The organism is Flavobacterium johnsoniae (genome assembly GCF_030388325.1).
Taxonomy (GTDB): Bacteria; Bacteroidota; Bacteroidia; order Flavobacteriales; family Flavobacteriaceae; genus Flavobacterium; species Flavobacterium johnsoniae_C.
The window spans coordinates 807402-1730147 of sequence record NZ_CP103794.1; the positions used below are offsets into that span (position 1 = coordinate 807402).

Below are 922746 nucleotides of genomic sequence, written 5' to 3' on the forward strand. Positions count from 1 at the left end.
TTGCCAAAGTTGAAAAATATCACATTTTCCAAGATTCTAAAGAAGTTGGCTATGTATATTATAATACTTTAAAGTATGAAATTAAAAATCTTAAAGATGGAACTGCCTACAAATTTACAGTTAAAGCAGAAGACTCAAGTGGGAACCTTTCGTTAGAAAGCGGTTCCGTTTCGTTTACAACAATTGCTATACCAAGATATTGTATACCTTCCGGAATTAGCAAAGAAAATGATTACATCACCAAGCTTGAGCTCGGTACAATTAAACAGACAATACCAATTTCAGGAGCTTACGCCAATCATTCTAGTCTTTCAACAACATTAATCCCTGGACAAGAAAATACTATTGCTGTTAGCATTTCAAAAAATAATTCCCCGACAATACCAAGTAGCTTAGCTGTTTATATTGATTTAAATGGAGATTATGATTTTGATGACGAAGGCGAATTAATATGGAGTACAGCTGTAAAAGAAGCTTTCATTCCATCAATAAAAAAATTTACGATTCCTTTAACGGCGAAGAAAGGCAGTACGAGAATGAGAGTTGTTGTAAAACCAAATGGAATTCCTGCAGCATGTGAGTATATAAGCAATGGACAAATTGTAGATTATAGAATAGAAATCACTAAACCTATAATAGAATTTGAAGCTCCAAGCATACCAACGAATTTAACCGTATCAAACATTACTAAAACATCAGCAATTTTGTCGTGGAATGAATCAACAGATAATATAGCAGTTACTGGTTATGATATTTACCAAGGAAACACGCTTATTGGCTCTACAAATCTAACCACTTATACCGTTAATGGGCTAAATGCAGAAACTGCATATTCATTTACTTTAAAATCAAAAGATTATGCCAAAAATATCTCAGATTCGAGCGATCCAATTTCATTCACCACATCTACTCTTTCAATAGATGAACATGATTCAAAAATAGATCAATATATTTTGTTTCCAAATCCAGTCATTCAAAAATTATTTATAAAGCAACCAAATAATAATACGGCTTTATATAAAATAAGCAATTTGAATGGACAAGCTGTACTTTACGGTCATTTAAATGAAAATGGTATCGAAGTAAGTCACCTCAGTTCAGGAATGTATATCATAGAGTTGAAAAATGAAGAAAAGACAATTGTCAAAAAGTTTATAAAAAAGTAAAACTCTATAAATTGGCAGAACATTTCGCATAAGCATAAATTGCAGGAAAAACAGAAAAATTCTTTACATAAAAGAGTAAAGAACGAAGAATATAGATTTAACCCAATAACGTAAAAAGTTATTGGGTTTTTGTTCGTTTACAGCAAAAATTAAAAAGATAAAACTTACAAATTTACCAAAATATTAACTTGATTGATTCAATTTTAACGCGATAAATCAAATTTTTGACTTCTAAAAATAATGAGAACTAATTTTAATCTTACAAACAATTAAATATGTAAGATTATGAAAACCAAATTTTCAGTTATTTTAGCCCTTTTTGCTTTTTGTTTTGCAAACGCTCAGCAAGATCAAGCTGATGCAGAAATGAATTCTGCTAAAGGCGTAACTTTTTCACAAGGCGATATGTTTCTTGAAGGTTCTATAAAAATTAGCACTGGCGGCGAAGAGGATTATTACGGTTTTAGTCCAAAATTTGGCTATTTCCTAAACGACAAATTTGCTGTTGGAGCAAAATTAAATTATGCAAGTATCAAACAAGAAACTCCATATGAGAAAACAAATGTATTTGGAGCTGGGGCTTTTGCACGTTACTATTTCTTAGAATTAGATAAAAAACGTTTTAAAACTTATGCCGAAGTAGGTTTAGGATTTGGAAGAAATAAATACGAAAGCGACCTTATTAGCGACACTACAAATAGCATAACGGCAGACGTAAATGTCGGATTAAACTATTTTATTACCAAAAATGTTGCTGTCACTTTTGTTCTAGCCAATATGCTTTCTTACAACAGTGTTGCTCCAGAAAACGGTCCATCATCAGATACTTTTCAGTTAAACATCAATTTATTTGAAAATATCTTCGATCAGCCACAATTTGGACTTTTATACAGATTTTGATTCGTGTCGACGATTTATTAAAAAAGCTGTTCCAGTTTGGAACAGCTTTTTTTATTCTCTTTACTTCTTTCATTTGTATCTTTGAATCTTTTAGCTAAAAAACTTAGCATCTTAGCAACTCAGAACCTTAGAATCTTAAAAAAAATGCTCGACGAAACTCCAAAACGATTTGACCGAATTGTTGCAATCCTTATTCAATTGCAATCTAAAAAGATTGTAAAAGCGCAGGAATTGGCCGATCGTTTTGATTGCAGTTTACGAACTATTTACAGAGATATTAGAACTTTAGAAGCTTCTGGAGTTCCTATTTACAGTGAAGCTGGAGTTGGTTATGCTTTAATGGAAGGCTATAGACTTCCGCCTGTTATGTTTACGCGCGAAGAAGTCAGCAGTTTTATTGCAGCAGAAAAGTTGATTCAGAAATTTACCGATCCTGTTTTAGGAAATCATTATGCAAGCGCGATGTTCAAATTGAAATCGGTTTTGAGAAACAGCGATAAAGATTGGCTTTCGAACATAGAATCGAGAGTGATTATGCAAACTGCCGAACCAATGTTTCATGATAATTCTCCAAATACATTGACGGTTTTATTTGAAAGTATTGCCGAAAAAAAACAAATTTCACTTTCTTATAAAACCTTCGGAAAAGACGAATTAACAGAACGAAATTTAGAACCTGTAGGCGTTTTTCATGATAATAACAATTGGTATTTTCTTGGTTTTTGTCATTTGCGAAAAGACTACAGACAGTTTAGAACCGATAGAATTCAAAACCTAAAAAAAACCGATTTAGATTTTACAATAGAACACGATGCTTTAGAAACCTATCTGAATAAAACAGAAACCTGTCCGACAACAAAAGTGCGTCTTTTAGTAGAAAAGAAAATTGCTCGATATTTGGCTTTCGAAAGAAAATATCATGGTTTTGTTTCCGAAAAAGAAATTGGAGATCAGTTAGAAATGACTTTTATGTGTCGCGATATCGAAAGCGGTTTTCCGAGATGGTTTCTTATGTTTGGAGATTATGCTACTATTTTAGAACCAGAAATTTTGAAGACAAAAGTTTTAGATTTAATCGAAATCAATAAAAAAAGACTTTCATAAAAAAAACTCCCAAAGAGAATTTCGATTCGATCTTTGGGAGTTTTTTTGTTTCATTTTTAGAAAAATTATCTTTCCCAGAAAAATGGAGGTTCAATATTTAATGCTCTTAAATATACATAACCTTGTCCGCGGTGATGCACTTCATTATCAATAAAATAAAGAATATTATGAATGATCGGAAATTCATATTGTCCAAATAAATTAAAAGTTTCGTTGAAATCTTCAATCGATAATTGTTCCCAATATTTATTAATTTCTTCTGTAGCTTGATCCCATTTTTCTAAATATTGCGCTTTGAAGATTAATTTTTCTGTTCCTTCTTGATAAGGCTGAGCGTCTCTATTTACAATTCCTTTCATTGCTGGAGCTCCAATCGCTAAAAGTTCGTCAACTAGTTTTGCAAAAGGTCGCATTCCTCCAATAGAAAATTCGAAGAAATCTTTCTCAGGAAAAATTTCAATTACACGACGCGTTAAAGCGCGGTGACCTTGCCAATGTTTCAATAAATCTTCTGAACTGATTACTTGTGCTTCTAATGTTTTCATGATTTTTAAGGTTTTAAATTTCTATACATCAAAAGTAAAATGGGCTGGTGACAACAGTTTGTCAGCAGGAAAAAATAATTTTTAAGAAATTATATTTTTCTTTCTTCAACCTCAATTTATAATTTAATTACTGGATAAATCTTTTTAGAATTTAACACTATGAAACGTTTTATTTCTTTTTACTCAAACAACTTCAAATAAATCATAAAATACTGACAATCATAATTTTAATAAGAAATAATTTCGTAATTTTAAATAACCCAACTAATAAAAATATGAAATATGAGATTTGCTCTACTTCTACTTTTATTATTTTATTCGGCCATATCTTCATCACAAGGAATTATAGTCGACACTACAACTTTGGGTATACCAGAACTGATCCGACAAGAATTAATGCAAAACGGCTGTTCGAACGAAACTAATTTCAAATTTTCTTCACATCAAGGAATTGGTAAATTCACAAATACAAATCTAAACTTTCCTATTTCAAGCGGAATTGTTATAAGAAATGGAATCGCTAAATATACCGAAGGCTCTTATACTGGCAACAACGAAAGCAGCAGACTAAACAATGCTACAGACAGCGATCTGCAGGTTATTAGTGATAGCAATGGACAAATTGTACCTGTTACAGATGTTAGTTATCTGCAATTTGATTTTACGCCGTTGTCTAGTAATTTCAGTTTTGATTTTCTTTTTGCTTCGAATGAATATGGCGAATTTCAATGCGGGTTTAGCGATGTTTTTGCTTTTATATTAACAGATTTAACAACGGGAATTTCAACAAATCTCGCCGTAGTGCCAGGAACATCAACTCCAGTTTCTGTTAAGAATATTAGAGATCAGCAATATAATTCGTCCTGTTTGTCTGCAAATGCTAATTTATTTGACCATTATAATGTTACGAATCCTTCTCAGTCAGCAATCAATATGAGAGGCGAAACCAAAGTTTTAACAGCTTCATCAACAGTAATTCCAAATCGAACTTATCGCATAAAATTGGCAATTGGAGATTATAACGATAGTAATTATGATTCGGCAGTTTTTATAAAAGGTGGCAGTTTTATGACCACTATGGATTTAGGTCCCGATAGAACCATTTGTCAAGGCGAAAAAATCACACTTAAATCTGATCTCGTAGGGAATTACACTTATGTTTGGACGCTAAACGGAACTACAATTCCAAATGAAACCAGTAATTCTTTGACTGTCGAAAAGGCTGGAACTTACGGCGTAACGGCAACACTTTCTGGCTGTGTGGTTAAAGACGAAGTTGTAATTCAAGATCTGATTATCAAAAATCCAAAAAACTTAACTGCTTGCTATAACGCGGCAGGAAATTATCAATATGATTTGACTCAAAATAGTTTAGCTGAATTAGGAATTGATCCCACCAAATTTGCCATTTATTATTTTGATTCCTTAACCTCAGCCAATGCAAATGGCCCTATGATACCCGAGGATCAATTAAAATCTTATGTAAGTTCTGGTAATCAAACCATTTATATAAAAGCGGTTCCTGTTGACGATAAAAGCTTTTTTTGCAATAATTTAGTTTCGTTTAATTTATTGACAACTCAGCCAATCAATGCTGCAAAGCCACCAGATTTAAATACTTGTGATACTGTTTCTAAAAACGTACTTGTCGATTTAACTGTTAATGAAGCCATTATTTTAAATGGATTGAATTCTTCAGAATATAAAATCAGTTATTACAATAGCGAAACGGACGCTAACAATGGAAGAAACAACATTGCAGATCCAAAAAAATTCATTACATATTTAGAACAATCGCCGAAAACGATTTGGGTTCGCGTTGAAAATAATCCGAACTCGGTTTGTTATACAACAGTCAATTTCAATATTAATATTAATTCGCTACCAACAGTAGATAAGATTCCAAGTGTTATCGCTTGCAATAGTTATACTCTGCCACCACTTACAAATGGCGAATACAATACGTCAGTAAATGGAACAGGAGCCAAACTAAATCCTGGAGACGTCATCACCAAAAGTGGTACTATATACATTTACAAAGCCTCAACCGAAAACAATTGTACAAATGAGAGCAGCTTTAATATAACTCTGATTTACGAGATTGATTTTAAAAAAGAAGCTTGTGGTCAATATATTGTTCCGCGTGTTGCTGCAGGTGGTTTTTTCACCCAGCCTGGAGGACGAGGAGATTCAATTCCAGAAGGAACAGCATTTACAACCAGTCAAACTATTTATTATTACGCCGTTATCGACGGATCTGTTTGTCGTGATATTCCCGTGTCATTTACCGTTTATCCTTTACCAGAAATAGACAAGCCCGAAAATGTTGTGACTTGTGATTCTTACACATTACCTTCTTTAGTAAATGGAAAATATTTTACTTTATCTGGAGGTTTAGGAAATACTCTTAATGCGGGAGATAAAATAACTTCGAGCCAAACTTTATATATTTTTGCAAATGATGGAAGATGTACCAATGAACATTCTTTCAAAATCGACATTGTTAATTCTCCTATTTTCGTTCCGATTTCGCAATGCGGAAGTTTTACTTTACCGCCCGTTTCCATTGGAGGTTATTATGAAAATCCGGGTGGACAGGGTAAAAATATTCCAGCCGGAACTGTTATTACTAGCTCGCAAACTGTGTATTATTTCGCAGCAACGACAACTTCTCCAAATTGTACCGAAAATCTAAAATATGTCATTACTATAAAACCGTTGCCTTTGGTAGATAAACCTGTTAATAGACTAGAATGTCCACGCTATGTTTTACCCCCATTGACAAATGGTAATTATTTTACAAAAACCAACGGTGGAGGAACACCATTAAAAGCAGGCGACATTATTACCTCAACACAAACTATTTATGTTTATTCTGTTGGACCTGAATGTACAAACGAACATAGTTTTATTGTAGAGATAAAGCCTCTTCCGCCTGTTGACAGTTTTACCGATGTGGTAACCTGCACGGCTTTTCAACTTCCAAAACTAAAAAACGGAAAATATTATACTGCTACAGGAGGACCAAATGGTTTAGGAACTCAAATTGCTGAGGGAACCGCCATCAATACAACACAGACGATTTATATTTATAACGAATGGGCAGATTTTAAGTCTTGCAGCAATGAAACGTTTTTCAAAGTAAATTACAACGGAATTGATGTTGGCGAGTTTAACAACATAAATGTTTGCGACAGTTATACTTTGCCTCCATTAAAATTGGGTAATTATTATGGACAGCCAAACGGAAAAGGTGCTATTATTCCAGCAGGGACGATTTTAAAAGCCTCACAAACCGTCTATGTTTATGCCGTTTCAGGCACACGTCTAACTTGTACTAGCGAAAAAAGTTTTTTAGTCACCATTTCTCAAACTCCTGTGCTAACCAGTACTCCTGATGTTGCTATTTGCGGAAGTTATACTTTGCCTCCTTTGGCGATTGGAAATTATTATAGCGGCTCAAACGCAACAGGAATTCAATATACAGCAGGACAAACAATAAATAGCAGTCAACAAATGTATGTTTATGCGACGGCGGCTACAAATTCAGCTTGTTTTACTCAAGATGATTTTTACATTACCATTTATCCGTTAAAAAATTTCACAGTTCAAGACGGAGCCATCTGTGTAGATTATCAAACGGGAATTTTGCAACATTCGGTTGAATTAAATTCAGGAATTAATTCTCCAGATTATACTATAGAATGGTATTTAAACAATACAAAAATGGGTACAGGATCAACTTATACTGCTACGAAAGACGGAATTTACACTGTTGTACCCGTCAAAAATGTACCAGATGTTGGTAACGACTGCGGTTATAATCTAGCCACTGTCACTGTCGGAAAATCTAGTCCCGCAATTGCAACTGTAACCGTTTCTGGTGAATTTGAAGACATTGTAGATATTACCGTAAATCTCATTAATGGTTTTGGAAATTATGAATACCAAATTGATGATGGAGATTTTCAAACCAACAATATATTTCAGAATGTTGATTCTGGAGAACACGCTATTACAATAAAAGATACAAAAGCCAATTGCGACAATCTTATTCTATTTGCCAAAGTGCTCAAATACCCTAAATTTTTTACTCCAAACAACGATGGTTACCACGACACTTGGAATATTCCAGATCTCGCTGATCAGCCTGATGCCGTCATTACTATTTTTGACCGTTACGGAAAATTCATAAAAATGATAAAACCTTCTGGTGCCGGTTGGGATGGTAATTTCAATGGCAATCCACTTCCTTCAACAGATTACTGGTTTCTGGTTACTTATACCCAAAATGGCGTAATTCAGGAATTCAAAGCTCATTTCAGCATGAAGCGATAAGAATCGAAAAGAAAAAAAACTTAGAACCTTAGTACCTCAGAATCTTAGCATCTTTAAAAAAAACCTTTGTACCTTTGCACCTTAATAACTTTGGAACTTAACAGAAATGATAGAAGATAAAAATCAGCAGAGAACTAGTATAGCGCAATTGGGCGAATTTGGTTTAATTGAGCATTTAACCAAAAATTTTGACGTTACGCAAGAATCGACTTTAAAAAGCATTGGAGATGACGCAGCAGTTCTTGATTTTGCAGCAAAAAAAGTAGTCGTTTCTACTGATTTATTGATTGAAGGAGTTCACTTTGATTTGGCTTATATGCCTTTGAAACATTTAGGATACAAAGCCGTTGTGGTAAACGTTTCTGACATTTGTGCTATGAATGCAAAACCTACTCAAATTACGGTTTCTGTAGCGGTTTCTAATCGTTTTCCGCTTGAGGCTTTAGAAGAATTATTTGCAGGAATCACACACGCTGCAAAAGAATATAAAGTAGACGTTATTGGCGGCGACACAACCTCATCTCAAAAAGGTTTAATTATAAGTATTACCGCAATTGGAGAAGCTGATGAAAATGAATTGGTTTACCGTAATGGAGCAAAACAAACAGATTTATTAGTCGTTACAGGCGATATTGGTGCAGCTTACATGGGATTGCAGGTTTTAGAAAGAGAAAAGCAAGTTTTTCAAGTTAATCCAAACAATCAGCCAGATTTAGATCCGTATACCTATTTGGTAGAACGTCAACTGAAGCCAGAAGCACGAAAAGATGTTCGCACTTTACTTCATGCATTAGACATAAAACCAACGGCTATGATTGACATTTCAGACGGATTATCTTCTGAGATTATTCATATCTGCAAACAATCTAAAGTAGGATGTAATTTATACGAAGACAAACTTCCTTTAGATCCTCAATTTATTTCGACTTGCGAAGAATTTAATATCGATAGTACAACAGTTGCCATAAACGGCGGTGAAGATTACGAACTTTTATTTACAATCGACATTAATGATTTTGACAAAATAAAAGGAAATCCGAATTTCTCTGTTATCGGACATATGGCGGAAGAAAACGAAGGAATTCATCTAGTAACTCGTGCTAACACAAAAATTGCCTTAAAAGCTCGTGGTTGGGACGCACTTAGCGAATAATTTTAGTTCTCAGTCGCAGTTTCAGTTTACAGTATCCTAACAGGTTTTAAAAACCTGTTAGGTATTTTTTTTAGCTTTTTCGATCTAAAATCTAAAATTTCAAAAAAGCCCTTTGCTTTTTGCTTCTTTAAGCAAATCGTCATCAGAATTGTTTTTGATCTTCAGCAATTCTTTTAAATGTTTTTTCCTTTTTTCAATTGCATTTAAAGAAATTGGAATATACTGCAACATATCTTGATTTGAAATTCCTTTCGCTAAATGAATTAATATCTGCTTATCGTACTGATCAATTTCAATTGCATTATGAGTAGATTGGTTCAGCATTTTAACGACCGACTGACTGTAATATTTTTCATTTTTCATCACTTTATCAAATGCTAAAAGAAGCTCATCAAAAGTGAGATCATTTTTTATAATTAATCCGTTTGGCTGAATAGATCTGATAATTGTTTTGATTTTCAGCAATTCGGTATACATAGTAAGCAGAATAATTTTGCACGAAGGCATTCTGTTAAGTAAAAGCTTCGCCAAATCTTCTCCCGAAAAAATCTCTCTTTCCTCATATGGAGGCATACTGATATCTAAAAAAGCTATATCAAATTGAGGAGAATTTTGATTTTGAATAATTTCGTAACCCGATTTGCAATCGTGTGCCTGAAAAATCGAAAATTCATATTGTTGAGGATTGTACCGCGTAATAGCATTCTTGTATCCTTCAATAATAAATGGATGATCATCTACTATTAAAATGTTTTTTTTAACTAGTTGCGAGTCTGAGGCTGTTAAATCAAATGTCATTATTATGCTGGTAAGTATTAGGAATTATAGGGATTTTTACAGTGAGCTTTGTTCCTTCTCCTTTAACAGATTTAATACTAACTGTTCCTTTACATTCTTTAGCTCTATATTCTATATTATGCAAACCAATTCCGTTTTTGGTCTTTTTGGTATTAAATCCTATTCCGTCATCTTCAATTATTAAAACCAAAACATTATTTACATTTTTAAGCTCCACTTTAATAATATCTGCGTTAGCATATTTATTACAATTCTGAAGACCTTCTTGAATAATTCGATATAAATTGATTTTGACCATATTACTTATTTGCTCCCATTTTATGTCGGAATCAAAATTGGTAATCAATTTAGAGTTATATGTATTTATTTGATTTTCAAATAGTTTGTTTAAAATAGCAATAAAATTATTAATTAATTCTGATTTTTCTCTATTTAAATCATGAGAAATTTCACGAATATCTTGTTCAATATTTTTTAGCTCTGCAAGATATTTTTTTCTTTTAGAAGCCGCTTCTTCTTCATCAAGTTTATCCAAACTATCCAAACTAATTCTAATTCCAAACATGCGCCCCAAAACTCCATCATGCAATTCTTGAGCAACATTTTTCTTTTCTCTGATTCTAGTTAGTTCAATTTCATTTTGCTGAGAAATCATCAAATTGTAAATATCTTCGTTTGCAATCTGCTGTTGTTGCTTAAATAAAAGTTCGCGGTTTTTAGCCTGCTGCGTTTTATAAACATAAAAAAACAATCCGAGCAATGTACAAATACTAAAAACATAAACCAAAGTTTTGTTTTTTTCTTGAAGATTAGAGTTTTGATCTTTTATTTCGTTGGTTTCGTACGCAATTCTGGAAAACTTTTCTCCCATTTTTCGTTCGTCTTTCAACATTTTATCGTTAAGCTTGATGTATTCTCTAGAATAAATTGAAGCGTTTCTTGGATCAACGCTTGCCGTTTGCTTTAAAGCTTCTAAAGTATTTACAGACTTATTGGTTGTACGCGAAAGAGTCAGCGCTTGTTTGGATAATTCTAATGCTTTTGCGGTATCTCTGTTAAAAGCATAATATTCAGACAAATGGATTTTACTAGATACAACTCCAGAAACCAAATCAAGACTATCTCTAATTTGCAAAGATTGATAAAACAAATCTGGTAATTGGATCGAATCATTTAGTTTAAATTTAGAATATCCTAAATTATCTAGTAAAATTGCATATAAACTTGCTCTGTCTTTAAAAAGATTTTTTTGTTTAAGTCCTTCTTCAAAATATTTTTTTGCTTCTTCGAAATTTTTCATATTCATATATATGAAACCAATATTGTTTAAAGAAGCTGCTTTATACTGAAACTCTGGTGCTATACTTTTATCATCCAGAATTTTCAAAGCATTGTTCTGAAACTCTAAAGCCTTTTTATATTCTTCTCTTTCATTATATAAAACTCCAAGTAAATTATAGCTTTCATATAAAAGTTCATTTACATTTTTCTCCTTTTTTAGAATACTCAAAGTCTTAAAAACGGCTATTTCACTTTCGAAAAAATCTCCTTCATTGTATTGCAAATTGGCTTTACTCAAAAATGTTTTTGCCAAATTTAACTGGTCGTCTATTTTTAAATAGGTCTTTTCTGCATTAAAATAATTCATAAAAGCACTATCCGAAACAGATTGAGAAACATAATAATCGCCCAAATAAGTATAAGCTTTCGCCATATGAACAGAATCTCTAGATTTCTGTGATCGTTCTAAAATTAACTTTGTGATATTAAAGTAAGCTTTCCAGTCGCTCATATTATAATAGCGATTGGCAACCTTAAAAAGATTTACTTTATTAATGGAGTCGTCTTTCTGGCTTATAATAATATTTAACGCCTTAAGATTATAATTTTGTTTGAATTTGAAAGGAATCGTATCTTCATTGGCAAGAGAAAGATATACCGGAAGACTGTCTACTGAAGAAATTGTATTATCATCTAGTCCTGTTTTCTTGGTACAACCCAAAAAAACCAAGAGTATAAGGAATACTATTTTGCTTGCGTCTTTCAATTATGCTTTTGGAATTTTACCAAAAATAGTAAAAAACTTGAGACACAAAAAAAAAGCTGTCATTTCTGACAGCTTAAAATATTTATTTTGATTGTAGATTAGTCTACTTTTTTATCATTTCCGATAGATTGATTAACGCTAGCAAAGTTTAAGCTTCTGTTATTCATAGCAACATCTCTCTTTTTAATTACTCCACCAGCTGCACCACCGTCAATTGGTAACATCGCAACATCTCTCTTTTTGATTACTCCGCCTGCAGCACCACCATCAATTGGTAAAATTGCATAAACGTCTTTCTTTTTAATTACTCCACCAGCTGCACCACCGTCAATTGGAGCGCTAAAAGAAGTTGCTAATACTACTAAAGAAAATAATCCGAATGTCAAAGCTGTTTTTTTCATGACCTGAGGGTTTTAAGATGTTTGTTTACGTTTTTGGAATTGACCGCCGTTTACCGCGAATCATGGTGTAAAACTAACACGAAGGCCGAAAAAAATTTATACGAAAAATTGAGTTTGTGGTAAATCATACCCAATTGATAGTCAATGGGTAGCAAATCCGAGTAAACGTCTACTTTTTAGATTTCTAGATAATTACCCGCTGCAAAATCAGCAATTATCTGATCTACATTTGCTTTGTAAGTCTTAGAAAACGGAATTTTCTTTGAAGAGTTTTTAAGATAACAGATAGAATTTCCGCTATGAATTCTAGAAATATAATTTCGATTGATTACATAACTATTATGAATGCGGATAAATGGATAAGTCAAAACGCTTTCGAAATGCTTTAACGTTTTAAATGCCGTAATCATTTCACCAGTATTCAAATAAATATCGGTAGAATTGTTATCTGCTTGAAAATAACAGATATCTTCAGCATTTAAATACCGATAATCTCCATAAGATTTTATACAGATTGTAAGTGGTCTTTCTAAATTTTGAGGAATTTCTGCTCTATCATTATCAATAACGATAGAAACTGGTTCTTGTTGCAACGAAGTATTTTTTAACTCTAAATTGGCTTTATTCAGCTTTAAAATTGTCTTTCGAAGATCTATCGGCAAAACGGGTTTTAATAGATAATCGTAGACACCATACTGAATGGCATCAAAGGCTTTGTCTTTAAGTTTTGTGGTGACAATAATTTTCGGGATTTCTTGAAAAAAACGGTGTAATTCGCTTATAAAAGTCAAAGACAACTGACTTGAAGTATTTTTTGGATCGATTTCGAGAAAAACCAATTCAGGTTTATATTCTAAAACCAAATTCAAACCATCTTGAAAATTTGATGCCGACGCAATAAAAGATAATTCTGAAAATCCCGCCGCGGTTGTTTTGGTTTTCAAAATACTTTCAGCATCATCATCAACAATAATATACGAATATTTCTTCAATTTTTGGTTTCGTTGATTTCCTCCATACTCCGATCACAATCAAAAATTAAACTTCTTAATTTAATGTACTGGCGAAAAAATTGGTTTTGACATTTTACCCGAATTTAAAAATACGGATTTAAACATTTTAAGCCGTTCATTGTTAACACATTACACCCAAATGTTAATACAAAATGATGAAATGCAAAAAACATCGATAAAATGCGTGTTTTTTAAAATCAAAAATCCCAAACTCCTTAACGGAATTTGGGATCAATACTATAATTGGTAAAGATTACATTTTCATTAACCAGTTTTTCATCGAAACTTCATTTTCGATAATTCCTCTTAATTCTGCAATTTTTACACGATCTTGTTTCATGGTATCTCTATGACGAATTGTTACTGTTTCGTCTTCCAATGTTTGATGATCTACTGTAATACAGAAAGGCGTTCCTAAAGCATCTTGTCTTCTGTAACGACGTCCTACAGCATCTTTTTCATCATAAGCAACATTGAAATCCCATTTCAAATCTTCAATGATTTTTCTTGAAATTTCTGGTAAACCGTCTTTTTTAACTAACGGTAAAACCGCTGCTTTAGTTGGTGCTAAAACTGCTGGTAATTTTAAAACTGTTCTTGTAGAACCGTCTTCTAATGTTTCTTCTTGTAAAGAAGTAGCAAAAACCGCTAAGAACATACGATCTAAACCTACAGAAGTTTCTACTACATAAGGAACATAGTTTTCATTTAATTCAGGATCAAAATATTGTAATTTTCTTCCAGAATATTCTTCGTGTGCTTTTAAATCGAAATCTGTACGAGAGTGAATTCCTTCCAATTCTTTAAATCCGAATGGGAAATTAAATTCGATATCTGCCGCCGCGTTTGCGTAATGTGCTAATTTTTCGTGATCATGAAAACGGTAATTTTCTTTTCCTAATCCTAAAGATAAATGCCATTTTAGACGTGTTTCTTTCCAATGGTGATACCATTTCATTTCTTCGCCTGGACGAACAAAAAATTGCATTTCCATTTGTTCGAATTCACGCATACGGAAAATAAACTGTCTTGCAACAATCTCATTTCTGAACGCTTTTCCCGTTTGAGCAATTCCAAAAGGAACTTTCATACGACCAGATTTCTGAACATTTAAGAAGTTAACAAAAATACCTTGTGCCGTTTCCGGACGCAAATATAAATCCATTGCAGATTCTGCAGAAGCTCCAAGTTTAGTTCCAAACATTAAGTTGAACTGTTTTACATCTGTCCAGTTTTTAGAACCTGTTTCTGGATCGGCAATTCCTAATTCTTCAATTAACGCTTTCACGTCTTGAAGATCATCAGTCATACCTTTTGCAAGTCTTTCCAGAATTTCTTTTCTCTTTGAAAGATATTCTACAACGCGTGCATTTGTTGTAATAAATTCTTCTTCATTAAAAGCATCACCAAAACGAGCTTTTGCTTTTTCGATTTCTTTTTGAGCTTTTTGATTAATCTTTTCAGCGAATTCCTCAACTAAAACGTCAGCTCTATATCTTTTTTTAGAATCTTTATTATCAATTAATGGATCATTGAACGCATCAACGTGGCCTGAAGCTTTCCAAGTTGTTGGATGCATCAATATTGCAGCATCAAGGCCGACAATATTTTCATTCATCTGAACCATTGATTTCCACCAATATTCACGGATATTCTTTTTTAACTCGACTCCATTTTGTGCATAATCGTAGACTGCACTTAATCCGTCGTAAACTTCGCTTGACGGAAAAATAAATCCGTACTCTTTTGCGTGCGAAACCACATTCTTAAATATATCTTCTTGTTTTGCCATAGTGATGCAAAAATATAAAAAGTACCTTTAAAAAAAAGAAAAATAATAAAGATTGAAGTGTTGATTTTTCTATTTTTGTAAATAAAATCTTTCTTTTTGTGTTTAATTATCTAATAAATCTATTTTTTCCGAAAGTCTGTGACGGATGTCGTGGAATTTTACTTCAAAACGAAAATGTCTTTTGCACCGTTTGCCGACATGAAATGCCTCTTACTCAATATCATTTAGATTCAAAAAATGAAGCTGTAAAAAAGTTTTATGGCAAGGTTGATATTCAATTTGCATCGGCATTTTTGTACTTTAATAAAAAAGGAATGGTTCAGGAATTAATTCACAACCTAAAATATAAAGGTCGTGAAGAAATTGGAACGGCTTTGGGAAATTGGTATGCCGAAGATTTAAAAGAAGTTTCTCTTGAAATTCCGTTCGATATTGTTATTCCTGTTCCGCTTCACAAAAGAAAATTTAAGGAACGAGGTTATAATCAAATAACGACTTTTGGAAAAGCAATTGCGGAAGGTTTTGACATTCCATTTAATGAAAACCTTTTATTTCGAAAAGTATATTCTAAAACACAATCTAAAAAAGATCTTTTAGGAAGATCTGAAAATATTGAAAGCATTTTTGATGTTGAATTTACAGAAACCGCTCACAACAAACACTTTTTAATTGTTGACGATGTTCTTACAACAGGTGCAACAATCGAAGCTTGTTCGCGCGCTTTGCTAAAAATTCCAGGCGCCAAAATAAGCACAATTTGTATTGCAATGGCGCACTAGAAATTTAATTTACTATTATCTTCCTTACTGTTCTTTTCTCACCATCGGTTATGGTTACAAAATAAACTCCAGATGGAACTCCAGGCAATTGAATATCTTGAATAAAGTATCCTGAACCTTGAAATGTTTTGTCGTATACATACTTTCCTAAGATATCATGAACATAAACTTTAATATCTTTAACTGAGTCACGTTGAAATTGAATCGTAAAATTTCCTTTATTCGGATTTGGATACAAAGCAAAATCTATATTTTTAAAATCTCCAGTATCTAAAGTATAAGTCTTACTGCAAATATTTACCGAAGCAGAATTTATTGTGCCTAGCATTCCCACAATCGCATCTCGTACTCTAAAAGTCCAAACACCTTGAGGGTCTTCGCCATTAAAAACACTTAGCTCACTAGCAGGAATTACAATTTGAATAGCGGTTTCGCTACAATTTAAAGCAATTCCGCTATCATCAAACTGAAACGACAATGTCGAATTGGTATTGCCACAGCTTCTATTAAACAAACTTACTATTGTTCCGCTTGGACTTACAATTTGCATTTCAAGATCAGAAAATCTTGCATGGGTTACATTTACTAAAACATTTACATCATAAATAGTTCCTACAGAAGATGGCACTGTTACGGTTTTACTTATAAAAGTAGAACTATTGCCTGTTGAATAACCACCTTCAAAATTATACGTATTGCAACTAGTAGAAACAGCATAACCAATTGCAAAAGGAGTTTTGTTTAAAGCATAATAAATATTGTTGACTGGCTCAATTAAGATCCTACAATTGGTAGATGGTGTAATTCCAGATGGAATTAAAACAGTTTCCGATCCATCATTTAAAGTATTTGAAGCTAAGATGGTAGGAAATCTCAAACCACCATCTACAGATAATTTGATATTTACATTTGATGATCCTGCAAGAGTATTGGTATTGTTAACACTCCAAGTAATGGTTTGTGTCGAACCTCTTTCCCAAGAAATATTTTCTGTATTCTGTGAGGTTATAGCAAACGGTCCTGCGGCAGAAGTCACTGTAACTACCATGGCATCTGTGCTAGTTTGAGCTGTACCTTCTGTTGTGATATCTCTTCCAGTCAAAGTAAAATTCATCGTTTTGGGAATTGAAGAAACAGACTCCCAAGTCGTAGTTAACTGATTGTTGAGTACAGAACTAAAAGCTGGCATATAACGGACTGGAGATGCCGTTGGAGGAAATGACCTAAACATTGGCCCATCTGGTTTTGTCGCAAAGGCAATACTGTTTGGCCCAGTTGTAGTTATGGCACTGTCAAATTGTTCCCAAGTATAGGTTATAGAATTGCCTTCAGGATCTGAGCCTGTTCCTGTTAGAACAAATGGTGTACTAATTGGAATCGTATAATCTAATCCTGCATTAATTACTGGAGGATTATTGGTTATTGGTGTAGTAACGGCACAAGTTTTTCCCTCCAAATTATTCTGTATCTGAATAATACTTCCGTACGAGAAATAATCATCAGAATTGTTTTGAATATCATAATTATTTGTTACACCAGCGTAGGCCATAATAGTTGAACCGCTTCCGGGCTCATAATGTGTGCCTGTTCCTTCAGCTCTATAAGAAAATGTATGAGTTCCTCCAAGCTGATGCCCCATTTCGTGAGCCACAAAATCAATATCGAAAGTATCTCCGAGTGGTCTTCTATCTGATGGAGAAGTATAAGCACTTCCTTTTCCAAGCGGAGTGTTAGTCGTTGGATCTACGCAAACGCAACCAATGCAACCAGCATTTCCACCTCCGCCAGACGCTCCAAACAAATGTCCGATATCGTAATTAGCATTTCCAATTACGGTTGACAATGTGGTTTGAACTTCTTGCCCCCAAGTTCCTCCTGGATCTGCGGTTCCTTGAGCTGCATTAGAATACGGATCTGTAGATGCATCTGTATAAATTACAGCATCATTATTAGCAATTAAAATTAATTTTACAGAAAGGTCTTTATCAAAAACTCCGTTTACTCTAGTCATAGTAGCATTCATTCCTGCCAATGCTGCCGCTTTAGTGCCTCCAAAAAAGGTCGCATATTCGCCTGTACAAGATAATGCTAGTCGGAATGTTTTATATTGTTTAGCACTTGAAGCTGTTTTTCCTGTAATCGAAGATTTATTTTCGGCAATTAAATTGGTTGTTTTACAATCCAGACGCATTTTAGAATCTGCTTTATCTGCCGATTTAAACAACACATATTCCGAATTATCATCAGGATTTTGCTCTATATATTCGGTTTGTTTTTCTAAACGAAAAACCATTGTCTGCATTCCGATTGGAGCAACACTAAAATAGATTTTAGCACTTTTATCGTCTATTCCAATTCCTTGATAGGCTCTGATTTCTGGATATTTTGCTTGTAATTCTGGATCAAAATTAGAAGATTCCCAAACCGAAAAACGTTCTAAATTTCCTTCCGCATTTGGAATTGTTATCTCTGTGGAACTGCTTTTTGCAGTTTTATTCGTTGCAGAAACTAGTTTCGAATTTAGAAGTTCAGCATTCAATCTAAAATATAACTCATTTGAATCTGAAGCACTTGCCTTTCGCGTAAGCGATGAAGACGAATTTACTTTTTGCCACAAAACATCATTTTGGGCATTAACACTCGCACAGCAAAAAATAAAAAATATATAGAGTAATTCTTTTTTCATATTCGATCGGGATATAATATCAAAATTAATCCAATTAATTTGAAATTATACAAGATATAAGACAATTAACGCATTTTAATCGACGAGTTGGCTAATTTTCACAAAAAGAAATTGACAGAAATAGTTAAAATTCGATTTAGCCAGTATTAAATTTAAGACAGAATAGTATAAATTTGCAGCATCTTAAATAATTTGTTTTGAAGCTCTTTCATTCTATAAACGATTTTCAGTCAACCAAGAAAACTATTTTAACTCTTGGCACTTTTGACGGCGTGCATATTGGTCACAAAAAAATTCTGGAAAGAATTACCCAAAATACTGAGAATGGAAAATATGAAAGCCTGGTTCTTACCTTTTTTCCGCATCCGCGAATGGTTCTTCAGGAAAAATCAGAAATTAAATTATTAAATACTATCAGCGAAAAAACAAAACTTCTCGAAGCAACCGGAATTGAAAATTTAGTTGTTCATCCGTTTAACGAAAGTTTCTCAAGACTTACCGCAGAAGAATTTGTTCATACTATTTTAGTTGATAAATTTCAGATTCAGAAAATAATTATCGGACACGATCACCGTTTCGGACGCAATAGAACTGCCAATATTGATGATTTAATCGCTTTTGGAATTGAATATGGTTTTGAAGTTGAACAAATATCAGCACAAGAAATTCAAGATGTTTCGGTAAGTTCGACCAAAATCAGAAAAGCATTAATAGAAGGCAATATGGCTTTGGCAAATGAATATTTAGGATACGACTATTTCTTAAATGGTACAATTGTTAAAGGAAAACAACTTGGGAGAACAATTGGTTTTCCTACCGCAAATATTCATATTGAAGAAGATTATAAACTGATTCCAAAAATTGGCGTTTATGTTGTAAGAGCAATTGTAAACGAAGAAACTGTTTTTGGAATGATGAATATTGGTTTTAATCCGACCGTAAATGGCGACAAACAAACAATCGAAGTCCATCTTTTTGATTTTGACAAAAACATTTACGATCAAAATATCGAAGTTTCTCTATTGCATTATATTCGCGAAGAACAGAAATTCAGTTCTGTTGACGCACTAAAAGAGCAACTCAATAACGATAAAAACGTTGCTGTGAATTATATAAATCTGCTTTAGAAAATCGCAATACAGTTTTTGTTGGTTTTTAAATCATCGTAGTTATTTTTTTAGTAAATTTGATAGAACACTGTTTTTCAAATATTTACTATTAACTTCTAAAAAATAACCACTATGAAAGTACCTAAAGAAATTACCAATGGTTTTTTGATTTTTCTCGGAATTGGCATTTATTTTTTATTGATGAATGTATTAGGTCTAGCAGATTTGTTTTACCTAAGAACTCTTAATGTTTTCTTTATTTTCTACGGAGTTAACAGAACAATGCAGATGAATCTACATGAAGGAGAAACCAATTTTGTTACTAATGCCGTTTCTGCCATGACGACTTCTGTAGTCGGCGTATCGATGAGCGTATTTGGTTTGTTGGTTTATAGTTATGCTCGAGGCGGAGACGCTTATGTAAAAACCCTTTCTGAAACGTTTATGTTCGGAGGAAATCCATCAGTGCCAACTTATTGTATTTGTTTATTATTTGAAGGACTTGCTTCTTCTGTAATTGTAACTTTAATGATGATGCTGTACTGGAATAACAAATATGCAGCAGACTGATTTTTTTATGAGTTTCGCAGATTAAATCATTTTAAATTCGATTACATCAAAAATTTAGCTAAAAGAGATCATTAATCTCGATAAATATTTTTAAATTGCTTATAGCTCAGAGCTATAAGCAATTTTTTTATTCAGCAAAATGAAATTAAAACAGATAGAAAGGGTAAAAAAAATCTCTAAAGCAGATTTCATTTCCCAATATGTAAAAAAACAAATTCCTGTTGTTGTAGAAGAACTGACCGAAGATTGGCCAGCTTACAATAAGTGGAAATTATCTTATATGAAAGAAATAGCAGGTAATGCTATTGTACCTTTATACGATGACAGACCTGTCAATCATGAAGATGGCTTTAACGAAGCTCATACCAAAATGAAAATGAGCGACTACATTGATTTATTAGAAGAAAAACCTACCAACTATCGTATTTTTCTTTATAATTTGATGAAAGAAGTTCCTTCATTAAAAGACGACTTTTTATGGCCTGATATAGGTTTAAAATTAGTAAAACAGATGCCAATGTTGTTTTTTGGAGGCGAAAACTCAAGAGTTTTTATGCATTACGACATTGATTATTCTAATATTCTACATTTTCATTTTCATGGAGAAAAACAATGTATGCTTTTTGCGCCAGATCAGTCAAAATATATGTACAAAGTACCTCATGCTTTAATTTCGAGAGAAGATATTGATTTTGATAATCCAGATTACGAAAAATTTCCAGCGCTCAAAAATGCAGAAGGTTACATTACAAACTTGAAACATGGCGAAATGCTCTACATGCCAGAGGGCTATTGGCATTATATGAAATATTTAACACCAGGTTTTTCGATGAGTTTGCGCTCTTTTCCAAAAAACATTGTCAATTTATCCAAGGCAGCCTATAATGTTTTTATAATGCGCCATTTTGATATTATGATGCGAAAAATACAAGGTCAAAAATGGATTGATTACAAAAATGAAAAGGCGATAACCAAAACGAATGAAAATCTACAGCGTACATTCTAAATAAAAAAGCGGTTGAACAAAAACTCAACCGCTTTTTTATTTATCTAAAATCGAATCTAGAATATTATTTTTTTAGTAACCGTATATCCATTGCTTAGAGTTACTTTCACTAGTAAAACTTGATGCGTTGGAGGTAAATTTGTAATTAGTAATTCTTTATTATCAATATTCTCTTTTTGATATAGCAATTTTCCTCCAATATCATAAATGGTCATTTCTTTAAGATTTTCTGCATCCGATATTGCTTGCAGTTTGATATTTTTATCTTTTACTGAAACCAATACATTTTTATCAAGACCAGCAAAATCATTCGTTGCCAAATTTTTATTGGTGTAGCGCAATACGAAACGTTCATTAAAGACACCTATAGCAGTAGTAAATGAATAAGCTCCTGCTTTAAGATCATGAATTGTGTTTGTCGTTTTATCTTCTAAATATATGTTCTGCTTGCTCAAGTTGCCATCTGTACGTTCTATTCCAATTGTAAAATCTCCTGCAATTGAAGATCTATATCCTAACGGAACCTTATCTGCTTCTTCAAATGGTATTGCACGACCTTGAATAGTCAATTTAATCAGTCCATTTATGCTATAAAAATCAAGTAAAGGATTTGCATCTAAAGTTGCTGCATCGTAATTGTCATCCCATAAATCTGTTGCACCTTCGATGTAACCAATTAATATTTGTTTAAAGGCGCCTTGAGTATTAGAAAAATTCAGCCAAACACGATGTCTTTCAAATTCGCTTTGGTTCGATTTAAAAAACTGGCCATTATGACTTGACACTCTCATTGAATTTGTAAAAACAGCTCTTTGTCCAGTTTTTGATGTTGCAATAAACCCTTGTCCTGCCGCAATGTATCCTAATGGAGCTTCTGTATTTCCGGGAGTTGTAGCTCCAGTTCCCGTCATCGATCCAACAGTTGTGTTTCCAGAAAGGTTATAAAAAGCAAAATCGTTATTATTATAATAATATTTCCCATCAGCTGGGTTAAGTACTGGAAGAGAGTTATGAGTCCAGAAGTAAAGTGTTCCATAATAATTGGCTGCATTGTCGACAATAAACCTATCTGCATAAATTGCCGAAGGATAAGGATTTCCAAGCAAATTTGATTTTTGAGCAACTGCATTTGGACCTAAAATGGTTCCGTTATTAGGAACTCCAGTAAATACTCCTCCATAAATTGCAGCTGTGTTAGCATCGTAAGGTTGAGGAGCTCGAATATTATAACCGTTTCCTTTAACCATTTCTTCGGTTCCATTTAAAATCACAACCCAACCAGTATTTGGAACATATTTATAATACTTGTCCAGCAAAGTATTTGGAGAAAATTCTTGTAACGTAAAAGCAGGCACACGAGTAACTGGAGAAGACCAATAAGTTGCATCATAACGTCTTATTGGTTTTGAATTTCTTTTATAGGTAATATTTCCCGTATTAACAGCTTCTGAAATCTGCACTAAACTAGAATTATTTTCAAAAACAAGAGAGCCAGTTCCCAATACATTTACATCATTGGTAACCGTTAAAGTATTACTGCTTTGTACAATTAAAGAACCATTATTCTGTATCGTTATTCTATTCGCGAAAAACACTCCGTCTGTTCCAGAAATAATTGGACTTGTTGTCATTTGTGGAATAACAACACAATCTGATGCTAACGGAACTCCCGCCGGAGTCCAGTTTCCAGACGTACCCCAATTTGCGCTTAAACTACCATTCCAAGTTTTAGCAACTACAGGATTTATAATAACTGGAGTAGTTGGCGATTGACAAAGTGTGGTATTATTTCTAACTCTTACATTATAGGTTCCTGGGTTTAAGCCAGCAAATACTCCAGTGGTATTGGTAAAAGTAATTCCGTCAAGACTATATGAAAAACCAGTTCCAGATGCAGGCGATGTTACCGTTATAGTTCCTGTGTTAACATCACAAGTTGGTTGTTGAGCTGCAGAAGCTGTTGGCGCTACAGGCGAAGCAATAACTGGTACTGTAATAGTGTAATTTGTAGATACACAACCTGCGTTGCTTACCGTAAGAGTTCCAGTATAGTTTCCTGCCGCCGTTCCTGCTGGCACTGCAATACTTATTTGACTTGCAGGCAAAGTTGCATTGGTAACAGCCACAAAACTATTGGCCGGTGATGCACTCCATGTAATGCTATAATTGGTTGGCACATTCGTTGTTGCGCTATAAGGTAAATTTACATTTTGAACAATTGCAGTACTACATACTGAAGCAATAGATCCAAGTGTTATAGTTGGCAGAGCAGTAACTGAAATTGTAACGGAATTATTAACTGAAATTGTTGACGTACAATCTACCGATCTTAGACTAGTAATTGTTATTGTACTGTTTCCAACAATAGAAAATCCAGCGGCCGTGAAACTACCAGTACCAGCAGTTGTTACCGTAAAATTAGCTGTTAAACCTGTAGCTGAAGGACTGCTTCTATTGTAAGTAACAGTATAATTTCCTCTTGGCAAACTTGTAGGAGTACCAGTTATATTAACTGTTGAAGTTCCGCCAGTAGTACAAGCATTGGACGCATTTGTCGTACTTAGACTATACGTTTTGCAAGTGTAAGTTGCCGTAAGATAACCTTGTGCTCCGCTTCCACCATTTTGTACAGCTCCTGAGCTTATTGCACCGCCGCCGCCGCCGCCGTAAGGGTTCCCATTATTTCCAACAGAGATTGCTATAGCTAACGAACTAAGTGATAGTCCTCCTGTACCTCCTGCACCTGTTCCAAGATTAGCTGCATTACCTCCTCCTCCCGAAACAAGAAGTAATCCCGCAGCTGAACTTCCTCCAGCTGTTCCGTTTTGTCCGTTAGTTGCTGTGATATTTCCAGTAGCTATTCCTCCATTTCCACCGCTAGGAACAGCAGTATCACTAAGATTGGCATTACCTCCTGTGCCACCACCTGCATTAAAAAAACCTGTGAAACCAGTTGCATAAGATGCTCCTCCATTAGCTCCATTTCCAGATCCTCCAGCTGTAACTCCACCGACTACAAGAGTTAAACTTTGCACTGCAGATGTGTTGATAGTTCCTTTTGCATAGGCTCCACCGCCGCCGCCGCCGCCACTTCTACCTATCAAAAAACCAGTAATTGCGGCTCCTCCGGCTCCTCCAGCTCCCCAGCCTTCTAAAGTTACTTGATCCATTCCCGCAGGAAGATTTAAATTTCCTCCAGTCGGAAAGGTATGAGTTATCGTTTGCGCTTTTGTTGAAGTATAGAATAATGATAGAATTAAAATCAGAAAAAAATTCAATTTCAAACTTGGTCCCAATTTTAACTGTACTCCAGCATGAGTTTGTGAAATTGAAATACTTGAAAAAGTATTTGGTATAAGTAAAGTTCTTTTCATCTTGTGGTATTTTTAGTAGTTGGCAAATAAACTCTAACGCTAACAAGACTAACTGCAAATAGAAAATGAAGTAATTTGTGTAACTCTTAAATTTTACAATCAATTTTGAAAAACGCAAAGAATACTTTAATCGACAATAACATGCTTTTTGTCGATTAAATATTACAACAAGGTACGATTTTATTTACATACATATTTTGTTTGTAGTATTAAACTTTAAAATTTAACACCCAAAACAGATATTTTATAAAAAATAAGAAAAAACTGTTAAAACAAAAGAAACACAAATACAAGTCACTGTTTTACTGATACTTAAAAACAAAAACCTCCTTTGTAAGACCACAAAAGAGGTTTTGCTTTATTTTAAAAAAATTATCTTAAAAGAGTACCTTTTTAGAACTAACATTTCCATTTTCTAAAATTATTTTCGCAAATAATACCTGATTTGAAATGCCTAAATTTTCAATAGATATTCTTTTGTTTTCAATTGTATCATTTTTGTACAATTGATTTCCTAAAACATCATAAATCCTAACTTCTTTAAGATTTTCATTTGTAGATTCTATCGAAATAATATGCTTTCTCACAGAAACAAAAACTTTTTCCGAGTTACTGAACCAGTCTTCATTTTTAAGTATTTGATCAGTAAAAACAATCGTAAAACGATCATTAACTATTCCGCTTTCAGATTCAAATTGATAGGAATCTTCACTTAAATTATGAAGTTTATTTAAAAGTCGATCTTTTAAGAAAATACTTTTTCCATTAAAAAAACTGTCTTGATGATCTATTTCTAGAATTAAAGAACTTTTGTTTGCCAATTTATATCCTAAAACAATCGAATCATTTTCGGTAAACGGTAACTCTCGACCTTGAATTACAAGCTTTGTATTCTCTTCAACAAGACTATAAAAATCCATCTTTGGATTGGAATTAAGCGTTTCTGCATCGTAAATAGCATCTAGATTATTTGATGCTCCGTGAGCATAACCAAGCAAAATTTGTTTAAATACTCCTTCTTGACTTTTAAGGTTCAGCCAAAAACGATGTTTTTCACTTTTACTTTTTGTTGCTTCACTTTTAGAAGGCTTAAAAAAAGAACTGTTACTGCCCAAAATCCGCATACTGTTATTAAATTCAAGATTACCTGCTAAGTTTGTTCTTAAAATGAAGGCTTGACCTGAAGCAATTGTTCCGTCTGGCGCTGAATCACTTACTCCCGAACTTAATGCAGAACTCGTACCAACACCTCCTAATAGGTTATAAACTGCAAAATCATCGTTAGAATAATAATTATTTAAAGGAGGTGTATTGTGTGTCCAGAAACATAAGACGCTTTTAATTTTTGGCAAATTAATTTTTATGAAAGTATCAGCATCGATAGCACTTGGATACGGATTACCAATAAGATACGATTTATTTGGAAATTGGAGATCAACGTAAATTTTACCATTATTTGGAACTCCTTTAAAAACTCCTTCAAATATTGATCTTTCTGAAACCGAATAACTCTGCGGCGCCCTAATACTGTAACCTTGTCCTGGATTCATTGTCATTTCACCATGTAAACTTACATTCCAACTCGTAATCGGATCGTACCAATAATATTTATCTAAAAGTGTTTCTGGCGAAAAATCAAACATTTTCTGATCTTTAACTGGCGAAGACCAATAGGTAACATCATATCTTATAACCGGATTTGTTTTTCTCTTCAAATGAATAATTCCAGTATTAATCATGTCATCATCAGATTGGTACAAACTAGCCGAATCTTCCAAAACCAACGTTCCAAAACCAGTATAGGAAAACTCAACATTTAGCGTATTTTTTTCGAGAAGCGTTACAATTTTATCTTTAGCAATATAACATCCGCAGACATTGGCAGAAGTAAGATTTGGAAAACTTTCGTTAAAATAAACATCTTTCCCTGCTGAAGGAAAACCAGCTGACCACGAATTTCCATTCCAAATTGTAGTGTTCACGCAAAGTTTCAAGCGCGCAATTCTATGTTTTGAAATTCCAGATACAGAGTTAAAAATACCGCCTATCAATAATCTATAGTCTTCTGTAAAATTCATTGCGTTGAGCGTATTATTTAAAGGTGCAGAAAAGGAATCATCAAAAGCTCCAGACGGCAATAATCTAATTAATCTCAATGCGGAAACATTTTTGTAAGTCCCTGAAAATGCTCCTCCAACTAAAATTCTATCATCTGGCTGAATTAAAATTGTACGAACATCTCCTTTACTAAAACCAGTTCCAGAATTAAATGTAGCATCTAAACTTCCATCAGTATTTAAACGGACAATTCTTTTTTGCGAAATTCCATCAAAAGTTAAAAATGATCCTCCAACAATTATTTTTTGATCGCTTTGTAAGGCAATTGAGTAAACATATTTATCAAAACCCTCTCTTATATTAAAACCTAAATCAATTGTTCCATCAGAATTTAAACGAACTAATCCCGCAAAAGGCAATCCATTAAATGTTTTAAAATGACCACCAACAAGAATCTTTCCATCAGATTGCAATACGACAGATTCAACAATACCATCCGCACCAGAGCCGATATTAAAACTAGGATCTTTTAAACCATCTGGCAATAATCTTACAATTCTATTTGCATTAATTGCAGATCCATTGTATTTTGAAAATGCTCCAGCAACTATTATTTTTTGATCAGATTGAATGGCTAATGTGTAAACCTGACCATTAAAACCTTCTCCAGTTGAAAAAGAATAATCTATTTCTCCGTCTTGAAAAATCCTTGCAATTCTATTGTTTGTAATATCGTTGTATTTAGTAAAGCTTCCGCCAATAATTATCTTCTGATCTTCTTGCAATACGGTTGTTTTAACCAAATTATTTGCTCCTGATTTTCCAGTATTAAAAGAAATATCATTAGCCCCATTTTCTAAAAGACAGTTAATTTTAGAAACTAAAGCTCCATTAAACTTTTTAAAATTACCTCCAACAATGGTTTTCTTGTTTGGAAGAGGTAAAATAGTCAAAACAGAATTGTCAAAACCAATACCTGAAGACAAATAAGCAGCATCAAGTTCTCCGTCATTATTAATTTTTGCTAATCTTCCTTGATTGTGCGCATTAAAAACTGCAAAAGAACCAGCAACATACCAAGCAGTTTCTTCATCAAATTCTATAGCCAAAACTGAAGAAGAAGGCCCGGAACCGATATCAAAATCTGCTTTTAATGTACCGTCTGAATTAAGATAAATTAATCGATTTACTGGAGAAGTATTATAAAAACCTGTAAATGATCCTCCAACCATTATATCGCCAGATTGATTAATTTTAATTGCTTGTACTCCTTCTTTAGTAAAACCAGATCCTGTCAAAAAACTTTCATCTTGTGTTCCGTCTTCATTCAAACGAATTATTCTGTTGGCCGTATTTGAATTATAGGTCGTGAAATTGCCTCCTAAAATAATTTTTCCATCTGTTTGTAACGCAATAGCATTTACATCATCATCAAAGCCAGTTCCTGTATTAAAACTTGCATCGTAACTTCCATTATTATTTAATCGAATAATTCTATTTGCTGGCGTTCCATTAAAAAGGGTAAAATTTCCAGTTAGTATTATTTTTTCGTTTGGCAAAACTTTTACCTGTGTAATATTGACCGAAGAGCCTGTATTGGTTAAAAAAGAAGAATCTAAAGCACCATTTGGAAGTAAGCGCGCCACACGATTTACAGTAGTCGAATTGTATTTGGTAAAACTGCCAACAATAATAATTTTTCCGTCTGATTGCAGCGCAATATCGTGGATAATTCCTGTAGTTGCTCCTATAGAAGTATTAAAACTACTATCGTAAGAGCCGTCTGGATTGAGGCGAATAATTCTTCCTGCACTAATTCCGTTGTAAGTTGTAAAACTTCCTCCAACAATAATTTTTCCATCTGCTTGTAAATAGGACGAATAAACCTTTCCATTAAATCCAGTTCCGGTATTGAAACTTTCATCTATAGATCCGTCTGGATTTAAACGAGTAAGATAGGAAACAGGAATTCCGTTTAGTGTTACATATTCTCCCCCGACAATTAAATTTCCATCTCTTTGAATTTGAAGTGTTTGAACTGTGGCATTAAATCCGTCGCCAAACTCTCCGTTATCAATAGTGTTAAACGAATTGTCAACCTTACCTTGCTGAGCGAGAAGCAATGTTTCCACTGGAAGAAAGAACAAGATTAGCAAATACAGTGCTTTTTTAATCAAAACCATATAATTAAAGTTAAATCATGAAAGAATTAACCTAAATTATAAAGGCAAAACCAGTAGCACAATACCTAGATTTAGGGATTTTTGAAATAAAAAAGCCCATCTTTTTCAAGATGGGCTTACAAAATATATTTCTTTTCAATTATAAGTTAGAATAGACAACTTTTTTTGTTACTGTATGTCCGTTTTCCAAAGTTATTTTTACCAATAAAACTTGATCAGCTGAATTTAGATTTGAAATCAATAATTCTGATGAATTAACATTGTCTTTATTGTATAACAACTGCGCTCCGATATTATAAATATTGACAGTTTTTATCGCTTCTTTTGAAGAAGAGATTTTTACAACTTTATTTTTCAAAGAAACAACCACACTATTTTCTAAATCTTCAAACTCTCCTGTTCCTAAAGTTTTAGAAGTGTAACGAAGATTGAAACGATTTGTAAATGTCCCGATTGCTGTAGTAAATTTATAATTTTCCGTACGAAGGTTTACTATTTTCGCTGTCAGTAAATCTTCTAAATAAACTTCCTGAGTATCAAAAAATCCGTCTGCGTGGTCAATTGCGATAGTGTATTCTCCAGCAGTTGCCACTTTGTAACCCATTGGAACAATATCTCGATTATCGAAAGGCAATGCGCGACCTTGAATAGTCATATTGTTAGATTCATTGATGCTGTAAAAATCAGCGCTAATGTTAGAACCTAAAGTAGTGGCATCAAAATTAATGTCAAAACTATTAGTAGCTCCTTCTATATATCCAACTAAAATCTGTTTGAATGCTCCTAAATCATTTGAGAAATTAAGCCACAAACGATTTCTTTCAATTTCGCCTGAATCTTCTGATCCGTCAATTTTGTAGAACTGCGAATTATTAGCGGTTCTACGCATTGAATTGGTAAAATTAAGTGTTCCTGTTTTTGGTTTAGCTAAGAATCCTTGCCCAGCTGCAATATATCCTTGAAAAGGTTGTCCGTTAAGATTTGCTCCCGAACTTGTGTCTGTACCTCCTGTAAGATTAAATGCTGCGAAATCGGCATTGTTATAATAGTATTTCCCATCTGCAGGGTTTAATACTGGTGATGAATTATGCGTCCAAAAATAAAGTGTTCCTAAGTTTGTATTTCCATTTATCAAAGCAGCTGCACTAATTGCGGAAGGATAAGGATTACCTACTAAATTGTATCTATCTTGTACTACAGTAGGAGCAATGTTACCATTGTTCGGAACACCTACAAATACTCCAGTAAATGGAGCAGGTGTGTCCGCATCAAAAGGCTGTGGAGCTCTTATGTTGTAGCCTTTTCCAACTTCCATCGGCATTGTTCCGTTAAGGCTGATGGTCCAAGTTGAATTAGGATCATACCAATAATATTTATCAAGCAGGGTAAGAGGAGATAAAGTGGCCATTGTAAAAGCTGAATTTGTAACAGGCATTGACCAATATGTCGCATCATAACGTCTTACAGAAGTTGTTCTTTCATAATTAATATCTCCAGAATTTGCAACATTTGTTGTTTGCATCAAACTTGAACCGCTTCTAAATGTTAATTGCCCATTTGTAGTTACTGCATTAGTGATTACCAATGTTACACCACTTGCAACAATAACATTTACACCTGGATTTACTGTTAACGAACAACCGTTAACAACTGGCGTACCAGCTGGGAAAGGTGTACCTCCATTTGCAGCAATAACGATTCTTTTTGTACTAGTTGGAGCACCTCCAACCCAACTTACACCATCCCAAGTACTTGTTGAATTATCGTTAATTGCTTGTGGTGCAGTAGCAACAGAAACACATGTTGTTGCAGTTTGAACAGTAAATGTATAATTTCCAGCTGCCAGACCTGTTACATCATAAGGCGTTCCAGAACCTGTTAGAGTTGCCGTAGCTTGTCCTGTCTGATTAATTGTCCACGCACCTGATGGAAGATTTCCTAATCTGATTGTTCCTGTTGCATTTACGCAATCAATATCAGTAAAAGATACTATACTTGGAGTTGCTTCAATTTGATTTACAGTAATCGTTGCCGTTCCTGTCATATCTGCAGCATTAGCACTACAGTTTGCATCGCTTAAGGCTGTAACCGTGTAATTTGTATTACTTGTTGGACTAACACTAAATGTATATGGACTTGCAGTAATATTTGTAATATTTGTAGATGTTGAGCCATTAGATCGCGTTAAACTCCATGGTCCTGTTCCTGTTAAAGTTACAGAAACTGTTGCACTTTGACCATTACAGATTGTTGTAGAGCCAGTAACATTTGAAGTTGGCCTTGGATTAACTCTAATAAATACAACTGGCGAAGTACTTGTACATCCGTTTGAAGTCACAATTCTTCGGAAATAGGTGCTCTGAGTTAGAATTCCTGGTGAATAACTTTGAACATTACTACTCGTTATAGCTGTAAAACTTCCTGAAGCTCCTGTTGTACTCCTTTCCCATTGATAAGTGTATCCTCCAGGTCCTGTTGGAGCACTTCCCGTAATAGTTCCCGCATCTGAACCTTCACAAACTGGCTGAGAATAAGACGCTGAACCTCTATAATATTTACCGGTTCCAGGACAAGGATCTCCAAAAGTAGCATTATTCGCCGTAAAAGTTACTGTATTTGATCTTCCTAAAATGTTTGTTTCTGTTACAGATTGACTTGTAGCAGAATGACAAGTCGAACCAATAGCATATGTACCACAACCACCACTTGGCAAACCATAACTAGCAAAAGTAACTGTGTTAAAATAAGTTCCAGCTGGAGCAGTAAAAGAAACTAGATTATTTTCATTTGCCCCTGCGCAAACTGATCCTGATGTACCATTATTATAAGTTAAGACATTATTTCCAATACCTACTCTAATAGTACCTCCTGTAGTTGCTACAGTACAAGAATTACCTGTTGTTGTTACAGAATAAGTATAGACATCAATTACTGTTGGTGTACCGCTAATTGTTAAAACATTGCCAGTAACCGAAAAAGTTACCCCAGGAGGAAGATTAGTGACAGTTGCTCCCGTTGCACCACCTCCCAATGTCATTGTAATCGCAGTCATTGCACTGTTTTGACAAACAATTCGATCTGCTCCTGCAGTAATAGTATGAACAGGATTTACTGTTATTGTAGCAGTTGCACTATTTGCAGAAGTACATGTTCCGCTTGTAACAATTGCTCTATAATAAGTTGTAGTAGCCAAATTGGTCACTAATAAAGATGTAGTAGTATTTGAAATATTGGTAACAGATGAGGCAAATGTACTCGATGGAGAAGATTGCCATCTTGTAACAGATCCAGTATGTCCACTTAAAGTTAAAGTCGTACTATTTGTCGCTGAACAATATGTAGCACTTCCTGCAATACTCCCTCCAACAGAAGTTGGATCTATTGTAATTACAGCATTTCCGCTCATGTTTAAAGCACAATTATTTGTATTTGTAGCTACTACTGTATAGGTACCTGCCGCTGTTCTATTTCCAAAAGAAATTGCAGCTCCAGTTCCTGCAACTGGAGAGCCACTATCAGCACCATTAAATTTTAATTGATAACTCACTCCCGAAGTCGAATTATTCAAACCAACCGCAACTCCCGTACCACCTGAACAATATGCTCCTCCTCCCGTTACAGTATAAACTGTTGGAGCGGCAATTAAATTAACATATGTACTAGAAGGAGTTCCTGCACAACCATTCGCAGAAGTTGCCACTACTGTTACTTCTTGGATTCCTGTTAATGTAGAGGCAAAAGTTACCGTTGGATTTTTAATAGTTGTTGATGAAAATGTTGCTCCTGGAGATGTACTCGACCAAGAATAGGTTACACCAGTTGCAGGAACATTATCTACGTCTAATTGAACTGGAGTACCCGCACATACAGAGCCTAAGGTCGTAAAACTTCCTTTAGGTACTGTTGTTGCAATTGGTGCCACTTGAGAACTTGGAATCAAAACAATATTATCAACAATAGATCCAAGGGTTGTTGTTGACAAAGTGTTATAAAGTTCGACATATATAACAGATGTAGTTGGAGTAAATGTAAGCGCACCCGTAAAAGCAGTATTAGTAGTATTACTAGTCGTATAACTTACTGATGGGGTAGCTGCTCCACCCAATATTCTAGCGGTAACTCCAACAGTAGCCTGAGAACCTGGTCTTCTGGCATAAATAAAGCTTAAGTTATAAGAAACACCAGGAATAACTGTTACTGGTTGTCTTAACGATGCTTCTGAATCTAATTCTGCGGTATTATTAGGGCTACCATTACTAAAATAAAGCCCCTCAGTTAAAACCTCAGTGTATGCCGTTCCTCCCGCTGTTGCCGCAGACCAATCAGTTGATCCATTATTAAAATTACCATTTTTGATTAAATTTGTTGCGCAAGTTACTGTACCATTAAATTGAAAGCTATCAATTCCATAGGTTCTTCCATTATTACTAGCACCCCAAGCATATATTCTAAAAGTAACAGGACCGCCGATATTCTGAAACGCAGTCCCCAATGTTATTGTTCCTGAAGCACCAGTTCCTAGAGTACTTCCATAGTTATCAATACTAGATCTTACGGCAAAATTATCTACTGGATTACTTCCTCCTCCAGCAACTCCTACATATTGAAAACTAGTTAAATTTATTACAGAACTGCTATTTGGAGTTAAAGTAAATTCAAAATAATCGTTTGCATTCATACTATTTGCAAGGTTTGACTGAGTCCAATTGTTTGCCGTGTAAACACCATTCGCATTTACACCATTAATTCCATCACCTCTACCAATACCAGACACAGTGATATTAGCATGCTTAACATCATTTGTTGTGTAAGGGTTTGAAAGATTGGGGTTATTAGTTGTTATAGCATTACTCCAAATAGACTGCCCAAAACTTGCAGTATGCAAAAAAATGAAGAATAAAAACGAGTAAAGTAATTTTCTCATCATATCAATGTGGTATTTATTTTAAATTTGTTTTTGGTTGCTAAAAAGCAAAAAGGGCATTTCTATTTAAAAACAAAAGATGCTGTTTTGTAAATTTTCAGTCCAATTTAAATGTTAAAATCCTGTTTTACAGCAAGATTATAAATCCGTTAAATTATCGTACAAAAATATTGAAATTCGGCACATACACAACATTTTACAATGTTTCTTTTCTGTTAATATTAACAAATTTTAGAAGTTTTTTGTAAGTAAATGCCCGTTTTTGAATTTAATCGTTAAAAAGCATGAAAAACCCGACGAAATGCACTTTCACTATAAAAGAAGCTTTACAAAAATTAGAACACTTTTGTGCTTATCAGGAACGATGTCATGAAGAAGTTGTCTCTAAATTATACAGCTTAAAAATGACCTCAGATGAGATTGACACCATTATTGTAAAGCTTATTGAAGACAACTTTCTAAACGAAACTCGTTTTGCTTGCAGTTTTGCTCGAGGAAAACATCGCATTAAGCATTGGGGAAAAATTAGAATTACAAATGAACTTAAAGCAAGACAAATTTCTTCTGCTAATATCAATTTGGCTTTAAAAGAAATTTCTCCAGAAGAATATTTTGAAACTTTCGAAAATCTTTCAGAAAGATGTTGGAATAATTTGTCAGAAACCAATGCTTTGAAAAAACGCAAAAAATTTTGCGATTATATGCTTCGAAGAGGTTATGAAAGTAATTTAGTTTATGAAAAAGTAAAAGAATTAGAATTAGACTAATTACTTTAAAAAATCAAAAATGCAACCTTTTCACAATCACCATTTCTAACTTCAGATTGTGCTATAATCCACACAAAAACACCTCACAACATTTAGTTGTAATTTATTCCAATTTTGATGATTTTATTGCTAAACTCGCGTTTTTTAGTCTAAAAAATCAAAATCGCACTTAAAAACGGGCTTTTTTTTACGATTATTCTTATAATATTTTTTAACATTTTATAAGAATATCCGCAAAATCTCATTTTTTTTCATGCATTTCGTCGAGTATTTTAACGATTCATCGAATATATAGAGGTATTGAAAACCCTCCCTATTTCTAGCTCGTAGATGTATATATCTTTGCTCCGACTGAAAAGTCCTATGCCAGCATAACAAACTGATAGAAAACATTTAAGCATGAAAAAAACTTTACTTTTATTTTTATTGTTACCTTTTTTAGGATTTGCTCAACAATTGAGTGGCGATATTGTCATTAGCTCTGCAAATACTGATGCGAATTTCAGGACTCTTGCACTTGCAATAGATCAAATATATGCACGTGGAGTTAGTGGCCCTGTAAGATTTTTGCTTGATGAAGATCAGAATTTAACTTCTTTACTTACAATCAATGTCATACCAAATACAAGTGCAACTAACACGTTTACAATTAAACCGAACACTGGTAAAAACATTACTATTACCACTACAATGGCTAGTCCATCAACTGGTATTCCAGCAGTTATTAGATTTAATGGCGCCAACAACGTAATTATAGACGGAAGTAATTCGACCGCAAACACAAAAAATTTAACTTTGATAAATACTGATAATTTAGGCTATACAGCAAGATCAGTCATTTGGATTGCGAGTAATGGCTCAACCGGTTCAACAAATATCACTGTTAAAAACACCAACCTAAGATTTGCAAATCGTAATGATGGCAGTACGCTTTTAACTGGAGTTTACTCTGGAGGCAATGGTCTTGGAACAAATAATAGCCTTGGCGGAAACGCTAATAATGGTGCCAATTCCAACATTTCAATTATTAATAATGAGACATTTAATATTAAAGACGGTGTTAACATTAACGGAAATGCTAGTGCTTCTCCAACAGGTTGGAAAATTCAAGGAAACAAAATTGGAACTACAACTGTAGCTGAAAAACCAATTAGAGCAATCTATATATCTAATGCTGCAAATTATGAAATTTCTGGAAACACACTTTCTGGAATTAGAAATACTGTTAATGATGGAAACGATTGTGCTGCTATTGTTTTGTTAGGAAATAGTACTGGAAGTATCTCAGGTAATTATATTAATGATATTGTTAATACACAACATAACAATGCTAAATATTCGGCAGGTATTCTTGTAAAAACCAGTGGAACTACAAACATTAATAATAATATTATTAGTAATGTTTATAATACTACTGCAGATTCAAATAATTATAACTATTATAATAGAGCACATAGCATTTTCATTTATTCAGGAAGTGCAACAAATGTATATTACAACACTCTTATTGCGAGCGGAGCACCAACAGGAACAACAAGTGCTTCTTGTTTATATACTGAAGGCGGTTCTGGAATTAATATAAAAAACAACATTTTTGTTAATTTACAATCTAATGAACAATATGCTATATTCTTAAACGGAGGAACAGTAAGTCAAATTAGCAATAATGATTATTACGTTAATAGCAGTACTAATAAATTCTTAAACAGAATATCAGGTACTCTATATGCGGCAACAACGGCAGGAACAGTTCCTGCTAATTGGAATTCAGCTGTAGGAGATTCAGCTTCTCAAACTTTTCTTCCTACATTTGTTACGCCAGGAACAGATTATCATATACAAGATGTCACAGTCAACAACAACTTAACTGGAGTAGCAATCGCAGGCATTACAACAGATATTGATGGAGACACAAGAGTAAAACCTTATATGGGAGCTGATGAAGTTGTAAAATGCGTACCAGCAGGAGATCAAACTTCTTTCGGTTCTGAATCTTGGATAGGTTATGTTTACAGTTTTACAGGAAACACTGCACCAAATCCAACATACAACACTTTACCAACTGGAACAACATATTTAGGAACTGTTACAGAAACTACTAGAAATTTTGATAGAAATGTTGCTGATGGTGCAGTAAATGGTGCTACAAGAAATTTTTGTGATACTGCACCTACAGACCGATTCTTCGTTCGTTATAAAATGACAGCTAATCTTACCGAAGCTGGACAATATAATTTTATGCTTGGAAGTGACGACGGAATTAGACTTTATATTGATGGCATTAAAGTTTTTGAGCGTTGGAATCAGCACAGCTACACAGTTGATGCTTTCCTACAAACGTTATCAGCTGGTTCACATCAATTTATTTTAGAATATTTTGAATTAGATGGTTCTTCTCGTGCGGCAATTTCATTTGGCGCAATAAAAGGAGATCAAGCGCTTCCTTACGGAATTAATTCTTGGAATGTTTATGGTTTAACCAAAAACGATTTAAATCTAAGCAATACAGTATATGCTGGATATTATGTAGATTCTAATGTTAATGTGGACTCAAGAAATTACTGGACAACGGACAAATCTCCTTCTTCTGCAACAAATTGGCAAGGAGCTCCGTTACCAAATGATAATTTTACGGTTTCTTACAGACGTCAAGGTTTTCCTTGCGGAACTTACAGAATTGAGCTTGCAAACTCAGATGATGCAACTCAAATTTACATGAATGAAAGCGCAACTCCATTATTCACTCAAAATGGATATACGAATACTGCTGCATACATTAACGGTGGAGCGACATATGTTTTAAACAGCACTTCTAAAATTGAAGTTCGTTTAAGAGAAGACGGAGGAAATGCCAACGTGGCCGTTAACTTTGTAAGAGTGCTAACTCCTTATACAGGATCTGAAACAGTTAATTCAAATACTTCAATAGTAATTAGTTCACCAACTGTAACGTTAGGTTCAGATATTCAGGTTTGTTCATGTACAGTAAATTCAGGATCTACTTTTAATGTTCCGAGCGATAGAACTTTAACTGTTGATGAAGATATAAACGTACTTGGAACAGGAAAATTAGCGATTCTAAGCGGAGGATCTCTTCTTCAAACTTCTACGAGCAAAACGATGTATACTGGAAATGCAACGACTTCATTTGAAGTTCAAAGAACAACGAACGTAAGACGTTATGATGCTACATATTGGTCAATGCCTGTTACAAATCCAAGTTTTACAATGGCTAGTTTGTCTCCGAATACCCTACTTGATAAATATTATTGGTATGATCCTAATTCGACTTGGACTGTGAGCCTGAATGGAACAATGCCGATGGAAGTTGGAAAAGGATACAACATAAGAGCTCCACAGCCTTTTGATGCGAACACAGCAACTCCATTTACTGGAATATTTAAAGGAATTCCGAATAACGGTAACATTGCTCCTGTTGTTGTAGCAAATAAATTTAACTTAGTAGGTAATCCTTATCCTTCTGCTATAAGTGCAACGGCATTGATAAATGCTAATACCAATTTAGGTACGCTTTATTTTTGGACGCATAACTCATCTCCTGTATTAAACCCAGCTGATGGAAAATATTATTATAACAATGCAGACTTTGCTGCATTTAACCTGACTGGATTTACAGGAACAAGTTCTGGAGCAACACTTAACGGACAGCCTTTTGAAGGATACATCGCAGCTGGACAAGGATTCTTGGCTAAACCAAAAACAGGAACATTAACCTTCAACAATACAATGCGTATTGGTAATAAAAACAAGCAATTCTATAAAACTACCGAATCAGGTGAAATAGAAAGAAATCGTTTATGGCTTAATTTATCTAATGATTTGGGAGCTTTCAAACAGATTTTAGTTGGATATATAGAAGGAGCTACAAATAGTTTTGACATTAATTATGATGCCACTACTTTAGGTTCTAACAGCAGCGCTGATTTTTACAGTATCAATGAATCTAACAATATGACTATTCAAGGACGCGCGCTTCCTTTTGACAATCAAGATATTGTTCCAATGGGTTACAAATCGGCAACAGCTGGAGAATACACTATTGCAATCGATCACGCAGACGGTTTTTTTGATACTCAAGAAGTTTACCTAGAAGATTTAGTAACTGGCAAAATAGTAAGCTTACGTTCTGAAAATTATAAATTTACAACAGAAGTTGGAACATTCACAAATCGTTTCAATCTTCGTTACACTTCTAAAACTTTAGGAACAGGAGATTTTGAAAATGCAGAAAATACCGTTTTAGTTTCTGTAAGATCAAAAATCGTAAAAGTTACTGCGACTAAAGAAAACATCAAAGATGTACAGATTTACAATATTGGTGGTCAGTTAGTTTACAACAATAACAAAGTTGATTCTAACGAACTACAGATTTCAAATTTACCTTCTGGTAATCAAGTTTTATTAGTTAAAGTTGTTTTGGAAAACGGCTCAGAAGTTTCTAAAAAAATTATCTTTAATTAATATTTAAAACAAGAAACCCATCTTAATCGATGGGTTTCTTATTTTTATTCTTCTTTCAATTCGTCAATTACTTTTCTTATTTCCTTGGCATATTTTCCGTAAAAATACTGCACCCACCATTCTAAGGCCAATCCCATAAATAAGATGCTAAAAGTAACTACAGCGAAAACGCTTATTAATTGTCCGTTAGTAAATTCTGTAAGTTGAAAATTAGGCGCTTTTGAAAACTCATGGTATAAAAACCCAAGTAAAAACAAAACTATAAAAGGCGTTAAGGCAAATCCGAATGTTTTATACAATTCCATATTAAGCTTTACGTCAAAATAAGTTTCGTACAAACTGTCTTTTGTTTTTAATGTAATGTTGTTCAATCTCTTATAAAAAATATACAGTTTTACTAAATAGTATACACAAACTGCTACAAATATGCTGAACATTAAGTAAAAAGGAGCAATCCATTTTTCTGGAAAAGCATATGCATAAGGTGTGAAAGCCATTAAAAAAACAGCTACCGACTGCATTATAAGCTCATTCTTTAGATTTTTTCTAATTTTATCTAGAGGCGTATTGGCCGAATTAATCTTTTCTAAGTTATCTGGAAGAACGACATTTTCATTCTTTTCGTTATTCCATGCATTTTGTATATCGTTAAAATCCATATCCCTGATTTTTAATAATTTCTTTTAATTTTTCTTTTGCTCGGTTTAATTTCACTCTAGCATTTCCTTCTGAGATTCCGAGATTCTCTCCAATTTCTTTATGAGAAAAGCCCTCTAACTGATAAAAAATAATCGCTTTATCAATTTTTTCAAGTTTTTGCACTGCTTTGTAAAAATGGTCTAGCTGGCTTTCCTTGATGTGCGAATCTCCTTCTTCCTCTTTAATATTTTCCGAAGCAATTTCATATTTGTCAACCTTGCGTTTTTCTTTTCTAAGAAAAACAATTGCCGTATTTACCGCTACCCGATACATCCAGGTCGAAAACTGACTTTCGTTTCGAAATGTTTCATACGATTTCCAAAGCTGACAAACAATTTCCTGAAACAAATCTTGCTGATCGTCATAATTATCCATGTACATCTTTGAGACCTTGTACAGAATTCCTTTATGACTTTCTATCCGATTTAAAAACTCTTTTTCTTTTTCTTTCAAAATAGTTTTAGTTCATTACTGGTTTTACAATATATCCTGCCTTTCTTAATAAATTAATCACTCCAAACTCACCACCTAAATGTCCTGCGCCTACTGCAAAAAACACACTTTCTGTTTTCATCATTTGTGGCATATCTTTTACCCAATTCAAATTTCTTTGATCCAGAATCATCTTTTTTGTTTTTTCGCTTGTAAACTTTTTATCGGTTACGTTATTATACAGATCATCAATATTTTCACTTTTATACGCCGTTACTAATTTAGACGTTTCATTTTGATTTGATTCGCTTAACATTTTAATCATTTCATCATTAGTATAAGCATTTCCAAGAATATCAAGCTGCGATTTCACAGTTTCTAAACCGCCAATCTGAATATTTCTCTTTTTAGCCATTTCTATAAATTCCATTTCATAAAGTTTCATATCTGTGCATCCAAAAGTTTTCATAGAAATTAAACTCATTACGGTCATTAAACTAAAACTGTCTACTTGCTGAACAGTCATTCCTGTTGTCGTTTTTAAGATTTCATCTAATTTTGACAAATGTTCGGGACTCAATAATTTACTCAAAGGTTCTTTTCCCATTGCCATTTTTTGCATGTCTGCCATTTCAGCCGGATCGGCAAAATTGATTTCTAAAACTAGTTTGTTAGAAGCATCAAATGCTTTTTTTGTTTTTTCTGAAAGAAAATAATCTGGTGAACAAATCATATGAACTGTTCCGTATAGATAAGAAGGTTTTGTTAATCCGTTTCCTGAAACTTCCCACAAAAGCGTGTTTTCAAGTTTTGAAGATTTTGTCTGCGCTTGAACAGAAGAACTAAATATAATTGCGATTACTGCGATAACTGATTTGATTAAATTTTTCATTTTGTTGATTGTTTTAAATTGATTATTTGATTGATTTTGATTGAAAATTTTGACGATTGAAACTCCTTACTTATTTTATTTGCTATATTTTTTTCGTTGCCATGAAGCAACTGAAGCCAAAAACAAGCAACTCATAATTAAAAGGAATTCTTTATTAGGTTTTCCTAGCATAAACTGATTTACAAATGCATATCCTAAACCTGCTGAGCTTAAAAAGATAAATATAAAATTGAAAATTTTTTCACTTTTTGATATTGACTGTGTTTTCATAATTGTTTTGGTTTATTTGATTACGACTCGTAAGTGACTAAAGATTCAAAACGTTACAAAAAAATTTCAACTTTTTTTAAAATATAAGTAAATACAGGCATTTCCAAGAGAAAAAAAATTTAGAATCCATGAAAAGCTAGAAGCAAAAGTCGAAAAAAGTAATCAAGAAGAATCCTAAAAAACGAAATCTCGAACCAATTCTAAAACAAGATTTATTTCTTCTTGCGAATTATAACTGTGAATACAAAAACGCAAACGTTCCTGACCTTCTGGTACTCTTGGCGAAAGAATAGCCTGCACATCAAATCCTTTATCTTGAAGTAATTGAGCTAACTGTTTTACATTTTCATTTCCAGGAACAATAGCCGAATGTATTGCCGATTTACTATGCACAAACATTGGTTTCAAACCCAACAAATTCTTCTGCTGATTAAAAAAAACAATATTTTGACGAAGTTTTTCTCTAGCAGTATTTTCTATTTCTAATTGATGATATGCAATTAAAATAGTTGCAACCGCATGAGGAGACAAAGCGGTTGTATACAAAAAACTATTTGCAAAATTGATTAAATATTCCCTAAGTTCATTGCTTCCTAAAATTGCGGCTCCCTGACAGCCTAAAGCTTTTTCAAAAGTTACAATTCTAGCAAAAATTCTATTATGCAATTCAAGATATTGCGTAAGTCCTTCGCCTTTATCACCAAAAACACCAAAGCTGTGTGCTTCATCAACAATTAAATAGCAATTGTATTTTTCTGAAAGTGCAATCAATTCTTCCAAATTCGGACTATCGCCGTCCATCGAAAAGACAGTTTCAGTTACAATATAAATTGTTTTATGGCGAAATTTAAGAATAAAACGCTCTAAATCTTCAAAATCATTATGGTAAAAGATTCTGATTTTGCAACCGAAAGAGCGATTCCATCTTTTATAGAAGCATGACATAATTCATCATACAAAACAACATCATTTTCTTGCGGCACAGCGCTAAAAAAACCAATATTGGCATCGTAACCCGAATTAAAAATTAAAGCCGCTTCTGCATCATGAAATTCAGCTATATAATTCTCTGTAATTTGATGAAGCGAATGATTACCAGAAACTAATCTCGATCCTGTTGATCCGTTTTGAATGATTTCATTTTCTAATAAATAAGCATGAACATGCTTAAAAATATATTCTGATTTAGAAAATCCGATATAATCGTTTGAAGCAAAATCTACCAGATTATTAAAAACGGGCAATTTTCTAAACAACTCTTTTTCTTTCGAATCTTCAATCTTTCTATTTAAATGTTCTGGTAATTCCATAAAAACAAAGTTAAACAACAAAAGTTTGTTACTTCAAATTTTCCTTCATAAAGCTGACTTCATTTAATTTCACAAAAAAAACGAAAGCTTTTCGATAATTTTTTATCGTTTAGAACATTTTTATTATCGTTTATCAATAATTTTTATATATTTACGGCAACTAAAAACAAATATTATGAAAACCAACAATAGATTGATTACTGTACTTTATGTTATTTCTCGACTTAGTTTTAGATTTTCGCAACTTATATTATTGTTTGCTATTATCTTCGAATGTATTCCAAACGGTACTTTGGGCTCTTGGAATTCCACTATGCATCATTCAAAAGGATATAGCATAACTACTCAACTTCAGCTCGATATCCCAGATACTTTAATTACATACAAAAATGAACAATTGAAAATCAATGGCTCCGTTTCTAACTTCTACAGTAAAGAACATAATAATTATTTCAATAAAATAAAAAATGACTCAACACTTAAAAAGAAGTATCAGATAAATACTTTTGAAGTGCGAGATCAAAAATACATTGATGTTAAAAAAGAATTTAAAAACATTAAAATTCAGAACACAAACTCGACTGCAGATGTAATAATCAACCCTAAAGATTATTTTCTAAAAGCAGTTTTAATAATAAAAAGCTATTTAACTTTAATTCTGGTACTATTTGTAAGCTATCAATGCATGAGATTATTTGAACAATTAAGAACTAATTTTGCATTTGACATTTTGCTAAATGAAAGAATCAAAAAAATTGGATATTCCTTTATTATGTTTCAAGTTGCAAATCTGATTATAAGCTATATTATAACGCAATATTTTTCCAACATTGATTATTTTCATTATACAGATTTAATAAGCAACGGAAAATTTCATTTTATGAATTTAAAACCTGTTCTTGAATACAATTTGCAGATTATTTTTCTTGGATTATGTCTAGTAGTTTTAAGCAAACTACTAAATCACGGATACAATCTTCAGAACGAAAACGACTTAACAATATAACTATGCCAATCATTGTAAATCTAGATGTAATGCTCGCCAAAAGAAAGATGCGTTCAAATGAATTAGCAGAACGAATTGGCATTACAACCGCAAATCTTTCGATACTGAAAACTGGAAAGGCAAAAGCTATTCGGTTTTCGACTTTAGAACTCATTTGCGAAATACTCGAATGCCAGCCGGGTGATATAATGGAGTTTGTAAAGGAAGAAGAATAAGCAATTAAACTCTTAAAAAAAACAGCGGATTAATCAATCCGCTGTTTTAAATTTAGTTTTATAGATTACTAATAAAAGGCGATTTCCTGCTGAATTTAGATTCCATCATTTCTCTAGCCATAAACTTTGAAATATCAAGAGCCGTAATTTTATCACCTAAACAATCTTCTATATTTACTATTATTTCAGAACTCTTGTCTGTAAAATCAATCAAAGGAACACGAACCTGTGTCCAATTTACATCGCTATTTTCCAAAAGTTTATATGCCTTTTGGCGATCTTCCTGAATTAACGGAAAATTATTTTTCATCCAATCTGTAGCCATAATTGTTTTTGGGCTTTTCTTATCGAATGGCGTATCAATATTAAGTCCAGCCAATAAAACATAGCAGTCAATTCCATATTCATTCATTGCCTTCAAAACATGACTCGTCACCTGACTTGCAACTAAAGGCTCCTCTTTTCTTTGGCCAATTGTACTTAAAACAGCCTGACAATCTTTTAGTAATGTTTTTATAGATTGAAAATTAAGTGCGTCACCTTCGACAATCTCAATATTATCACTTTGAATATTGAATGTTTCAGGATTTCGAAGCAGTAGTTTTAAATGAAATCCTTCTTTTAATAAGTGCTTTACAAGATAATTTCCTGTTTTACCGCCTCCTCCAAGTACGGCAATTTTTGATATATTTTTCATAAGTATTCTTCATAAAATTTGACATAAATAAGTAGCGCTTTATCAAACTAACAAAGCGAAAAAGACAAAAGCTTACTGAGCTTTTATCATTGTATCAATATTTTATAAAGAGATTTTAATACTTCAAAAGTAAAAAAATAAAAAAAGCCAGACAAATATGTCTGGCTTTTTACTTATTCTGAAATTGTCTTAGTCAACTAATACAATTATCTTATTGTCTTTCATCTCGATTGTTCCTGACTTAATCTCTAAAGTATAAGTTTGGTCATTTACTTTCGTGAATTTATCTGCTGCCTCTTTAGAAAAATTGAAGCTAGAAGCTGCAATTTTGATTGTTCCTTTTTCTAAAATAGAAACAATCGGCGCGTGATGATTTAAAATCTGAAAGCTTCCATCAACTCCTGGCAAAGTAACTGAAGTTACTTCTCCTGAAAATAATTTAGCTTCTGGTGATACTATTTCTAAAATCATAATTTTGTAATTGATAATTGATAATTGTCAATTGATAATTATCAATTGAATTATGCTTCAGCTAACATTTTTTCTCCAGCTTCGATTGCATCTTGAATAGAACCTTTCAAGTTGAAAGCTGCTTCTGGAAGGTGATCTAACTCACCATCGATAATCATGTTAAATCCTTTGATAGTATCTTTAATATCAACCAATACTCCTGGGATACCTGTAAATTGCTCCGCTACGTGGAATGGCTGAGACAAGAAACGTTGTACACGACGTGCTCTAGATACAGAAAGTTTATCTTCTTCAGATAACTCTTCCATACCAAGAATCGCGATGATATCTTGAAGTTGTTTGTATTTTTGAAGAATTTCTTTTACTCTTTGTGCACAGTTATAGTGCTCATCTCCTAAGATATGTGGAGTTAAAATTCTTGAAGTAGAATCTAACGGGTCAACCGCAGGATAGATACCTAACTCAGCAATTTTACGAGACAATACAGTTGTTGCATCTAAGTGCGCGAAAGTTGTAGCCGGCGCCGGGTCAGTTAAGTCATCCGCAGGAACATAAACCGCTTGTACAGATGTAATAGATCCTTTGTTTGTAGATGTAATACGCTCTTGCATTGCACCCATCTCAGTTGCTAATGTTGGTTGGTAACCTACCGCAGATGGCATACGTCCTAAAAGTGCTGATACCTCAGAACCTGCTTGTGTAAAACGGAAGATATTATCAACGAAGAATAATACGTCTTTTCCTTGGTCTGATCCAGCTCCATCACGGAAATACTCAGCGATAGATAATCCTGAAAGCGCTACACGAGCACGAGCTCCAGGTGGCTCATTCATTTGTCCGAAAACGAAAGTAGCTTTAGACTCTCTCATTCCTGGCATATCTACTTTAGATAAATCCCACCCTCCATTTTCCATAGAGTGCATGAAATCATCACCGTATTTAATAATTCCTGACTCTAACATCTCACGAAGCAAGTCATTTCCTTCACGTGTTCTTTCACCTACTCCAGCGAATACTGAAAGTCCACCGTGACCTTTTGCGATATTGTTGATCAACTCCTGAATTAATACTGTTTTACCAACACCAGCACCACCAAACAATCCAATTTTACCTCCTTTTGCGTAAGGCTCAATCAAATCGATTACTTTAATACCTGTAAATAAAACTTCAGATGAAGTTGATAAATCTTCGAATTTTGGAGCTTGTCTGTGAATTGGCAAACCGTTTTCTCCAGTTTTTGGCAAATCACCTAAACCATCAATGGCATCTCCAACAACATTAAATAAACGTCCATATACATCTGGACCGATTGGCATTTGGATTGGATTTCCTGTTCCAACTACTTCATATCCTCTTGACAAACCGTCTGTAGAGTCCATAGAGATTGTACGAACAGTGTTTTCTCCAATGTGAGATTGTACTTCTAGAACTAAAATAGTTCCGTCTTTTTTAGTGATTTCTAGTGAATCATAAATTTTTGGAAGTTCAACATCTTTACCGTTGAAAACTACGTCTACTACTGGTCCAATGATTTGAGCAACTTTTCCTATTACTTTTGACATTACTTATGTATTTATTAAATAGCTATTTAGGTTTATCGAAAATACCTCTTTTTTCAGAGCGCAAAGATAATTTTTTAAAATATAAAATCAATTTTTTTTTCATAAAAAATAGCACGATTTTGTTTGATTCATAAAACTTGGCAAAAAAACAACCAAAACATTCATTTTTTAGTTAAAAGAAAAAGCCGCTCCATTCTAAAAATGAGCGGCTTTCTTTATACTATTTTCAAAACATTATGGAAGTGTCTGCGGATATTGAATTGGATAAAGAGCCAAATCAACATGTCGTAAGGTTGAGCTATACTTCGCATTTATGGCATCAATAAAAATATTAGCAATTAAGCCATATCCTCTTGCACTTGGATGAACTCCATCTAAAGAAAATGCTCCTCCAGTTGCAAAAGAAGAACTCATTGTGAAATTACCAAATCGGATTCCTCCACTTGCTAATTGTGTCAAAGTTGCTTTAGTATCAACAAAAGCCAATCCTTTTTCTGTAGCTACAGCCTGAATTGTTGCATTATAAGCATCTGTCGCTTTTTTAATTTCTGCAATTTCAGTAGGAATCAACACGTGTTTATCTTGTAAAGGATAAGAAATTCCAAAAGCATTTAATGGTGCTGGCGGCGCAATTCCAATTCCAGAATTTGCTGCTGTTGGAGCTGCACCGATATCTGCTCTAGCTGTTAGCACCACCAAATCAGTTGCTTTACTTTGTCTTGCCTGTCCGAAAACAGCACCGTAGAAAGCTGCGGTTTGCGCACCTAAAGTAGGTGTAAATGCAGCAGTTAATTGAGCAGATAAATTAGTTAAGCTTTCATCTTTTATTAACAACGGACTTGCACCAGTTTCAGAAAGCAAATTAATTCTATCTCCTGCATTAAATGCTGTTAATGCCTGTTTTAACGGACCATATAATTGTGCATTAAGCGCTTTTATTGTAGCGACACCAACCGCTTCATTATTTTTTCCGATTACTTTAGCACTAAGCGGATTATATGGAACAGTCGTAAAATGAGGCAAAGCTGTAATGTACGGCAAATTTGCCACAACACCTTTTGCTCCTTTAGCCGTTAAAGCTGTAATCAAATTAGCGTAAACACTTGCAAAAACGGTCGGATCTGTAATATCATTTCCCCCATAAGTTGCTGGGTTTGCATTTCCTGTTTGATCTTTTCCTGTTCCTCCAGAAGTTGCGTACGCCAAAACATCATTTCCTCCTATAAATAAAGAGAAAAAAGTTGGATTCTGAACAACCGCATCAGCAATAACAGTTGCAGAAGGCGTACTTGCAAATCTTGCAAAGTAAGGATTAGCTGCTCCAGTTGTCACACCTGCTACATTTCCGTAATTAGCAGCCAACAAATGATAACTTTTTGCTCCAGGAACTCCTAAATTATTAAATGTTCCTGAAAGATGTGCCGTAACTTCGGTACTAGGTTTTCCCGTAACATTCGTTGGTGTCTGAGTTTGCCCAACAAAATATAGACGCGTGCCGGCAATTACATTTCCACCTAAAAGCAATCCGCCAATATTATCATTCATAAGCGGTTGTGTAAAAGCTCCGCCGCCAGCAGCAGCAAATTGCTGAGACAATATATTTGGATACGAGTTCTCTTGTCCTTTTTTAAATAAAGCATTATCACTATAACCTGCCGCAAAGGAATCTCCAAGAGCAATGTATTTTGTAAAATCTGCCGTACCAGGAACTACTGGAACTTCTGCTGGAGTATCATTATCATCACTATTACATGAGGCCATAATAGCTAAAGAAGCCAAAAACAACCATTTTATATTTTTTTTCATCTTAATTACTTTTAAATTATTATCACTTTCACCTATCAATCAATTATCATTACGGATTAATTGTCCAAGAAGCAAACCACATTTGACCAATCATACCTGCTCCAATAACCTGAAGATAATCTGATCCGAAAAGGTTTGTAGCCCCAACTTTAATAACAGATTTCCATTTTGGAAGTGCATAATTTATCTGAGCATCAAGAACAGTATTTTCCGGAATCATTCCGTCTCCAAATGAAGACTCCCATAAATATTCTGAATTCCATCTTACGTTTACATTAAAACCTAAGTTTTTAATCACTTTAGCATTTCCTAAAGATGCTTTAATTCTATGTTTTGGAGTATTGAAACCAGCCACAAAATCAGGATCATCTGCTTGATTGAAATCAAATTGTGAATAGTTATAATTAACACCTACTTCAAAATCTTTATATACTTTTTTAGACAAACCAGCTCCAAAACCAAAAGAAGAAATTCGGGCAGTTGTATTCGTATAAACTTGATACACTCTTCTATCTCCAAAAGCAAGAGCTTGATAAGATTCTGGCGTACCAACGGTTCCATAATAAGGAGAGATAACTCTCGCTGTATTCATGAAGTCATTATAAATATTATAATAAGCATTTAAATCTACAGACAAATCATTTTGAACTACTGTACGATATCCCGCTTCAAAAGCTTGAACCTGCTCTGGTTTTACCAATCCGATATTAGCTACCTGAAGATCAGCTGGATTTGATGAAGCTGCAAAAGCCTGAACTGAAGCTACAGTATAAGCATTACGATAAGCATCTTGCCCTGACATATTAATTGTTGCCGGTTGCCCTAGAGCTTGTCCAGCCGCACTAACATTTACTGTTTCTTGAAAACGATCTAAATTCTCAGGCGCCGATCCGATTAACGCAAAAGGCCCTAAATCTAAACCAATATATTGATCCTGAGTAGTTGGATTACGGAAACCTGTTTGATAAGACAATCTGAAATTATGATTTTTAGAAGCTCCTGCTGAGTAAACAAATGAAACTCTTGGAGAAACGTTTCCATCAAAATTCTGACTCTTATCATAACGCAAAGACCCTGTAAACTTCAATCTGTCGTCTAAGAACTTTTTCTGAAGCTGCGCATAAGCACCATATTCTTTGTATTCAATTGGACCATCATAATCTGTAAAAATTGTTCCTTCAGAATCCATTACGTATTTTCTCCAAGAACCTCCAACTTGAACTTCTGCCCATTTTATAATATCTCTAAAATTATAGTTCACATCTGAATGATATAATTTAGAATGATCAATAAATTTAGCACCTTGAGTCAAATCAGGATTTGCAGTAACACTTTTTAATGCTTGATTAAACTGTGGACTTCCTGGCTCAAATCTTGGAGAACCTGTTGGCTGGGGAATAAATGATATTTGAGCAGGCAACACATTGTAATCTGCAAAGTTTCTAGCAATCGCTGCAGATTCGTTAGCATTTGTTCCCATAACCGCACCTGCATATTGATAAGCTGTTGCGTAATTTGTAAACCATTCTACATCTGATTTCGCCGCTCTGTTTACGTTCCATGCAGCAAATCTCATGTCATAAGAGTTTCCTGCATCTTCACTTGTAAAATAAACTCTTCCGAAAAAGTTTTTCCCTTTTACCTCAAATTTACCTTGCTGCATTAAGAAATCTTTCAAAGCGTATCTATTTGCTCCTTGATAAATAGTACTTCCTGTTCCAATTTTATATTGCAAAATAAATTCTGTATCGTTTGCCCAAGGTTTAATATGCGCGCTGAAATCCGCTTTCATACTCTGAACCTTATTATCTGTCAAATCTTGTTCACGATAACCTGTTCTACTAACCTGCCCTACATTCGGAATAAAAGTAGTAACCTCGTCACCGTAAATATTTAATCCGTCATAATTTTGATTCACTGCATGACTATCTCCTCCAGCCGTCATACTTCTTCTGTCATTTGCAATCCATTCGCTAGCTTCCATGTAAGTGAAATTCGCTTTCATTGCAAAATGTTTAGTAAAAGCTTTTGCAGCTCTAATCCCAAAATCATTATAATCATTTGTACCCGCAGCATTTTGGCTCGTTTGTCCGTATTTGTAGTAAACACTAATTCCTTCATTTGTAAATGGACTTTTACTAGTCATAAACATGATTCCGTTGAAAGCATTTGCCCCATAAAGAGCAGAAGAAGCTCCTGGAAGCAACTCTACGCTAGCAACATCAATATCTGAAACACCAATAAGATTTCCTAAAACGAAGTTCAATGCCGGAGATGAATTATCCATACCATCTACCAATTGCATAAATCGCGTATTGGCTACAGTAGCAAAACCTCTAGTATTTACTGATTTGAAAGAGATACTACTTGTATTAAAATTTACCTCTTTCAAATTTTCTAAACCATCATAAAAAGTAGCCGCTGTAGTATTTTTAATTTCCTGAAGTCCCATACGCTCAATAGTTACTGGCGATTCGATAACTCTTTCTGGTGTTCTTGAGGCAGAAACTACAATTTCATCTAATTTAGTTTCTTCATCTTTTAAAATTACATTCAACTTTTGATTTGCGGCAGTAACATTAATTGTTTTCGATTCAAAACCAATAGCGGAAACCTTTACAGAAAAAGGCAATTTTGTATTGGTAGTCAGCTTAAAAGATCCGTCGAAATCTGTAGACGCACCGGTATTTTCGCCAACAACAACAACATTAGCACCTGGAATAGATTGTTTGTTACCATCTGTAACCGAACCAGTTATTGTATTCTGCGCAAAAGATACTCCGCTGAAGAACAACAACATAATTAGCAAGTAGACTCTCATTTGGGTTTAGTTTTTTCGTTAGTATATAGCCAAAATACATAAATATTTTAATATGCATAAAAAAACGTTAAATAAAATTCATATTTATCATCATTTTTTACAATATTTTAACTATTTCTTAATTCAATTTATTAAACTAAAATCAAAGAAAACAAGAAGAAAAACCAATATACTATGCATACATATAAATTTTCACTAAAAAATTGAAAATTTCACAAAAATACATATCCCGAAAAAAATTTTTGACAATAAAAAAAAGCGAGACCTAAATCTCGCTTTTTTAACATATTTGTATTTTAAATAAAATCTATTCTACCGTAACCGACTTCGCTAAATTACGAGGCTGGTCAACATTACAACCTCTCATAACTGCAATGTAGTAAGAAAGCAATTGCAACGGAATTGTTGTAACCAATGGAGATAATGCATCAGAAGTTTCAGGAATTTCGATTACATAATCTGCCAACTCGCGAACTTGAATATCTCCTTTTGTAACTACAGCAATAATTTTACCGCTTCTTGATTTAATTTCCTGAATATTACTTACAATTTTATCGTAATGCCCTTGTTTAGGAGCAATAACAATAACAGGCATATGCTCATCAATTAAAGCAATTGGACCGTGTTTCATTTCAGCCGCAGGATAACCTTCTGCGTGAATGTATGAGATTTCTTTTAATTTCAACGCTCCTTCTAAAGCAACTGGGAAATTATATCCTCTACCTAAATAAAGACAGTTTGCTGAATCTTTAAAAGCCGCAGCAATTTCTTTTGCTTTATCATTAGTTTCTAATGCTTCTGCTACTTTTTCTGGGATGATTTCCAATTCTTGAAGATAAGTATGGAAGTCAGTATTTGATAATGTTCCTTTTGCTTTCCCTAATTTTAACGCAATCATCGTTAAAACTGTGATTTGTGTAGTAAATGCTTTAGTAGAAGCTACTCCAATTTCTGGCCCAGCGTGTGTATACGCACCTGCGTGGCTTTCTCTTGAAATAGAAGAACCAACCACATTACAAACACCAAATACAAATGCTCCGTTTTCTTTAGCCAATTTAATAGCCGCCATAGTATCTGCAGTTTCTCCAGATTGAGAAATAGCAATTACAACGTCATCTTTATTGATGATTGGGTTTCTGTATCTAAATTCAGAAGCATATTCTACTTCAACTGGAATACGTGTAAACTCTTCAAAAATATATTCTGCAACTAAACCTGCGTGCCAAGAAGTACCGCAAGCTACAATTAGAATACGTTTTGCGTTTAAGAATTTCTCTAAATTATCTTCAACACCAGCCATTTGAACAATTCCTTCATTTGCATGAAGTCTTCCTCTGTATGTATCTTTGATAACACTTGGCTGTTCGTAGATTTCTTTTAGCATGAAATGGTCGTAACCACCTTTTTCAATCTGCTCCAAATTCATTTGAAGTTCTTGAATATAAGGATCTACTAAAGAGTCGTCTTTAATTTTTCTAATTTTGATTGCTTTATGCAGTCTGATATTCGCCATTTCGCCATCTTCTAAATACACTGCATTAGAAGTATATTCAATAAATGGTGATGCATCAGAAGCAACGAAGTATTCTCCTTCACCAACTCCAATTGCTAATGGACTACCTAATCTTGCCGCAACAAGTTCATTTGGATTTTTTTTATCAAAAACAGCAATTGCATATGCACCAACAACTTGATTTAATGCAATTTGAACAGCTTTTCCTAATTTAATATTTTCGTTCTTTTGAACCTCTTCTATTAAATTAACTAAAACTTCTGTATCTGTATCTGATTTAAAAGTATAACCTCTTTTTACAAGTTCCTCTTTTAGCGGAGCGTAATTTTCTATAATTCCGTTATGAATAATTACTAAATCTCCAGAATTTGAAACATGAGGATGTGAATTGACATCATTAGGAACACCATGCGTTGCCCAACGAGTATGCCCAATTCCAATTTTTCCATTTACAGTAAAACCTTCATTAGCTTTAGCTTCAAGATCTGAAACTTTACCTTTTGTTTTACAAACTTTTACGCCAGACTCTTCGTCATATAACATAACGCCGGCACTATCATATCCTCTGTACTCAAGACGCTTTAGCCCCTTGATTACGATAGGATAAGCGTCTCTATGACCAATGTATCCAACAATTCCACACATATATATTTATTAATTTGGTTTCGTGTAGTAGACTTCAAGTTTCAATTTTTTATCGCCTGCAGAAGATTTTCCGCCGTATAAAATTGTACCCAAAGTACTCATAATAGATCCTCTCGGTAATTGAGAAAAATATTTTACCGGATTATCTTGAATCTGAACCTTATCTTTCAGCACATTTGACGTAACTGCAGCGGCTCCATTAGACTGTGAAACAACAAGTCCTAAATTAACATTTGTAGCCGTAGCATCTTTAATAAGATTACGAATATGACTTGTAATTCTAAACTTATAAGTTGTTCCTCTTTTATCTGTCCCTTTACTAATCACACCTCCATAAGCAGCACCAACTTCTGTTGAATAATCTGCTAAAATTGTATTATTGTCTAAATCGTACAAATACAATCTTAATGGCTCATCTGCACCAGCCATTTTTTCAGCATCAATATAAAAGACAAGATTTGCTTCATTCACTTTCCAATTGGTTTTTCTAATTGTTTCCAATTGTGCTTCAAATCCAGTAAGGCGAATTACCGCCATCGAACCTTGACCTCCTTTTAGATAAAGTCTTTCGTCTCCTTCTGTTTTATTTACTGTAGTCAAAGCTGTTTGATAATCTGACTTCCAAACATTTTGCAGAAAATTAGCCGTACTAGCAGGACTGGAAGTACTACCCGTAGTAAGATTTAAAATAATCTGTTTTTTTTCCGTTAAATTAGGATCGTCTGTTGTAGAAGCTGTTTTTGCTCTATAATTAATTGTGATTTTCCCCTCGGCAAAATTTAAAAGTGCCATACTACTAGCATTTCCTCCTGATTTTGCCACATTAAAGTACAATCCTCTAAAATATTCTTGAAAAACATCATCAGAAGCTAATTTTGAAGCAGGTGCATTTAAAATTTTCTGTTGAAAAAAATCTTTATTAAGATGCAAAACCATCTGAGGTGCAGTTCTTTTTACAGTCTCTTTTTTTGGATCAGTAGCATCAACAGTCTTTGTTACAATTTCTTTAGCATCAAAAAAGAATTCTGTATTTTCTACTGGACTCGCAATACTATCATTTAAAAAATTACCCAGCTTTTTAGTCTCGAATTCAGAATTTTGATCGGTGTAATAAAATTGTGTTAATTGAGAACCTCCATTAAAATAACTATTTCTCATCTGAATACCAGATTCGTAAAGCTTTAAATCAAGTTTTCCGTCTTTACCTTTTCCATCTGTACCACCGTAAATAGAATCTAATACATAAGTACTAGCTCCCTCTGCATCGGTTGTTTTACTTCTAACAAAATAAGGAATTGTAAGAACTGCGTTTTCAATAACTGGCGATTCACCAATTGTTGGCGCATAAGATGACATTACTACCTGTGTAACAAAATTTGCTGTTGTAGTTCCAAAAATTGGGTTATCATAAATACCCAAAGCATTTGTAGGCAAAAAATTTGACTGAACCGGCGTTACTTCCTGATTAAAAGCCAAAACCTCGTATGTTTCTGGCTCAAGTCCAAAATGATCTTCTCCAATTAAACCATCACCAATTGCATTAAAATCTTTATCGCAAGAATATAAAAAAACTACAGTTAAAGCTAAAAGAAATCTCTTAATAAAAGAAGTATTAATCATTGTTTTATAATAAGTTAAAATTTTAAAGTCCAAATGTTCTATAGAAATTTGTATAAGCGTCAGCAAATGCATCTTTCGTGGCGAAAGGTAAAAAAGGTTTTCCTGAAGATTCTATAAATTTTGTTAAACTTGGAGAAACATTTTCAGATGCAATGATTACTCCATCAGAATGTAAAATGCTAGCTTTTAAAACATTCTCGTAATTTGGAACTTCTAAATCTGAAACAGCTTCATGAGGAACACCGTCAAATTTAACTTTATTAATCATTTCTAAATCTAAATTTTCATCAAAAGACTGTCCGTAAACAGAAGTGATAATTTTAGTTTCAGAAAACAATGCTTCATGTTTATAATAATGTTTCATATAAATTGGAAGCATAGCTGCCAACCATCCATGAACATGAATAATATCTGGAACCCAGTTTAATTTTTTTACTGTTTCTACGACACCTTTAGCAAAGAAAATTGCTCTTTCATCATTATCAGGATACAAAACACCTTCTTCATCTGCAAAAGTTGCTTTGCGTTTAAAGTATTCATCATTATCAATAAAGTAAACCTGAATTCTTTCTTTCGGAATCGATGCAACTTTAATAATCAATGGCATATCTAAGTCGTTCACTACCAAATTCATTCCAGAAAGTCTAATCACTTCATGCAATTGATGTCTTCTTTCATTGATATTCCCATATCTTGGCATGAAAATTCTTATCTGACCGCCTTGATCATTAATCATTTTCGGAACGTCGTAAGACATTAAAGAAACCTCATTTTCAGCCAAATAAGGCACGACTTCAGATGATACATACAATATCCTCTTATCTTTCATAATAGTATTTTACTTAATTTTGGTAATAAAAACGTCGCAAAATTACAAAATTTTATGCAGTTTATAACTAATATATTATGTTTGCACTAAATTTTAATAATACCTCAATGCATATTTTCTACAGTAAAGCAGCGTTGATAGCCTATCTTAAAACTATCAAAACCGCAAATTCAACTATCGGATTTGTACCTACAATGGGCGCTTTACACCAAGGACATTTGGCTTTAATGCAACGTTCGATCAAAGAAAACGACGATACGGTTGTAAGTATTTTTGTCAATCCAACCCAATTTAATAATCCCGAAGATTTAGCAAAATACCCAAGAACTCTTGAGGAAGATGTTAAGAAAATGCGTACATTAAGTGATAAAATCATTTTATATGCACCTTCTGTTGAAGATATTTATGAAGGAAATACAATTTCTCAGGATTTTGATTTTGACGGATTAGAAAATCAAATGGAAGGAAAATTTAGGCCAGGACATTTTAACGGAGTTGGAACAATTGTAAAAAGGTTATTTGAAATTGTAACGCCTACAAATGCCTATTTTGGAGAAAAAGATTTTCAGCAGCTTCAAATTGTTAAAAAACTGGTCGAAAAAACCGGTTTACCAGTAAATATTGTTGGCTGTCCGATTTTTAGAGAAGAAAATCAGCTGGCAATGAGTTCGCGAAACGAACGATTAACTCCAGAAGAAAGAAAAGAAGCATCTATTATATATAAAACCTTAACAGAAGCTAAAGAGATTTTTCAAAAAAGTTCTCCGCAAGAAACAATCGAATTTGTAGAAAATTCTTTCAAAGACAACAAAGAATTCAAACTCGAATATTTTGTTATTGCTGACGAATCGACACTTTTACCTATCAATCAGAAAGAGAACGACAAAAACTATCGTGCATTTATAGCAGTATTTGTTAATTCTATAAGACTGATAGACACCATTTCATTAAATTAATCTAACTTTGCAGCATGCAAATTCAAGTTATAAAATCAAAAATTCATCGCGTTAAGGTAACGGGTGCCGATTTAAATTATATTGGCAGCATTACTATTGATGAAACTCTACTAGAAGCTTCAAATATTATTGAAGGCGAAAAAGTATCTATTGTTAACATTAATAATGGCGAGCGTTTTGAAACTTACGCTATTAAAGGTGAAAAAAATTCGGGAGAAATTACTTTGAATGGTCCTGCAGCGAGAAAAGTACAGAAAGATGATATTATCATTATCATTTCTTACGCTACTTTGGATTTTGAAGAAGCTAAAACTTTCAAACCATGGATTATTTTCCCGAATGAAAATGACAATTCTTTAACCTAAGATTTTCCTTTTCTTATCGAATTCCCTTATTTTGTCAAAAGTCAATTTTGAACAGAAAAAATCTTCTTTTGCCTAATTTGAAAAGATTTTAGGCCGCAAAACTTTGCTTCAATTTTAAAAACCAACTTCATAAAGAAGCAAATAAAATAGTATATTGCTACACTATTTTCAATACTTTTTAATTCACTGAAATGCCACAAATCATGAAAAAAGTTTACCTACTAATTCTTTTAATTTCATTTTCGTCGTTCTCACAAAAAACGTTCGACAACATTAAATCAGAAAAACTGGGAGAAGAACGCAGAATTACCATCGGACTTCCCGCTTCTTATGAAGCCAATAAAGACAAAAAATATCCTGTTCTTTATTTATTAGATGGAGATTATTTATTTGATCCGTTTTCTGGAGCTGTAAGTTATGGTAATTATTGGGATGATATTCCGGAAATGATTATTATCGGAATTCATCAAAACAAAGATGGAGAACGTTTTGACGACACAACAATCGATCAAAACACTGGACTTCCTTTTGAAAAAGGAGCAAAATTTTTCGAATTTATCGGAGCAGAATTAATTCCGTACATCGAAAAAAAATACAGAACTTCTCCGTTTAGAATTATTGCAGGACATGATTTAACAGCAGGTTTTGCTAATTTTTATTTGTATAAAGAAACTTCAATTTTTAATGCCTATATCTGTTTAAGTCCAGAATTAGCAAACAAAATGGAAGTTCGTATTCCTGAAAAGTTTGCCAAAATAAAAGAGCCGATTTTCTTTTACTTATCAGCTGCCGACGGAGATATCAAAAAAATAAAAGAACCGATAGATAAATTAAACAGCAATATTAAAATCGCGAATAATCCGTTAGTAAATTATAAATACGAAGTTTTTAAAGGAACGACACATTATACAGAAGTCCTGCATTCTATTCCGAGCGCGCTTTATCAGATTTTTGAAGTTTACAGACCAATAAATTCTGCAGAATATAATGATAAAATTGCCGTTCTTCAATCTGGATATGCAGAATATTTGGAGAATAAATACAATGCAATGTCACAAGTTTTAGGAGTTCAAATTCCTGTTAGAATAAGTGATTTTAAAGTAATTGAAAATATTATTTTAAGAAATAACGCTTATAGCGAATTAAGCAAAATGGCCGAAATCGGAAATGTAAATTATCCTAAAGCCATGTTGGGAGAATATGAATTAGGTTTAATGTACGAAAAGCAAGGCGATCCGAAACATGCTTCAAAAAAATATCAAAACGCTTCGCAAATGGAACCGATTGGCGATTTGAATAAAGATATGATGTATGAGAAAATTGATGAAATGAATACGCTTGCGAAAAAAAAGTAAATAATGTCAAAAGTTAAAACTTCCTTTTTTTGTCAGAATTGCGGAACCCAATATGCCAAATGGCAAGGGCAATGCAATGCCTGCAAAGAATGGAATACGATTGCCGAAGAAATCATTCAAAAACAGGACAAAGTAGCCTGGAAAACTGAATCTGCTCCAACTGGAAAAGCGCCAAGACCTTTAAAAATTAACGAAATTGATTCTGCACAGGAAGTCCGAATGGACACAACCGACAGCGAATTGAATCGTGTTTTAGGCGGCGGGCTTGTTCCTGGATCTTTAACGCTTTTGGGCGGTGAACCAGGCATCGGAAAAAGTACGCTTTTGCTGCAAGTTTCTTTAAAACTACCTTATAAAACTTTATATGTTTCTGGAGAAGAAAGTCAGAAACAAATTAAAATGCGCGCGGAAAGAATTACGCCAAACAGCGAAAACTGTTATATTCTAACCGAAACCAAAACGCAGAATATCTTCAAACAAATTGAAACCATTCAGCCTGAAGTTGTAATAATCGACTCGATTCAGACTTTGCATACCGATTATATTGAATCGACCGCAGGAAGTATTTCTCAAATTCGAGAAACCACTGCCGAATTAATCAAATTTGCTAAAGAAAGTAATATTCCTGTTATTTTAATCGGGCATATTACGAAAGATGGAAATATCGCGGGACCAAAAATCTTGGAACACATGGTTGATACGGTTCTTCAGTTTGAAGGCGATAGAAATCACGTGTACAGAATTTTACGTTCCTTAAAAAACCGTTTCGGATCTACTGCTGAATTGGGAATTTACGAAATGCTCGGAAGTGGTTTACGTGAAGTAAATAATCCTTCAGAAATTCTAATTTCACATAAAGACGAAGAACTTTCAGGAACTGCAATTGCAACAACTCTCGAAGGCATGCGCCCATTGATGATTGAAATTCAATCTTTGGTAAGCACAGCGGTTTACGGAACGCCTCAAAGAAGCACAACAGGTTACAATGCAAAAAGATTAAACATGATTTTAGCTGTTTTAGAAAAAAGGGCTGGTTTCCGCTTAGGCGCAAAAGACGTTTTCTTGAATGTTACTGGCGGAATTTCTGTTGATGATCCAGCAATTGATTTAGCGGTTGTTGCTGCAATTTTATCATCAAATGAAGATATTCCGGTTGGAAAAGGATTTTGTTTTGCTGGTGAAGTCGGACTTTCTGGCGAAATTCGTCCTGTTAATCGTGTAGACCAACGTATTCAAGAAGCCGAAAAATTAGGATTTGATACTATATTTGTTTCTAAATACAACAAAATTGCTTTAAAAAACACTGGAATTAAAATTGAACTTGTAGCAAAAATTGAAGATGTTGCCAGCATTCTTTTTGGTTGATGTTATTTAGCCACGAATTATAATTAATTTTAACCACGTCAGTTTAATTATTTTCAACACATAGAAACATAGTTTAACTTTGTGTTTAAAGGCGTTTCACTAGCATTAATAAACATAGTTCATTATGTGTTAGAAACTAGTTTCTTTTTGCATCCTTTTTCGATACAAAAAATCTATGTTTCTATGTGTTAAAATGTATTCGTAGAAAAAAACTTTACAGACAGTTTCTCTTTTTAAGAAATTAACTTTATGAATTTTCCTAAACAAAAAATATACAAAGCACTAAAAATACTAGGAATAGTACTGGTTTTAATTTTAGTTGCACTTTATTATTTTCGTGATTCGCTTTTAAAACAGGCAATTGCAAAAGTAACTCACAAAATGGCTGTTGAATACAACAGTAATTTCTCTGTAGAATCGGCTTCTTTTGACGGTTTATCTACCATACATTTAACCGATGTCGTTTTGGCGCCAATAAATGCTGATACACTTGTCAAGATAAAAAACGTTGAAACCAGCATTAGTTTAAGCAATTTATTGATTGGAGATGTTCAAATTGGAACTCTAAAAGTTGACAATGGCTACATTCAGTTAGTTAAAAAAGGAAAAAAGCGAAATTTTGATGCTTTCTTAAAGAAAGACAGAGAAGAATCCAGTTCTAACGAAAAACGTAAATACGCTTCGTTTGCTTACCGAATCATTTCGAAAGTATTGAATTTAGTTCCAACCGATATGGATTTGAAAAACTTCAAATTCAAAATCGATGACAACGGGAAACTAACTTCTATCGACGTAAACAAATTGGTTTTAAACAATAAACAGCTAGAAACCAATCTTCATGTTCAGGCAAAAGATTTTGATCAGCGTTGGAATATCAAAGGTTTTGCAGATCCGAGAAATCAAAAAGCAGATATTCGATTTTTTAATTTAGATACTGGTGCTATTCGCGTTCCTTATCTGGATCAGCGTTACAACTTAAAAGCAAGCTTTGATTCTATTCGTTTAAATGTTCAAAACATTGATAAAAGCGGCAGTGAATTGCATATTGACGGTTTTACTTCGATTGCTAATCTTAAAATCAATCATCCAAAAATTGCAAGTAAAGATGTTGTTATAAAAAATGCCCGTTTTGATTATCGCTTTTTACTTGGAGATAATTTTATTTCGATTGACAGCACTTCTACAATGCAACTGAACAAAATTAAAGTTCGTCCTTATATTTCTTACGATACTGAAAAAGATACGGTTTATACTTTGAAAGTTGATATTCCGAAAATGAAAGCCCAAGATTTCATTGTTTCGCTACCCGACGGACTATTTACGCATTTTCAAGGCATGCAGGCGACTGGAAATTTCGATTACAAACTGGATTTCAAATTCAACAAAAACAAACCCAATACGCTTGTTTTTGATAGCAAATTAAACAAAGAAGACTTAAAAATCACCAAATATGGTGAAGCCGATTTAAATAAACTAAACGGCGAATTTGTTTATCGCGCAATTATTCAAAACGTTTTGCAAAGACCTGTTTTGGTTGGAAATGCAAATCCGAATTATACGCCTTTAGATCAGATTTCTCCATATTTAAGAAAATGTGTTTTAACGACAGAAGATCCATCATTCTTCTCACATCGCGGATTTATAAATGAAGCTTTCAAACAATCGATTCTGAAAAACATTCGAACCAAAAAATTCTCTCGCGGCGCAAGTACAATTAGCATGCAGTTGATTAAGAATGTCTTTTTAACTCGTGAAAAAACGCTTTCGCGAAAGCTGGAAGAAATTCTATTGGTTTACATCTTAGAAAACAACCGAATTGTAAGCAAAGAAAGAATGCTGGAAGTTTATTTCAACATTATAGAATGGGGACCAAACGTTTACGGAATTGGAGAAGCGAGTCATTTTTACTTCCAGAAAAATCCAGCCGATTTAAATGTTGATGAATGTTTGTATTTGGCAACGATTATTCCGAAGCCTAGAAAATTCATGTATCAGTTTAATGATCAAGGAAATTTGAAAGATTACGCTCTTAAAAATCAAAAATTCTTGAAGAATTTAATGTTTAGAAGAGGACTTTTAATTCCTGAAGATACAACTGGCATATTACCCGTTTACATTTCTGGAAATGCGCGATCTCTAATAAAAATCAAAGTTCCGGATTCAACGGCTATCAAAGCAGATTCTTTGGCTGTTGATGATGAGTTTGATTTGTAATTAAGAGAAGTTTAACCGCAAGGTTCGCTAAGATTTACGCAAAGCACGCTAAGATTTTTTTACCTTTTAAAAGGAAAATCTTAGCGTGCTTCTCTATTATTTTGTTGATCAAAACATTGCGAACTTTGCGTAAATCTTTGCGCTCTTCGCGGTTAAATATAATTTAAGGAGCAGGATCAGGAATTATAGCCTGAACCGCATCAATTTCTGCTAAGATTTGTTTAGAAAGAACAACATCAATTGTATCTATGTTTTCTTTTAATTGTTCTAAAGTCGTTGCGCCAATAATTGCACTTGTCAAAAATGGTTGCTGCAATACAAATCCCATTGCCAGTTCAGTTAACGTTAAACCATGTTTTTTAGCGATTTCTAGATACAATTTTGTCGCTTCTGTACATTGATCGCTATTGTAACGTTTGTATTGCGGAAAAAGATTAACTCTCGCTTTTGGATGAGGCTCTCCCGTCAAGAATTTTCCAGTTAAAACTCCGAATGCTAAAGGCGAATATCCTAGCAAACCAACATTTTCATATTTTGAAACTTCAGCAGAATTTACTTCAAACAAACGGTTCAATAAAGAATACGGATTCTGAACAGTTTTGATTCTTGGAAGATTTTGATATTTGCTTTCTTCCAAAAGACGCATCATTCCCCATGCATTTTCATTAGAAACCCCAATGTGTTTGATTTTCCCTTCTTTAATTAATCCGTCGAAAGTTTCTAATATTTCTCTGAAATTATCTTCCCAAACGTCATCATGTCCGTGAAAAGCACGCTGTCCAAAATTATTGGTTTTTCTTTCTGGCCAATGCATTTGATACAAGTCGATATAATCGGTTTGAAGTCTTTTTAAACTGTTTTCAACTGCATATTTGATACTTGCAGGAGAAAAATCTAGTTTCTCGCGCATGTATCCAAAATTCGGATTCGGTCCAGCAATTTTAGAAGCCAAAATAACTTTATCTCTATTTCCAGATTTCTTAAACCAAGTTCCGATAATTTTTTCTGTGCTTCCGTAAGTTGCTTCACTTGCTGGAACTGAGTACATTTCTGCAGTATCAAAGAAATTTACGCCTCTTTCAAGAGCATAATCCATTTGTTCGTGTCCTTCTGCTTCTGAATTTTGCTGCCCGAAAGTCATTGTACCAAGGCATATTTTACTAACTTTTATATCGGTATTGGGTAATGTTGTGTATTTCATTTTTTCTTTAAAGGTTCAAAGTTGCAAAGGCTCAAAGGTACAAAGTGATTTTTCAAATCGGAAAGTGAGAAAGGTTAAAAAAAGTACAAGGTTTTGAAAATCTTGCAAGAACAAAAAAGGCTCAAAGTAAAAACTTTGAGCCTTTGCATCTTAGGACCTTTGTTCCTAAATTTATTTCAAACTTTTTAATGGATTTTGAAATGTATTAAAAATTCTAACAATCAAAATAGAACTTTCTCTAATTTGATATAAAACTTTATAATTTCCAACAATAATTCTTCGACAATCGAGTCTATATTCATCCAGTTGAAATTGCTCAGGAAAAACAATTACATCTGTACAATCGAATAATTCTTTTCTAATCTTTAAGGGTTTCTTTAGAATAAAGTTGTTTTAAATACAAATAAATATCTTTCAAATCCAGTTTAGCGCTCTCACTCCAAAAAACTTCCAATTTACTCATTGTCCCAACCTTCCATTTCTTTTTGTAAATCTTCTTTTGAAGTTATTCGATTGTATTTAATATCATCTAGTCCTTCTTCAACTTTATTATGATATTCTATTAATGTCAATGGATTTCCCTTTGCATCATACGAAACAACTTCATTCAAATAATTATCAAAAACCGATGCCACAATTCGCAATACTCTTTCATCTGCCAAATCAAGCTGATTTCTTATTTTATCTTTTAATTCCGGAAGTCCCATAATTCTTTATTTATAAAAATCAAAGTTACAAAATTTTAAATTCCAATATAAAAATCCCAAATTCCAAAAATTAAAAAAGGCTCAAAGTAAAAACCTTTGAGCCTTTGCACCTCAGAACCTTTGTCCCTTAGTTTATGCTATTCAACATCTCCGCAATCTCATCTAACCTTGGTGTCAAGATGATTTCGATTCTACGATTTTTAGCTTTTCCTTCTGGCGTTGCATTGCTTGCTAAAGGAGAAAACTCGCTTCTTCCAGCTGCTGTAAGTTTTTGTTTGTTGATTTTTGGGTTTTCACTTAAAATAGCTACGATTGCCGTTGCTCTTTTAGTTGACAAATCCCAATTGTTTGCAATTGGCCCAGAACCAGCATACGGATCGTCATCTGTGTGACCTTCAATAAGAACCGAAAGATCAGGATTATCTCCTAAAACTTTCCCAAGTTCTACGACTGCTCTTTTTCCTTCAGTTCCAACAGCCCAGCTTCCTGAGTTGAAAAGCAATTTGTTTTCCATAGAAACATATACTTTTCCGTTTTTGTGCTCAACCGTTAAACCTTTACCTTCAAAACCAGTTAAAGCTTTAGATAAAGTTTCTTTCAGTTTACGCATTGCTTCTTCTTTAGCGGCAATCATATCTTCCAATTCTTTCAAACGATTTGCTGTTTTATCTAAACGAGCTTGTTCGTCTGCAAGAGCTTTACCTTTTGCTTCTAACTGTGCCAATAATTCACGGTTTTTAGCCATATTTTTTTCTAATGCATCGTTGCTGTTTTTCTCCAATGCATTATATGAATCTTGCAATACTTTAAATTTTTTCTGCTCGGCAGCAAGATCAGCTTTTTGCTTTGCTAAATCATCTTTTGTACTTGCAAGATCTTTTGTTAATTTATCGCGATCAAGTTCTAACTGATTTTTTGCTTTCTTCAAATTATCGTTTTCATCTGTAATAGAACGATTTTCTTTTTTCAAATCAGAGTATTTTGTTTCTAAGTCATTATAAATTTTCTTAGAAACACATGACGTTGCGGAAAAAGCTAATACTAGCAATCCGATGGAGGCTTTTTTAATCATCTTCTTTAATTGGTTTATTTCTGGGCGTTTAATAATTTTTAAATATTAAAATTCCATATAAATTTTAAAACTTAAATTCTTTCAGCAAGAACAATACCAAAAATTAGTCAATTTCGACTAAAACCGGACAATGATCCGAATGCATAGCATCTGGTAGTATAACAGCTCTTTTTAATCTGTTTTCTAATGAGTCGCTCACTAAATTATAATCGATACGCCAACCTTTGTTATTTCCTCTTGCTCCTGCGCGGTAACTCCACCACGAATAATTATGCGGTTCTTTATTAAAATGACGGAAACTATCAATAAATCCTGATTTCATAAAAGCATCCAACCAAGCGCGTTCTGCAGGAAGAAATCCAGAAACGGTTTTATTGCGCACAGGATCATGAATATCAATCGCTTCGTGACAAATATTATAATCACCGCAAATAATAAGATTCGGAATCGTGACTTTTAATTCGTCTATATATTTCTGGAAGTCATCCATAAACATAAATTTATGATCTAATCTTTCAATATTTGTTCCAGACGGAAGATATAAACTCATAACAGAAACATCATCAAAATCGGCGCGAAGATTTCTTCCTTCAAAATCCATATGATGAATTCCTGTTCCAAAAACGATATTATTGGGTTTTGTTTTCGAAAGAATCGCTACTCCACTGTATCCTTTTTTAGTCGCAGGATAGTAATACTGAAACGGATAACCCGCTACTGTTATATCATCAACTGGAATTTGATCTTGAGTTGCTTTTATTTCCTGAAGACATATTACATCAGGACTTGCTTGTTTCAGCCATTCGATAAAACCTTTGTTTATTGCGGCTCTAATTCCGTTTACATTATAAGAAATAATTTTCATCAGTGATTTTTTTAGGATTTCAAATGTAATAAAAAAGTGCAAAGTTTATCTTGGAAACAATGAAAAGTAGACTTTTTTGTTATCTTTGTTCGCTGTTCTAATAAATTAAAAGTACTACATGGGTTTAGTTACCGCGAAAGAAGTTGCAAAGGCAATAAATGTTGAAAAGTACGGAGTTTTCGGTACGTTTTCTGGCTGGATTCTTATGAAGGTTCTTAAGATCTCAACCCTTAATAAAATTTACGATCGTAATAAACATTTGGAAGACCTTGCGTTTTTGAACGGAATTTTGGACGAGATGGAAATCAAATTCGAAATCCCTGAAGAGGACTTGAAACGTTTGCCGAAAGATGGCGCCTATATTACTATTTCTAATCATCCGCTTGGTGGAATTGATGGAATTTTATTATTGAAATTGATGCTCGAAAGAGAGCCAAATTTCAAAATCATTGCGAACTTCTTGTTACACAGAATTGTTCCAATGAAAAAATACATTATGCCGGTTAATCCTTTTGAAAATCATAAAGATGCAAAATCTAGCGTAATCGGAATTAAAGAAACTTTACGCCATTTAAGCGACGGAAAACCTTTGGGAATTTTTCCTGCGGGAGAAGTTTCTACTTATAAAGACGGAAAATTAGTAGTAGACAAACCTTGGGAAGAAGGCGCAATTAAATTGATTAGAAAAGCCAAAGTTCCGGTTGTTCCGATTTATTTTCATGCCAAAAACAGTAAATTATTCTATTGGCTTTCTAAAATTGATGACACTTTAAGAACCGCAAAACTTCCTTCTGAACTTTTAACGCAGAAAGATCGTGTGATTAAAGTTCGTATCGGAAAACCAATTTCTGTATCTGAGCAAAATGAGATCGAATCTTTTGAAGAATACTCTGAATTCTTGAGAAAGAAAACTTATATGCTTGCCAATCCGTTTGAGAAAGACACCAAACTTATTGATACAGCAAGCCTTAAGATAACAAAAGCGCCTAAAAAAATAGTTACGCCTGCAAGCGAGTCAAAATTGATTGATGAAGTTCAGGCTTTGAGAGACAGTGATTCTAGATTTTTACAAAGTAAAAACTACGAGGTTTTCTTTGCAAGCGCGAAGCAGATTCCGAACATTTTACATGAAATTGGTCGTCTTCGCGAAATTACTTTCCGTGAAGTTGGCGAAGGAACAAATGAATCTATCGACTTAGACGAATACGATCAATACTATCACCATATGTTTTTATGGGATGATGAAACCAAAAAAATCGCTGGAGCTTACCGTATGGGATTAGGTTCTGAAATCTATCCAAAATACGGAATTGAAGGTTTTTATCTAACTGATCTTTTTAGATTTGAGCCCGAACTTCATGATATGATGCATAAATCTATCGAAATGGGTCGTGCTTTTATCGTGAAAGAATATCAGCAAAAACCAATGCCTTTGTTCTTATTATGGAAAGGTATTATTCATACTACTTTGCGTCATCCTGAACACAAATATTTGGTTGGAGGTGTAAGTATCAGTAATCAGTTTTCAGATTTCTCTAAATCTTTGATGATTGAGTTTATGAAATCGAATTATTACGATCCGTATATTGCGCAATATATTCACCCGAAAAAAGCGTACAAAGTAAAACTGAAAGACGCAGATAAAGACTTCATTTTCGACGAAGCAGAATCTGACTTGAATAAGTTTGATAAAATCATTGACGAATTAGAACCAGGAAATTTACGTTTACCAGTTTTAATTAAAAAATACATCAAACAAAACGCAAGAGTTGTAGCTTTCAACGTTGATCCATTATTCAACAATGCGATTGATGGTTTAATGTACATTAGAATTGCAGATATTCCAGAAAGTACAATGAAACCTGTTATTGAAGAATTTCAGATTGAATTGGAACGTAAATTATCTGAGAAAGAAGATTAAGTTTTTACTTTGATATAAAAACAGAAAATCCCATTTGCTTAAAAATATAAGTAAATGGGATTTTTGTTTGAAAGATATTAGACATCTATGCTAGAGCGAGCGTCCCGCTCGTGAAGACAATTTATATTTAACTTTTCGTTAATCTTAAACTTTTCGATGTTTGCGCTAAAGGTGAGATAATTATAAAACAAAAAAACTCCTACATTCTATTAAAGCAGGAGTTTTTAATTAATTTTTTTATTTAAAACTAGTTTAGATCTTTTCCAATCTCACTCATTTCTTCAAATTCATTTTTTGGATCTGCTCCGTATTGGTTAGAACCTTTTTCTCCTTCAGTAGCTAACAATACAATATTATAAATTGGAATAAGTAAGAACCACCATTCTTTACCAATATCATGAAGCCTTCTAACTCCAACAGCAATTGAAGGAACTAAAACCGCCAAGCTATAGATGCTTCCAATAATTGCTAAACTTGGCGAAATTAATCCCAAAACATTATTTAGAACAACACTAATAATAACATTCACCAAGAAAAACATCCAATATTCTTTTCTTCTTGCTCTACCTTTAAAATTTGCATAGTTATTTAAAACTACTTTTTTGTACATTTCTAACATAATAAAATCTTTTAAATTCCCTACTCTTACGGCTTTTCAGTTACTCCATCTCTTCTTTTTAACAGAATGCAAGATTACTTACTTTGAAAACCGTCTGTAGCTACTAAAAGTTTTTATTATATCAGAAAAAGACATTTTTAAGCATAAAAAAACCCACTCATTTCTGAATGGGATTTTTTTATATTACACTGTTTGATTTAGAACCAGCCTTTATAACCAACTTGATAAGTCTGATAAAACTCTTCGTCAGTTTTTAAGAGATACAGAATGCCTTCAATAATTCCTATTACGCCGCCAATTCCGCAAAATCCTAAAACTAGCTGAATTAAACCTTCTTTGGTATATCCCAGATAGAATTTATGAATTCCCAAAGAACCTAAGACAATCGCTAAAATTCCTGCTATTACTTTTTTATTTTCTTGCTGGTCATATCGAGGATTATTCCAGTCTTCTCTTCTTGTATTCTCCATTTTTATTCCCTTTATCGTTAATAATATAGTTTTACAAATCAGAACTTAAAACACTTATAATATTTTAATTGCCTAAACAATATTATTAAAAATTAACAAATAAAGCTAATTTAACGCTATAGATTCGTAAGAAAATAATCAAAAAATAATTGCAGATTATTCGATCTTGTAAATTGCTTTTATTTTATCGACAATGACTTGCGCCAATCTTTCATGGCTTTCAAAAGTCCACCCAGCAATGTGTGGCGTTAGCAAAACATTTTTAGATTCTAGTAAATATTGAAATGCTTCTGGCGTATTTTTGTCTTGAAAAAGGGTTTCAAAAGAAAGTTTCTCATACTCCAAAACATCCAAACCTGCACCAAGCACTTTTTTCTCTTTCATAGCTTCAACCAAATCTGCTGTAACTATGTTTTTACCTCGCGAAGTATTGATGATCCAAAACGGTTTTTTAAACGCATTTATAAAGCTTTTGTTAACCATTTTATCCGTTTCTGGTGTCCAAGGAAGGTGAAGACTTAAAACATCTGTTTTTTCGCGTAATTCTTCTAACGAAACTTGTTTGGCGTTTTCGTCTCCAACATTATCCAAAATATCATAGCAAAGAACTTCTGTATCAAAACCTCTCAGTTTTTTAGCAAAAGCTTTTCCCATATTTCCATAACCGATAATTCCGACTGTTTTTAAATCTAATTCATGGCCGCGATTGCTTTCTCGATTCCATTGACCTGATTTTACTTCAGCATCAGCTTGGTTTAGATTATTAAACAAAGACAAAATTACGCCAAGCGAATGTTCTGCAACAGCGTTGCGATTACCTTCTGGAGCAGCAATTAGATGAATTCCTTTCGAAGAAGCACACTCACAATCAATACTTTCCAAACCTGCGCCAACTCTCGCAATAAATTGCAACTTTGTTGCTTTATCTAAAAAAGTCTTATCGATCTTGAAACGGCTGCGAATTACGATTCCGTTATAATCTTGAATTTTTCCCTCAATTTCTTCTTTAGAAGATTTAAAATCGGCGTGATTTTCGAAACCAGCTTCTTCCAATTGATTCCATAAAATAGGATTATTGCTGTCGATATGAAGAATTTTTATGCTCATTATTTTTCAATTTTTTACAAACACAAAAATACGTTTAATTTAATCTCGCAAAGTCGCAAAGAGGCAAAGTTTTTATTGGTCGGATTTTTTTTTAACTTTGAAAGTATTCGGATTAAATAAATCCATTCTCTAAATCTTCAGAATTTTTTCAAATGAAATTAACCAAGACCTTTAAAGCCTTTTTTGAAAACGAAAAATCGGGAGGAATTATCTTGCTTGCCGTAACACTTCTATCGCTTTTCCTTGCCAATTCTTCTTTTCAGGTTCCATATGTGGCATTTTGGGAAAAAGAAATTGCAGGGCACACAATAACAGATTGGATTAACGACGGATTAATGACGATTTTTTTCCTTCTAATCGGATTAGAATTGGAACGCGAAATTTATCACGGAGAATTATCTAATTTCAAAAATGCATCATTGCCTATAATGGCGGCTTTTGGCGGAATGCTGGTTCCTGCGGCAATCTTTTTGGTTTTAAATTATGGAACTACAACTCAAAACGGAGCGGGAATTCCGATGGCGACAGATATTGCTTTTGCAATCGGTATTTTATCACTTTTAGGAAATCGAGTTCCTGCTTCTCTAAAAGTATTTTTAACCGCTTTGGCAGTTATTGACGATTTAGGCGCTATTATTGTAATTGCCGTTTTTTATACAACTTCTATTTCGTTTCTTAATCTCGGAATTGCGCTTGGAATCTGGATTATTCTATTTGTTTTAAATCGAATGAAAATTCACAATCTCATTCCGTATCTGATTGGCGGCGTTATTATGTGGTATTTTATGCTTAATTCTGGCGTTCACGCCACAATAACTGGTGTAATTCTGGCTTTTGTTATTCCGTTTGGAGACGGCGGCGAAAAAACTTCATCATATAGATTACAGCACTTTTTACATCAGCCCGTTGCTTTTTTCATTTTACCGTTGTTTGCAATTGCAAATACAGCACTTACAATCGAATCTAATTGGCACGAAGGTTTAAATCATTCTAATACTTACGGAATTATCCTCGGACTTGTCGTTGGAAAACCGCTTGGAATACTCCTTTTCTCTTCTGTCGGTGTAACTTCTGGCTTATGCATTTTACCCAAAAACTTAAAATGGGCTCATATTTTAGGCGCAGGAATGTTGGGTGGAATCGGTTTTACAATGTCGATTTTCATAACCGTTTTAGCTTTCAAAAATCCAGAAATCATTGTTTTTTCGAAAATTGCTATTCTTATTGCTTCTTTCTTGGCCGGACTTTTTGGGTTTATTTTTCTTAAATATGTTTTGAACAAAAAGCACAACGATTTACTTGAAATATGAAAAAAACACTAATATTTCTATCTTTCTTTTATCTGATTTTAACCGCGTGTAATCAAAAAGCAGAAACAATTTCCGTCGCTGAAAATTCAAAAAATGAAATTATTACTTTGGAAAAAAATTCAAAAGATGAAATTGAAGGAACTTATAAAACTGAAGGCTGCGATCTGTCTGTAATTATTTCAAAAATTAAAGATGATTATCAATATACTTTTAAAACCAATCTCCGCACTTTAAAAGGAAAAGCGACATATTCTAAAAATAGTTCGGGTGAAAAGTATATTACTTTAGAAGGAATTCAATGGGATGAATATGAAGGAGATATTAGTAATGAAAATGATTCTATTCCTGAAAAAGAATTAGAAATCCCAATTGGAATTGATGCATTATACGTAAAAGATACTTTGACGATTCAGAATTATGGCAATTCAATGAATTCATATACAAAGATTTCGGAATGTGGATTGAAGTATATTCAGCTGATTAGAAAGTAATTTCACATATTATTTGTCATTCCGAGGGACGAGGAATCTTCGTTAGAAACTCGACAAAGATCGGCGATTGACTTTACGGAGCTACTCGCGAAGATTCCTCGTTCCTCGGAATGACAAACTTAATGTGCAAATTCAATTAAAATAAAAAATTCCAAACCTCAACAAAAATTGAAATTTGGAATTTATATATAATATTAAAAACTATTCTTAACCTTTGATTTGCTTCAAAGAAGTCTTAATTCCTTTAATTAAAGAAGAACTAAAACCATTGTGCTCCATTTCATTTAAACCGACAATTGTACAGCCTTGTGGCGTTGTTACACGATCAATTAATTGTTCTGGATGCACACGCTCTTCTAAAAGCATTTTAGCAGCTCCTTTTACAGTTTGAGCCGCAATTGCAAGTGCAGTATTAGAATCGAAACCAATTTCGATTCCTGCTTGCATAGACGCGCGAATATAACGCAACGCATACGCTGTTCCGCACGCTCCTAAAACAGTTGCTGCATCCATTAATTTTTCGTCGATTACAGGAGCTGTTCCTAAATCTTGGAATAAGTCAACAATTGGTGATGCGTTTTCTTTGTATTTTTCAGGGAAAGAAATACAAGTCGCCGATTCTCCAAACTGCGCCGCAATATTTGGCATAATGCGAACAACTGGATATTCAAAATTTGTTTTGGTTTGAAGCACCTCCAAAGACAATCCGCTTACAGCTGAAGCAATTGTTTTGTTTTGAATAACTGGCAGGATCTCAGCCAAAACCGTATCAACCTGATATGGTTTTATGGTTAAAATTACAACATCAGCTTCTTGAATATTGTGTTTATTATCGTTAGAAACAGTGATTCCATATTCCGTTAAATATTGAATACTTCCTGTATTTCTTCTTGTGACAGTAACTTGGTTGTTTTTCGAGAATTTAGCAATTCCCAAGGCAATAGAAACCCCAAGGTTTCCTCCTCCAATAATGTGTACTTTCATTTTGGTTTGGCTTTAATTTATTTCTGGTTGGTAAACAGCATTTTTCGCCTGCAAATTACGCAGATTTTAGAGATTTTTAATCACTCCAAAAGGCTAATTTGTGGCAAAAATCTAGAATCCGAGAATCAAATTTGCTACTCCGAAGTATAACATGATTCCGAATACGTCATTGGTTGTTGTAATAAACGGACCCGTTGCGATTGCAGGATCAATTTTATTTTTGTTAAGGAAAAGCGGCACCAACGTTCCTAAAGTTGCAGCAAAAAGAATCACAACAATCATCGAAATTGAAATAGCAAATCCGACTAAATACTGTTGGTACATTATTGAATGATAGCACAATAAAAGCAATGAAATGATACTTCCCGAAATCATAGAAACGGTAATCTCTTTTGTAAAATATCCACGACTAAAGTCTTTTAGCGTTCCGTTTGCTAAACCTTGCACAACAATTGCCGAAGCCTGAACACCGATATTTCCTGCTGTAGCAGAAAGTAAAGGCACAAAAATGATTAAAGTAGAATATTTTTGAAACGTCGCTTCGTTACCTTTTAAAACAAAAGATGCAACAATTTCGATTACCATTCCGATTAAAAGCCAAGGCAAGCGTGCTTTTGTTAGTTCGTAAACGCTGTCATTTGATTCTACGTCTTGCGTAATACCTGCCGCTAACTGGTAATCTTTGTCTGCTTCTTCTTTAATTACGTCTACGATGTCGTCAATTGTAATTCTTCCAACCAAACGACCTAATTCGTCAACAACTGGAATTGCCTCTAAGTCATACTTTTGCATGATACGAGCAACTTCAACATCTTCCGTATCAACATTTACAAAATTTAATTTTCGGATATAAACTTCCCCAATTTGAGTTTTGGTTGAAGAAGTCAGTAAATCTTTAAGAGAAAGTCTTCCTTTTAAGCGATTTTCATCATCAACCACGTAAATAGAATGTACTCTAGAAACGTTTTCTGCCTGAATTCTCATTTCTTTAACGCAGGTCAAAACATTCCAGTTTTCATTCACTTTTACAAGTTCTTTTCCCATCAAACCACCAGCCGTATTTTCGTCGTAACGCAAAAGATCAACAATGTCTTTGGCGTGTTCAACGTCTAATATTTCTGAGATTACTTCCGCTTTTATTTCTTGCGAAAGTTCAGCGATAATGTCGGCAGCATCGTTAGTTTCAAGCTCATCAAGCTCTTCTGCAATTTCTTTTGGCGAAAGTCGGCTTAAGATATTTTCACGCAGATCTTCTTCTAATTCCAGAAGAATTTCGGCTGTTTTATCACTATCTAAAACCTTAAAGATATAAGTTGCCTCGTCAAAATCTAATTCGTCTAAGATTTCGGCAATATCGGCATGGTGCAGATCATTAAGTAAAACTTCAAGTTCGTTGTCGTTTTTCTTATTGATTAGATCTTCTAACTGATGTATAAATTCTTTACTAACTTTGAACTCCATCGGCTTCTATTTTTTGAGTTAGTTCAATAAATTCATCGACACTTAACTGCTCGGGACGTTTATCAAAGATAGTGTCTTCTCGCAAATTGTCTGATAAATTTAATGTTTTCAAACTGTTACGTAATGTTTTTCGTCTTTGCTGAAAAGCCGTTTTTACAACCGTAAAAAATAACTTTTCACCACAAGGAAGACTATAATCTTCCTTTCGGGTCATTTTCATCACACCCGATTTCACCTTGGGCGGAGGAATAAAAACATTTTCGTCTACAGTAAACAAATACTCAGTATCATAGAAAGCCTGTGCTAGGACAGACAAAATTCCGTATGTTTTTGATCCTTTTTTCTCGCAGATTCGTTCTGCAACTTCCTTTTGAAACATTCCAGAAAATTCCGGAATCTGATCTCTAAATTCTAATGTTCTAAAAACAATTTGAGAAGAGATATTATAAGGAAAGTTACCAATAATAGCGAACTGCTTATTTTCGTAAACTTGATTTATATTGTATTTCAGGAAGTCTTCTGAAATAATTTTGTCTTTTAATTTTGGATAATTGGCATCCAAATACGCAACAGACTCTGTATCAATCTCGATTACTCGAGTAATAATGGGTTTATCAAGTAAATATTTAGTAAGCACACCCATTCCTGGCCCTATTTCTAAAACCTCATCGTACCCTTTTAGACTTAAAGTATCAGCAATTGCTTTTGCAATGCTTTCGTCTTTAAGAAAGTGCTGTCCTAAATGTTTTTTGGCTTTTACTTTTTCCATTTCATTTCTTGTTTGCCACGAGGCTGCAAAAGTATTCTTTTTGCATTAAAGGCACTAAGCTTCTTTAACTTTTTTTGCCACAAAGTCACAAAGACACAAAGTTTTATTTTTTTTCTCTCAGTTATGAAACTGAAAACTGTGACTGCGACTGAAAACTAAAAAATCAATGCTCAGAAATAACTTCTAACTCTGTTCTAAAAGAAAGCATTTTATCTGCAAATAAACCTAAAGCTTCTCTGTGAAATTCTGGTTCATCTTCGATATAAAATTTATCCAAAGTTTCTTTGCTATCTGTCACATATTGTGTTGAATAAGTGATTCCTCCCATTTCTTCTTCAACCAAAACTTTTACGATTCTTGCAGAAGAAAACTTCTGAGTTGCTAAAATTTCTGGTATGTGTTTTTCCTGCATCCATTTTAACCATTGGTCGTGAACGCTTTCGTGTATGTTTGTGGTAACGTTGTAAATGATCATTTCTTTTGATTTTAGATTTCAGACTTTAGATTTTAGATTCTTGTTGAAATCTAAAATCTAAAGTCTGAAGTCTGAATTATAGATTCTTATCCCCTCTTAACTCGCGGTATTTTTTTCTGGCATCTACAAAGTAAATGCTGTCTTGATGATTAAAAATTACCTTTTCATATAAAGACTTTGCCTTTTCTACATCTTTTAGTTCGTCGTTATAGATTTCTGCTGAGAAAAACAGCGCTTCGTCTACATAAATTCCGTCGCCGTGATTATCAATAATCTGCTGATATTGGCTTAAAGCCGAAGCAAAATCTTTCTGACTTTCGTAAACTTTTCCTAAACGCAATAACGTTACCGCTTCTATTTCTTGACCTTTAAAGGTTTTTAAAATATTCTGAAACTGAGCAATAGCTTCTTGTTTTTTATTTTGATAAATCAAAAAATCGCCTTTTGCAAATTGTTTCAGCGCCACTTGAGTCGAATCTGCAGCTGTATTATCATTAATTAAAAGAAAATATTCCAGTGCATCGTTGGCGATTAATTGCGTGTTGGCGGCTTTTAATTCTTTGAATTGTTTATTCGCCCATTCAAAATCGCCTTTGTAATAACTTGTTTTTGCTGCTTTCAAACTCGCTTCGTGCGCCATTACATCATTCTTTAAATCCAATTGAATTTGCGAATAATAAATCAACGCTTGATTGTATTTTTCTTCTAAAAGCAAAATATCAGCCAATTCCATTTTAGCGTCGGCTTTTTGATATTCGTTTAAATTTAATTCTAAAGCTTTTTTGACAACTGCTTTTCCTTCTTCTGTCTTTTTCAAATTAAAAGCCAAAAAATGGGCTTGAATAAGTTGCAAAGATAAGGTAAAAGGACTTATTTCATAAGTAGTAAGCAATTGCTTTAATTCTTGATCAATCGCAGGATATTCTTTTTCATCTGCTTTTTTGATTTTAATCTGCATCAAATTCGCATTCGATTGAATCAATAAATCTAAATCTTTTGTGTTTTGAAGAATGAAATTCAGAATTTCTGTAGCCGTTTCATCATCCTCTTCGTTCATTGCAAACTGACTCAGATTGACAATGCTTAACAACGATTCTGGTTCACGTTTGTAAATGGCTTTTTCTTGAATGAAGGCTTTTCCGAATTCTTTCTGCTGTACATAAAACCAGCTCAAATAATGATTCCAGAAAACGTCTTGATCTTTTTGCGTTTTAAGAATTAATGATTTTCGCATCGCATCTTTAAAAGCCGTGTTATCGGTTTCGCCATTCATGAATCGAGACAATTGTGTCTGAATCAAATTAGAATTTTGCGGATTTGCGAAAGATTCTGTCAGCAATAAATCGATCATCAAATCGGTTTTTCCTAGTTGACCGTAAAGCATACCGATTTGAAAATTGAAATTAAAAGTCGGCTGAATCTGCATTGCAGTCTGATAGGCTTTTAAAGCATATTCTAACAATACTTTTTTCTCGAAAGAATTGGCAATTCCGTAAACATCGTTTGGACTTATTTTTATCTTTTCGATTGCCTGATCGTAATAGCTTTTGGCTTTCGAATCGTTTTTCTGCAATTGAAAATTATATCCTAATTCGACCAAAAAAACGCCTTGTTTGTAGCGATTCAGACGTTCTTGAATTGCTTTTTCAGCATTTGCAAACTGCTGTAATTGCTGATAACAATCGACTGTTCTTAAAAAATATTGTGTGTTGGAAGGTGCATTTTTTAAAAGCTCTTCATAACTGATTTTCGCTTTTTCAAAATCTCCTTTATCATAATAATATTGCGCCAACTGCTCGTTTTGCGCAAATGCAAAACCAGAATATAATAAAACGATATATATTAATATGTTTCTCATATTTTTAGTTTTCAGTCTCAGTCTCAGTTTTTCAGTCTTATTAGAACTGTAAACTGTCACTGTCAACTGTGACTTTTTTTCAGTTACTGTAAACTGTCACTGTCAACTGTAACGTTTTTACTTTTCCAAAAAATCAATCCTAAACCAATTAATATAAACGGAATACTTAAAATCTGTCCCATATTAATCAGCATATCATTCTCGAAAGCTTCTTGATTTTCTTTAAAAAATTCGATTATAAAACGAGCTGCGAATAATAAAGTTAAGAAAGTTCCAAAGATTAAACCTTGTGCCTTTCTAATTTTTTCTGATTTGTACATATAAAACAGAATTCCGAAAATCAATAAATAAGCAAACGCTTCATATAATTGCGTCGGATGTCTAGGAATTAAATCATCTCTTTGAAAAACTACACCCCAATTTCCATTGGTTGGTTTTCCGTAGATTTCAGAATTCATAAAATTTCCCATTCTGATAAAAGCACCCGTTACAGGAACTGCAACCGACATTTTATCCAAAAGTCCTAAGAATTGTACTTTATATCTTCGGCAATATAAAATCATCGCCGTGATTACTCCTATTGAACCTCCGTGACTTGCCAAACCTTGATAACCAACAAATTCGTAAGCGCCTTTGATTTTCTGAATCGGTAAAAGAATTTCTATCGGATGTTTAAAGAAATAATCGGGTTCGTAAAAGAAACAATGTCCAAGTCTGGCGCCTAAAACGGTTCCGACAATAACATAAATAAGTAGACTGTCGAGATTGTCTAACGAAAGATTTTCTTTTTTATAAATATTTCTAACAATATAAAAGCCTAAAAGAAGTCCACAGGCAAAAAGAGCTCCGTAATATTTTAACGGAAAAGTATCTGTGATCCAGAAAATAACAGGATCTACGTTCCAATTTAATATTCCGTTTTTCATTGGTGTGAGTTTTTAGTTTTCAGTCGCAGTCGCAGTTTTCAGTCTAGTATTTAACTGAGACCGAAAACTGCGACTGAAAACTAAAAAACTAGTTTATAATATCAAATCCACAGTAAGGACGTAAAACTTCTGGTATCACGATTCCTTCTGGAGTTTGGTAATTTTCAATAATTCCGGCTAAAACACGAGGAAGTGCTAATGAACTTCCGTTAAGTGTATGCGCCAGCTGATTTTTTCCGTCTTTATCTTTAAAACGTAATTTCAAGCGGTTTGCCTGGAAAGTTTCAAAGTTAGAAACAGAACTAATTTCTAACCAACGATCTTGCGCGGTTGAAAACACTTCAAAATCATACGTTAAAGCAGATGTGAATCCCATATCACCTCCGCAAAGACGTAAAACTCTGTAAGGAAGTTTTAATTCTTTTAAAATCTCTTTTACATGCTCAACCATTCCGTCAAGCGCTGCATAAGAATTATCAGGATGTTCAACACGAACGATTTCTACTTTATCAAATTGGTGCAAACGGTTTAATCCGCGAACGTGTGCTCCGTAAGAACCTGCTTCGCGACGGAAACATGGCGTATACGCTGTATGCAAAACTGGTAATTCGCTTTCGTTTAAAATTACATCGCGGAATAAATTTGTAACTGGAACCTCAGCCGTTGGAATCAAATATAAATCATCAATTGTAGAATGATACATTTGTCCTTCTTTGTCTGGTAATTGTCCTGTTCCAAAACCTGAAGCTTCGTTTACCAAATGAGGAACCTGAACTTCATTATATCCTGCAGCGGTATTTTTGTCTAAAAAGTAATTTATTAAAGCGCGCTGTAAACGAGCCCCTTTTCCTTTATAAACAGGAAATCCTGCTCCAGTGATTTTTACACCCAATTCAAAATCGATAATATCGTATTTCTTTACCAATTCCCAATGCGGCTGCGCGCCTTCGTGTAAAGTAGGAATATCTCCTTCTTGGAAAACATTCAAGTTATCGTCTGGCGTTTTTCCTTCAGGAACAATATCTGCCGGAAGGTTTGGTAAAGTGTATAGTTTATTGGTTAACTCAACAGCCAAAGCTTCTGCTTTTTCGCTAAGTTCTTTACTTTTCTCTTTTAGTGAAACTGTTTTTTCTTTTAAGATTGCTGCTTTAGCTTTCTCTCCAGATTTCATCAATTCACCAATATCTTTGGACAATTTATTAGATTCTGATAAAGTATTGTCTAATTCTACTTGTGCAGCACGACGATTTTCGTCTAATTGAACCACCTCTTCCACAACGCTTTTAGCCTCGATATTTCGTTTTGCTAAAGCTTTGATTACTTTCTCTTGATTTTCTCTAATAAATGCAATTTGTAACATAGCTTGTTTTTTATAACTATTGTATTTTTTATAACGGAAGCAAATTTAATGAAATGTTTGTTAACATAAGGACAAAGTTTAAAAGGAAAACTTAAAACTCTTATAAACACCAAAAGCACTAAAAAAGTGCTTTTGAGATTGTTTCGATTTTATCCAGCTTATTCAAGAAAACGATGTCTGTCATCGCGATGAAAAGCATATTCTCTACCATTAAACTTCAGTTTCTCAGATTCTTTTTTGATTTTCAATTCCTTATTTTTTTCCATATCGCTTTCTAAACTATCTTCGATAGCTTCTTCATAAGAGAAATTTTTGGTCACAATTAAATCAAAATAGCCATTTGTTTTATTATCTCCCAAACTCATACCCGTTTCTAAAGTTTCGATCTGGTAAGTGCCATTTCCGTTAGAATCTCCATTGGTAAGGCGAATTGGATATTCGTATAAAAATTTCTTGATTTCATTATTTTCAAGAGTCAGTAAAGTAAATTTTTGTTCCGAATACAAAACTATTCTGCTACTTGCGATGGCTTCTGTATAAAAAGCAATTGCTGGAGTTGTTTCGTTGAGATATACCAGATTTTTCAAAATATGCGATTTAGAAAATCGAACTCCTTCGTTATGATAATATCCTAAATTAGCGTCAAATTCTTCGGCGATTATATTTCCGCTTTCGCGATCTACGAACAAATATTTACGCTGAAAATAATTTCCTAAATCATCAAAATCATCCGATTTTGGCTTTTTTTTGTTTTGTTCTACAATTGTGACAACAAAAAATGCCGTTTTTTGATCGAAATTGATAGAACTTGTCTCGTCAATTTTAATTTTCGAATATTTGATTTTAAGATTAGATGCCACTTTTGAAAGCAGCGGTAGATCCAATTCATCTGAATTTTCTATATTATCCAGATTTTTAAAAATGAGTTTTTTAAACTCTTTTCTATTTATATTAGAGTCTGTTTTTATCAGCGAAAGTAATTCCTGATTCTGAATCTCTGCTTCATTTTTAGTTTTTTCATTTTTACTGCAAGCGAATAAAAACAGCAAAACTCCACTAATTAGTATAGTTTTTTTCATAGGCATCAATTTAATAGTAGCATTTTTTTGGGTTCTCCAAATATATACTTTTCTTACAAAATCTGCCAGAAAAATTAAAATTTCAAAACTACTTTCTTAAAAACATAACTTATTTAGGCTTAAAACACCTTTTTTGCTGCCAAAATAATTTAATCTCTTTTGATTTCGTGACCAACAAATTCTTCTAAAGCGGCAAACATTTCTTCTACCGAAAGCACTTCAGTATCGGGATGCGATTTTAAAAATGCGGCATTAAGTTCGACTATATTTTCCTCCAATTCGAAATACGCATTGTTATTCAAAACATCGCGAAACGCATTTGGCGTGTCTGCTTTTTCTTTTAGAAATTTCGCTAATTTGATGTTGCTCTGCAAACGCAGTTTTCGAGATTGTTCTTTAAATAATTCCAAATGTTTTTCGGCACCAATTAAAGCTAAACCTTCTTCTATCAATTCGTTCAATTCTTTATTCCAGCCAGAATCGTGTACAAATTGCGAAAAATTTCCTTCGGCGTATTTTGAAGCATAAAAATCTAAATAATAACTCATTAAAGCATCTTCGTGAATTAAATCGTCGTCTATTTTTTCTTCGCGCATTAAATTGATTACGGAAATATTCGAATTTACAACGTCTTGAGGATTTTCGCTTTTTGCTGCTGTTTCTGAAATAATGATTTTACCGAATTCCATTTTGAATTTTATTTAAAAAGATTGTTTTGCAAAGTTGAGGGAAAAAATTGAAATATATACTTTTTACAATTTGAATTAAAACAAAAAAATAAACAGCTCTTACGCAACCATTTAAAAAAATAGCATCTGTTAAATAGAAAGTGTTTTCTAACTAAAATCAAAAAATCATGAAACAGATTTTCTTATTTTTTATTCTTCTATTTGTTTTTACAAGCTGTGAGAGCGAAGATTTACCAATTTCAGAGGTACAATATTCTGGAATAGCAAAAGGTGATTCTTTTCCTTATGACGAAAGTACTGCTTCAACATTTTTAGTCATTAAAAATACCAAAGCATGGAACAACCTAATGACAGAAATGAGTACTTCAAATGATTTAGTAAAAAATTTCAGTGAGACAAACATTGACTTCAATAAGTATCAAATTATTGCGATTATAGACAAAACTCAATACAATGGCGGGCATTCTATTGATATTTTAAAAATCAGTCAAAACCACAAGACCATAATTGTAAAAGTTGAAAAATTAAAAACTGGAGATTTAACGTCTAGATTATCTAGACCTTATGAAATTGTAAAAATAGCAAAGACAGACAAAAGGGTTGTTTTTGAGCAATAAAAACCTAAAACCCTTTATTCTCCACCAATAATTCTTTCAATTCATTAGTTTTCAAATACGCCGCAAAACGCCCGGAAAGAAGTAACATTTCTTTTTCTTCGGGCGTTATTTTTAGTTTGGTTTCAACGTGCGAAGCATATTCATAAAGCATTAAAAGTTCGCTTGCGCCGAAATCTTTAAAAGTTTCTTTATCTAAACTAGAAAGTAAAACTTCTCCATTTTTATCTTTTTTAAAACTATCAGAGCCAAATTTTTCAATCAGTTTTGCTTTAAAATCATTGTGAAGCTGAAGCCAACTTGCCGCTTCGTCGTCGGTATTTTTTAACTGCGAAACTAAATCTTCATATTTTTCATCTTTCTTCAAAGTTGACAAATGATTTCTTAAAGTTGTAAAACCAATAATTTGATAATTTGAAGTTGGAATTTTATAGCGTTCCAAAGCATTTTCTACATCTCTTTCAAAAGTCATATATCGAGTTTGAACCGTATATAAAGACGCAGTTTCTAATAACGAAAGTAGTCTAATTTTGCCATCGTTTATAAAAGGCGATTTTTTCCCTTGTCCCAAACAATCAATAAAAAGCGATTTTTTGTTTTTATCTTTCACTTTATTGTCGTTGTGGAGCAATTCAATCAAAGTTTCATAACCCATATTATCGGATGCTCCGCCATCGATCACGCACAAAATTTTATCCTGATTTTTGATTCCGAATTTGGTTTTAGGCAGAACGCCCGGAAAAGCAGAACTCGCCGTAATAGCATACGTAAGCGGAAAATCGTAACCATTATTAATTTGATTTTTGTCAAGCGGAAGTGACGCTTTATTTGGCGCTAAAGAAGAATTGATTTTTAAAGCGCGAATAATATGAGGCATAAACGGAAAACGTTCTCCGTTATTATAAGCAGTTCCGTTGGCAACCATAATAGGCAATTGCGGATTTTGCTTACTTTCTTTCGGAATAAAAAAATCAGACAAAAGCATTTGGGTTTTAAACTTATTCTGATTGTCTGGATTGGCGCTATCGTATTGCAAGACTTCCAAATCTAATCTTTGTGCCATGGAGACTTTTTCTCCTTTTTCGTTTCGGCTATTATTTAAAAGAGAAAAAAGTGTAGCCGATTTATTAACGTCCGATTTAAAGGCATCTGCTTTAGAAAAGTAAAATTCGTTGAAAGTGCAATTGTCGTATTGTAGTTTGTTTTTTAGAATCGTCAGATAATATCCAGCCGAATAACAGCCCCCGGAAACAGTAGAGAAATAATCGATTTCATTGAGAAAATTATGGTTTGATTTTTCTTCTTGAATTTCTTCTAATCCTAAAAGTACGCCTAGACTGAAAAACTGCGCTCTCGATCCGCCGCCCGAAATTCCAACTCCCAAAGCAATATTCGGATTTTGCAAACGAGAATCACGATCTTGAACTGATTTATATTCGCTTAAATTTATCGCAGGAATCGAATTATAATTGATTTCTGAAAATAGATTTATCTTGTTTTGAGCGATTCCTTCATTCATTAAAACCAAAAAAAAGAATCCTATTGAAAGTCTTTTAAATATCATAAACCGAAAACATTATTTTAACGTGTTTAAAATTAATGAATTAATTCAAAAAGAACCATTTAAGAAAACGCAAATTAAAAAATAAAAAACCGCATTTTTTATGATGCGGTTTTCATTTATCTTATTTTTTAATTTCCTGAGGAAGAACCTTTTTCTGCTCTTTTTGCTCTGGTGGAATTCGTTTTTTCAAAAACAAAATCTGCCCTAAATGACTCGACTGATGTTCCATAACGTGAAACCAACAATATTGGTTTGTCATATCATATTTTAATTGAACTTGTGCAAACCAAGCGTCATCTCTTTTCTTTAGTTCTTCAATTGTTTTGGCTCTAACTTCATTATAAATATCCAAATAATATTGAATCGGATGACCTTTAAATTCATCACGCCCGCCTTGATCAAGATTTAATGCGTTGTTCCAAATCTTCTTTTCTTCTTCATTAAAATCTCTATTTTCAAAAGTAAAAACCTGATAGTATTTTTCGGCAGCAGCCAAATGCATTACCAAAGCCCCAATTCTATTTGCTTCTTCATCATGAAGATAATCGATTTCATACTGGCTCATGTTTTTGACTGTTCTTTCAACGCGAGCTTTCAAATCTTCAAGCATCGAAATCATGTCGGCAATTTTTGGAGAAGCGCCTTCAACGTTTCCAATTTTAGCTTCTGGACGAGGCTTTATACCCGTTCCTTCGAGTAGTATACTGCTTTTTCCATCAACACTCGATTTATCAGAAGTAATTTTATATTCCTTAACTTTAACTATTGCATCTTTTGAAGTTCCCAAACTCCATTTTGGAATATCTCCGTTTTTTACAGGAATTTCAAAACTTGAATTTAAAACTGTAAAAGGCTCAAAAACTCCTTTATCATTTTCAATTAATAATTCAAATTTATCAAAATAGAATTTTCCATTATTAAGACACAAACCTCCAAAACTTAACGATTTACTATTTGCATCTAATGTTCCTTCTACGGTATAAGAATTCCATTCTTTAGATTTTATCGGCCGATCTTGCATGTTGTCAAAAAAGCCTTCTTCATCGTTTTTAGTATCGACACGCGCCCATACTCCTGCCCAAGCTGTCGGCTCTGCAGTTTCGACTTTAACCGAAGCTATTACTTTAAATTTTTTCTTGACTTTGGTCTGAATATCAATTGTCTGATTGAAAGATGTCCAATCGCTGGAGATTAATTTTTGTGTCTGTGCGTAATTTACACTGAAAAACAAAAATAACAGTGGTATTATTAATTTTTTCATTTTTGGAAAATTAAAAGTTGTGTAAATGTAAGATTGTTTTCTAAGTAATAACTTACTTTTACAAAAAAACTGCACAAAAAAACCGCATCCAAACAGAATGCGGTTTTCAATATTTAAAACTAGAAAAATCTTAGTTCGTTTTCATTGGCGGTAAATCGAAAGCAACGGAATCGTGTTCGAAGTTGTTTCTGTGTCCTCCGTCGCAGAAAGGTTTGTTGTTAGATAATCCGCAACGGCAAAGTCCTAATGCAGATCTACCTTGTAAACCGTAAAGCGCTCCTTCTGGGTCCATGATTTCAAAATCTCCTTCGATTTTGATTGATCCGTTTTTATTGATGATTAATTTAGTCTTGCTCATAAATTTTGTTTTTTTCGGATGCAAAGATTGCGAAATATATTCTCATTTATAAGCGCGAAACGTAGTTTAAACTGGTTCTATTTTATGAAGTTTTACCGCAAAGATACGCGGAGGTTTTTCGCAAAGATTCACAAAGATTCATTATGTTGTCAGGCTGAGCGAAGTCGAAGCCCGCAAAGATTTTTTATTACTCTAATTATTACCTATAAAGTTTGTCATTTCGACGAAGGAGAAATCTTCGCGAGAAACTCTACAAAGATTGGCAAAATTCTGTACGGAGCTACTTATGAAGATTTCTCCTTCGTCGAAATGACAAGATTGCGGAAAAAACTTTGTGACCTTGCGCCTTTGCGAGAACTAAATTCAAAAAAATCTTAGCGAATCTCTGTGTCTTTTTCTTTGCGAATCTCCGCGTAATATTAAAATCTCAATTCTATTGCTTATTTTTGCACTCAATAAAATTGAATTATGATACAAGATCCAAAGAGATATACGATCACGGCGGCATTGCCTTACACCAACGGACCTATTCATATTGGTCACTTGGCTGGGGTTTACGTGCCTGCAGATATATATTCTAGATATTTAAGATTGCAAGGAAAAGATGTAGCATTTATCTGCGGAAGCGATGAACACGGCGTTGCAATTTCGATGAAAGCCAAAAAAGAAGGAATTACACCGCAAGAAGTTATTGACAAATATGATGGAATTATCCGTAAATCGTTCTCAGATTTCGGAATTTCATTCAACAATTATTCTAGAACTTCTGCGAAAATTCATCATGATACGGCTTCGGAATTCTTTAGGACTTTGTATGATAAAGGCGATTTTATTGAAGAAGTTACAGAACAATTGTACGATGCAAAAGCAAATCAGTTTTTAGCAGACCGTTTTGTGGTTGGAACTTGCCCAAAATGTGGAAATGATGGTGCTTACGGTGATCAGTGCGAAAATTGCGGTTCTACTTTGAATGCAACCGATTTGATTAACCCGAAATCGACAATTACTGGAGAAACTCCAATTTTAAAATCAACTAAACACTGGTTTTTACCTCTTGATCGTTACGATGCATTTTTACGCGAATGGATTTTAGAAGGTCATAAAAACGATTGGAAAACGAACGTTTACGGACAAGTAAAATCTTGGATCGATGCTGGATTAGAACCTCGTGCCGTAACGCGTGACTTAGATTGGGGAATTGATGTTCCTGTTGAAGGTGCCGAAGGCAAGAAATTATACGTTTGGTTTGACGCACCAATTGGCTACATTTCTTCTACGAAAGAATGGGCTGCACGCGAAGGAAAAGATTGGGAACCATATTGGAAAGATCAAGACACAAAACTGGTTCACTTTATCGGAAAAGACAATATTGTTTTCCACTGTATCATTTTCCCAGCGATGCTAAAAGCTGAAGGAAGTTATATTTTACCAGACAACGTTCCAGCAAATGAGTTTTTGAATTTGGAAGGAAACAAACTTTCGACTTCTAAAAACTGGGCAGTTTGGTTGCACGAATATTTAGAAGAATTTCCAGATAAGCAAGATGTTTTGCGTTATGCTTTAACATCAAATGCTCCTGAAACAAAAGATAACGATTTTACTTGGAAAGATTTCCAAGCTAGAAATAACAACGAATTGGTTGCCGTTTTCGGAAACTTCGTAAATCGTGTTGTGGTTTTAACCAACAAATATTACGAAGGAGTTATTCCAACTCCAAACGAATTTACAGAAGTTGATGAACAAACTTTAGCAGAATTAAAAGCATATCCAGCCGTAATTTCAAGTTCGGTTGAGCGTTACAGATTCCGTGAAGCTTTAGGCGAATTGATGAATGTGGCTCGTTTAGGAAATAAATATTTAGCAGACGAAGAGCCTTGGAAAGTAATGAAAGACAATCCAGAGCGTGTAAAAACTCAAATGTATGTGGCGTTACAAATTGCTGCTGCGTTGAGCGTTTTGGCTGAACCGTTTTTACCTTTTACAGCTGCAAAACTTTCTAAAATATTGAATTTAGCTGATTTAAAAGAGCATTTTGCAGGTTTCAGCAAATTCTTGAAAGAGAAAGATCGCGATGCAAAAGACATTTTCCTTGATAAAACTTTAGGCTGGAATGACATTTCTGAAACTTCAGATTTACTTCCTGCTGGACATAAAATTGGCGAAGCAGAATTGCTTTTCGCTAAAATTGAAGACGAAGAAATACAAAAACAAATAGACAAATTGGAAGCAACAAAAACAGCAAATCTCGCCGAAAATAAACAAACTGAACCTCAAAAAGATTTAATTCAGTTTGAAGATTTTGCCAAAATGGATATTCGTATCGGAACTATTTTAGAAGCTGAAAAAATGCCAAAAGCAAACAAGCTTTTAGTATTAAAAGTTGATACGGGAATCGATATTCGTACGATTGTTTCAGGAATTGCTGAGAGTTTTTCTCCAGAAGAAATTATCGGAAAACGTGTTTCTGTTTTAGCGAATTTAGCGCCAAGAGCTCTTCGCGGTGTTGAAAGTCAAGGAATGATTTTGATGACAACAAATGCAGAAGGAAAACTAGTTTTTGTAAATCCAGATGCTGATGCGCCAAACGGATCAACCGTAAACTAAGTTTAAACATTATATAAATGGCGTGAATTGGTTAAATATAACTGATTCACGCTTTTCTTTTTAAAAAGTTTTATTGTGTGAATTTTCATATTTAAAAATTTAAGATATTAGCTCCGTAATTATCTAACCAAAAACAAATTAACTGTATGAAAAATAAAATACTCTTAGTTTACCTATTATTAAGCACATTAATATCATTTTCGCAAGAAATTGTAAGCTCTGTGCCTGTTCAATTAAAAAAGAATCGTGACATTTTTCAAGTTGTAAATAATGAAAAGAAAGATGTTACTTTATTTATCAGCGATAAAATAAAGGTAAAAGCCGTTCATCTAGACGAAAGCATGAAAATTGTGGATAGCATTTCTTCTGAAAGACCAGATACCAAAAAATACGACATGATGATTGGTTATAATATTAATGGCAGCAATCCTCGTTTATTCTGGGCATCAAATGATTACGAAGAAATTTTTGCTCAATTGTTTGATGTTTCAAATCAAAAAGTAACAACACAACAATATAATCTTGTTTTAAAAGAAGAAAAAATTCTGCAAAAGTTTAGCGACAGCGATAAATTTTACATTCTAACTGTCATCAAAAAAAGCAATTCTTTAAAATTACATGTTTTTGATAAAAATGGTGTTTATTCGGCAAGAGTTATCAATTTAGAAGGGTTTCATTTTTTCAAATCAGATTATACAAAATCAGATTTATATGGAATATTAGGCGAAAATCTGCTTCCATTTGAAGCTCCTTTTTCATTAAAAAACATCAATGTAGACAATCCTACATCATTAACCGATGCTGCCACAAAAAGAAAATGCTATTTTAACAACAAAACACTTGTATTAACTATTGATACAAATCCAGACTATACGCAAGCAATTGTAGTTGATTTAGAAAAATATACTGCTGTCGAAAAAATTATTCGATCAGCAGGTATTTCAAATGTTTCTTCTTCAGGATATAAAGTTCCTGTCACTTCAAATTCATTTTATTTTGACGATAAACTTTACATCTTAAAATCTTCTCCAGATCAATTTTTCTTTTCTATAAAAGATTTAGAAAACAACACATTAAAAGAATATAGCGCAACAGCTGATGCTCCGATTGATTTTAAAAATTCAGAGATTTATCAAGAAGGTGGAGATTTTGGAGGAAAAAGAACTTTAGAAACCAGTTCTCAATTCTTAAGAAAAATTGTTAATCTAAATGCTGGACTTTCTTGTTATCATATCGGACAAAATACATTAATTACTTTTGGCGGTATTTCTTCGATGGGGCAATCTGCGGGACAAGTAACGGCTAATCAATTCGGACTTATTGGTGCTCTTGTTGGTGCCGCTTTCTTTAGTCCGACAATGGATAATTTCAATTCTTATGCTAACAGGAAAGTAGTTAAAATTGAAGGACTTTTTGACAACGAAGGAAATCATGTTAAAGGTGATTTGCAGCCGCTAGCATTCGATAAAATCCGTACCTTTTTTGATGACAATAAAGATGTCTCTTCTCAAACTTTGTTTAATTTGAAAGCTGCTTATTATTTAGGGTATTACGACAATAAAACAAAAGAATATACGATTAGAAAATTTATAGATTAATTCGATAAAAAATAATTTAAAAAGCGCGAATCGACTACTATTTTTTAACTGATTCGCGCTTTTTACTTTCAAAGTATTCACTTTCTAAAGTATCTTTGAAAAATTATACAAGATTAAAATTCATTAAATGAAACTCACAAAACCAAGATTAGCTTTAATCTGCGGTATCCTTTGCATCTCGATTTTCCCGATATTGGTAAAATTACGTTTAACTCCAGGATTAATTTCGGCTTTTTACCGCATGTTTTTTGCCGTAATTCTTTTATTACCTTATGTTCTATTTAGTGGCAACTTTAAGCTTCCGAGTTTAAAATTTACGCTTTTGGCGACGCTTTGTGGCGTTTTATTTTCTTCTGATGTTGCTGTTTGGAATATTGCTATTCAAGATTCTAGCGCAACACAAGCTTCTTTATTAACAAATTTATCTCCAGTTTGGGTTGGAATTGGTTCTTTTTTATTCTTAAAATCAAAACCTGCAACTAATTTCTGGATTGGCACAATCGTTTCATTATTCGGAATGGTCACTTTGGTTGGTTTTGAATTTTTTATTGATTTGAATTTCAATCAAGCATTTCTATTTGCGGTTTTATCTGGAATCTTATATTCAATATATCTTTTAGTCAGTAAAAATGTGCTTTCAGAAGTTGATGTTCTTTCGTTTATGACGATAAGTTTAACTGCTTCGAGTATTTATTTAGGAATTCTGTGTTATTCTTTAGACCAACCTTTTACAGGATTTTCAGATATGGGATGGTTTGTATTGGTTTTGCAAGCTGTAATTTGCCAATTGTGCGCCTGGCTTTCGATTAGTTATGCCACGCAACACATGCGAGCGACTAGAGTTTCTTTGAGTTTATTGAGTCAAGCGGTAATTACCTCTATTTTAGCTTGGTTGTTTTTGGAAGAAAAAATAACTTTACAAATGGTTTTCGGCGGAATAATTCTGCTTTTCGGAATCCGAATTACTTTTTACGATAAAACAATTTCTTTGAAAAGACTTTTTTCTAATAACTAAAATTAAAATTTCTCTCGCAGATTTGGCAGATTGAGCAGATAAAAATCATTTTAATCCTTTCAATCTGTAGCAAAAAAATAGTGCTAATTCGTGAAATTATAGGCAAAAAAACCTGAAACAAAGAAAACTTTAAACCTGAAACAAAAACATTATGTTACATAAAACTAAAATACCAAACCTAAAAGTAATCGCATTTGATGCCGATGATACTTTATTTGTAAACGAACCTTATTTTCAGGAAACAGAACATAAATTTTGTGCTTTGATGGAAGATTATCTTTCGCATCAAGGAATTTCGCAAGAATTATTCAAAATTGAAATTGCCAATCTGTCTTTGTACGGATACGGAATCAAAGGTTACATTCTTTCTATGATTGAAGCGGCAATGAACATTTCCAACAAAACAATTCCAGTTGAAGTTATCGAAAAAATTATTCAATACGGAAAAGAATTACTCGAAAAACCAATCGAATTATTAGACGGAGTTGAAGAAACTCTTCAGTCTTTGCACGGAAAATACAAATTGGTTGTGGCAACAAAAGGCGATTTAAAAGATCAGCAAAGCAAATTGCATCGTTCTGGTTTAGGACATTATTTTCATCATATCGAAGTGATGTCAGACAAACAAGAAATTGATTATGAAAAACTTATCGGTCGTTTAGATATTCAAGCACACGAGTTTTTGATGATCGGAAACTCATTAAAATCAGATGTTCTTCCGGTTCTAGGAATTGGCGGTTATGCCGTTCATATTCCGTTTCACACGACTTGGGAACACGAAAAAATTAATCATACGATAGAACACGAGCATTTTAGTTCATTTGAAACTATTGCAGAAGTTGTTCCGAATTTATTATAATGAAAACACTTTTAGATTTAGAAAATTGGAATAGAAAAGAGCATTTCGCCCATTTCAGACAAATGGAAGAGCCTTTTTTTGGCGTAACTGTAGAAATTGATTGCACTCGAGCGTATCAAACCGCAAAAAGTATGAACGCTTCTTTTTTTATTTTCTATTTGCATAAAACTTTAGTTGCTGTAAACGCAATCGAAAACTTTAAATATAGAATTTCTGAAAACCAAATTTATATTAACGATCGTGTTGATGCTTCGGCTACAATTGGGCGTGAAGATGGAACTTTCGGATTTTCATTAATCGAATATAATCCAGATTTTAAAACATTCGAACAAATTGCATTAACAGAAATAGAACGAATTCAAAACACAACGGGACTTTTTACAAGATCTTTTGATGACGATAATCTGATTCATTTTTCTGCAATTCCGTGGTTAAATTTTAGTTCCATTACTCATGCTCGCAGTTTTACATATCCAGACAGCTGTCCGAAAATTTCATTTGGAAAAATGATAACTTCCGAAACAGGAAAAAAAACCATGTCTATGGCGGTTTATGTACATCACGGTTTAATGGACGGAATGCATGTTGGTCAATTTGTAGATTATTTTCAAGACCTTATGAATCAGTGATTTAAAAAGGAATAATTTTTGTAGCTATAAAAACATGAAACAAATCTTACTTTTTTTGTCTTTATTTTGTAGCACCGTTTTGTTAAGCCAAACGGTTCTAACTTCATATCCTTTAGATTTAAAAAATAAGAAACAACGACTTGATTTTGTAAATGCAGAAAACACCATCACACACGATGTATTTGTTTTTTTAGCTACAGACAGTCTTTCTATACTAAAATACAATAGCGCTTTATTTTTAAAACAAAAAATAGTAACGTCACGAAAATTTGTTGAAGATAGATCTTTAATTGGCTATAGTTTTAGCGAAGATGGAAATCCTATATTGTATTGGTTTTCTGCGGCCGACAAAAGTATTATTTTGATTAAATATTATTTAGAAAACAATACAAGCCGTGCTTTAAAATTTCGAATTCCGTTAGAAGACAAATCGCTTTTGAATTATTATCAGAAAGATAATAATTTTTATTTGCTGATGAAGGATAAAACGAAAGAAGGTTTAACCGCTTTTATTTTTAAGAACGGAATAGCTGAAGAAAAATATCTCGATTTTTCTCCTTTTGTATTTCGCGACAGAAAAACACAGCAAAAAACATTCAATCAGATTCTAAGAGAAAATCCTATTGAAAAAATGGATTCCGGAGAATATAATCCTCTTTATAAAGTAACTTCGAAAAGCAAATTATATACGCTTCCCAATCGTTTAATTTTGACCTTAGACCAAAGTCTTAGAAAAACACAATTATTCGATATTAATTTGAATAACTTAGAAATAAAAGAAAAAACTTTTTTACAGCCAGTAGGTCAAAAAAACTCAAAAAAATCAAACTCTTATTATCACGAAAATAAATTATATCAAGTAAATGTTAATGCTGAACAACTTTTATTAGATATTAAAGATTACGAATCAGAATCGTCTTTGAAAACATTTATTGTTTCAAAAAAAGATACTATTCAATTTAAAAATTCTCCTTTATTGCTACAAATCAATGACCGAAAACCAAGAGAATTAAAAAACACAAGCAAATTTCTACAAGAATTAGCAACAACAGATGTTGGCATTTCTGTTTTCAAAAACAAACAAAATCTATTTTTGACTTTGGGCGGAACTGGAATGCAATCAAAATCGATTACCGCTGTAGATATGATGCCCGATTTTTATAGCGATTTCATGCCTCCAAGTTATTATAATATAGACACTTATTATTCTGTATTTTTCGAAAGTGTTTGGAGCAAAAAACTCGAAACAACCAATCAAAATCAAGAACCTCTTGCTGGCGATAAAATTTATGCTTTTATAGATAGCAATAAAGGAATTTTTCCTTCGAATACTCTAAAGTTAAGCAATTATAGCATTTTAGGATATTATGATCCTAATTCTAAACAATACGTTTTGCGTAAATTCACAGACGGATTCAACTAAAAAAACTCAATATCAATCACTTATAAAAACACAGAGTTTATTTAACACTCTTGTTACCTTATTTTAATACCTTTTTGACTTATAGAGGAAGTATTTACTTACAATAAATTGTTGTTTTGGCTCAAATTTAAAATCTCAAATAACAATGAAAAAAGTTATAATGACTCTTGCCTTTGCTCTGGCGTTAACAGGAGCACATGCGCAAACAGAAAACAACAGCGGATTTAATAAATGGTCTATAGAATTTGCTGGTGGTTTGACTAAACCTCAACGCCCATTAACTGCAGGTTATTCTACAGACACTCCAAGCCCTTGGGTTGGTGATTTAGGAGTTCGTTATATGTTTAACAACAAATTTGGTTTGAAAGCTGATTTTGGATACAACAGTTTTACAGCAAAAAACAATTCTTTAGATTTTGATTCAAAATACTATAGAGTAGATTTACAAGCTGTTGCAAACTTAGGACGTATTATGAACTTTGAAACTTGGACTAATACATTTGGTTTATTAGGTCATGCAGGTTTTGGGTATGCTCAATTAAGAAGTGATAATTTTAAAGGAGCTGACGAAGTAGGTAACTTTATTGCGGGTGTAACTGGACAAATTCGTTTATCAAATAGAGTAGCCTTGACTGGTGATTTCTCAACTATTTTAAACGCATCGCAAGATCGTACTTTTGATGGAGCAAATATTGAAGGAAACAGAGGTTTTTCTGGATTGCTTTTTAATGGTACATTAGGGTTAAATGTGTATTTAGGAAAAAACACAAAACATGCAGATTGGGCAGTAATGTCTAGCAATAATGTTGATCTTACATCTTTAGAAAACAAAGTAGCAGATCTTGAACAACAAATTAAAAACAAACCTGCACAAAAAGAAATCGTTGTAGAAAAACAAGTTCCTGCACAACCTGTAGATAATGATTTGATTAAAAGAATGATCAATGACAAATATTACAGTGTTTATTTTGATTTCAATAAAACAACTCCTATCGAAAACTCAACTGCGTCAATCGATGTTGTTTTAAATTATTTAAGAAAAAATCCTTCTGCTTCTCTTGATTTAGTAGGTTACGCTGATCAAGTTGGAAAAGCAGATTATAATGAAAGACTTTCTAACACTAGAGCAAATAATGTAAAAACTATTTTTGAGCAAGCAGGAATCGCTTCTTCTCGTTTAAATGTTATTGCAAATGGTGCAGATACATCAATTAAGAAAGATTCTGACGAAGCTAGAAGATTAGCTAGAAGAGTTACTTTTATTGTAAAGTAATTTCTTTTTAGAATTATAAACCAAAAGTCCTTAAGATATTTTCTTAAGGACTTTTTTTATTGCTTAAATTTAATTCCGTAATAGCTTACAAAATTTTGGAATAAAATTTGATGATTTTCAATTTATGAAAAAACTACTACTTCTCTTCGTTTTGTTTTCAAAAACAGTTCTGTTTAGTCAAACAGTGCTAAATTATTTGCCTTTAAATCTAAATAATTTAGATAAAACCCAAATTCTAAATATTGAAGATGAGGCAAACCACGATATTTACGCTTTTGCCTGGGACAATAAAAACATCAATATTTTAAAATATGACAAGTTTTTATTTCTAAAAAATCGCTTTACAGATTCTATAAGACAGGAAATGAGCAGGAATCTAATGGGCGCAACAATTAATGATGAAAAAAAACCAACCTTATATTGGATTTCTCCAAATTATAGGAATCTGTTGCTTAAAACTTATGACCTGGAAAAAAATACTTCAGAGTCTTTAAGTTTTACTTTTCCAGAAAATCACAATTACATTATCACTTATTTTCATCAGCACAGTACTTTTTATCTTTTAGCAAAAGAAAAAGAAACTGACCACTTACTTCTTTATAAATTTAAAGATGGGAAATGCGTAATAATGATGTTCGATTTTTCTAATTTCATTTTTAAAAATGAAAAAAATATAGCATTCTCTTTTAATGCGCTTATTAAACGTTTTCCACTGAGAAAAATGGAGTCAGACGTTCTTAATCCGATAGATTTAGCTTCTAAAATAAATAAATTATATGTGCTTGAAGATCATATTCTTTTGACATTTGACTATAACACGACAAAAACTCAAGTGTTTGATCTTAATACGATTACTGGAGAAATTAATGAAAAAGAATTTAAGCAGCCTATTTCAAAAAACGCAGCCAAAAACTCAAATTCATTTTATAACGAGAAAAAACTCTTTCAAATAACCTCAAACAAAGACGAATTTTTATTTGAGATAAAAGATTTTGAGACTGAAAAGACCATAAAGAATTATTCTTTTTCAAAAAATGACACTATTGTTTTTAAAAGATCTCCATTTTTTATGCAAATTGACAATAATAGACCGCAACAATTAAAAACTACTGCAAAATTTCTAAAACATTTAGATGGACTTTCTGCTGGTATTTCGGTTATAAAAAAAGAGAAAAACAGTTTTATCACATTTAGCGGTTTTGGAGAATACATTGATTACAGTTACTACGCGCCTATTAATTATGAAGGTTTCATTGAATCATCTCCTTATGCTATAAGTAAAATAGTTTATTTTGATGGTCTTTTAAACGAAAATTGGAATCCTGTAACAGCTCCATATTTACCAATGGCAATGGAGAATCTATTTTATTATTTAGGCAGCAATAAAGAAATTTCCTTATATGATGCATTAAAATTAAAAGATTATACTATTTTGAGCTATTATGACAACGTTTCCAAACAGTTTGTTATGCGAAAATTTACTGATGGTTTTATGCAAGACAACGGAAATCCGATTATGAACAAAGCACAATTTTCCAAACCTTTCTCTTTTGGTAATATAAGATCTTATTAATCGATTCAAAATGCCTAATGTTTTCGGGCTTTCGAAAAAACGGAATGGATTATTTTTCTTAATTTTACAAAAAAGACACATATTATGCTATCAAAAAATATTGAATCGGCTTTAAATAAGCAAATTAGAATAGAAGCAGAATCTTCGCAAACTTACCTTTCTATGGCTTGTTGGGCAGAAGTACACGGATTAGAGGGAATCGCTCAATTTATGTATACGCAGTCAGATGAAGAGCGTGCACACATGCTTAAATTGGTAAAATTTGTAAACGAACGTGGAGGTCACGCTCAAATTACAGATTTAAAAGCGCCTAGAATAAGTTATTCTACTTTTAAAGAAATGTTTGAAGAGCTTTACAATCATGAACTTTTTGTTTCTAAATCTATTAACGAATTGGTACACATTACTTTTGAAGAAAAAGATTATGCAACACATAATTTCTTACAATGGTATGTTTCTGAGCAAATCGAAGAAGAAGCTACGGCTAAATCTATTTTGGATAAAATCAACTTGATTGGTGAAGATAAAGGCGGACTTTACTTGTTTGACCGTGATATTCAGCAATTAACGGTGACTAGTTCTATCGCTATTAATCCAAAATAAAAAAAGTTAAAGTTTATTTAGAATATTTAAAAATTACTTTTTTCCTTTATATTTGTCTCTGTTTTTATAATACAGAGGAAAATTGGGCAAGAAAGAAAAAGACAAGGAGAAGAAAAAGGATAAAAAGAAAAAGAAAAATTCTGAAATCCTTGATAAGATCAAGAAGATTGAAAACTGTAAATCTTCTTGCTGTGAGAAATACAAAAAAAGCGAAAAGAAGCGTTGCTCACGTTGTCCTATGTTTGATTTATTCAAAAAAACTGCTTAACAAAATATAGAAAAACCCATCAGATTTCTCTGGTGGGTTTTTTAGTTTTAAATTGCAGTCTACTTCTGATTTTAAATTTTATTATGAAAAACGAAAATATAATACCAAAATCAAGTCTTGATTTTTTGATTCAACTAAAAGAAAACAACAATAAACCATGGTTCGAAGCCAACAAACCGCAATATTTAATAGAATTAAATCATATTGAGAATTTTGCCGGAGCTTTACTGAAAGAACTTTCCAAAACAGATGTTTTAGAAAATACTTCAGGCAAAAAAAGCGTTTACAGAATTTATCGTGATATTCGTTTTTCTAAAGACAAAACTCCTTTTAAACATTTTTGGGGCGGAAGTTATACTCGCGCAACTGCAGCAAGACGCGGCGGTTATTATTTTCATTTGGAAAAAGGAAACACTTTTTTCGCCGGAGGTTTTTGGGGGCCAAATGCAGCCGATTTAAAACGTATAAGAACAGAATTTGCTCAAGATCCTGAAACTTTCCAGAAAATCTTAAACTCAAAATCTTTCGTCAAAAATTTCGGAACCCTACAAGGCGAACAACTAAAAACAAAACCGAAAGATTTCGACGCAAATCATCCAGCGATTGATTTACTTCGTTACAAACAATTCTTGGTTATAAAACGCTTTACAGACGAAGAAGTTTTAAGTCCACAGTTTCTTGATCTCGCTTTGGATGCATTTGTAAACATGCGACCTTTTTTTGATTATATGAGCGAGGTCTTGACAACTGACAGTAATGGAGTTTCTATTTTATAAAACTCATTTTCTTAAAATATAAAAACCCGACAGTTTTTATCCCGAGGCTTCGGGACTGTCGGGCTACTTACGAGATATTCTTAACGGAATATTTAATATTATTTACTTAGAAGTAAAATTTCATTTACCACAACTTCAGTTACATAACGTTTTTCTCCATTTTTGTCATCATAACTTCTGTGAGTTAACTTTCCATCAATGGCAACTTCTTTTCCTTTTACCACAAACTTTTCAATTATTTCGGCGGTTTTCCCCCATGCAGTTATGCGATGCCATTCTGTTTTTTCTACCCTTTCTCCTTTGTCATTTTTGTAATGTTCATTTGTGGCAATCGTTAAATGAGCCAATTTTTTCCCGCTTTCTAAAGTCTTAATTTCTGGGTTATTACCAACATTTCCGATCAATTGCACTCTGTTTTTCATGGCGTATATTATTTTTAGGTTATTATAAATTGAAAATGTTCATCAAATTCAACAGGGCAAAGATGAAAAAGACCAGCAATGATAGTCGGTTGCTAACTATTTACTACCGACTGTAACTATTTGTAAGCGTTTGTAATTGGAATTTGTTTTTTGTATATTTGAGATAAATCTTACTATATGCAGGCAAAAATTAATAAAGTCGAATTAAGAAATTTAGAAATTGAAGACTATAAACAATTAAAAAAATCAATGATTGAATCGTATCCTGAAATGGCCGATTCGTATTGGGGATCTGATGATATTGAAAGACTTCTTTCTATTTTTCCAGAAGGACAATTGGTTATTTTAGTTGATGGAAAAGTTGTCGGTTCTGCATTATCTCTTATCGTTGATGAAAAATTAGTTGAAAAAAGACATAACTACCAACAAATTAGTGGCGATTATACTTTCTCTACGCATAATCCAAATGCCGAAATCTTATACGGAATAGATGTTTTTATTCATCCAAATTATCGCGGTTTGCGTCTAGGACGTCGTTTATACGATGCTAGAAAAGAGCTTTGCGAACAATTGAATTTAAAAGCTATTGTTTTTGCAGGTCGAATTCCGAGTTATAGAGAGCACGCCAAAAAAATGACTCCCAAAAACTATATTGAAAAAGTACGAACCAAAGAATTATACGATCCGGTTCTTTCTTTTCAGTTGAGTAATGATTTTCACGTTTTGAGAGTCATAAAAAATTATTTGGAAGGTGATGAAGAATCAAAAGAATTTGCGGTTTTACTAGAATGGAATAATATTTATTACGAGGATAGTCCGAAACTGATTAATCTTAAAAAAAACATCATTCGTTTAGGATTAATTCAGTGGCAAATGCGTCCGCTGAATAATGTTGAAGCACTTTTCGAACAAGCCGAATTCTTTATCGATGCCGTTTCTGGTTATGGATCCGACTTTGCTTTATTTCCAGAATTGTTCATTGCTCCATTAATGGCAGATTACAATCATTTATCTGAAGCAGAAGCTATTCGCGAATTGGCTCGACACTCAGATCCAATTAGAAAGCGTTTTCAGGAATTTGCCATTTCTTACAACATCAATATTATCACGGGAAGTATGCCTTATTTGGAAGGTGGAAATCTGTACAATGTTGGTTTTTTATGTAAAAGAGATGGAACTTCAGAAATGTATACCAAAATTCATATTACGCCAAACGAAGTAATTCATTGGGGAATGAAAGGCGGATCGCAGTTTAAAACCTTTGATACGGATTGCGGTAAAATTGGTATTTTAATTTGTTATGATGTCGAATTTCCAGAACTTTCAAGACTTTTAGCCGATGAAGGAATGAACATTTTATTTGTTCCGTTTTTAACCGACACACAAAATGGTTATACGCGTGTAAAACATTGTTCGCAGGCGCGCGCCATCGAAAATGAGTGTTATGTAGCCATAGCAGGTTGCGTTGGAAATCTTCCAAAAGTAAATAATATGGATATTCAATATGCACAATCTTCTGTGTTTACTCCATCTGATTTTGCTTTTCCGAGTAACGGAATCAAAGCAGAAGCAACTCCAAATACAGAAATGACCTTGATTGTTGATGTCGATTTGAACTTATTGAAAGAACTTCACGAACATGGTAGTGTTAAAACGTTAAAGGATCGTAGGTCTGATTTGTATGAAATTAAAAAATTGAATTCATAAAAAATTCATAGTAGCAAAATGGCCATCATCAGAAAAAATCCTTTATTCGAAATTTATTTTGAAGATGGTCATTTAATAATAAATAATGCTGATTATAGGAAAGATAACAGAGTAATTGACATCGAAAATATTCAAAGTTTAGAGCTTATAAGAAATTTATCTTTCATTAATAAAATTATCGAAGTGACATTTGGTCTGAATTTTCCAGCAAAATCTAACGAATTGAGAATAAATATGGAAAACGGTTTCAAAAATATTTTGCTAACCGACTGTGATATCAGCAAAGTTGAACTTTTGATCTACGAGATTAATCAAACAATTATTAAAAAATCTGATTTTCAATAAATTAAAAATAATTTCATGAAAACATGTCCCGAATGTTCCGCAAAAATTGTAGGCCGTGAAGACAAAAAATTCTGTTCAGACAGCTGTCGTAATGCCTTTAATAACAAAATGAATAAAGATAGTACGAATTTCATGCGAAATATAAACAACAAGTTACGCAAAAATTACCGTATTTTGGCAGAGCTAAATGTAGATGGAAAATCAAAGGCTACTCGAGACAAAATGCTCAACAAAGGCTTTGATTTTGAATTCTTTACAAATGTATTACAAACCAAGACAGGAAATACTTATTATTTCTTGTACGATCAAGGTTATCGTTCCTTGGACAATGATTATTTTATGCTTGTTAAAAAAGAAATATAGATAGTATTTATTCACCATGAGAAAAAACCAAACCTCAATTCTAGCCATAGCCTGTGTTTTAGCTTTACTTGGCATTATATACGCCACGATGATGCCACAAGGAATTTCAAAAGACGATGAAGCTCTTGCCGAATTCTCGACCGAAAGAGCCTTAAATCAGGTTGAGATTATGGCGCAGAAACCTCATTACGTCGGATCAACAAATCACGAACTGGTTGCTAATTATCTAAAACTAGAATTGAACAGAATTGGTCTAGAAACGAGTGTTCAGGAAGGTTTTACTCTAAACGATAGAGGTCTTTTAGTAAAGTCAAAAAACATTTTGGCGCGAATTAAAGGAACAAATAATACAAAAGCGCTTTTACTTCTTTCTCATTATGACAGCGCTCCACATTCATTTTCAAAAGGTGCAAGTGACGATGCTTCTGGCGTTGCTACTATTTTAGAAGGAGTTCGTGCTTTTTTATACTCAAAACATCCACAAAAAAATGATATCATTATCTTATTTTCTGATGCTGAAGAATTGGGTTTAAATGGTGCGGCTTTGTTTGTAAATCAGCATCCTTGGGCGAAAGACGTTGGTTTGGTTTTAAACTTTGAAGCGCGCGGAACTTCTGGTCCAAGTTATATGCTGATGGAAACCAACAAAGGAAATGAAGCTTTAGTTAAAGCATTTTCTGACGCTAAAACTTCTTATCCGGTTTCAAATTCTTTGATGTACAGCATTTACAAAATGCTTCCAAACGATACCGATTTGACTGTTTTTAGAGAACAAGGAAATATTCAAGGATTTAATTTTGCCTTTATCGACGGTCATTTCAATTATCATACACAGCAAGATGACGTACAACATTTAAATAAAACCACTTTGGCGCATCAAGGAACTTATTTGATGCCGTTGTTAAAATACCTGACAAACATTGATTTAACCAAAACAGAATCTACAGAAGATAATGTTTATTTCAGTGCTCCTTTTTCATTCATCAGTTATCCTTTTTCTTGGGTAATGCCAATGACTTTAATTGCTTTTGGGCTTTTGGTTTTATTTCTTTTTGTTGGAAAAGTAAAAAGAATTATCTCATTCAGAGAAGTTTTTAAAGGTTTTGTTCCGCTTTTAGGTTCTATTATTATTGCCGGTTTAGTTACCTTTTTAGGATGGAAACTGATTTTAGAAATTTATCCGCAATATTCTGATCTTTTAAACGGATTTACTTATAACGGTCACGCCTACATTGGTGCTTTCGTAACTTTGAGTATTGCGATTTGTTTTGCTTTCTATCACCATTTTTCTGAAGCAAAAATCACAATGAACCATTTCGTAGCGCCTTTGTTACTTTGGATTATTATTAATGCATATTTAGCAAATAGCTTAACTGGCGCAGGTTTCTTAATTATTCCTGTTTATTTCGGAATATTATTATTCGGAATTTTTGTCTTCACACAACATTACAGTTTAGGAATGAATTTAATTTTCAGCATTCCTGCTTTGGCAATTATTGCTCCTTTTATTGTCATGTTTCCAATTGGTTTAGGTCTTAAAATCTTGTTTGGAAGTGCCGTTCTAACCGTTTTGCTTTTCGGATTATTGTTGCCAATCTTTGGAGCATTCGCCAGAAAAGGCGCTTGGATTGTAGTTTTCTTTCTAGCTTCTATTTCGTTTTTTATTTACGCAGGTTATCATTCTGGTTATGAATACGGAAAAGCAAAATCTAATAGTTTATTATACATTTTAAATGGTGATAATAATTCTGCCTCTTGGGCAACTTACGACACCAATTTAGACGAATGGACTAAATCGTATTTAGGAGAAAAAAATCAAAAAGCAGTTGGTTTAAATACGCTTCCGCTTGCAAGTAAGTACAATACAACTTTTACCTATAGCGCGATTGCACCTGTTGTTGATGTTCCAAAACCGACAATTCAGTTTTTAAGAGACAGTGTTATTGGAAATAATAGGTATTTAAAAATAAAAATTACTCCAAACAGAAAAGTTAATCGATACGATATTTACGCAAATCCAAAAATGACGTTTTATAACTTCAAAGCAAATGGAGTTGCCACTTCTGGAGAAAAAGGAAATCGTTTACAAAGAGAAGACAGTAAAATTTTGTGTTATTATGTTGTGGGCAACGAACCGCTTGTAATGGATTTCTACATTCAAAAATCATCTCTTTTTGATATGGATTTGATAGAAAGTTCATTTGATTTGATGAGCAATCCGTTATTAAACGTAAAACCAAGAGAAAACTGGATGATGCCAACACCTTTTGTCTTAAATGATGCCATTTTAATACATCAGAAAATAAAAAGATATACGCCACCAGTAAAACCGATTGAACCTGTAGTTGTAAAAGACAGTTTGACGGTATTAAAAGACACTATAAAACCTGTTATAAAACCAGAATAGAAGTCCAGCATTTTAATCTTAATCTCTTAAAATACAATGGGGAAAAAATTCATTCTTTTTTTAACTTTTGCTAGTTTTTCAATACTTCAAGCTCAAACTATTGAAGAAAAAATTGCTGCAAAAACGTGCGAATGTTTGCAAAAAAGCTCAAACATTACCAATGATGTTTTTAGAGATTGTTTGACAAAACCAATTGGAGAATTGGTTCTGACCGATAAAGACCCAAAAGTTCGAGAATCGATTAATACTGTAGAAGGAATTCAAACTATGATTCTTAGAGCAAAAGAACTAGTTTCTAAAAAATGTCCAGACTTAGTTCCCGCTTTAATTGAGAATAAAGAAGACATTTACTACGGAAAATCAAAAAATAAAAGCGCTCAGAACTTTTATAAAATCGGACAGGATTTTATGGATCAAAAGAACTTTAAATCGGCAATTGAAAGTTTTCAATTGGCTATAAAAGAAGATCCGAATTTTGTTCTTGCACTTGATGATATGGGAGTTTCTTACAGACAATTAGACGATTATGATAATGCAATAAAATATTATAAAAAATCGCTGGAAATTTATCCTGAAGGTCATTTTGCTTTAATGAACATTGGAGTTGCCTATACTTTTAAATCTGACTATAAAACGGCGATTAGCTATTATCAAAAATTAATTGAATATCATCCTGATAACGCCGAAGGTTATTTTGGAGCCGGAAAAAACTATTTTATTCTTAAAGACGACGAAAAAGCATTAGATAATATGTTTATGGCTCACAGAATTTACACTAATTCAAAATCAGATTATGCAAAAGATTCTGAACAATTTATTGGAGCTATTTATCACAAAATGAAATCGGAGAACAAAGAAGATCTTTTCAAGAAAATTGCGGAGAAAAACAATGTTCAAATAAATTAAAACAACTCTAAATATTTCAAATACAAAAGGACAGACTTACAATCAAAGTCTGTCTTTTCGTTTTTAATCAATATTCCTCTTTTTTATACTGAAGAAAATCTTTGCAACTCTATAACTTTGTAACTTTGAACCTCAAAAAAAAATGAAACAAATAAGTATATTAGGCTGTGGCTGGTTGGGATTTCCGTTGGCTAAAAAACTAATCGGAAAAGGAAATTCAGTAAAAGGCTCAACAACTTCAGAAAACAAACTTTCAATTTTAGAAAATGTTGGAATAAATCCGTTTTTAGTTAATATTGAAAGCGAAGGAGTTTCTGAAAACATTGCTGATTTTTTAGCAGAAAGCGAAGTTTTAATTATTGACATTCCGCCAAAATTACGTGCTGAAAACCCAAATTCAGAAAAGAAAATTTTTGTCGAAAAAATCAAAAATTTAATTCCTTTTATAGAAAAATCAACCGTTAAGAAAGTGCTTTTTGTAAGTTCAACTTCTGTTTATGGCGATGATAATGATTTTATTACCGAAGAAACCATTCCAAATCCAGAAACTGAAAGTGGCAAACAATTGGTTTTAGTTGAAAATCTTCTTCAAGAAAATCAAAATTTCGAAACCACAATTCTTAGATTCGGCGGATTGATAGGCGAAGATCGTCATCCTGTAAAGTTTTTGGCAGGAAAAGAAAACCTGGAAAATCCTGATGCACCGATAAATTTAATTCATTTAAGAGATTGTATTTCTATTATTGAAGAAATTATAAATCAAAACAAATGGAATGAAGTTTTTAATGCAGTTGCACCGTTTCATCCAATTCGTTCAGCATATTACACACAAAAAGCCGTTGAAATGAATTTAACTTTACCGAAATTCAGTTCTGAAAAATCAAATATTAAAAAGATTATTTCGAGCGAAAAGATTGAAACTGTTTTAAGTTATAAATTCAAGTTAGAACATTATTAAAATACGAATGTCAGGCTGAGCGAAGTCGAAGCCCTTTTCATCTTAATAAGGCTTCGACTTCGCTCAGCCTGACAATATTGCAAAGATTATTAACTTAGAAACAAAAAACTTTGCGAACTTTGCGTATGTCTTTGCGCCTTTGCGTTAAAATTCTTCGATAAATTATGGAAACAGTTTACATCAATTCACCTTTAGGAATCACCAAAATAATTGGAGATGAAAACGGTATTTCTGTAATTTCCGTTTCTGATGTTGGCACAAATGAAGTTTCTAAAGAAATCCCAGAAATTTTAAAAGATGCCGTTTTGCAGTTAAATGAATATTTTGAAGGCAAAAGAACCGATTTTGATCTGAAACTAAATCCAAAAGGAACCGAATTTCAGCAAAAAGTTTGGAAAGCTTTATTAGAAATTCCATACGGAAAAACGGTTAGTTATATGGATCAAACCAAGAAATTGGGCGATGTAAAGGCAATTCGAGCCGTTGCTTCTGCAAATGGTAAAAATCCACTTTGGATTGTAGTTCCGTGTCACCGAGTTATTGGAACAAACGGATCTTTAACTGGATATGCAGGCGGTTTATCTCGTAAAAAATGGCTTTTAGGACATGAATCTCCATCTGCACAGCAAAGTCTATTTTAAATTCAACTCGAATTTCACATATTTACACAAATAAAATTATAGTCTTATATTTACAAAATATAAAAATTCAATAGATTCTCTAGTTAAAATCGAATTTGTGATAATTCGTGTAATCTGTGTTATATAAAAACTATGATTGAAAAAATAAACCTCAATAACATTTTATTTCTTGATATAGAAACTGTTCCAGAAGAAGAGAATTTCAATTCGCTTGACGCTGAAATGCAATCTCTTTGGGATTTGAAAACACAATATCAGCGAAAAGACGATTTTACTCCAGAAGAGTTTTACGAACGCGCAGGAATTTGGGCTGAGTTTGGGAAAATAATTTGTATTTCGGTTGGCTTTTTTACAATAAAAGGAGATATTCGAAATTTTAGAGTAACTTCTTTTTTTGGCGAAGAAAACAAAATCCTAAAAGACTTTTCTAATCTTGTAAATAATCATTTTAATCAGCCACAGCATTTGTTATGCGGACATAATTCAAAAGAATTTGACATTCCGTTTATTGCTCGCCGAATGATTATCAATCAAATGCCAATTCCAGACAAATTGAATTTATTTGGCAAAAAACCTTGGGAAATTCCGCATTTAGATACTTTAGAATTATGGAAATTTGGCGATTACAAGCATTTTACATCTTTAAAATTATTGACTAAAATTCTCGGTGTTCCATCGCCAAAAGGCGATATTGACGGAAGTCAAGTCGCGCACGTTTTTTATGTTGAAAAAGATATTGACCGAATTATAACGTATTGCGAAAAAGATACTATTGCTGTTGCACAAATTTTTCTTCGTTTAAGAAGAGAAGATTTATTGATCGACGATGAGATTATTCATGTTTAGTTTTTTAAAGATGCTAAGGTTCTAAGTTTTTGAGATACTAAGGTTTTTCTATTTATGGTTTAAAATAATTTTGAAAATGATTCATTCTGAAATTTCACATTATCGAATGGTTGCTCAAAAATTGTTCAAGGCAAGTTCATGTTCTCCGCAAGAAGTTGTAAAGCATTTTGGCGCGATGCAGGCGCAAGATTACGCAATGGCAAAATGGGCAATTGGCTCACGTTGCGATGCTACAGAAAAAGAAATTGAAGAAGCTATTAATTCTGGTAAAATTATCAGAACTCATATTCTACGTCCAACTTGGCATTTTGTTTCTCCTTATGATATTTATTGGATGTTGGAACTTTCGGCACCGCAAGTAAAACGTCTCTTTGCAACAATGGCTACACAACATGGCTTTGATGAAAAGAAATTTGATCAAGTTAATTCTAAAATTGAAAAACTTCTAGCGGGAAACAATCATTTAACTCGAGAGGAAATCATGAAAGAGCTCAACATTCAAAAAAGTGTAGGCGATTTATCTCCAGTTATTGTAATGATGAATGCCGAACTAGATGGTTTGGTCTGCAATGGAAGAATGAAAGGCAAACAGATTACTTATGCCTTACTCGAAGAAAGAGTAAAAAAACCAAATACCAGTTTAACCAAAGAAGAAGCATTGGCAAAACTTGCTCTACGATATTTTGAAAGTCATGGTCCAGCAACTTTACAAGATTTTTCATGGTGGTCAGGATTTCCTATTACAATCTGCAAGAAAACAATTAACGCAATTGAGTTGCAATTAAGCAATATCACTATTGATAATCAGCAATATTGGTTTAAAAAAGATCTTCTTAATGAAGAGGATTTCCGCGAAAGCGTAAATTTTCTACCCGCTTTTGACGAAATTTTAATTTCATACAAAACTCGCGAAGCATCATTTTTAGCAGCAAATCAATCAAAAGTTTTTACTAATAATGGTATTTTCAAACCCATAATTTTAGAAAATGGAAAAGTAATCGGAATCTGGAAAAGAACTTTCAAAAAAGATCATGTTAAAATAGAAACGGAGTTTTTCAATGAAACCGAAAAACACAAAAAAGAAGTTTTGTTTGAAGGAATTAAAACTTTTGAAAACTATTTGGAAACTAAAATTGTTATTGAGTAAATTTTATTTCGCTCCGCTGGAGCTTTAAACTTTGTTTTGTTTCAGATCTATAACTATATCGCTCTTCCAGAGCTTCTGCATTTAATTATATTTTTCTGATGCCTAATGAAATTTATAGATTTAAAAGCTCTGGAAGAGTGATATAGTTATAGAAAATATAATTTTCCAGTATCAAAAGCTCCAGTGGAGCGACATATAAACATTTTGAAATAACTTAAAAAATAAATACACAATGGTTTATATGATTTATAACGATAAATTCCTGTTTCGCTACTTAAATCTTTATGCGTATTATTGCTAAATAATTACATTTACAAAAAATTAGAATTATGGTATTGAGCAGATTTTGGCTAACGATTTTTATTTCTTCGATTATTTTTATTGTATTCAGCTTATTTACTGCCAATACTTATACGATTGATTCTGTTTTGAATGGAAAAAAAGACGATCCTGTTTTAGTTTCAGAAAAATATATTGAAGAACTTCCTGCTTTTATTAAAGACAGCATCAAGAAAGCGCCAGACCAAACCATGATTATCAATCGTGATACGCTAAATGCCGACACGACTTATGTTTACAAAAATAAAACTGTAAAAATCTTCAGCGGACTTCAAAAATCTGACGGTCTTCTTCCAACTTGCAAAAGTACTTTAGTTGATTTAATTCTGCCTTTAATTGCCTATTTAGCCTTTTTCTGCGGATTGATGGAACTTTTAATTGTTTCTGGAGCATCTGGAAATTTAGCTAAAGCTTTAAGTCCGGTTTTTGTGAAAGTGTTTCCAAGCATTCCTAAAAATCACCCTTCAATATCTTATATGACATTGAATTTTGCTGCCAATTTCTTGGGATTAGATTCGGCTGCAACGCCATTTGGCTTAAAAGCAATGGAAAGTTTACAGGAAATAAATCCCGATAAAGACAAAGCCAGCGATGCACAAATTATGTTTATGTGTCTTCACGCTTCTGGATTAACTTTAATTGCAACTTCAATCATTGGATACCGCGCTGCTGCAAACGCAAGCAATCCAGCCGATGTTATGCTTCCGTGTATTATCACTTCGTTTATTGGTACAATCGCCGCTTTTTTAATTGTCGGAATTAAACAAAAAATCAATTTCAAAAGTGCTTCACTTTTGATTGGTCTTATGGGCTTAATTGCTGCAATTGTTGGTTTATTGATGTATGTTAATCACTTAGATTTAATTGGTAAAAACTATTTTACTTCTAATCTTTCGGGATTAATATTATTGACAATTATCGTTTTCACTCTGATATTTTCTTTCAGACACGAACAAAAGTTTAAAGATGCCAACACAACTGTTTTTGACACTTTTGTTGTTGGAGCAAACAATGGTGTTAAAACTGGCGTAACGATTTTTCCTTATGTTTTAGGAATGTTAGTTGCAATTTCTCTATTCAGAAACAGCGGTTTATTTGAGATTATCAGCGACGGAATAGGATTTATCTTTTCGAATTTAGGTGTAAGCAAAGAAATTACAAATGCGCTTCCAGTGGCGATGTTGCGTCCGTTTAGTTCTGCTGGATCAAGAGGTTTTTTAATTGATTCTATGAACACCTTTGGAGCCGATTCTTTAACAGCAAGATTAAGCAGTATTTTCCAATGTAGTGCCGAAAGTACATTTTATGTAATTGCAGTTTATTTTGGTTCTGTAAACATTAAAAACACGCGTTACGCTTTGGGTACAATGCTTTTGGTTGATTTGATCTGCGTAATTACGGCGATTTTTGTAGCGACTTGGTTTTTTTAAAATATTGTCCTTACACATAAACACAAACTGGACTGAAGTCCAGCCCTACAATATGGGTTGAGCCGTTGGCTCATTTTTCCAGCATTTGTAGAGCTGGACTTTATTCATTTGCATAATATTATCAAAATACCAAATATAAAGTTCCGCAGGAACGATTCATTTTGTAGGGCTGGACTTCAGTCCAGTTCAATATAATGTGATAAAATATTTTTTGTAAGAATTTTTATATATTTACAACAGATTTTAATCGTTATAAATATGTCAAACATCTTTCACCAAGTTTATATACAAGTCGTTTTTGCAGTTAAATACAGAGAAGCCTTAATTACAAATGATGCCAAATCTAAAATATTAAGTGTAATAGGAAATTTAATAAATGAAACAGGCTGTAAAACCATAATCGTAAATGGAACTGAAGATCATATTCATTGTCTTCTAGCCCTTAAACCAACTGTTTCTGTTTCAGATTTGATGAAAGTTGTAAAGGGTAAATCTTCAAAATATATCAATGACAATAAATTAACAAAGTACAAATTTGAGTGGCAGGAAGGTTACGGAGTCTTTTCATACAGTAAATCTCATATTGATGCTGTTTATAAATATATCGAAAATCAAGAAGAGCATCATAAAAAGCAAAGTTTTAAAGATGAATATTCTTCTTTTTTAAATAAATACGATACGAAATTTGACGAAAGGTGCCTTTTTGAAAATTTAATATAATTCCCATAATTATATCTTAACAATCTAAACTGGACTGAAGTCCAGCTCTACAAAATAAATCGTTCCTGCGGATCTGAAAAAGAGCCAACGGCTCGGGCTATATTGTAGGGCTGGACTTCAGTCCAGTTTAATTTGTTTCAAATTATAAACACACGCCCTTATTCAAATTCTTTCTTAGGTAAATAATTTCTAAATTTGTAAAAAAAACAAAGCAATGATTGATTTTATATACCAAGATCCATATCCGATCTTAAAGGACGATACGCAGTACCGCAAAATCACTTCTGATTTTGTGAAAGTTGAGCAATTTGGAGAACGCGAAGTTTTAACCGTTGATCCAAAAGGTTTAGAATTATTGGCTGAGGAAGCTTTAACAGATGTTTCGTTTATGTTGAGAACGACACATTTGCAAAAACTAAGAAAAATTTTAGACGATCCAGAAGCGACAGACAATGATCGTTTTGTGGCTTACAATTTACTTCAAAATGCTTCTGTCGCTGCCGAAGGTCAGTTGCCAAGCTGTCAGGATACTGGAACAGCAATCGTAATGGCTAAAAAAGGAGAAAGCATTTTTACAGGTGTTGATGATGCAGAATGGTTAAGCCGAGGAATTTTCAATACATACCAAAAAAGAAACTTACGTTATTCGCAGATTGTTCCGATTTCGATGTTTGAAGAAAAAAATTCAGGATCAAATCTTCCAGCGCAAATTGATATTTATGCTAAAAAAGGAACTTCTTACGACTTTTTGTTTATGGCAAAAGGCGGAGGATCTGCAAACAAAACTTACTTATATCAACAGACAAAATCTTTATTGAATGAAAAATCATTAGACGAATTCATTCGCACAAAAATCAAAGATTTAGGAACTTCTGCTTGTCCTCCGTATCACTTAGCATTAGTAATTGGTGGAACTTCAGCTGAAGCAAACTTAAGTGCTGTTAAAAAAGCTTCTGCAGGATATTATGACAATCTTCCAACTACAGGAAATATGGCTGGTCAGGCTTTTCGCGATCACGAATGGGAAGAAAGAGTTCAGAAAATCTGTCAGGAAAGTGCAATTGGAGCGCAATTTGGCGGAAAATATTTTACGCACGATGTTCGTGTGATCCGTTTGCCGCGTCACGCTGCTTCTTGTCCAGTTGGATTGGGAGTTTCTTGCTCTGCTGATAGAAATATCAAAGGAAAAATTACGAAAGATGGAATTTTCGTTGAGCAATTAGAAGTAAATCCGAAACAATTTTTACCAGAAACAGCTCCGCATTTAGAAGCGCCTGTAGAAATTGATTTAGATCAGCCAATGGCAGATATTTTGGCTAAATTATCTCAATATCCAGTTAAAACTCGTTTAAAACTAAACGGAACTGTAATTGTTGCTCGAGATATTGCTCACGCAAAAATCAAAGAATTGTTAGACGCTGGAAAACCAATGCCAGAATATTTCAAAAATCACCCAGTATATTACGCTGGTCCTGCAAAAACTCCAGACGGAATGGCTTCAGGAAGTTTTGGACCAACAACTGCGGGACGTATGGATGTTTATGTTGATGAATTCCAAAAGAATGGCGGAAGCATGATTATGCTAGCAAAAGGAAACCGTACTAAACAAGTTACAGACGCCTGCAACAAATACGGCGGATTCTATTTGGGTTCTATCGGAGGTCCTGCAGCTATTTTGGCTCAAGATAACATTCTTAAAGTTGAAGTTGTTGATTTTGAAGAATTAGGAATGGAAGCTGTTCGTAAAATCACAGTAAAAGATTTCCCTGCATTCATAATTACGGATGATAAAGGAAATGACTTCTTTGCTAATTTGTAGTTTTTTTAACCGCAAAGAGCGCAAAGGTTTACGCAAAGTTCACAAAGAATTATATAAAACAAAAACCGCCTATTGGGCGGTTTTTGTTTTGATATATAGTGTGCTTTGCGTAAACCTTTGCGCTCTTTGCGGTTAAGTCATCAAGCACTTAAGTCTTCTTTCTCAAAAGCCATAAAATGCGATAATTCGCCTTTTAGGTTATAAACTGGAGAAGCATCTATTTTACATTTGTAAGTCTTTCCATTTTTTCTATAATTTTCGAGTGTTTTTACAAAAGGAACTCGTTTTTTTAAAGCTTCTCTAATTTCTTTTAAGTCTGTTTTAGAAGTTGCAGGTCCTTGAAACATTTTTGGTGTTTTACCTAAAATTTCATCTTCTTTGAAACCTGTCATTTTTTTTATTCCGCTTGACGCGAAAACTATTTTCAGTTCCAAATCAGTAATTACAATAACTTCTTCCTTAATTCTTTCTTTAATATTAAGTTTTTTTTCGTCCCAAGTAAATCGATTCGAAATTTCATTGAGTTTTTCCAAATCAACGGTTAGCGCTTTTAATTCATTAATATATTCGTAATGAAAATCCCATGCTAAAATTGGAACCGAATTTCGTTGTAAAAAATCGTCAGAGTTAGTATTTTTCATAGTCAACTTTTTAGATAATCAACAAATCTTTACCCAAAGATAGAGGAAAAATCTTGTTATTACACATAGAACTCATCATTTTAAATCTCAACTGTGTTATCAAAACGTAAATTTTAATTGAACTACCACCGCTTTTTTAATTTCATTATTCAAATTACTTAGAGAAATACCAAGTAATCTAACCGAATCTTTCATTTTTTCTTGATATAACAATTCCTGAATATTCTCCATAATCAGACTTTTATCTGAGATAAAATACGGAAGTGTTTTACTTCTAGTCTGTTGTGAAAAATCACTGTATTTTATTTTTAACGTAATTGTTTTACCAGAAAGTTTATGGCGCTCTAAACGTTTTTCTAGCGAAGCCGCAATTCTTTCTAATTGTTCTATCATGAATATTTCAGATGATAAATTGACATCAAAAGTATGCTCAGCCGCGACAGATTTAGTAATTCTAGACGATTTCACTTCGCTATTATGAATACCGCGAACTACGTGATAATAAAAAGCGCCTGATTTTCCGAAATGTTTTTCAAGGAATTCAAGCGATTTACTCTTCAAATCGGTTCCAGTAAAAATTCCGAGCTGATACATTTTTTCTGTCGTTACTTTTCCAACACCATAAAATTTACGAATTGGCAATTCTTCTAGAAAAGCTTCAACTTCATCTGGATTTACCGTCTTTTGTCCGTTTGGTTTATTATAATCGCTAGCAATTTTAGCGACAAATTTATTGATCGAAATTCCAGCAGAAGCCGTCAAACCCACTTCATTAAAAATTCTTAATCTAATTTCCTGAGCCAACAAACTTGCGCTCGGATTCCCTTTCTTATTTTTAGTAACGTCCAAATAAGCTTCGTCAAGCGAAAGAGGCTCAACTAAATCGGTATATTCATTAAAGATTTTATGAATTTTGGATGAAATCTCTTTATAACGATCAAATCGAGGTCTGACAAAAATAATTTCTGGACAATATTTTTTAGCCAAAACTCCGCTTATGGCGCTACGAACTCCAAACTTTCGCGCCTCGTAACTCGCAGCCGAAACGACTCCTCTATTTTCTGAACCACCAACAGCCACAGGTTTTCCCCTCAATTCAGGATTATCCATTTGCTCTACCGATGCGTAAAAAGCATCCATATCGATGTGAATAATTTTGCGATATGTTGGTGTTTCTGACATTTTGCAAATTTACAGCGGAAAGCAATAAAAAAGCACTTCAAATAGTTATAAATAGTATCAATTTTTAAAGAATATAAATTAGGTGAGCGCAAACCGATAATTCTTTTTATTTTTGTTCTTCTACTCGAAAAATTAAATAATGCGAACATTTGTTATAGGTGACATTCATGGCGGATTACTTGCACTGGAACAAGTGTTAGAAAGAGCCAAAGTTACTACCGAAGATACTCTAATCTTTTTGGGCGATTACGTAGACGGCTGGAGCCAGTCTGTTGAAGTAATTGACTTTTTGATCGATTTAAAAAGCAAACAAAACTGCATCTGCATAAGAGGAAATCACGATCAACTGGCATTAGACTGGTTAGAAGAAAGAAATGACGATTTTGACGAAGAAATGTGGTATAAACACGGCGGAAAAGCTACTGTTGAAGGTTACGCAAAAATCTCCGCAGAAAAAAAGAAAACCCATATCGAATTTTTAGAAAATCTTCAGGATTATTATCTTGACGATCAAAATCGTTTGTTTGTTCATGCCGGATTTACCAATTTAAATGGTGTAAAATGGGAATATTTTTCCAAACTATTTTATTGGGATAGAACGCTTTGGGAATCGGCACTTGCTTTAGACCCAAATTTAAAGGAAGACGATTTACACTATCCTAAAAGATTTACCGTTTATAAAGAAGTTTACATCGGTCATACGCCTGTTACCAGAATTGGAAAAACTGTGCCGATAAATAAAGCTTGCGTTTGGAATGTTGACACAGGCGCTGCATTTAGAGGTCCGCTCACGATTTTGAACGTCGACACTAAAGAATACTGGCAGAGCGAACCGTTGAACGAATTGTATTTTAACGAAAAGGGTAGGAATTAATTTATAGAAAATTTACATTTGCCCTGCAAAATAATTAATATTTAAAGTTTATGAAAAAAGTTATTACACTCTTGTTTTTAGTATCATTCGGATTTATCAATGCTCAAAAAGCCTTTACTGGTAAAGGTGACACGAGAGTAAACGTTGGTGCTAATCTTCAAGATGGTGGTTCTGGAATTCAGGGTTCTGTAGATTTTGGTTTGGGAGAAAATTTCTCATTTGGTTTTGTTGCTAATTATTTACTTGGTGCAGATGATCGTAATATTTTTGTTAACAACCAAATTCAAACAAGAACTCCAGATTTTGGTGATCGTTTTGATGCAAAAGCAAGAATTAATGCTAATTTGAGTAGTGTTATTGGAGTAGAACAATTAGATATTTATCCAGGTCTAAGCTTAGGACTTCGTAATTTTGGTGGACATGTTGGCGGTCGTTACTTTTTTACAGACGGATTTGGTGTTTTCACAGAAATCGGATTCCCAATTGCAAAATACAGCAATGATAATGGAGTTTTTGATCATTTAAATAATCAAGCTACTTTTAGTTTAGGAGCTTCTTTTAACTTATAGTATTTTTTGCCGCAAAGGCACTAATAAGTCACAAAGTTTTTTTCAAAACAAAACCGCCTTATTATTGGGCGGTTTTTTGTTTTTTCAATTTAAAATTTTCTTTGCGTCTTTGTGCCTTTGTGGCAATACTATTAAATTACCATTTCAGGAATTTCTCCTTCAATGATCAAATCAGCTTCAGTTGATGCGATGATATGCTCAACTGAGATACCTGGAGCTCGTTCTAAGAGCTTAAAACCTTTTTCTGTTACTTCGAGAACCGCAAGCTCTGTTACAACCTTTTTAACGCATCCTACGCCTGTTAATGGCAAAGTGCATCTTTTTAAGATTTTTGACTCCCCAGCTTTATTTACGTGCATCATTGCCACGATGATATTTTCCGCGGAAGCCACCAAATCCATTGCGCCTCCCATTCCTTTTACCATTTTGCCTGGAATTTTCCAGTTTGCGATATCTCCGTTTTCTGAAACTTCCATTGCTCCGAGAATCGTTAAATCTACTTTTTGGCTACGAATCATTCCGAAGCTAAAAGCCGAATCAAAAAAACTCGCTCCCGGAAGTGTTGTAATGGTTTGTTTTCCTGCGTTTATAATATCGGCATCTTCTTCTCCTTCAAAAGGAAATGGTCCCATTCCGAGAACGCCGTTTTCACTTTGAAATTCTACTGCTATATCTTCTCGAACGTAATTTGCAACCAAAGTCGGAATACCAATTCCAAGATTAACGAAATATCGGTCTTTTACTTCTTTTGCAATTCGTTTTGCTATATCTTCTTTACTAAGTGCCATAATAATGTGTCAATTAGAGAATTTTATAATTAGATAATTTTCCGAAATGTGTTTAATTATCTAATTGCCATATTTTCTCATTATCTAATTTCTAGTTCTCACTGTTCGTTGCTCGATTCTTTTTTCAAATTTTTCTCCTTGAAAGATACGCTGCACCATAATTCCCGGAATATGAATTTGATTTGGATCTAAAGAACCAACTGGAACTAGTTCTTCAACTTCTGCAATCGTAATTTTTCCCGCTCCTGCCATACAAGCATTGAAGTTTCTGGCTGTTCCTTTAAAAATTAGATTTCCTGCTTCGTCGCCTTTCCAAGCTTTTACGATTGCGAAATCAGCTTTGAAAGCTTCTTCCATGATGTGCATTTTTCCGTTAAATTCTCTTGCCTCTTTTCCTTCAGCAACTTCAGTTCCGTAACCAGCTGGTGTAAAGAAAGCAGGAATTCCAGCCTGAGCAGCACGACAACGTTCTGCTAAAGTTCCTTGCGGAGTAAGTTCAACTTCTAATTCACCCGAAAGCATTTGACGTTCAAACTCTGCATTTTCTCCTACATAAGAAGAAATCATTTTTTTTATTTGTTTTTTCTGCAATAATAATCCCAAACCAAAATCATCAACTCCTGCATTATTTGAAATACATGTTAAATCGGAGATTGATGTATTTACTAAAGCTGCAATTGTATTTTCCGGAATTCCGCATAATCCAAAACCGCCAAACATAATTGTCATTCCGCTTTCAATTCCTTGAATGGCTTCCTGAACATTATTCACTTTTTTTGTTATCATAACAAACTGTCTTTATTACTGTATAATTTTGATAAAAATAAGATTTTTAGATTAAATTATAACGATTTCGTAAAAAATAAAATCACTGCTGCCAAAAAAATATCCTTTTGTTTTCTTCATTATTTCTGAAGTCACAAAAGGATATTTTTTATTTTAAAGAAACAAAACTACAACTCGAATTCGTCTGTATTTTGTTCTGTTTGAGTAGTATCTTTTACTATTGTTGGTCTGGCATAACAATCAACTTTAATTGAAAGATTTGCAGGGCGTTCAAATTCACCTTTAGAAATTTGAAGATTTTTATCAGCATAACATTTTTTCATGAAATAACCCCAAACCGGTAAAGCAGCAGTTGCTCCTTGACCGTAAGTCAAACTTTTGAAACGAGCTGAACGATCTTCACATCCAACCCAAACACCAGTTACTAAGTTTGGAACCATTCCCATAAACCAACCATCAGATTGATTTTGCGTTGTACCCGTTTTACCTGCAATTGGATTTGTAAACATGTACGGATATCCTGTCCAACGATTATCTCCGCTTCCTCCTCCTTGCGTACGTAAACGAACACCAGAACCGCTTTCGGTAACTCCTTGTAGCAATTTGATTACGGCAAAAGCAATATCTTTATTTAAAACGTCGTGAGATTCTGGAATTGGTTCATAAATTACCTCACCGCTTTTGTTTTCAATTCTGCTCAAAAACTGTGGTTTTACATAAACTCCTTGGTTTGCAAATGTACTATATGCTGCAACCATGTCTTCAACTGTAATATCAACAGCTCCTAAAGCAATTGAAGGCTGAACTGGAATTTCTGTTTTTACACCTAATTTTTTAGTTAATTCTACAACAGCTTCTGGACTTGTTCTGTCAATTAATTTAGCAGAAACAGTATTGATAGAAGCTGCTAAAGCTTGTTTTAAAGTTACCATTCCTCTGTATCTGTAATCAGAATTTCTTGGTTCCCAATCTTCTGTTACGTGATGACGTCCTTTGTGAATCATAAATGGACCATCTAAAATAGAATCGCAAGGCGACATATTTAATTCTTCAATTGCAGTTGCATAAACGAAAGGTTTAAAAGTCGAACCTACTTGCCTTGCTCCTTGCCCAACGTGATCGTATTGGAAATATTTATAATTAATTCCACCAACCCAAGCTTTAATTGCTCCAGTCTGTGGCTCCATAGACATTAAACCAGATTGCAAAAAGTGCTTGTAATAACGAATAGAATCAAGAGGTGTCATTGTTGTATCGCGTTCTCCTTTCCAAGTAAAGACGCGCATTTTTGTTTTCACTTTAAATGACGCAATAATATCATCTTCGCTTTTATCCATTTCTTTCATTTGCGCCCAACGAACAGAATTTTTCATTGCCTGCATCATGATTCGATCTGTTTCTGCTTGTGTAATATTTACGAAAGGTGCATTCTTATTGGTTTTCTGTTCAATAAAAAACTGTTGTTGTAAGTTTTTCATGTGTTCAGAAACCGCTTCTTCTGCATAAGACTGCATTCTAGAATCTATCGTAGTGTAGATTTTAAGTCCATCTTTGTAAATATCATATTCAGAACCGTCTGGTTTTTTGTTTTCTGTAACCCATTTTTTCATATAATCACGAAGATATTCTCTAAAATAAGTTGCAATACCTTCACGGTGACTTTCTAATTTAAATTTTAAAGTAATAGGCAGTTGCTGAAGTCTTTCTTTTTCAGCTTCTGAAATCATTTTTGCTTTTGCCATTTGAGACAAAACCACATTACGGCGGTTTTTTACTCCTTGCGGATTTCTTACTGGATTGTATAAACCTGAGTTTTTGAACATTCCGACCAAAATAGCCGATTCGTCTACCGTTAAATCTTTAGGTTCTTTAGAAAAATAGGTTTGAGCAGCCGAACTTACTCCAACAGAATAATTTCCGAAATCGTAAACGTTGCAGTACATCGCTAAGATTTCATTTTTTGTGTATTGTCTTTCTAGACGAATGGCAATAATCCATTCTTTTATTTTTTGTACAATTCTAAAAGGCAAGAATTTAGAACCTTCACCATGAAACAACTGTTTCGCAAGCTGTTGCGTTAACGTACTAGCACCACCATTTGTTCCTAAACTGAAAACAGCTCTTAAAGTTCCACGTCCGTCAATTCCTGAATGTTCGTAGAAACGTGCATCTTCAGTTGCAACTAATGCTTCGACTAAATTTTTAGGAAGATCTGAGTATTTTAATTGAGAACGATTGGTTTTGAAATATTTACCAATTACAACTCCATCAGAAGAAATAATTTCTGTGGCAAGGTTAGAATCTGGATTTTCTAAGTCTTCAAATGAAGGCATTGAACCAAATAATCCCCATGAAGCAAATAAAAAGAAGGCTAAAATACCTAGCATTGTGTAAGCAAAAACACGCCAGAATTTCTTTTTATAATAATTAATATCCTTGTTTGATTGATTGTTTTTTTTAGTAGCAGCCATAACTATTTATCTAATCTTTTTGTTCTATTCTAAAACCAACGTCTGTAATTCCTTCTAAAGCTTCAACTCCAGGGATTTTTCCTGATTGCCTAACGGCTTGCTTAATGTGAACTTTATACTTTCCTTTAAACTTCACATCTTCTTTGTAATACAATTTACTTTCTTTAATGTCTGTAAATCCATTCCCTAACAAAGTTCCGTCTGGAGCCGCCATTTGATATTGCAAGGTATCTACTTTTGTAAATCCGCTTGGCGCTTCAATAGCAACAATTAAAAAAAGATTATTAAACGGATAATTGTTGTTGTCTCTGATATTTACAAACAAATTATACTTTTTTGTAGAATCTAAAACTGGCAGATCAAAGCTTACAATACTGTCTTTGTGCCAGGCACTTCCAACAGATTTATACTCATCGAATACTCTTTTTTTATCGCAAGAAAAAAGGAGTATTGCTACCAAAAGAAGAATTCCGCTATTTTTTATTCTCATTTTTAGTAATAATTATTGGTTTTCTAGGTTCTGCAGATTTGTTTTCATTAGAATTTTGCTTGTTCGAATTTTGTTGTTTATTCGGATTCTGCTTACTCTTATGATTTTGCTTGTTTGGATTATTTTGTTTGTTCTGCTGATTTGGATTTCCTGCTCCAGAAGGCTTATTATTTCCTGCTGGTTTCGGATTATTATTATTTTTTTCCTGTTGTGGTTTTTGCGGAGTTGCAACACCTGCAGGTTCAGCATTTTTGCGTTTGCGATTTGGTTTTTTCTTTCTTTTCGGCTGGTCAAAACGAGTTAAACTCTCTTGTCCCATTGCGTTATTGAAATCTTTTTCTGGTTCTGCAACTACCTCAACAGCAAAATCTTCCAAAGAAGAAACTTTATTTTTCTGCTTATTTTCAGCAATAATTTCTTTTACCTGATCGATTTTTAAAACATGCCAGTTTGCAAAGTTGTTTGTATAGGCAAACCACATCAATCCTTTAAAAATATCTTGTTTCTGGCAAACTGCATCACCTTTCTCCGTGATTAGTTTGGTATCGTAATCTGGAAAATCTTTTAATGCGTCCATGTACGTGTCTAACTCGTAGTTTAAACAACATTTTAATTTTCCGCATTGTCCCGCCAATTTCTGCGGATTCAATGATAATTGCTGGTAGCGTGCTGCAGAAGTATTCACACTTCTGAAATCGGTAAGCCAAGTAGAACAGCAAAGTTCACGTCCGCAAGAACCAACTCCACCCAAACGAGCTGCTTCCTGGCGGAAACCAACTTGTTTCATCTCAACTCTTGTGCTGAATTCTTTAGCAAAATCTTTAATCAGCATTCTAAAATCGACACGATCATTTGCTGTATAATAAAATGTTGCTTTAGAGCCGTCGCCTTGAAATTCGATATCAGAAATTTTCATTTCCAATTTATGCTGAATTGCCAATTCACGTGAACGAACTTTCATTGGTTCTTCGCGATCACGGGCAACAGACCAAATATCTATATCTTTTTGAGATGCTTTTCTGTAGATTTTCGGTACATCATTACTTTCGTAATTCACTCCTTTTTTCTTCATTTGAATTTTTACCAATTCTCCTGTAAGAGTAACAATACCAATATCATGACCTGGCGAAGCAACAGTTGCTACAATATCGCCAATACTTAAAGTTAATTTCTCTGAATTTCTAAAAAATTCCTTACGTCCGTTTTTAAAACGAACCTCAACACAATCAAAAATCGCCTCTCCAGTAGACGGGCTCATGTTCGAAAGCCAGTCAAAAACCGTCAATTTATTGCAGCTATCGGTGCCGCAAGTCCCATTATTTTTACAACCTTTTGGTGCGCCACCATCTGAGGTTGAACAACTTGTACATGCCATAATTATATATGTAGTGCTGCCAAAATGCAGCTTAAGTTCATAAACGTTTGATCGGTAAAGATAGTATTTTTTTTATTTGGCTATTTATAGATTAATTGTAAAGGGTTGTTAAATAAAAATTGAATCGATTTTTAAAAATAATAGTTTTAAAATTCTCTACTCAAAATAATTTATTCTTCTCTAAATAAAAGACTTATTGTGTTTGTTTTATGACTTATTGAGGTTGTTTCCAATAATTTTCAAAACTAATTTTGCAGATAAATTCTAAATAAGAAAATAATCTTTTTTTTATTTTCAAACAATTGAAACATGAACAACGAATATAAAAACACTAAACATCAAGTTGCCAGAACTGCTAAGGCTGATGCCTTTTCTAACAATAAGTGGTATTTAATAAAATGTTGCAGTGAATTAAAAGCAACCTATCAAATTAAATTATTATTATTTAATGCAATCTCGAAAAAAGGTCAATTAATCATTAGAGTAAAAAAGAAATGTCTTTTGAATAATGATTTAAAACAATTAGTGAAAGAATACAAATCTCATCTCAAAATAGAAAAAATTTTAAATTAAAATGGGTTTATATTTAGCAATTTTTAAAAAAGAAGAAGAAATAAATGGCTTAGAAGTTGGATCTTATGAGTATTTTGGAATTTTTCGCGACTGCATTTTCGAATTAATTGAAAATAATGGAAATTGGGGAAGTACTTGTCCAACAATTATGAATCATTCTGATTGTGATGGAAAATTTGAACCTAAAGAATGTAAAGAAATGATCTCTGAACTTAAAAAAATAAAAGAAGTATTTCAAAAACAAAATTCAAATCATAAAGTTATAGATCAAAAAAAAGAATTGATAGATTTATACCAAATTAAACCTTTAAATTTATACGATTGTTTCATTGATGTCGATGGAGAAAATTTAATAGATCGATTGATTGAATTGTGCGAAGATGCTATTGACAATGATCTTGATATTATTTTTCAATAATGAAATAAAAACAAACCCTATTCTGCTTCAATTGCAAAATAGGGTTTTCTTTTAAATATACTTTTCATTTATTTTTTTCAAAAAATCAGTCATAAAAGAAACCAAAAACATCCCATCATGTCTATTTCTTAACATAAAAACGCCTTTTTAATTTTAAACTTAAAATATATTTCTCATTTTTATGTTTTATCTTACAACATGGTTTGCGAAGTCAATAATTACAAACCAAACTGCAATTAAAACTTATCATTTTAAATATATTTCTAATGCAAACACAAAACCAGATTGAAAGTTTCCTTTTTCAGGGAAAATTTGACGAGGCCAGAGAATGCCTAAATAACGGAGAAAGCTTTAATGATCAATATCTTAAAAATAATTTCTCCCAAATAACTGCCAAAATAATTGAATCTAAAGAAATTGATTTCATCGAAAGATTAATAAAAGCCGGTTTTATTGAAACCGATATCTACGAATTGGACAGTTTTGACAAATCTATTTTCAATTCTCTTTCTCGAAATATAAAAAATGACGAATCATCTATTTCTTTTTTCAAAGAAATAATGTCTAAAGTCGACAATATAAATGATGAAATTAGTGATCAGACTTTATTGGGCTATTTTATAGAAAAAGAAGCAATTCCGGAAATTATTAAAATTTTAATAGAAGATTTTGGTTGTAATGCACAATACAAAAACAACGCTCAAGAAAATCTAATTCATAAAATCGTAAATAATTATTCTTTAAATGCTGAAAAAGGCAAAGAATACATCAAAACACTTCTCGAAAACGGAGTTGACATTAATGAGAAAAATGTAGTTAGAACTACGCCTTTGATGTACGCTGTAAAAAGAAACAAAAAAGAATATATTCCGATGTTATTAGAAAACGGAGCAGATCCTAATGAAAAAGACAATCAAGAAAATAGTTCTTTTTATTATGCAGTTGGTGAGCAATTTTCTATTCCGATGTACGAACTTTTAGCCGAATCCTCTTCAGCAGATTTCAACAGCATCAACAAAGACGGAAGAACTTTACTGACCGAATTTATCCGAATGATGTCTGATTCTGAATCTGATCTAAATTCTTTACAAAGATTATTATCCGACGGTGCCGACTTAAATCATGCTGCTTTATATTATGGAAATCCAAAATCGGGTATCGATTATATTGCTGAGAAAAAATCAGGAATTTTAAAATCGGCTCTAGATAACGGAGCAATTGATGTTAATGAACAAGACAATCAGGGAAATACCATTTTACACAAAGTCTGCGCTTATAATGTGAATTATGATGCCGAAGCTGCAAAAGAAATTTACAGAAAAGTAAAACTTCTTCTAGAGAATGGCGCAGATAAAGAGATTAGTAACGATAAAGACGAAACAGCTCTTACACTTGCTTCTACAGACAATTTGAAAGTTAAAACTGTTGAGCTTTTGATGAAAGCCTAAATTTTCATCGTTAAACAAAAAATCTAAACACATAGAAACATAGTTTCTAATCTTATAGGATTGTATCGAAAGAGAACAAAGAAACAAGTTTCTAGACATAGCTAAACTATGTGCATTTAAATAAGTGAAACGCCTTTTTTAATATTCATAAAACTATGTTTCTATGTGTTTACAATAATATATAAAAATCAAGATTCTATGTCAATGTCATTTATAATTGCCTGTGAAAACGGCAACCGAAAAATAGCTGAATTACTGCTTCAAAATAAAGAAGTCGATGTAAAATATACAGACGAAAAAGGAAGAACAGCTTTGCATTATGCCTCGCACAGAGGATATTTAGATTTAGTTAAAATTTTATCTGAAGAAGGCGCAGATATTAATTACGAAGATCATCAAGGAGAAACGCCTTTGTTCTTCGCTTGTCTTCAAAAACAAAAACAAACAGCTTTGTATCTTTTAGAAAACGGTGCCGAAATTACCAAAAATGATAAACTCGGAAATAGCCTTTTACATTTAGCTGTTCAAACCTCTCAAGTTGAAATTGCAACAAAGTTGCTTGAAGCAGGAATTGACGTTAATTTATTGAATAACAATGGAGAAACACCACTTTTATTAGCTTCAGCTAAATTAAATCGTGAAATTATTCAATTGCTTTTAGACAAAGGTGCCGAGATTAATACGACCGATAAACAAGGAAATGCTCCATTAATTTATGCTTGTTACACCAAATCTCTTCCAATGGTGACTTTACTTTTGGATAACGGCGCGGATGTAAATCACGCTAATCATTCTGGCGAAAATGCTCTTTTGATTGCTTGTTATGAAACCAACCGAATGCTGGCTAAACTTTTGGTCGAAAGAGGCGCAGATGTATTTACATCAAACAACAACGGTTATTCTCCAATTTGGTACGCTTGCGCGAATAATCAAAAGGAAATTGTGTCTTTGTTTTTAGAAAATGGTGTCGATGTAAATTATAGCAAACCAGTTGCTGGCGACACTTCGTCCATGAACGATTATCTGGATTGGGTTGTAAGCGCTTCTAATATTTCTAATGATTCAAGTTTTACATTAAACAACAGTTACAATTATGGCGGAGAAAGCCTTTTACATGTAGCAACCAAAAAAGGAAATCTCAGCATGGTAAAACTTTTAATTGAAGCTGGAGCAAATATCAATATTCAAGACGAATCTGGAAATACGCCTTTGCATTACAGTGCCGCAAATGGAAAGAAAGATGTTGTGAAATATTTATTAGATAATAAAGCCGACGCTTCAATTGTAAACGTAAAAGAACAAAAAGCAATTGATTACTCAAATGTAAAAGGGTTTAATGAAATTACTGAATTGATTCTGAAATATGCACCTTCAGGAACAGTTGTAACGCCAACTCAGACTAAAAAAGAAGAATCAAAATCTGATTCTGGAAATTCGATGGAAGAAAAGAAAAAAGCATTATTAGATTTGAAAGAACTTCTAGATGCTGGAATTTTAACTTCGGAAGAATTTGAAACTGAAAAAACTAAAATTTTAAAAGGATAAATAATAAATATGTACAAAATGAAAAAAATCTTAAATGCCACAACTCTCTTTTTAGTATTAATTGCCGGAAGCTTAGTTTTTACTTCTTGTAATGATTTTTCACCCGAAAAAACTTTTGATGTAGCCGTTTTAAACTCAAATTTATTATCTCGATTTGGCGGAAAAGAAATCAGTGACAAACTACAAGGTGAAGCTCAGGTTTATGATGAAAGCCAAAAAAAGATGATTTCGTCTTCTTATCAGGATTCTTTTAAATATGACATATCAAATTTAGAAATTAGATTAAAATCTATTTCAGAAATACCCGAAGATGATGATAATAAAGAAATTCTTCAGGCATCAAAAGATTTATTTTCTTATGTTATTGCTAAACAAAAAGAAGGTTATTTGCCAATTGCTAAAATGAAAGATGAAAATGCTTCTCAAGAACAAATACAAAAAGCAATAATTGATTTTGACGCTTCAACTCAAAACGAAGTTGATGCGAAGTTTAACAAATTGATGGCTGCGGGAAAATCTTATGCTGAAAAACATAACATAGATGCCAAATTTGGTATTTAAGAGTTTATTTAAAAGATAAAATCCTATTTGTGTAGATACAAATAGGATTTTATCTTTTATTCTTTAAGTTTCCTTAACGGTAATAATCTTCACTGGACAAGCTTTTGCAGCCAATTCACAACTTTCGACAATCGCATGATTTGGAGATTTTAATGTAAAGAATCCTTTTGCATTTTGAGAATGAATCAAAACCGATTTTCCATCTTTTTTTGACATCTGAAAATGCACTGGATCCATTTCAACGCAATAGTTACAACCAATGCATTTATCTCTTTGTAAAGTAACGACAACCATTACGCCTCAACAATTTTATACAATTTGTCAGACATTCTGATTCTGAATGGTAATTTCAAACTACAGTCGTCTCCCTTCGTAGCTTTTACTCCTGAAATATCATTTACAAACATTTCATCAATAATCATTTCCTGAGCTCCTGTACTTGGTCCTGTAATTAAAATTTTATCTCCAATTTTAATATCGTAAGCTTCAATTTTAAATTGTCCAACTTTTGCTTTTGGGAAATAATGTATTCCTTTTCCAACATAAACCTTTTTCTGCGTTGCCGCTGAACCTGGAATATCGCTCCATTCTCCTAATTCCTGACCTAGATAATATCCAGACCAGAATCCGCGATTGTAAACCGTTTCTAAAGCTTTCATCCAAACTGCAGTTTTTTCTTTGGAGAAAGTTCCGTCATAATAAGCATCAATCGCTTCACGATACGTCTTGGTTACCGTTGCTACATATTCAGGCGCACGGCCACGTCCTTCAATTTTTAAAACTTTTATTCCAGAATCAATAACCTGATCTAAGAAATCCAAAGTACACAAATCTTTTGGCGACATCATGTATTCGTTATCCAATTCGATTTCGAAACCAGTTTCCTGATCGATAACGGTATATTTTTTTCGGCAGTTTTGTTTGCACGCGCCACGATTTGCAGATGAATTGTGCGAATGCAAACTCAAATAGCATTTCCCTGAAACCGCCATACATAAAGCACCATGACCAAAGATTTCAATTTCAACCAAATTTCCGTTCGGGCCTTTGATCTGTTCTTTCTCAATTCGGTCGGTGATATTTTTTACTTGACGTAAACTCAATTCTCTGCTCAAAACCATTGTATCAGCAAATAAACTGTAGAATTTAATGGTTTCTATATTTGTTACATTTAGCTGAGTTGAAATATGAACTTCCATTTCGATTGATCTTGCCATCGCAATTACGGCTTGATCTGATGCAATTACCGCTGTAATGTTTGCTCCTTTGGCTTTTGTCAATAATGTTTTTACGACAGATAGATCGTGATCGTAAATAATGGTGTTTAAAGTCAAATAGCTTCGAACGTTTTTGGCTTCACAGCGATTGGCAATTTCTTTTAAATCATCAATCGTGAAATTTACTGTTGAACGTGCACGCATATTAAGTTGCTCAACTCCAAAATATACGGAATCACAGCCATTATCTAAAGCAGCCTGAAGCGACTCAAAATCTCCCGCTGGAGACATGAGTTCAATTTTGTTGGTAATTGTCATTTTTGATTCTATTATTCAAATGACAAAAATAATGTGAGTATAGATTAGATTTCTATGATATATATCATAGTCTATATTTTAAAATTATTCGCAAATCGTTACACAATCTTTATCAAATATAGCCCACGGTTTCAACCGTGGGAAACGTATTGTTACGCAACGTTGAGGATTCTCATTGTGTACCCACGGTTGAAACCGTGGGCTATGTTTATATTGTATTGTGGTATTTTTTGGATTTAACCATTTTGGGTTTTATTTCCAAACCCGTGTAATTTTACAAATTCATCAAACTCTTGCTGTCCATTCTTTTTGAGATGATGTTGTTTTTGATTTTTTATATAATTATAAACAACATCTAATTGAGATTCGCTTACTGCAAAAGCGGCATAACCAGTTTGCCAAGCGAATTTTTCAGTAATTAGATTTATTCCATTTATACAATGAGAAGATCCTCCTTTCGCTTGACGAATAACATCTGATAGAGATTTTTTCGGATTTAATAAAAATAAAACATGTACATGATCGGCCATTCCGTTAATGATTCTATCAGGGCAATCCAAGTCAATTAATTCATCGTGAATATAATCATGCACATTTTTCTCAATTGAAAAATCAATTAATTCCGTACGATTTTTAGTTGCCCAAATGGCATGAATCCATAATTTGGTAAAAGAATGCGACATTGTAAATTAGGGTTTAAAAAAACCGCTAATTTACAATTTTATACAATTTATCTGACAAACGAATACGAAATGGAACCTCAAAAGTAACCTTATCACCAATTTTAGCAGTTTGAGTTTCTGCTCCATTAACAATAATTCTATTCAAAACCATTTCCTGATCACCTGTAGTTGGTCCTGAAATTAAGATTTTATCACCGCTGTTCAACTCTTGGTTTTCAATAGTAAATTGTCCAACCTGAGCTTTTACATAATAATGTTCCGCTTTTCCAAGAAGTACTTTTTTTACTTTTATTTTCTGACGAATATCAGCTGTTTTTTGTGCTGTAGCCAAAGCCGTTTCTGGCAATTCACCTGAGTGTTTGAATTTTAGATTTTCAGATTTTCCTTTTCTGAATACTTTATTTCCAACTTGTTTTCCAGTTCTTAAACGAACTTGGTCAACTAATGGCATATGGATAATCTCTAAACATTCTGTAGAACAGCAGTTTTCCATAGCTGCTTTACAATCATCACACTGAATAAACAATAAATGACAACCGTCATTTTCACAATTAGTATGATTATCGCAAGGTTTTCCGCATTGGTGACACTGCGAAATAATATCGTCAGTAATTCTTTCGCCCAGACGATTATCAAACACGAAGTTTTTACCAATGAATTTGCTTTCTAAACCTTCTTCTTTCAATTGTTTAGCGTAATTAATAATTCCGCCTTCTAACTGATAAACGTTTTTGAAGCCTTGGTGTTTAAAGTAAGCACTCGCTTTTTCGCAACGGATTCCTCCAGTACAATACATTACCAGATTTTTATCGTCTTTGTGATCTTTAAGCTGTTCGTTGATAATTGGTAAACTTTCCCTAAAAGTTTCAACATCTGGAGTAATAGCGCCTTTAAAATGTCCAACTTCACTTTCGTAGTGATTTCTAAAATCTACTACAATTGTGTTTGGATCATCAAGGATTTCGTTGAATTCTTTGGCTTTTAAGTGAACGCCAATATTAGTTACATCAAAAGTTTCATCGTTTAAACCGTCTGCAACGATTTTATGACGCACTTTGATGGTCAATTTTAAAAAGGAATGATCATCTTGTTCCACAGCAACATTCAATCGTATGTCTTTCATGAAATCGTAAACTTCCAGAGTTTCTCTAAAAGCTTCAAAATTTTCAGCAGGAACACTCATCTGAGCATTAATTCCTTCATGGGCAACATAAATTCTTCCCAATGCATCTAATGCATTCCAGGCAATGAATAAATCGTTACGAAATTGTTGTGGATCTTGAATTTTGGCATACGCATAGAAAGACAACGTAAGTCGTTGTTTACCCGCATCATCGATCATGATGGCTCTTTCTTCTGCGCTTAAAGTGTTATACAGTTGCATGCTATAAACGATTTTAAGTTGAGAAATATGTTGATTTTAAATAAAAAACTATTTGAAATCGGGTGCAAAAGTAAGGAACTTTTACTGTTTTTGAATGCTTGTTGGCGGAATATTATGATTTATGTCAAAATCTGAATTGGGATATTATTTTTTTTGAGTCTTTGTTCATTTGTTTTGATGAAGGATTCTCTGTTTGATAATTAAAGTTTTACGGCTTGGCGATGTGAGCGAACGAATTAATTTCTATTAAAGATAGCGTTTTCCGTGAAGGAAAAGCGGTTGTGAGATCGAAATCAAAAACTTGGGAAAATGCTTTGAAACAAAGGATTTCAACGAAGAACTAAAGCATTTTGAAAAAAGAAAGGCTGTTTTTACAAGGAAATAATTTAGTATAGTAATTTTAGTAAATTAAACTTTAGGTCGAATTAGTTTTGTAGTTTTTTATTTATATTTTTAAAATATTAACCATATATTTGGCGATGTGTTAGCTTTTAACTAACTATCATTTTTAATTATGAAACATTTTTTAATTTTTCTTATTCTATTTTCTAGCACTTCTTTTGCGCAAAAAACACAGTATAAAATTACCTATGATTATCATATTGGAGCGAAAATTAATGGATTAGTTTCTATGAATACCTACCTTAAGACTTATTTAACAGGTAACGGTGAAACTTCTATTGAGGAGCAGGATTTTGTTGGAATGCAATCTACTGCAACCAATGAAAATAGTTATATTATTAAAACAAAAGATAACCCTAAATTTTATAAACATAATAGTTGTATCCTTTACAGTGATCATATATCTCTTAAAGATTTTAATATAAAAGATTCTATAGGTTCTTTTGATTGGCAATTAGGCTCAGAAACCAAAACAATAGTAGGGTACCAATGCCAAAATGCAACACTCTTCTTCAGAGGGCGTAATTATACGGTTTATTTCGCTAAAGATATTCCTTTTTCGGATGGGCCTTGGAAATTGTCAGGATTGCCAGGAATGATTTTAGAAGTAAAAACAGATAATGATTTAGGACAGTACGATTGGGTAGCTTCAAAAGTGGAAATTATGAATGCTGCTACTGAAATTACAAATCCATTCGTTAATAAAGAAATAATTCCTTACGACGAATTCGTCGCCTTATATGTAAAAAAATACAAACAAATTAAGGCTCAAATTGCTAGTTATAGTGGTTCAGGAGGGATGCCAAAAGGTTACTTAGAACTTTATGTTACTGATTAAGAGTATGAATTATCGATTTTTTCTGTTTTTTTTATTCATTTCTAATTTTTCACAATCACAGACCATTACAGGTAAAATAACGGACTCAAGTGGTGTTGCTATTCCATCAATAAATGTGATAATTAAAAAAATACAGCAACCCAATCTTATTTTTCAATTTACCAAAACCAACAATAAAGGAATTTATACTATTGTTTTAAAAGAACCTCTTGATAGCATTTTGATTGAAATAAGTACAATTTCTCATGAACCTATTTTGAGAAAACTCTATGACATTCAAAAAAAGGGCGAAATTAATACTCAAAATTTTTTACTTCAGGAGAGGATTACAACACTTAAAGAAGTTGTTATATCTGAAAATAAACCTATAAGAGTTAAAAAAGACACTGTTATATATGATGCCCAAAAGTTTAAAGATGGATCAGAAAAAGTTATAGAAGATCTTTTGAAAAAATTACCTGGAATTACGGTAGAAGATAACGGTCAAATAAAGTACAATGGAAAGGCCATAAAAAAAATGCTGTTAGATGGTGATGATTTGTTTGATAGCCAATATTCTATAGGTTCCAAAAACATTACTGCGGATTTATTAGATAAAGTAGAGGCGATTGATAATTACAATTCAAATGCAGTGCTAAAAGGGTTGGTGTCAAGTGACGATGTTGCTATAAATCTTAAATTAAAAAAAGGTAAAACTGATTTCTCAGGCAATTCAAAAATTGGATTTGGATTTACAAATAAATTTGATTTATCATTATCAGGACTTTTAATCAATTCTAAGACTAAAAGTTTTGGGATTTCTAGTTATAATAACATTGGTACAAATAATACACCCTATAATTTTATTTCAAACGCTTTGTCTGTAGAATCTTTGAATGAACAAAAGTTTATTGCAAAAGAAATTATAAATCCAGGTTCATTCAGCTCTTTTTTAGATGACAAATTTCATCGCATTAATAATAATTTTTATACAAGTTTTAATTCCTTGTATAAGTTTTCTTCAAAGATTACTGCTAGAGTTAATTTAGGTTTTTATAGTGATGAGTTAACAAGGATAAATAAGCAAATTACTTTTTATAATACAAATGAAGATAGTTTTACGTCTAACCAGTCAGAAAACATTGCAAAATCTCCTAAAGTTTATAGCGCAAATCTTCAGTTAATAAATAAAGTTAACAGTAAACTAAGCTGGGAGTATTTAGGAAAGTTTAATTATCAAACCATTGATTATAAAAGTGTGTCATCAAACAATGATTTACTTCAATCAAATAGACTTAGTTCCGAAAATTGGTTTACGAAACAGGATTTTAATGTAACTAAGCGATTAAGTGAAAATGATGGGCTTACAGGTATAGTGTATTATACCAACAGTAACGCTCCGCAAAATTATATTTTAACACCAGGTAATAATATTCAAGAAAACCAATCGAATGTTGTTAAGCAAAATATTCAAAACTCACGCTTTAACAAAGAAGTTTTTAATACAAATACTACGTTTTTGCATAAATCGGAGAATTTTAAGTTTGCGGGTCGGATAGGGTATTACGCTGAGAAAAATGGTTTTAGATCTTTATTACAAACTGTAAACGAAAATGATGTGTTATATTCAAACCCTGATTTTCAAAACAATTTATCTTACAATTATAGTTTTCCATACCTCGAAGGTGGTGTTACATACAATAAAGACAAATTTACAGTTAAGATAGATTTAGGTTCTCAGTATTTTGATTTAAAATTAAAAGATTCAGTTAAAGAAAATAACAATACCAATAAAGAATTGACTTTTACACCGCGAATAAAATTGCTTTACAGATTGACAAAACATACTAACATATTTTCTAGTTACAGTTTTAATCAAATTGCACCGCAAGAAACAAACCTTTTTGAGGGTGTTGTACAAACAGCTTTTGGAAGCTTTAGTAGTAATGAGGCAAACATTCAGTTTTTAAAAACCCATAACTATACTATTAATTTGAATTATGGCGATTCTTTTTACATGACCAATATGTCTTTAGGATTTAATTACAACCGAAGAGAAAATAATTATTTTTATAAATCCTTAATAAATCAGAATTATACCGTATCAACAGGGTTTTTATTAAATTCTGGAAGTCAGGATTACGGATTTAATTTTACAGGTCGTAAGTATGTTTATTTATTAAGAACAGATTTTAAATTACGTTCGAATTATAATATTTCATTATATAAAAATATTGTAAATAATTCTGATTTAAGAGATATTAAAGCTAAAAACTTAGACTTAAATCTTACAACCAATTCTGCAATTATAGAAAATTTGTCTATTGAAAATGTATTTTCTTATCGCATTAATAAATTTACGGTTGATGAAGTTAGTAATAACAAATTCAGCAGTATAAAGAATTCCTTTAAAACAGTTTTAAAAACTTCAGAAAGATTTAAAACTGTGGTTGCTTTAGATTATATCATTCCAGATCTGTCCTTTAGTAAAAATTATTGGTTTTTAGATTCTGAAATAACTTTTACGTCAAAAAACAAAAAAATAGATTATTCTATTATTGGCAGGAATTTAACGAATAACAAAAAATTTGAAATGGTGAATATTAACGATTATTCGAAAAACATCTCTTCCCACAACCTTATACAAAGGTTTATTTTGGCAAGTGTAGCTTTTAAATTTTAAAAACAATAAAAATGCTTGATTTTCGAACCATATCAAGAAAATGGAAGATTATTTAAATCTATAGTCGTAGATGGTTTTTATATAAAATGAGTTGCATTAATAAAAAACGCCTCCTGTTTATCAATACGTTATAAAATTTGATTAAATTTATCTGGTACAATTTTAACATTTGTGATTATGAATGCTTTAAAACTACCAAAACCAATCCTTCCCCTCTTCTTTCTTTTAACCTTATTTTCTTCCTGTAAAAAAGAACAACCCAAAGCGCCGCCGCCAATGCAGGCTCCGTTTGTAACGGTTAAAAGTGAAGATGTCCCCATTTATAAAGATTTTGCGGGACAGACTTTTGGAGATTTAGACATTGAATTAATCGCCAGAGTTGACGGCATCCTGACCGGAATTCATTTTAAAGAAGGTCAAAGAGTCAAAAAAGGCCAGCTATTGTACACCATCGATCCGTTAGAATATGACACCAAAGTAGAGCAGGTTCGCGGTCAAGTTGCAGGCGCTCAAAGTAATTTGGTAAATGCCGAAGAAGAACTAAAAAGAATCCGCCCGCTTGCTGATATGAATGCTGTTAGTAAACGTGAATTGGATGCCGCTGTCGCGAAAGATAAAGCGGCACGATCTAACTTAAACAGCGTTCAGGCCAGTTTAAGAAATCAGCAGATTGAAAGAAGCTACTGCGATATTCGATCTCCAATTGATGGTGTAATCGGACTTTCGAATGCTAGATTGGGTGATTATATTACCAGAATTGGAAATGATGCTAAACTCAATACCGTTTCCAAACTAGAAAAAGTCAGAGTTCAATTTACAGTTAGCGAATCTGATTATTTACGATATCAAAAGCAGCTCAAAGCCGGAGAACGTATTACTGATCTTGCTTTAATTCTTTCAGACGGAAGCACCCATTCTGAAAAAGGAAGTCTTAATTTTTCTGATACTAAAATTGATCCCACAACTGGAACTGTAACTATCGAAGCGCAATTTCCTAATCCAGACGGCACTTTACGTTCTGGTCAATTTGCAAAAGTCCGTGTTTTACTGCGAACCCAAAAAGACGCCATTGTTGTCCCTCAAAAAGCCGTGACCGAGATTCAGGGACTTTTTCAGGTTTCTATAATAGATTCTAAAAACACTATCCAAACCAGAATGGTCGAAGTTGGCCAAAAAATTGGTGTCGACTGGATTATTACCAAAGGTTTAAAACCCGACGAAAAAGTCGCCATAATTGGCAATCAATTTATACAGCCTGGATCAACTGTTGTTCCGGTTCCTTATGTTGCCGACAAAGATAAAAAGCAGATTGCATCATCTCTAAACAACTAGATTATGGATAATTTCTTTGTACGCAGACCAATCGTTGCTATTGTTCTCTCCATTTTCATTGTTTTAATTGGAGCTCTTTCTGTCCTTTCAACTCCTATCGCCCAATATCCTGAAATTGCACCGCCTTTGGTACAAGTTTCAACAAGTTATCGTGGCGCAAATGCTTTAAATGTCGAACAGGCCGTTGCAACGCCAATCGAGCAAAAAGTAAACGGAGTTGAAAACATGCTTTACATGCAATCCACGAATACGGGCGATGGAAGTATGACGTTAAATATCACGTTTGATATGGGAACCGATTTGGATAACGCTACCATGCTGACCCAGAACCGCGTTAACGAAGCGACCAACAAACTCCCAAATGATGTTAAGACAACAGGAGTTACCACAAAAAAGTCACTCTCAATGCCCATGCTGATTTTGTCCCTGTATTCTCCCAACAAAACTTTCGATGGAAACTTTCTGACCAATTATGCCAATATCAACATTGTAGATGCTTTGGCACGTATAAAAGGAGTTGGAGAAGTTACACTTTATGGAGGAAGTAATTATGCCATGCGAATCTGGGTCAAGCCCGATATTATGGCCAAATACAATTTGACGGTGCCTGATATTATACGATCCATCCAGGATCAAAATGCCATTGCACCCGGAGGAAAATTTGGTGCTCCGCCGGCAACCGAAAATAACGAGTTTACATATAACGTCATGTTGAAAGACCGCTTGGTCAATCCTGAAGATTTTGAAAATATTATTCTAAAATCAAACATCAACAATCAGCAGGTTCGTTTAAAAGATATTGGAACAGTAACTTTAGGAACAGAAAGCTATGCTTCAATTGCCAAATTAAACGGAAATCCCGCTGGAACTATTGGAATCAAACAAATGCCGGGTTCAAATGCTCTCGAAGTTGCCGAAAATGTAAAAAACACGATCGAAAGACTAAGCAAAAGATTTCCACAGGATTTAAAATATCGTGTTTCATTAGATACAACTCTCGCCATTTCTGAAGGAATTAACGAAATCATGCACACTTTGGTCGAAGCAATTATTCTGGTAATTATTGTAGTTTTTATCTTTCTCCAAAACTGGCGTGCGACTTTAATTCCGCTTTTAACCGTTCCTGTTTCATTGATTGGAGTTTTTATGCTTTTTCCGTTACTCGGATTTTCCATCAATGTACTTTCTCTTTTAGGATTGGTTCTTGCGATTGGTATTGTCGTCGACGATGCCATTGTGGTTGTTGAAGCCGTAATGCATCATATTGAACATGGAATGTCTCCTCGGGAAGCCACCAATCAGGCGATGAAAGAAGTTTCTGGTCCTGTAATTGCCATTGCGATTGTATTGACCGCCGTATTCATTCCAGTAGCTTTAACGCCCGGAATTACGGGAAGATTGTATCAGCAATTTGCTATTACAATTGCTATATCGGTGATTTTCTCCGCTTTAAGCGCTTTAACTTTAAGTCCGGCGTTGTGTTCTCTTTTATTAAAACCGAATCAGGAAGCAAAAGGCTGGCTCGGGAAATTCTTCGCATGGTTTAATGATAAGTTTGGAAAATTCACTAATAAATATACAGGCTTTTCAGGTTTTCTAATTAAAAAAACAGCACGAAGCTTAATCTTTATCGGAATTGTCGTTGGAGCAATTATTCTCTTGGGAGGAAAAATTCCAGGCGGTTTCGTTCCTGAAGAAGATCAGGGATATATGTTTGTGAATATTGAGCTTCCGGGTGCTTCTTCTTTAGAAAGAACAGGGAAAGTAATTCAAAAAGTAGAACATATTTTATCGCAGAATCAAGGTGTTGAATATTACACTTCGGTTGCTGGATTTAGTTTAATCAAAAACTCAGTGGCAACCAACAATGGATTTTTCTTTGTTGCTTTAAAAGAATGGAAAGAACGCGAACAAGACGTTTTCCAAATTCTAAAAGAAGTCAACGGAAAAGTAGTTTTCGGAATTCCCGAAGCAACTGTTTTTGCATTCGGGCCTCCGCCGATTACTGGAATCGGAAATGCGGCAGGATTCTCAATGATGCTTCAGGATCGGGAAGGAAATACACCTCAATATCTTTTTGAAAATGCTCAGCAATTTATGGCCGAAGCCAAAAAAAGACCAGAAATTGGAACGATTAGAACAACATTCAATCCGAATGTACCGCAGATTAGTCTGGACATCGATCGGGAAAAAGTCACCGAACTTAACCTTTCATTATCTGATGTAAATCTCGCCATTGGAGCCAGTTTAGGAGGACAATATATTAACGAGTTCAATAAATTTGGTCGACAATATATTGTATTGCTTCAGGCCGATCCGAGTTATACCGTAAATCCCGAAGACATTAATAAAATATTTGTTCGGAGCAAAGACAACAAAATGATTCCGATTACGAGTATTGCCACAATTCGAAAAGTAAGCGGTCCAGAGTTTACAACTCGTTTCAATTTGTATCGCGCAGCCGAAATTGGCGGAACTCCCGCTCCCGGATTTACTTCGGCACAAGCCATGGCTGCTTTACAGGAAACCGCAGCAAAGGTTCTTCCTGCAGGAATGGGCTACGAATGGGCAAATATGAGTTATCAGGAAAAGCAGGCTGAAGGAAAAGGAAATACTGTTTTCTTAATGGCATTGCTTTTCGTGTTTTTAATTCTCGCCGCACAATACGAAAGCTGGAAACTGCCTTTCAGTGTTTTACTCGGAACGCCTTTTGCCGTTTTTGGCGCTTTTCTTGGTTTATATATCTGCCGCTTATTAAGTCCAGATTATGTCAATAACGTTTTTGCTCAAATTGGTTTAGTGATGCTGATCGGATTGGCGGCAAAAAATGCAATTCTGATTGTAGAATTTGCCAAAGAAGAATATGAAAAAGGAATGCCAGCAAAAGATGCTGCTTTGTACGCCGCGAAACTGCGCTTCCGTCCTATTCTAATGACGGCTTTTGCTTTCATTTTAGGAGTTGTTCCGTTGTTAACTGCAACTGGAGCTGGAGCACAAGCCAGAAAAGTTATGGGAATGACCGTTTTTAGCGGAATGCTCGTGGCGACCATTTTGGGAGTTTGTTTAATTCCGGTATTGTTTGTTTTTATTGAAACATTCGGAAAGAAAAAATCTGAAGAAACTGATCAACCTAAAACAGAAGAACAATGAAAACCCTAAAGATACTTTTAGCGCTCTTTTTAATAGCTGTTTTTCCTTTCGGATGCATGGTCGGACCAAAATATGTTAAACCAGAACAGCCTCAGGCAGATTCTTTTCGATATAGCAAACAAACTGGTGACACTACAAAATCGGTTACAACTATAAAATGGTCATCGATATTTAACGATGATGTCTTAATTGGCTTGATCGAAAAAGGAATCCAAAATAATTATGATCTTAAAATTGCCATTGCTCGTTTAGAACAAGTGCAAGCCAATCTCGGAATGGCAAAAGCTGATTTATTTCCGTCTTTTCAATATTCTGGTCAGGTTAATAGCGCCCAAACCTTCCAATGGCCTTCAACGGCATTGGCAAATATGTCTTGGGAATTGGATTTCTGGGGAAAATACCGTCATCAAAAAAAAGCATTGCAGAATGAACTTTTAGCCACAGATGAGGCAAGAAAAGTAATTTTATCCAATATCGTAAGCAATATTGCTATTTCCTATTTTGAATTGCGTGATTTTGACAATCAATTGGAAATCACAATTCATACGTTAGAAACTAGACAAAAAGCTTACGACATCATCAACGAGCGGTTTATAAGCGGTTATGTTGCGGAATTGGACAAAGTACAAATCGAACAGCAAGTTGCCATTGCCGAAGCGAATATTCCGCTAATCAAAAGACAGATTACGGCTCTAGAAAATGCAATTTCAGTTTTGATTGGACAAGTTCCGCAAGCCATTCCTAGAGGAAAAACTAATAGCGAATTGTTGATTTTAGCTGAATTTCCAACTTCGGTTCCATCGGCTTTATTAGAAAACAGACCCGATGTTAAACGTCAGGAATATTTGTATAAAGCAGCTTTTGAGAGAATTGGTGTTGCGCAAGCCATGCGATATCCGTCTTTTAACATTTCGGCAATTGTTGGTTTTACCAACATTATGATTAGTGATTTATTTAATGATGGCTCTTATATTCAAAATGTTGGCGGCGGAATTACCGGACCGATTTTCAATTTCGGAAAAAACAAACGCCGTGTCGATTACAACAGAAAATTAGCCGAAGAAATGAAGTTTAACTTTCAGAAAACATATCTAACTGCCATTGCCGAAGTTGAAAACTCACTTCAAAACACCGCAATGTTCAAAGAAGAATGGACAGCCCGAAATAGACAAGTTGTAGCAGCACAGAAAAATTACGATCTTTCAAATGCAAGATATTACAACGGTTATGTTTCTTATTTAGAAGTTTTAGATGCACAAAGATCTTTGTTTGAAGCACAATTAAGTCTTTCGCAATTAACTCAAAAACAATTGAGTTCTATGGTTCAGTTGTATAAAGCTCTGGGCGGAGGATGGAGTTTTTAATCTTGAGGTTCAAAGGGACAGAGAGGCAAAGGGACAAAGGTTTCTCTCAATTCTTAATAAAAGCATCTCTTTTGCACTTTTTCATCACATTACGTTATCATTCCGTAGGAATGTTTGGTCGGTAGAAAAATTGCAATCACCCACATTTACGTTCCGTAGGAACGTTTGATGTTATCCGATTATAAAACGATATCCAAGAAATCAAACGTTCCTACCGAACAAATAATAATTACGAAAAAAGGGTTGTTTCAATTATGAAACAACCCTTTTTTAATCTTTGTACCTCTGTACCTTTGTTACTTTGAACCTAACGAACTAGCAAAACTCGTTAAACGCATCTTGCAAATTCTCAGCGATTAATTCAGCTGGACGGCCTTCGATGTGGTGACGCTCTAACATGTGAACCAATTCTCCGTTTTTGAACAAAGCCATAGATGGCGATGAAGGAGGAAAAGGAAACATATGTTGTCTTGCAGCATCAACAGCTTCTTTGTCAACACCAGCGAAAACTGTAATAAGGTGATCTGGTTTTTTAGCTCCTTCTAAACTCATTTTTGCTCCCGGACGTGCATTTCTAGCAGCACAACCGCAAACAGAGTTCACAACAACTAAAGTGGTACCTTCAGCTTTGATAGCATTCTCAACAGCTTCAGCACTATGTAAATCTTGAAAACCTGCAGCTGTTAATTCAGCTTCCATTGGTTTTACCATGTCTAGTGGATACATATTCTTGTCTTTTAAATTTTACTTTTGAACTGCAAAGTTACAAAGTTTACTCGCAACTAGTTAATTTGAAGTATAAAGTTTTGTTATAGTTCGATATCAAAATTTAGATCTTAGAAAATCAAATCGTTAATTGTTTCTTTTTCTTATCTGGAAATTGGTAATTGTATTGTTTTAAATGACTATTTCCGTTTGGTTTATGTCTAGTTGTTAGCACAGTCATTTTGTTTTTCTCAGGTATTTCAATTGTTGAAATGTAACTGCTTACATATTTTTTAAGTAATTGAAGATTATCAAAATTAACCGAATAAATTACTCTTTTGCCTTCGTTTTTTATACTTACTAAATCTGCTTTTTTCAATTCTAGTAAATGTTTAGATAAAGTAGATTGAGCAAGCGGAATTAATTCAACTATTTCACCACAAGTTCTATTATCTCTCTTCCAAAGCAAAGTCATTATTTGAATTCTTGTTGGATGACCAAGTGCTTTACAAATCTTACCAATTGCTTTGGTTTCCAAATCAAATTCCAAACGTTTTGTGATTCCCATAACCTTTTAAATTCATTTATCATCGTACAAAATCGATAATATTTTGACTCAACACATCTAAATGGTCAGGTATTTTTTAGGCGCCTCAAAAAGTTTTTAAAATAAAAAAATAAGGTATTTTAGTCATCAGATAAAATTATCCAGAAGTATTCTAATTGGATATTACACGAAACAAAGCTTTTATAAAAGGAATTTTTGGACATTTCAAAATCACTTTTAAATCTTCAATCATGTTGGTTTCTTGATCCAAAAACTTAAAAATCAATTGCGGATTTCCTTTTTTAAACAAAGAAGAAAAAATACTGTTTCCCAATTCGTTATGACGATAAAGAATATTCAGAAGCAACAAATCGTAAAACCAAAATCGGCTTTTTTTATGAAATGTTTTCATGCTTAAAGAATCCGAAGCCACACTTTGAAGAAATTCAACCAATTGAGATGATTTCTTATCCGAATTTTTAAAAGTATAACCCGTGCTGGCTTTTGTCCATCCGCCCGCAGTTCCAATATTTAAAACCCGTTTTGTGTTTTTTTTCCAAAAAGGATAACACGTCATTGGAATACTTCCTTGTTCTTTTTCTATAATTTCATATTGCTGTGATCCAAGTTTTTGCAAATAAATTTGAATTTCATTTTCATACTCATCATTGGAAAGTAACTTTTCTGAAAACAAAGTATATTCTATCAAAGCTTCGGTTTTAGAAATTGGCAAAACATACATAAATCTTGTATTTCCTTTTTGTTCAACCGAAAAATCCATGAAAGTAGTCGTTTCAGAATCAAAAACTTCTGTTTCTGTTTTCACAAACCAACCTATAAAATGCTGTTGCAAAACGGGATATTTGGTTTGCCTTTCGGCGAAAGCCTTCGTATAAATACTATTGAAAAGATAATTTGCTGTGTATCTATTTTCTTCTGTTCCGACAAAAACGTGAGTTTCAAGTTCATTAATATCGGTTACTTTTTCGTTCAAAAAAGTAATGTTTGGATGTTTTGCAATTGCTTCAAAAACAAAATTATAAAAGTCAATTCCCCGAATTTGATTGTATTTATAAGGTTTCAACGCCATATTGCGTTTAAAACTTTCATTGGCAAATAAAGCAGAATCCCAATTTTTAGAAATTATAGAATTCCAAATCGATTCTTCTTTTTCCCAAAAACACCAAGTTCTGTCATTTGTTTTTTTAGCATTTTGATCTAGCAACAAAATAGACTTATCTGAGAATTTTCCAGACAGAATCATTTTGTAAACTGTCATTAAAGATGCCAGTCCGCTTCCAGTAAAAATGTAGTCAAAGTGTTTTATTTGCGAAGAGTTCATTTTCAAAAATAAGGATTTTTATTTTTTATTACTTCTGAGATTTAAATTTGTAAAACAATTTATTATTTCATTTCGTCGTTAGTTTCAAATATCATTTAATTTTTACCTTTAACTTTTCATAACACAAATTTCTCCCATGCACAAATTAATTCTTTTCATTAAAACTTATAAACCTGACTTTGAAAGGGTTTACAATCTTTTAGATTCGATAGATAAGTTTAATAAAGATAAAATTCCAGTGATTATTTCTGTAAACGATGAACATTTTGATCTTTTAAAATCAGATTGTTTTGAAAAGTATAAAGTGTATAAAGATTCTGAAATTACCTCAACAACTATTACCGAAGGTTGGCGTTATCAGCAAATTGTAAAATGTAATGTTTATAAACTTAATATCTACGAAAATTATGTTGCCATAGATTCAGATTCTGTTTTTATAAAAGATTTTCATTTCTCTGATTTTATGTTTGATGAAAATACTCCTTACACGATAATGCAAGAATCAAAGGATTTATTGGAAATGACCGAAAGACTTAAAATGGATTCTGAAAATATCTTTTTTAAAAGAGCGCTTAGAGATACTCGATCGTTTTTTGGAAATAAAGGCAAAGAATGGGATTACGGGCCTTCTCCATACATTTGGAATTGCAATGTTTGGCGACATTTTAATGAGGTTTTCTTAAAAGATATTAATCTAGATTTTGATGCGTTTTTTAATCAAATAGACCAAAAGAGCTATTCTCCAAGCGATTGTGTTATTTATGGCGAATATCTATTAAAAACGAGATTGATTGATATAATCCCGATTGGAAGTCTTTTTAAAGTTTATCATTATAAAGAACAATACAAAATCGAGAAAAAACAGCTCAATATTAATCAATTACGAAAAATTTATCTCGGAATTATTTATCAAAGTAATTGGCAGAAAGAGAAAAAGAAGTGGTTTTTATTCTAAAGAATTTCTTTAAATGAAAAAGACAAACAAAGTTTATTTGGTATTTCTCAACGGAAAATCTAATGCTGGCGGCGCAGAACGCATGGTGCATTATTTGGATGAATATCTTAAAAGCCGAGAAATACAAACCGAGATTATTGATGAAGATTTTCTAAAAAACACTTTTGTCGGGAAATTGTATTGGAAATTATTCAATCGCAGGCATTTTGAAAAACGAAGAGCAAAATATATTGCAAGATTTATAACTGCTTATTTATGGCTAAATTATCGCCAAAGTACGATTATAATCAGCAACGGAGAACCAACTGCTTTTTTTCCGACAGATTATGTCATATCTCACGGCTGTTTTCATAAAATGGAACTAGATTATGGACGAAAAGATTCTAAATTGAGCCGAGTTGCCAAATTACAAATGACAGCGTGCAAAAATGCTAAAAAAATCATCGCTGTAGAATCAAATGTCAAAGAGGATTTAATAAAATATTATGGCATTAATAAAGATAAAATCAGCATTGTTCCGAATTGTATTGATAAAAGTAATTTCTATCCGACTGAGAAACAATCTTCTAATTTTAAAACAATAGCATACATTGGAAGATTAGAATACGGAAAAGGCATTGCCGAATTGCAAGAATTAGCAAAACTCGTAGAAAAACAAAACGATTGGAAATTGCTTATCGCTTCTAATAATTCTTCTAACACAGAACTTTTTAAAAACCTCAATAATACTGAAGTTTTAGTTGGACTTACAATTGACAATATTAATAAATTGGCATACTCTAAAGCAGATATTATTTTTTATCCTTCTTATTCAGAAAGTTTTGGAATGGTAACCATAGAAGCGCTTGCTTGCGGAAGACCAATTGCAGGAAATTCTGTTGGTGTTTTACCTAAATTAGCCGAGGAAAAACAGCCAGGCGCGTATTTGCTTCCGAAAGTGATAAACGAAGATATTTTTTCTTTCTTGGATAATTGTATTGAAGATTCGAAGAAATTTAGTCCTAAAGAAATTCATGAAGCTGCTATGGAAAAATTTAGTATCGAATCTTATTTTGAACAATTGGACAAACAGTTTTTCAAAACAGCTTAATTTTAAACTTATATTATTCACAACTTTTATATATGAAAATTTTATATTTCTATCCTGAAAATCCGTTGCATAAAACACAAGGAAATAATGCTAGAGCTTTGGCATTGCTAGAATATTTTAAAACCCGAAATATAGAAACTGATTTTGTTGGCGTTGCCACAAACATATTTACAGAAAAGGAAATCGATAAATTGAAAGAAGAAAAATTAATCTCGAATGGTTATTTGCTTCCTATTTTTATTCGAAAGAAAAACAAACTAAAATATTTCTTTTACCAATCTCTCCCGAACAGAATTACCAGAAAAATAGGTTTATTTGACAGAACTCGAATAGGTCATTTCGAAGCTTTTAATAATGTCTTAAAAGAAAATGAATACGATGTTGTCTTGATTTCTTATGTCTATTGGTCAAGATTAATAAAGAAAAGTCCAAATCTTAAAAACTCTAGATTAATTATTGACACGCATGATTTTTTAACTTCTCAATTTCAAAAAAAGAAGAAGTTTCAATTAGGCAGATTTTTTCAAAAAGAAATAGAAATCTTAAGCGCTTTTGATAAAATTTTGGTGATTTCTCCAGAAGAGAAATATGTTTTTTCGCAATTTGTAGACAAAGAAATTGCGTTGGCAACTCATGCTTTGCCTTCAAAAAACAATTCTAAAACCGAATCAAAATATGATTTAATCTACGTTGCAAGCGACAATGAACACAATATTGCCGCTGTCAATTGGTTTTTTGAAAATGTTTATCCTTTGTTATCAAAATCGATAAAAATTGCCGTGATCGGAAAAATCAGCCAATATGTTGGAGAATTCGAAAATGTAGAAAAAATCAGCTTTATTGAGAATCTAGATACTGCATACCAACAAAGTAAAATTGCACTTTGCCCAATGTTGAGCGGTACAGGAGTAAAAATCAAAGTAATCGAAGCCTTGTCTTTCGGAATTCCCGTAGTTTGCAACGAAAGAGGTATCGACGGTTTATCAAATAAAACAAACAACGGCTGTTTGGTTACTAATGATCCGAACGAATTTGCGGAGTATATTCATAAATTACTAAACGACGAAGATTTCTATGCTCAAATTAGCTCAGAAGCCACTTCATTCTTTAATAATTTTCATAGTCTTGAAGCAAATTATAAATTGTTGGACAAAGTATTTGGATTATAAAGCATCGATTCTTAAAAAAATAGGTTCTAAAACCTGGATAGAAAATGGCTCCAAACTTTTCTCAGAATTTTGCTGTAATTCTGTCCACACTGTTTTGTTATTGTACAAATCAATTATTGCCGATGCAAATTCTTCTTTCGTATCATAAACCAAAGCATTTTTTTGATGAACAAGCTGCATTCCTTCTGCTCCAACAGAAGAAGTTATAACTGGAAGAAAATACTCAAAAGCTTGTCCTATTTTTCCTTTTACGCCAGCGCCGAATCGCAAAGGCGCGACCATTATTTTGTTTTTGGTAAAAAGAGAATCAATATTTGAAACATATCCTCGAAATATAAATCTAGAATCTGTAATCTTTTTGATCTTATCCTTTACATTTCCAATTATATTTACCTTGATATTAGCATTTTGCTGCCAAACAATAGGCATTATTTCGTGATACAAATAAGTCACTGCATCAATGTTGGGTTCGTGTCCGGAGCCAATAAAAAGAATATCTTCGCGATCTTCAAAAGGCAACGTTTCTTCTTTTTTAATTTTTTGATAATGAATATTCGAAATCGTAATCAATTTATCTCGATCGATATATTTCGACATTATTTCCTTTTCAATATCAGAAATGGTTATAACAAAATCTGCAGTTTGAGCTAATCTGGTTTCTACGAAAAAAAACTTATTGTAATTTTTCTTGATAGAAATTCGTTTCGGATCAATTTCCATCGCTCTTTTGTAACGCAGAAAATGAATATCGACCATATCAAAAATTGATTTTGCATTTGGCACAATCTCTTTTATTTTTTTCAAATTATAAAGCAATGTTCGTGCGCCATAATACCAGACAAAATCTACTTTGGGAATTGATTTTACAAAATCAAAATAAGTTTTGTATTGATTCGTTTCAACGAACACAATTACTCCCATTTTGCTAAAATAACTTACGTAACCATTGTCACGAAAAGTATCTTTTGAGCAAATAATACAGTTGTAGTTTTTACTTTTAAAAAACCAAATAATCTCTTTCAGTCTATTAGAACCAGAATCTTGGTCGGGAGACGGCATATTAATATTAAAAAAAACAATAGTTTTTTTTGACGGATTATAAGTATTATAGTTTGGTATTGATTGATCGGACTGGCTTTTAATTATTTTTTTTCTATTGCAATAGAGTTCTAGATTCTTAAATATCCCCATACATTTTCTGTTTCTGACCTGTTTTTTATGAGTCTGACTATAAATTATAGATAACCAAAAATGGATTTGGTTGCGTTTGTTTAAAAAAAATACTTTTCTTTTAAACTAAAACTCAATTTGTTTTTTCTTTATTATCTGAAAAACATTAAAAAATATAAAATCTAAATTCAAAAAATCACATCTATTTGATTTTCAACAACTTCAAGCTTTAAACAGTTTTTAACTAATTTACAAATTAATTCTGAAAGAGCTGATTAATAACTAATTATCTTTAAAAAAAAACTTTGATTTGGCTGAATTTAGCAGTAAAATAATTAGTTCTAATTTTTGAGTTTTTCTAAAAGAAGTTTGAAGTCTTTTGGAGATAAATAATTCGAATATTGAAATATAATTTCATTTTTCTCATTCAAAACACACAAAACGGGATAAGTAATTTGATTGTTTTGTGTTCCTAATTGCAAAGCAAGTTCATGAACACCAACATTATTTCCAGAAGGCAAATATTTGAAAGAATGATTATTGAATGTAATATCTCGTTTTTCTTCTGCATTAAAATCAACGAAATAAAAATCTGAATTTAGTTTTTCAATAATTTCCTGATTTTTAAAAGTTGTCGATTTCATTCTTTGGCAAAACTGACACCAGTCGGTATGAATAAAAACAATGATTTTTCGATTTTGAATTTGCTGAAGACTATCTATTTCTTCAAAAGAATTAGTCTTCAGCTGACAGAAAGCTGTTGCTGAAATTCCGAAGAAGAAAATTATTAAAAATAGCTTTTTCATTGTTTGTTGTTTTTTGCCACAGATTTCACAGATTAAAAGGATTTTTTGTTTGTCAGGCTGAGCGAAGTAAAAAAATCCTTTCTAATCCTTTTGATCTGTGGCTCATAAATTTATCTCAAAGTATATCGCAATCCCAAAAAACCTCGAATCGTTTGATTTTGCCCATAAACATAAGTTGTATCAAATGTCAAACCGTACGGATTATCTGGCGTCACCAATACTTTTCCGTTAGAATCGTATTGTACATTTTTATCAAAAGGATCGTTGGTTCTCGAAATCAAAAACGGATTATTTTGTTTTGGTGTAAAGTTCAAAAGGTTTTTAATTCCGCCATAAATTTCGAAATCTCTCCATCCAGAATACGTAAATTGAATGTTTTGAATACTATACCAAGGCGATTTTGGACTTCTCGGATCGGTTTCGCTCAACAAAGGTAAATTCATCGGACTGTAAACATTTCCCGTATAATCCAAAGATAAATTCCACGGTTGAATTTTGTATGAAATACTCCAAGTTCCCGTGAAATTCTCTGTTAGAAATGGTCGTTGCGAAATTCCGTTTTCTACATTTTTGTTATCTAAAACTGTTGCTCCAAGAATAAATTTCAATCCAGACGGAAAATTAAGATCAACATTGGTGCTAATTCCTTGACTGATTGCATAACCATCGATATTATCGTAAATGATTTTATTCGGATCGGTTTCGTAATCTGATATAATTTTATTACTGAATCTTGTATAAAAAGCCGTGGTTTCGATTCCCATAAAAGTCCCATTTCCAAAATTGATTTTCTGAATATAATTCAAATTGACATTTACAGATTGTTCGGGATTCAAATTATTGGCAATTACAACATCTCTAGAACCCGTTAAAGCGGCGTGATCTTCAGTAAATAAATTTACGACACGAAATCCAGTTCCGGCATTTAATCTAAAAATTGTGTTTTCATTTGCTTTAAAGCGATAGGCAAATCTCGGAGTAAAAATAGAGCCGTGAATAGAATTATAATCATATCGCATTCCCAACAAAACCTGACTTTTAGGAGAAAATGTAATTTCGTCCTGAACAAAAATTCCTGGAAGCCAAGTATTTTCAGCTTCTTTGGTTGCGGGCGTGTTGTCGTCGTAATAAGTGTAACGACTTGCAATTCCTGCTAATAAATCATTTCTTCCGATTTTTTTATCCCAAGTCAATTGCAAAAATCCAATTTTCTGATTGGCGATATAAGAAGTTGTGCCATAACGACTGTCTTGATAATGAACATTTCCAGAGAAAGAAAGCATCAATTTTTCTTCAAAAGGCAATTGATAACTTCCGATTAATTCGGCTCTTTTCGTATAAATGCTTTCGCCATAAATTTCGTCTCCTCCTCTGTATTTTTTTTCCCAACGAATGTCTCCGCCCCATCGATCTTCATACATTCCGCGTGCTGCGATAGTAAACAATCTATTCTGGTTTCTTTTAAAACTCCATTTATTAAAAATCGAAATTCGTTCAGAAAGCGTTACATCGGTAAAATTGTCGTTGTCTTTATCGATAACTTGATCATAATTGAAATAATTAATTCCGATAATGGACGTTGCTTTTTTACCAACATTAAACTTCGTTCCCAAATCGAGATTGCTTTCAAAATAAGAAGTCGTAAAATAATCCGCAGAAAAAGTCGGCGCGTTTGTTGGGTTTTTAGTAATAATATTAATCAAACCGCCAACTGCTTCACTTCCGTAAAGAGACGAAGCCGGACCTTTTACAATTTCGATTCGTTCGACCAAAGAATTCGGAATTCCAGACAAACCATAAACCGTAGAAAGACTGCTTACAATTGGCATTCCGTCGATCATAACTAAAGTATACGGACCTTCTAATCCATTTATATGAATATCGCCCGTGTTGCAAACCCCACAATTCAACTGCGGACGAACGCCATTTATATTTTGGAGCGCATCATAAATGCTTGGCGTTGGATTTTTTTTGAAGAAAGTAGGCGAATAAACCTCAACCGGAACAGCGCTTTCTAATCGTTTTACAGGTTTTAAAGTTCCAGAAACTACGACTTCGTTCAATTCGTTTTGATCTTCTTTTAATTCAAAATCAAGAATCAAATTTTCATTTTCTAAAACCGTAATTTTTTGAGTTATGGTTTTGAATCCGTTCGAATTTATCGAGATTTTATAAGAACCGCTTGGGACATTTTCTAATTTATAATAACCAACCGAATCTGTTTGTGTTTTAAAGTTTGTGTTTAATAAACGAATGTTTATTTCCTGAAATGATGGAACATCTGCTTCCACTTTTCCAGAGATATTTTGTGAATAGAAGTTTTTAGTTGAAAGTATTAATATTGTCAAAAATAAATATTTCATTATTATAAAATTAAATTTAGACAAAACTAAAAATTATATTTGACAAATAATTATTCTTGGTTTAAAAATTTTAAACTGATTTAATTCAAGATGTTAGATTTTTGATTTTAATCTCGTAAAATCGTTAAGACGCAAAAATTATTTTTTAATAAGGTAAAAAACTTTGCGTCTTAGCGACTTTGCGAGCAATTTTCGTATGAGTATCAAAAATCCTCGTCAATAAGTTCTTTGTTTATTACCGCTCCAGCGAAAGAACCGCTAGAAACCGCAATTGCTACAGAACGCATTGGCGTTGTACAATCTCCGCTTGCAAAAATTCCCGTAACATTTGTTTTTTGCATCGCATCTACTTTCAATAAACCTTGTTCATTGATTTCGCAACCCAAATTTTCAGGAATTGGACAATGCTGTTCAAATGGCGGTCTAGAATAAATGGCTTTTACTTCAATTTTTTCTTGGTTTTTGAAGATAATATTTTGAATATAACCTTCTTTGTGTTCAAAAGAATCAATTTCTTCTTCAAAAATTAAAACTCCATGATTTTTTAAAATTTGGGTTTGTTCCAAAGTCAATTCTGATTTTCCGTTGGTGCACAATCTCAAATCTTTTGTCCAATTCGAAATTAGTTTTGCATATTCAAATCCCATTTCTCCATTCGCTATAATTGCTGTTTTTTCGCTTTTAACTTCATAACCATGACAATATGGACAATGCAAAACCGAAATCCCCCAACAATCTGAAAAACCTTTAATTTCTGGAAGTAAATCTTTAACGCCTGTCGCGAATAAAATTTTTCTTGAAGTGAAAACATCGCCAGATTCTGTAGAAACTTCAAAACTATTTCCATTCTTAACTGCTTTTACAGCAAGTCCATTATAAAATTGAACTGTTTTATAAATTTCAACTTGAAGTTTGGCTTTCGCCGAAATAACTGCTGGCTTCTCCCCGTCTTGTGTGATAAAATTATGAGAATGTGGCGTTTGTTTATTACAAGGTAAACCGCTGTCAATAACCAAAACCTGACGCAGCGATCTTCCTAAACTCATTGCGGCAGAAAGACCGCTGTAACTTCCTCCAACAATAATCACATCAAAATTCTTCTGTTTCATATCTTAATGATTTAGTTTTCTATGTAATTTGTAATTAATTAAATGCCCGATAATCATTCCGATTCCTCCGAAATAAATTAAATCCAAATGAATTTCGAATAAAATATCGCTCAAAACGCTCATCCAAATTAAAGCCATTGAAACAATCAAAATGGAAGACACCAAAAGAGATGATTTTTTTATAATTTTGAGAATAGCAAATAAACCTACTGAAGCAAACAGCAAATCTATTATTGGATTGTGGCTTAATCCTAATGGAAGGATCGTTAATAACGGAAAAATCAAACAGTGAACCAGACAGACGGTGGCACTTGAAATTCCTAAAATATCGTAAAAGGGCGTGGTTATTTTCTTCATTTCGTGTACATTTGCTTATTGCAATTAAGTTGCAAATATAAACAATTTTATCAATCGCAACATTGTTGCATTAATTTTTTAACGCTGTAAATAATGAAAACTACACGTAATACTGCAGCAAAAACAGCTGTTTTAGAAGTTTTAGAAAAATCTAAGACCGCCTTATCGCACACAGAAATTCAGAAACAATTAAATGATTTGTGCGATCGCGTTACTATTTACAGAATTTTGGATCGTTTGATAAATGAAGATATTATACATAAAATATCTAATCTTGACGGAACAGTAAAATATGCCAAATGTCATCATTCACATCAGCGTGTGCATATACATAACCATGCTCATTTTAGTCATGAGAATTGCCACGAAATTACTTGTCTTGAAAATGTAAAACCAAGTTACATTATGCCTCATAATTATAAAGTAAATGAAATCAATTTTACTTTATCTGGTTTATGCCCAAATTGTTTAAATTCTAACATTTAACTTTTAGACTAGTCTAAAAATATTGTTCCGCGAATATAATTTTTCTATATATTTGTGAAAACAATACTTTTACAATGACTAAATCTTTAGAAGAAGTCCACGAATCGGTTTCTACCGAAAACAAAAAAAAAGGTTTTAGAAAAATTTTAGCCTTCTTAGGCCCAGCATATTTAGTAAGCGTTGGCTATATGGATCCAGGAAACTGGGCAACAGATATTGCCGGCGGAAGCCAATTCGGATATACTTTGGTCTGGGTTTTATTGATGAGTAACTTAATGGCTTTACTTTTGCAAAGTTTAAGTGCGCGTTTGGGAATCGTAACCCAACGCGATCTTGCACAAGCTTCGAGAGAAACATACTCCAAATACATCAACTACATTTTATATTTTTTAGCCGAAGTTGCCATTGCAGCCTGCGATCTGGCAGAAGTTCTCGGAATGGCAATCGGAATTAATCTTCTTTTTGGAATTCCGTTGCTAGAAGCGGTTCTAATTACCGTTTTAGATACCTTTTTACTGCTTTTCCTGATCAATAAAGGAATTCGCAAGATGGAAGCCTTTATTATTGCTTTGGTGGCTATTATTGGCTTTTCTTTTATTTTCGAAATGATTTTTGCAGAACCAGAAATGGGTAAAGTGCTACAAGGGCTTATTCCTTCAATTCCAAACTCGGCTGCGTTATATATCGCAATCGGAATTATCGGAGCAACGGTAATGCCTCACAATTTATATCTTCATTCATCTTTAGTACAAACCAGAAAATTTGACAGAACTCCTGCCGGAATCAAACAAGCTTTAAAATACAATTTGATCGATTCGACAATTGCTTTAAATTTAGCTTTCTTCGTAAATGCGGCAATTCTGATTCTTGCCGCTGCGACTTTCCATAAAAACGGAATGTTTGAAGTTGCAGAAATTCAAGATGCACATCAATTTCTCGAACCGCTTTTAGGAACCAAATGGGCGCCAATTTTATTTGCCGTTGCTTTAATTGCTGCTGGACAAAGTTCAACTGTAACAGGAACTTTAGCGGGACAAATTGTAATGGAAGGTTATCTTCATTTTAGAATTCAGCCTTGGGTACGAAGAATTATAACGCGTTTAATTGCCATAATTCCAGCCGTAATCGTGATTTTAATTTATGGTGAAAGCGTAACTGGAAAACTCTTAATTCTGAGTCAGGTTATTTTGAGTTTACAATTAGGTTTTGCTATTATTCCTCTAATTCACTTTGTGAGCGACAAATCAAAAATGAATGGTTTTCATATTTCAAGAACCACACAAGTCGTTTCTTGGATTATCGCTACTATTATTGTGTCGCTAAATGCAAAATTGGTTTATGATGAAATCACATCTTGGTTAGAAAACTCAGTGCATCCAACCATTCTTTGGCTAACTGTAGTTCCGTTAGCATTCGGTTTCTTAGCGTTATTATTATATATTGTTTTCAAACCTTTTATTGCCAAAGCAAAATCAAAAACTATCAATCATTCTCCGCATAATTTAAAACTTCATTTTTCTCAAAAGAAAACACAAGAAGTAAAAAACATTGCGGTTTCTGTAGATTTTTCGAATGCAGACGAAGCAGCGCTTAATCATGCTTTCGAATTAGGCGGAATGGACGCGAAATATACGCTTATACATGTTGTAGAAACTGTCGGCGCTTTAATGTACGGCATTCATGTTCACGATCATGAAACCACAATTGACGAAAAATTATTATTAGAATATAAAAAAATGCTTTCTGAACGAGGTTTCAATATCGAAACTGAACTTGGTTTTGGAAAACCCAACAAAATAATCCCAGAAATAATAAATGATGGTGATTTTGACATTTTAGTCATGGGAACCCACGGTCACACTGGCTTAAAAGATATTCTTTTTGGCACAACCGTAGATAAATTGAGACATAAAATTTCAATACCTTTGTTGATTGTTAAATAATAAGGTGCAAAGGCTCAGAGGAACAAAGGGACAAAGGTTTTCCCTATGAACCTTTGTAACTTTGTAACTTTGAACCTTAAAAGAAATGACTTTTTCAGAAGAAAACTACCTAAAATCGATATATCACTTAACGGCTGCTTTAGAAACTGAAGTCAGTACAAATGCTATTGCAGAAATTATGGAAACTAAAGCTTCCTCTGTTACCGACATGCTTAAAAAGTTGGCAGATAAAGATTTGGTTAATTATAAAAAATACCAAGGTGTTTCGTTAACCGAAAATGGAAAACTGGCTGCCAAAATGATTGTTAGAAAACACCGTTTATGGGAAGTTTTTTTGGTAGAAAAACTAAATTTCAGCTGGGATGAAGTTCATGATATTGCAGAACAATTGGAACACATTAAATCGGAACAATTGATTAATCGTTTAGATGATTTTCTGGGAAATCCAACTGAAGATCCGCACGGCGATCCGATTCCAGATGCAAATGGACGAATCATTAAAATTGAGAAACAGCTTTTATCTGAATTAGAAGAAAACCAAACTGGAGTTTGTGTCGGTGTAAAAGATACTTCTTCAGAATTTTTGAAATATCTAGATAAACAAGGAATTGCTTTGGGTTCTAAAATCGAATTTATCTCTAAAGAATCTTTCGATTTATCGGTAAAAATTAAGGTGAATGAAAGGGAATTATCCATTTCGAATAAAATTGCTTCTAACCTATTTGTAAAACTGGTATAAAAAAAAATCCCAAAACTCGAGTTTTGGGATTTTTTGTTTAGTCTTTTATGCTGTAAAGTATTTTCTGAAAATCTCCTTTAAATTTATCTTTATTCTCCTTTCCAGACCAAGAAAGAATCTTATAAAATGCTTTTTTAGTTTCAACAACGCCAATTAAATAATAGATTTCCGTATTGGCCTCTTTATCAAAAGCATCAACATCTGCTTCTATAAAATTAATGCCATTAACTGTTTTCGAAATTGGATTGGAAATAGTCTTTTTCTCTGTTTCTTTTAAGAAATCTTTCATAAAACCGTCGTAAAACTCTTTTGCCGAATTGAAATTTAATTCGACCAATTTCAAATCTTCCTTTAAATCATAAATAACAAAACCATAAAGCTCTTTTACTTCGCTTTGATATTCTATCGCAGAATCTTCGTTTAAACCAACCGTTTTATTCATATAATCGGGAATACTTATATCAAAAGTATGTCCTGCTTTATATTCTTTCATTTTGGTTTGAGCCGATGTTGTCATAGAAATTAATACAACTGCAATAAAAGTAATTATTTGTTTCATTTTGAGATTTTTATATTATTCTTTATCGTCGTTTTTTTGTTTGTCAATAAACTTAATGATCGTTTTACTATTTGTCATAATTAAATAGCCTGAAATTGCTTTTAAAAAGTAAAAAATGAGCCACGAAGTTCCAGCATAATCCTTAATTAGTTCTTTCTGCTTTACAAATTCATAAATTGTAGAGCAAAGTTTAGGAATCGATTCCACGAAAACAAGAGCTCCAATAACAATTACGGCAATAGAAAGAACACTTTTATAAGGAATATTTACATCAATTCTATTTTCAGTAAATTTCTGGTCCAGTTTCAATATCGAAACAATCCATTCTGTTTTAAAAAGAAAAAATCCCGTTACAAAAAGATATACTGCAAGGGTTCCCAATACTATAAACCAAACGCTAATTAAATTTTCCCAATTCAAGCCTCCATATTCAATGAAAGAAAATGTAGAAGCAAATTGCGGAATCACATAAATACTATTTACTAAAAGCCACAAACCAATTCCTTTAACAATAATTCTCCAGAACGTTTTTATTTCCATAAAATTTTTAGTTTACTAAACAATCCCTTTTTCAATCATTTCTAACATTACAGGCGAAGCATTTTTAAAAGTCGGCGGCTGTTCAATAATACTTCCTGCGTTCTTTTTATTGACTTTGAAAGTAACATCGTCATTTGTTGTAAACAAAAGTGCTGTTAAAAAAGGTTTTTTAATATGAGAACCCAAAATCAATAAAGCTTCGTCTAAAGTGTGAATACTTTCAACTTCTTCGGTTTTATATCTAAAAGTTAATGAAATGGAGAAAGTATTGTCTTCATTGAGAACTAGTCTGAAATAAACATTTTTAAGTTCTGTATCGCCCATAGTTTTGGCTAAAGTTAGCTTAGCGAAAGTTCCGCTTTGGATGCTTTCTTTAACTCGTTCACAAAAAAGGGCAAATATTGGTTCGTACATTTTTTTTAAGGTTCTAAGTTTTTACAATCTTTGTCTATAATTTTACCGCAAAGGTCGCAAAGATTTACGCAAAGGGCACAAAGATTTTAGAAAAACTTGCGAACCTTGCGTAGTCCCTAGCGACCTTTGCGGTTAAGCAAAAAATTTATTTTCCTGTAAATTCTGCTTTACGTTTTTCTAAGAAAGCGGTTGTTCCTTCTTTAAAATCTTGGGTTCCGAAGCATTTTCCGAATGATTTTATTTCGACATCAAAACCGTTTTTACCATCTGTAAAATTAGCATTGATTGCTTTTATCGCTTTTCCGATAGCGAAAGGTGCATTTTTGATGATTTTCTGTGCAATTACATTGGTAAATGAAAGCAATTCTTCTTGAGGCACAACATGGTTTACCAAACCGTAATCTTTTGCTTGTTCAGCAGTAATCATTGCTGCGGTCATAATTAATTCCATTGCACGTCCTTTACCGATTAATTGTGGCAAACGCTGTGTTCCCCCATAACCTGGAATCAATCCTAAAGTCACTTCTGGAAGTCCCATTTTAGCATTATCAGAAGCAATTCTAAAATGACAAGCCATTGCCAACTCTAATCCGCCTCCAAGAGCAAAGCCGTTAATTGCGGCAATAACAGGTTTTTTAAGTCCTTCGATAAAATCAAAAAGCGATTCTTGACCTTCTGCAGCCAATTGAGCGCCTTCAACAATAGTATAATTGGCAAATTCAGAAATATCGGCTCCGGCAACAAATGCTTTTTCGCCGCTTCCAGTCAAAATAATAACGCGGACATCATCATTTTTACCCAATAATTTGATCGCTTTACTCAAATCGCTAATTGTTGCTTTGTTCAAAGCATTCAATTTTGTCGGTCTGTTTATTGTAATGGTCGCGATATTTTCTTCAATTGCAATTAAAAGATTCTCGTAGTTCATGACACTTTTTTTAGGAGTTGGTAATAGGTAAAGAAACTCTAAAAGTTGTTCCTTTTCCGTAAGTTGACTCAAAGGTAATTGTTCCTTTGTAATTTTCGATAATGTTTTTAATAATTCCTAATCCAAGTCCCATACCGCTGGTTTTGGTTGTAAATTTAGGTTCGAAAATTCGTCCGATATCTTGTTTTTGGATTCCTATTCCGTTGTCTTTTACCGCAATTTCAACATTATCATTTCGTCTTTTTACTGTAACAACAATCGATTTTTGAAACTGACTTTCTGGAATTGCCTGAGTTGCATTTTTTACCAAATTGGTAATGACACGAATTAATTGCGTACGATCCATTTTGGAAATGATTTCTTCTTCTTCTTTTTCGAAAACAATATAATCTTCGTTGAAAATATCCAAAGCCAATTCTACAACCTCAACAACATTTAGCGTTTCATTTTGCTGCGCTGGCATCGAAGCAAAATTCGAAAAAGCCGAAGCGACAGAAGTCATCGTATCAATCTGCTGAATTAAAGTTTCAGAATAGTCATTCATCTTCTGCTTTACATCAGGGTCGTTCGGATCAAACTTTCGTTGAAAACTCTGAACCGTCAAACGCATCGGCGTAAGTGGATTTTTAATTTCATGCGCGACCTGTTTCGCCATTTCGCGCCAAGCTTCTTCTCTTTCGCTTTGGGCTAGTTTTACGGCACTGGTTTCCAGTTTGTCTACCATTCCGTTATAAGCTTTTATCAGGAAGTTAACTTCTTTGCTATTAGCTTCTAAAACAATTTTCTCGTTTTTCTGATCCAAATTGGTTTCTTCCAAACGATCTGAAATGGTTTTTAATGATTTTGTGATATAAGTCGAAAGGAAATATGCCAAAGCAAAAGCCACAATCAGCATAAAAGAATACACCTGACTCAAACGAATCAAGAAAGTATTCAACTCATTATCGTAATAACCATCGTCTTCTAAATACGGGAGATTCAAGATTCCGAGCGGTTTGAATTTTTCGTCTTTTATTAAACTATATGAAGATCGGTTTTTAACTCCGTCAATCGTTTTAATGTCTACAAAACGTTTTTCAATAGAAGAACGAACCAGTTTTAGAATGTATTCTGGAATCGGTGGCGCAATTTTATCTACAGCAAAAGACTCTTTGGATGATTTAAGCAGTTTTCCGTCTAGGCTATAAATATTGATTTCAATTTTGTGAATCTGCGCTAATTCGTGAATTTTATCTTTAAAAATTAAATCTAAATTTCCTGTTTTAAGAGGATATGTTGTAGTTGAAAGCACATAATTGATGTGCTCTTTTACGGCATTTTCTTTTCTTTCTAACCGTTCTTGATGGTATTCTTTGGCCTCTGTTTTAAACTGAATAATCGAAATCGAAGCCAATAAAAAAGATGCCACAACAATCAATACAATCATCGACAGGAAAATCCTGGTTCGAAGCGATAGCATTGTCATTTTGATGTTTAGCATGTTTTTTTGTTTTTGTTTGTTTCAGGTTTCAAGTTTCAGGTTACGTTGCGTATGGCAACTTGAAACTTGAAACCTGAAACTAAAAAAACTATTTTCTTTCTCTAATTCTTTTGTAAAATCGAAATCCCAGCATAATTAAAACGGAGAATAATATGATTCCGATTACGCCGTAAATCCAGTTGATGGCACTTTTTAAAACTACTAAAAAAACAACGGCAAACAAAATAATCGTTGCGCCTTCGTTCCATAAACGCATAAAATTATTGGAATATTTTACCTCATCGTTTTGTAATTGTTTGAATATTTGATGACATTTTCCGTGATATAAATACAAAAGGAAAACGAAACATAATTTTACGTGCATCCACGGCATTTTGATCCAAACACTTCCTGCATCGGTAAAAAACAGCATCCAAAAAGCAAAAATACTTGCCAAAACCGCCGAAGGCCATGTAATAATGTACCACAAACGGTAGGCCATAATTTTATATTGCGCCTGTAAAATTTCTTTTTCTGGCGAAGGTTTTTCATTGGCTTCGATTTGATAAACAAACAAACGCACAATATAAAACAAACCCGCAAACCAGGTAATTACGAATATTAGATGCAGTGATTTTAGATAGTTATAATATTCCATTTATAATTTGTTTCAGATTTCAGGTTTCAGGTTTCAGGTTTCAGGTTAATCAACTTTGAGAAAAACTTGAAACTTTAAACCTGAAACTAAATTTTATTTCGCCCAATCATTAATCCAATTCGCAACAGTTTCGCACCATTCATCATCATCATTCAAACATGGAATTGCCAAGAACTCTTCTCCTCCATTTGCCTCGAAATCTTCTTTGGCACGCATTGCGATTTCTTCCAAAGTTTCTAAACAATCCGAAACGAAAGCTGGTGTAACAACTGCCAATTTCTTAATTCCTTTTGCTGGCATGTTATCAATTTCAACATCTGTATAAGGTTCTAACCATTTGTCTCCCGCTAAACGCGATTGAAATGTCAAACTATATTTATCTTCTGGAAGTCCTAATAATTTAACGACTTGTTTTGTCGTCTCATAACATTGGTGACGGTAGCAAAATTCGTGCGCCGGCGATGGCGTGTTACAGCAAGAACCGTCAATTTTACAATGCGATTTAGTCACATCGGTTTTACGGATATGACGCTCTGGAATTCCGTGGTATGAAAACAATAAATGATCGTAATCAAAACCAACTAAATGTTTCTGAATAGAATCAGCCAAATTCTTGATGTAATCGGGTTTATTGTAGAATGCCGGAACATCTGTAAACTTCATGTGTGGGAATTTCTTCTTGCGAATTTCTTCTGCTTTTACTAAAATAGTCAAAGTTGAAGCCATTGCATATTGCGGATATAAAGGAAAAAGCATTACATCTGTAATTCCTTTATCGCTTAATTCCTGAAGTCCTTTTTCGATTGTCATCGTTCCGTAACGCATTGCCAAAGAAACTGGAACGTTTACAAGTGGCTGTACTTTTTTCTGCATTCTTTCTGAAAGAACAACTAACGGTGAACCTTCTTCCCACCAAATTTTTGCATAAGCGTGTGCTGATTCTTCTGGTCTTTTTCTTAAAATAATTCCGCGAACCAATAATGCTCTTAATAAATACGGAACGTCAATCACGTATTTATCCATTAAAAATTCATCTAAATAAGGTTTAACATCTTTTGGAGTTGGACTTTCTGGAGATCCAAGATTTACTAATAATACGCCTTTCATTATTGTTTTTTTGCATTAGGCTTTAAGCATTAGGCTTTAAGCTTTTTGTTTGTTTTAAAATTTCCGCAAAAGTAAACGCTGTACTTTATTCGAAATATGATAATTATTACTTTTTAATTATTGTCGAATATTCAAAATTGATTTCTATCACAGATTCGGGAGGTTGAGCAGATTTTTATTTGGTGCTAATTTGTGAAATCCGTGTTTAAATTTTTAAACATTCGCATTAATCGACATTAAATACTTTTTTGGTGTTGTTCCGAATTTCTTTTTGAACGCGGCTATGAAATGACTTCCTGTACTGTAACCGATTTTCAATCCAACTTCATTTACATTATAAGAACCGCTGTCTAAAAGTTTTCTAGCGAAATCCATTTTATAATCGAAAAGGAAACCATAAACCGTATCACCATAAATTTGTTTGAAACCCATTTTCAGCTTTTTCAAATTCAAACCGATTTCGTCTGCTAGTTCTTGCAATCCTGGTGGTTCGGCCATATTAGCGATTACAATTTCTTTTGCCTTTCTGATTTTTAGAACATTGTCTTCATCAATCAAAAACGGACATTGTTCTGCATTTGGATCTTCAGTTCTATTAAAATACAAACTCAGCAATTCGTATCCTTTTCCTTTATAATATAGATTTTTTATGGATGGATGAAGATTGTAATGAAACAACTGACTCAGCACAATTGCCATTGACGGACTGATATTTCCTTCGTTATAATACTTCTTATCCTTATTATCAGGACTTAAAAAAGTAATATAATCGGCTTCGGCAGAAAATAACGCGTGAAATTTTTTAATTGATACAATTACTGAAATCGCCCACGAGTTTGGAGCCAATTCTAAATTTAGTGGTAATTCTTTCTGCGGATTATATAAAAGAAGCGATTTTTCTTCTTTCAATTCTAAAGCATAATTGCCTTGATTGAACAAGAATTTTGCGTTTCCTTTTATCCCGAAGTGAAACTGTATCAGGCCAGTACCTATTATTTCGTATTGTGCGTAAAAAGGTTCTGAACCATCATTTTGAAAACGAATCAGCGTAAAGTCGTCTTCAATTTTTATAACTTCTTGAGAACTCATAGCGATATTTTTTTGAAACAAAAATCAAAACAAACTCAAAATGTTATTTAGAATCACTCTAAACTAATCACTTCAAAGGAGTTGATTTTGCTACAAAAGTAGCCTTTTTTACTCAAAAACACCTATTTAGGTTCAAAAAAACATACAGCGACATAAAAAGTACTTTTAGCGTTACTTTTATAAACACTATAGTAATAATTTTGTTGCACTTTTATGAAAGTGAATTTATGGAAAACAATAACGTACCGAAACACCTTTATTTTTACTCAGTTGGTCTGAGTTATAAAAAAGCTGATGCTGAGGTCAGAGGTCAATTTAGTTTGGACGCAGTTGCTAAAACGCGTTTGCTTGAACAAGCTAAAAACGAGGGAATAGAAAGTTTAATAGTTACTTCAACTTGCAACAGAACCGAAATCTACGGTTTTGCCGAACATCCATTTCAATTAATAAAACTTATCTGCGACAACAGTAATGGTTCTGTTGATGCCTTTCAAAAAGTGGGTTTCGTTTACAAAAATCAAGAAGCAATCAATCACTTATTTCGTGTAGGAACTGGTTTAGACAGTCAGATTTTAGGTGATTTCGAAATTATATCTCAAATTAAAACTTCTTTTATTCATTCAAAATCAATGAATTTAGCCAACGCTTTTATGGAAAGATTGGTAAATGCAGTGATTCAGGCAAGTAAAAGAATTAAAACAGAAACAGAAATTAGTTCTGGAGCGACTTCGGTTTCTTTTGCTTCTGTACAATATATTTTGAAGAATGTCGAAGATATCAGCAACAAGAACATTTTACTTTTTGGAACTGGTAAAATCGGAAGAAATACTTGTGAGAATTTAGTAAAACACACTAAAAACGAACACATTACTTTAATCAACAGAACAAAAGACAAAGCTGAGAAATTGGCTGGAAAGCTAAATCTGATTGTTAAAGATTATTCTGAATTACATTTAGAACTTCAAAAAGCCGATGTTGTTGTTGTGGCAACTGGCGCACAAAACCCAACGGTTGACAAAGCCATTTTAAATCTTAAAAAACCTTTGTTGATTCTGGATTTATCGATTCCGAAAAACGTAAATGAAAACGTAGAGGAATTAGAAGGTGTAACTTTAATCCACATGGATTATTTGTCTCAATTGACAGATGAAACTTTGGAAAACAGAAAATTACACATTCCAGCTGCTGAAGCAATTATCGAAGAAATCAAAGAAGAATTTGTCATTTGGATGAAAGGCAGAAAATTTGCACCTACAATCAACGCCTTAAAAGACAAATTAAACGCTATTAAAGCTTCTGAATTGGATTTTCAAAGCAAAAAAATCGCTGATTTCAACGAAGAGCAAGCTGAAATTATCAGTAACAGAATCATCCAAAAAATTACTACACATTTTGCAAATCATTTAAAAGACGACGATACCATGGTTGATGAAAGCATCGAATGGATCGAGAAAGTCTTCAAGATAAAAGCATCTTAATTTTAGTTTTACCATTAAGATATTAAGAAAGTTAAGTTTCTAAGCCTTAATTAACTTAATATCTTAATGGTAAAATTTTAATACAAAATCATGGCAGAAAAAACAATCAGAATTGGAACGCGTGACAGCGAATTAGCACTTTGGCAAGCACACACTGTAGAGAAAAAACTAAACGATTTAGGTTATAAAACCTCGATTGTTGCGGTAAAATCTCAAGGTGATATTATTCTGGATAAGCCGCTTTACGAATTAGGAATTACCGGAATTTTTACGAAAACGCTTGACATCGCGATGATTAATGGTGATTGTGATATCGCTGTGCATTCTATGAAAGATGTTCCAACGGCTTTGCCAAAAGGAATTGTTCAAGCTGCAGTTTTAGAAAGAGCCAATGTTTTAGACATTTTGGTTCATAAAGGAAACCCTGATTTTACAAATCCAAGCACCATTGCAACCGGAAGCTTACGTCGTCAGGCGCAATGGTTTAATAAATACCCAAATCATACCGTTGTTGACTTACGTGGAAACGTAAATACGCGTATGCAAAAACTTAAAGACAATGATTGGGACGGAGCTGTTTTTGCTGCTGCTGGTTTGGAAAGAATCAACTTGAAACCAGAAAATTACATCAATTTAGATTGGATGATTCCGGCACCGGCGCAAGGCGCAATGCTTGTAGTGGCAATGGAAAATGACAATTATACTCTTGATGCACTTTCGCAATTAAATGATATCGAAACTGAAATCTGCACCTACATCGAACGTCAATTTTTGAGAACGCTTGAAGGCGGATGTACGGCTCCAATTGGATCGTTGGTAACTTATAATGAAGATGAAGACACTTTGCATTTTCAAGGTGTTTTACTTTCTATTGACGGAAAACAAAAACTGGAAATCAATAAAACAGTTGATATTTCAGAATGGAAGAAACTAGGTTTCAACTGTGCTCAAGAAATCTTAAATAATGGCGGAACAGAATTAATGAAGCAGATTAAAGAATCTCTGAAGAAATAATGGCAAATCCAGTTCAAATAGTATCTACAAAAATATTGTCTCCTCTTCATAAACAAGAGCTAATGAAATATGGCGTTGAATTAATCGAAGCCGATTTCATTAAAACTGAAAACAAACCTTTCGAATTAAAAGACCTCAACGAAAGTTTAATTTTTACAAGTCAAAATGCCGTTCATAGTGTTTTATCTGACCCAAAATCAGAAAAACTTAAAAGTAAAAACGTGTACTGTGTTGGGCTAAAAACCAAAACGCTTTTAAGCGATAATGGTTTTAATGTTGTAGCTTACACAGGTTACGCTGCAGATTTAGCCGAAATTATCACTTTGATTTACGGAAATGAAAGCTATACTTTTTTTAGTGGAAATCTTAGAAGAGACACTTTGCCAGAAGCCTTAAAGGAAAACGGAATTAAATTCAATGAAATTCAGGTGTACGAAACTACGCTTCAACCTCAGAAAATAAAAGCAAATCCTGAAGCGATTTTATTTTTTAGTCCGTCTGGAGTTAAAAGTTATCTGAAACACAATACAATCAAAAAAGAAATCTGTTTCTGCATTGGCGATACAACTGCAGAAGCTTTGTCAAAAATCACTAAAAATATCATCGTTGCTGATCAACCAACAATTGAAGATGTGATAGAAGATGTAATTCACGAATATAAGTAAGCAATAAGCTTTAGGCAGTAAGCCGTAAGCAAAAAAAATCATAGTTAAACAAGCTTAAAGCCTAAAGCTTAAAGCCTAAAGCAAAGAAAAAAATGTTAAAAAACGACCTATTTTTAAAAGCATTAAAAGGAGAAACAGTACAGCGTCCGCCGGTATGGATGATGCGTCAGGCAGGAAGATATTTACCAGAATTTAGAGAACTTCGTGATAAATATGATTTCTTTACGCGTTGCGAAACTCCAGAATTAGCTGCTGAAATCACGGTTCAGCCAATTCGCCGAATTGCTCCCGATGCCGCAATTTTGTTCTCAGATATTTTGGTAGTGCCTCGCGCAATGGGAATTCACGTTGAATTAAAAGATAATTTAGGTCCGATTATTCCAAATCCGATTCGTTCTTTGGCAGATGTTCATAAAGTTTATGTTCCAGATGTAAATGAAACTTTAGGTTACGTTTTTGATGCTGTAAAATTGACTAAAGAAATGTTGAACGACGAAGTGCCATTAATTGGTTTCGCTGGTTCGCCTTGGACAATTTTCTGTTATGCTGTTGAAGGAAAAGGTTCTAAAAGTTTTGATACTGCAAAAGGATTCTGTTTTTCAAATCCAGCTGCTGCACATACTTTATTGCAAAAAATCACAGATACGACTATTTTATACTTAAAAGAAAAAGTAAAATCGGGAGTAAATGCCGTTCAGATTTTTGATTCTTGGGGAGGAATGCTTTCTCCAGTTGATTATCAGGAATTTTCATGGAAATACATCAACCAGATTGTTGACGCTTTAGCTGATATTACTCCGGTAATCGTTTTCGGAAAAGGTTGTTGGTTTGCTCTTGGCGAAATGGGTAAAAGTCGTGCTTCTGCATTAGGAGTAGATTGGACTTGTTCGGCAAGAAATGCTCGTTATTTGTCTGGTGGAAATATTACTTTACAAGGAAATTTTGATCCCTCAAGATTACTTTCTCCAATTCCGACTATCAAGAAAATGGTTCACGAAATGATCGACGAATTCGGAAAAGATAAATATATCGTAAATTTAGGTCACGGAATTTTACCAAATATCCCTGTAGATCACGCAAAAGCGTTTATTGACGCGGTGAAGGAATACGGGCAATAATAGTATTCAGTTTTAAGTCGCAGTATTCAGTTTTGCTCTGCGACTGTAAACTGAACTGAAAACTCAAAAAAAATGCTAAACAAAGGCTTAAGAGACGAAGAAAAAATTAGAATTGATAACGTTCTCAAAACGTTAAGAACCCTTATTTTTGTTCCTTATCCTTTGAGTCATTTACAAAAATCAGATATCGAAAATCAATTAAAAGAGTTTGGATTAAATGTTGAAACTTTAGTCAATTATTCAAATGAAGATTTAATCACATTATTAAACCGTCTTCATTTTGACTGGGAACAATTAGAGCAATTTGGAGATATTTTAATAGAATTTTCAAAAGAAGAAAATTATAATTTTGAAGATAAAGCTTTGGCTATTTATCAATATATACAGCAGGAAAGCAAGGTTTTTTCTTTTGGAATAAATGGAAAAATTGCTTCGGCGAAAGCCAAAAAATAATTACAATGAAAGATCAATTTTACGCCTACATACAAAACTTACAAGACCAAATCTGCGCTGGATTAGAAGCTGTTGACGGAACTGCAAAATTTCGTGAAGATTTATGGAAACGTCCAGAAGGTGGCGGCGGTAGAACTCGCGTTATTGAAAATGGAGCTGTTTTCGAAAAAGGCGGTGTCAACATTTCAGCCGTTCACGGAAAACTTCCTGAAACGATGCAAAAAATGTTTGGCGTTGGCGAAGCCGATTTCTTTGCCTGCGGATTAAGTTTAGTAATTCACCCGAAAAACCCAATGGTTCCTACTGTGCACGCCAACTGGCGTTATTTTGAAATGTATGATGAATCTGGAAAAGTAATCAATCAATGGTTTGGCGGCGGACAGGATTTAACGCCTTATTACTTGTTTGAAGAAGATGCAAAACACTTTCATCAAACATGTAAAACTGCTTGCGATAAACACAATCCAGAGTTTTATCCGAAATATAAAAAACAATGTGATTCGTATTTTTGGAACGCACATCGTAATGAAGCCCGCGGACTTGGCGGTTTATTCTTTGATTATTGCAAAGCAAATGAGCAAATGTCAATGGAAAACTGGTACGATTTTGTAACCGAAGTCGGAAATAGTTTCCTTGAAGCTTATGTTCCTATTGTTGAAAGAAGAAAAAATCTAGAATACACTCCAGAAAACAGAACGTGGCAGGAAATCCGTCGTGGTCGTTATGTTGAGTTTAATCTTGTTCATGATAAAGGAACTTTATTTGGTTTAAAAACCAACGGAAGAATTGAAAGTATTTTAATGAGCTTGCCTCCGCATGTGCAATGGGTTTATGATCATCATCCAGAAGCAGGAAGCGAAGAAGAAAAATTGATCAATGTGTTGCAGAATCCAGTTGATTGGGTTTAATATTATTGCCTAAAAATTTATTTAACACATAGAAAAATAGATTTAAAGACCTATCTTAGAGGAGATTTTAAAAAATTACATTTTTTCATATAACACTATGTGATTTATTTGGAATAAAATGTCTTTTTTAAAACAATCCAAAAACTATGTTTCTATGTGTTTAAAACTAATTTACACTACATTCTTCGCCAGCATTTTTGGATGTTTCGCCCAAAACGATTCCATACGAAATCCGTATTTTAAATCTTATAATGATAAAATTACGGCAAGCGTTTATTATTTAGACACTTCTAATAGTTTTCAGATTGCTTCGGATAATCCAGAAACCAAAATGTATTTCAATCTAATTCCGAATCGAAGAGAACAGATTGGTTTCAACTTAAATTATAAAATCATTGATATTGGTATTGGTTTTGCTCCCAAATTTCTGAGTCAGAATAAAGGCGATTCGCATTCTAAACATTTTAATTTCAATACACGTTTTTATTTCAAAAAATGGATGCAGTCGTTCACTTTCATCAATCAAAAAGGGTTTTATATTAGCGAAGATAACTTTATGGCACAGTTGCCAGATATGAGAACTATGAAAATCGGCGGATCAACAGCTTATGTTTTCAATGATAAATTTTCTTTTAAAACACTCGTAAGTCAAAACGAATGGCAGACTAAAAGTTCTGGAAGTTTTATTCCGACCTTCTCATTTTATTACACAAATTTGGATGTAAATACAAAAGATTCATCGCCTGGAGATATTTATGTATTTACGCTCGCTCCTTCTTATTTCTATAATTTTGTAATTAGTGACCGCGTTTTAATTGGTGCAGGACTTGCTTTAGGCGCTGGCTTAAATGTTATTGACAAAGAAACTTCGGCACTCTATCAAGCTGATTTCAATTTAAAATTAGCATATAATAAAGACCGTTTTTTTGCTTTTGCAACTCTAAATACAATAAGTTTTGCTCAAGATGATAAAGTTGATCCGAGATTAAACGATCATATTGCAACCTTAAAACTTTCTGCGGGTTATCGATTTGATCCTCCTAAAAAGGTAAAAGAAGTTTATGATAAAGTAAATGAGAAAATCGGACTTTAATAAAACTACAATCTCATAATCAATAAGTTGTAAAAATTGCTTAAATTACATGGATTTACAAAACTAAAATTCATTATTATGGCAAATGTGAACAAAGAGCAGTTAAATCTCATGCATTCTGGAAAAGGTTTTATTGCGGCACTAGACCAAAGCGGCGGAAGTACACCAAAAGCATTACTACAATATGGCGTACAAGAAAATCAATATTCGAACGAAGAAGAAATGTACACGATTGTGCATGAAATGAGAACTCGAATTATTAAAAGTCCTTCTTTTGACAGCAAACATATTTTAGGTGCTATTTTGTTTGAAAACACTATTGATCGCAAAATAGATAATCTTTGGACTGCAGATTATTTATGGGAAAAGAAAAATATAGTTCCGTTTCTAAAAGTTGATAAAGGATTGGCAGATCTTGCTAGCGGTGTTCAATTGATGAAACCAATTCCGAATTTGGATGAATTGCTGACAAGAGCTGTAGAACGAAATATTTTTGGAACTAAAATGCGTTCGTTTATTAAAGAAGCAAATCCAGACGGAATTCGCGATATTGTAGAACAGCAATTTAGAGTGGGTTTGCAGATTTTCCAAAAAGGACTAATTCCGATTATTGAACCTGAAATTGATATTTATAGTGCTGATAAAGAAAAATCAGAAGAAATTTTAAAACAAGAAATCAAAAAACAGCTTGATTTATTGGATAAAGATGTGAAAGTGATGCTGAAACTTTCTATTCCAACAAAACCTAATTTTTATAGTGATTTGATGTCCGACTCTCATGTCGTTCGCGTAGTAGCACTTTCTGGTGGATATTCTAGAGAAGAAGCCAATGAAAAACTGGCAGAAAACCACGGATTAATTGCTAGTTTTTCAAGAGCATTATCTGAAGGATTAACGGCAGACCAATCGGATGCTGATTTTAATAATCAAATTGGGAAATCCATTCAAGAAATTTATGAGGCTTCGATTACTTAAAAGATATTTCGATAGCGCGGATTTGTAATCCGTGCCCGCAACAGTGAGACACAATACTAATTCTCAAAGCAAAAAATCAATCTTTGTGGGCACGGATTACAAATCCGCGCTATCGGCTATTATTTGAAAAACTTTTTTACGTCGGAATTACTAATCGAATTAGCTAAACAAAAAGCGCTTATTCCGTTATTATTTTCTAAATTAATATTCGCCCCACTTTTAATCAACTTTTCTATAAAAAATCCATTTTGATCTCGATAAAACATAACGGCGGTCCATATAATTGAATTTCCATTTGCATCGGTAGAATTTACATCTGCTCCTAATTCAATTAGATAATTTACAATATTTTCTAACTTCATAAAAACAGCAAGATGCAATGGACTTCTTTTAAAATTACCTTTGCTTTGTTTTTGATTGATATTAAGACCTTTTGACAATATAATATCGATAACATCTTTATAGCTCATTTTCAAATTCTCTGATTCTTTTATATAACAGTGAAGGATATTATTTCCGAAATTATCTACTTCTAGAATATTATAATCCGTTAAAGTTTCTTTAAATTCTATAAAATTTGAATTAAATAAAATCCTGCTCAATTCTTCAATTCTAATCATAAATAAAATTATTACAAAATAAGATTTTTCTTAATTTTACAAATCTACTTCAAATTTCAACATCCAACCAAATTTTTAGATAATATTAACTCATTCTACAATACCCTAAACGCCTTATTCTGTTCCTTTTTCTTTAACTTTGCACCACTTATAAAAAAGTAAAAGAATCTTCAAAAAGAAAAAACAAAACTTCATTTTAGAGACAACGATTAATCAATCTAAAATCTAAAATCTAAAATCTAAAATTATATGTTTCCACTACAAAGAAACCGCCGTTTGAGAACCAATGAATCTATTCGTTCATTAGTTCGCGAAACCAGTTTGAGTCCACAAGATTTTATGCTTCCTATGTTTGTTGCAGAAGGAAAAGATGTAAAATCGGCTATTCCTTCGATGCCTGGAATTTATCGTCATTCTTTAGATAACACGATCAAAGAAGTAAAAGAAGCTTGGGATTTAGGAATTAGAGCGGTGAATATTTATGTAAAAGTATCGGAAAATTTAAAAGACAATAAAGGAACTGAAGCTTGGAACAAAGACGGTTTAATGCAGCAAACGATTCGTGCGATTAAAGATGCTGTTCCAGAAATGATTGTAATGCCAGACGTTGCTTTAGATCCGTATTCTATTTACGGTCACGACGGAATTATCGAAAAAGGGCAATTATTAAATGATCCAACTGTTGATGCTTTAACTCGTATGAGTTTAAGCCATGCCGAAGCTGGTGCCGATTTCGTAGCGCCAAGTGACATGATGGACGGAAGAGTTCTGAAAATCAGACAAGCATTAGAAGAAAACGGACATCATAATGTTGGAATTATGAGTTACAGCGCAAAATATGCTTCTGCATTTTACGGTCCTTTCCGCGATGCTTTGGATTCTGCTCCTGTTGATTCTCAAGATATTCCGAAAGATAAAAAAACGTATCAAATGGATTATGCAAACCGAATTGAAGGAATTCGCGAAGCTTTATTAGATGTTGAAGAAGGTGCAGATATCGTAATGGTAAAACCAGGAATTGCGTATTTGGATATTGTTCGTGAAATAAAAGATAAAGTGCATGTTCCTGTTTCTGTTTACCAAGTTTCTGGCGAATATGCGATGGTAAAAGCAGCCGCAGAACGAGGATGGTTAGATCACGATAAAATTATGATTGAGCAGTTATATTGCATTAAACGTGCTGGTGCAAGTATCATCACAACTTATTTTGCAAAAGAAGCGGCAATATTTTTAAATAAGTAATTAATTACAAAAAAAACATATATTTTAGCGCAACAAATCTAAACTATAATATATGAAAAATCTATTACTTACTGTTATGATGGCTGCTGGCTTAAGCTCTGTAGCACAAGAAATTAAATTTAAAAAAGACAAAATCAGCATTGATGGAACCGAGGTTGCCATTCTGGACAAGGTAAAAGTAAATTACAAAATCTTGTCTTTAGACAACAGACCGATCTTTTCTATAGAAAGAAAAAATGTTTTAATGCTTGACGGATCTACTTTTAACTGGTCTGTACTTACTGATTTAAGTAATGGTAAAACAAATGAAGTAGTTGATTATGGTAAAGATCAAGGTTTAAGTTTTCAGAAAACGATTGTTGCAAGTGTTTGTAACGACAAATACAAATTTATCAGCTCGGCAGGTATTGATGAAAAAGGTGTTTTAGAATTCATAAACGGAACACCAACCGACATTCAAAAAGTAATTGCTGACGCCAATCAGAAAACGGTTGATCAGTTAAAAATTGAAGCTGATGCAATGGCTGCTTTAAAAATAAAAGTAACAGACGGAGTTATTTACCAAAAACAGGAAGTTCTAAAAGAAAACGGAATGGCTGAGGATTATGTAAAAATTGGAAATGTGGTAAAACAAAACATCACATTTATGGCTAACTGGCCACCAAGTTTAGTTTACATGGTAAATTCTGTGTTTACAACAATAGATAATAACAACAGAGAGCAAGTAAGAACCAGAGAAATTGGTGGTTGGTATGCAACTAAAACAGGTTATGCTAATCCGAAAACAGGTAAAAATATTAAAGACGAAATAATTACTGCCGACAATAAATATTTCCCTTTAAGAGGAACTCTTACTGATACAGAAAAAATTAATCTTTCTTTTTCTAAAGGAGATAAAGATTTACTTGAAAAACAAATTGTAGCAAAATTACTTTACAATGGCTACAAATTTGAAGCAATGAAATAATAATTAAAATATGAATAAAGCAGTATTTTTAGCTGCTGTTTTAGCTTTTGCCTCTTGTAAAAAAGAGGGTTCCGAAAAAACAGATCAGACAAATGAAACCTATTCTGAAGGAGAATCGGCAAAAGCCAAAACACCAGAAGAATTAGGAAAACAAATTTTTGAAGGAACTGGAAATTGCTTTGCATGCCATCAGCCAGATCAAAAAGTAATTGGGCCGAGCATTAAAGAAATTGCCAAAATCTACAAAGACAAAAATGGTAATATGGTTAATTTCTTAAAAGGAAATGCAGAACCAATTGTCGATCCGAGTCAGTTTGAGGTTATGAAAACCAATTTTGCAATCACTCAGGCAATGTCTGATGAAGAACTGAAAGCTATCGAAACTTACATTTACACTCATCTAAAATAATTGACTTTTATTATAAAAAAACGGCGCTTTTATCAAGCGCCGTTTTTTATTTATTCTAGACTAAATTACCAGATTTTAACCCTTTTTTCAGGTTCTAAATACATCGGATCTCCTTTTTTGATTCCGAAAGCCTCGTAGAAAGAATCTAAGTTTTTAATTGGCACAACCGCTCTGTACATTCCTGGAGAGTGCGGATCTGTTTTAACTTGACTTTTAATTGCTTCGTCACGAGATTTTGTTCTCCAAACTGTTGCCCAAGAAATAAAGAAACGCTGTTCTGGAGTAAATCCGTCGATTAAACCTGGATTACCGTGTTTTTTCAAATACAATTGTAAACCATCGTAAGCAGCATTTGTACCGCCCAAATCTCCGATATTTTCACCCAATGTAAATTTACCATCTACAAAAATACCAGGAAGCGGCTCTAAAGCGCTGTATTGCGCTGCTAGCTGACCTCCAAGAGCTGTAAATTGTTTTAAGTCTTCTGGTGTCCACCAATCAACTAAATTCCCGTCAGCATTGTAACGCGCTCCAGAATCATCAAAACCATGAGAGATTTCGTGTCCGATTACAGCTCCAATTCCACCATAATTTACAGCTTCATCAGCTTGATAATTGTAGAACGGTGGTTGCAAAATCGCTGCTGGGAATACAATTTCATTATAAGAAGGATTGAAATAAGCGTTAACCGTTTGCGGAGACATTCCCCACTCTGTTTTATCAACCGGTTTCCCTAATTTTGCCAAGTTTTCAGCATAAGCCCATTTTGATAAATTTTTCATGTTATCAAAATAAGTTCCGCCTTCATTTACATTTTTAAGTTCTAGTTTAGAATAATCTTTCCATTTATCAGGATAACCAATCTTAACTGTCAATTTGTTTAGTTTCTCAATAGCTTTTACTTTAGTCTCTTTAGACATCCAAGGCAAAGCATTGATTCTGTTTTCGTAAGCTAACATTACATTAGCAATCATGTCTTTTGCTTTTGCTTTTGCTTCAGCTGGAAATAATTTTTCTACATATAATTTTCCTAAAGCTTCTCCCGTTGCTCCGTTGATTACTTGAAGTGCAACTTCTTCACGCGGACGCTGTTTTAAAGCTCCTGTTAATGTTTTTCCGTAAAAATCGAAGTTTGCGTTTTCAATATCTGTAGACAATGTTGAAGCCGCTCTATTTAACAGCGACCATTTCAAATACTCTTTCCAAGCTTCTACTTTCTTTTCTGTAAAAGTCTTTTCTAAAGCGATCATGTAACGAGGCTGAGCAACGTTTACAGTATCTAATTTTGCCATTCCGATTCCTGCGAAATATTTCTCCCATTGAATAGAAGGCGTATTTTTTTTCAAATCTGCAACAGCAGTTGGATTGTATTGTTTTCTTCTGTCTCTTCTTTCTACACGATCTAATCTTGGTGAAGACATTTCAACTTCTAAAGCTAAAATTTGTTTTGCACTTTCTTTTGCTTTTGCTGGAGATTCTCCAATGTATTGTAACATTCTAGCAACGTGTACTTCATATTTCTCACGTTTTTCTTTAGAATCTTTATCGTCTGAATTGTAGTAATCTTTATCAGATAATCCTAACCCTCCTGGACTTAATGTTACCGAATTTTTATTACTATTTTTAGCATCAGCTCCAACGTAAACTCCAAAAAAACCTGAGCCACCTGTAAGCTGCATTTCAGTGATATAATTCTGAAGATCTGCAACGTTTTTAATAGCATCGATTTTCTTTAAATAAGGCTGAAGTGGCGTAACTCCTCTTTTATTTCTTCCAACAGTATCTAAAATAGTATTGAATAAAGCAATTGCTTTACCTTGATCTGTATTAGATTTATACTTCGGATCTTTAGAAGCTGCTTTTAAAATAGCAAGTGCATCGTTATCTGTCTTTTGACGAAGTTCATTAAAACTTCCCCAAGAGTTACGGTCACTTGGAATTTCTGTTTTATCTAACCAGGCACCGTTTACATAACGGAAAAAATCCTGACTTGCACTAACTTTAGGATCCATGTTAGAAACATTAATTCCTGGTTCCTTTGGCTTTGTATTTTGTGCTTGTACTGCCGTTAACGATAACATTGCAGAAACCACACAAAACATAGGTTTAGAAAGCTTTTTAATCATTTTTTTTTAGTGTTTTAGTATATTTACAAACATATTGTTATTATTTCTAACTCTATGTTAAAATTTCCGAATAATTAATCTAAAAATATATCTAACGTATTTTTTTGTTTAAAATGAATAAAAAACGACGCTAGATAAGCGCCGTTTTTACTATTTGATTTGAATTACCAGATTTTAACTCGTTTGTCTGGCTCAACATACATTTTATCACCTTTCTTAATATCGAAAGCATTGTAGAAAGCATCAACATTTTGAATTGGCACATAAGCTCTGTACATTCCAGGAGAGTGTGGATCTGTTTTCACTTGATTTTTGATTGCTTCATCTCTAGTTTTGGTTCTCCAAACGGTAGCCCAAGAAATAAAGAAACGTTGTTCTGGCGTAAATCCGTCGATTAAACCTGGATTTCCTTTTTCTTTTAAGTATAATTGAAGACCATCGTAAGCTGCATTAATTCCACCTAAATCTCCAATATTTTCACCTAAAGTAAAGTTTCCATCAACGTGAATTCCTGGCAATGGCTCAAGTGCGCTATATTGGTTTGCTAAAGCAGTTCCTAAAGCTGTAAATTGTTTTAAGTCTTCTTCTGTCCACCAATCAACTAAGTTTCCGTCAGCATTGTAACGAGCACCAGAATCGTCAAATCCGTGAGAGATTTCGTGTCCGATTACAGCTCCGATTCCACCATAATTAACTGCTTCGTCAGCTTGGTAATTGTAAAAAGGCGGTTGTAAAATTGCCGCTGGAAATACAATTTCATTATAAGATGGATTGTAATAAGCATTTACAGTTTGAGGAGACATATGCCATTCTGTTTTATCAACTGGTTTAGGCAATTTATCCACGCTTTTCTTAAAGTTCCATTTTGCTAAGTTTTTCATGTTATCAAAATAGCTTCCTCCCTCTGCAACACTTTTAATTTCAAGAGCAGAATAATCTTTCCATTTATCAGGATATCCAACTTTGATCGTAATTTTATTTAGCTTCTCAATCGCTTTTGCTTTAGTATCTTTAGACATCCAAGTTAAATTGTTAATACGGTTTTGGTACGCCATAATTACATTATGAATCATGTCAACCGCTTTTGCTTTAGCTTCAGCTGGAAAAACTTTCTCAACATAAAGTTTTCCAAGTGCCTCACCAACAGTTCCGTTAACTAGGTTTAATGCTCTTTCTTCAGCAGGAAGCTGCTTAATTGCACCTCTTAATGTTTTGCTGTAAAAATCAAAATTAGCTTGGTCAATTTCTGTAGTCAATTGGCTAGCAGCACCGTTTAGAAGATCCCATTTTAGGTATTCTTTCCATTGTGCCACTTTATTTTCTTTAAAAACAGTTTCTAGAGCTGTCATGTATTTAGGCTCAGAAACAATTACCGATTCTAATTTCGTAATTCCTAAACCTGCAAAATATTCATTCCATTTGATGGCTGGAGTCAATTTCTGAATTTCAGCAATTGTCATCGGATTGTATTGCAAACGGCTGTCTCTTCTTTCAACTCTGTTTAATCTTGGTTTAGACAATTCTGTCTCTAAAGCTAAAATTTCAGCAGCACTTTGTTTTGCTTTTTCTGGAGATTCTCCAATAAACTGCATCATTCTTGCTACGTGCAATTCGTATTTAGCTCGCTTTTCTTTAGAATCTTTATCATCAGAGATGTAATAATCTTTGTCTGAAAGTCCAAGGCTGCTTGGAGCTAGGTTTACAGAGTTTATAGAACTGTTTTTATCGTCAGCGCCAATGTAAATTCCGAAAAATCCAGAACCGCCTTCTTTTTCCGTTTCTACTAAATATTTCTGAACATCAGCAATATTTTTAATAGCGTCGATTTTTTTCAAATACGGTTTTAAAGGCTCAATTCCTCTTTTATTTCTTCCAACAGAATCTAAATAAGTATTGAATAAATTAACCGCTTTTCCCTGATCTGTATTAGACTTGTATTTTGGGTTTTTAGAAGCTTCTTTTAAAACTGCCATTACATCTTTGTCCGTTCTTTTGATCAGTTCATTAAAACTTCCCCAAGTTGTTCTGTCGCTAGGAATTTCAGTTTTATCCAACCAAGTTCCGTTTACATATCTAAAAAAGTCCTGACTTGGTTTTACTTTCGTATCCATATAAGATACATTGATACCTGGTTCTTTTGGAGCGTTTTGTGCTTGAACTGCTGTCAACGAAAACATTGCAGATAAAACACCAAACACAGGTTTAGCAAATTGTTTTTTCATAAAAATTTAGTGTTTAAGGGAAAATACAAACATATTGTTATTATCTTGAATATTATGTTAAAATTCTAACTGAAAAGCCGTAAAGACATTCAAATTTCACAATTAGAGTTTTAAAACTATTTTATTAGACAGCTAAATGTTGTAAATGTTACAAAAGGCTGTTAAAAAAATAATACAGTAAAGTTTTTAAAATCTGCTTTTTGTATTTTTGCGCCAAATTATTTTTATGAAATCGCTTTTATATAAATACCGTAAATTCTTTATTGTTTTAATAGTATTTTCGGTTGTTACGATATCCTTGTTTTACTCTGCATTAAAACCTAAAAAAACACTTCCAATTTACAATCCGTCTGATGTAAATCCTGAATTAGTGGATAGCACCATTCAATATAAAAGCAAATACCACACGATTGCCGATTTTTCTTTTGTAAATCAAAATGGCGATACGATTACACAAAAAAATTACGAAGGAAAAATTTATGTTGCCGATTTCTTCTTTACCACTTGCGGATCAATCTGCCCGAAAATGTCAACTAATTTGGTTGAAGTTCAAAAAGCGGTTTTAAATAATCCGCAAGTAATGTTACTTTCTCACACCGTTTTTCCAGAAGTAGACAGCGTTTCTGTTTTAAAAGCGTATGCCATTAAATATGGCGTTGTAGACAGCAAATGGAATTTGGTTACTGGAGATAAAAAAGAAATCTACACGATGGCCAGAAAATCATATTTGGCTGTAAAAATGGGAAGACCAGATCAGCTTTACGATATGGTTCATACCGAGAATTTTGTTTTGGTTGATCAAAAACGTCGCGTTCGAGGATTTTATGACGGAACAAATAAGGAAGATATAAAACGACTTTTAGAAGACATCGATTTCCTTTCTCAAGAGTAAAATCCTTTATTTTTAGAAAGTTTTAGCATTTGTCGAAGTGTTAAATGCCTTGAAATAAAGAATAATTGCCTACTTTTGCAATCTAAATTCAATCTAAATAAGCTTGCAAAATACAATACACACCCTGAAAAAAGGCGAAAAAGCCATTATCAAAGATTTTGATATCGATCTTATTCCACTTAAATTATTAGAAATGGGTTGTCTGCCTGGCAGCTTAGTTGAATTACTGCAAGTTGCACCTTTTGGCGATCCTTTATATTTAGACATAAACGGCTCACATGTTGCAATTCGTATTGAAACGGCTCGTGAAATTGAAGTTGAACTTATCCAAAACAATTTATAATGAGCGTTCAGAATATCAATGTTGCCCTTATCGGAAATCCAAATACCGGAAAAACTTCTGTTTTTAATCAGCTTACAGGTTTAAATCAACAAGTTGGAAATTATCCTGGAATCACGGTTGAGAAAAAAATGGGTTTCTGTAAATTACCCAATAATGTAAAAGCCAATATTTTAGATTTACCAGGAACATATAGTTTGAACGCTAGTTCAATGGACGAAAGTGTGGTTATCGAACTTTTATTGAATAAAAACGACAAACTTTATCCAGACGTTGCCGTTGTGGTAACAGATGTTGAAAATCTGAAAAGAAACTTACTGATTTACACTCAAATAAAAGACCTTGAAATTCCGACGATTTTGGTTATCAATATGTCAGATCGTATGGAAAGAAAAGGAATTACTCTTGACATTCCGTATTTAGAAGAGAAACTAAAAACTAAAATTGCTTTAGTAAGTTCAAGAAAAGGTTTAGGAATTGATGAGCTAAAAGAACTTATTGTTTCTTATAAAACCATACCGCACGAGCCATGTTTAAACGCTTCTGTAATTGATCCTGAATATTTTGAAAAACTTCAGCATGCATTTCCAAATCAATTAATGTACAAATTGTGGCTTGTAATTACGCAAGATGTCAATTTTTCAAATTTGGATCGAAATGAAGTTCGTAACACTTTCACCAAATCACATTCAGAACTAAAACGTCTTCAGCAAAAAGAAACTATAAAAAGATATCAGTTTATAAATGATGTTCTAAAAGAAGGTCTAAAAGTTGATGCTTCGATGGCAAAAGATATTCGTGCAAAACTTGATCGCATTTTAACGCATAAAGTTTTCGGTTACGTTATTTTCTTTGCCATTTTATTTTTGATTTTCCAATCGATTTTCAGCTGGTCAACCATTCCGATGGATTTTATTGACAGCACTTTTGCTTCTTTAAGCAGTTGGGTTGCAGAAGAATTGCCAAGCGGAATTTTAACTGATTTACTTTCGCAAGGAATTATTCCGGGAATTGGCGGAGTTGTTATTTTTATTCCACAAATTGCCGTCTTATTCTTGTTTATTTCGATTTTGGAAGAAAGTGGATATATGAGCCGCGTCGTATTTTTAATGGACAAAATCATGCGCCGATTTGGGCTTTCTGGAAAAAGCGTCGTGCCTTTGATTTCGGGAACAGCATGTGCGATTCCGGCGATTATGGCAACAAGAAATATCGAAAACTGGAAAGAACGCCTTATTACGATCTTAGTAACGCCATTCACAACTTGTTCGGCAAGATTGCCAGTTTATGCGATTATTATTTCGCTTGTTGTTCCTAGCAAACGCATTTTTGGATTTCTGAATGTTCAAGGTTTGACCTTAATGGCATTATATGTTTTAGGATTTTTTGCAGCTATTTTATCTGCTTATATTCTGAATAAAGTTTTAAAACTAGAATCTAAAACGTATTTCGTAGTCGAAATGCCAAGTTATAAAATGCCTCTTTTCAAAAACGTCGGAATCAATGTAGTGGAAAAAACGAAAGCATTTATTGCTGGAGCAGGAAAAATCATTCTTGCAATTTCTATTATATTATGGTTTTTAGCTTCTTACGGTCCAGGAAAAGAATTTAATGATGCTGAAAACATTGTAAAAGAACGATTTGCAAATACTACTTTAGACGAAACTCAGTTTGAAAATGAAGTTAATTCTCAAAAATTAGAAAATTCATATATCGGATTAATGGGACACGCCATCGAGCCCGTAATTCAGCCTTTAGGTTACGATTGGAAAATCGGAATTGCATTAATTAGTTCGTTTGCTGCGCGTGAAGTTTTTGTTGGAACTTTAGCTACTATTTACAGCGTTGGAGACTCTGATAACGAATCAACCATAAAAAGTAAAATGCAGGCAGAAATTCATCCAGAAACTGGAAAAAAAGTGTTTGATTTTCCAACAGGAATTTCGTTATTATTATTTTATGCTTTTGCCATGCAGTGTGCTAGTACATTGGCAATTACAAAAAAAGAAACCAATTCTTGGAAATGGCCAGCAATGCAGTTAGTTTTCATGAGCGGATTGGCTTATTTTGCTGCATTAATTGCGTATCAACTTTTAAAATAAAAAGTTATGTTTCAAGAAATTATAGCCTTTACGATATTAGGATTAGCAGTTGCTTTTCTGATTAAAAAGTTCTTTTTCAAATCAAAAAAGAAAAAAGATTGTGGCAATGGAACGGATTGTGGATGCAGTTAATTTTTTAGTTTTCAGTCTCAGTTTACAGTTGTTGCTGAAAACTGAGACTGAAAACTTACTTCACCCCTTCCCACTCTGCATAAAACTGAGCAAGAAATGTTTCCATAAAGCGATGTCTTTCTGCTGCGATTTCTTTTCCTTTTACTGTATTCATTTTGTCTTTTAGAAGTAACAGTTTTTCATAAAAGTGATTTATAGTTGGAGCGTTATTCTTTTTATACTCCTCTTTTGTCATATTCGTTACAGGCGCAATTTCAGGATTGTATAAAGCTCGATTTTTAAATCCCCCATAATTAAACGCTCTTGCTACTCCAATTGCACCAATTGCATCTAAACGATCAGCATCTTGTACAATATCCAATTCGACAGAAGAGAATTTCTTTTCGAAATTTCCGCCTTTGTAAGAGATATTTTCAATGATATTGACAACATGAGCAATTATATCCTCAGAAACATTTTGAGACTCTAAAAACGCTCGTGCAGTTTTTGGACCAATAGTTTCATCTCCATTATGAAATTTACTGTCGGCAATATCATGCAATAAAGCACCTAATTGAACAACTGTAATATCGCAATCTGTATCTTTTGCAATTAAAAGTGAGTTTTTATAAACGCGTTCGATATGAAACCAATCGTGTCCACCTTCGGCATTGTTTAATTTTTCTTTTACAAAAGAGATTGTTTTATTAATTAATTCTGAAGTGCTCATAAAAATGCTTTTTAATTATTTTTTATAAAAAAATGTTGATTGTCAAAGTTTAATTATAAACCTCAACAATCAACAAGTATATTTTTAAATTTCAAATCTCATTTTATGTATTCCTGAGCGAAGTCGAAGGACACACAGTACGAATTTAGCATGAGATCCTTCGACTTCGCTCAGGAGGACAAGCTTTATAAATCACTATACAGAAAATCTAAAATCTAAAATCTAAAATTTTTACAGTCTCGCTGGTTCAACCCATTTAAAAATGTGAGATTCTTGTGGAATTACAATTCTTTCTGAAATTCTCGCCATACGAGCTGGTAATTTCATTAAATAATCACGAGCTTTTTCTGCTTCGTCAGTCAAATTAGAAATTTTATCAATTTCCCATTTGTTCATTAATTTCTGCATAATTTCAACGTAATCATTTGCTGTATAAACACCAATACGTTGCGCAGAATCTGAAAATTGCTCAAAAGCTGTGCTGATTTTTTGTCCAGATTCTCTTAAGAAATGCGCTGGCATAACGATTTTTTGTTTCATCATGTATTGAAACGCCAACATCATTTCGCTAGGATCAACTTGGAAAATTCTAGTTACAAATTCGCTATATGCGTGGTGATGACGCATTTCGTCACCCGCAATCATTTTACACATTTTAGACAACTTGTTATCGCCAAATTTCTTTGCGATTTGTGAAACTCTATTATGAGAAACGTAAGTTGCTAATTCTTGGAAACTAGTATATACAAAGTTTTTGTACGGATCAGAACCAGTTCCAATATCAAAACCGTCGTTGATCAAATGCTGCGTTGTCATTTCGATTTCACGCATATTGACACGACCAGACAAATACAAGTATTTATTTAAAAGATCTCCGTGACGGTTTTCTTCTCCGGTCCATTGACGGATCCATTTAGACCAACCGTTACCACCATCTTCTACCTGGTTTACACCTTCAACATCCATTAACCAAGACTCATATGTAGGCAAAGCTTCTTCAGTGATAGTATCACCAACAAGCGTAACCCAGAAATCGTATGGAAGTTCTTTAGCAATTTCGCGTAATTCTTTTACCTCTTCAAAGAAATTTTCTCCTTCAGAATTTGGTAAAAAATCAGACGGCTGCCAAATTTTTTCCACAGGAATTAAATACTGTTCAACGAAGCTATCCACGTTTTTTTCCAAAAACTGCATTACTTCTAATCTAATGTTTTTTATAGACATTACTTATATTAAATTTGGGTTTTACGTTTTAGCTCGGACTAAAACTTAAACCTGTTTATACTCATTTATTCCTTCTTTAACTGCTTTTTCAGTAATCTCCATTAGCTCTTCAAATTTGTAATCTTTGACAGCTAAAGCTTTGTGCGCCGTAAATTTCAGGTGATTTCCTAAACCAACAGGAAAAAAACCAAATTTTACCATTTTCCAAGAATTATTAATACTCACCGGTACAACATATGCAGAAGGCGCATATTTGCATAAAATTTTTAAACCGCTTTGAGCGAATTCTTTTGGTTTTCCTGTCTTGCTTCTTGTTCCTTCTGGAAAGATAACGGCAGATCTTGTGTTTTTTTCGATATATTCAGACAAGCCTTTGATAACTGGTATCGCTTGTTTAGGGTCTTTTCGGTCAATTAAGACAGATCCTCCGTATTTCAAATTAAAAGAAACACTCGGAATTCCGCTGCCTAATTCCTTCTTACTTACAAATTTACAATGAAAACGTCTAAAGTACCAAATCATTGCCACGATATCGTACATACTTTGGTGATTTGCCACGAAAATGATTGGAACTCCCGTCGGAATTGTCTCTCTATTTTCAATTGTATATCTCGTTCCAACAAGATTTGTACATCTTAAAAGGAAGAAGTTTAAATAATCTACGCTTTTTTTGTGAGCTTGGTAACCAAAAACATTTAAACAAATCCATTGAATTGGATGAAAAACAGCCAAACATAAACCAAATAATAAATAGTAAATTACCGATATTGGATAAGATATAATTTTTTCCATGCTTCAAAAATTAATGCGCAAAAGTAATAAATATATTTTTAGACTTATTAAAATTAAAAACAATAACCGTTTTTCTGGTTTAATTGTACCTTTGTACCAAAATTTGCAAATTTTTTCTGAATTAAATGAACTTCAATTACCCTAAAAACGAGCGTTTAAAAAGCAAAACCACAATCGGATTATTATTTTCTGATGGTAAATCGGTTTCTAAATATCCGCTTCGTTTGGTTTACCGTCAAGCGGAAGAAAATTCAGAAGAAAGAACCAAAATTGGCGTTTCGGTTTCGAAGAAATATTTCAAGAAAGCTGTTGATAGAAATTACTTCAAAAGAGTTTTGAGAGAAACCTATCGTTTAAACAAACATTTACTTCTGGATAATCTCGATCAAAATTATTCGATAATGCTTTTTTATCAGACTAAAGAACGTTTGACTTATCAGGAAATCAACACCAAAATGATTCAGTTGTTTGAGAAATTTTCGCTTCAAATCAACAAAACTCCAGATTCTGAACAGAAAATCGAATCGTAAATTTCAAAACGTAAGATTAATAATCAAATTAGACAAAAAAATCGTAGTTTTAGATCTAAATTGAAACTTTATGCGACACATTTTCTTTTTATTATCTTTAGTTTTAATTCTTTCTGGCTGTAATAAAGCTGATGCTTCAGCTAACGAAAACATCGTTATCTCTGCTGTAAAAATGCCTGCAAAAGCAGAAAGCGGCTCTTACGACAGAAGTCCGGATCCAGCTTCTCCGCCACCGCCAGCTCCAAAAGATAAAGAAAAAATTGAGCAAAAAATCATTAAAGAAGCGACTTTAAAATTTGAAACTGATAATTTAGAAAATTCTTTCAGTCAAATTAAAAAGGCAGTTGCCAATAGTAAAGCAAGAATTATAAACGATTCTGAAGGAAAAGATTTTGCAACTGTTTTTAGAAATCTTACTATAAAAGTACCAAGCCAGAATTTTGACCGCTTTATAAATGATGTTTCTAAAGGTGTTTCGTATTTTGAAGTAAAAACTATTTCTGCTCAAGATGTTACAGAACAATATATAGATCTTACTTCAAGATTAAAAACCAAGAAAAAACTAGAAGAACGTTATCTCGAAATTTTAAAGAAAGCAAACAAAGTCAGCGAGATTTTAGAAATTGAAGAACAAATTTCTGCTATTCGCGAAGAAATCGATGCCAAAGAAGGTCAGCTGAAATATTTAGAAAGCCGTGTTTCTGAAAGCACAATTACAATCGAATTTTATAAAACAATACCTGAAAAAGAGGGCGTTAAAATATCTTACGGTTCCAAACTTTGGAGTGCAATTGAATCTGGATTCTATACTTTATCCGATTTATTAATTTCGCTATTAAGTGCTTGGCCGTTTGTAATTTTGTTTGTTGTATTTGCCTATTTTATTAGAAAAAGATTAAAAAGAAGAAAAAAAGAATAATCATGTATCCGTATTTCAAAAAGAAATTTATTATACCAGTCGCTGCGGCGGGAATGTTGTTTGTTGGAACCAGTTTTAAAGAAGATTTTTTTGAAATTGCCAAACAGATCGAAATTTTCACAACGTTATTTAAAGCCGTAAACACCAATTATGTAGACGAAACGAATCCTGGCGATTTGATGGATAAAGCGATCAAAAGCATGTTGGGAAGTTTAGATCCGTATACGGTTTATTTTAATGAACAAGATGTTGTCAACTTCAAAATAAATAATACTGGCGAATATACAGGAATCGGCGCTTTAATTTCTAGAAAAAAAGACCGTTTAATTGTACGTGAACCTTATAAAAATTATCCAGCCGATAAAGCCGGATTAAAAGCGGGTGATGAAATCATCCAAATTGGAGACGTTTTGATTGCAGATTTTAAAGACGATGCTTCTCAATTATTGAAAGGGACAAAAAACACTAAAATCAACATCAAATATCTTCGTCAAGGTAAACCATTTACGACTGTTTTGGTTTTGGATGAAGTAGATATTAAATCGGTTCCTTTCTACGGAAAAATTGATGATAAAACGGGTTATATTGTTTTGGCACATTTTAGCAGAAAAGCATCAAACGAAGTAAAAGAAGCGCTGGAAAAACTAAAAGCTGATGGTGCAACGCAGATTGTTTTAGATTTGAGAGGAAATCCTGGAGGTTTATTAAACGAAGCAATTGATATCTGTAATTTATTTGTTCCGAAGAATGAAGTAATTGTAACGACTAAATCGAGAATCGAAAAACATAATAATACTTATAAAACACAAAAAGAACCAATTGACACTCAAATTCCGCTTGCTATTTTAGTGAATGGAAGAAGTGCTTCGGCTTCTGAAATTGTTTCGGGCGCTTTACAAGATTTGGATCGTGCAGTTGTTTTAGGAAGCAGAAGTTTCGGTAAAGGCTTGGTTCAACGTTCTGTTGATTTAACTTACGGAACACAATTGAAAGTAACCATTTCAAGATATTATACACCTTCTGGAAGATGTATTCAAGCTTTGGATTATGCACATAAAGACAAAAATGGAATTGCTCAGAAAACCGATGCTAAAAATTTCAATGCATTTAAAACCAGAAAAGGAAGAACGGTTTATGACGGCGGAGGAGTTTTACCAGATATTGAATTAGAAGAAACTAAAACGAGTCCGATTGCTACGGCGCTAATTAAAAATGATGGTGTTTTTGATTATGCAACAAGTTATTATTATAAAAATCCAAATTTGGGCGATAAGATTCCGACTATTTCAGATGCAGATTACACGGCCTTCAAACAATTCTTGAAAGCCAATAAAATTTCTTTTGATACAGAAACCGAAGTGGCTTTGAGAAATACTTTAGCTGCAGCTAAAAATGAAAAAATTGACGAAACTATTGCTCCAGAATATCAGCAATTATTGGCGGCTTTAGAAAAAAGCGAAAGTACTTTATTAGACAAAAACCAAAAGGAAATCAAAAACATGATTCAGGAAGAATTGATTAAAAGATATCAATATCAAGAAGGTTTGTATCAGTTTTACATCAAAAACAATTCTGAAATTAAAAGAGCAGTTAGCGTATTAAATAACCAGACAGAATATAAAACGATTTTAAAAATGTAGTAAATGAAGTTAAATCTAGCCATACTTCTTTTCTCATTTTATACAGTATCGGCACAACAAAAACCTGTTGAAACCATCTATTTTGAATTTGACAGGTATGATTTAACAAGCAAACAAATAAATGTTGTTTCGGACTTTATAAAAAATATAGACACCTCTCAGGTTGAGTCTATACAGATTTATGGCTATTGCGATGACCGAGGAACGGATAAATACAATTTTAAATTATCTAACAAACGTGCAAATAAAATCCAAAATCTTTTAGTTGGTTATGGATTCAAAAAAAGCAAAATTGTAATTCTTGAAGGAAGAGGTAGAATTATTGTAAAACCAGATACAATTGAAAACCTTTCTGAAACTAGATTAAAAAATCGGCGGGTTGATTTAGTCGTTGTTAAGAAAAACAATCTTGGCGAAGGTGTTGTTACTTCGTTTAAAGATCAATTAAACGTTGGAGATCGGGTTTATCTGGAATCTATTCTTTTTAATATTGGAAGCGCCAAGCTGACTTCTACAGCCAAAAAAGAATTGGACAAAGTTGCAATAACACTTTTAAAACATCAAAACATTAAGTTTGAGATACGTGGTCACGTCTGCTGTACACCTGAAATTTACAGCGACGGCATTGACCGAGATACGAAAGAAAGAAGGCTTTCTTGGAATCGAGCCAAAACTGTTTTTCATTATTTAATCTCCAAAAAAATTTCCAAAAGCCGTATGACTTATCTCGGATGCGGCAATAAATATCCGCTAAAAAAAGGTGATAAATATGATCGGAGAGTGGAGTTTTTAATTACTAATATTTAAGATGAAATAAATTGCTTAACCAATTAGTAATATACTCAATTAGTTTATCAAATTGATCAAATAAGCTGTGATCTCCATTTTCAAATAGAATAAAATCTGCTGTATATCCTTTTTCTCTTGTTTTATCATAAAGTTCTACACTATTAAAAACTTCAACTCTTTCGTCTTTATCACCGTGTATAAATAAAAAGTTTTCCTTTTTGTTTAAAATGGAATCAATCTGGAATATTGGAGATACTTTTTTAGAATAATAAATAGAATCCAAATTGTAATTTTTAATTCGATTTCTATATACTGTAAACATTTCTTTTCTATTAGTTTTCAGAATATCGCTAGGTCCAGCTATATTAATGGTGCCTTCAATTTTCTTGGTTCTTTTTAAAAGCTGAAAATTGGTTATACCACCTCTGCTCCAACCAATTTGAGCAATTTTAGTTGTATCGGCAATTTCGATTTTATCAATAATACTAAATAAAGAAAGTACATCATCAATTTCTTTTCCTCCAAACTCGTCTATTCCTTCACTTCCTTCAGATCCTCTTAACTGTGACCCAATTACAATAAATCCTTTTGATGCGATTTTGGATAAAAACCTAATTATGTAGGGTTCACTCACCATTGCGAAACTTCCATTTCCACCGCGATTATAAATTATTACTGGAAACTTTTTGTTCTTCTCAACAGGCAGTATTAAAAACCCTTTAATTTTTCTATTGTCAAAAGAATTATACGTTAAATCAAAAATATTGACATTTGAAAGATGATGCTGAATAGTTTTCATCTTTTCATATTGATCATTGGGAAAATGATTTGTAATAGAAAAACTGTTAGCAGAAACTGACTGCGCATTTAGCGATGTTAATGAGAAAAAAAATAAGGATAGCACAATTTTTTTCAACTTTTAAAATCTTTAAACCTAAGTAGACATGACTATAAATTTCTAAAACTGAAACTAAAATTAGTCAAATACACAAAAGATGAATTAAAACAAAAGAATTTAAAAATATAAAAATAATCTTGTAAAAACGAATTATTATCTAATCATCTCAATATGTTCAATATCATCTTCTAAATACATTTCGCTCGTTTGCACAAAACCGTGACTTTCGTAGAATTTCTTTAGATACAATTGAGCTCCAATAGTAATTTTATCTTTTCCGAAATTAGATTTAATTTCAGCAATTGCGACTTGCATTAATTCATGTCCCCATTTTCTGTCTCTGTAGCTTTCATCAACAACTACTCTTCCGATTGAGGCATTGTCAAATGAAATTCCGGCATCGAATAAACGAGAATAGGCAACAATTTTACCTTCAAATTCGCCAATTAAGTGTAAAGCTTTCTTGTCTTTCCCGTCAATATCCAAATAAACGCAGTTTTGCTCCACTACAAAGATTTCACTTCTAAGTTTGAGCAAATCATATAGCTCGTTTACATTTAATGCCTCAAAAGGCTTTATTTTCCATTCTAATTCCATTCTTTCTTTTTTTGCCACAAAGGCACGAAGGCGCTAAGTTAAATTATTTTTTAGCTGTAATAAAGTTTTTATATAATTCGAAAAGACACAAATTATATCTCGTAGAAATAACTTTGTGTCTTTGCAACTTTGTTTCTTTGTACCTAAAATAGAAAACTATTTTTTTGTCATTACAATTTCCATGCTTTTGTATTCTGATCCGTTTTTGACATCGTACATTTCCATTTTTCTTGTTTTTGGATCCACAATTGTATAGACTTCCCGATAAGGTGTTTTTTTACCGTTTACAGGATTTACCATTTCGCCTTTTAATTCCATGCTTTTTTTACTATCATCGTATTTTCCCATGGCAACCATCATTCCGGTTCCCATATTATCAATAAAAGTTGTGGTGTATTCTTCGCTTGCGTTATTATAGGCTAAAGTGCTTTTACCTTCAAATGGCTGTCCCATCATGGTTCCTTTATAATCAGATTCTTGATAACGGCCTCCCAAAATCATTCTAATAACGGCTACTGAATTTGCTTTTTCTGGTTTTCCATTTGGTTCGTACCAGAAAGTCATATCGCAGTTCCAAGTTCCGACTTCGTCTGCCATCATTTTATGTGGATTTCCAGGTGTTGCGTATTCTTGCCAAGCTTTCATTTGTGCTGCAGAATCTACGGGTTCTTCAATAAGTGGTTCTTCGGTTTTAACAGCAACAGAATCGGCTGCAGTTGCACCTTCTGTTTTTACTTCTTTTTTACAGGAAATAAAACACATTGTTATAATTGCTAATGCGGTGGTTACTTTTTTCATAACTATTTGTTTTAATGTTTGTTACGAATAAAGTTACGAAATATTTTTTGTTTCAGGTTTCAAGTTTAACCGCAAAGTACGCAAAGAACACTATAGTTTAATAACTTGAAAAACTTCTACACAAACTTGAAACCTAAAACTTGAAACCTGAAACAAATTTCTCCCTATCTTTTATCGATTTTGACTGTTTTGATGATTGCTTCAAGTTCCAACATTAAGTCACGTTCTTGATGTGAAGGAGAATAACAGAATCCTTCTATAACTAAAACACGGTTGAAGGTTTCGTCTAAAATGGCATAATTAATAAAAGGTCCCGTCATAAAATCGTTTTTCAATTCCCAAGTTCCTTTTGTTTCGTAAGCCTCTTTGTTGTCTAGTTTTACTTTTGAAAAATACGGTGCATACGCTTCGCTAGTAATCATTTGCGTGTTTTGTTCACGTCCTTGAATGTATTTTCCAACAGAATCACGCATTTTTACAATAGCGTTTATGACATCTTTTTTCTTTTTAAAATTGTTAAGCGGAATCTGATAGAGCAATAAACTAGTGTTTCCACTAATGATTTCTTTTTTTAGCCAAATAAATTTTTTCTTATGCAGCATATATTCATAACCCGTCGGAATTTGAATATTAATGTGAAATTTATTCTTAATGATGGCTTTATTCAATAACGAAGTGCTGTTATCTTCTTGAATTTTTTTGATTTCTGCGTCGTGAATTTCTTTTATAATTTCAGCAGAATTTAATTCGATACTGCAAATCAAATCATCGACAGATTTTCCGTAAATGCGAAAAGTATTGTGTGGTAATGCTTTGTTTCGAATGATTTCGAATTTATCGACTGGTGCTTTTTTAACCACAATAATGCTTCGGCTGTCGGTAACAAAGCCTTCTAATAATCTTGCAGGATATTGATTAATGGTAAAAAGCGGTTCTTCTTGCGTAAGTCCAAGAACTGGCGAAGCAAATTTATTTCGAATACTATCACCAACTTCTCCATACCAAAGTTGGTCGTCAATTATGACCGAAATGGTGTTTGTTTTTCCTGAAACAGTTTCATTTTGTTTTTCGCCTTTAAAGCACGAAATCAGAAAAAATGGAATTAATAGCAATAAAAAATGGGTTTTATTCATTTTCTTAATTTATGAAATAAAACCCAAATTTAAATAAGATTTTGTATTTATCCGTTTATTTTAAGTTTCATTCCCGGTTTAATATCTTCATCTTTAATACCATTCCATTTTTTAATATCCGAAATTGTTACTCCAGGATATTTTTTAGAAATACTGTATAAAGAGTCTCCTTTTTTAACGTAATAATCTTCACTAACGCTTTTAGAAACTGCTTTTTTCTTGAATGAATCAACCGAGTTTGATGCAATTGCTGTAGAAACTGATGCAGGTTCTTCAATAATTATTGCTGCTTTCGAAATAATAAGTGTTTTTCCTAAACCAATATTGTTCGAAGTTAAATTATTAAGTTCTTTTAACTCCGCAATAGTCGTACCGAATTTCTTTGCAATGCTACCTAAATTATCTCCCGCTACTACAACATAGTCCATATCAACAGCTCCTGACTTAGATTTTTCATCAGCAGATGCAATGGCTTCTTCTCTTTTATCATTAATTGGAGCAGATTTAACAGGTGTTTCGTCTTCCGATTTAATTTTTAAACTTCTTCCAATTGCAACTGAATTAGTTTTTAAATTATTCCATTTTTTGATATCAGAAATGCTTACGTCATATTTAGATGCAATTGCTCCTAAATTATCTCCTTTTCTAACTCTATAAAATTCAAAATCGCTGTTATTCTTTTCAATTGCTGCAGGTTTAACCGTTGCAGGTTTTGCTTTTGGAGCATATTTTACAGCCAATCTAGATGAAGTAGATTTCATTTCAGAATCATACTTTACGTAAGCATAAATCTGAGGTTCGTTAGATACAAACGTTGCAATTTTATCTTTTGGAAGACGAATGAAATGCTGTTCTCCTTGGTAAAACGGCACAACTCCCATTTTATAAGAAGGATTTAAAAGCTGAATTTGAGATTGCGGCATGTCTAATAAATCGGCTATCTGTTTGAAAGACATTTGATTTTTGATTGCTACAGTATCCGTTTCGAAATTTTTAACCACAGCTCTTTCTGGGTTAATTCCGTGTTCTTTGTGATATTCGAAAAGATACATTGTTGCTAAGAAAGCCGGAACGTAACCTTGAGTTTCTCTTGGAAGATAATTACGAATGTCCCAGTATTTTGTTTTTCCGCCTGAACGACGAATTGCTTTAGTAACATTTCCTGGCCCTGAATTGTAAGAGGCTAAAACCAGTTCCCAGTCGCCAAAAATATTGTACATTTTGGTCATGTATTCTGAACATGCGGCTGTAGCTTTAAGAGGATCACTTCTTTCATCAATATAAGAATCGATTTTTAAAGCGTATTGTTTTCCGGTTCCGTACATAAATTGCCAAAGTCCCGTAGCGCCCATTCTAGAAACTGCTTTAGGATTTAAAGCAGATTCTACAACAGCTAAATATTTTATTTCCAAAGGAACATTTTGTTTGGCAAAAGCTTCCTCAAAGATTGGGAAATAATATTCTGATAAAGCCATTAATCGAGAAAACGATTTTTTACGGTTCTTAAGAAATGACTTTATTATATTTTCTAAACCTTGATTGTATTCAATCTCAAAAGGTGATTTCTCATTCATCGCTGCCAAACGTTGTTTTAGCAATTCTGTTGGCAGTTCTTCATCAACCGTAACATCTTTGTTGATGGTTTGAATGTCTTTGGTCAGGTCTTCATAAATATCTAGACTTACTAATTCGTTCATCCATAAACTATCAACTTTTGAAGCTAGTTCATTTTTTTTGAATGTGCTTTTTATAGAGTCTAAATATGTTACCTTAACTTCGGGCTTACTTTCAAAATTCGATGCTGTTTCTTGTGAAAAGGCAGCCATCGTAAAGAAAGCAGAAACCACTAATGATATTTTCCTTACAATCATATAACATTTTTTTAAAATTCTGTAATTCAAATAATTACGAGAAGTGTACTTTTGCAAAAATAAGTTCTTTATCGAAGAAAACTAATTAAAAAAATGTTAATTGTGATATTTTAGTCTAAAATCGCAGCGATTCCAGGTAAAATTCTTCCTTCTAACATTTCAAGCATTGCCCCACCACCAGTAGAAACATAGCTCATTTTATCTTCAAATCCGAATTGTTTTACAGCCGCAACAGAATCTCCACCACCAACTAATGAAAATGCTCCATTTGCTGTAGCTTCAGCGATATAATCTCCTAATGCGATAGTTCCTTTAGAGAAAGTTTCCATTTCAAAAACTCCTAATGGACCGTTCCAAAGAATTGTTTTTGACTCTAAAATTACTTTTTTGAAGTTCTCTAAAGATTTTGGACCTGCATCTAAACCTTGCCATCCATCAGGAATTGCAGTTACGTCTACAATCTGAGTATTTGCTGTATTTGAAAAATCGTCAGCAGCAACCACATCAACTGGAATGTGAACTTGTACGTTTTTCTCTTTTGCTAATCTTAAAATTTCAAGAGCCAAATCTAATTTATCATCCTCGCAAATAGACTCACCGATTTTTCCACCTTGTGCTTTAATGAAAGTAAAAGTCATTCCTCCACCAATAATCATGTGATCTACTTTATCTAAGATATTTTCGATAACCGTGATTTTAGAAGAAACTTTAGAACCACCAAGAACGGCAGTTACAGGTTTTTCGCTGTTTTTAAGAACTTTATTTAAACTCTCGATTTCTTTAGCCAATAATGTTCCGAAAGTTTTATCGTTCGGGAAGAATTGTGCAATAATTGTAGTAGATGCGTGTGCTCTGTGAGCTGTACCAAATGCATCATTTACGTAAATATCTCCTAGAGAAGCCAATTCTTTAGCGAAAGCTACATCTCCAGCTTCTTCTTCAGCATGAAAACGTAAATTTTCTAATAATAAAACTTCACCTGGTTTTAAATCTTTTGCTGCTGCTTGAGCTGCTTCACCAACGCAGTTTTCAGCAAATTTTACTGGAACTCCTAAAATTTCAGAAGCTGTACTTAAGATATGTTTTAAAGAATATTTCTCTTCTGCTCCTTTTGGTCTTCCTAAATGCGACATTAAAATCACACTTCCGCCTTGTGCTAAAATAGCATCAATTGTAGGTTTTGCTGCTTCAATACGTGTTGTATCAGTTACATTAAAGTTCTCATCCAAAGGCACGTTAAAGTCTACACGGATAATTGCTTTTTTATTTTTAAAATCGAAATCGTTTAAAGTTTTCATCTTGATAATTTTTAGTTTTTTTTTAGAAAGAAAAACAAATATAAGACTTTTAGACTTCTAATAAATTCGGATAAACTAAAAAAGAAGCAATAAAAAGAACGAAAACGTTATAAATTTACAAAAAAATTGATTTATTTAAGATTAAACGCAATTTTTAGATAGGAATTCCATACTTTCTTTCATAAAAAACCTTTCCTGTCAACAGAAAAACAGGAAAGGCAAAAAATGAAAATAGACAATTTTTTGTTTTTGGAGGTTCAATTAATCTTCTGTCTGAATGTAACAGATCGATAAATTATTCTGAACAGAAAACATAATCGTTTCATATTCATTTTTGTTTTCAATGCTTTTAGATACGAGATAATTTCCTTCGATAATTCCGAAATAATTTAATAAAGGCGAATAAAAAGTGATTCCGATTTTATGTTTTGAGGAATCTGTAATATCTGTATTTATAATATCTAATTGATAGTTAATAAAAGGAAAATAGTTGTTTCCTAAAACGTCTGCAACGCGGTGAAAGTTTCCTTTTAATTGTTCTACGTAACCATTTGCGGCAATTCCGGTTAAGAAATGCAACTGATTTGCTTTTTCATTTTCGCTCAGCAATTCTCTAAAAGTATTCTTCGGATTTGTCGTCGAATTAAACTGCTGGCTCTGCATTTGATATTCTTTGAAAGTATCTTCAAAAACATATTTATCCCACAGAAATGAAGATGAATTATCGATTACAATACGATACGCCAGCTTTATTTTAGTAATCTTCATGAATTAAATGTTTTTATTGGAACTTCAATCACCATTAGAATAGCATTTTCTGAAAGCGCTTCCCATTCAATTTTTTTTGTTTCTTTTAAAGCTAATCCGTCTTTGGCTTCTAAAAGTCGGTCTTCTACTTCAAAAGCTCCGTTGACGACAAATACGAAAATTCCGTTTTTGGAATTACGTAAAGTAAAAGATCCTTGTTTTCTTCCGTCATAAAATCCAATAAATCCGAGTGCTCTTTCGACTTCAAATAAAGAATGAAGTTTGTTATGCAAGCTAAAATCGAATTTATATTGCTGAAAATAGTTTTTGAAATATTGTTTTCCCATATCAAATTCAATTTCCAAATAACTCACATTTTCATTCTCATACGGATTAAAAATTTCTACCGAAAGTTCATCATCAGCCGCCAAAACTCGAATTTGATCTACGCGTAAAAACTCCTTATTTCCTAAATTATCTTTGTATTCTATTCCGCCAAACAAAGGCAGAATAACAACATTTGTACTTGATTTTATTTCTCTAATAATTCGCTGCTGCGGAGCAAGAATTACTTCATTTAAAATCTTTAATGACCCAAATGCATTTCTGGATAAATCTTGATATTGTTCAAAATTAAAAGTCGCAAAACAATTGTGCTTTTCTGAATTAAAAAAACCTCTAGAATCTGACTTATAAATTTGTGCTGGAATCTGCGCTATCATGGTAAACTATTTTAAGAAAACTAACTTGCTACGTTGATGGTATGAGTTAAGATGTAACCTTCGCTTAAACTTCCTGTAACAGCTCCCAATTCGTTTGCTACAGAATCTGAAAACACGTTATCTGAAGCATTATAAGTATAACCAGACATTCCTTTTGTATAACCGTTTGCTGTAGATGCATTTACTGTTGCAACTGCACTGCCTGTTCCTTCCGGAAAAGCAATTTGTGTTACCAATAAAGAAGTTCCGCTTGCGTTGTAAATATGAACATGAACATGAGTTGCGCGTCCAGAATACCATCCAGGAAAAATAGACGTGAAAGTAACCAATCCGTTTTCGTCTGTAGTTTGTCTTCCTCTTAAAAAATGATATGAAGTGTAATTTACAGATTGCATACCAGTTCCGCCGTATTCTGAATAATAACCGTCTTTATCGCAATGCCAAATATCAACAATAGCATCTTTTAGAGCGGCACAACTTGCTTTGGTGTTTTTAATTGTAATTTTAATAGTAAAAGCGACACCTGTTCTATCCATCACAATATTTGATTTTACCAAAGATGACGGCGTAATAGTCGGAAACGGTCCTGCTGTTTCTGATGGCGTAACAGAACAGCTTCCTGAAGATGATCCTGAACCAGAACTTGAACCAGAATCAGTTGAAGAATTTGATGAATCATCATCTTTACTGCATGAGTTTATGATTGGAATCGCCAAAGTACCAATACCTACTAAACCCAAACCTCTTAAAAACTCTTTTCTTTCCATTTTTTTGCTTTTTTAAATGTTATTCAATTAAATGATTAACAGTTATTTTGAAGTAAAATTATTGGAAATTGAGGCGTTTTAAAAAGTTTGAGGTAAACGAGATTATTTAAGCGGTAAACTGATAAAATATTTTTTTTTGTAATAAAATTCAGTTGAAAAAATACGTTTTTTTATTTATGTATAGAGAAAGAAATCCGCTTCGGAGAAGCGAAATATTTATAGAAATCGTATTATCATCGATGATAAAGCTCCAGCGGAGCGACATCTACAAAGGCATTGTAAAAAAAGATGTCGCTCCGCTGGAGCTCTTTTACATTCACATAATTGAATTTCTATAAATATTTCGCTCCGCTGGAGCTTAATTGAATAATCGATATTATATCACTTTCCATCCAAAAGAGCAAAGAAAGCTTCTTCGTAACTGGCGCTTATTGGAATTTCTGTCTGGTCTATAAAAATGATTTTATTTCTAATTTTCGAAACTTTTGAAACAGGAATTATAAACGAACGATGCACGCGTACAAATTCTGTTTCTGGCAGTTTTTGAAGAATTGCTTTTAATGTCATTCTTGCCACAACCGTTTTTTGATTTTGAATATGAATTTTGAGATAATCATCTAATCCTTCGATAAATAAAATATCAGAAAATAGGATTTTAATAAGGCTATAATCGGCACGGATAAACAGATATTGCTGTTCTATGTTTTGTTTTTGCAGTTTCCATTGCGAATAGGCTTTTTCAGTCGCTTGTTGGAATCTTGAAAGTGAAATTGGTTTCAGAAGATAATCTGTTGCGCTTAAAGTGAAACCTTCGACAGCAAATTCAGAATAAGCTGTAGTAAAAATTACCATCGTTTTGTGTGGCAGTTTTTTATAAAAATCTAATCCTGAAATTGACGGCATATTAATATCCAGAAACAATAAATCTACTGGATATTTCTTCAAATATTTGAATGCTTCGTCAGACTTTGTGAAAGTTTTCTCCAGATCTATGTACTCGATTGTATCGCATAAACTTTGGAGGATTTCTAAAGCCAAAGGCTCGTCATCTAAGGCAATTGCTTTTATCATCGTATTTTAACGCTCAAATTGACAATATATTTTTCTGCAGAATCTTCAATCATTAAAGCATGTTTATTAGGGTAAACTAGTTTTAATCTTTCAATGGTATTCTGAAGCCCAATTCCAGAATCTGACTGAACAGAAAATGTTTTTCTATTAGAAACGTATAAAGTTAGTATTTCTTCTTCAATATCAATCTTAATATAAATTTCTGAAGTCTGATCGGGATTGACTCCGTGTTTAAAAGCGTTTTCGATAAAAGAAATCAAAATTAGGGGCGTTATGACTTTACCAGAAGTAATTCCGATTACGGAATAATTAATGTTTACTGTGTTTCCTAAACGCGTTTTCTGCAATGAAATATAATTATTAATATAATTAATTTCTTTGCTTAGTTCAATTACCTCATCGTTTGAATTAGTCATGATGTAACGCATTAATTCTGATAACTGAACAACCGCGTCTGGAGTTCTGTCATCTTTTTTTAGCGCTAATGCATAAATACTATTTAGCGTATTAAATAAAAAATGCGGATTGATTTGTGCTTTTAGAAAAGCCAGTTCTGATTTTACTTTTTCTTTTTCTACGCTTTGAAGTCTTCCTGTAATAGCAAAAAGCAAACTTGACACTACGCCTATTAAGTAAACAAGAGTTGTATGTCCGTATTGCGTTGGAGGACCGCCGTTAAATTCAAAAGACATTGGATTGCTGCCGTGTGGCGGAGGTGGAAATCTTGGATCGAATGGTTTTGGATGTACGGGAAACTTTCCGGAATGGTATTCAAAATCTAAAAAATTTCGGCTTGGATGAACTAAAACAGTTGAAATCCAAAGAAAGAATAAAAGAAAAACGATGATTATGACATAATACAAAAGCTTTTTATCTGAGAAGTAAAGTTTTGGAATTAAATAATAATAATTGAAATAAAAGAACCCAAGAAGTGTGCAATAAATGAAAAGGTAAATTCGATCGTGTGCGTTTGTATACAAATGCGGTAATGAAAAAACGGTATTTGTTGACGTAAACGCATACGGCAAAAATAAAAAAGCGAGGCACAAAACTATGTGTTTCGCATAAAGTGAAAATTTTGTTTTCATGAATCAAATTTGATTTATATCCTTTTGAAAAACAAAACGATAAAACTCAAATTTAATATTATTAGAACTTTATTTCAAATTATTGCGGTGAAAACACCTAATGTTGCGGCTCGCTTTAAAAATTGTGCTCTTTCGAGCATTAAATTAATCGTGAACTGGACTCTGCGTACAAGGACAGTTACTGATTGATTGTAAGAAATCGAATCCGATTGTGATCGAATGTGTTCCTGAATTATAACTTCCAAGTCCGTTAAACATCATTTGGTACGAATAGGCAAAATAGAACTTAGATTTCATAAAACCTGCCATTGGACCTGCTGCTAAAGGTTTTGGAAATTGGTCGTTTAAGAAACGGTATGAAACTCCAATCCAATAATAATCTTCGTAACGATTGTAACGTCTGTATTTGAAGTTAAAATCGGTTGTAGAACGTCCGTCACTTGCAAAATACTGCAAGAAAACAGATGGTTCGTATTCGATACGTCTATTTTCTCCGTCTTTGAAAGTAAATCCAGAGTAAACCTGAAAGTTAGAAAGTAAATCTGGTTCGTTTGTTCTCTCTCTAGTCAAGTTTTTCTTTAAAACGTTATTGGCATTAAAACTTAAATAAAAGCCTTTAAAACGATACAAAGCACTAATATCAAAGTTGTTGTTTGATGTTTGTCGATTATCTGTTACCGTTGGATCTATCGGACCTCCAGGAGCATTTACATCTCCTATGAAATTTCCTGTTTCTAAACGAAAGCTATTGAAGTTATACGAAATACCAAAAGATAAATATTGCTCAGAATAATAATCTAATATAAGGTGATGCGCAAAAGAAACCTTTGCTCCTGTTTGTCTTGTATTTCCGTTGCTATCATTATACAATGACAAACCAACACCCGAACGGTCTAAAACACGAAAATCGGCATACAATGATTGGTTATCTGGCGCATCTTTAATTCCAACCCATTGTGTAAGACCGTTGGCTCTAATACGAAGATTATCTCCAATTCCGGCATAAGCGGGTGAAAGAATAAAAGGGTTATCAGCCAAATACTGAGTAAACACTGGTAGGTTTAACTCTTGGCTGTAACTTGTTGTTACAGCCATGAGTACTAAGGATAGAATAAACTTTTTCATTGTAATAATTTTTTTAGATAACATCATTTGGGGCTATAATTTTGTTATCTGTATAAAGTGAAGTGTCCAACAAACTCTCTTGGATCTTTCGGGTCATTTAACTTAAGAACGTACCAGTAATCACCTGTTGGCAATTCATTTCCATTGTATTTACCATCCCATTTCTGACCTACGCGGTATTTCGCTACTACTCTACCGTATCTGTCGAAAATATCGAATGTTAACTCTTTGTATGCTAATGCACCACAATCAGGACCAATTGATGTATTTGAACCAGTTCCGTTTGGTGTGAAATAGTTTGGCATACAGAAATCATAGAAAATACCATGAACAATTATTGTTTTCTCACAACCATTTTTATCTCTAACAGTTACTGGATAGTCACCAGTTTTATAGATTCTATAAGTATTAGAAGATGAGAATGGCTCTCCATTGAAACTGTACTCATAAGGAGCAACACCGCCAGAAGCTTTCACTTCAAGTACGTTGATGTCTTTACTTGAGTTGGTTACATCTACTAAGTCTAATTCTGCAACAGCATTAATAGTAAATGGTACTGTTTCTTTTATACAACCGTTACCATGTCTAGCTACTATCGTGTGAGGTCCAGGAGCTACATTTGTAAAGATGTTACTTGGTTGGAATGTTCCATTGTCAAGAGCATAATCTACATCTGCTGGGTTTGTATTAGAAGCGTCTATAGTTACTACCACTCTATTTGCTTGAGCATTATTAACACAATCATACGTTACCTCAGCAGTTGGATTAAGAATAACTGCTTTATCCATCATAACTCCAACACTAATAAGACATGTAGCATCTTTAATGTAAACAGTATGTTCACCTCCTTTTAGGTTAGTGAAAGTATATTGGTTACTAGCATCAACTGGTAAATATGTACCGTTTTCGTTATCAATGCTCACAGTATATGGCGCTCTACCTCCAGAAACTTGGATAGTGAATGATCCATCATTATCTCCATCACAAATCTCTTGAATAATTGGACCAACAACTTTACCTTCTAAAACAGCTGGTTCATTAACTGTAAGCGTTAAATGCTCTACACAAGAATTTTCATCTTGAACTAATACTTCGTATACACCTGGTGTTAAACGATCGAAAACAAATCTGTCATCGAATAACGCTAAGTTTGGCGAAATTGCATATTTAATTACACCAGTTCCTCCAGTAGCCGCGATTGAGATTTTACCATCGTTAGCTCCGAAACAAGTTGCATCTGTAACTGTTGGAGTAACTGATAATGCTTCAGCTGGCTCATCAATTGGAACAACCGCAGAATCATACTGGCAATCTCCACTATCAACACGAACTACATATCTTCCTTGTGGAAGCAAATCAAAATATCCTGTAGATTGAACTGGTCTAATTAAAACACCTGCATCATTGTATAATGAATAAGCGTAATTTGTTAAACCTCCAGTTGCAACAGCATCAATAATTGCTGTTGAACTTCCTTTACAATAAACAACCGCATTACTTAGGTCAATGTCTAAATCTAAAGGCGCTAATGGATCAATAGTTACATTATTAGAAACAGATGAAATACATCCGTTAGAATCTCTAACATAATATTCGTGATTTCCAACTCCAACAGGGAATGTTGCAGGCAATGTGCCTAAAACAGTTGTGAAGCTTGCATCAGCACTATATTCGTATGTTCCTGTTCCTCCAACTGCAGACAATGTTAATGTCGCATCTGTTTGACAAGTAATTCCAGTTGCTTGTTCTAATGTCGCAACAATTTCAGCTGGATCGCTAATTTCAACTTCTGCTGTAGTTCCAGAACAGTTTAATTGATCTACAATTGTAACAGAATATCTACCAGATCTTAATCCTGTGAAAACAGGAGAATCTTGAGATGCTGTTGAAATTACTGGATCAACAGATAACATGTTTAAGATGTATGCGTAGTTGCTTCCTTGACCACCTGTTGGTGCAGAAACTGTAATTACACCATTATCATCTCCAAAACAAGCCAACGTTGAAGCTGTCGCCGTAGCTGTAGCTGTAATAGGAAGCGGATTATCTAATCTTACTGTTGTAGTAGCAATACATCCTCCTAAATCTTTCACATTCAATGTGTATGTTCCAGCGCTTAGACCTTCAAACTCATATTGTTGTGTATAACCTGCGCTAACTCCAACTAATTCGAATTGGTAAGCACCTGGCCATCCTCCATCAGCAAAGATTACGATTCTTCCGTCATTACCTGGATCACAAGAAATTGGTCCGTGCTGTTCAGAAATTGTCAATGGCGCAACTGGCTGTTGAATAGTAAAACTTGTTGCTATTGGACAATATGGTTTTCCAGTTAATGATCCAGAAACATTATATGTACCAGCTATTAAACCAGAAATTGTTGCTTTTCCAGTTGCATCACTTGTACCCATTTGAACAGAGTTTCCTAATGAATCTGTAATTGTATAATTAAACTCACCTGCATCATTTGTAGGTACTGGCAGATTATCAACTAAAACTAAATCTACACTTCCTGTTCCGCCAAAACATGTAACGTTTTGAACATTTTCAGCTTTTAATTCGAATGTATTCGGATCGTTTACGAAATGATCTAAACTAATAACACATCCTGTCGCAGGGTTTGTAACCGAGATTAAATAACGACCAATTGGTAATGTAAATAATCCAGTTGTGTTTTGCTCACTGAAAACAGTTCCGCTTGCACCAACCACAGAGAATTCTAATGGCGTTGTAAATACGTTATCATTTTCATCTTTTACTGTAACAACGATTGATTCATCATTTATACAAGTAACTTCAGTAATTGCTAAATCAATTTTATCCATTGCCACAAACGGAAGGATTTCAACTTCTGCAGATGTTCCAAGACAGTTATTTGAGTCGTAAACATTTACAACAAATCTTCCTCCTGTAAAGTCTGTTTGTGTGTAAACATTAGACGCTAGGTCTTGAACTATTTCTGTACCATTTTTAACAAACTGATATCTTTTATAATCTTCTGAACCACCTGTTGGTAATGGAACTGTAATTGTTGCATAATTTGTAGCATTTCCAGTTGTACATCCGTAGTTTGAAACTACTGGAAGAGGAACCACAATTGGATCTGGTTGCTCAACATCAATAGTTTGATCAACCGGACATCCTTTACCAGAAGTTACCGTTACAGTATATCTTCCTACAGGAAGATTTCTAAACACATTATCTTCTAATACCATTCCAAGTGGAGCTGGATTAATTGAGTATGTGTAAATCGGATTATTATTAACCGTTGTTGTTGGCGTAGCCATGTTAACAGTAATAGTTCCGTTGCTTTCCCCGTTACAAATTACTTTCGTAGCAGTTAAAGTAAAATCGATTGCTGTATTTGGTATTGTGATAGTAGCTGCAACTGTAACGATACAAGGTGTTCCTAGATCTCTAACATAGAATGTATAGCTACCAGGAGCCAAATTATCAAATACATTTGATGCTACATATGTTGTTCCATCAATACTGTATTCATAGCTATTTGTACCACCCGTTGCACTAAGTGTAACTTGACCATTTGCTGTTAAACAAGTTGGTACACCAGTAACATCGTAAAATAATTTTAATGGTTCTAAAATTCTAACTGAACCAGAATCTTCACATTTATTCTCATCTCTCACATAAACTGTGTAATCTCCAGTTAATTGAACTGTAAATACATTGCTTGGTTGCCAAGAGTTTCCGTCTAAACTATATTCTAGATTTGCATTAAATCCTGTTGCAGTAATCGTAATATCATAAGTTCCTGTTGAACTTGGACATTGCGTTGCCACAACACTAGAGATAACTGGTGATGCATCTACAATAATGTTGATTGGAGTAGAAGCCTCACAACCATTTAAATCTTTAGCCCAAATTACCCATGTAAATGCTGGATCTAGAACTGCTGTATCATAAACATCATAAACTATTGGGTCACCTGCTTTAACGAAAGCATACATATATCCAGGAGTTCCATCATGAGCAGTTGCTTTGATTTTAAATCCATCTGTACAGTTTGCATTTTTAATTGGTGTATAATCTACTGTTAGAGTTTCTGGCTCAGGAACATTTACTGTAACTGTAGCAGTACAATTTGTAACATTGTCTGTTACATTAATAGTATAATCACCTGTCGCTAAGTTAGTCAATACAAAAGTATCTGTTCCTACTGGCGTTACAAGTCCTGGTGCATTAACTCCAGTAATTGTATGACTAAATCCTGTATTGAATCCAGAAACTTTAAATGTTACTTTTCCGTTAGACTCACCTTTACAAGCTACTCCATTATCAAGATTTCCTCCTACAGAAATACTTACAAGTTCTTTTACTGTGTAAACATCTTGGAATGTACAACCGTTGGCATCTTTCACTTGGAAAGTATAATCACCTGGAAGTAATCCTGGGAAACTTGCTGGAACTGCAGAACTTGCAGTTGTTATTGGTCCAAATAATGTTGGAGAAGTTGCTGTATTAGTAGCAATAATGCTAAATTCTAAAGCACCAACACCATTCGTTGCTGTTACTTCAACGGTACTAACATCTTCACCTGGATTACAAGTTATTAATGTAGCATCAAAATCTAATTTATTTGGTTTGTTTAATGGATTAACATCAATTGATTGAGGCGCCGTTGTACAACCATTTGCATCTTTAACAGAATACCAGATTGTTTGTACAGATCCATTATCATCAATTGAGATTGTATTTGCTGTATCATAAGATACACCGTTATCGAAACTAAATAAGTAACCTAAAGCATTTCCTGTAATTGGTGTACCTCCACCTCCTACAACTGTAATTACTGTAGTATTGCTACATGTAATGTTTATAGGGAAATCTGCACTAGCAGTTAATAGTGATGGCTCATCAATTACAATTGCTGGTGTAACTCCAGATGTACAGCCGTAGCTATCTGTAACCACAATTGTATAAGAACCAGCAGCTAAATCTGTATATAATCCTGAAGCGTCTCCAGTGTGATTTGCAGGTGTAGCTCCGCTTAAAGCGAAAGTATAAGGTCCCACACCACCTGAAGGCGTTACTGTGATTGTTCCTGTACTACCTCCATTACATTTTACGTCAGTTTTAACTGTAGTAAATGCAGGATTTACAGGAGCATTTATAATGATTTCATCGATTGTAACTTGGCAATTATTACTATCCGTAACTCTGAATACGTAACTTCCTGTTACGTTAGTTGTATATGGAGCAATAGCAGTAATGGTATTAAATCCACCGTTATTGATATTTACTTCATAAGTGTAAGCTGGGTTTCCACCTGCAGCAGTCAATGTAAATTCAGCCCCTGTCGATGTAGGCAACGGAACACATGTAATATCTTTATCTTGAGTTACAGTGAAAGTTAACGGTTGATAAACAGTTGTTACTGATGTACCAGTTGTTGCAACACAACCATTTTTATCTTTAACATAAACTGTATAATCTTGTGAAGCCGTTGTAGGAGCTGGTACTGTAAATTCGTATGTTGTTCCTGTGCTTTCAAAATAATCCGTACCATTAATACTGAAACTCAATGGCGCAACACCAGTACCTGTAGCTGTGAAAGTATAGTTTCCAACAGCTGTACATTGATTGCTTGCCAAAGTTGGTGTTGTAACTGTAGGTAAATCCTGTTTAGTAATTGTTACTGTTGTCATCGCAGTACAATTGTTTGAATCGATGATGTGAACATCTACTAGCCAAGTCATTCCTAAACCGTTTGGAGTTGCTATACCATTTGTCAATGTAGTAGTATCAATAGAAGTTTTTGTAGAATAAGCTCCCACTCCATTACCACTTTGTACGATAGAATATCTGTATGTAGGCGTTCCTCCTACTGGACTCATAGTAAGTTGAGAAATAGGTTCATTACAATGTACATCACTTGCAACAGCAGTAATAGATAAAGCTACTGCTGGCTCAGAAATATCTACTGATTTAGTTACAGTACAAAGTGTAGTATTATCTCTAAATGTTACTTCGTAATGTCCACTTACCATATTAGTTAAAGTAACAACATCTCCTGTTTTACTATCATTGAAAGTTAATCCTGACGGAGTTGTCACTACAGTATAAGTAAACGCTCCAGAAGCTGTGAAATCGCTTGCTGTAAATGTTGCACTACCTGTTGCGTTTCCAATACAATCTACATTTGAAGCAACTTGCTCTTGCATTTGTAAAGTTGGTAATGCTGGTACAGTAAATAAATCTTCATCTGTACAGTTATTAGCATCTGTAACTCTAAATACATAATCTCCAGCAGGTAATCCTAAATAAATACCTGTTGCATCTCCTGTAGTGTTAGTTGTATCTGGACCAGATACAATGTCAAATGTTAATGTACCGATACCATTTGATGTTGCAATTGTAACATCACTTACTAATCCTGGACAAGTCATTTGAGACTTAGTAAATCCAGTAATAACTGGTGGATCTAATGCATCGATAACTGCTGCCTGCGCTACAGTTGTACAACCGTTAGCATCTTTAACAACTACATAGTAAGTACCCGCAGTTGTTGTTTCTAAAAAGTTATCAGCTCTAAATGTACCTCCATTATTAAAACTATACTCAAATCCTCCTGCACCACCAGTAGCATTTACGGTAATTCTAGCCGTTGTAGGAAGATTTCCGCCACCGCAAAGCATTTGTATTCTATCAATACTTGTAACCACTAAAGGTGTCGGATCTGTAACTATAACATCAATTGTTTCAACACAGTCGTTGCTGTCTTTAACGTAATAGGTTACTGTTCCTTCTGCAGCAGTCTGCGTGAAAATATTATTCGTTTGTGTAGCCAATGTAGGAACTGCACCTTTTCCGTAAGTGTAAGGCCCTTTTCCGCCAGTTGCTGTAATCTCTACGTTTGCAGCATCGCCAACACATAAAGGTGTACCAACATTTCTACTTGGAACAATCGTAATTAGATTATCTATTGTTGCGGTTGTTGTTGCGGTACAAGTTCCGTCGCTAACTTCGAAAGTATAAGTACCCGCAGCTAAATCTGTAAACACACCAGTTGTTGCACCAGTAGCATTTACTGTTGGTCCTGCTGTAATTGTATATGTATAACTAGGAGGAGTTGTAATTCCGCCTTCAGCTTGAACTGTTACACCTCCATTTGGAGCAGGTGATTTACAATCCAATTCTTTTTTATCTGTTACAGAAAGACTTAACACCTCTCTTACCACATAAGGAGCAGTAGCTGTACATCCGTTAGCATCTCTTACACCAATAGTATAAGCTTTAGCCGCTGTAATAGTAGCTATTGAAGAAGTTAAATCTACTCCGTCTAATGTATAAATTGGAGTACCAACAGTTACATCAAAATATTGGCTTAAGTCTACTGTAAATGAAGCACCTGTAAAGCAAGGTACAGCTGGACCAGCTAGTAAAGTTGGAGCCAAATCTTTTTCAATAGTCACGTCAACTTTTGCAGTACATCCATTAGCATCTTTTACCCAAATATCCCAATCTGCACCAGATTCGTAATTAAGAACTAGTGGGTTTGTTGAAGAATAACCAGTAGTTGGTTCTGGATCTCCATCGGCAACGAATGTATATTGATAAGTTCCTGTTCCTCCAGTTCCTTTAACTGTTACACGAGCATCAGTGTTACAATTGTCTTTTGTTTGACTTACAACACTTACGCTTACTGGCTGTACTGGTTGTTTTATTTCAAATGTAGTTGAAGTAGAACATTCCGTACCTCCAATTTCTTTAACTACTAAAGTATAAGAACCTACTGGTAAACCTGCAAAACCATAGCTTACTGGGTTAGGATAGTTAGTAGGCACATTAAATGCAATTGGTGGTAAAAATGATGCATTTGAAAATTGATCTACAACTTCAAAACGTAAATGTGTCGCCCCAGAACTATAATTAGAAGCAGTAGCATTTACAGTACCATTTGAAAGTGCCGGCGTACTGTTACAAGTAACATTCGTTGTAGAAATAGCTGTAATATCAATACTTGACAATTTAGGAATTACTACCTCTAAAACAGATACACAGGCATTGTTATCTTGAACTTGGAAAAAGTAGGTTTGACCAAAATTTAATCCTGTAAACTGATATGTTGTATTTGAAGTTGGAAGAGAAACAGAACTCGGATCTCCAACTATTGAATAGATATAATCTGGAGCACTTGGGAAAGTTGGATCCAAGAATAAATCTACAGTCGCACCAGCAGAGCAAGTACCTGTTATAACAACTGGTAAAAACTTAAGACGTGGTTCTGTTGATATTCTTAATTTTGGACTTACCGTTTGACATCCATTAACATCTACAATCGATACGGTATAATCTCCAAATACTAAACTATTTGGAAACACATATGTTCTATTATTAGTCGCTGTACTTGTATGAATTGCTGTATTTGTTTTATCATATAAAGTATAAACAAACGGACCTACACCATTAGCTACGGCAGTAACTTCAATAGCTCCGGGAACATTCGCATCACATTTAATATCATGCGGAAGATATGTCCCTACAATTGCACTAGGTTCATTGATTGTTATTGTATTAACATCTTGGCAACCTCTAGCGTCTTCAATTGTATAACTATAAGTTCCAGCTGCTAAACCTCCAAAAGAAGTATTATAATCAAATGGATTTCCGTCAAAACTAATTCTGTAAGGCGCTTTACCACCACTTGGGTTAAATGTTACAGAACCATCGCTGCTGTTATTACAGTTTGCATCAATAATTGATGGATTTGCAACAACAGTACCTGTTGCTGTTAACAATACTCCATTTGTTCTCACAGAACATCCATTAGCATCTGTAACTACAAAATTATAATTTCCTGGAGTTGTAAAAGTTTCCGTAAAAGTATTCGTTGCTATACCAGTCACTAATGAACCAACTGCTGTAGTTCCATCATAGGCTTGGTACCTAAATGGCGCTGTTCCATTTATGATAGTTACTGTAATTACAGAACCCATAGGTGTAGAACAAGTAAGATCTTTATCTGGAAGCGCACTAGCAAATATTTGTTTCTCTACAACATAATCTTCAAAATGAGTACAGCCGTTAGCATCTTTAACACCTAATACATATGTTCCAGCAGCTCTAATTGTATAAGGGCTAGCAGCTACCGCGCCATTTACAGTAAAGGTTAAAGTTCCTGTTCCTGATCCTGAAAGAACTATATCAAAAGGCGAACCTGTAAAACATTGTTGTGCAGGCAGATTTACAACTGCATCTGGATCTTTAGCAATCGTAATTGGCAATGATTGTTCACAACCATTAGCATCTATAACCCAAGCATACCAAGTTGTAGTTGCTGGATCTAAATCTGCTGTATTTTTATTTAAAACATAATCACTTGCTGCTGGCGTTCCAGTTGTGCTTATGAAAGCATAGCTATATGGTAATTTTCCTCCTCCAGCTGTAACTGAAACTTTCGATAAAGGTTGATCACAATTCGCATTTTTATTTGATCCCAATGTCAATGTTACAACCGCTGGCTGAGTAATAGTAAAGTTTACATCTTTGAAACAGTCTGTAACATCATCTGTTACTCTTAAAGTATATGATCCCGCAACTAAACCAGTTACATTAACAGTATTTCCTGTTGGTGTAACTGTTCCTGTTCCTGCTGTTAATGTCGCAGTATAAGTAGTTGAATATGCAGAAACTGTGATAGATGCTGAACCTGTAGCTCCAGCATTACAAGCAACATTATTTTGAGATGCCAATGTAGCTGCAATACTAACTAATGGTTTAACTTCATAATTTTCTACATCGCTACAACCATTTGCATCTGTAACTTTGAAAACATAATTTCCAGCAGGTAATCCTGTGAATTTTCCGTCTGTAGCTCCAGTTGTGTTTGTTGTTGTTGGGCCAGAAACAATTACATAAGCTAAAGATCCAACTCCATTAGTTACTGTGATATCTACATTACTAGTAGATTCTCCTGTTTTACATGTAATAAGAGATCCATTTACACCCGTAATTACTGGAGCGTCTAGAGCAGCAAAAGTTTGTGTCGTTAAAGACTGAGTACATTTATTGCTATCTCTCATTACTACAGTTACTGAACCTGATGCGCTAGTAGTGTAAGTGTTTTTAGTATCAAAAGCTCCTCCGTTGAAACTATATTCATAACCTCCAGATCCTCCAGATGGAGAAGTCACGGTAATCGTTGCTTGTTTGGTTGTGTTATCCGTATTACATGCTAAAGGTGTTGATTGTACAGTAGCCGTCAATGCTACTGGGTCACTCAAAGTAATTGAATCTGAGAAAGTACATCCTTTAGCATCCGTTAAAAGAACAGTATAAACTCCAGCTGTCAAATTACTTGCAGTTGCTGTAGTCGAAACTGTTGTTGCCCCTCTTGTAATTAAATATGTAAACGGTTGTAATCCTGTTGGATTGGTAATATTAATTTCACCATCAGCCGCACCAATACAAGTTGGCTGTTTTTCATTATGAGAAAACGAAGGTGTTGTTTTTGGCGTAATTGTAATTACGTTAGATAATCCTTGACAACCTGCATTATCTGTAACTCTAAATTGGTATGTACCAGAATTTGCCGTAGTAAATGGTGATGTTACCGGATTCCACGCTCCTGCACCATTAAATTGTACTTCGTATGTAGAATAAGTACTTGAACCACCATTAGCAGTAAAAGTAATTTCTGCATTATTATCACAAGTCAAATCTTTTACTCTCGTTGCTAAAATCGTTAATTCTGGATTAACAATGTACGTTGCAGTTGCAGGACATCCATTAGCATCTCTGACACCAATAGTATAAGTACCGCTTGCAGTAATCTTATAAGCCGTCGGATCAGTAACAGCTACTGTATTTACAGTATATGTATGAACACCAGTTCCTAGATTGAAGAATGTTCTTAAATCTATAGAAGTTGATGAAGGCGCTTTGAAACAGAATGTAGCTGGAGCCGGAGATTTTACAGTTGGAGAAGATTCTCTCTGAATATCTAAATTGAATGGTCCTGCTGTACAATCATTCTGATCCATTACATAAACATCCCACAATAAATTTGATTGTGTTGCTCCTGTATTAATTGTTGTATTTGTTGTAGAGAAAGCAGAAGCCGCTGGCATTCCTGCGCCTCTCAATACGTAAGCATATTTATAGTTTGGTACACCGCCAGTAGCAGTAACCACAACATTTGAAATAGAATTTCCACAATTTACATTAGAAGCCGTTGCAGCTGTAATTGTAATTGCCGTTGCTGGATTGATCGTAACCGATGCCTCATTAGAAAGACAGTTTGTTGATATATCTCTAACCTGTAATTTATATGTACCTACGCCTAAGCCAGTAACTCTTACTTCATCGTTTACTTTTGTAACTGTTCCAGAAGCCGGAGTTAGTACATAACTAAAATTACCAACTGAACTTGCTCCTGTTACAGTAAAAGTTGCTGTACCATTTGTTTGTCCAACACATTTAATATCTGTCTTTTTACCAGATACAGTAATAGTTGGTGCGCCTGCAATAGTAATACTGCCTGTTGTTTTACAACCATTAGCATCTGTAAGTTCAAAAGTGTAAGCTCCTGCAGTTAATCCAGAGAAAACTCCAGTAGTATTAGAAGCTCCCGATCCAGTTCCAGAAGTCATTAAATAAGTAAATGGCGCAACTCCTCCAACTGTTGGAGTTAACGTTACACTAGTAGTTGTTTTACCAACTTCACAAGTAATAGCTGCTGGAGTACTAAATGTAATTCCTGCTGGTGGGTTATATGCTGGTACTGTTATTGTTTTTGTAACTGTACAGTTATTTGCATCTTTTACAGAATAAGTAATAGTCTGAGTTGAAGAAGTAAGGCTAACCGATAAAGTATTTACTGCAGTATAAGTAGGACTTCCATTAAAACTGTAGCCTAAAGTTCCTGTTCCACCGCCACCTACAACAGTAATAATAACTGATGAACTACAATTAGTATTCGCAGGGAAACTAGCATTCGCAGTAACTGCTGGCGGATCTGTCAACGTTACATTGATACTTTGTACACATTTATTTTTATCTTTTACATAGAAAGTGTAGTTTCCTTGTGCCAATCCAGTAATAACTGAATTACCATTGAATGTAATATTATCTCTACTATAAGTAAATTCTCCCGCACCTCCAGATGGCAATAATTCTACACTTCCTGTTGATCCACCATTACATTTTGGATTTGTGTTATTTGAATTTAAAGTAATAGCAGTTAAAGGAGCAATAGTTGCCTCACTTGTAGTGGTACAATTATTAGCATCTCTAATTTGGAATCTATAAAGACCTGACGTTCCAATAGTATAAGTAAATGATGTTCCGTTACCAACTGGCTGTACTAATGTTCCAGTAGTAGCTCCAGAAGTTATAGATACAACATAAGGTGCAGTTCCTCCTTCAATTGATCCTGTAATTACCGCTCTATTATTTGGCGCAGGATCACAATCAAGTCCAGTTGTTACAGTCGTACCTGTTAACAATTGTGCTTTTATTACAGTACTTTTATGTTGAGTTTTACAACCGTAACTATCTGTAATTATAAAATCATAAGTACCTGGGTTAAGTGCTTTATAAGTAAAACCAGGAGCATCAAAAGGTTCGCTAGCTAAACTTGGCGTTCCACCATTGTAAGTTACGACATACGTATACGGTCCAACTCCTCCACTTACAGTTACTGGTATATTCGTTCCTAAAGCTGGATCAAAACATGCACTGATAGTACCAAAATCTATTCTAGGATCGACTGCTGGATCTACAGTTACTCTTGCCAGAACTGTTGTCTCACATTGATTACTGTCTCTTGCTGCAATAGTATAACTTCCTACTCCAACATTTGTGAATTCTCCTGATGATTTAAAAGGAACTAATACCGTTGTACCATTTGCTGCTCTTAATTCATATTTATAATCTGGAGGCGTTCCTAATTCTGCTATTGCAGTAATTGTTGCTCCATTAAGACATGTTGCTGGTTTAGTTACAGAAGCCTTAACTGTTAAACGTGCTGGTTCACTGATATCTTGTGAAAATGGCAATGTACAGCTACTTGCTAAATTTTCATAACGAACACGAATCTGGTAGTTTTTAACCGCCAAACCTGTTAATGTTACACTTCCTTTTGAAGAAGCAGGAACTGGAACATACGTTTTCCAAGCTGCTCCATCAACAGAATATTGGAATCCTTTTTTAGGATCAAAATTTTGTGCGTTGATTGTAAGTTCACCGTTTTTATCTCCTGTACATAAAACATCTTTAACTCCTGTAATCGATGCAGAAAATGCTTTTGCACCATCCACATTGATATCGAAATCCTGTACTGTTCCACAAGTTCTTGGAATCTGACGAACCCAGATATCATCCATCACCAAATCATTTCCACCGTATTCGGTACTTCCTGATCTAATCTTAAAGATTAATTTAGTATTATTTCCAGGGTTTAATGATAGCGATTTTTGAATCCATTTATTTCTATCAGCATCATAAGCATCTTCAGCTATTTTTCCTGTTTTATCCGTCGCAACTACTATTCCATTTTCATCTACCAATTCAAATATTAGAATTGGAGCAGCTCCCGATCTTGATCTTCTCAATAAATTGGCAACGTATAAGTCAACCAAAACAGGTTGATTTGGAATAACATCTACAATTGGCATACTATACAATACACCATAATCTCCAGCTGCTTTTCCAATGTTTACTAACAAATATCTTCCATTAGCATCACCAACTCCATTTTGATTGTTAGGGTTTGTGGTATGATCTTTAAAGTGAAACCAAGCACCTGAATTGTTTGAATTCAAATCGTCATCTCTCCAAAAGAAGCTAGTAACAGAATATTGATTATCCTCAACTGAACGTGTCGGATTTCCATTTAAAGAACAGGTATATGGCGGATTAACCCTTTGGTCGTTAAAACAGTACGTACCTGCAATACCAGGTGTAGTAGTTGTTCCTCCACTTCCAAAGGTCTCAATTAATAAGTTACTATAAGTTGAAACGGCTGTTACAGTATACTCAACTGTAATCGTATGTTTACCTGAACCAACATTTAAGAAAACATTTGATGGTGTGTTATTATTTAAGAAACCATCCATGTAATATTTATAGCTATACTTCGGATCAGGAACTCCTCCATTAACTTCTACAGTTGTAGTTGCAGAACCGTCGCAATTAAATACAGGGTCTAAAATTTTAATAGTAGGTGGCGCCGGTTTTTGGTCTAGTGTAATATCTTTCATTTCATAGATACAACCTACTGCATCCATAACTCTGAAAGTATATGGTCCTCCTGGATTTATATACATTTCATTTGAATCCTGCCAAGGCGAACCCATGAAACTATATTTATACGGAAATGGCCCAGGGAAAGGAACACCACCTTGTGCGTTTGCAATACGTGCCAAACCTTGGTTGGTAGACCCAGTAGGACCACAACCTGATAAAGCCGCAATACCACCCGAAGCGGTTAGTTGTGTAGCTGCTCCAACTGTAGTCATAATAGCAGGATCTGTACAATAGCTATTATTACTACCACTTACACCAGACTTTTTGTATTGTACTACCACATAGTAAATTCCTGAAGTTAAGCCAGGAAAACTGTTAGTTGTAACAAATGTACTACCATTATTAATACTATATCTAATATCTGTATATCCCTTAGCATCAGTAACATTAACAGTAATACTTCCTGATGAACCTGTACAAGAACCATCTACTTTAGTAACATTGTAAACCGGTTTATCTACAGCAGCAATAGGAATTGTAACATCAGCTGTACATCCATTCCCATCTTCAACACGGACAACATAACTTCCGGCTTTTGATACTGTAATATAGTTGTCAACATTCGCAACATTTACAAATCCTGTATTATCAATATTAACAGAATATCTATAAGGAGTTTTTCCTCCACTTGCTGATCCAGTAATTCTACCTGAAGCACAATTTGTTAATGTAATTGTTTCCGTAGAGTTGTTAACTAAAGCGTTTGGAGCATTTTCTATAACAAGATTAGTCTTTGTATCTTTCATACAAGTTGGCCCCTCTACAAGAGTAGTTTCAACTGTATAGGTTCCAGGATTCAATCCTGAAAAAGTATAAATAGGATTCTTTGTAGCAGGAACCGTTATATTCGTAGGGCCACTAAGTTTAAAAACGTATTGTAAGTTAGTTTCACTTGCACTTACGGTGATACTTCCTTTTTCGCTACTACATTTTGCAGAAGTAATTTGTGTTGTAACCGCAAAATTAGTCGTGCTAATAACAATGTTTGGAACTTTAAAATCACAAGAACCCGCAACACCACTTAATCTGATAAAAACGTTATAATTTCCTGCCGCTGTAATATTAAAAACATTACTAGACTGCCATGAAGTTGGAGGCGAAGAAGTCGTCGTTATTCCATATTCATAATCACTACCAAAACCATTAACTGTAATTTTACCATTTAAAGTACAGTTGTTTCCATATCTAATAATATGATTTTTAGCAATAGCACCTGGATCTAATGTATTTTGATATACATTGAAATAATACGTGTAAGGAGTTCCCGTATTATCTACTATTCTAACTCTAAATTGTCCCGCTTCGTGAGCCAGATAATTCACTGTAGTTCCAACCGTTGTCCAACAAGAAGCTGCTGCTGTTTCGTTCGCACAATTTGTATTGGAAACATTTAAACAAGAACCTCCTGCAATAAATTTTTCCCATACAATTGATTGCGGATTTACTAATCCAGTTTCAATATTTCTTGTTTCATTACTACCGCAAAGAAATAATTTTGGAAGCTCTTTACCATCATTAGGACAAATAGAAACTGTTCCCAGATACGGACTTTGAGCATACTTAATTGCCGGATTGACCATCGCAGCCGAACTTGCAGCTGGTTTTTCTGTGTTAGGATCTATACCAAATTGATTCTCAAACTGACTATTTGCTTTTAAGAATAAATTCTCATTTGAACTCAAATTAGGCTTTGAATTAAATGCAATTCCATTTTGTGCTTGGGAGACAAAATTGAATAGCAGAACTAAAGCAAAAAACAGCGTTCTTAAAGTAGTAGGTTTTTTCATAATCATTTTTTTGTTACTTCTGTCTTATAGCTAAGGGGCATTAATCTATAAAACCATTTAATTTTGATAACATTTATTTAGACGTCTCTATCCATATCGCGAAGAGAGACTATTTATTTTTCTTTATTAATTCTCCACTTTTACAATGGCCATTCTTCCGTTATAAGGCTTATTGCCTTTTGCTTCCAATGCTTTTGTAGCTTCTTGTAAACCATCAAACTTCTCGTAGTAGATGTAATATTTACTTGTTGTTACATTGTAGAAGAAATTAATATCTGTACGTCCGGCAGCTACCGCTTTTGTTAAGAACTCATCACGTTTTTGAACACTGTTATGAACTGCAAGAATTAAATAATAACCACTATCAGAATTTTTAATATTCTTAATAATCTGCATATTTGACTGCTCTTCACCAAAATCAAAATCATTTGCTGTCAATGGCGTATTACTTATTTTCGTTGTTTCTTTTATACGTTTAAGAGCCGCAACGTCCTGCGCATATCTTCCTTGATCATTTTCGTAAGCTGCACGTTTAATTCTACGTTTACGCTCAATTTCTGTTTCAGTTTTGATACGCTCCAAATCTGCTATTAAGGCAGCACCTTGCTGTTCCATTCTCAACTGAGCCGCTTTCAACTCGTTTATCTTTTCTAAATAAGCCTTGTTTAAAGGATCATTTTTAGGGAACTTTTTAAGTCTGTCATTGTATAGATTAGTCATTTTCGCAATCTCATTTTTCATGCTAGTATTTGCGTCGGCAATCTGCAATTTCAATGCTTCAATTTGACTATTTTCTGCCGCTACACTTTTGAATGGTTTTGGCTCTCTATAAATTCCTTTTTCACTTAAATCATTCTCCTCTTTTAAGTCATTTAAGTCTTTTTGTTTATTAGCAACTGTGGCTGTAAACTGTGCTAATAACTCATTCTGCATTTTACTTGTATTAGCAATCGATGCCGTCAATTCTTCAATTGCTTTTGCTGTTGCGTCTTTGTTAGCTGCTTCTGCTGCCAATCTAGCTTTTTCTGCCTCAGCATCTGCTTTCGCTTTAGCCTCAGCCGCTAATCTTTCTTGGCGAGCTTGCTCTTCCAATCTTGCTTTCTCTTCAGCAGCTTGTTGTAATTTCAACGCATCTGCATCCGCTTTGGCTTTTGCTTCTGCTGCTAATCTTGTTTTCTCAGCTTCAGCGTCAGCTTTTACTTTCGCATCTGCAGCCAATTTCGCTAAACGAGCTTCTTCAGCTAATCTTACTTTTTCTTCAGCAGCTTGTTTTACTTTCAATGCGTCTGCATCGGCTTTGGCTTTTGCTTCTGCTGCCAATCTAGCTTTCTCTGCTTCGGCGTCTGCTTTTGCTTTAGCATCAGCTGCCAATTTAGCCTGACGTGCCTCTTCTGCTAATCTTGCTTTTTCATCTGCTGCTTGTTTTGCTTTTAATGCTTCAGCATCTGCTTTCGCTTTTGCGTCGGCAGCTAATTTTGCTTGACGTGCATTTTCCTCATCTTGTAATCTCTTAGTTTCAGCATCTGCTTTGGCTTTTGCTGTAGCTTCAGCATCCGCTTTAACTTTTGCATCTGCTAATAATTTTGCTTGTAAAGCTGCCATGTCTGCTTTTGCTTTTGCATCTGCAGCTAATTTCGCTTCTAATGCTTCTGCATCTGCCTTCGCTTTAGCATCAGCTGCCAATTTAGCTTGACGAGCTTCTTCATCTTGTTTTGCTTTCAATGCTTCCGCATCAGCTTTTGCTTTAGCATCTGCCGCTAATTTCGCTTGACGAGCCTCTTCTGCCAATCTTGCTTTCTCTTCAGCGGCTTGTTTTACTTTTAATGCTTCTGCATCCGCTTTTGCTTTTGCTTCAGCGGCCAATCTTGCTTTTTCTGCTTCAGCATCAGCTTTGGCTTTTGCGTCCGCTGCTAATTTAGCTTGGCGAGCATCTTCTGCTTCTTGTAATTTTTTAGCCTCTGCTTCAGCTTTTGCTTTTGCAGTAGCTTCGGCATCCGCTTTAACTCTTGCGTCCGCTATTAGTTTAGCTTGTAAAGCTTCCATATCTGCCTTCGCTTTTGCGTCTGCTGCTAATCTTGCTTTCTCTGCTTCGGCATCGGCTTTTGCTTTTGTTTCAGCAGCTAATCTTGCTTTTTCTGCTTCCGCATCCGCTTTTGCTTTTGCGTCTGCTGCTAATTTAGCTTTGGCAGCGGCTTCTGCATCTGCTTTCGCTTTTGCATCTGCAACTAATTTTGCCTGAAGAGCTTCTGCATCTGCCTTCGCTTTTGCATCAGCAGCTAATTTAGCTTGGCGAGCTTCTTCAGCTTGTTTTATTTTTAACGCTTCTGCATCTGCTTTTGCTTTCGCTTCAGCAGCAATAAGAGCTTGTCTTGCTTCTTCGTCGGCTTTTGCTTTTGCTTCTGCTGCTAATCTTTCTTTTTGTGCTGCTTCTTCAGCGGCTTTTGCTTTCGCGTCAGCGGCAAGTTTTGCTTTGTTTGCTGCATCAATAGATGCTTTAGTTTTAGCTTCTGCTGCAGCTTTTGCTTTCGCTTCTGCTGCTAATCTTGCTTGCAATGCATCTGAATCTGCTTTCGCTTTTGCATCAGCAGCTAAAATAGACTGCATATCTGCCTCTGCTGCTTTTGCTTTTGCATCTGCTTTACGTTTAGCTTCAGCAGCGTCTGCTTTTGCTTTATTATCTGCAATAAGTTTAATTCTTGCAGCTTCCGCATCCGCTTTTGCTTTTTCAGCGGCTGCTAATCTTGCTTGTCTTGCAGCTTCTGCATCTGCTTTCGCTTTATCTGCAGCTAATTGCGCTGCTGTTTTTTGCGGTGCAGGAGCTGGTTTCGCCGCTTCAGCTTTTGCTTTTGCTGCTGTTTCTGCATCGGCTTTAGCTTTTGCATCTGCTGCTAATTTCAATTTCATAGCTTCTGCATCAGCTTTCGCTTTATCAGCAGCCAATTGTGCTTGTGTTTTTGGTGCAGCTGCAGCTGGTTTGTTGGCTGCTGCTTTTGCTCTTGCAGCAGCGGCAGCATCTACTCTTGCTTTATTGTCTGCAACCAATTTAATTCTACGCTCTTCTGCATCAGCTCTAGCTTTGTCTGCTGCTAATTGCGCTTGTGTTTTCTGAGTTGTAGCAACGGCTCTATTTGCTGTTGCAGTTTGTGCTCTAGCTGCAGCCGCGGCATCTGCTTTGGCTTTAGCTTCGGCAGCTAATTTTATTTTAACAGCTTCAGCATCTGCTTTTGCTTTATTATCTGCTTCTAATTTTGCTTTTGCTGCAGCTTCGGCATCAGCCTTAACTTTTTCTGATGCAGCAAGTCTAGCTTGTCTAGCTTCGGCATCGGCTTTTGCTTTCGCTTCAGCGGCCAATCTTGTTTTTTCAGCAACATCTTCTCTTGCTACTTTTGCAGTTGTAGATGGTTTAGCCATTACTGGTTTTGGTTTTGCAGGATCTATCAATGATCCTTCATCTTCATCTGCGTAATAGTAATTTCTGTTTTTGAATCTGTAGGCAATGGCAAATTCATGAGAACCGCCTAGATTAGAGAAATTGCCCATTCCTCTTTCGTAATTATATTCAATAGAAATACTTGGAGAAATATTAACCCCAAGTCCTCCTGAAACACCATATAAAGTGTTATATCCAGCTTGTGCCCAAATTCCTTGTTGTAAAGTCAGCATAGCAAGACCAGAAATAACGGTTTTGTCTTTTTTAATTTCTGTTCTAACAATTCCAGAAAATTTACTTCTGTCAAAGAATCCGTAACTGTCAATATATCCTGTGTACATCGCGTGCAACTGGATGGCTCTTTCTGGATCTTCTTTTACCATTCCACCGCCAAAATTGTACAGTATTAAATTATTAACCGATAATCCGAAATCTAAAAATTCAGTTCCGTAATTAATTCCTGGATTAACTGTTAGCAAAGTGCTCGAAGGATATTCTCCAATCAAGATATCAGAATCATCAGATATAATTTTTCCTTTGTTTAAACCACTTTGATAAGCACCTACATTTAAACCAAAAGTTAAGTTACTATCTTGATCAAGGGAAATATTATGAGCAAAATTGGCAATTCCGCCAAAAACGGTCATTAACCCATAATTTTGCTGAAATAAGCCAATTGCAAAAGCATCGTTTTCTCTAATACGTCCAGAATAATTGGCCAAATAAGTTTGCGGAGCATTATCAAATTGAACCCATTGTCTTTTGTTATAAAAACTTATATACGGATTTGCTTCACGAACAAAACTGAATGTTGGGTTGATTAAATATCTATTAAATTTTAAAGAATTTCTAATGGGTAATGAAAACGAAACAACTCCATCCTCATTAGCATTTTGAGAATAGAGTACATTTGAAAAGCCGTAAAATAAAGTGATGAATAGTAGGATTTTCTTCATATTATTTTATAACAGTTATTGATCCTTTTTTTTCACCAGTGTCTGATTGAATGACATAGTAATAAACGGGATTTACATTTTTAAAATCTATATTGTTTTGGGGCCAATCTCCTTGATAATTTACCACATCAAGTACTTTATCTCCGTTTGAACTAATGATAATTACCTTAGTGGCTGCATTTTTATATTCGTCTGGAATATTCCAATACGGATTCATTCCGCTTAATTTTATAATGTTTGGAATAACACTTGCTGGACCAGAATCGCCATTAATTCTAAATGAAAACTCTTTGTTAGCAATACAACCTGATGCTTGAGAAATTTTTACTTTATAATTACCTTTTACAGAAACAGTATAAGAACTTCCTGTTTCTCCAGAAATTAAATTATTATTTAAATACCACTCAAAAGTTGGACTTGTAGCATCTGTTGTAACATTTACGCTTAAGGTTTCACCTTCACTTAACTTATATCCATCTTGAACATCAATACTTGCATCAAAGCCATTGCTTTGAAGATTGATTGTTCCTGTAGCACTACATCCTCCAAAATCAACTTCTACAGAGTAAGAGCCAGATTCGTTGGTAGAATATGTTCTGTTTGTTGCGCCAGTAATAATTGCACCGTCTTTTTTCCACTGGTATTTGTTTCCAGAAGTTGCTGTTAAAATAGTTCCTGTACCGCTAGCACAAAAAGGATTTCCTAAGCTTGAACTAATTGTTACTGCACTACTTGAAGAAGAATTTCCAACTGCAATATGGTTAGAACTAAAATTGGCATCTGTACAAGATCCGTAATCTATAGTTGCATAATAATCTCCGGCTGCATTTACCGTTAACGTTTTACCACTTTGTCCTGCAATAACAACATTGTCTTTATACCAGATATATTTAAGATTTGGGTAATTTACTGGTGAATTTGTGCCACTATCTACCGATAAAGTAAGACTTCCTCCTGCACAAATTGTTGCGTTTGTATCTTTGTTATTGATTGAAAAAGTAGATTCGTAAACTTTAAAATAAGCTGGAAAAGAAGTATTTCCAGCTGAATTTCTAAATCTTGTACTTGTAGTTGTACCAGAACTTTTAACTCTTAACCCGTAAGTTTCAGAACCTACCAAATTAGTCGGAACGGCAAATTTAATAGTCTTTTGCGTTGCAGAAACATCTATGGTTTGAAGTAAAGTTGTAGCAATTGGATTATTTGAACTATCTAAAAGTTCAATAGTAAACGTTGTTCCTTCAGGAAAATTAACGTAACTAAAGGTTGCAAAAAATTCATTAAAAGAGCTACCCGCACACAACTTATCTAAGCCATCTAATTGCGCTGGCACGATAGTTTGAGCATGCAGGTTTCCTTTAGCAAAAAACATAATGCTAAGTAAAAAGAAAACTTTAAAGAAAGATAAAGTAGTTTTTTGAATCATATAGTGCGTGTTCTTGCTAGGTCGATACGCTCAAAAAACAAAATATCAATGAATGTTTCTGAAAAATCATATTTGTAGTTTTCAATAATATCTTTTGCTAAAATTGAAGTTGCTGCAAATGATGAATCCTCATTACAATCGTTAGATACCGTATTGGTTTCAGCTACTATAGTAAGGCTGTCCTTGGGGGTGGACATCCCTACTATAAACTGATTAAATTTGTCTGAATTGCTGTTTTTTAATACAGCCTTAGTACTTTTCTGGTTAGCATTACATAAAGTTAACACGCACTCAGAATCAGCAGCCTGTGTAGGTTTTCCTGCTGTATTCTGTGCATATAGAGTTAACGATATAGGCGAAACCAAAAATATTATATATAAAAAATATTTTTTCGTAGATACCATTATGTCTTGATCTTTATTTGGGGTCCTTTAACGATACATAAATTGTGTCTGGGGACTTTATTAATAAAATTTACGCGAGGGAATAAAAATCGAAACTATTATCTATTTACCGCTTGAAGCCGTGATTTTTCCTAATTGTAATCTGAAATCTGGTTTTTTAGGATTGAAGATATCAATGAAAGTTTCTTTGTTGTCACTTTGAGAGTAAACGTTAAAGAAAATACTATTTCCGTACCAGCTTTCTAAATCTTCATTATTAGAATTGTATTCAGTAAAGATGTTTCCATTACATAAATTGAAATACATTTCCTCAAATTTGATTTTTTTAAGGTTGGCGTCATTGATTTCTGTTTTGCTGTCTAATAATACTGCAGGGTTAAATCCAGAGATTACACTTCTTTTCATTTCTAAAGAAGCATTTTCTGCAACGTAAACAGCTTCTTTTACTAAACCTGCTTGAATATCAGCTTTAATATTTTCACTGTCATTTACCATCGTAATATTACTAGCAACAACTAAAGTTTGTTTTTTAGTAAAATCTGTTTCACTTTTCTTTTCAAAAGATCTAACTTCCATACAACGAGATCCATCTTTAGTACTAGAGAAGTAAGAAGATCTTACTGCTAAAGAGTTAAAGAAACGACATTGTACTCCTTGAGAAAATTTAAAGTCATCATTAACTGATTTATAAGAAACGAATTTTGTAGCATTTAAGTCACCACCTAAAACTCCGAATGAGTCTCCTCCAGCGTAACTAACCATGATATTTTCTAGAACTGTTTTGTTTCCAACACCAGCAAGAGTTAAACCGTTGAAAGTGTCTACACCTTTAACTTTTTTACCAGCGAACTCAATTCTAACGAATCTTAAAATTCCAGAATTTGAAGCCACGTTATCTCCACCGTAGGTAGTAAGAGTTGGGTCAAGGTCAAGGTTGTAAGAACCTACATTTCCAAATTTGTTAATTGGAGCATCTCCAAGAACTACAATTCCACCCCAATCACCAGCTTTTTTCATGCTTCTGTTTGAAGTAAATACAATTGGATCTGTTTCTAAACCGTCTGCAACTAGTTGTGCACCTTTTGTAATTACTAATGTTCCTTTAGTTTCAAAGTCACCAATAATTACTGTACCTGGCTCAATAGTCAAAACAGCATTGTTTGTAACGTATACGTTTCCTTGCAAAACGTAGATGTTTCTTTTCAGCAATTTAGTATTAACAGAAATATTTCCTGCTAAAATTTGGTTTGCTTCTCCATAGTCTACTTTGTTAGGCTTAAATTCGGTCCAGTTGTTTAACCAATTAGTGTAGCCCATAATTCCTTTCTCTTGTTGAGCATTCATACTCGCTACTGTCAAAAGAACGCAGATTAATTGAGTAATTTTTTTCATGATAAGGGGGTATTACGGTTAATAATAAATTTGGGTATGCGTAAACGAAAAAACTCCTCTCGAATTTTCCAAAAATTTCAGAACCTTCGAGAATGAGTCTTTTTTTATTTTGTTTTTCGAAAGCATTCCACATTAGATTTTCTGAATCTACGTAAACGCTTCGAAAAAGGTTTTAAAAAAAATTAAGCATTTATTACATTTCGTTCAAATCGTTGAACTCGTGTAATGATTTCAATGTACTTTCGTAAAATAAAATAGCAGCGATAAGATTTCCTTTATCAGAATAAGGCATCATTTTTCTTTGAAACTCAACAGTAGTATCTAAGAAAGTTGAAGTACCAACTGCCTGAGCATCTAAGATTTTTTTGTGATCGCCATCGTCTGGAATACCTAAGTCCGCCATTGTAACTCCTGGCTTAGTAACCAAAGCAATGTAAGGGAGAGTTTTTACTAAAACTTTAATACGCTCAATGTATAATTCCAAAAGTTCACCTTTTTGCATACCACTCAATTCTTTTTGATCATGGTATTTACGGATAAGAGCCGTTGTACTGATAATACTTCTAGGAGCATTCTTTGCCTGTGCTGAAACAGCAGCAGTAGTTAAGATAAAAAAAGCACTTAATAGAGTAATTTTCCCTTTCATAGATTCTTATTTTATAATTGGTTGTTGATAAAAACAAAAATATAGAAATTAACTTAATTAACAACTCTAATGGATTTTTTTTTCAAAATATTTTCTTAAAAAAAGCTTAAAAACCAGCGTTATGTCGAGAAAATGTGCGTTTTAACGCTCTTTTTGTTAAAACTGCTAAGGCTTAAAAAGTAAGGTATTCGCTATAAAAAATAAAATTCTCAAACTTTAAATAATCAAAAAAACCTTACGTTTAGCGTTTTTTGAAAAAAAATATTAACAAAAACATCTTGATAAATGCTCAGGTTGAGATGTTTATTAACAAAATTATATCTAGATCAAAACAAAAAAATGGCTGTTTTAAGTTTGTAATTTGAAAATTATAGCTAAGCGAGAAACTTTATCCCTAAAATTTTTGACTACATCATTTTCTGCTATCTTTGCTCCATGCAATTTTCTCAAATTTTAGGTCAAGATTACATCAAAAGCCACTTGACAAAAAGTGCTGCATCTGGTAGAATTCCACATGCACAATTATTTGTTGGTCCAGAAGGAAGCGGAACATTAATTACCGCAATTGCTTATGCTCAGTACATTTTGTGTAGCAATACTGGCAACGAAAATTCGAACGGAAACGATTCCTGCAATCTGAAGTTCGACAACATTTCTCATCCAGATCTGCATTTTATTTACCCGACTGTTACGACCGAAGATGTCAAAACAAAACCCAAAAGTTTAGATTTTATTCAAGACTGGCGAAGCTTTATTCAAGAAATGCCTTACGGTGGTTTATTCGATTGGTATAAAATTCTTGGCGTACAAAACAAACAGGGAGAAATTCGAGTAGAAGATGCTCAAGAAGTTTTAAAATCGCTTGCGCTAAAATCTTACGAAGGCGGTTATAAAATCATGATTATCTGGATGGCCGATAAAATGAATATTGCGGCATCAAACAAACTCCTGAAACTTTTAGAAGAACCATCAGATAAAACCATGTTTATTCTGATTTCTGAAAACGAAGAAGATATTATTCAGACCATACGTTCTCGTTGTCAGGTAATTCACTTTAATGCTCTTCCTGAGAAAGTTATCGCCGAAGCTTTGGTTGCACAAGAAAATATAGATCTGAATTTAGCCAAAAAGATTGCACATCAAGCACAAGGAAATTTTAATAAAGCTTTGCATTTGCTAAAAGAAGACGATGATGAATTTCCGTTTGAACAATGGTTTGTTAATTGGGTTCGCGCCGCTTTTAGAGCAAAAGGAAATGCTGCTGCCATTCAGGATTTAATTTCATGGAGCGAACAAATTGCTGCGCTGGGACGCGAAAGCCAGAAAAAATTTATTCAATATTGCATCGAAATGTTCCGACAAGCTTTGATGTTAAATTATCAAGCGCCAAGTTTGGTTTACATCGAACCAAAAGTCGATAAGTTTAAACTGGAAAATTTTGCTCCTTTTGTAAACGGAAATAACATTCATGAAATTTTCAAAGAACTTTCAGATGCGATGTATCACATTGAAAGAAACGGAAATGCAAAAATAATTTTAACCGATTTATCCATCAAATTAACTCGTTTAATTCATAAAAAATAAAATTCAAATGAACAATGTTGCCTCCATTTTGCTTTTGGCTTTTTTAGCTTTGACTTTCTTACAATCGGGTTACGAAAAAATTTTTTATTGGAAAGATAATGTAGCTTGGCTAAAAGAACATTTTGCTAAAACTCCTTTAAAAAATCAAGTTCCGCTTGCTCTTTTGCATTTGTTGATTTTAGAATTAATTTCAGGAATTTTATGTGTTGTCGGAGGTATTCAGCTTTTAACAAATAACGGAAGAGAATTTGGTTTTTACGGAGCAATATTTTCTTGTATCTGTTTGTTAATGATGCTTTTCGGACAAAGACTTGCTAAAGATTACGATGGTGCGAGAACCATTGTTATTTATTTTATACCTGCTGTAATGGCGGTTTATTGGTTGAACTAAAATATGCCACAGATTTCACAGATTTCCACAGATTTTTTTAATCATTTTAATCTGCGAAATCTGTGGCAAAAAAAGCCTTTTTTTGGGCGTTAAAACAAATTTTATTTAAAAAAATGAATCCAAAACATCCTTCAGAATCTTTAACTATTTTAACTGATTTAGTTTTACCGAGCGAAACAAATCCTTTAAACAATCTTTTTGGTGGCGAATTATTAGCCAGAATGGATCGTGCTGCAAGTATTGCGGCTCGCAGACATTCGCGCCGAATTGTAGTGACCGCTTCTGTAAATCACGTTGCTTTTAACAGAGCCATTTCGCTTGGAAGCGTTGTAACTGTAGAAGCAAAAGTCTCAAGATCATTCAAAAGTTCTATGGAAGTTTTTATTGATGTTTGGGTAGAAGATCGCGAATCTGGAAACAGAACAAAAGCAAACGAAGCAATTTATACTTTCGTTGCCGTTGATGACACCGGAAGACCAGTTGAAGTTCCAGCAATTGTTCCAGAAACAGAACTTGAAATTCAGCGTTTTGATGCTGCGCTTCGTCGTAAACAGTTGAGTTTACTGCTTGCAGGAAAAATAAAACCGTCTGATGCTACCGAATTAAAAGCTTTATTTTTATAGAAAAGTTGTGACAATTTGGAACAATTTGCCGCAATCAAACTCGGAAAAAAAGAACTAATTTTACAATCTCTAAAGTTGCAACAAATAAATAAAGAAGTTTTTTCTTACTTTTGTTTATACGGCTAAAAAAATAACAATTAAGATAATTAATATAAAAAGATGAGTTCAGAAAAAGAAGCCAAATTAAAAGCGTTACAATTAACGCTTGATAAACTTGACAAAACCTACGGAAAAGGAACCGTAATGAAAATGGGCGACAGAGCCATTGTAGAAGTAGAAACGATTTCTTCTGGCTCACTTGGCGTTGATTTAGCACTTGGTGTAAACGGATATCCAAAAGGAAGAATTATAGAAATATATGGTCCAGAATCTTCTGGAAAAACTACTTTGACGCTTCATGCAATTGCCGAAGCTCAAAAAGCGGGCGGTATTGCTGCCTTTATCGATGCGGAACACGCTTTCGATAGAAATTATGCAGAAAAATTAAATGTAGATATTGAGAATTTAATCATTTCTCAACCAGACAACGGAGAACAGGCTTTAGAAATTGCTGAAAACCTAATTCGTTCTGGTGCAATTGATATCGTGGTAATTGACTCGGTAGCAGCTTTAACACCGAAAAGTGAAATTGAAGGCGAAATGGGAGATTCTAAAATGGGACTTCATGCGCGATTAATGTCTCAAGCTTTAAGAAAACTTACTGGAACTATCAGTAAAACAAATTGTACTGTATTCTTTATCAACCAGCTTCGTGAAAAAATTGGTGTAATGTTCGGAAATCCAGAAACTACAACTGGAGGTAACGCACTTAAATTTTACGCTTCTGTACGTTTAGATATTCGTCGTTCGGCTCAAATTAAAGACGGTGAAAACGTAATTGGTAACAGAACTAAAGTTAAAATCGTTAAAAATAAAGTGGCACCGCCTTTTAAAACTGCCGAATTCGATATTATGTACGGAGAAGGAGTTTCTAAAACTGGTGAAATTCTAGATTTAGCCGTAGAATTTGACATCGTTAAAAAAGCAGGATCTTGGTTCAGCTACGGCGATACAAAATTAGGTCAAGGACGTGACGCTGTTAAAACTTTAATTAAAGACAATCCAGAACTTGCTGACGAACTAGAAGTTAAAATTAAAGAACATATCAAAGAATTAGCAAACGCTTAATATCATAAAGTCAACAAAAGACTTATTATAAAACCCTGACAATTGTCGGGGTTTTTTATTTTTCAAAAAAAAAAGAATTTTAGACGCAACCATTTCATTAATTCACCATCTTTTAAAAAAAGTGGTCTGCTTATTCGATACTGCCATATATCAATTTGCAGGTTTTTTTTAGAATTTACATTGGTTGGTTATTTGAATTAAAATCCGTTAGTTGTTTGGTGCTAACGGATTTTTACTCAGCACTTTATTTTTTTCATTTTACACGCAACCTTTTTTATTTTTCTTCATCTATAATAATGTGACGTTAACTTGAGTTATAACTAAACTCTTTATTATCAACCATTAATATTTTTAACCATGAAAGAAAAAATAGAATTGTTGTACAATAAAAACCGAAGAAAAACCAGATTGAAATTTAAAAAAGTATTACGTTTTATTTCGGAAAAAATAATTCATAGATAAATTTTGAATAAAAATGGGGGTTTTTAATTCAAAATAAAAGCCGGTAGATTTAAGTAGATCTACCGGCTTTTCTGTTTTTTATTTTCAAATTACTTTTTATTAAAAGCAATTAAAGCATCGTATATAATATTTCTAACTCTGTCTTTCAGTTCTTTTCTATGGTCAATAGTTAAACCTTCTGTTTCAATAAATGGCAAAATTCTAGCGCGCATTTTCCCTGGACTTCCGCTTAAAAAAGTATACGAAAAACGTTCTTTATTATCTGGAAAAACAATCGGCACAATCGGAATCTGGTGATCTATTGCTAATCTAAAAGCGCCATCTTTAAATTCGTCAAGCAAAACACTTTCATCATCTGGAACGCCGCCTTCTGGAAAAATACAAATACTTAAACCTTGATTTAAGCGGCTTTGAGCTCTTTTAAAAACTTCATTTTTACTTCTAGATGAATTTCTATCAACCAAAATACAGGTTCTTTTGTAGAAAAATCCAAAAAGCGGAATCTTCACTAATTCTTTCTTTCCAACAAAAACAAACGGATTTTTAATTAAAGCCAGCATAAGCATAATATCGGTCATCGATGTATGATTTGCCACAATCATATAACTTTTGCCTTTAATGAGCTTCTGTTCGCGTTTTACGATATAATAGAAACCCATTCCGAAAAGAATAAATTTAGCCCAAACGCGAGCCATTTTGAAAAAATAAGGATAACCTTTCTCTGAAATAATAGAAATCAGTAAAAACGGCAGCATTATAATAATCGGAACCGCCATTACGACGTAAAACCAAACGCGCCAAAGAATCCAAAAAGCAATTTTTAATATTTTCATAGTTTCAAATGTAGTAAAACCGAAGTGAATATTGATAAAGATTTTTTTTAGTCTATTCCTTTTTTAACGCAAAGAGCGCAAAGGGTTTTCGCAAAGCAAAGAAGTTTCTTTTGAGAATCGTTTTGCTATAAGTTTGCAAAGCTTTGCTTATAAGTTATTTGCAACTCTCCTTATACCATTTTTTAAAAGGATTTCGCTAAAATTTATGAGTAAACCTAGTTTGTAATTTCCAAGTCTTAAGTATGTTAGTGTTTGTGCCAAATGGTTGGAAGTTAATGATTCTACACTTTTTATTTCGATTAGAAATTTATTTTCTACAAGTAAATCAACACGATATGCGCAATCAAGCTTAACTTCTTCAAAAACTAATGGTAAAGCTTTCTCTTTTTCAACAAGAAGTCCTCGCTGTTTAATTTTATAAAACAGACATTCTTTATATACGTTTTCTAATAAACCAGGTCCAAGTTTTTTATGAATTTCAATAGCTAGTCCAATAACAATATTTGAGATTTCATTTTCTGTCATAATCAAAAAAACATCAAAATTACATATATTTTTCTTACAATTTTTTTAAAAGATTCTACAAAACTTTACCATAAAAGACAAAGCTTAATGAACTTATAGCAAAGCCATTCTTCAAAAAAATATAACTTCTTTCCTTTGCGAAAACCCTTTGCGCTCTTTGCGTTAAAAATAACCTCAAAACATTGTGATAAACCTTTACTCACTTTGCGGTTAAAAAAAACATCACGACATTTGCAATTCAGAAAAAATCTAGAATGGCAAAAATACTTACGGGTGTTCAAAGTACAGGAACACCGCATTTAGGAAATTTATTAGGAGCAATTATTCCAGCAATCGAATTATCAAACAATCCGGCAAACGAATCCTATTTGTTTATTGCTGATTTGCATTCAATCACTCAAATTAAAGATGGAAAAACTTTAAGAGAAAACACCTATAGTACTGCTGCAGCTTGGCTTGCGTGCGGTTTAAATCCTGAAAAAGTTACTTTTTACAGACAATCTGATGTGGTGCAGACTACTGAACTGACTTGGTATTTAAGTTGTTTTTTTCCATTCCAAAGATTGACTTTAGCGCATTCGTTCAAGGATAAAGCAGATCGTTTAGACGACGTAAATGCTGGACTTTTTACCTATCCGATGTTAATGGCTGCTGATATTTTATTATATGATGCTGAATTTGTTCCTGTTGGAAAAGACCAGTTGCAGCATTTAGAAATTACTCGTGATGTTGCTGCACGTTTTAATCACCAAATGGGTGAAACATTCGTTCTTCCAGAAGCTAAAATTCAGGAAAACATTATGTTGATTCCAGGAACAAATGGTGGTAAAATGAGTAAATCTGCCAACAATATCATCAATATTTTCTTGGACGACAAAACCTTACGCAAGCAAGTAATGAGTATTGAAACAGATTCGACGCCACTTGAAGATCCAAAAAACCCAGATACTTGTAATGCTTTTGCTATTTATTCTTTGTTAGCAAATGAAGAGCAAATTGCGCAAATGAGAGCAAATTATTTAGGCGGAAATTATGGTTACGGCCACGCAAAACAAGCTTTGTTTGAATTGATTACAGAGAAATTTAAAACCGAAAGAGAAAAATATAATTACTACATCAATAATCTTGAAGAAGTTGATTCTTTGCTAAAAAAAGGTGCTGAAAAGGCTTCTGTAATTGCAGATGGTGTTTTAGCAAAAGTAAGAGAGGTTTTAGGATTTCAGAAGTAGAAATAAAATCTATTCTTAGAAAATATAACGTTGATCAACTTAAAATTGGTCAACGTTTTTTTTAATTAATTTTCGTAACTTCATATATATTAATCTTTTAAAAAGAAAAAGATGAACAAATACATAGAAGATTACGACATTCCGCCATACTTATTTCAAATTATAAATATACTTTTTGGCGTACTCTTGATTTTTATTCTTTATAAAATATACAAGCATATCAAAAACAAAAAATAAGATTTTCTGCGTTAAATTGACTCAAAAAGTTTTCCAGGTAAAGGTCTTATTAAGCCTTTTAATTCCATATTCAACAAAATGGCTGACATTTTATAAATTGGAAAATCACACTCAACAGCAATAATATCTAATAAATCTTTACCATTTTTTTGAAGAAAATCGTAGATCTTTTGCTCGTCAGGTTCAAGCTCAACAAAAAGTTGTTTCTGAATGTTTTTAGGATTTTCTTTGATATCCCAATTGAGCATATAAATTAAATCGGCAGCATTAGTTAACACATTCGCTTTCTGAGTTTTAATCAGATTATTGCAACCCTGACTATACTTATCTGTTACTCTTCCGGGAACTGCAAACACATCGCGATTGTAGTCGTTTGCCATATTTGCTGTAATTAAAGAACCGCCTTTATCAGCAGATTCAATTACTATGGTTGCCTCCGTCATTCCTGCTACAATCCGATTTCGGCGAACAAACTTTTCTTTATCTGGGTTAGAATCACTCCAAAATTCTGTGATAAAACCACCATTTTCTTCCATTCTTGCCATGTACTTTTTATGCGAACTCGGATAAATACGATTCAACCCATGCGCCAAAACACCAATCGTTTGCAGATTATAATCCATTGCTGCTTGATGTGCAACGATATCAACTCCATACGCAAATCCGCTGACAATTATCGGATCTAAAGGCGCCAAATCTTCAATGAGTTTTCGGCAAAAATCTGTTCCATAAGAAGTTATCTGGCGTGTTCCGACAATACTGATCATTTTCTTTTTCTCAAAATCAATATTTCCTGCGGTGAAAATAAGAATCGGTGCATCAAAACAATGCTTTAATTTTTCTGGATATTTTTGATCCTGAAAATAAGAAACATTGATTTTGTTTTTTCTAATGAATTCCAACTCGTTTTCAGCTTTTTGAAAAATGGTTTTATCCCTTAAATTTTTTAGCAACACCGATCCAATTCCGTCAACTGCTGCTAATTGTGTATTTTTTGCTTTAAAAATATCCGATGCATTTCCAAAAGATTGAAGTAATTTTTTACCCATTATATCTCCCACTCCATCAACTTTTAGCAACGCTAATAAATTAAATAAATCTTGATCGTTCATATTTTTAAAACATTATGTAAAATAGAAAATAATATTTTGTTTTTCTAAAGTGCAAATATGAATAAAATCAAAGTAATTTCTTAATAAATTTTTAATTTAAAAATAAGAAACCTAGGCAAGACAGAGAAATTCAATATTTAAGATACTGATTATTAATTGTCTAAAAATATATCTCAATTGTTAATAAAAATTGTGAATAAAATTTTGATAACTATAAGCGTTGCATAACTTTGTCAATATGAAAATCGAAGTATATATCTCGCAGTTATTGTATCGTTATCAGTGTGTAACGGTTCCAGGATTTGGTGCATTTTTAACCGAAACTCATTCGGCTCAGCTGAATGAAAGCACTAATTCGTTTTTTCCTCCAAAAAAAACCATTTCTTTCAATAGTCGTATCAAAAATAACGACGGTTTGTTGGCAAATCATATTGCCCAGTCAGAAAAAACATCTTACGGATTTGCAGTAAGTGCCATTGCATTTGAAATTACAAATTGGAAAAAATCTTTGGAAGAAGACGGCGTAATCTCTTTGAAAAACATTGGCGAATTACGTTTAAATTCTGAAAACAATATTATTTTCACACCAAACGATCAAACTAATTATTTATCAACTTCTTTTGGATTAAGTCCGTTTGTTTCGCCAATGGTGAAAAAAGAGCTTTTCGAGAAAAAAATCGAAAAAATCGCTGCCAAAGAAAAAGAAGTTGTTTTACTGAATGACAATGAAGAAAGAACAAAATCTTCAAATCCGTTTTTGAAATATGCTGCGATTCTAGTTTTAGGACTTGGAATTTCTGGAAGTATCGGTTATCCATTATATCAAAATCAAATTGAAAATCAGACACTTTTAGTAGAACAAGCAGTTCAGAAAAAAGTTCAGAATAAAATTCAGGAGGCAACATTTTTAATAAAAAATCCGCTTCCGGCAGTTACACTTACTGTAGATTCTGCAAGTGTTGAAACTGCTGAACCAACAATGCCTTATCATATTATGGCTGGTGCTTTTAGAAGCGAACAAAATGCAAAAAAAGCTTACAATCAATTAATTAAAGATGGTTTTAAAGCTAGAATGCTAAAAGAAAACAAACATGGTTTATTTCCTGTTTTGTACGGAAGTTATGCTACAATGAAAGAAGCAGAACAAGCTCAAAAAGAAATACAAAAAGGCGAAAATCCACAAGCTTGGATTCTGGTCGAAAATTTATAAATCTCTGAAATCCCGTTCTTTTGAATGGGATTTTTTTTGTCTTATTCTGTTGTTTTAAAAAAATTAGTCGGGTATTCTTTGAAAATTTCTTCAAATAAATTCGCTTCAAAATTTAAAACAATCATGAATAAAATTTTCACAACATTAGTATTCTTGTTATTACTTAGTTCTCAATCTTTTTTTGCACAACAAATTCAGCCAACTGCGCAGGAATTAGAGTTAAAAAAAAATGAAGCCCAAACTCAAAAAGCGTTAAAAGAAAATCATAAAAAACTGGATGATAGAATCGATCAGCTTAAAAAAGAACGGAAAGAACTGGAAAGTAAAAAGAAAAGCCTTTCGAAATCTGAAAGCAATTTAAAATCTACAAAAGACAAAATCGAAAAACTAGAAATCGCGAATCAAAAAATTGAAAACAAGATAACTACAACTTCTATTTCTGATGAAGAAATTCAAAAGCAAAGAATTAAAACCAAAGAAAATGAAGTCAATATTCAAAAGCTAAAACTGACTCAAATAACTCAAGAAAAAGAACTTGAAAAAGCAATGTCAAGTATTTAATGACGTAGCCATTTCTAAAGACATTTTTTGAAAGCTTCGGAGAAGCGAAATATTTATAGAAAAGAAAAATGTATTACGATAAAAAGCTCCAGCGGAGCGGCATAAATACATATCGCTCCGCTGGAGCTTTTTCATTTGTCATTTTGAAATTCTATAAATATTTCACCTCGCTGGGGCTTTAGCAGATATTTTTATTATAAATAATAAATCTAACAAAAAATCCTAATTCGTTTTGAATTAGGATTTTTTAATGTTTATCGTGAAACAATTTTGGCATTTTGAGATAAAATTTGTTTTCCCGATTGATAAATGATTAACGCCGCAGGCGGCGAATTTTTTTCGCCCAAAACGGTGAAATGACATTCATATCTAAAATCACCTTTCTTAAACTCATAATGATGATTTCCTCCAGTTCCATCAGCGACGAAAACGCCATTTTCAATTATTAAATCAGGTTTGTCAGTCATTTTATTTTTGATTGACCACGAAGCATAACGAAATTTATTATTTCCTAAATCATCAATTCTGATTCTAAATTTTGAAGTTTCTAAAATCGCAACTGGCTCTTTAAATTTTGAAATTGAAGCGTTTACATTTTTCTTCTGAGCAGCAATCAATTCATTTTTAATTTTCAATTCTGCTTCAGACTGGTAATTTATGCTAATAATTTTTCCATTTGTATCAATCCACAAATCGCCTTGGTTTAGCATAATTCCGCGCCAACCCATTTCTGACCAATCTTTTTCTGGATTCGATTTTGTTATTTTCTCAATTAAAACAGCATCGAAAATTTGATTGTATCTTTTCATAAAATCGGCTTTGTTCTTTACTGAAGGAATTGGAGAATCTCTTTTTAAAGGAAATTGCACACGATTTGAAACCGCTGTTTTGTTGCCGCTTTTTACTTCCAAAATAAACTTCGAAATAATTTTTTGGTATTCTGGTTTCAGATCTTGAGCATTTGTAAAAGACGTGTAAAAAATCAAAAAGGTTAGAAAAAATTTCAATGTTTTCATATCAAAAAAAGATTTAATGCGTTAGAAATTAGATTTTTGAAAAACGAAAACAATGTTTCACGTAGGACGTTGAAAATCTTAATTGATGCTCGCTTTGAACATTTTCAATTCATCCCAAGTAAATTCGTCGCCATGTTTTTCTTTCAAACCACTTAACGATTCTTCCTGATAAAACTGAAATGCTTCTCGCAAAGCCAAAATTTTATCATACGGCAAGACATCTGTAATTTCGATTTTCTTCGCTTGAATTAGTCTTATCAAATGTCCTTCGATAGTTTGAACATTCAATTTACGCATTCTTGCGATATCTTCCACAGAATTTTTCTCAATCCACAAATCGTATGTTTCTTCGACTGTCGTTTTTTTAGCCGTTTTAAACTCGTTTTTATCCGTCTTAGCTGATTTGTATCGAACAACGGGTTCTTCGGTCTTAAAAATGTCTGTATTTACCATTTTAAGTTCTGTTCGAATTCGATCTGCTTTCTCAATTTTAAAATTTTTAATAAATGGCGTTGATAATTTATCTTTAGAAATTTCTTCGCCAGAAACCACAATTTCTAAAAGCAATTTGGCTTTTAGTAATTTCAAAACGGCTTTTGTCTGTAAATCTTCTAAAAAATTAAGTTCTTCGTAAAACTCTTTAACTTTTTTAAATTTTTGAATTTCAGCCATTTTATAAATTAAATCATCGACCAATTTATCCATTGGCTTGAAAAAATAATCAAAGGCCGCTTCTACTCTTTCTTTTACAAAAAACAAATCGACGGTTTCTTTACTGAAAATTTTATTGAGCTGAATAATGAATTTCTGCGAAGGATCTAAAAGCTGTTCGATCGTATCTAAGCGTTTGTGCGCCCAAACAGAATGTTTCGATTTTTCTGAACCTGTCGCATTTTCATTATAACTAAATCTGTGATTTCTCCATTCTTGAGCTAATTCTGTCCAATTAAAACTGTTTGTCAAATAGTTATGAATAAAATTTTTGGTTTCAAAATGCAATGAATTTTTGAGATCTTCTTCTGAAGCTCTGTTCAAAGCATAATCCATCACATCTTGATCGTTCGAAATACCATTCATTTGCATCGGAGAAAGCAAAATAAGGCCATTTAACGAACGCAAACGCGAAAGTGCAACATAGGCTTGTCCGGGCAGAAAAACTTGCGATACATCGAGCGCTGCTTTGTCAAAGGTTAAACCTTGACTTTTGTGGACCGTGATTGCCCACGCTAACTTGATCGGGTAATGCGCAAATGTTCCTAAAACCTCTTCTTCGATTTCTTTAGTTTGTTCGTTGACTTTGTAACGGATATTTTTCCATTCGTATTTTTCGACTTCAAGCGTCATATTTTCTTCAGGAAAGTGAACAAAAATTTCTTCGTCAGAAAGTGATTTTACAACTCCCATTTTTCCGTTGAAATATCTCTTTTCAAAAGATAAATCATTTTTGACGAACATAATCTGCGCGCCGACTTTCAATTTCAGTTCCTCTTCAACAGGAAATATTTTTTCTGGAAAATCTCCAACGACAAAAGGCGTATAAACAAATTCTTTTCCATCTAAATCATTGATTGACTGTAAGTTAATAGAGTCTGCTTTTGCATTATGCGTTGTAAGCGTTATATAACCTTTGTTTTCTTTGAAATCAAAATCGGGCTTAACATATTGATTTAGAATGGAAATATCTTCAGGAGTAATCTGATTATTTCGCAAATTATTTAAAACCGAAATAAAAGCATCATCCGTCTGTCGATAGATTTTTGACAATTCGATATAAATCGGCGGATAGGTATGAAGCACATGAGAATGGAAAAAGAATTTTCCGCGATAATAATTTTTCAACGTTCGCCACTCTTCATCGCGAATAACCGGCGGCAATTGCAATAAATCTCCAATAAACAAAACTTGAACACCTCCAAAAGGCTGCGTATTTCTTCGAACGGTTTGCATCATAAAATCAACCGCGTCAAGTAAATCGGCACGCATCATACTCACTTCGTCGATTACAAGCAATTCCATATTTCGGATCACATTTCGCTTGACATTGTTCATTTTAAAATGACGGCGCAAAGACTCTTTATTCTCAAATTTTACAGTTTCAGTAAACTGCGCACTCGCATCGTACGACGGAATAAAAGCAGAAAATGGCAATTGAAACATCGAGTGAATGGTTACACCTCCAGCATTTAATGCCGCGATTCCTGTTGGCGCCACAACTACTGTGTTTTTATGTGTCGTAGCAATAATTTCGCGTAAAAGCGTAGTTTTTCCTGTACCAGCTTTTCCAGTAAGAAAAATAGATTTTTGAGTTTGATTTATGAATTGTAAAGTATAAGCTGCCGCTTCTGAAACGTTTTGCATTGGGGTTGTATTAAAGAATAAAATTACCGCATTTTTATAAAAAGAAAAAACCTAAATCTTTGTGGATTTAGGTTTTCAGTAATTTAGTTAGTTTGGGTAGTTTTTATTTTTTTGCTTCACCTTCTTTAGTTTCAGCTGCTGGTTTTGCATCTGCTTTTGGTGACGCTTTGTATTTATCATTTAATTCTTTAATGATTTCTTTTGTGATGTCGAATTTATCTTCAGCATACAAAATAGATGCTGCATCTCCAGTTCCGTAGATATAAGCGTAACCGTTTTTCTTTCCGTAATCTTTGATGAATTTTTTCACACCACTTACAAGAGAATCCATTTCTACTCCACTTTCTTGTTGTAATTGTTGTGCCAAAGCTTGTTGTGCATAACCTAATTGCTGCTCTCTTTTTTGCAATTCAGCACCTCTTTGCTGTGCCCAAGCCTGACCGTTTGCTTGCGCCTGGCTTTGAAAATTAGCAGCGTCTTGTTTAAAACGTGAAATTTCAGCTTGTAATTGTCTTCCTTTTTCTTCCGCTTGAGCTTTGTACTTTGCCTCTAAATCTTTTGCCTCAGTGTATTCTTTCATCAAAACCGAAGTATCCACGTAAGCTGTTTTTACTTCCTTTACCTCTGCTGTTTTGTTACAAGAAACTGCGAAAACTGAAAGTGCGATAATAACTAATGCTTTTTTCATTTTTTTAAATTCTATTTTTTTAAGTATGAAAGACAAAAATATAAAAAATTCAATAGGATTAACATAAACTTTAAAAAATGCGTAAAATTTATGATATTGTTTTTATTTATAGAAAAAATAATAACAATAATCGGTCACTATTGCTTTAAAATTGGCTTTTTCAGGTATTCTTTTAGATAAAAAAAAGCCATTTCATCAGATTTTGATAAAATGACTTTTAATTATATTTTTTTGATTATTTGTTTTTTAGAACATAAATATGCGAAGAATATTCTTTTGATCTTTTAGCTTTCCAATTTGATTTCAAACCAATGAAAAAAGCTTTGATATAATTCATTTTTCCCGTTTTATACTTTTCAGACAAAAGACTCACATAAAACGAATCAAATTTCATTGGAAGCACTTTTTCTAATTTCATATCAACTTTTTCAAAAAGCAATTGAATTGACTTTTTAGAAAAATGCCAAAAGTGAATTGGCACATCATATGCTGCCCAAAAAGTTTGATAATGATTTGCATCAAACGATTTATAGTTTGGAACCGCAATAATTAATGTTCCAGTTGGTTTTAATAAACGCTTTAATTCCTGAATCTGTTCTTCTAAATTCGGAACGTGTTCTAAAACATGCCACATTGTAATTGCATCAAAAGAATGATTTTCTAAACTGCTAATTTCTTCTACAAAAGAAATTCCTTTTTGTTTTGCGATATTTTTTGCTCTGTCGCTTGGTTCTACTCCAATTGTTTCCCAACCATTATTTTTTGCAGTTAATAAAAAATCTCCAGTTCCAGCTCCAATATCTAAAAGTTTACCTTTTTGGGATTGTTCTGAATTAATTAAATTCAATTTATTTTGAAGTGCAATATTTTTTACGAAATGATATGCTTTTTCAAATAATGAACGTTTGTTGTCTGTATGCGAAATATAATCTTCACTTTCGTAATATTTTCCGAGATTTTGAAGTTCTGGTTGTGGCGAAGTAATTAGCATGTCTAACTCTTCATCGTAATACAAATCAAAAATTTCTTTTGAAACAGAATGGTCTTTTACAGTAAGAAAGTGTTTTTTGTTTAAAACGTCCATTTTTTTTAATTCTAGATATTGGTTTAATTTATAGCAAATCCTAAAACTAAAATAACTTCAGTTTTAGGATTTTGTTTTTTTATTCTAATTTATTTTCAAATAAAACTTGAAGTTTCATTTTAGCGTTTCACGTGGAACAATTCTAATTTTAGATTAAATATTTTAGATTTTAAATTTTTATCTATCATATAAAAATATATCAATCAAAATTAGTTTCACGTGGAACATTTAGTATCACTCCAAGTTTACACTTTCAGTATATACTGAAAGTGTAAACTGGCACTGCAAAATTTTTTATCTTCCCATATAAATCAAAAGCACAGAAATATCACTTGGTGATACTCCGCTAATTCTTGAAGCTTGTGAAATTGTTACAGGACGAATCTTGCTTAATTTCTGTTTGGCTTCAATAGACATTGATTTGATTTTGTTATAATCAAAATTGTCTGGAATTTTTACTTCTTCTAAACGATTTAACTTATCTGCATTATTTCTTTCTTTTTCGATATAACCAGAATATTTAACCTGAATTACGGCTTGTTCTACAATTTCTTCATCCAGATCATTTTCTTTGATATATGCTTCAACCTTTTCAAATTTCAACATATCTTCTAATTCAATTTGCGGACGAGAGAAAATCTTAAACATTTTATCTCCTTGCGAAATCGGTGCAGATTCTTTTGCTTCCAAAATCGGATTTGTCTCTGCAATGCTTACACTTGTTTCTTTGAAGAATTGAACCATCTTTTCAGACTCATTTAATTTCTTTTCCATTCTTCGTAAACGATCTTCAGAAGCTAAACCAATTTCATATGACATTGGAGTCAATCTGAAATCGGCATTATCTTGACGCAACAAAGTTCTATATTCTGCTCTGGATGTAAACATACGATATGGTTCTTCCGTTCCTTTCGTAATCAAGTCATCAATTAGAACTCCAATGTAAGCTTCATCACGTTTTAAAATCAATGGATCTTTTTCATGTACTTTCAAGTGTGCATTTATTCCAGCCATCAAACCTTGAGAAGCTGCTTCTTCATATCCAGTTGTTCCGTTAATCTGCCCAGCAAAATATAATCCTTCAACTAATTTCGTTTCCAAAGTATGTTTCAATTGTGTTGGTGGAAAGAAATCATATTCGATTGCGTAACCTGGTCTAAAGAATTTTACATTTTCAAAACCTGCTACAGAACGAAGCGCTTTAAATTGAATATCTTCTGGAAGTGAAGTTGAAAAACCGTTTACATAAACTTCGCAAGTATTCCATCCTTCTGGCTCAACAAATAATTGGTGACGTTCTTTATCTGCAAAACGATTAATTTTATCTTCAATTGATGGACAGTATCTCGGTCCTAAACTTTTGATTCTACCGTTGAACATTGGAGAACGATCAAAACCTTCTCTCAAAATATCATGAACATCCAATGAAGTATAAGTCATATGACAAGAACGCTGATGAACCAATGGAGAAGTTACATCTGAATAAGAAAACTTATCTGGCTTTGCATCTCCTTTTTCTTCATTCATTTTAGAATAATCCAAAGAACGTCCATCTACTCGAGGTGGTGTTCCTGTTTTCATTCTTCCAGCTTCAAAACCTACTTTGATCAAATCTTCGGTGATTCCGGTTGCAGCACTTTCTCCTGCTCTACCTCCTCCGAATTGTTTTTCTCCGATATGAATTAAACCATTCAAAAAAGTACCATTCGTCAAAACGACAGATTTGGAACGAATCTCCACACCAAGTGAAGTTCTAATTCCTTTTATCTTTCCGTCTTCAATAATCAACCCTTTTACCATCTCTTGATAAAAATCAAGATTTGGAGTAGCCTCCAACATCATTCTCCATTCTTCTGCAAAACGCATTCTATCACTTTGAACTCTCGGCGACCACATTGCAGGTCCTTTTGATTTATTCAACATCTTGAACTGGATTGCAGTTTTATCAGAAACAATTCCTGAATATCCACCAAGAGCATCAATTTCTCGAACGATTTGTCCTTTTGCAATTCCACCCATCGCAGGATTACAAGACATCTGTGCTATGTTTTGCAAACTCATTGTAACCAATAAAGTTTTTGATCCTAAATTTGCGGCCGCCGCCGCGGCTTCAGAACCAGCATGGCCTGCACCAACCACAATAACATCGTATTCTTCTAAAAACATTTTGTTTTATTATTCTCTAAAAACCGCTAACGCGGTTTCTAGAATTACTTTTATATTTTTTTGTTCCACGTGGAACTTTTTAATTTTGTTTCAGGTTTTAAGTTTCAAGTTCAAACTAAAAACTGGAAACTGATATCTTCAAATTCAGAAAACAAATAAAAACGTTTCACGTGGAACATCTTTTTATTTTCTTCAAACAGAACTTTAAACAGAACTTTGAAATAAAAATTCCCAAAGAGAACTTTCAAATCAGAATTCCAAAACAGAATCTTTTTAATAAATGTTTCACGTGAAACATTTCTAAACTTCCATTCTAAACTCCAAAGAATATTTTAAAATCATGTTCCACGTGAAACACCCCATTCTATTTCTTTTAAATTCAAACCTAAAAAAACGTTCCACGTGGAACGCTGTAAAATTCTTTTAATTTCTTCGAATATGTTTCACGTGGAACGTTATAAAAATTTTAAAAAACCACAACGTTTCACGTGGAACATATATATTAAAAAGATGTTTAATTACTGTTCCACGTGAAACATCTTCATTTTCTCTTCTTCCTTCTGTCTCATTAATTGAGCTTCTTCGTCTGACTTATCTTTGTATCCACAATAATGTAGTATACCATGAGATAGCACTCTTTTAAGTTCTTCAGCAAATGAAACGTTGAAATCTTTTGCATTATCTGCAACACGTTCTACAGAAACAAAAATATCTCCATTTAACTCGTTACCAACTGTATAATCGAAACTGATAATATCAGTCAACGTATCATGATCTAAATATTCAATATTGATTTTATGAAGATACTCATCATCACAGAATATATAGTTGATCTCTCCTTCATTCTTGTTTTCAGAAATAATTACAGCACTAAGCCAGTCACTAAAAGCCTGCTCGTCTCCTAAAGTAAAATCTGTTTCGTAATTAAAATTTATCATTTTGTATTAAAGTATTCTTGAACTTTTTGATTAAAATTCGAGCGCAAAGGTAGTGATTGTCTGTTTAATATCTCTACACTGTTTAAATATTCCAATAGTGAACTTGGTAAAGCATTAGAACGATTTATAAAATCAGCTTTATTAGTTTCAGATTGTCTTTGTGTATCTTGTCCTTGCTGCTGAACTGCATTATTTAATTTCCATAATTCTTGTTGGATATTTAAGATGCGTTGTAAGTTCTCATTTTTAAAACCTCTATTCAAAATCTGCTTTTCAGATTGTTTCATCTGATCTATTACAGATCTACCTTGAGAGTCTAAACCTTTCTTTGCTAATTCTTTTTGAAGAGCCTCACGAAGTTTAACTTGCTCTTTGTATATCTCCATTATAGCTTCAGCATCACCTTCTCCATCTTCTCCTTCATTACCTTTTTGTTCTCCTTTTCCATTCTTACCATCTTTACCAGAAGAACCTTTATCACCGCTTTTGTTCCCTTGACTATCTTTACTTTCTCCATCTTTTCCTTGACCGTTTTGCCCTTGTCCAGGTTTATCACCTGGCTTCTGTCCCGATTGCATTCCGTCTTTCATTTTATCAGCAAGCCCTTTTTGTTTCTGAATAATATCTGGCAATTGCATTCCTTGTCCGTCTCCCGGTTTCGGTTTGCCAGCACCTGGTTTAGACATCGACATCTGCATATTATTTAATAAATCACTTAAGAAATCGGCCAACTTATTGGCAGATGAAACTGCATATTGTTGGTGTGAAACTCCTCTTGGGATCTGAACATCGGTTAAGGTTTCTATAGCCTTGTCCATGTTGTATTGCACATTTCCAATTTCCTTAGTTACGTCTTCAGCTACCTTTGGGTTACGTAATGAAAGTGCAAATAAACTATCATCAACATGTCTAAACTGCTGTTTCAAATTCTGCTGAATCTTAATGTTCTTTGTAAATGTAGATGAACCCAATTTCATTGCTTTGAACTGTTTCATCACATCTTCTTGTGATAAAGAATAAGCTAAAAGATTGTCTAGAATCTGACGAAGCATTGCTACATCTTCTTCCAATTGTTCTTGTTCTCCGCCTTCCATTTCACTCTGCATTTCCTGAGCCATAAACTTCATTTTCTTAGCCGCACTTTTCTGTTTTGGCTTAGCTCCAGAAGTATTCTTTTTACTCAATTCTTCAGAAGCTTTATTAAGATCATTATCTACATCTTTCTCTTTTGAAGCATCAGACGGAATATCTAAAGGTTTCTTTAAAGTCTTATTTTCTTCTTTCAAATCTTTTAAATCTTCCTGAATCTTATCAAAAGATTTATTGATTTCATCTTGCTTCTCTTTAGTATTTTCTTTCTCTTTATTCGATAACTGTTCCTGTTGTTCTGACAGTTTGTTTAGTTTCTCAGCAACTTGCTCTGCTTTCTTTGAAACATAAAAACGCTTGGTTAATTCAACCAATTGCTCTAAATTACGTGATTGATTTTTACTAATTTGTTTGAACTTTTCCATCTTATCAAACAGTTCTTCGCTGTTTAATTTATCGTTTAAGTTCTTCAATTCGTCTAATAATTTCTGATTCTTTTCTAGATCTTTCTGTGCATTATCTAAACGCTTTTGTAAATCATCGGCCGTTTTATCTTTCTTATCATCCTTAAATTTGTCCAGATTCTGATTCATTTTCTCAGAAAACTGTTTCATCATTTCGTCTTGTTGTTTCTGACGTTTGATAAAATCGTTGATCTTTTGTTGATCTTTAAACTCTAAATTATCTTTTTCTTTTCCTTTATTTTGAAGCTTATCCATTTCTGAAATCTGCTTGGTTTGGTTCTTCAAAGATTTAGATAAACTATTAATATTTTGATTTTGCTGTTGCAATTCCTGATCTTGAATTTCATCTGTAGTTGCTACACGATCAGAAAATGTAGAAGACTTTGTAGACTTAAATCCGTGTGGTGCATCGTTATCAAAAACTTCAAAATAGTACTCGTATGAAACTCCTTCTTCTACTGGAAGGTTACTTGGAAAATTAAAAACAAACTGATCGAATACTCCAGACTTCACAGGAATGTTTCCGCGTTTAGCAGATTGTGGTTTGTTACGTTCGTAATACACAATTTGCAATTTCGAAAGTCCGTAATCATCACCCAATCTTCCTAGAATATAGTTCTTATCTAACTTCAAACTATCAGGTGCAGGACCAACATTGATGCTTGGAAACTGATCTTTGATTACAGACAACTGATAATCCAGTTTTTCGTAGTTTTTGACCTTATTATTAGATGTAAGTATTTGATATTCGGTATTTTGACTTATATTTTTAGCCAATTTAAACTCATTTTCTGCTTTATTGAACTTAAATACTTCATTATCTCTTTTCCATACCACTTCTTGTGTAGATTTGGTATTCATTTTCCAAGTTACAGTCGTCCCTTCTGGTACAATTGCATTTCCAGTTCCTTGAATTGTCTCTGATTTTTTCTTTAGATAAGAAGGAAAATTTAATACCATTTCGAAGTTTGCAATAGATGGAACTGTAATAACTTTCAATTCGTATTCTTCTGAAACAACTGAATTTCCTTCAAATGAAAATTGAATATTATCTGCTGGTTTCTCCACTTTAAATTCAAACTTTCCAGGTTGAGAAGATTCCATAAAATAACTTTCATCACCAATATGAATCATTACATTTTCTGGAACAACATTTCCAACAGATTCCATTTTGATAACGAAATCTTTATTTTGTTCTGCTTGCAAATTAGAATTCAAAACAACAAATTTGAAAGGAGCTGGCGGCAAAAAAGCAGAATTGAAATGCACTACTCTATTCAAACTTTGAGAAATAATATTGCTATTTCCAGAAATATAAAACACAGCAAAAAGCAAAATTGGAACTAAAGCTAACGGCAAATACTTTTTGTTAGCTTTAAAATTGATGGCATTTCCAAATGGAATTGGTTGCAGTGAATTTGCTTTTTGCTCAATTGAAGCTAAAACCAATTCTGAACTTTCAGCATTATTCTCTGAAGACAATTGCAAAAAGTTCGTCAGCTTATCACTCACTTCTGTGAAATGATTTCCAATAATTTTAGAAGCTTGAGTATAATCAATTCCCTTTTGAAGCTTGAATAACTTAAATAACGGAAACAGAATTAAACGAATTAAAAGGAAAACTTCAACTCCAACAAATAACCAAAATAGAAAAGTTCTTCCTAATGGTTTCAACCAAAGAAAGTACTCTACAAAAAGCGTAAACAAAAAATACAACAACCCAAAACCTGTAAAAAGAAGTATCCCTTTTATCAATTCATTGGTATAATATTTTTTAATAAAAGCCTCTAACTTTTGATATATCGCAGATGTTGTTTTCAAAATAAATCTGTTTTAATTATAACCCATAAAAGTAGTAATTATAACAATAAGTCTGAAAGTCAAAAGTCGAAAGTCAAAAGTTTAGCACACAGCTAAAAACCTTTCAAACTTTCGACTTTTGGCTTTTGACTAATATCGTATCTTTGCAACAAAATTTTAAACAAATGTCAAAGCAAGTTCGTGTGCGTTTTGCACCAAGTCCGACTGGACCATTACATATTGGCGGAGTTCGTACTGCCCTATTTAATTATTTATTTGCAAAGAAACATAATGGTGTTTTTTATCTGAGAATTGAAGATACAGATCAGACTCGTTTTGTTCCAGGTGCAGAAGCTTACATTATGGAAGCTCTAGAATGGTTAGGAATTGCTCCTGAAGAAACGGTTGGAAAAAATGAAAAATTTGGTCCATACAGACAAAGCGAACGTAAGGATTTATACCAGCAATATGCAGATCAATTAATAAATTCTGGTTGGGCATATTATGCTTTTGATACTCCAGAAGCTTTGGATGCACATAGAAAACAACACGAAGCTGAAGGAAAAACATTTATTTACAATCACCACAATCGCGAAAAGTTAGATACTTCTTTAGTAATTTCTGCTGATGAAGTTGCTAAAAGAATTGCAAATGGAGAACATTATGTAATTCGTTTTAAAACTCCGGTTGATGAAACTTTACACTTGAAAGATATTATTCGTGGTGATGTTAAGTTTGAAACTAATCTTTTGGATGATAAAGTTTTATTCAAAAGTGACGGAATGCCAACTTACCATTTAGCCAATATTGTAGATGATCATTTGATGGAAACTTCACATGTAATTCGTGGTGAAGAATGGTTGCCATCTATGCCACTTCACGTTTTATTATATAAAGCTTTTGGTTGGGAAGCTCCGGAATTTGCTCATTTACCTTTAATTTTAAAACCAGTTGGAAATGGTAAATTATCAAAAAGAGATGGAGACAAAATGGGATTCCCAGTATTTCCTTTAGAATGGAAAACTGCAGAAGGAGTTTCATCAGGATATAGAGAGAATGGATTTTTCCCAGAAGCAGTTGTAAATTTTTTAGCTTTATTGGGATGGAATGACGGAACTGAAAAAGAGATATTTTCTTTAGAAGAATTAGCAGAAGCTTTTGACTTGAATAGAGTTCATAAAGCTGGAGCAAAATTTGATCCAGAGAAAAACAAATGGTTCAATCACCAATATTTAGTAAAACAAAATGATGCCGATTTAGCGAAAAGCTTCTCTCCTATTTTAGAAGAAAAAGGTATTGATGTTTCTAAATATGATCTAACCAGAATTGTTTCTTTGATTAAAGAAAGAGCAAACTTCGTTTCTGAATTTTGGGATTTAACAGATTTCTTTTTTCAAGCTCCAACATCTTACGATGAAAAAGCAAGTAAAAATTGGAAAGAAGAAACTCCGGCTTTAATGCAAGAATTGATTTCAACTCTAGAATATATCGATGGTTTTGATTCTGCAAATATCGAAGCAATCGTAAAAGATTGGTTAACAAAAAACGAAATCGGAATGGGTAAAGTAATGCAACCTTTCCGTTTAAGTTTGGTTGGAGCTCTAAAAGGTCCTCACCTATTTGACATTGTTGAAATCATTGGAAAAGAAGAAACTATCGCTAGAATTCAGAAAGCAATTTCAAGTTTATAAAAAATTTTACCATTAAGATTTTAAGATAATTAAGTTTTTCTTGATGGTAAAATAATACTTTATATAAGTTCATAAAGCTTAGCTTAATTCTCTTGACAAAGCTTGACTTAATTAACTTAATATCTTAATGGTTAAAAAAATAGAAACGCTATGAAACATATAACAAATGTTCTTAGCGTTTTTTTAATGTCTAATAATTTTAATTTAGAAGAATTTTCGTAATTTACCAGAATCATAAATATAAACTATATAACCATGAGTACAGCATTTATTATCTTTTTAGTATTGGCATTCTTCATTTTCATGTCGTCTTTCTTTACTGTAAAACAACAATCATCTGTAATTATCGAACGATTTGGAAAATTCCAAAGTGTTAGAAATTCAGGATTACAACTTAAAATTCCGTTGGTTGATAGATTGGCCGGACGTGTAAATCTTAAAATTCAGCAGTTAGATGTTATCATCGAAACCAAAACTAGAGACAATGTTTTTATCAAAATGAAAGTTTCTGTTCAGTTTAAAGTTATTCAAGAAAAAGTATATGAAGCTTTTTATAAACTAGAATATCCACACGATCAAATTACTTCTTATGTTTTTGACGTAGTTCGTGCCGAAGTTCCTAAACTAAAATTAGATGATGTTTTTGAAAGAAAAGATGATATTGCAGTTGCAGTAAAACGTGAATTGAACGAAGCAATGTCTACTTACGGATATGATATTATCAATACTTTGGTTACAGATATTGATCCAGATATCCAGGTGAAAAATGCAATGAATAGAATCAACGCAGCTGACAGAGAAAAAACGGCTGCTGAATTTGAAGCAGAAAGTTCAAGAATTAGAATCGTTGCAAAAGCAAAAGCTGAAGCAGAAAGTAAACGTTTACAAGGTCAAGGTATTGCAGATCAACGTCGTGAAATTGCAAGAGGTCTTGTAGAAAGTGTTGAAGTATTGAACAATGTTGGAATTAATTCTCAAGAAGCTTCTGCCCTAATTGTGGTTACGCAACATTATGATACACTTCAAGCTATTGGCGCCGATGCAAATTCTAATTTAATATTATTGCCGAATTCTCCACAAGCTGGAAGCGATATGTTGAATAATATGGTTGCTTCTTTTTCAGCATCAAACCAAGTTGGTGAAATGATGAAAAAACACAATAAAAAAGTAGAGAAACCAAAACCTATTCAACCTCAATCTGGATATGAAGATGACGTTCAACCAGATGTCCAACAATAATTACAAAATAAAAAAGAGGCTTAATTGCCTCTTTTTTTATTCATAAACCAATTGATAACAAATGGTATAATAGATTGTAAAATTTGTGGAAATGAATTTCTAAAATAATCTGTGTAAGAAGAAACAAATCCGTTTACGATATTTTGCGGTGTAATGCTTTCTTTCGTTTTCTGAAAACTCAAAACCAATTTCTGATAATTGATTTCTTTTTCCAATTTTAAGATTTCTAAATCTCTGTCAATTTCAGCGTATGATGAGTATTTTTTCTTTTCCATAAGTCTTAATCATTAAAAAATATTTCTGAGAATTTCTCTAAAATCGGACCTTCAACCATTTTATCTTTTATAAAGAAAAGCAAAATTGTAAAGAAAAGATAGATTCCTCCTACCGTTAAAAATCCTAAAGCATTACTTCCGAACAAAGAACCAAAACCATAAGCTGCTGCAAAAGATCCAAATATTAAAACCATAGTGAAACAAACCAAAATCAAAGTAAACTTAAAAATTAGCGTTGTAGATTTCATTGCCACTTTAAAACCCCAAAGTTTATAATAAGCCAAATGACTGTCAATATAAATCTTAGTTTGATCCTGAATTTTTTCAGTGTTTTCTTTTAACTCTTCAAAAGCCATAATTATAAATTTAAAATAAAAAAAAGCACAAAACTTTCCTATAAAAATAAGCAAGTTATGTGCTTTTAAAAAATTATTATTTCTGAAGTTTAGCGTTCTGTGCTTTCAATTCAGCCAATTTAGTTTCTAAAAAAGTAATTACTTCTTCTGTTTTATGGCTAACATTTGAAAGTAAATCATTCAGAGTTCCATCAAGGTTTTGAGTAGCACTTGTAAATTTTTCACGTAAAACTTCTGAGCTGGCATCAAAAGAATCTTTGATGTTATGTTTCGCATCATCGATACCTTCTTTTATTTTTGCTCTCGTTTTTGATCCTTTATCTGGAGCAAATAAAATTCCGATCGCTGCTCCTGCCGCTGCAGCCGCTAAAATTGCCGCTGCTGTATTTAAATTTTTAGACATGATATTACAATTTTTAAATTATTACTTAAAGATACTCATTTTTAAAATGATAAAACTTTGATTAATTGTTATTTACCAAAAATTAACAATATAATTAATACACATAAGTCGTAGCTTCATATTTACCATCACCTTTGTCTACAATACTAACAAAAGGATATCCGTTTGAAGCAGATTTAGATTTGATTCTCATCGCAGTCTGCTTTTGATTTGCAATTGGTGGTTCTCCTTTTGTCCTTGTCGAGACACCAGTAAAACTTGCAACTTGCTTCAGTCCTATTGTCTTTTCCTGTGGCAGAACAGTTACCATTTTGTAATCGTCTTTTGAATCTACTATTATTTTATCAGAAACTTTTTGAGTTGTTTTTGTCTGCTTGTTCGTTATAGACGAAACAGCATGTTTACTAATTTTTACTTCTTCAGAACTTCCGTTCAACGAATAATAAATTAAACCGTTTTCATTTTTTATGAAATTAACATCAAGTTGTTCACCATTGTGTTTTGTAATTTGATGTGTTTGAGAAATTGCAACATTTGCAAATAACAATGCTAGCGTAAAATATAAAATTTTCATGATTATTAGATTTAAATTAAAAATGATCAGATTTGAAATTTTAAACTTAAGCTTCACACAAATTCAATATTATGGAATTTTGTACATTATGATACAAATTGAAAAATACCTTTTACGCGAAATATTATCAAAATTACATCACAATAAAAATGAGAACATAAAATTGTCTTTTCAGGAAATTCAATTTTGAAAATCTACAGCAATAAAAATTACGAGTTTTTAAAAACAGTAAAATTCAGTTTAGTTTCCGTCACGGCAAATTTTAATTTTTGCAAAATCATCTCTGATTTTTGGTATTGAGTTAAAAATAGCAACTTTATAAACAATTGTGTGTTAACAAGCCGTTAAACTGACTAAAATAACAGTAAAAAGTTAAATAAAAGCTTTAAATAAATAATTATTTAAAAAATGAGTTATCTATCAACCAACTTTAAAAAACGTCTTAAAATCAATTTATGAAGGTTAAAATTAATATATAAAAACTATTAATTTTAATTTTATTATCAATTTTATAAATAATAATTAAAAATTAAAATTTTAAATAAATTAATAATTAAAATTTATGAATATAAAATTGAAGTCAAAATTATAAAAAATAAGAAAAAACCTAAATTTACTATTTTTGAAAATAAAATTGGAGATCAAAAATCAAAAAAACGAAATAATAAGTTTTATGGAACGAAAATCAAAAAAATGAATTCCTTATCCAACATATTTTTATTTCTCTTTAAAACTAATTTATGAAAGTCATTTTTAATTTATAAAATTTATAAAATTTAAAATTTCAATAGTAAATTTATATAATAAAAAAAAGCGCTTATAAAAGCGCTTTTAATAAATTTATCTGATATTACTTCTTCACCATTTCAGAAAGAATTTCAATTTCTCTCTCTGATGCATTTTTTGCAGGATTTGAATATAATTTCAAAATTTCATCATCAAACTGATTTTTGAAACTTTCACTTTCAATATCTCTTAAATTTAAAAGTGCTTTTGATCGAACATAAGTCGATTCACTTTTTAAAGACATTGAATATAATTTCTTAATATCTTCTTCTTCAAAATCTGTAGATTTCCAGTTTGAATATTTCAAAACAAACTGAGAAAACAACAGCGAAGCCTTATTATTGTTGATATTCTTCTTTAAAGAATTCTGTAATAAAGAGAAACTAGTGATATTTTTGATGTTCTCTCCTATTGCACTTTCAATTGCAATTCTTTCAGGTTTTGTCTCAACTTTAAAATATTTGTTGATATCTTTCAAAGAATTATTGATGCTATTCTCTTCTTTTTTACCTTTTTCTTCCCAAGCATCTTTCAAACCAACAGTCTTGTTAAATACTAATTTTGAAGGAGTTGAATCTTTATCAACAGTAAAATATCCTAAACGTTGAAACTGAAATTTGTCTTCATTTTGAGCTGTTGATAAACTTGGTTCAACATATCCAGTTACAATTTCTAACGAATTTGGATTCACAAAATCTAAGAAATTTTTCTCTTTATAACTGTCTGGAGCTTCATCTGTAAACAAACGATCGTATAAACGAACTTCAGCTTCTAATGCATGTTGAATAGAAACCCAATGTAAGGTTCCAGATACTTTTCTTTGGCTTGCTTCTGTCCCACTTCCACTTAAAGAATCAGTATCATATGTTACGTGAATTTCTGTGATATTTCCGTTTCCATCTTTTACAACTGATTCACCTTTAATGATATAAGCATTTTTAAGACGTACTTCTTTTCCTAAAGTCAATCGGAAAAACTTAGCTGGAGCTTCTTCTAAAAAGTCTTCTCTTTCAATGTATAATTCACGAGAAAAAGGTACTTTTCTGAATCCTGCACTTTCATCTTCCTGATTATTTTCAGCTTCCAACCACTCTTCTTTTCCTTCTGGATAATTTGTAATTACCAATTTTACAGGATCTAAAACAGCCATTACACGAGGTGCAATTTTGTTCAAATCTTCACGAATACAAAATTCTAAAACTGATACATTTATTAAATTATCACGTTTTGCGATACCAATTGTATTAGCAAAATTACGTAATGAAGCAGCTGTATAACCACGTCTTCTTAATCCAGAAATGGTTGACATTCTTGGATCATCCCAACCGTTAACATGCTTTTCTTTAACTAGTTGCTGTAATTTTCTTTTACTAACAACAGTATGTGATAAGTTACGTCTAGCAAATTCTCTTTGCTTTGGACGAAGCTTATTATCATCAAAAATTTGATCTAAAAACCAATCGTATAATTCACGGTGAGGCAAGAATTCTAGTGTACAAAATGAATGCGAAATTTGCTCTAAATAATCACTTTGTCCGTGTGCCCAATCGTACATTGGATAGATTTTCCAAGCATCTCCAGTTCTGTGGTGATGTTTGTGTAAAATTCTGTACATGATAGGATCACGCATTAACATGTTTGTTGATTTCATGTCAATTTTTGCACGAAGAATATGTGTACCAGCCTCAAATTCACCGTTTTTCATTCTTTCGAATAAATTTAAGTTTTCTTCAACAGAACGATTTCTAAATGGAGAATCGGTTCCAGTTGTAGATGGAGTTCCTTTTTGAATCGCCATATCCTCAGAAGATTGACTGTCAACATACGCTTTATCTTTTTTAATTAATAAAACGGCCCAATCATACAATTGTTGAAAATAATCTGATGCATAACGTTCTTCAGACCAAGTATAACCTAGCCATTCTACATCTTTTTTAATAGCATCAACAAATTCCTGTTCTTCTTTTTCAGGGTTTGTATCATCAAAACGTAAATTCACAGGAGATTGATAATCAATTCCTAAACCAAAATTTAACGCAATAGAACTTGCGTGTCCAATGTGTAAATATCCATTTGGTTCTGGTGGAAAACGAAAGCGAAGTTTAGTATTTGAAAGACCTGATTTTACGTCTTCCTCTATGATTTGTTCAATAAAATTGAGTGATTTCTCTTCTGATGCCATTATTTTATAGTAATTTTAGCAAAGATAAAAAAAAGGTTTCAGGTTTCAGGTTTAAAGTTATCTAAGTCACGCAAAACATGAAACGTTAAACTTAAAATCTTCAATTAGTTTATTTAGTATTTTTGTATAAATATTCAGAATTATGAGACAATTAACCGTTACAATTCCAGACGATTTTTACGAAACTTTTATTAGTTTTTTCAAGCATGTTCCTGATGTTTCTATAGATGAAAATGTTGAGAATGAAATTCCGTTATGGCAGCAAGAAATGGTTTTAGAACGTATAAAAAATGCTAAACCAGAGGATTTTATTAGTTGGGAAGAGTCTAAAAAAAGACTTAATGCTAAATGGAATAAGAAGTAATGTTCGAAATAAATATTCTCTTAAGAGCTGAATTAGAAGTAGATGAAATTGCTGAATATTATGAATCTCTTTCTAATGGTTTAGGAACAAAATTTTTTAATGAATATCAAAAGTATGTAGATACTTTAAATACATTTCCATTTTTTGAAGAAAAGTATAATATAGTTAGAACCTTACCTTTGAAAAAATTCCCATACACTATTCATTTTACAGTTGATGAAATTAACAAAATAGTTACAGTATACGCTGTAACATCCAATTATCAAAATCCAAACACTACAAGAATAAAATTATAAAAATGGGAGTTATTAAACTTAAAAACATTCGTACTTTTTCTTACCACGGATGTTTAATTGAAGAAGGAAAAATTGGATCTGATTATACTGTCGATCTAAAAATTAAAACCAATTTACAGAAATCAGCAGAAACAGATCATCTTTTAGATACTGTTGACTACGTACATTTGAACAAAATTGTGACGGAAGAAATGGCAATTCGTTCGCATTTATTAGAACATGTTGCTAAAAGAATCAATATTCGTGTGCTTGCTGAGATAGAAACGGTAGAAAAAACAACAGTTTGGGTTTCTAAAATAAATCCTCCTATTGGTGGTGATGTTGAATCAGTTACCATAAAAATGACGGAAATTAGAAAGTAGTTTTTATAATTAAAACTTTAAAATTTTAAAATACTTTCTTTGAAACTTTTGAAATTTAAAGATTTTAGTTACTTTTGCCATCCGTTCAAGCAATGGCGTCGTGGCCGAGCGGCTAGGCTGGGCTCTGCAAAAGCTCCTACTCCGGTTCGAATCCGGACGATGCCTCTAAAACCTTCAAATTACTTTGAAGGTTTTTTTATGTCTAAACTCTCCGCAATCTTGTCATTCTGAGGAACGAAGAATCTTCGCAAGAAGCTCTACAAAGATTTGACAATAGCTGCGGAATTACTTGCGAAGATTCTTCGTTCCTCAGAATGACAAACTGTCGTCAACTCTGTCAAAGTTTGAAACTTTGACAAAATTCTAAACCAACATTATAAACATAAAAAAAACCTCTGAAATTCAGAGGTTTTTAATTTATAATTTGAGTTATTAACAAACTATTTTTCTATCTTCTCAAAAGCATTTTTAACCATTTCTTTTTCTTTTGGAAACCAGCCTTGAACCATTAAAGCAACTCCAAAAACCATTAAAACAATACTAATTCCTTTTTTGATTTTAAGAATATTAGTAGGTGTCATTTTTGATTTTAATTGTTTGGCTAATAATATCTTAAGACAATCAACTATTAAATAAGTTACAATTACTGCAGTAAAAAAAGTAATCATTCTAGAGTTTTGCATTTCTAATTTTGGTCCGACAGAAATAATTACAGCTAACCAGAAACCAAGAACTCCAATGTTGATAACGTTCAGTAAAAAGCCTTTTATAAATAAACTTCCATAATTTCTTTTTATAATATCACGGTCGATTTCTTCATCATTTATTTTTTCTCCTTTTTTTAATCTCACAAAAGAAATTATACCATAAGCCAACATTATGATTCCGCCGAAAATAAATAATGCAGGTTTATCTTTTAAACTGGAAATCAATCTATAACTTCCTAAATAAGCGATTGCTATAAAAAATATATCACCTAAAACTACACCACAGTCAAAAACTATTGCAGCTCTGAATCCTTTTGTAATACTGGTTTCTAATAGTATAAAAAATACCGGACCTACCATAAAGCTTAGAAAAAGTCCCCATGGCAGTCCAGCCAAAATATCATTTATCATCAAAATACGACTTGTTATTTTACTTCTTCGATTTTACCACCAAAGACTGTTTTTTGGTTTATTTGTTTTGGTTTTCCATAAATGTAAATAGAGCCTCCTGCGCTTACTTTTGCATCAACAAGGGTCGAAGCATTAACATCGGCTTTTCCGCCCGCAGAAACGCTTACTTTAGTCTGAGAAGTGGCTAATTTACTTCCAAGGAAATATCCGCCTGCTCCTAAACCTGCATCAAGGTTATCTGCTTTTCCAGTTACAGTGATTTCTCCACCAGAAACTGAACTTACTTTTAGTTTATCAACATTCAAATCTACGTTAATTTTTCCACCTTCTTGTGCACTAACTTTAAACGAAGTCGCTTTTAGAGTTTCTTTACTCGTAACTTCTGCCCCTTCGTTAACATCAATAAGTTCTAAATGTTTGTAATACAAAGTAACTTCAAGATCATTTCCTGACAGCAATTTAGGAAAAGGCATTCTTAATTTCAAAACACCATTTTTATTAACAGCTTCTAATTCTTTTTCTCTTGCTCCTTTTACAACAACCTTATTTTCTGAAGATTGAACTAATTTTACACTTAATTTATCGTAAACTTTTACGGTATCAAATTCACCTAATTCTTTGGTAACTTGACCAAAAGACATTTGTACAAATAAAATTGTTGCTCCAATTATTAGCTTTCTCATACTTTTATTTTTTTTAATTAATACTTTATTCTGCTCTTCTTAAAAAATGAAAATCAAGTTGTTTCTTCACTAAATCTGCATTTTTTACTTTAACATAAATTTCGTCTCCTAATTGCAATAAGCGATTTGAAGTTGCCCCAACCAATGCATATTGTCTTTCATCAAAAGTATAGTAATCCTCTTTTATTTCTCTGATTCTCACCATTCCTTCGCATTTATTAGAAACGATTTCAACATAAATTCCCCATTCTGTAACACCAGAAATAACTCCCAAGAATTCTTCGTCCTGATGATCCTGCATGTATTTAACCTGCATGTATTTAATACTATCACGTTCAGCATTTGTAGCTAAACTTTCCATGTTTGAACAATGCAGACATTTTGTTTCATAAGTTTCTTCGTCTACAGAAGCTCCTCCATCCAAATAAAACTGTAACAAACGATGTACCATAACGTCTGGATAACGACGAATTGGCGATGTAAAATGGCTGTAATAATCAAACGCTAAACCATAATGACCAATATTATCTGTCGAATATTTGGCTTTACTCATACTTCTAATCGCAAGAGTATCAATTAAGTTTTGCTCTTTTTTACCATTTACTTCTTCCATCAATGCATTCAAAGACTTAGAAATATCGCCTTTGTTACGAAAATCAATTTTATAACCAAATTTAGCAATTACGGTTTGCATCGCAATCAATTTGTCTTCATTTGGTTCGTCGTGAATACGGTAAACAAAGGTTTTCTTTTGTTTTCCAATATATTCAGCGACTTTTCTATTAGCCAAAAGCATAAATTCTTCGATCAAATGATTGGCATCTTTTGAGATTTTAAAGTAAACTCCTTCTGGTTCTCCTTCTGCATCAAGATTAAATTTCACTTCGACTTTATCAAAAGAAATAGCGCCTTGCTGCATTCTTTTCTTTCTTAAAATCTTCGCTAATTCATCCAATTTTAAAGTAGCTTCAACAATTTCATCCGAAACAACATAAGATTCTCCAGTAATAGAAATATCAACTGGAATCGTATTATTTCCTTTTGTTTCAATAATATGCTGTGCCTCTTCGTAAGCAAAACGCTGATCTGAATAAATTACAGTTCTTCCGAACCATTGATTAATAACTTGAGCTGTCGGAGAAACTTCAAATACTGCAGAGAATGTATATTTCTCTTCATTTGGACGAAGTGAACAAGCAAAATTTGACAACACTTCAGGAAGCATTGGCACTACTCTATCTACTAAATAAACCGAAGTTGCTCTTTGATACGCTTCGTCATCCAGAATTGTTCCTTGTTCTAAATAATACGAAACATCAGCAATATGAATTCCAATTTCGAAGTTTCCATTTTCTAATTTTTTGAAAGACAACGCATCATCAAAATCTTTTGCATCTTTCGGGTCAATTGTAAACGTAAGCGTATCACGCATATCACGACGTTTTGCAATCTCAGATTCCTGAATCGAAGTATCTAGTTTTTGTGCAAAAACCTCTACTTCTACCGGAAAATCTGCTGGCAATCCGTATTCAGCTAAAATAGCATGAATTTCAGTATTGTGTTCTCCAGGTTTTCCAAGAACTCGAATTACAGATCCAAACGGACTATCGGCTCTTTTTGGCCAATCTTCAATCTTAACTAAAACAACATCACCGTTTTCTGCTTCTCCAATTTTATCTTTTGGAATAAAAATATCGGTATACATTTTAGGATTTGCAGTAGAAACAAACGCAAAATTTGGCTGCATATCAATTACACCAACAAATTCTGTTTTATCTCTTTCGATAACTTCAATTACTTCACCTTCAGGTCTTTTTCCTTTTCTTCTGTTATAAACATAAACCTTTACTTTATCTTTATCTAAAGCACGATTCAAATTATTGGTCGGAATAAAAACATCTTCTTCAAACTCATCACAAATAAAATATGCCGTTTTTCTGCTCGTCATATCTATCGTTCCTTCGTAATAATCCTGGCTGATTGCTTTAACTAAATATTTTCCAGGTTCTGTTTCTATAATTTTCTTTTGAGCCGCTAGAATTTTCAAATCTTTAATAATCTGATTTCTGCTTTGTGTATCGTCAAGTTCTAACTTTGCTCCTATCTGTTTGTAATTAAATGGCTTATTTGCGTTTTGCGATAAAATCTTCAGGATCTTCCCAGAGAAATCTTTCTCTTTTTTTATCGGCTTTCTAATTTTCTTACTCATATATCTTTTCTTATAAGGTTTAAAATTACAAATAAGAAATCAGATAATACTTTTTAACAAATAGAATTATTAAAAATATAACTTTTCGTACATTTACAAAAACACCTCATATGGAAAGCTTTAAGACCATCGCAGTATTCAATTATCAGCACGAAACAGTGGTTCTCAAACACTTACTTGAACAAGAAGAAATCCCTTATTTTTTCGAAAACGAAATGACACTTTCTGTCGCTCCAATGTATTCTGCAGCTCTGGGCGGAATCAAACTCAAAGTTCATCCAAACGATTTCGAGCAAGTTCAAGAAATCTTGGACAATCTCAACAACCCGCTTAAAATAGTCTGAAACAAACTTTCAAAAACAAATTCAAAAACAAATTCAAATCAAAGTAAAATCAAAGTAAAATTCAAACTCAAAATATTTTTTTTCCTTTTCAACTTTTTTAGTTTTCAACATATATTAAATACAAAAAAAAAAGATTTTTAAAATTTAAAAAAATTTGGTTGTTATTATAGCTTGTTAATATGTCGAATAATTTTTTTTTTGAAGTGATTGAAATCTCGTTTTACTTATTTATTCTGAGTTATCAACATAGTTATTTTTGGTTAAATGATTAATTTATAAGACTTTTTGTATTTTAATTAACAACGGTTGACAACCAAAAATGAATTCATTTTGTAGATAAGTTCATATGTTGATATTTGTTGAAAATGGTATTTTTGGTATTGATAACTTTTCCAAAAATTCCTGAAACTTTTCTTGCATTTTTCATTTCACTTTTGGATTAGGTATTTTTTTGAAACAACCAAAAAAAACTTCTAATTTTCTTTTCGAACTTATTAACATTTTCTGTTAATTTAAAGTTAACTGAATATCAATCAATTACAAACTCGTATTAACACCTCAAAATTTTAACAAAATTTCTATTTATTCTTTATTGATTATGAGATACTTATAGACTTATTAAAATTGTTAATAACTGATAAGGTTTTGACAGTAAAGTAGTTATAAATTAAGAGTTTTTGTCATGAATTTCACGAAAGTAAACTAATTATAATTGCGGTGTTGAAAATGTAATTGAAAAGAAAAAAATTTGTGAAAATTGGTGTAATTCGTGCCAAACATTTATTAATTGAGTAAATTTGTACTACACAACTTAATAGTAGAAAAAATGAAAATTTCGATAGGAAACGACCACGCAGGCCCTGAATATAAAAAAGCAATTGTTGAAATGCTGAAAGCTAGAGGATATGAAGTAACTAACTATGGTACAGATACAGATGCGTCTGTAGATTATCCAGATTTTGGACATCCAGTTGCAAATGATGTTTCTGAAGGAAAAGCAGATTTCGGAATCGTAATCTGCGGAAGCGGTAACGGAATTGCAATGACTGTTAATAAACACCCTAAAGTGAGAGCTGGTTTATGCTGGACAAAAGAAATTGCGTATTTAACTCGTTTACACAATGATGCAAATATTGTGAGTATTCCGGCAAGATTTACTTCTATTCATCAAGCGGTTGAAATAGTTGAAACTTTCTTGGATACAGCTTTTGAAGGCGGAAGACATCAAAATAGAGTAAATAAAATTGCTTGCGCTTAAAACGAAAAAAAAATTCGGTGCGTCGCACCATTTAAATAATAAACAAACCGGGCGGATTTTAATAATTCATCCGGTTTTTTGTTTTATAAATTACTGAATTTTAAATATTTATATTTTAAATATTGAGTTATCAACAATGTTAATATCTAGATTTTTTGAGTCATTTTTAAATAGATTACGACAATCTGAACAAGAATAATATAAGAGAATTTCATAATAAAAGTAATTTTTGCCGTTTTATGTCTGAAGAAAAACATTCCTGTTAATAAACCAATTGTTCCGCCAACAAAAGCAAGCAAAAAAAGTATAAATTCAGGAATTCGCCTTCTGTGTCTTCTAGCTTGAAATTTATCGTAACCAGTAAGCAGAAAAGTAATGAAGTTTATAAATAAAAAATATAGTAATAAAACTTTCATAGGCTAAAAATTAAAAACAAAGATATTATTTTAGCAAACTAATTGGTGTACAGATCTTGTTTTTAACAAGTAAAATATATCATTTTAACATTAAGAATTTATTTCATTAAAAATATGACTAATATTCAATTCATTGCCAAGTCAGTACAGGCACCCGTTGTAAGCATTCAAAACACAGTAAAATTATTAGAAGAAGATTGTACGATTCCGTTTATTTCTCGTTATCGAAAAGATGCAACTGGAAATCTTGATGAAACTGTTATTGAGCAAATTGCAAAACTTCAAAAAGATTATGATACGCTTATAAAACGTAAAGAAGCCGTTTTAAAATCTATTGAAGAACAAAAAGCGCTTACGCCAGAATTGAAGAAAAAAATTGAAGATAGTTTTGATCTGCAAGAAATTGAAGATTTTTATCTTCCATACAAAAAGAAGAAAAAAACAAAAGCAGATGTTGCTAGAGAATTAGGTTTAGAACCTTTAGCAAAAATTATTATGTCTGAAAGTGATGTAGATGTTGACTTTATTTCAACACAATATTTGAATGAAAATGTTGTAAACGAAGAAGCGGCAATGCAAGGCGCAAGAGATATTGTTGCCGAATGGATTAACGAAAATATTTATGTTCGTAAACAGCTTCGAAGACTATTTCAGCGAAAAGCAACTATCGGAACAAAAGTGGTTAAAAAGAAAGCGGAAGAGGAAGGCGCACAGAAATTCAGTCAATATTTTGATTGGGAAGAACCGTTGACAAAAGCGCCGGCGCACCGTTTATTAGCAATGCTTCGTGCAGAAAATGAAGGTTTTATCAAAATGAAAATCGATGTTGATATTGATGATGCTTACGATGTTATTGACGAAATTATCATTAAAAAACAAAATAATACGACAGCTCATTTGCAATTAGCAATTGAAGACAGTTATAAACGTTTATTGAATCCGGCAATTGGAAATGAAACGTTGCAAGAAGCAAAAGCAAAGGCAGATGCAAATTCGATTCAGGTTTTTGCTAATAATTTAGGACAACTTTTATTGGCTCCGCCGTTGGGAGAAAAGCGAATTTTGGCAATCGATCCAGGATTTAGAAGTGGTTGTAAAGTGGTTTGTCTGGACGAAAAAGGAGATCTTTTATATAATGAAACGATTTATCCGCACGCGCCGCAAAATGAGGAAACAATGGCGATTAAGAAAATCCGTTCGATGGTAAATGCGTATCAAATTGACGCGATTTCTATCGGAAACGGAACAGCTTCAAGAGAAACCGAATTTTTCATAAAAAAAATCGCGTTTGACAAACCAGTGCAGGTTTTTATTGTTTCTGAGGCTGGAGCTTCGGTTTATTCAGCATCAAAAGTAGCGAGAGAAGAATTTCCAAATTATGATGTAACGGTTCGTGGTTCGGTTTCTATAGGGAGACGACTTTCAGATCCTTTGGCAGAATTGGTAAAAATTGACCCAAAAGCGATTGGAGTTGGACAATATCAACATGATGTTGACCAAACTAAATTAAAAGAAGAATTGGACAATACGGTAATTCGTTGCGTAAACTCGGTTGGAATTAACATCAACACAGCAAGTAAACATTTACTAAGTTATGTGAGTGGAATAGGAGAGAAGCTTGCTGAAAACATTGTACAATACCGTTCTGAAAACGGACCTTTTGAAGATAGAAAACAGCTTAAAAAAGTGCCTCGTTTAGGAGATAAAGCTTATCAGCAAGGAGCAGCGTTTATCAGAATTGCAAATGCTAAAAACCCGCTGGATAATTCGGCGGTGCATCCCGAAGCCTATTCAGTTGTTGAAAAGATGGCGAAGGATTTGAATATTTCTTTGAATGAATTGATTGCGAACAAAGAAAAAACAGCGCTTATTAAGCCAGAGAAGTATGTTACACCTGAAATTGGTTTACTTACGCTTAAAGACATTATAAAAGAGCTTGAAAAACCAGGATTAGACCCAAGAAAGTCTGCGAAAGTTTTTGAATTTGATGCAAATGTAAAATCAATTAAAGATTTGAAAACCGGAATGATATTACCAGGAATTGTTAATAACATTACCAACTTCGGCTGTTTTGTTGATATCGGAATCAAAGAAAGCGGATTAGTTCATATTTCTCAGTTAAAAGCTGGATTTGTAAGCGATGTAAACGAAGTGGTAAAATTACATCAGCATGTTGATGTGAAAGTAACTGAGGTTGATGAAGATAGAAAGAGAATTCAGTTGACGATGGTTTTGTAAAATTATAAACTTCTTCAATCTTGTCATTTCGACGAAGGAGAAATCTCCACGAGTAACTCCGCTACAATTTGTCTATTCTCTGTAGAGCTACTTACGAAGATTTCTCCTTCGTCGAAATGACAAACTATATGTAAATATCTTTTTATTAAAAGCCAAAAAAAATCCCAAACTACAATTTGCAGTTTGGGATTTTTTAATAAGTTTTTCGAATTTATTATTTCGTTTCTTCTTCTTGTTTTTTAGAAGCAGCAGGTTGATCGTCTTTAGCAGCGTTTTTAAATTCCTTAATTCCACTTCCTAAACCTTTCATTAATTCTGGAATTTTTTTACCTCCAAAAAGTAATATCACAATACCTACGATAACAAGGATTTCTGTAAGACCTAATCTTCCCATGACTATTATATTTAATGCCGAAGCAAATTGTTTTCTAAATTATCCCGCAAAGGTATATAGAAATATACGAAATAGAAGTATTTTTAGTTTAAAATATTAGTATTAAACCACGTTAAATATTTTATAAAATCGTAAATTATAGCATTTCATAGTATTTTCTCGATCAATATCGTGACGATTAATTACTATATTTGCTAGCATAATGAAGTACAATGGCTAAAAAAAAGAAAAAGAATTTAAGAAAAAAATTATTCATTAAAAACAGATTGATAATCTTAAATGAAGAAACTTTTGAAGAAATTTTTTCTTTTAGGCTTACTTTAATGAATGTCTTCGTAACATTTACATTAGGAGGCATTTTTTTAATTTTAGTTACCACTTTCATTATCGCTTTTACGCCGCTTCGCGAATTTATTCCAGGTTATTCTTCGACAGAATTAAAAAGAAACGCAACCCGACTGGCAATAAAATCAGATTCTTTAGAAACCGCTTTACGTCAAAATGAAGTGTATATAAAAGGAATTCAAAAAGTCTTAAAAGGAGAATTAGAATATTCAAAATTTAATAAAGATTCTATTTTATCAGAAACAGCCGAAGATCCATCAGATTTAAACATGAAAGCTTCTGATGCCGAAATAAAATTAAGAGAAGAAGTCGCAAAAACGGAAAAGGAATTGGAGCCGAAACCGCAAGATAAAAAGAAAAGTGACAAAAAATAATACCATAAAAAATGTCAATTAAAGCTTTAGCGGCAAAGATATTTGCCAGAAAAATATATAATAAGACGCAAAATTGGGCCAAAAAACCAGTTGAAACGCAAGAGAAAATCTTTCAAAATTTAATAAAAAATGCAACGGAAACCAATTTTGGAAAAGACCATCATTTTAATCAAATAAAAAAGGTTGAAGATTTTCAGAAAAACGTTCCTGTAAGAGATTACGAAGATCTGAAACCTTATGTTGATAAGGTTGTAAAAGGCGAAGAAAACATTCTTTGGAAAGGAAAACCACTTTATTTTGCAAAAACTTCTGGAACAACTTCTGGTGCAAAATTTATTCCGTTAACCAAAGAATCAATGCCGTATCATATTGAAGCGGCGCGAAATGCTATTCTGCATTACGTAAATGAAACTGGAAATGCCGATTTTGTTGACGGAAAAATGATTTTTTTGCAAGGAAGTCCTATTCTAACCGAAAAATACGGAATCAAATTTGGAAGACTTTCTGGAATTGTAGCGCATTTTGTTCCAAAATATTTACAGAAAAATAGAATGCCTTCTTGGGAAACCAATTGTATTGAAGATTGGGAAACTAAAGTTGATGCCATTGTAGACGAAAGCATAAAAGAAGATATGGCTGTTATATCTGGAATTCCGTCTTGGGTTCAGATGTATTTTGAGCGTTTACAGCAAAAAAGTGGCGGAAAAAAGATTGGCGAAATATTCAAAAATTTCAATTTGTTTATTTACGGAGGTGTTAATTACGAACCGTATCGCGCCAAATTTGAAAACATGATTGGCAGAAAAGTAGATAGTATCGAATTGTTTCCTGCTTCTGAAGGTTTTTTTGCGTATCAGGATTCTCAAAAAGAAAAAGGAATGCTTTTATTGTTGAATTCAGGAATTTTCTACGAGTTTATAAAAGCAGATGAATTCTTTGAAGAAAATCCAAAAGCGTTAACAATTGGCGAAGTAGAAATGGGCGTAAACTACGTTTTAATTATTTCTACAAATGCTGGACTATGGCGCTATAATATTGGCGATACAGTTCAATTTACCTCTTTATTTCCGCATCGTGTGATAGTTTCTGGGCGTATCAAACATTATATATCTGCTTTTGGTGAACATGTAATTGCCAATGAAGTAGAGAATGCGATGAAAGAAGCTGTTGCGTCGACTAATATTGTAATTAACGAATTTACAGTTGCGCCACAGATTAATCCGTCAAGCGGATTGCCTTATCATGAATGGTTCGTAGAATTTGAAAACGAACCGGAAAACATGGAAGTTTTTGCAGAAACTATCGACAATTCGATGCGAAAACAAAACATTTATTACGACGATTTAATTACCGGAAATGTATTGCAGAAAGTAGTCGTAACCAAAGTTTCTAAAAACGGATTTCAAGATTATATGAAATCGCAAGGCAAATTAGGAGGACAAAATAAGATTCCGAGATTGTCGAACGATAGAAATATTGCGGATAATCTTACAAAATAAAATAATATTTCCAAGATTAAGCAGTTATTTATTCATATTAATGAGTGTGGATAAGTAAATGAAAATTAAATGAGTCAAGGAAAATTTCAGAATAAATACCGTATTTCTTCAATAAGAGCTCAATGCTGGGATTATGGTTGGAATGGAGCCTATTTTATAACTATCTGTACACAAGACAGAAAACATTATTTTGGAGAAATTCAAAATAATAAAATGATTTTATCGCATGCCGGAATTATTGCCGATTTATTATGGCATCAAATTCCATCACACCATAAAAATGTGGAATTGGGTGATTTTGTGGTCATGCCAAATCATATTCACGGAATTTTGATAATTAATAAACCATTGGATAATATTGATTTGGATTTCGAAAATGACGGCAATATTGTACAGACAGGGCATGCCCTGTCTCAACACGCCCTGTCTCCACGATTTCAAAACATTGGAAAAAATACTATTTCGTCAATTGTTGGATCCTATAAATCTGCAGTAACCAAACATGCCAATAGATTAGGATATCCACATCAATGGCAAAAATTATTTTATGATAATATCATTAGAAGCAATAATGATTATCAAAGAATTTCTGATTATATTGTTTCAAATCCCGAAAAATGGGAAAAAGATAAATTTAAAGCAGAAAATAAATCAAAATGATTAAAAAAAAATGATATTGTGGATACAAGGCATGCCTTGTATTTGCTTACATTTGAGTTTACAAAATAATACAGAATGAAAGAAACCAAACATATATCAAGATCAAGAGCGCAGGAATCTTCTGCGGCTATAGAAAAAATGTACATTACAATGCGCCATTTATTCAACCGTGGTTTTTACAAACCAATGGGAGTTTCTGGCGATAGCTTACGCGAATCATTATTAGCATTAAGACCTGAAATCTACGGAAATATTGCCGAAGAAAAAGTAGAATTAAACGGACTTTTATACGTCATTGAACGTCTTCCAATCGGAATTGAACAATGTCGTTTTATCAATTTAACTTCAGACGAAGGATATTCTAAATCGCATTTTCAAGCAATTGTTCCTCCAAAAAGAAGAAGAAATTGTTACAGAATCGACGAAGAGCAAATGAACGTAGAAATTACGCGCGGACGTTCTGATATTTATGATATTCTAACGCATTTGACTTTCATTTTCATAGAATCTCATAAAATTAAAAATAGAGTTTTAATTGATGATGGAGGCGAAGTTTCTCGCGATTGGCAGAAATTGGAACAAGCAGTAATGCAAACCAAAAAGCTGACACAGATTGAAAAAGAGAAAGCAATTTCGCACGTTGCCAATATTTTAGCCAGAACTTTTGAAGAAGTTTTGGATATTTACGATGCTTTTGGTTCAGAAAATGCGCCAGATCGTTTCTTGCACGTTATTTATTGGTTAGGAAAATTAGCGATCGAAGAAATTGTTGAAAACAACAAAAGAACGATTACTTTTAGTCCAGTTTTGCGTGAACGTTTAGGACATCACATTCACGGAGAAATCTGGGCAACAAACATAAAAGAGGTTTTAAAAGCAAACGACTTATTGAAAAGACCGATTCACGTTATCAGTGCGAATATGCACAGTGTGATGAATTCGATTTTTGCAACGCCTTTGCTAAAAACAAAATTTAAAGGAAAAACAGATTTCTTTATTTATGAAGAATTAAGCAGTTCTGGCTCAAAAGAAATTAGAGGTCAAGTTGAAGAACTAGCGTTGAAAAACGGAATGATCTCGTTACCAGATGCTTCAGGAACAAACATCGACGTTCAGATTTTTGATACCGCTCAAATTGACTGGTCAAAAACAGCTTTTTCGCATGCCAATGTGGGTGAAGATAAACCAGTAATTATCGTAATGGATTACGCTTTTGGTGAGCAAGCTTACGAAACAATTGACGAACTTTTAAAACCATTCAAAAAAGAAACTTTACTAAATGTAAAATCGGTTTCTATAATGGGGAAAGCGGGAATTTTGGAAGGCGGAAAAGGAGATATCATGATTCCGACAGCGCATATCAACGAAGGAACGGCAGATAATTATTTCTTCGAAAATGAATTAACTGGTGCCATGTTTGAAGGAAATGATATTGATATTTACGAAGGTGCAATGGTTACGGTTCTTGGAACATCATTGCAAAATAGAGATTTATTGAAATTTTTCCACGAATCGACTTGGGGCGTAATTGGTCTTGAAATGGAAGGTTCTTATTATCAAAAAGCGATTCAATCGGCATCAAAAATTAGAAAAAGTGTGCCGCACGATATTAAAGTTCGTTACGCATATTACGCATCAGATAATCCTTTAGAAACAGGAAGTACATTAGCTTCTGGCGGATTGGGAACAACGGGCGTAAAACCAACTTATTTGATTACAATTAAAATTTTAGAACAGATTTTTAATATAAAATAGCACTTTAAATGAGTACAAAAGTACCACAAAATTCAGAAGATCAAGAAGTTGATTTGGCTTTGATTTCGAAGAAGATTAACAGCTTTTTTGAATCTATTAAAACTTCTATTTTTAATGGAATCCAGTTTTTTGTTCGAAATTGGATTGTTGTTTTAATATTAGTCGTGACTGGTTTTGGACTTGGCATTTTTTTAGATAAAACTCAAAAGAGTTATGAGCATCAAATCATTGTAACGCCAAATTTTGGAAGTACAGATTATTTGTATGCAAAAATTGATCTGATAGATTCAAAAATTAAGGAAAAAGATACTTTATTTTTAAAAAATATAGTAGGAATTCAACAACCAGAAGTTTTGAAATCTATTGAAATAAAGCCTCTTGCAGATGTTTATAATTTTATAAAGAATAAGCCTGAAAATTTCGAATTAATAAAATTGATGGCTGAAGATGGTGATATCAATAAGGTTCTTCAAGAAAATATAACGAGTAAAAACTATACTTTTCAGAGTATAATTTTAGGAACAAAAACAAAAATATCAGAAGACAAAATTGTTAAACCGCTTTTAAAATACTTTAATACTTCTGATTATTATAGCAAAGTGCAAAAAGAAGCGTATCGAAGTGTTCAGTTAAAAATCAGCAAAAACGATACAATTATTAAGCAAATAGATGGCATTTTAAATAATGTTTCTAAATCTACAAGTAGTAATGCTAAAAGTGACAAACTGGTTTATTACAACGAAAATACACAGTTAAATGATGTCATTAAAACAAAAGATGGCTTAATTAACGAGCAAGCGATTCATCAAATTGAATTAATTACATTTGATAAAATCGTTAAAGAAACCAGTATTACTGCTAATATTGAGTCTGTAAAACTTATAGACAGATATTTAAAATTTACATTGCCTGTTTTATTTGTGGCACTTTTTGTCTTTTTGAAATTTTTTATCGCATTTTATAAAAGACAAAAGCATTTAAGTTCTGATTTGAAATAATATTTAAGATTAAAATATATTTTTGCGCAAAAAAATCCAATGAAGATAAAGTTTATAATATCAGTTTTAATTTGTGGACTTCTTTTTAGCTCATGCAAAGAAGAAAAAGTGGTAAAACAAAAGAAAAATTTTTCTGTTGTAATTGAAGGCATATTTGAAAAAAACGATAAAATTCAAGTTTTCTACTTAATTGCTGGAGATGTCTGGAAAGATGAAAATTCTGTTTCGCGACCAGTTTACGCTTCAAAGGAAATGCAAAAAATAGTTGTCGATTTTTCTGAGAAAGTTGTTCCAGAAAACATTAGAGTCGATTTAGGATTTAATCCGACGCAATCTAATGTTACGATTAAAAATATTTCGGTAAAATACAATTCAAAAATTATTGATGGCGATTTTGAGAAATATACGAAGTACTTTTATCCGAATGAATTTGTTACTTGGGATCCTAACTATTTTGGATATAAACTGAATGTTATAGATGGTAAATATGATCCTTTTTTAATGGGTAATGATGAACTTGCTATTCAGTTAGTAAAAATTACTGAATAACAAAAACTACTTCAAAAGGTGAAGTAGTTTTTTATTTCGGCTACACTTTTAAACTAATGAATTTAAAAAAAATTGAATTTAAAGAAATTCGAAATTATCTAATTTTCGGATCAGGTCAGTTTGTTAATTTATTAGCTCCATTACTTGTAGCTCCTTATGTAATATCGGTTTGCGGAATTGAACAATGGGGAAAAATCGGCGCTGCAACATCTGTTTTTATAATATTGGAAATATTTATAGATTTTGGTTCTAAACTTTTGGGAGTAAAAGAAATAAGTTCTAATAAAGAAAACAAAAATCGTGTTTCAGACTATCTTAGTATAACGTATGCTTTCCGTTTAATTGCGCTATTATTTATTCTTTTCTGCCTCATTTTAATTTTAATTTTGGTTCCGAATTTAGATTTCAAATTATATTTTTTGGGATCTTGTTTGTTGATATCGCAGTTTTTTAATCCGATTTGGTTTTATATTGGTGTTGAAAATTTTAAAAGAATTAATCGCATAATAATCTTTTCTAAAGCAATTTATGTTCTTTCGGTTTATTTCATTGTAAATCAGAAATCAGATTATGTATATGTGGTTTTTTTATTGGGAATAGCCAACATAGTTGTTTATTCGTATTATTACCTAAAGATATATAAAGAGTATAATATGTCTTTATTAACGGTTTCTAAAAGCAAATTGATTGAAAGCGTAAAAAGAGAATATCCAATTGTTGTTTCTAATTTATCTATAGCCGTTTACACAAATTTCCCGATTCTGATTATAAAATATGTTCTGGGAGATTTTTATGCCGGAATTTACAAAGTTGGAGATATGTTTTTAAGCGTTTTAAGAAGTTATCTGACAGTATTTTTCAACGTAAGTTTTCCTAAATTTTGCAGTATTTATTTTGAAAATAAAAGGGAAGCAATCTTGCATTTGAAGAAGATAAACATAGTCAATATCCTGTTTTTATCTTTGATAGTCGTTACTTTATATTTCGTGTCGTTTTTCTTTTTAAATGAGTTTGGTTTAGATAAAAAATTAACGAATTCACTTTTATTTTGTAAAGACTTTTTATTTGTTTCTTTGATTGTGGCATTAAATATACCATTCTATCAAATGTTGCTGTTGAAAAATCACCAAAACAAAATTGCCCAAATATCATTTTTTGGATCAATTTTAATGTTTATAAGCTGTTATTTTCTATCCAAAAATTTCAATTTGCAAGGAAGTATAATTTCAATATATATTGTCGAAATATTTATAACTACATCTATTATTATCTCAAGTTTATCGCTTTTTAAAAAGAATGATTAAGAAAACAGATTTTACCGATACTTTAAATACGACTTCTTTAGATCGTAAGGTTTATATCGTGATTCTAAATCATAAAGGATCTCGGGATACGATAGAATGTCTCGAAAGTATTTTAGAATTAAATTATCTTAATTATCAAGTTGTAGTTGTAGACAATAGCGAAATAGATGCGCCATTTCAAACATTATTAAATTGGGCGACATTGAATAAAATAAAATTTGATCAAACAATTGAAAAGGAATTAGATCTTACCATTGCCAAAAGTCAGATTGTATTTGTAAAAGCCGAAAAAAACAAAGGATTTGCTGCCGGAAATAATATTGCGCTGAATGCTATTTTAAAGATCAAAGAGTTTGATTCTTACATTTGGATATTGAATAATGATACTGTTGTAGATAAAGAATCATTAAAAGCTCAGATTTCGTATTTAGAAATGCATCAAAATTCTAAAATAGGAATTCTAGGAAGTAAGCTAGTATATTATTATAAAAAAGATACTTTACAAGCTATTGGAGGTAAGTTTAGTGAAAAATTTTACATCTCAAGCCATATTGGAGAAGGAGAATCAATTAATAAATCAAAATCTGAATTTGAGCAAATTGATTATGTAATTGGAGCATCAATGTTTGTAACCTATCCGTTTTTAGCAGAAGTTGGTATTTTGTGCGAAGATTTTTTTCTTTTTTATGAAGAATTAGATTGGGCATATAGAGCCAAACAGAAAGGCTGGAGTTTAGATTCGTGTTTAGAATCTGTGGTTTTTCATAAAGAAGGCGCAACTATTGGATCTTCATACAATTCAAAACAAAAATCTTTTTTTTCTGAAATAAATGTGTTTAAAAGCAGAAAGATTTTTGTTCAAAAATATTATAAACTCGGATTCAGATTTTATGTATCGAGCTTATTATTGATTTTAAATAGAATTAGAAAAGGGAAACTTAAACTCGGATTAGAATTGTTAAAGATTACTTTTTACAAATGAAAATTAAGATAAAAACATTAGTATTTTTTGTGGTGCTTTTAATGGCATTATATCAAGATTTTCCGTTGGTAAATGTCTTTGGAGAAATCGCGCGTTCGCCCATTATATTCTTAACACTTCCGATGTTAATTTATATTTTGATGCATCAGAAATTGATACTTTCAAAATACACCAGATATTTCATGTACTATATCTTTTATGTATTTATAATATCATTAATATTTATTCCGATTGTGTATTATTTGAATGGTTCGTTTGTAATAATGAAAGAAAACATTCTAATAAAAGCTATAAAACTATTTGTATATCCGGTTTCAATATTGATTTTTTATCAGTTTGTATATATGCTCTTTAGCTCTGGAAAAAACAGTTTTAATTATTTTTTTAATGCATTAATTAGTCTGCAAGTTCTGTTTGCCATTTACTTATTTTTTGAAGTGATTTTTTTAAAGAAAGAAACCATTTTTGCCGCGTTCTTGCATTCAGATAATTTAAAATATTACCGAGTTCGATTATTAACTCTCGAAGAAAGCTGGATTGGAACCGTATTAACAATCTTTATTTTCATTCCCATTTTTCTGGCAAATTATTTAGAAAAACCAAAAAAAATAAAAGAGAGAATTTATCTTTTATCAGCCTTTATATTTCTTTATTATACTTTTTTTAGCGAGTCAAAAGGATACCTTTTGTTAATAGTTGTTTCTGTTTTACCAATGACAATTCAATATATGTACAGTCACAATAAACTGAGAATGGTTTTATTAATTGGCTCTCCCATATTTTTAGTAATTGCCATATTTGTAGTTGTTATTTTGCAGCAAAATATTGATGAACAACTTCATACAAGCATAACTTTTGGTACGCGATTTACATCATATTTAGCCTCATTAAAAGTTTTTATAACGCATCCTTTTGGAATTGGCTGGAGCGGTTTTATTTATTATTATCCAGAAGCGATTAGAGATATAATAAATACATCTTGGGTAAGTACATTAAATTTGCAGGAAATCAAAGGATATTTGACAACAACAAAAGCATTGTCTACAAAAACCGATTTTTTTGATAATTTGATGTATGGCGGATTTGGCTTTATTGTTTTCTTCTATAACTTCTTTGTGAAAAGATATTTTTTCTTTTCTAAATTTCGTAATTCAAATTTCTTTTTTATTAAAGTTCCTTTATTATTTTGCATCTTGGCAGGAGTAATTTATATTACTTTTTATATAAAGTATGAAGTATGGTTTTTAATGGCCTTTTTAGATGTTTTACAAAGTCAAATAACAAAAGAAAATGAACATACTTATAGTAACTAGTTTCTTTCCGTATCCACCTCATTTTGGCGGAGCTTTTGATGTTTTAGAACGTATAAAAGGAATAAAATCTTTAGGACACGAAATTGATTTAGTCTGCACTTGCAAAGAATTTCCAGAACAAAAAAATATAGATTTTATGAAACAATTTATAAATGAACTTACAATTGTTTCCAGAAAAAATAAAATCACCGATTTATTCTCTTCAAAACCGCTTCAAGTAGTTTCTAGAATCGCCCTTAAAAAAGTATCACTAACAAAGAATTATGATCTGACAATTTTAGAATCTGAAAGTGTTGGAATTATACTTGAAAACAAAAGTTTTAAAACAGCCAAAACAATAGTTAGAGTTCATAATAATGAATCAGATTATTTTTTTCAATTAGCCAAAAGTGCAAAAAAACAAACAGACAAATTGTATTATTATCTTGAAGGAATAAAATACAAAACCTATTCTAAAACAATTTTTGAAAAAGCAGATAGACTTTGGTTTATTTCTAACGAAGAAATAAATAACAATAGTTTTAAGCCATTTGTCAATAAATCCACCTATTTGCCAGCATCTGTAAACGATGCTTTTGCAGAACAAGAATTATCTAGTAAAACAGTGCTTTTTATTGGCGCTTTATTTATGCCAAATAATGTAGAAGCAATAATGTGGTATTTGCAAAACGTTCATTCATTATTGGTTGCAGAAAAAAATTATAAGCTAATAATTGTTGGAAGTACAGGCGACAAAGAACCCAAAATATTTGAAGATAAATTTAAGTCATTTTCAAACGTTGAGGTTCGATTAAATCAAAGCGATTTGAGCAATTGTTATTCAGAATCAACCATTTTTATTAATCCGATGCTGCATGGAGCTGGCGTAAAGTTAAAAACCATAAACGCCATCCAAAACGGCTTAATTTTAATTTCTTCTAAAGTTGGAGCAGAAGGAATAGGATTGATAAAAGAAGAAATGTATTTTGAGGCGAATACATCAGAAGATTTTTCAAAATCAATAATTAAAGTCTTTAATATGAATGTTGACGAGAAACAAAAAATGGTAAGAAATGCCCAAAATCTTTTAATACAAAATAATTATTTATCTATTTTGAAAAATGAAATTCAGGATGAAAATAAATAAAATAGACTTATACAATTACACAACAATACTTTTAGGATCTTTTCCAATTCTTGGACTAAAGAAAAGTGTTCTCGCAATCATTATATGGGCGGTTTTTTCTCTAATAATAATGGTTTCTGAAAAAAGTTATAAAGCGATTCAGAAAAAGGACAGAATAAATCTCTTCGTTTTAACAAGCTATTATTTGGCTTTCATAATTAGTTTTTTCTTTATTGAAGATAAAAAACTCGCAATGAGATTTTTAGAAAAGAATATTGCTTTTCTAATTTTTCCAGTATTTATGATTGTAAATAAGCGTTTTTTTTATGAAAACACATTAAGAAGAACGATTACAGTTTTCATCATTTCAAACATACTTTTAGCATCCTATATTTGGATCGTAATTTTGTCGAAAGGATATTTAACCGTAATGAAATCAGATACTTATTATAATCCAATTATCAGGAATTTTTTTAGTGACATATCCGAAATTCATTTACCTTATTTAGGAATGTTATTTGTGTTTTCAAGCCTTGCGCTTTTAGATGATATTTTCAATAGTGCCAAAAAAATCGCATATAGGAATGTTTTGAGATGTTTGGGAATTGCGTTATTAATTTTTTCAGTTATTAGTTTTGCAGCAAGATTAGCTCTAATTCTGTTTATTGTATTATCACTTTTTTTACTTTTCAAAAAAGCTTCAAACGTTTGGATAAAAATAGGTTTTATAGTTTCTATACTTGCAATACTTTTTTTAGTTTTTACAATTCCGTCTTCAAAGAAAAGAATAGATGAAATTTGGAATGCCAAACTGGAACTGCCCAATAGCACTCAGAAATCTGAAGAAGTTAATTTTAGATACGGAATCTACAATTGCGTAAGTATAATTTTAAAAGAAAATTGGATAATAGGCGTAGGTCCAGGAAATGTTCAAAAAAAACTAGATAACTGTTACTCAGGCTATAGTTATAAAAATTACGATGATTATTCAAAAATAGAATATAATTCTCACAACCAGTATCTAGATATATGGCTTAAATATGGTATATTTGGCTTGATTCTATTTTTTGTTTTTTTGCTTTGGGGCATTAAAAAAATAAATATACTTTACGGTATTTTTCTATGTATAATTATGACAGCAATGTTAACAGAAAATATATTTGACAGACAAGTTGGTGTTGTCTTCTTTACCCTTTTTAACACACTTTTTTTAATTAACCGAAAAGATCATTTTGAAAAAAGCATTAATTAGCGATTGGTATTATGTAAATGGAGGTGCTGAAAAAGTGATTCATTCAATAAATTCAATTTGGAATGATTTTGATCATTTTGCCCTTATTGATTTTTTGAATGATGAAGATCGAAAGTTTATTTTAAACGGAAAAAAAGCAAAAACAAGCTTTATTCAAAAACTGCCAACGGTTAAAAAAAATCATCGAAAATTTCTTCAATTATTTCCAATTGCAATAGAACAATTTGATTTAAAAGATTTTGACTTAATAATAAGTTCTTCCTCTGCCGTTGCAAAAGGAATCAGAACCACCGAAAGCCAGCTTCATATTTGTTATTGCCACTCTCCAATGCGTTACGCTTGGGATTTAAGAGAGCAATATTTAAAAGACGCTGGATTGACCAAAGGTCTAAAAGGATTGTATGCAAAATCGGTTTTAGATAAAATGCAAAAGTGGGATTTATCTAATTCAGAAAATGTCGATTATTTTATTGCCAATTCTAAACACATTGCCCAGAGAATTAAAAAAAGCTATAATAAAGAATCGGTTGTAATTTATCCTCCGGTCGATGTTGATTTTTTTACTTTGGAAGAAACAAAAGAAGATTATTATTTGACAGCTTCTAGAATGGTTCCGTACAAAAAAACGCAATTAATCGTTGAAGCTTTTAATGCATTGCCTCACCTAAAATTGATTGTTGCCGGTGAAGGACCTGAACTTGAAAAACTTCAAAAAATAGCCAAAAAGAATATTGAATTTGTTGGTTTCGTTGAGAATAAAAAACTGCGAAGCTTAATGCAAAAAGCAAAAGGTTTTGTTTTTGCGGCAGAAGAAGATTTTGGAATTATTCCTGTCGAAGCACAAGCTTGTGGAACTCCAGTTATTGCCTTAAAGAAAGGCGGAACTCTTGAAACGGTTGTAGAAAATGAAACAGGAATTTTCTTTGAAGAACAATCGGTTGAAAAAATAAAAGAAGCAATACTTTATTTTCAAACCAAAACTTTCGATCCAAAAGTGATTCGCAAACATGCGGTTAAATTTTCAAAAGAACGATTTGAAAAAGAAATTAAGGAATTTGTTGAAACTAAGTTTAAAGCGCATAAACGCACTTTGAAATAAAGACAAAGTTAGAATATATCAGAAAAATAGTTTTCAAATCAACTAAATTTGCGTTGACTAAACAATTATCATGAAAAGAATACTTATTACCGGAGCAGCAGGTTTTTTAGGATCACATTTATGTGACAGATTTATCAAAGAAGGATATTTTGTTATCGGGATGGATAATTTGATTACAGGAGATCTTAAAAATATTGAACATTTGTTCAAACTGGAAAATTTTGAATTCTATCATCATGATATTACCAAGTTTGTTCATGTTCCGGGAGATTTAGATTATATCTTGCATTTTGCTTCGCCTGCAAGTCCTATTGATTATTTGAAAATTCCGATTCAAACCTTAAAAGTAGGATCTTTAGGAACGCACAATTTATTAGGATTGGCGAGAGTTAAAAAAGCACGAATTTTAATTGCTTCAACTTCTGAAGTTTATGGAGATCCGTTAGTGCATCCACAAACTGAAGAATACTACGGAAACGTAAATACAATTGGTCCGCGTGGCGTTTACGACGAAGCAAAACGTTTTCAGGAATCTATAACAATGGCATATCATACTTTTCACGGAGTAGAAACCAGAATCGTGCGTATTTTTAATACCTACGGACCAAGAATGCGATTAAACGACGGACGTGTAATTCCTGCTTTTATCGGACAGGCTTTGCGCGGAGAAGATTTAACGATTTTTGGAGACGGAATGCAAACACGTTCTTTCTGTTACGTAGACGATCAGGTCGAAGGTATTTTCAGATTATTGCATTCTGATTATGTTTATCCAGTAAATATTGGAAATCCAGACGAAATCACCATTAAAGATTTTGCAGAAGAAATCATAAAATTGACAGGAACAAATCAGAAAGTGGTTTATCATCCTTTACCAATAAACGATCCGTTGCAACGTCAGCCAGACACAACAAAAGCAAAAGAATTATTAGGTTGGGAAGCCAAAGTAAATCGCGCAGAGGGAATGAAGATTACGTACGAATATTTCAAATCATTGTCTGCAGAAGAACTTGCGAAAGAAGAACACAAAGATTTTTCGAGTTATATAAAATAAAAAAAGGGGAAATGCTTAACATTTCCCCTTTTTTTATTTAAATCAAATTGATTCAAAAAGCATCATGGTCAATTAAATCTTTCATTTGTTTATCGAGATTAAAGTTCTGTTTTGCATGAATAAAAATCGTTTTTTTCATAGCTTGAATTTCATTTTTATCTATTTCTGAAATTTGTTTTAAAGCAACATTTAAACCTTTAAAATCTTCAACAGGAACAACCCAACCCAGATTATTTTCTTCTACAATATTTTCGCCTTCGCCTCCGCCAAAATACAAAACAGGAAAACCTAAAGCGCTGTATTCGAATATTTTTGAAGGAACAGAACCGTAAATTCTTGTTTTTAAAGGAACAAGAGCGATATCCAAAGTCATTAATTTTTCATGCAGAATATTACGTTCTAACATTCCATGAAAAATAATTTTCTGCATCGGATTCTGATTCATATAATCGACAATTTGAGCTTTCTCTGCGCCATCGCCAAAAATATGTAATTCGACATTTAAATGTTCTAAATCTAATTTTTGAATAAGTTCAAAAACACCTTGCGCAACGCCCAATAATCCTGCGTAAAACAATTTTATTGGTTCGTTAGAATTTTCATTTTCATGGATATTATTTTCCACAAAATGATCGGGATAATTGCGATATAAAAAGCATTTCTTTTCTGGAAAAATAGAATGGATATGAGCTATAATTTCATTGGATTGACCGAAAATATGCGTTGCTTTTTTGTAAATGAAACGTTCTATAAAAAGTAGCATTTTATGCGAAATACTGTTTTTCTTTAAAACGCGAAGTTCAATTGCTGCAGTAGGCCAAAGATCTGAAACATTCAAAATTATTTTTTTTCGTTTAATCCAAAGTGCAAAAACAGCTGTAAAAGACAATAATAGAGGCGGAGATTGCACAATTACTTTTTTAGGTGTTTTGGCAAATAGTAAGTAGAAAAATAAAATAGTTGAGAAAGAAAACGTTGAAACAATTCTTTTAAAAATATTAGAACTGTTGCTCGGATAAATCCAAAGTCGTTTTAAAGTAATATTTTGAATTTTTTCGGTAACAGAAAATCGACCTTTATATTCTGGAAAAATCTCTCCTTTCGGATAATTTGGCAGCGGAGAAATCACCGAAACATTATATCCGTTTTGATTTAACTTCAGCGCCAATTGCTCAATTCTATTTGCAGCAGCACCTTTTTCTGGCGGATAATAATTGGATATAATTAAAATGTCGTTCATTATTTATCCAATAAAATTGAAACAATTCTTTCCGATGCTTTTCCATCCCATAATTCTGGAATACCACTTTTTTTGGCGCCATTTTGCAAAAATGAACCAAAAACTTTTTTCAGATTTTCAAAAGAAGTTCCCACAATTGTGTTCGTTCCAATAGATTCTGTTTCAGGTCTTTCCGTGTTATCACGCATTGTAAAACATGGAATTCCGAGAACAGTTGTTTCTTCAGAAATTCCGCCGCTATCAGTAATAACCGCAAAACTATTTTTGATTAAATACATGAAATTCAGATAACCTTGAGGCGAAACAAAAACGATGTTTTTAAATTCAATTTTACTTTCGCTTAAAATTGCCTGCGTTCTCGGATGAATAGGGAAAATTATTTTTTTGTCATTGACTAAAGAATCAATTCCGTGAAGTAAATCGATAAGAGATGAAACTTCATCAACATTTGCCGGACGATGTAAGGTTAAAATGATATAATTTTTTTCTTTTAATTGATGTTCGTTCCAAAAAACTGGCGCCGAACTTCTATTGATATTTTGATATAAAGTATCAATCATAACGTTGCCCACAAAATGTACATTTTCAGGATCAGAACCTAATTTCAGTAAATTTTCTGAAGCCGATGTTGAGGTTGTAAAAAAGTAATCTGTAATACTGTCCGTCAGCATTCGGTTGATTTCTTCGGGCATTGTTAAATCTCCAGAGCGAATTCCAGCTTCAACATGTGCTACTTTTGTATGGCATTTTTTAGCCACAATTGAGCATGCCATTGTTGAGTTAACGTCGCCAACAACCAAAACCAAATCACTTGGATTTTGAAGTAATTCTTTTTCAAAAGCAATCATAATTGCCGCAGTTTGTTTGGCTTGTGAACCACTTTTTACTTCCAAATTTACATTTGGATGCGGAATATTTAATTCCTCAAAAAAAGTATCACTTAAGTTTTTATCATAATGCTGACCGGTGTGAACCAAACGAAATGAAACATCTAAACCTTCATTTTGCTTGCTTTTGATAGCATTAATAATCGGTGCTATTTTTATAAAGTTTGGTCTTGCACCTGCAATTATGGTAATTTTCATAAATTCTTTCTAAAAACTTTCTTTGGCAAAAGTAAAGTTTAAATTGGAATCTCGATAAATTGGAAGATTTAGTTATGTTTAAAATTCAAATTTTGAAAAGTATATAAAATTAATCTTATTCAAATTGGAGGTCACAATTTGTGACCTTAAAAATGTAGAAATATTATTTTTTATAACCAATCTTTACTCTTTCAGCTTCGTTTTCTTTTTTCTCAGTCAATTCATCTAAATAAGAAAAAACTAATTCAATATTCTTATCATGATTCTCTAACTTCTTTTGTCCCGAGGCTTCGGGATGAAGTATATCAACTTTAATTTCAGTTGTGTCCAAAAACATTTGCCTAACTTTTGTGAAAATCCTCATAATTTGAATATTGGTTTGGATTGCTTTGTCGCTTTTTAGCACGCTTGAAAGCATTAAAATTCCATGTTCTGTAAAGACATAAGGAAGATATTTTAAGTTTGAACCTCTACCATTCTTCAAGGTCACAATTTGTGACCTTGAAGAATCATATTCCACTTTAGTAAGTTCAAACATAAAATCATCGGGAAATCTTGATAAATTTCTTTTAACAGCTTGCTTTAATACTTTGGTCTCTATCCCATAAAGTAATGCCAAATCGCCATCAAGCATCACTTTCTGACCGCGGATAAAATATATTTTATTAGAAATTGTTTCTTCAGAAAGTAGAGATATATCGTCCATAAGTTTTAATTAAAAAACAAATGTAAGATTTTATTTATACTTATAAATAAGATTGAAACTGTTTTAATTTCCCACTATTGCTTCTTTCTAAAACAGATTTTCGGGTAAAAGTGAAGTTTAAATTAGGTTCCAGATATAAATCAATGGCTCCTTTTATTTTTTGAATTTGTTCTGAAACCAATTCTTTTTCAGCTACATATTCAATTTCAAAAGCATCTATTTTAGTTTGTTTGATAATGAATTCTTTTACATTTCCATCGTCTTCAATTATGCTTTTGGTTACATAATAGAAAGTCAAACCTGGCGATTTTTTTCCGCTTGGAAGAATTGCTACGTCATTGGTTCTTCCAATTAATTTTTTTAGAATCGGTTTTTGCGGAGTGCTTTTTTTATCTAGAATTCCAATATCGCCAATTTCATATCTTATAAAAGGATGAGCTTTGTTGAAAAGAGAAGTAATCACAATTTTTCCTTCTTCCCCGTAAGGGAGAACATTATTATTTTCATCTAAAATTTCTACAAAAAGCGTTTCAGAATTTATTTGCCATTCGCCTTCAAGATTTTCAAAAGCAATTAAATCCAATTCGGAAGCACCGTATTCACGGATAATTGGAATTCCGAATTGTTTTTCCAGCAGTTTTTTATCCGAATCAAAAAGCATTTCTGAAGTAACAAAACACGCTTTTAAAGTCGGACAAATTTCGTTCAAAACGATATTTTTATTTTCTAAATATTTGGCAAAGAAAACGATAGAACTTGTATAACCGTTGATGTAATCGAATTTTTTCGTTTTGAATTTCTGTAGAAATTTTTCTAGAATTTCATCTGATAAATCAAAAACCGGAAAACGAAAACGATGCGTCAAAAAATCTTTGAAACGTTCTTTTTTGTATCCAATAAAATCTAAAGGAATGCCATAAAAACGTGCTTGAAAAGAATGGTTAAAATCAATTCTAAACCATCCAAAACGCATAATAATCGAAGACCAAGTTAAAGCGTGAGCATATTTATCTTTCGCAAAAACAAACGGAGTTCCGCTCGATCCAGAGGTTTTGTTGAGGTAAATGTTTTTTTGGGAATATCCTTTTGAAAGTCTTTCTTCAAGTGGTTTTTGTAGATTCTGTTTGTTTAAAATTGGTAAATCTTCCCAATTTTTGAAAGTCGTATTTCCGACTAATTCTTTATAAAAATTGTTGTTTTTCAAATGAAAATCGACAATTTCGTTCTTTTTATTTTCAAGAAATGAATTGTATTCTTCTTCTGAAAAATGAACAATTTTATTCAATTCGGCTTTGGCTTTCTTTATCGGAAAACCATTTAATTGGAGCGAAAGATCAAAAAGACGAATCATTTTTCAGGATAATTTTCCTCAAAAATAATGTTTACGAATTACTAACAGTATAGAACCAACAATTTTTTGAAGATTAAATTATTTTTTACGTACAAAAGCAAGTATTTTTGCACCACAACTAAATACAACAACACCATGACAATTTTATTATTGGGATCAGGCGGAAGAGAGCATGCATTTGCATGGAAAATGACTCAGAGTCCGCTTTGCGAAAAACTTTTTGTAGTACCTGGAAATGCAGGAACCGCTGCAATTGCTGAAAACGTGGCAATATCTGCGACAGATTTTGAAGCTGTAAAAGCTTTAGTACTTAAAGAAAATATAAGTTTAGTAGTCGTAGGACCTGAAGATCCATTGGTAAAAGGTATTTACGATTATTTCAAAAACGACGAAAGTTTAAAACATATTCCAGTTATCGGTCCATCTAAATTAGGTGCTCAATTAGAAGGAAGTAAAGAATTTGCCAAAGAATTCTTGATGAAACACAATATTCCAACGGCGGCTTACGATAGTTTTACTGCAGAAACAGTTGAAAAAGGTTGTGATTTCTTAGAAACATTACAGCCTCCATACGTTTTAAAAGCAGACGGATTGGCAGCAGGAAAAGGAGTTTTGATTATTCAGGATCTTGAAGAAGCAAAAACAGAATTACGTAATATGTTGGTTCACGCTAAATTTGGAACAGCAAGTGCAAAAGTTGTTATCGAAGAATTTTTGGACGGAATCGAATTAAGCTGTTTCGTTTTAACAGACGGGAAAAACTATAAAATTCTTCCAACAGCAAAAGATTACAAAAGAATTGGCGAAGGCGATACAGGTTTAAATACAGGCGGAATGGGAGCCGTTTCTCCAGTTCCTTATGTTGATGCTGTTTTAATGGAAAAAATTGAAACTCGTATTGTAAAACCAACAATCGAAGGTTTTCAAAAAGACGGAATCGAATATAAAGGTTTTGTTTTTATTGGTTTAATAAATGTGAAAAACGAACCAATCGTTATTGAATATAACGTAAGAATGGGAGATCCTGAAACTGAAGTTGTGGTTCCGAGATTAAAATCAGATTTAGTTGAATTGTTTTTGTCTGTTGCAGATCAAAAATTAGGCGATTTTAATTTAGAAGTTGATCCAAGAAGTGCTACAACGGTTATGTTAGTTTCTGGCGGATATCCTGAAGATTTTGAAAAAGGAAAAGTAATTTCAGGATTAGAAAATATTGAAGAATCTATAGTTTTTCACGCAGGGACAAAATTAGATAACGGAAATGTCGTTACTAATGGAGGACGTGTAATTGCTATTACTTCTTACGGAGATAATTTCCAAGAAGCCATAAAAAAATCTTACCAAAACATAGATAAACTAAGCTTTGATAAGATGTATTTTAGAAAAGATATCGGCTTCGATCTAATTTAAAAATAAAATTTGCCAGCCCTTTTTAATTAAAGGGTTTGGTTTTTATTTTAAAAATGAATGAGCTGTTGTATCTTGGTTTTCAGTTCCAGCGTCATCAAAAATGCGTAATTGTTTAATCCAGTAAACGATTGCAGCAGAGCAGATGATCATAAAAATCCAGTTAATAGTGTTTGCACCAAACCATGTAATTAATTCCAAACGACGTAAAAAGTCAAGAGGAGCAAACAAAATGTTAACGAATAAGTATTGAATTCCTTCGAAAAAAGCTTTCATAATTTAAAAAATTATATGTTATTTATTGTTGTGTAATGCTTTGAAGATAAAATTCGGCTTACCAAATCTTTTTTCTACTTGTTAGGTTTTCCTTTTAAACAAGTATTATCTTTACAACCACAAAAGTATAAAATATCCTTATGATAACAAGTGTTTTTAAAAAATCTACGCCATTAAATTATTCGTTGGTTGTAATTTTGATACTGGTTTTCTTTTTTATGTTCCAAATTAAAGATCCTTCTTGGGTTAGTTCTTATTTTTTGGCATTTCAAAAAGTGAGTTTATTATGCTTTATTTTGGCTTCTTTTTTTATGATTAATTTTATCGTAAAAAAGAACGGACTCAGTAAAGACAATGGTTACGCGATACTTTTCTATTTATTATTTCTATTATTTTTTCCAACGATATTTAATAATCCAAATGTTATTTATGCCAATTTCTTTATTTTATTGGCTCTTCGAAGATTGGTTTCGTTACAATCTTTAAAAGCTTCAAAAGAAAAAATATTTGATGCGGCATTTTGGGTTTTTGTAGCTTCTTTATTTCAATTTTGGAGTATTTTGTTCTTGATATTGGTTTATATATCCATTATTTTTCACGTTTCACGCGATTATAGAAACTGGGTTTTGCCATTTATCGCATTTTTAGCGGTGGCAATTTTGTTTTATATGACTTCCTTAATTTTTAATATTGATGTCGTAGCTTTTTTTAACGAAAGAGCTGTAATCGATTTTAAGATTGATTATTTTAAAAATAATTACGAAAACGCGGCACTTTCAATATACACAGCTGTTGCTTTGTTTTTTGTTACTTCTATGCTGATGACTTTATCAAATAGACCACAGATTGTTCATTCATCATACAAAAAAGTGGTAGCATATTTTTTTATCGCTGTCTTGGTTTTCATTATTTCGCCAAACAAAAGCAATGATTTATTGTTATTTAGCATTGCGCCTTTAACTATTATGGCGGCAAGTCATGTAGAATATATGCAGCAAAAATTGAATAACGAAATTGTATATTATGTACTGATAGTGTGCGGTTTGTTTACTTTTTTCTCACAATTATAATTTACTTCCGTAAGCGAGATCGCCAGCGTCGCCAAGTCCAGGAACAATGTAATTTTTCTCATTTAGTTTTTCATCCAAAGAAGCAACCCACAAATGGCAATTTTCTGGAAGATTTTCTTCTAGATGCGCAATTCCTTCTGGAGCAGCAATAACAACAACAATATGAAATTCTGTTGGAGTAGCATTTTCAATCAGTTTTTTATGAACGGCAACGATAGATTGTCCAGTTGCCAACATCGGATCTAGAAGTAAAACAGTTTTATTGTTTAAGTTTGAAATGGCTTGATATTCAACTAAAATTTCAAACTCATCATCATTATTCGGGTGAAATCTGCAAGCAGAAACAAAGCTGTTTTCGGCATGATCAAAATAATTTAAAAACCCGTTATGAAGTGGTAAACCAGCTCTCAAAATCGGACATAAAACTAAATCGGTTTCAATTTGAGTTGTTTTTTTAATGCCAAGCGGAGTTTGGATTTCAACCTCTTTATAAGGCAAAATTTTACTTAACTCGTAAGCCATAATTTCTCCAATGCGTTCGATATTTCTGCGAAAACGCATACTGTCATTCTGGACATTTACATTTCTAATTTGACCTAAAAAATGATTAAGAACGCTATTATTTTCAGAGATATAGTGAATTTTCATGATGAAATATTAATTTATTAACGAATAAAGATTAGAAAACGAAAAATAATTGCTTTTTTTCGCAGCATAAAAGTATAAAAAGTATCTTTGTAACTCTAAAAAAATAAATACATGTTTTCAAAATTAGCATATTCTGTTTTCGAGCAAAGCATCAAAGATTATCATCAATTTGATAATGTTGACCAGCCGATCAATAATCCTTATCCAAAAGATAAGTTCGAGCATTTGTTATATCTAAAAAATTGGATTGATACCGTTCAATGGCATTTTGAAGATATTATTCGTGATCCGCAAATTGATCCAGTTGCAGCTTTAACTTTAAAAAGAAGAATTGATGCATCAAATCAGGAACGTACTGATATGGTGGAATATATCGATAGTTACTTTTTGCAAAAATACAGCGATATTAAAGCTAAAGACGGAGCAAAAATCAATTCTGAAAGTCCAGCTTGGGCATTTGACAGATTGTCTATTTTGGCTTTAAAAATTTATCATATGCACGAAGAAGCTACACGCGCTGAAGCTTCTCAAGAACATAGAGATAAATGTCAAGAAAAATTAAATATTCTTTTAGAGCAAAGAACAGATTTATCTACAGCAATTGAAGAATTATTGACAGATATCGAAAGCGGAGAAAAATTCATGAAAGTGTACAAACAAATGAAAATGTACAACGACGATGATTTGAACCCAGTTTTGTATCAAAATAAAAAATAATTTGGCAGACTTGTCTAGCAAAATTAAGCATATAGCCGTCATGAGACTATCCGCAATGGGAGATGTCGCCATGACGGTTCCTGTTTTACGCGCTTTTGTAAAACAATATCCGACAGTGAAATTGACCGTTATTTCTCGTCCATTTTTCAAACCTTTTTTTGATGGAATTCCAAATTTGGAGTTTTTTGCTTTCGATGAAAAAGAAAGACACAAAGGATTTCCTGGGCTTTTGCGATTATTTAAAGACTTGAAAAAACTAAAAATTGATGCTTTTGCAGATCTTCATAATGTTTTACGTTCTAAAGTTGTGAGTTTACTTTTCGCTTTAAGCGGAAAAAAAAGAGCAACCGTTGATAAAGGCCGTGAAGGAAAAAAAGAATTAACGAGAGCTGAAAAGAAGATTTTCAAACAATTGCCAACAATGTTCGAAAGACATACAAAAGTGTTTGAACAACTTGGTTTTCCTTTAGATTTATCCTCCCGAAGCGTCGGGACAACTTTTCCTGAAAAAGCAGTTTTAAGTGCTGATATTCTTAAAATTATCGGAAATGAAAATTCAAAATTAATTGGAATTGCACCTTTTGCTCAATACGATTCAAAGGTTTATCCTTTGGATTTAATGAAAGAAGTAATTGCCAAATTGGCTGAGAATTCTTCATACAAAATTTTACTTTTTGGCGGAGGAAAAAAAGAAATCGAAATTTTAGATTCAATTTTAGAGCCATTTGAAAACGTGATTAATATGGCTGGGAAAATTAAGTTTCAGCAGGAATTACAATTAATTAGTAATCTAGATGTCATGCTTTCTATGGATTCTGGAAATGCACATATTGCAGCAATGCTTGGAGTAAAAGTAATTACGCTATGGGGCGCAACGCATCCGTACGCAGGATTTTTACCTTTTAATCAAACGCTAGAAAACGCATTGACTTCAGACAGAAATCAATATCCAAAACTTCCAACTTCGGTTTATGGAAATAAAGTTGTGGAAGGTTATGAAGATGCGATGAGAACTATTTTGCCACAACAGGTTTTTGACAAAGTTGTAGAACAGCTTTCATAAAAGATTAAAGAGCTAAAAGAATAGTTTTTTAAGCTTCGGAGAAGCGAAATATTTATAGCAAAGAATAACATTTACAATATTAAAGCTCCAGCGGAGCGACATATTTTTTATAATATATGCCGCTCCGCTGGAGCTTTTTTCCTTTTTTTTATTGTGATTCTATAAATATTTTACCCCGCTGGGGTTATTTCCCGATAATAAACTTTAGGCAATATTGCTTCTTAACTCATATTTTTCATCAGAATCAAGAATAGAATATCCTATTGTTTTTTTTCTTTTTTTGTTAACTATAATCGTAACAAAGTTGTTTTTGTCTTCGGTTGATAATAGAATATGTTCAAACTTTTCTGTTGAATCTCTGTAAATCTTGTAAACTAAGTCGTTGTCTTTGATTTTTTTAGATAAAACTTTAGCTGATTTAAGTCTACTTACATAAGGCCAGATATTAAAAACATTAGAATCTGTGTTTTCTACTTCTACCATTTTATCGGTTAAAGTCGAATTGTATTTTTCTTTTTCGAGCAATTTAGGGCCTTTTCTGTTTTTCATTTTTATAATAACCGCCAGAACGCATAGCGAAGCAGTTACAACAAGCATAATAAATAGATATAAATGAAAATGTTGTACGTGAGCTGTCATGATATTTAATGTTTAAATGTTTGACAAATTTGATTTAGCTCTACAAACCGAAGATTTTGCGATTGCCATAATTTCACCTCTAATATAATAAAAAATAAGCAAATTTTTGGCTTAATTTTGTTTTTATTGCAATGACAACTTTAATAAAAAAAATTTCTCTTAATTATAAAAAAAAATTCCAAACTCCAATTGAAAGCTTGGAATTTGGAATTTTTAATATTGGAATTTAACAGACTAAACGTCGTCGTAATCAACATAAATAGTTTCGGATGTTGGATGCGCCTGACAAGTTAAAATTAAACCTTCGGCAATCTCGCTATCTGTTAAAATTGAGTTTTTAGTCATTTCTGCACTTCCTGCAGTTACACGTCCTAAACAGCTGCTGCAGATTCCGCCTTGGCAAGAATAAGGAGCGTCAACACCTTGTTTTAGAGCAGCATCAAGAATAGTCTGTTTTTTAGACATTTCAAAAGTAGTTTCTTCATCATCAACCAAAACCGTAATTTTTGTGTGTCCTTCTTGAGAACCTTGAATTGCGTGTTCTTCAGTAGAAGAAGTAAAAAGCTCAAACTTAATGGCTGATTCTTTTACATTTTTCTCTTTTAAAACATCAGAAACGGTATTAATCATTTCTTCTGGTCCGCACAAGAAGAATTTATCAAACTGAAGTTCTTTGTGTTTGTTATTCAAAACAAAATTTACAGTCGATTTTTCAATTCTTCCAAATAAAGCATTTTCAGCTTTTGCCTGGCTAAATACGTAATGAACAAAAAATCTGCCTACGTATTGCAATTGTAAATCGTGAAGTTCTTGATGAAAAATTGTGTTTTCAGGAGTTTTATTTCCGTAAACTAGTACAAATGAACTTTTTGGTTCGTGTTTTAAAACCGATTTTATGATAGAAAGAACAGGCGTGATTCCGCTTCCTGCAACAAAGGCTGCATAGTTTTTTTGTCTTTCTGCATCTGGTTCAAAAGTAAATTTACCTTCTGGTTGACCTACTTCAAGAACATCACCTGCTTTAAGTCTTGTATTGGCAAACTGAGAAAAAAGACCATTTTTTACCGCTTTAACAGCAATTCTTAATTCGCCGCTATCTGGAGCAGAGCAAATAGAATAAGCGCGTCTAATTTCTTGGTTATCAAGTGTTAGTTTTAAATTTATATATTGACCAGCTATAAATTTATAGTCAGGTTTTAGTTCTTCTGGAACATTAAAAAGTACAGAAACAGCCTCTGCAGTTTCGCGTTTAACCTCTTTAATTATAAGTTTTAAGAATGAAGGCATGATAGAATTTTTATGCAAAAGTAGCAAACCACTATTAAAAGTTTAGCACTAAATTATTTTTTTTAACTTTTTTTGTAACGTTTTCCTACATTTGATCTCTTACTACAAAAATACTAAAACCATAAACCATGATTAAGAAGTTTATTTACCTTGAATGGAAAGCTTTCATTCGATCGGCATCATTTGGTAAAAACCTGGCAATGAAAATTCTAATAGGTTTTTTCATGATCTATTTTTCAGTGATTTTTATCGGAATGGGCGTTGGAGCATTTTATGTTCTAAAGGATATGAAATTAGAACCTTTGGTAACAGTCAACAAATTTTTAGTTTATTATTTTTTGTTCGATCTGGTAATCCGATTATTATTGCAATCAATTCCTGTTTTAAATATTAAACCGTTATTGATAATGCCTTTTAAAAAACCGACAATTGTTCATTTTTCATTAGGAAAAACGATGCTGTCATTTTTTAATTGGGTTCATGCTTTATTTTTTATTCCGTTTTCGATTGTACTAATTTTAAACGGATACGATGTTGTCGGAATTGTTTTCTGGCATTTAGGAATTATGGCATTCATTTATATCAATAATTTCCTGAACATTATTTTAAGCAATATCGACAAATTGTTTGCTTTGTTTGTTGTTGCTATTTTGGCTTTCGGAGGAGCGCAATATTATAAATTGTTTGATATAACGGTATTTACAACTCCGTTTTTTCAAAACTTTTACGATATAGAAGGTGTATTTTTAATACCAATATTAGTATTAATCGGATTGCATATCTATACTTTTAAATATTTTAAAAAGAATTTATATCTAGATGCAGGACTTTCTGTAAAACAAGATGAAGCTTCTACAGAAAATCTTACTTGGCTTAATCAGTTTGGAACTTTGGGAACTTTCCTTAAAAATGACATCAAACTTATTAAAAGAAATAAAAGATCGAAAACGACAATTATTATGAGCGTTATCTTTTTATTCTACGGATTGATTTTTTTCGGAAACTCACATCAGCCAGCTATGATGCACATTTTTGCCGGAATATTTGTTTCAGGAGGATTTCTATTTGTCTTTGGCCAATTTGTTCCGAGTTGGGATAGTTCATATTACCAATTAATGATGACTCAGAATATTCCGTACAGAAATTATATCACTTCAAAATGGTGGCTTATTGTTATTGCAACATTTGCCTCGACAATATTGGCATCTTTTTATCTCTTTTACGGATGGGAAGTTTATCTAACTATTGTTGTTGGAGCGATTTATAATATAGGTGTAAATTCTCATTTGGTTCTTTTAGGTGGCGCTTTCACTAAAACACCGATTGATTTGAGTAATGCAGGCGGAGCTTTTGGAGATAAAAAAGCTTTTAATGCAAGCGCTATGCTTTTGTCTTTGCCTAAAATTTTATTGCCAGTGGCCTTATATGGATTAGGAATTTATTTTGGAGACAAAATGATTGGTTTGGCTTTAGTAGCCGGCGCAGGTATTCTTGGATTTGTATTTAAAGAAAAGGTATTTTCTTTAATTGAAAAAAGATACAAAATTGAAAAATACAGTACGATAAGTGCTTATAAACAAAAGAATTAATTAGAAAATTTGTCAATTTGAGAATGAGAGAATTTCATTCTTTAGAAATCTAAAATCAACAATTATTATGATACAAGTAAATCAACTTTCAAAAAAATATAACGGAACAACAGTTTTAAACATTAGCAATCTTGATATTCCAAAAGGACAAAGTTTCGGATTGGTCGGAAATAACGGAGCAGGAAAAACAACTTTTTTCAGCTTACTTTTGGATCTTATTCAACCTACAACCGGATATATAAAAAGCAATGATATTCAGGTAAATACAAGCGAAAACTGGAAATCTTTTACAGGTTCTTTTTTAGATGAAAATTTCCTTATCGGATATTTAACACCGGAAGAATATTTCTACTTTATTGGAGATTTGCGCAATCAGAATAAAGCAGACGTAGATGCTTTGTTGGCAAAACATGAAGAATTTTTTAATGGAGAGATTTTAAAAAACAAAAAATACCTTCGAGATTTATCAAAAGGAAACCAGAAAAAAGTTGGAATTATTGCAACACTTATTGGAAATCCAGAAGTTGTAATTTTAGACGAACCTTTTGCAAATTTAGATCCAACAACAGTTAGCCGATTGAAAAAAATTATTAAAGAATTGGCAGAAAATCCAAATGTAACAGTTTTAGTTTCAAGTCATGATTTGCAACATACTGTTGAAGTTTGCGATCGAATAGTGGCGCTTAATAAAGGCGAAATTGTAAAAGATATTCAGACTTCAAAAGAGACCTTACAGGAACTAGAATTGTTTTTTGCGGTATAGCATTTCTATATTTCAAAAAGAAGCGTATTTTTACAAATGAATATACTAAAACTGATTTTTAGTAGTTATCTGTTTTAAACTCTTTTCTATTGAAAAAGAATACTCTTAAATATAGTTTTACTCTCGTTTTTTTATTGCTTTTGATAGCTTGTTCTACCAAAAAAAACACTTTTTTGGCTAGAAGTTCGCATTCTATCGGGACCAAATATAATATTTTGTACAATGGAGGAATTGGCTTAGATAAAGGTCTTCAATCTATTCAGGCCAATAATCAAGATAATTTTTGGAAAATTCTGCCAATAGAAAAAATGCAGTTCGACGAAAATTTTTCTGAAGGAGAAAAAGCCAAAAATCCTGATTTTGAAAAAGCAGAAACAAAAGCTACAAAAGCGATTCAGAAACACTCCATGAATATTGGAGGAAGAGAGAGAAACTGGCAGATTGACGAAGCGTACCTTATGTTAGGAAAAGCGAGATATTACGATCAGCGCTTTATTCCTGCAATTGAGGCATTCAATTATATTTTGTACAAATACCCAGAAAGCAACAATATTTACATTGCAAAAATCTGGCGTGAAAAGACCAATATGCGTTTAGGAAACGATGCAATTGCTCTTAAAAACATTAAAATTTTACTTAAAAAAACAGATTTAGACAAACAGACTTTTGCCGATGCAAATGCTCTTTTGGCTGAAGCATTTCTGAATTTAGAACAAAAAGATAGTGCCGTTGCCAAACTAAGAATTGCGGAACAATTTACCAGAAAAAATGAGGAACGCGCTAGATATCGCTTTATTTTGGGACAAATGTACCAAGGAGAAGGAAAAAGAGATAGCGCTAATTATTTTTATGATGGTGTAATTGATTTAAACAGAAAAGCAGATCGTAAATACATGATGCATGCTTATGCAAAGAAAGCTCAGATGTATGATTATGAAAACGGAAACGATACAATTTTCTTAAAAATGTACAATAAGTTAGTTGCAGATCGTGAAAACCGTCCTTATTATGATGTGCTTTTTTATGAGATGGGTAATTTTTATGATAAAAGAAAAGATAATAAAAACGCTCTCGTTTTCTATAATAAATCATTAGCAAGAAAATCAAAAGATCCGTATTTAATGGCTTCTGCTTATAGAAATATCGGAAACATGTATTTTAAAAATACAGAATATATAATGGCAGCAAAGTATTATGACAGTACTTTGGTTAAGCTAGATCCTAAAACTAGAGAATACGCTTTTATTGAAAAAAATAGAAAAAACCTTGATGAAGTAATAAAATACGAAGCAATCGCAAAACGTAATGACAGTATTATTAAGGTTTACAACTTGCCAGCAACAGAAAAGAAAGTTTATTTTGAAAACTATATTGCAGAGCTAAAAAAGAAAGACGAAGCTAAACGACTTTCAGAAGAAAAAGAAAGAGAAAGATTAGTCAATATTGATTTAAATTCTCAGGCAGAAGTTTCTGGAAACGGAGCCGTTAATCCGCAATCTTTAGGTAAATCTTCTGTTCCTGAATTAGTTGGTGTGCCTCCAGGTTCTAATGATAATGTAAGCACATTTTATTTTTACAACCCAACAACAGTTGCTTACGGAAAACTGCAATTTAAAAAAATGTGGGGAAGCCGAACTTTAGGCGGTAATTGGAGATTGTCAGGAGTAAAATCTGCAAATGATGCAGCATTAAACGATACGATTAAAAATCAAGAAATTGCAAACGCAATAGCAGATACGGTTGTTGTAGAAAAATATACAGTTGCTTATTATGTAAAACAGCTTCCAACAACTCAATCGGCTATGGATAGCATAGGCAAAGAACGTAATTTTTCATATTATCAATTAGGACTTATATATAAGGAGAAGTTTAAAGAATATAAATTGGCCAGTGACAAATTGGAACAGTTATTAAAAAACAATCCAGAAGAAAAGCTAGTATTGCCATCGATGTATAATTTGTATAAAATCTATCAAATTACAGATCCGGCAAAAGCAGAAGCAATGAAAACTGAAATCTCGTCTAAATACCCAGAATCGAGATATGCCCAGATTTTAAATAATAAATCAGACGATTCAAGTTCGAGTCCCGACAAAGAGTATTATAAATGGTATAAACTTTTTGAAGAAGAAAAATTTGATGAAGTCTTGGCGAATATCGATAATTTAATTAATCAATATTCAGGAGATGATATTGTTTCTAAATACGAATTATTAAAAGCCAATACTTTAGGAAAAGTAAATGGTTTGGAAGCCTATAAAAAAGGTTTAGAAAATGTCGCCGACAATTATCCGAATAGTGAAGAAGGTAAGAATGCGAGAGAAATTCTAGAAAAACAAGTTCCTATCTTAGAAAAGATGGCCTTTACAGATGTAGACAATAAAAATTGGAAAATTTTGTATAAAGTTGCTAATACAGATACAAAAACGGTCGAAAAAATTAAAGAGGCAATTAGAGTATTTTTGTTAGTTGAAAACTTCGAAAGATTAACAACATCTGTAGATAAATACAATAAAACGGAAAGTTTTGTAGTTATTCATGGTTTAAAGTCTGAAGCTTATGCTAGAGATATTGCTGGAGTTTTCAGAGATGATAAAAAATACAAAATTGCCGATCCGTCAATAATTATATCAACGGATAATTACAAAATAGTACAGATCAAAAAGAATCTAGACGCATACTTGACCCCAAAAGCCCCTTAAATCTTAACCGCCATGTTTGAAAAAGTAAAAAAAAACGGAACTGAACAATTAGGAAAAACGAATAGAATTGTAGAAGGAACATCAATAATAGGAGATATCGTTTCTAAAGCCGATTTTAGATTAGACGGCGAATTGATTGGAAATTTTACTTCGCAAGGCAAAATCGTAATTGGCGCTAAGGGATCTGTAAAAGGAGAAATAATCTGTAACAATGCCGATATCGAAGGAGAGTTTCACGGAAAAATAAAAGTTCTGGAAATCCTTAATATCAAGTCTACTGCTCAAATTCATGGAGAAGTAGCAGTAGGAAAACTTTCAATAGAACCAGGAGCAGACTTCACAGCAACCTGCACAATGCTTGCCCATTCAAATCAGGTAATAATGTTAGAAGATGGAAAAGGAGCCGAATAAAAATAGAGGAAATAAATGGATAGCACTCATTAATATTCCCATTCAAATGGGTGTTATCATATTTTTGTTTTCTTATCTCGGAACCTGGCTAGACGAAAATCATCCAAGCGAAAAAGTTTACTATAACAAGATCTTGGTTATGGTTGGCGTTGCATTAGCACTATATAATGTTATACGTCAGGTAAATGAGATTAATAAAACAAAGTAAATAAAGTTTAAAAACAGCTTTAAATAATATCGCATCTTTGCAAAAAAAATATTCAAGATGTTTTTAAAGAAATATAAACTTGTTTTTCATTTAATTATTCTCGCCTTTGCTTCCTATATAATACATAAAGGAGTTTTCTTCATTTTTAAAATTAACGGCCAAAACTTTTTCTACAGTTTAGAAGTCTTGTATCTTATTTTTCTATTTTTTTCTACCTTATTATTAATACTAACATTAAAATTCCAAAAGGATAAATTTGATAGTATTGGAATGTTCTTTATGTTGGGAACTTTTGTTCAAATGTTTATTTACTACGGATTTTTACGACCAATTTTATCAAACAACATTTCTCACGGCTCTGTTGAAAAAACTAATTTTTTTATAACATTTCTTCTGTTTTTGTTATTTCAGACGCTTTTAACTGCCCGATTATTAAATGAAAAGCGTTAAAATAACAATTCTTTAAAACAAGGTTTAAAAATAATTTTTCATATCCTTTTGAATATTAATAAAAAATGTACCTTTGCACCAAATTTTAGAAACGTAAAAAATAAGATTTTCCACAGATATGGTGATTTCAAACAAACCACTCAGATTTATTCTTGCAGCTTTAGTAGCTTGTCTTCCACTAATGAGTTTTTCAAATACTGAAAAAGACTCTACGCATGTTCAAACTGAAGTAGCCCATGAAGGTGCTGCAGAAGGACATCATGCAGAGCCAACAGATGTTAAATCTAAGATTAAAGCATTTATTGGTCATCACGTTTTAGACTCTCATGATTTTACATTAACGCAAGATGATGAGACAGGTAAATATTATGGTTTCCCATTACCAGTAATTCTTTGGGATAATGGTTTACACATTTTTTCTTCTTCTAAATTTCACCACGGACACGAAGTAGCTGAGTCAAATGGAAATTTTTATGTGATTAATCATCACGATGGAAAAATCTACAGAACAGATGCTAAGGGTACAATTACTGAAGATGAAAAAACAGGTCACCCAACAAATGTTCGTCCGTTAGACTTCTCAATTACAAAAACGGTACTTTCTATTATGGTTGCCGCTTTATTAATGTTTTGGTTATTTACAAGTTTAGCAAAATCATATGCTAAAAACGGAGGAATTGCTTCTGGAGTTGGAAGAATTTTCGAACCTTTAGTACTTTTTATTCGTGACGATGTTGCGATTCCAAACATTGGTGAAAAACATTATAAGAAATACATGAGTTATTTATTAACTATATTTTTCTTTGTATTGTTTTTAAATATTTTCGGACTAACTCCACTAGGGATTAATGCTACAGGAAACTTTACAATTACATTCTCTTTAGCAATCCTTACATTCTTAATCACAAACATTTCAGCAAATAAAAATTACTGGGGTCACATTTTCTGGATGCCAGGAGTACCAAAACCAATGAGAATTATTTTGGCACCAATTGAATTGTTAGGAGTTTTCATTAAGCCATTTTCATTAATGATTCGTTTGTACGCAAATATCTTTGCGGGTCACATCGTATTAATGAGTATCATTGGATTGATGTTTATCTTTAAAAGCTGGATTGGAAGTACATTATCTTTCGGATTATCATTTGTACTTTCTATACTAGAAATTCTAGTAGCATTTTTACAAGCCTATATTTTTACAATGCTGTCTGCACTTTATTTTGGTTCAGCAGTAGAAGAGCACCACCACGAAGAGGAGGGGCACCACTAAAAATTAGATTTCAGAGTTTAGATTTCAGATTTATTTCAATCTAAAATCTACATTCGAAAATCTAAAATCAAATTGAATGTTTAATTTTTAATATATACAAATATGAACGGTTTAAATTTCGTAGGAGCTGGATTAATCGTAATCGGAGCTGCATTAGGTATCGGTAGAATTGGTGGTTCAGCAATGGACGCTATCGCTCGTCAACCAGAAGCTTCAGGAAAAATCCAAACAGCTATGCTTATCGCTGCTGCACTTATTGAAGGTATTGGTTTCGCTGCATTATTCGCTGCTTAATTAAAACACAAAAAACAATAGTTGCAACGGTTGGTTGTAACTATTGTTTTAAAAATAAAACATTAAAAATAAAATTGCTCTTCAAGACAATTTAAAAGATATAATTTAAAATTTATAATTCTATATAATGGAAAAGTTAATAAATCAGTTCGAGTTCGGTTTGTTCTTTTGGCAAGTATTAATATTTGTTGGATTAATTTTCTTGTTGAAAAAATTTGCATGGAAACCAATTCTTGATGCAGTAAATGATAGAGAGCAAGGAATTAAAGATGCGTTACTTTCTGCAGAAAATGCAAGACAAGAAATGCAAAATTTACAAGCTGATAACCAAAGAATTTTGAATGAAGCTCGTGCAGAACGTGACGCTATGTTAAAAGAAGCTCGCGAAATGAAAGAGAAAATGATTGCTGATTCTAAAAATGAAGCTCAAGCTCAAGGTCAAAAAATGATCGAACAAGCTAAAGCGGCTATCGAAAGCGAAAAAAACGCTGCTATGGCAGAATTGAAATCTCAAGTTTCAACTTTATCATTAAGCATTGCTGAAAAATTATTGAAAGAAGAATTATCTAACAAAGAATCTCAAACTAAATTAGTTGAGAAAATGTTAGGTGACGTAAAGTTAAACTAAGACTATGGCAAGTACAAGAGCAGCAATTCGTTATGCAAAAGCAATTTTGGACTTAGCAAACTCTAAAGGTGTTGCCGAAGCTGTAAATAACGATATGAAATCAATTGCAAATGCAATTGAAACTAATGTAGAATTGAGTACGTTTATTGAAAACCCAACAACAACTGTTGAAGTTAAACAAAGTGCTCTTTTAGAAGTTTTCTCAAATGTAAATGGTGTAACTAAAGGGTTATTTCAATTATTATTCGAAAACAAAAGATTTGAAATTTTAAATGCAATTGCTGTTGAATATAGTAAAGTATATGATGAAAGCAATGGTGTTGAAGTTGCAAAAGTGACAACTGCAATTCCTATGGATGCAGAATTAGAGGCTAAAGTTTTGGCAAAAATTGCGACTTTATCTGATAAAAAAATTACAATTGAAAATATAGTAGATCCAGCTATTATCGGTGGATTTATTTTAAGAATAGGTGACAAGCAATACAATGCTTCTGTTGCAAACAGATTACAAGTATTAAAAAGAGAGTTAAGTAATTAGTTTTTATAACACAAAAAGTGTCTAAATTATAAATTAAGATGGCGGAAATCAAACCTGCTGAAATTTCAGCAATATTAAGAAAGCAAGTAGAAGGTTTTGAATCTGGTGCTACGCTAGAGGAAGTAGGAACAGTACTTCAAGTTGGAGACGGTATTGCTCGTGTTTACGGGCTATCTAATGTACAATATGGAGAGTTAGTAGAATTTGATAACGGTATGGAAGGTATCGTATTGAATCTTGAAGAGGATAATGTTGGGGTTGTACTTTTAGGGCCATCAACTGGACTTAAAGAAGGATCTACTGCAAAAAGAACTCAACGTATTGCTTCTCTTAAAGTAGGTGAGCAAATGGTAGGACGTGTTGTTAACACGCTTGGTTTTCCAATTGATGGAAAAGGACCAATCGGTGGAGACTTATACGAAATGCCTTTGGAAAGAAAAGCACCTGGTGTTATCTTCCGTCAGCCAGTAACTGAACCATTACAAACAGGAGTAAAAGCAGTTGATGCTATGATCCCAGTTGGTCGTGGACAGCGTGAGCTTGTAATTGGTGACCGTCAAACAGGTAAATCAACTGTTTGTATTGATACAATCTTAAATCAAAAAGAATTTTACGATGCAGGAAAACCTGTATTCTGTATATATGTTGCAATTGGACAAAAAGCTTCAACTGTAGCAGGAATCGCTAAAATGTTAGAAGAAAAAGGAGCAATGGCTTATACAGTTATCGTTGCTGCTAATGCTTCTGATCCAGCTCCAATGCAAGTTTATGCTCCATTCGCTGGTGCTGCAATTGGAGAGTACTTTAGAGATTCAGGTCGTCCTGCACTTATTGTTTATGATGATTTATCTAAACAAGCTGTTGCTTACCGTGAGGTTTCTCTTTTATTAAGAAGACCACCGGGACGTGAGGCTTACCCTGGAGACGTTTTCTACTTACACTCTCGTTTATTAGAGCGTGCTTGTAAAGTAATCGCTGATGATGGTATCGCTAAAAACATGAACGATTTACCAGATTCTATCAAATCTATCGTAAAAGGTGGTGGTTCATTAACTGCTTTACCAATTATCGAAACTCAAGCTGGTGACGTTTCTGCATATATCCCAACAAACGTAATTTCTATTACAGATGGTCAGATTTTCCTTGATGGAGATTTGTTCAACTCTGGGGTTCGTCCTGCAATTAACGTAGGTATCTCTGTATCTCGTGTTGGAGGTAATGCTCAAATTAAATCTATGAAGAAAGTTTCTGGAACTTTAAAATTAGACCAAGCTCAATTCCGTGAATTAGAAGCTTTTGCTAAATTTGGTTCTGACTTAGATTCTGTTACTTTAAACGTAATTGAAAAAGGAAAAAGAAACGTTGAGATCTTAAAACAAGGTTTAAATGATCCTTATACAGTTGAAAACCAAGTAGCTATTATCTACGCTGGTTCTAAAAACTTATTAAGAAACGTTCCTGTAGAAAAAGTAAAAGAATTTGAAGCTGATTTCTTAGCTTACTTAAACAGTAAACATAAAGATACGCTTAACGCGTTGAAAGCTGGTAAATTAGATGACAGCATTACAGATGTTATCGAAAAAGCAGCAAAAGAAATCTCAGCAAAATATAACTAATTTTAGTTGACGGTTGTTGGTTGATTGTTTTTAGTAACTATCAACCAACAACTAACAACCAATAACTATTTACATGGCAAATTTAAAGGAAATCCGTAATAGAATTACTTCCGTTTCATCGACGATGCAGATTACATCGGCTATGAAAATGGTTTCTGCTGCAAAGCTTAAGAAAGCACAAGATGCAATCACTGCAATGCGTCCTTATGCCGAGAAATTAACGGAGTTATTGCAAGATCTTTCTGCTACACTTGAAGGTGAAGTTGGAGGAGATTACACTACACAACGTGAAGTAAAAAAAGTATTGTTAGTAGCGATAACTTCAAACAGAGGTTTATGCGGTGCTTTCAATTCAAATATTATTAAAGAGATTAAAAACCGTACTGAATTTTACGCAGGAAAGCAAGTTGATGTTTTTGCTATTGGTAAAAAAGGAAATGATGCTTTAAGCAAAACTCATAAAGTTCACGGTCATCATAATGCAATTTTTGATCATTTAACTTTTGAAAATGTTGCTGGAATTGCAGATAATTTGACTGAGAAATTTTTATCTGGAGATTATGATAGAATTGAGTTGGTTTACAATCAATTTAAAAATGCAGCAACTCAAATTGTTCAAGTAGAGCAATTTTTACCGTTAGCTCCTATCAATTCTGACAAAAATGTTTCTGCTGGAGATTATATTTTTGAACCCTCTAAAGAAGAAATTGTTTTGACTTTAATTCCTAAGTCTTTAAAAACACAATTATATAAAGGTATCCGCGATTCATTTGCTTCTGAGCACGGAGCTCGTATGACTGCTATGCACAAAGCAACAGATAATGCTACTGAATTAAGAAACCAATTAAAATTAACTTATAACAAAGCTCGTCAAGCTGCGATTACAAGTGAGATTTTGGAAATTGTTGGTGGAGCAGAAGCTTTAAATGGATAATCAATTCCATTAGATATAAAATAAAAAGCCAGCATTTGCTGGCTTTTTATTTATTGGAAGTTTTCTTTTTTAAAAATAATTTTATAAAATGGTGATTCTCAAATTATTCAAAAGTTGAGAATCACTACCATTTTATAAAAATAGACAGATAACTCTGTGTGCTTTGTCTTTCATGGGAACAAACTAGCTTTATTAATCCCAATGCTCTGTTTTTTTAAGGGTTACATTTCAGCAGAATCAATCCCTTTTGCTTTGTCTTTTATGGGAACAAACAAGCTTTATTAGTCCCAGTGCTCTGTTTTTATTAGGGTTACAATACAGCTGAATCAATCCCTTATGCTTTGTCTTTTATGGGAACAAACAAGCTTTATCAGTCCCAGTGCTTCCTTTTTTATAAGGGTTGTATTTAGCTTTCTCAATCCCTGTGAAACAAATTTAGGAAAAGACTGTCTAAAAAAAGTTACATAATTTTCATGTCTAATTTATATATTTCACATGTCTTTGATTTTTAATTATATAACTATTAACTAAGAAATTAATTATTTTTGATTATATTAAAGCAAACTGTAATGAATCACCAACTTATAAAAGAACTTACTACCATTCCTGAAATGTTAGCTCAAATAGGTACAATTAGATTTCTATATCCAAATATAACTTTAGAAAAATATGAATCTTTTCTTTTGGAAATGCTTCCACACAACTATACTCAAATTGCTGTTTTTGAAAATGATATTTGTGTAGGACTAACAGGTTGCTGGTCTGCAACAAAATTATGGACGGGAAGATATTTAGAAATAGATAATTTTGTTGTAAATCCAGATCACCGTTCTAAAGGAATTGGAAAATTGCTTACTGATTATATAGAGAAAAAAGCAATGGAATTAAATTGCAGCAGTATTGTTTTAGATGCTTTCACCGGAAATTTTGGAGCGCATAGATTTTACTACAATCAAGGTTACGCGCCAAGAGGGTTTCATTTTGTAAAAATTTTGGACGAAAAGAAAATGACTGTTTAAAAACAAACAGAACTTTATTTTATTGCTTCAACAAAAACATCATTAAACAAAAGAAATGGTTATTTTTGTCTTACAAACACTATTACAATTATATTTTGGGATTATATAAAAATCTATTTAAGCAAACAGCAATTTACGGTCTGGCTACAGTTTTACCAAGAATGCTAAGTTTTTTATTAGTGAGATTATATACAGGAATTTTACCAACTGCAGAGTATGGAGAAGTTTCAATTGTATTATCTTGGATGGTTTTCTTTAACGTAGTTCTTTCTTACGGAATGGAAACGGCTTTTTTTAGATTTTATAGTGCCGAAGATGATAAGAAAAATGTAATTGCAACTTCTACAATTTCAATATTTTGGACTTCAATTATCTTCCTTTTTGTTGCTTTAATTTTTAGGAATACGTTAGCCAATCTTGCAGAGGTAGATGTTCAATATATTACGTATACCGTTTGGATTTTGGTATTAGATGCATTGGTTTTAATTCCGTTTTCTAAATTAAGAGCCAATCAAAGACCAATGGTTTATGCGGCAATTAAGATTGGAAATGTCGTTATTAATCTTCTACTTAATATCTTTTTCTTAATGTATTTGCCAACGTTGGCGGCAGAAAATCCAGGTTCTGTTTGGGACAATTTATATGTAGAAAACTTTCAAATCGCTTATATTTTCATTGCGAATCTTCTAGCAAGTTTGGCAACATTTATAGTTCTTTCTCCAAATTATCTTTCGCTTGGACGAAAATTCGATCCAGAACTTTGGAGAAGAATGATGAAATATGGTCTCCCAATTTTGGTTGCCGGATTAGCTTTTGCCGTAAACGAACATTTCGATAAAATCTTATTAGGTTATTTACTTCCAGAAAATCTAGCAAAATCTGAGGTTGGAGCTTATTCAGCTTGTTACAAATTAGGATTGTTTATGGTTCTTTTTGCAACAGCTTTCAGATTAGGAATTGAACCTTTCTTTTTCAGCCATGCAAAAAATGAAAATGCTCCGCAGACTTATGCAGTAATTACAAAATACTTTGTGATATTGGGATCTCTAATTTTATTAGGCGTGATTGTTTTTGCGGATGTTCTAAAATACCTTTTATTAGACAATAAATCGTATTGGGAAGCAATGAAAGTTGTGCCACTAATCATTTTGGCGAATTTCTTTCTTGGAATTTATAACAACTTATCGGTTTGGTATAAACTAACCGACAAAACAAAAATTGGAGCTTACATTTCTATAGTTGGTGCAATTGTAACTTTGGTTCTAAATTATCTTTTAATTCCGAAATACAGTTATTATGGTTCTGCAATTGCAACCATTTCTGCTTACGGAAGTATGATGCTTATTTCTTATGTTTTAGGAAATAAATATTATCCAATTCCTTATGACATGAATAAAATTGGCGCTTATTTAGGAGTTTCTATATTATTTTCGATTATCTCGTTTTACGGATTTAGAGAAAAATATTATGTTGGAATTCCGCTTCTTTTAGCCTTTATGTATTTGGTTTATCATTTCGAAAAAGATACTATAAAAGGAATAATGAAAAGAAAATAAGACACTTATAAAAAATATTTATTTAAAAAATGAAAATACAAATAATCAATAAATCTCAGCACGATTTACCAAACTACGAAACAATTGCTTCTGCAGGAATGGATTTACGTGCCAATATTTCTGACGCAATTACGCTAAAACCTTTAGAAAGAGCTATCGTAAAAACAGGACTTTTTATCGAATTACCAATTGGTTACGAAGCGCAAGTAAGGCCAAGAAGTGGTCTAGCAGCAAAAAAAGGTGTAACCGTTTTAAATTCGCCTGGAACTATTGATGCAGATTACAGAGGAGAAATTGGTGTAATTTTAGTAAATTTATCTAATGACGATTTTGTAATTGAAAATGGAGAAAGAATTGCACAGCTGATTATTGCAAAACACGAAAGAGCAGAATGGATCGAAGTTGAAACACTTTCTGAAACATCAAGAGGTGAAGGAGGATTCGGAAGCACTGGAGTAAAATAAATTTCTGTAATAAACAGAACAAAAAAAAGAAAGACCAAACCCCTTGAAGATTTTTTCAAATCTTCTTATAAAATCAAATAAAGAATGAAAATAATTGTGCCAATGGCAGGCCGTGGATCAAGATTAAGGCCTCATACATTAACTGTTCCAAAACCATTAATTCCTGTTGCAGGTAAATCTATTGTACATCGTTTAGTTGAAGATATTGCCAAAATATTAAAAGAACCAATTGAAGAAGTGGCTTTTATTTTAGGAGACGAAGCTTTTTTTGGAGATGATGTTGTAAATAGTTTAGAAGATTTGGCTAAAGGATTAGGAGCAAAAGCTGCTATATACCGTCAGGATCAACCTTTGGGAACGGGTCACGCAATTATGTGTGCAAAAGATTCTCTTTCTGGACCAGCGGTAATTGCTTATGCAGATACTTTAATTAGAGCAGATTTTGAATTAGATCCAGAAGCAGATGCTGTAATTTGGGTAAAGCAAGTTGAACAGCCAGAAGCATTTGGTGTTGTAAAACTAAATCAAAATAATGAAATTATTGAGTTGGTTGAAAAACCAAAAGAATTTGTTAGTGACTTAGCGGTTATCGGAATTTATTATTTTAAAGAAGTTGGAGTTTTAAGAAATGAACTTCAAAATGTTTTGGATAATAACATTCAAAATGGTGGAGAATACCAGATTAATGACGGTATCAAAGCGATGATGGCAAACGGAAAAGTTTTCAAAACCGGAAGCGTTGACGAATGGATGGACTGCGGAAACAAAGATGTTACTGTAGAAACAAATACAAGAATGCTAGGTTTTCTTCATAACGATGGAGAGCACTTAGTAGATTATGGTGTGAAATTAGAAAATTCAACAATTATTCCTCCTTGTTATATTGGAGAAAATGTTGTTTTGAAAAATACAACTATTGGTCCAAATGTTTCTTTAGGAAATGGATGTCATGTAACAGATAGCAGGATCAAAAACAGTTTGATTCAGACTTATTCTCAAATCAAAAATGCTGATTTAGATAACGCAATGATCGGAAATCACGTAAGTTACGACGGTAAATTTACTAGTATTAGTATTGGTGATTATGCTGTTTTAGAATAAAATAAAAAAGAAGAAAGTTTCGTTTTTGTTTAAAATGTATTTTTCCAAATGATTAGAAAAAGAGTTTTTACAGTTTTGCTTGTTGCTTTTTTTAGCACATCGTTTTCGGTTTTTGCTCAGACAGAACCCGAAGATATTGCTATGGCAACAGACGAATATCAAGACTCATTTTATGAATCATTAAAACAAAAAGGAATCGAAAATTACGATAAAGCAATTGTGTCATTGGAAAAATGTATCAAACTAAAACCCAATGACGCAGTCGCTTATTTTGAATTAGGCAAGAATTATCTAGCGCTTAAACAATATCAAAATGCGCAAGATGCTTTTGAAAAAGCAACACAGCTTGATCCTAAAAATAAATGGTTTTGGCTCGGAATTTACGATGTAAGTTATGAGACGAAAAATTATGCTTTGGCGATTGAAATCATTCAAAAAATTATTGTTTTTGATGAAGAATACAAAGATGACTTGATTTCGTTGTACATGATTACCAATCAGTATGATAAAGCGCTAACAGCGATAAACGAAATGAATGATAAGTTTGGAAAATCTTCTGATCGTGAAATTTATAAAGCGCAGATTTTATCGCAAGGAAAATATCAAAATGCAGAAATTGACAATCTGATTCAGCAGATTAAAAAAGATCCAAAAGAAGAATCAAATTATTTGAATCTAATTCTTTTGTATTCGAAAAATAATGAAAATGAGAAGTCTTTAGAAGTGGCCAAACAATTGGCAAAAGAAATTCCGAATTCAGAATGGGCTCAAGTAAGTTTGTTTAAAACTTATTTAGATGCAAATCAAGCAGATAAAGCTATAAAATCGATGAATATGATTTTAGCAAGCTCAAAAATTGATTCAAAAATTAAACATAGAACGTTGAATGAATTTTTGATTTTTGTAAACAAAAATCCACAGTATTCTGCCGATTTAGAAAAAGCAATCTCTTATTTTGATAACGATAAAGAAGTAGATGTTGCAAAAGAAATTGGAAAATTTTATCATAGCAAAGGTCAGTTCGAAAATGCAATTAAATATTATGAAAAAGATTTAAAAGCACATTCAGATACAGATCTTGAAACGAATATGTTATTGTTAGAAGCATATTCTCAGATTAAACAATACGATTTAATGACCAAAAGAGCCATGATGCTGATTGAAGTTTATCCGAGTCAGGCGCAGTTTTATTATTATGCTGGTTTGGGAAGCAATCAGACGAAGCAGTTTAAAAATGCGAAAACTGTTTTAGAAATGGGACTTGATTATGTTGTTGATGATGCAAAATTGGAAGCAAATTTTAATATTCAATTAGGAGAAGCGTATAATGGATTGGGAGATGCCAAGAAAAAAGAGGAATACTTTTTGAAGGCTAATGAATTATTAAAAAAGAAAAAATAAAGAAAATTCAAATGAAAAAATATATATCAGTTTTATTGCTGTCTGTTGCCGTAATTTCATGTAAATCGAAAGCAGTTGCAGTACAAGGAAACAATACAAGCCAAACAGTTGCACCGAAAGAAGATAAAAAAGTGGTAGAAAAACATTATGAGAATAAGTTAGATTTTTCTACTTTATACATAAAAGCTAGCGCGAAATATGTTGATGAAAAACAAAGTCAAAATGTAAGTGCCGAAATCAGAATTGAGAAAGATAAACAGATTTTGATAAGTGTGCGTTTCTTAGGAATTACAATGGCAAAAGCTTTGATAACGCCTTCTTCAGTAAGTTATTACGAAAAAATAAACAGTACGTATTACGAAGGAGATTTTACAAGTCTGAGCAAATGGTTAGGAACAGATTTAGATTATAGTAAAGTGCAGAACTTACTTGTAGGAGAAGCATTTGACGATTTAAGAAAAGGAAAATACACGCAAACCATTGTAGATAATCTTTTTAGATTGGATGAAGAAAAAGATGCTAATTTGAAAAAGACGTTCTTCTTAGACGGCGAAAAATATTTAATTCAAAAAGAAGAGATTTCTCAGCCATCTGAAAATAGAAATTTACAGATTAATTACTCAGACAGTAAAGTTTTCAATCAAGGAACAATTCCAACAAGTATCGAAATCAATGCCGTTCAGCCAAAAGGCAAAACAAATATTAATTTAAATTATAACAATATTTCATTTAACGAAGAACTTTCTTTTCCATATAGCGTTCCAAGTGGGTATAAAAAAGTTACAATTCAGTAAATTTGCAAAATAAAAATAGAAACATGCCAAAATTTCTCCTAAGTCTAGTTTTAATATGTGCCACAACATTTGTGTGGGCGCAAGATTCACAGCAAGAAAAACTGGAACAGCGTAAAGCTCAAATTCAACAAGAAATTAGAGACAATGAAAAAATGCTTCAGTCTGTTCGAAAAAAAGAGAAATCTGCTGTAAATGAATATTTAATTCAGGCAAACAAAATTAAGCTTAAAGAGAAATTAATTAATACTACGGCAAAGCAAGAAAAGCTGATTAGTAATGACATGTATATTAATCAAGTTCAGGTTAATAAGCTTAAAAAAGAATTAAAAGTTCTAAAAGAAGATTATGCAGAAATGATTTTAAAATCATACAAAAGCCGTTCTGAACAAAGTCGTGCAATGTTTATTTTGTCTTCAGAAAGCTTTTTGCAAGCTTATAAAAGAGCGCAATATTTAAAACAATATACCAATTTTAGAAAAAATCAAGGACTTGAAATTCAATCTAAAACAGCTCAATTAGTTGATTTTAATGCAAAACTGGATGGGCAAAGACAAGTCAAAAAGAAAATCATTGTCGAAAACCAAAAAGAGAAAGTTACACTTGAAGCTGAGAAAAAAGAGCAGCAGAAATTGGTTAATTCACTTAAAAAAGATAAAAATAAAATCGCAGCTGATATTCGATCAAAACAAAGCGAATCAAAAAGAATCGACAGACAAATTGATCGTTTAATTCGTGAAGCTATTGCCGAAGCAAATAGAAAGGCAGCCGCAGAAAGAGCCAAAGCGAATCCAGGTTCGAGCGAAGCTAAGGCTCCGGTTTCTTCTTCTAAAATTGCATTGACACCAGAAGATAAAGTTTTAGCTGCTGATTTTAAAGCAAATAGAGGAAGATTACCTTGGCCAGTAGAAAAAGGATTTATTTCTCTTGGTTACGGAGATCAGCCACACCCGCTGCACCCTTCAATTACGGTTCATAATTCTGGAGTTGAGATTACAACTGAAGATGGCGCGAGCGCAAGAGCTGTATTTGCTGGTGAAGTTTCTAAAGTTATTGTTTTATCTCCAGTAAATAAGGCAGTTGTAATTCAGCACGGAGATTATTTTACAGTATACCAAAACTTAAGTTCGGTTTCGGTTAGTCAAGGAGATAAAGTGACAATCAAACAAAATATCGGAAGAGTTAGAACAAGTGGAGATACAGGAAAGACAATTATTAAATTCCTGATTATGCAAAATACTTCAAATAATAATCCAGAAGGATGGCTGCAAAGCAGATAAAAATTTAAGGGAGCATTTAGCTCCCTTTTTTATCACACAGAAATTTTAATTTAAACTAAAAGAGAAATTAATTCTTTCGTTGAACTGAAATTATACGATTGAATTTAAAAATAGTATTTTTGCAAGATGGAAACAAATAGACAGAAAAAAATAGGTGGAGTTATTCAGAAAGATCTGGTTGATATTCTGCAAGGTGAAGTGAGAAAAAACGGGGTTACAAATTTGGTAATTTCAGTGTCTAAAGTAAGTGTAACTACAGACTTATCTGTGGCAACAGTATATTTAAGTATTTTTCCACAAGAAAAAGCTAAAGAAACTTTAGAAGGAATCAAATCAAATACAACTTTAATCAAACATGATTTATCGCAGCGTGTACGTTTGCAATTGCGTCGCGTTCCAAATTTAGTTTTCTTTATAGATGACTCTTTAGATTATATTGAGAAAATTGATAATGCACTTGCAGGAAAAGAAAACCCAATAGAAAACCGTGATCTTTTAGAAAAAAGAAGAAAATCATAAATTGAATTTCCCCTTATACATAGCCAAACGTTATATTTTTAGCAGCAGTAAAAACAATGCTATCAATATCATTAATCGTATTGCCAGCATGGGAATCATTGTTGGTACGATGGCTTTGTTTGTGGTTTTATCCGTCTTTAGCGGATTGAAAGTCTTTAGTCTTTCATTTACAAATGAAATAGATCCTGATTTAAAATTGACAGGCACTTACGGAAAGTCATTTTTTATTGCACCCAATCAGGAAAATGAAATCAAGAAAATAGAAGGTGTCGCTTCTTACACTAAAATTATAGAAGAACGTGTCTTGTTTTTATTTAAAGACAAACAGCAAGTTACATATCTTAAAGGTGTTGATAGTTCTTATGCCGTTGTTAACGATATTAGAAAGAAACTTTTTAATGGTCAATGGCTGAAACCAGAAACGTTTCAGGTTGTTATAGGTTATGGTTTGGCGCAGAATTTTTCTTTGGGAATTATGGATTTCGAAAATCCGCTTCAGATTTTTGCTCCAAAACCAGGAAAAGGAGCAATTGAAAATCCAGAAGAAGCTTTCAATAAAACAGATGTTTTACCGGTCGGAATTTATTCTATAAGCGAAGATTTAGATTCTAAATATGTATTCGCAGATTTAGGTTTAACGCAAGAATTACTGATGTACAAACCTAATCAGATTTCTGGAATTGAATTTAAACTAAAACCAAATGCAGATGAAAGTGCAATAAAGAAGCAACTGAATTCTATCTTTAAAAATAAAATCACTTTAAAAAACAGAGCGCAATTAAATGAGTCATTGTATAAAATGCTCAACACAGAAAATATTGCCGTTTATCTGATTTTTACTTTAGTGATTATCGTAGCACTTTTCAATTTAATTGGAGCTTTGATTATGATGATTTTAGAAAAGAAAGGAAATCTTAAAACCCTTTTTAATCTTGGAACAGACATCACTCATCTTCGCAAAATATTTTTACTTCAAGGCACTTTGTTAAGTGTCTTTGGCGGATTAATCGGATTGGCGCTAGGTATAATACTTGTAGTTTTGCAACAACAATTTGACTTGATTATGATTACGCCAACACTTGCTTATCCGGTTGTTTTTACAATGGAAAATGTACTTATTGTAATGACAACTATTATTTCTTTAGGTTTTGTAGCGTCTTTAATAGCAAGCAGCAGAGTTAGTAAAAAATTGCTTGATTAATTTTTGCTAAAAAATATTACTTATATTTACCGCCTTAAATAACTACAGCATATGATTGTTTCTGCCTAATCCTATTTTATTTTTTAGAATAATTAGGATACTTACGTTTACTTTTTTTAGCTCAGATTTAAAAATTTCTGGGCCAATATTATTTTTATCCTAAAATATCATGACAGAAACAATTATAAAGAAAAGTTTGTTTTCTAAAATTTTCACCACTTTAAAACAAGCCTTAAAAGGCGACGAATCTTTTGATTACACTTCAGGAAGTATTAAGAAAGCCGTAATTCTATTGGCCATTCCGATGGTTTTAGAAATGATGATGGAATCGGTTTTTGCTTTGGTCGATTTGTATTTCGTTGGGCATTTAGAACACAGCAGTTTTGCCATTCAAACTGTTGGTTTAACAGAATCGGTATTAACTGTAATATATTCTTTAGCTATCGGAATGAGTATGGCTGCAACTGCAGTTGTGGCAAGACGCATTGGAGAAAAAGATCCAATCGCTGCTGCAAAAGCAGGAATGCAGGCCATTATTGTAGCATTTGCAGTTAATAGTGTATTAAGCATTTTCGGAATTATTTACGCAAAAGATATTTTGATTTTAATGGGTTCTTCAATAGAATCAGCAGAACATGGCTACCGATTTACGCAGATTATGATTGGTTCCAGTTTATGCATCATGCTTTTGTTTCTAATTAACGGAATTTTTCGTGGAGCAGGAAATGCAGCAATTGCCATGAAAAGTCTTTGGATCGCCAACATTTGCAATATTATTTTGTGTCCCATTTTAATTAATGGTTTTGGACCCATTCCTGCTTTTGGATTAGTTGGTGCAGCTTTGGCTACAACGATTGGAAGAAGTATTGGAGTTTTATACCAAGTTTATCATTTGTTTTTCGGAAACGGAATTTTAAAAATCAAGATTTCTTATTTCGCACCAGATTTTACTCAAATAAGAGCTTTAGTAAAAATTGCAGCTCCAGGAATTTTGCAATTCGTAATTGCTTCTTGCAGTTGGATTTTCTTAGCACAATTAGTAGCAACAACTGGCGGAGATCACGGTTCAGCAGGTTATCAAACGGCGCTTAGAATTATGATGTTTTTTATTCTTCCGGCTTGGGGATTAAGTAATGCCGCTGCGACTTTGGTTGGACAGAATTTAGGTGCTAAACAAATTGAACGCGCCGAGAAATCTGTTATGACAACAGCAAGATATAATGTAATTTTCATGGCTTCAATTATGGTTATTACTTTGGTCTTTGGAAAATATATTATTTCATTTTTCACGAATGACGAACAGGTTAAAACTATAGCAATCGAAGCGTTACAAATCATGAGCGTAGGTTTTATTTTCTACGGAATTGGAATGGTTTTAATCAATACTTTCAACGGAGCGGGAGATACCTGGACACCAACCGGAATTAACTTTTTCGGTTTTTGGCTGTTTCAAATTCCGCTCGCTTTTGTATTAGCGAAACATTTCAATATGGGACCAACTGGAGTTTTTATCGCTATTCCCGTTGCTGAAACTGCTATTACGCTTGCTGGAATTGTTTTTTATAAGAGAGGAAAGTGGAAGCGAGTTCAGGTTTAATTTTGTACAATATTTCTCAAAAATTTGCGTTGAATTTATTTAACCAAAAACATAGATTTATGAAAACCAAGATCAAATTTTTAGTAGTTTTATCCCTAGTTGTATTTGCATTTATGGCCTTTAAGCCAGTAGATAAAAAAATAGTTGTAATAGATGCTGGTCATGGCGGAGATGACTTTGGTGCATCCTTGAATGGTTTGCAGGAAAAAATAATCGTAGAAACAATTGCTAAAAAAATTAAAGCCCAGAATAAAAATGAGAACCTAGAAATTGTTTTGCTTCGTGAAGGTGATCATTTTATGGAATTAAGTGAAAGAGTTTCTATCATCAATAACCTGAAACCGGATTTAGTAATTTCATTACATGTTTCTGTCAATCCAAATAATAAGACAAATGGAGTACAAGCTTTTATTTCGTCAAAAAAAACATTTTATGATCAGTCAAAAGAAATGGCTGAAAGTATGATAGACAATATCGCTGCAACGGGAAACCTTGCTAAAAGAAGGATAAGTGAAGCACCTTTCTACATTTTAAAAAATTCTGAATGCCCTTCAATGTTTTTAGAAATGGGCTTTTTATCTAATGAAAATGACAGAAGTTACATAACCAGTGAAAAAGGGCAAGACGAAATTGCTACTAAAATCTTAGAATCACTAAAATAAAACATAAAAAGACCTTCAAATTTTTGAAGGTCTTTTTTTATGAGCATTTTTGTCATTTCGACGAAGGAGAAATCTCCACGAGAAGCTCGACAAAGATTGGATTTTCGTTACGGAGTTACTTGCGGAGATTTCTCCTTCGTCGAAATGACAATGATTGCGTTTAATTTTGTTTAAAATTAAAGTTTTTTAAAATTCTAAACAAACTCATATCCAGCATAAACCTCTTCAATCTCTTTCATAATTGCGAATAAATCTTCTGGAGCATCAGTTGTAACTAATTTTTGTTTGAATTCTTTAAACGAATGAATTCCTTTGAAATAATTGGTGTAATGACGACGCATTTCTACAATTCCCAAACGTTCCCCTTTCCAGTCCATTGACCATTGCAAATGATTTCTTGCAGCTTCAACGCGATCGATAACCGTTGGAGCAGGTAAGTGTTCACCTGTTTTAAAGAAATGTTTGATTTCGTTAAAAATCCACGGATAACCAATCGCAGCGCGGCCAATCATGATTCCGTCAATTCCATATTCGTTTTTATATTTTAATGCCTTTTCTGGACTGTCGATATCGCCATTTCCGAAAATCGGCATTGTAATTCTTGGATTGTTTTTTACACGTGCAATGTGCGACCAGTCAGAATGACCTTTATACATTTGCGCACGAGTTCTAGCATGGATTGTTAAAGCTTGAACGCCAATGTCTTGAAGTCTTTCAGCAACTTCATCAATATTGATAGAGTTTTCATCCCAGCCCAAACGGGTTTTTACTGTAACAGGCAAATCAGTTCCTTTGATAACCGCTTGTGTCAAACGCACCATCAAATCAACATCTTTCAAAACTCCAGCTCCAGCACCACGGCAAACTACTTTTTTTACTGGGCATCCAAAATTAATGTCAACCAAATCAGGTTTTACAGTAGAAACAATTTTAGACGACATCTCCATTGCCTCTTCATCACCACCAAAAATCTGAATTCCGACAGGACGTTCGTAATCAAAAATATCCAGCTTCATACGGCTTTTTATAGCGTCACGAATTAATCCTTCCGAAGAAATAAATTCAGAATACATCATGTCAGCACCATGCGTTTTGCATAATCTGCGAAACGGTGGATCACTAACATCTTCCATCGGAGCTAGTAATAAAGGAAATTCGGGTAATTCTATGTTGCCAATCTTGACCATCTTCGTAATTTTTTGCAAAATTACAACTTTTCTTCGAATTGGCGTGATATTAGGTGCAAAGTGACATAGTGACAAAGTTGCAAAGGTTTTTCTATCAGCCTTTTACAAAACCTTTGTCCCTCTGAACCTTTGCAACTTTGTCCCTAAAAAATTATCTGTAATCAAAAAACCGAATTGGTTTTCTACTCATTGGATTAAAAACCAATGGATTCAAAACTTCTTTCGAAGCAAATTCAATTTTTGGAGTTACTCTCAGTTTGGCTCTAAAGTGATCTTTTATTTCCTGAAGAAATTCTGGAGTTTGATTTTTGGAAGCAATTTTAATTACAATTTCATCAGTACCTAAATCGTTTGTAGAGATTTCGATTAGATGATTTTCGATAGTATCAAAACTGCTTAAAACATCGTTCATCGCTGGCGGATAAAGGGTTGTTCCTTTGTATTTTATCATTTGTTTTTTACGCCCAACAACTGGGCCAACGCGCAACGTGTTTCGCCCGCAAGCGCAAGGTTCGTTGTGAAGTTGTACAATATCTCCGGTTTTAAAACGCAATAAAGGCATTGCTTCAATTCCTAAAGTAGTAAAAGTCAATTCGCCTGTTTCGCCATTTTTTACAGGAATATTATTTTCGTCTAAAACTTCAACAATAATCAATTCTGGATGATGATGTCCGCCTTTTCCATGTTCACATTCTGTAAAAGCGGTGCTCATTTCTGTCGAAGCGTAAGTCGAAAACAACTTAATATTCCATTTATCCGTGATTTTTTTAGATAGAATATTCATAGAAAAATCCTGTTCTCTCAAAGATTCTCCAATGCAAATTGCACCTTTTATGCTCGAATTATTATAATCGATTCCATGAATTTCGGCATATTCAATTAATTTTAAAAGGAAAGAAGGAACTGTAATTAAATAACTCGGATTGTATTTTAAAATAGAATCCCACTGCATTTCTGGAATTCCCGCACCAACGCGAATAACGCCAACTTTCAATTTTCGAAGACCCAGAAAATAAGCCAAACCAGCCATAAATTTCCTGTCAATTGTTGTCATTAATTGTACCACATCGCCTTCTGCAATTCCTGCACAGGCAAAAGAAATGGCTTCATTATAAGCCAAACGATCTAAATCAGAATCGGTTAAACCAAAAGTTACAGGATCGCCTAAAGTTCCCGAAGTCGAAGCATAATCTATAATTTTATGTTGCGGAACACACAAAAAATCATCGTTATATTGTTGTAAATCTTCTTTGGTCGTAACAGGTAAATGTTGTAAATCTTCTAAAGTTTTAATTTTAGAAATATCAATATTTTGTCCGGCAAAAAGTCTTTTGTAAAAAGGAGAATTCTCGCTGATATATGCTAAAAGTTCAACTAATTTTTGTTCTTGAAAAATTTTAATTTCTTCTAAAGAATCTTTTTCTATTGCTGGAATCATTTTAATTTTCTTTTGACTTTTTTTAAATATTTTTCAATCTTTTCTTTATCTGGAACTGTTGTAATTTCGTGGGTTAAAGCTTTTTCAAAATTAAGCTTTGCCTGCAAGAATTCCTTTTTTTGGTAAAAGTACAATCCTGCTTTATAATACACAACCCAATAATCAGGGTTTAATGATTGATAATATTGAAGAAACTCTGGAGAAATGGTTTCTTTGTTTTCTAGAAGCGAGTCCATTTTATGATCTTCAACTTTAAATTTTTTATAATTCTGAAAAGCAGTTGTTTCCAAAAAAGAATCTTTGGCAATATTTAGATTTTCTGTTTGAAATGATTGCGGAATATTTTTGTTTTGATTGAAAATTAAATTCAAATCATAACAAACAAATTCTCCCAATTGATACGGATTTGCAGAAACCCAAACCAATTTTTCTTTCGGTTTAAAGATAATTCCATGATGCGCCAGTAATTGATTTAGTGCTTTTTCATTTCCGAATCCTAATGGAATGTTTTTTAAACCTTCTTTATTTCGAAGAATTTCAGATGCAATTTTCGGATTCACTTTCGGATTTTCAGACAGCAATTCCTGCATTTTTTCAAATCGATATTCCGAATGGCTGTTTGCAATTTGTTCAAGATTTCTTTTATCTGTTGCAAAAGCTTCGCCTTGAAAATGATTCGAACAAATTAATTGATCAGAATTTGGAACATCGTAAACGTCCATTTTGTTTGGTGAAACTTCAATTAAAATGGCTTTATTATCGTTGGCGCTTCCAACCATAATCGATTCAGAAACAAACACTTTTCTGTGTTTTGCAATGGCAATCGCCTCGTCTAAATTTTTAGCGTGCTGTAAAATTTCACGGGTTAAAATCGAAATCGGCGTTTTCGCGCTAAGCGGAATTTTAGATTTTGAAGCATTTATCGTTACAGTCAAACCTTCTAGATTCATTCCAGAAACGGCTCCAATCATTCCGGGCCAAGTCACCATCATAAACGGGTTTCCTTTTTTCGGTTTTATGAAAGCGGCTATTTTATTTTCCGCGAAAGCGTCATTCACATAAAAATCAAAATTTCGGGCGAGAATCAAATTTCCATCTTCCGATTTTTCATTCCAAGCCGCAAAAGAAGAACAGCCAACTAAAGCCAAATCTTGTAAAGCGTGCCCAATATCGTGCGCCGCGTGCAAATACAAACTGCGCTGATATTGTGGCGCGATATTATCAAATTCGTTCGAAGTATATTGAGAAACACCGTAAATTTCGGTCTGATATTCGTTTGGAACATTCAAATACAATTTACGATTGAACCATTTTAAAAACTGACGAAGTATTTTCTGTTGAAATTTTGACGGAACAAAATCGGTTATTTTGGAGAAAAAAATGCGCTGTTGTTTTTTTAAAAGCGAATCAGTTAAAGCGCCAGTTGTCAACCCAATTTCTAGCGGATCACCTTCAACGTACAATTCCCAAACGCCTTGTTTATTCTTTAAAAGTGAATTTTTTCCAGAGAAGAAAACGCTGTCTGAAACTTTCTCAACAATAGGTTTTGTAGTGTTGTAAGCAGTAAGATCTGGTTTATGATGTTTTGATTTGGAAGTGCCGCAGGAAGTGAGCAAACTTAAAAAACCGATAAAAAAGAAGTATAGAATTCGGTTTTTCATAACTAAACTATTCAGATGCTTTTTTAATTTTTTCCAGCAGATATTCTTTTCCTACAATTTCTGAGCAAGTTACAACAGCTCCAACCGTAACACCCAAGACTCCGTGCATGTTAATACTTTGGCCTGTAAGATAAAGATTTTCTATCTTAGTTTTAGAAGGAATTAAAGTTTTCATCGGATTATTTGAATCTTTAACATATCCGTACATATTGCCGCCGTCACCGCCAATGTAATCGCGATAAGAAAGTGGTGTAGAAGTATGAACTGATTTTATACAATCTCTAATTCCTGGAAATTTCTTTTCTACTTCGTCTAAAAATTTAGCTGCTTTTTTGGCTTTGAAATCCTCATAAGTTTCTCCTCGTTCATTTTCGTCAAAAGTGGTGTTAAAGGTATTTTCCCAATCTTTAACTTCCTCGTATTTCATGTAAGTCAAAAACGTGATTCCGTCTGCCCATTCTTCGTCTTTTTTTGACGGACTCATAGAAGCCATAAACGTTTTGGGCCATGAATTTTCATCATATTCATAAGAACTCCAAACATCGTTGCTACTTTTAAAATGGTAATAATTATGATTGATGTATTTGAAAGTTTTGGGTTTAAAAACGATGTACAAACTGAAAGCAGAAAGTACGCTGTCAAGATTTTGAATTCTACTGAAAAAGGGTTTTCTAAAATTTTCCTGACCCGCCAATTTCAAAGTCGTTTTGGGTTCGATGTTAGAAATGAAATACGTTCCCGAAACTTCTGTTCCGTCTTTCATTTTCACCAAATTCACTTTATGATTTTCAATTTCAATTTTGGTGACTTCTTTATGTTTAAAAAATTCGCCACCGTATTTTTTAAGCTGTTTTAAAAGTTGTTTGGTAATCTGACTTCCGCCGTTTATACAGCGCCAAGAACTTTCGATATAAGAATTTACGATTAAGGCGTGAACGTAAAATGGCGATTTATCGGCAATTCCGGCGTACAGAAAATTGGAACCCGCCAAAACGGCTTTTAATTTTTCATTTTGTGTGAAAGAATCGATGGTTTCTTTTGCATTAAGCGTTAAAACTTCATCGTTATATCTGCCTTCAGATTCGAGATTATAAAGAGGAAAAGCTTTGCAAACTTCTTTTATTTTTTGACAATATTGCTCCAGATTTTCTTTTTCTTCTGGGAAAAAATGCGTCAGTTTTTCAATGAAATTTTCGAAACCTTGTGCGTGCGGATATTCAGTTTTATCATCATCAAAAGAAATAATATCGAAACCATTTTCATCTAATTTTTTGAGATTCAAATGATCCATTATTCCGATGTATTTGAAATATTGATAAAGATTTTGACCTTCGCCTAAACCACCGATATAATGAATTCCAGTATCAAAAATGGTTTTATCTCGAACGAAAGTCTGAAGATTTCCTCCGTATTGATTGTTTTTTTCGAGTACACAAACGTTGTAGCCTTCTTTTGCCAGAATAACGGCAGAAACCAATCCGCCTAAACCGCTGCCAATTATGACTACATCGTACTCTTTTTTCATTATTTTTTCTTTAAAACAAGTAAAGCATTTTCTTCCGAAATAATTTCAAAACTAGAATCAAACTGATTTTTCAAATTTGAACAATTCACTAAAATTACAAAAGAAACATTTAAACTGATTTTTTCTAAATCGTTTTGATAACTTTCATCAGAAATAAGCAGAACATCAAACTCATTTTCAAATGCCGATTCTAATTTGTCAACATAAATTATTTTTCTCTTTTTAAGGAAATAATTTGTTTTGGCAACCAGTAATTTTTCTTCATCATTTATAAAAGAAACTATTTTTCGTTGTGGTTCTTGCAACGCTAATAAAACATCCAATTGCCCGTAATCATTTGCTAAATGCAAGATTTTTGCTTTTGGCTGAATTTGTTTATTTAAATTATAATATGTTTCTAGATTTTGTTTCAGATCTTTTTTGACGCTGTTTCCAACTTCGATTTCTTTATAATCGTAACTGTTGATCAACATTGATTTGAAATAATCTGCGCCTTCAAGCTGTTCGCGAATTTTACGATATTCTGCTTTAAAGAACGAACTAATTTGTTTGGTTCTTTCGGCATAATTAGTTCCAAATGAAATATTTTCAGGAGTTATTCTTTCTAATATTGTAACGGTAAGTGAGCTTTTGTGAATGACAAAATCGCCTTTCGGAATCGCTTCTGAAGCACCGTGAATTACAACAGGAATAATATCTAATTTAAATTCTTCTGCCAAAAAGAAAGCTCCTTTATGAAATCTCTTGATTACATTATTTTCTGAGCGAGTTCCTTCTGGAAAAACCATTAATGAATATCCTTCGTTTACTTTTTTACGCAAATGTTCAACGCCGCCTTCGATTCCTTCTGAAACAGGATAAAAACCTGCTTTTCTAACAATTCCGCCAAAAATAGGAGAGTTGTAAACCCAGTCGCTTACCAGAAAAATGATTTTTGGACTCAGACTTCCAATAGCTAAAATGTCGATAAAAGAGGAATGATTGGCAATAATTACGGCTGGTTTTTCGAAAGTTTCATTGTAATTATTGACGATTTTTTTGCGAATGAAAGGATTTGAATATAAAACCGATTTCATCAATTTTGAAACTACATATCGAAAACCTTTCATTTTTGTTTTCGCGTCAAGCGGAATAATCGGCATTAATGTAAAGCTGAAAATTGACATTACAATTCCGCCCAAACCATAATAGGCAAACGAAATAACACCATGAATAAAAGTGCGTAATTGAAAAGGCGGATTTCCTTTTTTAGAACGATTTGACAAAAATAATTTGAATAGAATCGGATAGAAAATAAACGTAATAATTAATGCTGCAAAAACTCCAATTAATGAAACCGACGAAATAGATGTTAATGCTGGATGTTTTGCAAAAATCATCGCGCCAATTCCGAGAATGGTTGTAATTACCGCTAGAATAATTGACGTTCTATAAATGGCAATTTCGTTTTTTCCGTTGGTATATTCTTTTTGAAGTGCGCTTGTCATAAAAATACTAAAATCGACTCCGTGACCAAAAATCAAAGTGCAGACAATCATACTGAAAATATTCATTTGAATGCCAAAAACGCCCATAATTCCTGCGGTTACAATTCCTGTCAACGCAATTGGAATACAGCTGATAATAACCAATTCGATTCTTCGGAAAAAGAAAAACAAAATCAGAATTACGGCAACAAAAGAATAATTGACAAGAGAATTAAAATCGGTTTTTAAAGTGCTGAAAAACGTTTCGTTCATTTGCTGACGATCGATTGCAATAACATTTTCTTTTGCTGAAGCTGATTTTACAAATGCATCTCGCTGTTCTGGCGTAACTTTTACTAAAGTAGAAATCGTATAAAAATCATTTTTTTCTGTAATGAATTCTTGTAATTGAAGCGCTTTAATTTTTAAAAATTCAGTTGCAGAAACAGGTTTGAAATCAAAATCTAAATGATCGAAAAATAAAGAATAAGTAGTTGGTTTAAAACCAAGTTTTGAACCTTCGGAAATCAATTCAGATTGTACGAATTGTTTTTTCTGTGAAGTCCAAAATGAATTCCATTTTTCAATTTTTTGTTGTTGTTCTTTTTGAGAAAGTACGATGCCGCCAACAGAACTAAAGTTTAGAATTTTATCTTGATTTTTTTCTTTTGATAAATCAGAAAAAAGTTGGCTATTATGTTGCAAAGCTTCTTCCATTGTTTTTCCATAAGAAGCGACATAAATCGTTTTGGAAGTTAAACTTGTGCTTTCTTCCAATTGTTTTTCGGCAGCTTTAATATCTTTTGGAATAAAATTTAGCTGAGACAAATCATTATTGAAACCAACATCATTATAAGTAAAACAACAGATAATCGTGATGATAACACAAAGTCCGATTAAGATTTTATTGTTGTGAAATGAAAAATGCGCCATTTTATCAATCACATTTTTCTTATGTTCTGCCGGATTTTCTTTTGGTTTGTATAAATGAGGAACAATTAAAAGAGAAAAAATAGCCGAAGCCATTACAATAACGGCGGCAAAAATTCCCAAATCATTCAGCGCGTCAGATTTTACAAAAAGCAGACATAAAAAAGCAACCGCAGTTGTAGAGCTACTCATTATTACAGGCATTGTGATGTCTTTGTATAAAGTCTTTACATCGCTGTTATGTTTGTAATGCGTGAGAATATGAATAGAATAATCGATTGTAATTCCCAATAAAATAGAACCAATTCCTAATGAAATTGCCGAAATCTGTTCTCTAACAAAATATAAAAATGCAACGGCAAATAAACCTCCAAAAACCGTCGGTAGAAAAATTATCAGCGGAATTAAAACTTTGCGGTAGAATAAAATCAGAATTAGCATTAAAGTAAACATCGCGATGGATGTTGTCAAAATAATATCGCCTTTTATCTGATTGGCATTTGCAACAGCAATTAAGGCAGAACCAAAATAACTAATGGAAGTTTTTCCTTTAAATTTGGTATTTAAATTCTCTTGAACCGATTTTAGTTTTTCGGCAAAAATGGTGTTCTTTTCTGTTTCGCTAGACGGAATATTCGAAGTGATAAAAAGCAGTAATTTCTTTTTGTCCTTTGTCATTACAAAACCGTTTTCTAGTGTAAAATCGTCACCAATATTTAATTGCTGTAATTTTTTTAAGGCAATAAACGAAATACCAAACGGATCTTGTAGAATAAAGTCTTTGGTAACAAATCCAGAAGGTGAAATGATTGATTTGTAATTTCCTTGAACGGTTGCTGCAATACTGTCTTTTTGCAGTTTTTGTTCGATGTTTTTATAATCGTTATCCTCTAGAAAAAGCGGCAGATTATTATAAACAAAATCTATAGTTTCCTGAATGTTTTCTTCGTCGATTTTTCCTTGAATTCCTGTTATGTAAGGTTTGCAGGATTTAGAAACGCTGTCTGAAAATGCAGTTGCCATTTCTTTTAAATCTTCGGCAGAACCATTTTTTTCTAGTTTGAAAATTACGGTTGTTTTATCGGCAAAATTTAATTGTTTCAGCACTTTTGCCGTAACATCGGTTTTGTCGTTTGTTGGAATAAGTTTGGTAATATCTTCCTCAAATTTTAATCTCGAAGCAAAAAATCCAAAAACAAGAAGCATCAAAACAGCCAAAAAAACCGATAAAGATTTTCTTCGATTTACAAATAAATGAATGGCGTAGAAGTATTGATGCATGGTTTTGGTTTAAAATTTTTTTGCCACAGATTAAAGTGATTCGCACAGATTTTTTTTCGCCACGAATTTCACTAATTTCCACAAATTAATTCGTGATAATTCGTGAAATTCGTGGCAAACATAACTTAAATATTCGTTTTATTTTTAGAACTAAAAGCCGTTAAAAGCAAATAACTTATAAGACCAACTGATAGCGCTGAAACGGTTGCTAAAATAAGACTTCCGACAATATATTGAGCTGCATTTTTTTGAATATCGTCAAACGTCATCGAACTATCTAAAATGAGCGGTGCATCTGAAGACACAAAATAGCTTCCTATTTTTAAGGACCCGAAAATGATAAACGGAATAAAAGGCGGAAAACTTACGTTAGAAGTCAAAAAAGCAATGACTTTGTTGAGCTTAAACAAAGCGGCTAAAGAAAAAAGCAATATGGTTTGAAATCCCCAGAAAGGCGAAAGTCCAATAAAAATTCCTAAAGCAATTGCAGCAGATTTTTTAAAATTAGAATCTGAACTTTCTAAAATATCTTCGAGAAAGAATTTCTTAAATCCTTTTTTTTTTGCGTTCCTAAAAAAATCCCTAGGCTTTATGTACAACAAAGTATTGGTTACCAAAACAGTATTCAAAATACTAATTCGGGTAAAATCCTGAAAAGGGCGAAAATGTGAAACTCTTTCAGCAGGATCATACAAAACCTGAATCGGAATATTTTTTACCACAATTCCTTTCCAAGCTGCACGAACAATTACTTCGATTTCAAATTCAAATTTATTGGTATAAAATCGTTTTGGCAATAATCGAAGCGGATACAATCTAAATCCAGATTGTGTGTCGTCGAGTTTGATTCCAGTTTCAAACTTGAACCAGAAATTAGAGAATTTGTTTCCGAAACTGCTTTTCTTCGGCACATTTTCTTGCGTCATGTTTCGGCTTCCGATTAAAAGCGAATTTGGATTATTTTGAATTTCTTCCAAAAAAACAGGAATATCAGAAGCAAAATGTTGTCCATCAGAATCAATTGTAATGGCGTATTCGAAGTTCAATTCTAAAGCTTTTCTAAAACCATTTCTCAGCGCACGTCCTTTTCCTAAATTTTGAGGATGGTGAATCTGCGTCAGCTGCGAATATTGTTTTAAAATTTCACTTGTCGAATCGGTTGAACCGTCATTAACAATGATAATATTTGTGGTGAAATCTAAAATAGAATCCAGTACTTTTTTCAGTGTTTTCGGGTTATTGTAAGTGGGCACAATAACGCAAAAGCTGATCGAATTAAGTAATTCCTGATGTGATTTCATGAGGTGTTTTTTGAGCTTACTTCACGAATTGCTTCTCTTTTTCTGAGAAACTTTTTGATTGTAAAACGAAGTCTTTAAGATATTCTTTCAAAGCCGCACCTTGTCCTGCATAATAGGTTGTGATGAACTTTTTGTCTTCTTTTATATTTTTTTTGTAACCCGTAATAGCAGGAACGTCTTCTTGAACGCTTAAACGAATCATTCGCATTTCTATATTACTTGGATCACTTTTAATTGTAGCTTCAAGAAGTTTTGCGCCTTCTTTAAAACGTTCAATTTTTTCGCCTAATTTTTTTTCAAATTTAGAATCTACTAAAATCGAAGCCGCTTTGTAAGCCACTAAAATTTTATCATCATTATGAGAAACGGTTGCAAGTTTTGCCGCAAAATCTTTGGCATTTGCTTCTGATTTTGCAACATCAGAATACATTTTGCGTATTGAAGCCAAATCTGGCGTTCCAACAAAACTAATCCATAAAAATAATGTCAATAATACTTTCATAATTATATTTTTTTGAACACTGTGCTCAATTTAAGTGCAGTCGTGTCGTTAAAGTAAGTCGTGTTTTTCACTTTTACTAAATTGTCTTCAGTTGCCGTAATGTCTAATTCTAAACGCAATTCTGGCGTAGCTTCAGGATTAATAAGCGCCATGAATTTGACATTTGTCAATGTTTGAATTAACAAAGATTCTTGTGTGAATTTCTCTGTCAATTCTTTGATAATCTGAATCATGCAAACTCCTGGCATAATCGGATTTCCAGGAAAATGACCTTTGAAAACTTCATGTTTTTCATTAACCAAAATAGTAACATTATATTTTGAATCGGATACTTTTTCCTCCGATAGAACTTTGTAAAAATCGTTTAAAATCATATTTTTTATTTTCCGAATGAATAGGAAATTCCTAGCTGAAAATTAATATTAGTATTATAATCTCCGAATAAATAATAATTATTCGAGTCATTTTGATAATAATCACTGCTTAAAATATCAAGCAAACCTTTCTTAAAACGCGCTTCGAATGTTAAACCAGACGGAAGAGCATAAGCAACTCCTAAAACTAAACCAAGATCATTTTGCGCTTTTCTAACCGCCAGATTATCATTCAATAAAATATCTAATGTTGGCCCAGCTTGAAATTGAATTCCTTGCGGTAAAGTAAATTTGTTCATTACCGAAAGTGACAAATAATTTATTTCAAGATCCAGATGTTCAGTTCTATTGGTCTGCGTGTTTTCATCAAAATAATTACGGGCAACATTATTAGAACCTTGTCTGGTGTAATTAAGTTCTGGTTGAAGCGCATAAATTTTTGTAATCTTAATTTCAGAAAAACCACCAACATAAAAATCAGTTTTATAATCGGCATGCATTTCAGAAATCGTCGAAAAACTAAATCCGCCTCTTAAACCAGGTTTAACACTTATTTGAGCTTGTATATTTAAAACTGTAAAAACAGCAATAAAGAAAAGGACTCTTTTTTTCATGCATTATTTTGTTTTAAAAGTATAGCTAATACCAATTTGAAAAACCTGATTTAAAATTGCATCATTAGTGTAGTATCCATCGTTATCGTAATAATCGTAACCATAAATATCTACCAATCCTTGTTTAATTCTCGCTTCAAATGTCAAACCATTTGGTAATGTATAACCAATACCTCCAACTATCGCCAAGTCAAAATCTTCAGGATTAGAATTGATGTAATTATCACCAACTTTTAAATCTAAAGAAGGTCCTGCCAATAGATGAAAACCGCCACCATTAAAGTTAAATTTTGCAACTGCTCCAAGTGTTATATAATTTAGCTCATAATTTATATTACGATAACTACCGTTGTTAAAATATTCTCTTCCTTCATCGCCTTGTCTTGAGTACGTAATCTCTGGCTGTAAAGAAAAGAACTTATTAAATTTAATGTTTACTAATCCACCAACATAGAAATCTGTTTTTGAATTATTGTCGTCTATATTCGTTAACGTTGATACGTTCAAACCGCCTCGAAGTCCTGGACTAACTTTTACTTGTGCTTGAGAATATTGAATTCCAAATAACAAAACAAATGCAATTAAAGTTATTTTTTTCATCTTGGGATTAGTTTAGTTTTACGGTTAGTTTAATTTTCTATTCTGATTTAAAATAATTCAGCTCAATTTTAAGCTTAATATTTTGATGAATAATCTGAATGTTTTCAGCAAAAATATTGTTTTCTGAATTGAAAAGCAGTGTAAATTTTTCTTTTGTTTTAGAAGAATGAACGATCTTTTCTAGTTTTTGATCTTTTTTGGAGATAAAAATGTAATTATCCCTTTTGCCGTCTTTAGATTTATAAATATCAGAAGATTCATTTTCAAATTGTTCCTGAATTACGTATTCCTTTTTTAAAAGCAATCGAAAATCTTCTTTTAAAGTATTAATTAAGATTTTTCGATCTAATTCTGAAACAATAGAATTGACTTTAAAATCATTTTCAGAAATTTCAAAATCCATTAATTTGTTTCCGAATTCTGTTGTAAAAACAATTCTGTGTGTTGTATCGTTTATCTTTTTTGCAATGAAAATTCCTGATATTTCGTTTCCGTAAACGCTGATATTGGTTTTATAAACATAATCAGTTTTTGAATCTGCAAAATAGGGAACTGCATAAGACGTTTTGTCTAATTTTTTAGGCGTATAGTTTTTTGTGACCGAGCCACAAGAGATTAAAACAATCGCTAAAAAGCAATTAATTAGTAAAAACTGAATCGTCGATTTTTGCATTGATCACTTTATTTTTAAGCACAATTCTGGTATAATCTTCAGATGATTCTAATAATTTTACCTGAACCACCGTTGCTTCTTCTTTATCAAAAGTCAGTTCAATTTGTTTTATGTATTTTTTCAAAGTCGCATCTTTCGGAATAAATTTCGCTAGGTTTTGACCTTTCAATTTAAAATACGAAATCGTAAATTCTTTATCGTCAAACATATTTCCGCTTACGCTTCCAACAATTAATTTATTGATGCGAGCAAAGATTTTGCTGTTTCCAATATCAACGGCGCTTTTCTTTCCTTCGTCGTTAATTAGGATTTTTCCATTTTTGAAAGTGATGCTATAATTGTACGGTTTTTTATATTGCCATTGCAAAAGTGCAGGTTCCTTAAAAAACATTTTTCCAGATGTTTCAATATCTTTCGACAAAAAATCCAAATGTTTGTACTGAACAAAATCAGTACTTAAGGTTTTGATTTTTTTCGCCACAACATTTACATCTTCTTTAAATTGAGCAATTTCTGCAACAGTCATTTTTTGTTCTTGAGCGAACAAACTGCCTGAAATAAAAAGAATAAGTATAACTAATTTAGTTTTCATATTTTTAAGATTGTGCTTATTATTTTTGCCACGAATTACACCAATTTTCACGAATTTTAATTAAATAAAACCCGTCTAATCCGCGTCTTCGCATAAGCGAATCTGTTTCATCCGCGTTCAATTTCATAAGCATTAAGATTCAGTAATTCTTCAATAGAAATCACTTCATAATTATTTTGCTGTAAAAATTGCAAAAACTGTTCCAAGACCAAAACGGAATGTTTTCCCGTATCGTGCAAAAGTACAATTCCGCCAAGAGAAACACGTTTTTTAATTCGATTCAAAATCGATTCTACATTTGTTGTTCCTCCGTCAAGCGAACGAATATTCCAGCCGATAACTTTATGATTTGTTTTTTTTAAAGCTCTTCGAATCGAAGGCGTCGTAACTCCATAAGGCGGACGAAAAAAGTTTATCTTTTTTGAAGTGAATTTTTCCAGCAATTGATCTGTTTTACGAAGTTCCTTCGTTATTTTATCTTCATGATAAAAATCGAAAAATTTAGAATGAGAATACGAGTGATTTCCAACCAAATGACCTTCGGTAATAATTTGTTTTACAATTTCGGGATGCTTTTCGATGTTTTTTCCAATGCAGAAAAAAGTCGCTTTGGCATTGTATTTTTTTAGAAGTTCTAAAACTTCCAAAGTAAACTCACTCGGACCATCATCAAAAGTTAAGGCAATTTTTTTCTCCGTTTCCAGCGGATTATTGCAGAAAGCTTTTACATGATAATTAGAAGAAATTCTCGAAGAACCAGCAGCATTTATTCCGATCCAAGTTACAACGATTCCTAAAAACCAAAGAAAATTTATTGTTATATAAAGATTCAAGAGGTTCAGAAGAATCAATAAAATGATAAAAAATATCGAAATGTTTTTATGCGTTATCATTTTGAAAGTAACGTAAAACTATGATTTTTTCCGTTTAATTGATTGTAAAGTAAAACCGTTTTGTAAGCTGGTTTTGTAACCGAATTTACGTTTATGATTTCTGGAATTTCTTGCGTTTTTAAAATCTTTGCCGCCACCCAAAAAGCAAAAGCTGAAGCCGTATCATATTCGCCGCTCAAATGTTTGTAGTACAAAACAGGAGTTTTTGCAAATGCATTTTCGGCAAGATTTCTATAATAATTTTCGAAAAAAGCATTTCCATCAAAACCTAAAACCAAAGCATCAATATCCGAAATTTCTAAATTATTAGATTTCAAAAAGGATTTAATTTTAGATTCTACTTCATTTACTTCAAGAGTATTTACAATAGCAACATCCAAAAGTTCAGCATAAGTATTCTCTTTTCTTTCATTTTCTAAAACAAAAAAACTAGCGCCTTCTCCATAAACAGCTCCACTTGTTGTAGAAGTTAAAACATCATAAGGAGCAGAATTATCTTTTTTGATGCGTCCGTTTAATTTGAAAAGGGCAGTTGTATAATCGCCGTTTTCATCAACTCCACCAACCAAAATTGAATTGGCTTCGTCTTCTTCAATTTGCATTTTTGCATCAATCAAAGCCGATTCAAAAGAAACTGCACCATTCACGTAAGTAAAATTATAACCTTTACATTGCTGTAAAAGTGCAATTTGCGCGCCAACTGTATTATGAGTTGACTGAATAAAAGAAGTCGGAGTCAGAAACTCTTCTTTATTATCTAAAATGCTTTTCAGGAATTTTTCAGAATCTTCGATACAGCCCAAACCAGTTCCAGTAATAATCGCATCGACATTTTCGACATTCGCATCTTTCATTGCTAAAGCCGAAGCTACGATTCCGTTTTTTACACCTTTAGCCATTCTTCTGCTGGCAGCTGGCGAAATGTATTCTTTGTACGCAGGCGGAACAATTGCCAACACATTTTCATCGTGATTTACATTGGCTTCTTCTAAAAAAACAGTATCAAATGTTTTTTGAGTCGAAATACAGCCTACTCCATTTATATATGTTTTTTTCATTAGCTTTTTGAAAATATAAGGGTTGAACAATTTCCTCCAAATCCGAAAGAATTAGATAAAACGTGTTCGATATTTGCATTTTTTAAAGTAGTCTGCGGTGTCAAATCGAATTCTTCCATTTGAGTTTCAAAATTCAAATTCGGATAAACCACATTATTCTGAATTGCCAAAACACTGTAAACAGCTTCAATCGCAGCCGCAGCCGCCAAAGTATGACCTGTAAACGGTTTTGTCGAACTAAAATCTGGAACTTTTTCTTCTTCGTAAATACGTCGTAAAGCTCTTCCTTCAGATAAATCGTTGTTTGGCGTTGCAGTTCCGTGAACGTTGATGTAGTCAATTTGCGAAGGCTTTAAACCCGAAACTTCAAACGCTTTTTTCATTGCTAAATAAGCGCCGTCTCCATTTTCTGAAGAAGCCGTTTGGTGAAAAGCATCATTTGCATTTCCGTAACCCGAAACTCTAGCCAACACTTTTTTGTTTTGTTTGGCCACAATTTCATCTGATTCTAAAACTAAAAAAGCGGCAGCTTCGCCCAGATTCAATCCTTTTCTATTATTGTCAAAAGGTTTGTTGTAATCGTCAGATAAAATCATCAGAGTTTTAAATCCGTTGATGGTGAATTTAGCCAAAGCATCGGCTCCGCCTACAATTACGCGATCTAATTTTCCAGTTTTGATTAATCTCGCGCCCAACATAATCGAATTTGCCGCAGAAGAACAAGCTGTAGAAATAGTAGTTACCATTCCTTTCAAACCTAATTCTTCGGCTATTTTTTCGGCAACATCACCGCCGTCGTGACAAGTGATATATTTAACCAATTCTGGTTTTTCGAAATAATCGTAATAATGTTTCTCCGTCATGTCCATTCCGCCCACACTGGTAGCCGAAATAAGTCCGGTTCTAAATTCGTTGATTGAGGTAATGCCAGCATTTTCAACAGCTTGTTTTGCTGCCAAAGTACCAATCATAGCGGTTCTCGAAAAATTATTATCGCTGTTTAATCCCAGTTCGCTGATAAGCTCATAGTTGGTTTTTTTGATTTCACCCACTTTGATAACATCTGCATGAACTGTAGAAATATTGGAGATGCGAGAAACCCCGATTTTATTTTCGATTAAGGAATGATAATTTTCCTCAACCGAATTTCCGATTGCGGAGATAATTCCCATTCCCGTAATTGCAACACCTTTTGCCATTTTAGATTTTAGATTAAAAACTTTGCGACTTCGCATCTTTGCGAGCAAATTTCTCGTTGCTAAGAAAAAAAAGCTTTGTGATTTAATCTCGCAAAGTCGCAGAGTCGCCAAGTTTTATAAGCATTACTTTAAGTTAGAAACTCTTTGTCAAAGTTTATGTAACTACTTAGTTCTATTCGCGCTAATGTAAGCTGCCATAGTTTCGATAGATTGGAAAATTGTTTTCCCTTCTTTCGGATCTACTAATTTAATTCCGTAATCTTTATCTAAAATCACGATCAATTCAAGTGCATCAATCGAGTCTAAACCTAAACCATCTCCAAACAAAGGATCGTTATCAGCAATGTCTTCAATTGCGATATCTTCAAGGTTTAAAGTAGTTATGATTTTATTTTTTAATTCTTCTTTTAATGCTTCCATGATTATTTATTGTATAATGTATTGATAGTTTCGTTTTTATATTCTGTGTTTTCTGCTGTACTAATCGTACAAAGAAAAGCTTTATAATTGTCATTGAAAAATTCTACCCAGCCGCACAAAACCGTATCTGCCTTATTCGTATTCAGAAGAATATTGGAATAATTGGACATAAATTCTGCGTTAAAGGTTTCAAATATAAAGAAAGAATTTTCACTTTTCAGCTGATGACGGATACTTATTTCGCCCAAACAGATATTTGGCAGCGTATAAACAAAAACAGCTGGACTCGGAAAATAGTTTTCTTTGTCTGAAATAGATTCCTGATATTTTACATCGGTATCTAAACTGGACGATTTATTAGCCAAAACTAAAGCGATATTGTTTTCTTTTTCTTCTGAAGTTATCGGACTCAAAAGCAATTCAGATCCTAAAAAAGCCAGTTTGCTCAAAGCATCCATTTTGAAAAACTTTGGATATTGCATTTCAAAATTACGATACGCTTGTTTAGAGAAATCTGCAAAATCGGTTGGTTCGATTTTGAATACAGAAGTACCGTTCAAAACAATTTCGTTGTTTTGGATGGTGATGTAGGATTGTATGTGGGTTTTTTGATTAAACATTTATTTTTTAATCTGAGTAAATTTAATTATTATGATAAAAGAGCAGTTATTATCGAAGTTATAATAGCGGTAAATATTGCAGTGATAATTACAAGTAAGATGGAATCTTTATTGTTTTTTAAAAAGCTACTCTCATGTCTTCTTTTTAATTCTATTTTACCATTAGAATTTTTATTTAATAGAGTAAAAAATAATATTACAAACCATAGAACTATTGGCCATAGGTTTTGTTTAATATTTACAATTTCTTTTAAGTAATATGTTTTATAACAATAAATTAAGCAAGATATTGTAGTTATGGTTATAATGTTGTAAACGGCATTTTTAGGATTAAAAAAATATCTAATTAACGGACTGTTTTTTCGTTTCAAGAATATTTTTTCAATTTCGTATGCTATTTTATTTTGTTTTTCTCCATAAGAACTGACAGATCCTAAATCTTCGACTATTCTAACATATAAAAAATTAAAACTACCTACTTCATTTTTTAATTCAATCTTAATAATCTTAGGATTATTTCCTTTATAATGTTTTAACTCTTCTAAATTTTCATAAATGTTATCATCATCAAATAATATGTAATTTTCATTCAGAGCTGAAAATTTGGATAAAATTAGCTCAATATCATCTAAAAATAATTTAATGCCAGATATAGTAGATGAAAATTTATTTTGTTCGATAGGTTTCATATTTATATAAATTTATCTGAATGATTTCACTTTCTCAAAAACCACTGCCGTATTACAACCTCCAAAACCAGAAGCTGTTTTCAAAAAATACTCAATAGTTGCCTCTTCATTTTTCTCAATAACATTTACTGCTTCACTAACACCAATTTCATCAAATCCTTTCGATTCAAAAAGCATATTTCTATTCGCAGATTCAATCGCAATTACCGTTTCCAATAATCCTGAAGCGCCTAATGTATGACCGTAAAAACCTTTTAAACTATTTACAGGAACATTTTGCAAACCTAAACGATTTAAGGCAATTGCTTCCATTTCGTCGTTGAATGGAGTTGCTGTTCCGTGTGCTGAAATATAATCTAATTTGTTGGCTTCGATTTGAGCTTCTTTCAAAGCATTCCGAATACTTCTAAACAAACCTTCACCAGTTCTAGACGGACCCGAAATATGATTCGCATCGTTTATCGAACTGTCGCCAATTACTTTTATTTTTGCGTTTTGGGCTTCCGCCGAAACTAAAACTGCTGCTGTCGCTTCGCCTAAACTTACTCCTGTTCTGTTTTTAGAATACGGTTTACAAGGCAATTCACTCATGGCTTGAAAAGCATTAAAACCAGATAAAACAAATTCTGAAACTTCATCGCCAGCGACTACAAAAACATTGTCATAAAGTTCAGATTGAATCATTCTTTTGGCAATTGAAACGGCCAAAATTCCCGAAACGCAAGCATTTGAAACCACAATTGGCTGTATTTTGAATCCGAAGAAATCTGAAATGTTTTTTGCTAAAACATCTAAATGTGCATTATTGAAACTTTCTTCAGAATCATTTTGTAAAGCCGTAATATTTCCTTTTGTGGTAGAAAGTATAAATGCCGTTTTTGAATTTAATTCAATTCCAGAATTTTTGATAATCGGCTCTAAAGCCAAAATCATCATTTTCTCTAGACGCGAATATTGGGTTTCAGTACTAATTTTTGAAAAAGCGCTATTTATTTTTTCATCTGAAATAATCGAAGCATAAAATGAATTCGGCATCAAAGAAATATCACTATGAAGTTGAATTCCCGAATCGCCACGCAAAATCGCTTCGATGTTCGATTCAACATCAAAACCTAAAGGCGTGATACAATTTGTTTCGGTGATGTATATTTCTCTTAACATTTTATGATTTTAATTTCGTGAAATTTTTGCTCGCAGATTTGGCAGATTAAGCAGATTTATTACGATTTTACAATTTTTAATTCGTGAAAATTTGTGAAATTCGTGGCTACTTCAACAATCCCACTTTTCGTTTCCATTCCTCATAAAAAGGCGGATTCGTCAACATCAAATTTCCTGCTGCATCTAAAAAAACCTGAGTTGTTTCTCCTGTGCAGGCAACTTCTCCTTTTTCATCAATAATTTTAAAACGGTAAATCATTTTGGCAGCTGGCGTGTCTACAACCGTTGTTTCGATTGTTACCACATCGCCGTAACGCAAAGACAATTTATGTTCGCAAGTCGATTTTACAATTGGAGTTGTGTAACCAGTTGCCGCAATATCTAAATATGTAAGTCCGTGTTGGCGGCCAAACGCTTCACGTCCATCTTCGAAATAAGTAATATAGTTTCCGTGCCAAACAATTCCAAGCGGATCTGTTTCGTTAAAACGAATTCTGATTTCGTGTGAAACGGTCAAGTCTGTAGCCTCGTTAAACTGCTCTTTTCTTTTTATCATAAAATAATGCGATGGAAGTTGTAATAATGAAAAACAAAAATAATAAACTTATTTCTGGAATGATTTCTAAGAACGAAACGCTGCGCAATAAAACGTCGTAAAACGCCTCTAATGCCCAGTTCATTGGTGAAGATTTAGCAATAATCTGCATAATTTTTGGCATGGCAAAAACGGGAACCCAAACGCCACCAACGGCAGCTAAAATAATCACACTTGTTGCGCCAAAAGGAGCTGATTGTTCTTGTGTGCTTGCTACGGTTCCTAATAAAATTCCGAATCCGATTGCTGCAAAACCTGAAAATAAAGCCACAACACTCATCATCAATAAATGTCCTTCAATATTTAAAGAAGGCAATCCGATAGACGGAAATAAGAATACGGCAACAGCAACCATCATGTAAAACTGAATCATACAAATGATCGAGTAGGTAATAGTTTTTCCAATAATAACAACCAAATTAGAAACTGGATTGGTTCTTAATCGAACAAAAGTTCCTTGTGATTTTTCTTTTACAATATTAATAGATAACGGAATTACAATAAAAAAGATTGCAAAAAGTGTCCATGCCGGAACATTGTGTTGCGTCGAATTAGGACGAATCTCTTTGTTATTAATCTTCGGAATTATTTCTTTAAAACTGATGAAATTTTTCTGCTCAAAATCGATAGTTTCTTCTCCTAATTGTTTTTGAAAAGTGCTGTAAATTGATTTTGTTTCAATCTGCGAAATCATTTTGTCAATCGAACTCATAACTGCATTTTTGAAACTCATTTGAACCGCTGGATCAAAATATAGTTTTACCTCTTTTTCTTTTATAATGCGTTGAGGTTCGCTTGTTGCAGTGCTATCTGTCAAACCTAAATTGCTCACAATTTTTTCTACATTCTGATCTACTTTTGTCTGTAAGTCAGAACTTAGGTTTTGTGGAATTACAATTGCCAATTGAAATTTTCCTTTGTAAACATTTTCTTTGGCAATTTCTTCTGTTACAGGTTTGTTGTCAATTTTAGTTACTACTGTAAACAAATTGCTTTTTTCTAAATTTTCAAAAACCGTTTTTGCAACAGAACCTTTGTCATTATCGACAATTAGAATCTGAATTTTAGAATCGGTTACAGCTTTAAAAGTGCTGTCTTGAATTAAAGTCACAGTAATCACCAAAACCAAAGGCATTATAAATAAAATAATCAATCCGCCTAAATCTCTTTTTAGCAAAAGGAATTCTTTTACCACCGACATCCAAATTTTATATATCATCTCTCAACGCTTTTCCGGTTAATGAAATAAAAACATCTTCGAGATTTCGGGCATCTTTCGTAGCTTCAATTAATGCCAATGGAGTATCTTGTGCATAAATCTGTCCTTGATCTAAAATAGCGATCTGCGTGCAGAAATCTTCGGCTTCAGCCAAATGATGCGAAGTATAAATAATGGTCGTTCCGCTTTCGTTTAAAACTTTCAAATAATCGATAATCGCAGCTTTAGAATGCACATCGACACCAACTGTTGGTTCATCTAAAAACAACACTTTTGGTTTGTGCAGAATTCCAGCAATTAGATTAACGCGACGTTTCATTCCGCCCGAAAAAGTCTGAACTTGTTTATCTGCAAATTTCAATAAACCCAAAAGATCCAAAGCTTCGATTACTTTGTCTTTTAGATCAGAACCTTTCAAACCGTACATACTTCCAAAATAATGCAGATTTTCTCTCGCCGTTAAAGTCGGATATAAAGCATATTCCTGAGGAACAACACCAATAATTTTTTTAATTTTTGAAGCCTGATGCTGATAATCTAAACCATCAATTGAAAAATGTCCAGAAGTTGGTTTTACCAATCCGCAGAGCATGGAAATTAAAGTAGTTTTTCCAGCTCCGTTTGGACCTAATAAACCAAAAATCTGACCTTCGTTTATGTTTAGCGAAACGTTGTTCAAAGAATACATTTCTGCATTTTTGTACTTTTTCGAAAGGGATTCTATTTGAATGATAGACTGCAAAATATATTCTTAGCTAATCGCTTTTTTTAATTTTTTGAAAAAGATTTCTTCTCTATTCGCAATGTCCAAAAGTTCATCGGCAATAGTGTTGTACGCATCTTCTTTGGCGCTTCTGTTTTTATAAATTCTTGAAGCTTCAACAGCAAAATCTCGCCATGAATCGCCAATTTTTGTCATTTCTTTTGAAAGTTCTTTTAGTTCTTCATTACCTAAAATAACCGAAGCTTCCTGTAAAAATGCTGCATAAATAAAACGGAAACCCCCGCCTCCAGTTCCAATTTCTTCTTGCATACGAACCATTTGCGCCAAATAATGATTGGCTTTTTTGGTTCCGTGTTTTATAGGCCATTTTCTAATTTGCTTAGAAACAAATTTGATTCCGCGAACACCGACAATTGGCATTGGCGCCAACATATCCCGACACGTATTTTTTATTCCTTTAATAATGGCGCTTTTTAAATCGACGTCTTTCGGAACTTGAATTGGATAATACATTTGTCCGCGCGGTGCAAAAGCACCTTTAGCAAAACGAACTTTGTCTAATTCTTCGTGTGTTAATGTTGTAACGGTTTCCATAACTGGATCGCTCACTAAATAATCAGTTTCGGTTTTGCCATAAACGACTAAATTGTGCGCGTTGAAATGAAAACGATATTCGTCTGGAAAGTAGCTTAAATTGTAAACGCCAACTTGTAATCCCGTTGGAATATTATTTTTTAAATTTTCATCTAAAGCTTTATTCGCGTTTGAAACTGATGAAAATTTTTGTCTTTTTATTTTTAAATTTAAACGAGTTGCCACTTTATTAAAAATCTGTCCAGGCAAAGTTCTGTAGCTGATTGCCGGAGCATAATTGACTTTTATAAAAGGCAGGTATACAAAAAATAAACCTGAGCCAATACCAAAAACCATCGGTTCGCTGATGTTTAGTCCGCTATTTTTTAGCAGATTTGACGCTACTCCATTCTCGCAATGAGCAGACTGATGATGTGTGAAAGTTAATTCCATTTATTTGGTAATGCTGTTTTTTAATTCTTCAATTGAAATCTCAAAAGTATCGGCGTATTTCTGCAAAATTTTATGACTTAATGTTGCAAAAACACTTGGTTTAAAATGTCTTTTTACGCGCCATTTCCAAAAACCTACATAACTAGACAAAATAGTAAGATCCATTTTGTTGACTTCCATAAAATACACAATCGGACTTGCTTCGCCATTTAAAACTTGTTGTTTGGCATCGGCAATTCTTTCGTTTATTTCGTCGATAGAATTTGAAAGTGCAATTGTTTTGGGTTCCCAGCCAGTGCTTAATGTTGTGGTATAATTGCCATTTTCATCTGTAGCGTACAAAAGCTCTTTTACGTTGTTTTTTGTTAAGTTACTTTGATCCTGAGGTACTTTATCTTTTTCCATTACCTAGTTATATTTTCAAGAGGAATTGTTACGAAACCGAAACCGTTTTTTGAATAAACAAGTTGATTTCGCATTCTAAGAGTATCTGATTTTCGACAGAACTGTTACAGCTCATCGTGCATAAAGTGTAATCGTCGCCAGCAAATTTTGAAACTAAATTTGCTTTGGTAATTATGGTTTCGCCGACTTTTGGCAACGAATGAATTTTTACATTTTTTAAGGCACTGATAAATCCAATTACATTTACGTTTTCATTTTCTGTTCCGTCTTCGTCAAAAAAGTATTTTTTTCCAACAATAGACGAACAAGTCTGCGCCGTATTTTCTATTAAACCTGCTTCGATAAAAACATTATTCTGAACAAAAATATTGTCTTGTTTTATCAAAAAGATGGTTTCTACAAAGTTGGCATCAATATCCAAAATTAAATCGACCATAAGCATTGGCGCTCGGTGCGGTAAATAATTTTGTATGTCAACTCCGGTATTCAAAATCATATATTATTTGGCTAAAACGGTTTTCATTTGTCCGTTTGCAATTTCTTCATTATTTAATTTCGTGACAATATTCACTAAAGTGATTCCTGCAAACTCTTGCAAAATAGTTACTTCAGACTGAATATTGTCGTTTAATTGAGGCAGTTTTTTAATTTCAATTTCCTTAATAGAACCAATATATCCCGTTGGAGCAATTTCATTTTTTAGAAAAAATTGATATCCAGTATGCAAAGCAACAGATTGTGCCATATGTTCAATTAAACCAGCTTCAAGAAAAATGTCATTTTTTACGAAAATATTATCCTGCTGAATCTTTAAACCAGAAACCAAAGAAGTTTCAGTGTAAGAATGCATAGCATCAACCATTACAAAAGGGAACTTTTGAGGCAATAAATTTTCGACCGTTTCTTTTTCTAAAAGCGCCATTGTTTCCATTAGCAAACTGTTAAATACGCATACGCGAAAGAAAATCTTCCACTTTCTGGAACTGATAAAAGAATTTTATCTCCTTTTTTTAAGTTTCCAGAATTCATTAATTCTTCTAAAGCCAGATAAATAGAGGCAGAACCTACATTTCCAACTCTAGAAAGATTCATGAACCATTTATCATCGCTCATCCCGATTCCTTTTTCTGTTAATCCTTTCTTTAATCCTTCAACAAAGAAATTAGAAGAAACGTGAGGAATAAAATACGTAATATCGTCAGATTTGATGTTGTTTTTATCCATTGCGTCTTTCATGCTTTCTGCACCTTTAGACAGGATAAATTCATCTAGTAATTTTACATCTTGCTTAATTGAGAAAACAGATTCGTTCAGCCATTGTTCTGGTGCATAATCGCTCCAACTTTTTATTTCTCCGTTTTCCAATTTATCTCCTCCAGCGTACATGCAGGTTTCTAATTCGTATGCATACGAAAAAGCTTCCATCCATTCTATTTTCAGTGAAATTGGTCCACGTGGTTTGTTTTCTAATAAAAAAGCACCCGCACCGTCAGATAACATCCAACGAAGGAAATCTTTTTTGAAAGCAATAATAGGTTGTTCTTCAAGGCTTTTTAAATTATCAGCCTCATGATTGTATTTTTGAGCATTCAGCCAAGTAGAAACTTTTTCTGATCCTGTGCAGATTGCATTTTTTGAATTTCCAGATTTTATAGAAAGATAACCAAACTTCAATGAGTTCATTCCAGCGCAGCAAACTCCAGTTGAAGAGTTTAATTCTACCGATTTATTTTTTAGCAAACCATGAACCATTGCAGCGTGTGAAGGCAAAAAAATATCCGGAGTTGAGGTTCCGCATGAAAGTACTTCTAAATCTTGAGGTGTAAAATCTTGATCGAATAACGGTAAAATGGCATTTTTTGTTAATTCGGCATTACTGTGAGTGCTTTTTCCTTCTTTATCAACAGCGTAATATCGGCTTGTAATTTTATTATTGCGCAAAATAATACGTCTTGCTTTTGAAGCAGTATCGTTGATAAGACCTAAATAGGCTTCCATTTCGTCATTAGAAACAGCTTCATTTGGCAAATATTTTGCAGCTTTTGTAATATATACTTCAAACATAATTTAAATTTCGTCTTCTAAACTCCCTGATAATATTGAGTTTCTTTTTTTATAGATTTTAACTTAAGCGGATAGGTAATAAGGTGCAATATATACACTATTGGTGAAATTAACCATATCGCAAGGAATAAATAAACATTAAATACTTTAAGTAGTTGTTTTCGGTTTTTTTGATTTTTAGAAATGATGTTCGACCATTTGGTAAAAATTTTATTTGCCGTTTTGTCAACAGTTACTAAATATGAACTTATTTTTACTGCACCAGCGTTTACTAATTTTGGTTGCAATTCGGTAAAATTATTTTTTTGCAAAGAATCCAGCATGATTTCTCCAAATTTATCTGATTCTTGTATGTCTTTTTCTGAAACTCCAGGAAGCGGAAAAACACCTAAATATTTTTTCTTAACTCCCGAAAACATCCATTCTACAATTGTAATCACGCTGATTAAATTTCCAACGCGATCGACCAAAGCTACATTTCCAACCAAATTGGCATTGGCTTTTCTCAATAAAACTTTGATTTTTTCCTGCGCCATAATCCACATATTTCTAGAACCGCTGATCGTAATTACAGGCGTATTATTTAATATTTTTTTGGCGTCATCACTTTTCAAAAATGAATTAATCGGAATTGAAGGTGATAAATACCAAACCTGATAATGAAATAAGACCAAATCAAATTTTGTATTTAAAATTTCTTCTGGAACTGGTTTTAATGCTGTCGGAATCTGTAAAAAAGATTCTGGAAAAGCATCAAAAAACGAATCTTTATTCCACGGAAACGGAAACGGTTTTTCTAGTTGTATTTCGTGAAAAGTGAGATTTATTTCTTCTGAGTTTAGAAATGGTTTTGCAATGTTTCTTGCAATAGATTCCAGTTGTCCAGACTGAGAATAATAAATTATGAGAACATTTTTCATTTAGGTTTTCTGGCTTTGGTGGTTAGCAAAAATAGGTAAATTTATTTAAACGAATTTTCTTATCTCTGCGATTCATCCAGAATTGACGATTTTTTAATTTATTGCAAAAAATCGGGTAAAAACAAGGTGTTTCAGTATTGTTTTGACAATGAATTCTTGTTTTCTATTTGATTCCAAAAATCAAAATAATTGAACCATTGTAAAGGATATCGATCTAGAATGCTTTCTAGACTTTTTACATATTCTTTTAAAAGCGCTTTTTCGTCTCGATGTTTTACTTCGGCTTCTCTTGCATACAAATGATAGTGAAGATTTGGTTCTTTCATTACGTAAACAAAAACCACAGGAACTTTTAATCGTGAGGCAATTAAAAATGGTCCGGCCGGAAAGTTGGCTTCTTGACCTAAAAGATTTTCTGAAAGCGATTTTGTTCCTTCAAAATAACGATCGCCCGTAAAACAGATTAATTCGTTATTTGCCAGCGCCGCATTGATCTCAAAAATATGCGATAAATCTTCTCTGATAATGATGAATTTTACCGTAGGTTTTTTAGAAACACTTTCGAGATAATTTTTGATGGCAGAATGTTCTAAATCTGTCGTCACTAAATTGATTTGAAAATCGAGATCGATTTCTCCGAAAAAGTGTTCTGCAATTTCAAAATTTCCAACGTGTGCGCTAATTAAAACACCGCCTTTTTTCTCGGCAAGTAATTTTTTGAGCGTTTCGATTCCGTCAAATTCGTAGGTGAATTTATTTCGCAATCCAGCCGAAATGGAAATCTTATCAATGATAGTTTGTCCAAAATTGTAGTAACTTTTGAAAACCATTTTTTTAGATTTGAAATAGGAGTATTGAAGTCTTTCTTTAAAATAATAGAAAATAGCTTTATTGCTTTTTCTTAAAAATAAAAAATAATAAGAAGCAACAAAGTAAAGTAAACCATAAGCGGCTTTTACACCCGCTTTCTGAATCAAAAAAACGAATATTCTATACCCTAAAACAGTTCCTTTGGATTTACCATCCCATTGACTCATTTAAGCTGATTTGGCTTTTATTTTGGTTTCGATAAGGTCATAGAAACTTTGAAAATCAGAAATTCCAACAAAATCTGCTTCAACTAGTTTTACACCAAAGTTTGCTTCAATTGAAACTACCAAGTCAACATAATCCAGACTATCTAACCCAAGTGTATCTTTTAAATTAGCATTTGGTTCAATGTCGTCATTGTCTACTTCAAATTCATCAACTAAAAAACCATTTATTTTTGCTATAATATCTTCTTTATTCATCGTTCAATTTAAACTTTTTAACCACCAACGCAGAGTTGGTTCCTCCGAACCCGAAAGAATTGGACAAAAATATGTCAAATTTTTTGTTTAACGTAGTTTTAACTAAATTTAATTTTGAAGCATCTTCATCTGGATTTTCCAAATTGATGTTTGGTGCAATGAAATCGTTCTGCATCATTAAGATAGAGTAAATAATTTCGCTTGCTCCAGCCATCCAGCATTCGTGCCCTGTCATCGATTTTGTAGAACTTACAGGAGGATTCTTTTCGCCAAAAACTTCAAAAATAGCTTTTGCTTCGTTTGCATCGCCAACTGGAGTTGAGGTTGCGTGTGCGTTTATATATTCAATATCTGAGGCTTTTAAATTTGCATCATCCAATGCGCGTTTCATTGCTGTTGCTGGTCCTTCGACGTTTGGAGTAGAAATATGTCCTCCGTTTGAAGAAAATCCGTAACCGCTAATTTCTGCAATAATATTGGCTCCGCGAGCAATGGCAGATTCATAACTTTCTAAAATTAAGGTTGCGCCACCGCCACTCGGAATTAATCCGTCGCGACCAGAATCGAAAGGTCTTGAGGCTTTTTCTGGATCACTTTCTCTATTAGAAAAAACACCTAATCCGTCAAAACTGCTCATCGCATATTTATTGATTTCCTGAGCGCCGCCAGTAATTATAATGTCTTGAAAACCACTTTTGATTAAAAAATAAGCCAATCCGATAGAATGAGAACCGCTTGCGCAAGCTGCACTTACAGTAAGATTGATTCCTCGAAGTTTAAAAATCGTCGAAAGATTCATTGTTACCGTAGAATTCATCGACTTAAAAATTGCACCAGAACCAATTAACGCCGTGTCTTTTTTCTCGCGAACAATGTCTGTAGCATCAATAATAGCTTTAGAAACACTATCGTTTCCGTACATAATTCCGACTTCGTGTTCATCAAAAAAAGCATCGTCGATGTTGGCATTTTTTAATGCTTCTATAGTTGCCATATAAGCATATTCGGTTTCTTCACCGATGCTCATACGTTGTCTTCGCGTCAATAAATTTTTAAGATCGGCTTTCGGAATCATTCCGGTCAAAGCAGATTGGAAACCAAATTCTTTTCTTTCAGAATCAAACTGAATACCAGATTTTCCTTCGTATAACGAATCTTTTACTTCGTTTAAAGAAGTTCCGATACAAGAATAAATTCCCATTCCAGTAATTACAACTCTTCTATTCATCGTCTTTCAAAGTAATTTTTTATCCTTAAAGTGTCATTTTTAAAACTAATGCACAAAGTTTTTTATCTATTTTTTATTTTTTAATCTCGCAAAGACGCAGAGTCGCAAAGTGCTTTTTTATTTAAGGTTTTTAATAAAACTTTGCGACTCTGCGTCTTTGCGAGCAATTTTCGTTGTTAAATAAAAAACTTAAAAACAAACTTCGCAAACATAGTATTCTTTAAGAATATATTCCTCCGTTAATATTGATAATTTCTCCTGTAATATAACTTGCTTTTTTAGAAATCAAAAAGCTTACCAAATCTGCAACTTCTTCGGCTTCGCCAAAACGATTTACTGGAATAAGTTTCAATAATTCTTTTTCGTCCAATTCACTCGTCATATCTGTTTTGATAAAACCTGGAGCAACAGCATTTACCGTAATATTTCGTTTTGCTACTTCTTGTGCCAAGGCTTTTGTAGCAGCAACAATAGCACCTTTTGCAGCCGAATAATTAGTTTGTCCTGCAGTTCCTTTTACTCCAGATACAGAAACGATATTTACAATTCGACCATATTTATTGCGAAGCATTTTTTGGATGAAAAACTGCGTCACATTAAAGAATCCGTTTGTGCTTGTATTCATTACGCTGCTCCAGTCTTGTGGTGTCATCCACATAAAAAGACCATCTTTTGTAATTCCGGCATTATTTACAATCGCTTCAACCAATTTTTCAGGATTTTCTTCCTGCCATTTGTTTAAGACGTTTTGTACTTGCTCAAAATCTGCAACGTCAAAACCTAAGATTTCTCCTGTTGCGCCTAATTTTTGTATTTCTTGTAATGTTTCTTCGGCAGCCGTTTTATTCGAATGATAATTAATCAGAATATGATAATCGGATTCTACGGCTAATTTTTTACAAATAGCACTTCCAATTCCTCTAGAACCGCCTGTTACTAATACACACTTCATAAGTGAAATTTATTTCTTTTTCTTGGCTGCTGGTTTCGGTGTCGATTTTGCAGCTGGTTTGGTTGTTTTTGTTTCTTGTTTTGGAGCTTCGGCAGGAGTAGCAATAGGTTGAGGTTTTTCAGATTTCGAAAATAGTTCAGCATTTTCAAACCATTGATTCGCTAAAACCGTTCCGTCTGGGTTAAGAAATCCCCATTTTCCTTCGTTTTTAACTCTTGCAACGCCACCAATAAATCCTTTATCTTGTTGTGTAAACATGGCGATAATTCCATTAGTAGTAATTCCATATTGTGTTGGAATAACTAATTTTCCAGATTCATTGATGAATCCCCAATTGCTTTCTTTTACTGGAGCAAGACCGTTTTTACTAAAAACTTCTGCATCGCTGTAAGTTGGTTCAATCACAAATTTTCCTTCTGGATTAATGAATCCCCATTTTTTTCCAACTAAAACTGGCGCTAGATTTTTGGAGAAAGCTTTTCCTTTATCATAAATAGGAAGAATTGCCCAGTTTCCTTTCAAATCGATATAACCAATTTTTCCGTTTTTCTTAGCAAAAGTCAAATCTTGAGTTTCGAAATCCCAGATTTTTTCGGCTCCATCAACAGGAATAAATTTTCCACCGCTTACCAATCCGAAAGTTTTGTCTTTTCTTGCCCAGGTTGTTCCTTTAAAATAATTTCCGATTTCAGCATAAGCAGGTTCAACTAGTTCTTTTCCGTTAGTATCGATAATTCCCCAGTTTTTGTTTAATTCTACTCTTGCAAAACCATTTTCAAATGGCTTGATCTGATCATATTTTGGTTCCAGAACAACAGTCATTTTATTGTTGATTAAACCTACTTTATTGTTTTGTCTGATGAAAGCAACGCCGTCATTAAAATCAAATACTTTGTCAGATGTAGGCGCTTTTTGGATTTCTCCTTTCGTATTAATATACACCCATTCTTTATCTTTTTGCACAACGGCAATTCCGTTGTTAAAATCTTTGGCATCTTTAAAGTCGGCTGGAATTACCCAAGTTCCTTTTGCATCAATAAATCCCCATTTGCCACCGTTTTCTACAGCGGCCAAACCTTCAGAAAAACTTCTAGCCGATTTGTATTGAGGTTCGATTTTAAAAGATCCATCTTTAGAAAGATATCCAATTTTGGAATTCTTTTTAACTAATGCCAATTCTTGACTATTAACAAATTGAATACTTACCAGCAACAAAAAAATAAGTGTCTTTTTCATGATTTTAAAAATTCAATGTTTAATGATTAAAAAACTAAAACTCTTTGGGGCAAATTTGTAAATCAATTTTTAACTGTTGATCAAATAATCTTTAACTTTTTGAACAAAAGGATACATTACTTGGTCTTCCTTAAATTCAGGAATTATATTTCTGATATCGTCATACCATTTTTTAGTTGTAGACGAAATTTGATCTTTTTGTTTTAAATAATCAATCGCCTGAACAATTGTAATTAATTCGATTGCTAAAACTTCAAAAGAGTTTTCAATTACTTTTGATGTAATTACCGCGGCGTTTGTTCCCATACTTACAATGTCTTGATTGTCATTGTTGTTTGGAATACTATGAACGTACATTGGATTTGATAACATTTGATTTTCAGCAGTTGTTGAAGTGGCAACGAATTGAACGCCTTGCATTCCGAAATTAAATCCTAACGTTCCTAAGTTTACGAATGGAGGTAAAATTTCGTTGATTTTTGAATTCAATAAATAATTCAATTGACGTTCTGCAAGCATCGTTAATTTGGTAATAACGATTTTCAATTTATCCATTTCAAGCGAAATATAATCTCCGTGGAAATTTCCGCCGTGGTAAACGTGTTTGTTTTTTACGTCGATGATTGGGTTATCGTTTGCCGAATTAAATTCGTCTTCCAAAATAGAAGCGACATTATTGATAGTTTCTAAAACTGGTCCTAAAATTTGAGGAACACATCTTAGTGAATAATATTCTTGAACTTTTTCTTTGAAGATTTCTTCGGTGTTTTCACCAGAATATAAATGGTCTTCTCTTTTGCGGATTAAAGTACTGTCAGAAAGATTTTTTCTCATTCTTTCTGCAATTTCCTGCTGTCCTTTATGACGTTTGGTTTGATTTAATTCTTCAGAGAAATGATCATCATAAGCTTGAACTAATTCGTTAATCGCACAAGAAGCTTTTAACGACCAGTCTAATAATTTTTGGGCATAATGCACATTTACAACTCCAATTCCTGTCATAACAGAAGTTCCGTTGATTAATGCCAAACCTTCTCTAATTTCTACTTGAATTGGTTTTAAACCTTCGATTTCAAAAACTTCTGGAGTTGGGCGTCTTTCCCCTTTATAAAAAACTTCGCCTTCGCCAATTAAAACCAAAGCTAAATGCGATAATTGAACTAAATCTCCACTGGCACCAACACCGCCGTGTTCAAAAATTAAAGGCGTAATATCTCTGTTGATTAATTCTGCCATTAAATGAACTACAGAAGAATGAACGCCAGAATTACCTAAAGAAAGTGTATTTAATCTTGCTAAAATGGCTGCTTTTGCGCACTCAGCGTTTAAAGGTTTTCCTGTTCCAGAAGAGTGGCTTCTAATTAAATTATATTGCAGCTGAATTTGATCTGACTCTTTAATTCTATATTGAGCCATTGGACCAAAGCCAGTATTTACTCCGTAGATTACTTTGTTTCCTGAGAATTCTTTCAAGAAATTAAAACTTTCGTTTACTCGATTTAAAACCACATCGCTTATGGCAACTTTATTTTTTCCAAAAATTATGGCTTCAAATTCTGCTAAACTTAAATATTCATTTATTGTATTCATCAAATCTATTTTGGTTGCGCTAATTTAATTTTATTTATCAAAATAATTGTAGTTATTTTGATGATGGCAAATGTAGGTTAATTAATGATAATAATTCTAATATGACAAAGGAGTTTGTTGATGTTTTAGTGATTGGTGCAGGACCATCTGGATGTGTTTCGGCATCTTATCTGTTTAAAAACAATGTTAAAGTTAAAGTTGTAGAAAAACAAAAGTTTCCGAGACTTGTTGTTGGAGAAAGCCTTATTCCGCGTGTAATGGACCATTTTGCTGAGGCAGAATTGTTTGAGGCGCTTGATGCAATGAACTTCGAGAAAAAATTAGGAGCTCGTTTTATCAGAGGTGAAGAAATTTGCAATTTCGATTTCAGCAAAAAATTTGGAGAAGGCTGGGATTGGACTTGGCAAGTTCCAAGAGCTGATTTTGACAACACAATGGCGCAAGAAATTGTGCGAAAAGGAATTGATCTGGAATTTGAAAGCGAAGTTCTGGAAGTTTCTTTTGAAGGAAAAAAATCAAAAACGATTGTAAAAGATAAAGATGGAAATCTAAAAGAAATTCACGCCAACTTTATCATTGATTCTAGTGGATACGGACGCGTTTTACCAAGACTTTTAGATTTAGATACGCCATCAAAATTAGATCCGCATTCTTCGATTTTTACGCATGTTAAAGATATTAATAGACCAGAAGGCGAAGAAGGAACCCAGATTTCTTTTGATATTTTGGAGACTGAAGTTTGGCTTTGGGTAATTCCATTTTCTAACGGAAATACAAGTTTAGGCGTTGTTGGTCCAACAGATTTTATCAATTCGCTTTCTGAAAATAAAGACAATGCCGAGGCTTTAAAAAATGCCATTCAGAAATCGGATTATTATATTAAAAGATTTGCTGGAACAGAATTTTTGTTTGAGCCAGTTAAATTAGAAAACTATTCAAGAGCCGTAAAAAGAATGTACGGAGACGGTTTTGCTTTAACAGGAAACAGTTCAGAATTCTTAGATCCAGTTTTTTCTTCAGGAGTGGCTTTTGCAACTGAATCTGGAATGCTGGCAGCCAAATTATATTTAAAAGAATCACAAGGAATTCCTGTTGATTGGGAAGTTGAATTTACCCAATATATGAAACGCGGTATCGCCGTTTTCACAACTTATGTACAAGAATGGTACACAGGAAATTTACAAACGCTGTTTTTCCATCAGCCTGAAAATCCAGAAGTAAAAGAAAAAATATGTGCTGTTTTAGCAGGTTATGTTTGGAACGAAGAAAATTCGTTTGTCAAAAAACATGATCACGTAATTGCAAATATGGCGTATTTATTAAATATGCAAAAAGAACAAAGCCCTGAATAATCAGGGCTTTTGCTTTTATTTCGTTTTCTTTATAATAAGTTTAGACATCGATTTTGCCGTTTTTGCATAACCTTCTCCAAGTCGAGATTCATTACTAAAATTGCTTCCCCATTGATCGCCGGGCGCTTCGTCGCTGGTAATTTCTAACAACACATTTGATTTATTAGCGGAGTCAACAAATTTTAGATTCGTTGTAACTTTTGCAGGTTGTTTCATAATTCCTGCATCCCAGCCAGGGAAAAGCCAAACTGTTTTTACGATAAGTGTGTAAGGTGTTTTTAATCCTTCTTGAAAATTTAAATCTTTTTTCTCTTTGGTTAAAACGGTATTGGCAATTTCTAAAAATTTAGGAGTCCAGATTTGTTCTCTTGCTGCAATCCATTTTTTCTCCCAGATATTTCCGTTGCCTTTTGCTTTTTTATCTAAATCTGCTTTGTGTTCTTGAACGTATTGTGCTTCAGGCATTTTTTCTTTCATCATAGTAAAATCACTGTAATCAAATGATACGTTGACTTCTTTTTGGTCTTTTAAAAAGTCAAAATTTCCCTGAACAACATTCATGTCCTGAGCAAAAATAGCTCCAGATATAAAAAAGCATGCAATAATAAGTTTTTTCATTTGTTGATTAATTAAGGTTAATTTTCAATAATTTAAAATTAATTAAAAACATTAATAAACAACATATTACGTGTTAAAATAATATTGCCATTTTGTTTTAAAAACAAAAAGAGGATTCCAAAATTGAAATCCTCTTTTTTATTTTTTTTAACGAAAATTTGAATATTACAATCCAAAAATCTTATCCATTAAAATCCATTTTTGTCCCGGTTTTGCCCACGGTAAAGCCAGCTGGAATTTCCACATTAAAGTTTCCCATTCCTGAACTTTTTCGTTTGCTGCATCAGCCGCATCTTTCTTTTCGAAAGTAAAATCGGCATCCGCTTCAATGATCATGAACAATCGGTTTCCAGTGCAGTAAATATCCAGAACTAAAATTCCAGCATCTTGAAGGCTTTTTTTAATTTCTGGCCATACATTTTCATGCAGTTCTTTGTATTCTGCAATTAATTCTACATCATCTTTTAGGTCTAAAGCCAGACAGAATTTTTGAGTTGCCATAATCTTAAATTTATTATTTGTAAGCTACAGCTGTTTGTTTACTTGTCCCTAAACCTTCAATTCCTAATTCGATTACGTCTCCTGCTTTAATGTAAATTGGGTCTGGTTTGATTCCCAATCCAACTCCCGGAGGTGTTCCTGTACTGATAACATCGCCAGGAAGCAATGTCATAAACTGACTTAAGTAATGAACCAAAAATGGAATTTTAAAAATCAAGTTTGATGTATTACTGTTTTGGAACGTTTTTCCGTTAACCGTAAGCCACATTTTTAGATTGTTTACATCACCAACTTCATCTGGAGTTGCCATAATTGGACCAAGAGGAGCGAAGGTATCAGAACCTTTTCCTTTTGCCCATTGTCCGCCGCGCTCGATTTGGAATGCTCTTTCGCTGTAATCATTTAAAAGGCAATATCCAGCGATATAGTTTGGTGCATCTTCTTCAGAAACGTAGCTTGCTTTTTTACCCACAACAAAAGCCAATTCCACTTCCCAATCTGTTTTTTCACTGTTTTTTGGAATGATCAAATTGTCATTTGGTCCGCATAAAGAAGTGGTTGATTTAAAGAAAATAATTGGTTCTTCTGGAATTGCAGCACCAGTTTCTTCGCAGTGATCTACATAATTTAATCCGATGCAGATAATTTTTGAAGGACGGGCAACTGGCGAACCTAAACGTATTGAATCGCTAACTTCTGGCAATGCTGGATTATTTTTTAAAGCTTCTTCTAATTTTGCTAAACCGTCATTTTCAAAAAAAGCTTCGTTGTAATCTGTTACAATAGACGAAACATCATATCTTTTTTCATTTAGTAAAACTCCTGGTTTTTCCTTTCCTTCTTCTCCGAATCTAATAAGTTTCATATTTTAATTTTTTTAGTAATGTGTTTTTTTTTAGCCACAGATTTAAAGGATTAAAATGATTTCTTTAGGTTGTCACCCTGAGCGAAGTCGAAGGGCGTTCCAATTGGACGTGGGCTTCGACTTCGCTCAGCCTGACAGCAGTTATGATATAAAAATCCTTTTAATCTTTTAAATCTGTGGCAAAATTTTTTTTTTAGTTGTTCAATTTAATGAATCCACCATCAATTGGGTAATCTGAACCTGTGATGAAAGACGATTCGTCACTGCATAAAAATAATGCTAAAGTTGCGATTTCTTCTGGTTTTCCCATTCTTCCAATCGGCTGTGATTGAGAAAGTTTTTCGAAAATTTCTTCTTCTTTTCCAGGGTAATTTTTAGCGATAAAACCATCTACGAAAGGCGTGTGAACTCTTGCAGGGGAAATAGAATTACATCTGATTTTATCATTCAAATAATCTTTTGCAACCGATAAAGTCATTGCCATAACTGCACCTTTTGCAGTAGAATAAGCAAAACGATCTGGAATTCCAACCCAGCATGCAATTGAAGCTAAGTTCAAAATCACACCTCCGCCAGAATTTCTTAGCGCTGGAATCGAAGCGTGAAGACAGTTGTAAACTCCTTTTACGTTTACATTCATGATGCGGTCAAAATCAGATTCTGATGTTGTATCTACTTTTCCCACATGTGCAATTCCGGCATTGTTTACCAGAATATTGATATTTCCGATTTTCTCGAAAGTTGAGTTTACTTGTTCATGGTTTGAAACGTCGCAGGCATGAGCAAAAACATTTCCGCCAGCGGATTTAATTTCTTCTACTGTTTCTTTTGCGCTTTCTTCCGTCAATTCTAAAATATGAACTTCAGCTCCTTGTTTAGCAAATAAAACCGAAATCGCTCTTCCAATTCCGCTTCCACCGCCGGTGATAATTGCTTTTTTATTTTGTAATGAAAACATTTGATATAAATTTTTATGAGTTATTTTTAATAGTCTTTTACAAAGATACGCCGCGTTTCCACGGAATAAAATCGTCTTGGTTTAATTGAACCGCTTTCGGAATAATTTCGCCGCTTGCTGCTTTGATGCAATATTCTAAAATTTCCTCGCCCATTTCTTCAATAGATTTTTCTCCACTAATGATTGGTCCGCAGTCAATATCGATAATGTCTTTCATTCGAGTTGCTAAAACCGAATTTGTTGCCACTTTAATTACAGGACAAACTGGGTTTCCTGTCGGAGTTCCTAATCCAGTTGTAAACAAAATTAAAGTTGCACCAGAAGCTGCTTTTCCAGTTGTTGCTTCTACATCATTTCCTGGCGTACAAACCAAACTTAAACCTGGTTTTGTAACCAATTCGGTATAATCTAAAACATCAACAACAGGAGAAGTTCCGCCTTTTTTGGCTGCTCCAGCGCTTTTGATGGCGTCAGTAATTAAACCATCTTTGATATTTCCTGGAGATGGATTCATATGAAAACCAGAACCTACTTTATGTGCCAGTTCATCATAAGATTCCATTAAATCTATGAATTTTTTAGCGTTATCTTCCGTAATGCATCTGTCAATTAAATTTTGCTCCGCACCGCATAATTCTGGGAATTCAGCCAAAAGAATTTTTCCGCCTAACGCTATTACTAAATCTGAAGTATAACCCACAGCAGGATTTGCAGAAACACCGCTAAAACCATCGCTTCCGCCACATTTTACACCAATACATAAATCGCTCAAAGGCGCATCTGTTCTTTCGTATTTATTGATTTCGATTAAACCTTCAAACGTTTTTTTGATGGCATTTGTAATCAAAACTTCTTCGCTTTCGGTCTGTTGCTGTTCAAAAATAAACAATGGTTTGTCGAACTCTGGGTTTTGTCTTTTTACATCGTTTACAAAATCCTGAACTTGTAAATGCTGGCATCCTAAACTCAAAAGCGTAATTCCGCCCACGTTTGGATGATTAGCGTAAGAAGCCAATAAAGCGCTCAAAGTAGACGCGTCCTGACGTGTTCCGCCACAACCGCCTTGGTGATTTAAGAATTTAATTCCGTCTACATTTTCAAAAACACGTTTATTTTTTGGAGTTGGATTTAATTCAATATTGATATCGTTAATATCATTTCCGTTCAAATAACCTTCCAGTAATTCGTGTGTAAATTGGTTGTATTTGTCTGTTACAGCATAACCCAATTGTTTGTGTAAGGCTTCTCTGATAACATCTAAATTTCTGTTTTCACAAAAAACAGTCGGAACAAAAAGCCAGTAGTTTGCCGTTCCAACGCGTCCGTCTTTTCTTTTATAACCTTTGAAAGTTCTGTTTTCGAATTTTGAAACATCAGGCGCATTCCATTCGTATGAAGCGTTTCTGTACGCATAAGGATCCGCGGCATGTTTAAGGTTTTCGGTTGTCATTAAACTTCCTTTTGTCAAATCGTTTTGCACTTTTCCAACCAAAACACCGTACATATTTACTTCTTCTCCCTGCTTCATGTCCTGCATGTAGAATTTATGTTTGGCTTTGATGAGGTCTTGTAAAACGTAAGTTTCGTTTTCAAAAAGAATGGTTTCTCCTTTTTGAAGATCGGTTAAGGCAACCAATACATTATCGTCTGGATGTAGTTTTACAACCAGTTTTTTTGTGTTATTCTCAGACATTGTGTTGTTTGTTTTTTCTTTTTTTGATGTCACTGCTTTGATTTTATAACAATTTAATCCTTTGATTTTGTATAGAATTCGGGCAGTTAACGAAAAATAAAATTAGCCTTTTTACAAATTGATTAATAGTCCAATATTATCCGTATCTAATCTTTAATTATCTTTGCAGTATGAAATTGGAACAAACCAAAATAGCGTCTTATCTTAACACCAAAGTTTCGGTGCTCAATCGTATTGAACCGTTTTTTCAAGCGCCGTTTCATTCGCATCCCGAATTGGAATTAGTATATGTAAAAGAGAGTTTTGGCAAACGAATTATAGGAAATTCGGTGATGCAGTTTGAACCAGGAGATATGGTTTTTTTAGGTTCTGATATTCCGCACGTTTGGCTGAATGACGAAAAATATTATCAGGGAATTGAGGATTTGAAAGCCAATTCGATTGTCGTATATTTTCATAAAGATATTTTCGGACCGACTTTTTATGAATTAAAAGAAACCCAAAAAATCAACGAACTTTTTTTTCAAGCCGGAAAAGGAATTTCGATTATTGGAAAAACGAATAAACAGATTGCTAAAAAACTAGAGAAGTTAGTTGCTAAAAAAGACTTCGAAGTTATTGTCGGACTTTTTGAGATTTTGTCTATTCTTTCTGAAAGTCAGGATAAAATTTATATCAATGATGAAATTTATTCTTTGATGCAGAAAGATTCGAAAGAAGATCGTCTTTCTGAAGTTTTTCAATATGTCAATAAAAATTATAAAAAGAATATTTCACTCGAAGAAATTGCCGCTGTCGCGAATATGACTCGAACTTCTTTCTGCAGAATGTTCAGGGCAAAAACGAAAAAGAATTTTGTAGATTATCTGCACGAAATTAGAATTTCAAATGCCTGCAAATTATTGTTAGAAACTGATAAAAGCATGTCTGAGATTGCATATGAATGCGGTTATAAAACGGCTTCGAACTTTAATAAACTCTTCAAAAAAGTTAAGGGAATTACGCCTTCAGATTTTAAAAATAATGCGAAGGTTAGTTTTGCCACAGATTATAAAGATTAAAAGGATTCCCTTTAGTTTGTCACCCTGAGCGAAGTCGAAGGGCGTTCCAATTGGACGTGGGCTTCGACTTCGCTCAGCCTGACAAAAATGGATGTAAAAATCATTGTAATCCTTTTAATCTGTGGCAAAAATATTTTAAATAGAACGATCTAAATGCGTATAACCACCATCAACATAAATAATCTGTCCAGTAGTATGGCTTGATTTTTCAGACAATAAAAAAACCACCATATTCGCGATTTCTTCTGCTGTTGTCATTCTGTTTTCTAAAGGAATATTTTTGGTGATTGCAGCCAATTTTTCTTCTTTGTTTTCAAAAGTATTTATCCACGTTTCGTAAAGTGGCGTGTAACATTCTGCTACAATTACAGCGTTTACGCGGATGCTATATTTTAGTAATTCAACCGCCCATTCTCTGGTTAAAGCATTTCTTCCACCGTTTGAAGCTGCGTAAGCTGAGGTTCCGCCTTGACCAGTTTCGGCAGTTTTAGAACCAATGTTTACAATGGCTCCTTTCGATTCTTTTAGATATGGAAGTGCGTGTTGCGCCATTAAATAATAATGCACTAAATTTTTGTGAAGCGAAGCGGCGAAATCTTCATAATTTCCGTTTTCTAATCCAACACCGTCATTAACGCCGGCATTATTTACAAGTCCGTCAATTCTTCCGAATTTTGCGATAACGGCTTCAACGGCTTTTTTGCAGTCTTCAGGTTTTGTCAAATCGGCGGCAACTTGATGCGCTTCTTTTCCAATGGCTTTTAATTCTTCTACGGCTTTTAGGTTATCATTTTCGTTACGTCCAACGATAAACGGAATGGCATTTTCTTCGGCCAGAACCTTAACGATTCCTAAACCGATTCCTTTTGCGCCTCCCGTAACGATAATGATTTTTTGGGTTAATGATAACTGCATGATTTTAATTATTATAATTTATTGCTAATATTTTTTTTGCCACAGATTAAAGGGATTAAAATGATTTTACTTTGCTGTTTGTCAGGCTGAGCGAAGTCGAAGCCCGATTCCAATTGGAATGCCCTTCGACTTCGCTCAGGGTGACAATCTAATTCATAAATCTTTTAAATTAGTGGTTTTTATTTTTATGTTTTAGAACTTTTTTTAAAAATTTACAGCTGTTGTTCATGACAAACAACAGCTGTAAAAATAGAGAGAATTGAACTGATAATTTATTACCAGAACTTAACATAAAGCGCCACAATAATCAGTAATGTAATTACGATTAAAACCGTAGTTTGCGGCTGTACTTTGAACATTCCAGGTTCTGTCTCGAATGCTTTTGGGTTTACTTTTGGACCAGCGAAACTCATCAAGATCATCACCAACATTGTGAAGAAGAATGATAATCCCATACAAATGTGGAATGGAATTTCGAAAGCTCCTTTTCCGTTAGGGTAAGCTGTGTATAAAAGTGTATCGTTTCCAAATAAAGCAGGAGCATATTCGTTGAATAAAACAGATAATAAGAATCCTAAAATTACCCCAACAATTGCTGCAGCTCCAGTAGTTCTTTTCCAGAACATACCTAAAAAGAACATTGCGAAAACTCCAGGGCTAATAAATCCAGTGTATTTTTGGATGTAAGTGAATCCTCCAACACCACCAATTCCTAAAACGTCATTCCAAGTAAATAAAACAGCTAAAAGCATTGCTGCAAAAACGGCAAGTCTACCAATGTTTACCTGTTGTTTTTCACCAGCTTCTTTTTGAATGTATTTTTTATGAATATCTAATGTATAAATTGTAGAAATACTGTTTACTTTTCCAGCCAAAGAAGCTACAATTGCTGCAGTTAAAGCCGCAACAGAAAGTCCTTTTAATCCAGTTGGAAGGAAGGTTAATACAGCAGAATAAGCACCATCTTTTCCTCCAACTAATTGTGGTAAATGTCCGTTTGTGTATAAAACATAAGCAGCAATTCCAGGAAGCATTACGATAAGCGGCATTAATAATTTTAACATACCAGCAAATAAAATACCTGTACGAGCTGTTTGTAAATCTGCTCCAAGTGCTCTTTGCGTAATGTATTGGTTACATCCCCAGTAGTTTAAGTTGATGATCCAGATACCAGCAGCATAAGATAACAATCCTGGGAAAGTTAAATATTTATCGATTTCTAATTGTGAAGAAGTTGCAGTTGGTTTTGGAATAATCATTTTGAAGTGCTCCGGAGCTTCTTTCATTAAAACTTTGAAACCAGCAATTGCATTTTCACCAACACCAAAGTATTGACCAACTGTTGTCAAAGCGATATAAGAAGTTACCAAACCTCCGATAATCAATACAGCAACCTGAATTACGTCTGTATACGCCACAACTTTCATTCCTCCAAGAGAAATAAATAAAGCAAAAACAGCCAATCCGATCATGATTGCGTGAAGATATTCTCCTCCAGCAAGACCGTTAATCGCAACAGCTCCTAAATAAAGAATCGAAGTTAAGTTTACAAAAACATACAAAAACAACCAGAAAACCGCCATAATCAAAGCAGTAGATTCGTTGTAACGTGTTTTTAAGAACTGAGGCATAGTGTAAATCTTGTTTTTAAGATATACAGGAATAAACCATACAGCCACAATAATAAGTGCAATAGCAGCAAGCCATTCGTAAGCAGCAACAGCGATTCCTAAGAAGAAACCTTCACCACTCATACCGATGAATTGTTCTGCAGAGATGTTAGAAGCAATAAGAGAAGCTCCAATTGCCCACCATGTTAAATTTCCTTCAGCCAAAAAGTAAGCTTTAGCATCTTGTTCGTCTTGTTTACGTTTGCGGTAAACCGTGTAACCGTAGACCGAGACTACGATAAAATAGATAATAAAAACCGCATAATCTGCGAAAGCGAGGTTTTGGTTCATTGTTAGTAGTATTTTAAATAATTATTATAGGGTTAAAATTTGTTTATTTGGTTTTATGCTTTATAATCTTGTTAAAAATGCAAGATGTGTTTTATTTCTGTTATTTTTTTATGAAAATAAAAGTGGAAGCCAAATGTAAAATAAAAATTTATAAATCAACTATCAGCAAATGTGTTTTTTACATTTATCTAATGGTAATTCTGTTAAATTTTACTTTTTTGACTTCATTCATCTTATAATTCTTAAGCTTTAACCAGACTTTTATAATGCACTTCAGACAATTGTCTTAAAATTTCAGCACTTTTTTCGGGTGTAATATCACGTTGCGATTCGCCCAACATTTCGTATCCAACCATAAATTTTTTTACTGTTGCCGATCTTAACAAAGGCGGATAAAAATGCATGTGGAAATGCCATTCAGGATGATCTAGACCATCTGTTGGAGATTGGTGAATTCCTGAAGAATATGGAAAAGAAGTATTGAATAAATTATCGTACTTAGTCGTTAATTGCTTTAGAATTTTAGCGAAAGCAGCACTTTCTTCAGCAGTAAAATTGGTGATTTTGTTTACCGCTCTTTTGCTTACAATCATGGTTTCGTAAGGCCAGATTGCCCAAAAAGGAACTAAAGCTACAAAATGATCGTTTTCGATTACGATTCTTTCTCCAGCTTTCAATTCAGCTTCAACATAATCTTCTAAAAGTGTTCTTTTATTTTTATCGTAATATGATTTTAAGCTATTTTGTGTTTTTTCAACCTGCGTTGGCAACGAAGACTGTGCCCAAATTTGTCCGTGCGGATGCGGATTGCTACAACCCATTACGCTTCCTTTATTTTCAAAAATCTGAACGTGATTAATGTATTTTATATTTCCTAAATCTGTGTATTCTCTCTGCCAAGTTTTGATAATATTTTCGATATCGGCAATTTCCATTTCTGGAAGAGTCAAATCGTGACGTGGAGAAAAACAAACTACTCTAGAAATTCCTTGTTCTGGTTTTGCTTTAAAAAAAGTATGTTTGATATCATCTTCAAAAATAATTTCATCCTGTTTCATTGCGGCAAAATCATTTTCAAAAACAAAACTGCTTTCGTATGCTGGATTATTTACGCCATTTGCACGAACATTTCCTGGACATAAATAACATGTCGGATCGTATTTTGGAAGTTGTTCTGTTGAAATGGTTTCATTTTGCCCCTGCCAAGGACGTTTTGCACGATGTGGCGAAACTAATACCCATTCGTTAATCAATGGATTGAAGCGTCTGTGCGGATCTTCGTTAATGTCAAAATTTTTCATTGTAGTGTGTTGTGGTGTTAAAGTAGCGTTGTTCCGTTTGAGATTTTTACATCATAGAATTTTAATTCAATTCCAAATGTATCTAAATAAAGTTTCGAAAACTTACTTTTTACCTCATTTTCATGTCCTTTTTTAACTAAATTAATAGTGCAACCTCCGAAACCGCCGCCCATTAGCCTTGAGCCAATAATTGCGTCATCTTCTTTTGCCGTATCAACAAGCATATCTAATTCTTCACAGCTTACCTCATATTCTTTAGATAAACCATAATGTGTTTCAAAAAGCAATTCGCCCAAAAGTTCGATGTTTCCTGCGTCTAAAGCTTCGCACGCTTTTATTACGCGATTAATTTCTTTTACAACAAAATGAACTCGGTCAAAAACTTTCTCGCTCATTTTATCTTTCAGACTTAAAATTTGTTCTACAGAAGAATCTCTAAAACTTTTTACTTCTGGAAAATGACTTTTTATGATAGATAAACCTTCTTCACATTCAATTCTTCTCGTATTATATTCTGAAGTAAAAAGCGAATGTTTTACATTAGAATCAAACAGAATCAAAGAATAATCTTTGAAATCGGCGTTGTGATATTCAAAATCTAAAGTATTGCAATCCAGTTTTATTACTTTATTTTCCAAACCATGAACGCTCGAAAACTGATCCATAATTCCGCAATTGATTCCAACCCAATGTTCTGCTTTTTGTCCTAATAAAGAAATATCAACTTTTTCAATTTTTAAATCAAAAAGAGATTTGATTCCGAAAATGGTTCCGCATTCTAAAGCCGCAGAAGAAGATAATCCAGAACCAACCGGAATATTACTGCTGAAAACACAGTTGAAACCTTCAAACGAAAATCCGTTATCTTGCAATTGTTTAATTACGCCTCGAATGTAATTTGTCCAAACGACATCGCTCAATTTTACTTCTTTAGTCAAATCGATTTCAAATTCTTCGTTCAAATCGATGGCGATTATTTTAGAAGTTTTAGTGTTGTTTTTAGAAAAAGCAAAACAAATTACTTTGTCAATTGCTGCAGGCAAAACATAACCGTCATTGTAGTCAATATGTTCTCCGATAATGTTAATTCTACCTGGAGAAAGTACCGTTTTTTCTGGAGAAGAACCGAAAGATTTTTCGAAAAAAGTAACGGTATTTTGTATTAAAATATCATTCATTATATAGTTAGTTGTATTGTGGTTTTTAGGATTTTATTAATTTAAACTTTCAAATTTGTAAAGCGTTTTTTGCGTGTATTCTTCGCTTTTTTTCAAAACGGCATTCGGAAAATGAGCGTGATTTGGCGCATCTGGAAAATTTTGTGTTTCAAAACAAATTCCGCTTTGCGCATTATAATCTACATTTTCTTTTCCTTTTAATTTTCCGAAACAATTTCCGCCTACATATATATGTACACTCGGCTGATCGGTATAAACATTCATTCTTAAATTATTTTTCAAACTAATTAGTTGCGCCACAATTTCAGTTTTAGAATTTACAACGAATGAATTGTCAATTGGAAACGGACAGTTTTTTGGATTTCTGAAATCAAAATCATGATTTGCCAAATCGGTATAATTTCCTGTCGGAATATTATCAGAATTTGTTTCCAGCATTTTTGCCGATTTGATAAACATTTGCTGTTCTAAAACATTCGCGTCGTGTCCGTCAAGATTAAAATAACTATGATGCGTCAAATTGACAACCGTATCTTCTGTTGACGTTGCTTTATATTCTAATTTTAATTCATTTTCTTCTGTCAAAGTATAAGTCAAATAAACCGTCATTTCTCCAGGAAAATTCTCGTCTAAATGTGCGCTCAAAAGCCCAAAAGTAATCGATGGATTTTCGTCAGAAGTCGCATTAACGACACGCCAAGCTTTTCTTCCAAATCCCATAACTCCGCCGTGAAGCGTGTTGCCGTTATTGTTTCCATCAAGCTGAAATTTGTTTCCATCCAAACTAAAAGACCCTTTATGAATACGTCCGGCATAACGCCCGACAGTTGTTCCGAAATAAGGAGCGCTTGGCAAATTATACGATTCTAAATACGCTTCTAAATTGTCAAACCCTAATACAACATCGGTTAATTTTCCATTTACAGGAATTTGAATTGAGGTTACAGTTGCACCATAATTAATGATTTGAACTTTCATTCCGTTTTTATTAACTAATTCAAAAGAATAAATTTCTTCTTTATTAGGCATTAAACCGAATAATTTGCAATTATGAATCTCATTTAAATGCGATATGTGTTTTATTTCCATATAATTTTTAACAAAAATGAAATCCAAAAGTAGAAACATTCTTTATATTTGCATACCAGTACCTACCAGTTTTTAATATTAATAGTCAAAATGACTTTATTATGAACATCATTTCAATTCAAAATAATATTGGTCTTCCAAAATATAAGCAGATTATTCTTTCAATAGAAAAAGCTATAGAAGTAGGAAAATTAATAAAAGGCGATCGGCTTCCGTCGGTAAATAAAGTCTGTCTAGCATTTTCGTTGTCGCGAGATACGGTCTTATTAGCGTATGATGAACTCAAGAAAAGAGGAATTATTTATGCCATTCCTGGAAAAGGATATTATGTTAAAAGTATTGAAATCACTATAACTCAGAAGGTTTTTTTGCTTTTTGATGAGCTAAATATTTTTAAAGAAGATATTTATAATTCGTTTTTGCAGAATATTGGAAAAAATGTTCAGGTTGATATTTTCTTTCATCATTTTAATGTTCAAGTTTTTAAAAAACTGATTAATGACAGCAATGGAAATTACACCAAATATATTATCATGCCAACCAACTTAAACGATATAGTTGATTCGATAAAAACCCTACCAGTAAATGATGTAATTATTTTAGACCAGACCAATTCGGACTTAAAAATGTTTCCAGCGATTTACCAAAATCACCAGAGAGATATTTATGAAGGTTTAATAAAAGGAAAATCCAGATTATCAAAATACAAAAAACTGATTCTTATTTTTCCAGGTTTTAGAGAACCTCCCGGAATGAAAATTGGTTTCGAATATTTTTGTAAAGAATATAAATACGATTATGAAATTATTTCCGATTTCAGCAATCAATCTATTGCGCTCGGAGATTTGTATATTATTCCGCACGATCGCGATTTGCTTTCGGTTATAGAAAATGCAATGGGAAGAAATTTGAAATTAGGAGAAGATTTCGGAATCATTTCTTATAATGAAACACCACTGAAGAAAATCGCCGCAAACGGAATTACCACAATTTCGACCAATTTTGAATTAATGGGAAAAATTCTCGCGGATATGGTTTTCAATGGAAAAAAAGAGCAGATCGAAAATAGATCTGCTCTTATATTGAGGAATTCTTTGTGAAATAAAAATAACCCGTTGGGAATAATTATTTTTTAACACATAGAAATATAGATTTTGGTTTTAAATAAAAAAGAGGTAAAAGAAAAAACCAGTTTTCACACATAGTCCCGAAGCTTCGGGATGTATTTAAAAAAGTGAAACGTCTTGTATGCACAAAGAAAAGCTATGTATCTATGTATTAAATTAAATTTTGTTCAATTTCAACCATAAGGTTATAAATTAAGCACAAAATTGTTTAATAATTTTTCTTCGTATTTCTCTTTATTAAAAGTATATAAATAAGAGCCTTTTCGAGAAGACTGCATATCTTTTTCGTCTAGTTTATTTAAGATTTCAAGAGAATTGATTTTGCTGATGAAATTTCTTTTATCCAATTCTTTGCTCAAAATGGCTTCATACAATTCTAAAAGCTGACGCATAGTGAATTTTTCTGGAAGCAATTCAAAACCAATTGGTTTGATCGAAGTTTTGTAACGAAGACGTTTAATAGCATTTTGAACCATTTCATTATGGTCAAAAATCAGATTAGGCGCGTCGTTAATAGGAAACCATTCTGCATGATAATTTTGAATCAATTCTTCATTATGGTTTTCGATATTAATCAAAGCAAAGTAAGAAACCGAAATGGTTCTTTCAACAGGATCACGATCGATTTCACTGTAAGCATACAATTGCTCCATATAAATGTCGTTTAGACCCGTATAAGTGTTTAAGATTCTTGTGGCTGCAGCATCTAGCACTTCATCGCGTTTTAGAAAACCTCCAATCAAAGACCATTTTCCCTTTTCAGGTTCAAAATCTCTCTGAATTAAAAGTATTTTCAGACCTTCGTGATCAAATCCGAAAATGATGCAGTCAACCGCCAATAAGACTTTATCAGCAGAGCTATAACTATTTAGCATATATAATTAATTTGGATGGTAAATATATAAACTTCTTAAAACGTTTCATAATTTATTAATGTTGATTTTACACTTATGTTAAAATTGAAACAAATAACAAGCTGCATTGATTGATTTATCTACTAAAATCAGGTTTTTTAAGTCCAAAATTTCTTCAATTATATCCCAAAAATACGAGCCAAAGGTAGAAACATTTTCAAAAGAGCATTAAACAGTTAGCTATATTTTGTAATTGAATGCTTAAAAGTTACATTTTTTGTTACAAAGCGATGCTATTTTATATTTTTTTGTCAATTTTTTGAGATTTCTAACTTTTCAAAAATCGTATAAAATTCCTTTGTTAGTACTGCTTTTCGAATATTTCTATTGCTAAATCTGTTTTTTACAACCAGTTGTTCTGCGATTTTAATTTTTTTATGAGACTTTTTTTTCTTTAAATTTACAAATGTTAAACAAACACTTATAAAATCTAAAAATCACAAATCGTTATAAAATATGTAAACCACCGTATTTTTTAACAACCAAAAACCACAAAAAACTTATGAAAAAACCACTTTTATTACTGGTTATGGCGCTTTGCATGCAAACTATAACCGCCCAAAAAGATGCTGTAATTATTGCCGTGAAGAGTGATGCATCTGCACCAACAATCAATAAAAATATTTATGGTCATTTTGCCGAACATTTAGGACATTGTATTTACGGTGGATTTTTTGTTGGAGATACTTCTAAAATTCCAAATACAAACGGAGTGCGAAATGATATTATTAAAGCATTGAAAGATTTAAAAATTCCGAATTTAAGATGGCCCGGCGGATGTTTTGCCGATACATACCATTGGAAAGACGGAATTGGGCCAAAAGAACAGCGACCGACAATTGTAAATCAATGGTGGGGAGGAGTTACAGAAGATAATAGTTTTGGAACACATGATTTTTTGAATATGTGCGAATTGCTTGGCGCTGAACCTTATTTGTCAGGAAATGTTGGTAGCGGAACCGTTCAAGAATTAGCAGACTGGGTTCAGTATACGAATTTTGGAGGTAAAAGTCCGATGAGTGATCTTCGAAGAAAAAACGGACGAACAGAACCTTGGAAAGTAAAATATTGGGGAATTGGAAATGAAGCTTGGGGTTGCGGCGGAAATATGACAGCAGATTATTATGCAAATGAATACCGCAAGTTTGCCACTTTTATGTCAGATTGGAGTAATACGGGAGGAATTACAAGAATTGCTTCAGGATCAAATAGTTCAGATTATAATTGGACAGAAGTTTTAATGAAAAATATTCCGTTGCATATGTTAGGTGGATTGGGAGTTCATCACTACGCTGTAATAAATTGGGACAAAAAAGAATCAGATGTTAATTTTACAGAAAAAGAATATTTCCTGACGATGCAATCTGCATTAAAAATGGAAGAATTAGTAACTAAACATGCCGCAATTATGGATAAATACGATCCTGAGAAAAAAGTGGCAATGATTGTAGACGAATGGGGCGGTTGGTACGAAGTTCAAAAAGGAACAAATCCAGGGTTTTTATATCAGCAAAATACAATGCGTGACGCGGTTTTGGCTGGGGCAACTTTGAATATTTTCAATAATCATTCAGATCGAGTTCGTATGGCAAATTTGGCGCAATGTGTAAATGTACTTCAAGCCGTAATTTTAACTGACAAAGCTAAAATGATTACGACTCCAACTTACAGCGTTATGAAAATGTACAGCGTGCATCAAGATGCAAAATTGCTTCCAGTAGATTTCAAATCGCCTTCTTATACTTATAATGGCCAAACAATTCCAGCAGTTTCGGCTTCGGTTTCAAAAGATAATGCTGGAGCTATTCATATTTCATTGGTAAATATTGATGCTGTAAATAAAAACAAAATCGAAATTGACACTAAAGATCTTGGCGTGAAAAATTTTACTGGAACAATTATTACATCTCAAAAATTACAAGATTATAATTCTTTCGAAAATCCGAATAAAATTGTTCCTGTTGCTTTTAAAGGTTTTGAAAACAAAAAAGGAAAGTTAGAAATAACACTTCCACCTTTTTCTGTATTGGTTTTAGAAGGAAAATAATACGATAGAATGAAAAAGTATATTTTTTATTTATTGATTTTCTGCTTGTCGATTTTGATTTCCTGTAAAGAAACCAAAAACAATTTGGTGCAATCTGATGATAAAACGTCTGTGTTAAAAGCGGGATATCAAATCGAACCGGTTAACATTCAAAATGTAAAATTGACCGATTCTTTTTGGCTTCCAATTATCAAAAGAGTACAAGAAATCACGATTCAATATGCGATAAAAAAATGCGATGAAGAAGGACGTTTTGAGAATTTTTTAATTGCAGGAAAACAAAAAACAGGAACAACAAGAGGCGAAATGCCTTTTGATGATACCGATGTTTATAAGATTATCGAAGGCGCTTCGAATACTTTAATCAGTGCACCAAATCCGAAACTGGAAAGAGTTCTGGATTCGATGATTGCCATTGTAAAAATTGGTCAGGAACCAGACGGATATATTACAACTTGGAGAACTATAAATCCAGCAAAACCGCCTGCAACTTGGGTTCCCGTTATTGAAGGAAAACGTTGGGAATCGTTGCAGATTAGCCACGAATTATATAATCCAGGACATTTAATTGAAGCAGCAATTGTACATTATGAAGCAACTGGAAAAACTAATTTTCTGGAAATCGCCATAAAAGCTGCCGATATGCTGGTTCGAACTTTTGGCGATAATCCAGGACAAGTAAAAGGCGTTCCGGGACATCAAATTGTAGAAACGGGTTTGCTGAAATTGTATCAGATTACGGGAAAAAAAGAATATCTAAATCTGGCAAAATATTATTTAGACAATCGCGGAAATCCAAATAATCATAAATTGTATGGAGAATATGCGCAAGATCATATGCCAATTTTAGAACAAAAAGAAGCTGTTGGTCATGCCGTAAGAGCGGTGTATATGTACGCGGGAATGACAGATATTGTGGCTTTGATGAAAGATAAAGGTTATGAAAATGCCGTAAATAATCTGTGGGAAAACATGGTAAACAAAAAAATGTATATCACAGGCGGAATTGGTTCCAGACACGACGGCGAAGCTTTTGGAGCAAATTACGAATTGCCAAATTTAACCGCATATAATGAAACGTGTGCTGCAATTGGCGATGTATATTGGAATCACAGATTGCATAATTTATACGGAGCTTCTAAGTATTTTGATGTTATCGAAAGAACAATGTACAACGGATTAATATCGGGAATTTCGCTTGACGGAAAACAATTTTTCTACCCAAATGCGTTGGAAGCAGATGGCGTTTACAAATCAAATCGCGGCTCTTGCACACGACAAGGTTGGTTTGACTGTTCTTGCTGTCCAACCAATTTGATTCGTTTTATTCCGTCAATTCCGGGATTGATTTATTCGAAAACAAACGATGTTTTGTATGTCAATTTATATGCTTCGAACAATGCCTCTTTCCAATTAGGGAAAACAGATTTACAGATTTCACAACAGACTTCTTATCCTTGGAATGGGAAAATTGCGATTTCGGTCAATCCAAAAAAAGAAAGTCAGTTTACCATTAAATTTCGTGTTCCGGGTTGGTCTAGAAATGAAGTTTTGCCTGGAGATTTATACAGTTATAAAAAGGCTTCAACTCAAAAAGCAACAATTAGTTTAAATGGAGAAACTCTAGCAATTCAGCCAGAAAATGGTTATTTCAACATTAATAGAAAGTGGAAAAAAGGAGATAAAATTAGCCTTAATCTTCCGATGGATGTTCAAGAAGTGCAGACGAGTTCAAAAGTTGTAACGAATGCAAACAAAGTTTCTTTAGAATACGGACCAATAGTTTATGCGGTTGAAGAAATGGATAACAAAAACAACTTCGATAAAATTGATATAAGCGCTTCTGATACTTTCAAAGTAAAAAAAGAAGCTAATTTATTGCAAGGAGTAAATGTAATTGAGAACTCAAAGTTGAAAGCAATTCCATATTATTCTTGGTCAAATCGAGGAGTTGGAAAAATGAAAGTTTGGTTAGATTATAAGAACTGAAAATAGATTGTAGAAACAAGAGACAAGATTTCACAGATTAAAAGGATTAAAAAAGGATTTAAATTCTTTTAATCTGTGGCAAAAAAATAAAATTCAGTACGATTTTAAAGCACGATTCAATAACGATTTGAAGATTAAGCTGAAATAATCGCAACATTATAAATGTATTGTTAACATTTATTTTTTAAAAAGATGCTAAAATGCTGTTTTAATGCATTTATAGCAAAAATTAATTATGCAATTTCAATTAAGTGTTTTTTGTACACTTATAAAATATTTATATCTATATTTGTCAATATTTTAAAAATAAAATAGAATGAAAAATTATGTAATAGGATTGGACTACGGAACAGATTCTGTTCGTGCGGTGCTGATTGACGCTGAAAATGGACAAGAGTTGGCATCGAATGTTTCTCATTACAAAAGATGGAAAAACAAACAATATTGTGACGCATCGATAAACCAATTTCGTCAGCATCCTTTGGATCATATCGAAGGATTGGAAATTACAATTCAAAATGTAGTTAAAGAAAGTAAAGTTGATCCTTCTTTAGTAAAAGGAATTTGTATTGACACAACGGGATCTTCTCCGGTTCCAGTTACAAAAGACGGAACGCCATTGGCATTGACAAAAGGTTTTGAAGAAAATCCAAATGCGATGATGGTTTTATGGAAAGACCATACTTCTATAAATGAAGCAAACGAAATCAACGAATTAGCAGTTAGTTGGGGCGGAGAAGACGTTACAAAATATGTTGGAGGAATTTATTCTTCGGAATGGTTTTGGGCAAAAATTCTTCACATTGCAAGACAAGATGAAGCAGTTCGAAATGCAGCGCACACTTGGATGGAACACTGCGATTTAATGACGTATTTGTTGATTGAAGATAAAGATTTAAAAACCTTCAAAAGAAGCCGTTGCGCAGCTGGACACAAAGCGATGTGGCATACAGGCTGGAACGGACTTCCTCCAGTTGAATTCTTAGAAAAATTACATCCGTATTTGGCTCAACTTCGCGGAAACTTATATGATGAAACGTATACATCAGATTTAGTTGCTGGAAAACTAAGTCAAGAATGGGCAGATCGTTTAGGACTTTCGACAGAAACAGTTGTGGCTGTTGGAACTTTTGATGCACATTCTGGAGCAGTTGGAGCTAAAATCGAAGAAAACACTTTAGTTCGCGTTATGGGAACTTCAACTTGTGATATTCTAGTTGGTTCTTATGATGAAGTGGGAACAAAAACCGTTCGCGGAATCTGCGGACAAGTTGATGGTTCGGTTATTCCAGGATTTATTGGTTTAGAAGCTGGACAATCTGCTTTTGGAGATTTATTGGCTTGGTACAAAGAACTTTTAATGTGGCCGACAGAACATTTATTAGGTTCTTCAAATCTTTTAAATGATGCTCAAAAAGACCAATTAAGAGAAGAATTCAGCGATAAATTAATTGTAGAATTAACGAAAGAAGCAGAGAAAATTCCAGTTTCAGAAAGCCTTCCAATTGCCCTAGACTGGATTAACGGACGTAGAACTCCAGATGCCAATCAGGAAGTGAAAAGCGCGATTTCGAACCTTTCTTTAGGAACAAAAGCGCCTCATATTTTTAAAGCTTTAGTAAACGCAATTTGTTTTGGAGCGAAGAAAATTGTAGATCGTTTTGAAGAAGAAGGCGTAAAAATTGACAGCGTTATCGGAATTGGCGGTGTGGCTCGTAAATCTCCTTTTATCATGCAGACTTTGGCAAACGTTTTAAACAAGCCAATTAAAATTGCAGCTTCAGACCAAACTCCTGCTTTAGGTGCGGCAATTTATGCAGCTGTTGCAGCTGGAATTTATCCAAACGTAATCGAAGCAAGCCAAAAAATCGGAAGTGATTTTGATGGAGAATATTTCCCTCAGACCGATAAAGTAGAAGCGTATCATAAACTGCTTTTAGCATACGAACAATTGAGTGCTTTTGCAGATCCAACCATTAAAATTTCTCAAAATGAGTTCTCTTTATAAAGATTTAAAACAAGAATGTTACGAAGCCAACATGCAATTAAATGCACTGAATTTGGTGGTGTATACTTTCGGAAATGTGAGCGCTGTTGACAGAAAAAATGGTGTTTTTGCCATTAAACCAAGCGGTGTTCCTTACGAAGATTTAAAACCGGAAGATATCGTAATTGTCGATTTTGATAATAACGTTATTGAAGGAACTATGCGTCCGTCATCAGACACGAAAACGCATGCTTATTTATATAAAAACTGGCCAAATATTGGAGGCGTTGCACATACGCACGCAACGTATTCTGTAGCTTGGGCGCAGTCTCAGCAAGATATTCCAATTTTTGGAACAACGCATGCAGATCATTTAACAGCTGATATTCCGTGCGCACCGCCAATGGCAGATCATTTAATCGAAGGAAACTACGAACACAATACGGGAATTCAGATTCTAGATTGTTTCAAAGAAAAGAATCTTTCTTACGAAGAAGTAGAAATGGTTTTAATTGGAAATCACGGTCCGTTTGCATGGGGAAAAAACGCTGCAAAAGCAGTTTACAACAGTAAAGTTTTAGAAGTTGTGGCAGAAATGGCTTATCTGACTTTACAAATCAACCCAAACGCACCAAGATTAAAAGATTCATTAATAAAGAAACATTACAACCGCAAACACGGAAAAGATTCGTATTACGGACAGTAGAAATTTTGTTTCAGGTTTCAGGTTTTTTTTGTTTCAGGTTGTTGGAACGTAACTTGAAACCTGAAACCTGAAACTTGAAACAAATAATAAATAACAAAAGTTTTCCGAATTTCAACAACTTGAAACTTGAAACAAAGAAAACTTGAAACAAAATAAAAAAATGATAGATATATCTCAAAAAGAAGTATGGTTTGTAGTAGGAAGCCAAGAATTATATGGTGAAGAAACGCTTAGAAAAGTAGCAGAACATTCACAGATTATTGCAAAAGGATTAGATGCTTCGTCTTCAATTCCGGTAAAAGTAGTTTATAAAGATGTGGTAAAATCACCTTCGCAGATTCTTGATGTTTGTTTGGCAGCAAACTCTGCTAAAAACTGTATCGGAATTATTGCTTGGATGCATACTTTCTCTCCAGCAAAAATGTGGATTGGCGGATTAAATATCCTTAAAAAACCATTGTGCCACTTGCATACACAATACAATGCTGAAATTCCGTGGGGAAGCATCGACATGGATTTCATGAATTTAAATCAATCGGCACACGGAGATCGTGAATTCGGTTTTATCATGTCTAGATTACGTAAAAAACGTAAAGTTGTAGTTGGACATTGGGAAGACCAAAGAGTTCAAAAACAATTAGGAATCTGGTCAAGAGTGGTTTTAGGATGGGACGAACTTCAAAACCTAAAAGTAGCTCGTATTGGAGACAATATGCGTGAAGTTGCCGTAACAGAAGGTGACAAAGTGGAAGCGCAAATTCGTTTCGGAATGTCTGTAAACGGATATGATTCTTCAGATGTTACAAAGCACATTGAAAAAGTAACAGACAAAGAATTAAACGATTTATTAGCAGTTTACGAACAATCATACAACTTAACTGACTCTTTAAAAGAAGGCGGTGCACAAAGAAGTTCATTAGTTGAAGCAGCAAAAATCGAATTAGGATTAAGAGCTTTCCTTGAAGAAGGAGGTTTCGGAGCTTTCACAGATACATTTGAAAACCTTGGTGTTTGGAAACAATTACCAGGAATCGCAACCCAAAGATTAATGGCCGATGGTTATGGTTTTGGTGGAGAAGGAGACTGGAAAACAGCTGCAATGGTTCGTGCATTAAAAGTAATGTGTGTAGGTTTAGAAGGAGGAACTTCTTTCATGGAAGATTATACGTACCACTTCACGCCACAAAAATCATATGTTTTAGGTTCTCACATGTTAGAAATCTGTCCATCTATTGCTGACGGAAAACCTTCTTGCGAAGTTCATCCGTTAGGAATTGGAGGAAAAGAAGATCCAGCTCGTTTGGTGTTTAATTCGCCTGCAGGAGACGCAATCAATGTTTCTTTGGTTGATATGGGAACACGTTTCCGTTTAATTGTAAACGAAGTTGAAGCAATTAAACCAATGGCAGAATTACCAAAACTTCCAGTTGCACGTGTTCTTTGGGATTGTAAACCAAATTTAGAAGTTGCTGCAACAGCTTGGATTTTGGCTGGTGGAGCGCATCACACAGTTTACAGTCAGTCGATTACAACAGAATATATGGAAGATTTCGCAGACATCGCAGGAATCGAATTATTAGTTATTGACGAAAAAACAACGGTAAGAGAGTTTAAAGATAAAATTAACGCCAACGAAGCATATTTCCATTTGTTTCAGCATGGACTATAAATTAGTCAAAAGTTGAAAGTCATAAAGTCCGAAAGTTTTAGTTACTTTGAAGAAAAGACTTTATGACTTTTGACTTTAAAACTTTACTAACTAAAAAATAAACCATTTATGAATGTATTAAAACGTTGTGTTTTCGGATTAAGCCTTTTGAGTTTGGCTGCAGTTTCAGTTCAATGTAAAGGCGATAAAAAAGCTGACACAGAAAAAGTTGCTACTGATGAAAAAGCTTTAGTAACGATTGAAAAATCTGAATACGGAACCACTGCAAAAGGTGAAAAAGTGGACAGCTATAAACTGAAAAACCAAAATGGGATGGAAGTGGATATCATCACTTTTGGTGGAAGAATTACAGATTTGAAAGTGCCAAATAAAGCGGGTGTTTCAGAAAATGTAGTAATTGGCTTTAATTCTTTGGCACAATACGAAAAAGAAAATCCTTTCTTCGGAGCTTTAATTGGAAGATACGGAAATAGAATTGCAAAAGGAAAATTTTCGCTTGACGAAAAAGAATATCAGTTGGCAATCAACAATGCGCCAAATGCTTTGCACGGCGGACCACAAGGATTTTTTAATGTGGTTTGGAAAGCAGATGAGGTTAAATCTGGTGAAACAGCTTCTTTAAAATTGTCTTATTTAAGTAAAGATATGGAAGAAGGTTATCCTGGAAATCTGAAAGTTTTTGTGACTTATACATTGACAAATGACAATCAATTAGAAGTTTTGTATGAAGCGACAACAGATAAAAAAACGGTTGTTAATTTGACACAGCATTCTTATTTCAATTTATCAGGAGATTTTACAAAAACAATCTTAGATCACGAATTGACTTTAAATGCTGATAAATTAGTTCCAGTTGATGCAACATTAATTCCTACAGGAAAATTAGATGATGTGGCTGGAACTCCTTTTGATTTCAGAACTCCAAAATTAATTGGAAAAGATATCAATGCTAAAAATGAGCAGCTAGAAAGAGGAAAAGGTTACGATCATTGCTGGGTATTGAACAATCCTGAAAAAGGAAAAACAATTATTGCAAAAGTATACCATGCAGCAAGCGGAAGAGTTATGGAAATGACAACAGACGAACCTGGAATTCAGTTCTATTCTGGAAATTTCCTTGACGGAACTTTACCAATGCCAAACGGAGGAACTTTTGCTCACAGAACAGGATTATGTCTAGAAACAGAACATTATCCAGATTCTCCAAACCAGAAAAATTTCCCAACAACGGTTTTAAACCCGGGAGAAAATTATAAAACGAAAACTACATTTAAGTTCTCAGTGAAGAAATAATTTAGAATTTGTTAATTAGTTTAGTTCTTTAAAAAACCTCGAAAGCATTACTTTCGAGGTTTTTTTATTTACGATTTAAATAAAGTAATTTTTTTGAATCTCGCAAAGGCGCAGAGCCGCAAAGTTTTAATTTCTTGGCGACTTTGCGAGATTAATTCTTTTAACGTTTAAAATCTTAACTTAGCAAAATGAAACATTTATTCAAAGCAAATTTAAACTGGAATTCAAAGCAAAAACATGAATTATCTAAGAAATTCTACAGCAAAACCCATCAAATAAAAGTTGAAGGAAAATCCATTTTAGACGTTTCGGCAGCAAAAGCTTTCAAAGGTGATCCTTCTTTGTACAATCCCGAAGATTTATTGTTAAGCAGTTTGGTTTCTTGCCATATGATGTCATATTTATATGTCTGTTCGCAAAATGGAATTGAGGTTCTTGAATATTTAGATAACGCCGAAGCAATTTTAGAAGTAAATCCAGATGGAAGCGGTCGTTTTGTTGAAGTAAAATTATTTCCGAAAGTAAAAATTTCAAACCCAGATCAAATTGAATTGGCTTTAAAATTACATCAGAAAGCAAATCAATTGTGCTTTATAGCTAATTCGTGCAATTTTCCTGTTTTGCATAATGCGAGTTGTGAGGTGTTTTAAAACCTTAATCTCGGTTAAATCAAAAACGCGATAATAGTTGTTTCTTTGCGATGCTTTTACATAAAATAATATATCACTTAAATGAATAATTTAAATCCGCTATTTGCTCTTTTAATGATTCTTATAGCTTGTTTAACGGCTTACTTCATCAACTTAAAATATAAGATAAAATACGAATCTTCACGATATGAATCTGTCGATGGACTTAGAGGATTTTTAGCAATAAGTGTATTTATTTCGCATGCAAGTGTTTGGTATCAATATATTCAGGAAGGAAAATGGATTTCTAAATCTTATTTATATTCGCAATTAGGATCTACAAGTGTTGCATTTTTTTTCATGATTTCAAGTTTTTTATTCATTTCAAAACTTTTAAATTCAAGAGAAAAAGAATTCAGCTGGAAAGCATTTTTTATTTCTAGATTTTTTAGGCTAGCTCCCATGTATTATTTTTCAGTTGCTATAATTGTATTGTTTGCAATGGGTATTACACATTGGGAATTAAAAGCAGGATTATTCGAGTTTTTTCATGAAATGTTTTTATGGGCAACTTTTACGGTTATACGCGGCAGCAGTATTAATGGTTTTGATTTTACTTATTTGATAAATGCTGGAGTAGCTTGGTCACTTCCTTTTGAATGGTTGTTTTATTTTAGTCTCCCTATAATTTCACTTTTAATTTTAAAGAGAAAACCGTCTGTTTTCTATGTCCTAATTGGGGTTTTATTTATCTGGGGATTTTTTTATGTAAATGGAATAAATGTTCAGCATTTGCTTTCGTTTGTTGGAGGGGCTTTAGGGGCGGTTTTGTTAAAATATAAACCGCTAAAAAATGTAGAAAATCCTGTTTTTAGTATTTTAATTTTAATCTGTCTGGTTTTGATTGTTCAGTTTGAAAAATCTACAAACATGCCCTGCAAGATTTTAATCACAATCATATTTATATTCATATCGTCTGGAAACACCTTGTTTGGAATTTTAAAAACCTCCACATTAAAATTATTGGGAGAGATTTCATACAGCACTTATTTACTTCACGGGATTGTTCTTTTCGTAGTTTTTTATTTCGGTTTTGGATTAGAAAATGCTAAAAAATTATCTCCTTCAGAATATTGTCAGGTTGTTTTTTTAATAACACCAATTGTTGTATTGCTAAGTTTTGTAGGATATAAATGTATTGAAAAACCATTTATGGATATTTCAAAAAAGTATTTCAATAAAAATTAATGAAAGTAAGCCAGTTGAAAATTGGCTTTTTAAAAATATAAAGCATAAAAAAACCTCTTCTGTTAAGAAGAGGTTTTAAGTACCCGGAGCCGGAGTCGAACCGGCACGGTTTCCCACAGGTGTTTGAGACCAGCGCGTCTACCAATTCCGCCATCCGGGCTTAGCAGACGAAAAAACAATCAAAAGAGATTATTTTAACGCAATAGAATGAAGTCATAAATGGCGTCATTCCTTTAACACGGTGCAAATGTAAAAAATAAAATTAAACCAACTACTAAAAATACTTAAATTTTTCCTTTCAGTGTCCAATAAATTTTATAAATTTGCACCTCGTTAAAACGAAGCACACACAACTAACTACATTCGAGGCATTTATAAGGTTTTTTTCTTTGTTAGAAATAATAATAATAAAATTAGATAAATGTAGCGGAGCAAAAACAACAATATAATGTCGCACCTAGAACCAGAAGCTAAAATTTTTGCTTGTTCACAAAGTGTTTATCTTGCAGAAAAAATTGCAAAAGACTACGGAATTCCGTTAGGAAAAGTAACGATGTCAACGTATAGCGATGGAGAATTTCAGCCATCTTACGAAGAATCGATTAGAGGTTTACGAGTTTTCATCGTATGTTCAACTTTTCCAAGTGCAGATAATCTGATGGAATTGTTGTTGATGATTGATGCGGCAAAACGTGCATCAGCAAGACACATTACAGCTGTTATGCCTTATTTTGGTTGGGCAAGACAAGATAGAAAAGACAAACCAAGAGTTCCGATTGGAGCTAAGTTAGTAGCAAATCTACTAACAGCTGCAGGAGCAACAAGAATCATGACAATGGATTTGCATGCAGATCAAATTCAAGGATTCTTCGAAAAACCAGTAGATCACTTATTTGCATCTACAATCTTTTTACCATACGTAGAAAGTTTAAATTTAGAAAATCTGACAATTGCATCTCCAGATATGGGAGGTTCAAAAAGAGCATATGCTTACTCTAAGTTTTTAGAATCAGATGTAGTAATCTGTTACAAACAAAGAAAAGCAGCCAACGTTATCGATACTATGGAGCTAATTGGTGAAGTAAAAGGTCGTAACGTAATCTTAGTAGACGACATGATCGATACGGGAGGAACTTTAGCGAAAGCTGCCGACCTAATGATCGAAAAAGGAGCGCTAAGTGTAAGAGCAATTTGTACGCACGCTATTTTATCTGGCGGAGCATACGAAAAAATTGAAAACTCAAAATTGACAGAATTAATCGTAACAGATTCAATTCCGTTAAAGAAAGAGTCAAAAAAGATAAAAGTGGTAAGCTGTGCGCCTCTATTTGCTGAGGTTATGCAGATGGTTCACCACAACAATTCCATCAGTGGAAAATTCATTATGTAAAAGCAGTAAGCTGTAGGCATTAGGCCGTAAGCTTATTTACTTTGCATAAAAAGCCTAAAGCATATTGCTTAAAGCTTAAACAAAATAGAATATTTATATTAATAACTATATTTTTTTTACAATGAAATCGATTACAATTAAAGGATCAGAAAGAGAAAGCGTGGGCAAAGTGTCAACTAAAGCCTTACGTAATGCTGGAGCGGTTCCTTGCGTGTTATACGGAGGAAATCAAGCAGTGCACTTCTCAGCAGACGCTGCAGCGTTCAAAAACTTGGTTTACACTCCAAATGCACACACAGTTGTGATTGAGCTTGGAAAAGGAAAATCATTCAATGCAATTTTGCAAGATATCCAAGTTCACCCAGTATCAGACAAAATTTTACACATTGACTTCTTCCAATTATTTGATGATAAAGAAATCACTATGGAAGTTCCTGTGAAAATCGTTGGTACATCTAAAGGTGTTCTTGCGGGAGGTGTTTTACGTTTGAACCAACGTAAATTAAAAGTTAAAGCTTTACCAGCAAATCTTCCTGATTTCGTTGAAGCTGACATCACTCCACTTGAAATGGGTAACAAATTATACGTTACTAAAGTTGGTGCTCCAGAATACAAAATTATGCACCCAGACAACACAGTTGTTGCTCAAGTAAGAATTTCTCGTGCTGCTATGAAAGCTGCTCAAGAAGCTGCAAAAGCTGCAAAAGCTCCTGCAAAAGGAAAGAAAAAATAATTTTTTTCAAAACTATACAAAAAGCCTCAATCTTACGATTGGGGCTTTTTTTTTAGATTCTAAGTTTCTAAGATGCTGAGATGCTAAGATTTTTAATCGGTGTCAGGCTGAGCGAAGTCGAAGCCCACACAAAGTGTTGAATCTACATTGTCGAGCTTCATGTGTTCCTTCGACTTCGCTCAGGATGACAATAAGAAATGATAATAAATCTGCGAGAAACATTTTCTCAGCGACCTTTGCGGTTAAATCGCGACCAACAAGCAATTATCTAATTGTCACATTCACAAATTATCTAATTAACAAATTGTCACATTCTCTAATTAATCTTACTTTTGCAAACATGATAAAATGGATAACAAAACTGTTTTCATCAACACAAAAAGAAGAGAACATAGATAATATGAAGAAATATTTAATAGTCGGGTTGGGGAATATAGGAGCCGAATACGTAAACACAAGACATAACATCGGGTTTAAAGTATTGGATTTTTTAGCAAGAAAAGAAAATCTTTCTTTCGAAACCGTAAAACTAGGATCTCTGGCTGAATATAAGTTTAAAGGAAGAACCTTCTTTTTGCTTAAGCCAAATACTTATATGAATCTAAGTGGGAAAGCTGTAAAATATTGGATGGATAAAGAAAACATTCCATTAGAAAATATTTTGGTCATTACAGATGATTTAAACTTGTCATTTGGAACAATCAGAATCAAACCAAAAGGAAGCGATGGCGGTCATAACGGACTAAAAAACATCAATTTGGTTTTGAATACGCAAAATTATACGCGCTATAGATTTGGTATCAGCGATCAATTCAAAAAAGGGCAGCAAGTAGATTATGTTTTAGGCGAATGGAATGCAGAAGAAGATGCAAAACTAACAGAACGCCTAGAAACTTCTGCAGAAATAATTAAAACTTTTGGAACTGCCGGTTTAGAAAATACAATGACAACTTTTAACGGAAAATAAAGATTTACAGCTATTTATATAATGAAAAAGTAAATTATCAGTTAATTTAATTGAATTATAACGAAATAGTATTTTCAATTCCAAAGTTAAATGTCTAAATTTGGGATAAATTATTATAAACCATAAAAATTAGAAATATCATGGCTTTTGAATTACCACAATTACCTTATGCATACGATGCATTAGAACCACATATTGATGCACGTACAATGGAAATCCATCATACAAAGCACCACAATGCATATACTACAAATCTAAATGCAGCAATCGCTGGAACAGATTTAGAAGGAAAAACAATCGAAAATATCTTAATTAACTTAGATAAATCTAACGCAGCAGTTCGTAATAATGGTGGAGGTTTCTACAACCACAATTTATTCTGGACTGTAATGTCTCCAAACGGAGGAGGATTGCCAACAGGAGATTTATTGGCAGCAATCGAAGCTTCTTTCGGATCATTTGAAGAATTTAAAGCAAAATTTGCTAAAGCTGGAGCAACTCAATTTGGTTCTGGATGGGCTTGGTTAACAGTTCAAAAAGGAGGAAAATTAGAAGTTGTTGGTACTCCAAATCAAGATAATCCATTAATGCCAGAAGTTGCTGGTAACGGTGGAACTCCAATCTTAGGAATGGATGTTTGGGAGCACGCTTATTATTTAAACTACCAAAACAGAAGACCAGATTATATTGAAGCTTTCTTTAGTGTAATTAACTGGACAGAAGTTGCAAGAAGATTTGCTTTAGACAAATAAGAGAAAAGAGAAAAGAGCAAAGAAAAAAGACGGATAACGTATTGTTATCCGTCTTTTTTTTTGTGATTTATATTTTTCTCTTTGTTCTATAATCTTTATTCTTTCCTCTAAAAAATAAAAATAAAAAAGGTGGAATCTCTTCCACCTTTTTTGCCCCAAATCTACCATAAACTTAACCTACTAATGTTATGGTTTAGTAAAGGTAGTAATGGATTTTTGGGAGAAAAAACTTTTCAGATGAAATGTACTAATATCCGATAAATGGATTGTTATTTATTGTCTTGTCCTTTTAAAGGAAAAATGAGAATAAAATAGCCTTTAGAATACGGAATGAAGAATGGGTAAAAAAGAGAATTGGGAATTACAATATAAATATTGTTGTTTTAAAACTTATAAGGAATAAAATAAAAAAGGCGGAATCTCTTCCGCCTTTTTTGCCCCAAATCTACCATAAACTTAACCTACTAATGTTATGGTTTAGTAAAGGTAGTGATGGATTTTTGGGAGAAAAAACTTTTCAGATGAAGTGTATTAATATCCGATAAATGGATTGTAATTCATTGTCTTGTCCTTTTAAAGGAAAAATGGGAATAAAATAGCCTCTAGAAGTGGAATAAAGAATTGTAATAAATAGATTGGAAACTAAAATACAAAGATTGTTATTTTTAAAACTTACAGGGAATAAAAATAAAAAAGGCGGAATCTCTTCCGCCTTTTTTGCCCCAAATCTACCATAAACTTAACCTACTAATGTTATGGTTTAGTAAAAGTAATGAAGGATATTTCGAATTGAAAAAAATTTAGATGAAAGGTAACTATATCCGATTAAATGATATATAAGCTATTGCTTTAGAAATAGTTGAGTTTATTCCAATAAAAAAGGTGGAATTTCTTCCACCCTTTTTGCCCCAAATCTACCATAAACTTAACCTACTAATGTTATGGTATTTCAAAAGTATCATTGCTTTTCAATTTTACCAAACAAACAGGATGAACGGCAAAAAAAACCGATGAAATGCACAAATTAACCTTTTATTAATACTTTTTTAATAAGCTCTAGCGTCTTTTCCTTCGTAGAAATTCATAAAAGCACGATTTACGACACGATTTCCACCTGGAGTAGGGTAGTCTCCAGTAAAATACCAATCACCTAAATTTTTAGGGCATGCGATGTGAAGATCTTCTACCGTTTGGAAGATGATTTTTACTTCAGCATTGATTTCTGGTGAGCTTAACATTTCTGCTATTTTATCTGATATTTCCTCATTTGTAAATTGATCGTAAATTTCTGTTACATAATTTACAACATCAGTATCTGAGAAATTTTCTTGTGCTTTACATTTTGCATAAACTTCATCTACAATATGGTAAAGGTTTCTTTCTTTTAATAAAGCAAGTGCTGCTCTAAAAGCAACTAAACCTTCTAGTTTTGCCATATCAATTCCGTAACAATCTGGGTAACGAATTTGTGGTGCAGATGAAACAATTACAATACGTTTTGGTTTTAAACGATCCATCATTTTAATGATGCTCATTTTCAGAGTAGTTCCACGAACAATACTATCGTCAATAATAACCAAATTGTCTTCTGGTTTAATTACGCCATATGTAACATCGTAAACGTGAGCAACTAAATCGTCACGGCTGCTGTCTTCTGTAATAAAGGTTCTAAGTTTAGCATCTTTAATAGCCACTTTTTCTGTACGTATTTTTACAGCTAAAAGTTCTTGAAGTGTTTCAGCCGTTAAAGTATTTCTATTTTCTAGAATATAATTGTTTTTTCTCTGATTTAAGAAATCCTGAGCAGCTTCTACTAAACCATAAAATGAAGTTTCGGCTGTATTCGGAATATAAGAGAAAACAGTGTTGTCTGTATCGCTGTCGATTGCTTTAAGAACTGCTGGTAAAATTAATTTACCTAAATCTTTACGTTCTTGATAGATTTCAGCGTCGCTTCCTCTTGAGAAATAAATTCTTTCAAAAGAACAAGCTTTTTTAACTGTTGGCTCCAAGATTTGTTTCATAGAAACATTTCCATTTTTTTTGATAATCAAAGCATTTCCTGGATCGATTTCCTGAACGCTTTCAAAAGGAACATTAAATACAGTTTGAATAACAGGTCTTTCTGAAGCTACAACAACCACTTCATCATCTTGATAAAAGTAAGCTGGACGTATTCCTGCGGGATCTCTAAATACAAAAGCATCTCCATGACCTAATAAACCAGCCATTGCGTAACCGCCATCTAGGTTTTTAGCTGAACGAGCTAAGATTTTTGCAATATCCAAACGCTCGGCAATTACTGGCGAAGCTTCTCTTTTAGAATAACCTTCAGCTTTACAGTCTTGGTACAATTGCATAACTTCTTTATCTAAGAAGTGACCAATTTTTTCCATTACTGTAACAGTATCTGCCATTTCTTTTGGGTGCTGTCCTAATTCCACTAGATTTTCGAAAAGTTCTTTAACATTCGTCATGTTGAAGTTTCCAGCCAAAATCAAATTACGGTGCATCCAGTTACTTTGACGTAAGAAAGGGTGAACACTTTCGATGCTATTTTTTCCAAAAGTTCCGTAACGAACGTGTCCTAAAAACAATTCGCCAACATAAGGAATTTGTGATTTTATTTTATCGACATCTTCACCAATTTCTGGATTAGCTTTTAACTCTTCGCTGATTCTCTCATTGATTTGTTTAAAAACATCTTGTATTGGCTGCGAATGATTCGAACGTACTCTGCTGATGTAGCGTTGTCCAGGTTCAACATCCAGTTTAATGCTTGCAAAACCAGCACCGTCTTGTCCGCGGTTGTGCTGTTTTTCCATCATTAAATACATTTTCTGAATTCCGTAAAACGCAGTTCCGTATTTTTCTTTATAATATTCAAGCGGTTTTAGTAGTCTAACTAAGGCTATCCCACATTCGTGTTTTAAAGCGTCGCTCATTGTTTTTGTTTTTTGTGTGTTGTGTAAGTTGTGTGTATTAACGTAATAAAAAAAGCCCCGTGTTATCGAGGCTTTTGCGCATTATATTTCTATGTCAAACTGAGTTAACGACTTAAATTGCTGTAATCGAATCGCTACTTCGGCTTTGCTTAATGTTTCCATCCTTTCTGTTCCAAATTTTTCTACGCAGAACGAAGCTAAATTAGAACCATAAATAATTGCATTCTTCATGTTTCCAAAAGAAATGTTTTCGCTTTGCGCAATAAATCCAGAGAAACCACCTGCGAAAGTGTCTCCTGCTCCTGTTGGATCAAAAACTTCTTCTAATGGTAAAGCTGGTGCAAAGAATACTTCTCTATTGTGGAATAAAAGTGCGCCGTGTTCTCCTTTTTTAATCACCACATATTTTGGTCCCATATCTTGGATTTTAGCAGCGGCTTTTACTAATGAATATTCTCCAGAAAGTTGTCTTGCTTCTTCGTCATTGATTGTAATAACATCTACACGTTTAATAACGTCTAATAATTCTGGAAGAGCACAATCCATCCAAAAGTTCATTGTATCTAAAACAACTAATTTTGGTTTTTTCTCCATTTGGTCTAAAACACTGCTTTGTACTAATGGGTGTAAGTTTCCTAACATTACAACATCAGCATCTTTGTAGTTTTGAGGAACTTTTGGCTGAAAATCAGCCAAAACATTCAATTCAGTAACTAAAGTGTCTCTAGAATTCAAATCGTTGTGGTACAAACCGCTCCAGAAAAAAGTCTTTCCTCCTTTTACAATTTCGATACCAGAGATATCGATATTTTTTGAAGTCAATAAATCTAAATGTTCTTGAGGAAAATCGTCTCCAACTACAGAAACAATAGCCGATTGTAAGTTAAAAAATGACGCTGATAATCCGATGTAGGTTGCAGCACCACCTAAAATTTTATCTGTTTTTCCGAAAGGAGTTTCAATCGCGTCGAAAGCAACTGTTCCAACAATCAATAGTTTATTCATTTTATGAATTTCGAATTAGGGTGCAAAGATACTTCATAAGTTACAATCTTGCAACGGTTTATGGTCTCAAAATTTTCTTAAAAAAAAGAGAACGATTTCGAAGTAAAACTATTGTAAATGAATTGGTTAAAATTGATTTTTTAGAAAGATTAAAATAGGTTTTCTAGAACTAAGATGCAACTAATATTTTGAAAAAATTTTTCGTTAGATTTGTTTAAATCTGAAATCTCAATTATGCGGAGAATTATCCTTTTAATAGTTTTATGTCTTTTGTTTTCTTGTGAAAGAAAGAAACCTAATTTTTCTGAGGAAATGATTGAGATGTTGGCTGATCGTGGGGACACAATTAATGGCGCAGTAAGATTGCCACCACCACCACCATCATTTTCCGACATATATATTCGTACAAATAGCAATCAAATTATGTTGACAGATGGAAACGAATTGTTTTTCTTTTACAAAAAATATTATTCTAAAGAATTTAAATCTTTTAAATTTTTCTTAAATGAAGTTTTAAATAAAGAATTTGTTTTTGATAATAAATTATTGAAGAATCCAAAGTATCCTAAAAGATTTAAAATAAATCCTAAAATAGAAAAAGACTATTCAGCTTTGGGGTTTAATAAATTTTTAGAAAAATATTCTAAAGCATCATCTCGAAAGGGAGAATTAGAGCTTAATAAATCCAATTTGAAAAATGATGAATATCTCACAATAGCCTATTTTCTATATATAAATAGGTATGATATAAGTCAAGATTGCTACTTAGGAAAAGATTACATTTATAAAAGAGAAGACTATTTTGAATTTTACAACTGATACTTCTTATCAAAATAATTCTTCAAGACCCCAACTTGAATCAAAACCATAAAAGGAACGATTAAAATAGCATACAATAAAGTTTTTGAAATATGAATTCCAGAAACTACTGTAGAGATTTTATCTGTATATGATTTTCCCATTTCTAGATTGTTTTGAGTCCCGGCAAAAAACACATTATAAGCAATTAAAAGAGCCAAAGCGACTCCAATAAAAATCCATGTTGTAATAGAAATTAAAGGTTTGTAAGGCTTAATTTTTGCCTTTTCAGCAACAAGAATTTGCGACATTAAATTCGATGTAAAGTCGGCAGATGGAGATTGCAAAGTGTCATCAGCCATCATTTTCTCGATAAGATTTTCTATATTTTTATCTTCCTCTTTCATAACATTCAATTATTTCCGGTTCTAACTGCTTCTTTAAAATAGTGGCTAATTTTTGTCGGCTTCTAAATAATTTTACCTTGACATTATTAGCATTTAAATTCATGATTTTTCCAATTTCCTCCAAATTCTGATCTTCAAAATAAAATAAAGTAAGCAGGAAATTGTCTTCTCTTGGCAACAAATTTAAACAATTCTGAATTGCCTGCTTTCGTTCTTTTTCTTCTAAAGCGCTCAAAGCATTGTCCATCGTTTTGACTAAATGCGATGAAAATTCATCTATAGAAATATTAAAATCTTCTTTTTTGTTTTTCTTTAAACGGTCTAAACAATTATTGTATGAGATTTTATAAATCCAAGTTGAGAATTTAGAATCGCCTTTAAATTTGCTCAAAGAATTATATACTTTAATAAATGTGTCTTGAGCTGCTTCTTCTGCTTCTTCTCTATTTTTAACCATTTTGAGCGACAATGTAAAAATCATATCCTTATAACGATCAACCAGCACGGCAAACAAATTAGTCTCGCCCTGCAGGATTCTATCGATATAATGTTGATCTGGTATTGTACTCATATTATATAGGACGACAGATTGTTATTTTAGGTTACAAGAATTTTAAAAAATAAATTCCAAGTTTTTTAAAATTCCATCCCGAAGCTTCGGAACCAATTGTTGACTTCGTTAAAACTTTGTCAAAGTTTTGATATTCAAAATTAATTGATTATCAATGGTTTTTGAAGTTTTAAATTTAAATATTGAAATTTTTCATCAAAACTTGTAACCTCAAATTAAAAAGCCTCGTCCTATGGAGTATCAATCAATTATAAAAACATAAAAATTATGGGACCACAAGTTTTAGTACCGTTTAGTCTTTTCGCAATGATCTTTGGAATCGTTTACCTCATTTATTCAACAAGAAATAGAGAGCGTTTAGCGCTTATAGAAAAAGGTGTTGACGCCAGCATATTTTTAAAAGGAAGAGCCAAAGCAAATTCGGCATGGAAAATCTTTGTTGTAAATCTGGCATTTTTATTAATAGGAAGTGGAGTTGGAATTTTTCTTGCTTTGATTATCACAACTTATACTGCTCTTAATGACGGAGCAGTTTATCCTTCAATTATTTTTATAATGGCAGGAATCGGACTTTTGGTTGGATTTAAAACAGCAAAAGATTTAGATAAAGAAGAATAGATTTTTTTAAGTTAGAAATTAAAAACGCATCAAGTAATTGATGCGTTTTTTTTTATTCTTTAGAACCGATTTTTTCGTAATATTCATCTACGGAAAGTTTGGGTTGCATAGATGCCATGACCGCCAATTGATCGCAGCGTTCGTTTTGCGGATGATTATTGTGGCCTTTAATCCATTTAAAATCTACTTGATGTTTTCGGTAAGCAACAAGAAAGCGTTTCCATAAATCTGGATTTTTTTTGTCTTTGTATCCTTTTTTTTCCCAGCCAAAAACCCATTTTTTTTCGACAGAATCAACCACATATTTAGAATCTGAAACTACCAGAACTTTCATGTTTGGATTTTTAAGTTTTTCCAAACCAACAATTACAGCCAGAAGTTCCATTCTATTATTAGTAGTCAATCTAAAGCCTTCGTAAAACTCTTTTTTATATGGAGTGCCAACCAATTCCATTACCACGCCGTAACCTCCATTGCCAGGATTTCCCTTTGCCGCGCCATCTGTATATATATGTACTTCGTGATTCATCAATTTATTTTAGATTGCAGATTTTAGATTTTAGATTGTTCAAATTTGAATTTGGAATTTAAATATTTGAATTTGTATCTAATAATCTATGAATAATCTCTGGAAAATGTTTTTGCTCCAATTCATGAATTTTTTCTGCAACAGTTTCTGGCGTATCTTCGTCTGTTAACGCCACATTTGCCTGAAAAATAATGCCGCCTTCATCATAATGTTCGTTTACATAATGAATAGAAATTCCTGTTTCTTTTTCTTTGTTATTAACTATGGCTCTATGTATGTGCATTCCGTACATTCCTTTGCCTCCATAATTAGGTAAAAGTGCCGGATGAATGTTTATTATTTTGTTTGGATATTCTTCGATTATGTTCTCAGGAAATTTTAAAAGAAAACCAGCAAGAACTATCAAATCCGGGTCGATTTTTTGGATTTTTTGTAGGACATTACGCTCTAAAAGTTCGTTTTTTGAGAAGATTTCGACTGGAATTTGATGATTTTTTGCTCTTTCGATCACTTTTGCCGAAGCATTATTTGTAAAAACAGAAACGACCTTTGCAATTTCGGTGTTCGAAAAATATTTTATAATGTTCTCTGTGTTAGTTCCTGATCCTGAGGCAAAAACGATAATTTTTTTCATAAAGCTGTGTGTTTTGAGACTGCAAAAAACGGAATAAAAATCGAAAATAAATAGCTTTAAAAGACCTTTCTTGAAATTAATTTTATAAATTAGTGTTACATTTATAAACTAAATAGTTGTTTTAAAATAAAGTTTTTTATTTTTGCCAACAAATTAAATTCTAAAATTAAAGATTATGTCAGACATTGCATCAAGAGTAAAAGCGATTATCGTAGACAAATTAGGTGTTGACGAAAACGAAGTTGTAACAGAAGCAAGCTTCACTAATGATTTGGGAGCTGACTCATTAGACACTGTTGAGCTTATTATGGAATTCGAAAAAGAATTTGATATTCAAATTCCAGACGATCAAGCAGAAAACATTGCTACTGTTGGTCAAGCTATTTCTTATATCGAGGAAGCTAAAAAATAATAATACCACACCCGATTTTTGTGTATCACGAGGTCGGGTGTTATTATTTTTTTAAAATTTAAATTTCGATTGATTTTCAATCAAAAAGATATATTTATATTGTAATTCCCATGGCTCTTAAGTAACAATAAGTTAAGAAAGCGTGGGTTTTATTTGTTTAAAGTACAAAATACATATTTATGGCATTAAGGCGAGTTGTTGTAACAGGATTAGGTGCACTTACTCCTATCGGGAATAATATCCAAGAATATTGGGATGCACTTGTGAATGGGGTTAGCGGAGCGGCTCCTATAACATATTATGATACAGAAAAGCATAAAACGAAATTTGCCTGCGAAGTGAAAAACTTCAATATTGAAGATTACATGGATCGCAAGGAATCTCGTCGATTAGATAAATTTGCACAATACGCTATTGCTGCCAGTGATGAAGCTATTAAAGATGCTGGAATTACAAATGATAATGTAAACAAACAAAGAGTTGGTGTTATCTGGGGAGCAGGAATTGGAGGTTTAGAAACTTTTCAAGAAGAAGTTTTGTATTATGCAAAAGGCGATGGAACTCCAAAGTTCAATCCGTTCTTTATTCCTAAAATGATTGCCGATATTGCGCCTGCACATATCTCTATGCGAAATGGATATATGGGACCAAATTATACAACGGTTTCTGCTTGTGCATCTTCTGCAAATGCATTAATTGATGCTTTCAACTACATTCGTTTAGGAATGTGCGATGTTATTGTTTCTGGTGGTTCTGAAGCTGCTGTTACAATTGCAGGTATGGGAGGTTTTAGTTCTATGCACGCTTTATCTACAAGAAATGAAAGTCCGGAAACAGCTTCAAGACCTTTTGATGCAACCAGAGATGGTTTCGTTTTAGGTGAAGGAGCAGGAGCATTGGTTCTTGAAGATTATGAGCACGCAAAAGCAAGAGGTGCAAAAATCTATTGCGAAATTGGCGGAGGCGGTATGTCATCTGATGCTTACCACTTAACAGCTCCACATCCGGAAGGAATTGGAGTAATTGCAGTAATGGAAAACACTTTAAGAGATGCTGGAATGACTCCAGATCAAGTTGATCACATTAACACTCACGGAACTTCTACTCCATTAGGAGACGTTGCTGAGTTAAAAGCGATCAGCAAAGTTTTTGGAGAGCATGCTAAAAACATCAATATCAATTCAACAAAATCAATGACAGGACACTTACTTGGTGCTGCCGGAGCTATTGAAGCAATTGCTTCTATTTTGGCAATGAAGCACGGAATTGTTCCTCCAACGATTAACCATACTGTAGTTGACGAAAATATTGATCCATCTTTAAACCTTACTTTAAACAAACCTCAAAAAAGAGAGGTAAATGTTGCTATGAGTAATACATTTGGTTTTGGTGGACACAATGCTTGCGTATTGTTTAAAAAATTAGCTGACTAATTTCTGTATATGAATATTATCAAAAAAATATTTTCTAAATCCCGTTCTCTAGAAGACGGGATTTTTTTTGACACTATTCAGAAAATTCTTGGTTTTCAGCCAACTAACATTGATTTTTATAGAAGAGCGTTTACACATCGCTCATCTAATAAGTTAGATCAAAGCGGCCAGCCTATTAATTACGAACGATTGGAATTTTTAGGAGATGCTATGTTAAGTGCCGTAATTGCAGCACATTTATTTAATAAAGCTCCAAATGGCGATGAGGGTTATTTAACCAAAATGCGTTCAAAAATTGTAAGCCGTGAGCATTTGAACGAATTAGGGAAGGATTTGAATTTAGTGCAATTTGTAGAGAGTAAAGTGCCAATTCAACATTTTGGAGAAAACATTCACGGTAATATTTTTGAATCTCTAATTGGAGCAATTTATCTGGATAAAGGCTATTCTTTCTGCGAGAAATTTATTGAAAAAAGAGTCGTTACACCTTATGTAGATATTGCACGATTAGAAGGAAAAGTTATAAGTTATAAAAGTCTTGTTATCGAATGGTGCCAGAAAGAAAAAAGAGTTTTTCATTATGACATTTTTGAAGATAACGGTATTGACGGACAACGTTTATTTGGTGTAAAGCTTAGTATTGATGATAAAGTTGTAGCAAGAGCGCGAGCAACTTCAAAAAAGAAAGCTGAAGAAAAAGCATCACAAAGAGCTTATTTTGCGTTTCAAGAAAAAATTGACAAGAAATAGTTACAAAAATGTTGTAAGTATCACAAGGCTACATCGTTTTCGTTTATAATTTAACAAAAGTACCATGTCATAACTGTTGATGCTCCGTTTAGAAATAGTATATTTACAACTTGATTTTTCAAGACATGGCTATTCATAAATTGGATTTAGACGAATTTGACGAAATTGATTATTATTTAATGGCAATTCATACTTCATTAGAAGATTATAGATTAGCCTATTTTATCAATAAAATCCTTCCGATAAACTTAAGTAAGAGCAAAAACGAGATCCATGCTCAAACTAAGGAAGGTGAAGCAAATTTTTCTAGATTCTATTATTATGATGAAGAAAAAGCTGTTTCCTGGAATTTAATTCAGAATAAAAACGAAATCATTTCTGTGAGTACAAATGATTTTCAGAATTTGTTTTCTAATGAAACAAGTGAGGTTTCGACAACAATTCATTTACTTCCTGAATTTAAAAAAGTCGATTTTTTCCTGAAAATTGATAATAGCGAAGAGGCGCTTAATTTTTCAGAAATTCAACAAAAATTAAAAACAATCGAAAGTATTGCAGCAATTTATGCTGTTGATACGGACAATATAAAATCAAAAAACAATCTAATTTTTTAAAAAAAATGCTAACAAACAAGAAAACCAAAATTGTTGCTACACTTGGCCCCGCTTGTAGTACAAGAGAGATCATTAAAGACATGATCGAAGCAGGTGTTAATGTGTTTAGAATCAATTTTTCGCATGCAGATTACGAAGGAGTAAAAGAAAAGATTAACATTATTAGAGGCCTAAACGAAGAGTTTGGGTACACTACTGCAATTTTAGGAGATTTGCAAGGACCAAAACTTAGAGTTGGTGTAATGGAAGAAGGAACTGTTGTACATGATGGTGATGAAATTACTTTTACAACAGCAGAAGATATTGTCGGAAATGCAAAAAAAGCATTTATGAAATATCAAAATTTTCCAAATGATGTAAATGTTGGAGAGCGTATTTTGCTTGACGATGGTAAACTTATTTTTGAAATTGTTTCAACAGATAAAAAAACAGAAGTTGTTGCTAAAGTTATTCAAGGTGGAGAATTAAAATCTAAAAAAGGGGTTAATCTTCCAAACACAAAAATTTCTTTGCCAGCTTTAACTGAAAAAGATATTGCTGATGCGATTTTCGCAATTGAGCAAAAAGTAGACTGGATTGCACTTTCATTCGTGAAAACTCCTCGCGATTTACAAGATTTGCAAGAATTAATTGCGAAGCATTCAGATGTTAAAATTCCAATTGTTGCTAAAATTGAAATGCCAGAAGCTCTTGAGAACATGGACAAAATTGTAGCATATTGCGATGGTTTAATGGTGGCTCGTGGAGATCTTGGTGTTGAGCTTCCTGCTCACGAAGTGCCATTGGTACAAAAAGATTTGATCAGAAGAGCTAAAACGGCTAGAATTCCTGTTATTGTTGCTACACAAATGATGGAAACAATGATTACGAGTTTAACTCCAACAAGAGCAGAGGTAAACGACGTTGCTAACTCAGTAATGGACGGTGCAGATGCAGTAATGTTGTCTGGAGAAACTGCTACAGGAAACTATCCAGTACAAGTTATCCAGAGAATGACTCAAATTTGCGAAGCAGTAGAAAACTCTCCGCTTATTCAAGTTCCTCAAAATACTCCACAAATTAAAACAAACCGTTTTGTAACTAAAACTGTTTGTCACCAAGCAGCTTTATTAGCGAATGAAATCGAAGCTAAAGCAATCTGTACTTTAACAAACAGTGGTTATACTGCTTTTCAAATTTCAGCTTGGAGACCATCAACAGCTCATATACTAGTATTTACTTCAAACAGAAGAATCTTAACACAATTGAATTTATTATGGGGAGTAAAATCTTTCTACTATGATAATGAAGAAAGTACAGATGATACTGTAACAGATGTAAATCAAATTGCAGTTGAAAAAGGTTATGCTCAAAAAGGAGATTATTTAATTAACCTTGCAGCAATGCCAATTAAAGAAAAAGGAATGGTTAATACAATGAGAGTTTCTCAAATAGATTAATCAGATTTTCATAAAAACAAAAAAAGCCGCTTATTTAATAAGCGGCTTTTTTTGTTTTTATACTTTCTCATTTTATTTTTTTGAAGATAGAATAGGTTTCATCTTGTAAAATGAAACATCTTGTTGCAGATTCTAAATTTTTGTTGTTTCATATTATAAAATGAAACAAGCTCATGCCGAATAAATGCTATAGTTCGGTTTTTTATTAGTTAATTTTGAGTCACTTAAAAAAAAGTTAAAAAAAAATGTTTCAGATTTTAATGTAAAATGCATTTGAAACATATCAAAAAATGAAACTTTAATTAGGAGTTGTTTTTTGAAAGCTTACCCATTATTTCCCATTTGTTTTTTGGATTCACAATTCATACATATATAACAAGAATCATTAACGAATTTTTATTATCATGAAACAAATCAAACGAAAATGCGGATTTAAAAATACTCTACAAGTATTTACATTACTATTTTTTGCAGGAGTTTCTGTAACAGCCCAAAAAAAACCAAATATTTTGGTTCTTTGGGGAGATGATATCGGAACAACTAATATTAGCGCTTACAGCGACGGCGTTATGGGATATACAACCCCAAACATTGATCGTTTAGCCAATGAAGGTTTACGTTTTTTACATTACTATGGAGAACAAAGCTGCACTGCAGGACGTGCGGCGTTTTTAACAGGACAGCATGGTCTTAGAACAGGATTGACAAAAGTAGGTTTTCCTGGAGCGCCAATGGGAATGAGTCAGTTAGATCCTTCTATTGGAGGTATTATGAAAAGCTTAGGCTATACTACAGGACAATTTGGTAAAAATCACGTAGGCGATCGTAATGAAAGTTTGCCAACTGTAAATGGCTTTGATGAGTTCTTTGGAAACCTTTATCACTTAAATGCAGAAGAAGAACCAGAATTGCCAGATTATCCTAAAGATCCAGAATATTTGAAAAAATTTGGTCCAAGAGGAGTTTTAAAATGTACAGCAACAAATGTTGATGATCCGACTACAGATCCTCGTTTTGGTAGAGTTGGAAAACAAAAAATTGAAGATACAGGTGCCTTAACTAAAAAAAGAATGGAAACTGTAGATGACGAAACATCTGCGGCAGCTATTGATTTTATCAAAAGACAAAGTGCAGGCGGAAAACCATTTTTCTGCTGGTTTAATGCTACACGTATGCACCTTCGTACACACGTAAGACCAGAGCACAGAGGAAGATATACTCATGGAGATAGTGAATATATTGATGGTATGATTGAGCATGACGAAACGATCGGAAGCATTCTTAAGGCATTAGATGAACTAGGAATTGCAGATAATACAATCGTTATTTATTCTACAGATAATGGCCCTCACATGAATACATGGCCAGATGCTGCGATGACACCATATCGTTCAGAAAAAAATACAAACTGGGAAGGAGCTTTCCGTGTACCTTGTATTGTTCGCTGGCCTGGACATATTAAAGCAGGAGCTGTAACTACTGAGTTAATGAGTCATAATGATTGGATTCCTACTCTTGCTTCTATTGCAGGAGAACCAGATATAACAAATAAACTTCTAAAAGGATACTCTGCAAACGGAAAAACTTACAAAGTGCATTTAGATGGTTATGATCAAAGTAATTTTTTACTTGGCAAAACACAAAAAAGTGCCAGAGATAAATTCTTTTATACAGATGATGATGGTCTTTTGGTAGGTTTAAGAGAAGGAGATTATAAATATGTTTTTGCTGAACAACGCTTAGAAGGTACAATGGGGGTTTGGGCAGAACCATTTACAAAATTGCGTTTGCAGAAAATATTCAACCTTTATCAGGATCCTTTCGAAAGAGCAGATATAACTTCTAATTCATTTTGGGAATGGCAGTTAAATCACGTTCAGATGATGTATGGTGCAATTCAAGATGTGGTTGTATTTGCAGAAACATTTAAAGAATATCCTCCAAGATCAATTCCTCCAAGCTTCTCAGCGTATACTATCATGGAAGAAGCCATGAAGGATATAAAAGCAAAACAATACATAGAGAAAAATGTAATGCCTAAATTAAAAGAGGAAGAACAGACAGCTTCAAAAAAGAAAAAATAGAAAATAATCACAAAAGAGATTCAGGCGTAAAATCCTGAATCTCTTTAATAAAATACAAACATCATGAAGAAAAGAATATTTATCTTATCATTCGTCGTTTTATCTTTATTCTCTTGTAAAAAATCTGAACCTGCAACCTCCACAACGACAGAAAGCAAACAAACTGAAACGATCGTAAATGGCGATCCGTTGCCAAGCTGGAATGACACTGCGCTAAAAAAAGGCATCATTGCTTATGTTGAAAAAGTAACTAAAGAAGGAAGTCCTGATTTTATTCCGCAAAAAAACAGAATTGCAACTTTTGATAATGATGGAACGCTTTGGGCCGAAAAACCTTTAGTTCAGGAATTATTTGCTTTTTATAGAGTAAAAAAAATGGTAGAAGCTAATCCTGCTTTAGCTCAAAAACAACCATTTAAAGCAGTGCTCGAAAAAGACAAAAGCTATTTCGCAAAAGGCGGAGATAAAGCGCTTATCGAATTGGTAGCAGCGACACACACAGGAATGTCTGAAGATGAATTTGAAACTTCTGTTGCCGAATTTTTTAAAGTCGCAAAAATTCCGGGAAAAGAAACTGCGCTGAAAAGCATACGTTACCAACCTCAATTGGAACTGCTTAATTATCTGCGTGCCAACGGATTTAAAACATTTATTGTAACAGGCGGAACAATCGAAGTGGTTAGAGGAATTTCTGAAGATTTTTACGGTATTCCAAAAGAGCAAGTTGTCGGAACTTCTTTCAAATACAAATACGATCCAGACAAAAATGTGGTGCTTAGAGAACCAGCTTTAGATTTATTTAATGATAAAGAAGGCAAACCAGTTAGCATTCAGTTACATATCGGACAACGCCCTGTTTTTGCTTGCGGAAATGAAGGCGGTGCAGGAGATCTTGCTATGCTAAAATATTCGCAAGGAAGTAAATATCCTTCGTTTCAAATGCTGGTAAATCATAATGATTCAATCAGAGAATTCAATTATCAGGAAAAAGATAATTTATCACTCAACACAGCAGCAAAAAACAAATACCATGTTATCAACATGAAAGAAGATTGGAAAAAGGTTTTTGCAGATTAAATGAAAAAATAATTGTTACAATATAATGGTTTGAGAATGAATTTTTTTAACAAATAAATTTAAGCCGCATGAAACATATTTTTTTAGCAATATTGATTCTTTTCACTTTTACAATTTCTGCTCAAGAAGAAGCATCAAAAGCAGGAAGTAGTGCGCAAGAACTTGCCGATAAAATGGCAAATCCTGTGGCAAGTTTAATTAGTGTTCCGCTGCAAAATAATCTTACTTATGGAATTGGTCCGTATAATGGAATAAAATATCAGATTAACATTCAGCCAGTCGTTCCGTTTAAATTAAGTGAAAATCTAAATTTAATTACGCGTTATATTCTTCCAGTTGTAGACCAGCAGGATGTTACGGGCGAAAACACACACGAATTTGGTTTAAGCGATGCAACAGTAACCGCTTTTTTTGCTCCTAAAACAAAAGGAATCATCTTTGGAGCCGGCCCAGCCTTTTTGGTGCCAACTGCTACAGAAAAATTTTTAGGAACAGAAAAATTTGGAATTGGACCAAGTGTTTTGGTAATGCATCAGGGAAAAGGACTTTCTATAGGTTTTTTGGCTAATCAAATTTGGTCTGTTGCAGGAGCTTCAGATCGTGCAGATTTCAACCAGTTTTATACGCAAATATTTCTAACACATAGTTATAAAAGCGGTGCGAGTTTAGGAGTTACTTCAGAAATTACTCAAAACTGGCAAGGAAATACAACTCTCGTTACAATTAGTCCTAATGTTGGTGCAATTACAAAATTAGGCGGTCAGACCATGCAATTTGCCGTTATGCCTTTAATTCCAGTTGTTGGACATCAATCTATTAAGCCAGATTGGGGATTAAGAGCGGTTGTGGCTTTTATATTCCCTCAGTAGTTTTATGAGAAGTTTTTAGAAAAATAATTCTCTCATTTTTCTACGAAAACAATTCCACCTTGTTCTTATTGCTTTAAGCTACAGAAAAATAGAAACGGGTTTTTGGTGATTAATTTCAAATGATTTCAAACCATAAAACAGATTTAGTATGAAAAGTAAATGCCTTATAATTTTAGCTCTAATTTCGTTACTATTAAATTTTGGATGTAAAGAATCAACTATAAAAAATCCAGATTCAAAAGCGATTTCACAATCTAGTTCAGAAATAAAAATGGATGGTGATTTGCCTTCAAAAGAATCTATTCCTTTATTGTTTGACGAAATGGATTTTCAGCAAGCAACACAATGTTATTTGTGGGGACTTCCAATTGTGGCTTTCGCCGAATGGCAACAACAACATTACAAAGCATTTAACGCAACAAGTAATGATCTTGTTTTGTACAATTCTTATCATGACAGATTAGGAATATTGACGGCAAATGCTACAACTCCTTATGTCATGTCTTTTATAGATTTGAAAGCAAATGGCCCAACAGTTATAGAAATGCCCGCTGGAAAAACCGCTGGAGGACTAGCAGATTTTTGGCAGAGAGAACAAGCTACAATTGGCGAAATGGGACCAGACAAAGGAAAAGGAGGGAAATATGTTCTTGTACCGCCAACAATGAAAGATTTTAAAGCAGATGGTTATTACATAATTCCATGTTATACTGTAAATATGTTTTTTGGTTTTAGAACATTAGATCCAGATCCAAAAGTTACAGAAGAATTGCTGAAAAAGGTAAAAATTTATCCTTACGCACAAAGAGCAAATCCAACAGCAACAAAAGTTATAAGCCCGCCTACTGATAAAAACTGGTACGGAATCCAGCCTTCGGGAATTAAATATTGGGAACGTCTTCACGCTATTTTGCAAGACGAACCAGTAGAAGAGCGTGATCGTTTTTTTATGGCTTGGCTTAAAAATTTAGGCATCGAAAAAGGAAAACCTTTTGCACCAGACGAACGTCAGAAGAAAATTTTAATTGCTGCAGCCGAAAAAGGACAGCAAATGGCAATGGCAAATTCTTTTGAAAAACGTTTTGCAGATGTTAAACATTGGCCAGATAAAAAATGGGATTATGTTATGATACTTTCAGATCCCTCTCAACGCGCAGCCAATTATGATGAGTTTTTCGAAAGATCATCTTATTTCTATGAAGCAGTTACTTATTCTAAAGCTATGATGACTAAAATACCAAATGTTGGTCAAGCTTATTTAGGGGCTTATTTTGATAATAATGGAAACTGGTTAGATGGTTCAAAAAACTATATTTTAAATATTCCAGCAAATCCGCCAGCAGTTAATTTCTGGTCGATTACAGTTTATGATTCTGCAACAAGATGTCTGATTGATAATCCTCAAAAAAATGCCGATTTGTCTTCGCGTAAAGATTTGATAAAAAATTCGGATGGTTCTGTCGATTTGTATTTTGGACCTAAAGCTCCCGTAGGAAAAGAGAAAAATTGGGTTCAGACTTTACCAGGAAAACATTGGTTTACTTATATGCGTTTTTACGGACCAACAACGGCTTACTTTGATAAAAGTTGGAAAATGGATGACATAAAAGAAGTGAAATAGATAGTTTATTTACTAAGATTAAAACATTCAAGATGAAAAAAATTCTGTTTATAACATTCGTTTTTATTGCTATTTTTTCTTGTAAAAAGAAAGAGAACGTATCTCCTGAAAAAGAAGCAGCAACAAATATATCAATCACAAAATCGGCAGATTCTGCAAAGGCAATTGCAAAAGAAGCGTGGACTTATATTTTTCCGCTAGCAATGAATTATAGAACAATGCATCTGTATGCTTTAGACAAAACCTATCCAGATTATGCAGGAGGATTTAATAAATTTAAACATTACGATAAGATTTTTACGCCTAAAGATACAGCTGTAGTTACACCAAATAATGATACACCCTATTCTTGGGCAGTTTTAAACCTTTCAGATGAACCTGTTGTTTTAGAAGTGCCAGAGATTTTAAACAGATATTATTCTTTTCAGTTTGTCGATTTATACACATTCAATTTTGCTTATGTGGGAAGTAGGGAAACAGGAGATAAAGCAGGTAAATATTTAATTGCTGGGCCAGATTGGAAAGGCGAAAAACCAAGCGGAATTGATAAAGTAATTCAGTCAGAAACTAATCTAGTCACTTTATTAGGAAGAACAGAATTGAAAATGACAGCAGGAGATATTGAAAATGTAAAAAAAATACAGACTCAATATAAGCTTACTACTTGGCATGAATTTTCAAAAACTACAGCACCAGCACAAAAAAAATACGCTTTACCATTTCCGGCATTTAAACAAACAGATTTAGCGTCTGCGTCATTTATAGGTTTAGGAAATAATTTACTTCAGTACACTTCTATAAATAATGTAGAAACAGATCTAAGAGCAAAATTTGCTAAAATCGGCATTGTTCCAGGAAAAGAATTTGATGAAAAAAATTATTCGCCAGAAGTTTTAAAAGCAATCAATGAAGGAGTTTTAGAAGTTGGGAAAGAACTGGAAGATGGCGCTAACAAGCTCACAAATGCAACTGACTTATTTGGAACAAGAGAGGAACTAAATGGCGACTTTACAAAAAGAGCTCTAGGTGCCGCAGCAGGATTATATGGAAACACAAAACAAGAAGCCATTTATATTGGAACAAGAACTGATAAAGACAATAATATTTTATCTGGAAAAAATAAATATGTTATTCGATTTCCAAAAGGACAAACACCTCCTGCAAAATATTTCTGGAGTATTACATTGTACGAATTGCCTAGTCGTTATTTGGTTAACAATCCAATAAACAGATATTCTATTGGAGACAGAACCACAGGTTTGAAATATGAAACAAATGGAGATTTGATTATTTACATTCAAAATGAAGTGCCAAAAGGAAAAGAATCCAACTGGTTGCCTGCTCCTAAAAATGCTTTTTATTATTTAATTCGAATTTATGGACCGAATGAATCTATTTTAAATGGAATATGGAAAGCGCCACAACCTGAATTGGTTAAATAAAATTCATTTTTATGACCGAAAAAGCAACAAATAATACCGATAACTTTTTTGATCCATTAGCATCAAAAGCAGAACGATATGACAAAGGTATGGCGATAAGAAAAACTGTGCCTCGTTCTTCTCATCAGGAATGGAAGCCTTTAGAAGATCGTGAAGATCCTATTGCTATTTTGATCAAAACTAGTGTTGGTAGAATAGAAGATTTGTTGCCTATTCGATATAGAAGAATGATCGAATCGCCTTTTGCCTTTTATAGAGGAGCTGCGGCAATTATGGCGGCCGATTTGGCAAATACTCCAAATACTGGAATGCAATTACAGCTTTGCGGAGATTGCCATTTAATGAATTTTGGAGGATTTGCAACTCCCGAACGCAAACTCGTTTTTGATATTAATGATTTTGATGAAACTTTTCACGGACCTTGGGAATGGGATGTTAAAAGACTTGCTGTAAGTTTTGCAATTGCAGGAAAGTGGAGAAAATTTTCTAACAAAGATTGTAAAGAATTCGCTTGGCATGTCGCAGATAGTTATAAAAGACATATGCTGGAATACAGTAAATTATCGGCATTGCAAATTTGGTATGCTGATTTAGATTTAACCCAACTTATTGAATTAGGAAAAGATGAGGAATTAAAAGAGTTTCAGCAAAAACGAATTAAAAAAGCGGCTGAATCTACGGCTCATGAAAAAGAATTTGCAAAAATGACCTATCATGATGGAGTTCGAGCCAGAATAAAAGATGATCCGCCATTGATTTATCATCCTTCTGGAACAGATGAAAATTATACTTTGAGAGAAGCCAAACTTATTCATAAAAGATATGTCGAATCGCTTCCAGAAGACAAACAGGTTTTATTAAGCCGATATACCATGCATGACTTTGCCATAAAAGTTGTAGGTGTAGGAAGTGTTGGAACTTTGTGCGGCATTAGTTTATTAATGTCGGCAACTGGAGAACCGATTTTTTTGCAGTTTAAAGAAGCCAGACAAAGTGTTTTGGAACCTAATGTAAAAAACAAGCCTAAATACAAACATCAAGGCGAGCGAATTGTAATGGGACAAAAATTAATGCAATCTGCTTCGGATATGTTTTTAGGATGGACAAATGATGATAGAGGAAGATTTTTCTACATCCGTCAGCTTCGAGATGCTAAAATAAAGCCGGTTATCGAAATTATGAAAGCAGAAAATATGGCAGATTACGCCAAAGCTTGCGGTTGGGCGCTTGCACGAGCACACGCACGATCAGGTGATCCGTCAATGTTGTCGGGTTACATTGGAAATAATAATGAATTTGCAAATGCGATTTCTAAATTCTCGATTTCTTATGCGCATCAAAATGAGTTGGATTATAATAAACTTGTCGAAGCCGTTAAAGAAGGAAGATTGCCAATTTCGGCAGAAATGTAATTTTAGTAATGATTAAAAATAGAAAGTATGAATAGAAAATTTATGTTACTAATTGGCTTTCTGATGATGACAATTACAACACAAAGTCAGGCACAGCGTATTGATTCTGCTGCTGTTTATATTTTAGGACGAACCACAGAATCATTGCAATATATAAAATCATGCAGTTTTAAAGCTGTTATGACTTATGATATTTATAACGAATCTCTAGGTTTAATAAAGCATTCTATAAACGAAAAAGTTTCAATGAAATTTCCAGATAAAATGAAAATTACATCATCTGGCGATAAAGGAAACAGAAGTTTATGGTACAACGGAAAGACGCTTTATTACTATTCTTTCGACAATAATACTTATGCAGTTACCGATGCTCCAAAATCGGTTATTCAAACCATTGATGAAACTAGCAAAAAGTTCGGGATTGAATTTCCCGCTGCAGATTTTTTCTATGAAACATTTCTCGATGATTTAAAATCAGAACAAGGAACTTTAATGTATTTAGGAAAAACGATTATCGACGACAAGGAATGTTTTCATATTGCAGGAAAAGACAAAAACAAAAGTTTTCAATTCTGGATCGGAAACGATGATAATTTCCTGCCCATTAAAATGGCTATTGTTTACACCAATGATAAAGATAAACCGCAATACGAGGCAGTTTACAAAGATTGGATTGTAAATCCTGATTTTTCAGATTATATGTTCGAATTTTCGATTCCGCCAAAAGCTTCCAAAATAAAATTGCAGCCGAGAGAAGAAAAAAAATAATCATTGTAAATTTTTTGTCATGAAATTAGCGATACTTAAAAATATAAAATCATGGATTCTCATAGCGGTATTTGTAATGATGCTTATGCCAGAATCTTTAACTGCACAACGATTCGGTCATTTTACGCCGCATGCAGTAATGCCTCGTCCGATGCCGATACGCCCAATGCCGCATCCAACACCAATAAACCCTGGGCCGAGACCAATTCCACCGGGACCAAGGCCGATTCCGCCTGGACCGCGTCCAATTCCACCGCATCCATATCCGAGACCGTTGCCACCTCCGCCGCCGTTTCATCCTTATCCAGTGCCGTTTCCATACATTTATCATCCTTTCGTACCTTATTATTGGGGGCCAACTTGGTATCCTGTTGGTTTCTTTTTAACAACATTAACAACTGCAGCAATAGTTATTTCTGTAGAAAACAATAGCTATAATTACGATGACGGAGTATATTATGTAAAAGAATCTGATGGTTACAAAGTAGTTCCTGCACCATTAGGAGCAACGATTACAGAATTGCCAAAAGGGTATGTCACAATTACCGTTTCTGGAGTTGATTATTATTACTATGGAGGCACTTATTACATAAAAGATACCACAAAATATAAGGTTGTAACTCCTCCTGTTGGTGCAGTTGTAGCGCATTTGCCCGAAGGCGCTGAAGAAAAAAATATAGATGGGCAGAAATATATGATTTACAATAATGTATACTATCAGCCGATTTCTAAAGACGGACAAGATAGTTATGTAGTTGTACAAGGTAAATAATAAAGACAAAGTCTTTGGAGTTTGTGAAAGTAAAAAACGACTAAGTAAGATTTTATTTATTTAATTGTGTTAATTAATTAAAATCAATTATCTTTGATATTGTCTTAATTGGTTGTTTTCTAGTTAATTATAATCATTAAACAATTGTTAACGAGCTTTCCGCCCTTCATCCAAGATTTTTTAGATTTTAATACATTCGAGTTAAACTGATTTAATTATTAATTTAAATTTTAAAAGATGAATATTAAAAGAACAAATCTTCGTATAATCCCAATGTTGTTTTTGGGTTTAATTTACAGCTGTTCTCCAACTGTAAAGGTTACAAGTGATTATGACCATTCAGCAAATTTTAGTGAATACAAAACCTTTGCGGTTTATGATTTGAAAGCGCAAGAAGGGCAGGTTAATCAATTGAATGTTGACCGTGTAACAAAGGCAATACGCAACGAAATGCTGGCAAAAGGTTTTACAGAATCTGATAATCCAGATTTTAAAGTAAATGCAGTTTCTATCTTAAAAAACAAAACTTCAGTTAGTTCTAATACCAATTTTTATGGATATGGAGGAATGTATCGTCCATACGGATATTGGGGTGGAGGAGCTATGATGGGTGGTGCCAATACAACATTTAATACTTACGATTATGTTGACGGCTCACTAGTAATTGATGTTGTGTCTACAAAAACAGGTAAATTGATTTGGCAAGGAATTGGAAATTCCGAAATTGACAGTAAACCAGATAATCCAGAAGAGTTTATCAATGGTGCGATTAATAAAATCTTAGCCGGATTTCCTCCCGGAGCAGAAAAAAAATAATCTGAATATAGGATCCAAACAAATGTGCTTGGTCTAATCAGCCGATAAGCACATTTGTTTTCTAGACGAAAGTCCCCCCTTTCGAAAACAATTTTTAAGAAGTATAAACAAATTAAGCTAAAAAAAATGATCGATATTTTACTTTCGCTATTCTTCTTTATAGCTACAATTGCCGGTTTTGCTACAGCTTTAATGGTTCTTTTGTCGAGGAAGAACTATTCAAAAAGTTTCTTTTTGGGTGTTTTTTTGCTGAGTCTTGCAGTAGTAAGTATTTATAATTTTTACTTATCAGCTAATATCTTTAAGACTTTTCCAGATTTGATTACCATTACAAAAGCATTTATTTTTCTGACCGCTCCTTGCTCTTTTCTGTATGTTAGAAATATTTTGTCTTTTAAAAAAAGTTTCAGAAAATATGATTGGCTGCATTTTATGCCGTTCATTGTATATTTTGGTTTAACTGTAATTGTCTACATCGGAAGTTTTACAAATATAAAAGCGATCGATTATCTTGCAAACATTATTAAAAATCCATTTTCAATTCTTACGCTTACACTTTGGCTTTGCTATGTTTTTTTTCAAACCATGTTGATTTTAAACTATGATCTGAAAAAATTTAAAGGAAACCAATTTCAATGAAGCAAAGTAATTAATTGGATTAAGGTTTATAACCTGATGATTTTATTCTTGTTTTCGGCGCTTTTCGTGCATCATTTTCTTCTCAGAAAAGTTGCGGCTGTAGATATTTCCTGTTATGTGTTAATTTCATCTGTTTTGTTTTTTACAGTCGGCTGGCTTTATTTTAGACCGAATATTTTTCATGACGAAGAAGAAACATTCGACTTTGTAGTTGATAATGCCATTCTTGTAAAATCTAAGGAAACAAAAAATGTGATTCCGATAACAAACGAGTTGACTCCTGAAAAAAAAGAAGATTATCTTTTAAAACTGGATTTTGTATTGAATTCTAAAAATCTTTTTCTTAAAAAAGATTTCGTAATCAGAGATTTAGCAGACGAAACAGGAATTTCAGTTCATCATTTATCTAATTTGATCAATTCTGAATTTGGGCTTCATTTTCAGGATTATATCAATCTTAAAAGGATTGAATATTTCAAAGAGAAAATAAATGATCCAGAATGGAAAGATTTATCGTTAGAAGGAATGGCTTGGGGTTCTGGTTTTAAATCTCGAACAACTTGCTTTAGAGCATTTATAAAACATACTGGAAAATCTCCTTCAGAATACTTCAAAACAATTAGAATAAATCCAGATCGAACAGGCGCTTACTATTTTAAGTAGATCTTGATACTTTCAGAAATGAAATTATTGATAGCGATTGTAAAGTCTTAATTCATTTTAAAAAATTTCGCCATGAAAGCAAAAAATAATTATTCGAAAAAAGTACTGCAATCCGCTTTATTAATAATGATGTTATTCGTTTTCTTTATTGGAAATGCACAATTGAAAGGCGGTCATATTTTAGGAGCAATGGGATTACAATCGGGAACTCAAGCTCCAGAAAATACTTTAAGCGTATATGTTCCGGCATATATTTACACAGCAAATTGTCTGAGAAATGCCGATGGTGATAAAATTGGAAATCCAGACTTAACAATGTTTATAACAGGTGTTGGAGCTAATTATGTAAGCGATTTTAAAATTCTCGGAGCCAATTACGGAGCAACTATTTTGTTGGCAGGAGCTTCAAACACTATTCAAGGAAGTTATATCGATTCTAAAAGCAGTTTTGCTTTTACAGATATGTATGTGCAACCAATTCAATTAGGCTGGCACAATAAAAAAGCCGATTTTGTTTTCAGCTACCAAATGTATATTCCAACAGGGAAATACGAACTAGGAGGCAGTAACAACAGCGGATTGGGAATGTTTATGAACGAATTCTCGGCAGGAACGACTTTGTTTTTTAATGAAAAGAAAACATTCCATTTTTCTGCATTAGCGGCGTATGAAATCAATGGAAAAAAGAAAGATACCGATATAAAAACAGGAGATATTTTAAGTATTGAAGGTGGTTTAGGAAAGACGTTCTATTGTATGAATGCCGAGAAAACAGCTCCAAAAGGAATCTTAAATGCGGGATTAATTTATTATTTCCAGTACAAAGTTTCAGATGATAAAATTCCTGTTGGAAGTTTCCTAGTCCTTGAGCCAGACAAAGACCATGTAAGCGCGCTTGGAGCTGAGGTCAATTATCTGCATATTGGCTGCATGACGCAAGCAGGTTTTAGATGGGTTTCTGAACTTGGAGCAGTCAATAGATTTCAAGGAAATACTTTTTTCATCACTCTAGCACATGTTTTCAGTTTAAAGAAAAAATAACGTTTTAGAATAAGGTAAATTTTAATTGTAATTTAAAGATTCAGTCTTATGAAAAACAGAAAACCATCAAGAAAAAATATCTTATTCTCCCTTTTGATTCTTTTGTCATTTAATACTTTAAATGCGCAGAAATATCATATCAGTGTAAAAGATTCTTTAGACGGAGCTTTCGATTTGAGCGATTATATAATTTACGCGCACGGTTTTATTGTTGTTCCAACAATTATTACAGAACCCGCATTAGGAAATATTGGAGGTGCATTGGTTCCCATTTTTTTAAAAAAACATGCGCCAGTAATAGAAGAAGATGGTAAAAAACGTATTGTAAGTCCAGATATAACAGGCGGAATCGGAATGTACACTGGGAATAAAAGTTGGATGGTAGGAGCTTTTCGTTCAGCGACACTCGTAAAACCTAGAATATTATATCGTGTTGCGGCAGGATATGGAGATGTAAATCTTTCGTTTTATGCCAACAACAGACCGAATCTTCCCGATGAAGAATTTAAACTTAATTTTAGATCTACGATTTTTTATACACAATGGCTTAAACAATTTAAAAATGCCAAATGGAGCGCAGGTCCACAGTATTTATTTTTAAACTCTAAAATAAATCTGCCCGATTTTAATCTTCCGCCGCCATTTGTAAAACCTGGCGATATCAAAAGTACAGTTAGTCAGTTTGGAGGAGCAATTCAGTTTGACGGACGTGATAACATATTTACACCAGATAAAGGAATCAGGATTCAATCCGATTTCTTTTGGTCAGACAACGCAATAGGAAGCGACTACGATGCCTGGCGCGTTAATTTATCAGCAATAGGATATTATCCATTAGCAAAAACATTAATTGGCGGACTAAGGGTAGAAGGAGAGCAGGCGTTTGGGAGTCCGCCTTTTTATTTAAGGCCAGGAATTAACCTGAGAGGAATTCCCGCAGCGCGTTATCAAGGAAAAACAAGTATTGTAACTGAAGCCGAACTAAGATGGGATTTTTATAAAAGATGGAGCATTATGGGATTTGGCGGACTTGCAAGTGCTTTTAACGATTGGGATCAGGCTTTTGCAAAACCCGTTGTTTACAGTTACGGTACAGGTTTTAGGTACCTAGTTGCCCGAAAATTTAAACTCAGAATGGGAGTTGATGTCGCGAAAGGAAATGAAGATTGGGCTTACTATATCGTTTTTGGAAGCAATTGGATGCGATAATTATGAATTGGGAAAAGTAAAATTCCCGATAATACTATCGGGAATTCAAATAAAATTTGTGTTAATTAGAGCCATTTGGCAAACAAAAAGCTGTTTATTTCTTCCAAGAAGGTTTGATAATTCTATTGTTTTTATGGCATAATACCAACAGTAGAATAGTTGCTAAAGCACAAAAGACAATTGCCTGTATTGATCCTTCGGGACCAAATGCACCACCTGTAATAAATTCTGGACCTTGTATTTGAGCTTCGACTAAATTGTTTGTTTTTTCATTTCCAGATGTGATTGCTCCATAAATTCCAGATTGAGTAAAATTCCAAGCAAAATGTATCGCGATTGGCAACCACAAACTACGACTGTACATAAACGCAGCTCCAAATAAAAAACCTGCAGTTGTAATACATATTCCAGAAATCAATGTACCATGGGGGTTTGCCAAGTGTAGAGCTCCAAATAATACTGAAGAAATAGCTAGCGAAATATAGCTTCCTAGTTTTTCTTCCATTATTCTAAAGATAATACCGCGAACCAAAACTTCTTCGATAATAGCAACGGTAAACATAATTGCAAACGGAATCAAGATAAACGTAACAGGATTTATTTTTACAATACTATAATTTCCGTTAAGGTACATGACCAAAATAGTTAAGGATTGTAAAATAAAACCAATCGAAATTCCAATAAATAGATTTTTAGCAAGTCCTTTTACAGCAAATTCAGTTATGATTCTTTTATCATATTTTTTAAAGAAAAAGATATAACTCAATATGCATGACGCGGAAACGAAAAGTCCTTTCAATAGATTTCTGTAATCTTTGTCGAGTGCAGTCAAACTGAGTAATTTTGAAGCAATTTGTTGTCCGATAATAACAACTGCCATAAAAGTAAGTAAGGCAAGAATAATTTTGGTTATTGGAGAATTGAATGTTTTTTGTTTTAAAGTAAACGTTTCCATTGGTTTGGTTTTAATGATTTGATGAAGCAAATGTATATTGCCTTGAAACCAAAAAATAGAATGAAATTTGCCTTCTTTTATAATTTTTGAAATTGTTTTGGTAAAAATCCAGTTTGGTTTTTAAAAGTTCTGATAAAATGACTTTGATCTGAAAATCCGCAACGAAGCGCAATTTCAGTCAAATTTTCTGAGCTAGATTGTATCAGCGAAAGCGAACGATTAATTTTAATTCTACGCATATATTCGCCTAAAGTACAGCCAAAATATTTCGGAAAATGTTTAGAGATTGTAATAGGATTTAAATTCAAAACTTGCGCCAAATCATTTAAATTAGGATTTTCATTCCAGCAGTCATTTAATAATTCATGTAGGCTTTTTACCCAAAAGGGACTCTTTTCATAGCGTTGCAAGTAATCATTGGCTAGAGAAAGCTGAGAAAACAGCATTTTAATTGTATCGTTAGAAAACGTATCTGCACATTGAGTTTCTCTAAAGATTTTCAGAATTAAAAACTTGATGTATGAGCTGTTTTGAATAGATTTTTCAATTGTAGTTTCATTAATTTGAAGCTCCTTCAGAAGATTTTCTTCAATTTCGACATTAATATTTCGAGAAGGAAAAAGGGTATTTTGATTCAAATGAAGTTCATCGCTGTGATAAAAAAGTAAAGAACCAGGACCAACAGTTTCATTGAAATTTTTTCGTTTCTCTGTAGTACCTCCTTTTAGAAAAAGCGTAAGATGAGCATTATTATGAGAATGCCAGCCTTCATAAACCTTATTTTGATATTCGGTTTCAACAATTGCAATTCCTTGATTGGTATTGAAAATGTTTTTGGTATTGCCGAGGTATTTTTCTTTTTCCAGTTCGTACATTTCGAGTTTACTTTCTGAATCTATGCCACCAAATTACGGTTTATTTATTTACGCTCAAATATTGAATATAAGAGATTAATATTTTTGCATAATTTGTAATCCTTTACATCCAAAAGGAAAGATTGTGAAAAAATTAACCGCTAAATAGCAATAAATTATAAAAAATTTAATTGTTTTGTAACAAATTAGAAACATTGCAGACTAATTTTGTTAAATCTTAAACATAACTTATGAATACATTTTCATTCAAATCAATGTTTGCAGCTTCAGTATTTTTGGCTGGAACAGCAGGCTGTTTTGCGCAAGATATTTTAGTAAATTCACTAAAATTAAACGCTAGCGACAAAAGCAAAGAGAACTTTAAATTTACAGAAGTAATTAATTTAGGAACAACCTCAGTAAAAACTCAAGGTTCGTCTGGAACTTGCTGGAGTTACTCAACAAACTCATTCTTAGAGTCAGAAATGATTCGTTTAGGAAAACAGCCAGTAGAATTATCCCAAATTTACTCTGCAAGAAATGTATATGTTGAAAAAGGAATTAACTACGTTCGCATGCATGGAGCAATTACTTTAGGTGATGGTGGAGCTTTGCATGACGTAATTAATATGTATAAAAAATATGGAACTGTTCCGAGAGAAGTTTACACAGGTTTAAATTACGGAACAGATAAAAATAAATTTGGTGAGATGTCAGCTCTTATCGAAGGCGTTTTATCGGCTGTTGTTAAAAATCCAAACGGAGAATTGACACCAAACTGGCAAAAAGCTTATGCAGCGGTTATTGATTCTTATTTAGGAAAAGTGCCAGAAAACTTCAACTACAAAGGGAAAAACTATACGCCACAATCTTTTGCTAAAGAAGTAGTAGGAATCAACCCTGATGATTATGTAGAAATGTCTTCTTTTACAAATACGCCATACTACCAAAAAACAACTATGATGGTGCCAGATAACTGGTCATTGGATCAAGTTTACAACGTGAAATTGAACGACATGACAGATGTAATCGACAATGCGTTGAAAAAAGGATACACAGTTGCTTGGGCAACAGATGTTAGCGAGAAAACATTCAGCTGGAAAAATGGTGTAGCTTATGTTGCAACTAAAAAATTCGACGATATGACTGCAGAAGAAAAAGCAGACTTATTTAACGGACCAAAAGCAGAGCCAGAAATTACTCCAGAAATGCGTCAAGCTGCGTTTGACAATTACACAACTACAGACGACCACGGAATGCACATTATTGGTTTAGCAAAAGACCAAACTGGAAAAGAATATTATATCGTAAAAAATTCTTGGGGAGAAACAAATGACTACAAAGGTTTCTTGTTTGTAACTAAGAACTTCGTAAAATATAAAACGACTGCGTTACTAGTAAATAAAGGAGGAATTCCTGCTGAAATTGCTAAGAAATTAGGGGTTTAATTACTTTAAGTTTTTAAAGAAATTGGAAAGCGCTGCAATTTATTGCGGCGCTTTTTTGTTTTAGAACCTAAAGAAAAATAATTTAAGGAACCTTTCTCCCTAATCAGGAACGCTTTACTGAAAAAAAGCATTTTAACGTTTTTTCGAGTTGTTTGCGGGAAATATTAAGCAAAACTGCAACAATGCAATATTTTTGATAAAATTTTAAGACAAACTGATAATTTTATTGAATTGTTTATGAGAAAGCAAAAAGCATTTTGGAGCATATTTTTATTGATTATTTCGCTTAATTGTTTTGCTCAACGTGCAGCAAATGCGGCTTCTTCGGTAAAAGGACAAACGATATTATTAACAGATAGTAAGTCAGACGATGATTGGTATATAAAGTCTTATTATGTAGAAGAACGAATTAATAAATTGTTCGGTGGAAGAATCATAACTTACGAAGTTTCAAAACTAGATATGGTCGATACTTACGATTTAGGTCCGAATAATGTTCGAACAATAATTCCGAAATATGTAAAAAGAAAACAAAAGATTAGTGCAGTTGCTGAGACAAAACCTCAAACAGGAAATATGACAGCTTCTTTGCAACCTGTTAAAATCGATATTAAAGCTCCTGCTAAAGAAGTACAATACGCAAATGTGGATGTAACGGGAACTTATGAAAAAGTCTTAGAGAAAGGCTATAAATCGCCAGAAATGCTTCAAAAAGTAGCCGACCGACTTTATTTTGAAGGAAACTTAAACACAGCGGCGGGCTATTATGAACAGTTGTTCATTTTGGTAAAAGATCCTGACGTTATTTATTACTACAGATACGCTCAATCATTAAAAGCAATCAATCAAATCGACAAAGCTGAGGTTTTGATGAAAAGGTTTAAGAGTGAGACATTGGTGGCGAAGTAATTTTTTAACCGCAAAGCACACAAAGTAAAAGCGCAAAGGTCGCAAAGTTTTATTTTTAAGCTTTGCGACCTTTGCATATGAAGATTTTTAGCCATTTTTTTTTAAAGAGATAACCGTCATTTTTAATATAGCCCGTGGTTTCAACCACGGGAACACAATCATGACCATAATATGGAATCCAGTGGTTGAAACCACTGGCTATGTTTAAATATTATGGTAAAAAAAAGACGATCAATTTGATCGTCTTTTTTTAAGCTCCCCTCTTGGGCTCGAACCAAGGACCCTCTGATTAACAGTCAGATGCTCTAACCAACTGAGCTAAGGAGGAATCACCTTATAGGTAAATATGTTTGCTAAAAAAAGTTGCTCCCCCTCTTGGGCTCGAACCAAGGACCCTCTGATTAACAGTCAGATGCTCTAACCAACTGAGCTAAGGAGGAAGTTGTTGCTCTTTTTAGCGAGTGCAAATATAAAACTATTTTTAGTTTCTCAAAAACATTTCCACTCTTTTTTTGACTTTTTTTTACTTGCCTACAATTGCTTTGTAAATGTCGTTTCCGTTAGCAAATAGTAGTAGTGAAATAAGTAAAACAAAACCAACCATTTGCGCATTCTCTAGGAATTTATCGCTCGGTTTTTTGCCACTAATCATTTCATATAATAAAAACATAACATGACCACCATCAAGAGCCGGAATTGGCAATAAATTCATAACTCCAAGCATAATTGACAATAAAGCCGTGATTGACCAGAATACTTCCCAGCTCCAAGAAGTAGGGAAAATATTGAAAATAGCCGCAAATCCACCTACTTGTTTGTAAGCTTTAGTTTCTGGATTAAAAATCATTTTCAATTGTTTTCCGTAACCAACCAATTGATCTTTTCCTTTTTCAAGACCAACCGGAATAGATTCGAAGAAACCATATTTTTTTGTGCTGATTTTATAATATCCTAATTTTTCTAATGATTTTAAATCTAAACCACCAGCCAAAACACCCAATTTTCCATCATTAGTAACTTTTAAAGTAATTGGAGTTTCTTTTAAATCACGTAACACAACGGCAGAAATTTGTTGTCCTTTATTGATGTCTAAAATAGGTTTTGCTTCATCAAAATATTTAATTTTTTGTCCGTTAAGAGAAAGAATCAAATCTTTTGGTTTTAAATTTTGGTTTGGAGAATTTTCGGCTACTTGACTAATTGCATAAGGTTTGCGTATCCCTATAAGAAGACCTTTTTCTGTTTTAGAAAGTTGATCAACAAAATCAGTTGGCATTGTGATGGTTTGCTGTTTTCCATCTCTTTCTATCAAAACATGCTTTGCCATAATAACATTCATGTTCATATCGCTGTCGTAATTTTCTACCGTTTTTCCGTCAATAGAAATAATTTTGTCTCCAGTTTTAAAACCAGCTTTAAGCATCACTGGATTTTCAATTAGAACACCATCTTTTAAGTCAGCATTTGAAATATAAGTATCGCCATAAGCGAAAGCCATACCAATATATATTATAAAAGCTAATATAAAGTTTACTGTAACACCGCCAAGCATGATAATTAAACGTTGCCAAGCTGGTTTAGTACGAAATTCCCAAGGTTGTGGAGGAAGAGCCATTTGCTCTTTGTCCATACTTTCATCTATCATTCCAGAAATTTTCACATAACCTCCAAGCGGAAGCCACCCGATACCGTATTCTGTTTCTCCGATTTTCTTTTTGAAAAGTGAATATTTAACATCAAAAAACAAATAAAATTTTTCGACTCTTGTTTTAAACAATTTAGCAGGGATAAAATGCCCTAATTCATGCAGAATAATAAGTAAAGATAAACTCAATAGAAATTGAGAGAGTTTGATAACTATATCCATTTTTTATTTTTAGTTCGTATTTAACGCACAAAAGTAGCGTTTTCTATTTTAATATAAGTGTGCAAGATAGTGTTTAAGATTTTAAATGTTTGTTAATTAATAAACATTTCAATATCTCATTTTAACAAGATACTGTAACTTTACTTTTTCAACATTATTTATACTAATAGGTAGTATAAAACCATTAAAAGTTACAATTATGGCTTCACGATTATTTTCTCCTTTAACGATAAAAAACATTACCCTAAAAAATAGAATTGTTATTTCTCCAATGTGTCAATATTCTGCCGAAGACGGTTTTGCAAACAATTGGCATTTGGTTCATTTAGGAAGTCGCGCAACAGGCGGAGCAGGACTAATTATTCAGGAAGCGACTGCAGTTTCTCCAGAAGCTAGAATTTCTCCTTCTGATCTTGGAATTTGGAAAGACGAACATATCGAAAAACTAAAAGAAATCAATCAATTTATTATTTCTCAAAATTCGATTCCTGGAATTCAATTGGCACATGCGGGACGAAAAGCGAGTGTATCTTCTCCTTGGCAGGGAAATAAAAAGTTAGATTTCGCTCAAGGCGGATGGCAAACCGTCGCTCCAAGTGCGATTCCGTATCATGATGACGAACCTTTTCTTCCAGAAGCTTTAGATAAAAACGGAATTCAAAAAGTAATTTCAGATTTTAAAACAGCAACCAAAAGAGTAGTCGAAGCAGGATATCAGGTTTTAGAAATTCATGCGGCACACGGTTATTTATTGCATCAATTTTTATCGCCTTTAACAAATGTAAGAACAGATGAATACGGCGGAAGTTTCGAAAATAGAATCCGTTTTACTTTAGAAATTCTAGAAGCTGTTCAAACAGAATGGCCTTCAGATTTGCCTTTATTTGTTAGAATTTCAGCAACAGATTGGGCAGAAAATGGTTGGAATCCAGAAGAATCTGTACAGCTTTCTAAAATATTAAAAGAAAAAGGAGTAGATTTAATAGACGTTTCGTCAGGCGGATTGGTTTCGCATCAAAAAATAACTTTAGGTCCTGGTTACCAAGTCCCTTTCGCAGAAAAGGTTAAAAAAGAAGCAAACATTTCAACGGGCGCAGTTGGTTTAATTACGGAGGCGAAACAAGCCGAAGAAATTTTGACAAAAGATCAAGCCGATTTAATTTTGTTTGCGAGAGAATCTTTGCGAAATCCCAATTTGCCTTTGGATTTTGCAAAAGAATTAGAAAGCGATATTCAATGGCCAAAACAATACGAAAGAGCTAAACTTTAAATGTTTTTTTTGCCACGAATTCACGAATTATAAAAAAATAAATTCGTGAATTCGTGTCGGAAAAGAAAATCACAACAACATGCAAAAAATAAAAACAGCATTATTATCATACGGAATGTCGGGGAAAGTTTTTCACGCTCCGTTTTTAGATATTCACGAAGGATTTGAATTATTAGGTTCTTGGGAAAGAAGTAAAAAACTAATTCAAGAAGATTATCCATACGTAAAAAGCTATGCAACAATAGACGAATTATTAAGCGATGATATCGATTTGGTAATTGTAAATACGCCGGTTGGAACACATTACGAATATGCAAAAAAAGTGCTTTTGGCAGGAAAACATGCCATTGTAGAAAAAGCATTCACAACAACTGTTGATGAAGCAAAAGAATTGGCAAAAATTGCAAAAGATAAAGGATTGAAATTGGCCGTATTTCAAAATAGAAGATGGGACAGTGATTTTAAAACCATTAAAAAAGTAATTGACGAAGGCGTTTTAGGAGATTTAGTAGAAGCAGAATTCCATTTCGACAGGTATAATCCACTATTGAGTCCGAAAGCACATAAAGAAACAGCCAATGATGGCGCGGGAGTTCTAAAAGATTTAGGTCCGCACATTATAGATCAAGCAGTTAGTTTATTTGGTTGCCCGAAAGCCGTTTTTGGAGATATTCGCGTAACCAGAGAAAATTCTGTTGTAGACGATTGGATCGATTTGACTTTGTTTTATTCTAATTTCAGAGTTAGACTAAAAGCTGGTTTTTTTGTAAGAGAAGCTAATCCAGCTTACGTGCTTCACGGAAAAAAAGGTTCATTTTTAAAACCTCGTGGAGACGTTCAGGAAGATGATTTAAAAGTTGGTAAAAAACCAAATCTAGAATCTTGGGGAACAGAAGATGAAAATCTGCAAGGACTTTTACACACAGAAATTAACGGTAAAATTGTTAGAGAAAAAATCCCAACACTTCAAGGCAATTATTTCAGTTTCTTCGATGGTGTTTACGAATCGATTGCAAGTCATAAAGAAGAACCAGTTACGGCACAAGACGGTGTAAAAGTAATGCAGGTTATAGAAGCTGCGATTGCAAGTAATGCACAGCAAAAAGTAATAAGTATATAATTAAGTAAGATTATCATTCCGTAGAAAATTTCTACCAATGAAATGTTCCTACGGAACAAGAAATATAAATAAATGGAGTTTTCTCAAAATTGAGATTGCTCCTTTTTTTGCTTAAAAAAAAATGAAACAAATTATGATTCTAATGAATCCGAAAAAATCGTAATTTTAATAAGAAGAAATCAACTGAAAACTTCTTAATTTATAAACAATAACGTTGTATATTGTGCATAACGTTAGACTTTATAGGCTTTGAAGCACGTTTTTAGTATTTTTGAAAATATTACAAAATCAAAACAAATATGCTGATAAACATTAATCCATTATCGCTTTTTCAAACCAAAGGAAAAATCAAGAAAGTATTTAGAGAAGCAAAAGCTTCTTATTTAAATAGAATTCGATTTGCCGTTGGAATGTTTTATTTCGGAATGGGTTTAAGTTTCGCCACATGGGCGAGCAGAATTCCAGATATTAAAACCGCTTTGCATTTAACCGAAGGCGATTTAGGTTCTATACTTTTTGCACTTCCGGTTGGACAATTGGCGATTATGCCATTTTCTGGAAAAATGGTTACGAAATTTGGAAGTCATCGTATTTTGATTTTTTCTTTAATAATGTACGTTTTCTGCCTCATTAATTTAGGTTTAGCCACAACTGCATTACAATTATCTCTCGGATTATTCTTGTTCGGATTATTTGGAAACTTAGCTAATATTGCTGTAAATACACAAGGTGTTTATACCGAAGTTTTGTTTAAAAAAACGATTATGTCTGCATTTCACGGAATGTGGAGTTTTGCTGGATTTACCGGAGCATTGATAGGTTTAGGAATGCTGGCTTTAAATTTAAGTCCGCTGCATCATTTTATAATTGTTGCAATCGTAGTTTTAATCATGGTGGCATTTAATTTTAGATTTTTGGTGAGAGCCAAAGAAAAAAAGAAAGCCAAAGAAGAAGGAAAAAAATTATTTGTAAAACCAGATACTGCTTTGCTTTGGCTTGGAGTTATCGGATTTTGCAGTATGGCGAGTGAAGGTGTAATGTTTGATTGGAGCGGCGTTTATTTTAAAGATATTGTGCAAGCGCCAGGACCTTTGGTAGTTTTAGGATATACTTCTTTTATGATTATGATGGCGGGCGGAAGATTTTTGGGAGATGGTTTAATCAATAAATTCGGTCGCGAACGCGTTATGCAAATTAGCGGTGTTATGATTTCGGCTGGACTTTTTACGGCAGTTTTTCTTCCTTATATTATTCCATGTACTATTGCATTTATGTTTGTCGGTTTGGGCGTTGCAACGATTGTTCCTACCGTTTATAGTATTGCAGGAAAAAACCCGACAGTTCCTGCTGGAGAAGCTTTAACGATTGTTTCGAGTGTAAGTTTCCTTGGTTTCTTAATGGGGCCACCAGTAATTGGACATATTGCACAAAGTTTCGGATTGCAATTTTCTTTCGCCTTTATCGGAATTTTTGGTGTTCTAATCGCCTTTATGGTTTCTAAAATTAGAACTACTCCATAATTGTAATCGAAATACATTTTTATTAAATTAATTAAAAACACATTAAATTGTAAGAATTTATTTAATTTTAAATATTTTGTTTATATTTGAATTTGAATGATACCGCTTAGGTATTAAACTGCTCTTTTTCCAAAAACCAATTTTATCTTTTGAATTAAGGATTGATTTCCTAAAATAATTTCAAAGTAAATTGGATTTTTTAATGGTAAAAAAATACGTATTCTTCTTTATAGTATTGTTTTTTAATTTTGCTTCTGCACAACAGGAAATAACAGTTACAGGAATTGTTATTGACGCGCGAACGCAAAATCCGCTAGAAAATGTAGTGGTAACAATACAAAATACAGCTGTGATGCAGCTAACTTCGAAAACGGGAAAATTTGAATTGCATATATTTCCTCAAAAACAGCAATTACTTTTGCTTAGAAGTCAAGGCTACAAAGACTTTCTTTTAAAATTTCAATCTAATTCTGGAGAGAATATTAATTTCGGAATATTACAATTAGAAGATACTTATTCGGATGAAGTTCCTGCGGCATTAATCACTTTGTCAGACAGTGATTTCTCTGAAGATAATAGTTCTTCAGAAATGACTTCTGGACTTCTACAATCTTCCAAAGATGCTTTTATGCAAGCTTCGGCATTTAATTGGGGACAAGCAAGATTTCGTGTTCGTGGTTTAGACAGCGAAAACGGAACGATGATGCTCAACGGAATGACGATGAATAAAATCTACGACGGCAGACCGCAATGGAATAATTGGGGCGGATTGAATAACGTACTTCGTAATCAGGAATTTTCAATCGGAACCGCAGCTTCAAATTATACTTTCGGAGGAATTTTAGGAACGCAACAAATTTTTACTCGTGCTTCTTTATATAGAAAAGGAACTTCACTTACTTTTTCAGGAAGTAATACGACATACACGTGGCGCGGAATCGGAACCTATGCTTCAGGAATGAATGCGGCTGGTTGGGCGTATGTTGTTTCAGCAGGAAAGCGCTATTCAGATGAAGGTTATTTTGAAGGAACAAATTTCAATGCCGATTCTTTTTTTCTTAGTGTTGAAAAAAAATTAAACAATAAACATTCTCTAAATTTTACTGGATTTTATACGCCAAATTCAAGAGGGAAAAACTCCGCCAATACAAATGAAGTTGTTGGTTTAATGAACGAAAAATACAATTCGTATTGGGGATTTCAAAATGGAAAAAAACGAAATGCAAGAGTAAAAAATGTAGAAGAACCGTTACTAATGCTCAATCATTATTTTAAAATTGATGATAAAACGAATCTAAATTCTGGTATAATGTATCAGTTTGGAAAAGTGGGAAACAGCAATATCGATTACCAAAATGCCGACAGTCCAGATCCGGTTTATTATAAAAAAATGCCAAGTTATTTTAGTTCGCTTTACGCGAAAGATCAGGGCGAATTTTCAGGAGAATTTACGCCTGATTATGAAAATGCAGAAAAAAATAAAATAGCTTTTCTGGCAAATTCGCAGATAGATTGGAATGCGATGTATTTGGCAAATCAGAAACCTGGAACAAATGGTTACGAAGCTTCGCAAAGTCATTATGTAATATATGAAGACAGAACTGATGATAAAACTTTAGCCATAAATTCAACGTTAAATACACAGATTACACCAAACATTTCTTTTGATGGAGGTTTCATTTTTAAGAAACTAAAGTCACATAATTTTCAATATTTATTAGACCTTCTAGGCGGCTCATATTTTGAAGATATTGATACTTTCTACAAAGGAAATCTTTCGCAATCTGATTTACAGCATCCAAATCGCAAAGTTAAAGAAGGTGATATTTATGGTTATAATTACAACTTGCTGGCGAATACTTTAGACGTTTTTACGCAGTTTAAATTTGCTTACAACAAAACCGAATTTTATTTGGCACAATCTTATTCAATGTCAAATTATCAAAGAGAAGGTTTATACCAAAACGGACTTTATCCAACGACTTCTTTAGGGAAAAGTGAAAAAGTAGATTTCGAAAATTTTGGTTTCAAAGGCGGATTTACCTATAAAATTTCTGGAAAGCAACTCATGTTTTTTAACGCAGCACATTTGACTAGAGCGCCTTCGCTTCGAAATACATTTGCAAATTCAAGATTAAATAATTCTATAGTTAATGGAATAGAAAGTGAAAATATTAGCAGTATTGATGCTAATTATATGTATCGTTCTCCAAAACTCAAATTGCGTTTAACGGCTTATTATTCATTAATAAAAAACAGTACAAAAACCTCTTTCTTTTATGCCGAAGGAATTTTTGATAACGGAGCAGGTTACGATGCTACAGATGCTTTTGTGAGTCAAACTTTAACTCATTTAGATAAGAAAAATACAGGAGCAGAATTGAGTTTGGAATATCAGATTTCATCAACATTAAAAACCACTTTATGTGGCGCTTACGGAAAATATATTTACAGCAGTAATCCAAATGTTTCTATTACAAATGATGCCAATTTAGCGAAGGATGGAATGCAGACGACTTTTGATTTTGGAAGTGCATTACTTAAAAATTACAAACAACCAGGTACTCCACATCAAGCCTATTCATTTGGATTAGAATATAGAGATCCTAAATTTTGGTGGCTTGGTGCGAATATAAATTATTTGGCAGAAAGTTATATTGATATTTCTCCGATTTCTAGAACTCCACAATTTTACATTAATCCAGCAAATAATTTTCCTTTTCCAGAAGCAACTTCTGAAAGAGGAAATGAATTATTAAAACAAGAAAAATTTGATCCTGTTTCATTGTTAAATATAAGTGGTGGAAAGTCTTGGCGCATTCGCAAAAAATATATCGGACTTTTTTCCAGCGTTAATAATGTATTCAATTCGATGTATAAAACTGGCGGATTTGAACAAGCAAGAAATGCAAACTTCAGAGCATTAAATCAAGATGTTTCTAGCGGAACGCCATCATTTGGACCTAAATATTATTACGGTTACGGAAGAACTTATTTTTTAAATCTCACAATTGGATTATAAATCAAAAAATTATTGGTTATGAAAAACATATTTTTAAATTCACTTTTTGGATTATCATTTTTAATTATTTGCAGTTGTAGTACCGAAGTCGAAACTCCAAAATTAGCATGTACACAACCTGATTTTACAGTAAATAAAACCGTCGAAAAAGTTTATGAACTTTCTGCTAATACAGCAAAACAATATTTATACGATGATGTAATTGAAGCTTATGTGGTGTCGAGTGATGAAGGCGGAAATTTTTTTAAAACTATTTCACTGCAAACAAAAAAGACCGAAAAAAATCCAGCAATTGGTTTCAGCGTTCCTATTGATGCCTCAAATACTTATATCGATTATCGTTTAGGAAACAAAGTTTATGTAAAACTTAAAAACCAATTTACAGATTTGTATTACGGTGGTTTAAGAATTGGCAGTTTGTATGTAAGTAATGCGGGAGATCCTACAATTGGGAGGATTTCTCAAAATGAATATAAAAATGTATTAAATGCTTCTTGTACGATAATTGAGGAAGATTTATTGGTTGAATCAATTTCTGTTGAAGAAGCATTAAATGATAGCAAGTTGAATACTTTAATAGAATTGAACGATGTTGAGTTTACAGAATCGGCTTTGGGACGCCATTATTTTGAAGAATCAAATAATGTTGGCGGATCGACAAATTGGAATTTACGAGATAAAACTGGAAATCAAATTATTTTTAGAACGAGTGCTTATGCAAAATTTGCAGATCATTTTGTGCCAGAAGGAAGCGGGAAAGTACGAGGAATTCTAACCAAATTCGGAACAGATTATCAATTGATGGTTCGCTTTGAAAGTGATATCGAAATGAATGGAAAAAGAAATACGCCTTTTTTTGCAGAAGATTTTCAATCGGTTAAAAACAATGTAAATTTTGCACTTCCTGGTTGGAGCAATATTGTAGAAAAAGCAGCCAAATTATGGAAAAGTATGGTGTACGCCGGAAACGGTTACGCAGAATTTAACACTACAAGCACAACCGCTGCCGAAAATGTTGCTTGGTTGGTTTCTCCTAAAATAAATCTAACAGGTTACAAAAATGCAGTTCTTTCTTTTAGAAGTGCACAACATGATTTAAAAATAGATTCACCTTTAAATACTTTGGAAATTTATGTTTCAACCAATTTTGATGGCTCAAGTGTTGCCAAAGCAAAATGGACAAAATTGGAAGCAAAAGTTCCAAATCTTTCCACTCCTGCACGCGAGTTTATAAGTTCTGGCGGAATTGATCTTTCGGCATATTCTGGAAATATCAATATTGCATTTAAATACATTGGTTCTGGAAAAGACAAAACCTTAAACGGCGCTTTTATGGTAGACGATATTAAGATATTTGGAGAAAAATAAAATGCGATTTAGGATTTAATAAATAATAAGTTGGTTTTTAGAGTTTTATTGAAAAGTTTGTAGTTTTTGTATTTCAAATTCCTGAAATTTAATGGAATTTTGTATTTTGGTCATCCCAAATCAATACAAATATCACATGAAAACCTACTTTATTGCCATCTTAATGATGGTTTTTCCATGCGTAATACATAGTCAGGACGCTCCAGTTCGACTTAAGCAAATCAACGTTGTAAAGACGAATTACCAAAACTCTAAAGACGGTGAAATTGTAAACAAAACATTCGTTTTTAAAGATGGCAAAGTTCAAACCATAACTACTTCAGATGTGGTGCAGCATTTCTTTTACAATAAAAATGGCTTACTTGATATGACAGTAAAAGATAAAGTTGGAAGTGACTGGAAAGAAGTAGTAAACTATAGTTACGATGCTGATAACAATATTACGAAGTTTGTAAAAAAATATCAGGAAGGGCCAAATTATATTACAAAAGTGGTTTCGTTTCTTTATGAAGGAGCAAGAATCAAAGTGACAACAAAAAAGAGTACTAATCATCAGAATTTAGTAGACGATATTGAATATTTGGTTGAAAATGGAATTATTGTCAGACGCACGTCACGCGACAGAAACAAAGCCATTATCGGAAAATTAGAATACGTTTATGTAAACGATAATGTATCAAAACATAAAGGATTGGTTGGAGATAAAATCTCTAAAACATATACTTATGATGATAAAAAATCGGTAGATCAATTAATTGTTCAAAGTCTTTTTGGAGATAATTACAAAGTAATTGTTCCGATGATTTCGTATCACGAAGAAGAGTTTCCGTTTGAATCGATTTCTTATAATAATGAAATGAATTTCAGTCCGTCTTCTACAGCATTAGTTGCAGTAAGCAGAAAGTACAAATACAATAAATTAAATTTTCCGATTTCTTGTTCTCAGATAGAAGAAAACGGAATTGTAAAAACGGAGAAAACCTTTATTTACGAATAAAGGGTTTTTATAAAAAGACCATTCAGAGGTGGAATTTTGCTGAGGTAAAACTTGGCGGAGTTCCATTTTTTTGTGATAATCATTTGGATATAAATTTAAAAACCAAATTGTGTAATTGATTGTAGCCGACAAATGATTAAATTTGCACCTTATTCAAGAATATGTTAGAAAAAGAAGTTATAAATTTTGAGAGAACGGTTATTGTTGGAATCGTTACTCAAAGTCAAAGTGAAGAGAAACTAAATGAATATTTAGACGAATTGGAGTTTTTGACTTTTACCGCTGGCGGTGAAGTTATTAAGCGCTTTTCGCAAAAAATGGAACGCCCAAATCCGAAGACTTTTGTTGGAACGGGAAAAATTGACGACATCAATCTCTATGTAAAAGAGAACAAAATATCGACCGTAATTTTTGATGATGAATTAACGCCTTCTCAGCAAAAAAATATTTCAAGAATTATTGATTGTAAAATTCTGGATAGAACGAATTTGATTCTGGATATTTTTGCACAAAGAGCAGAAACTTCATATGCAAGAACGCAGGTAGAATTGGCGCAGTGTATTTATTTACTGCCAAGACTTTCTGGTTTATGGACGCACCTTGAACGTCAAAAAGGGGGTATCGGTATGCGTGGGCCTGGAGAGACGGAGATTGAGACAGATAGACGTATTGTGCGTGATAGAATTTCGTTATTGAAAGAAAAAATCAAAACGATCGATAAACAAATGGGTATTCAGAGAAGTAATCGAGGCGCAATGGTTCGTGTGGCTTTAGTTGGATATACCAATGTTGGAAAATCGACTCTGATGAATGCCATTGGAAAAAGTGATGTTTTTGTTGAAAATAAATTGTTTGCAACTTTAGATACGACAGTTCGAAAAGTGGTTATCAAAAACCTTCCTTTCTTACTTTCTGATACAGTTGGATTTATTAGAAAATTACCAACGCAATTGGTAGATTCTTTTAAAAGTACTTTGGACGAGGTTCGCGAAGCAGATTTGCTTTTGCATGTTGTAGATATTTCACATCCAGATTTTGAAGATCATATTGAATCGGTTAATAAAATTTTGCAAGAAATCAAAAGTAACGATAAGCCAACGATTATGGTTTTTAACAAAATCGACGCTTACAAACACTTGACAATTGATGAAGACGATCTAATTACAGAAAGAACTCGTAAACATTATACGCTTAACGAATGGAAACAAACGTGGATGAGTAATGTTGGAGAAGATAAAGCATTGTTTATTTCGGCGAGACAAAAAGAAAACTTTGAAGAATTTAGAGAAAGGGTTTATGAAGCAGTTAGACAAATTCATATTACGCGTTTTCCTTATAATAAATTCTTGTATCCTGATTATAAGGATGCAGTTGAAAAGGAAGAAGAGCAGGAATAAATTAATTTAACGTAAAGAACGCTAAGGTTATATGCACAAAGTTCGCAAAGCTAAATTTATATATAGCTTTGCGAACTTTTTCTTTTATACAAAAAAACAACTAATAAAAATCTTAGCGTTTTTTGCGTTAAAACTAAGCAGTTTCCAGACTCAAATTAAAATCCAAAATTAACTCCTAAACCAAATACTTGTCTGGTTTGAAGTCCTCTGAAAGCATTATCATCATAAATTGCTTGAAAAGCAAAATTTGCAGATAAGAATTTATTAATTTTCATAATGATATTCAAAGAATAATTGATATCTACATTTTGCGGATCTTCTAAATAATTAGAATATAAATTCAGTGTATTTTCTGCCGTTACGTTGGTCATAATAGCGAGTTTATAATAAACAGATGCATAGAAACCAAGTTCGTAACGCATTGTTTTGCCTTCGTCAACTCCAAAATAATCGCCATCTACATAGGGCAAACCTGTAAATCTATCAATTCCGCTTGTATAAGCATTATCTACAAAAGTGAATTTTGAAGTTAGAGGCGCAAAGTTAATCTTCAGATTTTCATCTTTAGACCAATAAATACCAGGTCCAGTTGTAAGATATCCAGGTGACATAAACTTAGTTTGTTCTGTTCTGATTTCTTTTCCATTGGCATCTTGACCATAAATATAACCCGTTGTAAATTGGGTTCTAAAATTCAGAAAGAAAGAATAATACCAATCGCCAAAAGCTCTCTTACCAAGAATAGAGTTGAATTCTAATCTATCGTCGGTCTTTTTGCTAAAGTCGGTATTTTTGGTTTGGAGTATACCGTAAGAGGCAAGGACTTTATTATCCCAAGTTACGTCATCTTTTTTATAATTAAAATCATAATTGATTCCGAGTGTTCCAGAGAAACTGTCTTCTCCACCAGCAATCCAGTTGTTAAAACTCGATTGATTTAATAAAAGTGATACAATTCCTTTTGCCTTCCAGCCTTCTTTTTCAATGGTGTCATTGAGTTTTTTTACGGCTTTTTCAGTATTTTGAGCTAATTCTTTTTCAGTGTTTTGGGCTTGAACAAAAGTAAGATTTGCTAAAACGAAGAGTAATAAAAAGATCTTTCTCATGGTATCTAGTTTAAGTGTGTAATCAAATATACTAAAAACCAATCGAAAGATAAAGGTTGATTGCGTGTTATTGCAGGTTATTTCTTAGATTCTTTGTATAAAGGTACTGCAGAACATGCTTCGCCATACATAATGCTTCTTGCAAAGGGCTGCAAATAAGTAGTGGCTAATATGTAGGCGCGCATTGGAACAGGTTTTCTAGAACAGCCTTTTACAATTACCGGTTTGTTCTGATAAACCGAATAATCTATTTTACTTAAGATTTCTTCGTATAAGCTTCCGTCTAAATCTTCGATTGTTCCGTTAACAACTTTTTTTGCAAAAGGAGCTAAATGAACGCTTACTAAAATTAACGCCCAAGCTGGAATAATGGCGTCTGTACTGCAATGTACAGCGACATATTGATCTTGATATTGCGACCAGTCATGATTTTTAAGATGTTCTCTAAAGTCTTTTTCTTTTAATAAAAATCCTTCTAAAAGCCATTGCGAAATGTCAATCTGCACACGCATTCCTTTTGGATAATAATCCTCTAAATCAAAAACTTCTAAAGCACTATTGGCAACTTTGTTGATGATTTCTTCCATGTGAAAAGTTAGTTTCAAGTTTCAGGTTTCACGTTTCAAGTTGTGTAACCTGAAACGTGAAACCTGAAACCTGAAACAAATATTAAAGCATTCCTAATTCTAACTTAGCTTCTTCGCTCATTAAATCTTTGCTCCAAGGCGGGTCAAAAGTAATTTCTACTTCAACATCTTTAATGTGTTCGATTGTTTTTACCTTTTCTTCAACTTCTCTTGGTAAACTTTCTGCAACTGGGCAGTTTGGCGAAGTAAGTGTCATAAGGATTTTTACTTCGTAATCTGTGTTTACCATTACGTCGTAAATTAATCCTAACTCATAAATATCTACAGGAATCTCAGGATCGTAAATGCCTTTAAGGATTCTTACGATTGATTCTCCTAATTCGTTTGTGTCTATTTCTTGTTCCATTTTTGTTTTTGTTTTTACCATTAAGATATTAAGAAAATTAAGTTTTGCAATACGCTTAATTCTCTTATAACTACCAAGAAAATTAAGCTTAGTACTTTATGAACCTTAATGCCTTAATGGTTTAAAATTTTTTAATTTTTGTTTTTTGCATCAAAAGCCAAAGCATACATTTTGATGTTTTTTATCATCGAAACCAAACCGTTGGCGCGCGTTGCAGATAAATGCTCTTTTAAACCAATTTCGTCTATAAAATCAGTATCGGCTTCTAGAATATCTTTTGCTTTTTGATTGGAGAAAGCACGAATTAAAATTGCAATTATTCCCTTTGTCAAAATAGCATCGCTGTCTGCTGTAAAAACGATTTTATCATCGTTTTGTTCGCCTTGCAACCAAACTTTAGATTGGCAGCCTTTGATTAAATTATCGTCGGTTTTGTATTCTTCTTTAATTAACGGAAGACTTTTTCCTAATTCGATAATGTATTCATAACGCTGCATCCAGTCGTCGAACATTGAAAATTCGTCTATTATCTCGTCTTGTATTTCTTTTATTGTCATAATTATTCTTTAGAAAAATCAACTAATAAATTTACTAGTTTTTCGATTTCTTTTGGCGGAAAACCATTGTCAAAACCTGAAGTTTCGTAGGTTTTTCCATCTTTAGTTATTTTTAAATTTCCTATTGCGGCACCGTCATAAGTACGTTTGTCGGTTGGCGCTTTTAAGGAAGAAAGACTTTCTAAATTTATTTTTGAATAGGCATCAACAATTTTATTCCATTTTGCATCATCAATATTGCTTTTAACAGCTTCTGCGTTGCGTTCTTTAACAACAGAAACCGATTTATTTTGCACTACAATACTTTTGTAATAGCCTCTCGACATTGCAGAATATTCAATTTGTGTAGATTTCATATCTGCTTTTTTTTGACTGCAGCATCCCGTAGCAATAAAAAGTGTCAGGAGCAATAATGATACTATTCGCATATATTTTTTTTTTTAGCTTAACATAGTTTGTGCTTTTTTAACAGCATCAACCATGGCATCGATTTCTTCTTTTGTATTATAGAAAGAGAAAGAAGCGCGAATTGTTCCCGGAATACAGAAGAAATTCATAATTGGCTGTGCACAGTGATGTCCTGTTCTAACCGCAATTCCTAATTTATCTATAATAGAACCAACATCATAAGGATGAATTCCATCAATATTAAACGAAACTACAGAAGCTTTATTTTTGGTGTTTCCGTAAATTCGGATACCTTCAATTTCGTTAAGACGTTTTGTAGCATGTTCTAAAAGTTCATTTTCATATTCATGAATTTTATCAAAACCGATCTCGTTTAAATAATCAATGGCAGTTCCTAAAACAATTCCGCCAGCAATATTTGGCGTTCCAGCTTCAAATTTATGAGGCAGATCTGCGTACGTTGTTTTTTCGAAAGTAACTTCTTTAATCATTTCGCCACCGCCTTGGTAAGGAGGAAGTTTGTTTAACCATTCTTCTTTTCCGTAAAGAATTCCAGTTCCGGTTGGACCGCACATTTTATGACCAGAAAAAGCATAAAAATCGCAGTCTAATTCCTGAACATTTGGTTTTAAATGCGGAACAGCCTGTGCGCCGTCAATTAAAACTGCAGCGCCAACAGCGTGTGCTTTATCAATAATATATTTTATTGGATTGATTACACCCAATGCGTTTGAAATATGATTTACGGTAACGATTTTTGTTTTGTCTGAAAGCAATTTGTCAAATTCCTCAATGATTAATTCTCCATTTTCATTGATTGGGATAACTTTTAAAACAGCGCCCGTTTTTTCGCATAACATCTGCCAAGGCACAATATTACTGTGATGTTCCAATGAAGAAACTACAACTTCGTCACCAGGTTTTAAAATCGAAGCAAAACCGTTTGAAACTAAGTTAATTCCGTGCGTTGTTCCCGAAGTAAAAAGAACTTCATGAGCATGTTTTGCGTTGATATGGTCTTTTACTTTTCCGCGAGAAATTTCGTAAGCGTCAGTTGCTAACTGGCTTAAAGTGTGAACGCCACGGTGAATATTGGCGTTGATTTCGTTATAATATTTTACTTCAGCATCAATTACAACTTGTGGTTTTTGCGAAGTAGCTCCGTTGTCGAAATATACTAATGGCTTTCCGTTTACAGTTTGTGAAAGTATCGGGAAATCAGCTCTTATTTTTTGAATATCTAGCATGTCTTATTTAGAAAAAATCTATCTACAAAAGTACTAAAACTAAATTTGTTTATACAGCAATTCTATAATTTCCTTTTATGATGCCATTGATTAAAGGCTTAAATGCTGATTTTATAAAAATCAGTTCGCTTTTCTGAATTATCTGAAATAGATTTATAATTTGAGTCTTAATATCGTGAACATAAATTATTTATATTGCAATAAAAATAACTAAATCATCATGAAAAAATTTCTCAAAGTACTTTTGCTTGTTGTGGTTCTTGCTTTTTTGTATTTCGGATTTACAACTTATCCAAAACTTGATTTGATTTCTGGCTTTTCGGCCAAAAGTGTCGCGTCGGGTCATTTTATAGATAACCGCTCTTTGGATTTAATTCAAAAAACCGACAATGATATCGATATGATTGATTTGGCGAAGAACTCAATTGATGATGCTGGAAAATTTGCTGTTTCATCTGTTTACGGATTGAAAGAAAGAAAAGCAATTTATCGCGAAGGTTTAGGTGCAACTTTGATTAATGATAATTTTGATATTTCAAAACCATATTTACTTCCAAAAAGAACAAAACTAGAAAACAATCTTCCTTTTCCATACGGAAATAATGAACCAAAAGATTCTGCTTTCGTAAATGTTGATTATTCAGAACTAAAAAAAGCTGTCGAAAATGCTTTTGACAAAACAGGCGGAAGAATTAAAAGAACTCGTGCTGTTGTAGTTTTATATAAAGATCATTTAATTGCCGAAAAATACGATACAGGTTTTAATAAGGACAGTAAAATTTTAGGATGGTCAATGACTAAAAGTATTACCAGTTCTGCTTTTGGAGTTTTGACAAAACAAGGAAAAATTGATATTTATAAACCTGCTCCAGTTGCAGAATGGAAAAATGACGAACGTAAAAATATTACACTTAATGATTTGCTTCATATGAATTCTGGTTTAGAATGGGAAGAGAATTACAGCACAATCTGCGACGCCACAAAAATGCTTTTTCAAGCTGAAGATATGGGGAAAGTGCAGTTGGAAAAACCAGCTCAATTTAAACCCAACACACATTGGAATTATTCATCAGGAACGACTAATTTATTGTCTTTAATTTTGAGAAGACAATTTAAAACCCAACAAGAATATCTTGATTTTTGGTACAGCGCCGTAATCGACAAAATCGGAATGAACTCAATGATTGTCGAGCAGGATATGTCGGGAACTTTTGTAGGTTCCTCTTACGGATGGGCAACGCCAAGAGACTGGTCAAAATTCGGATTATTATATCTTCATAAAGGAAACTGGAACGGAGAACAAATTTTGGATGAAAGCTGGGTAAAATACACATCAACACCAACGAATACTTCTAATGGAAAATACGGAGCACAATTTTGGCTAAATGCAGGAGGAAAATTCCGGGACGTTCCTAGAGATATGTTTTATTGCAGTGGTTATCAAGGTCAAATGGTTGCGATTGTTCCATCAAAAGATATGGTAATCGTGAGAATGGGAGTGAGAGAGGGTGATAAAAGTTTTGATTTTAATGGGTTTTTGAAAGATGTCATTTCTTCAGTGAAAAAATAAATTATGAAGAAACTATTTCATCCAATTGTTTTATTAATAATCGGTTTTGTTTTAAATGGATTTGCATGGTCTACTAATATTGGTCATCCATTTAATACGATCTGTTTATTACTTGGATTGGGATTGTTTTTCTTAGGAATTATATTGTCAATAATAAAAATTAAAGATTAATATTTAACTGCAAAGAGCGCAAGGTATAAAAGCGCAAAGTTCGCAAAGCTTAATAAAAAACTTTGCGAACTTTGCGTAACCTTTGTGTCTTTGCGGTAAAACCCGACTACAAATCAAATCCTAAATTCACGCCTAATTTCATGGCAATGATTTTAGTAATTCTTTGTTTTAATTCTGGTATTTTAATGCTTTCGATAACGGCATTTGAGAATGCGTACATCAATAAAGCTTTGGCTTCTTTTTTCGGGATTCCACGAGATTGCATGTAGAACATTGCTGTTTCATCAAGCTGTCCAACTGTACATCCGTGAGAACATTTTACGTCATCTGCAAAAATCTCTAATTGAGGTTTTGCATTGATTGTAGCTTTATCACTCAATAAAATATTGTTGCTTTTTTGGAAAGCGTTTGTTTTTTGAGCTTCTTTTTCAACCAAAACTTTTCCATTGAAAACTCCTGTCGAACGATCAGAGAAAATTCCTTTATAATCTTGGAAACTTTCGCAGTTTGGTTGTGCGTGGTTTACCAAAGTATAATGATCAACGTGCTGTTTGTCATTTAAGATTGAAATTCCGTTTAACGTACTTGTCAATCTTTCGCCAAAATGATAGAAATTCAAATTGTTTCGAGTCAAGTTTCCTCCGAAAGAGAAAGTATGAACAGAAGCATGACTTTCTTGTTGTTGCGAAACATAAGTATTGTCAACTAAATTAGCTTCGCTGTTGTCGTTTTGGATTTTATAATAATCTACAATCGCACGTTTTTGAGCAAAAATCTCTGTAACAGAGTTTGTTAAAACTGGATTTTCATTCAAACTTTGGTGACGCTCAATAATTTGTACATGTGAATTTTCGCCCACAATAATCAAGTTTCTTGGCTGAACCATTAAAGCAGATTCGTTTCCAGTTGAGAAATACATAATCTCAATTGGTTTATCTGCTACTTTTTTCTTCGGAATATTGATAAAAGCGCCTTCAATTGCAAAAGCTGTATTCAATGAAGTCAAGCTATCATCTTTACTTGCAATTTGATTAAAGTACGTATCAATAACCATTTTATATTTTGGTTTGGTTAATGCCGATGACATTAAGCAAACATCGATTCCGTCGTGCGTTGTAGAAGACAAATGCGAACTGAAAACGCCATCGATAAATACTAATTTGTACGTATCAATTTCGTGTAAAAAGTATTTTTTTACCTGATTGAATTCGATTGCATTTTCCTGTTTTGGAAAAACCGTAAAGTCATTTTTTAAGATGGCATTTAGCGATGTATATTTCCAAGCTTCTTCTTTTTTGGTTGGGAAACCTTTATTTTCGAAGTTTTTTAAAGCATTTGTGCGTATGTCATGTAAATCTGAATGTACATCGACACGCTCTTCAAAAGCCATAAAAGACGATACTAATTTTTCTTTTAAATCCATTTTCTTAGTTGTAAGTTATGAGTTATGAGTTATGAGTTTTTGCAAACTGTAAACTGTAACTGTAAACTAGTTTTCTGCTTTAATCCAGTCGTATCCTTTTTCCTCAAGCTCGTAAGCTAATTCTTTTCCACCAGATTTTACGATTCTTCCGTTGTAAAGAACGTGAACGAAATCAGGAACGATATAATCTAATAAACGTTGGTAGTGTGTGATCACAATGATTGCGTTTTTGTCGCTTTTTAATTTGTTCACACCATTTGCAACAATTCTTAAAGCATCGATATCAAGACCAGAATCAGTTTCGTCAAGGATTGCTAATTTTGGCTCTAACATTGCCATTTGGAAAATTTCGTTTCTTTTTTTCTCTCCTCCAGAAAAACCTTCGTTAAGAGAACGAGATAAAAATTTACGGTCAATTTCTAATAATTCAGATTTTTCACGAATTACTTTCAACATTTCGTTAGCTGGCATTTCTTCTTGTCCGTTTGCTTTACGAGTTTCGTTGATAGCAGTTTTCATAAAGTTAGTAACGCTAACTCCAGGAATTTCTACCGGATATTGGAAAGAAAGGAAAACACCTTTATGTGCTCTTTCTTCAGGAGCTAAATCAGCAAGATCTTCTCCGTCAAGAATAACTTCTCCGTCTGTAACTTCATAATTTTCGTTTCCTGCAATAACAGCAGAAAGTGTACTTTTTCCAGAACCGTTTGGTCCCATTATCGCGTGAACTTCCCCAGCTTTAACTTCTATATTAATTCCCTTAAGGATTTCTTTATCACCAATTGCGGCGTGAAGGTTTTTTATTGATAACATTGTTTTTTATTTTATATAAATGTCAATTCTATTTTTGTTGTTTGGTTTAGGATATTGGCATTAAAATGCGCGTGTCCTAAATATTCCATGCCTAAATAATCGGCTGTTTTTTGAAACGGAATGTAAAAACTATCTTCAATTACATTATCGTGTGAATTTGTAATTACTCCGATTTTCTTTCCTCTAAGTTTTCTTCCGGTTTCTTTTTCAATGCGGATTAAATCTGAAATCCTGTCAAAAAAGACCTTCATAATTCCGCTCATATTATACCAATAAATGGGCGTTGCAAAAATTAAAGTATCATACTTTTCGATAATTCCTCTTATCAAAGGCAAAAAATCATCGCCTATATTTTTGCTTTCATAATCATAATAGGAAATAGTATAATCACTTAAATTAATTACATCTATGTTGTGTTCTTTCGAAATTTCGTCCACAATTTTTGTTGTGTTTCCGTTTTTTCTGGAAGAACCTAAAATGATTACTTTTTTATTTTCCATCTTCAAATTATCCTACAGAACCTTCTAAAGAAATCTCTAATAATTTTTGAGCTTCAACCGCAAATTCCATTGGAAGTTTATTCAAGACATCTTTACTGAAACCGTTTACAATTAAGGCAATCGCTTTTTCAGTTGGGATACCTCTTTGGTTGCAATAAAAAACCTGATCTTCTCCAATTTTACTTGTCGTTGCTTCGTGCTCAATTTTAGCAGATGGATTTTTACTTTCGATATAAGGGAAAGTATGCGCTCCACAATTGTTCCCCATTAAAAGAGAATCACACTGAGAAAAGTTTCTTGCATTCTCTGCTCTTGGCGAAATCTGCACTAAACCACGATAGCTATTTTGTGATTTTCCAGCTGAAATACCTTTAGAAATAATAGTCGATTTAGTGTTTTTTCCTAAATGGATCATTTTTGTTCCAGTATCAGCTTGTTGATAATTATTAGTTACAGCGATAGAATAAAATTCTCCAACAGAATTATCACCTTTTAATACACAAGAAGGATATTTCCAAGTTACAGCAGAACCGGTTTCAACTTGTGTCCAAGAAATTTTAGCGTTTGTTTCGCATAAACCTCTTTTGGTTACGAAGTTGTAAACTCCACCTTTTCCTTCTTTATTTCCAGGAAACCAGTTTTGAACGGTAGAATATTTAATTTCAGCATCGTCCAAAGCGATTAATTCAACCACAGCAGCGTGTAATTGATTTTCGTCACGGCTTGGAGCTGTACATCCTTCAAGATAAGAAACGTAACTTCCTTCGTCAGCAATAACTAGAGTTCTTTCAAATTGTCCCGTTCCTGCTTGATTGATTCTAAAGTAAGTTGAAAGTTCCATCGGACATTTTACGCCTTTTGGAATATAACAGAAACTTCCATCAGAGAAAACTGCTGAGTTTAATGCTGCATAGAAGTTGTCTTTTTGAGGTACAACAGTTCCTAAATATTTTTTTACTAATTCTGGATGCTCTTTAATAGCTTCAGAAATTGGACAGAAAATAATTCCTTTTTCTGCCAAAGTTTTCTTGAAAGTTGTAGCAACAGAAACAGAATCGACAACAATATCCATAGCGATATTGTTCATTTTTTTCTGTTCGTCTACAGAGATTCCTAACTTTTTGTACATCTCTAATAATTCAGGATCTACATCGTCTAAAGTTTTGTTAGGATCTACTTGTTTTGGAGCCGAATAATATGAAATAGCCTGAAAATCTGGTTTTTCGTAATTTACATTTGCCCATTCTGGTTCGATCATTTCTTTCCATGCGCGGAAAGCTTCGATACGCCACTCAGTCATCCATTCAGGCTCTTCTTTTTTAAGAGAAATTGCGCGAACGATTTCTTCGTTTAAACCCACAGGAAATGTTTCAGATTCTATATTGGTATAAAATCCGTATTCGTATTCTTTAGTTTCGAGTTCGATTTTTAAATCGTCTTCTGTGTATTTGCTCATTATTTTTTTTATTGTCTAAAGTTTTAAAGTCTAAAGTTCGAAAGTCAATCTGCAGTCTTTAAGACTTTATGACTTTCGGCTTTTGACTAAAGAGAGAATGATTCTCCGCATCCGCAAGTTCTGCTTGCATTCGGATTATTGAAAACAAATCCTTTTCCGTTTAATCCTCCAGAAAATTCTAAAATTGTTCCGGCTAAATAAAGGAATGATTTTTTTTCAACGGCAATTTGTATATCGTTATCTACGAATATTTTATCGTCTTCTCCTTTGGTTTTGTCAAATTTTAAATCATAAGACAAACCAGAGCATCCACCGCTTTTTACACCTACTCTTACGTAGTCGCTAGCAGCGTCAAAACCATCATCAGTCATCAGGTCGATGATTTTCTTTTTGGCAGTATCTGAAACTTTTATCATTGTTCTTAGATGTTTAATTTAATGAGCATTTATCTTCTGTAATGAAATTAGTACAGATTTAAAACGCTTATTTTCAATGTTAAATAGAAATTGTCTGCAAAGATACGACTTAAAAACCTTTTTCCATAACGGTTCACATTATTATAACAAATGAGAAAATAGATATTAGTTATTTTGATAAAATCTTACTCCAAAATGAACCTATAAATGCTGAAAATGTTAGTTTTTTTTCGATTTTTTGCAATTTCTTGTTTTAAATGTTAAAAACGAGTATTTCTACTGATGTAACTCTGTGATTATTTGGTATTTTTGCGAAAAATTGTGACTAATTATGAAAAAACAAAATACAATAAAGTGGTTTAAACCATTATTTGCTTTAATTTTTGTTTTAGGAATAGGCGCTACAGTATTGGTTTTTAGCAGCGAGCCTGAAAATGAGGAAAGTGAGATAAAAGAAGAAGTTGTTACGAAAGCAAATCCCGTTGCTAAGCGAGAGTTGAGCGAACAAATGAATATTTTAGATTCTTTAAATACTTTAAAGGAGGCGTACGATGTAGCTATTCTTGAGAAAAATACAATGTCTAGAGAATTAGAATTAGAACGCAAGAATGTTGAAAATTTAATGCAGTTAATTAAAGTTTCTCAAAATCCGACGGCGGCTCAAATAAAAATATACAGAAATCAGCTTTTAGATTTAAAGAATTCTTTGGATACGAGAGTGCAGGAAATAAAAAAATTAAAATTTCAGAATAAAAATCTTCTAACAGAAATTGAAAGTCAGAATGTTGTGATGTACCAACAGAAAGCAGAAAATGATACTTTGGTTTCTAAACAAAAAAAGCTGGAATCGACTTTAAAAGATGCTTCAAAACTTTCTTTGAGTAATTTTAAAGTAATTGCACTTCGCGAAAAAAACTCTGGAAAAGAATTGGAAACCACAAAATCAAAAAGTACAGATAAGCTTAAAATTAGTTTCACTATTAACGGAAATGGCGTTGCAAAAACTGGAAAACGGATATATTATGTTCAGGTATTAGATCAAAAAAATACCGTTTTGGGAGATGATAAACTAATCGAATTCGGAAATAATAAAGCTTTAGTTTATAGTTTTATCGTTGCTGCAGATTTTCAAGGAAAGTCTGTAAATGTTTATGGAATCTTAAATGCGAATGAAGATCATTTTAAGAAAGGCACTTATTTTGTTAATTATTTTGACAAGCAAGAAATAATGGGTAGTACTTCGATCACATTAGAATAAAGTAAAAGTTTTTTAAGTAGAAATTTTAGTAAAAGGAGTCGGGATTTCCTAGCTTTGTTCTTTTACAAAAATATTCTCATGAAACTTTATCCTATAGAATCTGGAAATTTCAAATTAGATGGCGGCGCTATGTTTGGCGTGGTTCCTAAAACTATTTGGAACAAAACAAATCCCGCAGACGCGAATAATTTAATTGATATTGCGGCACGCTGTTTATTAATTGAAGACGGAAAACGTTTAATTTTAATTGACACCGGAATGGGAGATAAACAATCTGAAAAGTTTTTTGGCTATTATTCGCTTTGGGGTTCTCATTCTATAGATAAATCTCTAGCAAAATATGGTTTTAACCGTGATGATATTACAGATGTTTTTATGACGCATCTTCATTTTGATCATTGCGGCGGAAGCGTTCAATGGAATTCAACCAAAACGGGTTACGAACCAGCTTTTAAAAATGCCAAATTCTGGACCAACGAAAATCATTGGGAATGGGCAACAAAACCCAACGCACGCGAAAAAGCTTCTTTTTTGTCTGAAAATATATTGCCTATGCTAGAAAGCGGACAATTGAATTTTGTTGAAAGACCAGAAACTGATTTTGGTTTTTCAAAAGAATTAAATTTTGATATTTTCTACGTTGACGGCCACACCGAAAAACAGATGATTCCGTACATAAAATACCAAGATAAAACCATTGTTTTTTGTGCCGATTTATTGGCAACAGCCGGACACATTCCGTTGCCTTATGTTATGGGTTACGATACCCGACCTTTGCTGACAATGCCAGAAAAATCAAAATTTTTGAATGCAGCGGCAGATCATAATCATTATTTGTTTTTAGAACATGATGCGCACAATCAAATTATAACTGTGGAACATACAGAGAAAGGTGTTCGATTAAAAGATGTTTTTACTTGCGAAGATATTTTTTAAACGAAAAAATCAAAACATAAAAAAATCCCATTTCAAATACTGAAGATGGGATTTTTTAATTGAACTAAATCGTATGGTTTATTCAACGATTATTTTTTTCGCGGAAGCGGCATCTCCACTAATTAGATACACAAAATAAACTCCTCTCGGCAAACCAGATAAATTTATAGTATTACTAGTTTCGCCGTTATTGAAAACAAATGTTTTAACCAGTTGTCCTAACGAATTATAAACAGTTGCCTTTTCTAAAGAAACATTATTAATGTTAACCTCTCCTTTTGTCGGGTTAGGGAAAACTGTTGCTTTGCTGAAAACCGAATCTTCAAGTCCTAAAGTACATGTTGCAGAGTAAGAAGCGCCAGCATCTTTAAAGAATACGCCACTCGAAGCAGCAAAAGAAGGATTGTCAACTGTGATACAAGTCAGAGATGTATTTTTATTTAACAATGCACCTGTAAAATTGCTGTTATTACCATTTTTAAGGTTTAATGTTTTCAGTGAGTTTTCCGTTACGTTAACATAAACCAATTTGCTGTTTTTAGATAAATCTAAAGCAGTCAGTTTGTTTTTGTTGGCATATAAAGTCGTAAGAGCTGGATTTGCAGATAAATCTAATGTTGTCAAATCATTTCCGTGCGTATATAATTCTATTAATTTTGAATTTTTAGATACATTCAAAGAAGTTAAAAGATTGAATTGACAGTTTAAATACTCAAGAGAAGCAAAATCCTGAATTCCAGTTAAGTCTTTAATATCGCTTAATTGAACATTTAAGTCTTTTACAGTTGAAATTGTTGAAGTTAAAACTTTTCCATTTTTACCATCAATATCAATTTTCAAGGCAATCAATTCATCTTCAAAATTGCTGTCAGGAATAAGCGTAAACGTATTACAGTCTTCTGTGAAATAAGAAGTTTTGTCTAATTTTCCATTCCACTCATCATTAGAATATTTTGCGTTATCAACCTGAATACAGCCTAAAGAAGCATTTTTAGTAAAATTCACACTAAACCAATCCATATTGGTGTTGAAACCATTTTTTACGTTCAAAGAATTTAAATTATTGTTTGAAACATTTAATGCCGTCAATGCTTTGTTTTTACTAACATCAAGAGTTGTTAAAGCGTTGTAAGAAACATTTAATTCTGTCAATGAAAGATTGTTTGCAAGAGTTAAAGAAGTTAATTGGTTTGTACTACAATTTAATACTTTCAGAGAAACAAAATCCTGAATTCCAGTAAGATCTTTAATAGAACTTGATGAAACGTCTAATGTAGTAACAGAAACAATACTTGAAGTAGCTACTTTTCCGTTTTTACCATCTTTATCAATTTGCAATGCAATTAATTTATCTTCAAAAGCAGCATCTGGAATTAAGGTATAAACTGCACAATCTACATTGTAATTTGCTGTAACGTCTTTTATAGCAGACCAATTATCATTAGAATAGGTTTCGTTGTCAACCTGAATACAAGTAAGTTTTGGATTGTTTTTGAAACTAGAAGAAGCTAAAACTAGTTTTGTATTATTGCCATTTTTTAAATTTAATGAAGTCAATAAATTGTTGTTACAAGCCAATTCAGTTATTTTCGGATTATTAGAAATGTCTAAGCTTGTAATTTGATTTTCAAAACAATCAAGTATAATTAAAGCTGTGTTTTTAGAAAGATTAAGTGCAGTCAGTTTATTGCCATTACACATTAAGTTTTGTAATAAAATGTTGCTTGAAACATCTAAACTTGCGATTTGATTATTAAAACAATATAAAGTAGTTAAAGCTGTATTTGTTGTAACATTTAAGCTAGTCAATTTGTTATTGCCACAATTTAGACTTGTCAATGCTTTGCTAGCTGAAACGTTTAATGATGTTATCGCATTACTGCTAACATTAAGCTCTTCTAGTTTTGTCAAGGCTGAAATATCTAAAGAAGTTAATTTGTTAGTACCTAAATTTAAAACCTTAAGAGACTTATTAGCAGTCGTATTTAATGAAGTTAATTCATTTTTTTGAGCATATAAGTTTTCTAAAACTGTATTTTTAGACAAATCAAGTATTGTCAAAGTATTTGTAGAACAGTTTAAATCAATTAATGAAGTAAAGTCTTGAATTCCTGTAAGGTCTTTGATAGAACTTCCAGAAACATCTAGCGAAGTTACGCTAGCAATACTAGAAGTTATCACTTTACCATTTTTACCATCTTTGTCAATTTGTAAAGCAATTAATTTATCTTCAAAATTAGAATCTGGAATTAAAGTATAAACTGTACAATCTGTGTTGTAAGAAGCACTTGAGTCTTTAATTGAAGTAGCCCAATTCGCATTTGAATAAGCAACATCGTCTACTTGAATACATTTTAAGCTTAAGTTAGAGAAAAAGAATAAGTTAGCTTTCTCAAGTAATTTATTGTTTCCATTTTTTAAATTCAAACTTTCCAATTTGTTAATAGAACAGTCAAACATTTTCAGCAATGTATTTTGAGAAACATCTAAACTTTTTATTTTGTTTTGGGAACAAGATAAAGATGTTAACGCTGTGTTTTTAGAAACATTTAAGGTGTCTAATTCATTTCTCTCACAAACAAATTCAGTCAATGCTAAATTGCTAGAAATATCCAAATTTGGCAGTTTATTTCTTTGACACCATAAAGTTATCAATTTACTGTTTTTAGATACATTTAAACTAGTTAAGACGTTATCGGTAATATATATTTTAGATAATTCAGTATTGGCAGAAAAATCTAAAGCAGTAAATTGGTTATTATTACCAGCAAAATAATCTAGAGCTATATTTTTTGAAATGTTTATAGACTTCAATTGGTTTTTACTAACCGTTAATGATTTAAGATTTACATTTGTCGAAAGATCAACCGTTGTTAATGCATTTTCTGAACAATTTAGGATTGTAAGAGCAGTAAAATCCTGAATTCCTGTAAGGTCAGCAATATTGCTTTTAGAAACGCCTAATGTAGTTAATGAAGCAATGCTTGAAGTCAATACTTTCCCATTTTTCCCATCTTTATCAATTCCTAAATCGATCAATTTTTGTTCAAAATTGGCATCTGGAATTAAAGTATAAACTAAAGAGGCGCAGTCTAAAGTATATTCGCCGCTATTTTTAAAGGTTGACCAATTTGTGTTAGAATAAGAAACATCATCGACCAAAATGCATGATAAGCTGGTATTACCCATAATACTTGATTCTCCAGGACCGCCATTAGTTCCTGTCCAATAAGTAAAAGTTTTAAGTAAGTTGGTATTTTTTCCATTTCGTAAATCCAACGTTTTTAAATTAGGGTTGTTGTCACAATCTAAACCAATTAGAAGCTTATTATTACTTAGGTCAAGTGTGCTTATTTGAGAGTAATAAATTTGTAAAGCTTTTAAATTAATATTAGCTTTTAAATTGATGCTAGTAATAGGATTGTTAGAAAAATTAAGATATTCTAACTTCGTATTTGCACTTAAATCTAATGTTGTTAGCAAATTAGAATCGATTGTAAGATTTACTAATTCTTTGTTTTCAGAGAGATTTAGGGTTGTAAATTTGTTGTCTCGAGCCCATAAAGAAATCAAAGACTTATTATTACTTAAGTCTATAGAAGGCATCTTACAGTTTAGCATATTCAAGCGGTTAAGTAATTTTAAATTACTCAGATCAATCGAAGTTATAGGATTATGACTAAAACTTAAACTCTTTAATAGCGGCGTATAACTTAAATTTATAGAAGTAAGTTGATTACTGTCAAAGCTTAAAACGGTCAATTTAGTATTTTTAGAAATATCTAAGTTTGTCAGCTTATTCTCATCTACAGATAAATCTGTTAAATTGATATTATTAGAAATATCAACGTTTGTCAGCTTATTCCTGTATACAGATAACCTTGTTAAATTGATATTTTTGGATACATCTATATTTGTTAACTGATTTAAGTCAGCATTCAAGTTTTGTAGACTTGTAAAATCTTGTATGCCAGTAAGATCAGCGATGTTTTTTTGGTATAAAAACAAATAGGTTACGGTAGAAATCTTAGAAGTTAAAACTTTTCCATCAGGAGCGCCAGAGTCTAAACCTAATGCTATAAGTTCATTTTCAAAGTTTACATCTGGTATAAGCGTATATTTTGGTCCAATTTCAGCGACATCAACAATCGAAACATTATCAACTAAAATTTGAGTGCCAGTTGTTCCTTTTATCCAAATGCTAATTTCTGCGTTTTGAGTAGTTGTGGCAACATAATCAAATTCAATTTTTTGCCAAGCAGAATTTAAAGAAGTTGTTTCTTCTTTTTTTGTAATAGGTGTTTTAAAAATATCAGTTTTTGTTAAGCTTAATTCTACAGAAGTTATCGTTCCCGAAACAAGCTTGTGATACATCGTAACACGATACGTTTTTCCTGATTGAGTAGCAAAAGGACTGCTGTACATATTATGAACAGTTCCGCTAGTAATTTCCATTTTTGTACTTGAGGAACCTTTTTGTGCATCAGAATCTTGATATAAAAGCCCATTTGAGATACGGAACCAATCTGTTGGTTGAGAAAATGCAGTCCAAGTTTCAAAATCTCCGTTAGAGACTAAGTTTGTTTGCGCATAAATAGAAAAATTTGCCAATAATAGCAACAAGAGTAGTTTTGTTTTCATAGAAATGGTTTAGAATTAGGTCGCGCAAGTTTAACACATATATTCGGAGATTCCTTACGTGATTCCGTAAGCGCTTGAAATTATTTTATCGAAGAAAAATAGTACTCATTTTATTGAATGGCATCTTTTGTCAGATTATAGCTAAGAATTTGATTTTTAAAGGATTGTGTGGATTTGACTGTTATAAAATTTTGTTCAAAATTTCATAACACATTGTTAACAGTTAGTTTTTTGTAACAAAAAATCATAATTTAGGCCCATCTTTTAACTTTACTTATATTTATAGATAGATGAGTCATATAAAACCTCTTAAATTATCTGCTTTTGCATTACTTGTTTTAGCAGGTTGCAGTGCAAGTTTGCAAGCACAAAATTCAGCGCCAAAACAGCCGGTTGTTGCTCCTTTGGCAGTTGTAAAAAAAGCACCAGTTAGTGAAAATGAATTAAAAAGATGGAGTCATTTAGATTTAGTAAAAGATTCTATTCCGGGAATGAGTGTAGACAGAGCTTGGGCTGAATTACTGCAAGGTAAGACAGGTAAAAAAGTTATTGTAGGTATTGTAGATTCTGGTGTAGATATCGAACACGAAGATCTAAAAGGAATGATCTGGACAAATGTTAAAGAAATTCCAGGAAACGGAATCGACGATGATAAAAACGGATATATCGATGACGTTCACGGATGGAATTTCCTTGGAGACGCTGTACACGAAAATCTTGAATTGACACGCGTTGTTAAAAAAGGAGACGACGGTTCTGCTCAATACAAAGAAGCTTTGGCTCAATATAATGAAAAGTACGAAGAAGCTTTAAAAGATAAAGAACAAGTAGACTTTTTACTTGATGTTCATAATACAATCAAAAAAGAGCTGAATAAATCAGATTATAAAATAGAAGATTTAAGCAAAATTACTTCTACAGATTCAAAAGTTTTAAGAAGTAAAGCTATCATGACTCAGATTTTTACAAATGCTGGTCCAACTTTCAATCCAGAAGCTGATTTTGGAGAATACAAAGATCAAGTTTACGATCAGTTAAATTACAATTTGAATAAAGATTTTGACGGAAGAAAAATCGTAGGTGATAATCCAGAAGATATTAAAAACACGAAATACGGAAATAACGTTGTTTTTGGCCCAGATAAAGAAAAAGCGCTTCACGGAACTCACGTTGCCGGAATTATTGCTCAAATTAGAGGAAATAATTTAGGAGGAGACGGAGTAGCTTCGCCAAATGTTGAAATTTTAACAGTTAGAGCGGTTCCAGATGGCGACGAGTATGACAAAGATATTGCTTTAGCAATTCGTTATGCAGTAGACAACGGTGCAAAAGTAATCAACGGAAGTTTCGGAAAAAGCTTTTCTCCGCACAAACAATGGGTTTACGACGCTATCAAATACGCAGCAAAAAAAGACGTATTAATTGTTCACGCAGCAGGAAATGACGGCTATAATATTGATGAAACAAAAAACATCAACTATCCAAACGATTCTGAAGATAACGTAAAAGAATTTGCAGACAATTTAATTACAATTGGAGCAATTAATAAAGAATATGGCGAAACAGTTGTGGCTAGTTTTTCAAACTTTGGAAAAATAAACGTAGACGTTTTTGCTCCAGGTGAAGAAATTTACGCAACAGTTCCGAATAATAAATACAAATATTTGCAAGGAACTTCAATGGCATCTCCAAACGCGGCAGGTGTAGCAGCATTGATTCGTTCTTATTATCCAAAATTGAAAGCAGCTCAGGTTAAAAAGATTTTAATGGATTCTGGAGTAGCGCTTCCTTCAAAGGTTGTTCTTGGAAAAAGTGAAAATCCGCAAGAGAAACCAGTTGCAGTTTCTTCAGCAGAATCTTCAAAAACAGCAAAAATGGTAAATGCTTATAACGCTTTATTAATGGCTGAAAAGATGTCTAAAAAATAAAGAATAATATACTATTAACCGAATGGAAGGGCGAATGCTCTTCCATTTTCTATTACATATCTACATGCGAAAAATTATTTTACTCTCTTTCTTGAGTTTAGGTTTTACTTCAGCTTTTGCACAAAGCGCCCCATATTGGCAACAACACGCCGATTATAAAATGGAGGTTTCTATGGATGTAAAAAACTACCAATACAAAGGAAAACAAGAATTGGTTTATACCAATAATTCTCCTGATACTTTAAAAAAGGTATACTATCATTTATATCCAAACGCTTTTCAACCAGGAAGCGAAATGGATGCTCGTCTTCATTTCATTAAAGATCCTGATGGAAGAATGGTAAATAAAGTAAAAGGCGCTGATGGAAAAGAGGTAAAACAAAGCAGAATTGAAACTTTAAAACCAAATGAAATTGGATTTTTAAAAATTACAAACTTTAAACAAGATGGTGCTGTTGCTCAAACAAGAGTTTCAGGAACTATTTTGGAAGTAACTTTAGCGAAACCAATTTTACCAAATTCTAAAACTACTTTTACATTAGATTTTGACGGACAAGTTCCAGTTCAAGTTCGTCGTTCTGGAAGAAATAATTCTGAAGGAATCGAGCTTTCAATGTCGCAATGGTATCCAAAATTAGCTGAATTTGATTTCGAAGGATGGCATGCAGATCCATATATTGCAAGAGAATTTCACGGAGTTTGGGGGAATTTTGATGTAAAAATTACAATCGACAAAGAATACACAATCGGTGGTTCTGGATATTTGCAAGACAAAAATTCAATTGGTCATGGTTACGAAGACGAAGGTATAACGGTTACATATCCTAAAAAAGCAAAAACATTAACATGGCATTTTATTGCGCCAAATGTTCACGATTTTACTTGGGCAGCAGACAAAGATTATGCGCATGATATTGTAAAAGGACCAAACGATGTCGATTTGCATTTCTTCTACAAAAACACGCCAAAAGTGGCAGAAAACTGGAAACAGTTAGAACCTCTAATGGTAAAAGTTATGGAATATTATAACCAAAGAGTTGGCGCATATCCGTACAAACAATATTCATTTATTCAAGGTGGAGACGGTGGAATGGAGTATGCAATGTGTACTTTAATGTTAGGAAACGGAACTCTTGAAGGAATTCTTGGAACTGCAACTCACGAATTAGGACATTCTTGGTTCCAGCATATTTTAGCGTCAAACGAATCAAAACACCCTTGGATGGACGAAGGTTTTACAACGTACATCGAAGACAGTGCTTTAAATGAATTAAAAGGCGATAAAAAAGAAGTGAATCCGTTTAAAGGAAATTATGCGGCTTATTACAGTTTAGTAAATTCTGGAAAAGAACAGCCTCAAACAACTCACGGAGATCGTTACGATGAAAACCGTCCGTACAGTATTTCGTCTTATATTAAAGGAAGTCTTTTCCTTTCTCAGTTAGAATATGTAATTGGAAAAGAAAATGTTGACGCAACTTTAAAAAGATATTTCAATGATTTCAAATTCAAGCATCCAACGCCAAACGATATCAAAAGAACAGCAGAAAGAGTTTCTGGAGCTGAGTTAGATTGGTATTTAACAGATTGGACACAAACATTAAACACAATCGATTACGGAATTAAAGACGTAGCCGACAATTCAGGAAAAACTACGGTTACTTTAGAAAGAATTGGAAGAATGCCAATGCCAATCGATTTAAAAGTAGATTATACTGACGGAACTTCTGAAACATTCTACATTCCGTTAAGAATGATGAATTTCATTAAACCAAATCCAAACCCGAACGTAAAAAGAACAGTTCTAGAAGATTGGGCTTGGGCGCAGCAGAATTATAGTTTTACAATTGACAAAAACAAAACGTCAATCAAAAAAATCACTATCGATCCAAGTGGATTAATGGCTGATGTAAAACAAGCAAATAATGTTTTTGAAGTGAAGTAATTCTTCAAATTGATAATAAAAAAATGCCGTTTAGAATTTCTAAGCGGCATTTTTAGTTTCAGGAGCATCAAAAAAGGCACTTTAACAAACATGGTTTCCCGCTCTCGGCTATATCTCGCTGTTGCCCGACGTCGGGCCAGCAAGGATACCGCCTCCATCGGGGCTAGATACAAACAATTGACTTCTTTTAAAGATTCTCGCCATTCTTGTCATTTCGATCCCGACGCTTCGGGAGAGAAATCTTCGTAAGTAGCTCCGCAATAATAAGCCAATCTTTGTGGAGTTTCTCGTGAAGATTTCTCTCCCGAAGCGTCGGGATCGAAAATGACAAACTAATAAGACTTTAGCTAATTATCCAAATTAGGCTAAAGCCCTTTCGCTTTTAAAACAAAAAACCTCCAGCTAAAGCTGGAGGCAATTAATGTTTGCATTTTATAAGATTGAAAACAGTTTAACTCAAATGCTCAATCATATCTTTTGTCATCGATTCCAAATCAAATTTATGATTCCATTCCCAATCTTCTCTTGCAGAACTGTCATCGATACTTGCCGGCCAACTGTCCGCAATTTTCTGACGGAAATCTGGATTGTAAGTGATTTCAAATTCAGGAATATGTTTTTTAATTTCGGCAGCAATTTCAGTTGGAGTAAAACTCATCGCAGCTAAATTATAAGAAGAATGTATTTTGATTTGCTCAACAGGCGCTTGCATAATATTAATAGTTGCATCGATTGCATCATCCATATACATCATCGGCATTTTGGTTTCTGATGATAAAAAGCATTCGTATTTTTTATCCGCAATTGCTTTATAAAAAATATCAACAGCATAATCTGTAGTTCCGCCACCTGGAGGTGTAGACCAGCTAATTAAACCTGGATACCGAATACTGCGTACATCAACACCATAAATATTATGATAATATTCGCACCATCTTTCTCCGGCTTGTTTACTAATTCCGTAAACTGTAGAAGGCTCCATAACAGTATATTGTGGTGTGTTTTCTTTTGGAGTTGTTGGTCCGAAAACGGCAATACTTGATGGCCAGAAGATTTTCTTAATTTTTTTTGCTTTCGCTAAATTCAAAACATGAAAAAGCGAATTCATATTTAAATCCCAAGCAAATGCAGGATTTTTTTCTGCGGTAGCAGACAAAAGTGCCGCCATTAAATAAACATCAGTAATTTGATGTACTTCTACCAAATGTTCGATTTGATTAAAATCTAAAGCATTGACCACTTCAAAAGGTCCTGAGTTTACAACATCAGTATTTAATTTACGAATATCAGAAGCGATAACATTTTCTGTTCCGTATATTTTGCGCAGCTTTTGTGTCAGCTCTGTTCCAATTTGACCGCAAGCGCCAATGATCAATATTTTTGGATTCATTTTTTTGATGATTTTTAGAAGAACAAATATAACGTTTTCGCAATTACTTATGCTTTTTAGAATCATAAATTATTAATTCAATAATGAAAAAGTTTGTTTTTTGGATAATTCTCTTTCAAGGTGTGTCTTTGTGCCTTTTTTTAAATCCTCTAAAATCCTCAATTCTATTGATAAAAAGCAAACGAAAATACTTTTTAAGCCATTTAAATTAAATCAAAAAAATAACAATCATTTACCGAATCTTTAGCAAAAATCAGAATTCGTAATTGTAAATTTACTTTGTAACTTTGTAGCTTAATGTTTTTATCAAATGAAATATAAAATATCTCTTTTTCTGCTTTTGACAGCTGTATTGTTTTCTTGCCAAGATCAAGACGAAAAACGCCGCGCAGAAAATGCAAAAGAAGCTAAAAAGAAAGAAGCTATTTTTAATAATATAAATAAAGGCTGGACGTTTATAGATGAGCCAATCAACGAGATTTCTGAATCGCAATTGAATTCGTGGACAGAATGGCGTGATTTTATGAAGGAAATTGGAGATAAGCCAAGAAAAACAATTGGAGCTTTTCAGAAAAAATCGGCTGCGATTTCCAAAAAAGCAATGGCTTTAAATAATACCATTCCAACAATATTCGATCAGCCCGCCTTCAGAAGCCGTATTTCTATTTTAATTACTAAAATTAGAATGTTGGATTTGTTTATTCATTTAAATAAAATTCCAGATGATAAAGTTGTTTTTTTAGTTCAAGAAATCAATAAAGAACTGATTTCTTTAGAAAGACAAATGGATAAAATTGTCGAAAGAGCCAAAGTTCCGAAAGAAGAAGGAGAAGAAGATTTCCTTAGAATGTTAGATACCGCGCGCGCAATTCCGAATGCTGTTGCACCGCCTCAATTAGATCAAAACGTACCAAGAGTTGAGTAAAAACGCCTTATATACAACCTACGATAATCTGCCGAAAGCGCAGCAGATTGCGACAAGTTTACTGGAAGGGAATCAGATAAAAATGAATATCAGCGGATTGTTAGGATCTGCTGTTTCATTTATTATTCGTTCCGTTTTTAAGAAAACAGAATTGCCTTTTTTGATTGTTTTAGACAACAAAGAAGAGGCCGCTTATTACCTAAATGATTTGGAACAGATGATTGGAGAACAAGATGTTTTGTTTTATCCAGCATCATTTCGACGTCCGTATCAAATTGACGAAACAGATAATGCGAATGTTTTGCTTCGTGCTGAGGTTTTGAATAGAATCAATTCAAGAAAAAAACCAGCTGTAATTGTTACTTATCCTGAGGCGCTTTTTGAGAAAGTAGTTACGAGAAGAGAATTAGACAAAAACACTTTAAAAGTAGCTTTGAATGATAAAATTTCCATTGATTTTATCAACGAAGTCTTGTTCGAATACGAATTCAAAAGAGTAGATTTTATTACAGAACCTGGCGAATTTTCTGTTCGTGGAGGAATTGTCGATGTTTTCTCTTTCTCAAACGATCATCCTTATAGAATTGAATTTTTTGGAAACGAAGTAGACAGTATTAGAACTTTTGATGTTGAAACACAATTGTCTGTCGAAACACATAAAAAAATCACGATCATTCCGAATGTGGAGAACAAGCTTTTTCAGGAAAATCGAGAAAGCTTCTTAGATTATATTGCGGAGAAAACAGTACTTTTTATTCAAAATACGGAAGGACTTTTTAGTCAGTTAGACAAACAATTTGCAAGAGCGGAAGAAGCTTTTGAGAAATTGTCTAAAGAAATAAAACACGCGGCGCCCGAACAATTATTCTTAAATCAGGCGTCATTTATAAAAAGATCTTTAGACTTTTCAGTTGTAGAATTGGCTTCAAGACCAGTTTATAAAACAACTAAAAAATTCGAATTTCATATTCAGCCTCAACCTTCATTCAATAAACAATTTGATTTATTGTTGAATAATCTGAGCGAAAATCATTTTAACGGATACATAAATTATTTGTTCTGTTCGAATGAAACACAGGCAAAACGTTTTCACGATATTTTTGAATCTTTAGACGAAGCCAATTCTGAAAATATTCGCAAACAATATAATACAATCGTATTGCCTTTATATCAAGGTTTTATTGATGAAGAAAATCAGATAACTGCTTACACCGATCACCAAATTTTTGAGCGTTATCATAAATTCAACATCAAAAATGGTTATTCGAAAAAGCAAAATATTACGCTTAAAGAATTAACCGCACTTTCTGTTGGCGATTATGTAACGCATATCGATCACGGAATTGGTAAATTTGGCGGATTGCAGAAAATTCAGGTTGAAGGCAAAACACAAGAAGCCATTAAATTGGTTTATGCCGATAATGATATTGTGTATGTGAGTATTCACTCGCTTCATAAAATCTCAAAATACAACGGAAAAGACGGAACGCCTCCAAAAATCTACAAATTAGGATCGAACGCGTGGAAAGTTTTAAAACAAAAAACCAAAGCGCGAGTCAAACATATTGCGTTCAATTTGATTCAGTTGTATGCAAAACGTCGTTTAGAAAAAGGTTTTCAATTTGCGCCCGATAGTTATCTTCAAAACGAATTAGAAAGTTCGTTTATTTACGAAGATACTCCTGATCAAACCAAATCGACAGCGGAAGTAAAAGCCGATATGGAAAGCGATCGCCCAATGGATCGTTTAGTTTGCGGGGATGTTGGTTTCGGGAAAACAGAAGTTGCCATTCGTGCTGCTTTTAAAGCGGTTGACAATAGCAAACAAGTTGCGGTTTTAGTTCCGACAACGATTTTGGCGTATCAGCATTATAGAACTTTTTCGGAACGATTGAAAGATATGCCTGTTTCTATTGGTTATTTAAACCGATTTAGAACGGCAAAACAAAAAACACAAACCTTAAAAGATTTAGCCGACGGAAAATTAGATATCGTAATTGGAACGCATCAATTAGTAAACAAAAATGTAGTTTTTAAAGACTTAGGTTTATTGATTGTTGATGAGGAACAAAAGTTTGGTGTTAACGTAAAAGATAAACTGAAAACCATTGCAGCAAATGTTGATACGTTGACATTAACTGCAACGCCAATTCCAAGAACTTTACAGTTTTCATTAATGGCGGCGCGAGATTTATCGGTAATTACAACGCCTCCGCCAAACCGTTATCCTATTGAAACAAATGTTGTTGGTTTTAATGAAGAAATAATTCGTGATGCGATTTCGTATGAAATTCAAAGAAATGGACAAGTTTTCTTTATCAATAACCGAATCGAAAATATAAAAGAAGTGGCTGGAATGATTCAGCGTTTGGTTCCAAATGCAAGAGTCGGAATTGGTCACGGACAAATGGACGGTGCCAAACTAGAAGAATTGATGTTAGGTTTTATGAACGGAGATTTTGATGTTTTGGTGGCGACAACAATTATTGAAAGTGGTTTGGATGTTCCAAATGCCAACACGATTTTCATCAATAACGCCAATAATTTCGGATTATCAGATTTGCATCAAATGCGCGGTCGAGTAGGACGAAGCAACAAAAAAGCATTTTGTTATTTTATTTGTCCGCCGTATTCATCAATGACTGAAGATGCCAGAAAACGTATTCAGGCTTTGGAACAATTCAGTGAATTGGGAAGCGGTTTCAACATTGCGATGAAAGATTTAGAAATTCGTGGTGCAGGAGATTTATTAGGTGGAGAACAAAGCGGTTTCATTAATGAAATTGGTTTTGATACGTACCAAAAAATCATGAATGAAGCTATTGAGGAATTAAAGGAAAACGAATTCAAGGACTTATATCCTGAAGAAAATGATATCGACACGAAAGAATACGTAAAAGACATTCAGATCGATGCTGATTTCGAATTATTATTCCCAGATGAATATATCAATAATGTTTCGGAACGTTTGGTTTTATACAACGAATTGGGCGCAATAAAAGACGAAGCAGGTTTACAAGAATTTGAGAAAAAACTAATCGACCGTTTCGGACCATTACCAAAACAAGCCGTTTCTTTATTAAACAGCATCAGAATAAAATGGATTGCGACTAAAGTCGGAATTGAAAAATTGGTTTTGAAACAAGGAAAAATGATTGGTTATTTCGTATCTGATCAACAATCAGATTATTATCAATCGGTGAAGTTTAGGAACGTCTTAACTTTTGTTCAGAAGCATGGTAATCTTTGTAAAATGAAAGAAAAACAAACCATTAATGGTTTACGGTTGTTATTGACTTTTGAAAATGTGAAGTCGATAAAACGTGCTTTGGAATTGATGGAGTTGTTTGAGGAGTAATAATTTAATCGCATAGAAATTAAATGATTATAGAATTTGAAAATTCACTAGAGGATTATTCTAGAAGTTCAAACGAATATTTGAGAAAATATTTTGTAAATAGTATTCTAGCTTCGATTTTAGTTTCATTTATTATAACACTAATTATTGTTTCTTTTAAAGTTATAGAATTTGATTGGGCTCATATTTCTTTAATTTTTATTGTTTTAACAATAGGATTTACAGCTTTCTATAATTTAAAAAGTGTTTATAACACTTATAGGATAAGTAAGCTAGTCAAGAAAAATTCATCATTTTTAGATAAAAAAAGAATTATAATTGAAGCTGACGGATTGATTTATGGCGAGCAAAATAAAAAATATGAATGGCATTTGTTTAAAAAAGTTGACGACTTGCCTAATTATATTTATCTGATTCTTCATGACAAAACCACTATAATTATTAATAAAAAAGGATTGAAAACTTATGAAATTAATGATTTTCTTAAAGAGGTGTCGAGTTATATAATTTATAAAAAATCATTTTTCGAAAAAATTTCTTCAAAGAGCCTTTACAAATTAGGGTTTGTAGGATTGATTCCAAACTTTGGATTGATTTCAGGAACAGTTTTGATTGTTCAGGGTTACGTTAGAAAAGACAATAAAATGAAAATAATAGGATTGGCAGGAGTTCTTTTTACCCCTTTATTTTGGTACATTTTTTTGAATAGTGATTTTCAAGAAAACAATTTGACCCAATTTACAAATCATAAATTGAATGAAATTGTAAAAGATTTGGAGTTTTATAAAAGCAAAAATGGTCAATATCCAGATAGTCTTGGACAATTAAGATCACAAAATAAGTTTTTTAATGATCAAGAACTTTTTAGTAATGAATTTGATTTTAAAAAATCAAAACCCGAAAAGTTTTACTATAAAAGATTAGAGAATGAATATATTTTGAAATCATTTGGACCCGATTTAATTCTAAATACTAAAGATGATATTTATCCAGAATTAAAAATGGAAAAATAAAATTCGTAGAAAAAAACAAAAATGGCGCATGAAATTTTCATGCGCCATTTTATTTACTAATTAACCAAAATTTTATAGTTTCTTCAATCCCTTCAAATCAGAAGCACTTCCTTCTTTAATGCTAATAGCAACACCACCTCCCGGAGCTAAATATTGCTTCAATTTGCTTTTTGAATTTACAATAACTTTAGTAACCGTATATTTTTGTGGATTTTGATTCCAATTAGCATCTTTTGCATCAGCATAAATGGTTGCAATGAAATTTTTTCCAGCAGGTAAATAATCAAAAGAAATGTTTGCTGTTCTTGTATTTTCGTCTGTAATTCCGCCAATGAACCATTCGTTTTTGCCTTTTGCTTTACGGGCAATTGTGATATAATCTCCTGGTTCTGCTTCTAAAATATAACTGTTATCCCAATCTACGGCAACGTCTTTAATGAATTGAAATGCATCTGGAAAACGCTCGTAATTCCCAGGAATATCAGCAGCCATTTGCAACGGACTATACATTGTTACATAATAAGCCAATTGTTTTACCAAAGTTGTATTTACGCGTTGTGTACTTCCTGTTCCGTAATACGAAAGATCGGTTTGGAAAATCCCAGGCGTATAATCCATTGGGCCTCCCATTAAACGTGTAAAAGGTAAAATTGTCGTGTGATCTGGCGCTAATCCTCCCATAGATTCGAACTCCGTTCCGCGAGCAGATTCTTGAGCAATCCAGTTCGGAAAAGTTCTATTTAATCCAGTTGGGCGAACCGCTTCGTGACTGTTAATCATAATTTTATAATCGGCAGCACGTTTGGCAACGTTAATATAATGATTTACCATCCATTGTCCGTCGTGATGTTCGCCACGCGGAATAATCTGACCAACATAACCTGTTTTTACAGCATCATAACCATTATCATTCATAAACTGAAATGCACGATCTAAGCGACGCTCATAATTGGTTGCAGATCCAGAAGTTTCGTGATGCATAATAATTTTTACACCTTTTGAAGCCGCATAAGCATGAACCGCTTTTACATCAAAATCAGGATAAGCAGTTACAAAATCAAAAACATCTTCTTTCCAATTTCCAATCCAGTCTTCCCAACCAATGTTCCAACCTTCGATCAAAATGGCATCGAAACCATTTTTAGCAGCAAAATCGATGTATTCTTTGGCACGTTCTGTAGTGGCACCGTGTTTTCCGTTTGGAGTAAGTTTCGTAAAATCATCCGTCATTTTGACGTTGTTCTCTTTTCCAAAAGCCCATGTACTTCTTCCTGCAACGAAATATTCCCACCAAATTCCAATGTATTTCACAGGTTTAATCCATGAAACATCTTTATAACTTGTTGGTTCATTAAGGTTTAAGATCAATTTTGAAGCTAAAATATCTGTTGCTTTATCGCTTACTACAATCGTTCTCCAAGGTGTTTGAGTATCCGTCTGCATATAGCCTTTTGCTCCAAGTACATCTGGCGCTAAATGACTAATCATTTTATTGGTTTTAGAATCAACTTCAAGATACATTGCCGGATAATTGATCAATCCTGCTTCGTGAATGTTGATGTATAAACCATCGTCTGATTTCATCATTGACGGCGTTTGAACAGATAATTCTTTGATTGGTTGTTGTGCATTAATTTCAATAGTTGCTTTTTTCATCAAAGAAGGAATTTCAGAAATCTTCGAAGTCGTATATGCATATTCGTTGGTATCATAATCTCCTGGAATCCAGAAAATTTTGTGATTTCCCGCTAAATTAAATTCAGAACGTTCTTCTTTAATTACAAAATAACTTAACTCATCTTGTTTCGGAAATTCATATCTAAATCCCAATCCGTCGTTGAACAAACGAAAACGAATACGGATAAATCGATTGTTGTTTTTCGCTTGCGCTAAAGTGACAACCAATTCGTTGTAATGATTGCGAATTGTTTTTTCTTCCCCTAAAACTGGATTCCAATTTTCATCAACAGAAGATTGCGCTGTGTTTGTAATGGTAAAACCATCCATAAAAGACGCTTTGTTCTGAAGTTCTAAACCTAAAGAACTTGGTTTAATAACCGCTTTTTGTTTATATGATAATTGGTAAGACGGAATTCCGCCCTCTTTTAATTCAAATTTTAAAGAAAGATTTTTGTCTGGCGAAGTTATTTCTTGTGCTTTAAGCGAAAATACGCTTAGAAGGATAAAAAATAAAAGCGCTGTTTTTTTGCTCAAACGCATTTGAAGCAATGATTTTTGGAATTGAAAATTCATGTTATTTTGTTTTGTTGCAAATTTAGGCTTTAAAGTTGCTTTTGAAGTTAATTTTTCAACACTAAATATTGAAAAGGTTGAAGCGTTATATCTGAACCAACTGTAACAGCTGCTCCAGTAAATGCATCTTTCCAATTTCCTTTTAATGTATTTGGAATAAGATGTTTTACGGTAGAACTTGTTAAATTAGAAAGAACAAAAACTTTTTCTGCATCTTTTATCATAGTGAAAGCACTAACAGCATTACTGCTGTAACCTGTAAATTCTCCAGTTTTAATTGCATTGCTTGTGTTTCTGAAAGCAATGATTTTTTTGTATTCCGCCAGCATCGAAGCATCAGCAGTTGACCAATCGATTGGAGTTTTAGCGAAATAATTTAATCTTTTGTCGTAACCAATTTCCTGTCCGTTGTAAATCATTGGAATTGATTTTAAATAAGCAGCGACAACAAACATTGCAATAGATCCTTGTTTGCCTCCAAAAAGTTCTAATGGAGTTCCGTCAGAAAGGTTTACGTCGTGATTACTTGTATATCTAACGACTTTATTTGATGGATCGTAAACGTTGGCATATTCTGTCGCGTTCGAATCTTGAATCGTTGTTGCAGGTTTATTCTCTTTAAAAAGCTGTTCGATTGTATAAAAGAAATTGAAGCCAAAAGTAAAATCAAAGCCTGAAGCAAAATGATTGTATTTTGAACCTTCAGCCAACATTAAAATTTCTTGATTCTTTTTGATTTTTCTTAATTTGGTAATCGCATCTGACCAGAAATTGTTTGGGACAAAATCAGCATAATCGCATCTGAAACCGTCAATATTGGCGTTGTAAACCCAATAAGACATGGCATCAATCATGGCATCTTTCATTTCTGTATTATTGAAATTCAATTGCGCAACGTCATTGTAATTTGTTCCTGGAGGAATAATAATATTTCCGTTTGCATCTTGTTGATACCAATTTTTGTGTTGTGTAATCCAAGCATTATCCCAAGCGGTGTGATTGGCAACCCAGTCTAAAATAACAGCCATGTTTTTTTTGTGCGCTTCTTCAACCAAAGTTTGAAGATCTTGCAAAGTTCCGAAATCAGGATTTACAGCTTTATAATCTTTTACGGCGTAAGGAGAACCTAATTCGCCAGTTGCTCTTTCTTTTCCAACAGGAAAAACAGGCATCAAATAAATAACATTTACACCCAATTCTTGAATTTGAGTTAATCTGTCTTGAACACCTTTCAATGTTCCTGCCTGACTAAAAGCACGAATGTTTACCTGATAAATTATGGCATCTTCTTTCTTTGGCATTTTATCAAAAGGAGCGCCGTATTGTGTATACGGAGATGGCGGAGTTTTGTTTTCGTCATCAGAAGAACTGCACGAAACAAAAGCTAATGCAAGCAATAATCCGTAAACGATTTTTATATTGAATTTCATGATTTTTACTTTTTTATGTTTTTAAATGGCTGAAAAGTAACCTGCCTTTCGAAGTAAAAAGGCAGGTAAACTCAAACCAAACTAAACTTAATTTTTATCTATTTTTTTGTGATAGTGTAAGTTGCTGTTGGAGGATATCCGGTAGTTGCAGGATCAACATCATTTATTTGTAATGTGATTTCGTATGTACCGCCTTCGCCCACATAATGGGAACCTTGATCATCCAAATACACAATTCCGTCTGTGGTATTTTTAGGTCCGTAATTGATTGTCCAGCTATTGTTCAATCTGAATTTCACATTTCCAGGAACTAAAACTGCGGTAACTTTCCAAGTTTTTGTCTGATGATCGTAACTCATTGGCGTACTGTTATCCCAGCTTCCAGAAGTTGCATCACCGACAATTCCCCAAGAATAAGGTGTTGCGGTCCATTTTAAAGTATTTAAATTCACTTTAATTTGATAAGAACCAGCAGCAGGAAGTTGAAAATCAGTATCACTCATGTTTTGCAAATCGCTGTTGGTTGCTCCAGCGCCATAAAACTGTGCCCAGTTTCTCTCTGTATTTAATTTGAATCCAAGTCCAGCCCCAGGAGCAGCCGTCATGTAGCCTTGGTAAACACCTTTTTGAATTGCAGTTAAAGCTGCAGCCGTTTCTATAGCCCAATTTTGATAACTTCCAGGCATATAAATTTCGCCAAAAACAACGCTTTTTTCGTAAGGCGTAACAGTCAAAGTAATAGGATTTGAAAACACTTTACGATCCATAGCCGCTTCAACACGAACGACAAGTTTTCCTTCAACATCAATTGGTATTCCTAAATCGACAGCAATTTTATTTAATTCCTGACCAATTAAAGTTTTGCTTAAAACATCTGTTCCAACTTCAATTCGCTTAGCTTTTTGCCAAGCATTTGCACCGCTGGTATCTCCAACTAAATCAAATTGTAAAGCGTAAGTTACAGGAGCTTCGATAGGAAAAGTTACTTCAGGCCATGAAACTAATAAAACCTGATCGTCTGCTGAATCTTCTGTTAGAACAATTTTGCTAGATGAAACAGTAATTTCTGAAGGGAAATTAACAGCCTCTAGAGTTGTTAATTCGGCATCGCTGTCGCAGGATGAACCCAAAAACAGCAAACTGCCTAATATGAATAATTTATTGATATATTTTTTCATGATAGTTTTGTTTTTAGTAACCAGGGTTTTGTTTTAATCCGCGATTTGCATCTAAAGCCGAGGTTGGAATTGGGAACAATTTTCTGAATGCAGGAGACGCAGGTCTGAATTCGTTTGCCAATAAAAATTTGTCAAAACGAATCATATCTTGTCTTCTGTGACCTTCCCAGCTTAATTCAAATCCTCTTTCGTTATAAATTTCATCAAGAGAAGGATTGTGATCTAAAGCATTTAATCCCGCACGTTGTCTGATTTGATCAATAAAAGGTTTTGCAGCTGCAGCATTTCCTAAACGAGCATTACATTCTGCCATCATTAAAATTACATCGGCATATCTAAAAATAGGGAAGTCGTTTGAAGCTCCTCCACCAGTTCTTGGTGCAACTGGATAAAATTTCACGTTACGAACTCCCGCCTGCGGATCTGCTCCTGGATTATCAAGTGAAGCAACATCAAGCGTATAATTGAAACCGCCTGGCTGTTCTCCAAATAGATATTGTTTTCTACGAATATCATTCGCATCATATTTTAAGAAAAAAGCTTTAGGAACAATAGTACCATTCCAACCGCTAAAACCAAATAAAGCCTGTGCGTGCGCGCCGTACAAACTGCGAACTGCATAAACATTACGTGAAACGATATCTAGTGTTGCGTAAATTGGAAGAATAGTTTCATCTTCTGGAAGAACATCTCCAAATAACTCAAAATACTTACTCCCTAACGGATTTGCAGCATCCACAGCACCAGAATGAAGTGTAAATCCGCCTTCGGCAACTTTGTTACAAGCAGCCAAAGCTTCATTCCATTTTGGAGTTCCCGTATAAACCTGAGCATTCAAGTACACTTTTGCTAACAAAGTATAACCTGCCCATTTGTTGAATCTTCCGTAATAATTTCCACCTCTTGTTCCTGATAATAAATCAACGTTTTCAGTCAATTCTTTTACAATAAAATCATAAACTTCTTTACGGCTTGATTGCGGAATTTTATCAACTGTAATATTATTATCTGTGAAGAAAGGAACATCTCCATAATCATCAATCAATAAATAATAAAAGAAAGCTCTCAAAGTCTTAGCTTCAGCAATTTTTGAAGCATCGGCATTTGCTTTTTGCAATAAATCTACCGCTAGATTGGCATTGAAAATAGATTTGTAAAGCCAGTTCCAAGTGTTATTAATAATGAAATCTGTTGGAAGCCATTCGTGTTTATGAAGACGCGCAAAATCCATTTGCCAGTCGCCCGTATTTCTGTGTGGAATAACCTGTTCGTCAGAAGACATACAGTTCATATCGTACCAGCCATTATCGGCTCCGGCATAACCAACGCCACTTGCTCCATCTCGAACAAATTCTCCTGGAACTTGAGCATATACAGCTGCTAGAGCAATATCAGCTCCTGCTGGCGTTCCATAAAAGTCTTCCGCAGGATATTTGTCGTACACATTTTCTTCGATGTCTGTACAACTAAAAAGTGTCAGGAAACAAATACTTCCTGTCAATATTATATTTTTGATTTTCATTTCTTTTACTATTTAAATTTTACAGTCAAGCCAAACGCCACACTTCTCGTACGAGGATAAATTCCTCTATCTCCACCAAAGTTATCGGCTGGGTTACCACTTCCGCTTACATTCAATTCTGGATCAATTCCTGAGTAATCGGTAATTAGGAATAAGTTGTTTCCTGTAAGTGAAAGTCTAATAGTATCAATATATTTATCTGTAAAACGGAAAGTATATCCCGCTGTAAGATTTTCTAAACGAACAAAAGAACCGTCTTCTAACCATAAATCAGAACCGTAAGGAGAAGTGTAAATTCCGGTTTCTACAGCGCTCGCTAAAACATTCGATTTACCAATATTTTCCAATCTGCTTAAGTTAGAGCGTAATCCATTATAAATTTTATTTCCTCCCGAACCTCTTACTAACATAGAAGCGTCGAAGTTTTTGTATCGGTAAGATGGATTAAATGAGAAAGTGTAAGTTGGCAAAGCAGAACCTGCATAATAACGGTCTGGACTTTTAACGCCTTGATCGATTATGCCGTTTCCGTCACGATCCAAAACAGTTTCAACATTGTTTTCGTTTTTTCCTGTATGTTCAAGAATATAAAATGCTCCAATCGGTTTCCCTTTCACTAAATAAGAGTTTGCAGCTCCCCATCCAACATAATCTGTATTTAAAGGAACTCCGTTAATGCTTCCATTTAAATTAAGCACTTCATTCTTCATAAAAGAAACATTTCCTGCCAAAGTAAGCGTGCTGTTTTGAGATTTAATTACGTCATAAGCAAGCGAAACTTCGATACCTTTATTCGAAATACTTCCAACATTTGCCTTAATTGTGTTGTAAGGATATGGAGGCTGAGGTACAGTATAATCAAATAATAAATCTTCTGTTTTTGAAGTATAAAGATCAACTGTTCCTCTTAATCTGTTGTCTAAAAGAGCAAAATCAAGACCTAAATTGGTTTGCTTTTTGGTTTCCCATTTCAAGTCTGCATTTGAGTTTTGGTAAATGCTGTAATTGGTAATGGGCTGACCACCAAAATAAGTAATTCCAGAGTTTCCAACCAATGAAAGTGATTGCTGCGGAAGAAGACCTTGCTGATTTCCAGTTGCTCCATAACCTACGCGAACTTTCAATTCATTAAATAAATTTTGTTTTTGCATGAAAGGTTCTTTGTCAATTTGCCACGCAACAGAAGCTGAAGGGAAATTTCCCCATTTGTTATTAGCTCCAAAAACAGACGAACCATCTCGACGAATACTTGCTGTAACTAAATAACGGTCTAATAAAGAGTAATTTACTCTTGCTAAAAATGAAACTAAAGTTCTGTCATTTTTATATGATGTTATATCGCCCGGACGAACTTTTGACAAATCTCCTAATTGCAATGCGTTATAAGTTGTTTTATCATTCATAAAACCTCTCGCTTGCGCATAATTGCCTTGATAAGCCTGATTTTGCCATTCGTATAAACCTAAAGCATTAATGCTGTGTACGCCAAAAGTTCTTTTATAGTTTAAACTGAAATTGGTTAATTTTTCATTTTGCCTTTCATTTTTAATATTGGCAAAACCATTTTGGTCAATTGCATAAGCAACAGTAGATTCTATAGGCTGAAAATAACCATAAGTTACATTTGTTTTTCTCCAGCTTCCGAACCAGCTTGCTACTAAGCCTTTTGCTAAATCCAAATCGGCTTTTAAACTTCCAAATAAATTATCATTTTGCGCTTCATTTGTAGTAGTTTGTGCCGCTGCATACGGATTTAAATATTGAAATACATTTGAATCTGTAAAATAAGTTCCGTCAGTGTTAAAAACAGGATCTGTTGGTCTAACTAAATACGCATTTGTAATTAAATTTGAAGTATAAGCCGCTGTTCCAACACTTTGAATAATACTTGTTGTATTATTAATTCCTGTATTTAAATTGAAATTCAATTTTAATTTATCATCCAAAGCCGTTTGAGTAGCCTGAATGCGTCCAATATATTTTTTGTTGCTCGAATTAATAACAACTCCATCTTGTAAAATAGCAGATAAAGAAGCTCTATAACTAAATTTATCTGTTCCTCCGCCAAAAGATAAAGTATGCGTTTGAGAAATTCCAGTTTGGGTTAAAATACCATACCAATCTGTATCTGAACCATGATTTGCAGATGCAGGAACACCAACACTTTGAGCTGCTGACCACCATTCGTCAGCATTTAGCATATGTAATTTTTTCGGAATAAAATCTAAAGAAGTCGAACCGATATATTCCATAGAAGTTTTACCCGCTTTATTCTTTTTTGTTGTAATGATAAGCACACCTGGCGCACCGCGAGAACCATAAATTGCAGTTGCAGAAGCATCTTTCAAAATATCAAAACTTTCAATTTCGCTTGGCGGAACTTGGTTTAATAAATCCATATTTCCTTGAATTCCATCTACAACTACCAAAGGATCGCTTCCTCCAATTAAAGACGAAATTCCACGAATACGAACGCTTGGCCCTTGACCAGGCTCGCTTCCTAATTGCGTAATGTTAACACCTGCCGCTTTACCAGCAATTAATTGCAACGGATTCACAATTGCACCTTGATTCATATCTTTTGAGGCAATTGAAGAAACCGCACCCGTTACATCTCTTTTTGTAGCTGTGCCGTAACCAACAACTACAATTTCTTGTAAATCAGTTGCATCTGGAAGAAGCTGAATATTGATTACGCTCTGATTAGCGGTAACTTTTTTCTCTTTATATCCAACAAAAGAAACCACAATAACAGATTGCGCACTTTCAACAGTCAGTTTATATTTTCCGTCAAAATCAGTAACCATTCCGTTTCTTGTTCCTTCTTCAATAACAGAAGCTCCGGGTAAAGGCATTCCGTTTTCATCAGTAATGACACCTGTTACGGTCTGTTTTTGAAATTCGATTATCTGTGATTTGAGTTCTGGCTTTTTTAGAATAATCTGTGTATCACGAATTTTAAATTCGGTTGGGGTTCCTTTAAAAATTCGATCTAAAACCACATATATAGACTGATCTTTTACAGAAATTGAAACCGTTCGATCTAAGTCGATATCGCTCAATTTGTAAATAAATCTGAAATCCGTTTTTTGCTCAATGGTCTCAATAACCTTTTCGATTGTTGAATTGTTTAATTCCAGAGTAACTTTTGTCTTTTGGGCATAAGTATTCCCTCTAATATTAAACATGGCGACCAAAATAAGTAGTGTAGTTAGTTTCAATTTTAGGTCTTTTTGGAACAATGAGTATAGAAACCCATTATTCTTAGATTTTTTTTTCATAATTTTGTTAATTGATTGTAGTTAATTCGTTATATTCAATCACTTAGTTAATCGGAAATTGTTCGCAGCTCTTTCCGATTTTTTTATTTAATACGCTTTTTTCTTCATAGATTTTGGTTGGTTTTAGTGGTTATTTAATTAGTATTTGATTGTTTTTTATCGTGTAATTAATGCCATGAATTTCATTGAAATAACTCATCACATTTTCTATTGATTCTTCTTTAAAACTTGCATTGAATTTTTCGTTAGCCAATTTTTCATTTTTATTGATAATGGTAACATTGTAACGTCTTTCCAGTTTTGTAATGATATTTTTGAAAGTCATATTTCTAAAAGTCAAGCCACCATTTATCCAAGAAGTGTAGATATCTGTAATAACCGCTTTTGTCGAAATTTTAGCATTTTCTTTATTGAAGCTTCCTTTAAATCCAGGCTTTAAAATGGTATTTTTATTAGCATCAAATTCTTGATTAGATTGATACATTCCAACAGAACCTTCCACCAAAACAACATCGGTTACAGCATCTTCAGGATAATTGGAAAGATTGAAATGCGTTCCTAAAACACGTACATTCAATTCGTCAGCATTTACTATAAATGGATGTTTTTTGTCTTTTGCAACATCAAAAAAAGCTTCACCATCAAGAAAAACCTGTCTGTTTTCGCCAGCGATAAATTTTACAGGATATTTTAAAGTCGTTCCAGAATTTAAGTGAACAAACGTTCCATCAGATAACTGAAGACGAAATTTTTTACCATAAGGAATTTTAATCGTGTTGTAAACCAATTTTTCAGGATCAGAACTGTTATCGTAAACCAATTTATCTCCATTTTGATTTCCGACAATATTTCCTTTGGAATCTTTTACTTGAGAAGAATTGTTTTCAGAAATAATTTGAGTTTCTCCATTTTCTAATTGCAAGACAATATCAGAGCTTTTAAAATCGAATTTTTGTTCAACAGCTTTGTCTGTCATATTTTGTTTGTAGAAAAAGCCAATTCCCAATAAAACAACAATCGAAGCGGCAATGGAAATGTATTTTCTATAATTAGATTTTCTAGAAGGAATTTCGATAACAGATTCTTCTTCTTTTGAAGCTTTTAAAATATTATTGAAAATAGCATCGGCTTTTTGCTTGTCCATTTTTGGGATTTCGTCCAAAAGATTCTGAACATCTTCCACAGTCGGAAAATCATCTGTAAGCTGATTTTTTTTATAATAAGCAATTACCTCGTCTATTTCTTCGGGAGTGCATTGGTTTAAAACAAACTTTTGTAAAAGACTTTTTATTTCAGGATTTGAATTCATTACGAATTGGTTTTATTTCTGGGTTCTTTATATAATACAGTTGAGAATATTTTTAGCACTACTCAAACGTTGTAAATTTTTAAATTTTAACATTTGTGTTTGTTTATTGTTTTGATTTTTAGGTTTTTATTGGTTTTGTTTTTTTGAAAAAAATAATGATAAATGAGTTTTGCCACAGATTAAAAAGATTAAAAAGGATTTCAATCTGTGAAAATTCTCTAATCTGTGGCTTTAAAAAGAGTATGAAAATTATAATCAAAAAAAAATCACTCCGAAGAGTGATTTTAATGGCATTATTGTGGTTTTGGTTAGATAATTTCATCGTGAAGTTGAAAAAAACCGCGCATCGATTCGAGCGCTTTACTCATCTGGTTCCGGACGGTATTTATCGAAATACCTAGTTCCTGACTTATTTCTTCATAGCTCATTCCTTTTTTGCGTGACATTTTAAAAATCTGCCGTCGTTTTGGAGGAAGCTGTTTTATAGCTTGTTTCTGGAGTTTTTTGCAATCGGCTTCGCGAATAGCATAATCTCCGTAATCATGTGATTTCTGACTTTCATAAAAAACAGCTTCTTTTAAAATAACTTCATTTGCTGCTTTGTTCAAAACATTAAAAGCCTGATTTCTTGCAATCGTAAAAATATAGGCTTTAAATGATTGTTCTATATTTAAACTTTCGCGGTTGAGCCAAACCTTCATAAAAACATCCTGCACATTTTCTTCAGCCGCTTCTTTTGATTTTAAAAGACTAATGCTGTAACCATAAATATCTTGGTAGTATAAATCAAAAAGTTGTCGAAAAGCTTTTTCGTTTCCGTTTTTGAGTTCACTCACCAATAATTTTTCACTATGGTTTGCTGCTTCTAACAATTTAATTCGCTTTATTTAATTCTAATGGTATTAAACTATCAAAATAGAGGTCTGGTGTCTGACTTCTTGGCAAATATATAAAAATATTATTCGCAACAAATCATATATAAAAAAACTTAATTCGGATTTTTTGTTAGTTTTTTAAATAAAACAGTTAAAAACGATGTCAAGTGGCTTTTATACAAGTAAGTGTTATTTTGACGCTTTAGCAAAATAAAAATTTATTTAGAATTTATCTTTTGAGAATATTCTTATGTGCGAAATATGAAATTAAGGTTTACGCTGAGTATATTCAAAAAAAATCCTTTTGTCTTCCTAAAAAGAACAAAAGGATTTCAATATATATATAACTCTGATTTTCGAATTAGTTTTTCAAATCTTTGATTACTTTAAAAGCAACATCAACTTGATCTTCTCCAACTAAAATGGTAAATTCATTTGAAGTCGAAATTACCTCATTGATGATAATTCCTTCCCAAGCCAAACGTTGGAAAATGAAGTAGTAAATACCAGGAACAACGATATTTTCTTTAGGTAATTTTACAGTAATTGAAGCTAAATTATCTAATTTCTGAATCAATTTCTCTCTCATAAAGTGTTTCTCAACTAAATGATTTACACTGCTGCTGACAACAATATTGGTTTCGTTTACACCACGAGATGAGGTATAAAAAATATCAGATAAAGCGTTAATATCAGAAATTAAATCGGCTTGTTTGTTCAGAACAGTTTCAGAAGCAGCAAATGTGTAATCTGTAAGCTCAGAACGAACGGTTATTTCGCCGATATTCTTAATTACTTTATTGATTTTGTGGTTTAATTTAAAATCTAGTTCTTCCGTTAGTCGTTTTAAAGACATTACAACAGCGCCCTGTTTTACTTCTTTTCCAAACTCACTTTCTAATTCGGTCATAATATTTCGCGAAAGTGAAGTTAGGTTGATAATTCCGAGCGAGAGGGCATTCAATAAAAATGGTTTTGTTTTAATGTAGTTTTCTACAATAGAAGACACAGTTTTCATAATTCTTTTTTTTTTTTTTTGTAATTCGGTTGGTTGTTAATTTAACATTGTGATGTTATAATTCTTTGCAAATATAAATAAAAAAACAAATTGTTACAATTATAACAATAAAAAATTATGTTAAAAGTGATAAAAAGCGTCGGTAAGATGTTCAATTGCAAATGATTCGCCGTTTTTATGGATGCCAATGATGTCAAAACGGATTTCTAAATCTTCTTGAAAATCCTTTTCCCTATCGTTTATGTAGGCATTTACTGCTTTTATAAGTAATTGAATCTTTTTTGGTTTCACAAAATCTTGCGGAGAACCAAAATCTAAACTCGAACGTGTCTTCACTTCTACAATTGCTAAAATTGGACCTTTTTGTGCAATTATATCTATTTCAGCTTTCTGAAATACATAATTTCGTTCTCGAATTTTATATCCATTTTCTTCAAGATGCGAAACGGCAAGATCTTCTCCAAGTTTTCCTAAATCGTTATGTTCTGCCATGGTGTTTTTTGTTTCAAGTTTCAGGTTTCAATTTGTGTGGTTTATGTTTTTTGCACGCAAAGACGCGAAGTTGCAAAGTTTTAAGTATACTTTGCGACTTCGCGTCTTTGCGAGATTTTAATATGTGGTATTTTAAGTTTCCTTAAAAAAGGATTGTAGTTTTATCTTTTAAAAGTAAGTGTACTTCCAGTAGCAGTAACTTCCATCGTAACGGTATTTCCCATAATTAAAGCTCTGTTATCTCTAATATGACCAGCTGGGAAATTAAAAATTACAGGAATATTGTATTTTTTAGTAACGTCATCGATAATCTCCAAAGCATTTTTGCCCCACGGAACTTCATTATCTTTCATGCTTGTCATGCCGCCTATAATAATTCCTTTTAGGTTTTCGATGCATCCATTTCGTTTCAAATTCATCATCATACGATCAATATGATACAGATATTCATCTAAATCTTCAATAAATAATATTTTGTCTTTGCAGTCAATTGCAGAAGGCGATCCTAATAAACTGTATAAAATCGATAAATTCCCTCCAACTAATTCTCCAGTTGCAGTTCCAAAACGATTCATTGGAGTTGGACTGATAGAATACGAAACTGGCTCTCCAAATAAACTTGCTTTTAAGGAACTAACAGCATCTGGCGTTGCTCTCGGAACGGTTACGGGCATGATTCCGTGAAGCGATTTGTAACCCATCGTATTTAAATGATTATGCAAAACCGTTACATCGCTAAATCCGATAACCCATTTTGGGTGTTGTTTGAATTTGGTAAAATCTAATAAATCTAACATTCTTACAGTTCCGTAACCGCCGCGAACACACCAAATGGCTTTAATATTAGGGTTGTCCATTTGTTTTTGAAAATCGGCTGCTCTTTGCTCATCGGTTCCTGCCAATTGATGATAATCTAATCCGATTGTTGATCCGACTACGGCTTCTAATCCCCAACTGTGCAATAAATCTATTGTTGGTTTTAAATTATCGTCGATATTTTTTCGAGCGGTTGCTAAAAGCGCAACGGTATCTCCTTTTTGTAAATAAGGTGGTGTTATCATGTTCTGTTGAGATTGACAAGTGAATGATTGTAAAGCAAAAATAAGAAATGCGACTTTATAAAAAATAAAGTGTTTTTTAAAGAAGAAACTGTTTTTCATTGTGATAGTTTTTTTGCTTTTTCATTTTGAATGAAAAACAAATATAGAAAATTTAGAACTTAAAAATATTAGATTTTTCCTACATATAAATAAAATGATTAATATTGAAACTTTTTAAAATGTAAATTTATGAAGTTTAATAGAATTTGTTTTTACATAATTATTATTGGAATATTTCAGGGTTATTCTCAATCCAAAAAATATAAAATACATACCATTGCTTTTTACAATTTTGAAAATTTGTACGATACTATAAATGATGAATTTACAAATGATGATGAATGGACTCCAAATGGAGCACAAAATTGGACGACGGAAAAATATCAGCAGAAATTAAAAAATCTGGCAAGAGTTATTTCTGAAATTGGAACACCTGAAAATTCAAATTCTCCAGTTTTAATTGGTGGAGCTGAAATAGAAAATCGTGGCGTTTTAGAAGATTTAATAAAAGAGCCAAAACTAAAAGAATTAGATTTTGGAATCATTCATTTTGATTCTCCAGATAAGCGCGGAATTGATGTTGCATTGCTGTATCAAAAAAAATATTTTAGACCAACTTCATTTTCTAATATTCCGCTCATTATTTACAAAAATAATATTCTAAAGAAAGAAGAAATTTTAGATGTAGAAAATGAAGAAATCGAAGTTAAAAAAGAAATCAAGAATCGTGTTTTTACGAGAGATCAGCTTTTGGTTTCGGGATTTTTAGAAGATGAAGAAATTCATATAATTGTCAATCACTGGCCGTCGAGATCTGGTGGCGAAAAAGCAACAAGTTTGTTTCGCGAAGCTGCCGGAAAATTAAACAGAAAAATTATTGATTCTTTGCAACAAATTAATCCGCAAGCTAAAGTTTTAACAATGGGAGATTTTAATGACGGGCCTTTAAATAACAGCATAAAATTAGGATTAGAAGCAAAAGGAAAAAAATCGGAGGTAAAAGAATTTGGCACTTTCAATCCGTTTGAAGAATTAGAAAATAAAGGATTGGGAACACTTGCTTATCGTGATTCGTGGAGTATTTTTGATCAAATTATAATGACCGAATCTTTTATTAAATCTGATTTTTCAACGTATCAATTTTGGAAAGCAGGTATTTTCAACAAACCTTATCTCATTCAAAATTCTGGAAAATATAAAGGTTATCCGCTACGAAATACACTTGCGGAAGCTGGTTTTAGTGATCATTTTCCAGTTTATATTTATTTGATAAAAGAACTTTAGTTAGTTTCAAGTCGCAGTCTCAGTTTTCAGTTACTAACTGAGACTGTAAACTGAGACTGTGACTAAAAACTTTTCACTAACTTAGCTTTTCAAAATTTAGAATTAGAAAAATGGCTATAGCAAAACCTTTCAACCTAACAAAATGGATCGACGAAAACCGTCATTTATTGAAACCACCAGTTGGAAATAAAAACTTATATGTTGATTCTGGAGATTATATTGTAATGATTGTGGCTGGTCCAAACGCACGAAAAGATTATCATTATAACGAAACAGAAGAGCTTTTTTATCAGTTAGAAGGAAGTATAAAAGTGGTGATTCAGGAAGACGGGGAGCGAAAAGAAATGGAATTAAATGCAGGCGATATGTATTTGCATCCAGCAAAAGTACCGCATTCTCCAGTTCGTTCTGAAGGTTCAATTGGATTAGTAATTGAAAGAAAACGTGCTGGACAAGGTTTTACAGACGGTTTACTTTGGCATTGCGATAATTGCAATCACAAACTTTACGAAGTGTATTTTGAACTTCATAATATAGAGGAAGATTTTCTTCCTCATTTCGAGCATTTTTACAATTCAGAAGAATTGAGAACTTGTGATAAATGCGGAACTGTTATGGAAAGTGATCCTAGGTTTGTGGCTAAGAAATAGTTTTAATTTAATCATAAATAATAACCCGACAAGTTTTTAAAAATCTGTCGGGTTTTTATATTTTGATAAGTTAAAAAAGATGTTTTGTTTCATTTTTGATATATATTTGTATCATATATTTTATAAAAAAAACAACAAATATGATACAGGAAATAATTGCATATAAAAATATTGTCGATAATATTGAAGATTTTATAAGCAAATCTCCTTTTAAAAAAAATTATATTATCGAAAAGATTGGAATTCCCAGTCCAACATTTTATCGAAAATTAAAAAGTCAGACTTTTACTCCTGATGAACTATTATCAATAGCAAAGATAATTTCGCCTGAGGAGAATTTTAGATTACACCTAAAGGCTGAAATTGAAAATGCTCAGCGTGAATATGACGAAGGTAATTTCATGACTCATGAAGAAATGTTACTTGACTTAAAGAGAAAAAGTATTATCTAAAAATACAAGAATTTTAAGGGTTTTTGACGATTATCATAAAATTCAATGAGGTGAATAAAATCCTGATTTACTTTATAATAAAGAGAAATATTTTTTGTGACTATTATTTCATTACACTCGAAGTCTCTTCTAAATTTTCCTAAATGAGGATTTATTTTAATTAGATTTATAATATGTAAAGTCTCATTAACAAACTTTTGTGCAATCTCAGTACTTCGAAATTGTATTAGATAATTTCTTGTTGCATGAAATGTGTAAGTAGCTCTAGTGGACCAAACAATTTCCATTATATAAAATTTATTTGGCTAAATTATAAAAATAAACTTACAAATCATTTGTTTTACAAACTAAACTTTTTACCCTGTTCAGGATAAATAATTTTCAATCCTAAATCGTTTTGATTCTTTAATTGCTCTTTAATTTTAGCAATATTTTTTGCAGGAGGTTTCAAATGTGTAATAATGATTTTGAAATTTCCCAAAGAACCTTTCCCGGCCAAATCTTCTAAAACATGAAGTTCTTTCATCAAATAATTTGGTGTCAAATGTCCAAACAGAAATTTATCTGGCTGTTCATTTGGGAATGAAACTTCAATAAAAATTCCTTTTAATTGTTTTGCTTTAACTAACGGCGCAATTGCTGTCCACAAATCTCGAAGATTATTGCTTTTTTCTATTTCGTCTGGTCCTGTATCGCCTAAATACAAAGCATAATTACTTTCACTTTTAACTAAAAAAGCAGTGCTCTCAAACGGATTAACATGACTCAGCGGAAAAGCTTTAACCGTCATTTTTGTATTTGAAATTGGAGTTTCTTCCAGTAGATTTAAAGTTTGAAAATGATATTTTTTTAAAGGAAAACCTGGACCTGCATCTCCAAAATTCGCCCAAGTTTGATCGTTGAAATAATGATTTTCCATCATTTTCATACATTTATTTGTTGCGTAAACAGTCTTCGAAGAATCAGCAGGAGAATTAATAATCAAACCCGAAACATGGTCTAAATGCGCATGAGAAATTAAATATCCTTTTATGTATTTTTTTAATACTTCACTAGTCGAAACTTTAAACGTTTTCTTTTCAATTGCTTTTTCAATTCCAGCATTTATTGTTCCAGCATCCAAAGAGATAAAATCATTTGTGTTTGAAGGTGCCAATAAATAGGCAGAAAGATTCTTTTCGTCAATTCCGCCTTTCACTCCCAAAGGAACTACTTGAAAAGATGCTTTTTCTTTTTGAGAAAAGGCATTTGTAGAAATTAAAAGAAAGCAAAGTAGAAGTCTGCTGAAGATAGTCATAACATGGAAAATTTATTGCTGCAAATTTCATGAATAAAAGAGAAACAAAGCAATTAGTTTTGGAAAAATCATGTGAATTAATCCTAAATTTACATTTAATTACAAATATAAATCATGATTAGAAAAATACTTTTTATACTGTTTCTGATTTTAATAAGTTCAAAAGCATATTGTTGCGATTGCTCGGAAAAACCCTCAATAGCGAAAAATTGGGAAGAGGCTAATCAAGTTTTTATTGGGAAAGTAATTAAGGTTGACAGTTTGTTATATTCTGAGTATGGACAGAAGATGTATTCTTATACAATTAGAATATCCAAAACATATAAAGATGAGATTTTTAAAGAAAACTACTTTCGGACAATTTTAGGCGTTAGTATGGGGTCTTGTGATTATTATTTCGAACAAGGAAAAGAGTATTTGATTTATGCGAAAAGAGATTATAATGCTTTAGGTTGTTCCATATGTTCAAGAACCGATTTTTTGCAAAATGTTGGAAAAAAGGAGTTAGAAGCATTAGATGATTTATATAAAAAATCTCAAAAAAATAGAAATGAGATAAAAATAATTAAACTTCATAATAGCATTGAATATCAAATTGATTTAATCAAAAATTCATTTGAAGAAAAATTAAAAAGAAAAGATCTTGCTATTTATATTTTATCAGCGTTGAGCTTTATTATGTTAGTAATCATTCTGATAATTCTTTTTAGAAAAAGAAGAGTTTTTAATGGCGATAATTAATTAAAATTCAATTCGAAACAATATCTTTACAATAAAAATATAACAATTTTAACTAAAAAAGTTACAATGACAACAATAGCATCGCAATTTGGAATGACGGAAGCTCTTGAAAAATTGGGCATCAAGACGATAAATGAAGGAACGTCAACAGGAATAAATAATTTTTCTTCTGGTGAAATTTTAGAAAGTTATTCGCCAGTTGATGGCAAATTAATTGCTTCGGTAAAAATGTCAACAAAGGCTGATTACGAAAAAGCAATTCAAACCGCAGCAGAAGCTTTCAAGACTTTTAGATTAATTCCTGCTCCACAGCGTGGTGAAATTGTGCGTCAGTTTGGAGAAAAATTGAGACAAAACAAAGAAGCACTCGGAAAATTGGTTTCTTATGAAATGGGTAAATCATTACAGGAAGGATACGGAGAAGTTCAGGAAATGATTGATATCTGTGATTTTGCGGTTGGTTTATCACGCCAATTACACGGTTTAACGATGCATTCTGAAAGACCTGGACACCGTATGTATGAACAATACCATCCGTTAGGAATTGTCGGAATTATTTCGGCATTTAATTTTCCAGTTGCGGTTTGGTCTTGGAATACGGCGTTAGCTTGGATTTCTGGTGATGTTTGTGTTTGGAAACCTTCTGAAAAAACACCTCTTTGCGGAATTGCTTGTCAAAACATAATTGCTCAGGTTATTAAAGAAAATAATCTTCCAGAAGGAATTTCATGTTTAATAAATGGAGATTATAAAATAGGTGAATTAATGACTACCGATACTCGTATTCCGCTTATTTCGGCAACAGGTTCAACTCGTATGGGAAAAATCGTCGCACAAGCAGTTGCAGGAAGACTTGGTAAATCACTTTTAGAACTTGGCGGAAACAATGCTATTATTGTAACTCCAGATGCTGATATAAAAATGACGGTTATTGGAGCTGTTTTTGGAGCTGTAGGGACGGCAGGTCAAAGATGTACTTCGACACGAAGATTAATTATTCACGAAAGCATTTATGATAAAGTGAAAGATGCTTTAGTAGCTGCATATAAACAATTACGAATCGGAAATCCGCTTGACGAAAATAATCACGTAGGTCCGCTAATTGATACTCATGCTGTTGAAATGTATGCAGCGGCTTTGAATAAGGTTGTTGCCAACGGTGGAAAAATTTTGGTTGAAGGAGGAGTACTTTCAGGAGAAGGTTATGAAAGCGGTTGTTACGTAAAACCAGCAATTGCAGAAGCCGAAAATTCGTTTGAAATTGTTCAACATGAAACCTTTGCTCCAGTTTTATATTTGCTCAAATATTCTGGAGAAGTTGATAATGCAATTGAAATTCAAAATGGGGTTGCGCAAGGTTTATCTTCTGCAATTATGACGAATAATCTACGAGAAGCAGAACGATTTTTGTCTGTAACAGGTTCTGACTGTGGAATTGCAAACGTAAATATCGGGACTTCTGGTGCTGAAATCGGCGGCGCTTTTGGCGGAGAAAAAGAAACTGGCGGCGGTCGCGAATCGGGTTCTGATGCTTGGAAAATTTATATGAGACGCCAGACGAATACAATCAATTATACAACAAATCTTCCTTTAGCACAGGGAATTAAATTTGATCTGTAAATTAGAAATTATACAAAAGAAAAAGGCTTCCTAATTAGGAAGCCTTTTTAAATTAAGTTAGTTTTTATTTTTTAATAAGTGTTTGGTTGAATGATCCGTCAACAGTATAAATTTTGGCTAAATAAGTTCCCGGAATCAAACTGCTAGTGTCGATATTTTCAGATTTTTCAGAAGTAACTACTAAATTTCCAGAAATATTATAAATCAGTATTTTTTCAACTTTCTGATTTGTATCTGATAAATATAAAGTATTTGAGACAGGATTTGGATACAATATAATTTTTGCATTTTCAGCCGTGATTGACTCTGAAACTGGTGCAACTTTTAAAGTTCCTCCTCCATAAACTGTACTGATATAAAATAAATTTGCAACAGAACCTTTAGTTATACTATGAGAACCAGCAGCGATTGACGCAGTTACAATTCCAGAAGATGCTGTATACGAAACATTGTCTACTTTAATTGTTCCTGTAAAATTGGAGTCAAAAACTAAAGTTAATGTTGAGGAATTTGTAGTCGTATAATTTATAGTTGTACTTGATTCAATTTTCAAACGTTCCGTTAATGTTAATCCGTTATAAGTTACAGAACCAGGTGTAGAATTCATATTTCCTGTGATAGAGTAGAAGGTACTCGTTTTGCCTGAAGCAGTAAAATTGTGAATTTCATTTCCTGAGCCTGAACCAGTTGTTACTGTTATAGTTCCTGATGCTGTTGCTGGTGAACCTGCACTTCCTGAAGTCGTTATAGAATAAGAAACATTTGCCGTTGGCGTACCAGAAATTGTAATAGTTTTTGATGTTGAATTTTTCGCAAAAGTTAATCCAGAAGCTGGTAATCCAGTAACGGTTGCGTCAGTCGCATTTCCGCCCCAAGTAAATACAATAGAAGCAATTGCGGTTCCAGAAGATACAGTTTGATTATTATTTCCTGTAGAAGTTAAAGTTTGGTTTCCTGCAGCCGTGACTGTTACAGTTCCTGAACCAGTGGCAGGGGAACCACTAGTTCCAGAAGTTGCAATCGAGTACGAAACGGTTGCCGTTGGTGTACCCGAAATTGTTATGGTTTTAGCTGTCGAATTTTTTACAAAAGTCAATCCAGAAGCTGGTAATCCTGTTACTGTTGCGTCCGTTGCGTCTCCTCCCCAAGTAAACACAATTGAAGTAATTGCAGTACCGCTAACAACCGTTTGATTATTGTTTGAAGAAGAAGTTAACGTAAGAGTTTGAGTTCCCGCTGGCGGATTTCCTTCACCTTGTACAGCAACTAAAGTTCCCGTATAATTGGTAAGTGCCGATTTTAATGCTGTAATAACTAGTGAAGAAGTGTCGTCAGTTGCGTTGTTAAAAGTCCATTGTAAATCTCCTCCAGAAACACGTCCAGCATATTGCATTGTTTTGGTTTTAGCTGTAGCAGGCTGATCGATTGTCAAATTTTTTACATATAAAGCAGCATCAGTATCGAAGTTGTTATAAGTATTGGCACCCGATTTAGATTTTACTGAAGTACTTACAACTTCTCCTCTTGTAGTCGCAAGATAAGCATCGAAATCTGTTGTAGAACTAATTTTTCCAGATATATTGTATAATGGGTTTGGATCATTGTAAGCTACAAAACGCATATTATTTGTTGCGTTCGAGGCGTCAAACGTATTATTAAATGCTTTAATGCTTCCTCCAGCTTCACCAGAAAAAGTTCCCATTGTTCCTGCATTATTTACTTGATTGGTTTCGTCCCAAATATCAGAACCTTGAAGAGAAGTCAACATTGGATGTTTACTATTTCTAAAATAATTTCCTTCTACAAAAAGAGAAGAACCCATTGTAGAACCTGCTCCGTATTTAGAAACACCGTCATAATAATTATTGTAAATATGTGCCGAATAATAACGTACACGCGGATGACGAGAATCAGAATGATCAAACCAGTTGTGATGGTAAGTGATATACAATCCAGATGTTGTTCCTTCGCTTAAACCCAATAAACTTGCTTTTCCATTGTCCCAAAAGTGATTATAAGAAAGTGTAATATACGTCGATGTCTTATTGTCTAAAGCACCATCGCCTTTTATCTGGTCAGCATCACTTCCTGCATTTCCGTAGAATAGATCACAATTGTGAACCCAAATATGGTCGTTATCTTGTTGCATTCCAACGTTGTCACCTGCGGTACTGTCACAATTCATGAATCCGATATTGTTTACTTCAATGTTTGAAGCCGATTTTAAGCGAACGCCCCAGCCATTTGCAACAGCATCATTTCCAATGCCTTCAAAAGTTACATAACTTGATGCATTGTTAGAGTTTTCAATAACAACATCGCCACCTTCCATAACTGTCATATCGGTTATATTTCCAATTAAGCGAATAATAAACGGTCGCGTATCTTTTCCTTTTTTGATTGCATAAAGAATATTTTGCAAACCAATACAAGGATTTGAACTTGCCCCAGTTATATTCATAGAAATCGTGTTTTTTGTATTTTGCGTAATGTAAAGTATTACGGCATTATCCTTTGGGGTTCCATCAGCTTTATAACCTCCAGGAATACGGCCGCCTTCAAATGCAAAGCCATTTCTATCGTGAGCAGATACCGTTAGAGTTCCTGTCGTAGCACCAGTTCCTTCTATGCCATTTACAACTGGTTTTACTTTCACTGTGTAAGATCCCGCTTTAAGCCCAGGAATGTCCGCTCGGAAATACGAACCGTAATTTCTGATAAGCTGATCGTCTATTTTCTTATCTGTAAATGCGTTGCCGGTATAATAGACGTTGTAAGTTTGAGCTCCACTGACAGGTTGCCATTTTACAAATGCAGTTTCTAACCAGCCCGAGGCTTCATTAATTTGAATAGTTTGCGCCCATAGCTGTACGGTCATGAGAAAGACCGCTACGAAAAGTAGGTTTTTTTTCATAAGTGTTTGTTTAAGATAGTTAATAGTAAGTAAGTGGTTTTACTTTCAACTACAAGTGGTTTAATTGTAATCGATTACACAAAATTATATATTAATTTTTAATAATGTAATTTTTGTGTAAAAATTTAAATTATAATTTATTTTAATGGTTTATTAATTGATTAAAATGTAATAAATTGCATGAATTGTAATTTATTGCATAATCATAGAGAAGTGTTAAAAGCTTTTGTGTTCTAGCTTTTAATAATTTCGTAATGAAATTTAAAAAGTATAATGAAAATGTAAATTATTTTAATTACATAAGTTACATTTTATTTTTTTGTAAGAAATGTATTTATTATTGTTTTTAAAGAACAGATTATTCTTAAAAGTTTTTGCCGTTTTACTTAATGAAGAAGTAAGTTGCATTAATAAAAAAAGCCTTTTTGATTTTATTCAAAAAGGCTTAAATATATTATGTTGATTTTTTTAATCTCTGCTAGCAAATTTAGATAGTAATCTTAAAAATTCGATGTATAGCCAAACTAATGTTACCATTAATCCCATTGCGCCATACCATTCCATAAATTTTGGCATTCTTTCTCTTGCACCTTTTTCAATTAAATCAAAATCTAAGAAAAGGTTAAGTGCAGCAATAATAATTACAAAAATACTGATACCTATGCTCATCAATGAGTTTCCATGATGAACAGGGGTAAAGCTTGTAAACATTGATACAATCCACGAAATCAAATAATACGTTGCAATTGCCAATGTAGCAGCAACAACTACCGATTTAAATTGCTCTGTAACTTTAACGATTTTGAATTTGTATAAACCAAGACAAACCAAGAAAGTAACAAGAGTTGCACCAACAGCATTAATTACAATGCCTGGAAATTTTAATTCAAAAATGGCAGAAATTCCTCCAATAAATAAACCTTCAAATAAAGCATATCCTGGTGCTAAATAAGGTGAAGCCTGGGGTTTAAAAGCGGAAACAATAACAAGAATGAAAGCAACTATTGCACCTCCAATAGTTGGTAGAATTGGGTTTATTTCATTGAATGCCATCCACCATGTTACCATAGCGGCACCGCATAAAATTAGAAATAAAATAGCTGTTTTGTTAATTGTTCCAGATACCGTCATTTCTTGATTGTAATCAATAATCTGGGCTTGGTGTACTTCAGTTCTAGGTTCAGCATTTGATGAAAAACGCTTACTGTTTAAGAATGGGTTTTTTGAATTAAAGTTCATAATGTAATACATTTAATTGAACCCAAATATATGGAGATTTTTTGAAGTGCAATTCTGAGAAAGAATTTTTTAACATGAATTTCTCTTCTTTATTTATCATAAAAAAAATCCACCAAAATTAATTTGATGGATTTTTATATTTTATGATGATTTACTTTTTCCTTATTGCAATAAATCTAAAACTAATGAAGGAAATAAACCTAAAGCTATATTTAAAACAATTGATACAACCGCAGCAGCATAAATAAGGAATGGTCTTCCCGTTCTTTCTTGATTTGGTTCTTTAGAATACATCGCGATGATTAGTTTGAAATAATAACCAACACTTATGATAGAATTGATTACAGCAACAATCACTAAACCAATATATCCTGCTTGAATCGTTTGATTGAATAAGAATAATTTAGCAAAAAATCCAGAGAAAATCGGAATTCCAGCCATTGATAATAAAGAGGCTGTAAGAATTGCAGCCAATAACGGATTTGTTTTTCCTAATCCGTGGAAGTTGGTAATGTCTTCGTTATCTTGATCTCTGCATACATATAAAATAACGCTGAAAGCAGCAATTCCAGACAATGCATAAGCTGTTGTGTAGTACAATAAAACTCCTGCCGATGCAGAAACAGTTAACAAAGTCATTAACATGAAACCTGCGTGAGAAATTCCAGAGAAAGCAAGCATACGTTTTACATTTACTTGTCTTAATGCCATGATATTACCAACGCACATTGATGCAATAGAAATAATAACCACAATGACTTCAAACGTATGTAAAAGGTCTTGATTTTCTAAAGAAGAAATAACATTCATACCAGCAATCAGCTTAAATAAAGTTGCAATTGCCACTACTTTTGCTAATGTACTCATCAAAGCAGTTGTTAGAGCTGGAGAGCCTTCGTAAACATCTGGAGCCCAGAAATGAAAAGGAACTGCAGCAACTTTAAATAACATTCCAATAATCATTAAAATTAATCCAATAGGAAACCAGATTGGTAATTCTGCTGATAAAGCACTTTCGTGAATTTCGCTGATATCAAAAGTTCCCATTGCACCATAAATCAAGCAGATTCCGAATAAGATAATTCCTGATGCAAAAGATCCCATCAAGAAATATTTCATACCTGCTTCGTTACTTTTTATGTTCAAACGATCACTTGCAGCTAAAACATATAATGCAATAGATAAGATTTCAATTCCTAAAAAGAACATTGCTAAGTTTCCGAAAGAAACCATAGCTACAGCTCCAGCCAATAAAAATACTTTTATGGCAACGAAATCTGAAATTTTTGTTGGGTGATTTTGATAAAAATTATGGCTTAATGCTACAAGGAAAATTGTCAAAACGATAAACAATGACGAAAAAGCTGTAGAAAACTTTGATACTGCTATCATGTTATTGTAATAACTTTGTTCAGCTCCAAACTCACAGAAATTAAGTGCCAATACCCCTAGTAAACCCAAAATGGTAATAGGAATGATGGCCTTTCTTAAATTAAGAATTTCAAACAATAGGCAGAAAATACCCAATCCTGTTATAGCTATTAATGTATTCATTTTTGTCTTTTTGATTTAGGATTTCAATTTTTAAATGTAATCCTAATTTATTTTTTGTTTAAAATATTAGTTCTTATTGATAACTTGTAAAATGTTTTCCAAGCTTGGTGTAATCAAATCTGTAATTGGTTTTGGATAAAATCCGAAAAACAATAAAACAGCAATAATTACAGCAAATGAAATTCCTTCGTTTAAAGAAACATCTGCAAAAGCTTTAGAATTGGTTTCTCCTAACATTACATGTTGGAACATTCTTAACATATAGTAAGCTCCTAAAATAATAGTAGTTCCACCAAGAATAGCAAACCAGATATTAATTTGAGATAAACTATACAATACTGTAAATTCTCCAACAAAGTTAAATGTACTTGGTAAAGCAACAGAAGCTAATACTAAGATTAAAAACATTGAAGTAAATTTTGGAGATTGTGTACGAATACCGCCCATTTCTGAAATTTCTCTAGTTTCAAATCTTCTGAAAATTACTTCAGCTGCAAAGAATAATCCCACGACAACAAATCCGTGAGCAATCATTTGCATAACAGCTCCTCTTAAACCATCAAGAGTTAATGTATAAGAACCTGCAGCGATTAATCCAACGTGCGCAAGAGAAGAATAAGCTAATAATTTTTTAAGATCTTTTTGTCTCAATGCAACGATTGATCCGTAGATAACTCCAGCAATTCCTAAAGCGATAAAAATATTCATATATTCTTTTGCAGCTAAAGGTGCAATTGGCAACTGCCAACGAAGTACACTGTATAATCCCATTTTTAGCATGATACCAGATAAAAGCATTGTTCCAACAGTTGGTGCTTTTTGGTACACATTTGCCTGCCATGTATGGAAAGGAATAATTGGAATTTTAATAGCATAAGCTAAAAAGAATGCTAAGAAAATCCATAATTGTTCGCAAGCCGATAAATTTAATTTGTATAAATCTTCAATTAAGAAAGAACCTGCTTTTGTATATAAATAAATAAAGGCAGTTAACATGAATAACGAACCAGCAAGTGTATAAATAAAGAATTTAACTACTGCTTTTCTGCGTTCTTCAGCATCGCCGTTACCCCAGATTAAAGCGATAAAGTAAATCGGAATAAGGGCTAACTCCCAGAAAATGTAATATAATAAACCATCAGCAGCTAAGAAAGTTCCTGTCATAGCAAAAGCCATAAACAAGATTAATCCGTAAAAAGCTTTGGCATTTTTGTATTCATTTCCAAAAGAAGAAAATATGATAATCGGAGTTAAAGCTGCAGTTAATAAAACCATTGCAAGCCCAAGTCCGTCTGCATTTAAAGCAAAAGAAATTTTTGGCTGTGTAATCCAGCTGTTGATTACGCTGATATTTTCGCCAGCATTATAATTATTCAATAATACAATTGAACATCCTAAAGCAGCTAAGCTAAAAAGCAAAGCAACTTTCGAAGCTAGTTTGTCACCAGAAAAATAAGTGGCAAATGCACCAATTAAAAGTATAATTAATATAGTAGAAACGTTCATAGTAATAATATTATTGAGCTAAAAATATATAGGAAACAATTGCACAAAGTCCTAAAACAAAAACAAATAGATATAATCCTATACTTCCGGTTTGTAATTTTTTTCCTTGAAAAGCAATTTCGTTTGCTATTTTACCTAATCCAAATACAAGAGCAGATAATCCTGTTTCGATATAATCTCTAAAAAATTTAGATAGACTATTAACAGGCGCTACAAATACAGCATCGTAAATTTCGTCTACATAATATTTGTTGTATAACACTTTGCTTAAACCAGTAATGTTTTCATCAGTTTCTGGAACATTATCTTGTTTGAAGTATTTTACGTAAGCAATTAAAATTCCAAGTAATCCGCCTAAAACTGCAACACCCATTAAAGTATATTCTGTTGTACCTAAATGGTGTTCTTCTCCTGCTACTTTTGTGAAAAGAGGAGCAAGGTATTCATTTAACCAGCTGTTTCCAGGTAAACTAATCAATCCGCCAAAAGTTGCCAAAATAGCTAAGATGATAAGTGGAATAGTAATTAACGAACCACTTTCGTGTAAATGATGTTTTTGCTCTTCAGTTCCTCTAAATTCTTTGAAGAAAGTTAAGAACATTAAACGGAACATATAAAAAGCTGTCATGATTGAAGCAACTGATCCAACAACGTATAATGGAATACTGTGGTGGAATGCTGTCAATAAAATTTCGTCTTTTGAGAAGAATCCAGAGAAGAATGGAACTCCAGAAATTGCTAATGAAGAAATTAGCATTGTCCAGAATGTGATTGGCATTGCTTTACGCAAACCTCCCATGTTACGCATATCTTGTTCTCCATGTAATCCATGAATTACAGATCCAGATCCTAAGAATAAACAAGCTTTAAAGAAAGCGTGAGTGATTACGTGAAAAACCGCTACTTCATAAGCTCCAAATCCTAATGCTAAAAACATTAAACCTAATTGAGAAACTGTAGAGTAAGCCAATACTTTTTTGATATCGTTTTGAACTAAACCAATTGTAGCCGCAACTAATGAAGTGATTGCTCCAATAATTGCAATTACAGATTGAACATCAGTTGCAAGATCAAAAACAAAGTTTAATCTAGTTACCATAAAGATACCAGCAGTTACCATCGTAGCCGCGTGGATCAAAGCAGAAACTGGAGTTGGTCCAGCCATCGCATCAGGTAACCAAGTGTATAACGGAATTTGAGCAGATTTACCACAAGCTCCAATGAATAAACATAAAGCTGCTAAAGAAAGTAATGGTAAATTTAAGTTAGTAGCTCCAGCAATTGCAGTTTTTAAAGTTGCATAATCTAATGTAGAAAACATCGAACCGATGATGAACATTCCGATTAATAAACCTAAATCTCCAATTCTGTTCATGATGAAAGCTTTTTTTGCAGCATCATTATAGTCTTGGTTTTTATGCCAGAATCCGATCAATAGGTAAGAACAAAGTCCAACACCTTCCCATCCGATGAAAAGAACTAATAAGTTGCTTCCAATTACAAGCGTAATCATAAAGAAAACGAACAAATTCAAGTAAGAGAAGAATTTGTGCATGTTTTCGTCATCATGCATGTAACTAATAGAGTATAAGTGAATCAAGTATCCAATTCCTGTTACAAAAAGTAACCAAAGAACTGATAATTGATCTAATAAAAATCCAAGGTTGATTTTTAAGTTGCTAATTTGAATCCAATCAAATAAGGTAACCTCAATTCCTTTTCCGGTTGAAGTTATTTGATTAAAAAGTAAAAGAGAAACTACAAAAGAAATTGCTACGGCAATAGTTCCGATTGCACCAGAAACTGTTTTGCCTAAGCTTTTTCCAAAAAAGACATTTACTAGAAAACCTAGTAAAGGAGTTAAAACTAAAATTAAAGCTAAATTGGTATCCATTTCTGATTATCCTTTTAAATTTTTTAAATTATCGATACTAATTGATCCGATATTTCTAAAGATAGAAACTAAAATGGCCAATCCTACCGCAACTTCGGCTGCAGCAACCGCCATCGAGAAAAACACAAAAACTTGTCCTTGTGCATCTTGATGATAAGTTGAAAAAGCAACAAATAAAAGGTTCACCGCATTCAACATAATTTCGATAGACATGAAAACGATAATAGCATTTCGTCTGTACAATACACCAAAAATACCAATACAGAAAAGTACAACACTTAAAAATATGTAGTTTTCAATACCTATTTGATTTAATATATTACCCATTATTTATTTAATTTTTCTTTTTTAGACAATAGAACTGTTCCAATCATAGCAACTAAAAGTAAAACAGAAGCAAATTCGAACGGAACCATATATTCATCTAATAAAATTTTACCTAAAACTTTAATAGATTGGAAATCTTCTCCTGTAGAATCGTATTCACCAACAATTGGTTTCGAGTTAATGAAGATTGTGATTAAAACAATCAAGATCAAGCAGAAAGATACAATAGCTCCTAAACGTGTAATTCTAGGGCGATGAACTTCTCGCTGTTCGTTTAAGTTCATCAACATGATCGTAAACAGGAACAGAATCATAATAGCTCCAGAGTAGACTATTATATGTACGACTGCTAAAAACTGAGAATTTAATAGTAAATAATGACCAGCAATCGAGAAGAAACAAATTACTAAGTAAATCGCTGAGTGAATTGGGTTTCTGCTGAAAATAGTTAAGAAAGCTGTAATAACAGTAATAAACGCTAAAAAGCAAAAGATAACTTGTACAGTTGTTGCGTGTGCAAAATCAGGAATATGTATCATTTAGTTAGCGTTTTTAAGTTGAGCATTTTTCATGGCCATTTCTAAAGGCATTACTAATTTGTCTTTCCCGAAAATGAAATCTTCCCTTTCGTAACTAGCAGGAACTAATACTTTAGAAGTAGTTAAGTAAATAGCGTCTTTTGGACAAGCTTCTTCACATAAACCGCAGAAAATACAACGAAGCATATTGATTTCGTAGATTTCAGCATATTTCTCTTCTCTATATAAGTGTTTTTCATCAGGCTTGCGTTCAGCAGCTTTCATAGTGATTGCTTCTGCTGGGCATGATAAAGCACATAATCCGCAAGCAGTACAGTTTTCACGACCTTGTTCATCACGTTTCAACATATGCTGACCACGATAAACTGGACTCATTTCACGAACCTGCTCAGGATAATGAATGGTAACTTTTTTTCTGAAAAGGTGTTTTACGGTAATAAATAAACCTTTCACAATCGCCACAAGATACAATCGCTCAATAAAAGTCATGTCCTTATTTGACACCACTTTTTTTCTACCCGATAATGATATAGTTTCTATTGACATTTTTACTATTATAGTTTATGATTCAAATTTTGATGATTCAAATTCAAATCTATTTTGTTTTTATTTGATGCTTATTACGGTTCTTAGAATCCTAAGAAAGCGCAATATCGTGTCTTAATATTACAATTCCAGTAATCATGATATTAACAATCGAAAGCGGAATTAAAATTCTCCAACCTAAGTTCATTAATTGGTCATATCTAAATCTAGGAATTGTCCAACGAACCCACATGTAGAAAAATATGAAGAAACATATTTTTGCAAAAAGAGCGCAATACCTAATAAGTTAGCTGTATTTACACCAACATTTTCTACCATCCATTGCATTCCTGGATAGTTGTATCCACCAAAGAATAAAACAGAAATAATAGTAGAAGAGATAAACATACTCGCATATTCAGCAAATAAATAGAATCCCATTTTCATTGATGAATATTCTGTATGATAACCTCCAATTAATTCGTTTTCACATTCTGCTAAATCGAAAGGTGTTCTGTTTGTTTCTGCAAAAGAGCAGATTAAGAAAATTAAAAATGATAAAGGCTGATAGAAAACATTCCAGTTCATTCCTTGTTGCTGTAATGAGATTTCTTTCAAACTCATTGTTCCAGTCATCATTAATAAAGCAATCATCGATAATCCCATAGCAACTTCATAAGAAACCATTTGAGATGCAGCACGAATAGCTCCCATTAATGAGAATTTATTGTTAGAAGCCCATCCACCAATCATGATGCCATAAACTCCAACAGAGAGAACACCAAAAATGTATAATAAAGCAATATTTACATCTGTTGCCTGAAGAATAATGTCTCTTCCGAAAAGATGCAAACGATCTCCCCACGGAATTACAGCACTAGTCATCAAAGCCGTACTCATTGCAATTGCAGGACCTACGAAAAATAAAATTCTATTAGGAGTGTTAGGTTCAAATTCTTCTTTAGAGAATAATTTCATACCGTCTGCAAGTGGCTGTAGTAAACCTCCCCAACCTGCGCGGTTTGGACCAACTCGATCCTGAAGAAAAGCAGCGACTTTACGCTCAGCCCATGTAGAGTACATTGCCATAATCATGGTTACCGCAAAAACGACAACAATAACAACACTTTTTTCTATAATAAATGCACTTTCCATTTCTTATTTTTTATCGTTTGTATTTAATGGAATTGATGCCATACTAATTTTTTTACGGTCGATATCTCTACCTAAAAGAATATTCTTTTCGGTATCGATTTCAACTTTCTCTAATTTCTGAGTATAGTTATTTTGATTGATAACAGAATCTTTTTCAAATTCTCTTGGTCCTTCAATAACCCAGTCATTAACATCTTTATGGTCAAAACGACAGCTGTTGCAGATGAATTCTTCTACTTCATGGTACTCGTCTTTACGACCAGTTACACGCTGAATTTCTCCACCAAACATCCAAACCGTAGTTTTACCGCAGCATCCTGGAGTAGTACATTTTCTGTGTGCATTGTAAGGTTTATTAAACCAAACTCTTGATTTAAAACGAAAAGTTTTATCTGTTAAAGCTCCAACCGGACAAACATCAATCATGTTTCCAGAGAACTCATTGTCGATTGCTTTAGAAATTCCAGTAGAAATATTAGCGTGATCTCCACGATCTAATACTCCGTGAACTCTGTTGTCTGTCAATTGATCTGCAACTTGTACACATCTTTGGCATAAGATACAACGGTTCATATGCAGTTGAATATTTGGACCAATATTTTCTGGTTCAAACGTTCTTTTTTCTTCAATATAACGTGATTTAGGATTTCCGTGTTCAAAACTTAAATTTTGAAGATCACATTCTCCCGCCTGATCACAAATTGGACAATCTAATGGGTGGTTGATTAATAAAAATTCTGTTACAGATTTACGTGCTTCGGTAACTCTGGCAGAAGATTTACTGTTTACTTCCATTCCGTCCATACATCCTGTTACACAAGATGCCATAAGTTTTGGCATTGGTCTTGGATCAGCTTCACTACCTTTAGAAACTTCAACTAAACAACAACGGCATTTTCCGCCACTGCCTTTTAATTTTGAGTAATAGCACATGGCTGGCGGTACCAAATCTCCACCAATCATACGTGCAGCCTGCAGGATCGTTGTTCCTGGCTCTACGTCTATACTTTGACCGTCTATGGTTACTTTCATCTCTTTATTTTGTTTTTTTAGTTTCAGGTTTCAGGTTTCACGTTTTCACTTGAAACTAAAAAAACTTGAAACTTTAAACTATTTTAAACTTTTTTGTTGAAAGTCGGAATATTGAAAAGAATTGCTGTCCTTTTTAACATTATGAACTTTATAACTTTCTGCTTTTTATTTTTATACGATTACTTTACCGCCTACTAAATGCTTTACTTGTGAAAAAGGTTCAGCAACAAAGTGATCTCTATTTTTGATTTTTTCTGGGAAACGAACGTGATATTCGAACTCGTCTCTAAAGTGGCGAATCGCTGCTGCTACTGGCCAAGAAGCCGCGTCACCAAGTGGACAAATTGTGTTTCCTTCAATTTTACTTTGAATGCTCCACAATAATTCGATATCTTCTTCACGGCCTTGACCGTTTTCGATTCTCCATAAGATTTTTTCTAACCATCCTGTTCCTTCACGGCAAGGTGTGCATTGTCCGCAAGATTCGTGGTGGTAAAAACGGGCAAAGTTCCAAGTGTTTCTTACTACACAAGCTGTATCGTTATAAACAATAAATCCTCCAGAACCTAACATGGATCCAGTAGCAAAACCACCATCACTTAAAGATTCATAAGTCATTAAACGATCTTCGCCATTTGCTGTTTTGAAAATTAATTCAGCTGGTAAAATTGGCACAGAAGAACCTCCAGGCACAAATGCTTTCAAAGGTCTGCTTGAAGACATTCCTCCCAAATATTCATCAGAATTCATGAATTCGTCTACACTTAAACCTAATTCAATTTCGTAAACTCCAGGATTTTTGATGTGCCCAGAAGCAGAAATTAATTTTGTTCCAGTAGAACGACCAATACCAATTTTTGCATAATCATCACCAGAATTGTTTACAATCCAAGGCACAGTTGCAATTGTTTCAACATTGTTTACCACAGTTGGATTTGCCCAAAGACCAGAAACTGCTGGGAAAGGTGGTTTAATACGAGGATTTCCTCTTTTACCTTCCAAAGACTCGATCAATGCAGTTTCTTCTCCACAGATATATGCTCCGGCTCCACAGTGTACGTGAAGTTCAAGATCATAACCTGATCCTAATATATTTTTTCCTAACCAGCCCGCAGCTTTAGCCTCGGCGATTGCTCTTTCTAAAATTTTGAAAACCCACATATATTCTCCACGGATGTAGATATACGATAGGTTAGCGCCCAAAGCGTAGCTAGAAGTAATCATTCCCTCGATCAATAAGTGAGGAATATATTCCATCAAGAATCTATCTTTGAATGTTCCAGGCTCAGATTCATCGGCGTTACACACTAAGTGTCTTGGTCTTCCTGATTTTTTGTCAATAAAGCTCCATTTCATTCCAGCAGGGAAACCAGCTCCACCTCGACCACGTAATCCTGATTTTTTTACTTCTTCAGTAACTTCATCTGGAGTAAGTGTTTTTAAAGCTTTTTCTACAGAAGCGTAACCTCCATTTTGGCGATAAACTTCGTAGGTTTTAATTCCAGGAATATTGATTTTATCTAATAATATTTTTTGTGACATCTTATTTATCGTGTAATATTATTTTATCGTCTTTACAATCAGCGATTAACTGATCGATTTTTTCTTCTGTCAGTTTTTCTTTGTAGAAATCACCTAACTGCATCATTGGAGCATATCCGCAAGCACCTAAACATTCTACACCAGCAATGGTAAACATTCCGTCTGGAGTTGTTTCTCCCATTTTAATGCCTAATTTTTCAGAAGTATAATCCATTAAATTTTCGGCACCGTTTAAACAACAACAAGAAGTCTGGCAAAATTCAAACATATACTTACCAATTGGCTTTTGGTTGAACATTGTATAGAAAGTAACCACTTCATAAACCTCAATTGGTTTGATCTGAAGAATCTCGGCAACTTTATCTTGCAATTCAATACTAAGCCAGTTGTTATGTGCATCCTGAACTTCGTGCAAAACAGGCAATAAAGCCGATTTTTGTTTGCCCTCAGGATAATGACTGATCAATTCATTGATGCGGTTCATCAATGCCTCGGTCATGTTTATTTCTTGTTTGTAATGTTTTCTTTCCATTTTATTCTTGTTTTGCCACAAGGGCGCAAAGGCACAAATTTTTTAATCTAAATTCTTCCAGATAGCCATCGGGACTAAAATCTAAATTTTTTTAGGCATCTAATTCTCCTGCAATTACGTTCAAACTTGAAAGAATGATAATCGCATCAGAAAGCATAGCGCCTTTAATCATTTCTGGGAATGCTTGATAATAAATAAAGCATGGTCTTCTGAAATGTAATCTATATGGAGTTCTACTTCCGTCTGTTACTAAATAAAAACCAAGTTCTCCATTTCCTCCTTCTACAGGGTGATAAATTTCTGCAACTGGTACAGGAACTTCTCCCATTACGATCTTAAAGTGATAAATTAAAGATTCCATAGAAGTGTAAACATCTTCTTTTGGAGGAAGGTAGTAATCTGGAACTTCAGCATGATATTCGTTTCCTGGAGGCATTTTTTCTAACGCCTGACGAATAATGCTTAAACTTTCCCAAACTTCAGCATTACGAACACAGAAACGATCGTAAGTATCTCCTGATTTTCCAACAGGAACAATAAAATCGAAATCTTCGTAAGATGAATAAGGCTGTGCTACACGTACGTCGTAATCAACACCAGCAGCACGTAAGTTTGGACCTGTAAATCCGTAAGCCATTGCTTTTTCAGCAGTGATTCCACCTACGTTTACAGTTCTATCAAGGAAAATTCTATTTCTCTCGAATAAGTTTTGGAATTCTTGCCAAACTGGTGGGAATTCTTCTAGGAATTTATCTAGTTTTTTGAAAACTTCTGGAGACCAGTCTCTTTCAAAACCACCAATTCTTCCCATATTTGTAGTCAAACGAGCTCCACAAATTTCTTCGTAGATTTCGTAGATTTTTTCTCTAAATTGAAAAACGTATAAGAAACCAGTATACGCACCAGTATCCACACCTAAAATCCCGTTACAGATAATATGATCGGTAATACGAGCCAGCTCCATAACAATAACTCTAAGGTACTGAGCTCTTTTAGGAACGTCAACACCTAATAGTTTTTCTACTGTCATCCACCATCCCATATTATTAATAGGAGAGGAGCAATAGTTCATACGGTCTGTAAGTGGTGTAATTTGATAAAAAGGACGATTTTCGGCAATTTTTTCAAAAGCTCTATGAATGTAGCCAATAGTTGGCTCAGCTTCTAGAATTTTTTCACCATCCATCAACAAGATATTTTGAAAAATACCGTGTGTAGCAGGGTGTGTCGGGCCTAAATTCAGTACAGAAAGTTCGCTTCCGTCTTCATTTAATCTCTCCTTAATTATTTTAGCATAACGATGCTCTGGTGGTAATAATAGTTCTGACATTTTATAATGTTGAATTATTTTTTAGCAATTTGTTGTTGTTCTTCCAAAGAATCTGTCGTCTTTGTCGGTTCTTCCGCTGTCTTCCATTGGGAACTCTTTTCTCATTGGGTGAGACTGCATTTCGTCCATATTTAAAATACGTTTCAATTGAGGATGTCCTATAAAGTTAATCCCAAAAAAATCGAAAGTTTCTCTTTCCATCCAATTCGAAGACAAGAAAATATTTGAAACTGATTTTATTTCTGGTTTTTCACCGTTTAAGAAAACTTTGATTTTTAATCTTTTGTTTTCGTACCAGTTGTGTAAATGATAGACTACTGCAAACTGACGTTCACTTTCATTATCTGGATAATGAATACCGCATAAGTCAGTTAAGAAATGAAACTTTAATTCTGAATCGTTTTTAAGAAATAGAATCAATGCTGTAATTTTATCAGCAGAAGCTTCTAAAGAAAAAATATCTCTTTCTTGCTGAAAGTTGAAAACATCATTGTTAAATGTTTCAGTAAGTTTATCTTGGATCAGGGTGTTTTCTAAAGCCATCTTATGAGATATTATATGAAGCTAATAATTCTTGGTATTCTGGTGAGCTTCTGCGTCTCACGGATTCGCTTTTCACTAAATCTTGGAGTCTCATAACACCATCTACAATTTGTTCTGGTCTTGGTGGGCATCCTGGAACATATACGTCAACAGGAATTACTTTGTCAATTCCTTGAAGAACAGAGTAAGTATCAAAAATACCTCCTGAAGAAGCACAAGCTCCAACTGCAATAACCCAACGAGGTTCAGACATTTGTTCGTAAACTTGTCTTAAAATAGGAGCCATTTTTTTAGAAATAGTTCCCATTACTAATAACATGTCTGCTTGTCTTGGAGAGAAACTCACACGCTCAGAACCAAATCGAGCTAAATCGTAATGAGATGCCATTGTTGCCATGAATTCGATACCACAGCATGAAGTAGCGAAAGGAAGTGGCCATAATGAATTGGCTCTTGCTAAACCAACAACATCACTAAGTTTTGTAGCGAAGAAACCTTCACCAGTAACTCCTTCTGGTGGTGAAACCATATTTACTTTTGAATCGCTCATTTTTATTTTAGATTTCTGATTTTAGATTTTTAGATTTTTGAAATCTTAAAAAGTAAAATCAATTTTTTTAAATCATTTTTTGTTGAGGATTAAATCTTAAATTCTAATTCTAAATCGTTTAAATCAGAAATCTAAAATCTAAAATCTCTAATTATTCCCACTCTAATGCTTTCTTTTTGATGATATAGAAAAAACCAACTAAAAGGAAAGACATGAAAACAATCATTTTTAACATTCCTTCAATTCCTAAATCTTTGAAGTTTACTGCCCAAGGATAAAGGAAAATCACCTCTACATCGAACAATACAAACAAAATGGCAACAAGGAAATATTTTACAGAAAATGGAATACGGGCATTACCAATAGATTCGATACCGCATTCGAAGTTTTTGTCTTTAACTTCAGAGTTTCTTTTCGGGCCTAGTTTTCCAGAAATAATGATTGTTCCTACCACAAAACCTACAGCTAGAATAAACTGCATTAAAATAGGAATGTAACTGTATTGATCAGATTGCATAAACTTCGATTTTATACTTAAAAAATGAGCCACAAAGATAACTTGGAACTCTGTAAAACACAAGCTAAAAAGGGTTTTAAGTAGGGTGCGAAACAGCGTTTATGCCTAATTTTTATTGATTATAAATAACATGATGTTATTTTAGTATTTTTTTAAGAATTGTCCAAAAAAAAAACGCCCCGATACTTCGGGACGTCTTTTGAGACCATTCAGAGGCAAAAAAAATAAATTGCTATATTTTTCTTAGATTACTGCTACTTTAGCAGCAACTTTCCCTTTTCTTCCTTCTTCTTCTTCATAGCTTACACGGTCACCTTCGCGTAATTCTTCCGCGTTAATTCCTGAAGCGTGAACGAAGATGTCCTTTCCTGTTTCTTCGTCTGTAATGAATCCATAACCTTTAGACTCATTGAAAAATTTTACTGTACCTGTACGCATTGTAATTGTAATAATAATTTATAATAAAACAAATGTAACATATAAATTCATACAAAAGACATGTACGTGTTAATTTTTTGTAAAAATTATTGATTTACAGTGTTTTTACGTGGTTTATTGCATCAAATTTTATATGAAATACGATAATTTGAGAATCATTAATTGTAGGAATATGCGAAATGGATATCTGTAGGAATTTAATATTTAAAAAAATGTGCTCTTTAGGAATATTTTTATCTTTTTTAAACAAAAAAGCGATTGAAATTTTTCAATCGCCTTTTGGGTATTTTCAAGCTTTATAAATTGGTTACAAAGCGTCAACTTTAATGTGTAATTCTTTTAATTGAGTATCATCAATTGCAGCTGGTGCATCAATCATTACATCACGTCCAGAATTGTTTTTAGGGAAAGCGATGAAATCTCTAATTGTTTCTTGACCTCCTAAAATAGCAACTAATCTATCCAATCCAAATGCTAAACCTCCGTGTGGCGGCGCACCAAACTGGAAAGCATCCATTAAGAATCCGAATTGAGCTTTTGCTTCTTCTTCGGTAAATCCTAAATATTTGAACATTAATTGTTGTGTCGCTTTGTCATGAATACGAATAGATCCACCTCCAATTTCGTTTCCGTTCAAAACCATATCATAGGCATTTGCGCGAACTTTTCCTGGCTCTGTTTCTAATAAAGCCATATCTTCTGGTTTTGGAGATGTAAAAGGGTGGTGCATAGCATGAAAACGTCCGCTTTCTTCATCAAGTTCCAATAATGGGAAATCTACAACCCATAATGGAGCAAATTCTTCTGGATTACGTAATCCTAAACGAGTTGCTAATTCCATACGAAGTGCAGATAATTGCGCACGTGTTTTATTTGCTGGACCAGAAAGTACAAAAATCATATCGCCAGGATTTGCTTCTGTAGCTTTTGCCCAATTTGTTAAATCTTCTTGATCGTAGAATTTATCTACAGATGATTTATATGTTCCGTCTTCGTTGCATTTTACATATACCATTCCAGACGCTCCAACTTGTGGACGTTTTACCCAGTCAATTAATCCGTCGATTTCTTTACGAGTATAATTTCCTGCTCCTGGAACTGCAATTCCGACAACTAATTCAGCAGAATTAAAAACTGGGAATTCTTTATGCTGTGCAAATTCATTTAATTCTCCAAACTTCATTCCGAAACGAATATCCGGTTTGTCGTTTCCGTATGTTTTCATGGCATAGTCGTAAGTAATTCTTGGGAATTTATCTACTTCAATGCCTTTAATTTCTTTTAATAAATGTCTTGTCAAACCTTCGAAAACATTCAAAATGTCTTCTTGTTCAACAAATGCCATTTCGCAGTCAATTTGTGTAAACTCTGGCTGACGGTCTGCACGTAAATCTTCGTCACGGAAACATTTTACGATTTGGAAATATTTATCCATTCCTCCAACCATCAAAAGTTGTTTGAAAGTTTGCGGAGATTGTGGCAAAGCATAAAACTGACCTTCGTTCATACGGCTTGGTACAACAAAATCTCTTGCTCCTTCTGGAGTAGATTTAATTAAATAAGGAGTTTCAACTTCGCAGAAATCTAAATCTGATAAATATTTACGAACTTCCATTGCCACTTTGTGACGGAATAATAAACTGTTTTTTACTGGATTTCTACGAATATCTAAATAACGATATTTCATTCTGATATCTTCACCACCGTCCGTTTCATCTTCAATTGTAAATGGAGGCGTTAAAGCGGTGTTTAGAATCGTTAATTCAGAAACTAAAATTTCGATTTCACCCGTCGGAATGTTTTTGTTTTTAGCTTCACGCTCAATAACAGTTCCTTTTACCTGAATTACAAATTCTCTTCCTAGAGTTTTTGCCAATTCAAAAACAGTTTTATCGGTACGGCTTTCGTCAAAAATAAGTTGTGTAATTCCGTAACGGTCACGCAAGTCAACCCAGTTCATAAATCCTTTATCGCGTGATTTTTGTACCCATCCCGCTAGCGTAACTTCCGTATTAATATTTGAGGCATTTAGTTCGCCGCAATTATGACTTCTATACATGATCTAAATTTTAGACTGCAAAAGTAAACACAAAATTCAAATTAATATAGTAAAGTGATAAGTTGATGCATAATAATTTCAAATAAATTGTTAATTGTGAAATTTCGAAGCTTTAATTTTTTAGTTTTGATACTCTAAAAACAAATAATAATATCCATGAAGAAACTTTTTGTTGCTGGTTTGGTAATTTTTAATGCTTTGAATGTTATAGGACAAAGCAATAATTCGATTAAATTCACTGCTAAAATCGAAAATAGAAATAGTGATACCTTAATAATAAGAGGAAAAGATAATTTTAAGCAAGTAATTCCAATTGACAAAAAAGGAGTTTTTGCAGCAACTTTTGATGCGCCAAAAGGATTTTATATGTTTTCTGATGGAAAAGAATCTTCTAATCTTTATTTAAAACCAAATTCTGAAGTCAATTTGACAATGAATGCCAAAGAATTTGATGAAACGATTGTATATAAAGGTAAAGGCGTAAACGAAAGTAACTTTTTGGCGCAACAAGCTTTAAAAGATGAAACTTTTCAAAATGATGCTTTTAAAAAAGAGGCTGCAGAATTTACTGCTTTACTTGATGGTAAATTAAAAAAGGATACAGAAAGTGTAGAAAAAGGTGATTTAGATCCAGAATTTAAAGCAGCTTTAAAACGTAGCTTTGAAAGTTTCCACCAATATGCGGCAGAAAATTATGAAAGAGTAGCGAAAGCTAATGAAATGATTGGAAAGCCATCTCCTGGTTTTGACTACGAAAACTTTAAAGGTGGAAAAACAAAGCTTTCTGACTTGAAAGGAAAATATGTTTACATTGATCTTTGGGCAACTTGGTGTGCGCCTTGTAGAGCTGAAATTCCATATTTACAGAAGATTGAAGAAAAATATCACGGAAAGAATATTGAATTCGTGAGTATTTCTATCGATAAACTGAAAGACAACGAAAAATGGAAAAAATTTGTAACCGATAAACATCTTGGCGGAACACAGCTTTTTGCCGATAAAGATTGGGAGTCTGAGTTTGTTATGAATTATGGTGTAACTGGAATTCCGAGATTTATTTTAATTGATCCTAAAGGAAATATTGTAAAGTCTGAAGCGCCTAGACCATCTGATCCTGAGCTTGATAAAGAACTTAGTGCATTATTGAACTAAAATATTTACGAAATTTATAACGTTATCGTAAAATCTATTTTTTTCTAAAATACCAGTAAAACCAGTGCTTCAGCGCTGGTTTTTTTGTTTTTTATATTTTTCCAATGTTAAGTTTTTACTCTATGTTACCAAATTGTTAAGCAAAAGTTTTTTTAATGTAAACTATTAACTATATTTGATAACAATTTGATAACATTCAATAACATTTAATACCTAAAGATATGAAAAAGTGTGTGATTTTAGCGGCTGTGTTATTCTCTGGAATTCTAACAGCACAAGAAGGCAAACCTGAGTTGGAAACTGTTGGAAATAAAGTAAAAGCTACTTATTATTATGACAATGGTAAAATACAGCAGGAAGGCTTTTTTAAAGATGGGAAATTGGACGGTGTTTGGGTATCTTATGATGAAAGAGGAAATAAAACTGTAGAAGGCGAGTATACTGAAGGATTAAAAACTGGAAAATGGATGTTTTTCAATGATAAAAATCTTACTGAGGTAGCTTTCGCTGACAGTAAAGTGAGTTCAGTTAAGAATATACAAAAAAACGCTGTTGCTGGTAGAAACTAATTAAGCAAAATTTCTAGAATAAATTAAACCGTTCTTTTCAGGACGGTTTTTTTATGCTTTAACTTTTTTGTTTTTGAAATTTCTTCCATACCAAATAATAAATCCTGTAACAGGAAGTGCTGCGGCAAATAAACTCACAATAAAAGCAATAATTTTTCCAGGTAAATCTAATACTTGACCTGTATGAATTCCGTAATTCATTTCTACAACTTGCAAACCAAGGCTTTTATTTTCAAAACGTTGTTTCTGAATTAATTTTCCATCATTTGGATGAAAATAATAATTGCTTTGATGATCATAACGCAGCGTATGCGGATATGCGCCCGTACTTATAATATCTCCTTTCTGTTGCGGAATTAAAACAAACATCATTTCTGCATTTGGTTGCAGTTTTTGAGTTTGAATAAAAGCAAGATCAATCGCATTTGTAGAATTTGTCTTGAATTTTGTGCTGTCTACAATAGGAAGTTTAGTTTCTAAAACTTTGTCACCTCCAAAATTAAATGATTTATAAATTCCGTCGCCAACCCATTCGTATGTAAAAGTGAGTCCAGTTATGGCTAAAATTAAGGCAATAATGGAAATGTAAAAGCCAGAAGTGTTATGCCAATCGTAATTGACACGTCGCCATTTTGCAGACCATTTTATGGTAAGACTTCTTTTTAAATCGGATCTTTTTTTCGGCCACCATTGTATAATTCCAGAAATCAATAAAAGGATGAAAATAATAGTCGCGCCGCCAATAATATGTTTTCCGATATAATCGGGAAGGAGTAAATACAAATGAATATATTCAACAATAATAAAAAAATCAGTTTCTGGATTTTCGGTTTTTAAATATTTTCCTGTGTAAGGATTGAAATATAGATATAAGTTTTCAGAATCTGAATACGTGTAGACAATTGCAGAACGGTTTTTTCCATAATAAGAAACCATACTGATTTTATTCTTCGGAAGAATTTCTTTTGCTTTTTCTTCTAAAACGGAAGGAAGAAGAAATGGCTTGTTTTGAGGTTCAACCAAACGCCATTCTTTTCTGGTAATATCTTTTATTTCGTCGTGAAAACAGAAAATACAACCGGTAACACTTATAATAAAAACAATAAGGCCAGAAATTAATCCGAGCCATTTATGTAGAAAACGTATTTTAGTTTTGAAACCCATTTTTTGATTAAAAGCGTAAAAGTAGGCTCAAAATCTATATGGGGCAAATTATTCTAAATTATTTTGTTTGAAGGCTTAGTGATTACAAAAGAAATAATCTCGCAAAGTCGCAAAGAATTATTTTAAAATAAAACTTGGCGACTTTGCGTCTTTGCGAGATAAAAAAAATGTGCTTAGTGAAGAAAAACTTAATTAAACAACTGCTTTTTTAGGTTTTAAATGATAGGCAACATATAATGAAATAGAAGCCAAGAAAATCCAGAAAACATCTATAAAAAAAATCTGAATTTTGTTTTCCATGAAAGAAGTCCAAAACCAATCTCCTGAAACGATTCCGTTTGTAATTGGAATTAAGAATCCTAAAATACTTCCAGAAATCAAACAAGCTTTGTTGGTAAACGAATCGTTCTTTTTTATGATAAAGAAAATTGTTAGCAGTAACCAGCCTCCGAAATAAAGCGTAAATAGATTTGATTGACTTAATGGATAGAAAATTTTACTTCCGATAAAAGCCAAAGCAGTAATTGGATACATGCTTAAACAAATAGCCAAATAAATACGAACAACGGCTGCGTTAAAACGTCTTTTCTTTTCTGGCATATTGTTTTTTTGTCTCGCAACCAGCCAAATCATGACGCCTGAAATGATTACAAAACAAGTTATGATTCCAAGAATGAAACTAACGATTTTTAAAGCATATCCGCCATAATCTCCAAAATGGATTCTGTATAAAACATTTTTTACAACATCTAAATAACTCGTTTGTGCGATTGGATCTTTTTTTGCAATTTCTTTTCCGTCAGAAATTCTGTAAACCACTTTTCCGATTCCAGTAAACTTTTTATGACTTAAAAGTTCACCTTCAACTAAAACGTGCATATTAGCGTCGCCGTAGTTTTGAATGAAAACACGCGTAATTTCAAAATCAGACCAATTCTTTTTTGTTTTGGCAACCAGTTCGTCAATATTAAAAGGATTGGCTAATTTTTTGTTTTCAAATTTATAATCCGGATCAGTATATTCTAATTCTTTATATAGTTTATCTTGATCACCATTGTATAAAGCCATTACGGCTGGCGCAACAATTAAAAGTTTAATCATAAAGAAAGCTCCAGTAACCGCATACACAAATTGAAACGGAAGACCGATCATTCCTAAAGCTGTATGTGCATCTGTCCAAAGTGTTTTTAGTTTTTCTTTTGGACGGAAAATATAAAAGTTTGACACAATTTTATTCCAGTGCAATAAAACTCCAGTTACAATTGCAAATAAGAAAAACAAAGCGACAAATCCAGATAAATAATACCCAATCGGATATGGAATTTGGGCAAGAAAATGAAGACGATATAAAAGTTCTCCTAACGAATAAGATTCTTCGTAAGTAAAAGATTTATAGTTTTTTGGATTTAAATAGAAAAATTGACCTTCTTTTTGTTTAGCTGGAGCCAAAGTATCTTTGGTTCCTTCCATATAAACGCCAACTCTTTCTTCTATAGAAGGTTTAGAAATAGTGATGTTTCTGCCGTGCAATACATATTTTTCATCAAGATGTTTTAGCGCTTTATCGTAATCTAATTGAATTTCTCTTGTGATTGCTGTAGATTCACTTCTTTCCCAATTGATGATTTCATCTCTAAAAAAAGAAAAAGATCCAGCAAAGAAAATTACAAATAGAACTACACTGATAACGATTCCGCTGACAGTATGAGTGTGAAAATAGATGTTATAATGACGGTTGTTCATATATTATTTCGCCGTGTTATAAGTTTGACCCAAATAAATAAAAAGACAGAAAAGCAAAGTTAAGAGAATGTATACTCCCCATATTTTCCAGCCGCTTTTTGCTAAAAAAGCAATTACCATTAAAGCCACCCAAAGAATAAAACCGCTAAAAGCCATTGTTATAAGTACATCTGCACGATTAAACCAAGAAGCTAAAGCTAAATGAAATGTAACAGAAACAAAGTAGCCTCCTAAAATTGCCGCTGTAATTTTAGAAAAGCGTGGCCAAAATGCTGGATTTAAATATTTTGAATTTGCTGGCATATTGTAATGAAAAAAATCTTAATGATAATAAAACTCTAATAGTGCAATTATAATCAGCAAGGCTAAAAGTGCTTTGCTATTTACTTTTTTTAATGGTTGAAGAATAACGATTAAACTTCCGATTGTCATTAATTGAATAAAAAACATCAAAGTGCCACAGCCTAGAGATTGTGTAAAAAGCCACATTAAATATGCTGTTAACAATAAGAATAGCCCAATAAATTTTGTTGGTTTTGGATTGTTTTTCATCCATTTTTCAAAACCTAAATCATACGACAATACAGCTCTTTTTGAAGTGTAGTAAAGCGTATAAAAAGCTAAAAAAACAATAAGACTGGCAATTGTAATCATAATCTTTAAAATTTAAAAAACACCTTTCTTGTTGAAGAAAGGTGTCTTTAATGATTTTTTATTAGAATCTATACGAGAAGTTTGCCGCAACAGTTCTCATATTTCTTGGATGAATTGTTGACCAACCATCGTAAGTATCAACATTAGCAATATTGTCTAATTTTAATGTCAATGTGTATTTTTCTGTACCGTAGAAAATTGAAGAATTTAAAACAGTATAAGAAGGTAATGCAAACTGACCTACAACATTTCTGTTCATGATTAAGTTTTTGTCAGCATAGTTTCCTCCAAAACCTAAACCAAAACCTTGTAAATCTCCTTCAGGGAATTTATAACTTGCCCAAAGATTTGCTAAGTTTCTTGGTCCAGAACTTTCTGGTCTTTGTCCAACAAACGAAGGATCTCCAGCGTTTAATACAGCATCAACATAGCTATAACCTGCAACGATGTTTAAACCTGCAACTGGATTAGCAATAAATTCTGCTTCAAAACCTTTGTTTCTTTGTGCTCCATCTTGGTAAGCTGTCTGAGTTGTTGCAGTGTAAACTACATAAACTTGATCTTTTACTTGAATATCGTAGTAGCTGAATGTAGCGTAAAGTTTATCTCTAAAGATATTTAATTTTGTTCCAATTTCGAATTGGTTAGCGTGCTCTGGTTTAAAAGTTCTCGGACGACTTGTTCCGTCTTGTAAAATTTCTGTTACTGGAGCAGAATTTGCAAAACCATCCATGTAGTTTGCAAAAAGCGAAACTTTATCCAAGATTGGCTGATACACTAAACCGAATTTAGGAGAAAAAGCAGTTTGGTTAAAGTCGTCATCTTTTGTTGCTACATTACCAGCAGTCATAAAACGGTCAACACGTAAACTTGCCATTGCAGACAAAGCAGGAGTAAAGTTGAATACATCAGAAACATATGCGCTATAAACTTCTTGTTTTGTTCTGTTGTTGCTCATACCAGCAGAAGCGATAAGAGCATCAGTTCCAGCTTTAGTTAGATTTCCGTTATCTCCGTTTGTGATATATTTAGCTGGATCTGTAATTCCGTAAAGATTTTCGTTTACAGTTTTTAAATCAAGATTACCAATGTAAATATTACCGTTTGATACATAGTTAGAACTGTTGTCAATTACTCCTCTATTAAAGTAATCTAAACCAGCAACAATTCTATTTCTCATGTTTCCAATTTTGAAATCACCAATAAAGTTTTGCTGAATGTCAGTTGTAAGCGTTGTAGAATTTTGATAATTCATAAAACGTCCTAAAACAATTCCTTGGTTGATTGCCGCTGGAGCATATTGCGTGCCTTCATAGATATAAGAATAATATCCGTCAGATGAAGAAGAACCTCTTGAAACTACAGTTTGAGAACTCCATTGATCATTGAATTTATAATTCATCTGAGCTTGAAGATTGTAAGATGGAGTTTCGATTGCCAATTCGTTACTTGTGTAAGAACGTTTGTTATCGTAACCTAATTCATCCATATTATGAACTCTTAATGGCGCGCCTCTATCTAAGAATAACATAGTAGCATTAGTCTGCTTGTTATTCATGAATTCTGTATTAACAAAAAACGAAAGTTTGTCATTTACTTGGTAAGATAATGAAGGAGCAAAAAAGAATGATTTTTTGAATCCAGCATCTTGAAAACTATTTTCTGTGTGGTAAGCTGTGTTTACACGGAAGTTAATTTTGTGTTCATCATCAACAGGAGTGTTAACATCTGCAGTAACTCTGTTTAAACCGTTGCTTCCTGCAGTATAACTAACCTCTCCGCCAAAATGGTCGTAAGGTTTTTTAGTTGTTAAGTTGATTAAACCTCCGTAAGAGATCAAGCTGCTTCCGAATAAAGTTCCTGATGGTCCTTTGATTACTTCAATTTTATCGATGTTAGCAGGATCTAAACCTCCGTTTGATAATCCTGGTAATCCGTTAATCATAGTTGGTTGTACAGCAAATCCTCTTAAAGAGAAATATCCAGCTCCGTCACCTCCACGTCCTGTAGAAGCCCAAAGCGGAGTTAAACCTGGAGCATTTTTAAGTGCATCGTCAATGTTTGTAACAACTTGCTCTTTTAAAAGTTCTGCAGTAATAGTAGTGTAAACTTGTGGATTTTCAAGATTTTTAAGAGGTAATCTTGATACTTGTTGTGTTTCTTTACGAGCTAACGGGTTTTTTCTGTTTCCGTTTACGACAATTTCATTTAATTCTTGAGAGTTTTCACTGATTTTAAAATCCTCAATGATTGAATCGCCACCGTTTAAATTAACAGTTTTTTCTTTAGAAGAGTAACCAATTCCAGAAACTTTGATTACATATCTTCCTGGTTTGATATTTTTAATTTCGTAGAAACCATTCGCGTCTGTAGAAGTTCCTATTTTAGTTCCTTTTAATACTACAGAAACATTATCTGCAGCTTCATTATTTGTTAAGCTAATTTGACCTTTAATAGTTGCTTTTTCTTGTGCAAGAGCAGACACGCTTGTCAATAAAGCAAAACAAAAACTCAAAAAAGAAATTGTAAATCTATATTTCATTTTATTTAGAATTGATTTTAATAGCGCAAATGTAACAGTTGAATGCTAATAATACAAGTTATCCTTATTTATTCTAAATAAAATTTTTTTTAAAGGGTAAAATTTACGTTTGTTTAAAAAATTAACATCTTAAGCTAAAATTAAGACGATATTAAGAAAAAAAAGCCTGTTCAATCAAATGAACAGGCTTTTAAGTATTGTTGAAAATTATTACAATTACAATTCTAAAGCACGTTTAGCATCGCCATTCATTAATAATTCAACTGGATTTTCTAAAGCTTCTTTTACAGCAACCAAGAAACCAACAGACTCACGTCCGTCGATAATTCTATGATCGTAAGAAAGTGCAACATACATCATTGGGTGAATCTCCACTTTTCCGTTTACAGCAATCGGACGCTCAATAATATTGTGCATTCCTAAAATTCCTGACTGAGGAGGGTTGATGATTGGAGTTGATAACATACTTCCGAAAACTCCACCGTTAGTGATTGTGAAAGTTCCTCCAGTCATATCGTCAACTGTAATTTGACCATCACGAGCTCTTAAAGCCAATCTTTTGATTTCAGCTTCAATTCCACGGAAAGTTAAAAGTTCAGCATTACGAACAACAGGAACCATTAATCCTTTTGGTCCAGAAACTGCGATTGAGATATCAGCAAAATCGTAAGCGATTTTGTAATCACCGTCCATCATAGAGTTAACATCTGGATATAATTCTAAAGCTCTTGTAACTGCTTTTGTAAAGAATGACATGAAGCCTAAACCTAAACCACCATGTTTAGCTTTGAAAGCATCTTTGTATTCGTTACGAATTTGGTTGATTGGCGTCATGTTTACTTCGTTAAAAGTAGTAAGCATTGCAGTTTCATTTTTAGCTGAAACTAATCTTTCTGCTACTTTACGACGTAACATAGATAATTTTGTACGCTCAGTTCCACGGCTTCCACCAGTTGGAGTTCCCATAGATGGAACTGCATTTACAGCATCATCTTTTGTGATTCTTCCGCCTTTTCCAGTTCCTGAAACAGTTGCTGGAGCAATATTTTTTTCGTCTAATATTTTTCTTGCCGCTGGAGATGGAGTTCCTGCTGCATAACTTGTAGCTGCTGGAGCTGCTTTTGGAGCCTCAGCTTTTACTTCTGCCTTCGGAGCTTCCGCCTTTGGCGCTTCTGCTTTAGGAGCCTCAGCCGCTGGAGCTGCTGGTGCATCACCTGCTGGTTTTGCAGCATCTGTATCAATTAAACAAACTACAGCACCAACTGCCACTGTATCACCTTCTTCAGCTTTTAGTGTAATTACACCGCTCATTTCAGCAGGCAATTCAAGAGTCGCTTTATCTGAATCAACTTCAGCAATAGCCTGATCTTTTTCTACATAATCTCCGTCTTTTACTAACCAAGTTGCAATTTCAACTTCTTTTATTGATTCCCCTGGTGATGGGACTTTCATTTCTAAAATCATCTTTGTTTTGTTTAAGGTTTTATGGTTTCAAGTTTTAGGTTTCAGGCTGTTAAACTTGAAACCTGAAACTTGAAACTTGGAACATTTTTTTTATCTAAATAAATTTTTATCGAATACCATTCTAATTGCATCTGCATGACGGCGTTTTGCACGGGTATAACTTCCAGATGCTGGAGCAGAATATGCTTTTAATGAAGCTAATCTCCATTTTACAAGATCAAAGTTCATTAGCATAAAGCTATAAGCTCCCATGTTTTTAGGTTCTTCTTGCGCCCAAACATAATCATCAGCATTTGGATATTTTGCAATAATTTCTTTGATTTGCTCAACAGGGAAAGGGAATAATTGCTCGATACGAACAACAGCAACATCATTTCTTCCGTTGTTTTCTCTTTCTGCTACAATATCGTAGTAGAATTTACCTGTACAGAAAACTAAAGTTTTTACTTTCTTTTTATCTACTGTATTGTCGTCGATAGTTTCTTGGAAACTTCCTGTTGCAATTTCTTCAACTGTAGAAACACATCTTGGATCACGCAATAAACTTTTTGGAGAGAAAACTACCAAAGGTTTACGGAAGTTTGTTTTCATTTGTCTTCTTAATAAGTGGAAGAAGTTAGCAGGCGTTGTACAGTCTGCAACATACATATTATGTCTTGCGCAAAGTTGTAAATAACGTTCCATTCTTGCAGAAGAGTGTTCTGCACCTTGTCCTTCGTATCCGTGAGGCAATAATAAAACAATACCGTTTTGGTTGTTCCATTTATCTTCTCCACAAGAAATATATTGGTCAATCATAATTTGAGCACCGTTAGAGAAATCTCCAAATTGTGCTTCCCAGATTGTTAAGGCTTTTGGATTTGCTAATGCATATCCGTAATCAAAACCTAAAACACCATATTCAGATAAAAGTGAGTTGAATACGCCAAATTTTCCTTTTTTGTTTTCAATAGCATCTAATAGAATTACTTCTTCTTCAGAATCTTCTACTTTAACTACAGCATGACGGTGAGAGAAAGTTCCTCTTTCAACATCCTGACCAGAAATACGAACATCAAATCCTTCTGTTAAAAGCGAACCGTAAGCTAAAGCTTCTGCAGTTCCCCAATCAACAGTATTGTTGTCGTAACCAGTTTTTCTGTCAGTTACAATTTTAGTTATTTTATTAATAAACTTTTTATCTTCTGGTAAAGTTGAGATGGTGTTGATAATAGAATCCAATCCTTCTTTAGCAAAAGTAGTATCAACTTTTTGAAGCATTTGCGTATCAGTTACCTGAACAAATCCGTCCCATTCGTTTTTCATAAATGGAGTAATGATTGTCAAATCTTTTTTACGAGAAGCTTCTAAGTTTTCTTCTAAAGCAGTTTTGTATTGTTTTTCTAAACCGTTTACGTAAGATGCATCGATTACGCCTTCAGAAAGTAATTTCTCTGCGTAAATGTCTCTTGGGTTTTTGTGTTTAGCAATGATTTTGTATAAAACTGGCTGCGTGAAACGAGGTTCATCACCTTCGTTATGACCGTATTTTCTATATCCTAATAAATCGATAAATACGTCACGCCCAAATTGCATTCTATAATCTAATGCAAAAGATACAGCGTGTACAACAGCTTCAGCATCGTCAGCATTTACGTGTAATACTGGAGATAAAGTTACTTTAGCAACGTCTGTACAATAAGTAGAAGAACGAGCGTCTAAGTAGTTAGTTGTAAATCCAACTTGGTTGTTGATTACAATGTGGATTGTTCCTCCAGTTTTGTAACCATCAAGTTGCGCCATTTGAATAATTTCATATAAAATACCTTGTCCTGCAATTGCAGCATCTCCGTGTACCGCGATTGGCAATACTTTAGAGAAATCGTCAGCATAATATTTGTCTTGTTTTGCTCTTGTGATACCTTCAATTACAGCTCCAACAGTTTCTAAGTGAGAAGGGTTTGGTGCTAAATTGATGTTGATGCTTTTTCCTGATCTTGTTTTTTTGTCAGCCGTAAGACCTAAGTGATATTTTACGTCACCGTCAAAATATTCCTGATCGTAATCTTTTCCGTCAAACTCACCAAAAATATCTTGAGTAGATTTTCCAAAGATGTTTGCTAAAACGTTCAAACGACCACGGTGAGCCATTCCCATTACGAATTGTTCAACACCTTTTTCAGCAGCTTGCTCAATTAAAGCATCTAAAGCCGGGATAATAGATTCTCCACCTTCTAATGAGAAACGTTTTTGTCCAACATATTTAGTATGAAGGAAATTCTCAAAAGATACAGCTTCGTTTAATTTATTTAAGATTGTTTTCTTTTCGTCTGTAGAGAAATTAGGCTGATTTACATTTACAGCTAATTTATCTTGAATCCATTTTACAACGCCAGGATTTCTAATATACATATATTCAATACCGATGTGCTGGCAGTAAATAGCTTTAAGGCGATTTACGATATCTTGCAAAGAAGATGGAGCCAATCCGATTGTTTGAGCAGCATCAAAAACAGTCGAAAGATCAGCCGTAGTCAATCCGAAGTTTTCAATATCCAAAGTTGGAGATGAAGTTCTACGGTCACGGACAGGATTTGTTTTTGTAAATAAATGTCCGCGCGTACGGTATCCGTCAATTAATTTTAAAACGTTGAATTCTTTCTTTAGTTTTTCTGAAACTTGACTGTAATCTGTATTGTCGCTAGTCACGTACTCAACGATCGTTTGCACCGGATTTTCGTCGTTATAAGTCGTTTGTCCAAAGTCAAAACCTTGAAAGAAACTTCTCCAGCTAGGCTCTACGCTGTCTGGGTTTACTAAATATTGATCGTATAATTGTGCAAAGAACTCGGTATGCGCTGCGTTTAAAAATGAAAACCTATCCATAATATGAGTGAATATACTTTTTGTTATATAGAAAGGCAAAAGTACAACAATCACATTTATTTAAATCTTTTTTTTACGTACTTTTACGTAAAAATTTGTTAAAATAAACGTTAACTATGAATAAAATTCATTTTTCAATCGATTGCAGATATTATTTTGTGATTTTGACCGTCTTTTTCTCAAGTTATTCCTTTGCACAGCAAAATTATGTAATAGACAACAGCAGCCATTTCTGGGATAAAGTTCAGTTTGGAGGCGGTTTAGGTCTCGGATTTGGTTCTGGTTATACAGACATTTCTGTAATGCCGAGCGCAATTTACAATGTTAACGAAATTGTTGCCGTTGGTGTCGGTTTACAATTTGGTTACTTAAATTCAAGAAATTATTATGAATCGTATGTTTATGGCGGAAGTTTAATAACACTTGTAAACCCGATTCCGGAAATTCAATTATCGGCAGAATTAGAGCAAGTTCGAATAGATACCAGATATGAATCTAATTTTAATAGACCTTCATATTCTGATAGTTATTGGAATACTGCACTTTATTTAGGAGCAGGTTATAGAACGGGAAGTGTAACAATTGGCGCTCGCTATGACGTTTTGTACAATCCGAATAAAAGTCTTTACGGATCTGGATTTATGCCTTTTGTGAGAGTTTATTTTTAAAGTTTCTAAGGTGCTGAGATACTAAGATTCTAAGTTTAAAAAAAACATATTGATGAAACAACATTTTATTTTACTTTTAGGTTTATCACTCAGCTTTTTCTCATGCCAAACAAAAGCATTAAACGATTTTGAAATTATGAAACAAAAAGAAATCGAGGCAAATAAAAAAACCATAAAGGCATTACATAATGAAGGTGATAAATTAATTGTTCCCAGAGAAGTTTTTCATTGGATTTATTTTTCGAAAATAAGTGAAAGAGAAAATTATCTGAAAGAGGTTGTTTTTAAAGGGTTTAAGCTTGTCTCAATGAATAAAATTGATGATGAAATTCCTTATCAATTGCAAATAAAGAGAATTGATAAAGTTGATGAAAAAAGTGTTAACGAATATGCAATTTACTTATGGGAAAAAGCGAATGAGTATAATGGTGAATATGATGGGTGGGAAACTAGTGTTGAAAAGTAGCTATGAAAAACCTTAGAACCTTAGCGTCTCAGGGCCTCAGAACCTTATTTGTAATAATTTCGAAACCAAACCTTCTGCCATTCCCTTTTTAAAATCAAAAAAGCAACTTGTTCTGCTAAAATAACTAAATCAGATCCATCAAGACTTTTTATCTCATTTTCAGGAACATCAATAATATATAGAAGATTTAAATATTCAGCAAATTTGTACTGAATCATTCTGTAGATTTTTTCGTGAAGCTGGATTTTTAATTCATCTGGCGAAATGCTTAATGGAAAATCAATTCCTTCATTGGCAAGATTAAAATCTTTATTAATCTGCTCAATTAGGTTTAAATATAAAGTCTCTGCTTGCGCTTGCGCTAATAAAGCTTCGGTATTTATGGGTGCTACAAACATGAGATTTTAGATTTTAGATTGCTGATTTATGATTGTAGATTTTTTTTTCTGAATACTTTTTTTCTGAAAACTGAACACTAAACCTTACGTCCCATTAAATTCTCTCCGAAAGTTCTCAAAACATCTTTCTTTTCAGAATTAATTTCCATTTTTTCTAAAGTTTCAAAAGCTTTAAAAGTGTGCATTTCGATAGCTTCTTGCGTTGCTTTTGAAGCACCAGATTCATTAAAAATAGTTTTAGCTGTTTCTATTTTTTCGATATTATTTTCTAATTGAAGCGTAAATAATTGCTCTAATTCTGAGGCTTTTTCTTTAGAAGAAAATTCTAAAGCTTTAAGATATAAATATGTCTTTTTATTTTCTATAATATCGCCTCCAACTTGTTTTCCAAAAGTTTCTGGATCTCCAAAAGCATCTAAATAATCGTCTTGCAATTGGAAAGCTAAACCTAAATTCAGTCCAAAATCGTAAATTAAATCAGCTTCTTTTTCTGAAGTTTTAGCCACAATTGCACCCATTTTCATAGCAGCAGCAACCAAAACGGCTGTTTTATACTCAATCATTTTCAAATATTCCGGAATCGTAACATCTTTACGAGTTTCGAAATCAACATCCCATTGTTGTCCTTCGCAAACTTCAAGAGCTGTTTTACTGAATAATTTGGCTAGGTTTCTAAAAACATTTGGTTCGTATTGTTCAAAATATTGATACGCCAAGATCAACATGGCATCGCCAGAAAGGATTCCGGTGTTTAGATTCCATTTTTCATGAACCGTTACTTGACCTCTTCTCAAAGGCGCATCATCCATTATATCATCATGAACAAGAGAAAAATTATGGAAAACTTCAACAGCCATGGCCGCGGGAAGCGCAGTAGTGTAATCAGTATTAAAAACTTCTGCAGCCATTAAAGTCAAAACCGGACGAATGCGTTTTCCGCCAAGTCCTAAAATATATTCAATCGGCTCATAAAGGTTTACAGGCTCTTTGTGAATATTTTGCTTTTTTAAATAATCAATAAAAAAATCCTGGTACTGACTAATATCGTGCATAAAATGAAATTCTGATTTACGAGGCTCAAAGATACAATTCAATTATGAATTATTTCCTGATAAATATCAAATGCTGTTAAACATTTAAACTTTCATGCTAAACGAACTCAAAATTAATTCATTAAAAAACGAAAAAAAACTTGGAAACTTTTTTGGTATTCTTAGTTTCCTGTTTATATTTGCAACATTAAATGGAAACTCGAAACACTAAAAAAGTTTCCATAGTAAGTTTTTAATGATTTATAAACTTAATTAAATCAGGTTTTTATGAGAACAACATGGACTTTAGATTCAGCGCAATCAGACGTTTTATTAAAAATGAGACGATCAAGAACGGCTTATGTAGGGGGAACTGCCAATAAATTTGATGGTTATGTAAATATTGAGGATAATGAGATTGAAGATGCTTCGGTTGAATTCTCATTAGATATCAACAATAAAAATGAAAGTTTCCAATCTATTGATGCTTATTTGCAGCTTCAAGATTTTTTTGAAGAAGATGAGCATCCAATAATTCGTTTTAAATCGACTTCATTTCAAAAAGTAAATCAAAATATTAATTTTTTCAAAGGAGATTTGACTATCAAAGACGTTACAAGAGTAGTTGAATTGGATGCAGAATTTCTAGGAGAGAATATGCACAACGGAGAGAAAAAAGTTGCTTTTGAAATAAAAGGAAATGTTAAACGAGAAGATTTTGGTTTAGAATACGGTTCTTTTAATCATGCAAATGGTGCAGCTTTAGGAAAAGATATCAAAATTATAGCAAATCTAGAATTTAGCATATAATTCTTACTAAACTAATAAATTAATGTAAAATTATTACAAATAAAGCGGAAACTATTTTTTTTGATTTGAGTTTCCAAAGTATATTTGTAATGCAATTTGAGGAGTTTAAGATGAAAGAGAAAATAATTTCAAAAGCAAGCGAGTTGTTTTTAAAGCTTGGTTTTAAGAGCGTTACTATGGATGACATTGCGGGAGAAATGTGTATTTCTAAAAAAACGATATACAAATATTTCTGCAATAAAGAAGTTCTGATTGAAGAAAGCACTTCGATGGTTCACGGACAAGTTCACGAAATTATGGATACCATTATTGCTAAGAATTATAATGCGATTCATGAAAATTTTGAGATTAGAGAAATGTTCCGCGACATGTTTAAAAACAACATTGATACCTCGCCAATTTATCAGCTTAAAAAACATTATCCAGAGATTTACCAAAATATCCTTTCTATCGAAATTGATCAATGCACACAGTGTTTTAGAGATAATATTGAAAAAGGAATTCGCGAAGGACTTTACAGAAGTGATCTAAATATTGAGGTTTATGTGAAGTTTTATTACACATTGGTTTTTCACATTAACGAAAATACAGTTTCTGAAAGCGAAGCCCAAAGAATTGAATTAGAAGCATTAGAATATCATACTCGAGCAATGGCTACTCCAAAAGGAGTCGAGGAATTAGAAAAGCAATTAAAAAGAATCCAAAATTAATCATCCATTATATTCAATCGTCATTTTTCTGAGTGAGGAATAGGAGATGACGATACTATCTCAAAATTTAAAAATAAATATTTAACTACTTATGAAAAGAATCCTTCTTATATTTTTGTGCACCATTGGCTTGTCTGCCAACGCGCAAACCACTTTAACTCTGAAAGACGCTGTGAATTACGCGCTTCAGAATAAAGCGGATGCAAAAAAAGCAAAACTTCAGGTTGAAAATAGTGAGTATCAAATTCAAGAAGTACGCTCTAGAGCTTTACCTCAAATTAGCGCAAACGGAAATTTAACTCACAATCCAATCATTCAGACAACCGTTATTGACGGAGCTGGATTTGGACAGCCGGGAACTACAATTCAGGCAGCATTTGGACAAAAATGGACATCTACTGCGGGACTTTCTTTAACTCAAGCCATATTTGATCAATCTGTTTTTACTGGATTAAAAGCAGCAAGAACTACGCGTGAGTTTTATCAAATAAACGATCAATTGACTGAAGAGCAAGTTATTGAGAGAGTTGCAAATAACTACTATTCGGTTTATGTACAGAAAGAAAGACTGATTTTGTTAGACAGTAATTACGTAAATACTACAAAAGTTCGAGATATCGTAAAAGGTCAGTTTGACAATGGATTGGCTAAAAAAATCGACTTAGATCGTATTGTTGTTAAAATGTCTAACATTGATACAGAACGTCAGCAAATTAAAAATCAGATTACTTTACAGGAAAATGCTTTAAAGTTTTACATGGGAATGCCTATTGAAACTCAAATCACTATGCCAAAAGAAGAATTTGAAGTTGTTCCAGCTGCTTTAACTCAAGAGCCAAATGTTGAAAACAGAACAGAATATTTGCTTTTGAAGAAACAAGAAGAACTGTTGGTTTTTAATAAAAAAGCTGTTGAAGCGGGTTATTATCCTACACTTTCATTATCTGCAGGTTACAACTATATTGGTCAAGGCCCTGAGTTTCCTTGGTTTGCAAAACCAGAAAAAGGAGTTTACTGGTCAGATTTCTCTGCTATTGCTTTAAACTTACATGTGCCAATATTCACAGGTTTTGGAACTCGTGCAAAAGTGAGACAAGCAGATGTTCAAATTAGAGAACTTCAAGAAGATATTAAAGATACTAAATTGTCACTTGATTTAGATTACAGAAATGCAATGGCTCAAATCGAGAACAACTTGGTAACAATTGAAAATCAGAGAGAAAACATGCGTTTGGCAACTGAAATTCTTAGCAATACCAAAAATAATTATCTTCAAGGTTTAGCATCTTTAACCGATTTGCTAGATGCAGAAAACGCATCTCTTGAAGCTCAAAATAACTTTACAAGAGCAGTTTTAAATTATAAAATTGCCGAAATATCTCTAATCAAATCGAAAGGCGAACTAAAATCTCTTACTAAATAACAAATTATTACAATGAAAAAAATAATTATAACAATCGTAATCATAGTCGTGGCACTTGTCGGGATTAACTTCATTCTAAATAAGAACAAGGCTGAAAATGAAGGAAAAACTGCAATTGTAGCAGAAAAAAATGCGGCGGTTTCTGTAAAAGTAGCAACAGTAAAAACAGAAGATGTGAATCTTGGTTTTACTGCAAACGGAAACTTTGCACCAATTCAAGAATTGACTTTCTCTGCTGAAAAATCTGGAAAAGTAATCAGTGTTTTAGTAAAAGAAGGTGATTATGTAAGAGTTGGACAAACACTTTTAACAGTAAGAGGTGATGTTATTAATGTAAATGCGCAACAAGCTCAAGCTGTATATCAAAATGCAAAATCAGATTACGAGAGATACTCAAATGCTTTTAAAACTGGCGGTGTTACAAAACAACAATTAGATCAGGCAAAACTGGCGATGACAAATGCTCAATCTAATTTAACACAAGCTAATATTAATGTTGGAGATACTAAAGTAAAAGCTCCAATTAACGGATACATCAACAAAAAATATGTTGAACCAGGATCTATTTTAGCTGGAATGCCTGCAACTGCTTTATTTGATATCGTAAATGTTTCTAAATTAAAATTGACTGTTACAGTAAATGAAACTCAAGTAGCAAGTTTAAAATTAGGAAATACAGTAAATATTACTGCAAGTGTTTATCCTGATAAAACTTTCTCTGGAAAAATTACTTTCATCGCTGCAAAAGCAGATGCTTCTTTAAATTTCCCTGTTGAAATTGAAATTACAAACAATGCTAACAACGACTTAAAAGCAGGTATGTACGGAACAGCAAACTTTGGTTCAAACAATCAAAAACAAAACTTAAAAGTAGTTCCTAGAAACGCTTTTGTTGGAAGTGTAAGCAGTAACGAAATTTTTGTTGTAGAAAACAATGTAGCAAAATTGAAAAAAGTTGTTGCAGGAAGAATTTTAGGTGATAAAGTTGAAATTATCAATGGTCTAAATGACGGAGAAGTTGTAATTGTTACAGGTCAAATCAACTTACAAGACGGAAATACAGTAGAAATTATTAAATAATTATTTGGCTATAAGCATTAAGCTATAGGCTATAAGCTGGTTCAAAGCTTAAAGCCTATTGCCTACAGCTTAAAGCATAAAGAAAAAATATATGAAATTAGCCGAAATATCCATTAAACGTCCGTCGTTGGTAATTGTACTGTTTACAATTCTAACTCTAGGTGGATTGTTCAGCTACAGCCAGTTAGGCTACGAGCTGATCCCAAAATTTGAAACCAACGTAATTACGGTTTCAACTGTATATCCTGGAGCTTCTCCAAGTGAGGTTGAAAATACTGTTACAAAGAAAATTGAGGATGCGATTGCATCTTTGGAAAATATTAAGAAAATTGACTCGAAATCTTATGAGAGTTTATCTGTAGTATCGATCACATTGACATCAAATGCAAATGTTGATATTTCGATGAATGATGCGCAGCGTAAAATTAATGCGATTTTAAGTGACTTGCCAGATGATGCAGATCCGCCGTCTTTGACTAAATTCTCTTTGAGTGATTTACCAATTATGACGCTTGGTGCGAATGGTAAAATGGATGAAGCAGCTTTCTACGATTTGATCGATAAAAAGATTGCTCCAATTTTATCTCGTGTACAAGGTGTTGCTCAGGTAAATATTATTGGTGGTCAAGAACGTGAGATTCAAGTAAACCTTGACGCTGTAAAAATGCAAGGTTACGGACTTTCTGTTCCTCAAGTTCAACAAACTATTTTGACTTCGAACTTGGATTTCCCTACTGGAAATATTCAAACTCGTAATCAAAAAATCTTAATTCGTTTAGCGGGTAAATATAAAAATGTTGAAGAGTTAAGAAACTTAGTAGTTTCTTCTCAAAATGGAATTCAGGTTCGTTTAGGAGATATTGCTGATGTTCAGGATACACAAAAAATCGCGGAAAAAATTGCCCGTGTAGATCAAAAAAGTGCGATTGTACTTCAAATTGTTAAGCAATCAGATGCAAATGCCGTTGCGGTAAGTGAGCAGTTAATCAAAACAATTGCAACTTTAGAGAACGATTATAAATCGGCTCAATTGAAATTGGAAGTTGCAAAAGATAGTACCGTATTTACGTTAGAAGCAGCAGATTCTGTTGTACACGATTTATTAATTGCGGTTATCTTGGTAGCATTTGTAATGTTGTTCTTCTTACACAGTATTAGAAACTCATTAATTGTAATGGTATCTATTCCTGCATCTTTAATTGCAACATTTATTGGAATTTATTTATTGGGTTACACGCTTAACTTAATGTCTTTACTTGGTTTATCTCTTGTAGTTGGTATTCTTGTGGATGACGCGATTGTGGTACTAGAGAATATTTATCGACACATGGAGATGGGTAAAAGCCGAATTCGTGCTGCTTATGACGGAACTGCCGAAATTGGTGCAACCGTAACTTCGATTACTTTAGTAATTGTGGTGGTGTTCTTGCCAATTGCAATGAGTACCGGATTGGTATCGAACATTATTACACAATTCTGTGTTACGGTAATTATATCAACGATGTTCTCATTATTGGCTTCGTTTACTATTATTCCTTGGTTATCTTCTCGTTTCGGGAAATTAGAACATATTGAAGGTAAAAACCTTTTCGGAAGAATTATTCTTGGATTCGAAAGCTATTTGACTCGTTTTACTGACTGGGTATCTAACTTACTAAACTGGTGTTTAGATCACTATATTAAAACAATTGTTGCAGTTGTCGTAATGTTTTTTGGAACAATCTTCTGGTTAATGGGAGGTGGGTATATTGGAGGAGAATTCTTCGCATCATCTGATAGTGGTGAGTTCTTAGTACAAATTGAGATGCCAAAAGATGCTTCTTTAGAACAAACCAACTTTATGACACAAAAAGCAGAAGCTTTCTTAAAAGGAGAGAAATATGTTTTCAGTCAAATTACAACTGTAGGACAAACCAGTGAAGGTTTAGGAGCTGCTCAAGCAACAGCTTACAAGGCAGAGATTGACGTTAAAATGATCGAACAAAAAGATCGTACAGATGATGCCAACGTTTACGCAGCAAAAACAAAACGTAAACTAGAGAAAATTCTAGTTGGTGCTAAAGTAAAAACAGTTCCTGTAGGTATCTTAGGAACAGCAGAAGATGCAACTTTAGGTTTGATCGTAACAGGTCCAAACGTAGAAAGCGCTATGAAATTTGCAAAATTAGCAGAAGCTGAATTACGTACAATTCCTGGAACAACTGAGATTAAATTGACAGTTGAGGACGGAAACCCAGAGATCAACGTTCAGGTAGACAGAGATAAAATGGCTGCTTTAGGATTAACGCTGCAAACTGTCGGTTTAACAATGCAGACTGCTTATAGTGGTAATACTGACGGTAAATATAGAGCTGGTGAATATGAATATGACATCAACATCAAATACAACGAATTTGATAGAAAAAATATCACAGACGTTAGTAACTTGATTTTCATAAACAACGCAGGGCAGCAGATTAAATTAAACCAATTCGCTACTATTACAGAAGGTTCTGGGCCAAGTAAATTAGAGCGTAGAGATAAAACAGCTTCTGTAACAGTACAAGGACAAAACGTTGGGGTGCCAGCAGGAACAATTGTTACACAATGGCAAGAAAAATTAGATAAACTGAAAAAACCAGTTGGGGTTAACTACATCTGGGGTGGTGACCAAGAAAACCAGTCAGAAGGTTTTGGTACTTTAGGAATTGCATTATTAGCTGCTATTATTCTGGTTTACCTTGTAATGGTTGGTTTGTATGATAGTTTCGTTCACCCTTTTGTCGTATTGTTCGCAATTCCGCTTTCGTTCATTGGGGTTTTATTCGCACTAGCGTTAACAAACAACACATTAAATATCTTTACGATTTTAGGAGTCATCATGTTGATTGGTCTGGTGTGTAAGAATGCGATCATGCTTGTCGATTATACCAATCAGCGAAGAGCGGCTGGCGAATCAATCAGAAATGCCTTGATTCAAGCAAACCACGCTCGTTTACGTCCGATCTTGATGACAACAATTGCGATGGTATTTGGTATGTTCCCGATTGCATTAGCATCTGGAGCTGGAGCAGAATGGAAAAACGGATTAGCTTGGGTAATTATTGGAGGTTTGATCTCTTCATTATTCCTTACGTTAATTGTAGTTCCTGTGATCTACGACATTATGGAGAAAATTATTAGAAAATTCTCTAAAGGAGAAAAAATCGACTACGAAGCTGAAATGGTTGCCGATTATACGCCAACAGAATTAAGCGAAGACGGTTTCAATCCGAAACACACTCATTAATAGTTTTAATTTTTGATAGTGAAATTCCGAACCCGAATTCGGAGTTTCACGATAAAAAATCCCAGATTCCTTCAATTGGAATTTGGGATTTTTTTATTCTTAATTGAAAAATATGTTTATTTGTATCTTCTTACAAATACTACTATGCTACAAAAAGATAAATCTGCAGCCATTGGTTTTATTTTCATAACCATGTTAATTGACATTACAGGATGGGGAATTATTATTCCTGTAGTACCAAAATTAATTGAAGAATTAATTCAGGGAGACATTAGTGAAGCCGCAAAAATAGGTGGTTGGTTAACTTTCGCGTATGCGATAACCCAATTTGTATTTGCTCCAGTAATTGGAAATTTGAGTGATAAATTCGGAAGAAGACCAATTATCTTAATTTCGCTTTTCGGGTTTTCATTAGATTATATTTTATTAGCATTTTCGCCTACCATTCTCTGGCTTTTTGCAGGAAGAATTATTGCAGGAATAACCGGAGCAAGCATTACAACAGCTTCTGCTTATATTGCCGATGTGAGTACGCCAGAAAATAGAGCAAAAAACTTCGGATTAATCGGCGCTGCTTTTGGATTAGGATTTATTATCGGACCTGTAATCGGAGGATTATTAGGACAGTACGGATCTAGAGTTCCGTTTTATGCCGCGGCAGTTTTGTGTATGCTGAACTTTCTTTACGGATTTTTCATTCTACCAGAATCACTTAAAAAAGAAAACCGCCGATCTTTTGATTGGAAACGTGCCAATCCTGTTGGAGCCATTTTAGGTTTGAGAAAACATCCAACTTTAATTGGTTTAATTTCTGCTATTTTTCTTTTGTACGTAGGTTCTCATGCCGTACAAAGCAACTGGAGTTTCTTCACAATTTACCAATTTAATTGGGATGAAAGAATGATTGGAATTTCATTAGGAATTATCGGTTTATTAGTAGGCGTTGTTCAAGGAGGATTAATTCGTTATATAAATCCAAAACTAGGAAACGAAAAAAGTATTTACATCGGTTTGGCTTTATACACAATCGGAATGTTATTATTTGCCTTTGCAACAGAAAGTTGGATGATGTTCGTGTTTTTAATTCCATATTGTCTTGGAGGAATTGCTGGCCCAGCCTTACAATCTGTTGTAGCAAGCAAAGTAGATCCAACCGAACAAGGAGAAATTCAGGGAACTTTAACAAGTTTAATGAGCGCTTCTTCTATTATTGGTCCACCTATGATGGCGAACACTTTTTACTTTTTTACTCACGAAGATGCACCGTTTAAATTTGCAGGTGCGCCATTTATTTTAGGAGGAGCTTTAATGTTATTGAGTACAATTGTGGCTTATTTTTCGTTGAAAAAACATGCAGTTCCAAAAGTAGAAATTGATAATCAGGAAATTGTGTAAAAATTAAAAAAGCCGTTCAGAGTTATTAGACAAACAATAATAAGCTTCGGAGAAGCGAAATATTTATAGAGATCGTATTATTATCGATAACAAAGCTCTAGCGGAGCGAAATATATTATCATTGTAAAAAGATGTCGCTCCGCTGGAGCTCTTTTAAATTTGTGAATTGAAATTTCTATAAATATTTTGCTCCGCTGGAGCAGTTAAAGAAAAAATAAGACTGTCTCAAAAATGAGATAGTCTTATTTTTTTAATTGGAATTAGGAATTTTTTTCTATTTAAGGTACAAGTAATGATTAAAATAGTCAATAATTGCTTTTCCTTCCAACAAAACATCTGCTCCAATAATGCCGTGAACAGGTTTTGCTTTAAAAGATTCTAAAGCTTCATTTACGTGTGAAAGATCAAAAATTACGATACTGAAATCTTTATTTTTCCAGCTTCCAACTTGTAGTTTATTTTGCGAAGAAATCTGTGTTGTCATTCCTGTTCCGCCCGCGCCAGAAGCTTTTGTTTTGGAGTTTTTTGCAGACAATTCGAAACGTTCAATACTTTCAAAACCAACGCAAGTATTAGATGCACCAGTGTCTAAAATGAAATTTCCAGAAATGCCATTGATTTTGGCTTTTATCTGTAAATGCTGTGTTTTGGTGATTTTAAACTTTATTTTTTTATAATTCCCTTTTTTGAGAATCTCGTGAAGATTTTCCATTTCTGTACTGATTGAATCCCAAAAATAAGCCAATTACAATCAATACACTAACAATATATGGGATATAATTTGCAGATTTTTCTTCTGTAGCAATCGAACCATAATAAACAAAAGAACTCCAATAATAAGGAGATTTTTTAGCATTCGGAATCGATTTATCATTTAAATAATCTCGTTTTGCATTTGTATTGGCTTCAAAATAAGAAACATCATTTTTAATGTTTTTATAAAAATCGGACATAAAAACCGAAGTTGTAAAATCGTTCACTTTCCATAAAGAAAAAAGCAAATTCTGCGCTCCAGCAAACTGAAAACCTCTTGCAATACTCATCGCGCCTTCTGCTTTGTACAATTTTCCAATTCCAGTTTCGCAAGCGCTTAAAACCACTAAATCTGGATTAATATGCAGATTGTACAATTCAGAATAGAAGATTTCATGATCATAAAATTTAATGCTCGCTGGAGTTTCAATATCGCCAGAAGAAGCATGCGTACTCAAATGTAAAATAGAAAAATGGGAAGCATTATTTTTAAAATTAGAAAAACTCGCTTGAGCATTTTCTAAATATTTGCCTTTAAAATTACTTTGAATTGATTCTAATTCTTTCTTCGAATAACGAAGCTCAAAAGCTGATTTTTCAAAAATAGGAAAAACGCCCAAAACCGTTTTCTCTGATTTTGAAACAGGTTTTGAATTCAAATAAATATTTGCCGAAGTATTGTAAGCGATTTTAAAATCGTTCATTAAATAATTCATTTTGGCAAAATTTGTTGTCGAAGATTCTCGGGTGATTAAAGCTTCAAAAGGAAGGAAATTTAAAATGCCGTCGGGAACAATGATGAGGTTTTGATTAACATAATTAGTAGGTAATTTTAATAAATCATAAGCTTTTTTTCCAGAATTGACATAACCTGAAATATCATTATTAATGGCATTCGCATTGTTGAAATAGTCTATAAAGTGAATAATATTATAGATTTTTCCATCTCCAAAAGAAAGGCGATTTAATGAAATACGATTATTTTGTAAAGTGAAATAATATTGATTCTCAAATCCCATAAAATAATAAACCATCATCGCTTTATCATTTTCGAGTTTCTTAAATAATGCTTTCAAATCGCATTTTTCAGAAATATAATTTGGATTTTCAGATTGGATTTTTTTAAGTGAAATTACCAATTCATTTTGTTTTTTTATGAACTGATTGATTTTCAAAATATCAGCAGAATCTCCTTTTTGCTGTTCTTTTAAAATGTTATTATTTAAATTTTGAAGTTCTTGTAAAAGCTGTTTTTCTTCTGCGGAAGCGTTTTTAATATTGGAACGATAACGTTGCAAAATTCCAGCTTTTGTACTTTCAGCCAATTGAAAAGCCTTTTCTAAATAAGCAGTTTTGCTTTCTTTTTTAAATAATCCATTATAAATCGAAATACATTTTTCGGTACGATTTCGAGATCGCAATTGCATTAAGATTTTAGAATTTTCATAAACCAAACCATTCATCAATAAATCTTCGATGTAAAAAGAAAGCTCAAAAGCTGAAATTGCCTTTTTGGGCTGATTTATTCTTAAAGTTTCTCCGCACAAATCAAGCGCATCAACTAAAACAGTTTCTGCATACAATTGATTTTGTTTTGGAAGAATATCTTTCGAATTATAATTTGGAATCAATGTTTTAAAAACAACTGAAATTTGCTCTCTGCTTTCGTCATATTTTCTTTCGTCAAAAAGAAGTAAAGCCTTTTCGTAATATAATTTGGCTAACTTTCGAGGCTGCTGATTTGTAGTTTGTAAAAATAATTTTTCAGCTTTTTCCAGATAATAATTTGCGGTTTCAAAATTCTGTCTTTGACGGTTTAACGTTGCCAAATTTCGATATGAATTTGATAAAGTTTTCGACTGATTTTTTTCGTTTTCAAGAAGTTTGATAGAAGATTCAAATGCTTTTGTAGCGCTTTGATGAATTTCTGGTCTCATTAAGTTTCCAGTTGAGCTCAATAAATAATTATTCCCCAGATTATTCCATAAAATTCCCTTTTGCAAATTGGATAATTTTTCTGTTTTTAAAGTCTTTTCTAAAAGTTCAATTGCCAAAGAAATTTTTCCAGAACTCTGATATACATTAGATAAATTTAGAATTGCGGCAAACTTTTGGTTTTGTGCATCAGGATAATTTTTGGAAGTATTGACAATAAAAAAATACTGTTTTATGGTATTTTCTGCGCTGTCATAGTCGCCTGAAACAGTATATAAATTACCAAGTGGTTTTAAGCAAAATTCAACAATATCATAATTTGAAAGCCTGTTTTTCTGATATATTTGCCAAGCTTTTTCATAACTCGAAATAGCATTTTGAGTTTGCCCAAACTGATTTTCGTAATAAGCCTTATTGCAATTTAAAATAACAATCGCCAATAATTCTTCTTTTGTTTTTGGTTTTGCACTTTTCCAAAACACACTTTCAGTATTTCTTAAATTTTGTAACGCTTTCGCGGAAGGGCTTGCGGTAAAACTATCAACAGCATTATATATTTTATCCTCCTGACTTTGTCCAAAAACATTCAGACTCAGGAAAAGGAAAATAAAACCATATAAGTGATATAAGTTCATATTAAGCTGTTTTTTTATTTCACAGAGATTCACAAAGTTTTTTTCGCAAAGATTCGCAAAGTAAAAATAGCTTTGTGTATCTCTGTGCAACCTTTGTGCATCTTTGTGTTATAATCCCTAAAACTTCCAAATTCCATAAACCTGAAAATAATTAAAATTCTGTTCAAAATTAATTACATAACGCGCGCCCAAACTCGGACCAATTCTCGCAAAACCTGCTGTTAAATCAAATAAAAGACCCGTTTTTACATCTGTAAAACTGTTTTTTATTTTATCAGAACTTGTTGTCGAACTAATCAAGAAGTTTTCTTTATCACCTTCGTATAAATCTATTTGAACACTTTGATTTTGCTCAGAAGAAACATTGATATTCGCCTGAATTCCCGCACCAATTCCAATGTAATTGTTAATGTTATAACGAATTAAAACAGGCACTTCCCAATTGATGTTTTTATTTTCAATATTTGTTGTTGTACGCTGCAGTTGCCTCGTTCCGTTGGCATTTGTTGCAAATTGATCAACAACATTTGTTGCGCTATTATATTGATTTAAAGAATTTACCCATTCGACCTGCCAATAAAAACGATATGATTTAAAAGGCGAAAGCGTTGCACCCACAAAATAACTTGTCGATTTATCCAAATCAGTATAAAAATTATAGCCCGCTTTTGCGCCAATCGAAATTCCGGGCATAAATCGGGTAGTGGCGTAATTGGTAATTATCGGTTCGTTTTTATCAAAAATGATTGCCGTTCGGCTTTTGGTTTTTACTTTATGAAAATCTTCTCCAAACTTCATCGAGTATTTTACAAAACCTTTTGTAGAATCTTTTTCGTGAACATTTTTCTGTTCGCTTCCAGGCAGATAAATATTTTTGAAAGTAAAAATAATCTGTTTTTGTTTGATAATCGTATCAAGACAACTCACCGTTGCTTCTTCGCCTTTTGGACAAATTGGACATTCTGGATACATACTTTCTATCTGAAACGTTTTTTTGTCGAACATATCTGGAACATCGGTCTCTAAACGAATTTTTCTTGCTGGACCTTCACCATTATTTTGAAAACGAGTTTTAAAATTAACTCTTTTAAAACGTACCAATCTATAATTCATAAAACGCCCGTTTGATCCCATTTTGTTCGGATCGTGAGACGTTACGATTTCCATTTCCAGATTTTTTACTTTATGGTTTTTATAACTTCTGTTGGGAACAAAAATACCGCGCATGGTAACCGTTGCGCTGGTATCTTTTATCATTTCTGGAGTGGTTTTGAAAGTGTAAAAAACATTACGAGTTTCTCCTGGATTAGCATCATCAAATTCTAAAACAGAAACATTGTGATAAGTTTTGTTGGCATCTAAAAGCGAAGCGTCAAGATCTTCTTCGGTTGTCGTATTTCGGTATTTTTTGGTTTTGAAATTCCCTTCGGCGGAAGCCAGAAAATTATTTGAATCATTCAAATCATCAACTGAAGCGACTAAGTTTTCTTTTACTTCACGTTCGCCTGCATACGTTCTAAAATCACTTAATTCAAAGTTATTGTGTTTGAATTGCTTTTCATTATAAAATAAATAAAGCTTTCCGCTCGAGACATAATTTTCTAGATTTTGATAACTCACTACAACTACCATTTCTTGTTCTGGAATAGGATCACAGTTCTTAATAATCGCAAAACCATTCTGATCTGCAATCGAAGCAATGTCTTTATAATTGTTGTCTGTAATATCATTTACAGCCACTTTTTTAGGACGCGTTGCAGGTGGTTTTCCATTGTCGTAATTATTCGTTACGGCAAGTCTAGTGGTATAAGTTCCCTTGTTTTTGTAAACGTGTTTTGGTTCTGCTTCTTTGCTGTAATGCCCGTCGCCCAATTCCCATAAATAGGAATAACTTGGTTTTGGCGCACCCGCAATCGGAATCAAAGGCGGCGTTTCGGGTTTATAAGAAACCTGATTTCCGTTTTGAATAAAACTGATATTCGCTCTTCGGGTTATGGTGTCTTTTACTTTGGTTTGTCCAATAGCGTAGATGCTGAATAAAATAAAGAAAATAGACAGTTGTGGTTTCATAACGAGATAGTTTTGGGATTCTAAAATGATCAAAATCAATTTAAAACGTGATTAAATGTAAAAAAAAGTGATGAGCAAATCATCACTTCTTCTCAAAAAAAGCATTTGTAAGTTACTGAATGGCATTAATTGCAGCAACCAATTGAGCTTCTGTACCGACTGTTGTTTCGGCTAGTGCAAAGGTATAAACAGCATTTGCAGTTGTAGTTACTCCTTTTATTGCATAACGCCAGTTCCCGTTGTCTTCAGTTGCGAAAATAATGTGACAAGCAAGTCCAACTGGAATTTGACCGTAGTGTTCGCTAAATAATCCTTCGGCAGTATAAGTGTCTAATTTAGCCAAAGCATTATTTCCTTCGCCATCATAAGAAAGATAAACAGCACTATTTGTGTTATCGTAACCTTCAGGAACATCAACTAAAATCGTTGTTTTTGGTCTCGGATCGCTGTAAAAACGGTCTACGTTTGTCCAACCAAAATTTCCAAAAGTTACATAATAGTTGTTTCCTTCACCTTGTACACCGCCTTTTCCGTCTGCGCCTCTCGCATCTTTCCACGCCAATTCGCCATCTTCATCAATAACTCCAGTCCATAAAGTCATTAAGTTATCAAAACCATTTGTTAGAGCAGTTGGAACAATCATGTTCATACTGCATGAGGTTTGCAATTCGACTCCCCCCTGAGTTGCTTTGATGAAGAATTCACCACCAGAAATTAAAAGGTTTTTCTTTCCGTCAGGCATAATTCCCATTGTTGGTTTGTTGGTAACCAACATATTTCCTTTGTCAAAAAGTTCTACAAATTCAATATCAACTTGACCTGTTACTGCATTTCCGTTTTTTGTTAAACAGTCTCCGTTAATGTAAAGCTTTACACCCTTTGCTGACGTTAGGGTGACAACACCGTTTCCGGCCGTCATAGTAAAATTTTGAGTATTTCTTTTCAAACCTTTTTCACTAATGCTTTTAAAAGCAGCTGCCGTTGGAGGAGAAAGTTTAATATCGTCGCCATCTGTATTATCGCAGCTTGCGAAAGTTGTCATTGCTAGTATTAAAAGTCCGATTTTTTTAAAATTTGTTTTCATAATTTCTAGTTTTTATAAATCTGGCTTGATTGTTTTCAAGTAGTTTTTCAGATTTGGTTATTAATTATAGGATTAAATCAATTTGGGGTTTATTTTGTTACCCCTGTTTTCAAAAAATAATTTTTAAAGGCTTTTATATCGTTATATCAATTGTGTTAAAAATTTTTTACCCCTGTTTTCTGATTTTTTTTATTTAAGCTGAAAGACATTTATCTTCAAACAGATTTCCATCTTCGTCAACGGCGACTAAAATGTCTTTTTTGCGAGAGAAATTTAAAATCAGATAAATCCAAAAGAAAATCCAAAAACCTAAAGTCATTAAAGTGATGAATAAATGGAGCGCGTGATTTATTTCTTTTTTTTCTTTAGATAAAACCACATAAGGCAGTTTCTCATTATGCTCTGTAATCGTAAAACCATTTCGTGTTTTGGCTGCGATTATTTCGTAAAATCTATCTAGATTTTTTTCGTTTGTTAAGGAGTAACTTTTCATTTCTTTTAATTTTTTAAGAGTTTTTAAAAGACTTTTATTTTGATAGATACAATTGAATGCAATATTGTTACCTCTTGTTTTTGAAATTTTTTGAGATACTTTTTTTAAATTAGCTGTAAAATGTCTTTTTATGAGTCAAAATAAAATTCATCCTGATCAGAAATATATCGACGGACTTGCCGCAAACGATTCGGTTGTTATAGAGATGATATACAAGAAGTTTGCTCCAAAAGCAGTTCAGTTTATAACCAATAATTCGGGCGATAAAGATCAAGCGCAAGATGTCATTCAAGAAGTCTTAATCTTGCTTTTTAATCAGGCGAAAGCCAATAAACTGCAATTAACTTGTCCGTTTGATGCTTACTTTTTTCTTCTTTGCAAAAGACGCTGGCTAAACGAATTAAAAAAATCATCCAACAAAGGGGTAACAATTTATGAGAATGTAGTATCTATCAATGAATCTGCTCACGAACTGATCGGACAAGCGGAAGAATTTGATGAAAAACAGAAACTTTTTGATACCATGTTTCAAAAACTGGGAGAAAAATGTCAAGAAGTTTTAAAACTCAGTTTTACGTTAAAATCGATGGAAGAAGTGGCCGAAAAACTTAATGTAACTTATGGTTATGTTAGAAAAAAGAAATCATTGTGCGTAGGACAGCTGACGGAGTGGATTCAGGAAGCGAAAAATTTTAACTCTTTAAAAAACAATTAGTCATGAACGAAGAACGCTATATATTATTTGACCAGTATCTTCAAGGCGAACTGACCGTTGATGAAAAAAACAATTTTGAGAAACAATTGGCTGAAGATGCAGAATTTGCCTCAGCATTTGAAAGTTTCAAAGAAATGCATTTTCAATTGGAAAATAAATTCGGACAAGAAGCAGAACGCGAAATTTTTACCGAAAATCTTACTCGAATTTCAGACAAATATTTCCATAAAAAGAAAACCAAAGTCGTTTCGCTTAAGCCGTGGTATTTTGCAGCGGCGGCTTCTGTCGCCATAATGTTCGGATTGTTTTTCTTCGATTATAATCATTATCCAAATTTTGAAGATTATAATCATCCAGAAAGCGCTTATTTTACTGAAAGAGGCGTTTCTGAAGAAACTTTGAAAAAAGCCGAAGATAATTTTAATGGAAAAAGATATGAAAAGGCAATTCCGCTTTTTGAAAGTATTTTAAAGGAAAACAATTCACCAGAAATTCAGTATTTCTATGGCATTTCATTATTGCAAGTTGGAAAATATGTAAAAGCAGAAGACATTTTTAAAGAACTAGAAACTGGAAATTCTGTCTACAAAGAAAAGGCAAAATGGAACTTGGCTTTATCAAAATTGAAACAAGGAAAATACGCAGAATGTAAAGAAGTTTTGCAGACTATTTCTCAAGATTATGAAGATTATGATGAAGTAGAACGCCTTTTAGAAGAACTAGAATGATTTAATATTTTAAAAAAATTTTATCCCATTGTGGAAAACCTCAATCGAATTTGGAATTTTAGTTCTAAATTCGATTTTCTTTTTAAAAGAATTGTCCCAAAACAATTGAAACTTAACCGAAATAAACTGATGCAAAAAATTATTTTATTAATTCTCATTTTGATGTCTCAAGTGATTTTTAGTGCAGCTAAAAATACCGAAATCCAAAGAATTGGCATCATTCCTGATATAGAAATAAAGCCAACAATCAAAGGAATTCAAGAAGGCAAAGACGAAGTTTTAGATCGCGCTTTGTTGTTTATTGAAACTGGAAAATAATTTATTAATTCAAATTTATCATCTCAAGGAACGAAGGATCACACTAGTTAATTCGCGGAAAAAATGGGGGTTTTCTTTGTGAAGCTTCTAGTGAGGTTCTTCGTTCCTTAGGCTGATAAAAAATACAGCAACCTTTGTCAAAGTTTCAAACTTTGACAAAGGTTTTTTCTTTTTTAGAGATCAAACTAAAAAGAAAAATCTGTTTTATCAGCGTTTTCACGAAGAGAATCCGTGTCATCCGCGTCCCGTAATCTCTACAAAATTGGTATTCTTTTAATATTGTCGTAATTTTGACAGCTTTAAAATTATATCATTGAATTCAACACCAATTATTACCGATACTCACACGCATTTATATTCTGAAGAATTTGATCAGGATCGTGACGAAATGATACAGCGCGCTATTGATGCCGGAATTACACGTTTTTTTATTCCTGCAATCGATGCTGCGGCAACGCAATCTATGTACGATTTAGAAAAAAATTACCCCGAAAATGTATTCTTAATGATGGGTTTGCATCCCACTTACGTGAAAGATAATTATCAGGATGAATTACACCATGTTGAAACTGAATTGTCTAAAAGAAAATTCTACGCTGTTGGAGAAATCGGAATCGATTTGTATTGGGATAAAACACATTTAAAAGAACAGCAAATTGCTTTTAAAAAACAGATTCAGCTGGCAAAACAATACAAATTACCTATTGTAATTCATTGTAGAGAAGCATTTGATGAAATCTTCGAAGTTTTAGAAGAAGAAAAATCTGAAGATTTATTTGGGATTTTTCATTGTTTTTCAGGAACTTTATTACAAGCGCAGCAAGCCATTTCTTATAACATGAAACTAGGAATTGGTGGCGTTGTAACTTTTAAGAACGGAAAAATTGATCAGTTTTTAAATCAAATTGATTTGAAACATATCGTTTTGGAGACAGATTCGCCTTATTTAGCGCCAATTCCGTACAGAGGAAAACGAAATGAAAGCAGTTATTTAGTCAATGTAATTGCGAAATTAAGCGATATTTATGGTATTTCTGTAGAAGAAATAGCAGCAATAACAACACAAAATTCAAAAGACGTTTTTGGGATTTAACCCACGCCTTACAAAACTTTAATTTTTTTTTTGTTCTTTTGCCCACTTAAACCCAAATAAATAATGCAGAGATTTGATGCCATTCGACCGTTTTATGATTCCGAAATAAATGAAGCCCTTCATGATGTTGTAAATCATCCTATGATGAAAACCATGATGAACTTTACTTTTCCGGAAGTAGAAGATGAGGTTTGGAAGGAACAATTGAAGAAAACACATTCTATTCGTGATTTTCAATGCAATTTTATTTACAATACAATTCAAAAAGTCTTAGAAAAAAGTTCTGAAGGTTTAACAACTTCAGGTTTTGAAAAACTAGAACCTAATACTTCATATTTGTTTATCTCAAATCATAGAGATATTCTTTTAGATACCACTTTACTTAATGTTTGTTTGTTCGAACACGGTTTAGTAATGACTGCTTCTGCAATTGGAGATAATTTAGTGAAAAAAGCTTTCTTGGCAACTTTAGCAAAATTAAATAGAAACTTTTTGGTTTTAAGAGGATTAACACCTCGTGAAATGTTGCAAAGTTCTAAACTGCTTGCAGAATATATGGGACAATTATTGCTTCGCGAAAATCGTTCGGTTTGGATTGCTCAAAGAGAAGGAAGAACAAAAGACGGAAACGACGAAACCAATCCAGGCGTTTTAAAAATGATAGGAATGGGTTCTGATGAAGAAAATCTAATGGATTATTTTAAGAAATTAAAAATTGTTCCAGTTTCTATTTCTTATGAATATGATCCAACGGATGTTTTGAAAATGCCACAATTAATGGCAGAAGCAAACAACGAAGTTTACGTAAAAGATAAAAACGAAGATTTCATGACCATTTTAAGTGGAATTATGGGAACTAAAAAAAGAATCCATATTTCTGTAGGTGATGTTTTAGATACAGAAATCGATCAGATTGTGGCTGAAAACGACAATGTAAATAAACAAGTTCAGGCTTTGGCGCAAACAATTGATGATGTTATTTTGAAAAACTATCAATTGTGGCCAACTAATTTTATTGCTTACGATATTTTAAACGAAACAAACCGTTTTGCTGATAAGTATAAAGAAAGCGAGAAATCACTTTTTGAACGTCGTTTAGAAATGAGAATCGGAAGCGATAATCCTATTACCAGACAAGGATTTTTGGCAATGTACGCCAATCCTGTTGTCAATAAATTGAAATACCAAGATGTCATCTAAAGCAAAAATACTATTGATTTATACCGGAGGAACCATCGGTATGAGCAAAGACTTTGAAACTGGAGCGCTTAAAGCCTTCAACTTTGGTAAATTAATTCAGAAAATTCCAGAAATCAAACAATTGGATTGCGAAATCGAATCAATTTCATTCGAACATCCAATTGATTCTTCTAATATGAATCCTCAAATGTGGACAAAAATCGCCACTATTATTGAGGAAAATTATACTTCTTTTGACGGATTTGTGGTTCTTCACGGCTCAGATACCATGTCTTATTCGGCCTCGGCTTTGAGTTTTATGCTCGAAAATTTAGCAAAACCAGTTGTATTTACAGGTTCGCAATTGCCAATTGGAGATTTGCGTACCGATGCAAAAGAAAACCTGATTACAGCGATTCAGATTGCATCACTTTTAGAAAATGGAAAACCAGTTATCACAGAAGTTTGTTTGTATTTTGAATACAAATTATACCGCGGAAATAGAACTTCCAAAGTAAATGCAGAACATTTTAGAGCTTTTACAGCGCCAAATTATCCTGAATTGGTAGAATCGGGAGTTCATTTAAAATTAAATAAACATTTATTTCTTCCTGTAAATAAAGATGCAAAACTTATCGTTCATAAAAATTTAGATAATCATGTTGCGTTTATCAAAATGTTTCCTGGAATGAGCGAAATCGTTTTGGCTTCAATTCTTGAAACTAAAGGTTTAAGAGGAATTATTCTCGAAACTTACGGTTCTGGAAATGCACCAACGGAAGATTGGTTTTTAAACTTAATCGAAAAAGCCATCAAATCTGGAATGCACATTGTAAACGTAACACAATGCTCAGGCGGAAGCGTCAACATGGGACAATACGAAACCAGTACGGCTTTAAAATCTCTTGGAGTTATTTCTGGAAAAGATATTACTACAGAAGCCGCAATTACAAAACTGATGTATTTGCTTGGGCACGATATTCCGCAAAACGAGTTTAAAGATATTTTTGAAACTGCTTTGAGAGGGGAGATTTCGTAATTAACTTTAATTAAGCATACACACAATCTTGTCATTTCGAGGAACGAGAAATCTTCGTTAGAAGCTCGACAAAGTTTGGTGCTTTTTGGTACGGAGTTACTTGCGAAGATTTCTCGTTCCTCGAAATGACAAGATTGTCGATAATTGAATTGGAATTTAGAAATTTTTTATTGGGATTTATTAAAACTTGGAATTTTTATAATGAACTGGACAAGTTTCCAAGTCTTCTTCAGTTACTTTATGTTTTTTATAATATACATAAACCAATACAGAAAGAATACAAATAATTCCCTGAATCGCAACCGTAGTTCTTACGCCAAGCGAATGAGAAACGTAGCCAATTATTAAACTTCCCACAGGAATCATTCCCTGATAAGCCATCATAAAATAGCTGATACTTCTAGAACGCATATTAACAGAACTATGTGTTTGAATGTAGATGTTAATAGATGAAGTTTGTCCCATCATTCCGATTCCGCTCAAAGTCATACAAATCAAAGCGATAGTAATGCTGTTTGAAAGGGCTAATATTATTACGCTAAAACCAAGAAGTAAACTCGCACTAATCATCAATTTATTCATGTTTTCTGCAGATTTTAGATTTGCTAAATAAATGGCAGATAGAACAGATCCAATTCCGGCAGCGCTTTCGAACCAGCTGAAAGTTTCAGCATTTCCGCTAAAAATATCTTTGGCAAAAACGGGCATCAAAGTATTGAAAGAAATAACAAATAAACTGCTGCAAGTAAGCATCATTAGCATTCTTGCCATTTCGGTTTCTTTTTTAACATAATCTAAACCTTCCAAAAGGTCGTCGAGCATATTAAGTTTGTTTTCGGCTTTAATATGTGGTGTTAATTTCATTAGAAGTAATGAAATCAAAACAGGAATATAACTCAAGAAATTCCCAATAAAACAGATATCTTCTCCATATTCGTGCAGAATAATTCCGGCAAGAGCAGGACCAGCAATACGGGCAAAATTGTTCATTGTTGAATTTAGAGCAACCGCATTTGGAAGATCTTCTTTATTGTCGACAATATCAATCATCATGGTTTGACGGCAAGTCATATCAAAAGCATTAATAATTCCCTGAATTAAACTTAATGCTAAAATGAAGTTGATATTGTATATTTTGAGATAAATCAGCAAAGCTAAAGTTGCCGCCTGAAACATCGCAAGAGATTGTAAAAAAATTAGTGTTTTGTGTCTGTCATAACGTCCAATTATGCTTCCTGCCAAAGGCGCTAAAAACAAAGACGGAATCATACTCAAAAAAGTAGCCAATCCCAACAAAAAAACAGAACCCGTAATACTGTAAACCATCCAGCTCACGGCAGTTTTCTGCATCCAAGTACCAATAACTGAAACAGATTGTCCGTAAAAGAACAATTTGAAATTTTTTGATTTTAAGGCTTTAAACATGATGTTAATTATTTGATACAAAGTTCGGGATTATGATTTCATTAGAAAAATTAATAATTTTACTGATAATAAGTAGTAAAACTTATCAATATGGAAATCTATCAATTACAGTATTTTATTAAAACAGCTGAGGTTTTGCACTTTACCAAAGCTGCTGAATTGTGTTTTGTAACACAATCGGGACTTTCGCAGCAAATAAAAAAACTCGAAGAAGAGTTAGGTCTGCCGTTATTTAAGCGAATTGGAAAAAAAGTACAATTGACAGAAGCGGGTTCTGTGTTTTTAGTTCACGCCAAAAAAGTCGTTGAAAACATAGAAAACGGAAAACAGGCAATCGAAGATTTAAACGAAATGATTGGCGGCGAACTGCGAATTGGCGTTACCTATATTTTTGGATTATTGATTTTGCCAATTGTTCATGCATTTGCAAAACAATATCAAAATCTAAAAATTGTCGTCGAGTACGGAACAACAGAAGCATTAGAACAAAAACTTCTTAATAATGCATTGGATGTTGTTTTAGTTATTTCGTCGCATCCGATTGAAGCTCCGATTCAGAAAGTGCCTTTGTTTATTTCGAATATGGTAATGGCAGTTTCCAAAACACATCCTTTGGCACATTTAGACAAAATCGCTTTCAAAAAAATGGATGAGATTGAGTTGGTTTTGCCGGGAAAAGGTTCTAACTCGAGAGAATTTGTAGAAGAGTTGTTTCAGAAATTTAATATGACGCCAAAAATCTCGATTGAACTGCATTCCATACATGCATTATTGCAAATGGTAGAAAACAGTGATTGGGCAACTATTGTAGCAGAAAAAGCCTTAAAAGGTTGGGATCAGCTTAAATCGATTCAGATTACTGGTGTTGCAACCAAGAGAGAATCTTTTATGCTGACAATAGGCGGATACCAAAAAAAGGCGGTAAAATTGTTTATGGAAGAATTTAGAAAAAGCATAAACGAATCTTAAAAATTTACTTTGTGTAACTCAATTTTTTTCGTGTTATTTGCAGACCAAAATAGAAAGGTGTCCGAGTGGTTTAAGGAGCTAGCCTGGAAAGCTAGTATATGGGTAACTGTATCGAGGGTTCGAATCCCTTCCTTTCTGCTAAATAAAACCGCGATTTCAATTAATTGAAATCGCGGTTTTTTATTTTTATCCTTTTTATAAAAACAGCTTTATTCTGGTAAAAGCGGATTTCTTATTTGTTCAAAAACAATTTTTTTTGAGGATTTTGGAATTTTTACAATATGAAAGGGTTGTGAAACATCATTTGTTACGCCAACTTTTAAGTTTTCTATTGTAACGATAATTTCGCCTGAGCGCATCGTAGCTTTTGTAATATCTATGGAGGTCGACATATTGTACTGTCTGTAAAAAGCGGCAATAATATTGAATTTAGAGAAATCTATATCTGTTTCTTTAAAATCTCTGGTAGTATTATTTTTTTCATTCATTTTAGCCTTTAATGCCTCCCAGGTAATTTTATTCGTAATTACCATATTAGTTCGTTCGATTGTTGAAGAGGTTAAACTTCCTTGTCCGACCGATGTAATTGTAATATCTCCATTAGCACTATTGTCATCGTTTGAACAGCTGATAAATAAAAATAAAGTTGCAAGTAAAATTAGGTTTTTCATTTTATTTAGGTTTAATGGTTACTAAAGTTAAAGAAGTAATGTTTTGTATTTTAATAAGATAGCAATATTTTGAAATGGTTGCGTTGTTTACTGAAATAAAGATTATATTTAAAATAGGTAAACAAATAATTTATGAGAATAATAATAGGTTTTGTAATAGTTCTCCTTTTTTCTTCCTGCGCTTCTTTTTCAGATAAAATGATGAGAGAAAATAAAGAATCATTATCACAAAATGATTTATCCAAACTAGAAGGAACTTACGAATTGTTTCCTGATTTGAAGTACAACGAAAAAGGAAACGCCGAATTAATAGTTTCTTCAGATTCTAAAGTAAGACAAGGTTTGGACTATTTTGTCTTTTCTAAAGAGATAAAATATGATGATAATGCTGTTTATTGGGTTGAAATAGAACTGGTTAATCAAAACAAATTGAGGTTTACAGCCAAAAAAGATAATGTAGAAATAGAAAACATTGAATTGAGCGGAAAACTAAAAAACGGATTCTTTTATCTCGATAACAAATATTTAAAAAGAAATGGTATTCCGTATCTTGCGGGTGGTTATACCAATAACAAAACCAGAATCGGACTCGCAAAAGACAACGGACTTTTAGTTCATTATTGTTACGATAATTCGGGCGCAATTTTATTTCTTTTCTGGGCAGGCTCTGATTACAATTTAGGCTATCATTTTAAAAAAGTTTCAAAACAATAGTTTCTTCTCAAAAAAAGTATATCCAAAATACGGTTTTCCTCATTATTTTGTTACAGAAATTATTATATATTTGACTCCTGTGTAATATAAATATTTTGATGGATTTACCTCCTTATTCGCCAGGACTGCATAAACTGGTTACTTTACATGTCGACAAAACAGAGAGGCTTACAGATAGTAAAGGCTTTGTTACGATTACCAATTCCATTTTAGAAAAATACGAACTTGAAAAGGTTGGCGCTGTCGTGCATGATTTTGAAAATGATAGTTTTACGATTTCGTACTGTCTCAAAGAATCGCATATTTGTATACACACTTGGCCAGAATACAATCAGCTTACTTTAGATGTTTATTTGTGCAATTATCTTCAGGATAATTCAGAAAAAGTGCGTGCTGTAATGGCAGATTATATTGCCTATTTTGAAGCAGAAATTATTAAAGATTTTGAAATTAACCGATAAGATATGAAGATTCCTTGTTACGATTGTAATGTAGAAACCGAATTAGAGGTTGGTTTTGAAGTAGTAAATTTTGTTTGCCCGATCTGTCGAAGTTTATATGAAGCCGACGATGAAGGAAAATTTCGCAGAAAATCAAAATATAAAGCAGAAACAGAAACGTATCCGCTAGTTATTGGCGAAAAGGGTTTCTTAAAAGGAAGTGAATATAAAGTAACTGGTATCCTGAGAAAAAAAGTGCATCCTGATTATAGATGGACAGAATTTATTTTGCAAAATGAAGCAAAAGAATTTCTCTATCTGTCCCTTTCAAACGGACATTGGATGATGCTTACCGAACTGGAAAAGATTGACGATCTTAAAAAAGGAGTTAAAGTTCTGGATTATGATGGTCAGGATTATGATCTTTTCGAACATTCGGATGCTGAAATAATCGATGCAAAAGGATTTTTTGATTTTCAGCTTCCAAACAAAAAAACGCATTTAGCCGAATTTATAAATCCGCCTTACATTGTTTCGGTAGAAAAAGTGAATAATGTTCAGACTGCATTTCATGGCGAATATGTTAGTAAAAGCAAAATCAGAAAAGCATTTCCAGGAATAAAGTTGCCGTATCAAACAGGAACAGGTATGATTCAGCCGTCTCTTTTTGATCTTAAAAACACAGCTATTATTTTCTGTCTTTTTGCTTTGCTGATCATAACGGCAAATTGGTATATCTATAGAAATCAGTTTGAGCAAGCTGTTTTTTCTCAAACGATACAATTTAGCAAATCTGATAATAAAGAAATTACGAGTCCGACTTTTGAGCTCAAAGGGGCTTCGGCTCCAATGACAATTTCGGTTTCTACAGACGTTGATAATTCTTGGGCGAATCTTAATATTGCCTTGATTAACGAAGATACAAGTGACGAAATTTACGCCAATAAAGACATTGAATATTATTCTGGCTATACAGATGGAGAATATTGGAGAGAAGGAAGCAGTTCTGAAAAATTTAATATCTGTGGAGTAAAGCCAGGAAAATACCATCTTGGAATTACGCCTATGAAAGCGCCTGAAGATGTTAAAAATAACGCCATGCGCATTAATGTAATCTGGAACGAACCTTCTAGTCGAAACGTATGGCTGGTTATTATCGCAATGGTTGTAATTTTCTTTATTATAAGATTCTTTAAAAATCAATTTGAAAAAAATAGATGGGCAGATAGTTCCTATTCAACTTACGACTATGAATAAAATTTCTGATTTCTTTAATAACAACTGGGCTTCATTAGCAATTGGATTCTTTTGTTTTGGAGTTTATATGTACTTTGCTCTCGCAGGAAATAGAATCTGCGATTGCGAAACAACCGAAAAATATAGCACGGCGGGAAGCCGAACATCTTATAACCGTTTTTATCACAAATAAAAAAATCAATCTGTATGGAATTAATTCACGCTCAACCAATAGTAAATTCGATTATTTATTCTCTTTTAGGAATTGTAATTTTATTAATCGGTTATTTTATTATCGAAAAACTTACTCCAGAAAATACTTGGAAAGAAGTGGTAGAAAAAAACAATGTTGCTGTTGCGATTGTCTTGGCAGCATTTATCATTGGAATTTCAATGATTATTAGTGCCGCAATTCATGGGTAAAAAGTTTCTTAGGTTCGAATTTCTTTTACTTTTTGCTGTATTTATAATTGCCACTTGCGGACTTATTTATGAGTTAGTTGCAGGAACTTTGGCAAGTTATTTATTAGGCGATTCGGTAAAGCAATTTTCATTTATCATTGGCGTATACCTATTTTCGATGGGAATAGGTTCGTTTTTTTCAAAGTTTTTTCACAAAAATCTGCTGAACACTTTCGTGGAAATCGAAATTTTAGTGGGACTTATCGGCGGATTAAGTTCTGTTGTTTTATTTCTATTGTTCGAAAATGTTGGCTCATTTCAATTCATTTTATATTTATTTGTTTTTGTAACTGGTTTTTTGGTCGGTTTAGAGATTCCGCTTTTAATGAATATTCTAAAAGACAGAGTTGAGTTTAAAGATTTGGTTTCTAATGTTTTTACGTTTGATTACATCGGAGCTTTATTGGCTTCAATCTTATTTCCGTTAGTTTTAGTGCCAAAATTAGGCATCATGGGAACTTCGCTTTTCTTCGGAATGATCAACGTAAGTATCGCAATTGCTTTGTGTTTTTTGTTAGAAAGAGAATTAAAAAAAGTCTATTTTCTAAAAGTAAAAGCCATTTCCTCTTTTGTGATATTACTGGCAGTTTTTGTTTTTTCGAATGATATTCTAGCGTATTCAGAAGGGAAATTATACGGAGAAAACATTATTTATACCAATTCGACACCATATCAGCGTATTGTTTTAACGCATAATAAAAGCGATTACAGGCTTTATTTAAACAATAATTTACAATTTAGTTCTGCAGACGAATACCGTTATCACGAAGCTTTGGTGCATCCCGCAATGTCAATGGCAAAAAGTGTTAAGAATGTTTTGGTTTTGGGCGGAGGAGATGGTTTGGCAGTTCGAGAAATCTTAAAATACAAAGATGTTGAAAAAGTAACTTTGGTAGATTTAGACGCAGGAATGACGAAGTTGTTTAAAACAAATACAGTTTTAACCAATTTCAATCAAAATTCTTTGAATAATTCTAAAGTAAAAGTAATCAATAGAGATGCATATATTTGGGCAAAAAGCTGCAAAGAAAAATTTGATGTTGCCATAATCGATTTTCCAGATCCTTCTAATTATAGTTTGGGGAAATTGTATTCGCTTAATTTTTATCAAACCATCAAAACCATTTTACAGCCAGATGCGGCGGTTGTTATACAAACCACTTCGCCTTATTTTGCGCCGAAATCTTTTTGGTGCATCAATAAAACGGTGATGCAGGTTTTTCCTCAAGTTGATGCGTATCATGCTTATGTTCCGTCGTTTGGAGAATGGGGTTACACGATTGCGATAAATGGTTTCGGAACCACTTTTAATACTGTAAATCGAAAAGCAGATAAATTGAAGTTTTACAATTATCAATTTGACCGTTTTAATTATTTTACAAATGATATGATTTCAAACCAAATCGAAATCAATCGTTTGGATAACCAAATTTTAGTACGCTATTTTGATGAAGAGTGGGGAAAACTGCAATAAATCCAGAAGAAGTTTTATAAAAATAGTAGGAACGGCTTTAATTGCGGTTCCGTTTCTGCAGTTTTGTTCTGATAAAATTGCGGTTATCATGATTCGTTTATCAGGTACCAAACATTTGCTCGGACATCGTTTATGGATAAAAGATTTTCCTAAACCAACAAAAAAAATCCAGATTCCGTATCTAATTGTTGGCGGAGGAATATCTGGTTTAAGCGCAGCGCGCCAATTTCATAAAAAAGGAATTTCCGATTTTTTAATGGTAGAATTAGAAAATCATTTGGGAGGAAATTCTTCCAACGGAGAAAATAAATATTCGAAATATCCTTTAGGCGCGCATTATTTGCCTTTGCCGAATTTTCAAGATAAAGAATTGCTTCATTTTCTTCAAGAAGAAAAAATAATTTTGAGTTACGATTCAAAAGGATTTCCTGTTTTTGACGAATTGCAATTGACTTTTGCGCCAGACGAACGTTTGTTTTATAAAAATAATTGGCAAGAAGGCGTAGTTCCGAAAGAAGGAAATTCGGTTTCTGATGATTTGGAGTTCGATAAATTCTTCAAACAAATGGATATTTTCAGAACGGGAAAAGGAGAAGATCAGAAATTTTTATTTGATATTCCACTTTATCTTTCTTCTTCAGATCAAAAAACGAGAGCTTTAGATAAAATCACGATGAAAAAATGGTTTCAAGAAAATCATTTTACTTCAGAACCTTTGTACAATTATATCGATTATTGCTGTAAAGACGATTTTGGTTTAGGAATAGAATACGTTTCGGCTTGGGCTGGAATTCATTATTTTGCTGGAAGAAAGCAGGATTGCACGCCCGAAAAACACGACAGCGTTTTAACTTGGGCAGAAGGAAATTCTCGATTAGCCAATCATTTGAAAAAATATACTAAAGATAAAACGCTGAAAAATCATTTGGTTTACGAAGTTAAAACAGAAGGGAATAAAGTAATCGCAAAAGCTTTTGATGATGTCAATAAATCGTCTGTCGAAATTATTGCTGATAAAGTTATCATGGCTTCTCCGCAATTTGTAAATCAGTATTTGATTCAAGACAGAAAAGCATTTACCAAAGATTTTCATTATACGCCTTGGCTTTTAGCAACTTTAGTTGTTAATGATTTATTTGATAATTTTAGTTTTCCACTTTCGTGGGATAATGTAATTTACGATGCAAAAGGTTTAGGTTATGTTTACGATCAGCATCAGACTGTGAATCAGGTTCAGGATAAAAAAGTCATTACGTATTATTACAGTTTTTCGTCTGCTGATTTGAAGAAAACCAGAAAAGAGCTTTATAAAAAAGATAAAGAATACTGGAAACAGTTTGTTTTGAATGATTTAAAAGTCGCTCATCCAGATATTGAAGAATATACAGAAGATATTGAAGTTTTTCTTTTAGGTCACGGAATGATTTCGCCTGCGCCAGGATTTATTTTTGGTGAAGCGAAAAAACAGGCAAAACAGAATATTGAAAAAAAGATTTATTTCGCACACAGCGATTTATCGGGAATTTCGATTTTTGAAGAAGCTTTTCATCAAGGAATTAATGTTGTAAATGAAATTGTAGATGGAACAACCGTGGATTCATAAAGCCAAAACCGATTTATCTTTTATAATTGGACCGTCTTTTTTTGTATTGGGGATTATCTTCTTGTTTCAGGATTATATTACCCAAATCGAAGAGCATTATTCTTTTTACACTTGGCTTTTTCTGATTGTTTTTATTGATGTAGCACACGTTTACGCCACTTTATTTAAGACCTATTTTGTTGCTGATGAATTTCAAAAACAAAAAAGACGATTAATTCTGTTACCGTTAATTTGTTTTGCAACCGGAATTGTGCTTTTTTCTTTCGGAAGTTTAGTTTTTTGGTCGTTTCTGGCTTATGTAGCTGTTTTTCATTTTATAAGACAGCAATATGGTTTTATGAGATTGTATGCCAGAAAAGAAACGAAAACGAAGTTCTCGGTTTGGATTGATAATCTTGCGATTTATGCTTCGACTGGATATCCAATGTTATATTGGTTTTTTTCGTCTAAGCGAAAGTTCAACTGGTTTGTAGAAAATGAATTTTTTAGGTTTGAAAACCAAAGAATTCTTGAAATCCTGTTTTGGATTTATATCGGAATTTTGATTTTGTATATCGTTTATACGGCCGTAAAATCTATTCAAAATCAGTTTTTTAATATTCCGAAAAACAGCATTATTTTAGGAACAGCATTGTCTTGGTATTTCGGAATTGTGTATTTTAATGACGATTTGATTTTTACTTTATTGAATGTCGTTTCGCACGGAATTCCGTATATGGCTTTGGTTTATTTTAAAGAAATCGACGGAAAATCGTCATCAGAATTAGGAAGTTTGTCTTTTTTAAAACAGTACAAAGGAATTTTAATTTACATTGGAATTCTGTTATTAATTGCCTTTTCGGAAGAATTTCTTTGGGAATTTTTTGTTTGGAATGAAAATATCAGCGTTAGCAGTTTCGATTTTTCGAGTTGGCAGATTTTGTTAGTTCCGTTGTTGAGTGTTCCGCAGTTTACACATTATTTGCTGGATGGTTTTATTTGGAAAACTAAAAAGTAATTTCTTCTGAAAACAAAAATTTCTAATCTAGCCCCGATAGAAGCGATATCCTTTTGTGTTGGGGTTCAACACAAAAGATAAAGCGGATAGAGGGACTAAAGGTGTTTTGAAAACGAGAATCTCTGCTTCAAAAAATAAAAAAATTAATTCTGCAACGCTATTTTGACTTTCGGCATCATTCTATCGACAAATAGTTTATAAGCAGATTCGGAAGGATGCAAACCATCTGAAGCCACAAGATTCGGACTGTTAAGCCCCTCGCGTGTGATATCTGTAATTGAGACAAAAGCGACTTGATTCGTATTGCAGTAGTTTTCTGCAAAGGAATTGTATTTGGTTATTTCTGCCGAAATTTTGGCACTTTGATCGCCAGCAAGATTTTTTCCGTAAGGTGTATAAGCGTAATCTGGAATAGAAATTACGACAACATTTTTTTTATCGCCTTTGGCCAGCATAACAGCTTTGTTGACCAAATCTGGAAATTCTTTTTCGTAAACAGAAAAATCTCTACGCTGATATTGATTGTTAACTCCAATTAGAAGTGTGACTAAATCGTAATTAGATTCTGGTTTTTGAGAATCGATTGCTGCCAATAAATTAGAGGTTGTCCATCCGGTAGTTGCAATTATTTTTAGCGAAATGGTACTCGAAAACATTGTTCTTAAACTCGATTTGAGCTGTTCTGGGAAACGGCAAGTTTCGCAAACGCTTTGACCAATTGTATAACTATCTCCTAAAGCCAAATAATTTATCGAACTCGGAATAGTTGTTGGCGGATTTACAACTGGTGGATTTACAACTGGTGGAGTAGTAGTAATTGGTGTAGAATTGCTTTCTTCGGCAGTGCAACTCAAAAGAAAAATAGAAAATATAACGGTAACTATTTGTTTAAAATGTGGTTTCATAATTTGTTTAAATTAGATCGATGGCTTTAAACAAATAGTTACGTTAAATATGTGGGTTTGGATTTTAAACCATTTCGGTTTTCATCACGATTTCTTCTTCGATGGCATTCCAAAGTCCGATACGTTTTTCTAAGGCAAGAATAGAAACTTCTTCTACTTCTTTCCATTTTTGAGCATCGTCTTCACATAATTCTGTAATCATCTGCATTGCCATTGGACCGTGTTCGTCAGCGTCCAATTCGATATGTCTTTCAAAATAATAAAGCAATTTTGTTAAATCAGTATCTGGAAGATTTTTCTGGAAATTTGTCAGTATTTGCGTAAACATACTCGGAATCAAATCTTCTCTTCCGAAAGTAAATGCAGCCGCAATTTCGTGCGGTTTTCCTTCTTCGATTACTCTAAAAGTAAAATCTAAAAACTCTTTTGCATTTGGATGCAATGAACTTTGTTTGATTGCTACGAATATATTATGAAGAGAAGTTACTTCTGATAAGAATTTTAAAACACCAGTTGTATCTGCTCCACATGCTTCCATTGCCTCCAAATACATTTCGTAATGGCTTTGTCTTCTTCCGTCAATAGTCAAATCTGTTTCTTCTGCAAGAACAATTTCATTAATTAAATATCGAGTTTCAGGATTTTTAGTCGCAAACCAAGGCGTTGTAGTACAGGTAAGTTTGGCTTGTAAAGCTTTTAATAAAGACATAAAATCCCAAACAGCAAAAACGTGAGTTTCTAAAAAACTGTGTAAGTCGTCTATGTTCTGAATCTTATTATATAAAGAGTGGTTTAATAGTTGGTCTTTTTGTGGTTGGATGCTTTTGTTTATCGCTTCGATATTCATTTTAAAAAAATTTTGATGCAAAGATAAAAAGCTTCTCTGTTAGAAGAAGCTTTTTAGATTGATTTTGTATATATTTTAATAAATATCAATTATTTAAATGCTGGAATTCCGGTAACGTCCATTCCAGTTATTAATAAATGAATGTCGTGAGTTCCCTCATAAGTAATAACACTTTCGAGATTCATCATATGACGCATAATTGAGTATTCGCCAGTAATTCCCATACCTCCGAGCATTTGTCTAGCTTCACGAGCAATAGTAATCGCCATATTGACATTATTGCGTTTTGCCATCGAAATTTGTGCTGTAGTTGCTTTTCCTTCGTTTCTTAAAACACCTAAACGCCAAGTTAATAATTGTGCTTTTGTGATTTCGGTAATCATTTCTGCGAGTTTTTTCTGCTGTAATTGAGTTCCTCCAATTGGTTTTCCAAATTGAATTCTCTCTTTAGAATAGCGTAAAGCAGTATCGTAGCAATCCATTGCGGCACCGATTGCGCCCCAAGCAATTCCATAACGAGCAGAATCTAAACAGCCAAGTGGTGCACCTAAACCAGATTTATTTGGAAGAAGATTTTCTTTAGGAACTTTTACATTATCAAAAATTAACTCTCCAGTTGCAGATGCACGAAGCGACCATTTATTATGAGTTTCTGGAGTCGAAAATCCTTCCATGCCACGCTCTACAATTAAACCATGAATTCTGCCTTCTTCGTTTTTTGCCCAAACAATCGCAATATCGGCAAAAGGTGCGTTAGAAATCCACATTTTTGCTCCGTTTAAAAGATAATGATCTCCCATGTCTTTAAAATTGGTAATCATACTTCCTGGATCTGAACCATGATCGGGTTCTGTTAAACCAAAACAACCGATAAATTCTCCCGTTGCCAATTTTGGTAAGTATTTCATTCTTTGTTCTTCATTTCCATATTTCCAAATTGGATACATTACTAAAGAAGATTGAACAGATGAGGTAGATCTTACACCAGAATCGCCTCTTTCGATTTCCTGCATAATTAAACCATAAGAAATTTGGTCTAAACCAGCTCCTCCATATTCAACAGGAATGTATGGACCAAAACCGCCAATTTCGCCAAGACCTTTTATAATTTGTTTAGGAAATTCTGCTTTTTGTGCATATTCTTCTATAATAGGAGAAACTTCTCTTTTAACCCATGCACGTGCTGATTCGCGAACTAATTTGTGTTCATCGCTTAGCAAATCGTCTAAGTTATAGTAATCTGGAGATTGAAATAGGTCTGGTTTCATGTTTTTTAATTTTTAACAAACAAATTTACGCAATAAAAATATAACAAATAGCGTCTTAATTGTTATATTTTTTCAAGACAAAAATAAAATTAATAGGAATTTGGCAAATTAATTGTAGTTTATTGATAATTTATAGACTATTTTTGAATACCAAAAACTAAATTAAATGAGGCTGATAATCTCTTTTTTATTTTTCTTGATACTTAATACCGGTGTGGCTCAATCAAATAAGGAGCTATCCGAGCAGAAATATATAGAATTACAAGATAAGATACGCTTCAGCATCAATGGAAATTACGATGAGGGTTTAACATTTGTTAAAGAATTGTTAAAGTCAAGTGATCCAGAACATTTGACGTTCGCTAGTGGAGCAGCTTCATATCTTTATCAATTAAAAGGTGATAGCATAAACTCAGATAAAAGCTATGCTCAGGCATTAATTCACCTTAAAAAAATTCCAGAATCTAATAAGAAAATAAAAACTCATTCCTACTTATGTAATTTTCGTGGTCTTGTTTTTTGGAAAAGACATAATTACAGTCAGGCTTTAAGTGCTTATCAAGAAGGAATCAAACTTTCTTCTCAAATAAACGATGTCATACAGATGGTAAAGTTTAAAGCAAATATGGCTTTGATAAACGAAAGTGTTGGAAATTATCAGCTGTCGATCAAAATTTTAAAACAAAATGATGCTTTTTTAGATAAGAATGAAAACCTTTATGAGAAGGATCAATTTCAAAATGCAAAAAGCAATACTTATACCAATTTAGGAAATTCTTTTGAAGGCTATTATGGTAAAAATCGGGATAAAGCATATTTGTTAGATTCAGCAGAGTATTTCTACAAAAAGGCAATATCGTACTCAGAAAAATTTGAAGACAATAAAATTACTTCCAAATTAAGTTTAGGAAATATCTATTCATTTAAGAAAGACTTTAGTAATGCAGAAAAGATTTATTACGATATAGCGATTTATGCAAAGCAAAGTAACAATGCTTTTTTATACCAAATTTCCAATTTTAATTTAGGCGATTTATATTTCACCTTAAAGAAATACGATCGAGCACTTATTTTTTTAAAGAAAGTAGATTCGATAAGTATCAAAAATAAGATGATGGATAATAGCTATTTTAAATCCAATTATCTTCAGGCAAAAATTTACAGCATCAAAAATGAACCTGAATTGGCTTATAAGCATTCTAAGTTATACTTAGATTCCTATGAAAAATATGAGGGAAATATGAGAGAAGAAGCTCTCGAAGTAAATTATAAGCTTGGTACGGCAGATCTTAGCGAAGAAATGTTAGATGTTCAGGAAAAGTATAAATATGAGGTTTTTTGGAATAAAGCGTTAAAAGTATTTTATGTAATTCTAGTTATCGGAATTGTTTTTTTCTTAATTAAAAGTATTCGAGATAAAAATAAAGCACATAAGAAAATGAATGCTTTGATTGAAGAATTTAAAGCTAATCTGGAGAAAAAAGAAATTGAAAATACTGAAATTGATAAAGTTGCAATTGAAGAAGTTTTTGCCGACGTACCAGAATTAGATGAAATTCAGCTTAAGAAAGAAAATGCAAATCTTAGCATTGATGAAGCAAAAGAAAATAAGATTGTAGAAAAGTTATTGGCATTAGAAGAAAAGTTAGAATATCTAAATGCCGATTTTACCCTTTCGTATGTTGCTAAGAAAATAAAAACAAATACTACGTATCTATCTTATGTAGTAAATAAAAGATTTGGAAAATCTTTTGGGGAATATTCTAATGAATTGAAAATAAATTATGTTATCAATCAGATGATTACAAATCATTTGTATCGTAAATATTCAACTCAGGCTATAGCAGAAAGTGTTGGTTTTAAAATGCAGTTTCATTTGCAAAATCATTTCGCAAAAGAACTGGAGTATCCCCAGCTCAATTTGCGAGTAATATTTAGAACGTTTTTTGTCTTATGTATTTCCGTTTCCGCCGTTATTTTTTCCAGGATCTACTGGTGGTGGTGTTGGATTAGGAGTTTCTCCGTCACCGCCGCGAATCACTTTTAATTCAGTTGCCACTAATTTTTCATTTTGGAAATTTTGGAAATTTGATTTAGGATTTTTCATGATCTTATATTTTAATGTCTTTAGTAATTGATTTTTTGGATGCTTTAATATTAGGTAGAAATGGCCTATGTATTTCCGTTTCCGCCATTATTTTTCCCAGGATCTACTGATGGTGTTGTTGGATCTGCAGGAGTTTCTCCGTCACCGCCGCGAATCACTTTTAATTCAGCTGCCACTAATTTTTCATTTTGGAAATTTTGGAAATTTGATTTAGGATTTTTCATGATGCTTATATTTTAATGTCTTTAGTAATTGATTTTTTGGATGCTTTATATATTAGGTAGAAATGGCCTATGTATTTCCGTTTCCGCCATTATTTTTTCCAGGATCTACTGGTGGTGTTGTTGGATCTGCAGGAGTTTCTCCGTCACCGCCACGAATTACTTTTAATTCAGTTGCCACTAATTTTTCATTTTGGAAATCTTCGAAATTTGCTTTATAATTTTTCATGATGCTTATATTTTAATGTCTTAATAATTGATTTTTTTGGATGCTTTGTATATTAGGTGGAAATTATTTAGGTATTTCCGTTTCCGCCATTATTTTTCCCTGGATCTACAGGAGTCTCACCGTCACCGCCACGAATCACTTTTAATTCAGCTGTTACTAATTTTTCATTCTTGAAATCTTCGAAATTTGATTTAGGATTTTTCATTTTCTTTTCTATTTTAGGTTATATTTTAATACAAATAATCTTTCATAAATATTTTTAAGCGATATTTAGAAATGCGATAAAATCGATAATTTTAAATTGGCTACGCTAAAATTTTTGGTTTATTTTGATTAAAAAAAGCTGTAAAATTGAACTTCTTTTATAAGTTAAATCTCACTTTGAAATGTTTGATTTTGCTTTTTTTGAGAGGTAATTTTGGTGCAATTAAGGGTCTTTTTTGATCACTTTTGGAGTTGTTTTTCATACTCTTCTGACCACTTTTTTTCTTTAAAATAATAGAGTTTTTATCGTTTCTTTTTCATGTTTTTTGATGTTTGAATTATTTCTATTCCAAAACTAGACAAAAACATAAACCGTTAATCGAAAAATGGCTTTCTGAGTTTTTTATTCAAAAAATAACAATGTAATTACTTGTATGTCAATAAATTAAAACAAGTACTATACTTGGTATAATTTATAAATTGTATGTGGTATAATTAATAAAATGTATGCACGTATGCGATATTTATCAATAAAAACCCCAATCTTTGCATTGTATTCATGATTTAAAAACGGTCGAAAACGATGTTAAAACTGGTCCAAAAATTTCTTCAAATCAACAAATACTCAGACATAAAAAATGAGTTCAAGGATCTGTTTTTGTCTCATCCAAATTATCCAAGTTTATTTGCAATTACAGACTCGTTCGATTTGCTTTCTGTAGAGAACGCAGCGGTAAGAGTTTCGAAGGAACAAATTGTAGATCTGCCATCAAATTTTTTGGCCTATTTTAAAGATGAATTAATTCTAGTCGAAAAGATTAAAAACGGTGTTCGAATTACAACGACAAAAAAAGGAAGCCAGAAATTATCTTATGATAAATTTCTTTTAGACTGGAACGGAGTAATTGTTGCCATTGAACCCAATAATGTTGTTGCAAGAGAAAATTTGAAAGTAGAATACAATTGGTTGAAATATTTCTTGCCACTTGTTCTTTTAATCGGATTATCATTTTTCTATAACAGCTTTGATTTATTTAGCGGCTCATTTTTAATTACGTCGATAATTGGTTTAGTAGTGAGCATATTTATTGTTCAGCAGAAATGGGGTGTTAAAAACACTGTAATTTCAAAATTTTGTAATTTAAGTTCTAACTCTTCTTGTCATTCAGTAATAAGTTTCAACGATGATATTGCAAATAAGTGGTTAAGTTTTTCAGATTTACCATTATTATTCTTTAGTGCAAGCATTATTGCCATTTTAATACAGCCATTAAATTCTGCCATTTTTGTTGGTTTTTTAAGTCTGTTGGCAATTCCATTGGTAGTTTGCTCTATTTGGATTCAAAAATTTGAAATTCAAAAATGGTGCGTTATGTGCTTAGCAGTATCATTCTTGATTTTAGTTCAGAGTGTAATATGGTTTTCATCAGACTTATTTACTTTGAGTTTTAGCTTAAATACAATTTTTCCTTATGTGTTTTCTTTATTGCTTTTGATTCCAATTTGGGCAGCAGTAAAAGTGATGATTAAAAACATTTTGGATAATGAGAATTCATTAAAAGAACTTAAAAAGTTTAAAAGAAATTATTCTCTATTAAACTTCTTGTCTAAAAAAGTAAAATATACTAAAGGATTTGAAGAATTAAGAGGTCTAAATTTTGGAAATAAAAATGCAGTAGTAAGACTTTCAATAATTATAAGTCCAAGTTGCGGACATTGTTACAAAACATTTCAAGAAGCTTTTGATTTGGTATTGAAGTTTCCAGATAAAATATATTTAAACGTTCTTTTTAATATTAATCCAGAAAACAACGACAATCCATATAAAGCTGTTGTTGAGAGATTGTTAACCATAAATAGAATAACTCCAGGAAAAACTGTCGAAGCTATTTCTGATTGGTACATTAAAAGAATGGTACACAAAAAATGGTTAAAAAAATGGTCTGTAGATTCTGTTAGTATGATGATCAGTCAGGAAATTCAAAAACAATACGATTGGTGTTCAATGAATAATTTTAATTATACACCAGTAAAAATTGTAAATGAAAGATTATTTCCTAACGAATATGAATTGAATGAATTAAAATATTTCTTGAATGATTTTGTTGATGAAGTTCAAGTTTTAGAAAAAACAGCCTAAAATTAAAACAATAATAACCCCAAAAACCTGCAGTTATGTTAAAGAATATTTTGAAATTGAAAGGTGCAGTAGAATTGACTGCGAGTGAGCAAAAAACAATAAACGGAGGAAATGCTCCTATTTGTGATGACGGATTTAAAGCTAAAAGATGTACAGAATTTGGAACTGTTCCGGCATATTGGAGCTGCTTACCAAATAGCTACGTTGGAAGCTGTTAGCAGAAAAAAAAACTCAAGCATCAAGTTTTTACAGATTTGAGGCTTAAACCCAGAAAACGTAAATAACCAGTTATGTTAGAAAAAATTTTAAAAAGTAAAGAGACAAAAAAGCTGACAAAAAAAGAGCAGAAAAACATTTTAGGTGGCGAATCATCGGAACCAAATTGTTACAATGCCACAGCTGATAAATTTTATGCTTGCTAATTTGAATATTTAAATAGTAACAGAGTTAAAAGCTCTGTTACTATTAAAAAAAGGGTATTAGTTATGTTGAAAAAAATTTTAAGTCTTAAAGATGCTCACACTATTAATAAAAGTGAGCAGAAAACCATAAAAGGAGGAATTCCTCAATGTTGGGTTTACGCCTTAGAAGCGGGATGCATTTTAATATCATCAGGCGAAACTTGTCCAAAAAATACAGTATCTGGTATTTGTGATACAAGTCGTCTTTGTTGTTGATTTTTTAACTTTTTTAGAGTAATACGATATAGCCTTATTTAGAATTTAGTCATGTTTTTTTTGAATGTATAGGCGCTCGATCGTGGAACATTGAGCATTTTCTTAGTATTGATGATTGGTACTAAGATTCTTAGGAGTTGGCCGCTGTGTTTAATTTTAATTGGTTAGGGTAAAACCGCGGCCATGTCCTAAAGAAATTGTGTTGCTAGAAAATTTGTTTATGAATAGCCAAACAGAGAAGATTTATGTCTTCTCTGTTTTTTTTTATGGATTAACAAGATTTTTTTTTCTTAAATTGCTCGTGAAAATCAAAATAAATTGAAAAAATTCATTCATTACAGACAAGCTGATAATAAAGATTGTGGGCCTACTTGTTTAAAAATTATAGCTAAATATTACGGCAAAACAATCAATATTCAGGAGTTGCGAGATTTTAGCGAAACAACTCGTGAAGGAAGTAATCTGCTTTTTTTGAGTGATGCCGCCGAAAAAATTGGTTTTAGAACTTTAGGCGTAAAATTGTCTGTAACAAGAATTGAAGAAGCGCCTCTTCCGTGTATTCTTCATTGGAATAAAGATCATTATGTTGTTCTTTATAAAATAAAAAAAGGAAAATTCTACATATCAGATCCTGCGTTTGGACTTCTAGAATATAATAAAGAAGAATTTGTTAAGTTCTGGATTGGAAATAATGCAGATGATGAAACAAAAGAAGGAATCGCACTTTTAATAGAAGCAACACCAAATTTCTTTCAATCTGATTTTGATAAAGAAGAAAATTCAGGTTTAGGTTTTAGATTTCTTTCGCAGTATTTATTTCAATATAAATCTTTTTTAATTCAATTGGCAATTGGTCTTCTTGCCAGCAGTTTGCTGAATCTTATTTTTCCATTCTTGACTCAGAGTATTGTCGATGTCGGAATCCAGAATCAGAATATTAATTTTATCTATCTAATTCTTTTTGCAATGCTTTTTATTTTTGCCGGAAGAACAGGTTTAGAATTAATCAGAAGCTGGATTTTACTTCATCTGTCCACAAGAATTAATATTTCGCTGATTTCAGATTTCTTTATAAAATTAATGAATCTGCCGATTTCCTTTTTCGATGTCCGAATGACGGGAGATATTATGCAGCGAATAAATGATCATCGAAGAATCGAAAAAATTCTTACTACATCTTCTTTAAATGTGCTTTTTTCTGTAATTAATATGTTTGTCATGGGCGCAGTTCTGGCTTATTTTAACTTGCAGATATTTTTAGTGTTTTTTCTGGGAAGTTTCTTCTATTTCGGATGGATTACTTTGTTTTTAAAAAGAAGAGAAGTATTAGATTATAAGCGTTTTGCTGAAGTTTCTAATGAGCAAAATAAGGTTATGGAACTTATAAACGGAATGCAGGAAATAAAACTCCACAACGCAGAAAAACAAAAACGCTGGGGGTGGGAATATGTGCAGGCAAGACTTTTTAGAGTTTCGATAAAAGGTTTGGTTTTAGAACAATCTCAGACAATTGGCTCTTCTGTAATTAACGAATTAAAAAATATTTTCATCATTCTTCTTTCTGCCAAGTTAGTAATAGAAGGTTCTATTACGCTGGGTATGATGCTTGCTATAAGTGCTATTGTAGGAAGTTTAAATGGTCCAATTACACAATTAATAGAGTTTGTAAGAGAATTGCAAGATGCCAAAATTTCGCTTGCTAGATTGTCTGAAATTCATCAAAAAGAAGATGAATTGCAGCAAGAAGCTCATCAGACAAATGAAATTCCGCATGATGCTGATATTGAAATTAAAAATCTTTCTTACCGATATTTAGGCTCAGATACTCCAGTTTTAGACAATTTGAATCTAGTAATTCCAGCCAATAAAGTAACCGCAATTGTTGGTGTTAGCGGAAGCGGAAAAACAACTTTGATGAAACTGCTTTTAAAATTTTACGAACCCGAAAAAGGAGAAGTTACAATTGGAAATGCACAACTAAAAAATATTTCTCAAAAAGCTTGGAGATCAAATATTGGAGCCGTGATGCAGGAAGGATTTATTTTTAGCGATACAATTGCCAATAATATTGCTTTTGGAACAGATAGAATTGATAAAGAAAGATTGGTTTATGCCGCAGATGTTGCCAATATTAAAGAATATATAAGTGGATTGCCTCTTGGATTTAATACAAAAATAGGTGCTGAAGGATTAGGAATGAGTACGGGACAAAAACAACGTTTGCTTATTGCGAGAGCGGTTTATAAAAATCCGGAAATTTTGTTTTTTGATGAAGCGACATCGGCTTTAGATGCCAATAATGAGAAAGAAATTATGAAAAAACTCGATGTTTTTTTCAAAGATAAAACAGTAGTTGTAATTGCACATAGATTGAGTACGGTTATGAATGCAGATCAGATTGTGGTTTTAGATAAAGGTAAAATTATCGAAATGGGGAGCCACTCTGCATTGGTAGCACAAAAAGGAAATTATTTTGAACTGGTTAGAAATCAATTACAATTAGGGAATTAATCATGAACGAAGATACATTTGAATTAAGGAGCGAAGAGGTTCAGGACATTTTGACCAAAGTACCACATTGGATGATTCGATGGGGAACGGTTTTGATATTTGCCATTATCGTGATGCTGTTTTTTGTTTCTTGGTTTGTAAAATATCCAGATGTTGTTAAAACAGAAATTGTAATTACAACCAATATTCCGCCAGAGAGAATTGTTTCAAAATCTTCTGGTCGTATAGAAGCTATTTTAGTTAAAGATAAAACGCCTGTTGCAAAAAACAGTACGCTTGCAATTATTGAAAATACAGCGAATTACAGAGATGTTTTTCTGCTTAAAAGCATTGTGGACAGTTACGATATTAATAATTCGAAAAAAGCTTTTCCTTTTGAATCACTAAAAAATAAACAATTAGGAGAAATTGAAAGTGCTTTTGCTGTTTTTCAAAAAGATTATCAAGCACAGCAATTGAATGAAAGTCTGCATCCTTTTGAAATTGAAAGTATAGCGCAAAGCTCTGAGAAAATTCAGCTTAAAGAAAGATTGGATATTCTTCAGCAACAAAAAGTGCTGAACGAAAGCGAACTCCAATTACAGAAAAATGAAATTGCACGATTTGAAACATTATTCAATAAAGGCATTATTTCTGCTCAAGAAATGGAAGCTAAAAAATTGGGATATCTTCAGGCAATGAAGAGCTATAAAGGACTTTTAACTTCGATTTCTCAAATAAAATCTTCGTTGATTGATAATACTAAATCAAGTCAAAATTCGCAGATAAATAGCACAAAAGAAGAAGTTAATCTAGGTAGAAGCATGGCGCAATCTTTTTATCAGTTAAAAAAAGTTATAAAAGATTGGGAACTGACTTATACATTAAAATCTTCTGTTAGCGGTGTAGTTACTTTTTTGCAGGTTTGGAATGAAAATCAAACTATTAATGTGGGAGATAATGTTTTTTCGATAATTCCCGATGCAAAAAATACGTTTATAGGAAAAGTGAAAGCTCCGGCTTTAAATTCAGGAAAAATAAAAGTAGGGCAACGTGTTAATATTCGTCTCGCAAATTATCCAGATAGAGAATTTGGCGTTCTAAAAGGGGAGATTAAAAATATTTCTTTAGTGCCAGACAAAGACGGAAATCTGTTGGTAGATGTTGCTCTTCCAAACGGATTAAAAACTTCTTATGATAAGCAAATTGTTTTTCAGCAGGAAATGAAAGGAAGCGCAGAAATTGTAACCGAAGATCTGCGATTAATTGAAAGAATTTTGTATCAGTTTAAAAATATTTTTGAACAAGTTTAAGATTGCCCAAAAACTATTACTAACTAAAACCAATTTTTATTAAATGAAAAAACTTCTACTCGTTGCTATTCTTTTATTTTTTCAAAATTCATTTTCAAAACCAATAAACGAAACCCAAAAACTTGCCGCCACTTGTAAAGTTTGGGGATTTTTGAAATATTATCATCCTAATGTGACAGATGGAAGTAAAAATTGGGATGAACAACTCTTTCAAATTCTTCCAAAAGTTGAAGAAGCTCAAACCTCTGAAGCATTTTCTTTAGTAATAGAAAATTGGATTGCTTCTTTGGGAGAAATAAAGCCTTATAAAACGGTTGCGTCTGAAAAAAAGAAGGACTATTTTAATAAAAACTTCGATTTATCATGGATTTCTAATAAAGAATTGTTTTCTAAAACACTTTCTAAAAAATTAAAATTTATCGAAGAAAACAGGATTCAGAATAAACAATTTTATATCCAATTTACAGAAGATGATGAAAAGGGAGTTTTTGAAGAAATTACGAATGAAATAGTTTATCCGGATTTTGTGTGGACTAATAAAAACCTGAGAATTTTAACTTTGTTTAGATATTGGAATTATGTAGAATATTTCTTTCCCTACAAATATCAAATGGATCAACATTGGGATAATTCTTTAAATGAAATGCTTCCCAAATTTATTAATCCTAAAGCAGAAGTTGATTTTCATTTGGCAATGAAAGAGTTGATTGTAAAACTGGATGATTCGCATGGTTTTTTTGGAACGAAAGTTCTGTATTTAGATTTTTTTGGAAATAAATTCGTCCCTTTTGAAACGAAAATTATTGATGATAAAGCTATTGTTATAAGCTTAAAAAATGATTCTCTTGCAAAATTAAACGATATTAAGATTGGCGATGTTATAACAAAAATTGATGGTAAAACCGTTGCTGAAATTTTAAAAGAAAAAATAAATTATATCGAAGGTTCTAATATTCCAACAGTTTTAAGAAATTCGAATACGGCTGTTTTTAATGGAAGTTCAAAAAATGCAGAAATTGAATATACAAGAGATGAGAAGACGGCTGTTAAATCTATAAACCGTTATGTTTATTTGGATATGAAGATAAAGCCTGAAGAGAAAGAAAAATGGAAACTTTTGGAAGGCAATATAGGCTATGTAAATTTTACTTCGCTTATGTATGATGATATTCCTGCTTTAATCAAAAACTTAAATGATACAAAAGCTATAATTTTTGATAATCGCTGCTATCCTAATGGTGTGATGTCTGCAATCGCCGAGTGGATCAATTCTCAATCAAAAGATTTTGCGAGATTTACTTATCCAGATATCACTTATCCAGGGAAATTTTATTGGAGTAAAAATTTTGATATTGGAAGTGAAAATCCAAATCATTATAAAGGGAAAGTTATTGTTTTGGTAGATGAAAATACGCAAAGCCACGCAGAATTTACAGCAATGAGCATGAAAACGGCACCAGATGTTACAATAATAGGAAGCCAGACTGCTGGCGCTGATGGAAATGTTTGTAGGTTTCAGGTAATAAAAGGATTTTATACTGCATTTAGCGGAATAGGCGTTTTTTATCCAGATAAAAAAGAAACCCAACGTATAGGAATCGTGCCTGATATTGAAGTAAAACCAACTATTTTAGGTATTCAGCAAGGAAAAGATGAGATTTTGGAAAGAGCGATTCTTTTTGCTAAAAACGGAAAATAAAATATAACTCTTTGTCAAAGTTTTAAGCTTTGACAAAGATGTTTTTTTACATCTTCAAATAAAAATCTTTCGTCAGCTCAATATATTCTGGAGTATAAACGTGTCTGTCAATTTCGATAACTAATTCATCGATTTCGATTTCAGAAACTTCATTTCGGCTAAAAGCCAATAAACTACGTTTAATTTCAGTTTTTGGAGTTCCTTTTACGCGTGTGATTTTTATTGGATAAAGTTCGAATTCTTTTGCCAAAGCAGTGAATTTTTCTTCTTCTTTAAAAGGAATAATAATAGCTAGAATTCCATTTTCTGAAAGTAATAGATCAGCAGCTTCCACAATTTCTTCAAAAGGCATAGCATCTTGAAACCTTGCCAGATCACGCTGCTCGTTTTCTGTTTTATAATCTTCGCTATAAAAAGGCGGATTCGAAACAATCAAATCATATTCATCTTCCGGTTCTTCAATAAATTCATCTAAACCAGCATGAAAACAAAATAAACGATCACCCCAAGGAGAACTTTCAAAATTTTCTACTGCTTGTTCGTAAGCATCTTCGTCAATTTCAAGAGCGTCAATTTGTTCAGCATGAGTTCGCTGCGCCAACATCAAAGCAATAATTCCTGTTCCTGCACCAATATCCAAAACACTAAAAGGATTATGATTAATTGGAGCCCAAGAACCCAATAAAACACCATCAGTGCCAACTTTCATTGCAGTTTTGTCTTGTTTGACACTAAATTGCTTGAATTGAAACATCTTAATTTTTAATTGAAGATTAACGATTTTTGATTTCAGATAGAAAACTGAACAAAAACTGTAAACTGAATATTCTTTTAAAGGTACATTTCAACAAGACCTTCTGGAAGATCCATAATTACCTTTTTGTTTTCACGATCGATTTTTACAAGGAAATTGTCGATCATCGGAACTAAGATTTCTACTTCGCCATTTAAAACTTCAAAAAGAGGTTGAGCAGTAGAATCGTTAATAGAAGTTATTTTGCCGAAAACACCTAAACGTTTATCTTCGATTTCAAAACCAATAACTTCGTGGAAATAAAATTTGTTACCTGAAAGTTTTGGCAACATTGTAAGCGGAAGATAAATGCCATTTCCGACAATTGCATCGGCATCTTCTTCTGTATTTACATCTTCAAAACGAACTCTCAGAAAGTCGTTTTTATGCATTGAACTTGATTCAATAAAAAAAGGAACCAAGTGTTTGTTGTGTTCAACAAACACTGATTCCAAGTTTTCGTATAACTCAGGCTCGTCTGTATCTAAATAGATTAAGACTTCACCTTTGAAACTAAATTTTTTAGCGATTTTACCTAAATAAAAACATTCTTCTTTACGCATTATCGCTAAGTAAAATTATGCTTCAGTTGTTTCGTTATTCTCTTCAGCAGCAGGAGCTTCTTCAGTTGCTTCAGCAACTTCTTCTGTAGCCTCTTCAGCTTGTGCAGCGGCAGCAGCTTCAGCTTGTGCAGCAGCAGCATCAGCAACACGTTTAGCGTTAACTTCTTTCTCTGCTTTTAAAGCTTTAGCTTTAGCATCAGCTTGTGCTTTTGATAAACCATCTTTTTTAGCATCAACTTTTCCAGCTTTAGCCTCTAACCATGCAGTTAATTTAGCATCAGCTTGTTCTTGAGTTAAAGCTCCTTTACGAACTCCTCCATCAAGGTGGTGTTTCAATAAAGCACCTTTGTAAGAAAGGATAGCTCTTGCAGTATCAGTTGGTTGTGCACCATCGTGTAACCATTTAACTGCGCTGTCAAGGTTTAACTCAACAGTTGCTGGGTTTGTGTTTGGATTGTAAGTACCGATTTTCTCTAAGTATCTACCATCTCTTTTTGAGCGTGCATCTGCAGCTACTACCCAGTAAAAAGGTTTTCCTTTTTTACCGTGTCTTTGTAATCTAATTTTTACTGACATAATCTTATGATTAAATTTTGAGGTACTCGACCTCTGTTAATTAAGGGCGCAAAGATATAATTTTTTTATGAATAATCTGTTTCAAAATGCATTAAATGCAATTAAGGTGAATTTTTGTCATTTTTCATCCTATTTTGATTTAATTTTGAAACGTTAATTAGCTGTAAAACGGTACTTTTGTGTAATATTCATTTTTAAATATGAAAAAATACTTTTACTTTTTATCATTTTTACTGCTCATCACATCTTGTACAGAGGATATAAAATTTAATAATCCTGCTTTTCAAACTCTAAAAGATAATGTTTTTTGGAGAGGACGTAGTTATGAGGCCAAAACAGAAACCAATGGAGTTTTTATTATTGAAGGTTCTCTTGGATATGAGAAAATAAGTTTTCAGCTTCCGGAGCCAAGTGAGAAAATATATGTTTTAGGGATAAACAATACTTCAAAAGCAATTTACCAAAACACACTTTCAGGACATGAAGAAGAATTTGTTACAGGAGAAGGAAAAGGTAGTGGTGAAGTTGTAATTACCGAATACAACACCGTTGATAAAACTATTTCTGGAACGTTTAAATTTACTGCTGTTAATAATAATTCTAATGCCGAAAAGCAAACAATGCGTTTCTCGGAAGGTGTTTTTTATAAAATTCCAGTAAAACTAAGTGCGAACTTTGTTCCTGTTAATAATTAGTTTCTGAGCCTAGTATTTCTCTGCTAAATCAAAATAAAAACTTAAATAAAATCATAATATAGTTGATTAGATATAAATAAGAGTACATTTGCTTATTATTATAAATAAATATCTATGAATATTTTTGTTGGAAGCCTTCCATTCAGTATTGAGGAAGCAGATTTAAGAGAGTCTTTTGAGGCTTATGGAGCAGTTGACTCTGTTAAAATTATTACTGATAAATTTACTGGAAGAAGTAAAGGCTTTGGTTTTGTTGAAATGCCAAATGATAGTGAAGCTCAGAAAGCTATCGACGAATTGAACGGTGCTGTTGTAGCAGGACGTACAATCGTTGTAAATAAATCTGAGCCGAAACCAGAAGGCGAAAGAAGAAGTTTTAATAACAACCGTGGAGGAGATTCTCGCGGAGGTTATGGAAACAACCGTGGAGGAAATGACCGCGGAAACAGAGGAGGATATTAATATTTTTTTTCTAAAATATAAAAGGGATCAATTTGCGTTGATCCCTTTTTTTTGTTTCAGGTTTTATTTGTTTCAAGTTTCACGTTCCAACAACCTGAAACTTGAAACCTGAAACCAAAAATAAACTATTATACATTCGCAGCTAGCCAGTCACCAACTTCTTTAGTACCGTATGCTTTTCCTCCGTCTGCTAAATCTTCAGTAACTACTCCAGCTTCTAAAGCTTTATTTACAGCATCTCTCATCGCTTTTCCTTCTTCCATTAATCCGAAGTTTTCAAACATCATAGCAGCAGATAAAACAGTAGCCATTGGGTTTGCAATGTTTAATCCTGTAGCTTGCGGGTATGAACCGTGAATTGGTTCGAATAAAGATACTTCAGCTCCCATAGAAGCAGAAGGCATTAATCCCATTGAACCTGAAATTACAGAAGCTTCGTCTGTTAAAATATCTCCAAATAAGTTTTCAGTAATTAATACATCATAAGAATTTGGCCATTGAACCAAACGCATTGCCACGGCGTCAACAAATTCGTAAGTAACTTCAACTTCTGGATAATCTTTTTCCATTGCCTGAACTGTTTCTCTCCATAAACGTGAAGTTTCCAAAACGTTTGCTTTATCAACACAGCATAATTTTTTAGAACGTGTCATTGCTAATTCGAAACCTTTTTTAGCTAAACGCTGTACTTCGGCTCTTGTGTAAACACAGTTGTCAAAAGCAGTATCTCCGTTATCTTTTCTTCCTTTTTCACCAAAGTAAATTCCGCCAGTTAATTCTCTTAAGAAGACTAAATCAGTTCCTTCAATTCTTTCTCTTTTTAAAGGAGATTTATCTAATAAAGATGGGAATGTAAAAGTTGGTCTTACATTTGCAAACAAACCTAATGCTTTACGCATTTTTAATAAACCTTGCTCTGGACGTACTGGTGCAGAAGGATCGTTATCATATTTAGGGTGTCCAATCGCTCCAAAAAGAACGGCATCAGCATTTTTACAAACTTCGTGTGTTGCATCTGGATAAGGTTCTCCTACTGCATCAATTGCGGCAGCACCAGTTAAAGCTGGTTTCCAAGTGATTTCATGTCCAAATTTTTGTGCAATAGCATCTGATACTTTTACGGCTTGATCAATTACTTCTGGTCCGATTCCGTCTCCGGCTAAAAGGGCTATGTTTAATTTCATTCTATATTTATTTTTTAAGGTTCTAAGGTTCAGAGGAACAAAGGTTCAGAGGTGATGGGATGAAAACTCTATTTTAGCGTTTGTCCCTTTGTTCCTCTGAACCTTTGCACCTATTATTAAGTTATAATGTTAAGCATTTTCTGCGTTGCAATAATCGCTGCAACGGTTTGATCTGAGTCTAATCCGCGGGTTTTGAATTCTTTTCCGTTGTTTGTCCAAGTAATAATGGTTTCACACAACGCATCAGAACTACTTCCGGGAGGGATTCTTACTGCATAATCAATTAATTTTGGAAGTGTCAATTTTTTGCTTTTGTAAATCTTAGATAAAGCATTCATAAAAGCATCAAACTGACCGTCTCCTTGTGCATTTTCTTCTATTATTTCTCCATTAAGATTTAATGATAGTGTAGTAGATGGGCGCATTCCTTTAGAATGAACTAGCATGTAAGATTGAATCGTAATTTTTTCTTCATAAGTATGACTGTCTAAAACATCAGAAATAATGTATGGAAGATCTTCTTTTGTAACGGTTTCTTTTTTATCGCCAAGTTCAATAATTCTTTGAGTAACCAATTTCAAATCTTCCTGATTTAATTGTAAACCTAATTCCTGAAGATTTTTTTCGATATTGGCTTTCCCAGAAGTTTTTCCTAAAGCGTATTTTCTTTTTCTTCCAAAACGTTCTGGAAGCAAGTCATTAAAATAAAGATTGTTTTTATTATCTCCGTCAGCATGAATTCCAGCCGTTTGCGTAAAAACATTATCGCCAACAATTGGTTTGTTTGCAGGAATTCTATATCCCGTAAAAGTTTCAACCAATTTGCTTACAGAATATAAAGACGTTTCTTTAATGTTGATTTTTACTTCTGGTAAATAATCATTAATTACGGCAACAGTGCTTTCAAGTGGTGCATTTCCAGCGCGTTCTCCCATTCCGTTTACGGTAACGTGAAGTCCGTTAATGCCTGCTTTTATAGCTTCCATAACATTGGCAACGCTTAAATCGTAATCGTTGTGCGCATGAAAATCAAAATGAATCTGCGGATATTTTGTTTTTATTTGTGAAATAAATTCAAAAGTCAAAGACGGAATTAAAACTCCCAAAGTATCAGGAAGCAAAATTCTTTTAATTGGCTGAGTTGCTAAGAAATCCAGAAATTGAAAAACGTATTCAGGAGAATTTCGCATTCCGTTGCTCCAGTCTTCTAAATAAACATTTGTTTCAATATCATTTTCTTTCGCTAAAGCAATAATTTGAGCGATTTCAGAAAAATGCTGTTCTGGAGTTTTTTTCAATTGATGCGTTAAGTGATTCATTGAACCTTTGGTTAATAAATTCTGCACTTTTGCTCCAGATCTTTTCATCCAGTCAATTGATACACCGCCATCAACGAAAGTTAAAACTTCGATTCTGTTTGTATATCCTTTTAGTTCAGCCCATGAAGTAATGCTTTTTACGGCATTAAATTCTCCTTCGCTTACACGCGCCGAAGCAATTTCGATTCTATCAATATTTAATTCCTCCAACAACAATTGCGCAATGGTAAGTTTTTCTGCAGCAGAAAATGAAACTCCTGAGGTTTGCTCACCATCACGAAGCGTCGTATCCATTATTTCAATTTTTCTTTTTTCCATATTGATAATCTGAATTCCTTTTACAAGGTAAATTTTTGTTGTGTTGTCTTGGTTGTTTAACTTATAAAGACCCGACAGGTTTCAAAAACCTGTCGGGTCTCAAAGGACTGAACCTGATTTTTTTAGTAAGGAAGTTTATCAGCGAAAGCTTTAATGTCCTCTTTCATATCTTGTAAATAATCAATGTCGTCAAAACCATTAATCATATTGTTCTTTTTGTATCCGTTGATAGCAAAAGATTCTTGCTGTCCAGTTGATAATAAAGTAATAGTTTGGTTTGGAAGATTGATTTCTAATTCTGTTTTTGGATCAGCTTCAATTGCTTTGAAAATAGTTTCAGAAAATTCAGGGCTGATTTGTACTGGCAAAACACCAATATTCAAACAGTTCCCTTTGAAGATATCCGCAAAGAAACTAGAAACTACAGCTCTAAATCCGTAATCGTAAACAGCCCAAGCAGCGTGCTCTCTTGAAGATCCAGAACCGAAGTTTTTTCCTCCAACCAAGATTTTTCCAGAATAAGTTGAATCGTTTAAAACGAAATCTGCTTTTGGAGTATCGTCTCCGTTATATCTCCAGTCTCTAAAAAGGTTGTCTCCAAAACCTTCACGTTTTGTAGCTTTTAAGAAACGAGCTGGAATGATTTGATCTGTATCGACGTTCTCAATTGGCAGCGGCACTGCACTGCTAGTAAGTATTGTAAATTTATCGTATGCCATTTTTGAAATTTTAGATTTTAGATTTTAGATTTTAGATTTTAGATTTTCTTTTTGAAAACGTAAAACATAGAATCTAAAAGTGTTTTGTATTAAATAATGTTGATCAATTTTAATTGAAGAAATTTAGATGAAGATTCCACAAAGTGAGGAATCTAAAATCTAAAATCTGCAATCTAAAATAATTCCCTCGGGTCTGTTAGTTTTCCTGTAACAGCAGCAGCGGCAGCCATAATTGGACTTGCAAGAAGCGTTCTTGAACCAGGACCTTGGCGACCTTCAAAGTTTCTGTTTGAAGTACTTACTGCATATTTTCCAGCAGGGACCTTATCATCGTTCATTGCTAAACAAGCTGAACAACCCGGCTGACGTAATACGAAACCAGCTTCAGTCAAAATATCTAAAATTCCTTCTTCTTTAATCTGAGCTTCAACAACGTGAGAACCCGGAACTAACCAAGCTGTAACATTATCTGCTTTTTTTCTTCCTTTTACAATTTCAGCGAAAGCTCTAAAATCTTCAATACGTCCGTTTGTACAACTTCCTAAGAAAACGTAATCGATTTGTTTTCCAATCATTACGTCGTCTTCGTTGAAGCCCATGTAAGCTAAAGATTTTTTGTAAGTTTCCTCGCCGCCTTCAACTTGGTTTGCACTTGGGATATGTTTTGTAATACCAATTCCCATTCCAGGATTTGTACCATAAGTAATCATTGGTTCAATATCTTCAGCTTTGATGTTTAATTCAGCATCAAATACAGCATCAGCATCAGTTTTTAAAGTTTTCCAGTATTCAACAGCTTTTGTCCAAGCTTCTCCTTTTGGAGCGTAAAGTCTTCCTTCAAGGAAATCAAAAGTAGTTTGGTCAGGAGCAATCATTCCTCCACGAGCACCCATTTCGATACTTAAATTACAAACTGTCATACGACCTTCCATAGTCATGTTTTCAAAAACATCACCAGCATATTCGACAAAATATCCTGTTCCTCCAGAAGTGGTTAATTGAGCAATAATATAAAGTGCAACGTCTTTTGGACCAACACCTTTACTTAATTGACCATTTACGTTAATACGCATTTTCTTTGGTTTCGGCTGCATAATACATTGTGTAGAAAGCACCATTTCAACCTCAGATGTTCCGATACCAAAAGCAATAGCTCCAAAAGCACCGTGAGTAGACGTATGTGAATCTCCACATACAATAGTAGCACCTGGCAAAGTAATTCCGTTTTCAGGACCAACTACGTGTACAATTCCATTTTTTTGATGACCTAATCCCCAGTGCGAAATTCCGTATTCGTTTGCATTGTCTTCAAGAGCTTGAAGCTGATTAGCAGAAAGCGGATCCTGAACTGGTAAATGTTGGTTTATTGTTGGTGTATTGTGGTCTGCAGTTGCAAAAGTACGCTGTGGGTATAAAACGTTAACGCCTCTTGATTTTAATCCTAAAAAAGCAACAGGACTCGTAACTTCATGAATGAAATGGCGATCAATAAAAAACACATCTGGCCCATCTTCAATTTTACGCACAACATGTGAATCCCATACTTTGTCAAATAATGTCTTACTCATTTTTATTTTTTTTTAATTGTAATTTCTATAACCACAGCAATTCCCTGTTCATTATAATAGCAAAACAAAAGTAAAAAAAGATAAAAAAGCGTCAATTTCGATATTTCATTATATACGATACCCAAACTAATTTACAAATTGCTAAACGGCTTTTGCGCATTAAATTTGACAGAAAAATGATAAAGAAATTGATTTAATTTTTTCTTTTCGGCTTTAATTTTCCTTGTTTGTTTTTTGTTTTAATAGTTTGCAAATTTATCTCATATTTACTATAAAATATAAGAATTTAATTGAAAAAATCTAACAAAATGCATAAAAATAGTAATAATTGTTAGTTTTGATTTATTTGTAGAAAGAACACTTTTTGGGTTTTTTAAAGCTTTTAAAAGAGTTTTTAAGGCGTTATTTAGATTCAATAAAACAACAAAATACTACGACATCCAAGAAGTGTTTTTTTATCAAATTTTATGATTTTTAAGAGAAAAACTGACGAATAAATAAGAATGTCATTTTAAGAAATTATCCATTTTCTTTCTCCAAAAAAAGCGTAAATTTGAATTCCTCCGATTTTTCATTTCGCATTTTGTTATGTTTCATGTTGTCAATGTTTTGCAATATGTAAGATTTGGAATTTTGGAGCCTAAAATTTGACTTTTACAACTCTATGTATTTAATATTCGATACCGAAACAACCGGATTACCAAAACGCTGGGATGCCCCGATCACCGATTCTGACAACTGGCCTCGCTGTATACAGATTGCTTGGCAGCTTCATGACGAAATGGGACAACTTATCGAGCATCAGGATTATTTGGTAAAACCAGAAGGATTTAATATTCCGTATGATGCCGAGCGTATTCACGGAATCTCAACTGAATTGGCTGAAGCCGATGGAATCACTTTGGCCGAAGTTTTAGAGAAATTCAATATCGCTTTAAGTAAAACCAAATTTATCGTTGGACAGAATCTAGGTTTCGACGTCAATATTATGGGCGCCGAATTCCATAGAATGGGAGTGGAATCTCAAATGAGTTCAATGCCAGTTTTGGATACTTGTACCGAAGTTACAGCTTCGTTATTGCAGCTTCCGGGAGGTCGTGGAGGAAAATTCAAATTGCCAACACTGACCGAATTACACAGCTATCTTTTCGATCAGCCTTTCGCGGAAGCGCACAACGCAACTGCCGACGTTGAGGCAACTACGCGTTGTTTCTTGGAATTGGTTAGAAGAGAGGTTTTTACGAAAGAAGAATTAGATGTTCCGCAAGGATATTTCAAAGATTTTCAAGAAAGAAATGCTGAGCCATTTAAATTAATTGGTTTAAAACACATCAATTTAAAAGCAGCTTCTGATAAAATCAGAGAACAGCTTAAAGCTTTAGCTGGAGAAGGACAGCAAAATGTTGTTTCAGAAGAAGATAAAGCTGATTTTAAAGCGGCAAAATTTGCGCATTTACACAATCACACACAGTTTTCGGTTCTTCAATCGACTATTGGAATTGGAAATATAGTTGCCGCCGCCGCTAAAAACGGAATGCCAGCCGTAGCTATGACAGATACAGGAAACATGATGGGAGCTTTCCATTTTGTGAGCGCCGTTATGAACCATAACAAGGCTGCGTCTGGAAAAAATAAAGCTTTAGTTGAAGCAGGCGAAGAGCCAACTGAAACGGAGGTAAAACCAATCGTTGGTTGTGAGTTTAATATTTGCGAAAATCACTTAGATAAAAGCAAAAAAGACAACGGTTATCAAGTTGTTTTGATGGCTAAAAATAAAGCGGGTTATCACAACTTGGCCAAAATGGCTTCGATTGCCTATACTGATGGATTTTATTATGTTCCTAGGATTGACCGCGCGATTGTAGAACAATACAAAGGAGATATCATGGTTTTGTCTGGGAATTTATACGGAGAAATTCCGAGTAAAATCCTGAACATTGGAGAAAACCAAGCTGAAGAAGCTTTAGTTTGGTGGAAAGAACAATTTGGCGAAGATTTCTACTTAGAAGTAATGCGCCACAATCAGGAAGATGAAAATCGTGTCAACAAAACCCTGATTGAGTTTTCGCAAAAACACAATGTCAAGTTAATCGCGACCAACAATACTTATTATTTAAATAAAGAAGATGCCAATGCGCACGATATTTTACTTTGTGTAAAAGACGGTGAAAAACAGGCAACGCCAATTGGGCGCGGACGCGGTTATCGATACGGACTTCCAAATCAGGAATATTATTTCAAGTCGCAAGACGAGATGAAAAAACTCTTTGCAGATTTGCCCGAAGCGATTATCAACATTCAGGAAATTATTGATAAGGTTGAAGGATATTCTCTTTATAGAGATGTATTGCTTCCGAAATTCGAAATTCCTGAAGAATTTATGGTTCCCGAAGATGAAGAAGATGGCGGCGTTCGCGGAGAAAATAAATACCTGAGACACCTTACTATGGAAGGTGCTAAAAGAAGATATGGCGAAATCACCGAATCGATTCAAGAGCGTTTGGATTTTGAGTTAATGACGATTTCAAACTCAGGTTATCCGGGTTATTTCTTGATTGTACAGGATTTCATCGCCGAGGCTAGAAAAATGGACGTATCAGTAGGACCAGGACGTGGATCTGCAGCGGGTTCAGCCGTTGCATATTGCCTTGGAATTACAAATATTGACCCGATTAAGTATGATTTGCTTTTTGAGCGTTTCCTAAATCCTGACCGTGTATCGATGCCCGATATTGATATCGACTTTGATGACGAGGGTCGTGGACGTGTAATGGATTATGTAATTAACAAATACGGTCAGAAACAGGTGGCGCAGATTATCACTTATGGTAAAATGGCAACCAAATCGGCTATTCGTGATACGGCGCGTGTACTGGATTTACCATTATTTGAAGCCGATAGAATTGCAAAACTGATTCCAGGAATGATGCCATCAAAATGGAATTTGGCGCGTTTTATTTCTGAAAGTGAAGATGAAGTTAAAAAAGCGCTTCGTTCAGACGAATTTGATAATGTAAAAGAATTAATCGCGATTGCCAATGAAGATGATTTGGCAGGAGAAACCATTCAGCAGGCAAAAATTCTGGAAGGATCGATGCGTAACACAGGAATTCACGCCTGTGGGGTAATCATTACGCCGTCGGATATTACGAATTACGTTCCTGTAACAACCGCAAAAGATTCGGATTTATATGTAACACAATTCGACAACTCTGTTGCAGAAAGCGCCGGATTGCTGAAAATGGACTTCTTGGGTCTGAAGACCCTTACGCTGATAAAAGATACTGTTAAACTGGTAAAATACAGAACAGGAATTGAATTGGATCCAGACACTTTCCCAATTGATGATGAAGAAACGTATGCACTTTTCCAAAGAGGTGAAACCGTTGGAATCTTCCAATACGAGTCGCCTGGGATGCAGAAATACATGAAAGATCTGAAACCAACTGTTTTTGGAGATTTAATTGCCATGAATGCACTTTATCGTCCGGGACCTTTGGAGTATATTCCGTCTTTCGTTCGAAGAAAAAACGGTGACGAAGAAATCAAATACGATTTAGATGCTTGCGCGGAATATCTTTCTGAAACCTACGGAATTACCGTTTATCAAGAGCAGGTAATGCTTTTGTCTCAGTCTCTGGCAGGATTTACAAAGGGTGAGGCCGACGTTTTACGTAAAGCGATGGGTAAGAAACAAAAAGACGTACTAGATAAAATGAAGCCGAAGTTTGTTGAACAAGCGGCGGCAAAAGGTCACGACGCAAAAGTCTTAGAGAAAATCTGGAAAGACTGGGAAGCTTTTGCGAGTTACGCCTTCAACAAATCGCACTCAACATGTTATGCGTGGATTGCATATCAAACTGCTTATTTGAAAGCGCATTATCCTGCGGAATATATGGCGGCCGTACTTTCGAATAACATGAACGATATCAAACAGGTTTCGTTCTTCATGGAAGAATGTAAACGTATGGGGTTGCAAGTTCTTGGACCAGACGTAAACGAATCGTACTATAAATTTACGGTAAACGATGATTATGCCGTTCGTTTCGGAATGGGAGCGATTAAAGGTGTTGGTTCTGGAGCAGTTGAAACGATTGTAGAAAACAGAAAAGACGGAAGATATAAATCAATTTTTGATTTGGCAAAACGAATAGATTTGCGTGCTGCTAATAAAAAAGCAATAGAAAACTTAGTACTTGCAGGTGGTTTTGATTCTTTTGAAGGAACAACCAGAGCACAATATTTTTATGATGATGGTGACGGTATTACGTTTTATGAAAAAGCAATTCGTTACGGATCAAAGTTTCAAGAAAACGAAAACTCATCTCAGGTAAGTTTGTTTGGAGAAGCTAGCGAAGTACAGATTGCTGAGCCAATAATTCCAGCATGTGAAGATTGGAGTACAATGGAAAAACTGGCTAAGGAAAAAGAAGTTGTCGGAATCTATATTTCTGGACATCCGCTTGATGATTTTAGATTCGAAATGAAATATTTCTGTAATGCTCGATTGGAAGCATTGAAAAGTATGAATGAATATGTTGGAAAGAATTTACATTTTGCGGGAATCATTAATAACGTACAGCATCGTGTAGCCAAAAACGGAAAAGGTTGGGCGGCTTTCAATTTAGAAGGATATGATGAAAGTTACGAGTTTAAGATTTTTGGTGAAGAATATTTAAAATTCCGTCATTTCTTGATTCAAAACAATTTTGCCTTTTTGAAAATATTAATTAAAGACGGTTGGGTAAATCATGATACGGGTAAAAAAACAGATCCTAGAATGCAGTTTGTTGAAATTCGTCAATTACAGGATATTCTAGAAGCTTTCGCTAAAAAGCTAATCGTCTTGCTAAATATTAAAGATCTTCATCCTGAATTTATTCATAAACTAAGTCATTTATTTAATGAGAATAAAGGTGAAAATTCTGTGACTTTCGAAATCATGGAATTGGAAAAAATAAAACGTTTGGTTGAGGTAGAAACTCCAGCAGATTTTGAAGCCGAAGATGCAGTTTTTGAATCTGAAAATGAAGATAGTGCAATGGAAGATACAAAGATTCAAGAAGTAAATGAAGTTGAAGAAATAAAAGTAGTTACCAAATTAACGATGCCAAGCCGTCGTTTGAAAGTGAGGATTTCCACGGAATTATTACAGGAATTAGAAAAAATGCAGATTAATTTTAAACTGAACTAAAAATTTAACAGTTAAAATTTAAACACATGTTAATTTTTTGTGTTAAAAATATGCACGCATAATAGTTTTTTAGTAATATTGCCCAAAATTACAACGATTTCGTTCCAAGTCTAACTTTACAAACTTAAGAATATGTTAAAAATGCTCTAAGTTTGTATAAATCAATTAAATCAAAATTATGAAAAAGAACCTATTTTTATTAGGAATGCTAGTTTGCTCTATGGCAACAATGGCGCAAACAGAAAAGGCGGACAAACCAGAAAGCTGGTATTTCAAATTAGGTGCATCTTATTTTAACCAAACAGCTTCAACGGAATTTCCAGTTGTTGGAGGACAATTGCCAAATAGAGATGTTTATGCAGGTACATTATCAAATAATAGATTGGTTTCTAGAGAAAGTGTTACAGGATCTTTTGGACAAGGTTTTAGAAGTGGAATTACTGCTGGATACCGTTTTTCAACTCGTTTAGGAGTTGAAATGTCTGCAAATTACTATGTAAGTAATGAAAAAACAATGGCTCAAACTACAAATAGATTAGCTTCTTATAACCCAACTACAACTGTTGCAACATACGTAAACTTTACTGCTGAAGGAGAAATCAAAGCTTTTGATTTAGCTCCAGCAATTGTAATGTTTTTAGGAGAAGCACATGGTTTTGAACCTTATACTAAAGTGGGAGTTATTGTTCCTGTTCATGGTACTTTAGATATCAAAACAAATAGAGAATACACAAGTTTTGTGGGAGCAAATCAAGTTGCTAAAACGGATGCTTACTCAAAAGATGTTGTGAAACCAAATCCAACACTTGGGTTTATGGCGGCCTTAGGAACTTCTTATAAATTAGGAAAACATATTTCTGCTTTTGCTGAATTAGAGTACCGTAATTTTACAGTTCATGGAAAATCTAAGGAAACTACAGCTTACACTGAAAATGGTGTAGATAAATTGAATGAAACTACGGCATTTAGAGCGGCTTCGTATTCTGCAATTCATACAAATTATGTAGATAAATTAGATACAAATTCTAATAATTCTTTAACTAATCCTAATGGTGTTGATACTACAAAACCAATGGACGAGTTAAGTTCTTATGTTGGAATCTCTGGTTTAGGATTAACAGTTGGTTTAAAATACAGTCTATAATTTTTTATAGAGTTTATAGTTTTTTGAAAAAAGGATATTCGAAAGAATATCCTTTTTTTTGTCTTCATTTTTTTGAATTCTTCATGTTGTTTGTCATTCCGAGGAACGAGGAATCTTCACAAGAAATTCCATAAAGAAAATCATTAACCTTTGTCGAGCTACTAACGGAGATTCCTCGTTCCTCGGAATGACAAAACTATGTAATACATTATTTAGAAAACGCTCTAAATTCCTTCAAAACCTGATCAATAACCCAAGTTGTTCTGGCTCCAGAAATTCCTTTTGATGGAGAAGCACCTTCTTTTCCTAAAAGCTCCGCCATTACGGTTTCTATAAAAGGCTGCTGAATATGAAGTGGGTTTTCTATTGTGATACTTTCTTTTTCTCCATTTGTATATTGAATATGAACAGGATCATTTCCGAAAGTAGAGAAAGAAATTTTTCCTTTATCGCCTACAATTTCTGTATTGTCGTAACGTTCAAAACTGGCAAAATTCCATATTCCAGATCCGTGAATTCCGTTTTCAAATAAGAACGACATTGAAACGGCATCTTCAGCAGGATAAGCTTTTAATTGCGAAGATGCATGTCCACGAACAGATTTTATCGGACCTAGAACAAAATCTAGAAAATCTAAAGTATGGCAAGCTAAATCAACAAAAATTCCGCCTCCAGAAATATGAGGCAAAACAGTCCAAGGAAGATTGATCTCGTCATCGTAACGCGCTTCAAACGGATGATATAAAACACAATTTACATGTCGAATATTCCCTAATTTACCGTCATCAATTATTTCTTTAATTTTTAAAAATCGAGGCAATGCTCTTCTATAATAAGCCACAAACAAAGGAACGTTATGTTCTTTGCAAGCAGAAATCATTTCATTGCATTCTTCAAAAGTCAGTGCCATTGGTTTTTCTACGTAAACTGGTTTTCCGGCTTTAGCACATAAAATAGTATATTCTTTATGAGAAGATGGAGGAGTAGCAATATAAACGGCATCAACTTCTGGATCGTTTATTAAATCCTCAGCATTCGAATACCATTTTGGTACATTATGTCGTTTGGCGTAATCTTCGGCAAGTGCTGCATCTCTTCGCATAACAGCAACTAAAGCAGAATTTGGGGCTTTCTGAAACGCTGGTCCGCTTTTTACTTCAGTTACGTTACCACAGCCGATAATTCCCCATTTTATAATTTTCATCGTTTGGTTTTTTAGTTTCTCAAATTTAAAAAAGGTTTGCCACGAATTACACTAATTTCCACGAATTATTTTTTGAAGTTTTGCCACAGATTAAAATGATTGTCACAGATTTTATAAAAATCCATTAAATCCTTTTAATCTGTGGCAAAAAAATAACCACGAATTAAACATTTCTCACAATTTAAATTAGTGGAAATTAGTGTAATTAGTGGCTAAGAAAAATCAGTTTAAAGTCTTACTTTTTAGGTAAAGCTTTAAAACCCATATTGTAAAGCGTAAAAGCTTGAAGATCTACATTTTCTTGAATTGTAGCCGCAACAGATTTTCCTGCTCCGTGACCAGCTTTAACGTCAATTCGAATTAAAACTGGATTTTCTCCAGCTTGTTTTTCTTGTAATTCAGAAGCAAATTTAAAACTATGCGCCGGAACAACACGATCATCATGATCTCCTGTAGTAACCATTGTAGCAGGATATTTAGTTCCTTTTTTAACGTTATGAACAGGAGAATATCCTTTTAAGTATTCAAACATTTCTTTGTTGTCCTGCGCCGTTCCATAATCAAATGCCCAACCTGCACCTGCTGTAAAAGCGTTATAACGAAGCATATCCATAACTCCAACTGCTGGTAAAGCTACCTTCATTAAATCTGGACGCTGCGTCATAGTTGCACCAACTAATAAACCTCCGTTTGAACCTCCGCGAATAGCCAAATAATCAGATGAAGTATATTTTTGTGCAATTAAGTATTCTGCAGCAGCGATAAAATCGTCAAATACATTTTGTTTTTGCAATTTCGTTCCAGCATCATGCCATTTTTTTCCGTATTCACCACCGCCTCTTAAATTGGCAACTGCGTAAACTCCTCCATTTTCCATCCAAACAGCGTTTGAAATACTGAAACTCGGTGTCAAGCTAACATTAAATCCTCCGTAACCGTAAAGAATTGTTGGATTTTTACCATCTAGTTTTGTTCCTTTTTTATAAGTAATAATCATTGGAACTTTTGTACCGTCTTTTGAAGTATAAAATACTTGTTTAGACTCGTAATCTTCGCTTTTAAAATCAACTTTTGGTTTTTCATAAACATCAGATTTACCAGATTTTGGTTCGAAAGAGTAAATGCTTCCTGGAGTTGTGTAATTTGTAAAGCTGTAGTACAAGATTTTTTCATCTTTTTTTCCGCCAAATCCGCCAGCAGATCCAACCGCAGGAAGTTTGATTTCACGAACTAATTTTCCGTTGTAATCGTATTGTTGTACAAACGAAACAGCATCTTTTGTATAATTAGCGAAGAAATATCCTGCTCCAGTTGATGGAGATAAAACATTTTCTGTTTCTTTGATGAAATCTTTCCAGTTTTCTACTTTTGGATTTCCTGCATCTACAGTAACAACGCGCCCATTTGGAGCATTATAATCAGTGTGAATGAATAATTTTGTTCCTTCATTTTCAATAATTGAATTATCAGAATTAAAATTATCTACAATTGTAACAATTGGACTATTTGGTTTAGTCAGATCCTTAATATACAATTCGTTTCCGTAAGTAGAATTAGCAGCAGAAATAATTAAATAACGATCATCTTCGGTAACATAACCTCCAACATATCTTCTTTTTTGATCTCCACCAAAAATTACTTTATCTTCTTTTTGAGAAGTTCCTATTTTATGAAAATACAATTTGTGCTGATCTGTTTTTGCAGATAATTCGCTTCCTTTTGGTTTTTCATAACTAGAATAATAGAAACCTTCATTTCCGTGCCAAGAAATACCGCTGAATTTTACATCAACCAAAGTATCTTCTAAAACTTTTTTAGAAATAGCATCAATAATAATTACTTTTCTCCAGTCGCTTCCGCCTTCAGAAATTGCGTAAGCAGCTTTGTTTCCATCTTTAGAAAAATCTAATCCGCCAAGAGAAGTTGTTCCGTCTTTAGAAAAAGTATTCGGATCTAAGAAAATCTCTTCTTTTCCGTTTTGATCTTTTCTGTAAACAACAGATTGATTTTGAAGTCCGTTGTTTTTAGAATAGTAAGTAAATTTTCCTTCTTTGTATGGAGCACCGATTTTCTCATAGTTCCAAAGTTTTTCCATTCGTTTTTTAAGTTCTTCACGAAATGGAATTTGATTTAAGTAACCATAAGTTACGTCATTTTCAGCTTTTACCCATGCTCCAGTTTCAGCAGATTTGTCGTCTTCAAGCCAACGGTAAGGATCGCTTACCTTTGTGTCAAAATATACATCAACGGTTTCTCCTTTTTTGGTTTCAGGATATTTGATTTTGTTTTGAGCAAAAGAAATTCCCGCAGTTGTGATTGCCATTAATAAAATAGTTTTTTTCATAGTTAATTTTTATCTGTTGTAACAAAAATAGTATTTTCTGTGAGATTGTTGTGTTATTAACCGCAAAGTACGCAAAGTATTCAATATTAATCTCGCAAAGGCGCAGAGACGCAAAGTTTTAAAATTTCTTTGCGACTTCGCGTCTTTGCGAGATTCTTTTAAGCGTTGTTTAATAAAATAAAACTTAGAGAACTTTGCTTAAATTCCTTGAGATATTTGCGGTTAAATAAAATTTATAAGTTAAAATTAACTCCCAAAACAATGTTTCTTCCAATATTTGGAATACCGTCAGTTTTTAATCTCGAAAGGTGCGCAATATATTTTTTATCGAATAAATTGTTTCCGTTTAAGTTAATATCGAAAGCCGTTTTACCCAATTTTACAGTTCCTCCAAAGCCTAAATTTACCAAAGTATAACCTTTAGAAGCAGTTTCAAATCCGCTTACATTATCTTGGCTGAAAGTTGAAGAAACGTTCAAAGAAGCAAAACCTTCGCTTAACCAATTTTTGATATTAAATTCTGTTCTTAATGTATTATTCCAGTTGTTTGCAGGAATTAAAGGCAAATAATCGTCATTATCTTTTTTACCTGTCACAGTTTCAAAACTAGTTTCAAAATGCAACCAATCTAAAGGATGTGGGTGAAAATGCAGACCAACTTCACCACCATACAATTTTGCATTATCTTGAACATAAGCAAAAACATCATTATCGTCACGAATTTCTCCAGTTGGCGAAGTGTAAATATAATTGTTTACGTGATTGTAAAATCCGTTTACAAAGAACTCAAAATGCGTGTTTTTATATTCTAAATTCAAATCTGTCTGAACGTTTTGTTCTGTTTTCAAATTTGCATTTCCAATTTCGTAACGATTTGTTCCTTCGTGAACACCATTTGAAGTCAATTCTGCTAAGTTTGGCGCTCTAAATCCTGTCGCAACATTCAATCGAAGCGTTAACGGTTCAGCCAATTTTGTTTTATAACCTAACGAAGCATTAAAACTGTCAAAAGATTTATCAAGTGGCAAGAAATACCCTTCTTCGCCTTCCGTTCCGTGTGCGATTGAAGTAACATTTCTGTTGTCAAAACGTAATCCAGCTTGCAAAACATTGCTGTTCCATTCGTAATTAGCCGTTCCAAAAACTCCAAAATCGTTTGTTGTAGCGTCTGGAATTAAATATTCTTCACCAGAATTCTTGTTTGTTTGATGCATTCCTTGAACCCCAACAATAGTTTCAATTTTTCCGAATTTTGGAAAATGGTATTTTGCATTATAATTGAAAGTGTTCAATTTCATGTGAAGAGAAGCTTCATTGCTGTCTTCAAATTCGCTTCTGTCGTTTGCGATATATCCTAAATCAACATCTAATTTTGAGTTTTCAAAAAAGATAACATTATTCAAACTCAACAAATGATTGAAAATTCCTTGTCTCGGAAATTGTGTGTCTTTGCTTGAAGATTGTTCTGCAATTCCGTCTTCTGGAATTCCAATATCCAATTTATTGTAATTGTATCTTAAAACGCTAGAAAAAGTGGAGTTGCTGTACCCAATTCCGGTTTTAAAATCAGTTTCGTTGTAACGTGAATTTGTTACGCGGTCGCCATCTGCAATTTTGTAATCAGAATGCGTGTTATATCCTCCTCTAACTAAGAATTTCCAATTATCGGTAGATGTTTTTAATCCGATTGAAGAGTTGCTTCCTTGTGTATTCGTAAAATATTTTTGACTGAAATTAGCTTTAAAATCGCCAGCATCGGCAAATTTTTCAGGATTAAAATATAGAACTCCTCCCAAAGCATCAGAACCATACAATAAAGAAGCTGGGCCTTTAATGACTTCGACACTTTCAATTCCGCCATCATTTAAACCCAAGCCATGTTCGTCTCCAAACTGTTGATTTTCGATGCGAACACCTTGAGAATAAACCAAAACACGATTTCCGCTAAGTCCACGAATAACTGGTTTCCCGATTGAAGTTCCTGTTGAAATTTGCGAAACTCCAGGAATTGTCGCTAAACCTTCAATTAAAGTTGAAGTGCCTTTTTGCTGTAAAGTTTTAATGCTTTCGTGTTCGATTTTCATTACGTTTTGCGATTGCAATTTGTTGAAAGGAGTAGAAACTACGACTTCATCCATTTCTAAAATCGATTCTTCAAGAGTAATGTCTAAGGTGTTTTGTTTTAATAACTTAACAATCGTTTTATTTTGATTGGCATACCCAACATAAGTAAAAGCAAGGCGTAAAGCTCCGTTCGGAAGATTGTTCAATTCGTATTTTCCGTTTGCGTCTGTTGTCGTTCCTTTATGTAATTCTGGAACGTAAACAGAAACTCCTGGCAAAGGTTGATTTTGGTTATCAGTTACCGTTCCTGAAACCGAATTTTGAGCAGAAAGCATGCCCGAAAACCCTAAAATAAGGGCAATTATAAATTTTTTCATTTGAAAATGATGCTATAGTTAATTTGATTTTTTTCTTAGAATGAAAACCAAAAACCAACAATAAAGCATTCTAATCCTAGATTGAAAATATAGGATTAGGAAACTCAATGTTTATTTGAATTTTAATAAAAAGAAATGTGATTTTTTTCGAATAATCGAAACTTAGGAAACTATAACTAAAGGTGGTCCTCGTAAGAAATACGAAGTAGCTGAAATAGAAAAAATCTTCTCTGAAACTGGGAAGAAATAGGGAATTTCTTTTTCAAAAGAATGAAATTGAAATTGAAAAGTTTCTGGAACAATGTAACTTCCAAAAGCAAAATTGCAAACAAAACAAACCTCAAAATCATGATGCTGGTGCGTTATTTCGCCACTTGGATCATTGTAATTATGATGACATTGTTTTTCTGAAAGCTGTTTTACAATATGCTCATAACTGTGTATCGACTGAAACAATATCGAGAACAATATTGTCACAGCAAAAGACAAACTTAATATGAGCTGCTTTCTTTTCATACTCCGCAAAGGTATAAAGATTAAATAGAAAATTAATTTATTTTTTGCCTTTGTAAGCTTGTTTATTGAAAAAAACGCAGCAATTAATTTTGTGAAGCATTAAAAAGAGAATATTTTTATTTCTTCTAGCGACTAGAGAAACCATTATATTATATTTGTATTTGAAATAAATATACTTACAAAACGTTTATTTTTAAATATCTCTAAAACCAAACTTACGATATGCGAATTATTTTCAGCTGTTTATTTTTACTTAGTTTTTTTAACTCTTTTGCACAGGAAGCAGTTAAACCTGAGATAAAACCAGTAGTAAAAATAGATTCTTTATATCGAGAGGATCAGTTTTATTTTTCGGTAACTTATAATATGTTTACTGATATTCCGGTTGATTTTAAGCAAAATAAGTTCTCTCTCGGACTTTCTGGAGGTTTTCTTCGTGATATGCCAATTAATAAATCAAGAACTATTGCTATTGCGACAGGTTTAGGATTAAGTTATCAGAATTATTATCAGAATTTAACTATTTCTCGAGATGCGTCAGGAGGGATTATATACGGCGTAAACGATTCTGGACAATTTGTTTCTAATCGATACAGACAATATTCCGTAGATCTTCCGATAGAATTTAGATGGCGAAATTCAACTTACGAAAGCACCAAATTCTGGCGTATTTACGGCGGTGTTAAATTGAGTTATGTGTTTTCAAATTCTTCCATTTTAGACGATGGCGAAAATACATATAGAATAAACAATAATGCGGCAATCAATAAATTTCAGTACGGACCTTATATTTCCGCAGGTTATAATACTTGGAATGTTTATCTGTATTATGGTTTAAGTCCGTTGTTTAATTCGGCAACCACACTTTCGGGCGAAAAGATCAACATGAAAACCTTAAACGCAGGTTTGATTTTTTACATTTTATAACCACAAGTATAAAAACAAAAGCTGCGGCATTATTCCAGTAAACAGTCCAATTAGAATTTCTCTCGAAGTATGCGCATTCATTTCTAAACGAGACGAAGCTACAATTCCAGATAACAAAATCAATAATGCTGGCCAATACGGATTATGCATTTGAAAGTGAATATTCATACCAATTACAAAAATGGCAAAACCAGAAATGGCAACCATGTGCAAACTTGGCTTTTTCTTGAAAAGCACAAAAACTAAAGCTAAAATTGTACTGAATAAAGCACCAAGAAAAAAGAAATGAAGTTCTGGATAACGAGTAATTACAATACTTCTTTTTACCAATAAAATATATAAAAAACACTGCAATATAAGCGGAACTGTTCTCTCTGAAACTTGACTCAGCATGATCGATTTTACATGCCCTGTTGATTTTAAAAGCAAATAAAACAAAACGGGAACAATTACATTAATTACCGCAATCTGTATTAAAACAAAATATTTTTCTTGCGTACTAAAAATGTCTCCAGCGGCATACAAATAAAACAATGTGGCGTAAACCGATATAAAAATCGGATGTAAAATATAAGAGAAAATAGGAAGTATATTTTTCAAAAGGCTCAAATTTGTTGTATAAAAACAAATATACAGAAATATAAATAAGGAAGAACAGCGGCTTTATTTTTTAAGAATATCACAACTCTTTTCTATCTTTAATGTTTTAATTTTGAAAAAAAGAAATTTCTAAATGAGCATAAATTCAAAAGACCTAATCTCAGTTATAAATGCCAAATTTATTGGCTCAAAAGAAGCTGTTTTAATTGATCATATTTCAATTGACAGCCGTTCGCTGCAAAACGGATCGCAAACTTTATTTTTTGCTTTGTCTGGCGTAAACAACGATGCTCATTTATTTATTCCTGATTTAATCGAAAAAGGGGTTCAGAATTTTGTGGTGCAATATATTCCAGAAAATTGTACTGAAAAAGCTAATTTTTTGGTTGTAGAAAACACCTTAAATGCACTTCAGGAATTTGCAGGATATTATAGAAATCTTTTTCATTTTCCAATTATCGGCTTAACAGGAAGTAACGGAAAAACGATTGTAAAAGAATGGCTTAACTTTTTGCTGAGCCCAGATTACAATATAGTTAGAAGTCCAAAAAGCTATAATTCTCAAGTTGGGGTTCCGCTTTCTGTGATTTCAATTAATGAAAATCACAATTTAGGAATTTTTGAAGCCGGAATTTCTACGGTAAACGAAATGGCTAAATTGGAGAAAATCATCAAACCCAATATCGGAATTTTAACCAGCATTGGTTCGGCGCACGATGAAGGTTTTTTAAATTTAGTTCAGAAGATTGATGAAAAACTGCTTTTGTTCAAAGACTGTCCAATTATTATTTATCAAAAAAATGAAGTTGTAGATTCTTGTTTGACTCAATTTGTAGCAGAATATATGACTCATCCGCGAAAACTTTTTTCATGGAGTTTTACAGATAAAAGTGCAGATGTTTTTGTTCAGAAAAAAGAAATCAAAAACGATCATACACAAATTGAATACCGATACAAAAAGGAAAATTTCAATTTAGAAATTCCATTTAGCGATTCTGCTTCGGTAGAAAATGCGATTTCTTGTTTATTGGTTTTACTTCATTTTAATTACGATCAAACTACGATTCAGAATAGAATCGAAATGCTGTATCCCGTTCAAATGCGTTTGGAAGTAAAAAACGGAATTAACAATTGCAGTATTATTGATGATAGTTACAGTTCTGATTTTCAGTCTTTAAAAATCGCTTTGGATTTTTTAGAAAGCCAAAAGAAGAACGCGTCTAAAACCGTTATTTTGTCGGATATTTTTCAAAGTGGTTTTTCTAACGAAGAACTTTATTCGAAAGTAGCCGATTTAATTGCTTCTAATAAAATAAATCGCGTCATCGGAATTGGAGAAACTATTAGTGCTTTCGCGGATAAATTTTCAAACATTATTATTTTTCCAACTAAAAATGAATTTATTGATGCCATTGAAAGTTTAAATTTTCACAATGAAACTATTTTGGTAAAAGGCGCAAGATCTTTTCATTTTGAAGAAATTGTGTCGCTTCTGGAAGAGAAAACGCATGAAACAGTTCTCGAAATTAATCTGGATGCCATTAGTCATAACTTCAATTATTTCAAGTCAAAACTGGCTCCAAACGTCAAAATGATGGTCATGGTAAAAGCTTTTGGTTACGGAAACGGAGGTTTGGAGATTGCCAAATTATTAGAACATCATAAAGTAGATTATTTAGGTGTCGCTTTCGCGGATGAAGGAATTTCGTTGAAAAATGGCGGAATAAAATTGCCAATAATGGTTTTAAATCCAGAATCGACAAGTTTTCCATCTATCATTCAATATCAATTAGAACCTGAAATTTACAGTATAAAAGGTTTAAATGCCTTTTTGAAAATTGCTCGTGAAAAGAATCTGAAAGATTTTCCAATTCATATTAAAATTGATACCGGAATGCATCGTTTAGGTTTTGAAGAAAATACGCTTCAAGAATTAATTAATACTTTAAAAGGAAATTCGACCGTTCGAGTTCAAAGTGTACTTTCGCATTTAGCAACCAGCGACGATCCAAAACATTATGATTTTGTCAATCAGCAAATTGCTTTGTTTGAAAAATTATCTTCAAGATTGATTTCAGAATTGAATATCAATCCAATTCGCCATATTTTAAATACATCTGGAATCAGCAATTTTCCAAAGGCACAATATAATATGGTACGTTTAGGAATTGGTTTATACGGAGTTTCCAACGATTCATCAGAACAAAAATATTTGGAAAATGTTGGAACTTTAAAGTCGATTATTTCTCAAGTTAGAACGATTCCCGCGGGCGATAGCGTGGGTTACGGACGCCGTTTTATGGCAGAAAAAGAAACTAAAATTGCCACAATTCCAATTGGTTATGCTGACGGAATTGCAAGGTTATGGGGAAATGAAGTCGGTTTTGTAGTAATAAAAAATCAAAAAGCCAAAATTGTCGGAAGTGTTTGTATGGATATGCTGATGGTAAACGTGACAGAAATAGATTGTAAAGAAGGCGATTCTGTAATTATTTTCGGCGAAAGCCCAACCGTTATTGAGATGGCTGAGGCTTTAAAAACAATTCCGTATGAGATAATGACCAGTATTTCGCAGCGTGTAAAACGTGTATTTTTTAGATAATTTTAAGAATTTCAAATAAAATTACGTATTTTCGAGATTCATTTAATATTCAACTAAACAGATCAAATATGGGATTTTTTTCAGAATTTAAGGCATTTGCAATGAAAGGCAACGTGGTTGACCTTGCTGTTGCAGTAATTATTGGAGCTGCTTTTGGTAAAATTGTTAGTTCATTTATTGAAGACGTAATCACACCATTAGTGTTAAAACCAGCGCTAGATGCGGCTCATTTATCGAGAATAGAAGATTTAACAGCTTTTGGCGGCGTAAAGTACGGATTGTTTCTATCAGCCGTTATCAACTTTTTAATTGTAGCCTTTGTTTTGTTTTTGATTATCAAAGGAATTAATAGTCTTAAAAAGAAAGAAGAACCAGCACCAAACCAACCTGCAGCACCAACTCAGGAAGAATTGCTTACACAAATTAGAGATTTGTTGAAAAACAAACAATAAGATATAATACCGCTACACTAAGTCTAACTTAACCGCCTTCTAAAGAGGCGGTTTTTTTACAAAATGTTTATTTTGTAACATTTTGTTATTTTTTGTGAATCACCTTGCAGAGACTTTTATATTACTTACTTTTGCAGTACAAATTAGATTAATTGATTTATTTAAACATATAAAAATGAGAATTGCAGTTGTAGGAGCTACCGGAATGGTTGGCGAAGTAATGCTTAAAGTTTTAGCGGAAAGAAATTTTCCTGTTACAGAATTAATTCCTGTTGCGTCTGAAAGATCAGTAGGAAAAGAAATTGAATATAAAGGAACAAAATATAAAGTAGTTGGTTTACAAACAGCAGTTGATATGAAAGCTGATATTGCAGTTTTCTCAGCTGGTGGAGATACTTCGTTAGAATGGGCACCAAAATTTGCTGCTGCTGGAACAACCGTTATTGACAACTCTTCTGCATGGAGAATGGATCCGACTAAAAAATTAGTAGTTCCAGAAATCAATGCTTCTGTTTTAACTAAAGAAGATAAAATTATTGCAAATCCAAACTGTTCTACAATTCAGATGGTTTTGGCTTTGGCTCCTTTGCACAAAAAATACAATATTAAAAGAATTATCGTTTCTACGTACCAATCTATCACTGGAACTGGTGTAAAAGCGGTAAAACAATTAGAAAACGAATACGCTGGAGTTCAAGGTGAAATGGCATACAAATATCCAATTCACAGAAATGCAATTCCACATTGCGATAGTTTCGAAGAAAACGGATACACTAAAGAAGAAATGAAATTAGTTCGCGAAACTCAAAAAATTCTTGGTGATAACACGATTAGAGTTACAGCTACTGCAGTTCGTGTGCCAGTTGTAGGCGGACATAGCGAAGCAGTAAACGTTGAGTTTACAAATGATTTTGAAGTAAATGAAGTTCGTGAAATCCTTCACAATACAGATGGAGTAGTGGTACAAGATAATTTAGATACGTTTACTTATCCAATGCCATTATATGCAGAAGGTAAAAATGATGTTTTTGTTGGAAGAATCCGTCGTGACGAAAGCCAACCAAATACATTAAACATGTGGATTGTTGCTGATAACTTAAGAAAAGGTGCTGCAACAAACACAATCCAAATTGCTGAATATTTAATTCAAGCTGGTTTGGTGTAAGTTGAGAGATTAAAGAAAATTGTTATAAAGAGAAAACCGTAATTGCAGTGATGTAATTACGGTTTTTTTATTGGAATAAATTATTTTTTCATCGACTCTTTTGCGCATTCCATTGCAATTTTAGTTAGAATCGCTTCATTTTCAGTTTTTTCGACATCATTAGGTAAAATGTTTTGCTTTTTTATCTTCTCCGTCATACAGTTAACCATTTCCGTAGCTTCCTGGTCAGAAACTTTATCTTCACCACTTGTCATTTCTTCTTTTGCAAGTTTTTTGAATTCAGCTTCTACTTCTGGTGTCCATTCATTTTTATTGCATGAAAATAATGCGAATGCGACAACTGCAATACTAATGTAATTTAGAATTTTTTTCATTTTAAAATATTTTTGATTGGCTGAGGAATAAACGAACTGTTTATATCCTCAAATTTTTGCAAAAATATTTGTAATAGATGTTTTGTATAGCCGCTAAAAGGTTTTTGAATAATAAAATAGGGTATTTAAAATGACTTAATATGATAGTTTTAAGACTTGTGAAGGTAGTTTGTTTTTTAACGTGAAATTATTTTTGTGTTTCAAAATATTATTGATGGAACTGAACTACAGCTTAACAGAAAACGATTATTTACAACAGCAATTATATTTAGCATCAAAAAGTGAACAAATAAAAAAACAGAGGAGAATAACAAAAACGTTCGTAATCTTAGTATTGGTAATTTTAGGTTTTTTTCTTTATGTGAATGAAAATTTACTTGAAGCGTATTGCTGTGGAGTTACTGCTGTAATCTATTTTTTTCTTTTCCCATTTTATCAGAAGAAATTTTATCAAAGAGTTTTTAAAAAATATGTCATTGAGAATTTTAAAAATAGAATAGGAATCGTGACAAAAATAAAATTTAAAGAAGATGTATTAGAAGTTTTCAATGAAGGAATCGGAAAATCGGAATTCAATTTTTCTGTGCTAAAGAATATAAGCGAAATCAAAGATTATTTTTTTATTGCTTTCAAAACAGGAGAAAGTTTTATGATTCCGAAATTACAAATTGGAAATATCGAAGAATTGCGTTGCAAATTAAAATCAATTGCAGAAAATTTGAAAATAGATTTTATTTCTGAGCTAGATTGGAAGTGGAAATAAGTCATAAAAAAAAGCGAGAATCAAATTCTCGCTTTTCTATTATTTTTAGTATTCTGGAGCCAATTCTAATTCCAAACCTTCTAAATCTTCAGTAATTGGAATCTGACATCCTAAACGGCTATTAGATTTTACATAAAATGCTTCCGAAAGCATTGCTTCTTCATCATCTCCCATTTCTGGTAATGCAACGTCATTTAGAACATAACATTGGCAAGAAGCGCACATTGCCATTCCGCCGCAAGTTCCTTCAACAGGAAGTTCGTATGCTTTGCATAACTCCATTATATTCATTGCCATATCAGTAGGAGCCTGTAATTCGTGTATAACTCCTTCTCGATCTTTAATCTTGATTAATACATCCATTTTAAATTATTGGAATTTTATTTTAGAATTTGAAAACGTGCTCAAATTCTGTAATTAATTTTAAATTTTTCGATTACTGTTTTGGGCTTTTTATAATGCGATAATGATGAAAAAGATATTTTGATGTTTATGTAAACATCAGAAATTCTTACCGATTCGCTGTAAAAACATTAGTCGAAAAAAACAATCTGGTTTATTACATAATATTTACCACAGTTTCAATCTGTGGCGCATATTTTTTTATTGTTGTTTCAACTCCTGCTTTCAGTGTCATTTGATTTACGCTGCAGCTAATACAAGCCCCTTCCAAACGAACTTTTACATGTTTGTCATCTTCGATAGAAATTAATGAAATATCTCCACCATCAGATTTTAAAAATGGTCTTATCTCGTCTAAGGCCAATAAAACATTATTTGTTAATTCTTCTGTTGTCATAATATTTAATGTGTAAATTATGAAAATGTGACAATTAGAAAATTATCTAATTGACAGATTATCTCATTATCTAATTTTTCTTAACTGCCGAACAACCCGCCATTGTTGTAATTTTGATGGCTTCTGTTGCTGGTAAGCTTTCGTTTCTGTTTACTGTTTCTTGCACCACATTTCTTGTGATTTCTTCGAAAACTTTTTCTATTGGAGAAGCTGTTTGTAATGCAGCCGGACGACCGTAATCTCCTGCTTCACGAATAGATTGAACAATTGGAACTTCTCCTAAAAACGGAACGTCTAAGTCTTGAGCAAGGTTTTTAGCACCTTCTTGTCCAAAGATATAGTATTTGTTTTCAGGCAATTCTTCTGGTGTAAAGTACGCCATATTTTCGATAATTCCCAAAACAGGAACATTGATATTATCCTGCATGAACATTGCAACTCCTTTTTTAGCATCTGCAAGAGCTACAGCTTGCGGAGTACTTACTACAACAGCTCCAGTAATTGGAAGTGACTGCATGATAGATAAGTGAATATCTCCAGTTCCAGGAGGTAAATCAAGTAACATAAAATCTAATTCTCCCCAATCTGCATCAAAAATCATTTGGTTTAAAGCTTTTGCAGCCATTGGACCTCTCCAGATTACGGCTTGACTTGGAGCTGTAAAAAATCCGATTGAAAGCATTTTGATTTCATAACTTTCGATAGGTTTCATTTTTGATTTTCCATCGACAGTAATAGAAACTGGTTTTTCGTTTTCAACATCAAACATAATTGGCATCGAAGGACCGTAAATATCAGCATCTAAAACCCCAACTTTAAAACCCATTTTTGCAAGTGTAACAGCTAAATTTGCTGTAACGGTAGATTTTCCTACTCCTCCTTTTCCAGAAGCAACTGCAATAATATTTTTGATTCCAGGAATTGCGCGACCTTTTATTTCAGGTTTTTCTGGAGATTCTACTTTAATGTTTACTTTAACTTTTGCGTCAGGCGATATTAATTCGTGAATTGTTTTTTTGATATCGTCTTCGGCTCTTTTTTTAATGTGCATTGCAGGTGTGTGCAATACAAGGTCTACTACAGCTTCATCTCCAAATGTAATAACATTGGTTACAGCGCCGCTTTCAACCATATTTTTTCCTTCTCCAGCAATAGTAATTGATTCTAAAGCTTTAAGAATTTCTTTTCTATCTAATTTCATTGTAATGGGCTATTTTTCTATTCGCAGAATCCTGTTTTTAAAGATTATACTTATTTAAACCGAATTCAGGGTGCAAAGATAACAGATTAAGTTCGGAATTAAGCGATTTTAAATTGTAATTATTGATAGAGAGATTATTCAAAATTATGTAAGATCATTTTTAAAGTACTTTTTGAGGTTCAATTGATTATATGATGAAAAGGTTTTTTCTGAATTGGCTTTAATTTTTTGAAAAATAAAGATTAATTTTTGTCAAAATTTTCTGTTTTTTAGCGCTAAAATCTCACAAATCTTGTGTATATTTGATTGCCCAAATCGATGATTTCCAGATGAAAAAAAGAATACGAAAACTTGTTTTTCTAGAAGTGTTTTTTGGGTTTTCGATATTTTTTTGAAGTTATTTTCTTTCACTTAAACTTTAGAAATATGCGAAATTTTACTTTTTCTACTATTATTATTGCGATTAGCTTTTTGATGTTTTCGTTTAACTCATTTCCTGAGAAAACTAAAATGAAAGAAACAGCTAAAAATGCTTTTATTATTACGATAGACGCAACTTCTATAAATGCGTTTTTTAAAAAATATCCTAAACTAAAAAAGTATCAGAAAGAGGTTGAAGATGTTTACAAAGCAAAACAATACAAATCTATTTGGTATGATGATGATAAGATAACCGAATTTGGGGCATTATTATACCAGAAAGTAAACGTGCTGAAAGATCAGGGAATAGACAGTAAGATGCCTTATAAAGAAATAATCGATCAAGCCTTTAACGAAAGCGATAATATTGATCCGCCGCAGATGGATACAGAACTTCTGCTTACAAGTATGTACATTTTTTATGCGAGTAATGTTTATTCTGGTGTAGATCCTGCAACTTTAAAAAAAATAGGTTGGTATTTGCCTGCTAAAAGTATTTCGTATTCTAAAATTTTAGATTCTTTAATTGTCGATACAAACAGATTGAATGAAGATGACAATCTTTTATTTAGCCAATATTACAAATTGAAAGATGCTTTAAAAAAATATCGCAAAATAGAAACCGATAATCTTTGGCAAAAAATAACAATAGATAGCGCAACCTTTAAAGAATTAAGACCCGATGACACAGCCGTGGCGATTAAGCAAATTAGAAATCGTTTGTATGTTACGGGAGATTTGAAGCAGGATTCTAAAAGCAATGTTTATGATGAAGAACTGATGGCTGGAATTTTAAATTATAAAAAAAGATATAATCTAAAATTGAATTATGTTATAACGAGAGATCATATCAATCAGTTTAACGAGCCAATTAGCAAGAGAATAAAAACGATAATGCTGAATATGGAAAGATGCAGATGGATTCCGACCAATTTGTCTAAAGCAAGTGAATATGTAATGGTTAATATTCCGTCGTTTAGAATGTTTTATGTGAAAGATGGACAATACGCACTCGTTTCGGATATTTTTGTCGGCAATAGATTGAGCGAAACTGTGATATTTAGCGGTATGATGGATCGAATCGTTTTTAGTCCGTATTGGTATGTGCCGAACAGCATTATTCAAAATGAATTAAAACTACAGATGGCAAGAGATAAAAACTATCTGGCAGAAAATAATATGGAATGGAATGGAGGCAAAGTGAGACAAAAACCTGGCCCTAAAAATTCATTAGGATTGGTGAAATTTATGTTTCCAAATCCGAATGATATTTACATGCATGATACGCCTGCAAAAAGTTTGTTCGAGTTTGAAAAACGTACTTTTAGTCATGGATGCATAAATGTAAAAGAAGCAAAGAATCTTGCGCTAGCGATTTTAAAAGACGATCCAGATTGGCCAGCAGATAAAATTGACAAAGCGATGAGTGGCGAAAAAGAAACAACTTGTATGCTTAAAAATAAAATTCCGGTTTATATTGGCTATTTTACAGCTTGGGTTCAGGATAATGGTGAAGTTAATTTTTTTCCAGACGTTTACGATAGAGATGAAAGTTTAGATAAACTTCTTTATTCTGATGCTGTAACAATGAATTGAAAATAAAAGCCCGGCAGACTTAACTGAAATCTGCCGGGCTTCTTAAAAAAAAATGGTCTACAAGCTTATTCGTATTTTAAATATTTTAAAACGTCAATTTTAGTTACTTGATATGCCTTTGTTAGTACAATTATTAATGTTAGAATTACTAAAGAAATAAGTGCGACTGTAAACGGCACAACAGAAATATTAATTCTGAAAGCAAAATCCTCAAGCCATTTTTGCAATAAAATATAAGCAGGTACTATTCCGATAGCGAATCCCATAAAACAGAAAACGATATATTGTTTCGACAATTCTTTTAGCAAAATATCTGTTTCCGCACCCAGCGTTTTTCTAATTGCAATTTCTTTCAATCTTCTCTCCATCGAAAATGATGCCAAAGCGAACAATCCGAACACAGCAATTATAATTACAACTAAATTTAAGATAAAAAATAGGTTTTTTTGTTTGATTTGTTCTTCATAAGTTCTTGCAAATCCTTTGTTAACAAATTCGTAATCAAAAGGATAGTCTGGATTTACATTTTTCTCCCAATAAGATTTCAATTTTTCTAACGTTTCTGTTAAATTATTTGGAGAAACCTTTACGAGCACATTATTAAAGTTATTCCACTTTAAAGTTTTCAAGTTGATAAAAACCATTGGAGGTATTTTATTTTGAAGTCCCATTAAATTGAAATCTTTTACAACTCCTACAATTTTAAATTTTAAATTTCCTTTTTCATTTCCCCAGCCAGAACTTATAATAGTATTTACAGGATTTTTAAGCCCTAAATTTTTAACTAAAGCTTCATTTACAAGCCAATTTTCTATAGTGTCAGATGCAAATTGTGGAGACAAATCTCGACCTTCAACAATTTTAATTTTCATCATATCCAAAAAGCCAAAATCCATTTCGATGTTTTTAGGCTGTACAAAAATGCCTTTGTGAGAGAATCCAGAACTTGAACCGCTGTTGTTTCCAAAAGTACCTGCAAAAGTAGAAACCTCTACAACTCCAGATATTTTCTGTATTTCTTGTTTAGCGGTTAAATATTCTTGCGTTCTTTTGCTTCTGTCTGGGGTATTAAAAGGAATCGAAATTACCTGATCACCTTTAAAACCAAGATCTTTATTTATCATATAATCTACTTGCGAATTTACAATTAGCGCGCCGATGATAAAGAATGCTGCGATTCCGAATTGAAAAATAAGCATAGAGTTACGAATCCAGATACCGCTTTTGCTCCTAGAAAAATTACCTTTTAAAACTTTTAAAGTTTCGAAATTTGAGATATAAATGGCAGGGAAAATACCAGCAAGAATGATTACTAATCCAAATATAAAAATGAGCTGCAGGTAAAATTCACTGCCATTCATAGTCAAATTTTTCTTTAAAAATGTATTGTAATATGGTAAAGAAAGTTCGACAATTGCCAAGGCAAACAAAATCGCTAGCGTAACAATTATAGCAGTTTCAAAAATAAATTGTCTAACAATTTGATTTTTTGAAGCTCCGACAATTTTACGAACTCCAACTTCTTTAGCACGTTTGATTGCCGATGCAGTTGCTAGATTAATATAGTTAACCAATGATAAAACTAAAATAAGGATAGATAAACCAGCCATGATGTATAATAGCTTCAAATTACCAATTCCTTCAGGAAAATTTTGACCATTAGAGCTTTTTGTACCATGTAAACGAGCTGTTTTTAATTGGTCAATAATAACTGTAATTTCACCATTTTCTTTTACATATTGCTCTACCGTTTGTCCATTTTCTTTGGCATCTTTTACTGTTCGGTTTACAAAATTTACATTTTGCATTTTCTTTAAAACAGCATCTGGATCTGCACCGTCTTTAATTTTTACTAATAAACCGTAATTGAAATTTCCCCAGCTATTTGCGTCGCTTTCTCTTTTGATACCGCTAAAAACATAAGATGGTTCAATAGATGAAGGTTCTGTAATATGATAAATAGCCTTTACAGTGAAAGTTAAGCTATTGAATGATATAGATTTACCGATAGGATTCTCATCCTTAAAAAGAAGTTTTGCTTGTAAATCAGAAATAGCAACACTGTTTTTTTCTTTTAGAATGTTTTGCTTTGCACCATTTACGATTTCAAAAGGAAAGAAGTCAAAGAAATTCTCATCTGAAATCATGATATCTTTCACAAGTAATTTTCGTCCTTGATATTTGATGATATCTTCGTCATACCAACTATTAAAAAAGCACACTTTTTCTATTTCCGGAATAGTAGTTTTACAAGTTTCTCCAAACGGAATCGAATTTGATGCCCAAGTATCTCCAGTGGCTCCAATTTTATTTAAGACTTGATAAATCTTTTCTTTTCCAGGGTTCCATTGATCATAAGAGTGTTCGTTGTTCCAATAAAGAATGGCGAAAATAACAGATGCAATTCCGATGCTTAATCCAAGAACATTTAGAAGAGAAAAAAGTTTGCTCTGTTTTAAATGATAAATAAATATTTTAAACCAGTTAAAAATCATGGTGTTTGTTTTTAGTTAAATGAGTTTTAAATTGTAAAGATTTTTTTAAAGCATTGTAAAAATTTTGCAGACAAATTCTACCAGAACTACGAGTGCAGTAACAATAATTTTAATCATGATTTCTTTATTTAGCGTCCATAAAAACATCAACATTTCTCTGATTTAATTTCTCAGAAAATATAACTCCGTCTTTCATATGAATCGTTCTTTGCGAAAAAGAAGCATCATAATCAGAGTGGGTAACCATCAAGATTGTAGCGCCTTTAGCGTGCAAATCGGTTAAAAGTTCCATTACTTCATTACCGTTTTTACTATCTAAGTTTCCAGTAGGCTCATCGGCAAGAATAATTTTCGGATCATTTACTAAAGCTCTTGCAACGGCAACTCTTTGCTGTTGTCCTCCAGAAAGCTGTTGCGGAAAATGTTTCAAACGATGAGAAATATTTAATTTTTCTGCAATGGCTTCAATTTTCTGTTTTCTTTCAGAAGCTTTTACGTTGTTATAAAGAAGAGGCAATTCGATATTATCGTAAACAGAAAGCTCGTCGATTAGGTTGAAGTTTTGAAAAATAAAACCAATGTTTTCTTTTCTCACTTGCGCTCTTCCTTTTTCTTTAAGACCAATCATTTCTTGATCTAACAATTTATAACTTCCGTCGTTTGCACTATCTAGAAGTCCGATGATATTCAGTAAAGTCGATTTTCCGCAGCCAGAAGGTCCCATAATAGTTAAAAAATCTCCTTTTTTAATTTCTAAATTGATTCCGCTCAAAGCAGCAGTTTCTATTTCTTCTGTTCTAAAAACTTTGGTTAAATTCTGAATTGTGATCATAATTTTTTAAGGTTTTGAAATGTTATTAAAAACGTTTTTTGATTGATGATTGAAACGATGATTGTGTTTTTTTGTTTTTGTTTGTTTCAGGTTTCAAGTTTCAGGTTGTTCGGTGCGCTAACCTGAAACCTGAAACTTGAAACAAATTATTCTTTTATAAGCGAAAGCTCTTCAATATCTTTATAGTCAGAATAAGAAGAAGTTATCACAGATTCGCCTTCTTTTAATCCTTCAAGAACTTCATAATAAGAAGGATTTTCGCGTCCTAATTTTATATTTCTTCGTTCGGCTTTATTTCCTTTTACTACAAAAATCCATTTTCCTGCCGCTTCTTGATTAAAAGTTCCTCTCGGAATTACAAGTGTTTTGTTTTTTTCAGACAAAATCAGTTTTACGCCAAAGCTAAGTCCGTCTTGTAAAACAATATTTTCTTTTGATGTGAAAGCCAACTCTACTGTAAAATGTCCGCTTTTTACTTCTGGAATTACTTTTGTAACTACAACTTCCAGATTTTTTCCTTTAAATTCAACTTGACCTTTTAAGCCTTCTCTAATTTTTTCTAAGTAAAATTCATCAACTTCAGCGGCTAATTTGTAACCTTTATTAGAATCAATTTTACCGATGCTTGCTCCAGCTTGAAAAGATTTTCCTAAAACAGGTTCAAAAGAAGTCAATCTTCCCGTTTCTGGCGCTGTAATCAAAAAGTTCTTTTTGTTATTTCTTAGAATATCCAAGCTTTTTTCCATAGTTTGAATGGATCGGTTAATTTGAGAAATCTGAACTTGATTGCTTTGTTTTTCTTTCTGAACACTTTGCAAAATCGTTCTTTTTCTTTCTTCCTGAAAACGAAGACTTTCTTTAAAAGTATTCCAATCATTTTTAGAAATCACGTCTTTTTCGTAAAGTTTGGCGTTCATGTCATATAATCTTTTGGCATCATTATAATCGTGTTCGATTAAAACCAAATCTTTAGTCAAGTTTAATTCTTGATTTCTGATGTTTAATTTTCCTGTATTTAAGTTGTTGATTTGCTCAATTATAGCAGTTTCTTGAGTCAAATAATTTAATTCTGTATTTGGGTTGTATAAACGAGCCAACGACTGTCCTTTAGTAACCATTGCGCCATTTTCTACAAAAATTTCTTTTACAGAACCGCCTTCAGTAACATTTACCAGCATAACATTCAATGGCTCAACTTTTGCCTGAAAAACTACAAAATCTTCAAAAAAGGCTTTTTCTGCTTTTTGAATTACCAATTCATCAGCTTTTACATTTAAAGTTCTTTTTGAATTGAAAGCAAAAGCCACGATAACAACCAAAACTAAAAAAACAGCAATTGCTATTGTGAGATATCTAATTTTTTTATTTTTACGAGGAATTATCTTGTCCATTTTTTTAATATTTTACTGATAATCAATAGGTAAATACTGTGCCAGTAAATTTATTATTTGTAAAGTGTTGATTTTAAAGAAGCTTTCAAAACCACTATAAAAAAGTAGTGTTCGATAATGAACAGTTGACCGTTCGAAACCGAACAAAAAAATACCACATGAGAAAAAAGCAAGCTCAAATATTAGTTGTTGACGATCAGGAAGAAATTCTTTTTTCGGCAAAAATGATTCTCAAAAAGCATTTTGAAACCATTTTTACAACCAACAGTCCAAAAAAAATCATTTCGCTTTTAAGTGAAAATGAAATAAATGTGGTGCTTCTGGATATGAATTACAGAATTGGTTTTGAAGACGGACGCGAAGGAATTCATTGGTTGAAAGAAATTAAAACACTTTCTCCAAATACAATTGTGATTTTGATGACCGCTTTTGGAAAAATTGAAACCGCCGTAGAAGGCATAAAAATTGGCGCTTTTGATTATGTTTTAAAACCTTGGCATAACGAAAAATTGCTTGAAATTATCGAAAAAGCCGTTGTGGAAAGCAGAAAAAACAATAAAAAAGCAACAGTCGAAGAAGGTAAAAACGAAAAGAAATATTTCGTCGGAACTTCCGCCAAAATAAAACAAGCTTATGCAATAGCTGAAAAAGTGGCCAGAACCGACGCTAACGTTCTGATTTTGGGCGAAAACGGAACAGGAAAATATGTTTTTGCCGAACACATTCACCAACATTCAGAAAGAAAAAACCAGCCTTTTGTGCATGTAGATTTAGGTTCGTTAAGCGATAATTTGTTCGAAAGCGAACTTTTTGGTTACGCAAAAGGAGCTTTTACCGATGCTAAAATCGATACTCCAGGACGTTTTGAAAATGCTTCAAACGGAACTATTTTTTTAGATGAAATCGGAAATATTCCGCTGCATTTACAAGCTAAATTATTACACGTTTTACAAACCAAAACCGTAACGCGTTTAGGCGAAAGCAAACCTCGTCCGCTAAATGTTCGTGTTATTGCAGCGACAAACAGCGACATTAAAACCGAAGTAAAAAATAAAACTTTCCGCGAAGATTTGTTGTATCGAATTAATACAATGGAAATTAATCTTCCCGCTTTACGCGAAAGAAAAGATGACATTGTTCCGATGGCAAATTTTATTTTAGAAAAGATTGCCGAAAAGTACAATCATGGTCCCGAAACTTCGGGATGGCGTTTTGAGGAAAATGTCAACTCTTATTTAGAAAAATATCCATGGAAAGGAAATGTCCGAGAAATGGAAAATAAGATAGAACGCGCTCTAATTTTAGCCGAAAATAACACGATTTCGGTTCTGGATTTAGATATTTTGGACTTCGAAGAAATTCAGGAAAACGATGAAAATCAGTTGTCTGAAATGGAAAAAGGAGCAATCGAAAAAGCGTTGTTCAAACATAGCGGAAATATCAGTAAAACTGCCGAAGAATTGGGTTTGTCTCGCGCGGCTTTGTACCGAAGAATAGAAAAATACGATTTAAAGAATTAAAATCAAGAATAATTTTGCCACAGATTAAAAGATTAAAAAAGATTTTTATTCAAATCTGTGAAAATCCTTTTAATCTGTGGCGAGAAAAAACAAATAATGAGGAATTGGAAGTTTTATAACGCTTTATTCGTAAGAGTTGTGTTTATCATGGCGCTTTTTCTTTGCAGTGCTTTGCTGTTTTATAAAGGATTTCGATACAACGCTATTTTGGTTGGCGTTTTTGTTCTGATTTTTCTTTTTGAAATGTATTTTTTTGTCAAAAATCAACTTTTGTTTTATGACAAAACGATAAACTCTATTTTGCATAACGACTTTTCTACACACTTTCCAGAAGAGCATAAAAAAGATAATTTTAATAGTTTGTACCTTTTGTACGATACCTTAAAAGTTCAAAAACAAGAACAGACTTCTAAAGAATTAATTTATCGTTCGATATTGAACAGTATTGATACAGCGGCTTTGATTCTGGAAAAAGAAAATGACAATTGGTCTATTTTTATAATGAATGATTGTTTTTCGAATCTCTTTAAAGTGCCGAAAGTAACACACTGGAAATACCTTAAAAATTACCTTCCTGCACTTTGTAATGAAATTGAAAATATTGATTTTGCTGAGGTTAAAACGGCTATTTCTATAAAAATTGAAGATCAGGATTTGCAGACATTTATGCTTCAAACTTCGCATACGCAAACCTACAACAAAGAATATTTTATTATTTTATTGGATAGTATTCAACGTGTTATTGAGAAGAAAGAAAAAGAAGCTTGGATTAATTTGATGAAAATTATATCGCATGAATTAATGAATTCTTTAACGCCAATCCGTGCGCTTTCGCAGAATTTGCTCCATATTGTAGATCAAGAACAATTAGAAGAAGATGATTTTGAAGATATCAAAAGTAGTATTTCAACTATCATAAATCGAAGCGATCATTTGCAGGTTTTTGTTGAGAATTACAGAAAATTGGCGATGCTTCCGACACCAAATAAACAAATGACGCCAATTAAGGCATTGTTTGAAGATTGTCTTCGAATTATGAATCCGATTTTGAAACAAGAAGGAATTGAATTGTTTAACGAAATTCATAGTTCGCGCTCGATTTCAATTGATAAAAATCAGATGGAACAGGTAATTATTAATTTGATTACCAATAGTATTCACGCTTTAAAAGAAAAAGAAGAAAAGAAATTAATCATTTCAAGTTATACCGAAAATAACCGCTTTTTTATTGTGATTTCAGATAACGGAAAAGGTGTAGATGCTGAAATTAGAGATAAAGTTTTCTTGCCTTTTTTCACGACCAGAAAAGATGGCGCTGGAATCGGATTAACGCTTTCTAAAAATATTATTGAAGCACATGGAGGATATTTAAGTTACCAAACCGATGAAGATCAAACGAGTTTTGTGATTTGTTTGATTTGATTTGTAGTCGATTAGTACACGTATTTTTGTCATTCCGAGGAACGAGGAATCTTCGTAAGTAGCTCGACAAAGATTTTTATATACGTTGTAGATTAATATTGCGGAGATTCCTCGTTCCTCGGAATGACAAGATTGTGGGGGTTTTATGAAAAGAAAAATTTAAAATTCAATTTCAGGTTTCCAAAAGTGTTTTTCAAAATCAACAATCTGATTGTTTACGACTTTAATTCCTTCGTTTTCTAAAAGTTGTTGCATTAAATTAGTTCCGTCAAAATGATGTTTTCCGGTCAAAAGTCCTTTTTGATTGACAACTCTATGCGCCGGAACATCATCCATATTATGACATGCATTCATTGCCCAACCCACCATTCTAGCAGAACGAGCAGTTCCTAAAGCTTTTGCAATTGCACCATAAGAAGTGACTTTTCCGTACGGAATTTGTCTTGCAATTACATAAACTCTTTCGAAAAAATTTTCCTCAGCCATAAATTGTTTTTTTTGTCTCACGCAGATTTTAGCAGATTAAAATTAAATCAAAAAATCTTTTAGATCTGCGCAAATCTGCAAAATCTGCGTGAAAAACTTCATCACAAAGTAAAAAAATCATTTTAATGCTTCTAATCTGTGTCTATAAAAATTAACCGAAATAGTAATTCAGGATATTAAAAAGTGTTGCAAGTGCGATTAATCCCGTAATGCTTCCAATAATAGTATTCATGTTTCGCATTAAATAATCCGTTTTCTTTTCGATTCTTCCAAAAAAGGCAATGTAACTATACAAAGCGGCAAACGAGCCTAAAACAGATCCTAATACAAATGTAAAAATGATATTGTTTTCGAATACAAAAAGATGATACGATGCCAAAGTAACGCTCACAACAACGTAATACGGAATCGGAAAGAAATTTAATCCAGAAAGCAACATTCCAAGAAAAAAACGGCTTTTTTTACTGCTTTTTTTAATCTTCGATTTTTTCTTGGTTTTGGGTTCTTTTGCAATAAATAAAAAGTAAATCGTTAAAATCGAAAAGATTCCAAAACCAACTTCACGCAATAGCGTAACAACATCTGGACGATTATCAATTACGCGAGCAAAAAGAACTGCAACATAAACCTGAAAAAAAATAACCAAAACGGCTCCAACAGCAAACCACATGGCATTCTTTTTACCTTCTTTCAGATTTATTTTGGCTGCCGTCATGTTGATTAATCCTGGTGGAATAATCCCAATTGCAGCGGCTATAAATCCAGAAATAAAAGGAGTAAATAAGGCCATTAAGTTGATTTGTAAGTTTTAAATTCAGTTTTTAAAATTAAGACTAATCTTTAATTTTGAAACGAATATACGTAATTGCCTTGTTAATTTCTAAATATTGTTTCTCATAAAATGTCTGAATCGAAGTTACAACTTCTGGACTTCCTTCGTTTTTGTATACGTTATGATTCGCATATAAAACTTCGTGTCCTTCTCCGTGAAGCAAACCTAAAGTATAACCGTGCATGAATTCGCTATCGGTTTTAAGGTTTACAACGCCGTCTTTTTTCAGGATTTTTTTGTATAGTTTCAAGAATTCAGAATTTGTCATTCTGTGTTTTGTTCTTTTGTATTTGATCTGCGGATCTGGAAAAGTAATCCAGATTTCGTCTACTTCGCCTTCAGCAAAAATATGATTGATCAATTCGATTTGAGTTCGAACAAAAGCTACATTATGAAGACCGTCTTCAACAGCAGTTTTAGCACCACGCCAGAAACGCGCACCTTTGATGTCAATTCCGATAAAATTTTTGTCTGGGTATTTTTCTGCTAATCCAACAGAATATTCTCCCTTTCCACATCCTAATTCTAAAACTAATGGATTATCATTTTTAAAGAAATCAGAATTCCATTTTCCTTTTAAAGGCATTAAATCGCCAACAACTTCTTCTCTAGTTGGTTGAAAAACGTTTTGAAATGTTTCGTTTTCTCTGAATCTTTTTAGTTTATTTTTACTTCCCACTTTTACAAAAATTTTCCGCAAAATTAAGGAATATAAACGAATGAAAATAGCGGAATTAGGTTTAAAAAGTTTTTCGCCACGAATTCACGAATTTTATTTTGAATAATCCGTGAATTCGTGGCGAATATATTTTAGGTTTATTTTTTAACCGTAATGAGGTTCCGTAATTGGCTGTGCTTTCGGATCAAGAGATTCATCGTGTTGTGATAAATCCAATCCGATATGTTCTGATTCTTCTGAAACTCTTAATGGAATAATGAAGTTCGTTACTTTGAATAAGAAATAAGCTCCGAAGAAAGTAAAAACAGATACTAAAACCAACGCCATCATATGGTGTCCGAAAACATTCCATCCTCCATGAAGTAAACTTGCGTCTTCTCCGTGAGCAAAGATAGCTGTTAAAATCATTCCCATAATTCCTCCGACTCCGTGGCAAGCAAAAACGTCAAGCGTATCATCAAATCTTTTTGAGTATTTGCAATTTACTGCGGTATTAGAAACCAAAGCCGTTACAAATCCGAAGAACATACTTTCTGGCACCGAAACAAATCCTGCGGCTGGCGTAATAGCAACTAAACCTACAACGGCTCCGATACAAGCGCCTAGAGCAGACACTTTTCTGCCGTTCATTCTATCGAAGAAAATCCAAGTTAGCATTGCAGCGGCAGATGAAGTTGTAGTGGTTGCAAAAGCCATGGCAGCAGTTCCGTTGGCAGCAAGAGCAGATCCAGCGTTAAATCCGAACCATCCAAACCAAAGCATTCCTGTTCCTAATAATACAAATGGAATATTGGTTGGAATATGCTGACTGTTTTTTCTTTTTCCTAAAACAATAACTCCAGCCAAAGCAGCAAAACCAGAACTCATATGGACAACAGTTCCTCCTGCAAAATCTTTTACTCCAAAATAACTTCCTAAAACACCCGTTGGATACCAAACAGCGTGACACAAAGGAGCATATATAAAAATGGTGAATAAACTAATGAAAACTAAATAAGAAATAAAACGAACACGTTCTGCAAACGAACCCGTAATAATTGCAGGACAAATGATGGCAAATTTCATTTGAAACAAAGCAAAAAGCATAAACGGAATTGTATTTGCTAATTGTTTATGAGGCAGAACACCTACATAATCCATAAAAGCAAAAGTAGTCGGGTTTCCGAAAAAGCTGTAAAAATGATCTCCAGAGCCAAATCCAACGGGATCTCCAAAAGCTAAACTAAATGCAACAACAACCCATAAAAGCGTTACTACGCCTAAGCAAATAAAACTTTGAAGCATGGTAGAAATTACATTCTTTTTTCCAACCATTCCTCCGTAAAAGAATGATAATCCTGGTGTCATGATTAAAACCAAGCAACTAGAAGTAAGCATCCAGGCAACATCGGCAGGAACAATATGGTCTGTAGTTCCAAATTCTGATAAAACATAACTATTTTCTGTAACTGTTGGCCAAAATGCACCAATTGTGCACACGACACTGATCATAATAAAGGAAATAATCCAGCGTTTTTCTATTTTCATTTTAAAATACTTTGTTTAACCCTGTTTTTTTTGGGGTCAAAGTTAAAAAAAAATAAATATTCTCGTTTTAGAGGCTGTTAAAATAGAGGTATGTGTTTTATTTTGATTGATTTTTTAAAATACACATCATTTTTTTGACAGTATCTTATTTTAAAGTTACAAAAAAGCACCGTTTTTGCCGAATTAATTAAAATTAATTTCTTAATTCGGCTTGTAAGGCGCTTAAAAAGTTATGTTTATAAAAAGAAATAGGTGAAATGTTTTATTTCTTTTGAAGCTTTGCGATTAAAGCGTCTTCAATTGGCGCTTTTATTTTAGTTACGGCATCAACTTCATCATTCGGAATAGTCATTGATAAAACATAATGCTGAATTTTCCATTCGTTACCTACTTTTACCAAAACGCCAGAACCACGACAGATTTTCATTTGAGTATCAAGCAATTCATCAAACCAAGCAATTTTTCCCGATTTATCAAAAAAGATATGACGTTCTAAGGCTTTAAAATTCCATGTCGTTTTTTTGTCAAAATAAGGTTTTGCCCAAACCTGAAATTCTTTTTTTGTCCAGTTTTCTGTTGCATCTGTTCCGATGTAGATAGCGTCATCTGCCATTGCATTAAAGTAAGCATCATATTTTACTTCGCCAGCGGCTTTATGCCAAGCGTCTAAAGTCTGATTGATTTTATTTTTGTCGGTTTGTGCATTTGCAAAAGAAGCTACAAATAAAAGAAGTAAGATTGTTTTTTTCATGAGATTTATTATTTGAGTTTAAAGGTATAAATTTTTTAAACCATATAAGGAATGTAAGAGAATTGAAGTTTTTTTAATCTGGTATTTACTAGAGCAAATATGATGATTGTCGTTTCTTGGGATGATATAAATTGCTGATAATCTATTTGGTTACGAAATCAAAAGACTATAAAAAACTGTCTTTAATTATCATTAACATTCCTCATATCATTTAATTTCTCAAAAACTACTATATTTGATTTTCAATAAAAATACCTCCCAATGAATGCAAAAATACTTTTAAGTTCACTAGCCATAACTTCCTTATTATTCATTTCCTGCAAAAAGGAATTAGAACCTCAAGAAAGTACCGCAACCTCAGAATTAGTGCGATTGGGACTTGCAAAAGACTCATCAAAAACGACTGCGCCAGTTGTTCAAAATCCTGCGGCAAATCCGAATACAGTTTTAGCAGATACAAAAGGTTTGAATCCGGCACACGGACAGCCAGGCCATCGTTGCGATATTGCTGTTGGAGCACCTTTAAATTCTGCACCAACACAACAAGGTCAGACCGTTCAGGTAAATCCAAATCAGCAACAACAAGTTGTGACTACAACAACTGTAGCACCAGTAAAAACAGCAAAAGGAATGAATCCGCCTCACGGGCAGCCAGGACATCGTTGCGATATTGCAGTTGGAGCGCCTCTAAATTCTCCAGTAGCAAAAACTACTTCGGGAACTACAGCAGAAAACGGATCGACGTCTCAAAGTTTTACGGTTACGCCTCCGCCATCAAATGCGGTTCCGGCATTGTTGAGTACAGAAAGTGCGGGACAAGACACTGGAATTGTAGACGGAATGAATCCTGCGCATGGAAAACCAGGACATAGATGTGATATTGCCGTTGGAGCACCTTTGCCAAAATCATAAGTTAAAGAAAAAGTTATAAAGTAGAAAAGTGACAAAGGTTCCAAGAAAACTTAGAACCTTTGTCACTTTGTTGCTTTGCAACTTATATATTATATTAATGTGTTTTTATTTTTTCGAAAGTCGAAGTCAACGATTTTTTTGCCTTTGCCAAAGCACCGCTAAATGCTTTTTCAAGCGTGTCGGCATGATCTGTAACTGTGATTGCCTGTAATTTTACAGGACGAACCTCAATTACACATTTTTTGTCGTGCAAGCTAAATTTTTCTCCATTTTCATCTCCAAAATGAATTTCTACGCGAGTAATTTTATCCTGAAAACGATCTAAGCTTTTTTCTGTTTCTGCAGCAAAATAACTTTCTAATCTTGCACTTCCTTCAATGTTTTTGTCGGTGTTGATTTGTACTTTCATAACGCATAATATTTAATGATTCATTCTCAAACTTATTTATTTTAAAGGGAAAAGACAAGTGAGTTAAGGAAATATTATGAAAATATTTTGCGGATGTTTTTTTGTATTGAAAGAAAACTTTTGAAGAATTATAAATCTCAATTAATTATTCTCCATCTAATATTTTTTCTGGATAAATTGCATTAAAAAAGTTTTCGAAAGCTTTGAGTAATAATTCTTTATGAATTTCTAATAATTCATTTCTAACATTCCAGTCTTTGATATATTCTTCATCACTTTCAGAAATTTCTTCACCATCAAGTTTTTTTGTTAAAATGTCGCTAAGTAAAACACTATTGCATTGATAGTATTTGGGATAAAACTTTTCAATAAAAGACCAATAATCAAATCCATCTTCTTCCTTTTCATTTATTTCTTTATGGTCAGTTTCTTCAAATTCTTTTACAACTTCAAATTCCGACCAACCAACTCCTTCTGCCAATCCTTTATAAAATGCATTTCTTTCTAACTGGGTTTCGAAAGTGTATTTTTTTACATTGATTATTTTTTCAAAATCATCAAAAGTTTCGTTGTTGCGATATTTTATTATCTGTTCTTTGCCAAAAATTATTTCAGTTATAAATTTCATTTTTTAAAAATTGTTGTTTGATGAAAATCTAAATATTCTTTGGAGGGAAGGAATCGATCTGGTAAAATGATTGGTTTGTTGTGGTATTTTAAAAAGAAATCTTCTACCGCATTTTCAAATTTATATTCATTGAAGTATTGTGATATCTTTATTTTATAATCAGTTGTAATGGTTATGAAACCTCTGTCAAAAGCTTTATCATGAATTGAATTTATACAAACTCCATTATGAGGATTTAATCTAATTTTATCATCTTTTGCCCAAGGAATTATATGGCTTGCAACAAGGAAATCTGGAATCGATAATCCTGTTATGCAACATCTAGAATTGTACGATGAAAGAATTGTTGAGCGAAAGAAATTCTGATTGACTCTTGCTTTAATAATTGCTTCTCTCTCTTTGCCTAATGGCAAATTATCGAGATTAATTTTTGAAGTTTTTTCAATAGGTTCGTTTTCAAAATTAGAAATCAGCAATTCACTTTCGTAACCGAGGTTTTGCCAATTACTACTAAATTCCTCCCAAACGATTTTATCAAGTTTACTTGCATTCCCTAATCCAACAATTCCTTTAGCTTTTAATTCTAAATCGAAACTTCCAAAATTTCCAATTTTCATTTTTAAAGAATTTGGACTTCTGCCAATGATTTTAGAAACCCGAATTATTTCAGGATGATTTGATGAAACTCTGTTAAATGGAATTTTGCAATACGTATTTAAGGCGACTACTGTTTGTTCTCGAGTCCAATTTTCTCCTGCCATGAATTATTGCTTGTATTAATTATCTCACGTAAAAGTATAAAATATTTAAGTGTTCTTTGAAATCTATAAAAAAAAGACTTTTTAAAATGAAAATCACTCCTTATCCCTCTTCCCCCACTTAATCTTAATCTTCCCCTCATTATCATAAGCAATCAAATGCAGGACAATACCACGTTCTCTAACAGCTTTACGTTCTTCTTTAGTGGCAAGATTGGCATCGTTTTTAGAGTTTCTTAGCGGAACTGTAAGCGCTAGATTTGTGCCTCGACCGAAAGAGTAAATTCCGTCTATGTCGAAGTTTAAGACGCTGGAACTTATAGTTAATTTGCGAATATCGATTTGTTCGCCGCGAAGATTGAGCGAACCCGATAAATCGCTAAACGTAATATTCTCCACATCGCGAAACGGAAAAGCAAATTTGCCGACTTTCATAATCGGTTCAAAGTCGAGTAAAGCGCCTTGATTGACATTAAAATCTAATTTTCCTCGCATCGAATTCACAATCAAATCGCCTTTGCTGCTCATTAAACCTGTAACATTGGCGTTGCTGCTTAATCGTCCTTTGATGTTTTTTGGACTAAAAGATTTGATTCCGAAATTGTTGAAAGATCTTAAAAAACTTGCAATATCTACTCGGTTTACTTGCGCATTCGAACTGAAAATATATTGGTTTCCGCTTGGTAAAATAGCGCCGTTAAACGCAATACTTCCGCCAGAAGTCTGCAAAGTTCCGTTTTTGAGCAGTAATTTCGAATTTAGCATTTGCAAAGTCGCTTTGGTATTTGTTGCTGTAAGCGAACCGTAAGTGATTTTATCGGCTTTGAGATTGATTACAGCGGTACATTTCTCAATTACAGATTTCAGCTGATTTGTAAAATTGACGTTTTTCTTTTTAACTGTTTTTTTCTGCACTGTTTTTTGGGTTGGCGAATTTTTTAAAACACCTAAAAATTGTTTTACATCAATACTCGGGCAGTAAATATTCCAATTTACAACCATTTTTTCGGGCGCATCGTAATACAAATTCAAGAAATTATCGATTTTTCCATCAATTCGAATAATGTTGTTTTTGTGTTTATAAGCTATTTTTTTGATGTAAAGCGCCTGCTCTGTAAACGATAATTGTACGGCGGTTTTTTCGGCATGAATGCTTTTAGGAAGATAATCAAACGTCGCGTTATCAATATCGACTTCGCCAGTTATACGAGGTTTGTTAATGTACAAATCGACAATATCAAACTGAAATCTTAAATTGGCTTTGGCATGTCCGCTTTCGAAATGAAGAATTTTTTCATTCGACATTCCGTTAAGTTTCGAAATATCAAAATCGGCATTTACGATTCCAGTAGCAATTGGTTTTTCGAGATTATTAATAACGGCTTGTGAAATCGTAAGCGGAATCGTTTCGTATTCAGCTTTAAAGTGTGTTAGAATTATAGCAGAATTCGGATCATTAAAACCTTTTTCGGGTTTAAAATTATTCGTAAAAATGCCTTTAAAACTGCAATTGGTAAACAAGCCATCGGGAATTGTCAATTCGTTATTTCGAATATCGGCCTGAACCATAATTTTCGGATCGCCTTCGACATTTAAATCGCCTTTTATATCGCAATTGACTTCTATCGGTTTTTTTAAATCAAATTGATTCAGTTTTGAACTGATATTTGCCGATAATAAATTAGACGCATTTCGCCATAAAATATTGGTTTCAATGTTAATTCCGAAAAGTGAATTTTGTTTTCCGATATTAAAGAAAGCCTTAATGTCAAATGCATCAGAACCAATTTTAAGCTTTTGAGTTTTAATGTCTATTTTTTGAGATGCTTCAGAATACGAAATATCAAAATTGCCTTGCAATATTTTTTCTTTGGCAAAACTTCCGTGAACGGTATTAAAAGCGAGACTGTTAATTTTGGTTTTCAAAAACAAATTTGTCTGCCAGTTTTCATCATCATAATTCACTTTTTAATCTAAAGATGCTACATCAAAATCGAATAATTTGTGTCCTAAATGATTGTCAATAATTACATGGACATTGTTGAGATTTACTTCGTCAATGGTCGTTTCGGTTTTTTCTTTATTAGATTCTGTTTTTTTCTTTTTTGGTTTAAAGATATTTACATTCGAATAACCGTTCTCTGCTTTGTAAATGTAAATCTGAGCATCATTAATTAAGATTTTATGAATGCTTATTTCTTTCTTTAATAAACTTAAAATATTTAAACGAGCTTCTATTTCTTTGGCTTTTAGTAAAGTATGTTTGTGATTTTGCCATTGATTGTCTTTTATTTCTACATCATTTAATGCCAAAGTGAAGTTCGGAAAACCAGTTAAAAACTTGTAATGAAAATCGGTTACATGAAATTTACCGTTTATATTTTCATTGATTTTATGATTGACTTTCGCAATAATTTCTGCTTTATTCTGATTGAAATAAATAGACAAAGCGCCACAAGCAATCAAAAGCAAGGCAATTAATCCTAGAATAAAAAATCCAAACCGTTTAGCATATTTTTTAAACGGATCAGATTGAAGAAAGGTTTTTATTTGAAGTAAAGTTTGCTGCATTTTAAATTAAATCTTTGGAGTACTAAAGATACTACAAAAAAGATTAACATTTTATTAGGTTGGTTTTCAGTTGAATATATCGTAAATTGAAATCTAAAAAAGTTTTATACAGTTGATAATTAATGACAATACATTTATAATGAAAACTAATTTAGTAATCGTGTTTGATTTGTTTTAAATTTTTAAATTTGTACTGTAGTTTGAAAGTTAAACATTCAAACATAATTTTAATCTTAATATATTATGGCATTAGCAATAACAGATGCTACTTTTGATGAAGTAGTTTTAAAATCAGATAAACCAGTAATGGTAGATTTTTGGGCAGCATGGTGTGGTCCTTGTAGAATGGTTGGTCCAATCATTGACCAATTAAGCGAAGAGTACGCTGGTAAAGTAGTTGTTGGTAAAGTAGATGTAGACGCTAACCAAGAATTTGCTGCAAAATACGGTGTGCGTAACATACCAACCGTTTTGGTGTTTCAAAATGGTGAAGTAGTAGGAAAACAAGTAGGAGTAGCTCCGAAACAAGCCTACGCAGATAGTTTAGACGCTTTATTGTAATCTCAGATTACGATTGATATAAAAAAGGTTTGGCGAAAGTCAAGCCTTTTTTATTGGAATAAAATGAGATTAGTTTTTAAACACATAGAATCATAGATTTTGTAAGCTTGATAAAAGGCATTTCATTTATTTAAAACAAACATAGAATGTTTAAAGGTATTTTGACACTGAAACTATGTTTATTTAAACAAGTGAAACGTCTTTACTCACAAAGAAAAACTATGTTTCTATGTGTTTAAAAACTTATGCATTAAAAATAATAGTAAAAGTAGCGCCAGCATTTGGCTTTGAACAAACCTTAATTTTACAATTAATTGCCGTTGCCAAATCACGAATCAGATGCAAACCTAAACCAGATTTGATTCCTATAACTTGAGATTCGTCGTATAAAGCTTTAAATTTTTCTTGAGTTCCGCCTGGACCATTGTCGGTTATAGAAAGATAATTATTCTCATTTTCCTGCCAAGCTTTCCAGACGATTTTTGCATTTGGAGTTTTGTCTAAAGCTTTTATCGCATTTCCGGTAAGGTTTCTCATAATAGTTTTCAGGTAATTTTCGTCTGTTTCTAAAATGATGTTTTCAGGATTTTCAAAAGCAATTTCGATATTTTCAATGTTAGAAAAATGTTTTTCGGTTTCTTCAAATAAAACTTCAATTGCTGTTTTTCTAAACTGAGGTTTAAAATTTTCCATTTGTCCTTTGCTCCAAAGCAAAATATCTTCCATCGATGACAACAAATTTTCGGCTCCAGTTGTAATTTTATTTTGCATTCTGATCGCCGTTTCTTCATCTATAAGTTCAGGATTTTCTTTTTGAAGATGCAGAAAATGAATCAGATTTGAAACTGGACTTCTTAAATCATGATTTAAAATACTAAAAAATTGGGCTTTAATTTTATTAGCTTCATCCAATTCTTGGTTTAAAGCCTGAAGTTTCAAATTGGTTTTCTTTCTGTTTTGACTTTGTTTCATCAATAATAATCCGATAATGCCAACTAAAGCAATTCCAGAAATTAAGAAAATACGTTGCTGTTTTACTTCTTTAATCTGAATATTTTTAATGTCATTTTCTGTAGACAGATTTTTGATTTTTTGTTGTTTGGTCTGGTTTTGATAGCGAGCTTCTGCGGTTGCAATGCTTTGTTTGGCTGACTGCGCCATCATTTCGTCGTTGTTTTTGCTATAGATTTCGTTGTAATAATAAGCTTCTTTCCATTGTCCGATTGCGGCGTAACTCTGAGAAAGCTTTTTATTGATCATAACAAAAGATTCTTTGTCGTAATGTAATGCGTTTTTAGAAGTTTTTTTTAGCGTTTCTATAGCTTTTTTATATTCTCCTTTTTCATACAAAACCCTTCCCATTACGGCATTTGCCTCCATAATCATATCTTCATCATTCGATTTTTGCCCAAATCGAACCGCTTTTTTAGCATAATTATAGGCAATGTTTGGTTTGCGTTGATTGGCGTAATATTCAGACATGCTTCTGTTTGCAAAACTCAAATTAAGAAATAAAGAATCTTTTTTAGAAGGATAAGTATGTATAAGATTGTAGTATTTCTGAATACTATCGATATTCTTTAAAGGAACAAAACTTTGCAAATAATAATTGCATAAAAAAGCACTTACATAGGGAGAATTCTTGATGTAAGATTTTGCTTCATTCAAATATTCGATTGCTTTGTTGTATTGCTTCATTCTAGTATACGCACTTCCGATTTGGAGATACGATATACCAATGTTTTCTTCGTTTATTTTGTTTTTTTGAAGTAGTTTCTTGTATGAAATTGCTTTTAATTGATATCCGATAAAAGTTTCATACTGAGCATTATTCTGGTAATATTCTGCTAAACTTCCGTTTAAAATGGCTTTGGTATAATTACTTTTTGTTGTGTCTAATACCTCTGACATATACGCTGCAAGATGTTTGCTTTTAACAGTATCTTGAACGGCATAATAAACATAATTAAGACGCATTAAAATGGTCGTTTCGTTTTTTAAATGTTTGGCTTTTTGAGCATATTTCCAAGCTTCCTCGTAATTGATTAAAGCTTTTTGAGATTGATTATTCGTAAATTCATAAGCAAGTCCTTTTTGAAGATAGAAACGGCTTTTATAGGCATTTTGATTTTTTGCAAGCAAAATTCCTTTGTCTGCGACAGGTATAAGTTTAATGTAATCTTCAGCATCTAAAAGCGAGTTGGAATACTTCAGCCAGACTTTTAGTTTTTCGTCTACTGTTTTATAACGCGCCAAATTGGGTTCCTGCTGTGCAAAAACATTGCAACTAATTAGAAGTAAAAGCAGGAACTTTAGATTTCTCATGCCATCAGATTTAAGTTCTCTTTGTAACTTCTTCCAATCGGAATTACGGTATTATTATTCAAGATTATTTCACTCGAATTAATCTTTTGAACATATTGTTTCTGTACGGCATAACTTCTGTGAATACGAATAAAGGACTGAAAATGATCTTCTTTTAATAAATTTCCGATACTCGAAAGCACACAATGCCTCTTACGGTCTGTTACTACCAACGTATAATCTTTTAAAGCTTCTAGATATAAAATCTCGTGAAGTTTAACTTTCGTCTGTTCGTGTCCTTCTTTAATATAAATCGTATCGCCGCCAATACTGGCTTCAAACAGAGAGGCTTTGAGTTTAATTTCCATAAACTCTTCAATGCGATTTATGGTTTGTGTAAAACGATCTAATTTTAAGGGTTTTACAATGAAATCTAACGTTTCGATTTGAAAACTTTCTACCGCATGTTCAGGATGCGCGGTTATAAAAACACAAACAGGAATATCTAAAGCTTGTTTTCTAAATTCGATTCCGTTTAAACCCGGCATATCGATATCTAAAAACAAAATGTCAATTTTTTCTTTTTCTAAAAAAGGAACAGCGTCTTCAGCCGACTCAAAAACGCCCAGAATATCTAAAACAGGAAATTTCTTGGCATAAGAAACTGCCGTAAGTCTGTCTATTTCGTCATCATCAATTATAATACAAGTGTATTTCTTCATCTAAAATTGATTTTTTAAAATATAAAAAGCATAAAAACGGTTGTCTGTCTATTTAAAATGCTGTTCGTCTATTAGCGATTTTTTGCCAGAATTTATTCCCACAACTTTGTCATGTAATTAAATCACAAGGAAAGAAACTGCCTTACTGATAGTTGCAAAAATAATGTTATTGAATTAAATAAGAACCATTTGACCAATTTTTTAAAGACTAGAATTATTATGAAAACTTTTAAAGCCCTTTTTACAATTTTTTTACTTGCAATTAGTACTATTTCATGCAGTGGCGATGACGGAAATAATGGAATTGATGGAGTCGACGGTGCGCCAGGAGCAACAGGAACAGCGAATGTTATTTACAGTGCTTGGATGACTGCCCCAGCAGCGGTTGCAGAAACAATAGACGGAACTTCAGGATTATCAACTTCTATTAATGCTCCAGAACTATCAGCTGATATTTTAGCAAAAGGAACAATATTAGTTTATATGTCTTTCAGCAGCAGCGTTTATCAATTGCCTTACACATCAACAGCTGGAGGATTTGTAAATACGATTACGGCGATTTCGACTGTGCAAAAAATTAAGCTTTTTAGATTTAAACACGTTGGAGACGGAACAACCGTTTCTTTGCCAACATCTCTAAGCTGGAGATACATTTTAATTCCAGGCGGTAAAGCGGCTGCAACGGCAAAGACTACAAAACTGGATTATTCTAAAATGAGTTACGAAGAAGTTTGTGCACGTTTTAATATTCAGCCTTAATTTCTAAAACAACCAATATTAACCAAACTAAAACTATCAAAATTTTATATCATGAAAAAGTTTAAAACCATTATAACCATTTTAGTAACTGCCATTTTAGCCATTTCTTGCAGCAGCGATAAAGATGATAAAAAATCATTTGCAACAGAAAATCCGTTAGCGGCTTATTATACAGCGACAGGTTTCAGTACAGTAACAAATTTTATTAACGCTGGCGATTACGAATTTGGTTTGGTGTTTACGCCAACTGTAAAAGGTAAAATTAAAGCTGTAACACTAAAACTGCCAGCGACAAATCCTACTGTTCGTGTAACAATTTGGGATTATTCAGCAAAAACGGTATTACGTTCTGAAACTTTAAATGTTGCAACAGCTGATGTTGAGGTTAAAAAAGAAATCAGCGAATTAGCTTTAGATAAAGACAAAAAATACATGATTACCATGAACTCAAATGATTGGTACAAAAAAAACAAAGCCGACCTATCTAATGTAACGTATCCTATTGTTGCCGGAAACATAACATTCAATGAGTATAGATGGGTTTCTGGAACTGCACAAATTTTCCCGACAAACGTTTCGGCAAATTACAATGCAGGAGATTTAAGCTTTGATTTTCAACAAACTGAATAATTCTTTTTTTGGATAGCTTTGAATTAGTAAAGGAAAAGGTTTGACAATCGTCAAGCCTTTTTCGTTTTCTGTCGAATCGAAAGTTTTAATGTCGTTGCTTTTTTTTATTTTTAACGAATCTTATATTCCTTAAAAATGAAAATTTTCTACAGCTTTCTTTGTTTTGTTATCTTGATTTCCAATGGTTTTTCGCAGTCAAAAGAAAATGCATTATTCGAAAATGGTGTTTCAGAGAAATTGGCGCACTATCGTAAAAAACAGATTTCAGACCTTCAGTATACTTTATTTTTCGAAATTCCGAATAAGAGAACAGAAAATATAAATTCTCAGTTATTCGTAAATATGAATTTATCAGATTTGAGTCAGCCTTTGCTTTTTGATTTTAAAGAGAAAACTTCTAATATAAAAACAGTTGAAGCAAACGGAAAAAAGCTTTCTATTATTCATGAAAACGGACATATTGTAATTCCAGTTTCTGCTTTGGTTTCAGGAAAAAACACTTTCTCGATTTCATTCATTGCAGGGAATTTATCTTTAAACAGAAACGACGATTTTCTCTACACATTATTAGTTCCGGATCGTGCAAGCACTTTATTTCCTTGTTTTGATCAGCCAGATATTAAGGCAACTTACAAATTAAGTCTTTCTGTGCCAAAAGAATGGTCGGTTTTGGCTGGAGCCGATGTAAAAGAGAAAGTTGAAAAAGGCGATTTTACATTATATACTTTTGGAGAATCTGATAAAATGAGCACGTATTTGTTTTCATTTGTCGCTGGAAAATTCAATAGCATTACAAAGAAACCTGGTTTAGAAATGACGTTTCTTTATCGTGAAAATGATAAAAATAAAATAGAAAGCAGTACCGATACTATTTTCAGTTTACATCAGCAATCGTTAGACTTTTTAGAAAAGTATACCAATTATAAATTCCCATTTCAGAAATTGGATTTTGCCTCAATTCCGGTTTTTCAGTATGGCGGAATGGAACATGTTGGTGCAATTCAATACAGAGAATCGACCTTATTTTTGGATAACAGCGCAACTGACAGCGAAAAATTAAACCGAGCAAAACTCATCGCACACGAAACTTCGCACATGTGGTTTGGCGATTTGGTTACAATGAAATGGTTTGACGACGTTTGGATGAAAGAAGTATTTGCCAATTTTATGGCAGACAAAATCATGAATCCGATTTTTCCGAAAGTCAATCATAATTTGCAGTTTTTTACTGCGCATTATTCCAGCGCTTACGCGGAAGACCGATCTTTGGGCACGCATCCGATCAGACAGCATTTAGAAAATTTAAAAGATGCAGGATCACTTTATGGCGCCATGATTTACAACAAAGCGCCAATTATGATGCGTCAATTAGAAGCTTCGATGGGAAAAGAAGCTTTTCAGAAAGGAATTCAAAAATACATTCAAAAATATGCTAACGACAATGCTGATTGGAATAATCTTGTAGAAATTCTAGATGCAGAAACGCCTTTGGATATGAAGAAATGGAGCGAAGTCTGGGTAAATAAATCCGGAAGAACCATTTTTACAGATAAAATAGAATACGATTCTAAAAATAAAATTAAAAAATTTGAAATTGCACAGCAAGCAGAAGATAAATCAGGAAATATCTGGCCTCAGGTTTTTCAAATTGGGTTGATTTATGCAGAAGATGTGAAGGTTTTAGCAACTAATATTAATGATAAAAATACAGTTGTAAAAGAAGCTGAAGGACTTGAAAAACCGCTTGCCGTTGTTTACAACTATAATGGTTTCGGGTACGGAGTTTTTCCGCTTGACGGCAATAATTTAAATTATATTTCAAGTTTAAAAGATGAGGTTGCAAGAGCGTCGAGTTACAGCAATCTTTTTGAAAATACATTAATTGGAAATGTTTCTCCTGAAAAAGCGTTCGATTGTTTTTTAAAAGGAATTCAATCGGAAGAAAATGAGTTGGTTTTGAGAATTGCATCAAATAGTTTGAATACAATTTATTGGAGATTTTTTACTGAAGATCAGCAAAACAAAATCCAAAAACAGCTTTTAGGTATATTATACGAGCGTTTACAAGCTAATTTATCGGCAAATATTAAAAAGACTTTATTCGGATTATTCAGTTCAGTTGCCTATTCAGATTCAGGAAAAGCAAGTTTGTATAAAATTTGGAATAGAGAAGTTTCTATTTCTGGATTAAAATTAAACGAAGACGATTATTCCAATATGGCAATGAATCTGGCTATTTTTAAACATCCAAAAGCCGATGAGATTTTGGAGAAAACAAGAACAACAATCACAAATCCGGATAAAAAGAAGCGATTTGAATTTTTACTTCCATCCTTATCAAAAGACGAATCGGTTAGAAATGCATTTATAGAATCATTAAAAGACGATGCAAATAGAGAAAAAGAAGCTTGGGTTTCTGTAGGTTTGGCAAATGTAAATCATCCTCTTCGTCAGGAAAGTGCACAGAAATATATTAGATTTTCATTAGATTTGGTAGACGAAATTCAGCGCACGGGAGATATTTTCTTTCCGAAAGATTGGCTTGATAATACTATCGGGAAATATTCGTCTAAATATGCTTTTGATGAAGTACAGCGATTCTTAAAAGAAAACCCTAATTTTAGTCCGATCTTGAAGCGTAAATTATTTATGGCGACAGATTTGCTTTTTAAAGCGCAAAATATCAAAAAATAAACCAGATGAAAATAGAATCGGAAATAGAGAAAGTCTCGAGTTTTCAGCACTTAGAAATGCTGGCAAATCAGGTTGTGGAAGGTTTTATATCTGGAATGCACAAGAGTCCGTTTCATGGATTTTCGGCAGAATTTGCCGAACATAAAGTTTATAATGCAGGCGAAAGCACTAAACATATTGATTGGAAATTGTTTGCCAAAACAGACCGTTTATATACGAAGCGTTTTGAGGAAGAAACCAATTTACGTTGTCATTTGATTGTCGATAATTCTTCGTCAATGCATTATCCAGAACTAAAATCGAATCAGCCTTTTTACGAAAAGAAAATTGGTTTTGCTGTTTTGGCTTCGGCAGTTTTAATGAATATTTTGAAGAAACAGCGTGATGCAGTTGGTTTAAGCGTTTTTTCGGATAAATATGAATATTACGCTCCAGAAAAAGGAAGCGATCGCCACCACAGAATGTTGCTGAATAAATTGGAAGAATTATTAGTTCAGCCAAAAGTCAAAAAAACGACCGATACAATTACATATTTGCATCAAATTGCAGAGAAAATGCATCGCCGTTCGATGATTATTTTGTTTACAGATATGTTTCAGACTGAAGATGATGATAAGCTTTTTAACGCTTTACAGCATCTGAAACACAATAAACATAAAGTGGTTTTATTTCATGTGGTTGATAATCAAACAGAAATGAAGTTTGATTTTGATAACACGCCAAGAAAATTTATCGATTTAGAATCGGGAGAAGAGGTTTCTATTTTTGCTGATAATGTAAAAGAAGAATATGAAAAAAGGGTAGAAGCGTATTTTAAAAATCTGGCTTTAACCTGTGCAAAGAACCAAATTAAGTACGTTCCAGTAAATGTTGGTGATAATTTTGAAAAAATATTGACTACATATTTGGTTGAAAAACAAAACTTTGGATAAATATTTTAAAATTTATTTCATTTTTTTTACAAAAACACTTGCAGAAACGAAATTCTGTTATATCTTTGCAACCGCAATAACGCAGAGGTTTGGTAGTTCAGTTGGTTAGAATACATGCCTGTCACGCATGGGGTCGCGGGTTCGAGTCCCGTCCAGACCGCAATATTGGGAAAAGCCTTTCTTAACAGAAAGGCTTTTTTGCCCAAATACGGTATCTAAGATTAGTTGTGTTGTTTTGCTACGACTTTGTAACTCGTAGCTGGTTTAGTAGTTAGACCAATGAAAAGCTTTCCACTTTTGTGGATGGCTTTTTTGATTTAAGACACTTTTGGTTTTGCTTAAACACAATGAAATTTTACCGCAAAGAGCGCTAAGATTTGCGCAAAGTTCACAAAGATATTTTCTAAAGAATGCAAAGTTCGCAAAGCTTACAATTGAGAAAGCTTAGTGATTTTTTTGCCTAATCTCAATCTTAACTTAACAGTTTGTCATTTCGACGAAGGAGAAATCTCCGCAAGTAACTCTACAAAGGTTTTCCATTAATTATATTCAAGCATAAACCGTGGGTTATGTTTAGTAAAATGATGAATATTTCTATGTGAAAAACTTTCTCTGTTAATTAAAAGAAAGAAACTTCTTCTTTTTTGATTTCGTCGTCAATTTTTAAAATATTGGAATTTAACCAATTAAAAATTTCTCAAATTTTATTTGTAAAAACGCTTGCAGAAACGAAATTCTGTTGTATTTTTGCACTCGCAATAACGCAGGGTTTGGTAGTTCAGTTGGTTAGAATACATGCCTGTCACGCATGGGGTCGCGGGTTCGAGTCCCGTCCAGACCGCCTAAGTTGTTTAAAATGCCTATCATCACGATAGGCATTTTTTTATTTAAAAATTGTGGAATATTAACGCAAAGAGCGCTAAGATCTACGCAAAGCACGCAAGTTTTCTTTTAAGTAAGATTTATAAAAGTTCGCAAAGCTATATGATAAAGCTTTGCGAACTTTGTGTTTATAAGCGCAATTCTTGAAAAAATCCTTGCGTGCTTTGCGGTTAAATTTCTTCCTATCTTTATATCATGGAACCAGGAACTTTTAAAGTAGACAAATATTATATTAAAAAAGTAGATGCCGATAAAAAAAGCATTTACTGTCATCACGATATAATGGGTGAATTGTTTGTTCCGACGCATAAACACGAAAAAGCACAAATGTTATATGCAGAAGGAGACGTAGTTTTTGTAACAACTGAAACGAAATCTTACTTTCTACCTGCAAGACATTTTATATGGATTCCGGCTGGTTTAGAACACAGTATTGAGCCAAAGTCGGAACATGTAATGATGCGGAATCTATACTTTCCGGTTGAAAAAGATGAAAATGAGTTTTATAAAAATGAAGGTATTTATCCTGTCAATAATTTACTGTTGCAAATGATGCTTTTTACAAATAAATGGAATGGCGATCTTAAAAAAGGAACTCCAAATTTTACCATCGCAAAAGCTATAAAAGCTATTCTTCCGCAAATCTGCACTAATAATCTTCCTCTCGAATTACCGCAACCAAAAGACAAACGACTTGGAAAAATTCTTCGTTATATTGAAAATAATCTTGGAGAAACAATTCTATTTGCCGATGTGGCACACGAATTTGGTTATAGCGAAAGATCTTTGTATCGCTTGTTTCAAAAAGATTTAAAAATGTCTTTTATTCAATATTATACTATTCGACGAATCTTGAAGGCAATCGAACTTTTATTAGAAAGAAAACTTTCGGTAAAAGAGGTAGCTCAAGAAGTTGGTTATAATAGTGTTCCGACTTTTAGCAACACATTCTTCAAAATTTTAGGGCAAAGACCTTCTGATTACTTAAACGGAGAAGAAATTTTGGAACGTAGTAAATAGTTTTTATTTAACGCAGATTTGGCAGTTTAAGCAGATAACTGTTTGATTCTACAATTGTAAAAAATAAAATCTGGGCGTATCTGCTAAAATCTATTAAAATCTGCGTGAAAAATCACAATCCAAATAAATTTTGTAATAAATTGTTTTTCAGTGCTTTAATAAAATGTTTTCGGAAAACTATATTTTAACATTTGTCCGAAATGAATATGTTGTTGGCTTTTAATAATTATCAGTCAACAGAAAAATGCAGGAACTTTGCAGCATCAATTATTTATGTATTCATGTTCCTTAAAACAACAAACTCTAAAGAAGATTGTTTTCTCAGAAGCTTATTGATATTTCTAATCATATTAGCATTTGGCACCTTACAAGCTCAGGAAGTTCATTCGATTTCTTTGCAAGAAGCGATGAAACTAGCCAAAGAAAACAATAAAAAAGTCCTAAAATCTCAACTGGAGATTACGCTCGCAGAGCAAAACATCAAAGAAAGAAAAGAACTCCGATTGCCAGATGTAGAATTAAACGGCATGTATTCTAGAATTACCAATATTACTGAATTTAAAGGAAATGGCTTTTTGAACGGAAAAGAAGTTACAAAAGCAATTCCTGAAATCTACGAGGTAAATTCTACTTTTAAAATGCCAATTTACGTTGGAAACAAAATCAACAACGCTATTAAAATTGCGAATCAGGAAAACGAAATTGCCAAAATAAAATCAGAAAAAACAGAAAATGATATTGAACTGGAAGTAGTGGCGAATTACTTGGCGATTTATAAAATGATGGAACTTCAAAAGATTTTTGAAGAAAACATCAAAGAAGAAAAAAGCCGATTGAAAGAAGTTCTTTCGCTTCAAAAACATGGAACGGTGACGAAAAACGAAGTTATTCGTGCCGAATTGCAGCTTTCGGATCGTGAATTGAATGCGTTAACTAACTCCAAAAACATTAAAATCGCACTTCACGATCTGAAAACGCTGATTCAGCTGCCTGAAAACGAAGAAATTGCAATCGACACAACTACGAGTTTGGACGAAATGAATGGTTTAGATCCGTATGATTTTTATATGACTAAAGCGTTGCAAAATGAAGAAATGCGAGTTGCAAGCCAAGAATTAAGTATTAGTAAAACGGAATTGCAAATGGTAAAAGGAAATTATTTGCCAAGTGTACATTTCTTCGGAAATTATGGTTTTTATTATCCAAATTATAAATTCTTTCCGCCAAATCCGTATTTGTACACTTTAGGACAAGTAGGAATTGAAGCTTCTTTTGATCTTTCGTCTTTATATAAAAACAAAACCAAGATGGATCAGGCAAATACCAAAATCAAATGGCAGGAAATGCAATCTGAAATTATAAAAGACGAAATTCAAGATAAGTTATACAAAGAACATACGCAATATCAGGAAATCCTTGAAAAATTTGTTGTGGTAGATAAAGCCCTGGATTTAGCAACTGAAAATTACCGAATTGTAAAGCTGAAATACTTAAATCAATTGGTTTTGATTACCGAAATGGTAGATGCTGATAATGCTTTGCTTCAGGCGAAATACAACAAAATTTCTACAAGATTGGATGCGATTCTCAAACATTATGAGTTGCTTCATACAGCGGGAATTATGCCTCAGAGTTAGAAGTTTTTTAGAAGAAAGAAGCAAGAGACAAGACTTAGAAAATAGAATTTAGAGAATAAAAAGATATGGTTAAGATAAAAAATGAAACTAGAAGAAATAGAACGTTTCATATATTAATAACAGTAATTGCGAGTGTGCTTGTAGTAAGCGGAGTTATTTTGGGTATTTGGTTTTATGTATTCAACAGAAATCACGAAGAAACAAATGACGCGCAGGTCGAACAATATGTTACGCCAATTATGTCGAGAATTACGGGTTATGTGCAGGAAGTTCGTTTTGATGAAAATCAATTTGTGCATAAAGGAGATACTTTGGTTGTGATTGACAACAGAGAATATAAATCGAAATTAAATGTGGCTCTTGCCGATGTTCAAAACGCGCAACAAAACAACGTTGTGGCTCAGAAAAATGCACTTACAACAGCAAGTGCAACGGCAATCAATGAATCGCAATTAGAGGCTGCAAAATCGAATCTTTGGAAAACAAAACTAGAATACGAAAGGTATAAAGCTTTGGTAAAAGATGAAGCGGCAACTTCTCAGCAATTAGAAAAAGTCCGCGCCGATTACGAATCGGCACAAGCGCATTTTTCGGAAATGAAAAATAGAATTCATTCTGCAACTTTAAGTACTTCTGTTGCTGAAGCGAATGTTCCGACAACACAAACGAATATTGCATCAAAACAAGCTGTTGCTGATAATGCGGCTTTGTTTCTTTCTTACACCATTATTACGGCGCCTTACGACGGTTGGGTTGGAAAACGAACTTTACAGCCTGGGCAATTGGTAAAAGAAGGGCAGTCTTTGCTTTCTATAGTTAGTAAAGAAAAATGGATTACAGCCAATTTTAAAGAAACGCAATTGCAGTATTTAACGGTTGGGCAAGATGTAGAAATCAAAGCAGATGCTGTGAGTGACAAAACTTTCATTGGTACAATTGCCTCTTTATCACCTGCGAGTGGAGCAAGATTTTCTTTACTTCCTCCAGATAATGCGACTGGAAATTTCGTAAAAATTGAACAAAGAATTCCGGTTAGAATTCAATTAAAAGAACAAGACAAGCAAACCGATTTTTTAAGAGCAGGAATGAACATTACAGTTGTTGCTGCGCACAAATAAAATGGAAGATAAAAGTATATTTAAATCTTGGGTTCCGAAGTGGGCGATCATTATTATTTTGTTCGTCTGTTTGTTGCATTCCATGATTTTGTTGGGAGTTTATACGTCAAACGTAACGTATGCGGCAAGTTTTCTGGATATTGAACCCGAAGATTTGCAGTTTGCGATGTGCGTAACGTACGGAACTTTACTGGCAACCATTTTAATAGAAGGCCGATTTTCGAGTTTTTTCCCTGCAAAAAATTACCTAATGGCGGTTTATTCCTTAATCGGAATTACGATTGTTACATCGGCATATATTACCAATTTTTCGATTTTTTTATTGATGCGAGTTGCGGAAGGAATCTTGATGGCGCTTCCGGTAATTACAATAAGGCAGTTGCTTATTGAGCAGTTTAATTCTAAAAATGCCATTATCATCGGGTTTTCATTTTATTATGGCTCGCTGTTGTTGTCCACACCGTTTATTATGAATGTTGCCGTTTGGTTTCTAGATCATTACGACTGGAAATACATGTTGTATGTATCGGGAGGGCTTCAGGTTCTCAATGTGTTTTTAATCTTAGTTACTTTCAGAGGGCACCGAATTACAAAGAAAATTCCGTTGTATCAGATCGACTGGATGAGTTATTTTTTGGTTTTAATTTCGATTCTTTGCGGTGCCTATTTTTTTGTTTATGCCGAAAAAAAATATTGGTTCGAGTCTTCAGAAATGGTTTTAATGTTAATGATTTCACTGATAACTGGTGGATTATTCATTTTTAAAGAACGTTTGGTAAAAAGACCAAGTTTTAATTTTGAAGTCATAAAATACGCTAACCTGCGAATCGGATTCTTGTTGTTTTTCCTTTTTTACATCAGCAGAGCAACGCTGAGTTTGTGCCATTCGGCAATGTTTTCAATTTGGAATTGGGATCCGTCGCGTGTTGCGGGCGTACAATATATAAACGGTTTAGGAAATGTAATCGGACTTATTTTAGCTGCTTTCTTCTTGATGAAATCGGTTTCAACTAAAATCATTTTTATGATTGGTTTTACACTTATTGCTATTTTTCATTTCTGGTTTACGTTTCTTTTTGTGCCAGACGTAGCGTTGAGTGATATTATAATTCCATACATTTTACAAGGAATTGGTGTCGGGTTTTTATTTGTTCCATTAATCTTGTTTACTACATCTTCAGTTCCAGCAAATATGGCAGTTTCTTCTGGAATTGTTGGTGTTTCTGGACGTTTTTGGGGAAGCACAATTGGGTTTTGCGTCATGCAGAATGCGATGGTATTTTTAAACAAAAAGCACTTTTTAAAACTAAGTCAGTTTGTAACAGGTGAAAATTCTGAAGCGCAACACACTATTGCTTCGACAACTCAAAGTTTTATTGCCAAAGGATATTCGGCAGATAATGCCAATACCTTAGCCTTAAAAAAAGTATTTGGTACCATTACCAAACAAGCGACTTTATTAGCCGATATGGAGATTTATACCGTTGTCGGTTATGGTTTGGTGGTTTTGATTATTCTAATTGCTTGTAATCAGCATTTAAGACAGACGATGAATTTGGTGAAAAGCAAGATTTGGATTGGTTGATATGAATTAATCTCGCAAAGTCGCAGAGGCGCAAAGATTTTTTTACTCTCGCAGATTTGGCAGATTAAGGGGATAGTTTATTTTCTTATTTTAAGAAATCTAATCTGCTTAATCTGCCAAATCTGCGAGAGACTAATCCTTTTAATCTTATTAATCTGTGGCTTTAAAATAAAAACTTTGCGCCTCTGCGTCTTTGCGAGATTAAAAAGAAAATCTTAGCGAATCTCCGCGAAAAACCTTAGTGAATCTCTGTGTAATAAACGTTTTATACGTTATCTTGCAACCGTTAAAAACAAATAAAATATATGAGCCAGCAATGTGTAATTTTTGATATGGATGGCGTGATTTCGCACACCAATCCGCATCATGTGAAAGCTTTTGAGGCGTTTTTCGATAAATATAATGTTCCTTATACCAATGAAGAATTTGAAGAACATATGTACGGAAAACACAATAGTTATATCATGACGCATTTCTTCAAACGTCCGATTACGGGAGAAGAACTTCTAAAACTGGAAGACGAAAAAGAAGGAATGTTTCGCGAAATTTATAAAGATAAAGTAGATACAATTCCACATTATTTGGATTTTCTAAACGAATTAAAATCGCGCGGATTCAAAACAGCTGTTGCTACATCTGCGCCTCGTGCTAATCTAGATTTGATTGCAAATGCCTTAAAAATTACAGACAAAATGGATTCGATGATGTCTAGCGAAGACGTTACGTACCATAAACCAAACCCTGAAGTATATCTAAAATCAGCAGAACGCGTTGGTGTTTCTCCTTCTGATTGTGTGGTTTTCGAAGATTCTTTTTCAGGCATTACAGCGGGATTAAATGCTGGAATGAAAGTAGTTGGCGTTTTGAGTACGCATACAAAAGAACAGCTTCCGATTTGTGATTTTTATATTAATGATTATAGTGAAATTAATGTAGATAAGATTCTAGAGCTTTTGGGTAAATAAAATCCGAAAAAATTTAATTATAAATTGCCTCCCGCTTTAGCTGGAGGTTTTTTTGTAGCTTAAAAAAAGGCTTTAGCCGAAGTTATTCTTATTCTTCCAATTTCAAATACTCACGCGGAACGTTTAAAAATTCTTGATAACACCAGCTATTCGGGCAATTTTCATTCATTTCAGTATGTTCAGCGATTCTGATTCTTATGGTTTCTTTTTCGTCGTCAAGACCTTTAAAGGTTTCTCCGACTTTGAAAGTTCTTTCGCGCGTGCCAACCACACCGCCAACAGTTATAGTTGTGGTGTACGGAGCGGTGAATTTAAAATTTTTGGTTGGTTTATCATCGTCAGAAGTACAACCAAGAATTCCTAAAGTCAGAATCAAAAAGTAAAAAAATCTTTTCATAACGCCTCTTTTTGTTTAGATATCTGAATATCAGGATGGTTGCGTGAAGTTACGAAGATTTTTTAATATTTCTTTAACAAATAACTAGAAATTATTGTCGTTCTTAACAGATTAAAAATCCATTTTCGAAATAACAATTATCATTCTTATTAATCTGTGAGATTTTTGGTTTTCTAAATTGAAAACTTTTAATACTTCTCATTCAAAAAAGCAATCCAGCCTTTCTCAAATTCTTCAGGAGTAACGTTTAATGTTTTCTGAATATTGCCAAACGAAGCAATTAATTTTGGCAAAATATCTTTTCCCCATTTTTGAGTCAGATATTCTATAATTGTATATCCAATATTGTAAATCTGATTGCTTTTGTTTAGTTCTTCTAAAGTCAGATTTTTGCTCTTCGCGTATTTCACACTTATTGAATTAACTTCTCCAGCTTCAAAAATACTAATCGATTCCCAAAGCCAGCGCGGATATTCGGCACTAAACGTTTTATCAAATTCCTTTTCAAAAGTAAGTCGGTCTTGTGTAATGATGGTTTCTTTTGCCTTGTCGATTAAAATATTGAGTTGAATGCAATGCGTAAATTCATGCAAAGCCGTTTTTAATGGATCGTCTGGAAAAATAGAATTAAACCAATTGGTATAGATAAAATGAAATTCGTTCGGACCGCGACTTGTGCCTTTTGCTTTTTCTTTTAAGCCCGTAGCATTCATAAACTTAAATTGCGAACCGTAAATAAAAACCTTTATGATGTCGTGTTCTACATCTTTTAGATTTTCTCTTATTGTAGCATAATTGTCTTCAAGATGTTTGCTGACTTTTTCGGCTTCGCTTTTATAAATTCCGCTGTAAGAAACAATAAAATGTTCCGATTGAAGCGTTCGAGTTTCCTGTTTAACCGTAAAGCTTCGAGCTGCTCTTGCAAAATAAAAAACGGCAATAATTCCTAAAAGAATGACTAATAATCTGTATTTCTTCATGTGTTCTAAATGATTTTAGAGATTTAAAAACAAAATAAAATATGCAGATTTAGGTTTTTGGTATTTTAAAAATAAGGATTTTTAAAGATTAAAGTGTAAAATAATTAAAGAAATTTCTGAATTTTAAATCTTTGTTGGTTTTAATCTCGCAGAGTCGCGAAGTCGCAAAGTTTTTTTTCTGCCACAGATTATTAGGATTAAAAGGATTTTTTTTCATTGTAGCGAGAAAATATTTGTCATCTTTTCTCTGCTGATTTTAATCTCGCAAAGTCGCAGAGTCGCAAAGTTTTTTCGCATTTTTTGTCATTTCGATCCCGAGGCTTCGGGAGAGAAATCACACTAGAAATTCCGAAAAGTTTTTTTACAAAGTAGCCATACAGTTTGTCATTCTGAGGAACGAAGAATCTCCACAAGTAACTCCGCAACGATAATCACCAATCTTTGTCGAGCTTCTTACGAAGATTCTTCGTTCCTCAGAATGACAAACTAGAAGGATATGCTTTATCGAAATAAGAAAGTTAAATAAATTGCCTCCTGCTTTAGCTGGAGGTTTATTTATGATTGAAAGTGAAAGGCTTTAGCCGAATTATTATTTCAAAGGAAAATCAAGCAATTCTTTAGGTTCAATATCTAAAGCATTGGCAATTTTTACAAGAGTTTTGATCGTGGTATTTATTTCAGCTCTTTCAATTCTACCAATCTGAGTTTTACGAATATCACAATCATCAGCTAAAGCTTGTTGAGATAATCCTTTTTTTTCACGCAATTGACGAATGTGAATCCCAAGATTTGTAATAAAGATTTCTTCTGAAATATCCATATTTCAAAATTCTTAAGATTTATTTTCGACTTGACCACATTTATGTAACCAAAAGTATTATATTTGAAACGTTTAAAAAATAAGATAATGACTACAGAATATTTTTCTAAAGAAGTAGAAACTAGGCTAAAAGATTTTTTTAGTGATGTTGTGGATGTAAAAGATATGGCGAAGATGCTTCGGCAGGTAAATTATTCCCTTTCGCTAAGTTCTATGCGAGGTCGTGAAAGTGTTAATGCAGAATTGCCTCGAATTGGGGATAATTTTTACTGGCTGAACAGATTGGCAGAAGTGCTCGATCCTTATTTGGATGCTAATTAATAAAAATAAAATCTTCATCTCGACGAAAGGAGAAAGTAAAAGCAAACCAATAAAAATTGAGAGTGATTTCCGCAGTTTTTTATGGTGTACAAACTGTTGGTTTTGCTGGAAATGCTCCTTTCGTCAAGTTGGGGCATTGTTTTGTGTGTTGACAGATGTGTCAAGTTTCGGAACATAATTGTAAATATGCTGACGACTAAATTTTTATAATTTATAATGCTTTGTAAATTTAACACGTTAAATATATTAATAGAGGTAGTTTTTATAGAATCCGATACCTCATAAATGATTATGATGAAATTCACGTATTAATACCTGAAAATCTTTATTTTTTTATAATTCATAGTAATTATGTAATTTAATTAGATATATTTGATCCGTAAAATCAGGTACTTACAAAAAATAAAGGTAATTATGTAATGTATTTGGTTTAATTTTCACGAAATTTGAATAACCATCAAACATGAGTTGGAAAAAAGAAAGAAAGAAAACACCTTTTGACAAAGCTAGAGAGAAAAACAAACCAGCGGAAAATTCTATGACAGGAAACCCTTCGTTACCTTTATCGAGCCAACTTTTATCAAAAATGGAAGATGGTCGAGAATTTGAAAGTTTAACAAAATATCAATTTGCAAGTTTGAATTTAAAAGCTGAAATTCAGGCCGGCATAAAAGAAATTGAAGATATAAGGCAAAGACCTGCTGTTTGTTTTATGGCAAATACTATATCAGTAGCCGGTAATACGATGATTGAAGATTCGGATGACTTGCCTTTTGAAGAAATGATTTCTTCAATTGATTCTGGTATAAATGCGATCGATATTATATTGGAAACACCTGGAGGTTTATCCACCACTGTTGCAAAATTTGTAGATAAATTAAGAGCAAGATTTGATCATATTGGTTTTATTATCTTAAATAAGGCGATGAGTGCTGGCACAATGTTTGTGATGTCGGGAGATGAAATTGTGATGACAGGTAGTTCGCAAATTGGTCCCATTGATCCGCAAGTTAGAAGAATGAATGGAACATTTTTGCCTGCTCAATCTATTTTATATTTAATTGAAGAAGTAAAAAAGAGAGGGAATGACAATATTGCCAAGGGGAAGCCAATTGATTGGACAGATCAATTTTTGATAAATGGCATAGATAGAATTGAAGCAGGGAATGCTATGATTATGAGTTCAAAGTCTATAGATATGGTTGAGAATTATTTAGATAAATATAAATTTAAAGAATGGACAACTCATAAAGATGGTTCTCCTGTCACGGTTGTTGAGAAAAAAGAGAGAGCTAATGAAATTGCTAAATTACTTTGCAATCATGAAAAATGGAAAGATCATGGATATGCAATTGATAGAATTACAGCATGGGAGGTTTGTCAATTAAAAATTACTCATTCAGAAAATATTTCAGGAATGGATAGAGCAATGAAGCGAATGTGGGCTTTAATGTATTATCTTTTTCTAAATACACAGATACAAAAAGTTTACGTTTCATCAAATTATGGGATAATAAGAACTTTTAAAACGATTACTAAATAAAAATTAAATTATGGAAACAAAAAATCAAATTTTAAAAACTCTAGGTTTTAGTGATGAGTTTATTGCTCAAATTAATGCCTCAAATAAATTTGTGTGCCATGAACCTCAAGCAGATTTTGAAATGACTTCTGTTGAAACTGAAGATTTTACTGATTTAATTATTGAAGAAGTAGATTCTCCTTTTAAAAGTGAAATTATTCTTTAGAATTCTCATTATAATTGAAGAAAGCCACTTATTTTAAGTGGCTTCTTTGTTTTATACTCTATATAGTTTAAGTCGTTTAGGGTTGTATTTTAAAAACATGAAGTAAAAATATCAAACATAATAAAACAAAAAAGCTTCTGAAAAAATATTCAGAAGCTTTTTTAGTGCGGATAATAGGACTCGAACCTACACGCCTTGCGGCACCAGATCCTAAGTCTGGCATGTCTACCAATTTCACCATATCCGCGGAATTGTGGGTGCAAAGATAAGCATACTTTCCAATTATCAAAGACTTTTTTCAAAATTTTTTTTAATTCTCTTTTTTGTACTTTTGGTTTTCTATAAAAATAATTTAAATGGAAAATATTAAGTCCTACGTTCAACAACATAAAGATCGGTTTATCAACGAATTGATCGAATTATTAAAAATTCCGTCGGTAAGTGCCGACACTGCATATTCTCAAGATGTTATTGACACAGCAGAGGCTGTAAAAGAAAGTTTATCAAAAGCAGGATGCGATTATGTCGAAACTTGCGACACTCCAGGTTATCCAATTATCTACGGAGAGAAAATTATAGATCCAAATCTTCCAACGGTTTTAGTTTACGGTCACTACGACGTACAACCGCCAGATCCATTAGAATTATGGACTTCGCCACCTTTCGAACCCGTTATCAAAACTACAGATATTCACCCAGAAGGCGCCATCTTTGCGCGTGGAGCGTGTGACGACAAAGGTCAGATGTACATGCACGTAAAAGCGTTAGAATATATGGTGCAAAATAATAATTTGCCTTGCAACGTAAAATTCATGATCGAGGGAGAAGAAGAAGTAGGTTCGGCAAGTTTGGCTTGGTTTGTAGAACGCAATCAGGAAAAACTGAAAAACGACGTAATCTTGATTTCAGATACAGGAATGATTTCTAACCAACAACCGTCTATCACAACAGGTTTAAGAGGTTTGAGTTATGTTGAAGTAGAAGTTACAGGTCCGAACCGCGATTTGCATTCTGGTTTATACGGTGGAGCTGTGGCGAACCCAATTAATATTTTGGCAAAAATGATTGCTTCTCTTCATGACGAAAACAATCATATCACGATTCCAGGATTCTACGATAAAGTTCAGGAATTATCTGCAGAAGAAAGAGCTGAAATGGCAAAAGCGCCTTTTAGTTTAGAAAAATATAAAAATGCTTTAAACATTGCTGATGTTTATGGCGAAAAAGGTTATGTAACAAACGAACGCAACTCAATTCGTCCGACTTTAGACGTAAACGGAATCTGGGGCGGTTATACTGGCGAAGGTGCAAAAACGGTTATTGCGAGCAAAGCTTTTGCTAAAATCTCGATGCGTTTAGTTCCAAATCAGGAATGGGAAGAGATTACAGAACTTTTCACTAAACATTTTACAAGTATTGCGCCAGCCGGAGTTACTGTAAAAGTAACGCCGCATCACGGTGGTCAAGGTTATGTAACGCCAATTGATAGTATTGGTTATCAGGCGGCAAATAAAGCCTATACAGAAACGTTTGGAGTTCCAGCAATTCCGGTTCGTTCTGGAGGAAGTATTCCGATTGTAGCTTTGTTTGAAAAAGAATTAAAAAGTAAAACAATCTTAATGGGATTTGGTTTGGATTCTGATGCTATTCATTCGCCAAATGAACATTTCGGAATCTTTAATTACTTGAAAGGAATTGAAACTATTCCGTTGTTTTACAAGTATTTTGTGGAGCTTTCTAAGTAGTTTTTTTAACCGCAAAGAGCGCTAAGAATTTACGCAAAGTTCGCTAAGATTTTTTTTAAGTAAGATTTATAAAAGTTCGCAAAGCTTTATCATATAGCTTTGCGAACTTTGCATTTGTATGCATAATCTTAAAAAGAAACCTTGCGTTCTTTGCGTTTAAATTTTTCTCACTATAAATTCGTTCAGAAATGAGCGGATTTTTTCATTTTTATAGGTTTTAAATTTTATTTTTTTAATGTTAAAATTTTAATATTGACTTTGTGATTTGTTAGGTAAATTAAGTTAAATTTGATTTTATTATCATTATGCCCCTTTTGATATTGAATATTATTCTTTTTTGAAAAACTTTCTAATGTTATTTTAATGTTGATTTTAATATTGAACAATGAACTTAATTGAAAAAAAAATTAGATTTACGCCAATAGCATATACTAGATATCTTAAAGGAATAAAAAAATCACATGCCATGTTTCGCGAGGGAGACATTTTAGATTATCTTGCTGTAAAATCATGGCAGGTTGCTCCCGGAAACACTACAATTTCGCCAAAAGCTTTTTTTCTAGACGGACAATTAGATCGTATTACGGGTACGGCCTATACAAATGATCCGTTTAAGGAAATGCATGGTGGTTTTGAGGTTGAACATGACGAAACACGTGCTTATAAGCTCAAAGATATCTGGATGATTAATGGTTTTATTTATAAAGGACTTCATAATTTTAGACTTCATCCAGCTTTTCAGCTTTCTAATAGAATGAATTATTTTCCGCAAATTTTAATTGATACGGAAATAGATAATGCTTCACTTTATAGTACTTCTGAAGGGAATCAGTTTTTTGGTCTTTGGCTTACAGATGATTGTACAAACTATAAATTGGCAGCCGAAGAAGGAACTCCAGTAACTACCAATATTTTTACAAGTCCTCATATGTTTGAATATGAGAGATTATTGGGTATGAATCCTTATAAAACTAATGGAGCCTATATAAAAAACGCCGTATTTATTGATGATGATTGGGGTAATAATAATAAAAAACATGAATTATTTGATGAAAATAAAGCCTCATTGTTATCAAATTTTCAAGGTTATTCTCGCCATCCTGGAGTATTTATATTGCGCCGCAATTCGGGAAAAACTCGAATAATGTTAAATGAAATCGAAATTGCAGAAAGGTTACGAGATCAATACGGATTTAAAATTGTAGATGTTACTAAGCAAACTGTACATGAGATTATTACAGCTTGTGTAGGCGCTAAAATTGTTATTGGAATTGAAGGAAGTCATCTTATGCACGGATTGATGGTGCTTGAGCCAGGAACATCTGTTTTAACATTCCAGCCTCCTAATCGCTTCTGCGGAGTTCTAAAAATAACTACTGATATGCAAAACCTAAACTATAGTTTTGTTGTTGGAATTCAAAAAGAAGAAGATTTTTATGTTGATTTTGAAGAGGTTCAAAAAACTTTAGAATTGCTTCCTTTTTAGAGGTTCAAAATGGCAAATTAACAAAGATTCAGAGGGCTTATTAGTTTTTTTAAGAAACAATTTATTTTATTAATTCTCATTTTTATCGTTTTTAATCAATTAGAGAAACTGTCTATTTGATTGGTTATTTGTTTTTTAAATTAAAAAAAGAAAACTTTTTCTTGCTTTTTTAGAATTTAATTCTACATTTGTAGAGTTGAATCTATAATTGTAGAATTGAAATGTTTAGAAAAATACTTTTTTCAATAATCTTATTATCTTTTTTCGGATGCAAATCGAAGCTTATTAATCAGAAAATCGATAAAAAGAGAGAAGGGAAATGGGTTGATATTTATGTTCAGGATAGTATAGAATATAAATCGATCGAATTTTATAAAAATGATCAGCCTGTCAAAAAATGGAAAACTTTTATAAACGGAAAACTTTACAAATTAGAAAAATATAAAAACGGAATCTGTATTGTAAAAAATTATTACGAAAACGGAAAACTGGAATCGAAAGGGAAAACCAAATTAGAAATAAGCGACACAGAATCGCATTGGTTTTATTTTGGAGAATGGAAATTTTACTCCGATAAAGGAAAATTATTTCAGATTAGAAAATATGAAAAAGGAGAATTGATCTCTGAAAATACTATAGAATAAAAAACTCAGAATCTTAGCAACTTAGAACCTTAAAAAAATGCAATTATCAAATTCAGAAGAACAATTAATGGAGTATTTATGGAAGCTAGAAAAAGCTTTTATGAAAGATTTGCTTGATGCATATCCAGAACCTAAACCTGCAACGACAACGGTCGCGACTTTATTAAAACGAATGATCGGAAAGAATTTTGTAGCGTATAACGAATTCGGAAATTCGAGAGAATATTATCCTTTGGTGAAAAAAACAGATTATTTCTCCAAACACGTAAAAGGATTGATTAGTAGTTTCTTTAATAATTCGGCTTCGCAATTTGCTTCTTTTTTTACAACCGAAACCAATTTGTCGGCTTCGGAATTGGAAGATCTTAAAAAAATAATTGATTCAGAAATTCAAAAAAAGAAAAAATGATAGACTTTTTTATAAAATCGACGATTGCATTGTGCGTACTTCTGGGAGTTTATTATTTACTTTTAGAAAAAGAAAAATTTCATCAGTTTAATAGGTTTTTCTTGGTTTTTAGTATTCTATTTTCTTTTGTACTGCCTTTTATTACAATAGAAATTGTACAAGAAGTGGTAAGCACAGCAAACAGTACCGTGGTAGTTCCTGGTGCGATTACTGCAAATGTTGTAAAAGATGAGGTTTCGATCTACTTGATTTGCGCTTGGTTTTTGTATGGAATAGTGACAACACTTTTGTTTTGCAGATTTGCGATCAACTTACTTAAGTTGATTAAAAAATCAAAATCGGGTGTAAAAATAAAACATCAAAATGCAACATTGGTTTTGTTGCAAGAGCAGACATTGCCCTATACTTTTCTAAACACCATTTTCATAAATGAATTGGAGTATCAAAATAATAAAATAGAAACAGAATTATTTACACACGAGCTAATTCACGTAAATCAGAAACATTCTCTTGATATTATATTGATTGAAGTCATTAAGAATGTTTTTTGGTTCAACCCAATTTTTATTTTTTATAAAAAAGCTATACAACTAAATCATGAATTTCTTGCCGATGAAAAAGTTGTAAAATCACATAAAAATGTTTCGTTTTACCAGAATTTGCTGCTGTCTAAAGCGAATCAAAATCCAGTATATTACTTGGCCAGTAATTTGAACTATTCTGTAACTAAAAAAAGATTAATTATGATGACAACCACAACATCTCCTTCTAGGGGATTATTTAAAAAGACAATTCTTTTACCATTGTTTACTGGACTTGTTTATTTTTTATGCACTAAAACAGTAGCTCAAGAAATAAAAACAAATAATGAAACTGCTTCCCAAAAGAGATCTTATTCAAATTATTACGACAAGACAACTTTTAAAATAAAGAATGATAAAGGTGTTGTAGTAGCAGAGAAAAAATACAAAGATCTTACACTGGCTGAAAAAAAGGTCGTGCCAAATGTACTTGAGGGATTAAAATTTCCTCCAACTAAAGAGGAGATGGCTGCGAAAATCGAAAAAGGAGGCCCAGAAACGGTAGAGATTGATGTATATGATCCAAAAAATCAAAAAGTTAAAAAAGAGGAAGGAACTATTTATAAAACAGTAGATTTAACTGAAAACCCAACTTATCCAGGAGGTATGGAGTCTTTTTATAAATTTATAGGAGAGAATTACAAAATTCCTGTAACGCCAGCAGATGTAAAGTTGAAAGGCAGGGTTTATATTAATTTTATAGTAGAAAAAGACGGCTCTTTGACAGACTTTAAACTATTAAGGGATATTGGGTATGGTACGGGAGAAGAGGCAATTAGAGTGCTTAAGCTTTCTCAGAACTGGATACCAGGGAAAGTTAACGGAGAGCCAGTTGCAACAATGTACAGTTTGCCAATTACGATTCAATCTAAAGAATAGGTTTTTTGAGGTTTAGAGCTTTGTCTCTTTGAACCTTCAAAAAAAAATCCGCTTCTATGCGAATAGAAGCGGATAAAATTAAAAAACTAATTAAAAAAAAATTCTAAAAATAAAAAAATGCAGAATCCAGTCTAAAAAAGATCTGGATTATATCCAAAATACGGTACTTTTTGCTCATTAAATATGACGCCGTATTCTTCTAATTCTTTCAATATAGGCTCGTAAACTTCTTTTTTTATCGGAAGCTGAACGCCTGGAGTTGTGATTTTCCCGTTCAAAATCAATAAAGTTGCAATTGCAACCGGAAGTCCGACTGTTTTTGCCATTGCAGTATAAGTTTGATCGTCGCCAATACAAACCATTTTAGAATCGATTTGTTTCTTTTCTCCATTCAATTCATAACCAAATTTGTGATACATTACGATCATATCTTTATCGTCTGGTTCTAAAGCCCAGCTATCGGTTAAGATTTTTTCTAAAATCTGCGCTGGAGTTGCATGCGGAAGATTTACTTTTTTGTTTGGGTTGAATAAATCAAGTTCCAAAAGTTTATCCCACATAATATCGTCTTGATCGATTTTTAAAATCAAGCGTGTTTTAATTTCCACAGAATCTGTAGGATGATAAGGCAGAAAAGAATTGATAAACTGACGATAACTCATATCTTCAGAACCTTCAATTATATAACTATCATCGGTCATTCCGAGTTGAACAAACATATTCCAAGCGCGAGAATAACCTACTCTTCTAATTGTTCCTCTGTATAAAGTCAAAATATCATCCAAACCATAAATAGATCTGTATTTGAGTGAATCACGGTTTGAATAGGCTTCAAATTTTCCGTAACCTTCTACTTCCAGAAATTCAGTTCTACGAAATAAAGCACTGTACGGAATATATTTATAAGTTCCTTCTTGAATAAATTTTGCTGCGCCGCCCTGTCCCGCTAAAACAACATTTCGAGGCGCCCAAGTAAATTTATAATTCCATAAATTGTTATCAGATTCTGGAGCTACGAGTCCACCGCAGAAAGATTCAAACAAAAGCATTTTTCCGCCTTTTGCCCGAATTTCATCAATAACTTTCATGGCGCTCATATGATCGATTCCAGGATCAAGACCAATTTCATTCATAAAAATCAAATTGTTCTTTATGGCTTCTTCGTTTAAAGCCTGCATCGGATCACTTATATAGGAAGCCGTAACCAAATGTTTTTTGAATTCTAGACAATCTTTTGCAATTTCGATATGCAAATGTGCTGGAAGCATAGAAATTACGATCGAAGCATTTGCAATCGCTTTTTTTCTTTCAACGGAATTAAAAATATCTAAAGCAAGGGGAGTGGCATTAGGATGTTCTTGCGTTTTAGCTTTCGCTAAAGGCAAAGAAAGATCGGCTACAGTTAAATGCAGTTGTTCTTCAGTAGATTTAGATAATAAATACCGAATCAAAGACGATGCAGATCTTCCTGCTCCAATTATTAAAACGTTTCTCATGTTTTAAATATTTAACACAAATATATTTAAATGTTATAAATGTAACAATATAAATTAAATAAAAGAGAATTTATTTTTAAAAATTAGATAAAAAATAATTTGATTTTGTTCTAAATAATATGGAAAGTAAAGCGATTTTTTGAATGCTTTGAAGTATTTTTGTGTCAAATTTCAAAAGATATAAATCATGAAAAGAAAACTTGTTCTTACTGGAGCTTTTATAGGTATGTTAGCTATTATTTTGGGTGCTTTTGGTGCTCATTTATTAAAGAAATATCTTTCGGTTGATCAATTAAATACTTTTGAAGTTGGTGTTCGTTACCAAATGTATCACGCTCTTTTTCTGCTTTTTCTAGCTACTCAAAAAGATCTTGCAGAAAAAACACTAAAAACAATTTATAATTTTATAGTAGCTGGTGTTGTTCTTTTTAGTGGTTCAATCTATTTGGTGGCTACAAAAGACTATACTTTGTTTTATTCTAAAATTATCGTATTCGCAACTCCAATCGGTGGTTTTCTATTAATTATAGGTTGGGCGCTATTATTCTTTACGATTTTGAAGCGAAAATCATAAAATCCCGAAAAAAAAATTCTGTCTAAGAATTAATCTTTAATTTTGTCACATAAATAACATATAGCTTTATTTATGTGATTTTTTGTTGTTTTATGTTTTTAAACAAAAATAATATAACAAAAATTACTTATAAGGCTGACAATAAACAAATTAAAGGCGCTTATTTTTTTGTTTTTATTTTTTTTTAAAGTGAAATTTTACTTTTTTGATATAAATCAGAGTGAAATTTGAGTATTTTGAGTCAAATAAAAATTAATCTGTAATTTTGCTTTAAACAAAAAACCACAACATAACTTAAATTTATGGACACTAACACAGTTTTCGCGCAATCGATTTCGTTAAAAGAATTAGGAATTGAAAATGCAAAAGTTCGTTATCAACTATCAGCAGATGAATTACATGCTATTACGTTGCAGTCAGGACAAGGTGTTGAGAATTCTACCGGAGCGTTAGCAATTAATACAGGTGAATTTACAGGTCGTTCTCCACAGGATCGTTTTATCGTAAAAGACGATGTAACCAAAGACGAAGTTTGGTGGGGAAATGTAAATATCCCGTTTGAACCTCAAGCTTTTGATAAGCTTTATAATAAAGTAACAGCATTTTTATCAGACAAAGAAGTTTTTGTTCGTGATTCTTATGTATGTTCTGATGCAAATTATAGATTGAATGTACGTGTTGTAACAGAAACAGCTTGGTCAAATTTGTTTTGCTACAATATGTTCTTACGTCCGGAAGAGTCAGAATTGGCTAATTTTTCTCCAGAATGGACAGTAGTTTGTGCTCCAAGTTTTATGGCAGATCCTGAAGTAGACGGAACACGCCAATCTAATTTTGCTATTTTAAATTTTACTAGAAAAATTGCTTTAATTGGCGGAACTGGTTATACAGGAGAAATGAAAAAAGGAATTTTTTCTGCATTGAATTTTATTCTTCCAGTTTTCAAAAATACGCTTCCAATGCACTGTAGTGCGAATGTTGGAGAAGATGGAGATACAGCGATTTTCTTTGGTTTATCTGGAACAGGAAAAACAACTTTATCGGCTGATCCAGAACGTAAATTAATCGGAGACGATGAACACGGATGGACAAACGAAAATACGGTTTTCAATTTTGAAGGTGGATGTTATGCGAAAGTAATTAACTTGACTGAAGAAAATGAACCAGACATTTTTAGAGCAATCAAAAAAGGAGCGCTTTTAGAAAATGTAGTTTTCAAAGCCGGAACAAACGAAGTAGATTACGATGATGTTTCAATTACTCAAAATACTCGTGTAAGTTACCCAATAACACATATTGATAATGTGCAGCCTGGTTTGGTTGGACACAATCCTAAAAATATATTTTTCTTAACGGCTGATTCTTTCGGAATTCTGCCTCCAATTTCAAAATTGACTCCAGGTCAAGCTGCGTATCACTTCATTTCTGGGTATACAGCAAAAGTTGCTGGAACAGAAGCAGGAGTAACAGAACCACAACCTAATTTTTCTGCTTGTTTTGGAGCGCCTTTTATGCCTTTGCATCCAACGCGTTACGCTGAAATGTTGAGCAAAAAAATGAAAGATGCGGGAGTGAAAGTTTGGTTAATCAACACAGGATGGACTGGTGGACCTTACGGAACTGGAAGCCGTATGAAATTGAAATACACACGTGCGATGATTACTGCGGCCTTAAAAGGCGAATTGGATAATGTAGAATACGTTAACCATTCTGTTTTTGGAATTGCAAAACCACAATCTTGCCCGAGCGTTCCAGAGGAAATTTTAAATCCTAGAAATACTTGGGAAGACAAAGATTTATACGATAAAAAAGCGTTAGAATTGGCTCAGAAATTCAAAGCTAATTTTGCGAAATTTGAAGAGTTTGCAAATGCTGAAATCTTAGCAGGAGCACCGATTACAGAATAAAAGAAATTCATTAATTCAAATAAAAAAAGCTGTTCATTATCTGAACAGCTTTTTTGTTTGGTTTCCAATCGCAGTAAAAAAAATAAAAAAAAATAATAGAACACTGAAAAACTGCGACTGAAAAACCTCAAAAAAAAATAAATTATTTTTTAGCTTCGTCAATACGTTTTTGTATTAAATCCCAAGCATAATAATGGAAAGTCATTCCGTTGCTCATCGCTACGAAAAGTCCGTTTTTGTATGCTCCGCCTAAGTTTAGACTTGTTACATCTGCACCGTCACATTCTACGGTAGAAGTTGGAATTTCAGCCAATAACGGATAACTGTTTGGATTTCCTTTTGCACCTTCTCTTGGGTAAACCATAAAAGTATTTGCCTGCTGATTTGATACTAAAATATATCCTGTAGAATCTGTTTTTTTGTAAATTGCGATTCCTTCATTATCAGCTTTAAAATCTTTTTGCCCAAAAAGAGCCAATTCCTTATTATCGTTTAAAGCTGGATCTGCATTGTATTTTCTAATTCCGAATTGTTCGTCACAATATAAAACTGTTCCTAATTCGTTGTCCACAGCAATGGCTTCGATTTCTTTTTTACCACTGTAATTACCGAATTTACGAACCACTTTTGCCGTAGCGAATTTTCCGTTTCCAGAAAGTTCATATTGCCATAAATAACTTCCAGATGGACCCGTTTTTCTTCCCACAATGGCAAAAATCTTTCCGTCAGTTTTACGCGTGTACAAGGCAATTCCCATTGGGTCGCGTTGTGCTTCTCCTTCAAAAACAGGAATTCCGCCGTTATCAATTGGTTCTAAATCAGGTAAACTAAAAATTCTGATTTTATTTTCTTCACGTTCTGTAGTTACCGCAACGTCTACTTTTTTTCCGTCAATAATTAATCCGTAAGCGATATCAACATTATTTGGACGTTTAAGAGTAATTGATTTTTTAAGGATTTTTCCATTCAAATCAAAAGCATACAAACCGCCGTCTGTGTCTTTGTCTGTTCCAACAATAATACTTTTTGTAGCGTCTGCTGGATTAATCCAAATTGAAGGATCGTCTGTATCGTGAGGCAAAGCTTCTGTAACTGCAGTTGGTTTAACCGCATTTGGCTGAATTGGCGCTAATTTATCGTCTTTACAAGCTGTAAAAGAAATACTTAAAAGTAAAAGAGCAACTAATGATTTATTTTTCATTTGTGTTATATATTTTAATGCAATTAGACAGAGCGATTAAACTCTGTCTAATTTAAGAATTTTTAAAAGTCGTATGTTACAAGTCTAATTTCAATCCGAAGTTGTAACGAGCTTGGTAATATTCAGCTTGTTTTGTATGTGCTGCAACTCCTTGGTAATAACGTAACGGTTGGTTTGTTAAGTTGTTAGCTTCAGCAAAAACTCGTAATTGTTTTGTAATTTTATAAGAAGCATTTGCATCTAAGAAAAACTGCTTGTCGTAAAAACTATCTTTATAAGACTCAGAACCTAATTCATCTAAATAATCAGATGTAAAGTTTGTAGAGATTCTTGCAGAAAAACGTTTGTTTTCCCAAGATAAAGATCCGTTAAACATGTGTGGTGCAGTACCTGGAAGACTAATGTTGTTTCTTTCATTTCCATCTTCATCGGCAATTCCGCTTGCTTTAGATTTTGTGTAAGTATAGTTCAAGTAGATACCAAAACCTTTTAAGAATTTACCTGGCAAGAAATCTAACTGACGTTGTAGAGCAACTTCAAATCCGTAAACATTAACATTGTCTCCGTTTCTTGACTGTAAGAAAGACCAGTTTTCTCCCGCTGGAATTGGGTTTGACTGATTTGGAAAATCTGCAGCAAATTTCGCATCAGTATATTGATTGTCGCTGTAGTTGTAAATGAAATCATTTAATCTTTTGTAGAAAACACCTCCAGAAATTAAACCAACAGATTTGAAATAGTTCTCTGCCATGAAATCATAGTTATATGCATATGTAGCTTTAAGACCTGGATTTCCAGCTGTAATTTCTTTATCTGCAGCAATATTGTTTACGTAAGGCGCTAGTGCATAATAGTTTGGTCTAGCCAAAGCTGTTGTAGCTGCAGCTCTTAAAATTAAATCTTTTGTAGCATTGTATTGAAATGAAATACTTGGCAATACATTTGTGTATGAGTTTGTATTGTTGATTTTGCTTTCTAATTCTTCCTCGTCTAATACGCGGTTTCCTGTATAATCAATATGAGTATTTTCAACACGAACTCCCATTACCATTGAAAGTTTGTCATTAAAATCCTGATCCCATCTTACGTAAGCAGCAGAAATTCTTTCTTTAGCATTATAGTTTACTGCTAAATATTCAGCTGGATCTGTTTCTTTTTCAAATAAAGAAGCGTTGTTTAAATCTAAACCTCCTAAATAATTTGCCGAAGCAAAAGTTCCAGGTACATATTGACTTCCAGGGTTAAAACCTTGTCCGTCAAAATAACTTGTTGGAACTTGTGATAAGAATTCCATATCATTGTTTAATGGAGTATAAGAATAGAACATATTGTTTCTTTCTTTTTCTTTCAAACGAAGTCTAAGACCAGTTCTCAATCTTCCTTTTTCTCCAGCAATTACAGAGAATGGAAAACGGATGTTTACTTTAGCTCCAAATTCACTTTCGCTAGTTTCGTCTGTATTTTCAGTAACAGAGTCAAATTCGAATTGATCAAGGGCTTCTCCAGCAGTTGTCATTAAAGGAAATCTTGGGTTAGATAAATCCTGAAACATTTCTAAACCAGTTTGACGGTATTCGATGTAACGCTCACCCGGACGGTATTCTCTAGCTTTTGCATAGTTTGCAGACCAATCCAAATCTAAAGTAGAATTGATTAAATGTTCTCCGCGAAGAGAATAATTCTGAACTCTTTGATCTTCTAATCTTCTGTTTTTGTTTCTGTTATTATCTAAACCACCTTTTGTCTGACGTTTTACACGACCTTCAAAACCTGTGATTTCTTCGCCATTGTAAATAGGCTCAATATCATCATAAGTAGTTCTGAAACGATTTTCTCTATCGTCTCTCCAGTTGTAGATGGCATTACCAAAAATCGTATTGTTTTCGTTGAATTTATAATCTAAAGCAATAGATCCGCTTCGACGAATACGCTGTACATCATATTTTCTAATTTCTGAAGCTTGTAAATATTCATTTCCGAAATCATCTTTTACCCATTCGTTTTCGATGTTATCAGAACCATAATCTACATTGTTGTAAGAACCGCTCACAACAACTCCTAATTTGTTGTCGATAAAACGATTACCGTAAACGAAACCAGCAGTATAAGAAGCGTGATCGCGAATTGGTAAATATCCTCCCGCAAGAGTTGCAGAAATTCTTTCTCCGTTTGGAGTTGCTCTTGTAATTAAGTTTACAGAACCTCCAATCGCATCAGCATCCATGTCAGAAGTAAGCGTTTTATTTACTTCGATTGTAGAAATCATATCAGAAGGAATTAAGTCCATTTGTACGTTTCTGTTGTCTCCTTCAGCAGATGGAATACGGTCACCATTTAAAGTTACAGAGTTTAAAGACGGAGCCAAACCTCTAATAATAATGTTACGAGCTTCACCTTGGTCATTTTGCATTGTGATACCAGGAACACGTTTCAAAGCATCTCCAACGTTAGCATCTGGGAAACGTCCCATTTGATCAGAAGAAATTACGTTTCCGATATTTTTGTTGTTTTTTTGCTGATTCAAAGCTTTTGCCTGACCTTTTAAGATGTCTCCAACAACAACTTCTTTCAGTTCGTTTTCAGAAGCTTTCAAGGCAAAATCAATTACGTTGTTTTTTCCTTGTTCAACTTTTATCTCTTGAGTTAAAGTAGTATATCCAATATATTTTACTTCAACTTTGTAAGTTCCTTCATTAATATTTAATAATTCGAAACGACCGTTATAATCAGAAACGGTGTATTTTTTCTCTCCTACAATTTGAACCATAGCTCCAGGCAGAGGAAGTTTGTCATCAGCGTCTAATATCTTTCCAGATATAATCGCTTTCTGGGCAAAACCTGTAAAGGCGAATAAAAAGAATGCGGTTAATAAATAAAATTTTTTCATTGTGTGTGTTTAGTTTGATTTTTCGTTTGCGAAGCTAGAACCCTATTATTACTAAACTCTTGAAAAAAAATTAACATAGTGTTATGATTAAGCGCTTGATGTTAGTATTTATTAATCTTTAAATAACATCAAAACCATCAAATAATTGATTCCCAACGAAAAGAAAAATAATATTTTAATTGTAATTGAAAATTTGGCGTTAAATTTGCCGTATCACACGAGCCCGTAGGGCGAACTGACGAAGTAATCATCAATCAAAAATCATCAATCATGTTAAAACAATTTTTTATCCTATGTTCAGGAGTCGACCGAGATCTCTTGAAAGACTGTTCAGAAGGCGAACAAACCAAATATGTTGGTATTGGCGCTACAGTATTCTTTACAGCAGTTATGGCTTTTCTAGCCAGTGCTTATGCGCTTTTTACTGTTTTCGATTCTATTTATCCCGCTTTAATTTTCGGATTTGTTTGGAGTTTATTGATTTTTAATCTTGACCGTTTTATCGTTTCTACGATTAAGAAAAGAGATCGTTTTATGGACGAATTTCTGCAAGCGACTCCTCGTATTATATTGGCAGTTATTATTGCAATTGTAATTTCTAAACCTTTGGAAATTAAAATCTTCGAAAAAGAAATCAATACCGTTTTGTTGAAAGAAAAAAACGAAATGGAATTAGCGAATAAAAAGCAAATCGGAACGTATTTTAAAACAGATTTAGATAAAAATAAAGCAGAAATCGCAGCTCTTAAAGCGGATATTGTAAAGAAAGAAAAAGAAGTAAACGCTTTATATTCAACTTATATTACAGAAGCAGAAGGAACGGCTGGAACTAAAAAACTTGGAAAAGGCCCAGTTTATAAAGAAAAACGCGAGAAACACGACGCAGCTTTAAAAGAATTCGAAACGCTGAAAAAAGCCAACGAAGCCAAAATTGCCGAAAAGGAAAAAGCAGGCGTTCAGCTTCAAGCCGATTTAGATAAAAAAGTTTCACAGACACAACCTATCATAGAAGGTTTCGACGGACTTATGGCGCGTATCAATGCCTTGAACAAACTGCCTTGGCTTCCGTCATTTTTTATTATGCTGTTGTTTCTAGCAATAGAAACTTCTCCAATTATTGCCAAATTATTAGCTCCAAAAGGAGAATTCGATTTCAAACAAGAAGAAGCCGAAACCGCAATGAAAGCTACTTTATCGCAAAATAAATACCAACGCGATTTATTAGTGAAAACAAGCGCCGAAATGCACGACAAAGTATACGCCGATATTGCAGAAGATAAAGGTTTATTCGATTTACAACGAAAGAATGCAAAAGAACTTCTGGAATTGCAATCTCATAAATTTGTAGAAAAACAGAAAGCGACACTTTAGTTTATTTAACCGCAGAGAACGCAAAGGCATTCGCAAAGTTTTTATAAAAGAAAACCATCAGTTTATAGCTGATGGTTTTTTCTTTGTGAACTTTGCGTAAAATCCTTGCGTTCTTTGCGGTTAGATTATTACATATAACTTAAAATTTCTTTTTTGTAAGTATCATATTCTCCTTGCATGATTAAACCATTGTCAAGAAGTTTTTTGTAATTCTGTAATTTATCAAAAAGTTCTTCTTTAGATAAATCGCTTAATTTACGCTCTCCAGTTGGTTGTGTCGGAAGCGGTTCATATGTTTCTGTAACAACTGGCGCTGCAGGTAAAATTTCAGCAAAGCTTGTAACTTCTTCCGTTTCTACTTCCTCGATTTCATCTTCGAATTCTGGTTCTGCTTCTTCAATAATTTCTTGAATTGGCGTTGCAGTCTGAACTGGATTTTTTAATAAATCTAATTGTTCTTTAGCGTAAGTATAAATTTTTCTAGCCTGAATTTTCGGAATATAATCGATTGAAACAGCTAAATCAGTTTTAGTGCCAAATGAAAATTCAGAACCTAAAATGTTTTCTTTTACAAAAGTGCTTGCAATATCATCCCAAGTATAATCTGTAAAATCCATAGAAAGACCTAAATTTTTAGGTTTACAGATAATGATACGCTTGTTTGTTAATACAATGCTGTCTGGAAAAACTGTAATGGCAGGTTTTTTTTGAACTGCGATGTACCCAACTTCTTCACCTTTCATCAATAAATCGTTAAGTTTTGAAGTGATTTTTTCAATCGCTTTTGGATCTTGTTCTTCGTTAAGAAATTTTTTAAATTGTTCTTTCATCTTTTAAGGTTCTAAGTTACTATCCCGAAGCCTCGGGACTAAGTCGCTGAGTTTTTTACTAACGCTACAAATGTAATGCCTAATTTTCTAATTCGATAATTTCATTTTGAATTTTCTTTGTCAAACTTTTGAAAACCAATTCATACGAATGATCGATCAATTCCTTGATAAATTTCAAAGGTAAATTTCCATTTAAAGCAACCGTATTCCAATGCACTTTACTCATATGAAATCCAGGTTGTATTTCGTCATATTCGGCTCTGAGTTCTTGTGCGCGGTCTGGATCGCATTTTAAATTGACCGATTGCTCGTTCTTTTCCCATTGAGAAAGGGAAGACAAAGCAAACATTTTTCCGCCTACTTTAAAAACCAAAGTATCTTCATCAAAAGGAAAATGTTCGCTAACACCTTTTTTAGAAAGACAATATTCGTAAAACGTTTCTAAATTCATATTATAAAAGTTGTTATTCAACACGAATTACACAAAATTTACTAATTGGATTGTTTCGTGTCAATTAGCTAAATTAGTGTTTATTAACTATTTTTTCCATCATCTTTTCAGGATGATTCAGTTTTGTAAATCCGAATTTCTCATATAAAAAATGCGCATCGGTTGTTGCCAATCTCCAGATTTTTACTTGTTGCAGTTGAGGTTCCTTCATCATCGTTTCAATTAAAATCGACGAATATCCTTTTCCACGATATTTTTCATCAATAAAAACATCCATTAAATAAGCAAAAACTACATAATCGGTTATGACACGCGCAACGCCAATTTGCTTGTCATCCAAATAAATTCCAAAACAAACTGAAGCATCAATAGTTGTTTGCACTTCTTCAATAGTTCGTCCCGCCGCCCAATAAATGTCTTTTAAAAAGTTTTGTATAAAAGGAACGTCAAGTTTGGTTTTATCTGTTGAAACACTAATCATATTGTTTAGTTTTTTTTGCCACAAATTGCACAAATTTTCACAAATTATTTTGTAGAGATAAAAGTTTACAAATGATTAAATCTTTGACAATCATCTTAATCTGTGGCAAAATGAAAAAGGAATTTGTGAGAATTTGTGTAATTTGTGGTTAACTTTAAATCTTATATAAAATCGGTTTTGATGGGCTTGCATCATTTTCAAACGAAGCGATTTGAAGATTTAGTATATAATTTCCATCTTCAATTTCGTCTGAAACATAAATCATTTCGGTAATTGTTGCATTTAATCTTGCGTCAGAATTTAGATTATGCGTGTCTTTTACATTCCAAAACGCTTTATGTGCCAATAATTTCCCTTCGTCATGTTCTTTATCAACACTTGGTAAATCGATCAATAAATGCTGAATTTCGCTTTCGCGGATGAAAATCGCAGCGTCTTCAGATAAATACGGAGGATTTGTATTAGAGTATTTTCTTGATTTTTTTTCGTTTTGATTTGGAAGAGTCCGAATTATTAGCGCTTCGTTTGTCACGCTGAGCGATCCCGAAGCCTCGGGAGAAGTGCTCAAAGCATTTTCAATTAATTCTTTTGTAATCACAAAATCATCATCAATTTTATCAGGTTCAACCGTAATCAATTTTGCAAAAAAGAAAAACTGTTTCAACGATTGATTAATACTATAAAAATCATTCGTAATATGTCCTAAACATTCCGTGTGCGTTCCATGCCCATGCGGGTTGAAGAAAATATTATTAAAATTTGTAGATGATTTTCCTTCCGAAACTTTTCCAATCCAATCACCAAAAACTACAGGTTCAATTACTGGTTTTTCAATATACCAAGCAATCGGATTTTCGTCTGTGTTTGTTAAAGGAATAGAAATATCAATAGGTTTTGATAAGTCGATTTCGAAGTTGTTGATTTTTGCTATCATGTTGATTTAACCGCAAGGTTCGCTAAGTTTTACGCAAAGGGCGCTAGGATTTTTTTAAAGATTGTTTGCTATTCTTTTAACTCCATGTTTTAATAATGCGACATTAAAATTCATCAATAATCCTAGTTTGCAATTTGTTAGTTTTAAGTAAGTCAATAGTTGTGCAAAATGTACATCATTTAAACAATCAACCGCTTTGATTTCCAAAATTAGTTTATTTTCTACTAAAATATCTAATCGATAACCAACATCTAGTTTTACTTCTTCGTAGATTAAAGGTAGGGCTTTTTGTTTTTCAACAAATAAACCAAGTTTTCTTAATTCATAAAAGAGACATTCTTCGTAAGCACTTTCTAAAAGTCCAGGTCCTAAAGTTTGATGAACCTTCAAAGCCGAATGAAACACAATACGTGATAAATCATTTTCTGACATGAGTAATTAATTATAAAAACTCAAATCTACGGTTTAATTCTATTTATTATGGATTTATTCTTACAAAAAAACAATAGCGTTCTTTGCGTAAAACTTAGCGAACCTTGCGGTTAAACCTCAGAATCTAGATAAAATAAATCTGAAGCAATTCCATCCGTTAAAAATTTTCCTTTTGGAGTTGGTTTTAGAATGTTGTTTTCGATTGAAAGCAAATCGTCGTTTAAGAACTTTTGAGATTGTTCTAATAAATAATTCAAATATTCAGAACCGAATTCTTTTTCAATTCTTTCTAAAGAAACACCCCAAATCGTTCGTAAACCTGTCATAATATATTCGTTGTAACGATCTGAAATAGTCAATGTTTCCGTTTCAATTGGAAGTTCATTGTTCTGAATCGCTTTTAAATACAATGAATTATTAGCGATATTCCAACCTCTTTTTACACCGTCATAACTATGAGCCGAAGGTCCAATTCCGATATATTTTTTGCCTAACCAGTAAGCCGAATTATTTTTAGAGAAATAATTTTCTTTACCAAAATTCGATAATTCGTAATGAATAAAATCGTTTTTCTGAAGCATTTCAACCAAAATCATAAAATGATTCGAGGCTACTTCATCTTGAAGTTCAGCAACTTTTCCTGTTTGAATTAATTTACTTAAAGCAGTTTTTGGTTCAACCGTCAAAGCATAACTCGAAATATGCGGAATGCCGAAATCTAAAGCCGTTTGAATATTTTGTTTCCACATTTCATCGGTCATTAGCGGAATTCCGTAAATCAAATCGAGCGAAATATTATCAAAATACTTTGTCGCTTCTTCCAGACATTTTTTGGCTTCGGCCGAATTATGCGCGCGATTCATCATCTTCAAATCATCTTCATAAAAAGACTGAATTCCAATGCTTAATCTGTTTATCGGACTTTTAGATAATTCCAGAATTCGTTCAGCAGACAAATCATCTGGATTTGCTTCGAGCGTAATTTCTGGATTTTCTACAACTTTATAATTCTTATAAACTTCAGAAATTAAAAAGTTTATTTCATCATTTGATAAAACCGAAGGAGTTCCGCCTCCAAAGTATATCGTTTCAATGATATTGTCATCCTGAGCGGAGTCGAAGGGTTTACGCATGCCAATTTCTTTAGCCAAAGCCAAAACCATTTCGTCTTTCTTTTTCATCGAAGTAGAAAAATGAAAGTCGCAATAATGACAAGCTTGCTTGCAAAAAGGGATATGGATGTAGATACCGCTCATTTTTTAGTGTTCAGTTTTCAGTCTCAGTTTTCAGTCTCAGCTACGATTGAAAACTGAGACTGAAAACTATTTTTTTACCCGTTCCTCATTCTGTTTCACAAAAGCATCCCAACCCGAATAACTTTTTCCTGCAACAATTTTTCCGGAATTAAAATGATGACAAACCGCTGCAGCTAAACCATCTGTAGAGTCGAGATTTTTAGGTAATTCTTTTAAACCTAAAAGCTGTTGAAGCATTTTAGCAACCTGTTCTTTGCTGGCATTACCGTTTCCGGTAATCGCCATTTTTATCTTTTTAGGTTCGTATTCTGTAATAGGAATTCCTCTAGAAAGTCCCGCAGCCATGGCAACACCTTGCGCGCGACCAAGCTTTAACATCGATTGTACGTTTTTGCCAAAGAAAGGCGCTTCAATCGCAATTTCGTCTGGACAATGCGTTTCGATTAATTCGATTGTTCTTTCAAAAATGATTCTTAGTTTTTGGTAATGATTATCGTATTTGGAAAGTTGCAGTTCGTTTAATTGCAAAAATTCCATTTTTTTATTGGTTACTTTAATCAAACCAAAACCCATAATTGTGGTTCCAGGGTCAATGCCTAATATGATGCGTTCTTGTGTCAAGAGAGTTTTTGTTTCAAGTTTTTTTGTTTCAAGTTTCAAGTTCTGAAAAATGAAACGATTCATTTTCTCATTTTCAAATTGCCACATTCTCAAATTCAATTACTTTTGCGGCATGATTTCAATTCCTCACAAAGCTAAGCAATTCCTTGTTCTTCTGATCAAACTTTTGATTGTTGCAGGTGCATTTTATTTTATTTACAATCAGCTGGCAAATAACGATAAGTTGGACTGGAATAAGTTCATTGTTTTGTTTCAAAAAAACCAATCGGTTTTAGGAGTTGGCTTTATTCTGCTTTTGAGCGTTTTGAATCGATATTTTGAGATTTTAAAATGGCAGAATTTGGCGCAAGTAATTCATAAAATATCGGTTTACGAAGCTACAAAACAGGTTTTAGCCGCTTTAACAGCAGGAATTTTCACACCAAATGGAGTAGGAGAGTACGCAGGAAAAGCATTGTATTATCCGAAATCGGAAGCCAAAAAAGTGGTTTTCTTAAACTTAATCTGCAACGGAATCCAAATGATTTTGACAGTTATTTTTGGAATCTTCGGATTACTTTATTTTAATGCTCAATTTAACGTCATTACAACAAAAACGGTTTTAATATTATTTGACGGATTTTTACTAATTCTGATTGTTTTATTTTCAATCAAAAAAATAAAAGTAAAAGGATATTCGATTGAAAAACTGATTCATAAAATCAATGAAATTCCAAAATCAATTCATCAAAAAAATATATTTTTAGGCATTTGCCGTTATTTGGTTTTCTCGCATCAATATTACTTTTTGTTTTTAGGTTTTGATGTCGATCTGCCTTATTTAACTTTAATGGCGGCGATAACTTCTGTTTATTTTTTGGCATCGTCATTGCCAACTTTTCAGTTTTTAGATTTTGCCGTAAAAGGAAGCGTAGCCATTTATTTCTTCGGAATTATTGGCGTAAACGAATGGATTGTCATTTTTATAAGCACTTTAATGTGGTTTTTAAATGTCGTTTTACCAGTTATTTTGGGAAGTTATTTTGTGCTGAATTTTAAAACAAAAACTGCAGAATGATTTTTGGATTATTTTCCATATTAGCAATTTACATGTTTAGCATTAGTTTGCTTATTTATGGATTTTTTAAAGTCAAAAACTATCAGAATAAAGGGTTAGATCCAAAGACAAGTTTTACAATTATAGTTCCATTTCGAAACGAAAAAGAAAATCTTCCGATACTTTTAGAAAGTTTTTCGAAACTAAATTATCCAACTCATTTGTTTGAAGTAATTCTTGTTGATGATGCTTCAAGTGAAAAATTTTCATTATCAATTGTTAATTATCAATTATCAATTATAGACAATATTCGTTTTTCAAAATCTCCAAAAAAAGATGCCATTACAAACGCAATGCAGCACGTAAAAACCGATTGGGTAATTACAACCGATGCCGATTGCATAGTTCCAGAAAATTGGCTTTTAGCTTTTGATAATTATATTCAAGAGCATAAAGTTTCGATGCTGGCTGGTGCTGTAACTTATCTTTGTAAAAATTCATTTCTAGATCATTTTCAGCAATTAGACTTAACAAGTTTGCAAGGTGCCACAATTGGAAGTTTTGGAATTAAGAAAGGTTTTATGTGCAACGGAGCCAATTTTGCATACACAAAATTATTATTTGAAAAGTTAAACGGTTTTGAAGGAAATGACAAAATTGCCAGCGGAGATGATGTTTTCTTGCTTCAAAAAGCAATTGAAAAATTCCCAAATGAAGTTCATTATTTAAAAGCAGATGAAGCAATTGTAATTACAAAGCCAACAGAAAACTGGAGCGTTTTATTTTATCAAAGAGTGCGTTGGGCAGCAAAAACAAGTTCGTACAAAAGTGTTTTTGGAAAGTTTTTAGGTTTGATTGTTTTCTCCGGGAATTTAAGTTTTGTACTCGGATTTTTATTTCTCTTTTTCGGAATTTGGTCTTATCCGATTTTTGTATTTTTTGCTTTTTCTAAATTTTTAGTTGATTATGTTTTACTTTATTCAACCAATAAATTTTTAACCCCAAATAAAATTAAAAGTCTTTTGCTGAGTAGTTTATTGTACCCTTTTTTTAGTTCTACAGTGGCTTTTTACAGTTTATTTGGTTCTTATAAATGGAAAGATCGCCAGTTTAAAAAATAAAACTACTTTTCGTCTTTAGCTTTAAGAATAACAGGAAGAATAAATTGCGTTTTTACTGGAATTCCGCGTTTTATAGCAGGATTAATTTTCGGAAAATCTACTAAACGGGCGTGCAAAATACTATCAATTTTTATAGTATCATAAGCCACAGAATCTTTAGGAAACTGAGGTTCAAATTTCATTGTAGCATTCGGAAACACAGTTACTTTAACTTCAATTGTATCCAATTCAGGATATAAAATCGATAAAGTATCAACGTTTAGTTTTTCTTCTATAAGAGTCGACATTACTTCAAAAAAACATTGCTGACGCAGTTTTCTATCTGCGATTTTTTCGCAATTAGGTAACGATGGATATTCGTCAACTTCTTTCCAGTTGATTGATTTTAATTCCTTTTGAAGTAATTCTTTTTCAGACGGAATTTGCTTCTCAAAATATTGACAAGAATTGAAAAGGATGCAAATGAAAAAAGGGAAAAACTGCCTCAAAGTTTTAATGTTGAATGAATAAACAAAAATACAATTATTTTTTTGGGAAACTTTCTATTGCTTTGAATCTTCTCATTTTCAAGACCACATTTTTGAAAATTTGCGCAATAGAGATTAAAATGCTAATTTGTAATAACAAATTTATCAAAATTTATATGGATTTACTACTAGTTTTGCTCGGATTTATCTGCATGATTGTTGGAGTTTTTGGCAGTTTTTTGCCTGTTTTACCTGGTTTGTCAAGCTGTTGGGTTGGTTTGCTTTTGCTTTATTTAACGAAAGCAGTAGAAAATAATTATTGGGTTCTGGGAATCACTTTTGTTCTAATGGTAATTATTACAATTTTAGATTATGTTATTCCATCTCAAGGAACTAAACGATTTGGCGGAAGTTCTTATGGAATTTGGGGAACAAACATTGGTTTAATTATCGGGATTTTATCTCCGCTTCCATTTGGAGTAATAATTGGACCTTTTGTTGGAGCATTTTTTGGCGAATTACTATACGACTCAAAAAATCATAAAAGAGCTCTAAAAGCAGCCACAGGATCGGTACTCGGATTTTTGGCATCTAGCTTTATCAATTTTCTGTTTTCAATTGTTTATCTAGGCATTTTTTTAAATGTTTTGTGGGAATATCGAAACATTTTATTTTAATTGTGTAACAAATTTTGATCGAGATTATTGTGTTAAAGAAAAAATTATGATTTTTTTTATATTTTAATTTGATAATGAAAGTGTTGTCTTTACAGGTGCTCGCAGGTTTTTGCTGTTAACAATTGGTTATTAAGGCACTAATTTTTTAACTTAATTTTTGGAAATGTTAAAATATTTTATATTTTTATCACGATAAACGATAAAAAGCCTCACTTTGTCGATTATTTTAAACGAGTATAAATAATCATTTTTTTTAAGTTATGAGTATGACCCCCAACCTACAGATTGAACTTAGACGCTTTATTTCTTCAAATGTTGTCTCCAAGTTAAACAAGTTTTATTTCGAGAACGATGCGCTTTTAATAAAAGGAATTGACGTTTCAATAGGAACAATTTTAATGGGACTCTATAATAAAGCCGAAGAATCTGATTTTTACTCCGAAATAGTTGCAATGGTAGAAGAAGATTCTACTTTTTATCAAGAAGTCGATTTTAATGCAGGCAGAATTTTATCAGTAGACGATTGTTATCGATTGGAAGGAAATGATTTGTTGAAAGAATTATTCTCAAACAAAAAAGGAAGAATTTCAGAAATGATTTCAAACGAAGTCGGAATCAAAAGCGAAACAGCCAGAGAAATACTTAACTTTTCGGCACTTCTTGTAATCTCTTATTTAAGATCTAATCTTCAGTTATTAGAAAGCTTAAAACTTCTTTTAGAAGACCAAAAAAGAGATATTTTAAACAGTATTCCGCCCGGAATCAAAATTATCCTAGGTTTTTCAAGTTACGAAACAGTTGAAGAAAAGAACCAATCTATCGGAAGATCAATATTTACACTTTTCGGACATAACTTTTTTAGTTTCTAAAATAAAAAAAATCCCATTTTCAGAGAAAACAGGATTTAATATAATTTTGAATTTGAAAAACGTCGTATTAAACGTTTTTCAAATTGATAACTTCTTGATCTGTCAAAAAGCGCCAGTTTCCTCTTGGAAGATTCTTTTTCGTTAATCCTGCAAAAGAAACGCGGTCGATACGTAAAACATTGTATTCTAAAGATTCGAAAATAGAACGAACCACTTTTACGTTTGCTGTACGCAATTTAAGTCCCACTTCACTTTTCGGTTCATTATCAATATAGCTTACTTCTTCAACAGAAACGCGGTGTCCGTCAAGAACCAAACCTTTGCTGATTTTTTCTAAATCCTCAAATTTCAAGTTTTTGTCTAAAGAAACCTGATAAATTTTAGACGATTTCTGATTCGGTAAAGTAAACTTACGAATCATATCGGTATCATTTGTAAACAACAATAAACCAGTTGTGTTTTTGTCCATTCTTCCAACAGCAGCAATTTTTGCATTTGTTGCACCACGAACAAGTTCTAGAACGTTACGAAATTCTTGACCTTCGTCAAAAGCAGTCGTAAAGTTTTTAGGTTTATTCAATAAGATATATTCTTTCTTTTCTGGAGTAAGAGTTACACCGTCAAAGTTTACAACATCATTAATTTTTACCAAATATCCCATTTCGGTAATAACAGTTCCGTTAACTTTCACGTTTCCAGACTGAATATAAATATCAGCATCACGACGAGAACAAACACCAGAATTAGAGATGTATTTGTTCAAACGTATTTCATCTGAAGCTTTTTGTCTCTTTGCGGGTGTATTTTGTTTTCTGAATTTTTCAGCAGCAGCTTCCTGCGCCGCTTTCACTTCAGGTTTCACTTTTTTAGGCCCTTGAGCACGTTTTGCCATAGGAGGTTTTGGCTTACTAGAGTTTGATCTTGAGCTATTTGGTCTAGATCCGCCTCTTTTATTATTGCCTTCCTTGTTGTTCATAAAATCATTAATTTGTGCAAAGATAGGTTTTTCCTGCTAATAAAACTTAAGTTCAATGTTGTTAGATTGATAGCCATAACTTTTTGATGAATTTGAAGCATCACAATCGGCATTTTTCTAAACATGGATTCCCGCTTTCCGTTCCAATTTTTTATTTTTTAAAGAAAAAAATAAAAAGATTTCTCCCGAAGCTTCGGGACAATCGGGGCTAAAATTCAAACAATTGGCTTCTTTTAAATATTTAGCATTAAAAATTGCATCAATTCGCAAAGAAAAAATTTGCAAAATCTGCGTGAAACAAAAAAAGCTTTAGTAATTAGAAATCAATTCTCTACCATGCCACAAAACGCTAGGATTAATCAAAACAATACAGAAAACCCCAGAAACAATCAAGAATTTCAAAAGATTATGAAGTTTTAAAAATTGTTCTTTAGAATCTGATTTCCATAAAAAAATCAGGAAAAAAAGTAAAACGCCAAAGCAGACATAAAAATAGATATCCATATAACCAACATCATAAACATTGACTAAAATGTAAACCGGAAATATGGTAGAAATGGTCAGACCAGTAATAATCTGTTTCGATATTTTTTCGCCATAAATTACAGGAATCGTTCTATAATTATTTACTAAATCACCTTTCAGATTTTCTAAATCTTTTATCATTTCACGAATCAGTAAAAGTAAGAATAAGAATACCGCGTGAGCAGAAATAACCACAAAATGGCTCATATGATTTTCTATATCTTCAAACGAAATCTTATTGTAGAAATATAATAAAATCGCAAAAAACGGAGTTACAGCGAGCAATGCCGACATTAAATTTCCGATAATTGGATATTTCTTTATTTTATGAGAATAAAACCAAATCAAGAAAATATATGCAGAAAAGAATAAAAAAGCGCGCCAAGAAACAATAGAAGCCATTAAAACCGCCAAAAAGTTTAAGCTAAAATAAACCGTTAATTTCGTTTTCTGACTAATCAAACGATCCAGCATTGATTTATTTGGTCTGTTTATTAAATCCTTCTGACTGTCGTAAAAATTATTGATAATGTAACCCGAAGCAATTGTTATCGCAGAAGCAAAAACAATTAGAAATAAGTAAAAATCAAGAAGAATATCAAGTGCTCTAATTTCTGGTGCCAATATAAAAATCGCCGATAAATACTGTGCTAAAACGATAATTGGAATATTGTAACCTCTAACCACAGAAAACAGACTAACAATTTTCATTATCAAAAGTTTGTGCTGTCTGCTTAACATAAATAAAGTTTGTAAAGGTTTAGATAAGGGAAGTTAAAGGATATTTTTGGTTTTAAAAATTTAGAGTTTGTTTTTTAACAATTCTTTAGAGCCAAATCCTAATTTTCTGATGCACGCCAAGGCTTGTTTTTGAGTCATGTCGATTTCTTTAATGTCTTTTTTTTCTACAAAAACCACAGATCCGCTCCACGGATTTGGAGCATCTGGAACAAAAACTGTAAAATTGTTTTCGTCAATTTGTTCTATTAAAAAAGCAAATTGTAAACCAGCATCAGTAGGAACTAAAATTACTTTTAAGTCATCTTTAGATTCAATTCCCATAATGTTTTCATTCATGCTTTTCATAAACGAATAACCAGGAACAAAGCTTAAAATACCGTCTTCTAGTTTTTGAATCAATTCTCTAGCTTTTGCAGTTCTTGCTAATAAACCTGCTAAAAAACAGATTACTATTATAATTAGAATTCCGATTAGTTCTTGAAGTGCCAATCCTAAAACCTTAACTTTTGGTAAATTATTTACAAGCGGAAGTGTGACTTTTTGAATAATGCCGTATCCTTTTTCAAGAATAACAAGCAGAACCACTAAAGGTGCTAAAAAAAGAATTCCTCCTAAAAAAGTTGCTTTGATTATTTTAAAAATGCTTTTCATAATAAATAACTTTTTAGGATGAAAACTTATAAAAATCTACTCAAATAACTTCGGCTTTTAAGTGTATTAAAACTGGTAAACTACTTCTAATTTATAATCTTTCAGAGAGGCTTTTGCACGTTCTAAATCTTCAGTAAAACCAAGAATATAACCACCTCCGCCAGAACCGCAAAGTTTTAGGTAATAATCATTAGTGTCAATTCCTTGTTGCCAGATAGCATGAAACTGTTCTGGAATCATTGGTTTGAAGTTGTTTAAAACAACTTTAGAAAGTTTTTTAGTATTGCTGATCAAAGACTTCATGTCGCCATGCAAAAAGTTGTCGATACAGACATCTGTGTATTTTACAAATTGGTTTTTTAGCATTGCGCGGAAACCTTTGTCTTTTAAGCTTTCCATAAAAATGCTAATCATTGGAGCAGTTTCTCCCACAATTCCAGAATCTAACAAAAACACAGCGCCTTTTCCGTCAACACTTTGTGTAGGAATTCCTGTAGTCTGAATATTATCTTTAGAATTGATTAAAATCGGAATGCTCAAATAACTGTTTAATGGATCTAAGCCAGAACTTTTTCCGTGAAAAAAGCTTTCCATTTGAGAAAAAACATTTTTTAAATGCAATAATTTTTCTCTTGTTAGATTTTCTAAAACCGTAATTTTATTTGTAGCATATTTATCATAAATAGCCGCTACAAGAGCGCCGCTGCTTCCAACACCGTATCCTTGCGGAATACTAGAATCGAAATACATTCCGGTTTCGACATCATTTTTAAGATTTTCTAAATCGAAAGTAACCAAATCTGGCTGCTGAGTTTGTAAAACTTCAAGGTAAGAAGCAAAACTTCTTAAACTTTTGTTTGAGGCAATGGCTTCATCTGAAGGCTCTTCAGATTTTTTCAACGCGCCATTGTAAAAGTTATAAGGAATAGCAAGCCCTTTTGAATCGCGGATAATTCCGTACTCTCCAAAAAGTAATATTTTTGAATAAAATAATGGTCCTTTCATGATTTATTTTATGTCTTTCTTAATTTTATTTGGGTTTTGTCTGGTGTCGAAAATATTATGAATTCTAATTTCGTTTGCACTAAAACTATACAAAAGGCTAGATTGTTTTGTTATGACACATTTTCGATATCTTTTATTTACAGATGATTTTGGAAAAATTTCAGGATTCATCTTTATTATGGAAACTGCTTTTTCAAACTTGACAATAAACATCTTTTTCGATTTTTCTGACCACCTTGCTTCGATGAAAGTTAAAATGGAGTCTAAATTTCCTTCAGCTGTTTTTGAAAAATTTACTCTAACATTCACTACCTATATTTTTTCATAACATCGTCATAGCTTGTAAATTCTCCTCTGTCAAACTCTAATTCACTTTTAGCTATATCTGCTTTTTGCTCATTAGTCAAATCATCCCACCAATCTTTCTGTTCTTTTTTGAAAATTTTTCGAATAGATTTTAAGATAACTGGATTTTCTGTTTCAGCTAACAATTTTATTAATTCGAGTTTTTCTAATTGAATGTCCATAATCAAAAATTTAACTAAAGATACGCAAAATTATAATGCGATCGCACCCTCTCCAATTTTGTCGCAAATGTATTGACTATTCTGACAAAATACAACTAATTCGTCTTGAATAAATTGTAATACTTTTTCGGTAACGTTTTCGGGATAAAGCACATGCACATTTGCACCAGCATCAAGCGTAAAACAAACAGGAATCTGAGTTTCATTTCTGAATTTCCAGATTGCATTTATGATTTGCAGCGTGTTTGGTTTCATTAAAATAAAGTATGGCATCGAGGTCATCATCATGGCGTGCAAAGTCAATGCTTCACTTTCTACAACTTTGATGAATTCTTCCAGATTTCCATTTTCGAAAATAGTAATTAATTTATCCAAGTTTTCGTGCGCTTGAGCAAAACGTCTTTCAGCGTATGGATGATTATGCATTAAATCGTGACCAACGGTGCTTGAAACTTGTTTTTCGCCTTTATCAACCAATAAAATGGTATCTTGATAATTCTTGAAATTTTCGTGAATTGTATAAGGAAATTCAACTCCAAATAAATCTGTACTTCCTTCAATATTTGCTTGATCGCCCCAAACTACCACATTTCCTTTTACGCTTCGGCAAGCACTTCCTGAACCTAAACGAGCAAGAAAAGAAGCTTTTTGAAAGAAATAATCATTTGTCATTTCTGGATTTAGTTTTCTTTCTAAACTCATAAAATTCATTGCCAAAGCCGCCATTCCAGATGCTGAAGAAGCGATTCCAGAACTATGCGGAAAAGTATTTTGAGTATCAATAGTAAAATGATAATCTTTCAGAAACGGCAGATAAACTTCAACTCTTTCTAAAAACTTCTGAATCTTTGGTTTGAAATCTTCTTTTGGTTTTCCTTCAAAAAGCAAATCAAAAGAAAAAGCATTTGTCCCGTTGAGCGGAGTCGAAGCGTCTTTCTTTTCAAAGCCTAATTTCGTAATCGTTTTACAATTATTCAAAGTAAAACTTACTGATGGATTTGCTGGAATTTGGTTGTCTTTTTTTCCCCAATATTTTACCAATGCAATGTTGCTTGGAGCGCTCCATTCAAAGTTTCCGTTTTCTATTGTTGAAGTATATTTATTTGGAATAAAATCGGCTGCTGTAAACATGAAATATAAAATTTTGGCAAAGATAACTTTTTCATTTTTCCACCATATAAGTTATCTAAGAAATTATAAGCGGGTTTTAATAAATGAACTTACATTACTTATGTGGTTTAAACTTTTCTTTTGACTATTTTTGAATTCAAAATTTAATGCAATGAATAAGTTCGTAAAAATCGCAATAGCTTTAGTAATTTGTTTAACAGTGGGATATTCTGCAAGTTTAGTGACAAGACCAAGTATTGAAACTTGGTATGTTGCGCTAGAAAAACCAATTTTTAATCCGCCAAATTGGATTTTTATGCCTGTTTGGACTGTTCTCTACATTTTTATGGCAATTGCGGCGGCTTTAGTTTGGGACAAAATTAAAGTGCAAACCGAAAAAGTAAAAACGGCGCTTCTTTTCTTTTTAATTCAGTTGACTTTAAATGCCATTTGGTCTTATTTATTCTTCGGTTTAAAAAATCCGATGTTGGCTTTAATCGAAATTGTGCTTTTATGGCTGATGATTTACGAAACGTATTTGAAATTCATTAAGATAAATAAGATTTCAGGATATTTATTGATTCCGTATTTATTTTGGGTTGGATTTGCAACGGTTTTAAATGCTAGTATTTGGTGGTTAAATAAGTAAGTTTTGTTTCAGGTTTCAAGTTGTTTTGTTTCAAGCTTAGCTACTTCAAAGTCTTAAACTCTTCATTTTTAATATAAAGGAAATCCATTATTTCGAAATCATTTGATTTCTTTAAAAGAGTTTTAGATTTTGGATCGGCATTACAAAAGTTTAAGAAAATTTCTTTTTCTTCAGGTTTTATTTTCAAATTTTTGATGAAAAAATCTGGAGGAAAAGAAGCGATGACAAGTTTTTTAAAACGGTCATCACGAGGCTCAATTTTTTTCTTCGGTTTATCAAAAATGGGATAACTGAAATCTAATCCATTTTTAATTCTACCGTCATAAACATTCACTTTTGAAGTTACTTCGTCAAATTGTTTACGATTTTTAATCTCCTTTATTTTTTCCTTATTATTGGCGATATTTTTAATTTCTTTTTTATTAAAAACAGATCTAGAAACTACAACATTATCCAATTCTTCGGCTTTTGGAGTCATTTCAACAATCAAATTGTTTTTTTCTAAATCTTTCAATATTACTTTTAATCTTGTAAATAAGTAATCTTTTGAAAAAAATAACAAACTGTCTTTCTCTTTTACTAAAATTGAAAACTCTCCCAATTCATTTGTTCTTGTACTTGTTTGGGCAGTTTTATTAATTACTTCAACTTTGTCAAGCGGAATGTCTTGCGAAATAACTTTTCCGTTTAATACTTTTTCGGTTTGAGAAATGGAAAGTTGATAAGTGAAAAAAGAAATAGTTGTGAGTAATTTTACTTTCATTTAATGGCTTTTAGTTTTTAATTCCTGAAACTCTTTGTTTTTGGTAAATAAAAAATCCATTGTAGCCAAAACATTAGGTTGTTCTAAAAGCATTTTCGATTTCGGATCTGAGTCGCAAAAATCAATAAAAAGTTCTTTTTCTTCGGGCTTTATTTTTAGATTAGTGATGAAAAAATCTGGAGGACAAAAAGCCATTACCATTTTTTTAAAACGGTCGTCGTCAAGCTCGATTTTTTTCTTCGGCTTGCCTTTTAAAGGAAATGAAACTCGAAGCCCTTCTCTAATTGTATTATCATTAACTCCCGTATTCCAGAATAAATCTTTGGCCTTTTTGTCGATTAAAACATCTGCAACAGCATCAGCATCAAACTTAACTTGATCAAATTTGACTTTAGTTATTACAACTTCATTCAATTCTTCAGGTTTCAGTATCGCATTCACAATTAGATTATTCTGATTTATATTCTTCTGAGAAATTTTCAACCTTGAGAAAAAAGAATCTTTATAGAAAAAAATAAGACTGTCCTGCACTTTTGCTAAAATCGAAAACTCCCCCAATTCATTTGTTCTCGTGCTGGTTTTGGCAGTTTTGTTAATTACTTCGACTTTGTTAAGCGGAATGTTTTGCGAAAGAACTTTTCCGTTCAATACTTTTTCGGTTTGAGAAATACTTAATTGATACGTGAAAAAAGAAATTGTAGTAAGTAGTTTTAATTTCATTTAATGGCTTTTAGTTTTTAACTTCAGAACCTAGTTTTTTGAATTCTTTGTTTTTAATATGTAAAAAGTCCATTGTATAAAGTAAATTTTTTCGTTCTACAAGATTTTTTGCCTTCGGATCGGCGTCGCAAAATTGTAGAAACAAATCTTTTTCTTCAGGATTTATTTTTAAGTTATTCGTAAAGAAATCAAGTGGAACAGTAGCTTCAGCCAATTGTTTGAAATTTAATCCTTTCAATTTAACAGTCTTATTTTTTTTATCCTTTTTTCTAAAGAAACTGAAAATAGCCATTAAATCTGCTCCATTTACAATACCGCCAGTGTAAACGCCGGGATTAGATATTGGCGGTCTTGGTATTATTGTAGAATTTTCGTCCGCAGGGCCAATATGAAGAGGTTTTATGTTGGTGAGGACAATTTCATCCAGTTCTTCAGGTTTCAGAATCATATTTACAATAATATTGTTCTGATCGATATTTTGCTGTGAAATTTTTAATCGTCTGAAAAAGTAATCTTTAGAGAAAAAAAGTAAGCTGTCTTTTGGGCGAACCAAAATTGAAAATTCTCCTAATTCATTAGTCCTTGTACTGGTTTTGGCAGTTTTATTAATAACTTCTACTTTATTAAGCGGAAGATATTGTGAAAGAACTTTTCCGTTTAATACTTTTTCGGTTTGAGAAATGCTCAATTGATAAGTGAAAATAGAAATTGTGGTAAGTAATTTTACTCTCATATAGGATTAATTAGTTGAGAGTAAAATTATTAGAATAGTCTTAATGAAAACTTACGGAATATGTAAATTCTTGTTAATTGTTTTATGGAGTGACTGAAAACTTTACAATATAGCAATTAATTCTTGAGCATTGTTTATAACCACTTTTGCACCGCTGTTTTTCAATTCATCTTCAGTTCTGTAACCCCAAGTTACACCAACAGGAAACATATTAGCATTTACAGCCGTTTTCATATCGATATCAGAATCGCCTACAAAAAGGATTTCTTCAGGTTTTAAATTCCATTTTTTACTGATTTCAATCGCTTCAAACGGATTTGGTTTCTTAAGCGCTTCTGTACTCAACCCAATTGCTGTATCGAATTGTTTTGGAAATAATTCATAAGCTATTTTCTTCGTCAATTCATCAGCTTTGTTGGAGAAAACAGCCATTTTAATATTTTGCGAAGTCAGTTCTTCAAGCAGTTCAACAATTCCATCATAAGGTTTTGTTTTCAACGTACAGATTTTAGTGTATTCATCGACCATACATTCAAAACAACTTTCGATTTCATCATCAGAATTGTTTGTTTCTGGTAAAGCTTTGCTGACGAGATTTCGTAAACCACTTCCAATAAAATATTGATAAGTATCGTAATCATGTGTTGGGTAACTTAGAGCGGTAAGCACTTTGTTCATTGCATCTGAGATGTCGTGTAATGAATCTACGAGCGTTCCGTCTAAATCAAAAATAATTCCTTTAAATTTCATTTTGTATTAAATATTTTGAGCCAGAATAAACCCGCTTGTCCAGGCATTCTGAAAATTAAATCCGCCTGTAATGGCGTCTATGTTTACGATTTCACCAGCAAAATAAAGGTTTTCGTGAATTTTGCTTTCCATGGTTTTAAAGTTGATTTCCTTTAAATCTATTCCGCCAGCCGTTACAAATTCTTCTTTGAAAGTACTTTTTCCGTTTACTTTGAATTCGGCTTTTGTTAATTGTGAAGTCAAATTCTGCAATTGAATTTTAGATAAATCGGCCCATTTCGTTTCAACTTCAATTCCTGAAGCGAGAACTAGACTTTCCCATAAACGATTTGGAAAGTCAAAAGGAGATTTTTTAGAAACAGCTTTTTTAGCGTGTTCTTGTTTTAAGTCTTTTAGGATTTTTTCGGCATCTTCAAAATCAACGTCATTTAACCAGTTCACAAAAATGGTAAACTGATAATTTTTATCGTGTAAAATGCGTGCGCCCCAAGCCGAAAGTTTTAAAATCGCCGGACCGCTTATTCCCCAATGCGTAATTAACAATGGCCCTGCCGATTCTAGTTTAGTATCTTTTACTTTTACCGTAACTTTTGCCGCAACGCCGGGTAATTCTTTAATTCGAGAATCTTTGATGTTGAAAGTGAATAGGGAAGGAACGGGGCTCACAACAGCGTGTCCGTGTTCCTGAAGCATTTCCCAGATTTTAGGATTGCTTCCTGTTGCCATTATTAATTTTTCGGTTGCAAAATTGTCGCTTTGCGTGTCAATTTTCCAATGATTTTCTTTTTTGAAAATGGATTGTACACTTTGACCTGTAAGAACTTTTATGCCTAGTTTTTCAGTTGCTTTTAAGAAACAATCAATTATGGTTTGTGAAGAATTGGAAACTGGAAACATTCTTCCGTCTTCTTCGATTTTTAATTCTACGCCATGTTTTTCAAACCATTCGATAGTATCTCCAGAACAAAATTGGTGAAAAGGTCCGCGAAGTTCTTTTTCTCCGCGGGGATAAAACTTTACTAATTCGTTGGGTTCAAAACAAGCGTGTGTAACGTTGCATCGTCCGCCGCCAGAAACACGAACTTTAGAAAGTACTTCTTTTCCTCTTTCTAAAATGGCGATTTTCAGTTTCGGATTTTTCTCTGCAATATTAATTGCGGTAAAAAAACCTGCAGCGCCTCCGCCAACGATGATTATGTCGAAATTTTTGATCATATTTTTTTTGGTTGCCACTAATTACACGAATTGGCACTAATTTTTTTATTTGCCACAGATTAAATAGATTAAAAGGATTTTAAATCTGGGACTTGCTAAATTAACTTTGTCAAAGTTTTAAACTTTGACAAAGTTTCTCGTGATGCATTTTTATATTTTATCTGGATTATCAGAGATAATTCCATTTACATTGTAACTTTTTACTTTTTGAATGTCTTCTTCTGTGTTTACTGTCCAAGGGAAAACTAAGAATCCTTTTTCTTGAATTTCCCGTACATTTTCTGTATTTAATAATTGAAAATCAGGATGTATGGCTTTTGCTTTTATTTTTTCGGCGAAAGCCAAAGCAGTATCTATATTTTCTTCTGTTAAAACGCCAATAGCAATTTTTGGATTTAGGTTTGAAGTTTCTTCCAACATATTCCAATCAAAACTTGAAATGATAAAATTATCGTATCTCCATCCCTTTTCAGAAATATATTCTTCAATTAACGAAATAACTTTACTCGGAGTTCCTAAACCTTTTAATTCGATATTGATTAGACATCTTTTGTCAACCAAATCAAAAACTTCATTTAGAGTTGGGATTTGGTATTTTCCATTAATCAAAAATGATTTTAATTCTGCTAAAGTAAAATCATTGACTAAACCTTTGCTGTTAGTAGTTCTGTCGATAGTTTCGTCGTGAATTACAATAATATGTTCGTCAGAGCTTAAATGAACATCGAGTTCAATTCCGTCTGAATTTAAGTCTAAGGCTTTTTGGAAAGCTTGTAAAGTATTTTCAGGTTCGTAGGCTTTGGCGCCTCGATGTGCAATTTTTAGCATTTTGCAGTGTTTTTTCTAACCGCAAAGGTCGCAAAGTTTTACGCAAGGTTCGCAAAGTTTTTTATAATCTTTGCGAACCTTGCGATTTTCCCTTGCGACCTTTGCGGTTAAACTTTTAGATCAGTTCGAGTAAAACAATATCAAAATCATTATCAATAATCACTTTTCCATCAATTACTTCGACTTCTTGATTCGAGTAAGCATCTTTGAGTTTAGTTCCGTTTGGGAAAACATCGCCAACGGGAAGTTCTTTTCTGCCTTTTGGTAAATCTACTCCCATAACAACTTTATCAGTAAAAGTGCCTTTTGTAAAAATTCTTGAAAAAGTGTAAGGATACGGATTAATCAGTTTGTGAACACCAGCTCCGACCGCAGGATGATTTCGTCTAAATTGACCTAATTTCTGCCAATGTAAAAGTATTTTCTGTGTTTCAGGATTGTTCTGAATATCCTCCCAATTCATATTCGAGCGTAAAGTAGCATCGCCATTTGTTCCTTCAACAACTAAAGAACGATTCGATTCATCGCCATAATAAACTTGAGATATTCCTGGAGAAAGCAAAAGTTTAGTTCCCGTTTCGAAACCTTTTGTTCGATTCGCATCAAAAGGCTGACCATCGTCGTGCGAAGACATATAATTAAGGACAGAATAGCCTTTTAATTCATTATTTAAAGCGTTCGAATATTTAGAAAATAAACCTTCATGATCGTTTTGAGCGGCATTCCATTTAAATTCAAAATTAATCATGCTGTTGAAGCCATTTTGAAAATAATTTACTTTTCGATCTCCAAAATCATAATCCTGTCCGCCGCTTATTCCGTAACCGTAAACTTCTGCAATGGTATAAAACGGATTTTGATCTAAAACCTGCATCGGATGATGTTTTTTCCAAGTTTCAAAAGCGTATTCACATTCCTTTTTAAAGTCAGCCCAAACGCCTTCTTCAGTGTGTTTTACCGTATCAGCGCGATAACCGTCAATTCCAAATTCTAGAATATAGTCAGTAAGCCATTTTATGATGTAATATTTTGGAGTTCTTGGATAACCTGTTCTTTTGAAGAATTCATTCAACGAAGCAGTTTCTTTTTCGTAACGGCCTTCTTTTTTCCATTTTTCAATTAAAAGAGGAGGGAGTTCAACTTCTTGTACACTTTCAGTTCTAACATCTGGCAGATTTTCAACCAAAGTACACATTGTTGTATTTTCGAATGATTTGTAATCGCAGACAACGCCAGTTCTTACCCAATCAGAAGGCCAAACGGGATCTTCTGGAGTTACTGGTCCAGTATGATTAATTACACCGTCAAGAATGATTCTGATGCCTTTTTCGTGTGCTTTTTTTACCAGATTGGCTAAATCTTCTTTGGTTCCGAAATTTGGATCTAAAGCCGTCCAGTCTTTTGCCCAATAACCGTGAAAACCATAACTCAATCCAGTTCCTTCGTCAACGCCGTCGTGAATTTGTTCTACAATCGGCGTAAGCCAAATGGCATTTATTCCTAATTTTTCAAAATAACCTGATTCGATTTTTTTAGTGATTCCGATGATGTCACCGCCTTCAAATCCGCGAAGTTTTCCTGGAGTTTTGGTTCGGTTAAAATTCACATCGTTTGAAGTATCTCCGTTGTAAAAACGATCTGTAAGTAAAAAATAAACATTTGCTCCTTCCCAAACGAAAGGTGTTTTCGAAGTATTTTCGTTATTCATTGTAACTGATTTTGAGCCAGAACAGCTCAATGTTAAGTATACTAAAGATAAAAAAAGGAAAGTGCATTTTTTCATTTATTTCAAATTTAACGAAGATTTATAATAAAGGTTTGCCACAGATTACAAGATTAAAATGATTTTTTTAAAATCTGTGATAATCCTTTAATCTGTGACAATAAAATTTTTAAACACATAGAATCATAGATTTTGTTTGTCTTGAAAAGAGCTAAATAAATGACTAGTCATTTACACATAGCTGTGTGTATGCAAAAGCTATGTTTGTTTAAATAAGTGAAGCGCCTTTTATCGAGCTAAAAAATCTATGATTCTTTGTGTTTAATAAAAAATTTATTCCAATTCTAAAACCAAAGCAGATTTTGGTTCTAAAGTAATTTCAGAAGCTAAATCGAATTTTTTTCCTGTGATAACATCTTTACCTGATTTAAAGTTTTTAATGCTTTCTTTAAAACGGTTTGTTTTTACAACCTGTTCTTTTGCATTGTTATTGAAAACGACCATTACCGTCTTAGCATCTGTATATCTGAAATATACATATGTATTGTTTTCAGGAATATAATGTGTCATTTTTCCGAAATGAACCGCTTCATTTGTTTTTCTCCAGTTGAATAATTTTGAAGAGAAATCAAAGAAAGCTGCTTGTTCTGTAGTTCTTCCTTCTTTTGTAAAAGCATTGTTTTTATCGCCAGCCCAACCGCCTGGGAAATCCTGACGAATATCAGCATCGCCGCCTTTGCCTTTGTCTCCACCCATTCCAATTTCTGAACCGTAATAGATTTGCGGAATTCCGCGAACTGTTGCTAACAAAGTCATCGCCAATTTGTATTTTGGCAAATCATATTTGAACTTTTCGTTCATACGGTCTGTGTCATGATTTTCGGAAAAAACTAAAATGTTATTGGTGTTTGGATATAAAAAATCCATTGCAAAATTATTGTAGAATTTAATCAATCCGTTGTCCCAGCTCGGTTCATTCTCGTTGAAAGCAGAAGTAATCTGACTTTGAAGCGTAAAATCCATTACACTTGGAAGATTTGAATTGTAGTTTTCAATTGCACCAACTTTACTGTCTTTCTGCCAAAAAGCTAAATTCGCCTGATTGTGCATCCAGATTTCGCCAACAATATTAAAATTAGGATATTCATCTGTAATAGATTTTGCCCAATTTGCCATTGCCGTTTTATCAGAGTAATTATAAGTATCTACTCTGAAACCATCAAGATTTGCAAATTCGATCCACCAAATAGCATTTTGCGTTAAGTATTTTGAAACTAAAGGATTTCTTAAATTTAAATCTGGCATTGAAGGAACGAACCATCCATCAACACAAACTTCCTGATCGATTTTTGAAGCGTGAATATCTGTAATTACTTCACGTCTGTGATGCGTTTGTGTGAAAGTTTCGAACTGATTGAACCAAGTTTTGGTTGGAATGTCTTTCATCATCCAGTGCGTAATTCCCCAGTGATTGGTAACATAATCCATAACCAGTTTCATGTTCTTTTTGTGCATTTCTGCAGAAAGACGTGCGTAATCGTCATTCGTTCCGTAACGCGGGTCAATTTTGTAAACATCAGATTGTCCGTACGTATGATACGAATGTTGTTTGTCGTTGTCTTCGCATAAAGGCGTACTCCAAATTGTAGTTGCACCAAGAGACGAAATATAATCTAAGTTTTTGATGATTCCTTCGATATCGCCTCCATGTCGTCCGCTTGGATCTTTACGGTTTCCTTTTTCAGTTAAAGAAGCATCGCTGTCGTTTTTCGGATTTCCGTTAGCAAAACGATCTGGCATGATTAAGTAAATCAAATCAGAGGCATCGTAACTTTTTCTGTCGGCAGAATTGGCTCTTCTCTCTTTAAGTGCATATTTTTGAGTAAAAGCAACTTTATTTTTGTTTTTGAATGAAAAAGTTAATTCAGAAGCTTTTACATCTTTTGTATCAATGGTTACGAAAAGATAATTTGGGTTTTCTGTTTTTTCAACGTTTTTAATCGCAACATTATTAGAAACCGAAGCTTCATATTGTGCAATATTTTTTCCGTAGAACATGATTTGCAGTTCCGAATTTTTCATTCCGGCGTACCAAAATGGAGGTTCTACTTTTTGGATTTGCGCTTTCGCGGAAGCGGAAAACAACAAAACCAAAAGGATAAGTTTGTAGATAATTGATGTTTTTTGGTTTTTCATATTTCTAGATTATTAGAAATTATTTTTTATTTATTTGTCTGGCATTTTCTTTTAGAATTTTGGCAATTGAATCTAAATCAATTCTGATACTATCTACGACGGTTTTACATGACAATTCATAATTTCTTTTTATTTCATTTACTTGAGGAAGTGTTCTTCCGGGCTCAAGTTTAGGGAATTCAGGTGATTTTGAATTACTTATTTTAATTAACAAGGAGTCAATTGTTTCATTTTCTCCAAAATAGATTTTATACTTGTTTAGAATTCCAATTATCTCACCAGTAGCTTTGTATTGCTCGGCTCTATTAGCTTTCCAGTCTATTGTTGCTTGTTCTGATTGCGATATAACTGCTTGTTTCTCAAATTCACTTGTGAAAATATGTAATGTTGCAATATAGTACATAGAAGAGCCGTAACTCTCTAAAAAGTTTTTATAAAAATTAATTAAGACTGCACTTTTTTCAGCAAACAAAGAGGAAATTTCGACTGCTATTCTTTTTCTTTCTGCTTTTTTTTGAATGTTATTTTGTATTTGTAAAGCAATAATAGCAATTGAGGCTCCCAATAATCCAATTAATACTTGCCATAATGGATTGTCATTAGTAAAAAAAGTTGATTGAGTTTCTTGAAAACAGCATTCACACATAATTTATAAAATTTAACTTAAATATTTATTTAAAGAGATCAAATTATAAAAAAAGACAAGTAATCTATGGGGGAAAATTACTTGTCTTTTAAAAAATTACTTAGTTTCAATAATGCTTATTGCATAACCTCCTCCTGAAGCAGAAAACTGAGATAATTTTGATTTATTGGTTACAGCAATTTTCTTGATTGTATAAGCTTGCGGATTAGTTTTGTAATGCGCATCTTTTGCATCAGCATAAATTGTTGCAGTATATTTTTTACCTTTTTCAAGGAAACTGAAATCGATGTTTGATGTACGTGGAGTTTCTCCGTTTACGTTTCCAATAAACCAGTTGTTTGTTCCTTTTGCTTTACGAGCAACTGTGATAAAGTCTCCTGGTTCAGCCTCGATATATTTACTTTCTGACCAGTCTATAGCTACATCTTTAATGAATTGAAACGCATCTGGAAAACGGTTATAGTTTTCTGGAGTATCAGCAGCCATTTGTAACGGACTGTACATGGTAACGTATAATGCCAATTGATTTGCAATTGTACTGTTTACATGCGATTTGTTCTCTGGATTCATTTTGCTGATATCCATTTCGAAGATTCCAGGAGTGTAATCCATTGGACCACCAATTAAACGTGTAAATGGTAAAACCGTTACGTGATTTGGTTTAGAACCTCCAAAAGCTTGGTACTCTGTTCCTCTTGCCGCTTCGTTTCCAATTAAGTTAGGATACGTTCTTGCAATTCCCGTTGGACGAACTGCTTCGTGAGCGTTCACCATAATTTTGTAATCAGCCGCTTTTTCAATAGCATATTGATAGTGGTTTACAATCCATTGGCTGTAGTGGTTTTCGCCTCTTGGCAAAATATCACCTACATAACCACTTTTTACAGCATCATATCCGTTATCGTTCATGAATTTGTAAGCAGCGTCCATATGGCGCTCGTAGTTACGAACAGATCCAGAAGTTTCGTGGTGCATGATGATTTTTACACCTTTAGATTTTGCGTATTCGTGAAGACCTTTCACATCAAAATCTGGGTAAGGAGTTAAGAAATCAAAAACATAATCTTTTGAGTGACCAAACCAGTCTTCCCAGCCTTCGTTCCATCCTTCAACCAAAACAGCGTCGAAACCATTTGCAGCAGCGAAATCAATGTATTTTTTTACATTAGCATTGTTTGCTCCATGAGTTCCGTTTGGTTTTGCTTTTGAGAAATCAGAAACTCCCAACTGAACTGTTGGAAAATCATTTGTGTATGACCAAGAACTTTTTCCTGTAATCATTTCCCACCAAACACCAACATATTTTACGGGTTTAATCCAAGAAGTATTTTCAATTTTTGATGGATCGTTTAAGTTGTAAGTCATTTTTGAAGCTAAGATTTCTCTAGCATCGTCGCTTACGATAATCGTTCTCCAAGGCGAATGATTTGGCGCTTGCATATGACCTTTGTCTCCTTTTGCATCTGGCGTTAACCAAGATTCGAAAACTAAGTTTTTATCATCTAAATTCAAGTGCATACAAGAATAGTCAATCAAAGCAGCTTCGTGAAGGTTGATGTAGATTCCGTCAGCAGTTTTTAGCATCAAAGAAGTCTGAACTCCTGTTGGTGAAAAGTTCTTTTGCGAAACGTTTGCTGTATACGCTTTTTCAGATAAACCTCTAATTTCAGATAATTTAGATTTTGTATAATCGTATTCTTGAGTATCATAATCTCCTGGAATCCAGAAAGCAGTATGATCTCCAGTCATTGCAAATTGAGATCTTTCTTCTTTAATTACAAAATAAGTAAGATTCTTTTGCGCTGGGAATTCATATCTGAATCCTAAACCGTCGTCGAATAAACGGAAACGAATTACTATTTGTCTGTCTGTACTTTTTTGGTTTAAAGTCACAGCCAATTCATTATAATGATTTCTGATGTGATCTACTTCTCCCCAAACTGGTTTCCAAGTTTCATCAAAAGTGGAAGTTTTAGTGTCAGCGATTGTAAAGTCATTCAATAAAGATTTTTTGTCATCTTTAAGTTCAAGACCTAATTTACTGGTTTTTACAACTTCTTTATTCTTGTATTTTAAATTGTACGTTGGAGTTCCATCGTTTTGAAGAGAAAATTCCATTACGAACTTGCCTTCGGGTGATTTTAATTGTTGTGCTTCCGCAATTGAGCTAAAAGCAAACAAGATTAAACTTGCGAAAAATAAGTTTTTCATGTTTTTTAGATTTTAGTGTATTGTAATTTAATTTATTTGTACAAATTTACTTGCAATTTCAGGTTTTCCGTTAACGATAATTGTTAAATCTTGATCGCCGTCTACAGTAAATGTTGTTTCGTTATGGTTTACAGCTACTTTTAAAATTTGGTTTCTAAAATTAATTTTAAAAGAGTAACCTTTCCATTCTTTTGGGATTTTTGGAGAGAAATGAAGCTGATCATTTTTAACACGCATTCCTCCAAAGCCTTCAACGATACTCATCCATGTACCGGCCATTGACGTGATATGACAACCTTCTTCTACTTCTTTATTATAATCGTCCAAATCCAAACGAGAAGTTCTTAAATAAAATGTATATGCCATGTCCATTTTATCTAAAGCTGCAGCCTGAATTGAGTGTACACAAGGCGAAAGCGAACTTTCGTGAACCGTAAATGATTCATAAAATTCGAAATTGCGTTTCAATTCTTCTTTCGAAAAATGATCTTCGAAGAAATAAAAACCTTGTAAAACGTCTGCTTGTTTGATGTATGGCGAACGTAAAACGCGATCCCAAGACCATTTTTGGTTTATCGGACGCTGTGATTTATCTAAATCTTTTACCGGAACTAAATCTTTGTCTAAGAAACCGTCTTGCTGTAAATAAATTCCAAGTTCTTTTGAAATTGGGAAATACATATCATCGGCCACTTTTTTCCATTCCTGAATTTCATTCGCCGAAAGGCTAACTTTTTCAAGTACTCTTTTGTGATCTAAAGGATATTCTGAAGCTACTTTTTCAATTTGTTCTGTCGCAAAATCGATACACCATTTTGCAATATAATTGGTGTAGAAATTATTGTTGATGTTATTTTCGTATTCGTTTGGACCAGTAACTCCCAAAATCACATATTGATTTTTATCTTTAGAAAATGAAGCTCTTTGGTGCCAAAAACGCGCAATTCCAATTAAAACTTCTAAACCTTTTTCTGGAATATAAGAGTAATCTCCCGTGTAACGGTTATAATTGTAAATCGCAAAAGCAATCGCTCCATTTCTGTGGATTTCTTCGTGTGTGATTTCCCATTCGTTATGGCATTCTTCACCGTTCATCGTAACCATTGGGTACAATGCAGCACCGTTTTTGAAACCTAAATTATCTTTCGCATTTTCAATCGCTTTATCTAATTGATTGTAGCGGTAGGTCAATAAGTTTCTTGCAACTTGCTGATCTTTTGTAGCCATGTAAAAAGGAATACAATATGCTTCAGTATCCCAATAAGTAGATCCGCCGTATTTTTCTCCGGTAAATCCTTTTGGACCAATATTTAAACGAGAATCTTTTCCTGAATAGGTTTGGTTTAATTGGAAAATATTGAAACGAATTCCTTGTTGTGCCTTAACATCGCCTTCAATGGTAATATCTGACATTTCCCAGATTTTTGCCCAAGCATCAATTTGGTTTTGAAGTAAAGCGTCATATCCTAAAACAACTGCCGATTTGATTACTTTTTCAGCTCCAGCCAAAGTGTTTTCGTGTTTTAAAGAAACCGTATATCCGCCAATTTTTTGAATTGATGAGGTTTGTCCTTTTGCAATAATAGTTCCGTAAGTATACTGAACTTTATCTGTTGTTGAATCGATTGTTGACGGTGAAACGTTGATGTTTTCTCCGTTTGCCAAAATCGTATTGTGCATGAAAGTTGTAACTTTAAAATGCGTTTTAAACGTTTGTGCAGTTACAAAAGCTTCGTTTGTTCCTTTTTTAACTTCAAGCGGTTCCCAGAATTTTTCTTCCCAGTTCGCATCTTCATTGGTTACACCAGCGTCCACGTAAGGTTTGTAAACGATTTTAGCATCTTTGTTTAAAGGTGTAATATCGTATTTAATAATTCCTGCTTCGTCTAAATCTAATGAAAGAAAACGACGAACGTTAACCGCGATTTCGGTTCCGTTTTTTAGAACTGCTTCACAAGAACGATTGTACCAACCTTCTTTCATATTCAATTCTCTGCGGAAGTTTCTAACTTCGGTACAAGTATTCAAATCAAGGTTTTCTTCGTTGATTTCAATGTCAATTCCTATCCAGTTTGGAGCGTTTAATACTTTGGCAAAATATTTCGGATAACCGTTTTTCCACCAGCCCACTTTTGTTTTGTCTGGGTAATAAATTCCGGCAATATAACTTCCTTGGAAAGTTTCAGCAGAATAAGTTTCTTCAAAATTCGCACGCTGTCCCATAGCGCCGTTTCCGATACTAAAAAGACTTTCAGAAGATTTTACTCTTTCGGCATCAAATCCTTCTTCAATAATAGACCAATTGTCTGGTTTTATATAATCTTGGTTCATCTTTTTTTAATTTGATAATTCAGTTAATTAGAAAATGAGATAATTACATGATTTGGAAATTATCTAATTCATACATTTTCTAATTGATTAATTTTTCTATAAAGCTTGTTTCGATTTGGGTAAAATCTTTAAAAATGTAATCAGCTTCATGTAAAATTGTTTCCTCACCAATTCCCACACTTACCATTTCTGCAATGTTTGCTGCCTGAATTCCGGCAACAGAATCTTCAAATACGATTGAATTTTTTGGATCAATGTTTAATAATTGAGCCGCTTTTACGAAAACTTCAGGGTCTGGTTTTGCATTGGTAACGTCATTTCCGTCAACAATAACATCGAAGTAAGATAGAACGCCTGTTTTTTCTAAAATTGGTCTTGCATTTTTGCTCGCTGAGCCTAAAGCAATTCCTTGATTTTTCTCTTTTAATAGTTTTAGAATTTTTAAAACTCCTGGAAGAACCTCACTTTCGTCCATGTCAACTAAATAAGACAAATAATCTTCGTTTTTTTGAATCAGCCATTTGTCTTTGTCTTCTTGCGAAGCCTCAACATTTCCTAATCCAAGTATAATGTCTAAAGAACGAACGCGGCTCACGCCTTTTAAAAGTTCGTTGTCTTCATGTGTAAAATTTATATTTAATGATTTGGCAATTTTCTGCCAAGCTAAAAAATGGTATTTAGCGGTATCAACGATCACTCCATCAAGATCGAAGATGAATGCTTTTTTATTATTCATGGATTTCAATTTTAGTTTTACTATTTACTCTAAGAGTCAATAATCCTGCGAAAATCATTGATATTCCTCCAATTATTAGAGCGTAAATAGGTTCATTATGGAAGAATTGTTTGATTACGAATCCTAATATCGTAGCGGCTACGATTTGCGGAATTACTACGAAAAAGTTAAAAACTCCCATATAATAACCCATTTTTGCAGCTGGCAATGCACCAGACAACATAGCGTAAGGCATTGATAAAATACTTGCCCATGCAATACCAACTCCCAACATTGGAAGGATAAGCATTTGTTTATCACCAATAAAATAAACTGAAATTAAACCAATACCACCAGCACATAATGCCAGTAAATGTGTTGCTCTAACACCTACTTTTTTTGCAATAATTGGCAGTAAAAAAGCAACTGCAGCTGCAATTCCGTTGTAAACTGTAAACAATACCGAAACCCAGTCGGCAGCATCATTATATACTTTTGAAGTCGTGTCTGTTGTGCCAAAAATATGCTGTGTAACCGCTTGAGTTGTATAAATCCACATTGAGAAAAGCGCAAACCAAGAGAAAAATTGAACCCAAGCTAATTTTTGCATTGTTTTTGGCATATTCAATAAATCGGTCATGATTATGGTAAAACCATTCTGGACTTTTTTAGTTCGTAATTGTGATGCAATTACAAATAAAACGCCCATGAAAATTAGACCAATAAATAGAATGTAAAGTTCTTTTGCGAGGCTGTTTTCGAAAATTAAAAACGAAATTAATGCTCCAATACCAGCAAACACTAATCCTAAAAACAATTGTCTTTTTGTAGAAACGCCAGATTCTGTTTCAGAATTTGATACATCTTCTTTCTCTTTTTTGCTGTTAGCTTCAAAAGCATGAAGTTCTTCCGGAGTATATTCAGTTGATTTAAAAACGGTCCATAAAACGGAAAGAAGGAAAACAATTCCTCCAATATAAAAAGACCATTTTACTGCATCTGGAATAATTCCTTTAGGGGCAACATTGCTAACATCAAAGACATTTGTGAAAAGATAAGGGAGAACAGAACCAACAACGGCACCCGTTCCAATGAAAAAACTCTGCATAACAAAGCCCAATGCACGCTGATGGTCGGGTAAATTATCGCCCACAAAAGCGCGAAAAGGTTCCATAGAAACGTTGATTGAGGCATCCATTATCCATAAAGTTCCCGCAGCAATCCATAAAGTTGGAGAGTTGGGCATTACGAACAAAGCCATAGATGACAAAATAGCGCCAATTAAAAAATAGGGGCGACGTCTTCCTAAACGAGTCCAAGTTCTATCGCTGAAATAACCAATAACGGGCTGAATAATTAAACCTGAAACTGGCGCAGCAATCCACAAAATTGGGATTTCATCTATTTTAGCACCAAGGGTTTCAAAAATTCTTGAAGTATTTGCGTTTTGCAGTGCAAAACCAAATTGTATTCCTAAGAAACCGAAACTCATGTTCCAAATTTCCCAGAAACTTAATTTACGCTTTTCCATTATCGTAATTTGAAAATTATACGATAAGCGCTTTGCTTATCAAAACTTTGTTTCTTTCGAAGTAAAACTAAAAGCCTTGACGGGCGTAAAATTATAAATTATTTTTTTATAAATGCTAATAAAAAAGCCATAAAAATTTTTTATGGCTTTAGAAAGTATTGATTTTTAGAAAATTAGTCAGTAGATTCTCGTTTAATGAGATGTGTTTCGATAACTTCTGTTGTATAATTTTCAGTATGTTCTTCATCGTCATCTTCTTCGGCTTCAAGACGTTCGATAAGCATTTTAGCTGCTTTGTTGCCCATTTTTTCACCGCTTTGGCTTACGGTTGTAATGCTTGGTGTTGAATATTTAGAAATAATTCCGTCTGTAAAAGCAATTACGGCTAAATCTTCAGGAACTTTTAATCCCATTTTCGATGCAGTTTTAATAATTGTTACTGCAAAAAGCTCATTTACAGCAAAAACCGCATCAAAAGCTCTTGCGTGTAAAAGTTCTGAAATTGTTATTTCGCAGGTGTCTACATCTTCGATTTTAATGATTAAATCCTCGTTGAAAGTAATTCCGTTGTCTAAAAGTGCTTTTTCGTAACCGTCGGTTCTTAGTTTTCCAACACTTACATAATCTACTGTTGTTACGAGTGCGATTTTTTTTCTTCCGTTATCAATCAAACTCTGAACTGCTTCATAAGCAGCGGCTTTGTCATCAATAATCACTTTATCACATAAAATATCATTTGTTACACGGTCAAACATAACAACTGGCATTCCCTGATTTATTACTTCTGTAATATGGTGAAAATCGCCTTTATATTGGGTTTCTTTAGAAAGGGACATGATGAAACCATCGATACTTCCGTTGGCTAACATCTCCATGTTTAGGACTTCTTTATCGAAAGAATCGTCGGATACACAGATGACAACACTATAGCCGTATTCGTTGGCAACTTGTTCAATTCCGTTGATTACGGTAGAGAAAAAATAATGTACAATTTCGGGTATAATGATGCCAATACTCTTAGTTTTTCGGTTTTTTAGACTAAGGGCAATGTTGTTAGGTTTATAGTTGTAAAACTTTGCAAAAGCCTGAACTTTTTCTCTAGTTTCTTCTCCAATTTCGAGGCTGTTTCTAAGTGATTTTGAGACAGTTGAAATAGATACATCTAGTTCCTTTGCAATCTGTTTTAGAGTTATTTTACGTTTCATGTGAATAGTTGAAAAAAATCTAATTAATAATAAAGGTATCTGAAATTTTTATAATTGACAATTTTCATGCGAAAAGATTACAAAATATAGAAAGTTTTCAACACTACCACGTTTTCGTAAAGCAATAAAAATTGTCGTTGGTCGAGCATGTTAATAAATTCATAATTTTGAAATTCGAAGTAAAATTAAAAACTTAACTAACGTTCACAAACTCAAACTAATTTAAACAAAAAGTATGAAAACAATTTACAAAAAGTTGTTATTTTTATTCCTTCTGCTTCCGTTTACTGTGTTAGCTCAAAACACATTAAGTGGAACAGTAACTGATCTTGCCACAGGTCAGCCAATCCCAGGAGTAAATGTAAATGTACAAGGTGCCCCAGGAGGTACATCTACTGATTTTGACGGTAAATTTCAATTGCCGAATCTTAAAAATGGAGACAAAATTTTGGTTTCATTTATTGGATACAAAACATCGACTATAGTATTTAATGGTCAAAAAACCTTAGCCGTATCTTTAGAAGAGGATACAAATCAATTACAAGAAGTAGTTGTTCAGGTAGGTTATGGTACTGTTAAGAAAAAAGATGCGACAGGATCGGTTTCTCAAATTTCTGCAAAAGAATTCAATAAAGGTATTAACGTAACTCCAGAAAGTTTAATTGGAGGTCGTATTGCTGGTGTGAATGTTGTTGGAGGAGGAGCTCCAGGAGCAAAAGCAGATATTAGAATTCGTGGAGGATCTTCATTAAGTGCATCAAATGATCCATTGATTATTTTAGACGGACTTCCTTTAAGTAATGCTGTTCCGAGTGGAGCTACAAGTATCTTGTCTACTATTGATCCTAATGATATTGAGTCTTTCACAGTATTAAAAGATGCTTCTGCAGCAGCAATTTATGGTTCTCGTGCAGCAAATGGTGTAATTGTAATTACGACTAAAAAAGGAACTAAAGGTGGTGTAAAAGTTAATTTCAGTTCTCAAGTTGGTATTAACACAATCGCTAACAAAGTTGATGTCTTAAGCGCAGATCAATTCCGTGCTTTCGTAAACGAAAAAGGAACTGACGCTCAAAAAGCATTAATGGGTACTGCAAGTACAAATTGGCAGAATGAAATTTTCAATACTGCTCTTACAACCAACAATAATATCTCTGTAAGCGGTGCTTTATTTAATAAATTACCAGTACGTTTATCTGTTGGAAATGTTAATAATCCTGGAATCTTAAGAAATACTTCTTTTGAAAGAACTACGACATCGATATCGTTAAATCCAGTTTTATTTGATAATCACTTAAAAATTGATATTAGCGGAAACTTATCTTTCAGTAAAAATCAATTTCAAGATGAAGATGCTGTTATTGGATCAGCAATCAGTTTTGATCCAACTCAATCACCTTACCAAACAGGTTCTCGTTATGGAGGTTATTTTGAATGGTTAGAGCCAAACGGAAATATAGCGCTTTTGCCTGCTAAAAACCCTGTTGCAAGATTAAACCAAGAAGATAAAAGAGCTAAATCTACTAGAAAATGGGGTAATATTAGTGTAGACTATAAATTTCACTTCTTTGAAGATTTAAGAGTTGTAGCAGAAGCTGGTATCGATAGATTTGATAGTAGTGGATACAACAGACAAAGTACAGAAAGTATTTTAGGGTTTCAACCAGTTCCTTTTACTTCAGCAGGTTATGTGAACTTAGGAAACTATGATACTTACACAGATGATCTTCAAAACAAAAACTTAAATACGTATTTTGTTTATAGCAAAAATTTAGGAAAACTTAAATTGGATGCTACTGCTGGATATAACTATCAGTTGTTCCAAAAAGAAAAATACCAATCTGGAGCACTTACACAGCCAGTTGAAACTAGAAATGAAGATGTTATCACTGATCCAGATATTAATTTACAATCTTACTTTGGTCGTTTGAACTTAGGTTGGGATAGTAGATATTTATTGACTTTAAACTACAGAAGAGACGGAACTTCTCGTTTTTCTGAAGAAAATAGATGGGGTAACTTTATGGGAGGTGCTTTTGCATGGAATATTGCTGAAGAATCTTTCTTAAAAGATAATGAAACACTTTCTAGCTTAAAATTAAGAGTTGGTTACGGTACAACTGGACAGCAAGATATTTCTGCTCAGTACGATTATTTAAGAAGAGTAACACTTGGAACAGTAAGTACTCAGTATGTATTTAATGGTGTTGTTTACAGAACTGCTAGACCAGAAGGTTACAACCAAAATATCAAATGGGAAGAATTAGCAGAGATGAACGTAGGGTTTGATTTCGGATTCTTACATGATAGAATTACAGGTACTATTAACTACTTTGATAAAAAATCAACAGACTTATTGGCTGATGTATTGGTTCCAGATGGAGCAAACTTAAGAAATCAAGGGTTTAATAATATTGGTAACTTAAGAACAAAAGGACTTGAATTCAGCCTTCAGTCAGATATCATTAAAAAAGACGATTTCAACTGGAATGTTGCTGTTAATGCTACTTACTTAGATCAAAAAATTGAAAGTTTAGGTCAGACTGTTGAAGGTTTTCAAGGTTATGAAGTAGGAGATAATATTAAAGGTGGAAATGGAAATAAAGTATTGATTAATACTGTTGGATTTGCTCCAAATTCATTCTTCGTTTATGAGCAATTATACGATGCTAACAAAAAACCAATCGCTGGTGCTTATGTAGACAGAAACGGAGATGGTAAAATTGATGCAAATGACCGTTACAGATACAAAAAACCAACGGCAGATTACACATTTGGACTTTTCTCTACTTTAAACTATAAAAAGTTTGATTTTACAATGAACTGGAGAGCAAGTTTAGGAAATTACATTTTTGATAACGTAAATTCTAACATGGGTTATTCAGATGCTGCTTTAAGAAGACAGACAGATTTATCTAACGTAAGTTCGGATTATTTAAATACTGGATTTACTTTCGAAGATAATGGAACACAACGTTATTTATCTAATTATTATGTAAAAGATGCTTCTTTCATCAAATTAGATAACGTAACTCTTGGATATACTTTAGATAAATCTTTATTAAAAGATGTTTCTTTAAGATTTTCTGCAGGTGTTCAAAACGTTTTTGTACTTACAAAATATGATGGGTTAGATCCGGAGAAATTCAACGGAATTGATGGTAATGTTTACCCAAGAGCAAGAACTTACTTGTTTGGAGTAAATGCAAGTTTCTAATAGTACATTGAAAAAACAAATTTTAAAACATACAAAATGAAAATATCATTTAAATATATATCTTATTTCTTCCTATTTATTTTAGGAATAAGTATGACGTTTACTTCGTGTACTGACGATCTAAACGTGACTCCAAAAGATGACGATGAATTTTTATCGGAAACTTTTTTCCAAGATCCAGCGTCTTACAAACAAGTTTTGGCAAAATTATATGCTGGGCTTTATGTAGGAGGTAATGACGGTGATGGACAAGCGGATATTGCTGGTTTGAGTGGAGATTTTAGCAGTTACTTGCGTTTGCTTTTTGTAACTCAAGAATTGCCTACAGATGAGGCAGTTATTGCTTGGGCAGATGGTACTTTGCCAACATTAAATACTCAAACGTGGTCTCCTGTAAATGAGTTTTTATACGGAACTTATTCTAGAGCATTTTACCATATTAGTTTGGCAAATGAGTTTTTAAGACAAACTACAGATGAGAAATTAACAGCAAGAGGTGTTGATGCAAATCTAAAAACTGAAATCGCAACTTTTAGAGCAGAAGCACGTTTCTTAAGAGCTTTCTCTTACACGAATTTAATGGACTTATTTGGTAATGTGCCAATTACAACAGAAGCTGATCCAGTTGGTTTCTTTTATCCAGTACAAAAATCAAGAGCAGAAGTTTTTGCTTTTGTAGAATCTGAATTGAAAGACTTAGATAGCAGTCTTCCAAATGCAAGAACAAATGAATATGGTAGAATTGATAAAGTTGCAGCTAAATTTTTATTAGCACAAATTTATTTAAATTCTAAAGTTTATACAGGTACAGATAGAAATAACGAAACTGCTACTTTATGTTCTGAAATTATTAACTCTGGATATACATTTGCAAATGTTCCTTATCGTTATTTGTTTTCTGCAGATAATGATAAAAATGGAGCGCAAACAGAATTTATTTTCCCAATTATAAGTGATGGTGTTGCTATTAGAGCAACTGGTGGAGGAATGAGTTTTATTCTACACGCTGGTATTGGAGGAAGTATGGATGCTGCTTCTAGAGGTATGGATGGAGGATGGCAGGGAACTAGAACTCGTAAAGAGTTTGTAGCACTTTTCCCTGATGCAACTGCTACTGGAGATAAAAGAGGAACATTCTATACAGATGGACAAGCTTTAGATATTACTAATATATCAACATTTACAGATGGTTATGCTGTAACGAAATATATTAATAAAAAAGCAGATGGTTCAGCAGCTCAAAGAACAGATATTCCAGACACGGATTTTCCAATGTTTAGAGTTTCAGATGCTTATTTAATGTATGCGGAAGCAACTTTAAGAGGAGCTTCAACAGGAAATATTGGTACAGCATTGGGTTACGTAAATCAAATTAGAACAAGAGCTGGTGCACAGAATATTTCTACAGCACAATTGACACTTGATTTTATTTTGGATGAAAGAGGAAGAGAATTATTTTGGGAATGCCACAGAAGAACAGATTTGATTCGTTTTGGAAAATTCTCAGGAGGATCTAAACTCTGGCAATGGAAAGGCGGAGTAATGAATGGTACTTCTACAGAATCTTACAGAGATTTAATGCCAATTCCGTCTAAAACAATTCAGGCTAATCCAACTTTGAAACAAAATCCAGGATACTAACACCTAATAGAACTGTAAAATGAAAAATATATATAAAGTTTTAATCGCATTTATTGGTGTATTTGCGGTGTCATGTAATGCAGACGCTGTTGATGAAAGACCAATTCTTGATGCAGTTTCAACACCTGAAATTACTGCACCAACTACAGGACAAAATTATGTTCTAGATGTTGAAAAAGCAGCACAGGAAGTTGCTAAATTTAAATGGTCGGCTGCTGAGTATTCTACTTCAGTTGCAGTAAAATACACTTTGTTGATTGATAAAAAAGGAGGTGATTTTACAAAAGCAGTAACACTTCAGACTACTACTAATAGTATTACAGAGGTTTCTGTATTAACTAGAGAATTAAATCAAGTAGCAATTGATCTTGGTGGTACGCCAGAAGTTGCAGCGCAGTATGATGTTAAAATTACAGCTAATGTTTCGGGAGGAGTTGTTCAGGTTTCAAAAGGATTAATCTCAATTACTGTAACTCCATATGTTGGAAAAGTTCCTTACGATTTTGTTGAATGGTACTTAGTAGGAGATGCAACAGTTGCTGGTTGGGATAATAACAAAGGAAACCAGATATTATTCAGAAGTGCAACAAATTCTGATGAATATACTTTTACAGGATTCTTTAAGAAAGGGGCTTTTAAAACTATTAGAAATTTAGGAAGCTGGATACCAATGTTTGGTTACGGTTCAGAAACTGCTATGGCTTATAGAGGAACAGATGCAGATGCAGACCCACCTACTTTTAACATTCCTGCAGATGGTTACTATAAATTTACGATGGATGTTGAAAAAAAGACTTACACATTGGCTCCGTACGCGGCTGGTGCTACAGCTCCAACTTATTCTACAGTAGGTATTATTGGTAGTGCAACTTCAAAAGGTTGGGATGCTTCAACTCCAATGGTAAAATCTACTTTCAATGCACACGTTTGGACTTTGGGAGTAACATCTTTAAACGATGGAGAAATAAAATTCAGAGCAAATGATGCATGGGATGTTTCTTGGGGAGGAAAAACTCCTTTCTCAGGTGTTAGTACTGGTGACAACACTCCTGTATCGAAATCAAAATATGTTATTTATTTCAATGATTTAGACGGAAGTTACTTAATGATTCCTAATCAATAAAAACTTCAGTTAATAACTGAAAAAGGGCTATCTCGAGATAGCCCTTTTTTAATCAATCTAACTATTTAGCTAACCACTATTATTATGAAAAGAATTTTACTATTAACATTTTTACTGTTGTCGCTGATTGCTTCTGCCCAAGTGCAGACAGTCACGTACTCCATAAATCCCGCAACATTTGAAGACACTACACCAATAACGATTACAATAAATGGGGGCAGTGTTAATGAAACTTCATGGGGAATTAGTACAACTCATGCTTTATATCTTTGGTCATGGTCTTATGATGTAAACGATACAAATCAGGCAGATAGTCCTTCAAACGGATCTTGGACTGCATCAAACGAAGCAGCGAAATTTACGTATAATGCAGCAACAGATACCTATACCAAAACTATTACACCATCTGTTTATTTTAATAGAAATGGAATAGGAAGAATTGGTTTTCTAGTTAAAACTAAAGACGGAACTGGCGATAAAAAATCACAGGATATTGTTGTCGAAGTTGGTTCTTTCCAAGCTTCATTAACTTCGCCAGCAGAAAATAGTACTTCTATTATTGCTTCGGGTGCTAGTTTAAATATTACAGCAACCAATACAAATGGTGCGGCTAGTTATACTTTAAAGGCAGACGGAACAACAATTAACACCAATGCAAGCACTTCGAGTTACAACTATAATCATTTAAATATCACTGGAAATCAAAGTTATGAATTAACTGTAACTCAAGGAACAACTTCAATCGTGAAGAAATTTTCAGTTGTGGTAAATCCGAATACGGTTTCTCAAGCTATGCCTGCTGGTTTAGTAGACGGAATTAACTATAACGCGACAGATGCTACAAAAGCGACTTTGGTTTTAGATGCTCCGCTAAAAGATTTTGTTTACGTTGCAGGAAATTTCAATAATTGGCAGCCAACATCGGCTTATGCCATGAAAAAAGATCCAACTTCAGGTAAATTCTGGTTAGAACTTACAGGTTTAGTTTCTGGCGCAAATAATACGTATCAATATTGGGTGGTAGATACTACACCGCCTGCAAATTCGCCTTCAATGGTAAAAACAGCAGATCCTTATTCTACTTTGGTTTTATCGCCTTATGATGATGCTGGAATTCCTAGTTCAAAATATCCAAATATGCCAGCTTATCCAACTGGACAAAATTTTGAAGTTACGGTTTTAAAAACAGGACAAACACCATATAATTGGCAGGTAACAAATTTTGTTAAACCTGAAAAAGAAAAGTTAGTTGTTTATGAGCTTTTGGTTCGCGATTTTGATGCTTCAAAAAGCTATCAAAGTTTGATTGACAGAATTGATTATTTTAAAAATCTTAAAATTAATGCGATTGAATTAATGCCGGTTATGGAATTTGAAGGCAATGAAAGCTGGGGTTATAATACTTCTTTTCATATGGCTTTAGATAAATTTTATGGAACTTCAGATAAATTAAAAGAGTTTATTGATTTATGCCATCAAAATGGAATTGCAGTTATTTTGGATGTTGCTTTAAATCATGCTTTTGGAAGAAATCCAATGGTAAGAATGTGGATGAATGATCCCGATGGAGACGGATTTGGATCGCCAACAGTAGAGAATCCATATTTTAATACAGTTGCAAAACACAGTTATAATGTAGGAGAAGATTTTAATCATCAGTCCTTAAAGACTCAATATTATGTAGAACGTGTTGTTAAACAATGGATTCAAGAATATAAAATTGATGGTTTCCGTTGGGATTTAACAAAAGGATTTACACAAAATTGTACAGCTTCTGATAATTCATGTACAGATTCCTATCAGCAGGATAGAGTTGATATTCTGAAAAAATACGCAGATTATTCATGGAGTTTAGATCCAACACATTATACCATTTTTGAACATTTAGGAACGGATGCCGAAGAAAAAGAATGGGCGAATTACAAAGTTTCTGAAACGCCAAGCAAAGGAATTATGATGTGGGGAAAAATGACAAATCAGTACAATCAATTATCTATGGGATATGCTTCCGATAGTAATATTTCTAGAATGTTAAGTTCAAATCGCGGCTTTACAGCAAATCGTTTAATGGGATATGCAGAAAGTCATGATGAAGAGCGTTTGATGTACAAAAATGTGCAGTACGGAGCTGTAAACGGAACTTATAATGTAAAAACATTAAATACAGCTTTGTCAAGAATGTCTGCAATTGGAGCTGTTTCTTTGTTGGTTCCAGGACCAAAAATGATTTGGCATTTCGGTGAGTTAGGATGGGAAAGTTCAATTTTTACATGTAATGACAATACCGTAAATACAGATTCAGATGCTATTGGCGGAGATTGTAAATTGGATACTAAACCGCAGCCGCAATGGGTAAATAATTGGTTAGGAAATTCAAATCGTAATAAGATTTATAACGATTGGGCAAAAATGATTACGCTAAAAACGGTAGAGCCTGTTTTTTTAGGAACTGCTACAATGACAAATGCTAATTCTTTAAATGTAAATATTAAAATAACAAACGCGGCCTTAACTTCAGCACAATTAAAAGATGTTGTAATTCTTGCCAATTTTGATACTGCAGTACAAAATATAGCAACAGGTTTTCCTTATGCAGGAACTTGGTATAATCTAATGGACAATACAACAATAAATGTTACAGATGTAAATGCGCCGATAAATTTGCCTCCAGGTGAATACAGAATTTACGGAAATAAAACAGCAAATCTTGCGATAGGCGAATTTGAAAAAGGAAGTTCAGTGAATTTATATCCAAATCCAGTTGCTGATTATTTTACATTAAATACTGTTTTCGCAAAAGTTCAGATTTATTCTGTTTCTGGACAGTTAGTAAAAAGCTTTGTTTCTAATGGAAATGCTGATTTTCAATTTAGCGTAAGCGAATTGCGAACAGGAATATATATTGTAAAAGCTTCTGATGAAAATAATAAAACTCAAGTAATGAAGTTTATAAAAAGATAAACCAGAAATAGGTTAAAGATTAGGTTAGGTTAGTAATGAAAAAGGGCTGTCTGGAAACGGACAGCCTTTTTTTTGTTCTTTAGGTTTGGGGTATTTTTTGTTTATTTCTTTTTATCGCTGTATTCTCCAATTAGAGAATAATACCCAAATGTTCCTAATCCCATAGTGATTAGAGGAGTTAGGATAAAAAGAATAATGGCTCCAAATACTAAATCATCTTGCTGATCTGAAAGAAGTTTTGGCAAACCAAATTCAAACACACAGAAATAAGCAGCTGCCGCCGCCAAAGCAATCCATAACGCCCCTAAAACTTGTTTGATCCCATTCATTTTTTTAAATTTTAAAGGTGAGTAATTTTGTTTTTGTTGTCAATATATATCATTCCGATTACAAAGCAGATTCCTGCAATTATTATCGGATACCATAATCCATCAAGATAAAAATCGGTTTTTCCAGTTGCTTTCGCGTGTGTCACAAAATAAGTGGAAATTGCAGGAAGCAATCCTCCAAAAATTCCGTTTCCAACATGATATGGAAGCGACATCGAAGTATATCTAATCTTAGTTGGAAACATTTCGACTAAAAATGCAGCAATTGGACCATAAACCATCGTTACAAAAAGCACTTGAATAAATACTAAGAAAATTAATGTCCATTTATCGCTTGAATTAATTACGACCGAAATGCTGCTTTGCACTTCTTTTTTATCCATGTACGATTTTTTTTCAATGCTGGATGTGCCATCAGTGTATTTTTTTTCAGTTATGATAATTGAAGTCTGATTGTCTTTGTTTTCAGTAGTTTGTTTTTGAGATTCAACGATTTCAGTTTTTTTAGTAATGTCGGTTGTCTCATACATTGACTTATATATAGGTCTGTATGATAATATGGCAATTAGCATTCCGAACATCATAATATATTTACGACCAATTTTATCGCTTAGCCATCCGAAAAAAATAAAAAAAGGCGTTCCAATTAAAAGGGCAATTCCGAGTAATTCATCGACTTGGGAAGAATCGACATTCATTACTGTTTTCATAAAGCTCATTGCGTAAAACTGACCCGTATACCATACAACGCCTTGTCCCATTGTAGCCCCGAATAGCGCTAGCAAAACAAACTTTAAATTATATCTGTTTCCGAAACTCTCTTTTAGCGGATTGGCACTTGTTGTTCCTTCTTTTTTAGCTTTTGCAAAAACAGGGGACTCGTCCATGTTTTTACGAATAAGATAAGAAACCCCAACCATTACAACAGAAACCCAAAAAGGAATGCGCCATCCCCACAAATCAAAATCTTCTGCAGAAAGCATACTTTTAGTGGCTAGAATTACCATTAAAGAAATAAACAAACCAACAGTTGCTGTAGTTTGAATCCAAGAAGTCCAATATCCTTTTTCGCCAGCGGGAGCATGTTCGGCAACGTAAGTGGCGGCTCCTCCATATTCGCCTCCTAAAGCAAGTCCTTGTAACAATCTCAAAATTAAAACTAATAAAGGAGCCAGAAAACCGATGGTTTCATAACTCGGAATACAGCCAATTAAAAATGTAGAACCTCCCATTAATAATAAGGTTGCCATAAATGTATATTTACGGCCAATAATATCACCAAGTCTTCCGAAAAATAAAGCTCCAAAAGGACGGACTACAAATCCTGCTGCAAAAGTGGCTAAAGTAGATAAGAACGCTGCGGTTGGATTGTCGCTTGGAAAGAATTTTGTGGAAATAACAACAGCAAGGCTGCCAAAAATATAAAAGTCGTACCATTCGATCATGGTGCCCATAGAAGAGGCTGAAATTACTTTCCAAATGCCCTTAGTAGAAGTTTTGCTCATAAAACTGCATTGATATCTTATTAGTAAATGAAAGATAAAATTATAGTTTTACGAATATAGAAGATATTTTTTTATTCAGTTAATACTTTTTTAACAAAAACTATTTATTTGTTGACATTTTAGTTTAACCGCAAAGACACAAAGAAAAAACGCAAAGGTTCGCAAAGTTTTTTGAATTGGCTCCAGCTTCAGCTGGAGTTTGCATAAAAAGCAATCGGAATGGCTTTAGCCAAAAATGCATGATTTGGCTAAAGCCTTATTGTTCGTTTGTTGATATATCCAGCTGAAGCTGGAGGCTATTCAAAAAATTAATACAAAAAAATTAACTTAATGGTATCATCCATGGCTATAGAGGCTGCAATTAAAAAACAGAAAACTATAAAAAACACAAAACCCGAATATTTCTATTCGGGTTTTGTGGTACCTCCAGTCCCGAGGCTTCGGGAGAACCAGGGACACATTACGATTTTCTTTTAGATAAAATATCTTCTAAAATAGATGGGTTCGCTATTATTTTGTTATTAAAGATTTTGCTTTTCATTCTTTTTATAAAACTTTCCAGATATAGTGCGTCATCTTTGGTGCTGCAACTAAAAGTGAGAACGACTTCCCAGTCATCAGCAATTTTGGTAAAAGAATTTGAATAAAAATGGTTTTGATGTTTAAAAACTCTTTCATCGATATTTTTAGTTTCTCCAATATAGAATTTTTGAGAAGAATTTGAATAAAGAATATATAAGTAATGCATTTTAAAAAATATTAAAAAAACAAAAAACCCGAATATTTCTATTCGGGTTTTTTGGTACCTCCAGTCCCGAGGCTTCGGGAGAACCAGGGACACATTACGATTTTCTTTTAGATAAAATATCTTCTAAAATAGATGGGTTCGCTATTATTTTGTTATTAAAGATTTTGCTTTTCATTCTTTTTATAAAACTTTCCAGATATAGTGCGTCATCTTTGGTGCTGCAACTAAAAGTGAGAACGACTTCCCAGTCATCAGCAATTTTGGTAAAAGAATTTGAATAAAAATGGTTTTGATGTTTAAAAACTCTTTCATCGATATTTTTAGTTTCTCCAATATAGAATTTTTGAGAAGAATTTGAATAAAGAATATATAAGTAATGCATTTTAAAAAATATTAAAAAAACAAAAAACCCGAATATTTCTATTCGGGTTTTGTGGTACCTCCAGGGATCGAACCAGGGACACATGGATTTTCAGTCCATTGCTCTACCATCTGAGCTAAGGTACCGTGCTTGTTGCGGGTGCAAATATATAATCATTTTTGGTTTGAGCAAAACATTTTTTAGAAAAAATCTATTCGTATCTTCGCAAAAGCAAAAATGTAAATATGATTTTAACGGTTGATATCGGAAACACTAGAGTTAAAGCAGCTGTATTTGAGGGGAATAATGCGCTTGAAAATTTTGTTTTTGAGAAAAACGAGCTCGAAAAAAAAATTGAAAAAATTTTAAAAAAGTTTATTAATTGTTCCGATTTGGTAGTTGCATCTGTAGGAAGTGTCGAAAAACAAGCCTTTTTAACTTTTGAAAACAGATTAAAAGTTCATTTTTTTACACATGAAGATGTATTTCCTTTTCATAACAAATATGCTACTCCAAAAACTTTAGGTATAGATCGAATGATTTTGGCTGGAGGCGCAACCTTGCAATTTCCAAAACAAAACAGACTTGTTATAGATGCTGGAACTTGTATAACCTACGATTTTATCGACGAAAATGACAATTATTTGGGAGGAGCAATATCTCCTGGCTTACGTTTGCGATATGAAGCTCTTCATAATTTCACGGCAAGACTGCCCTTGCTTACTTTAGAAGCACCAGATAATTATGTGGGAAACTCAACGCCACAGGCGATACATTCTGGTGTTGTCAACGGTTTCGTCTATGAGATTGACGGTTTTATCGATGAATATCGCAAGGAGTTTTCAAATTTTATCATAATTTTAACGGGAGGCGATGCAGAATTTTTGGCTAAACGATTAAAAAATACCATATTTGCCAATTCAAATTTCCTTCTAGAAAGTTTGAACCAAACATATCAATATAAAATCGACAATGATTAAAAAAGTAATAATAAGCGCTTGTTTGCTTATATCGTTCGTTTCATTCGCTCAACAAGGTACTGCATCGCCCTATTCTTTTTTCGGAATTGGAGATACAAGATTCAAAGGAACTCTTGAAAACAGATCTATGGCAGGTGTTGCTGTCGAGCAGGATTCGATACATTTAAATATAGAAAACCCTGCGAGTTATGCTAGTTTGATGCAAACTACTTTTACAGTTGGAGGAACTTTTGCTACTTCAAATTTAAAGACAAGTTCTCAATCTGAAAAAGCACAGCGTTCTACTTTTGATTATCTAGCTTTAGGAATTCCGATGGGAAAATTTGGAGCTTCTTTTGGTTTAATACCAGTTTCTTCGGTAGGATATAAAATTTTTAATGATAATTCGGCAACAGAAGGAGCAGTTAGTTCCCAACTTGACGGAAAAGGTGGTGTAAATAAAGTGTACTTCGGTTTGGCTTACAAAATTACAAAAGGCTGGAACATTGGAGCTGATGCACAATATAATTTTGGAAAAATTACAACAACAACGGTTGAAGGTATTTCAGGGGTTCAAAATAGTACCGCAGAAGTAAATACATCTGAATTGTCTGGAATGAATTTTAGCATCGGAACGATGTATCAGAAAAAATTCTACAAAAAAATGAGTATTTTTTCTAGTTTAAGCTACTCATTTGGAGGTGATCTAAATTCTGATAACACAAGAGTAATTTCTGTGCAAGGAGATCCAGATCCTTACGTTTATCCAGCAGATTCGAAAACATTAAAAATTCCGAGCAAATTAAGCATCGGTTTAGGAGTTGGAGAAGCAAGAAAATGGTTGATTGGTGCAAATATGGCTTTTCAAGAAACGGGACAGTTAGAGAATTACTACAATCAAGCTGATAATGTGAAGTATGAAAGTTATTCTAAATACTCACTTGGAGGTTACTATCTTCCTAATTATAACTCTTTTACGAGTTATATGAGCAGAATTACTTATAGAGCAGGTTTGAAATATGAAAAAGTTGGTCTGATAATTAATAACGAATCTATTAAAGATGTCGGAATGACTTTAGGAGCTGGAATTCCAATTCCTGGATCATTTTCAAACGTGAATTTTGGTGTTGAATTCGGTAAACGTGGTACTGTTTCTTCTAATTTAGTACAAGAAAACTACGTGAATTTTAGCTTAAGTTTCTCTTTCAACGACAGATGGTTTGTTAAGAGCAAATTCCAATAAGAAACTGTTTTAACTTTTCTAAGCTCATTACAATTTACTACATTTGGCAAATGAATTTACCAAAGAGATATAGTCTGATAGTGGTCGCAGTTATTGCTGTGACACTGTTTTTTGGGTGCGAAAGTAATTTTAAAGAAGTTCAAAAAATTAACTTCTCAGAGTTTGTTCCTGCAACCGATGCAGACAATGCCAATATTAAATACACAGATTCTGGACGCATTACAGGTGTTTTAATTGCTCGTAAAATGTTAGATTATTCTAACCTTGATTTTCCGTTTACAGAATTTCCAAAAGGAATCGATGTAACTTTGTATGATAAAAAGCAAAAACGTACTTTTATAAAAGCGAATTATGCCATTTCATATAAAAGCACACAAATTATCGATTTGATTGGAAAAGTTGTAATTACCTCAGAAGCAGGTCAGGTTTTAGAAACAGAACAGCTTTATTTCGATCAGAAAAACGAATGGTTTTATACCGAAAGAAAATTTAAGCTTACCGATGCAAAAGGAGTTTCTTTTGGACAGGGAATAGATTTTAGTAAAGATTTCAAAATGATTAATTCTCAGCGTGTAAACGGTGAGTTTGAATCATCAGAAGAAAAAATATAAATTATGGGTTATTTAAAATATACACAATACGTTTACATCCTTTTTGCGCTTTTCTTTATTTACGATGGTGTAATAAAAATGAATTCGGGAGATGAGGGGTATCCGTTAAGCTTTGTTATTGCTGGAATGGCTATTTTTATGTTTTTCTTTAGAAGGAGATTTTTGAATCGTAATAAAAAACAATAAAAATGGAAATTAGTATTATAATAATATGTTTAATACTAGCAGCCTTTTTCTCTGGAATGGAAATCGCTTTTATTTCCTCCAATAAAATTTACCTCGAAATAGAAAAAAAACAGGATGATTTCCTGTCGCGTATCTTAACCAAACTTACCAAGAATCCTTCAAAGTTTATTGCTGCAATGCTCATTGGCAACAATGTAGCTTTGGTAATTTACGGCTTTTTTATGGGCGATTTGATCCTGAATTGGATAATCCGTTTTGGTTTTGTGTTCTCTGGTTGGTGGAATATTCTAATTCAGACTTTGCTTGCGGCTTTTGTGGTTTTGCTAACTTCAGAGTTTTTTCCAAAAGTATTTTTTCAGATTTACGCCAATTCGTTAATCAAGATTTTGGCGCTTCCGGCATATTTATTTTATCGTCTGTTTTATTACATTTCGACTTTCTTTATTTGGATTGCAGATTTTGTATTGAGTAAATTTTTTAGAACAGAAGGGAATCAAATTCAATTATTTAGCAGAAGCGAATTGGGTAATTATATCACAGAACAAATGAGTTCGGTTGAAGAAGATGAAGAGGTGGATTCAGAAATTCAGATTTTTCAGAACGCATTAGAGTTTTCTGGCGTAAAAGCGCGCGATATTATGACGCCTAGAACAGAGATTGTAGACATGGATTTATTTGATTCTGTAGACGATCTGAAAAAAATGTTTATTGAAACAGGATATTCTAAAATAATTATAAGTCAAAATTCTCTAGATGATATTGTGGGCTATGTGCATTCATTTGATTTGTTTAAAAAGCCAACATCAATCAAATCAGTTTTAATGACTGTAGAATTTGTTCCCGAAACTATATTGATTAAAGATGTTCTGAATTTGCTGATAAAAAAGCGAAAAAACGTTGCAGTCGTATTAGATGAATACGGAGGAACTTCTGGAATTATGACTATCGAAGATATTGTAGAAGAGCTTTTTGGAGAAATTGAAGATGAACATGATTTGGACGAAGAATTGGTGGAAGAACAAATAGGAGAGGGTAAATATTTGTTTTCAACCCGTTTAGATGTGGAGTATCTTAACGAAACTTACAAATTAATGATTCCTGAAGAAGACTCTTACGGAACTTTGGGAGGTTTTATTGTCAATCATACAAAAGAAATTCCGCAAAAAGGAGATAAAATTGTAATAGATAGGTATCATTTTTTTATAAAAGAAGCCACAAATAAGAAAATCGAACTAGTGAAATTAACAATTAAAGAGTGATTTTTTAAATTAATGAAAAAAAATGTTGAAAATAAAACGCTAGTTGTATTGTTATTAACTAGATAATTGTATTTTCGCAAACTGAATATAAAATTAACGATAATAAAATGGCAGTTTTAGCAAAAATTAGACAGCGTTCCGCTTTATTGATAGGGGTTATTGCACTTGCATTATTTGCATTTATAATACAAGACTTAATCGGTAAAGGAACATTTAGTCAAAGTTCAAAAGATGTAGGAAGCATCGACGGAAAAGATATTTCATTTGAAGACTTTAGAATTAAAGTTAGTAATCTTGAAAAAAGTGGGCAAGGTATTACTTCCACTGAAGCTGCAAACAGAGTTTGGGATCAAGAAGTTTCAATCGCTTTATTGTCATCACAATTTGAAAAATTAGGATTGAGAGTAGGTGAAAAACACTTATTAGAGGTTTTAAAATCAGATCCAAATATTGGTAAAAACCCAATGTTTTTAAATGCAGCAGGAATTTTTGATGTAGTTAAATTTAAAGATTACTTCAAAGCAAATCCAGAAGCAGCACAATTTATAGCTGAGAAAGAAAAAGACGCAGAATTGAATGCAAAATTCCAAATTTATAGTACTTTAATCAAATCAGGACTTTACACAACTGCTAGTGAAGGAAAATTAAAGTATGAAATGGAAGCAAACAAAGTAAGTTTTGCTTTTGCTGCAGCTCCTTATTCTTCTATTAAAGATAGTGAAGTGAAAATTTCTGACTCAGAGATTGTTGACTACATGAAGAAAAACGAGAAAAAATTCAAAGCAGACGCAACTCGCGAAATTCAATATGTTTTAGTTGAAGACAAACCTTCTAAAGAAGATGAAGCTGAAATTAAAGGTAAATTAAATGCATTATTATCTGGAAGTGTTGTTTACAACGCTAAAACTGGTAAAAATGATACATTGCCAGGATTTAAAAACGCTACAAACGTTGCTGAATTTGTAAATGCAAACTCTGATGTTCCTTACGATTCTACTTACGTTCCTAAAAATGCTTTACCAGCAATTGACGCTGATAAATTATTCAGCTTACCAGCTGGAGCAATCTACGGACCATATGTTTACGGAAAATATTATGCTATCTCTAAATCTTTAGGATTTAAAGCTGGAGTTAATGCAAAAGCAAGCCATATCTTAATTGGTTACGAAGGATCTCAAACTCCAAACCCAAAAGAGAAAAGAACTAAAGAAGAAGCTAAAGCTAAAGCTGAAGAAATTTTAGCTCAAGTACAAGCTAATCCAGATAGTTTTATGATGTTGGCTTTTACAAGTTCTGATGATTCATCTGCACAACAAGGTGGTGATTTAGGATATTTTGGTCCAAACCAAATGGTAAAACCATTTAATGATTTTGTATTCAACAACGGAATTGGTAAAGTTGGTTTAGTAGAAACTCCTTTCGGATTTCACGTAATCAAAATTACAGATAAACAAGACGGAATTCGTTTAGCTACAATCGCTCAAAAAATCGAGCCTTCTGAAGCTACTTCTGATAAAGTATTTACATTAGCTACTAAATTTGAAATGGATGCTGCAAGCAAAGATTTTAATGCTGCTGCTAAAGAATTAGGTTTAAAAGTTGCTGCACCAGTTGATGCTAAAGCTATGGACGAAGCGTTTGGACCATTAGGAAACCAACGTAACATCGTAAGATGGGCATTTGATAAAGAAACTAGCACAGGAGATGTTAAACGTTTTGAAATTGCAAATATCGGACACGTAATTGCACAATATAAAGGTGAAAACAAATCAGGTTTAGTTTCTGTTACAATGGCAAGGCCTTATGTAGAGCCAATCTTGAAAAACAAGAAAAAAGCAGAATTACTAAAAGCTAAAATGTCTGGTTCTAATCTTGATGCTATTGCAAAAGCTGTTGGAGTTGCTGTACAGCAAGCTGCAGACGTAACTTTAGATAATCCAGTTTTACCTGGAGGAGTTGGGCAAGAGCCTAAAGTTGTTGGAAATGCATTTGCTTTAACAGCAAATAAAGTTTCTTCTCCAATTGAAGGAAATACTGGTGTATATGTTGTGAAAAACATTAAAACAGTAAAAGCTCCTGCAATTGCTAATCATGCTGCTTATGTTGAGAAAGTAAAAGCTCAAAGCGCAAATGATGCAACTAGAGTATTGCCAGCGTTGAAAAACAATGCTAAAATTGAAGATAACAGATTGCAATTCAATTACTAAGAATTAGTAAGTTATTCTATAAAAACCCGAAACTTTCACTGAAAGTTTCGGGTTTCTTTTTTGTGTAAATTATACAATTTCATTTTGTAATATTTTTTAGTTAATTTTCTGATACTCTGTAAGGAAAGTTGATATTTAGTCTAAAAAATTTGTGATATTCAAATTATTACAGTTAATTTGTTCGATTTTCTCGTTTAACGGGATTTTTCAGCGTAAATTAATCGACGAAATACATTATTAACGAATTGCTTTAATAATCAGCTATTTGAATGTTTACTACTTTTAATTTTTTTAGAAAAAAGCCAAGGGTATATACTAAGATAGAAAGTCATATCTATGGTATTATTACGGAGCTTTTAAAAGTGAGCAGCACCGACATCAATGTTGATGAATTGGGTGGGAAATATTATTTGAGCAATGAAGAGCAGCATTTTAAAGTTACAATCTTAAGTAACGACTATGTAATTAGATTAACTAATACGCATGATTCTGTTGCAGAAAAATATGAAAAAGTTTTTGTCGAAGATGTCTTGAAAGCTGTAAAAGAAGAAAAACACCGCAGAATGGAATTGGTTTACGATTCTATTACAAACAGCATTGAAAAAATGGCTGAACGTTTGCACAACAGACTTATAGAGTCCAATGAGCAAGATCAGACAGTGCGTCGTTTAGATGTAAAACCTGTGAAAAAAAAGCGAGTTAATAATTTTTAGTTCTCTGTTATTCTAAAATCATCTCGCTGTAGGTTAAAATTGTTTCGTAACCCTTTTTAGCGAAATATTCTTTCGGGTTTTCATTAGAAACTACCATTACAAAATCACCTCCCCAAGCGCCAAGACTTTTTATAACGCCATTAAAATCTGGAAAAACGGCTTCTTTTATAGTCTGCATTTCTAAGATATTACTCAAATGAATTTCGTGTCGCTGAACTGCATACGCAAATTCTTTTAATGTTTTGGCATTTAGAATGGCATGAGTGATTTTGTCATTCTCAGCAACACTTTGCGCTAAATGATTATTTTTGTGATTGTTATAAGCATATATGGCAGACTTGCTGTTTTGTTTTTTATTTAAATAAACAAAATAAATATGCTCTTTAAAATCAGGATTAAATTCAACTTGTTCTACAAAATTATCTTTTACACGATATAAAACGGGAGTGTTGTTTTGTGCGCAAGCAATATCATAACCGCTTCCTCCAAAGCTATTGTTTAGTAGTGTAAAAGCATTTACATCTGCCCATTGTGCGATGTTGTTAATCAATGTTGACGAAGTTCCTAATCCCCAATTTCTTGGAAAAGTTAAATGAGTACTTACTTTATAACCGTTCGAATTATCTATGAATTTTGGATTTAAGATATAGGCTTCGTGTAAAATATTTACGAGTGTCGATTTTACAGTATCAATTAATGAATCGGAACCTTTTATAACTTCATCAAATGTTAGTGTTTCTTCGAACCATAAATGTTGGTTAGAATCATAACTTTTCCATTCAATTTCTTTGTTTTCAAGATCTTCAATTACTAAATCCTGACCAAATTTTGTTGGCAACGCAAAAGCTTCCGCTCCGTCTAAAACTAAATATTCTCCTGCAATAAAAAGTTTTCCGTTACTATAAAAGGTGTTTTTCATGCTTTATTTTTAGCCCCGATAGTAGTGGAAATCCTTTTGCTTTTTTTCTTTAGAAAAGCAAAAGATTGCAACGGATAGCGGGATTAGCTCCAAATTATTTTCTTAAATTTTCAATAAATTCTACCACAGCACTATGAGAAACGGCTGTTTTTTTGAAGTGTGTTTTAATTAAATGACGCTCTTCTTCGGTAGCTTCAAATTGATTGATGATATTATTAAGGTGCATTTTCATGTGGCCTTCCTGAATTCCAGTTGTAGTTAGAGAACGTAAAGCGGCAAAATTCTGCGCTAAACCAGCAACAGCAACAATTTCCATTAATTCTTGAGCCGAAGGTTTTTCTAAAATTTCTAAACATAATTTTACCAAAGGATGCAAAGAAGTTAATCCGCCAACTGTTCCTAATGCAAGCGGAATTTCAAGCCAGAAAGTAAAAATTCCATCTTCGATTTTAGCGTGTGATAAACTTGCATATTGTCCATTTTTGGCCGCGTACGCGTGAACTCCGGCTTCTACAGCTCTAAAATCATTTCCAGTTGCTAAGATTACGGCATCAACCCCATTCATAATCCCTTTGTTATGCGTTACGGCTCTAAAAGGTTCAACTTCGGCAATTTGTACCGCTTGTAAAAAACGTTCAGCAAATACGGCAGGATTTGGAATATGTTTTTCAGCTAATTCTTCAATTGGGCAAGAAACTTCGGCTCTAACTAAACAATTCGGAACGTAATTTGATAAAATACTCATTACAACTTCCAAAGTTTCTCCATTTTGACATAAATCAGAATTTTGAGCTTCTTCTTTTAAAGTTGAAGCAAATTGCTCTAAACAAGAATTTATGAAGTTTGCGCCCATACTATCTTTCGTTTCAAAAGTAGCATGAAGCTGATAGTAGTTTTCAAGTAAACTTCTTTTATCTTTTAGTTTAATATCTAAAATACCGCCTCCACGCTGTTGCATGTTTTTGGTAATATTCTGGGTTTCAGAAAAGAATTTAGGTTTTATTTGATCGAAAAAAGTTTTCAGTTTTTCGGCATCGCCATTATAATTGAAATGAACTTGACCAATTTTTTCGGTATTGATAATCGTTGTTTTAAAGCCGCCTCTAGTTGACCAATATTTTGCTGCTTTTGAAGCCGCTGCAACCACAGAACTCTCTTCAATTGCCATTGGAATGGTTTTGTATTTTCTGTTGATTAAAAAGTTCGGAGCGACTCCAAGTGGGATATAGAGGTTTGTAATGGTGTTTTCGATAAATTCGTCGTGAAGTTGCTGAAGCTTTTCATCTGAATTCCAGTAATTTCTTATAATATTTTTAGCCTCTTCAGGGTTTGAAAAATATTCATTTGCGATCCAGTTGATTTTTTCTTTTTTGGATAATTTAGAAAATCCGGCAACAGCGTTGTTCATTCTCAGTATTTTAAATAATAATGTTGCCGCAAATATACCATTTTAAGAGATTTGTTTAAAATCTATTTTAAAAAGAGTAAGTACGCAATCGTTATTTTTTTTAACATTTAACACTTAAAATGTGTATTATGTTTATTTTTTTCACTAAAATTGGGCTCTTTTTTATATTTAAATTAATTGTAATGAATACAAGTAAAATTACTGTAATACTTCTATTTCTAGTTGCAACCGTTTTTGGTCAACAAAAAATCACTATCGAAAATATTTACGGCGGCGCTTTCCGAGCAAAAGGAATGGATGAGTTGCAGTCTTTAAAAAATACAGATCAATATACTGTATTAAATATTGATAGAGCGAGCAGAAGTATGCAGATTGATTTATATGATTTTGCAACTTTAAAAAAAGTATCTAATCTAATTGATACTAAGAATCATAAAGAATTAGCAGAAGGTATTGATAGCTATACTTTTGATGCGTCAGAAAAGAAAATTTTAATTGCTTGTAACACCAATCAGATTTTCCGTCACTCTTTTACAGCAGATTATTATTTATACGATATCGCTTCAAAATCTTTAACGAAGCTTTTTGATTTTCAGGTTCAAGAGCCAACTTTTTCTCCAGACGGATCTAAAATCGCTTATGCAAAAGAAAATAACTTATATGTATACGATGTAGCTTCAAAAAAATCTACATCAATTACAACAGATGGTAAAAAGAATGCGGTAATTAATGGTATTACGGATTGGGTTTACGAAGAAGAATTCGCTTTTGTTCGTGCTTTCGATTGGAGTAAAGACAGTAAAAAAGTAGCTTATATTCGTTTTGACGAAAGCCAAGTTCCTGAGTTTTCAATGTCTATGTTTCACAAAGATTTATATCCAACAATCGAGACTTTTAAGTATCCAAAAGCGGGAGAAAAAAATTCAGAAGTTTCATTACATATTTATGATGTAGCGGCTGGAGCAACTAAAAAAGTTGATTTAGGAAAATATAATGATTTCTACATTGCAAGATTACAATGGACAAATGATGCAAACATTCTTTCTGCGCAAGTTTTAAATCGTCACCAAGATAATTTAGATTTATTGTTTGTTGATGGAAATACAGCAGTTGCAAAAGTAGTTTTAAATGAAAAAGATAAAGCTTACGTAGATGTAACAGATAATTTGACTTTCTTAAAAGACAACAGTTTTATCTGGACAAGCGAAAAAGACGGTTTTAACCATATTTATTTATATGATAAAACTGGAAAACTTAAAAATCAAGTTACAAAAGGAAACTGGGAAGTAACTTCTTACTACGGTTTTGACGAAAAAACAAAAACTATTTTCTATCAATCTACAGAAAATGGTTCAATCAACAGAGATCTTTACAGAATCTCATTAGACGGAAAAAATAAATTGCGTTTATCTAAAAAAGTAGGAACAAGCGCGGCGACTTTCAGCCCGAATTTCCAATATTTTATTACAACTTTCTCAAGTAATTTAGTGCCTACTACTTATACTTTAAACGAGTCAAAAACAGGAAAAGAAATTCAAGTTATCGAAAACAATCAAGCTCTTGCTGATAAATTAAAAGCGTATGACTTACCTGCAAAAGAATTCATCGTTTTAAAAACAGCAAAAGGAAACGAATTAAATGCTTGGATTTTAAAGCCGAAAGATTTTGATCCTTCAAAAAAATATCCTGTTTTTATGTATCAATATTCTGGTCCAGGATCTCAGCAAGTAAACAACGATTGGAATAATACTGACGATTATTGGTTCTTATCGCTTACACAGCAAGGTTATATTGTAGCTTGTGTTGACGGAAGAGGAACTGGTTTTAAAGGAGCAGATTTCAAAAAAGTTACGCAAAAAGAATTAGGAAAATATGAAGTAGAGGATCAAATCGATGCTGCAAAGGTAATTGGTTCTTATTCTTATGTTGATCCTGCAAGAATTGGAATTTTTGGATGGAGTTATGGAGGATTTATGGCTTCAAACTGTATTTTCCAAGGAAATGATGTTTTTAAAATGGCAATCGCTGTTGCTCCGGTTACAAACTGGCGTTTTTATGATAGCGTTTACACAGAAAGATACATGCAGACTCCACAAGAAAACGCTAGCGGATACGATCAAAATTCTCCAATTAATCACGTAGATAAATTAAAAGGTAAATTTTTATTGATTCACGGTTCAGGAGATGACAACGTTCATGTTCAGAATTCGATGCAAATGATGGAAGCTTTAATTCAGGCTAATAAACAATTCGAGTCTCAAATTTATCCAGATAAAAATCACGGAATTTATGGCGGAGCTACTAGAATTCAGCTATACAATAAAATGACTAATTTTATCAAACAAAATTTATAATCTAAATCTTTTAAACTTAATTAAATAAGCGAATAATATGGGAGAAACTCAAGTAAAAACTGCGCATCCAAAAGGACTTTGGGTATTGTTTGGAACGGAGATGTGGGAGCGGTTCAATTTTTATGGAATGCGAGCTTTATTGACTTTATTTCTTGTAAATTCATTGTTAATGAAAGAAGAAGAAGCGTCATTAATTTATGGAGGTTTCTTAGGGCTTTGTTATTTAACGCCAATGTTAGGTGGTTTTGTTGCCGATCGTTTTTTAGGGAATAGAAACTGTATTTTATTAGGTGGATTATTAATGGCAATCGGACAAATGCTTTTGTTTACAAGTGGAAGTATTTTTGAATCTAATTTAGGTTTAGCAAAAACCATTATGTATTCTGCATTGGGAGTTATTGTTTTTGGTAACGGATTTTTCAAACCAAACATTTCTAGTATGGTTGGAAGTTTATACCCGAAACAAGAAAAAACAAAATTAGATAGTGCTTTCACTATTTTCTACATGGGAATTAACATCGGAGCTTTTTTAGGTCAGTCAATTTGCCCTTTATTAGGAGATGTTAAAGATGCTGGAGGAATTAGAGATATTCACGCTTTCAGATGGGGATTCATGGCAGCTTCTGTTGCAATGTTGTTAGGTACAGTACTTTTTTACTTCTTAAAAAATAAATATGTAGTTTCTCCAGAAGGAAAACCATTAGGAGGACTTCCTTCTAAAAATGATGCTTCTGATTTTGAAGAAGGAGAAGCTCAAAAAGCAAACTTTTCTAATAAAGCTTTAACAATTGCTGGATTGGCATTTATTGCTTTAGGATTCTTTTTCCATTATGTAGTAGGTCAGAATTTAATTTACACTTTGATTTATTCTAGTGGTTTGGCGTTGGCTGGATTAATTATTTCAGATTCGTCATTAACAAAAATCGAAAGAGATAGAATTATTGTAATCTATATTGTTTCGTTCTTTATTATCTTCTTTTGGGCTGCATTTGAACAAGCAGGTTCTTCTTTGACTTTTATTGCAGATAACCAAACAGATAGAAACTTCTTTGGGTTTTTGATGCCAGCTTCTATGGTTCAGATTTTTAATGGAATGTTCGTTGTAATTTTAGCTGTTCCTTTTAGTATTCTTTGGGATACTTTAAGAGCTAGAGGGAAAGAGCCAATTTCTCCAGTAAAATTAGCTGTTGGTTTAGTTGTGATTTCGATAAGTTTCTTTATGATTGCAACTCAGGTTTCTTATATCGGAACTTCAGGGCTTTTATTAGTGAAATGGTTAATCTTATTATATTTCCTAAATACATGTGCTGAGCTATGTTTATCTCCAATTGGTTTATCATTGGTGGGTAAATTGTCTCCAAAACGTTTTGCATCATTATTATATGGCGTATTCTTTTTGTCTAATGCATCTGGTTATGCATTAGGTGGAACTTTAGGTTCAATCTTGCCAGCAACGGGAGATAAATTTGCAAAAGCAAAAGAATTAGGAATAGATCTTCAAGCGGTTTTAGATAAAACTATAACACCAACCGCAGAGCAATTGGCACTTTTAGAGAAACACCAAATTAGCGCTTCAAATCACTTTTTTGCTGGATTTGAAATTCACAACCTTTACGAGTTTTTTATGGTGTTTGTGGTGCTTACAGGTATTGCGGCAATTGTATTATTTGCTTTGACTCCATTCTTGAAAAAAATGATGCACGGTGTTAGGTAATATGGAGAAGACAATTACTTTAGAAGAAATTCAAAATTTTGAGGGCAAGTATCCAAAGCAATTATGGTATTTGTTTTTAGTTGAAATGTGGGAACGTTTTTGTTTCTACGGAATGAGAGGAGTTTTAGCAGTTTTCATGGTAGATCAATTAGGTCTGGTTGAAGGAAAAGCAAATCTTCAATATGGAGCTGTGCAGGCTTTTGTTTATGCTTTTACGTTTATTGGAGGAATTTTTGCAGATAAGGTTTTAGGATTTAAAAAATCGCTTCTTTTTGGAGGAATCGTTATGATTTTGGGTAATTTGCTAATTGCTGCAAATCCGCACGATTTTTTTTATTACGGAATAACGCTTTCTATTATTGGAACGGGTTTTTTTAAGCCAAATGTTTCTTCAATGGTAGGAGAGTTATATCATGAAAATGATGGTCGTCGTGATGCAGGTTACGGATTATTTTATGCCGGAATTAATATTGGAGGAATGCTTGGTGGAGCAATTCCGATTTATTTAGGAAAAAATTATTCATGGAGTCTTTGTTTTCTTTCGGCAGCGATTGTTATGATAATTGGTGTTGTGACTTTTCTTTTAACGAAAAAACATTTAGCACCAATTGGAAATTCTCCATTAGAAAATCATGCTCCTAAAAAACGAAATCTTTATGAGATAGCCGTTTATGTAGGATCTTTTGCGGTAATTCCATTAGTTTACATGATGGTTATAAATTCTGATTTTACTGAGTATTTTATGTATACTATCGGAATTTTAGCATTAGTATATTTTTTATATGAATTGATATTGATAAAAGAAAGAAAGCAAAGACTTAAGTTCTTGGCTGCCTTTATCTTTATTTTTGCCTATTTTATGTTTATGGCAATTTCTGAGCAATCTGGAGGTTCGTTGTCATTGTTTGCAAAAGATAATTTGACGAATAAACTGTTGTTTTTTAATATCGATCCAAACGTGGTTAATAATAGTATAAACTCACTTTATGTTATTATTTTCAGTCCGTTATTAGGCTTTTTATGGATCTATATGTCTAAACGAAAAATAGAGCCAAATACAGTTATTAAATTTGGTTTGTCATTTATTTTGCTGGCAGCTGGTTTCTTTATCTTTTATGCAGCTAGATATTTTGTAAACCAAGACGGATTAAGTTCTCTAGATGTATTTGCTTTAGGGTATTTATTATATACACTTGGAGAATTATGTATCGGTCCAATCGGAATGTCGGTAATTACTAAACTGTCTCCAAAAAGATTATTCGGAATGATGATGGGATTATGGTTTCTTTCAAGCGCATTTGGTCAATTTGCAGCGGGTAAATTAGGTGCTGAAATGTCTGATGCAAATACAGGAACTACATTAATGTCTAAACTTATAGCTTATACAGACGGATATTATCAATTAGCGGTTTATGCATTAGTTGCAGGAATTGCGTTCATTGTTTTAACTCCGTTAATCAGAAGGTTAATGCAAGAAGTTAAATAATTATATCGTAATTAGTTTTTACATAAATTTGCAGAAAATTCCTCATTATGAAAAAAATAATACTTATTGCTTTCATTTTACTTGGAGCTATGAATCTTCAGGCACAAGAATTAAAATGGTACACAGATGTCAGAGAAGCAATTACTATTAGTAATAAAGAGCAAAAACCAATGTTAATGTTTTTTACAGGTAGTGATTGGTGCGGTTGGTGTATACGTTTACAGAATGAAGTTCTTAAGACAGAAGAGTTTAAAAAATGGGCCGCAACAAATGTAGTTTTAGTGGAATTAGATTACCCAAGAGCTGTTCCTCAAACGCCAGAACTTAAGAATCAAAATCTTGAATTACAGCAAGCTTTTGCAATTCAGGGTTTCCCGACAATTTTCTTCACCAGCGCAGAAGCTAAAGATGGAAAAGTTAATTTTAAGGGTCTTGGTAAAACAGGATATGTTGCTGGCGGACCATCTGCTTGGTTGACAGTTGCTGAAGGAATTGTTCATCCAAAGAAATCTTAACGAAAGATAAACTCATAAAATTTTATATAAAAGTCCCTTGTTTACGCAAGGGACTTTTTTTGTTTCGTAAGAAAATAATTTCAATTCAATATATAAATTATGATTTTTATATTTTATTGTTATTAAAAAAACATATAATGTATTTTTTGTGCTAATAAAAATTGGAAAATTAAAATATTATGTTAATTTCGTTTCGCTAATCTAACCAAAACCAATTAATATGGCCAAAAAACTACTTATCCTACTGTTTTTTTTGGGTTCATTTTTTATGCAAGCGCAAAATTTAGCATGGCGAACTAATATGACAGACGCAATTGCAATTAGTAATGAGCAAAAAAAACCAATGTTGATTTTATTCACTGCCTCAGGTGTACCAGACAATCTTCAAAACGAAATTTTTAAAACTCCTGATTTTGCCGTATGGTCGCGTGATAACGTGGTCTTAGTAAAATTAGATTTGTCAGACATGAATGCTTCTGATACTGATCGTGAACAGAATGTAAAATTGAAAAATGCATTCGGTGTAGAAGAACTTCCAGAAGTATGCTTTGCAATGGCATCAATTAGAAAAAACAAAACAACATTCAGTGCCCTAGGGAAAATCGCTTACAAACCTGGTGGAGCAAAAGCTTGGATTGCAGAATCGAATACGATTTTACATCCGCCTGAATAAAGATTTCATTTTAACTTTTATTTTAATTTTTTTTTGATACCTCTCTGTCCCGACGGAGAGGTATTTTTTTTATTTTTAAAAAAATATGAACAGAGAATTTGATTTTTTATCGCATCGTTTTTTAAAAAATTAATAAAATAAGTTTCGTATATTATCAAAGTGATTTTAATTATTAAATGAACATTTTTTGTTTGTTAAATAATTAATTTGATTTGGTTTTTATATTATTTTAGTCGCAATAACTTAACCAAAACCAATTTATTATGCTCCAAAAACTACTTATTTTAGTGCTCTTTTTGAGCTCTTTTTTCGTGCGTTCTCAAGATTTAGTTTGGAGAACAGATATTAATGATGCTGCTGTAGTAAGCTCAGAACAAAGAAAGCCATTATTCATTTTTTTTACGGGTCAAGGTGTTGGACAAAAATTTCAGAATGAAATTTTTGCTACCCGCGAATTTGAAAACTGGTCTCGTAAAAATGTTGTTTTAGTAAAACTTGATCTTTCAGATCCAACAGTTTCTGAAAACATCAAAGAACAGACATTACGATTGAAAAATGCTTTTGGAGTTCAACAAATTCCGCAAGTATGCATAACCGAAGTTTATTTAAGGAAAGGAAGGACAAGCTTCAATAAATTAGGTTTAATTTCTGATAATCTAGGAAGTATCAAATCATGGATAGATGCATGCAATTCGATGTTAAATCAAGAATAGCCCAATTAAAGTTTATAATATCCCTTTTCTTTTGTTGAATGAAAAGGGATATTTTTTTTGAGACAACTTTCTTTCCAATTTTTTTGAATAGAATTAGAATTTGATCCGTCTGCAATTATCATTTTAGGCTGTATTTTATTTAATAATCGGTCTAGATTTATTTTTGGGTTTTGTGTAATAATCAGTAAGTCTGGTGATAAATCAGAAGGATAAATTCCTGAACTGTCTATTATAAATATTTTTTTGTTTTTAAAATACAGCAAATTTTTTAAAGATTCAGTTTTACTTAAAGAAACCGAATTTCCAACTAGATAAGAATTTATAATTCTCTCATTTTGATTATTTTTAGATAATACATCTCTTTTATAAAACACAATGTTTCTTCCTGTACGAGTAGAAATTAAGGTGCTGTTTTTTTGGTTGTAAATAATAAATTCTTTTCCTCTTTCGATTTGAATTTTATAAATGATAAATGACAACTGCACTAAAATTAAAGAACTCATTACGAATATCATTTTGGTAAAATTTGTTTTTTTTAGCCATATAATACTGCTAATTATTAAAAGATAGAATGTTAGCAAATAATAAGAATTAAAACCAATATTTTTAATGACAAATGAATCTGCGGAAGCAACTGCGTGGATCATAAGATTTAGAAGATAAATGCTTTTTTCAAAAATCATTGTTATAAATAATGGCGGACTTTTAAAAATGGCAATTAACATTACAACAATTCCAGCAATCATTATAAAAGAAAGAACGGGAAGAATTATAATGTTGGTAACAAAGAATAAGCCAGGAAATTGATGAAAATAATAAAGGCACAGAGGCAAAGTGCCAATTTGAGCCGCAAAGGAAACGGTCAAAGCCTCCCAAATGTAATTTGTGAGTTTGTGTTTCGGTTTGTAAATATTCTTTAAAAGCGGCTGCAGCCAGATAATAAAAAACAACGCCAGATAACTTAACTGAAATCCGACATCAAATAAAAAATAGGGCTCAAATAATAATATTAGCAGAATTGAAACTAGTAAAGTATGATAAATATTGCCGTTTCTTCTTAAATGATTTCCAATTGCTACAAAAGAAAACATAACAACAGATCTTAAAACTGAAGGAGATAAACCCGAAATAATAGCAAATCCAGCTAAAGAAATTAAAATAGAAAACAGTTTAAAAAATGATCCTTTTTTTGTGTTTGGAATTGGTTTTAAAATAAAAGAAATAAAAAGCATTATAAAGCCAACATGCAATCCAGAAACTGATAAAATGTGCGTTGCACCAGAGTATTGATAATCTTGAATAATTTCTTGTGAAATTTCTTGCTGTTGTCCTAAAATCAGTGCAAGCGCTACATTCATTTCTTCTTTGTTGAATTTAGATTTTTCAAGGTTCAGAATGATTCGCGAATGTAGTTTGGCGCAATAATACCAAATGTCTTTTTGAATGATTTTGCTAACTGAAATTTCTCTTTTCTGGCAATAGATTTGAGCATAAATTTGTTTATCAGCCAAATATTTACTGTAATCAAATTGATTCGGATTTTTATTGGATTGATTGAGTTGTAAAACGGTCTCCATTTTAATGGTATTTCCAATTATCAAAGGATTTTTAGCGCTGTCTTTTTGAACATTGACAATTATTTTTCCTGAAAAATTCTTGTCTGAAATAGATTTTATTAACCCAATATAACGATCAGCGTAATCGTTGCTTTTTAGTTTTTCTCTAAGAATTAAAGTTACGGTTTGCTTCTTTTTAAATACACTTTCGCAATGTGTATAATTTGTTTTTTGGAGATTTTCTGTATGGCTTAATAAGGTAAAAATGCCGATTGAAAAAGCGAGAAAATAGGACGAAATCCCAAAAGGAAAATTATTTCTGCGGTATTTTAAATTCCACAAATAAGAAATACAAAATAAGGAAGATGAGAATAATAATATTATTGTTGCTAACGTAACGGAGCAATTAATATAATAAACGGTAATTATGCCTAGCAAAAAGGCGATTGTAATTTTTACTAACGGAAAATCTAATACTTTCATGGTCTAAAAGTATTAAATATTTGTAAGAAAAATAATAAAAAAAATGATTTTTATGGAAGGATTCTATTTATTTGCTCAAAGGCATTTTTATAATATGCTTCTTTTGTCGAAGAAATAATTACGCCTTTTGAAGTAGAAGAATGAACAAATTTTATTTCATCAGAATTGACTTCTGTAATAAGTCCGACGTGATTTATCTGTCTGCTTTTGTTGGTTTTAAAGAAAATCAAATCTCCTTTTCTTGCATCATTTAATGGAATCACTTTTCCAATTTTTGCCTGTTCATAAGAAGCTCTTGGCAGTGGTATATTTTCACTTTGAAAAGTAGTGTAAACCAACCCGGAACAATCAAAACCACTTCTTGTAGTTCCTCCGGCTTTATAACGAACACCAATATTGTCTGTTGCTTTTTCAATTAAATTGTTTACTAAAGCTCTATTTTCTTTTTTTGATTCGTTTTTGGTCGCAACCGCAGAAGTTGATTTACAAGAAGTAAAAGCAACGACTAAAACCAGAAAAATTATAATTCTTTTCAAGACGGAAGTTTTAAGTTTATTTTTTTAAATCGGCGACAATCAATTCTGCTGTTTTTTTACTAGCGCCAATTCCACCCAATTTTTGCTCTAAAATATCATAATTATGGAGCACTTTTTTACGATATTCTGGTTCTAATAATTTTTGAAGTTCTTCTTTAATTCGCTTTTTATTGCATTCTCTCTGAATTAATTCCGTCACAACTTCTTGATCCATAATTAAATTGACAAGAGAAATGTATTTTAAGGTAATAATGCGTTTTGCAATTTGATACGAAACTTCACTTCCTTTATAGCAAACTACTTCGGGAACTTTAAAAAGCGCCGTTTCAAGAGTTGCAGTTCCAGAAGTTACCAAAGCGGCAGTCGATGAACGAAGCAAATCGTAGGTTTTGTTAGAAACAAAAGCGATATTTTTATTTTTTAGAAATTGCTGATAGAACTCATATTCTTGACTTGGAGCACCAGCAATTACGAATTCGTAATCCTGAAAATCATCAACAACGCTCAACATTACGCTTAGCATTTTGGTGATTTCCTGTTTACGGCTTCCTGGTAAAACGGCGATAATTGGTTTTTCGCCTAAATTATTTTCTTTTCTAAATACAGTTTCATCGAATGCAGGCTGATTCTGAATGGCATCAATTAATGGATGTCCTACAAAATCTACTGGAAAATGATGTTTGTCTTCGTAAAAGCTTTTTTCGAAAGGCAGAATAACAAACATTTTATCAACATCCTGTTTGATTGCATTAATACGATTTTCTTTCCAAGCCCAAATTTGTGGAGAAATGTAATAATGTGTTTTGTATCCTAATTCTTTAGCCCATTTTGCAATTCGCATATTAAAACCTGGATAATCAATAAAAATGATTACATCTGGCTGAAATTCAGAAATATCCTTTTTGCAGATTTTGATATTGTTTAAAATGGTTTTCAAATTAAAAACAACTTCGATAAATCCCATAAAAGCCAATTCACGATAGTGTTTAACTAAAGTTCCGCCCACTTTTTGCATTAAATCGCCGCCCCAAAATCTAATTTCTGCTTCAGGATCTTCAACGTATAATGCTTTCATTAAGTTAGAACCGTGCAAATCTCCAGAAGCTTCTCCTGCAATTATGTAATATTTCATGTTGGTTTTTTTGAATGTGCTAAAGTTGTAATTCCGTATTAACGGCAACTTCGCAAAGATAAGGTTTTAAACAATTAATGTAGAAATTGCCAGTACAATCACGGCTAAAATTACGCCTCGAGCCATAAATTCTTTATTTCTTTTTAATAAAATGGCAAAAACGGCAAGATCTAAAAGTGTTCCTAAAGTTATGATTTTTCCGAGATATCCCTGTTCTTTTATAATTTGAAGTCCAGAGGAAATATCAAAATTGGTAAAAAAAGTAATGAATAAATAACTTCCTAAAAGTGCCGTAAAAATTCCGATTATAAAACCGATTCCTATTTCTTTAATCATTTAATTTCCAAGTGTTAAGTTGCTGAATGGAGTGATGTGCAGTTAAGTCAAACTGAACGGGAACGACTGAAACATAGCCGTTTTCTAATGCCCATTCGTCCGTATCTTCGCCTTTATCTTCATTGACAAATTTTCCGGCAAGCCAATAATAATCTTTTCCAAAAGGAGTTTGTCTTTTGTCAAATTTCTGAGCGTAATATGCTTTCGCTTGACGACAAACTTTAATTCCTTTTATTTCAGATTCTTTTAATTTTGGAAAATTGACATTTAAAACTACTCCAGGCGGAAGTTTATTAGCTAGAGTTTCTAAAGTAATTCTTTTTACAAAAGATTTAATTTGTTCAAAATCTGCATTCCAGTCAAAATCTAATAAAGAAAAACCAATCGATTGAATTCCTTCAATTCCTGCTTCTACCGCGGCGCTCATTGTTCCAGAATAAATTACATTTATAGAAGAATTAGAGCCGTGATTGATGCCCGAAACACACAAATCGGGTTTACGTTTTAAGATCTCATTTACCGCCAATTTTACACAATCTACAGGAGTTCCAGAACAGCTGTATTCGGCAATTTTGTCGTTTTCTTTTGAAATTTTGTCTAAAAATAAAGTATTATTGATTGTAATTGCATGCCCCATTGCGCTTTGGGGTTTGTCTGGAGCAACGACGATAACTTCGCCGATTGTTTCCATGACACTAATTAGTGCTCTAATTCCAGGAGCTAAAATACCGTCGTCATTCGTGACAAGGATTAGAGGTTTTTCGGCTTTCATTTTATGAATATTATGTGTAATTTTAACAATTGTAAGATTTTAAAAACAAATGTAGTGACAGATTCTTCGAGATAAGTCACAAATATTGTAAAATTTGTCAACTAAGTTAAAGAACTTTTTTGCGAATTAAACATTTTTATATCTTTAACAAAAAATTATCGTGACGTTAGCTATCGTGGCATAGTTTTTAACGTAACTTAGATTAAAAAATTGATGAATGCTATTATAAAGTTTATGAAAAGAAATTATAAGATAATTATAGCCGTGTTGTGCTTGTCGCTGACATTATTCGCTTTTAAGATGAATGCCGATAGGACAATTGATCCGGATCCGAACAGAGATAAAACACTTTTAGAATTATTAGCATTTGTTATTGAAAAAGGACATTACAGTCCAGCAGAAATAAATGACGAATTTTCAAAAGGTATTTTTAAAGATTATATTGATGCGTTAGATCCTTCAAAAAGATTCTTCCTCCAGTCTGATATTGATGAGTTTAAGCAATATGAATTAATGCTTGATGATCAATTTTTGAATAAAGATATCACGTTCTTCAACCTTACTTATACAAGATTGATGAAACGTATGGAAGAAAGCAAAAAACGTTATAAAACAATTTTAGCTCAGCCTTTTAATTACAATGTTGATGAAACTTTCAATGCTGATTATGAGAACATTCCGTATGCGAAAAACTTAACGGAAATCAATGAAAGATGGAGAAAACAAATTAAATTGTCTACACTTTCTTCTTTGGTAACGAAACAAAAAATTGAAGAAGAAAAGAAGAAAAAAGATCCTTCTTACAAGGAAAAAACTTTTGATGCTTTAGAAAAAGAAACACGCGAAAGTTCTTTAAAATCTTTAGATGACAACTTTAGTGTTATTAAAGATTTAAATAGAGAATATTGGTTTTCAGTGTATTTGAATTCAATTATGGCTCGTTTTGATCCACATACAAGCTATTTTGCTCCTGAAGAAAAAGATCGTTTTGATGTAAATATCAGTGGTAAATTGGAAGGAATCGGAGCTCGTTTGACTAAGAAAAATGATTTCACTCAAATTGATGAATTAATTTCTGGAGGTCCAGCTTGGAAAGGAAAACAACTAGAAGCTGGAGATTTAATCTTGAAAGTTGCTCAAGGAAACGAAGAGCCAGTTGACGTTGTTGGAATGCGTTTGGATGATGTTGTAAAGAAAATTAAAGGTCATAAAGGAACTGAAGTGAAACTTACAGTTAAAAAAGTTGACGGTTCTATCAAAGTTATTTCAATCATTCGTGATGTTGTAGAAATTGAAGAAACATACGCTAAATCTAGTATTGTTGAGAAAAACGGTTTAAAATATGGTGTAATTTATCTTCCGAAATTCTATATCGATTTTGAAAATAAAGACGGACGTGATGCAGGAAAAGATATCGCGCTTGAAGTAGAAAGATTGAAAAAGGAAAATGTTAACGGAATTGTTTTAGACGTTCGTGATGACGGTGGAGGATCTCTTTCTACAGTAGTTGATATTGCTGGTTTATTTATCGAAGAAGGGCCAATTGTTCAGGTAAAATCTGCAGGTAAAAAGAAAGAAGTTTTATACGATAAAGACAAAAAAATCGAATGGGATGGTCCGTTGGTAATTATGGTAAACAGTTTCTCTGCTTCGGCATCTGAGATTTTGGCTGCTGCAATTCAAGATTATAAACGTGGAATTATTATCGGAAGTAAACAAACTTACGGTAAAGGAACTGTACAAAACGTATTAGATTTAAATCAGTTTGTTCGTAATGCAAACTATGGAGATCTTGGAGCTTTGAAAATTACAGGTCAAAAATTCTACAGAATTAATGGAGGTTCAACTCAATTAGAAGGTGTTCATAGTGATGTTGTTATGCCAGATCGTTATGCTTACCTAAAAATGGGAGAAAGAGATATTGATAATGCAATGCCTTGGGATAAAATTGATCCAGCAGACTACAATACTTGGACTTCTAGTGAAAACTTCAATAAAGCGATTTTAAACAGTAAAAATAGAATTGCTCAAAATGCTCAATTCAAATTAATTGAAGACAATGCAAAATGGATTGATGTTAAGAACAAAGAAAACACGTACAGCTTGAATATTAAGAGTTTTAAAGAAACTCAAGAGCAAGTTGAAAACGAAGGAAAAAAATATAAACCAATTTCTGATTATAAAAACAGCTTAGTTTTTAAATCTCTTCCGTATGAAGACGCAGAAACAGCTAATGACGCAGCTTTAAAAGAAAAAAGAGATGCTTGGCATCAAGCTTTATCTAAAGACGTTTATGTTGAAGAAGCTTTAAATGTTTTGGATGATTTACAAACAAAAGGATTGGTGAAAAATAACGTTGTTTCTCCTAAAATGAAAAAGGATAAACTAGTGAAGTCTTAAATTCAAAAAGAATTTAATTTGTTTAAAAACGCTCTATAAATTTTAATTTATGGAGCGTTTTTTTGTATGTTTATCTCTTAATTAATATTCTATGAAAAGTTGTATAGCTTTAGTTTTGATCGGTTTTGCGTTATTATCTTGTAAAAAAGAAAACGTAGAAATCAAAGAAAATCCAGAAATAAAAGAAAGTGTAGTCAAAAACACACTTGTTCCTTTCGTAGAAAATTCCATTAGTAAAGATTCTTTGTATACTGTCGCTTATCTTCCAACATCAACAACAAAGCAAATAGTAAAGCATAAATATTATACACTTTCTTACAATGAAAAGTTTGAGCAGGCCGAATGGGTGGCTTATGAGTTGAAAAAGAGTTACTTGAAAAGCTACGATTTTAAAAGACCTTATTTTGTTGAAGATCCAAAAGTAACAACTGGTTCTGCAGATTGGAGAAATTATAAAAAATCAGGTTATGATAAGGGACATCTTTGCCCTGCTGGAGATATGGAATTTAGCAGAGAGGCTTACAATGACACTTTTTATACGTCGAATATTTCTCCGCAGAAAAAAGAATTTAATGCTGGAATCTGGAATAGAATAGAGCAGAAGACTCGTTATTGGGCTGGAAAATATAATGATATTTACGTTGTAACAGGCGGAATTGCAAAAGATTCAGACAAAAAAATAGGAACAGAAGAAGTTGCTGTTCCTAAATATTTCTATAAAATTGTTTTAGCTAAATCGGGTAAAGAACATAAAGCGATTGCATTTTTAGTTCCAAATGAAAAAAGCGACAAATCTATTTATGATTTTGTAGTTCCGATTGAAACTTTAGAAAAAATGACTGGAATTGATTTCTTTCCGAACCTTAAAAACTTAAAAAGTAGTAAGGACTTTTAAATCTGCAATAGTTTCTGTTGGATTTTCGGCTCTAAAAACAAAGCTTCCAGCAACTAAAACATCTGCGCCAGCTTCTACTAGTTGTTTAGCATTTTTGCTGGTTACACCACCGTCAATTTCAATTAAAGTTGATGCATTTTTACGAGTAATCAAAGCTTTTAGTTTTTTGACTTTATCATAAGTGTTTTCAATGAATGATTGTCCGCCAAATCCTGGGTTTACGCTCATAATGCAAACAACATCAATATCGTTTATAACGTCTTCTAATAAATCAACATTTGTATGCGGATTCATTGCTACTCCAGCTTTCATTCCTTCTGCTTTAATCGCCTGTAGTGTTCTGTGAAGATGTGTGCAAGCTTCGTAATGTACAGTTAATCCATTTGCTCCTAAATCTGCAAAAGTTTTAATGTAGCGATCTGGATCGATAATCATTAAATGTACATCGATATATTTTTTTGCGTGTTTAGAAATTGCTTCTAAAACTGGCATTCCAAAAGAAATGTTAGGTACAAAAACTCCGTCCATAATATCGATATGAAACCAATCAGCTTGACTGCTATTAATCATTTCGACATCACGTTGTAAATTGGCAAAATCTGCTGCAAGAACTGAAGGAGCTATAAATGTATTTTTCATTGTATTTCTTGTGTGTTATTTTTATTGTAAAGATAAAGTTTAACCGCAAAGAGCGCAAAGGTTTTTCGCAAAGTTCGCAAAGTTTCTGTTTTGAAATTATTTGAGAAAACAAAGTTCGCAAAGCTTTGAGAACTTTGTCTTACTGTATATGCTTAAATAAAATCTTCGTGAACTTTGCGAAAAACCTTTGTGCACTTCGCGTTAAAAAGAAAAAGATAAAAATAAAAAACTCCGGTAATCAGCCGGAGTTTCAATCATCAATCAAAAAACGAACAGTCAATCAAACTGTTGTTTGCGTTACAAAGGTTTCATGTTTGTGTCTCAAGTTACGAAAAGCAACCTGAAATTTTAAACTTGAAACAAATATTGTTTATCCTAAATAAGTTTTAAGGATTTTACTTCTAGAAGTGTGTTTCAATCTACGGATTGCTTTTTCTTTAATTTGACGAACACGCTCACGAGTTAAGTCGAAAGTTTCTCCAATTTCTTCAAGAGTCATTGGGTGCTGATCGCCAAGACCAAAATACAAACGTACAACATCTGCCTCTCTTGGCGTTAATGTTTCTAAAGAACGTTCGATCTCAGTACGAAGAGATTCGTGAATTAATTCTCTATCAGGATTTGGAGATTCTCCAGAACGTAATACGTCATAAAGGTTAGAATCTTCTCCTTCAACAAGAGGAGCATCCATAGATAGGTGACGTCCAGAGTTTTTCATAGACTCTTTTACGTCGTTTACAGTCATGTCAAGTTCTTTTGCAATTTCCTCAGCAGAAGGTGGACGCTCGTTAGATTGCTCTAATAAAGCGTACATTTTGTTGATTTTATTGATAGAACCAATTTTGTTTAATGGTAAACGTACAATACGAGATTGTTCAGCTAGAGCTTGAAGAATCGATTGACGAATCCACCATACAGCGTAAGAAATGAATTTGAAACCACGAGTTTCATCAAAACGTTGAGCTGCTTTAATTAAACCTAAGTTTCCTTCATTAATTAAATCCGGAAGAGTTAATCCTTGATTTTGATATTGTTTAGCCACAGATACTACGAAACGTAGGTTGGCTTTTGTTAGTTTTTCTAAAGCTCTTTGATCACCAGCCTTTATTCTTTGTGCTAATTCTACCTCTTCATCAGCGGTAATTAGGTCAACTTTTCCAATTTCTTGTAGATATTTATCTAACGATGCAGTTTCACGATTAGTTACCTGCTTGGTGATTTTAAGTTGTCTCATGTTGTTGTCTCCCTATTTTTTTAAAGTGTACAAATGGTTATACGTAAGGAGTGTCAAAAAAGTTACAATTAATTTGAAAAATATTTTAAAAAAAATCCGATACGACCAAAAAGTACCGGATTTTACATTGATTTTTTTTGTAAAATATTAATTTACAGCATTATCAGTAATGGTGATAAATTCTTTAATAAAAACAGATTTGCCACTTTCTGAAAATCCTTCAAGAACAATTTCGAACTTACCAGAAACATCTGAAGTGTAAAAGCTTAATTTTTGATCTTTAAGATTTACATTCGGATTCCACAACAACTGATGCCTGTAATCAGGAATTCTGTCATTTTTTTCTTTAATGTAATCAGGGCGAAAATATTCTTTTTTAATTTCTGGTCTTAACAATTGTGGTCTGGTAATAAAACGGCCTTTTAGTTTGGTGTCATAATTTCCTTCTTTAGTAGTATAAGTCAGAAGTCCGTTAAATGAATTCGCTCCATAATAATAAAGACCGCTAACGACGTTTACCTTTTCAATTTTTTTCGGATTGTAGGCAAAAAGCTCATTTAAATCCTCAATTACAAGTCCGTCAACAGTAACAAGTACTGGCAATGTAGATTCATAATTCGCATCATTATCAGGAACATGAATCGAATAATTATTTTTAGTTTTTGTAAAATAAACCCCCTTTACAATTTCTGTAATGGTTTCTTCCATTGTTTTAAATCTGGTATAATCGTCTAAAATATATTCGGTAGATAAACTTCCAAAAAAAGGAACACTGTCTTTTAGATTTACAATACTGTCTTTTTTGACATTATAATAGGCATTTTCGATCTGGCTTGAAACCATTCTTTCGCTAATGTTATTTTTAGAATCTAAGTTGAATTGAAGATTTGTAAATTCCAGTTTCGAAAAATCTGCCGTAATATCTTTGTCTACTTCAATTGTATATTCATTTTTGTTTTCTTCAATCACCTGAACAATAATGTTTGTGCTTGAGTTTGATTTATCAAGGTTAAAAATAAATCTTCCCTGATCATCTGTTTTTGTAAATCTTAATTCAGAATTTTTATCAACAATAGAAAGTGCTATTTTTTTATTTTTAATATCGGCAGAAGAAGAGGTTATTTTTCCTGTAATCAGCTCGCCTCTTAATTCTGGCAATATCAAAACGTTATTTTTAAGTGGAGCAGCTACAATATCTTTTCTGCTATCTTTTGTTTGGTCAAATCCGTTTTTGTTTTGACTAACAAAACCATCTGTTTTTCTTATAGAAAGACTGTATTTTCCGTTTAAGAAATCTTCAGATTCAGTTTTTATGGTAAGAGGAACTTCTTGGCGACTATTGTATGTTTTATTTTTTAAATCAAAAGAAATAAAATTGTTGGCTACAGTAGAGGTGGCAGAGTTTTCAGTTTGTACGGCTGGTTGATTAGGAATTTCTTTATATGGATTTAAGATATAAAGATCGATATTGAAAAAATTTTCAGCATCTTTATTCAACATCCATTTCGTGTATCCAATTAATTTATAATTGCCAGATTCAAGAGTTGTTGGCAAAAAGAAATCTCCATTTCCTGTTCCATCTTTAAGGAATATTTTATGTCTAAAAACACTTTTTTTGTTGCTGTCTACTAATTCTATATAAGCAGTTTTGCTTTGCGTTTTTGTGCTTTGAGTAGTGTTGTCTATACAGAAGACTTTATACAATAAAGTTTCTCCAGTTAAATAAGAACTGGTATTGGCGCTGATATAAATGGACTCATTTAAGGTTTTGTCGATTCTATTCAGTTCCGTTGGCGAATTAAGATTTTGGGCAGTTAAAATCTGTCCAGAACTTATTAATAAAGCTGAAAATACGATGTGTTTTAATCTATCCAAAATGAAGGTTTTATGTTTGATGCAAAAGAGGTACAGTCGCCACATTGAATATCATATAAGATAATTGGTGTGTCTTGAGTAGGGTAGTAAGATTTAGTTCCTGATCGAACCAATTCTATTGCCGTACTTGATGTCAAATCGAAGATGTATCTGTAGGCTTCTTCTTCTGGGATCACAGCCGGACAATTGTATTGATATTCGGGTTGTTCTTTTCCTGGGAGTATATCCTTAAAGTTGAAAAACAATCTTTTTGTGGAAACAGAAGAAACATTAAAAAAACCAATTACTTTTTCATTCGGATTGTCTACTGAGGTCAGATTTCCGTAAAAAAAGCCTGGCTGAGTCTGAGAAAGTATGCTTCCTGAATTGGATATTTCATTTAATGTTTCATAAAAAGTTTGAGCAGCCAAATTTTGAACATATTGTTTTACTAAAATACTATATCTGTTTCTGATTATTACATCTTTTGAATCTATAAAACGAACGGGAAAATTAACAACTTTATCTTCACTCAATTTACTGGTGTTGGTAAGTAGTAGTTCTTTTGAAGATTGGTTTAGATAACATACTCTCGCTTCTTCTACACGGTCAACCAATTCAATTGCACCATTTACAACTACTGCTTTTTTTGCGTACCAATATGGAGCAATTACTTTGTAAGTTTCCTCATATTCATATCTGTAATATTTAGAAGAGTTTGTAGGATCTGTGCTATTTACCGTAATTTCTACGCCTAACTCACCATTTTTGGTAACCGCAGTGGCTTGCAGGTTTTCAATTTCCGTTTGTGTCGGCATTTTTTCGGTAGTTGAAATATAAGAGTGGCCGTCTTTAGTGCGAACATGTAGCTGGTAACTTCTGTCTGCAGTTGCCTGAAATTGATTGATAGAAGTGTAGGTTTGATTGTTTTCTTGAAAATCGTATTTGTTTCCAATATCGTCTGTAATATAAACTTCCGCTTGACTTTCAAATCTTGGAGCACTTTCTTCTAAAGTGTAAGTTCTTGAAATTTTAATTTGTTGATTTTTTAATTCGTTAGTAATATTTGCTTCAATTACCACTAAGTCTTCAAATTCATTTGCTTGGTAAGCATATGGTGTAGTGCATCCAAAAATAGAAGCTAGTGTTAATGTTATAAGGAATCTTAAGAGTATGATTTTTTTCATAACTATTTAGAATTTAAAATTGTAAGTAATTGTTGGTATTGGCACAGCAAAAATGGAAGTTTTGTATGCTTTGATTTCGCCATTGTTTGTTACAAAAAAGATTGAATATGGATTATTTCTTCCTAAAAGATTATAAACGGAAATATTCCAAAAACTATGGGCTAATTTTTTTATTTTATGATTTCCTTCAATGTTTAATCCAACATCTAATCTGTAATAATCTGGTATTCTAAATTGATTACGGTCGCTATAAAGAGTATATTCGGCTCCATTATAGTAATATTTTCCAATAGGATAAGTGATAGGTCTTCCTGTCTGATATACAAAGTTAGATGAAAAACTGTATCGATGCGTAATTTTGTAATTCATGACTATGCTTAGATCATGAGGTTTATCAAAATTGGTAGGGAAAAATTTTCCGTTGTTTACCTTTTCATCATTAAACTGACTGTCAAGTTTTATGAAGGTTCTAGAATAAGTATAACCAATCCATCCGTTAAGTCTTCCAATTGATTTTCTTATTAAAAGTTCAATTCCGTAAGCTTTTCCATCGCCTTGAAGTAATTCAGTTTCTAAATCTTGGTTTAAAAGTATTTGAGAACCTGTTTTATAATCTAATACATTTTTAGATGTTTTGTAATAGCCTTCAAGACTGACTTCTAAATCTTTATAGTCAAGATTTTTAAACAATCCTACAGAGTATTGTCGCCCGCTTTGAGGTTTAACATTTAAGTCGGATAATTTCCAAGTATCAGTTGGAGATTGTGTTGTGTTATTGGTAAGAAGATGTATGTACTGATAATTTTGGTCAAAACCTGCTTTTAAATAAAGGCTTTCGTCAATAATATATCGAAGACCAATTCTTGGTTCAAATCCTCCAAAAGTTTTAATTACTTCATTGTTTCCGTATGTTTTTTCTTCAATTACAGTTGATTGTGTCTTCGGAACACCGTCCTGATATACTTTTTGAGTTGATGGTCCAAGTGCAGCAAAAAGAGAATAACGAGCTCCTAAATCAAGAAGTAATTTTTCGGAAATCTTAAATTTATCTGAGAAATATACAGCCGATTCTAAACCTTTTTCATGTTCTATATCAATAGGATTAACTAGTGAATTATCTCCGTTCGGTGTTAATTGTCCCGGATTTATCTTATATAGTTTGCTTGCTATTCCGTAAGTGAATTTATGGTTGCTGTTGAATTCAGTATTGAATTTTAAATTCCCTTGTGTTTCGTTTATTTTATATTTTAAAATAAAAGATTCTGGATTGATTGCACTGTAGTCAATACTATATTTATATTCACTATTGGTAAAATTCAGCTCGCTGTTATTTTTTTCATTAAAAGTGTGTTTCCATTTCAAAGAAACCATTCTGTTGCTATACGTGTATAAAGAATCTGGTGTAATATTGTATTTGTCTTTACTGAAATAACCAGAACCTTCTACCGAATTATTTTTGTTTATTTTATGTGTATATTTTGCATACAAATCATAAAATGAAGCTTTACTATTTTTTAAATTTTCATCCTCTAGAGATTTAAGAATCCAGTCAGAATAAGTTGCTCTTCCTGCAACCATTAAGCTGGCTTTTTCTTTTACAATAGGAATAGAAGCTGTCAGGTTGCTTGTAACAGGTCCGATACCTCCTTCACCTGAAAATTTCTCTGTATTACCATTTTTTGAGATAATATCAAATACAGAAGATAATCTTCCTCCATATTGAGGTGGAATTCCTCCTTTGTAAATATCAACTCTGTTAATTGTGTAAGGGTTTATAGCACTGAAAAAACCAAAAAGATGCGAAGGATTGTAAATAGTTCCGTTATCTAGTAACATTAAATTCTGATCTTCTTTACCTCCACGAACATTAAATCCAGACGAGCCTTCGCCGGTAGATTTGACCCCAGGAATAGTAAGTGCAATTTTTAGGACATCTCTTTCTCCTAAAACCAACGGAACCGTTTTAACTCCTTCTGCTTCAATAGTAGTAACTCCCGTTATGGCAGTTCTTACGTTTTGGCTATTTTTACTTTTTACCAAAACTTCATCAAGCTGATTGATTTTTTCAATAATCGTAAAATCTAATGTTCCGTTACTGTAAATCATGATTTTTCGAGATGCTGTATTGTATAGCACCGATCCAACTTCAATAGTGCTTAAGCCTGTCGGAATTTTCAAGGTATAAAAACCTTCGGCATTAGTAACTGTGCTTATGGAAGTGTTTTTTACCCTTACATTTATGTCTGAAAGAGGTTTTTGATCTTTCAAATCTGTAATATGTCCCGAAAGGATGTATATGTCTGAATTTGAGTCTGTTTCTGAATCTGTTGTTTCTTTTCCGATCAATTCAACAGGAGCAGAAACCATTTTTTGATTTTTCTGAACCGAGTCATATTGTTGGAAAAATATCGGTGCATTTGAATTTTTAGTAGTATTCAATTTGCTGTAAATAATACTGTTTTTGGTAAGGATAATTTTGTTTTTATCCATAAAAAAATTCAAATCGGTGTCTTGTAAAACCTTAGTCAAAACATCCTGAACAGGCTTATTTTGGTAGTCGCCTGAAATTAAAACATTCTGGTCGAACCATTCTTCTTGAAAGTAAAATTTATAATGGCTAGCAGCTTCAATTTGTTTTAAAGCTTCAATTCTGTTGATGTTACTGAATTTTATGCTTACTGTATTTTGCTGATTTTGTGAATGCACTAAAAAATTAAAACCAAAAAAAAGTAAAAGGATTGTAAATATTCTCATTGCGTAATTTTCAAGCTTTAATTATTAATGTAAATCATTAAGTTTTTTATAAATAGTGGCAGATTTTCTTTTCTTATCTTACTATTCATCAAATAATAATCGTTTATTTTTCTTTTTCTGTCTGGGAATAAGCTAATAATTGCCTTTTTATCTTTGATAAGATTTAATTTGTTTTCCTTAAGAAGAATAAACTCGTTGGCAGGAATATATTCTATCTGATTAATTTCAACGTTATTAAGTTTATTTTTCTCCTTTAAATATTTTATATAAAGAGTAGTGGTGTTGTTAATGACTGTTTCTTGGTAAAAGCCACCTTTGAAAACAGAAGGAAGATTTTTCAGATTTACAAATTTTTCATCATTTATTGTAAAACTGTTAACATGCTCTTTTACTAGATTTATTCTAGTGTTATTATCCTCAATATAAGGATTTAAAATTAGTTCATCTCTGTAGATGTCATATTTGAGAAGTAAATCGAAATAATTTTGATTATTATAACAGATATTTCCTTTTGTAAAATTATCTGCTTGATAATACCTGTTTTGATTGTTTACGGTTTTGTCATAATTAAAATGAGCTGGGCCATTTTTGATATCTAGAGATTCAATGCCTAAATTTTTATCTAGCCATTTATAGATCTCTTTTTCTTTAGAATTTTGACTCTGAATGCAGTGATTGTTTAGTAATAATCCAATTATTAGAATGAATAAGGATTTTTTTTGTAAATTCTTCAACAGATTAAGGTTTTTATAGTTTTTGGTTTTGGTTGTTTCCAAAAATAGATAAAAAATGTAAGTAATATAACTTAATAGTGTTAAAATGTAATAAAATATGTATTTTTAGTATAAAAAACGGATAGTTTGATTTTAAAATTTTGAAGAAATAAAAAGGGATTTCCAAAATTTTGAAAATTTAAACGTTTCTGGGCTTAGTGCATTTCTTTCTAAAATAAAAGATCAAATTAAGAATTGATTTTTATTACTGCTTAATCTTGTTTTTTCAGAATTTACATTTCTCAAAAACAATCTCAAAATTCATATGATGATTATTAAAGAGTTTATGCTGAAGTTGCTTTTGTGCAACCAATCAAATATTTGGAATTGTTTATCAGTAATAATAGATACTTAAAAACCCCAATTCAACTAAATGAATTGGGGTTTTCTATGAATAAACCTTTAGTAAACTAAGATCTGATTACTCTTTTTTCTCCTCACGTGGAGGTCTTGGAACAAGCGCTTTTTTAGACACTTTTTCTTTTTTAGTTTTAGGGTCAACTCCTAAGTATTTCACTTGGAAAACATCTCCCATTTTAACTACATCAGCAACGTTTTCAGTACGTTCCCAAGCCAATTCAGATACGTGAAGCAATACTTCGTTTCCTGGCGCTGCAGTATATTCTACAACAGCTCCAAAATCTAGCATTTTGATTACTTTAACTTCGTAAGCTTCTCCCATTTGAGGTTTGAAAGTTAAAGCGTCAATTTTAGCTAATACAGTTTTGATGCCTTCTGGGTCAGTTCCTAAGATTTCAACAACTCCTTGTTCGTCTACTTCGTTGATTACGATAGTTGTTCCTGTAGCTTTTTGTAATTCTTGAATTACTTTTCCGCCAGGTCCAATTAACGCTCCAATAAAGTTTCCAGGAATAGTTCTAGTAATGATTTTTGGTGCATGAGCTTTTACGTCAGCTCTTGGAGTAGCGATTGTTTCAGTTAATTTTCCTAAAATATGCAAACGTCCGTCGCGAGCTTGAGATAAAGCTTGCTCCATAATATCATAACGTAAACCATCAATCTTAATATCCATTTGACAAGCTGTGATACCGTCAGCAGTTCCAGTTACTTTAAAGTCCATGTCTCCTAAGTGATCTTCATCTCCTAAGATATCAGACAATACAGCAAATTTCTCTCCGTCAGTAATCAATCCCATAGCAATCCCAGAAACTGGTTTTACCATTTGAACTCCAGCGTCCATCAAAGCCATTGTTCCAGCACAAACTGTTGCCATAGAAGAAGAACCGTTAGATTCTAAAACCTCAGAAACAACACGAATTGTATAAGGACAATCAGCAGGAATCATATTTTTTAAAGCTCTTTGAGCCAAGTTACCGTGACCAACTTCTCTTCTTGAAGTTCCTCTTAATGGTTTTGCTTCACCAGTTGAGAAAGGAGGGAAGTTATAGTGTAAGTAGAATTTCTCTTCACCTTGCTCTGATGGAGAATCGATTTGGTTTGCTTCTCTAGAAGTTCCTAAAGTTACAGTTGCCAAAGCTTGAGTTTCTCCACGTGTAAATAAAGAAGAACCGTGAACTCTTGGTAAATAATCAATTTCACACCAGATTGGTCTGATATCTGTTGTTTTTCTACCATCTAAACGAACACCTAATTCTAAGACTACATTACGAACAGCTTCTTTGTTTGTTTTGTAGAAATATTTAGAAACTAAATCTCCGTCAGCAGCTAATTCTTCTTCAGTAAATAAAGCTTTAACTTCTTCTTTTATTTCAGCAAATGCAGCACCTCTTTCGTGTTTAGCTGAACCAACTTTTGCAACAGCATAGATTTTATCGTAAGCTGCTTCTTTTACTTTTTTGTAGATTTCTTCGTTTTCTTTCTCTCCTTCGTAAGTACGGATTTCTTTTTTACCAAAAGCTTCCTGTAAACGATATTGAGCCTGAATTTGAACTTTGATAGCCTCGTGAGCAAATTTAATGGCTTCGATCATTTCAGCTTCTGAGATTTCTTTCATCTCACCTTCAACCATGGCAACAGAATCCATAGAAGCTCCAATCATCATGTCGATATCAGATTTTTCTAATTCTTCTCTGCTTGGGTTGATCACTAATTTTCCGTCGATACGTGCAACACGTACTTCCGAAATTAAGTTGTAAAATGGAATATCTGAAACTGCTAAAGCTGCAGACGCTGCTAAACCAGCTAATGCATCTGGCATAACAGTTTCGTCATGAGACATTAATTGAATCATAACTTGTGTTTCAGCATGGTAATCGTCTGGGAAAAGCGGACGCAATACACGGTCAACTAATCTCATTGTCAATACTTCGCTGTCGCTTGGACGAGCTTCTCTCTTGAAGAAACCTCCAGGAAAACGACCTGCTGCTGCAAATTTTTCACGGTAATCTACCGTTAACGGTAAAAAGTCAACCCCTGGGTTTGATGTGCGAGCTGAAACTGCTGTTGCAAGAATCATTGTGTCGCCCATTCTAACTACTACAGAACCATCTGCTTGTTTTGCTAAACGACCTGTCTCGATTGTGATGCTTCTTCCATCACCTAAATCGATTTTTTCTACAAATAATTGTGGAATCATAAATTTTTTCCTTTTTGATTATACAATGGGTTTTAGTTGTGTTGTAGTTGTTGTGTGTGTAGTTATTGTTATCTAAAACCCAATGAAAAACCAAACTTTTTTTCTTGTAATATGCTTGTAAATAGTTGTAATTGTAAAAACAAAAAGAGGCACTTTCGCACCTCTTTTCTATATTGATTATTTTCTGATATTCAATACTTTGATAATCTCACGATATCTGTTGATCTCTTTCTTTTTCAAGTAATCAAGTAACGCTCTTCTTTTACCTACTAATAGTACAAGAGAACGCTCAGTGTTGTAATCGTGACGATTTTTTTTCAAGTGTTCAGTTAAGTGAGAAATTCTATAAGTGAACAATGCAATTTGACCTTCTGCGCTTCCAGTGTTTGTTGCACCACCGTGTTGTGCGAAAATCTCTTCTTTCTTTTCTTTGCTTAAATACATTCCAATATTATTTTAAATGATTTTTATGTATGTCAATACAACTTTTGTAAGACGGGTGCAAAATTAGATTAAAAAAACAAAAAAATCAAACAAAAATAAAAGAATCTTAAAATAGAATATCGATTTTTGTTTTTTGAGTAATCTACCGTCTTATAGTTCAACTAATTTTATATTGTCAGCGGTACAGAATATTGTACGCGAACAGGTACGCCTCTTTGTTTTCCGGGAATCCAGTTTTCATAGCTAGTAATAACTCTAACAGCTTCTTCGTCTAGACCATATCCTAAAGATTTGAGTATTTTAGGCTCTGTTATTTTGCCGTCTTTTTCAATTATAAATTGAATTATTAGTTTTCCAGATATTTTATTTTTTACAGCTTCTTTTGGTATAACAAAGTTAGTTCCAATAAATTGGTAGAAATCGTTTATTCCTTTTTTGGGCAATGGTCTTGATTCTAGTTGAGTATATTCTGTTACTACACCTTCAGAGTTTTTGCTTTTTCCAGAGATGAACTTTCCTTCTTTATAAATATCTATGTATTGATATTTTGAATCTTTAAAGAAGCCTTTCCATTCACCATCTTTAAATCCATTCTTTACATTTCCCTGAGCTAGAAAATTTTCTCCTTCATCTTCATACCAGCCATTCCCGTTTACAACAATATGTTCATTTTTAGAATTCCAAAAATCATAAATTTTCACATCAGAATCAATTCCTGATTGAGAATCTACGTATTCTCCTTTTAATTTAGGATTACCGCTTTCGTACCATTCAGAGAAATCTCCATTTAATCGTGCTTTAATATAATTTTCAGTTTTTTTCTTTTTGCCGTTTTCAAAATAATAAACATATTCACCATCTTTAGATAACCCATTTTTAGTTTTGGAATTCCCTTCCATTTTTAAAACGCCAGATTTGTAATAATCTTTAACTTGATAATAGTCTTTCTCTTTGTTAAAATCTTTTATAATTCTGTAAAAGACATAATTTTCTTTTGAAGCATCTTTTCCAATAGAATCAAAATAAATGATTTTGTCTGATGTGTTTTGTGAAAAAACGAATGCTGGAAGTAATGCTAGCAGTAAATAAATGGTTTTTCTCATTGATGTTTTTGTAGTAAAAATAGTGTTTTGTAGATTACTATATCAATAAAATTATTTTGATTTTAAAACTTTTCTCCCAGTTTGTTTCTCTGCTAACGAAGAATAAGAAGTCTTAATATTGTTTGCATCGATGCTAAATCCCGAAATTAATACACCTTTGTCATAATTGTCGGTAAACGAAATGTTTTTGGACAAATCATTTCCTTGCCAAACGCCTTGTTTTAAGCCATTTTTTATTTCGCCTTTTTGAGTTACAAAACCTTCCGTTTCTTTATATTCTCCATTTCCGTCGGTTACGGTTTGTGTTTTATCTGTTTCCCAACAATTAAGAATCAAAGTTTGAGATTTTTTTGTTTTAGAATCCCATAAATTCTGTTTCTCCGACTTCTTATTTTGATTTTCGTACCAATTAATTTCTTTACCATTTTTGTGATCATCAGAATAGTTTACAACCGATTCTTTTGCGCCGTTTTTGAAATAATAAATAAATTCTCCGTCTTTTTTCAAAACATCACGATCTAGAGTAGATCCTGTCATTTTCTTTCTTCCGTTTTTGTAATAATCTGTTACAACATAACGGACACTTTTTTGAGAATAATTAGTAATAACTCTCGTGTAAATATGATTTTCGGGTTTGCATTCTTGATTTAACGAGTCTAAAAAGATTTTTTTAGACACCATGTTAATTTGCGCAGAAAGTTGAACTGAAATAATCAGAAGCAAAAAGAGTAAGCTGTTTCCTTTCATTCAGTTCTATTTTTTATTCTTAAAGATAATTTTTCTAGAATAATTTAGCAACTTCTTGATTCACAAATTCTAAAAATCTTTCGTCAGCTTCTGTAAACGGATCTATAACATGACTGTCAATATCAATCTGACCAATATTTACTCCATTTACAAAAAGTGGGACTACAATTTCAGATTTTACGGTCAAACTGCAGGCAATATAATTGTCTTGCGCTTTAACATCTGGTACAACAAAATTAGCATTGCTTTCGGCTACTTGTCCGCAAATTCCTTTTCCAAACGGAATAACGGTATGATCTGTTTCTGCTCCAACATAAGGGCCAAGATGCAATGTTTTAGCGTCGTGATTGGCAAAGTAAAAACCAACCCAGTTGTAGTAATCGACATTTTCATTAAGAAGTTGGCAGATTGCTAGTAATTTTTCGTCTCTATTTTTTTCATTGTCAGCAATAATACTGCTTATCTTTGGTTGTAATTCTTGAAATGTCATAATGTAAAATTTTATACAAAAGTATTTAAAGCTAAACTCAAAAAATACATAAATTTGAAAAAAAAATCTCTTGAAAAAATATTTAGTTCAATTTAAGCCTTTCCTGATTTTTGTAAGCATCTTTTTCTTGACTTATATAATCTTGACAATACTTTATAAATTCTACTTAAATAGTTATCAAGTCAACGATCTTGATGACATTTCCATATTTGTTGGTAAAAACATCGAAGCATTGTTGAGATTTTTTGATTATAATGTCATTGTTCAAAAAAGCTCTCAAAATCCGTGGTTAGAAATTATCCTTAATAATTTGTTTCTGGCAAGAATAATTGAAGGATGCAATGCTGTAAGTGTAATGATTTTATTTGTTTCTTTCGTCGCAGCTTTTTCTGGAAAATTCAAAAAAACAGCTTTATTTATTTTATTTGGAATTGTATCTATTTATATTTTAAATGTACTGCGTATTGCACTGTTGGTAGTACTTTTGTATAAATTTCCAGAAAACAACAAATTAATTCATGATATTATATTTCCATTAATTATTTATGGATATGTGTTTCTTTTATGGATTTTTTGGATCAATAGATTTTCAAAATATGCTAAATAAATTATTAGAAAATAAATTTAAATTAATTGGCGCAGTACTTATTGTGCTTAGTTTGGCATTGGTAAGAATGTTTGAGTTGCAATTGTTTTATGATCCGTTTATAAATTATTTTCAGAATGACTTTAAGAATTTGCCGTATCCTCAAGTTGATAAATTAAAGCTTTTTTATAGTCTGTTTTTTAGATTTATACTGAATTCAGCTTTGTCATTAACTTTGATTTATGTTCTGTTTCAAAACCGAGATATTTTCAAGTTTAGTGCAATTTTATATGCCTTGTTTTTGGTAGTTCTTTTAACGTCATTTTTTATTGTTTTAGACTTTTTTCCAAAAGCAAGCTGGCTTCTTTTTTACGTTCGACGATTTATAATTCAGCCTATCTTAGTTTTGCTATTTATCCCTGGATTTTATTATCAACTTCAAAATTCCAAAAAATAACATTTGTTTAAGTTTTTTTATAAATCCTTTTTGAATAATTTTGCGGTATGAATATTAAAAAGTGTACAGGTCTATTTTTAGCGCTCCTTTTATTGGTTTCCAATATTGGGTTTGCTCTTGATGTGCACTACTGTGGAGGAAAAATTGCATCTATATCTTTAAATACAGCTTCAAAACCTGTAGTTGAAAAAAAATGTTGCGGTTCTAAAGAAAAAAAGAACTCTTGCTGTAAAGACAAACACGTTCAGATTGAGAAAAAGTCGGATAACGCAACGCTTAAGTTTTTCTTCTTTCAATTTGATTTTCCTGCTGTACTGCAAGAATACAAGCCTTTAACTTTTTTAGCGCTTTCTAATTTTAAAAAGAAAGAAGTCCTTTCGTATTATTCTGATGCAAATGCGCCACCCTTATTCAAATTATACAATCAGTATATTTTCTATTCCTGATTTTAATGTTAAGATGCTATGCAAGTCTTAGTTAAGACTTTGCATATACATTTTGATTGTTTTTTCTTTCGAAAGAACGTCAAGAATGTAATTCTATTTCAACATTAAAATCATTTTTTATGCAAAAAAAAATAATGCTTTTTGCAGCGTTTTTGCTTTCTGTTTCTATGTTTTCACAAGAAGATTTAGAAGAAGTAAAAATCAATAAAAAGCAAAAAGGGATTAAAAAATCCTTTACAGTAACCGCCAATACATCTTTAATTACAAGCAAAGAATTGCTAAAAGCAGCTTGTTGTAATCTTGCCGAAAGTTTCGAAACCAATCCATCAATTGATGTCAATTTTTCGGATGCCTTAACGGGAACCAAACAAATAAAAATGCTTGGTTTGACAAGTCCTTATTTAATGATTACAGAAGAAAATATTCCTTCTGTTCGTGGAGCTTCTCAAGCTTATGGTTTGTCTTTTACGCCTGGAACTTGGATTGAAAGTGTTCAGATTACAAAAGGTGCGGGAAGTGTAATTAATGGATACGAAAGCATTTCTGGTCAAATTAATACAGAACTTTTAAAACCTTTGAGTGATATTCCATTCTTTCTGAATGCTTACGGATCAACCGATTCTAGATTTGAATTAAATACCCATTTCAATAAAAAGTTATCTGATAAATGGGCAACAAGTTTATTTGTTCACGGAAATACACGTGTGGCAAAAAACGACATGAACAATGATGGATTTTTAGATAATCCGCTAGGAAAGCAAATCAATGTTTTAAATCGTTACCAATATTACAATCCAGAAAGCGGTTTGGTAAGTTTTATCAATTTCAGATATATGAATGATAAAAAACAAACTGGAGAACTTGATTTTGATAAAGATCGTGATCGCGGAACAACAAATTATTGGGGTTCAGAAATCAATACAGAACGTTTTGATGTTTCTACTAAAATTGGATATGTATTTAAAGATATGCCATATCAAAGCATTGGTTTTCAAAATGCTTTTAATAGTCATAAACAAAATTCTTATTTCGGTTTAAATCAATACGATATCAAACAAAATAGCTTTTATTCTAATTTGATTTTCAACTCGATTATAAACAATACGATGCATAAGTTTACTGCCGGATTGAATTTTAGTTACGATCAATATCAAGAATTTGTAAACTTAACAGACGTAAGCCGAATCGATAATTCGGTTGGAGCTTTCTTCGAATATACTTACGATAATACAGATAATTTTAGTTTAATTTTAGGCGGAAGAGTAGATAATCACAATAGATTAGGACTTTTTGTTACTCCGAGATTGCACATGAGATACAATCCTTGGAAAAATGGTGTTGTTCGTTTTTCAGCAGGTAGAGGAAAACGTTCTGCAAATATTTTCGCAGAAAACCAACAGCTTTTTGCTAGTTCAAGAACGTTTTCAATTTTAGATTCTAACGGAAAAGTTTACGGTTTAAATCCAGAAATTGCTTGGAATTATGGTGTGAGTTTTTCTCAGAAATTTCGAATTTTTAACAGAAACGCTGATGCAGGTTTTGATTTGTACCGAACAGATTTTCAGAATCAAGCAATCGTAGATGTAATGCAAAGTCCGCAACAAGTTTTATTTTATGATTTAAAAGGAAGTTCGTTTGCAAACAGTCTGCAAGTTGAATTTAATTATGAGTTGATTCATAATTTGAATTTAAGAACAGCCTATAAATATTATGACATTCAAACAGATTATTTAAGAGGTTCGTTTCAGCGTCCGTTGCAGGCAAAACACCGTTTTTTAGGGAATTTAGAGTATGAAACTACTCTAAATGATGATAGACAATGGAGGTTTGATTTTACCTATAATTGGTCAGGAAAACAGCAATTGCCTTATACAGCCTCAAATCCAACGCAAGATCAATTTCCTGATTTTTCGCCAGCTTATGCAGTTATGAATGCACAAGTAACGCGTGTTTTTTCTTCTGTTTTTGAAGTGTATATCGGAGGAGAAAATATAGGAAACTATAAACAAGAAAAAGCAATTTTAGGCGCAGATAATCCTTTTGGACCTAATTTTGATGCGTCTATTGCGTATGCGCCAATTTTTGGTCAAATGTATTATGCAGGATTGCGTTTTAAAATCAAATAAGAATTTCAAAAATAAATTTCAATAACAATAAAAATTAATAATATGAAAAAGATAATTTTAATCATGATGGTTGTTCTTTTTGGGTTTTCAGTTCAGGCTCAGACTCAAGCTAAAAAGAATAAAAATTTAAAATATACGACAGAAGTAAACGGTAACTGCGAGCAATGCAAAAAAAGAATCGAAAAAGCTGCTTACGGAGTTCCAGGTGTAAAAACGGCTAGTTGGGATATTAGCTCACATCAGCTTTCTGTTATTTTGAATGAAGAAAAGACCACTCCTTTAGATTTAAACAAAGCAATTGCCAAAGTAGGTCATGATACTAAGGAAGTTAAAGCGACAACAGAAGATTATGATAATCTACATAGCTGTTGCAAGTATGTAAGAGAATAATATTTGTAAAAGCCCAAACATTTAGTTTGGGCTTTTTTTAATAGTTAATTTATGTTTAAAATACCGCATTTTATTGCGGTTAAGGTAAATTATTGTTACTTTCACAAACTTATAAAGATAACCAATCTCGTTTTATGAATAATTTTGAATGGACCCAGTTACTAAACCCTGAATTTTATATTACTTTAAGTGTCGGAGGTTTTCAGATTGGGTTGTTTATTGTGCTGTTTATAGTTTTTGCTGAGACAGGACTTTTTGCAGGTTTTTTTCTGCCTGGAGATAGTTTGCTTTTTTTAGCAGGGATTTACAGTCGTGATTTAATTGAAAATGTTTTATTTATTCCAAACGACTTTATAAATGTCTTTTTGCTTGCAACTGCAGTTGCTATAATGGGAGTTTTAGGAAATATGACAGGTTATTGGTTTGGAGCAAAAAGCGGTTATTATTTGTTCAAAAAAGAAGACACATTTTGGTTTAAGAAAAAATACCTTCTTCAATCGAAAGATTTCTTCGAAAAGTATGGAGGAAAAGCAATTATTTACGCAAGATTTCTTCCGATTTTTAGAACATTTGCTCCAATCGTTGCAGGAATTGTTTCGATGGACAAAAAGAAATTTATGTTTTATAATATCTTAAGTTCCTTCCTTTGGTCATTTATATTGATTTTTGCAGGGCACTATTTGTACGGTGTTTTCTTAAAGCAAGGAATAGATTTGAAAAAACACATTGAATACATAATTATAATTATAATCGTAATCTCAACATTCCCAGTATTATTAAAGCTGTTAAAAAAGAGACCAAACGAGCAGATATAAAAAATATCAATAGAAATTAAAATAAAAAAGTCCGAAGTTTAGAACTTCGGACTTTTTTATTTGCATATATTCATTCAAATAAAATTCTATTATGTAGGAATGGTTTTATTCTATTTAATTCGAATAAAAATTTCAAAAGTATAATTAACAATTAACAATTATCAATTATCAATTATCAATTATCAATTATCAATTATCAATTATCAATTTTAAATCTTACCATTCATTCACTTTATTGGCATCCATTTTAAGGAAGATAAACAACAATATTGTAAAGCCCCAAAGGCCAGATCCTCCGTATGAAAAGAAGGGCAGAGGAACTCCAATTGTTGGGAAAATTCCAATTACCATGGCAATGTTTACAAAGAAGTGTATAAAGAGAATTCCGGCGACACAATACCCATAAACTCGGCTGAATTTTGTTTTTTGTCTTTCTGCTAAATAAATTACTCTAAGTAATAATCCAACGAAAAGAGCAATAACAGTTAAAGAACCCGCAAATCCCCATTCTTCACCCACAGTTGTAAAGATATAATCGGTATGTTGTTCTGGAACGAAACCACCTTTTGTTTGAGTTCCTTCAAGAAAACCTTTTCCAATCCATCCACCAGATCCAATCGCAATTTCAGACTGATTGGTGTTGTATCCAATACCTTTCATATCGACCGTTTTACCTAATAAAATATTGAAACGATCTCTATGGTGTTGCTTGAAAACATTATCAAATACATAATCAACAGAAAAAACAAATCCAGACATTAAAACCAAAAGAATACCACTCAATATTATATTTCTGTCAACAACTCTGCCTTTGAAGTGAATTATAGCTAATACAACAAATGCAATTCCGATAACAACATAAGGTTCTAAAACTAACGTAAGGACGAATAATACAATTGTGATAAAAGCGGTCCATACGTACCAAGAAGGTAAACCTTCTCTATAAAGTACAAGTATAAAAACACTATAAATTAAAGCACTCCCAGGATCTGGCTGTGGTAGAATCAACATTACAGGTAAAAGCATAATTGCCAACGCCTGAATCTGTCTATTGGTTTCTTTTAAATTAATCTGCGTGTCACTTAAATATTTAGCCAAAGCTAAAGAAGTTGCCGCTTTAGCAAATTCAGATGGCTGTAAAGTAAAACTTCCGATAGCATACCAGCAGCGTTGTCCTGCAATTGTTTTTCCAAAGAGAAATAATCCCGCAAGAGAAAGTAAAGAAACTCCAAATATTATACTAGCATATTTTTCGTAGAATTTACCATCAACAAAAAGTACGACAAATATCAAAGGAATTGTACAGCAAATAAAGATTAATTGCTTTTGATAAGTTCCATCTGTTGACAATAAAGAAGACGAATAAATATTCAGCCAGCCTAAAGTTACCAACGCAATGTAGATAAAGACACTTATCCAATCAATATTATTTTTTACACTTTGATTCTTCATTTGAAATAATCTTTCTTAGTTTTTCTTAGTAGTGTCTACTGCTGTTTTTTTAACTTCAGTTTTTGGTGCGGTTGTAATTGGCGCTTTTGGTTTTACAATTTTGGCCTGTAAAGCAGAGTCTTTTGGAACAGACTCGATTTTAAGAGCTGCGCTTATTCCGCCCAATTTAGCATATTCAGAAAGTAAGCTTTTGTTTAATACCCTTACTTCTAAATCAGTTCGTGTGATTTTCTTTCTTAAATATTTTTCAATCATTAAACTTGCAATCGGACCAGCAACTGTTGCTCCAAAACCTCCATTTTCAATCATAACTGCAATTGCAATTTTTGGATTGTCTTTTGGTGCGAAAGCTACGAAAATTGAGTGATCTTTTAGTTTCTCTCTTTTACCGTTTATTTTCGCATAGTTCTCAGCAGTTCCTGTCTTTCCGCAAATATCAATTCCTTCTACTCTAAGAGCATAAGCTGTACCTTTATTATATACATCAAATAATCCGCTGATAACAGGCGGAAAATATTTTTGATCAATTGAAGTAACATGTTTTGTAGTGAACTTTTCGTCTATTTTTTCTCCTTCAATCTTCTTAATGATATGAGGAGTATAATAGTAACCTTGATTAGCAACTGTTGCCATCATGTTGGCTAACTGGATAGGAGTCATCAAAACCTCCCCCTGACCAATTGCATTCGATACAATGGTAGAACTTCTCCATCCTCCGTTAGGATAAATTCTCTTATATGTTTTAGAAGTTGGAATATTACCTCTTTTTCCAATAGGTAAATCATAGCCCATAAATTGTCCTAAACCAAAACTTTTTACGTGATCACTCCAAACATCTACAGCTTTGCCTGGATCTTTATACTTGTTAATTGTAAGCATGTAAGCTTGTCCGAAATAAGTATTACAAGAGTTGTAAATTCCGTTATGCAACTGATGAGGTCCAAATCCGTGACATTTCATAAATCGCCCACCACCATAACTGAAACCATGATGACACATAAAAGTGGTTTGTTCGTTTACAACGCCTTCTTGAAGAGCAACTAAACCAGTTAAAATTTTAAATGGTGAACCTGGAGGGTATTCTGCTAATAATCCTCTGTCGTATAATGGTTTTGCAATCGAATCGTAATATAAAAGCGTGTAATTTTTAGATCTCTGACGTCCAACAAGAATTCCTGGATCGTAAGAAGGAGCGGTAACAAGTGCTAAAATTTCACCCGATTTAGGTTCAATAGCAACAATTCCACCTCTTTTGTTGATCATCAATTCTTCGCCATATTTTTGAAGTTCAGCATCGATCGTTAAATTAATGTCTTCTCCGGCAACGGCAATAGTATCGTATTTTCCTTCTTTATAAGGACCAATTTCTCGGTTGTATTTATCTTTCTGAATATATTTTACACCTTTTATTCCGCGTAAAGTTTCTTCGTAGCTTTGTTCTACACCTTGTTTTCCAATTAAATCACCACTATTGTAGTACGGATTTTTTGCAATCTGTTTTTCGTTTACCTGAGTGATAAAACCGAAAATATTTGCTCCATAATCTACTTCATAATCACGTAGAGATCTTTTTTGGAAATAAAAACCTTCGTATTTTCTGATTTTTTCCTGAAAAGCAGCAAATTCATTTTTATTCAACTGAGATAAAAAAACAGAAGGAAGTCTAGGGCTGTAAACTTTTGCTTTTTCAATACGTTTGTGATATTCTTCTTGAGTAATATTTAAAAGTGCGCAGAATTCAGCTATATTAAGGTCATCTTTAATCTCTCTCGGAATAACCATAATATCATAAGAAGCTTGATTTGCAACAAGAAGTTTGCCGTTACGATCATAAATATAACCTCTTTCGGGATAGTCATAAACTTTTTTTATCGCGTTATTTTCTGATTTCAGTTTGAAAGAATCATCGATAACTTGAAGGTAAAAGATTCTGATCACTAGCAAAGATGCTGCAATAATAATTATAGTGGGCAGCAGAACTTTTCTCATCGTTTATTGGGCTTAATAAGATAAATTATTATTATGGAAGTGATTATCGTGAAAATAGAACTAAATAAGGTTCGGAGTAAAATGTCCCAGATAAATTTGAACTGGAATGCTTCTAGAACAAATAATACAATATGATGCATTAAAACCGAAACCAATATAAACGAAAAACGTTCTGGTGTTAAAGATTCATTTAGTTTAATAGTTTGATATTCGTAACTCAGTCCAAATGAAAATTTAAAAATATAGGGCCTATAATACGCTAAAATAACACAGGCAGTGGCATGTATTCCGCCAGAATTACAAAACATATCCATAGTTAATCCAAGTAAGAAACTCGAAATGATCAGACCTGCTTTATTGCTATTTACAGGATAAAGAATTATGTATAAGATATATGGAAAAGGACTTATGTATCCTAAGAAATTCATATTGTTGAAAATAACAATCTGAATCGCCAGCAGTATAATAAATCGAAAAATATTGCCTAACACTGCGCTATTCATCTTTTTCCTTTTTTTCTAAATTAATAAGTTCTTCTCTATCCTTGCTTTTAATGATATAAACGTGTCCTAAGTTTGTCATGTCATTAAATAATTTCACTTTTATAACATAAAAACTTGTTTCTGTTTCTCTGTAAATAGTTTCAACAGTTCCGATATTGATTCCTTCAGGGAAAATTACAGATTGACCTCCAGTTACAATAGTGTCTCCTTTTCTAACTGACGCTAATCTCGGAACGTCTTTCAATTGTACAAATCCAGTACTTTTTCCATCCCATGTTAAAGAACCAAAATGATTTGATTTTTTTAACTTGGCGTTAATCTGAGATTTCATGTTCAGAATACTGATCACAGTAGAATATCTTGGTGAAGTATTGTCAACAATACCAACAATTCCTAAACTGTTTATTACTCCCATATCTGGTTTTACGCCTTCGTTAGCTCCAGAATTTAAAGTGATAAAGTTTTCGTGAGTGCTGTATGTGTTGTGAATCACTTTTGAAACAATAATATCAGCAGGTTTTACACCTTTGATAGTATCTGGTAAAGGTAATTTCGTAGTGTCTTCTTTATTGAATAAAAGACTTTTTAATCTTGCGTTCTCAAGTACAAGTTCGTCGTTTTCAGCTCTTAAATTCAAATATTCATTAACACGATTGATTTTTTCATAAACACCGCCACTTAAAAAATTGGCTGAGTTTATTACTCTGCTTCTGTGAAAGGAATGGGACTGAATAGTGAGTCCTAACGAAATACCTAAAAGCAGCAAAAACAGCAATCGATTACTGTTTCTTATAATGAAATTAAATATTTGCTGCATTTCTTGTCTGGTTATTTTGTTTCAGGATATGCTTTAAGGTTTCAAGTTTTACAAGGGTTAAATATTGAAAATTTAACCCTCATAAAAGTAAATTGATTGTTATTTTGAATCTTATTTGATTAAGATACTTTTAAATTTTGCAATGTTTTTAAGTGCCATTCCTGTACCGCGAACAACAGCTCTTAACGGATCTTCTGCAATATAAACAGGTAAATCTGTTTTTTGAGAGATACGTTTGTCAAGACCTCTTAACATAGATCCTCCACCTGCTAAATAAATACCAGTATTGTAGATATCTGCTGCTAATTCTGGCGGAGTTTGAGATAATGTTTCCATTACTGCATCCTCGATACGCTGAATAGATTTATCTAATGCTTTTGCAATTTCACGGTAAGAAACATCAACTTGTTTTGGTTTCCCAGTAAGCAAATCTCTACCTTGAACTGACATATCTTCTGGCGGTCCGTCTAAATCTTCGATAGCCGCTCCGATTTGAATTTTAATTTTTTCAGCAGTACTTTCTCCAACAAATAAGTTGTGTTGTGTACGCATATAATAAACGATATCATTCGTGAAAACGTCACCCGCAATTTTTACAGATTTATCACATACAATTCCGCCTAATGCAATTACAGCGATTTCAGTTGTACCACCTCCGATATCAACAATCATGTTTCCTTTTGGTTGCATGATGTCGATTCCAATACCGATTGCAGCCGCCATTGGTTCGTGAATAAGGTAAACTTCTTTTCCGTTTACTCTTTCACAAGATTCTTTTACTGCACGCATTTCAACCTCAGTAATTCCAGACGGAATACAAACTACCATTCTTAAAGCTGGAGTAAACATTCTCTTTTTTAATGCTGGAATACTCTTAATGAACATATTGATCATTTTTTCAGAAGCATCAAAATCGGCAATTACACCATCTTTCAAAGGCCTTATGGTCTTGATGTTTTCATGCGTTTTACCTTGCATCATGTTGGCTTCTTTACCAACAGCGATGATTTTGCCTGAAACTCTGTCGCGTGCTACGATAGAGGGGCTGTCAATAACAACTTTATCATTGTGAATGATTAAAGTGTTTGCGGTACCAAGGTCTATTGCAATATCCTCAGTCATGAAATCAAAAAATCCCATAAGTTTTTTAGGGGTTTAAAATGTTATAAATTATTTTGAACAAAGTTAAACAAATTAATGTTTAAAATGACGAGTTCCTGTAAATACCATTGCAAGATTATTTTCATTGCAATAATTTATACTTAATTCGTCTTTTATCGAACCTCCTGGCTGAATTACAGCAGTTATTCCCGCTTTTTTAGCTAATTCTACACAATCCGGAAATGGGAAAAATGCATCACTTGCCATCGAAGCTCCATTCAAATCAAATCCAAAAGCTTTTGCTTTGTCAACAGCTTGAATTAAAGCGTCAACTCTTGAAGTCTGACCTGTACCAGAAGAAATCAATGTTCCGTTTTTAGCAAATACAATTGTGTTTGATTTTGTATTCTTGCAGATTTTAGAAGCAAAGATCAAATCTTCGATCTCTTGTGCAGTAGGTTCTGTTATTGTAACGGTTTTTAAATGCTCTTTATTATCCGTAATATTATTTCTGTCTTGAATTAACAAACCATTAAGACAAGTTCTTACTTGGCGAGCTGGTAATTCAACTTCATTTTGAACTAAAATGATTCTGTTCTTTTTCTCTTGTAAAACCGCGACAGCCTCATCATCATACGCAGGAGCGATAACCACTTCGCAGAATAATTTGTTGATTTCTTGTGCCGTTTCTAAATCAATTTTTGTGTTAGAAATTAACACTCCTCCAAAAGCAGAAGTAGGATCACAAGCTAAAGCGGCAAGATAAGCCTCGCTGATTGTTTTTCTAGAAGCCAATCCGCAAGCGTTATTGTGTTTTAGAATTGCGAATGTTGGTCCGTCTGTTTTAAATTCAGCAATTAAGTTAACTGCGGCATCAACATCAAGTAAATTGTTGTATGATAATTCTTTTCCGTGAATTTTGTTGAACATCGCGTCAAAATCTCCAAAGAAGAATCCCTTTTGGTGAGGATTTTCACCGTATCTTAAAACTTGACCATTTGCAATACTTTCTTTGTAAATAGTTTCGTCTGTATTGAAATAATTAAAAATTGCTCCATCATAATGAGATGAAACGTGGAATGCTTTAGTAGCAAACAATCTTCTGTTTTCTAAAGTTGTTGCACCGTCTTGCTCTGTAATCAAATCTAAAAGCATGCTGTATTCGTTTACAGAAGCTACGATTACCGTGTCTTTGAAATTTTTTGCACCAGCACGAATTAATGAAATTCCGCCAATGTCAATTTTTTCAATAATATCTTGTTCACTTGCGCCAGAAGCAACTGTTTTTTCAAAAGGATACAAATCAACAATTACCAAATCAATTTGAGGAATGTCAAATTCTTTCATTTGCTGAACATCGCTCTCATTGTCCTGACGATTTAAAATTCCACCGAAAATTTTTGGGTGCAAAGTTTTTACTCTTCCTCCAAGAATTTCAGGAAATGAAGTAATATCTTCAACAGGAACCACCGGGATTCCAAGGTTTTTAATAAAATCTTCTGTTCCTCCAGTTGAGTAAAGTGTTACATTTTGTTCGTGTAATTTTCTAACAATTGGTTCTAATCCATCTTTAGAAAAAACAGAAATTAATGCTGATTGTATTTTTTTTGTTGTGCTCATTGTGTAGTTATGATTTTGAGACTGCAAAAGTAGTTTTTTTATATATTATTTTAAAGAAATTAGTGTAACAAAATGCTAAAAAAATCTACTGATGAGTAAGTTAACTTTTATTAGGTTTTTGAATTTAAATTATTGAATTTTACTTTATTGAAAAATACGAAAATATGCTTGTTTATCTTAGATTATTAAAAGAAAGTTTGAGTTTCGCCATTAATGCTTTGCGAAATAATAAATTGAGAACTTTGTTGTCTTTATTAGGCGTAACTATTGGTATTTTTTCAATTATTGCAGTCTTGGCGGCGGTTGATTCTTTAGACAAAAAGATTTCGAAAGATTTAAGCAGCTTAGATAAAAATACAATTTATTTAATGAAATTCTGCTTCGGGCCATCTGATATTCCGCAATGGAAACGTGAGCAATTCCCAAATGTAAAGTACGATGAATATATAGGCTTGAAAAATTCTATGAATAATACCGATCAAGTAGGATACCAGCTTTTTGTAAATAGAGAAAGTTTAAAATACGATTCTAAAACAGTCAGCGATGTAAATATTATTCCATCGTCAAGCGAAATGGTCGATATTGACGGGTTAAGTTTTGATAAAGGAAGATTTTATAATGAATCTGAATCTAACTCGGGAACTGCGGTTATTGTTTTAGGTTACGACATTGCCGAAGGTCTTTTTGGTACGAGCGATCCGCTTGGAAAAAATATTCGTTTATACGGTCAGCGATTTACCGTTATCGGTGTGATTGCAAAACAAGGTGCGGGATTTTTTGGAGATAGTAATGATACTTCTGTTTATCTTCCGGCTAATTTTTTAAGAAGAATGTATGGCGACAGCGATGCGATGACGCCTGTAATTGTATTAAAGCCAGAAAAAGGCGTGGATATGGAAGCTTACAAAGCGGAAGTTGCACAGAAATTAAGAGCAATTCGCGGAATGAAAGCTGGAGAAATGGATAATTTCTTTATCAATGTGCTTTCTGGATTTACCGATTTTATAGACGGAATTTTAGGTCAGATGAATGTGGTAGGCTGGATAATCAGTGGATTTTCTCTTCTTGTTGGCGGATTCGGAATTGCGAATATTATGTTTGTTTCGGTAAAAGAAAGAACCAATCTTATCGGGATTCAGAAATCACTCGGTGCAAAAAATAAATTTATTTTATTTCAATTTTTGTTTGAAGCCATAATTCTTTCTGTTATTGGTGGAATTATTGGGCTTTTAATGGTTTGGGGAATTGCATTTGCCTTAACGAAGTTGCTTGACTTTGAGTTTGTATTAAGCTTAGGAAATATTCTTTTAGGAACTGGTTTGGCGGCTTTTATTGGTTTGGTTTCAGGAATTCTACCTGCAATTTCTGCTGCAAATCTTGATCCTGTTGAAGCGATTAGAACGGGGATGTAGGTTTTTAAAAGATGCTAAGGTTCTGAAGATGCTGAGATGCTAAGTTTTTTTGCAGCAAAGGTTCAGAGAGGCAAAGTTGCAAAGGTTTTTAAGCTTTGGAGTGCTGTTTCAACTAAATTTGAAATTTTTGATGAATTGCCTCCAGCTTTAGCTGGAGATTTATTTTAAGATTATAGAAAGAGACTTTAGTCGAATTCCTTTAATCTTATTTTCTTTTAATTGGATTTCTATCTATAATTCCGAAGGAATGAGTCGTTTTGTAGCAACGGAATTTATTCCGTTGAAGGGATAAGATTACGCAGTCAGAAGTTACGTAGGAACGACACATGTATTTAAAACAAAAAAAATCCCAAGAAGCAATTTCTTGGGATTTTTTGTTTTTAAAAACAGTTTTAAAACTATTTTCTGATATCATTATTTTGAATCAAATCGATATATAAGTTGATCTTATCTTTCAATTCTTTTCTTGGCGTGATAAAGTCTAAGAAACCGTGCTCTAATAAGAACTCAGCAGTTTGGAAACCTTCTGGCAAATCTTTACCTGTAGTATCGCGAACAACACGAGGACCAGCAAAACCAATCAAAGCGCCTGGCTCAGAGATGTTGATGTCTCCTAACATTGCGTAAGATGCAGTTGTTCCTCCAGTTGTTGGATCTGTACAAAGAGAGATGTATGGTAATTTAGCTTCCGCTAATTGAGCTAATTTTACAGAAGTTTTTGCTAATTGCATTAAAGAATAAGCAGCTTCCATCATACGAGCTCCACCAGATTTAGAAATCATAACAAAAGGTAGTTTGTTTTTGATCGCGTGATCAATTCCTCTTGCAATTTTTTCACCTACAACTGCTCCCATAGATCCACCAATAAAAGCGAAATCCATACAGCAGATTACAAGTTCTCTTCCTTTAGATTTTCCTACTCCAGTACGTACAGCGTCTTTAAGATGAGTTTTTTCCATTACATCTTTCAGTCTGTCTGCATATTTCTTTGTGTCCACAAAGTGCAAAGGATCTTTAGAAGTCATGTTTTTATCTAACTCAACAAATTCGTTGTTGTCGAATAAAATTTCAAAATAGGTTGCGCTTCCAATTCGAACGTGAAAATCATCTTCAGGGCTTACGAATAAATTTCTCGCTAATTCGTCAGCATCAATAATTTTTCCAGTAGGAGATTTGTACCACAATCCTTTCGGAACGTCCATCTTGTCTTCTGTCGCGGTCGTAATCCCTTTTTCTTGTCTTTTAAACCAAGCCATATTTTTAATTGATAATTGAAAATTGACAATTGATAAGGTAATTATCAATTGTCAATTGTTAATTGTTAATTACAACGTGTTTACGTTATTTAAATCAGCAAAAGCTTGTTCAAGTCTTGCGTTGAATGTTACTTCGCTTTCACGAACCCATCTTCTTGGGTCGTAATATTTTTTGTTTGGAGCATCTGGACCTTCTGGGTTACCAATTTGTGATTTCAAATAGTCAAGGTTTTTAACCATATAATCACGGATTCCTTCAGTGTATGCAAATTGTAAATCTGTATCGATGTTCATTTTGATAACTCCGTAGCTAATTCCTTCTCTGATTTCTTCAAGTGTAGAACCTGAACCTCCGTGGAAAACGAAATCTACTGGATTGTGTCCTGTGTTGAATTTGTTTTGTACGAAATCTTGAGAATTTTTTAAGATTTTTGGAGTTAATTTTACGTTTCCTGGTTTGTAAACACCGTGAACGTTTCCGAAAGCAGCAGCAATTGTAAATTTAGGGCTTACTTTAGATAATTCTTCGTAAGCATAAGCTACTTCTTCTGGTTGTGTGTATAATTTTGAGCTATCAACATCAGAGTTGTCAACACCATCTTCTTCACCACCTGTAATACCAAGTTCGATTTCCAATGTCATGCCCATTTTGCTCATTCTAGCTAAATATTCTTTACAGATCTCGATGTTTTCTTCGATTGGCTCCTCAGACAAATCGATCATGTGAGAACTGAATAATGGTTTTCCTGTTTCTGCAAAGTGTTTTTCAGAAGCATCTAATAAACCATCAATCCAAGGTAAAAGTTTTTTTGCACAGTGGTCAGTATGAAGAATTACAGTTGCTCCGTAAGCTTCTGCCAAAGTGTGAATATGTTTTGCTCCTGCGATTCCTCCCGCGATTGCTGCTTTTTCACCTGCATTTGATAATCCTTTTCCAGCGTTGAATTGTGCTCCTCCGTTAGAAAATTGAATGATAACTGGCGCGTTTAGTTTCGCTGCAGTTTCAAGAACTCCATTAATTGTGCTTGATCCAGTAACGTTTACTGCTGGAAGGGCAAAACCTTTCTCTTTAGCATAATTAAAGATCTCTTGTACTTGATCTCCTGTAGCTACTCCTGGTTTAATGTTGTGTGCCATTGTAATTTTTTTTATAGTTGTTTTTAGTTTTTAGGTTGCAAAAATAAGAATTAATTAGCATTAGAACGGATAATTTATCCCAAAATTTAAAACCGAATGACCAAAATTGTATTCTTTAAACCATCTGTCTCCCTTCTCATGCGCCGGATTATAAGTCTTGAAGCCTAAATCTAATCGAATCACAAAGAAACTTAAATCGTATCGTAAACCAAATCCTGTACCTAGAGCAATTTCTTCTAAATCGTTTAAGTTGTCAAATTTTGCTTTCGGATCTACGACATTATCGAGCACATTCCAGATATTTCCGGCATCTGCAAAGAGTGCTCCTTTAACGTCTCCAAAAATTTTGAAACGATATTCTATACTTGCCGCAATTTTCATATTGGCTTCATTAAAATCATTTACCGCATTTGTGCTTCCAGGTCCTAATGCATAAGGTTGCCACGCTCTGTTGTCGTTTGAACCTCCTCCATAATAACTTCGAGAAAACGGAATGTAGTTTGAATTTCCAAAAGGAATTGCAATCCCGAAGAAACTTCTAACCGCCAAAACTTTTTCTTTTCCAAAATCCCAGTGTTTAATGTAATCAAACTCAGTTTTAACGTATTCTGAATATTCTAAATTAAAAATCTCATAATTTCCTCTAGAGTTTTTCTGTAGATTTCCAATTTCAGAAACAAGCGTTAATAAGGTTCCCGCAGATTCGATTTTTGTTCTAAATTGATAAAAATTATTGTCGGCAAGATCTTTTTTAGTTGTTTTTGTGAAAGTATAGCTAGTCGCTAAGATAAAGTCATTTTCTGTCAAACGAACTCTTCTTTCTTCAATGCTTTCTACTTCTTTATATTGTGCGTCGCCAGGTTGTAAAGCAGTAGTGTTTGTTAAAACATCATTGGTAAATCCTGCGGTTCCTGTTGGTATTTTTAGATTTTTATTAGCTTGTTCTTCTTCTGTATCTCCCCAGTTAATAGGTTTTTGATTGTAATCTTTACCAATATTATTCAAGTCATCATAAGACGAAGTGTAAACTCTAAAATAATTGTCTGGATTTAAGTTACGAACAAATTGTGCGTTTAATAATTCCAGTTTTGCAGTATTATGACGTTTTGGTGTCCAGTTGTATGAAATACCTCCTGTAAAATTTTCCTTGTCCAAACCAATATTTCGCTGTTTAGAAAAACCAGAAGTTATAGAAGTATAAGGAATCATACTTTTCGGAATGATTTTCTCTGTTCCAAAAGGGAGCAAAATTCTTGGAAAATTCAGTTTTAAATCCAAACCATATTCTGAAACATTAAAGAAATTATCGTTAGGATTCGCCATATCTCTAGATGAACCTACATTTAAACGAGCTGAAATCTCCAAAGTTTCTGCACGGTTAAATACATTTCGAATAGTTTCTGAAATACTGGCTCCAATACCAAAATCTTGAATATTCGAATGTGTTAAATCGAGAGTAGCTCCAAAACTGTATTTTTTTCTTGGCGTTAAATAAACATTTGCAATAAGAGATTGCGCAGTAGAATCTCTTTTGTCGACTTCATATTGAATGGAAGGATAATTAAAAACCCTTAAATTGTTTAAATATCTTGAAGATAATGTAGTTCTAAAGTCAGCAAAAGTGCTTCCTTTTGTGATGAAAATAGCGTCTGTAATAGCGCGCGGCTTGTATTTTAGTTTATTGTAACTGTAAAGATTGAAATTATTGTAAGTTGTGCTATCCGTTGGTTTCTTTTTTGCATTTGCAGCCGAATAATCGGTGTAGATATTTACATCGCTAATGGTGTACAATTTAAAAGGCTCTGTACGGCTAGAATCTCTTCCTTGAATAGTGTTGTCGCTAATTTTTAGAGTTACATCTGCTTTTGCTTTTTTACCAATAGTATCAATGTCGAAAGTTACATAAGTTGGCTGGAAATAATAAGCTCCATGATTTCTAAAATAAGTTGTGATACGATTTTTTTCATCTTCAAAATCTGTTGTTTTGTATTGATTTCCAGATTTTAATAAAGAAGGTTCAGGATTGGTTCTATATAAGGAATCTAACGCTGGAGTTTTGATGCTTGTTCTAATAGTGTCTAATTTATACGCAGGTCCAGTTGTAATATTGTAATTTATTGCAGCTCTTTTACGGCCAACAGTATCAATGGTATAATCTGTTAAAACATTAAAATAACCATTATTGAAATAATAATATTTTAAACGTAATAATGACTTTTTAGTTTTTGCTGTATCAACAATTACGGGTGGTTCACCAGTACTTTTTAAAAACTCATGAATTCCTTTGTAATAGAATGATTGTCCGAGACGATCAACCTGTTTTGCTGAAAATATTTTAGACATACGCTCATATTTTCCAGGATTGTTTTTGAATTTTGCCTGATAAGTAGAATCTGGATTTAAATTGGCTAGATTGTACAAATTCAAACGAAGCTTATAACCTAATAGTTTTCCGTTAGGTTTTTGATACATTTGATTAGAAGCCGTTTCATCATTTGTCGACTTTCCATTTACCAAAATATTGTTTTTTACAAGAAGGTTTTTTCCATCGGGAACTCTTTTTACGGCATTACAAGCGCAAATTAATATTGCAATTAGAATAAATGCTATTATTTTTGTGGAATTATTTTTCAAGTGTTGTTAAATATTTAATTCAAAAGTACATTATTTTATGGTTAGTAAAAACCAAATAAAGCTTATCTCAGGCTTACATCAAAAAAAGCAGCGTTTTGTTAATCAATTATTTTTTGCCGAAGGAGTAAAAGTAATTCAAGAATTGCTGCAATCCAATTTTGAATTAGAACATTTATATACGACATTAAATGATTTTGAAACTGTTCAGTCTTCAAAACGAACTATAATTAATGAGCAAGAACTTAAGAAAATAAGTGCTTTGTCAACTCCAAATTCTTGTTTAGCAGTTTTTAAAATTCCAGCCGAAAAGAAAATTATCGATTCAGGTCTGATTTTAGCTTTAGACGATATTCGAGATCCAGGAAATCTTGGAACTATTTTGCGCCTGTGCGATTGGTTTGGCATTAAACAGGTAATTTGTTCAAAAGAAACAGTAGATATTTACAATCCAAAAGTAGTTCAAGCCACAATGGGATCTATTTCTAGAGTAAATGTTAACTATCTTGATTTGAATCTTTTCCTATCGCAAACCAAACTGCCTGTTTTTGGAACTTTTATGGACGGAGAAAATATTTATCAATCTAATTTACCTCAAGACGGAATCATTATAATGGGTAATGAAGCCAACGGGATATCATCTGAAATTGAAAAATTAGTAACTTCTCGTCTAACAATTCCTAGATTTGGAGAGCTACAAAAAACCGAAAGTTTAAATGTAGCTACTGCAACAGCAATTATTCTTAGTGAATTTAAACGAAATAGTTAAGATTTTGTTTTAATGAAAAGTGAAATTTATTAAAATCGCTCTAGATTTCATCGAATCGATATTATCAGTATAAGCACTAACTGGCTGAGTTGGGGTAACATTGTCACGAATTAACTCGTCTGTTATGCCAAACATACCTCTTATGGAAGGCGAGAATATGAAATATTCTGTGAAAATATCAATTCCAAAACCAACTTCATAAGCGGCTGTCCATTGTTTTACTCTAAATTTCTGCTGGTAATTATCGTCTTGAGATTTAGCATTACTAGATAGATTTAAAGTTGTAGACATACCGCCAACTAAATAAGGGCGAACATTTCCTGTACGCAAGGCAGAGAACTTTAACAATAACGGAAAGTGAATATAGGTACTATTTACTTCTCTTAAATATTCGCTTTCTAATGCGCCTACGCCAGGAAAGTATAAATCGCGTTTTGTGTAATACAATCCAGGTTCAAAACGAAGATTAATATATTCCTGCAATCTCAAATCGGCTACAACACCAACATTAAATCCGGTCGTTTTTTTTACCTGAATATCTTCTGGAACAGGAGTTTTGTAATCAAATTTAAAGTCAAAACTGTTAAAGCCTAAATAATAGCCAAAGTAGATGCGCTGCTTTTGCCAGTTTTCAAGATTAATAATAGGATCTTTGCTAAATAAATTTTTAGCAAATTGCGAATATCCTTTTGTACTTAAGACTAATAAAAATAAGATTACAGCTTTTTTCATACTATTTTTTAGATGCAGAATAAATTGTTGCGACACCAAAAGTTTGAGGCATTGCCACAACATCTATAAACCCAGTTTTTCTCAAAATATTGTTTAAGGCTTCTCCATATGGGAAAGCGGCAGCAGATTCAGATAAATAACCATAAGCGTCATTATCCTTAGAAAATAATTTTCCAATTAGAGGTAATATGTTTTTGCTGTAAAAATTGTAACCTTGTTTGTACGGAAATTTGTCTGGCACAGAAGTTTCCAAGATTACAAAAACACCTCCAGGTTTTAGAACTCTTAAAATTTCGGCAAAACCTTTTTCAAGATGTTCGAAGTTTCTAACTCCAAAACCAACAGTGATAGCATCAAAATAATTGTCTTCAAAAGGCATATTTTCAGAATCGCCTAAAACTAATTCAATTATATTAGATAGATTTTTTTCTTCAACTTTCTTTTTTCCAACTTCCAGCATTCCAGCAGAAATATCAAGACCGATAATTTTTTCAGCTTTAGTTTGCGTCAATAAAATAGCTAAATCACCAGTTCCAGTTGCAATGTCTAAAACGATTTTTGGTTTTTTGTCTGATACTATTTTTAATACTTTTTTGCGCCACTTTACATCAATTCCAAACGAGATGACACGATTTAAATTATCGTAGTTCCCAGAAATGGTGTCAAACATTTGGGTTACTTGCTCTTTTTTACCTAAAGAAGAGTCTTTATACGGAGTTATTTTTTCAGACATTTTTTTTATTTAGGCAAATATAAACAATCTAGTTTAACTGTAATTGAGTTTTTTGCTTAGTAATTAAATGTTTTAAAAGGATTTTTTTTAAGCTTTTAAAAGCATCCCTAAATCTAGGTATTTTACTAAAATCACTAAAAGTTGGTATTGTGCATTGTTCCTATTTTGAACAACTTTGCTGAAGTAAAAATGATTAAGTTTTAAATGATTGATAAACCAACAATGACTTAAATCAGATAAATACTTTTTTGTGCTGGTATTTTATCTGTTCTTGAAAAAGTTTTGAATAGTATTGTTCTTTGGGGGGATATACTAATTTTAAAGCGCAAAATACGTTCTTAGGATTAAATTTGTTTTTGGAAATTTTAATTTTCTGCCTTTAATATCTTAGTGGTATTTGTTATTAAAGGCTTTTTGAGATTTAGGTCTCAAATTAACATTAAATGTTATTCAGTTTATCAAGTGTTTTAAACATTTGTGATTTTTAACAAAGCTAATTCTTGAACGAGTCCGGTTAGAAAAATCGATCATTTTAAAAACATCCTCTGAAAAGAGGATGTTTTTTATTTTCTAATATATGTTTCGTAGGTATAATCGTAAAGATGTTTTTCATCTTTAAAATTTTCTTCAGATTCTACCAAAATCCATTCGTTTTTATTCAATTTAGGAAAGAAAGTATCTGCTTCAAAAGTATGATGAACCTTTGTAAGTTCAATTATATCTGTAAAAGGAAGTGCTAAATTGTAAATCTCACCTCCGCCTATAATATAATTATCTTCATTTTCAGGACATATTGCGATTGCTTTTTCAATACTATCAACAACAATACAGCCATCTGGTTTGTAGTTTTCCTGACGTGTAATTACAACATGCGTACGATCAGGCAATGGTTTTGGAAAACTTTCAAAAGTCTTTCTGCCCATAATAATATAATGACCAGTAGTAAGAGATTTGAATCTTTTGAAATCATTTGGCAAGTGCCATACTAATTCATTATTTTTTCCAAGCGCATTATTTTCGGCAGCTGCCGCTATCATTATAATCATGGTATTGCGTATGCTAAATTTTATTCTGATTTTCTTGGTCAATTGAAGATTCAAGCTGACTAATTCTTTTTTGCTGTAAAGCAACTAATCTGTCAATTTGTTCTCTTTCCCATTTTTTATTCATAAAGCGGTCTGTGATATAAACTTTAATAAAATGCAGGATAAAAATAAAAAGCCAGATTGTTATACCCCAAATACACCAATTTTGGGTTGTGCCTTCTCCAAAACCAAAAAATCTATTGGCAATAAATAAAAATAAACTTCCAAGTAGGAAAAGAACAAAATGAAGATATAAAACTTTTTTTTGTCTTAATCGTCGTCTAGCGTATTCGTATTGTTCGTGCACTTCTTTTTCCATAAGATAAAAATGAGATTATAAAGTTAAAATTTATTTTTGAAAGTCAATATTTTGACTACAGAATATTTGCCTTTAAAAACGCAGTGAATTTGAAATGCAAAATTTTAAGCACTTTAAATTACAGATAAAGCTAAAATAAGTTGCTGTTTTTAATATTATGATAAATCGAATAGTGTAGTGGTGAAGGTTTCGTCGATTTTGATTAATTTTAATTATATAAATCTAAAAACTAAATAGTTATGTCTTTAAAGAAGCAATTCGTAAAAACGAAACCCGTATGTAAAGTTACATTTTCTATAGATGCCAAAGATGCTGATTCGGCAGCAGTCGTTGGAGATTTTAATAATTGGAATGTTGAGGAAGGAGCTTTAAGTAAGTTGAAAAACGGTACTTTTAAAGCGACTTATGATTTGGTTAAAGATGCGATTTATGAATTTAAATACGTAATTGACGGCATCTATGTAAATGATCCTGAAGCAGACTTTTACAAATGGAATGATTATGCTGGTAGCGAAAACAGTGTATTAGTTGTATAAAAAAATCCGCTTATTAAGCGGATTTTTTATTTTTATACAGCAACACTTCCTTTAATGGCAGGATGTGGATCATAGTCAACTAAGGTAAAATCATTGAAATCAAAATCAAAAATGTTTTTAATCTCTGGATTTAAAATCATTTTTGGTAATGGTTTTGGTTCGCGTGTTAATTGCAATTCCAATTGTTCAAAATGATTATTGTAGATATGCGCGTCTCCAAACGTGTGAATAAAATCTCCCGCTTCTAAATCGCAGACCTGAGCAATCATCATCGTTAATAACGCATAAGAAGCAATGTTAAAAGGAACTCCTAAAAATATATCAGCACTTCTTTGGTATAATTGACAAGAAAGTTTTCCTTTCGTTTCTCCTTTTTCTAAATCTGGAGCGGCAACATAAAACTGAAAAAATGCATGGCATGGAGGCAATGCTGCTTTATTGTTTGCTACATTTTCCTCAAAAGACTTTTTAGTATCTGGTAAAACCGAAGGATTCCAAGCAGAAACCAACATTCTTCGGCTGTTCGGATTTGTCTTTAATTCGGTAATTAATTCAGAAATCTGATCGATTTCTTCACTATTCCAATTTCTCCATTGATGTCCATAAACTGGACCTAAATCACCGTTAGAATCTGCCCATTCATCCCAGATTTTTACTCCGTTTTCCTGAAGATATTTTATGTTTGTATCACCTTTTAAAAACCAAAGCAATTCGTAAATAATCGATTTTAAATGTAATTTTTTGGTTGTAACCATTGGAAAACCTTCACTTAAATCAAAACGCATTTGGTAACCAAAAACACTTTTTGTTCCGGTTCCAGTACGATCTCCTTTTTGATTGCCGTTTTCTAAAACGTGTTTTACTAAATCTAAATATTGTTTCATAGGTCTTCTTTTATTTCTTCAATACTAATGTTGAATTTCCCTCCAATAGATGTTTTGATATTTATTGTCATGGGAATTGGCGATGTTAAAAATTTGTAAAGACTTTCATTTAAAATCATATTATTTGAAGCGAGATATAATTTGTAATTCCCACTTGTGAAATTATTTATTATCCATGTCTTGTTTAATGAAAGAGGTCCGTTTTTATAATCAAAAGTATCTGGCAATTCTTCCATTTTTATTGTTGTCCCACTACTATCTAGGATACTTACTAATGGAATAAAAATGTATTTTTTAAAACCAAAGCAATCACAGATACTACTTACGGTTAACTTATATTTTTTGTTAGATTCTAAGTTAAAATTAAAACCTTTATAGTTTGTATAAATCTTTTCTTTTTCGCCAAAAGTCATAACTGAATCACTAATTTTTAATTCAAACTTATGATTTTCGTTAATTGATAATGGACTCGTAGGAATATGTGTGCTAAGAGTTCTTTTTTCTTTTAATTCTTTATATGCTTCAAGTGGAGTTGTTTTTTTAGAACAGCCACAAATAATAAATAGTAAAACTAGAATGAATTTATAATTCATTTTGAACTTTTATTAGTTTCTTTTATATAATAAAATTAAAATTTATCTTCTCGAGATTTCGTCTCTGATTTTTGCTGCTTTTTCGTAATCTTCTTGAGAAACTGCTTGATCAAGAAGGTCGTTTAATTCTTGTAAACTGTGTTTAGAATATACGTCGCCAGATTGGTTGCTTTCTTCTTCACGCCCGAAAGTTTCAGGATTAGAAAGAACATCGTCAATTTCTTGAGCTCCAGAATCTGTTTCGGCAGTATTCGATTTTAAATAAATTCCGGCTTTATCCAAGATGTTTTTATAGGTAAAAATCGGAGCATTAAATCGCAATGCTAACGCAATAGCATCAGAAGTTCTCGCATCAATAATTTCTTCGATTTTATCTCTTTCGCAGATTAAACTAGAATAAAAAACGCCATCAACAAGTTTATGAATAATAACTTGTTTTACTACTATGTCAAATCTTTCAGCAAAATTTTTGAACAAATCGTGTGTTAATGGACGAGGTGGTTTTATCTCTTTTTCTAAAGCAATAGCGATTGATTGGGCCTCGAAAGCGCCAATTACAATAGGTAATTTTCTTTCGCCATCTACTTCATTCAAAATTAAGGCATAAGCGCCATTTTGAGTTTGACTGTATGAAATTCCTTTTATAGATAATTTTACTAGACTCATATATGTTTGTAAAAAAGGCACTTAGAGCCTTATTTTATTGCTTTTTTTGTTTGGAAAATAAAGCTGCAATTTTAATCAAAAAATATGGAACAAAAAAGCTGCCTATAAACAAAGATACAATATCTTGTTTTTAGGCAGCAAATATTTTGAAGAGAATTCTTGAATTAAGAATGCTGAGCTTTAAAAGCTTTTAATTTCTCTGTTAATTGAGGAATGATTTCAAAAGCATCTCCAACAACGCCATAATCAGCTACTTTAAAGAAAGGCGCTTCAGGGTCATTATTGATAACTACTTTTACTTTAGAAGAGTTGATCCCAGCAATGTGCTGAATAGCTCCGGAAATCCCAACTGCAATATATAAGTTTGTTGCAACTGGTTTTCCTGTTTGACCAACGTGCTCGCTGTGAGGTCTCCATCCTAAATCTGAAACTGGTTTAGAACACGCAGTTGCAGCGCCTAAAACAGCAGCAAGATCTTCAATTAATCCCCAATTTTCTGGTCCTTTTAATCCGCGTCCGCCAGAAACTACGATATCCGCGTCAGCGATAGAAACTTTTCCAGATACCTTTTCTACAGATTCTACTTTTACACCAAAATCGTTATCTCCGATTGTTGGGTTAAAATCTTCTTCGGCTGCAGATCCTGCGCTTTCGAAAATTCCGTAAGAGTTTTTAGCAAGTCCAAGAACTTTTACATCTGTATCGATTTGTGTAATGTTGAAAGCTTTGTTTGAGAATGCGTTTCTTTTTACTTGGAAAGGTGAAGTGCTAACTGGCAATCCTACAACATTTGAAGCAAAACCAGCTTCTAAAGAAACGGCAACTAAAGATGAAAGATAAATACTGTCTGTTGTAGAAGAAAGTAAAACTACTTTTGTTCCCTCTTTTTCAGCAGCTTGTTTAATTACATCAGCGTAAGCCTTAGCAGTAAAACCAGCTAATTTATCGTTGTTTACTTTTAGAATTTTATCAACTCCGTATTTGCCCAATTCGCTTACATCGCTAATGTTTACAGTTAAAGCTGTAACTGTTGTTCCTAAACTTTCGGCTACTTTTTTTGCATAAGAAGCTAATTCGAAAGCTACTTTTTTAAATTTTCCTTCTGCAGATTCTGCATATATTAATATTGACATGATGTTTTTGTTTAAAAGTTTAAAGTTTCAGGTTTCAAGTTCGTAAACTGAAAACTGCGACTGAATACTGATTACTAGATTACTTTCGCTTCGTTGTGTAATAAATTGATTAACTCATCTAAATTATCTGCAGAAACTAATTTTACTGCCGATTTTGGAGCTGGTTTTTCAAATTTCACTGCTTTTGTATTTACGGCTGCATCAACTGGCTCTAAAATAGTAAGGGCTTTAGTTCTCGCAGTCATAATTCCTCTCATGTTCGGAATACGTAAATCTTTTTCTTCAACAAGACCTTTTTGACCTCCAATAATTAAAGGAAGAGTAGTGCTAACAGTTTCTTTTCCTCCGTCGATTTCACGAACTGCTTTTACATTATTTCCATCAACAGTTAAAGATGTGCAAGAGTTTAAGAAGTTAGAACCTAAAATTCCAGCAATCATTCCAGGAACCATTCCACCATTATAATCTAAAGATTCTTTTCCAGCAATTACTAAGTCATAACCACCGTTTTTAATTACTTCAGCTAATTGTTTTGCAACAAAAAATCCGTCAGTTGGATTTGCGTTAACACGAATTGCTTCGTTAGCACCAATTGCCAAAGCTTTACGCAATGTTGGTTCTGTATCTGGACCTCCAACGTTTACAACTGTTACATTTGCACCTTGTTGTTCTTGAAACCAAATTGCACGTGTAAGACCGAATTCGTCGTTAGGATTAATTACATATTGTACGCCGGCTGTATCAAATTCTGAATCACCGTTTGTAAAGTTGATTTTTGAAGTAGTATCAGGCACATGGCTGATGCAAACTAGTATTTTCATAAGTATATATTTTGAATTTATAATATGCTTTTACAAATTTAGAATATTATTTGGAATAATTATACTATGCGTGCATAATATTTTTTAAAACTATTACGATTTCGTGAATTATGACGTTTTGAGTGTAATTAATCGATATTTAAAAATAAAAAATCATCTGTTTTGTCTGATTGTTAGGAATTTTGCAATGTTTGGAGGTAGACGACGCAATTATTTTTTGTCTGATAAATACTAAATTTTCGTTTTTTCCGTTTTAATGAATGAATTTTGAAGAAACAAGAATTAAACAAATAAATTAAAGTTTGTAAAAAAAAAATGATTCTAACAGTATAAGTGTGAATTATACGTTATTATATCGTTTTCGTTAATATCACAATTAAGTTAAAAAAGTTAAATGCTAAAGATCGGGAGAAGTTAGTACGATTTTAAATTCAATTTTTGCTTTTAAGTTATTTAAAATATTTATTTTTGCTCTTCAGAAAATTCAACATACAAAATAAAATATGAGAACAATACAATTTAGAGAGGCCATTTGTGAAGCGATGAGCGAAGAAATGCGTCACGATGAATCCATATATTTAATGGGAGAAGAGGTTGCAGAATACAATGGAGCATACAAAGCTTCAAAAGGAATGCTTGCTGAGTTTGGAGAAAAAAGAGTAATCGATACTCCAATTGCTGAGCTTGGTTTTACAGGAATTGCAGTAGGTTCTGCAATGAACGGAAACCGACCGATTGTAGAATATATGACTTTCAACTTCTGTTTAGTTGGTATTGATCAAATTATAAATAATGCTGCTAAAATGCGTCAAATGACTGGAGGACAATTTAATGTGCCAATCGTTTTCCGCGGACCAACTGCTTCTGCAGGTCAATTAGGAGCTACTCACTCACAAGCTTTAGAAAACTGGTTTGCAAATACTCCAGGTCTTAAAGTTGTTGTACCTTCAACTCCTTACGATGCAAAAGGACTTTTAAAATCTGCAATTCGCGATAATGATCCTGTAATCTTTATGGAATCTGAGCAAATGTATGGTGATAAAGGAGAAGTGCCAGACGGAGAATACACAATTCCATTAGGAGTTGCAGATATTAAACGTGAAGGTACAGATGTAACAATCGTTTCTTTCGGAAAAATCATCAAAGAAGCTTTTATCGCTGCTGATGAATTAGCTAAAGAAGGAATCTCTTGTGAAATTATCGATTTAAGAACTGTACGTCCTATGGATAAAGATGCAATTCTTACTTCTGTTAAAAAAACAAACCGTTTAGTAATTCTTGAAGAAGCTTGGCCATTTGCAAGTGTTTCTTCTGAGATTACATATATTGTTCAAGAACAAGCTTTTGACTTCCTTGATGCACCAATTCAACGTATTACAACTGCAGATACTCCAGCGCCTTATTCGCCAGTATTGCTAAAAGACTGGTTGCCAAATGCTGGTGATGTAGTAAAAGCAGTAAAGAAAGTATTATACAAATAATACATATTTAAAATACTCACAAAACTTCATCATTCATAGTTAATTGATGAAGTTTTTTTTTGCCCAGACAATGAAAAGAATAATTTTACTCAGCCTATTTTTTGTATTCGCATTTGCGGCTATAGCTACTGCACAAACGAAAGTGAGTGGAATTGTTTTGGACAAGTCTAACCAGCCAATACCTTTTGCAAATGTTGTTTTTAAAGGTTCAAATACAGGAATCGTTTCTAACGAAGATGGACGTTTTTATTTAGAATCGCCAAATACTTATACAGCTTTATTAGTTACATCGGCAGGATTTTCAGATAAAGAAGTTCCTTTAGAAAAAGCCGTTAATTATAATTTTAAAATTGTTTTAGGCGAAGCCGAAGCACTAAATGAAGTTGTAATTTATACGGGAAAAACTTCCAAAAAGAATAATCCAGCATTGGATATTTTGAGAAAAATTTGGGAAAGAAAACGTAAAAATGGACTTTACCAATTCAATCAATATCAAATGCAGAAGTATGAAAAAGTAGAGTTTGACATGAATACGATTGATAGTGCATTCATGAAAAATAAACTTTTTAAAGGAATGGAGTTTGTTTTCAATCATGTTGATACTTCTGATGTTACGGGAAAAACATATCTTCCAATTTTTATCAACGAATCGGTTTACGATGTTTACGGAGATAACAAACTAAAGAAAGTAAAAGAAAATCTGACAGGGAATAAAATGTCTGGTTTTAATGGAAATCAGCAGATTTTATCTTTTGTAAAAGATCTTTATTCTGATTATAATATTTACGATAATCACCTTAAATTTTTTGATAAAAGTTTTACAAGTCCACTTTCTAAAACTGGAATTGATGTCTATAATTATGTATTAAAAGACAGTGCTTATATCGATAAAAAATGGTGTTTTAATATTGTTTTTTATCCGAGACGTAAAAACGAATTAACTTTTAAAGGAGATTTCTGGGTAAACGATACCACTTTTGCAATTAAAAAAATCAATATGGGCGTTACTAAAAGCGCTAATATTAACTGGGTAAAAGATATTTATATAGAGCAGGAATTCGAAGTAGAAAATGATTCTATTTTCTTGTTGACGCGCGATTATATGATGTCTGATTTTGCTTTGAACAAAAAAGAAAAATCAAAAGGGGTCTACGGAAAACGTACTACTTTATATAGAAATCATAAATTCAATATTCAGAAACCAGAGAAGTTTTATAAAGAAGAAGTCAATTTTATTGATAACACAGTTTATGAACGGCCTCCAGAATTCTGGGAAGAAAATCGTTTCGAAAAATTAAATAAGGACGAAGCAGGTATTTATAAAATGCTTGATACTTTGCAAACCGTCAAGCGATTCAAGCAGTTATACAATCTCGTCTCCATTTTAGGAAGTGGTTACGTCGAATTTAAAAACTTCGACTATGGGCCAATTTTCTCTACTTTTGGTTATAATGAAGTAGAAGGATTACGATTGAGGGTTGGAGGAAGAACGTATTTTGGACCAAATGATCCATGGCGTATACAAGCCTACACAGCTTACGGATTTGATGATAATAAATTCAAATACGGAGTTTCTGGAAAATGGATGGTCGATAAAAAAAATCGAGTTATTATTTCTGGAGGAAATAGGCGTGACATCGAACAAATTGGTGCCAGTTTAACTACAACAAATGACGTTTTAGGGAGAAGTTTTGCATCCTCCGCTTTATTTACGACGGGGAGTAATGGAAAGCTGACCAATATTAATTTGAGTAACGTTTCTGTTGAAATGGAAGTTAAAAAGAACTTTGTAGTTTCGGCAGGACTTTCATATCGAACGTTAGAATCTGCGTCAAAAACCTTTAGTCTAGATTATTATACCACTTTGCCAAGCGCTACAAATCCTACGGGTGTTGTTCAGAGCATGGTAAAACAGTCTGAAGCGAATATTCAATTCGAATATATGCCAAATAGAAAAACCATTGGTTATGGTGTTGAAAGAGATTTAGTTGATAGTCCTTTTAGTCATTTCTTTGTTAATTTTAGTTACGGTCTAAAAGGAGTTATGGATAGTGATTTTGCCTACGAAAAAATTCAGATCTTTTACAAACAACCAATTATTATTGGTCCGTTAGGAAGATCTAATATTATTTTAGAAACAGGAAAAACATTCGGAACAATTCCGTTAGGATTAATGAGTGTAATTCCGGGTAACCAAACTTATTTTACAATCGAAAATACATTTAGTAACCTTAATTTCTACGAGTTCGTTACAGATCAATATACAACTTTGCAGTGGAATCATGATTTTGGAGGAAGATTGTTTGCGAGAATTCCGTTCATGAGAAAACTTAATTGGAGAGAATTTATTGGAGTTAGAGCCGTACACGGAACTATTTCTGATGCTAATCGTGCCATTAATGCTTCTGGATTGCCATATAATGCGCCTGAGAAAGTGTATTGGGAATATAATGCAGGAATTGGAAATATCTTCAAAGTTTTCCGTCTTGATTTCTCTTGGAGAGGAAACTATTTAGATATGCCAGATGCACATAAATTTGCCATAAAAGGATCTTTCGGGTTTTATTTTTAAAAAGAAACAAAGGCTCAAAATAACAAAGTCGCAAAGGTTTAAAATCTTTGCGACTTTGTTATTTTAAAATCTTTATGCAAAAAGAACTCTGCGACTTGGCGCCTTTGCGAGAACTAATTTCATTTTTCTTATTTTTGATTTACTTTAGAAATCTAAAACCATGCAAGAAGCTATTGATTTTCTTTCATCCAAAAATGCAATATTTCTAGAAATTATTGAGAAATATGGTTTGCCACAAATTCCTAAGCGTCCGCCAGGTTTTGAAACTTTGGTATTGCTGATATTGGAGCAACAGGTTTCTATAGATTCGGCGAAAGCCACATTTTTAAAAATTAAATCCTATACAACTTGCAATCCTGAAACAATGGCGATTTTGCCAGACGAAGAATTTAGAAACTTGGGAGTAAGTCGTCAGAAAACCAAATACATAAAGATTTTAGCAGAAGCAATTTTAAACAAAGAATTAGATGTTGAAAGTTTAGCTTTAAAATCTGTAAAGCAAGTTCGTGAAGAATTAATTAAACTAAAAGGAATTGGAAACTGGACCATCGATATTTATTTAATGTTCTGTCTTCAAGAACCCGATTTGATTCCTTTAGGAGATATTGCCGTGATTAACACTATAAAAGAATTACTGAATATTCACGATAAGAAAGAAATGGAAATTCATGCTGAACAATGGAGTCCTTATCGTTCTTATGCGACCTATTTGCTTTGGCATTATTACCTGAAAAAAAGAAATCGAACAATTACTTATTAAATGCTTGTTTTTTAAACTCTAATGCGGATAATTTAACCTTGTTTTTTATTGTAAAACTAGATTCTTTGGTTATTTTTGCAACCGAAATTATAGAAACAATAAAAAACGAAAATGACCGCAGACAAATTAACGACTTTCGATGTGTTGATCGAAATACCGAGAGGAAGCAGAAATAAATACGAGTACGATTTTGAAATTAAAAGAATGCGTTTTGATAGAATGTTATTCTCTTCAATGATGTATCCAGCAGATTACGGATTTATTCCAGAAACTTTGGCTTTAGACGGAGATCCTCTTGATGTATTAGTTTTAATTAACGAACCAACTTTTCCTGGATGTGTAATTGAAGTAAAGCCAATTGGAGTTTTCCACATGGCAGATGATAAAGGACCAGACGAAAAAATTATTTGTGTACCAGTTTCAGATCCAATCTGGAATTCATTAAACGATCTTTCAGATATTAACGGACACTTATTAAAAGAAATCGAGCATTTCTTCCAAGTTTACAAAGATCTTGAAAACAAAAAAGTAGATGTAGAAGGATGGGGAGACGTAAAAGAAGCTTACGACATTATCGCTGAGTGTACAAAACGTTTTGATGATATTGAAAATAAACCAGCAGGATTATTTAGCATTAAATAATTTAAGCACCCATAATATATAAAAAAAGCAATACTACCGTCAGGAGTATTGCTTTTTTGTTTAAATTCGTTTTAGTTAGATTGTTGACTATTAACCAAAACCATTAATATATTATGAATGCATTTATGATTTACCTGCCTATTGTCATGGCAGTTTTAGGATTACTTTTCATGGGAATAAAAAGGAGTTGGGTTTTAAAACAAGACGCTGGAGACGGTAAGATGAAAGAGATTTCAGATTACATCTACGAAGGAGCCTTAGCCTTCCTAAAAGCAGAATATAAATTACTAACCATTTTCGTAATTATTGCCAGTTTAGCTTTGGCAGGAATTACATTTATTCCGGGAGTTAAAACACATTTATTAATCGTAATTGCATTTATTTTTGGTGCATTATTTTCTGCTTATGCCGGGAATATTGGAATGAAAATAGCAACTAAAACAAACGTAAGAACAACTCAAGCGGCACGTACAAGTTTACCTCAAGCCTTAAAAGTTTCTTTTGGTGGAGGAACCGTAATGGGTTTAGGTGTTGCAGGTTTGGCTGTTTTAGGTTTGACAGCTTTTTTTATAATTTTCTTTAATCTTTTTTCTGATGGAGTTTGGAAAGATACCGATACAATGACCGTTGTCTTAGAAACTTTAGCAGGCTTTTCGCTTGGTGCAGAATCTATTGCATTGTTTGCCAGAGTTGGAGGAGGAATCTACACAAAAGCTGCTGACGTTGGTGCTGATTTAGTTGGTAAAGTTGAAGCAGGAATTCCAGAAGATGATCCGCGTAATCCAGCAACAATTGCTGATAACGTAGGAGATAATGTCGGTGACGTTGCGGGTATGGGAGCTGATTTATTTGGTTCGTATGTAGCAACAGTTCTAGCAGCAATGGTACTCGGAAATTATGTAATAAAAGATATGGGAGGAAGTATCAATGACGCTTTTGGCGGAATTGGCCCAATTTTACTTCCAATGGCAATTGCTGGTTTCGGAATTATATTCTCTATTATAGGAACACTTTTAGTGAAAATTTCAGACGATAGCGCAAGAGAAGCTCATGTACAGAAAGCATTAAATGTTGGAAACTGGGTTTCTATTGTTTTAACAGCTGTTGCCTGTTTCTTTTTAGTGCAATATATGTTGCCTGAAACGATGCAAATGAGCTTTTTTGGCGAAGGTTCTAAAGTGATTTCATCAATGAGAGTTTTCTATGCAACTATAGTTGGATTAGTTGTTGGTGGAGCAATTTCATCAGTAACAGAATATTATACAGGATTAGGTACAAAACCAGTTTTGGCAATTGTACAAAAATCATCAACTGGTGCAGGAACAAACGTAATTGCAGGTTTGGCGACAGGAATGATTTCTACATTTCCAACTGTAATTTTGTTTGCTGTAGCAATTTGGATTTCGTATGCTTTAGCAGGATTTTATGGAGTGGCGCTGGCTGCTTCGGCAATGATGGCAACGACAGCAATGCAATTGGCAATCGATGCTTTCGGACCAATTTCTGATAATGCTGGAGGAATTGCCGAAATGAGCGAATTACCAAAAGAAGTTCGTACAAGAACCGATATTTTAGATTCAGTAGGAAATACAACAGCAGCAACTGGAAAAGGTTTTGCAATTGCTTCTGCGGCATTAACTTCGCTAGCTTTATTTGCAGCTTATGTAACGTTTACAGGAATAGACGGAATTAATATTTTTAAAGCGCCTGTTTTAGCGATGTTATTTGTCGGCGGAATGATTCCGGTAGTTTTCTCTGCTTTGGCAATGAATTCTGTTGGAAAAGCGGCAATGGATATGGTGTACGAAGTTCGTCGCCAGTTCAAAGAAATTGCTGGAATTATGGAAGGAACAGGAAAACCTGAATATGGAAAATGCGTTGAAATTTCTACAAAAGCCGCTCTTCGCGAAATGATGCTACCAGGAATTCTGACAATCGGTTTTCCTATTTTAATTGTTCTTTTAGGGAAATTAGTTTATTCAGACAATAATCAGTTGATTGCTGAAATGTTGGGAGGATATATGGCTGGAGTTACGGTTTCTGGTGTTCTTTGGGCAGTTTTTCAAAATAATGCAGGAGGTGCTTGGGATAATGCTAAAAAATCTTTCGAAGCTGGAGTTATGATCAACGGCGAAATGACTTATAAAGGTTCAGATGCGCATAAAGCAGCCGTAACTGGTGATACTGTTGGGGATCCGTTTAAAGATACTTCTGGACCTTCAATGAATATTTTAATCAAATTAACTTGTTTAATTGGGTTGGTAATTGCTCCAATTTTGGGTGAAGGAAATGCACATTCTGATATTGCTGGAAAAGCTTCTTGCTGTGCTAAAACAGAACTACACGCTGGCGGAGTTTCTAAATGTGGTGATTTGTCTAAAATGACGAAAGAAGAATGCATCAAGATGTGTAAAGAAAAAGGTTGTTCTCCAGAAGAAACGGCTAAATGTTTAGCTCATTTTGATGAAAATGGAAATCCTTATAAAAAAACGGATTGTTTTGACACAAGCAAATATGAGAAAAAATCATCTGTGAAAGTGGAAGTCAAAAATATAAACGGAAAAACGACTGGAACTGTTACTAAAACAGAAAATGGTAAAACAACAACTGAAGTTTTTGAAGGAACAGAAGAAGAAGTTTTAGCGAAAGTTGAAGCTGCGAAATAATAATAACATGATAACTTTGTCAAAGTTTAAAACTTTGACAAAGCTTCTTGAAACAGAAATGCCTCTAAATAATTTTAGAGGCATTTTTTATTTCGTGTAAATCTGTGCAATTCGTGTTTTAAAACAACCCATTCAATTCAGCATCAATTCTATTGATAATGTCACCTAAATCTTCAGGATTATCAACAAAATTAATATTATCCACATCAATAATTAGGAGTTTTCCTTTTGCATAAGTCTGAATCCAAGCTTCGTATCTTTCATTCAAACGGCTTAAATAATCGATAGAAATAGAGTTTTCATATTCGCGTCCGCGTTTGTGAATCTGTCCAACTAAATTTGGAATAGAACTTCTTAAATAAATCAATAAATCTGGAGCTTTTACCAACGATTCCATTAATTCGAACAAAGACGTATAATTTTCAAAATCACGACTTGTCATTAATCCCATTGCATATAAGTTGGGAGCGAAAATATGCGCATCTTCATAAATCGTTCTGTCTTGAATGATTTTTTTTCCGCTTTCGCGAATTTGCTGCACTTGACGAAAACGGCTGTTTAGGAAATAAATCTGAAGATTAAACGACCAACGCTCCATTTGATGGTAAAAATCATCCAAATACGGATTATCAACTACATCTTCATAATGAGGTTCCCATTTGAAATGTTTTGCTAATAATTTGGTTAGAGTGGTCTTTCCTGCGCCTATGTTTCCTGCTATTGCTATGTGCATTACGGTGTTACGATTTTATAATTTGATATATCTGTAGCTGTAAAAATAGATAAAATTTGTTCTTTGTAATAAAAATTGTCAAAGGTTTTTTCTAAAATTTTAATCTCAGAAACCGCATCAGGATTTGATTTGTCAATTCCTCTAAAAAACAATAAATTATCTTTAGTGAAAAGATATTGTGAAGAACTAATTATGGCAATTTTATCAAAATCTTTTATTTTGCCCAATAAAGTTATTTTTCCAAAAATATCGCAGGAGTACCAATTGTTTTTTTTATCAATCCAAATGAAAGTATTAAAATCAGTTTGATAATATTTAATTGGTTCTGTTAACGGAATGGAAACTGTTTTATATTCATTTTTTAAATAATCAAAAAGACTAATTTGCTGGTTTAATGCATTGTAAATCCAAAGCTGATTTTGTGTAGACATTCCGATAGCCGTAACAACAATTGGTGTGGGATTTTGAGAAAAATTAATTTCAGTCATTTTATTTAGCTGATTATCCAACAAAACAACACTATTAAAATCTTCGTAAAACAATACTATTTTCAACGGATTTTGTAAATCAACTTTGGTGATTTTTCCCAATGAAACATTTTTATATTCAAAAAGTTCATTTCCTTTTGTTTTACTAAAAACGTTATTTTTAATTTGATAAGAATATCCAAAAGCATCATATCCTAAAAACTCATCTGAATTATTTTTAAAATGAGAAATTAAAGTAGCGTTTATGCTCGAATTCTGGGCAGAAACCGCATTTACAGTGCAGAAAAAAAGAAAAGAAAATAGAAGTTTTTGCACCTTTTTAGACATGAGAAAATTGATTTACAAGAGTACCAAATTACAAAAAACCTTTGTTAGAAAATCATTTTTAGAGCTTAAACCTTTTTTTATTCTAATAGTCTAAAAAATAAGCGGTTCTATCTATATCATAAAGCCATTAATATATTTAATTTTTAGGATTTTAAAATTAGTAATACATTTGAATGTAAGTTTTCTCGGATTTACTCAACTTTAAAGAAAATGAAATGAAGAAATTATTTTTTTACATGACACTGATGCTTGTTTCTGTACAAATTCAGGCTCAAAAAGATTTTCAAGGAATGGCTGTTTATGAGTCAAAAACGCAAATGCTAAAGTTTGAAGGAATGCGCGGAAACAGAGATATTACGCCAGAAATGCAAAAAAGCATGGAAGAGCGTATGAAAAAGATGCTTGAAAAAACCTTTATTTTAAACTTCGATAAATCGGCATCAATCTATAAAGAAGAAGAAAAATTAGAAGCGCCAGGACAGCAAGGCGGTTTTCGTGTAATGTTTGGTTCGCTAACAGGCGGTGGCGGAACTTTCTATAAAGACGTAAAGACAAAATCGTATACAGTTGATAAAGAATTTATGGGCAAGGAATTTCTTGTGGTAGATTCTCTTCCAAAATTGAACTGGAAATTAGAACAAGAAACAAAACAAATTGGTGGTTATAACTGTTTCAAAGCTACAGTTGTAAAACCGGCTAGTAAGACCGATTTTAGAAACTTCAGACCTAAAAACAACGACGATTCTAAAAAAGAGGAAACTAAAAAGACTTCTGGAGAAACAAAAACCAACTTTACGGATAACTTCGAAATTCCAAAAGAAATTGTGGTAACTGCTTGGTATACACCAGAAATTCCGGTGAATCAAGGGCCAGAAAATTATTGGGGACTTCCTGGTTTAATTTTAGAAATCAACGATGGAACTACTACAATTTTATGTTCGAAAATTGTTCTAAATGCCAAAGAAAAAGTAGAAATAAAGCCATCTAAAAAAGGAAAAGTAATTTCTCAGAAAGAATACGATGAAACGGTAGTAAAAAAAATGGAGGAATTTAGAGAAATGAATCGTGGTCGCGCGGGCGGACCGCCACCTCCGATGGGAAGATAAAATTATAAAATTCCAATCCCGAAGCTTCGGGATAAACGCCAAAATACAATATTTTGATAATGAATAAAATACTTTTTGTTTTTGCCTTATTTTTTACTTCTGTATGCTTTTCGCAAAGTGTTCGTTTTGATGGTTTAATTCAAGATGAAAAGAAAAATCCGCTGGAAATGGCCAATATTATGGCAATTAACAATGGCACGAAAGCAATGGATTCGTACGGAATTACCAATGATAAAGGAAAATTTCAGCTTACTTTAAAACCAAATACTGCTTACACAATTAAAGTAAGTTATCTCGGAATGAAATCTAAAGAGATTCCAGTTGCGACAAAATCTGAAAATATGACTCAAAATATTGTTTTGGATGGCGCTGGAATTGAATTAGAAGGCGTTGAAATTGTTCGTGAAATGCCAGTTTCTATAAAAGGAGATACAATAGTTTACAATGCAGATTCTTTTAAAACTGGAACAGAAAGAAAGCTAGAAGATGTTCTTAAAAAACTTCCAGGTGTTGAGGTAAATGCTGATGGAGAAATTGAGGTTGAAGGAAAAAAAGTGAGCAAATTAATGGTAGAAGGCAAAGATTTTTTTGATGGAGATACCAAACTAGGCGTTAAAAATATTCCGGCAGATGCTATTGATAAAGTTCAGGTTTTAAGAAATTATAACGAAGTAAGCCAATTAAAAGGCCTTGAAAATGATCAGGATAATGTGGCAATGAATATTAAACTGAAAGAAGGCAAAAAGAACTTTTGGTTTGGAGATGTTACTGCAGGAATTGGAGTTGCAGAATTAGACAGCCGATATATCATTAACCCAAAACTGTTTTATTACAGTCCGAAATACAGCATTAATTTAATTACCAATTTTAATAATATTGGAGAATTGCCATTGACTGCGCAAGATTATTTTAAGTTTACAGGCGGATTTAAAAACATGATGAAAAAAGGTGGAAGCAATTTTAATGTTTCTTCTAATGACTTAGGAATTTCACTTTTAAGAAATAATAGAGCAAAAGAAATTGAAACCAAATTTGGCGCAACAAACTTTGCTTATTCTGTAAATAAAGCTTGGAATTTGAGCGGTTTCGGAATTCTTTCAACATCAAAAACAGAATTAGAAACCAAATCGCAGACTACGATTTTGGATTCTGGAAATAAGGATAATCGTAACGAAAATACGAGCCAGAAAAATAATTTGGGACTTTTTAAATTAAGTTCAACTTATAAACCAAGTGATAAGTTTCAGTTTGATTATGATATCTTAACCAAATTGACCAAACAAGAAGAATATTCTGATTTGTTTAGAGAACAGATTGTGAAGAATGTTGCGACTTCAGAAGATATTTTTACAACAAAAAAGCAAGATCCAACTTCTGTTAATCAGAATTTGAGTTTGTATTATACGCAAAGCGCTAAAAATATTTTTGCATTTGAAGCGCAGCATTTGTATCAGGACGAAAATCCATTTTATAATGCCAATTTACAAACAGCTCCTTTTGATGAGGATGTTTTAACTGGGTTTACTCCAAATCAAAATAGAAATGATTACAATCAGAATCGTTTTGTGAAAACGAATAAGTTGGATGCAAAATTGGATTACTATTATATGGTAACTCCAAAAAGTAATTTCAATATTACATTAGGAAATACATATTCGTATCAGAATTTCAATTCTCATATTTTTCAGATGTTAGATAATGGAGATAGAAATGATTTGAATGATCCTCAAAACAATAATGACGTAGATTACAGATTTAATGATGCTTTCGTCGGTTTTCATTATAAAATTCTAACAGGAAAATTTACCCTGACGCCTGGAGTAAGCTTGCATACTTATCAAATGACAAACGGACAATTGGGAACCGATTATTCTCAAAGTTTCACTAAAGTTTTGCCAGATTTCTTCGCTTTGTATCAAATCAAAAAATCAGAGACTTTGACTTATAATTTCTCTTTAACAAATGATTTTACCGATATTAATCAGTTGGCAGCAGGTTATGTTTTGTCTAATTACAGTAGTTTGTTTCGCGGAGATCGTTATTTAGAAAATGCAACTTCTCAGGTTCATTCGCTTCGTTATTTCAAGTATAATATGTTCAATTTTGAGAACATTTTTGCCAATGCAACTTATACCAGAAAAGTGGATGCAATTAAAACAAAAGCAGATTTTGATGGAATTAACCAGTCTTCAGTTCCTTATAATTCAAATTTAGCAGATGAAACTTTTTCTGGAATGGGAGCTTACGGGCGTTCATTTTTAAAAAACTATAAAGCTTCTGTAAACGCAAGTTTGAACTGGTCAAAATTCAATAACATTCAAGATAGCGAACAAAGAACAACAGAAAGTTTTGTGCAGAGTTACACAGTTAGAGCTTCAACAAATTACAAAAAACTTCCAAATATTGAATTTGGATACAATCTTTTGATTAATAAATACAGCGGATCTACTTTTTATACTGATAAGCCATTTGCCAAATTAGATTATTATTTCTTAGACAGTTTTTCTTTTGTTTCAGAATATGAATTCTATCATTATTATAATGGAGATAAATCGGTAGATAATGAATACGATTTTTTAAGCGCCAGTTTAATTTATCAAAAGAAAAACAGCAAATGGGAATATAAAGTCTCGGCAACCAATTTGTTAAATACAAGATATCTGAACGATGATAACTTTACGCAATTCTCTACAAGAGTTTCGCAATATACGGTTCAGCCACGCTACATTATCTTTTCGATGAAATACAATTTATAAGAAATTTGGCTGAATTTTGAAGTCAAGACATTTAATTTTAAAAGGAATGGAATATCTTTACATCAATATTAACAGCCAAATTTTTATATTATGCGCAATTTTATTTGGAGTTTACTGCTATTTACTTCGGCAGTTTTTACGTCTTTTTCTCAAACAAAACAGATCGAAAAAGGAACTTATATATCAAACAATAAAGGCCAAAAAATTAAACTGAACTTATTAGATGATAATAAATATGAGTTGGTATTTTATTCGGGCGAATATGCAATAAAAGGCGATTCGTTATTATTTGTCAAAAATACTCCATCGGGAAATAGCTTCGATCTTGATTTTAAAATAGATAAAAAAGCTAAAAATATAAAAGTAAACTTTATAGATCCTTCCTATTATTCTTTCTATTTAGGAACTCAAAAAGGAAAAGAAGAAGTTAAATATCAAAGACTTTCTGATATTCGTTCTAAACAAGATCCGAATTGGACTAAGAATAATTTAGAGTTTGAAATTGAAAAAACAGATTTTCTATATTTAGTTTACGAAGAATACGACGGAAAAAGCGATGTTTTTAAATATGAACTTCCAAAAGATGTTTCAGAAATTACCATAACTTATGAATTGGCAGTTTTAGGCGATTTAAAAATTTTCGGCTTTTTTGATAAAACTACCAATGAATTAAGAATCTCAGAGAAATCTGGAGTTAATCCTTTGGTTTTTACTAATGCAAAAGATCCACAGCCGGTTAAGAAAACTTCAAAAGTAACTCCGTTAGAAAGTACATCTGTTTCAAATTGGACTTATCCAGGAAAAGAAGATGTTTCAAGTTACGATTATGGAACAGGAGTAGCTGTAGACACCGCAGTTGCAGTCGCAGATTTAACGGTAGCTCCGCCAGTTTACAACCAATATAATTTTAAACTAAAAATTGAGAATAGCTTAAACAAGGCGATTTCCGAAACTAAAAATTCAAATAATAATAAGTTTTTGGGAGTTTATGTAGACAGTAAAAAAACAGCAAAAGAAAGTTTTGATTTTTTTGTAAAAGATCAGGAAACGCAGACTGGTTACAGCATGTACGATGGATACAATGCTCTTTATGATGTTTTTAATTATTATTTGGCTGGAGCCGATGATAAAAAATGGCTGAAAAATAATAAAATAACCAGCGATCCTACTGTTGTTGTTTTAAACGGACAAGGAAATATATTGGCTATCGCAAAATCTGATTTAGAAGCCCAAAAATATCAGTTTAATTACTATGGCGATTTCTATCGTAAACTTCTCAGAGCCGATGCTTTTGTTTCTTTAGATGATGTTTTAAAGAATAAAAAAGCTTCAGATGCCGATTTAATTCTTGCTTTTAATAAAGCCGCTGCATTAGAATCTTCTTATGATTATGAATATAATGTCGATAATAATGTTTCAACAGAATTTGTAGTTACTAAAACTGCTTTAGACAAAAAAGAAGTTGCGCAGGCTTGGAAAAAATTAATCGAAGCGCATCAAAAAGATAAGCAGGTAAATATGTATTTGGCAGAAACTATCATTAAAGAAATCAGAAATTTAGGATTTACTAAACAGCTTTTTAATGAAGATAGAATTTTAAATGATACCGATTTCTTGGCTATAGATTATCTGTTAAAGCATTCTGAAGAAATAGAAAATAACCGCGCCGCATTTAATACTAAAGCGGGAGAAATACACGCTCTTAATAATGCAGTTTCTGAAGTTTCTAATGCTTTACAGCAAAATCTTTACGCTTCTCAAGATGGTTTAACGGGAGATGTAAATAAGGATAAAATTAATTCTGTTTATAAAAAGATCATTGCATCTGGAAAAGGAAACTTTGATGCTTATAGAAATTACTTTTATTATTTAAGTCAACTTCAAGAAAATGACGGTTCTAATACAACTTATTTAAAAGAATTTAATACTTATTTCGATTCAGCTCTTTCAGGTGGAAGCCCAATTGAGAAATTAGACGCTATGTTTTCTGGTTTAGATTCTAGTTCAAGTTATTCTTATGATGGATGGAATTCGTTTAAAGAATATCATTCAAGTACAGCCAATTCTGCGGCTTGGACAGTTGTAGAAAATCAGATGAATGCAAACTATTTGAAAGATGCCATAAAATGGTCTGAATATAGTTTGGCTGTAACCAAGAATAATCCGTATTATTTAGATACACTTGCTCAGTTGTATTATAAAGACGGACAAAAACAAAAAGCAATAGAAACACAGACTTTGGCTGTTAAATATTCAGATGTAAATACAGATCAAACAACGGCACAAGAAATAAAAGAAGTTTTGACTAAAATGCAAAATGGCACTTATTAAAATATAATAATCTTTGAAATATAATGGCTGTCTGTTTTGGCAGCCATTTTTATTTAATTTTTTATGCTTAAATGCTGTTTTCGCGGGTAAAAAATCAAAATTTTCCTCTGAAATGATTAAATTTATGACATAAAATTAAAATGTATGAAAAACAAAATGATTCTGGTTTTACTTGCATCTGGAGCATTGACTTTTGCACAAGCAGTTAAAAAACCATTAGTTTCTGCCATAACAGATAAAGATCTTAGAACAGATATGTATCAAATGGCTGGTGACCATTTTAACGGTCGAGAAGCAGGAACTTTAGATGAACTAAAAGTTTCAATGTGGTTGGCAAATAAAGCTAAAGAAGCCGGAATGGCTCCAGCGGGTGATGATGGAACTTATTTCCAGTTTTTTGATTTGTATAGACATCAAGTTACGCCAAATTCAAAATTCAAAATTGGACAAAAAGAATACAAATTATGGAAAGATGTTTTGGTTGCAGAAACGACTAATATAAAAGTAGAAGGCTCATTAGTGTATTTGGGCGCGGCAACTAAAGAAGAAATTGAAAAAGTCGATATAAAAGGAAAAGCAGTTGTTTTACTGGCATCAAAAGAAGGAATTGCAGATGATATTTCGCTATTTGATAGACGCTATCCAGGTTTGGTAAGAAATAAATATTATGATCTTGTTGTTAAAAAAGGTGCTGTGGCACTTATTATGGTTGCAGATGAATTGGCAGAAGAAAGCTGGTCTCAAGTAGAACCACAAATGACAAGAGGAATTTATGGAATTGAAGGATTTCGTGATAAAATTGGTGCAACAATGCCTGTTTTTTGGGTACACGGAAATCAGCTAGAATATTTAAAATCGACAAAAGATGTTTTATCGGCAGAAGTAGTTTCTGAAACTTATAAATATCCTTCGGTAAATGTTGTCGGAACAATTGCAGGAACTGATGCAAAATTAAAAAATGAATACGTTCTTTTCAGCGGGCACCAAGATCATGATGGAGTGCGTCAAAAATACGGACAAGATTCTATCTATAATGGAGCAGACGATAACGCTAGTACATGTGTTGCTATGTTAGCTATTGCAAGGGCTTATAAAAAACAGCCTGGAAAAAGAACAGCGTTGTTTGTGTTTCACGGTTCAGAAGAACGTGGTTTGTTAGGTTCAAGATGGTATGCATCGCATCCGACTGTTCCTGAAAAAGATATCATAGCGGTTTTAAATGGCGATATGATTGGAAGAAACAATGTAAATCAGGCGGCTTTGCTAGGTTCGAGTTCACCACACGAAAATTCATCTGATTTAGTGGCAGTTGCCAAAAGAGCAAATGACGAAGGTCCGAAATTTGATTTGGATAAACTTTGGGACAGACCAGAACATCCAGAATATTTTTACTTCCGTTCTGATCATTTGCCTTATGCAAGAAAAGGAATTCCTTCTGTTTTTTACACTAGTGTTTTACACAGTCAATATCATACTCCAATGGATGAATCTGAAAATATTGATTTCGTGAAACTGCACAAAATGACCGAATGGATTTACAGAACAGGTTGGATTTTATCAAACGATGCTAACCGTCCTAAAACATTGCCAAATGTGCAATTAGAGAGATAAGTTCATAATAATAAATAAAAAAACCGATTTCAATTTGAAATCGGTTTTTTTTATGTTTAAGATTTAGATTGAATTACAATCCAAATGCAGCTTTTACTTGGTTAACAAAATCAAGTTTTTCCCATGTAAACAACTCAACAGTAACTGTTTTTTCATTTCCTCCTGGAGCAGAGAAAGTTTTAGTTACAGTTTCTGGTTTACGTCCCATGTGTCCGTAAGCAGCAGTTTCGCTATAAATAGGATTTCTTAATTTTAATCTTTGCTCAATAAAGTAAGGACGCATATCGAAAATTGCTTCTACTTTTTTAGCGATTTCACCATTAGTTAAATTTACTTTAGAAGTTCCGTAAGTTTCAATAAAGATTCCCATTGGCTCAGCAACTCCAATTGCGTAAGAAACCTGAACTAAGATTTCGTCAGCAACACCAGCAGCAACTAAGTTTTTAGCGATATGACGCGTTGCATAAGCAGCACTTCTATCCACTTTACTTGGATCTTTTCCAGAGAATGCACCACCACCGTGAGCGCCTTTTCCTCCGTAAGTATCCACGATAATTTTTCTTCCTGTTAAACCAGTATCTCCGTGAGGTCCTCCAATAACGAATTTTCCTGTTGGGTTAATATGGTAGTTGATTTTATCGTTAAATAAATGAGCATGCTCAGGGTTTTTAGCGATAATTCTTGGAATTAAAATTTCAATAATATCTTTTTTGATTTTAGCTAACATTGCAGCCTCTTCATCAAAATCATCATGTTGAGTTGAGATAACGATCGCGTCAATACGAGTTGGTTTGTTATCGTCGCTGTATTCTAAAGTTACTTGAGATTTAGCATCTGGACGTAAATACGTAATTTCTTTGTTTTCGCGTCTTAAAATTGCTAACTCTTGTAATAATTTATGAGATAAATCAAGAGCCAATGGCATGAAGTTTTCAGTTTCGTTTGTTGCGTAACCAAACATCATTCCTTGATCTCCAGCTCCTTGTTCTTCTGGCTTAGCTCTGTCAACTCCCTGATTAATATCAGCAGATTGCTCATGAATAGCAGAAAGAATCCCGCAAGAATTTGCTTCAAACATGTACTCGCTTTTAGTATATCCAATTTTACGGATTACTTCGCGTGCAATTTGTTGCACATCAAGATAAGTATTTGATTTTACTTCACCAGCCAAAATTACCTGACCTGTAGTAACTAAAGTTTCACATGCTACTTTTGAGTCAGCATCAAATGCCAAAAAGTTATCAATTAATGCATCCGAAATTTGATCTGCAACTTTGTCTGGATGCCCTTCACTAACAGATTCTGACGTAAATAAATAAGCCATAATAATGATTAAATTTAAAATTAAGCGAGGAAAATAATTGCTAAAAAGGGCTAAAGGAGAGTTTCTGCTTTAGCATTTTTTACTACTGAAAGGAATTTTTCAGCATTCATAACGAAATCATTTCATTATGAAGAGGTTGCAATCAGTTCAAATTTTTCCTCTGTTTCGGGTGCAAAGGTATAAAACCATTTTGATTTGCAAATTAAAGTTCAACTTTTTTTATTTTTTATAGGAGAAATTTAACAATAGCATATTAATTTGATAGGGTAATAGAAAATAATTTAGTTTTTGTTTGGTGGTTTCAAAAAAAGTTCTCAAATTTGCCTTGTTAAATAAAAAGAAAATGAATTTAGTAGCTAAAAATATGTGTTGCATGATGTCGGAATTATCCGCAGAGTAACTCTATTGTTTAGTAACTAAGTCTACAAATACAATAAAAACCTCTGCCTAACAGCAGAGGTTTTTTTTATGTAATCAAAAAAGTAAAAGAATAAGAAATGAAAAATTCAACAGTAAATAAAATGATGATGTGTTGTAAGATGCCAATGTGTATCAAAAGTTGCTGTTGCCAAAAGTGAAAGATCGAATCTTTGTTATAGTTTCAACTATAAGCCCTTTTGGTAAGCCATCCGAAAGGGCTTTTTTTATTTCAATCTCTTAAAAAAATTAAACCATGAATACATTAGATATAAATACAATCGCATTTCAATATTTATTAAGAAATAATTCTTTAAATAATAATTCTGAAGAATCAGCAGAAACTGAAAAATATAATCCTGAACAGCGTATTAAAACTCAAAAATCATTGCTGTTTCATTTATATGACCTTGAAGAAGAAGCAGAAAATCTTTTTGCTTGAATCAAATTCAAATAACAAATTCAAATAACAAATTCAAAAAATCAATTACAATATAAACGTATTAACAATACCTAAAAAACTAAGAAATCATGAGCACACAAAAATTTGCAACAAACGCACTACACGCAGGACACGACGTTACAAAAAACGGATCAACTCGTGCTGTACCAATTTACCAGACTTCATCATACGTATTTAACAATGCAGATCATGCGGCCAATTTATTTGGTCTCGCCGAAGCTGGATTTATTTATACTAGATTAAATAATCCGACAAATGATGTTTTAGAACAAAGACTTGCTGCACTGGAAGGCGGAATTGGGGCTGTTGTAACGGCTTCTGGAGCATCTGCAATTTCTACAACTTTATTGACTTTGCTAAAAGCAGGAGATCATATTGTTGCATCAAACAGCTTATATGGCGGAACTTATAACTTGTTGAAAGTTACCCTGCCAAGATTAGGAATTACAACAACATTTGTAGATCCTTCTAAACCAGAAAATTTTACAAAGGCGGCGAAAGAAAATACCCGAGCTTTTTTTGTTGAATCTCTTGGAAATCCAAAATTAGATGTTTTAGATTTAAAAGGAATTTCGGCAGAAGCCAAAGCATTCAAAGTGCCATTTATAGTAGATAATACAGTTGCGACACCTTATTTATTAAACCCAATTAAATATGGTGCCGATATTGTAATTCATTCCTTAACTAAATACATCGCAGGAAACGGAACTTCGTTAGGGGGTGTTATCATTGATGCCGGAAACTTTGATTGGTCAAACGGAAAATTCCCAGAATTTACAGAGCCATCTGCTGGATATCACGGATTGGTTTATCACGAAGCTTTAGGAAATGCTGCTTTTATTGCAAAAGCTCGAATAGAAGGATTGCGTGATTTCGGTTCTGCTTTGAGTCCGTTTAATGCTTTTCAAATTATTCAGGGATTAGAAACACTTCCAATCCGAATCAAGAAACATAGTGAGAATGCTTTGGCTTTGGCTGAATGGTTGGAGAAACAAGATGAGGTTGTTTGGGTAAATTATCCAGGTTTAAAATCAAGTAAATACAATGATTTAGCTAAAGAATATCTGTCAGAAGGTCAAAGCGGAATCATTACTTTCGGATTGAAAGGCGGTTTTGATGCAGCTAAAAAAGTAGTAGACGAGACTAAATTATTCTCGCTTTTGGCGAATATAGGCGACACAAAATCATTAATTATTCATCCTGCAAGCACGACGCATCAGCAATTGACAGAAGCAGAACAAGCAGAAACTGGAGTTTCTAAAGATTTGATTCGTTTGTCTGTCGGAATTGAAGATATTGAAGATTTGATTGCAGATCTTCAAGCTGTTTTTGAAAGTGTTGCACTTTCTCAATACAGCATAAATAAAAACTAGGTTTTTTTGTTTTTTGTTTGAAAGATTGCCTTTAGCCAATGTGCTAAAGGTAATTTTTTGTGAAAAGCATTATTATAAAAATTAAACCATATAAGTGATATAAGTTCATTTTAGTAAAGACGCATACAACACGTCTAACTTTTAAATAAAAATATTTTAAATGAACTTATATCACTTATATGGTTAAAAAACAAAAATAATGTCAAAGCTTAAAATAAATATCATCCTTTTTGGAATTGGAAATATCGGAAGTACTTTGATTAATCAGATAATCGAAAGTCAGGAGTTTTTTCTTGAAAGTAAAAATGTCGATTTTCATTTTCCGATTATTACCAATTCGACAGTTGCTTTTTTTGAAAAAGAAGGAGTTGGTTATTCTTGGGAAACCAATTTTAGACAATTGGCTGTTCCTTTTAAAGTAGAAGATATTATTGAATTTGCTAAAGAAAACGAATTTGAAAATCTTATTGCTGTAGACGCAACCGCTAGTGACGAATTGGTGAAACATTATAAAACGCTGATTGAAAACGGATTTAATATTGTAGCAGTAAATAAAAAAGCAAATACATTACCAATTGATTTGTATAAAGAATTACGATTAAATCTCAAAAAGCATGACAAAGAGTTTTTGTATGAAACTTCGGTTGATACCGGAATTCCAGTTTTACAGACTTTAAGAGATTTGTATTATTCGGGAGAAAAAATCACCAAAATTCGAGGCGTATTCTCCGATAATTTGAGTTATGTTTTTAATCGTTTTTCATCAGAAGATGTGACATTCTCTTCTGTTTTAAAAGATGCGAGTCTTTTAGGTTTGATGAAATCTACTTTTAAAGAAGATTTATCGGGAAATGATACTGCCAGAAAACTTTTGATTCTTGCCCGAGAAATCGGAAAAGACTTTGATTTTTCGGATATTAAAATCAGACCTTTTATTACAGAACAACATCTAGAAAAGAATGGCGTATTAAATAAAGATGCGGTCGATAAAGCATTTAAGATTGCCAAAATTACTCAGGCAGAAAATCATGTTTTAAGATATGTTGGCGAATTTGATATTGAAAGTGGCAATTTAGAAGTCAAGTTGATTTCTGAGCCCATAGATTCTGCTATCGGACAATTGAAAGGTTCGGATACTATTTTTGAGATTTATACAAAATCGTATGCCAATGTTCCGATTGTAATTCAAAGCGCGCCACCATGTAAGCAAGCTATTTCGAGAGGAATTATAAGTGATATTTTGAAAATTGCCGAAAAAATAAGAAATAAAGAAGCAATCTGGCTGTAATTTTTTTTAAAAGTAGGAAAGAAAAAAGTTTAAAGTTCTTTGATAAACTGATTTGTCAAGCGAAATTAGTGAGAAAAGCCAGTATTTTTGTAGGTTTTTTACTCTATTTGTTTTTGTAAGACGGTATTTGTCGTAAAAAAACACAATTTTAACGAATTTTGTAATTAAATTCTTGATTTTCATTTGTGTAATAAAAAAAATAGTTGCATATTTGTTATACCCAAAAACTACTAGAAATCAAATGAACTTAAAAGTCAACAAAATGTTTTGTGCCATTTCGGTTATTACCGAGGCTGGGTTGTCTATTGCTTAAAAATTGTAAGAAAACACAATATATAGTAAAAGCCTCCCGAAAAATTTTGGGAGGCTTTTTAATTTTACACAAATGCAGAATTTAAAAATAAAATATAAATCACAGATGAATAAATCCTTACAGGTGAACAATAAGATGTTTACTGTCGCGCTTATTTGCGTGCTGGTCTGTTGATACTAAAAAGTATAAATGAGTTTAAAAACTTAAACCCTTTTGGTATCTAAAAATCCAAAAGGGTTTTTTTATTCTTTTAAACGATTTAACACAAACATAAACGAGAAATAAAGATTATAAAACGCAAACTGAACTAAAACTTAATATCATGAGCACATTGAACTACTTAGCAGAAAAAATTTCAAATTTGAAAAACAGAAGGACAAGAAAAAATAATCCGCCGCCGCCAACAAACGAATTGGCTCACCCAAGATTCGGAATTACAGAAGAAGGAAAAAGTACAACGAAAAAAGTACCAAATTCTCTATTGTTTTTAATGTATTCAAAAGAGAATGAAACGCTTTTCATCTAAACAGAAAAGCGACATAAACTAGGTTAAAACCTGCTTAATTTTACTGGGCATTTATGTTCGGTAAATTTTTGCGTATAATAGTTTTTGCTAAAGGAAGTCTCAGAAATTTAACAAACACTTTTAGATAAAATTTGTTTGTTAAAGAAAATAGTAGTTAATTTGCACCGTTAAGTTCAAACACGTATTGAAATGTTATAAAGAAAGGACGAGGGATTAGACCCGATGAATCCTTAGCAACCCTTCGGTAAAACGAAGAAGGTGCTACATTCTACCACGCCAAACGTGGAAAGATAACAACAAGATTTTTTTCTAGTTTACTCTAGTTTTTTCTTTCTAATATTTCCATAATACAAATCAGATAATACAACAGATTTGAAATTGGAAAATATACCAAACCCTATTATAATTCATGATTTCATCACAGAAAGTGGTGCAAATTATCATTCTATACCATTACATTTTACGCTGGCAGGTCAATCTTTGCACAGCGCGCCTATTGTTTTAGTTAATCACGCTTTAACAGGAAACGCTGAGGTTACTGGTGAAAACGGCTGGTGGAATAATTTAATTGGCGAAGGTAAAACAATAGACACTTCTGTTTACACCATTTTAGCTTTTGACGTTCCAGGAAACGGAACGAATTCTTTTTTAATCGAAAATTATCTTGATTTTACAGCTAGAGATATTGCTAGAATTTTTGTTGAAGGAATAAAAGCTTTACAAATTGAAAAACTTTTTGCCATTATCGGAGGTTCTGTTGGCGGCGGAATTGCTTGGGAAATCTTAGCTTTAGAACCAAACGTAACAGAAAACCTTATACCGATTGCGAGCGATTGGAAATCTACAGATTGGCTTATTGCAAACTGTTTTCTGCAAGAACAAATCTTGAATAATTCTTCAAAACCAATCGAAGATGCCAGAATTCATGCTATGCTTTGTTATCGTTCGCCAGAATCATTTAAAGAGAAATTTCAGCGAACCGTTAATCAAGATCTTTTGATTTTTAATATTGAAAGCTGGCTCGCTCATCACGGGAAAAAACTACAGCAAAGATTTCAATTGTCTTCTTATAAATTAATGAATCAGTTGCTTAAAACAATTGATATTACTAGAAATAGTGAAAGTTTTGAAAACTTATTGTCTAAAACAAAAGCTTCAATTCATATCGTGGGAATTAATTCTGACTTATTTTTTACGGCCAAAGAAAATGTCGAAACCTACGAAGAATTAAAGAAATTTAAAGACAATGTTTTTTATAGCGAAATTGTTTCGGTTCACGGACATGACGCTTTTTTAATCGAGTACAAACAATTAGATCATTTACTTGCCGACATTTTTAAGGCAGAAACAATAAAGAAATAAAATGAAAGTATTAAAATTTGGAGGTAAATCGTTAGCAAACGGAGAAGGACTTAACAAAGTTGTTTCTATCATTTCTGATAAAGTAAGTCAAGGTGAAAAAATTGCCGTTGTAGTTTCTGCACGCGGAAATGCTACTGACGAATTAGAGTTTATTTTAAGCATTGCTGCTAAAAACGGCAGTTACAAAGAATTATTAGAAAATTTCAAAAAATATCAAATATCAGATTATCCGCAAGTTGATTTGTCTGAAGAATTTAATGTCTTAGACAAACTTTTTGAAGGAGTAAGCTTAATTGGAGATTACAGCAAAAAAATCAAAGATCAGATTTTGTCAAAAGGAGAATTGCTTTCGGCTAAATTATTGACAGCGATTTTATTAGAAAAAGGAATTCCGGCAAATTTTGTTGATACAAGAGAATTGCTAAAAACCGATTCTAAATTTGGCGATGCTCAGCCTTTAGAGCAGCTTTCTAAGAAAAATGTAGTCAATTATTTCAAAACACATAATGGCGAAACGGTTAATATAGTTACAGGTTTCATTGGTTCAAACAACAACAACGACACAACTACTTTAGGTAGAAATGGCAGTAACTATACCGCTTCGTTAATCGCAAATTATTTAAATGCTGAAGAATTACAAAACTTCACGCATGTAGACGGAATTTACACTGCAAATCCAGATTTGGTTGCAGATGCTAAGAAAATTGAATATTTATCGTTTAATGAAGCAAATGAGTTGGCAAATTTTGGAGCAACAATTTTGCATGCCAAAACAATTATTCCGTTATTAGAAAAAAATATTCCATTACGAATTTTAAACACTTTTAACCACGAAAACCGCGGAACTTTAATTACTTCAGATTCTTCTAAAGAAGGAATTAAAACACTTTCTGTTTTAGAAAATGTGTCTCTTGTAAATCTTGAAGGACGAGGATTACTTGGAAAAGCTGGAGTTGATGCCCGTATTTTTAAAGTAATGGGCGATCACAATATTAGTGTGAGTATCATTTCGCAAGGTTCTTCAGAAAGAGGAATCGGTCTTGTTGTAGCAACTGATAAAGCAACAACTGCGGTTGTAGAATTAGAAAAAGAGTTTGAAAATGACTTTTATTCTAAAGATGTGAATCAGATTACGGTAACAGACAATGTATCTGTAATTTCGATTATCGGACAGGATTTGAGCACTTTCCATAAGCCTTATACAGCTTTAATCAAAAATAAAATTGTTCCGATTTTGTTTAACAACACCGTAACAGGTAAAAACGTGAGTTTGGTTGTTAAAAAAGAAGAATTAAACAAGGCTTTAAACGTAATTCACGGAGAGATTTTCGGAGTTTCTAAAAAGATCAACATTGCAATTTTCGGTCACGGATTAGTTGGTGGAACTTTAATCAACCAGATTTTGGAGTCAGCTTCGGCGATTGAAAAACGTAAAGACATTAAGCTGAATGTTTTCGCTATAGCGAATTCTAAAAAACTGCTTTTAAACAAATACGGTGTTAACGGCAATTGGAAAAACGAAATTGAAACCAAAGGCGAAGCTTACACTATTAAAGATATTATTGCTTACGCGAATGAACATCATTTAGAAAACTTAATTGCTATTGATAATACTGCAAGCGCAACTTTCGTTGAAAATTATATTCCGCTTGTAGAAAACAGTTTCGATTTGATTTCTTCGAATAAAGTAGCCAATACATTAAGCTATGGTTTTTATAAAGAATTGAGAAGTGCTTTAGAAGAAAACCAGAAAAATTATTTATACGAAACCAATGTTGGTGCAGGTTTACCATTAATTGATACGATTAAATTATTGCACCTTTCGGGTGAAAATATCACTAAAATTAAAGGAGTTTTCTCTGGAACATTAAGTTATTTATTCAATAATTTCTCTGCAAAAGATGCGCCTTTCAGCGAAATTTTGCAGGAAGCAATTGACAACGGATATACAGAACCAGATCCGCGCGAGGATTTATGCGGAAATGATGTCGGAAGAAAATTATTGATTTTGGCAAGAGAATTAGATTTACAAAATGAATTTGAAGAAATTTCAATTCAGAATTTAATTCCGGAGCACTTACGTGAAGGAAGCGCTGCCGATTTCTTGACGAAATTAAAAGAATTCGATCCAATTTATGCTAAAATAAAAGCAGAACAAAAGCCAAATCACGTTTTGAGATATATTGGTGAATTGTCTGGAGATTTGCAGAATGACAAAGGAAATTTAGAAGTAAAATTAGTTTCAGTACCAAAAGATACTGCATTAGGCGGATTAAAAGGTTCTGATTCTTTCTTCGAAATTTACACAGAATCTTACGGAGATCGTCCAATTGTTATTCAGGGAGCTGGTGCAGGTTCTGCGGTAACAGCAAGAGGAGTTTTCGGGGATATTTTGAGATTGTCAGACAAGGGATAAAAAGCCTAGTTTGTCATTGCGAGGAACGAAGCAATCACATTTGCAAAATCAAGCTTTGTGTAATTGTTAGTGAGGTTGCTTCGTTCCTCGCAATGACAAGAATAAAAAAAAACAAAAAAATAACAACACAATGAAAGTAACTTTAAACAGAGTAAATGACGCATTTCATTTTAAAGTAAAAAATGAGCGCGGACACGTAGTTGACGTTGATAGCAGAGCCGAATTTGGCGGAAGCGATTTAGGCGCAAGCCCAATGGAATTGGTATTAATGGGAGTTGCAGGATGCAGCGCTATTGATATGATTTCGATCTTAAAAAAACAGCGTCAGGAAATCACTTCTTTTAACGCTGAAGTTGAAGGAACGAGAGTTCAAATCGAAGAAGCGAAACCTTTTAAAGAAATCGATGTGGTTTTTTATTTAGAAGGAGAAATCAACCCAGAAAAAGCAAAAAAAGCGGCACAACTTTCTTTTGAGAAATATTGTTCAGTTGCCAAAACAGTTGAGCCAACAGCTACTATTAAATACAAAGTCGTATTGAACAACGAAGCTTTATAAATTAGATAATTAGTCAATTAGATAATTAGAAAATGCTCAGATTGCGCATAAATAATTGACTTGTTTTAGTTTAGATTTCAGTTTTTTAAACTTGAAACCTGAAACTTGAAACAAAAAAACAAAAACAACACACAATGAATACAGAAGAATTTGGTTTTGAAACACAAGCCATTAGAACACATTTAGAAAAAACACAATTTCAAGAACATTCAACACCTTTGTACTTATCTTCAAGTTTTATATTTGAAGACGCAGAGGATATGAGAGCTTCTTTTACAGAAGAAAAAGTTCGTAATATTTATTCTCGTTTCAGCAATCCAAATACAACTGAATTTGTTGACAAAGTTTGCGCAATGGAAGGTGCAGAAGCCGGTTATGCTTTCGCAACAGGAATGGCTGCGATCTATTCTACTTTTGCTGCATTGCTAGATTCTGGTGATCACATCGTTTCGGCAGGAAGTGTTTTTGGATCAACTCACGCGTTATTCATGACTTATTTTCCTAAATGGAAAATCGAAACTTCTTATTTTGATATCAATAAGCCAGAAACAATTGAAAGTTTTATTCAGCCCAACACTAAAATTCTATATGCAGAAACGCCAACAAATCCAGGTGTAGATGTAATTGATTTAGAATTATTAGGAACGATAGCAAAAAAGCACAATTTGATTTTAATAATTGATAACTGTTTTGCTACGCCATATATTCAGCAGCCTATTAAATACGGAGCTCATATTGTAGTGCATTCTGCAACAAAGTTAATGGATGGACAAGGCCGTGTTTTAGGAGGAGTTGCAGTTGGAGAAGCAGAGTTAATTCGTAAAATTTATTTGTTTTCAAGAAATACAGGGCCAGCAATGTCACCATTTAATGCATGGGTTTTGTCAAAAAGTTTAGAGACTTTGGCTGTTCGTGTAGATAAACATTGTGAAAATGCTCTGAAAGTAGCTGAATTTTTAGAAAGCCATCCGAATGTTGAAAGTGTGAAATATCCATTTTTGAAATCACATCCAAAATATGAAATCGCTAAAAAACAAATGCGTTTAGGCGGTAACATTATTGCAATCGAAATTAAAGGTGGTCTTGAAGCAGGAAGGAAATTTTTAGACAAAATTAAATTATGTTCTCTTTCGGCAAATATTGGTGATGTAAAAACAATTGTAACGCATCCAGCTTCTACAACTCACAGTAAGTTATCTGAAGAAGATCAATTGGCTGTTGGAATTACTCAAGGTTTGGTTCGTGTTTCTGTTGGCTTAGAAACTGTTGAAGATGTAATTGCAGATTTGAAACAAGCGTTGGCTTAATTTTAGGTTTTAGAATTAAGATTTTAGATTTTCAATTTCTAATATATAAAGACGATTTTTGATAGTAAGATTTACTATTAGGAATCGTCTTTTTTTTATGATTGCTTTTATGTAAAAAAGCTATTTTTGCTAATATTGAAGTTTATAAATAATAATATTAAAAAAAGAATACACTTGAGTAATTCTGTTTATGTTCTGCGCAAGCAATTATTAACGTCTGATCGGGATCGTTTTTTTAACTGTATTATTGATTTTTTCTTCATTATCATTTTTATATTTGTTTGTACTTTTTTTGTTTTATTAGCTGAAAATGTATTTCAAATTGGTATTTATGGAATTTGGGAAAAAGCACTTGATGAACTTGGCTTTGTAGGAAGTTGTCTTTCTTTTGCTGTAATTTATTATTTGATATTTGAGTCACTTTTTTCAAGAACTATAGGGAAAATTGTTACGGGCAGTATTGTGGTAAATGAAAATGGAATAAAACCTAATTTTAAAATGGTTTGCCTTAGAACTGTATGTCGTTTAATTCCTTTTGATGTGTTTTCATTTTTAGGAAAATCAGGAAGATTTTGGCATGATTCTATTTCAAAAACCTATGTTGTGGAGAAAAAAGATTTAGAACAAGATATGGAAAATTTTTATTCTTTAGATTTGATTGGCAAGAAGGAAGTAATTTGATAGAATTAGTAGAATTTAACTTTATTCTGTTGTGATAGTTCAAACAAAAAGCATATTTTTGTTGTTTAATAATTTACGGCATTCAAATAACTCCTGAAGCTGTAATCTAAAACATAAAGATGCTTTCAAAAAAGACAAAATACGGAATCAAAGCTTTGACTTATTTAGCTAGACGCGAAAATAACGAACCAGTACAGATTGCCGAAATTGCGAAAAGCGAACATATTTCGATAAAATTTTTAGAAAGTATTTTGCTTCTGTTAAGAAACTCAGGATTTCTTGGAGCAAAAAAAGGAAAAGGCGGTGGTTATTATCTGATAAAAGATCCGAAAGATATCAGTATGGCAAAAGTCTACAGAATTCTAGAAGGACCAATTGCCTTATTACCATGCGCCAGTCATAATTTCTACGAAAGATGTGACGATTGCGATGATGAAGCGACTTGTGCGGCGCGCCGTTTAATGACCGAAGTTCGTGATAATACACTTAAAATATTAGAAAGTAACTCTTTGGCAGATATCGCTTTTTAATTTTTCACCATATAAGTAATGTAAATTCATTTAAAAAAGCTGTAGATAAGTCTAAAATGAACTTACATTACTTATATGTTTTAAAAACTTGTCTAGAATATCAATTTATATCCAGCTAAGAAAAGCATCACTGCAATTGCATTTCTAAGAAACTGATCTGGTACTTTTCCGCTTAACATGCTTCCCATGTATATTCCAGGAAGAGATCCCATTAGCAATTGTCCTAATAAACCTAAATCTAGATTTCCCATTGTAGCGTGTCCGATTCCAGCAACCAATGTTAATGGAACGGCGTGTGCAATTTCAGTTCCAACCAAACGAGGCGTTGGCAATAACGGATAAAGGAAAAATAAGGTTACAGTTCCTAAAGCTCCAGCTCCAATAGAAGTTAAGGTTACGGTTGCGCCTAATAAAACTCCAATTCCAATAGTTAATGCATTTTGAGTTGTGCTTTCGTTATGAAATTTGTCTCCAGCATGTTTTTGAGAGAACTTCAAAATTTTATTTTTGAATATAATAGCGACAGAAGTAAACAGTAATGCCCAACCTAAACTGTATTTTATAACGCCATTTATGGTTTCAATATCAGTTTTAATGCTATTTAAAATCCATAAAGTAAGTAAAGAAGCGGGAACGCTGCCAAGAGTAAGCCAGCCAGTAATTTTCCAGTTAATGTTTCCTTTTTTATTGTGAACAAAAACACCTCCGGCTTTGGTAAAAGCGGCATAAAGTAAATCTGTTCCTACTGCAGTTGTTGGCGGGATATTGAAATATAATAAAATCGGAGTCATTAAAGAACCACCGCCAACTCCAGTCAATCCCACAATAAAACCAACGACTAATCCTGCTATTACAAGACCTATTTGAAAATCCATAAATAAAAAGTTTGGGCTAAAATACAATATTTTTATAATAATCCTATCGATTTTATAGAGATTAGAAAATCTATTTAAAAACCAAATTTTTTTGTTGTATAAATTGTTGCAATATCTTGTAATACATCATTATTTGTGAAATTATACTGCATAATTCTTAAAACACTCTTTTATAACATAATAAAAGGTTAGTTGAGGGCGTAAAAAAATAATAATATTGCTTTGTAATTTAGAAATAAGTAGTATTTTTGCAAAGTAATCTACTAACCCGATAGGGTAATAGATTTTTAAAACAAATTTAAACTTGTTAACATGGAAAAAGAACTGAAAATAAATAATACGGCCTCTTTTAAAGAGAAGCTTTGGATTGGAATTCCTGTTGTTTTACTAGTAGGTTTGTTATTCACTTTAATATATAATCATCACGCTGAATTTTCCTGGGACGGATTTGTAGCAGGATTCAATCAGGAATTTTTAGTGTTTTTTGCCATCGGAGTTTTTGCTCAATTGGTTGATGGGACTTTAGGAATGGGATATGGAGCAACTTCAACTTCATTTTTATTGGCTTATGGAGTTCCGCCAGTTGTTAGCAGTACAGCAGTTCACGTTTCAGAAATGTTTACAACGGGAGCATCGGCACTTTCTCATCACCGATTTGGAAACATTAATAAAAAACTGGTAAAACGTTTATTGATTCCAGGGGTTTTAGGTTCTATTACAGGAGCTTATTTGTTATCTGATGTAATTGACGGCGATGTAATTAAGCCATTTATTGCTGTTTACATGATTGTTTTAGCGGTTATCATTATCAGAAAAGCGTTAAAAAAGAATATTGTAAAAAAGAAAACTAAAAAGCTAAGTGCACTCGCAGTTTTCGGAGGATTTATGGATTCTGTTGGTGGCGGTGGCTGGGGACCAATTGTAACGTCAACATTATTAGGAAGAGGAAGAAACCCAAGATATACTATTGGTTCTGTAAATGCAGCTGAGTTTGCAATTTCGTTTGCAAGCGGTATAACTTTTATGCTTTTTGGAGGAATCATTGGTTGGCAGGTAATCATCGGATTGATTTTAGGAGGAGTTATTTCAGCGCCATTAGCTGCATTTTTGGTAAATAAAATCAAAAGAAAACCAATGATGGTTGCTGTTGGAGTTCTAATTATATTATTGAGTTTAAAAACATTATCTAAATTATTATAATTCTTTAGATACGGAGAAAAGATATTATGAGTGCGATTATTGTACAAGAATTATTAGAGAAAACTGCAGCTCTTTCGCTTGACGAAACCTTAGTTTTTTTAGCAAAAGAATTTCCTGGAAAAGTGATTTTTTCAACTTCTTTCGGACAGGAAGATCAGGTAATTACAGATTTCATTGCAAAAAGTAACACAGATATTACTGTGTTTACTTTAGATACAGGAAGATTATTTCAGGAAACTTACGACGTTTTTCATAAAACATTAAAAAAATACAAAAGACCAATCGAGGTTTATTTCCCAGAACCTGCTTCAGTAGAAAATCTTCTGAAAACAAAAGGACCAAACAGCTTTTACGATTCGGTAGAAAATAGAAAAGAATGCTGTTTTATTCGAAAAGTAGTTCCGTTGAGAAAAGCTTTGGCAGGAAACTCAGTTTGGATTACGGGATTAAGAGCTGAACAATCAGAAAACAGACACGATTTAAGTTTGTTTGAATACGACGGAAACTTTGAAATCATAAAATTCAATCCGTTATTAAAATGGACTTTAGAAGAAGTTGAAACGTATTTATCAGAAAACAATGTTCCTCAAAATGCATTGCACAAACAAGGTTTCGTAAGTATTGGATGCGCGCCTTGTACAAGAGCAATTTTCCCAGGTGAAGATATCAGAGCAGGAAGATGGTGGTGGGAATCAAGCCATAAAGAGTGTGGGCTTCATAGCGCTAAGAAAGAGTAGGTAGAAGAAAGAAGAAAGAAGCAAGAGGCAAGACTTCTGCTAGAGAATAGAATATAGATTATAGAATAAAGAGTGGAGATTTTTAGATCAGGTGAAAAACTTGAAACTTTAAACCTGAAACAAAATTTTTCACAAACAAAATATCAAACAAAAAAACAATGAGTTCAGTATTAAAAACAAACGCTTTAGAGAGTGAAGCGATATACATTTTCAGAGAAGTAATTTCACAGTTTGACAAACCGGTTTTACTTTTCTCAGGAGGAAAAGATTCTATCACATTAGTGCGTTTGGCGCAAAAAGCATTTTTCCCTGCTAAGATTCCGTTTCCTCTATTGCACGTTGATACGGGACATAATTTCCCTGAAACAATTGCTTTCAGAGATAAATTGGTAGAAGAATTAGGTTTAGAATTGATCGTACGTAATGTTCAGGATGCTATTGATGAAGGAAAAGTGGTTGAAGAAACAGGAAAATACTCTAGTAGAAACAGCTTGCAGACAACAACACTTTTGGATGCAATTGATGAATTTAAGTTTGATGCTTGTATTGGCGGAGCACGTCGTGATGAAGAAAAAGCAAGAGCGAAAGAACGTATTTTCTCTGTTCGTGATGATTTCGGACAATGGGACGAAAAAAATCAAAGACCTGAGTTGTTTGATATATTAAATGGAAAAATTGAAAATGGACAAAACGTTCGTGTTTTCCCAATTTCAAACTGGACGGAATTAGATGTTTGGAGTTATATCGAAAAAGAACACATCGAGATTCCATCAATCTATTTCTCACATAAAAGAAAAGTTTTTTTGAGAGACGGTTTAATCTGGTCGCATTCTCCTTTTGTGTACCAAGAAGAAGACGAACAAATCGAAGAAAGAATTGTTCGCTTCAGAACCGTTGGAGATATGAGTTGTACAGCAGCTGTTGAATCTTACGCAGCAACAATCGAAGAAGTAGTTGGAGAAATCAGATCATCAACCATTTCTGAAAGAGGAGCCAGAATTGATGACAAACGTTCTGAAGCGGCAATGGAAAAGAGAAAACAACAAGGATACTTTTAATAATTGTGAATTATGAATTGTTAATTGTAAATGCAATTCGGAACGGAATTTTAGAAGTAAAAATCAAGAAAACAAAAACATACAGTTTTAAATTTTAGTTCAAAGGCAAGCAACTTGAAACTTGAAACCTGAAACAAAAAAGTTTAAACCTGAAACAAAATATTACAGAATGGACGTTTTAAAAATAGCAACAGCAGGAAGTGTAGATGACGGAAAAAGTACTTTGATCGGGAGATTATTGTACGATACAAAATCGTTGACAACTGATAAAATAGAAGCAATCGAAAAAAGCAGTAAACAAAAAGGATACGATTACCTTGATTTTTCTTTGGCAACTGACGGATTAGTGGCAGAAAGAGAACAAGGTATTACGATTGATGTTGCGCATATTTATTTTTCGACTGCAAAGAAAAGTTACATTATTGCCGATACTCCGGGTCACGTTGAATATACAAGAAACATGGTTACAGGAGCTTCAACTTCTCAGGTTTCTATCATTTTAATTGATGCAAGAAAAGGCGTTATCGAACAGACTTATCGTCACTTTTTCATCAATAATTTATTAAGAGTAAAAGAAGTAATTGTTGCGATTAATAAAATGGATTTAGTTGATTACTCGGAAGAAGTTTTCAATAAAATCAAAGCCGATTTTCAGGCATTAAATGCAAAAAGTACTTTCAAAGAACAAAACGTAAGTTATATTCCGTTAAGTGCAATCAATGGCGGAAATGTAGTTGATCAATCAAAAGATATGCCTTGGTACGACGGGCAAACTGTTTTAGAACATTTAGAAGGATTGCATTCTCATGATGTTTACGAAGCAGGAAAGGCACGTTTTCCAGTACAGACTGTTATTCGCCCAAAAACAGAAGAATACCACGATTTTAGAGGTTATGCAGGAAAATTATACGGAAACTCAATTAAAGTTGGAGATGCTGTAACAGTTCTTCCATCTTTAACAGAATCAACAGTTACTAAAATTCACTTTTTCGATAAAACATTTGACGAAGCTACAGCAGGTTCTTCAATTACAATCGAATTAGAAAATGATATCAATGTGACGAGAGGTGATATGATTGTAAAATCAAGCGAACTTCCAAAAATTGAAAAAGATATCACGACAACAGTTTGCTGGATGGACAGTAAAAAACTGGTTGCGGGAACTAAATATTTGGTACAACACAATACCAACAGAGTTTTAGCAAAAGTAGAAAGCATTAAAAATACAATTGCTACAGATTACTCAGGAACGACAGAAGCTTCACAATTAGCCATCAACGAAATTGGAGAAGTAACGATCAAATTAAGCAAACCGTTATACTTTGATTCATATAACGAAAACAAATCAAACGGAGCTTTTATCTTAATTGATACAGCAACTAACACAACAGCAGGAGTAGGATTCATTAGGTAAACCTGCTTTAAGCTATAAGCTTTAGGCAATAAGCTTTTAGCAAAAGATGTATAAAAAGGTATGCAACAAAGCTTAAAGCTTATTGCCTAATGCCTAAAGCCTCAAAAAAAAACACAAAGTTTAAAAAGCTTATAGCCTAAAGCTTAAAGCCTAAAGCGAAAAAGAAATGGAAAGTTTTAGAACAGAAATAGAAAATCCGGTAGTTCAGAAGGAGATTATCGAATTAGAAAAAAAGATTCACTTATTCCGTGGAGGAAAAATTGATGATGAGCGTTTTCGTAGTCTTCGTTTAGCGCGCGGAATTTACGGTCAGCGTCAGGAAGGCGTTCAGATGATTCGTATCAAATTGCCTTATGGTAAAGTGACCAGCGAGCAATTAGTGCGTATCACACAGGTTTCTGATGAATATTCTACAGGGCGTTTGCATATTACAACGCGTCAGGATATTCAGATTCACTATGTGAGTTTAGACAGAACGCCGGAACTTTGGGCAGATTTGGCTAAAGACGATATTACGCTTCGTGAAGCTTGTGGAAACACAGTAAGAAATATTACAGGAAGCGAATTAGCAGGTGTAGACGTAAACGAACCATTTGATGTTTCGCCTTATGCGCACGGACTTTTTCAATATTTGTTAAGAAACCCAATTTGTCAGGAAATGGGGCGTAAATTCAAAATTTCGTTCTCTTCTTCAGATGAAGATACTGCGTTGAGTTATTTACACGATTTAGGATTTATTCCGAAAATTAAAGACGGACAAAAAGGTTTCAAAATCATGTTTGGAGGAGGTTTAGGATCTCAACCAGCACATGCTGAATTGCTTTCAGAGTTCGTTCCGGTAAACGAAATCATTCCAACAGCAGAAGGAATCATCCGTATTTTCGATAGATATGGAGAACGTGCTAAAAGAATGAAAGCGCGTATGAAATTCTTAATCAAAGAAATGGGAAAAGATGTTTTCCTTGATTTAGTTGAGAAAGAGAAAAAAGCCATTGCTTTTGAAACCTACGAAATTGATACAACCGCTTTTGACGGTCCAATTCCAGAACCAGTATTAGAAGTTCCGCAAGTTACAATCGAAGATACTAAAGCATATGAAGCTTGGAAAAATTCGAATGTAATCAAGCAGAAACAAGATGGTTATTACGCAATTGGAATCAAAGTTTTATTAGGAGATTTTTATACAGATAAAGCAAGATTATTAGCCAATTTAATTAAGAATTACGGAGCAAATGAATTACGTTTTTCATTGCGTCAAAATATTGTAATACGTCATATAAAAGAAGAGAATCTTCCTTTCTTTTATCAAGAATTAGCGAAGTTGGATTTTGTTCAATTAGGATATAATTCAGTTGGAGATATTACGGCATGTCCGGGTACTGATACTTGTAATTTGGGGATTGCAAGTAGTACCGGTATTGCAGAAGAATTAGAGAGAGTTTTAACGGCAGAATATCCACAATATTTAAACAATCGCGAAATCGAAATTAAAATTTCAGGTTGTATGAATGCCTGCGGACAGCATAATATGTCTGCAATCGGGTTTCAGGGAATGTCTATCAACTCAGGAAAATTAGTTGCTCCGGCTTTACAAGTTTTATTGGGTGGAGGAAGATTAGGAAATGGCGCTGGACGTTTTGCTGATAAAGTAATCAAAGTTCCTAGTCGTAGAGGTCCTGATGCGTTGCGTACCATTTTAAATGATTTTGATGCTAACGGAAGCGGGCAAAAATTCCTAGATTATTATGATACAAAAGGAGAAAAATATTTTTACGAAATCTTAAAACCGTATGCAGATGTAACCAATTTAACAGAAGCCGATTTTGTGGATTGGGGTAACGCAGACAATTACGTAAAAGCAGTTGGAGTTGGAGAATGTGCCGGAGTAGTGATTGATTTAGTAGCAACATTATTGTTTGAAGCTAAAGAGAAATTAATCTTGGCTCAGGAATCTTTCGACGAGAAAAAATGGTCAGATGCAATCTATCATGCTTACGCAGGATTTGTAAATGGAGCAAAAGCTTTGTTATTGTCAGAAAACCAAAAAACAAATCATCATGCAGGAATTGTAGACTTGTTTGATACTGTTTTTGTTGAAAATAATAAAATAGAATTAAACTCAACTTTTAAAGACTTGGTTTACCAAATCAATAAAAATGAACCATCAGAAGCTTTCGCTAAAGATTATATTGCTCAGGCAGTTGTTTTCTTTGATAAAATCGAAACTTTCAGAGCTCAGGAATTAGAAAATGCTTAATATAAAACCCAAAATAACTTTAGTCGGTGCAGGTCCGGGCGATCCCGATTTACTGACGCTAAAAGCTGTAAAGGCATTGGCTGAAGCTAATGTGGTTTTATACGACGCTTTGGCCAATGAAGAAATTCTGGATTATGCACCGAAAAATGCGATTAGAATTTTTGTTGGAAAAAGAATCGGAAATCATGCTTACACGCAGGATCAAATCAATCAATTGATTGTGGATAATGCATTGACTTATGGAAACGTAGTTCGATTAAAAGGCGGAGATCCATTTATTTTTGGAAGAGGAAGCGAAGAAGTGGAATTTGCAGAAAGTTTCGGAATAGAAACGATCGTAGTTCCCGGAATTTCATCTGTAGTTGCGGTTCCTGCAAGTCAGGGGATTTCGATTACAAAACGTGGAGTTTCAGAAAGCTTTTGGGTAATAACAGGAACAACTTCCGACAGAAAATTATCTTCAGATATTGCGTTATCAGCCAAATCTTCTGCAACAGTTGTAATCTTGATGGGAATGCACAAATTGCCTCAAATCATCGATTTGTTTCAAAAAGAAGATAAAGGAAATTTACCAGTTGCGATCATCCAAAACGGAACAACAGCAGAAGAAAAAGTAGGTGTAGGAACCGTAGATTCGATTTTAGAAGTTGTAAAACAAAAAGAATTAGGTTCACCGGCGATTATTGTTCTTGGAGAAGTTGTCCGCGAAAGCAATAAATTAAAAGGATTTTACGAAGAATTTTTATCAAAAGAAACCATTCATTAAATAATTATATGTTCCGTTAGGAACAATTCGTTGGTAAATCATCTAATTTTGTTTGGATGAAATTAAATTAAAATGGAACAAAACGAATTATATCCAATATTTCTAAAGCTTCACAATTTAAATGTCTTGATTGTAGGCGGAGGAAATGTAGGTCTGGAAAAGCTTTCTTTCTTGCTAAAATCAAGTCCGAATGCTAATGTTGAGGTAGTTGCACCTGATTTTCATTTAGAAATTAAGGTTTTAGCAGAAAAACATCCTTCAATTAAATTGACGGAAAAAAAGTTCAAAAAGAAAATGCTCAAAAAACGTCACATGGTAATTGCCTGTACAGACGATTTGAAAGTAAATAAAAAGGTTTACGATTTAGCAAGAAAACGCTATTTGATTTGCAATATAGCTGATACGCCAGATTTATGTGATTATTATTTAGGTGGAATCGTAACAAAAGGAAATGTAAAAATCGCCATTTCAACAAACGGAAAATCACCAACAACAGCCAAAAGGCTTCGGGAGTTTTTCGAAGAAGTAATTCCGGAAGACATCAACCAAATGGTTGAGAACCTAAATGAATACCGAAAAACGCTTAAAGGCAATTTTGAAGACAAGGTTAAAAGAATGAATGAGATTACCTCTTCATTGAAAAATAAGGAGTAAAAAAGTTTCGGAAAGAAATTAATGATAAAAATCATTGAAAGTACAAGGATTTATTCGTTTCTTTGCGTTATTAAGAATGATTATAAACAACAACATAATGATTAAAACAGATATACTTATAATTGGAGCAGGCCCAACAGGTTTATTTGCCGTTTTCGAGGCAGGATTGTTAAAATTAAAATGCCACATTTTAGATGCACTTCCACAACCAGGGGGACAACTATCAGAGTTATATCCAAAAAAACCAATTTATGATATTCCTGGATTCCCAGAAGTATTAGCCGGAGATTTAGTTGATGGTTTAATGGAGCAAATTAAACAATTTGAGCCAGGTTTTACTTTGGGAGAACGTGCAGAAACAATCGATAAACAAGAAGACGGAAGTTTCATTGTAACGTCAAATAAAGGAACTAAATTTCATGCGCCTGTTATTGCAATCGCTGGAGGTTTAGGAAGTTTTGAGCCTCGTAAACCACTTATCGAAGATATCGAGTTTTATGAAGATAAAGGAGTAAAATACTTCATTAAAAATCCTGAGAAATTCAGAGACAAAAGAGTTGTAATTGCAGGAGGAGGAGATTCAGCGTTAGACTGGTCAATTTTCTTAGCAAATGTAGCTTCAGAAGTAACTTTGATTCACAGAAGAAACGAATTTAGAGGCGCTTTAGATTCTGTAGAAAAAGTACAGGAATTAAAATCAGCAGGAAAAATCAAACTGATCACACCAGCTGAAGTTATCGGAATCAACGGTGCAGAACACGTAGAGTCATTAGACATCGAAGAAAACGGCGCACACCGCAAAATTGATTGTGACTATTTCATTCCACTTTTCGGATTAACACCAAAATTAGGTCCAATCGGAGACTGGGGATTAGAAATCGAGAAAAATGCCATTAAAGTAAACAATGCATTAGATTACCAAACTAACATTCCAGGAATCTTCGCTATTGGAGACGTAAACACATACCCAGGAAAATTAAAGTTAATCCTTTGCGGATTCCACGAAGCAACTTTAATGTGCCAGGCTGCATACGGAATCATCAACCCAGGTAAAAAATACGTATTGAAATATACAACAGTTTCTGGTGTAGACGGTTTCGACGGAACTCGTAAAGAAGCGCCAAAAGCGGTTGTGAAAGCGATTGTTTAATCGAAGGTGCTGAGGTTCTAAGGGACTAAGGCGCTAAGGTTTTTATATACAAAGCTCAAACTTTTAGTTTGGGCTTTTTTAATTACTATGAATAATCCCAGAGGGATGACATATTTATAGAAAAGAAATTATTCGTTTGCAAAAGCTCCAGCGGAGCGAAATATATGTCGCTCCGCTGGAGCTTTTGCGTTGTGTAGATTGTTTTCTATAAATATTATGCTCCTCCGGAGCTAAATCAAGCAAAAGATAAAACCTTAGCGCCTAAGTCCCTCAGAACCTTAGAAAAAAAACATTTGCAAATCGAAAGCCTATTTCATACCTTTGCACTGTTCTTAAAATTATTGTCAGTTATCACGAAAGGCGGAGGGATAGACCCGATGAAACCTTAGCAACCCTTTACCATAAAGAAGGTGCTAAATTCTACTTTATACGACATTTTCCAGTATTAAAGATAGATAACACAAATACATACAGTATTTCTCAAAACTTTTCCAGACAACATACAATATTTACCGAAGCAATTCAGTAGAAGGAGCGAATCATTGGCGCATTTTTGCAGTCAATAGTTCCCGCTTTTCGTTGCAATCATTTTACTTTTTAAAGAAAAAAGCAAAATGATTTCCACTTCAATCGGGGCTAATGAGCCAGCAATAGTGCCCTTTTGGAATTAATGTGAAAAAATATCGAAGGTAAATAGAGCCTTCAAAATTAAAAATAAAAAAAGCTTTGTGCCTTAGCGCCTTAGCGGCAAATACAAGATGGCAATAACAATTCAGGAAGCAATAAAAAAAAATATCTTAATCCTTGACGGAGCAATGGGAACAATGTTGCAACGCTATAATTTCTCAGAAGAAGATTTCAGAGGAGAGCGTTTCAAAGATTTTCCTCATCCGTTAAAAGGAAACAACGATTTACTATCCCTAACACAACCACAAGCGATCCGCGATGTACATGCCGCTTATTATGAAGCTGGTGCTGACATTGTAGAAACCAATACTTTCTCTGGAACGACAATCGGTATGGCCGATTATCACATGGAAGATTTGGTTTACGAATTAAACTACGAATCGGCAAAAATCGCAAGACAAGTAGCCGATGAGTTTACCGCAAAAAATCCGGAAAAACCACGTTTCGTAGCTGGTTCAATCGGACCGACAAACAGAACGGCAAGTATGTCGCCAGATGTAAACGATCCAGGTTACAGAGCCGTAACGTTCGACGATTTACGAATTGCGTACAAACAACAAGCAGAAGCTTTAATGGACGGTGGCTGTGATTTACTTTTAGTAGAAACGATTTTTGATACCTTAAATGCAAAAGCTGCACTTTTTGCGATTGAAGAAGTAAAAGAAGAACGCAATCTTGATATTCCAATCATGGTTTCAGGAACGATTACGGATGCGTCTGGAAGAACACTTTCGGGACAGACAGTCGAAGCATTTTTGATTTCAGTTTCGCATATTCCGTTATTAAGCGTAGGATTCAATTGCGCTCTTGGAGCCGATTTGTTGAAACCGTATTTAAAGACATTGGCGCATAACACAAGCTTTAATGTTTCGGCACATCCAAACGCTGGATTGCCAAATGCATTTGGACAATATGATGAAACACCAGAACAAACTCAAGCTTTCATTAAAGAATATTTAGAGGATAATTTAATTAATATCATTGGTGGTTGTTGTGGTACAACTCCGGATCATATTCGATTAATGGCTGAGGTGGCGAAGGATTATAAGCCACGTGTGGCGCCAATCTCAGTATAACGTTTCTTTCAAGGTTTTAATAAATGTGAAATTTATAAAGTATAAATAATAAGATGGAATTAAAAGATATCTTAACTATTACAGGATTGTCAGTAACATTGGCAGGAATCATAAATGGAATTCTATATCAATATATTTTTCTTCCAAAAGTTAATAGAACTTTCAAAAAGTTTGAATTTGAGTTAAAACAAAAAGATTTAATTAATCAAGAACAATGGAAGCATAAAAGAGATGCGTGCTTTAATGCTTTAAATATTGCGGATGCATTAATAAGTAATTATAAATATCCCAATGAAAAAGAAGGTGATATTAAGCCTGGAAAAGTAACAACAGAAGAAGTAAGAAAGTGTTTTAATGATTTGGCTTGTTCGTGTAACGATACTAAAGTAATCGATTTGCTTAAAAAAATTATTTCTGAATCTGTTAGACCAGATATAATTGTTGATTTAAGAAATGCTGTTCGTGTAGAATTAGAGTTTGGTAACAAAGAATTCGATAAAGATAGAGATAAAGCTTTTGTTGGAAAAATCGATGCAGATAAAGAATAGAAGAGATTGATTTCAAGACAAGTGTTTTTTAAGGAGTAAAGTTTAAAAATGATACTGAATCGTATAGAATACAGATCATTAAAACCGAATCTGCGTGAGGGATAGAAGTGAAAAGCCCACAGCCTGACGAAGGAAGAGCGAGGACTTGTAACGGATAGCCCGACCCGGAGGGACACGCCCAAAATATTAAAAAGATTACAGGTTTAATAACCTAAAAGATATAGAATAAAAAAACTTAGAACCTTAGCATCTTAGGATCTCAGTAACTTTAAAAAAAATGACAGAAAAAAGAAGAGACCTTGTATTATCAGGATTAGAACCGTTAATTATTACGCCCGAAAGTGTTTTCGTTAATGTTGGCGAGCGTACGAATGTAACAGGTTCAAGAAAATTCCTAAGATTAATCAAGGAAGAGAAATATGACGAGGCACTTGATATTGCAAGACAACAAGTTGAAGGTGGAGCACAAATCATCGATATTAATATGGATGAAGGAATGCTTGACGGTGTTACTGCGATGACTAAATTCCTGAATTTAATTGCTGCAGAACCAGACATTTCGAGAGTGCCAATTATGATCGACAGTTCGAAATGGGAAATCATCGAAGCCGGTCTAAAAGTAGTACAAGGAAAAAGCGTTGTAAACTCGATTTCGTTAAAAGAAGGCGAAGAAGCTTTTATTCATCATGCGAGATTAATCAAACGTTATGGAGCGGCGGCAATTATCATGGCTTTTGACGAAGTAGGTCAGGCGGATAATTACGATCGTAGAGTAGAGATTTGTCAGCGTTCGTATGATATTTTGGTGAACAAAGTAGGGTTTCCTCCACAGGATATTATTTTCGATTTGAATATTTTCCCAGTTGCAACCGGAATGGAAGAGCATAGATTAAACGCTTTGGATTTCTTTAGAGGAACAAAATGGGTTCGTGAAAATCTTCCGCACGCGCACATCAGCGGTGGAGTGAGTAACGTTTCGTTCTCTTTTAGAGGAAACGATACGGTTCGTGAGGCCATGCACTCGGTGTTTTTATACCACGCAATTAAAAACGGAATGACGATGGGAATCGTAAATCCAGAAATGTTGACGATTTACGATGATATTCCGAAAGATTTATTAGAACACGTTGAAGACGTAATTTTAGATAGACGCGACGATGCGACAGAACGACTTTTGGATTTTGCAGAAAATGTAAAAGGTGAAGCAAAGAGCGATGAAAAAGTAGTTCAGGAATGGCGTTTTGGAACGGTTCAGGAGCGTATTACCCATTCATTGGTAAAAGGAATTGATGCTTTTATTGAAGAAGATGTTGAAGAAGCGCGTTTAGCAGCTACAAAACCAATTGAAGTTATTGAAATCAATTTGATGACGGGAATGAATGTGGTTGGAGATTTATTCGGAAGCGGAAAAATGTTCCTGCCTCAGGTAGTAAAATCGGCTCGTGTTATGAAAAAAGCGGTGGCTTATTTATTGCCTTTTATTGAAGCGAGCAAACAAGCGGGAGACAAACAAGGAAACGGAAAAATCTTGATGGCAACCGTAAAAGGTGACGTTCACGATATTGGAAAAAACATCGTTTCGGTGGTTTTGGCTTGTAACAATTACGAGATTGTAGATTTAGGTGTTATGGTGCCTCCGGAAAAAATTATTTCGGCTGCGATTGAACATAATGTTGACATTATTGGATTAAGCGGATTGATCACTCCTTCGCTTGACGAAATGGTGTATTTGGCCAAAGAATTAGACAAACAAGATATTAAAATCCCAATTATGATTGGAGGGGCAACCACTTCACGTGCGCATACTGCCGTGAAAATTGCACCTCAATATAGAGAAACTGTAATTCATGTAAACGATGCTTCGAGAGCTGTTACCGTTGCAGGAAACTTGTTGGATCATAATAGAAAAATATATGCGGCAGATATTCGTGCAGAATATGATTCGTTTAGAGAAACATTTTTAAATCGTTCAAGAGACAAAAACTTCCTGACGATTGAAGATGCCCGTAAAAACAAATTGCCATTGGATTGGTCGGAATATACGCCAACTAAACCAAAAGTAATCGGCGCACAAACCATAGAAATAGAATTAGATGTTTTGGTTCCGTATATTGACTGGACACCATTTTTTCAGACTTGGGAATTGTACGGAAAATATCCTGCAATTTTAACGGATGAGGTTGTGGGCGAACAAGCGACTTCTGTTTTTAACGATGCTCAGGCAATGCTGAAAGTAATTCTGGAAGAGAAAAAGCTAAAAGCAAAAGGAATTTACGGAATTTTCCCTGCAAACCAGGTTGATGATGATGATATCGAATTGCGTGATGAAAACGGAAAAGTTTTGGAGAAATTCTTAACGCTTCGTCAGCAGTCGCAAAAAACAAAAGGTGCTCCAAACATCGCTTTAGCTGATTTTATTCTGCCAAAAGACAGCGGAATAGAAGATTATATGGGAGCTTTCTGTGTAACTACAGGTTTTGGTGTAGATGAATGGGCAGCGGAATACGAAAAGAATTTAGACGATTATAATTCGATTATGGTTAAAGCGCTTGCGGATCGTTTTGCTGAGGCTTTCGCCGAATATCTTCATGAAAAAGTTCGTAAAGATTTCTGGGGTTACGATTCAGAAGAATCTTTAACCAACGAAGAATTGATTAAGGAAAACTATAAAGGAATTCGTCCGGCACCAGGTTATCCAGCTTGTCCGGATCACTTGGAAAAACCAACGATTTGGAAGCTTTTAAATGTAGCCGAAGAAATTGGAGTTACCTTGACAGAAAGTATGGCGATGTGGCCAGCTTCATCGGTTTCAGGATATTATTTCGGAAATCCAAAAAGCCGATATTTCGGACTCGGAAAAATAAAAGAAGATCAGGTTGTAGATTACGCTAAACGACGCAACGTTCCAACGGATTATGCAATGAAATGGTTAAACCCTAATATAGCAGATTAATTTGGTTGATGGTTGTTGGTTTTTGGTTGATAGATTTGAACTCAAAGTGCCATCAACCAACAACTATTAACGAACAAATAAAATGGAATACAGTAAATTGGATGTATGGCTGGAAGCAAGGAAGTTGGTGAATTTATTGTATGATTTTTCCAAATTGTTTCCAAAAGAAGAATTATTTGGATTGACAAATCAGATGAGAAGAGCTGCTGTTTCAATACCTTCAAATATAGCAGAAGGTTGTGGAAGACAAACATCAAAAGAAACAATACATTTTCTTCATATTTCAAGAGGATCGCTATATGAATTGGAAACTCAATTTTATTTGGCTTTTGATCAAAAATATATCGAAGAAAATAATTTTAACATCGCACTTGCACAGATTGAAATCTGCAAGAAGTTATTAAACGGATTTATTAATTATTATAAAAAAATAATGTAGTTGAAGTTGTGATTGTAAAGTTCCACAAGAACCATCAACCATCAACCATCAACCATCAACCATCAACCAAAAATAAATGAAAGTAACAGAACATATAGAAAACGCCAAAGGAAAAACATTATTCTCATTTGAAATTATTCCGCCTCAAAAGGGGAAAAGCATTCAGGAATTATACGATAATATTGATCCGTTGATGGAGTTTAAACCACCATTTATTGATGTTACAACTTCTCGTGAAGAGTATATTTACATTGATCGCGGTAACGGACTTTTGGACAAAAAACTGACTCGTATGCGTCCGGGAACGCTTGGAATTTGCGCTTCTATAAAACATAAATACAATGTAGATACGGTTCCGCATTTGCTTTGCGGTGGTTTTACACAAGAAGAAACCGAATATATGCTGGTTGATTGTCATTATTTAGGAATAAACAATGTTATGGCGCTCCGTGGTGATGCGATGAAAGACGAACAATCTTTTGTGCCTAAAGCGGGTGGAAATCATTATGCAATTGATTTGGTTCGCCAAATTAATGATCTAAATTGCGGAAAATATCTTCACGAGGTAATGGATGTTGACAATAAAGCTGACTTCTGTATTGGTGTTGCGGGTTATCCAGAAAAACACTTAGAATCACCATCTTTACAATCAGATTTAAAAAGGCTAAAAGAAAAGGTAGATGCAGGAGCTGATTATGTAGTAACGCAAATGTTTTTTGACAATGCTAAATATTTTGCTTTTGTAGAAAAAGCAAGAGAAATGGGAATCACAATTCCTATTATTCCTGGAATTAAACCAATTGCAGTTCAAAGACATTTACAAGTTTTACCACAAATTTTCAGAATCGATCTTCCAGAAGATTTAATCGATGCGGTAGATAAATGCAAAAATAATGCTGAAATCAAACAAGTCGGAATTGAGTGGGCGATTCAGCAATCATTAGAATTAAAAGCCGCTGGAGTTCCGTTTTTACACTATTATTCAATGGGTAAATCTGAGAACATCCGCCAGATTGCAAGTCAGGTTTTTTAAGGTTTGACAAAGTTGATCGAGTACAGTTTGTCATTCCGAGGAACGAGGAATCTCCGCAAGTAGATCTATCCAGTGAATCGCCAATCTTTGTCGAGTTTCTCGTGGAGATTCCTCGTTCCTCGGAATGACAAAACAAGCGTTAGTTGGGATCCGAACCAAGTGACAACAAATTGCTGAAGGATTTTGTTTAATTTAGATACTTAAATTTTCGAGTCATGAAACAAGAAGAATTACAAGCCATAGCCTCTCAATTAAAACATCCATCGGGAGAAAAAGGAATCGAAATGGCCAATATGATGAACGAAACGAACATCAATATGACCAAACATTCGATTCAGAATCTAAATATTTCAAACGAAAATAGAATTCTGGAACTTGGACATGGCAATGCTGGTCACGTTGAATTTTTGTTTGAACTTGCTAAAGACATAAAATACTACGGACTCGAAATGTCTGAATTGATGTTTCAGGAAGCGCGCCAAATCAACCGAAATTTTGTTTCTCAAAAACAAGCTTTCTTTTCACTTTATGACGGAAATACTATTCCGTTTGAAGCTGAATTATTTGATAAAATATTTACAGTAAATACGATTTATTTCTGGGAAAAACCAGAAGAATTACTTTCGGAAATGTACAGGGTTTTAAAACCAAACGGAAATTTCTGTTTGACATTTGCTGAAGAAGATTTTATGAAGAAACTTCCGTTTACGCAATTCGAATTTGAATTATATAGTACTGAAAAAGCGCAGGAATTAATCAAAAAATCAAATTTTAAAATCGTTTACACTGAAACACAAACCGAAAAAGTAAAAAGCAAAACTGGAGAATTAGTCGACAGAGCTTTTACAACTATTGTTCTGGAGAAGTAGTTGAAATTTTTAAACACATAGAAATATAGATTTTTTTTAATTTAGTTGAGAAGAATTAAAAGAAAAATACATTTTTCACACATAGCTATGTTTGTTTAAATAAGTGAAACGCCTTTATAGACAAAGAGAACTATGTTTCTATGTATTAAAAAAATAAAGGTTGCTGAATTCTAAATCCTTATATCCTTATGGAAGTTAAAAAAATCAATTTTTTGCAGAGTTACAGCAGTATTTTATGGCTTCTTGGCGGTATTATAATCGGAAGTATTTTCGGATTGGTATTTGGTGAAGATGTTTTGATCATAAAACCGCTTGGCGATATATTTCTAAATTTACTTTTCACTGCGATTATTCCACTTATATTTTTTACAATTGGTTCTTCGATTGCGAATCTTGAACGAACAGAAAAATTAGGAAAATTGTTTATCATAATGATTTTGGTTTTTCTTGCTACGATTTTGATTTCGGCAATTGTAATGATTTTTGCCGTTTATCTTTTTCCAATTCATGAAAATATAGCGATTGTCAAAGTTCCGTTTGAAAACGTCGAATCGGGATCAGCCGGAGATCAAATTGCAAAACTGCTTACTGCCAATGATTTCTTCGAATTATTGTCACGAAAAAGTATGCTGGCGCTGATTATTTTTTCTTTTTTAGTCGGTTTTGCAACCTTGCAATCGGGAGAAAAAGGAAAAGCATTTAAGAGTTTTCTGGATTCAGGAAACGAAGTCATGAAACAGCTTTTGAACATCATCATGAAATCTGCACCAATTGGTTTAGGAGCTTATTTTGCTTATCAAGTTGGAGTTTTTGGACCGCAATTGTTGGGAGTTTATGCAAAACCTATGGCGGTTTATTATGCAGCTTGTATCTTTTACTTCTTTGTATTTTTCAGTTTGTATGCGTTTGTTGCTGGCGGTAAAAGAGCTTTTAAGGTTTTTTGGAGCAATAATATAACTCCTTCTTTAACCGCAGTAGGAACTTGCAGCAGTATTGCCACTATACCAGCCAATCTAGATGCGGCAGAGAAAATGGGAATCCCTAGTCACGTCCGGAATTTAGTAATTCCGCTTGGAGCGCCTTTGCACAAAGACGGTTCGAGTATGTCATCCATTTTAAAAATAACTTTTTTGTTTGCCATGTTTGGGAAAGATTTTTCAGATCCGATGACCATTCTTTTAGCACTCGGAATTACAGTTGTCGTTTCTATTGTTGAAGGTGGAATTCCGAACGGAGGTTATATTGGCGAAATTTTGGCTATAACAGTTTACGGTTTCCCGATGGAACAAGCTTTGCCTGTTGCCATGATTTTAGGAACTCTCGTTGATCCAATTGCTACTTTATTAAATGCCAATGGCGATGTAATTTGTTCCATGATGGTTTCGAGATTTTCGGAGAAAACAAAGTGGTAACGTCCTTTTAAAAATACAAATTCTTACTAATCTTTTTCTTCTGCGCAATCTGTGCTACATAAATAATACGATAAACTTATGAACTCAATACTACAAAACGATCTCAATAATTTCGAAAATATTTTAGATAAAACAAAAGAAACAGGAATTGATTTTCTGAATAATCTGCAAGAGATTCCAACCTCAAATAAATATTCTATAGATCCTCAAAAAGAATTAAACGAACTTGGATTGGGTTCATTGGGAGCTTTAGAAGAATTCAATCAAAGATTAGCGCCTTTAATGGTGGCTTCACCTGGTCCAAGATATTGGGGATTTGTAACAGGCGGTTCTACTCCTGCATCAATTGTTGGAGATTGGCTGGCTGCGGTTTACGATCAAAATCCGCAAGCTTTGAGTGCGCAAGGAGGCGTGTCTGCATTAATAGAAACAGAAACGATTAATCTTCTTTTAGAACTTTTAGATTTGCCGAATGACTTTTCTGGCGGATTTGTGACAGGCGCAACCATGTCTAATTTTACGAATTTGGGCGTGGCAAGGCAATGGTTTGGAGCGCAATTTGGTAAAGATTTTGCCAAACACGGAATTTCAGAAAAAATCAATATTCTAACCGCAACTCCGCATTCTTCTTCTATAAAATCCCTCTCAATGCTTGGAGTTGGAAGCCAGAATTATACTTTAATAAAAACTACTGAAGGCAATAGAGAAGCGATTGATATTGCTGATTTAGAAAATAATATTGCCAGTTTAAATGGAAAACCTTTCATATTGATTTCGAGTGCAGGAACTGTAAATACAGCCGATTTTGATGACTTTGAAGCCATTTCAGAATTGAGGAAAAAATATAAATTCTGGTGGCACATTGATGCTGCATTTGGCGGATTTGCTGCAGTTTCAGAAAAATATAAACATTTAGTTGAAGGTTGGGAAGACGCAGACAGTATTACAATTGATTGTCATAAATGGCTGAATGTACCTTACGAAAGCGCTTTCTATCTAATTAAAAAAGAACATATTAATCTACAAATAGAAACATTTCAAAATTCGAACGCACCATATTTAGGAAATCCGTTGGAGAATTTTAATTATTTGAATGTTCTTCCTGAAAATTCACGACGTTTACGTGCATTGCCTGCTTGGTTTTCGCTTAAAGCGTATGGAAAAGAAGGTTACAGGGATATAGTAGAAAATAGTGTTTCACTTGCGTTACATTTTGCCAATGCGTTAATCGAAAAAGAACATTTTGAATTACTGGCTCCAATACGTCTTAACAATGTTTGTTTTACTTTGAAAGGAATTCAAAATCAAGAAAAGGTTTCTCAATTTTTAACCAAATTAAATGATGGAGGAAAAGTATTTATGACACCAACTGTATATCAAAACCGAAAAGGAATTAGAGCCTCTTTTGTAAGTTGGCGAACAAGTGAGGAAGATATTAAAATTGTAATTGAAGAAATGATTGAAGTTTTTAAGGAACTATAATTGTCTAAAAACAGAAGAGCCTGTTTGAAGGAACAGGCTCTTGACTAACACAAAAAAAAACAAAAAACAAGGTATTTAAAGAACGAATTTTAAATGCGGTATGTAAATGCAATTGTCGCAATACGATTGTCTAGATCATATTTTTTGTCTATACCCGTTTGCGCAACGACAGATTTAATGTAAAAATTATTAGTATTGAAAACGTCAGTAAAATTTAATTTGATGTTTCCTTTTTTGGCTAAAACTTGTTTTGAAATTCCGATGCTGAAATCAAAGAAACCGTCTCTTTGGTAAACGCCAAGATTAGATTTAGATTGATATTGAGCATTTCCTTCCGCTTTCCAAGTTTCAGTTATTGTAAACGAGTTTTGAATGCTTAGATTTAAAGTCATAATCGGATCTATGGTATTGCTGTTTAAAACATTCCCTATAAATTTATTTTCAAAAACATTGAATAACGTATTCACAGACCACCATTTATAAAACTCGGTCGTATTCGTAATATTGATTCCGTAATTGTATGATTTGTCAACATTTATCTGGGTTGTAACAGTCGTATTTGTGTCTGGATTATAATTGTACACTTCCGTGAAAACATCTTTGGTACTGTTGAAATAAACAGAAGCCATAAAATTACTTTTCCAAGCGTAACCAATTTCCATGGCGTGCGTAATCTCTGGAATCAAGTTCGGATTTCCCTGTGAATAATTGAATGAATCATCATAAAAACGAAACGGATTCAGATCAAACTGGCTCGGTCTATTAATTCTTTTGCTGTAAGAAGCATACGCCGAATGGCTATTTGTGAATTCATATTTTAAAGAAAGACTCGGAAACCATTTCAAATAGTCATCTTTATGTTCTTCATTCAACGTTTTCTGATCGATATTGATAGCAGTATATTCAGTTCTTAAACCAGCCTGAATATTCAATTTTTCTAGCTGATATTTATAGTTTACGTAAGTAGCGTAAATCTGTTCGTTGTATTCAAAATGATTGGTCGAATTAAAATCGATTAACCATTGATTGTTTTCATAATATTCGTAAACAGAAGGATTATCATTGTTTTTGATACTCGCTTTTAAACCATATTCTAGAGATTGTTTTTCTTTAAAAGGATTTACAAAATCGACTTTTCCTGTAAAAACTTTTAGTTGAGAAGGAATATAACCGCGACGGTCATTTACAACAGTTGAATTTGCTGTATTGTCTGCACTTTGAAACTGATTCGATCTAAATTTTGATGTTTCATATTCAAAGTCAAAAGCCATATTTTTTCCTTCTTCATTAAATTTATGAGTTCCAGAAAAAGCATATGTATAATCATTCCATTTTTCTTTACTGTCATTATAAGTCACAGCATCAAAAATGGGTTGATTTGCCGTGTTTATGACTATATTTGTTCCGTCAGCCATATTTTCGTATCGACCAATTTTGGCGTCAACATAGAATTCCAAATTTGTTTTTGGCGACACTTCATATTGTGTTCCAATTTTGAAATTATTAGAAGTTAAAGGCTCGTCGGTTATTGAAGTCTGATGGTTTTTTGAAGCAATTTCCTGGCGCGTCTGATCGGTATATTGAATTTGATTGAATTCTTTTTTCTCTTCTTCACCACGAAACGTATAGCTATAATTTCCAAAAAATCCCCATTTGTCTTTGTTGTAATTTAAGTTGAAACCAGAATTCGTTCTATTTTTTCTGCCTCTTCCATAACTTGTAAAAGCTGTACCTTTTAAGCCAGAAGCATTTGGTTTTTTAAGGATAATATTGATAATTCCGGCTTTTCCTGCCGCGTCATATTTAGAAGAAGGATTTGTAATTACTTCAATTTGTTTAATATTAGATGAAGTTGTAGCTTTTAGATAATTTGCTAATTCTTTTTGAGAAAGCTGCGTCAGTTTTCCGTTTATCATCACGGCAACACCTTGCTGTCCGCGAATAGATAAATCGCCATCTTGAGATACAACAACGCCAGGTGCGCGCGATAAAACATCAAGTGCAGTTCCGCCTTCAGAAACAATGCTGTTTTCGACATTGAAAACAAGACGATCCGATTTTTGAGTATAAAGCACTTTCTTTTTACTAATCACAATTTCATCTAAAGCTGTCATAGTTTCTACAATACTATCAGTTTCTTTTTCTGTTTGAGAAAATCCATAAACCGAAAAAGCAAGCATTATGGAGGTTATAATATTTTTCATGTTGTTTTAATTTGGCAGACTCTAAATCGATATTCAGACTCTAAATCTTGGTATTTTTTTAATTAGAATTTATTGCAATACAATCTGTTCTAATTTTTCGGAAAACCTTTTTTGAAGATTTATTGCTTGATTTAAGACAACAGAAATAGTTTTTTTGAGGGTTTGGAGTGTAAGTAACATACCGTGGCATTTATAATTTGATTTGCCAAAGATAACACTATTTATAACAAGTCTAAATAAAAATAGTAATTATTTTTTACCAGAAACCTTTAATGTGTTGATTTGTAGATAAAAGAAATAAAAAAGCGGTCTGTTTTAATTTAAAACAAACCGCTTTTTTAACTGAAAACTGTTACTGAAAACTAAAAACTTACTTAGTAATTTCTCTAAAAACAGCCTCTAGATTTTTGTTTTTCTGATTCAGTTGTAATGTTTTTAAGCCATTTTCGTTGGCAAAGTCAAAAATAGCAGGACGCATATCTTTATCGGTAACAAAAGTTAGTTCCCAAGTCATGTCATGCGTATTTTTATACGAAGAAATATTTTCGAGTTTCGCCAAAAGCTGTTCTTCAACTTTGTAATCAAACTCAACTTCAATAACTTGCTCTTTATTTGCAGTTACTAAATGATCTAATTTATTGTCTGCAACAATTTGTCCTTTGTCAATAATTATGACACGATCGCAAATGGCTTCGACTTCTTGCATAATGTGTGTAGATAAAAAAACAGTTTTGTCTTTTCCTGCATTTTTAATCACATTACGAATTTCCATTAACTGATTCGGATCCATACCTGTAGTTGGTTCGTCTAAAATTAAAACATCTGGATTATGCAATAAAGCATTTGCCAATCCAACACGTTGGCGGTAACCTTTAGAAAGCTGACCAATCTTTTTATGGCTTTCTGGTGTCAGTCCTGTCAGTTCAATTACCTCTTCAATTCTAGATTTTGATACGTTGTAAACATCTGCATTAAAAGCCAAATATTCACGAACATACAAATCCAAATACAACGGATTATGTTCTGGCAAATAACCAATCGAACGCTGAACTGCTTTTGTATCCGTCATGACATCGTGACTGTTTACGAGGGCTGAGCCTTCATCTGCCAATAAATAAGTAGTCAAAATTTTCATTAAAGTAGATTTTCCAGCTCCGTTTGGACCTAAAAATCCAACAATTTCTCCTTTTTGAATTGAGAACGAAATTGAATTTAATGCTTTTTGCGTTCCGTAACTTTTTGATATGTTGTTTACTTCTATCGACATGGACTTTTTATTTGCTACAAAAGTAACGAGAAATAGTTTCGATTGCTACAATTTGTGTTTTAAAGTATTTATAAAAAAAATCAAAACGTCCAGAGTTCACGGCATTGTTGTTGTTAATGGAATGCTAAAATTAAAATAACCCAAATCATGAAAAAAATTTTAGTGATGGCTGCCCTAGCTATCTGCAGTTTTGCAAACGCACAAAAAGGAACAATCTTAGTTGGTGGAAACATCGGTTACACTTCTGAAAAATCAGAATTCAGATTTAGTGAAGATAAAGCAAGTACTTTTACTTTTTCTCCTAAAGTAGGTTACCAATTCCACGAAAACTGGACAGTTGGAGGAGAATTTTCATTAAGCACATCTGATATTGATAATGCAGATATAAACCGTAAAGATAATAGATTTAGAACTGGAGCTTTTGTTCGTTACACAAAACCATTAAGCCAAACTTTTTCTGTTTTTGCAGATATGGGAGCTGGTTTCCAAACTGAAAAAAATAAAATTTATGCTAATAATGGAAACAGTTATGTAAGATATAAAGGAAACGGAGCTTATGTAGATGTAACTCCAGCTCTTTTCATCAATATGAAAAAAGGTTTTGGTCTTAACTTCAGTATTGGTGGTTTAGGATACGAAACATTAAGTTTTGATGACAATGGAGAAGATTACAGTAATTTCTATTTTAACTTCGGTAAAACTTTCAATATCGGAATTTCTAAAAATTTCTAATCTTACAGTTTTATATATTCAATTTCAGAAAAGCATTCGCCGCGGCGGATGTTTTTTTTTGTTTTAGCAACATTATTTTGTCAATTTCTTAATTTTCTATTCTATTAAAGATATCTATATTTAATTAATTGTTAAGAAATATATTACGATAGAGCAATGGTATTTTTATTGTTGTTTGTATGTGAAATCTTAATAAACATCACATATGAAAAAAATGCTACTTCTTCTTGCATTGTCAGTATTTGGCTTTGCAAATGCCCAAAAGGGAACAATCTTAGTTGGTGGAAACATTGGTTATACTTCTCAAACTGCGGAACGTAAATCTTTAGGTTTTAAAACTAAAGAAACCGTATTTGAATTTTCTCCAAGAGTGGGGTATCAGTTTCATGAAAACTGGACAGCTGGAGCTGAATTTACAGTTTCTTCTTCAAAGAATACTAATGATCTTGGTGAATCTAAATTTAATGGTTTTAAAGCAGGTGCATTTGTACGTTACACCGTTCCATTAAATGAAACTTTTGCTTTTTTTGCTGATTTAGGAGCAGGATTTCAAAATCAAAAAAGTAAAGATTACGAGAATGGGACACTTATGTCAGAAAGCAAAGGAGATGGCTTGTACGCTGGTGTTACACCGGCTCTATTTATCAATATGAAGAAAGGTTTTGGATTAAATTTCAGTATAGGTGGTCTAGGATATGAAACTTTAAACTATGATTTTGCTGATACAGATGTAAAATCATTTTATTTCAACTTTGGTAAAACAATTAATATCGGGATTTCTAAAAACTTTTAATTTTTAGATTTTTAATGAGTATAAAAAGCACTTCAATTTGAAGTGCTTTTTTTTGGGCTAAAGTTCTTATGAAAACTAAAAGTTCTTGTTTAGCCCCGATTGTAGCGGTATCCTTTTTCTGGTTTCTTTAACCAGGAAAAGATATAGCGGAAAGCGGGACAGAACGTCTTTTGAAATTGAAAATCTTCTGCTCCTTAAAAAAAAAAACAATGCCAACATAATGAAGCCAAAACGAATCATAACTAAAATTCGACTTCATCAGTTGGCATAAAAAACAAAAATATATCTAATAAAAATTATTAACTAACAGGATTTTCAACCGCAGCTCTCATTTCCTGAGCGGCATTCACCATTTCGATTAAGGCTTTTTTGGTTTCATCCCAATGACGGGTTTTTAAACCGCAATCTGGATTTACCCAAAGTTGATCTACGGGAATTACAGCCGAAGCTTTTTCTAATAAACGAACCATTTCTGTACTCGAAGGCACGCGCGGAGAGTGAATATCGTAGACTCCAGGACCAATTTCGTTTGGATATTTAAAGTTGGCAAAAGCGTCTAAAAGTTCCATTTGCGAACGCGAACATTCGATTGTAATTACATCGGCATCCATGTCGGCGATGTTTTGAATAATGTCGTTAAACTCGCTGTAACACATATGGGTGTGAATCTGCGTATCATCGTTTACACCGCTTGCCGAAATTCTAAATGCTTTTACAGCCCAGTCTAAATATTTCGCCCATTCTTCTTTTCTTAACGGAAGACCTTCACGAATTGCTGGTTCATCGATTTGGATAATTTTGATTCCCGCTTTTTCTAAGTCCACAACTTCATCACGAATGGCCAAAGCGATTTGCGTGCAAGTTTCAGAACGCGGTTGGTCGTTACGAACAAATGACCATTGTAGAATTGTTACAGGCCCAGTCAACATTCCTTTTACCCATTTTGGAGTTAGAGATTGTGCGTATTCTGACCATTTTACCGTCATCGGATTTGGACGAGAAACGTCACCGTAAATAACTGGCGGTTTCACACAACGGCTTCCATAACTCTGAACCCAACCGCTTTTAGTAAATGTAAATCCAGCTAATTGTTCGCCGAAATATTCGACCATGTCGTTTCTTTCGAATTCTCCGTGAACCAAAACGTCAATTCCTGTTTCTTCTTGAAAACGAATTGTAGCTTCGGTTTCTTTTTCGATTAAATCATTATATTCTTCAACTGTTAATTCGCCTTTTTTGAATTTCGCTCTCCAACTTCTCACTTCTGCTGTTTGAGGAAAAGATCCAATTGTTGTGGTCGGAAATAATGGTAATTTTAAAGCTTCTATCTGGCTTTGTCTTCTTGTTGCAAAAGTGCTTTTACGTTTGTCATCAGAAGCTGTAATTCCTGCCACACGTGCTTTTACTTCATTATTATGAATTAGTTTTGAAGTTTTACGGTTTTCATTTGCAATAACGTTTCTTTCGTAATCGACAGAATTTTTTACGTCAACTTCGTTTGAAGCGAATTGTTTTAAAAGAACAATTTCGCTGATTTTTTGTTTTGCAAAAGCCAGCCATTGTTTGATTTCTGGCGTCAAAGTCTGATCGTTTGTTTCTAAATCTAAATCGCAGGGACTATGAATTAAAGAACAAGACGGAGCAACTAAAATTCTATTTTCGCCTAAAGCATCAGTTGCTTTTTTAATTACTTCCAAAGATTTTTTGAAATCATTTTTCCAGATATTTCTTCCGTCAACAACTCCAAGAGAAAGATTTACGTTTGAAGCCAATTTTCCAGATTCTAAAATATCATCTAATTGAAGCGGGCAACGAACTAAATCTAAATGGAAAGTATCAACTGGCAAAGCCAAAGCCGTTTCAAGATTTTCTCCGAAACAATCAAAATAATTCGCTAAAACAATTTTAAGTTTTGGAAAACGAGCGTTGATTTCGTTATACACTTTCGTGAAAGCGCCTCTTTCTTTATCAGTTAAATTTAAAGCTAAGAAAGGTTCGTCTAGCTGAATATATTCGGCATTTTCAGCTTGTAATTTTTCTAGAATTTCTAAATAAACTGGAAGTAAAGCATCTAAAAGATCAATTCTGTTAAAACCTTCTTCTTTCTCTTTTCCTAACAATAAATAAGAAACAGGTCCGATAAGAACAGGTTTCGTTTTAATTCCTAAAGCATTTGCTTCTTTAAATTCGTTGATTATTTTTTCAGAAAACAATTCAAACTTTTGATTCTTAGTAAACTCAGGAACAATATAATGGTAATTGGTATCAAACCACTTTGTCATTTCCATTGCCACAACATCTTGACCGTTTTTTTGAGATCCTCGTGCCATAGCAAAATACAAATCTAAAGAAGAATTTGTTTTTGCTAATTCATGATAACGTTGCGGAATTGCGCCAACAGAAAGAGTCAAATCTAAAACCTGATCGTAAAAAGAAAAATCGTTAGAAGGAATTAAATCTACACCAGCTTCTAATTGCAAATGCCAGTTTTTGCTTCTAATTTCTTTTCCAACTGCGATAAGTTCGTCTGCCGAAATTTTCCCAGCCCAATATAATTCAGATGCTTTTTTAAGTTCTCTATTGCTGCCAATTCTTGGGTAACCTAAGTTGTTTGTTTTCATTTTTGATTCAGTATTTTTTACTGAACAAATTTACGTTCTTGGTTTTTATAACTTATATTTGTGCTTTATTTCAGTAAAATGTGTTTTGAAATATTTTTTTAAAAGATTTTATTACTGTAAAATTGTTTTTAATGAACCTTTAGCCGTAAAAAAAACTATGGAGAATCTAGATAAAACCGATTTATTGATCTTAAAACACCTTCAAGAAAACTCTAATATCAATACAAAAGACTTGGCAAGTAAATTATTTTTGACTGTTACGCCAGTTTACGAACGAATTAAAAGGTTGGAAAGAGATGGATATATTACCAAATATGTTGCGCTTTTAGATAAGAAAAAAATGAATCGGGGCATGACCGTTTTCTGTAACGTACGTTTAAAAGAGCATGCTAAAAATGTTGGAAGCAATTTTGTAAAAGATATTGTGGCGCTTCCAGAAATTATAGAATGTTACAACATTGCTGGCGATTACGATTTTATGCTGAAGATTTTGGTTCAAGATATGGAGAGTTATCAGGATTTTGTAATGAACAAATTATCGACAATTGAAAACATCGGAAATACCAATAGTATTTTTGTGATGGGAGAAATTAAACATAGTACTGCTTTGGAGTTTTAAAGCGAAAGAAAATCCTAAAATAAAATGTATTTTTGAAGTCTAAACCAAGATTTAGATCAGCATTCTAAAATCTTTAATCAACAATCTAAAATCAAATGAACTGGGAACAACTTTTATCATTAAAACGTCAGGGAGATACAAGCAAAAGATTACGCGTAGAACAAGATGATACTCGTTTAGGTTTTGAGGTAGATTATGACCGAATTATCTTTTCTTCGGCTTTTAGAAGTTTACAGGATAAAACACAAGTTATTCCGCTTTCTAAAACAGATTTCGTTCATACGCGCTTAACGCACAGTCTGGAAGTTTCTGTAGTTGGGCGTTCGCTGGGACGTTTGGTTGGAAAAAAAATCATTGAAAAATATCCTTATCTGCAAGAAGTTCACGGCTATCAAATGAATGATTTTGGTGCAATTGTAGCAGCCGCTTCTTTGGCGCATGATATTGGAAATCCGCCTTTTGGGCATTCTGGTGAAAAAGCAATTGGAGAATATTTTTCTATTGGAAATGGACAGAAATTTAAAAATCAGCTTACAGATAAACAATGGCAAGATTTAATTGATTTTGAAGGAAATGCAAACGGATTTTCAGTTCTAACAGGAAGTCGTCCAGGAATTGAAGGCGGACTTCGTATTTCGTATGCTACTTTGGGCGCTTTTATGAAATATCCAAAAGAAAGTCTTCCTAAGAAACCAACAAATAATATTTCTGATAAAAAATACGGTTTCTTTCAGTCGGATAAATTATTTTTTGAAGAAGTAGCAAAAGATATGGGAATGATTGCCAATAAGTCTGGTGATGATATTGGTTTTGAAAGGCATCCATTGGCTTATCTTGTAGAAGCCGCAGATGATATTTGCTATACAATTATAGATTTTGAAGACGGAATAAATTTAGGTTTGGTTTCTGAAGATTATGCTTTAGAATATTTAATTAAACTGGTAAAAGACAATATTGGTGTTGCAAAATATAAAACATTAGAAACTAAAGAAGATAGAATTAGTTATTTGCGCGCACTTGCAATTGGTTCTTTAATTAATGATGCGGTTGATGTTTTTATTGAAAATGAAGAAGCTATTCTTGCTGGAAATTTCCCGTATGCTTTAACAGATAAAAGTAAATACAAAGCTCAGATGAATGACATCATCAAATTAAGTGTTGAAAAAATCTATCAAAGCCGAGAAGTGATCGAAAAAGAAATTGTTGGTTATCAGATTATTCAAACTTTATTGGATAAATTCATAACAGCATTCAATAATAAATATGAAGGAACTGCTTCTAATTATGATAAATTGATTTTGAAAATGTTGCCAGAAAAGCACCATTTAGATAAAGGGAATTTGTACGAGAGATTATTGCATATTTGTCATTATGTTTCTTTGCTAACTGATGGAAATGCGCTAGAATTGTACGAAACGATTCAGGGACAAAAAAAGCGCTAATTACTTTTGTCTGAAAAAAAAGCTTCTTTTAGAATAATCTGAAAGAAGCTTTTTTTATTTCTTATTTGAAGGCGTAAACTAAACCAACTCCAAGTACTTGTCTTAACTGCATTCTTGGTCCGTCATTAACTTGAGTTTTGGTTCCTGTAGTCGGATCAACAACATCTTTTTTGGTTTTAATATCATCATCATAAATTAAATGAACTCCGATATTAGCCTTTACATAAGCATTAACTACAAGATCTAATCGTGTGTCATAATCAATATCGACATTTCCGAATTTATTCAAATAGTCAGTATATAAACTCAATCTGTTTTCGTAAAAAACGTTTTTGTAGATTTCATTTTTCATGTAAGCTGTAAAAAGTATACCGAATTCGGCTTTTACTTTCTGACCTTCTTCAATTAATATTTGCTGTGTTGGATCTAGCGGATCTGGCGCATAAACCGCCTTTTTAACCCCGAAAGAACCTTGATTTGCAAGATATTGATCTAATACTAAAGTTGTTTTTAACGTAATAGGAGAGAAATAGAAAACTCTGTTTTTGGCTTTATTAGCATTCTCAGCTCCAGCTCCCAGAAAGATATAAGCTGGTGCAAAAGGTTTAGAGATGGCAACATCTCTGTTTGGGTAATTATAACCGTTTGTAAATTGCGTATTGAAATTTAATTTTGAAGAGTAATACCAGTTTGATGCCGTGTCTTTTCTAAACCCGTAAGTCGAGTTAAACTGAAGAGCGTCGTCGGTTTTCCTTAATTCAGTTCCGTCTTGTTTGTTTAGACCATATTTTACAATAAGCTCGTTAACCCATTTATGATTTTTCTTAGCATAAGTTCTTCCAAATTCGCCTTTAAATAAACCAGAGATAGAACTTGTTCCCCCGGCACTCCAATTCACAAATGCGATTTCAGAAATATCAAAACCTAATTGATTCTTTTTAGACCAATTCGATGGCGGTTTAGGCGCTTGATTTGGACTTAAAGTAGTTTGTATAATTTGGGCGAAAATAGTAGAGGTGCTTAGCAGTAAAAATAATAAAAGGGTTGAACGTAATAATTTCATTTGGTAATTGTTTTTTGGTGTCGCAAAATACTTATTTTGAACCGTTAGAAAAAAGTTTTACTAGACTTTTAACGTCAATATTGCATAATTGTTGTAGCTGTTCTACTGTTCCATGTTCAATAAACTCGTCTGGAACACCTAAAATTTCAATGTTGTTTTTGAAATTATTAGATGCAGCAAACTCTAAAACAGCACTTCCAAAACCACCTTTTTTTACTCCATCTTCAATTGTAATAATACTTTCGAAATTAGAAAAAACGTAATTTAATGTATTGATGTCTAGTGGTTTAATAAAACTAAAGTTATAATGGGCAATCTCGTTAGAATTGGTTGATTCGTTTAAAGATTCTATAACATTATTTCCAATTGTTCCGGCCGACAGAACAGCAATTTTCGTACCATCTTTTAAACATTTTGCAGAACCGATTTTAATTTTTTCGTAATGTCTGAAATTTTCTACTTCCCAATTGGAAATAACGCCGCGACCTCTCGGATAACGAATTGCAATCGGATGATCTAATCCTAATTGTGCGGTGTATAAAATATTTTGGAGTTCAATTTCGTTAAGCGGCGCGTAAATCATCATATTTGGAATCGAACGCAGATACGCAATATCAAAAACGCCGTGATGTGTTGCGCCATCTTCGCCAACTAATCCAGCTCGATCTAAACAGAAAATGACTGGCAAATTTTGCAAAGCAACATCGTGAATAACCTGATCGTAAGCGCGTTGTAAAAAAGTTGAATAAATATTGCAATACACAATCATACCTTGAGTTGCCATTCCAGCGGCTAGCGTTACAGCGTGCTGTTCGGCAATTCCAACATCAAAAGCTCGTTCGGGCAGTTCATCCATCATAAATTTTAAAGAACTTCCCGATGGCATTGCAGGCGTGATTCCGATAATTTTTTCGTTCTTTTTGGCTAAATCTAAAATAGTTAAACCAAAAACATCCTGATATTTAGGCGGAAGATTTTCTTCGGATTTTAAATGAATTTCTCCAGTCGAAGCATCAAATTTCCCAGGCGCATGATATTTCACCTGATTTTCTTCAGCTTGCTGTAAACCTTTTCCTTTTGTAGTTACAATATGAAGGAACTTTGGACCTTTTATCTTTTTTAAACGATTTAATTCTTTGATTAATTTAGGAAGATCGTGACCGTCAATTGGTCCAGAATAATCAAAATTCAAAGACTTAATCATATTATTTTGTCTCGGATTTTTTCCGTTTTTAACTGAAGTTAGGTATTTTTTTAAAGCTCCAACACTCGGGTCAATTCCGATTGCATTGTCATTCAAAATAACTAAAATATTGGCATCTGTTACTCCGGCGTGATTTAAACCTTCAAAAGCCATTCCGCTCGCGATAGAAGCGTCGCCAATTACAGCAATATGTTCTTTTTCGAAATCGCCTTTAAGTTTAGAAGCGATCGCCATTCCTAAAGCGGCAGAAATAGAAGTAGAAGAATGCCCAACGCCAAAAGTATCGTAAACACTTTCGCTTCTTTTAGGAAACCCAGAAATACCGTTTATTTGACGGTTTGTATCGAAATTTTCTCTTCTTTCGGTCAATATTTTATGACCGTAAGCTTGGTGGCCAACATCCCAAACCAATAAATCTTCTGGAGTATTAAAAACATAATGCAAAGCAATTGTAAGTTCTACAACGCCTAAACTCGCGCCCAAATGTCCTTCTTTTACAGAAACCACATCAATAATAAACTGACGCAATTCTTGAGCAACTTGAGCAAGCTGTTCCTCTTTTAAAAGACGTAAATCGGCTGGATTGTATATGTTAGAAAGTAAATCGCTTTTCATTATAAGGTAAAAAGCAAATTTACGGTTTTAAATTTAAATTTTATTATTGAACGCTATTGTAATACAATCGGCAAAGAATATAATCTTCGAGCTTTTTTACCATTAGTTTCTCCTGGTTTCCATTTCGGGCATAAACTAAATACTCTAGCAATTTCTTTTTCAGTAATATCGTCAATAGCAGGTTCAGATCGAAGATAAGTTACAGATCCATTTCTTTCTACTACAAAAGAGAGTTGGATTTTTAGATTTGCACTTTCTGAATTTTCGGTTTTTTTAAACTCTTTTTCAATAAAGTTGTAAAATTGCTCAATTCCGCCAGGAAATTCTGCATTGGTTTCAATTGCAACTCCTCCATTATAAACAACATCTTCATTCTGAGAATCATTTTTCTTCCCTGATTTTGTTGAAGACGGCTTAGAAGAATTTTTGTTTTTTATTTTTTGATCTTCTAAAATTACTTCACCGCTGATTCTATTTGTATGTTTTTCAGAATTTGCCGCGTTATCATGTTGTTTGGATGGCGGAGGTGGTGGAGGCGGAATATCAGACGTAGAATCATTTTTGCTAATTCTAGCTTTCCCGATAGGACTATCAAATTTAGATGAATCATTGGTAATTTCAACTTTTTGAATCTTTTGTTTAGTTCCATCTTTGCTTTGGCAACTAAACAGCGTTGTTCCCATTGCGACAAACAAAGCCAGCAAAAACATTTTTCTGTAATGCGTTTGTGAATATAAAATATGGTTAGGAATTTGAATTGTAACAGAATCCAATTGCGATTTTCTAAATCTCCCGCAAATTTTGTTATTTTGATTTTGAATAAAAAACTGCTGAATTTCCTCGGGCATCATAGAAGTAAAATCTACAACAGTTTTAGAACAGCTTAAACAAAAACGACCATTTTCATTTGGTGTCATTTTGTTCCAGTCTTCTTGGCATGGTTCAGGAATAGTAATTTTATGTTTTCTTTCCATATTCAAATTTCAAAATTTAAATGTACTAAAAATAAAGTGTAAAGTTTTATTTTTGTATTTATGATAAATCCTTTTACAGACGAATATTTTATGAAAAAAGCTTTGCAGGAAGCTGAAATTGCTTTTGAAAGAGGCGAAATTCCTGTTGGAGCTGTAATTGTTGTTGCCGATAAAATAATTGCAAGCAGTCATAATTTAACCGAATTATTAAATGACGTTACCGCACATGCTGAAATGCAATCTATTACAGCGGCAGCTAATTTTTTGGGCGGAAAATATTTAAAAGATTGTACGCTTTATGTAACCCTCGAACCTTGCCAAATGTGTGCAGGCGCTTTGTATTGGAGCCAGATTTCGAAAATCGTTTTTGGCGCACGCGACGAACAACGCGGTTTTCTAAATATGGGAACAAAATTGCATCCTAAAACGACTGTTGTTTCTGGCGTAATGGCAAACGAAGCCGCTGATTTGATGAAACGGTTTTTTATTGAAAGACGTAAATAGCGCTATAGAAATAGCTTCACATTAAATAGATAAAACATTCAAACTTCAACAGAAGTTAAATAATTATTACTAGAGAATTTTCTTCTTAAATAAATCAAAAAATACTTTACATTTATCACAATTTAATTTGTAATTTGCTGTTATGGCTTTTAATAGTAATTCGATTAAAATTTTAGATTATTAACCCATTAACTCTAATTAAAGGTGAAAGTAAAAGGACTTATTCTCGCATTTTTTGTGTTTTTTATTTTTCAATCGTGCGGCAGAAAATCAGCAGCAGATTTCAACTCCGATTTTTCATTATTTAAAGATTACATAACCAGTTTTACAGGCGGAATCGTTTCTGCTGATTCTGATATCCGAGTAGTTTTAGCTTTTGATAAAAACGATTGGAAACCAAATCAGGAACTTGACGATGATTTGTTTGATATTTCGCCAAGTGTTCACGGAAAAGTCGTTGCGCTTTCAACCAATACATTAGCTTTCATTCCAGAGAAAAAACTAAAAGCAGGTACAGAATATCAGGTTACTTTAAACTTAGATAAACTAACGGCGATTCCGAAAGAGAAAGAAAAAGAGCTTTCTAAATTCAACTTTACGGTTAAAACGGTTAAACAGGATTTTACCATAAATACTGGAGATATTCAATCGTACAGCAAAGAATATCAATATTTAAACTGCGTTTTAAAAACGGCAGATAATATTGATTTAGAAACCGCTCAAAAGCTGGTTGAAGCAAAACATAATGGAAATAATCTTAAAATTAAGTTTGAAAAAACAAACGGACCAGCAAAAGAATTCCGCTTTATAATTGACAGTATTCAGCGTCAGTCAGAAGCTTCAAACTTAGAGATTATTTATGATGGGAATGATTTTGATATTGATCAGAAAGGACAAATCGATTTTCCGATTACAAGCATCAACGAATTTAAAGTTATAAAAGTTGAGGTTCCAGACGGAAACAATCAGCAGGTTTTAATTAATTTCTCTGAACCTTTAGAAAAAGGTCAGGATTTTGCAGGATTGGTTTCGATTCAAAACACCAATAATCTTAAGTTTTCTACACAAGGAAACTTACTAAAAGTATATTTTACGAATCAGAATGCGCCTAAAAAAGTAGAACCAGTGACAGTAGTTGCAGAAGAACAAGTTGCTGTTGCTGTAGATTCGGCTGCCGTTTTAGTTGATTCAGCCGCGGTTGCAGTTGATTCAGCCGCCGCAGTTGTAGAAGATGCTGTAGAATACGTTCCAGACGAAGAACCAGAACAAGTTGTGACTGGTGAATTATTATTGGAAGTCTTTCAAGGAATAGAAAGTCAGTACGGCAAAAAACTAGAAAACAATTACAGCGAAAAAATCTCTTTTGACCAGATAAAACCAAATGTTCGTTTTGTGAAAAACGGAACAATTCTGCCAAGTTCAAACAATTTAAAACTAAATTTTGAAGCCGTAAATTTAAGTGCTGTTGATGTTAAAGTATATAAGATTTACAAAAACAATATTTTGCAGTTTCTTCAATACAACGAACTAAACGGCGGACAGAATCTCAAAAAAGTAGCGCAGCCAATTGCCAAAACGACTTTAAATTTAAGGGAAAGCACGCTCGTAAATCTTTCTAAATGGAATACATATGCTTTAGATTTATCTAAAATCATCAAACCAGAACCGGGAGCGATTTACAGAGTGGAGTTTGTCTATAAAAAGAAATATTCGCTTTATAAATGCGAAACATCAGACGATAATGAAACCGAATCTGAGGAAGAGGAAGTTGATGAAAATGACGTAAACTACAGTGGAAACTCTTACGACGATTACTATTATTATGACGATTACGATTGGAGAGAAAGTCAAGATCCTTGTACAGGTTCTTACTATTACAATGCGAGAATTGCAACCAATATTTTAGCTTCAGATTTAGGAGTTATTGCTAAAAGAGGAGAAAATAAATCGTACTTGTTTGCTGTAAATAATATTGTTACAACAGAACCAGTTTCGAACGCTAGAGTTGATTTATACAATTTTCAACAGCAAAAAATTGCAACAGAAGCAACAAGCAGTGAAGGAATTGCATCTTTTCAATTAGACAAATTCGCTTATTTTGCCATTGTAACTTTAGGCGATCAATCGACTTATGTGAAATTGGACGACGGACTTTCATTGTCTGTAAGTAATTTTGATGTTGCCGGAGAGACTTTACAAAAAGGGCTGAAAGGATTTATTTATGGAGAAAGAGGCGTTTGGCGTCCGGGAGATAATTTGTATTTATCTTTTATTTTGAATGATGTCGCGAATAAACTTCCGAAATCACATCCAATTAAATTCAGATTAAACGATCCGAATGGAAAAACGGTTTATCAAACGGTTCAAAAGACGAATGATTTAAATCATTACGCTTTTATAGTGCCAACCAATCCAGATGCACCAACAGGAAATTGGGAAGCAATGGTGAGCGTTGGTGGCGCAAAATTCTACAAAAGCATCAAGATTGAAACCATTAAACCAAATCGTTTAAAAATCAAAAATACATTTAGCAGAAAAACACTTTCGGCTTCGTATCAAAATACAGACAATCTTGAAGTAACATGGCTTCATGGTGCAATTGCTAAGAATTTGAATGTAGAAATGCAGGCGAAATTCTCTCAACAAAGCACAACATTTAAAGGCTATGAAAAATATACTTTTGATGATTTGGCACGCCAATTCAGTACAGAAGAAATCAACATTTTCTCTGGAAAATTGAATGAAAGCGGAAAAGCGTCAGTAAATATTCAGCCAAGATTACAAGGTCAGGCACCGGGAATGTTGCGTGCTTCGTTCATTACAAAAGTTTATGAAGAAGGCGGTGATTTTAGTACAGATGTAATGTCAACAACTTATTCTCCGTACAAAACTTATGTTGGGATTAAAACGCCTGAGCTGAACAAATATAGCATGCTTGAAACGAGAACAAACAATCGTTTTGATGTTGTAACGGTTGATGAAAACGGAAGACCAAAATCAGTTCGTAATCTCGAAGTAAGAGTTTATAAAGTAGACTGGAGATGGTGGTGGGATTCTTCGAGCGATAATTTATCAAACTATAACTCATCGAATGCAACGACTTCATATAAAACATTTGTAATCAATACGGATTCAAGCGGAAAAGGAAGTTTCCAATTTGCTTTGACAGACGAAGAATGGGGGCGTTATTTAATTCGTGTTGCCGATCAGCAAGATGGTCATGCGACATCTTTAACAGTAAATATAGACTGGCCAATCTGGTCTGGAAAAACACGTAATAGAGATGCTTCCACGGCCAATATGTTGGTTTTTTCTACAGATAAAAAGAATTATGCGGTGGGAGAAAAAGCGCAGATTTCTTTTCCTTCAAGTGAAGGCGGGCGCGCTTTAATTTCAATAGAAAACGGATCAAGAGTCGTACAGACTATTTGGGCAGAAACTAAAAAAGGAGAAACGAAAGTTGAAGTTCCAATTACTGGAGCAATGGCACCAAACGTGTATTTCAATATTACCTTATTACAGCCTCATGCTTCAACCAAAAATGATTCGCCAATTCGTATGTACGGAATTGTTCCAATCGAAGTGGTAGATAAAAATACTATTTTGGCACCGACAATAAATATGCCTGATGTATTAAGGCCAGAACAGCCGTTTATGGTTAAAGTTGGAGAAAAGTCAGGTAAAGAAATGACATACACAATTGCAGTTGTCGATGAAGGGCTTTTGGATTTAACTCGTTTTAAAACACCAAACGCATGGGATAGTTTCTATGTGCGTGAAGCTTTAGGAGTAAAAACTTGGGACATTTATGATGATGTAATTGGCGCTTACGGCGGAAAAATAAATCAAATTTTTAGTATCGGAGGTGATCAGGATTTAGGTGGAGGAAAAGCTAAAAAAGCCAACCGTTTTAAACCAGTTGTATTGTATTATGGGCCATTTAAATTAGGAAAAGGAGAAACAAAATCTCATCAATTAAAATTACCTAAATATATTGGTTCTGTCAGAACTATGGTTGTGGCTGGAGACGCGAATACAAGCGCTTATGGTAGTGTAGAAAAAGCAACACAAGTTAAGAGTCCGTTGATGGTTTTGGCTTCTCTGCCGAGAAAAATTTCGCCTTCAGAGAAAGTAACGCTTCCAGTTACTGTTTTTGCAACGGAGAGCAAAATCAAAAATGTTTCAATTCAAATCAAAACAAGCAACGGATTGAAAGTTATGGGAAGCGCAGTTCAAAGATTAAATTTTGCACAGCCCGATGAAAAAATGGCTTATTTTAATTTAGTTGTTGGATCTGCAACCGGAATTGCGAAAGTTCAAGTAATTGCAACATCTGGAAGTGAGAAATCTACTTATGATGTTGAAATCGACATGACGAATCCAAATCCAGTTACAAGTACTTTTACAGATGTTGTTTTAACGCCAAATAGCACTAAAACAATTTCGTGGAAAACATTTGGAATTGCGGGAAGTAATAAAGCAAGATTAGAAGTTTCGTCAATGCCATCTATGAATTTGAACGGAAGATTACAATTCTTAATTCAATATCCGCATGGTTGTGTCGAGCAGACTACTTCATCTGTTTTTCCACAATTGTATTTGGGCGATGTGGCAGATATTGATGCGAAACGTAAAGATTTAATTCAAAAAAATATTGCAGCAGGAATTGCCAGATTGGGTAATTTCCAATTATCAAATGGTGGAATGCCTTACTGGCAAGGAAATGCAATTGCAGACGATTGGGGAACTTCTTATGCAGGACATTTCTTGATTGAAGCAGAGAAAAAAGGATATGTACTGCCAATTAATTTCAAATCAAAATGGTTAGGTTATCAGCAAAAAGAAGCAAAACAATGGCGTTTTGAACCTAAATACGGAAATGATCTAGCTCAGGCTTATAGATTGTACACTTTAGCTTTAGCTGGAAATGCCGATTTATCAGCAATGAATAGATTACGTGAAACAAAAGGTATTTCGAATGAAAGTATGCTTCGTCTGGCAGCAGCTTATGTTTTAGCAGGACAAAAATCGGCTGGACAAAGTTTATTCTTGAAAACTAGTATTGATGGAAGTTCAGATGAATACAGCTATTACTATTATGGTTCAAGTGAAAGAAACAGAGCAATGGCTCTTGAAACAATGCTGCTTTTAGACCAAAAACAAAAAGCATTTGTGACAGCTTCTAAATTAGCTAAAGAAATGTCGGCAAATCAATGGATGAGTACGCAGACAACTGCTTACTGTCTATACGCAATGTCAAAATTTGCGGTAAGTAATGGTCCAAGAGGAATTAATATTCAGTTTAGTAAAAACGGAAAAGGAGAAACTATAAACACAGGTAAATCGGTTGCAGATCGCAGTTTGTCTGTTGCTTCTGGAACAAATAGCATTACTTTGAAAAACAATAAAGCCAATACCGTTTATGTTCGTGTATTAAATACTGGAATATTGCCAATCGGACAAGAAAATGTTGTTCAAAGTGATGTTACGGCTTCAATTGTTTTCAAAAACAGAAAAGGAAGTGTAATCAATGTTTCAAGAATCAATCAGGGAACTGAGTTTGTAGCTGAGGTTACAATTAAAAACCAAAGAGGAGAAAGTGTTCAGAACGTTGCACTATCGCAAATTCTGCCTTCAGGTTTTGAAATTGTAAATACTCGTTTCACAGATTATGGAGACGCCGTAAACAATATCGCTGATTATATTGATATTCGAGACGACAGAACTAATTTCTATTTTGGAATGAAAGCTAGAGAAACAAAAATTTTCCGAATTCTGTTAAACGCATCGTATTTAGGAAACTATTATTTACCTGGATTGCAATGCGAAGCAATGTATGATAATACATTCTTAGCCAGAACAAAAGGATTTTGGGTTGAGGTGGTGAAATAAATTTATTAGCCATACATTATAAAGATTAACACAGATTCTAAAAAAAATCCTTTTAATCTTTATAATCTGTGGCTAAAAAAAACTTAGCGAACTTTGCGTTTACTTAGCGCCTTTGCGGTTAAAAAAACGAGCATTGAAAAATAAATTAAAAGCGTTTTTCCAACGCATCATAAATTGGATTAAAAGAAATAAAATAAAATCAGCAATTGCATTTTTGCTCTTGCTGATTTACTATTTTTCGATACCTCGAACTTTATTCAAAGAACCTTATTCAACAGTAATAGAAAGCAAAGAAGGAGAACTTCTAGGAGCTAAAATCGCGGGTGACGGACAATGGCGTTTTCCGGCGCAAGACAGCGTTCCGGATAAATTCAAGAAATGTATCGTTTATTTTGAAGACGAATATTTCTACCAACACCCCGGTTTTAATCCGGTAGCAATGGTAAATGCTTTTAAACAAAACCGAAAAGCGGGAAAAGTTGTTAGAGGCGGAAGTACGTTGACGCAACAAGTAATTAGACTTTCCCGAAAAGGAAAAAACAGAACCTATTTTGAAAAGCTAATTGAAATTATTCTCGCTACGAGACTAGAATTAGGGTATTCTAAAAATGAAATTCTTGAAATGTACGCTGCTCATGCGCCATTTGGAGGAAATGTAGTTGGATTAGAAATGGCTTCGTGGCGTTATTTTGGAGTGCAATCCAATCAATTATCTTGGGCAGAAAATGCTGTTTTGGCCGTTTTGCCTAATGCGCCAAGTTTGATTTATCCTGGGAAAAACCAAATAAAATTATTAAACAAACGAAACCGACTTTTATTGAAACTGCATCAGGAAGGTATAATTGATAAACAAACTTACGAACTTTCAATAGAAGAACCTTTGCCTCAAAAACCATATGATCTTCCTCAAATTGCACCACATTTATTGCAGAGAGTGGCTAAAAATGAAGAAGGAACAAGGGTAAAAACTACAATTGATTATGCCTTGCAAAATCGTGTAAATCAAATTGCCAGATATTATTACAATCAATACAAGCAGAATGAAGTTCATAATCTGGCGATTTTGGTAATAGATGTAAATAGCAGAAATGTAATGAGTTATGTTGGAAATTCTCCAGCAGATGCAGATTATCAAAAAGATGTTGATATTATCGATGCGCCAAGAAGTACAGGAAGTATTTTGAAACCTCTTTTGTATGGTGCGATGCTTGATGACGGCGAATTACTTCCTAATACTTTGGTAGCTGATATTCCAACACAGATTTCAGGATATACGCCTCAAAACTTTAATTTAACATTTGATGGCGCTGTTCCTGCGCATCGTGCATTATCACGTTCTCTAAATATTCCTGCAGTTTTGATGCTTCAGGAATTTACGGTCAATAAATTTTATGAAGAGCTTCAAAAATTTAAATTAAAGAATATAAATAAAACGCCAGATCATTATGGTTTGTCACTTATTTTGGGCGGAGCTGAAAGTAATTTGTGGGATTTATGCAGAACGTACGCTAATTTATCTTCAACATTAAATTATTATACTAAAAATAAAAGTCAGTACAGAACAAATGAGTTCACAGAATTAAATTATAAAAACGATTTTAAGCCTGATTTTGGTTCAGAAACAAATCAGAAGAATATTCTAGGCGCGGGATCAATTTGGTTAACGTATAACGCAATGGAAGAGGTGAATAGGCCAGAAGGAGACGAAGCTTGGAAGTTTTATGACAGTTCTTTAAAAATTGCATGGAAAACAGGAACAAGTTTCGGAAATCGTGATGCGTGGGCCATTGGAACAAATTCCAGATATGTAGTCGGAATTTGGGTTGGAAATGCAACAGGCGAAGGTCGTCCAACATTAACAGGAGTTACAAGTGCTGCGCCAATTCTGTTCGATGTTTTTAATTTACTGCCGAGACAAAGATGGTTTGATACTCCGTATAAAGATTTAGCCGAGGTTGAGGTTTGTCGTTTAAGCGGTTATTTGGCGAAAGATAATTGTCCAAAAATCAAACAATGGATCACTAAAAAAGGAAAATCAACTAAAGTTTGTCCGTATCATAAAACCATTCATTTAGATAAAACAGAACAATTTCAGGTTAATAGTAGTTGTGAAAGTATAGATAATATTGTGACCAAAAATTGGTTTGTTCTTCCTCCGGTTATGGCTTGGTATTACAAAAGTCAGCATATTGAATATTTGCCTTTACCGCCATTTAAAGAAGGATGCGAAGGAACGCAAACCACTACGATGGATTTTATTTACCCAAAAGCGAATAGTAAAATTTATTTAACGAAAGATTTTAATAGCAACGTACAGCCCGTGATTTTGAAAGTGGCTTATTCTGAAAGAGATAAAGAATTATTCTGGTATGTTGATAATGTGTATAAAGCAACGACAAAAACCTTCCATGAATTGCCAATTACACCAACAACAGGAATTCATTATATTACGGTTATAGATGCTTCTGGAAATGAAATTAGAAGAAAAATAGAAATTGTTAGGGAATAATAACGAATTGTCAGGCTGAGCGAAGTCGAAGCCCACGTTCCAATTGGAGCGCACTTAAACTTCGCTCAGGAAGACAATAGTAAGTTCTCAGTCGCTGTAAACCACAAAAAAACCGCCAATCTTTCGAAAGGCGGTTTTTTGTTTTTTATTCTGAAATAACATTTCCTTTTTTATCGTAGAAATGATATTCTAAGTACGTGTAAGCGTCACGAGGTATGATTTTCACCCATTTCTTATGTTCAAAAAACCATTTTGAACGTAATGATGGAAAACCTTTGCTGAGGTATGCAGCCACAAACGGATGTGTATTAAGCACAACCTTATTGTGGGTTTTTAAAAGTCTTTCTAAGTCAGAGGTGATCTTGTCAATTATTAATATTGGTGCTTCAATTTCACCATTAACTTTATTCGGATCTTCTTCTCTAGTTTTTATATTAACTTCTGGTCTTACTCGCTGTCTTGTAATTTGGACCAAACCAAATTTACTTGGCGGTAATATTTTATGCTTTGCTTTATCGTCGCTCATTTCTTCTCGCAAGAAGTCGAACAAAACTTTCCTGTTTTCTGGATTAGACATATCGATAAAATCAACTACGATAATTCCGCCCATATCTCTCAGACGAAGTTGTCTGGCGATTTCTGCAGCGGCAATCATATTTACTTCCATGGCGGTGTCTTCTTGGTTGGTTGCTTTATTCGAACGGTTTCCGCTGTTTACGTCTATAACGTGAAGAGCTTCAGTGTGTTCGATGATAAGGTAGGCCCCTTTACTCATAGAAACGGTTCTTCCAAAAGAAGTTTTGATTTGTCTCTCTATATTGTATTTCTCAAAAATTGGAGTGTCATTTGATTGATAAAACTTAACAATCGATTGTTTTGAAGGTGCAATTTCTTGCAGATATTCCTTCGTTTGATGGTACAACTCTTCATCATCTATTTGAATACCGCTGAAGGTATCATTGAATACATCTCTTAATATCGAAGAAGCTCTATTAAGCTCTCCTAATACTTTTGATGGATGATGAGCAGTTGGTAATTTTTTACACATTGCAGACCATCTGCCAAGCAGGTTCTGCAAATCTTTTTCTAATTCGGCTACGTTTTTGCCTTCGGCTACTGTGCGAACAATAACACCAAATCCTTTAGGTTTGATCGATAGAACAAGTTTTTTTAGACGATCCTTTTCTTTTTTGTCTTCTATTTTTTGAGAAATAGAAACACGATCAGAAAAAGGAACTAGAACGATAAATCTTCCGGCAAGAGAAAGCTCAGCACTTATTCTTGGTCCTTTGGTTGAGATAGGTTCTTTAACTACTTGAACTAAAACAGATTGATTGGCACTTAAAATATCAGTAATGATGCCATCTTTGTCAATCTCTTTTTCAAACTGAAAGGTTTTTAGGGAGAAATCTTTTATTTTACCTGCGCTTACAAGTTTTATGAATTTCAACTGAGAAGCTAAGTTAGGTCCTAAATCGTGATAATGTAAAAAGGCATCTTTTTCGAAGCCTACATTTACAAAAGCAGCATTAAGTCCAGCAACTGGTTTTCTGATTTTGGCAATAAAAATATCACCAACCTGAAAGTTGCTTTTCTCTTCTTCTTTGTGTAATTCAATTAGTTTTCCATCTTTTAATAAGGCAAAATCTACGGCTTCAGAACTAGATCTAATGATTAATTCTTTATTCACACTGTAAATTTTTATCCGTGAATAGGTTGTCGGTTGTTTGTTGATAGTTGTTGGTAAGAAAACCAAAAACCAAAAACCAAGAACCATCAACTTCTACAAGGATGGATTAAACAATATTTTTTTAACAGGTATTAACCCGGTGGAGTTAGTTGCCAGTTTTCAGTGACAGTAAGCAGTTTTAGGCTGCAAACTGTAATCTGTGACTGAGACTCTCAAACTCCAATTTCAATGAACGTTTAAAAAGAAAAAAGTAGTTTAAAACTACTTTTTCTTTTTGTGACGGTTAGCTCTCGCTCTTTTCTTACGTTTGTGAGTAGCTACCTTATGTCTCTTTCTTTTTTTACCACTTGGCATATCGTGTCTGATTTATGTTAATTAATATTATTTTGCTTCGTTGTTTGTTTTAACTCCTTCTACAAAAACTTTTGCAGGTTTAAACGCAGGAATGTTGTGTGCTGGAATTTTAATTGTAGTGTTTTTAGAAATGTTTCTTCCAGTCTTTTCAGCTCTAGTTTTTACGATAAAACTACCAAAACCTCTTAGGTAAACATTGTCTCCAGTTTCTAAAGAAGTTTTAACTTCTTCCATAAAAGTTTCTACTGTTGCTTGAACGTCTCCTTTTTCAAGACCTAGTTTCTCTGAAATTTTCGCTACGATATCTGCTTTCGTCATTTTCTTTCCTATTTTATTTTATAAATGGTGTACTATTTTTTTGAGTTTGCAAATATAGGAATTAAAAAAATAATTAATCAAGCTAATTCGTTAAATTTTAATTACATAAACATTTACTTTTGTATTCTAAGTATTTTGCAATGGATTTTCATAACATATTGATAAAATGGTATTTACGAAACAAGCGTGATTTGCCGTGGCGAAAAACGGTCGATCCGTACCAAATTTGGCTCTCAGAAATTATGCTTCAGCAGACAAGAGTTGCGCAGGGAATGCCTTATTTTTTCTCCTTTACTAAGGAATTTCCTACCGTAAAACATTTGGCAGATGCCTCAGAAGAAAAGGTTTTAAAACTTTGGCAAGGTCTGGGATATTATTCGAGGGCTAGAAATCTTCATAAAACGGCTCAATTTATAAGTGATGATTTAAATGGAGTTTTTCCTGATTCATATAAAGAACTTTTGAAACTTAAAGGTGTTGGCGAATATACAGCGGCTGCAATTGCTTCTTTTTCTTATAATGAATCGGTTCCGGTTGTTGACGGAAATGTATTTCGTGTCTTATCGCGTTATTTTGATATTGAATCTGATATTGCGCTGCCGGCAACCAAAAAAGAGTTTACTGCTTTGGCTCAGGAATTAATGCCAAAAGATAATCCTGCGATTTTTAATCAGGCAATTATGGAGTTTGGTGCGCTACAATGCGTGCCTAAAAATCCAAATTGTTCTGTTTGTGATTTTAATGAAAGCTGCGTCGCACTTCAAAAAGGAAAAGTAAATATGCTTCCCGTAAAATCTAAAAAGGTAAAAGTAACCAATAGGTATTTTAATTATTTGATATTAGAAGATTCTTCTGGAAATACTGTAATAGAAAAGAGAACGGCAAAAGGAATCTGGCATAATTTATATCAATTTCCTCTTTTAGAAACAGAATCTATTGTAGATTTTGAGGTGATTTCAAAAAAAGCAAAAGAAGAAATTTTTTCTACCTATAATATAATAAGTATAGAAGATTATCAAGAATCGACAGTTGTGCACAAACTTTCGCATCAACATCTTCATATACAATTTTGGAAAATTAAAATAAAAGAGAAAATTCAAAACGGAATTGATACTGAAAAATTAAAAACTTTTCCTTTCCCGATTGTGATTTATAATTTTATAGAAAAGCAGGAAATAAATTGCTAAAAAAATGTATCTTTGGTAGAAATACCATCTAAACTATGAACGGAACATTAAATAAAGTGATGCTTATTGGCCATTTGGGAGATGATGTAAAGATGCATTATTTTGATGGAGGAAACTGCATCGGACGGTTTCAGCTGGCTACTAATGAAGTTTATATCAATAAAACAACCAACGAAAAAATTACTTCGACAGAGTGGCATAATTTGGTTGTTCGCAATAAAGCAGCAGAAATCTGCGAAAAATATCTTTCTAAAGGAGATAAAATTTATGTAGAAGGAAGAATAAAATCTCGCCAATGGCAAGCTGAAGACGGTACAACAAAATATACAACCGAAATTCAAGTTACCGAGTTTACTTTCCTGACAACCAAAAAAGAAACGGCACATACAAAACAAAATCAAGATACAGAGTCAGTAAAAAACACTAACTTTGATGCTGCAAATGAAGGGCTTCCGATTAACGACTTGCCTTTCTAAGATGTTTAACTAATTTTATGCAATTTGGACCCAGAGCCCAGTTTACTTTTTACTACAAATTTTGACGCTAATTTTATAATTGGTTTCGTCGCAATTCTCATTTTATTATTTCTTTCAGCGATCGTTTCAGGTGCTGAAGTTGCTCTTTTTTCTTTGTCTCAAAAAGATATTGATGATACTTTAAATGATAATCTTGTTAAAGGCAAAATTATTTCCAATTTACTAGATAAACCTAAAAAACTTCTGGCGACATTACTTGTTGCTAATAATTTCTTCAATATTGGCGTTGTCATTTTGTTTGCTTACATGGGGCCAAATATCTTCGCTAATGTTAGTTCTGCCGCGCTTAGATTTACTCTTGAAGTAATTTTGGTTACTTTTTTAATTTTGCTTTTTGGTGAAGTGCTTCCGAAAGTTTATGCAAGCCGTAACAGTGTGCGTTTTGCAAAAGGAGTTGCTTATCCGTTGGCTTTTTTAGATAAAGTGCTTTCGCCGATAAGTTTGCCAATGAGAGCGCTTACTTTATATTTGCAGAATAAATTAGGAAAACAAAAGAATAATTTTTCAATCAATCAGCTTTCTCAGGCTTTAGAATTGACCGATTCTGAAGGAACTTCTACAGAAGAACAAAAAATTCTGGAAGGAATTGTTTCTTTCGGAAATACCGACACAAAACAAGTTATGAGTCCGAGAATTGATATTTTTGCATTAGAAATCACAGAGACTTTTGCAGAAATTTATCCTAAAATAATAGAAACAGGATTTTCTAGAATTCCAGTTTATCGTGATAATATTGATCAGATTGAAGGTGTGCTTTTCGTAAAAGATTTGTTGCCTCACATTGATAAAGAAGAATTTGATTGGGCATCTTTAATTCGAGAAGCTTTCTTTGTTCCTGAAAATAAAAAACTTGATAATTTATTAAAAGATTTTCAGAGTTTAAAAAGTCACTTGGCGATTGTTGTTGATGAATATGGTGGAACTTCAGGATTAGTTTCGTTAGAAGATGTAATTGAAGAAATAGTCGGAGATATTAGTGATGAATTTGACGATGAAAATCTAAACTTCTCGCAGATTGACGAAAATAATTTCCTTTTTGAAGGAAAAATAAATCTTAAAGATTTTTATAGAATTGTAGATGTTGATGAAGATGTTTTTGAATCTCACAAAGGGGAAGCAGAAACGCTTGCTGGATTTATTCTAGAAATTTTAGGTAATTTTCCGAAAAAAGATCAAAAAGTGCCTTTTGAAAACTGCGTGTTTACGGTAGAAACAGTTGATAAAAAGCGTGTAAAACAAATAAAAGTAACCATAAATTAAAATGTTAAATAGAATACTTTCAATAACCGCAATTTTGCTTGCGCTAACAGTTATAAGCTGTAAAAATGATGTCTTGCCAAAACCGGCAAGTTATCTGAGATTAGATTATCCAGAAGCAAAATATGTGAATTTTGAAAACAATTGTCCTTTTGCTTTCGAAATGAATGAAGCGGCAATTATTAAAGGAGAAAAAGAATGCGGTTTTGCAATTAATTATCCTAAAATGAAAGCGACAATTTATTTGACGTATAAACCTGTAAATGGCAATATTGATAAGTTATTGCGTGATGCTCAAAAATTGACTTACGAACACGTTATTAAAGCCGATGATATTCTTGAACAACCGTATTTAAACCCAGAAAAGAAGGTTTACGGAATGTTTTATCAAGTTGACGGAAATGCAGCTACAAATTCTCAATTTTACGTTACAGACAGTACAAAGCACTTTTTAATAGGTTCAGTATATTTTTACGCTAAACCAAATTTCGACTCGATTATGCCAGCTGCGAGTTATGTTAAAAATGATATGCAACGTTTGATGGAAACGTTGAAATGGAAATAAAAGAAATAAAAAAAAGGATTCAATTTGAATCCTTTTTTTTATTGTTTAATATCAAGTTAAGACTTGAAATTCGAAACTTTATATGTTTTTCCGTCTCCAGTTTCTTGGACTACTTTCGTTAAAGATTCAGAGTTTTGGATTGTTTTGTCAAAACTTACAGTTGCTGTTTTTTTATCAAAATCAACAGTTGCTTTTTCAACTCCGTCAAGATTTGCTAATTCTTCTTCAATTGTTTTTGCACAACCAACAGCGCAAGTCATTCCGTCGATTGTAAAACTTGCTGTTTGAAGGTTTTCGGCAGCGATAGGTTTGTGCTCTTTTGGAGCACTTTTTTCTGCATTTACAACTTGAAGACTTTTGTCTTCTTCTTTTTTACAGCCTACAAATACTAAACCTGCAATTGTTGCGGCGATTAAGATTTTTGAAATTTTCATTATATATAAAATTTAAATTGCGATTTCTTTCTTGCAAAATTAGTAAAAAGAGAGCGGTCAGTTCGTAAAATAATTACAAATTTGCAGTAAAATGCAATTTATGGAAACAAAACAGTTAAAGTGGATCTACCTAACGATTCTTTCTCTTATTTGGGGAAGTTCTTTTATTCTGATAAAAAAAGGATTGGTTGGTTTAACTGCTATTCAGGTCGGATCGTTCCGAATTATTTTTGCCGCGCTGTTTTTATTGATTGTAGGTTTTAATAGCTTAAAGAAAATTTCCCGTCGCCAATGGAAGTATGTAGCCATAACTTCTGTTTTCGGAACTTTTATACCAGCTTATCTTTTTGCAATTGCCGAAACACAAGTTAATAGTTCAATTGTAGCAATTTTAAATTCGCTAACGCCATTAAATACATTAGTTTTAGGAATTGTAGCTTTCGGAATTCAATTTCAAAAACGTCAAGTCTTGGGTGTTTTTATTGGCTTGATTGGATGTTTGCTTTTGGTTTTGAGCGGAGATTCTGCTTCTGGAAGTCAAAACTATATTTATGTTCTTTTGGTTGTAATTGCAACGCTGAGTTACGCAATCAATGTAAATTTGATCAAGAAATATTTATCTGATTTAAACTCGCTTAGCATTACAACAGGAAATTTTGCAGTTTTGTTTTTGCCAGCTTTAATTATTTTAAGTACAACAAATATTAGTCAGGCCTTTCATTCTGAAGAAACACAGCATTCTGTTTTATTTGTAATGATTTTAGGTGTTTTAGGAACCGGAATTGCCAATGTAGTTTTCTTCAAACTAATTCAAATGTCGTCACCAGTATTTGCAACTTCTGTAACGTATTTAATTCCAATTGTAGCTTTCTTCTGGGGGTTATTGGATAATGAATTGTTGACGCCAATTCAATCTGTAGGCGCTTTTATTATTTTGATTGGGGTTTATTTGTCTGCGAAGAAATAAGGCTTAATGCTTGTCACCCTGAGCGAAGTCGCAGGGCGCGCTAATTGGAACGGGACTTCGGCTTCGCTTAGTCTGACAAAACTTAATGGATATAAAAAAAGCTTTGTCAAAGTTTAAAACTTTGACAAAGCCTATGAGAAGAGAAAACTTAGAATCTTAGTATCTCAGAATCTTAGCATCTTTTAAAGAAAATCTGCCTCAGAAACTCCTTCGTTAATCTTAATATCAGACATTTTAATATCTAATTCGAAACCAACATTCTGGATTAAATTAAAAGGAACTTTAATGCCTTTTACTTCTTTGTAATCATTAAAATTGGTGATTTGTGTAGCTGATTTTCCGCCTTGTTCGCGAACTTTAGATTCTGCTGTTTTTAAACCAGATTTAACGTCGTAATAATAAGTCGTTTTACCGTCTTTAATTACATACGCATCGCTTCCGTTAATTGGTTCAATTCCCTCCACTTTCAAATCAGTTCTTTTAACGAGCTGTAATTCTTCAAAAGGAGCAGCGTTCGCTTTCATTTCTGCTAAATCTGCGCCTTCAAGGTTTTTTCTTTGACCTTGTTGTTCAACATAAGCGCCTTTTTCATTTACCACTTGTTTCATTAAATTCATAGTTCCCATAGAAAGCGAAACCATCATTTTTCCTTTTGAATCTAATTTTGAAGTAAAAGTCAATGGAGTAGGAGCTTGCGGAATTGTTGTTGAGCCATTCATATATAAAGTTTTTACGGCAGTAACCGCTTTTTCTCCGCCAATCGCTTTAATATAGTTTTCGAAAACTGTTTTTGCAGTAATGTCTTTTGGAGCTTCTTTTTTGGTTGAAGGTTTTTCAACTGAATTTCCGAATTTATCGAAATAAGAAATCGGAATATTTAATTTTTCTAAACTAGAAATTACATCAGAGCCTTTTCCGACAACTACAATTCGCATATTGTCCAACAAGAAATATTTGTTGGCAACGCGGTAGATATCGTCAGCCGTTACATTGTTGATTGTTTGGATGTATTTTTCGTAGAAATCAGCTGGAAGTTTTTCTGTTTCAATATTTAAAGCATAACGCGCAACAGCTTGTGGTTTTTCAACCTGCATTACAAATCTACCGATGTAACCCGCTTTTACATTTCGTAAAACTTCAGGATCAACTCTTTCTGTGCGGATTCTTTTAATTTCTTTAATAAATTGAACAACAGCGCTATCTGTAACCGTATTTCTAACTGCAGAAGAAGCTTTGAATTTTGTTACGTATTTTCCGCTTCCAATGCTTGAATTTGCGCCATAAGTCCAAGCGTGCTGCTCGCGTAAATTCATATTTAAATAACTATTAAAATCGCCTCCTAAAATCTGATTCGCAATTACAGCAGGGAAAAAATCAGGATCGCTCATTTTTAAATTAACTGTATTGACCAATGAAATTTCAGATTGAACTGCATTTGGAACATCTACAAAATCAATTTGCAAATTAGAAACATTTGTCGGATCTGGATACGTATTTTTTGGAGCAGCTTGTTTTTTCCAGTCCTTGAATAATTTTTCTACAGCGCTTTTTACTTCTTTGAATTTAACGTCTCCAATTACAACTAAATAAGCATTTTCTGGAACGAAATATGTTTTATAATTATTCTGAACATCTTCTAGTGTAGCATTTTTCACGGTTTCTTCAGAAAGATATTCTCCCGTTGGATGATTTTTTCCAAAAGCTAAAACATCAACAACTCTGTTTGAAATTGCAGGAACACTTTTTTCATCTGCTTTAAGACCTTCTAAAAGTTTTGCTTTTTCTTTATCAAATTCTGTTTGAGTAAAATTTGGCTGTAAAGCGCCCTCAGCTAAAAGTTCTAAAACGCGTCCAGAATATTTTGACAACGCACTTGCGTAAGCGCCTTGAGAAGTAAAGTTAATATTAGCTCCATAGAAATCAATTTCTTCATTGAAAGCTTCTTTGGTAGTTTTTTTAGTTCCGTTTCCGATCAAGCTGCTAGTTAATTCGTCAACTCCTTTTTTGTTGCCTTCGGTAAATGGTGCATTGTCTAAAGTAAGTGTGAAGCTCACTCTAGGCAATTTGTGGTTTTCAACAACTAAAACCTTCATGCCATTTGATAAAACAAAAGTCTGCGGTTTTTTGATGTTGACTACTGGTGCGTTTCCTGGTTTTGGTTGTGGACGGTCTTGTGCTTGCATAATTCCAGTTACGAATAAAAGGATTAAAAAAGTATATATTGTTTTCATGATTCGATATTCTTAGTTTTGAGATTTAGGAGTAGGAATGTAATCTAAAATTAAGCGCTGATTCGGATTTAAATATTTCTTAGCAACTTCTCTAATTTCTTCTCTGGTAATAGAATGATAAATGTCTATTTCGGTATTAATTAAATTAATATCGCCGTAAAGCAAATAGTAAGAAGCAAGATTTTCAGCAATTCCCTCAACACTAGAATTTGCATTCACATAATTATTATCGAATTTGTTTTGTAATTTTTCGTAGTCTTTCTCGGAAATTAAATCAGTTTGAATTTTTACAATCTCTTCATCCATTTCCTTTAAAATATCGGCTGTTGTATTTGGAGCCATTGGTAAACCATATAATATATAGGTTCCGTAATCTTCTTGGCTAAAACCTACTGCGCCGATTTGCAATGCCATTTTTTTGTCATCAACAATCTTTTTGTAAAGTTTAGAACTTTTTCCATCACTTAAATAAGAAGAAATCAAATCTAAAACTCTCGCATCTCTGGTTTTCATAGAAGGTGTTCTGTACGAAGCCACAACCATCGGAATCTGAATGTTTGGATCTTCGTAAGTTGCTTTAATCGTCTGTGTGATTGGTTCTTCGGTAAAAGTTTGTTTTTTAACCTCTTCGCCTCTCGGAATTGGTCCGAAATATTTCTGAACCCATTCTTTGGTTTTTGCTTTATCGAAATCTCCTGCAACAACCAAAACAGCATTGTTAGGAGTGTAGAATTTTTTATTGAAAGCCTGAAATTCTTCTAAAGTTGCAGCATCCAAATCTTTCATAGAGCCAATTGTGGTCCATCTATAAGGGTGGTTTTTGAACATGTTTTTCTTAACCTCCGAAAGAATATTTCCGTACGGCTGATTGTCGTAACGCATTCTTTTTTCTTCCTTAACAACTTCGTTCTGCGTATCTACTCCAATTTTATTGATAATAGGATGCATTAATCTTTCAGATTCCATCCATAAGCCAAGCTCTAGGCTGTTAGAAGGAAAAACTTCATAATAATAAGTTCTATCATCAGAAGTGTTGGCATTGTTAACGCCTCCATTCGCAGTAACGATTTTCATCCATTCTCCGCGTTTGATATTTTGAGTTCCTTCAAATAATAAGTGTTCAAAAAAGTGAGCAAATCCAGTTCGGTCAGGACGTTCGTCTTTTGATCCTACGTGATACATTACCGATGTAATGACAACTGGCGCAGAAGGATCGTTGTGTAAAATTACATGTAGACCGTTATCTAAATTGTATTCTTCAAAAGCTACTTTTTGAGCATGAGCAACTCCGCCAAGCATTAATGCAGCACTTAACATCATTATTGATTTTTTCATAGAGATTAATAATTTTATATATCAAACAAAGAGTAGGTAGATCAGAGTTGATTTTAGTTACATCAAAAATAGTTTTTTTTAATTACGTATTGCAGATTTGTTTTTAATTTTGAGTTGTTTTAACAATCTTTTACTTTAAATTAAATAGATTTGTCGTGTAAAAAAGCTTGAAAACCAGTGTTTTTTAGGTTTGAAATATTTTTGCTTTTAAGGATTGCACAGTAAATTTTTAGTTGTATATTTGCAACCTTAAAAATCAATAAATCAATTTGGTATGTATGCAATCGTAGAGATAGCAGGGCAACAATTTAAAGTAAGCAAAGACTTAAAGGTTTATGTTCACCGTTTAGCTAACGAAGAAGGTTCAAAAGTTTCTTTTGACAAAGTTCTTTTATTAGACGATAACGGAAATGTAACTTTAGGCGCCCCAGCTATAGAAGGTGCTTCAGTAGAAGCTAAAGTGTTACAACACTTAAAAGGTGATAAAGTTATCGTTTTCAAAAAGAAAAGAAGAAAAGGATACAAAAAGAGAAATGGTCACAGACAATATCTTACACAAATTGTAATTGAAGGTATTACTGCAGCAGGAGGAACTAAAAAAGCAGCAGCTAAAAAAGCAGTTGTAGCAGAAGAAGCAGCTACTGAAGAAGTAGAAGCTCCAAAAGCAAAAAAAGCAGCTCCAAAAGCAAAGAAAGAAGCTACTAAAGAATAATAACAATATTTAAACTCATACGTCATGGCTCACAAGAAAGGTGTCGGTAGTTCGAAGAATGGTAGAGAATCAGAATCAAAACGTCTAGGCGTTAAGATTTATGGTGGACAAGCTGCTATTGCTGGGAACATCATCGTTAGACAAAGAGGTTCAAAACACAATCCAGGTGAAAACGTTTACATTAGTAAAGATCACACTCTTCACGCAAGAGTAGCTGGAGTTGTTAAGTTCCAAAAGAAAAGAGATAACAAATCTTATGTATCTATTATTCCTTTCGAGGCTTAATAATCTAAGATTACTTTTTATAAAAAACCCGTTCAGAAATGAACGGGTTTTTTGTTTTTAGTCATTGCGAGGAACGAAGCAATCTCATTTGCTAAATCAATCGTTGCGATTATTTTTAGTGCGGTTGATTCGTTCATCGCAATGACAAGATTGTGTTCCGAATTTGTTAATAAAAAAAAACCTTTGTCAAAGTTTTAAACTTTGACAAAGGTTGGTGAGTGTTTTTTAATTTGGAATTTTATTCGTCAGTATCCTCAGTTTCTTTCAAATCCTCAGTCTTGCGTCCGACTTTTACTTTAGGATTATCTTGAGTTCCTGTAACCGTTAACGGAATTCCGAAAAGACCAAAAGGAGGAAGCCCTAAGCGCATTTTTAAGTTCAATTTTCCGTCTAAGCTTGTTGTTCCTTCAATTCTTGGTCTAAAGCCAGCAAATTTAAATTTAAAACGGTCTACAGTTATAATATTGTTTTTAACGGTAGTTTTAATATCTACTTTAGAAAGATCTGGATTCTTCATTTTTTCAGAACTTGTCTGTTTGCTTACAGCATTAAACATTTTTAGTCCGCGAACTTTTACATCTTTAACAGAAAGTGTTCCGCCTCCCACAAGTGAAGGATAAACAGGCTCCATTTTCGAGTTTAAGCGTCCTTTTAGTTTATAGTCTAAAGAAACAATTCCTTGTGCTTTTTCTGCGGCGCTAGCCATTTTTCTAAAAACTTCAATTTCATTGTAAGCTCTTTTAATGTCAAAATCAGAAGCTTTTATGGCGTAATCGAAATTGGCTTTTTTAGTTGTTACGGCTTGATAATTGGCATTCATATCAACTTTGCATCCAATTAAATCGAAGCCTGTATTTTGCATCGTTAGTTTTCCTTTGTTCATTTTTAGATTTCCAACAGCGCTGTTTAAAGTCAGTTTATCAAAATTGACTTTTTGTACATTTGCTAACAATTGTAAATCTAAGTTTGTTGGAATTACGATAACTCCAGTTTCGTTTGTTTCTGTTTCTTTTTTAGGAGCAGAATTTTGAGTTTGCGTTACAGGTGTGCTTTCGGGGGCATTAGACATGAATTCGTCGATATTGATATATCTTGAAGTCACTTTAAAAGAACCTCTTAAAACGCCAGTATTTGTCGTTACATAATTAATAACATTTTGAAGATAGCCATTCATTCTAAAATCAGACTGTCCGTAAGCAGCTAAGAAATTATTGAAGGACATTTTATCTTGATTGATTTTGAAAATCCCTTCCTTAATAATAAATTTCTTTGGAAGAAATTCAGAAGCAATTCCGATATTTCTCAATTCAAGAGTTCCTTTGTTATGTAATTTGCTATAATTTCCTTTTTCGGCATCGCTTTGCTTTCCTTTCAAAACTAAATCTGCTTTTACAAAACCATCTAAATCAAGTCCTTTTTGAGAGAATACTTTATAGATTTTGTTGACGTCTAATTCGCCTTTTGCTTTTACATCATAAGTCAAATCATCAAAATTGCTTAAATCTGCTTCAACAAAAACAGGTTTTCCTTCAAATGTAAATTGCGTTGGTTTTAGATTTACTTTCAAATCCTGAAAAGTTCCTTTTTGATTTTCAATTTTAGATTTAATCGTAATATTGGTAATAGGATTTGGATAATAAGGTGTTTTTAAATATCCATTTTCCAAATTAATTGTACCATTCGTAACGGGAAAACGCTTGTTCTTTTGGTCGAATATTCCGTTAGTTTTTATGTCGCTAACTAAATTTCCTTTAAGTTTTATGTCTGGAATTCCTAGCGCATTAATTAATTTTTCAAGATCAATTTTGGCTTTAAAATCACCATTAATGTCTGGTGTATTTACGCCTTTAACAATAAACTTCGATTTTAAATAATCCTGATTAATATTTAATGATAGATTTTGAGCATCAACAATTACTAAGTCTGGATTTAGAGACGGAACAGTTGTTTTGATGTTTAGATTTAGGTTAGAAACAGGAAATGCACTTTTGTTATAATTTACAAATCCGTCGTTTATTTTTACATCCAAATTTAAGTTTGGCGCTAAATTTTGTGACGTAATATATTTTCCTTTCAAAGTAAAAAGAAGATTGGTATTCCCTTTTAATTCAGTTTGAGCAAGCCAAGTAATATATTTTGGCGGAAAAGCAGTAAAAACGTCGTACAGCTTGCTGTTGTCCGATTTAATTACAAAATCCATGTTGTAGCCGTCTTTCAAGATGTCGAATTTCCCTTTAAAATCGACTAAAAGCTGATTAATTTTTAAGTTATTCTGTTGGAAAAAGAACGAAAGCGAGTTGATGTTAACTTTTGTAATCAAATCGGCGTCAATCTTTTTATTCATTAAATAAGGTTCGTCTTCATAAACAATATTTAATTTCTCGATTTTAGCTTTTGAATATAAATCGAAAACGGCTTTGTTTAAATCTCCTTTTCCTAAATAATTAAATCCAAAGGCATCAAAATGAACTTTTGTAGATTTATCGTCGTAAACAATTTTACTGTTTAATATTTCAATTCGCTCTAGTTTTAAAGCCGTATCACTACTATCCTTTGCTTTTGAAGTTTGCTCTTGCGATTTGTAAATGTTGTAATTTGCTTCTCCGTTCGGATTTACTTTTACATTTATAAAAGAATCTGATAAATAAATCTGGTCAATTTTTACTGATTTGCTAAAAATAAGACTTGCTACATTTATTCCAAAAGAAACTTCTTTTGCCGTGATGAATTTTTCATTTTTATATGGAGCAGAGCCATTTAAACTTAAATTGTCTAATGTTAAAGTAAGTGACGGAAAGTGACGAAAAAATGAAACAGAAACATCAGAATAATTTAATTCTGCGCTCAATCTTTCATTGGCTGTCTTTTTAATTTGTTCTTTAATCTGATCTTCAAAAACGATAGGCGTTAAAAATAGTAATCCTAAAAGAACAGCGAAAGTGATTCCGAAATACTTCGCAATTTTAAATACGATTGATCTGGATTTACTTTTTTGCATAGCGAATTTGTGGTATTAGATTATAAAAATAAAGTCAAAAAACGAGTGTAATTTATCCGTGAACGGTTTCACTTTTACCATAATTGGTAATAATAGAACCTTCATATTCAATCCATTCTTTCCAGCGTTTGTCAATATCAATGTTGTCTTGATATTTTCTTGCAAATCCTAGAAAAGTAGTATAATGACCGGCTTCAGAAATCATTAAATCGCGATAAAATTTAGCTAATTCTGGATCTTGAATATTTTCAGAAAGCACTTTAAAACGCTCGCAACTTCTAGCTTCAATCATTGCCGAAAACAATAAACGGTCGCAAAGTGCATCGCGACGACTTCCGTCTTTTTTCATAAATTTAAAAAGCTCATTTACATAATGATCTTTTCTCTCGCGTCCTAAAGTAAGTCCGCGCTGTTTTATAATATCGTGAACCATTTGAAAGTGTTCCAATTCTTCTCTCGCAATAACAAGCATTTCTGTTACAAGCTCTTCTATTTCAGAATTGTAAGTAACGATGCTAATCGCGTTTGAAGCTGCTTTTTGTTCGCACCAAGCGTGATCCGTTAAAATTTCTTCGATATTTGACTCAACGATATTTACCCAGCGAGGGTCTGTAGCTAATTTTAATCCCAACATAATTTCCCAGCATTTAGTTCCTGCAAAATTAGTGTTTTTTATTACTAAAAATCAGGAAATATCGTGCGATTGCGCTGAAAAAAGCATTATTTTGTAAGTTGAAACCAATTACAATGAATCAGCTAAAAAAACTTTTAATTATTGGATTTGTCTGGCCTGAACCAAATTCTTCTGCAGCAGGCGGAAGAATGATGCAATTAATTTCGATTTTCAAGAAAAATGGATTCGAAATTACTTTTGCCAGCGCTGCACAAGACAGCGATTTTATGGTTGATTTGTCTGAATTTGGAGTTGCAAAAAAGAATATCGAACTCAATTCTTCGAGTTTTGATGATTTTATAATCGAATTAAATCCTGATGTAGTTTTGTTTGATCGTTTTATGATTGAGGAACAATTTGGCTGGCGCATTACCGAAAATTGTCCAAATGCCATCAGAATTTTAGATACAGAAGATTTGCATTCTTTGAGAACGGCAAGACAAAAAGCATTTAAAGAAAATCGAACTTTCGAAATACATGATTTATTGTCCGAAGAAGTCGCAAAAAGAGAAATTGCCAGTATTTTAAGATGCGATTTATCTCTGATTATTTCTCAATTTGAAATGAAAATTCTTAAAGATGTTTTTAAAATTAACGAAAATTTACTTTTCTATCTTCCTTTTTTAGTTGAAAAAACGAATGAAGAGGATCTTTTGAAATTGCCTTCATTTGAAGATCGCAAGAATTTCGTGTTTATTGGAAATTTTCTTCATGAACCAAATTGGAATACTGTTCAGTATTTAAAAGAATCTATTTGGCCTTCGCTGAAAAAGAATTTTCCAGAAGCTGTTTTGGAAGTTTATGGTGCTTATCCGTCGCAAAAAGTATTGCAATTGCATCAGCCTAAAAACGGTTTTTATATTATGGGAAGGGCAGAAGATGCAAATGAAATTGTTAAAAAAGCAAGAATTGTTTTGGCGCCAATTCGTTTTGGAGCAGGTTTAAAAGGAAAACTTTTAGAAGCCATGCAATGCGGAACGCCAAGCGTAACAACTTCAATTGGTTCTGAAGCCATGCATGAAGATTTATCTTGGAATGGTTTTATTGAAGATAATCCAGAAGAATTTTCAAAAAAAGCAATTGCACTTTATCAAGATGAAAACCTTTGGAAAGAAGCTCAAAAAAACGGAATCAAGATCATTAATAAATGTTACCAAATAAGCAATTATTCAGATAAATTGGTTTCGTTGGTAAATTCACTTTTAAAAGATTCTGAAAATCATCGATTACATAATTTTATGGGAAATCTGCTTCAGCATCATTCGTTTAAAAGTACAATGTATATGTCAAAATGGATTGAAGCGAAAAATAAATAGTCTCAGTTTTCAGTCGCAGTTTTCAGACCTATAATTACTGAAAACTGAGACTGAAAACTGAAAACTCTAAACTAAGCTTCCATTTTTCCAAAACCTACCGTTTCACGATAAATTTGAGGCGAAACATCAGCATTAGTTTTAAAGAAACGACTGAAATAGTGTTCGTCATCATAACCTAATTCATAAGCGATTTCTTTTACTGTTTTATTAGTCAAGTATAATTCTCTTTTAGCCTCAATAATAATTCTTTCCGAAATTAAATCGGTCAAAGTTTTATTGAAATAATTCTTAGATAATTTCGCCAAGGCTTTTGGAGAGATATTCAATAATTCAGCATAATTTCCAGCTGAATGTTTGGTTTTAAAGTTCAGTTCGATCGCATCTTTCAAGTTTTGTAGAATCACGGGTTCTTTTGAATCTGGAATCGATTTCATTTCTTCCAATTGTTCCGTTTTTAATCTTGAAGCTGTGATTAAAAATATCTTTAAATATGAAATCAATAACTCATATTGCGCCAATTCAGCATTTTGAATTTCAGCTTTCATTTGATCAATCACCATTTTAAAAGTCTGTGCGGCTTGTTCTGTAATTTGAACATATGGTGGCTGATAAATATTATTGAACAAAACGCCATTGCAAGAAACCTCTTTTTGATGCATGTGAATGCAATAAAAATCGGGATGAAAGTGAATTGCGATTCCTTCAATTGGCTCATTTACACAAAGCATAAAAGGCTGATATGGAGAAAAGGCGAGAAGTGAGTTTTCTTCAAATTGATGTTCTGCAAAATCTGCTTTAACTTTACCTTTCCCTTTCGTTACCCAAATTAAAGAGTAATAATTATTGCGCTGTAAGTGGTCAAAATGGCTGTTGTCTTCAAAAGAGAGAATTTTAAAAGCCAAATTGCCGTTTTGCGGATTTATTAAGGTGAAAACATTTTGAGAACTCATGATCGTTTGTTTTTGAAAACATAAAGATAGCCATGAAATAAATTCTCAGCTATCTTTATAAATTGTTTTTTGTTATAATGAAAAAGTACTTTTTGATTAAACCGCTGGAAAATCAATTTCAGTATTTGCTACATTGTTAAAGTAGTTTGTCAATACATTCAAAGCTACGTGTCCAATAGTTTCTGCAATTTCAGCATCAGAAACGCCTGCATTTTTGGCTTTATTCACATCATCATCGTTTACCAAGCCACCTTTGCTGATTAATGTTTTAGCCAATTGTAAAATCGCTTCTGTCTTTGCATCATCAGAATTTCCTGTTCTTGCTGCTTTTAAAACTGCTGGATCTGCTTTTACCAATTTTTCTCCAATAAAAGTGTGAGCTGCTAAACAGTAATCGCAAGAATTGCTTTCTGAAACTGCTAATGCGATTAATTCGCCAGTTTTTGCACTTAATTTTCCGTGGCTCAATGCGCCGCTTAAGTTTAAATATCCTTCCAAAACCGCTGGAGAATTTCCCATTGTTCGCATCATGTTTGGTACAACGCCTAATTTTGCCTGAACTGCGTTGAATAAATCTTTAGTTTTTCCTGTTACTTCTTCTGGGTTTAATGCTGTTAATCGTGTCATTTTATTTAATTTTTTAAAGTTGTTATTTGTTGTTGTCTTTTGACATTACAAAGTTGCAACGATTACAGATTTTAGAACATGGAGAATGTACGCTATGTGATGGATAATTTTCCCTCTCATTTTTTTCAGGAGCTAATCCAGCTTTCCGCTTCAAGTCCTCGCTTAAAAGCCTTATTTTTCTAAACCATAAAACGAGCTTCCGTTGGTCGCTGTTTTCTGGCAAGAAAAATAAGGCTTTTGAACTCCGGGCTTTCCACTACAATCTGGGCTAATACAGGTTTCATAAGAATGTTTTCGGGTAGTTTGTCAGGAATCATAAGTCTTATGAGTAGTAAAACTTTGTCAAAGTTTGAAACTTTGACAAAGTTCACGGCGAAGTTCTTCGACAATCTTGTCATTTCGACGAAGGAGAAATCTCCGCGAGTAGCTTCGTATAGAATATCCGCAATCTTTGTAGAGTTTCTTGTGGAGATTTCTCCTTCGTCGAAATGACAAATAAGACGAAAAAAAATAGGTTGTTCTTTTTGGGAACAACCTATTTTTAAAATTCTATTCTAAAAAATCTTATTTCAAAACGCCTTCAACAGCCTGAATAGTTGTAGCATGATAACCAGATTTTGCTTTGTCAAAAACCTGTTTTGCCCAAACTTTTCCTTCAGGAGTTTTAACCATTTCTTTGTAAAGCATCATAACAGAGCCTGTTCTGCTGATTCCAATTAAAAATTGCTCAATTGCAGGATTGGCAGCTTTGTATTGATGACGAATTGCCTGAACAAACCATTGACGTTTGATGATAAAATTACCGCCTTTTGTAAAATTGAATTCTTTATCAATTGCTTCCATTTCTTTTGCATTAATATCAGCTGGAAGATGATCTATAAAGTGTTGTTTTTCCGCTGTAGTTGTGATTTTTTTGCTTAAACCTGCAACGCCTGTTTCTCTCCAGCTTTTTTGAATGGCATCGATAGCATCAAATTCAGCTGAACTTACTGGAAGAATATTCGATGGAATTCCTGGTTTGTAAATCCAGTTGTCTAATTGAATTTTATCCGCTAAAGCTTTGTCTCCTTTGATAAGATTTTCATTTAAATACTTTATAAAATCTTCTGTTGTGATTGATTGGAAAGCATGAGAATCGAAATAATTCTTAATAAACGGATCGAATTTAGCACGTCCGACAGCATTTTCAATAACTCTTAAAAAAGCGTAACCTTTTACATAAGGAATTTGGCTGATTCCGTCGTCTGGGTTTCTTCCCGTAAGACTAACTTTTAATCTCGTATCTGGATTTGTGTCTCCGTATTCCGCAACATTATCTATCAATTCTTTGTTAGTGATAACATTTTGCATGTCGAATTCTTTCTTTCCAAAAATGGCTTCTCCAATTCTGTGTTCAACATAAGTTGTAAAGCCTTCATTTAGCCAAATGTCATCCCAAGTTGCGTTGGTAACTAAATTTCCGCTCCAGCTGTGACCTAATTCGTGTGCAAGCAAACTTGTAAGCGAGCGATCTCCAGCGATTACTCCTGGAGTTAAGAAAGTCAAGTTTGGATTTTCCATTCCGCCATAAGGGAAGCTTGGAGGTAAAACCAAAACATCATAACGTCCCCAACGATAAGGTCCATATAGTTTTTCTGCTGCATTTACCATTTTTCCTAATTCAGAAAATTCATAAGCAGCACTTTTTAAAACAGATGGTTCTGCATAAACTCCAGTTCTATTGTCAATTGCTTTAAATTCGATATCTCCAACGGCAATTGCCATCAAGTAAGACGGAATCGCTTTGTCTTGTTTGAAAGTATAAATTCCAGTATCATTTTTCTTCTGCGGATTTACAGCACTCATAACGGCCAGTAAATCTTTAGGAGCCTTAACTTTTGCATTATAAGTAAAACGAATTCCAGGTGAATCCTGACATGGAATCCATGTTCTTGACCAAACGCTTTCACCTTGTGAAAATAAGAAAGGTTTCTTTTTATCGGCAGTTTGTTCTGGCTTAAGCCATTGCAATGCTATAGCATCTTTAGTTGTGCTGTAGTAAATGTTTACTTTAGTCGTGTTTGGTTCAATAGTGATATGAAGTGGCTTTCCGTGAAATTCAACATCTTTGCCCAGTTCGAATTTGGTTTCTTTTTCTTCGTCACCTAAGGTTACTTTTGTAATGTTTAAAGTGTTTTCGTCAAAAATAATTTCGTTTCCTTTACTGATGTTGTCAATTGTCCATGATGCTTTTCCTGAAATAGTTTGTGTGTCAAAATCAACTTTAATATCAAGATCAAGGTGTTTTGCAACAGCAAGTTCAGGTTTAGAGTAACTGTGTTCGTCTATAACAACAGTCGTTTTTTCTGTTTGCTCTTTTTTCTGGCAAGCAATTACTGTCAGAAATAAAGCTAAAAGAATTAGTTTCTTCATTTTATGAGGTTTTGAATTTGAGAATGAAAATTAAACAAAAAATCCCGCTTTGAATAAACAAAACGGGATTTAATTATAAAATTAACAAAGATTACGCCAACATTGTAACTGGGCTTTCGATGTATTGTTTTAATGTTTGTAAGAACTGAGCTCCAGTTGCACCATCAATTGTTCTGTGGTCACATGCTAATGATAACATCATTGTGTTTCCAACTACGATTTGACCGTTTTTAACTACTGGTTTCTCAACAATTGCACCTACAGAAAGGATAGCAGAGTTTGGTTGGTTGATAATTGAATTAAATTCAGTAATACCAAACATACCAAGGTTAGATACTGTAAAAGTACTTCCTTCCATTTCTTGTGGTCCTAATTTTTTGTTTTTAGCTCTTCCAGCAAGATCTCTTACCGAACCACCAATTTGAGATAAACTCATAGCATCAGTAAATTTCAATACAGGAACTACTAAACCGTCTTCAACAGCTACAGCAACACCAATGTTTACGTGGTGGTTGATGATGATAGCATCTTCTTTCCAAGTAGAGTTGATTTTTGGATGTTTTTTCAATGCTAAAGCACAAGCTTTGATTACCATATCGTTGAAAGATACTTTTGTATCTGGAACGCTATTGATAGCAGCTCTTGCTCCCATAGCTTCGTCCATGCTTACTTCGATCACTAAGTTGTAGTGAGGAGCAGTGAATAAAGATTCAGAAAGACGTTTTGCAATGATTTTACGCATTTGAGAATTTTTGATCTCTTCTGTGTAAACTTCTCCAGCAGGAACAAATACTTTTGGTGCAGCAGGTGCAGATGCTTCTTGTTTAGCAGCTGGTGCAGAAGCAGCAGTTTGAGCTTGAGCAGATGGAGTGAAGTTTTCGATATCGCTTTTTACGATACGTCCGTTTTCTCCAGATCCTTTCACTTGGTTTAAAGAAATTCCTTTATCAGAAGCGATTTTTTTAGCTAAAGGAGAAGCTAAAATTCTTCCTCCGTTTGAAGTTTCGGCAACAGCTTCTGGTGCTTTTTCAGCAGCAGGAGCAGCTTTTTCTTCAGCAGCAGGTCCCGAAGCTTCGGGAGCAGGTGCAGCGCCTCCAGCAGTAAAGTTATCAGCAACTCCAGAAATGTCAGTTCCTGCAGGTCCGATGATAGCTAATAAGCTGTCAACAGGTGCAGTGTTTCCTTCCTGAATTCCGATATATAATAATGTTCCAGCATTGAAAGACTCAAACTCCATAGTCGCTTTGTCTGTTTCAATTTCTGCTAAAATATCTCCTTCAGCAACTGTATCGCCAACTTTTTTCAACCAAGTTGCTACAGTACCTTCAGTCATTGTATCACTCAAACGAGGCATAGTTACAACTACAACTCCTTTTGGTAATTCAGTTGCTGCTTTTGCAGGAGCAGCAGCTTCAGTTTTTGCTTCAGCAGCAGGAGTATCTGCTTTTGGTTCCGAAGCTTCGGAACTAGCAGCAGGAGCGTCACCACCAGCTAAAAGAGCAGAAATATCTTCTCCTTCTTTACCAATGATAGCTAATAATGAATCAACAGGAGCAGTTTCTCCAGCTTGAATTCCGATATGTAAAAGAGTTCCTTCGTTAAAAGATTCGAACTCCATTGTTGCTTTGTCTGTTTCAATTTCAGCTAAGATATCGCCTTCGCTTACTTTATCGCCTACTTTTTTAAGCCAAGTCGCTACCGTTCCTTCCGTCATTGTATCGCTCAAACGAGGCATAGTTACTTTAATTGCCATAATTCTTATAATTTATGAGGTGTAAATGGATAGTCTTCTTGTGCGTATACTACATCGTATAATTGTTGTAAGTCTGGGTATGGAGATTCTTCAGCAAATTTCTGACATTCTTCAACTAAGTCTTTAACTCTTTGGTCAATTACTTCTATTTCTTCAGCTGTAGCATATTTTTGATCCATAATTACATCAAGAACTTGTGTAATTGGGTCAATTTTTTTGTACTCTTCAACCTCTTCTTTAGAACGATATAATTGTGCATCAGACATAGAGTGTCCTCTGTAACGGTACGTTTTCATTTCAAGGAAAGTTGGTCCGTCTCCGCGACGTGCTCTTTCGATAGCTTCGTGCATTGCTTCAGCAACTTTTACAGGGTTCATTCCGTCAACAGGTCCGCAAGGCATTTCATAACCTAAACCTAATTTCCAGATATCAGTATGGTTTGCAGTTCTTTCTACAGAAGTTCCCATTGCATAACCGTTGTTTTCAACGATAAATACAACTGGAAGTTTCCATAACATAGCCATGTTGAAAGCTTCGTGAAGAGAACCTTGTCTAGCAGCACCGTCACCAAAGTAAGTCATAGTAACCCCGCCAGTATTGAAATATTTATCAGCGAAAGCTAAACCTGCTCCTACCGGAATTTGTCCACCTACGATTCCGTGTCCTCCGTAAAAACGGTGCTCTTTAGAGAAAATGTGCATAGAACCTCCCATACCTTTAGAAGTTCCTGTTGCTTTTCCTAAAAGCTCTGCCATTACATTTCTAGGATCAACTCCCATACCAATTGGCTGAACGTGGTTTCTGTAAGCAGTAATCATTTTATCTTTGGTCAAATCCATAGCGTGCAATGCACCTGCTAATACAGCTTCTTGACCATTATATAAGTGTAGAAAACCTCTAACTTTTTGTTGGATGTATAATGCTGCAAGTTTGTCTTCAAACTTTCTCCAAAGTAGCATGTCCTCATACCACTTTAAATATACCTCTTTTGTAACTTCTTTCATCTGAATTCTTTCTTTTGCTAAAGTTGTTTGTGTTATCGATTATTGTTGCCTGTAACGCAAAATAGTTTCCTCCCACAAATTTGCGCCCGAAAGGTCGGGATGCAAAAATAAGACATTACATTTAAGAACTAAAATTTAAACGATACTTTTTGGCTTTTTTTTACAAGAACTTTTTATCGAACATCAACGGAAGTAAATTTTTCAGTGATGATGATTTGTAAACCTCTCCAATTTCGCCCATAAAATAGATTTCAATTGGTGTATCTTGTTTTATTTCATATTCTGCAATCGATTGCCTGCAAGAGCCACAAGGTGGAATTGGAGCTGTAGTCTGATTAGTGTCTGAGGCTGCTGTAATAGCCATTTTTAGGATTTTTGCCTCTGGATATGCGCTTCCTGCATAAAAGATTGCTGTTCTTTCTGCGCAAAGTCCAGAAGGATAAGCAGCATTTTCTTGGTTCGAACCTAAAATAACTTTTCCATTGTCTAGAAGTAAAGCGGCTCCAACTCTGAATTTAGAATAAGGTGCATAAGCTTTTTTTCTTATTTCAACCGCCTGATTCATTAGTTCTTGAATGTCGGTTGGGAGCTCGTTTAGGTTTTCAAATATTGTAAAAGAAGTTGTTATATTGATTTCTTTCATTTTTTATCGAGGAAAAAAAATCCAAATTCCCTTATTTAGGAATTTGGATTAAGTTGTTTTTATTTTATTTCTGTTTTTAATACGTTTCGTATTTATCTCCAAAGTTAAACGTTAAAGAGAAACGAAGCGTATTTTCTAAAGGATTTTTTATTTTTGATGCTGAGAATAGATATGATACATCAATTTTCATGATGTTATATTTAAATCCTGCTCCTAAAGAGAAAAATTGTTTTGCTCCTTTTTCTGGACTTTCATGATAGTATCCTAAACGCATTGCAAACGAATCTTGGTACATATATTCAGCTCCAAGACTATAAGTAACCTCTTTCATTTCTTCTTTGAATCCGCCTGGGGCATCTCCAAAAGATTTGAATATCCCTTCAAACCAGCCAATATCATTGTATTTTTGATATCCGTTATTGGTTGCTTGCGCTTGTGAAATGTCTTCGGGATCATCGTAGTCGCCATCACCATTTCCGTCAACAGGAGTTCCGATTCCTGGAGGAGTTGGTACTAATAATTTGGTAAGTTCGGCGCTTACTGTAAGTTTATTATAATCATCAAAAATGAAATCAAATCCTCCACCAACTCTTAAATTAGCTGGTAAGAAGTTTGAGCTAATATCATCATTATCATAGCTGATTTTTGGTCCTAAATTTTGAAAGTTAATTCCGGCTCTCCATCTACCATTGAAATCTTGATAAGCAATTTCTTCAGATTGGTAAAAAGCGGCAACATCAACTGCAAAAGATTTTGCTGCTCTTGCGTCTACATCTTCTGAAGCAACTTTTAAATTAGAGTTAATAAAACGAGCGCCAACTGCCATTGAGAATTTTTCGCTCAATTTTAGAGAGTAAGATCCGTCTAGTGCGAATTCGTTTGGATTAACTTCGCGAACTGGTTCTGTTGGATCTCCTGTATATCTTAGTTCAATTCCTCCAAAACCAAAATAACGGAAACTAGTTGCAAAAGCACTTTTTTCGTTGATTTTGTTGTAATACGTTAATTGTCCTAAAGAAATGTCATTAGCAAGATCTGTTAAGTATGGAGTGTAACTGATAGAAAGACCTTGAGCATCTTCTGAAAAGGCATATTTTGCTGGATTCCATTGTTGAGAGAAAACGTCTGCAGAAGTAGCGACACCTTGGTCGGCTAAACCTGCTGCTCTAGCATCTGCAGCTACCATTAAGAATGGAACTCCTGTAACTATGGGTCTTGATTCTTGAGCTTGTAAGCTACAGAGAATAAAAAAACAGATTAATAAAAGTGATATTTTTTTCATTGGTGGGACTAAATTTTTTTTGGTGATGCAAATATATATAATATTATAGGATGACAAGCTTTTCGTATTTTTCTGCTTTTTTATTTGTTAAATTTGATTTTACAGTGAGTTTGTAAATATATACTCCTTTTCCAATTCTATCTCCAAAATCATCTTTTCCGTCCCATGTTATGTCGCGCGATAAAAATCCTTCTGTAGTTATGGTCTGATTTTTTGTCCAAACTACTTTTCCTGTAATAGTCATTACCTGAACCTGCACATCTAAAGGTTCGTAAGGTCTATTGTGAGAAAACCAAAATTGCGTATAGGTTGAAAAAGGATTTGGATAATTAAGAACGTGCGACAGTGTTAGCGAATCATCTCCTACAACCGTAAACTGAATTTCACTCGTAACAGGATTGTTGTAAACATCCCATGCAGTAAAACTTATAGTATGCAATCCTGGAGATAAATTTCTAAACGGAAAACGTAAATTTCCGTTGGTATAATCATCTAATTTTGTTTGATAATAATCATTCAAAATGTAAGGATTGCTCACATCTCCGTCTAAAATTGCTACAATATCATGTCCGATTCCGCTTGCTGTATTAATTCCGTTTTCGTCTTCTAGGAAAGCCAGAAGGAAAGGAGAATCATTTGTAATGCCTCCAGATACAAAAGTTTCGTCGTTCATATATAACTTAACTTTTGGGCTAATATTGTCCTGAGGTGCATTTTCGTTAATTCCTCCAATTTTAATAACATTATTATAACCAGTTTGGTTTTCTAATGATTCGTTTTTCTTAGAATAAAAACTGATTCTGCCGTTGTCAACAGGAATTCGAATATCTCTTGGAACAACAAAGCTAAATTCAAATTGCCCGTTGGTTACAGAAGCATTTCCTCTGAAAATAGTTTCTCCTAAAGTTTTAAATTGCATTGCTGGACTATTCCCGTCATTGTTTAATGTAGAAGTGGTAATCATTTTGTCGAAAATGGCAGTAGCCAATTCTCCATTATAATTACTTAAAAGAGTATTGTTCTCGTCTGTTATTTCTCCTGAAATTTTAATTTTTGAAAGAGACTTAAAATCTGGAATTGGTTGCGAAACAGCAATATCATTTACTTTCGTTAAATTAATTCTTGGCTTCGGAATTGCAAGCATTAAAGCAGGATCGCCCAGATAAAAAATAACATTGCTTGAAGAACTCGGATTTTCATTTTTTGAGATTCGAAGCGTTTCTGCAATGGTATTGTATTGATTTGAGCCGTAAGATAGTAAGTTTCTGCTTAAGCTGTCATTGAAGTTCTCAGCATTAAACTGTCCAATTGATCGAATTGTTGTAAGCATAGAAATAGCGCCCCCTTTTGGATTCCAAAAAGTATATTCGCCAGCGGTTGGACGTGTTGGGTCGTCAAAACGCGAAAATTCGCAAGTAATGGTTATAAATAAAGGATATTTATATTGGTTGTTTAAATTCTGTCCATCTGATTTTTCCCAAATTCTTTCGCTTGCCAAACCATCTTCACCACCATGACCTAAATAATTAAAGACTAAAGCGCCCTTTTCAAAAGCATTAAAAATATCTGTTCTGGCTTTAGGGTAACGCGAGCCTCCAGCGGAAGCTTCTTGCGTGTAAGCATCTAAAAATATTTTATCAATATTAAAAAATGGTTTTTCTGTTGCGATAACGTCGGCTAGAGCATTTTGACGAGCTTGCAAACTCGCATCTGAACTTTGGTCGGAATCATCGCTTATTAAAACAAAATTATTACGCCAGTTTCCGTAGGATTTAAGATCGTAATATTCCAGTACTTTATTTACCATTTCACTTGCTTGCGCATTGTCAGAAACCAGCATTCGTCCTACGGCAATATCAATTCCTCCAAAAAAAGAAATTATATTTCCTTCGTCAGCGTCCATTAAACCAAAAAAATCATCAGATGCAAAAGAAGATTCGCCAACGGTATTGCTGTTTAAGGAATGATAAATAGGAACGATGTTGGTGTTGTTGGTAATGCGGTCTTTGTAATCGTAAGAAGCATCTCCAAAAAGATTGACATATTTTATTCTTTTATCTGGAGAAGATGCATTGTCGTAAATGTATTTGATGCAATTTCTAATGGCGCTAATGTCTTGTTTTCCAGAAGAAAATTCCTGATAGATATTCTCGAGAGCGATTACTTTTACAATTAAATTAGAATTGGTTCGGTGAAAAGTTGCTAATTTTTCTGCTTGTGAACTTAGAGATTTTGGCGTTATAATTACATAATCAACATCTTGAAAGCTGTTTTGGTTGTTTTTAAGTAATGTCCCTTTAAGATTCTGATTTGCAATTTTCGATTGACTTTCCTTTAAAGGAGTATAAAAATCTGACGCATCAATCGCAATATATTTTCTGATTTCGCCAAGAGTTGCCTTGAAGCTAAAAGAAGATTGACCCGCATTATCAATTTTTGAGACATTATATAGGTCTGTGATATCCCAAATTTGCGAAATAGCTGCGGCGTTTCCAATAGTGTAATTTACAATGCCAATTGTTGAGCCAGCCAAATCGTATTGAAATTTGAATTGTTTTCCGGTGCCTAATAGTCTTCGTTTTGCAATTAAATTAATGTAATCGAGATATCCTTTTGAGCCAGGAACACCATTATTATTGTAATTGAGTTTGATTTTAATATTGTCAGTTCCGGCAAAAGTAGTGTTGGCAGGTAATTTTCCGTTGTAATATTTAGTGTCAGAACTGGTGATTAAAGCGTTAAAAGAAATGTTTCCGATGTTTTGTCCGTTTGAAGAAATTGTAAATGAAGTAGGGGTGTAAGCCGCAGAAGCAGCATTTACTTCAATTTTGACAGGAACAGAAGTTTCTAAATTTGGAAAATTAAAAGAAAATTCCTGTTCTTGATTAATGTCAAATGATTCTCCCAGCCATTGTCTTCCTAGATGCGCGATGTTTGTTAAGTCGGTTTCGTGCGATTGATAGTCATCAAACGTGTTAAGTTCTAATGTTGCAATTCCAGTTGGCTGAATTAGATTTGAAATTCGTTTTCCTTCATTTCCTCCGCTTGTAATGTAATAATAAGATTTTGTGCTATATAGATTAATGTTGGTTTGGCTTTCGGTGTTCCAATTATCAACTCCTTCGGCGTAAAAAAGAATGAAATCCTCATTGTTAAAAACGCCATCGCTTTCTCCAGAAATCTGAATCGCATTTTCAATTAAATCTTCTGGATAATAAATATTGTTTGCTAAAGGAAGCATTCGACCGCCATTTCCATAGATTTTTATTCTTCTCGGATCAACTTTAGAAGCGTCAAAACCAAGACTTTGCAAAAAAGATCGAGAAATTTTATAAACGCCAGATTTTTCAACATAAAAACGATACCAATCGCCAGAAGCTAACACAGAATTTGAAATTGCAGCGCTTTTTTGAGAAAGTGACGAATTGTTTGTTTTTGAAGTTCCAGCAGTCGAAGAATAAGAAAAAGATTTTATTCTTTTAAAGCCATTTCCGTCCTTAATAATAGGCGAAAGAATTAAAAAAGCTTGCTGATTTCCTCTTGAATTAGCTACTTTTAGCGACTCATTTGGCTTTTCTGGAATGCTATTTTGAATTAAATCACCCAGATCAGCAGCAGAAATTTGCTCGTAAATGACGTTTGAGATTTGTATTGAATTTGATCCAGAAAAGATAGATTGATTCAAATTAAGCATTAATGTTATGCTTTTCTTAGCTGTATCAAAGCGAAAACTATTACCAGAAAAATACGGAATTATGAGTTTTTGTTCACCGTAGTTCATCTCTTTTTTGCCTTGCCAATCTACTGTGAAGTTCCCATTTATCTGAGAAAGACAGATAATTGGAAGCAAAAAAAGATATATTTGTAACGCTCGTTTCATGCTTCAAAAATACGGGTTTAATTTAAAAATATTTTAGTAAGTAAAAATATAGTATTTCATGTTATAGTAATAATAAAAAGTATATTTTTGCGTTCGTAACTATAGGTTATTTTCTGGTAAAAAAACAGTGAAATAAAATTATTAGAACGGATGTTGCTAATTAAATGTTAATTATTATATTGCAGCACCTAAATTTATCACCTAAGAATGAGTATGAAAGTAAACAAAATTGTAGCCTTGCAATTAATGATGTCAATGGTATTGATGTTGGGCACGGCTAGTTGTAGCAAAAAATCGAGTTCCACTCACGCTTCGAGAGCAACTGGCTGGGATGTAGATAGTCAGAATGGAACTGCTGCTAGAAATGCAGGTAAAAAACAACAGGCTGGTCCTGGTTTGGTTTTTGTTGAAGGAGGTACGTTTACAATGGGTAAAGTACAGGATGATGTTATGCACGATTGGAATAACACGCCAACCCAACAACACGTTCAATCATTCTATATGGATGAAACCGAAGTTACAAATGGTATGTACTTAGAATACCTAGAGTGGTTAAAGAAAGTTTTTCCACCGACAGAAGAAAATTACAAGAATATTTACGAAGGTGCATCGCCAGATACACTTGTTTGGAGAAATCGTTTAGGATACAACGAAACGATGACTAATAACTATTTAAGACACCCATCTTATGCTAATTACCCAGTAGTTGGTGTTAACTGGATTCAAGCAGTTGAATTTAGTAAATGGAGAACAGACCGTGTGAACGAAGCTGTTTTAGAAAAAAATGGTTACCTTAAAAAAGGAGCTAAAACAAATGAAGTTGGTGCAGATAATGCATTTAACACTGAAGGTTACTTAATGTCTCCTAGCACATCACGTGGTGGTAGCGAAGAAATCGTGTTAAAGAAAAACCCAACAGGAAGAAGACCTAAAGCAGGAAAAGATGGTGTAGTGCCAGAGGAGAAAAATGTGTACGCACAACGTTCTTCAGGAATCATCTTGCCAGAATACAGACTTCCTACTGAAGCAGAATGGGAATATGCAGCTGCTGCAGATGTTGGACAAAGAGAATACAACATTTACAAAGGACAAAAGAAATATCCTTGGTCTGGAGATTACACTCGTTCTTCAAAACGTAAAAATAGAGGAGATCAATTGGCTAACTTTAAACAAGGAAACGGTGATTACGGTGGAATTGCAGGTTGGTCAGATGACGGAGCAGATATCACAAACTCTGTAAAAAGCTATGCACCAAACGATTTCGGATTATACGATATGGCAGGTAACGTTGCAGAATGGGTTGCCGATGTTTACAGACCTATTATTGATAATGAAGCAAACGATTTTAACTACTACAGAGGAAATCAATATGCTAAAAATAAAATTGGTAAAGACGGTAAAGTAGAAATTGTTACAACTTCTACAATTAAATATGACACTTTAAGTAACGGTAAAGTTATTGCAAGAAATCTTCCAGGAGAAATTGCTCAAGTGCCAGTTGATGATCAAGAAACATATTTGAGAACAAACTTTAGCCAAAGTAATAATATCAACTACAGAGATGGTGATAAACAATCTTCTAGATATTTTGATTTTGGAGATTCAGAATCTGGGTCTAAAGCTGATCAAGCAATGTACAATTCTCCTAAACATAATGTTACAACAGACAGTTTAGGTAAAATGATCAGAAAATATGACAACTCTAGTAAACGTACTACTTTAATCGATGATAAAGTAAGAGTTTATAAAGGAGGTTCTTGGAGAGATAGAGCTTATTGGTTAGATCCAGCTCAAAGAAGATATTTCCCTCAAGATATGGCAACTGATTACATTGGATTTAGATGTGCAATGTCTAGAGTAGGTTCTAAAGCTGAAAAAAGAAAATCACCTAGAAACTAATAGTTAGAAATTCTAATATAAAAAATTCCAAATTCCAAAAGCTGAATATTCAGTCTGGAATTTGGAATTTTTTTATTGTTTTTTTTCTACTTTTATCATCTATTAAAAAAATTATAAATGAATATTCAAGACATTCATAACCTGTTTTTACAATGCAGTTCGCTTTCTATTGATACTAGAAAGATTGAAAAGAATTCAATGTTTTTTGCAATTAAAGGCGAAAATTTTGATGCTAATACATTTGCTAAAGAAGCTTTAGATTTAGGTGCTTTATTTGTTGTTATAGATAATGAATCTTACTTTATTGATGAAAGGACTATTTTGGTTAAAAATAGCTTAGAAACGCTTCAAGAGCTGGCAAAATTTCATCGCTCTTATTTGGGATTGCCAATTGTGGCATTAACTGGAAGTAACGGAAAAACAACTACCAAAGAATTGATCAATGTTGTTTTGTCTAAAAAGTTTAAAACAAAAGCAACAATAGGTAATTTAAATAACCATATTGGTGTACCACTAACTTTGCTTTCTTTTACCAAAGAAACGGAAATCGGAATTGTTGAAATGGGAGCTAATCATCAAAAAGAAATTGAATTTCTTTGCCAGATTGCGCAACCAGATTTTGGTTACATCACAAACTTCGGAAAGGCACATTTAGAAGGTTTTGGCGGAGTTGAAGGTGTTATAGCCGGAAAAAGCGAAATGTATCAATATCTTGCCGCAAATCAGAAAACTGTTTTTGTAAATCTTGAAGACGCAATTCAGGTTGAGAAATCTAAAGATATTAAATCGTTTACGTTTGGAGTTAAAAACCCCAAGGCAGATTTAAATATCGAGAAAATTGAAGCAAATCCGTTTGTGATTATTAATTACAATGACTTTCAAATAGAATCTCATTTAATTGGTCTTTACAATTCAAATAACATTAATGCAGCTGTCGCAATCGGTAAATACTTTGAAGTTCAGGAAAGCGATATAAAGAGCGCTATTGAAAATTATATTCCAGCGAATAATAGATCTCAAATGATGCAAAAAGGCTCAAATGAGATTATTTTAGATGCTTATAATGCAAATCCAAGCAGTATGGCTGTGGCGATTACTAATTTTCTTCAATTGGATAAAAAGAATAAAATTATGATCTTGGGTGATATGTTCGAATTAGGAGACGAAAGTCTTTACGAACATAAAGTTTTAGTTGATTCGCTGGCAGATCAAAAACAAGCATTATGCTTTTTGATTGGAAAAGCTTTTTATGCAAATAAAGTTTCAAATGAAAATATTCAGTTTTTTGAAACCTTTGATTTGTTTGCAGAATACCTTAAAAACTATGAATTTAATTCAAATACAATATTAATAAAAGGCTCACGCGGAATGGCTTTAGAACGTTCCTTAGAGTATATTTCATAAAAAAAGCCATCAGCTGCGGCTGATGGCTTTTTTCTTTTATATAGTCATTAAGAAACCAATTAGATTTTCTTTTTTGTTTAATCCTAATTTTTTTCTAAGTCGATAGCGGGCAAGTTCTACACCGCCAGTCGAAATGTTCATAATTTCGGCTATTTCTTTGGTTGACATATTCATTAATAAATAAGTCGACAAATCCAGTTCTCGTGGTGAAATTGTTGGGTATTGTCCTTTTAATCGTTTTAAGAACTCAAAATGCACGTTTTTGATGTGTTTTTCAAGATCCTTCCAGCTTTTATCGGTGTTTACTTCTTTTACAATACTCTTATGTAATTTACTGAATTCAGATTTTGTATTGTCGTCTAATATGTTGGTGTCAATATCTTTAAGTTTATGTATGATTCCATTTAAAATCTTATTCTTTTTTACTACCTGTAAAGAGTTATTTACTAGCTCCTTGTCTTTTGCTAAAATTTTGATTTGTAGTTTGTCATTTTTCAACTTTTCAATTTCTTTCTCCAAATCATGTTGTTCATGTCTAATTTTAGATTCTCTTTCCAGATACAATCTTCTTTGTTCGATTGTTTCGTAATATCTGTTTTTTCTAATTTTAAGTTTAATTCTAACAGATATTAAATAAGCTCCCAATAAAACAAGGATTAAGTAAAATAAATAAGCAAGAAAATGTCTGTACCAAGGCGGCGATACTGTAAATTCTACTTCCGTAATGTCGGATTCTATGCCATAACTATTTCGGGTCTTTAACTTCATTACATAATTGCCCTCTCTAAGGTTGGTATATTCTTTTATTGCAGTTTGCGACCAGCCGCGCCAGTTTTCCTCAAAAGGCTCAAGTTTATAGGAATACATTACATTTTCTTGATTTTCATAAGTAGGCGATGCAAACGTAAATTTAACGCGATTGTATTTATAAGGAATTGAATACGATTCTTCTTTATTATCTAAATTACCGGTCAAAATTGTATCTCCTGGAAATGTAAAGCTTTCAATAAAAGCTCTCGGCTTTGTCATGAAAGTATTTGGGATAGTAGAATTGTAATGCGTTAAACGGTCTGTTAACCCTATAAATATATTTTCAGGATCTATAGCGTTTACAGAAATATAATTATTTACCAAATTCCCAGTTAAATTTGAAAATATAGCTTGTTTTTTGGTGTAAGTTCCATTTTTATTTTTCGCTAAAACGCCTAATGATTCATTAAATGCATACCATAAACTACCAGAGGGATCTTCTATTAAAGTGTTTATAGTTGGAATTCCCTCAAATAATTTTGTGATCTTTTTGTCTTCAAAAAAAGTTTCTTGTTCTACAGAATATCTAAAAAAGTGATTTTGAGCTTGAATATATACTTTGTTATTAATAGTTTGTAAGCTGTTAATTCCTTTGTACTTATCAGATATATTGACATGTTTTTTTATAAAATCAAAACGCAATAAATCTTCAGATAATTTAACTTGATATAGAAACGGATTTTTCTTTAACCATAAATAATTTTCGTCTATTTCGACAGAGAAATTATTGGTCGTTTCGTCAAAACCTTTTACTTGATGAAGGTAATCGTAGCCAGATGAAGATTTTTTAAATACTGAAAATCCGTTATAACTTTCGCCAATAATATAGTTTTCGTGATCAGGAATTTTCTTGAAACCAAAATATCCTTTTGTGTCTAAAATTTTCGAAACTCTATTGTTGTTTATAACCAATGCACCGCTGTTACTGGCGCAAATAAGCACATCATTTAAGACTTGGATATTCCAAACCTGAGAAATTGTTCCTTCAACTCTAATAAAAGGACTGTCTTTAAAAGATTGTCCCCAAGGATGATAGAATAATCCTTGATTGGTTGCTACATAAAGGTTTCCGTTGTGAGTTGTTGACGCATAAACAGTTCCTATATTATAGCTGTAATCGAAATAAGAAAAAGGCGAATTTTCATTTATAAAAGTGATACCGTTGTCAAGTCCGAGCCAAATATTGTTTTTATTGTCAATAAATGATGCAAGAATTGTATTGTTTTGAATGCCCTTTTGTCTATTTAAATGCTGGATTATTTTTCCGTTTAAATCACAGATTATTGCTCCATCTAATACGGAATTAAGAATGATAAATTTGTTTTTAATAATAGATCCGCCAAGAGATGTGTTTTTTCGAATAAAGTCATTTGCCTCTGTTTGCCAAGGCTTTATAGCGCCATTTTCTGAAACAAAAAGACCTTTCTCTAAAGTCGCATACAGCAAGCGATTGTTTGGCAAAGGAAATAAAGACCAGATTTCTTTGTCATTAAAGATAGTCGTGCCTTTTATTGCAGTAAGTTTTCTGTTTTTGTATTCGAGTAAACCTAAGGTTTTGTCTTGAAAATAAAGATGATTGTTTACTAAAAATGAAAACTGAAACTTATGAGGTGCAGTTAAAGTAGTTACTTTTTCATTTTTTAGAAAAAAGACTTTACTGAAAGATTGGAAAATGATTTCGCCGTTAAAAATGTGAATTCTCCAAATAAGATTGATGTTTTCTTTATCAATTGGACTTAGAAGATTGTATAGAGAATGGTATTTAAGAATCCCTTTTTCATTCGTTTTAAAATATCCAAATTCATTATTTCCGCCTACAAATATTCTTCCTAATGCGTCAATTTTTAAGCTTCTAATCTCAGATTTGTTGGGTAATGAGTATTTATGCCAGTTTGAACCATCAAATTGTATTAAACCGCTGTTGTTGGCAAAGTAAATGTTTCCGTTTTTGTCTTGATCTATACTCCAGTTTTGTGTTCCACCTTTATATTCTGATCTTTTGTAATTTTTTATATCTGGAATTCCAATGTTTTTTACTTGACTAAATCCTTGTGTTTGTAAGAAAAATAAGGAAAGTACTGTAAAAGTTTTAACTATGAATTTCATAAAATTTTAGATGTATTTTTAGTAAAAATGCTGTATTCTCTATTTAAATTGTTGATTTTTCAATCGGTTTGATTCTCTTTTTTTAAATTATTTTTAATTTACAACGTTTTAGTTATTGTTAAACTAATGTAATATACGTTTTTTTTAATTAACATTTTTATAACAAAATTTTCTCAAATCTAAAGTACAGTAAATTAATTAATTAAAAAAAAAATGTTGTGTTTTTGTAGGGTATAAAAATTTAAGTTGAAGTGTTTTTGTAAAGAATTTTAATTCTATATAGTTAAAATTTAACATTATAATTGCATTAAATTACTAATTAATTAACCAAAATTTTTAGAAAAATGAAATTGACAAAATTACTTATTTTTTGTGTTTCGTCTTTATTGTTTTCAGTTGCCACATTTGCTCAGGATGTAACGGTAACTGGAATGGTAAGTGACGAAAGTGGGTTACCCGTCCCAGGGGCAACAATTTTAGTTAAAGGAACCAATAAAGCTACCGCTTCTGATTTTGATGGGAAATTTCAGATTAGCGCCCCTTCAAACGGTACTTTAGTTATAAGTTTCGTTGGTTTTAATACGCTAAATGAAGCTGTTAACGGGAGAACAAAAATGAGCGTTGTTCTAAGTACGACCTCCCAAAATTTGAATGAAGTTGTTGTAGTAGGGTATGGTACTCAGAAAAAAGGCCTTATTACTGGAGCTTCTACAAATCTTAAGGGAGAAACAATTAAGGAGTTAAATACAGGATCTGCTATGGAAGCGCTTCAAGGTATTGCTCCCGGTATTAGTATTACTAGAACAAATGGATCACCTGGTGCTGGAACTAAGGTAACTATTCGTGGATTGGGTACAAACGGAAACTCAAATCCTTTGTATATCGTTGATGGAGTTTCTGTTGGTAATATTGATTATTTAAGTCCTTCAGACATCGAATCTATCGACGTATTGAAGGATGCCGCTTCTGCTGCAATTTATGGATCGAGAGCTGCTAATGGAGTTGTATTAGTTACGACTATTAAAGGAAAAAAAGGAAGAGCTGCAAGAATTACTTACGACAGTTACTACGGAATTCAGAATACGTATAAAAACTTAGATCCTTTAAATGCTCAAGAATACATGTACATTATTGATGAAGGAAGAGTAAATGATGGAATGCCTCGCCAAGATTGGAAAACAGTTTTAGCTAATAATTCATGGTTAAATACACAATTTCCTGGCGCTGGTACTCAATTGGGTAATGAAGTTTGGGAAAATTTACAAAATGGATGGACTGGAACTAATTGGGTTAATGAAATGAGCAAAAAAGATGCTCCTATTATGAACCACGCTCTTAACATTACAGGAGGAAGCGAAGATATCACTTACTCATTTGGGGTTTCTTATTTTGATCAAACTGGTATTATTGGAGGTGATATTGTTGATGCTAGCTTTAAAAGGCTTACTGCGAGATTAAATACTCAAATGGTATTGAAGAAAAATGAAAGTCATGCTATTATTACTGTTGGTGAGAACGTTACTTACACCAATTCAGAAAACAGAGGAGTTTCTAATGGTAATATCTATGGAAACGACTTGCACAATGCATTAACAGCAAATCCATTGCAACCTGCTTACTGGCAGACTTCTATTGATAGAAACATCGATAAAAATGGTTTTACTCCAACTTTAGACGGAATTTCAACAGGACAAACAAATCCATTAGCAATAATGTATTACAGAAGTAATTTTAATTATCCAAAAGATAATAGAATAATTGGAAATGCTTTCTTAGAAGTTGAACCGATAAAAGATTTGAAATTTAGAACGGTTTATGGAATTGATTCTTGGTTCGGATACGGTAGATCTATGAGCCCAACATACGGTTTAGGTGTACTTTATACTAAACTCATTAATGGTGCTTCTCAGTATTCTTATATTGGAGCAAACTCAACTTGGACTAATACAGTTTCGTATAAAAAACAATTCGGAAACCACAATATATCTGCTGTTGTTGGTACTGAGTTAGTTCAATATTTAGTAAATAATAGTGTTAGCGGTTCAAGAAACAATTTAACATTTGGTGAAGATCCGAAATATGCTTACTTAAATAATACTACACCAAGAACGTTTAATGATCTTAGTACAAACGGAATGGATACTGCAGCTGGAGGTGGTGGAATTATGTCATATTTTGCTAGAGCACAATACGATTACAAAGAAAAATACCTGCTTTCTGCAACATTACGTTCTGATGGTTCTTCTAACTTCGCAGACGGTAAAAGATGGGGTTATTTCCCTTCTGTTTCTGCAGGTTGGGTAGTTACTAAAGAAGATTTCATGAATAGCACAGGTTCTTGGCTTAATTCATTAAAATTAAGAGGAAGCTGGGGACAAAATGGTAATCAAGATATTCCTAACTTCTACTATTCTTCAAATATTGCTTACGTTTTTCCAGGATACTTTTTTGGAGATACGAAACCAGTTTCTGGAACAACAGCTTATCCAGCTAGGGTAACTAACCCAGATTTAACTTGGGAAACTTCAGAGCAGTTAGATTTTGGTCTTGATGCAAGTTTATTAAATTCAAGATTAAACATCACTTTAGACTGGTACAACAAAACGACAAAAGATTGGTTGGTTTTAGCGGCTGGTAGAGGAACAGATGGAGCTGCACCTGCATACATTAATGGTGGAGATATTGAAAATAAAGGTTTTGAATTTTCTGTAAACTGGAGCGATAAAATTGGAGGATTTAAATACGGTGCAACTGTAAGTGGAGCTTTCAACAAAAATAAAGTTACTAGAATTGCAAATGCTGACGGAATTCTTCATGGTCCATCTAACGTGTTATCACAAGGAACTGGAGAAATTTCAAGAGGTATGGTAGGTCTTCCATTAGGTTATTTCTATGGATTTAGAACGGCAGGTATTTTACAAAATCAAAAAGAAGTTGATGAATATGTTGGTCCAACTGGACAACCTTATTTTGCTGATCAACGTCCTGGAGATGTTCGTTTTGTAGACCAGAACAATGATGGAGTTATAGACGAAGCTGATAAAGGTTATATTGGAAATCCAAATCCTGATTATGAATTGGGTATTCAATTGAATTTTGAATATAAAAATGTTTACTTAAACACTACTATGGCAGGTAAATTCGGTATGCAAGTTATGCAATCATACAGATCTTTTGCTGATAGCCCTGCTCAGAACTATACTTCTGATGTGTTTAACCGTTGGCATGGAGAAGGAACATCTAATAAAATGCCTAGACTTGGTGCGTCTTCAAATAGAAATACGCAGCTTGTATCAGATATTTTTATGCAGAATGCAGATTATTTAAGAATAAACAACTTAACGGTAGGTTATAACTTCAGCGAAGTATTGAAAGACTTCAAATTTATTTCAAATCTTAAATTTTATGTTGCTGTAAATAACTTATACACATTTACCAAATACGATGGTATGGATCCAGAAGTTCGTTGGTCAGGAGATAACACAAATACTCCATGGGCTTCAGGAATTGATTTAGGTTTGTATCCACAAGCTAGAACGGTGATGTTTGGTTTAAGTGCAGATTTTTAATATAAAGACAATTTACAATGAAAAAAATAAAATATTTATTAGCAATTTCTTCTGTACTTATTGCATCAAGCTGTAATGACTATCTTGATACCGATAACTTGACAGAAAAGAGTTTGGTGACTTTTTATAAGACACCTCAAGACATTGAAGAAGCAACTGCCGGAGTTTACAACGCTATTTATACGAATAATGTGCATAGTGAAGAGCAGATTGCGGCCAACTTGATGGATAATATGATGTTAGGAGGCGGTGGTCCTGATGATAAAACTGCTAAATGGGTTGATAATTTTGAAGATCCTGTAGACGATACATATCTAGATTTATGGGTTCAGTCTTACAGAGGTATTGCAAGAACAAATGCGATTATCGAAAAAACACCTTTAGCAGATTTTACGACTTATTTTACCACTCCAGCTCAAGCAGATCAGTTTAAGCAGCAAGCAATTGGAGAAGCTTATTTTATGAGAGCGTTTTTTTACTTCAGATTAGCTAAATTTTTCGGGGGAGTTCCTTTGATTACTAGTATTGATGGGAAAAAAGATGGCCCTAGAAATACGTATAGCGAAACATTTGCACAAATTGCATCAGATTTAAAGAAAGCAATTGAAACAATGCCAGCAACTCCATTTCCGAGTATTCCAACTTCAAGATACGGACATGCAAACAAATGGGTTGCAGAAGCATACTTAGGACGTGTGTTCTTATTCTACACAGGGTACATGACAAATATCGAAAAACAAGCTACGGAAGAATTGCCATTAGTAGAAGGAGGAAGTTTAAATGCAACTCAAGTAGCAAGTTATTTAACTGATTGTATGACTAACAGTGGTCATGCTTTAGCTTCAGATTTTAGAAATCTTTGGCCATATTCTTATGTTAACAAAGCTTCAGGAAATAACGTTTTGCCATGGGCAGCTACTGAAGGTTTATCTTGGGTTGGTCAAGACGGCGCGGCTCCTACTTTTGGTACAGGTAATTACGAAACTATGTTTGTACAACGTTTCTCTTTTGGAGATTGGAACTGGACAAACGGTAATATTTATACTAACAGGTTATGTCTGTTTTCTGCTTTGCGTGGTAATTCATTAGTGCCATTTGGAGAAGGATGGGGATGGTGTACAGTAAATCCAGCTTTGTATAGCAACTGGTCAGAACTTGATCCAAGAAAGAGAGGTTCAATTCTTGAAGTTGGAAAAGCAGACGTTGGAACAGCTGGCTATGCTGGCGATAAAGGAGATCACGAGACAGGATATTTTAATAAAAAATATATTTCATTGCAATATCCTAACGCTGGAGGAGCAACTCAAGGTATGTTTATTCAATTGTATAATTGGTCAAATGGAGATATGCAATTAATGCATGCGCAAGATTTTATCTATATGCGTTACGCTGATGTTTTATTGATGCATTCAGAAATTACTAAAACAGCAGGAGGTTTAAATGCGGTTAGAGCTAGAGCTAAATTAGGTCCAGTTGGATATTCATTAGAAGCAATTAAAGATGAGCGTTTGCACGAATTTGCTTTTGAAGGTCTTCATTGGTTTGATTTAATTCGTTGGGGAGATGTTGATAATGCATTTAATAGCACAATTCCAGTTAGAAATTCTGGTACAGCGGCAAATTACAGTGTAAAATACAGACCAGAAACCAAAGGTTTGGTTTCGCTTCCAGAAACGGAACTTAGATTATCTAATGGAGTTTATACACAAAATCCAGGTTGGTAAAATTTAACAATATTAAATAGATAAATATGAAAATCAATAAAATAATATATCTTCTATTGGCTCTTTTTATGTTGACTTTTTCAGCATGTGATCCAATAGTTGATGAAAAGCATTTAGAGAATTCTACTGACGTTGCTGGAGTTGAGTTAGTTGCGACTCAAAGTACGCCAGGAGGAAATAAAATTACTCTTAGTATGAATACTCCAGGAGTTACTGGGTATTGGGACTATGGATTGGATAAAGCACTTACAAATGAAGTAACTTTTGTTTACCCAATTCCTGGGAAAGCTACATTTACTTTTGTCGGAACTTTAGGCGCTGAGTTTTTTACCAAAACAATAGACGTTCAAATCAATCAATTAGATACGCCATTAGACCAAGATTGGTACGATTTAGTAGGAACTAATACTGTTGCAGGTAAAACTTGGGTGTTTGATGGTGCACAAGGATCTGGAAGATTCTGGTGGTTTATGTCTCCAAATGGAAGTGCAGAAAGTGCGATGACAGCTTGGTGGAATGCCGGTGATTGCTGTCCGCCAAGTGATGCAGCAGGTAAAATGCATTTTGATTTGAATGGAGCTGCTAACTATAATCATTATGAAACAGCGACTGCTACTCCTAAAAAAGGAACATTTAAATTGGATATTAAAAACAAACAATTGACAATATTCAATTCAACAATGTTAGGATCTGCTGCAGGTAACAAAGATGGTGTTTATACTATCGTTAGTCTTGAGGCCAATAAAATGGTATTGTATTTAAATAATAGTGAGACGTACGGAACAGGTTGGACATTTGTTTTCGTTCCTCAGCCATAATTTCATGTTAGTTATTTTCGAAAAAGGAAAATTAAAAAATTCCTTTTTCGATTTTTCAAACATTTTTATTTCATTCATATAATGAAATATCAAGAAGATTTAAACTATGGTTAGTTTAAGTTAAGTTTATTGCCTGGATAGCCCATAATTTCGATTATGGGCTATTGTTTTTGTATAGATTTAAGAGAAGTTCTTTTCTATATCAATAATTTCTTCCTTGATTTTTAATTGCTTATAATCATTTAATTAGCTCATTTTGCTAATTCTGTAGTTTCACTATATTCTGCTCGATTTAGACGGGAAAAGTCATTAAAAGTATCACTAAAATGTATGTTTTAAGGGGTAAGAATGCTTTTTAAAATGCAATTTTAAGCCAATATTTGAAGTTTGGTCTTTGTAGTTTTTAAATATGAGATTCTCAAGGCTCTATTTTCCTCTTAAACCATCTATAAAGAGTTTTAGAGCTTCTATTTAACTATCAAATGATTTTGTTGCTTATTGAGGCAGGCTTTACTCTCATTAAGCCTAAAAATCGAGTTTCCACAACTCACATACAACTTTTACTTTTTCCTGATTTCTTAAAATTCAAATAAATATTGAAAAGAATGCTTTTTTAGTTTTTTCATTTGATGAAATTGCTATCAAATTTACCAATCAAACAAATAAAAAGTAGGTTAATTCTTTTGAAATTTTTAAAAATAAGTATTTTCTTTCAACAAATATAATTTGAGAATTATGTAAAAAAAAATGTATAAAAATACAATATTCTTGGTTTTGGTCATTATGACTATTTTTTGTCTAAAATAGTTGTAAGTCTTTATAAAATAACTGTTTACGATATATTTAGAGCTACTATCACGTTGTAGTGACTTTGTTTTTTAATAATTTACATGCGTCCTTTCGACATGTAGTGTTTATTTTTATAATTAACTTTTCTTTAGTACTACTATTAATTTTTTTAAAACTTTTAAAATCAATTATTTACATTTTTTTTGATGTGTTTTTATAATATTAAAATTTTTATTTTGATGTGTTTTTGTATGGATTTTTAAATACGAAAAGTAAAAATTTAGTTTTAGTATTGCATCAAATTACTAATTAATTAACCAAAATTTTTAGAAAAATGAAATTAACAAAATTACTTGTTTTTTGTATTTCATCTTTGTTATTCTCGGTTATAGCTGTGGCTCAAGATGTCACAGTAAATGGAATAATCAATGATGAAAGTGGAATGCCTGTTCCAGGCGCAACAGTTTTATTAAAAGGTACTACTAAATCAACAGCTTCTGATTTCGATGGAAAATTTCAGATTCAAGTACCTTCAAACGGAACTTTAACAGTTACATTTATCGGTTATACCACAGTAACTGAAGCTGTAAACGGAAGAACTAAAATTGCAATTCAATTAAAACCAGAATCACAATCATTAAATGAGGTTGTTGTTGTTGGATACGGTACTCAAAAGAAATCTGTTGTTACTGGAGCAATTTCTAGTGTAAAAGCATCAGATTTGGAAGATTTACCGATAACAAGAGTTGAACAATCTCTTCAAGGAAGGGTTTCTGGGGTTACTATTGCTGCTAATGCAGGACAACCAGGATCTTCATCTACTATTAGAGTTAGGGGTATTACGTCTTTCGGAAACAATGAACCTTTATGGGTTGTTGACGGTGTAATTGTTGATTCAGGAGGAATTGGTTTTTTAAATCAATCAGATATTGCCTCTATGGAGGTTTTAAAAGATGCTGCGTCTCAAGCGATTTACGGAGCTAGAGCAGCAGCGGGGGTTATTCTTATCACTACTAAAAAAGGTAGAGCTGGTAAAATGAGTGTAAACTACAACGGATACACTGGTTTTTCTGAAGCAGCTAGAAAACTTGATTTATTAAACGCTACAGAATATGCGACTTTGATGAATGAAAGATATTCTAACGGTTACACTCCAGATCCAAGCAAACCGTATACGCTTCCTTACCAAAATCCATCTTCTTATGGTGTGGGTACAAATTGGCAAGAGCAAATTTTTAATAATCATGCACAAAGAACAGGTCATGAGTTAAGTTTGTCTGGAGGAAATGATGTTTCTACATTCTATGTTTCTTTTGGATTGTTAGATCAAGAAGGTATTGTTGCACCGCAAATTTCTAACTACAACAGAAAAAACATTCGTTTAAACTCTACTCATAAAATTGTAAAAGGATTAACTTTTGGTCAGACTTTAGGTTATTCTCATGAGAAAAATGTGGGTATTGGAAATACAAATAATGAATATGGAGGACCTTTAAGTTCTGCTATCAATTTAGATCCAATTACACCAGCTATTGTTACAGACCCGACTGTTGCAAATCAATCACCATATACTCTTCCTTATGTTTTAAGAGATGCAAATGGAAATCCTTACGGAATCTCTACAAAAGTAACTCAAGAGATGAGCAACCCATTAGCTTATATTCAGACAAGATTAGGAAATTATGGATGGTCTGATAATTTTGTTGGAAATGCATATTTAGAATTAGAAGCTATTAAAGGCTTAAAATTTAGAACTACTTTAGGTGGTAAATTGGCTTACTGGGGAGCTGAAAGTTTTACTCCAGTATTTTATTTCAACTCTTCAACTATTAATCCAAACAATAGTTTGACTAGAAATTCTAATAGAGGTTTTGGTTGGAATATTGAAAACACACTTTCATACACAAAACAACTTGGCGATCATAACTTTTCTATTTTAGTTGGACAAGGAGCTTATGTTGATAATATTACTTCTGGATCTACTGTAACTTACAAAAACCTTCCAGCAACTAATTTTGACGAAGCAACATTTAATTCTGGTGCCGTAACAGACGATATTACTGCTTCTGCATACAACGGATACGAGCATAAAGTAACCTCATTGTTTTCTAGATTAAACTATGATTACAAAGAAAAATATCTACTTACTGGTATTGTTCGTCGTGATGGTTCTTCTCGTTTTGGTCAAAACAACAAATATGGAGTTTTCCCATCATTCTCTCTAGGTTGGGTACCAACTAAAGAAAATTTCTGGCCAGAAAATAAAGTAGTAACACAATTGAAATTTAGAGGAGGTTATGGTATTACTGGTAGTGATGCTATTGGAGATTTCAAATTCTTACCTACAATTGGATCAGGAAGAAATTATACAATCGGAAATCAAGGTTCTGTTGTAATTGGAAATAGCCCGAATGCTCCCGCTAACCCAGATTTGAAATGGGAAGAAACTAGACAAGCAAACGTTGCATTTGATGCTACATTCTTCAATGATTTGTCTTTAACTGCAGATTTTTATATTAAAAAATCTATAGGTATCTTACAAGATATCGATTTGCCTGGTCACGTAGGTAGCCCAGGAAGACCTTCTGCAAACATTGCAGACATGCAAAATAAAGGTATTGACGTGGAGTTATCTTACCGCAAAAAAATCGGTCAAGTAAACTTAAACGTAAGCGGAAACATTTCTTACTTAGAAAATGAGGTTACCAATTTAGGAAGAGGAATTCAGTTTATTTCTGGAGATGCTTCTTTCCAAAATATGGGTGCAGTTACTAGAACACAAGTGGGGCAATCTTATAATTCTTTTTACGGATATACAACACAAGGTATTTTTCAAAATCAAGCAGAAATTAATGCTTACACTAATGCAGCAGGAGGTTTAATACAACCAAACGCGAGACCTGGAGATTTCAGATGGAAAGATAATAATGGCGATGGAAAAATTGACGACGACGATAAAACTTTCCAAGGAAGTCCGTTACCTAAATACACTTATGGTTTCACGATTAATTTAGATTACAAAAATTTTGATTTATTAATCTTTACTCAAGGTGCAATCGGAAATAAAATTTTTCAAGGATTACGTCGTCTAGATATCACAGATGCTAACTATCAAACTTCTGCTTTAGGACGTTGGACAGGTGAAGGATCTACTAATTCTTATCCAATTTTATCTTCTGTAGATAACAACAAAAACTTCTCTAATCCATCAGATTTTTATTTAGAAGATGGAGATTATTGGAGAATCAAAACTGTTCAAATTGGATATAGCTTACCAAGTGATGTTATCTCAAAAGGAGGTCTTTCTAAAGTAAGACTTTATATGACAGGAGAAAATTTATTAACATTTACAAGATATTCTGGTTATGATCCAGAAATTGGAGGAGGAGTTTTAGGTATTGATAAAGGATATTATCCACAAGCTAGAACACTAATGTTAGGGGTTAATTTACAATTTTAAAATTAAGAATCATGAAAATTAAAAATATAAGATATTCATTCGTCGCAGCAGGATTATTGCTTCTTGGCTCTTCTTGCGGTGAAGACTTTTTAACAGTAGATCCGAAAGGACTTCCATTAGTAGACAACTATTATAAAGATGAAAAAGAAGCTTTTTCTGGTTTAGTTGCTGTTTATGATGTCATGGGAAAACAATCTAAAGGTTTCGAAAACATGATCTGTATGATGAATGCAGGTTCAGATGATTTCTATGCCGGAGGTGGAGGACCTGGAGATGGAGCAGGAATTCATGCTTTTGATAATTATACTATTGATAAAATTAATATGCCTAGAAGTTTCTGGGGAGATTTCTTTCAAGGTATCGCAAGAGCAAACATCTTATTATCAAAATTGCCAGGCGTAAAAATGGATGAAGCAAAAAAAGTTCGTTTTGCAGCAGAAGCTAAAGCAATGCGCGGATATTACTATTTTGAATTAGTAAGAACTTTTAGAAACTTGCCTTTAATTACAGAGCCACTTTCACCAGCTGAAACTTACACAATCACTCAATCTAAACCAGAAGAAGTTTATGCACAGATTGAAAAAGATTTGATCGAAGCAAAAGCAGTTCTGCCAAACACAGTTGATGTTGCAACAGAAGGAGGACGTTTTTCTAAAGGAGCTGTACAAGCATTACTTGGTAAAGTTTATTTATACGAAGGAAAAAATTCTCTTGCTGCTGCTGAATTTGCAGATGTAAACGGTACTCCAGGAGGAACTAGTATGTACGGATATAAACTGCTTAGCAATTTTGCAGATTTATGGGTTATCAGCAACAAATTCAACTCAGAAGCAATTATCGAAATCATGCATACTGATAAAAGTAATGCAGACTGGGGATTCTGGGGCGGAGGAAACGACGAAGGAAACTCTGTTAACATCATGGTTGGTCCGAGAGGATACACTATGAAAACAGGAGCAGCTGTAGATTACATCTCAGGATGGAGTTTTAATCCAGTAACTCCAAGTTTATATAATGCTCTTAAAGGCGATCCTCGTTTTAATGCTACAATTGTAGATATGCTTGCTTTAAAAGCTTCAGGTGTTGCAGATTATGCACCTGGAGATCAAGATACAGGATATTTCTTAAAGAAATTTATGCCTTTAAATGGTGATACTTCTCAAGGTGGAGGAGCAGCAGCTTTAAATTACAAACAAGATACTTATGCTATTCGTTTAGCTGATACTTACTTAATGGAAGCAGAAGCTTTAGGAGGAACAGGTGCTAGAGCACAAGCTTTATTAGATGCTGTAAGAGCTAGAGTTGGATTGGCTTCTGTACCAGTTTCATTAGATGCTATTGCTAACGAAAGAAGATTAGAATTGGCTGGAGAAGGACACCGTTGGTTCGACTTGGTTAGAACTGGAAAAGCAGCTACTGTACTTGCTTCTAGCGGATTTGTGGCTGGTAAAAATGAAATTTGGCCAATTCCACAAAAAGATTTAGAAAATACTAAACTAGTTCAAAATCCTAATTACTAATCAGTTAATACAATATCATATGAAAATAAATTTAATGAAAAAACAAGGGTTTTTAGCATTGTTTTTTATGACAGCAGTATTAAGTGTTACTAGTTGTCAGCCAGACGATTCCATTGATAATAATGGATTAACCGCAGGAACTGTTGATGCATCTTTTACAATTACTCCTGTTGAAGGAAAAGTAAATACTTATAAGTTAGTGGCTCAGCCAAAAGGAGTTTTGAAATCTATTTGGGATAAAGGAGCTGGAGCTTATGCAGGAAAAATGGAAGAAGAAATTTCTCTTCCAGATGCAGGTACCTACACAATTGTACATACTGCAATTGGAGCAGGAGGAGCTACGGCTACGGCTTCAAAAGATGTTGTGGTTGCGACTTCAGATCCGTTAAAAGGAAATTTAGTTCAAGGTGGTTCTTTTGCAACTGCTGCAGATCAAGCAAAATGGACAGTTTTAAATCTTAGCCCAACTGGTGCAGCTTTTTGGTCTTATGCAAATAATAGCGCAACACTTCATTCTCCAGGAGGATGGGCTCAAGAAGGAATTTATCAAGCAATCGATGTTGTAAAAGATAAAGAGTATACAATAGATATGAAAGTGTCTTCTCCAAGTGGTTCTGATGAAACTTGGTTTGAAGTTTATGCTGGAAAATCTTTCCCTGCATCGGGTGTTGAGTACAAAGACAACAAAGTTATGGGATTAAGTACTTGGGATGGCTGTGCAAAAGCAGGTTTCTCTGGAATGCTTTCTGTTGTTGGATGTGTTAAAAACGACAAAACAGGAACGGTTTCAAACACAGTTAAATTCACAGAAACAGGAAAAATCTATTTACTAATCCGTTGCGGTGGTAACAAGTTTACAAAAGATGGAATTACAGTTTCAAAAATTGAATTCCGAGGAAAATAAAGAGTTAAGTTAAGTTTAAGTTTAAGTTTGGTTGTAAATAGCCCATAATCAATATGAGTATGGGCTATTTTTTAAATTCTTTAAAAGGTGAAAAACCAGTTTTTAGATTTTCTCCAAAACTTCAATTAAACAATAATAATTGGAAGCGAATGAAAAAAAATAGTCTAAAGATTTTATGCCTTTTGTTTTCCGTTGCAGCTATTGCACAACAGCCAAAAGCAAAAAAAGAATTTACAACCAGTGGTAAAAAAATAACTGTTTACACCACAGCAGAAAACTCAAAACTGAGATTAACCTCTACAGATAATTTGACTTTTTCTGCTTCAAAACAGCCTTTAGAAACTGAATTTTCAGTTTTTGTAGAACCAGCAAAAAAGTTTCAGACTTTTATGGGAATTGGCGGTGCTATTACAGATGCAAGTGCCGAAATATTTGCTAAACTTTCAAAAGAAAAACAAGCAGAATTTTTAAATGCTTATTACGATCAGCAAAAAGGAATTGGCTATTCTTTGCTAAGAACAACGATTCAGAGTTCTGATTTTAGCAGTGGGAGCTATTCTTATATCGAAGAAGGAGATAAAGATTTGAAAACTTTTTCTATTGATCATGACAGACAATATCGTATTCCTTTAATAAAACAAGCCATTCAGAAAGCTGGTGGAAAACTAACAACTTACGTTGCGCCTTGGTCGCCAAATGCTTTTATGAAAAGCAATAAAAACGTATTAAAAGGCGGAACTTTACTTCCTGAATACTATCAAACTTGGGCAAATTTTTATGCGAAGTTTATTAAAGCTTATGAAAAAGAAGGAATTCCGATTTGGGGAACTTCTACACAAAACGAACCAATGGCAACTCAAACTTGGGAATCTTGTGTTTATACAGCTGAAGCTGAAAGAGATTTTATAAAAAATTATCTTGGACCAACTTTGAAAAAAGAAAACTTAGGCGATAAAAAAATCATCGTTTGGGATCATAACCGTGATTTAATGAATTATCGCGCCAACGTAATTTATTCAGATCCAGAAGCAGCAAAGTATGTTTGGGGAATGGGATTTCATTGGTACGAAACTTGGTCAGGCGGAGCGCCGATGTTTGATAATGTTGCAAAGGTAAATGAAGCTTATCCAGACAAAAAACTAATGTTTACTGAAGGATGTGTCGAGAAATTTGATGCAGCAAAATATCAATTTTGGGGTAATGCAGAACGTTACGGAACCAATATGATTCACGATTTTAACAACGGAACTGTAGCTTGGACAGATTGGAACATTCTTTTGGATCAAAACGGAGGTCCAAATCATGTTGGGAATTTTTGTTTTGCACCAATCCATGCAGATACAACAACTGGTGAATTAATCTATACACCATCTTTTTATTACATCGGACATTTTTCAAAATTTATTCGTCTTAATGCAATAAGAGTAAGCACGGCGGTTAGCAGAAGCGCTTTATTAAGTACATCTTTCTTAAATACTGACGGTACAATGGCAACTATTGTTATGAATCAATCTGCAAACGAACTTACTTATAATTTGATTATTGGAGCAGAAAAATCGGTAGTTAAAATTCCAGCACACGCGATACAAACGCTTGTTTATTAATATTTTGTAGTAAAGTAATGAAGAAGACTAATTTGAGTCATCCATTTTAGTCTTCTCTTACTATTAAATTAAAAACTGTTTTCTTAAGCAATATGAAAATAAAAACTAAAATATTTCTATCAGCCTTTATCTTAATGCAATTAAGCTGTTTTTCATCAAAAATAATAGCTCAAAACACTAATGCTTCTTCGCAAAAAAATAATAAAATAAAGGTTTTTACTACTGCCGAAAATACTAATCTGAAATTGTCATTATCAAATGATTTTATTTCAAACAACAACACACAACAAAAATCTACGGTATCTATTATAAATACTGAAAAAACAGACCAAACATTTATCGGAATAGGAGGTGCTATTACAGATGCAAGCGCAGAAGTTTTTGCCAAATTATCTCCAAAAAAACAGCAAGAATTCTTAAATGCTTATTACGATAAAAATAAAGGAATTGGTTATTCTTTAGCCAGAACTAATATTCATAGTTGCGATTTTAGCAGTGGAAGTTACACATATATAGAGGAAGGAGATAAAGATTTAAAGACTTTTAATATAGACCACGATCGAAAATATAGAATTCCGTTAATCAAAAAAGCAATCAAAACTGCCGGCGGAAAACTAACATTATTTGCAAGTCCATGGAGTCCCCCAGCTTTCATGAAAGACAATAATGATATTTTGCACGGCGGCGTTTTATTGCCAGAATTTGCTCCAGCTTGGGCTTTGTATTATGCTAAATTTATTAAAGCATACGAAAAAGAAGGAATTCCGATTTGGGGATTGACTGTTCAAAATGAACCAATGGCAAAACAAAGTTGGGAATCTTGTATTTATACTCCAGAAGCAGAAAGAGATTTTCTTAAAAATCACTTAGGGCCAACTTTAGAAAAAGAAGGATTGGCTTCTAAAAATGTTATTATTTGGGATCACAATAGAGGAGATATGTTAGAAAAACGCGCCAATCTTGTTTTCTCAGATCCTGAAGTTTCAAAATATGCGTGGGGAATCGGTTTTCACTGGTATGAAACTTGGAATGGCGGACCGCCTCAATTTGAATCTGTTGGAAAAGTTCATGAAGCATTTCCAAATAAAAATTTAATTTTCACAGAAGGCTGTATCGAAAGATTTGATGCTTCAAAATATCAATTTTGGGGAAATGCAGAACGTTACGGAATCAATATAATAAACGATTTTAATAACGGAACTGTTGCTTGGACAGATTGGAACATTCTTTTAGATCAAAACGGAGGACCAAATCATGTTGGTAATTTCTGTTTTGCACCAATTCACGCCGACACCACAAAAGACGAATTAATTTATACACCGATGTATTATTATATCGGACATTTCTCAAAATTCATCAGACCTAATGCTAAAAGAATTATCGAAACGATAAGCGATAAATCTTTGCTAAGCACTTCTTTCAAAAACTCAGACGGACAATTGATTACTGTTGTTATGAATAAATCTGAAAAAGAGATTGTTTATACTTTAGAAAATCAAAATTCAAAAAATACAATCACTATTCCGGCACATGCCATACAAACTATTGTGTATTAATTGTGTAACTAACTAAAAAACCACTAAAAATGAAATTGACTTTAAACAATACCATAAAAGCATTTTTCTTTATGGCAGCTGTAATGGCTCAGGTAAAATGTTCTTCATCAAATGATGCTGTAGAAAATCCACCAGTTGTAAACCCGCCAGTTGTAAATCCGCCAACAACAACAAATGATGTTGATTTTTGGCTTACAAAAGGCGATCAAAGCGTTTTGTTAACCAAACAAACTGGAGTTTTAGGATTTGGAACAACTGTAAATTCGAATACAAATATCGAAGTGAATGCTTCTCAGAAATACCAAACGATTGACGGTTTTGGATACACCCTAACAGGTGGAAGTGTAGAAGTAATCAATCAATTAAATGCTGCAAGAAGAACCGCTCTTTTGCAGGAACTTTTTGGTACTGGAGAAAATTCAATCGGAGTAAGTTATATCAGAATTAGCGTTGGAGCTTCAGATCTTGATGCAGCGCCTTTTACTTATAATGATCTTGCGGCAGGAGAAACAGATTTAAATTTAGCTAAATTTAGTTTAGAAAAAAATAAAGATCTAATTGCGATGTTAAAAGAAATCATAGCAATTAATCCTAAAATTTTAATCTTAGCAACGCCTTGGACAGCTCCAGTTTGGATGAAAGATGTAGCTAGTTTTAAAGGAGGAAAATTGAAAGCGGAATATTATAATGTGTATGCTAAATATCTTGTAAAATATATTCAGGAAATGAAAGCAGCTGGAATTACAATTGACGCTCTAACTCCCCAAAACGAACCTTTACATGACGGAAATAATCCAAGTATGTATATGTCTGCGGCAGATCAGGCAAGTTTCATTAAAAATAGTTTAGGTCCAGCATTTAAAGCAGCTAATCTAAGTGTGAAAATTATTGCTTACGATCACAATTGCGATAATCCAAATTATCCTAAAGCAATTTTAGCAGATGCAGATGCATATCCTTTTGTTGACGGATCTGCTTTCCATTTATATGCTGGAGATATTAGCGCATTGACAAATGTTTACAATGCTTATCCTGCTAAAAATGTATATTTTACAGAACAATGGACTTCATCTGAAGGTCAATTTGCTGGTGATTTAAAATGGCATGTTAGAAATGTAATTATCGGTTCAACAAGAAATTACAGTAAAAATGCTTTAGAATGGAACGTAGCCAATAATGCTAATTTTGGACCTCATACAGATGGTGGCTGCACAATGTGCAAAGGCGCAATCACAATAACATCAACAGATAGTTATATGCGTAATGTAGCGTATTATATTATTGCACATGCATCAAAATTTGTTCCGATGGGATCAGTTAGAATTCAAAGTAATTCTGGAGGAGATTTGCAAAATGTAGCTTTTATTACGCCTTCAGGTTCTAAAGTTTTAATTGTGGAAAATGATGGAAATTCAACACAATCTTTCAATATTAAATATGATGGAAAATGGGTTGCAACATCTTTAGAAGCAGGTTCAGTTGGAACTTATACTTGGAAATAATTTTATAATTAAAACCAAATATAAATTAAAGCCGTATTCAAAAAATGCGGCTTTAATTTGAAGTATTTTGATTTTGTTCTTTACAAAAACAAAAAATAGAATAAAATTATCTATATTGATAATCAGTTTACTAACTCAACCACTTAAACTAATAAACGATGAAAATGATTAATCTTGTAAATAGGGCGAGTGTCTTTACACTTATCCTATTGTTTGTTTTTCAATCTTGCAGCAGTAGTAATGATGGAAGTGAAGATACTCCGGTAAATCCTGCACCAACAAATCTTACTGTTAAAGTTGATGTTATCGGAAAAACGGCAGAAAATCCAAACGGAGATGGAAGCGGAAAAATAAAACTTACGCTAAATGCCACAAATGCACTGTCGTATAAAGTGCTAATTAATAATGAACTTAAAGAAATTACAACTGGAGAATTAACTTATGAGTTTACAGCTTCTGGAACTAATAATTATCCAATTTCTGTTTCGGCATATAATGGAACAAAATTTATAAATACTTCAACCACTGTAAATGTTTACGTAGCAAGAAAAATTATCTGGGCAGATGAATTTAATGTTGACGGTGCTCCAGATACTTCAAAATGGGGTTACAACACAGGAACTGGAGACGGTTGGGGAAATAACGAATTACAATATTATACAACCCGTTCTGAAAATGTAAAAGTCGAAGGAGGTCTTTTGAAAATTACAGCCATTAGAGAAGATTATATGGGAAGTAAATTCACTTCAACCAGAATGCTGACAAAAGGTAAATTTTCATTTAAATATGGAAGAGCAGAGATTCGCGCAAAACTACCAGCTGGAGGTGGAACGTGGCCTGCATTCTGGCTTTTAGGCGATAATATTGATACCGTTCCATGGCCAGGTTGTGGAGAAATAGATATTTTAGAATCTGTTGGAAATAACCCAAATGTAATTCATTCGTCACTACATTCACCTGGACGTTCTGGAAATACGCCAGATACAAAAACGACGACAGCTCCAAATTCGACTACAGAATTTCATATTTATGCAGCAGAATGGAGTGCAGAAAGCATCAAATTTTTTGTAGACGACAATTTGTTTTATACTTATAAAAATTCAAGCACAACTCCTTTTAATGCTAATTTCTTTGTTATTGTAAATTTTGCAATGGGAGGAAACTTTGGAGGCGCAGTCGATCCGAATTTCAAAAGTGCTACTTACGAAGTTGATTATGTAAGAGTATATAATTAACAACCTGTTTGTTGTGATTAAAAAATAAACACATAGAAACATAGTTATTTCTTTATCTGAAATAGAAAACAAAAAGAAACTAGTTTCTAACACATAGTTTGCTATGTTTATTAATGCAAATGAAATGCCTTTCTGCAGTTGCAAAGACTATGTTTCTATGTGTTAAAAATAATCACATTAATTGATTAATTAACATAAGTTTTAAGTTAAAATTTTTCTGTAAAGTTTAGGAAAAACTAGCTTTACAGATTAAAATTTTTTAACATGAAAAAGATAAACAAACTTGTTTTAGCATTCCTATTTCTTTTAGTGGGAAATACATTTTATGGTCAAAACTTAAAAATTATGACCTATAATATTCGTCTAGATGTAGCATCTGATGGAGAAAATGCATGGCCAAAACGAAAGGATTATTTTAATTCTCAAATTCAATTTTACAGTCCGGATATTTTTGGAGTTCAGGAAGCAACACCAAATCAAGTAACAGATATTGCATCGGCTTTGCCAAGTTATAACAAATTTGGAATTGGAAGAGAAGAAGGCGGATTGGGAGAAGCAAGTTGTATTTATTACAAAAAAGATCGTTTTAAAGTAGAACAATCCAATACTTTTTGGTTGTCTGAAACGCCAAATGTAGTTTCTAGAGGTTGGGACGCTGCTTGCAACAGAGTTTGTACTTACGGACTTTTTAAAGATTTAAAAACTAAAAAAACGTTTTGGGTTTTTAATCTTCATTTAGATCATATGGGCGAAGTAGCCAGAGTAAAAGGGGTAGAGCTTGTTCTATCTAAAATCGAAGCGTTAAATACCAAAAAATATCCTGTTTTTTTAATGGGAGATTTTAATTCAGAACCAGACACAAAACAAATTAAAGAGATTAAAAACGTCATGAATGACACAAAAGATGTTTCTAAAGAAAAACCTTTTGGACCATCAGGAACGTTTAATGATTTCAAACATAATGAGCCCGTAACATTATTATTAGATTACATTTTTGTATCAAAAAATAGCGGACTCACAATTCAGAAACACGCAGTGCTAAGTGATTCTAAAGATTTAAAATATCCGTCGGATCATTTGCCTGTTTTAATAGAAATAGATTAAATGAAAAACATCAACAAAAAACTTCAAATCCTAGTTTTATTGCCTCTTATTGCAATGCAGTTAAATTGTGGATCTTCAAAAAATGCGGTAACTAATAATTCAGGAAAAGTAGCATCTTGGATAACCACAACAGACGAAACTTCAAAACTTAAAAAACAGCCTGATTTGATTTTTAATTCAGAAACAAATTCAAATCAGACTATTGAGGTAAATCCGTCAGAGAAATTTCAAACCATAGAAGGTTTCGGATTTTCATTAACCGGAGGAAGCGCTCAAGCAATTATAAAACTGGACAAACCAAAAAGAGAAGCATTGCTTCAGGAATTGTTTTCTAGAAAAAGTGATGCAATTGGTTTAAGTTATATAAGAATAAGTATTGGAGCATCTGATTTGAATGAGAAAGTTTTTTCGTATGATGATATTCCAGAAGGACAAACAGACATGAATTTGGAGCACTTTAATCTTGGTCCAGATTTAAACGATGTAATTCCAGTTTTAAAAGAAATTTTAGCTATAAATCCGAAAATAAAAATAATGGGCTCTCCGTGGTCACCTCCAGTTTGGATGAAAGACAACGGAAGTTCAAAAGGCGGAAGTTTACAGCCAAAATATTATGAAGTGTATGCGCAATATTTTGTGAAATACATTCAAGCAATGAAATCTCACGGAATTGTTATTGATGCAATTACGCCTCAAAACGAGCCTTTGCATCCAGGAAATAATCCAAGTTTATTAATGTTGGCAGAACAGCAGGCAGATTTTATCGGAAATCATTTAGGTCCCGCTTTCGCGAAAGCAAAAATCAAAACCAAAATTATTGTTTACGATCACAACTGCAACAAACCAGAATATCCTTTGACGATTTTAAAAGATCCAATAGCAAATCCTTATGTAACAGGATCGGCTTTTCACTTGTACGAAGGAGATATTAGTGCTTTAACAACAGTTCATAATGCATTTCCCGATAAAGATTTGTATTTTACCGAGCAATATACAGGAACAGGAACTAATTTTGAAACTGACTTAAAATGGAGTGTGAAAAATGTTGTAATTGGTTCAATGCGTAACTGGAGTAAAAATGCACTTTCGTGGGGATTAGCAAATGATGAAAATTATAAACCTTTCACGCCAGGCGGATGTTCAACTTGTAAAGGTGCTTTAATGATTGATCAAAATCAAAACATTAAAAGAGAAGTAGGATATTATATTATCGGACATGCTTCTAAATTTGTTCCAGAAGGTTCAGTAAGAATAGGAAGTAATATTGTAGGAAATCTACACAATGTTTCTTTCAAAACTTCGTTAGGACAAATTGTTCTGATTGTAGAAAATGATGGAACTTCGACAGAAACTTTTAATATTAAATACAACCAACAACAAACCACAACCTCACTAAACGCAGGTGCAGTTGCTACTTACGTTTGGTAAAAATTTAAACTTATGAAGAAAGTAACCACGATTACGCTGTTTATGCTTTCGCTTTTTGCGTCGGCACAACAGCAATCAATAGATCAGAAAGTCAACGATCTGTTGAAGAAAATGACAATTGAAGAAAAAATCGGTCAGTTAAATCAATACACTGGAGATAATCAGGCAACGGGACCAATTACAATTAATCCGAACAAACAAAACGAAATCAAACAAGGTTTAATTGGTTCGATGTTAAACGTTATCGGAACAAAATATACCAGAGGATATCAAGAATTGGCAATGCAGTCAAGACTTAAAATTCCGTTGTTGTTTGGTCAGGATGTAATTCACGGTTTCAAAACGACTTTCCCGATTCCGTTGGCAGAAGCGGCAAGTTGGGATTTAGCGGCAATAGAATTAGGCGCAAGAGTAGCGGCAACAGAAGCTTCGGCAAGCGGAATTCATTGGACATTTGCTCCTATGGTTGATATTGGTCGTGATCCGCGCTGGGGACGTGTAATGGAAGGAGCAGGAGAAGATACTTACTTAGGTTCTAAAATCGCTTATGCACGAGTAAAAGGATTTCAAGGAAATAAATTAGGAGATTTGAACTCTGTTATGGCGTGCGTAAAACACTTTGCAGCTTATGGCGCGGGAGTTGGAGGAAGAGATTATAACTCTGTAGACATGAGCGAAAGAATGCTTTTGGAAACTTATTTGCCGCCTTTTAAAGCAGCTTTAGACGCTGGAGCAGCAACTTTTATGAATTCATTTAATGATATTAACGGAATTCCAGCAACAGGAAATGCGCATTTACAAAGAGATATTCTAAAAGGAAAATGGAACTTTCAAGGTTTCGTAGTTTCAGATTGGGGATCGATTGGAGAAATGGTGGCTCACGGTTATTCTAAAGATCTTAAAGAAGCAGCATATTCAGCAATTACAGCAGGAAGTGATATGGATATGGAGAGTAATGCATATCGTGGTAACTTAGCTCAATTAGTAAAAGAAGGAAGAGTTTCTATTGATTTGGTGGATGATGCCGTAAGACGTATTCTTCGCAAGAAATTCGAATTAGGTTTATTTGATGATCCATACAAATACTCAGATCCAAAGAGAGAAGAAAAAGCTTTAGTAAATCCTGAGCACAGAAAAGCAGCTTTGGAAATGGCTGAAAAAAGTATTGTTTTATTAAAGAATGAGAACCAGATTTTGCCGCTTTCAAAAAGTACAAAAACAATTGCTTTTATCGGACCAATGGTAAAAGAATACAAAGCCAATATGGGATTTTGGTCTGTAGAATTACCAGATGTAAATTACAATAAATGGGTAGTTTCGCAATGGGACGGTTTGCAAAATAAAGTGGGTAAAAACACAAAGTTATTGTATGCAAAAGGGTGTGAAGTTACTGGAGATAATAAAGATGGTTTTGCAGAAGCGGTTGCAACAGCAAAACAAGCCGATGTTGTAATCTTAAGTATTGGAGAAAGACATGATATGAGCGGTGAGGCAAAAAGTCGAAGCGATCTTCATTTGCCAGGTGTTCAGGAAGATTTAGTAAAAGCAATTCAAGCAACAGGAAAACCAGTTGTGGTTTTAATCAACGCAGGAAGACCTCTTGTTTTTAATTGGACAGCAGATAATGTTCCAGCAATTCTTTACACTTGGTGGTTAGGAACAGAAGCAGGAAATGCAATTGCAAATGTTTTATTTGGAGATTACAATCCGTCTGGAAAACTGCCTATGACTTTCCCGAGAGAAGTAGGACAAGTGCCAATTTATTACAACCACTTCAGTACAGGAAGACCAGCAAAAGATGAGAATTCAACAAACTACGTTTCAGCTTATATCGATTTGAAAAACTTTCCAAAATTTCCATTTGGATACGGTTTGAGTTATACAACGTTTGATTATTCTGGTTTGAAATTATCTTCAGCAAAAATAAAAAGCAATGAAACGATTAAAGTTTCTTTCCAATTGAAAAATAGCGGAAAAGTTGCCGGAGAAGAAGTAGTTCAATTATATTTAAAAGATAAATTCGGATCTGTTGTAAGACCAGTTTTAGAATTAAGAGATTTTCAAAAAGTGAAATTAAATGCAGGAGAATCTAAAACAATAGAATTTACAATCGACAAAGAAAAACTTTCTTTCTATAATAATAAATTAGAATGGGGAACTGAACCAGGAGATTTTGAAGTTATGATTGGAACTTCATCAGCAGATATTAAACTAAGATCTGATTTTGAATTACTAGCAAATTAAAAAAAAGGGACTTTTAAAGTCCCTTTTTTTATTTAATTATTTGAACAAAAAAAAGCCTCACTAAAAAATGAGGCAGCATTATAAATTATTAACAGGGTAACAGGTTATTTTAAAACAGTATTTACAAAATCCATAGCACCAATTCCTTTATAAGAGGCAAACAATGCTTTATCAAAAGCTTCTTGTTTTGCCTTTTTATTTTTGGCGTCAGTTTCAACAAACATTTCGTTGAAAATTCTCTCTTGTTCGGCGCTATATTTTAAAGAAGCTTCCAAAAGATACGTTTTAGATACAAATCCGAAAGAAGTCCAGATTTTAGTTCTAATTTTTTTGTTGATGTTTTTTAATGAATTGGTAATCATAACTACTACATTTTACTTTCTACACTCACTTTGAAGAAAAATGGGACAGCTTGTATTATTTTTCTTTATTTTTAATTAAAATCTAACAATTAAAATGATTAATGTGTTATTATGACGCAATGTAATTATTTTTTTTAAATTTGACTTTAAATTTTAGTTAAATTGTGATTTGCACACTTCTATATTTTTTTGAAAATTAATTCGAATTTGTAAAAATGAAGTAAATTGCGCGGTTATTAAGAAAGACTTATACTCAATTGAATGTTAAAAGACATTTTAGATAATAACGAAAATTACCAGCCTGGACTTTCAATAGATTGTGTGATTTTTGGTTTTCACGACAATCAGCTTAAAGTTTTATTGATAAAAGTAGAAAGAGCCAATAAATGGTCTTTGCCCGGCGGATTTATTCCGGTAGATCAAGATATTGATACTGCCGCTATTACGGTATTAAATAGTAGAACTGGTGTTGAAGGCATATTTTTAAGGCAGTTTGCAACCTTCGGGAAAGTAAATCGAAACAATCAGCATTTTGATAAAAAAACGTTGGAATATCTTCAAATTGAAGAAGAAAAAGGAAAATGGCTAATGCGTCGTTTTGTTACGATTGGTTATTATGCATTGGTTGATTTTTCTAAAATTTTGCCAAATCCAGCAGGAAGAATGGAGATTGTAGAATGGATTGATCATAAAGAAGTTCCAGAACTTATTTTAGATCACCGCGAAATTTTAGACAAAGCACTAGATACGTTAAGAATAGAGTTGAATTTAATGCCAATTGGATATAATTTACTTCCAGAAAAATTTACAATTCCAGAATTGCAGAAATTGTACGAAACCATTTTGGACAAAAAACTCGATAGAAGAAACTTTCTCAGAAAAATAACAAATATTGGAATTCTTACTAAACTTGACGAAAAGAAAAGTAATGTCGCGCACAAAGCGCCAAATCTATATTCTTTTGATAAAGAAAAATACGATGAGGTTTTAAAAAATGGACTAAATCAAGGTTGGTAAAATTTGTTTAACAGAGACCTAACAGGTTTTTTAAACCTGTTAGGTCTGATAAATAATTTTGTTATTATGGTCTCAATTGAAACATTTCGAAAATTAGCATTATCATTTCCAGATGCAACAGAAGAACCACATTTCGAAAAAACTTCTTTTCGAGTAAAAAAGAAAATTTTTGCCACTTTTGATGAAAAGAACAACCACGCCGTTTTAAAATTAAACGAAATAGATCAATCGGTTTTTTGTTCGTCAAGCGAAAAGATTTTCTATCCAATTCCAAATAAATGGGGCAAACAAGGCTGGACAATTGTAGAACTTTCTAGAGTTAGACCAGAAATGTTTGAAGATGCATTGATACGTTCGTATGAAAATGTTGCTTCAAAAAAGAAGTAATATTTCTATCTTACAATTGTTCTAAAAGTCAAATTAACTCTCGGTTTTTGAGTTGTTTTTGTTGGAGGAAGTCGATGTAACCAATGCGTTTGTGTTTCATCTTTCATAACCAATAAACTTCCATGTTCCAGAATTAAAGAAACCGTTTCTTTTGATTCTTTATGTTTGAAGGCAAATTTGCGTTCGGCACCAAAACTTACCGATCCGATTGCGCCATTCTTTTTCAAATCTTTTTCAGCATCGCTGTGCCATGCCATTCCTTCTTCGCCAGAATGATATAAATTCAACAGACAAGAATTGAAAGTTTCGCCTGTTTTTTCTTCGATGATTTTCTTTAATTCCAAAAGTTCTTTAGTCCACGGAAGCGCTTTTTTTGTTGTATTCGAATAGGTATATTCAAATTCCTGATCGCCATACCAAGCTACTTTTCGTTTAGTTAAAATCAATTTTCCAAAAATAATCGCTTCATCATTTTTCCAGTCAATTGTATTCAATAAAATATCGCGATAGAAATCTGACTCTTCTCTCGAAAATAATTTTCCATAATAATTCACAGTTCCATCTTTCGGAAGCAAATTGGTGTTTTCGTCTGTTTGCGGATTAAATAAGTCCATTTTTCCAGTTTTGATATTCGGTTTTCATACAATGTCCGCAAGGTCTAAAGCCGTTTTCTTTGGCTTCAATTTCGGAAGAAAAGAAAACCCGATTTTCGCGTTTCATTCTTTTTCCAGAAGAACATTTCAAAGTTCCGTAGATTTTTAATTTTTGGTTTCCACCGAAACAAATCTCCGCATTTTTAATTTTATTTCGAAGTTCTGAATCGGTTATTTCAAAATGTTTAATCATTATTTTATAGATATTTTATTCTGTAGAGACGCACCGCAGTACGTCTAACGTCATGTCTTTCCACAATCTTTATCGACAATCTTTGCGTAGACGCACTGCGGTGCGTCTCTACAGATATATTTTGTGTTGAACCTGTGTTGCTTTGTTCCTCTGCCTCTTTGAACCTAATTTAACGCATCATGAAAAATAATACCTAATGTATATCTTTCACCCGAATGAACTTCACTAACACCATGTTTCATATTCACACGATAATATCCTTTTGTGCCTTTTACAGGTCTGAAATTGGTTGTAAAAACAAGAATATCTCCTTTTTTAGGTTTCAAAACAATAGCTTTAGATTGTGCTCTTGGTGTTTGTTGAGTTAAAACAAATTCCCCACCCGTAAAATCTTCATCAGGTTCTGAGAGAAAAAGCACAATTTGAATTGGAAAATAAACATCGCCATACAAATCTTGATGTAAAGTATTGAAGCCGCTTTCGCCATATTTTAAAATTAAAACTGTCGCTTTCAGTTGATTATTATCATGACATTGTTTCAATAATTCTGAATGCGTTTCTGGAAAAATTGTATTTATATTCAAAACTTTCATCCAAGAATTGGCAATCGGCGCGAGTTTTGGATAAATCGAAGTTCGAATGTTCTGAATCAAATCTGGAAGCGGATAATTGAAATATTTGTATTCGCCTAAACCAAATCGATAGCGTTCCATAACTACTGTTTTTCGATATAAATTCGGATTATCATAATCGAATTTTAAGTCTTCGCATTGTTCGTTATTCAAGACATTCGGAATAATAGCGAATCCATTTTCATGCATAGATTCGGTGATGCTTTCCCAATTTTGAGAAGCAATTTTAGATTGTATATTTTGCATAAAAGAGATATTAAGTTTTTTAATGTAGAGACGCACTGCAGTGTGTCTACGCAAAGATTGTCGACAACAATGATTACGAAACGTTAGACGCACTGCGGTGCGTCTCTACAGATTTGTTGTGTGTAGTTTTAAATTACTGAATTTACCTTCGCGCCTTCCCAGCCAATAATTGCTGTTTTTCGGGTATTTCCCCACATATAACCGCCGAAAATTCCTGAAGATTGAATGACGCGATGACAAGGAATAAGAAATGCAACCGGATTACTTCCAATTGCGGTTCCGACAGCGCGGGAAGCATTTGGTTTTTGAATTTTATTTGCGATTGTTCCGTAAGTTGAAAGCTGTCCCATCGGAATTTTTAAAAGGGTTTCCCAGACTTTTAATTGGAAATCTGTTCCTTTTAAATGCAGTTTTATTTCGGATAATTTGCTCCAGTCATTTTGAAAAATAAATAGTGCGTTTTGTTGCGCTAAATCTAATTTTCGAGAGAAAGTTGCATTCGGAAATTTATTTTTTAAGTCATGAAATCCGATTGCTTCATCTTCGGCGAAAGCCATAAAACAAACGCCTTTTTGAGTCGAAGCTACAATTATATTCCCAAACGGACTTTCGGCAAAACTGTAATTTATAGCCAGGTTTTTTCCGCCATTTTTGTATTCTGCTGGCGTCATTCCTTCGATATTCACAAATAAATCGTGCAGTCGGCTTGTGCCAGAAAGTCCCGTTTCAAAAGCAGTTTCAGAAATTGTTGCTTGATTTTCTTTGAGTAATTTTTTGGCGTGTTCCAGACTTGTATACTGCAAAAATTTCTTCGGACTTGTTCCTGCCCAATCGCTAAAAAGTCGCTGAAAGTGAAACGGACTCAAATGCACTTTTTCAGCCACTTCGTCAAGATTTGGCTGCTCTTTAAAATTTGCTTTGATATAATCGATGGCTTCGGCAATGCGATTATAATTGATGGTTTCCTGTGTGTTCATTTTCTTTCCATTTTATAAGGCAAAGATCGATTGGTTTGTGCAGGTATAAAATCCGAAACTTGCGGAGTTTTTTCTAACCGCAAAGAGCGCTAAGGTTTACGCAAAGCACGCTAAGTTTTTTTAATCTCGCAAAGTCGCGAAGTCGCAAAGTTATTCTACAAAGATTGGAACTTAAAATAAAACTTTGCGACTCTGCGACTTTGCGAGATTATTTTATTGATCTATAAAATCAATGTGCCGTAGTTTTAGAAAAAACATTAATTACAACAACCCCAATTATAATTAAACTCAATCCAATTATGGCAGGTAAATCAGGAATTTCTTTGAAGAAAATAGCGCCAATTGCTGTAATCAAAACAATTCCGACGCCAGACCAAATGGCGTAAGCAAAGCCAACAGGAATGGTTCTAATCGCAAAGCTTAAACAATAAAACGCACCGCAATAACCAATAATTGTAATAATACTTGGAATTAGTTTTGTGAATTCTTGGGATTTTTTTAATGCTGTTGTAGCAATTATTTCAAATACAATTGCGATAAATAGAAACAAAAAATTCTTCATAATTAAGCTTTTTTACAAAGTTAGTCTTTATTGAAATTTGAAGAATTATTTAAGATTATCTTTTGCCGATGAAACGCTAATTAATTTGTAGCCTTCCTCAGTTCGTAAAAATTCAAAATGATCTTGTTTGAAATCTGCTTTGTTTTTTGGATTGATAACGATGCTTTTTACAGGATAAATCCAATCTTTAGATTCGTTGCAATTATTGAAATACATTTCATATTCGCTTGATTCAAAAATAAATTGATTTAATCCATTAGAAGAAACAAAATAATCTGTTTTTGGATTTTTGAGTTCCTCAAGTTTTAATTTTAAGTAAGCGTAATTCTGGTTGATAAATTTGTTTTTCGAAGAATTTATCCATCCGTCTGGTTCTTTCCAATACACGATTTTATCAAAAGAATGTTTTTCTAAATTGGCTTTAGATAAATCTTTCAGTAAAGTGTTTTCGAACCAGAATTTAAATTCTTTGTCAAAATTTATAAATGAATAATATTCTCCGTCGACTCCGAGAAAACTTTCTCTAATTGGGCTTTTATTTGGTTCCTTTGATTTTTCTAATGAATAAAAGTTTAGATCGTCGTTGTAAGGAAAATTTTCAATTAATATTTTATTGTTGATGTCAATTAAGAATTCTTTTCCTCCTTTCCAGAAAAAATGTTCGCCATCCATTATTTTTTTTAGCATCTTTTAAGCCGATAAATATTCCGTTTTTTACTTTAGTCAGATTGCTGTATTCTGCTGGAATTGCAATTTTTCCTTCAGCATTAAAGATTCCCATTTTATCCGTTTTTCGATCTGTAAATCTTATGAAACCTTCATTTTCACAATCTGGACTATTATCAAAAACAAATAAACTGTCACGTCCAACTATTTTTCCAGCTTTAGTTAAATAATAGCTTTCCCATTTCCCATTTTTTTCTTCTGTAACAGCGATAATATTTTCGAATTTTCGTGCCGTTGTAAAACCTGAAAATTTTGGTTCGATTTTGACAACACCGTTTTTATTTTTAAACCCAATTAGTGTAGTGTCTTTGTTTGGAAATGAAGTCCAGATATCATTGTTTTGAGCAAATGAAGAAAAATTTAGAAATAATAGCGTGTAGATAAAAAGAAGACGATCCATAAAAGAATATTTTACTTTAAATATACACAACGTTTTTTAAAACGAAATATTCTTTAGAAAACAAAACCCGACAAATTTTTAAAATCTGTCGGGTTTGAATATGTATTTAGAAATCTAAAATAGATTAATATCTGTAGTATTCTGGTTTAAATGGACCTTGAACTTCAACACCAATATAAGCAGCTTGATCTTCTCTTAAAACTTCAAGTTCAACGCCTAATTTAGCTAAGTGTAAAGCAGCAACTTTTTCATCTAAATGTTTTGGTAACATGTAAACTTCATTTTTGTAAGCTGCGCTGTTGTTCCATAATTCGATTTGAGCTAAAGTTTGGTTTGTAAATGAGTTACTCATTACAAAACTTGGGTGACCTGTAGCACAACCAAGGTTTACTAAACGACCTTCAGCCAAGATAATGATATCTTTTCCGTTGATGTTGTATTTGTCAACCTGAGGTTTGATTTCGATTTTAGATGCACCGTGGTTTTTGTTTAACCAAGCCATATCAATTTCGTTATCAAAGTGACCAATGTTACAAACAACAGTTTTGTCTTTCATTTGCTCGAAGTGCTCTCCAAGAACGATATCTTTGTTTCCTGTAGTTGTAATGATGATATCAGCATTAGCAATTACAGTGTTTAATTTTTTAACTTCATAACCGTCCATTGCAGCTTGTAAAGCACAAATTGGATCGATTTCAGTAACTGTTACGATAGAACCAGCACCTCTAAAAGAAGCAGCAGTTCCTTTTCCAACGTCACCGTATCCACAAACGATTACTCTTTTTCCAGCCAACATTAAGTCAGTTGCACGACGTACAGCATCTACAGCAGATTCTTTACATCCGTATTTGTTATCAAATTTAGATTTAGTAACAGAGTCATTAATGTTGATTGCAGGCATTGGTAAAGTTCCAGCTTTTACTCTTTCGTAAAGTCTGTGAACACCAGTTGTAGTTTCTTCAGAAAGACCTTTAATTCCAGCAACTAATTCTGGGTAACGATCAATAACCATGTTAGTTAAATCTCCACCATCATCCAAAATCATGTTCAATGGTTTTCTATCTTCACCAAAGAATAAAGTTTGCTCAATACACCAATCAAAAGACTCTTCGTCAAGACCTTTCCAAGCGTAAACTGAAATTCCAGCAGCAGCAATAGCAGCAGCAGCCTGATCTTGAGTAGAGAAAATGTTACAAGAAGACCAAGTAACTTCTGCACCAAGAGCAATTAAAGTTTCGATTAAAACAGCAGTTTGAATCGTCATGTGTAAACATCCAGCGATACGTGCACCTTTAAGAGGTTGTTCGTCTTTGTATTCAGCACGAAGCGCCATTAAACCTGGCATTTCAGCTTCAGCTAGTTCAATTTCTTTTCTTCCCCAAGCCGCTAGAGAAATGTCTTTTACTTTGAAAGCCACATAAGGCGTAGTCGTTGTACTCATTTATGTTATATTTGTAGAATTGTAATTTTTTTGCAAATTTAAGGAATAGCTTTTGAATTTTACTAATTTCTGTAAGATTTGTGAAATCTTTAATTTCTTAATCTCTAGAATGTTAGTTTGCAAAACAATTTTAACCATATAAGTTATGTAAGTTCATTTAAAAAAGATTCTGAAACTAGTACCTTTGCCGTCAATTGCTTATATTTACTAATGCATTTTTTTTGAACCGACAGTTATATTTCCTTATATTAAATTATATGGTTTAAAAATTTACAATTAACCATTCATCATTTACAATTAAAAAGTAATGCCTCTATTTCAAACCATACAATTCAACGAAACCACAAAAATTTTAATTTGGGAAATAACAGAATCCTTTGATGAGTTGTATAGTAGTGTTACCTTAAAAGAAAAGACACAACGCAGACTAGATGGAATGAAATCTGAAATGCATCAGCGTGCTTTTTTGAGTGTTCGAATGCTGATTCAGGAAATGGGTTTTACAGATAAAGATTTGCATTATGACGAATTCGGAAAACCTTATTTTGATTGTCATAATTACATTTCCATAACACATTCGTATCATTTTGCGGCTATAATTATAAGTCACGAAACTGTCGGAATCGACATGGAATTACAGCGTGAAAAAATTCAGAGAATTGCAGATAAATTTACTGATTTTGAATGCAATTATTTAAAACCAGAATTCACAGAAGAATACATAAAAAAACTTACCGTAATTTGGGGAGCCAAAGAGGCAATCTTTAAAATCAGAAATGAAAAAGGAATAAGTTTTAAAGATCACATTATGGTTGAGGATTTTTCTTTAAATAAACCCCAAACTCAGGCAAGTCTTCATTTTGATGATTTGATTAAAGATTTTGATGTTCATTACGAAGAAATCAAATCTGATAATTTTGAAGGGACGTTTACTTTGGTTTATGCTTTTGAGAAGTAGTTTTTAGTTTTAAATCTCACTTTCTTTTTGTCGATGCTGAAACATACTCATAAACAAAAAAGTACTCATTTTACGAGCACGGCGTTTTAAAGTTTCGGCATTTTCTCCTTCAAAATATTCTTCGATGGTTTGAAACCAATGATTTAGCCAAATTCCGAATTCGTTTGCTGTGATTTTTTCATCAAAATGAGCATCAACTTCATTGTGTACAGTGTGCGGATTTCCTTTGTATTTGCGAACACCAAATAGATTAGTTTCCCAAAAATCAGTTAGTTTTTCTAGGTGCGTATCCCAATCAGTAATTATTTCATTAAAATAAAAGCCGATTTCTTTATCGGCTCTTATTTTATCGTAGAATTGATGGACTAAAAATGCTACATCAGCTCTATTTTCTATTTGCTTTTTCACAGAAAAATAGTGTTTACAAGAATAAATAATACGCTTAATATTGAGCTTAAAATCAAAAGGTTAAAAACCACTTTGTGTTTCATTTGTGCCAAAATTGAAGTGTTTACAAAGATACAAGCTAAAACAATAATTGCCAGTTGAATCATTTGCGGAATTGAAGTTCCGTTAGATAAAACATACATTGCTGCAGCGCCTCCTAAACAGCTTTGCCCAATTACTGCCATTGCAGCAGAACCCATATAATTTCTATTGAAAATGTCGAATGTTGTTTGGTATAGTGTCATGATATTCAGATTTTTATATGACAAAGATACGCCCGCAATACAACTGCGTTTTATGATTAAAATCATAAAACAAGAACTTTTTTATCTGTATACTTTTCGATTAATAATCTTCAATTCGCCTTTTTTTTCTAATGCTTTTATGGTTCTAATAACCGTTTCTACCCGTAAACCAGTTAAATCTCCAATTTGTTGTCTTGTGAAATTGATTAAATAACCGTTATGGTCTTTTTGAAAATTGAAATAAGCAATTCCGTGATCGATCAATTTTAATACGCGATGTTCGGGTTCTTGTGTCGATATTTCTGCCGCCATAACCGATTTGTAGTACAAACGCTGCGCTAGATTTTCAATAATTTTAATGCTCACTTTTGGATTTTCTTCTAAAAGCTTCATGAAGTTTTCTTTTGGAAGAATAAGAATTTCGGCATTTTCTACCGCAATTGCGTTAGCGGGATATTTTTGATTTAGAAATAAAGGTGGTTCGCCAAAAGATTGTCCGCTGTAAAATATTCCCTGAATAAATTCACGTCCATCATCATTATAATTACTCATTTTGATTTCGCCCGAAACAATTTGATAATAGTTCAAAGGCAGGTTTCCTTCTTCAAAAATAAAATCATTTTTGTCGAACGATTTTTTTACCGCGCCATATTTTTCTATTAATTCGACTGTAATCATAATGTATTATTTACGTTATCAAAAATCGTCACACAAATATAATTTATTCAAAATAGTTTTATGAGATTAAAAAACTTTTACTTTTACACTCAAGATGCAAGAACAAATACTCACTATAAGACAACAAATTTTAGAGGCTAAAAGTAGCGGTCAGAAATTATTGGCTATACTTTTGGATCCTGATAAAATCGAACTGAAAAACTTAGATAAATTAACTGAAAAAATCAATCAGTCGCCTGCAACTCATATTTTTGTGGGAGGAAGTATTGTTCAGAATAATATTTTAGAAGATTTAGTTTTGATGTTAAAACAAAAAACGAATCTTCCAGTAATTTTATTTCCAGGAGATCCGTCGCAAATTTCCCCAAAAGCAGACGGTATTTTGTTTTTGTCTTTATTATCTGGTAGAAATCCAGATTATTTAATAGAATATCAGGTTCAAGCAGCGCCAATTCTAAAGAAAACAAATTTAGAAGTTATCTCAACAGGTTATATTTTGATAGAAAGCGGAAACGAAACTGCGGTTGCGCGCGTAAGTAAAACAAAACCTCTAAGTCGAGAAAATCTTGATTTGGTTCTTGCAACTGCTCAAGCAGGCGAATTATTAGGAAATCAATTAATCTATTTAGAAGCTGGAAGTGGTGCAAAACAGCCTGTCCCGTTAGAAATGATCGAATTAGTTGCTCAAAATGTCAGAATTCCTGTAATTGTTGGAGGAGGAATTGTAGATTTGCACGGAATTCAAAAAGCGTATGCTGCTGGTGCAGATTTGGTTGTTATTGGAACTGCTTTCGAAAATAACAGTCATTTTTTTGAATTTTAACCTCTAAAATACCACAAATTTCATGATAGATTTTTTTCTAAACAGTTATAAAAATGCGCCCCTATGGCATATTGCTTTAGAGTTTTTAGTATTTGTTTTTGGAATTTTGAGTGTTTGGTTTGCTAAAAAAGAAAATATCTGGGTTTATCCAACCGGATTAATTGCTACAGTAATTTCTGTATATCTTCTTTATATAGCAGGCTACATTGGAGATATGATTATAAATGGATATTTTTCAATAATGAGTATTTATGGTTGGTATGTTTGGGGAAAAGGAGGAACTGTTGAAGATAATCTTCCAATTACTCGCACAACTTTTAATGAAAAAATAATTGGAATCTTACTGTTTATTGTAACCGTTTTTGTAGTTTTCGGGATTTATAAATATTTTAATTACGAAATACATAAAGATAACTATGTCGATATGATTTCGTCGGGAATATTTTTCGCAGGAATGTGGTATATGGCCAGAAAAAAAATAGAAAACTGGACACTTTGGATTATTGGTGATATTATTGTTGTACCTCTCTATGCTTATCGCGGTTTAGGGATGCTGTCACTTCAATATTTAATTTTTACAATTTTGGCTATTTCAGCTTATTTAGAATGGAGAAAGATCTTAGACAGCAAAAAACAACAATCATAAAAATTGCTTTATTTGGTCCTGAGAGTACAGGTAAAACTACATTAGCAAAACAGCTTGCGGAGTACTACGAAACCGAATGGGTTCCCGAGTTTGCACGCGATTATCTACAAGAGAAATGGGAAGAGAATAAGCATATCTGTGTTGCAGATGATATGATGCCTATAGCTTATGGTCAAACTGCGTTAGAAAATAAAAAGCTTGAAACAGCAAATAAATATTTGTTTTGTGATACCAATTTAATGGTAACCAAAGTTTTTTCTGAAATGTATTATGGTTTTTGTGATCCGCTTTTGAATGAAGCTGCATTAAAACATGAATACGATTTGTTCTTTTTGACTGATATTGATGTTCCGTGGGAGAAAGATGATATTCGTGATACTCCAAACGGAAGAGAAACCGTTTTTTCTGTTTTTAAACAAACTTTAATAGATACTAAAAAGCCTTTTATAACTCTTTCTGGCGACAAAGAATGTCGTCTAAAGAAAGCAGTTTCGATTATAAATGATTTGGCTTTCGCTAAAGAAAATGATTTTTCGTCTGAAGATTTTGTACAGATTTACAATAGAGGAATTTCTTTTAAAACGGTTTTAAAACAATTAGAAAGCTTTAAAAAAGGAATTTCAAAAAGTAATTTAATCAGACCAGCTACAATCAACGACGGAATTTTAAGTTTTTCTGAAAATGAATTTCAAGAAAAAGCACTGATTTTTGATGAACTAAAAGATAAATTTAAAATCAAAAAGTTTGTTCCTGCTTCTGGTGCTGCGACCAGAATGTACAAGTTTTTGACAGCTTTTCTGAATGATTTCGATATCACAAAAGAAACAATTAATGCTTATATCAACAGAAAAAATGATAAAGAACTTGCCATTTTTATTGTTGGAATGGAGAAGTTTCCTTTCTTCAAAGAAGTTGATCAAAAACTAAGAGAAGTTTATCCTGATTTTGAGAATTTAGAAAGAGATTATAAAAACTATTACTTTATAAAACTGTTACTGTCTCCAGATCATTTTAATTCTGCAAACAAGCCAAAAGCAGTTTTACCGTTTCATTTATATAAAACACATATTGCCAATCCGATTGAAGAACATTTGAATGAATGTGTGCATTATGCATCATCCAACAATGTGTCTAATTTACATTTTACGGTTTCGGAAATACATCAAGATTTGTTTGAAAAAGCAGTTCTTGAAGTTAAAGATAAAGTTGAAAAGCCTTCAGGAATCAAAATCAATATCGGATATTCATATCAAAATAAAAGTACAGATTCTGTCACAGTAGATTTAAATAATAAACTTGTAAAAGATATAAACAGCAATTTAATTTTTAGACCTGGCGGACATGGGGCTTTAATTGAAAACCTGAATAATTTAGATTCAGATCTTATTTTTATTAAAAATATTGACAATGTAATTCAAAATCATATTGATGAAATTACACTTTATAAAAAAGCTTTAGCAGGTGTTTTACTGGAAACACAAGAAAAGGTTTTTAACTATTTAAAATTGATCGATAAAGGAGAGCTAAAGGAAAATAATATTTTAAAAATTATTAATTTTCTACAGCGAGAATTTAATATTGAAATGACTTCAGATTTCAATAAGTTTACTTTTGAGAATAAAATTAATAGACTAAAAGAATTATTATACAAACCAATTCGCGTTTGCGGAATGGTTAAAAACGAAGGAGAACCTGGAGGCGGTCCGTTTTGGGTTGTAAATAAAAAAGGTGTAAAATCTTTGCAAATTGTAGAAACATCTCAAGTTGATAGAGAAGATAATAAACAAGAAAAAATTTTAGCAGAAGCAACTCATTTTAATCCAGTTGATTTAGTTTGTGGAATTAAAGATTACAAGAATGAAAAATTTGATTTGCTACAATATGTTGATCAAGAAACAGGTTTTATAGTTGAGAAAAGTCTTGATGGAAAACCTGTTAAAAATTACGAGTTACCAGGTTTGTGGAACGGATCTATGGCAAATTGGTTAACAGTTTTTGTCGCAGTTCCTTTAATTACTTTTAATCCGGTAAAAACGGTAAACGATTTATTAAAAGCAGCGCATCAGCCACAATAATATGGACGTAGAAAAAATCATATCAGAATTAAACTTTAAAGCCGTTCGCAGTAGTGGAGCGGGCGGACAAAACGTGAACAAAGTTTCGTCTAAAATAGTTTTGAATTTTGATTTGGAAGCTTCTCAAGCTTTATCTGATGAAGAAAAATTGCTTTTGCAAACTAATATTGCAGCACGTTTAACTTCTGAAAATATTTTGATTTTAAACTGCGACGAAGACCGAAGCCAACTTAAAAACAAAGAAATTGTTATTAAACGATTTTTAGAAATCATCAAAAAAGGCTTATACGTTCCGAAAGTTAGAAAGGCAACAAAAGTTCCAAAATCTGTAATCAAGAAAAGGATTAAGGATAAAAAGAACATTTCGGATTTGAAACAATCTAGAAGAAAACCCGATTTTTAATATTAAGACTGTAGAATTAAGTATTGAGAAATCCAAAAATGAAAAATCTTAATACTTAATACATTTATCTTAATACTTTTTTATATTTGCACTGTCTCAAAGGGGTGCTCTAAATAACGAGCTGAGATCATACCCAAAGAACCTGAGCGAGTAATGTTGCTAAGGGAAAAACGACACTATCGAGCGTGCACACTTTATCTTGTCGTGAAACACATTTATTAATTTAACAAAAGAATAATTCCCCCTTTTATTCGTAATTCTTTACGAATGAAAACTATTTTTAAAGGTGCTGAGGCACCAAGGTACAAAGGTTCGAAGGTTAAAAATCTTAATAGAACCAAATCTATTTTCTTTTCTCTATTTTCTATTTTCTTTTCTCTGGTTTCTTTCGCGCAACAGCAAGATTCTACCAAAGTAAATTCTCTTGATGAGGTTTTAGTTTCTGCAGTTCGCGTTACTTCAAAAACTCCAGTGAGTTTTAGTAATATGGATAAAAAAGAGATTAAATACAGAAATTTAGGTCAAGATATTCCTGTTTTGATGAATTATCTTCCATCGGTTGTAACAACTTCTGATGCTGGAAATGGTGTTGGATACACTGGAATTCGTGTGCGTGGAAGTGATGCAACACGTGTAAATGTAACTATAAACGGAATTCCGTACAACGATGCAGAAAGCCAAGGAACTTTTTGGGTAAATATGCCCGATTTTGCTTCTTCTGTAGAAAGTCTACAATTGCAACGCGGAGTCGGAACATCTACAAACGGAGCAGGTGCTTTCGGTGCAAGTTTAAATATGCTGACAGATAGTTATGCCAGAAAAGCAACTGGAGAAATTTCAAGTTCTGCTGGATCTTTCAATACATTAAAAAATACAGTAAAGTTTAGTACAGGTTTATTAAACGATCATTTTGAAATTGCAGGACGTTTGTCTGCGATAAAAACAGATGGTTACATAGATCGCGGTAGCGCAGATTTAAAATCGTATTTCTTGCAAGGAACTTATGTTGGTAAAACAACTTTAATTAAAGCTTTAGTTTTTGGTGGAACACAAAAAACGTATCAATCTTGGAACGGAATTGATAGCGAAAAATTAAGTGAAAACCGCAGATATAATTCAGCGGGAGAATATACAGACGAATTTGGTGTTACGCGCTATTATGATAATGAAACGGATAATTACAATCAAGATCATTATCAGTTACATTGGAGCGAATCTATTTCTGATAAATGGAGCACAAACTTTGCGCTTCATTATACAAAAGGAAAAGGTTATTTTGAAAATTACAAAGAAGATGCTGAAATGTCTGAATATGGTTTACCTGCCGTTGGAGCAGTAACTACAACAGATTTGGTACGTCAGAAATGGTTAGATAATGATTTTTACGGAACTACTTTTTCTGCAAAATATGTAGCAGATGGCTTAGACGTTATTTTAGGCGGTGGATGGAATAAATACGAAGGCGATCATTTCGGAAAAGTAATTTGGGCTAGATATGCTTCAACATCAGAATTGGGAGATCATTATTATGATGATTTTTCAACAAAAACGGATGGTAATATTTTCGCAAAAGCAAATTATCAATTTACAGAACAATTAAGCTTTTACGGAGATTTGCAATACAGAAATGTACATTATAAAGCTAATAGTGCAGAAACTGGTTTAGTAAATGATAATTTCAATTTCTTTAATCCGAAAGCAGGTTTAAATTATGCGTTTTCTCAAAAAAGCACTTTATACTTCTCGTACGCGAGAGCAAATCGTGAACCAAACAGAACCGATTATGAGGGCGGAAATGTAAAGCCAGAAAAATTAAATGATTATGAATTAGGTTGGAGATTCAATTCGGAGAAATTCCAGTTGAATTCTAACGTTTACTATATGGCATATAAAGATCAATTAATTTTGACGGGAAGATTAGATGATGTTGGAAATCCAATTCGTGCCAATACAGAAAAAAGTTATCGTTTAGGTATTGAAGTTGATGCAACAATTGCACTTTCTAGCAAATTTACTTTAAGACCAAACTTTACTTTAAGTAGCAACAAAAATGTTGATCTAGCTGTTGATGGCGAATATTACGGAACAACAAAAATTGCTTATTCTCCAGAAATTATTGCAGGAAACGTAATTGTTTACAAACCAATTGAAGGACTATATCTGTCATTATTGCAAAAATATGTTGGAGAACAATTCATGAATAATATAGAATTGCCAGCGGCTAAATTGGCCGATTATTTTGTAAACGATTTTAATGCTTCTTATGAAATAAAACCAAAAACAATATTTAAATCGATTACGATTACAGCTTTGGTTAATAATATTTTAAACAAAAAATATATTTCAAACGGAGCAATGTGGGATGTTTATCCGTACTATTATCCGCAAGCAGGAAGAAATTTCTTGATTGGATTAAGTTTGAAATTCTAAAATATTCTAAATAACAAAAAAAGCCCGAAGGTGTTTAGTTACGCTTTCGAGCTTTTTTTGTTATATATATTTCAAATAAATCTTCTTGATTTAAAAGTTAAATTAAAATTAAAAATAGTTATTTAATTAGCATAAAATAGTTAAATTCTAAAAAACAAAAAATCTGAAATTTAAACTTTTAGGTTTTTTTCTAATAAACTATATTCTTGTTAATTTTTCGTTAATTTTTAAAGTTTATTCTTATGTTTTTTTTTTTTTTGAATATTTACAACGGTTAACCAAAAAGATATTTAATAAATTTTAACTATTATTTAATTATGAAAAAATTAGTATTTACCGCTTTATTAGGGATGTTATCTGTTAGTGGTTTTTCAATGACCGAAACAAGTAATGAAAGAGTTTCTTTTGACAAAGTCGTTTTTGAAGATTGTGCGATAGCTGCGCATGAGACAATTGCAACTATAAAACTTGAGATGGAAATGTCTGAATGGGAGGAAGATTATTATTGGTATTCTTTTTATAGTGCCTGTATGAATAGATAACTAATATCGGGAGGGTCTATTTAATAGATTCTCCTGACATTTTGACTTAATATTTTGATAAATTAAATTGAAGAATTGTAATAATGAAAAAAAAAATAAACCTATATAAATTAATAATGCTGTTTTTAGGTATTGTTGTTTGTAATGGAGCAACAATCAATATTGATAGTAGTGATGTTAATAAAGTAATTTATAAAATAAGAATGCCCCCTAGAGATAATAAATTTAAATCTCCTCAAGCAGAAAAATTTATTAATGATATTGCAAATGGTTTAGAGTTAGTTGAATGTCAGTTGTTATTTAATAAGACTAGTTCTGTTTTTAAAATAATAGATAAGTTAGTTGCTGATAATGATAAAACTTATGGTTTAGGGGCAATTCAGGCTAGTGGGATTTATTTTAAGGACACGAAAAACAAAATAAAAATTATGCAGCAGAGTATTCGTGGGGAAAAATTAAATATAATTTTACCATATGAAGAATATAAATGGGATGTTTTAGCAGAAACAAAAGTTATAGATGGGTATAGGTGTTATAAGGCAGTTGGGTATCGTGAAGAATTTAATGCTAAGGACAATAAAATCAAAATTGTTCGTCCAGAAGTTTGGTTTACTCCAGAGATACCTTCGTCATTTGGGCCTAAAGGAATGGATGGTTTACCAGGATTAGTTTTGGAAGGGAAATTGAGTGAAATGGCATATTTTTATGCTACAAAAATAATCTTTAATGTTGAGTCTGATGAAAAATTAGAAAGGCCAATAGATGGAAAGGATATGACGTACGATAATTTTAAAGAGTTTATGCTTAAGGGATATTCTAAGAACTAAAAAAAAGTAATTTTCAATTAGTTCAAGTAATTTTTAGAGATTTTTATCAGGTCAATTGTAAAAAATGATTTTAAAACAAAAAACTTATAATTCTATTATAGAAGATGTATTTAATAAAAAAATAAGAAGATCTATGTTTTTTTATATGCTTCAATGTAATCGGAGCAAATTAAAAGGTGTAAAATGATTAGATTATTTGCGATTTTTTTGTTTTTAAATTCATTTATTGCATTTGCTCAGGGACATGTATTTACCGGTGTAGTTTCCGATGATGCATCAAAACCTCTAGAATCTGCCAATGTCATTGCAAAACCGCTACAGGAAAAAGCAAGTTTAAAATTTGCCATTTCAGACAATAAAGGGCGCTATAAATTAGAACTTGAAAAAAATGTAGCATATGAAATTATGGTCTCTTATATTGGCTATATCGAAGAAGTTTTTGTTTTAGAGGCTCAAAGCAACATTTTAAATTATGATTTTAAGTTAAGATCTTCAGGAGAAAACCTCAAAGAAATTGTTATCAAACATGAGTTCAAGCCCATAGTCGTAAAAAAAGATACTTTAGTTTTTGATGTCAATAGTTTTGCAAATGGCAATGAACGTAAGATGAAAGAAATCTTAGAGAAATTACCAGGTGTTGAGGTCGATAAAAAAGGAATAGTAACAGTACAAGGTAAGAAAGTAACCAAAATGCTAGTCGAAGGCAAATCTTTTTTTGGAGGAGGTTCTAAACTCGCTGTAGAAAATATTCCCGCTAATGCATTAGATAAAATTGAGGTTATAGACCATTTTAATGAAGTTGGCTTTATGAAACAGGTTTCAGATAGTGATGACCTTGCCATGAATGTAAAACTTAAAGAGGATAAAAAGAAATTTATTTTTGGAGATGTAGAAGTTGGTGCGGAGGTTGGTGCGGGAGACAACGGCTTTTATCTGGCTCATGCGGCTTTGTTTTATTATAGTCCAAAAACAAATGTGAGTTTTATAGGCGATGCCAATTCTATTGGTAAAAGCACTTTTACATTTGATGATTTAATGCGGTTTGGAGGCGGAGTAAGCAGTTTTCTTTCAGGCAGAAAATCTTTGTCTAATTTGTCTTCTTTTTCTAGTGATAATACTGATGTTTTAAAAAATAAATCGCAATTTGGAGCATTTAATTTTAATCATGATTTTTCAAGTAAGCTTTCTGTTTCAGGCTATGGTATATTTTCTAAAGTTTTAATAGCTTCCAGAATTGAAAACAATATTGAATATTTAAATAATTCCAGCATTGCATTTGAAAATAAAGACAGAAATGCAAAAAACACAGCAGTACTAGGAATTGGAAATATAAAACTGGATTATTCGCCATCAAATAAAGAAAAATGGTATTACAACGGACAATATCAATCAAGCACAAATGATTTGAAAAGTGTCTTGAACTCAACCACAAATTTAGGAACTTCGATTTTTGAAACTATAAATAAAGCAGATAATATTTCGGTAAAGCAGTATGTCGAATGGCATAAAAGTTATAATAATAGCAATACGACAACATTTGTAATTAATCAGGCCTATAATAAAATTACTCCAATAAATAATTGGTTTACAAATCAGCCTTTTTTACAAGGATTAATACCTTTGGAAAAAGACGATAGCTACACTTTAAACCAAATAAAGAAAACAGAAGCCAATAGCATTGATATGCTTTTTAAGCATTACTGGATTATTAATAACGCCAATCATCTGTATACAATTGCAGGGAATAATCATGAATATACAGCTTTTCAGACTTCTGAAAAACAAATATTAACTGACGGTTCTATTAATGACTTTTCAGATAAAGGTTTTGGCAACAATATTAAATACAAATTAAATGACGCTTATATTGGTTTAGAATATAAATTCAGAATAGGAAAATGGGTTAATAAGCCCGGTTTGTATTTGCATAGGTATAATTTAAATACGATTCAAAGTAATAATGAACATACCGTTGCAAAAACACTTTTTCAGCCACAATGGAATAGTGATTATGAGTTTAATAAATCAGAAACTTTGAGTCTTACTTATAAAATGGAAAATAGATTTCCAGAAGTAAATCAATTAGTAGACAAGTATACTCTAGAGTCTTATAATACTGTTTTTAAAGGAAATGCTTTATTAGAAAACGAAAAATATCATACAGCCAATTTACGTTACTCAAAAATGAACTCTTATCGAGGAATTGTTTGGAATGGAATGTTGAATTATTCTAAAAAGACAAAAGTCACTCGCAATGAAGTAGAGTTAGACGGTATAAATCAATTTAACACCCCTGTGATGACAGATAATCCTGAAACTAATATTGGTTTTAATGGTTCAGTTTCTAAGCGAATTTATCGATTTAATTTAAAGTTAAATACGAGATTATCTTGGTTTGAGTATTCGCAAAAATTAAATGATATTACAACAATTAACAAAAGAGATAGTCAGGATTTAGGTTTGATTTTTAAAACGGCATATAAAAAATGGCCAGACATTAGCGTTGGTTACACTAAAGGCTTTAGTAGTTTTTCAGGTTTAACTAAGTCACATTTTCAAACAGATGCGATTAGTTCCTCATTCGAAATTACAGCTTTTAAGTTTTGGACTTATAAAATCAATTATGATTATCTAAAAAATACATATAGTAGAAATCAATCTAATTTTTATGATATGATAGATACATCAATATTTTATCAGAAAAAAAATAATCCTTTTGGTTTTCAGCTCAGTGTAAATAATCTACTTGATATTAAGAAGAAATACAGTAACAGGTTTTCTGATTACATGATTAGCGAACAGTCAACTTATATTTTACCAAGAGCAATTATGTTTACAGTTTCTTATAAGTTATAATTTTTAATTATATACGTGAATCACAGTTCCAGATCCTTCAGCGCGATACTGTTTCATCGGATATTCTTTTCCTCCAAGTCCTGTAAATAAATTATACTCCGCTTTATCGCAAGAACAAACCGCATAAATGCCACTAATTGTCATAGCCGTACAAGACGTAATTGCTTGATTTGGGCATGCCGCATCAAAAGCGGTGTAAGTTCCTTCTCCAGTTTTCATTACTATAATTCCTTTTGCTCCATAATTAGGAACATACACAGGATTACTTACATATTTCAAATTATTATATGTCGGGAGATTATTGTCCAAATAAACATTAATAGAATAATTGGGAATGTATGGGTTATTGTTACTTCTATTATTGTCGCTGCAAGAGAACAAAACAGCGGTAAAGGCGATAAAGAACCAGATTTTTTTCATTATTCGAATAAGAATTAGTTAAAACAAAAATAATTTATTTAGATTTGAAATCTATATGATTAACATATAATTATGTACTATTAAAAATAATAGTATATTTGTGGTAAGAAAATCCCGTCGCGATGGGATTTTTTGTATTTATATAAACGATGAAGTTATGAGTAAAGTATCTTATTATACAGCTGAAGGATTAAAAAAATTAAAAGATGAATTGGAGCATTTAAAAAGTGTAATGCGTCCAAAAGCATCTCAAGATATTGCAGACGCAAGAGATAAAGGAGATTTGTCTGAAAATGCAGAATATGATGCAGCAAAAGAAGCACAAGGTTTATTAGAAATGAGAATTGCTAAACTAGAAGAAGTTTATGCAAATGCACGATTAATTGACGAATCTCAATTGGACGTTTCTAAAGTTTTGGTTTTATCTAATGTGAAAATCAAAAACCAAAGCAACGGAATGGAAATGAAATATACGCTTGTAGCAGAAAGTGAAGCCGATTTAAAAACAGGAAAAATCTCTGTAACTTCTCCTATCGGGAAAGGTTTACTTGGGAAATCTGTTGGAGAAGTAGCTGAAATTACAGTTCCAAACGGAGTTTTAAAATTTGAAATTCTAGAAATTTCAAGAGACTAAGTAATTGCGAGGAACGAAGCAATCACATTATTAAGATTTAAAATCAACTATGGCATCAATATTCACTAAAATAGTAAACGGAGAAATTCCAGCTTATAAAATTGCTGAAGACGATAATTATCTAGCTTTTTTAGACGTAAATCCAAATGCTAAAGGACACACACTTTGTATTCCGAAACAAGAAATCGATAAGATTTTTGATATGGATGACGAACTGTATTTAGGTTTAATGAAGTTTTCTAAAAAAGTTGCAGCGGCCTTAGAAAAAACTGTTCCATGCAAAAGAGTCGGAATCGCTGTTGTTGGACTTGAAGTGCCGCACGCACACGTACATTTGATTCCGTTAAACGAAATGGATGAAATGCGTTTTATTAATAAAGTTTCTCTTTCTAAAGAAGAATTTGAAGCTTTGGCAAAAGATATTCAATCGAATTTGTAAAGACTTCGACTTCGCTCAGTCTGACAAAATAGATAATAAAAAGTGCAGTAAAATTATTACTGCACTTTTTTATTTAATGAAATCTGAAAAGTAGTTCCTTTTCCAATTTCAGAATTTAATACTTTAATTTTTCCGTTGTGATATTCTTCTACAATTCTTTTGGTTAAAGAAAGTCCGAGTCCCCAACCACGTTTTTTTGTGGTAAAACCAGGTTCAAAAATTGTTTTAAATTGTTTTTTAGAAATTCCCGTTCCAGAATCTTTAATATTGATTTTTACATGATGCGCATCTTGCTCAATTTGAAGGTCTAAAGTTCCTTTTCCTTTCATGGCATCAATAGCATTTTTAACCAAATTTTCGATAGTCCAGCTATGCAAAGTCGGATTAATCATGCCGAAAATAGGATTTTCAGGAGCTTTAAACGAAAAAGCAACTTGTTTAGAAAATCGAGATTGCAAGTATTCGTATGCATTTTTTGTTTCTTCGACAATATCATAAAGTCCTAAAACAGGTACAGAACCAATTTTAGAAAAACGATCAGTAATCGTTTGCAAACGTTCAATATCTTTTTCTATTTCTGTAGAAATAGAAGGATCGATATCTTCTGTTTTTAAAATTTCAACCCAACCAATCAGAGAAGACAAAGGCGTTCCGATTTGATGCGCGGTTTCTTTTGCCATTCCTGCCCAAAGTTTATTTTGGGTTGCCATTTTTGTGCTTTTATAAAAATTATAAATTAAGGCAATGCATAAAAAAATAATAAGCGCTAAAGCAATCGGATAATATTTTAGTTTATTCAGTAATTCTGAATTTCCATAATATAAAGTCTGATATTTTCCAGGCGCATATTCAAAAGTAATAGGCTCATTTTCGTTTTTTAATTTATTCAAAAAAGCAGTTCTTTTTTTCTTATCATTAAGTACTTCGTCTGGAACATTTTTAGCACTTACAACTTTGTCATACAGCATTATAATACCTGGAATTGTGGTATTATTGCTAAAAATCTGAAGAGGTAGTTCTACATCAGTGTTTTCATTTGCATTAACAAGCGTAATTTGAGCATTTACAAAAAGCTTCATTTTTAAGCGTTCCTCAATTTTAAATATTTGGAAGAAAGTATAAGTATTCCAAAGAATTAGAGAAATGATAATAAAGCAAACCGAAATAATAATCCAGCGGGTTGTATTTGTTCTTTCAGAAAAAGACATATCAATTATTTTGAAGTATAAATATAACGAAATATACACATTTTATATTTTGCGTATACCGAAAGATTTTTAGTTTTATCGATAAAAGTATTTCTTCTAATTAAACGATTTCAATACTTTTGCAAATACCAAAATGAGGTTTGGTTAAAAAGAAAAATTTATGATTAGCATCAATCCGAAGGAAATACCAACAGTAAAACTACAAGGTTATCTGCAAAGTGCTGTGGGACCGAGACCAATAGCTTTTGCGAGTACAATAAGTGCAAAAGGAATTCCGAATTTGTCGCCTTTCAGTTTTTTTAATGTGTTTAGTTCCAACCCGCCAATTTTGGTTTTTTCACCGTCAAGACGTGTTCGAGATAATACCGTAAAGCACACTTTGATTAATGCAGAAGAAACTCGTGAAGTTGTAATAAATGTTGTAAATTACGATATAGTTCAACAAACTTCATTGGCAAGCACAGAATATGCAGAAGGCGTAAATGAATTTATAAAAGCTGGTTTAACACAAATTCCATCAGATATTGTAAAACCATATCGAGTAAAAGAATCTCCGGTACAGTTTGAATGCAAGATAACGCAAATTATTCCGTTAGGAACTGAAGGAGGAGCAGGAAATTTGATTTTGTGTGAAGTTGTGAAAATTCATATTCATGAATCTATTTTAGATGAAAATGGAGCAATAGATCAGCATAAAATTGATTTGGTTTCAAGGCTAGGAAAAGATTGGTATTCAAGATCTAATCAAGGACTTTTTGAAGTAGCAAAACCCTTGACAACACTAGGAGTAGGCGTAGATGCGATTCCTGATTTTGTAAAAGAAAGTGCTGTTTTTGATGGTAATGATTTAGGTAAATTAGGCAATATTGAGGTCTTGCCCACAAAAGAAGAAGTTAGTATATTTGTGAAGGAAAATTTTTCTGTGAAAGGAGTTTTAAGTTCTGATGACCAGAAAAAAGTACATTTGGAAGCAAAAAAATATTTGGATAATGGCGATGTAGAATCGGCTTGGAAAGTGCTTTTAGCAAAAAAATAAAGAAGAATAGAAACAATAATTAATATAAACGAAGATGGAAGTTATAGGAAAAGTAAAAGTGGTTAATCCTGAGCAACAAGTTAGTGCTTCATTCAAAAAAAGAGAATTAGTAGTTACTACAGATGAGCAGTATCCACAGCACATTTTAATCGAATTTACACAAGATAAATGCGATTTATTAAGCAGCTATAAACAAGGAGAGGCAGTAAAAGTTTCTATCAATTTAAGAGGAAGAGAGTGGGTTAATCCGCAAGGAGAAACAAGATATTTCAATAGTATTCAAGGTTGGAGAATCGAAAGAGTAGGTAACGAAGCGCCAACACAAGCACCGCCAATGCCAGCTGCACAAACTTTTGCTCCTGCAACAAATGTAAGCGAAGACGAACCAGACGATTTACCGTTCTAAGAATTTAGAAATTGTAATATATTAAATTCCAAATTCCAATTCATTCGACTGAATTTGGGATTTGGAATTTTTTATTTCAACTTTTCAACATTGATTATTGTAAAAAGATGTATTATTTATTTAATGATTTATTTTTTCCACCAGTTACCGAAGCCGATGAAGAAGGTGTTTTGGCAATTGGAGGCGATTTAAGTTCAGAACGTTTACAATTGGCTTATAAAAGCGGTATTTTTCCTTGGTTTAATGAAGGAGAACCAATTCTTTGGTGGGCGCCAGATCCTAGAATGGTATTGTTTTTTGATGAACTGATAATTTCAAAAAGCATGAGAAACATTCTGAATAGAAGAATGTTTAAGGTAACGTATAATAAAAATTTTAAAGAAGTAATTTCGAATTGCCAACAAATAAAACGCGATGGGCAAAACGGAACTTGGATTTCTAACGAAATGATCGATGCGTATTGCAAATTAAATGAAGAAGGAATTGCAAAATCTGTTGAGGTTTGGCAAGATGAAAAGTTAGTCGGCGGTTTGTACGGAATTGATTTAGGAAAAGGAAATATTTTTTGCGGAGAAAGCATGTTTTCTAAGGTTTCAAATGCTTCAAAAGTCGCTTTTATTGCTTTAGCATTACATTTGCAAAAAGAAAAGTATAAATTACTGGATTGTCAGGTTTATAATCCACATTTAGAGAGTCTTGGCTGTCGCGAAATTGATCGTGAAGAGTTTATGTCCATTTTAAAAAGCAAATAAAAATGAGAACAGTTTACAGTGTAAAAGAAATCTATATTTATCCGATAAAAAGTTTGGCTGGCATTAGCTTAAAAAGTGCCAATGCAGAAGAAATGGGTTTTGAAAATGATCGCCGTTGGATGATTATTAATGCTGAAAATGTTCATGTTACACAGAGAGAATATCCAAAAATGAGTCAATTTTATCCTGAAGTTTCAGGAGATAAAATTAAAATTGTTTTTGAAGGAGAAACTCACGAATTTTTAATCAATGAACATCTTGAAAATGCAATAGATTCGCAAGTTTGGGATGATAAAAGTGAAGTTTTTGAAGTCAATAAAAATTCATCAAAATGGTTTAGCGATAAATTGGGTTTTGACTGTAAATTGGTAAAAATTATAAAAAACGGTGACAGAAAACATGAAAGTTCTAAATTAAAAGAAACCTTCAATGTGAGTCTTGCCGATGGATATCCATATTTATTAATTGGAACAGAAAGCCTTGATTTTTTGAATGAAAAATTAGAAGAAAAAATCACTATTAAAAGATTTCGTCCGAACATTGTTGTAAGTACTAAAAGTGCTCATGAAGAAGATGATTTTAAGGATTTTAAAATTGGAAAAGTTCAATTTAAAAATATAAAACCTTGCGGAAGATGTATTATGGTTAATAATGATCCGCAGAAAGGAATTGTAAAAAAAGAACCTCTGAAAACATTAAGTAAATACAGAAATGTTGATAATTCAGTTTTATTTGGAACTAATATTGTCAGCTTGAATTCGGGAATTATTAGTGTTGGCGATGAGGTTGTTTTTTAGAAATTCAACTTTGTAAAGCTCCAATTTAGTGTATTAAAAAGTATTAATTCATTTTTTAAAGTAGGTAATTCTAGAATCAATTTTAAAGTTTCATGCGCCATCATATTTCCGATAATTCCGGGTAAAGTTCCCAAAACACCATTCAAATTACAATTCGGAACCTCTTTTGGATTTGGAATTTCTGGAAATAAATCGCGAAGATTTTTACTTCCATTATGATTGAAAACGGCAATTTGCCCTTCAAATCTTAAAATACTTCCATAGACTAAAGTCTTTTTCAGTTTAACGCAAGTATCGTTTACCAAATAACGAGTGGAAAAATTATCAGATCCATCAACAACAATATCAAATTGTTCTATAATTTTTGATGCATTTTCTGCCGTTAATTTTTCATTAATTGCAACAGCTTCAATCAATGGATTTAGTTTTGAAACTACTTTTTGTGCCACAATTGCTTTTTGCTGACCAATTTCATTTTCAGTATATAAAATCTGTCGATGAAGATTGTGAATCTCAATCGAATCAAAATCCATAATTCCGATAAAACCAACTCCAGCTGTTGCAATATATTGTAAAATCGGACAGCCTAAACCGCCAGCGCCAATTACTAAAACTTTTGCTTTTTTTAGTTTTTCCTGACCTTGATCGCCAATTTCAGGAAGAATGGTTTGTCTGTTGTAACGTAGAAATTCTTGTATAATGCTCATTTTATTTTAGTCTTAAAGTTTGAAAGTCAAAAGTCAAAAGTCAAAAGTTATAAGTGAAAGATTAAAGTTAAGTTTTGACTTTTGACTTTTGACTTTCCAACTTTCGACTATAAGCTTTATGCCAATCTTTCCAAACTGGTTCGTAACCTGCTTTTTTTATGATTTTTGAAATTTCTTCTGCTGAACGTTCATCGCTAATTTCAAATTGTTCCAAAGATTGCGGATCGACAACATAACCACCAGGATTTGTTTTTGAACCCGCACTCATACTCGTAACGCCAATCGGAATTATATTGTTTCTGAATTTTTCGTTTTCTCTCGTTGAAATTGAAATTTCTAAATCTTCATTCCACAATCTATAAGCGCAAATAAGTTGTGTCAGATCTTTGTCATCCATAATAAAATTAGGTTCAATAATGCCTTCAGCAGGACGAAGACGCGGAAAAGACACCGAATATTTAGTTTGCCAATATCTCTTTTGAAGATAATCTAAATGCAGAGCATTGAAAAAACTATCCGTTCGCCAGTCTTCCAAACCTAATAAAACCCCCAAACCAATTTTATGAATTCCTGCTGTTCCAATTCGATCAGGAGTTTCTAATCGATAATCGAAGTTTGATTTTTTGCCTTTTGTATGGTATTTTTTGTAAACTTCCTGATGATAAGTTTCCTGATAAACCAAAACAGAATAAACACCTGCATCATGCAAACGATGATAATCTTCTGTAGAAAGTGGCTGAACTTCAACCGAAATAATCGAAAAATCTTCTTTAATTAAATTAATGGCATTTAGAAAATAATTGATATTTACCGTATAATTTGCCTCGCCTGTAACCAATAAAACGTGATCAAAACCTATATTTTTTAAGGCTTCAGCTTCTAGTTTTATTTCAGCATCAGAAAGGGTTTTTCTTTTGATTTTATTATCTAAACTAAATCCGCAATATGTACAGATGTTTTGGCATTCGTTACTCAAATATAAAGGCGCATACATTTGAATGGTTTTTCCGAAACGTTTTTTTGTGATTTCATGGCATTTCTGTGCCATTTGTTCTAAATAATTTTGAGCAATTGGAGAAATCAAAATCAAAAAATCATCGAGATTGTATTTGGTTTTAGACAAAGTTCGTTCGACATCTTTTGATGTGGTTTTGTAAATTCTGGATTGAATTTCATCCCAATTATATTGCTCAAAAATTGATTTGAATGTACTCATGTGATTGTGTTTTTTTAGCGCAAAAAAATTTTAACGCAAAGTGCGCAAAGAATACGCAAAGTTCACTAAGCTTTGAGTTCTTGTATTTGACAAAAAGTCCGCAAAGCTTAGTGAACTTTGCGAAAAAACTTTGTGAACTTTGCGTTAGAAAAAAAATTACTCATAAAGAAAAGAAGTCAATGGACTAGAAGCCGAAGCATAATTTTGCTGATTTGCAACTTTGGCTTCAAAGGCTTTTCTTCCTGCAATAACAGCTTCCCTAAAAGCTTCGGCCATTAATTTCGGATTTCCAGCTACGGCAATAGCGGTATTTACCAAAACAGCATCTGCGCCAATTTCCATTGCTTTTGCGGCATCAGATGGAGCACCAATTCCTGCATCAACAATAACAGGAACATTGCTTTGTTCGATTATAATTTCTAAGAAATCAATAGTTTTTAAACCTTTGTTGCTTCCAATTGGCGAACCCAAAGGCATTACGGCGGCAGTTCCAGCACTTTCTAAATGTTTGCAAAAAACGGGATCAGCGTGAATATATGGAAGAACTATAAACCCCAATTTTGCTAATTCTTCTGTTGCCTTTAAAGTTTCAATCGGATCGGGCATTAGATATTTTGGATCAGGATGAATCTCTAATTTTACCCAATTTGTTTCTAAAGCTTCACGCGCCAATTGCGCCGCAAAAACTGCTTCTTTAGCATTTCTCGCTCCAGAAGTATTGGGCAATAAATTAATATTTGAATGTTGTAAATGCGAAAGGATTGCATCGGTTTCTGTTTCAAGATCAATGCGTTTTAGTGCAACGGTAACCAATTCACTTTCTGAAGCTAAAACCGCTTGCGCCATTTCTTCATTCGAACCAAATTTTCCTGTTCCTAAAAACAAACGAGAATTAAAAGTTTTATTTCCTATGTTAAGCAACGATGTTTGCATATAATTTTTCATTTAATTGTTGAATCAATTTTTCTCTTTCTTCACTTTCTGTGATGATTCCGGAAACGGCAATTCCGTAAATTCCTGTTTCCATCAACGGACCTACGTCGCGTAATGTGATGCCTCCAATTGCATAAACAGGAATTTGAAGTTTGTTTTTCTTTACTTTTTCAAGAATATCAAAATAACCTGCTAAACCTAAAATCGGACTTAATTTTTCTTTTGTGTTTGTAAATCGAAATGGTCCTAAACCAATATAATCGCAGCCGTTTTTTACATGATTTTCGATGTCTTCAAAAGTATTTGCCGTACCTCCGATAATTTTGGTTGTGCCTAAAATTGCTCTTGCTTCGTCAATTTTGGTATCGGTTAGACCTAAATGAACACCATCTGAGGCGATTTGTTCGGCTAAATGTAAATCGTCGTTTACAATAAAATTCGCAAGATATTCTTCGCACAAAGGTTTTACAGCTTCCGCTAAAGTGAAAGTATCTTTGGGAGTGTGGTTTTTAAATCGCATTTGCACCCAATTGCATCCAGCATCAAGCGCTTGGTGAATATTGTACAATTGTTCTTCGATAGTTTCGCCTTGTGAAATGTATTGCAGTTTGTTATACATAATGATATCCGGTTAAGGTTGAAGTTGAATTAAGATAGTTTTCAATATAGATTTTTGCGTTTTTGCAAGCTTCTGTGATAGTTTGATTTAAAGCTAAATTTGATGCAATTGAAGAAGAAAGTACACAGCCTGAACCGTGTTTTTCAAAGCATTTTTTATCGGATGGAAACAATTCTAAAATTTCATTTTTTAGAAATAAAAGATCCGTTCCAATGGCAGTTTCGTTATGCCCGCCTTTTAAGAGAATATTTGTTGGAAGTTGATTTTCTTTCCAATATTTTTTTGAAATAAAACCAGGAAACAGGATTTCGATTTCATTGTAATTTGGTGTCAGTAAATCGATTTTTGATATGATTTTATTCAAATCTAAATAATCTTTAATATTCAAAAATTCAAACTTAGTAGTCGATTTTAAAACGGGATCCCAAACAATTTTTGTCGAAGGAGAAAGTAATTTTATTGTTGAAATAATTCTGCTTAAATCATATAAAGAAGAAAGTATTCCGATTTTTGCCACAGTAATTTTATAATTTAAAAATAATGTTTCGATAGAACGGATGACAAAACTTAAATCCGTCCATTGAATTTCATAAAATTGATTCTCCGTTTGAATAGTATTTGCGGTAGAAATAGCAAAACCTGAAACTTTATGCTGTTCAAATGTCTTGATGTCAGCCAAAATTCCAGCACCGCCAGACGGATCTAAACCTGCGATTGTAAGTACGAATGGACGATTTTCTGACATAGTTTAAATTGTTTTAAAGGATTTTCGTTTTTCCAAATTGTTCCTAAAAGGGCAACATCATCAAAACCATTTTCAAGTGTTTTTTTTATATTTTCTGCATCAATTCCGCCTAAGGCAATGGCTTTTGTTTTATGATTTGTTCTTGATTTTAATGCTTCAAAAAGATCGAGTTTTGGATTATAATTTTCTTTTGAAATACTTTTAAAAACAGGACTTAAAAAGGCGTAATCAAAATCATTTTCTAGTAAATTAAAATCTTCGATAGAATGTGTTGATGTTGATTTATACCTACAAGGTTCTGGAAACCTTGCAGGAATATCTGAATTATTTTTTCTTTCTTTTTCAGAAAAATGAAAGCGGTAAATTCCAAAATCTTCTGCTAATTCATGATGATTATGCAGCACGATTCTATCTCTAAAATCTAAATCAATTTGATGAATAAACTCTGCCATTTCTGCTTCTGAAAAATCAGGTTTCCTAATATGAAGTAAAGACAATCCTCCATCAAATAAAGAATGGAGAACTTGAATTTCATCTTCAATAAACAAAGGATTTGTAATCACAATCATATCAAAAAGTATTAAGTATTAAGATGGCAGTATTAAGAGTTTGGCGTTGAAAATCTTAATACTTAATACCGACATCTTAATACATTCTTAAATATAAATCTCTTTGCCTTGTTCAATAAATTCCTCTGATTTCTCTTGCATTCCTTTTTCTGCGGCTGCGACATCTCTAATTTCCTGAGATATTTTCATAGAACAGAATTTTGGTCCGCACATCGAACAGAAATGCGCCACTTTTGCTCCATCAGCAGGAAGTGTTTCATCGTGAAATTCTCTTGCAGTATCTGGATCTAAAGCCAGATTAAATTGATCTTCCCAACGGAATTCAAAACGGGCTTTACTTAAAGCATTATCTCGATATTGCGCTCCCGGATGACCTTTTGCTAAGTCGGCAGCATGAGCAGAAATTTTATACGTAATAACACCGTCTTTTACGTCTTTTTTATTCGGCAAACCCAAATGCTCTTTTGGTGTAACATAACACAACATGGCGCATCCGTACCAGCCAATCATCGCCGCACCAATTGCCGAAGTAATATGGTCGTAACCAGGTGCAATATCTGTTGTTAACGGACCTAAAGTGTAAAATGGAGCTTCATGACAATGTTCTAATTGCTTGTCCATATTTTCTTTAATCATGTGCATCGGGACGTGTCCTGGACCTTCAATAAAAACTTGAACATCATGTTTCCAAGCAATTTTCGTTAGTTCTCCTAAAGTTTCTAATTCCGCAAATTGAGCGGCATCATTAGCATCTGCAATTGAACCGGGACGTAAACCATCTCCCAAAGAAAAAGCGACATCATATTGTTTCATGATTTCGCAGATTTCTTCAAAATGCGTGTATAAAAAGTTTTCCTTATGATGAAATAAACACCATTTTGCCATAATCGATCCGCCGCGAGAAACGATTCCTGTAACGCGATTTGCGGTTAAATGAATGTAGCGAAGTAAAACGCCAGCGTGAATTGTGAAGTAAGAAACGCCTTGTTCTGCTTGCTCAATTAAGGTATCGCGGAAAATTTCCCAAGTTAAATCTTCAGCAATTCCTTTTACTTTTTCCAAAGCTTGATAAATAGGAACTGTACCAATTGGAACTGGAGAATTTCTAATAATCCATTCTCTGGTTTCGTGAATGTTTTTTCCTGTCGATAAATCCATAATCGTATCTGCGCCCCAACGGCATGCCCAAACTGCTTTTTCTACTTCTTCTTCAATGCTAGAAGTCACGGCGCTGTTTCCGATATTGGCATTAATTTTTACTAAGAAATTACGCCCGACAATCATTGGTTCGCTTTCTGGGTGATTGATATTGTTTGGAATAATGGCTCTTCCGCAGGCAACTTCAGAACGTACAAATTCTGGTGTGATTTTACTTTTTGGAGTATTCGCACCGAAACTATGACCGCTGTGTTGACATTGCATAGCTTTGGTTTGTTCGTTTAAAAGTTCAATTCTTTGATTTTCGCGAATAGCAATATATTCCATTTCTGGAGTAATAATTCCTTGTTTAGCGTAATACAATTGCGTTACGTTGGCGCCTTTTTTAGCACGTTTTGGCTGATGTAAATATTCAAAACGAAGGTGGTTTAGGCTTTCATCTTTTAATCGGCTTAAGCCATAATTGGAAGTTATTTCGTTTAAAATTTCGACATCATTTCGGTTAAGAATCCAGCTTTCGCGTAAGCGTGGCAATCCTTTTCGAATATCAATTTCAACATTCGGATCTGTATATGGACCAGAAGTATCATAAACTGTTACGGGAGGATTTTTTTCAATTCCGCCGTTCGAAAGTTTCGTGTCGCTAAGATTAATTTCGCGCATTGCCACTTTTATAGGATGAATTTCTCCATCGATATAAACTTTTTTAGAATTCGGAAATGGGGTTCTGGATATTTGTTCTTCTGTAGTCATAATATTTTTGTTTCAAGTTTCAGGTTTGAAGTGTTCAAGTTGATTCTGATTGTATTTAATCGCAACGTTTTTCTGTAGAGACGCACAGCAGTGCGTCTACGTTTCAATATGAAATTGGAATTGTCGTTTTCGATTTTATCCGCCTTGAGTGGCAGAAATGATCAAAATTTCGTCAGTTTCTTGTACGAGGAATTCGTTCCAATTGGTTTTTGGAACAACAGTATTGTTGACAGCAACGGCAATTCCGTTTTGTTTGTGCGGAATTTCGAGATCGAGCAATGATTGAACGCTTAGCGATTCAGCATTGAAATGTTTGGTTTGTTGATTGATTTTTAGTTCCATTCCTTTTACGTTTAGTGTATAGTTACACATTAGGAATGGCTACAATTACGCATAGAAATGCGCGCAGAAGTCATCTTACTTTTCCCTACGCTAGTATGAACTAGATCAGGTTCAGAGGGTAAAATCTCAGCCTACAAGTTGTAGACACCCCTAAAGTGTGAAGCAAATATATGTAATTTTTTTAAGTTTTCAGTCGCAGTTTTCAGTTTACAGTCTTCAGACTTTAATTTTAAGTTTTTAAAAATGTAAACCGAGACTGAAAACTGAGACTATTTTATCGTTCGTGTAAAGCAATCTTCGATATGATCATTGACCATTCCAGTTGCTTGCATATGCGCGTAAATAACAGTTGAGCCAACGAATTTGAAACCACGTTTTTTTAAATCTTTGCTGATTGCATCAGAAATTGGAGTGGTTGCAGGAACATCTTTTAATGTTTTTGGTTTATTGTCAACAGGTTTTCCGTCAACAAATTTCCAAATGTATTTTGAGAAAGTTCCAAATTCTTCCTGAATCTTCATAAAAGCCTGGGCGTTTGAAACAGCTGATTTAATTTTTAACCCATTTCGAATAATGCCTGTGTTTTGCATTAATTCTTCAATTTTATCTTCAGAATAATTGGCAATCTTTTTATAATCGAAATTGTCAAAAGCAGTTTTAAAATTTTCTCTTTTATTTAAAATCGTAATCCAGCTTAAACCTGCTTGAAAAGTTTCTAAAATTAGAAACTCAAAAATTGTTGGATCGTCGTAAACCGGAGTTCCCCATTCTTCGTCGTGGTATTTTTTATATAAATCGCTGGAAGAACACCAGCCGCATCTTATTGGTTCCATTTTTTATTTTCAAATATAAAAAAACCTCAGTTCATTTTTTGAACTGAGGCTAATTTTGTTAATTGCAATAATTTATTTTCTTACATATTCAGTTAGAGCATAAATTGCATTATCATTACCTTTTGTTATTTTTAGTCTTAATGTTGTTTCATTCAATCTTAATATTTCATAAGTAATTTCATTGTTTAAAATATCTTTACTTTTTAAAATATTATTTGATTTCGACCATGTTCCGTCATTATTATATTCCTTACATTTCGAATTAGCATATTCGTATTGTAATTCTTTATAATTTCCATTTTCTAAAAATTCAATTTGATTGTTACTGCATCCGCCTTCTGGTGTAATTGTTAGTAGAAGTTCTGTGCCATTTAAAATATTTCCTCTTTTTGTTAGTTCCCACTTACCTACAATTGAAGTATCTTGTTGAATATCTTCATTTTCATTATTATCACTGCTACATGATATAAACAATCCAATTGACATTAATAATACCACTAATTTTTTCATTGTTACTTAATTTAAAATTTATTAAGCAGCAAATGTAATTTATTTCTTTAAAAATAAAAACATAAATGATATATTTTTCTTACAAAATAATTATTATGTATCAAGTTTTTTATTCGCAGGATCATTCTCTAAATACTTTTTAATCAAATGATGTCCTAAATAAATTGCTGGAGTTAAAACAATAGCAATGGCTAGTTTAAAAGTATATCCAACTAATCCAGAAGAGATAAATGTATCAAAATCAATTTTCCCTGGAAGCCAAAAAGCAATTCCTAATACGATAAACGAATCAAATAGTTGTGAAATTACGGTAGATCCTGTAGTTCTAAGCCATATTTTTTTATGTCCTGTTCGGTTTCTAAAGAACCAAAAAACGCTGACATCAATTAATTGCGAAACCATAAAAGCAATAATACTTCCAACAATAATCCACATACTTTGCCCGAAAACCGCCTGAAATTGCTCGTCATTTACGGGACTTATCCCTTTTGCTGCAGGAATAACAATCGCCATAAATAAAATCAGAAAAGCATAAGCAATTAAACATGCCGTTATGAAAGAAAGTTTTTTTACGCCTTTTTCTCCAAAATATTCATTAATTAAATCTGTTGTTAAAAATACAATCGGCCAAGGTAGAATTCCGATACTCATTACAAATGGACCAATCTGAATTAATTTTCCTCCGATAAGTTCGGCAACAACTGCGTTAGTAATAAAGATTCCTGCTAGAATTACAAAAACAATTTCTCTTCGAGTTTTAAACATGATATTTTGGATATTAGTGTTTCAAATTTAAACTATTTCCTTTTTAACTGAAAGTTGTTTTTTTGAATTTGCATTTTCGCCAAGTTTAAAGTTAAAAATTATTCATTGGTTTTCTTTTTAGTTATTTTTGAAACAATTACTAATTCTGTTATTAAATCTAATTAATGAGAATGAAAAAAATATTATCAATTTTTATCATGAGTACAACCTTTTTTGCGTCTAACGCACAAACAAATTCTGATAATCCTCTACTGAAAAAATGGACAGGACCTTATGGCGGAGTTCCGGCTTTTAATGAGTATAAGGTGTCAGATTTTAAACCTGCAATCGAATTTGCGATTCAGGAAAAACTTAATGAAGTAGACGCTATTGCGAACAATACAAAACCGGCTACTTTCGAAAATACTATTGTTGCTTTGGAGCGTTCTGGAGAAACAATCGAGAGAATTATGACTGTTTACGGTATTTACAGATCGAATTTAAGCAGTCCTGAGTTTAGTGTAATAGACAGAGAAATGTCGCCTAAATTTTCAGAGTTTTCAGATAAAATCAATCAAAATAAAAAATTATTCACCAGAATTGAAGCGGTTTACAAATCAAAAGATAAAAACAAGCTTACAGGTGAACAACAACGTTTAATATGGTTGTATTACACTAATTTTGTACGTCAAGGCGCTCAGTTAAACGACGCAGACAAAGCTAAAGTTGCAGGTATAAACAAAGATTTGGCTTCGCTTTTTACTCGTTTTAGCCAAAATTTATTAGCAGAAGAGAATAACCAATATGTTGCTTTAAAAACAGAGAGCGATTTTGATGGTTTGCCAGCTGAAGTTAAAAATGCTGCAATTGCTGAAGCAAAAGAAAGAAAATTAGATGTAATGGGCTGTATTGCAAATACACGTTCTTCAATCGAACCATTTTTGACTTTTTCAACTCGCAGAGATTTAAGAGAAAAAGCGTTTGATATTTTTGTGAAACGTGGAGATAACGGAAATGAAAATGATAATAACGCAACACTTGTTTCAATTTTGCAATTACGAACTCAAAAAGCAAAATTATTAGGTTATCCAACATTTGCTGATTGGAGTTTGTCTAATAAAATGGCAAAAGATCCTAAAAAGACTTTGGCTTTAATGGAATCTGTTTGGGAACCAGCTGTTGAGCAAGTTCGTAAAGATGTTGCTGAAATGCAGAAAATTGTTGATGCTGAAGGAGGAAATTTTAAAATTCAGCCTTGGGATTACCGTTTTTATGCTGAAAAAGTTAGAAAAGCTAAATACGATTTAGATCAAAATGAAGTTAAGCCGTATCTTCAGTTAGAAAATTTACGTGAGGGAATGTTTTGGGTTGCTGGAGAGTTATTTAATTTAAGCTTTAAGCAAATTACTAATGTTCCGGTTTATCATCCAGATGTGCGTGTTTGGGAAGTAAGCAATAAAGTAACTGGCAAAGTTGTAGGTTTATGGTATTTTGATCCTTATGCGCGTGCAGGAAAACGTTCTGGAGCTTGGATGAATGCTTACCGCGCTCAACAAAAGCTTGACGGAGATGTATTGACGATTGTGTCTAATAACTGTAATTTTATTAAAGGAGCTGCAAACGAACCAATTTTAATTTCTTGGGAAGATGCTTCGACTTTATTCCACGAATTTGGACACGCACTTCACGGATTATGTTCTAATGTTACTTACCCAAGTTTAGCAGGAACAGCTGTTGCGAGAGATTATGTAGAGTTTCCGTCGCAATTATTAGAGCATTGGTTGGCAACTCCAGAAGTATTGAACAAATTCGCTTTGCATTATAAAACAAATCAGCCATTACCACAGGCTTTAGTAGACAGAATTGAAAAAGCATCAAACTTTGGTGAAGGTTTTTCTACTGTTGAAACGATTTCAAGTTCTTTAGTTGACATGAAACTTCATTTAGCAACAGAACCAATAGATCCGCACAAATTTGAAAAAGAAACGTTAGATGCGCTTCATATGCCTTCTGAAATTGTGATGCGTCACCGTATTCCACAATTTGGACATATTTTCTCAAGCGATGGCTATGCTGCTGGATATTATAGCTATTTGTGGGCAGATGTTATTAATGCAGATGCGTGGGAAGCTTTTACAGAAGGAAAAGGAGCATATGATAAAGCTGTTGCAAAAAGACTTTACGATACTGTTTTTAGTGTAGGAAATACTATTGATCAGGAAAAAGCGTATGAGAATTTCAGAGGAAGAGCTCCAAAATCGGATGCTTTAATGCGTGCAAGAAACTTTCCAATTAAGGCTAAGAAATAATAAGATTAACATCTGATTAAAGTCCCTGGATAATTATTTATTCAGGGATTTTTTTTGAATTGTTTTGCAGTTCTTATTTAGTAGTTCCGAATGGAACAAATTATATTGTAGAGCTGTCCCGAGGCTTCGGGATCAGTCCAGTTTATAGAATAACAAAAAAAGCCCTGAATTGTAAAATTCAGGGCTTTTATATTGAAATAATTATAGATTAACCTAAAGTTACTCTTTTGAAACCAGTGATTTCAACATTGAATCCTTTAACATAATCACCAACTTTTTTACTGTCATCTTTGATGAAGTTTTGATCTAATAAAGCTTTTTCTTGATCTAAAGTAGTGTTGTCAGAAATAAAACGTTGTACTTTTCCTGGAAGAATTTTGTCCCAGATTTGCTCTGGTTTTCCTTCAGCTTTTAATTCAGCTTTAGCATCTTCTTCAGCTTGTTTGATAACTTCAGGAGTTAATTGAGAGAAAGAGATGTATTTAGGAACATTTTTTAAAGTTTTTCCTAAACGTGCAGCTTCTTCGTTATCTTTTTCGATTACAGCAATACGAGCAGCAAGTTCAGATTCAACGAAAGCAGGATCAAAATCTTTGTAAGATAAAGTATCAGCTCCCATAGAAGCAACTTGCATAGAAACGTCTTTTGTTAAAGCTTCAGCGTTAGCCACTGGAGCAGAAATTGCAGTTAAAGCAGCAATTTTGTTAACGTGAACATAAGATCCAACGTAAGCACCTTCTAAAATTTCGAAACCACCGATTTCGATTTTCTCACCTATAACACCTGTTTGCTCGATTAATTTTTCAGCAACAGTGATTCCGTTGAAATCAGAAGCTAAGAAATCTTCTTTAGAAGAGAAATTAATAGCTCTTTCAACTAAATCTTTAGCTAAAGTTACGAAAGCTTCATTTTTACCTACGAAGTCAGTTTCGCAGTTTAAAGTGATGATAGCTCCTTTAGTGTTGTCAGCATTGATAAAAGAAACAGCAGCTCCTTCAGAAGACTCACGGTCAGAACGGTTAGCAGCAACTTTTTGTCCTTTTTCTCTAAGAATTTGGATAGCTTTATCGAAATCTCCTTCAGCTTCAACTAAAGCTTTTTTACAGTCCATCATTCCGGCACCTGTAGATTGTCTTAATTTATTTACGTCTGCAGCAGTAATTGTTGCCATAATATTTTAAGTTTTAATGTGTTTAAAAGTAAAAAATTCCAGCTTTTAAATCCCAAACTCCAATTTTAATAAATTATCAACATAACGTTTTTAATTCTGGTTGGATTTTGGAATTTAAAATTTGGAATTTAAATTTTGATTTATTCTTCAGTTGCAGGAGCAGCTTCAGCCTCAACAGCAGGAGCTTCTTCAGCAGCTTCAACTTCTTTTTCAGCACCTCTGTCAGAAAGACCTTCGATTACTGCAGTAGTTACTAAAGATAAAATTTTGTCAATTGATTTAGAAGCATCATCATTTGCAGGAATTACGTAATCAACCTCTCTTGGGTCAGAATTCGTATCAACCATTGCGAAAACTGGAATGTTTAATTTTTGAGCTTCTTTTATTGCGATGTGTTCAGCTTTGATATCTACTACGAACAATGCTGCAGGTAGTCTAGACATATCAGCAATTGAACCTAAGTTTTTCTCTAATTTAGCACGTAGACGATCAACTTGTAAACGCTCTTTTTTAGATAAAGTGTTGAAAGTACCATCTTTCTTCATTTTATCGATAGAAGACATTTTTTTAACTGCCTTTCTGATAGTTACGAAGTTAGTCAACATACCACCTGGCCATCTTTCAGTGATGTAAGGCATGTTTGCTGCTTTTGCTTTATCAGCAACGATGTCTTTTGCTTGTTTTTTGGTAGCTACGAATAAGATTTTTCTACCTGATGCAGCGATTTTTTTCAAAGCTTCGTTAGCCTCTTCAATTTTAGCTGCAGTTTTATATAGGTTAATGATGTGAATACCATTACGCTCCATATAAATGTAAGGAGCCATGTTTGGATCCCATTTTCTAGTCATGTGTCCGAAGTGAACACCTGCTTCTAGTAATTCTTTTACTTCTATTTTGTTTGCCATTTTTGTACTAGTTTACGTTCTGTTGATTAGCAATGTGTGAATGGCGATTTCTCTGGCTTCATACATTTAGATGCTAAACTATATCCTACCTCGATAGGAGAGCAACAATAACTGTGTTTTTTAATTTCAATAAATAATTGATAATGTCTTGTCCCATCTGAACAAGACAGGTAATATTAACGTTTAGAGAATTGGAATCTCTTACGAGCTTTCTTCTGACCGAATTTCTTACGTTCAACCATTCTTGGGTCTCTTGTTAATAAACCTTCTGGTTTAAGGATAGCTCTGTTTTCAGCGTTAACTTCACACATTACGCGTGCTAATGCCATTCTTACAGCTTCTGCCTGACCAGTTGTACCACCTCCGTAAACGTTTACTTTTACGTCAAAGTTACTAGCGTTTTCTGTCATAGAAAGCGGTTGTAAAACTTTGTATTGTAAAGTTGCAGTTGGAAAGTAAGTTGCGAATTCTTTTTTGTTTACAGTGATGTTTCCAGTTCCCTCAGAAACGTATACACGTGCAACAGCGGTTTTTCTTCTACCGATTTTGTGAATAACTCCCATTACTTAAGATCATTTAGGTTAACAGTTCTAGGTTTTTGAGCTCCGTGTTTGTGCTCAGCTCCTACAACAACATTTAGATTTCTAAAAAGTTCTGCTCCTAATTTGTTTTTAGGTAACATACCTTTTACAGCTTTTTCTACTAATGCAGCTGGATTTTTAGCTTGCAATACTTTAGCAGTTAAAGTTCTTTGTCCTCCTGGGTAACCTGTATGACGCATGTAAATTTTGTCATTCATTTTTGTACCTGTAAGGTTAATTTTTTCTGAGTTGATAACAATTACGTTATCTCCACAGTCAACGTGCGGTGTGTAACTTGGCTTGTACTTACCTCTTAAGATCATTGCAACTTTAGAAGCAAGACGTCCTAAGTTATGACCTTCAGCGTCAACAACAATCCACTCTTTAGTTACAGTGGCTTTGCTAGCTGAAACTGTTTTGTAGCTTAATGCGTCCATAATATTATTTTAATTAAACATTCCATCCCCAATAAAGGGGATGCAAAAGTACAATTAATTATTTTAAAACCAAATACCTGAAAGAATATTTTATCTGCTGAAAATCAGGGGTTATGTTTTTTAATTATTTGATGAATAAAAAAACCGTCTCCACAATAAAGTTAAGACGGTTAAATATTTAGAAAAAAAAGTAATTATACAATAAATATATTTGCTATATCGACCACTTGTTGTGTTGTAAGTGGCTCATCATAAGCTTCGGAGCCTGCTGCGGCACCAAAAGCAGTTGCAGTGTTAAATCCTGCCTGCATTGTTACACCTTCGCCATCGTAAACAGCTTGTGTTGCTGCAGGCATACCTGCACCTCTTTCGGAATTAGAAATCCATCCTTTTAAACCTCGCAATCTTCTAACTTCTGAAGCGTGACGTGCTTCAACAGAATGAATCTGTAGTGCTGCGGTTAATAAATCTGGTGTAGTAATCAAGTTTGCTGCTTGTCCTTTATAAGCTCGAACTCCTGTATCTTCAAAAGCTTGTGCTAAAGCTAAAAAGGTTGGGTAATCTCCAAACGGATTAAAAGCGCCTCCAACTGTAAAGTCAAAAGTTGGTTTCGGAACAAAATTGGCGCTTGCTGAACCGCCTAAACCTGCAATCAAAAATTTTACGTGATCTGATTCGTGTGCAGCAATTTGCTGAAATACTTTTAAATCGCGTCCGCCATTTTCAGAAGCAGGAATTACACCTGAATCTAATGCCATGGCGTAAAACTCGTTTTCAAGATATTCTAAGGTCAAAGCAAATTGCAAAGCTCCAATTGGAGTTGCTGGCGTTGCGGTTATATCTTTAGCGAAAGCTTTATTGGTAAGAGCGGATAATCCGAATGGAATTGATGCTAAGGCTAAATTTTTTCCAATATTCCCAAACTGCGAAAAGCTGTCTCTTCGAGAACCAGTACTATTCATTAAATTGTCATCAGTAAAGGATTCTATAAATTTTAAAATGTTCATAATTTCTAAGTTTTAGCGGTTAAGATTAAGGCAAGTATTTAGCTGTAAATTTTGTGGTAATAAAACCAGCGGCAATCGGCAGTATTTTAGAAGGATCTTTTGCATCATCTAAACCTGTTGACATATTTACAATATCATCTCCGGCAAAATCTTTAGAATTCGGATTAATCAAACTTCTTATCGCTGCGGCATGTCTTGCTTCTACAGAAACAATTTTTCCTGCTAATAATAGGTAGTCGGCTGTTTTAATCAATTTACCAGCACCGTTATAAGCTGCAACGCCAGTATCTTCTAATGCTTTTGCTGTAGCTAAAACTTCGGTACGACTGTTGAAATTCAATGATCCATAATTAAAGGCTAAAGAAGGAAGTAATTGTGAACTTGGATCAGGAAGCGCTCCAGTCAAAGCAGCTTTGAAAAAATCTCTATGTACGACTTCGTGATGGTATAAATCTGTTAGAACTTCGCGTTCCAGACTGCTAAACACGGTATTGAAACTACTGGCATTAACAACCTTAGTATAAAAGTCGGCTTCTAGTTGTTCGAGAGCGTATGCATAGGTTAATACTCCAAAATCTCCAGAGCCTAAATCAAAAACACCATTTCTTATTCCTGGCAAAGAAGTGTCTGGCATGTCATTGTCGTTGTCATTGTCGCTGCAGCCAGCTAGAATCAAACCTGTTGTTGCAAGGGTTAATCCACTGAGCTTAAGAAAGCTCCTTCTACTATTCAATGAAGGGTCTACTTCATGAATTTTAACTTCGTTTTTCATAATCAAGTTTTTTTAATAGTTAACAACAGTTGGTTTCTAGTTATCTGGTATTTAATTATTAACGAAATTTTAGTAAGAGCGGTTTTAAAATATCGGTTTATTTGATTATTATTTCGAAAAGACTGACATTTTTAAATACTAATAGCTTCTTTTTGTTTTATTTTCGGTAATTCTACTATATTTGTATTAATTACATAAAATTCAATTGGATGAAAGCTAAAGCAACTCTAAAACAAATTGCGAAAGAACTAGGAGTTTCTGTGTCAACAGTGTCTAAAGCTCTGAATGACAGTCCGGAAATTAGTGAGCAAACGAAGGTTAAGATTAAGGAGTATGCAAAACTCAAAAATTATAAGCCGAATGTTATTGGTCTGAATTTAAAAAATCGTAAAACAAAAACGATTGGAGTAATTATTCCTAATATTTTAAATTCTTTCTTCGCGAAAGTTTTTAGCGGTATTGAGAAAGTTGCCGATAAAAAAGGATACAATGTAATTACGTGTATTTCTAATGAATCTCTAGAAAAAGAAGTTCATACTTTAGAAATGCTAAGCAACGGAACAATCGACGGATTCATTCTATCAGTTTCTAAAGAAGCTCAAACACTTCAAGATTACAATCATTTTTCTGAGATTATTAATGATGGAACGCCAATTGTGATGTTTGATCGTATTGCAGATGAAGTTGATTGCGATAAAGTTGTAGTTGATGATTTTGATTCGGCTATAAATTCTACTCAACATTTAATTGATTTAGGATGTAAAAATATTGCGCTAATTTCTTCTGTAGATAATATAAGTGTGGGAAGGTTGAGAACAGAAGGCTATTTAAAAGCTTTAAAAGACAATAATATTCCAGTTAACGAAAAAATTATTCTTCGTACCGATTCTGAAGAAGATATGAAAGCTAAAATCGAAGGAATTTTTGATCATAAAATTGACGGAATTTTTGCTTTGGATGAAAATGATTCAGTTGCAGCATTAAGAGTAAGTTTGAAAAAAGGATTTAGAGTTCCAGAAGATATTTCGATTATAGGTTTCGCAGATGGAATTTTAGCTTCAAGACGTTTATCGCCAAGTTTGACAACTGTAAGTCAGCACGGAGTTGAAATTGGAGAAGTTGCTGCTAAAAGATTAATCGAAAGATTAGAAGAGCCAGAAGGAACAGTTTCAGAATACGAAACGATTGTTATTAAAACAAAGTTGAAAGAAAGAGAATCGACTAGAAAAGTTTAGATAGGTAAAAATAAAAAAAAGGACTGTTCAGAAAAACAGTCCTTTTTTTATACATAATTTATGTCATTTCGACGAAGGAGAAATCTTCGCAAGTTACTCCGTTCCAATAAGCCAATCTTTGTAGAGCTACTTACGAAGATTTCTCCTTCGTCGAAATGACAAGATTGTGGTAATTGCTAGATCATAAATCAACAATCTGAAATCTAAAATTATCAATGCGCTTCTAACCAATCTTTACCCATTCCTAATTCAACTTCCAAAGGAACCGACATTTTAAATGCATTTTCCATTTCATGTTTAATCATTGGCTGGATTTTTTCGAGTTCGTCATTGTGAACATCGAACACAAGCTCATCATGTACTTGAAGTAGCATTTTAGATTTCCAGTTTTCGTCTCGAAGTTTTTTATGAATGTTGATCATTGCAATTTTAATCACATCGGCAGCACTTCCTTGAATTGGTGCGTTTACAGCATTTCTTTCGGCAGCACTTCTTACAACTGCATTAGCAGAATTGATGTCTTTTAAATAACGACGACGACCTAAAATAGTTTGAACGTAACCTTTTTCACGAGCAAATTCAACTTGTTCTGAAATATAAGATTTAAGACGAGGATATGTTTTGTAATAAGCATCGATCAAAGCAGCACTTTCGCTTCTTGAAAGAGAAGTTTGGTTACTTAGTCCAAAAGCAGAAACACCGTAGATGATTCCAAAGTTTACCGTTTTGGCATTACTTCTTTGTTCGCGAGAAACTTCTTCTAACGCCACATCAAAAACTTTTGCTGCGGTTGCTCTGTGAATATCTTCTCCGTTTTGGAAAGCTGCAATCATATTTTCTTCGCCACTTAAAGCAGCGATAATTCTTAATTCAATTTGCGAGTAATCGGCAGAAATTAAAGTATAATTTTCATCACGCGCTACAAAAGCTTTACGAATTTGACGACCTCTTTCGGTACGAATTGGAATATTCTGCAAGTTAGGATTATTAGAACTCAAACGCCCCGTAGCCGCAACAGTTTGCATATAATCGGTATGAACGCGCAAAGTTTTTTTGTCAACCTGTTCTGGTAAAGCCAAAATATAAGTGCTTTGTAATTTTACCATTTGACGCCAATCTAAAATTTGTTTTACAATCGGGTTGTCATTCGCTAAATAAGTCAAAACTTCTTCGCCAGTTGCATATTGACCCGTTTTGGTTTTCTTCTGTTTTGAGCCGCCAATTTTAAGTTTATCAAATAAAATATCTCCTAATTGTTTTGGAGAAGCCAAATTGAATTTCTCGCCCGCAGTTTCGTATATTTTTTCTTCTAAAGATTTGATTTCAACTTCCATTTCGGAAGACATTGCTTTTAAGAAATCAACATCCAAACGAATTCCTTCCGTTTCCATATCGGCTAAAACACTTACTAACGGAATTTCGATTTCATCAAATAACTTTTTAGTTTCTGTTTTGTCTAATTCTGAAGTAAAAATTTCTTTTAATTGTAAAGTAATATCGGCATCTTCAGCAGCATATTCTTTAATATCTTCTAAAGGAACATCGCGCATAGAAAGCTGGTTTTTTCCTTTTTTGCCAATTAAAGTTTCAATAGATTTTGGAGAATATTTTAAATACGTTTCAGCCAAAATATCCATATTATGACGCATATCTGGATTAATCAGATAATGCGCGATCATCGTATCAAAAAGTTTTCCTTTTACGGTAACACCATAATTAGAAAGGATTTTTAAATCGTATTTTAAATTTTGTCCAATTTTCTCAATATTTTCATTTTCAAAAAACGGGACAAATTTATTGATCAAAGTTTGAGCTTCTTCCTGACTTTCTGGAAACGGGACATAGAAAGCTTTTCCTTTTTCATAAGAAAATGACATTCCGACCAATTCTGCATGAAGTGCGTCAATTCCAGTTGTTTCAGTATCAAAACAAACTGAAGTCTGTTTTTCTAAATTTTGTAAAAGCATTTTAATGCCTAAATCGCCTTGGATTGTTTGGTAAAAATGCTCTGTATTTTCTAAAGTGCTGTAAAATGAAGTTCTTTCGATTTCAGCATTTTCACCATTCGTATTTCCGCCTCCAAAAAGATCAAATTGATCTTCATTTTTTGGCTGTGGTTTCTTGTATAATTTTGCGTCCGAAACTTCTGGCGCTGCAGTTTGAGTTCCATCTGTTTTAAACAAATTGTCAAATTGCTCTGCCATTCTTCTAAATTCCAATTCCTGAAAAATAGCATCTGTTTTTTCAATATCAGGACGAGAAAGTTCGTAATCGTCTTCATTAAAAGTAACATCGCAATCGCAGATAATGGTTGCGAGTTTTTTAGATAAAATACCTTTTTCTTTATTGGCTTCAATGTTTTCTTTCATTTTGCCTTTTAGTAAATGTGTATTTTCTAAAAGGTTTTCCATTGTGCCGTATTCTTTCAAGAATTTTTTAGCCGTAACTTCTCCGACGCCTGGTAATCCTGGAATATTATCTACGGCGTCGCCCATCATTCCAAGAAAATCAATTACTTGTTCAGGTCTTTCGATTTCAAATTTTGCCAAAACCTCAGGAATTCCCCAAATTTCGATTCCGTTACCCATACGGGCAGGTTTGTACATGAAGATATTTTCAGAAACCAATTGAGCAAAATCTTTATCGGGCGTTACCATAAAGACTTTATAATTTTGTTTTTCGGCTTGTTTAGCGATTGTTCCAATTAAATCATCGGCTTCGCAACCTTCAACTTCAATAATCGGAATATGCATAGCGCGTAATAATTCCTGAATATAAGGAACCGCAATTTTAATAGCCTCAGGCGTTGCATCGCGATTGGCTTTGTATTCTACAAACATTTCTGTTCTTACATGACTTCCGCCTTTATCAAAAGCTACAGCCAAATGATCTGGTTTTTCTCTTTTAATAACATCCAAAAGTGAGTTCATAAAACCCATAATTGCAGATGTATCCATTCCTTTAGAGTTGATTCTCGGGTTTTTAATAAAAGCATAATAACCACGAAAAATTAATGCATATGCATCTAGAAGAAAAAGGCGTTTTTGAGTCGACATATAAAAAATATTAGTCCGTAAAAATAAACAATTGAGGTTTAAAAAAACGATTTGGTTCTTGAAAATTATCCGAATAGTTAATGTCTCGTTAAAATATGGATTTCATTAAGTTTCTTCATTTTTTCTTCATTTGACGAAGCTAATTTTGACATATAAAATAAAAGGTTATTAATTCTTAAATCTTAGAAATCATGAGAAATTTATTAATGTTACTAGTAGCAGTTTTAGGAACAAGTGCAATGGTTCAAGCATTTCCAGCAAAAACAGAAAAAGCAGTTGCAACAAAAGAAGTAAAAGCAACAAAACATCCTAAACACAAATCTTCTAAAAAAGCGAAAGCAGAAAAAACAGAAGCTAAAGCTGAAGCCCCAAAAACAGAAACTGCAAAAATGAATAAATAGTATGTTTTTTGTTTTGTTTTCTGAAGAGTATTACGAAAGCAAAACAGGAAGGATAATTATGAAGAATGCAGGTGTTAAAAGCTGATAAAGAAATTTGTCAGCTTTTTTCGTTAATATTTTAATAATCCACAATTTGGTTTTTTATAAATGATTACTTTTAATTGTGCTTAAACACGTTTGGTTATGAATGTTTTAATTGTAGAAGATAATCGAGAACTTGCAGTAGAAGTCTATGATTTTTTGTGTAATGCAGGATATATCTGCAAAATTGCGCATACTTGTGCTGATGCCTTAGAAGAATTTAATAGTAACGATTATGATGCGATGCTTCTAGATTTAGGACTTCCAGATGGAGATGGTTTTGAGGTTTTGCAAACTGTTAGAAAAACAAAATCGAAAATGGCAGTAATTGTCTTAACAGCAAGAGGCGAACTAGATGACAGAATTAATGGTTTGCATCTTGGTGCCGACGATTATCTGACCAAACCTTTTGCTCTTACCGAACTTAGCGCCAGATTATTTGCAGTTATCAGAAGAATTCATGGTTTTACTTTAAACAATCTTTCTATTAATGGTTTTGTCTTGCAACTTCAGGATTATAAAGTGAGTTTTAATGAACAGCCAATTAATTTAACCAAAAAAGAATTTGATATTTTTCAATATTTGGTTTTGAATAAAAATCGAGTAATCACGCGTCTTCAACTTACAGAACATATTTGGGGAGATATTCTAGAAGTCAATTCAGATTCTAATTTTATCGATGTTCATGTTCGAAATCTTAGAAAAAAACTAGACAAACATGCTCCAATAGATTGGTTCGAAACCGTTCGAAATGTAGGTTATCGTATAAACGAATAATATATTCTTGTGAAAATAAAACATCAATTAGCCATTTTTAATGCACTGACAAGATTGTTGGTAATTTTGATTTTATGGTTAATGCTTCCCATTTTGGTTCAAAATGTAGTTTATCATCATATAAATAATAGTCTTCTCGAAAAAAAGAAGAAATTTATTGAACATCTTAATCAGGAAGAAATCAATGATTTTATAGAAAATCCAGACGATTCTACTGAAACTTTTTCAGAGTTTTCGACGCTTCATAGCGAGTTTTTAGTTTTATCTCGTGTTCCGATAAAACCGCATCAAAAGAAAACCACTTTTACAAATGAATATCGTAAGATTGAAAATGAAGAAAGCGAATATCGAATTTTGCAACATCATTTTACTTACGAGGGAGAAGATTATCAGTTAGAAATTGGAAGCAGTTTGGCTGAAGTTAATGATTTGACTTTTGTGATTCGTTTCTTTATACTGATTGTTTTTGTCGTCATCTTATTTATTACTTTTTTGGCTGATACTTTTTATATAGAATATCTTCTCAAACCATTTTATAAAATTATCGATACTAAAATCAGGCGTGTAAACGAACCTGAAACTTTCGATCACACTCCGATAAAAGCAGCTTCGCGAGATTTTAGAGAATTAGATTTTGTTTTAAATCAAATGATGGATCGTATTTCGGAAGTTTTTAAAAAAGAAAAACAATTTATTTCGAATGTTTCGCATGAATTGCTAACGCCAATTGCACTTCTTAAAAATAAACTCGAAAATTTGTTGCAAAATGAATCTTTAGACGACAACGCAGTCGATAAAATTGCGGGTTCGTTGAAGACTTTAGATATGCTGAAAAAAATCATTAATAATTTATTGCTGATTTCCAGAATAGACAATAATCAATACGAAGCCAATGAAGAAATCAATCTTAGAGAAATTGTCGTTGATTTACAAGAAGATCTTCAAGATCGTATTGACGACAGAGAAATTGAGTTTGTAAATAAAATGCAAAACAGTTTTGTCTTTTTAGGAAACAAAACTTTAATTCATATTCTCATTTATAATTTGGTTACAAATGCCATAAAATACAATAAACCAAATGGGAGTATTCTTATTGAAGATGGTTTTGTTGATGAACAATATTTCATTAAAGTAAAAGATTCCGGAATTGGAATGGACGAATCGCAATTGGAAAAAATCTTCAGCAGGTTTGCCAGAATTAGTTCAGATCAAGAAGGGCAGGGGCTTGGGCTTGCAATTGCGCAAAGCATTGCATCTTTTCACCATATTGAGATTAAAGTAGAATCTGAATTAGGTAAAGGGACTTCTTTTATTTTATGGTTTCAAAAAGCCAATTAAAAGTTAAAATTTCTTGTAAGACTTTTTCTTCATTTTGTCTTCATTTAACGATTATATCTTTGACTTATAAATAATGAAATAATAATAATCATAAAATTTAAAGTCATGAAAAAATTAGCAATTTTAGCAGTAGCAGTATTAGGAACATTCTCAATGGTAAACGCTCAAACA

The 922746-nt window shown here is 33.1% G+C and carries 780 protein-coding genes, 9 tRNA genes, 3 pseudogenes and 3 riboswitches (2 of these 795 running past the window's edge); of the genes and pseudogenes, 383 read left to right on the forward strand and 409 right to left on the reverse strand.

Annotated features, from left to right (window positions below; genetic code table 11):
• The 3 genes from NYQ10_RS03690 to NYQ10_RS03700 form a co-directional block, all read left to right on the forward strand.
• Positions 1-1166 carry the 3' portion of a fibronectin type III domain-containing protein gene (locus NYQ10_RS03690; RefSeq protein WP_289878945.1) on the forward strand. The gene continues 2302 nt to the left of window position 1, outside the view, so only the last 1166 of its 3468 coding nucleotides appear in the window; the start codon falls outside the window, past its left edge; it ends in the stop codon at positions 1164-1166.
• Between the two features lie 285 nt (positions 1167-1451).
• A complete protein-coding gene (locus tag NYQ10_RS03695) occupies positions 1452-2066 on the forward strand; it encodes an outer membrane beta-barrel protein (protein ID WP_289878946.1) in 615 nt (204 codons plus the stop codon).
• 144 nt (positions 2067-2210) lie between these two features.
• Positions 2211-3170, forward strand: coding sequence for a helix-turn-helix transcriptional regulator (locus NYQ10_RS03700; protein ID WP_289878947.1), 960 nt, complete (start codon positions 2211-2213; stop codon positions 3168-3170).
• Between the two features lie 65 nt (positions 3171-3235).
• Here the strand turns inward: NYQ10_RS03700 and NYQ10_RS03705 are convergent, their stop codons facing one another.
• On the reverse strand, positions 3236-3715 hold the full coding sequence (locus NYQ10_RS03705; RefSeq protein WP_276171755.1) for a DinB family protein: 480 nt from the start codon (positions 3713-3715) through the stop codon (positions 3236-3238).
• A 282-nt stretch (positions 3716-3997) separates the two neighbouring features.
• Here NYQ10_RS03705 and NYQ10_RS03710 point away from each other — a divergent pair, with 282 nt between their 5' ends.
• The gene (locus NYQ10_RS03710; RefSeq protein ID WP_289878948.1) at positions 3998-8053 is read left to right on the forward strand and encodes a T9SS type B sorting domain-containing protein; all 4056 of its coding nucleotides are present in this window, start codon (positions 3998-4000) and stop codon (positions 8051-8053) included.
• 106 nt (positions 8054-8159) lie between these two features.
• Positions 8160-9206 (forward strand): thiamine-phosphate kinase, encoded by a 1047-nt coding sequence (gene thiL / locus NYQ10_RS03715; protein ID WP_276171753.1) that lies wholly within the window; start codon positions 8160-8162, stop codon positions 9204-9206.
• 99 nt (positions 9207-9305) lie between these two features.
• On the opposite strand, the gene NYQ10_RS03720 is transcribed toward thiL, so the two are convergent.
• The 5 genes from NYQ10_RS03720 to NYQ10_RS03740 all read right to left on the reverse strand — a co-directional run bounded on the left by NYQ10_RS03720 (position 9306) and on the right by NYQ10_RS03740 (position 15257).
• Positions 9306-10004 carry a response regulator gene (locus NYQ10_RS03720; protein WP_289878949.1) on the reverse strand — a complete coding sequence of 233 codons (699 nt, stop codon included), beginning with the start codon at positions 10002-10004 and terminating at the stop codon, positions 9306-9308.
• Positions 9994-12006 carry a tetratricopeptide repeat protein gene (locus NYQ10_RS03725; RefSeq protein ID WP_354669348.1) on the reverse strand — a complete coding sequence of 671 codons (2013 nt, stop codon included), beginning with the start codon at positions 12004-12006 and terminating at the stop codon, positions 9994-9996. Before NYQ10_RS03725 ends, NYQ10_RS03720 begins: the two co-directional genes overlap by 11 nt.
• A gap of 143 nt (positions 12007-12149) precedes the next feature.
• Positions 12150-12452, reverse strand: coding sequence for a hypothetical protein (locus tag NYQ10_RS03730; RefSeq protein WP_289878950.1), 303 nt, complete (start codon positions 12450-12452; stop codon positions 12150-12152).
• Positions 12453-12628: 176 nt separating this feature from the next.
• Positions 12629-13444 (reverse strand): LytR/AlgR family response regulator transcription factor, encoded by an 816-nt coding sequence (locus NYQ10_RS03735; protein WP_289878951.1) that lies wholly within the window; start codon positions 13442-13444, stop codon positions 12629-12631.
• A gap of 274 nt (positions 13445-13718) precedes the next feature.
• Positions 13719-15257 carry a glycine--tRNA ligase gene (locus NYQ10_RS03740; protein ID WP_289878952.1) on the reverse strand — a complete coding sequence of 513 codons (1539 nt, stop codon included), beginning with the start codon at positions 15255-15257 and terminating at the stop codon, positions 13719-13721.
• 98 nt (positions 15258-15355) lie between these two features.
• On the opposite strand from NYQ10_RS03740, the gene NYQ10_RS03745 reads away from it, so the two are divergent.
• Positions 15356-16036 carry a ComF family protein gene (locus NYQ10_RS03745; protein ID WP_289878953.1) on the forward strand — a complete coding sequence of 227 codons (681 nt, stop codon included), beginning with the start codon at positions 15356-15358 and terminating at the stop codon, positions 16034-16036.
• A 4-nt stretch (positions 16037-16040) separates the two neighbouring features.
• On the opposite strand, the gene NYQ10_RS03750 is transcribed toward NYQ10_RS03745, so the two are convergent.
• On the reverse strand, positions 16041-18722 hold the full coding sequence (locus tag NYQ10_RS03750; RefSeq protein WP_289878954.1) for a zinc-dependent metalloprotease: 2682 nt from the start codon (positions 18720-18722) through the stop codon (positions 16041-16043).
• Between the two features lie 197 nt (positions 18723-18919).
• On the opposite strand from NYQ10_RS03750, the gene NYQ10_RS03755 reads away from it, so the two are divergent.
• From NYQ10_RS03755 to NYQ10_RS03765, 3 genes are all read left to right on the forward strand, one after another.
• Positions 18920-19849, forward strand: a complete 930-nt coding sequence (locus tag NYQ10_RS03755) for a bifunctional riboflavin kinase/FAD synthetase (RefSeq protein WP_289878955.1) — start codon at positions 18920-18922, stop codon at positions 19847-19849.
• A gap of 114 nt (positions 19850-19963) precedes the next feature.
• Positions 19964-20401, forward strand: coding sequence for a hypothetical protein (locus tag NYQ10_RS03760; protein ID WP_276171744.1), 438 nt, complete (start codon positions 19964-19966; stop codon positions 20399-20401).
• A gap of 139 nt (positions 20402-20540) precedes the next feature.
• Positions 20541-21407 carry a cupin-like domain-containing protein gene (locus NYQ10_RS03765; RefSeq protein ID WP_289878956.1) on the forward strand — a complete coding sequence of 289 codons (867 nt, stop codon included), beginning with the start codon at positions 20541-20543 and terminating at the stop codon, positions 21405-21407.
• Positions 21408-21463: 56 nt separating this feature from the next.
• On the opposite strand, the gene NYQ10_RS03770 is transcribed toward NYQ10_RS03765, so the two are convergent.
• From NYQ10_RS03770 to NYQ10_RS03780, 3 genes are all read right to left on the reverse strand, one after another.
• Complete coding sequence (locus NYQ10_RS03770; protein ID WP_289878957.1) at positions 21464-24781, reverse strand: T9SS sorting signal type C domain-containing protein; 3318 nt, start codon at positions 24779-24781, stop codon at positions 21464-21466.
• A 377-nt stretch (positions 24782-25158) separates the two neighbouring features.
• Positions 25159-29022, reverse strand: coding sequence for a T9SS sorting signal type C domain-containing protein (locus tag NYQ10_RS03775; protein WP_289878958.1), 3864 nt, complete (start codon positions 29020-29022; stop codon positions 25159-25161).
• Between the two features lie 139 nt (positions 29023-29161).
• The gene (locus NYQ10_RS03780) at positions 29162-33949 is read right to left on the reverse strand and encodes a T9SS sorting signal type C domain-containing protein (protein WP_289878959.1); all 4788 of its coding nucleotides are present in this window, start codon (positions 33947-33949) and stop codon (positions 29162-29164) included.
• Positions 33950-34230: 281 nt separating this feature from the next.
• Between NYQ10_RS03780 and NYQ10_RS03785 the strand changes: the two genes are divergently transcribed.
• Positions 34231-34713: a regulatory protein RecX gene (locus NYQ10_RS03785; RefSeq protein WP_289878960.1), complete on the forward strand. Its 483-nt coding sequence runs from the start codon at positions 34231-34233 to the stop codon at positions 34711-34713.
• Between the two features lie 399 nt (positions 34714-35112).
• The gene (locus NYQ10_RS03790) at positions 35113-39195 is read left to right on the forward strand and encodes a T9SS sorting signal type C domain-containing protein (RefSeq protein ID WP_289878961.1); all 4083 of its coding nucleotides are present in this window, start codon (positions 35113-35115) and stop codon (positions 39193-39195) included.
• Positions 39196-39239: 44 nt separating this feature from the next.
• Here the strand turns inward: NYQ10_RS03790 and NYQ10_RS03795 are convergent, their stop codons facing one another.
• The 5 genes and pseudogenes from NYQ10_RS03795 to NYQ10_RS03815 form a co-directional block, all read right to left on the reverse strand.
• Positions 39240-39854 (reverse strand): hypothetical protein, encoded by a 615-nt coding sequence (locus tag NYQ10_RS03795; protein WP_289878962.1) that lies wholly within the window; start codon positions 39852-39854, stop codon positions 39240-39242.
• On the reverse strand, positions 39844-40347 hold the full coding sequence (locus NYQ10_RS03800) for an RNA polymerase sigma factor (protein WP_289878963.1): 504 nt from the start codon (positions 40345-40347) through the stop codon (positions 39844-39846). The genes NYQ10_RS03795 and NYQ10_RS03800 overlap by 11 nt, the downstream gene beginning before the upstream one ends.
• Positions 40348-40354: 7 nt before the next feature.
• Positions 40355-41218, reverse strand: a complete 864-nt coding sequence (locus tag NYQ10_RS03805; protein ID WP_289878964.1) for a TraB/GumN family protein — start codon at positions 41216-41218, stop codon at positions 40355-40357.
• Between the two features lie 75 nt (positions 41219-41293).
• Entirely contained in the window at positions 41294-41488 is a 195-nt protein-coding gene (locus NYQ10_RS03810) for a hypothetical protein (protein WP_289878965.1), read from the reverse strand.
• Between the two features lie 174 nt (positions 41489-41662).
• A pseudogene (locus NYQ10_RS03815) lies at positions 41663-42798 on the reverse strand (aminotransferase class I/II-fold pyridoxal phosphate-dependent enzyme).
• 175 nt (positions 42799-42973) lie between these two features.
• Here NYQ10_RS03815 and NYQ10_RS03820 point away from each other — a divergent pair.
• Complete coding sequence (locus NYQ10_RS03820; RefSeq protein ID WP_289878966.1) at positions 42974-43804, forward strand: DUF2975 domain-containing protein; 831 nt, start codon at positions 42974-42976, stop codon at positions 43802-43804.
• Between the two features lie 2 nt (positions 43805-43806).
• Positions 43807-44019, forward strand: coding sequence for a helix-turn-helix domain-containing protein (locus NYQ10_RS03825; RefSeq protein ID WP_184159126.1), 213 nt, complete (start codon positions 43807-43809; stop codon positions 44017-44019).
• 58 nt (positions 44020-44077) lie between these two features.
• On the opposite strand, the gene NYQ10_RS03830 is transcribed toward NYQ10_RS03825, so the two are convergent.
• From NYQ10_RS03830 to NYQ10_RS03865, 8 genes are all read right to left on the reverse strand, one after another.
• Positions 44078-44716: an NAD(P)-dependent oxidoreductase gene (locus NYQ10_RS03830; protein ID WP_289878967.1), complete on the reverse strand. Its 639-nt coding sequence runs from the start codon at positions 44714-44716 to the stop codon at positions 44078-44080.
• A gap of 189 nt (positions 44717-44905) precedes the next feature.
• A complete protein-coding gene (locus NYQ10_RS03835; protein ID WP_289878968.1) occupies positions 44906-45187 on the reverse strand; it encodes a FoF1 ATP synthase subunit delta/epsilon in 282 nt (93 codons plus the stop codon).
• 50 nt (positions 45188-45237) lie between these two features.
• Complete coding sequence (gene atpD / locus NYQ10_RS03840; RefSeq protein WP_057115305.1) at positions 45238-46749, reverse strand: F0F1 ATP synthase subunit beta; 1512 nt, start codon at positions 46747-46749, stop codon at positions 45238-45240.
• A 234-nt stretch (positions 46750-46983) separates the two neighbouring features.
• On the reverse strand, positions 46984-48555 hold the full coding sequence (locus NYQ10_RS03845; RefSeq protein ID WP_289878969.1) for a G-D-S-L family lipolytic protein: 1572 nt from the start codon (positions 48553-48555) through the stop codon (positions 46984-46986).
• 49 nt (positions 48556-48604) lie between these two features.
• Positions 48605-51376 (reverse strand): TonB-dependent receptor, encoded by a 2772-nt coding sequence (locus NYQ10_RS03850; RefSeq protein ID WP_289878970.1) that lies wholly within the window; start codon positions 51374-51376, stop codon positions 48605-48607.
• A gap of 307 nt (positions 51377-51683) precedes the next feature.
• Positions 51684-53534, reverse strand: a complete 1851-nt coding sequence (gene glmS, locus NYQ10_RS03855; RefSeq protein ID WP_289878971.1) for a glutamine--fructose-6-phosphate transaminase (isomerizing) — start codon at positions 53532-53534, stop codon at positions 51684-51686.
• Between the two features lie 9 nt (positions 53535-53543).
• Positions 53544-55154 carry a DUF4270 domain-containing protein gene (locus tag NYQ10_RS03860; protein ID WP_289878972.1) on the reverse strand — a complete coding sequence of 537 codons (1611 nt, stop codon included), beginning with the start codon at positions 55152-55154 and terminating at the stop codon, positions 53544-53546.
• Positions 55155-55176: 22 nt separating this feature from the next.
• Positions 55177-55983, reverse strand: coding sequence for a glycogen/starch synthase (locus NYQ10_RS03865; RefSeq protein ID WP_134138658.1), 807 nt, complete (start codon positions 55981-55983; stop codon positions 55177-55179).
• Positions 55984-56060: 77 nt separating this feature from the next.
• Between NYQ10_RS03865 and panC the strand changes: the two genes are divergently transcribed.
• From panC to NYQ10_RS03890, 5 genes are all read left to right on the forward strand, one after another.
• Positions 56061-56939, forward strand: coding sequence for a pantoate--beta-alanine ligase (gene panC, locus NYQ10_RS03870; protein WP_289878973.1), 879 nt, complete (start codon positions 56061-56063; stop codon positions 56937-56939).
• 14 nt (positions 56940-56953) lie between these two features.
• Positions 56954-57304, forward strand: coding sequence for an aspartate 1-decarboxylase (gene panD / locus NYQ10_RS03875; protein ID WP_008465481.1), 351 nt, complete (start codon positions 56954-56956; stop codon positions 57302-57304).
• Positions 57305-57507: 203 nt separating this feature from the next.
• Complete coding sequence (locus NYQ10_RS03880; protein ID WP_289878974.1) at positions 57508-58659, forward strand: alpha/beta hydrolase; 1152 nt, start codon at positions 57508-57510, stop codon at positions 58657-58659.
• 3 nt (positions 58660-58662) lie between these two features.
• A complete protein-coding gene (gene radA / locus NYQ10_RS03885) occupies positions 58663-60024 on the forward strand; it encodes a DNA repair protein RadA (protein ID WP_289878975.1) in 1362 nt (453 codons plus the stop codon).
• Between the two features lie 249 nt (positions 60025-60273).
• A complete protein-coding gene (locus NYQ10_RS03890; protein WP_289878976.1) occupies positions 60274-62238 on the forward strand; it encodes a transglycosylase domain-containing protein in 1965 nt (654 codons plus the stop codon).
• 163 nt (positions 62239-62401) lie between these two features.
• Here the strand turns inward: NYQ10_RS03890 and NYQ10_RS03895 are convergent, their stop codons facing one another.
• The 5 genes from NYQ10_RS03895 to NYQ10_RS03910 all read right to left on the reverse strand — a co-directional run bounded on the left by NYQ10_RS03895 (position 62402) and on the right by NYQ10_RS03910 (position 66083).
• On the reverse strand, positions 62402-63439 hold the full coding sequence (locus tag NYQ10_RS03895; RefSeq protein ID WP_289878977.1) for an aldo/keto reductase: 1038 nt from the start codon (positions 63437-63439) through the stop codon (positions 62402-62404).
• A gap of 171 nt (positions 63440-63610) precedes the next feature.
• Positions 63611-63823, reverse strand: a complete 213-nt coding sequence (locus NYQ10_RS22520) for a type II toxin-antitoxin system RelE/ParE family toxin (protein WP_354669351.1) — start codon at positions 63821-63823, stop codon at positions 63611-63613.
• A gap of 71 nt (positions 63824-63894) precedes the next feature.
• Positions 63895-64146 carry a hypothetical protein gene (locus NYQ10_RS03900; RefSeq protein WP_289878978.1) on the reverse strand — a complete coding sequence of 84 codons (252 nt, stop codon included), beginning with the start codon at positions 64144-64146 and terminating at the stop codon, positions 63895-63897.
• A gap of 127 nt (positions 64147-64273) precedes the next feature.
• The gene (locus tag NYQ10_RS03905) at positions 64274-65218 is read right to left on the reverse strand and encodes an OmpA family protein (RefSeq protein WP_276171720.1); all 945 of its coding nucleotides are present in this window, start codon (positions 65216-65218) and stop codon (positions 64274-64276) included.
• Positions 65219-65321: 103 nt separating this feature from the next.
• Positions 65322-66083 (reverse strand): exodeoxyribonuclease III, encoded by a 762-nt coding sequence (locus NYQ10_RS03910; protein ID WP_289878979.1) that lies wholly within the window; start codon positions 66081-66083, stop codon positions 65322-65324.
• A gap of 118 nt (positions 66084-66201) precedes the next feature.
• Between NYQ10_RS03910 and NYQ10_RS03915 the strand changes: the two genes are divergently transcribed.
• The gene (locus NYQ10_RS03915) at positions 66202-68004 is read left to right on the forward strand and encodes a lysophospholipid acyltransferase family protein (protein ID WP_289878980.1); all 1803 of its coding nucleotides are present in this window, start codon (positions 66202-66204) and stop codon (positions 68002-68004) included.
• A gap of 247 nt (positions 68005-68251) precedes the next feature.
• Here the strand turns inward: NYQ10_RS03915 and NYQ10_RS03920 are convergent, their stop codons facing one another.
• The 3 genes from NYQ10_RS03920 to NYQ10_RS03930 form a co-directional block, all read right to left on the reverse strand.
• Positions 68252-68623, reverse strand: coding sequence for a DUF805 domain-containing protein (locus tag NYQ10_RS03920; protein WP_289878981.1), 372 nt, complete (start codon positions 68621-68623; stop codon positions 68252-68254).
• A gap of 197 nt (positions 68624-68820) precedes the next feature.
• Positions 68821-69093, reverse strand: a complete 273-nt coding sequence (locus NYQ10_RS03925) for a TM2 domain-containing protein (RefSeq protein ID WP_289878982.1) — start codon at positions 69091-69093, stop codon at positions 68821-68823.
• A gap of 156 nt (positions 69094-69249) precedes the next feature.
• Entirely contained in the window at positions 69250-70200 is a 951-nt protein-coding gene (locus NYQ10_RS03930) for a 2-hydroxyacid dehydrogenase (RefSeq protein ID WP_289878983.1), read from the reverse strand.
• Between the two features lie 152 nt (positions 70201-70352).
• Between NYQ10_RS03930 and nhaA the strand changes: the two genes are divergently transcribed.
• Together nhaA and NYQ10_RS03940 are read left to right on the forward strand one after the other, a co-directional pair.
• On the forward strand, positions 70353-71510 hold the full coding sequence (nhaA, locus tag NYQ10_RS03935; RefSeq protein WP_289878984.1) for a Na+/H+ antiporter NhaA: 1158 nt from the start codon (positions 70353-70355) through the stop codon (positions 71508-71510).
• Complete coding sequence (locus NYQ10_RS03940; protein WP_289878985.1) at positions 71507-72001, forward strand: hypothetical protein; 495 nt, start codon at positions 71507-71509, stop codon at positions 71999-72001. Before nhaA ends, NYQ10_RS03940 begins: the two co-directional genes overlap by 4 nt.
• A gap of 207 nt (positions 72002-72208) precedes the next feature.
• On the opposite strand, the gene proC is transcribed toward NYQ10_RS03940, so the two are convergent.
• From proC to NYQ10_RS03985, 9 genes are all read right to left on the reverse strand, one after another.
• Positions 72209-72985 (reverse strand): pyrroline-5-carboxylate reductase, encoded by a 777-nt coding sequence (proC, locus tag NYQ10_RS03945; RefSeq protein WP_276171711.1) that lies wholly within the window; start codon positions 72983-72985, stop codon positions 72209-72211.
• A gap of 111 nt (positions 72986-73096) precedes the next feature.
• Positions 73097-74446 carry a magnesium transporter gene (mgtE, locus tag NYQ10_RS03950; protein ID WP_289878986.1) on the reverse strand — a complete coding sequence of 450 codons (1350 nt, stop codon included), beginning with the start codon at positions 74444-74446 and terminating at the stop codon, positions 73097-73099.
• Positions 74430-75215 carry a 16S rRNA (adenine(1518)-N(6)/adenine(1519)-N(6))-dimethyltransferase RsmA gene (gene rsmA, locus NYQ10_RS03955; protein WP_276171709.1) on the reverse strand — a complete coding sequence of 262 codons (786 nt, stop codon included), beginning with the start codon at positions 75213-75215 and terminating at the stop codon, positions 74430-74432. Before rsmA ends, mgtE begins: the two co-directional genes overlap by 17 nt.
• A gap of 163 nt (positions 75216-75378) precedes the next feature.
• Positions 75379-75690: a DUF4286 family protein gene (locus tag NYQ10_RS03960; protein WP_289878987.1), complete on the reverse strand. Its 312-nt coding sequence runs from the start codon at positions 75688-75690 to the stop codon at positions 75379-75381.
• 76 nt (positions 75691-75766) lie between these two features.
• Positions 75767-77548 (reverse strand): tetratricopeptide repeat protein, encoded by a 1782-nt coding sequence (locus tag NYQ10_RS03965; protein WP_289878988.1) that lies wholly within the window; start codon positions 77546-77548, stop codon positions 75767-75769.
• A gap of 83 nt (positions 77549-77631) precedes the next feature.
• Complete coding sequence (gene lgt, locus NYQ10_RS03970) at positions 77632-78474, reverse strand: prolipoprotein diacylglyceryl transferase (RefSeq protein WP_289878989.1); 843 nt, start codon at positions 78472-78474, stop codon at positions 77632-77634.
• An 88-nt stretch (positions 78475-78562) separates the two neighbouring features.
• Complete coding sequence (gene serS, locus NYQ10_RS03975; protein ID WP_289878990.1) at positions 78563-79834, reverse strand: serine--tRNA ligase; 1272 nt, start codon at positions 79832-79834, stop codon at positions 78563-78565.
• A 158-nt stretch (positions 79835-79992) separates the two neighbouring features.
• The gene (locus NYQ10_RS03980) at positions 79993-80913 is read right to left on the reverse strand and encodes a hypothetical protein (protein WP_289878991.1); all 921 of its coding nucleotides are present in this window, start codon (positions 80911-80913) and stop codon (positions 79993-79995) included.
• Positions 80914-81062: 149 nt separating this feature from the next.
• Positions 81063-81602, reverse strand: a complete 540-nt coding sequence (locus NYQ10_RS03985; RefSeq protein ID WP_289878992.1) for a DMP19 family protein — start codon at positions 81600-81602, stop codon at positions 81063-81065.
• A 167-nt stretch (positions 81603-81769) separates the two neighbouring features.
• On the opposite strand from NYQ10_RS03985, the gene NYQ10_RS03990 reads away from it, so the two are divergent.
• A complete protein-coding gene (locus tag NYQ10_RS03990; protein WP_289878993.1) occupies positions 81770-82219 on the forward strand; it encodes a hypothetical protein in 450 nt (149 codons plus the stop codon).
• A gap of 4 nt (positions 82220-82223) precedes the next feature.
• On the opposite strand, the gene NYQ10_RS03995 is transcribed toward NYQ10_RS03990, so the two are convergent.
• The 3 genes from NYQ10_RS03995 to NYQ10_RS04005 form a co-directional block, all read right to left on the reverse strand.
• A complete protein-coding gene (locus NYQ10_RS03995; RefSeq protein WP_289878994.1) occupies positions 82224-83780 on the reverse strand; it encodes a patatin-like phospholipase family protein in 1557 nt (518 codons plus the stop codon).
• Between the two features lie 121 nt (positions 83781-83901).
• The gene (locus NYQ10_RS04000) at positions 83902-85041 is read right to left on the reverse strand and encodes a DinB family protein (RefSeq protein ID WP_289878995.1); all 1140 of its coding nucleotides are present in this window, start codon (positions 85039-85041) and stop codon (positions 83902-83904) included.
• A gap of 130 nt (positions 85042-85171) precedes the next feature.
• Positions 85172-85399 carry a CDGSH iron-sulfur domain-containing protein gene (locus NYQ10_RS04005; protein ID WP_109191044.1) on the reverse strand — a complete coding sequence of 76 codons (228 nt, stop codon included), beginning with the start codon at positions 85397-85399 and terminating at the stop codon, positions 85172-85174.
• A gap of 468 nt (positions 85400-85867) precedes the next feature.
• Here NYQ10_RS04005 and metG point away from each other — a divergent pair, with 468 nt between their 5' ends.
• The 11 genes from metG to NYQ10_RS04060 all read left to right on the forward strand — a co-directional run bounded on the left by metG (position 85868) and on the right by NYQ10_RS04060 (position 98020).
• On the forward strand, positions 85868-88003 hold the full coding sequence (gene metG / locus NYQ10_RS04010; RefSeq protein ID WP_289878996.1) for a methionine--tRNA ligase: 2136 nt from the start codon (positions 85868-85870) through the stop codon (positions 88001-88003).
• Between the two features lie 146 nt (positions 88004-88149).
• Complete coding sequence (locus NYQ10_RS04015) at positions 88150-89601, forward strand: hypothetical protein (protein ID WP_289878997.1); 1452 nt, start codon at positions 88150-88152, stop codon at positions 89599-89601.
• 127 nt (positions 89602-89728) lie between these two features.
• Positions 89729-90616 (forward strand): DMT family transporter, encoded by an 888-nt coding sequence (locus NYQ10_RS04020; RefSeq protein WP_289878998.1) that lies wholly within the window; start codon positions 89729-89731, stop codon positions 90614-90616.
• Between the two features lie 151 nt (positions 90617-90767).
• On the forward strand, positions 90768-91475 hold the full coding sequence (locus tag NYQ10_RS04025) for an HAD family hydrolase (RefSeq protein WP_276171695.1): 708 nt from the start codon (positions 90768-90770) through the stop codon (positions 91473-91475).
• The gene (locus NYQ10_RS04030; protein WP_289878999.1) at positions 91475-92104 is read left to right on the forward strand and encodes a chloramphenicol acetyltransferase; all 630 of its coding nucleotides are present in this window, start codon (positions 91475-91477) and stop codon (positions 92102-92104) included. The genes NYQ10_RS04025 and NYQ10_RS04030 overlap by 1 nt, the downstream gene beginning before the upstream one ends.
• A gap of 34 nt (positions 92105-92138) precedes the next feature.
• A complete protein-coding gene (locus NYQ10_RS04035; protein WP_289879000.1) occupies positions 92139-93527 on the forward strand; it encodes a hypothetical protein in 1389 nt (462 codons plus the stop codon).
• 145 nt (positions 93528-93672) lie between these two features.
• On the forward strand, positions 93673-94800 hold the full coding sequence (locus NYQ10_RS04040; protein WP_289879001.1) for an OmpA family protein: 1128 nt from the start codon (positions 93673-93675) through the stop codon (positions 94798-94800).
• Positions 94801-94924: 124 nt separating this feature from the next.
• The gene (locus NYQ10_RS04045) at positions 94925-96373 is read left to right on the forward strand and encodes a hypothetical protein (protein WP_289879002.1); all 1449 of its coding nucleotides are present in this window, start codon (positions 94925-94927) and stop codon (positions 96371-96373) included.
• A gap of 84 nt (positions 96374-96457) precedes the next feature.
• Positions 96458-96976 carry a ferritin gene (locus tag NYQ10_RS04050; protein WP_276171690.1) on the forward strand — a complete coding sequence of 173 codons (519 nt, stop codon included), beginning with the start codon at positions 96458-96460 and terminating at the stop codon, positions 96974-96976.
• Between the two features lie 82 nt (positions 96977-97058).
• Positions 97059-97244 (forward strand): hypothetical protein, encoded by a 186-nt coding sequence (locus tag NYQ10_RS04055; protein WP_091489749.1) that lies wholly within the window; start codon positions 97059-97061, stop codon positions 97242-97244.
• 83 nt (positions 97245-97327) lie between these two features.
• A complete protein-coding gene (locus NYQ10_RS04060; RefSeq protein ID WP_289879003.1) occupies positions 97328-98020 on the forward strand; it encodes a DUF2461 domain-containing protein in 693 nt (230 codons plus the stop codon).
• A gap of 98 nt (positions 98021-98118) precedes the next feature.
• Here NYQ10_RS04060 and NYQ10_RS04065 read toward each other — a convergent pair whose 3' ends face one another.
• Positions 98119-98442, reverse strand: coding sequence for a single-stranded DNA-binding protein (locus NYQ10_RS04065; RefSeq protein ID WP_436836304.1), 324 nt, complete (start codon positions 98440-98442; stop codon positions 98119-98121).
• 177 nt (positions 98443-98619) lie between these two features.
• Between NYQ10_RS04065 and NYQ10_RS04070 the strand changes: the two genes are divergently transcribed.
• The 12 genes from NYQ10_RS04070 to NYQ10_RS04125 all read left to right on the forward strand — a co-directional run bounded on the left by NYQ10_RS04070 (position 98620) and on the right by NYQ10_RS04125 (position 112070).
• Positions 98620-100149, forward strand: coding sequence for a bifunctional GNAT family N-acetyltransferase/carbon-nitrogen hydrolase family protein (locus NYQ10_RS04070; RefSeq protein WP_276171686.1), 1530 nt, complete (start codon positions 98620-98622; stop codon positions 100147-100149).
• An 18-nt stretch (positions 100150-100167) separates the two neighbouring features.
• Positions 100168-100494, forward strand: a complete 327-nt coding sequence (locus NYQ10_RS04075; RefSeq protein ID WP_289879004.1) for a hypothetical protein — start codon at positions 100168-100170, stop codon at positions 100492-100494.
• Positions 100495-100509: 15 nt separating this feature from the next.
• Positions 100510-100857, forward strand: a complete 348-nt coding sequence (locus NYQ10_RS04080; protein WP_276171684.1) for a hypothetical protein — start codon at positions 100510-100512, stop codon at positions 100855-100857.
• 16 nt (positions 100858-100873) lie between these two features.
• Positions 100874-103264 carry a M28 family peptidase gene (locus NYQ10_RS04085; RefSeq protein WP_289879005.1) on the forward strand — a complete coding sequence of 797 codons (2391 nt, stop codon included), beginning with the start codon at positions 100874-100876 and terminating at the stop codon, positions 103262-103264.
• Positions 103265-103300: 36 nt separating this feature from the next.
• Positions 103301-104170, forward strand: a complete 870-nt coding sequence (locus NYQ10_RS04090) for a tetratricopeptide repeat protein (RefSeq protein WP_289879006.1) — start codon at positions 103301-103303, stop codon at positions 104168-104170.
• 142 nt (positions 104171-104312) lie between these two features.
• The gene (locus NYQ10_RS04095) at positions 104313-105128 is read left to right on the forward strand and encodes an NAD-dependent epimerase/dehydratase family protein (RefSeq protein ID WP_289879007.1); all 816 of its coding nucleotides are present in this window, start codon (positions 104313-104315) and stop codon (positions 105126-105128) included.
• Between the two features lie 164 nt (positions 105129-105292).
• Positions 105293-105769 (forward strand): methylated-DNA--[protein]-cysteine S-methyltransferase, encoded by a 477-nt coding sequence (locus tag NYQ10_RS04100; RefSeq protein WP_289879008.1) that lies wholly within the window; start codon positions 105293-105295, stop codon positions 105767-105769.
• Between the two features lie 132 nt (positions 105770-105901).
• The gene (locus NYQ10_RS04105; protein WP_289879009.1) at positions 105902-106615 is read left to right on the forward strand and encodes a 3'-5' exonuclease; all 714 of its coding nucleotides are present in this window, start codon (positions 105902-105904) and stop codon (positions 106613-106615) included.
• A 76-nt stretch (positions 106616-106691) separates the two neighbouring features.
• Positions 106692-107762, forward strand: coding sequence for a winged helix DNA-binding domain-containing protein (locus NYQ10_RS04110; RefSeq protein ID WP_289879010.1), 1071 nt, complete (start codon positions 106692-106694; stop codon positions 107760-107762).
• A gap of 329 nt (positions 107763-108091) precedes the next feature.
• A complete protein-coding gene (locus NYQ10_RS04115; RefSeq protein WP_289879011.1) occupies positions 108092-109531 on the forward strand; it encodes a nucleoside recognition domain-containing protein in 1440 nt (479 codons plus the stop codon).
• Between the two features lie 258 nt (positions 109532-109789).
• A complete protein-coding gene (tnpA, locus tag NYQ10_RS04120) occupies positions 109790-110251 on the forward strand; it encodes an IS200/IS605 family transposase (protein WP_289879012.1) in 462 nt (153 codons plus the stop codon).
• Between the two features lie 214 nt (positions 110252-110465).
• A complete protein-coding gene (locus NYQ10_RS04125) occupies positions 110466-112070 on the forward strand; it encodes a fumarate hydratase (protein ID WP_289879013.1) in 1605 nt (534 codons plus the stop codon).
• 140 nt (positions 112071-112210) lie between these two features.
• Here NYQ10_RS04125 and NYQ10_RS04130 read toward each other — a convergent pair whose 3' ends face one another.
• Entirely contained in the window at positions 112211-112711 is a 501-nt protein-coding gene (locus NYQ10_RS04130; RefSeq protein ID WP_289879014.1) for a PAS domain-containing protein, read from the reverse strand.
• Positions 112712-112810: 99 nt separating this feature from the next.
• Positions 112811-113893 carry a DNA polymerase IV gene (gene dinB / locus NYQ10_RS04135; RefSeq protein ID WP_289879015.1) on the reverse strand — a complete coding sequence of 361 codons (1083 nt, stop codon included), beginning with the start codon at positions 113891-113893 and terminating at the stop codon, positions 112811-112813.
• A gap of 139 nt (positions 113894-114032) precedes the next feature.
• Here dinB and NYQ10_RS04140 point away from each other — a divergent pair, with 139 nt between their 5' ends.
• Together NYQ10_RS04140 and NYQ10_RS04145 are read left to right on the forward strand one after the other, a co-directional pair.
• Positions 114033-114767, forward strand: coding sequence for a metallophosphoesterase family protein (locus NYQ10_RS04140; RefSeq protein WP_289879016.1), 735 nt, complete (start codon positions 114033-114035; stop codon positions 114765-114767).
• 50 nt (positions 114768-114817) lie between these two features.
• Positions 114818-115336 carry a DUF6646 family protein gene (locus NYQ10_RS04145; protein WP_289879017.1) on the forward strand — a complete coding sequence of 173 codons (519 nt, stop codon included), beginning with the start codon at positions 114818-114820 and terminating at the stop codon, positions 115334-115336.
• A gap of 131 nt (positions 115337-115467) precedes the next feature.
• Here NYQ10_RS04145 and NYQ10_RS04150 read toward each other — a convergent pair whose 3' ends face one another.
• The 5 genes from NYQ10_RS04150 to NYQ10_RS04170 all read right to left on the reverse strand — a co-directional run bounded on the left by NYQ10_RS04150 (position 115468) and on the right by NYQ10_RS04170 (position 121246).
• Positions 115468-116124 (reverse strand): CoA transferase subunit B, encoded by a 657-nt coding sequence (locus NYQ10_RS04150; protein ID WP_111284894.1) that lies wholly within the window; start codon positions 116122-116124, stop codon positions 115468-115470.
• Between the two features lie 84 nt (positions 116125-116208).
• Complete coding sequence (locus tag NYQ10_RS04155; RefSeq protein WP_289879018.1) at positions 116209-116910, reverse strand: CoA transferase subunit A; 702 nt, start codon at positions 116908-116910, stop codon at positions 116209-116211.
• Positions 116911-117077: 167 nt separating this feature from the next.
• Positions 117078-119381, reverse strand: coding sequence for a penicillin-binding protein 1A (locus NYQ10_RS04160; protein ID WP_289879019.1), 2304 nt, complete (start codon positions 119379-119381; stop codon positions 117078-117080).
• Between the two features lie 10 nt (positions 119382-119391).
• Positions 119392-119871, reverse strand: coding sequence for a gliding motility lipoprotein GldH (locus NYQ10_RS04165; RefSeq protein ID WP_289879020.1), 480 nt, complete (start codon positions 119869-119871; stop codon positions 119392-119394).
• Entirely contained in the window at positions 119855-121246 is a 1392-nt protein-coding gene (locus tag NYQ10_RS04170; RefSeq protein WP_289879021.1) for a PSP1 domain-containing protein, read from the reverse strand. The genes NYQ10_RS04165 and NYQ10_RS04170 overlap by 17 nt, the downstream gene beginning before the upstream one ends.
• A 309-nt stretch (positions 121247-121555) precedes the next feature.
• On the opposite strand from NYQ10_RS04170, the gene NYQ10_RS04175 reads away from it, so the two are divergent.
• The 5 genes from NYQ10_RS04175 (at position 121556) to NYQ10_RS04195 (ending at position 125791) form a co-directional block, all read left to right on the forward strand.
• Positions 121556-121819 (forward strand): hypothetical protein, encoded by a 264-nt coding sequence (locus NYQ10_RS04175; RefSeq protein WP_289879022.1) that lies wholly within the window; start codon positions 121556-121558, stop codon positions 121817-121819.
• Position 121820: 1 nt separating this feature from the next.
• A complete protein-coding gene (locus tag NYQ10_RS04180) occupies positions 121821-122237 on the forward strand; it encodes an Imm70 family immunity protein (RefSeq protein ID WP_289879023.1) in 417 nt (138 codons plus the stop codon).
• A 266-nt stretch (positions 122238-122503) separates the two neighbouring features.
• On the forward strand, positions 122504-123685 hold the full coding sequence (locus NYQ10_RS04185) for an ankyrin repeat domain-containing protein (RefSeq protein ID WP_289879024.1): 1182 nt from the start codon (positions 122504-122506) through the stop codon (positions 123683-123685).
• Between the two features lie 204 nt (positions 123686-123889).
• On the forward strand, positions 123890-125230 hold the full coding sequence (locus NYQ10_RS04190; protein ID WP_289879025.1) for an ankyrin repeat domain-containing protein: 1341 nt from the start codon (positions 123890-123892) through the stop codon (positions 125228-125230).
• An 18-nt stretch (positions 125231-125248) separates the two neighbouring features.
• Positions 125249-125791: a hypothetical protein gene (locus NYQ10_RS04195; protein WP_289879026.1), complete on the forward strand. Its 543-nt coding sequence runs from the start codon at positions 125249-125251 to the stop codon at positions 125789-125791.
• A gap of 63 nt (positions 125792-125854) precedes the next feature.
• Here NYQ10_RS04195 and NYQ10_RS04200 read toward each other — a convergent pair whose 3' ends face one another.
• The 4 genes from NYQ10_RS04200 to trhO form a co-directional block, all read right to left on the reverse strand.
• Positions 125855-126085, reverse strand: coding sequence for a ferredoxin (locus NYQ10_RS04200; RefSeq protein WP_289879027.1), 231 nt, complete (start codon positions 126083-126085; stop codon positions 125855-125857).
• A complete protein-coding gene (locus tag NYQ10_RS04205; RefSeq protein WP_289879028.1) occupies positions 126085-127326 on the reverse strand; it encodes a peptidase U32 family protein in 1242 nt (413 codons plus the stop codon). Before NYQ10_RS04205 ends, NYQ10_RS04200 begins: the two co-directional genes overlap by 1 nt.
• A gap of 236 nt (positions 127327-127562) precedes the next feature.
• Entirely contained in the window at positions 127563-128009 is a 447-nt protein-coding gene (gene tnpA, locus NYQ10_RS04210) for an IS200/IS605 family transposase (RefSeq protein WP_289879029.1), read from the reverse strand.
• A gap of 25 nt (positions 128010-128034) precedes the next feature.
• Positions 128035-129393: an oxygen-dependent tRNA uridine(34) hydroxylase TrhO gene (trhO, locus tag NYQ10_RS04215; RefSeq protein WP_289879030.1), complete on the reverse strand. Its 1359-nt coding sequence runs from the start codon at positions 129391-129393 to the stop codon at positions 128035-128037.
• A 514-nt stretch (positions 129394-129907) separates the two neighbouring features.
• Between trhO and NYQ10_RS04220 the strand changes: the two genes are divergently transcribed.
• The 5 genes from NYQ10_RS04220 (at position 129908) to NYQ10_RS04240 (ending at position 139141) form a co-directional block, all read left to right on the forward strand.
• Positions 129908-130633 carry a GLPGLI family protein gene (locus NYQ10_RS04220; RefSeq protein ID WP_289879031.1) on the forward strand — a complete coding sequence of 242 codons (726 nt, stop codon included), beginning with the start codon at positions 129908-129910 and terminating at the stop codon, positions 130631-130633.
• A 4-nt stretch (positions 130634-130637) separates the two neighbouring features.
• Entirely contained in the window at positions 130638-133295 is a 2658-nt protein-coding gene (locus tag NYQ10_RS04225; RefSeq protein ID WP_289879032.1) for a hypothetical protein, read from the forward strand.
• A gap of 177 nt (positions 133296-133472) precedes the next feature.
• A complete protein-coding gene (locus NYQ10_RS04230; protein ID WP_289879033.1) occupies positions 133473-134627 on the forward strand; it encodes an efflux RND transporter periplasmic adaptor subunit in 1155 nt (384 codons plus the stop codon).
• A 3-nt stretch (positions 134628-134630) separates the two neighbouring features.
• Entirely contained in the window at positions 134631-137777 is a 3147-nt protein-coding gene (locus NYQ10_RS04235; RefSeq protein ID WP_289879034.1) for an efflux RND transporter permease subunit, read from the forward strand.
• On the forward strand, positions 137774-139141 hold the full coding sequence (locus NYQ10_RS04240) for an efflux transporter outer membrane subunit (RefSeq protein WP_289879035.1): 1368 nt from the start codon (positions 137774-137776) through the stop codon (positions 139139-139141). Before NYQ10_RS04235 ends, NYQ10_RS04240 begins: the two co-directional genes overlap by 4 nt.
• Before the next feature lie 315 nt (positions 139142-139456).
• Here the strand turns inward: NYQ10_RS04240 and NYQ10_RS04245 are convergent, their stop codons facing one another.
• From NYQ10_RS04245 to NYQ10_RS04255, 3 genes are all read right to left on the reverse strand, one after another.
• Positions 139457-139867 (reverse strand): BrxA/BrxB family bacilliredoxin, encoded by a 411-nt coding sequence (locus NYQ10_RS04245; RefSeq protein WP_179003802.1) that lies wholly within the window; start codon positions 139865-139867, stop codon positions 139457-139459.
• 118 nt (positions 139868-139985) lie between these two features.
• Entirely contained in the window at positions 139986-140414 is a 429-nt protein-coding gene (locus NYQ10_RS04250; protein WP_289879036.1) for an ArsR/SmtB family transcription factor, read from the reverse strand.
• Positions 140415-140565: 151 nt separating this feature from the next.
• Positions 140566-141735, reverse strand: coding sequence for a lycopene cyclase family protein (locus NYQ10_RS04255; protein ID WP_289881006.1), 1170 nt, complete (start codon positions 141733-141735; stop codon positions 140566-140568).
• 136 nt (positions 141736-141871) lie between these two features.
• On the opposite strand from NYQ10_RS04255, the gene NYQ10_RS04260 reads away from it, so the two are divergent.
• Genes NYQ10_RS04260 through NYQ10_RS04270 form a run of 3 tightly spaced genes read left to right on the forward strand, consistent with a single transcriptional unit; the run spans position 141872 to position 144949 of the window.
• Positions 141872-142690: a DUF6492 family protein gene (locus NYQ10_RS04260; RefSeq protein ID WP_289879037.1), complete on the forward strand. Its 819-nt coding sequence runs from the start codon at positions 141872-141874 to the stop codon at positions 142688-142690.
• A gap of 13 nt (positions 142691-142703) precedes the next feature.
• Positions 142704-143780 (forward strand): glycosyltransferase family 4 protein, encoded by a 1077-nt coding sequence (locus NYQ10_RS04265; RefSeq protein ID WP_289879038.1) that lies wholly within the window; start codon positions 142704-142706, stop codon positions 143778-143780.
• Between the two features lie 32 nt (positions 143781-143812).
• Positions 143813-144949 carry a glycosyltransferase gene (locus NYQ10_RS04270; protein WP_289879039.1) on the forward strand — a complete coding sequence of 379 codons (1137 nt, stop codon included), beginning with the start codon at positions 143813-143815 and terminating at the stop codon, positions 144947-144949.
• Here the strand turns inward: NYQ10_RS04270 and NYQ10_RS04275 are convergent.
• From NYQ10_RS04275 to NYQ10_RS04295, 5 genes are all read right to left on the reverse strand, one after another.
• Positions 144944-146140 carry a glycosyltransferase gene (locus NYQ10_RS04275; protein WP_289879040.1) on the reverse strand — a complete coding sequence of 399 codons (1197 nt, stop codon included), beginning with the start codon at positions 146138-146140 and terminating at the stop codon, positions 144944-144946. The genes NYQ10_RS04270 and NYQ10_RS04275 overlap by 6 nt on opposite strands.
• 320 nt (positions 146141-146460) lie before the next feature.
• Positions 146461-146925: a thioredoxin family protein gene (locus tag NYQ10_RS04280; RefSeq protein WP_289879041.1), complete on the reverse strand. Its 465-nt coding sequence runs from the start codon at positions 146923-146925 to the stop codon at positions 146461-146463.
• Positions 146926-147035: 110 nt separating this feature from the next.
• Positions 147036-149288, reverse strand: coding sequence for a TonB-dependent receptor (locus NYQ10_RS04285; RefSeq protein ID WP_289879042.1), 2253 nt, complete (start codon positions 149286-149288; stop codon positions 147036-147038).
• Positions 149289-149491: 203 nt separating this feature from the next.
• On the reverse strand, positions 149492-150397 hold the full coding sequence (locus NYQ10_RS04290; protein ID WP_289879043.1) for an NAD(P)/FAD-dependent oxidoreductase: 906 nt from the start codon (positions 150395-150397) through the stop codon (positions 149492-149494).
• Positions 150398-150400: 3 nt separating this feature from the next.
• Positions 150401-150754: a MerC domain-containing protein gene (locus NYQ10_RS04295; protein WP_289879044.1), complete on the reverse strand. Its 354-nt coding sequence runs from the start codon at positions 150752-150754 to the stop codon at positions 150401-150403.
• Positions 150755-150847: 93 nt separating this feature from the next.
• Here NYQ10_RS04295 and NYQ10_RS04300 point away from each other — a divergent pair, with 93 nt between their 5' ends.
• From NYQ10_RS04300 to NYQ10_RS04310, 3 genes are all read left to right on the forward strand, one after another.
• Positions 150848-151240 (forward strand): Fur family transcriptional regulator, encoded by a 393-nt coding sequence (locus NYQ10_RS04300; protein WP_289879045.1) that lies wholly within the window; start codon positions 150848-150850, stop codon positions 151238-151240.
• Positions 151241-151314: 74 nt separating this feature from the next.
• Complete coding sequence (locus NYQ10_RS04305; protein ID WP_289879046.1) at positions 151315-153183, forward strand: Nramp family divalent metal transporter; 1869 nt, start codon at positions 151315-151317, stop codon at positions 153181-153183.
• An 85-nt stretch (positions 153184-153268) separates the two neighbouring features.
• Positions 153269-153922, forward strand: coding sequence for a metal-dependent transcriptional regulator (locus NYQ10_RS04310; protein ID WP_289879047.1), 654 nt, complete (start codon positions 153269-153271; stop codon positions 153920-153922).
• Between the two features lie 37 nt (positions 153923-153959).
• Here NYQ10_RS04310 and NYQ10_RS04315 read toward each other — a convergent pair whose 3' ends face one another.
• From NYQ10_RS04315 to NYQ10_RS04350, 8 genes are all read right to left on the reverse strand, one after another.
• Positions 153960-154481 (reverse strand): hypothetical protein, encoded by a 522-nt coding sequence (locus NYQ10_RS04315; protein ID WP_289879048.1) that lies wholly within the window; start codon positions 154479-154481, stop codon positions 153960-153962.
• A 15-nt stretch (positions 154482-154496) separates the two neighbouring features.
• Positions 154497-155021 carry a hypothetical protein gene (locus tag NYQ10_RS04320; protein WP_289879049.1) on the reverse strand — a complete coding sequence of 175 codons (525 nt, stop codon included), beginning with the start codon at positions 155019-155021 and terminating at the stop codon, positions 154497-154499.
• A 15-nt stretch (positions 155022-155036) separates the two neighbouring features.
• A complete protein-coding gene (locus NYQ10_RS04325; RefSeq protein WP_289879050.1) occupies positions 155037-155435 on the reverse strand; it encodes a hypothetical protein in 399 nt (132 codons plus the stop codon).
• A gap of 145 nt (positions 155436-155580) precedes the next feature.
• The gene (locus NYQ10_RS04330; RefSeq protein WP_276171638.1) at positions 155581-156363 is read right to left on the reverse strand and encodes an enoyl-CoA hydratase/isomerase family protein; all 783 of its coding nucleotides are present in this window, start codon (positions 156361-156363) and stop codon (positions 155581-155583) included.
• A gap of 10 nt (positions 156364-156373) precedes the next feature.
• Positions 156374-157789, reverse strand: coding sequence for a sensor histidine kinase (locus NYQ10_RS04335; RefSeq protein WP_289881007.1), 1416 nt, complete (start codon positions 157787-157789; stop codon positions 156374-156376).
• A gap of 142 nt (positions 157790-157931) precedes the next feature.
• Positions 157932-158480: a CopD family protein gene (locus tag NYQ10_RS04340; RefSeq protein ID WP_289879051.1), complete on the reverse strand. Its 549-nt coding sequence runs from the start codon at positions 158478-158480 to the stop codon at positions 157932-157934.
• 93 nt (positions 158481-158573) lie between these two features.
• Entirely contained in the window at positions 158574-159587 is a 1014-nt protein-coding gene (gene hemH, locus NYQ10_RS04345) for a ferrochelatase (RefSeq protein ID WP_289879052.1), read from the reverse strand.
• 213 nt (positions 159588-159800) lie between these two features.
• Positions 159801-160676 carry an AraC family transcriptional regulator gene (locus NYQ10_RS04350; protein ID WP_289879053.1) on the reverse strand — a complete coding sequence of 292 codons (876 nt, stop codon included), beginning with the start codon at positions 160674-160676 and terminating at the stop codon, positions 159801-159803.
• A gap of 227 nt (positions 160677-160903) precedes the next feature.
• Between NYQ10_RS04350 and hemA the strand changes: the two genes are divergently transcribed.
• From hemA to NYQ10_RS04390, 8 genes are all read left to right on the forward strand, one after another.
• Positions 160904-162154: a glutamyl-tRNA reductase gene (gene hemA / locus NYQ10_RS04355; protein WP_289879054.1), complete on the forward strand. Its 1251-nt coding sequence runs from the start codon at positions 160904-160906 to the stop codon at positions 162152-162154.
• A 90-nt stretch (positions 162155-162244) separates the two neighbouring features.
• Positions 162245-163168: a hydroxymethylbilane synthase gene (gene hemC / locus NYQ10_RS04360; RefSeq protein ID WP_289879055.1), complete on the forward strand. Its 924-nt coding sequence runs from the start codon at positions 162245-162247 to the stop codon at positions 163166-163168.
• Positions 163168-163833, forward strand: a complete 666-nt coding sequence (locus NYQ10_RS04365) for a uroporphyrinogen-III synthase (RefSeq protein WP_289879056.1) — start codon at positions 163168-163170, stop codon at positions 163831-163833. Before hemC ends, NYQ10_RS04365 begins: the two co-directional genes overlap by 1 nt.
• A 92-nt stretch (positions 163834-163925) precedes the next feature.
• Positions 163926-164951, forward strand: a complete 1026-nt coding sequence (gene hemE / locus NYQ10_RS04370) for a uroporphyrinogen decarboxylase (RefSeq protein WP_289879057.1) — start codon at positions 163926-163928, stop codon at positions 164949-164951.
• 72 nt (positions 164952-165023) lie between these two features.
• Entirely contained in the window at positions 165024-165404 is a 381-nt protein-coding gene (locus tag NYQ10_RS04375; RefSeq protein WP_289879058.1) for a hypothetical protein, read from the forward strand.
• Between the two features lie 5 nt (positions 165405-165409).
• Positions 165410-166312, forward strand: a complete 903-nt coding sequence (hemF, locus tag NYQ10_RS04380; protein WP_289879059.1) for an oxygen-dependent coproporphyrinogen oxidase — start codon at positions 165410-165412, stop codon at positions 166310-166312.
• A 154-nt stretch (positions 166313-166466) separates the two neighbouring features.
• Positions 166467-167405, forward strand: coding sequence for a DUF4421 family protein (locus NYQ10_RS04385; protein ID WP_289879060.1), 939 nt, complete (start codon positions 166467-166469; stop codon positions 167403-167405).
• A gap of 87 nt (positions 167406-167492) precedes the next feature.
• Positions 167493-168380, forward strand: a complete 888-nt coding sequence (locus NYQ10_RS04390) for a fructose bisphosphate aldolase (RefSeq protein WP_289881008.1) — start codon at positions 167493-167495, stop codon at positions 168378-168380.
• Between the two features lie 119 nt (positions 168381-168499).
• Here NYQ10_RS04390 and NYQ10_RS04395 read toward each other — a convergent pair whose 3' ends face one another.
• Positions 168500-169000 carry an ankyrin repeat domain-containing protein gene (locus NYQ10_RS04395; protein WP_289879061.1) on the reverse strand — a complete coding sequence of 167 codons (501 nt, stop codon included), beginning with the start codon at positions 168998-169000 and terminating at the stop codon, positions 168500-168502.
• 249 nt (positions 169001-169249) lie between these two features.
• Here NYQ10_RS04395 and hemB point away from each other — a divergent pair, with 249 nt between their 5' ends.
• Genes hemB through NYQ10_RS04410 form a run of 3 tightly spaced genes read left to right on the forward strand, consistent with a single transcriptional unit; the run spans position 169250 to position 171618 of the window.
• The gene (hemB, locus tag NYQ10_RS04400; RefSeq protein ID WP_289879062.1) at positions 169250-170242 is read left to right on the forward strand and encodes a porphobilinogen synthase; all 993 of its coding nucleotides are present in this window, start codon (positions 169250-169252) and stop codon (positions 170240-170242) included.
• Positions 170243-170294: 52 nt separating this feature from the next.
• Entirely contained in the window at positions 170295-171209 is a 915-nt protein-coding gene (locus NYQ10_RS04405; RefSeq protein WP_289879063.1) for a hypothetical protein, read from the forward strand.
• Positions 171210-171219: 10 nt separating this feature from the next.
• Positions 171220-171618 (forward strand): c-type cytochrome, encoded by a 399-nt coding sequence (locus NYQ10_RS04410; RefSeq protein ID WP_289879064.1) that lies wholly within the window; start codon positions 171220-171222, stop codon positions 171616-171618.
• A gap of 65 nt (positions 171619-171683) precedes the next feature.
• Here the strand turns inward: NYQ10_RS04410 and NYQ10_RS04415 are convergent, their stop codons facing one another.
• Both NYQ10_RS04415 and NYQ10_RS04420 read right to left on the reverse strand, forming a co-directional pair.
• The gene (locus tag NYQ10_RS04415; protein WP_289879065.1) at positions 171684-173744 is read right to left on the reverse strand and encodes a M13 family metallopeptidase; all 2061 of its coding nucleotides are present in this window, start codon (positions 173742-173744) and stop codon (positions 171684-171686) included.
• A gap of 164 nt (positions 173745-173908) precedes the next feature.
• Positions 173909-175966, reverse strand: a complete 2058-nt coding sequence (locus NYQ10_RS04420; RefSeq protein ID WP_289879066.1) for a M13 family metallopeptidase — start codon at positions 175964-175966, stop codon at positions 173909-173911.
• Between the two features lie 226 nt (positions 175967-176192).
• On the opposite strand from NYQ10_RS04420, the gene NYQ10_RS04425 reads away from it, so the two are divergent.
• The 4 genes from NYQ10_RS04425 (at position 176193) to NYQ10_RS04440 (ending at position 179432) form a co-directional block, all read left to right on the forward strand.
• Positions 176193-176858 (forward strand): SCO family protein, encoded by a 666-nt coding sequence (locus NYQ10_RS04425; RefSeq protein WP_289879067.1) that lies wholly within the window; start codon positions 176193-176195, stop codon positions 176856-176858.
• A 103-nt stretch (positions 176859-176961) separates the two neighbouring features.
• On the forward strand, positions 176962-177201 hold the full coding sequence (locus NYQ10_RS04430; protein WP_144216515.1) for a FeoA family protein: 240 nt from the start codon (positions 176962-176964) through the stop codon (positions 177199-177201).
• Positions 177201-179300 (forward strand): ferrous iron transport protein B, encoded by a 2100-nt coding sequence (gene feoB / locus NYQ10_RS04435; RefSeq protein ID WP_289879068.1) that lies wholly within the window; start codon positions 177201-177203, stop codon positions 179298-179300. Before NYQ10_RS04430 ends, feoB begins: the two co-directional genes overlap by 1 nt.
• A 6-nt stretch (positions 179301-179306) precedes the next feature.
• Positions 179307-179432, forward strand: coding sequence for a FeoB-associated Cys-rich membrane protein (locus NYQ10_RS04440; RefSeq protein ID WP_115887728.1), 126 nt, complete (start codon positions 179307-179309; stop codon positions 179430-179432).
• A 55-nt stretch (positions 179433-179487) separates the two neighbouring features.
• On the opposite strand, the gene NYQ10_RS04445 is transcribed toward NYQ10_RS04440, so the two are convergent.
• From NYQ10_RS04445 to NYQ10_RS04455, 3 genes are all read right to left on the reverse strand, one after another.
• Positions 179488-180141 carry an HD domain-containing protein gene (locus NYQ10_RS04445; RefSeq protein ID WP_289879069.1) on the reverse strand — a complete coding sequence of 218 codons (654 nt, stop codon included), beginning with the start codon at positions 180139-180141 and terminating at the stop codon, positions 179488-179490.
• Positions 180142-180372: 231 nt separating this feature from the next.
• Complete coding sequence (locus NYQ10_RS04450; RefSeq protein ID WP_276171619.1) at positions 180373-181365, reverse strand: acyl-ACP desaturase; 993 nt, start codon at positions 181363-181365, stop codon at positions 180373-180375.
• Positions 181366-181410: 45 nt separating this feature from the next.
• A complete protein-coding gene (locus NYQ10_RS04455) occupies positions 181411-182157 on the reverse strand; it encodes a lysophospholipid acyltransferase family protein (RefSeq protein ID WP_289879070.1) in 747 nt (248 codons plus the stop codon).
• Between the two features lie 125 nt (positions 182158-182282).
• Here NYQ10_RS04455 and rnpA point away from each other — a divergent pair, with 125 nt between their 5' ends.
• From rnpA to NYQ10_RS04475, 4 genes are all read left to right on the forward strand, one after another.
• Positions 182283-182687 carry a ribonuclease P protein component gene (gene rnpA, locus NYQ10_RS04460; RefSeq protein ID WP_289879071.1) on the forward strand — a complete coding sequence of 135 codons (405 nt, stop codon included), beginning with the start codon at positions 182283-182285 and terminating at the stop codon, positions 182685-182687.
• A 70-nt stretch (positions 182688-182757) separates the two neighbouring features.
• Positions 182758-183606 carry a DUF4349 domain-containing protein gene (locus tag NYQ10_RS04465; RefSeq protein WP_289879072.1) on the forward strand — a complete coding sequence of 283 codons (849 nt, stop codon included), beginning with the start codon at positions 182758-182760 and terminating at the stop codon, positions 183604-183606.
• Positions 183607-183608: 2 nt separating this feature from the next.
• Entirely contained in the window at positions 183609-185246 is a 1638-nt protein-coding gene (locus NYQ10_RS04470) for a S41 family peptidase (protein WP_289879073.1), read from the forward strand.
• 3 nt (positions 185247-185249) lie between these two features.
• Positions 185250-186053 (forward strand): OmpA family protein, encoded by an 804-nt coding sequence (locus NYQ10_RS04475; RefSeq protein WP_289879074.1) that lies wholly within the window; start codon positions 185250-185252, stop codon positions 186051-186053.
• Here NYQ10_RS04475 and NYQ10_RS04480 read toward each other — a convergent pair.
• The 18 genes from NYQ10_RS04480 to NYQ10_RS04565 all read right to left on the reverse strand — a co-directional run bounded on the left by NYQ10_RS04480 (position 186043) and on the right by NYQ10_RS04565 (position 222459).
• The gene (locus NYQ10_RS04480; RefSeq protein ID WP_289879075.1) at positions 186043-186834 is read right to left on the reverse strand and encodes an alpha/beta hydrolase family protein; all 792 of its coding nucleotides are present in this window, start codon (positions 186832-186834) and stop codon (positions 186043-186045) included. The two genes, NYQ10_RS04475 and NYQ10_RS04480, sit on opposite strands and share 11 nt — an antisense overlap.
• Before the next feature lie 252 nt (positions 186835-187086).
• On the reverse strand, positions 187087-187530 hold the full coding sequence (locus tag NYQ10_RS04485) for a GNAT family N-acetyltransferase (RefSeq protein ID WP_289879076.1): 444 nt from the start codon (positions 187528-187530) through the stop codon (positions 187087-187089).
• A gap of 156 nt (positions 187531-187686) precedes the next feature.
• Positions 187687-188328, reverse strand: a complete 642-nt coding sequence (locus NYQ10_RS04490) for a DUF1579 domain-containing protein (RefSeq protein ID WP_289879077.1) — start codon at positions 188326-188328, stop codon at positions 187687-187689.
• A 164-nt stretch (positions 188329-188492) separates the two neighbouring features.
• Positions 188493-189461, reverse strand: a complete 969-nt coding sequence (locus tag NYQ10_RS04495; RefSeq protein ID WP_289879078.1) for a DUF4837 family protein — start codon at positions 189459-189461, stop codon at positions 188493-188495.
• Between the two features lie 47 nt (positions 189462-189508).
• Positions 189509-191332 (reverse strand): LysM peptidoglycan-binding domain-containing protein, encoded by a 1824-nt coding sequence (locus tag NYQ10_RS04500; protein WP_289879079.1) that lies wholly within the window; start codon positions 191330-191332, stop codon positions 189509-189511.
• 110 nt (positions 191333-191442) lie between these two features.
• The gene (locus tag NYQ10_RS04505; protein ID WP_289879080.1) at positions 191443-192630 is read right to left on the reverse strand and encodes a phosphoglycerate kinase; all 1188 of its coding nucleotides are present in this window, start codon (positions 192628-192630) and stop codon (positions 191443-191445) included.
• A gap of 261 nt (positions 192631-192891) precedes the next feature.
• Complete coding sequence (locus tag NYQ10_RS04510) at positions 192892-193398, reverse strand: hypothetical protein (RefSeq protein WP_289879081.1); 507 nt, start codon at positions 193396-193398, stop codon at positions 192892-192894.
• Positions 193395-194099 carry a hypothetical protein gene (locus NYQ10_RS04515; RefSeq protein ID WP_289879082.1) on the reverse strand — a complete coding sequence of 235 codons (705 nt, stop codon included), beginning with the start codon at positions 194097-194099 and terminating at the stop codon, positions 193395-193397. Before NYQ10_RS04515 ends, NYQ10_RS04510 begins: the two co-directional genes overlap by 4 nt.
• 20 nt (positions 194100-194119) lie before the next feature.
• A complete protein-coding gene (locus NYQ10_RS04520) occupies positions 194120-194866 on the reverse strand; it encodes an intradiol ring-cleavage dioxygenase (protein ID WP_289879083.1) in 747 nt (248 codons plus the stop codon).
• A gap of 381 nt (positions 194867-195247) precedes the next feature.
• Complete coding sequence (locus NYQ10_RS04525; protein ID WP_289879084.1) at positions 195248-195937, reverse strand: LytR/AlgR family response regulator transcription factor; 690 nt, start codon at positions 195935-195937, stop codon at positions 195248-195250.
• Complete coding sequence (locus tag NYQ10_RS04530) at positions 195934-197025, reverse strand: sensor histidine kinase (protein WP_289879085.1); 1092 nt, start codon at positions 197023-197025, stop codon at positions 195934-195936. Before NYQ10_RS04530 ends, NYQ10_RS04525 begins: the two co-directional genes overlap by 4 nt.
• A 144-nt stretch (positions 197026-197169) precedes the next feature.
• On the reverse strand, positions 197170-198150 hold the full coding sequence (locus NYQ10_RS04535) for a PorP/SprF family type IX secretion system membrane protein (RefSeq protein WP_289879086.1): 981 nt from the start codon (positions 198148-198150) through the stop codon (positions 197170-197172).
• 44 nt (positions 198151-198194) lie between these two features.
• Positions 198195-214205, reverse strand: a complete 16011-nt coding sequence (locus NYQ10_RS04540; RefSeq protein ID WP_289879087.1) for a T9SS type B sorting domain-containing protein — start codon at positions 214203-214205, stop codon at positions 198195-198197.
• 126 nt (positions 214206-214331) lie between these two features.
• Positions 214332-218591, reverse strand: a complete 4260-nt coding sequence (locus NYQ10_RS04545; protein ID WP_289879088.1) for a PorP/SprF family type IX secretion system membrane protein — start codon at positions 218589-218591, stop codon at positions 214332-214334.
• A 1-nt stretch (position 218592) separates the two neighbouring features.
• Positions 218593-220017 carry a gliding motility protein SprC gene (gene sprC / locus NYQ10_RS04550; protein ID WP_289879089.1) on the reverse strand — a complete coding sequence of 475 codons (1425 nt, stop codon included), beginning with the start codon at positions 220015-220017 and terminating at the stop codon, positions 218593-218595.
• On the reverse strand, positions 220014-220421 hold the full coding sequence (locus NYQ10_RS04555; RefSeq protein ID WP_289879090.1) for a hypothetical protein: 408 nt from the start codon (positions 220419-220421) through the stop codon (positions 220014-220016). Before NYQ10_RS04555 ends, sprC begins: the two co-directional genes overlap by 4 nt.
• A 102-nt stretch (positions 220422-220523) precedes the next feature.
• The gene (locus NYQ10_RS04560; protein WP_289879091.1) at positions 220524-221813 is read right to left on the reverse strand and encodes a hypothetical protein; all 1290 of its coding nucleotides are present in this window, start codon (positions 221811-221813) and stop codon (positions 220524-220526) included.
• A gap of 193 nt (positions 221814-222006) precedes the next feature.
• The gene (locus NYQ10_RS04565; protein WP_184158860.1) at positions 222007-222459 is read right to left on the reverse strand and encodes a hypothetical protein; all 453 of its coding nucleotides are present in this window, start codon (positions 222457-222459) and stop codon (positions 222007-222009) included.
• Positions 222460-222894: 435 nt separating this feature from the next.
• Between NYQ10_RS04565 and NYQ10_RS04570 the strand changes: the two genes are divergently transcribed.
• From NYQ10_RS04570 to recA, 4 genes are all read left to right on the forward strand, one after another.
• The gene (locus NYQ10_RS04570) at positions 222895-224043 is read left to right on the forward strand and encodes an ATP-binding protein (RefSeq protein ID WP_276171596.1); all 1149 of its coding nucleotides are present in this window, start codon (positions 222895-222897) and stop codon (positions 224041-224043) included.
• A gap of 7 nt (positions 224044-224050) precedes the next feature.
• A complete protein-coding gene (locus tag NYQ10_RS04575) occupies positions 224051-224434 on the forward strand; it encodes a DoxX family protein (RefSeq protein WP_184158858.1) in 384 nt (127 codons plus the stop codon).
• A 113-nt stretch (positions 224435-224547) separates the two neighbouring features.
• Positions 224548-225057, forward strand: a complete 510-nt coding sequence (locus NYQ10_RS04580) for an acyl-CoA thioesterase (protein ID WP_111284243.1) — start codon at positions 224548-224550, stop codon at positions 225055-225057.
• 159 nt (positions 225058-225216) lie between these two features.
• On the forward strand, positions 225217-226224 hold the full coding sequence (gene recA, locus NYQ10_RS04585; RefSeq protein WP_223706460.1) for a recombinase RecA: 1008 nt from the start codon (positions 225217-225219) through the stop codon (positions 226222-226224).
• 551 nt (positions 226225-226775) lie between these two features.
• Here recA and NYQ10_RS04590 read toward each other — a convergent pair.
• Both NYQ10_RS04590 and NYQ10_RS04595 read right to left on the reverse strand, forming a co-directional pair.
• Positions 226776-227519 (reverse strand): lysophospholipid acyltransferase family protein, encoded by a 744-nt coding sequence (locus tag NYQ10_RS04590; protein ID WP_289879092.1) that lies wholly within the window; start codon positions 227517-227519, stop codon positions 226776-226778.
• Positions 227520-227666: 147 nt separating this feature from the next.
• The gene (locus NYQ10_RS04595; protein ID WP_289879093.1) at positions 227667-228044 is read right to left on the reverse strand and encodes a GxxExxY protein; all 378 of its coding nucleotides are present in this window, start codon (positions 228042-228044) and stop codon (positions 227667-227669) included.
• 254 nt (positions 228045-228298) lie between these two features.
• Here NYQ10_RS04595 and trpS point away from each other — a divergent pair, with 254 nt between their 5' ends.
• Positions 228299-229273 (forward strand): tryptophan--tRNA ligase, encoded by a 975-nt coding sequence (gene trpS / locus NYQ10_RS04600; protein WP_289879094.1) that lies wholly within the window; start codon positions 228299-228301, stop codon positions 229271-229273.
• A 248-nt stretch (positions 229274-229521) separates the two neighbouring features.
• On the opposite strand, the gene dprA is transcribed toward trpS, so the two are convergent.
• Positions 229522-230622 carry a DNA-processing protein DprA gene (gene dprA, locus NYQ10_RS04605; protein WP_289879095.1) on the reverse strand — a complete coding sequence of 367 codons (1101 nt, stop codon included), beginning with the start codon at positions 230620-230622 and terminating at the stop codon, positions 229522-229524.
• 238 nt (positions 230623-230860) lie between these two features.
• Here dprA and NYQ10_RS04610 point away from each other — a divergent pair, with 238 nt between their 5' ends.
• Positions 230861-231832, forward strand: a complete 972-nt coding sequence (locus NYQ10_RS04610; RefSeq protein ID WP_289879096.1) for an SPOR domain-containing protein — start codon at positions 230861-230863, stop codon at positions 231830-231832.
• 123 nt (positions 231833-231955) lie between these two features.
• Positions 231956-232393, forward strand: a complete 438-nt coding sequence (locus NYQ10_RS04615; RefSeq protein WP_289879097.1) for a hypothetical protein — start codon at positions 231956-231958, stop codon at positions 232391-232393.
• Positions 232394-232647: 254 nt separating this feature from the next.
• On the opposite strand, the gene NYQ10_RS04620 is transcribed toward NYQ10_RS04615, so the two are convergent.
• The 7 genes from NYQ10_RS04620 to NYQ10_RS04650 form a co-directional block, all read right to left on the reverse strand.
• Positions 232648-233409 carry a hypothetical protein gene (locus NYQ10_RS04620; RefSeq protein WP_289879098.1) on the reverse strand — a complete coding sequence of 254 codons (762 nt, stop codon included), beginning with the start codon at positions 233407-233409 and terminating at the stop codon, positions 232648-232650.
• 78 nt (positions 233410-233487) lie between these two features.
• Entirely contained in the window at positions 233488-235767 is a 2280-nt protein-coding gene (locus NYQ10_RS04625) for a helix-turn-helix domain-containing protein (RefSeq protein WP_289879099.1), read from the reverse strand.
• Positions 235768-235870: 103 nt separating this feature from the next.
• A complete protein-coding gene (locus NYQ10_RS04630) occupies positions 235871-236455 on the reverse strand; it encodes an OmpH family outer membrane protein (protein WP_111368309.1) in 585 nt (194 codons plus the stop codon).
• A 235-nt stretch (positions 236456-236690) separates the two neighbouring features.
• On the reverse strand, positions 236691-237539 hold the full coding sequence (locus NYQ10_RS04635) for a class I SAM-dependent methyltransferase (protein ID WP_289879100.1): 849 nt from the start codon (positions 237537-237539) through the stop codon (positions 236691-236693).
• A 294-nt stretch (positions 237540-237833) separates the two neighbouring features.
• A complete protein-coding gene (mnmG, locus tag NYQ10_RS04640; protein ID WP_289879101.1) occupies positions 237834-239705 on the reverse strand; it encodes a tRNA uridine-5-carboxymethylaminomethyl(34) synthesis enzyme MnmG in 1872 nt (623 codons plus the stop codon).
• Positions 239706-240223: 518 nt separating this feature from the next.
• Positions 240224-240643 (reverse strand): rRNA maturation RNase YbeY, encoded by a 420-nt coding sequence (gene ybeY, locus NYQ10_RS04645; protein WP_289879102.1) that lies wholly within the window; start codon positions 240641-240643, stop codon positions 240224-240226.
• Positions 240640-244017 carry a DUF4175 family protein gene (locus tag NYQ10_RS04650; protein WP_289879103.1) on the reverse strand — a complete coding sequence of 1126 codons (3378 nt, stop codon included), beginning with the start codon at positions 244015-244017 and terminating at the stop codon, positions 240640-240642. The genes ybeY and NYQ10_RS04650 overlap by 4 nt, the downstream gene beginning before the upstream one ends.
• A gap of 164 nt (positions 244018-244181) precedes the next feature.
• On the opposite strand from NYQ10_RS04650, the gene gltX reads away from it, so the two are divergent.
• Positions 244182-245687 (forward strand): glutamate--tRNA ligase, encoded by a 1506-nt coding sequence (gene gltX / locus NYQ10_RS04655; RefSeq protein ID WP_289879104.1) that lies wholly within the window; start codon positions 244182-244184, stop codon positions 245685-245687.
• Between the two features lie 255 nt (positions 245688-245942).
• Positions 245943-246926 carry an SPFH domain-containing protein gene (locus tag NYQ10_RS04660; RefSeq protein ID WP_289879105.1) on the forward strand — a complete coding sequence of 328 codons (984 nt, stop codon included), beginning with the start codon at positions 245943-245945 and terminating at the stop codon, positions 246924-246926.
• A gap of 20 nt (positions 246927-246946) precedes the next feature.
• Here NYQ10_RS04660 and NYQ10_RS04665 read toward each other — a convergent pair whose 3' ends face one another.
• From NYQ10_RS04665 to NYQ10_RS04685, 5 genes are all read right to left on the reverse strand, one after another.
• Positions 246947-247201 (reverse strand): DUF6327 family protein, encoded by a 255-nt coding sequence (locus tag NYQ10_RS04665; protein ID WP_289879106.1) that lies wholly within the window; start codon positions 247199-247201, stop codon positions 246947-246949.
• A 5-nt stretch (positions 247202-247206) separates the two neighbouring features.
• Positions 247207-247557, reverse strand: a complete 351-nt coding sequence (locus tag NYQ10_RS04670) for a competence protein (RefSeq protein ID WP_289879107.1) — start codon at positions 247555-247557, stop codon at positions 247207-247209.
• 76 nt (positions 247558-247633) lie between these two features.
• On the reverse strand, positions 247634-247960 hold the full coding sequence (locus tag NYQ10_RS04675) for a YtxH domain-containing protein (RefSeq protein WP_289879108.1): 327 nt from the start codon (positions 247958-247960) through the stop codon (positions 247634-247636).
• Positions 247961-248054: 94 nt separating this feature from the next.
• Positions 248055-248534 (reverse strand): hypothetical protein, encoded by a 480-nt coding sequence (locus NYQ10_RS04680; RefSeq protein WP_289879109.1) that lies wholly within the window; start codon positions 248532-248534, stop codon positions 248055-248057.
• 850 nt (positions 248535-249384) lie between these two features.
• Positions 249385-251502 (reverse strand): glutamine--tRNA ligase/YqeY domain fusion protein, encoded by a 2118-nt coding sequence (locus tag NYQ10_RS04685; protein WP_289879110.1) that lies wholly within the window; start codon positions 251500-251502, stop codon positions 249385-249387.
• A gap of 142 nt (positions 251503-251644) precedes the next feature.
• Between NYQ10_RS04685 and NYQ10_RS04690 the strand changes: the two genes are divergently transcribed.
• From NYQ10_RS04690 to NYQ10_RS04705, 4 genes are all read left to right on the forward strand, one after another.
• Positions 251645-251866: a hypothetical protein gene (locus NYQ10_RS04690; RefSeq protein ID WP_289879111.1), complete on the forward strand. Its 222-nt coding sequence runs from the start codon at positions 251645-251647 to the stop codon at positions 251864-251866.
• A complete protein-coding gene (locus NYQ10_RS04695; protein WP_111284287.1) occupies positions 251866-252162 on the forward strand; it encodes a hypothetical protein in 297 nt (98 codons plus the stop codon). Before NYQ10_RS04690 ends, NYQ10_RS04695 begins: the two co-directional genes overlap by 1 nt.
• 2 nt (positions 252163-252164) lie before the next feature.
• Positions 252165-252524, forward strand: coding sequence for a dihydroneopterin aldolase (gene folB / locus NYQ10_RS04700; protein WP_057115457.1), 360 nt, complete (start codon positions 252165-252167; stop codon positions 252522-252524).
• Between the two features lie 94 nt (positions 252525-252618).
• A tRNA-Cys gene (locus NYQ10_RS04705) sits at positions 252619-252689 on the forward strand.
• A gap of 275 nt (positions 252690-252964) precedes the next feature.
• On the opposite strand, the gene NYQ10_RS04710 is transcribed toward NYQ10_RS04705, so the two are convergent.
• Genes NYQ10_RS04710 through rnr form a run of 3 tightly spaced genes read right to left on the reverse strand, consistent with a single transcriptional unit; the run spans position 252965 to position 256534 of the window.
• Positions 252965-253642, reverse strand: coding sequence for a LysE family translocator (locus NYQ10_RS04710; protein ID WP_289879112.1), 678 nt, complete (start codon positions 253640-253642; stop codon positions 252965-252967).
• Between the two features lie 14 nt (positions 253643-253656).
• Positions 253657-254325, reverse strand: a complete 669-nt coding sequence (locus tag NYQ10_RS04715; RefSeq protein ID WP_289879113.1) for a head GIN domain-containing protein — start codon at positions 254323-254325, stop codon at positions 253657-253659.
• Positions 254326-254350: 25 nt separating this feature from the next.
• Positions 254351-256534, reverse strand: a complete 2184-nt coding sequence (gene rnr / locus NYQ10_RS04720; protein ID WP_289879114.1) for a ribonuclease R — start codon at positions 256532-256534, stop codon at positions 254351-254353.
• 110 nt (positions 256535-256644) lie between these two features.
• Here rnr and NYQ10_RS04725 point away from each other — a divergent pair, with 110 nt between their 5' ends.
• Complete coding sequence (locus NYQ10_RS04725) at positions 256645-256878, forward strand: putative signal transducing protein (RefSeq protein ID WP_289879115.1); 234 nt, start codon at positions 256645-256647, stop codon at positions 256876-256878.
• Positions 256879-257704: 826 nt separating this feature from the next.
• Positions 257705-258136, forward strand: a complete 432-nt coding sequence (rpiB, locus tag NYQ10_RS04730; protein WP_008465784.1) for a ribose 5-phosphate isomerase B — start codon at positions 257705-257707, stop codon at positions 258134-258136.
• A gap of 146 nt (positions 258137-258282) precedes the next feature.
• On the opposite strand, the gene NYQ10_RS04735 is transcribed toward rpiB, so the two are convergent.
• A complete protein-coding gene (locus NYQ10_RS04735; protein ID WP_289879116.1) occupies positions 258283-258552 on the reverse strand; it encodes a DUF1294 domain-containing protein in 270 nt (89 codons plus the stop codon).
• A 114-nt stretch (positions 258553-258666) separates the two neighbouring features.
• Between NYQ10_RS04735 and NYQ10_RS04740 the strand changes: the two genes are divergently transcribed.
• Positions 258667-260790, forward strand: coding sequence for a Tex family protein (locus tag NYQ10_RS04740; protein WP_289879117.1), 2124 nt, complete (start codon positions 258667-258669; stop codon positions 260788-260790).
• A 214-nt stretch (positions 260791-261004) separates the two neighbouring features.
• Here NYQ10_RS04740 and NYQ10_RS04745 read toward each other — a convergent pair whose 3' ends face one another.
• A complete protein-coding gene (locus NYQ10_RS04745; protein WP_008465789.1) occupies positions 261005-261184 on the reverse strand; it encodes a Sec-independent protein translocase subunit TatA/TatB in 180 nt (59 codons plus the stop codon).
• Positions 261185-261396: 212 nt separating this feature from the next.
• On the opposite strand from NYQ10_RS04745, the gene NYQ10_RS04750 reads away from it, so the two are divergent.
• From NYQ10_RS04750 to NYQ10_RS04810, 13 genes are all read left to right on the forward strand, one after another.
• Positions 261397-261903, forward strand: a complete 507-nt coding sequence (locus tag NYQ10_RS04750) for a peptidase (protein WP_289879118.1) — start codon at positions 261397-261399, stop codon at positions 261901-261903.
• An 11-nt stretch (positions 261904-261914) separates the two neighbouring features.
• Entirely contained in the window at positions 261915-263402 is a 1488-nt protein-coding gene (locus NYQ10_RS04755; protein ID WP_289879119.1) for a GH3 auxin-responsive promoter family protein, read from the forward strand.
• 69 nt (positions 263403-263471) lie between these two features.
• On the forward strand, positions 263472-264062 hold the full coding sequence (locus NYQ10_RS04760) for a transposase (RefSeq protein WP_289879120.1): 591 nt from the start codon (positions 263472-263474) through the stop codon (positions 264060-264062).
• A 75-nt stretch (positions 264063-264137) separates the two neighbouring features.
• On the forward strand, positions 264138-265817 hold the full coding sequence (locus NYQ10_RS04765) for a DUF6909 family protein (protein ID WP_289879121.1): 1680 nt from the start codon (positions 264138-264140) through the stop codon (positions 265815-265817).
• An 8-nt stretch (positions 265818-265825) separates the two neighbouring features.
• Positions 265826-266815 (forward strand): hypothetical protein, encoded by a 990-nt coding sequence (locus NYQ10_RS04770; protein ID WP_289879122.1) that lies wholly within the window; start codon positions 265826-265828, stop codon positions 266813-266815.
• A gap of 39 nt (positions 266816-266854) precedes the next feature.
• The gene (locus NYQ10_RS04775) at positions 266855-267364 is read left to right on the forward strand and encodes a hypothetical protein (protein WP_289879123.1); all 510 of its coding nucleotides are present in this window, start codon (positions 266855-266857) and stop codon (positions 267362-267364) included.
• Between the two features lie 56 nt (positions 267365-267420).
• Complete coding sequence (locus NYQ10_RS04780; RefSeq protein ID WP_289879124.1) at positions 267421-268668, forward strand: lipopolysaccharide biosynthesis protein; 1248 nt, start codon at positions 267421-267423, stop codon at positions 268666-268668.
• Complete coding sequence (locus NYQ10_RS04785; RefSeq protein ID WP_289879125.1) at positions 268661-269650, forward strand: glycosyltransferase family 2 protein; 990 nt, start codon at positions 268661-268663, stop codon at positions 269648-269650. Before NYQ10_RS04780 ends, NYQ10_RS04785 begins: the two co-directional genes overlap by 8 nt.
• Positions 269647-270963, forward strand: a complete 1317-nt coding sequence (locus NYQ10_RS04790; protein WP_289879126.1) for a hypothetical protein — start codon at positions 269647-269649, stop codon at positions 270961-270963. Before NYQ10_RS04785 ends, NYQ10_RS04790 begins: the two co-directional genes overlap by 4 nt.
• Positions 270941-272089, forward strand: coding sequence for a glycosyltransferase (locus NYQ10_RS04795; RefSeq protein WP_289879127.1), 1149 nt, complete (start codon positions 270941-270943; stop codon positions 272087-272089). Before NYQ10_RS04790 ends, NYQ10_RS04795 begins: the two co-directional genes overlap by 23 nt.
• A gap of 232 nt (positions 272090-272321) precedes the next feature.
• Positions 272322-273320 (forward strand): O-antigen ligase family protein, encoded by a 999-nt coding sequence (locus NYQ10_RS04800; RefSeq protein ID WP_289879128.1) that lies wholly within the window; start codon positions 272322-272324, stop codon positions 273318-273320.
• The gene (locus tag NYQ10_RS04805; protein WP_289879129.1) at positions 273301-274419 is read left to right on the forward strand and encodes a glycosyltransferase; all 1119 of its coding nucleotides are present in this window, start codon (positions 273301-273303) and stop codon (positions 274417-274419) included. Before NYQ10_RS04800 ends, NYQ10_RS04805 begins: the two co-directional genes overlap by 20 nt.
• Positions 274420-274489: 70 nt before the next feature.
• Positions 274490-275473: a UDP-glucuronic acid decarboxylase family protein gene (locus tag NYQ10_RS04810; RefSeq protein ID WP_289879130.1), complete on the forward strand. Its 984-nt coding sequence runs from the start codon at positions 274490-274492 to the stop codon at positions 275471-275473.
• Positions 275474-275525: 52 nt separating this feature from the next.
• Here NYQ10_RS04810 and NYQ10_RS04815 read toward each other — a convergent pair whose 3' ends face one another.
• The 4 genes from NYQ10_RS04815 to NYQ10_RS04830 all read right to left on the reverse strand — a co-directional run bounded on the left by NYQ10_RS04815 (position 275526) and on the right by NYQ10_RS04830 (position 279855).
• Positions 275526-276713 (reverse strand): glycosyltransferase family 4 protein, encoded by a 1188-nt coding sequence (locus NYQ10_RS04815; RefSeq protein WP_289879131.1) that lies wholly within the window; start codon positions 276711-276713, stop codon positions 275526-275528.
• Positions 276713-277798, reverse strand: coding sequence for a non-hydrolyzing UDP-N-acetylglucosamine 2-epimerase (gene wecB, locus NYQ10_RS04820; protein ID WP_289879132.1), 1086 nt, complete (start codon positions 277796-277798; stop codon positions 276713-276715). The genes NYQ10_RS04815 and wecB overlap by 1 nt, the downstream gene beginning before the upstream one ends.
• A gap of 163 nt (positions 277799-277961) precedes the next feature.
• Positions 277962-278504, reverse strand: coding sequence for an ORF6N domain-containing protein (locus NYQ10_RS04825; protein WP_289879133.1), 543 nt, complete (start codon positions 278502-278504; stop codon positions 277962-277964).
• Positions 278505-278544: 40 nt separating this feature from the next.
• Positions 278545-279855, reverse strand: a complete 1311-nt coding sequence (locus tag NYQ10_RS04830) for a phenylacetate--CoA ligase family protein (RefSeq protein ID WP_289879134.1) — start codon at positions 279853-279855, stop codon at positions 278545-278547.
• A 135-nt stretch (positions 279856-279990) separates the two neighbouring features.
• Here NYQ10_RS04830 and purD point away from each other — a divergent pair, with 135 nt between their 5' ends.
• The gene (gene purD, locus NYQ10_RS04835; RefSeq protein WP_289879135.1) at positions 279991-281265 is read left to right on the forward strand and encodes a phosphoribosylamine--glycine ligase; all 1275 of its coding nucleotides are present in this window, start codon (positions 279991-279993) and stop codon (positions 281263-281265) included.
• A 42-nt stretch (positions 281266-281307) separates the two neighbouring features.
• On the opposite strand, the gene NYQ10_RS04840 is transcribed toward purD, so the two are convergent.
• Positions 281308-281538 carry a DUF6341 family protein gene (locus tag NYQ10_RS04840; RefSeq protein WP_229353602.1) on the reverse strand — a complete coding sequence of 77 codons (231 nt, stop codon included), beginning with the start codon at positions 281536-281538 and terminating at the stop codon, positions 281308-281310.
• Positions 281539-281678: 140 nt separating this feature from the next.
• Between NYQ10_RS04840 and NYQ10_RS04845 the strand changes: the two genes are divergently transcribed.
• Positions 281679-282608, forward strand: coding sequence for a DUF6427 family protein (locus NYQ10_RS04845; protein ID WP_289879136.1), 930 nt, complete (start codon positions 281679-281681; stop codon positions 282606-282608).
• Here the strand turns inward: NYQ10_RS04845 and upp are convergent.
• Positions 282603-283256 carry a uracil phosphoribosyltransferase gene (gene upp, locus NYQ10_RS04850; RefSeq protein ID WP_289879137.1) on the reverse strand — a complete coding sequence of 218 codons (654 nt, stop codon included), beginning with the start codon at positions 283254-283256 and terminating at the stop codon, positions 282603-282605. The genes NYQ10_RS04845 and upp overlap by 6 nt on opposite strands.
• 111 nt (positions 283257-283367) lie before the next feature.
• Here upp and NYQ10_RS04855 point away from each other — a divergent pair, with 111 nt between their 5' ends.
• The gene (locus NYQ10_RS04855) at positions 283368-283973 is read left to right on the forward strand and encodes a DUF4254 domain-containing protein (RefSeq protein WP_289879138.1); all 606 of its coding nucleotides are present in this window, start codon (positions 283368-283370) and stop codon (positions 283971-283973) included.
• 40 nt (positions 283974-284013) lie between these two features.
• Complete coding sequence (locus tag NYQ10_RS04860; protein WP_289879139.1) at positions 284014-285036, forward strand: glycosyltransferase family 9 protein; 1023 nt, start codon at positions 284014-284016, stop codon at positions 285034-285036.
• Positions 285037-285240: 204 nt separating this feature from the next.
• On the opposite strand, the gene NYQ10_RS04865 is transcribed toward NYQ10_RS04860, so the two are convergent.
• Complete coding sequence (locus tag NYQ10_RS04865) at positions 285241-285675, reverse strand: hypothetical protein (RefSeq protein ID WP_289879140.1); 435 nt, start codon at positions 285673-285675, stop codon at positions 285241-285243.
• A 234-nt stretch (positions 285676-285909) separates the two neighbouring features.
• The gene (locus NYQ10_RS04870; protein ID WP_289879141.1) at positions 285910-286962 is read right to left on the reverse strand and encodes a ferredoxin--NADP reductase; all 1053 of its coding nucleotides are present in this window, start codon (positions 286960-286962) and stop codon (positions 285910-285912) included.
• Between the two features lie 128 nt (positions 286963-287090).
• On the opposite strand from NYQ10_RS04870, the gene NYQ10_RS04875 reads away from it, so the two are divergent.
• The 22 genes from NYQ10_RS04875 to NYQ10_RS04980 all read left to right on the forward strand — a co-directional run bounded on the left by NYQ10_RS04875 (position 287091) and on the right by NYQ10_RS04980 (position 309956).
• On the forward strand, positions 287091-288551 hold the full coding sequence (locus tag NYQ10_RS04875) for a DUF5687 family protein (protein ID WP_289879142.1): 1461 nt from the start codon (positions 287091-287093) through the stop codon (positions 288549-288551).
• A gap of 67 nt (positions 288552-288618) precedes the next feature.
• A complete protein-coding gene (locus tag NYQ10_RS04880; RefSeq protein ID WP_289879143.1) occupies positions 288619-289314 on the forward strand; it encodes an ABC transporter ATP-binding protein in 696 nt (231 codons plus the stop codon).
• Between the two features lie 89 nt (positions 289315-289403).
• Positions 289404-292016 (forward strand): tetratricopeptide repeat protein, encoded by a 2613-nt coding sequence (locus tag NYQ10_RS04885; protein WP_289879144.1) that lies wholly within the window; start codon positions 289404-289406, stop codon positions 292014-292016.
• Between the two features lie 12 nt (positions 292017-292028).
• On the forward strand, positions 292029-292427 hold the full coding sequence (locus NYQ10_RS04890; protein WP_289879145.1) for a bactofilin family protein: 399 nt from the start codon (positions 292029-292031) through the stop codon (positions 292425-292427).
• Positions 292408-292635 (forward strand): AtpZ/AtpI family protein, encoded by a 228-nt coding sequence (locus NYQ10_RS04895; RefSeq protein WP_276171475.1) that lies wholly within the window; start codon positions 292408-292410, stop codon positions 292633-292635. The genes NYQ10_RS04890 and NYQ10_RS04895 overlap by 20 nt, the downstream gene beginning before the upstream one ends.
• Positions 292636-293203: 568 nt before the next feature.
• The gene (atpB, locus tag NYQ10_RS04900) at positions 293204-294355 is read left to right on the forward strand and encodes a F0F1 ATP synthase subunit A (RefSeq protein ID WP_289879146.1); all 1152 of its coding nucleotides are present in this window, start codon (positions 293204-293206) and stop codon (positions 294353-294355) included.
• A 102-nt stretch (positions 294356-294457) separates the two neighbouring features.
• Complete coding sequence (atpE, locus tag NYQ10_RS04905) at positions 294458-294649, forward strand: ATP synthase F0 subunit C (protein ID WP_207298407.1); 192 nt, start codon at positions 294458-294460, stop codon at positions 294647-294649.
• Between the two features lie 127 nt (positions 294650-294776).
• A complete protein-coding gene (locus NYQ10_RS04910; protein WP_184158751.1) occupies positions 294777-295277 on the forward strand; it encodes a F0F1 ATP synthase subunit B in 501 nt (166 codons plus the stop codon).
• Between the two features lie 4 nt (positions 295278-295281).
• Complete coding sequence (gene atpH / locus NYQ10_RS04915) at positions 295282-295815, forward strand: ATP synthase F1 subunit delta (protein ID WP_289879147.1); 534 nt, start codon at positions 295282-295284, stop codon at positions 295813-295815.
• A gap of 38 nt (positions 295816-295853) precedes the next feature.
• Positions 295854-297431: a F0F1 ATP synthase subunit alpha gene (gene atpA, locus NYQ10_RS04920; protein WP_057115505.1), complete on the forward strand. Its 1578-nt coding sequence runs from the start codon at positions 295854-295856 to the stop codon at positions 297429-297431.
• A gap of 73 nt (positions 297432-297504) precedes the next feature.
• Entirely contained in the window at positions 297505-298365 is an 861-nt protein-coding gene (gene atpG, locus NYQ10_RS04925) for an ATP synthase F1 subunit gamma (RefSeq protein WP_289879148.1), read from the forward strand.
• A gap of 569 nt (positions 298366-298934) precedes the next feature.
• On the forward strand, positions 298935-299384 hold the full coding sequence (locus tag NYQ10_RS04930) for a GNAT family N-acetyltransferase (protein WP_289879149.1): 450 nt from the start codon (positions 298935-298937) through the stop codon (positions 299382-299384).
• 95 nt (positions 299385-299479) lie between these two features.
• Positions 299480-300940 carry a lipopolysaccharide biosynthesis protein gene (locus tag NYQ10_RS04935; protein WP_276175656.1) on the forward strand — a complete coding sequence of 487 codons (1461 nt, stop codon included), beginning with the start codon at positions 299480-299482 and terminating at the stop codon, positions 300938-300940.
• Between the two features lie 29 nt (positions 300941-300969).
• The gene (gene dut, locus NYQ10_RS04940; protein ID WP_289879150.1) at positions 300970-301404 is read left to right on the forward strand and encodes a dUTP diphosphatase; all 435 of its coding nucleotides are present in this window, start codon (positions 300970-300972) and stop codon (positions 301402-301404) included.
• Between the two features lie 84 nt (positions 301405-301488).
• Positions 301489-302505 (forward strand): sugar phosphate nucleotidyltransferase, encoded by a 1017-nt coding sequence (locus NYQ10_RS04945; RefSeq protein ID WP_289879151.1) that lies wholly within the window; start codon positions 301489-301491, stop codon positions 302503-302505.
• 48 nt (positions 302506-302553) lie between these two features.
• Positions 302554-303906 (forward strand): tetratricopeptide repeat protein, encoded by a 1353-nt coding sequence (locus NYQ10_RS04950; protein WP_289879152.1) that lies wholly within the window; start codon positions 302554-302556, stop codon positions 303904-303906.
• Positions 303907-303917: 11 nt separating this feature from the next.
• Positions 303918-304700: a DUF4292 domain-containing protein gene (locus NYQ10_RS04955; RefSeq protein ID WP_289879153.1), complete on the forward strand. Its 783-nt coding sequence runs from the start codon at positions 303918-303920 to the stop codon at positions 304698-304700.
• Positions 304701-304723: 23 nt separating this feature from the next.
• Entirely contained in the window at positions 304724-305977 is a 1254-nt protein-coding gene (locus NYQ10_RS04960) for a murein hydrolase activator EnvC family protein (RefSeq protein ID WP_289879154.1), read from the forward strand.
• A 126-nt stretch (positions 305978-306103) separates the two neighbouring features.
• On the forward strand, positions 306104-306496 hold the full coding sequence (gene rbfA, locus NYQ10_RS04965; protein WP_229353550.1) for a 30S ribosome-binding factor RbfA: 393 nt from the start codon (positions 306104-306106) through the stop codon (positions 306494-306496).
• Position 306497: 1 nt separating this feature from the next.
• Positions 306498-307697, forward strand: coding sequence for an ABC transporter permease (locus tag NYQ10_RS04970; RefSeq protein ID WP_289879155.1), 1200 nt, complete (start codon positions 306498-306500; stop codon positions 307695-307697).
• Positions 307698-307866: 169 nt separating this feature from the next.
• Positions 307867-309294 carry an MATE family efflux transporter gene (locus NYQ10_RS04975; protein WP_289879156.1) on the forward strand — a complete coding sequence of 476 codons (1428 nt, stop codon included), beginning with the start codon at positions 307867-307869 and terminating at the stop codon, positions 309292-309294.
• Positions 309295-309353: 59 nt separating this feature from the next.
• Positions 309354-309956, forward strand: coding sequence for an N-acetylmuramoyl-L-alanine amidase family protein (locus tag NYQ10_RS04980; protein ID WP_289879157.1), 603 nt, complete (start codon positions 309354-309356; stop codon positions 309954-309956).
• 194 nt (positions 309957-310150) lie between these two features.
• Here the strand turns inward: NYQ10_RS04980 and dusB are convergent, their stop codons facing one another.
• The 34 genes from dusB to NYQ10_RS05150 all read right to left on the reverse strand — a co-directional run bounded on the left by dusB (position 310151) and on the right by NYQ10_RS05150 (position 343391).
• A complete protein-coding gene (gene dusB, locus NYQ10_RS04985; protein ID WP_289879158.1) occupies positions 310151-311143 on the reverse strand; it encodes a tRNA dihydrouridine synthase DusB in 993 nt (330 codons plus the stop codon).
• Positions 311144-311294: 151 nt separating this feature from the next.
• Positions 311295-312581 carry a phenylacetate--CoA ligase family protein gene (locus NYQ10_RS04990; RefSeq protein ID WP_289879159.1) on the reverse strand — a complete coding sequence of 429 codons (1287 nt, stop codon included), beginning with the start codon at positions 312579-312581 and terminating at the stop codon, positions 311295-311297.
• Positions 312578-314242 (reverse strand): C45 family autoproteolytic acyltransferase/hydolase, encoded by a 1665-nt coding sequence (locus NYQ10_RS04995; protein ID WP_289879160.1) that lies wholly within the window; start codon positions 314240-314242, stop codon positions 312578-312580. Before NYQ10_RS04995 ends, NYQ10_RS04990 begins: the two co-directional genes overlap by 4 nt.
• Positions 314243-314249: 7 nt before the next feature.
• Positions 314250-315767: a phytoene desaturase family protein gene (locus NYQ10_RS05000; protein ID WP_289879161.1), complete on the reverse strand. Its 1518-nt coding sequence runs from the start codon at positions 315765-315767 to the stop codon at positions 314250-314252.
• Positions 315767-319444, reverse strand: a complete 3678-nt coding sequence (locus tag NYQ10_RS05005; RefSeq protein WP_289879162.1) for a 1-acyl-sn-glycerol-3-phosphate acyltransferase — start codon at positions 319442-319444, stop codon at positions 315767-315769. Before NYQ10_RS05005 ends, NYQ10_RS05000 begins: the two co-directional genes overlap by 1 nt.
• Before the next feature lie 125 nt (positions 319445-319569).
• Complete coding sequence (locus tag NYQ10_RS05010) at positions 319570-320745, reverse strand: DUF2062 domain-containing protein (protein ID WP_289879163.1); 1176 nt, start codon at positions 320743-320745, stop codon at positions 319570-319572.
• 16 nt (positions 320746-320761) lie between these two features.
• Positions 320762-321247, reverse strand: a complete 486-nt coding sequence (locus NYQ10_RS05015) for a hypothetical protein (RefSeq protein WP_289879164.1) — start codon at positions 321245-321247, stop codon at positions 320762-320764.
• Between the two features lie 2 nt (positions 321248-321249).
• A complete protein-coding gene (locus tag NYQ10_RS05020) occupies positions 321250-321621 on the reverse strand; it encodes a 3-hydroxyacyl-ACP dehydratase (RefSeq protein ID WP_289879165.1) in 372 nt (123 codons plus the stop codon).
• Between the two features lie 5 nt (positions 321622-321626).
• On the reverse strand, positions 321627-322235 hold the full coding sequence (locus tag NYQ10_RS05025) for a porin family protein (RefSeq protein ID WP_289879166.1): 609 nt from the start codon (positions 322233-322235) through the stop codon (positions 321627-321629).
• 3 nt (positions 322236-322238) lie between these two features.
• A complete protein-coding gene (locus tag NYQ10_RS05030) occupies positions 322239-322835 on the reverse strand; it encodes a porin family protein (protein ID WP_289879167.1) in 597 nt (198 codons plus the stop codon).
• A gap of 37 nt (positions 322836-322872) precedes the next feature.
• Positions 322873-323508: a hypothetical protein gene (locus tag NYQ10_RS05035; RefSeq protein ID WP_289879168.1), complete on the reverse strand. Its 636-nt coding sequence runs from the start codon at positions 323506-323508 to the stop codon at positions 322873-322875.
• On the reverse strand, positions 323474-324100 hold the full coding sequence (locus tag NYQ10_RS05040) for an outer membrane lipoprotein carrier protein LolA (protein WP_289879169.1): 627 nt from the start codon (positions 324098-324100) through the stop codon (positions 323474-323476). The genes NYQ10_RS05035 and NYQ10_RS05040 overlap by 35 nt, the downstream gene beginning before the upstream one ends.
• Before the next feature lie 107 nt (positions 324101-324207).
• A complete protein-coding gene (locus NYQ10_RS05045; protein ID WP_289879170.1) occupies positions 324208-324993 on the reverse strand; it encodes a polysaccharide deacetylase family protein in 786 nt (261 codons plus the stop codon).
• Entirely contained in the window at positions 324990-326051 is a 1062-nt protein-coding gene (locus tag NYQ10_RS05050; protein WP_289879171.1) for a beta-ketoacyl synthase N-terminal-like domain-containing protein, read from the reverse strand. Before NYQ10_RS05050 ends, NYQ10_RS05045 begins: the two co-directional genes overlap by 4 nt.
• The gene (locus NYQ10_RS05055) at positions 326051-327250 is read right to left on the reverse strand and encodes a beta-ketoacyl-[acyl-carrier-protein] synthase family protein (protein WP_289879172.1); all 1200 of its coding nucleotides are present in this window, start codon (positions 327248-327250) and stop codon (positions 326051-326053) included. The genes NYQ10_RS05050 and NYQ10_RS05055 overlap by 1 nt, the downstream gene beginning before the upstream one ends.
• A 162-nt stretch (positions 327251-327412) precedes the next feature.
• The gene (locus tag NYQ10_RS05060) at positions 327413-327670 is read right to left on the reverse strand and encodes a phosphopantetheine-binding protein (protein ID WP_017496902.1); all 258 of its coding nucleotides are present in this window, start codon (positions 327668-327670) and stop codon (positions 327413-327415) included.
• Positions 327671-327672: 2 nt separating this feature from the next.
• On the reverse strand, positions 327673-328290 hold the full coding sequence (locus tag NYQ10_RS05065; protein WP_289879173.1) for a 3-oxoacyl-ACP synthase: 618 nt from the start codon (positions 328288-328290) through the stop codon (positions 327673-327675).
• 29 nt (positions 328291-328319) lie between these two features.
• On the reverse strand, positions 328320-328979 hold the full coding sequence (locus NYQ10_RS05070) for a hypothetical protein (protein ID WP_289879174.1): 660 nt from the start codon (positions 328977-328979) through the stop codon (positions 328320-328322).
• Positions 328980-328991: 12 nt separating this feature from the next.
• Entirely contained in the window at positions 328992-330140 is a 1149-nt protein-coding gene (locus tag NYQ10_RS05075; protein WP_289879175.1) for a beta-ketoacyl synthase N-terminal-like domain-containing protein, read from the reverse strand.
• A 106-nt stretch (positions 330141-330246) separates the two neighbouring features.
• On the reverse strand, positions 330247-330696 hold the full coding sequence (locus NYQ10_RS05080) for an acyl-CoA thioesterase (protein ID WP_289879176.1): 450 nt from the start codon (positions 330694-330696) through the stop codon (positions 330247-330249).
• Positions 330671-331954, reverse strand: a complete 1284-nt coding sequence (locus NYQ10_RS05085) for an ABC transporter permease (RefSeq protein WP_289879177.1) — start codon at positions 331952-331954, stop codon at positions 330671-330673. Before NYQ10_RS05085 ends, NYQ10_RS05080 begins: the two co-directional genes overlap by 26 nt.
• On the reverse strand, positions 331944-332642 hold the full coding sequence (locus tag NYQ10_RS05090) for an ABC transporter ATP-binding protein (RefSeq protein WP_289879178.1): 699 nt from the start codon (positions 332640-332642) through the stop codon (positions 331944-331946). The genes NYQ10_RS05085 and NYQ10_RS05090 overlap by 11 nt, the downstream gene beginning before the upstream one ends.
• A 63-nt stretch (positions 332643-332705) precedes the next feature.
• Complete coding sequence (locus tag NYQ10_RS05095) at positions 332706-333704, reverse strand: BtrH N-terminal domain-containing protein (RefSeq protein ID WP_289879179.1); 999 nt, start codon at positions 333702-333704, stop codon at positions 332706-332708.
• A complete protein-coding gene (locus NYQ10_RS05100; protein WP_289879180.1) occupies positions 333705-334109 on the reverse strand; it encodes a hypothetical protein in 405 nt (134 codons plus the stop codon).
• A 28-nt stretch (positions 334110-334137) separates the two neighbouring features.
• Complete coding sequence (locus NYQ10_RS05105; RefSeq protein ID WP_289879181.1) at positions 334138-334605, reverse strand: ABC transporter permease; 468 nt, start codon at positions 334603-334605, stop codon at positions 334138-334140.
• A gap of 3 nt (positions 334606-334608) precedes the next feature.
• Complete coding sequence (locus NYQ10_RS05110) at positions 334609-335040, reverse strand: hypothetical protein (protein WP_289879182.1); 432 nt, start codon at positions 335038-335040, stop codon at positions 334609-334611.
• The gene (locus NYQ10_RS05115; protein ID WP_289879183.1) at positions 335040-336173 is read right to left on the reverse strand and encodes a beta-ketoacyl-ACP synthase III; all 1134 of its coding nucleotides are present in this window, start codon (positions 336171-336173) and stop codon (positions 335040-335042) included. Before NYQ10_RS05115 ends, NYQ10_RS05110 begins: the two co-directional genes overlap by 1 nt.
• 17 nt (positions 336174-336190) lie before the next feature.
• On the reverse strand, positions 336191-337093 hold the full coding sequence (locus tag NYQ10_RS05120; protein WP_289879184.1) for a dialkylrecorsinol condensing enzyme DarA: 903 nt from the start codon (positions 337091-337093) through the stop codon (positions 336191-336193).
• Positions 337094-337224: 131 nt separating this feature from the next.
• Complete coding sequence (locus NYQ10_RS05125) at positions 337225-338130, reverse strand: LpxL/LpxP family acyltransferase (RefSeq protein WP_289879185.1); 906 nt, start codon at positions 338128-338130, stop codon at positions 337225-337227.
• A complete protein-coding gene (locus tag NYQ10_RS05130) occupies positions 338131-338385 on the reverse strand; it encodes an acyl carrier protein (RefSeq protein WP_276171421.1) in 255 nt (84 codons plus the stop codon).
• Complete coding sequence (locus tag NYQ10_RS05135; RefSeq protein ID WP_289879186.1) at positions 338378-339613, reverse strand: beta-ketoacyl-[acyl-carrier-protein] synthase family protein; 1236 nt, start codon at positions 339611-339613, stop codon at positions 338378-338380. Before NYQ10_RS05135 ends, NYQ10_RS05130 begins: the two co-directional genes overlap by 8 nt.
• Before the next feature lie 220 nt (positions 339614-339833).
• Positions 339834-340565: a 3-oxoacyl-ACP reductase FabG gene (gene fabG, locus NYQ10_RS05140; protein WP_289879187.1), complete on the reverse strand. Its 732-nt coding sequence runs from the start codon at positions 340563-340565 to the stop codon at positions 339834-339836.
• Positions 340566-340574: 9 nt separating this feature from the next.
• Positions 340575-341801, reverse strand: coding sequence for a WG repeat-containing protein (locus NYQ10_RS05145; protein WP_289879188.1), 1227 nt, complete (start codon positions 341799-341801; stop codon positions 340575-340577).
• A 69-nt stretch (positions 341802-341870) separates the two neighbouring features.
• Complete coding sequence (locus NYQ10_RS05150; RefSeq protein ID WP_289879189.1) at positions 341871-343391, reverse strand: HAL/PAL/TAL family ammonia-lyase; 1521 nt, start codon at positions 343389-343391, stop codon at positions 341871-341873.
• Between the two features lie 101 nt (positions 343392-343492).
• On the opposite strand from NYQ10_RS05150, the gene NYQ10_RS05155 reads away from it, so the two are divergent.
• A complete protein-coding gene (locus NYQ10_RS05155; protein WP_289879190.1) occupies positions 343493-344743 on the forward strand; it encodes an NAD(P)/FAD-dependent oxidoreductase in 1251 nt (416 codons plus the stop codon).
• A 15-nt stretch (positions 344744-344758) separates the two neighbouring features.
• Here the strand turns inward: NYQ10_RS05155 and NYQ10_RS05160 are convergent, their stop codons facing one another.
• From NYQ10_RS05160 to NYQ10_RS05180, 5 genes are all read right to left on the reverse strand, one after another.
• Entirely contained in the window at positions 344759-345361 is a 603-nt protein-coding gene (locus tag NYQ10_RS05160; RefSeq protein WP_289879191.1) for a hypothetical protein, read from the reverse strand.
• A gap of 165 nt (positions 345362-345526) precedes the next feature.
• Complete coding sequence (locus NYQ10_RS05165) at positions 345527-345862, reverse strand: L-rhamnose mutarotase (RefSeq protein ID WP_289879192.1); 336 nt, start codon at positions 345860-345862, stop codon at positions 345527-345529.
• Between the two features lie 13 nt (positions 345863-345875).
• Positions 345876-346727 (reverse strand): fumarylacetoacetate hydrolase family protein, encoded by an 852-nt coding sequence (locus NYQ10_RS05170; RefSeq protein ID WP_289879193.1) that lies wholly within the window; start codon positions 346725-346727, stop codon positions 345876-345878.
• Between the two features lie 193 nt (positions 346728-346920).
• Positions 346921-347685: an SDR family NAD(P)-dependent oxidoreductase gene (locus NYQ10_RS05175; protein ID WP_289879194.1), complete on the reverse strand. Its 765-nt coding sequence runs from the start codon at positions 347683-347685 to the stop codon at positions 346921-346923.
• A 37-nt stretch (positions 347686-347722) separates the two neighbouring features.
• The gene (locus NYQ10_RS05180) at positions 347723-349378 is read right to left on the reverse strand and encodes a UxaA family hydrolase (protein ID WP_289881009.1); all 1656 of its coding nucleotides are present in this window, start codon (positions 349376-349378) and stop codon (positions 347723-347725) included.
• A gap of 170 nt (positions 349379-349548) precedes the next feature.
• Between NYQ10_RS05180 and NYQ10_RS05185 the strand changes: the two genes are divergently transcribed.
• On the forward strand, positions 349549-350439 hold the full coding sequence (locus tag NYQ10_RS05185; RefSeq protein ID WP_289879195.1) for an AraC family transcriptional regulator: 891 nt from the start codon (positions 349549-349551) through the stop codon (positions 350437-350439).
• 135 nt (positions 350440-350574) lie between these two features.
• Here the strand turns inward: NYQ10_RS05185 and NYQ10_RS05190 are convergent, their stop codons facing one another.
• The 5 genes from NYQ10_RS05190 to NYQ10_RS05210 form a co-directional block, all read right to left on the reverse strand.
• Positions 350575-351354, reverse strand: coding sequence for an SDR family oxidoreductase (locus NYQ10_RS05190; protein ID WP_289879196.1), 780 nt, complete (start codon positions 351352-351354; stop codon positions 350575-350577).
• Positions 351355-351629: 275 nt separating this feature from the next.
• Positions 351630-353315 carry a sodium/sugar symporter gene (locus NYQ10_RS05195; protein WP_289879197.1) on the reverse strand — a complete coding sequence of 562 codons (1686 nt, stop codon included), beginning with the start codon at positions 353313-353315 and terminating at the stop codon, positions 351630-351632.
• A 242-nt stretch (positions 353316-353557) separates the two neighbouring features.
• Positions 353558-354616 carry a UDP-glucose--hexose-1-phosphate uridylyltransferase gene (locus NYQ10_RS05200; RefSeq protein WP_289879198.1) on the reverse strand — a complete coding sequence of 353 codons (1059 nt, stop codon included), beginning with the start codon at positions 354614-354616 and terminating at the stop codon, positions 353558-353560.
• 17 nt (positions 354617-354633) lie between these two features.
• The gene (gene galK, locus NYQ10_RS05205; protein ID WP_289879199.1) at positions 354634-355794 is read right to left on the reverse strand and encodes a galactokinase; all 1161 of its coding nucleotides are present in this window, start codon (positions 355792-355794) and stop codon (positions 354634-354636) included.
• A gap of 36 nt (positions 355795-355830) precedes the next feature.
• Positions 355831-356883 (reverse strand): aldose epimerase family protein, encoded by a 1053-nt coding sequence (locus NYQ10_RS05210; RefSeq protein WP_289879200.1) that lies wholly within the window; start codon positions 356881-356883, stop codon positions 355831-355833.
• 101 nt (positions 356884-356984) lie between these two features.
• Here NYQ10_RS05210 and NYQ10_RS05215 point away from each other — a divergent pair, with 101 nt between their 5' ends.
• Positions 356985-357983 carry a GntR family transcriptional regulator gene (locus tag NYQ10_RS05215; RefSeq protein ID WP_289879201.1) on the forward strand — a complete coding sequence of 333 codons (999 nt, stop codon included), beginning with the start codon at positions 356985-356987 and terminating at the stop codon, positions 357981-357983.
• A gap of 212 nt (positions 357984-358195) precedes the next feature.
• Here NYQ10_RS05215 and NYQ10_RS05220 read toward each other — a convergent pair whose 3' ends face one another.
• On the reverse strand, positions 358196-358885 hold the full coding sequence (locus tag NYQ10_RS05220; protein ID WP_184158615.1) for an NUDIX hydrolase: 690 nt from the start codon (positions 358883-358885) through the stop codon (positions 358196-358198).
• A 541-nt stretch (positions 358886-359426) separates the two neighbouring features.
• Here NYQ10_RS05220 and NYQ10_RS05225 point away from each other — a divergent pair.
• The 8 genes from NYQ10_RS05225 (at position 359427) to NYQ10_RS05260 (ending at position 370492) form a co-directional block, all read left to right on the forward strand.
• Positions 359427-360971 carry an alpha-N-arabinofuranosidase gene (locus NYQ10_RS05225; protein WP_289879202.1) on the forward strand — a complete coding sequence of 515 codons (1545 nt, stop codon included), beginning with the start codon at positions 359427-359429 and terminating at the stop codon, positions 360969-360971.
• Positions 360972-360980: 9 nt separating this feature from the next.
• Positions 360981-362960, forward strand: a complete 1980-nt coding sequence (locus NYQ10_RS05230; RefSeq protein WP_289879203.1) for a glycoside hydrolase family 127 protein — start codon at positions 360981-360983, stop codon at positions 362958-362960.
• A gap of 316 nt (positions 362961-363276) precedes the next feature.
• Positions 363277-364968, forward strand: coding sequence for a ribulokinase (locus NYQ10_RS05235; RefSeq protein ID WP_289879204.1), 1692 nt, complete (start codon positions 363277-363279; stop codon positions 364966-364968).
• A complete protein-coding gene (locus NYQ10_RS05240; RefSeq protein ID WP_134148412.1) occupies positions 364952-365653 on the forward strand; it encodes an L-ribulose-5-phosphate 4-epimerase in 702 nt (233 codons plus the stop codon). Before NYQ10_RS05235 ends, NYQ10_RS05240 begins: the two co-directional genes overlap by 17 nt.
• Positions 365654-365813: 160 nt before the next feature.
• Positions 365814-367322: an L-arabinose isomerase gene (gene araA / locus NYQ10_RS05245; RefSeq protein ID WP_289879205.1), complete on the forward strand. Its 1509-nt coding sequence runs from the start codon at positions 365814-365816 to the stop codon at positions 367320-367322.
• A gap of 108 nt (positions 367323-367430) precedes the next feature.
• Positions 367431-368615 carry an aldose epimerase family protein gene (locus NYQ10_RS05250; RefSeq protein ID WP_289879206.1) on the forward strand — a complete coding sequence of 395 codons (1185 nt, stop codon included), beginning with the start codon at positions 367431-367433 and terminating at the stop codon, positions 368613-368615.
• Positions 368616-368803: 188 nt separating this feature from the next.
• On the forward strand, positions 368804-369265 hold the full coding sequence (locus NYQ10_RS05255) for an OsmC family protein (RefSeq protein ID WP_289879207.1): 462 nt from the start codon (positions 368804-368806) through the stop codon (positions 369263-369265).
• Between the two features lie 81 nt (positions 369266-369346).
• Positions 369347-370492, forward strand: coding sequence for an acyltransferase family protein (locus NYQ10_RS05260; protein WP_289879208.1), 1146 nt, complete (start codon positions 369347-369349; stop codon positions 370490-370492).
• Positions 370493-370572: 80 nt separating this feature from the next.
• On the opposite strand, the gene NYQ10_RS05265 is transcribed toward NYQ10_RS05260, so the two are convergent.
• Positions 370573-370652: transfer RNA gene (locus tag NYQ10_RS05265), tRNA-Leu, on the reverse strand.
• Between the two features lie 288 nt (positions 370653-370940).
• Between NYQ10_RS05265 and NYQ10_RS05270 the strand changes: the two genes are divergently transcribed.
• The 4 genes from NYQ10_RS05270 (at position 370941) to NYQ10_RS05285 (ending at position 374334) form a co-directional block, all read left to right on the forward strand.
• Entirely contained in the window at positions 370941-371882 is a 942-nt protein-coding gene (locus NYQ10_RS05270) for a ribose-phosphate pyrophosphokinase (RefSeq protein WP_111378835.1), read from the forward strand.
• Positions 371883-372003: 121 nt separating this feature from the next.
• Complete coding sequence (locus NYQ10_RS05275) at positions 372004-372615, forward strand: 50S ribosomal protein L25/general stress protein Ctc (RefSeq protein WP_229353402.1); 612 nt, start codon at positions 372004-372006, stop codon at positions 372613-372615.
• Between the two features lie 340 nt (positions 372616-372955).
• Positions 372956-373582, forward strand: coding sequence for an aminoacyl-tRNA hydrolase (pth, locus tag NYQ10_RS05280; RefSeq protein WP_289879209.1), 627 nt, complete (start codon positions 372956-372958; stop codon positions 373580-373582).
• Between the two features lie 140 nt (positions 373583-373722).
• On the forward strand, positions 373723-374334 hold the full coding sequence (locus NYQ10_RS05285) for a superoxide dismutase (RefSeq protein WP_095930681.1): 612 nt from the start codon (positions 373723-373725) through the stop codon (positions 374332-374334).
• 1046 nt (positions 374335-375380) lie between these two features.
• Here the strand turns inward: NYQ10_RS05285 and NYQ10_RS05290 are convergent.
• On the reverse strand, positions 375381-377279 hold the full coding sequence (locus tag NYQ10_RS05290) for an amidophosphoribosyltransferase (RefSeq protein ID WP_289879210.1): 1899 nt from the start codon (positions 377277-377279) through the stop codon (positions 375381-375383).
• A gap of 81 nt (positions 377280-377360) precedes the next feature.
• Positions 377361-378284: a PfkB family carbohydrate kinase gene (locus NYQ10_RS05295; protein WP_035646428.1), complete on the reverse strand. Its 924-nt coding sequence runs from the start codon at positions 378282-378284 to the stop codon at positions 377361-377363.
• A 234-nt stretch (positions 378285-378518) separates the two neighbouring features.
• Between NYQ10_RS05295 and NYQ10_RS05300 the strand changes: the two genes are divergently transcribed.
• On the forward strand, positions 378519-379103 hold the full coding sequence (locus NYQ10_RS05300) for a hypothetical protein (RefSeq protein ID WP_289879211.1): 585 nt from the start codon (positions 378519-378521) through the stop codon (positions 379101-379103).
• Here NYQ10_RS05300 and NYQ10_RS05305 read toward each other — a convergent pair.
• Together NYQ10_RS05305 and NYQ10_RS05310 are read right to left on the reverse strand one after the other, a co-directional pair.
• Positions 379094-379489 carry a hypothetical protein gene (locus tag NYQ10_RS05305; RefSeq protein ID WP_289879212.1) on the reverse strand — a complete coding sequence of 132 codons (396 nt, stop codon included), beginning with the start codon at positions 379487-379489 and terminating at the stop codon, positions 379094-379096. The genes NYQ10_RS05300 and NYQ10_RS05305 overlap by 10 nt on opposite strands.
• Entirely contained in the window at positions 379473-380060 is a 588-nt protein-coding gene (locus tag NYQ10_RS05310) for an RNA polymerase sigma factor (RefSeq protein WP_289879213.1), read from the reverse strand. The genes NYQ10_RS05305 and NYQ10_RS05310 overlap by 17 nt, the downstream gene beginning before the upstream one ends.
• A 267-nt stretch (positions 380061-380327) precedes the next feature.
• Here NYQ10_RS05310 and NYQ10_RS05315 point away from each other — a divergent pair, with 267 nt between their 5' ends.
• A complete protein-coding gene (locus NYQ10_RS05315) occupies positions 380328-380678 on the forward strand; it encodes a DUF6249 domain-containing protein (RefSeq protein WP_276171387.1) in 351 nt (116 codons plus the stop codon).
• 52 nt (positions 380679-380730) lie between these two features.
• On the opposite strand, the gene rnhA is transcribed toward NYQ10_RS05315, so the two are convergent.
• The gene (gene rnhA / locus NYQ10_RS05320; protein ID WP_289879214.1) at positions 380731-381207 is read right to left on the reverse strand and encodes a ribonuclease HI; all 477 of its coding nucleotides are present in this window, start codon (positions 381205-381207) and stop codon (positions 380731-380733) included.
• A 58-nt stretch (positions 381208-381265) separates the two neighbouring features.
• Positions 381266-381841: a phosphoribosylglycinamide formyltransferase gene (purN, locus tag NYQ10_RS05325; protein WP_289879215.1), complete on the reverse strand. Its 576-nt coding sequence runs from the start codon at positions 381839-381841 to the stop codon at positions 381266-381268.
• Between the two features lie 175 nt (positions 381842-382016).
• Between purN and NYQ10_RS05330 the strand changes: the two genes are divergently transcribed.
• The 18 genes from NYQ10_RS05330 (at position 382017) to NYQ10_RS05415 (ending at position 400902) form a co-directional block, all read left to right on the forward strand.
• On the forward strand, positions 382017-382253 hold the full coding sequence (locus NYQ10_RS05330; protein WP_007137004.1) for an acyl carrier protein: 237 nt from the start codon (positions 382017-382019) through the stop codon (positions 382251-382253).
• A 179-nt stretch (positions 382254-382432) separates the two neighbouring features.
• A complete protein-coding gene (fabF, locus tag NYQ10_RS05335; protein ID WP_289879216.1) occupies positions 382433-383686 on the forward strand; it encodes a beta-ketoacyl-ACP synthase II in 1254 nt (417 codons plus the stop codon).
• Positions 383687-383695: 9 nt separating this feature from the next.
• Entirely contained in the window at positions 383696-384436 is a 741-nt protein-coding gene (rnc, locus tag NYQ10_RS05340) for a ribonuclease III (RefSeq protein WP_276171381.1), read from the forward strand.
• A gap of 125 nt (positions 384437-384561) precedes the next feature.
• Positions 384562-385050 carry an IPExxxVDY family protein gene (locus tag NYQ10_RS05345; RefSeq protein WP_109191320.1) on the forward strand — a complete coding sequence of 163 codons (489 nt, stop codon included), beginning with the start codon at positions 384562-384564 and terminating at the stop codon, positions 385048-385050.
• A 5-nt stretch (positions 385051-385055) separates the two neighbouring features.
• Complete coding sequence (gene pyk / locus NYQ10_RS05350) at positions 385056-386489, forward strand: pyruvate kinase (RefSeq protein ID WP_289879217.1); 1434 nt, start codon at positions 385056-385058, stop codon at positions 386487-386489.
• Between the two features lie 404 nt (positions 386490-386893).
• Positions 386894-388573, forward strand: coding sequence for an arylsulfatase (locus tag NYQ10_RS05355; RefSeq protein ID WP_289879218.1), 1680 nt, complete (start codon positions 386894-386896; stop codon positions 388571-388573).
• 63 nt (positions 388574-388636) lie between these two features.
• Positions 388637-389650 carry an HAD family hydrolase gene (locus NYQ10_RS05360; protein WP_289879219.1) on the forward strand — a complete coding sequence of 338 codons (1014 nt, stop codon included), beginning with the start codon at positions 388637-388639 and terminating at the stop codon, positions 389648-389650.
• A 68-nt stretch (positions 389651-389718) separates the two neighbouring features.
• Positions 389719-390519 carry a hypothetical protein gene (locus NYQ10_RS05365; protein WP_289879220.1) on the forward strand — a complete coding sequence of 267 codons (801 nt, stop codon included), beginning with the start codon at positions 389719-389721 and terminating at the stop codon, positions 390517-390519.
• Positions 390520-390667: 148 nt separating this feature from the next.
• The gene (locus NYQ10_RS05370; protein WP_289879221.1) at positions 390668-392140 is read left to right on the forward strand and encodes a DUF1254 domain-containing protein; all 1473 of its coding nucleotides are present in this window, start codon (positions 390668-390670) and stop codon (positions 392138-392140) included.
• Positions 392141-392172: 32 nt separating this feature from the next.
• On the forward strand, positions 392173-393582 hold the full coding sequence (locus NYQ10_RS05375; protein ID WP_289879222.1) for a DUF1254 domain-containing protein: 1410 nt from the start codon (positions 392173-392175) through the stop codon (positions 393580-393582).
• Positions 393583-393593: 11 nt separating this feature from the next.
• Complete coding sequence (locus tag NYQ10_RS05380; protein WP_289879223.1) at positions 393594-394994, forward strand: DUF2252 domain-containing protein; 1401 nt, start codon at positions 393594-393596, stop codon at positions 394992-394994.
• A 27-nt stretch (positions 394995-395021) separates the two neighbouring features.
• Positions 395022-395762 carry a DUF2092 domain-containing protein gene (locus NYQ10_RS05385; protein WP_289879224.1) on the forward strand — a complete coding sequence of 247 codons (741 nt, stop codon included), beginning with the start codon at positions 395022-395024 and terminating at the stop codon, positions 395760-395762.
• A 19-nt stretch (positions 395763-395781) separates the two neighbouring features.
• On the forward strand, positions 395782-396534 hold the full coding sequence (locus NYQ10_RS05390) for a DUF6515 family protein (protein ID WP_289879225.1): 753 nt from the start codon (positions 395782-395784) through the stop codon (positions 396532-396534).
• A gap of 237 nt (positions 396535-396771) precedes the next feature.
• Positions 396772-397350 (forward strand): DUF4136 domain-containing protein, encoded by a 579-nt coding sequence (locus NYQ10_RS05395; RefSeq protein WP_289879226.1) that lies wholly within the window; start codon positions 396772-396774, stop codon positions 397348-397350.
• 126 nt (positions 397351-397476) lie between these two features.
• Positions 397477-397989, forward strand: a complete 513-nt coding sequence (locus NYQ10_RS05400; protein WP_289879227.1) for a hypothetical protein — start codon at positions 397477-397479, stop codon at positions 397987-397989.
• A gap of 36 nt (positions 397990-398025) precedes the next feature.
• Entirely contained in the window at positions 398026-398652 is a 627-nt protein-coding gene (locus NYQ10_RS05405) for a helix-turn-helix domain-containing protein (RefSeq protein WP_289879228.1), read from the forward strand.
• Between the two features lie 72 nt (positions 398653-398724).
• Complete coding sequence (locus NYQ10_RS05410) at positions 398725-399693, forward strand: SphA family protein (protein WP_289879229.1); 969 nt, start codon at positions 398725-398727, stop codon at positions 399691-399693.
• Between the two features lie 48 nt (positions 399694-399741).
• Positions 399742-400902, forward strand: coding sequence for a BamA/TamA family outer membrane protein (locus NYQ10_RS05415; protein WP_289879230.1), 1161 nt, complete (start codon positions 399742-399744; stop codon positions 400900-400902).
• 94 nt (positions 400903-400996) lie between these two features.
• Here NYQ10_RS05415 and NYQ10_RS05420 read toward each other — a convergent pair whose 3' ends face one another.
• Together NYQ10_RS05420 and NYQ10_RS05425 are read right to left on the reverse strand one after the other, a co-directional pair.
• Positions 400997-401857: a CPBP family intramembrane glutamic endopeptidase gene (locus NYQ10_RS05420; RefSeq protein ID WP_289879231.1), complete on the reverse strand. Its 861-nt coding sequence runs from the start codon at positions 401855-401857 to the stop codon at positions 400997-400999.
• A gap of 77 nt (positions 401858-401934) precedes the next feature.
• Positions 401935-402732, reverse strand: coding sequence for an AraC family transcriptional regulator (locus tag NYQ10_RS05425; protein ID WP_289879232.1), 798 nt, complete (start codon positions 402730-402732; stop codon positions 401935-401937).
• A 230-nt stretch (positions 402733-402962) separates the two neighbouring features.
• Between NYQ10_RS05425 and NYQ10_RS05430 the strand changes: the two genes are divergently transcribed.
• The gene (locus NYQ10_RS05430) at positions 402963-404159 is read left to right on the forward strand and encodes an aminopeptidase C (protein ID WP_289879233.1); all 1197 of its coding nucleotides are present in this window, start codon (positions 402963-402965) and stop codon (positions 404157-404159) included.
• Between the two features lie 237 nt (positions 404160-404396).
• Entirely contained in the window at positions 404397-405068 is a 672-nt protein-coding gene (locus tag NYQ10_RS05435) for a hypothetical protein (RefSeq protein ID WP_289879234.1), read from the forward strand.
• 255 nt (positions 405069-405323) lie between these two features.
• On the opposite strand, the gene NYQ10_RS05440 is transcribed toward NYQ10_RS05435, so the two are convergent.
• The 3 genes from NYQ10_RS05440 to rseP form a co-directional block, all read right to left on the reverse strand.
• Positions 405324-405396 (reverse strand) — tRNA-Asn (locus NYQ10_RS05440).
• Positions 405397-405434: 38 nt separating this feature from the next.
• Positions 405435-405508, reverse strand: a tRNA-Asn gene (locus tag NYQ10_RS05445).
• A gap of 83 nt (positions 405509-405591) precedes the next feature.
• Entirely contained in the window at positions 405592-406935 is a 1344-nt protein-coding gene (gene rseP, locus NYQ10_RS05450) for an RIP metalloprotease RseP (RefSeq protein WP_289879235.1), read from the reverse strand.
• 199 nt (positions 406936-407134) lie between these two features.
• Here rseP and namA point away from each other — a divergent pair, with 199 nt between their 5' ends.
• The 7 genes from namA to hflX all read left to right on the forward strand — a co-directional run bounded on the left by namA (position 407135) and on the right by hflX (position 417629).
• Complete coding sequence (gene namA / locus NYQ10_RS05455; RefSeq protein ID WP_289879236.1) at positions 407135-408205, forward strand: NADPH dehydrogenase NamA; 1071 nt, start codon at positions 407135-407137, stop codon at positions 408203-408205.
• 79 nt (positions 408206-408284) lie between these two features.
• Entirely contained in the window at positions 408285-409325 is a 1041-nt protein-coding gene (locus NYQ10_RS05460) for a Gfo/Idh/MocA family oxidoreductase (protein ID WP_289879237.1), read from the forward strand.
• 299 nt (positions 409326-409624) lie between these two features.
• Positions 409625-410845, forward strand: a complete 1221-nt coding sequence (locus NYQ10_RS05465; RefSeq protein ID WP_289879238.1) for an MFS transporter — start codon at positions 409625-409627, stop codon at positions 410843-410845.
• Between the two features lie 202 nt (positions 410846-411047).
• Entirely contained in the window at positions 411048-413867 is a 2820-nt protein-coding gene (locus NYQ10_RS05470; RefSeq protein ID WP_289879239.1) for a carboxypeptidase-like regulatory domain-containing protein, read from the forward strand.
• Positions 413868-413885: 18 nt separating this feature from the next.
• Entirely contained in the window at positions 413886-415235 is a 1350-nt protein-coding gene (locus NYQ10_RS05475) for a DUF5689 domain-containing protein (protein WP_289879240.1), read from the forward strand.
• Between the two features lie 136 nt (positions 415236-415371).
• A complete protein-coding gene (locus NYQ10_RS05480) occupies positions 415372-416232 on the forward strand; it encodes a hypothetical protein (protein ID WP_289879241.1) in 861 nt (286 codons plus the stop codon).
• A 161-nt stretch (positions 416233-416393) separates the two neighbouring features.
• Positions 416394-417629, forward strand: coding sequence for a GTPase HflX (gene hflX, locus NYQ10_RS05485; RefSeq protein ID WP_289879242.1), 1236 nt, complete (start codon positions 416394-416396; stop codon positions 417627-417629).
• A gap of 155 nt (positions 417630-417784) precedes the next feature.
• Here hflX and NYQ10_RS05490 read toward each other — a convergent pair whose 3' ends face one another.
• From NYQ10_RS05490 to NYQ10_RS05515, 6 genes are all read right to left on the reverse strand, one after another.
• Positions 417785-418735, reverse strand: a complete 951-nt coding sequence (locus NYQ10_RS05490) for a DUF3078 domain-containing protein (protein ID WP_276175640.1) — start codon at positions 418733-418735, stop codon at positions 417785-417787.
• 77 nt (positions 418736-418812) lie between these two features.
• Positions 418813-419322, reverse strand: coding sequence for a DUF2480 family protein (locus tag NYQ10_RS05495; protein ID WP_289879243.1), 510 nt, complete (start codon positions 419320-419322; stop codon positions 418813-418815).
• A gap of 82 nt (positions 419323-419404) precedes the next feature.
• Positions 419405-419728: an SUF system Fe-S cluster assembly protein gene (locus tag NYQ10_RS05500; RefSeq protein ID WP_025570977.1), complete on the reverse strand. Its 324-nt coding sequence runs from the start codon at positions 419726-419728 to the stop codon at positions 419405-419407.
• Positions 419729-419859: 131 nt separating this feature from the next.
• The gene (locus tag NYQ10_RS05505; RefSeq protein ID WP_012023259.1) at positions 419860-420285 is read right to left on the reverse strand and encodes a SufE family protein; all 426 of its coding nucleotides are present in this window, start codon (positions 420283-420285) and stop codon (positions 419860-419862) included.
• Positions 420286-420287: 2 nt separating this feature from the next.
• On the reverse strand, positions 420288-420713 hold the full coding sequence (locus NYQ10_RS05510; protein ID WP_289879244.1) for a hypothetical protein: 426 nt from the start codon (positions 420711-420713) through the stop codon (positions 420288-420290).
• Positions 420714-420725: 12 nt separating this feature from the next.
• Positions 420726-421940, reverse strand: coding sequence for an aminotransferase class V-fold PLP-dependent enzyme (locus NYQ10_RS05515; protein ID WP_289879245.1), 1215 nt, complete (start codon positions 421938-421940; stop codon positions 420726-420728).
• Positions 421941-422160: 220 nt separating this feature from the next.
• Between NYQ10_RS05515 and NYQ10_RS05520 the strand changes: the two genes are divergently transcribed.
• Entirely contained in the window at positions 422161-423510 is a 1350-nt protein-coding gene (locus tag NYQ10_RS05520) for a serine hydrolase domain-containing protein (protein ID WP_289879246.1), read from the forward strand.
• A gap of 277 nt (positions 423511-423787) precedes the next feature.
• On the opposite strand, the gene sufD is transcribed toward NYQ10_RS05520, so the two are convergent.
• The 5 genes from sufD to NYQ10_RS05545 all read right to left on the reverse strand — a co-directional run bounded on the left by sufD (position 423788) and on the right by NYQ10_RS05545 (position 428289).
• Positions 423788-425104 (reverse strand): Fe-S cluster assembly protein SufD, encoded by a 1317-nt coding sequence (gene sufD / locus NYQ10_RS05525; protein WP_289879247.1) that lies wholly within the window; start codon positions 425102-425104, stop codon positions 423788-423790.
• A gap of 66 nt (positions 425105-425170) precedes the next feature.
• Complete coding sequence (gene sufC, locus NYQ10_RS05530; protein ID WP_008466070.1) at positions 425171-425917, reverse strand: Fe-S cluster assembly ATPase SufC; 747 nt, start codon at positions 425915-425917, stop codon at positions 425171-425173.
• Between the two features lie 11 nt (positions 425918-425928).
• Complete coding sequence (locus tag NYQ10_RS05535) at positions 425929-426417, reverse strand: flavodoxin family protein (protein WP_289879248.1); 489 nt, start codon at positions 426415-426417, stop codon at positions 425929-425931.
• Between the two features lie 7 nt (positions 426418-426424).
• Positions 426425-427873 (reverse strand): Fe-S cluster assembly protein SufB, encoded by a 1449-nt coding sequence (gene sufB / locus NYQ10_RS05540; protein WP_276175632.1) that lies wholly within the window; start codon positions 427871-427873, stop codon positions 426425-426427.
• Between the two features lie 86 nt (positions 427874-427959).
• Positions 427960-428289 (reverse strand): HesB/IscA family protein, encoded by a 330-nt coding sequence (locus NYQ10_RS05545; RefSeq protein ID WP_012023267.1) that lies wholly within the window; start codon positions 428287-428289, stop codon positions 427960-427962.
• A gap of 331 nt (positions 428290-428620) precedes the next feature.
• On the opposite strand from NYQ10_RS05545, the gene NYQ10_RS05550 reads away from it, so the two are divergent.
• Positions 428621-429547, forward strand: coding sequence for a hypothetical protein (locus tag NYQ10_RS05550; protein ID WP_289879249.1), 927 nt, complete (start codon positions 428621-428623; stop codon positions 429545-429547).
• A gap of 78 nt (positions 429548-429625) precedes the next feature.
• Positions 429626-430483 carry an MBL fold metallo-hydrolase gene (locus NYQ10_RS05555; protein ID WP_289879250.1) on the forward strand — a complete coding sequence of 286 codons (858 nt, stop codon included), beginning with the start codon at positions 429626-429628 and terminating at the stop codon, positions 430481-430483.
• 78 nt (positions 430484-430561) lie between these two features.
• Here NYQ10_RS05555 and NYQ10_RS05560 read toward each other — a convergent pair whose 3' ends face one another.
• A complete protein-coding gene (locus tag NYQ10_RS05560) occupies positions 430562-435124 on the reverse strand; it encodes a T9SS type A sorting domain-containing protein (RefSeq protein ID WP_289879251.1) in 4563 nt (1520 codons plus the stop codon).
• A gap of 290 nt (positions 435125-435414) precedes the next feature.
• On the opposite strand from NYQ10_RS05560, the gene NYQ10_RS05565 reads away from it, so the two are divergent.
• Together NYQ10_RS05565 and NYQ10_RS05570 are read left to right on the forward strand one after the other, a co-directional pair.
• Positions 435415-437052, forward strand: a complete 1638-nt coding sequence (locus NYQ10_RS05565) for a S8 family peptidase (RefSeq protein WP_289879252.1) — start codon at positions 435415-435417, stop codon at positions 437050-437052.
• A gap of 64 nt (positions 437053-437116) precedes the next feature.
• Entirely contained in the window at positions 437117-438997 is a 1881-nt protein-coding gene (locus NYQ10_RS05570; RefSeq protein ID WP_289879253.1) for a M1 family metallopeptidase, read from the forward strand.
• Between the two features lie 451 nt (positions 438998-439448).
• On the opposite strand, the gene NYQ10_RS05575 is transcribed toward NYQ10_RS05570, so the two are convergent.
• A complete protein-coding gene (locus NYQ10_RS05575; protein ID WP_289879254.1) occupies positions 439449-440387 on the reverse strand; it encodes an L-threonine 3-dehydrogenase in 939 nt (312 codons plus the stop codon).
• A gap of 310 nt (positions 440388-440697) precedes the next feature.
• Between NYQ10_RS05575 and NYQ10_RS05580 the strand changes: the two genes are divergently transcribed.
• From NYQ10_RS05580 to NYQ10_RS05590, 3 genes are read left to right on the forward strand one after another with little or no spacing between them, the layout of a single operon-like run.
• Positions 440698-441312, forward strand: coding sequence for a hypothetical protein (locus tag NYQ10_RS05580; RefSeq protein WP_289879255.1), 615 nt, complete (start codon positions 440698-440700; stop codon positions 441310-441312).
• A complete protein-coding gene (gene mfd, locus NYQ10_RS05585) occupies positions 441305-444670 on the forward strand; it encodes a transcription-repair coupling factor (RefSeq protein ID WP_289879256.1) in 3366 nt (1121 codons plus the stop codon). Before NYQ10_RS05580 ends, mfd begins: the two co-directional genes overlap by 8 nt.
• 23 nt (positions 444671-444693) lie before the next feature.
• Positions 444694-445683 carry a tripartite tricarboxylate transporter TctB family protein gene (locus NYQ10_RS05590; RefSeq protein WP_289879257.1) on the forward strand — a complete coding sequence of 330 codons (990 nt, stop codon included), beginning with the start codon at positions 444694-444696 and terminating at the stop codon, positions 445681-445683.
• Positions 445684-445755: 72 nt separating this feature from the next.
• On the opposite strand, the gene NYQ10_RS05595 is transcribed toward NYQ10_RS05590, so the two are convergent.
• The 10 genes from NYQ10_RS05595 to NYQ10_RS05640 all read right to left on the reverse strand — a co-directional run bounded on the left by NYQ10_RS05595 (position 445756) and on the right by NYQ10_RS05640 (position 460102).
• Positions 445756-447903, reverse strand: a complete 2148-nt coding sequence (locus NYQ10_RS05595; RefSeq protein ID WP_289881010.1) for a glycoside hydrolase family 97 protein — start codon at positions 447901-447903, stop codon at positions 445756-445758.
• Between the two features lie 80 nt (positions 447904-447983).
• Entirely contained in the window at positions 447984-449366 is a 1383-nt protein-coding gene (locus NYQ10_RS05600) for an alpha-amylase family glycosyl hydrolase (protein WP_289879258.1), read from the reverse strand.
• A 98-nt stretch (positions 449367-449464) separates the two neighbouring features.
• A complete protein-coding gene (locus NYQ10_RS05605) occupies positions 449465-450544 on the reverse strand; it encodes a SusE domain-containing protein (protein WP_289879259.1) in 1080 nt (359 codons plus the stop codon).
• Between the two features lie 13 nt (positions 450545-450557).
• The gene (locus tag NYQ10_RS05610) at positions 450558-452066 is read right to left on the reverse strand and encodes a RagB/SusD family nutrient uptake outer membrane protein (RefSeq protein WP_289879260.1); all 1509 of its coding nucleotides are present in this window, start codon (positions 452064-452066) and stop codon (positions 450558-450560) included.
• 8 nt (positions 452067-452074) lie between these two features.
• Positions 452075-455287, reverse strand: coding sequence for a TonB-dependent receptor (locus NYQ10_RS05615; RefSeq protein WP_289879261.1), 3213 nt, complete (start codon positions 455285-455287; stop codon positions 452075-452077).
• A 190-nt stretch (positions 455288-455477) separates the two neighbouring features.
• Complete coding sequence (locus tag NYQ10_RS05620; RefSeq protein WP_289879262.1) at positions 455478-456656, reverse strand: FecR family protein; 1179 nt, start codon at positions 456654-456656, stop codon at positions 455478-455480.
• 308 nt (positions 456657-456964) lie between these two features.
• Positions 456965-457528: an RNA polymerase sigma factor gene (locus tag NYQ10_RS05625; protein ID WP_289879263.1), complete on the reverse strand. Its 564-nt coding sequence runs from the start codon at positions 457526-457528 to the stop codon at positions 456965-456967.
• 364 nt (positions 457529-457892) lie between these two features.
• Positions 457893-458549, reverse strand: coding sequence for a hypothetical protein (locus NYQ10_RS05630; RefSeq protein ID WP_008466087.1), 657 nt, complete (start codon positions 458547-458549; stop codon positions 457893-457895).
• A 120-nt stretch (positions 458550-458669) separates the two neighbouring features.
• On the reverse strand, positions 458670-459041 hold the full coding sequence (locus NYQ10_RS05635; RefSeq protein ID WP_289879264.1) for a YraN family protein: 372 nt from the start codon (positions 459039-459041) through the stop codon (positions 458670-458672).
• Between the two features lie 161 nt (positions 459042-459202).
• Positions 459203-460102 (reverse strand): S66 peptidase family protein, encoded by a 900-nt coding sequence (locus tag NYQ10_RS05640; RefSeq protein WP_289879265.1) that lies wholly within the window; start codon positions 460100-460102, stop codon positions 459203-459205.
• A gap of 228 nt (positions 460103-460330) precedes the next feature.
• On the opposite strand from NYQ10_RS05640, the gene NYQ10_RS05645 reads away from it, so the two are divergent.
• From NYQ10_RS05645 to NYQ10_RS05655, 3 genes are all read left to right on the forward strand, one after another.
• Complete coding sequence (locus NYQ10_RS05645) at positions 460331-461425, forward strand: endonuclease/exonuclease/phosphatase family protein (RefSeq protein ID WP_289879266.1); 1095 nt, start codon at positions 460331-460333, stop codon at positions 461423-461425.
• Positions 461426-461535: 110 nt separating this feature from the next.
• Positions 461536-462075: a 3-hydroxyanthranilate 3,4-dioxygenase gene (locus NYQ10_RS05650; protein ID WP_289879267.1), complete on the forward strand. Its 540-nt coding sequence runs from the start codon at positions 461536-461538 to the stop codon at positions 462073-462075.
• A gap of 140 nt (positions 462076-462215) precedes the next feature.
• Positions 462216-462527 carry a hypothetical protein gene (locus NYQ10_RS05655; protein ID WP_289879268.1) on the forward strand — a complete coding sequence of 104 codons (312 nt, stop codon included), beginning with the start codon at positions 462216-462218 and terminating at the stop codon, positions 462525-462527.
• Between the two features lie 340 nt (positions 462528-462867).
• Here NYQ10_RS05655 and NYQ10_RS05660 read toward each other — a convergent pair whose 3' ends face one another.
• On the reverse strand, positions 462868-463824 hold the full coding sequence (locus NYQ10_RS05660) for an MBL fold metallo-hydrolase (RefSeq protein ID WP_289879269.1): 957 nt from the start codon (positions 463822-463824) through the stop codon (positions 462868-462870).
• Positions 463825-463938: 114 nt separating this feature from the next.
• Between NYQ10_RS05660 and NYQ10_RS05665 the strand changes: the two genes are divergently transcribed.
• Complete coding sequence (locus NYQ10_RS05665) at positions 463939-464565, forward strand: hypothetical protein (RefSeq protein ID WP_289879270.1); 627 nt, start codon at positions 463939-463941, stop codon at positions 464563-464565.
• Between the two features lie 66 nt (positions 464566-464631).
• Complete coding sequence (amaB, locus tag NYQ10_RS05670; protein ID WP_289879271.1) at positions 464632-466185, forward strand: L-piperidine-6-carboxylate dehydrogenase; 1554 nt, start codon at positions 464632-464634, stop codon at positions 466183-466185.
• Between the two features lie 64 nt (positions 466186-466249).
• Here amaB and NYQ10_RS05675 read toward each other — a convergent pair whose 3' ends face one another.
• The 18 genes and pseudogenes from NYQ10_RS05675 to aspS all read right to left on the reverse strand — a co-directional run bounded on the left by NYQ10_RS05675 (position 466250) and on the right by aspS (position 486381).
• A complete protein-coding gene (locus NYQ10_RS05675; protein ID WP_289879272.1) occupies positions 466250-469099 on the reverse strand; it encodes a T9SS type A sorting domain-containing protein in 2850 nt (949 codons plus the stop codon).
• Between the two features lie 468 nt (positions 469100-469567).
• Positions 469568-470338, reverse strand: coding sequence for a Bax inhibitor-1/YccA family protein (locus NYQ10_RS05680; protein ID WP_289879273.1), 771 nt, complete (start codon positions 470336-470338; stop codon positions 469568-469570).
• A gap of 162 nt (positions 470339-470500) precedes the next feature.
• Positions 470501-471892, reverse strand: coding sequence for an NADH-quinone oxidoreductase subunit N (locus NYQ10_RS05685; protein ID WP_289879274.1), 1392 nt, complete (start codon positions 471890-471892; stop codon positions 470501-470503).
• 66 nt (positions 471893-471958) lie between these two features.
• The gene (locus NYQ10_RS05690; protein ID WP_289879275.1) at positions 471959-473398 is read right to left on the reverse strand and encodes a complex I subunit 4 family protein; all 1440 of its coding nucleotides are present in this window, start codon (positions 473396-473398) and stop codon (positions 471959-471961) included.
• Between the two features lie 10 nt (positions 473399-473408).
• Positions 473409-475292 (reverse strand): NADH-quinone oxidoreductase subunit L, encoded by a 1884-nt coding sequence (gene nuoL / locus NYQ10_RS05695; RefSeq protein ID WP_289879276.1) that lies wholly within the window; start codon positions 475290-475292, stop codon positions 473409-473411.
• A 6-nt stretch (positions 475293-475298) separates the two neighbouring features.
• Entirely contained in the window at positions 475299-475619 is a 321-nt protein-coding gene (gene nuoK, locus NYQ10_RS05700) for an NADH-quinone oxidoreductase subunit NuoK (RefSeq protein WP_008466103.1), read from the reverse strand.
• Positions 475619-476158 carry an NADH-quinone oxidoreductase subunit J family protein gene (locus tag NYQ10_RS05705; RefSeq protein ID WP_091490517.1) on the reverse strand — a complete coding sequence of 180 codons (540 nt, stop codon included), beginning with the start codon at positions 476156-476158 and terminating at the stop codon, positions 475619-475621. Before NYQ10_RS05705 ends, nuoK begins: the two co-directional genes overlap by 1 nt.
• Positions 476159-476704: a NuoI/complex I 23 kDa subunit family protein gene (locus NYQ10_RS05710; protein WP_276175600.1), complete on the reverse strand. Its 546-nt coding sequence runs from the start codon at positions 476702-476704 to the stop codon at positions 476159-476161.
• Between the two features lie 91 nt (positions 476705-476795).
• Positions 476796-477838 (reverse strand): annotated as a pseudogene (gene nuoH / locus NYQ10_RS05715) (NADH-quinone oxidoreductase subunit NuoH).
• 3 nt (positions 477839-477841) lie between these two features.
• A complete protein-coding gene (locus tag NYQ10_RS05720; RefSeq protein ID WP_289879277.1) occupies positions 477842-478870 on the reverse strand; it encodes a 2Fe-2S iron-sulfur cluster-binding protein in 1029 nt (342 codons plus the stop codon).
• A 171-nt stretch (positions 478871-479041) separates the two neighbouring features.
• On the reverse strand, positions 479042-480412 hold the full coding sequence (gene nuoF, locus NYQ10_RS05725; protein ID WP_109191391.1) for an NADH-quinone oxidoreductase subunit NuoF: 1371 nt from the start codon (positions 480410-480412) through the stop codon (positions 479042-479044).
• A gap of 1 nt (position 480413) precedes the next feature.
• Positions 480414-480944: a complex I 24 kDa subunit family protein gene (locus tag NYQ10_RS05730; protein ID WP_289879278.1), complete on the reverse strand. Its 531-nt coding sequence runs from the start codon at positions 480942-480944 to the stop codon at positions 480414-480416.
• 91 nt (positions 480945-481035) lie between these two features.
• Complete coding sequence (locus tag NYQ10_RS05735; RefSeq protein WP_289879279.1) at positions 481036-482274, reverse strand: NADH-quinone oxidoreductase subunit D; 1239 nt, start codon at positions 482272-482274, stop codon at positions 481036-481038.
• Positions 482275-482295: 21 nt separating this feature from the next.
• Complete coding sequence (locus tag NYQ10_RS05740; RefSeq protein WP_289879280.1) at positions 482296-482817, reverse strand: NADH-quinone oxidoreductase subunit C; 522 nt, start codon at positions 482815-482817, stop codon at positions 482296-482298.
• Position 482818: 1 nt separating this feature from the next.
• Positions 482819-483367 (reverse strand): NADH-quinone oxidoreductase subunit B, encoded by a 549-nt coding sequence (locus NYQ10_RS05745; RefSeq protein ID WP_289879281.1) that lies wholly within the window; start codon positions 483365-483367, stop codon positions 482819-482821.
• Positions 483368-483518: 151 nt separating this feature from the next.
• A complete protein-coding gene (locus NYQ10_RS05750; RefSeq protein ID WP_289879282.1) occupies positions 483519-483884 on the reverse strand; it encodes an NADH-quinone oxidoreductase subunit A in 366 nt (121 codons plus the stop codon).
• A 243-nt stretch (positions 483885-484127) separates the two neighbouring features.
• Complete coding sequence (locus tag NYQ10_RS05755; RefSeq protein ID WP_007137066.1) at positions 484128-484322, reverse strand: cold-shock protein; 195 nt, start codon at positions 484320-484322, stop codon at positions 484128-484130.
• Positions 484323-484629: 307 nt separating this feature from the next.
• The gene (gene aspS / locus NYQ10_RS05760; RefSeq protein WP_289879283.1) at positions 484630-486381 is read right to left on the reverse strand and encodes an aspartate--tRNA ligase; all 1752 of its coding nucleotides are present in this window, start codon (positions 486379-486381) and stop codon (positions 484630-484632) included.
• Positions 486382-486537: 156 nt separating this feature from the next.
• Here aspS and NYQ10_RS05765 point away from each other — a divergent pair, with 156 nt between their 5' ends.
• Together NYQ10_RS05765 and NYQ10_RS05770 are read left to right on the forward strand one after the other, a co-directional pair.
• Complete coding sequence (locus NYQ10_RS05765; protein WP_289879284.1) at positions 486538-487533, forward strand: TlpA family protein disulfide reductase; 996 nt, start codon at positions 486538-486540, stop codon at positions 487531-487533.
• Positions 487534-487754: 221 nt separating this feature from the next.
• Complete coding sequence (locus NYQ10_RS05770) at positions 487755-488102, forward strand: toxin-antitoxin system YwqK family antitoxin (RefSeq protein WP_289879285.1); 348 nt, start codon at positions 487755-487757, stop codon at positions 488100-488102.
• Between the two features lie 51 nt (positions 488103-488153).
• Here NYQ10_RS05770 and NYQ10_RS05775 read toward each other — a convergent pair whose 3' ends face one another.
• The 7 genes from NYQ10_RS05775 to NYQ10_RS05805 form a co-directional block, all read right to left on the reverse strand.
• Positions 488154-489266 (reverse strand): PepSY-associated TM helix domain-containing protein, encoded by a 1113-nt coding sequence (locus NYQ10_RS05775; RefSeq protein WP_289879286.1) that lies wholly within the window; start codon positions 489264-489266, stop codon positions 488154-488156.
• A 192-nt stretch (positions 489267-489458) separates the two neighbouring features.
• Complete coding sequence (locus NYQ10_RS05780; RefSeq protein ID WP_289879287.1) at positions 489459-491009, reverse strand: PepSY-associated TM helix domain-containing protein; 1551 nt, start codon at positions 491007-491009, stop codon at positions 489459-489461.
• 3 nt (positions 491010-491012) lie between these two features.
• Positions 491013-491312 carry a hypothetical protein gene (locus NYQ10_RS05785; RefSeq protein WP_289879288.1) on the reverse strand — a complete coding sequence of 100 codons (300 nt, stop codon included), beginning with the start codon at positions 491310-491312 and terminating at the stop codon, positions 491013-491015.
• A gap of 18 nt (positions 491313-491330) precedes the next feature.
• Positions 491331-491663: a hypothetical protein gene (locus NYQ10_RS05790; protein WP_276175587.1), complete on the reverse strand. Its 333-nt coding sequence runs from the start codon at positions 491661-491663 to the stop codon at positions 491331-491333.
• Positions 491664-491724: 61 nt separating this feature from the next.
• Positions 491725-494205 carry a TonB-dependent receptor gene (locus NYQ10_RS05795; RefSeq protein WP_289879289.1) on the reverse strand — a complete coding sequence of 827 codons (2481 nt, stop codon included), beginning with the start codon at positions 494203-494205 and terminating at the stop codon, positions 491725-491727.
• Between the two features lie 216 nt (positions 494206-494421).
• Positions 494422-495669, reverse strand: coding sequence for a 2-oxoglutarate dehydrogenase complex dihydrolipoyllysine-residue succinyltransferase (gene odhB / locus NYQ10_RS05800; RefSeq protein WP_276175585.1), 1248 nt, complete (start codon positions 495667-495669; stop codon positions 494422-494424).
• A gap of 90 nt (positions 495670-495759) precedes the next feature.
• Complete coding sequence (locus NYQ10_RS05805) at positions 495760-498534, reverse strand: 2-oxoglutarate dehydrogenase E1 component (RefSeq protein ID WP_289879290.1); 2775 nt, start codon at positions 498532-498534, stop codon at positions 495760-495762.
• A 116-nt stretch (positions 498535-498650) separates the two neighbouring features.
• On the opposite strand from NYQ10_RS05805, the gene NYQ10_RS05810 reads away from it, so the two are divergent.
• Both NYQ10_RS05810 and NYQ10_RS05815 read left to right on the forward strand, forming a co-directional pair.
• Positions 498651-499202 carry a hypothetical protein gene (locus NYQ10_RS05810; RefSeq protein ID WP_289879291.1) on the forward strand — a complete coding sequence of 184 codons (552 nt, stop codon included), beginning with the start codon at positions 498651-498653 and terminating at the stop codon, positions 499200-499202.
• Between the two features lie 52 nt (positions 499203-499254).
• A complete protein-coding gene (locus NYQ10_RS05815) occupies positions 499255-499668 on the forward strand; it encodes a ribonuclease E inhibitor RraB (protein WP_289879292.1) in 414 nt (137 codons plus the stop codon).
• A 44-nt stretch (positions 499669-499712) separates the two neighbouring features.
• On the opposite strand, the gene NYQ10_RS05820 is transcribed toward NYQ10_RS05815, so the two are convergent.
• The gene (locus NYQ10_RS05820; RefSeq protein ID WP_276175582.1) at positions 499713-500066 is read right to left on the reverse strand and encodes a hypothetical protein; all 354 of its coding nucleotides are present in this window, start codon (positions 500064-500066) and stop codon (positions 499713-499715) included.
• A gap of 77 nt (positions 500067-500143) precedes the next feature.
• The gene (locus NYQ10_RS05825; RefSeq protein ID WP_289879293.1) at positions 500144-501118 is read right to left on the reverse strand and encodes a polyprenyl synthetase family protein; all 975 of its coding nucleotides are present in this window, start codon (positions 501116-501118) and stop codon (positions 500144-500146) included.
• Between the two features lie 267 nt (positions 501119-501385).
• On the opposite strand from NYQ10_RS05825, the gene NYQ10_RS05830 reads away from it, so the two are divergent.
• The 6 genes from NYQ10_RS05830 (at position 501386) to NYQ10_RS05855 (ending at position 509783) form a co-directional block, all read left to right on the forward strand.
• Positions 501386-501907 (forward strand): YceI family protein, encoded by a 522-nt coding sequence (locus tag NYQ10_RS05830; RefSeq protein ID WP_289879294.1) that lies wholly within the window; start codon positions 501386-501388, stop codon positions 501905-501907.
• A gap of 110 nt (positions 501908-502017) precedes the next feature.
• Positions 502018-502617, forward strand: a complete 600-nt coding sequence (locus NYQ10_RS05835; RefSeq protein ID WP_276175579.1) for a TetR/AcrR family transcriptional regulator — start codon at positions 502018-502020, stop codon at positions 502615-502617.
• 91 nt (positions 502618-502708) lie between these two features.
• Complete coding sequence (locus NYQ10_RS05840) at positions 502709-504040, forward strand: TolC family protein (RefSeq protein ID WP_289879295.1); 1332 nt, start codon at positions 502709-502711, stop codon at positions 504038-504040.
• Positions 504041-504052: 12 nt separating this feature from the next.
• Entirely contained in the window at positions 504053-505120 is a 1068-nt protein-coding gene (locus NYQ10_RS05845; protein WP_289879296.1) for an efflux RND transporter periplasmic adaptor subunit, read from the forward strand.
• A 91-nt stretch (positions 505121-505211) separates the two neighbouring features.
• Complete coding sequence (locus NYQ10_RS05850; protein ID WP_289879297.1) at positions 505212-508388, forward strand: efflux RND transporter permease subunit; 3177 nt, start codon at positions 505212-505214, stop codon at positions 508386-508388.
• Positions 508389-508532: 144 nt separating this feature from the next.
• Positions 508533-509783 carry a TCR/Tet family MFS transporter gene (locus tag NYQ10_RS05855; RefSeq protein ID WP_289879298.1) on the forward strand — a complete coding sequence of 417 codons (1251 nt, stop codon included), beginning with the start codon at positions 508533-508535 and terminating at the stop codon, positions 509781-509783.
• A gap of 274 nt (positions 509784-510057) precedes the next feature.
• Here the strand turns inward: NYQ10_RS05855 and NYQ10_RS05860 are convergent, their stop codons facing one another.
• The 5 genes from NYQ10_RS05860 to NYQ10_RS05880 form a co-directional block, all read right to left on the reverse strand.
• Positions 510058-510495 carry a retropepsin-like aspartic protease gene (locus NYQ10_RS05860; protein WP_289879299.1) on the reverse strand — a complete coding sequence of 146 codons (438 nt, stop codon included), beginning with the start codon at positions 510493-510495 and terminating at the stop codon, positions 510058-510060.
• Positions 510455-513106, reverse strand: a complete 2652-nt coding sequence (locus NYQ10_RS05865) for a CHAT domain-containing protein (RefSeq protein ID WP_289879300.1) — start codon at positions 513104-513106, stop codon at positions 510455-510457. The genes NYQ10_RS05860 and NYQ10_RS05865 overlap by 41 nt, the downstream gene beginning before the upstream one ends.
• 117 nt (positions 513107-513223) lie before the next feature.
• Positions 513224-515176 carry a PKD domain-containing protein gene (locus NYQ10_RS05870; protein ID WP_289879301.1) on the reverse strand — a complete coding sequence of 651 codons (1953 nt, stop codon included), beginning with the start codon at positions 515174-515176 and terminating at the stop codon, positions 513224-513226.
• 112 nt (positions 515177-515288) lie between these two features.
• Positions 515289-516260, reverse strand: coding sequence for a hypothetical protein (locus NYQ10_RS05875; RefSeq protein ID WP_289879302.1), 972 nt, complete (start codon positions 516258-516260; stop codon positions 515289-515291).
• A gap of 193 nt (positions 516261-516453) precedes the next feature.
• A complete protein-coding gene (locus tag NYQ10_RS05880; RefSeq protein ID WP_289879303.1) occupies positions 516454-516753 on the reverse strand; it encodes a hypothetical protein in 300 nt (99 codons plus the stop codon).
• Positions 516754-516883: 130 nt separating this feature from the next.
• On the opposite strand from NYQ10_RS05880, the gene NYQ10_RS05885 reads away from it, so the two are divergent.
• The 6 genes from NYQ10_RS05885 (at position 516884) to NYQ10_RS05910 (ending at position 521825) form a co-directional block, all read left to right on the forward strand.
• Positions 516884-517468 carry an RNA polymerase sigma factor gene (locus NYQ10_RS05885; RefSeq protein ID WP_289879304.1) on the forward strand — a complete coding sequence of 195 codons (585 nt, stop codon included), beginning with the start codon at positions 516884-516886 and terminating at the stop codon, positions 517466-517468.
• 2 nt (positions 517469-517470) lie between these two features.
• The gene (locus NYQ10_RS05890; RefSeq protein WP_289879305.1) at positions 517471-518196 is read left to right on the forward strand and encodes a CDC27 family protein; all 726 of its coding nucleotides are present in this window, start codon (positions 517471-517473) and stop codon (positions 518194-518196) included.
• A gap of 129 nt (positions 518197-518325) precedes the next feature.
• Positions 518326-518514, forward strand: coding sequence for a hypothetical protein (locus NYQ10_RS05895; protein WP_289879306.1), 189 nt, complete (start codon positions 518326-518328; stop codon positions 518512-518514).
• Between the two features lie 313 nt (positions 518515-518827).
• Positions 518828-519607, forward strand: a complete 780-nt coding sequence (locus tag NYQ10_RS05900; RefSeq protein WP_289879307.1) for a TatD family hydrolase — start codon at positions 518828-518830, stop codon at positions 519605-519607.
• 63 nt (positions 519608-519670) lie between these two features.
• Positions 519671-520807: a 1-acyl-sn-glycerol-3-phosphate acyltransferase gene (locus NYQ10_RS05905; protein WP_289879308.1), complete on the forward strand. Its 1137-nt coding sequence runs from the start codon at positions 519671-519673 to the stop codon at positions 520805-520807.
• The gene (locus tag NYQ10_RS05910; protein ID WP_289879309.1) at positions 520797-521825 is read left to right on the forward strand and encodes an asparaginase; all 1029 of its coding nucleotides are present in this window, start codon (positions 520797-520799) and stop codon (positions 521823-521825) included. Before NYQ10_RS05905 ends, NYQ10_RS05910 begins: the two co-directional genes overlap by 11 nt.
• 180 nt (positions 521826-522005) lie before the next feature.
• Here NYQ10_RS05910 and NYQ10_RS05915 read toward each other — a convergent pair whose 3' ends face one another.
• Positions 522006-523250, reverse strand: a complete 1245-nt coding sequence (locus NYQ10_RS05915; RefSeq protein ID WP_289879310.1) for an MFS transporter — start codon at positions 523248-523250, stop codon at positions 522006-522008.
• A 90-nt stretch (positions 523251-523340) separates the two neighbouring features.
• On the opposite strand from NYQ10_RS05915, the gene NYQ10_RS05920 reads away from it, so the two are divergent.
• Positions 523341-524219 (forward strand): LysR substrate-binding domain-containing protein, encoded by an 879-nt coding sequence (locus NYQ10_RS05920; protein ID WP_289879311.1) that lies wholly within the window; start codon positions 523341-523343, stop codon positions 524217-524219.
• Positions 524220-524270: 51 nt separating this feature from the next.
• A tRNA-Ser gene (locus tag NYQ10_RS05925) sits at positions 524271-524357 on the forward strand.
• A gap of 71 nt (positions 524358-524428) precedes the next feature.
• Here NYQ10_RS05925 and NYQ10_RS05930 read toward each other — a convergent pair.
• Positions 524429-524890 carry a hypothetical protein gene (locus NYQ10_RS05930; RefSeq protein ID WP_289879312.1) on the reverse strand — a complete coding sequence of 154 codons (462 nt, stop codon included), beginning with the start codon at positions 524888-524890 and terminating at the stop codon, positions 524429-524431.
• 132 nt (positions 524891-525022) lie between these two features.
• Between NYQ10_RS05930 and NYQ10_RS05935 the strand changes: the two genes are divergently transcribed.
• The 8 genes from NYQ10_RS05935 to NYQ10_RS05970 all read left to right on the forward strand — a co-directional run bounded on the left by NYQ10_RS05935 (position 525023) and on the right by NYQ10_RS05970 (position 531816).
• A complete protein-coding gene (locus tag NYQ10_RS05935; protein WP_289879313.1) occupies positions 525023-525604 on the forward strand; it encodes a hypothetical protein in 582 nt (193 codons plus the stop codon).
• Between the two features lie 98 nt (positions 525605-525702).
• Entirely contained in the window at positions 525703-526065 is a 363-nt protein-coding gene (locus tag NYQ10_RS05940) for an S-adenosylmethionine decarboxylase family protein (RefSeq protein WP_289879314.1), read from the forward strand.
• 3 nt (positions 526066-526068) lie between these two features.
• A complete protein-coding gene (locus tag NYQ10_RS05945; RefSeq protein ID WP_289879315.1) occupies positions 526069-527301 on the forward strand; it encodes a DUF4178 domain-containing protein in 1233 nt (410 codons plus the stop codon).
• The gene (locus tag NYQ10_RS05950) at positions 527294-527473 is read left to right on the forward strand and encodes a hypothetical protein (RefSeq protein WP_289879316.1); all 180 of its coding nucleotides are present in this window, start codon (positions 527294-527296) and stop codon (positions 527471-527473) included. Before NYQ10_RS05945 ends, NYQ10_RS05950 begins: the two co-directional genes overlap by 8 nt.
• A 14-nt stretch (positions 527474-527487) precedes the next feature.
• Positions 527488-527703, forward strand: coding sequence for a DUF350 domain-containing protein (locus NYQ10_RS05955; RefSeq protein ID WP_223707051.1), 216 nt, complete (start codon positions 527488-527490; stop codon positions 527701-527703).
• Positions 527696-529216: a polyamine aminopropyltransferase gene (locus NYQ10_RS05960; RefSeq protein WP_289879317.1), complete on the forward strand. Its 1521-nt coding sequence runs from the start codon at positions 527696-527698 to the stop codon at positions 529214-529216. The genes NYQ10_RS05955 and NYQ10_RS05960 overlap by 8 nt, the downstream gene beginning before the upstream one ends.
• Positions 529191-530819 carry an NAD(P)/FAD-dependent oxidoreductase gene (locus tag NYQ10_RS05965; RefSeq protein ID WP_289881011.1) on the forward strand — a complete coding sequence of 543 codons (1629 nt, stop codon included), beginning with the start codon at positions 529191-529193 and terminating at the stop codon, positions 530817-530819. The genes NYQ10_RS05960 and NYQ10_RS05965 overlap by 26 nt, the downstream gene beginning before the upstream one ends.
• Positions 530797-531816, forward strand: coding sequence for a hypothetical protein (locus tag NYQ10_RS05970; protein ID WP_289879318.1), 1020 nt, complete (start codon positions 530797-530799; stop codon positions 531814-531816). Before NYQ10_RS05965 ends, NYQ10_RS05970 begins: the two co-directional genes overlap by 23 nt.
• Positions 531817-531959: 143 nt before the next feature.
• Here NYQ10_RS05970 and NYQ10_RS05975 read toward each other — a convergent pair whose 3' ends face one another.
• From NYQ10_RS05975 to NYQ10_RS05985, 3 genes are all read right to left on the reverse strand, one after another.
• Positions 531960-532721 carry an SGNH/GDSL hydrolase family protein gene (locus NYQ10_RS05975; RefSeq protein ID WP_289879319.1) on the reverse strand — a complete coding sequence of 254 codons (762 nt, stop codon included), beginning with the start codon at positions 532719-532721 and terminating at the stop codon, positions 531960-531962.
• A gap of 64 nt (positions 532722-532785) precedes the next feature.
• Positions 532786-533568, reverse strand: coding sequence for a DUF3050 domain-containing protein (locus tag NYQ10_RS05980; protein WP_289879320.1), 783 nt, complete (start codon positions 533566-533568; stop codon positions 532786-532788).
• Between the two features lie 89 nt (positions 533569-533657).
• Positions 533658-534836, reverse strand: a complete 1179-nt coding sequence (locus tag NYQ10_RS05985; RefSeq protein WP_229353179.1) for an acyl-CoA dehydrogenase family protein — start codon at positions 534834-534836, stop codon at positions 533658-533660.
• A 166-nt stretch (positions 534837-535002) separates the two neighbouring features.
• Between NYQ10_RS05985 and NYQ10_RS05990 the strand changes: the two genes are divergently transcribed.
• Positions 535003-536883 carry an AraC family transcriptional regulator gene (locus NYQ10_RS05990; RefSeq protein WP_289879321.1) on the forward strand — a complete coding sequence of 627 codons (1881 nt, stop codon included), beginning with the start codon at positions 535003-535005 and terminating at the stop codon, positions 536881-536883.
• Between the two features lie 125 nt (positions 536884-537008).
• Here NYQ10_RS05990 and NYQ10_RS05995 read toward each other — a convergent pair whose 3' ends face one another.
• The 3 genes from NYQ10_RS05995 to NYQ10_RS06005 all read right to left on the reverse strand — a co-directional run bounded on the left by NYQ10_RS05995 (position 537009) and on the right by NYQ10_RS06005 (position 537598).
• Positions 537009-537167, reverse strand: a complete 159-nt coding sequence (locus NYQ10_RS05995; protein WP_289879322.1) for an rSAM-modified peptide — start codon at positions 537165-537167, stop codon at positions 537009-537011.
• Positions 537168-537234: 67 nt separating this feature from the next.
• The gene (locus NYQ10_RS06000; protein ID WP_289879323.1) at positions 537235-537393 is read right to left on the reverse strand and encodes an rSAM-modified peptide; all 159 of its coding nucleotides are present in this window, start codon (positions 537391-537393) and stop codon (positions 537235-537237) included.
• A gap of 67 nt (positions 537394-537460) precedes the next feature.
• Positions 537461-537598 (reverse strand): rSAM-modified peptide, encoded by a 138-nt coding sequence (locus tag NYQ10_RS06005; protein ID WP_289879324.1) that lies wholly within the window; start codon positions 537596-537598, stop codon positions 537461-537463.
• Between the two features lie 582 nt (positions 537599-538180).
• On the opposite strand from NYQ10_RS06005, the gene NYQ10_RS06010 reads away from it, so the two are divergent.
• The 6 genes from NYQ10_RS06010 (at position 538181) to NYQ10_RS06035 (ending at position 545916) form a co-directional block, all read left to right on the forward strand.
• Positions 538181-539737 (forward strand): vitamin K epoxide reductase family protein, encoded by a 1557-nt coding sequence (locus NYQ10_RS06010; RefSeq protein WP_289879325.1) that lies wholly within the window; start codon positions 538181-538183, stop codon positions 539735-539737.
• 35 nt (positions 539738-539772) lie between these two features.
• The gene (locus NYQ10_RS06015) at positions 539773-539955 is read left to right on the forward strand and encodes a hypothetical protein (protein ID WP_184158327.1); all 183 of its coding nucleotides are present in this window, start codon (positions 539773-539775) and stop codon (positions 539953-539955) included.
• A gap of 72 nt (positions 539956-540027) precedes the next feature.
• The gene (locus NYQ10_RS06020; RefSeq protein ID WP_260402231.1) at positions 540028-540159 is read left to right on the forward strand and encodes a hypothetical protein; all 132 of its coding nucleotides are present in this window, start codon (positions 540028-540030) and stop codon (positions 540157-540159) included.
• Positions 540160-540732: 573 nt separating this feature from the next.
• On the forward strand, positions 540733-542925 hold the full coding sequence (locus NYQ10_RS06025; protein ID WP_289879326.1) for a peptidase domain-containing ABC transporter: 2193 nt from the start codon (positions 540733-540735) through the stop codon (positions 542923-542925).
• Between the two features lie 2 nt (positions 542926-542927).
• Positions 542928-544217, forward strand: a complete 1290-nt coding sequence (locus NYQ10_RS06030) for an HlyD family secretion protein (RefSeq protein WP_289879327.1) — start codon at positions 542928-542930, stop codon at positions 544215-544217.
• A 43-nt stretch (positions 544218-544260) separates the two neighbouring features.
• Positions 544261-545916, forward strand: coding sequence for a S41 family peptidase (locus NYQ10_RS06035; RefSeq protein WP_289879328.1), 1656 nt, complete (start codon positions 544261-544263; stop codon positions 545914-545916).
• Positions 545917-545962: 46 nt separating this feature from the next.
• Here the strand turns inward: NYQ10_RS06035 and NYQ10_RS06040 are convergent, their stop codons facing one another.
• From NYQ10_RS06040 to NYQ10_RS06050, 3 genes are all read right to left on the reverse strand, one after another.
• Positions 545963-546670, reverse strand: a complete 708-nt coding sequence (locus tag NYQ10_RS06040; protein WP_289879329.1) for a tRNA1(Val) (adenine(37)-N6)-methyltransferase — start codon at positions 546668-546670, stop codon at positions 545963-545965.
• 77 nt (positions 546671-546747) lie between these two features.
• Positions 546748-547272 carry a ribosome maturation factor RimM gene (gene rimM, locus NYQ10_RS06045; RefSeq protein WP_276175538.1) on the reverse strand — a complete coding sequence of 175 codons (525 nt, stop codon included), beginning with the start codon at positions 547270-547272 and terminating at the stop codon, positions 546748-546750.
• 15 nt (positions 547273-547287) lie between these two features.
• On the reverse strand, positions 547288-547848 hold the full coding sequence (locus tag NYQ10_RS06050; RefSeq protein WP_289879330.1) for a 30S ribosomal protein S16: 561 nt from the start codon (positions 547846-547848) through the stop codon (positions 547288-547290).
• Between the two features lie 200 nt (positions 547849-548048).
• Here NYQ10_RS06050 and NYQ10_RS06055 point away from each other — a divergent pair, with 200 nt between their 5' ends.
• Both NYQ10_RS06055 and NYQ10_RS06060 read left to right on the forward strand, forming a co-directional pair.
• A complete protein-coding gene (locus NYQ10_RS06055; RefSeq protein ID WP_289879331.1) occupies positions 548049-548543 on the forward strand; it encodes a DUF6252 family protein in 495 nt (164 codons plus the stop codon).
• Between the two features lie 114 nt (positions 548544-548657).
• The gene (locus NYQ10_RS06060; protein ID WP_289879332.1) at positions 548658-549005 is read left to right on the forward strand and encodes an RNA recognition motif domain-containing protein; all 348 of its coding nucleotides are present in this window, start codon (positions 548658-548660) and stop codon (positions 549003-549005) included.
• Positions 549006-549133: 128 nt separating this feature from the next.
• Here NYQ10_RS06060 and leuB read toward each other — a convergent pair whose 3' ends face one another.
• The 4 genes from leuB to leuC all read right to left on the reverse strand — a co-directional run bounded on the left by leuB (position 549134) and on the right by leuC (position 554113).
• Complete coding sequence (gene leuB, locus NYQ10_RS06065) at positions 549134-550189, reverse strand: 3-isopropylmalate dehydrogenase (RefSeq protein ID WP_289879333.1); 1056 nt, start codon at positions 550187-550189, stop codon at positions 549134-549136.
• A 116-nt stretch (positions 550190-550305) separates the two neighbouring features.
• Positions 550306-551826 carry an alpha-isopropylmalate synthase regulatory domain-containing protein gene (locus NYQ10_RS06070; protein ID WP_289879334.1) on the reverse strand — a complete coding sequence of 507 codons (1521 nt, stop codon included), beginning with the start codon at positions 551824-551826 and terminating at the stop codon, positions 550306-550308.
• A gap of 122 nt (positions 551827-551948) precedes the next feature.
• A complete protein-coding gene (gene leuD / locus NYQ10_RS06075; RefSeq protein ID WP_232677551.1) occupies positions 551949-552545 on the reverse strand; it encodes a 3-isopropylmalate dehydratase small subunit in 597 nt (198 codons plus the stop codon).
• 173 nt (positions 552546-552718) lie between these two features.
• Positions 552719-554113: a 3-isopropylmalate dehydratase large subunit gene (leuC, locus tag NYQ10_RS06080; protein ID WP_229353150.1), complete on the reverse strand. Its 1395-nt coding sequence runs from the start codon at positions 554111-554113 to the stop codon at positions 552719-552721.
• Positions 554114-554777: 664 nt separating this feature from the next.
• Between leuC and dnaE the strand changes: the two genes are divergently transcribed.
• Positions 554778-559307, forward strand: coding sequence for a DNA polymerase III subunit alpha (dnaE, locus tag NYQ10_RS06085; RefSeq protein WP_289879335.1), 4530 nt, complete (start codon positions 554778-554780; stop codon positions 559305-559307).
• A gap of 178 nt (positions 559308-559485) precedes the next feature.
• On the forward strand, positions 559486-560451 hold the full coding sequence (locus tag NYQ10_RS06090; RefSeq protein WP_289879336.1) for an outer membrane beta-barrel protein: 966 nt from the start codon (positions 559486-559488) through the stop codon (positions 560449-560451).
• Between the two features lie 208 nt (positions 560452-560659).
• Here NYQ10_RS06090 and NYQ10_RS06095 read toward each other — a convergent pair whose 3' ends face one another.
• From NYQ10_RS06095 to NYQ10_RS06110, 4 genes are all read right to left on the reverse strand, one after another.
• The gene (locus NYQ10_RS06095; protein ID WP_289879337.1) at positions 560660-561655 is read right to left on the reverse strand and encodes a Gfo/Idh/MocA family protein; all 996 of its coding nucleotides are present in this window, start codon (positions 561653-561655) and stop codon (positions 560660-560662) included.
• A gap of 235 nt (positions 561656-561890) precedes the next feature.
• Positions 561891-563999, reverse strand: a complete 2109-nt coding sequence (locus NYQ10_RS06100; protein WP_289879338.1) for a prolyl oligopeptidase family serine peptidase — start codon at positions 563997-563999, stop codon at positions 561891-561893.
• Between the two features lie 233 nt (positions 564000-564232).
• On the reverse strand, positions 564233-566440 hold the full coding sequence (locus NYQ10_RS06105; RefSeq protein ID WP_289879339.1) for a TonB-dependent receptor: 2208 nt from the start codon (positions 566438-566440) through the stop codon (positions 564233-564235).
• Positions 566441-566602: 162 nt separating this feature from the next.
• Positions 566603-566956 (reverse strand): hypothetical protein, encoded by a 354-nt coding sequence (locus NYQ10_RS06110; protein WP_289879340.1) that lies wholly within the window; start codon positions 566954-566956, stop codon positions 566603-566605.
• Positions 566957-567178: 222 nt separating this feature from the next.
• Here NYQ10_RS06110 and NYQ10_RS06115 point away from each other — a divergent pair, with 222 nt between their 5' ends.
• Complete coding sequence (locus NYQ10_RS06115; protein WP_289879341.1) at positions 567179-567883, forward strand: porin family protein; 705 nt, start codon at positions 567179-567181, stop codon at positions 567881-567883.
• Here the strand turns inward: NYQ10_RS06115 and NYQ10_RS06120 are convergent.
• Positions 567878-568483, reverse strand: coding sequence for a hypothetical protein (locus NYQ10_RS06120; RefSeq protein ID WP_289879342.1), 606 nt, complete (start codon positions 568481-568483; stop codon positions 567878-567880). The two genes, NYQ10_RS06115 and NYQ10_RS06120, sit on opposite strands and share 6 nt — an antisense overlap.
• Before the next feature lie 133 nt (positions 568484-568616).
• On the opposite strand from NYQ10_RS06120, the gene NYQ10_RS06125 reads away from it, so the two are divergent.
• From NYQ10_RS06125 to NYQ10_RS06135, 3 genes are all read left to right on the forward strand, one after another.
• Positions 568617-571085, forward strand: a complete 2469-nt coding sequence (locus NYQ10_RS06125; RefSeq protein WP_289879343.1) for a bifunctional UDP-N-acetylmuramoyl-tripeptide:D-alanyl-D-alanine ligase/alanine racemase — start codon at positions 568617-568619, stop codon at positions 571083-571085.
• Between the two features lie 68 nt (positions 571086-571153).
• A complete protein-coding gene (mscL, locus tag NYQ10_RS06130; protein ID WP_289879344.1) occupies positions 571154-571537 on the forward strand; it encodes a large conductance mechanosensitive channel protein MscL in 384 nt (127 codons plus the stop codon).
• A gap of 175 nt (positions 571538-571712) precedes the next feature.
• Complete coding sequence (locus NYQ10_RS06135) at positions 571713-572702, forward strand: aspartate-semialdehyde dehydrogenase (RefSeq protein ID WP_289879345.1); 990 nt, start codon at positions 571713-571715, stop codon at positions 572700-572702.
• 80 nt (positions 572703-572782) lie between these two features.
• Here NYQ10_RS06135 and NYQ10_RS06140 read toward each other — a convergent pair whose 3' ends face one another.
• Positions 572783-573076, reverse strand: coding sequence for a hypothetical protein (locus NYQ10_RS06140; RefSeq protein WP_289879346.1), 294 nt, complete (start codon positions 573074-573076; stop codon positions 572783-572785).
• Positions 573077-573290: 214 nt separating this feature from the next.
• On the opposite strand from NYQ10_RS06140, the gene NYQ10_RS06145 reads away from it, so the two are divergent.
• Positions 573291-573839, forward strand: a complete 549-nt coding sequence (locus tag NYQ10_RS06145) for a YcxB family protein (protein ID WP_289879347.1) — start codon at positions 573291-573293, stop codon at positions 573837-573839.
• A gap of 45 nt (positions 573840-573884) precedes the next feature.
• On the opposite strand, the gene NYQ10_RS06150 is transcribed toward NYQ10_RS06145, so the two are convergent.
• The 3 genes from NYQ10_RS06150 to NYQ10_RS06160 form a co-directional block, all read right to left on the reverse strand.
• Complete coding sequence (locus NYQ10_RS06150) at positions 573885-574202, reverse strand: 2Fe-2S iron-sulfur cluster-binding protein (RefSeq protein WP_091490641.1); 318 nt, start codon at positions 574200-574202, stop codon at positions 573885-573887.
• A gap of 196 nt (positions 574203-574398) precedes the next feature.
• Complete coding sequence (locus NYQ10_RS06155) at positions 574399-574638, reverse strand: NifU family protein (protein WP_057116000.1); 240 nt, start codon at positions 574636-574638, stop codon at positions 574399-574401.
• A gap of 70 nt (positions 574639-574708) precedes the next feature.
• Positions 574709-575839 carry an Mrp/NBP35 family ATP-binding protein gene (locus NYQ10_RS06160; protein WP_276175520.1) on the reverse strand — a complete coding sequence of 377 codons (1131 nt, stop codon included), beginning with the start codon at positions 575837-575839 and terminating at the stop codon, positions 574709-574711.
• Between the two features lie 426 nt (positions 575840-576265).
• On the opposite strand from NYQ10_RS06160, the gene NYQ10_RS06165 reads away from it, so the two are divergent.
• A complete protein-coding gene (locus NYQ10_RS06165; RefSeq protein ID WP_289879348.1) occupies positions 576266-577855 on the forward strand; it encodes a L,D-transpeptidase family protein in 1590 nt (529 codons plus the stop codon).
• 65 nt (positions 577856-577920) lie between these two features.
• Here the strand turns inward: NYQ10_RS06165 and NYQ10_RS06170 are convergent, their stop codons facing one another.
• The 3 genes from NYQ10_RS06170 to NYQ10_RS06180 all read right to left on the reverse strand — a co-directional run bounded on the left by NYQ10_RS06170 (position 577921) and on the right by NYQ10_RS06180 (position 582573).
• On the reverse strand, positions 577921-580350 hold the full coding sequence (locus tag NYQ10_RS06170) for an ABC transporter permease (RefSeq protein ID WP_289879349.1): 2430 nt from the start codon (positions 580348-580350) through the stop codon (positions 577921-577923).
• A gap of 124 nt (positions 580351-580474) precedes the next feature.
• A complete protein-coding gene (locus NYQ10_RS06175) occupies positions 580475-581182 on the reverse strand; it encodes an ABC transporter ATP-binding protein (RefSeq protein WP_184158257.1) in 708 nt (235 codons plus the stop codon).
• Between the two features lie 146 nt (positions 581183-581328).
• Positions 581329-582573 carry an efflux RND transporter periplasmic adaptor subunit gene (locus NYQ10_RS06180; RefSeq protein WP_289879350.1) on the reverse strand — a complete coding sequence of 415 codons (1245 nt, stop codon included), beginning with the start codon at positions 582571-582573 and terminating at the stop codon, positions 581329-581331.
• Between the two features lie 158 nt (positions 582574-582731).
• On the opposite strand from NYQ10_RS06180, the gene NYQ10_RS06185 reads away from it, so the two are divergent.
• On the forward strand, positions 582732-584093 hold the full coding sequence (locus tag NYQ10_RS06185) for a sigma-54-dependent transcriptional regulator (RefSeq protein ID WP_289879351.1): 1362 nt from the start codon (positions 582732-582734) through the stop codon (positions 584091-584093).
• Between the two features lie 96 nt (positions 584094-584189).
• Positions 584190-585515, forward strand: a complete 1326-nt coding sequence (locus NYQ10_RS06190) for a sensor histidine kinase (RefSeq protein WP_289879352.1) — start codon at positions 584190-584192, stop codon at positions 585513-585515.
• Positions 585516-585674: 159 nt separating this feature from the next.
• On the opposite strand, the gene NYQ10_RS06195 is transcribed toward NYQ10_RS06190, so the two are convergent.
• The 5 genes from NYQ10_RS06195 to NYQ10_RS06215 all read right to left on the reverse strand — a co-directional run bounded on the left by NYQ10_RS06195 (position 585675) and on the right by NYQ10_RS06215 (position 589790).
• Positions 585675-586001, reverse strand: a complete 327-nt coding sequence (locus NYQ10_RS06195) for an MGMT family protein (RefSeq protein ID WP_289879353.1) — start codon at positions 585999-586001, stop codon at positions 585675-585677.
• Between the two features lie 151 nt (positions 586002-586152).
• Positions 586153-586791: a LysE family transporter gene (locus NYQ10_RS06200; RefSeq protein ID WP_289879354.1), complete on the reverse strand. Its 639-nt coding sequence runs from the start codon at positions 586789-586791 to the stop codon at positions 586153-586155.
• 43 nt (positions 586792-586834) lie between these two features.
• Positions 586835-587512, reverse strand: a complete 678-nt coding sequence (gene trmB, locus NYQ10_RS06205) for a tRNA (guanosine(46)-N7)-methyltransferase TrmB (protein ID WP_144215838.1) — start codon at positions 587510-587512, stop codon at positions 586835-586837.
• Between the two features lie 144 nt (positions 587513-587656).
• Positions 587657-589039, reverse strand: coding sequence for an ammonium transporter (locus tag NYQ10_RS06210; protein WP_289879355.1), 1383 nt, complete (start codon positions 589037-589039; stop codon positions 587657-587659).
• A gap of 262 nt (positions 589040-589301) precedes the next feature.
• A complete protein-coding gene (locus NYQ10_RS06215) occupies positions 589302-589790 on the reverse strand; it encodes a nuclear transport factor 2 family protein (RefSeq protein WP_289879356.1) in 489 nt (162 codons plus the stop codon).
• Positions 589791-590051: 261 nt separating this feature from the next.
• On the opposite strand from NYQ10_RS06215, the gene NYQ10_RS06220 reads away from it, so the two are divergent.
• Complete coding sequence (locus NYQ10_RS06220; protein ID WP_289879357.1) at positions 590052-590702, forward strand: hypothetical protein; 651 nt, start codon at positions 590052-590054, stop codon at positions 590700-590702.
• A 94-nt stretch (positions 590703-590796) separates the two neighbouring features.
• Here NYQ10_RS06220 and NYQ10_RS06225 read toward each other — a convergent pair whose 3' ends face one another.
• The 5 genes from NYQ10_RS06225 to NYQ10_RS06245 form a co-directional block, all read right to left on the reverse strand.
• Positions 590797-591111 (reverse strand): HPF/RaiA family ribosome-associated protein, encoded by a 315-nt coding sequence (locus NYQ10_RS06225; protein WP_289879358.1) that lies wholly within the window; start codon positions 591109-591111, stop codon positions 590797-590799.
• Between the two features lie 145 nt (positions 591112-591256).
• Positions 591257-591739, reverse strand: coding sequence for a hypothetical protein (locus NYQ10_RS06230; protein ID WP_289879359.1), 483 nt, complete (start codon positions 591737-591739; stop codon positions 591257-591259).
• On the reverse strand, positions 591736-592500 hold the full coding sequence (locus tag NYQ10_RS06235) for an HNH endonuclease (RefSeq protein WP_289879360.1): 765 nt from the start codon (positions 592498-592500) through the stop codon (positions 591736-591738). The genes NYQ10_RS06230 and NYQ10_RS06235 overlap by 4 nt, the downstream gene beginning before the upstream one ends.
• 93 nt (positions 592501-592593) lie before the next feature.
• On the reverse strand, positions 592594-594423 hold the full coding sequence (locus tag NYQ10_RS06240; protein ID WP_289879361.1) for an AsmA-like C-terminal region-containing protein: 1830 nt from the start codon (positions 594421-594423) through the stop codon (positions 592594-592596).
• A gap of 42 nt (positions 594424-594465) precedes the next feature.
• Positions 594466-595068, reverse strand: coding sequence for an AsmA family protein (locus NYQ10_RS06245; RefSeq protein ID WP_289879362.1), 603 nt, complete (start codon positions 595066-595068; stop codon positions 594466-594468).
• A gap of 243 nt (positions 595069-595311) precedes the next feature.
• On the opposite strand from NYQ10_RS06245, the gene trxA reads away from it, so the two are divergent.
• A complete protein-coding gene (gene trxA / locus NYQ10_RS06250) occupies positions 595312-595629 on the forward strand; it encodes a thioredoxin (protein WP_008466289.1) in 318 nt (105 codons plus the stop codon).
• 243 nt (positions 595630-595872) lie between these two features.
• Here the strand turns inward: trxA and NYQ10_RS06255 are convergent, their stop codons facing one another.
• Entirely contained in the window at positions 595873-597954 is a 2082-nt protein-coding gene (locus NYQ10_RS06255; protein WP_289879363.1) for a tetratricopeptide repeat-containing sensor histidine kinase, read from the reverse strand.
• Positions 597951-598655, reverse strand: coding sequence for a LytR/AlgR family response regulator transcription factor (locus NYQ10_RS06260; protein ID WP_289879364.1), 705 nt, complete (start codon positions 598653-598655; stop codon positions 597951-597953). Before NYQ10_RS06260 ends, NYQ10_RS06255 begins: the two co-directional genes overlap by 4 nt.
• A 219-nt stretch (positions 598656-598874) precedes the next feature.
• Between NYQ10_RS06260 and NYQ10_RS06265 the strand changes: the two genes are divergently transcribed.
• The 11 genes and pseudogenes from NYQ10_RS06265 to NYQ10_RS06315 form a co-directional block, all read left to right on the forward strand.
• Complete coding sequence (locus NYQ10_RS06265) at positions 598875-599414, forward strand: hypothetical protein (RefSeq protein WP_289879365.1); 540 nt, start codon at positions 598875-598877, stop codon at positions 599412-599414.
• A gap of 51 nt (positions 599415-599465) precedes the next feature.
• Entirely contained in the window at positions 599466-600044 is a 579-nt protein-coding gene (locus tag NYQ10_RS06270) for a hypothetical protein (protein ID WP_289879366.1), read from the forward strand.
• A 135-nt stretch (positions 600045-600179) separates the two neighbouring features.
• Positions 600180-602738 carry a M1 family metallopeptidase gene (locus NYQ10_RS06275; protein WP_289879367.1) on the forward strand — a complete coding sequence of 853 codons (2559 nt, stop codon included), beginning with the start codon at positions 600180-600182 and terminating at the stop codon, positions 602736-602738.
• A 5-nt stretch (positions 602739-602743) separates the two neighbouring features.
• Positions 602744-603670, forward strand: a complete 927-nt coding sequence (locus tag NYQ10_RS06280; protein ID WP_289879368.1) for a DUF58 domain-containing protein — start codon at positions 602744-602746, stop codon at positions 603668-603670.
• Between the two features lie 86 nt (positions 603671-603756).
• Positions 603757-603830, forward strand: a tRNA-Asp gene (locus NYQ10_RS06285).
• Positions 603831-604437: 607 nt separating this feature from the next.
• Positions 604438-604511: transfer RNA gene (locus NYQ10_RS06290), tRNA-Asp, on the forward strand.
• A gap of 236 nt (positions 604512-604747) precedes the next feature.
• The gene (locus tag NYQ10_RS06295) at positions 604748-605572 is read left to right on the forward strand and encodes a helix-turn-helix transcriptional regulator (protein ID WP_289879369.1); all 825 of its coding nucleotides are present in this window, start codon (positions 604748-604750) and stop codon (positions 605570-605572) included.
• A gap of 200 nt (positions 605573-605772) precedes the next feature.
• Entirely contained in the window at positions 605773-607209 is a 1437-nt protein-coding gene (locus NYQ10_RS06300; protein ID WP_289879370.1) for a TolC family protein, read from the forward strand.
• A gap of 65 nt (positions 607210-607274) precedes the next feature.
• Positions 607275-608327: an HlyD family secretion protein gene (locus tag NYQ10_RS06305; RefSeq protein ID WP_289879371.1), complete on the forward strand. Its 1053-nt coding sequence runs from the start codon at positions 607275-607277 to the stop codon at positions 608325-608327.
• Position 608328: 1 nt separating this feature from the next.
• On the forward strand, positions 608329-609912 hold the full coding sequence (locus tag NYQ10_RS06310) for an MFS transporter (protein ID WP_289879372.1): 1584 nt from the start codon (positions 608329-608331) through the stop codon (positions 609910-609912).
• 305 nt (positions 609913-610217) lie between these two features.
• A pseudogene (locus NYQ10_RS06315) lies at positions 610218-610745 on the forward strand (HAD family hydrolase); the annotation flags it as partial.
• A 220-nt stretch (positions 610746-610965) separates the two neighbouring features.
• Here the strand turns inward: NYQ10_RS06315 and NYQ10_RS06320 are convergent.
• The 3 genes from NYQ10_RS06320 to NYQ10_RS06330 all read right to left on the reverse strand — a co-directional run bounded on the left by NYQ10_RS06320 (position 610966) and on the right by NYQ10_RS06330 (position 613074).
• Positions 610966-611274, reverse strand: a complete 309-nt coding sequence (locus tag NYQ10_RS06320) for a hypothetical protein (RefSeq protein ID WP_289879374.1) — start codon at positions 611272-611274, stop codon at positions 610966-610968.
• A 188-nt stretch (positions 611275-611462) separates the two neighbouring features.
• Positions 611463-612254: a DUF6055 domain-containing protein gene (locus tag NYQ10_RS06325; protein WP_289879375.1), complete on the reverse strand. Its 792-nt coding sequence runs from the start codon at positions 612252-612254 to the stop codon at positions 611463-611465.
• Between the two features lie 589 nt (positions 612255-612843).
• Complete coding sequence (locus tag NYQ10_RS06330) at positions 612844-613074, reverse strand: helix-turn-helix domain-containing protein (protein ID WP_289879376.1); 231 nt, start codon at positions 613072-613074, stop codon at positions 612844-612846.
• Positions 613075-613161: 87 nt separating this feature from the next.
• Between NYQ10_RS06330 and NYQ10_RS06335 the strand changes: the two genes are divergently transcribed.
• The 3 genes from NYQ10_RS06335 (at position 613162) to NYQ10_RS06345 (ending at position 615143) form a co-directional block, all read left to right on the forward strand.
• Positions 613162-613395 (forward strand): hypothetical protein, encoded by a 234-nt coding sequence (locus NYQ10_RS06335; protein ID WP_289879377.1) that lies wholly within the window; start codon positions 613162-613164, stop codon positions 613393-613395.
• Between the two features lie 463 nt (positions 613396-613858).
• Positions 613859-614938, forward strand: a complete 1080-nt coding sequence (locus tag NYQ10_RS06340; RefSeq protein ID WP_289879378.1) for an SDH family Clp fold serine proteinase — start codon at positions 613859-613861, stop codon at positions 614936-614938.
• Positions 614939-614948: 10 nt separating this feature from the next.
• The gene (locus NYQ10_RS06345) at positions 614949-615143 is read left to right on the forward strand and encodes a hypothetical protein (RefSeq protein ID WP_289879379.1); all 195 of its coding nucleotides are present in this window, start codon (positions 614949-614951) and stop codon (positions 615141-615143) included.
• Positions 615144-615308: 165 nt separating this feature from the next.
• Here the strand turns inward: NYQ10_RS06345 and NYQ10_RS06350 are convergent.
• A tRNA-Leu gene (locus NYQ10_RS06350) sits at positions 615309-615390 on the reverse strand.
• A gap of 109 nt (positions 615391-615499) precedes the next feature.
• Between NYQ10_RS06350 and NYQ10_RS06355 the strand changes: the two genes are divergently transcribed.
• The 5 genes from NYQ10_RS06355 (at position 615500) to NYQ10_RS06375 (ending at position 620887) form a co-directional block, all read left to right on the forward strand.
• Positions 615500-616888 (forward strand): dipeptidase, encoded by a 1389-nt coding sequence (locus NYQ10_RS06355; RefSeq protein ID WP_276175485.1) that lies wholly within the window; start codon positions 615500-615502, stop codon positions 616886-616888.
• Positions 616889-617273: 385 nt separating this feature from the next.
• Complete coding sequence (locus tag NYQ10_RS06360; protein WP_289879380.1) at positions 617274-618374, forward strand: glycosyltransferase 61 family protein; 1101 nt, start codon at positions 617274-617276, stop codon at positions 618372-618374.
• 221 nt (positions 618375-618595) lie between these two features.
• Positions 618596-619018, forward strand: a complete 423-nt coding sequence (locus tag NYQ10_RS06365; RefSeq protein WP_289879381.1) for a hypothetical protein — start codon at positions 618596-618598, stop codon at positions 619016-619018.
• A gap of 37 nt (positions 619019-619055) precedes the next feature.
• On the forward strand, positions 619056-619427 hold the full coding sequence (locus NYQ10_RS06370) for a BlaI/MecI/CopY family transcriptional regulator (protein WP_289879382.1): 372 nt from the start codon (positions 619056-619058) through the stop codon (positions 619425-619427).
• Positions 619424-620887 carry a M56 family metallopeptidase gene (locus NYQ10_RS06375; RefSeq protein WP_289879383.1) on the forward strand — a complete coding sequence of 488 codons (1464 nt, stop codon included), beginning with the start codon at positions 619424-619426 and terminating at the stop codon, positions 620885-620887. Before NYQ10_RS06370 ends, NYQ10_RS06375 begins: the two co-directional genes overlap by 4 nt.
• A 131-nt stretch (positions 620888-621018) precedes the next feature.
• On the opposite strand, the gene NYQ10_RS06380 is transcribed toward NYQ10_RS06375, so the two are convergent.
• Entirely contained in the window at positions 621019-622383 is a 1365-nt protein-coding gene (locus NYQ10_RS06380; protein WP_289879384.1) for a saccharopine dehydrogenase family protein, read from the reverse strand.
• A gap of 187 nt (positions 622384-622570) precedes the next feature.
• Here NYQ10_RS06380 and NYQ10_RS06385 point away from each other — a divergent pair, with 187 nt between their 5' ends.
• Together NYQ10_RS06385 and pckA are read left to right on the forward strand one after the other, a co-directional pair.
• The gene (locus NYQ10_RS06385; protein ID WP_276175478.1) at positions 622571-622957 is read left to right on the forward strand and encodes a DUF423 domain-containing protein; all 387 of its coding nucleotides are present in this window, start codon (positions 622571-622573) and stop codon (positions 622955-622957) included.
• A gap of 302 nt (positions 622958-623259) precedes the next feature.
• Positions 623260-624864 (forward strand): phosphoenolpyruvate carboxykinase (ATP), encoded by a 1605-nt coding sequence (pckA, locus tag NYQ10_RS06390; RefSeq protein WP_289879385.1) that lies wholly within the window; start codon positions 623260-623262, stop codon positions 624862-624864.
• Positions 624865-625006: 142 nt separating this feature from the next.
• On the opposite strand, the gene NYQ10_RS06395 is transcribed toward pckA, so the two are convergent.
• The gene (locus tag NYQ10_RS06395) at positions 625007-626065 is read right to left on the reverse strand and encodes a phytase (protein ID WP_289879386.1); all 1059 of its coding nucleotides are present in this window, start codon (positions 626063-626065) and stop codon (positions 625007-625009) included.
• 76 nt (positions 626066-626141) lie between these two features.
• Entirely contained in the window at positions 626142-628952 is a 2811-nt protein-coding gene (locus tag NYQ10_RS06400; RefSeq protein WP_289879387.1) for a TonB-dependent receptor, read from the reverse strand.
• Positions 628953-629222: 270 nt separating this feature from the next.
• Here NYQ10_RS06400 and NYQ10_RS06405 point away from each other — a divergent pair, with 270 nt between their 5' ends.
• Positions 629223-630323: a DUF4407 domain-containing protein gene (locus NYQ10_RS06405; RefSeq protein ID WP_289879388.1), complete on the forward strand. Its 1101-nt coding sequence runs from the start codon at positions 629223-629225 to the stop codon at positions 630321-630323.
• Positions 630324-630451: 128 nt separating this feature from the next.
• Here NYQ10_RS06405 and NYQ10_RS06410 read toward each other — a convergent pair whose 3' ends face one another.
• The 7 genes from NYQ10_RS06410 to ruvC all read right to left on the reverse strand — a co-directional run bounded on the left by NYQ10_RS06410 (position 630452) and on the right by ruvC (position 635328).
• Positions 630452-631153: a PH domain-containing protein gene (locus NYQ10_RS06410; protein ID WP_289879389.1), complete on the reverse strand. Its 702-nt coding sequence runs from the start codon at positions 631151-631153 to the stop codon at positions 630452-630454.
• Positions 631154-631232: 79 nt separating this feature from the next.
• On the reverse strand, positions 631233-631604 hold the full coding sequence (locus tag NYQ10_RS06415; protein ID WP_289879390.1) for an MmcQ/YjbR family DNA-binding protein: 372 nt from the start codon (positions 631602-631604) through the stop codon (positions 631233-631235).
• A gap of 73 nt (positions 631605-631677) precedes the next feature.
• Positions 631678-632085, reverse strand: coding sequence for a GNAT family N-acetyltransferase (locus NYQ10_RS06420; protein WP_289879391.1), 408 nt, complete (start codon positions 632083-632085; stop codon positions 631678-631680).
• 154 nt (positions 632086-632239) lie between these two features.
• The gene (locus NYQ10_RS06425) at positions 632240-633019 is read right to left on the reverse strand and encodes a cyclase family protein (RefSeq protein ID WP_289879392.1); all 780 of its coding nucleotides are present in this window, start codon (positions 633017-633019) and stop codon (positions 632240-632242) included.
• Between the two features lie 54 nt (positions 633020-633073).
• Positions 633074-633451 (reverse strand): GxxExxY protein, encoded by a 378-nt coding sequence (locus NYQ10_RS06430; RefSeq protein ID WP_289879393.1) that lies wholly within the window; start codon positions 633449-633451, stop codon positions 633074-633076.
• A 110-nt stretch (positions 633452-633561) separates the two neighbouring features.
• Complete coding sequence (gene hemW, locus NYQ10_RS06435; RefSeq protein WP_289879394.1) at positions 633562-634707, reverse strand: radical SAM family heme chaperone HemW; 1146 nt, start codon at positions 634705-634707, stop codon at positions 633562-633564.
• Between the two features lie 66 nt (positions 634708-634773).
• Complete coding sequence (gene ruvC / locus NYQ10_RS06440) at positions 634774-635328, reverse strand: crossover junction endodeoxyribonuclease RuvC (protein WP_289879395.1); 555 nt, start codon at positions 635326-635328, stop codon at positions 634774-634776.
• Between the two features lie 112 nt (positions 635329-635440).
• On the opposite strand from ruvC, the gene NYQ10_RS06445 reads away from it, so the two are divergent.
• Positions 635441-636385 (forward strand): hypothetical protein, encoded by a 945-nt coding sequence (locus NYQ10_RS06445; protein WP_289879396.1) that lies wholly within the window; start codon positions 635441-635443, stop codon positions 636383-636385.
• Entirely contained in the window at positions 636382-637485 is a 1104-nt protein-coding gene (locus tag NYQ10_RS06450) for a glycosyltransferase family 2 protein (RefSeq protein WP_289879397.1), read from the forward strand. The genes NYQ10_RS06445 and NYQ10_RS06450 overlap by 4 nt, the downstream gene beginning before the upstream one ends.
• Before the next feature lie 2 nt (positions 637486-637487).
• Here NYQ10_RS06450 and NYQ10_RS06455 read toward each other — a convergent pair whose 3' ends face one another.
• Positions 637488-637973: a hypothetical protein gene (locus NYQ10_RS06455; RefSeq protein WP_289879398.1), complete on the reverse strand. Its 486-nt coding sequence runs from the start codon at positions 637971-637973 to the stop codon at positions 637488-637490.
• A gap of 155 nt (positions 637974-638128) precedes the next feature.
• Here NYQ10_RS06455 and NYQ10_RS06460 point away from each other — a divergent pair, with 155 nt between their 5' ends.
• Positions 638129-638629 (forward strand): DUF456 domain-containing protein, encoded by a 501-nt coding sequence (locus NYQ10_RS06460; protein ID WP_276175463.1) that lies wholly within the window; start codon positions 638129-638131, stop codon positions 638627-638629.
• Positions 638630-638895: 266 nt separating this feature from the next.
• A complete protein-coding gene (locus NYQ10_RS06465; protein ID WP_289879399.1) occupies positions 638896-639498 on the forward strand; it encodes a DUF937 domain-containing protein in 603 nt (200 codons plus the stop codon).
• Positions 639499-639565: 67 nt separating this feature from the next.
• Here the strand turns inward: NYQ10_RS06465 and NYQ10_RS06470 are convergent, their stop codons facing one another.
• The 6 genes from NYQ10_RS06470 to NYQ10_RS06495 form a co-directional block, all read right to left on the reverse strand.
• On the reverse strand, positions 639566-640474 hold the full coding sequence (locus NYQ10_RS06470; protein ID WP_276175461.1) for a pseudouridine synthase: 909 nt from the start codon (positions 640472-640474) through the stop codon (positions 639566-639568).
• Positions 640475-640783: 309 nt separating this feature from the next.
• Entirely contained in the window at positions 640784-641740 is a 957-nt protein-coding gene (locus NYQ10_RS06475) for a geranylgeranylglycerol-phosphate geranylgeranyltransferase (RefSeq protein ID WP_289879400.1), read from the reverse strand.
• Positions 641741-641800: 60 nt separating this feature from the next.
• A complete protein-coding gene (locus NYQ10_RS06480; protein ID WP_289879401.1) occupies positions 641801-642391 on the reverse strand; it encodes a DUF502 domain-containing protein in 591 nt (196 codons plus the stop codon).
• 66 nt (positions 642392-642457) lie between these two features.
• Positions 642458-643396 carry a mevalonate kinase family protein gene (locus NYQ10_RS06485; protein ID WP_289879402.1) on the reverse strand — a complete coding sequence of 313 codons (939 nt, stop codon included), beginning with the start codon at positions 643394-643396 and terminating at the stop codon, positions 642458-642460.
• A gap of 308 nt (positions 643397-643704) precedes the next feature.
• Positions 643705-643923, reverse strand: a complete 219-nt coding sequence (locus NYQ10_RS06490) for a hypothetical protein (protein ID WP_289879403.1) — start codon at positions 643921-643923, stop codon at positions 643705-643707.
• Positions 643924-643953: 30 nt separating this feature from the next.
• Positions 643954-645054 carry a diphosphomevalonate/mevalonate 3,5-bisphosphate decarboxylase family protein gene (locus NYQ10_RS06495; protein WP_289879404.1) on the reverse strand — a complete coding sequence of 367 codons (1101 nt, stop codon included), beginning with the start codon at positions 645052-645054 and terminating at the stop codon, positions 643954-643956.
• 151 nt (positions 645055-645205) lie between these two features.
• Here NYQ10_RS06495 and NYQ10_RS06500 point away from each other — a divergent pair, with 151 nt between their 5' ends.
• A complete protein-coding gene (locus tag NYQ10_RS06500) occupies positions 645206-645682 on the forward strand; it encodes a TspO/MBR family protein (protein ID WP_289879405.1) in 477 nt (158 codons plus the stop codon).
• 40 nt (positions 645683-645722) lie between these two features.
• On the opposite strand, the gene NYQ10_RS06505 is transcribed toward NYQ10_RS06500, so the two are convergent.
• From NYQ10_RS06505 to NYQ10_RS06570, 14 genes are all read right to left on the reverse strand, one after another.
• The gene (locus tag NYQ10_RS06505; RefSeq protein ID WP_289879406.1) at positions 645723-646445 is read right to left on the reverse strand and encodes a hypothetical protein; all 723 of its coding nucleotides are present in this window, start codon (positions 646443-646445) and stop codon (positions 645723-645725) included.
• Positions 646446-647165, reverse strand: a complete 720-nt coding sequence (locus tag NYQ10_RS06510) for a hypothetical protein (RefSeq protein WP_289879407.1) — start codon at positions 647163-647165, stop codon at positions 646446-646448. It lies immediately after the preceding gene.
• A gap of 10 nt (positions 647166-647175) precedes the next feature.
• The gene (locus NYQ10_RS06515) at positions 647176-647898 is read right to left on the reverse strand and encodes a hypothetical protein (RefSeq protein ID WP_289879408.1); all 723 of its coding nucleotides are present in this window, start codon (positions 647896-647898) and stop codon (positions 647176-647178) included.
• 102 nt (positions 647899-648000) lie between these two features.
• Entirely contained in the window at positions 648001-648648 is a 648-nt protein-coding gene (locus NYQ10_RS06520; protein ID WP_289879409.1) for an HAD family hydrolase, read from the reverse strand.
• A 6-nt stretch (positions 648649-648654) separates the two neighbouring features.
• Positions 648655-649863: an NAD(P)/FAD-dependent oxidoreductase gene (locus NYQ10_RS06525; RefSeq protein ID WP_289879410.1), complete on the reverse strand. Its 1209-nt coding sequence runs from the start codon at positions 649861-649863 to the stop codon at positions 648655-648657.
• Positions 649864-650013: 150 nt separating this feature from the next.
• Positions 650014-650691, reverse strand: coding sequence for a glycerophosphodiester phosphodiesterase (locus tag NYQ10_RS06530; RefSeq protein WP_289879411.1), 678 nt, complete (start codon positions 650689-650691; stop codon positions 650014-650016).
• 115 nt (positions 650692-650806) lie between these two features.
• Positions 650807-652474: an alpha-amylase family glycosyl hydrolase gene (locus tag NYQ10_RS06535; protein ID WP_289879412.1), complete on the reverse strand. Its 1668-nt coding sequence runs from the start codon at positions 652472-652474 to the stop codon at positions 650807-650809.
• A gap of 273 nt (positions 652475-652747) precedes the next feature.
• Positions 652748-654610 (reverse strand): glycoside hydrolase family 13 protein, encoded by a 1863-nt coding sequence (locus NYQ10_RS06540; protein WP_289879413.1) that lies wholly within the window; start codon positions 654608-654610, stop codon positions 652748-652750.
• A 19-nt stretch (positions 654611-654629) separates the two neighbouring features.
• The gene (locus tag NYQ10_RS06545) at positions 654630-655256 is read right to left on the reverse strand and encodes a hypothetical protein (protein ID WP_289879414.1); all 627 of its coding nucleotides are present in this window, start codon (positions 655254-655256) and stop codon (positions 654630-654632) included.
• A gap of 96 nt (positions 655257-655352) precedes the next feature.
• Positions 655353-657467 carry a glycoside hydrolase family 97 protein gene (locus NYQ10_RS06550; protein ID WP_289879415.1) on the reverse strand — a complete coding sequence of 705 codons (2115 nt, stop codon included), beginning with the start codon at positions 657465-657467 and terminating at the stop codon, positions 655353-655355.
• Positions 657468-657494: 27 nt separating this feature from the next.
• Positions 657495-659798 (reverse strand): glycoside hydrolase family 65 protein, encoded by a 2304-nt coding sequence (locus NYQ10_RS06555; protein ID WP_289879416.1) that lies wholly within the window; start codon positions 659796-659798, stop codon positions 657495-657497.
• Between the two features lie 79 nt (positions 659799-659877).
• The gene (gene pgmB, locus NYQ10_RS06560; RefSeq protein ID WP_289879417.1) at positions 659878-660534 is read right to left on the reverse strand and encodes a beta-phosphoglucomutase; all 657 of its coding nucleotides are present in this window, start codon (positions 660532-660534) and stop codon (positions 659878-659880) included.
• Complete coding sequence (locus NYQ10_RS06565) at positions 660527-662044, reverse strand: MFS transporter (protein ID WP_289879418.1); 1518 nt, start codon at positions 662042-662044, stop codon at positions 660527-660529. Before NYQ10_RS06565 ends, pgmB begins: the two co-directional genes overlap by 8 nt.
• A gap of 173 nt (positions 662045-662217) precedes the next feature.
• The gene (locus NYQ10_RS06570; RefSeq protein WP_289879419.1) at positions 662218-663249 is read right to left on the reverse strand and encodes a LacI family DNA-binding transcriptional regulator; all 1032 of its coding nucleotides are present in this window, start codon (positions 663247-663249) and stop codon (positions 662218-662220) included.
• A 235-nt stretch (positions 663250-663484) separates the two neighbouring features.
• Between NYQ10_RS06570 and NYQ10_RS06575 the strand changes: the two genes are divergently transcribed.
• The 4 genes from NYQ10_RS06575 to NYQ10_RS06590 all read left to right on the forward strand — a co-directional run bounded on the left by NYQ10_RS06575 (position 663485) and on the right by NYQ10_RS06590 (position 672191).
• The gene (locus NYQ10_RS06575; protein WP_289879420.1) at positions 663485-666466 is read left to right on the forward strand and encodes a SusC/RagA family TonB-linked outer membrane protein; all 2982 of its coding nucleotides are present in this window, start codon (positions 663485-663487) and stop codon (positions 666464-666466) included.
• Positions 666467-666502: 36 nt separating this feature from the next.
• Positions 666503-668107, forward strand: a complete 1605-nt coding sequence (locus tag NYQ10_RS06580) for a RagB/SusD family nutrient uptake outer membrane protein (protein WP_289879421.1) — start codon at positions 666503-666505, stop codon at positions 668105-668107.
• Positions 668108-668126: 19 nt separating this feature from the next.
• Positions 668127-669230 carry a SusE domain-containing protein gene (locus NYQ10_RS06585; RefSeq protein WP_289879422.1) on the forward strand — a complete coding sequence of 368 codons (1104 nt, stop codon included), beginning with the start codon at positions 668127-668129 and terminating at the stop codon, positions 669228-669230.
• 84 nt (positions 669231-669314) lie between these two features.
• Positions 669315-672191 carry an alpha-amylase family glycosyl hydrolase gene (locus NYQ10_RS06590; RefSeq protein WP_289879423.1) on the forward strand — a complete coding sequence of 959 codons (2877 nt, stop codon included), beginning with the start codon at positions 669315-669317 and terminating at the stop codon, positions 672189-672191.
• Between the two features lie 101 nt (positions 672192-672292).
• Here the strand turns inward: NYQ10_RS06590 and NYQ10_RS06595 are convergent, their stop codons facing one another.
• The 5 genes from NYQ10_RS06595 to NYQ10_RS06615 all read right to left on the reverse strand — a co-directional run bounded on the left by NYQ10_RS06595 (position 672293) and on the right by NYQ10_RS06615 (position 675280).
• Positions 672293-672520 carry a DUF6814 family protein gene (locus NYQ10_RS06595; protein ID WP_229353008.1) on the reverse strand — a complete coding sequence of 76 codons (228 nt, stop codon included), beginning with the start codon at positions 672518-672520 and terminating at the stop codon, positions 672293-672295.
• Between the two features lie 11 nt (positions 672521-672531).
• Entirely contained in the window at positions 672532-674025 is a 1494-nt protein-coding gene (locus NYQ10_RS06600; RefSeq protein ID WP_289879424.1) for an MFS transporter, read from the reverse strand.
• A 460-nt stretch (positions 674026-674485) separates the two neighbouring features.
• Positions 674486-674773 (reverse strand): GIY-YIG nuclease family protein, encoded by a 288-nt coding sequence (locus NYQ10_RS06605; RefSeq protein ID WP_289879425.1) that lies wholly within the window; start codon positions 674771-674773, stop codon positions 674486-674488.
• Between the two features lie 94 nt (positions 674774-674867).
• Positions 674868-675155, reverse strand: coding sequence for a GIY-YIG nuclease family protein (locus NYQ10_RS06610; RefSeq protein ID WP_289879425.1), 288 nt, complete (start codon positions 675153-675155; stop codon positions 674868-674870).
• Between the two features lie 52 nt (positions 675156-675207).
• Positions 675208-675280: transfer RNA gene (locus NYQ10_RS06615), tRNA-Phe, on the reverse strand.
• A gap of 99 nt (positions 675281-675379) precedes the next feature.
• Between NYQ10_RS06615 and NYQ10_RS06620 the strand changes: the two genes are divergently transcribed.
• The 6 genes from NYQ10_RS06620 to NYQ10_RS06650 all read left to right on the forward strand — a co-directional run bounded on the left by NYQ10_RS06620 (position 675380) and on the right by NYQ10_RS06650 (position 682312).
• Entirely contained in the window at positions 675380-676114 is a 735-nt protein-coding gene (locus NYQ10_RS06620; RefSeq protein ID WP_289879426.1) for a type III pantothenate kinase, read from the forward strand.
• Positions 676107-677336 carry a hypothetical protein gene (locus NYQ10_RS06625; RefSeq protein WP_289879427.1) on the forward strand — a complete coding sequence of 410 codons (1230 nt, stop codon included), beginning with the start codon at positions 676107-676109 and terminating at the stop codon, positions 677334-677336. Before NYQ10_RS06620 ends, NYQ10_RS06625 begins: the two co-directional genes overlap by 8 nt.
• 50 nt (positions 677337-677386) lie before the next feature.
• Entirely contained in the window at positions 677387-677947 is a 561-nt protein-coding gene (gene lptC, locus NYQ10_RS06630) for an LPS export ABC transporter periplasmic protein LptC (protein ID WP_289879428.1), read from the forward strand.
• A 188-nt stretch (positions 677948-678135) separates the two neighbouring features.
• Positions 678136-679392: a hemolysin family protein gene (locus NYQ10_RS06640; protein WP_289879430.1), complete on the forward strand. Its 1257-nt coding sequence runs from the start codon at positions 678136-678138 to the stop codon at positions 679390-679392.
• A gap of 107 nt (positions 679393-679499) precedes the next feature.
• The gene (locus NYQ10_RS06645; protein WP_289879431.1) at positions 679500-681599 is read left to right on the forward strand and encodes a peptidylprolyl isomerase; all 2100 of its coding nucleotides are present in this window, start codon (positions 679500-679502) and stop codon (positions 681597-681599) included.
• Between the two features lie 269 nt (positions 681600-681868).
• Positions 681869-682312, forward strand: a complete 444-nt coding sequence (locus tag NYQ10_RS06650; protein ID WP_289879432.1) for a hypothetical protein — start codon at positions 681869-681871, stop codon at positions 682310-682312.
• A 7-nt stretch (positions 682313-682319) separates the two neighbouring features.
• Here the strand turns inward: NYQ10_RS06650 and NYQ10_RS06655 are convergent, their stop codons facing one another.
• Positions 682320-683231 carry a GYDIA family GHMP kinase gene (locus NYQ10_RS06655; RefSeq protein ID WP_289879433.1) on the reverse strand — a complete coding sequence of 304 codons (912 nt, stop codon included), beginning with the start codon at positions 683229-683231 and terminating at the stop codon, positions 682320-682322.
• A gap of 94 nt (positions 683232-683325) precedes the next feature.
• The gene (locus NYQ10_RS06660) at positions 683326-684639 is read right to left on the reverse strand and encodes a hydroxymethylglutaryl-CoA reductase, degradative (RefSeq protein ID WP_289879434.1); all 1314 of its coding nucleotides are present in this window, start codon (positions 684637-684639) and stop codon (positions 683326-683328) included.
• Between the two features lie 182 nt (positions 684640-684821).
• Here NYQ10_RS06660 and NYQ10_RS06665 point away from each other — a divergent pair, with 182 nt between their 5' ends.
• From NYQ10_RS06665 to NYQ10_RS06690, 6 genes are all read left to right on the forward strand, one after another.
• Positions 684822-686993, forward strand: a complete 2172-nt coding sequence (locus NYQ10_RS06665) for a S9 family peptidase (RefSeq protein WP_289879435.1) — start codon at positions 684822-684824, stop codon at positions 686991-686993.
• Between the two features lie 37 nt (positions 686994-687030).
• Complete coding sequence (locus NYQ10_RS06670; RefSeq protein ID WP_289879436.1) at positions 687031-688707, forward strand: peptide MFS transporter; 1677 nt, start codon at positions 687031-687033, stop codon at positions 688705-688707.
• 1 nt (position 688708) lies between these two features.
• Positions 688709-690193 carry a peptide MFS transporter gene (locus tag NYQ10_RS06675; RefSeq protein WP_289879437.1) on the forward strand — a complete coding sequence of 495 codons (1485 nt, stop codon included), beginning with the start codon at positions 688709-688711 and terminating at the stop codon, positions 690191-690193.
• A 47-nt stretch (positions 690194-690240) separates the two neighbouring features.
• Positions 690241-690708: a thioredoxin family protein gene (locus tag NYQ10_RS06680; RefSeq protein WP_289879438.1), complete on the forward strand. Its 468-nt coding sequence runs from the start codon at positions 690241-690243 to the stop codon at positions 690706-690708.
• A gap of 220 nt (positions 690709-690928) precedes the next feature.
• On the forward strand, positions 690929-691381 hold the full coding sequence (locus NYQ10_RS06685) for a thioredoxin family protein (RefSeq protein WP_289879439.1): 453 nt from the start codon (positions 690929-690931) through the stop codon (positions 691379-691381).
• Positions 691382-691644: 263 nt separating this feature from the next.
• On the forward strand, positions 691645-692094 hold the full coding sequence (locus NYQ10_RS06690) for a thioredoxin family protein (protein WP_289879440.1): 450 nt from the start codon (positions 691645-691647) through the stop codon (positions 692092-692094).
• Between the two features lie 5 nt (positions 692095-692099).
• On the opposite strand, the gene NYQ10_RS06695 is transcribed toward NYQ10_RS06690, so the two are convergent.
• The 5 genes from NYQ10_RS06695 to surE form a co-directional block, all read right to left on the reverse strand.
• Positions 692100-694133: a ComEC/Rec2 family competence protein gene (locus NYQ10_RS06695; RefSeq protein ID WP_289879441.1), complete on the reverse strand. Its 2034-nt coding sequence runs from the start codon at positions 694131-694133 to the stop codon at positions 692100-692102.
• Between the two features lie 50 nt (positions 694134-694183).
• Positions 694184-694669: a C40 family peptidase gene (locus tag NYQ10_RS06700; protein ID WP_289879442.1), complete on the reverse strand. Its 486-nt coding sequence runs from the start codon at positions 694667-694669 to the stop codon at positions 694184-694186.
• Between the two features lie 16 nt (positions 694670-694685).
• Complete coding sequence (lpxB, locus tag NYQ10_RS06705; protein ID WP_289879443.1) at positions 694686-695801, reverse strand: lipid-A-disaccharide synthase; 1116 nt, start codon at positions 695799-695801, stop codon at positions 694686-694688.
• A 66-nt stretch (positions 695802-695867) separates the two neighbouring features.
• The gene (locus tag NYQ10_RS06710) at positions 695868-696137 is read right to left on the reverse strand and encodes a hypothetical protein (protein ID WP_289879444.1); all 270 of its coding nucleotides are present in this window, start codon (positions 696135-696137) and stop codon (positions 695868-695870) included.
• Positions 696130-696909 carry a 5'/3'-nucleotidase SurE gene (gene surE, locus NYQ10_RS06715; protein ID WP_289879445.1) on the reverse strand — a complete coding sequence of 260 codons (780 nt, stop codon included), beginning with the start codon at positions 696907-696909 and terminating at the stop codon, positions 696130-696132. Before surE ends, NYQ10_RS06710 begins: the two co-directional genes overlap by 8 nt.
• 213 nt (positions 696910-697122) lie before the next feature.
• Between surE and NYQ10_RS06720 the strand changes: the two genes are divergently transcribed.
• Together NYQ10_RS06720 and NYQ10_RS06725 are read left to right on the forward strand one after the other, a co-directional pair.
• Positions 697123-699309 (forward strand): carboxy terminal-processing peptidase, encoded by a 2187-nt coding sequence (locus NYQ10_RS06720; RefSeq protein WP_289879446.1) that lies wholly within the window; start codon positions 697123-697125, stop codon positions 699307-699309.
• A 91-nt stretch (positions 699310-699400) separates the two neighbouring features.
• The gene (locus NYQ10_RS06725) at positions 699401-700204 is read left to right on the forward strand and encodes a DNA/RNA non-specific endonuclease (protein ID WP_289879447.1); all 804 of its coding nucleotides are present in this window, start codon (positions 699401-699403) and stop codon (positions 700202-700204) included.
• Here the strand turns inward: NYQ10_RS06725 and rpe are convergent.
• The 11 genes from rpe to NYQ10_RS06780 form a co-directional block, all read right to left on the reverse strand.
• Positions 700181-700843, reverse strand: coding sequence for a ribulose-phosphate 3-epimerase (gene rpe / locus NYQ10_RS06730; protein ID WP_289879448.1), 663 nt, complete (start codon positions 700841-700843; stop codon positions 700181-700183). The two genes, NYQ10_RS06725 and rpe, sit on opposite strands and share 24 nt — an antisense overlap.
• 370 nt (positions 700844-701213) lie before the next feature.
• Positions 701214-702077 (reverse strand): sigma-70 family RNA polymerase sigma factor, encoded by an 864-nt coding sequence (locus NYQ10_RS06735; RefSeq protein WP_007804760.1) that lies wholly within the window; start codon positions 702075-702077, stop codon positions 701214-701216.
• 147 nt (positions 702078-702224) lie between these two features.
• A complete protein-coding gene (locus NYQ10_RS06740) occupies positions 702225-703952 on the reverse strand; it encodes a hypothetical protein (RefSeq protein WP_289879449.1) in 1728 nt (575 codons plus the stop codon).
• Entirely contained in the window at positions 703940-705118 is a 1179-nt protein-coding gene (locus NYQ10_RS06745) for a DUF4249 domain-containing protein (protein WP_289879450.1), read from the reverse strand. Before NYQ10_RS06745 ends, NYQ10_RS06740 begins: the two co-directional genes overlap by 13 nt.
• Positions 705119-705124: 6 nt before the next feature.
• A complete protein-coding gene (locus NYQ10_RS06750; protein WP_289879451.1) occupies positions 705125-707872 on the reverse strand; it encodes a TonB-dependent receptor in 2748 nt (915 codons plus the stop codon).
• A gap of 17 nt (positions 707873-707889) precedes the next feature.
• A complete protein-coding gene (locus NYQ10_RS06755) occupies positions 707890-708606 on the reverse strand; it encodes a hypothetical protein (RefSeq protein ID WP_289879452.1) in 717 nt (238 codons plus the stop codon).
• A gap of 460 nt (positions 708607-709066) precedes the next feature.
• Positions 709067-711202: a polyribonucleotide nucleotidyltransferase gene (locus NYQ10_RS06760; protein ID WP_289879453.1), complete on the reverse strand. Its 2136-nt coding sequence runs from the start codon at positions 711200-711202 to the stop codon at positions 709067-709069.
• Positions 711203-711379: 177 nt separating this feature from the next.
• Positions 711380-711646, reverse strand: a complete 267-nt coding sequence (rpsO, locus tag NYQ10_RS06765; RefSeq protein ID WP_099710550.1) for a 30S ribosomal protein S15 — start codon at positions 711644-711646, stop codon at positions 711380-711382.
• Positions 711647-711813: 167 nt separating this feature from the next.
• Positions 711814-712749, reverse strand: coding sequence for an energy transducer TonB (locus tag NYQ10_RS06770; protein ID WP_289879454.1), 936 nt, complete (start codon positions 712747-712749; stop codon positions 711814-711816).
• Positions 712750-712800: 51 nt separating this feature from the next.
• The gene (locus NYQ10_RS06775) at positions 712801-713496 is read right to left on the reverse strand and encodes a hypothetical protein (RefSeq protein WP_289879455.1); all 696 of its coding nucleotides are present in this window, start codon (positions 713494-713496) and stop codon (positions 712801-712803) included.
• A 34-nt stretch (positions 713497-713530) separates the two neighbouring features.
• Positions 713531-713986, reverse strand: coding sequence for a GAF domain-containing protein (locus NYQ10_RS06780; RefSeq protein WP_289879456.1), 456 nt, complete (start codon positions 713984-713986; stop codon positions 713531-713533).
• Positions 713987-714056: 70 nt separating this feature from the next.
• On the opposite strand from NYQ10_RS06780, the gene xrtF reads away from it, so the two are divergent.
• The 6 genes from xrtF (at position 714057) to NYQ10_RS06810 (ending at position 718806) form a co-directional block, all read left to right on the forward strand.
• Complete coding sequence (gene xrtF, locus NYQ10_RS06785) at positions 714057-714593, forward strand: exosortase family protein XrtF (RefSeq protein WP_289879457.1); 537 nt, start codon at positions 714057-714059, stop codon at positions 714591-714593.
• Positions 714583-715029 carry an exosortase F system-associated membrane protein gene (locus tag NYQ10_RS06790; protein WP_436836305.1) on the forward strand — a complete coding sequence of 149 codons (447 nt, stop codon included), beginning with the start codon at positions 714583-714585 and terminating at the stop codon, positions 715027-715029. The genes xrtF and NYQ10_RS06790 overlap by 11 nt, the downstream gene beginning before the upstream one ends.
• A gap of 47 nt (positions 715030-715076) precedes the next feature.
• Positions 715077-715475 (forward strand): HYC_CC_PP family protein, encoded by a 399-nt coding sequence (locus tag NYQ10_RS06795; RefSeq protein WP_289879458.1) that lies wholly within the window; start codon positions 715077-715079, stop codon positions 715473-715475.
• Positions 715476-715594: 119 nt separating this feature from the next.
• A complete protein-coding gene (locus NYQ10_RS06800) occupies positions 715595-717601 on the forward strand; it encodes a TonB-dependent receptor plug domain-containing protein (RefSeq protein WP_289879459.1) in 2007 nt (668 codons plus the stop codon).
• A gap of 42 nt (positions 717602-717643) precedes the next feature.
• Entirely contained in the window at positions 717644-717991 is a 348-nt protein-coding gene (locus tag NYQ10_RS06805; RefSeq protein WP_289879460.1) for a heavy-metal-associated domain-containing protein, read from the forward strand.
• Positions 717992-718125: 134 nt separating this feature from the next.
• Positions 718126-718806, forward strand: coding sequence for a DedA family protein (locus tag NYQ10_RS06810; RefSeq protein ID WP_276175398.1), 681 nt, complete (start codon positions 718126-718128; stop codon positions 718804-718806).
• A gap of 216 nt (positions 718807-719022) precedes the next feature.
• On the opposite strand, the gene rodA is transcribed toward NYQ10_RS06810, so the two are convergent.
• From rodA to purH, 6 genes are all read right to left on the reverse strand, one after another.
• Positions 719023-720258, reverse strand: coding sequence for a rod shape-determining protein RodA (rodA, locus tag NYQ10_RS06815; RefSeq protein WP_289879461.1), 1236 nt, complete (start codon positions 720256-720258; stop codon positions 719023-719025).
• Positions 720259-720273: 15 nt separating this feature from the next.
• Positions 720274-722247, reverse strand: coding sequence for a penicillin-binding protein 2 (mrdA, locus tag NYQ10_RS06820; RefSeq protein ID WP_289879462.1), 1974 nt, complete (start codon positions 722245-722247; stop codon positions 720274-720276).
• On the reverse strand, positions 722244-722750 hold the full coding sequence (locus NYQ10_RS06825) for a rod shape-determining protein MreD (protein ID WP_276175395.1): 507 nt from the start codon (positions 722748-722750) through the stop codon (positions 722244-722246). The genes mrdA and NYQ10_RS06825 overlap by 4 nt, the downstream gene beginning before the upstream one ends.
• Complete coding sequence (gene mreC, locus NYQ10_RS06830) at positions 722743-723567, reverse strand: rod shape-determining protein MreC (RefSeq protein WP_289879463.1); 825 nt, start codon at positions 723565-723567, stop codon at positions 722743-722745. Before mreC ends, NYQ10_RS06825 begins: the two co-directional genes overlap by 8 nt.
• Before the next feature lie 111 nt (positions 723568-723678).
• Complete coding sequence (locus NYQ10_RS06835; RefSeq protein WP_008466528.1) at positions 723679-724707, reverse strand: rod shape-determining protein; 1029 nt, start codon at positions 724705-724707, stop codon at positions 723679-723681.
• 54 nt (positions 724708-724761) lie between these two features.
• Entirely contained in the window at positions 724762-726288 is a 1527-nt protein-coding gene (gene purH / locus NYQ10_RS06840; protein ID WP_289879464.1) for a bifunctional phosphoribosylaminoimidazolecarboxamide formyltransferase/IMP cyclohydrolase, read from the reverse strand.
• A gap of 164 nt (positions 726289-726452) precedes the next feature.
• On the opposite strand from purH, the gene NYQ10_RS06845 reads away from it, so the two are divergent.
• Positions 726453-727700, forward strand: a complete 1248-nt coding sequence (locus tag NYQ10_RS06845; RefSeq protein WP_289879465.1) for an ABC transporter permease — start codon at positions 726453-726455, stop codon at positions 727698-727700.
• A 398-nt stretch (positions 727701-728098) separates the two neighbouring features.
• Here the strand turns inward: NYQ10_RS06845 and accD are convergent, their stop codons facing one another.
• The 3 genes from accD to NYQ10_RS06860 form a co-directional block, all read right to left on the reverse strand.
• Positions 728099-728956, reverse strand: a complete 858-nt coding sequence (gene accD / locus NYQ10_RS06850; RefSeq protein WP_008466538.1) for an acetyl-CoA carboxylase, carboxyltransferase subunit beta — start codon at positions 728954-728956, stop codon at positions 728099-728101.
• 69 nt (positions 728957-729025) lie between these two features.
• Positions 729026-730093 (reverse strand): class II fructose-bisphosphate aldolase, encoded by a 1068-nt coding sequence (gene fbaA / locus NYQ10_RS06855; RefSeq protein WP_012023542.1) that lies wholly within the window; start codon positions 730091-730093, stop codon positions 729026-729028.
• A gap of 60 nt (positions 730094-730153) precedes the next feature.
• Positions 730154-732727 (reverse strand): BamA/TamA family outer membrane protein, encoded by a 2574-nt coding sequence (locus NYQ10_RS06860; RefSeq protein ID WP_289879466.1) that lies wholly within the window; start codon positions 732725-732727, stop codon positions 730154-730156.
• 37 nt (positions 732728-732764) lie between these two features.
• On the opposite strand from NYQ10_RS06860, the gene NYQ10_RS06865 reads away from it, so the two are divergent.
• The gene (locus NYQ10_RS06865) at positions 732765-733493 is read left to right on the forward strand and encodes an RNA methyltransferase (protein WP_289879467.1); all 729 of its coding nucleotides are present in this window, start codon (positions 732765-732767) and stop codon (positions 733491-733493) included.
• A 9-nt stretch (positions 733494-733502) separates the two neighbouring features.
• Here NYQ10_RS06865 and NYQ10_RS06870 read toward each other — a convergent pair whose 3' ends face one another.
• The 4 genes from NYQ10_RS06870 to NYQ10_RS06885 all read right to left on the reverse strand — a co-directional run bounded on the left by NYQ10_RS06870 (position 733503) and on the right by NYQ10_RS06885 (position 736362).
• On the reverse strand, positions 733503-734225 hold the full coding sequence (locus NYQ10_RS06870; RefSeq protein WP_289879468.1) for a porin family protein: 723 nt from the start codon (positions 734223-734225) through the stop codon (positions 733503-733505).
• A gap of 1 nt (position 734226) precedes the next feature.
• Positions 734227-734958: a bifunctional demethylmenaquinone methyltransferase/2-methoxy-6-polyprenyl-1,4-benzoquinol methylase UbiE gene (gene ubiE / locus NYQ10_RS06875; RefSeq protein WP_276175387.1), complete on the reverse strand. Its 732-nt coding sequence runs from the start codon at positions 734956-734958 to the stop codon at positions 734227-734229.
• Positions 734959-735521: 563 nt separating this feature from the next.
• Complete coding sequence (locus tag NYQ10_RS06880; protein WP_289879469.1) at positions 735522-736004, reverse strand: dihydrofolate reductase; 483 nt, start codon at positions 736002-736004, stop codon at positions 735522-735524.
• Between the two features lie 13 nt (positions 736005-736017).
• Positions 736018-736362 carry a 2TM domain-containing protein gene (locus NYQ10_RS06885; protein ID WP_276175383.1) on the reverse strand — a complete coding sequence of 115 codons (345 nt, stop codon included), beginning with the start codon at positions 736360-736362 and terminating at the stop codon, positions 736018-736020.
• 239 nt (positions 736363-736601) lie between these two features.
• Between NYQ10_RS06885 and NYQ10_RS06890 the strand changes: the two genes are divergently transcribed.
• The gene (locus NYQ10_RS06890) at positions 736602-736898 is read left to right on the forward strand and encodes an isoamylase early set domain-containing protein (RefSeq protein WP_184157978.1); all 297 of its coding nucleotides are present in this window, start codon (positions 736602-736604) and stop codon (positions 736896-736898) included.
• Between the two features lie 32 nt (positions 736899-736930).
• On the opposite strand, the gene NYQ10_RS06895 is transcribed toward NYQ10_RS06890, so the two are convergent.
• The 5 genes from NYQ10_RS06895 to NYQ10_RS06915 form a co-directional block, all read right to left on the reverse strand.
• A complete protein-coding gene (locus NYQ10_RS06895; protein ID WP_289879470.1) occupies positions 736931-737782 on the reverse strand; it encodes a thymidylate synthase in 852 nt (283 codons plus the stop codon).
• On the reverse strand, positions 737779-738375 hold the full coding sequence (locus NYQ10_RS06900; protein ID WP_289879471.1) for a hypothetical protein: 597 nt from the start codon (positions 738373-738375) through the stop codon (positions 737779-737781). The genes NYQ10_RS06895 and NYQ10_RS06900 overlap by 4 nt, the downstream gene beginning before the upstream one ends.
• A 42-nt stretch (positions 738376-738417) precedes the next feature.
• Positions 738418-739041, reverse strand: a complete 624-nt coding sequence (locus tag NYQ10_RS06905; protein WP_289879472.1) for a bifunctional nuclease family protein — start codon at positions 739039-739041, stop codon at positions 738418-738420.
• A 164-nt stretch (positions 739042-739205) separates the two neighbouring features.
• Complete coding sequence (locus NYQ10_RS06910) at positions 739206-740174, reverse strand: electron transfer flavoprotein subunit alpha/FixB family protein (RefSeq protein WP_289879473.1); 969 nt, start codon at positions 740172-740174, stop codon at positions 739206-739208.
• A 74-nt stretch (positions 740175-740248) separates the two neighbouring features.
• Entirely contained in the window at positions 740249-740995 is a 747-nt protein-coding gene (locus tag NYQ10_RS06915) for an electron transfer flavoprotein subunit beta/FixA family protein (protein WP_229354541.1), read from the reverse strand.
• A 503-nt stretch (positions 740996-741498) separates the two neighbouring features.
• Here NYQ10_RS06915 and NYQ10_RS06920 point away from each other — a divergent pair.
• From NYQ10_RS06920 to NYQ10_RS06940, 5 genes are all read left to right on the forward strand, one after another.
• The gene (locus tag NYQ10_RS06920; RefSeq protein WP_289879474.1) at positions 741499-742476 is read left to right on the forward strand and encodes a pyruvate dehydrogenase complex E1 component subunit beta; all 978 of its coding nucleotides are present in this window, start codon (positions 741499-741501) and stop codon (positions 742474-742476) included.
• 70 nt (positions 742477-742546) lie between these two features.
• Complete coding sequence (locus tag NYQ10_RS06925; protein ID WP_289879475.1) at positions 742547-745048, forward strand: DUF5686 family protein; 2502 nt, start codon at positions 742547-742549, stop codon at positions 745046-745048.
• A 160-nt stretch (positions 745049-745208) separates the two neighbouring features.
• Positions 745209-745808, forward strand: coding sequence for a DNA-3-methyladenine glycosylase family protein (locus tag NYQ10_RS06930; protein ID WP_289879476.1), 600 nt, complete (start codon positions 745209-745211; stop codon positions 745806-745808).
• Positions 745809-745919: 111 nt separating this feature from the next.
• On the forward strand, positions 745920-746450 hold the full coding sequence (locus NYQ10_RS06935; protein WP_289879477.1) for an inorganic diphosphatase: 531 nt from the start codon (positions 745920-745922) through the stop codon (positions 746448-746450).
• A 113-nt stretch (positions 746451-746563) separates the two neighbouring features.
• Positions 746564-749116 (forward strand): sodium-translocating pyrophosphatase, encoded by a 2553-nt coding sequence (locus NYQ10_RS06940; RefSeq protein ID WP_289879478.1) that lies wholly within the window; start codon positions 746564-746566, stop codon positions 749114-749116.
• A 118-nt stretch (positions 749117-749234) separates the two neighbouring features.
• Here the strand turns inward: NYQ10_RS06940 and NYQ10_RS06945 are convergent, their stop codons facing one another.
• Together NYQ10_RS06945 and NYQ10_RS06950 are read right to left on the reverse strand one after the other, a co-directional pair.
• Positions 749235-749849: a deoxynucleoside kinase gene (locus NYQ10_RS06945; RefSeq protein WP_229354545.1), complete on the reverse strand. Its 615-nt coding sequence runs from the start codon at positions 749847-749849 to the stop codon at positions 749235-749237.
• Positions 749849-750664: a hypothetical protein gene (locus NYQ10_RS06950; RefSeq protein ID WP_289879479.1), complete on the reverse strand. Its 816-nt coding sequence runs from the start codon at positions 750662-750664 to the stop codon at positions 749849-749851. Before NYQ10_RS06950 ends, NYQ10_RS06945 begins: the two co-directional genes overlap by 1 nt.
• Before the next feature lie 215 nt (positions 750665-750879).
• Here NYQ10_RS06950 and NYQ10_RS06955 point away from each other — a divergent pair, with 215 nt between their 5' ends.
• From NYQ10_RS06955 to NYQ10_RS06970, 4 genes are all read left to right on the forward strand, one after another.
• Entirely contained in the window at positions 750880-751770 is an 891-nt protein-coding gene (locus tag NYQ10_RS06955; protein ID WP_289879480.1) for a GLPGLI family protein, read from the forward strand.
• Positions 751771-751829: 59 nt separating this feature from the next.
• Positions 751830-754526, forward strand: coding sequence for a carboxypeptidase-like regulatory domain-containing protein (locus tag NYQ10_RS06960; protein ID WP_289879481.1), 2697 nt, complete (start codon positions 751830-751832; stop codon positions 754524-754526).
• A gap of 90 nt (positions 754527-754616) precedes the next feature.
• On the forward strand, positions 754617-756857 hold the full coding sequence (locus tag NYQ10_RS06965) for a hypothetical protein (RefSeq protein ID WP_289879482.1): 2241 nt from the start codon (positions 754617-754619) through the stop codon (positions 756855-756857).
• Positions 756858-757001: 144 nt separating this feature from the next.
• Positions 757002-758468 carry a M28 family metallopeptidase gene (locus NYQ10_RS06970; protein ID WP_289879483.1) on the forward strand — a complete coding sequence of 489 codons (1467 nt, stop codon included), beginning with the start codon at positions 757002-757004 and terminating at the stop codon, positions 758466-758468.
• 73 nt (positions 758469-758541) lie between these two features.
• On the opposite strand, the gene metK is transcribed toward NYQ10_RS06970, so the two are convergent.
• Entirely contained in the window at positions 758542-759792 is a 1251-nt protein-coding gene (gene metK, locus NYQ10_RS06975) for a methionine adenosyltransferase (protein WP_289879484.1), read from the reverse strand.
• 673 nt (positions 759793-760465) lie between these two features.
• Here metK and NYQ10_RS06980 point away from each other — a divergent pair.
• The 10 genes from NYQ10_RS06980 (at position 760466) to NYQ10_RS07025 (ending at position 771024) form a co-directional block, all read left to right on the forward strand.
• Positions 760466-760651 (forward strand): hypothetical protein, encoded by a 186-nt coding sequence (locus NYQ10_RS06980; protein WP_289879485.1) that lies wholly within the window; start codon positions 760466-760468, stop codon positions 760649-760651.
• 89 nt (positions 760652-760740) lie between these two features.
• Entirely contained in the window at positions 760741-762045 is a 1305-nt protein-coding gene (locus NYQ10_RS06985) for an O-acetylhomoserine aminocarboxypropyltransferase/cysteine synthase family protein (protein ID WP_289879486.1), read from the forward strand.
• A gap of 199 nt (positions 762046-762244) precedes the next feature.
• The gene (locus tag NYQ10_RS06990) at positions 762245-763333 is read left to right on the forward strand and encodes an aspartate kinase (protein ID WP_289879487.1); all 1089 of its coding nucleotides are present in this window, start codon (positions 762245-762247) and stop codon (positions 763331-763333) included.
• Between the two features lie 635 nt (positions 763334-763968).
• Positions 763969-764172 carry a hypothetical protein gene (locus NYQ10_RS06995; protein ID WP_289879488.1) on the forward strand — a complete coding sequence of 68 codons (204 nt, stop codon included), beginning with the start codon at positions 763969-763971 and terminating at the stop codon, positions 764170-764172.
• Positions 764173-764361: 189 nt separating this feature from the next.
• A riboswitch (SAM riboswitch) is annotated at positions 764362-764469 on the forward strand.
• 81 nt (positions 764470-764550) lie between these two features.
• Entirely contained in the window at positions 764551-765534 is a 984-nt protein-coding gene (locus NYQ10_RS07000; RefSeq protein WP_289879489.1) for an alpha/beta fold hydrolase, read from the forward strand.
• 1 nt (position 765535) lies between these two features.
• Complete coding sequence (thrA, locus tag NYQ10_RS07005) at positions 765536-767950, forward strand: bifunctional aspartate kinase/homoserine dehydrogenase I (RefSeq protein WP_289879490.1); 2415 nt, start codon at positions 765536-765538, stop codon at positions 767948-767950.
• Positions 767951-768080: 130 nt separating this feature from the next.
• Positions 768081-768506, forward strand: coding sequence for an OsmC family protein (locus tag NYQ10_RS07010; RefSeq protein WP_026728534.1), 426 nt, complete (start codon positions 768081-768083; stop codon positions 768504-768506).
• A gap of 134 nt (positions 768507-768640) precedes the next feature.
• The gene (locus tag NYQ10_RS07015; RefSeq protein WP_289879491.1) at positions 768641-769813 is read left to right on the forward strand and encodes a trans-sulfuration enzyme family protein; all 1173 of its coding nucleotides are present in this window, start codon (positions 768641-768643) and stop codon (positions 769811-769813) included.
• Between the two features lie 135 nt (positions 769814-769948).
• The gene (locus NYQ10_RS07020; protein WP_289879492.1) at positions 769949-770494 is read left to right on the forward strand and encodes an RDD family protein; all 546 of its coding nucleotides are present in this window, start codon (positions 769949-769951) and stop codon (positions 770492-770494) included.
• A gap of 119 nt (positions 770495-770613) precedes the next feature.
• Positions 770614-771024, forward strand: coding sequence for an RrF2 family transcriptional regulator (locus NYQ10_RS07025; protein ID WP_109191652.1), 411 nt, complete (start codon positions 770614-770616; stop codon positions 771022-771024).
• Positions 771025-771116: 92 nt separating this feature from the next.
• Here NYQ10_RS07025 and NYQ10_RS07030 read toward each other — a convergent pair whose 3' ends face one another.
• Positions 771117-771899, reverse strand: coding sequence for a sulfite exporter TauE/SafE family protein (locus NYQ10_RS07030; protein ID WP_289879493.1), 783 nt, complete (start codon positions 771897-771899; stop codon positions 771117-771119).
• A gap of 312 nt (positions 771900-772211) precedes the next feature.
• Between NYQ10_RS07030 and NYQ10_RS07035 the strand changes: the two genes are divergently transcribed.
• The 16 genes from NYQ10_RS07035 to NYQ10_RS07110 all read left to right on the forward strand — a co-directional run bounded on the left by NYQ10_RS07035 (position 772212) and on the right by NYQ10_RS07110 (position 791634).
• A complete protein-coding gene (locus NYQ10_RS07035) occupies positions 772212-773099 on the forward strand; it encodes a sulfite exporter TauE/SafE family protein (protein WP_289879494.1) in 888 nt (295 codons plus the stop codon).
• Positions 773100-773125: 26 nt separating this feature from the next.
• Positions 773126-773836, forward strand: a complete 711-nt coding sequence (locus NYQ10_RS07040) for a phosphoadenylyl-sulfate reductase (RefSeq protein ID WP_289879495.1) — start codon at positions 773126-773128, stop codon at positions 773834-773836.
• Positions 773837-773994: 158 nt separating this feature from the next.
• Positions 773995-774894, forward strand: a complete 900-nt coding sequence (gene cysD / locus NYQ10_RS07045) for a sulfate adenylyltransferase subunit CysD (protein ID WP_289879496.1) — start codon at positions 773995-773997, stop codon at positions 774892-774894.
• 169 nt (positions 774895-775063) lie between these two features.
• Positions 775064-776308 carry a sulfate adenylyltransferase subunit 1 gene (locus NYQ10_RS07050; RefSeq protein WP_289879497.1) on the forward strand — a complete coding sequence of 415 codons (1245 nt, stop codon included), beginning with the start codon at positions 775064-775066 and terminating at the stop codon, positions 776306-776308.
• Between the two features lie 166 nt (positions 776309-776474).
• Positions 776475-778565 (forward strand): HEPN domain-containing protein, encoded by a 2091-nt coding sequence (locus tag NYQ10_RS07055; RefSeq protein ID WP_289879498.1) that lies wholly within the window; start codon positions 776475-776477, stop codon positions 778563-778565.
• Positions 778558-779331, forward strand: a complete 774-nt coding sequence (gene cobA, locus NYQ10_RS07060; protein ID WP_289879499.1) for a uroporphyrinogen-III C-methyltransferase — start codon at positions 778558-778560, stop codon at positions 779329-779331. Before NYQ10_RS07055 ends, cobA begins: the two co-directional genes overlap by 8 nt.
• A gap of 72 nt (positions 779332-779403) precedes the next feature.
• The gene (locus tag NYQ10_RS07065) at positions 779404-779985 is read left to right on the forward strand and encodes a precorrin-2 dehydrogenase/sirohydrochlorin ferrochelatase family protein (RefSeq protein ID WP_289879501.1); all 582 of its coding nucleotides are present in this window, start codon (positions 779404-779406) and stop codon (positions 779983-779985) included.
• Between the two features lie 97 nt (positions 779986-780082).
• The gene (locus NYQ10_RS07070; RefSeq protein WP_289879503.1) at positions 780083-781135 is read left to right on the forward strand and encodes an NAD(P)/FAD-dependent oxidoreductase; all 1053 of its coding nucleotides are present in this window, start codon (positions 780083-780085) and stop codon (positions 781133-781135) included.
• A gap of 345 nt (positions 781136-781480) precedes the next feature.
• Positions 781481-781597: riboswitch (SAM riboswitch) on the forward strand.
• A 296-nt stretch (positions 781598-781893) separates the two neighbouring features.
• Positions 781894-782898 carry a homocysteine S-methyltransferase family protein gene (locus tag NYQ10_RS07075; protein WP_289879505.1) on the forward strand — a complete coding sequence of 335 codons (1005 nt, stop codon included), beginning with the start codon at positions 781894-781896 and terminating at the stop codon, positions 782896-782898.
• A 53-nt stretch (positions 782899-782951) separates the two neighbouring features.
• Positions 782952-783446, forward strand: coding sequence for a hypothetical protein (locus tag NYQ10_RS07080; protein ID WP_289879508.1), 495 nt, complete (start codon positions 782952-782954; stop codon positions 783444-783446).
• Positions 783447-783723: 277 nt separating this feature from the next.
• Entirely contained in the window at positions 783724-786399 is a 2676-nt protein-coding gene (gene metH, locus NYQ10_RS07085; protein WP_289879510.1) for a methionine synthase, read from the forward strand.
• Positions 786400-786481: 82 nt separating this feature from the next.
• The gene (locus NYQ10_RS07090; protein WP_289879512.1) at positions 786482-786838 is read left to right on the forward strand and encodes a four helix bundle protein; all 357 of its coding nucleotides are present in this window, start codon (positions 786482-786484) and stop codon (positions 786836-786838) included.
• A 76-nt stretch (positions 786839-786914) separates the two neighbouring features.
• Entirely contained in the window at positions 786915-787871 is a 957-nt protein-coding gene (metF, locus tag NYQ10_RS07095; protein WP_289879514.1) for a methylenetetrahydrofolate reductase [NAD(P)H], read from the forward strand.
• 215 nt (positions 787872-788086) lie between these two features.
• A complete protein-coding gene (locus NYQ10_RS07100; protein WP_289879516.1) occupies positions 788087-788740 on the forward strand; it encodes a class I SAM-dependent methyltransferase in 654 nt (217 codons plus the stop codon).
• Positions 788741-788928: 188 nt separating this feature from the next.
• A complete protein-coding gene (locus NYQ10_RS07105) occupies positions 788929-790152 on the forward strand; it encodes a dicarboxylate/amino acid:cation symporter (protein WP_289879517.1) in 1224 nt (407 codons plus the stop codon).
• Positions 790153-790230: 78 nt separating this feature from the next.
• Entirely contained in the window at positions 790231-791634 is a 1404-nt protein-coding gene (locus tag NYQ10_RS07110) for a pyridoxal phosphate-dependent decarboxylase family protein (protein ID WP_289879518.1), read from the forward strand.
• An 89-nt stretch (positions 791635-791723) separates the two neighbouring features.
• Here NYQ10_RS07110 and NYQ10_RS07115 read toward each other — a convergent pair whose 3' ends face one another.
• Both NYQ10_RS07115 and gldA read right to left on the reverse strand, forming a co-directional pair.
• Positions 791724-793838 (reverse strand): TonB-dependent receptor domain-containing protein, encoded by a 2115-nt coding sequence (locus NYQ10_RS07115; protein ID WP_289879521.1) that lies wholly within the window; start codon positions 793836-793838, stop codon positions 791724-791726.
• Between the two features lie 370 nt (positions 793839-794208).
• On the reverse strand, positions 794209-795105 hold the full coding sequence (gldA, locus tag NYQ10_RS07120) for a gliding motility-associated ABC transporter ATP-binding subunit GldA (RefSeq protein WP_289879523.1): 897 nt from the start codon (positions 795103-795105) through the stop codon (positions 794209-794211).
• 147 nt (positions 795106-795252) lie between these two features.
• Between gldA and NYQ10_RS07125 the strand changes: the two genes are divergently transcribed.
• Together NYQ10_RS07125 and NYQ10_RS07130 are read left to right on the forward strand one after the other, a co-directional pair.
• Entirely contained in the window at positions 795253-795837 is a 585-nt protein-coding gene (locus NYQ10_RS07125) for an outer membrane beta-barrel protein (protein ID WP_289879524.1), read from the forward strand.
• A gap of 205 nt (positions 795838-796042) precedes the next feature.
• Positions 796043-796630, forward strand: coding sequence for an outer membrane beta-barrel protein (locus NYQ10_RS07130; protein WP_289879526.1), 588 nt, complete (start codon positions 796043-796045; stop codon positions 796628-796630).
• A gap of 299 nt (positions 796631-796929) precedes the next feature.
• Here NYQ10_RS07130 and metE read toward each other — a convergent pair whose 3' ends face one another.
• The gene (metE, locus tag NYQ10_RS07135; RefSeq protein ID WP_289879528.1) at positions 796930-799251 is read right to left on the reverse strand and encodes a 5-methyltetrahydropteroyltriglutamate--homocysteine S-methyltransferase; all 2322 of its coding nucleotides are present in this window, start codon (positions 799249-799251) and stop codon (positions 796930-796932) included.
• A gap of 157 nt (positions 799252-799408) precedes the next feature.
• Between metE and NYQ10_RS07140 the strand changes: the two genes are divergently transcribed.
• Both NYQ10_RS07140 and NYQ10_RS07145 read left to right on the forward strand, forming a co-directional pair.
• Positions 799409-799870, forward strand: a complete 462-nt coding sequence (locus tag NYQ10_RS07140) for an Lrp/AsnC family transcriptional regulator (RefSeq protein ID WP_289879530.1) — start codon at positions 799409-799411, stop codon at positions 799868-799870.
• A 95-nt stretch (positions 799871-799965) separates the two neighbouring features.
• Positions 799966-801312 (forward strand): deoxyguanosinetriphosphate triphosphohydrolase, encoded by a 1347-nt coding sequence (locus NYQ10_RS07145; RefSeq protein ID WP_289879531.1) that lies wholly within the window; start codon positions 799966-799968, stop codon positions 801310-801312.
• Between the two features lie 61 nt (positions 801313-801373).
• On the opposite strand, the gene NYQ10_RS07150 is transcribed toward NYQ10_RS07145, so the two are convergent.
• Genes NYQ10_RS07150 through NYQ10_RS07160 form a run of 3 tightly spaced genes read right to left on the reverse strand, consistent with a single transcriptional unit; the run spans position 801374 to position 805168 of the window.
• Entirely contained in the window at positions 801374-802375 is a 1002-nt protein-coding gene (locus NYQ10_RS07150) for a DUF3078 domain-containing protein (RefSeq protein ID WP_184157934.1), read from the reverse strand.
• A 31-nt stretch (positions 802376-802406) separates the two neighbouring features.
• Positions 802407-804194: a 1-deoxy-D-xylulose-5-phosphate synthase gene (locus NYQ10_RS07155; protein ID WP_289879533.1), complete on the reverse strand. Its 1788-nt coding sequence runs from the start codon at positions 804192-804194 to the stop codon at positions 802407-802409.
• 53 nt (positions 804195-804247) lie between these two features.
• Positions 804248-805168, reverse strand: coding sequence for a hypothetical protein (locus tag NYQ10_RS07160; RefSeq protein ID WP_289879536.1), 921 nt, complete (start codon positions 805166-805168; stop codon positions 804248-804250).
• 60 nt (positions 805169-805228) lie between these two features.
• Here NYQ10_RS07160 and NYQ10_RS07165 point away from each other — a divergent pair, with 60 nt between their 5' ends.
• The 3 genes from NYQ10_RS07165 (at position 805229) to pbpC (ending at position 814073) form a co-directional block, all read left to right on the forward strand.
• The gene (locus tag NYQ10_RS07165; protein WP_289879538.1) at positions 805229-805672 is read left to right on the forward strand and encodes a nucleoside deaminase; all 444 of its coding nucleotides are present in this window, start codon (positions 805229-805231) and stop codon (positions 805670-805672) included.
• 204 nt (positions 805673-805876) lie between these two features.
• Positions 805877-811564 (forward strand): alpha-2-macroglobulin family protein, encoded by a 5688-nt coding sequence (locus tag NYQ10_RS07170; RefSeq protein ID WP_289879541.1) that lies wholly within the window; start codon positions 805877-805879, stop codon positions 811562-811564.
• 133 nt (positions 811565-811697) lie between these two features.
• A complete protein-coding gene (gene pbpC, locus NYQ10_RS07175; RefSeq protein ID WP_289879542.1) occupies positions 811698-814073 on the forward strand; it encodes a penicillin-binding protein 1C in 2376 nt (791 codons plus the stop codon).
• Between the two features lie 145 nt (positions 814074-814218).
• Here pbpC and NYQ10_RS07180 read toward each other — a convergent pair whose 3' ends face one another.
• Positions 814219-815763, reverse strand: a complete 1545-nt coding sequence (locus NYQ10_RS07180) for an Rne/Rng family ribonuclease (protein ID WP_035645529.1) — start codon at positions 815761-815763, stop codon at positions 814219-814221.
• A 381-nt stretch (positions 815764-816144) separates the two neighbouring features.
• Positions 816145-816435 carry an HU family DNA-binding protein gene (locus NYQ10_RS07185; RefSeq protein WP_007805026.1) on the reverse strand — a complete coding sequence of 97 codons (291 nt, stop codon included), beginning with the start codon at positions 816433-816435 and terminating at the stop codon, positions 816145-816147.
• 140 nt (positions 816436-816575) lie between these two features.
• On the opposite strand from NYQ10_RS07185, the gene mutY reads away from it, so the two are divergent.
• From mutY to gldD, 4 genes are read left to right on the forward strand one after another with little or no spacing between them, the layout of a single operon-like run.
• Positions 816576-817622 (forward strand): A/G-specific adenine glycosylase, encoded by a 1047-nt coding sequence (gene mutY, locus NYQ10_RS07190; RefSeq protein WP_289879544.1) that lies wholly within the window; start codon positions 816576-816578, stop codon positions 817620-817622.
• 35 nt (positions 817623-817657) lie between these two features.
• Positions 817658-818098 (forward strand): single-stranded DNA-binding protein, encoded by a 441-nt coding sequence (locus tag NYQ10_RS07195; protein WP_229354612.1) that lies wholly within the window; start codon positions 817658-817660, stop codon positions 818096-818098.
• Positions 818099-818122: 24 nt separating this feature from the next.
• Positions 818123-819418, forward strand: a complete 1296-nt coding sequence (locus NYQ10_RS07200; RefSeq protein WP_289879545.1) for a gliding motility-associated protein GldE — start codon at positions 818123-818125, stop codon at positions 819416-819418.
• Between the two features lies 1 nt (position 819419).
• Positions 819420-819980, forward strand: a complete 561-nt coding sequence (gldD, locus tag NYQ10_RS07205) for a gliding motility lipoprotein GldD (protein WP_289879547.1) — start codon at positions 819420-819422, stop codon at positions 819978-819980.
• A gap of 56 nt (positions 819981-820036) precedes the next feature.
• On the opposite strand, the gene NYQ10_RS07210 is transcribed toward gldD, so the two are convergent.
• Positions 820037-820414 (reverse strand): heavy-metal-associated domain-containing protein, encoded by a 378-nt coding sequence (locus tag NYQ10_RS07210; RefSeq protein ID WP_109191690.1) that lies wholly within the window; start codon positions 820412-820414, stop codon positions 820037-820039.
• 100 nt (positions 820415-820514) lie between these two features.
• On the opposite strand from NYQ10_RS07210, the gene NYQ10_RS07215 reads away from it, so the two are divergent.
• On the forward strand, positions 820515-821381 hold the full coding sequence (locus tag NYQ10_RS07215; RefSeq protein WP_289879551.1) for a DMT family transporter: 867 nt from the start codon (positions 820515-820517) through the stop codon (positions 821379-821381).
• A 182-nt stretch (positions 821382-821563) separates the two neighbouring features.
• Here NYQ10_RS07215 and NYQ10_RS07220 read toward each other — a convergent pair whose 3' ends face one another.
• A complete protein-coding gene (locus tag NYQ10_RS07220; RefSeq protein ID WP_289879553.1) occupies positions 821564-823612 on the reverse strand; it encodes a M16 family metallopeptidase in 2049 nt (682 codons plus the stop codon).
• Positions 823613-823624: 12 nt separating this feature from the next.
• Entirely contained in the window at positions 823625-824947 is a 1323-nt protein-coding gene (locus tag NYQ10_RS07225; protein WP_289879555.1) for a M16 family metallopeptidase, read from the reverse strand.
• Between the two features lie 274 nt (positions 824948-825221).
• On the opposite strand from NYQ10_RS07225, the gene rplU reads away from it, so the two are divergent.
• Both rplU and rpmA read left to right on the forward strand, forming a co-directional pair.
• Entirely contained in the window at positions 825222-825659 is a 438-nt protein-coding gene (gene rplU / locus NYQ10_RS07230) for a 50S ribosomal protein L21 (protein ID WP_073412831.1), read from the forward strand.
• A gap of 24 nt (positions 825660-825683) precedes the next feature.
• Entirely contained in the window at positions 825684-825944 is a 261-nt protein-coding gene (rpmA, locus tag NYQ10_RS07235; protein WP_012023622.1) for a 50S ribosomal protein L27, read from the forward strand.
• 238 nt (positions 825945-826182) lie between these two features.
• Here the strand turns inward: rpmA and NYQ10_RS07240 are convergent, their stop codons facing one another.
• Both NYQ10_RS07240 and NYQ10_RS07245 read right to left on the reverse strand, forming a co-directional pair.
• On the reverse strand, positions 826183-828942 hold the full coding sequence (locus tag NYQ10_RS07240; RefSeq protein WP_289879557.1) for an AsmA-like C-terminal region-containing protein: 2760 nt from the start codon (positions 828940-828942) through the stop codon (positions 826183-826185).
• Between the two features lie 52 nt (positions 828943-828994).
• Entirely contained in the window at positions 828995-829576 is a 582-nt protein-coding gene (locus NYQ10_RS07245) for a tRNA-(ms[2]io[6]A)-hydroxylase (RefSeq protein ID WP_289879560.1), read from the reverse strand.
• A gap of 113 nt (positions 829577-829689) precedes the next feature.
• On the opposite strand from NYQ10_RS07245, the gene NYQ10_RS07250 reads away from it, so the two are divergent.
• The gene (locus NYQ10_RS07250) at positions 829690-830931 is read left to right on the forward strand and encodes a glycosyltransferase (RefSeq protein WP_289879562.1); all 1242 of its coding nucleotides are present in this window, start codon (positions 829690-829692) and stop codon (positions 830929-830931) included.
• Between the two features lie 71 nt (positions 830932-831002).
• Here NYQ10_RS07250 and NYQ10_RS07255 read toward each other — a convergent pair whose 3' ends face one another.
• From NYQ10_RS07255 to porU, 8 genes are all read right to left on the reverse strand, one after another.
• On the reverse strand, positions 831003-831881 hold the full coding sequence (locus tag NYQ10_RS07255) for a helix-turn-helix domain-containing protein (protein ID WP_289879563.1): 879 nt from the start codon (positions 831879-831881) through the stop codon (positions 831003-831005).
• 96 nt (positions 831882-831977) lie between these two features.
• Positions 831978-832508 (reverse strand): carboxymuconolactone decarboxylase family protein, encoded by a 531-nt coding sequence (locus NYQ10_RS07260; protein WP_289879565.1) that lies wholly within the window; start codon positions 832506-832508, stop codon positions 831978-831980.
• 564 nt (positions 832509-833072) lie between these two features.
• Positions 833073-834920 (reverse strand): hydrolase/aminopeptidase, encoded by a 1848-nt coding sequence (locus NYQ10_RS07265; RefSeq protein WP_289879566.1) that lies wholly within the window; start codon positions 834918-834920, stop codon positions 833073-833075.
• A gap of 91 nt (positions 834921-835011) precedes the next feature.
• A complete protein-coding gene (locus tag NYQ10_RS07270; RefSeq protein ID WP_289879567.1) occupies positions 835012-836673 on the reverse strand; it encodes a pyruvate dehydrogenase complex dihydrolipoamide acetyltransferase in 1662 nt (553 codons plus the stop codon).
• 5 nt (positions 836674-836678) lie between these two features.
• Entirely contained in the window at positions 836679-837677 is a 999-nt protein-coding gene (pdhA, locus tag NYQ10_RS07275) for a pyruvate dehydrogenase (acetyl-transferring) E1 component subunit alpha (RefSeq protein ID WP_223707312.1), read from the reverse strand.
• Between the two features lie 160 nt (positions 837678-837837).
• On the reverse strand, positions 837838-838320 hold the full coding sequence (gene cdd / locus NYQ10_RS07280) for a cytidine deaminase (RefSeq protein ID WP_289879571.1): 483 nt from the start codon (positions 838318-838320) through the stop codon (positions 837838-837840).
• A gap of 76 nt (positions 838321-838396) precedes the next feature.
• Entirely contained in the window at positions 838397-839602 is a 1206-nt protein-coding gene (gene porV / locus NYQ10_RS07285; protein WP_289879575.1) for a type IX secretion system outer membrane channel protein PorV, read from the reverse strand.
• 43 nt (positions 839603-839645) lie between these two features.
• Positions 839646-843482: a type IX secretion system sortase PorU gene (gene porU / locus NYQ10_RS07290; RefSeq protein ID WP_289879576.1), complete on the reverse strand. Its 3837-nt coding sequence runs from the start codon at positions 843480-843482 to the stop codon at positions 839646-839648.
• A gap of 213 nt (positions 843483-843695) precedes the next feature.
• On the opposite strand from porU, the gene gldJ reads away from it, so the two are divergent.
• The gene (gene gldJ / locus NYQ10_RS07295; RefSeq protein ID WP_289881013.1) at positions 843696-845381 is read left to right on the forward strand and encodes a gliding motility lipoprotein GldJ; all 1686 of its coding nucleotides are present in this window, start codon (positions 843696-843698) and stop codon (positions 845379-845381) included.
• A 117-nt stretch (positions 845382-845498) separates the two neighbouring features.
• Positions 845499-846785 carry a UDP-N-acetylmuramoyl-tripeptide--D-alanyl-D-alanine ligase gene (locus NYQ10_RS07300; protein ID WP_289879577.1) on the forward strand — a complete coding sequence of 429 codons (1287 nt, stop codon included), beginning with the start codon at positions 845499-845501 and terminating at the stop codon, positions 846783-846785.
• 36 nt (positions 846786-846821) lie between these two features.
• Here NYQ10_RS07300 and NYQ10_RS07305 read toward each other — a convergent pair whose 3' ends face one another.
• A complete protein-coding gene (locus tag NYQ10_RS07305) occupies positions 846822-849701 on the reverse strand; it encodes a helix-turn-helix and ligand-binding sensor domain-containing protein (protein WP_289879580.1) in 2880 nt (959 codons plus the stop codon).
• Between the two features lie 344 nt (positions 849702-850045).
• Here NYQ10_RS07305 and NYQ10_RS07310 point away from each other — a divergent pair, with 344 nt between their 5' ends.
• The 13 genes from NYQ10_RS07310 to NYQ10_RS07370 all read left to right on the forward strand — a co-directional run bounded on the left by NYQ10_RS07310 (position 850046) and on the right by NYQ10_RS07370 (position 873158).
• Complete coding sequence (locus NYQ10_RS07310; RefSeq protein WP_289879583.1) at positions 850046-853270, forward strand: SusC/RagA family TonB-linked outer membrane protein; 3225 nt, start codon at positions 850046-850048, stop codon at positions 853268-853270.
• 17 nt (positions 853271-853287) lie between these two features.
• Positions 853288-854994 (forward strand): RagB/SusD family nutrient uptake outer membrane protein, encoded by a 1707-nt coding sequence (locus NYQ10_RS07315; protein WP_289879585.1) that lies wholly within the window; start codon positions 853288-853290, stop codon positions 854992-854994.
• 26 nt (positions 854995-855020) lie between these two features.
• The gene (locus NYQ10_RS07320; protein ID WP_289879587.1) at positions 855021-855812 is read left to right on the forward strand and encodes a hypothetical protein; all 792 of its coding nucleotides are present in this window, start codon (positions 855021-855023) and stop codon (positions 855810-855812) included.
• A 1123-nt stretch (positions 855813-856935) separates the two neighbouring features.
• Complete coding sequence (locus tag NYQ10_RS07325; RefSeq protein ID WP_289879589.1) at positions 856936-860061, forward strand: SusC/RagA family TonB-linked outer membrane protein; 3126 nt, start codon at positions 856936-856938, stop codon at positions 860059-860061.
• A gap of 11 nt (positions 860062-860072) precedes the next feature.
• Positions 860073-861581, forward strand: a complete 1509-nt coding sequence (locus tag NYQ10_RS07330) for a RagB/SusD family nutrient uptake outer membrane protein (protein ID WP_289879592.1) — start codon at positions 860073-860075, stop codon at positions 861579-861581.
• Between the two features lie 19 nt (positions 861582-861600).
• Positions 861601-862485, forward strand: coding sequence for a hypothetical protein (locus NYQ10_RS07335; protein WP_289879594.1), 885 nt, complete (start codon positions 861601-861603; stop codon positions 862483-862485).
• A 149-nt stretch (positions 862486-862634) separates the two neighbouring features.
• Entirely contained in the window at positions 862635-864089 is a 1455-nt protein-coding gene (locus NYQ10_RS07340) for a glycoside hydrolase family 30 protein (protein WP_289879596.1), read from the forward strand.
• 92 nt (positions 864090-864181) lie between these two features.
• Positions 864182-865645: a glycoside hydrolase family 30 protein gene (locus NYQ10_RS07345; protein WP_289879599.1), complete on the forward strand. Its 1464-nt coding sequence runs from the start codon at positions 864182-864184 to the stop codon at positions 865643-865645.
• A gap of 29 nt (positions 865646-865674) precedes the next feature.
• Entirely contained in the window at positions 865675-867147 is a 1473-nt protein-coding gene (locus NYQ10_RS07350; RefSeq protein ID WP_289879601.1) for a glycoside hydrolase family 30 protein, read from the forward strand.
• A 158-nt stretch (positions 867148-867305) separates the two neighbouring features.
• The gene (locus NYQ10_RS07355) at positions 867306-868382 is read left to right on the forward strand and encodes a glycoside hydrolase family 16 protein (protein ID WP_289879603.1); all 1077 of its coding nucleotides are present in this window, start codon (positions 867306-867308) and stop codon (positions 868380-868382) included.
• A 264-nt stretch (positions 868383-868646) separates the two neighbouring features.
• A complete protein-coding gene (locus tag NYQ10_RS07360; RefSeq protein ID WP_289879605.1) occupies positions 868647-869486 on the forward strand; it encodes an endonuclease/exonuclease/phosphatase family protein in 840 nt (279 codons plus the stop codon).
• Positions 869487-870914 (forward strand): glycoside hydrolase family 30 protein, encoded by a 1428-nt coding sequence (locus NYQ10_RS07365; RefSeq protein WP_289879607.1) that lies wholly within the window; start codon positions 869487-869489, stop codon positions 870912-870914.
• A 12-nt stretch (positions 870915-870926) separates the two neighbouring features.
• Complete coding sequence (locus tag NYQ10_RS07370) at positions 870927-873158, forward strand: glycoside hydrolase family 3 N-terminal domain-containing protein (RefSeq protein WP_289879610.1); 2232 nt, start codon at positions 870927-870929, stop codon at positions 873156-873158.
• A 104-nt stretch (positions 873159-873262) separates the two neighbouring features.
• Here the strand turns inward: NYQ10_RS07370 and NYQ10_RS07375 are convergent, their stop codons facing one another.
• Positions 873263-873520, reverse strand: coding sequence for a hypothetical protein (locus tag NYQ10_RS07375; protein ID WP_289879612.1), 258 nt, complete (start codon positions 873518-873520; stop codon positions 873263-873265).
• 261 nt (positions 873521-873781) lie between these two features.
• Between NYQ10_RS07375 and NYQ10_RS07380 the strand changes: the two genes are divergently transcribed.
• Both NYQ10_RS07380 and NYQ10_RS07385 read left to right on the forward strand, forming a co-directional pair.
• The gene (locus NYQ10_RS07380) at positions 873782-874537 is read left to right on the forward strand and encodes an NUDIX hydrolase (RefSeq protein ID WP_289879614.1); all 756 of its coding nucleotides are present in this window, start codon (positions 873782-873784) and stop codon (positions 874535-874537) included.
• A gap of 66 nt (positions 874538-874603) precedes the next feature.
• The gene (locus NYQ10_RS07385; RefSeq protein ID WP_289879615.1) at positions 874604-874924 is read left to right on the forward strand and encodes an MmcQ/YjbR family DNA-binding protein; all 321 of its coding nucleotides are present in this window, start codon (positions 874604-874606) and stop codon (positions 874922-874924) included.
• A gap of 5 nt (positions 874925-874929) precedes the next feature.
• Here the strand turns inward: NYQ10_RS07385 and NYQ10_RS07390 are convergent, their stop codons facing one another.
• From NYQ10_RS07390 to ahcY, 8 genes are all read right to left on the reverse strand, one after another.
• Entirely contained in the window at positions 874930-875538 is a 609-nt protein-coding gene (locus NYQ10_RS07390) for an alpha-ketoglutarate-dependent dioxygenase AlkB family protein (RefSeq protein ID WP_289879617.1), read from the reverse strand.
• Entirely contained in the window at positions 875525-875770 is a 246-nt protein-coding gene (locus NYQ10_RS07395) for an Ada metal-binding domain-containing protein (RefSeq protein ID WP_289879619.1), read from the reverse strand. The genes NYQ10_RS07390 and NYQ10_RS07395 overlap by 14 nt, the downstream gene beginning before the upstream one ends.
• A 164-nt stretch (positions 875771-875934) precedes the next feature.
• Complete coding sequence (locus tag NYQ10_RS07400; protein WP_289879620.1) at positions 875935-876648, reverse strand: 2OG-Fe(II) oxygenase; 714 nt, start codon at positions 876646-876648, stop codon at positions 875935-875937.
• Between the two features lie 128 nt (positions 876649-876776).
• A complete protein-coding gene (locus NYQ10_RS07405) occupies positions 876777-877625 on the reverse strand; it encodes a bifunctional helix-turn-helix domain-containing protein/methylated-DNA--[protein]-cysteine S-methyltransferase (protein ID WP_289879622.1) in 849 nt (282 codons plus the stop codon).
• A 229-nt stretch (positions 877626-877854) separates the two neighbouring features.
• Entirely contained in the window at positions 877855-878187 is a 333-nt protein-coding gene (locus NYQ10_RS07410) for a DMT family transporter (RefSeq protein WP_276175282.1), read from the reverse strand.
• 45 nt (positions 878188-878232) lie between these two features.
• Positions 878233-878874 carry a hypothetical protein gene (locus NYQ10_RS07415; protein WP_289879623.1) on the reverse strand — a complete coding sequence of 214 codons (642 nt, stop codon included), beginning with the start codon at positions 878872-878874 and terminating at the stop codon, positions 878233-878235.
• Positions 878810-879313, reverse strand: coding sequence for a hypothetical protein (locus NYQ10_RS07420; protein WP_289879625.1), 504 nt, complete (start codon positions 879311-879313; stop codon positions 878810-878812). The genes NYQ10_RS07415 and NYQ10_RS07420 overlap by 65 nt, the downstream gene beginning before the upstream one ends.
• 124 nt (positions 879314-879437) lie before the next feature.
• Entirely contained in the window at positions 879438-880754 is a 1317-nt protein-coding gene (gene ahcY, locus NYQ10_RS07425) for an adenosylhomocysteinase (RefSeq protein WP_289879627.1), read from the reverse strand.
• A 307-nt stretch (positions 880755-881061) separates the two neighbouring features.
• Here ahcY and NYQ10_RS07430 point away from each other — a divergent pair, with 307 nt between their 5' ends.
• Entirely contained in the window at positions 881062-881712 is a 651-nt protein-coding gene (locus tag NYQ10_RS07430) for a 4'-phosphopantetheinyl transferase family protein (protein WP_289879628.1), read from the forward strand.
• Between the two features lie 9 nt (positions 881713-881721).
• On the opposite strand, the gene NYQ10_RS07435 is transcribed toward NYQ10_RS07430, so the two are convergent.
• The 3 genes from NYQ10_RS07435 to NYQ10_RS07445 all read right to left on the reverse strand — a co-directional run bounded on the left by NYQ10_RS07435 (position 881722) and on the right by NYQ10_RS07445 (position 883082).
• The gene (locus tag NYQ10_RS07435; protein ID WP_289879630.1) at positions 881722-882120 is read right to left on the reverse strand and encodes a group III truncated hemoglobin; all 399 of its coding nucleotides are present in this window, start codon (positions 882118-882120) and stop codon (positions 881722-881724) included.
• The gene (locus NYQ10_RS07440) at positions 882117-882404 is read right to left on the reverse strand and encodes a hypothetical protein (protein WP_289879633.1); all 288 of its coding nucleotides are present in this window, start codon (positions 882402-882404) and stop codon (positions 882117-882119) included. The genes NYQ10_RS07435 and NYQ10_RS07440 overlap by 4 nt, the downstream gene beginning before the upstream one ends.
• 81 nt (positions 882405-882485) lie before the next feature.
• Entirely contained in the window at positions 882486-883082 is a 597-nt protein-coding gene (locus NYQ10_RS07445) for a Crp/Fnr family transcriptional regulator (protein ID WP_289879636.1), read from the reverse strand.
• Between the two features lie 94 nt (positions 883083-883176).
• Here NYQ10_RS07445 and NYQ10_RS07450 point away from each other — a divergent pair, with 94 nt between their 5' ends.
• The 8 genes from NYQ10_RS07450 (at position 883177) to NYQ10_RS07485 (ending at position 893684) form a co-directional block, all read left to right on the forward strand.
• Entirely contained in the window at positions 883177-883905 is a 729-nt protein-coding gene (locus NYQ10_RS07450) for a geranylgeranylglyceryl/heptaprenylglyceryl phosphate synthase (protein WP_289879638.1), read from the forward strand.
• A gap of 22 nt (positions 883906-883927) precedes the next feature.
• A complete protein-coding gene (pnuC, locus tag NYQ10_RS07455) occupies positions 883928-884551 on the forward strand; it encodes a nicotinamide riboside transporter PnuC (RefSeq protein WP_289879640.1) in 624 nt (207 codons plus the stop codon).
• Positions 884512-886626, forward strand: coding sequence for a DUF4301 family protein (locus tag NYQ10_RS07460; RefSeq protein ID WP_289879642.1), 2115 nt, complete (start codon positions 884512-884514; stop codon positions 886624-886626). The genes pnuC and NYQ10_RS07460 overlap by 40 nt, the downstream gene beginning before the upstream one ends.
• A gap of 1 nt (position 886627) precedes the next feature.
• Positions 886628-887029: an alternative ribosome rescue aminoacyl-tRNA hydrolase ArfB gene (arfB, locus tag NYQ10_RS07465; protein WP_289879644.1), complete on the forward strand. Its 402-nt coding sequence runs from the start codon at positions 886628-886630 to the stop codon at positions 887027-887029.
• A gap of 267 nt (positions 887030-887296) precedes the next feature.
• Complete coding sequence (locus tag NYQ10_RS07470) at positions 887297-889459, forward strand: TonB-dependent receptor (protein WP_289879646.1); 2163 nt, start codon at positions 887297-887299, stop codon at positions 889457-889459.
• Positions 889460-889776: 317 nt separating this feature from the next.
• On the forward strand, positions 889777-890001 hold the full coding sequence (locus tag NYQ10_RS07475; RefSeq protein ID WP_289879648.1) for a hypothetical protein: 225 nt from the start codon (positions 889777-889779) through the stop codon (positions 889999-890001).
• Positions 890002-890084: 83 nt separating this feature from the next.
• Positions 890085-890828 (forward strand): GLPGLI family protein, encoded by a 744-nt coding sequence (locus NYQ10_RS07480; protein ID WP_289879650.1) that lies wholly within the window; start codon positions 890085-890087, stop codon positions 890826-890828.
• Between the two features lie 183 nt (positions 890829-891011).
• Positions 891012-893684, forward strand: a complete 2673-nt coding sequence (locus NYQ10_RS07485; protein ID WP_289879652.1) for a carboxypeptidase-like regulatory domain-containing protein — start codon at positions 891012-891014, stop codon at positions 893682-893684.
• Between the two features lie 3 nt (positions 893685-893687).
• On the opposite strand, the gene NYQ10_RS07490 is transcribed toward NYQ10_RS07485, so the two are convergent.
• Positions 893688-894104, reverse strand: a complete 417-nt coding sequence (locus tag NYQ10_RS07490) for a hypothetical protein (protein ID WP_289879654.1) — start codon at positions 894102-894104, stop codon at positions 893688-893690.
• A gap of 157 nt (positions 894105-894261) precedes the next feature.
• Between NYQ10_RS07490 and greA the strand changes: the two genes are divergently transcribed.
• Both greA and NYQ10_RS07500 read left to right on the forward strand, forming a co-directional pair.
• Positions 894262-894738, forward strand: a complete 477-nt coding sequence (gene greA / locus NYQ10_RS07495) for a transcription elongation factor GreA (protein WP_026728641.1) — start codon at positions 894262-894264, stop codon at positions 894736-894738.
• A 49-nt stretch (positions 894739-894787) separates the two neighbouring features.
• Positions 894788-895177, forward strand: a complete 390-nt coding sequence (locus tag NYQ10_RS07500; protein ID WP_289879655.1) for an HIT family protein — start codon at positions 894788-894790, stop codon at positions 895175-895177.
• A gap of 56 nt (positions 895178-895233) precedes the next feature.
• On the opposite strand, the gene NYQ10_RS07505 is transcribed toward NYQ10_RS07500, so the two are convergent.
• The gene (locus NYQ10_RS07505; protein WP_289879657.1) at positions 895234-896385 is read right to left on the reverse strand and encodes a sensor histidine kinase; all 1152 of its coding nucleotides are present in this window, start codon (positions 896383-896385) and stop codon (positions 895234-895236) included.
• Between the two features lie 160 nt (positions 896386-896545).
• Here NYQ10_RS07505 and NYQ10_RS07510 point away from each other — a divergent pair, with 160 nt between their 5' ends.
• The 4 genes from NYQ10_RS07510 to NYQ10_RS07525 all read left to right on the forward strand — a co-directional run bounded on the left by NYQ10_RS07510 (position 896546) and on the right by NYQ10_RS07525 (position 899376).
• Positions 896546-897421: a flavin reductase family protein gene (locus NYQ10_RS07510; RefSeq protein WP_289879660.1), complete on the forward strand. Its 876-nt coding sequence runs from the start codon at positions 896546-896548 to the stop codon at positions 897419-897421.
• Positions 897422-897455: 34 nt separating this feature from the next.
• Complete coding sequence (locus NYQ10_RS07515; RefSeq protein ID WP_276175265.1) at positions 897456-897827, forward strand: DUF3127 domain-containing protein; 372 nt, start codon at positions 897456-897458, stop codon at positions 897825-897827.
• Between the two features lie 107 nt (positions 897828-897934).
• The gene (gene aat / locus NYQ10_RS07520; RefSeq protein WP_289879662.1) at positions 897935-898579 is read left to right on the forward strand and encodes a leucyl/phenylalanyl-tRNA--protein transferase; all 645 of its coding nucleotides are present in this window, start codon (positions 897935-897937) and stop codon (positions 898577-898579) included.
• Positions 898580-898581: 2 nt separating this feature from the next.
• Positions 898582-899376 carry an MOSC domain-containing protein gene (locus NYQ10_RS07525; protein ID WP_289879664.1) on the forward strand — a complete coding sequence of 265 codons (795 nt, stop codon included), beginning with the start codon at positions 898582-898584 and terminating at the stop codon, positions 899374-899376.
• On the opposite strand, the gene NYQ10_RS07530 is transcribed toward NYQ10_RS07525, so the two are convergent.
• The 11 genes from NYQ10_RS07530 to NYQ10_RS07580 form a co-directional block, all read right to left on the reverse strand.
• Positions 899373-900083, reverse strand: a complete 711-nt coding sequence (locus tag NYQ10_RS07530) for a HesA/MoeB/ThiF family protein (protein WP_289879667.1) — start codon at positions 900081-900083, stop codon at positions 899373-899375. The genes NYQ10_RS07525 and NYQ10_RS07530 overlap by 4 nt on opposite strands.
• 67 nt (positions 900084-900150) lie before the next feature.
• Complete coding sequence (gene thiH / locus NYQ10_RS07535) at positions 900151-901299, reverse strand: 2-iminoacetate synthase ThiH (protein WP_289879669.1); 1149 nt, start codon at positions 901297-901299, stop codon at positions 900151-900153.
• Positions 901300-901455: 156 nt separating this feature from the next.
• The gene (locus tag NYQ10_RS07540) at positions 901456-902232 is read right to left on the reverse strand and encodes a thiazole synthase (RefSeq protein ID WP_289879671.1); all 777 of its coding nucleotides are present in this window, start codon (positions 902230-902232) and stop codon (positions 901456-901458) included.
• A complete protein-coding gene (locus tag NYQ10_RS07545) occupies positions 902213-902851 on the reverse strand; it encodes a thiamine phosphate synthase (protein WP_289879673.1) in 639 nt (212 codons plus the stop codon). Before NYQ10_RS07545 ends, NYQ10_RS07540 begins: the two co-directional genes overlap by 20 nt.
• Entirely contained in the window at positions 902844-903596 is a 753-nt protein-coding gene (locus NYQ10_RS07550; RefSeq protein WP_289879675.1) for a hydroxymethylpyrimidine/phosphomethylpyrimidine kinase, read from the reverse strand. The genes NYQ10_RS07545 and NYQ10_RS07550 overlap by 8 nt, the downstream gene beginning before the upstream one ends.
• Positions 903554-904165: a thiamine phosphate synthase gene (locus NYQ10_RS07555; RefSeq protein ID WP_289879676.1), complete on the reverse strand. Its 612-nt coding sequence runs from the start codon at positions 904163-904165 to the stop codon at positions 903554-903556. The genes NYQ10_RS07550 and NYQ10_RS07555 overlap by 43 nt, the downstream gene beginning before the upstream one ends.
• 87 nt (positions 904166-904252) lie before the next feature.
• Positions 904253-906076, reverse strand: a complete 1824-nt coding sequence (thiC, locus tag NYQ10_RS07560; RefSeq protein WP_289879678.1) for a phosphomethylpyrimidine synthase ThiC — start codon at positions 906074-906076, stop codon at positions 904253-904255.
• A 135-nt stretch (positions 906077-906211) separates the two neighbouring features.
• On the reverse strand, positions 906212-906418 hold the full coding sequence (gene thiS / locus NYQ10_RS07565; RefSeq protein ID WP_289879680.1) for a sulfur carrier protein ThiS: 207 nt from the start codon (positions 906416-906418) through the stop codon (positions 906212-906214).
• Between the two features lie 65 nt (positions 906419-906483).
• Positions 906484-906580: riboswitch (TPP riboswitch) on the reverse strand.
• A 107-nt stretch (positions 906581-906687) separates the two neighbouring features.
• Positions 906688-907251 carry a DNA-3-methyladenine glycosylase I gene (locus NYQ10_RS07570; RefSeq protein ID WP_289879682.1) on the reverse strand — a complete coding sequence of 188 codons (564 nt, stop codon included), beginning with the start codon at positions 907249-907251 and terminating at the stop codon, positions 906688-906690.
• 72 nt (positions 907252-907323) lie between these two features.
• Positions 907324-907761 (reverse strand): lipocalin family protein, encoded by a 438-nt coding sequence (locus tag NYQ10_RS07575; protein ID WP_289879685.1) that lies wholly within the window; start codon positions 907759-907761, stop codon positions 907324-907326.
• A 93-nt stretch (positions 907762-907854) separates the two neighbouring features.
• Positions 907855-908526 (reverse strand): queuosine precursor transporter, encoded by a 672-nt coding sequence (locus tag NYQ10_RS07580; protein ID WP_289879686.1) that lies wholly within the window; start codon positions 908524-908526, stop codon positions 907855-907857.
• Between the two features lie 170 nt (positions 908527-908696).
• On the opposite strand from NYQ10_RS07580, the gene NYQ10_RS07585 reads away from it, so the two are divergent.
• Positions 908697-910814, forward strand: a complete 2118-nt coding sequence (locus NYQ10_RS07585) for a M3 family metallopeptidase (protein WP_289879687.1) — start codon at positions 908697-908699, stop codon at positions 910812-910814.
• A 208-nt stretch (positions 910815-911022) separates the two neighbouring features.
• On the opposite strand, the gene tsf is transcribed toward NYQ10_RS07585, so the two are convergent.
• From tsf to NYQ10_RS07615, 6 genes are all read right to left on the reverse strand, one after another.
• Positions 911023-911985, reverse strand: coding sequence for a translation elongation factor Ts (gene tsf, locus NYQ10_RS07590; protein WP_289879688.1), 963 nt, complete (start codon positions 911983-911985; stop codon positions 911023-911025).
• Positions 911986-912125: 140 nt separating this feature from the next.
• Complete coding sequence (gene rpsB, locus NYQ10_RS07595) at positions 912126-912890, reverse strand: 30S ribosomal protein S2 (RefSeq protein WP_095927954.1); 765 nt, start codon at positions 912888-912890, stop codon at positions 912126-912128.
• A 176-nt stretch (positions 912891-913066) separates the two neighbouring features.
• Complete coding sequence (gene rpsI, locus NYQ10_RS07600; protein WP_008466792.1) at positions 913067-913453, reverse strand: 30S ribosomal protein S9; 387 nt, start codon at positions 913451-913453, stop codon at positions 913067-913069.
• The gene (gene rplM, locus NYQ10_RS07605) at positions 913453-913908 is read right to left on the reverse strand and encodes a 50S ribosomal protein L13 (RefSeq protein WP_111379262.1); all 456 of its coding nucleotides are present in this window, start codon (positions 913906-913908) and stop codon (positions 913453-913455) included. The genes rpsI and rplM overlap by 1 nt, the downstream gene beginning before the upstream one ends.
• Positions 913909-914102: 194 nt before the next feature.
• On the reverse strand, positions 914103-914915 hold the full coding sequence (locus NYQ10_RS07610) for a ferritin-like domain-containing protein (RefSeq protein WP_289879690.1): 813 nt from the start codon (positions 914913-914915) through the stop codon (positions 914103-914105).
• 25 nt (positions 914916-914940) lie between these two features.
• Positions 914941-915687: a ferritin-like domain-containing protein gene (locus NYQ10_RS07615; RefSeq protein ID WP_289879692.1), complete on the reverse strand. Its 747-nt coding sequence runs from the start codon at positions 915685-915687 to the stop codon at positions 914941-914943.
• A 209-nt stretch (positions 915688-915896) separates the two neighbouring features.
• On the opposite strand from NYQ10_RS07615, the gene NYQ10_RS07620 reads away from it, so the two are divergent.
• Positions 915897-916922: a LacI family DNA-binding transcriptional regulator gene (locus NYQ10_RS07620; protein ID WP_289879696.1), complete on the forward strand. Its 1026-nt coding sequence runs from the start codon at positions 915897-915899 to the stop codon at positions 916920-916922.
• 212 nt (positions 916923-917134) lie between these two features.
• Here the strand turns inward: NYQ10_RS07620 and polA are convergent, their stop codons facing one another.
• A complete protein-coding gene (gene polA, locus NYQ10_RS07625; RefSeq protein WP_289879698.1) occupies positions 917135-919978 on the reverse strand; it encodes a DNA polymerase I in 2844 nt (947 codons plus the stop codon).
• Positions 919979-920169: 191 nt separating this feature from the next.
• Here polA and NYQ10_RS07630 point away from each other — a divergent pair, with 191 nt between their 5' ends.
• The 4 genes from NYQ10_RS07630 to NYQ10_RS07645 form a co-directional block, all read left to right on the forward strand.
• Positions 920170-920379: a hypothetical protein gene (locus NYQ10_RS07630; protein WP_289879700.1), complete on the forward strand. Its 210-nt coding sequence runs from the start codon at positions 920170-920172 to the stop codon at positions 920377-920379.
• 183 nt (positions 920380-920562) lie between these two features.
• Positions 920563-921237 (forward strand): response regulator transcription factor, encoded by a 675-nt coding sequence (locus tag NYQ10_RS07635; protein ID WP_289879702.1) that lies wholly within the window; start codon positions 920563-920565, stop codon positions 921235-921237.
• A 9-nt stretch (positions 921238-921246) separates the two neighbouring features.
• Positions 921247-922575, forward strand: coding sequence for a sensor histidine kinase (locus NYQ10_RS07640; RefSeq protein ID WP_289879704.1), 1329 nt, complete (start codon positions 921247-921249; stop codon positions 922573-922575).
• A 105-nt stretch (positions 922576-922680) separates the two neighbouring features.
• Positions 922681-922746 carry the beginning of a hypothetical protein gene (locus NYQ10_RS07645; protein WP_184157847.1) on the forward strand. Its footprint extends 123 nt past the window's final position, so 66 of the gene's 189 nt are visible here — the first part of the coding sequence; the start codon lies at positions 922681-922683; its stop codon lies beyond the right edge, outside the window.

Excerpts from the sequence above, each read along its gene's own strand:
- NYQ10_RS06370 (WP_289879382.1), top strand. The coding sequence starts at position 619,056 with ATGCAATTATCAAATTCAGAAGAACAATTAATGGAGTATTTATGGAAG.
- NYQ10_RS07315 (WP_289879585.1), top strand. The coding sequence starts at position 853,288 with ATGAAAAAAATAAAATATTTATTAGCAATTTCTTCTGTACTTATTGCA.
- metK (WP_289879484.1), bottom strand. The coding sequence starts at position 759,792 with ATGGCTTATTTATTTACGTCAGAATCTGTTAGTGAAGGGCATCCAGAC.
- NYQ10_RS05235 (WP_289879204.1), top strand. The coding sequence starts at position 363,277 with ATGAAAAATTATGTAATAGGATTGGACTACGGAACAGATTCTGTTCGT.
- NYQ10_RS05845 (WP_289879296.1), top strand. The coding sequence starts at position 504,053 with ATGAAAAAAATAATTATAACAATCGTAATCATAGTCGTGGCACTTGTC.
- rseP (WP_289879235.1), bottom strand. The coding sequence starts at position 406,935 with ATGGATATAGTTATCAAACTCTCTCAATTTCTATTGAGTTTATCTTTA.
- NYQ10_RS05875 (WP_289879302.1), bottom strand. The coding sequence starts at position 516,260 with ATGAAAACAAATTTTAAAAAAATCGGACTTTTAATACTAGCAATGACA.
- NYQ10_RS05090 (WP_289879178.1), bottom strand. The coding sequence starts at position 332,642 with ATGTATTCTTTGAACAACGTTTCGCTAAACATAAACGAAGGTCAGATT.
- NYQ10_RS04910 (WP_184158751.1), top strand. The coding sequence starts at position 294,777 with ATGGAAAAGTTAATAAATCAGTTCGAGTTCGGTTTGTTCTTTTGGCAA.
- tnpA (WP_289879012.1), top strand. The coding sequence starts at position 109,790 with ATGTCAAACATCTTTCACCAAGTTTATATACAAGTCGTTTTTGCAGTT.
- NYQ10_RS06405 (WP_289879388.1), top strand. The coding sequence starts at position 629,223 with ATGTTAAAACAATTTTTTATCCTATGTTCAGGAGTCGACCGAGATCTC.
- NYQ10_RS06650 (WP_289879432.1), top strand. The coding sequence starts at position 681,869 with ATGTTTACTACTTTTAATTTTTTTAGAAAAAAGCCAAGGGTATATACT.
- metG (WP_289878996.1), top strand. The coding sequence starts at position 85,868 with ATGATACAAGATCCAAAGAGATATACGATCACGGCGGCATTGCCTTAC.
- NYQ10_RS05855 (WP_289879298.1), top strand. The coding sequence starts at position 508,533 with ATGCTACAAAAAGATAAATCTGCAGCCATTGGTTTTATTTTCATAACC.
- NYQ10_RS07460 (WP_289879642.1), top strand. The coding sequence starts at position 884,512 with ATGGAGAAAGATCTTAGACAGCAAAAAACAACAATCATAAAAATTGCT.
- NYQ10_RS04185 (WP_289879024.1), top strand. The coding sequence starts at position 122,504 with ATGCAAACACAAAACCAGATTGAAAGTTTCCTTTTTCAGGGAAAATTT.
- atpA (WP_057115505.1), top strand. The coding sequence starts at position 295,854 with ATGGCGGAAATCAAACCTGCTGAAATTTCAGCAATATTAAGAAAGCAA.
- NYQ10_RS06415 (WP_289879390.1), bottom strand. The coding sequence starts at position 631,604 with ATGAATTTAGAAACGTTTTACGAATATTGTCTTTCTAAAAAAGGTGTT.
- gldD (WP_289879547.1), top strand. The coding sequence starts at position 819,420 with ATGTTAAATAGAATACTTTCAATAACCGCAATTTTGCTTGCGCTAACA.
- NYQ10_RS03930 (WP_289878983.1), bottom strand. The coding sequence starts at position 70,200 with ATGAGCATAAAAATTCTTCATATCGACAGCAATAATCCTATTTTATGG.
- NYQ10_RS07040 (WP_289879495.1), top strand. The coding sequence starts at position 773,126 with ATGAGTGCGATTATTGTACAAGAATTATTAGAGAAAACTGCAGCTCTT.
- NYQ10_RS04895 (WP_276171475.1), top strand. The coding sequence starts at position 292,408 with ATGGAAAAGGAGCCGAATAAAAATAGAGGAAATAAATGGATAGCACTC.
- NYQ10_RS07160 (WP_289879536.1), bottom strand. The coding sequence starts at position 805,168 with ATGGAAAGAAAACATAAAATTACTATTCCTGAACCATGCCAAGAAGAC.
- NYQ10_RS04500 (WP_289879079.1), bottom strand. The coding sequence starts at position 191,332 with ATGATTGTAAGGAAAATATCATTAGTGGTTTCTGCTTTCTTTACGATG.
- NYQ10_RS07430 (WP_289879628.1), top strand. The coding sequence starts at position 881,062 with ATGCCTCTATTTCAAACCATACAATTCAACGAAACCACAAAAATTTTA.
- NYQ10_RS06110 (WP_289879340.1), bottom strand. The coding sequence starts at position 566,956 with ATGAAAAGAAAGCAGCTCATATTAAGTTTGTCTTTTGCTGTGACAATA.
- NYQ10_RS06360 (WP_289879380.1), top strand. The coding sequence starts at position 617,274 with ATGAACTTAATTGAAAAAAAAATTAGATTTACGCCAATAGCATATACT.
- NYQ10_RS05075 (WP_289879175.1), bottom strand. The coding sequence starts at position 330,140 with ATGTTAAGAGAAATATACATCACCGAAACAAATTGTATCACGCCTTTA.
- NYQ10_RS04195 (WP_289879026.1), top strand. The coding sequence starts at position 125,249 with ATGAAAAAAATCTTAAATGCCACAACTCTCTTTTTAGTATTAATTGCC.
- NYQ10_RS05850 (WP_289879297.1), top strand. The coding sequence starts at position 505,212 with ATGAAATTAGCCGAAATATCCATTAAACGTCCGTCGTTGGTAATTGTA.
- NYQ10_RS06575 (WP_289879420.1), top strand. The coding sequence starts at position 663,485 with ATGAAAACAATTTACAAAAAGTTGTTATTTTTATTCCTTCTGCTTCCG.
- NYQ10_RS06000 (WP_289879323.1), bottom strand. The coding sequence starts at position 537,393 with ATGAAAAATTATAAAGCAAATTTCGAAGATTTCCAAAATGAAAAATTA.
- NYQ10_RS07185 (WP_007805026.1), bottom strand. The coding sequence starts at position 816,435 with ATGACGAAAGCAGATATCGTAGCGAAAATTTCAGAGAAACTAGGTCTT.
- NYQ10_RS04150 (WP_111284894.1), bottom strand. The coding sequence starts at position 116,124 with ATGGCACTTAGTAAAGAAGATATAGCAAAACGAATTGCAAAAGAAGTA.
- mreC (WP_289879463.1), bottom strand. The coding sequence starts at position 723,567 with ATGCAGCAAATATTTAATTTCATTATAAGAAACAGTAATCGATTGCTG.
- NYQ10_RS06540 (WP_289879413.1), bottom strand. The coding sequence starts at position 654,610 with ATGAAAAACCAAAAAACATCAATTATCTACAAACTTATCCTTTTGGTT.
- NYQ10_RS06655 (WP_289879433.1), bottom strand. The coding sequence starts at position 683,231 with ATGAAAAACACCTTTTATAGTAACGGAAAACTTTTTATTGCAGGAGAA.
- hemF (WP_289879059.1), top strand. The coding sequence starts at position 165,410 with ATGAAAGATCAATTTTACGCCTACATACAAAACTTACAAGACCAAATC.
- NYQ10_RS05240 (WP_134148412.1), top strand. The coding sequence starts at position 364,952 with ATGAGTTCTCTTTATAAAGATTTAAAACAAGAATGTTACGAAGCCAAC.
- NYQ10_RS04860 (WP_289879139.1), top strand. The coding sequence starts at position 284,014 with ATGAGACTATCCGCAATGGGAGATGTCGCCATGACGGTTCCTGTTTTA.
- NYQ10_RS03860 (WP_289878972.1), bottom strand. The coding sequence starts at position 55,154 with ATGATTAATACTTCTTTTATTAAGAGATTTCTTTTAGCTTTAACTGTA.
- NYQ10_RS05975 (WP_289879319.1), bottom strand. The coding sequence starts at position 532,721 with ATGAAACCACATTTTAAACAAATAGTTACCGTTATATTTTCTATTTTT.
- atpD (WP_057115305.1), bottom strand. The coding sequence starts at position 46,749 with ATGTCAAAAGTAATAGGAAAAGTTGCTCAAATCATTGGACCAGTAGTA.
- NYQ10_RS04290 (WP_289879043.1), bottom strand. The coding sequence starts at position 150,397 with ATGAAACAGAAGAATTTTGATGTGATTATTGTTGGAGGAAGTTACAGC.
- NYQ10_RS03900 (WP_289878978.1), bottom strand. The coding sequence starts at position 64,146 with ATGGGACTTCCGGAATTAAAAGATAAAATAAGAAATCAGCTTGATTTG.
- NYQ10_RS04000 (WP_289878995.1), bottom strand. The coding sequence starts at position 85,041 with ATGAAAAAATTAATAATACCACTGTTATTTTTGTTTTTCAGTGTAAAT.
- NYQ10_RS06325 (WP_289879375.1), bottom strand. The coding sequence starts at position 612,254 with ATGAAGAAATACAGATTATTAGTCATTCTTTTAGGAATTATTGCCGTT.
- NYQ10_RS04505 (WP_289879080.1), bottom strand. The coding sequence starts at position 192,630 with ATGAAAACTTTAAACGATTTCGATTTTAAAAATAAAAAAGCAATTATC.
- NYQ10_RS03995 (WP_289878994.1), bottom strand. The coding sequence starts at position 83,780 with ATGATATTTAAAAGACTTTCAATAGGATTCTTTTTTTTGGTTTTAATG.
- NYQ10_RS07620 (WP_289879696.1), top strand. The coding sequence starts at position 915,897 with ATGAAAGCTAAAGCAACTCTAAAACAAATTGCGAAAGAACTAGGAGTT.
- NYQ10_RS04755 (WP_289879119.1), top strand. The coding sequence starts at position 261,915 with ATGTCAATTAAAGCTTTAGCGGCAAAGATATTTGCCAGAAAAATATAT.
- NYQ10_RS07570 (WP_289879682.1), bottom strand. The coding sequence starts at position 907,251 with ATGGAACCAATAAGATGCGGCTGGTGTTCTTCCAGCGATTTATATAAA.
- NYQ10_RS05955 (WP_223707051.1), top strand. The coding sequence starts at position 527,488 with ATGGAATTAATTCACGCTCAACCAATAGTAAATTCGATTATTTATTCT.
- NYQ10_RS06835 (WP_008466528.1), bottom strand. The coding sequence starts at position 724,707 with ATGGGATTTTTTGATTTCATGACTGAGGATATTGCAATAGACCTTGGT.
- NYQ10_RS06175 (WP_184158257.1), bottom strand. The coding sequence starts at position 581,182 with ATGATCACAATTCAGAATTTAACCAAAGTTTTTAGAACAGAAGAAATA.
- NYQ10_RS05170 (WP_289879193.1), bottom strand. The coding sequence starts at position 346,727 with ATGAAACTTATTAGATTCGGAGAAGAAGGAAAGGAAAAACCAGGAGTT.
- NYQ10_RS04750 (WP_289879118.1), top strand. The coding sequence starts at position 261,397 with ATGGCTAAAAAAAAGAAAAAGAATTTAAGAAAAAAATTATTCATTAAA.
- NYQ10_RS06490 (WP_289879403.1), bottom strand. The coding sequence starts at position 643,923 with ATGGACATTCAATTAGAAAAACTCGAATTAATAAAATTGTTAGCTGAA.
- nuoL (WP_289879276.1), bottom strand. The coding sequence starts at position 475,292 with ATGGATACCAATTTAGCTTTAATTTTAGTTTTAACTCCTTTACTAGGT.
- NYQ10_RS04395 (WP_289879061.1), bottom strand. The coding sequence starts at position 169,000 with ATGATTAGAATTGAAGAATTGAGCAGGATTTTATTTAATTCAAATTTT.
- leuB (WP_289879333.1), bottom strand. The coding sequence starts at position 550,189 with ATGAAATTAAACATAGCCCTTTTAGCCGGAGACGGAATCGGACCAGAA.
- leuD (WP_232677551.1), bottom strand. The coding sequence starts at position 552,545 with ATGGCATACGATAAATTTACAATACTTACTAGCAGTGCAGTGCCGCTG.
- NYQ10_RS05545 (WP_012023267.1), bottom strand. The coding sequence starts at position 428,289 with ATGATAAAAGTTTCAGATACTGCCAAAAAGAAAATCATCGACCTGATG.
- NYQ10_RS06305 (WP_289879371.1), top strand. The coding sequence starts at position 607,275 with ATGGTTAAGATAAAAAATGAAACTAGAAGAAATAGAACGTTTCATATA.
- NYQ10_RS06195 (WP_289879353.1), bottom strand. The coding sequence starts at position 586,001 with ATGGCTGAGGAAAATTTTTTCGAAAGAGTTTATGTAATTGCAAGACAA.
- recA (WP_223706460.1), top strand. The coding sequence starts at position 225,217 with ATGAGTTCAGAAAAAGAAGCCAAATTAAAAGCGTTACAATTAACGCTT.
- NYQ10_RS06090 (WP_289879336.1), top strand. The coding sequence starts at position 559,486 with ATGAAAAAGAACCTATTTTTATTAGGAATGCTAGTTTGCTCTATGGCA.
- NYQ10_RS07400 (WP_289879620.1), bottom strand. The coding sequence starts at position 876,648 with ATGCAAAATATACAATCTAAAATTGCTTCTCAAAATTGGGAAAGCATC.
- NYQ10_RS07245 (WP_289879560.1), bottom strand. The coding sequence starts at position 829,576 with ATGTTGGGATTAAAATTAGCTACAGACCCTCGCTGGGTAAATATCGTT.
- NYQ10_RS05735 (WP_289879279.1), bottom strand. The coding sequence starts at position 482,274 with ATGTCAGAACTATTATTACCACCAGAGCATCGTTATGCTAAAATAATT.
- NYQ10_RS07355 (WP_289879603.1), top strand. The coding sequence starts at position 867,306 with ATGAAAATGATTAATCTTGTAAATAGGGCGAGTGTCTTTACACTTATC.
- thiS (WP_289879680.1), bottom strand. The coding sequence starts at position 906,418 with ATGGAACTAAAAATCAATCAACAAACCAAACATTTCAATGCTGAATCG.
- NYQ10_RS06595 (WP_229353008.1), bottom strand. The coding sequence starts at position 672,520 with ATGAATGGGATCAAACAAGTTTTAGGGGCGTTATGGATTGCTTTGGCG.
- NYQ10_RS06495 (WP_289879404.1), bottom strand. The coding sequence starts at position 645,054 with ATGTTTACAGCAGCCGATTTTATTCCAAATAAATATACTTCAACAATA.
- NYQ10_RS07380 (WP_289879614.1), top strand. The coding sequence starts at position 873,782 with ATGTTAAAAGACATTTTAGATAATAACGAAAATTACCAGCCTGGACTT.
- NYQ10_RS05005 (WP_289879162.1), bottom strand. The coding sequence starts at position 319,444 with ATGCATCAATACTTCTACGCCATTCATTTATTTGTAAATCGAAGAAAA.
- NYQ10_RS06470 (WP_276175461.1), bottom strand. The coding sequence starts at position 640,474 with ATGAACAACAAGGAAGGCAATAATAAAAGAGGCGGATCTAGACCAAAT.
- NYQ10_RS04580 (WP_111284243.1), top strand. The coding sequence starts at position 224,548 with ATGAATCCAAAACATCCTTCAGAATCTTTAACTATTTTAACTGATTTA.
- NYQ10_RS04110 (WP_289879010.1), top strand. The coding sequence starts at position 106,692 with ATGATTCATTCTGAAATTTCACATTATCGAATGGTTGCTCAAAAATTG.
- NYQ10_RS06950 (WP_289879479.1), bottom strand. The coding sequence starts at position 750,664 with ATGTCTAAAAAGGTGCAAAAACTTCTATTTTCTTTTCTTTTTTTCTGC.
- NYQ10_RS05285 (WP_095930681.1), top strand. The coding sequence starts at position 373,723 with ATGGCTTTTGAATTACCACAATTACCTTATGCATACGATGCATTAGAA.
- rpmA (WP_012023622.1), top strand. The coding sequence starts at position 825,684 with ATGGCTCACAAGAAAGGTGTCGGTAGTTCGAAGAATGGTAGAGAATCA.
- NYQ10_RS05000 (WP_289879161.1), bottom strand. The coding sequence starts at position 315,767 with ATGAAAAAAGAGTACGATGTAGTCATAATTGGCAGCGGTTTAGGCGGA.
- NYQ10_RS07385 (WP_289879615.1), top strand. The coding sequence starts at position 874,604 with ATGGTCTCAATTGAAACATTTCGAAAATTAGCATTATCATTTCCAGAT.
- purN (WP_289879215.1), bottom strand. The coding sequence starts at position 381,841 with ATGAAAAAAATTATCGTTTTTGCCTCAGGATCAGGAACTAACACAGAG.
- NYQ10_RS03810 (WP_289878965.1), bottom strand. The coding sequence starts at position 41,488 with ATGAAAACACAGTCAATATCAAAAAGTGAAAAAATTTTCAATTTTATA.
- polA (WP_289879698.1), bottom strand. The coding sequence starts at position 919,978 with ATGTCGACTCAAAAACGCCTTTTTCTTCTAGATGCATATGCATTAATT.
- rnc (WP_276171381.1), top strand. The coding sequence starts at position 383,696 with ATGAATATTATCAAAAAAATATTTTCTAAATCCCGTTCTCTAGAAGAC.
- NYQ10_RS05730 (WP_289879278.1), bottom strand. The coding sequence starts at position 480,944 with ATGGAAAGAAAACATTACAAACAAGAAATAAACATGACCGAGGCATTG.
- NYQ10_RS06555 (WP_289879416.1), bottom strand. The coding sequence starts at position 659,798 with ATGAACCAAGATTATATAAAACCAGACAATTGGTCTATTATTGAAGAA.
- NYQ10_RS05150 (WP_289879189.1), bottom strand. The coding sequence starts at position 343,391 with ATGAATACAATAAATGAATATTTAAGTTTAGCAGAATTTGAAGCCATA.
- NYQ10_RS03985 (WP_289878992.1), bottom strand. The coding sequence starts at position 81,602 with ATGGAATTCGGTAAAATCATTATTTCAGAAACAGCAGCAAAAAGCGAA.
- NYQ10_RS04475 (WP_289879074.1), top strand. The coding sequence starts at position 185,250 with ATGAAGTTAAATCTAGCCATACTTCTTTTCTCATTTTATACAGTATCG.
- NYQ10_RS06600 (WP_289879424.1), bottom strand. The coding sequence starts at position 674,025 with ATGAGCAAAACTTCTACTAAGGGCATTTGGAAAGTAATTTCAGCCTCT.
- NYQ10_RS06140 (WP_289879346.1), bottom strand. The coding sequence starts at position 573,076 with ATGAAAAAAATTCTAAATTACATTAGTATTGCAGTTGTCGCATTCGCA.
- NYQ10_RS06095 (WP_289879337.1), bottom strand. The coding sequence starts at position 561,655 with ATGAAAATTATAAAATGGGGAATTATCGGCTGTGGTAACGTAACTGAA.
- NYQ10_RS05290 (WP_289879210.1), bottom strand. The coding sequence starts at position 377,279 with ATGAGCGACGCTTTAAAACACGAATGTGGGATAGCCTTAGTTAGACTA.
- NYQ10_RS06720 (WP_289879446.1), top strand. The coding sequence starts at position 697,123 with ATGAATGCTATTATAAAGTTTATGAAAAGAAATTATAAGATAATTATA.
- NYQ10_RS07075 (WP_289879505.1), top strand. The coding sequence starts at position 781,894 with ATGGCAATAACAATTCAGGAAGCAATAAAAAAAAATATCTTAATCCTT.
- NYQ10_RS04385 (WP_289879060.1), top strand. The coding sequence starts at position 166,467 with ATGTGTTTAAAACTAATTTACACTACATTCTTCGCCAGCATTTTTGGA.
- NYQ10_RS05180 (WP_289881009.1), bottom strand. The coding sequence starts at position 349,378 with ATGTCTGAGAATAACACAAAAAAACTGGTTGTAAAACTACATCCAGAC.
- mutY (WP_289879544.1), top strand. The coding sequence starts at position 816,576 with ATGGATTTTCATAACATATTGATAAAATGGTATTTACGAAACAAGCGT.
- NYQ10_RS06915 (WP_229354541.1), bottom strand. The coding sequence starts at position 740,995 with ATGAAAATACTAGTTTGCATCAGCCATGTGCCTGATACTACTTCAAAA.
- glmS (WP_289878971.1), bottom strand. The coding sequence starts at position 53,534 with ATGTGTGGAATTGTTGGATACATTGGTCATAGAGACGCTTATCCTATC.
- NYQ10_RS06010 (WP_289879325.1), top strand. The coding sequence starts at position 538,181 with ATGTTAAAACTGGTCCAAAAATTTCTTCAAATCAACAAATACTCAGAC.
- NYQ10_RS06420 (WP_289879391.1), bottom strand. The coding sequence starts at position 632,085 with ATGATTAGTGTTTCAACAGATAAAACCAAACTTGACGTTCCTTTTATA.
- NYQ10_RS05565 (WP_289879252.1), top strand. The coding sequence starts at position 435,415 with ATGAGTCATATAAAACCTCTTAAATTATCTGCTTTTGCATTACTTGTT.
- NYQ10_RS06810 (WP_276175398.1), top strand. The coding sequence starts at position 718,126 with ATGAATAATTTTGAATGGACCCAGTTACTAAACCCTGAATTTTATATT.
- NYQ10_RS05250 (WP_289879206.1), top strand. The coding sequence starts at position 367,431 with ATGAATGTATTAAAACGTTGTGTTTTCGGATTAAGCCTTTTGAGTTTG.
- NYQ10_RS04485 (WP_289879076.1), bottom strand. The coding sequence starts at position 187,530 with ATGGAATTAGAATGGAAAATAAAGCCTTTTGAGGCATTAAATGTAAAC.
- NYQ10_RS05120 (WP_289879184.1), bottom strand. The coding sequence starts at position 337,093 with ATGAAAAATGTTCTCATAATTTATTATTCTCAGTCTGGACAACTGGAA.
- NYQ10_RS06565 (WP_289879418.1), bottom strand. The coding sequence starts at position 662,044 with ATGGAAAAGCGTAAATTAAGTTTCTGGGAAATTTGGAACATGAGTTTC.
- NYQ10_RS07145 (WP_289879531.1), top strand. The coding sequence starts at position 799,966 with ATGAACTGGGAACAACTTTTATCATTAAAACGTCAGGGAGATACAAGC.
- NYQ10_RS07530 (WP_289879667.1), bottom strand. The coding sequence starts at position 900,083 with ATGAGCATTATACAAGAATTTCTACGTTACAACAGACAAACCATTCTT.
- NYQ10_RS03795 (WP_289878962.1), bottom strand. The coding sequence starts at position 39,854 with ATGGATTTTAACGATATACAAAATGCATGGAATAACGAAAAGAATGAA.
- NYQ10_RS06330 (WP_289879376.1), bottom strand. The coding sequence starts at position 613,074 with ATGGATATTTCAGAAGAAATCTTTATTACAAATCTTGGGATTCACATT.
- NYQ10_RS07405 (WP_289879622.1), bottom strand. The coding sequence starts at position 877,625 with ATGAACACACAGGAAACCATCAATTATAATCGCATTGCCGAAGCCATC.
- NYQ10_RS03695 (WP_289878946.1), top strand. The coding sequence starts at position 1,452 with ATGAAAACCAAATTTTCAGTTATTTTAGCCCTTTTTGCTTTTTGTTTT.
- NYQ10_RS03910 (WP_289878979.1), bottom strand. The coding sequence starts at position 66,083 with ATGAAAATTATTTCTTATAATGTAAACGGAATTAGAGCCGCAATAAAC.
- NYQ10_RS05935 (WP_289879313.1), top strand. The coding sequence starts at position 525,023 with ATGAGAATAATAATAGGTTTTGTAATAGTTCTCCTTTTTTCTTCCTGC.
- NYQ10_RS06510 (WP_289879407.1), bottom strand. The coding sequence starts at position 647,165 with ATGAAATTAAAACTACTTACTACAATTTCTTTTTTCACGTATCAATTA.
- NYQ10_RS06665 (WP_289879435.1), top strand. The coding sequence starts at position 684,822 with ATGAATACAAGTAAAATTACTGTAATACTTCTATTTCTAGTTGCAACC.
- NYQ10_RS06935 (WP_289879477.1), top strand. The coding sequence starts at position 745,920 with ATGACCGCAGACAAATTAACGACTTTCGATGTGTTGATCGAAATACCG.
- NYQ10_RS05300 (WP_289879211.1), top strand. The coding sequence starts at position 378,519 with ATGCGGAGAATTATCCTTTTAATAGTTTTATGTCTTTTGTTTTCTTGT.
- NYQ10_RS06800 (WP_289879459.1), top strand. The coding sequence starts at position 715,595 with ATGCAAAAAAAAATAATGCTTTTTGCAGCGTTTTTGCTTTCTGTTTCT.
- NYQ10_RS06535 (WP_289879412.1), bottom strand. The coding sequence starts at position 652,474 with ATGAAAAAATGCACTTTCCTTTTTTTATCTTTAGTATACTTAACATTG.
- NYQ10_RS06805 (WP_289879460.1), top strand. The coding sequence starts at position 717,644 with ATGAAAAAGATAATTTTAATCATGATGGTTGTTCTTTTTGGGTTTTCA.
- NYQ10_RS06695 (WP_289879441.1), bottom strand. The coding sequence starts at position 694,133 with ATGAAAGTATTAGATTTTCCGTTAGTAAAAATTACAATCGCCTTTTTG.
- NYQ10_RS07305 (WP_289879580.1), bottom strand. The coding sequence starts at position 849,701 with ATGAAATTCATAGTTAAAACTTTTACAGTACTTTCCTTATTTTTCTTA.
- NYQ10_RS04310 (WP_289879047.1), top strand. The coding sequence starts at position 153,269 with ATGACTTTTTCAGAAGAAAACTACCTAAAATCGATATATCACTTAACG.
- NYQ10_RS07070 (WP_289879503.1), top strand. The coding sequence starts at position 780,083 with ATGATTAAAACAGATATACTTATAATTGGAGCAGGCCCAACAGGTTTA.
- NYQ10_RS05880 (WP_289879303.1), bottom strand. The coding sequence starts at position 516,753 with ATGAAAAGTTACTCCTTAACAAACGAAAAAAATCTAGATAGATTTTAC.
- NYQ10_RS06310 (WP_289879372.1), top strand. The coding sequence starts at position 608,329 with ATGGAAGATAAAAGTATATTTAAATCTTGGGTTCCGAAGTGGGCGATC.
- NYQ10_RS04880 (WP_289879143.1), top strand. The coding sequence starts at position 288,619 with ATGATACAAGTAAATCAACTTTCAAAAAAATATAACGGAACAACAGTT.
- NYQ10_RS05070 (WP_289879174.1), bottom strand. The coding sequence starts at position 328,979 with ATGAAACCTATCGAACAAAATAAATTTTCATCTACTATATCTGGCATT.
- NYQ10_RS07490 (WP_289879654.1), bottom strand. The coding sequence starts at position 894,104 with ATGAAAAAAATCTGGTTCTTTATCGCCTTTACCGCTGTTTTGTTCTCT.
- atpG (WP_289879148.1), top strand. The coding sequence starts at position 297,505 with ATGGCAAATTTAAAGGAAATCCGTAATAGAATTACTTCCGTTTCATCG.
- rpsI (WP_008466792.1), bottom strand. The coding sequence starts at position 913,453 with ATGGGAGTTATTCACAAAATCGGTAGAAGAAAAACCGCTGTTGCACGT.
- atpB (WP_289879146.1), top strand. The coding sequence starts at position 293,204 with ATGGTGATTTCAAACAAACCACTCAGATTTATTCTTGCAGCTTTAGTA.
- NYQ10_RS05965 (WP_289881011.1), top strand. The coding sequence starts at position 529,191 with ATGAAGAGTGGGGAAAACTGCAATAAATCCAGAAGAAGTTTTATAAAA.
- NYQ10_RS05380 (WP_289879223.1), top strand. The coding sequence starts at position 393,594 with ATGACCGAAAAAGCAACAAATAATACCGATAACTTTTTTGATCCATTA.
- NYQ10_RS05780 (WP_289879287.1), bottom strand. The coding sequence starts at position 491,009 with ATGAACAACCGTCATTATAACATCTATTTTCACACTCATACTGTCAGC.
- NYQ10_RS07410 (WP_276175282.1), bottom strand. The coding sequence starts at position 878,187 with ATGAAGAATTTTTTGTTTCTATTTATCGCAATTGTATTTGAAATAATT.
- NYQ10_RS05365 (WP_289879220.1), top strand. The coding sequence starts at position 389,719 with ATGAAACATATTTTTTTAGCAATATTGATTCTTTTCACTTTTACAATT.
- NYQ10_RS07330 (WP_289879592.1), top strand. The coding sequence starts at position 860,073 with ATGAAAATTAAAAATATAAGATATTCATTCGTCGCAGCAGGATTATTG.
- NYQ10_RS04180 (WP_289879023.1), top strand. The coding sequence starts at position 121,821 with ATGGGTTTATATTTAGCAATTTTTAAAAAAGAAGAAGAAATAAATGGC.
- NYQ10_RS06295 (WP_289879369.1), top strand. The coding sequence starts at position 604,748 with ATGGAACCAGGAACTTTTAAAGTAGACAAATATTATATTAAAAAAGTA.
- folB (WP_057115457.1), top strand. The coding sequence starts at position 252,165 with ATGGGAGTTATTAAACTTAAAAACATTCGTACTTTTTCTTACCACGGA.
- NYQ10_RS06225 (WP_289879358.1), bottom strand. The coding sequence starts at position 591,111 with ATGAAAGTACAAATCAACACCGACAAAAACATTGAAGGAAGTGCAAGA.
- NYQ10_RS04330 (WP_276171638.1), bottom strand. The coding sequence starts at position 156,363 with ATGAACTACGAGAATCTTTTAATTGCAATTGAAGAAAATATCGCGACC.
- NYQ10_RS05270 (WP_111378835.1), top strand. The coding sequence starts at position 370,941 with ATGTCGCACCTAGAACCAGAAGCTAAAATTTTTGCTTGTTCACAAAGT.
- NYQ10_RS05795 (WP_289879289.1), bottom strand. The coding sequence starts at position 494,205 with ATGAAATATAGATTTACAATTTCTTTTTTGAGTTTTTGTTTTGCTTTA.
- NYQ10_RS07485 (WP_289879652.1), top strand. The coding sequence starts at position 891,012 with ATGATTAGATTATTTGCGATTTTTTTGTTTTTAAATTCATTTATTGCA.
- NYQ10_RS04200 (WP_289879027.1), bottom strand. The coding sequence starts at position 126,085 with ATGGTTGTCGTTACTTTACAAAGAGATAAATGCATTGGTTGTAACTAT.
- NYQ10_RS07300 (WP_289879577.1), top strand. The coding sequence starts at position 845,499 with ATGAATATTCAAGACATTCATAACCTGTTTTTACAATGCAGTTCGCTT.
- NYQ10_RS03770 (WP_289878957.1), bottom strand. The coding sequence starts at position 24,781 with ATGAAAAGAACTTTACTTATACCAAATACTTTTTCAAGTATTTCAATT.
- NYQ10_RS05260 (WP_289879208.1), top strand. The coding sequence starts at position 369,347 with ATGAATAATTTAAATCCGCTATTTGCTCTTTTAATGATTCTTATAGCT.
- NYQ10_RS07035 (WP_289879494.1), top strand. The coding sequence starts at position 772,212 with ATGGAAAAAGAACTGAAAATAAATAATACGGCCTCTTTTAAAGAGAAG.
- NYQ10_RS04790 (WP_289879126.1), top strand. The coding sequence starts at position 269,647 with ATGAAAATTAAGATAAAAACATTAGTATTTTTTGTGGTGCTTTTAATG.
- NYQ10_RS06910 (WP_289879473.1), bottom strand. The coding sequence starts at position 740,174 with ATGTCAATATTAATATATGCAGAATCTGCAGAAGGAAAATTTAAAAAA.
- NYQ10_RS05865 (WP_289879300.1), bottom strand. The coding sequence starts at position 513,106 with ATGAACTTATATCACTTATATGGTTTTATTTTCCTTTTCCTGAGTCTG.
- NYQ10_RS03750 (WP_289878954.1), bottom strand. The coding sequence starts at position 18,722 with ATGAAAAAAGAATTACTCTATATATTTTTTATTTTTTGCTGTGCGAGT.
- NYQ10_RS05425 (WP_289879232.1), bottom strand. The coding sequence starts at position 402,732 with ATGTACGAACTGGAAAAAGAAAAATACCTCGGCAATACCAAAAACATT.
- NYQ10_RS05125 (WP_289879185.1), bottom strand. The coding sequence starts at position 338,130 with ATGAGTCAATGGGATGGTAAATCCAAAGGAACTGTTTTAGGGTATAGA.
- NYQ10_RS05360 (WP_289879219.1), top strand. The coding sequence starts at position 388,637 with ATGAAGAAAAGAATATTTATCTTATCATTCGTCGTTTTATCTTTATTC.
- NYQ10_RS06105 (WP_289879339.1), bottom strand. The coding sequence starts at position 566,440 with ATGAAAAAATTTATAATTGCCCTTATTTTAGGGTTTTCGGGCATGCTT.
- NYQ10_RS03880 (WP_289878974.1), top strand. The coding sequence starts at position 57,508 with ATGAAAAAAGTTTACCTACTAATTCTTTTAATTTCATTTTCGTCGTTC.
- NYQ10_RS06005 (WP_289879324.1), bottom strand. The coding sequence starts at position 537,598 with ATGAAAAATCCTAAATCAAATTTCGAAGATTTCAAGAATGAAAAATTA.
- panC (WP_289878973.1), top strand. The coding sequence starts at position 56,061 with ATGTTTGCACTAAATTTTAATAATACCTCAATGCATATTTTCTACAGT.
- NYQ10_RS05190 (WP_289879196.1), bottom strand. The coding sequence starts at position 351,354 with ATGCAGTTATCATTAACCCAAAAAATCATTATCGTTACGGGAGGCGCA.
- hflX (WP_289879242.1), top strand. The coding sequence starts at position 416,394 with ATGTTAGAAAAAGAAGTTATAAATTTTGAGAGAACGGTTATTGTTGGA.
- NYQ10_RS06690 (WP_289879440.1), top strand. The coding sequence starts at position 691,645 with ATGCTCCAAAAACTACTTATTTTAGTGCTCTTTTTGAGCTCTTTTTTC.
- NYQ10_RS05505 (WP_012023259.1), bottom strand. The coding sequence starts at position 420,285 with ATGACAATAAAAGAAATACAAGACGAGATAATAGACGAATTTTCAATG.
- NYQ10_RS04140 (WP_289879016.1), top strand. The coding sequence starts at position 114,033 with ATGCGAACATTTGTTATAGGTGACATTCATGGCGGATTACTTGCACTG.
- NYQ10_RS05895 (WP_289879306.1), top strand. The coding sequence starts at position 518,326 with ATGCAAAAAATTATTTTATTAATTCTCATTTTGATGTCTCAAGTGATT.
- NYQ10_RS03760 (WP_276171744.1), top strand. The coding sequence starts at position 19,964 with ATGAAAGTACCTAAAGAAATTACCAATGGTTTTTTGATTTTTCTCGGA.
- NYQ10_RS05460 (WP_289879237.1), top strand. The coding sequence starts at position 408,285 with ATGCAAAAAATAAAAACAGCATTATTATCATACGGAATGTCGGGGAAA.
- NYQ10_RS04995 (WP_289879160.1), bottom strand. The coding sequence starts at position 314,242 with ATGAAAAACCGAATTCTATACTTCTTTTTTATCGGTTTTTTAAGTTTG.
- NYQ10_RS03920 (WP_289878981.1), bottom strand. The coding sequence starts at position 68,623 with ATGTTAGAAATGTACAAAAAAGTAGTTTTAAATAACTATGCAAATTTT.
- NYQ10_RS07195 (WP_229354612.1), top strand. The coding sequence starts at position 817,658 with ATGAACGGAACATTAAATAAAGTGATGCTTATTGGCCATTTGGGAGAT.
- NYQ10_RS07240 (WP_289879557.1), bottom strand. The coding sequence starts at position 828,942 with ATGCAAAAAAGTAAATCCAGATCAATCGTATTTAAAATTGCGAAGTAT.
- NYQ10_RS04265 (WP_289879038.1), top strand. The coding sequence starts at position 142,704 with ATGAAAAAGACAAACAAAGTTTATTTGGTATTTCTCAACGGAAAATCT.
- NYQ10_RS06775 (WP_289879455.1), bottom strand. The coding sequence starts at position 713,496 with ATGAAAGGAAACAGCTTACTCTTTTTGCTTCTGATTATTTCAGTTCAA.
- NYQ10_RS05990 (WP_289879321.1), top strand. The coding sequence starts at position 535,003 with ATGAGGCTGATAATCTCTTTTTTATTTTTCTTGATACTTAATACCGGT.
- NYQ10_RS03710 (WP_289878948.1), top strand. The coding sequence starts at position 3,998 with ATGAGATTTGCTCTACTTCTACTTTTATTATTTTATTCGGCCATATCT.
- surE (WP_289879445.1), bottom strand. The coding sequence starts at position 696,909 with ATGAAAGCCGAAAAACCTCTAATCCTTGTCACGAATGACGACGGTATT.
- NYQ10_RS04075 (WP_289879004.1), top strand. The coding sequence starts at position 100,168 with ATGGCCATCATCAGAAAAAATCCTTTATTCGAAATTTATTTTGAAGAT.
- NYQ10_RS04680 (WP_289879109.1), bottom strand. The coding sequence starts at position 248,534 with ATGAAAATTTTATATTTTACGCTAGCATTGTTATTTGCAAATGTTGCA.
- atpE (WP_207298407.1), top strand. The coding sequence starts at position 294,458 with ATGAACGGTTTAAATTTCGTAGGAGCTGGATTAATCGTAATCGGAGCT.
- NYQ10_RS03925 (WP_289878982.1), bottom strand. The coding sequence starts at position 69,093 with ATGGAGAATACAAGAAGAGAAGACTGGAATAATCCTCGATATGACCAG.
- NYQ10_RS03705 (WP_276171755.1), bottom strand. The coding sequence starts at position 3,715 with ATGAAAACATTAGAAGCACAAGTAATCAGTTCAGAAGATTTATTGAAA.
- NYQ10_RS06340 (WP_289879378.1), top strand. The coding sequence starts at position 613,859 with ATGAGTTGGAAAAAAGAAAGAAAGAAAACACCTTTTGACAAAGCTAGA.
- NYQ10_RS05465 (WP_289879238.1), top strand. The coding sequence starts at position 409,625 with ATGCTGATAAACATTAATCCATTATCGCTTTTTCAAACCAAAGGAAAA.
- NYQ10_RS05015 (WP_289879164.1), bottom strand. The coding sequence starts at position 321,247 with ATGAAAGTATTATTGACATTATTTTTATGGATTAGTTTTGTTGGAACG.
- NYQ10_RS05535 (WP_289879248.1), bottom strand. The coding sequence starts at position 426,417 with ATGGAAAATAAAAAAGTAATCATTTTAGGTTCTTCCAGAAAAAACGGA.
- pgmB (WP_289879417.1), bottom strand. The coding sequence starts at position 660,534 with ATGAATAATAAAAAAGCATTCATCTTCGATCTTGATGGAGTGATCGTT.
- NYQ10_RS06640 (WP_289879430.1), top strand. The coding sequence starts at position 678,136 with ATGGAAATTAGTATTATAATAATATGTTTAATACTAGCAGCCTTTTTC.
- NYQ10_RS06260 (WP_289879364.1), bottom strand. The coding sequence starts at position 598,655 with ATGAAGAAATACACTTGTATTATAATTGATGATGACGAAATAGACAGA.
- porV (WP_289879575.1), bottom strand. The coding sequence starts at position 839,602 with ATGAAAAAAATATCACTTTTATTAATCTGTTTTTTTATTCTCTGTAGC.
- NYQ10_RS04630 (WP_111368309.1), bottom strand. The coding sequence starts at position 236,455 with ATGAAAAAAGCATTAGTTATTATCGCACTTTCAGTTTTCGCAGTTTCT.
- purH (WP_289879464.1), bottom strand. The coding sequence starts at position 726,288 with ATGAGCACAACAAAAAAAATACAATCAGCATTAATTTCTGTTTTTTCT.
- NYQ10_RS03790 (WP_289878961.1), top strand. The coding sequence starts at position 35,113 with ATGAAAAAAACTTTACTTTTATTTTTATTGTTACCTTTTTTAGGATTT.
- NYQ10_RS06515 (WP_289879408.1), bottom strand. The coding sequence starts at position 647,898 with ATGAGAGTAAAATTACTTACCACAATTTCTATTTTCACTTATCAATTG.
- NYQ10_RS05210 (WP_289879200.1), bottom strand. The coding sequence starts at position 356,883 with ATGGAAATAAAACACATATCGCATTTAAATGAGATTCATAATTGCAAA.
- NYQ10_RS04515 (WP_289879082.1), bottom strand. The coding sequence starts at position 194,099 with ATGATAGCGCAGATTCCAGCACAAATTTATAAGTCAGATTCTAGAGGT.
- cysD (WP_289879496.1), top strand. The coding sequence starts at position 773,995 with ATGAGTTCAGTATTAAAAACAAACGCTTTAGAGAGTGAAGCGATATAC.
- NYQ10_RS04865 (WP_289879140.1), bottom strand. The coding sequence starts at position 285,675 with ATGACAGCTCACGTACAACATTTTCATTTATATCTATTTATTATGCTT.
- NYQ10_RS05500 (WP_025570977.1), bottom strand. The coding sequence starts at position 419,728 with ATGGAACAAGAAATAGACACAAACGAATTAGGAGAATCAATCGTAAGA.
- NYQ10_RS06115 (WP_289879341.1), top strand. The coding sequence starts at position 567,179 with ATGCGAATTATTTTCAGCTGTTTATTTTTACTTAGTTTTTTTAACTCT.
- NYQ10_RS05390 (WP_289879225.1), top strand. The coding sequence starts at position 395,782 with ATGAAATTAGCGATACTTAAAAATATAAAATCATGGATTCTCATAGCG.
- NYQ10_RS05055 (WP_289879172.1), bottom strand. The coding sequence starts at position 327,250 with ATGGCAAAAGGTGTTGCAATTACGGGAATGGGAATTATCTCCGCAATC.
- NYQ10_RS05610 (WP_289879260.1), bottom strand. The coding sequence starts at position 452,066 with ATGAAAATCAAAAATATAATATTGACAGGAAGTATTTGTTTCCTGACA.
- greA (WP_026728641.1), top strand. The coding sequence starts at position 894,262 with ATGAGTAAAGTATCTTATTATACAGCTGAAGGATTAAAAAAATTAAAA.
- NYQ10_RS04565 (WP_184158860.1), bottom strand. The coding sequence starts at position 222,459 with ATGAAAGGGAAAATTACTCTATTAAGTGCTTTTTTTATCTTAACTACT.
- NYQ10_RS06300 (WP_289879370.1), top strand. The coding sequence starts at position 605,773 with ATGAATATGTTGTTGGCTTTTAATAATTATCAGTCAACAGAAAAATGC.
- NYQ10_RS07130 (WP_289879526.1), top strand. The coding sequence starts at position 796,043 with ATGAAAAAAATGCTACTTCTTCTTGCATTGTCAGTATTTGGCTTTGCA.
- aspS (WP_289879283.1), bottom strand. The coding sequence starts at position 486,381 with ATGTATAGAAGTCATAATTGCGGCGAACTAAATGCCTCAAATATTAAT.
- NYQ10_RS04285 (WP_289879042.1), bottom strand. The coding sequence starts at position 149,288 with ATGAAATATTTATTTTTGACAATATTAATACTTTCAACTAAAAACTTC.
- NYQ10_RS04890 (WP_289879145.1), top strand. The coding sequence starts at position 292,029 with ATGTTTGAAAAAGTAAAAAAAAACGGAACTGAACAATTAGGAAAAACG.
- hemH (WP_289879052.1), bottom strand. The coding sequence starts at position 159,587 with ATGAAAGGCGTATTATTAGTAAATCTTGGATCTCCAGAAAGTCCAACT.
- NYQ10_RS04450 (WP_276171619.1), bottom strand. The coding sequence starts at position 181,365 with ATGTCTATAAAAAACATTAGATTAGAAGTAATGCAGTTTTTGGAAAAA.
- NYQ10_RS05835 (WP_276175579.1), top strand. The coding sequence starts at position 502,018 with ATGAAAGAGAAAATAATTTCAAAAGCAAGCGAGTTGTTTTTAAAGCTT.
- NYQ10_RS07555 (WP_289879676.1), bottom strand. The coding sequence starts at position 904,165 with ATGATTGTGATTACAAATCCTTTGTTTATTGAAGATGAAATTCAAGTT.
- tsf (WP_289879688.1), bottom strand. The coding sequence starts at position 911,985 with ATGGCAACAATTACTGCTGCAGACGTAAATAAATTAAGACAATCTACA.
- NYQ10_RS06100 (WP_289879338.1), bottom strand. The coding sequence starts at position 563,999 with ATGAAAAAAACTATTTTATTAATGGCAATCACAACTGCGGGAATTTCT.
- NYQ10_RS07420 (WP_289879625.1), bottom strand. The coding sequence starts at position 879,313 with ATGGATCGTCTTCTTTTTATCTACACGCTATTATTTCTAAATTTTTCT.
- NYQ10_RS05215 (WP_289879201.1), top strand. The coding sequence starts at position 356,985 with ATGAACATCATTTCAATTCAAAATAATATTGGTCTTCCAAAATATAAG.
- NYQ10_RS07615 (WP_289879692.1), bottom strand. The coding sequence starts at position 915,687 with ATGAAAAACGAAGTTAAAATTCATGAAGTAGACCCTTCATTGAATAGT.
- rpsO (WP_099710550.1), bottom strand. The coding sequence starts at position 711,646 with ATGTATTTAAGCAAAGAAAAGAAAGAAGAGATTTTCGCACAACACGGT.
- fabG (WP_289879187.1), bottom strand. The coding sequence starts at position 340,565 with ATGAAGTGTGTATTAGTAACAGGCGGTTCTAGAGGAATTGGAAGTGCT.
- mrdA (WP_289879462.1), bottom strand. The coding sequence starts at position 722,247 with ATGAGAAAAGTTCTGCTGCCCACTATAATTATTATTGCAGCATCTTTG.
- NYQ10_RS04595 (WP_289879093.1), bottom strand. The coding sequence starts at position 228,044 with ATGACAGAAAATGAAATCTCAAATATTGTTATTGGACTAGCTATTGAA.
- NYQ10_RS03825 (WP_184159126.1), top strand. The coding sequence starts at position 43,807 with ATGCCAATCATTGTAAATCTAGATGTAATGCTCGCCAAAAGAAAGATG.
- NYQ10_RS04080 (WP_276171684.1), top strand. The coding sequence starts at position 100,510 with ATGAAAACATGTCCCGAATGTTCCGCAAAAATTGTAGGCCGTGAAGAC.
- NYQ10_RS04320 (WP_289879049.1), bottom strand. The coding sequence starts at position 155,021 with ATGGAAATAAAAACGTTCTGGAGAATTATTGTTAAAGGAATTGGTTTG.
- NYQ10_RS05135 (WP_289879186.1), bottom strand. The coding sequence starts at position 339,613 with ATGAATAGAAGAGTTGTAATTACTGGAATGGGAATTTATTCTTGTATC.
- NYQ10_RS03830 (WP_289878967.1), bottom strand. The coding sequence starts at position 44,716 with ATGAAAAATATATCAAAAATTGCCGTACTTGGAGGAGGCGGTAAAACA.
- panD (WP_008465481.1), top strand. The coding sequence starts at position 56,954 with ATGCAAATTCAAGTTATAAAATCAAAAATTCATCGCGTTAAGGTAACG.
- NYQ10_RS07010 (WP_026728534.1), top strand. The coding sequence starts at position 768,081 with ATGAAAGTAACTTTAAACAGAGTAAATGACGCATTTCATTTTAAAGTA.
- NYQ10_RS06410 (WP_289879389.1), bottom strand. The coding sequence starts at position 631,153 with ATGAAAGAACAATTTAAAAAATTTCTTAACGAAGAACAAGATCCAAAA.
- NYQ10_RS05620 (WP_289879262.1), bottom strand. The coding sequence starts at position 456,656 with ATGAATTCAAATCCTGAAATAAAAAGTCTTTTACAAAAGTTTGTTTTA.
- NYQ10_RS03850 (WP_289878970.1), bottom strand. The coding sequence starts at position 51,376 with ATGAGAGTCTACTTGCTAATTATGTTGTTGTTCTTCAGCGGAGTATCT.
- NYQ10_RS05230 (WP_289879203.1), top strand. The coding sequence starts at position 360,981 with ATGAAAAAGTATATTTTTTATTTATTGATTTTCTGCTTGTCGATTTTG.
- proC (WP_276171711.1), bottom strand. The coding sequence starts at position 72,985 with ATGAAAGTACACATTATTGGAGGAGGAAACCTTGGGGTTTCTATTGCC.
- NYQ10_RS06275 (WP_289879367.1), top strand. The coding sequence starts at position 600,180 with ATGAAAATTTTCTACAGCTTTCTTTGTTTTGTTATCTTGATTTCCAAT.
- NYQ10_RS04305 (WP_289879046.1), top strand. The coding sequence starts at position 151,315 with ATGACTAAATCTTTAGAAGAAGTCCACGAATCGGTTTCTACCGAAAAC.
- NYQ10_RS04415 (WP_289879065.1), bottom strand. The coding sequence starts at position 173,744 with ATGATTAAAAAGCTTTCTAAACCTATGTTTTGTGTGGTTTCTGCAATG.
- NYQ10_RS05345 (WP_109191320.1), top strand. The coding sequence starts at position 384,562 with ATGGCTATTCATAAATTGGATTTAGACGAATTTGACGAAATTGATTAT.
- NYQ10_RS04945 (WP_289879151.1), top strand. The coding sequence starts at position 301,489 with ATGAAAATAATTGTGCCAATGGCAGGCCGTGGATCAAGATTAAGGCCT.
- NYQ10_RS03960 (WP_289878987.1), bottom strand. The coding sequence starts at position 75,690 with ATGATCATTTACAACGTTACCACAAACATACACGAAAGCGTTCACGAC.
- NYQ10_RS05475 (WP_289879240.1), top strand. The coding sequence starts at position 413,886 with ATGAAAAACATATTTTTAAATTCACTTTTTGGATTATCATTTTTAATT.
- NYQ10_RS04510 (WP_289879081.1), bottom strand. The coding sequence starts at position 193,398 with ATGAAGATTACTAAAATAAAGCTGGCGTATCGTATTGTAATCGATAAT.
- NYQ10_RS04480 (WP_289879075.1), bottom strand. The coding sequence starts at position 186,834 with ATGAAAACTATTCAGCATCATCTTTCAAATGTCAATATTTTTGATTTA.
- mscL (WP_289879344.1), top strand. The coding sequence starts at position 571,154 with ATGGGATTTTTTTCAGAATTTAAGGCATTTGCAATGAAAGGCAACGTG.
- NYQ10_RS05495 (WP_289879243.1), bottom strand. The coding sequence starts at position 419,322 with ATGGAAGAAATCATCAACAAAGTTGCCAATAGTGCTTTAGAAGTTTTT.
- NYQ10_RS05660 (WP_289879269.1), bottom strand. The coding sequence starts at position 463,824 with ATGACTATCTTCAGCAGACTTCTACTTTGCTTTCTTTTAATTTCTACA.
- NYQ10_RS05225 (WP_289879202.1), top strand. The coding sequence starts at position 359,427 with ATGAAAAAACCACTTTTATTACTGGTTATGGCGCTTTGCATGCAAACT.
- sufB (WP_276175632.1), bottom strand. The coding sequence starts at position 427,873 with ATGAGCAAATACACAGAAGACGATTTAAAAATCGAACTCGAAACTAAA.
- NYQ10_RS05550 (WP_289879249.1), top strand. The coding sequence starts at position 428,621 with ATGAAAAAACAAAATACAATAAAGTGGTTTAAACCATTATTTGCTTTA.
- NYQ10_RS04610 (WP_289879096.1), top strand. The coding sequence starts at position 230,861 with ATGAAAATCGAAGTATATATCTCGCAGTTATTGTATCGTTATCAGTGT.
- NYQ10_RS03990 (WP_289878993.1), top strand. The coding sequence starts at position 81,770 with ATGAAACAGATTTTCTTATTTTTTATTCTTCTATTTGTTTTTACAAGC.
- NYQ10_RS05480 (WP_289879241.1), top strand. The coding sequence starts at position 415,372 with ATGAAAACCTACTTTATTGCCATCTTAATGATGGTTTTTCCATGCGTA.
- NYQ10_RS07450 (WP_289879638.1), top strand. The coding sequence starts at position 883,177 with ATGCAAGAACAAATACTCACTATAAGACAACAAATTTTAGAGGCTAAA.
- NYQ10_RS03785 (WP_289878960.1), top strand. The coding sequence starts at position 34,231 with ATGAAAAACCCGACGAAATGCACTTTCACTATAAAAGAAGCTTTACAA.
- gldA (WP_289879523.1), bottom strand. The coding sequence starts at position 795,105 with ATGTCGATAGAAGTAAACAACATATCAAAAAGTTACGGAACGCAAAAA.
- NYQ10_RS03865 (WP_134138658.1), bottom strand. The coding sequence starts at position 55,983 with ATGAAAGATAAGAGGATATTGTATGTATCATCTGAAGTCGTGCCTTAT.
- NYQ10_RS05175 (WP_289879194.1), bottom strand. The coding sequence starts at position 347,685 with ATGTTTTCATTACAAAATAAAAAAGCAATTATCACCGGCGGTGGAAGC.
- NYQ10_RS05050 (WP_289879171.1), bottom strand. The coding sequence starts at position 326,051 with ATGAAAAAAACATATATAAATGGAGTAGGCTGTATTTCGACTCAAAAA.
- NYQ10_RS04155 (WP_289879018.1), bottom strand. The coding sequence starts at position 116,910 with ATGATAACAAAAAAAGTGAATAATGTTCAGGAAGCCATTCAAGGAATT.
- NYQ10_RS05810 (WP_289879291.1), top strand. The coding sequence starts at position 498,651 with ATGAATAAAATTCATTTTTCAATCGATTGCAGATATTATTTTGTGATT.
- NYQ10_RS05705 (WP_091490517.1), bottom strand. The coding sequence starts at position 476,158 with ATGATACATATTCCTGATTTTGCACACGCAACAACTGTACAAGTTATC.
- NYQ10_RS06580 (WP_289879421.1), top strand. The coding sequence starts at position 666,503 with ATGAAAATATCATTTAAATATATATCTTATTTCTTCCTATTTATTTTA.
- NYQ10_RS07140 (WP_289879530.1), top strand. The coding sequence starts at position 799,409 with ATGGAGAATCTAGATAAAACCGATTTATTGATCTTAAAACACCTTCAA.
- NYQ10_RS06055 (WP_289879331.1), top strand. The coding sequence starts at position 548,049 with ATGAAAAAATACTTTTACTTTTTATCATTTTTACTGCTCATCACATCT.
- rodA (WP_289879461.1), bottom strand. The coding sequence starts at position 720,258 with ATGAAGAATCAAAGTGTAAAAAATAATATTGATTGGATAAGTGTCTTT.
- NYQ10_RS07310 (WP_289879583.1), top strand. The coding sequence starts at position 850,046 with ATGAAATTGACAAAATTACTTATTTTTTGTGTTTCGTCTTTATTGTTT.
- NYQ10_RS06125 (WP_289879343.1), top strand. The coding sequence starts at position 568,617 with ATGAGCATAAATTCAAAAGACCTAATCTCAGTTATAAATGCCAAATTT.
- thrA (WP_289879490.1), top strand. The coding sequence starts at position 765,536 with ATGAAAGTATTAAAATTTGGAGGTAAATCGTTAGCAAACGGAGAAGGA.
- rpsB (WP_095927954.1), bottom strand. The coding sequence starts at position 912,890 with ATGGCAAACAAAATAGAAGTAAAAGAATTACTAGAAGCAGGTGTTCAC.
- NYQ10_RS06625 (WP_289879427.1), top strand. The coding sequence starts at position 676,107 with ATGATTAAAAAAGTAATAATAAGCGCTTGTTTGCTTATATCGTTCGTT.
- NYQ10_RS05770 (WP_289879285.1), top strand. The coding sequence starts at position 487,755 with ATGAAAAAGTGTGTGATTTTAGCGGCTGTGTTATTCTCTGGAATTCTA.
- NYQ10_RS04665 (WP_289879106.1), bottom strand. The coding sequence starts at position 247,201 with ATGGAAAAGAAAAAATACTCATCATACGCTGAAATTGACAGAGATTTA.
- ahcY (WP_289879627.1), bottom strand. The coding sequence starts at position 880,754 with ATGAGTACAACGACTACGCCTTATGTGGCTTTCAAAGTAAAAGACATT.
- NYQ10_RS05720 (WP_289879277.1), bottom strand. The coding sequence starts at position 478,870 with ATGAAAGTAACCATAGACGGTCAAAGTATAGACGTAGAGCCAGGAACA.
- NYQ10_RS07630 (WP_289879700.1), top strand. The coding sequence starts at position 920,170 with ATGAGAAATTTATTAATGTTACTAGTAGCAGTTTTAGGAACAAGTGCA.
- NYQ10_RS07055 (WP_289879498.1), top strand. The coding sequence starts at position 776,475 with ATGGAAAGTTTTAGAACAGAAATAGAAAATCCGGTAGTTCAGAAGGAG.
- NYQ10_RS07365 (WP_289879607.1), top strand. The coding sequence starts at position 869,487 with ATGAAAAACATCAACAAAAAACTTCAAATCCTAGTTTTATTGCCTCTT.
- NYQ10_RS04785 (WP_289879125.1), top strand. The coding sequence starts at position 268,661 with ATGATTAAGAAAACAGATTTTACCGATACTTTAAATACGACTTCTTTA.
- NYQ10_RS06230 (WP_289879359.1), bottom strand. The coding sequence starts at position 591,739 with ATGAAATTTATAACTGAAATAATTTTTGGCAAAGAACAGATAATAAAA.
- NYQ10_RS04405 (WP_289879063.1), top strand. The coding sequence starts at position 170,295 with ATGAAAAATCTATTACTTACTGTTATGATGGCTGCTGGCTTAAGCTCT.
- amaB (WP_289879271.1), top strand. The coding sequence starts at position 464,632 with ATGACAACAATAGCATCGCAATTTGGAATGACGGAAGCTCTTGAAAAA.
- NYQ10_RS06930 (WP_289879476.1), top strand. The coding sequence starts at position 745,209 with ATGCAAGAAGCTATTGATTTTCTTTCATCCAAAAATGCAATATTTCTA.
- odhB (WP_276175585.1), bottom strand. The coding sequence starts at position 495,669 with ATGATTTTAGAAATGAAAGTCCCATCACCAGGGGAATCAATAAAAGAA.
- NYQ10_RS06795 (WP_289879458.1), top strand. The coding sequence starts at position 715,077 with ATGAATATTAAAAAGTGTACAGGTCTATTTTTAGCGCTCCTTTTATTG.
- NYQ10_RS05650 (WP_289879267.1), top strand. The coding sequence starts at position 461,536 with ATGGCTATAGCAAAACCTTTCAACCTAACAAAATGGATCGACGAAAAC.
- NYQ10_RS06675 (WP_289879437.1), top strand. The coding sequence starts at position 688,709 with ATGGAGAAGACAATTACTTTAGAAGAAATTCAAAATTTTGAGGGCAAG.
- NYQ10_RS04845 (WP_289879136.1), top strand. The coding sequence starts at position 281,679 with ATGATAACAAGTGTTTTTAAAAAATCTACGCCATTAAATTATTCGTTG.
- NYQ10_RS07375 (WP_289879612.1), bottom strand. The coding sequence starts at position 873,520 with ATGATTACCAATTCATTAAAAAACATCAACAAAAAAATTAGAACTAAA.
- NYQ10_RS04620 (WP_289879098.1), bottom strand. The coding sequence starts at position 233,409 with ATGAAAACATTGAAATTTTTTCTAACCTTTTTGATTTTTTACACGTCT.
- NYQ10_RS05130 (WP_276171421.1), bottom strand. The coding sequence starts at position 338,385 with ATGAATAAAGAAGATATTATAGCAAAAATAAATGGTTTTTTAGTTGAT.
- NYQ10_RS06425 (WP_289879392.1), bottom strand. The coding sequence starts at position 633,019 with ATGATAGCAAAAATCAACAACTTCGAAATCGACTTATCAAAACCTATT.
- NYQ10_RS04735 (WP_289879116.1), bottom strand. The coding sequence starts at position 258,552 with ATGAAAGTTTTATTACTATATTTTTTATTTATAAACTTCATTACTTTT.
- NYQ10_RS04220 (WP_289879031.1), top strand. The coding sequence starts at position 129,908 with ATGAAACATTTTTTAATTTTTCTTATTCTATTTTCTAGCACTTCTTTT.
- trpS (WP_289879094.1), top strand. The coding sequence starts at position 228,299 with ATGGCAAAAATACTTACGGGTGTTCAAAGTACAGGAACACCGCATTTA.
- NYQ10_RS07015 (WP_289879491.1), top strand. The coding sequence starts at position 768,641 with ATGAATACAGAAGAATTTGGTTTTGAAACACAAGCCATTAGAACACAT.
- NYQ10_RS06385 (WP_276175478.1), top strand. The coding sequence starts at position 622,571 with ATGAAAAGAAAACTTGTTCTTACTGGAGCTTTTATAGGTATGTTAGCT.
- NYQ10_RS04165 (WP_289879020.1), bottom strand. The coding sequence starts at position 119,871 with ATGAGAATAAAAAATAGCGGAATTCTTCTTTTGGTAGCAATACTCCTT.
- NYQ10_RS05155 (WP_289879190.1), top strand. The coding sequence starts at position 343,493 with ATGACAAAGGAGTTTGTTGATGTTTTAGTGATTGGTGCAGGACCATCT.
- thiC (WP_289879678.1), bottom strand. The coding sequence starts at position 906,076 with ATGACTACAGAAGAACAAATATCCAGAACCCCATTTCCGAATTCTAAA.
- NYQ10_RS04295 (WP_289879044.1), bottom strand. The coding sequence starts at position 150,754 with ATGAAGAAAATAACCACGCCCTTTTACGATATTTTAGGAATTTCAAGT.
- NYQ10_RS06220 (WP_289879357.1), top strand. The coding sequence starts at position 590,052 with ATGAATGCAAAAATACTTTTAAGTTCACTAGCCATAACTTCCTTATTA.
- NYQ10_RS04325 (WP_289879050.1), bottom strand. The coding sequence starts at position 155,435 with ATGTACGAACCAATATTTGCCCTTTTTTGTGAACGAGTTAAAGAAAGC.
- NYQ10_RS04745 (WP_008465789.1), bottom strand. The coding sequence starts at position 261,184 with ATGGGAAGATTAGGTCTTACAGAAATCCTTGTTATCGTAGGTATTGTG.
- NYQ10_RS06445 (WP_289879396.1), top strand. The coding sequence starts at position 635,441 with ATGATTTCAATTCCTCACAAAGCTAAGCAATTCCTTGTTCTTCTGATC.
- NYQ10_RS06255 (WP_289879363.1), bottom strand. The coding sequence starts at position 597,954 with ATGAGAAATCTAAAGTTCCTGCTTTTACTTCTAATTAGTTGCAATGTT.
- NYQ10_RS07395 (WP_289879619.1), bottom strand. The coding sequence starts at position 875,770 with ATGATTAAACATTTTGAAATAACCGATTCAGAACTTCGAAATAAAATT.
- rplM (WP_111379262.1), bottom strand. The coding sequence starts at position 913,908 with ATGGACGCATTAAGCTACAAAACAGTTTCAGCTAGCAAAGCCACTGTA.
- NYQ10_RS06050 (WP_289879330.1), bottom strand. The coding sequence starts at position 547,848 with ATGTCAGTAAAAATTAGATTACAAAGACACGGTAAAAAAGGAAAACCT.
- NYQ10_RS03940 (WP_289878985.1), top strand. The coding sequence starts at position 71,507 with ATGAAAAAAACACTAATATTTCTATCTTTCTTTTATCTGATTTTAACC.
- NYQ10_RS06450 (WP_289879397.1), top strand. The coding sequence starts at position 636,382 with ATGATTTTTGGATTATTTTCCATATTAGCAATTTACATGTTTAGCATT.
- NYQ10_RS05310 (WP_289879213.1), bottom strand. The coding sequence starts at position 380,060 with ATGAGTACAATACCAGATCAACATTATATCGATAGAATCCTGCAGGGC.
- NYQ10_RS06500 (WP_289879405.1), top strand. The coding sequence starts at position 645,206 with ATGAATAAGTTCGTAAAAATCGCAATAGCTTTAGTAATTTGTTTAACA.
- NYQ10_RS05745 (WP_289879281.1), bottom strand. The coding sequence starts at position 483,367 with ATGAGCGATTCAAAAGTAAATATGGTTTCACCACCAGAAGGAGTTACT.
- NYQ10_RS06135 (WP_289879345.1), top strand. The coding sequence starts at position 571,713 with ATGAGAATTGCAGTTGTAGGAGCTACCGGAATGGTTGGCGAAGTAATG.
- NYQ10_RS04350 (WP_289879053.1), bottom strand. The coding sequence starts at position 160,676 with ATGAGTTCTCAAGAAGTTATAAAAATTGAAGACGACTTTACGCTGATT.
- NYQ10_RS06020 (WP_260402231.1), top strand. The coding sequence starts at position 540,028 with ATGTTAGAAAAAATTTTAAAAAGTAAAGAGACAAAAAAGCTGACAAAA.
- NYQ10_RS06185 (WP_289879351.1), top strand. The coding sequence starts at position 582,732 with ATGAGAAAAAAGCAAGCTCAAATATTAGTTGTTGACGATCAGGAAGAA.
- pyk (WP_289879217.1), top strand. The coding sequence starts at position 385,056 with ATGCTAACAAACAAGAAAACCAAAATTGTTGCTACACTTGGCCCCGCT.
- mgtE (WP_289878986.1), bottom strand. The coding sequence starts at position 74,446 with ATGGAGTTCAAAGTTAGTAAAGAATTTATACATCAGTTAGAAGATCTA.
- NYQ10_RS04840 (WP_229353602.1), bottom strand. The coding sequence starts at position 281,538 with ATGAAAGCTTTTTTCGAAGGAATTCAATACTTATTCGTTAACATTTTG.
- NYQ10_RS06680 (WP_289879438.1), top strand. The coding sequence starts at position 690,241 with ATGAAAAAAATAATACTTATTGCTTTCATTTTACTTGGAGCTATGAAT.
- NYQ10_RS04855 (WP_289879138.1), top strand. The coding sequence starts at position 283,368 with ATGTTTTCAAAATTAGCATATTCTGTTTTCGAGCAAAGCATCAAAGAT.
- NYQ10_RS05355 (WP_289879218.1), top strand. The coding sequence starts at position 386,894 with ATGAAACAAATCAAACGAAAATGCGGATTTAAAAATACTCTACAAGTA.
- dut (WP_289879150.1), top strand. The coding sequence starts at position 300,970 with ATGAAAATACAAATAATCAATAAATCTCAGCACGATTTACCAAACTAC.
- NYQ10_RS06725 (WP_289879447.1), top strand. The coding sequence starts at position 699,401 with ATGAAAAGTTGTATAGCTTTAGTTTTGATCGGTTTTGCGTTATTATCT.
- NYQ10_RS05885 (WP_289879304.1), top strand. The coding sequence starts at position 516,884 with ATGAGTCAAAATAAAATTCATCCTGATCAGAAATATATCGACGGACTT.
- NYQ10_RS06790 (WP_436836305.1), top strand. The coding sequence starts at position 714,583 with ATGCTAAATAAATTATTAGAAAATAAATTTAAATTAATTGGCGCAGTA.
- NYQ10_RS05765 (WP_289879284.1), top strand. The coding sequence starts at position 486,538 with ATGAAGAAACTTTTTGTTGCTGGTTTGGTAATTTTTAATGCTTTGAAT.
- NYQ10_RS06200 (WP_289879354.1), bottom strand. The coding sequence starts at position 586,791 with ATGGCCTTATTTACTCCTTTTATTTCTGGATTTATAGCCGCTGCAATT.
- NYQ10_RS06685 (WP_289879439.1), top strand. The coding sequence starts at position 690,929 with ATGGCCAAAAAACTACTTATCCTACTGTTTTTTTTGGGTTCATTTTTT.
- NYQ10_RS04005 (WP_109191044.1), bottom strand. The coding sequence starts at position 85,399 with ATGAGCAAGACTAAATTAATCATCAATAAAAACGGATCAATCAAAATC.
- NYQ10_RS04090 (WP_289879006.1), top strand. The coding sequence starts at position 103,301 with ATGGGGAAAAAATTCATTCTTTTTTTAACTTTTGCTAGTTTTTCAATA.
- NYQ10_RS06375 (WP_289879383.1), top strand. The coding sequence starts at position 619,424 with ATGATAGACTTTTTTATAAAATCGACGATTGCATTGTGCGTACTTCTG.
- NYQ10_RS07440 (WP_289879633.1), bottom strand. The coding sequence starts at position 882,404 with ATGACACTATACCAAACAACATTCGACATTTTCAATAGAAATTATATG.
- NYQ10_RS05375 (WP_289879222.1), top strand. The coding sequence starts at position 392,173 with ATGAAAAAAATTCTGTTTATAACATTCGTTTTTATTGCTATTTTTTCT.
- NYQ10_RS06905 (WP_289879472.1), bottom strand. The coding sequence starts at position 739,041 with ATGAGTCTAGTAAAATTATCTATAAAAGGAATTTCATACAGTCAAACT.
- NYQ10_RS04425 (WP_289879067.1), top strand. The coding sequence starts at position 176,193 with ATGAAATCGCTTTTATATAAATACCGTAAATTCTTTATTGTTTTAATA.
- NYQ10_RS04685 (WP_289879110.1), bottom strand. The coding sequence starts at position 251,502 with ATGGCATCAGAAGAGAAATCACTCAATTTTATTGAACAAATCATAGAG.
- NYQ10_RS04525 (WP_289879084.1), bottom strand. The coding sequence starts at position 195,937 with ATGATAAAAGCAATTGCCTTAGATGACGAGCCTTTGGCTTTAGAAATC.
- NYQ10_RS05035 (WP_289879168.1), bottom strand. The coding sequence starts at position 323,508 with ATGCAAAAATCGACGATTCAGTTTTTACTAATTAATTGCTTTTTAGCG.
- NYQ10_RS06925 (WP_289879475.1), top strand. The coding sequence starts at position 742,547 with ATGAAAAGAATAATTTTACTCAGCCTATTTTTTGTATTCGCATTTGCG.
- NYQ10_RS04710 (WP_289879112.1), bottom strand. The coding sequence starts at position 253,642 with ATGATAAATGATATTTTGGCTGGACTGCCATGGGGACTTTTTCTAAGC.
- NYQ10_RS04030 (WP_289878999.1), top strand. The coding sequence starts at position 91,475 with ATGAAAACACTTTTAGATTTAGAAAATTGGAATAGAAAAGAGCATTTC.
- NYQ10_RS04115 (WP_289879011.1), top strand. The coding sequence starts at position 108,092 with ATGGTATTGAGCAGATTTTGGCTAACGATTTTTATTTCTTCGATTATT.
- NYQ10_RS05685 (WP_289879274.1), bottom strand. The coding sequence starts at position 471,892 with ATGAATACATTAATAGCTATAACAGGATTGGGTATTTTCTGCCTATTG.
- gltX (WP_289879104.1), top strand. The coding sequence starts at position 244,182 with ATGTCAAAGCAAGTTCGTGTGCGTTTTGCACCAAGTCCGACTGGACCA.
- pth (WP_289879209.1), top strand. The coding sequence starts at position 372,956 with ATGATAAAATGGATAACAAAACTGTTTTCATCAACACAAAAAGAAGAG.
- NYQ10_RS06890 (WP_184157978.1), top strand. The coding sequence starts at position 736,602 with ATGTCTTTAAAGAAGCAATTCGTAAAAACGAAACCCGTATGTAAAGTT.
- thiL (WP_276171753.1), top strand. The coding sequence starts at position 8,160 with ATGATAGAAGATAAAAATCAGCAGAGAACTAGTATAGCGCAATTGGGC.
- NYQ10_RS04570 (WP_276171596.1), top strand. The coding sequence starts at position 222,895 with ATGCAATTTTCTCAAATTTTAGGTCAAGATTACATCAAAAGCCACTTG.
- NYQ10_RS07150 (WP_184157934.1), bottom strand. The coding sequence starts at position 802,375 with ATGAAATTATTACGTTCAACCCTTTTATTATTTTTACTGCTAAGCACC.
- NYQ10_RS06570 (WP_289879419.1), bottom strand. The coding sequence starts at position 663,249 with ATGAAACGTAAAATAACTCTAAAACAGATTGCAAAGGAACTAGATGTA.
- NYQ10_RS06550 (WP_289879415.1), bottom strand. The coding sequence starts at position 657,467 with ATGAAAAACTTATTTTTCGCAAGTTTAATCTTGTTTGCTTTTAGCTCA.
- NYQ10_RS04725 (WP_289879115.1), top strand. The coding sequence starts at position 256,645 with ATGGAAAGCTTTAAGACCATCGCAGTATTCAATTATCAGCACGAAACA.
- NYQ10_RS04255 (WP_289881006.1), bottom strand. The coding sequence starts at position 141,735 with ATGAACTCTTCGCAAATAAAACACTTTGACTACATTTTTACTGGAAGC.
- cdd (WP_289879571.1), bottom strand. The coding sequence starts at position 838,320 with ATGAAAGAAATCAATATAACAACTTCTTTTACAATATTTGAAAACCTA.
- NYQ10_RS07550 (WP_289879675.1), bottom strand. The coding sequence starts at position 903,596 with ATGTCAGAAAATCGTCCATTCGTACTTACAATCGCAGGTTTAGATCCG.
- NYQ10_RS06150 (WP_091490641.1), bottom strand. The coding sequence starts at position 574,202 with ATGGATGTATTAATCAAGATTAAAGATCGAGAAGGAGTTATACACGAA.
- NYQ10_RS07470 (WP_289879646.1), top strand. The coding sequence starts at position 887,297 with ATGAAAACTATTTTTAAAGGTGCTGAGGCACCAAGGTACAAAGGTTCG.
- NYQ10_RS05755 (WP_007137066.1), bottom strand. The coding sequence starts at position 484,322 with ATGCGTACAGGTACAGTAAAATTTTTCAATGAGTCTAAAGGTTATGGA.
- NYQ10_RS05580 (WP_289879255.1), top strand. The coding sequence starts at position 440,698 with ATGAAATATAAAATATCTCTTTTTCTGCTTTTGACAGCTGTATTGTTT.
- NYQ10_RS05785 (WP_289879288.1), bottom strand. The coding sequence starts at position 491,312 with ATGCCAGCAAATTCAAAATATTTAAATCCAGCATTTTGGCCACGCTTT.
- NYQ10_RS04045 (WP_289879002.1), top strand. The coding sequence starts at position 94,925 with ATGAAAAAACTACTACTTCTCTTCGTTTTGTTTTCAAAAACAGTTCTG.
- NYQ10_RS04765 (WP_289879121.1), top strand. The coding sequence starts at position 264,138 with ATGAAAGAAACCAAACATATATCAAGATCAAGAGCGCAGGAATCTTCT.
- NYQ10_RS06990 (WP_289879487.1), top strand. The coding sequence starts at position 762,245 with ATGTCAAAGCTTAAAATAAATATCATCCTTTTTGGAATTGGAAATATC.
- NYQ10_RS04050 (WP_276171690.1), top strand. The coding sequence starts at position 96,458 with ATGCTATCAAAAAATATTGAATCGGCTTTAAATAAGCAAATTAGAATA.
- nuoK (WP_008466103.1), bottom strand. The coding sequence starts at position 475,619 with ATGGGTAATATATTAAATCAAATAGGTATTGAAAACTACATATTTTTA.
- hemW (WP_289879394.1), bottom strand. The coding sequence starts at position 634,707 with ATGAGCGGTATCTACATCCATATCCCTTTTTGCAAGCAAGCTTGTCAT.
- NYQ10_RS03980 (WP_289878991.1), bottom strand. The coding sequence starts at position 80,913 with ATGAAAAAAACTATACTAATTAGTGGAGTTTTGCTGTTTTTATTCGCT.
- NYQ10_RS06180 (WP_289879350.1), bottom strand. The coding sequence starts at position 582,573 with ATGGACAAGATAATTCCTCGTAAAAATAAAAAAATTAGATATCTCACA.
- NYQ10_RS05040 (WP_289879169.1), bottom strand. The coding sequence starts at position 324,100 with ATGAAAACTAAATTAGTTATACTTATTCTTTTTATTTCAGGCAGTTTG.
- ybeY (WP_289879102.1), bottom strand. The coding sequence starts at position 240,643 with ATGATAAATTTTAATTACGAAACAGATTTTACTTTAGGAGACGAGCAG.
- NYQ10_RS07215 (WP_289879551.1), top strand. The coding sequence starts at position 820,515 with ATGGAAACAAAACAGTTAAAGTGGATCTACCTAACGATTCTTTCTCTT.
- NYQ10_RS04410 (WP_289879064.1), top strand. The coding sequence starts at position 171,220 with ATGAATAAAGCAGTATTTTTAGCTGCTGTTTTAGCTTTTGCCTCTTGT.
- rsmA (WP_276171709.1), bottom strand. The coding sequence starts at position 75,215 with ATGGAAAAAGTAAAAGCCAAAAAACATTTAGGACAGCACTTTCTTAAA.
- NYQ10_RS05165 (WP_289879192.1), bottom strand. The coding sequence starts at position 345,862 with ATGGCAACTCAAAAATTCTGTCTGGCTTTAGACCTAAAAGATGATGTA.
- NYQ10_RS06610 (WP_289879425.1), bottom strand. The coding sequence starts at position 675,155 with ATGCATTACTTATATATTCTTTATTCAAATTCTTCTCAAAAATTCTAT.
- NYQ10_RS06030 (WP_289879327.1), top strand. The coding sequence starts at position 542,928 with ATGAACGAAGATACATTTGAATTAAGGAGCGAAGAGGTTCAGGACATT.
- NYQ10_RS05710 (WP_276175600.1), bottom strand. The coding sequence starts at position 476,704 with ATGTCAATAGAAACTATATCATTATCGGGTAGAAAAAAAGTGGTGTCA.
- NYQ10_RS04800 (WP_289879128.1), top strand. The coding sequence starts at position 272,322 with ATGAGATTTTTAGAAAAGAATATTGCTTTTCTAATTTTTCCAGTATTT.
- NYQ10_RS05435 (WP_289879234.1), top strand. The coding sequence starts at position 404,397 with ATGAGAAAGCAAAAAGCATTTTGGAGCATATTTTTATTGATTATTTCG.
- NYQ10_RS07515 (WP_276175265.1), top strand. The coding sequence starts at position 897,456 with ATGGAAGTTATAGGAAAAGTAAAAGTGGTTAATCCTGAGCAACAAGTT.
- rpiB (WP_008465784.1), top strand. The coding sequence starts at position 257,705 with ATGAAAATTTCGATAGGAAACGACCACGCAGGCCCTGAATATAAAAAA.
- NYQ10_RS06525 (WP_289879410.1), bottom strand. The coding sequence starts at position 649,863 with ATGATCAAAAATTTCGACATAATCATCGTTGGCGGAGGCGCTGCAGGT.
- NYQ10_RS06160 (WP_276175520.1), bottom strand. The coding sequence starts at position 575,839 with ATGAAATTAGATAGAAAAGAAATTCTTAAAGCTTTAGAATCAATTACT.
- NYQ10_RS05305 (WP_289879212.1), bottom strand. The coding sequence starts at position 379,489 with ATGAAAGAGGAAGATAAAAATATAGAAAATCTTATCGAGAAAATGATG.
- NYQ10_RS06480 (WP_289879401.1), bottom strand. The coding sequence starts at position 642,391 with ATGAAAAGCATTTTTAAAATAATCAAAGCAACTTTTTTAGGAGGAATT.
- mnmG (WP_289879101.1), bottom strand. The coding sequence starts at position 239,705 with ATGTTTTTAGAAGAATACGATGTTATTGTGGTTGGTGCAGGCCATGCT.
- NYQ10_RS03720 (WP_289878949.1), bottom strand. The coding sequence starts at position 10,004 with ATGACATTTGATTTAACAGCCTCAGACTCGCAACTAGTTAAAAAAAAC.
- metE (WP_289879528.1), bottom strand. The coding sequence starts at position 799,251 with ATGAAAACAAACAACTTAGGTTACCCAAGAATTGGCAGCAATAGAGAA.
- NYQ10_RS04445 (WP_289879069.1), bottom strand. The coding sequence starts at position 180,141 with ATGAGCACTTCAGAATTAATTAATAAAACAATCTCTTTTGTAAAAGAA.
- NYQ10_RS06365 (WP_289879381.1), top strand. The coding sequence starts at position 618,596 with ATGTTTAGAAAAATACTTTTTTCAATAATCTTATTATCTTTTTTCGGA.
- NYQ10_RS05915 (WP_289879310.1), bottom strand. The coding sequence starts at position 523,250 with ATGTTTAAAGCCTTAAAATCAAAAAATTTCAAATTGTTCTTTTACGGA.
- NYQ10_RS07255 (WP_289879563.1), bottom strand. The coding sequence starts at position 831,881 with ATGAGTTCTCAAAATGTTTTCACCTTAATAAATCCGCAAAACGGCAAT.
- NYQ10_RS05605 (WP_289879259.1), bottom strand. The coding sequence starts at position 450,544 with ATGAAAAAATATATCAATAAATTATTCATATTAGGCAGTTTGCTGTTT.
- sprC (WP_289879089.1), bottom strand. The coding sequence starts at position 220,017 with ATGATTCAAAAAACTACTTTATCTTTCTTTAAAGTTTTCTTTTTACTT.
- NYQ10_RS04235 (WP_289879034.1), top strand. The coding sequence starts at position 134,631 with ATGGATAATTTCTTTGTACGCAGACCAATCGTTGCTATTGTTCTCTCC.
- NYQ10_RS04025 (WP_276171695.1), top strand. The coding sequence starts at position 90,768 with ATGTTACATAAAACTAAAATACCAAACCTAAAAGTAATCGCATTTGAT.
- NYQ10_RS04530 (WP_289879085.1), bottom strand. The coding sequence starts at position 197,025 with ATGAAAACAAAATTTTCACTTTATGCGAAACACATAGTTTTGTGCCTC.
- NYQ10_RS05940 (WP_289879314.1), top strand. The coding sequence starts at position 525,703 with ATGGATTTACCTCCTTATTCGCCAGGACTGCATAAACTGGTTACTTTA.
- NYQ10_RS06465 (WP_289879399.1), top strand. The coding sequence starts at position 638,896 with ATGACCCCCAACCTACAGATTGAACTTAGACGCTTTATTTCTTCAAAT.
- NYQ10_RS05085 (WP_289879177.1), bottom strand. The coding sequence starts at position 331,954 with ATGATATATAAAATTTGGATGTCGGTGGTAAAAGAATTCCTTTTGCTA.
- sufC (WP_008466070.1), bottom strand. The coding sequence starts at position 425,917 with ATGTTATCAATAAAAAACCTTCACGCCGCAATTGGTGATAAAGAAATC.
- NYQ10_RS05590 (WP_289879257.1), top strand. The coding sequence starts at position 444,694 with ATGATTATAGAATTTGAAAATTCACTAGAGGATTATTCTAGAAGTTCA.
- NYQ10_RS05960 (WP_289879317.1), top strand. The coding sequence starts at position 527,696 with ATGGGTAAAAAGTTTCTTAGGTTCGAATTTCTTTTACTTTTTGCTGTA.
- NYQ10_RS05600 (WP_289879258.1), bottom strand. The coding sequence starts at position 449,366 with ATGAAATTCAATATAAAAATCGTTTACGGATTATTGCTTGCATTAGCT.
- NYQ10_RS06170 (WP_289879349.1), bottom strand. The coding sequence starts at position 580,350 with ATGATTTTTAACTGGTTTAAAATATTTATTTATCATTTAAAACAGAGC.
- hemB (WP_289879062.1), top strand. The coding sequence starts at position 169,250 with ATGTTTCCACTACAAAGAAACCGCCGTTTGAGAACCAATGAATCTATT.
- NYQ10_RS04930 (WP_289879149.1), top strand. The coding sequence starts at position 298,935 with ATGAATCACCAACTTATAAAAGAACTTACTACCATTCCTGAAATGTTA.
- pdhA (WP_223707312.1), bottom strand. The coding sequence starts at position 837,677 with ATGAAAGAAGTTACAAAAGAGGTATATTTAAAGTGGTATGAGGACATG.
- dprA (WP_289879095.1), bottom strand. The coding sequence starts at position 230,622 with ATGAACGATCAAGATTTATTTAATTTATTAGCGTTGCTAAAAGTTGAT.
- trxA (WP_008466289.1), top strand. The coding sequence starts at position 595,312 with ATGGCATTAGCAATAACAGATGCTACTTTTGATGAAGTAGTTTTAAAA.
- rnr (WP_289879114.1), bottom strand. The coding sequence starts at position 256,534 with ATGAGTAAGAAAATTAGAAAGCCGATAAAAAAAGAGAAAGATTTCTCT.
- NYQ10_RS06885 (WP_276175383.1), bottom strand. The coding sequence starts at position 736,362 with ATGGAAAAAGAAGTGCACGAACAATACGAATACGCTAGACGACGATTA.
- NYQ10_RS05830 (WP_289879294.1), top strand. The coding sequence starts at position 501,386 with ATGAGAACAACATGGACTTTAGATTCAGCGCAATCAGACGTTTTATTA.
- NYQ10_RS04815 (WP_289879131.1), bottom strand. The coding sequence starts at position 276,713 with ATGAACGACATTTTAATTATATCCAATTATTATCCGCCAGAAAAAGGT.
- NYQ10_RS06970 (WP_289879483.1), top strand. The coding sequence starts at position 757,002 with ATGAAAAACAAAATGATTCTGGTTTTACTTGCATCTGGAGCATTGACT.
- NYQ10_RS06760 (WP_289879453.1), bottom strand. The coding sequence starts at position 711,202 with ATGATTCCACAATTATTTGTAGAAAAAATCGATTTAGGTGATGGAAGA.
- atpH (WP_289879147.1), top strand. The coding sequence starts at position 295,282 with ATGGCAAGTACAAGAGCAGCAATTCGTTATGCAAAAGCAATTTTGGAC.
- NYQ10_RS05510 (WP_289879244.1), bottom strand. The coding sequence starts at position 420,713 with ATGCGAATAGTATCATTATTGCTCCTGACACTTTTTATTGCTACGGGA.
- NYQ10_RS04375 (WP_289879058.1), top strand. The coding sequence starts at position 165,024 with ATGCTAAACAAAGGCTTAAGAGACGAAGAAAAAATTAGAATTGATAAC.
- NYQ10_RS05825 (WP_289879293.1), bottom strand. The coding sequence starts at position 501,118 with ATGCACGATATTAGTCAGTACCAGGATTTTTTTATTGATTATTTAAAA.
- rnpA (WP_289879071.1), top strand. The coding sequence starts at position 182,283 with ATGAACTTCAATTACCCTAAAAACGAGCGTTTAAAAAGCAAAACCACA.
- NYQ10_RS05910 (WP_289879309.1), top strand. The coding sequence starts at position 520,797 with ATGTCATCTAAAGCAAAAATACTATTGATTTATACCGGAGGAACCATC.
- NYQ10_RS03765 (WP_289878956.1), top strand. The coding sequence starts at position 20,541 with ATGAAATTAAAACAGATAGAAAGGGTAAAAAAAATCTCTAAAGCAGAT.
- feoB (WP_289879068.1), top strand. The coding sequence starts at position 177,201 with ATGAGCGTTCAGAATATCAATGTTGCCCTTATCGGAAATCCAAATACC.
- NYQ10_RS04060 (WP_289879003.1), top strand. The coding sequence starts at position 97,328 with ATGAAAAACGAAAATATAATACCAAAATCAAGTCTTGATTTTTTGATT.
- NYQ10_RS06880 (WP_289879469.1), bottom strand. The coding sequence starts at position 736,004 with ATGATTATAATGATAGCGGCAGCTGCCGAAAATAATGCGCTTGGAAAA.
- aat (WP_289879662.1), top strand. The coding sequence starts at position 897,935 with ATGTATTATTTATTTAATGATTTATTTTTTCCACCAGTTACCGAAGCC.
- NYQ10_RS06670 (WP_289879436.1), top strand. The coding sequence starts at position 687,031 with ATGGGAGAAACTCAAGTAAAAACTGCGCATCCAAAAGGACTTTGGGTA.
- NYQ10_RS04040 (WP_289879001.1), top strand. The coding sequence starts at position 93,673 with ATGAAAAAAGTTATAATGACTCTTGCCTTTGCTCTGGCGTTAACAGGA.
- NYQ10_RS04315 (WP_289879048.1), bottom strand. The coding sequence starts at position 154,481 with ATGAAACAAATAATTACTTTTATTGCAGTTGTATTAATTTCTATGACA.
- NYQ10_RS04590 (WP_289879092.1), bottom strand. The coding sequence starts at position 227,519 with ATGAAAATATTAAAAATTGCTTTTTGGATTCTTTGGCGCGTTTGGTTT.
- rbfA (WP_229353550.1), top strand. The coding sequence starts at position 306,104 with ATGGAAACAAATAGACAGAAAAAAATAGGTGGAGTTATTCAGAAAGAT.
- NYQ10_RS06190 (WP_289879352.1), top strand. The coding sequence starts at position 584,190 with ATGAGGAATTGGAAGTTTTATAACGCTTTATTCGTAAGAGTTGTGTTT.
- NYQ10_RS07065 (WP_289879501.1), top strand. The coding sequence starts at position 779,404 with ATGGAACAAAACGAATTATATCCAATATTTCTAAAGCTTCACAATTTA.
- NYQ10_RS06270 (WP_289879366.1), top strand. The coding sequence starts at position 599,466 with ATGAAAAAGTTTAAAACCATTATAACCATTTTAGTAACTGCCATTTTA.
- NYQ10_RS06770 (WP_289879454.1), bottom strand. The coding sequence starts at position 712,749 with ATGAGAAAAACCATTTATTTACTGCTAGCATTACTTCCAGCATTCGTT.
- gldJ (WP_289881013.1), top strand. The coding sequence starts at position 843,696 with ATGAAAGTAAACAAAATTGTAGCCTTGCAATTAATGATGTCAATGGTA.
- NYQ10_RS07415 (WP_289879623.1), bottom strand. The coding sequence starts at position 878,874 with ATGCTAAAAAAAATAATGGATGGCGAACATTTTTTCTGGAAAGGAGGA.
- NYQ10_RS04270 (WP_289879039.1), top strand. The coding sequence starts at position 143,813 with ATGAAAATTTTATATTTCTATCCTGAAAATCCGTTGCATAAAACACAA.
- NYQ10_RS07270 (WP_289879567.1), bottom strand. The coding sequence starts at position 836,673 with ATGGCAATTAAAGTAACTATGCCTCGTTTGAGCGATACAATGACGGAA.
- arfB (WP_289879644.1), top strand. The coding sequence starts at position 886,628 with ATGGACGTAGAAAAAATCATATCAGAATTAAACTTTAAAGCCGTTCGC.
- NYQ10_RS07210 (WP_109191690.1), bottom strand. The coding sequence starts at position 820,414 with ATGAAAATTTCAAAAATCTTAATCGCCGCAACAATTGCAGGTTTAGTA.
- NYQ10_RS05420 (WP_289879231.1), bottom strand. The coding sequence starts at position 401,857 with ATGGAAACGTTTACTTTAAAACAAAAAACATTCAATTCTCCAATAACC.
- NYQ10_RS07345 (WP_289879599.1), top strand. The coding sequence starts at position 864,182 with ATGAAAATAAAAACTAAAATATTTCTATCAGCCTTTATCTTAATGCAA.
- NYQ10_RS06620 (WP_289879426.1), top strand. The coding sequence starts at position 675,380 with ATGATTTTAACGGTTGATATCGGAAACACTAGAGTTAAAGCAGCTGTA.
- NYQ10_RS06210 (WP_289879355.1), bottom strand. The coding sequence starts at position 589,039 with ATGAAAATAGAAAAACGCTGGATTATTTCCTTTATTATGATCAGTGTC.
- NYQ10_RS06035 (WP_289879328.1), top strand. The coding sequence starts at position 544,261 with ATGAAAAAACTTCTACTCGTTGCTATTCTTTTATTTTTTCAAAATTCA.
- NYQ10_RS06645 (WP_289879431.1), top strand. The coding sequence starts at position 679,500 with ATGGCAGTTTTAGCAAAAATTAGACAGCGTTCCGCTTTATTGATAGGG.
- NYQ10_RS06660 (WP_289879434.1), bottom strand. The coding sequence starts at position 684,639 with ATGAACAACGCTGTTGCCGGATTTTCTAAATTATCCAAAAAAGAAAAA.
- NYQ10_RS05995 (WP_289879322.1), bottom strand. The coding sequence starts at position 537,167 with ATGAAAAATCCTAAATCAAATTTCCAAAATTTCCAAAATGAAAAATTA.
- NYQ10_RS06335 (WP_289879377.1), top strand. The coding sequence starts at position 613,162 with ATGACTACAGAATATTTTTCTAAAGAAGTAGAAACTAGGCTAAAAGAT.
- NYQ10_RS04065 (WP_436836304.1), bottom strand. The coding sequence starts at position 98,442 with ATGAAAAACAGAGTGCAATTGATCGGAAATGTTGGTAATAACCCAGAA.
- fabF (WP_289879216.1), top strand. The coding sequence starts at position 382,433 with ATGGCATTAAGGCGAGTTGTTGTAACAGGATTAGGTGCACTTACTCCT.
- NYQ10_RS06505 (WP_289879406.1), bottom strand. The coding sequence starts at position 646,445 with ATGAAAGTAAAATTACTCACAACTATTTCTTTTTTCACTTATCAACTT.
- lptC (WP_289879428.1), top strand. The coding sequence starts at position 677,387 with ATGAATTTACCAAAGAGATATAGTCTGATAGTGGTCGCAGTTATTGCT.
- NYQ10_RS05065 (WP_289879173.1), bottom strand. The coding sequence starts at position 328,290 with ATGTTTAATCAAAAAACCCACATACAATCCTACATCACCATCCAAAAC.
- NYQ10_RS07445 (WP_289879636.1), bottom strand. The coding sequence starts at position 883,082 with ATGATTACAGTCGAATTAATAGAAAAATATGGCGCGGTAAAAAAATCG.
- NYQ10_RS07525 (WP_289879664.1), top strand. The coding sequence starts at position 898,582 with ATGAGAACAGTTTACAGTGTAAAAGAAATCTATATTTATCCGATAAAA.
- NYQ10_RS05330 (WP_007137004.1), top strand. The coding sequence starts at position 382,017 with ATGTCAGACATTGCATCAAGAGTAAAAGCGATTATCGTAGACAAATTA.
- NYQ10_RS05185 (WP_289879195.1), top strand. The coding sequence starts at position 349,549 with ATGAAATTGGAACAAACCAAAATAGCGTCTTATCTTAACACCAAAGTT.
- NYQ10_RS04240 (WP_289879035.1), top strand. The coding sequence starts at position 137,774 with ATGAAAACCCTAAAGATACTTTTAGCGCTCTTTTTAATAGCTGTTTTT.
- NYQ10_RS06355 (WP_276175485.1), top strand. The coding sequence starts at position 615,500 with ATGGAAAATATTAAGTCCTACGTTCAACAACATAAAGATCGGTTTATC.
- NYQ10_RS06345 (WP_289879379.1), top strand. The coding sequence starts at position 614,949 with ATGGAAACAAAAAATCAAATTTTAAAAACTCTAGGTTTTAGTGATGAG.
- NYQ10_RS07480 (WP_289879650.1), top strand. The coding sequence starts at position 890,085 with ATGAAAAAAAAAATAAACCTATATAAATTAATAATGCTGTTTTTAGGT.
- NYQ10_RS03965 (WP_289878988.1), bottom strand. The coding sequence starts at position 77,548 with ATGAGAAACATATTAATATATATCGTTTTATTATATTCTGGTTTTGCA.
- porU (WP_289879576.1), bottom strand. The coding sequence starts at position 843,482 with ATGAAACGAGCGTTACAAATATATCTTTTTTTGCTTCCAATTATCTGT.
- NYQ10_RS04810 (WP_289879130.1), top strand. The coding sequence starts at position 274,490 with ATGAAAAGAATACTTATTACCGGAGCAGCAGGTTTTTTAGGATCACAT.
- NYQ10_RS04545 (WP_289879088.1), bottom strand. The coding sequence starts at position 218,591 with ATGAAGAAAATCCTACTATTCATCACTTTATTTTACGGCTTTTCAAAT.
- NYQ10_RS05775 (WP_289879286.1), bottom strand. The coding sequence starts at position 489,266 with ATGGGTTTCAAAACTAAAATACGTTTTCTACATAAATGGCTCGGATTA.
- NYQ10_RS07510 (WP_289879660.1), top strand. The coding sequence starts at position 896,546 with ATGATTAGCATCAATCCGAAGGAAATACCAACAGTAAAACTACAAGGT.
- NYQ10_RS06585 (WP_289879422.1), top strand. The coding sequence starts at position 668,127 with ATGAAAAATATATATAAAGTTTTAATCGCATTTATTGGTGTATTTGCG.
- NYQ10_RS04775 (WP_289879123.1), top strand. The coding sequence starts at position 266,855 with ATGAAGATAAAGTTTATAATATCAGTTTTAATTTGTGGACTTCTTTTT.
- NYQ10_RS07610 (WP_289879690.1), bottom strand. The coding sequence starts at position 914,915 with ATGAACATTTTAAAATTTATAGAATCCTTTACTGATGACAATTTAATG.
- NYQ10_RS05905 (WP_289879308.1), top strand. The coding sequence starts at position 519,671 with ATGCAGAGATTTGATGCCATTCGACCGTTTTATGATTCCGAAATAAAT.
- dnaE (WP_289879335.1), top strand. The coding sequence starts at position 554,778 with ATGTATTTAATATTCGATACCGAAACAACCGGATTACCAAAACGCTGG.
- NYQ10_RS04625 (WP_289879099.1), bottom strand. The coding sequence starts at position 235,767 with ATGCAAAACGTTTCAGAAGCGGCAGCTTATACTTTACAATTCATAAAT.
- NYQ10_RS03780 (WP_289878959.1), bottom strand. The coding sequence starts at position 33,949 with ATGATGAGAAAATTACTTTACTCGTTTTTATTCTTCATTTTTTTGCAT.
- NYQ10_RS06895 (WP_289879470.1), bottom strand. The coding sequence starts at position 737,782 with ATGAAACAATATTTAGATTTAGTAAAACACGTTTTAGAAAACGGCAAT.
- NYQ10_RS07335 (WP_289879594.1), top strand. The coding sequence starts at position 861,601 with ATGAAAATAAATTTAATGAAAAAACAAGGGTTTTTAGCATTGTTTTTT.
- lgt (WP_289878989.1), bottom strand. The coding sequence starts at position 78,474 with ATGAAAAACGGAATATTAAATTGGAACGTAGATCCTGTTATTTTCTGG.
- NYQ10_RS06865 (WP_289879467.1), top strand. The coding sequence starts at position 732,765 with ATGGTTAGTAAAAACCAAATAAAGCTTATCTCAGGCTTACATCAAAAA.
- NYQ10_RS05570 (WP_289879253.1), top strand. The coding sequence starts at position 437,117 with ATGCGAAAAATTATTTTACTCTCTTTCTTGAGTTTAGGTTTTACTTCA.
- NYQ10_RS05950 (WP_289879316.1), top strand. The coding sequence starts at position 527,294 with ATGAATAAAATTTCTGATTTCTTTAATAACAACTGGGCTTCATTAGCA.
- NYQ10_RS03895 (WP_289878977.1), bottom strand. The coding sequence starts at position 63,439 with ATGAAATACACAACATTACCCAATACCGATATAAAAGTTAGTAAAATA.
- NYQ10_RS04575 (WP_184158858.1), top strand. The coding sequence starts at position 224,051 with ATGAACAATGTTGCCTCCATTTTGCTTTTGGCTTTTTTAGCTTTGACT.
- metF (WP_289879514.1), top strand. The coding sequence starts at position 786,915 with ATGAAAGTAACAGAACATATAGAAAACGCCAAAGGAAAAACATTATTC.
- NYQ10_RS05060 (WP_017496902.1), bottom strand. The coding sequence starts at position 327,670 with ATGGAAGCATTAAAAGAAGAATTAAAAAATAAAATCATAACTACTTTA.
- galK (WP_289879199.1), bottom strand. The coding sequence starts at position 355,794 with ATGAATGATATTTTAATACAAAATACCGTTACTTTTTTCGAAAAATCT.
- thiH (WP_289879669.1), bottom strand. The coding sequence starts at position 901,299 with ATGAGTACATTCAAATCAATTTTTGAGCAATATAATTGGGATGAAATT.
- hemA (WP_289879054.1), top strand. The coding sequence starts at position 160,904 with ATGGAAAACAATAACGTACCGAAACACCTTTATTTTTACTCAGTTGGT.
- NYQ10_RS06380 (WP_289879384.1), bottom strand. The coding sequence starts at position 622,383 with ATGAGAAACGTTTTAATAATTGGAGCAGGAAGATCTGCATCGTCTTTG.
- NYQ10_RS04365 (WP_289879056.1), top strand. The coding sequence starts at position 163,168 with ATGGCAAATCCAGTTCAAATAGTATCTACAAAAATATTGTCTCCTCTT.
- NYQ10_RS06265 (WP_289879365.1), top strand. The coding sequence starts at position 598,875 with ATGAAAACTTTTAAAGCCCTTTTTACAATTTTTTTACTTGCAATTAGT.
- NYQ10_RS07350 (WP_289879601.1), top strand. The coding sequence starts at position 865,675 with ATGAAATTGACTTTAAACAATACCATAAAAGCATTTTTCTTTATGGCA.
- NYQ10_RS05385 (WP_289879224.1), top strand. The coding sequence starts at position 395,022 with ATGAATAGAAAATTTATGTTACTAATTGGCTTTCTGATGATGACAATT.
- NYQ10_RS05395 (WP_289879226.1), top strand. The coding sequence starts at position 396,772 with ATGAATATTAAAAGAACAAATCTTCGTATAATCCCAATGTTGTTTTTG.
- NYQ10_RS05030 (WP_289879167.1), bottom strand. The coding sequence starts at position 322,835 with ATGAAAAAAATAACTTTAATTGCATTTGTTTTGTTATTTGGAATTCAA.
- NYQ10_RS07500 (WP_289879655.1), top strand. The coding sequence starts at position 894,788 with ATGGCATCAATATTCACTAAAATAGTAAACGGAGAAATTCCAGCTTAT.
- NYQ10_RS07125 (WP_289879524.1), top strand. The coding sequence starts at position 795,253 with ATGAAAAAAATTTTAGTGATGGCTGCCCTAGCTATCTGCAGTTTTGCA.
- accD (WP_008466538.1), bottom strand. The coding sequence starts at position 728,956 with ATGGCTTGGTTTAAAAGACAAGAAAAAGGGATTACGACCGCGACAGAA.
- NYQ10_RS05840 (WP_289879295.1), top strand. The coding sequence starts at position 502,709 with ATGAAAAGAATCCTTCTTATATTTTTGTGCACCATTGGCTTGTCTGCC.
- NYQ10_RS06145 (WP_289879347.1), top strand. The coding sequence starts at position 573,291 with ATGGAACTGAACTACAGCTTAACAGAAAACGATTATTTACAACAGCAA.
- NYQ10_RS07635 (WP_289879702.1), top strand. The coding sequence starts at position 920,563 with ATGAATGTTTTAATTGTAGAAGATAATCGAGAACTTGCAGTAGAAGTC.
- NYQ10_RS07090 (WP_289879512.1), top strand. The coding sequence starts at position 786,482 with ATGGAATACAGTAAATTGGATGTATGGCTGGAAGCAAGGAAGTTGGTG.
- NYQ10_RS06485 (WP_289879402.1), bottom strand. The coding sequence starts at position 643,396 with ATGAAAGGACCATTATTTTATTCAAAAATATTACTTTTTGGAGAGTAC.
- NYQ10_RS05555 (WP_289879250.1), top strand. The coding sequence starts at position 429,626 with ATGAAACTTTATCCTATAGAATCTGGAAATTTCAAATTAGATGGCGGC.
- NYQ10_RS04160 (WP_289879019.1), bottom strand. The coding sequence starts at position 119,381 with ATGGCTGCTACTAAAAAAAACAATCAATCAAACAAGGATATTAATTAT.
- NYQ10_RS04300 (WP_289879045.1), top strand. The coding sequence starts at position 150,848 with ATGAAAACTACACGTAATACTGCAGCAAAAACAGCTGTTTTAGAAGTT.
- NYQ10_RS04035 (WP_289879000.1), top strand. The coding sequence starts at position 92,139 with ATGAAACAAATCTTACTTTTTTTGTCTTTATTTTGTAGCACCGTTTTG.
- NYQ10_RS05985 (WP_229353179.1), bottom strand. The coding sequence starts at position 534,836 with ATGAAACCAGACCTATTTCAATCTCCAGATTACTATAACTTAGACGAT.
- pnuC (WP_289879640.1), top strand. The coding sequence starts at position 883,928 with ATGATAGATTTTTTTCTAAACAGTTATAAAAATGCGCCCCTATGGCAT.
- NYQ10_RS07155 (WP_289879533.1), bottom strand. The coding sequence starts at position 804,194 with ATGAAAAGCGATTTACTTTCTAACATATACAATCCAGCCGATTTACGT.
- NYQ10_RS05575 (WP_289879254.1), bottom strand. The coding sequence starts at position 440,387 with ATGAATCCAAAAATATTGATCATTGGCGCTTGCGGTCAAATTGGAACA.
- NYQ10_RS07575 (WP_289879685.1), bottom strand. The coding sequence starts at position 907,761 with ATGAAAAAATTAGTGGTATTATTAATGTCAATTGGATTGTTTATATCA.
- sufD (WP_289879247.1), bottom strand. The coding sequence starts at position 425,104 with ATGGATTTAAAAGAAAAATTAGTATCGTCTTTTATGGCTTTTGAAGAG.
- NYQ10_RS06920 (WP_289879474.1), top strand. The coding sequence starts at position 741,499 with ATGAGAACAATACAATTTAGAGAGGCCATTTGTGAAGCGATGAGCGAA.
- NYQ10_RS05870 (WP_289879301.1), bottom strand. The coding sequence starts at position 515,176 with ATGAAACCACAACTGTCTATTTTCTTTATTTTATTCAGCATCTACGCT.
- NYQ10_RS04125 (WP_289879013.1), top strand. The coding sequence starts at position 110,466 with ATGATTGATTTTATATACCAAGATCCATATCCGATCTTAAAGGACGAT.
- NYQ10_RS06945 (WP_229354545.1), bottom strand. The coding sequence starts at position 749,849 with ATGCACATAGCAATAGCAGGAAACATAGGCGCAGGAAAGACCACTCTA.
- NYQ10_RS03845 (WP_289878969.1), bottom strand. The coding sequence starts at position 48,555 with ATGAAAAAAAATATAAAATGGTTGTTTTTGGCTTCTTTAGCTATTATG.
- NYQ10_RS06235 (WP_289879360.1), bottom strand. The coding sequence starts at position 592,500 with ATGGCAGGAGAAAATTGGACTCGAGAACAAACAGTAGTCGCCTTAAAT.
- NYQ10_RS05405 (WP_289879228.1), top strand. The coding sequence starts at position 398,026 with ATGATTTTATTCTTGTTTTCGGCGCTTTTCGTGCATCATTTTCTTCTC.
- NYQ10_RS06530 (WP_289879411.1), bottom strand. The coding sequence starts at position 650,691 with ATGCTAAAAATTGCACATCGAGGCGCCAAAGCCTACGAACCTGAAAAT.
- NYQ10_RS06955 (WP_289879480.1), top strand. The coding sequence starts at position 750,880 with ATGAAGAAATTATTTTTTTACATGACACTGATGCTTGTTTCTGTACAA.
- NYQ10_RS04660 (WP_289879105.1), top strand. The coding sequence starts at position 245,943 with ATGAGTACAGCATTTATTATCTTTTTAGTATTGGCATTCTTCATTTTC.
- NYQ10_RS07105 (WP_289879517.1), top strand. The coding sequence starts at position 788,929 with ATGGAAGTTAAAAAAATCAATTTTTTGCAGAGTTACAGCAGTATTTTA.
- NYQ10_RS04260 (WP_289879037.1), top strand. The coding sequence starts at position 141,872 with ATGCACAAATTAATTCTTTTCATTAAAACTTATAAACCTGACTTTGAA.
- NYQ10_RS07110 (WP_289879518.1), top strand. The coding sequence starts at position 790,231 with ATGAACTCAATACTACAAAACGATCTCAATAATTTCGAAAATATTTTA.
- rpe (WP_289879448.1), bottom strand. The coding sequence starts at position 700,843 with ATGAAAAATACATTTATAGCTCCTTCAGTTCTTGCAGCAGATTTTGCC.
- NYQ10_RS05020 (WP_289879165.1), bottom strand. The coding sequence starts at position 321,621 with ATGATTTTAAACGATTTTTACAAAGTTCTATCGGAGGAAAAAGTATCC.
- NYQ10_RS07265 (WP_289879566.1), bottom strand. The coding sequence starts at position 834,920 with ATGAAGAAACTAATTCTTTTAGCTTTATTTCTGACAGTAATTGCTTGC.
- NYQ10_RS04495 (WP_289879078.1), bottom strand. The coding sequence starts at position 189,461 with ATGAATAAAACCCATTTTTTATTGCTATTAATTCCATTTTTTCTGATT.
- NYQ10_RS04870 (WP_289879141.1), bottom strand. The coding sequence starts at position 286,962 with ATGCCTTCATTCTTAAAACTTATAATTAAAGAGGTTAAACGCGAAACT.
- NYQ10_RS07360 (WP_289879605.1), top strand. The coding sequence starts at position 868,647 with ATGAAAAAGATAAACAAACTTGTTTTAGCATTCCTATTTCTTTTAGTG.
- NYQ10_RS06155 (WP_057116000.1), bottom strand. The coding sequence starts at position 574,638 with ATGACAACAGAAGAATTAACAAATAATGTTTTATTGGCCTTAGACGAG.
- NYQ10_RS05115 (WP_289879183.1), bottom strand. The coding sequence starts at position 336,173 with ATGTTTGAAGTATATATTACAAAAGCTGCAAAATATTTGCCAAATGAA.
- NYQ10_RS04980 (WP_289879157.1), top strand. The coding sequence starts at position 309,354 with ATGAAAACCAAGATCAAATTTTTAGTAGTTTTATCCCTAGTTGTATTT.
- NYQ10_RS05805 (WP_289879290.1), bottom strand. The coding sequence starts at position 498,534 with ATGGATAGGTTTTCATTTTTAAACGCAGCGCATACCGAGTTCTTTGCA.
- NYQ10_RS05025 (WP_289879166.1), bottom strand. The coding sequence starts at position 322,235 with ATGAAAAAAAGAGTCCTTTTCTTTATTGCTGTTTTTACAGTTTTAAAT.
- NYQ10_RS04070 (WP_276171686.1), top strand. The coding sequence starts at position 98,620 with ATGCAGGCAAAAATTAATAAAGTCGAATTAAGAAATTTAGAAATTGAA.
- NYQ10_RS07025 (WP_109191652.1), top strand. The coding sequence starts at position 770,614 with ATGCTTTCAAAAAAGACAAAATACGGAATCAAAGCTTTGACTTATTTA.
- NYQ10_RS05860 (WP_289879299.1), bottom strand. The coding sequence starts at position 510,495 with ATGGAAAATCTTCACGAGATTCTCAAAAAAGGGAATTATAAAAAAATA.
- NYQ10_RS05315 (WP_276171387.1), top strand. The coding sequence starts at position 380,328 with ATGGGACCACAAGTTTTAGTACCGTTTAGTCTTTTCGCAATGATCTTT.
- ubiE (WP_276175387.1), bottom strand. The coding sequence starts at position 734,958 with ATGTCTGAAAAAATAACTCCGTATAAAGACTCTTCTTTAGGTAAAAAA.
- NYQ10_RS07545 (WP_289879673.1), bottom strand. The coding sequence starts at position 902,851 with ATGTATAACAAACTGCAATACATTTCACAAGGCGAAACTATCGAAGAA.
- NYQ10_RS05415 (WP_289879230.1), top strand. The coding sequence starts at position 399,742 with ATGAAAAACAGAAAACCATCAAGAAAAAATATCTTATTCTCCCTTTTG.
- NYQ10_RS04205 (WP_289879028.1), bottom strand. The coding sequence starts at position 127,326 with ATGACAATTACCAACAAAATTGAACTCATGTCTCCAGCGGGAGATTTT.
- NYQ10_RS04105 (WP_289879009.1), top strand. The coding sequence starts at position 105,902 with ATGATTGAAAAAATAAACCTCAATAACATTTTATTTCTTGATATAGAA.
- NYQ10_RS03820 (WP_289878966.1), top strand. The coding sequence starts at position 42,974 with ATGAAAACCAACAATAGATTGATTACTGTACTTTATGTTATTTCTCGA.
- NYQ10_RS04960 (WP_289879154.1), top strand. The coding sequence starts at position 304,724 with ATGCCAAAATTTCTCCTAAGTCTAGTTTTAATATGTGCCACAACATTT.
- rplU (WP_073412831.1), top strand. The coding sequence starts at position 825,222 with ATGTATGCAATCGTAGAGATAGCAGGGCAACAATTTAAAGTAAGCAAA.
- NYQ10_RS04170 (WP_289879021.1), bottom strand. The coding sequence starts at position 121,246 with ATGGCATGTACAAGTTGTTCAACCTCAGATGGTGGCGCACCAAAAGGT.
- NYQ10_RS07050 (WP_289879497.1), top strand. The coding sequence starts at position 775,064 with ATGGACGTTTTAAAAATAGCAACAGCAGGAAGTGTAGATGACGGAAAA.
- NYQ10_RS05470 (WP_289879239.1), top strand. The coding sequence starts at position 411,048 with ATGGTAAAAAAATACGTATTCTTCTTTATAGTATTGTTTTTTAATTTT.
- NYQ10_RS03915 (WP_289878980.1), top strand. The coding sequence starts at position 66,202 with ATGGGTTTAGTTACCGCGAAAGAAGTTGCAAAGGCAATAAATGTTGAA.
- NYQ10_RS06710 (WP_289879444.1), bottom strand. The coding sequence starts at position 696,137 with ATGATTAAAGAAATAGGAATCGGTTTTATAATCGGAATTTTTACGGCA.
- NYQ10_RS05430 (WP_289879233.1), top strand. The coding sequence starts at position 402,963 with ATGAATACATTTTCATTCAAATCAATGTTTGCAGCTTCAGTATTTTTG.
- NYQ10_RS05200 (WP_289879198.1), bottom strand. The coding sequence starts at position 354,616 with ATGAAAAATTTTGACATTAACGAAGATCCGCACAGACGCTTCAATCCA.
- serS (WP_289878990.1), bottom strand. The coding sequence starts at position 79,834 with ATGTTACAAATTGCATTTATTAGAGAAAATCAAGAGAAAGTAATCAAA.
- araA (WP_289879205.1), top strand. The coding sequence starts at position 365,814 with ATGATAGATATATCTCAAAAAGAAGTATGGTTTGTAGTAGGAAGCCAA.
- NYQ10_RS07115 (WP_289879521.1), bottom strand. The coding sequence starts at position 793,838 with ATGAAAAATATTATAACCTCCATAATGCTTGCTTTTTCGGTTTATGGA.
- NYQ10_RS06780 (WP_289879456.1), bottom strand. The coding sequence starts at position 713,986 with ATGACATTTCAAGAATTACAACCAAAGATAAGCAGTATTATTGCTGAC.
- NYQ10_RS04020 (WP_289878998.1), top strand. The coding sequence starts at position 89,729 with ATGAAACTCACAAAACCAAGATTAGCTTTAATCTGCGGTATCCTTTGC.
- NYQ10_RS07325 (WP_289879589.1), top strand. The coding sequence starts at position 856,936 with ATGAAATTAACAAAATTACTTGTTTTTTGTATTTCATCTTTGTTATTC.
- NYQ10_RS04635 (WP_289879100.1), bottom strand. The coding sequence starts at position 237,539 with ATGGACGTTTTAAACAAAAAACACTTTCTTACTGTAAAAGACCATTCT.
- NYQ10_RS04670 (WP_289879107.1), bottom strand. The coding sequence starts at position 247,557 with ATGGCTTTTGAAGAGTTAAAAGAAAACACTGAAAAAATTCAGGATCAA.
- NYQ10_RS04470 (WP_289879073.1), top strand. The coding sequence starts at position 183,609 with ATGTATCCGTATTTCAAAAAGAAATTTATTATACCAGTCGCTGCGGCG.
- NYQ10_RS04250 (WP_289879036.1), bottom strand. The coding sequence starts at position 140,414 with ATGGGAATCACAAAACGTTTGGAATTTGATTTGGAAACCAAAGCAATT.
- NYQ10_RS05640 (WP_289879265.1), bottom strand. The coding sequence starts at position 460,102 with ATGATAACACCACCTTATTTACAAAAAGGAGATACCGTTGCGCTTTTA.
- NYQ10_RS04230 (WP_289879033.1), top strand. The coding sequence starts at position 133,473 with ATGAATGCTTTAAAACTACCAAAACCAATCCTTCCCCTCTTCTTTCTT.
- NYQ10_RS04795 (WP_289879127.1), top strand. The coding sequence starts at position 270,941 with ATGAACATACTTATAGTAACTAGTTTCTTTCCGTATCCACCTCATTTT.
- NYQ10_RS04615 (WP_289879097.1), top strand. The coding sequence starts at position 231,956 with ATGAATAAAATTTTCACAACATTAGTATTCTTGTTATTACTTAGTTCT.
- lpxB (WP_289879443.1), bottom strand. The coding sequence starts at position 695,801 with ATGAAATATTACATAATTGCAGGAGAAGCTTCTGGAGATTTGCACGGT.
- NYQ10_RS05945 (WP_289879315.1), top strand. The coding sequence starts at position 526,069 with ATGAAGATTCCTTGTTACGATTGTAATGTAGAAACCGAATTAGAGGTT.
- NYQ10_RS06870 (WP_289879468.1), bottom strand. The coding sequence starts at position 734,225 with ATGAAAAAAGCTGTAATCTTATTTTTATTAGTCTTAAGTACAAAAGGA.
- NYQ10_RS05105 (WP_289879181.1), bottom strand. The coding sequence starts at position 334,605 with ATGATTTTGAATACCGGAGTTGACATACAAAATTATTTACCGCACCGA.
- NYQ10_RS03775 (WP_289878958.1), bottom strand. The coding sequence starts at position 29,022 with ATGGTTTTGATTAAAAAAGCACTGTATTTGCTAATCTTGTTCTTTCTT.
- metH (WP_289879510.1), top strand. The coding sequence starts at position 783,724 with ATGACAGAAAAAAGAAGAGACCTTGTATTATCAGGATTAGAACCGTTA.
- NYQ10_RS04825 (WP_289879133.1), bottom strand. The coding sequence starts at position 278,504 with ATGGACGATATATCTCTACTTTCTGAAGAAACAATTTCTAATAAAATA.
- NYQ10_RS04675 (WP_289879108.1), bottom strand. The coding sequence starts at position 247,960 with ATGTCTAAAAATTTAAATACAGCAGCGGCAATTTTAGCGGCTGCAGCG.
- NYQ10_RS05400 (WP_289879227.1), top strand. The coding sequence starts at position 397,477 with ATGATCGATATTTTACTTTCGCTATTCTTCTTTATAGCTACAATTGCC.
- NYQ10_RS06940 (WP_289879478.1), top strand. The coding sequence starts at position 746,564 with ATGAATGCATTTATGATTTACCTGCCTATTGTCATGGCAGTTTTAGGA.
- NYQ10_RS05160 (WP_289879191.1), bottom strand. The coding sequence starts at position 345,361 with ATGAAAAAACTTATTATTGCATGCTTTTTTATATCTGGAGCTATTTTT.
- NYQ10_RS05560 (WP_289879251.1), bottom strand. The coding sequence starts at position 435,124 with ATGAAAACAAAACTACTCTTGTTGCTATTATTGGCAAATTTTTCTATT.
- NYQ10_RS04280 (WP_289879041.1), bottom strand. The coding sequence starts at position 146,925 with ATGAAAAAGCTATTTTTAATAATTTTCTTCTTCGGAATTTCAGCAACA.
- NYQ10_RS03740 (WP_289878952.1), bottom strand. The coding sequence starts at position 15,257 with ATGGCAAAACAAGAAGATATATTTAAGAATGTGGTTTCGCACGCAAAA.
- NYQ10_RS03890 (WP_289878976.1), top strand. The coding sequence starts at position 60,274 with ATGAATTTTCCTAAACAAAAAATATACAAAGCACTAAAAATACTAGGA.
- NYQ10_RS06460 (WP_276175463.1), top strand. The coding sequence starts at position 638,129 with ATGGATTTACTACTAGTTTTGCTCGGATTTATCTGCATGATTGTTGGA.
- NYQ10_RS07165 (WP_289879538.1), top strand. The coding sequence starts at position 805,229 with ATGATAAATCCTTTTACAGACGAATATTTTATGAAAAAAGCTTTGCAG.
- NYQ10_RS05680 (WP_289879273.1), bottom strand. The coding sequence starts at position 470,338 with ATGAACTTTAATTCAAAAAACCCATTCTTAAACAGTAAGCGTTTTTCA.
- fbaA (WP_012023542.1), bottom strand. The coding sequence starts at position 730,093 with ATGGCACACAACATTAAACCAGGAGTAGCTACAGGAGATCAAGTACAA.
- NYQ10_RS06590 (WP_289879423.1), top strand. The coding sequence starts at position 669,315 with ATGAAAAGAATTTTACTATTAACATTTTTACTGTTGTCGCTGATTGCT.
- NYQ10_RS05970 (WP_289879318.1), top strand. The coding sequence starts at position 530,797 with ATGGAACAACCGTGGATTCATAAAGCCAAAACCGATTTATCTTTTATA.
- NYQ10_RS07030 (WP_289879493.1), bottom strand. The coding sequence starts at position 771,899 with ATGGATTTTCAAATAGGTCTTGTAATAGCAGGATTAGTCGTTGGTTTT.
- NYQ10_RS04015 (WP_289878997.1), top strand. The coding sequence starts at position 88,150 with ATGAAAAATAAAATACTCTTAGTTTACCTATTATTAAGCACATTAATA.
- NYQ10_RS05740 (WP_289879280.1), bottom strand. The coding sequence starts at position 482,817 with ATGGCTTTAGAAAACACCCTGATCCAAGATAAACTTACTGAAACATTT.
- NYQ10_RS06520 (WP_289879409.1), bottom strand. The coding sequence starts at position 648,648 with ATGAAATTTAAAGGAATTATTTTTGATTTAGACGGAACGCTCGTAGAT.
- NYQ10_RS07370 (WP_289879610.1), top strand. The coding sequence starts at position 870,927 with ATGAAGAAAGTAACCACGATTACGCTGTTTATGCTTTCGCTTTTTGCG.
- NYQ10_RS05890 (WP_289879305.1), top strand. The coding sequence starts at position 517,471 with ATGAACGAAGAACGCTATATATTATTTGACCAGTATCTTCAAGGCGAA.
- NYQ10_RS04875 (WP_289879142.1), top strand. The coding sequence starts at position 287,091 with ATGATTAAGAAGTTTATTTACCTTGAATGGAAAGCTTTCATTCGATCG.
- trhO (WP_289879030.1), bottom strand. The coding sequence starts at position 129,393 with ATGCAACTGTATAACACTTTAAGCGCAGAAGAAAGAGCCATCATGATC.
- NYQ10_RS04340 (WP_289879051.1), bottom strand. The coding sequence starts at position 158,480 with ATGGAATATTATAACTATCTAAAATCACTGCATCTAATATTCGTAATT.
- NYQ10_RS03905 (WP_276171720.1), bottom strand. The coding sequence starts at position 65,218 with ATGATTAAAAAAGCCTCCATCGGATTGCTAGTATTAGCTTTTTCCGCA.
- NYQ10_RS05635 (WP_289879264.1), bottom strand. The coding sequence starts at position 459,041 with ATGGCAGAACATAACGATTTAGGAAAACTTGGAGAAGATCTTGCCGTT.
- NYQ10_RS06735 (WP_007804760.1), bottom strand. The coding sequence starts at position 702,077 with ATGAGACAACTTAAAATCACCAAGCAGGTAACTAATCGTGAAACTGCA.
- NYQ10_RS05790 (WP_276175587.1), bottom strand. The coding sequence starts at position 491,663 with ATGATTACAATTGCCAGTCTTATTGTTTTTTTAGCTTTTTATACGCTT.
- NYQ10_RS03835 (WP_289878968.1), bottom strand. The coding sequence starts at position 45,187 with ATGATTTTAGAAATAGTATCACCAGAAGCTAAATTATTTTCAGGAGAA.
- cobA (WP_289879499.1), top strand. The coding sequence starts at position 778,558 with ATGCTTAATATAAAACCCAAAATAACTTTAGTCGGTGCAGGTCCGGGC.
- NYQ10_RS04190 (WP_289879025.1), top strand. The coding sequence starts at position 123,890 with ATGTCATTTATAATTGCCTGTGAAAACGGCAACCGAAAAATAGCTGAA.
- NYQ10_RS05595 (WP_289881010.1), bottom strand. The coding sequence starts at position 447,903 with ATGCGTTTGAGCAAAAAAACAGCGCTTTTATTTTTTATCCTTCTAAGC.
- NYQ10_RS07250 (WP_289879562.1), top strand. The coding sequence starts at position 829,690 with ATGAATCAGCTAAAAAAACTTTTAATTATTGGATTTGTCTGGCCTGAA.
- NYQ10_RS06750 (WP_289879451.1), bottom strand. The coding sequence starts at position 707,872 with ATGAGAATATTTACAATCCTTTTACTTTTTTTTGGTTTTAATTTTTTA.
- NYQ10_RS05370 (WP_289879221.1), top strand. The coding sequence starts at position 390,668 with ATGAAAAGTAAATGCCTTATAATTTTAGCTCTAATTTCGTTACTATTA.
- NYQ10_RS06545 (WP_289879414.1), bottom strand. The coding sequence starts at position 655,256 with ATGTGTGAATGCTGTTTTCAAGAAACTCAATCAACTTTTTTTACTAAT.
- NYQ10_RS05195 (WP_289879197.1), bottom strand. The coding sequence starts at position 353,315 with ATGAACCAAAACCTCGCTTTCGCAGATTATGCGGTTTTTATTATCTAT.
- NYQ10_RS06605 (WP_289879425.1), bottom strand. The coding sequence starts at position 674,773 with ATGCATTACTTATATATTCTTTATTCAAATTCTTCTCAAAAATTCTAT.
- NYQ10_RS05490 (WP_276175640.1), bottom strand. The coding sequence starts at position 418,735 with ATGAGAAAGATCTTTTTATTACTCTTCGTTTTAGCAAATCTTACTTTT.
- NYQ10_RS07390 (WP_289879617.1), bottom strand. The coding sequence starts at position 875,538 with ATGGACTTATTTAATCCGCAAACAGACGAAAACACCAATTTGCTTCCG.
- NYQ10_RS06985 (WP_289879486.1), top strand. The coding sequence starts at position 760,741 with ATGAGCACACAAAAATTTGCAACAAACGCACTACACGCAGGACACGAC.
- NYQ10_RS07260 (WP_289879565.1), bottom strand. The coding sequence starts at position 832,508 with ATGACACGATTAACAGCATTAAACCCAGAAGAAGTAACAGGAAAAACT.
- NYQ10_RS05045 (WP_289879170.1), bottom strand. The coding sequence starts at position 324,993 with ATGATAACGCATAAAAACATTTCGATATTTTTTATCATTTTATTGATT.
- nhaA (WP_289878984.1), top strand. The coding sequence starts at position 70,353 with ATGAAATTAACCAAGACCTTTAAAGCCTTTTTTGAAAACGAAAAATCG.
- NYQ10_RS05645 (WP_289879266.1), top strand. The coding sequence starts at position 460,331 with ATGAAGTTTAATAGAATTTGTTTTTACATAATTATTATTGGAATATTT.
- NYQ10_RS04540 (WP_289879087.1), bottom strand. The coding sequence starts at position 214,205 with ATGAAAAAACCTACTACTTTAAGAACGCTGTTTTTTGCTTTAGTTCTG.
- wecB (WP_289879132.1), bottom strand. The coding sequence starts at position 277,798 with ATGAAAATTACCATAATTGCAGGTGCAAGACCAAACTTTATAAAAATA.
- NYQ10_RS04490 (WP_289879077.1), bottom strand. The coding sequence starts at position 188,328 with ATGAAAAAAGTAACCACCGCATTAGCAATTATAACAATGTGTTTTATT.
- NYQ10_RS05655 (WP_289879268.1), top strand. The coding sequence starts at position 462,216 with ATGATACAGGAAATAATTGCATATAAAAATATTGTCGATAATATTGAA.
- NYQ10_RS04830 (WP_289879134.1), bottom strand. The coding sequence starts at position 279,855 with ATGATTCGTCTTTTTGATCTTTCGCTCCAATTAAATGGTTTTCCGATA.
- NYQ10_RS04975 (WP_289879156.1), top strand. The coding sequence starts at position 307,867 with ATGACAGAAACAATTATAAAGAAAAGTTTGTTTTCTAAAATTTTCACC.
- NYQ10_RS04520 (WP_289879083.1), bottom strand. The coding sequence starts at position 194,866 with ATGGAAAGAAAAGAGTTTTTAAGAGGTTTGGGTTTAGTAGGTATTGGT.
- NYQ10_RS04535 (WP_289879086.1), bottom strand. The coding sequence starts at position 198,150 with ATGAAAAAGTTTATTCTATCCTTAGTACTCATGGCTGTAACAACAAGT.
- NYQ10_RS06965 (WP_289879482.1), top strand. The coding sequence starts at position 754,617 with ATGCGCAATTTTATTTGGAGTTTACTGCTATTTACTTCGGCAGTTTTT.
- NYQ10_RS04245 (WP_179003802.1), bottom strand. The coding sequence starts at position 139,867 with ATGTATCCACTAGACATGGTAAAACCAATGGAAGCTGAATTAACAGCT.
- NYQ10_RS06980 (WP_289879485.1), top strand. The coding sequence starts at position 760,466 with ATGAATACATTAGATATAAATACAATCGCATTTCAATATTTATTAAGA.
- NYQ10_RS06825 (WP_276175395.1), bottom strand. The coding sequence starts at position 722,750 with ATGAATAGCGCAGTGTTAGGCAATATTTTTCGATTTATTATACTGCTG.
- NYQ10_RS05255 (WP_289879207.1), top strand. The coding sequence starts at position 368,804 with ATGAAACATTTATTCAAAGCAAATTTAAACTGGAATTCAAAGCAAAAA.
- NYQ10_RS05675 (WP_289879272.1), bottom strand. The coding sequence starts at position 469,099 with ATGAAAAAAAACCTACTTTTCGTAGCGGTCTTTCTCATGACCGTACAG.
- NYQ10_RS04465 (WP_289879072.1), top strand. The coding sequence starts at position 182,758 with ATGCGACACATTTTCTTTTTATTATCTTTAGTTTTAATTCTTTCTGGC.
- NYQ10_RS05010 (WP_289879163.1), bottom strand. The coding sequence starts at position 320,745 with ATGAAATCACATCAGGAATTACTTAATTCGATCAGCTTTTGCGTTATT.
- NYQ10_RS04695 (WP_111284287.1), top strand. The coding sequence starts at position 251,866 with ATGTTCGAAATAAATATTCTCTTAAGAGCTGAATTAGAAGTAGATGAA.
- radA (WP_289878975.1), top strand. The coding sequence starts at position 58,663 with ATGTCAAAAGTTAAAACTTCCTTTTTTTGTCAGAATTGCGGAACCCAA.
- NYQ10_RS04950 (WP_289879152.1), top strand. The coding sequence starts at position 302,554 with ATGATTAGAAAAAGAGTTTTTACAGTTTTGCTTGTTGCTTTTTTTAGC.
- namA (WP_289879236.1), top strand. The coding sequence starts at position 407,135 with ATGGCTTCACGATTATTTTCTCCTTTAACGATAAAAAACATTACCCTA.
- NYQ10_RS05275 (WP_229353402.1), top strand. The coding sequence starts at position 372,004 with ATGAAATCGATTACAATTAAAGGATCAGAAAGAGAAAGCGTGGGCAAA.
- NYQ10_RS04225 (WP_289879032.1), top strand. The coding sequence starts at position 130,638 with ATGAATTATCGATTTTTTCTGTTTTTTTTATTCATTTCTAATTTTTCA.
- hemE (WP_289879057.1), top strand. The coding sequence starts at position 163,926 with ATGTTAAAAAACGACCTATTTTTAAAAGCATTAAAAGGAGAAACAGTA.
- NYQ10_RS06845 (WP_289879465.1), top strand. The coding sequence starts at position 726,453 with ATGCTTGTTTATCTTAGATTATTAAAAGAAAGTTTGAGTTTCGCCATT.
- NYQ10_RS06395 (WP_289879386.1), bottom strand. The coding sequence starts at position 626,065 with ATGAAAAATAAATCATTAGTTGCTCTTTTACTTTTAAGTATTTCTTTT.
- leuC (WP_229353150.1), bottom strand. The coding sequence starts at position 554,113 with ATGAGTAAGACATTATTTGACAAAGTATGGGATTCACATGTTGTGCGT.
- NYQ10_RS04690 (WP_289879111.1), top strand. The coding sequence starts at position 251,645 with ATGAGACAATTAACCGTTACAATTCCAGACGATTTTTACGAAACTTTT.
- NYQ10_RS05630 (WP_008466087.1), bottom strand. The coding sequence starts at position 458,549 with ATGAAAACTGTGTCTTCTATTGTAGAAAACTACATTAAAACAAAACCA.
- NYQ10_RS04715 (WP_289879113.1), bottom strand. The coding sequence starts at position 254,325 with ATGAGAAAGCTAATAATTGGAGCAACAATTTTATTTGTACAAATGTCT.
- dusB (WP_289879158.1), bottom strand. The coding sequence starts at position 311,143 with ATGGTCAAGATTGGCAACATAGAATTACCCGAATTTCCTTTATTACTA.
- NYQ10_RS05410 (WP_289879229.1), top strand. The coding sequence starts at position 398,725 with ATGAAAGCAAAAAATAATTATTCGAAAAAAGTACTGCAATCCGCTTTA.
- NYQ10_RS04420 (WP_289879066.1), bottom strand. The coding sequence starts at position 175,966 with ATGAAAAAACAATTTGCTAAACCTGTGTTTGGTGTTTTATCTGCAATG.
- NYQ10_RS04095 (WP_289879007.1), top strand. The coding sequence starts at position 104,313 with ATGAAACAAATAAGTATATTAGGCTGTGGCTGGTTGGGATTTCCGTTG.
- NYQ10_RS05665 (WP_289879270.1), top strand. The coding sequence starts at position 463,939 with ATGATTAGAAAAATACTTTTTATACTGTTTCTGATTTTAATAAGTTCA.
- NYQ10_RS04275 (WP_289879040.1), bottom strand. The coding sequence starts at position 146,140 with ATGGGGATATTTAAGAATCTAGAACTCTATTGCAATAGAAAAAAAATA.
- NYQ10_RS05220 (WP_184158615.1), bottom strand. The coding sequence starts at position 358,885 with ATGCTAAATAGTTATAGCTCTGCTGATAAAGTCTTATTGGCGGTTGAC.
- NYQ10_RS05145 (WP_289879188.1), bottom strand. The coding sequence starts at position 341,801 with ATGAAAAAGACACTTATTTTTTTGTTGCTGGTAAGTATTCAATTTGTT.
- NYQ10_RS06995 (WP_289879488.1), top strand. The coding sequence starts at position 763,969 with ATGAGCACATTGAACTACTTAGCAGAAAAAATTTCAAATTTGAAAAAC.
- NYQ10_RS07585 (WP_289879687.1), top strand. The coding sequence starts at position 908,697 with ATGAAAAAAATATTATCAATTTTTATCATGAGTACAACCTTTTTTGCG.
- NYQ10_RS04130 (WP_289879014.1), bottom strand. The coding sequence starts at position 112,711 with ATGAAAAATACTAACTCTGACGATTTTTTACAACGAAATTCGGTTCCA.
- purD (WP_289879135.1), top strand. The coding sequence starts at position 279,991 with ATGACAATTTTATTATTGGGATCAGGCGGAAGAGAGCATGCATTTGCA.
- NYQ10_RS05520 (WP_289879246.1), top strand. The coding sequence starts at position 422,161 with ATGAAAAAATTTCTCAAAGTACTTTTGCTTGTTGTGGTTCTTGCTTTT.
- NYQ10_RS04560 (WP_289879091.1), bottom strand. The coding sequence starts at position 221,813 with ATGAAAAAAATTACTCAATTAATCTGCGTTCTTTTGACAGTAGCGAGT.
- NYQ10_RS04335 (WP_289881007.1), bottom strand. The coding sequence starts at position 157,789 with ATGATTGTATTGATTGTTGTGGCATCTTTTTTATTGGCTTCGATTTCG.
- NYQ10_RS03805 (WP_289878964.1), bottom strand. The coding sequence starts at position 41,218 with ATGAAAAATTTAATCAAATCAGTTATCGCAGTAATCGCAATTATATTT.
- NYQ10_RS05515 (WP_289879245.1), bottom strand. The coding sequence starts at position 421,940 with ATGCTAGATATTCAAAAAATAAGAGCTGATTTCCCGATACTTTCACAA.
- NYQ10_RS05080 (WP_289879176.1), bottom strand. The coding sequence starts at position 330,696 with ATGATAAAAAGAAAAGAGCAGTTTAACGAGGCTACAGACTTGACCGTT.
- NYQ10_RS03700 (WP_289878947.1), top strand. The coding sequence starts at position 2,211 with ATGCTCGACGAAACTCCAAAACGATTTGACCGAATTGTTGCAATCCTT.
- NYQ10_RS03730 (WP_289878950.1), bottom strand. The coding sequence starts at position 12,452 with ATGAAAAAAACAGCTTTGACATTCGGATTATTTTCTTTAGTAGTATTA.
- NYQ10_RS05690 (WP_289879275.1), bottom strand. The coding sequence starts at position 473,398 with ATGAACGTTTCTACTATATTAATTATACTTTTAATTGGTGCATTTGCC.
- NYQ10_RS05980 (WP_289879320.1), bottom strand. The coding sequence starts at position 533,568 with ATGAATATCGAAGCGATAAACAAAAGCATCCAACCACAAAAAGACCAA.
- dinB (WP_289879015.1), bottom strand. The coding sequence starts at position 113,893 with ATGTCAGAAACACCAACATATCGCAAAATTATTCACATCGATATGGAT.
- NYQ10_RS04175 (WP_289879022.1), top strand. The coding sequence starts at position 121,556 with ATGAACAACGAATATAAAAACACTAAACATCAAGTTGCCAGAACTGCT.
- NYQ10_RS06165 (WP_289879348.1), top strand. The coding sequence starts at position 576,266 with ATGCGAAATTTTACTTTTTCTACTATTATTATTGCGATTAGCTTTTTG.
- NYQ10_RS07225 (WP_289879555.1), bottom strand. The coding sequence starts at position 824,947 with ATGAAAAAATCAATAATGATGTTAAGTGCTGCATTAATGCTTGGCGGA.
- upp (WP_289879137.1), bottom strand. The coding sequence starts at position 283,256 with ATGAAAATTCACTATATCTCTGAAAATAATAGCGTTCTTAATCATTTT.
- NYQ10_RS06960 (WP_289879481.1), top strand. The coding sequence starts at position 751,830 with ATGAATAAAATACTTTTTGTTTTTGCCTTATTTTTTACTTCTGTATGC.
- NYQ10_RS05920 (WP_289879311.1), top strand. The coding sequence starts at position 523,341 with ATGGAAATCTATCAATTACAGTATTTTATTAAAACAGCTGAGGTTTTG.
- NYQ10_RS07320 (WP_289879587.1), top strand. The coding sequence starts at position 855,021 with ATGAAAATCAATAAAATAATATATCTTCTATTGGCTCTTTTTATGTTG.
- NYQ10_RS07080 (WP_289879508.1), top strand. The coding sequence starts at position 782,952 with ATGGAATTAAAAGATATCTTAACTATTACAGGATTGTCAGTAACATTG.
- tnpA (WP_289879029.1), bottom strand. The coding sequence starts at position 128,009 with ATGTCGCATTCTTTTACCAAATTATGGATTCATGCCATTTGGGCAACT.
- NYQ10_RS06745 (WP_289879450.1), bottom strand. The coding sequence starts at position 705,118 with ATGAAAAAAATCATACTCTTAAGATTCCTTATAACATTAACACTAGCT.
- NYQ10_RS04455 (WP_289879070.1), bottom strand. The coding sequence starts at position 182,157 with ATGGAAAAAATTATATCTTATCCAATATCGGTAATTTACTATTTATTA.
- NYQ10_RS04440 (WP_115887728.1), top strand. The coding sequence starts at position 179,307 with ATGTTTCAAGAAATTATAGCCTTTACGATATTAGGATTAGCAGTTGCT.
- NYQ10_RS05295 (WP_035646428.1), bottom strand. The coding sequence starts at position 378,284 with ATGAATAAACTATTGATTGTTGGAACAGTTGCTTTCGACGCGATTGAA.
- NYQ10_RS07220 (WP_289879553.1), bottom strand. The coding sequence starts at position 823,612 with ATGAAAACAATATATACTTTTTTAATCCTTTTATTCGTAACTGGAATT.
- NYQ10_RS06060 (WP_289879332.1), top strand. The coding sequence starts at position 548,658 with ATGAATATTTTTGTTGGAAGCCTTCCATTCAGTATTGAGGAAGCAGAT.
- NYQ10_RS07505 (WP_289879657.1), bottom strand. The coding sequence starts at position 896,385 with ATGTCTTTTTCTGAAAGAACAAATACAACCCGCTGGATTATTATTTCG.
- NYQ10_RS06400 (WP_289879387.1), bottom strand. The coding sequence starts at position 628,952 with ATGAAAAAATTTTATTTATTAACCGCATTCTTTTTATTCGCCTTTACA.
- NYQ10_RS04780 (WP_289879124.1), top strand. The coding sequence starts at position 267,421 with ATGAATTTAAAAAAAATTGAATTTAAAGAAATTCGAAATTATCTAATT.
- NYQ10_RS07100 (WP_289879516.1), top strand. The coding sequence starts at position 788,087 with ATGAAACAAGAAGAATTACAAGCCATAGCCTCTCAATTAAAACATCCA.
- NYQ10_RS04740 (WP_289879117.1), top strand. The coding sequence starts at position 258,667 with ATGACTAATATTCAATTCATTGCCAAGTCAGTACAGGCACCCGTTGTA.
- NYQ10_RS04145 (WP_289879017.1), top strand. The coding sequence starts at position 114,818 with ATGAAAAAAGTTATTACACTCTTGTTTTTAGTATCATTCGGATTTATC.
- NYQ10_RS05930 (WP_289879312.1), bottom strand. The coding sequence starts at position 524,890 with ATGAAAAACCTAATTTTACTTGCAACTTTATTTTTATTTATCAGCTGT.
- NYQ10_RS05815 (WP_289879292.1), top strand. The coding sequence starts at position 499,255 with ATGAAACAACATTTTATTTTACTTTTAGGTTTATCACTCAGCTTTTTC.
- NYQ10_RS04760 (WP_289879120.1), top strand. The coding sequence starts at position 263,472 with ATGAGTCAAGGAAAATTTCAGAATAAATACCGTATTTCTTCAATAAGA.
- NYQ10_RS06280 (WP_289879368.1), top strand. The coding sequence starts at position 602,744 with ATGAAAATAGAATCGGAAATAGAGAAAGTCTCGAGTTTTCAGCACTTA.
- NYQ10_RS07475 (WP_289879648.1), top strand. The coding sequence starts at position 889,777 with ATGAAAAAATTAGTATTTACCGCTTTATTAGGGATGTTATCTGTTAGT.
- NYQ10_RS04955 (WP_289879153.1), top strand. The coding sequence starts at position 303,918 with ATGAAAAAATATATATCAGTTTTATTGCTGTCTGTTGCCGTAATTTCA.
- NYQ10_RS06430 (WP_289879393.1), bottom strand. The coding sequence starts at position 633,451 with ATGTCAGAAAATGATTTATCACGTATTGTGTTTCATTCGGCTTTGAAG.
- NYQ10_RS05095 (WP_289879179.1), bottom strand. The coding sequence starts at position 333,704 with ATGGAATTAACTTTCACACATCATCAGTCTGCTCATTGCGAGAATGGA.
- rnhA (WP_289879214.1), bottom strand. The coding sequence starts at position 381,207 with ATGAATCACGAAGTACATATATATACAGATGGCGCGGCAAAGGGAAAT.
- NYQ10_RS06040 (WP_289879329.1), bottom strand. The coding sequence starts at position 546,670 with ATGTTTCAATTCAAGCAATTTAGTGTCAAACAAGACAAAACTGCAATG.
- NYQ10_RS05820 (WP_276175582.1), bottom strand. The coding sequence starts at position 500,066 with ATGTTTGTAGCACCCATAAATACCGAAGCTTTATTAGCGCAAGCGCAA.
- NYQ10_RS06900 (WP_289879471.1), bottom strand. The coding sequence starts at position 738,375 with ATGAATTATAAATTCATTCTAGTTTTACTATTTATTATTTGTGGCTGT.
- NYQ10_RS06070 (WP_289879334.1), bottom strand. The coding sequence starts at position 551,826 with ATGGAAAAAAGAAAAATTGAAATAATGGATACGACGCTTCGTGATGGT.
- NYQ10_RS04085 (WP_289879005.1), top strand. The coding sequence starts at position 100,874 with ATGAGAAAAAACCAAACCTCAATTCTAGCCATAGCCTGTGTTTTAGCT.
- NYQ10_RS06215 (WP_289879356.1), bottom strand. The coding sequence starts at position 589,790 with ATGAAAAAAACAATCTTACTTCTTTTATTTGTAGCTTCTTTTGCAAAT.
- NYQ10_RS05100 (WP_289879180.1), bottom strand. The coding sequence starts at position 334,109 with ATGGAAAAAGATAAAGTACCTCAGGATCAAAGTAACTTAACAAAAAAC.
- NYQ10_RS06320 (WP_289879374.1), bottom strand. The coding sequence starts at position 611,274 with ATGAAAAGATTTTTTTACTTTTTGATTCTGACTTTAGGAATTCTTGGT.
- NYQ10_RS05110 (WP_289879182.1), bottom strand. The coding sequence starts at position 335,040 with ATGGAAACAATGGCGCTTTTAGAAAAAGAAACGGTCGAAAATTTATTG.
- NYQ10_RS04100 (WP_289879008.1), top strand. The coding sequence starts at position 105,293 with ATGGAAACAGTTTACATCAATTCACCTTTAGGAATCACCAAAATAATT.
- NYQ10_RS06475 (WP_289879400.1), bottom strand. The coding sequence starts at position 641,740 with ATGTTAAGCAGACAGCACAAACTTTTGATAATGAAAATTGTTAGTCTG.
- pckA (WP_289879385.1), top strand. The coding sequence starts at position 623,260 with ATGGACACTAACACAGTTTTCGCGCAATCGATTTCGTTAAAAGAATTA.
- NYQ10_RS07580 (WP_289879686.1), bottom strand. The coding sequence starts at position 908,526 with ATGTTTAAAACTCGAAGAGAAATTGTTTTTGTAATTCTAGCAGGAATC.
- rimM (WP_276175538.1), bottom strand. The coding sequence starts at position 547,272 with ATGCGTAAAGAAGAATGTTTTTATTTAGGTAAAATCGCTAAAAAATTT.
- NYQ10_RS06245 (WP_289879362.1), bottom strand. The coding sequence starts at position 595,068 with ATGCAGCAAACTTTACTTCAAATAAAAACCTTTCTTCAATCTGATCCG.
- NYQ10_RS07340 (WP_289879596.1), top strand. The coding sequence starts at position 862,635 with ATGAAAAAAAATAGTCTAAAGATTTTATGCCTTTTGTTTTCCGTTGCA.
- nuoF (WP_109191391.1), bottom strand. The coding sequence starts at position 480,412 with ATGTCACAAAAAATATTATTAGATAAAATCAATATTCCTGGAATTAAA.
- NYQ10_RS04555 (WP_289879090.1), bottom strand. The coding sequence starts at position 220,421 with ATGGTATCTACGAAAAAATATTTTTTATATATAATATTTTTGGTTTCG.
- hemC (WP_289879055.1), top strand. The coding sequence starts at position 162,245 with ATGGCAGAAAAAACAATCAGAATTGGAACGCGTGACAGCGAATTAGCA.
- NYQ10_RS04770 (WP_289879122.1), top strand. The coding sequence starts at position 265,826 with ATGAGTACAAAAGTACCACAAAATTCAGAAGATCAAGAAGTTGATTTG.
- NYQ10_RS04990 (WP_289879159.1), bottom strand. The coding sequence starts at position 312,581 with ATGATTCCAGCAATAGAAAAAGATTCTTTAGAAGAAATTAAAATTTTT.
- NYQ10_RS05750 (WP_289879282.1), bottom strand. The coding sequence starts at position 483,884 with ATGCAATCTGATCAATACAGTTACATTCCTATTTTAATGCAGTTTATT.
- NYQ10_RS07540 (WP_289879671.1), bottom strand. The coding sequence starts at position 902,232 with ATGCAAACATCGTTGCTTAACATAGGAAATAAAACTTTTAATTCTCGT.
- NYQ10_RS06015 (WP_184158327.1), top strand. The coding sequence starts at position 539,773 with ATGTTAAAGAATATTTTGAAATTGAAAGGTGCAGTAGAATTGACTGCG.